The organism is Paenibacillus sp. FSL K6-4396, from assembly GCF_038002525.1.
Lineage (GTDB): Bacteria > Bacillota > Bacilli > Paenibacillales > Paenibacillaceae > Paenibacillus > Paenibacillus amylolyticus_B.
Map to the genome: position 1 here is coordinate 2,825,907 of NZ_JBBOCR010000001.1, position 922,746 is coordinate 3,748,652.

Here is a 922,746-nt window from a genome sequence, read left to right on the forward strand (position 1 = left end):
GGGACATGAACGGACGATGCTGCTTGCAGCTGGGGCGTATATGTTACGTTGGGGAATACAATGGCTATGGCCGACACCTGAGGTCATGATTGGCGTTCAGGTGCTGCATGGGTTGTCCTTCGGATTCTTCTATATCGCAGCAGTCGAATATGTGGCTTCGGTTACGGGGCGGGAAATGCAGGCCACGGGACAAAGTTTATTTAACATGGTGTTTGCTGGCCTGGGCGGAATTGTAGGTAATATGCTTAATGGATATTTACTCGATTCCGGCGGTCCATCACTGATGTATCTGGCTTGCACGATCAGTGCGGCACTAGGATCAGTGATTCTGTATATCGTCAGCAGGCAGGCCAAAGAACAGAGAAGAGCATACTCATTAGAATAGAGATGGAAGGAGTTGGAGCCTATGAAAGTAAATCTGAAGCGGAATTGGCACACCAAGTTGATGTATTCGTATTTTCCTATTTTTCTGCTTACGATTTCCATTCTAATCTTTCTCTCCTTCCTGATTGTCAACGAACTCTCACGTAACGAAACACAAAAAGCAGACATGATCTCCACCCGCTATATCGTGGATACACTGGAGCGCTCGCTAAGCGACATTGAACTTCGGTTACTTGAAGACATTGGTGCAAACAAAACATATAGTCGCTTTCTGGAAGCTGGACAGGGACAATTATCGAGTCAGTTCATCTATGATGCGGCAAGTGGGTTCGGACGTATGCTGGATCAGCAGGATATGATTCAATCCATTTATCTCTATCGTATGTCCGATTCCCAGATTCTTACGCCGAGAGGCATGATGCGTTTGGAAGATTTTGAAGATCGTGCCTATATTGAGCAAGCCTTGAAAGATCGGGAGAACCTCGGTTGGAATCTGCCACGTGATTATAAGGAACGTTCCTTCGACGTACCTTTACAGGTGATTAGCATGAATAAGTGGCTTCCGTTACCGTGGGGCGGGGAAGGTCTGCTCGTCATTACCATCCGCATGTATGCAGTAGAACGGCAGATTGATAACATGACGAATGAAAAGTTATCTGTTCTTCAGGTTCGGGATAAGAGTGACAATCTGATCTATACCGCGCATCAAATGGACCCTTCAGCAGGCGAAATCCTTAATCGTGTGACTGCGGACAAACTTGGTCTGGTCTTTGAGAGTGGTATTCAATCCGGACAACTGTATTCATGGGTATCCCTTGTCTCTTATGTGTGGATCGGTATTGGTTTATTAACAATTGTTGGTGCGGTGGCTGGACTAATCTACATTACTCGCAGAAATACACGCCCCATTCAGCTGATCATGAATCGAATTCAGGCGTTACAGCCACGTGCCGAGGAGGATGAAGCAGCTCCATCCGTCAAAGATGAACTGGCACTCATCGATCGTGCGCTGGAACACTTGATTGCTCAAACGGTTGACTATGAGAAACAACATCATGAAAACTTGCTGATTCATCGCAGACAGTTGCTTGTTGATCTGATGGAAGGGGAGCGGATGGATTCGTTCCGTCAGCGACTTCGCCATCTGCAACCGCTAGAGGAACGATTCATGGAACCGAAGAGTGTTGCTGTCCTCATTGCGGAGATGAATGGTGACGATCTCTCGACCAATCAGAATATTCTGAAGATTGCGCTCATGAACGTAGTGGAAGAACTTGTGCAGAATGAGACCCAGTTCGGCGGTTGGGCTGAATGGTTTGGGAACCGCAGGCTTATTGTAGTGATTGCATCGGATGAGCAGGAAGGACTGGATCGTGAATTGCTTATGGATCTGGCTAAGCAGATGCATATGTGGATTGCGGAACACTTCCGCCTACGGTTTACGTTCGGGATTGGACGAACCGAATCGGGCTGGGAGGAGATTACTCGGTCCTATGCGAGTGCAGATGCGGGTTTGCAGCATAGACTTACCCTTGGTAAAGATGCCATCGTTCTCAGTGAGCAACTGCCGGATCGTATTGAGCTGCAATCGTACAAGTATCTGCAGATGCTCGCGGACTTTGTCCGTGAATTCAGGCTTACGGGTGATGGTTGGCGGACGCAACTGGATCAGATGTTTGTTGCGTTCAGTGAAGATCAGATTACAGATCACGATATTCGCATGTTGCTGCAGGCGTTAATCCAGATGTTGTCCCGTGAATTCGGGGAGCTGTCTGAGCGGTTGCAAAGCCAATTTGCCGAGGAAATTCTGACTCGTCTTCGTAGTGATATCCAGCAGGTGGAGACACTCGAGGGGATTCAAGAGATTTTGCAGGAATGGCTTAAAGAGGTTTATCGCAATTATGTATCTGTAAATGAAACGAAAAGTCATCGCGCGATGATCAACGAGCTGCGGATTTATATTGAAGAGCATTTTGATGATCCGGATCTTTCGCTGAAACATCTGAGTGATCGGTTCCAGATCTCGGGCAAATATGCGAGTTATCTGTTTAAGGAAGAGTTTGAGATGAAGTTTGTTGATTTTATGGTGAAACTGAGGGTCGAAAAGGCCTGTCGTCTGTTGTCTGCATCCGATATGGCTGTTCAGGATATTGCTCTGCAAGTGGGTTATGCCAATGCCATCTCCTTCGGCAGAGTATTTAAACGGATTATGGGCGTGACACCAGGGGACTACCGCAAGCAGAGTGGAAAACAAGGGGATCAATAATGATATTGGTCGTGTTAGAACACCCGTTAGCGGGTGAAATCCAATCATCTTAGAGATATCTATGAAATCTCCTGTATGAGGGAATAAGGTTCATACCTTATCGTCCTTTGCAGGAGATTTTTTGGATGTTCGACCACAATCTTAAGCCATCGTAGTTTGTATGTTAAGGAATTTTACGAATGTCCTATACTAGCATTATGACAATTCATAGATTAATAGGGCAGGAGTTGAAGATGGTGTACAAATATGGACAGCAAGTGTGGGGATCGGTAGATATCAGTAAAGGGGTTACCATTACAGCAAACAACAACACATTTACATTTCATGTAGATGACTCGTCATATACGATAACTATACCGGTTGGTACCTATACGACAAGTCAACAAAGGCATGAATCCGAACTTCTTCAGGCCATGTCGAAGGCAGGGGCGGCTCAGAAAATTCCAGTACGATTTATTTTGGGCGGAATGCATTATGATGAGAAGTATAATGTATTGATTTTGGAACATACGGACACAAGCAACGAACATGTTATCGATCAATTTGCGGGAAATGCCATCGATACGTTGTTTGGTCAAATGAAGTTTAATCTTCCGCCAAGGAATTAGTGCGTCGAATCGTTCTACACGTGTTGCTAAACAAGGAGATCACATAAGATGTGGTCTCTTTTTCATTTTTTGAAGAGAGATTTAATGGAAAAAAGATTATTGCAAGCTGGGTGATTCCAGATTGTCTATGAGAAACCAAAATGAATACAACACAATATGTTATTATAGTTAACATATAAGGTGTGAAAATTGTATATTGTCAGGAAATATGTTTATATTTCGCGGTATTTAACTTAAAAAACGTGAATTTCACATTTTGAAAATAGTTTATTGTCTAAATATCAGATCTTATGTAATGATTAGTGACATTCACAGGTGCAACAAAATGGGATGAACAAAGTGGAGTGGCAATCATGTGAATCCATTCAGAGAGTGTGCGAAAGGGGAAAGGTCAAATGAGATTATTTCAAAGACGTAAGGCAGGCAAGGCAAGTTCAATCCTCGCAGTGGTAACAGCATTCACTCTATTATTATCTGCATGTTCATCAGGAAGCGAATCAACATCTTCATCAGGAGAGTCGGGTTCGGGGGAAAAAACGACTTTGAAAGTGGAAATCTTCGATCGGGGAAACACTCCGGCGGGCTACACCATTTCGGACAGTTATCTGACTCGCTTCATTCAAGAGAAGTTTGGTGATCCAAACAACATCGATGTTCAGTTTGTTCCCGTACCACGCTCGGAGGAAGTACAGAAACTTAACGTTCTGATGGCGAGTGGCTCTGAAGTTCCTGATATTGTCTTCACCTACGATTCGGGAACATTCAACCGGTATGCAGAGCAAGGAGGTCTGACCGAACTTACGGATCTGATCAATCAAAGTGGTCCTAACCTGAAGAAGTTCCTCGGAGATGAAACGTTGGCCTACGGTCAATACGATGGTCAACAGTTTGCGGTTCCAGGTAAACGTCTTGTACTTGGCAAGTACGCATCTTATGTTCGTCAGGATTGGCTGGACGCACTCGGATTGCCTTCACCTGAGACAGCTGAGGAGCTGCATACCACACTGAAGGCCTTTAAGGAAAAAGATCCGGGTAAGGTTGGCACAGGACTTATCCCGATGGGGATGTCCATTGCCTCGGCTCAATATGAACCACTGATCTGGTCATTCATTGAACCGCTGACGGAAGAACAGAAATATACATTAACGCAACAACTGGGTTCCAATGACTATCCAACGTTGTTGCCTGGTTTCAAGGAAGCCCTGAAATATATGAACACACTGTATAATGAAGGATTAATGAGCAAGGACTTTGGACTCGACAAAGACAAGAAAAAGCTGTGGGAAGATGTATCTAACGGCAAAGTTGGATTCTACACCGAGGATGCCGGGGAGATTTATATCTCCGGTACGTACAAAAACCTGCAAACCAATCAACCTGGTGCAGTGATCACACCAATTGATGCATTCAAAAACTCCGAAGGCAAATTTGCCAAACCGGCATATGCACCCAATGCGATGTATGTCATGATTCCGAAATCGAGCAAAAATGCGGAAGCAGCGATGAAGTATCTGGATTGGATGGCTTCAGGCAACAACCTGTTCGACCTGCAATTCGGTGTTGAAAACGAGAACTACGAACTTGTGGATGGGGTACCACTGATCAAAGATGATGCTTCTCCTGAAATTGCAGGCCGTATCTATAATTCTGGTGACATTGCCATTATCGTGAACGGTAAATACGTTGGGGATGACAAGAAAAATGAAGAGGCCTATGTCGTTCAGGTAGAGTCGAAGTATCGGGATGATATGCGCAAGTCGGTAGCCATTTCCAACACGGACACCATTCAACCGGTACGCTTCTCCAAACCGATTGATGCAGAAGCGCGTTACGGTAACGGCCTGAAAGACAAGTTCATGGAATTTTTCGTGAAAACAACCATTTCCAAACCCGCTGATTTTGAAGCCACGTATGACAGCATGATGAAGGACTACATGGCGAGCGGTGGCCAAGCAATCCTCGATGAACGTACAGAAGCTTACAAAGCGATGAAATAAGTAGAGTAGAGATCACATCCAATGTGTATGACAACAAAGAACAGGGATTTCATTAGGGCGATGGCAACATCGCCTTGATGAAGAATCCTGAATGACATGGGGGGAAGGTTTATGAAAACAAGCATCTATTTCCGCAGAAACTGGCAACTATATGCGCTGCTCCTACTGCCCATGATCTACTTCATTATTTTTAAGTATGGGCCAATGTATGGCGTGCAGATTGCGTTCAAGGACTTTAACTTCTTTCAAGGGATCGCCGGTAGTGAGTGGATTGGCTTGGATGCATTCAGAGAAGTGTTTCAAAACCAGGGATTCTACACGGCATTACGCAACACGTTAGTGCTTAACATGCTGGATCTACTGGTCTCCTTCCCGGCACCACTTATATTAGCCATCTTATTGTTTGAGCTGAAGAAGGCCTGGTTCAAAAAGTTGGCACAGACTTTACTGTACATTCCTCACTTTATTTCGTGGGTCATAATTGGAGGGATCGTACTTCAGGTATTCGGTACGCAGTCCGGTTTCATCAACAATATCTTGATGAGCATGGGATTTGATCCATTGCCATTCCTTTCAGACAAAAACTATTGGCTCTTTACGTATCTTGCGGTAGGCGTGTGGCAGAGTGCAGGCTGGGGTACGATTCTGTATCTGGCATCCCTCACGGGCATTAACCGGGAACTCTACGAAGCCGCAGAAGTGGATGGAGCAAGTCGGTTACGCAGAATCTGGCACATCTCCTTGCCAGGCATCAAAACAACGATTGTTACCTTATTGATCATCAATGTCGGCAACATGATCTCTATCGGCTTTGACCGACCGTTTATTATCGGTAACGTGGCTGTACGTGAATACTCGGATGTGCTCAGCACGTTTGTCTATCGTGTCGGTTTACAATCTGGTCAGGTTACGCTCGCAACAGCTGTAGGTTTGTTCCAGGCTTTAGTTGGACTTGTCTTCATACTCGGAGCAAACTATACGTCCAAGAAATTAACCGATGAGAGCATTATGTAGTGGATTGAATCACATATGATCTGTAAGGAGTGAGTGGGATGTCTGAAAACACGGCGAATCGAATATTCAACACGGTAAACGTCATTCTTATTATCATTACGATGGTGCTGTGTCTTGCACCATTCATTCATATTATTGCGATCTCGCTCAGCTCGAACCGGGCGATCGGTTCAGGAGAAGTTTCCTTTTTCCCCAAAGAGTTATCCTTTGAGGCATATACCAAAGTATTTGCAGATGGATCGATGATTCGCTCTCTCATCTATACCGTTTGGCTGACCGTCCTGAGTACATTGCTAAGCATGGCGATGACCATTGCAGCGGCATATCCACTGGCGAAGAGTAACCTGAAGGGGCGCAAGTGGTTCATGCTTGTTATTGTGGTGACGATGTTCTTCAGTGGAGGTATTATTCCCGAGTACATTCTGATCAAAAATCTGCATCTACTCGACAGCTCATGGGGACTCATTCTGCCGGGATTGATTAGTCCGTTTTATATGATCATTCTCATTACCTTCTTCCGAGGTATTCCAGAAAGTCTGGAAGAAGCAGCGGGCATTGATGGAAGCAGTCACTTCGGAACACTTATGCGCATTATTTTGCCACTCTCTCTTCCGGTTATGGCAACACTGAGCCTATTCTACGCTGTAGGACGCTGGAATGGTTTCCAGGATGCACTCATGTATATTACGAAGCCTGAACTATACCCTTTGCAATTGAAATTGTATCAGATGATTCAGCAAAACCAGATTACAGAACTGATGCAGAACGAAGGTATTGGTGCTGTTCAAGTCTTGCCTGAGAGTCTGAAAGCAGCCAGCGTTATATTCTCCACGTTACCGATCCTTCTGGTGTATCCATGGTTGCAGCGGTACTTTATAAGTGGCGTAATGGTAGGTGCTGTAAAAGGTTAATAGAGGTTGTTCAAAAAGTTCACTTTTGATTACGAATGATGCCTAGTGGCATCATCAGCATCGAATATGAAATTCAGCCGAAATAAGCGGGAGGCTTACGAAGTATGTTTCCTTTAGAAACATTGTAGTTGCTCACGTAGTTGTCCTACGCTCCGCTACTCCATTTCTAGCTTAATTCCATCTTCTTGGTACTGAAAACTGATCTTTTTGAACACGCACCTATAGTCTCGGGAGGGCGTATGACATGACACAAAGAATGGTAGAGAAGATGTCAAAAGAGCAGCAGTACCTTGTAAATCAGTCCATGTTGATGATGGATAGCTTCTATGACAAGGAATTGGATCTGCTTCGCAGTTTTGAAGAGGAGGATTCATCGCAGCACAGCACACGAGCCAGCGCACATTATGCGCTAGGGTTGTTGATTCGAGATGAGCCTGGTGATGTGGAACGCGCGATACGGGTGTTCCACAAGGTGCTCGATGTTCAATATGACGCTCCGGATGAAATCTATCACGGAACCTTCGCGACCCGGCCAAATGATGTGCATCCACCAGCGGGTCACTATGCTTGGAAATCTTTTGCGCCAGGCACGGCCTATTTCCTGGAACGCACCTTTGAGAAGGTGTCTGCGCAGTTTATCCATAAATTACAGGAAGATGGATCTCTGCTTACAGAGACGGCAGATTCCAAACAACTGAAACGCCTGTTTCATTCGGCAGTGAATCAGGTCCTGCCACCGGTCTGGATCAGTTATGATCCCAACTGGCGCGAGTTTATCGCTTGTGTCTGTGTGGTCGTAACTGCCGAATTCGCCGAACTTATGCCGGAGACACTCATGAAACGGATGGACCATGCGATGGAACTGGCTGTTCAAGGGTCAATAGAACGGAGGTTATCCGACGTAATTCCAATGAACACGAATATTGAGTTGATGCATATTTTCATCACCCACTATTATGGCCATCGCTTGAACCGAACAGAATGGATTCAGCATTCGGATGAACAGGCAGAGGGATTGATGATGGAGTTTGAACAATACAACGGTACATTCGCGGAATTCAATACGACAACGTATTACGGGGTGGATCTGTCCGTGCTTGGCATGTATCGAAAGTATGGACTCACCCAACGTTTAGTTGAAATTGGACACCGGATCGAACACGGGCTGTGGAATAACATTGCGCTATATTACAATGCCAACCTGGAGAATCTCTCCGGCCCATTCTCTCGGGCGTACGACATGGAGATGCGAGAGCATAGTTCGATCGGTGTATTTATCTATCTTTTGCTTGGTGAAGGGTATGAATATCTGGCAGGAATCAACTGTGAGTCAGGTCATGATCCACTGATTGCGCTCCTTGGGGTCGATGTGCCCGCAGAAGCCGTGCCGTATTTCAGGACTCATCAAGCGGATCGGCTTGTGCAGAAACAGTTCATGGAACTGTGTGAGCGCAATGATCCAACGTCCAATCGGAATTTGTGTACAGCCAAAGCTTGGATCGGTGAGGATCGGATGATTGGGGCCATGTCGGGAAGTGTGAATACGAATGGACAGATGCATCCAGCTACGATCCACTGGCAGATAGAGACGGGGGAGCGTTATTATCTTCGCTTGATCCGCCGTGAGGTAGGCGAGGGGTGGAATAGTCATCTGCGGGGATTGACGTTTGATGCGGATCTCACGCCAGATTCGTTAACCATTGATGTCGCATTGGATACAGAGGAAGAAATCGAAGTTTATTTTGAAATCAGAGGGCCTTCCCTTCGTCAGCAGGATATTACGCCAGCCTTATGGCAGTTCCCTGGACTTACGTGTACCGTGAAGGCTGAAGCGCCTGAACCATCCGTATTAATGTACTCGAATCACGCGGAGATCATCTATCGATATGTGCCTGGAAGGACTGCGAACAAGATGAGATTTGAATTGACTCTCCGTGAAGACAATGGACAGAGGAATGAATAGATAGAGATCAAAGGAATATGAATAGGCGATAGAATGAGAGGCAGGAGGAACAATCATGTATACGGACAAGCAGGAATACTCGTTTTCAACATGTTGGAACATCAAGCGTCATACGACCGGACAAGGCATGATTGAAGAGATCAAATCTCTTGGATTCAGACAGGTGGAATTGAATTATAACGTTACGGAAGAGATGCTGCAGACGATAGAACCGATGATTGAACGGGGCGAGATCGGTGTATCCAGTGTGCATAATACATTCCCGCATGTGCCTGATCCGGATTATGGGACGGATTCCGTCCTGCTCGGATTCGATGATGAGCCGCGCCGTAAACGAGCGATTGAACTGTTACTTCGCTCAGCCGAGTACGCACATCGTTATGGCGCCAAGGCTGTTGTTGTACATCCGGGTGAGGTTCCGTTTGAATACAATATAGATGAAGCATTGAAAAAGATATACCACGATCAGGGGCCGGACTCCCCGGCGTATCAATCTTTATGGCAAGAGATGTTGGAGAAACGGGAAGATGGCAGCGCACATTACCTGAGTCGGATTCAGGAGAGTCTGGAAGAGGTATGTGACTTGTCTGAGCAGCGAGGATACGGGGTGAATTTCGGTATTGAGACCCGTTCGCGCTGTTATCAGATGCCGACTTTGCACGAAGCGGGAACGATTATTGGACGCATGAAGGGCGCGCCGCTTGGTCTCTGGTACGATATTGGTCACGGCATGATGATGGATCGAATGGGACTGTACGATAATGTACGTGAAGCTAACGCGTTGATTGATCACGTGGTTGGCGTGCATATTCATGAAACCGTAGGGTTGGCAGATCATTGGTGTCCATATATTCATAGTAAAGACATGACCTTTTTTGATTCATTTTTGGATATTATTGATCGTTCGCCGGTGAAAGTATATGAGCTGAAAGCCGCTTGTACACCGGAAGAAATTGATGAAAGTCATGGAATAATCACGGCTCGTATTGCTGAACGTCATGCGGCGCGTCAGCGCGGATAAAGATCACATGCTTCAAACATGAATGCACCTTATAGGAAAGTAAACCAACAGATAGAGCGGTTCAGAACAAACCTCAGGTTGCATTACAGGGTGTTCTGCCGCTCTTATGTTGTACTTTTAAACTGGTACATGTTTTTACCGTTTCTCAGGGAGTGTTACATCACCGAGGATCCCTGCCTGATATCCTTTGACTACAGCACCAATTCTGGACTTCACACCAAATTTCTGTGTAATAGAGGTGATATGATACTCCACTGTACGTTGACTGATCGCCAGATCCTGTGCAATTTCCTTATTGGTCATCTCCAGTGCAATACGGTTAAGCACTTCGCGTTCTGTTGCAGTGAGTGATTCCTCCAGATTAGAGGATAACATGGTCTCTGGAACAAGCACATGACCCAACATACTTTGGTGGATGGCGTTAATAATCTGTCCATACGTTGCTTGTTTCGACAAGTAGGCATGGACGCCCAGATCATAAGCCTTCAACTGGAATTCGTGATAGTTGTACCCGGATAACAATATAATTTTGACGGATAACCCGTATTGATCTTTCAATCTTCTCACAACCTCAAAACCATCAAGTTGGGGCATGCGAATATCCATGACGACAACATCTGGTCGCAACGCCTCTACTTCGGATAAAAAAAGTAATGGATCGCTGAAAGTCTTCAATACCTGTATGCCGGGTTCGCGGTTTAAGCGATTGTTGAGACCTTCCATGACCAGGGGGTGATCATCAAGCAGTACGACTGTAATGGGTTCGCTCATTGTTCAGTTGCTCCTTTGGTTAAAGGCAAAAGAATGTTGATTGAGGTTCCTTTGCCAAGGCTGGAATGTAAGGTGAATTCTCCACCGAGATGCTGAATGCTGCTTTGTATGGATATCAAACCGAAGTGCCCTGTTGCAGTAGCAAATGTGGTATGAACATTAAACCCCAAGCCGTTATCCTCTACTTGGAGAATCAAGTCATTATCCCTTGTATGTACCTGTATGAAGCAAAACGACGCCTGTGCGTGCTTCATCACATTCATAATGAGTTCACGGATCGTCCGAAAGACGGTGGATTTCAGAGGATCGTGCTTTAACTCTTCAGAGAGGGCGTTATAGTTTAGTTCCATTCTGAGACCACTTTGTATTTGAAGTGTACGGATGAGCCATTGCAACGCTTCCTCCAGATCACTTCGATCCATAATATGAGGGTAGAGATCATCACACAATTGGCGTATATCTCTCTGGGAAGCATACAGGCACTCCAGCCAAACAGCCGTTTGATCCTTATGCGTCTCTCCGGTATCGTGTAATTCCTCCAAATCACGAGACAGGAAAATCAGGTTTTGTAGCAGTTGGTCATGCAGGAAATAAGAGGTTTTCATACGCTCTGCCTGTTGGGCTTCCATCATAATATCATTGAACTGCCGATGGCGGCGTATCTGGTGTTCATGAAGATCTGTCTGGTCTACACGGTATTCATATCGCTTCTGCAGATCAGATAAGAGTTTGCCATTGATGAGCATTCGAATCGCTTCCAGCCTGCCTTTATCAATGATCTCCTGCTCTTCTGCTGAAAAAAAGGTGCGATTTTCTTTGTGACCAATGCCTAGAAATCCTATCATCTCCGTCGTTGGTTCACCTGAAAGCTCCCAAACCTGTGCCAAGTCATATTTCTGTCGTAAAACTTCAATATCCAACACCTCGTTATCGATATTCTGAATGGAAGAAAAAACGCCTGTACCTTCCTGAGAATATCTGTGCTTATCATCAATCCATATGACAATGACGCCTTCAATATCCAGCATCTTGTGGAACATCTCGGCAAACACGTGAATCATGTCCCGCATGTTTTGCTGCTCAGCCATTCGCACAGTCAACCGCAGTTGCTGGTGTTCCAACCAGTCTTTATTAAGTTTGTTTTTCTTGCGTGAGCGGGTGAGCATGTACTGATACACCCAAGTGATCAGCAAAAACGAGACAAACAGTAAGCTGATATGAATTAACGAATGCAGGTGCGAAGCAGCCAGAAACAGTAAAAATACGATCAAAGCATATAGTCCATGAATCATCAATCTTGGCATAACCAGTTTGAAGTCAAGCATGCTCCGTTGTACAAGTACATAAGTGAACATCCATGATAAAGGAAGAAATCCAATTAATGTGTACTCTACAGGCAATAATGGTTCACCTTGAAGCAGGGTTGGAATAGCAAAACAGATGATGAAGGGAATTAGGCTAAAAATAATTCCTGTTAACATGAGCAATAGCTGGTTCTGCTCCTTGCGATTGTAGCTTTTACGATTAACCCATGTCATCCAGATTAAGATCAGAAGGGTTGCGCAAAGAATAAAGTTAAGCAGATTGGTTGGACCAGACGGCGCAACAGGAGTACTGACGGTGGTAATGCCTTGATTGATCTGAACATCGGTCATCATCCACTGCTTGATGTATAAATATACTAGGCCTGCAGAATAAGCAACTGCAATACCTCTGCTGATGAATAGTAACCACCGAAAACGATGCAGACGGGTACGGAATGCAAAAGACACATAAAAAGCGGCTAGACAGTAAGGTAACCATGCTGCACAAAAGGCCAGAATATAATTGGATAAAGGCAACTGGGATGTGTATATCGTCAGTATACATATGGCCATGGACAGGTTAAGCAGGTAGAACAGACGCATCACTCGTGAACCGGGTTGGTTAAACAGGGCGTAGCTTCCTGTCACCAATAGCAATAATTCCAAAATGGATGAGAATCCGATGTTAAACCATTCGCGTGGTCCAGGCTTCATGGTATGTTCGGATGCCTGACCGCGAGAATTCTCAACGCTAATGGTATAGGCTTCAGTCACTAAGAATTCACCTTTTTGATGGAGTAAGCGGACTTCTCTTTTGGGTTCCAGCGAGATAACGGTGTCACCCGATCTAATCCCGGATGTATATGCTAAACCTTGAGGATCTACATCATGTACTTCCCAAGAATTGGAGGCATTTGGTGTTAACGAAAGACCGATATAAGGATTTAAAAATGAAGAGATATGTATATACGTGGCTGTCAGTATAAAGCACAACATCGTGACAAACCAAACAGAACTAAATTTATATGTGGTGACACTATGTAATGAATTTCTTAATCCCATGCGAGTAATCATCCGTTCTTATAAAATGCATCATTGGTAAAATGAAGTGGAAAAACAAGCCATGTAGCAATGACATGGCTTGCCGAGCATCACTCTATGTTAATGTAGCAGAGTGCCTAACATTTTGTACATCAAAATTGATGATTCCTGCCTAAGCATAGGCTGCTTTGATCTATAATCCACAGCACCGCTGCTGGATATGGATACTTCCGGACCGTAGAGACCTAGAGCAACCACAAACTGGACCCCTTCTTCAGCCCAACGATCCTGTGAACCGGCAAGATTGGCAGTTACGGCAGGTGCACCAAGTAGTTGTTGAGCCGTTCTGGAAATAATCACTGCGGCCTCTTGCCTTGTGATGGCTTGGTCAGGATGGAACAATCCACGGGTGTTACCTTGCACAATTCCCAGTTCCAGGGCGGTTTGAATGAAGGCGGCATAGGGGCTTAACTGGGTGTCTTTAAATTTTGGTGATTGAGTCGAAATTGACATCCCGCTTATACCCACGACCTGTGTTACAAATTCTCCACGACTTACAGGCTTCTCTGGTTCAAATTGGGATTGATCCTGTGGATACAGGCCAATCTGTGTTAAGCGATAGATGTACGGAGCATAGGGGTGGTCTTCTGGCACATCTTCATAAGGCTTGGCTTCTGGCAATTTCTCGGACCAGCTATCTGACTTGTTGTAATAGAAATACGTGATTTCACCTAACTGATTTTTTTTGAAACCAGCGAGTTTACCGTCCTCATCCATGAACAACATGTCCTTAACGGGTGTTAAGTTGTGAGTGCCATAAGCGTCTATAACCTGAAGCCCTTTCTCTGTTGCTGAAATATCATACAACCATGCGGGCAAGCGAATATCCCGATATAGTCCCTCGTAGGTACGGAGTGAAAACTCGGGTACGATATAATTGACATCTTGGGTCTCTTTGTTCGGATAAAAATGATCCATAAATGCTTGGAAAAGCGCTTCTCGCAGATCAGGTCCATCACTGTTGGAGACGACAAATAGTCCGGTCTTCTCGTTAGGCAACAGCCATAGATTGGAGTGGAAGCCTGCAAGATCGCCTGCTTTACTCACGACTTTCCGTCCATGATTATAGTGCGAATAGGTGGATTCGAATCCATAACCTGTGCCGGGTATATCAGGGTGTATGGAGACATCCAACGTTTGCATGTCCTGGACGGATGCCGGTTCGAGTATACGTGCACCCTGGTATGAACCTTGATTGAGCTGCGCAAGCATAAAATGAGCCATATCCCGTCCAGTCGTAATTAATCCACCCTCAGGTGAGCTATCCGGTACATTGGGATATTGCGGTAATGCCTGCCCTTCAGCGCCATAAGGAGTCGCGAGTTTACTGAGCGAGTCTTTGCTTAGTGTAAAATGGCTATTCGACATACCGAGTGGCTGGAAAATATGCTGTTGTACATAAGTCTCAAACGGAAGTTTGGACTGTTTCTGAACAATGTAGCCCAAGAGTGCATAGCCGTAGTTGTCGTAACGGAAAACTTCTCCTGGCGTGCGGACAACGGACGGTTGGTGGTCTTTGATGAATTGCTCAAGCGGATAAGAACTTCCCAGCTCCCTGTCTGTAGCTACTGCATCCGTGAAATCAAACCCGCTGGTGTGGGTCATCAGATGTTCCAATGTTAACGTTGTTCCGGTATGGTTGGTCAGATGCAAAGCGTCTGTGTATGCGCTGATATCCTGATCAAGCTTTACGTTACCTTGCTCGGCCAATTGCATAATAGCGGTTGCTGTCAGCGTTTTGGAGATGGAGGCTACACGGAACAGGGTGGAGTCGGCATCGACGGGGATTTGTTTTTCCGCATTGGCATAACCATATCCTTTATTCAACACAATCTGTTGATCGTGAACAACGGTGACTACCGCACCTTTCAGAGCAGACTTCACTTCAGGTTGGGCGAAGAATTGATTGATGAGCGATTCAGTTTCCTGAGGGCTTACCTGAGGAAGAGGGAGACTGCTTTCAGCCGATACACTGGTTATTGTGGTGTAACTCAGAGATGCAACCAGGAGGATGTTGGCTACGGCACGTTTCCAATTAGGATTCGATTTGTAGCTGTGTTGTTGTTGTTTTTGTCGAGTTGGACATGTTGCTACGTGAGATTTCATGAAATTCTCCTTTGAGTTGAGATATGTTGGCTATCTACATTTAAGTACATCTATAATCTATCAGTTCAAATGTAATGGCGATTCCGTAGTACGCACTTATTATGGCAGGACTTCCGCAAACCTTTTTGCGTGATCCCGCAATCGCAGAGGGTGAATAGCGAGTTGCGAATGATCTTGAACATATGAAAAGATGATCTTGAATATATGAAAAAGAGGTATTTGTCATGATGAACCCAAAGGGGGTCTCAACAAATACCTCTTTTTGTTTCGTCTTTTTATTTTCCATGTGAAGCGAACTAGTGCAAAGGAATTGTGATGTGAATTTTATAAAGCTACTCGTACATCCGTCGTTCAAGTTCGGCATAGGAAATCGCAGGATCATCACTGGAATTGTCAATATAAGCGACGGATGAAGCAGGGAGCGGCCAGGCTACTTCTTTACGGACGAGAGAAGCTGTGAAGGCATCCCAGTTTGCGAGTTTCCATTCATCCAATGGAGATTGTCTTGCTGTGATCCGTTTGTGATACAACGCTTCATTCTCAAGATAAATATAGGCCACACGCACATCCGTATCTTCCAGGGTATGTCCAATTCGTGCAAGTTCCTGAGCAATCCAATCCGGGGTACCGATTTCTTTGGTAAATGGCCCCACAACGATCGTATCGATACCCAACTGAACGTTATCCAGAGCGGCGTCCATCGTAATGCGGTACCCAAGATCACGGCACAACCTTTTGTATTCAGGCGAATCTCGGTCGGATGGATCAAGTCCCTGAAGGGTCATGATCGCCTCAGCCGCGGGACGAAGCAGAATATCCATATCAAAGAAAGCCGCTTTATGTTTACGGGAAAGGGCTTTGGCAAGGGTGGTCTTGCCACTTCCGGCCCCGCCGAGAAAAAAAATTAGTTTGCTCATGAATGTAATGCCTCCTTTAATTAGATTCAAAAAATAGGATATGTAATTGAAAAATACACGAATATATAGATTCATCATTAAAGTTCGTGAATGAAAGGACTTGTTTATTTTAACATAAATAAAGTAGCTTGTTGGCTAGACAGAAAAGGAAGGATAAGGTAATATCATACCTAGTTGTTCTATGCATAGGTTTACGATGTATATGATCAGAAGAGATTTAAAAGTATGAAAAGAATGGAGTGAGCGCGTTGCAGGTTAACAAACAAATGATTAAGGGTAGTACCGAGACACTAATCCTAACTTTATTGAAGGAACGACCGTTGTATGGTTATGAATTAATTAAGGAATTACATCGTCAATCTGAGGGTGTGTTTAATCTGAAAGAGGGCACGTTATATCCTATTTTGCATGCCATGGAGATTGAAGGATGGGTAGAGTCGTACTGGATGGAGGTTGAAGGCCGTAAACGTAAATATTATTCGATTCGTGACAAGGGCATGGAGGCCTTAGAAAGTAAAAAAGCGGAGTGGAATTTGTTCCGTAGAGCTGTGGATCGGGTGCTTGGGGAAGGAGGCCTGACATGACGAATCGAGATGAACGAATTGAGCATTATCTTGATCACATGTGTGTTCAGGTTAAAGCTCGCGAAGTACATAACGACCTGCGTGATGAGTTGGGAAACCACATGGAAGAGATCATTTTGGACAAAGAACAAGAAGGTTATACAGAAGAAGAAGCAATTGCATATGCCATTGAACAGATGGGTGATCCAGCTGTTGTAGGCAAGAGTATGCACCGGTTACATCGTCACCGAATGCATTGGGGGCTGTTAGTTGGACTTTCCAGTTTGCTAATCATAAGTCTGCTGCTGACATGGATTTATACAACAAATATCTCAGTTGAAAGGTTTCAGTTTTTGTATAAAAGTCATTTGATCTACACTATATTTGGTTTAGTACTGATGGTGTTTTTGATGTATTTTGATTATCAAAAATGGAAGAAATCTGCCTGGTGGATCTATATTTTGTTAAGTGGTATGTTGTGGATTAATCCGCTGGTATCACCGTTTGATTATGGTGTACAACGGTTCTGGAGCATATTTGGGTTAACCATTGATCTCACGACGATATCCATGTGGGTATTGCCCCTCGCCATAGGCGCGATTATGCTGGATAAGCTGCGTACTAAGTGTGACGTACAATCCGTCTCAACTTATATTCTTCTTGTGGCTTTGCCTTCTTTTAGCCTGTTACAAGCTTCAGATTGGGTGCGATTGTTTCCATTCGGAACGGCAACTATTATCTTGTTTGCCTGGATTACACAAAAATGGCTTTATACATTTGTAGGGGCTGCAATTGCGGGACTTGTCACTATGATGCAATTGTTTTTGAGTGGTGAGTACAGGCGGTTTGAGAGACTCACTGCCGTGTTTAATCTCCAAAATGACCCGCTAGGACATGGTAGCTATAACCACTCAATTATGAGTATTCTTCATTCCGCCGGATGGTGGGGAAACGGTTCTGACACGTCTTTGGACCACTTTACAGGATTTTATATGGACTATCCCGGTGTAATGCTTATTGATGTATTTGGTTGGTTAGCAGGCATACTGCTGTTGCTTGGAATCGTATGGTTTCTTACTAGTATGCTGAAAATGCTACCTCGTGTACTCGATGAATTTGGTCGTATGATCGTGTTCAGCATTACGTTGATGTTTTCTTTGCAAATGCTTTACTCCCTTGCGATGACTACGGGAAAGGTTCCGATTGTCAGCGTCACTTTCCCTTTTATTGGATTTGGTTCTCATGTGATCTTAGAATACGCCATGATGGGTTTACTGCTTGGAGTATATCGACGTAAAGATACTATTTCATTGAGAAGCAAACAGGGAGAGCCGATCACGTCCATGTCAAAATAAAAAAGATACGTGATCGGATGGTATAAGTAATATAATACGATGTTTAATCTTACGGATGTGATCGTGCGTCAGAAGGAAACCAGATATGACGCAGGTTCACCCAGCCCTGGCTGTTGAAAGATAGACCACGCACCGAAGGCAAATATGCGGTTTCTACTGGCTTTACGGATAAATGGAACAGTAAATTCTGATCAACCAAGAATTGTTCAATTCGGTATAATTCAGAAGTTCGATCTGCTGAAATCGGAGAGGCGATAATGGTTTGCAACATCTCATGAATCGTTATACGAGCCGAATCTTCCAGATGCTCGGACAACGTGGAGTAAAGATCATACCTGCGCAGTTCTTCGTCTCTGTCCCGAATGAGAGAGAAGAGAATCAGATCAGATTCCAGCCGCAGATTTCCTTTGAACTGTTCCATCGTAGCGGTACGGACGGTACAGGAGAAACCGCACTGCTCCAGTATGGACGCCAGATGTTTAGCATCCCTGCGATATTGTGGAATGGTTGCAATGTGCAGGGAGATGGGACTGGAGGATATCGAACTTATCGATACATGGCTAAATCCCTCCGAGTGGACCTGGACTTTCTTGGTATTTACCACACTAAAATCAGTCTCCATGACCTCAGAGTCATCTGCATGTCCGTCATCTTTATACATTCCAGCAAGGCATGACTGAACGTGTGCTCTTACTTCCGGATCGTTTAACGGTCCGGTTTTTTGCGTATTACACGTGAGTAATTTATGAACCATCACCCCTGCACTAATCTGTGTCCAGTCTGCACCCGCAGACGAAGACGGATTATGAACAAGATGAAAGAACGGAGTTTCGATATCTTGGCTATCATCCATTTTGGCCGAGGCACTCCACGGAATTTGCAGGATATCTACCCGGTCCATATGTGCTCTACCTTGAAAATACGATGAAAAGGCTTCAAGTCTGCACAAGTGATCATCCCAGGCAGTGACCTTGAACGGCCCCGTCCCGACAGGTTTTTGCATTCCATGCAGATCACCCGCATGATTCATCTTCTGTTCGTGTGTTCCCGGTGAGGGTACAATCGCCGCACGACTTGTTGTAAGAAAGGACAGAAACAATTCGTGAGGTTTTTTAAGCCGAAAACACACGGTCAAGGGACTGACCGCTTCAATAGATAGGAGCTGTTTACTTACATCACGGTACAGTGTCCGACGATCTGTAGATTGCAGACGTTCAAACGTATGCACAATATCATGGGACGTCAGCATCTGACCATTGTGAAATGTAATACCTTTTCGTAAATAAAACGTCCAGGTCTGTCGGTCTGCACTGACATCCCAAGTATGAGCGAGACAGGGGAGAATCTCACCTTGTTCACCACGTTGAACCAACCCGTCAAAGACATGGCTAGTCACAAAGGACTCAGCGAGCAGATTAATGTACAGCGGATCAAGCGCATGAAGCTGTTGGCGCAGGGGCAACCGAAGCGTATCAATCTGCTCATTGTTGGTGCCGGCTTCCGTATGATGTCCCGAATACCCAAGCAACCACTGATTTAGATGATCCTGCATGGTTGTTGAGCTCGAGAATGCACTCACCTGCTCGGCAGCTTCTTGCAACTCCCGGCGATTCATAGCCTCCATCATATATTCTGCGGCGATTTGATCAGCAGGAACAAGCAAGGTCAGTGATGAACGACGACCCCGGCCACGCTGGGAAACCCAACGAATCCAATCATGGGCGACCATCTTTTTGACAATCGTTAACATATTTCGGTGTGTACAATTTAGCAACTCAGCGAGATCGGCGAGTGTAAGTTCATGTTCTGTATGGTGACCGTAATGACGATGCAACAGCAGGTATTGCTGATGTAATTTCAAGTGTTGATTCCCTCCTGGAGGTGAACTCTGACGTATTCCTCTAAAATAAGAAGTTTTGTCGATTATAATTTCTATTTATATTCCTATTTTATCATCTAAAATATAGCATAGAAAGGTTAATGGAGGTTTTTCCCATGATTGATAAAATAATGGCTTCACCACAACGCGCTCTAATCACGCTACTGTCTGCATGGGTGCTAGCGATCATTCACCAGTATTTATTCTATGGTAATGAGATTGGCGTATCGTATCCTATCTTTGTAATTCTCTTTTATGTGTTCATGTATCTGTTTGCAAGGGACCGCATGAGGTCTTTCAAGTTCATTGATGCTTTTGTGGCGGCTGTAGTGCTATTGTTGTCGCTAACGTTCCTGTTATACGACAATGAACTGTTCCGTGTTCTTAATTTCCTGGTTGTACCCGGCGTAATTATCTTACATATGACCTATCTAATGGGCAGAAAACGGAAGCAGTGGTGGGAGCTTGGTTTGATTGGTACGGCAATTGACCATTTACTGCCTCAAGCCATACGTCATTGGGGGACTGTTGCGGCCCTTGCTGTGAGAGCAGGCGGGCGTGGCATGGGCAAATCACAGAAAACGGTTGTTTTCAAAGTGCTCATTGGCCTTGTGGCATCCTTGCCTATCCTTGTTGTCGTCATCGCGTTACTGTCTTCTGCTGACGGGGTCTTCGACCAGTATTTAGCCGGTTTTCCGGAGTGGTTGAATCAGCTGGCTTTTACCCCAGGGATACCGAGAATCATCTGGATTGTCATTGCAGGTGTAGTTCTGTTCGGTTATGTATGGGGATTTGTACAGCCAATGCAATATGAGGCAGAGAAGAGAGAGAACGCACATTGGAAAAATGGCGCAGCAACCACAGTTGATAAGCATAATCACACCTATATATTCTCTCCTGTGGATCCGGCCACTGAAGGTAAGGTTATAAATAAAATTACACCCGAGCCCGAACACACTCCGGTTCATCGGGAACCATTCAGATTGGACCCCATCATTGTGGGCACCATGCTGATCGTCATCAACTGTGTGTACGTTATGTTCGTTCTTGTACAGTTTTCGTATCTGTTTGGTGCGGGAGAGGGACATCTTCCGGTAGATCTGTCTTACGCTGAGTATGCGAGAAGCGGATTCGCAGAGTTGATTCTCGTTACAGGTATTAATTTCTTTATTCTTATTGTTGCATTGCAATTCACACGTCCGAGTGGAAAAGTAGGCATGATCGTGCATCAGGCACTTCTCCTGATTCTGGTCAGCTGTTCAGCAATCATGTTGTATTCCGCTTTTATGCGCCTAAATCTGTATGAACAGGCATATGGATATACATACATTCGCTTTCTGGTACACGCATTCATGATCTTCCTTGCACTCCTATTGCTGATTGCTGGCCTTCGTATACGGTACACGTCCATACCGCTGATCCGCTGGTATATTGTGCTTGCGCTCACTGCATATGTTGCTGTCAACTATGTGGGTATGGATAAACGGATTGCCGAGCTGAATATTGAACGTTATCATCAGACTGGCAATATTGATGCTACCTATCTGGCGAGTCTGTCAGCAGATGCAGTTCCGTTACTTCGAGCGTTTGCTCTAGAGGAGTGTCCGGATCTCAAGAGGGAAATGCTGGAACGTCAAGCATATCTGGATATGGATACATCAGATCGTTCCTGGCCTTCTTATAACGTAGCAAGACACAGAGCTGAGCTAGAGTTGTCCAAATTGAGAACGGAATAACTGAATAATAGTTGTTTTCACGTACGGATTTATGCAAAAACAATATGTAAGTGTTATAATATAAAAACTAACCTATAAAGGGGGTGAATCCCTTGTTTGAACTGCAGGAGATATTACCATATTTATTCTCGATTGGACTCATCTTCACCGTCAGTTATGCCTATATTGCCCATCTTCATTGTGGCATGACAGAGTACTGGGTGGAAGGTGGCGCCGGTGGTGGACTTGAACCTGTACTTCCCGCCCTGTGTTTGGACAGACAGCACAGACAGGAAGACTGGAGCCGCATGATTAGACGAAGAGAAGCGCCCGATGAAGATGAACCAGATTGTCATTCCTCGTTGAACGATTGGTCAACAAATCAACGAGGAGGATATATATGGAACATAAGACCAACAAGGGATTCACTTTTACTTCGGGCAAGGGACGGATCTATGGCCTGATTGTCATTTTGTTTGCAGTCATGCTGCTTGCCGGATGCAGCAACAACGTGTCGGAGATTACTTCATCGACACCGGGATTTTTTAATCACTACATTGTATTTCCACTGTCGTATCTGATTCAGCATATTGCCACGATATTTAACGGAAGCTACGGGGTCGCGATTATCGTGATTACGCTGGTCATTCGTTTAGCACTGTTGCCATTGATGATGCGTCAAGCCAAGTCCCAGCAGGGAACACGAGTCATCATGAACGCCATGAAACCCGAGATGGATGCGCTCAAGAAAAAATATGAAGGCAAAAATGACCCTGCTGATAAGCAAAAGCTATCTCAGGAAACAATGGAACTATACAAGAAACATAAGTTTAATCCGCTGAACATTGGTTGTTTGCCGATGCTCATTCAGCTGCCTATACTTTCAGGTATTTACACAGCCATCCGACTTACACCGGAGTTGTCCTCCCATTCGTTCCTTTGGTTCAAACTGGGAGCGCCGGATTACGTGCTCGCTGTGGTGGTTGCAGTCATATATCTGATCCAAGCTAAAGTATCACAAGCCAATATGGCGCCTGAGCAGCGAAAACAGTTCGCCATTATGGGATATCTCTCCCCATTGATGATGGCTTTCTTTTCCCTTTCAGCCCCGGCAGCGATGCCGCTCTACTGGACAGTTGGGGGTTCATTCCTGGTACTACAGACATTATTGTTCCGTAAAATGTACCCGGTAGATCACCCGCAGGAGCCTGCTATAATTGAGGTGAAGAAGGTAAAGTCTGCAAAACATAACAAGTCGGCCAAACCTGCAAAGTCCTAGAGACTGGCTAGTAGCATCACTATTATAAGAGCATCGTCTATGTATATCACACCCTATAGAGCAGACACAAAGTCTACTTTATAGGGTGTTTTTGTGAGGGTGAAAAGCCGAGTGATCCAAAAACAATTTTCATAGATCAAAAAAATTTAGTATTTAGTATAAAGGGGAGGAGGATAACATACTTATGGTAGGAGCGAATTAAGCCAATTTCAGAATGAACCCGATGGTGTAGAAACATGGAATAAAAACAAATAAAATTTATTGTTTGGATTTATTGACAAAATTTGATGCATCAATTACCATTTTGTTTAAGAGTTTTGGAGAGGGGCTATTCTAGTGTAAAGACTTGACTTAATATGGCTTTTTATGTAAGTGAATACTGTGATAAATTATAATTCATTTAGAATTTGGAGGAAAATTAGTGGATATTATTATCGGGCTTATACTGGGAATAGTGGAAGGACTTACGGAATTCGCCCCAGTGTCATCCACAGGTCATTTGATTCTGGTGGGGCATTTGCTAGGTTTCGAGGGTACTGTACGTGCTTCGACATTCGAGATTGTAATCCAACTCGGTTCAATCCTGGCTGTGGCTTTTCTGTTCTGGAAACGAATTCTCAGCATCCTTGGCATCCATGTTGGAGAAGATCGGAAAGCAAACAAAGCTAAGGAAAAATTAACACTTCTTCATATCATTATTGGTGTTATCCCTTTTGGTATTGGGGGCGTATTTTTTTACGATTACATAAAAGAGGTTTTGTTCAGTGCTCAAACGGTGGTTGTAACGTTAATCCTTGGCGGGATTCTGATGATTGCAGCCGAGATATTCAAACCCAAAAAGCCGGCTGCAGAAACATTGGATCAAGTCACTTACCGGCAGGCTTTAATCGTAGGTCTGTTCCAGTGCTTTGCACTTGTTCCCGGTTTTTCGAGAATGGGTGCCACGCTATCGGGAGGTTTGCTAGCAGGCATGAGTCACAAAACTGCCTCGGAATTCACGTTTATAATGGCGCTTCCTATTATGTTCGGTGCTTCACTGAAGGATCTATACGAGAGCTGGGATTATCTGTCGGTTGATGATCTTCCCTTATTTATTACAGGGTTTGTGACTGCTTTTATTGTAGCCATGATTGCAGTTAAATTTTTCCTGAAGTTAATTAACCGGATTAAACTGATTCCTTTTGCAATCTATCGTTTTGTATTGGCAGCCGCTTTTTGGATCTTTTTGCTTAACTAAAGCATTCTTATTATCTATTACATGTGAATAAATTAACCGTCGCAGGAGTCTTATCCATGATCAGTGTTTTTATAAATCACATTGAAAAGGAAAGACTCCCTTTTATTTTTTGGAAATAAGTAGTTATCAAAGGGACATTCATCTACTGGGGTGGGAGCGCAAAATATGACGGCATTCATCATAAAGCAAAGCATCATGTTTGTCATACTGTACGGAATCCAATTTTTGATCGGAACGATTGTACTCAAATATCAGTTGCGTGTGAATTACGCTCGTAAAATTGTTCATTTCATGTCATTTATTACACCGTTAGCTATTGAAATGATCGTGAGTTCCAGTACAGGGTATACCGGGCCCATTTTTATCGTCGGAATGCTGATGAACTGCGTTATCATGCTCATTTATATTAAGCCAATTCGCGAGAAAAGTGTATTGGTTCAACGCATGTTTGCTTCTTTTGACCGTCCCGAAGATCGTCCTCATACTTTGCTATGGATGAATACGCAATTAATTGCCGGCTACGTCGTTCTGGCACCATGCTTTCTGTATTTTCAAAGCATAGGTTATGGCACGCTGGCCTTTATTCCCGTTATCATCAATGGACTAGGGGACGGGCTTGCCGAACCGATCGGTATTCGCTTTGGGAAACATAAATATCGCGTTCATGCCTTGTTTTCGAAGAAAAAGTTTACGAGAAGTATCGAAGGCAGTTTATGTGTGTTTCTATCAGCAGTGTTGATCCTTTTGGTGTTTGCAAGCAGTTTTACTGTTCCACAATTAGTTGTTGCACTGCTAATTCTTCCTATAGCTGTAACTCTGGCTGAGGCATTCTCACCTCATACCATAGATACTCCGTTTATACTTATCGTTGGTTTTGCGTGTTTGTATATGATCATTTCATTTGTTTAACAAGGGGAACTTCTTATGACAACCAGTGAATACAAGGTTATTTCTATTAAATCCAGTTATGAAGCATTCATTAATTATAGCTATATCGTCGTTGATGAAGCGACTCAGGAGGCAGCGGTAATTGATCCTTCCTGGGACCTTGAAGCCATTCTGGATTCCCTGGAAGCTGAGCAGGCCAAACTCACACACATCCTGTTGACACATTCCCATGCGGATCATGTTCATCTTGTAGGAGCATTGCTCGAACGTTTTAATCCTCGGGTTTATATGGGGGGAGCGGAAATTGATTTTTTTAAGTACCACTGTAAGAATTTGAAGCCTGTAAAGGATCGAGATGCCGTTTTAATAGGCAATACACTGATATCCTGTATAAGCACCCCAGGACATACGCCAGGTTCTATATGTTATTCATTAACAAATCATATTTTTACAGGAGATACTCTGTTTGCAGAGGGATGTGGCATATGCCCCGAACGCGGAGGAGATCCAGGTGCGATGTATCAGAGTTTGCAAAAAATACGGCAACAAATACATCCTTCCGTCAGGGTATACCCTGCACATTCATTTGGCGTTGAACCGGGTCAGACACTTCAGATGCTGCTTGAGAGAAACATATATTTTAATATTTCGGATGAAGAACAGTTTATCGCTTTTCGTATGCGTAAGAATCAGCCGGATGCCAAAAGTTTTGTGTGAAGGAACAAGGGGTGTGACTTGTGAAGGAAAATATTGTTTTTATGTTCTCCGGTCAGGGTTCACAATATCTTCAGGCGGGAAAGGAACTATACCAGAATTATCCGGTATTTCGCCAATGGATGTTGCAGATGGATCGTTGGGTTCAAGACATCGGCGGCAAATCCATTATACAGGAATTATATGATTCCAATCCGTCTTATCCTGATGATTTCAATGAAACTCTAGTTACACATCCGGCCATTTATATGTTGGAATACGCGCTTGCCAGAACGTTAATGGAGAGCGGTGTCATGCCTACAACCGTTGTGGGCACCAGTTTAGGGGAGTTTGCCGCAGCGGCTGTATCCAACGTAATAACTCCCAAGGCGGGACTCGAAGCGGTTTATAGACAAGCTGAAATCGTTCACAAGACATGTATTCCAGGAAGCATGCTTGCTATATTGCATAGTCGTGAAGTCTATGATACCAATCTGGAGCTGCATGCAGAGTGCGAGCTTGTTGCTGTGAATTCATCAAATCATCTAGTAATCTCTGGAAGTATGAAAGGGGTTACAAAAGCAGAGGATTGGCTGAAAAGTCAGGGGATTACTTATGTCAGATTGCCTGTGACTCACGGCTTTCATTCAGCCTATATCGATCCTGCGGCCAAAGAGTACTTAGCCTATCTGGACAAGCAGTCATATCATGCTCCCACGATCCCGCTTGTCTCCAGTTTGACGGGACAACCTGTGACCAAGGTATCTACCGATCATTTTTGGCAAGTTGTCAAGGAACCGATCCTATTTTCTCGCGCGTTAACCCATATAAAAGAAGAGAAACCGAATAGTATATTTCTGGATTTGGGGTCTTCGGGTACACTTTCCAGCCTCGTAAATCAGATTAGCCACAGGAAGGAACGAACATATATAACCATGACTCCCTTCCATCAGGATGCAAAACATGTGGAACAGATCATTAGTCGTTACGCCAATTCGAATGAAACTGGAGGGGATGAACCTTTGTGGGCATATGTATTTCCAGGGCAGGGATCACAGAAGTTGGGCATGGGTGAAGGATTATTTGAGCAGTTTCCAGAGTTGACTCGGCAGGCGGATGATATTCTTGGATTTTCCATTCAGGAACTGTGCTTGTACGATCGGTCTCAGCAATTGAGCCTGACAGAATATACACAGCCGGCTTTGTTTGTTGTTAATGCCATGATGTATCTACATAAAATCAAGGAAATGGGCAGAAAGCCATGCTTGGTTTCAGGCCACAGTCTGGGAGAATACAATGCGCTTTTTGCCGCAGACGTATTTGATTTTGCTACAGGATTGAAGCTTGTACATAAAAGAGGAGAAATCATGAGCAGGGCCCCTAAAGGGGGGATGGCCGCGGTTATCGGTTTAACCGAGAGTGCATTGAAGACAATCCTTCAACGATTTGGACTGCATCAACTGGATATCGCCAATCTGAACTCTCCGACCCAAATTGTTTTGGCAGGGCCTCAAGAAATCATTGATCAGGCCAAACCGATTTTTGAGCAAAACGGTGCACAAATGTATATCCCTCTCAGGGTCAGCGGGGCATTTCATTCCCGTTATATGGAGGAATCAGCCAAACAATTCGATCAGCACCTCCAGCATTATACATTTTCCGCTCCAACGATGACCGTCATCTCAAATTATACAGCGCAGCCCTACCGTACAAATGAAATTCATGCCAATTTGGTGCACCAAATTACACATCCGGTTCGCTGGTGTGAAACGGTAAGGGTTCTGATGGGCATGGGCGTAAACACAATAGAAGAGATCGGTCCAGGCAACGTGCTGACTAAGCTGGTTACAAAGATTCAGACAGAGTGCGGACCCATCGTATATCGTCCTGATGACATGTCTGTCCAACCGTTATCGTCAGCAGTTCACCCCGATACTCCAATATCATCCGTTTTACAATCTGGCAGCCAAGGAACTCGACTGGCCGAGTCTCTTGGCTCGAAACCCTTCAAAAAGGACTATAATTTGAAATTGGCCTATTTGACAGGTGCAATGTACAGAGGCATTGCTTCGGCGGAGATGGTTGTTAAAGTGGGGCAATCAGGAATGATGGGCTTTTTGGGCACAGGGGGGTTAAGCCTGAAGCAGATCGAAGAAGGAATCGATTATATACAACACCATTTGCAGGATGGACAGGCGTATGGGTTAAATCTTCTTCATCAAATGACTCATCCTGAACGAGAAGAAGAACAAGTTAACTTATTACTACGTAAAGGTGTAAATACAGTAGAGGCTTCTGCCTTCATGGGTGTTACTCCGGCATTAATCAAGTACCGTGCCCATGGACTGAAGCGTTCTTCAGACGGGCGAGTATCCACAACGAATCGCATTATTGCCAAAGTATCCAGACCAGAAGTGGCTGAAGCATTTTTAAGCCCCGCTCCGGAATTCATGGTTGAGAAGATGTTGAAGGAAAACAAGATTACATCTGTTCAGGCAGAAATCCTGAAAAAAGTACCCATTGCAGAGGATCTGTGCCTTGAGGCTGATTCGGGTGGACATACAGATGCGGGTGTGGCGTATGTCATGCTGCCTGCCATGGTTCGTCTTCGCAATACGATGATGGAAAAGTACGGTTATTCGAAAGAAGTTCGCATTGGTGCTGCCGGTGGTATTGGTACACCTGAAGCAGCAGCAGCAGCATTTTTGCTCGGAGCGGATTTTATCGTAACAGGTTCAATCAATCAATGCACGGTTGAAGCAGCTACTAGCGATGCTGCCAAGGATTTACTACAGGATATGAACATTCACGACACGGAATATGCCCCTGCTGGAGATATGTTTGAGATTGGAGCCAAGGTACAGGTTCTTCGCAAAGGTGTATTTTTCCCCGCGAGAGCGAACAAGCTTTATGATTTATATCGGCAGCATGATTCTTTGAATGACATTAGCGAAAAAAACAAACAGCAGCTGGAAAACAAATATTTCAAAAAAACCTTTGATGAAGTATACCGCCAGGTTGTTCAATATAGATCTTCCGAGGAAATACAGAAAGCCGAGCAGAATCCCAAGTACAAAATGGCCTTGGTGTTTAAGTGGTATTTTGCCCACAGTACAAAGCTTGCAATGGAAGGAACAGCAGGTCATCAGGTCGATTATCAAATCCACTGTGGTCCAGCCTTGGGAGCTTTTAATCAATGGGTGAAAGGCACAAATCTCGAGGACTGGAGAAACCGTCGTGTAGCTGAAGTGGGCATAAAGTTGATGGAAGATACGGCTTTGGTTTTACAGGAACGATTGAAGCAATTGGCTGTGCAGGTTGAGACGAACTAACTTTTAGCATGGTTAGGGACAGGGGGGTGTGATGATGCGACAAAAGAAGGACACGAAATCAACATCCGATAGTAATCCGGAAATGAGCCTTACGGATATTGTGATCGTCGGTATGGCGTGCAGGTTTCCGCAGGCTAATCATTATACGACGTTTTGGGATAATCTTGCGAATGGTGTGGATTCCGTCAGGGAGGTTACCCCAGATCGATGGGATGTATCAAAGTTCTATTCTCAAGATATTGACGCCCCTAATAAGAGTATTGGAAAATGGTGCGGTCTGCTGGATGATGTGTATTCTTTTGACCACCGCTTTTTTAGTATCTCTCCCCGAGAGGCCAAAAATATGGATCCTCAGCAACGAATGATGCTTGAAGTATCCTGGCAATGCATAGAGGATTCCGGGATTTCGCTTCAAAGGTTACAGAATCAGATCACTTCCGTTTATGCCGGAGTAATGACAGTAGATCACCGCCAAATGGCTTGCCTTCCCGAATTGGAGATAGATAGCTACGCTTGTCTTGGAAATTATGAAAGTATTCTTGCCAATCGAATTTCTTACGTCATGGACCTCAAGGGCGCGAGTATATCGGTAAATGCAGCTTGTGCATCTTCATTAGTAGCCGTGCATGAAGCCAAACAAGCCCTGCAACGAAAAGAGTGCAATTACGCCTTGGCTGCCTGTGTAAATCTAAATTTGCATCCCTGGAAGTTTATTTCATTTTCCAAGTCAAGAATGTTAAGTCCGGATGGGCGTTGTAAGACCTTTGATAAGGAAGCCAATGGTTATGTACCAGGGGATGGAGCAGGCGTACTGTTGCTTCAAAGGCTTGAAGATGCTTTAGCGGAAGGCAATCATATCTACGGGATTATCAAAGGATCTGCCTGCAATCATGGTGGAAGAAGCGCATCCATAACTGCTCCGAGCATGAAGGCACAACAAGACGTCATCTTGGCTGCTTATCAGGATGCAGATATTTCCCCGGAAATGGTCACTTATATTGAGGCACATGGAACGGGAACGTCGTTGGGAGATCCGATTGAAATTGAAGCGCTTAAAAATGCATTTGCTGCCTATACTTCCCGAGCCCAATTCTGTCGGATTGGCTCGGTAAAAACCAATATTGGCCACTTGGAGAGCGCTGCGGGCATGGCTGGTATTGTGAAAGTGATCATGATGATGAAACATGGTAAAATACCTGCCAACCTTCATTTTAACGAACCTAATCCGATCATAGATTTTAAGAGTACTCCTTTTGAAGTGACAAGGGCTCTAACGGATTGGAACAGTGCTGGCGAAGGTTTGCCTTTAAGAGCGGGCATAAGCTCTTTCGGTTTTGGTGGGGTCAACGCACATCTGGTGATTGAACAGTGGTGCGCTGCACCCTCGAACAAACAGAAGGATGATGCAGCAGCAGCCCGTTCTCAGCTGTTCACGCTATCTGGAAAATCAAAATGGCATTTGGAAAAACAGCTTGAATCGTGGAGAGCATTCTCGCTCACACCCGAGTTTGAAGATTGTACGCTGCGTGATATTAGTGGAACATTATTCACGGGAAGAGTGGCTTTTCCTTATCGTTATGCTGTGATGGCAGACAACTTACAGCAGTTGAAGGAAGAGTTGCATTCGGAATCAAGTCGTCCTTTCATGCCAAAACAGCAAAAGTGGGCAATAAGAGTGGGGAACTTTTCCTATATAAACTATGAGCAATTTAGCATGTTAACCCGTGATTTACCGCACGTGGATGACATCGTTCAATCCTTACTGGATCAAATTGCTGATCGTCCGCTTGCCGATCATTATCGGCGGATGTTCTACAATGAACCATGGGAAGAAGAGACACTTCCATGCTGTCAGTTCATTGCTGGATACGCCGTCCTTCGATGTTTACTTGATGCGGGCTTAAAAGTGGAATGGATGACAGGGGAACGTGCAGGGATGTGGGCAGTTCTTGGGGTAAACCAGATGATTGTGCCAGAACAAATTCTTTTGAGGCTTGCAGGGGGAAATGAAGCTAACATCTTTAAACTCCATCGTCCGTGTATTCCCTATTATGATCCCACATTGCAAGACATTTTGTATCCGGTTTCTTTTAACGAGGCCTATCTTCGTCACTTGTTGGGTGGCACACTAGTTGAAAGTGTGGGCTCTGGGAACAGACAAGATGATCGATTGGAATATCCAATGGTCAGTGATAACGAACAGGTTCAATATTATCTAACTAAGGGTCAATCACTCATCTCTCATCAGTTCACCTTCAGAAAGTATATAGATGAATGGTCGAATCTTCTAGGTAAAGTAAGTGGGGACGATTGGGATTTGGAAGAGTTGCTTGGGAAGCCTCTTGATGTCTTGATGGTTACGGAGCTTTCCACTCAACAGTTGTTCATTATCGTTACAGCTGTGGCTCATTCACTGCGGAGGTTGAATCGCAAATGGGATTTGACGATGATGACTGAGCCCGATCCACGATTCGAACAAATATTGGATCTGATGGACGATCACATCTTACTTCCTGAAATGATCGCCCAACTTGTTTTGGATTCCAATGTGGATTATAAGGCGGTTGCCCAATCCATGAACCTGAAACAGCAACAGATGCATACGGACCAAAACGAAAAACCGTTATATGACCGAAACGATAACCTGCCCGAAATTGGAAATGTTGAGCAATGGCTGCATCAAACACAAGAAAGCCGGGTTGATCTGGGGAAAATTTCGTCAGACATCAAGATCATCGACATCGGAGTATTTCAATCTGTCTCACCTGATACGCTGAAACTTGCTTTAAAAGAGGATGAAGCTGGATATGACGTCTGGAATATCCTCGGTCAGTTATGGCTCCATGGCGTGAATGTGAGGTGGGACCTATGGTTCCCTTCAGGAACATTTAACAAGTGTGCCCTGCCGACTCAGCGTTTCGAGTCTGTAATACATCGATTACATGACAATAACAATACCCTGGCTAATCCATCGGTTATGGATGTACATAAGCTTCCGCGTCCACAGGGGAAGGGGATAGATCCAGCTTTACACCCGATGATTGGCTGGAATACCTCAACCTTGGATGAATTCAAGTACCAAACGCTGTTTACTGGCAAAGAATTTTTTCTGAATGATCATATCGTAGATGGTAAACGGACTTTACCAGGTGTGGCTTATTTGGAAATGGCATTGGCCGCTGCGCAGAAGGCAGGAATCCAGGAGGTTACTGGTTTTGGTGAAGTGGTGTGGTCAAGACCCCTGACGGTTATGGAGCATCCTGTTGAAGTAAATATTTCTTTGTCAAGAGCTGAGGGGAAAGTTCATTTTCACGTATGGACCGGCGATGATTCAAACTCCAGACGAATTCACGGGCAAGGAACGTTGTATGAAATAAAAATAGAAGGCAATAAACAAGTCTTGCGACAAGGCACTGAATACGGAGTTAAACGTGATATGGATGCGATTAGAAGAAGGTGTGTTGACCCTGTTCCAGGAGTATATCGCACGCTTGAAAAGAGTCTTCTCGTCTACGGTCCATCCTTTCAATCCATAACGGATTGTTGGGTGAGTGAAGATGAGGCTATTGCCAGCTTTGCGCTCCCACTCCCTTGTGATGAACAGTCACATGCCTACACGCTTCATCCTGTAACGATGGACAGTGCTTTGCAGACAGCGATGTTACTTGTCCAAAAGGTAAGCTCTAGTCTTTGTATGCCCTATTCCATAGGTACGGTCAAATGGTTGAATCGGCTTCCCGACAAGGGAAGTGTGTATGTTAGGCAGCAGAGTACACAAGGGGGAAAAGCGTTCAAGTTTGATATTGTCTTGCTTAATAAACAGGAACAAATATGCATGGAGATGCGTGATTTTACGGTAAGACAGGTTCAGGACAAAAAGCGCCATGCGAAGGACTCACTGAAAACACTTTTGCAAAGATTGGAAGCCGGAGAGGTTGAACCCATTGATGTCTTAACTTATATGGAGGAACGATGAGAAAAGATCAGATGTTATCACTGGATCAGATTCTTGAAATGGTGAAGGGACGACGTCTCTCATCAGAGATAGCCTATCAGCTTATACAGGAAATAGAGCGGCATGATAATTCGGCTTCCAATGAAAAAAACATACAGCAGAATACGTATCTGTATCCATCCTGGGAAATTCAAGACCTTCAACGTACGGTTTTCAAAAGTGAGAGACTTCTGTTATTTGTTACTGGTGAAGAAAATATGGGGCAATGGGATGAGAGTGCTTCCATCATTCGTGTGATACAAGGAAATCAATTCATCGAGCAGGATGCTGATACATTCGTAGTCCGTCCGGAACATGAAGAGGATTACGAGCGTTTATTCAACCGACTGTCCGAATTACAGTGGATACCTGATACTGTCGTTCATGGATGGAATGGTGCCGTGCTTTCGGAAGATGGAGGGACGCTGCTGAGTAAACAGCTTGCCCAGGGCGTGTACGCCTTATTTTATACATGCCAATGGCTGGCGAAATGTGCTGACAAAAAGAAAATACATCTTTTATATGTTTATTCCAGCGATCATAAAGAAGAACCGGCAAGTGAAGCCGTAAGCAGTTTCATGCGCAGTGTAACATGGGAACACCCGCAATGGACATGTCGTACATTGGACATGGGAAATGAACCAATCGATATGTTACAACTCATCAAACAGGAGCTGGAAGCTCGGGACCAAGCGGTAGAGGTTCGTTATCGGGACAATCGGCGTTATGTAAAAAGATTGGTATCGTTGCCGAAAAGAGAATATTCACAAGTGGATTGGAACAAAGAAGGCGTGTATTTGATCACAGGTGGGATGGGCGGCATCGGTCTAAAGTTTGCCTCCTTGCTTGCCAAATCCGCTCGAGTCATTGTTTTATCCGGACGCTCCATTCTGAGTAGGGATCAGGAACAACAATTGCATGATCTAGGGAAGTTCGGAGCTGAAATAGTGTATATCCCGGCGGATGTATCGCAACGTGAGTCCGCTTTTAATCTCATCCGTGAGTGCAAAGCCAGATTTGGGGGTATTCATGGTGTGATTCATTGCGCTGGCGTATTGAGAGACTCCATGCTTCAATCCAAAAATAAAGTGGACATGGATGCTGTTATCGCTCCTAAAGTATACGGAACGGTTTGGCTGGACGAAGCTTCTTGTCATGAACAGTTGGACTTTTTCATCGTTTGCTCTTCCGTCATGTCCGTTCTGGGCAACGCTGGACAATGTGACTATGCCTTTGCCAATGGCTTTATGGACGGTTTTTGCCGTCAACGGGATCGTTTGAACAAAGAGGGGTTACGTTCTGGTCAGACGATCTCTCTGAATTGGCCTCTATGGTCGGAAGCGGGGATGGGAGTAGATCCAACTCATCGCCTTTTTTTGGAGAATACGCTCGGGATTTCAGCGATATCCAGCGAACATGCCATACATGCTTTTGAAGATGCTTTCCATTGTAAGGAAAATCAGCTGGTAATTGTTGGCGGGGATGCGGCCAAATTTCAGAAGGTACACGAGAAAACATCGTTTGCAGATGTGGATCCTCCGAAAAAGGATGTGTTGTTGCAGAACAGCATAAATGAAGAAGTTCTACTAGAAAGGGTTTCAGAGGTCATTTTGACCATATCCTCTAAGATTCTTAGTGTTGACATACAGGAACTGGATCTGGATGCGGATAAGAGCGACTATGGATTTGATTCCATTTCAACGACTGATTTTGTCAATCGACTTAACGCAACATATAGCATTGATCTGACGCCTCCTGTTGTGTTTGAATATGCGACTTTAAGGACCTTTGCAACCTACCTGAGCGGAGCTTATGGCGAAGACATTGCCCGATATCATGGAATGAGTGGGGGACACGATGAACCCGAAATGCAGACTTCACATACGGTCAGTGCTGATGAAACAAATGAGAACGCAAGTGAGCCTGTTGATGTCCATAGGAGCAATAAAGAACCCATTGCCATTATTGGAATAGGCGCTCATATGCCTCAATCCGAGAGTATGGATCAACTATGGGAGAACTTGGTTTCCGGAAAAACCTTTATTTCCGAAATCCCTCCTGAACGCTGGGATTGGCATCAATATTACGGGGACCCAATAAAGGAAGTTAATAAAACCAACATCAAATGGGGCGGATTTATGAAAGCCATTGATCAATTTGATGCTTCGTTTTTTGGAATTTCGCCTCATGAAGCGGGGTTGATGGACCCGAGACAGCGCATTTATTTGCAAACCGTATGGGAAGCCATTGAAGATGCTGGTTACAGGCCATCCGATTTGTCTGGGAGTAAAACAGGCATGTTTGTCGGGGTGGTTAGTTCAGATTATTATGATTTGATGCATCAAGCAGGCATTCCTACCGAGGCACATACAGCGTTGGGCATATTTCATTCCATTCTGGCTAACCGAATTTCATATCTTCTAAATCTGCATGGACCTAGTGAACCCGTGGATACAGCCTGTTCCGGTTCGCTGGTCGCCATTCATCGGGCAGTGGAATCGATACACAACGGAGAATGTGAACTGGCAGTTGCCGGAGGCATTAGTGTTATCGCAAGTCCACAGCTGATGATTGCTTTTAATCAGGCAGGCATGCTCAGTGTGGATGGTCGCTGTAAAACCTTTGATCAAGGTGCTGATGGGTACGTTCGTGGTGAGGGTAGTGGGGCATTGCTGCTTAAACCGTTGTCCAAAGCGGAAGCGGATGGAGACCATATCTATGGAGTAATTCAGGCAACGGCTATAAATCATGGGGGACATGCCAACACTTTGACGTCTCCAAATCCTATCGCACAGGCAGAACTCATTGTTGAAGCGTGGTCGAGATCAGGAATTGATCCGAGGACAGCAGATTATATTGAAGCACATGGTACGGGGACGCCATTGGGTGATCCAATCGAGATAAATGCGCTTAAAAAAGCATTCTCCCAGCTGGTTCAAAACTGGGATGAATTGCATGGCACGCAGAGCGGCTCATCCCCGGATTCCACTGTTCCGCACTGTGCAGTGGGGACTATAAAAACGTATATTGGGCACCTGGAGGCAGCAGCAGGAGTAGCGGGAGTACTAAACGTGTTACTCAGTATGAAGCATAACCGATTGCTGCCAAATCTGCAGTTAAATGAAGTTAACCCGTACATCCAGTTGAAGAACAGTCCATTTTATATCGTAAAGGAAGGACAGACGTGGAATCGCAAACATGACACGTTGCCCAGAAGTGCGGGCGTAAGTTCATTTGGGTTTGGAGGTGTCAATGCTCATATCGTCATCCGCGAATACGTGACCAAGCACAATAGTTCCCAAAATATATCCAATCGCCCCCAGTTACTCATCGTTTCTGCAAAGAACAGGGATCGATTGAAAGCATATGCGAAGCGAATCGTTGAATTTCTGAGTCAAACGGATGGGATTACCCTAGCTGATGTTGCATTTACAATGCAAACGGGCAGGGAAGAGATGGAGGAAAGACTTGCATTGGTTAGTTCGAGCATCACGGATGCCGTAGACATGCTTGAGCGGTTTGTTGCAGGTCAGGCAGATCTATCTCGATGTTGGCAAGGGAGCGTATCCAAGCGCAAATCCCTCCAAGATGAACATGTTATAACTTACAATCATCCATCCACAGATCAGGATTTCATGATGGAAGCAGAACTCCATAAACTTGCTCAGCTCTGGGTAACCGGTAACAGGATTGATTGGTCTTCAATGGATAAAAGTGAAGGGCAACGGAAAATCTCCATCCCGACTTATCCGTTTGCAGAGACACGGCACTGGCTTCCTAATCCAGTCAACCGTATAGAAAACGCTGGAGCTCATCGGTCGGGAATGGATAACAGATTCATGATGAAGCTGGAAAACAGATCGGATTTTCGGTCATACCGCTACGAATTTGAATTTACGGGTCAGGAATCCTTTTTTCGGGATCACGAAATAAACGGATATAATGTATTGCCTGCCTCAGCACATATTGAGTTGATCAGGGCCGCTGTCATGATGGCTGCTCAACCCAGAGAGGATGAACAAATTAACCTCCAAAAGCTGGTATGGCTCCAACCTGTTGTAGCTCAACAAGGTATGGGAAGGCTCCGAATCCTTCTTAATCCATCCTCTAATGGAGATATTGAGGTGACCGTTCAATCTCCAAGTGAGTCTCAGGGGGATGGGACAGAGACCATGGTTTTTAGCCAGGGGACTGCTGTGATTACCAAGCGTGGAGTACGCAAGACTAGCGAAGTGGAGACAATCCTGAGCAGCTGTAATCTGGAAAATCTCACTTCAGAGCAATGTTATTCCTTTTTTTCAGCAAGAGGCATGCGGTATGGTCCAGACTTCCAGGGTCTGAAAATTGTATCAGTGGGTCATGATCAGGCATTGGCCAGAATTGCTCTGCCTTCGAATATTATCGATGGATTTCAGGAGGGCACCCTTCATCCAGGTCTTCTGGATAATGCTTTTCAGGCCACCATCGGGATCTGGTCCAGTGCTTCTGGAAATATTCAGGAGGAGCCGCAAGATACGTCTTTGTTGCCCTTCTCCATACAGCAAATTCAAATATTTGGCTCCTGCGAAGCAGAGATGTGGGCTCATGTCCGAGTACGTCAGGAGAGTGGCAGTGCCGTTGTACACGCAGATACCGAATATGACATGGATTTGTTTAATGTAGAGGGTGATGTACGGGTATCTATTAGGGCAATACGTTTTAGAAGACCTGAGCCAAAAGCTTCTAATCTCAATGAGACTAAAGGGATGGAGACATATGAGTTACAAATGCTGGCCCCTGTATGGAAAGAGCAGACAATCGGCTTGCATGAACATGAACGTGTACTCAACGATCTCCCGGGAGAAATATGCTTGGTAGGTACGAAGAGCTCGTACTTGACTCAGCTGCTTAAATATCTGCCTCACGCCGAAGTGATCGTTTTGAATCCACAGGATTCGATCATGCGGATCACGGAACAACTGATCCCGATTATGAACCTTCGACATATGGTGTGGATATCTCCGCTAACCACCGGAAACTCACCTGATGTCGAGGGAATGATTGAGGCTCAGGAAGAAGGCGTGTTTCTTCTGTACAGACTAATTAAGGCACTTCTTCAGGACGGATATGGGAATCGGAGCATGGAATGGACTGTAATCACAATGCAGGCAAACGCCATTCATACACTTGATTCGGTTGATCCCACTCATGCCGGGATACATGGTCTTATAGGAGTATTATGCAAAGAACGACCCGGATGGAAGGTTAGACAGGTGGATTTGGATCAGTTGAACGATAAGAATATGCACGAGTTGTTTTCGTGGTCTGCTGATTCCTACGGATTCCCATACGTAAACCGACATGGCGAATGGTTTCGTCAACAACTTGCGTCCGTTACATATTCCCCTGTGAGTTCGGGGCAGTCTCATTCCTATCGCCATGGAGGTGTATACGTTGTTATCGGGGGAGCAGGCGGAATCGGAGAGGCATGGAGTGAATATATGATCCAGCATTACAAAGCCCAGATCATCTGGCTGGGAAGAAGGAAACTGGATGCTGATATTCAGGCGAAATTGCAAAGGCTGGGCGAGCTCGGACCTGCGCCCTGTTACATGGCTGTTGATGCAACGGATTCGGAAGCAATGCGTCAAGCATGTACGGATATTAGGCGGAATCATCAAACCATTCATGGTTTTATTCATTCAGCCATCGTATTGGAGGATCGTAGCCTGGAATATATGGACGAAGCTGCTTTTCGGAAAGCTTATTCCACCAAGGTAGACATCAGCATCAATATAGCCAAAGCGTGTATCGGAGAGTCGCTTGACTTTGTACTCTTTTTTTCGTCCATGAACTCCTTTTTGAATTCGGCCGGACAGGCCAATTACGTAGCCGGCTGTACGTTCAAAGATGTATTCGCCCAATTTTTGAGACAGTGCTGTAATTTCCCCGTCAAAGTGATGAACTGGGGATATTGGGGAAGTGTGGGTTCGGTACGTTCTGAATATTATAAGACACGCATGGCGAAAGCAGGACAAGGTTCAATCGAAGCTCCTGAAGCGATGGAGGCTCTTAATGTACTGATGAATGGTGTGCTGGATCAGATTGCATTGATAAGGAAACAGCCTTTGGTGGATATGCAGATCTTGCATGAAGAAGAATCCATTATGGTCTATCAGGGGGCTGTACCGTCTTTGCTTGTATAACAGGGGTCTGAAGAGCGGGGATTATCAGACGGTAGGGGGAACGTGTAATGACAGAACTGAAAGAGTTGTTGGGTCAATTATTATGGGGCAGACTGCATGCTACAGGACTTTTGAGCAATTTTCGGGGTGAAGATGCAGCTGTAGCAGAAATGCCTGATTCATTGATCAAGCGTTACGGAAGATGGTGGCGGGAGAGTCTTCTTTATTTGCGAAAATACGGTTATTTCACCTCTACTGGTGCTGTAAATCCCTTGATTCAGACCAACGATACGGACCTGGCTCACGCATGGAAGGAATGGGATAGGAAAAAACTGCTGTGGCTATCCGATCCAAACGTATCTTCCTACATTCCACTGCTGGATGCCACGCTCCGAGCGCTGCCGGACATTTTGACGGGTCAGAAGTCCGCAACCGACATTATTTTTCCGAATAGTTCCATGCATCTGGTGGAGAACATTTACATGAATAATCCTGCTGCCGATTATTTCAATGCCGTTTTGGCAGAGCAGGTTGCAGCTATTATAAAACAGCAACTTGTGCAGGAGCCGAGTGCACATATCCGTATTGTGGAGATCGGAGCCGGAACGGGAGGCACGAGCCAGGCGGTTCTTACCCGGCTGAGTGATTTTCATCCCCATATTCTGGAGTATTGTTATACCGATCTTTCCCAGGCTTTTTTGAGTCATGCCCAACAGGTATATGGCCCGCATTATCCGTACCTTACATACGGAACGTTTGATTTGTCTAAACCTTTGTCCACCCAATCTCTGCAAGCGGGGACTTATGATATAGCGATAGCAACTAATGTCATGCATGCTGCTCCTAATATTCGCCTTGCCTTAAGGAATGCTAAGGCATTACTCCGTTGTAAGGGTGTTTTTTTGATCAATGAAATCACTGAAAATACGCTATTGAATCACCTTACATTTGGTTTGTTGGATGGGTGGTGGAGCTATGTGGACCCTGCTCTGCGTATTTCCGGAGGACCATTGCTTAAACAGGAAACTTGGAAAAACGTATTGTTATCCGAGGGGTTCGGGGAAGTACAGTTACTGGCTCATTCTGACGAATTTAAGGGCCAGCAAGTGATAATGGGAACAAGCAATGGCGTGGTACGTCAGCAAATCTTGAAACATGAGCAAACGGTGAAACATCAGGCCGAAAGTCAAACGAGCCACATTTCGCAGGATATTCAGGAAAAACCGCCAGAAATCCGGTTACCCGAAGTGGAGGGTTCACATACATCCGAAGAAAAACTGAAGTACATAAAGGAAGTGCTTGTTCGGACATTATGTGAATCTTTGAAAGTGGAGGCACAGCTTATCGACCCTGAGGAGGCTTTTTCCGATTATGGGGTTGACTCCATAACGGGTGTTCGATTAATTCATTCGATCAATGAACGACTGGGAACGGAGCTGTTCACCACCGATATTTTTGATTTTCCTTGTGTCAACCAGCTTGCACAGTATATTTCCCCAATGGTACAGGAGAAACCGATGGAGCCTGAACAACAAACGCAGCTTCATGGGGGGCGCAGTGCCAGTGCCGATAGGCCCGACGTCCAATGGACTGAACAGATGAATGAAGAGCTGGAATTCACGTTGGGTGATGCAATGAAGAGTCATTCCGATGGCGATATAACATCCTCCAGTGCCAACAACAGACACAAGGACATTGCGATCATTGGCTATAGCGGCAGATTCCCGCAATCGGATAATGTGGATGAATTATGGGAGCATTTGGCTGCAGGCAATGACTTGATTCAGCGTGGGGCGCGGTGGACTTCCGAACAGACAGGATCATCCGTAGAGAAAACTGAAAATAACCATGGAGCTTTTTTGGAAGATAGCGATTGTTTTGACCCCTTGTTTTTCAAAATCTCCAATGTTGAAGCAATGCATATGGACCCGCAACAGCGATTGTTTCTGGAGGAATCGTGGAAAACCCTTGAACACGCCGGATACGCGGGCGAACTAATTCAGGGCCGTCAATGCGGAGTGTATACCGGATATTGTGGAGGAGACTATGAGAAGTTGATCGGTGAACAGGCCCCTGCACAAGCCTTTTGGGGCAATGCTGCATCCATCGTACCTGCCCGAGTATCCTATTTTCTGAATTTACAGGGGCCGGCGATTGCGGTTGATACCGCTTGCTCAAGTTCGCTGGTTGCCATTCATCTGGCTTGTCAAGCCCTATGGTCAGGGGAAGTGGAGCTTGCTCTGGCAGGTGGAGTGTTTGTGCAATCCACGGCTGATTTTTATCTTTCTGCTAGTCGGGCGGGCATGTTGTCCCCGGCTGGACGGTGTCATAGCTTTGATGAACGTGCAGACGGTTTTGTGCCGAGTGAGGGTGTGGGGGCCTTGTTGCTCAAACGGCTGGAGGATGCCATCCAAGATGGTGATCATGTACATGGGATCCTCAAAGGCAGCTGTATCAATCAGGATGGGAGCACCAATGGGATCACAGCCCCCAGTAGAGCCTCACAGGAAAGACTTGAACGCCAGCTATACGAACAGTTCGGTGTTAATCCCGATCAGATCCAATTGGTTGAAGCGCATGGTACTGGAACGAAGCTGGGTGATCCCATTGAATTCGAAGCGCTGAACCGAAGTTTTCGAAAGTATACGAGCCGTTCTCAATATGCTGCACTAGGTTCGATCAAGTCGAATATGGGACATTCGATTGCAGCAGCGGGCATAGCCGGTGTTATCAAATTGTTATTGGCCTTGAAACATCAACAGATTCCACCATCCATTCATTATTCCAAAGCAAATCCCAATATTGATTTTTCGAAAAGTCCATTCTATGTCAATACTCAATTGATTCCATGGCATACACCCCCCGGACTTAAGAGGGCTGCACTTGTAAGCTCATTTGGCTTTAGTGGAACCAACGCTCACCTTGCCATCGAGGAGCCTTCCGGAGAGTTTTCTCCATCAATACATAAACCGGGTTATCTATTGGTGTTGTCTGCACAATCGACAGGACAGTTGAGGGAACAAGTGAGACGAATTGCGCAGCATTACAGGAAAGTGGGAGCCCAGCTTGATTACGCAAGCACAAGCTTTACTTTGATGACGGGGAGAAGACATCTGGAGCATCGGTTAGCGTGTGTAATTCAGCATTCTGACGATATGGCCTCCATATTGGAACAATGGCTTGAAACCGGGGGCTCATCACAGATATACGCGGCGGATTTATCAGGCCAGCCTTCCAAAGAGCAGTCTGTTCTTCGACGTTATGGCAATGAATGTATCCAAAAAATCGCTGAGGAATCAGCAGATGATTCGCGATATCTTGAAAACCTGCATGTTATTGCTGAATTGTACGTACAAGGATATGAATTGGATTATAACAGGCTGTATTTGACGGAAAAGTATAAAAGAATACCTCTGCCGACGTATCCCTTTGCACGGGAAAAGTATTGGGTGAGTTCCGGGGAAGCCATCCCTTCCATTGAAAGGAATGTAAACAAGGAGATTTCGGATGTTGCTCCTGTCACAAAAGAGCGCAGAATAGCCCAGCTTCTCGGGAAGCAGTGGAGGCACGCGGCGGTTACAAAGCTTAATCCAGAACATGGGAAAGTTGTGGTTGGATCTACAATGGAAACCGCCAGACTTGCCAATAAGATTTCACAGATGATACAGGGGAGCCAGGTTGTGCTTGTGAGTGAGGAAGAGCAGGATTCTGGACGTTTGCTCGATGTTTTAATGAATTGTGATGCTTTTATAGATCTGTCAGGCTGTAGCCGAAAGATGGAAGCAGAAGAAATGATGCTGGACCAACTGATCTACTGGTTAGCACAGCTCCAACAAATGATTGATACCCGTGGTCACAAAGAATTAAAACTACTTGGAGTCACCATGGGCCTAGAGTCTTTCCAGAACCCATCGATTCATATGGGTGGCGCAGAACGGGCTGGGCTCTACAGGATACTACAAAGTGAGTACAGTCATATTATTTCGCGGCATATTGATGTGGACCCGGGGGACAGTGAGCTTGATATCGCAGCACAGATCGTTCAGGAGTTAACTCATGCAGGGAAGGAACAGGAGGTCTGTTATCGTGAAGGACAGCGGTACAGTGCTTATCTGGATACACTCGATAACGTGAATATACAGCAGTTGAATCAAACCCGACGTCCTTTTTCATCCAATCATGTTCTTTGGGTCACTGGGGGGACCCGGGGTCTCGGCATGCTGTGTGCGCAGCATGCCGTCCGACACTACGGGGTCCGTAAACTTGTTCTGATCGGTCAGACCCCATTTCCATCTCGACATGAATGGGAGGCGCGACGTGGAGACAAAGACGAGATCGGCAGCAAAATTAGAGATATCCTGGAATTGGAGAAACAGGGTGTACAGATTGAAGTACTCTCTCTTGATATAGGTAATAAGGAGAAACTTCTGGAGGCTGCAAAACATATACGTTCAACGATGGGCGCAGCCGGAGGAGTAATTCACGCAGCTGGCATAGCCGACATGGAGAATCCCGCCTTTATTCGTAAACCGCTGGAGTCGATTCGGAGGGTGTTGTCCCCCAAAATATTAGGCACTATAGCACTGTATGAATGCTTCCGTCACGATCCCTTGCAATTTTTTGCCCTGTTCTCTTCCGTGGCTGGAGCCATTTCGAAACTTGGTGTCGGACAAAGCGATTATGCCATGGCTAACACCTACATGGATTATTATGCCGCAGCGCATGCCCGTACCAGTCCACTTATCAGCATCCAATGGCCGAACTGGAAGGAATCCGGGATGGGTGAGTTTCCAAGTCAAGCTTATAACGAAACCGGCCTGCTCAGCATCACGGATGAAGAAGGACTGAAGTTGCTGGACTGGGCACTAGTTACCCAACAAAGCGCAGTCATGCTTCCGGCAATCGTGAGCAGCGAATCCATTGACACTGGGGGGGAAGCGGGAATTTCCAGAACGGTTAAAGCTGAAACGATGTCCGAAATACCTATGACAAGTGGGGCTTCTTTTTCTGATACATCAGAGATATTACAGATGAAATTAAGTTCCATATTCGCCGAGGAATTGAGTATTGAACCCGAAAAAATGAACCCAGACCGATCCTTCGAACATTTCGGGATGGATTCAATCCTGATTGCACAGCTGGCACGCCGGATAGAGCGCGAGCTTCAAATTCCTGTGGTGGAACCTTATCTCTTTTTGGACTATCCAACGATCGCAGGACTGACAGGGGCTTTGCTGCAAAAATACGTAACAAGTCCACGTATATCTCCTGAGCAGTTCAACAGACATGAGGCCCGACAGATTCTCCAGCCGCCCAAAGAACATTCCCGTTCCCGAGTGGCCATCATTGGAATGGCCTGTCATTTCCCAGATGCGGTGAACCCGGAACAATTTTGGAACAATCTGAAGACAGGCAAAAACAGTATACGTGAAATTCCGTCATCCCGGTGGGATTGGAGAACGTACTACCATCCTGATGGCAAAGCCGGGAAAAGTATGAGCAAATGGGGAGCTTTTCTCGATGAGCTGGAATCGTTTGATCCCGATTTTTTCGGAATGGATCATTCACTGGCAACTCATCTGGACCCTTTGCAAAGGCAGTGGCTTGAGGTTAGCGCTGAAGCACTTGCAGATGCAGGATATGGAAAAAATCAGCTTGAGTCGCTTGAGGTTGGTGTGTTTGCAGGGGCAAGAACAGGTCATTTCATGAGCAAAATACGTCAGGACAACAAACAAACCATTATTGGTACAGGTCAAAATTTTATTACGGCACATTTGGCTCATTTATATAACCTCAGAGGTCCAAACATGGTCGTGGACACCGCTTGTTCCAGTTCCCTAACAGCCATCCACTTGGCTGCCCGGAGTTTGCAAGATGGGGAAGCAGATCTGGTGATCGCCGGTGGGGTTGAAGTTTTATTGGATGAGACCCCTTATCTTTCCCTGACTGCATCAAGGGTGCTGTCACCAGATGGACAATGTAAAACCTTTGATGCCTCTGCCAACGGAATTGGGGTTGGGGAGGGCTGTGGAGTAATCATTATGAAACGATTGGAACAGGCCATAGCGGACGGTGACAAAATCTACGGCGTGATTGATGGTTCAGCAATTAACAATGATGGTCATACGATGGGCGTCACCACACCGAATCCCCAGGCTCAGCAGACGTTGATCGAACGTGCGATCAAGGATGCCAATGTTGATCCGGCTTCAATCAATTATGTAGAAACACATGGAACAGGCACGGTCATTGGAGATCCCATTGAGCTTAAAGCGTTAACTCAAGTGCTGGGAACCCGTATGGAAAAGAGGGCTCTCTGCGGCGTGGGAAGTGTCAAAAGCAATGTTGGACATCTGTTGAGTGCGGCAGGGGCAGTTAGCATGATCAAGGTTTTGCTGAGTATGGTTCATGGCCAGATCCCGCCCAGTATAAATTGTCCGCATCCGAATCCGAGATTTCGCTTTGAAGAAAGTCCGTTATTCCTTGTTCAAGAACTTACACCTTGGACCAATAAAGTGTTGCGTGCGGGTGTCAGCGCGTTTGGGCTCGGAGGAAATAACGCTCATATCCTTGTCAGCAATGAGGGTGTCCCGGACCAAAATAAAGCGACACTGGAACCTCGTTTCAATCGCATTGTCTGGAAAAGGGCCCGGTTTTGGCCTGACGAGGGTGAGGGGAAAAACGTGGTGGTCAGATCGTATTCCGGACAAACCAATCGTAAACCTGAGCATATGCTGTCTTTCTTCACACCGAAAAAATTGCAGTAAGGGGGAACTGTCGTTGATAGGACGCATTCAGGAAACGTACGTGCAACGATTAAGCCACAGCAACGCCATCGTTCAGGATCATCGTGTACACGGAATTTGTACGTTACCCGGGGTCACTCTGCTGGATATGATCTATCGTTTGTCGGCTTTATATATAGAGACACACGCCATCGAATTGCGCCAGATTTTGTTTACAACGCCCATTGTGACATCAGAGCAATTTGATCGTCAAATCGCTGTGACGTTCTCACCTGTACTCTCAGAGATGCAGTGGAGGGTAACCATTACGAGCAACAAAGTGACGAATGGTATCATCGATCAGGACAGTGAAGAACAACATATGCAATGTACGATGTTTCTTGTTGATCCCGAGTTTAATCCACCCGTGATTAATGTTCAGGATCTGAAAACTCAATCCCGGGATCAGTGGAGCATGGATGAGGTTTATCAATTAGCGAGGCAGGTCAACATCGAACATGGGCCATTTATGCAAACTTCAGGGGTCGTCTACCAAAATGAGAATCAGGAGCTTATGTGTCTGAATCTCAGTGATCAGGCCTCCGCTTACTCCGATGAATTTTATGCACATGCGGCTTTTTTGGATGGAGCAACGTTTGCGGGCTCCTCATTCCGTTTAAAGGCAAAAGCACAGGGAATGTATGACCATCAGACTCCCTATATTCCGTTTATGATCGATCGGTTTCGTATTTTCGGCCCGTTACCTGACACGATTGGTGTGCATTCGCTCGCCCGACCATTGACTGTAGACCATTCGGTCTCATCACCGGATCTGGTCTCCATGGATATTCGGATTGTCGACTCTGCTGGCAAGACCTTGGTTGAATTTGAGCGTTTAACCGCCAAACGCATTCGAAATCCTCATTTGATACAGAAATGGGCCGATGTTCATCAGAATCCCAGTGGGGTAGAAGCGTCAGGATCAAAGGATGCATCTGTACCAGAGCTGGTCACACAGGTCAGTATTCAAAGTTCATCTGTCAGCCTACATGAAACATCCGAACTATCGAATCGGCGAAGAAGTGTTCCAGAAGGAAGTATGAAGCAGGTTGCGGACTATTTAAAGGAAGAGATCGGCAAAGTGCTTGGAACATCTGAAGCGATTTTGGATACAGAGCTGGGATTTTATCAGATGGGACTGGATTCCTTGCAGCTTATCAATCTTTCAAGGACGCTGGAGAACAAAGTGAAGGAACAGCTTTACCCCACGCTGTTATTTGAATATTCCAATATTCAGTCTCTTGCTGCATACCTGCACCAACATTGGTCTGAGGCATTTACTGAAAATAAGTATGCGGAGAACAAAGTTTCGGTCAGCAAGGCAAGCACCAGAACTTCGGGACTCGATCATGATCAGGGAAAGGGTGATGACTACTCATTGATCATGCTCGAACCCTTCTGGGAAGAAGTCACGCTGCATATGCGTAACACCTCTAACACGGTGCGGAGCCACGTTGTCATTCTTTGCGAACAGGCAACTGGACATGATCAAATGATCAAGGAATGTTTTCCGCAATCAGAGGTTGTCACCCTAACCAGCGAACATACCATGATGCCACAATCATTTGAAGAAATGTGCGAGCAATGCATAGTCTGGCTTCAGAATTACATGCAGCAGTTTCCCAAAACGGAGACCCATATTCAAGTGATTGGTCCGTCAGGAACGGGCAGTGACTTTGCAGGCGCCATGGGAGCACTGTTAAGAACAGCTCATGCAGAGAACCCCCATATGCATGGGCAGACAATTACGGTGGATGATATTCATACTGTTACAAAAGCCCAATGGGCGGAGTGGTTGAATAAGGAGCGGTTAACACATTCCTCGGGAGTTATTGAAGTGTATTACACCGGAAAATCTCGTGTGCGAAGGGTGAAAAAATACCGTGAAAAGCCGATCCCGATGCCGCATAAAAGCCAGTATGATGGAGTGTATGTAATTACAGGTGGATTAGGTGGATTAGGCTTGATGGTGGGCCGACAATTGGCAGAGCAAGGGAGGATTACATTGGCGCTGGTGGGGCGTTCTTCTCTTGGCGAAAAAGAGTCCGCTAAGATATCCGAGTTGAAGAGTCTGGGAGCGGATGTTCATTATTTTCAGGCAGATCTAAATCATAGCGAGCAGATGAGTCATGTTATCCAGCAGATCCGGACCAGTCTGGGAGTTATTCGGGGAATCGTGCATTGTGCAGGAATTACCCGAGACCAATTCATTTTACAGAAAACAAAAGAGAATATTTCGGAAGTGCTAGGCCCTAAAGTGCATGGACTTTGGTACCTGGATGAATATACTCGTGATGAACCACTGGACTTTTTTATTTTATTCTCTTCACTATCGGCTGTGCTCGGGAATAGGGGACAAGCAGATTATGCTTGTGGAAACGCTTTTATGGATCGGTTTGCAGAGCGGCGTCAGCAGCAGGTTGTGGCAGGACAGCGATCAGGCAGAACCATTTCAATTAATTGGCCCCTATGGGCGAATGGAGGCATGTCGATCGATCCAGTTTACGAGCAGCAGTTGAAAGCCAAAACGGGATTGGTTCCGCTGCCTCCAAACGAAGGAATGCAACTGTTCGATTCACTTATGATGAATGGTTCACCGCAGACTGTTGTGATGTATGGTAAACCCTCGCTCATCCGCAGCTTTGCGCAAACGGTTATCCATGTGGAGGGGGCTTCCTCCGCAAAAGTTTCAAAAAATGATCATGAGGTTTCTCGAAAAGAAAAGCGGTTATCGGGAAGGCATACAGAAGATATAGCCATTATTGGTGTGGCTGGCCGCTATCCGATGGCTCGGAATGTGAATGAGTTTGCTGCCAATCTGTTATCAGGCAAGGATTGCATTACAGGCTTTCCCATCGAACGTTGGGAACAGGGGCGGTTTTCGTATACGCCAGATTCATATTATCAGTTTGGGGGATTCATCGATAAGATTGACGAGTTCGATCCACTATTTTTTAATTTATCTCCCCGTCAGGCGGAGATGATGGACCCTCAGGCGAGACTTTTTCTGGAGACGGCATGGGAAGCTTGTGAAGATGCGGGTTTTCGGGTTGAACGTAGTCAGCATCATGATGCTTCAACAGGTACCCGGAGTGTTGGTGTATTTGCTGGTGTATTCTGGAACCATTATGAGCTGTTTGCATCGGAACTGACAGATCGCGGTGTACCTACATCCTTGGGGGTCAGCGCAGCGTCCGTCGCAAACATGGTATCGTATTGCATGAATTTCCATGGTCCTTCTCTTGCGGTAGATACCATGTGTTCCTCCGCATTAACAGCCATTCATCTCGCCTGCGAAAGCATTCGAAATGAGGAATGTGAGTATGCTTTGGCAGGTGGAGTCAACGTCATTACGCATCCACATCGATATTTGTTTTTGAAAGAGGCACAGCTGCTGTCATCCGATGGAAGATGTCGCAGTTTTGGAGAGGGCGGAGACGGATATGTGCCGGGTGAGGGTGCCGGAACGGTATTGCTGACCAGTCTGCGTCATGCCAAAGAGGAAGGTTATTCCATTTATGGAGTCATTAAAGGGTCTGCAATCAATCATGGAGGAAAAACATCGGGTCCAACCGTACCGGATTCAACGGCACAGTCGGAAGTCATTAAAGAGGCCTTCAAACGTTCAGGGGTTGATCCTCGAACGGTCAGTTATTTTGAGACACACGGGACAGGAACGTCTCTCGGAGATCCGATCGAGGTCCAGGGACTGCACAAAGCGTTGGCGGACTGGTCACTGCCGGAACAGAGCTGTGCAATTGGTTCATTAAAGTCCAATATCGGGCATTTGGAAGCAGCCGCGGGTGTAGCTGCGTTAACCAAGGTACTGCTACAGATGAAATACAACCGGATTTTTCCTTCCCTGCATGCAGAGCGTCTGAATCCGTATATTCCTTTTCAGCACACTCCCTTTTATGTGGAGAGGGAAGGAAGAGACTGGAGAAACGTAAAGGCAGATTGTAACACTCCAGAAACCGGACCTTTGCGAGCGGGTATTAGCTCCTTCGGAGCAAACGGCAGTAACGCCCATTTGGTTGTTGAAGAATATGCACCGACAGTAGTAAACTCCGGTTCGAATTTTGAGTCCGAGCTTCCGGTCATTATCCCGTTATCTGCGAAAACTCAAACAAGTCTGCTTGATCATGTGCGCGACATGATGAATTATCTCTCCACTAGGGAGGAACATCAAAATTCCACCGCCACACAGGAAATCAAGCTCTCCAACCTGGCATACACACTGCAGGTGGGCAGAGAACATATGCGATATAGGGTTGCTTTTGTTGTCCGTTCTCTTGAGGAACTGCAAAGGAAATGTGCAGAGTACTTGGAAAGCAAGGACCAAGGCCTGGGGATTGGATCGTTGAACAGTCAGGTTGGTTATGAGGGAGAAGTCCGGCATCAAGAAGATGCGATTACAGAAATGTTTCAATCAGATGAAGACATTCGGACAGCGCTCCAAATATGGATGAACAAAAAAAAGCTGGCTTCTATCGCCGAAGTATGGGCCAAAGGAATAACCATTGAATGGAAAAGCATGGTTCAGAAGGACAGCAAGCCCACTCGAATCAGTCTTCCTACCTATTCATTTCAAAGAGAGCGTTATTGGGTCCCCATGGTTCATGCAAAAGGGGAGAGCGTGATGGCAGGTTCCGGCAAGAAGGCGGCAGTACTGCACTGTATGCTACACCATAACCGCTCGGATCTGCTGCGAGGCCAATGGTACAGCAGTCAGTTCAGCGGCAATGAGCCCTTCCTAAGCGATCATGTGGTGCAGGGGCACAAGCTGCTTCCCGCTGTCGTTCAGCTGGAGATGGCCCAGGCAGCAGCAGCACACGCAGCGAACTGGTCTCCGCGCACACATAGTCTGCTGCTGCGCCATGTCATGTGGAGCAGAACGCTCATCGTTGGGGAGGAGCCTGTGGAGGTTCATCTTGCACTTGAAGCCGAGGCCGATGGGAGCTTGTCCTATGAAATATCGGCAGCGTCATCCACCGAGTCTGCCATCGAGTCTGGGGAAGCGGTGTATAGTCAAGGGCGTGTGAGCATCGGACGCCCCCTCGCAGAAGCCGTGCAAAGTCTGGATTTGCAGGCCGTACGCAGCCGTTGCACGCAGGGACAGGCCAGCGGGGAAGTCTGTTATGAAACGTTCCGGAAGCTGGGCTTGGAGTACGGTCCGTCCCATCAGGCGATTGTCGAACTACACTGGGGGGCGGACGAGGCCTTGGCGCAACTTCGTCTGCCACACGCCCTCTTCGAGGGGCAAGCGGACACCGTGCTGCATCCGGGGATGGTGGATGGAGCCTTGCAAGCGACCATCGCCCTATTGGCAGGAGATGAGATCGCGGCAGCGTTGAGATCCACACCTCTGAAGGGTGAAGTAAACTTGGAGGGCGCTGCCCTTGGGAGCACAGGAGAACGGTATGGAAACCAGCCGGCTTCCGCTCCGTTACCTTTTGCGCTGGAGGAGGCGGAAGTGATGGCTCCTTGCCAAGCGCAAATGTGGGTGGTAGTGCGTGTTCGCCCCGATCCTGCGGCATCTTCCGCCGCGGAGGTGAGGGTCCGTAAACTGGATCTGGAACTGTGCGATTCAGAGGGACAGGTTTGCATTCGGCTGCGGGGCATTACCTCGCGTGTACCGGAAAGCCGGGAAGGCGTACTGTTGGTGCAGCCCGAGTGGCAGGAACTGCCGCAGCGCGCTCTAACGCCTGGAATTCCGGCAGTCGAGCCGGCGGTGCTGCTGTGTGATTGGGCCCCGCAAGATTACGCGAATGCAGATGCGGATTTGCCCTGGGAGCAGATGGCGTTAACGGGGGCGTTGGAGGCGCGGTACGGACAGGCTGTTCAGGCCATCCTGCACCACGTGCAGCAGCAACTTTCAAAACATCAAAGCGGCCGATTGGCCTTGCAAATTGTCATAGCTGGAGATGAAGAAGGAAGACGGTTCGCTGGCCTGAGTGGGCTGCTGCGGACGGTGCGACGGGAACATCCGGGCTGTCTGGCACAGCTGGTCGAAATCCAGCCAGAGACATCCGCCGCAGTGTTGGCTGAACAACTGTACCAGTGTGCGCTCCATGCGGAGGAAAGCCATCTGCGTTGGGAAGCGGACGGGCTGAAGCGAGCGGGCTGGCAGGCGGTTAACGTGGACATGGATGAGAATGTGGATATGGATGAACATTTGATTCGAAATGTACATGCGGAAGCCGAGATGGAGCCGAAGACAAAGACGGGATTCCCGCTGTTGTCCCCTTGGAGGGACGAAGGCGTCTACGTCATTACAGGTGGAGCTGGTGGACTGGGACGTATCTGGGCCCAGGAAATTGCTGCTCAAACAGAAGGCAGTACACTCATTTTGACCGGCCGATCTCCGGCGATGCCAGAGACGGTACAGCGAGAGATGGCGCAGCTTCCGGCCCGGGTTCTTTATGAAATGGTGGACGTCACCAACAGAGAGGCGGTCGATGCACTATTTCGGCGTCTTCGTCAGCAATACGGCCGGGTGAACGGGGTGCTGCATTGTGCCGGAGAGATCCGGGACAGTCTGATTCGGTACAAAACGGAACCCGACTGGCAGGCGGTGCTGGCCCCGAAAGTAAATGGCACACGGAACCTGGAAGAAGCGATCGGGACAGAGGCGCTGGATATACTGCTGCTGTTCTCCTCTGGTGCAGCGGTGACGGGGAATGCAGGGCAGGGCGACTATGCCGCCGCGAATGGGTATATGGATGCGTATGCGGTGAGCCGAAATGCACGGATGAAGCGCGGGGAGTGTCAGGGTCGAACCTTGTCCATCAACTGGCCGCTGTGGGAAGAAGGCGGGATGCAGCTGGAGGAAGAGGGGAAGGCACGTCTGTGGAAACAGCATGGGCTGAGACCGATGGGAACCGCTTCGGGTGTGAAGGCGCTGTATCAGGCCTGGGCGAGTGGAAGCAGTCAGGTGGCGGTTGCGGAAGGCAATCTGTTGGTGCTGCGCAGAAGCCTGCTGGAACCGGGAGATTCGTGGTCAACTGAACCGATGGAGTCAGCAAACACTAACGCTAATGGACCTTCCCCGGAATCGTTATCAACCGAGCTTGGAGCGTCTCTGGCGGGAGGCATGGCCCAACAGGAAGCTGTAGCTGTGCTCACGTTGGAAGTGGCCGCTTTGTTGAACGTAGGGGAGCAGGAGATTGATCCGGACATGGACTGGAGCGAATATGGTTTGGACCCGGTGCAATGGAGTGAGCTTTCCCGCAGACTGCTGACCCGGCATGGATGGGACATTTCCGCAAGGACACTGTTGGAACAAATGAACCTCCACGCAACCGCTGAGCAGTTCGTGGGTCAATTAAACCTTGCCAAGAGTTCAAAAGCAGATATACCTGCTAGTATCGAGGATACGGAAGAACTCACCGAACTTGAAAGCAATCGTGAGGATAGAGCGATCCTTTGGTTAATCGAAAAATTGGCACCCGTGATTGGTTTGCCAGAATCAAGGATTGAGCCAGATGCCCCACTGGAGCAATATGGTATCGATTCGCTGCTCATTATGAAGATGACGGACGTACTGGAGAATGAATTGGGGTCCTTGTCCAAAACGCTGTTCTTTGAATATCAGACCCTGAGGGAACTATGTCATTACTTTATGAACATGCATCAGGTGCGTTTGGATAAGCTGCTTCAGCAACAAGGGATGAAACCGGCTGGAACACCGCAGAAGAATGTGTTAACGAATGTACAGAATGTGTCGGACTCTCGAACGCACGCACCAACGCATGCCATGATGTTGAAGCGAAAGCTGCTGACAGGAACCCAATTTAAAGCCGAAGCCGAACCTATTTTGAAAAAAACGGATCTGGATCTGTCCATTCATATGGACTCACCCTCTGGTGGTGGAAAAGACTCGAATAATGATCATCAGGATATTGCGATTATTGGAATGGCGGGCAGATATCCAGGTGCCCGTAATACCATGGAATTCTGGCATAACCTGCGAAATGGTGTGGACAGTATTACCGAGATTCCATCGGAACGTTGGGATCACGGACAGGTGTATAACCCAGAGCCAGGAATTCCAGGCAAAACCTATGGCCGCTGGGGTGGTTTTTTGGATGGTGTAGATGAGTTTGACCCGTTGTTTTTCAAGGTATCTCCTCGTGAAGCCGAAACAATGGATCCCCAAGAACGACTTTTTTTGCAGTGTGTATATGAAACACTTGAAGATTCGGGATACACAAGACAAAGCTTGAGCACGGAGAAAGTGGGCGTTTATGTAGGTGTGATGTATGAGGAGTATCAGCTCTATGGATCCCAGAGTTCCATGGCATTCAACGGTAATCCGTCTTCCATTGCCAATCGGGTTTCGTATTTCTGTAATTTTCGCGGACCAAGCATGGCCGTGGATACAATGTGTTCTTCGTCATTAACATCCATTCATTTGGCCTGTCAAAGCCTGAGACAAAACGAGTGCCAGGTAGCTGTAGCTGGCGGTGTGAATGTGTCGGTCCATCCCAACAAATATATTCTTTTGTCCCAAGGGAAATTTCTGTCTAGCAAAGGACGGTGTGAGAGCTTTGGCCAAGGTGGGGACGGCTATGTTCCGGGTGAAGGCGTTGGCGCAGTTCTGTTGAAACCGTTGGCGAGAGCCATAGCGGATGGCGACCGGATTTACGGTGTGATCAAAGGATCAGCGCTGAATCATGGAGGCAAAACCAATGGGTATACCGTCCCGAATCCCAACGCACAGGCTGAGGTTATCGGTGACGCCCTGCGTGAAGCAGGTATCGATCCGCGAACGATTAGTTACGTGGAGGCGCATGGAACAGGAACTTCGCTCGGGGACCCCATTGAAGTGAACGGTTTAACAAAAGCATTTCAGCAGACGGTCCAATCCGACTTCAAGTGTGCTATCGGTTCGGCCAAATCCAACATTGGTCACTGCGAAAGCGCAGCAGGTATTGCTGCGGTAACAAAAGTGTTGCTGCAGCTGCAGCATGGGGAACTCGCGCCATCCTTGCACGCGGAAAAGACCAATCCAAACATTGATTTTACCCAGAGTCCATTTTTGGTTCAGAAGTTGCTCGAACCATGGAAGCGTCCGGAAATAGATGGAGTGCAGATCCCAAGACGTGCAGGCATATCTTCATTTGGAGCTGGGGGTGCCAATGCACATATCATCATTGAAGAGTATACCCCGACGAGTATGTATCCGGAACCGATAACAGTTGGCGAAGATCACCCAGAATCTCCAGTTATCGTTGTGCTGTCCGCAAGAAATCAGGAACGACTCTTGGCAAAGGCCAAAGACTTGCTTGAGGTGTTATGTACCGGAATATATGAGGATTCGGATATGAGGAGCCTGTCTTATACGTTGCAGGTTGGGCGTGAGTCGATGGAAGAACGTCTGGGATTGCTGGCGGTGTCCATAGATGAACTGATCTTGAAACTCAAAGAGTATATTGACCAGGCAAACGATATGGAAACACATGCTTCCCAGAATTTGTTCTATACCGGTCATGTGAAAAAGGGTAAAGAGATGCTTTCCATCCTTAGTCGGGATGAGGACATGGAAGAAATGGTGAATCGGTGGATGCAGAAGGGCCAGCATGAGAAATTATTGGAATTATGGGTACAGGGTCTGAACCTGGACTGGAATACATTATATGTTGCTGAGGGTAAACCCCAACGAATCGGTCTCCCAACCTATCCTTTCACAAGAGAAAGGTACTGGATTCCGCAGCAAGCTCAGGCCAACACGATAAGTGAATCAAAGGTGGAGGAGGGCACTTCCCCTGCGGAGCCATCGAAGGCATCGGACCATACTCTTATGCTGACCCCAATATGGGAAGTAATCGATAAGACGGAAAAGTCCGAATTTAATCCTGGAAATAAACGATGGCTGGTCATTGGAGGTACAACGGAGCAATGGGAGATGATTCATCAGATCCATGCAAAATCAATCCGTATGGATGCGGAAACTGCTGTAGATCCCGTCAGTCTGATGAATGCCTTGAAAAAGGTTGATTCTATTGATCATATCATTTGGTTATCCAATCATATGTCGCTCCCACCGAAGTCGCTGAATCATTTTATTACGGCACAGAATACGGGTGTGAAAAATGTGTTCCGAATCATTAAAGCCATGATTGAGATGGGGTATGGTTCTCGCCCTTTAGAATGGTCGTTCTTAACTTGTCAGACACAATCCGTCTGGCCAAGCGATCCGGTTCATCCTGTGGATGCCGGAGTTCACGGTCTTGCCAGCTCGATGGCGCAGGAGTTTCCACAGTGGTGTGTGCGTCTCGTCGATCTGCAAGCCGGTAACATCAATGCACATTCCATTCGTACGGCGTTGTCTCTGGAACCGAAAGGTATTGGGGATCTCCAGGTTCATCGAAATGACCGCTGGTATGGTCAGGAACTTGTTCGCCTGGAGAGCAATGCTCCTCATGACAACAACAATTATCGTCATGGCGGAATCTATGTTGTTATTGGTGGAGCTGGCGGTATCGGTGAAGTATGGAGCGAATATATGATCCGGACCTATCAGGCGAGGGTGATATGGATCGGAAGAAGTGAATACAACGACGAGATACGGCATAAGCAGAATCGTTTGTCAGCTCTGGGGGCTGCTCCCGAATATATTTCGGCCAATGCAGCCAATGAAGAGGATTTAATGGGTGCGTATATAACGATCAAGAGCCGGTTCAAGACCATAAACGGTATTGTACATTCAGCAATTGTTTTGCAAGATGGCAGTTTGGAACAGATGACAGAGGAACAATTTCAACATGTATTTACCGCCAAACTGGATGTAAGTGTTGTGATGGCAAACATATTTGCGAAAGAAAATCTGGACTTTGTACTCTTTTTCTCATCCATGAACTCTTTTACCAGACGACCAGGCCAGAGCAATTACTCGGCGGGTTGTATGTTTAAAGATTCGTTTGCGCATTGGTTGCGACAATCCTGGACGTGCCCGGTCAAAATTATGAACTGGGGTTTCTGGGGAAATATAGGCCGTGTTGCTTCATTGGAATACAGGGAACGCATGGACCGGATGGGTGTAGGTTCAATTGAGGCGCTTGAAGCGATGGAAGCCTTGGAGATGCTCATGAGCTTGGACCTTACACAGGCCGCCTTGTTAAAAACAAAAGCACATCCGATTCCTGGAATCCATATGCAAAAGTCAGTACGGGTTTACATGTCGGATCACCCTATAAAGGAGAGCAGGCCAGAGACTCGCGGCATCATGCGCATCTCTCATCCAGAGCAAGATACAGGTCATTTGCTCCAAAAGATGGAGCCCTTGCTTGCAAAGCTAATGTGGGTGCAGCTGCATACCTCCGGCTGGTTTGTGTCCGATGTTAGCTCTGGCACTCTGGTTGAATTAACACAGAATTTGTCGGATACCTACGCGCATTGGATCAGAGGAAGTTTGACCGCGCTCGTCCGTTACGGCTATCTGATGAAAACCGATTTTGGTTACAGGGTATGCAATAACGACACGCCGAATGCCGAAACGGCTTGGCAGGAATGGGAGCATAACAAACCTGGCTGGATCAAACACCACGGCGCGGAATCACAAATCAGATTGGTTGAAACGATGCTGAAGGCGCTGCCAGATATTCTCGGCGGAAAATGCCTGGCAACCGAGATTATGTTTCCTGATTCCTCTATGGAATTGGTCGGGGGGATATACACGTGAAAATAAACCGTTATAACGAAGTGCTTGCTGAAACAGCAGCACATTATGTGCAGCATAACATCCAGCTGGACAGATCTGCTCTCCGCATGATGGAGATTGGGGCGGGAACCGGAGGAACAAGTGCAGCCGTTTTGAACAGACTGAAACTGATGGAACAACATATTCAAGAGTATGCATATACGGATGTATCCCAAGCATTCCTTTTGCATGGTGAACAAAAGTATGGAGCGGGCAGGCCATTCATGAATTATCGTAGGTTTGATGTCTGTTATGCTCCGTCTGCCCAGCAGATAGACACCGGTGCCTATGATGTGGTCATCGCAGCCAATGTGCTGCACGCAACTCCCGATTTGCGGACAACACTGCGTAATGTGAAGGCTCTGCTAAAACAAGGCGGAATGCTGTTAATTAACGAGATTAGCAGCAATTCCCTTTTCACTCACCTTACCTTTGGTTTGTTGGATGGGTGGTGGCTGTATGAGGACCCCGAGCTTCGTTTAACCGATTCTCCCGGAGTAGCACCTCATGTATGGGAACAACTGTTACTGGAAGCGGGTTTTCATTCTATCGAATTTCCTGCACAAGATTGGCATGAGGAAGGACAGCAGGTCATTGTGGCATACAGTGACGGCATAGTCAGGCAGATTGACTCAGAGGTTACTCCAGTTGGATCTTCCAATCAGGTGCGGTCTGAATTACAGTCCAATGATTCGTTCTCTCCAGAAAGCCGTCCTGAACTGCAAGAAAAGAAGGCGAGCAAGTCATCCCTTGGTGTGGAGAGCACTTCAGCAACCACATTGAAAGCACATGTAAGAGAGATCGTTACAGACATGCTGTCTGCTTCGCTTAAAGTGAACACCACCATGATTGATTCAGAGGAACCTTTCTCCGAATATGGTGTGGACTCCATTACAGGCGTGCGGCTTATTCAGTCGATCAACGAGGCGTTATCCATATCTTTGCAGGTATCCAGCCTGTTTGATTATAGCTCCATTGAGTTGTTATCCAGCCATATCGTTGAAAAGTATAGGGACGGCCTTGTGCAGACCATCGAAAAGACTTCCAAATCTGTAGAACCGGTGGAGTTGAGCTCTGAAGCTTCTGCCCCGCATGCATACAAAACAGAAGGTTCATCCGAACACAATCATGACCAGCATTCTGCGTTGCCAGAGTCTTATATTCCTTTACAGGTGGAGCGGGAAAATATCGCTATTGTTGGGATGAGTGGCCGATTTCCGCAATCAGATGATATTCATTCCTTATGGGGGAACTTGGTCGCAGGAAAAGATATGGTCGGGAGAGCTACACGTTGGGATCTATCATCTTATTTTGAAAAAGATATTCCCTATTGCAGCCATGGTGGATTTTTGGAAAACATAGATGAATTTGATCCTCAATTTTTTAATATCTCTGGCACCGAAGCTGCTCATATGGACCCGCATCAGCGAATTTTTCTTGAGGAATGCTGGAAATCACTAGAAGATGCTGGATATGCAGGACAGGCAGTTGCCGGACTGAAGTGTGGTGTATACGCGGGATTTAATGAGCTTGATTACCGGACATTGCTTGGAACGAATCCTGTTCCGCAGGCATTCTGGGGTAACTCGGGTTCAGTCATTCCTGCTCGAATCGCATATTATCTGAATTTGCAGGGCCCTGCCATTGCTGTGGATACGGCATGTTCAAGCTCGCTCGTATCGGTTCATCTGGCTTGTCAGGGATTATGGTCTGGAGAGACAGAAATGGCGCTTGCCGGAGGGGTCTTTATACAGTCCACCCCAGGTTTTTTCATTGCATCCAACCGGGCCGGCATGCTCTCAACGACAGGCAGATGTCATACGTTTGACCAGCGGGCAGACGGATTTGTGCCTGGAGAAGGTGCAGGAGTTGTAGTTCTGAAGCGTTTGAGTGATGCTCTGCGTGACAGGGACAACATCCATGGGGTTATTCGCGGTACAGCCATTAACCAGGATGGAGCCTCGAACGGGCTCACCGCGCCAAGTGCGAAGTCTCAGGAGCAGCTCATGTGTGAGGTTTACAATCGTTTTGGCATCCATCCTGAAAATATTCAGCTGGTTGAAGCCCATGGAACCGGAACTAAATTGGGAGATCCCATTGAATACAGCGCACTTGTAAAAGCATTCCGCGCTTACACCGAAGAGGAAAGCTATTGTGCTCTCGGTTCAATCAAAACCAACATTGGGCATACAGCCGCAGCTGCGGGTGTGGCAGGACTGATCAAAATTTTGCTTTCGTTAAAACATGCACAAATTCCAGCTTCCCTTCATTTTCAGGAAGGTAATGAACACATTTCGTTTGAAAGCAGTCCTTTTTACATCAATACAGAAACAACCGACTGGATCACACCGCCGGGTGTTAAAAGGATGGCCGCAATCAGCGCTTTTGGCTTCAGTGGAACGAATGCACATATGGTCATTGAACAAGCACCTGTAAAAGAAAGTCAGAAGGTCAATTGCCCCGGGAACCTGATTGTTTTATCCGCCCAGTCCCAGGAACAATTGCGAATTCAAGCCAAGCAACTGGTTAGCTTCTGCAAAGAACAATCCGATGTGAGCTGCTGGGATATGAGTTATACCTTGCTTATGGGACGAAAACATATGAACTCCCGATTGAGCTGTGTGGTCCGTAATGAACAAGAGTTAATCAGAATATTGGAGAAATGGCTTGAAAAGGGATCTGCGGCAGAAGTTCAGGTGGTGGAACTGGCCCATACGCTGCGCCCACAGTCTTCATTAATGCGTTATGGAAATGAATGTTTGCGGCATTGTTCGGAATCACCGGATTCGGTTGAATTTACGGAAAATTTATCCGCTGCCGCAAGTTTATATATGCAGGGGTATGATCTTGATTTTGAATTGTTGTTTGGGCACGAACCCGCGGGACGAATCTCGCTGCCCGTTTATCCGTTTGTCAAAGAAAAGTACTGGATTGATGCTGGTTATGCATCAACACACGGTCGTGTGACCCGTCAGCATACTGACCAGAGCAGAGAGGATTCAAACCAGTTGCTTCATCCATTGCTGCATCGTAATACCTCGAATTTGGCCGCTCTCCAATTCAGTTCCACCTTTGATGGCGGGGAGCTTTTCCTGAAGGATCATGTCGTGCAAGGGGAAAGTGTATTTCCGGGTGCGGCCTATCTGGAGATGGCTCGTGCTGCAGTGGAAATGGCTCATACGCATGATGAACGAGAACAGACATGGGTAAGTCTGAGCGATATCGGCTGGTATGATCCACTACAGGTGAACAATGAGCCTGTTCAGGTTGACGTCTTGCTTCATCCGCTTGAACGGGGAGCAATCGAGTTTCGGATACAGAGCCAAGGTGCGAAAGAGGCTGTTGTTCACTGTCTTGGGCAAGCGACCATGATGCAGACTTGGGAAGCTGGACAGACAGATCTGACACAGATCAGAACACAATGCACCGAAGGGTTTTATACAAGGGAAGGTTGTTACGACCAGTTTAAACAAATGGGTCTGCAATACGGGGATTATTATCAAGGAATAGAAGAGTTGTACATCGGGACAAATCAGGTACTTGCCAAACTGAGCCTTACAGAAGGGTTGCCCCATGAATATGGCGAAGGTCAGCTTCACCCTGGTCTTACAGACAGTGCTTTACAAGCATCCATTGGACTTCTGTTGGCAGCAGCAGGAGGTTCGCCTGGTATAACGCCGGTTCCGTTTGCCTTGGAGCAAGTGCAGATATGGGGAAACAGCACATCATTAATGTGGTCGCATGTTCGCGCCTGTACTCCGAACGACTTCCTAATTGAAACGAAAAAGGTTGATATTGATGGATATGACGATAAGGAACAGCTTGTCCTTCGAATCAAGGGGCTGACGTTTCGTGAGCTTCCCGGACAGGTAGAGATTGGGGCTGAAGGGACTTTGCTCGCTGAACCCTATTGGAAAGTGGCACCTGCTGACACATTTACCCGAGGCGTTTCCGGGAATGAGACCATAACCGTGGATAATCATGTGGTGCTTTTATTCGAAGACAGCAATCACAGTTATCCGGGAATTGAGCAATATTTACAGCGTTTTTCCATTCGAAGTGTACGTATTCCTTCAACGGATTTCAGCCAGACTTGGGACGGATTATTCACCAACGGTGCATTGCGGGTGCTCGAAGAGATCCAGCTGCTGATGCGGGCAGTGTCCCATGTTAACGATGAAAAATGGCTCCAAATTGTTATTCCTGGCGAGTTGTCGTTGTATCAGGGAATTGCCGCTATGTTAAGAACGGCCGAACTGGAGAATCCATCCTTTCATGGTCAGGTTATTGAGGTCATGAATAAGCCGGAATCGGAGATGCTGGCGAACATGCTCTTCGATAACCGCGCTTACCCGGAGCATGGGTTAATCCGTTATAAGAGTACACCAGGGTCTTCAGGTATTGGGCTTCGTCACGTTCAGGATTGGAAAATGATTGAATATGATCCGTTTGAAAGCTCATTCGACATACCATGGAAATCGGAAGGGGTATACGTAATTACTGGGGGAGCAGGTGCTCTCGGCATCATCATGGCTGAAGAAATAGCGCGTCATGCACCTTCCTGTACCATTGTTGCTGTAGGGAGGACATCCTCTACCACGATTCGGCAACCGTTTGATGCTCTGCGTGAAAAAGGAATCAACCTCGTCTACAGACAGGGGGATATTTCGGATTGGCGGACCGTGCAAGATTTGGTGAGTTCATTGAAGTTGGAGTTTGGTGAACTGAATGGGATTATTCATTGTGCCGGAATCATACATGATCATCCCATTTTTGCTAAAAGAGAGGACGATCTTCGGAACGTTTTTGCACCAAAAGTGTCCGGTATTGTTCATTTGGATGAAGCAACTCGGGAGGACAAATTGGATTTGTTCATCGTTTGCTCGGCTGTTGCCGCAATGTTTGGCAACCCCGGACAAGCCGACTATGCGGCAGCCAACGCTTTTATGGATTCTTTTGCATCTGAGCGGCACCAGCGAGTGCAGAAGGGGGAGCGATTTGGACGGACGATCTCCATAAACTGGCCGCTGTGGACAGAAGGTGGCATGACAATATCTGAAGCCGTTCAGCAAAGGATGTTCCATCGTTACGGTATGGCAGCCATGGATACGGTTAGCGGCATACAGGCTTTATATGGGGCTTTGGCAACAGGGGCCGGACAGATTGCTGTTTTGTCGGGTAATGTGACCCGGATCAGGGAGCTTCTACATTCCCAAAACCAACAGGGGTCCCTGGCTTCCAATAGTGAAATCAAAGGGCTGGCATCCATGAATAAAATAAATTCACCTGTCGGGGAATTAAACCGATTACAGACAGATGACCAACCGAAACGGACGGTTCAATTTCTGATCCAAACCCTTGCCGAAGTTATTGGACTGCCCGAATCCCGAATTCAAGCCAGCGCACCTCTGGAGCAGTATGGAATCGATTCAATCCTGATCATGCAGATGACGAACAAGCTGGAGAGTTTGTTCGGACCTCTGCCCAAAACGTTATTTTTTGAGTACCAGACGATCGGGGATTTGAGCAGTTACTTTCTACAGGAGCAAGGCGAAAAACTGGACAGGTTGCTAAGGGAGGTAGATCCCTATACAGCCTCAGATGCAGCATCGGTACCTTTGGAAGATAAACATGTCAAAGCACAGCAGCCCGTACTGCAACCTGCCTTTTCGGTCCCAGGTGAGGCTCGGTCGCCTTATCTGGCTGTTGGACAGACCCAAACGATTGTCCCACGGATGAATGAGTCACAGACAAAGGCATCCAGACAGGACACAGCTGTCGATACGCAGCAGGATATCGCCATTATTGGTGTGGCGGGAAGGTATCCGGGAGCGCGGAATATCCATGAGTTTTGGGAGAATCTACGCAGTGGAACAGACAGTATCACCGAAATCCCGCCAGAACGCTGGGATCAGGAGCAGGTGTATGATCCGGCGCCGGGCACGCCGGGCAAGACCTATGGACGCTGGGGTGGATTTCTGGACGGTGTGGACGAATTCGATCCGTTGTTCTTCCAGATCTCTCCCCGGGAAGCCGAGATGATGGACCCGCAGGAACGATTGTTCATGCAGTGTGTGTACGAGACGCTGGAGGATGCGGGGTATACGCGGGAGCGTTTGGCGGCGGACATCGTGGGGGTGTACGTGGGTGTGATGTACGAGGAATATCAGCTGTACGGGGCCGAGTCCTCAATTGCGCTCTCGGGTAATCCGGCGTCCATCGCCAACCGGGTGTCGTATTTCTGTAATTTCCGCGGACCAAGTCTGGCGGTGGATACGATGTGTTCGTCTTCGCTGACCTCCATTCATCTGGCGTGCCAAAGTCTGAGACAGAACGAATGTCAGGTAGCGGTGGCGGGCGGGGTGAATGTGTCGGTCCACCCGAACAAATATATCATGTTGTCCCAGGGACGATTCCTGTCCAGCAAAGGCCGTTGTGAGAGCTTTGGTGAAGGGGGCGACGGGTATGTGCCGGGTGAAGGCGTTGGCGCGGTCCTGTTAAAGCCGCTCGCACGAGCCGTTGCAGACGGGGACCGGATTTACGGCGTGATCAAAGGGTCGGCCTTGAATCACGGTGGAAAAACGAACGGATATACCGTGCCGAATCCCAACGCTCAAGCGGACGTCATCGGCCGGGCCTTGCGTGAGGCGGGAGTTGACCCGCGGACGATCAGTTATGTGGAAGCCCATGGCACGGGTACGTCGCTTGGTGACCCCATCGAGATTGCGGGGTTGAGTAAAGCTTTTCAGCAAGAGCCATCGGAAGAAGCCTACTGTGCCATTGGCTCAGCGAAATCCAATATCGGACATGCGGAGAGCGCAGCAGGCATCGCGGGAGTCACCAAGGTGCTGTTGCAATTGCAGCATGGGGAGCTGGCGCCGTCCCTGCATGTGCAGCAGACGAACCCGCATATTGACTTTAGTCAAACCCCGTTCAGGGTCCAGCGGGAGTTAGACGTTTGGGCACGGCCAAGGGTGGACGGTCAGAACGTACCGCGACGGGCGGGAATTTCCTCGTTTGGTGCAGGTGGAGCGAATGCTCATCTCATTTTGGAGGAATACCGGGAACCCGAACTGGTGCAAGAACAGGCGAACGAGCAACACGAGAAAAGCGAGAAAAATGAAGTTCCCGGGATGGTTGTGCTGTCGGCGAGAAACGAGGAACGACTGGTCGTTCAGGCGCGTCAGCTGCGGGATACACTTCGCATTGGGCAGAGCAGCTGGAGTGTAAGGGAGATCGCCTATACGCTGCAAACCGGACGTGAAGCAATGGAGGCTCGGTTGAGCGTACTGGCGCAAACGGTGGACGAGCTACTCGTCAAGCTGGACAGCTATGTGGAACAGGCGGGTCAGGCGGAACCGGTAGGCAAAGGAAGCCAGTATTATCAGGGTCATGTGAAGCAAGGACAAGACAATCCGGGCTGGTTAACAGATGAGGAAGACATGAAAGAGAATGTGAAACGCTGGCTGTCCCAGGGTCGTTATGAGCATGTACTGGACGCCTGGACACGAGGGGCAGTGATCCAGTGGATGGAGCTATACGGGGACAACAGACAGCAGCACCCGCGTCGAATCAGTCTGCCGGCGTATCCGTTTGCAGCTGAACGTTACTGGGTACCTGAACCCCTTGTCTCAAGAGAACAGAGAAGTAAAGTAATCCAACATACAGGCGTACCTATTTTACATCCGCTTGTACATTGCAATACATCCAGCTTTGGTTTGCAACGATATGCCAGTACGTTTACGGGCGAGGAAACGATTTTGGCCCATCATCAGGTCCACGGAGAGAAATGGCTTCCCGGTACGGCCTATCTGGAAATGGCCAGAGCGGCGGTTCAGCAAGCTGTTGGACTTTTCGACAAATCCTTGCAGGTACGGTGTATTCAGAAAGTCACATGGATGATGCCTCTACAGGTGGATCAGCCGGTTGATGTTCTGATCGAACTTAAACAGCAGAATGATAAACTCATAGGTTTCGAGATCTATAGCTTCACTCATGGATCTGAGCAACTCAAACGAACACATTGCAAGGGTTCCGTTCTGCTGGGGGGAATACAGGCATCCGTTCAACCAACTGGAAACAAACCTTGGCTGGTTGAGAAGGCAGAACGTGTCCTTTCAGGTAAGGAGTGTTATTCCTTGTTTGACGGATTGGGTCTATCCTACGGGCCCGCTTTTCAGGGACTTACACAGCTATTCATCCAGGATCATCAGGTTTGGGCACCGTTGCGGTTGTCTCCGGCAGTCGGACATACAGAGCGATATGTAATGAATCCATATTTGCTTGATGCGGCGTTCCAGGCCTCCATGGGTCTTTTGCTGAAGCAACATGTGGAGGGGGGCCGAAGTCCTGATTCAGTGCCACTGCCGTTTACACTAGATCATCTGGAAATCCTGCATCCTTGCACAGAAGAGATGTGGGTGCGTGTCCAACGGATGGATCACTCTTCTGGGGCACAGGGGCTGATCAAGTTTCAGATTGAAATGTATAGTCCAGACGGAAAGTTATGCATTCGGATGACCGAATTGGCATGTAAAGCTCCCACAGCGGATAGGCTTCCTTTATTTCAAAATCCGTTGACGACCGGGGGTACACCTCCTGTTGGACATGTTCTGATGACACCCATATGGAGTGTATTTACGCCGGAGGAGACAGCGCATCCGCTATCCGTTGGTAACAAGGTACTCATCATTAGTGACAACGATACAAGTCATAAGCAAGCCCTGAAACTATATCCGGGCGCAATGCACATGTTGCCCCATAACAGCATACTCGGTTGGAAGGAGAGCCTGTCGGAGTTTGCCATTCTGGATCATATCGTATGGCAGGCCCCGTCTCCCGGTAATGTTGGCATGACAGATGATTCCATTGTTGAGGGACAGGAGCAGGGGGTTCTTCAGCTGTTCAGAATGATCAAGAGTCTACTAGAGCTTGGATACGGTAATCGAAGCTTGAGTTTGACCCTCATTACGACAAATGCGATCCCATCCTCTCCAATGGACGAAATTAATCCTACCCATGCAAGCATTCATGGTTTTGCGGGCTCTTTGGCCAAAGAATACTCCCGGTGGAGCATAAAACTGCTCGATCTGGAGCATGAGGTTGAATGGGCGGAGACCCAAATGCAGGAACTTCCTTGGAATGCGCAAGGAAACGCCTATCTGTACAGGGATAACGAGTGGTTACGCCAGGAGTTGATCCCGGTAAATGTGCACAATGAACATGCAATCCAGGATGCTTATCGCCAAGAGGGAGTATATGTGGTCATTGGTGGGGCAGGTGGCATTGGACAGGTGTGGAGCGAATACATGATCCGGCAGTACAATGCACGTATTATCTGGATCGGGCGCAGGGAACCTGATTCAATCATTCAACGCTGTATAGAACGTTTGGAGTCTCTGGGGAGTGCTCCCGAGTACATTGTGGCAGATGCGACAAATGGAGATTCCCTCCAGAAGGCCTATGAACAGATCAAGCGAAGACATCCCCATATTCATGGTGTAATTCATTCTGCGATTGTATTGCAGGATCAGAGTATCGCCAATATGGAGGAGAATCGTTTTCAGGCTGTCTTATCTGCAAAAGTCGCTGTAAGTGCAAGCATGGCTCAGGTATTTGGACAGGATGACCTCGACTTCATGCTGTTTTTCTCATCCTTTAATTCGTTTACCAGGTCACCTGGGCAAAGCAATTATGCGGCTGGCTGCACCTTCAAGGATGCGTTTGCTCATCAGCTTGCGAGGGAGCGTTCCTATGATGTCAAAGTGATCAATTGGGGTTATTGGGGAAGTGTGGGAAGTGTAGCCTCGGAAGAATACAACACACTTATGAGCAATGCCGGTATCGGTTCTATTGAAGTAGCTGAAGCCATGAAAGCACTGGAAATCCTTTTGACAGGATCACTGGATCAACTGGGGCTTGTCAGAACGACCAGACCTCTTTTTATGCAAGAGCTGAACTTGAACAAAGTTGCATCCCTGAATGTGTAACAGAACGATGTGTTGACAGGGTGCATGAACCGTTTTGCACGGTACGGGAGAGCAGCAGAACATAAATGTTTCTGATGAATGGGCATCTGCTGCCACAGGGAGGTTAAAACAATGGATGATCAGGTGTATATTCCGATTACAAAACATATTCCCGAGGGACTTCGCAGTGAGACAGATCTGTTACACGGGTGGCTTGTCGCATTATTGTCAGCGGAATTAAAGGCAATGGGGTTGTTTGAAAAAAGCTATTCCAGCACCCGGGAATGGTTAGAGAAAAACGGGATACCCGTTTTGTTTCATCGCTGGATGGAAGAGACACTTGCTGTGTTAGCCAAAGAAGAGGGGAATAGCACTGCAGGCGGGCAAACCGCTACTACCTTCGAGAATGTGTGGCAGAAATGGGATGAAGTTAAACAGCAATGGCTGCAAAAGGGCCATCTTCGATCCCAGGTCCTTTTGGCAGAAACGGCATTAAAACACCTGCCTGATATTCTTCGGGGCCACAAGCAGGCAACGGATGTTCTTTTCCCCAATTCAAGCATGACACTTGTCGAAGGCATATACCAAAACAATCCCATCGCCGACTATTTCAATGAGGTTCTGGGATCGCAACTTATAACAATTATTGAAGAAAAAAGAAAAAAGAATGCAACCATCCGGTTGAGAATCATCGAATTTGGCGCGGGTACAGGCGGAACCAGTACCCCTGTGCTGGACATGCTCAGACCGTATGCCCAGCACATTGAGGAATATTGTTATACGGATATCTCTTCCTCTTTTCTGTTGCAGGCAGAGCAGCGCTATGGGAATGAACACTCATATTTGACCTACAGAAAAATAGATGTGACCAAGCAGCTGAAGGGTCAATCCATTAATGAAGCTGTCTATGATATAGCGATCGCGGCCAATGTGCTGCATGCTACACCGAATATTCGTCAAACCCTCAGACATATCAAAGCAGCACTCAAAAAGCAGGGGCATCTGCTCCTGAATGAGATAACTGATAATACACTTTTTGCCCATATTACGTTTGGTTTGTTGGAGGGCTGGTGGTTATACGAAGATGAGGCACTGCGTATTCCGGGCTGCCCGGGACTTACACCTAATACATGGAAAAAGGTACTCGCCAAAGAGGGGTTCAGAAATGTTCGTTTTCCGGCATTAAATGCTGAAGAGTGGGGGCAACAAATCGTTGTATCTCAAAGTGATGGCATCATTATACACGAATTAGAACAGAGCCCTGCATCTCATTCTGTACAGACACAAACAAAAGCGATTCCTGAGGTGGAGTGGAAGCCCAGTCCGTCCTTGGTTACGGGGACTGGAAACATTCAGCCTACAGCAGATATTCCGGACCACCTGATCCGGGATCATATGATTACGGTCATCCGGGACAGCATAGAGACATCCTTGAAGATGAGCCAGGACCGGATCGATAATCATCAAAGTTTCTCTGAATATGGCGTCGATTCCATTGTTGCCGTGAATCTGGTCAATCTCATTAATGAGCAATGTGGAATAGTGATGCAGACTACAGTGCTGTTCGATCATAACACGGTCCATGCCCTAAGCAAGCACATGCTGGAGCAATATCGACAAGAAATTGTGGCGTCCATGCTGCCTGCCCCGGCTGTTACATCTCCACAGAGGAAAGACGAACAAGTCAGCATTATGGACATAAGCAGCGATAATCATACGGCTGAGAAGTCTGCTGTGCATAGGAATGAGGATCGGTTGCCGGTTCGGGATGAGAGGACTAATCCTAATTCGACTTGGACAAGCACAAGGGTTGATAACGTAAAGCTGGGATCCGGTTCGGAAGGTGTATATTATCGATTGCTGCTGGAGAAACCTGGAGAACCGGAAGAGCTTCAACTGATTCGGGATCAATCGCGTTCACTCCAGCCAAACGAAGTACAAATTGCTGTGCATGCTTTTTCACTTAATTTTGGAGATCTGTTATGTGTAAAAGGGCTGTATCCAACCATGCCCCTTTATCCGTTTACCCCTGGCTTTGAAGTCAGCGGGGTCGTCGTTCAAACAGGTTCCGAGGTCACAGACCTTCGGCGCGGTGATGAAGTGGTGGGCATGATGGGTGAGCAGATGGGTGGTCATGCCAATATGGTGATCTGTCCGGCAGCTCATGTTGTACCCAAACCGAAAAGATTAACATTTGAAGAAGCCTGCTCACTGCCGGCCGTCACGATGACCATGCTTGATGTGTTCCACAAAGCCAAACCGCAGCCAGGTGAAAAAATATTGATACAGACGGCGGCCGGAGGGACAGGTCTTATTGCCGTACAGCTGGCCCAGCACTATGGTCTAGAAATCTATGCCACAGCCGGTTCAGATGTGAAACTGAACTATCTGCAACAGCAGGGTGTGCACCATACCATTCAGTATGTGGAGCAGGATTTTGCCGAGGAGATTCGCCGTCTTACGAACGGGCAAGGTGTAGATATGGTCATCAATACCTTATCGGGTGATGCGATTCAAAAGGGTATGGCTTGTCTTGCTCCAGGTGGCAGATATATTGAAATTGCCATGACTGCCCTCAAATCAGCCAAAAATATTGATTTATCCTTGTTATCGAACAATCAGGCATTCTTTTCGGTAGATTTGCGACGGATGGCCTTCCGTGATCCTTCTATCATTCGAACCTATATGAAGGAAATGGCGATCCTAATTGATCAGAACATCATTCGTCCGACGATATATGCCACTTATCCTTTTCAGCAAGTGAAAGAAGCATATAAGGCTATGGGAAACCGCAGTAATATCGGCAAAATTGTGGTACATATCCCTGAAGAACAACGTTTTAAGCCGGATTCTGTTAAGCCATGGGAGCAAAACGTTGTGGTAGAAGAGGCCACAATGAATCAAGAAACACTGCCCGTCCGGGATGAAGTAGCAATTGTTGGAATCAGTGGCCGATTTGCACAAAGTCGCAATCCTGAGGAGTTATGGCAACATTTGCAAGCCGGGCATGATCTGATTGGAGAGGTAAAACGTTGGGAGCTGGACGCTTATTACGCTGATCAGCAGTCCTATTGTCGACATGGCAGCTTTATAGAGGATTTTGATCGTTTCGATCCTCTGTTTTTTAATATATCCGGCGTGGAAGCCACCTATATGGACCCTCAGCAGCGCATTTTTTTGGAGGAGTCCTGGAAGGCGCTTGAAGATGCAGGTTATGCTGGCAAAAAGGCGGAGGGCCTTCAATGCGGCGTTTATGTAGGCTGCAGTGGTATGGATTACCAGAGCATTTTTGGACATGAGGCCCCCCCGCAAGCTTTCTGGGGGAACGCCAATTCTATTGTGCCTGCTCGTATAGCCTATTATCTGAATCTGCATGGTCCGGCCATTACAGTGGATACGGCCTGTTCCAGTTCATTGGTAGCCATTCATCTGGCATGTCAGGGATTATGGTCAGGAGAGACCAATATGGCCGTTGCTGGAGGCGTATTCATCCAGTCCACCCCTGGCTTTTACCTTGCCTCCAATCGAGCGGGAATGCTGTCTCCAACAGGACGGTGTCATACCTTTGATGAAGCGGCAGATGGTTTTGTACCGGGAGAAGGTGCAGGGGTTGTTATTCTGAAAAGACTCAGCGAGGCGCTGGATGACGGTGATCAGATTTACGGAGTCATTCGAGGGAGCGGAATAAACCAGGATGGGTCCACCAATGGAATTACCGCTCCCAGTGCGAAATCTCAGGAACGGCTTGAGCAGAACGTATATGAGACTTTTAATATTAATCCTGAACACATCCAGCTTGTTGAGGCTCATGGGACAGGGACCAGGCTGGGAGACCCGATTGAGTTCAATGCATTGACGCAGGCGTTCAGAAAACATACGGACCAAAAACAGTTCTGTGCGATCGGCTCGGTAAAAAGCAATATCGGTCATACGGCCACGGCAGCCGGAGTAGCGGGTTTGTTTAAAATTATGCTGGGGATGCGTCATCAAAAAATGGCCCCCTCCATTCATTTTCATCAACCCAACAGCCAGATTGCCTTAAATGACAGCCCGTTTTATATCCCTACAGCCACGATGGAATGGAAAGCCGGATCAAGTGGCAGAAGATGTGCTGCAATCAGTTCATTTGGTTTCAGTGGTACGAATGCCCATATGGTCATTGAGGAAGGACCACTGCGATCCAGACCGTCAGAGCCGATGCCGGGATATTTGATTGCACTTTCAGCTCGTACCGCCGAACAATTGCGTCAGCAGGTTGAACAACTCACCGCCTACGGAAGACAATTGCCGGAACTGGATTGCGGTAACCTGAGCTACACCCTGCTATTGGGACGCAAACATATGGATTTCCGCCTAGCTTGCGTGGCCCGAAGTCTGAATGAAGCGATAACGTTACTTCAACGCTGGTTGGGTAAGGGAAGTGCACCACAGGTTCGGGTTTCACAAGGAACACCGGACACTTCACGTGAGCACTCCTCATTGCAGCGATATGGGAATGAATGTTTGCGGAGCTGCCGGAAGACGACACATGCAAGCGAATATTTGGAGCATCTGGGCACTGCGGCGGATCTGTATATCCAGGGATATGAACTGGATTATGATCTGTTGTTTGAGCGGGGACACTATCGAACCATTTCACTCCCCACCTATCCATTTGCCAGAGAGCGGTATTGGGTGGAGCCCGAAGAAATGAATGACTCAGCATTAGCAGAAAAACCAACAACGGTTAAGCCATTAAATGAAAGCATATTACTGCACTCCATGCTGCACCATAACCGCTCGGATCTGCTGCGAGGCCAGTGGTACAGTAGCCAGTTTAATGGCAGAGAGCCCTTCCTGAGCGATCATGTGGTACAGGGGCACAAGCTGCTTCCCGCTGTCGTTCAACTGGAGATGGCCCAGGCAGCAGCAGCACACGCAGCGAACTGGCCTCCGCGCACACATAGCCTGTTACTGCGCCATGTCATGTGGAGCAGGCCGCTCATCGTTGGGGAGGAGCCTGTGGAGGTTCATCTTGCACTTGAAGCCGAGGCCGATGGGAGCCTGTCCTATGAAATATCGGCAGCGTCATCCACCGAGTCTGCCATCGAGTCTGGGGAAGCGGTGTATAGTCAAGGGCGTGTGAGCATCGGACGCCCCCTGGCAGAAGCCGTGCAAAGTCTGGATTTGCAGGCCGTACGCAGCCGTTGCACGCAGGGACAGGCCAGCGGGGAAGTCTGTTATGAAACGTTCCGGAAGCTGGGCTTGGAGTACGGTCCGTCCCATCAGGCGATTGTCGAACTACACTGGGGGGCGGACGAGGCCTTGGCGCAGCTTCGTCTGCCACACGCCCTCTTCGAGGGGCAAGCGGACACCGTGCTGCATCCGGGGATGGTGGATGGAGCCTTGCAAGCGACCATTGCCCTATTGGCAGGAGATGAGATCGCGGCAGCGTTGAGATCCACACCTCTGAAGGGTGAAGTAAACTTGGAGGGCGCTGCCCTTGGGAGCACAGGAGAACGGTATGGAAACCAGCCGGCTTCCGCTCCGTTACCTTTTGCGCTGGAGGAGGCGGAAGTGATGGCTCCTTGCCAAGCGCAAATGTGGGTGGTAGTGCGTGTTCGCCCCGATCCTGCGGCATCTTCCGCCGCGGAGGTGAGGGTCCGTAAACTGGATCTGGAACTGTGCGATTCAGAGGGACAGGTTTGCATTCGGCTGCGGGGCATTACCTCGCGTGTACCGGAAAGCCGGGAAGGCGTACTGTTGGTGCAGCCCGAGTGGCAGGAACTGCCGCAGCGCGCTCTAACGCCTGGAATTCCGGCAGTCGAGCCGGCGGTGCTGCTGTGTGATTGGGCCCCGCAAGATTACGCGAATGCAGATGCGGATTTGCCTTGGGAGCAGATGGCGTTAACGGGGGCGTTGGAGGCGCGGTACGGACAGGCTGTTCAGGCCATCCTGCACCACGTGCAGCAGCAACTTTCAAAACATCAAAGCGGCCGATTGGCCTTGCAAATTGTCATAGCTGGAGATGAAGAAGGAAGACGGTTCGCTGGCCTGAGTGGGCTGCTGCGGACGGTGCGACGGGAACATCCGGGCTGTCTGGCACAGCTGGTCGAAATCCAGCCAGAGACATCCGCCGCAGTGTTGGCTGAACAACTGTACCAGTGTGCGCTCCATGCGGAGGAAAGCCATCTGCGTTGGGAAGCGGACGGGCTGAAGCGAGCGGGCTGGCAGGCGGTTAACGTGGACATGGATGAGAATGTGGATATGGATGAACATTTGATTCGAAATGTACATGCGGAAGCCGAGATGGAGCCGAAGACAAAGACGGGATTCCCGCTGTTGTCCCCTTGGAGGGACGAAGGCGTCTACGTCATTACAGGTGGAGCTGGTGGACTGGGACGTATCTGGGCCCAGGAAATTGCTGCTCAAACAGAAGGCAGTACACTCATTTTGACCGGCCGATCTCCGGCGATGCCAGAGACGGTACAGCGAGAGATGGCGCAGCTTCCGGCCCGGGTTCTTTATGAAATGGTGGACGTCACCAACAGAGAGGCGGTCGATGCACTATTTCGGCGTCTTCGTCAGCAATACGGCCGGGTGAACGGGGTGCTGCATTGTGCCGGAGAGATCCGGGACAGTCTGATTCGGTACAAAACGGAACCCGACTGGCAGGCGGTGCTGGCCCCGAAAGTAAATGGCACACGGAACCTGGAAGAAGCGATCGGGACAGAGGCGCTGGATATACTGCTGCTGTTCTCCTCTGGTGCAGCGGTGACGGGGAATGCAGGGCAGGGCGACTATGCCGCCGCGAATGGGTATATGGATGCGTATGCGGTGAGCCGAAATGCACGGATGAAGCGCGGGGAGTGTCAGGGTCGAACCTTGTCCATCAACTGGCCGCTGTGGGAAGAAGGCGGGATGCAGCTGGAGGAAGAGGGGAAGGCACGTCTGTGGAAACAGCATGGGCTGAGACCGATGGGAACCGCTTCGGGTGTGAAGGCGCTGTATCAGGCCTGGGCGAGTGGAAGCAGTCAGGTGGCGGTTGCGGAAGGCAATCTGTTGGTGCTGCGCAGAAGCCTGCTGGAACCGGGAGATTCGTGGTCGGGCCAACCGATCGAGCCGGTAAAGGCAGACAAACTTGAACCGGTGTCGGAATGGCTACCCACCCACACGGAAACGCCACAAGTTGCGTCTCAGACGTCTCAGGCGGGAAGCGCAGCTGAGCTGGAAGCAGTGCTTACGTTGGAAGTTGCCGCCTTACTAAACGTGGCGGAGCAGGAGATTGATCCGGATATAGACTGGAGTGAATATGGTTTGGACCCGGTACAATGGAGCGAGCTTTCCCGCAGACTGCTGACCCGGCATGGATGGGACATTTCCGCAGAGACACTGTTGGAACACTTAAACATGAGTCAAACGATCCGGCATGTTACCGGTCAGATCCACCCACTGGGGAAGGAGCGAATGGACCTGGATATGAATGAAGAGAAACATGACCTTGCGCAGAAGAATGATGCTGATTTGCGAGTAAAAACAGTTCAATTTCTGCAAGAGCGTTTAGCCCGTGTCATCGGACTTCCAACATCAAGGATTGATGCAGATACAGCCATGGATCGATATGGTATAGATTCGCTGCTTATTATGCAGATGACTACCCATTTGGAAGAACAGTTTGGTCTCTTGCCCAAAACACTTTTTTTCGAGTATCAGACCCTTCGGGCTCTGAGCGAATATTTTCTTGAGCACCATCATGAACAACTGCGACTCATTGTAGGGGGAGAACGTTCTAAGGAGTCCGTTAGTATATCTCCAACCTCGGTTGCTGTACAAAAGCCAAAAATAGAGGACGTTAACTCCAAGGGCATTTTACGCCAAAAGAGGACGTTAAAGAATCAACAAGCTACTAATCCAGAGTCGAAGAATGCAGCCCCAATGAATTCTTTGAATTCGATAAATCCAACTGAATCATCCATTCAGGTGCAAGAGAAGGAGGAGAAGCAGGATATCGCCATTATTGGTGTGGCGGGAAGGTATCCGGGAGCGCGGAATATCCATGAGTTTTGGGAGAATCTACGCAGTGGAACAGACAGTATCACCGAAATCCCGCCAGAACGCTGGGATCAGGAGCAGGTGTATGATCCGGCGCCGGGCACGCCGGGCAAGACCTATGGACGCTGGGGTGGATTTCTGGACGGTGTGGACGAATTCGATCCGTTGTTCTTCCAGATCTCTCCCCGGGAAGCCGAGATGATGGACCCGCAGGAACGATTGTTCATGCAGTGTGTGTACGAGACGCTGGAGGATGCGGGGTATACGCGGGAGCGTTTGGCGGCGGACACCGTGGGGGTGTACGTGGGTGTGATGTACGAGGAATATCAGCTGTACGGGGCCGAGTCCTCAATTGCGCTCTCGGGTAATCCGGCGTCCATCGCCAACCGGGTGTCGTATTTCTGTAATTTCCGCGGACCAAGTCTGGCGGTGGATACGATGTGTTCGTCTTCGCTGACCTCCATTCATCTGGCGTGCCAAAGTCTGAGACAGAACGAATGTCAGGTAGCGGTGGCGGGCGGGGTGAATGTGTCGGTCCACCCGAACAAATATATCATGTTGTCCCAGGGACGATTCCTGTCCAGCAAAGGCCGTTGTGAGAGCTTTGGTGAAGGGGGCGACGGGTATGTACCGGGTGAAGGCGTTGGCGCGGTCCTGTTAAAGCCGCTCGCACGAGCCGTTGCAGACGGGGACCGGATTTACGGCGTGATCAAAGGGTCGGCGTTGAATCACGGTGGAAAAACGAACGGATATACCGTGCCGAATCCCAACGCTCAAGCGGACGTCATCAGCCGGGCCTTGCGTGAGGCGGGAGTTGACCCGCGGACGATCAGTTATGTGGAAGCCCATGGCACGGGTACGTCGCTCGGTGACCCCATCGAGATTGCGGGGTTGAGTAAAGCTTTTCAGCAAGAGCCATCGGAAGAAACCTACTGTGCCATTGGCTCAGCGAAATCCAATATCGGACATGCGGAGAGCGCAGCAGGCATCGCGGGAGTCACCAAGGTGCTGTTGCAATTGCAGCATGGGGAGCTGGCGCCGTCCCTGCATGTGCAGCAGACGAACCCGCATATTGACTTTAGTCAAACCCCGTTCAGGGTCCAGCGGGAGCTAGACGTTTGGGCACGGCCAAGGGTGGACGGTCAGATCGTACCGCGACGGGCGGGAATTTCCTCGTTTGGTGCAGGTGGAGCGAATGCTCATCTCATTTTGGAGGAATACCGGGAACCCGAACTGGTGCAAGAACAGGCGAACGAGCAACACGAGAAAAGCGAGAAAAATGAAGTTCCCGGGATGGTTGTGCTGTCGGCGAGAAACGAGGAACGACTGGTCGTTCAGGCGCGTCAGCTGCGGGATACACTTCGCATTGGGCAGAGCAGCTGGAGTGTAAGGGAGATCGCCTATACGCTGCAAACCGGACGTGAAGCAATGGAGGCTCGGTTGGGCGTACTGGCGCAAACGGTGGACGAGCTACTCGCCAAGCTGGACAGCTATGTGGAACAGGCGGGTCAGGCGGAACCGGTAGGCAAAGGAAGCCAGTATTATCAGGGTCATGTGAAGCAAGGACAAGACAATCCGGGCTGGTTAACAGATGAGGAAGACATGAAAGAGAATGTGAAACGCTGGCTGTCCCAGGGTCGTTATGAGCATGTACTGGACGCCTGGACACGAGGGGCAGTGATCCAGTGGATGGAGCTATACGGGGACAACAGACAGCAGCACCCGCGTCGAATCAGTTTGCCGTCCTATCCCTTTGCAAGAAATCGTTATTGGGCTCCAATGAAATTAGAGGTAGCATCGTCCAACTCCAACGTAATTGGAAGTAATGGGCCAGCCATGCTTCATCCACTTCTGCACAGTAATACTTCGGATCTTCATGAGCAGCGATACAGTTCACTCTTCACGATGGACTCACCTATGCTTATGGAGATCCATGAAGAACAAACAGCAAAATTATTGCCTGACTTACTTCATCTGGAGATCGCCTATGCCGCTATGGAATTGGCGATACCTGATCATCATGATCCAGAAGAATCTGAATTATCGATCCAGTTGCAGGATGTGATATGGGACAGCTCTATTTACGTGTCTGATCAGACACTTCCGTTACACGTCTCATTGCAATCCGAACCACATTTAACCGTGGGATACGTCATATATGGTGAACATGCAGGGGGACTCCAACCCATATACAGTAGCGGAATGGCCAAAAAGGTGGCTTCTGAGTTTACAGCATCAGATGCTCTGGAGATTGGTTCTATCGATGAGCTCGACACGGTTGAGCTGGATTCGTCGATCACTGCTTTTGCGAACCATGCTTCAAAGCCTCTCTTGTCCTCATCTCCTTATGCGGTAGAACGTATATATGCGGGGGAAGGTCATATCCTGATCAAGTTTGAACATGCAACGGATGTGTTATCTGTACCATCAGTGTACAAACTGCCAGTAGATGCCATTCAGCTTGCCGTTTATGGGGGGCTGGGCTGGACGGAAATCGAAAATGAAGCAAATCAGCAGTTGGATATGTCTGCTTCACGTCCTGTTTACATTCAATCCCTTCAAAGACTTGATGCAATAGGCGCATCAAACATTTCTTGGGCGAGAGTAGACAGAAGAGAACGGATGAACGGGGCACCAGGGCTTGAAGTGTTGGACATTCGTTTGTATTCATCAGAAGGACGCGTAGTGTTAAAGATTCAGGGATTAGAAGCAGGATTTACAGCCATATCGCCAGAGGCAGAAAGCGAAGGAGTGGTGGTCCATTCGGATACTGCAAGTACAAGTACAAGTACAAGTACAGGTGCATTTGCACTTGATTCTTCATTTAGTAAATCCGAGAAAGAAACCGTGATCCTCTCAAAAGAAGCTTCATCTGCTCTCATGGTTTCTCGCCGGAGACCGGAGCTTTTGGGTCTAACAACGTCGGAGTGTGTAAGATGGGAGTTAAGGGAACTGGCGGGGCAAACGTTGAAAATTCCAAGAGAACTGATTGATGGCAATGAAAATCTTGCGGAATATGGATTTGATTCCATTAGCCTGACTGAATACGCAACGGTTCTTAATCAGCGTTTTGGAGTGGATCTGGCACCATCCATATTTTTCGATCACACCACACTCTATGAATTGGCTCATTATCTGGAGCGAGAATTCGAGCAGGCCATCACGGATCAATATGCAGATCACGAAATCCAAACGGAAGAAAAACATACAGAGCAAGCTGCACCGATTAAAAGCAAAGCGGCACAGCATCGTGCCAAAGTCCGAAAGTCTAAGGCCCAAAGACAAGCATCTGGCAAGTACTGGCGTTTGGGAGATACACGTCGAATGCAAACGGCCGATGAACCTGTTGCCATTATTGGCATCAGCGGACGATTTCCCGAAGCGCGCAATGTAGATGAGATGTGGTCGATTCTCGTAAATGGGCAAACGGCTGTTAAGACCGTTCCCTCGGATCGATTCACCAGCAGTAAAAAGGATGCCTGGAAATGTGGTCTTGTGCCAGGGGTACGGGAATTTGACCCCCGCTTCTTTGAAATTTCTCCGCGTGAAGCCGAGAGCATGGACCCGCGTCAGCGATTGCTATTGCAGGAATCCTGGAGAGCGCTTGAAGATGCCGCTTATGGCAAGAGACAGCTTTCCTCCGGCCGGGTCGGTATGTTTGTCGGGGTGGAGAACAATGAGTATTTACAAGTTGTTGGTCTGGACGGGCCGCTTACATCCAATCACAATGCCATTCTGGCCGCTAGATTAGCCTATCTACTGGACCTGAATGGTCCCAATATGGCGATTAATACGGCTTGTTCTTCGGGGCTGGCGGCTGTTCATCAAGCCTGTGCCAGCCTGCGAGCCGGAGAGTGCGACACGGCTCTTGCGGCAGGGGTGAGTCTGCTGCTTACCGAGCAGGGATTCGAAGCGATGTCCCAGGCGGGCATGCTGTCCGAGGATGGACGCTGTTATGCGTTTGACCAGCGTGCCAATGGCATGGTTCCGGGAGAAGCGATAGCAGTTGTTGTATTAAAGACCTTATCGCAGGCTGAGGCGGATGGAGACTCGATCTACGGGGTCATTCGGGGCAGTGGCATGAACTATGATGGCAAAACGAATGGAATCACCGCGCCGAGTGGGGTGGCACAGACAGCACTGATGAATGAGGTGTATACCCGGTACGGCATTCGAGCGGAGAACATGCAGTACATTGTGACTCACGGGACGGGAACACGTCTCGGAGACCCAGTCGAAATCAATGCTTTGCAGGAGGCCTACAAAACGCGAAATATGGAGCCAGGCTCCTGTGCGCTGACGTCGGTAAAAACGAATTTGGGTCATACCCTCGCCGCTTCGGGAGTGGTGAGCCTGATTAGCCTGGTACAGGCGATGCGTCATGAGACGATCCCGGCAAGTCTGCACTGTGAAGAGGAAAGTGAATATATCCGGTGGTCGGAGGGGCCGTTTTATGTGAATAAAAGCAATCGGTCTTGGCCACGAACAGAGCAGGCGAGATTGGGTGCGGTAAGTGCCTTTGGCATGAGTGGAACCAACGTGCATGTCGTAGTGGAAAGTTATGAAGGCAACAGGCAAAAACAAATGGCTGGAAATGCAGCGCCTTATTATTTGCTGGCACTGTCGGCCAAAACGGAAGCAGCACTACAACGCAAGGTGGAAGACATGATCGCTGTACTGGAACGGGAAGAGATGCCGGATCTGGCGACAATCAGCTATACGCTGCTGGAGGGACGACAGCATTTCCGTCACCGCTGTGCGGTGGTTGTACAGTCCAAGGCGGATGCTGTGCATGTCTGGAAACAGTTCGGTACGAAAGAAAATAACGGGAAGATGTTCCGCGGGACAGTGGGCCGGGAGTTCATTGAACAGCGCATTGTCCGGGAACACGGTCATGAGCTATTACATCAACTTCAGCATGAAACTCAAGCACCCTCAACCGGGGCATACCGTGACATTCTTCATGTCCTGGCTGATTTATACTGCCAGGGTTACGCGCTGGATTGGGTGAACATGTACGGCGAGGCTGCTCCTGGACGTATTCATCTGCCATCCTATCCGTTTGCTCAGGAAGAATACTGGGTGACCCCGTCATCCGCTGCAACAGTCCAGATGAACGAGCAGCATCATACAGCAAAGCTTCATCCGCTTATACACCGGAATACGTCAACGCTGCGCGAACAGCGGTATAGCTCTATTTTTACACTGGAAGAACCGTTACTGCATGAGCCTATGGAATCGGGTTACAAATGTCTTCCTGATGCAGCCCATGTGGAGATGGTGCGGGCAGCGGTGTCATGTGCGTTAAAAGGAGCGGACGGGATGAATCAGGCTCCGGTTCACATGAAGCTGTTCGACCATCAGTGGGTTAATCCAATGGTGGTGACAGAGGAAGCTCTGGAGGTTCATTTGGTCATCATTCCACAATCAGATCAATCCTTAATCTATGAGATATTCAGTGAAAGAGATGAGGGTGATGAAGAGTTATGGGGCAGGGGTCGCATCGAGTATGAACTTCTGGAATTCGTGAGGCCCCCAATGGATGTGCAGTCCATTACCGAAAGATGTACGCAAATGGAGCTTAGGAACCTATCGTCAGAAGGTATATGCTCATCCATTGTTTGTTGTTATACCGGAGAGAATGAAGTGTTAATAAAGCTCTCGCCTAATCGCAATGATCAGGATCGGGCTTTGCTGATTACACCGAAGTCGCTGACTGAAGCCGTATCACTGGCGGCAAACATCTTTCAGACAAGAACGGGAGCGGCAGCAGATTATCGTAACAAAACGATACCAGTAAGTGAGGCAGGCGACTCGCTTGTACATGAGATAGGAGAATCGCTTACACATGAGGTACAGAGTCAAAGACATACCTGGCTTTCCATGGAGTCTATGGAATTTTCCGCAGATCACTTGCAGCATCCGCTGTGGATGTGGATCAGGGAGTTGGATTCCGGGCTGGATGTTACTTTCTATGATGCGAAAGAACAGGTAGTTGCACACATGGCGGGTTTACAGGTCCAAAAGAATCTGATGACAAAAGATGTACCGGAGGACATGGAAAGAAAGAAGATCGGACGCGAGGTTGCAGATGATAACCTTCTGATGGCTTTTGAGGAAATATGGGAAGAATCGGAGCCAGAACTTCATCATGAAGAGAACCCACAGACTATGTTATGTGTACTTTCCCGTCAGGAGAATCAGGAGAGGTTCGTTTCACGGATGAAACATCACAACCCTGAGATCCAGCTGGTCTTCATCGATCCGGGACTGTGGGAAAAAGAGACGGATACCGTTCATCTAGCGAAGTACAGAGAAGCGCTTCAGGAGATCAGCCAGCAATATGGGAACGTGGATACTGTACTATATTTGTCGGCACTGGAGGAACCGCTACTGCTGCAGGACACGAAGCCGATATTACTTTTGCTTCAGGCATTGGCAGCAGAGAAGATCAAGCCTGGCCGAATTCTGCTCGCCGGGGAATACAGAACAGGGATCGAGCGGTGTTACCTGGATGCATGGATTGGTTTTGAGCGTTCACTTGGGCTCGTTATGCCCCATACGAAATTACAGGTAATCAGCAGTGATGTGCAATCCATAAACGAAGTGAACTGGCAATGGTGGAGTGAACGGTTATGGCAAGAATTAAGGTCGAACCAGCGATGCAGCGTACGTTATGAGCATCAGCAGCGCAAAGTAAGCCGTATCAGATCAATCCCACCTGTCGAGCATTACAAACAGGGAACAGAATACGTGTTGCCAGGAAAGACATATTTGATTACAGGCGGATTGGGAGGAATTGGCCTCGCTTTTGCCAGAGCATGGGCTCCGTTGGGAGTAAATCTGGTGTTGATGGCCCGATCTTCCCTGGATTCTGTGAAACAGCAAAGAATTGATGAGTTGACCGAGGCGGGCAGTCAGGTCATGTATGTTCAGGCTGATGTTGCTGTATTAGAACAAGTCGAAGAAGCGGTGCGAACAGTTAAACGAAGATTTGGCGAAATTCACGGACTGATCCACGCTGCCGGGATTGAAAGTCGGGTAAGTGTGCTGGATAAATCAGCAGCAGATTTTGAGCGTGTGCTTGCTCCCAAAATCCGGGGAACAATGGCATTGGACAAGGCGCTTGTTAACGAACCGCTGGAGTTCCGCAGTTATTTCTCTTCCTCATCGGCTATTTTGGGAGACTTCGGTTCCTGTGATTATGCTGTGGCGAATCGATTCCAGATGGCCTATGCCCAAGAACAGCATCGCACGGGTCCTATTCACACGGTATCCATCAACTGGCCGCTTTGGAGAGAGGGCGGAATGGGCACAGAAGAAAAGAATGCTTCGGCCATGTATCTCAAAACCAGCGGTCAACGTTTTCTGGAAAAAGACGAAGGGCTAGCATTATTTCCAAAAATTCTAAATGAACCTTACGCTCACCAACTCGTTATGGCGGGGAAACCGGAACGCATATATCGTTTTCTGGGTGTTGAATTCACACCTGATGGAGCTGACAGCATGCCTCAGCCTTCACATGGAGTTAGGAATCCGGTTTTTACGAATCCTGCGGTGAAGCGGCGTGTACGTATGGAGTTACGTGGCAAAACGGTGGCTGAATGCGCGCAATGGGAGCTTGGAGAAATAGCAAGCGAGCTGTTAAAGATACCTCATGAAGAATTGGACCCTCAAGCCAATCTTGCGGAGTTTGGATTTGATTCCATCAGCTTGACGGAGTATGCAGCACGGTTAAGCCATCATTACGGAGCGGAAGTGACACCATCCATTTTCTTTGGACATTCTACACTGAAGGGATTGGCTGAATATCTGGAAAACGAGCATCGGGATGTTTTAATTGGCATGTACGAAGAAAGGGAAGTCGTGACCGACATGAAATCCGATGTCGCGGACCGAGGTTACCGATCTGAACGTTCCGGAAGATGGGCTGGCGGCAAATCCTTCCCTGCATCCGATCTTCGCCCAACTGCACGTAATCTGGACAAAATGGATCAATTCACGGAACCTGTTGCCATTATTGGTATGAGCGGACGGTTCCCCGAAGCACGTGATGTGGACGAGATGTGGTCGATGATCAGTCAGGGTAAGGAAGCGATAAAAAGGGCACCGGAGGACCGGTTTTGCACCCGCAATGGGCGTGGACCTTGGAAATGCGGTCTTGTGCCAGGGGTACGGGAGTTTGACCCCCGCTTCTTCGAAATTTCTCCGCGTGAAGCCGAGAGCATGGACCCGCGTCAGCGATTGCTATTGCAGGAATCCTGGAGAGCGCTTGAAGATGCCGCTTATGGCAAAAGACAGCTTTCCTCCGGCCGGGTCGGTATGTTTGTCGGGGTGGAGAACAATGAGTATTTACAAGTTGTTGGTCTGGACGGGCCGCTTACATCCAACCACAATGCCATTCTGGCCGCTAGATTAGCCTATCTACTGGACCTGAATGGTCCCAATATGGCGATTAATACGGCTTGTTCTTCGGGGCTGGCGGCTGTTCATCAAGCCTGTACCAGCCTGCGAACTGGAGAGTGTGACACAGCTCTTGCGGCAGGGGTGAGCCTGCTGCTTACCGAGCAGGGACTCGAAGCGATGTCCCAGGCGGGCATGCTGTCTGAGGATGGGCGCTGTTATGCGTTTGACCAACGTGCCAATGGCATGGTCCCGGGAGAAGCGATAGCGGTTGTTGTATTAAAGACCTTATCCCAGGCTGAGGCGGATGGAGACTCGATCTACGGGGTCATTCGGGGCAGTGGCATGAACTATGATGGCAAAACGAATGGAATCACCGCACCAAGTGGGGTGGCACAAACAGCACTGATGAATGAGGTATATACCCGGTACGGCATTCGAGCGGAGAACATGCAGTACATTGTGACTCACGGGACGGGAACACGTCTTGGAGACCCAGTCGAAATCAATGCTTTGCAGGAGGCCTACAAAACGCGAAATATGGAGCCAGGCTCCTGTGCACTGACGTCGGTAAAAACGAATTTGGGTCATACCCTCGCTGCTTCGGGAGTGGTGAGCCTGATTAGCCTGGTACAGGCGATGCGTCATGAGACGATCCCGGCAAGTCTGCACTGTGAAGAGGAAAGTGAATATATCCGGTGGTCGGAGGGGCCGTTTTATGTGAATAAAAGCAATCGGTCTTGGCCACGAACAGAGCAGGCGAGGTTGGGTGCGGTAAGTGCCTTTGGCATGAGTGGAACCAACGTGCATGTCGTGGTGGAAAGTTATGAAGGCAGCAGGCAAAAACAAACCTCTGGTTATGCGGCATCTTATTATTTGCTGGCGTTGTCAGCCAAGACTGAAGAGGCACTACAGCGCAAGGTAGAAGATATGATCACCGCACTGGATCGGGAAGAAGAGCCGGATCTGACGGCAATCAGCTACACGCTGCTGGAGGGACGACAGCATTTCCGACACCGTTGTGCGGTGGTTGTGCAGTCCAGGGAAGATGCCCTATACATGTTGAAACAACGGGGGCAATCCAAGTCAGGGGTTTTGTTTGAGGGCGTGGTGCCAAGAAGGTTTACTGGACAAAAGCTGTTACAGGAGCATGGGGACGAATGGATTATCAAAAGCACCGAAAGAAGTCTGTCCTCGGAGAAACAGAGGGATATACTCCATGTGCTGGCTGATCTGTATGCCCAGGGCTATGATCTGAACTGGGGCCAGATGTATGGCGATGTACCACCATTACGCATCAGCCTGCCAACGTATCCTTTTGCCCGAGAGGAATATTGGATGGCGTCAAAGGAAAGGGAGCAAAGGGAAGAGCCGCCATCGCGGGAGCGCTCTTGGACTTCTCTTCACCCCCTGGTGCAACAAAATACGTCTGATTTCACTGAGCAAAGGTTCAGCTCGGTCTTCAATGGAAGAGAATTTTTCCTTAAGGATCATATTATTCATGGAGTCTCCGTACTTCCCGGGGTGGCCCAATTGGAGATGGCCCGGGCTGCATTGCAGCTTACCGTTGCCGGAACAAGACCTGTTTTTCTGCAAAATGTGGTGTGGATCAGTCCCGTTGTCATGGACGGAGATGCAGCAATTCATAACAGCATTCAGGTCGGAATCGGATTACATCCTGTCACAGAGAATCCCGAGCTTATAAGTTATGAGATATACCGACAAGGCCAGCAGGCTGAGGGGAAACGTCATGTATACAGTCAAGGACAGCTGGGATGGAATGAAAAGACTGAATCGGCTCCAATTCATGATCTGAACGAACTCATGACTGCATGCAGCCGATCGACTTGGACGGGTGAAGATTGTTACAAGGCATTTAGGCAAGCTGGTATCCAGTACGGACCTGCATTTGAGGGAATACAGCAATTGTTCATCGGTGAAAGGGAAGTTTTGGCCCAACTGAAGCTACCTGAGCATTTGTTGCCGGAAATGAACTCATATGTCCTTCATCCCTGTATATTGGACTCCGCGTTGCAGGCCTCTATTGGCATGATGCTGGAGCAACCTGATGTGGATGGGAAAAAGGCGGGACATGGTTCAGGTGAACCACAGCCTTCGGTTCCTTTTGCGTTAAAGAAAGTCCAGATCTACAAAGCTTGTGCTCAGGACATGTGGGCATGGGTGCGCTACAGCTCCGATTCCAGTTCGGATGGGAAAGGAATGACGCTTGATATGGATTTGTTTGATCAAAAAGGAGATGTCTGTGTTCGTTTAATTGGCTTTTCCTCCAGACAGCTTCCCGATCCAAAATCCACAGCGCCAGGTGCTGACACACCCGCTCAGTCTGAAATGCTGCTGTTAAAGCCGTACTGGCGGGAGATGGAGGTGGAGGTGGAAGGAGCAGGTCGGAGCCGGAAGACTCCAGACGCTGAGCATATCGTTATTTTATGTGGTGCATTCGCTTGCAGGTTGAGTGAGATGGAGCTTGAATTTCCGTCAGCATCGTTTATACCGATTGGGTTGGATCAGGGAATGGCCACTGCCGAAAAGTGGTTTGAGGATGGTGCCTTGCAGGTGTTTGGTACACTTCAAACGATACTGTCCAGTGAATCGAATAAACCGCGGATTATACAGGCCGTTGTGCCTAATGATGGAGAGCAGCGTTTGTATGCTGCGCTGTCAGGTATGTTGCAAACTATTAAACTCGAGTATCCGGCTGTTGCAGGACAGTTGATCGAAATGGACGAACAGTTGGACAACGCAGATATTTTACAGCAATTGAAGTTGGACGTTTGCGAGCCTAAAGATAGCTGGATTCGTTATACGGGTCGTCGACGGGAATGGGCAGACTGGCAAGAGATTGATCCGTCCACTGTTCTTGAACAACGGTTTTGGCGTGATCATGGTGTTTACCTCATTACAGGCGGTATGGGAGGGATTGGCCTTGTATTTGCGCAAGAGATCGCTACTCAGGCCAAGCATCCAACGCTTGTTCTCGTGGGCAGATCACCGATGGATGGTCTCATGGGACAATCCCTTGAAGTATTGCGAGAGCAGGGGGCACGGGTGGACTATTTGCAGGTTGATGTAGCGGATGGTGAAGCCGTGGAGAACCTTGTTGATAGCATCAAACAAGTCTATGGCGCTATCCACGGCGTTATTCATGGAGCAGGATTAATCAGAGACAGCTTGTTTCTTGCCAAGACAGAGGAAGAATGGCGTGAGGTTATGAAACCCAAAGTGGCGGGCACTATACACCTGGATCGTTCTACACAGCAGGAAGCCTTGGATTTCTTCATCCTGTTCTCCTCTGGAACTGCCGTGCTCGGCAATATGGGGCAGAGTGATTACGCTACAGCCAATGCATTCATGGACCTATACGCAACATACCGGGAAACGATGGTGAGTCAGGGCAAACGAAGCGGCAGGACACTGTCCGTAAACTGGCCATTATGGGAAAATGGCGGCATGAAGGTGGACGCATCTGTCAAACAAATGATGTGGCGGCAAATGGGAATGAGACCCCTGCATTCGAGTCAGGGAATAAAGGCATTAACCCTTGCACTATCATCCGGTTCTTCCAGAGTGATGGTCATGGCAGGGAACCCTGAACGAATTCGGGACAAGATCAGAACTGTAAAATCACAAACACTAGATATTTCCTCTCCAATGTATACAGCTTCTCCCAAAGGGGAAAAGCACAGGGACGACCTCTATTCGGAACTGGTGGATCGTGTTCTGGACGGGGAACTAACGGAAGCGCAATTTGTTGAAGCGTTCATGAAGGAATAGGAGTGATCGGATGAAAGACGACTTGTATCAAATATACAATGATATCAGAACACGTAAACTAAATCCGCAAGATGCTGCCAATCAACTAACCTCTTTAATGGCGCAAAATCAACACAGCCAGACTTCCGGCGAGTCTCAGGAATCCGGGAATACGCTTCAGGCTAATACCGAGTTACATGAAAAGACACGCCGAATGTTGACTAAGGCTGTAGCTGATCAATTGAAGGTACGACCGGAGGAAATTGAAGCCGATGTGGAGCTCAGTGAGTATGGATTTGATTCCATTATGTTAACCGAACTGAGCAACTCCCTGAACAAGAACTACAGACTGAATCTGACGCCGGCCGTTTTTTTTGAACATTCAACTTTAGCGCAATTTACAGACTATGCTTTGGAAACCTATGTTGATCAATTTGCAGAACTGTGGACATCTCCTGCCGAGGCAAGAGATGTCCAGAAAACACATATTTCATCTGAATCCACAATGAAGAACAGATTTAAGTCATCCGAGAATTTCGAAATGGCTCACCATGATGAGAACGCTGAGACTTCTGAGAATGCTGGAACTTCCGTAAATGATGAGAGCTTTCATAAAGCTCAGGAAAACGCCAAGCATGGAAACTCCCGTCTGATGAGAGATACCAGCCCGCGATCTCAGGAAAGCCAATCTCGAACCCTTCAGCGAGCAGATAAGGCGATAACAACGTTTGAACCTGTTGCGATCGTAGGCATGACAGGAAGGTTTCCGATGGCAAAGGATATGGATGCGCTGTGGGAAAATTTAATCGAAGGAAGAGATTGTATCACCGAGATTCCATTGTCACGCTGGGATTGGAAGTCCATTTATGGAGATCCCCTAAAGGAATCGAATAAAACCAACATTAAATGGGGCGGATTTATAGATGGGGTGGATGAATTCGATCCTTCATTTTTTGGCATCTCCCCGCGGGAAGCGGAACTTATGGACCCACAGCAGCGTCTGCTAATGCTCTATGTATGGAAGACCATTGAGGATGCGGGCTATGCTGCTCAAAGCTTGTCTGGAAGTAACCTGGGTATATTCGTAGGCACCTCCGGAACGGGATACAGCAGTCTGATTTCCCGTTCCGGAATGGCTATTGAGGGGTATAGCTCAACCGGAATTGTTCCATCCGTAGGACCTAATCGAATGAGCTATTTTCTGAATGTACATGGTCCAAGTGAACCGATAGAGACGGCTTGTTCAAGCTCGCTAGTTGCCATCCACCGTGCAGTAACAGCGATGAGAAATGGGGATTGTGATGCAGCCATCGTTGGCGGTATTAATACCATCCTGACCCCGGAAGGACATATCAGCTTTAACCGTGCTGGGATGCTGAGTGAAGACGGACGTTGCAAAACCTTTTCCGAACAGGCTGATGGGTATGTTCGCGGTGAAGGTGTCGGCATGCTGATGCTAAAGCGGGTGAAAGATGCAGAACAAGCGGGAGATCACATCTATGGACTGATTCGGGGTACAAGCCAGAACCATGGTGGACGGGCTAACTCCTTAACGGCACCCAATCCAAAAGCACAGGCTGACCTATTGATCCAGGCCTATCGCAAAGCCGATATTGATCCAAGAACCGTCGGTTATATCGAAATCCATGGAACGGGGACACCTCTGGGTGACCCCATTGAAGTGAACGGGCTGAAGGCCGCTTTTAAAGAGCTGGCTCGTCAATCAGGAGATGAACCGCTTGGAACACCGCATTGCGGTTTGGGTTCTGTAAAGTCTCATATTGGACACCTTGAGATGGCTGCTGGTGTGGCGGGTGTCATGAAGGTATTGCTTCAGATGAAGCATCGTAAGCTCGTGCCAGGCTTGCATCTGGATCATATTAACCCCTATGTCCAATTGGACAACAGCCCGTTTTATATTGTGCGGGAAACAAGAGAGTGGGCTGTCCCGAGAGATAGCGATGGCAGGGAAATGCCTAGACGTGCGGGCGTGAGCTCCTTTGGTTTTGGCGGCGTGAACGCACATATCATTTTGGAAGAGTATATTCCGAATCGGGAGAATCATGAAAAAAATACAACAGCAATCCCCGGACAGCACCCTGCGATCGTAGTGTTGTCGGCCAGAAACGAAGCACGATTGCGTGAACAAGTGAATCAATTGCTTCTGGCCTTGCGTGAAGGAAAGTATGCAGAGAACGATTTGGCTAATATGGCCTATACGTTACAGATCGGACGCGAGCCTATGGAGGAGCGATTGGCACTGATTGTGGGAACTATGGCTGAATTGGAGACTGGCCTGACACATTACATGCATGAAGGAACAGTCACAGGTCATGACGGGATTGAAACCTACAGAGGGCAAGCCAAACGCAAGGATACACTCCTGTCACTAACAGAAGATGAGGAAATGCAGGATCTGGTCCATAAGTGGTACCTGCGTGGCAAGCTGGGCAAAGTCGCAGAGATCTGGACAAAAGGGTTCATTGTCCAATGGTCAGCCCTGTATGATGGGAAGAAACCAGCCAGAATCAGTCTGCCAACGTATCCGTTTGCCCAAGAGAAGTATTGGGTTCCTATCCCGGATTCCCGAATGCCGCGGCCATTCGAAGATGAATATTCGAACTGGGCAGGGGTTCTGCATCCCCTTGTACACAGTAACATTTCCAATTTATACTCACAGCGCTATGGCTCTATTTTTACTGGAACCGAGTCATTTTTGCAAACTTCTGCTACATCGGACAAACGGACTTTTCCCGATGTAGCCTGTATGGAAATGGCTCGTGTGGCGGCGCAGCATGCCATGGAGTCATCAGACGGGGATGGGCAATCGGTGATGGAGCTCAGATTATCCGATGTGAGGTGGGTGCAACATGACACAAACACCCTGAACACGGAGTTTCCATTACAGATTCAAATTGAGATTTACCCTGAAGAAGATCAGGAAGAACTTTTTTTCGAAATCAGCAGTGCAGGCAACAACAAGGGACGGCAGTTATTAACGTCGGGAAGAGTCTCCAGACTGGAAAGCTCTGCCTATGACCTAACAAGGTTTGACTTGCAAGCTGTACGTAAACGGTGTGAGTTGGATTCCAACCCAGCTACATCGGATGCAGATAATGCATGGTCTGGCGGGCAGACGACGGGCCGTGTGAAACAAAGTTATAAGGGGAATGGAGAAGTGCTGCTGCACATCTCCAGTTCCGTAGAAACTACAAGATCTACGAACATGATCATTGACCCGGAAATGCTGAATGACGCCATTCAAGTTGGAATGTGTGAACTTTGTGGGCAGCAGGGTCAAGTGAACCTCGGGGGAGCGTTTACATTAAAATCAGTCCATTCCTTGGAGGTTGTGCAGGATGGACAACCTGTTTGGGTATGGATTCGCCTGGGCACGGCGCCACATCATGACTCGACTGGAGCGGTTAGATCCGATCTCAGACTGGACGTAGCCATAGCCAATGATGCTGGTCAGGTTCTGGTCTGGATGGAACAAGTCACCGTGAGTGTGCCCGAGGTAGAAGGCGTAATCCTTCTGGAGCCATACTGGGAAACGGTCCCCAACCGCATGTCTTCTTCCGTACCGGTTTCCTACAGCGAACACCGGATTATTCTGTGTGGTGAGTTGACAAATTTCACGATGACCGAAATGTTGAAACAGGAAATGCCAGGGGTTTCCCTGATACAACTCGGTTCAGCAGGGACCCTTGCAGAGCGTTACGAAGCATATGTGCTTGCCCTGCTGGAGCAGTTCAAAGATGGTGAGAGCCTCCGTCATGAAGGAAGCAAATTCATTCAGGTTGTCATACCTGATGATGCAGAACAATCCAGACTCTGTACAGGGCTGTCTGGTCTGCTTCGTACCGTTCAGCTTGAACATCCGCAGGTGCGCTGCCAGCTTATTGAAATGCAGCGTGATACTTCACTGGAACAATGGCTGGAACGGCTTAAGTCCTGTGCAAATTTGCCGAATGAGGATCACTTGCGATATATGGAGAATCAACTGTACCGTGCATCATGGAAAGAACTTGTTCAGGACGTATCCGCCGAGGCAGTGAGTTCCATCGGTGAGCGTTCGAATCGGGATGGCCATGAGCATCTGCCAGCCCATCCGTGGCAAGACGGGGGCGTATACGTGATTACTGGAGGCGGCGGTGGTCTTGGAGCCATCTTTGCACAGGAGATCGCACTCAAGGCGACCGGGACAACGATTATTTTGACAGGCAGGTCTCCAGCGTTGCCAACTGCCGTCAGGCAGAGGATACAGGAACTGCCCGCCCACATTCAATATTTGACCATGGATGTAGCGGATGGAGAGAATGTTCAGACAGTGCTGGCGATGGTCCGTCATACGTATGGGAAAGTGAACGGGATTTTGCATGGCGCTGGCATTACCCGGGACCGTCTGCTTGAAAATAAAACAGGTGCAGAATGCAGAGAGGTGTTGGCATCCAAAGTTGCAGGGACGGTTTATCTGGATGAAGCAACACGGAGGGATGATCTGGATGTCATGATTTTATTTTCTTCCGGTACAGGCGTGACAGGTAACATTGGACAGGCAGACTACGCAGCAGCCAATGCTTTCATGGATCGTTATGCTGCTTATCGCAATACGCTTGTCCAACGAGGAGAGCGGACCGGACAAACGTTATCGGTGAACTGGCCTCTTTGGGAATCGGGAGGCATGCAGATCAATGAACACCAATTACGCAATTTGAAAAAACAGACGGGCATGCACCCTCTGCGTGAAGAAGAAGGAACGGCAGCCTTGTATCAGGCATTGGCAAGTGGAAGAAGTCAGGTACTGGTTGCGGCAGGTGAAGTGACCCGATTGAGACAGAAGTTTTTGTCTTCCCCCGATGCTCTTGACTCACGGAATGCGGGGGAGCCAGCAATCCCAGAGGAACAGACGGATACAGCCTGGCTTGAACATAAGGTCAGGGAAACGATGGCTTCCATGATTTCGTCACTTCTTAAGGTGCAGGTTACACAAATTGATCCCGAGGTTGAACTTGGGGAGTATGGACTTGATTCCATCATGCTGACGGAACTGACCAACACACTTAACGAGAATTTCAACATGAGTCTTACCCCGGCACTGTTTTTTGAATATTCGACGCTGCAAGCCTTCTCGCAATATGTAACACGTACCTACCAACAACAATTTTTGACGAGATTCTCATCCCAGATGGTTTCCACACAAGCGAAGAGTGGGACTGAACGAGCTGAACCTCTTGTTTTCCGACGATTTGCAAGTAAACATGCCTCGGACGTGGGAAGGATGAAACCAACGAACGTCATGGAGGATCAAGGCATTGCCATCGTAGGCATGAGCGGTATTTTCCCGAAGGCTGCTGACCCGGACGAGCTGTGGGACAATCTGGCAGCCCAGCGGGATTGCATTACGGAAATTCCTCGGTCTCGGCGGGAAAAGTATGCCAATCAAAGGGATTCTTTTAACGAGACTGGGGAGCTTGACAAGATCTGGGGAGGGTTTATTGAGGGTGTGGATCAATTTGATCCCGGATTCTTTGGTATTTCTCCCCGTGAGGCGGAACTTATGGACCCGCAGCAGCGGCTGCTAATGTTGTATGTGTGGAAAGCGATTGAAGACGCCGGATATGCTCCGCAAAGCCTTTCTGGCAGCAAGCTGGGCATATTTGTGGGAACGGCTGGTACGGGATACAGCAATCTCATCGCGTCTTCAGGTATGGCTCTGGATAGCTATACGTCTACGGGAATTGTACCTTCGGTTGGACCGAACCGGATGAGTTATTTTCTTAACGTCCATGGCCCGAGCGAGCCGATTGAAACCGCATGCTCCAGTTCGCTGGTTGCGATCCATCGCGCAGTCACGGCGATGAGGAACGGGGATTGCAATGCAGCCGTTGTAGGCGGTATTAATACCATTTTGACACCCGAAGGATATATAAGCTTAACTAAGGCAGGTATGTTGAGCAGTGATGGTCGGTGTAAAACGTTCTCCGCTCAGGCTGATGGATATGTTCGAAGTGAAGGGGTCGGCATGTTGATGATCAAACCGCTCAAGGATGCCGAGGAAGCAGGAGATCATATCTATGCCGTTATCCGTGGAACAAACGAAAACCATGGGGGTCGCGCCAATTCATTAACGGCACCCAACCCCAAAGCTCAGACGGAATTGTTATTCGAAGCGTACCAAAAAGCAGGAATTGATCCGAGAACGGTAGGTTATATCGAAACACACGGCACAGGCACTCCTTTGGGCGATCCGATCGAGGTCAATGCGCTTAAAGCGACGTTTAGGAATCTGTATGAACACACAGGGGATAGCCAAATGGGTGAGGCGCATTGCGGACTAGGCTCGGTAAAAAGCAATATAGGGCACTTGGAGATGGCTGCTGGCATTGCAGGTGTAATCAAAGTGCTGCTGCAATTAAAACATCAAAAACTGGCTCCAAATCTCCATCTGGATGAAGTGAATCCCTACGTGCAACTAGAGGACAGTCCGTTCTACCTTGTTCGTGATCTCCAAGAATGGAAGCCGATTACAAATGCGGACGGAAAGGTGATGCCAAGACGAGCGGGGGTCAGTTCGTTTGGTTTTGGTGGTTCCAATGCTCACGTCATTCTTGAAGAGTATACGGGAAAATTGGATAAAAAAGAGGCGGATCACTCAGCGGCACCTGAATATCCGGAAATGATTGTTCTGTCTGCACGGAATAAAGGTGAGCTTCAGGAGCAGGTTCGTTTGTTGCTGAAGGGATTGCAGTACAATTCATATATGGATGCTGATCTCCGCGATCTGGCCTATACGTTACAAGTGGGACGTAATGCAATGGAGGAGCGGTTGGGTGTGCTGACTTCCAGCATCGCCGATCTAAAGGAAAAGCTTAGCGTAGCACTGGATGAAGGCATGAAACAACTACCAGAAGGTTTAATGTACCAAGCGAGTCTGCATGGTGGCAGTGAAGCATTACGGTTTAACATGGACGAAGGCACAGAGGAAATCGTAAACCAATGGCTGCAAAACGGATCCTATGGAAAGGTGCTGGATCTGTGGACCAAGGGATATCCGGTTCGTTGGGAGCATTTATATAAAGATGATCCAGATAAACCTTCCAGGTTAAGCTTGCCCACGTATCCATTTGCCAAGGAAAAGTATTGGGTGTCGTATCAGTCCGTCCAAAAATTCGAATCGGGTTCCCCGGCCGAAAGACAACAATTTGGTTCTGAGAGTCAGCACATACCATCGGAAGAAGCAACGGAACTGCTTTCTTTTCAGGAAATTTGGGAAGAATCCTCTCGTCTTGACTCAGATTCGGCCAAGCTGGCGAGAGAAGATGTCAGGGGACTGATATGTCTGTTATCGGATAAAAACAAACAGTCTATCATTCGCGAAATGTTGGCTCGCCGCAGTCCGAATACCGAGGTCTATTTTGTTGAAGAGGCAGGCCCGGAGGCCGGGGAAATGGATCGGGAAGCATACTGTCAGCAATTTCGTATGATCGCCAAGCAAGGAGATCATATTGATGCGGTTCTGTATCTGTGGCCGTTGGATGATGCCCAATATTTACGTGATACAAGTCCGATTGTACACATGATTCAAGCGATGGTTATGGAGAATATACATCCCAAACGTATTTTATTGGCTGGTGAACATGCCACTGCGCTGGATCAGTGTTACCTCGACTCATGGATTGGCTTTGAACGTTCAATAGGTCTGAGTATGAAGAAGACGAAACTAACCGTATGCAGCTCGCAGGCACGACAGAACTCGGATATGTTGGCATTTGCGGACCTGTCGAACCTGCTGTGGGATGAACTTTTATCGGAATCGCCACAAAGTGTTCGTTTTGAGCAAGGACGTCGTTTGGTAAGTCGAATGAAGCAAGTTGATTTAACGAAACATGCTGATGAGTATACCCGTTATCCGAAGCCTGGACAGACTGTATTGATTACAGGTGGACTTGGCGGATTGGGTGTTATTTTCGCAAAAGTCTGGGCTTCAAAGGGAATCAATCTTGTTTTGATGGGGCGATCTCCGCTGGATGAGCTGAACAGGCAATTGCTCAAGGACCTTGGAAAAAATGGCAGTCAGGTCATATATGTTCAGGCAGATGTGAGTGAAGCGGCAGAAGTAACAACGGCTCTGCAATCCGCCAAAATGCAATGTGGCGATATCCACGGATGGATCCATGCCGCCGGAATGGAAAGTCAGGAAACCCTTCTGTCCAAAAGCGTACAAGCATTCGAACGAGTGTTACGTCCCAAGGTTAAAGGATTACTTGTGATGGATGAAGCATTGCAAAACGAACCTCTGGCTTTTCGCTGTTATTTTTCATCCTCGTCGGCGCTGCTGGGGGACTTTGGTTCCTGTGACTACGCAGTGGCCAATCGTTTTCAGATGGCGTACGCCCAGATGCAGGATCAGAATATTCGTACAATCGCCATTTTATGGCCACTTTGGAGAGAAGGCGGAATGGGCTCCAGGACGTCAGAAGGTACGGACATGTATCTGAGAACAAGTGGATTGCGTTTTCTGGAAAAGGATGAGGGGATCGCTTTTTTTGATCAGGCGATCAGACAATCCGGTACACATCAGCTTGCTCTAGCAGGAAGGCCAAGCCGGATACATCGTTTTTTGGGCTTGGACATGCCGGCTTCCAAGCAGTCTTCCCCTGGATTGCGCACGAAAGCGAGAAATCAGGATCAGGCCCAGGTAAGGAATTCACATTCACCATTAGGCAAGACTTTACAGGAATGTCTAGAACAAGAACTGAGAGGCTGGGCTGCTCAACTGTTGAAAATGGAAGCAACCAAGTTGGACCCGGACCGGAATCTGGCGGATTATGGTTTTGATTCGATCAGTCTAGCAGAATTCGCTGAGCTTATGAGCCAGCAATTCCGGCTTGAATTGTCGCCGACCGTCTTTTTTGCACATTCCACCCTGAACAAACTTTCTCAGCATCTGATCACATCCTTTTCCGAAGAAATGGAAGCAAGGTACAGCATGATGTCAACCGCATATCCAACACCAATACAAGATCACTCTCATACAGATAGAAACACCAATCCATCTGTAATGGAGCAGCTTGACGGACCAATGGAGCATCCTGTCCCTGAGCCTTCCGAACTTCACAGGGAAGAGCCTATAGCCATCATCGGCATGAGCGGAAGGTTTCCGCAGGCAGGCACCATCGAGGATTTGTGGACAAATGTTGAATCAGGTTCTTCCTGTATATCGAGATTGCCCCGCAGTCGTTGGACCTCAGAAGGCGGGAAGGATGTAACCGATGAGAATGCTGGTATTCCTGCATGGGGAGGTTATTTGGCGGATATTGATCGCTTTGATCCAATGTTTTTCCATATTTCACCGAATGAAGCAGCGATGATGGACCCCAGACAACGTCTATTCCTGGAAGAGGCATGGCATGCTCTGGAGGATGCCGGTTATATGGGGGATCGTATTCGTGGTCAGAATTGTGGTGTATATGTTGGGGTTGAAGAAGGCGAGTATGGTTATTTGACAGCAGAAAAAGGATCGATTAACGGTAATCAAAATGCCACACTTGCGGCCCGTATTGCCTATGTTCTGGATCTGAAAGGGCCCAATATGGCGATCACCGCCGCATGTTCTTCAGGGCTGGTAGCTCTTCATCAAGCGTGTCAAGCGTTAAGAAGCGGAGAGTGCGACACAGCCTTGGCCGGGGCAGTGAGTCTGATACTGTCTCCCATGCTGCACACAGCTCTCCATCGGGCAGGCATGTTATCCCCCGACGGCCAGTGCCGCGTATTTGACGAACGTGCTAACGGAATGGTGCCTGGTGAGGCTGTGACCGCGTTGATGCTCAAACCTTTGAAACAGGCCATTCAGGACGGAGATCATATTTATGGCACAATTAGAGGCAGTGGTGTTAATTATAGCGGACGAACCAATGGATTGACCGCGCCTGATCCTGAGTCACAGGCAGCGTTGATGAAAATGGTGTACAAACGGTATCGGATTGATCCACGCAGCGTGCAGTTCATCATGTCGCAAAGTGTGGGATCACCGATAGGAGATGCAATTGAGATGCAGGCATTATCCAACGTATATGGTTCTTACAACAATCAGGATATATCCGTGGCGATTGGCTCCGTAAAACCTTTAATCGGACATACCTTTGCGGCATCCGGTTTGGTTAGCCTTATAACGATGTTGATGGCCATGAGGCATAGAACAATTCCCGCTGTGCATTCCTATGAAGAGCCTAATCGGCATATCAACATGAGCATGGGCAGCAACCTCATTATCAATAAAGAAAACAGACCGTGGAGAATGCCGTTGAATGCATCAAGGATGGGAGCGATTAGCACCACAGGCATCAGTGGGACAAATGCACATGTGGTCATCGAAGAGTACGTTGCCGCGGAAACAGAGCAAAATGATGCAGTGAGCGAAGATTCGGTGGCCCAAGTTGTCATTCTGTCGGCGTTGAACAAGGAACGCTTGCAGGCCGCTGCACAGCAACTCCTGAATACAGTCATATTAAATAACGAGCTGAGCTTGAGGGATGTGGCGTATACGCTGCAAGTGGGCAGAGAAGCGATGCCGGAACGCTTGGCTCTAATTGTGAGTAATAAAAAAGAACTCATTATCGGGCTGAAGAAGTTTTTGAAAGCGGAAAAGGCAAATAAAAGCATGGTCGATTCTTGTCCGATGTTTACTGGAAGGGCAGAAGAAGACTCGGCAGTGAAGGAGCTGTTGTCAGGAAGGACTGGCGAAAAAATATTGAGAGCTTTCATGGCTGAGGGCAGCCTTGATAAAATTGCACTGTATTGGTCCAAAGGAGGCAACGTTTCATGGGAAGGTCTGCATGAAGGAAAGCCTGCTCAAATCATTTCATTGCCTGGTTATCCATTTGAAAAGAGAAGATGCTGGGTTGACCTTACTCATACTCACACTCATGCTAAATCTGTGGTCATTTCCAGCCTGGAGGAAGGGGCTCCTGATTCCGGTGTGGATGTAGCCGGGAATACATCACTGGAACACAGGATCACAGCCATCATCCTGAATCTGCTTGGCTTGGAAAGCGGTGAGATTCAGGAAGAAACACCTCTTGTGCAATATGGAATGGACTCCATCGTGTTTATCCAGTTCATTCAACGATTGCAAACCGAGCTGAATCCTGAAATCAATGCAGCAGATTTGCAACATTGTTTGACTTTGGCAGACCTCATAGCAAGTCTGACAGACAGATTAAATCAGACCCCTATGCTTCAGGGCAAGCCAACAAGTTTTAGTGTCACCGGACCGGAAGAGCAAACAAATGGCTCTTTGAAGTCGGTTGCTAAGGCATGGCCACAATTCCCCGAACTTGTTCGGCTGAATCATGCTTCTGAAGGCAGACCCATCTTCTGGTTTCATGCCGCAATGGGTGGGGTTGAAGGTTATCAGGTTATTGCATCCCGGTGTACGCGACCCTTCTACGGTATTCAGGCAAGAGGCTGGATGACTGACCGCTCTCCGTTATATGGGATCGAAGGCATGGCGATGTATTATGTGCATGTCATAAAAACCGTTCAGCCGGAAGGGCCGTATGATCTCGGTGGTTATTCTCTTGGCGGCCTGATTGCATATGAGGTGTGCAGGTTACTTCAGAATCAGGGTGACCAGGTGAACAGCATGGTGATGCTGGATTCGATCTATCTCTCTGATGAAGACGAAATGACTTCGTCGGACAAAGGTTATATTTTACAGTCCGTTAATATGTCGCTAATGTCTTCGATTCTTCATCAACCGGAGAAAATTGCAGACACGTTAATTCACCGCGATGAAATCAATATGGAATTAAGTAATGAGGATTTTCTTAAACACTTAACAGAAATTGCGAAATCCAGAGGGCTTTTCAAAAATGAGAAGCATCTGCAGCAGCTCATTGAGCAATGTGTCAAGGTTCAGCAGGCGTATCAGGCAGACCAGTACCAAGTTCAATCGCTTGCAGATCGAGATGCTGTGGCATGTTATTATTTCCGCAATCAAAGCGGACATTTCTTTGGTGAACTTGAGCCTTACTTTGTCACAGATGAAGATTGCATCGAACTGAACAACTCAACCTATTGGAGCATATGGGCGGAGAACATTCCGAATTTTAATATGTTTGACATCGATGTTTCCAACCATATGTTACTGTTGTCCAATCCCGCAAGCTCTGATCGAATAGGTGCTTTCTGCAAGCAGTTGTATTCAAATGAAGGGGTTACGGAAAAAGACATTCAATCCTTCAAAAAAAGCACCAAAGCAAAAGTCCCACGCAAGAGTTCCAAAAACCAGATCAAATAAGATCAGAAAAAAGCGTTGCTCATGAAAGAGCGACGCTTTTTTTCGATCTTACGATCTTACATAATGGTCATCTATTGTTCAAGCGGACAAGCAACCGTTGAAGACCGCGAAAGCCTACATTGGAAAGCCATTCAGGCTCATTCTGTATCCATTCCATATGGGGATACCTTGCGATTAGGCGGCTCATGGCAATCTCTGTTTCCATCATCGCCAACTGGGCACCGATGCAAGAATGAATTCCTACACCAAAGGCCAGATTCCGCGCTTCATTACGTTCAATATCAAATAGATGAGGATCGGTAAATTTTCGCGGATCATGATTGGCTGAACCGAAGCAGAACATGATCAATTCTCCCTTTTTAATCTGCTGATCTAGAATTTCCATGTCCTCAAGGGCGGTTCTTACGGTAATCTGTGCAGGGCTTTCATAGCGAAGGACTTCCTGAATGGTGCTTTTGATCAGACCCGGAGATTCTTTCAATTTCTGAAGTTGTTCCGGATGTTTCATCAGTGTAAGCATGCCATTCCCAATCAGGTTACGTGTGGTCTCATGTCCGGCGAAGAGAAGCATGGCACATTGTGCATGAATTTCTTCAATTGTCAGGTGCACACCATCATCATCAGTTGCTTCTATAAGGTAAGTAATAAAATCTTCCTGAGGATGTATTCTTCGTTCTTCAATCACATCTGTTAAATAGGCAGTCAACAGAACCAAAAGATTTTGTGCACGCGTGACATCCTCATATGTAACCGTCATGGAACCGAACAAGTGAACGAGGCTATCTGCACATTCGGCCACACGTTCATATTGTTCCTCAGGCAGACCCAGCAGTTTCATAATGACTTTGGTGGGAAGCGGGTAAGCATAATCCCGAATCAAATCCACCTCTTCTTTTCCTTCCAGTTCATCAAGAGAGTCGTCGATCAGATCCATAATGTAGGGAGCCAGATTTTTGACCGACACGGAGAAGGCCTGGGTTAACATTTTGCGATATCTGATGTGAGAAGTGCCATCCTGAAGGGACATCCACATCGAGAACAGACGAATAAACTCCAGAATTCCATAGAGCTGTTGCTCCGAAAACTGGACGGCCCAATATTGTTGTGCCGTGTTATGGGAAATGCGTGGGTCTGAAATGTACTTGTTTACGGTTTCATATCCACCGATGTACCAAAGTCCTCCATAAAGATTCACTTTGTGAATTTCGCCTTGCTGAATCAGCTGTCGATACACGTCATACGGATTACCGAAGAAGTTTTCATTATAGAATGTGGTTGGATCATTGACATCAATGACAGGCATTGACAAGTGGTTTCCTCCTTTTATCACGCGCTTTTTGAAAAATAAAGGAAATTATACAAAAATAGAGTAGCATGTATACTAGAATCTGTCGAGTTATCCTCAGAATATTCGCCAAATTTTACTTTCATTTTACTTAATAAAGCAAATAAGTAAATATATTGACATGGAAATTTCAGGATAATATAATAAAAGTATTCTGCTTACAAAGGAAGGATATCGTTATGATTACTGGACATTCCAATATCAGAGAGAATCCGACAGTGAAAGAGAACAGATCAGACTATCCCCGCAATCATACCATCCATCAGTTATTTCAAGAACAGGCCAGTCTGCAACCCGATGCCATTGCGGTAGCTTCAGACACCATTCAATACACGTACAAGGAAGTAGATCAGTATTCAAATCAGATTGCTGCATTTCTTCGTCAGAAGGGAGCAGACCGCACCAAAATAATCGGTATTATGTTAGAGAGATCCCCTGAAATGATAATTGCTTTAATAGCCGTTCTCAAATCAGGGGCTTCTTATTTACCGATTGATTCCGAAACACCTGAGGAACGAGTGAATTATATGCTCAAGGATAGTGGGGCATGTATGCTACTGACATCTCATCCTCAAGAGAATTACATAGAATGTATCGGTATGGAGGTTATTCATCCCACGATCGAGGATTATCGTGACTTTCCATCCGATGCACTCACGGATATTAACCAAGCAGAAGATCCGGCTTACATCATTTATACATCCGGATCAACGGGTCTTCCCAAAGGAGTGGTCATCTCTCATCGATCAGCCATCCGTGTTGTATGTAATACCAATTACATCACTATTACGGAACAGGACCGCATGCTTCAGATGTCCAACTATTCATTTGATGCTTCAGTGTTTGAAATATTTGGAGCCCTACTGAACGGAGCCAGATTGGTCATTATTCAGAAGGAAGAGGCACTTCACATGCCGAGCCTGGCCCGGTCCATTGAAAAAAATGGGATTACCGTTATGTTCATCACAACTGCTTTTTTTAATGCTATCGTGGAACGTGAAATATCCTGCTTCCAATCGGTTCGTAAAGTGCTCTTTGGCGGAGAAAGAGTTTCGTTAACCCATGTAAAAAAAGCGCTTGATTATATGGGGGGCAATAAGCTTATTCACGTTTATGGACCTACGGAAAGCACGGTTTTTACCACATATTATCCTGTAAATGGAATTAAAAAGGAAGCGCTTACAATACCGATTGGCGTTCCAGTCGCTAATACCTCCGTTCTGGTATTAGATGAGCATGATCAACCCGTCCCTGTCGGAACAGCCGGGGAATTATGCATATCCGGTGATGGACTTGCGCTCGGTTATTTGAATAACGATGAACTCACAGAACAAAAATTCATTCAGCATCCCTTCTTTACATCAGAACGGATGTACCGCACGGGTGACTTGGTTCGCTGGACGCCTGAGCATACCCTTGAATTTTTGGATCGAATGGATCAACAGGTGAAGCTTCGTGGTTTTCGGATCGAGCTGGGTGAAATTGAAACCCATTTGTCTCGGCATGATGCGGTAGCAGAGGCATTTGTCATGCTGCGAACAAACGATGCAGGCCATTCTTATCTGTGTGCATATATGGTGTTGATCCAGGAAACCTCGATTGAGGAGCTGCGTCTTTTCCTGGAGCAGAGAATACCGGAGTATATGGTACCGAGCTATTATGTCAAACTGGAGCAGCTTCCGCTGACTGCTAATGGCAAGATTAACAAGAGTGAATTACCCGAGCCGAATAGCAGTATCCATTCAGGCAGAGTTTACGTTGCTCCAACAACGGAGTTGGAACAGCGTCTGTCCTTGATTTGGAAGGATGTACTACAGATCGAGCAGTTGAGTGTAAATGACAGTTTTGCACATCTGGGCGGTCATTCCCTTAATGCCATTGAAGTGATTGCACGGATCAATGAGGATTTAAGTGCAAGTCTGCCATTAAACCAGCTTTTCCGTCTTGGAACGATCCAAAATATAGCAACATTTTTGGAAGAAAATAATGATGAGGATAACACGGAGGCTTACTTCACGGATCAAGGTGATCCTGCCAATATGCTTGAGCCATTTGGTCTAACGGGTATTCAGCTGGCTTATTTAATTGGACGTGACCCTGCATTTGAGATGGGTGGAGCTGCGACCAATTTTACGGTCGAATTCGAGGCCGAGGCGCATATGGATTTGGTTAATGCAACCTTGCAGAAATTGATCAATAGGCATCCTATATTACGAACAGTTGTGTACGAGAACGGGACACAGCAAATATTGAAAAGCCCACCGTTATACACGGTAGAAGTGATAGACGTGTCAGAATGGGATACGGCATATCGTAGCTCGCAAATGGAAGCAGAGAGACAACGAATGATGACAAAAGTGATTGTTCCAAGCGAGTGGCCCTTATTTGAAATGAAAGCTTACCGAATGTCAGAGAATCAATATTATTTCTATCTGAATCTGGACCCGCTCATCTGTGACGACAGCAGCTTGAAACTGCTCATCAAGGAATTCAAATGGCTCTATGCAAACGGGGATCAGGAGCTGCCGGAGCTTCAATATAATTTCAGGGACTACGTTCAGGCAATGGCCCGTTTCAAACAGTCTGCACGTTATTTCAAGGATCAGCGCTATTGGATGGACAAGCTGGAAGACTTTCCGGGTTCTCCGGCTTTGCCGCTCAAATGTAATCCGGCAGACATAAACGTGCCCCAATTCAGCAAATTCTCGAACTTTATAACGGGTGAACATTGGAATAAGCTCAAACAGCAGGCAAGGCAGCACAACGTTACCCCAACCTCCATTTTATGCGCAGCCTATGCCTATGTACTTGCGCATTGGTCGAACCAGGAGAGATTTGGGGTCAACCTGACCGTATTTAATCGGATTCCGTTTCATGAAGATGTGAAGAGGATGGCGGGAGACTTTACAACGCTGATGTTGCTGGATATTGATGCCCAAAAATCTCTGAATTCGTTCTGGACATTTACAGAGTCGGTGCAACATTCATTGCTGGATGCATTGGATCACAGACATTATGATGGCGTTGATTTTATAAGACAATTGGGCAAAAAACATGATATGCACAAAAGAGCAGTCATGCCAATTGTATTTACAAGTGTCTTAAATGAAAATGTGGAAGATTCATTTGACGCTTTGTTTAACTTTGACCAGATCAAGTATTTCAGTACAAGAACCTCACAGGTTTATATTGATAATCAGGTCTATGAAATCAATGGCGGGTTGTATATCACATGGGACTTTGTGGATCAATTGTTTGAAAAAGAAGTGATTGAATCGATGTTCCAGCAATATCTGAACATTCTGAACCAAGTGATCTCTGCAACACAAGTTACCAAGCTTGCGTTGAGTCAAGCGAGCAGGCAACTCATCAAACAGTATAACGATACGAGCAAGCCGTATACTCTGAAGCCTCTGCATGACTTGTTAACTGCAACAGCGATCAGCTTAGGAGATCGGGTGGCGATTCAGCATCATGAACGTTCCATTTGTTACATAGAGTTGGAACGCAGATCGAATCAGATTGCCAGGTATTTGATCGATCACGGAGTACAGCGGGGCGATTATATTGGTGTGTATGGCAAGAGATGCATTGACACCATTGTGAATATATTCGGTGTGCTCAAAGCGGGAGCAGCTTATATTCCGCTTGATCCGGACTATCCGGAGGAACGTAAGCAATATATTCGCGAAAAGGCCAACTGTAAATTTTTCATCATGCCAGAGTTATATGAGACGGAATCGTTAGAAACCTACTCTGCGGAATCCATAAACAGCGGAGTGACGAATGATGATATGGCCTATGTTATTTTTACTTCTGGCAGCACGGGCAAGCCCAAAGGTGTGCAGATCAAGCACGGCGCAGCAGCCAATACGATCCTGGATATGAATGAAAGATTCAACGTAACCTCCAGTGATCGAATGATGGGCATATCTTCATTATGTTTTGACTTATCCGTCTATGATATTTTCGGCGCAGTCAGCTGCGGGGCTTGTCTGGTTCTTATTGATGATCAGCGTGACATGTTTCAGCTCAAGAACGTGATGGAACAAGAAAAAATCACCATTTGGAATTCGGTTCCTGCTCTTATGGACATGTGTGTTGATCTGTATTCACCGGGAGAGAAGAACAACGACCTTCGTCTGGTATTACTTAGTGGTGACTGGATATCTCTGCGGCTTCCTCAGAAAATAGTAGATGTATTTCCTGCATCTGAGGTGGTTAGTTTGGGAGGAGCCACTGAAGCATCAATATGGTCCATCTATTATCCAATCACGGCAGTGTCTGAGCAATGGAAGAGTATCCCTTATGGTATACCATTAGCCAATCAACAAATTCATGTGCTGAACAGACAACTTCAACCATGCCCTGTAGATGTTGAGGGGGAATTGTACATTGGTGGAAGCGGTGTAGCAAGCGGTTATCTTCATGACGAGGAAAAAACAAGACAGTCATTCATTGTTCATCCACAGTTCGGGTACATCTACAAGACAGGAGATTTTGGAGTCCTTCGATCCGAAGGTTATGTGGAGTTCCTGGGCAGAAAAGATAGTCAGGTCAAAATCAAAGGGTATCGGGTAGAACTTGGTGAAATTGAGAACGTACTTTTGCAAGCTGATGAAGTGCAAAAGACAGCCGTTATTGATGTTGCTGACGAGAATGGAGTCAAGAGCCTCTTTGCCTTTGTTGTTGCAGATCAGGATGTGGACACACTGCCACTGAAAGCTCTTTTGCAAAGTAAATTACCAAATTACATGGTTCCGTCCATGTTTCTGAATGTAGATGAAGTTCCGCTTACTGCCAATGGCAAGGTCAACAAAGCGACACTTGAACAAGTGGCAAGGCAGCATCAACTCAGTGTTCGTGAACATGCTGTAGTAGATACAGAGCCTGTCAATTCGATTCAGGAACAGCTACTTCAGATCTGGAGTGATGTGTTTGGCTTGAAGCAGATTGGCATGAACGTAAGCTGTTTTGATCTCGGCGGAGATTCACTGAAAATTATGGCAATGGTGGCTGAAGTGAAGAAGCGTCTTCATGTTGAAGTTCCCATTGGTGAAATGTTCCGAAATGATACGATATACAGCTTGGAACAATACTTGGTTACCAAAGCACATGTCAAACCTGCTGTGATCATTGAGAAGTTAAGTCGCCGTGACCGGTATAAAGCTTCTGCAGCTCAGAGAAGCATGTACACCCTCTCGCTGCTTGAAAATAATAGGGGCGCTTATCACATTCCCATGGCGCTGCTTATGGAAGGAGAAGTACACTTCGTACGGCTTGAGAGAGCGCTTCAAACGTTTATTGAGAGGCATGAAATACTGAGAACTGGATTTAAAGTGATAGAGGATGAGCTTGTCCAGACGGTTCATACAAACGTAGCCTTTGCACTTGAATATGATGATCTCGGAGAACTCGATACAGATAACCATGAACTCGTTCGTTTGACAAGCAACCTGTGCAAACAGTCCACTCAAGCTTTTGACCTCCACCAGCCTCCTTTAATGAGGGCAAAACTGGTGAGAATTGGCCATGGACGTCATTTGTTTATTATCAATTTCCACCATATTGTGGCTGACGGTACATCTCAGGGCATATTGATGAACGAATTGCTGGAGCTCTACAGTGGCTCGATGCTGCCAGACGTTGATGTGCATTATCAGGATTATACGGCATGGCAGGAACAGTACAATCATTCGGATGAGATGGCGAAACAGGAGGCGTACTGGCTGGATATTTATAGTAGTACCCCGCCAACGCTTGAGCTTCCGTACGACTTCAAACGACCTGAAGTTAACAGGTATGAAGGAAACAACATTTACAATCACTTGGGCGAGAGCCAGACCCGCGACATCAGGCAGCTTGCCAAGGATACCGGATCAACGTTGTATATGGTGATGCTTAGTGCTTATTTCCTCTTACTGCACCGGTATACACATGAGAAAGACCTGGTTGTGGGTACGGCTGCCTCCGGCCGTCTGCATGAGCCGTTACAACATATGTTTGGAGTATTCGTGAACACCATTGCATTGCGAAACCAGATGAACGAATCGGATACGGTCAGACAGTTTATTGAGCAAATCAAACAATCAACCGTAGCAGCCTTTGAACATTCAGAGTATGCATTTGATGAACTGGTGCGAAAAACAGGTGTGCAGCGTGAGGTCAATCGTAATCCGTTGTTTGACACGATGTTCTCGCTGGAGAACGCTTCGCTGTTTACTCGTGAAAAAGAGGGTATCCAGGTGTCGCCTGTCATGTTTAATCTGGATAATGCAAAATTTGATCTGACATTCAACATCCTTGAGTTTGAAAATGAAATCGTGCTTAACGTGGAGTACTCCACCGATTTGTTTGGTCAGGAAACCGTTCAGCGCATGAGTGACAACTATATTGCCTTAGTGGGCAACATGATATCCGGTCTGGAACAGCCGCTTAGCGAGATTGAAAGTGTGTCTCCGGGAGAAAGAGATCAGTTGATTCATACCTTTAATCCACCATCCATGGAGTATCCGTTGCATCAAACTGTGGATGAGCTCTTTGAACAGCAAGTGAGACGTACACCGGATCATGTTGCTCTGGTGATGGGCGAAAAACATGTAACCTATCGCGAGTTGAACCATCGGAGTGAACAGCTTGCGGATGTATTACGAAAAAAAGGAGTGCGTGATAACAACATCGTCGGGGTTTTCGCAGAGCGTTCAATTGATGCGGTGATCGGAATGCTGGCGGTTCTAAAAGCAGGCGGAGCATACTTGCCCATTGATCCTGCTTACCCTAATGATCGTATCCATTACATGCTTGAAGACAGTCAGACCCGATGGGTATTAACACCGAAGGAACGGTTTGAACATGTCGTTCAGGGAAAAGAAAGCTCTGTCCATATCATTGATTTGCAGACTGAACTTGTGCAAATGGACGAATTCCTGATCTCCTCTTCCTTGCAACCCATCCGGGGACAAAGCCAGAATCTGGCTTATGTGATTTACACATCAGGTTCTACAGGTGAGCCTAAGGGAGTGATGGTTTCGCACCAATCACTTGTTCATTTGTGTACATGGCATCAAAAGCGGTATCAGATCACCGATGCTGATCGCAGTGCCAGCTATGCAAGTTTGAGCTTTGACGCCTTTGTGTGGGAATTGTTCCCATATCTGTTGTCAGGCGCGTCCGTGCATCTTATTCAGGATGAAATCAGGCTGGATGTGGTGCGCATCAATGACTATTTCCATCAGCATCAGATCAGTGTTGCGTTCCTGCCTACAGCGATTTGTGAACAGTTTATCCGACAGGAGAACCATTCTCTTCGAACATTGCTGACGGGGGGAGACAAGCTGAATTATTTCGAACCCCGGAAGTATGAAATTGTGAACAATTATGGCCCAACTGAAAATACCGTCGTCACTACCAGTTTTACCATCGATCAGATGTATTCCAATATTCCTATAGGTCGACCCCTGCCGAATACCAACGTGTTTATTCTGAGTGGCAGTGACCAGCTGTCGCCCATAGGGGTTCCGGGTGAATTGTGCATAAGCGGAGCCGGACTTGCAAAAGGGTATTTGAACAGGCCCCAGTTAACGGCAGAGAAGTTTGTTCAACATCCGTTTAACCCAGAACAACGGATGTATCGGACCGGAGATTGGGTGCGTTGGCTGCCGGATGGCAATATTGAATATTTGGGTCGCATGGATGATCAGGTGAAAATACGAGGATTTCGTATTGAGCTTGGAGAAATTGAACATCTGCTGTTGCAGGACCCAAGGGTGTTAGAGGCGGCAGTTGTAGCGCAAATGGACCCGACAGACTCGACGTTTCTTTGTGGTTATGTCGTTTGTCATGAGGGGTATCCTGTGGGAGTTATCGATGAGATTAAAGAAGAATTGACCCGGCGTTTGCCTTCGTATATGGTGCCTGCCCATTTCGTGGCGATGGATCGCTTGCCTTTAACAGCTAACGGTAAAGTGAACCGCAAAGCATTGCCGATTCCGACACTATCGGGCAACCGGACGGCTATCGCGTATGAACCACCAAGGAACCCGGTTGAAGTTGCACTGGTCACTCTTTGGCAGGATATTCTAAAGGTTGGCAATTTGGGTGTCCATGAACGTTTCTTTGATATTGGCGGACACTCCCTGCTGGCCACCATACTAATCTCCAGATTACACAAGGAGATGCAGGTAGAAATGCCATTGGTACAGATTTTCCGTACGCCTACGATCCGGGGCATGGCCCAATTCATTCTGGATCATAAAAAAAGCAAATATACATCCATTCCCCATGCGCCATTGCAGTCCTTGTATGATTTATCAGCAGCGCAGCAAAGAATTTATATTTTGAGCAATCTGGACCCTACGGGTACAGCCTATAATATGCCTCTTGCCATGAAATTGAAGGGGAGCATAAATAAAAAACAATTGAATGAGGCGTTCTCCCGCCTGATTGCAAGACATGAATCCCTTCGAACTTCATTTGTCATGAATCAGGGTAAGCCTGCTCAAAGAGTTATGCCAAGTTTCGACTTTGAAGTTCAGTACAGTTCCCCCCTTACAGAAGGGGAATCACCTGTTCTATCCGAGTGGGTACAACCTTTCTCATTGGAGCAAGCCCCATTGATGCGGGCGGAACTTGTGCAAATCAAAGCAGATGAACATGTCCTTTTGTTTGACATGCATCATATGATTTCAGATGGGATCTCGATCGGAATTCTGTTGCATGACCTGGCCGAGTTCTATAATGGCAAAAAATTGCCACCTGTAGCAGTGCAGTACAAGGATTATTCCCTCTGGGCACATGAACGGCAATCAAGTGACTCGGTCCGGCATGAAAATTATTGGTCTGATGTGTTGAAGGAAGAGGTTCCTGTTCTTGACTTGCCTTTGGATTTTGCACGGCCTAAGACCAAGACGTTTAACGGGGATCAGGTTCGTCTGCATCTGGACCAAACACTGACGGCTGCGCTTGAGCAGCTGGCCAATGATCAGGGAGCCACTATGTATATGCTGTTTGTCTCTGCATTTACAACACTGCTCTCCAGATATACCGGACAGGAAGATATCCTGATTGGTACGCCGGTATCAGGTCGGAATCATGATGATCTCAACCGTGTTGTCGGCATGTTTGTAAACACAATAGTTCTCAGAAATGCGCCGCTGGGCCATTATACCTTCCGGCAATATCTGGAACAGGTGAAGGAGAACACACTTCAGGCCTATGAGCATCAGGAATATCCATTTGAACGTTTGGTGGAACAGGTTGATGTGAAGCGTGATCCTTCACGCAATCCACTGTTTGACGTAATGCTTGTTCAAAATACAGATCATCTTCATCTCCAGATGAACGATGTGGAGGCCATATTGCTTGAAGATGGCATTCAACGTTCCAAATTTGATATGACGGCCAGAATGAACAAAACCAACCTGAGCTGGAATCTCGAACTGGAATATAACACGGATGTGTTCCGGACGGAGCGTATTCAGCGCTTTGTTGAACATTTTGTCGAGATATTGAGACAGGTCGCTGCTGCTCCAGAAGTGCGACTGGATCAATTAGATATTCTGACGCAACCAGAGAAAACCGTTCTGACAGGGTTCAACCCGCCGAGACAGGCCTATGAACGGGACAAAACACTGGTCCAAATGTTTATGGAGCAGGTTGAACGCAATCCGGACAACATCGCTTTAGTTTTTGAGAATGAACAGCTGACCTACCGCATGTTGAATGAGAGGGCGAATGTCCTGGCTTGCGAGTTACGTAAGGAAGGAGCAGGACCAAATCACATTGTAGCTGTGATGGTGGAGCGCTCCATAAATATGATCGTTGCGATTGTAGGTGTGCTCAAATCAGGTGCGGCTTACATGCCGATCGACCCTGAACTTCCTACTGAGCGCAAGCGTTATATGCTGACTGACAGTGGTGCGCGTTTATTATGTACAGCAGATCATTCCATGGTGGATGACCTTGCGTTTGAAGGTACAGTTATTTTATTGGATGCATTGGATCGTTCAGGGGTACGTGAACCAGTACGTGAACCGGACATGATCAACCATTCCAGCGATGCGGCTTATGTCATTTACACTTCGGGATCTACTGGCAGACCCAAAGGAGTCGTTGTTGAACATTACAATGTTCACAATCTGGTGGACGGACTGGTGGAGGCGGTATATCAGCACTATGAGACCCCTTTGAATATTGCATTGATTGCTCCATATATCTTTGATGCATCCGTAAAGCAGATTTTTGCTGCTTTGCTGCTCGGACATGCACTGCATATCGTGCCTAAGAGCACAGTCTGGGAAGCAGATCTTTTGCTGAATTATTATGCTCATCATCATATTCATGTGTCCGATGGTACGCCTGCTCATCTGAAATTGCTCACCCTGGCCTCGGCCGGATGCAAACAGCAGTATGAACTGCAAGAGCTGATTATCGGTGGGGACGTGCTGACCTTTGACCTTCTCGATGAAGTATATACCACGCTCCCTGGAATGAGAGCAAACGTTACAAACGTATATGGACCGACGGAATGCACAGTGGATGCGGCTTGGAACAGAATCGTGTATGGAACAGCCGAGCGAACAGGGACGATTCCGATCGGCAGACCGATCCGAAATACAAGCATCCTGATTATGGATCGTTACAATCGTCGACAGCCGGTTGGTGTACCGGGTGAGTTGTGCATTTCGGGTGAGGGAGTGGCACGCGGGTACTTGAATCAACTGGATCTTACGGCAGAGAAGTTTGTGGATTCACCTGTAGATAGTGACCGGAAAATGTATCGTACAGGGGATATCGCCAAATGGCTGCCGGATGGAACCATTGAATTTGTTGGCAGACAGGATGATCAGGCTAAAATCCGTGGTTATCGAATCGAGCTGGGAGAAGTGGAATATCAGTTAACCCGTCTGGAGGTAATTCAAGAGGCGTTTGTTAACACAGGTCAGGATGACAGCGGTAACGATTATCTCTGTGCTTATATTGTGATTACTGATCCGGGGACTTCTATTATGGATGTTCGTGAGAAACTTGAGTTACAGGTTCCTTCATATATGATACCAGCCCATTTTGTCAAAATGGATCACTTGCCGAGAACGGTAAGCGGAAAAGTCGATCGCTCTCGACTTCCTAAACCGGGCAACAGCATACTGGATGACGCGAAGTATGAATCGCCAAGGAATGACAAAGAGCAAAAGCTTGTTCAGATATGGGAGAAGATCTTGAATCTGGATTGCATTGGGATTCATCATAACTTTTTTGTCATGGGTGGAGATTCCATCAAGGCACTCCAGACGATTTCGGGATTGTCCAAACTGGGTTTAAAAGTAGAGATGAAGGATCTTTTTGCCAATCCGACCATCCGGCAGCTTAGTCCATATGTCAAACAGTCACAGTCCCATTCTACTGGGAATGTTGAGGTGACAGGTGAGGTTTTCCTAACACCTATTCAGCAGCGTTTTTTTGCGAGAAATCATACTGAGCATAACCATTACAATCAGGCTTTTATGTTATTCAGGCAGGAAGGGTTCGATGAGAACGCCATTCGGCTTAGTTTCGACAAACTGATGGAGCATCATGACGGGTTAAGAATAGTTTATGAATATAGCTCTTCTGGGGAAATGACACAGACCATCCGGAACTATAGAAAGGGCATGTTTGAGTTCGACGTTGTGGATGCCAGAGGCGTAGTACAACCGGAAGTATTTATTGAAGAGCAGGCATCGTTGCTGCAAAAGAAAATGCGGATTCACGAAGGACAGCTTGTTAAACTCCGTCTCTTCAGGCTCGATGAAGGCGAACACCTGTTAATCACTATTCATCATTTGGTCATGGATGGAGTGTCCTGGAGAATTTTGCTCGAAGATTTTGAATGGTTATACATGCAAGCGGTTGAACAAAAGCCGTTTGATGTGGGACCCAAAACCGTTTCCTACCAGCAATTTGCTGCTGCATTAAAGTCATATGCTAAACATCACCTTCTGCAAAGAGAACAGGCATTTTGGGAAAACGTATCCAGTGTGTATACGCCATTCATGGATCATCAGCGTCCAGCAACGGATACAGTCCATGACTATGGTCATAGCGATACCCTTGTATCTGAGCTTGATCGTGAACAAACCGGCTGGCTTCTTCAACAGACAAACAGAGCCTACCAAACCGAGATTAATGACATTCTGTTGACTGCACTTATGCTAAGTGTAACCGAGATGACTGGTCAAACCCGGTTTAAAATCATGCTGGAGGGGCATGGCCGACAAGCGCTCGCAACCGAGATGGACGTCAGCAGAACGGTAGGGTGGTTTACATCCGTATATCCGTTGGTATTTGATCTGTTTCAGGAGCTGGAATTGCCCGAGGCAATTAAAACAGTCAAGGAAACACTAAGAGCCGTTCCCAATAAAGGGATCGGATACGGAGTTCTCAAGTATATGGCTGATCAGCATTGTTTTGCGGATGAAAAGGAAGCACCTATTTTGTTTAATTATATGGGTGAACTGGACAGCAGTCTGGAACGGAACTTGTTCTGTTCGTCTCCTATCCCGGTAGGACAAACGGTGGGTGGGCAACTCATCAGATCGCATGATTTTGAAATAAATGCAGTTGTAATGGATGGGAAGTTCACCGTTCATACGACTTACAGTGATGGAGTATACGAAGCTGAGATTGCTGAAAAGCTTAATCGGTTGTTCATGTACAACTTGCATCAAATCGTTCAACACTGCCGGAACAAGCAGGGCGCAGAGAGAACCCCGTCCGATTATGGGAAGCATCCTGTATCCATAGCGGAGTTGGAGGCTATACAAAATAAGGTTGATCCACTTGTGATCAGCAAAATTTATCCGTTGACCCTTATGCAATCCGGCATGTTGTACCATTCGCTGGGGCAAGAAACATCACATGCCTATTTTGAGCAGGTATTTGTGGAATTAAAGGGTAACGTTGATGTGGAGATATTGAAATACAGCTTTGGGCGGGTAATACAGCGCCACGAAGGGCTTCGTTCCATATTTGAATATCAACTTGTGCAACAACCTCGCCAGCTTATTATTGACCAGCAACAGGTTGAATGGTTGATACTGGATTGGACCGGAAAGAGTCAGCATGAGCAGCTTCAACGGATGGAGCAGTTCATGACTGATGATCAGGAAAGAGGGTTTGATCTCAGCCGGGAGTTATTAATCAGATTTTGTCTGATCTCCAGAGGGGCGGATGCGTTCACACTGGTCATCAGTCATCATCATATTTTGCTCGACGGCTGGTGTCTGGACATCCTGATTCGTGAAATGTTTGAGATTTATGCCAGTCAGCAGGCTGGGCAGCCTGAAAGGTTGGAAGAAACCAGGCCGCTGGGGGACTACCTCGACTGGCTTGATCAACAGAACAAGGAGGAAGCACTGGCGTATTGGAAACAGTATCTCCAGGGCTACTATGAACGAGTCTCTTTGCCCAAAACAGGGACTAACCTGGATACAGCAGCGCCCACGTTGCGGGAGCAGGAAATTCAATTCCCGCGTGAACTCACAAGTCGGCTGAAACAGTTCGCTGTGAACAATCAGGTTACCTTTAATGCGTTGATTCAGGCGATATGGGGCATGATTTTGTGCAGATACAGTGGTACAGAAGATGTCATATACGGCACAGTCATTTCCGGCCGAGACGCTGACGTTGAAGGAATAGAGAACATGGTGGGGCTGTTTATTAATACCATTCCTACCCGGGTGAAGCTTGAACCGGAAGAGCTTTTTGCCGATGCTATCCGCAGGGTTCAACAGGAAGGAATGGAAGGTCAAAAGTATGGCTATGTACACCTGGCAGATATACAGGACCAAAGTGAATTAAAAGCCGATTTGCTTGACCATGTACTGGTGTTCCAAAATTTTGGGAATGAACAGGCTGCGGGCCTTGCGGCGGAACAAGGGACAGGAATCACGCTGGAGCGTGTTTATGGCAATGAGCATACACACTATGATTTGAGTGTGACTGCTGTTCTGGACGATACATTCAGACTTAAATGGTCTTATAACAGTAACGTACTGGATTCAGATCTGATGAATGGTCTGGGTGATCATGTTCTCTATGTGGCGGAGCAGATTAGTGCAAACCAGAATATTCGTGTAAGAGAAATTGCGCTTATTGGCGAGCAGGCCCGCCATAAGATGGAGTTGTTATCCCATGGCCCGATGACACCATTTCCCAAAGAAAAGACATTATCGCAGCTATTCGACGAACAGGCAGAGCGAACTCCAGATGCAGTTGCACTGGTAATGCAAGAAAAACAGCTCACCTATCTGGAGCTGCAGGAGAAATCAAATCAGATGTCGGAACGTTTGCGCATGCGAGGCATTCAAAATTCATCCATCGTAGGACTGATGGTGCAACGCTCTTCCGAGATGATTATAAGTATTCTTGGAATTCTCAAATCCGGAGCAGCCTATTTACCGATCGATCCGGAATGGCCAAGAGCGCGAATTGTGCACATGCTGCATGACAGTGGTGCCGCCTTGCTGCTTACGGAAAAACAATGGATGGAGGATTTCACAGACGTCATTGAAGTCATGAATGTACGTGCAGATGTTGAAGAAGCCATCCGATTAGAGAGCCTAGGCATGAAGGAATCAGCCCCAACCTTGGCATTCAAGGATAAGGCAGGAGACGATCTGGCCTATATTATCTACACCTCGGGTTCTACGGGGAAACCAAAAGGTGTAATGATCTCCCATGCCAATGCCATTCGGGTAGTGAAAGATACGAATTATATTCAGATCTCTTCCTCTGATTCAATATTGCAGATCTCAAATTATGCTTTTGATGGCTCGATATTTGACATCTTTGGAGCGCTATTAAACGGCGCGAGGCTGGTCATGATTGAACAGGAGACCCTGCTGGATATCAACCAATTGTCTAAAGTGATGACAGAGGAGAGAATTACGGTCTGTTTCATGACAACTGCGTTGTTTAACTTGCTGGTTGATCGTGCGCCTCATTGTTTGCTGGGACTTCGGAAACTCCTGTTTGGAGGGGAGCGGGCTTCTGTCTCCCATGCCCAGAGAGCTCTTTCCCATATGGGAGCAGACAAACTGATTCACGTATATGGTCCTACGGAAAGTACAGTGTTTGCAACAAGTTATCCTGTACAAGCTATAGGTGACCATGATGGAAGTCTTCCGATTGGTAAGCCCATTGCGAACACATCTGCATGGATTCTGGACGACAATCAACAGTTTGTTCCAAATGGAGTACCTGGAGAGCTTTATCTCTCAGGTGATGGATTAAGTATCGGTTATCTGAACAATGAAGATCTGACCGAAGCCAAATTTGTCAATAATCCATATCAGCTCCATGGACGAATGTACCGCACTGGAGATCGGGTGCGCCGACAGTCTGACGGAACGATTGAATTTCTGGAGCGGATGGATCATCAGGTGAAACTGAGAGGTTATCGGATCGAACTTGGGGAGATCGAACAGGTCCTGATTTCACATGAGCATGTCCGTGAAGCCATGGTTGTTGCTGTCAAAGATTCGAGTGGGCAGGATTCATTGTGTGCTTACCTTACTGCCTTGCAGGAAGTCAACCGGATAGGTATGCAATCCTTTATGGAAGCCCGTTTGCCAGGCTATATGATCCCATCCTATTTCAAGGTGTTGGAGCAGTTCCCACTTACGCCAAACGGGAAAATAGATCGCCAAGCGTTGCCTCGCCCTGAGATTGAAGTTAAATCAGAGACAACGTATGAGGCACCTTCCAATTATGTGGAGGAACAGTTAATAAACATATGGGAAGAGGTGCTGAATGTGAAGCCAATTGGCACCGCCCACCATTTCTTTGAATGCGGTGGGAATTCCCTGAAAGTGATGCATGCAGTTCAGCTGACTAACCGAAAGTTCCAAATGGAATTAAAAATCAGCCAATTTTTTGAATATCCAACGATTAAACAACAGGCCATTCATATATTGAGCGGTAGTACAGCTGGCCCTGATGTGAATGAATATGTAGAAGAAGAGATTTAACAGTTCGTTCTTTAAGTTCAATAAATGACTCAATGATCCGAGAGAGACTGCATCGTGTATTGCCTCTTCATTAGACGAGGTGTAAAGGTGCAGTTTCTCCCGGAATTCCATGTCTTAGGCGTCATACTGAAAGGAATGGTGAATTCCTATGAACATTGCGGAGTTTATGAATCATTTACAGAGAAGAAATGTGAAATTGTACCATCAAGACGGAAAAATCAAAATGATCGGACCGCGTGAGGAAATCGATGCTGACCTTAAATCACAGATTAAAGAACACAAACAGGCTCTTATTCAGTTTCTGATCCATCAGGAAGAAGTATGGAATGCGCCTATTCCAAAGGCTCAAGAGTCGACCAACGAGATGTACCCTCTGTCCAGGGCTCAGAAAAGAATGTATATTCTGTATCAAATGGACGATCAGGGAATTGCTTATAACATTCCAATGGCGGTGAAGCTGACGGGTCATCTCGAACTGGATTTACTTGAAGAAGCGATTGGACGCGTGATGGAGAGACATGAAGCACTTCGAACGTCATTTGTGGATGATCAGGGTGAGCCTGCTCAGAAGATTCACTCTGAAATTCGGTTTAAGCTTGATTTCAGTGAACGGAATGAATCAGATATGTTGGTCAAGATCAAACAATTTATTCGACCTTTTGATCTAACACAGGCTCCGCTGCTGCGGGCTGAACTGGTCCGCTTGGATCAAGATCAGCATGTACTGCTCATGGACATGCATCATATTGTATCCGATGGGATGTCATTTGCGCTGTTTTTGAATGAACTGGCTGAACTGTACAGTGGCAAACCGATGACACCTGTTTCCATCCAGTACAAGGACTATGTAGCATGGGAGAAAGCCAAAGAACGTTCAGGTGATCTGAAAAAGCAGGAGACCTATTGGTTGGAAACGCTGAGTGGGGAACTGCCACAACTTCAAATGCCTCTGGATTATGCACGCCCCCCAGAGCAAAATTACGCCGGTCAACGAATGGTTACCGAATTGGATCAGGAATTAACGAGAAATTTGCAGCGCCTTGCCGATGAGCATGACGTAACGATGTATATGCTGCTTTTATCAGCCTACGTAGTACTGTTATCCAAATATACTGGACAGAAAGATATTATCGTGGGTACCCCGATCGCAGGCAGGTCGCATGATCATCTCAAATCAGTAATCGGTTTGTTCACCAATACAATAGCAACACGACATAACATAGACCCGGAGCAGACATTCAGCGCGTTTTTGAATCAGGTGAGAAGACATACCTTGAACGCATATGAGAATCAGGATTATCCTTTTGATGAACTGATTGAAAAACTGAACTTACCCATGGATCGAAGCAGACACACGCTGTTTGATACGATGTTTGATTTGCAGCACGCAGAGGATTATGTGTTCCAACTTGGTCAGCTTCAAGCGGAAATGTGTGAATTCGATCTGCCCGTCTCCAAATTTGATCTCAGTCTCACTGTAATCCATTACGGCAGTCACATGAAACTGGATCTGCAATATGCTTCCGAATTGTTTGCCCGAAATAGCATGGAACGTTTTTTAAGTCACTTGATGGATATGTTGAATGAGATTGCGTCAAACGCCATGCAAAAGGTAAGTCAGCTTCGCATGTTGTCCAGGCAGGAAGAAGATCAGGTGTTGTACCAGTTTAACAGCAAGCGAGTGGATTCGTACCAGGGCACATTAAATGATTGGTTTGAAGAACGCGCTGCATCTACACCTGAACGGATCGCAGTAGTCCACGGGGAAAAATCCATGTCGTACAAGCAACTTAATGAACGAGTAAATAAGCTGGCACGCCTGCTTCGAGTGAAAGGGGGAAAGCCCAATTCGATCATCGGTGTTATGGTGGAGCGATCCTTGGACATGATTGTTGGAATACTGGCAGTTCTCAAGGCAGGGGCTGCCTATCTGCCCATTGATCCTGAATTGCCTGATGACCGGGTATCATACATGCTCAGGGATAGCGGGGCTGTGTTGCTTTTGAACGGGTGTCCTTTCAGAGACAGGCTCCACATCACATCCGAGCTGGCGATGGACAATCCGGAGATTGAACATATGGAACCAGGCAACCCGGAACGAGTGAATCATCAAGGTGATTTGGCCTATGTGATCTATACTTCCGGTTCGACAGGTGCGCCGAAGGGAGTTATGACGACTCATGGAAATGTATTGAACTATATCTCTGCATTTTTGAACAGAGTACCGCTAACAGAGGAAGATACGGTTCTTCAGGTGGTGTCCTTTTCGTTCGACGCGTTCACTGAGGAAGTATTTCCGTTGCTGGCTGTATCTGGACGTATTGTTCTTAGTGGCAAGCTCAACGAAACGCATGTGGATGACCTGGTTATGCAGATTGAAAAAGAGAACATCACTGTTTTAAGTTGTTCCCCGCTTCTTCTGAACGAGTTGGACAAAAACAGGCACCTGCGTCCACATGCCAACATGAAATTTATCAGTGGTGGGGACGTCCTGAAATACGAATATGTCCGGAATATGGTCGGTTCGGCTCAAGTGTACAATTCATATGGACCTACCGAAGCAACGGTATGTGCTACATATTATCGTGTGATGCCACAGGACGAAGGAAGAGTATCTATTCCCATAGGTAGTCCGCTTGGTAACTATGAGGTGTTTATACTTGATGAACATCAACAACCCGTTCCGATTGGTGTAGCAGGGGAATTATACATCGGGGGGGCAGGGGTCGCTAAGGGATATCTCAACCTTGCCGAGCTAACAGAATCCCGTTTTGTAGATCATCTGCTTGCATCGGGGACCAAAATGTACCGCACCGGGGATATGGGGAAATGGCTGCCGGATGGAAATATAGAGTTTCTTGGAAGAAATGATGAACAGATTAAAATACGTGGATATCGCGTTGAAATTCGGGAAGTGGAGCATCATCTGGCAGATCATCCTGATGTAAGCGACGCTGTGGTTATCACTCAAAAGGATCAGAAAGGTCAGCTCTGCCTATGTGCGTATATTGTCTGGAATTCGCCAGAGCATGTGCATGGCTTTGATGAACTGAAAACACATGCGAGAGAGCGATTGCCGGCTTATATGATTCCTTCATGGTTTATGAGTTTGGAGCAAATTCCACGTACCCTCAATGGTAAGGCAGATCTTAACGTTTTGCCCCATCCCGATGTGGACAGCATGGCCAATACGACGTATGTGGCCCCAAGCAATGAGCTGGAATGTATACTGGCGTCCATCTGGGAAGAGATACTGGAGCTTCGGCCGATTGGTGTAGATCATAGCTTTTTTGAGCTGGGTGGTCAGTCTTTGAGAGCCTTTGCTATGATGTCAGCCATTCAGAGAAAGTTAGAGCTTCGGATTACACTCAAGGATATCTTTAACATGCCTACAATCAGGCAGCTGGCTGCATGGCTTCGAACAGTGGAGACACAGCGCACTTTCCGAATCCAAAAGGCAAACGAAAAGCCACATTATCCATTGTCCGCTGCACAGCGCAGACTTTACATTCTGGATCGGGTGCAGCAAACGGGTTTGATGTATAACATGCCCCTTATTATCCGATTGTCAAAAGAAGCTGAACAGGTACGTATGGAGCAGACATTGCTTGAAATTATTCATAGACATGAAGGGCTGAGAACTTCTTTTACAGAAATCGATGGTGAGCCCGTGCAGCGTATTCATGCCCAAGTGAACTTCAATCTTCTTGTAGGCAACGGGTTGCAACAGGATTTCGATCCGTTCATACATTCATTTATCCAACCCTTTGATCTGGAGAAGGCCCCTTTGTTCAGAGCTGCATTATGGCGAACGGAGATCAGCCAATATTTATGTCTTGATATGCATCATTTGATTTCAGACGCGGTGTCCATAGATATCCTTATCCAGGAAATAGGGCAAATCTATGAACATAAACAACTGGCACCATTCACCCTTCAATATAAAGATTATGCTGAATGGTCTCTGGCTCCGGAACAACAGGAACAAAGGCAAGAGCACCAGCAATATTGGACAGACATGCTTAAAGGTGAATTGCCCGTGTTAAATTTGCCGCTCGATTTCTCCCGACCTGCGATTCAGAGTTATGAAGGAAACCGGCTTCAATGTGCAGTGGATTTCGAACTGACACAAAAACTGCGTTTGTTGGCTGCCGAAAACGGTGTAACGCTGTTTGTTTTGCTGTTAACCGCATATACGATACTTCTTGCCCGATACACTTCCCAGGATGACATCATTATAGGGACTACGGTGGCAGGAAGAGAGCATCCAGAATTGGAAGATATGGTGGGTATGTTTGTTAATACGCTGGCATTACGCTTCTATCCTGAACCCGATATGTCCTTGCAGCAGTTGCTTCATCATATTAGAGATACTACGCTTGACGGCTTTGCCCATCAGGACTATCCGTTTGATGAACTGGTAAGCAAACTTGAAGTGAAAAGGGATGCGAGTCGGAGTGCGCTATTTGATACCCTGTTTACCCTTCAGGCTGAACAGACAACGGGAATGGACGCTAATGGTTTGCTGGCTGAATACTATCCGTTCAGTCATCCCACAGCCAAGTTTGATCTGAGCGTAACCGCGTTGGAGACAGCGGAGGGGATAGAGATGTTTTACGGGTATGCCTCCAGGCTGTTCAAAGAAGAGACCATTGAGAAACTGGCCGGACATTATAACGAAATTTTGAAAGAGATTGTAAACGATACTCAACGCACCATTGGTGAGATCAATCTGGTGACAGAAAAGGAAAGGGAGCTGCTGCTGTACCAGTTCAACAACAATGTTCGGGACTACGCCCAACGAAAATCCGTTCCGGAACAGATTGCAGACCATGCAGTTCATTATCCCAATAAAGTAGCTGTTGTATATGACGGGCAACAACTAACCTATAGCGAACTGAATGAACGGGCTACCGATGTTGCGGAAGCTCTACTGGATCTTGGAGTGCATAAACAAATGCCTGTAGGCATTATGATGGATCGTTCATTGGAAATGATGGTTGGTTTACTTGGTATTCTCAAATCGGGTGGAGCATATATGCCTTTGGACCCTGCCTTTCCCGAGGAACGTATTCGCTACATGCTGGAGGATAGCGGTGCCAGCGTGGTTGTAACTCAAGCACATTTGTTATCTCAAGTGAACAGAGTCGGGGTTTCCTGTGAAGCCTTGGTGGTTGACGATCATTGCTCACCAATACAGAGCATTCGGGAGAAGGGTGGAAGAACGGCTCGGCATGGCGTGTCAAAAATAAGACATAATGACCATGATCTGGCCTACATCATTTATACCTCAGGCTCAACCGGATTGCCCAAAGGTGTATTAATTGAGCATGGATCATTCGCCAATTTCTGTTATGGCTTCATTGAATCTCAGCAGATAACGGAACGAGATCGTGCAGCTAATTATTTACAAATTACATTTGATGGGTCTATTATCGATATTTTTCCGACATTGGTGGTGGGGGCAGAGCTGCACATCATCCCATCTCAGTTGCGCCTGGATATGTCTCAGCTAAATGCATATATGAATGCACACTCCATTACATTGATCACGTTGCCGCCAAAGGTGTGTGAAGTTTTTATCCATCAACCTAATACCTCATTGCGTTTGCTAATTGCTGGAGGAGAACAGCTGAAACTTTCGTTTCTTCCTGACTACCCGCTGATCAATGCATATGGGCCTACCGAGAACACAGTTGCTACCACCTACCAACGGGTAGATCAGGTTCACGGCAATATCCCGATCGGCAAGCCGCTCCCCAACATATGGACGTACGTGATGAATAGTGATCATCAATTATGTCCAGTTGGTGTAGTAGGAGAGTTATACATTGCGGGCAACAGTGTAGCCCAGGGCTACCTTAATAATCCGGAACTGACAGCCGAGAAATTTGTAGACAACCCGCATGAACCTGGCGGCAAAATGTACCGGACAGGTGATCTGGTGCGCTGGCTACCTGGTGGCAACCTGCAATTTATGGGGCGTACCGATCAACAGGTGAAAATCCGTGGATACCGGATTGAGCTTGGCGAGATCGAGCAACAACTGCTGAAACATCCGGCGATCCGGGAAACAGCGGTTCTGGCTCATCAGGACCCGCAGGGAAATGGGGCGTTATGCGCCTATGTTGTAGCCGAAGGCAAAGCAGTGTGGACAGCTGCTACCGTTCGGGACTGGCTGGAAGCGGAACTGCCGGATTATATGATCCCAGCCTATGTGGTGCAGCTGGATCAGCTGCCGCTGACGTCTCATGGCAAGCTGGACCGCAAGGCGTTACCTGAGCCGGACCACCATCTGCCTGCCGCGCCGGAGACAGAAGCACCGCGCAACGAGGTGGAGCGCCTACTGGTGGACGTTTGGCGTGACGTGTTAAACATGGAGGAGCTGGGCATCAATCACCAGTTCTTTGTCTCCGGGGGAGACTCCATCAAGGCACTCCAGATCGGATCACGTCTGGCCCGAGCGGGACTGCGGATGGAGGTCCGGGATTTGTTTGCCTATCCAAAGATTCGGGATCTCTCCCCGTATGTGAAATGGGATCAGCGTGAGCGCCGGAGCCAGGAGCCGGTGGAAGGAGAAGTGCAGCTGACCCCGATTCAGCAGTGGTTTTTTGCGAACAACACGACGGAACAAAATCACTTCACACAGTCCTTCATGCTGCATCGGGCGGCCGGGTTCAAGCCGGACGTGCTGGAACAGGTGCTGGATCGGTTGCTGGAGCATCATGATGCGCTGCGCATGAGGTATGAGATGCAAGCAGATGGTAGCATCCGCCAATTCAACCGTCCGGTTCAAACTGGAGAGCGGATGTATACCCTGCACCGATTTGATACACGGGGCTGGGCTGAACCGGAGCGTCAGGTCTATGAGGCGGCTACCCGGGTGCAGCAGGCATGTAACCTGGAAGAGGGCAAGCTGGTACAGGTCGGGTGGTTTGAAGCCGAGGACGGAGACCATCTGCTGCTGGCGATTCATCACCTAGTCGTGGACGGGGTGTCCTGGCGAATCCTGCTGGAAGACATGGAAGTGCTGTATCAGCAGGCGGAGCGGGGAGAAGAGCTGGATGCGGGCGAGAAGACCGACTCTTACCAGCGTTTCGCAGAAGCTGTGCAGGATTACGCGAACAGCCCGCAGGCCGCGAAGGAGCGAGCCTACTGGAGTAGACTTGCAGCGGAGGGGGCGGGGCTGAACCTGGGAGAGCGGGAGGAATCGGCGGAACCAGATCGATTTGCGGACAGCCATACCGTGCAAAGCACCCTGAGTATGGAAGTCACCCGGCAGCTGCTGCGGGAGAGCAATCGGGCCTATCAGACGGAGATCAATGATCTGCTGCTTAGTGCGCTGTACCTCGCGGTGCGGAAGCTGACGGGTGAGTTGAAGCTGAAGGTGAACCTGGAAGGCCACGGCAGGGAGGATGTGCTGGAAGGCATCGATCTCAGCCGCACCGTGGGCTGGTTTACGACCCTGTATCCGGTGCTGCTGGAAGGGGAGGTAGAGGACGAGCTTTCGGTCACCATCAAACGGGTGAAAGAAGGATTGCGCAAGGTACCTCATAAAGGCTTCAGCTATGGAGCGCTGAAATATGTGGCCAGGATGCCGGAGTTACAGGCGGAGAAGAAGGCTCCAATTCTATTTAACTATTTGGGAGAGATCGGAGCATCTGCAAATTCCGGGTGGGTTCATGCCTCGCATTTTAAACCGGGAGAAAGCATGGGCGAGCACATTGCCCGCATGAATCCGATTGAGCTAAATGTAGCCATCTATAACGGAAGCCTGGCCCTTAGCACAACCTATACCAAGTCTGCGTTTTCAGAAGAAATGATTCTTAATTTAAACCAGTATTATATTGAAGCCATTGAACAGGTGGTTGATCACTGTATCAGCAAAGAACATGCGGAGAAGACATCTTCCGACTATGGATTTAGTGACTTGTCATTAGAGGATCTTGAAGATTTATTAAGCGAATATGAGCTGATTGAGGATTAATATTTGTCTATTTTCATCCCAAGTTTAGGACAGCTTAGGTACGATCCAATAAGGAGATGATATCGGTCCATGAAGGCAAAAGTCGAGAAAATATACCCATTATCCCCGATGCAAAGAGGAATGCTGTTTCATGCGCTCGAAAATCCGTCTGAAGATGCCTATTTTGAACAAACGGTACTGGATATCCGCGGGGAGATAGATCCCGAAATTCTGGAGCAAAGCTTCAATCAGTTGCTTGAACGACATGAAATATTGAGAGCCTCAGTTCATACCAAATTGGAGGAGCCCGTTCATGTTGTGCTTGCGAGGCGGACGATCGGGTTTACCTTTCACGATCTGAGGGGCAGGTCAGACGATGAAGTCGCTGCCTTAATGCAAGATTTTATGGAGAAGGATCGTGCAAAAGGATTTAATTTGTCCAAGGACAACCTGCTTCGAATCGCTCTTGTTTGTACTGGTGAACAGCATTTCCAGATGATCTGGACGTTTCACCATATGATACTGGATGGCTGGAGCATGGGCATTCTCTTCAATGAATTGCTGGATATATATGCTGATAGATCCAATGGCTTACCGTCTAAAATGGCAGATACCCGTCCCTATAGCAATTACATGAAGTGGCTCCAGCAGCAGGAACAGGAATCGGGCCTTGGGTACTGGGAGCATTATCTGTCAGGATACAGTGAGAAGACCGGCTTGCCTTCGATAAACCGACCAACAAGTGAGATGGCGTTCTCCAGAAGAGAGAAGAAAATAGAGTTTTCCCAAGCTCTCACCACAAAAATGAAAGAGATGGCGCAGAAACATGCCGTGACACTCCACACCGTCGTTCAAGCGATGTGGGGGTTTCTGCTCGCCAAATATAATGATAACGAAGATGCTGTCTTTGGGACCGTTGTATCTGGGAGGGATGCAGCCGTGGATGGCATTGAGAATATGGTTGGTTTGTTTATCAATACCATTCCTACACGTGTCACCTTTTCTGGAGAGCAACCATTTGTGGAGCTTATGAAAAAGATTCAGTCGGACGCATTGAACAGTCAGGCGTATCAATATTTAAGTCTGGCCGAGGTGCAGGCCCGCACTGAACTCAAACATGATCTGCTTGATCATGTCGTTGTGTTTGAAAATTATGCTCTGGATACGAGGAAGATGGCAGAGCGGTCCAATCTGGGTTTTGAAATCAACGAGATCACTGGAGAGGAACGAACTAACTATCCGTTTACAATGGCTGCTGGACTTGGAGAGAAGTTGACGCTGCTGCTCATTTATGACGAACATGTCTATGAACCGGCTCTGATGGATCAGATTGAGACGCATATGAAAGCGATTATCCATCAAATTACGTCAGATGAGAGTATTCATATCCAGGATATTACTCTCGTCTTGAACGATGAACTTCCGATGCTTGAAATGGTTTCAAATGGGGCTGTGACGGATTATCCCAAATGGAAAACCATTCCCCAGCTTTTTGATGAACAAGTCCAGAAAACGCCTCATGCCACCGCCCTTATTATGGATGATATGCACATCACCTACCGTGAATTGCAGGAAAAAGCGGATCAAATGGCATCCCGGTTATACGAATTTGGGCTACCCAAGCAGGCAGTGGTAGGACTGCTGGCAGACCGCTCGGTAGAGATGATTGTGGGCATACTCGGGATTCTGAAAGCAGGGGCAGCTTATCTTCCCATGGACCCGGGCTGGCCGGAAGAAAGAATAAGTCATATGCTTCAGGACAGCAGGTCTGCGGTGCTCTTGACACAGCCCGAATGGATCAGCCAGGCACCGCTGAATTTTCCAATGTTACCGCTGTATGGGGACTACATGAATCATATGCCTGCGGTCATGGAGATGGCGGCTGCCACACAGGTAATGGAAGTGAAGCCTGACAAGGAGAGCCGCATGGATGATCTGGCCTACATGATCTACACGTCTGGCTCTACCGGATTGCCCAAAGGAGTGATGATCTCTCATGCAAACGTAATTCGGGTTGTATGTGAGACGGATTACATTGATATTTGCCCGGAAGACCGGATTTTGCAGCTTTCGAATTATGCGTTTGACGGATCTGTCTTTGATATTTTTGGCGCACTTTTGAACGGAGCCAGTCTGGTTCTGCTCAAGCAGGACACGGTTCTGGACACCCAAGCGCTCGCCGAAGTTATCGTTCGTGAGAAAGTCACGGTTTCTTTCATGACGACCGCACTGTTTAATCTGCTCGTTGATCGTGAGCCGGAATGTCTTCGCGGCTTCCGCAAAATATTATTTGGGGGCGAGCGGGCATCCGTGGCCCAGGCCAGGAAAGGACTGGATATTCTCGGATCGGATCGCCTGATTCACGTATACGGACCCACAGAAAGCACGGTTTTTGCTACAGCTTATCCCATTAGGTCCATCGAAGCAGCGGTTACCAACCTTCCCATCGGAAAACCAATTGCCAATACTTCGGTCTGGGTGATGGACCGGTACCAGAATCCCGTTCCAGCTGGTATTCCAGGAGAGTTATGTATCTCCGGAGATGGTTTGAGCTTGGGGTATTTGAATAACAAGGAACTAACCGATTCCCGATTCGTTCCACATCCCTTGCTTGAGGGAACACGGATGTATCGCACAGGTGATCGAGTACGCCGGCTCCAAAATGGAGATATTGAGTTTCTCGAACGCTTGGACCATCAGGTTAAATTGCGCGGTTACCGCATTGAATTGGGCGAGATTGAGCATGTTCTGCTGGAGCATGAAGGGATTCGCGAAGGGGTCGTAGTGACGAGAAAAGATGCAGCCGATCAGGACATATTGATTGCATATCTAAAGGCTGATCCAGCGCTGACAACCACCGGAATTCGTACGTATGTATCGGAGCGCCTGCCGGACTACATGGTTCCTTCCTATTTTATCCTGCTCGATGAGCTTCCCCTAACAGGAAATGGAAAGGTTGATCGCAGGGCGCTACCTGAACCGGCAGAATGTATAGAGCATTTGAAGCATGACCAATATGAAGCACCAAGTACGGTGCTGGAGAATCGCATTTGCACCATATGGAAAGAAATTTTGGGAGTGCAGATTGCGGGGGTTCATGATCACTTCTTTGAGTCCGGCGGTCATTCACTCAAAGCGACAGCACTGGCATCACGAATTCACAAAGAGATTCAGGTGATGGTGCCGATTCGACAGCTTTTCCTTGCTCCAACCATCCGAGGTATTGCCAATTACATTGAATCTGCTGCCAAAGAGGACTATCTTTCCATACAATCGGCCGAATCAAAGCCCTATTATGCACTCTCTTCTGCTCAACGCAGACTTCATATGCTGCATCAGATTTCGGATACCGGAACTTCATATAATATGCCTGCAGTGATGAAGGTATCTGGAGAACTGGACGTGGTGCGATTTGAAGAGGCATTCCGGCAATTGGTACAGAGACATGAGTCATTCAGGACGTCCTTTGTCATTGTGGATGGCGAACCCGTCCAACGGATTCATTCACATGTTCCGTTTGCTGTTGAACATATTGAACTGGGAAGCCGATCTCTGGAAGAAACGCTTTCGGATCGAATTCGTCCATTCGAGCTGGACAAGGCCCCATTAATGCGGGTTGAACTTGTGAAAATCAGTGAACAGGAACATGCAGTCGTGATGGACATGCATCATATTATCGCAGATGGTGTGTCAACGGGTGTGCTTGTTCAGGAGTTTCATGAATTGTATGAGGGGAAATCTCTGCCTGAGCTGAAGTTACAGTACAAGGATTACTCCGAGTGGCAGAAGGATTGGTTTAATAGTGAAGGGCTGAAGACACAGGAGACCTACTGGCTCAATCGATTTGAGGGAGAAATTCCGGTTCTTCAATTGCCAACAGACTGGCCAAGACCGCAAGTGTACTCTTTTAAAGGAAACCGGGTGCGATTTGTTTGTGACGAACAGCTCACACGTGAACTGCATCAATTGGCCAGAGATCATGAAGCGACACTATATATGGTACTGCTGGCCGCTTATACAACTTTACTTTCCAGATATTCAGGACAAGATGATATTGTCGTGGGATCTCCGATTGCGGGGCGTAAACACGCAGATCTCCAGCAGGTGATCGGTATGTTTGTTAATACACTTGCCATGCGGAATTATCCTGTAGCGGAACGGTCCTTCAGTGATTTCCTGAGAGAAGTGAAGGAGAATGCATTACAGGCTTATGAAAATCAGGATTATCCGCTTGATGAACTCATCAACAAACTTCGTGTCTCAAGAGACAGAAGCAGAAACGCATTGGTGGATACGATGTTTGTGCTGCAAAATCTGGAGCTTGAGCGTACATCCGGACAACAATGGATTGATTTACACGTTGAGCCTTATGAGACGGAACTGCCCATTGCCAAATTTGATCTGACTCTTGCTGCTGTTGTACAGAATGGCCAACTTGAGTTTGAACTGGAATATTGCAGTGATCTGTTTTCCCTTCAAACGGTTGAAAACATGAGCCATCATTTTATTCAATTGTTAAAAGGGATATTAAGCAATCCCCAAGGCAAGCTGGGTGAGTTTGAAGTCGTATCTGAGGAAGAGAAGCAGACGCTACAGCATATCTATAATGATAACGCCTGCTCTTATCCGCTGCACCAGCGGGTGTACGAGTGGATTGAGCAAAATGCTCTGCGGACACCTGATCAGGTTGCGGTTATGCATGACGGCAGAAGCATGACCTATTATGAGCTAAATGAGGCGGCAGACTTCCTGGCAGCTCGCCTGCGTCAGCGTGGTGTAACCAGAGAAACGGTCGTTGGTATTATGATGGATCGGTCTGTAGAAATGATTGCGGGCATTCTCGGTATTATGAAATCAGGAGGAGCTTATTTACCACTGGACCCATCAACTCCGGTTGAGCGAATCCGGTACATGCTTCAGGATAGCGGGGCAGGACTGGTTGTGACCCAGAACCTTTGGTCAGATCGGCTCAGAGCTGCTGATTCCGAATGTGTGACATTCATTCTGGATGAGGCAGCATTGAAGGATTGGAATGCTGCGGCATCACTCCAAATTCCGTCTGTAGCTGATTCGGCAACGATGACCACAAACCCTGATGATTTGGCATATATCATCTACACTTCAGGTTCTACAGGTATGCCAAAGGGGGTACAGGTTGAGCAAAGCGCCTTGACCAACTTCTGTTGTGGATATATAGATGCTCTACAGTTAACTGAGAGAGACCGGGTGGCAAACTATCTCCAAATGACCTTTGACGCTTCGATTAGTGAAATTTTCCCTGCACTGATGTCAGGGGCTACACTTCATATCATTCCGACCGAGCTGAGACTGGATATATTGAGGCTGAATGAATACTTATCGGAGTATGGAATAACGGTTGCGACTCTTTCTTCCAAGGTATGTGAATCATTTGTTGAACTGCCAAATTCGTCATTACGTTTGCTCGTTTCGGGGGGAGAGCAGCTTAAACTTCATAATCTTCCGAATTACAAGCTGATCAACGCTTACGGACCAACGGAAAATACGGTGGTTACCACTCTGCATGAAGTCGATTCCATAGAGGGTGTCATTCCTATAGGCAAACCTTTTACGAATACAAGAATTTTTATTTTGAATGATCATCTTCAATTCTGTCCGATAGGTGTGACCGGGGAGATGTACATTGCCGGTCACAGTCTGGCACGGGGCTACCTTAATAATCCGGAACTGACAGCCGAGAAATTTGTAGACAACCCGTATGAACCCGGCGGCAAAATGTACCGGACAGGTGATCTGGTGCGCTGGCTGCCTGGTGGCAACCTACAATTTATGGGGCGTACCGATCAACAGGTGAAAATCCGTGGATACCGGATTGAGCTTGGCGAGATCGAGCAACAACTGCTGAAACATCCGGCGATCCGGGAAACAGCGGTTCTGGCTCATCAGGACCCGCAGGGAAATGGGGCGTTATGCGCCTATGTTGTAGCCGAAGGCGAAGCAGTGTGGACAGCTGCTACCGTTCGGGACTGGCTGGAAGCGGAACTGCCGGATTATATGATCCCAGCCTATGTGGTGCAGCTGGATCAGCTGCCGCTGACGTCTCATGGCAAGCTGGACCGCAAGGCGTTACCTGAGCCGGACCACCATCTGCCTGCCGCGCCGGAGACAGAAGCACCGCGCAACGAGGTGGAGCGCCTACTGGTGGACGTTTGGCGTGACGTGTTAAACATGGAGGAGCTGGGCATCAATCACCAGTTCTTTGTCTCCGGGGGAGACTCCATCAAGGCACTCCAGATCGGATCACGTCTGGCCCGAGCGGGACTGCGGATGGAGGTCCGGGATTTGTTTGCCTATCCAAAGATTCGGGATCTCTCCCCGTATGTGAAATGGGATCAGCGTGAGCGCCGGAGCCAGGAGCCGGTGGAAGGAGAAGTGCAGCTGACCCCGATTCAGCAGTGGTTTTTTGCGAACAACACGACGGAACAAAATCACTTCACACAGTCCTTCATGCTGCATCGGGCGGCCGGGTTCAAGCCGGACGTGCTGGAACAGGTGCTGGATCGGTTGCTGGAGCATCATGATGCGCTGCGCATGAGGTATGAGATGCAAGCAGATGGTAGCATCCGCCAATTCAACCGTCCGGTTCAAACTGGAGAGCGGATGTATACCCTGCACCGATTTGATACACGGGGCTGGGCTGAACCGGAGCGTCAGGTCTATGAGGCGGCTACCCGGGTGCAGCAGGCATGTAACCTGGAAGAGGGCAAGCTGGTACAGGTCGGGTGGTTTGAAGCCGAGGACGGAGACCATCTGCTGCTGGCGATTCATCACCTAGTCGTGGACGGGGTGTCCTGGCGAATCCTGCTGGAAGACATGGAAGTGCTGTATCAGCAGGCGGAGCGGGGAGAAGAGCTGGATGCGGGCGAGAAGACCGACTCTTACCAGCGTTTCGCAGAAGCTGTGCAGGATTACGCGAACAGCCCGCAGGCCGCGAAGGAGCGAGCCTACTGGAGTAGACTTGCAGCGGAGGGGGCGGGGCTGAACCTGGGAGAGCGTGAGGAATCGGCGGAACCAGATCGATTTGCGGACAGCCATACCGTGCAAAGCACCCTGAGTACGGAAGTCACCCGGCAGCTGCTGCGGGAGAGCAATCGGGCCTATCAGACGGAGATCAATGATCTGCTGCTTAGTGCGCTGTACCTCGCGGTGCGGAAGCTGACGGGTGAGCTGAAGCTGAAAGTGAACCTGGAAGGCCATGGCCGGGAGGATGTGCTGGAAGGCATCGATCTCAGCCGCACCGTGGGCTGGTTTACGACCCTGTACCCGGTACTGCTGGAAGGGGAGGTAGAGGACGAGCTTTCGGTCACCATCAAACGGGTGAAAGAAGGATTGCGCAAGGTACCTCATAAAGGCTTCAGCTATGGAGCGCTGAAATATGTGGCCCGGATGCCGGAGTTGCAGACGGAGCGTCCAGCATCCATTTCGTTTAACTATCTCGGTGAGATGGACGGAGGCATGATTGGGGAAGCCATGTTCCGGGAGTCTCGTTTCTCTACGGGGCAAACGATTGGTGGCCATATCGCCCGAAATAACCCGATTGAACTGAACGCCTTCGTTTCCGGTGGGAAGTTACATCTCAACGTAACAGCAAACCAAACTGCGGTGGACATGCCGCTTGTAAGCCGATTTGCAGAGACGTTTTTCGAACGATTAACGGAAACTGTGGACCATTGCTTGTCTCAGCGTGAAACGACATATACGCCTTCCGACTATGGTGATCCAAACCTGGCACTGGAGGAGTTAGATCTTATTAAGTCAGCCTGTCCGGGCGTGATCATTGAACGGATTTATCCATTAACCAATATGCAGCAAGGCATGCTCTTTCACGCGATGGAAGATCCGTCATCAACTGCGTATTTCCAGCAAACGGTCATGGAGATTCGCGGGGAAGTGAACCCGGATGATCTGCAATCCAGTTTCAATGAGCTCATGAACAGACATGAAGCGTTGAGAGCTTCATTTATACATCGAGATTTGGAAGAACCGAGACAGGTCATTATGCAAAATCTCACCATTGAATTTGAATTTCAAGACTGGACAGCTTTGGAAGCAAATCAATCAGCAGCACAGTTGGAAACTTTTTCACAGCAGGATAAGGCTCGCAGTTTCCGTCTGGATACACAGCCGCTTATGCGTGCAGCTCTGTTTCGCACCACAGATGAATCCTATACCCTTGTATGGAGCCATCATCATATTTTGCTGGATGGATGGTGTCTGGGAATTATATTATCCGAGCTGTTCCAGATCTATAAGGCCAAGCTTGAGAATAAGGCGCACAACCTGAAGGAGCCGAAACGATATCATCAATATATTGAATGGCTCATTCGTCAGGACAAGGATGAGGCCCAAGCGTATTGGAGACGTTATCTGGAGAATTATGACACACAGTCGAGTGTTCCAGGTTTGCTTCTTACAGAGCATGATGTTCCGTATTTGCGAAAAGAACAGACGATATCTTTGGGTCAGGAGTTAACCCGCCAATTAAATGAAATAGGTGCTCATTATGGGGTGACGTTGAATACCGTCATTCAATGTATCTGGGGTCTGGTGCTGGCCAGATATAATGATACGGAGGACGTCATATTTGGAACCGTAGTCTCTGGCAGAGAAGCGCCAGTTGAAGGCATAGAAGAGATGATAGGGTTGTTCATCAATACGATTCCCGTTCGGATTGGTTACCCGCATCAAAAGCATTTTGGCGACGTACTCCAGGCCGTTCAGAAACAAGCCGTTGAAAGTCAGCGATTTAATTATTTGAATCTGGCTGAGGTTCAGGCATTGAGTAATCTCAATAAGGAATTAATGGATCACGTCTTTGTATTTGAGAACTATGCCCTGGATCATGGAGCCGTTCAACAATCCAGCACTGGGGTTGGTTTTGAAATTACCGGACTGCATGCGGAGGAACAGAGCAACTACGGATTCCTGATTTCGGCAACACCTGGCGACAGCCTGACCCTTGTGATTACGTATGATGGTAATAAATATGATTCATCCATCATCGAGCGTATGGATCAACATTTTAGGAGTGTGGCAGAACAAGTTACTTCAGCTGATCATCATCAGCTTGCTGACATTCAACTTGTGATTGGTCAAGAGTGTGAGGTGCTCCTGAATTCTTTCAATAACTCTGATGCGGATTACCCGCGAAATATGACCATTCATGAGCTATTCCAGCAGCAAGTTCGACGTACGCCTGATCGAATTGCTGTCCGGGATGAGCATCGTCATATGACGTACATGGAGCTGAATGAGCGTTCCAATCAACTGGCCCGTACGTTGTTTTCGCTTACAGGAGGAACAGAGCAATTCTTTGGGATTATGGCGGATCGGTCAATCGATATGATCGTTGGCATTATGGCAGTGTTAAAAGCGGGAGCCGCATATATACCTATTGATCCCACTTATCCGGATGATCGTATTAGCTATATGCTGGAGGATTCGGGCATCCGCCTGCTGGTAGTTTCTGAAAAAGGAATGGATCGTGGACTTCACCGGGGTTCATGCGTTGTCTTGGAGGAAGAGAACTCGTATCACCTGGATGCAGGAAATCTGGAGACATCCGTTCAGTCACATGATCTCGCCTATGTCATTTATACCTCAGGTACGACTGGGAATCCGAAGGGAACACTGATTGAGCATAAAAATGTCGTGCGTTTGTTGATCAATGACCGTAATCGATTTAATTTCAGCGAGAACGATGTATGGACGATGTTCCATTCCTTCTGTTTTGATTTTTCGGTGTGGGAGATGTATGGAGCACTGTTGTACGGAGGAACCTTACTTATCGTTCCACATCTGGTCGCCCAACAGCCTGGAGAATTCCTGCAATTATTAATCCGTGAAAAGGTAACCATTCTGAATCAGACGCCATCTTACTTCTATCGATTGATGCATGAGGAGGCAAAACGTCCGAGGAAGGAATTGAGTTTGCGAAAAGTCATTTTTGGCGGAGAAGCGCTAAGTCCGTCATTATTGACAGCATGGCATAAGCGTTATCCATCTACAAAATTAATTAATATGTACGGCATTACGGAGACTACGGTTCATGTTACCTATAAGGAGATTACCCTGTCTGATATGCAAATGGGCAGAAGTAATATAGGTCAGCCCATCCCTACACTCCGGGCATATATTCTGAACCAGTATCTCCAATTACAGCCTGTAGGATGTGCAGGTGAGCTATACGTTGCAGGAGAAGGGCTTGCCAGAGGATACCTCAACCGATCCAGTCTTACGGAAGAACGATTTGTCGAAGATCCGTTCTATCCTGGTGAGAAAATGTATCGTTCAGGCGACTTGGCCAGATGGCGTGCAGATGGCAACATGGAGTACTTGGGCCGCATGGACCATCAGGTCAAAATTCGGGGATATCGAATTGAATTGGGTGAAATCGAACATCAATTGCTTCAGCTTCCTGTCGTCAAGGATGCATTCGTTGTAGCCAGGGCGGATGAAGAGCATACACAATATATCTGCGCATATATAACCCTAAACGAGGTAGCAGATGACGCAGTTACGCAACAGATCAGACAACAGTTGTCTCTTCAATTGCCGGATTATATGATGCCAGCCTACATTGTAAAGATGGATCAATTGCCATTGACCTCCAACGGGAAAGTGGATCGTAAAGCGCTGCCAGCCCCGGAAGCGGGCATGTCTGCACTTGGGGGTTATGAAGCTCCGGGAAGCAGGGTGGAAGCGGAATTGCTTGCACTCTGGCATCAGCTTCTAAAGAATGACCGTATTGGCGTAAGCCACAATTTCTTTGAAGTTGGAGGACACTCGCTGAAGGCTTCGGCTCTCGTATCTCGTGTCCATAAGGCATTCGGTGTGGCCATACCCTTGAGACAAGTATTTGCAACGCCTACGGTTAGAGCCTTGTCCCAGTGGATTGATTCTGCTCGTTCCAGCAAATATGTGACCATAACCAAAGCGGAAACCAAGGAGTTCTATCCGCTTTCGTCCGCACAAAAAAGGCTTTTTATTATGCATCAGCTGGAAGATTCGAGCCTGGCCTACAATATGCCTTATGCTATGAAAATATCTGGAAATCTGGATGTACGCCAATTGGAAAGAGCCTTTCAGGATCTGATCAAGCGTCATGAATCATTCAGGACTTCCTTCCATATGGTTGATGGACAGCCAGTTCAACGAATTGATCAACAGGTGGAATTCAGGATCACATCTCTCGAGCTGGGTGACCAGACTTTAGAAGCGTGGCAGGCGAGATTTGTACGTCCATTCAATCTGACTCAGGCTCCGTTGCTGCGGGTCGAACTTGTGCAGATGGGGCCGGCTGAATACAGTCTGATTATGGATATGCATCACATTATTGCGGACGGTGTTTCTATGGGTGTTTTGACCAGGGAGCTGATCGCCCTGTATGAAGGACAAACGTTTGAACCACTACAATTGCAATACAGGGATTATGCCGAGTGGCAGGCACTATCCAGAACAACGGAAGTGATGCAGGCACAGAAGGACTACTGGCTCAGTGCCTATCAAGAGGAAGTCCCGCTCTTGGATCTGCCTATCGATTATGCAAGACCACAACACCGCAATTATGAAGGCGAACTGTTTCCGTTCGAGTTATCTGAGGGTGTGTCGCAACGGCTGTCTCAATTGGCTCATCAAGAGGGCGTAACCTTATTTATGCTTCTGCTTGCTGGTTATACAACACTGTTACATCGATACACTGGGCAAGAGGATATCATCGTGGGGACACCAATAGCAGGTAATTCACAGCCGGAGCTGGAAAATGTAATCGGTTTGTTCATTAATACGCTGGCACTTCGGAATCGTCCCGTAGGCACGTTTACGTTCAAGGAGTATCTGAACGAGATCAAGGAGAACACACTTCAGGCCTATGAAAACCAGGATTATGCATTTGATGAACTGGTTGAACAGCTTGCCTTGGCAAGAGATATGAGCCGAAGTGCCTTGTTTGATACGATGCTGGTATTCCAGAATTATGACAGTGAGGAGCTTGCGATAGAGGGTGTGCAATTCAGCTCACTTCCTCCAAGTAACATCCGATCCAAATTTGATATCACTTTAACCGCAATGGAAGCTGAGGGCCGGATCAAATGTGTATTTACGTACTCTACGGAGTTGTTTAAGCCTGAAACAATAGAGCGTATGGCAGGCCACCTGACTGAGTTGCTGGATAATATCAGTAACGATGCCACGTCGCGGTTGCAGGATATTCAATTCATCACGTCAGAAGAGACAAAATCCATTATGCAGCTATCCTGTGGTCAACCTGTGCAATACAGAACAGATGCAGCCCTGATCGAACTGTTCGAGGAGCAAGTGAGGAAGTCATCCGGGCAACGGGCAGTTGTGTCAGGAGAAAACGAATTATCTTATGAAGAGTTGAATCGCAGCGCTAATCAACTGGCTCGCTCGTTGAGAGCAAGAGGGGCTGTACCGAATTCGGTTATCGCAGTAAGCATTAATCCATCTGTGGACTTGATTATAAGCATGCTGGCCGTTCTTAAAACGGGAGCCATCTATTTACCGATTGATCCTGAGCAGACTGTGAACAGGACAAATGTTATTTTGAAAGACAGTCAGGCTATCCTTCTGTTGACGGATCATCCGTTGTCCAAGGAGTTATCTTTCAGTGGCGATGTGTGTCAGGTTAACGATGGCAGTATCGAGAGCTTTGACTACACGGATCTATCTCTGCCGACTTCGCCTGAACAGCAGGTCTATATGATCTATACATCAGGTTCAACAGGTACTCCGAAAGGTGTCTTGGTTCGCAACCGAAATATTGTTAATTACACACAATGGTTCATCCGCGAGGCGGGAATTTCTACGGCAGATCGAACGATGCTGATGTCTTCCAGTGCTTTTGATCTGGGATACACAGGTGTATTTTCATCCTTGTTGCAGGGCGGAGAGCTTCACGTTCCAAGCAAGGAAGACTACACCAATCCGGCTAGAGTATTACAAATGATGGCTTCACAGCGTATCACATTCATCAAACTGACACCTTCATTATTCAATCTGCTGCTCCATGATCCTGCATTTACAGAATGGCAGCCTGTGCTGAGGCTGGTTGTGCTTGGTGGAGAGAAGACGAATACAACGGATGTGGAAAAGTATCTTCAAGAATATCCAAACAGCCGGATCATGAATCATTATGGTCCAACTGAAACGACGATTGGTGTCGTTTTTCATCACATATCGTCTGTAAATGTTCATTCCTTTATGGATTATCCGGTTATTGGCAGACCGATCGATAACACAGCGGTATACGTGCTGGATAACCATAATCATCTGGTGCCCCGGGGTGTTTTCGGTGAAATTTGTGTTACGGGTGAAGCAGTATCCACCGGCTATTTCAATCAAGCAGAACTGACCCGAGAGAAATTTGTTGAAGATCCATTTCAGCCGGGGCAGATCATGTACAAAACAGGAGATCTTGCCCGTTGGACACATGATGGTGAGCTGGAACTGGCAGGTCGGAAGGATAACCAGGTGAAAGTGCGTGGTTATCGGATTGAATTGGATGAAATCAAAAAACAAATGCTGCTTCTGGAAGGTGTACGCGAGGCCGTTATCGTACCTGGAGCCCAGGAACAGGCTGCCGTACTCTGTGCCTATTTCACCGCAAACAGATCGATACCATTGGACGAAATTCGCATTCATCTGGGTGTCGAATTGCCTGAATATATGATTCCTACGCATTTTATGCAATTGGATACCCTGCCTCTGAACGGCAATGGGAAATTGGATGTACGTGCACTTCCCGAACCGGATGCAAGCATGGGTGGAGAGACGGTCTATGAGGCCCCAAGAAACGAGGCGGAGAGGTTGCTCGTTTCGATCTGGGAAGAGGTGCTTGGCTTCAAGCCAATGGGCATTAACCATCACTTCTTTGCTTCCGGTGGTGATTCCATCAAAGCATTGCAAATTATATCCAGACTGTCCAGAGCTGGCAAAAAGCTCACCATGAAAGAGCTATTTGCCCATCCACAGATCAAGTTGCTGGGACGTTACATGAGAGAAGATTCCCTTATAAATCGGATGAAGCAGCCTGTGACGGGTCCAGTTGATCTTACACCCATCCAGAAGTCTTATTTCTTGCAGCATCAACGTACAGGAATGAACCACTTTAATCAGTCCCTGATGTTGTACCGCGAGGAGGGATTCAATCCAGAGACAGTCCGGCAGATCATGGAAGGGTTAATGATGCATCACGATGTCTTGCGGATGTCCTATCATGAGGAACAAGGCAAGGTGGTGCAGACCCAGCTCGATTATGAAGCAGGTCTTTTCCAAATGGAGGTACAGGACATGAACGGTCTTGATGAGCAGGAATTGTTCATCAAGGTGCAGCAGGCAGCCTCCCGTATACAGGAATCCATAGACATTTTCGAGGGGCCGCTGGTGCGAGCTGTCATTTTCAGAACCGATCAGGGAGATCACCTGCTCCTTGTAATCCATCATATGATAATTGATGGTGTATCCTGGAAAATTTTATTGGAAGATTTGGCGATAGGATACCAGCAACTTCTGGAAGGACAAGATCTTTCTTTTTATCCGATTACGGATTCTTACCCGTACTATGCCTCTTTCCTGAACGACTATGCGAAGGGAGGGCGTCTCGCGAAAGAGCGGGCGTATTGGATCAAGACGGATCAGGAAGAGACCGGTTTTCTTCCAAGGCATGAAGTTCATCTGGATGAATACCGTTACGGTGATAATCGAATGAGCAGTGTGTCGCTGGACCGGGAGATGACCACTCAACTTTTACGAGAGACAAACCAGGCCTACTATACCGAAATTAATGACATTCTACTGGCTGCTCTCGCTCTCTCCATCAGGAAATGTGCAGGAGCGAGCAAAATTAAGGTAACGATGGAAGGTCACGGTCGCGAGCTTATGGGAGACGAATTGGATATCAGTCGTACAGTTGGCTGGTTTACAAGCAAATATCCGGTATGTATCGATCTCGGGAATGAGGAAGGGCTTGGCACAACGATCAAGGATGTTAAAGAGCAGCTAAGAAGAGTTCCAGCCAAAGGAATCGGTTACGGCATATTGAAGTATATGTCCAATGAGTTGCCAATGTTGAAAGAGCAGACACCGCCCCTGTTGTTTAACTATTTGGGACAGATGGATCAGGACATCAATAGTGGTCTGTTTCGTTCTTCCTGGTTGTCAGCAGGCAATCCGGTTGGTGATGATGTGATTCGTGCCAATCCAATGGAAGTTATTGCCTATGTGGCTGATGGTCAATTGATGATTAACATCACTTACAATCACAAGTTGTTTGATGAATCCATTGTAGTGAACTTTGCAACAACCTACCAAAAAATGCTTCAACAGGTCATTGAACATTGCGCGCAGCAACAGCAGGCCGAAAAAACGCCATCCGATTATGGAGATCCATATGTAACGCTGCAAAATTTGAAAGTGATTACGCAAAAGTTCGGCCCAGAGCGAATTGAGAAAATATATCCTTTGGCCAACATGCAGCGCGGGATGCTGTACCATGCACTTGAGAATCGCGGAGACAGGGTTTATTTTGAGCAGCTGATCATGAATATCAGAGGAAATCTTGACATTGATCGGTTTCAGGAGAGTCTGACCCTGTTGATGCAACGTCACGAAATGCTTCGTGCTTCCATTGAATACCAAGTTACGGAAGAGCCGCGGAATATTATTTGTCAAAACCGCGGGGCTGCTTTTGTATACCGGGATCTTCGAGGATTGCCAGAACAGGACAGAGGCACTCGTGTATTGTCAATTGCTATGGAGGACAAAAGAAAAGGCTTTGACCTTGGAAAAGATACACTGGTTCGATTTGAATTGTTGCAGACCAATGAGGAGCAATACTCGTTAATCTGGAGTAACCATCATATCTTGCTTGATGGCTGGGCAAGAGGCATCATTCTTGCAGAGCTGGTCCATCTCTATGAATGCAAATGTACTGGGAAAAACATTCAGCTCCACGAGCCTGTACCTTACAGTGAATATGTGGAATGGTTGCAGGCGTTGAACAAGGATGAAGCCATCTCGTACTGGAGGAATTATCTGGGCGGATATGAGAACAAGGTTCAGTTGCCAGCAGGAGCTTCTCGTTCATTGAACGATGGGGTCACTCCACAGGAGCATCAATTCCGCATTTCCAGACAGCTCACGAAGCAAATGAATGACCTTGCCAACCGGAACCATGTCACATTTTATACGGTTATGCAGTGTGTCTGGGGAATCATGCTTGCGAAGTACAACGATACTTCGGATGTCGTCTTTGGAACGGTGGTATCCGGGAGAGAAGCGCAGGTAAGAGGGATCGAAAACATGGTTGGTTTATTTATCAACACCATTCCTGCACGGATTCAATGGGATGAGGGACATACCTTCAAACAACTGGTTGGAGATATGCAGGCATTATCGATTGAAGGGAGTCAGCATCACCATCTGGGTCTGGCTGAAATTGCGTCTTTGAGCAGTCTGAAAAGAGATTTGATCGATCATATTATGGTTTTTGAAAATTACTCGGTGGATCCAAGTCTCGTGGAACAGGGCGCGAGTGATATTGGGTTTGTCATTGAGGATGTCCATAGTCAGGAACAGACGAATTATGGATTCAATCTCATTGCAATACCTGGTGAAGAGCTTGTAATCAAGTTTGCTTATGATTCGGGCAAATATGATGAAGCCCTGATGAAAGTCATGGAAGACCATATGCTTACGCTGTTGAAACAAATTGTGACAGATGAAAACTTGCGGGTTGATGATATCCAAATCATGACCAAACAAGAGCAGGTCATCCTGTTGGATCAGTACAACGATACCGCATCAGCCTATCCAAAGGGCAAAATGATGCATCAGTTGGTCAGTGAACAGGCCGCCAAGACTCCTGAACATATTGCCGTAGCGTTGGGCGATAATGCGCTGACTTACAATCAGCTCGACATAAAATCGAATCAATTGGCAAGACATTTAAAGGCTATCCATGTTGGTCCAGGTTCCATGGTGGGTATTATGGTTGAGCGCTCACCCGAGATGATTGTTGGCATTCTGGCTATTATGAAGGCGGGCGGAGCGTATGTGCCCATTGACCCGGAATATCCCGCAGAACGAATTGCATTTATTTTGGAGGATAGCGGTTCACCGATTATATTGGAAATGGGAGAAGGCCATACCGTGTCAGGCAGAACATCCGTAGCGATTGATGCGGATTATAGCCATTATTCAGCAGAACCATTGGAACTGCAAGCTGGACCGGAGGATATAGCGTATATGATTTATACCTCAGGATCGACCGGGAAACCAAAAGGCACAATGATTCCGCACAGCGGTCTGATCAACTATATTTTCTGGGCGAAGGACGTTTATTTGCAGAATCAGGAGCTTGATTTTGCCCTGTACTCTTCCTTTGCGTTTGATTTGACGATCACTTCGATCTTTACACCGCTGGTTACTGGAAATAAAATAGTGGTATATCCAACCAGCGGAGATGAACCGGTGATCCTGAATGTATTCAGGGATCGGCAAGCAGGCGTGGTTAAATTGACACCATCACATCTGAATCTGATTAAGGATATGGACAATACCCGTTCCAGTATCAAGTGCCTGATTGTAGGTGGTGAGGACCTGAAATCGGAATTGGCTCGGGAAGTGTACGAAAGTTTCGGAGGCAAGGTTCAGATCTTTAATGAATATGGGCCAACGGAAACGGTTGTAGGCTGTATGATCCATCCGTACAATCCCGAGACGGACACGAGAATCTCAGTACCTATTGGGAAACCTGCTGCAAATGTGCAGTTATATGTGCTGAATCAACAGCAGCAACTGCTTCCGGCTGGTTCACCAGGGGAACTTTACATTGGAGGTGATGGAGTATCCCGAGGATACTTCGGACGTCCAGAACTAACGGTGCAGAAGTTTGTACCCAATCCGTTCAAAGAAGGGACTACCCTATACCGGACAGGTGATTTGGTGCAATGGCTGCCTAATGGCGACATGGAATTCCTCGGACGAATCGATCATCAGGTGAAAATTAGGGGATACCGTATTGAGCCGGGAGAAATTGAACATCGTTTGCTACAACAACCGGAAGTCAAAGATGTAATTGTGACCCCGCGGCAAGATGATGCTCAGCAGAGCTATCTCTGTGCGTACATCGTACCTGTGGACCCGAGTAAAAAGATGGACATCGTTCAACTGAAACAGGGATTGCTTGACGAGCTTCCCGCATATATGATACCTGCATTCTTTATTGTGATGGATCAACTCCCATTGACGGTGAACGGAAAAGTGGACTTGAAGGCATTGCCTGAGCCCGAGGGCAGTGTGACAGCTCTACATTCCTATACACCACCGGAAACGGAACTGGAACGCCATATGACAGATATTTGGGAGGACATTCTTCCAGTGAAGCCGATTAGCATACATGCAAATCTGTTTGAGCTGGGTGCGAATTCGTTAAACGTGATGTCTTTTGTATCCCGTTTGTACAGTCTGTTGAATTTTAGAATCCCGTTTAAGGACATTTTTGAAAAACCGACCATTGCTGATCTGGCGGCCTTTGTTGAGAAAGCCAAAGATCTGCTGGAGGACTACACCGAAGATTACATGCAGCTAACCCGGACGAGCGAAAAAAATCGGATTATTTTCTGTTTTCCTCCCGCTGCTTCCATGGGGATTGCCTACATGACGCTTGCTCAGCATCTGGACTCGTTCGGAGTTTACAGCTTTAATTTCATCACTTCAGAAGATCGGATTGCTCGTTACGCCCAAATGATGATTGATATTCAAAAGGAGGGCCCGTTCACACTGATGGGTTACTCCTCGGGTGGAGTGCTGGCCTTCGATGTAGCCAAAGAGCTTAATCGCAGAGGATATGAAGTGCGTGACCTGATTATACTGGACTCAAAATACCGAACAGAGGTGGAAGAGCATCGTCTGACTGAAGAACAAATCAGGCAGGAGATTCAGCAAAAGTTCAACATGAGTCAATATCAAGACCTTGAAAAATTGGCGAATGACTATTTGCTGGAGCTGATTACGAAGTCTTACCTGTATGTTCATGAAGCCATAACCTTTGGTACGATTGATGGTAACATCAGTTATGTGACTTCAGGACTTTTGAATGCCAATGCTTCGATTGCCTTGTGGGCCCAATCCACCACAGGACAATTCAGACAAGTGAAAGGTTACGGCAAACATATGGAGATGATCGACAAAAACTATCCAGAAATTGTGGAACAGAATGCAATGCTCATCAACGAACTCTTGCTGACAAGCACTAAATAACATTATAAGGTTGGCGTTTCGTGAGTCAGAAACGCCAACCTTTTTTTAACATGAAAGTAGGTTGAAATCATGCAGAATATTCGTGTACTCATTGCGGATGACGATAAGGAGATTCGAGACCTGATCCGAAAATACCTGGAGCGAGAGATGTACACCGTGGATACTGCCGCAGATGGTGAACAAGCGCTGCAGCTGTTCCAACAGCACAAATATAATATGGTCATTCTTGACCTGATGATGCCTCAGATGGACGGTATGGAAGCTTGTCGAAGAATTCGCAGTATCAGTAATGTACCCATCATGATGGTAACAGCCAAAGACCACGAAACAGACAAAATTATAGGTCTTGGCATAGGTGCAGATGATTACATTACCAAACCATTTAGCATTCATGAGCTGGTTGCCAGAATTAAGGCACTTATGCGCAGATTTATGGTTCTTGGGACGGAGGTTCCTGACCACAGTGAGGTCATTCGTTTCAAAGGATTGATGATGAATTTGAAAACATACACAGTTGATGTTCAGGGAAAAGAGACCGATCTGACTGGCAAAGAAACGGAATTGCTCAAATTTATGATGTCCAATCCTGGCCAGGTATTTACCAAAGCCCAATTATTCAGAAATGTATGGGATAACGGGTACTTGGATGATGACAATACCATCATGGTACATATCCGAAAGCTGCGAATGAAGATTGAATCCGATCCTTCGAATCCACAATTCATAAAAACCGTTTGGGGCATCGGTTATAAATTTGTAGGTGAACGGGATGAGTAGAGATGCCGTCTTGATGTTATCCGGTCTACAGTTGATCATCGGAGCTGGGGCACTTGCCATGGAATACTACACGAGCTTGACGCATGGTTCACGAATGTGGTTGTTTGCAGCTTTCGTTTTCACCAGCATCATGGTACTCGTTAATCAATATCAGAATCGAAGCAAGCAGCAATCGATTGCTTCTGAACTGCATCGGGCGGTCAATGGAGAAGGAAAAAGAAGAATATTAAGCAAAGGGAATGTACTGCTGGATGAGATCGTTTTTGCAGCAAATGACCTGATGGAGCAGCTTGAAAGCATAAAGATCGATGCCCAGCGCTCTCAGGCAGTAAGAAAGAGTCTGTTTTCCAGCATTTCTCATGATATTCGCACACCTCTAACTTCGATGATTGGTTATGTGGATGCGCTCAAGGATGACATTGCTTCGACAGAAGAAGAGAGAAGAGACTATATGGATATTTTGTCGCGAAAATCGAAGGATTTGAAAAAAATGATAGATGAGATGTTCACCATGGCCAAACTGGATGCAGACGAGATGCCCATGCAGGCTGAACCGTTGGATCTGGCCGAATTGACTAGGGAGATTTTGATTGAATTTATACCCAGTCTCAAAAAAGCAGAGATGGATCTAAACATTCAGATTCCGGATTACCCTTGTTTCGTTATGGCAGACAGGCTGAGTATCCATCGTCTCATCAGTAATCTGATTCAAAATTCTATCCAGTATGGGCATGAAGGGGGCGTTCTGGGAATTGAAATAGCATGTTATCATCTTAATTTCCAATTAACCGTATGGGATCAAGGACCAGGGATATCGGAGAAAGAGCTAAATCTGGTGTTTGAACGTATGTATCGCAGTGACCACTCACGTAGCCCTGTCTTTGGGGCAAGCGGGCTTGGGCTTTCAATTGCCCGGACACTGGCTGAGAAAAATGAGGGGCATTTGCAGGCAGAGAGCACACCTGGCGTGAAAACATCCTTTATATTCACAATCCCCAAGTATAAGCTGCTGTCAAAGTCACAGCACAATTAAGAGATAGTTAAGATTTGGATAAGCGCTATTTAAAATCTGAAACCTAGAATGAAATTATCAGTTCTTGGAAGGAAGGTGCGCTAGACGTGAGTGTAATTATCAAAACAACAAATCTTACCAAACAATACGGGACTCAAAAATCAGTTAATTCACTGAACATGACCGTTCAACAAGGTGGGATATACGGCTTTCTTGGACGCAACGGGGCAGGGAAAACGACGACAATCCGTATGCTGCTCGGTCTAATCAAACCAACGCATGGTGAGATTGAGATATTTGGAGAGAACCTATTTACCAATCAAAAAGAAATATTAAGAAGAACCGGCTCGATTGTAGAGGTACCCGGGTTTTATGAGAACCTGACTGCCCGCGAAAATTTATCCATCAACGCTCGAATTATGGGAATATACAAAAAGAATGCAATCGAGGACGCGCTCGAAATCGTAGGTCTGCAAAATGAAACCAAAAAATTGGTTGGCAAATATTCTTTGGGAATGAAACAAAGGTTAGGCATTGCCCGAGCCCTGTTGCACTATCCAGAATTGCTGATTCTTGATGAACCTACCAATGGACTTGATCCGATTGGGATCAAAGAAATTCGCAGGCTGATTAAAAATTTGGCCACGGAGAGAAATATTACCATCTTGATTTCAAGCCATATTTTATCGGAAATTGAACAACTGGTTGATTACATGGGCATTATTCATGAAGGGAACCTGCTAGAGGAAATTTCATTTGAGCAGCTTCGGAAGAGGAACCGTAAATACACCGAATTTCAAGTTTCAGATGATAATAAGGCTGCGGTCATTCTCGACGGTTTGGATCAGGCTGAATATGAAATTCATGATGAACGCAATATCCGGGTGTATTCCCATCTTGGACAACAAGGGAAGCTAAACAGAATCTTTATGGAAAATGATATCAACGTAACCAAAATTATGGTGAGTGAGGATCGTTTGGAAGATTATTTCACCAAGCTGGTTGGAGGTGGAACCATTGGTTAATTTGCTCTACACTGAACTTCTCAAGCTGAAACGCTCCAAAATGTTTCTGCTTAGTATCATCGGAGCGGCCGTTGCCCCTTTGATGGTAGCTGCTGCCATGTTTGTGCAAATGAAAACAAAGGAGCCTTATCTTGTTGCACAATTCAGTGTGCTAATGTCCAACACAAGCATATATGCTGTACTGGTCATTGGAGTTCCGTTGTATGGTGTCATTACCGCTTATCTGTATAACAGGGAATATGCGGAGGATACAATGAAGAATCTGCTGACCATTCCGGTTTCCAGAGTCGCTCTGCTAATGTCCAAATGGATTTTGTTGCTGGGATGGATTATGCTGCTTACATTATCTGCGTGGGCGCTGGCGATCATTTTTGGTTCGCTGGGTCAATTTGCAGGTCTTACTCCACAGTTTGTGCTTAACTCGTTCAGCAATTATGTAGTGGCAGGTCTGCTGTTGTTTCTGTTGTCGACCCCGATCATTCTGATTACGCTCGTATTAAAAAGTTTTGTGCCGGCGATTATCGTAACCATTATTATTACACTGGTGAATGTGATGCTGGCTACAAGTGAACATCGCGGACTATTTCCATGGACCGCAGCACTGGATATCGCGAATGGAACACTGGAAGCCAAATATCCTCCAGAGTATTCATATATTTCGATCGCTGCTACATCCATCATTTGTCTTGGACTGGCCATTGGTTATTTTAAGAAAATAGATATTCATTAGTCTTGTCTTCAAACTTATCGAAACCTTCTCGGAAACATGCAAAATCCTAATCAAGTTGGTCGCATATGACTGCGAAAAACATAACGGAGAAGCCCTGATTAGTATGGATGAGGGCTTCTTTTTCAATGATCAGGTCAACCCGTAATTACGGGTTGGCCTTTTTTGTGCTCGTTTTCCGATGGGGGAAGCTGGGATGAAAAGCATAACGTCCACTGCCTGTTCCCCAATATCACTTAATGATATATACTTACCTGATCAAATATGATATTGATAATCAATATCAATTATTGAGTGATGTATACATTGGAAAAAGTGAAACGAGGAGTGCGGATAGATGCAAGAGGAAGAAGCAAGACAGGGATTTACACCGGAGATGATTGATATGATGGCCAGTATCTGGACACGTTCGATCATTACATTAATAGATGTACGCTTTCAGAATGTAGCGTCACAATACCCGTTGGAACAATATAAAATGCCTAGTAGCATGTTTATCTATGCATATGGGGGAGAAGCGCAAATCCAACTGAATGAAACCACATTTGCAATGGAACGCTTCGGTTTAGTTCACGGCGGGAAGGGGAGCATGCTCAGTATTACGCCTAAAGAGGAGATTGTGAAGACCTTTATGGTGTTTTATAGAGCAGAATCACCTCTTTTTTTCAAGAAACATCTGCAACAATTACTGGAGCAAGTAAATCCATTTGTTCAACAGTTTGATTATACGCCAAGTGATCCCATCTTGCTACGCGATTGGTTCCAACGGATGATGAATGGCTGGAAACGTGGCAAAGCGATGGATCAGCTACAGGCTAAAAGTTTTTTATATCAATTGATTCATGAGGTCTACAGGGATTTGGAGGGTGGTGAGATTCGGTATCTCCAGCCAGATCCAGCCGGTTCTGCCAAGATATATCTCGATAAACATTACAGGGAGCCGATTATGTTTCAACAAATTGCCGATATGTTTGGGATCAGTGGTGGACAATTAACGCGGTTGTTCAAAAAAAGGGAAGGGATGAACTTACAGGAGTATCTCATTCAGAGAAGGATTGAAGCTGCCTGCCATGACCTGAAACATACAGAAGCGACGGTTAAAGAAATCGCGACAGGAGCTGGTTTCGCAGATGAGAAAAACCTGTTCCGAATGTTTAAGAAGCATTACAAGATGACACCAAGTGATTATCGGAAAATAAACGCACTATCCATGCAGGTTGATGGTATTGATAATGATTCTCATCTACCTTACGATGAGAGGGAACTAGCAAGTCTAGTTAAGTCTTATAGAGATGGGGAATCAACGATGTTTGGAACATTAAGAAGTAAAGAAATGATTTTGGCGGCGGCGATAAGCATGATGCTGTTATTGACGGCATGTACGTCAGGGACGCCAGCGAATAATGGGGGAACGGCAAATACAACACCTGCGCAGACACAGCAGACGACACAACAGGAAGGGTCGGAGACAAAAGCTTCAGAAGCAGTCTCGCAGACCAGAACGATATCCACAGTTAAGGGTGATGTTGAGGTACCTAACAACCCTCAGCGAGTTGTAGTTGATTATTTGGTTGGTGATGTGGTGGCCCTAGGTGTAACTCCTTTAGGTGTGGCTAGAGCTGCACGGGGGGAGACAGAGCCTGTTTATGCTAACCAGATTACAGACTCCATAAAAGTAGCCATGGAGCCGGAAGATATCATGACGCTTGAGCCTGATCTTATCATTTTGGCATGGAGTGATGAGTCGTATGATGATTTATCCAAAATTGCCCCGACCATTTATGTTCCCTATGGTGATATGACTACAGAAGAGCGGATACAATTTATTAGCGATGTTTTGAACAAACAGGAAGAGGCTAAGGATGTTTTGAATGCTTATACCGGAAAAATCGAAGAAGCAAAGCTAGCCTTTCAGAATGCGGGCCTATCCGATGTGACGATTACGGTTGGAGAATTCAGTGATAAAAGTAACTACATAGCTGGAGCCAAGCATGCCGTTGGTGAGCTTATTTACGATGAACTTCAATTGCAGGCACCTTCAAAAGTCCAAACGGATATTATTGATGCAAATAAATATTGGGGTGATGTCTCCATGGAAGTATTACCCGCTTACTCTGGGGATTATATGATCTTCTTAGGAGATGGAAACGTTGCTGCTAATAATGCAGTGTGGAATGCCATACCTGCTGTGCAACATAATCGGATCGTAAAGGTGGATTCTTCGCTATCTTGGTCCACCGACGTAATGACTTCCAGTGCATTGATTGATTATATTGTTAGTCAATTGCTGGCATTAGCTAAATAAGAGTTAGAACGAAATTTTAATTGAGCACTCCAAATTTTCAAACATGACCAGTCGAATTTATGGACGTTAATAACCATATTCGTTTGGATTGTAAATAGGTGATGAAAGGGAAACGAGATGAAAAGCAAGCCTGAACAAAAACGCCGTGAGGCGATGAACTTCACCATGTACATGGTAGTAGGGCTTGGATTAACGGTTCTCATGTCGGCGGCATCAATTATGTTTGGTGCTGCTGATATGAGGTTAGCAACGGTATGGGAGGCTATTTTCCGATTTGATCCAATGCTCACTGAACATCAAATTATTCAAACCATGCGTCTTCCGCGTACCGTAGCTGATCTGATCGTCGGGTGTAGCCTTGCAGTATGTGGCGCGATCATGCAGGGGACAACGCGTAATCCGCTGGCCGACTCCGGGCTCATGGGGATTAGCTCTGGCGCAGCATTTGCAATTGCACTTTGCCTGGCCTTTCTGCCGGGTTATTCGTATTGGCAGATGATGTTGTTCGCTTGTCTGGGAGCAGCGATCGCCACCGGTATGACCTACTTTACCGCGTCACTGGGCAATCGCGGAATGACGCCTCAGCGGCTTGTACTGGCAGGTCTGTCTATTTCAATGTTGTTTGGTGCACTCAGTCAGTATTTGGCAATTAATTATGATTTGGGGCGAGCATTGACATTCTGGACGGCGGGTAGTACAGCGGGTGTCAAATGGGGTGAACTGTTGATTATCTCACCGCTTTTTGTTGGTGGTATACTGCTGGCACTGGCGCTTTCCCCTTCGGTTACATTGCTCAGTTTGGGAGATGATGTAGCAAGTGGACTCGGCATTCGTAGCGGACTGGTCAAAATTTTGTCGACAATTATTGTACTTGTACTGACTGGATTGGCTGTTGTTGTGGTTGGCCCGGTTGGTTTTGTGGGTCTGATTACCCCGCATATTGTGCGATACATGGTAGGTGTCGACTATCGATATATTATTCCGGCAGCGGCGTTATATGGTGCGTTGCTGACCGTATCGGCCGATTTGGCTGGACGTTTGATCAATAAACCGTTCGAAACGCCGATTGCCATTATATTTTCTATCATTGGTGTGCCGTATTTTCTCTTCTTGGCGCGAAGACAAAGGAGGGAATATGAATGACCAAGCGGCGTTATACGGTGAAACGAGGCATTATCATCAATGTAGTGCTTATGGTGCTCATCCTTGTGTTTGCGATCATTAGCATGAATTCTGGCAAGATGAATCTTTCACCGCTAGAAGTGCTGAACGTTCTCATAGGAAACGGTACCGATAAGCAAAATCTGATTGTGTTTGATTTTCGTCTGCCACGAATTGTACTTTCGATTTTGGTAGGTCTGGGAATGGGAGCGGCGGGGGTCGTGATGCAGAGTTTGCTGCGTAATGACATGGCTAGCCCGGGTACACTGGGAATTAGTTCGGGATCGGGTTTGTTTGTCCTGTTCTTCGTTGTATTCATTGAATCCACAGGCAAGAGTTCCTTTATTGCTCTGCCTCTGTTGGCTTTTGTTGGCGGACTATTGGCAGCGGGTTTGATCTTCTTATTATCGTATCGCCGCGGACGAGACATCTCGCCAATCGGTTTGATCCTGACCGGGGTCGCGTTAGGAAGCGGGTACGGGGCGCTGACGACCTTCTTGACACTCAAGCTGGATGATTCGCAGATGAACTTCATGCTGTATTGGCTGGCGGGGAGCCTATGGGGCGATGATTGGGGTTATATTTCCATACTGACACCATGGGTCTTGATCTTACTCGGCTATATTTTTTACAAGGCTCGCATACTGAATGTCCTCCATCTGGGCAATCAGACAGCACAGGGGCTTGGTGTTTCCGTGAAACGGCAGTTTTTTGGGTTGTCAATCGCGGCTGTTGCTTTATCCTCTGGCAGTGTAGCCGTGGGGGGAAGCTTCTTTTTCGTTGGCTTGATCGCTCCGCATATGGCCAGAAAACTGGTCGGTCCCGATCACAAATTGCTCATTCCGGCTGCCAGCTTGGCCGGGGGACTAATCGTGGTGTTGGCTGACACGATTACGCGCACGGTTAGACTCGTAGGAGATGTGCCGACAGGAATCGTTATTACAGTTATTAGTGTTCCATATTTTCTTTATTTACTAGCAAAAGCCAAATAACACAATCAATGATATGGTCTGAATATTTTGTGGAAAACGGCTTGGCAGGATTGTGCGTTGCTTATTAAAGCAGAATGCACGATATCAAAAGTTCAACGATCGAAGCTAGCCTGCATTACCGCTAGGCTTCTTAATAAATAGCATATAGAAAAAGATGCCATTACGAGGATGTCGTATTGGCATCTTTTGATTGTACTCATTGTTTGATAGCCAAGTTGATTATCGGGAAATTACATCAGGATTTATATGGCAGGCTCATCTGACAGCTGAAAACGGGAAACAAAATACCAGATGAGCTCGCGACGCGAGGATATCTTGGTTTTGGCGAAAATGGATTTTAAATGATCCTGAACCGTGTAGACGGAAATATGCATCGCAGCAGCAATTTCTTTGGATGAATAGCTGCGCAGCACATATCCGAGCAGTTCCCGCTCTCGACTGGATAATCCATGGCTTTCGGCAAGCAAGGGCAGCAAATCCTGCGGCATCGCCTGCTCCAAACGGATAGCAATCTGATCCGGTCCTTTAAGCTGTTGCATGAGACTGGCATGAAGTATGAGGTAACGCCCATCCGGAAGTTGAATGCAAACTTTGGATGGTGAGTCGGGAGCAAGTTGAGTATCTTCAGCCCGTTCAGCCCGATTCTTGCGCTGCAAGTGGGAACTCACTGCACGTACCGGACGGGGCAGAATGTCTGGCCCTACATGTTCCAGCGTACGCAATTGGGACAGCCAATATTGCGCGGAGGCGTTCAGGGATAAGAGCTGGAACGTATCCGAAGTGATCAAAATTCCGGGTTCCTCGGGACTTTCACTTGTGATCTCATCGATCAGTGTCAGGCTCGTGGACCGCAGCATCGATGCAATAGAAGCGGTCCAGGACTGGATCATCCACCGCTCCTCTTCTGTAAAGACAGCACTTTCTGTCTTACGATATAGGGTCAGATATCCCCAGCAAGCGTCTCCACTGACCAATACAGCACGTAGTTCATCACCGAACCCCGCTGGCTGAAGAATGTTGATATATCGAGGGCTTTGTTCAAGCTGTAAGTTGGACATATGAAGTGTAGCTGTATACTCACCACTGCGAATTAATTCAGCGTATTTATGTATATCTTCTTCCATGTATTCATTGATGAATAACCGATCATGAATGGCCTCAATGCCATCTTCTGTCACGGCTCCTGTGGAGAGAAGAGTCAGAGGATCAACGGTAGTGAAACAGTATGCGTCGTAAGGGATAACCGAATGGATCTGCTTGAGAACAGCTTCCCGGTAGGTACGTGAGGTCCACGTTCCTTTTTCAAGAGAAGTGATAAGTATGTAATTCTGATCAATACGTGATGTCAACAAGATATCTCCTCTCTCTGTGCGCATATCCCAATGTTCTGGGATTGTAGGCTCGGCGTATCCTTCTATAATGAAATTAGACGAACAACGAGTCAAGTCTAACTTCAATTCAAGAGGAGTGCGATATCCATGAATCACAATTCATCACCGATGAGCTGGGAAACAGCAGATGTTCATCGTTACGAACAATCGATAGCCCTGAAAATTCCGGGTTATTCTCATATGCATGATCTAATGGAACGGCTGCTTTCAGCATCTTTTGCAGATAACAACGATATTCATATCCTTGTTGCCGGTGCGGGAGGGGGAAAAGAGATTGCTCTGCTCGGATCACGTCATGCCGGTTGGACATTGACTGGAGTAGATCCATCACAGCCCATGCTGCAACTTGCTGAGAAACGAGTCACGGAAGCAGGCATCGGTTCCAGAGTGACGCTGCAACCTGTCACGGTTGAAGAGTTGCCGGAGGATATTTTATATGATGGGGCGACAAGCATGCTCATGTTGCATTTCCTTCAAGGGATGGAGGCCAAGAGAACGTTTCTGACCAGCCTCGCAACGAGACTTAAACCGGGTGCACCCCTGATCATTGCGGCTATAAACGCCGATCTTCGATCACCTGCACTTCCAATCATGATGCAAGCTTGGCAGGATCACATGTTGAGTGTGGGCGTGCTTCCTGAAGAGTGGGAGCGTTTTGCTGCTTCCTTAGGCCGTGAATCCGATCCAATATGCTCTGAAGAGATGACTCAGCTACTGACCGAATGCGGTTTCTCACAAATCACACGTTACTTCGGGGCGTTCTGGGTGGAGGGGTATTATGCAATTCGAAACTAACGTGAAGCCTATGAAAGATCAGATCTGGGTGGTTGGTGGTTATGGTCAAGTGGGGCAGATGATATGTAGTCAACTGGGGAAATTGTTCCCAGGTAAAGTATGGGCTGCGGGTACACGCATGAACCGTGCGGAAGAGTTCAGTAGGTCTACAGGTGGTGCTGTGCTACCGCTTCAACTGGATGTAACACGACCTGTAGAGCCATCCATGTTAAGGCCTGTGAAGCTGGTCATCATGTGTGTTGATCAGAGCGATACCCGGTTCGTTGAAGCCTGCGCACAAGCCGGAACCGATTATATTGATATTTCTGCAAAATATGATTTTCTCGCTCAGGTTGAACAGCTGCATACCAAAATGCAACGTTCCCAATCGACCACGATCCTCAGCGTTGGATTGTCACCGGGAGTAACGAACTTGCTTGTACGCGAAGCGACCATGCATATGGATCGGGTAGAGGAAGCAGATATTACCGTGATGCTGGGACTTGGAGAGAAACACGGAAAAGCTGCCGTTGAGTGGACCGTTGATCAGATGAATGCCACCTACCAGGTGATGCAAAAGGGCAAGCCTACGGAAGTGCAAAGTTTCGGAGATGGCAAAAGGATCGATTTTGGAGCGGTATTGGGGAACCGGAAGGCCTATCGATTTAACTTTTCAGATCAACACGTGGTTGCTCGGACGTTACGAATTCCAACTGTATCCACCCGACTATGCCTGGACTCCCGCTGGATCACAGGATCCATGGCAATCTCCAAACGTGCAGGGTTGTTTTCGTTGTTGCGTATCCCGTCTATTCGGAATGGAACGGTGAAGGCCTTTGGTCTTATTCCTGGAGGAGAGCCGATGTATGCGGTCAAGGTCGATGCCATTGGATGGGAAAATGGGGAACAAGTCCGCGTCGAACAATTGCTTGTTGGCGATAAGGAAGCAGATGCAACAGCAGCCGTAGCAACAGCCGTGGCGGAACGCGTATATAGAACGGAGTCAGCGTTGCCTCATGGTGTGTTTCACATTGAACAGTGTCTCTCTTTACAGGACATTCAGGATGCACTTCATACGCCACTAGAGGTGACCACCCAGATCACCTAGTTTCATGTTCTTTTGCTGGGAACCTCCGATCTGCTATGATGGAACAATAATCATGGCATGAATGGAGGGAGGGAGATCATGAACTGCGTTGCTGTATTACCTTATTACAAAGTACAGAGAGAAGTGACGGGTCTCGCCCAAGAGATTGAGATGAATGCCCGCTCCATGATTCTGTATTCAGATAAAATCGTGACCAAATACCGCGAGTTCAACATTACGGAAGTGTTTGATATGTCATTTCGCCGTATGGGTGATGAAGGTGGATTTTTCTATCTGCACACAAGCACAGGAGTATATCCATATATGGTCGAGATTGACCCCAAACCCTTTATACAAACTTTCAGAAAGATGACGATACAAAAATTAAAATGACTTGACCTTTCCGTTACGTGAAGGCTTACCCTCGGATATGGAATGAACCATAACCAATTCAGAGGAGCCGTGAATGTAATGAGTATACTGATTCAGCAAGCTACGATCCTGACGATGAAAGATGCCGATGCCGCCTTCACGGGGGATATTCGTGTTGAGGGAGATCGCATTACGCAGATTGCTGATCACATTGTGCCTCAACCGCAAGATGAGATTATCGATGGTCGCAATAAGGTTGCCATGCCAGGACTGATTAATGCCCACCAACATACACCAATGAGCCTGCTCCGGGGATTCTCGGATGATCTGAAGCTGATGGACTGGCTCGAACGCAAAATGTTGCCTGCCGAAGCGCGGATGAACCCGGAAGATATCTATTGGGGGGCCAAGTTATCCATTGCCGAGATGATCCGTTCGGGTACCACTGCTTTTGCGGATATGTATATCCATATGAACGAGATTGCAGAAGCGGTGAAGCAAACGGGTATGCGGGCATCGCTTACACGTGGAATGGTATTCATGGAGGATGATGGGGGACGCAGGTTGCAAGAGGCGATCGATCTTGTACAGCGCTGGTCTGGAGCGGCCGAGGGGCGGATTACAACCATGTATGGACCGCACTCTCCCTACACTTGTCCCATGGAGCCGTTACGTGAAGTCATTGCTCTGGCTGTCGCTGAGGATATTCCGCTACATATTCATCTGGCTGAGACGAAAGAAGAAGTTGTGAAGATTCGTGAACGTTATGGCATGACACCGACAGAGTATTTGGAAGAGGCGGGTATGTTCGAACAGGCACATGTGTTGCTAGCGCATGGTGTACACCTCAATCGAAGGGATATCAGCAGATTGAAGGGTATGCGCGGTGGTGTAGCACATAATCCGGTCAGCAATCTGAAGCTGGGATGTGGAATTGCTCCGATTACCGAGATGTTGGCCCAGGGGATTAACGTGGGGATCGGAACCGACGGAGCGGGAAGTGCCACAACCGTGGATATGTTCGAAGAGATCAAAGCCGCGACCTGGCTGCAAAAGCTGGACTATGGCGATCCCACTTGCTTGCCAGCCAAGGATGTACTAAGCATGGCTACACGTGGAAGTGCTAGTCTGCTTGGTCTACAGGATGAAGTGGGTATGCTTGAGGTGGGGTGTAAAGCTGATCTGATCCTGATCGATCTGGTGAAACCACATCTTCAACCTGTACATGAAGTAGAATCGTTACTGGCTTACAGTGTAAATGGGGCGGATGTGGACACAACGATTGTGAACGGTCAGATCCTCATGCAAGGCAGGAAGTTGTTAACGATTGATGAGGATGAACTTTACCGTGAGGTGAAGGTTAGAGCCAAACGGATTGTTGAGGGAATTTAATTTTTAGTGAATTTAATCCAAACTGGAAAAATATCTGTGCTCAAAACGCTATGGAGGCTTACTCCATGGCGTTTTTTGTCGAATTATAGCTGGAAATAGTTCCATGGTCCTGTTCAGAATTGGTTCAGAATGACTCGTTATACTGAGCGTGTAGTTGTTCAAATTAGAAATGTATACGAGGAGGAACATGAATTGAAGGGGAAACAAAACAAAAAACGGCTTAAGCCAATATTGAAAAAAAGCATGTTGACTGCGCTCGGATTGGGTATTGCACTGCCTATAGGTGGAACGCTCCCGCAGGCTGACGCAGGTGCAATTGGTCCGGTAATAAACATTTCACGACCAGTTCTTAACGATGGCATCAACTGGTTTAGTTATTCATCGGAAGAAAATAATCCTTCTTTTGTGTCCGATGTGCCTATCGAGGTAACCATCAATAATATCGTCAGAATCAATCTAAGTACACATTTTCGATCCGATGAGTATAGTACGCTCACAGCTATCTCAAGTGATAGCAATATAGCTGAGACTTATGTAGAAACGAGACAAGATGAGAATACGCAAACGCCTATCAGTACATTGGTGGTTATTCCTCGCCAAAGCGGCATAATCAACATCGAATTGAAAGCAAATTATATGATCTCTGGTGCACCAGAAACGGTTACGGATAACATTGAACTTTACATTAGTAAAAAAGGGGATGTAAATGCAGACGGGAAAGTGAATTCTTTGGATGCAGCTGACCTTTTCAATTATCTTCGTAACATGATGACTCGCCGCAGCTTTTCTTATGTAGAGATGAACCGAATGGATGTGGATCGTAATATGGAACCCACTCTGGGGGACATGGATGCTTTGTTAATAGGATACAAAGGCAAAACACTTGGTGGAAAAAACAATGACTATGTGTTGACCTTTAAACAAGTAGATGATGCGCCGTATGTACTAAATGGTGAATTGAAGAATGCCATGTTAATTGGAAATGAAATTGGCGTTAGTCATTATATAATGGATATTGATTACAATGATTACATTAATACTCCTTCTTACCAGTGGTACCGCGCAACGGAAGCTTCGAGAGAAGATATGGTGCCAATCGAGGGGGAAACAGGAGCAAAGTATACCGTTAAAGATGAGGACGAAGGTTATTATCTTGTGCTCGAAGTTATTACTCAGTCCACTTGGGACTCGAATACGGAGCCTAGAAAAGTATACATTGTTGGAAAAGAAAAAATACAACGCCTTGATTAATTCATATTTTTATTTTAGATAACGAATAACAATACATTTTCTATCTTTACCATACGATCTATCAATTGATACAGACATGGAGGCTATCACATGTTTCAACCGAAGAAGAAACGTCCTAGAATCAGAAAAACAATGTCAGGTCTGATCGCACTGACATTACTCTCTTCGCTCATATTGCCAAATGTAGCTGGAGCAGAACCGGTAGAACCAGCACAAGTACAATTTGCAAATGTAAGCGTACAAGCAGGGCAGACCGTTCATGTACCTGTTGCATTGAAGAAGTCATATTTCGGGGTGAAAGCTTATAATATGCAGATTGATTATGATACGTCTGCACTGGAAATTGTTCGGATCACGCCTAAATCGATCAACGCCATCACCACATCCCCAAATGAAGATGGTGTAGCAGATTTTCAGTACGAAATTAACAGTGCGGAAGGCTGGGTACGAATCATATGGGTTGATTTTACCGGGGGTGACCATTCAATTGTAGATGAAACCCAATTATTTGATATGGAGGTCAAAGCCAAAAGCAACGCGACGCCTGGAACGAAACAGCTATCCGTAGATCAAACGGATTCAGAACATTGGCATTTTACGAATGTAGAACATCAGAGCTACACTGAATTGTCCGGTGGAACAATCACAATTACAGCAGCAAACTCAGGTGGTGACAATTCTGGTTCGACACCTACACCGAACCCTGGTAACTCTTCGGGTGGTGGAGGAGGAAGTGTATCGCCAACCTCCCCTGTCATTACCCCTGTTCCATCGACTCCGGCGGTAAACAAAGGTGTAGACATCTATGTCAACGGACAGAAACAGGAACAATCTGCATCGGCTACCACATCAACGGTAAACAATCTGGTTACCACCACTGTTCACGTGGATAATGACAAAGTCATTAATCAGATTGGAAGTGGACTAAAAACGCTTCTACTGCCGATTACAGGTACTGGCAAGGGTGCGGTCGTTGGTGAACTGAACGGAAAATTGGTTAAAACGATGGAAGGAAGTAATGCCGAAGTTGTCATTCAGACAGACAGTGGTACGTACACTCTCCCGGCAAATCAGATTCAGATTGATCAGGTTCTGAACCAATTTGGAAGCACTGTTCCAATGGAAGATATCACCATTCAAATCGCTATTACACCTAGTGCCACATCCAAGCAATCAGCCATTCAGGCCGCAGTGGATAAGATGCAGAACACTTCGGTCGTTGCAGCTCCAGTTGATTTTGAAGTAAAAGCCATCTGGAATGGACAACAAGTTAATGTGGATCGTTTCAACTCTTATGTAGAGCGCTCCATCACATTGCCAGAGGGAGTGGATGGTTCAAAGATCACGACTGGTGTTGTACTTCAGCCTGATGGCAGCCTTCTGCACGTGCCGACTAAGGTTATCAAAGGCAATGGACATGATTCTGCTGTTATTAACAGCTTGACGAACAGTACTTACGCCTTGATCTATCACCCGACAACATTCAGCGATGTAACGAATCACTGGAGTCGTGATGACGTACAAGATCTGGCATCGCGTTTGATCGTACAAGGTACTGGTGATGACGTATTTGCGCCAGACCGGAGTATTACGCGAGCGGAGTTCACGGCTGTTCTGTTAAGGGGTTTGGGTCTACACTCCCCGAATAACACAGAAACAGCATCGTTCACGGATGTGAAGACAGGCACATGGTATGAGGATGAGGTTCAGACGGCCGTGTCCTACGGATTGATCTCGGGTTATGCGGACGACAGCTTCCGTCCGAACAGTGAAATCTCTCGTGCTGAAGCGCTGACCATTGTGTCACGTGCGATGAAACTGGTCGGTCTGGCACAGGCTGATGCTTCAGAGACAACCAGTCTGATAAGTTCATACAGCGACAGTGCTAAAGTACAAGCATGGGCAGCAGAGTCGGTTGCATCGGCGATTAAACAAGATCTGGTACAAGGTGCTGATGGCAAGCTGATGACAGAGGCAGACATTAGTCGTGCGCAGTCAGCGGCGATTGTGAAAAGATTGCTGCAAAAAGCCGGATTGATCTAATAATAATTCGATAAACCTATACTTCCTTGAAATGATTTGCTTCAAGGAAGTATAGGTTTTTTTACATATCGTTCTTTTGAACAACCTCTTATAGGTGCAATGGTCCAGTTCATTATCAGTTCATACTGATTTGTTACGATATGAACATCAAATAGATAGATATTGTGCTTGATCAGGAGAGGAAGAGATCCATATGAAAATACTAGAAGTTAAAAATGTGAAGAAATCCTACACCTTATATGGAAAAGAAAGAGTTCCGGTACTCCACGGTTTGAACTTAAGTTTTGAGACAGGGGAATTTGTCTCCATCCTTGGCGAATCTGGCTGCGGTAAGTCAACGCTGATGAATATCATTGGTGGCATGGACTCTGATTATGAAGGGGACGTTGTTGTTCGTGGCAAGAACTTAAGTTCCATGACCGAGAAAGAAATGGATGATTATCGGAAGAATAACATCGGCTTTGTCTTTCAAAATTTCAATCTGATCCCGCATCTGTCTGTCCTCGAAAATGTGACGATTGCGATGCAAATGACGGATACCAATGAGAAGGATCGCAACCAACGTGCTGTTGATATTTTGACAGAGGTCGGGCTGAAGGATCATCTGAACAAACGTCCCAACCAGTTATCTGGCGGTCAGAAGCAACGGGTTTCCATCGCACGGGCGTTATCCAACAATCCGGATATTATTCTTGCAGATGAACCAACGGGTGCTCTGGATAGGGAAAACGGAGATCAAATCCTCGCTCTGCTCGACAGTATAGCCAAAAAAGGAATGCTGGTGATTGCCGTAACTCACTCGCAGAAGGTCGCTGACTCCGGTACACGGATTGTGAAGGTTGAAGAGGGGCGCATTAGTGACGATATTCACCTGAAAGATCCTTCTACGGCTGTTTACGAGAGTGGTCAGGATTCTTCCCGGAGCCTGAGCTTGCTTGCTTCATTCAAGATGGCACTTAAAAATATGAAACTCAACGGCAAGCGTAATGTACTGGTAGCATTGGGTGGATCTATAGGTATATTAAGTGTACTCCTGATGCTCTCCTTGGGGAATGGAATAACGACATATATGAATGACGAAATCAATTCAAGTATGGATCCTTTGCTTGTGGATATAACCAAGCCGAGTGAAGAAGCCAAAGACATGCAAGGTCCTGAGGCCTTGATGGCACCAGGTGAACCTTTTACCGAAGCTGATGTTGAGACGATTCGTAATTTTCCTAATGTGGATCATGTAGAGACAATTACAACTATTACAGGCAAATCCACTATGGTGAATGAAAAACAAAGTGTAGGACTCACACAGTTAACGACGTTAACGGATGCTTTTGATCCAGCACTGATGACAACTGGTGTTCTGCCGGTAGAAAATCAGATGTTGTTACCTCTCGATACAGCGAAACAATTAAGCGGAAATGATCAAGCTGAAACCATGATCGGCAAGTCTGTGTTTCTATATATCAATGAGATGGATAGCAATAATAAACCAGTGATTTTGGAGAAAGAAGTAACCATCTCAGGGATCTATGAAGCGGCAGGTCAACGATCTCCAATGCAACAATCCCCGGGATACATTTCATCAGAGACGTTAGAGCAAATGTACTCGGACAAAGGAATAACGATTGGACCGATTCAGGTTAACGCCTATGCAACCGATATGAAATATGTAAATGATATCAATGAAGCTGCTGTTGACGCTGGCTTCGCAGGCTCCCAGATGGCCAAGGTCATGGAGAATATTACGACATATGTAAGTATGGCTTCCATTGTACTCGCGGGTATTGCAGGCATTTCGTTGATCGTATCCGGTATCATGATATTGGTAGTGCTCTATATTAGTGTCGTTGAACGGACGAAAGAGATCGGAATACTGCGGGCGATTGGAGCAAGAAAGAAGGATATCAAGCGAATATTCTTCTCCGAATCTGCCTTATTAGGCGTATTTAGTGGTATTATTGCGGTAATCTTTGCAGTGATCATAAGTTATGTGTTAAATATACTTCTTGACAATGCGTTTGGAGCAAAACTGATTAATCTCTCTGGATATTACATCTTGTTTGGTCTCGTGGTAAGTACGGCGATTAGTATCGTGGCCGGTTTGATGCCATCATCAAAAGCGGCGAAGCTGGACCCGATGGAATCCTTGCGATACGAATAAAACCAATGGCGGAAAGGATAGGGTTACATGAACACGATTCTGGTGGTTGACGATGATTCCCATATCCGCAAATTAATCCGAATCTATCTTGAAAAGAATCAATTTTCCGTGCTGGAAGCAGCAGACGGTCAAGAGGCGTTAGATCTTCTCTCTCATACGAAAGTTGACCTGGCAATTGTGGATGTAATGATGCCGAGAATCGACGGCATTGAACTGACGGAAGATATCCGGTCTTATCTGGATATTCCGATCCTGATAGTGACAGCCAAGGGAGAATCCAAGGACAAAGTCAGAGGATTTAATGCCGGGTCAGACGATTACCTGGTTAAACCTTTTGATCCTGTGGAGTTAATCCTGCGTGTGAAATCGTTATTGAAACGATATAACAAAAGTTCATCAAATATCATTCAGATCAGCGGTGTAACGATTGATTTGGGCAATCTGATGGTCGTTGCGGACGGACAAACCATCGAATTGAAAAAGAAGGAATGTGAATTGTTATTTTCTCTGGCGAGTTCGCCAGGGAAAATATTCACACGTACACAGCTTATAGATGATCTATGGGGCATCGATTATGAAGGCGATGAGCGTACGGTCGACGTGCATATCAAACGGTTAAGGGAACGGCTTGAACCTGTACCTGAGCTAGTGATCTCAACGATAAGAGGACTTGGATATCGTCTGGAGCGGACATGAACATGTTGAGGAAGAGCCTGCGACTTCGAATTGTAGCTACGTTTATCGGGATTGTTCTGGTGAGTTTAATTCTCTCCTTTATGATCAATAACGGGTCCCGCGAAAAGGCGCCGAATCGTTTTATGGTTACCTTTGCTGAAGACATCGCTACAATGATTAACCTGATTGATGATCCGGAAAAAGTGAAATCTAGCTTGGGTATTTTTGCCCGCTACGGCTTGAATATTACTCCCGTGAATCAACAAAGTGAAGTGTTGTCTTCCTTGCCAGAGGATAAAGTTCATTCGCTATTTGAGGCGGGGACAACCGATGCAATGTTCATGTCCAGTAAAGATGGAATTGCGACCATAGGTGTTCCCGGAACAAACGAGGGGATCGGCACATTTCTGATTCAAAGTGATTTCTCCTCTCTTTTTCATACACTGCGAAACACGCTCTTAACCTCACTATTAACAGTACTGGTCATTGGTAGCCTACTGATCCTGTTCATGTCCGGGTACATTGTGAAACCAATTAAGAGATTAACGGTTGCAGCGAAGGAGATGTCGTCAGGTGACCTGTCGGTTCGGTTGAAACATAATAATCAGGATGAGTTTGGGGAACTGATGGAGAGCTTTAATCATATGGCCAGTGAGTTGCAAAAAATCGATTCGGTTCGTGATGACTTTGTCAGCAACGTCTCTCATGAAATGCAGTCTCCGCTCACATCAATTAGAGGATTCACCAGAGCCTTACAAGATGGTGTTATTCCATTAGAAGAGCAGAAAGAGCATTTGGATATTATTTATGAGGAAACGCTGCGCTTATCGAGGCTCAGTGATAATCTGCTCCGGCTAGCCTCGCTGGATTCAGAGCATCATCCGGTTCATTTCACCACATTCCAGGTAGATGAACAATTAAGAAGGGCGATTTTACTGGCGGAGCCGCAGTGGGCGCAGAAGGATATACAGATCGAACTGGATTTGTTGCCCTGCGAGATCACAGTGGACAAAGATTTGTTTGATCAGGTCTGGCAGAATTTAATAAACAATGCGATCAAATACACCGGCCCTAAGGGTACCATTCATGTCGAGATTGAGACGACATCTTCATTCGTGAAGGTATTGATTAGAGATTCTGGACAAGGAATACCTGAGGAAGCCCTCCCGTATATCTTTGATCGATTCTATATGGTGGACAAAGCGCGAAGCAGCTCACTTCGAGGCAATGGGTTAGGGTTGTCCATTGTGATTAAAATTTTGAAATTGCATCAATGTACCATTGATGTAGAGAGCGAAGTAGGAAAAGGTACGCAGTTTATGGTCACGATTCCCAGATCGAGCATTACAACTTAAGGCAAGCCAGAATAGAAAGCAGCAATATGAAAACAATCGGTTCCTGTGCGTTCAGGATTCAGATTGCTTCATATTGCTTTTTTGATATTAGGATACTCGACAAAATTTCATATATAGTTTTGTTTAGCAGGGAATCATTTGATAAAATAGAAGAGACGTTATGTGAATCTATGAACTTAATTAATTTATCATACACAGAATGGAGCCATCCAATGAAATATCGCAATATGGAAGATTGTATTAACGATCTGGAGCAGCATGGTCATTTGATTCGGGTCAAAGAAGAGGTTGATCCTCATCTGGAGATGGCAGCGATCCACATGAAAGTGCACGAGGCTAAAGGCCCGGCGTTGTTATTCGAAAATGTAAAAGGCTCAAAGTTCCAGGCCGTATCCAATCTGTTCGGCACGGTGGAACGAAGCAAGTTCATGTTCCGCGGTACGCTGGAAGGCGTACAACGGGTCATGGCAGTTCGTGACGATCCCATGAAGGCGCTTAAGACGCCATTTCAGCATGTCCAAACAGGTCTTGCTGCTTGGCAGGCGCTGCCAAAACAGAAATCTATTAGCCTGCCGGTGTCCGCGCAAGAGATTCAAATCTCGGATCTGCCGCTCATCAAACACTGGCCTATGGACGGTGGGGCATTTGTGACGTTACCACAGGTTTATTCGGAAGATCCGGACAAACCAGGCATCATGAATTCAAACTTGGGGATGTATCGGGTTCAACTGAATGGCAATGATTTTGAAATGAACAAGGAAATAGGGTTACACTATCAGATTCATCGCGGAATCGGTATACATCAAGCCAAAGCGGTCAAAAAGGGAGAACCACTGAAAGTGAGTATTTTCATTGGGGGTCCACCAGCACATACACTCTCAGCGGTTATGCCTCTGCCTGAAGGACTCAGTGAGATGACATTTGCCGGTTTGCTCGCCGGACGTCGCTTCCGGTACAGTTACAAGGACGGGTATTGCATCAGTAACGATGCTGATTTTGTCATCACGGGTGATATCTATCCAGGAGAGACAAAACCCGAAGGTCCGTTCGGGGATCATCTGGGTTATTACAGTCTGACACATGAATTCCCGCTAATGCGTGTGCATAAAGTCTATGCCAAACCTAATGCTATCTGGCCGTTTACGGTTGTTGGTCGACCACCGCAAGAGGATACGGCTTTTGGTGATTTGATTCATGAGATTACTGGAGACGCGATTAAACAGGAGATTCCTGGTGTCAAAGAAGTGCATGCGGTCGATGCGGCAGGGGTCCATCCATTGCTGTTTGCAATCGGCAGTGAACGTTACACGCCGTATCAGGCGGTGAAGCAGCCGACAGAGTTGCTCACGATTGCTAATCGCATTTTGGGTACGGGTCAGCTCAGTCTGGCGAAGTACCTGTTTATTACTGCTGAGGATCAGCAACCTCTGGATACCCACAAGGAAGTTGAATTCCTAACCTATATCTTGGAGCGTATGGATATGCAGCGGGATATTCATTTCCATACCCATACGACGATTGATACTTTGGATTACTCGGGTACAGGACTGAACAGCGGCAGCAAAGTTGTTTTTGCAGCATATGGCGACAAGGTTCGAGAGTTGTGCACGGAAGTGCCGGGGTCTTTGAAAAACATTCGTGGTTATGAGAATCCACAGCTCATCATGCCGGGTATTGTTTCGATCCAGACATCGGCCTTTACGAGTTATGCGAATACAGCACAGGAGATGCAAGCATTCACATCTCTATTGAAAGAACAGGGAGGCCTGGACTCGTGTCCGATGATCATTCTATGTGACGACAGTTCGTTCCTGAGTGCTAACCTCAGCAACTTCTTATGGGCAACCTTTACTCGCAGCAACCCTTCACATGATATGTATGGGGTTAACAGCGGGTATGACCACAAGCATTGGGGTTGTGATCAGGTGATTATTGATGCACGTACCAAACCCCATCAGGCACCGCCGCTGATTCCCGATGCTTCGGTCGAGAAGAGCATTGAACGATTTTTTGTTAAAGGTGCTAGTCTGGGTTCGATCAAAATCTAATTTGAGATGTCTTGAAGAAGTTCAAACGGAGCGTTTGAACTTCTTTGGCTTACTCTGATCCGGCAATGAGGCACAAAAGTGTGTAAAAGTTTAAAACCGGGACTAATTTGGATATTGGAGTGAGGATAAAGTCTTAGGTGTTCGTATTTACCATTGTGATTAAGGTCGTTTGAACTATGTATGAAATGAAGAATTATAACGATATAAAGAAGTATAGGTATTTTTGTGGCCCCGTTCCGTTGGGTGCTGTTACTATAATGAATTGTTCAGGGGGAATACCGATTTGAGAATCCATATTATGAACCTGCAAGACGGAGACCGTCTAACTGCGGATACATTCAGCGATGCAGGATTACACGTTCTCGGGAAGGGAACTGTGATCAAAGGTGAGGATATCACCTTGCTTATGCAGCACCGTGTAGATTATGTAGATATTGAATCACGCGAAGAGGAAATCACTGAAGCAGAATTTTTTGCTGCAGCCGCCAAGCACGCTTCCGGGATAACTACGAAGGAAGAACCGCCTGAAGAAGAGCTGAAGTCCCAATTTATTCAGACTGTACATAATTATCAAAATGCTTTTCTCGAAGCTCTGACCGTTGGCAAGTTCAACGCCACCATGGTGGATGATGCACTGCAACCGATGGTTGAAGGACTGGATGAGCAGAAAGATGTCGTTCATCTCCTGATGATGCTGGAGCGGGATGACGTCAACAACTATACACATTCAATCCAGGTAGGATTGTTGTCCTTCTACCTTGCGAATTGGCTTGGATATTCTCAGAAGGAGAGTTATCAGATTAGTCGCGGTGGTTATCTGCATGACATTGGAAAGTGTAAAGTTTCCCACCGGATTCGGAACAAAACAGAACCGTTGACGGCTGATGAGCAGCTTGAAATGCGGCGTCACACGATATATGGTCATGAAATTATCAAAAATTCGATGACGGATGAAGCGACAGCACTGGTTGCTCTGCAACATCACGAGCGGGAAGATGGGTCGGGTTATCCGATGCAACTTGAGAAAAGTGAAATTCATCCATATACCCAGATTGTATCTGTAGCGGATATCTATATAGGCATGAGATCCGGGAACCACGGAGGCAGCAATCCAAATCTGATCAACAACCTTAGAGATATCTATGGAATGGGATTTGGTAAATTGAATGAAAAACCGGTTCAGGCATTGATGCAACATTTGCTTCCTAATTTCATCGGGAAACAGGTATTGCTCAGCAATGGAGAAAAAGGAGTTATTGTCATGAACAATACATCTGATATTTTCAAACCACTCATCAAAGTGGAGTCTGAAGAATATCGCGATCTCTCCAAAGAGCGTACGCTTGCCATTGATGAATTGCTTATTTAATCTAAATATGATCTGTATTCCTTACTTATATTGAGAACGGGCCTCCTGTACGAAGACAGGGGACCCGTTTTTTGTTATATCATGCTAAATGTGTTGTTCGACCAAGAAAGCAAGCGTATACTTTGCAAAGACCTTATTTTTCCTGCCAAGGAGCGATCGCCATGATTGAAGTGACTACCGAGATTACGATACATGCCTCGATTGAACGGTGCTTTGACTATGCCCGGGATATTAATATACATACTCAGACCGTCTGGCAACATACGCGAGAGCGAGCAGTCGCAGGAGTAACCACAGGAAGAATTGGAGCAGGGGATACAGTTACATTTCAGGCTACTCATTTTGGTATCAGACAGAAGTTGAAGTCCCGAATTGTGCAGTTTGAACGACCGTTCCTCTTTGTGGATCAGATGGAGAAAGGGGCTTTCAAGAGCATGCGACATGAACATCATTTTAGCGAATGCGGAGATCAAATGACTTGCATGAGAGACACACTTCGATTTGAAGCGCCATTTGGATTGTTGGGATGGGCAACGGAGCGTCTTGTGCTGAAGAGATATATGCTGGCATTTCTGGAGAGTCGTAATCGTAAACTCAAAGTGATACTGGAGCAGCAGCCGGAATTAAACGGATAAAGGAGAGAAGACGTTTGATGGATAATGAATATTTTGTAGGTTGGGGCACACTTGCCTTGATTAATGCCGGACTGGCTCAGGGAAAAAACAGAAGTGGTCGGAACTGGTTTCTGATTTCCCTGTTATTTGGTCCGTTGGCAACCCTCTTTATTGTAGTGTGGAATAAACTGGACTAATTCAACGATCGAGATTCCGATGCATATAACGATCGATCATCCAAAACACAAGGGCTGCTGCACTAACGCCAGCACCTAACCAGCATACGGCTGTCCAGCCCGCCCATGCATACACTTGGGTAGAAACGATGGAGCCTGTTGCACTGCCGATGGAATAAAAGATCATATAAGCTGCCGTCAGGCGGCTCTGTGCTTCGGGGCGAACTTCGTAGATCAGGCTCTGGTTGGTAACATGTACGGCCTGCACGGCGAGATCAAGCAGGATAACACCCAGGATCAGGAACCAGAGGGAATGATGGACATAACCGATGGGCAGCCAGGACAAGAGCAGAATGACAAGGGCGACACCGGTTGTTTTCTGCCCAAGGCCCCGATCGGCGAGTTTACCTGCACGGGCGGCAGCCAGTGCTCCAGCCGCTCCAGCCAGACCGAATGCACCTATGACCGTATGAGACAGGGACAGTGGAGGGCTACTTAGTGGCAGAACCATGGAAGTCCACAAGATGCTGAAGGCTGTAAAAATCAGCATTGCCAGCACACCTCGTACTCGTAACACACGCAACTCACGGTACAGTTGCAAGACGGAACCGAGTAATTGGATATAGCTTTGTTTCATTTGTGGGGATTGCTGCCTTGGGAGAACAAAAAATAAGGCGACAATTCCGAGTAATGTAAGGCTCGCGGAGAAGAGATACACCGATCTCCACCCGAGCCAATCGTTCAGCGTACCTGCAACCGTTCGTGCAAGCAAAATGCCAATGACGATTCCGCTGGTTACCAACCCGACAATACGACCACGTTCGGAAGGGGCTGCCAAGTGTGCAGCAAATGCAACGAGCGTTTGCGTTATGACGGCTAACAAACCAACGACAGCCATGCCCGTGAATAAAAGTGAACTGGATTGTGCGTTTCCTACGAGAACCAGTGCAAGCACGGATAAGAGCATTTGAATGATGATCAGCATGCGGCGATTTAAGAGGTCACCAAGCGGAACAAGAAGGAACAGCCCCAAGGCATAACATATTTGAGTCACTGTGATGACAATCCCTATGGATGATGGAGAGAGGCTGAATTCTTGAGCGATGGAGTCCAGCAAAGGCTGAGCGTAATAAATATTGGCGACCGCAAGTCCGCTGCATACGGCGAAAAGAAGAGCAACTAACCGTGACATGGCAGGACGATCCTTATTGGATAATTGTGCATCTGGAGAAGAAGTTTGCATGAGTAGTTGTCACCTTTCTGTTATGTACTGATCGGTATGTTATTTTTCGGGATAACCATACTTTATTTGCGTGAATTCTGTCAACAGAGAATTGGGTGAGGGTTAAACTGAAGATTATTTACCCATAGAATACGACGATAAAATAACCATGAGATCGCTTGTATTCCTGATTTTTTTCGATTCATTTATAGCTAAAAACTCCTTTTCTGTTATTAGGTTTTGACTTTGTAATAAGAGTGAGATTACAATATAAACATACTGATCGATACATAAAGAGGTGAATTGTATGGTTAGACAACGGGAATTTGATACGGATAAAGCACTTGATGCAGCGATGCATACGTTTTGGGACAAAGGGTTCGAAGCGGCATCTTTAAATGACTTGACGACCGCAATGGGCATACAACGTCCCAGTCTTTACGCGGCTTTTGGCGATAAAAAGGAATTATTTGAAACAGCACTTCGCAGGTATACCACTCAGCATGCGGCTCAAGTCAGAGCCAGACTTCAACAGGGCTCCACGGTGCGAGAGGCCTTTCGTGGGCTGTTTGAACATATAGGAGCAGAGGGAAGTATAAACGAGCCTAGTCACGGCTGTTTTTGCATTAATACGATGGTTGAGCTGGCTCCACATGATCCCAAATTCGCTGTCCTTACACGGGAGCATCAGATGTACCTGGGTGTTCTTTTCAAAGAAACGATAGAACGAGGGCAACAGAGCGGGGAGTTGTCTACTGACATGAACGCAAATGCGGTCGCACAGTCTTTGGTAGTATCCATGATTGGACTGACTGTACTGATGAAATCAGGACCGGACCGCTTGTTTGTAGAGCAGAGTATCCAGGTTACGCTGTCTTTGTTACAATAATCGGAATGATACTTATGAAATTGATGCAGAGCACCTCATTTTACAAGGATGATGGAAGTTGTTTCCCTTCTCTTATCTGTGTCTGAGGGCATTGGGCAGATCAGGCCGGAGTTGCTACAATACAGTTAAGACTTGAGCAGATATAGGAGGAGATCAGGGATGAATACGAAGTTGCGCTGTGCCGTTTTGGATGACTATCAGAACGTTGCGTTGACGTCGGCAGACTGGAGTTCGTTGATGGATCGGGTGGAGATTCAGACATTCAACAACTATATGGGCTCGGAAGAAAAAGTCATTCAGGAATTGCAAGATTTCGATATTGTGGTCCTGATGCGGGAACGTACACCATTTCCGGAGAGGGTTATTTCGCAACTCCCTAAGCTAAAACTTCTGATTACAAGTGGTATGCGCAATGCGTCCATAGACCTTAAGGCTGCGGAGCAAAAAGGGATCATTGTGTGTGGAACCGAGGGAAGCTCTAATCCGCCGACGGAGCTTACATGGGCACTAATTCTGGGGCTGTCCAGACAACTGGTTACGGAAAATAATGCACTTCGCTCTAACCGAAACTGGCAGAGCACTGTAGGGTTGGATTTGTATGGGAGAACACTTGGATTGCTCGGTTTGGGCAAGATAGGCACTCGCATGGCTGAGATTGCACAAGCATTTGGCATGAATGTGATGGCCTGGAGTGAGAATCTAACACAAGAGAAAGCCGAAAAACATGGTGTCATCTGGTCCGAGACCAAAGAGCAATTGCTTGCACAGAGTGACATCGTATCCATTCATCTGGTATTAAGTGATCGTACGCGGAATCTGATCGGACAAGCCGAATTTCAACAAATGAAATCGAGTGCGCTACTCATCAATACGTCGCGAGCGGGCATTGTCGATCAGGAAGCTATGGTAGAGGCATTGCAGAGTGGTGTGATTGCTGGTGCAGGTCTGGATGTATATGAGCAGGAACCGCTGCCGGTTAACCATGTGATGCGCACATTGCCCAACGTTCTGGCCACACCGCATCTGGGTTATGTAACTCGTGGCAATTATGAGATCTATTATAATCATGCCGTGGGAAATATAGAGATGTTCTTGAAGGGAACACCCATCAGGCAACTGCTTTCTTAGAATAAACGTATGCGGAGTATGACTCTGCTATAGTTATATAGAATCAACGACAAATAAGGTGCTGCCAGGAGAGAGTTAGACCTGAGCAACACCTTTTTAGTATATCTATGTAGCAGGACACCGCATAAAGGGATATTCGTAAAATATATTCTTTCCTACCGACCCATCCCCTCACCAAAACAAATTTAACTGTGTTGTCCTCGCTGGGAGGAATGAATCATGGCAACGCTTGATTCACGAACGATTAAGCGTGGTTCAAATTGGATGTGTTCGTAATCGGTCGTATTCATCTCCCGAATTCGTTTTAACAACAGCTCGGTAGCAAGTCTGGCGACTTCTTCGCCCATAATGGACACGGAACTAATCTGAGGAGATGTGACGGTCGTCCATTGATTATTATCCACACCCACAACAGCCACATCTTCAGGTACACGAACCCCTAACTCCTTGAACCGATTAACCAATCCGATGGCAACCATATCATTAATGGCATAGACTGCATCTGGCATATGCGTAAGTCCGTAGAAATAATCTGCAGCATTGGCACCAGTATTCAATGAAAAGTCCTCACCAAAGTAGACGAGAGAAATGTCCACATGGCCTACAGCTTGCTCATAAGCACGGAAGCGCTCTTCAATAATGTCCTTCGGTGCTCCTGCATAAGCGATTCGAGTCCGGCCGATTTTGAACAGATGTTCCATCACCAGTTTGCCTTCAGGTTGAGACAGAGAGACGATATCTGCCCTCATTCCGGGTTCCAGTTTCTTGCCGTAGTTAATCATAGAGATGGGGAGCGGGGCTTTATCAATCAGTCCCGGTAACGTTTTGGGATAGGCCAGAGGCATGAAGATCAATCCATCTACATGCAATTTTTTTACATTACGTATCGTTTCCAACTCGGTTCGGGCATTGCCTGCCGTGTTAATCTGAACGACATGGTACCCGTGCTGCTTCGCCGTTTGCTCAACAGACCAGGAAATATCCGGAATAATGGCGTTACGTATGTCGGGCACAACGAGCGCGATCTGGTGCGTTTGCCGGATTTTCAGACTCTGTGCGGAGGTGTTGGGTACAAAACCCAGTTCTTCAATGGCCTTCATCACCTTATCTCGTGTTTTAATGCTTATGCCTTCTGAATTGTTGATGGCCCGGGATACGGTAGCGATGCCCACGCCGGCACGCTCAGCCACATCTTTGATCGTCAGTTTCTGTTCTTTCCTCAATGTACGGTACCTCACTTTATCGGAAACGATTCCGAATATTTAGGGATATGTATGCACTTCACGATAAGTATATAACTTAATTATAACATTTGATCCATGAAGTATCCCGTGATTGGACCACATTTATGCCGAAGTATGATTATATTTCATTCCGTCTGCAATATTATTTGTCAGGATATATCTTAATAACTTGGATTACACCGGTTAAACAATACCGCTAAATTAACTTTAATAAAAGTGTAAGCGTTCTTAATTAAACCCGATATGATCACGAAATAGACATATTAGTGGAGAAATATGTTTGACAGCGTATCTAAAATGTGACATATTTAATTTACGGAAACGTTTCCGATTATATCATATATTATGATCTGGGAGATGAAATGAATGAAAGCATTACGTTGGCATGGAGTCAAAGATTTACGTCTGGAGAATATTAATGAACCTCACCCTGAAGAAGGGAAGGTCAAAATAAAAGTGGAATGGTGCGGCATCTGCGGCAGTGACTTGCATGAGTACACAGCGGGTCCGATTTTCATTCCGGCTCAAGCACCACATCCGCTAACAGGGGAACAAGCGCCTGTAGTCATGGGGCATGAATTCTCAGGACAGGTGGTTGAGGTAGGCGAAGGCGTTACACGTTTCAAGGCAGGCGATCGTGTAGTTGTAGAACCGATCTATGCATGTGGACACTGCGAAGCTTGTAAACAAGGCAAATACAATCTGTGTGATAAAATGGGTTTCCTTGGACTCGCTGGAGGCGGAGGAGGATTCTCCGAGTATGTAACTGCTGCAGAAAACATGGTACATGCCATTCCGGATTCAATCTCGTATGAGCAAGGTGCATTGGTTGAACCTTCAGCTGTAGCACTTCACGCTGTGCGCCAAAGCAAGCTAAAAGTGGGAGATACGGCAGCCGTGTTTGGTGCAGGCCCAATCGGACTACTGGTCATCGAAGCGCTGAAAGCTTCGGGAGCGTCGGATATTTATGTGGTGGAGTTATCGGATGAACGGAAAGCAAAAGCCGAAGAACTCGGTGCCATTGTGATTGATCCAATGCAGTTTAATGTCGTGGAAGAGATCCATCAGCGTACACAAGGTGGCGTTAACGTAGCCTATGAAGTAACCGGTGTTCCACGTGTTCTGCAACAAGCCATCGATTCAACACGTATTGGTGGAGAGTTGATGATCGTCAGCATTTTTGAACAGGAAGCACCGATTCACCCGAACTCTATTGTTATGAAAGAGCGGACGGTCAACGGCATTATTGGTTATCGCGATGTTTTCCCGGCGGTTATCAGTCTGATGGATAAAGGTTTCTTCCCGGCTGACAAGCTGGTGACCAAACGGATTTCGTTGGATGAAGTGGTAGAGCATGGATTTGAAGCACTGTTGAAAGAGAAAAATCAGGTTAAGATTTTGGTAAAAGCTGAATAGAAATCACATAGAGTAAGAACAAGTAGACAGCACATCAGCAGATGTGATTGTCTACTTTTTTTGTATAAATAGGGCGAAATTTGTTGCATGTGCGGGTGGTTTTACATAGTATAAAAAGATACAAATTGTATCATCTTGGTGTGAAGGTAATGATGATGAAAAAATGAAGGAGGAAGCGGACATGCAGAGACATACAAAATGGACAGCCGTAATTTTGACCATTGTCGCAGGAATGAGCTGGATGCTTATGGGAAACTCCAAGCCGAAAAACACCACGTCAACGAGTCAACCCCCTGCGACGGAACGTGGGCTTGCCAAGGTGTCGAATGCACCGATCAGTTCAGCGGATGTAACATCGAAGATCGAACTGCTAGGCAGACCTTTTACCAAAACACCATATGCTAATAACGTCTGGGACATGCAACTGTACAACAGCAAAATATATTTGGGCCACGGAAATAGCAGCAATCTGGGCGTAGCTCCAAATTCAGGCCCTATTCCAGTCATTTATTATGATACAGCGAATGCGAAATTTAAGACCCAGTCGGTGACTAACAGCAACCCGGGCATCTTGCCATCAACGAAAATGTATGTGGATGAGGAACAGATTGATATCTACAGAGTACTAAACGATAAGTTGTATATTCCTGGCAATGATTCTGATAGTGAACAGTGGGAACTGGGTAACTTCTATCGTCTGGATGGAGAGGTGTGGACCAAATATCGCAATCTGCCGCTGGGTGTACACGTATACGATTTGGCATCTTATCAGGGTAAGATGTTTGCCGCGCTGGGGACAGACTCGAAACCAACGATATTAATCTCTCATAATGAAGGTGAAACTTGGCAGAAATATGCTACCATTAATACGTTTGGTTTCCGGGCTTATACCATGTTCCATCTTAATGGCAAGTTATATGCATCTGGTATGATGTATCCTGCCAATAAAATATGGAATGACAAAACTAATATTCTGGAGATTAACGAAAAGCTTGAGAAACGGGATGTTGTCATCTATGGTAGCAAAATGTTACCTGGACTAACCTATCAAACGGGCACGATTCCTTATAATAAAATAGGCAAAAATGTTAACTTCAATAACAAGTTGCTCTATATAGCGGGAGGCGTGTTCAATGATGGGCAGCTGCTGCCCAAATCTTTGAATGTTATGACAGATATTAACCAGGCCAAACGAGTTAATCTGCCAGATGCCAAGGCGCTCCCAACCGATGTGCTGTTGCGTGATGGCAAGGTGTATGTGCTTACGTATACTCGCCAAAGTGCCAATCTGTATATCAATCGGGTCTACCAATCCACGGATCTGACCACATGGAATGAGATTTTACGTTTTACCCAGGACACCTATGCCAAGTCTTTTGAAGAGAACGAGGGTGACTTCTACTTTGGTCTGGGTACCGATCCGGATGTGTTATCGACTTCATCAGGGAAATTGCTTCGAGTGAATCGCAGTGATATCCCCGTGAATGCTAATTAAATTGGAAGGGAGATTATGGATTATATACTATGCCGCATCCACATTATTGGTGACCGGTAAAATTCGTTAAGATGTAGTAGAGTGAATGTCAGACTGCTTCGGTGGTGTGATCAAACAGAGGCTGCCGTTAAGGTAGCTTTCTTTTTTTTATCTAAAAGATTAGTTCGAACGACTCACTTCGAAAATTTGAAAATAAAATTAAGAAACTCTAAAATGGATAGAGAAATAATCCTAAATCAGTCAACTGGATTACACGTGTTACAATATACAAAAGCATGTCGCATTTCATGTAGATGCGGAGTTCCACACTTCCAATTGCAAAGGAGCAATGTACTATGAACGTACCTTCAGCATTATTCAAACCTTTCACCTCGGACAAGCTAACATTGTCTAATCGAATCGTTATGGCACCCATGACTCGCGGTTTCTCACCAGAGGGTGTACCTGGACCAGAAGTTGCTGAATACTATCGTCGCAGAGCAGCAGGTGGAGTGGGGCTCATCATAACGGAAGGTACAGGCATTAATCATCCATCTTCGGTTAGTGGAGCCAGTATTCCATTATTCCATGGTGAAGATTCGTTGCAAGGATGGGTTAATGTAGTGAAAGCAGTACATGAAGCGGGTGGCAAAATCATGCCACAATTGTGGCATGTGGGTACAGCACGTCGTTCCGGTGACTTGCCTAACGCAGAAGCTGAGCCAGTAAGTCCGTCAGGGGTTAGCATGGCAGGTGAACCATCACATGAACCATTAACGGAAGAGGAGATTCAAGGTCTTGTACAGGCATTTGCCCAAGCGGCAGCGGATGCACAGCGAATCGGGTTTGACGGCATTGAACTGCACGGAGCCCATGGATACCTGATTGACCAATTCTTCTGGGAGCAGACGAATCGACGGACCGACAATTATGGTGGTGATTTGGTACGTCGAACCCAATTTGCGGTTGAAGTGATAGAAGCTTGTCGTGCGGCGGTTGGTCCTGATTTCCCAATTGTGCTCCGGTTCTCCCAATGGAAGATGGGAAATTATGAGGCACGTCTGGTGGAAACGCCAGAACAATTGGAGCAATTCCTGGCACCACTCAGTGCTGCTGGCGTGGATATATTCCATTGCTCTACACGGCGGTTCTGGTTACCTGAATTCGAAGGATCTGAGCTGAATCTGGCGGGTTGGACACAGAAGATCACTGGCAAACCAGCTATTTCAGTTGGATCGGTAGGACTTGAAGCTGAATTTGTAGATAGAGCAACCGAGAACCAGGGAACAGGAGATGCCCATTTGGATCTATTAAATGAGAAATTGGAGAACAATGAATTTGACTTGATCGCCTTGGGTCGTGTTCTGCTTAGTGATCCCGAATGGCCTGCCAAAGTTCGTGAAGGTCGCATATCCGAAATCATTCCATTTACAACGGAAGTGTTGCAAACACTCCATTAATAGAAACCTAAAAACGTTTGGTGAAAGGTGAACTAACACTGAACGGCAACGATTTACAACGAAAAGTAAAACAAAAACGAACAAATAGGCCGCCTTTGGGCGGCTTTTTGAGCTTCCTATAATAATAATTTCACCATATGAAAAATTCACAATAGAAAATCATTTCCTGCACCGTTGCTCCTATTGATTATCCCCACAAGTCCCGCACGCGCTTGGTCACAACACCATTTAGTTCCATATTTCAGGTTCTATAGCAACCATTTTTTTCGCTGCATATATGTCAGCACAACGATTCAATCCTCAGAAGCGCTTATTTTGAAAATCATTCACCTTGTGATAAGGTTAGGCCTGAACCTAAGGGTTGCCAAGATGACATTACATAAGGAGGATGAATATCCTTGCACAACTATAGGTACAACTCGAACAAAAAATGGAGAAAACCACTGCATATGATATGTCTTCTGCTGGGGATCATTCTGCTTTTATCGGCATGTGGCCAAGCACAGAAACCTTCCTCCGCAACGGACTCGAATACCGGCTCCAATGCTGGCTCCAACTCAGGGCAATCTTCCTCATCGCCGGAGCAGAATACCGCTCCACCGCAGGAAGAAGTGCAAGAGGAACCGCAAGAGGAAGTCGATCCGGTGCAGGAGCAGCTCAGTTCATTAACGTTAGAAGAGAAGATTGGACAGATGATACTAGCCGGTGTTCAAGGGACGACGTTGGATGATCAAGCCAAACAGATGATTACGAATCAAAAGGTAGGGGGCATTATTTTCTATGCCAACAATGTATCAACACTAGAGGGAACAGCCAAGTTTGTGCAATCCATCAAGGAAGCGAATCAGTCCAACCCGGTACCAATCTTCATGAGTGTGGATCAGGAGGGCGGCAAAGTGAGTCGTATGCCGGAGACGGTGGAATCCATTCCTTCCAGTAGAAAGGTAGGGGAGACGAAAGACAGCGCGCTTGCTGAAAAAATGGGCGAATTGCTGGCCAGACAAGTTCAGCTTGCGGGTTTTAATGTGGACTTTGCTCCTGTGCTGGATGTGAACAGTAACCCGAAGAACCCGGTGATTGGAGATCGTTCATTCGGCAGCTCGGCAGAACTGGTGTCACGTATGGGGATTGCAGAGATGAAGGGACTACGTAAAGAAGGCATTATTCCGGTAGTGAAACATTTTCCGGGTCATGGTGATACGTCCGTGGACTCCCATCTCGATCTGCCTGTCGTGAATAAAACGGAAAAACAATTGGCCGAGCTTGAATGGATTCCGTTCCAGGCCGCAGTGAAGGAGCAGGTAGAGGCGGTCATGGTTGCACACATTTTGTTCCCGAAGCTGGATCCGGATCATCCAGCCTCCTTATCGGATGTCATTATTGGTGAACATTTGCGTGGGAAGTTCAAGTATGATGGTGTGGTCATCACAGATGACCTGAGTATGGGTGCAATCGCGAAGAACTTCAAGTTGGACCAGGCAGCCCTGGCAACGGTTAAAGCAGGAAGTGACATTCTGTTGGTAGCTCACAGTTATGAGAGTGCCAAGACGATTTTTGATACGCTAATAAGTGCGGTGAAGTCAGGTGAGATCTCTGAGTCTCGAATTGATGAAAGTGTATATCGTATCCTGGCGCTGAAGCAACAATACAAGTTATCCGATGATCAGAAAGCTTCTGGAGACCTGAAGCAATTGAATGCAGATATTGTGGATTGGCGTAAGCAAATCGATGCTAGATAATAAATCCTGTGTTATGATTTTGCCAGAGGTGAGATCCAATAATGTATACCATTATGATAATAGAGGACGATCCCAAGATTGCGGGATTATTGAAATCACATATTGAACGCTACGGGGACCGGGCCGTTCTGGTCGAGGATTTTGAGATGATTGTGCAACAGTTTGAGCAGGTACAGCCACATGTGGTACTTCTGGATATCAACTTGCCCAGTTACGATGGTTTCTATTGGTGCCGCCAGATTCGTACGCTGTCCACATGCCCCATTTTGTTTATCTCCGCGCGGAGTGGGAAGATGGATCAGGTCATGGCACTGGAGAACGGGGCGGATGATTATATCACGAAGCCATTTGAGCATGAGATTGTTATAGCGAAAATTCGCAGTCAGCTGCGCCGGGTATATGGGGACTATGCTGCACGTGATGAAGAACGCAAGGTGGAACTGGACGGCTTGGTCGTGTACTTGGAAAGACTGGAGATTCAGCTTGGTGATCGCAAAGTGCAGCTGACGAAGAAGGAAACGATCCTGCTGGAAACGTTACTGCGCCGCAGTCCAAAGCTTGTGAGCAGAGAGACAATCCTGGAGAAGCTGTGGGATGACTCTTTTGTGGATGACAATACACTCAGCGTTAACGTTACTCGGGTGCGTAAACGCTTAGCCGAACTTGGTATTACGGACGCACTGGAAACGGTCAGAGGTTCTGGTTACCGATTGAACAATACCTGGAAGGCCTCTTCACCATCATGAGATTGTTTATACGAGAACATCTCGCTTTAACGTGCTGGGTTGTTGCCATCTTGTTCACCGTTGTTGCAGTATTCTGGTATGACGGTTACAACGATTGGATCACGGCTGCTTATGCCGTAACGTTGGGATTATTTTTATACATCGGATATTTGGTGTATCGTTATTTTTCACATCGCTCCTTTTATACCCGGATGTCACGATCGATGGATTCGCTGAAGGAATTTGTACCATTGAACGAAACAAGTCCTTTATCACTGGCGCTGGAAAAGCTGCTGGATTCACAATACGGACAGTACCATGCTCATCTCCATCGGCTGGAACAACGGCAGCAAGAATATCTGACATTCATGAACCAGTGGGTCCATCAGATGAAGACACCGTTATCCGTCATTGAGTTGACCCTGGAAGGTCAGGAAGATGATGATCCTCGGTTCATAAGCATTCGGGAGGAAGCGGACCAGATGAGACGGGGATTGGAGACTGTGCTGTATGTGGCGCGGTTGGATACCTTCGAACAGGATTTCAGTGTGGAACCTGTGATGCTGAAGACCGCTGGGGAAGAAGCGATCCATGAGCTCAAGCGATTCTTTATTCGCAATCACGTCTATCCAGAGATGCATATAGAACCTTCGCTGGTTGTGCAATCCGATGCCAAGTGGCTTCGTTTTGTCTTGGTACAGTTACTGTCGAACGCAATAAAGTACTCCGCGGGCAGCGGGCAAAAGATCTATGTGCGTGCATATGAAGAGGAACGCTCTATCATGCTGGAAGTGCAGGATCAGGGCATCGGAATTCCGAAGTCTGATCTAAACCGGGTATTCCAACCTTTCTTCACCGGGGAGAACGGGCGGCATTTCAAAGAGTCCACAGGCATGGGGCTGTATATTGCCAAAGAAGTGTTAACGCGGATGAATCATCGGATTGATCTTGAATCTGTGTACGGCGAAGGAACGACCGCCCGAATCACATTCAGCTCCTGAAGTGACAGATTGAGGTAAGATTGGGACATGAGGTGTTTATTTTATTAAAGAAGTATGAGTGTGAGTATGAATTACAGTGTAAGTGTAAGTATAGACGTCTATTGCCTGATCGGGGCGAAGGCGTCTTTTTGATGTTCATGATGCAACCTTACAACATTGTCATGTTGATGAAAGGTTAAACCATAGGAGAATGGCTGAAACTTCGATAGACTGTAGTCATAAGAGTACAGGAAAGGCCACGCACAATACGCATGCACACAGCATGAAAAGTAACTTGATTTTGAATTCATACATCACTAAGGAGTTGTAACCATGGAGATTTGTTCTGTGAAACAGATCAGTAAAATCTACAAAGGCATCGTATCTTATGAAGCGTTATCAGGTATTGACCTCAGTATTCAGGAAGGTGAGTTTGTTGGCATCATGGGACCATCGGGTAGTGGCAAAACAACGCTGCTGAACATGATCTCAACCATTGATCATCCAACATCAGGCGAACTGCGGATTGCAGGGAAGAATCCGTTTGAATTGAATCAGGATGAACTCGCTCTGTTCCGCCGCAAAGAGCTTGGGTTCGTTTTTCAATCGTTCAATCTGTTAAATACCCTGACAGTCAAGGAAAACATTGTTCTGCCACTGACTCTTGACGGTGTTTCGCTAGCAGAGATGAACACACGTGTGGAACAGCTGGCAAGCAAGCTGGGGATCGAGGGTATTCTGAACAAACGGACATATGAGATATCAGGAGGACAGGCACAGCGTACGGCCATTGCCAGAGCGCTTATCCATTCCCCGAAGCTGATTCTGGCCGATGAGCCAACAGGCAACCTGGATTCGAAGGCGGCAAGAGATGTCATGGAGATTCTCGAAACTCGCAATCAGGAGGATCGGGCTACGATGCTATTGGTCACTCATGATGCAGTAGCTGCAAGTTATTGCAGTCGGGTTGTCTTTATCAAGGATGGCAAACTGTATAATGAAATTCACTATGGCGATAATCGCGCAGCCTTTTACCAGAAGATTATTAATGTATTATCCCTAATGGGAGGTTCAGGACATGAATTTTCGCCAGTTCGCCATTAATAACGTTGTTCGCAACAAACGAATTTATCTGGCTCATTTTCTGAGCAGTACATTTTCCGTTATGATCTTTTTTACTTACGCATTGCTCCTGTTCCATCCCGATTTGAAAGCGGGGTTAAAGGGATCAAGTGGGACGGTTACGTTGCTTGCGAATCAGGGGTTTGTGATTGCAGAGATCATTATATTCATCTTTTCATTCCTGTTCCTGCTCTACTCCGTTGGTTCATTTCTGAAGACGCGCAAAAAGGAATTTGGTATCTTCCTGATCATTGGCATGACACGTAAACAGATGAACAGACTTCTGTTTATGGAGAACATGTGTATCGGATTAGCTTCCATCATTACCGGGATTGGACTCGGAATTATTTTCGGCAAATTGATCCTGCTGATCTGTGGCTCCATGCTGGCTGTTGAGAACAGCCTTCGATTCTATTTTCCGCTAAAAGGCATTGCCCTGACGGCTGGTGCATTTCTGCTGCTGTTTGTTATCATTGCGATGTCGTCATCCTTGCTCATACGGAAAGGTTCGCTAATTGACCTTGTGAAATCAGAGGAAAAACCGAAACCGGAACCCAAAGCCTCACGTCTGCTCGCCTTGTTATCCGTATTGTTAATTGGTGGGGGTTATGCAGGAGTATTCACTTTTGTATGGATAAGCTTCTCCTTTCCGTTATTACTCGCAAGTGTCGTGGTTGTTATTGCAGGTACGTACTTTCTGTTCACACAGCTCAGTGTATACATCATTCGGACACTGAAAAGAAATCCAAGGTTGTTTTTCCGTAAAACCAATCTGCTCTTCCTATCTGAACTTACCTATCGAATGAAAGATAACGCCATCATGTTTTTCATGGTAAGTATCATTTCAGCTTCTTCATTTACGGGAATTGGCACCATGCTTGCTATTGCTGACCCGGGGTTGTCGTCCATGTCGAATCCGTACGCATTCAGTTATATGAATAACTGGGATACTCCCAACTCCGAGCGACATATTCGGCAGATTGAAGAAACGTTGATTGATCATCAAGTTCCCTACGTAAAGGGCAGTTATGTTCATATATCTGAAAATAATAATGGAAGGATCATCAAACTGAGTGATTATAACCGTCTGGCGAAGGCACTTGGGTACGAAGAACGTACGTTGAAACAGGTTGATGAGTCATTTATGACACCAAGTAATTTGGCGGTTCGTAAGAAGTACCGTGAACAGGCTGAACAAAGATTCTCAGGGGCGGAGGTCAAGCTGGAGATTGATAATCGGTCGGAACAGATTCGGCTAGTGACACCTGGTACCGATATTGTGATTCCTTATCAAAATGAAATTAATCTCTACGTTGTAACCAACGAATTGTTTGAGAAGTTGAGACCGGCGTATAACGAGGAAGTGGGGATGCCTGAAGATTTCTATTCCATGCGAACGACGCAATTTGTCGTAAAAGATTGGATGAGTACACGCAGCTTTGCTCCTGAATTGATCAAATCCATTCAAGATGATCATTCGGACAAAGGTTATTACGAGGTCAGCGCGCTTGTGGTGGACTGGCTTAATTCCAAACAAACAAACGGGATCATTCTGATCTTGAGCGGTCTGATTGGCATTGTTTTCTTCACCTTTGCAGCAAGTTTCACGTATTTCAGACTTTACGCAGATCTAGAACGGGATGAAGCGCAGTATCGCATGATTGGCAAAATGGGACTGAGTCGTCCCGAACTCCGTAAGATCGTAACAAGGCAGCTATTGCTTATGTTCTTCCTGCCGATTCTGGTGGCGGTCATCCACAGCTCGGTCGCTTTTGTAGCGTTGCAGCAGCTGGTTGATTTCTCGGTCTTCGGATACAGTCTACGCATCTTCCTGGTCTTTGCTTCCATGCAGATCCTGTATTTTGCACTTGTGCGCTGGCGGTACCTGCGTCACATGTATTCCAAATTAGTCTAACATAGCATGGCCCAACAGACACCGGACTCATCGCTCGGTGTCTGTTGACTTTTCTAGCTAAGGCACAGTACTATTTCATTAGATACAGAATGTATCATTACATAGTTTCTCAAGCAGTTAGAAGGATGGAGTTACAGAAATGTCAGGCCGGTGCCTGAGAGGGAGGACATATCATGAGTATCACGATGTCTCGTGGACAAGCTTACATTCAACGTTTGAATGATGAGCGGAATGTATGGCTGGACGGAGAGCGTATCCAGGTAACTGGGCATCAGGCCTTTCAGGGAACACTTCAAACCATAGAAGGTTTGTTCAATCTGGTGGATGACCCGGAGACAAGGGAAACCGTGGCCTATTGGGACGAACAGACGGGAAGTTACGTGCATCGCTCTTTTCTAGTACCCCGTTCACTTCCTGACGTGAAGAGCAGGGCGGATGCTTTTCGGCTGTGGGCCGATCGGACGTATGGGGTGATGAGCCGATTGTCTGATTATGCTCGATCCCGGCTGACCGGTTGGTATGCAACACGACATGAGATGACATCACATGACCCGGCATTTGCAGACAAAATATCGACTTATTACGAACAAGCCAAACGAAAAGATGCATTCCTGACAATTGTCCAGCGGGACCCACAGATTAATCGTTCCTTGCCTGTTGGAGAAGATGAGGATGCCATGCTGCGAATTGTCCAAAGCAATACGGAGGGTGTGGTTATCCGCGGGGCCAAAATGGTGGCAACAGCAGCGCCTTATGCCGATGATATCATTGCTTATCCCGTTCAACGAATTCCAGGCCACCTGCCAGAGCTGGCCCATATGGTCATTGTAGCCGCGGACAGTCCGGGCTTGCACATGATGTGTCGTGAATCTTTTGCCACAAAAGATACAGATAAATCACATCCACTCAGTGCGCAGTATGATGAGATGGATGCTGTATTATTTTTTGACGATGTATTTGTGCCCTGGGAACGTGTATTACTGCACAATAACCCTGAAGCCGTATGGCAGATTCGCTGCAATACAGCATCGGCCAGTCTGGCCTACCATCAGAGTGTCATTCGATTACACTCGAAACTGGAATTCATTACAGCTGTGACCTCAGCCATTGCCAAGGAGATCGGGGTGGACTCCTTCCTGAATGTACAGGAACAACTCGGAGAGCTGATCAGTCAGATGCAGACTATCGAGGGACTGATTATTGCTGCTGAAGTACAGTCCAAGCCGGACGCATTTGGCAACTGGCTGCCGGAATTCAAATATATTGAAACCGCACGTAATCTGGGCAATCACTATTATCCCCGCGCGGTGGAGATTTTGAAGACCATTGCTGCGGGTGGTCTGATTCAGATTCCTTCAGGTACGTTTGAGATGAATGAAATGATGGGTTCCATGGTTGGCAAATATCTTGGTGGAGTAACGATGCAAGCCACGGAGAAGATTCGACTCTTTCAACTCGCATGGGAGCTGACCGGAAGTCCACTCGGAGCAAGGCATGATCTATATGAACGTTTCTACGCGGGTGATCCCGTGCGCAATCGGGCGAACCAATATGTGCAGTATGACAAGGAACGTTTATTTGGGAAAGTTGAGCCGTGGCTTCGTTTGCTTAAGGACTAATCTGATGATCTAATACAAATGGTCCGAATGAAGATTGAAAAGCCTGAATGAAGAACGAAAAGCTTGAATGAAGGCTGAAAACAGCCCTATTTTATTTAATGCCTTGGCCTAAGCCAGGGCTCTATTTCTATTTATTTAGATTATCTTTAGAAATGATTTAGGTTGAATTAAGAGACGTAGTATATAGTAATAATGTAGAGATAGGCATAGAGTATAGGAAATGAGAGGAAAAACATGAGATACACCGTATTAATTGCAGATGACGAACCAGAGATTGTTGAACTGCTTCAACTATATCTGGAGAAGGACTATACCATTAAGACTGCGGTGAATGGAGCCGAGGCATTACAATGCATACGTTCAACACAGATCGATCTGGTCATACTGGACATCATGATGCCTGTAATGGATGGATTGCAGTTGATCAAACAGATCAGGGCCACATATCACATGCCTGTACTGTTCCTATCCGCCAAAAGTCAGGATCACGATAAAATCCTTGGACTTGGACTTGGGGCAGACGATTATATAGCGAAGCCGTTCAACCCGCTTGAGATTGTTGCCAGAGTAGAGGCGTTGCTCAGAAGAGTTAATCAATTTGATGCAGCGGAGATCCCCAGTGCGAAAGAACAAAATCTGGTATTGGGTGATCTGACGCTGGATCGATCCCAATGTATCCTTTTTCGTTCAGGAAATCCTGTAACATTGACCTCTACAGAGTATAAAATTATGGAATTGTTGCTTCATCAACCTGGCCGAGTGTTCACCCGTAAAAAAATATACGAAGCGGTCTGGGGCGATTATTATGCGCACGAGGACAGCACAATTATGGTACATATCAGCAACATTCGGGAGAAGATCGAGCGTGACTCCAGACAACCGGAATATCTCAAAACGATAAGGGGACTGGGATACAAAATTGAAGCGCCCATGGAAAGCTAGAGAAAAGCGACTGTTGCAGACATCTCTGACACTGGACTTCTTGCTGTTCAACTTCTTTTTGCTGTTACTGGTATTGATCGTGTACCTTATGGTTTCACTGGATGTCGTGGATTTTCGCATTTCGGATCAGGTGGTTGATCCAGATCTGAATGTTGAAGCCCACGTGTATGTAGCAGAGCTGGAGAACGAATTTTATTCCGGTGGAGGTTCGGTGTCGAAAGGCAAAGACACAGAGATTCAACGTCTCAAGGACAGCGGTGGCTGGATTGAAATTCTGGATGCCAATCGCAATGTCATTCGTCATGTGGGAGACAAGCAAGATGCGTTCACGCAATACAGTGAAGCGGATCTGTATGATGGACTGGAAAATCGGAGTGACCAGGAATACTATTATTCGATCACTCCTCTCTCGACAGAAGGAGCGGCAGCGTATGTATTGCTCAAAATCCCGCGTGATCTGGTCAGCGTGCGAATTAATGATAATCAGTTGATTACCAATCTGAAGCATCCACTATCCTTTTACATTATGATTGGCATCGGTTTGGTTTTATTATTGATCTTTGTCTATAGCTATTGGGTCGCACGGAGAATCAAAAAACCACTCAGCATCCTCTCCTCGGGTCTTACGCAGATGATACAAGGGAATTATAGTACACGGATGTCGATCTCTGCCGAGAGGGAGTTTGTCCAGATTGGTGAGACCTTCAACTACATGGCGGACGTCATTGAGAACACCTCTGCGGAGAAACGTTACGCCGAAGAGAGCAAACAGCGACTGATTGTAGATTTATCACATGATCTGAAGACACCGATAACATCCATACAGGGATATGCGCAGGCATTGGTGGAAGGACGTGGAGAGGACAAGGACAGGCAGCAAAGATATCTGGGATACATCTATAACAAATCCGTTCAAGTTGCACGCATGATACAGAATATGCTGGAGCTGCTCAAGGTGGATTCGCCCGATTTTCGCATGCATATTCAGAGAAGAGAAATTGGAGAATTCGTGCGCGAGATTATGGCAGATACCTATGGGGAGATTGAACAGAAACAGTTTGTCCTTCATGTACTTGTTCCTGATGAGGTGATCTACGCGAGGTATGATCCGGAGCTGTTATCCAGAGTCATCCAGAATCTGATTACCAATGCTCTATCTTATAATCCAATCGGGACCGAACTGCGCGTTGAACTCATTCCGCTTCATACCCATGTGGTGATTGAAGTGGCAGATACCGGAGTGGGCATACCTCAAGAACTGTGGTCAACGATCTTTGACCCGTTTGTACGAGGGGATGAGGCGCGGACAGCGACCGGAGGCACCGGACTTGGTTTGTCCATCGCACGACGTAATACGGAGAAAATGGGCGGACGGCTGATCCTTTCCCGGCGTGGGCGAGAGACCACCGTGTTTACCATTGAGATTCCAAATTAAATAAGAGAAGAAATGTCCATGTGGAGGGAAATATTTTGTTCAAAGTAAATACGTTTGTCCGCTTCAGTATTGCACTGGCGCTGATATTGGTTAATATCTATTTATTATCACGTGTGAGCTTCATCTTTCAGCCGCTCGTCACCATGATCACGGTCATTACCGTGCCGATGATGTTGTCGGTGTTCTTTTATTATCTGCTCAGGCCGCTTGTGAATTATATGGAGAAAAAGAAAATAAATCGCACGCTAAGTATTTTGCTAATCTATCTGGTTATTGCTATTCTGGGAGTGTTCTTCATCATTGGTTTATGGCCATCGTTACGTGAGCAACTGTTCAATCTGGTCGATAACGCACCAAGTTTAATTAATTCATTAAGTGACCAGCTGAGAGAGCTGGAGCAAAATGGTGCCATTCAGGCCTTGTTCCCGGAGGGCTCAACACCTTTCTCTCAGATCACGGAGTATATCAACAAAGGATTTAACTTTGTGACCAACTACGTAAGTGGATTTTTCTCACTCGTTTCCAGTTTTGCGATCATCTTGTTTACACTACCGATTCTTTTGTTCTATATGCTGTTACAAGGCGAGAAATTTGGTCGTAAATTGGCACATATCGCTCCAAAACGTTTCCAGAATGACAGCCGTGAAGTCGTAATTGAGATTGATCAGGCGTTGAGTGGTTTTATTGTGGGAAGAGTTTTGGTCAATCTGGCATTGGGTGTACTGATGTATATCGGTTTCTTGATCATTGGACTGCCGTACGCATTACTGCTCACGGTAATCGCGGTCATCATGAACTTTGTTCCGTTTATCGGAGCGATTGTGTCGTCCGTACCTATTGTGATCATGGGTCTCGTGGTATCTCCATCGGTTGCCATCTGGTCTCTGATTATTATTCTTGTCGCTCAGCAGATTCAGGACAACCTGGTAGCACCGTACGTATTCGGCAAAAAGCTGGATATTCACCCGCTCACGACCATCATTCTGGTGTTGGGTGCAGGCGACCTGGGTGGAATTATTGCCATCCTGATTATTATCCCGGTTTATATGATCGTTAAGATTCTTTTGGTTCGAATCTATAACATGTTCTTTAAGGACAAATGGCAGAATGCATAGAATTTAATTATTCGAAGGAGTGGAGCACATGTCTGAAATTATCGAAAAACAATACAATGAACCTGAATATATCGCACCTCAATCTGTTCAAATGGGTACCATTCACATCTCGAATGATGTGTTATCCAAGATCGTGGGAATGGCCGCTCAATCAACGGCTGGTGTTTCCTCCATGTCCGTTGGACTGACTGAAGGCATTGCCAAGAGCATCAGCGGCAAGAGTCTGCAAAAAGGGATTGACGTACACGTCAAAGACGATCAGGCAACCATCCAGCTGCGCATCAACATTCAATATGGCAACAAGATGCACGAGGTCTGCCGTGAACTTCAACATAATGTTCAACAGGCTGTAGAGCAATTAGCAGGCGTCATGGTCGATGAAATCAAAGTGCAAGTTGTTGGCATATCCATGCCGGAGACCGTATAAACCAATGAAAAGAATGTAAGGAATAACAATTGTAAGGATAAACGATTGGCACAAACAGCACCTTCCCAATTAACAACTCAACTGGGAGGGTGCTGTTTTATGTTTGCGATAATAGGTGGGCGCTTCGCCCATCACTTTTTTGAACATTTTGGAGAAAAGCAATTGATCCGTATAGCCCACAGAACGGGCAATATCACCAATGGTCAGACCGGGATCAAGCGTCAATTCGGCTGCCCTTCGCATTCGGTAATGGACCAGATACGATTGGATGCTGCTTCCCATCTGATCTTTGAAGAGAGAACACAGGTAACTGCGCTGCAAGCCCACATGGGCCGCGATGGACTGAACGGTAATGGCATTGGCGTAGTTCATTTCAATGAAGTCCATTACCTGCGTTACGTACGTTTCCTTCGAATAATCCGGCATGAGTTGAAGATGCTCTGAGTTGGCCTGATCAATCAAAATGGAGAAGAATTGATACAGCAAACCAGTCATGCTAATCTCCCAGCCTCTGTGGGTATGGCGCGAATTAATCATTCGATGCAGACAGGATCGCATCTCGTCATCCCCATTGCCCAGCTCAAAGATCGGGTGATGCTCCGACAGACAAGCTTGCTGTAAAAAGGTTTGGCTATTGCTGCCTTGAAAAGCAACCCAGCTGTATTCCCAGGGATCATCCTGATCTGCTTCGTAATGAACAACAGAATGCGGAACGATCAGAAAACCTTGACCTTTGTGCAGGGTGTACGTTTTGCCACCCACTTCGAAGGTGCCTTTGCCATTCAAAATATAATGAATTTTGTAATAGTCTCTCATGGCAGGGCCAAAGTGATGACCTGGTGTACAGGCTTCCGTGCCATAATGAAGGAGCTGGAGCTCCTGAAAATGATTGTTTTTAAACATATACGTAATCAAGGGTATTCACTCCTGTGTGATTTCGTCTCATCTTGCATTTTAACATATTAAATAGTTGAAAAGATTAAATATTTAACATTAGTATATATAGATAACAATCATTATTCCATATGTTCAAAGTGGAATGCCATATCGTTTTGCCCGAGAAATGTCTAAGATTAGAAGCAGCAAGGCAAACCATACAGGAAAGTGAGAATAACGATGCCCTATACTGCAAGTGAACAACGATATGATGAGATGAAATATGTACGTTCCGGCAAATCCGGAATCAGATTGCCGCAAATTGCGCTGGGTTTATGGCAGAACTTTGGTGGCAACCGCACATTGGATATTCAGGAAGAAATGATTTTACGTGCCTTTAACCTCGGAATTAACCACTTCGATCTGGCGAATAACTATGGTCCCCCTCCAGGATCAGCGGAAGAGAACTTTGGTGTGATTTACAAAAAACATCTGCGTCCTTACCGGGATGAATTGCTTATCTCATCGAAGGCAGGTTACCATATGTGGAGTGGACCTTACGGCGAATGGGGTTCCCGCAAAAACCTCATTGCAAGCCTGGATCAAAGCCTTGGCCGGATGGGACTGGACTATGTAGACATTTTCTATCATCACCGTCCAGATCCGGACACGCCGTTGGAAGAAACGATGACGGCGCTGGATCATATCGTGCGGCAAGGTAAAGCTCTGTATGTGGGCTTATCCAATTATAATGCAGAACAGACACAAGAAGCGGTAACCATTCTTCGTCGTCTGGGTACGCCATGTCTGGTTCATCAACCAAACTACTCGATGCTGAATCGCTGGATTGAAGACGGTTTGCAGGACGTACTGGATGAGCAGGGCGTAGGTTCCATTGCGTTCTGTCCACTCGGCCGCGGTCAGTTGACCAATAAATATGTCGACAAGATCAAGGAAGAACGCGCCAATCCAACAGGCAATTTGAAAAAAGAAGCATACACAGACGAACGGATTGCCAAGTTCGATGCGCTTCAGGCAGTTGCCGAGCGAAGAGGGCAGACGATCTCCCAACTGGCTCTGAACTGGATCTTGCGTGGTAACCGTGTCACCTCCGCACTGATTGGTGCAAGCCGTGTGTCCCAGATTGAAGAAAACGTGGCTGCGCTCAGTGCACCGGACCTGACAACGGAAGAGTTGAATGAGATCGAAAGCATTTTGGAAGGTATGGGTAATTATCCGTGGTAACCGAAAAATTATAGTTAGACAAAGTTTATGGTAATATAAAAATTAAACACGAAATGGCTCCTTCCTGATATCCAAGGTGGTGCCATTTTTTTATATGTCATTTTCTTTATAGGAAAAGATCTATTATAATAGTTAACATTAATTGACCTATGTTTATTTTTTCGAGATAAGCCTAGTTCATAGCACCTGGTCCTAGGATTTAGGGTATAATATATAGAAGCTTTACATTTGAACTACGAAGGAGAGGCTCCATTTGAACTTTGAACAGTGGATTTCGCCTGAAAGCTATAACCTGACATCCGAGATGGAGAATCATCCATCAGACCGGATTGCACTTAGATGGCTCAGCGATCAACGTGAATTGGAAGAGATCACGTATGGTGATTTGTTCAAGCAGGCGAATCGTCTTGCTGGAGGTTTGCGTGAACTTGGACTGGAGAAGGGTGATCGGGTGTTGGTCATGGTACCACGCCGTATTATTGCCTACGTCATTTATATTGCTTGTCTTAAATTGGGGATTGCCGTTATTCCTTCCTCCGAGATGTTACGGGCTAAAGATCTGGAATATCGTCTGCGTCACTCTGAGGCGCGGGCTCTTATCGTATGGTCCGAGACAACCTCGGAAGTGGAAAAGATGGACGCGGATCTGCCGTCACTGGCACATCGTATCGTGGCATCACCTAATGGTGAAGCTAGCGTACCTACTGAAGGTTGGGTCAATGTGCATGAGTTAATGCAAAATCAACCCGAAGAGATGGCTGCGGTGGAAACTCACCGTGATGATACAGCTATTCTTGCCTATACTTCGGGCACAACAGGTAATCCCAAAGGCGTTATACATAGCCACGGTTGGGGATATGCCCACCTGCGGATCGCTTCTTCATTATGGCTGGATATTCAACCTTCGGATACGGTATGGGCAACGGCTGCACCTGGCTGGCAAAAATGGATCTGGAGTCCGTTCCTGTCGGTACTCGGAAGAGGCGCGACTGGCTTGGTCTACAATGGATCATTCCAACCCAAGCGTTATCTGGAACTGATGCAGGAACATCAAATTAATGTTCTATGCTGTACACCAACCGAATATCGGTTGATGGCCAAAGCCGATGATCTTGGACATTATGATCTGTCCCATCTGCGCAGTGCTGTTTCAGCGGGTGAACCGCTCAATCAGGAAGTCATTGAAATCTTCCAACGGCATTTCGACCTCACTATTCGAGACGGATATGGACAGACCGAGAGCACGTTGTTGATCGGCAGTCTCAAAGATGCGCCTGTACGCATTGGTTCCATGGGTCAGTCGATTACACCTGGATTGATTGAAATTATTGACGAAGACGGACAGCCTGTTCCTGCCGGTGAAGTAGGAGATATCGCGGTACACAAAGAGATGCCAGCTTTGTTCCGGTCCTATTATCAGGATGAGGGACGGAAGGAAGCGAGTCAGCGTGGCGATTATTTTGTAACAGGAGACCGTGCACGTAAAGACGAAGAAGGTTACTTCTGGTTTGAAGGGCGCAGTGACGACATCATTATCAGTTCGGGTTACACGATTGGACCATTTGAAGTGGAAGAAGCACTCATGAAACACGCCAGTGTGAAGGAGTGCGCGGTGGTTGCGAGTCCGGATGAGATCCGTGGCAATATTGTCAAAGCTTTTGTCGTGTTGAGAGACGATTCACTGGCTTCACCAGAACTGATGCGTGAATTGCAGCACCATGTCAAAGAAATTACAGCACCTTATAAATATCCACGCAAGATCGAATTTGTTACGGATCTGCCAAAGACCAACTCTGGTAAAATCCGCCGGATCGAACTGCGCGAACAAGAAAAACGTAATAGTTAGATCATTTTGTATAGATGAAATTTTGGGAATTGAACCTGCGTAGTGAAAGAGAAGGAATCGATTCTGCAGAAGCGAAAGCGGTCGTACAATATATGAAACAGGAGTGAACACAACCATGAGTCAATTTGAACAAACCTTTGAAAAGTCATTGGAACAATACGCAGAACTGGTTGTTAAAGTTGGCGTGAATATTCAAAAAGGACAGGATCTGCTCGTCACTGCACCGATCGAAACGCTTGAATTCACACGTCTGATTGTGCAAAAAGCCTATGCGGCTGGTGCAAACTATGTACAAGTGGACTTTGATGACGACAACATTACCCGCAGTCGTTTTGAACATGGTTCCAATGACAGCTTTGACTACTATCCAGCCTGGAAAGCGGATATGATGGAAAAGTTTGCGGAAGCAGGCGGCGCTACCTTGACGATCAAAGTTCCAGATCCTGAACTGTATAACGGAATTGACTCCGACAGCGTTTCCCGTGCTACCAAGGCAGCTGCACACGCACGTCGCGGATATGCCAAATACACACGCAATCATGAAATTAGCTGGTGTTTGATCAAAGCACCGACCAAGGCTTGGGCGAACAAAGTGTTTGCCGACATCCCGGAAGAAGACCGAATCAACGTGATGTGGGAAACCATCTTCAAAATGAACCGTGTGGATGGCGGAGACGCCGTACAAAATTGGAGAGAACATCTGGATACCCTGAATACCATGAGTGATCTCCTGAATAAAAAGAACTATAAGAGCCTGCATTACCGTGCGCCAGGTACAGACCTGGAAATTGAATTGGTTAACAATCATATCTGGGGCGGTGGTGGCAGCGAAAATAAACAAGGCGTATACACGGTTGCCAATATGCCGACTGAAGAAGTATTCACCATGCCTAAGCGCAGTGGGGTGAACGGTTATGTTAGCAGCACCATGCCTCTGAACCTGAACGGGCAACTGGTTGACCAGATGAGAATCACCTTCAAGGACGGACAAGTTGTTGCCTTTACGGCAGCATCTGGTGAAGAGCATCTGAAGAACCTCTTTGCCACGGATGAAGGAGCACGTTATCTGGGTGAAGTGGCACTTGTACCACATGACTCTCCGATCTCCAACCTGAATCGAATTTTCTACAATACGGGTATTGATGAAAATGCATCTTGCCACTTGGCTGTGGGAAGTGCGTATCCATTCAACATGAAAGATGGCACAACCATGTCGAATGAAGAGTTACTGAAGCATGAGTGCAATGTGAGCTTGACTCACGTTGATTTCATGATCGGTTCCGCTGAGCTGGATATCGATGGTGAGTTACAGGATGGTACAATCGAGCCGGTATTCCGTAAAGGCAACTGGGCATTTTAATCTAGTTTTATAAGTTGAACTAAAGGTTATTTACACAGACACTACGATGACAGAATAACCTTCCAATCGCTGTTATCCCCAGATTTTTTTGATTCCTTTCTGAAGGGGAAAATCCGGGAATAGCGTATGCTTCCGATGCAGCTTTCTTTCAGATAGCTTTTAGGCGAACGCTTCGCTTTTTCAGGTTTTTTCTGTCCTCTCCGTTATCGTGTAAATGATTAGTTCAATTTATATAGTAGCAGTAATAGTGCTTAACGAGAAAGTGACTTCAACCTGAAGTCACTTTTTTTGTTTGCTCGTATCGCGAATTACACGGGTCTTACAGGCACACATATCTCGCAATAATGCTGATTGAGCAGTTCCCAACGATATCGTTCTATAACTGGCTTGTTGTCCATCCGATAACCACTTGTTTTTAAATGAGGGATGATCACATTCCATGCCTGCTGAATAGCTTCTGCCGTATGTCTCACCTTACAGATGAGATAATCTCCGCCTAATAACTCGCCAATCTCAACCAACTCATCTTCAAGACGTTCAGATTCAGTAATAACAATACAAGCATCATATCTACATTTTTCGGGCGTTGTGGTAGTTGGGTCATCCTGGGGAATACCGAATAAAATTGCTGATTCATGAAGCAGTTGTTTTTTGTCTGCCCATTGTTTCAGCGTATTCATCGCTTGAGTATTGGCTGGACCGTAAGGACCGACTTGTCGAACATAGGCGATACGATATGACGGGAGGTTTTCGATATACATTTCCATGAAAATCTTCCTCTCTGTACGATTTCTCTTACATGTTGGATGTTAACATGGTATAAAAGAATTTGCTTAGGTAATTGTTGAATCCCGGTGATGAAACTCATAGAATAGTGATAATATGTTGGAAGACTGTTCCAATAGAGCAAAACGAGAGGGGAGGCGTTAGATATGGATATTACTTATGCTTTCACGGATGAACGTTTCAGGCAAGTTGTGTTGGATCGTTTTTGTGATCAGCGGGATTTCATTCAGGAGAGCGACGTTTGTGAGGTTGAGATATTGCAACTTTCCAATCACAATATTAGCAATCTTGATGGAATCGAGTATTTCAGGGGTCTTCAAGAGCTGGATTGTGCCTATAATCAATTGACCGGTCTGGATCTAGCTCAGAACCACAAGCTGATGACGTTACGTTGCAGAGAGAATCAGCTTCTTACACTGGACCTCCGTTCCAATTCGGAATTGCAAGTGCTGGATTGCAGTTTTAATCGACTTCGCAAATTGGATCTTTCTCATAATTCCAAACTTATAACGGTGGAGTGTCATTGGAATATGTTGTCGGAGCTGGCTTCGGAGCACCTACAGCAGTTGGAGGAACTTAGTTGCAGTTATAATGCTCTTTTTTCACTTGAACTTGAACACAATAAGCAACTGCGACGACTTGATTGCGCCAACAATTACATGTTGGAACTTGATGTAACCGGTTGTCCAAACTTGATTGAACTTCGTTGTAACCACAACCATATCAAACAGTTGGATTTTCGTTCAAATATGGTTTTAGAGAATGTCCGTTGTTTTAACAACCATATTAGCAAGCTGGATATTCGCCATAACGTACAACTAAGAGAGTTGTACTGTTCCGAGAACAAATTAACCGAGTTGGACTATAGCGCTAATCCCAAGCTGGAGAGACTGCAATATGCAGACAATCTGATTTTTGAATCCAATCATGAAGTTCCGGGTATGGGGGTGTTTCAGTATGACGTCTCGATGTCCAACTATCAGATGCGCTTACATATTCAGGATAAAGAACTGGTAGTCACTGCACAGGTTTCAACCAAGACAGAGATGGAAGCCTTATCCCCATATATGGAAGCGACGTGGAAACGATGGGACATGCTTGGTGAGCAGGCGTTTAAAACCATTGCCGAGGCTCATCCGGACGAAGATATCAGTGCATTGATTTTGGCTGATGCAGAATTTCAGGGAGATCAATATTTCCGATTGGGTTATGATGCGGGGGATACACCTGCTGGCCGACTGTACATATATGCGGAGTTTGACGATGAATTTCACATGTTGGATACATTGATCTATGAAACGTATTAAAGCCACGAGAACGTGGCTTTTTTGCTGTGTCATTTAACTACTTTTATGTTATTCAGCGTGCATTTTGTTGAAGCTAACATATTCGTTAATTGGTTTACGGTAACCGCGTGGGCGTTGTTTGGCTTCCGACTTTTTGCCGATGGTGATCAGCATAACCGGTACGTAATGGTTAGGGATTTCCAAACTCCGTTGCAGTTCTTCCGAGTCAAAGCCAATCATTGGACAAGTATCCCAACCGCGATCCTGAGCGATCAGCATCAATTGCATGGCAGACAGGCTGGCATTGCGAATCGCATCCTCACGTTGGAAGAATCTGCCGCGAGATTCGTAAAATTCAGTGACACTTTGGGATTCCTGCTCGTATTGAAACGGAGTGAGTGCGCCCAGGTTCAGCAAGCCTTCGTTAATAGTGCGGATATGATGATGCGCGTTGACGTCGCCCAATACCACGATGACCGCAGAAGCTGTTTTTACCTTATATTGCTGGGAAGCTTCATAGACTTTCTCTTTCTGTTCCTCGTCTTTAATCACAAGATAGTGCGTGTGTTGCAGGTTAAAGGCAGATGGTGCAAATTTGTTCAGGGCAAACATCTCTTGCAGTTCCGAATCCGAAATTTCAATTCCTTCTTCAAAAATAACGGCCGATCTACGGTTTTTGATTAGATTCTCGAACTCACTCATGGTAGTTTCCCTCGCTTATGTATGATTTATAAACTGACTATAACACACTTAGTTACTTTATGTAAGTATTATTTTAGAATAAGACAAGGATTGTCTGCCATACGCTAAAATAAAACACTAGAGGTGATTCATGAAAGCATTGATCGCAAGGTTTATGGGAGGACATGACCCTCATGAATTTAGGGTATATGTGATTCAATCTTCGACGTTAAAACGTTTTGTAGTAGTGGAGATTATTCTAGGCCCTATCGTGTACAATGTCGCACTTTACTTGTGCCATAATGCAATACTTGCTGGAGTAGGCTCTTGGGCTGGAACAGAAGGTCTGAAGAGACTGCCACTCGTCTTTAGAAAAATCGTTGGGACATGATGAAGTGTGTAAATGAAAGATTGAAGCAGAAGAGGGCCAGTTGCGGCCCCATTTTCTCCTTCAGCCATGTTATCTATGGTCACGCTTCTTTTTATTTAATCAGATAACTGTCTATGCTTTGGGTTCCAACCTGCCTTATTTGGCACGTTCCAAATACTGCTCGAGCGTAAGTTTCTGGTTGGTAATCTCACCAGCAATATATACTCCGACATAACGTACATGCCATGGCTCATAGGAGTAACCAGTTAATTTCTCCTGATCTTTGCCATAACGGATGATGAAGCCGTACTTGTGGGCATTGGCTTTTAGCCATTTGCCTTCTTTGGTGTTGCCAAAGCTTTGCTGAAGATCATAACCAGCCGAAGCGCTGGAGATATCCATGGCTAGACCAGTCTGATGTTCGCTTTGTCCTGGCCGAGCACTTGTTTTATTGGCAACAGCTTCACCTTTGATGCTGGCATTACGGTCAAAGATCGATTTCTGGGTCGCATAAGAGCGATAGCCAGACACCGCTTTGATATCAATGCCGTCTTTTTTGGCAGCCGCAAATAATTTTTCAATAGCGGTTGCAGCTACTTTACGCATTTGTTTCTTCGGACTGGAACCTGAGAAGCTAAAAGGAATATTAGGTACAACCAAATCTTGTGGTGCATAAGTTGAAGGCAGATTTCTCTTTTTATTGACAAGTACAACCGTACTGGACACATTGGTCACAGTTGCCACATTTTTAATCGTTTTGATCGTACGACCAGGTGCATTATCATGCAGAAATTGAGTGAAGCTGGAGCTTGCCGCAGACGCGACGGGATTCAGGCTTGAAGTGATAGGGAGCGTACTAAAAGTAGAACCTGCTACAACAGAGCCTACGAGAATTATAGATATGATGGATTTACGAGTAAAAGATTTCATGATGTGTGTTCCTCCTCGGAATATATGAATCTATATACCGAGTATACTAGAGGATTATATCCATAGGTTCTCCAATTGTTTCCGAGTTGTAAACAAAGTTTGTTATATAAGTTGAACTAAAGAGTATTACACTGGACACTACGATGACAGAACAACCTTCCGATCGCTGTTATCCCCTGATTTTTTTGATTCAATTTTATAATGGTGAAAATCTTGTGATAGCGTATGCTTCCGATGCAGCTTTCTTGCAGAAAGCTTTTAGGCGAACCCTTCGCTTCTTCAGGTTCTTTCTGTCCTCTCCGTTTCGTGTAAATGTTTAGTTCATCTTTTATAGAGTCTTTTTTGCAACGCTGATAGAGGCATATAAAGAGAGATAATACTAGATTACTTCAAGTATGCTGGAGACTGTGTTACAACATGCAGGCGTCGGATCCACCGGAGCTTCCCGCAGTTACGGCACGGGTGTCACGAACGCGAACGTTGGCGCTGAGCACACCAGAATCACTGCTTAATTTGAAAGAAGGATAATTCTCTTCTGTATCTAGCTTCATGTGTTGTTCTAGGTTCAGCTGCTGCTTCGGATCAACATAGAACGGAACCAGATTGGTTTCAATCTGCGCGTCGAGAGCCGCAAGTTCATCAACAATGATAATAGCGATAACTCCGTTACATCCGCAACCTTCCAAGTCATAGATCACTTTGAAATATCCAGGTTGGTCATTCAGGCTTTCCGTCAATCGTTTTGCAGCCAAATCTGTAATTTGAATATACATATAGGTACACTCCTTTATATGTTGTCATGGTTGGTAAATGGTAAAAGAATTCATTCAGCTTCTATTCACATTATACCACTTTGTCAATAATCAAAGCATTTATTTTCTTGACTGATCAGTCTGGAAAGGGTATTCTTTATTTAATGAATAGGGAGGTGAGGTCTGAAATTGGGAAGAGCCAAGGAGTTTGACACGGAGACCGTTCTAAGAAAAGCAACGTCTGTATTTGGAGCGTACGGTTATGAAGGTACATCTTTGAGCTTACTGCTAAGTGAACTTGGTATTGCGCGGCAAAGCCTGTATGATACCTACGGAACTAAACATGATTTATTTGTCTCTGCTCTTAAATTCTATATTCAGCAGAAGACAGAGGCGGGGATCAGACTATTAAACGAATGCACAAGTGTGAGGCAAGGCGTGACCGAGTTGTTCAACGAAGCGGTTAACGTGTTGACAGACAACGAACGTCGTAATGAATGTTTCATCATTAATAGCGCGGTTGAACAGGCACCACAAAATCACGAAATCGCAGCTTTTATTCAAACCACTAATCAACAAATGGAAGATGTTTTTCATACTGCGCTGTTACGGGGCCAGAGGAGTGGCGAATTGAGGCACGCAGAGGAAGAATTGCCCGGGCTTGCCCGTTTTCTGAATTATTCCCGACTCTCATTGACCTTTACGGCGAAGAGCGGTGCAAGCGCAGAAGCGCTGCGAGATTTTGTACAGATGACCCTAAGGGCTATGGATTAACGTTTTACATGGTTTGAGTAAGATTCTTTATGGTTTTTTGAAAATGAACGCTTAGGGCGTTTATTTTTTGACTATTATAGACCGATTGGTCTGGAAAAAGAACACCAAACAAACTGAAGGAGGAAATAAGGATGACACAATCTCAGCAGATGGAAGCGGGCAATAGTATACCGCATCGGATCATGCATGGATTCACTAATTTGCTACTGGATGGAAAACTGGAACAGTGGTTGGAGCTATATACATCTGAAGCTATCTTCGAATTCCCATATGCACCAGCAGGATATCCTCAGAAACTGGAAGGCAAAGCCGCAATTACAAATCATCTTCATAATCTACTGGGGATGATTGAAATCCAGCAGTTTTCTGAACCGGTGATCTTAGCTGATTCCACGAAACAACAGTTTGTGGCTGAATTTACTTGTAAAGGGCGTTCATTAGTTACAGGCAAGCCATACAACCAAACTTACATCTCTGTAGTGAGCCACTCTGATGGGAAAATTACACATTATAAAGACTATTGGAATCCAATGGTCGTACTCGAATCGGACTTAGGAGGTAACAAGCATGATCAATGATAAACCGTTGACACTTATTATAGGGGCTAATGGAAAAACGGGAAGCCGTGTTGCGGCCATGCTTCAAAAGCATCATTATCCGGTGCGTTTGGCAGGGAGAACTAAACCATCTCCTTCTGGTTCTGCCGATAATTATGTCTATTTTGATTGGTATGATTCCGAGACATATGCGCTAGCGCTGAAAAATGTGAATCAGGTGTACCTTGTCGTGCCAGTCATGGACATGACCCCAGAAGACGTCATGATCCCGTTCATCAAGGAAGCATTGTGGAACGGAGTTAAGCGATTCGTTTTACTTGGCAGTGCTTCGATCGATGAGAATGGTCCTATATTTGGCAAAGTACATCAGTATTTAAAAGCGCATGCTCCTGAGTGGGCCGTATTACAGCCTTCCTATTTTATGGAGAACTTTACGGAGGGGCCGCATCGGGAGACGACGAAACAACTCGGGAAAATTTACAGTGCTACGGGTGAAGGGAAAATTGGATTTGTTAGTGCAGATGATATCGCGGTGGTGGCCTTCCATGCTCTGACAGATGTAGTTTCTCATAATACGGAGCATATCATTACAGGGCCGGATTCGTTGTCCTATGGACAGGTTGCAGACGTCTTGAGCCGTGTACTGGGTCAGTCTATCCAGCATGAATCTTTGTCCGATGATGAATTGAAAAACAGCATGATTCGCGCAGGAATGTCAGTAGAATACGCTGCTGCCCTGGCAGGACTGGATGTGCCTATCCGGGAGGAGGGGAGAGAAGACCAAACGACGGATACGGTGACAAAAATAACGGGGAATAACCCAATTTCATTCGAGAAATTTATTCAAAATCATATGGAAGTATGGAAATAATGGAAGAAATATTTTCATATTATGAGAAGACGGTGCCTAGTGCCCGTCTTTTTGCATGTCTACCAGCATGTTGACATCGTTGATTCAAATATGGATCTCTCCCTAACCTGGGACACTTCGGAAAGCAGTGATTATACGAACACACTTTTGGGGAAATAGATGAGGATGAATGTTAGGTAAAGGGGCGAATAGAGCGAATGATTCAGTTCGAAAATGTATCAAAACAATATCCTGATGGAACAACGGCTTTGCGCCAGGTTAACCTCAACATTAACAAGGGAGAACTGTTCGTCATGATTGGTCCGAGTGGATGTGGCAAAACCACCATGCTCAAAATGATCAATCGCCTGATTGAGCGAACAGATGGAATAGTGCGCATTAATAAACGCCCAATCGATGAATACAACATTCACGAATTGCGCTGGAATATCGGATATGTACTGCAACAGATTGCACTATTCCCGCATATGACAATTGCCGAAAATATTGCGGTTGTTCCTGAACTGCGAAAATGGAAGTCAGATCAAATCAAGGAGCGCGTACATACGTTGCTGGACATGGTTGGTTTGCACGGAGATACGTACAGTGAGCGCAAACCGTCCGAGTTATCTGGAGGACAACAGCAGAGAATAGGTGTGTTGCGTGCACTCGCTGCCGATCCTGAGATTGTATTGATGGATGAACCATTCAGTGCACTCGATCCGATGAGTCGGGAGAAATTACAGGACGATATTCTGGATATCCAGCGTCAGATGAAAAAAACAATTGTATTTGTCACCCATGATATTCAGGAAGCGATGAAGCTGGGGGATCGCATCTGCATTATGAAGGATGGACAGGTTTTGCAGGTAGGCACTCCGGAAGAACTGATCCGACAGCCAGCTAATGATTTCGTACGTGAATTTGTTGGAAGTCCTAACACCGATACGAGTTCACAATCTGAATTTGATCTCGAATCCATCATGTCACCACTCTCACCGGGTCATGTGCCAAAATCAGCTAAAACTGCTGTTCCTGCATCCATTACGTTGACGGAGTTAGTTGATATCATGGCTTCCCATGACCATCTGCTGGTTGAACGTAACCGCCAGATTATTGGCGAGATCAGTCGAGTTGATCTGATGAAATACTGGTCTGGTCAGTTACAGGAACGAGGTGAAGGACATGAGTAGATTCACGGAGGTGTTCAGTGAGCGCAAAGGTCAGTTGTTGTCTGCTCTGCTGGAACATATTCAGATCTCATTTATCGCATTGTTCTTTGCTGTCCTCATTGCTATTCCGCTGGGTATATACCTTACTCGCAAACCCAGAGTGGCTGAACCAATTATCGGGGTCACAGCTGTGTTGCAGACGATACCTTCCTTGGCGCTTCTCGGATTGCTAATCCCGTTATTCGGCATTGGTACCCTTCCTGCAATCATTGCACTGGTGGTGTATGCGCTGCTTCCGGTACTCCGCAACACGTACACAGGCATATCCGAAGTTGATCCTTCCATGGTGGAAGCGGCGAATGCGATGGGCATGAATAGTTGGCAACGCCTAATCAAAGTGGAACTGCCACTGGCGATGCCTGTTATTATGGCCGGAATTCGGACTGCTATGGTACTTATTGTAGGAACGGCAACACTTGCTGCTTTAATTGGCGCAGGAGGTTTGGGTGCATTAATCTTGCTGGGCATTGATCGGAATGATACGGCACTGATTATCCTTGGAGCCATTCCGGCAGCCTTGTTGGCTATTTTGTTTGATGTACTATTGCGTCAATTCCAGCGGTTATCCTTCAAGAAAACATTGGTTACCTTGGGTTCGCTAGCTCTGATCGCGATACTTGTGATTACCATTCCCTTCGTGGCACGTGGTGGACAGAAGGATCTCGTCATTTCCGGGAAATTGGGGGCGGAACCGGAGATTCTGATTAACATGTACAAATTGTTGATTGAAAAAGACACAGACCTGACCGTTGAACTAAAACCCGGATTAGGCAAAACGCCATTCCTTTTCAATGCACTCAAGTCGGGTGATATTGACATCTATCCCGAATTTACCGGGACAGCGATCTCCGAATTCATGAAGGAAACAGCAGTCAGCACCGATCGGACTGAGGTGTACGAACAGGCAAGAGATGGAATGCTGAGCCAGTTCAACATGGTGCTGCTGAACCCTATGGATTACAACAATACGTATACGTTGGCCGTTCCAAAGAGCATCGCAGATCAATACAATCTCAAGACCATTTCGGATCTCAAACCGGTAGAACAGCAAATGAAGGCAGGATTCACGCTGGAATTCTCGGATCGGGAAGACGGTTACCTTGGCATTCAGAAGAAGTATGGGATTGAATTCCCGAACGTTGCAACAATGGAACCGAAGCTTCGCTATGGTGCTGTTCAACGTGGCGATATCAATCTGGTAGATGCCTACTCCACAGATAGTGAGTTGAGACAATATGAACTCGTTGTGCTGGAGGATGATCAGGAGTTATTCCCACCGTATCAAGGCGCGCCGATGCTTCGTCAAGAAACGGCAGATCAATATCCACAACTGGTTGAGGTGTTGAATCAGCTTGCTGGCAAAATTACGGATGATGAGATGCGTCAGATGAACTATGACGTGAACGTAGAGGGAGCGAATCCTGAACAGGTTGCAGCAGAGTACCTTAAACAGGCTGGATTGCTGTAACTTCAGGCATCCCTGCAATAGATGTACCAAAAGGATGAGGAGGAACAATGATGACACAAGAAACGTATGACTTGATTGCAATTGGAACAGGAAGCGCGGCAAGCTCTGTAATCACCCGTTGCGCTGAAGCTGGCTGGAGAGTTGCTGTAATTGATGAACGTGAGTTCGGCGGAACGTGTGCACTGCGTGGCTGTGATCCCAAGAAAGTGCTGGCTGGAGCGGCTGAGCTGATTGACTGGAATGAACGGATGCAAGGGAAAGGTATTCAGGGACAGGCGACCATCAACTGGTCTGAACTTATGGCCTTTAAACGCACCTTTACCGAAAGCATACCTAGAGCAAGTGAAGATCAATTCAAACAGGCCGGAATGGATACGTTCCATGGTAAAGCTTCATTTGTCGATGAAAACCATATTCAAGTGGGAGAAGAAGTGCTCCATGGCAAACACATTCTGATTGCTACTGGTGCAAGACCTGCGCCACTTGAGATTGAGGGATCAGAGCATCTGATATATAGTGATGACTTTCTGGATCTGGAACGGCTGCCGGATCGATTAGTTCTGGTAGGCGGTGGATACATTGCATTTGAGTTTGCGCATATTGCGGCCAGAGCCGGGACGGAAGTCCATATCCTGCATCGGAGTGAACAGCCTCTGAAATCGTTTGATGCGGAGCTGGTAGAATCTTTGTTGCAAAAATCGAAAGAGATCGGCATTCATGTTCACTTGAACGCGGAGGTGAAGTCCATACGGCAAGAGGGGAACGCCTATGTCGTTCATGGCACACGCAATGGTGCAGATCACCAGTGGCAGTGCGGACTTGTCGTTCATGGAGCCGGGCGTGTTCCCAATGTGGATGGGCTGGAATTGGAGAAAGGCAACGTCAGCTACAGCAAAAAGGGTATTGCGGTGAACGAGTATTTGCAAAGTGAAAGTAATCCGAGAGTGTATGCTGCTGGCGATGTAACCGATACGAAAGGGTTGCCTTTGACCCCGTTAGCAGGTCAGGAATCCCGGGCTGTATCGTTCAATTTGTTGGAGGGAAATCAACATAAACCTAATTATAAAGTGATGCCTTCCATTGTGTTTACTGTCCCTGCCCTTGGAGCTGTAGGTATGAGCACGGAGCAAGCCAAGAAAGAGGGCTACGAGGTGCAGGTAAATGATATGTCGAAATGGTATACTTACAAGCGAACTCATGAAAAATTTGCCATGGCCAAAGTGGTGATCGACAAATCAAGCGGACGTATTCTGGGTGCGCATGTGCTCGGGAGCAAAACAGAAGAATTGATTAACCTTTTTGCAATGGCGATTCAGTTCGATTTGACTATCGATCAGTTAAACACCATGAATTTTGCATATCCTACTGCTGCATCGGACCTGGGTTCTTTAATTTAGAAGTGATGATGAACTCCCTTTAGGGACGGAAGGAAGGATGAAAACAACAATGTCATCGGATTTTATTGGGCTTCATGAAGGCAAGTGGACGAAGGAACCCGTTGCTGCACGGATGGATGGGGATCGTTTCGTTGTGGAAGCTCGGGAAGGCAGTGACTTCTGGGAGAACACATTCTACGGGTTCTGTCATCGGGATGGACACGCCATGCTTGCTCCATGGGACGGAACGGAAGCGATTGAGGTATCGTTTGATCTAAGCTCATTCACCGAATTATATGATCAGGCGGGGTTGATGTTATGGCACGGAGAGGATCAATGGATCAAGGCCGGAGTTGAGGTTAATGACGGTGTTGCTCATGTTGGAGCTGTCGTGACGGATACATATTCGGATTGGTCCCTATCTCCTGTACCTGAGTGGGGTGGACGAATTGTGACGATTAGAGCTTCCTACAGTAATGAGGCTGTTGTCATTCGTGCTCGCACAGATGAGCATCCTTGGCGTACGATTCGGGTTGCACGGTTTGCCTATCCGACGAACAAACACGCAGGTCCATTTTTGTGTTCACCGAAGCGTGCAGGGTTCGAAGTAGCCTTTACCAAGTGGAGATCCACGACACCCGATCAAGACTTGCACACAGATCCACCGATTACGGATTAAAACAAGTTAAGATGCACGCTAAACAATGAAACATGAACAGGTGAATCTGGCTTAGAAAGCAAGACAACACAAATAAGCGAGTCTTCCATTAACGGAGGACTTGCTTATTTTTTGTGTTTAAACTTTGGACTATGAAGAGTCTTCAGTTACTCATTTCATCATTCACCGGGTTCAGCGAGTTCTTTCGCACATACAATAGAGTGCTTGCAAAACTTCTTGAGTTTAACGTTTATTTACTCGTGTCCGTATCCAGGGACTGGGGTTCAGTCTCTTTTTCACCCTCATCATCATTGGACTTATTGAACTCCAGCATACGCTCCTCGTAATCGTCCAGGAACCATAACGGGTCCATACTGTCTTCCTCACCGTTGTAATTGATGACGATTTCTTCGCCAGCCTTGATGTCTGTATACGCGTAGAAGTCAAAGGTGTGGTTATCAAAATTGATATCATAAGTAGCGTTAGGTTCATAGGAGTGGTTGATCAGACTGCCGTAACCGAGCAGAATGGCGGTATGATTCGCCCCGTATTCGAACACGTAATCTTCCAAAATCGTTTTTTCGACATGCTCATGATCTTCATTTGGGTAAGGCACAACGGGTGCCTGATGGATAAGCGTTCCTTTGGCAATATCAACGGTAGCAAATACCCCGCGGTTAAACTCACCACCATCACCCAACTTGGATTGTTTCACTTCAATCATATTTTTCACCTGATGCTCTTCGAAGAGCTCCGTTCTATATAGTAATAATTCGTTAAGGCAAAATTTTAACCCATACTTTCATATAAGGCAAATTTCAGACAAAAAGGTGTAATATTTTTTAATAGGGCGTTGAGTTGTGCAGGAGATAACGCTTATAATATACAAAGAATTAAGTCTATATAGAAAAGGTGTCATGAATGAGCATATTAAATGTAGAAAAATTAAGTCACGGTTTTGGTGACCGTGCTATCTTTAACGACGTTTCATTCCGCCTATTGAAGGGCGAACATATTGGTCTGATCGGGGCTAATGGTGAAGGTAAATCCACCTTCATGAACATTATTACAGGAAAACTTCAGCCGGATGAAGGCAAGGTGGAGTGGTCCAAACGGATGCGTGTTGGTTATCTGGACCAGCATGCTGTATTGAACAAAGGCCAATCGATCCGTGACGTGCTTCGCGGCGCGTTCCAGTATTTGTTCGACATGGAACAGGAAATGAATGATATGTATGGCAAAATGGGCGATGTGACTCCTGAGGAGCTTGAACAACTTCTTGAAGATGTGGGTACGATTCAGGATACGCTGACAAACCAGGATTTCTACATGATTGACGCCAAAGTGGATGAAACCGCACGTGGTCTGGGTCTGACAGATATTGGTCTGGATAAAGACGTCAATGATCTGAGTGGTGGACAGCGTACCAAAGTACTGCTTGCCAAGCTGCTGTTGGAAAAACCCGATATTTTGCTCCTAGATGAGCCTACGAACTATCTTGATGAATTGCATATCGAATGGCTGAAACGTTATTTGCAGGAATATGAGAATGCTTTTATTCTGATCTCTCACGATATTCCGTTCCTGAACAGTGTAATCAACTTGATCTATCACATGGAGAACCAGAATCTAACTCGTTATGTGGGCGATTATGATCATTTCCAGGAAGTGCATGAGATGAGAAAACAGCAGTTGGAGTCGGCTTACAAGCGCCAACAACAAGAGATTGCTGACCTCAAGGATTTTGTAGCGCGTAACAAAGCAAGTGTAGCTACACGTAATATGGCGATGTCCAGACAGAAGAAACTCGACAAGATGGATGTCATCGAGATCGCCAAGGAGAAACCGAAACCGCAGTTCAACTTCCGTGATGCAAGAACATCCGGCAAGCTCATTTTCGAAGCCAAAGGTCTTGTAATTGGTTACAACGAACCGTTGTCCAGACCACTGGATCTGCGTATGGAGCGTGGACAGAAGATCGCCCTTGTTGGTGCGAACGGAATTGGTAAAACAACTCTGATGCGTAGTATTCTGGGTGAAATTCAAGCTCTGGAAGGAACCGTTCAACGTGGTGAACATCTGGAGATTGGTTACTTCCAGCAAGAGATGAAGGATGCCAACTACAATACATGTATTGAAGAGATCTGGCAGGAGTTCCCTTCCTATACCCAATTCGAAGTGCGTGCTGCACTTGCAAAATGTGGTTTGACTACAAAACACATTGAGAGCAAGGTAGCTGTACTAAGTGGTGGGGAGAAAGCCAAAGTGCGTCTCTGTAAGCTGATCAATAACGAAACCAACCTGCTTGTACTCGATGAGCCGACGAACCATCTGGACGTTGATGCCAAGGAAGAGTTAAAACGTGCGCTCAAGGCTTACAAAGGCAGTATTCTTCTAATCTCCCACGAACCGGAATTCTACCGTGATGTAGTTACAGAGACGTGGAATTGTGAGTCGTGGACCACGAAAGTATTCTAAATAGAGGTTGTTCAAAAGTCACGGACTAATAATACGTACGAGCTTGGGAACAAGCTCGAAGCATGAGAAAAGGCGCGAATTTTGCTTGCAAAACAGGCAGAACTCGCGCCTTTTTTGCGTGGTTTTAACGAAAAATGTTGGAGCCCAATTCACAGTTGACAGCTTGAATAAGGCAATAATATAATTCAAGAAAGCGATTACATTTATATATTAGAAACCTGTTTCACTGCATAGGGGCGAAGAAGACACGGTATTCCGTATGGGTACCAGTTTGCACTTAGAAGGGAAGACGGGTCTTTTTTTACTCTTTAATGAAACCGGTTTCATTAAAATAAGGAGGTGGACCCCGCTTTTGTACTGACCGCCGGCTGCTGAGGATAGGTTGAACAACAACACCGCGGCATCAAGAACCATGATTTCATCTTTCACGCCAAAGGAGAGAATGAACATTGGATAAACTCAGGAAACCCATGATATTCATGTTATCTGCAACACTTGCGCTGTCTTCCGGACCGTTGATGCTACCAAGTAAGGCGTATGCCGATCTGGGGAGTATACCCGCCACGTTGCTGCAGGACGATTTTTCGGATGGGGATTACACGGAATCACCCGCGTGGAACGTAAGCTCAGGCAACTGGGAAGTGATCACGGACCCGACAGATGCGTCCAACTTCACACTTTTCCAGAGCGATACCAATGAAGGCATCATCTCTACTGGAGACTCCATGTCGGACATGACCGTGTCCATGCGCTTTTATACAGGAGAAGGTAAAGGATTTCCGGGCATTTTGCCGCGGTTCCAAGATAAGAGCAACTATTATTATTTTCAAATGCAGGTGCCTAACAACAAATTGGTCTTCAGCAAAAAGGTGAATAACGGCGATACAACGTTGAAAACGGTGGACTATGCGTTTGCCAAAGATACGTGGTACACACTTAAGATAGTGCTATCAGGTAACACCATTCGAGGATATATCGCCGAAAATGGCTCCGATCGGTTGGTATTTGATTTAAACGATTCTTCCATTGGGTCAGGTGTTGTTGGCATTCGAAATAAGTGGCAGTCGGTACATATGGATGACGTTATTATTGCCGAGCAGCCACCAGTGAACGATGCTTTGCTCACCATTGCTGAGCAGACAGCGTCTTCGGTTTCCCTGCAATGGTCTGAAATCGTGGGTGCATCAGCCTATCGCCTGTACCGTTCAAACTCACCTGAAGGGGGCTATTCCCTGGTAACCAACACCGGAACTTTGGGACACACGGATGAAGGATTAAGCGGGGACACGATCTACTATTACAAGCTTGCCTATGAATACGGGGGGCTAACTGAGTCCTTGTGGTCTGCGCCGTTGGAAGTACGAACTACAGCGACCGCCCCTCAGGCTCCGAGCGAATTGAAGGCCGAAGCACTCAACGCAACGAGCGTGAAGTTATCTTGGTCCGCCGTGGACAAGTCAACGGGTTACCGCGTGGTTCGGGCTGAAGCTGGCAGTGAGCAATACGAGCAGATTTATGAAGGGAAAGGGCTTACATTCACGGATAAAGAACTTGAGCCGGGCAACAGTTATAGCTATCGCGTAATGGCCTTCAATACAGCTGGGGAGTCAGCCTTCACCATTGCAGAAGCTACGACGTACTCCATTGACTCTCCTACAGAGTTTGCTGCTACAGCTGTGACGGATACATCCATCTCTCTGGGGTGGAATGCCCTTACTGGATCTGATGTAACGTATACGCTCTCCAGGTCTACCAGTGCTACGGGTACGTATCAGCAGGTCTATAGTGGCAGTGAAAATACGTTTAATGATAGTGGTCTGACGATGGGCACAGGATATTTTTACATCATTCAGGCGACCGTGGACGGCGTAACTTCTCCAGCATCCGCACCGTTGGGTGTTGCCACAGTTCGCACAAGCATTACACCAGGGCAATTGTGGCCAGATCTGGATGGTCAACCGATCGATGCGCATGGGGCTGGTTTTTTCTACGATGAACAGACGGAGACCTATTACTGGTATGGCGAATATCATAAGGGCGGCTGGCCAGCGGTTGGTGTGCGTGTGTATTCTTCCAAGGATCTGATGAACTGGACAGATGAGGGCATGGCTCTATCGACACTTCAATCCATGGATGATTTTGACCATGACCCGTTGATTTCCAAATTGTATGCGGGGCGTGAGGACCGCGTGGATATCTGGGCAGATATTCGCAAAGGACGGATCATTGAACGACCGAAGGTCATCTACAACGACAAAACAAAGAAATACGTGATGTGGGCCCACATGGATGGTGACAAGGACCCATACAACGATAATGCGAACTACGGTAAGGCGCGGGCCGGTTATGCAATCAGCGACTCTCCAACTGGACCTTTTGTGTATCAGAAGAGTTACCGAATGGACAGAGCTCCGGAAGGGGAGAAAGATTATTTCCCAAGTGATAAGGGCATGGCACGTGACATGACATTGTTCAAGGATGATGACGGCACCGGTTATCTGATCTATTCCAGTGAAGAAAACCTGACGCTCTATATCTCCAAACTGAATGAAGACTACAGTGACGTAACAGGTTGGCATAAGGAAGGACGAACGGATGACAAAGGCAATCCGGTACGTGATTCCACCTATCAGGCCGAGTACGGCGTAGATTACGTGCGGGTGTTCCCTGGAGGGCAACGCGAAGCACCGGCAATGTTCAAGTATCAGGGAAAATATTATATTTTGACTTCCGGAGCTTCCGGCTGGGCCCCTAACGAAAACAAAGTGACGGTGGCGGATAACATTTTTGGGCCGTGGTCAACGCAGACCAATCCGTTCGTGCGCACGTTGCCGAGTGATCCTGATCCAGGCAAGGCATTTGGCACACAGACCACATCCGTCATTCCGGTCGATCCCGAAAAAGGCAAATTCATTTACGTTGGGGATACGTGGAATGGTGGCAATTTCTCGAATGATGCTGCAAAATACGTGTTCTTGCCCATTGAGTTTGGAATAGGCTCCGACATTGCGATCAAGTGGTATAACAGTTGGACACCGGATCTGCTGAATTCGATGGGCAAGGTGGATATCGCTGATCCGTTGCCAGAAGCGGTAGCGCTTGGCAAAGTGCCATCTCTGCCAACGACATTGAATGTACGCGACGGTGGTGAACTGGTGTCAACGCCAGCAGTATGGACAATTGATAACCGGGCCATGACGGCAGAAGATTTTGCTAAGCCAGGACCACTCACATTACAGGTAACGACACCGGAATATAACAACAAAAAGCAGGCGGTTCGTGTAAACGTCATTCCAGAGAATGCCCTATATTTTGTGAATAGTGGAGGGTACGAAACGGCTGATTACAATCTTATGGGTGCCTATATGAAAGGAACACTGGCTAACCCGGGAACGGCAGACCAGATGTACGCTCCGGCAGAGGGTCGCAATTGGGGATACACCAGCGCAGATGCACTGTCATCCGGCTCGAATGGCGGAGATATTTTCTCGACCGTACGTTATCTGAACGGTGGCAATATCAGCAACTCTCCAAAAGGCACAGACTTAACCTACAGATTTGATGTACCGAACGGAACATATGATGTGTACGCCGGATTCAACGATCCGTGGACGAATGCATCGCGCAGAGCCAATTTCATCATCAATGGCACCAATACCGGGGCTGTTACGTTTACGCCTGCCAGTGTTAGAGCCGACAAAGGCATCATTGTGTCGGACAACAAACTGGAGTTAACCGTACGCAACACGGCATCACAGGACCCGATGATTAGTTGGATAATGATCGTTAAGCCAGATGCTACGCCACCAGTTAATGACAGTGCTGGTCTCAATGCGGATGCGGTGGATTCAACGAGTGCAACGCTTCACTGGGATGCTCATCTTGGAGCAGCAAGCTACAAGCTCTACCGCTCAGATCGCGAGCAAGGTGAGTACAAGGTGGTCTATAGCGGCAATGGACGGGAGTACACGGACAGTGAACTGAACCCCGGCACGGAATATTATTACAAAGTGGAAGCTTTGGATGCGACAGGGCAGTCCGTGAGAGGTATATCTTCCGCTTATCAGGTGCATACGGCTCAGCAGACTGCTGCCGATGTAGCTACAGGCATTACGGCACTGGAACAACCTTCAGTAGGTGCGAAAAAAATGAAATTACCAAGTGTGCCGCAAGGTTTCACGGTGAAGATCGCTTCCAGTTCGGTACCGTCCGTCATTCAGACGGATGGAACGATTGTCCCACCTTCTAAGGAAACAACAGTACTACTGGAGTTGGAAATTACTCGAATTTCTGACGACACAAGAGCCTTGACTGTACCTTTGACGGTGAAGGTGCCTGCATCTGTTTCTTCCCCCGGAGGATCGGACCCTGGTTCGGGTAGCAACCCGGGCGGCAATTCAGGTGGAAATTCAGGGAGTAGTTCAGGTTCAAGCAACAATGGCGGACAATCAGAAGGTGTTAGCCCAGGTGCAGGGAATGCTGCACCACAACCTAAACCGGAGAAAGACCGTTCCGTTCTGGAGTTGCAGGGAAAGCCTGACCAGAAGGGTGTAGTGCAGTCCAACGTGGATGCTTCAACGATCAAAGATGCTTTTAAAGTTGCCCCCGTAACAGATGCGGGTCGGCGCTTGGTCGAACTACGGTTGAAGCCGGTTTCGGGAGCAACGGCATATGAAGTATCTCTCCCTGCCTCTGCGTTAATAGATCAGGGTGAGTCACATGTGTTCAACATGGTTACAGAGCTGGGCATGTTGGAGCTTCCTGCGACACTGTTAACGAAGGACATCGTTGGTGATGGGATGGCATCCATCCGATTGGTCAGAACCGAGTTACCAAAAACAGTTGCAGATCAGCTTGGCACGCAATATGGAGTCCAGCTCGAACTTCAACTGGATGGTCAACCATTGCCATTGAAAAGCGGATTGAACCTTCATCTGCCTTTCCCATCAACACAAAATGCTCAGCAGGATCGGATTGTAGCATTTGTCATTGGCGCGAACGGTGTGGCAAGCCCCTTGCCGCAAAGTTACTACGATCCAAACAGCGGGCAGCTTGTATTTTCCGTAACGTCACTCACCGAAAATTATGCTGTTGTGTCTGTGGAGCAGACATTCGCAGATCTTGCAGAAGTGCAGTGGGCCAAGAAAGCGATGGAGGCATTGGCAGTCCGAGGCGTGATTGATGCCGAGGCAAGTGGTGATTCCACAGAGTTGCATCCAAAACAGGAGATGACTCGCGGTCTATACATGCAATGGTTGATGACTGCGCTCGGCTTGAATGCTTCTTCCGGGAATGCGTTCACTGATGTAAACGAAAAGGCTCCGTACTACGAAGCAGTTACAGCTGCGCGCTCACTAGGTATCACCAGTGGTACTGGTGACGGGCGCTTCCTGCCAGAGTCCACGATCACTCGTCAGGAGATGATGACGTTGACAGTCAGAGCACTTGCAGCGGCTGGACTGGTTAACTCCGAGACGGCTGCAACAGATAAACTTACTCGTTTCAGCGACGCTTCCGAGATTCGCTCTTATGCACGGGATAGTGTGGCCTTACTTGTGGATCTGGGCATCGCCAACGGGTACAACGGTGAGGTGAAGCCTCTTGCCGAAGCGACCAGAGCTGAATCGGCTACGTTGCTGTATGCGATGATGAGCAAACTGGTATGGAATAACTAATGTTACACCAGAATCGTAGTGTATGAAAAAGAAGGCTTACTCTGACCTGGAACTTAGGTTGGAGTAAGCCTTCTTGATTGTACGCCCCCAATGGGTGAAAAGTAGGCTACTCAACGAACGAGTAACTTCCTATGCTTTTGCAGTAGTTAATTGTAATGTTAGTGCATTGTTAATTGTAGTTTTTTCCGATTTGATAGGCTTGTTCCAGCAAGCCTTCGATATGTTCTTTGGATTCTGAGATCGTTTCATAGAGAAATTCGACTCGGGATTCCTGCATTCTTGCATAACCTGCGATCCCATTATTCAGATAATTGGAAATCATGTTGTAATAGTCGTATTTATGGAATGAAGCCTCCGTTCCTCCAGCTAGTGCAATCCACAGAGCCTTTTTGGAGTTTGCCTTGTTCAGCAGCCCCATGTTCCATACCTTGTCCAGATAAGCTTTGAGCATGGAGGGAACATTGTACCACCAGATCGGGAAAACAAATACAATGGTATCAGCCGCAAGCACACGATCCAGCTCTTTGCGAATCACAGGGGCATGCTGTTTATCGGGATTTTGCCAGTCTCGTTCATCTTCTACGCCATATAGTGGATCAAATCCGTCATGATATAGATCGAGGATATCGATTTCATGGGAATTCTCCTGCATACCTTCTATAAAACGATTCATCACGGCAAATGTTAGGGAATCCTGTCTTGGGTGAGTAACGACCAGTTTAACTTTCATGTAGGAGTAACCATCCTTTTTTCTTTTTTTTGGTTAAACATTCTGACCAATGTTATTATAAGATTCATGACATCGTATTGAGAAGTACGCACCTGAGAGTGCTGTAGATACCTTGGGGTTCTTCGGTTACTTTTAATAACGGGTATACATATATGTGAATTATGGGGGAGTACAAGTGGAACAAGAAATGAAAAAATATGAGAGCGGTGTGCAGGCGATGCTGGAACTGGTCGGTGGAAAATGGAGGATTCTTATCCTGCATCAACTGATATCAGGTAAAAAACGAACCAGCGAACTTCGCAGAGCCATTCCTGGCATTACCCAGAAGGTCTTAACCCAGCAGCTTCGTGAACTGGAAAAGAATGAAATCATCCATCGAATCATCCATCCCCAGATTCCGCCCAAGGTAGAGTATGAGCTGACAGAGTACGGCTTGACACTACAGGACATCATTGATCGCATATGTCTGTGGGGAGAAAATCATTTGGACAGAGTATACGGAGATAAAAGCAGTGTGCTGGGAGATCATTTTAGTGACTATATTCCACTCTCAACTTCAACTTGAGCTGGCCGTGCAATTAAAAATAAAACAAAACCGTCCTTGAATTGAAAAGGAGGGTTTTTGTTGTTTTTTGTCCTTTATCAGCGAAACTGATAAATGCTATAAAATCATTGAAATTGACCCTCAACACCCGGTGTGTTAGGTTTTAGAGAGAAGAAATTAAATTAATGTGATGATTTTAGTCGGAATTAAAATCGAAGCAATGCGCGAGGTGGCAAACAGTGGAACTTCAAGTGACAAATAGCCCTTTTAATCAAGAACAAGTTGAACTGCTTAATCGTCTTATTCCTACATTGACCGATGGACAACGGGCTTGGTTGAGCGGATATATTGCAGCAATTCAGGCAAGCGCAACAATAGCGGCTCCAGCTAACCTGGTACAGGCTGCACCAACTACAGGTGTTGCACCTGAAAGTGCTAAGCCAGTATCTCGGGAAGTTACCGTGCTCTTCGGTTCGCAAACCGGTAATTCCAGTGGCCTATCGAAGAAGCTGGCCAAGAAACTTGAAGAGCAAGGTCTTCAGGTAACGTTGTCATCGATGGGGGATTTCAAACCGAACGGACTCAAGAAAATTGAAAATCTCCTCATCATCGTCAGTACGCATGGCGAAGGCGAACCACCAGATAATGCGATTCCGCTGCATGAATTCCTGAACAGCAAACGGGCTCCGAAGCTTGAAGGACTTCGTTACTCGGTGTTGGCTCTGGGAGATACCTCCTATGAGTTCTTTTGTCAGACAGGTAAGGACTTCGATAAACGATTGCAGGAGTTGGGTGGTACAGCCCTTGTACCGCGCGTGGACTGTGATGTTGATTTTGATGAAGCAGCTGCGGAGTGGATGAATGAAGTACTGGCATCCTTGAGCAGTACATCTGCTGCTTCGAGTACGGTAACCACTGAGGCAGTTACAGCTGCGGTGAACGGCGGGGAATCCGAATATGATCGTACGAATCCATTCAAGGCGGAAGTATTGGAGAATCTCAATCTGAACGGCAGAGGATCGGACCGTGAAACACGCCACATTGAGTTGTCTTTGGAAGGCTCCAGCCTGGACTACGAGCCAGGTGACAGCCTTGGCGTATTCCCTGAAAATCATCCGCGCCTTGTGGAGGAATTGATTGCAGCTATGGGATGGAATGCCGATGAACGCGTGACCGTGAATAAAAACGGGGATCAGGCATCTGTGCACGAAGCGTTGCTGCGTTATTTTGAAATTACAGCGGTGACGAAACCGGTCGTGGAACAACTTGCGAAACTGAATCCTGGGAGTGGCCTGACGGCGTTACTCGCAGATGATTCCGAATTCCGTACAGTCATGAATAGCTGTGATCTGCTGGATCTGGTTCATGATTATAATCTGAAAGGGATTCCTGCTGCAGAATTCGTCGCTGCTCTTCGCAAAATTCCGGCACGTCTGTACTCCATAGCGAGTAGTTCGAAGTCTTTCCCGGATGAAGTTCATCTTACCGTTCGCTCGGTACGTTATGAAGCGCGTGGCAGAGAACGTTATGGTGTGTGCTCGGTACATCTGGCTGAACGGATCGAAGCTGGCGACACCCTGCCTGTATATATACAGCATAACCCGAATTTCAAGCTGCCTGAGAACCCGGATACACCGATCATCATGGTTGGCCCAGGTACAGGTGTAGCGCCGTTCAGATCTTTCCTTGGTGAGCGTGAAGAAACAGGAGCAGAGGGCAAGACATGGCTGTTCTACGGAGATCAGCATTTCGCCACTGACTTCTTGTACCAGACGGAATGGCAACATTGGCTCAAAGATGGTGTGCTCACGAAAATGGATGTAGCCTTCTCACGTGATACGGAACAGAAAGTGTATGTACAACATCGTATGCTGGAACACAGCAAAGAGTTGTACCAGTGGCTTCAGGAAGGTGCAAGCATATATATCTGTGGTGACGAGAAAAAAATGGCACATGATGTGCATGCTGCGCTCACCACGATTCTTGAACAAGAAGGCGGTTTATCGCCTGAGCAGGCATCGGAATATTTGACACGGTTACAGCAGGAGAAACGTTATCAGCGGGACGTCTATTAATTACCGGCCTAGCCGGACTGCACCATCCCGCAGAGACGAGAGGAGAAAGCAGCATGGTTTATAATAACTTACTTAACCCACAGCGCACGAATAGCGATGTGGAAGATATAAAGATCAAAAGTGATTACTTGCGCGGAAGTCTGACCGAAACGTTGGCTGATCGCATCACGGGTGCAATTCCAGAGGACGACAACCGTCTGATGAAACACCATGGCAGTTATATGCAGGACGATCGCGACCTGCGTAACGAGCGTCACAAATCCAAGCTGGAGCCTGCATACCAATTCATGTTGCGTGTGCGTGCTTCCGGTGGAATTGTAACCCCGGAGCAATGGTTGATGATGGACAGAGTGGCACATAAATATGCGAATGAGACCATTCGTCTGACCACACGTCAGTCTTTCCAACTGCATGGCGTACTGAAGTGGGATCTTAAGAACACCATTCGCGAAGTGAACGATTCGTTGCTAAGCACACTGGCTGCATGTGGGGACGTAAACCGTAACGTGATGTGTAACCCGAATCCAAATCAATCTGATGTGCATGCTGAAGTGTATGAGTGGGCATGTCAGGTGAGTAATCATTTGGACCCTCGCACACGGGCTTATCATGAGCTGTGGCTGGACGGAGAGAAAGTGATTGATTCCCAGGACTCCGACGAAGAAGTTGAACCAATCTATGGCAAAGTGTATTTGCCACGGAAGTTCAAGATTGGTATTGCTGTACCACCATCCAATGATGTGGATGTCTATTCACAGGATCTTGGCTTTATTGCTATTGTGGAGAACGGCAAGCTGCAAGGCTTCAACGTATCCGTTGGCGGTGGCATGGGGATGTCTCATGGTGACGCCAAAACCTATCCTCAGGTGTCCAAAGTCATTGGTTTCTGTACGCCGGAGCAAATGATTGATGTTGCAGAGAAAACAGTTATGATTCAGCGTGATTATGGAGATCGTGCAGTTCGTAAACATGCTCGTTTCAAATATACGCTGGATGATCGTGGTGTGGAATGGTTTGTCGAAGAGCTGACCAGCCGTCTGGGATGGAAACTGGATGCGGCACGTCCGTATCATTTTGAGACGAACGGAGATCGATATGGTTGGGTAAAAGGCAATAATGGCAGATGGCACTACACGCTGTTCATTCAAAATGGTCGTGTAAAGGATGTGGATGGATATCCTCTCATGACGGGTTTGCGTGAGATTGCCAAAGTGCATACGGGTGATTTCCGTCTGACTGCGAACCAAAATCTAATCATCGGTAATGTTAGCAGCCAGAAGAAGAAAAAGATTGAAGCACTCATTCAACAGTACAACCTGACCGATGGTGCACATTATTCTGCGCTGCGCAGAAGTTCGATGGCTTGTGTTGCGCTTCCAACCTGCGGCCTTGCGATGGCTGAGTCCGAACGTTACTTACCGTCTCTGATCGACAAACTGGAGCCTGTACTCGACGAAGCCGGGCTGAGAGACGAAGAGATTGTCATTCGTATGACGGGTTGCCCGAACGGATGTGCAAGACCGATGCTGGCGGAGATTTCATTTATCGGTAAAGCACCTGGGAAATACAATATGTATCTCGGTGGCAGCTTCACCGGACATCGCTTGAATAAGCTGTATAAAGAAAACATTGGCGAAACCGAGATTCTGGACACGTTAACTCCAATGGTGAACCAGTATGCCAAAGAGCGCAATGAAGGGGAACATTTCGGAGACTTTGTCATTCGTGCGGGTTATGTTCCTGAAGTGTTGGATGGTCGACAATTTCACGCTTAATGGACCGGGTAAGATGACCTGAAATTAGGACTGATTTAGGGCGGAAGCATTCCTTATGGGGTGCTTCTTGTTTGTTATATATGGAGTGAGTAGAGGTAATGTTAGTTGTTGCTGAGAGATTATGAGAGGATAAACTGAGGCTAATCTTCAAATGGAGATGGATAATCACCGCAGTTACTCCCCGTTTTTCGTAGGTATTAACTTGTTGAAGTACGCTCAACAAGATATAATGGCATAGTAGAAAGCAGATTACATGTTGAAAGTGAGCGGAAACGATATGGGTCGTAAGTGGAATAATATCAAGGAAAAAAAAGCTTCAAAAGATGCAAATACGAGCCGGGTCTACGCTAAATTCGGCGTTGAGATCTATGTAGCTGCCAAGAAGGGCGAACCGGACCCGGAAGCGAACCGTGCACTGAAAGTCGTGCTGGAACGTGCCAAAACGTATAATGTACCCAAAGCCATTATTGATCGTGCGATGGAAAAAGCAAAAGGCAGCGGGGATGAGAACTATGAAGAGTTGCGTTATGAAGGCTTCGGACCGAATGGTGCGATGGTCATCGTGGATGCACTTACCAACAACGTAAATCGTACAGCGCCGGAAGTACGCTCTGCGTTTAACAAAAACGCGGGAAACATGGGTGTCAGCGGTTCTGTTGCTTACATGTTTGATCCTACAGCGGTAATCGGTGTAGAAGGCAAGAATTCCGAGGAAGTACTTGAACTTCTGCTTGAAGCAGACGTAGATGTACGTGATATCGTGGATGAAGACGAAGCGGTGATCGTATATGCAGAACCGGATCAATTCCACGCTGTACAGGAAGCATTCAAAGCAGCCGGTATTACGGAGTTCACAGTAGCCGAGCTGACCATGCTTGCGCAAAATCATATTGAACTTCCAGAGGATGCACAAGCTCAGTTCGAGAAACTGATCGATGCGCTCGAAGACCTTGAAGATGTTCAGCAGGTCTACCATAACGTAGAGTTCGTTTAAGAGAACGAGGCGATACGTGGTTTGATTGTAAAAAAAGAGTGTCTGACCAATCTACGGGATTGGACGGACACTCTTTTTTTGTTCGTTTATGAGTCAGACTGAAGTGTTCCAGGGGACTGCTCTGATTTTTCCGATTTCCCCCCACCGAACTTGAACAATACAATTCCCCCAACAATGACAAGTACACCAAGCAGCTGATTCCACGAAAAAGGAATTTGCTCCAGACCGAGCCACCCCATGGAATCAAATAGTAGCGCAAAACTCAGTTGGGATGTCAGTACGATCGAGATGGCATATGTGGGGCCAAGCAGCTTCATACCTTGCACGAGACAGAAGACCACACCAACACCAATGGCTCCACTGAGCCAGTACCAGAGTTGCATATGCTGAAAGCTGAATGTATTCTTGCCCTCCACGAGCAGAGAGATGAGGAACGAAGCAATGAATCCGGTGAAAAGCACCAACGTTGTTGTGGACCATGAACCGGTGCGTTCATTGACTTTGCTATTAAAAATCGTTTGCAGACTGACAAGTGCACCTGCCAAGAGCGCAAGCGAAATCCCTGTAATTAACATGGTTGTCGAACTCCTTATTCATAAATGTTGTGACCTGCTATTTCACGTAGACCCGATCGATCTTTGATCATAATCAATCCTTGATGTCGTTCAATTAACCCGTCTGCACAGAGCTTCTGGATGACCCGGTTCAGGTGTCTGTAACTGGTACCGATCAGATTCGCAATGTCGGTCAGATTGAACGCGTCCAGATCTTCGTGAACGACACTACCAGCTTCTTCTGTCGAGATGGAGAGAAGGTAGCTGGCTAGCCGAACCTCAACGGGATACATCAGGTTGAAGTTGGAGAAGTTCGAGTCAATATAGAACTTGTGTGAGATGATTTTGAGCAAAAATTTAAGTAAAGGTGCATAATCGCCGGCAAGCTCAGCGAGCCATTGATAATGAATGCGAAGCATCACCACAGGTGAGACGGCCTGAACTGTATTGACAATATCGCTTTCACGGACATATTCTATGTCACCGACGACTTCAAGCGGTGACTTGAAGCAAAGCACCAGCGTTTTATCCTGAGCTGAGGTGGTGAAAATCTTGATTTTACCCTCGACCAACACGTATAAATATTCAGAGGCTTCCCCTTCACGACAGATCAGTTCACACTTCTCGAAGTGGCATAACGTCATATGGGGACGCAGGGGCTCGTGAAATACCTTTTCGAGTTGATATTGCTTCAGATAATGTATTAATTGTTGCTCGTTATGGATCTCTTCCACGCTGTTGTTCACCCCCGACGATATGTTTCAATTCTTCTCCAAAACTATAGTTTCATAATAATAACACCAGTCACCATTAAGGCAATGCCCAGAAATTGCGGCAGTTTCATCTTTTGTTTCACCACGCCGAACCATCCGTTGCTATCCACCAAAAAAGTCAGGAATAGCTGAGCAATGAGCAGGGCCGAGATCGTGAATGTAACCCCGATTTGCTGAATGGCCGTCACTTCACTGAAAATAATGACGGCGCCAAAAGCACCTCCAGCCAAGTACATGGGTTTTACTTGTTTGAGTCCTTGAAGGTTGGTGTCTCTAACAAACATTAGGATCAGCGCTGCTAATATGAATCCTGTCAGTTGTGTAATCGTAGCGGCCTGCCATGTGCCCATGTCGGTGCTAATCCGAGTATTGGCAACACCTTGGAGCGTGATACACGCGCCGCCCAGTAATGCAAAAATAATTCCTCTCATATGTACGCTCCTTATTCAATCACTTCGACTTCTATTATTAAATGATAAATTGACTCTGAACGCCAAGGACAAATGTCCTGAGCTTTGAAGTCACAGCATCTAGAGTACAATAAAGAACCCGGGAAATCCAGTTGGGGCATGAAGAGATGCGCGGTAATGCGCGGGAGCACTCATTTTTGGTGAGCATGATCTCTAATGAACCAGTGACACCTTATTGTATTGATTCGATTGAATTGAGAAATCTAGGGGACCTAAGCGACGTTAAATGGGTCATGTCGGTTAGAAATGGGCGGTAAAACAGGGGGGGATGAAGGAATAGGGTGTCTACGATTCGTTACTTTTGAGAATCGGCAAATCTTAGCTCAATAGAGTGTGTCAGGTACGTTAGCTATCCAGGAAATGAAACGAGAGTCTGCCCAGCGTCCCCGGAGCATAGTAAGTATCCAAAGCTCCAGGGTAGGACAGGCAATGAGATTAGATGCAATGTAATCAGCTAGAAAATCCACTCCGTACAAATCAATGATCCTATTAGATCACAGTGTACACAGGCTTCTCGCCTACAAAACGAACAGACAATTCGGGAAACCGTTCTGCCAACCTGTCTGCCAATAGATTCATTCCCGGAGCCTCGCTCTCAGCATGCCCCAACATGATCAGTGCCTTGGACTTGCCTTGTTGTACGGCATCACGGATATATTCCGGTGTCTCCCACTCGAATCCTTCCCCAGCAATGATGAGGTCCAATTGCTCATTCTGAATCAAGGGAATCGTCACATGTCCATTACCACGAAAACCTACCAATACCGCTGCGCGTCTACAGACTATTTCCGGATTGCCTGCAACGCGGACATAATCGATCCCTAGGCAACGTTTCACATGGTGAGCAATAGCTTGGGCAGTGCTTCCTTCCGGAAAAGAAAGGATGTCTGCTTCCGGTATTCGTTGCTCCACATAAGAGGACCATCCCAAGGCCTGAATCAGTCCTTCGGTAATGCCATCCGGTTGGAAGCGGTGGATGATATCATGACATCGATAGATGGAGATGCCTGCTTCGTCGATCAACTTCCTTTTGTCCGTATAAACCAAATCAGTTGCAAGCCAATCCGTATGACTGTGATGATTATAAAATGGAGATTCATGCGCAATGATTAAGTTAGCACCTTGCTGTATGGCTTGTTCAATCACATATTGTGTGGGCATAAAAGCGATGACAATACCTGTGACCTTACAATCAAGTGAGCCGGTAATGAGCTGATCCACCGTGTTTTCCGGCAATTCAATGTTATCTGTGAGATGAAGTACAACGTCTTGAACAGTAAGATCCATAGATTGTATTCCTCCAATGACAAGATATAAAAATAGTGTAACATGTTCACAACTGAAATCTACTGCCATCCAGATTATGGGGTCACTTTTATGGTTTTCGGTTAATACTAAACATACAGATTACAGCGAGTTAAGATAACAACGGAGAAAAGTGTTAACTTGGTACTGATCTTGGATTCGTATAGTTTTCTCAAACAAGAATAAGTATACTTACATAGAGTCTTTATTGCATGAAATGAGCTGTTTGCAACGAACACAGTTTTTATTTCAATATATACTGAGATTCAGTTGAGGATAAGCACTCATTGGCAACAACAGAACAGATTGTGAAAGGGGATTACTACGATGACAGCAACAACTATTATGGAACGTCTGAAGAGCGAGACAGCTCATTACCACAGACAAGTAGAACAGAACCCTTATGCAAAAGCCATTATGAATCAAACTGTGACTATAGAAGAATATAGAACATATCTAGAAAAGTTTTATGCATTCCTCAAACCGCTGGAAGACCAGGCTGTACAGCAGCCTTTCTGGGAAAGTACGGGACTGGATATTGAGATTAGAGGCAAGGCTGAACTCTTGGAAAAAGATTTACGAAATCTGGGTGCATGTGAAGAGGAAGTTAGCCAACTTCCGCGCTGTAAAGAACTGCCGGATATTTCGACACCTGCCCGTTTGTTTGGATACCTGTATGTCATTGAGGGGTCCACGAACGGTGGACAGATCATGACCAAACGTTTGTCGCAGTTCCTGCCCATTGAAGCAGATCGTGGTTTGGAATATTTCAATGCCTACGGCTCAGAGACAAGAACAAGATGGAGCGAGTTTACGGGTTTGCTGCAGCAGTCCATCAGCACGCCAGAAGATCATGACAACATGGTACACAGTGCATCAGAGACATTCCGACTGCTGGATCAATGGATTAATACGGACAAGTAATTTAAAAGAAATCTATATAAGTTGAACTAATCATTTCCACTTATATAACATCATGAGAGGGGATTTTCCTGGCCATGGCCGAACCGAAGTCCAAGAAAGAACAAAATTTGTTGAACCGCACATTGCTTCATCAGGGAACATACACAAATGATCCAATAGATCTGAATAACTGTGATAAAGAACCGATTCATATCCCCGGCTTTATTCAACCTCATGGTGTTCTTTTGGCCATCAATACCAGTATTATGCCAACCATTGTTCAGTGTAGCCAAAATACGGAGGACCATCTGGGCATTGCCTGTGAAGATATTCTGGGCATGCCTTTGGAGAACCTGATTGGCCAGAAAGAAGTAAGCAAACTGTTGGGTAGCAGCTTCAATGCGGATGTCACCTCTGACCTGCATTACATGGATCTAACCATTAAGGTATCCGGTGAGGAACGGGTATTCTCTTCTGTTCTTCATGAGAGTGAAGGTCTGCTCATTCTGGAGATTGAGCCTTTTTATGAAAAAGAGGACATGGAGACTACCGACTTTGAGTGGATATCCCGTTTCTTTGGCCGGATGAAAAGTACAGACAGTCGCGTGGAGGCAAGTCAGATTGCAGCTGAACAGGTCAAGGAAATGCTCGGTTACGACCGGGTAATGATCTATGAATTTGACGAGCAATGGAATGGTAAAGTTATTGCTGAAGCGCGTGAACAAGAACTCGAACCATTCCTGGGACATCACTATCCGGCATCGGATATACCCAAACAGGCTCGAGAGTTGTATCTTCGCAATTGGCTGCGGACTATTGTAAATGTAAATTATAAACCCGTCGAGATTGTGCCTACGCTACAACCGCTCACTGGCAAGCCGCTGAATTTGAGTCTTTCGGTCCTGCGCAGTGTATCTCCACTTCACATCGAATATCTGCATAATATGGGTGTAGGTGCGACCGTAACGATCTCGCTCATTCATAACAATGAGCTGTGGGGACTCATCACATGCCATCATTATTCGGCCAGATATGTACCCCATCGCGTACGGAATCTGTGCAATTTCCTGGGGGCATTCTTCTCGAATGAATTGTTCCAGCGTCAGCAACTCGATGATTATCAATCAGAGATTCAATCACGTGAAGCCGCTTCACGAATTGCCAACATTTTTATCGGTAACACAAGTCCTGCCCGAGTGCTTGAGGAATTGCAGGGAGAAGAAGAGACGGTGTTAAACCTGATGGGGGCTGCCGGAGCAGCAATCTGTTACCAGGACAAGTTGTTGTTGTATGGTGAAACGCCAACCAGCGGCCAGATTCGGGAACTGGCAGGTTGGCTTGCAGGAAAGTCTGAGGATTACAGTTACTATACTTCGAAACTGAGTTCAGAGTATGAAACAGCCAAAGCTTATCCGGATAAGGCTTCCGGGGTTATTTATGTTGCCATTTCGCCTGGACAGCATAACTACATGATCTGGTTCCGACCTGAGGTCGTCCAGGTTGTCGATTGGGCGGGTGACCCTGCCAAAGCGGTGCTCAAGACGGATGACGGCATGCGGTTGTCTCCTCGTAAATCATTCGAGAAATGGCGTGAGGTTGTAAAGTCAACTTCATATCCATGGGCTACGAAAGAGCTGAGCGTGTTACCTTTACTCAAAACCATTGTACGTCGGCAGACGGAGAACCAGTTGGTTCAGGCCGAAGAACAGGCCCTGCAGAATGCTCGTATTTTGCGACAAAATGAACAGCGTTATTTGCAGTTAATGGATTACTCGCCCGTGGCATTCTTTACTTTGACTGACGGTCAGATTATCTACTGTAATACGAAGGCTGCCGAGTTGCTCGGGTTCGAGAGTTCCAAAGACCTGATGGGCAAGGACTTCAGGGCGTTTGTACCTGAGCAAACAAGAGTCACATTACAACAGAATTTTGAGGAATTAAAGCACAATAATACAAGTTTGATTACCAGCCAGTCGTATTTCACTACAGCAGCAGGTACCTCATTGTTGCTTGAAATTACACTTGCTTCTGTTACGCACGCGGGTAAGCCTTCCGTAATGGTACTTCTGCACAGTGGAGCGTCCCATCATGAACAGGACAATTACACTGAAACGACGAGCCAGCTGCAAAATTACTTGAACACAGATCCGTTAACAGATATGCCAATTCAAACGGTATTCAAGTCTCAGCTTCAGGATGACTGGGATGATTGTTTGGAGGAGAAATGCAGTCTGGGGTTGCTCATTATAGATATCGATGATTTCCGTTCATATAACGCGGCATACGGACTTCAGGGAGGAGATCTGTGTCTGCAATGGATCGGTGAGGTACTTACTGTGGTCAGTGAGCAGCACAATGCACTAATTTCCCGTCTTCGCGGAGGTACATTCATGTTGAAAATGAAGAGCACAACTTCTGAAGATTCAGCACAGCTTGCGGAAGAGATTAGACAACATGTTCTGGCTCTGCAGATCCAGCGAGAATCATCGGGTCCGAGTGGAATCGTCACGGTTAGTGTCGGGGGTGCAGTACTGGTACCTGATGAGCAGTCAAGTGTATCCGAACTGATTGAAAAAGCTACTCAAGCGCTGGCCCAAGCGAAGAGTGAAGGGAAGAATCGAGCGATCGTTGTCTGATTTTAGGGAAGGTACCCTTACTGCTGAAAGGAATACACCTGTATGATCAATATCATATGAATATGAACCAAAAGAGAGCAGAACTGCTCTCTTTTTTGGTTTTAATAATGTGTTAATTTCATCACCGCAGACACAGCACTAGTGTTATAATGATCCCTATGGATACACGTGTTCGTATTCTGCCTTGGAGGAGGGTGAGATAACGTTCTATGAAAGACAACTCTAGACAATTGGAATTCATGGAGATAGATCTGAGCGAAGAACCCGTAACAGCATCAGTTCCGGTTCCTGATCGTTCAACCATTGTGCAGTCTGCACATGATACGATGCAGCATCGTGGAGTCATATTGTCCTCGGAGAAACGTTTTGTAGAGGAAGCAAAGCAATGGTCAGAGATGGAAGGAGATGTATCTCCCTGGGTTCCATTTATGAGCTACTGGCCAACGTATGGTGTAATGAACGAAACCCAACGCAAGTGGTATATGTTTTGGAGGAAGGAAGTTCGTCAGGGGAGGTACCCGGATACTGATCTGTCCTATCTATTTGTTCATATATATGAGTTGATTAACGGCATTGGCTGGCAGAATGCTCAGGATGGTTATGATCAATTAAAGCAGCTATGGGTGAACTACCGTGAACGGCTTCCTCAATTAAATATATATATGCAAGAGTGGATGGTCGATTATGTGCTGGTCCATCAACTGGACATGTTTTTATCCGAGGTCATGGGCCTTTCGGGCGGTTATCTGCCAGCAGAGATGTTGGATAGGGAGCTGCAACGTATTCTGCAGGATAAGGTATCGGATATTTCGCTGAATATGCTGCAAAGATACTATGATTACGATATTACACTCAGTAAGTTCTATAGAGATGGCGGTAAAGAAGTGATGGAGCAGTATATTCCACGGGTCACGGCCTTGGTTCATTCGTACCTGGAACGTACGCGAGAAGTTGGACTGTTGCCAGTGTTTCAACCCAATGATGAACGCACGGTGGAGCGCATACTGTTTCGCAAAGCGGTCTATGATGATTCGATCTATGGAAGATCGGTATCATTCAGATATATGCCCATTGGTGAACAGGCTGAATTTGTACAGATGGTTACGCGGATCTATCGATGTACTGAAAATAAACTTCGTGAACTGCTCGGATTCAGAGGACGATTGCGTGGACAAACATTAGAGCCCGAACTTGCGAATCTGATTGAACGATACCTGGACAAAGCATACGCGACCGAGCAGGCTGAGGCTGTGGAGCAACCGGTGATCCGTATTGATACGGAGAAACTGGCATCGTTACAGCAGGAAAGTGAGTACGTGCGATTGGCGCTTACAATTGAGAATGATCACCCTTCTGAAGTGAAGGATGACGAGGTTAACAACGCAGATATTACAAGCAATCGAGTAGATGCACTGGAAACAAGGAATGAGATCACTTCAACTGAAGGTCCCATGGGGCCAGCTCCATCTGCAGTAGAGATTGCAACAGGAGCGCAAGTAGAATCTATTAGGTTGCAGTGGGGCGAGTCTGCTGAGGCTGATCTGGATGAAGAATGGCTGATCTTTGCCAAGGAACTCTCCCCTCAGCAGGTGCAGACGATTCATGTTCTACTTGGCGCAAGTCCAGATACGGAGCTGATGCGTCTGGCTGAGCAATATGGAACGATGCCTACGCTTTTGCTGGATGAAATTAATGATGTAGCTATGGAAACGATCGGTGATCTTCTGATTGATGGTGATCGGATTGTTCCTGATTATATAGATGTGTTCGAACATGTGAAGAGGTGATACGCAGTGACAGAACTTAAAATACCGAAGCGGCTGACCACCGCACTTGTAAATTCATTAACGGCGGGTGTTGTCCCGCGTATAGGACTGGAACAGATTGCAGTTGGCCGGAAATCGGAAGTGGAAGCCATTTTGCGAGATATGGACAATATTGCGGAGGGTGGCGCAGCGTTCAAACTCATTACCGGCCGTTACGGTAGCGGTAAAAGTTTTCTTTTGCAGATGATTCGTAACTATGCGATGGACCGGGATTTTGTTGTGGCAGATGCCGATCTGTCGCCAGAGCGACGATTGGTCGGTACCAAAGGTCAGGGACTTGCGACATACCGCGAACTGATGACTCGTCTGTCTACACGCACACGTCCGGATGGGGGAGCGTTGGAGCCGATTTTGCAAAAATGGATCGCAGGGTTGCAACAATCCACGATGCAGAGTCAGAACTTGCGCCCGGATGATCCCGCTCTGCCGCTTGAGGTAGAGAAACAGATTTATGCGGTGACGGGGGAGATGCAGAATCTGGTTCACGGCTTTGATTTTGCTAAAGTACTGGCGTCATACTGGAACGGATACAAGCTGGCTGATGATGATCGCAAACAGGCGGCCCTTCGCTGGCTTCGAGGAGAATTTGCAACCAAAACGGAAGCGAAAAAAGAACTGGCTGTTGGCGTTATCATTGACGATGACAACTGGTATGACTACTTCAAATTATGGTCTGAATTCACAGCGCGCATTGGTTACAAAGGATTGCTGTTGTTCATTGATGAAGCGGTGAATCTGTACAAAATTACAAACAGTGTCTCCCGTCAAAGCAACTATGAGAAATTGCTGACCATGTTCAATGATACGATGCAGGGCAAGGCAGAGCACCTGGGTATATTTGTAGGTGGTACGCCGCAATTTGTGGAGGATGAACGGCGCGGACTATACAGCTATGAAGCGCTTCGCTCTAGGCTTATTGAGGGTCGTTATGCAACCAAAGCGTATGCGAATTACACAGGTCCGATCCTGAAGCTGGCGATGTTATCGCATGAAGAGATTCTGATTCTGCTCCAGAAGCTGCGACAGATTCATGCCTTGCATTTTGGATATAGTGCAAGTCTTACGGATGAACAATTGGTTGATTTTATGCAAACGGCGGTGAACCGACTGGGGGCGGATGAATTGCTGACCACGCGTGAAGTGGTACGAGACTTTATGGATGTACTGCATACGCTCCACCAGAATCCTGAAGTGACTTATAATCAATTACTTGGTGAACGGGCTGTCAAACCTCAGGAAACGGGCAAAGGGGCGGATGCTTCCGCAAATTCGGATGATCTGGACGACTTTCTGGCGGAGTTTGAATTATGAGTGATAATCCATTCTATCGGCTGGCGCCATTCGTGCAGGAATTTATTTATAAAAAAAGATGGGAATCGCTTCGGCCTGCTCAGATCGAGGCCTGCAATATCTGTTTTCATACCCCGCATCATATGCTGATTGCGGCAGGCACGGCCTCCGGCAAAACGGAGGCGGCTTTTTTTCCTGCATTGACCGAGCTGCATGAACGGCCTTCCAAATCAGTGGGCATTTTGTACATTGGACCTCTGAAAGCCCTGATTAACGACCAATTCGAACGTCTTAAGGATCTGTTAACCGAAGGAAATATTCCGGTTTGGCACTGGCATGGGGATGTGCCTCAGGCGGAGAAAACAAAACTGATGAAAAATCCGTCCGGTGTGCTTCAGATTACGCCAGAATCGCTGGAAGGTCTGCTCATGAATCGACCGAATGCGATCCCGGCGCTGTTTCATGATCTGCGCTATGTCATCATCGATGAGGTGCATGCTTTCATGGGAGCGGATCGGGGCATTCAAGTACTCAGCGAGCTTGCCAGAATCGAGCGTATGGCTGATTGTGCACCGCGAAGAGTGGGCTTGTCCGCTACGCTTAGTGACTATGATGCGGCTACATCTTGGCTTGCTGCCGGAACACAGCAGGGAGTGGATGTGGTCTCTTCTCCAGGTGGTCGCAAGCTGCGACTGCGGGTGGAACATTTCTCTTTTCCAGATGCCCAGGATGAAGAGCAGGCGGAGCAGCTTCATAACGCACGCAAAGCTTACTACGACTTCATCTATGAGAGCACACATCGTAAAAAAGCGTTGATCTTCACCAACAGCCGTACGGACGCTGAGGTCACTATTCTTGAGATGCGGCGGGTCGCTGCTCGCAGGCAAGAGCGTGATGTGTTCCATGTGCATCATGGAAGTATCTCCGCCATGCTGAGGGAGGAAACGGAAGCCGCCCTCCGTACTGGAGCAGGCCCCGCGGTTGCTGCGGCAACGGTCACGCTCGAACTGGGTATCGATCTGGGTGAACTGGAACGTGTGGTTCAGCTCGGTGCACCGTATAGTGCTTCCAGCTTTGTACAGCGTCTGGGACGTTCAGGGAGACGAGAGGACATGGCATCAGAGATGCTTTTTGTATGTCCGGAGGAAGAGGATGAGGAAGCGCAATTGCCAGCACGTATGCCGTGGACGTTGATGCGTGCGATTGCTGTTATCGAACTATATGTAAAAACGAAGTGGGTCGAGCCGCTTGAAGCCCGCAAAATGCCCATAGGTGTGCTCTACCATCAAACGATGAGCATGCTGAAAAGTATGGGGGAGGCGGAGCCGAGAGATCTTGCAGAAGCCATCCTGTCGCTGGCCCCATTTGCGTTGATTAGACCTGATCAATATCAGGCTTTCCTGAATTACCTCATTGAGACGGATCATCTGCAATGGACAGAGGATCGAACATTGATTATCGGTCTGACAGGTGAGAAAATCGTGAACAATTATCGCTTCTACGCCGTGTTTAAAGACGATGAGGAACATAAAGTATTAAACGGCTCAGAAGAGATTGGTTCGATTACAACCGTGCCCCCACCTGGCTATTGCTTCTCGCTCGCAGGCAAACTGTGGAAGGTGGAAGAGGTCGATCACAAGCACAAGGCTGTGTATGTGAAGTCTGCAAAAGGTAAGGTAGATACGTTATGGCTTGGAGCGGGAGGAGATATTCATACGTCGGTGGTACAGAAAATGCGTGAAGTGTTGTCCGACTCAGTGATCTATCCTTACCTGTCACCACAAGCCGTCAATCGACTTGAACGGGCGCGCCGCTTAGCTCGTGAAAGTGGACTGTTGAAGCAGGTTGTCATTCCGGCAGGGGGAGATTCGATGTATGTTCTTCCTTGGGTGGGAAGTAAATCATTCCGTACATTGGAGCGCCTGATGAAGCATAATCTGTCCAAGAAACTTGCCTTGCGGTCCGTTGTGCCGATGGAGCCATATTATTTTGTGGTGTCCGGCAAGGTCGATGAACGAACATTATTAGCCGAGATCATGAGTGAGTGTCGGACGGCTGAAGACGCATCTGCGTTACTGGCTGAAGATGAAGCTCCTTATCTGGGCAAGTATGATGAATTTGTCGCGCCGCCTTTGATCCGTGAGGCTTTTGCCGTGGATGGGCTGGATCTGGATGGATTGAAGACAGGTTTACAGCAAACATTGGAGTGGGACTCCTCAGGCTCTAATCGAACCTGACGTTTTTTTATGCGGAATAGGGTTGACACCATCTCACCTCCCATGTAATATATGAAAAGTCGTCACACACGAAATACATCAAATTGCATATATCATTTCGTATAACCTCGCAGGCCGAAAGTGTACACAGGGCGAGGGTCTCTACGGGAAGCCTATACTTCCTAACTACGATGCCAAGGAATCAATGTATTCCTTGCTCGTAGTTAGGATTTTTTGCATTTAGATGGTGTCTGTGACCTTGGCATGAACCAACATGCGGGCGTATTTTTCTTATCATCAGGAGGTTTATTCACAATGAAATATTATCTGTCCGTTCTCGCGGGAGCGATGAGCTATGGCATATTATCCACGATTGTGGTTCTGGCGTACGGCGAAGGATATAAACTTGGAGAGGTTGTGGGAGCACAGCTGATTACGGGCTTTCTTCTATCCTGGATGCTGGCGCTATACACAAGATTTAGAACAAAACGTAAGTCACAGGCAAATGGCAAAACATCAGGAGCCGTGGCACAGGTATTCAAGCGGTTGTCGTGGAAACAACGTCTGTTATTGATGGCTGCTGGAACACCAACGGTAATTACAGGGCTCGTGTATTATCAGTCTTTGCGTTATATCCCGGCTTCACTTGCCATTATCCTGTTGTTCCAGTTCACATGGATTAGCGTATTGATTCAGGCGATAAGCAAACGTCAACGTCCAGACAAAGTCACGTTCCTGACGTTGATCATTCTGTTTGGTGGAACCTTGCTGGCAGCGGGTTTCCTGGAACAAGGATTGGGTGAGTTTAACGGTCTGGGTATTACGCTTGGACTAATGGCAGCCGTAAGTTATTCCCTGTTTGTCTTGTTCAGCGGCAAAGCGGTTCCTTCAGCGCATCCAGCCTTCCGCAGTGCGTGGATGGTTACAGGCGGATTGATCCTTCTGTGCATTTTGTTCCCGCCGACATTCCTCTTTAACGGATTGATCTGGAGCCAGTTGCTTGTATTTGGATTGTTACTTGGATTCTTCGGGGCATTCATTCCACCCGTACTGTTTGCTATCGGCGTTCCGCATATTGGTGGTGACATGGCCGGAATCTTGGGTGCAGTGGAGCTTCCAATTGCAGTTTTGTTATCCTCAATCGTGCTCCATGAGCATGTCAGCGGATTGCAATGGTTCGGAGTTATCATTGTACTCATTGGTGTAGCCCTGCCAGAGTTGTATAAATTACGTATGAGACGAAGTCGGAATACACCGATATATTCCTGAGTTATACAAAAAGGGATATTGCGAAGTATGAACGGGAATACCCGTAGATAAGCCTGAGAAATCAGGCTTTTTTTATTGAAGTAATATGGCTCAATCGCAATAGCCCAGAGGGGTCATTTTCATTGTCACGCGAATCAGGTATGCTTAAAGAATAAATCCGTCTGTGGATTGAATATGGATGGGACATCGAATGAGGAGTGTTTATATGAAAAGCTGGTTTGGAAAAACATGGCCTTGGTTAACGCTGGGTCTGACCGTTGTTGTATTGCTTGGATCATTTTTGGTTTATTTTATGGGCAAAGACGTATCCCCAGGATCGGGAAGTGCGGTAACAGCACAAGCCGAGACTCCGGAGGATTTGAAGGGATATGAAGTCATTGATGTGGACGTGAGCAACGATGGTTTTGGACCAGACGTTATCGAGGTGAAAGCTGGTGTACCGACCAAAATCAACTTTATTCTGACCCGGTCGGTGACACATGTGAAATCAGTGGGATCACAAAAGCTTGGCATGGATCTATACATGCAAAAGGGACCCAATTATTATACGGTCGACAAAGATCTGCCCAAGGGAGAATATGAGATCCATTGCGGCATGTACATGATATATGCAACGATTAAGGTCGTATAAGCAGAAGGAGCATGGTTTCGGGTTACCGAGCTTTGCTCCTTTTTTTGGTGCGTGATATCATGGGAAAGTGGGTAAAATCGATCAGGAGGTGGCGAAATGAAAGCGCTATTTATTGGAGGGACAGGCACCATCAGTACGGCCATTACGGAGATGCTTGCACAGCAAGGCTGTGAACTGTATTTGATTAATCGAGGCAATCATAACGATGACTTACCTAGTGAGGTCAACGTACTTCAAGCGGATATTAATGACGAGGCACGTGTAGCGGAACTGATTGCTGATCTGGAATTTGATGTTGTGGCGGATTTTATCGCTTTTGTACCGTCTCAATTGGAGCGAGATTACCGTTTGTTCAAGGATAAAACCAAGCAGTTTATTTTTATAAGTTCAGCATCAGCGTATCAGACACCTCTGGCAGATTACCGAATCACGGAAGGAACGCCATTATCGAATCCATTCTGGGAGTATTCGCGCAACAAGATTGACTGTGAAGACTATCTGATGAAACAATACCGCGAGCACGGATTTCCAGTGACCATCGTGCGTCCGAGTCATACGTATGGCGACAAATCGGTACCTCTCGGTGTTCATGGTGCTCAAGGCAGCTGGCAGGTTCTCAAACGCATACGTGAAGGTAAACCCGTTATCATCCATGGAGATGGTACCTCACTGTGGACCATTACGCACAATACTGATTTTGCCAAAGGGTTTATCGGGCTTATGGGAAATATCCATGCCATTGGTGAATCGGTACATATCACCTCAGATGAATCTGTCACCTGGAATCAGATTCATGAGATTATTGCCGGCGTGTTGGGAGTTAAGCTTCATGCGGTACATGTACCTTCCGAGTTCTTGGCAGCATGTAGTGACCAGGATCTTCGCGGCGGTTTGCTGGGGGACAAAGCCAATACCGTTGTGTTTGACAACAGTAAGCTGAAACGGCTTGTTCCGGAATTTGTAGCAACGACAAGAGCTGATCAGGGCATTCGAAGTACGATTGAGCACATTCTGGAGCATCCTGAGTTACAGACCGAAGATCCGGAATTTGATGCATGGTGTGACAAGGTCGTTGGCGCATTGGACGAAGCGTTATTAAAGATCAGAGATGAGAAATGAGAAGTAAGCGTTCATGATCAAGTGTTTACATTCATGCTCTTAATCGTTATAATCAAGAAAAAATGACACTTGTTAGGGGAGGCACCCCAACTTAGGACATCGTTCCTTTGTTGGGGTGCCTCCTTTTTTTTGTGTGCCAAAAAGGAGAGTAGACGTTGAAGAAATCAGGAAAACGTGTGAAAAAACAAGTGAAACAGTTAACCAAAGTGGTACTGGCATTTGCATTATTATCACCTCAAGCCCTGCTGCTTGAATGGGGCGCAACGATGGTAATGGCTGAAACGGTTGAAACAATCGGGATTGTATCCGACACGTCCAGCATGAAGGCTGTACAGTCATCCAAGGTGAAAGTAGAGATGAACAGTGATGGCAAATACAGAATTGTATTACTACCAAACACAAATGTATTTTATGGTGGTGATACAGGGAATGTATCTACCATTATCGACCATAATGGATCACCCGTGAACTTCAAAACATTGCCTTTGAATTATTACCGAATTAACAATAATGTGATTGAAATGTCCCGGCAAAAGGACAATGTGGAATATATTTTGCGTGTTTCTATCGTTAATGCTACCTCACAAGGTGGGTACATGAAGGTTGAACTGGAAGCTATTAACCGAAGTGGAACGGCACTAAATTTGGGTGGAACATTTTATTGGGATACGATGGTGAATGGCAATGATGCTTCTCCATTTGAAGTCATTGAGAATGGATGGCGCAATTACAGCGGGGGTGTTCAGGTCACGGCTTTTTATGCAAATACGTACAATGTTGTGAATGCAGATCGCATATATATGGGTCAGTACAGCAGCCCAGACAGCGCCCAACTCACAGGAGGGTCTTCACCTTCAGCGTTCACTCCAGGCCAGACCGTTACGGCGAGTGATACAGCTGCACAATTTTGGTGGGACGCCAAGACAACAGCGAATCAGGCTTCACGTAAATTTTCAACCATTGTGGGGATTGGCCCCAAAAATGCTCCACCTTCATTTACCTTAACAGCACCCTCTTCGGGACAAACCTATTACAAAGGCGAGCAACTTCAGATCTCTGGTACAACGCGAGATACGGATGTAGGCGACCTGTTGACCGTGAAATGGTCCATTGATGGTGGGTCCGAGAACATTCTTACCCAGATGACCGCAACGGGTTCAAATCAGTCTTTCAACACCAATTACACATTGCCTGATACCCTGCCAGATGGCACACACACATTGCAAGTATGGGTCATGGATGACAAAGGTGGGGTGTCCTCCGCAGGAACCGTTAACTTTACGGTAAGAAGTTTTGTTGTGCCCGGAACGCCGACATATTCATTGGTTAATTCTAATAACTTGACGGTAAATTGGGATAAGAAGGCGAATGATGCATCCGTTACCTATGAACTGAAGAATATGACGACGAACCAGATCGTGGATACAGGTATGTCAAACAGTCGGCAAGTGACAGGGCTCACTCCGAATACCAGTTATTCTTTTGCCGTACGGGCCAAAAATTCAAGTGGTTCCTACACGGGTTACTCCAGTCCAGCTTCCAAGTATACACTGGCTAATCCACCTGCTGCGGCGGCTGTGACACAATCAGGCAACTCTGTCACAGCGAGCTGGAGTAATAATAGCAATCCTGACGGCACTCAGTACAAAACCGAAATACGCAGTCCAGGTGGGCAAGTTCTCGCAACGGGAACAACAACTTCCACTCGTACAACGTTTACCCTGACTGGACTCGCGGATGGAAAATATGAAGTATTTGTTGCGGCACTGAATGGAGAAGGGATACAGACCCCATTTATATCCGCTGGAGAGATGATGAAAGATACGACGGGCCCAACTGCTCCTTCTGTTACACTCACGCCATCCTCATGGACCAAGGAAGATGTTCTAGTCACGGTTGAAGAGGGAAAAGATGCCTTGAGCGGAACTCAAAAGACTGAAGTGAAAGTCGGTCTGGCAGGAGAATGGCGTGAATACAGTGCTGCGTTTACCGTAAGCAGCGAAGGCAACACAACGGTTATGGCACGCAGTATGGATGCATTTGGTAATACAGGACAGGAAACGGCTGTGACAGCCAGGGTAGATCGGACAGCACCAACGCCACCTGTCATCTCGTTGAATCCGCCCGAATGGACAAAAGCGGCAGTAATTGTGACATTAACAGAGGGTACGGACGCAGCAAGCGGCATTGGTCTGACACAGTATAAGCTAGGAAGCGAGGGAGAATGGATCGACTACAGGACCCCTTTTACACTCAGTGAAGAAGGGATAACCGAGATTTATGCACGAGGTGTTGATCGGGCTGCCAATGTCAGTGCTTCCACTTCGGCAACAGCCAAAATCGACAAGACTGGGCCTGAGCAACCAACGATAAGGTTAAGTGAAGAGAATTGGACGAATCAGGATGTAACTTTTGCAATAACCAGTGGTGAAGATGCAGGCAGCGGGCTTGCCAAGAGCCAATATCGACTGAGCGAAAAAGGTCCCTGGATCGATTACATGGGCGAAGTGAAGGTTACCGATGAGGGAGAAACGATCGTATATGCACGCTCACTTGACCATGTAGGCAATATAAGCACGCTTGCTCAGGCAAAGGTTAGAATCGACACGACAGCGCCAACCGAACCGATAATTAGTTTAAGTTCTGCTGGATGGAGTAACGAACATGTACAATTTACGATTGCTGGTAGTGTGGATGAACGAGCGATATCCTATGAATACAGCATGAATGACGGTCCGTATATGGCAGGAAATATGGGTACAGTAAGTACAAACGGGGCTACTACCATTCGGGCCAGAGCAAGGGATACCGTTGGCAATGTAAGCAAGGAGGTCAGTCGAATCGCCTATGTGGATCAGATGGCGCCAACCATTACATTTTCACCGAACGGACATGACTGGACAGACATGGATATGTCCACTACCATTCAGTATGCCGACGATCACTCAGGCATTCAGGAACTGGAACGATTTTATCAAATTACGAACAGTGCAGAATCACCGGATCATTGGCTTGAGGCACGCTCTGACGAGCATAAAATATCCATCGAATCGGAAGGCATATGGTACATCCATGCCAAAACCATGGACAGAGCAGGCAATACATATGAGACAACATCATCACCTTACCATGTTCAACGCAAGCCCGAGCAGCCGAAACATGTGAGAATGACACAGATCGCGGAGACATCAGCTGAACTTACAGTGGATTTGCCAACGGGGGAAAGATATACCGATGGATATCAGTATGAGATAACGAATAAAACGACAGGACAGTCATGGACACTGGATTATCCTAACCACAGTATAATCGATCACTCCCTAAGCGGTGGTCAGGTCTATGAATATGAAGTTAGAGTGAGAAACCACACCGGAGTAAGTGATGCAGTAAGCGCTCAAGTATTAACGATCCCGGCAGCTCCCGGAACGTTGCACGTTCGAAAAGTAGATTTCCAGCCCAATTTGGCCGAAATTCAATTTGATTCAGTAAGGGGAGCAGATGCTTACCGCATCATCGCTGCTACTTTGGACGGCTCCACCGTGTTTGATCAGACAGTATCTGACCCTGCCAACCTACCCTATATCAGTAACCTCGTCCCAGGAACCATGCATAACATCTCGGTCACGGCAATGAATGAAAGTGGGGCAGGCGGTAGTAGTAGAACCGGATTTCTCACACTGCCGGCAGTGCCCGGTGAATTCATGGCTGTTCAAATTCGGGAGCATGATATTTCATTAACATGGGAGACAGTGACTTCTGCAACGTATTATGGTCTTTCGCGTGATGGAACAGCCATATATGAAGGAGAACAGACGGAGTATCTGGACTCGGGTCTGGATAGCGGAACGGAGTACAGCTATACGTTAATTGCCGGAAATGAGACAGGAACAGGACCGTTGGCAGGATTACCCTTGCTCAAGACGTTACCTGGACAGGTGTCCGGCTTACAGGTATCAGATGCTTCTACAGCGAGCCTTCGTCTGAATTGGGAAGCAGTACGAGGAGCCGATCGTTATGAGTTATTGTTGAATGGAGAGAAGTCGGGAACGGTTCCTGCTGGAACCCAAGAATGGGTCTTTGCGGGACTGAGTTCAGGAACATCTTATCAACTGGATGTACAAGCAGTGAACGAAAGTGGACAAGGTATGCGCAGTTCGGTGTCAGGAACAACGCTACCCGAGAGTCCGTCGGGACTTCATGTTGTTCAAGTAACTGAACAGGGAGCGATCTTGAGCTGGGAGCCTGTAGTTGGGGCAATGAAATATGAGGTGGTCATCAATGGACAGAGCCATGAGATATCAGATACACAACTGTCAGTTCACCATCTGTCAAGCAGTCGTGAGTATACCTATGAAGTAAAGGCGGGCAATGCTGCCGGGTACGGTGCATCCACCCGTAGTACAATTCTTACGCTACCTGGCAGGCCGGAAGGACTGAATGTCACATGGACTGGTGAAACAAGTATGGGGCTTGCATGGCAAGCTGTAGATACGGCGAATCTCTATATTGTGAAAATCAATGGCATAGAAGTGGGCAGAACAACAGGACTGGCCTACACGGCTGATGAATTGTTGCCAGGTACAGAATACATGTTGGAAGTTCAGGCTGTGAATACTTCGGGTTCGGGTGAGACAGCGCAGCTCATCCGATTGTCCAAACCTGTGTCGCCTGACGAGATAATTGCAGACCCAGCAGTACATCGGGCAAAAGTTTCCTGGTCGGTCGTGGAAGGCGCCGCTGAATATGTGATTGAGCAGAAGGGCAAAGAGATCTATAGGGGAATTGAGAATGAAGCCACGATTACAGGGCTCCAGGATGGAACGTGGCATCATTATCAACTATGGGCGGTCAACAGACAGGGGACTCGTTCTGAAGCGACAGATGTATCGCTGCTGACTTTGCCTGAGAAACCCGCTAAGGTTGCCGTATATGATGTGGCCAAAAACAGCCTTGGTCTGGATTTCAGCAACACAGGTGTCCAAGGGGCAGATCAGTACGTCATTGAACGGGATGGGAGAGAGATTGCTCAAATGGATTCAACTGAAACCCAATTCGTGGACAAGGATCTGTCGCCAGGAACGAAATACACTTATGTGATTCGGGCAGTCAATGCGAGTGGAACGAGTGCTCCGCTTACTTTCAGTATAATGACTCAAACTTTGCCATTGGTTGCAGAAGGGATCACAGTGAACGCTGAAACACATAAGGTGGATCTGGCTTGGGAAGTTGTTAAGGGAGCGGCTGCCTATGAGATTCGCAATCGGGTAACGGGAGATGTGCAGAGCGTGTCTGAACCGTCTGTACATCTCAATAGTATGCTGGATGGTACAGCGTATGAACTCGAACTCATCGCGATTAATGAAGAGGGTCATCGGTCAGAGTCTATTCAGATTCAGGTTTTAACGAAACCTATATCCCCTCAGACGGCAGGCATAACACACATCACAGATCAGACTGCGGTGCTGGATCTGACTGGAAGCTCTACACGGGGAGCAGAGCAATTCATCATCATGCGGGATGACGTTGAAGTCGCTAAGGTTCCGGCAGATCAAAATTCATTTGAAGATCATGGTCTGACACCAGGAGAGCGTTACCTGTACACCATCAAAACATCGAATGCAACGGGTGAGAGTGATTCTGGTTTCGAAGTTCACGTGCGAACGTTGCCTGCGACCATTACTGAACCTTTACATGCAAGTATAATTGGGGAAAAAGAGGGATTAATCTCTTGGCCAAAGGTACAAGGTGCTGAGGGATATACCATATGGATCGGAGATCAGATGTTCACCACTATTGAAGAAGGGGATATTACCGAGGTGAGATTAACTCATCTGGAGAGTGCAACCCGATATGATCAGGTACAGATTATTCCTTATAATACGGCTGGTTCAGGAAGCCCAATGACCGTGACTCCTTTTTATACCTTGCCTCATGTTGATTCACTGGAAATGAAGATATACCCGGAGACAGACCATGCCAAATTGGAATGGGACTTCCCTTATGGGAACGAAACATTCGTTGTATTGCTGGATGGTACAGAAGTATACCGTGGCAAGCAAAAAGAGTTTATCGTTGATCAACTGGATGCAGGCAAGCAGTACCCGATTGAAATTTACACAGAGAATGATCAGGGAGATGTATCGGAGATGAAGGCGTATTCTGTCCTGACCAAGCCAGCAGCGCCTGCCAAAGTGGAGTATCATTCGGTGAAGGACCACATTCGTCTTCTATTGGAACAGAGCCGGGTTGAAGGTGCCGAGCAGTTCATCATTGAGCGTGACGGTGTGGAGGTTGCTCGTGTTCCTGCTGACGAAATGTTCTATGACGACAAGGAACTTGAACCGGGCGTGAACTACAGCTATACGGTCAAGACCATGAATGCTTCGGGCAGTAGTGATGGTGGTTATTACCTTCATGCAATGACTTTGCCCGGTAGTGCTGCCTCACCTCCTGTAATAGAGGGGCGTTCAACGCATGGTGCAGACATCGTATGGGAACTGATTCCTGGTGCTGCGGGTTATCGAGTCTATCGAAATGAAGAGCTTGTGGGAACAACAACGGAGACATCCATACATGTGACTGAATTGAACAGTGCCGAGCGTTATACTGACTTTGCAATCATTCCATATAATGAGGCAGGAGAGGGAGATGCGCTCCAGGTTCCGGAATTCGAGACGTTGCCTTCCGAAGATCTGACAGTAGCAGCCGTAGCGCAAGGCACTAATACGATTAAGCTAACTTGGGAACTGGATTCAATGAATGAGGTGATTGTAATCACCCATAAAGATCGTGAGATCTACCGTGGTACACAGCGCAGTTATGTATGGACAGGACTGAATGCCGAGCAGCATTATGAGGTGGTTGTATGGACGGAGAATTCGGCAGGTGAGAAAAGTGAAAGCAAACGGGCCGCAGCCATGACTTTTCCGTATCCACCATCCGCCTGGAGCGGTAGTGGTACAGCTTCAAATCCAGCAGATACTTCGGTAAAAGCCGATGAGGTGAGTTCACAACCTGAACCTTCTGATGAGCAACCTGAGTTACCTGCGAAAAAAAATATCAAATTTATTGATATCAGCCAAACCTTTAATAAGGATCAGATTACCTGGCTGGCGGAACAAAATATCATTCAAGGTGTAAGTGAAACTCGCTTCGAGCCACGCCGTCCGATTACGCGTGCAGAATTTACCGCATTAATCGTACGTCTGATGGGTGTGGATACAACGGTTAATGAACAACAACATGGATTTCAGGATGTGAGTGCTAAGGATTGGTTCGCTCCTGAGATTGGGGCAGCCGTTCACCATGAGATGGTTCAAGGTATGGGAAACGGTAAGTTCGCTCCGTATGCGCTGGTAACACGTGAACAGGCATCCAAGATCATAGCCAATGTGGTTCGTAAGATCAGACCGGAACCGCTGACTTCCCCAAGAGCGTTTACCGACCAGACTGATGTATCTGATTGGGCCAAAGAAGAAGTGCAGGAGCTTGCAGGTTTGTACATGATTACCGGATATGAAGACGGCAGCTTCCGTCCCATGCAGCACTTAAGCAGATCCGAAGCTGCAGCGCTGATCTTCCGTTTAAATAAGCTGATTCAAGTTATGAATGAGAAGCATACAGATCAAGTGGAGAAAGCGTCAGCGTTCGATCATCATATCTAGATTGAATTGATTCTTACAAGTGATACTTTAATCATCGGCAGTAACGACATTACCGCTTGATTGGTTTTTAATGTTATAATAGGTTGCCAATATGATAAAAAAGGGTAATGAACAATGGTGATGAATAATGAATAATAAATTTATCCGGATATATGAAGATATTGCAGATCGTATTCGGACTGGAGAGATTGAGGCAGGCACGCTGCTTCAATCGGAACTGGATCTATCGGAAAGTTATCAAACGTCTCGAGAGACTATTCGCAAAGCATTGAAAATGTTGTACGAAGAAGGTTATATTCAGAAGATTCAAGGCAAGGGCTCAATTGTACTGGACATACGCAAGATCGATTTTCCCATCTCAGGTCTGGTTAGCTTCAAGGAATTAGCCAAAAAAATGGGACATCGCGCTCAAACGTATGTGAAGGTTTTCGAGGAGCAACAAGTGGATCAGGCGTTGCACAAGAAAATTAACTTTGGTCTGAACGAACAGGTCTGGGAGATCAGACGTGTGCGCAAAGTGGATGGAGAGCATGTCATACTGGACAAAGATTACATTAGCCAGCGGCTTGTTCCTGGGCTCAGCAAAGAGATCTGTAATGATTCCATCTATCAGTACATTGAGCAAGAGCTGGGGCTTTCCATTTCGTTTGCCAAAAAAGAGATTTTGGTGGAAGAACCCACCGCTGAGGACAGGGAATTACTTGACCTTGAAGGTTTCCACAATGTAGTTGTGGTGAGGAGCCAAGTCTACCTGGAGGATGCCAGTCAATTTCAGTATACGGAGTCGAGGCATCGACCGGACAAGTTCAGATTTGTGGATTTTGCACGTCGCAGATAAGTTAATCAAGATCGATCAGAGAGTACCTTTCACTGCATTATTCAGTGGATAGGTACTCTCTTTGGTTATGTGGGAATCCGAAGATCGTCCATCAAGAACCGCTTAATGTCAATGTTCTTCCTGCATGTCGGAGCGTATGATCACAATATATACGAGGCCGAGGAGTGAGCGAATTGAATCACGTGACAGCAAAATCAAATGTTCGCATATGGGAAGAAACCAGAGATATTCCAACCTATGGTACAGGTAAACCGGACAAAAATCCGATGTTTCTTGAAAAGCGAATCTATCAGGGAAGTTCGGGTAAGGTGTACCCACATCCCGTGATCGACAGCATTGAAGATGAAGCAAAAATGAAGTCGTATCGATTAATTATTCTCGAAAATGAATATGTACGTATCGAGATGATGCCCGAACTGGGTGGACGGATCTATCGCGCGCTGGATCGGACCAACAACTACGATTTTGTATATTATAACCGGGTAATTAAACCTGCACTTGTGGGTCTGGCAGGGCCATGGATTTCCGGGGGAATCGAATTCAACTGGCCACAGCATCATCGGCCCAACACGTTTGGTCCAGTCGATTATACATTTGGCAGTAATGAAGATGGAAGCGCTACTGTGTGGGTTGGTGAGATTGATCGCATGTATGGTACCAAAATGACCGCTGGCTTCACATTACATCCCGGCAAAGCCTATCTGGAAATCCATGCCGAGGTATACAATCGCACCAGCGCACCTCAAACTTTTCTATGGTGGGCGAATCCGGCTGTAGCTGTCAACGATCATACGCAATCCGTCTTTCCACCTGATGTAACGGCTGTGCTGGACCACGGAAAACGGGACGTATCCCGCTTTCCAATCGCAACCGGCACCTATTACAAGATGGACTATTCCGAAGGTGTGGATATCTCGCGCTACAAAAACATACCGGTTCCAACATCCTATATGGCGTATAAGTCGGATTATAATTTTGTAGGGGGTTATGACCATGGGATCCAGGCAGGCCTGCTGCATGTAGCCAATCATCATATTTCTCCGGGCAAGAAGCAATGGACTTGGGGGAATGGGGAATTCGGGCAAGCCTGGGATCGTCAGTTAACGGACGAGGATGGACCTTATATTGAATTAATGACCGGGATCTATACCGATAATCAGCCTGATTTTACGTGGTTACAGCCCTATGAAGCGAAATCATTCTCGCAGTATTTTATGCCATATAAAGGAATTGGCATGGTCAAAAATGTAACGATTGATGCCGCAGTTAATCTGGAAATGGACGAAACGAACGGAGCGGTAACCGTGATGGTATATGCGACGTCGTTTTTTGAACAAGTGACCGTTGAAGTGATAGGACCAACCGCGGTATATCTCCATGAGAGATGTAATATCTCACCTACGGAACTATATAAGTCTTCATTCCCGTGGAGCGGACAAGATGAATGGCATCAGTTGAAGTTAAGTGTTCGAACTGGGGAAGGAAAAGTACTTGTGGCCTATCAGCCTGAACGTTCTGAGATTCAGGAAGTCCCAGACCCGGCCACACCACTCCCGCTACCATCCGAGATTCGTACGAATGAACAACTATATCTGGCAGGTCTTCATTTGGAGCAATATCGGCATGCCACGTATGAACCAGAACCTTATTATCTGGAAGGTTTGAAGCGTGATGCAACAGATATTCGTCTAAACATTGCGTATGGCACATTGCTGCTGCGCAGAGGATTGTTTCAAGATGCAGAGAAGCATTTCAGACAGGCTGTACAATCGCTGACATGGAAAAATACGAATCCATATGATAGTGAAGCATTTTACCAACTCGGTCTGAGTTTGAAACTACAGGGGAAACAGGAAGAAGCCTACGCAGCACTGTATAAAGCCGTATGGTCTGCACAGTATCAGGATACAGGTTATTACATGCTTGCTCAGATCGATACGGCGTTACATCGGGACATCGAAGCGTTGGATCACATCGAACGTTCGCTGATTCGCAACACCAGAAATTATAAGGCTCGGCATCTGAAGGTGGCTCTGTTACGCAGAATGGGTCAAGATAAACAGGCGATCCAATATGCGCGTGAGACATTGGAACTGGACCCGGTTGAATTTGGAGCCGCACATGAATTAGTCCTGATCTACAGCGGAGTAACTGCACCTTCAGAGAGAGAACAAGCGGAGCAAGCACGTGAGCATTTCCATCGTCTGATGCGAGGAGAGGTTTATAATTATCTGAATGTAGCCGCGGATTATGCGGAAAGTGGGTTGTGTGAAGAAGCACTTACGGTACTCTCCTATGTTGAATCCGAAAATTCACGGCCGTATCCTTTGGTTGGTTATGCTCAGGCCTACTTGTATCGTCAGCTGGGGGATGTTGAGCAGGCCCGGGAATGTCTAAGACAAGGGAAAGCTGCTCCAACGGATTATTGTTTTCCTAATACGTTATTTGAATTCATGGTGCTTCAGGATGCATTGGCAGTGGATTCGAATGATGCGCGTGCTCACTATTACCTGGGAAATTGGTTATATGATCATAAACGATACGAGGAAGCAATCACCCATTGGGAAACTTCACGCGAGGTGGATGCTGCATATTCGACTGTACATCGGAATCTGGGACTGGCTTATTATAACAAGTCGAATCGGCCCGATCTTGCACTGGCATCATTAGAGGAAGCTTTCCGGTTGGACTCGCAAGATGCACGGATCTTCTACGAGTTGGATCAGCTGCGCAAGAAGATGGGGTATTCCTGCGAGCATCGAATCAAACAGCTGGAAGATCACATGGAGCTGGTTCATCATCGTGACGATCTGTACATTGAGTGGGTAACTTTATTGAATATGCAAGGTAGCCATCAAGAAGCATGGAATGCCCTTCAGACCCGGCGGTTTCATCCATGGGAGGGTGGAGAAGGCAAGGTAACAGGACAATATGTTACGGCACTGACGGAACTGGCGAAGCGAAATCTGGAGAAACAACAACCTGAACTGGCATTGGAGCTGTTGAAGAAGGCTTTGGTTTACCCGGAGAACTTAGGTGAAGGTAAATTGGAGGGAGCCGGAGACAACCCAGTTTACTTTTATCTTGGCTGTGCCTACCAGCAACTGAAGAATAATCAGGCGGCAGAGGAGAATTTCCACAGAGCATCCATCGGTTTGAATGAACCGGCAAGCGCGATGTTTTATAATGATCAACCGCCGGAATCCATCTATTATCAGGGTCTGGCCTGGCAGAAGCTTGGCAATGTGAAGGAAGCCAACCGACGCTTTAACAAACTCATTGACTATGCGGAAAGACATATGCATGATCACATCCGAATGGATTATTTTGCAGTATCTCTGCCCGATTTCCTGGTGTTTGACGATGATCTCAACCAGCGTAATGAAGAACATTGCCGATACATGCGAGCATTAGGTCTTCTTGGCCTAGGTCGGACAAATGAAGCCGAACTTGAGTTGGAGCGGGTTCTGGAGAAGAACCCCAATCATCAAGGGGCAGTCATCCATAGATAATTGCTAATCGACTCAACCCTATCCCATATATACCGAAGGAGTTATATAATCCATGAACGATAGTATAGCAGGAAGCCAGATTCGTTTTATACTGGATGCAAAAGATAAAGAGATTCGTGCGGGTCGCATGACGGGTAGTGGCGGCAAGAATCCACGAGGGGAGTCTTATGACTTTACCAACTATTATATGCTTCGTAATGATAAACCTCATATTCCCGTGGTAGGTGAATTTCATTTCTCCAGATTCGCTTACTTACAGTGGGAAGAAGAATTACTGAAGATGAAGGCAGGCGGGGTGAACATCGTCGCTTCGTATGTTTTCTGGAATTTTCACGAGGAGCAGGAAGGCGAGTTTAATTGGTCAGGAAACCTGAACTTGCGGCACTTCGTGGATCTGTGTGGCAAACATGAGCTGCCACTGATCGTGCGGATTGGTCCATTCTGTCATGGGGAAGTTCGTAATGGAGGGATGCCTGATTGGTTATTCAGTTATCCATTTGAAGTGAGATCGAATGATGAAGGGTATCTATATTATGCCAAGCGATTATATCGTGAGATTGCCCGTCAACTCAACGGTTGTTTTTATCAGGAGGGTGGCCCCGTAATAGCCGTACAGTTGGAAAATGAGTATATGCACGCTGGCGCACCCATGGATGCCTGGGGGTATACCCGCGAAAAATACATTTCCTCTGGCCGGGACGGTCGTGAACATCTGAAGGTGCTTCGCGGTATTGTCGAAGAAGTCGGTATGCACCCCATGTTCTATACTGCCACAGCCTGGGGTAATGCTGCGGTGCCTAAAGAAGGAACGCTGCCTATGCTTGCGGGGTATGCGTACACACCATGGATTCCCAATCAGCCTCCAAGCCGAGAGTATTTATTCCAGGATCTGCATATGAATCCTGTTGAAGAAGTGGATTATGACAGTCTGGAGTATCCTGCGGCGTATTGCGAACTAGCAGGTGGCATGCAGGTCAGTTATCATGCTCGGCCGGTTGTAGATGCGGACAGTGTTGAGGCGATGACCATTGTGAAGCTGGCAAATGGCAGTAATCTGGTTGGATATTATATGTATCACGGCGGAACCAATCCGGTAGGGCAAAAAACGTATATGAATGAACAGGCATTGCCTAAAATGACGTATGATTACCAAGCCCCGCTCGGGGAGTTTGGACGTATTGGTGAATCGTATAACCGCATTCGAACCTTGTCCATGTTTCTGGAAGCATACGGTGAGCTGCTTGCGCCAATGGGCAGTGTTATACCGGAAGAGCAACATTCGATAACACCGGAGAACATGATGGATCTGCGCTGGTCTGTTCGTCAACAAGAAGGCTCAGGATTCCTGTTCATGAATAATTATCAGGATCATGTGGCGTTGCCTGATCGAGATATACAATTGGAGCTGCATACCGGCAAAGGGACTGCTTTTTATCCAAGAGAAGGCACGATGCAGCTGAAATCCGGCATGGCAGCCATTCTGCCTTTCCATATGAATCTGAATGGAATGAAGATCATTAGTGCTACCGTTCAGCCACTGACCCGATTTATGGTAAATCAGGAGCTCACGGCTGTGTTTTATGCCCATGAAGGTATGGCGCCTGAGTATGTTATTGATGCAACATCTGTTACAAATGTGGATATGCCCGAAGGTGCCGTTTCCGAGCAGGGTAATGAAGTTATTATTCACCCGATGGCTGGCATGGACCATCATCTGCGTATCACAACATCGGACGGTACGGTCATACGTATCATTACATTGACCCGTGAAGAGGCATTGCATGCCTACCGTTTCCGTGTGGGCGGAGAAGAGAGACTTGTGATTAGCAGCAGTCATCTGTATGTGCAGAATGAGATGCTCATATGCAACTCCCTGGAGCAAACAGAGTTTGAGGTATCCTTCTATCCGGCTCCAGAGCATGTTTCACCTTCTAAATATGCTGTGTCATCCCAGTCAAAGCGGGGAATATTCGGTACGTACACATTCCAGATTTCCCCTTACGAGCCGGCTGTAGAGGTTGATTATCCGAAAGAGTATGCAGCAACATTGAGATTGGATACAGCGTGGCCGGAACAAGTAGATGACGTATGGGTTGAGATTGATTATGAAGGAGACGTTGCAGCAGCGCATATTCATCATCAGATGTTAACAGATCATATTCACTATGGGCATAGCTGGATGCTTGGTTTGAAGCAATCCCGTCATTTGTTGGCCGATCACGAGCTTCGTCTTTCCATAACTCCAATTCGAAGAGGAACGATCAAGAGTTATGTGAATCAGGCTTATGTGGAGCGGTTTGAGGGCGTGGAGATTGGGAAGTTTAATGAGATTCGGGTAAGACCACATTACCGGGTTGGGTTGGTATTGGCGGGAGTTAGGGAAGACACTTAGTCTAAATCAGGGATTAAACAACAGATAAACAAGACTTAAGCAAGAGTTAACTGACGTTTATAATGCAGAGGGTTCTTTCTCCGAACGATTGTGAGGGGAGAGAACCTTTTTATTGCTTTGTTATGTAAAACAAATGATTACTATCCATGGTAAAAAGATCTTGACTGGTAAGCGTTTTCAATTTATTATAACTCCATAACCTTAACGATAAAGTTTATTAAACTAAAAAAACGTAACTATAATAAAGTTATTATTTGTTTATTTACTAACAAAAAACCTCTATTACCAACGATTTTAGTTAACTTATTGCCTAGAGCAGGGTTAATTGAAATAAAAAAACAAATACAGGAGGTTCCAAACGAATGGTTAATCTGAAAAAGTGTACCATCTTCACGGTTATTGCTGCTCTTATGTTCATGGTATTAGGGAGTGCAGCACCCAAAGCATCTGCTGCTACAGGATTTTATGTAAGCGGTAACAAGTTGTATGATTCCACAGGCAAGGCTTTTGTCATGAGAGGTGTTAATCACGGACATTCCTGGTTCAAAAATGATCTGAATACCGCTATTCCTGCAATCGCCAAAACAGGTGCCAATACGGTACGCATTGTTCTTTCGAATGGCAGCCTGTACACCAAAGATGATCTGAACGCTGTTAAAAATATTATTAATGTGGTTAACCAAAATAAAATGATAGCTGTACTTGAAGTGCATGACGCCACAGGGAAAGATGATTATAATTCGTTGGATGCGGCAGTGAACTACTGGATTAGTATTAAGGAAGCTTTGATAGGCAAAGAAGATCGGGTAATCGTCAACATCGCCAATGAATGGTATGGAACGTGGAATGGAAGTGCGTGGGCTGATGGTTACAAAAAAGCCATTCCGAAACTCCGTAATGCCGGAATCAAAAATACGCTAATTGTGGATGCAGCTGGATGGGGACAGTTCCCTCAATCCATCGTGGATTATGGACAAAGTGTATTTGCAGCCGATTCTCAAAAGAATACCGTCTTCTCCATTCATATGTATGAGTATGCTGGCAAAGATGCTGCAACGGTCAAAGCCAATATGGAGAATGTGCTGAACAAAGGATTGGCTCTGATCATTGGTGAATTCGGGGGATATCACACAAACGGTGATGTGGACGAGTATGCCATCATGAGATATGGTCAGGAAAAAGGGGTAGGCTGGCTTGCTTGGTCTTGGTACGGAAACAGCTCTGGTCTGAACTATCTGGACATCGCCACAGGTCCGAACGGAAGCTTAACAAGCTTTGGCAACACCGTAGTTAATGATACCTATGGTATTAAAAACACTTCCCAAAAAGCGGGGATTTTCTAATCCACCGATGAAACAGGAACACTCTGACGGTTACGTCAGGGTGTTTTTTTAATAAAATAGCTCAATCGTTGATAGTTTTGAATATTTCCGTTTTGTTTTAAAATATTTTGTTTTCAAAATAAAACAAAGATGTTAAACTCGGATTAGGAATAAAACAAACATTATCGGAGGGAAACAAATGGTACAGAGTTTATGGAATGCATCGCAGGCATCTGAGAAAACAACAGGACTTGAGCAGTTGGTTTACCGATCCAATCTGATTGGATCTGATCGCAGTGTATGTAACATCTACGGTGGTAATACGTCTACCAAAACGACAGTGAAGGATTTTCGTGGTCGTGATGTAGAAGTAATGTATGTAAAGGGAAGCGGCTCTGATCTGGGTTCCATGGAAGCGAAACATTTTACCGGACTTGGGCTTGAAGACATTCGACCATTAATTGAACGTGAATCCATGTCGGATGAAGAGATGGTTGAATATCTGGGACATTGCATGATTGATGCCAAGCACCCGCGTGCCTCCATCGAGACTCTGCTGCATGCGTTCCTTCCATATAAACATGTGGATCATACGCACCCGGATGCGATTATCAGCCTGTGTTGTGCGCATAACGGCAAGGAATTGGCGAAAGAGATCTACGGTGATCGATTTGTATGGGTGCCTTACGTACGTCCAGGGTTTACGTTATCTAAAATGATTGCTGAAAGCGTATTCTCGAATCCCAATGCCGAACTCGTACTGATGGAAAAACACGGACTTGTCACTTGGGGTGAAACATCCGAGGAATGTTACGCTCAAACGATCAAGATTATCAATGAAGCAGAAGCTTTCATCGAAGCACGGGTGAACGAAGAAAGTTTGTTTGGTGGTGTGAAGCACCCGGCGCTTGCCGCTGATGTTCGTCGTCAGATCGTATCACGTGTGATGCCAACGATTCGTGGAGCGGTATCGGATAGTAAAAAAATGATTTTATCCTTTGATGATCAAGAGGACGTACTTGCTTTTGTGGGAGGAGCAGATTCCCCGGAATTGTCTCAGGTGGGTGCAGCTTGCCCGGATCATCTGGTACATACCAAAGTGGTACCTCTGTTCATCGATTGGACGCCGGATGCGGAAGATATTGAAGGTTTAAAAGCCAAGCTGGTAGAAGGTGTAGCTGCCTACAAAGAGCAATATCAGCAGTATTTTGAGAGCAACAAAAACGAAGGTGATGTCATGTTCGAAGCGGCACCACGCGTTATTCTCATTCCTGGTGTGGGCATGATTAACACAGGCAAGAGCTGGGCGCTTTCCCAAGTAAGCGGAGCGTTGTATCACAGAGCGATTGCTGTTATGCGTGGAGCTACTAGCTTGGGTCAATTTGTATCACTCAGCGCAAACGAGTCTTACAATGTGGAGTACTGGCCGCTGGAATTGTATAAATTGTCTCTGGCTCCGGCCGAAACCGAATTCTCCCGCAAAGTGGCGTTTATCACAGGTGGCGCAGGTGGTATCGGAAGTGAAACAGCGCGGAGATTGGTATCTGAAGGCGCACATGTGGTGCTTGCTGATCTCAACCTGGAGGGCGCACAGAAGGTAGCACAGGAAATCAATGATCAGTACGGTGCGAATCGTGCTTATGCGCTAAAAATGGACGTAACCGATGAGGAAGCCGTTCAATCTGCGTATGCAGATGTTGCGGTGCAATATGGCGGAGTGGATATCATCGTGAACAATGCGGGACTAGCGACATCCAGCCCATTTGACGAAACGTCCCTGAAGGAATGGAACCTGAACATGAATGTACTGGGTACAGGGTATTTCCTTGTGGCTCGTGAAGCGTTCAAGCTGATGAAACAGCAGGGTATTGGGGGAAGCATGGTATTTATCGGTTCCAAGAACTCGGTGTATGCAGGTAAAAGTGCTTCTGCTTACAGCTCAGCGAAAGCGCTGGAAGCACATCTGGCACGTTGTATTGCAGCAGAAGGTGGAGAGTATGGCATTCGTGTCAACACGATTCTTCCAGATGCCATTCTACAGGGTTCAGCAATCTGGAACGGTTCCTGGAGAAATGAACGAGCAGCTGCATATGGAATTGAACCGGATCAATTGGAAGAGTATTATCGCAAACGGACGACATTGCTCGTGAATATCTATCCAAGAGATATTGCGGAAGGAATCGCATTCTTTGCTTCTTCGAAATCCGAAAAAACAACCGGTTGCATGATGACCATTGATGGCGGTGTACCGGCAGCATTTACACGTTAAAATAGGAGGGTTCTTGCGGATGGATAACCAAGTTAAGCAAGCGTATGAAGCAGCCAAGGCATTGTATGCCCAGCACGGAATTGATACTGACGAGGTGCTGAATAAACTCGCGGAGATCAAAGTATCCGTACACTGCTGGCAAGGCGATGATGTCAAAGGTTTTCTGAATAAAGATGGGGAGTTAACAGGGGGTATTTCCGTCACAGGTCAATATCCGGGGGCTGCGACCACACCAGCAGAACTTCGTAACGATCTGGAGCAAGCTTTTGCTCTGATTCCCGGCAAACACAAGGTCAATCTGCACGCGATTTACACGGATACAGACGAGCAGGTTGAACTGGATCAGATTGAGCCAAAGCATTATGAGAACTGGGTGAAGTGGGCCAAAGAACAAGGACTCGGTCTGGACTTCAACCCAACATGTTTTTCCCATGAAAAATCAAGTGACGGGTTCACGCTCAGTCATCCAGACCCTGAAATTCGCAAGTTCTGGATTGATCACTGTAAGGCATCCCGCCGGATTGGTGCTTACTTCGGGGAACAGCTTGGTCAGACTTGTGTAACCAATGTATGGGTACCGGATGGATTCAAGGATAATCCCGTTGATCGGTTGACACCACGCAAACGTCTCAAAGAATCGCTGGACGAAGTATTCGCTGAATCACTTAACCCGGAGCACAACCTGGACGCGGTAGAGAGTAAGCTGTTTGGTCTGGGTTCGGAAGCATATGTGGTGGGTTCTCATGAATTTTATATGGGTTACGGTTTGCAAAATGATACGTTGATCTGTCTTGATGCGGGTCATTTCCATCCAACAGAGGTTATTTCCAATAAACTGTCGTCCTTGTCATTGTTTACAAGTGGCATCCTGCTTCACGTAAGTCGCCCGATGCGTTGGGATAGTGACCATGTGGTAATTATGGACGATGAGTTGCTGGAAATTGCCCGTGAACTGGTTCGACATGATCTGCTTGCGACCACACATATTGGACTGGATTTCTTTGATGCAAGCATTAATCGTGTAGCTGCATGGGTTGTGGGTACTCGCAACACAATCAAAGCCCTTCTCCGAGCGATGCTCGAACCGGTGAATGCCTTGAAACAAGCCGAGTTGGAAGGGGATTACACGTTGCGCCTTGCCTTAACGGAAGAGTTCAAATCCTATCCATTTGGCGCGATCTGGGACTACTATTGTGCTCAGCAAGGCGTTCCAGTCCGTGAAAAGTGGATTACCGATATCAAAACCTATGAACAAGACGTATTGCTACAGCGTGATAAATCGTTGGTGTAACCGTATTATTTTTCGTATAAACCACTATGGAATGAAAATTCCGTGGTGGTTTTTTTGGCATAATCACACTTAATGCATAAGTGAGGCGATTGCTTCCATACTAGGAATATAGATCCGTATCGCATAAGGTTGCCACGCAGAGGAGGAATAATAGCGTTGAATCTAGCCCACAACAAACTGTATATCGCTGCACTTGGCGGCGTGAATGAAATAGGGAAAAATATGTATTTCATCCAGTACAATCAGGACATCATCGTGATTGACTGTGGTTCGAAGTTTCCCGATGAGACATTGCCTGGTATTGATCTGATCATTCCGGATGTAACGTATCTGCTGGAGAATCTGGATAAAGTAAGAGGTCTTGTGGTTACCCATGGACATGAAGATCACATTGGTGGCATTCCCTATTTGTTAAAACAAATGAACATCCCGGTGTATGCATCCAGGCTCACTCGCGGACTGATCGAGCTTAAACTGAAAGAGCATGGCCTGCTGCGCAAGGCGGACCTGCATACAATCGATGCTCATTCCAGCATTACGCTGGGAGGGATAGAGGTTTCCTTTTTTGCAACCAGTCATAGTATACCCGATTGTCTTGGTATCTTCTTTAAGACCCCGGCGGGCAATGTCGTGCATACTGGAGATTTCAAATTTGATATGTCTCCTGTACATGGACCTTTCCCAGATCTGCACCGCATGGCCGAGATTGGCAAACAGGGCGTCCATATTTTGCTATCCGAGAGCACGAATGCAGAAAGACCGGGATTTACACCTTCCGAGCGTGTTGTGGGAGATCACATTCTGGATGCCTTTATCCGTGCAAAACAAAAAGTATTTATCTCTACTTTTGCGTCAAATGTCAGCAGGGTACAGCAGATTGTGAATGCAGCATTCGAGACGGGTCGCAAACTGGCACTGTTGGGAAGAAGTATGGTGAATGTAGTATCGGTGGCCAGTGAATTGGGGTATTTGCAAGTTCCTGATGGATTATTGATTGAAGCTATCGATTCGGATCAGTTTCCGCCCGAACAGGTTGTTGTCTTATGTACTGGTAGCCAGGGAGAAGCGATGGCAGCATTATCGCGTTTGGCATCCGGTAAACATCCTCACGTAAGAATTAACGCCGGGGACACGGTCATTATTGCTGCCGGAGCCATCCCGGGCAATGAACGGAATCTTGCACATGTCATTGACAACCTGTATGTTCTCGGAGCACGTGTGATATATGGTTCAAGTGGTGCAGCAGGAATGCATGTATCGGGACACGGTAGTCAGGAAGAACTCAAATTGATGTTAACTCTGATGAAACCGGATTATCTGATTCCGATCCACGGTGAGTTTCGCATGTTGTATCAACACAGACTGCTTGCTGAATCCGTAGGTATAGAGCGTGATCATGTGTTTATCGTGAATAATGGGGATATGGTCCAATACAAAGACGGCATTGCTTCGCTAGGTCCAAAAATTGCATCAGGAAATAGTCTCGTAGACGGTCTGATCATGGGTGATGTCGGCAATATTGTACTTCGCGACCGCAGGCAACTGTCCTCCGATGGCATGCTGGTGATTGTGACTACACTGAGCAAAACGGAAAAACAGATGGTCACGTCACCCGAAATTATCTCCAGAGGGTTTGTATTTGTTAAGGATTCGGAAGAATTCATGCATGAGATTCATGAGCTTGTTCTAAACCGGATGGATGAGTTGACCGGGGCTGGGGTCAATCAGTGGAATGTGATCAAAAGAAAGCTGAAAGACGAGATCGGTCACTATATTTACGCTCAAACCAAGAGAAGACCTATGATCTTGCCAATTATTATTGAGGTCTGAGTCAGCAGGGATAGGGATTATCCTTGCCCTAATGGTCTGTGCAAACGGGATATGGAAGCTTAGCAGCCTGATGAATGTGGGATCATACTTCGGTATGAACGTCACATTGTCATCGGGCTTTTGCTATTACATCGAGAATGTACGATAGATATACCATAAACGGAGGTGAATCTAATTCGCCATGGCTTTGCGATTCGAAGTATAATAAAAGGTAAACTAGTTAAAGAAACAAGAGGAGTTTTTATGAATAAAACGATTTCTGATATCGCTCAGATGGCAGGTGTGGCGAAAAGCACGGTCTCTCGCTACCTGAATGGCGGATCGGTTAGTGAAGATACCCGCCAGAAGATTGAGCGTATTATCAAACAATACAATTATGTTCCCAACACATTTGCACAGAGTTTAAAGGCCAAGAAAACCAGTATTATCGGCACGGTTGTGCCACGACTCGATTCTTTTGCGACATCCCAGACATTGATCGGGATTGATGAAGAACTGCGAAGTAATCAGTATCAGATGCTGATCGCGAATACGAGTCAGGATATGCAGCGCGAGATTGACGCCATATATGATTTTGCTAGACAGAAGGTATCGGGTATTATTCTGCTGGCTGCTGAAGTGACAGAAGCACATCTGAAAGCAGTGGAGGACATCGGTATTCCGGTGCTACTGGTGGGACAGCAGCATGAACAACTACATAGTCTGGTTCACAATGATGATCAGGCAGGTTATGAGATGGGCAGATATGTCGTCGAACAAGGTCACCGCAAGATCGTGTATATGGGAGTTAGCGAGAAGGATCGGGCTGTAGGAATCTATCGTAAACAAGGGTTCCAGCGAGCAATCGCTGAGTGTGGTGGATGTGAAGTGAAGTATTATGAGACAAGCTTTAAGATGTCTGAGGCCATCGTTACCGCTGAAGCCATTCTGAAAGAGATCACACCAACGATCATTGTAGGGGCTACGGATAATATCGCACTGGGTGTGATGAAGATTGCGTTCTCCAATAAAATCCGCATACCGCAAGATTTGTCCGTTACCGGATTTGGCGGATATGATATTACGGAGATGATTCACCCCACGCTGACGACTGTGAAATATCATTATTTGCAGGCGGGCAAAGTAGCGGCGAATCACATTATTCGTCTGGTGAAAGGCGAGTCGGTGGAGGAACGAACAACACTGGACGTAGAACTAATTCCTCGAGAAAGCGTTGACAAATTATAAAAACATCATTTATGATAATTCCATCGAACCGGTTCCATAGTGGATATCCAATACGGATATGCGAACACGGGCAGGCATTAATGCCAGGTGGAATTATTTTTTTGTACCCGCTGGAACCGGTTCCTATAATTTGATTTTCGTATAAGTTAAATAAGAAATAAACATGACGGAGAGGGCAGAAAAAATCTGAAGAAACGGAGTGTTCGCCTTTATCACCGGATTTCAACCTTTAGATAAGGGATCAGGAAATCTGGGGATAACAGCGATCGGAGGATTGTTCTGCTATCGTAGTCCCAGTGTGAAATTTCTTGGTCTAACTTATATAAGCAAGAATGGAGAACAGCTATGAAAATGACTAGAGAGCAGCGCTACAGACGAATTGAGCAAGCTGAGCCTGGTGAGATTGCGAAGCTTGAAGCACAGATATCCGAGTGTCCATGGAGACAGAGTTACCATATTCAGCCTGTAACAGGTCTGCTTAATGATCCTAACGGCTTTGTATATTATAAAGGCTATTATCATCTGTTCTATCAGTGGTTTCCACTTGGAACAGAACACGGCATGAAATACTGGTATCATACCCGCTCGAAGAATCTGGTGAACTGGGAAAATGTCGGGATTGGAATCGAACCGGATAGCTGGTATGACTCACACGGAGCTTACTCCGGCAGTGCGATTGAAAAAGACGGCAACCTGCACTTGCTGTACACAGGCAATACGAGGGATGAGGCTTGGGTCAGACATCCGTATCAATGCTTGGCAGTCATGGATGAAAGCGGTTCAGTAACCAAACTGAATTATCCCGTAATCTCGTCTGTTCCAGCCGGATACACGGAACACTTCAGAGATCCCAAGGTGTGGCAACAAGGAGACACGTATTATTGTGTAATTGGTGCGCAGAGAACAGACGAGACGGGATGTGCGGTACTGTATCGCTCAATTGATCTAAACAACTGGGAGTTTCTTGGTGAAATTCGCACGCAATTAACCTCCTTTGGTTACATGTGGGAGTGCCCGGATTATATGGAGATGGACGGGAAAGGTGTACTTGTTTTTTCCCCACAAGGCTTAGATGCTGCGGAAGATCATTATCAGAATATTTTTCAGTCCGGTTATCTGATCGGTGAGTCGCTCGATCTCCAGACGAGAGAGTTCAATCATGGTGAATTTCAGGAGTTGGATCGTGGATTTGACTTCTATGCTCCGCAAACCATGCAGGGCCCGGACGGAAGACGTATTCTTGTTGGTTGGATGGGGCTTCCCGATCTGGCGTATCCGACAGATGATAACGGTTGGGCACATTGCCTGACCATTCCTCGGCAGTTGACACTACGAGAGGGGAAGTTAATTCAACAACCGGTTGCTGAAATGATCCAATTGCGTCAGCAGGAGGAAGGCACGCATATTCGCGCAACGATTGACCATGAGAGTCGATCTTTCACTGGTTTGAATGGAATTTCCTTTGAGCTGATCTGTGAGATAAGCCAAGTAGATGCAGAGATGGTGGGCATCGAATTCCGTGCAAGTCGAACTGAGAAAACGATTCTTCTGTATGATCGGATTCAGCAGAAAGTTATTCTGGATCGGACGATGTCTGGTGCCGAGCTGGCAGAGCAGAATGGCGTTGTACGACAGTGCACACTTACTGCGGAAGTGATTAAGTTCCATCTGTTCGTAGATGCATCTTCAGTCGAGGTTTTTGTGAACGATGGGGAAGAGGTCTTTACCAGCCGGATTTTCCCAAGCCGGGACAGCGTGGATATTCGTTTCTTTGCACGCGGAGGCAAAGCTGATTTTGAAGCAACACAATGGCATTATTAAGTATTACGTGAGAGGAATGAGATAACATGTCGGAGAATCAACGCATTGCCCAGGAAGTCATTCATGCCATCGGGGGCAAAGAGAATATCGCATCATTTGCACACTGTGCAACACGCCTTCGCATCATGGTGAAAGATAAAGAAAAGATTGATCAGAAAACGGTCGAGAACATCGAGAAGGTGAAAGGCGCCTTTTTCAACTCGGGTCAATATCAGATTATCTTTGGTACGGGAACAGTGAATCGAATCTTTGAAGAGGTTGAGAAGCTGGGCATCGAAGGATCGTCCAAGGATGATGTGAAGAGTCAGGGGAAAAAGGAAGGAAATGCTTTTCAACGGGCTATCCGCACGTTTGGTGACGTATTTGTACCCATCATTCCCGTACTGGTAGCTACAGGGTTGTTCATGGGCTTGCGCGGATTACTTACCCAGAATGAAATTTTGGCGTTGTTTGGGGCAACACCTGATGATATCTCTTCCAATTTCCTGTTGTTCACTCAGATTCTGACGGATACGGCATTTGCATTTCTGCCTGCACTTGTAGCGTGGTCCGCATTCCGCGTATTTGGTGGAAGTCCGGTACTTGGTATCGTACTCGGGCTAATGCTGGTCAATCCGGCATTACCCAATGCTTACGCGGTGGCGGATGGATCAGCCCAGCCGCTGCATATGTTCGGTTTTATCCCTGTCGTGGGTTATCAGGGATCGGTTCTGCCTGCGTTCTTTGTAGGTTTGATTGGAGCCAAGTTCGAGAAGGTACTAAGAAGACGGGTGCCTGAGGCATTGGACTTGATTCTGACTCCTTTTATTACGTTAACGGTTATGATTACGCTTGGACTATTCGCGATTGGTCCCGTTTTCCATTCCCTGGAAGAGTGGGTACTGCATGGAACAACTGCCGTATTGGATCTTCCGTTTGGCATCGCAGGTATAATCATTGGATTCTTCCATCAGATTATTGTCGTTACCGGTGTACATCACATCTTTAATTTCCTGGAGATTCAACTACTGGAGAAAACGGGATTCAATCCGTTCAACGCCATTATTACCTGCGCCATGGCAGCACAAGGAGCGGCTTGTCTCGCAGTCGGTCTGAAGACCAAAAATATGAAACTCAAAGCACTCGCATTACCTTCTTCCTTGTCCGCATTTCTAGGCATTACTGAGCCAGCCATCTTCGGAGTTAACTTGCGTTACATGAAACCATTTATTATGGGACTGGTTGGTGGTGGTGTAGGTGGTTTCATCGCTTCCCTGTTCCATCTGCAAGGTACAGGCATGGCAGTAACGGTTATTCCGGGAACATTGCTCTATTTGAACAGCCAACTGCCGTTGTATATCTTGTCCAACGTGGTTGCCATGGCCATTGCTTTTGCACTTACCTGGTTCTTCGGATATAAGGACCAACCGGTTGCAGAAGAAGTGGTGAGCCATGAAAACAGTGGAGTAACATCAACTGAAGTTAAAGCAGAGGAATCTAATCCGCGTATTAATTCAGTTACCGATGCCGTTACAAGCAATCGTCCTAAGGTAGATTTTCTCGAAATAGCTTCGCCAATGAACGGTACCGTCGTTGCTCTGGAGCAGGTTCCTGACCCGGCGTTCTCGGAAAAACACATGGGTGAGGGCATTGCCATTGAGCCATCAGAAGGAAAAGTGTACGCACCGTTTGATGGTGTCATCGCACATGTGATGAACAAGAGTAAACATGCGGTGATTCTGGAGCATGAAACAGGTGTACAGCTGTTGGTTCATATCGGAATTAATACGGTTGGACTGAAAGGGAACGGTTTTACCGCGCATGTGAATAGCGGAGATCGTGTAACTGCAGGTCGATTGTTGATTGAATTTGACATGAATGTCATTCAGGCCGCGGGTCTGCCTTTGATTACACCTGTCTTGATCTCAAGTGGAAACGAAGCGATAGAAACTGTAACAGCAACGTCAACTGGCCATGTTCAAGCCAATGGGGAAGCAGTACTGGTAGTGAAATTTACTGAGCCACAATAAGTGATCGTTTGAAATAGAAATGTACTGGAACATGGAGGTAGAAAAATACAAATCGCAAAAGGCAAAGGGAACCTGTGTGTAACATCAGGTTTCCTTTGCCTTTTTGCATTACTTTCAGCCAAGGTATTAAGACATTTTGCTTTGAATCTGTACATGTAAGCGATTAAAAAGAGATATATCTTCGATTATGGCTCGGTTAATCAGGTTTCTTGAATCACTTATGATTGACCGAGATATAAGGAGATCCAGAGCGTAAAGGGCATATTAGACAGGATATGAACAGGATTACGGTCTGGAATCAACCAGGAAGGTGCAGAATCGGATACGGCTCAATTGCGGAAAGGAAGATAGAGGACTATGATTCGCACATAACGTACTTGAAATGAAATATGCAGGATCTGATGTGAAGGCGAGGTAGACAGCAATGGATGAAGCAATGATTGTTGTATCAGCAGGGCACAGTGCAGCGGGGATGAATTTTGTAGATTTATTACTGAAAAAGGGATTAGCCTTCGTTGTGCTTGTACACAGTGAAGAGGAACGGGAACAACTTCAAACCCTTGGAGCATTTCCTGTGCGTTATATTCAAGAAACGGAAGGGATGCAACAGACTCGTCCCGAATATATGGTCACCAATGCATTTGTGTTCGAGAATAATCTGCCTCAGTGTTGCCAGGATATCCAGTTGTGTCACAGCTGGTATCCGCAGCATCTCTATGTCGTTTCCAGTAACAAGGCTCCAGTTGGTCTTGTATATAAAGGGCTTGGTGCAACGTATGTCATTCATAGCCAGAGTGGAGATGTTTCGTTTTTATTGTGAACGGTCATTCATAATGGATACGGATTATCTGATTAAAAGGAAAAACGTTCTGTTCGAACCGCTGGCTCTGGACAGAACGTTTGTGGTTCCCCACAGGTATAGATCAAGTGGGGAATCCTTATAACTATTATGAAGCTACGCCAACAACGCTGGTTCCATTTTTCGTGATTTTGTACGTCAGCACATCTCCGTTCCAGAAATGGAACTTAAGTGTGACTTCGCCATCATTGGTTTCATTGAAGAAGTTAGGTTTCAGCTCAATCACATTACGTTCGTAATCTGGGCTAAATGTGTAGGAGAATTCTTTGAACGAAGTCCAGTTCTGTGGACCGGCGTTCTCTCCGTTTGCATATGTTGCTTCCATCGTGGCCAGCTGATTGCCGTTAAACGTAGTCGGAATGGCAAATGCACTGGTTGTACCAGTTGCATCGTTCAACTTAGGTGTGTCATATTTAATGATATTGAAGTTCCAGTCAGCACCTTGGTTGAATCCAGCTGTGAGTGTGGCATTTACGCCCAAATCACCAGAGGCTGTCAATTTGGTTAACAGATTGGATTTTAACGTAAGTACATCTTTTTTGATCGTATAGTCTTTACCTCTGACAAGAGGGGTAGTGCCATTCTTCAACGAATTGAATTTGTTCCCATTCAGATTGAGTTTTACCTTCTTGTCTTGAATGGCTTCATTTTGTTTAAGATATACGAGGTCCGTTTCGGCTGTGGATGAGCGACCTGTCCAGCTGGCTTTCATGGTATTGAATAGTTCCTGATCAGACCAAGTAAAACTTGTGCGCCCGAAGTGTTGTCCGTTGTCCCACAACATCGTTGTCATCTGTTTTTGGCGCAGATATTGTCCAACAAATTCGAAGAATTTCAGTTTTTCGCCTTGCTCGATGACACCTGTGTGCTGGTCAAAACCAAGCAAGCCATACTCACCAACGATAACTGGAATGCCTTTCGCTGTAAAAGCATTGTATACCCGATCAAATGTATCGGTAACGTCCTTCTGTACTTCCTCGTTATACTTGGTGTAACCCGCGATGTTCACACTGAATGGCCAGAACCCGTAGTAGTGAACGGTTGCAATAATATTCGTGTCATTCAATTTTTGAATGGTCTTATTCAGTTCATCCAGATCAGGTTGAGCGGAAGAGGTATGCATCGTTGGAAGCACAAGTGGACGTGTCTCGTTGTTTCCACCCGAAGTTCTTACGATCTTGTGAAAAGAAGTATTCAACTCGTCCAGCATGCGATATCCAATCGCTGCATCTGTTGTGCCGCCTTCGGAGAAACGTGGTTCGTTAACACTTTCGAACATAAGTTTATCGGATGCATCTTTGAATTTGTCCGCAATCTGAGTCCAAGCGGCGTTGTAACGTGCAAGCACGTTGTCATGGTCTTTCTCCATGTAACTGATCCAGCGCCAGGAATCATGGTGAAGATTGATCATGACGTAGAGATCCGCATCGAGGGCCCAGTTTACCACTTCTTGAACCCGATTCATGTAAGCGGAATCAATTATGTAGTCGGGTGCGTCACCGATGTGGGCTTCCCAGGTCACAGGAATACGGATACTGTTGTAGCCCTCAGCTGCAATCGACTGAATTAGTTCCTTCGTAATGCGTGGGTTGCCCCAGGCTGTCTCATCCTCACCAACGGCGTCCAGAGAGTTACCCAGATTCCAGCCAGGCTCCATGGCGTTCACATAGGTCTGCATTTTACTTGGAGGGGGTGAGGCACTGGCCTGTTCGCTGTTGTCAGTTGCAGCTGAAGCCATAGCGGAGGAGAATAGAGATAGAATCAGGGCAGTCACAAGTGTAAGAGATAGGACTGATTTGCGGTTTTTTTTCATTAATATAGTCTCCTTCGAATAGAGAATGGTTGAACGTGAATAGCGGTTAAGCAGGGTGAAAATAGAGCTCAACGCAAACAAAAATTCACTTGTTTAATACTGGAATCACCACCGATTTATGTCCTGAAAGCGTTTTCGTAATTTACTATATCATGATTTAATATTGGACAATACCTGCACAATTGGAATAAAAATCATGTGAAAATCAGTGATTTCTTTTTAATGATAATAAATTTAAATACCCTGGGAGAGATCTAATATGAAGCTGGATGCACATCAACATTTCTGGGAATACAATGTCGCCGAGTACGGATGGATTGGCGAAGAGATGAAAACCATTCGTCAATCTTTTCTTCCGCAAGATCTTGAACCTTTATTGGTCCAATCAGGACTGGTTGGATGTATTGCGGTACAAGCCAGACAATCACTGACAGAAACCGAGTGGCTTCTGCAGCTGGCAGATCGGCATGAATGTATCAAAGGTGTTGTCGGATGGGTAGATCTTTGTTCAAATGAAGTTCGGAATCAGCTTGAACTATTCGCATCCAATCCGTATTTGAAGGGCGTACGTCATGTCATACAGGATGAACCTGATCTGGATTATGTATTGAGAGAAGACTTTCAGCGCGGAATTTCATTGCTAAAAGAGTATGATTTGGCCTATGATCTGTTGGTATCCAAGGAGCAACTGCCTTATGCCGTTGAATTGGTTAAGGCGTTTCCTGAGCAGCGATTTGTACTTGATCATCTTGCCAAACCCGACATAAAATCAGGTATAATCTCACCATGGAAAGAAGCACTTGAGTCATTGGCCGCACAACCTAATGCGTACTGTAAACTTTCAGGAATGGTGACGGAAGCAGACTGGGCGAATTGGACTCCGAGCGACTTTACAGCCTATCTGAATATCGCCATAGAAGCCTTTGGTGCGGAACGGTTGATGTTTGGGTCCGACTGGCCGGTGAGCAACGTTTCAGCTACGTATTCTGAAGTATACGGTCTCATTAACTCTCACATTAATGTCTTACCTATACTAGATCAACAGATGATTCTTGGCGGCACATGTGCTGCGTTCTATCAAATATCGTAGTGGGCAATCCGAAGCTAAACCGGTTTCAAGAAGTTGACAACTGTTCTGATTCTTGCTAAAGTTTTATCCAATCCGTATAATCATGATCTGGGAATGTTACCGATATGGGCATAACCTGAGCTGGCTTGTTTACACGTAATCGTGTACCCAGGCTGGTTCGGGTTTTTTCTATTTAAGTTGAACAACCGTTTTACACGTGACGACTGCGCGGACAGAACAATCTTCCAATCGCTGTTATCCCCAGATTTTTTAATCCCTTTTTTAAAGGGGAAATCCGGTGATAGCGTATGCTTCCGATGTAGCTTTCTTGCAGAAAGCTTGTAGGCGAACGCTTCGCTTCTCCAGATTTTTTCTGTCCTCTCCGTTTATGTGTAATTGTGTAGTTCAACTTAAATATTTTGTCTTATTAATGTTTCTTACGATTGGAGCGGTTAGCTGAATTACATATTTGGAAGGAGAATGATGATGACGAATTTTAAATTTCCTAAAGACTTTTTGTGGGGTGGAGCCATTGCTGCCAATCAGGCGGAGGGCGCGTATCTGGAAGATGGCAAAGGGCTGAGTATCGTTGACTTGCTGCCAACAGGAGAGAACCGCAGAAGTATTATGAAAGGTCATGTTCCAGCTTTCACGCCGCTTGCTACCGAGTTCTATCCTTCACATGAAGCGATCGACTTCTATCACCGTTACCCTGAAGACATTGCTCTGTTTGCCGAAATGGGATTCAAGGCACTGCGTGTCTCCATTGCCTGGGCACGGATTTTCCCGACAGGAGAAGATGCACAGCCAAATGAAGCCGGATTACAATTTTATGATAACCTGTTTGATGAATTGTTGAAAAACGGCATTGAACCTGTGGTTACATTGGCTCACTTTGATGTGCCTGTGCATCTGATCGAGAAGTATGGCAGCTGGAGAAGTCGTGAACTGGTAACGCTATTTGAAACGTACGCTACAACGGTATTCACTCGCTACAAAGACAAGGTGAAATACTGGATGACATTTAATGAGATCAACATGCTTTTACATCTTCCGTTCCTTGGGGCGGGGTTGGCGTTTAATGAAGGGGATAACATTAAGGAAATTCAATATCAGGCTGCTCACCACCAACTGGTTGCAAGTGCACTGGCAGTCAAGGCATGTCATCAGATTATTCCTGGTGCCATGATTGGGTGTATGCTCGCCGCAGGAAGCTTCTATCCGTATACTTGTAATCCGGAAGATGTGTTCCAGGGGATGGAAAAAGATAGAGAGTCCTATTTCTTCATCGATGTGCAGTCACGTGGGGAATATCCGGGTTACGCCAAACGTTTCTTCAAAGATCACGAATTGAACATTGTTATGCAGCCGGGTGATGCGGAAATCTTGAAGAATCATACGGTAGATTATATCGGGTTCAGCTACTATTCAAGTCGTACAACTAGTACCGATCCGGAAGTTATCAAAAATATGACCAGTGGTAATGTATTTGGCTCGGTAGCCAATCCATATCTGGCGAAGTCCGAATGGGGATGGACGATTGATCCCAAAGGATTCCGTATTACCGCCAATCAACTACATGATCGTTATCAGAAGCCTCTGTTTGTTGTTGAGAATGGATTTGGTGCCAATGATGTGGTTACCCCGGAAGGTGAAGTGGATGATGCGTACCGGATTGACTACTTGAAACGGCATGTAGCTGAAATGGGTGAGGCCATTCAGGATGGGGTGAACATTATCGGTTACACCAGCTGGGGACCTATTGATATTGTAAGTGCATCCTCAGGTGAGATGAGAAAACGTTATGGCTACATTTACGTGGATCGTAATAATGAAGGTCAAGGTGAGCTGACACGACTGAAGAAGAAGAGTTTTAATTGGTACAAAAATGTGATCGAATCCAACGGATCAAACCTGGGTGACGAGTAGTTTATATTTTTCTGAATTAAAATGGCCTTGTACAGCAATAAAACATCGGAAGTTTCATCTATGTAAATTGAACTAAACATTTACACAAAACGTAGAGGACAGAAAAAAGCTGGAGAAGCGAAGCGTTCGCCTTTATCACCGGATTTTCCCTTTTAAAAAGGGAATCGAAAAATCTGGGGATAACAGCGATCGGAAGGTTGTTCTGTCATCGAAGTAGCTAGTGTAAATATTCTCTAGTTCAATTTATATAACCATGGAACTTCCGCTTATTCCCGCATTGAAAGCGTTGACATATAGTCAGGTTCGCGCTATACTTGACGCAATTATATCGTTTCTGGGATTGTTACTACTCGAAGTAGGCAAAACCTAAGCACCAAAAAAAGCAGACCACCATGTCTTGTTTATTTTGTGATGCTTCAGGTTTTTTTTGTATGCCCAAAAGACGATGTATAACTGCCAAGAGAGTGGAACGTGACGGGGGGATTGAAGTGAAAATAGCAAAGGTTATCAACAATAACGTCATTAGCATCTATCAGGCGGATGGAGCAGAGCTTGTGGTGATGGGACGTGGGATTGCCTTTAAGAAAAAGCCGGGGGATACAGTAGACGAAACCCGCATCCAGAAAGTATTTGCATTGAAAAACAAACAAACTTCCGATAATTTCAAAATGCTGCTGCGCGAAGTTCCGATGGAACTGATTGAAATAGTGGAAGAGATCATCACGTATGCGCGTGAGAACCTGGGCCGAAAGCTCAATGAGAACATCTATGTATCTCTTACAGATCATATTAACTTCGCCATCGAACGTTATCGGGAAGGCGTGGAGATCAAGAATGCATTAATGTGGGAGATCAAACAGTTGTACAAGCCCGAATTCGAACTCGGCCTGAGGACGTTGGAACAGATCAACACCCGAATGAATATTGAGCTTCCACCAGATGAAGCGGCTTTTATTGCCCTTCATATTGTCAACGCAGAGATGAACGAAGAAGTTATTACAACGATGAATATTACGAAGTTTATCCAGCAGATTATTAATATAGCGAAGTATCATTTCAAAATGGAATTTGATGAGGACTCTCTTAGTTATTTTCGCTTTATCACACATCTGAAGTTCTTCTCCCAGCGTGTGCTCAGTGGTACGCATTACGACAACAACTATGATCATTTCTATGACATGATTAAGGAGAAACATCCGGAAGCCGCAGCGTGTACGGAGAAAATTGAGTTGTTTGTCAAAAAGGAATACAATCATGAGCTGACCAATGAAGAAAAATTGTATCTGACGGTTCATATCGAACGAGTGGTTAATCGATAATATTTAAATGTTGACAAAAATGGTTTAATTATAATAATATGTGATTAACAGGAATTGAATACGATTTAACTGGGATTGTTACTGGTTATGCAGGCAAAACCTAAGTCATGAGAAGGTCAGGACCATTGTGTCCCCTTGCTCAAGGCTTAGGTTTTTTGCGTGCAAAAAAATCGGTAAAGGGCCTGTTTGAGAAAAAGTGGGGGTGCAGATCATGAGTCAAGAGAAACTGGCCAAAGAGATTGTAGAACTGGTCGGCGGTGAGAAAAATGTGGAATCGCTGGTTCATTGTGCAACACGATTACGGTTTGTATTGAAGGACGATGCCAAGGCAGACAAAGCCAAACTGGAGAAAACAGAAGGCATCATCGCAGTCAAAGAAAATGGAGGACAGTTCCAGGTAGTTGTTGGTAACAAGGTGCCTGAAGTCTATAGTGCCATTGGACAGATCAGCAACATTCTGGATGATTCGTCAAACAAAGAAAAACCGGGCAAAAAAGCCAAGGGGATTGGCGGTATCATTGATATCATTTCCAGCATCTTTGCTCCACTTCTGGGAGTTATGGCGGGAGCCGGTATTCTAAAAGGGTTATTGTTGATTGCAAGTAATATCGGATGGCTGGAAACGACAGAAACAACTTATACGATCCTGTATGCAGCAGCAGATAGTCTCTTCTACTTCCTGCCTCTGTTGTTAGCGGTTACAACAGCACGTAAATTCCAGGGAAATATGTTTGTCGCGATGACGATTGCAGGGGCACTTATCTATCCATCCATCGTCACGTTGAAAGCAGAGGGAACACCAACGGATTTCTTCGGTATCCCTGTCATTCTGATGAACTATTCATCAACGGTTATTCCTATCATTTTAGCTGTCATTGTCATGAGCAAGTTGGAGAAGTTCTTTAATAAGACACTTCACGATAGTGTGAAAAACTTTGTTACACCATTGTTTTTGTTAGTGATTATGGTACCGCTGACACTGTTGGTATTCGGACCATTTGGTGTGTACGTTGGTAATGCAATTGCAGCCGGGCTCGTTGCCGCATTTGGATTCAGTCCATTGCTCGCTGGAGCCGTTATGGGTGCAAGCTGGCAGCTGCTCGTGATCTTCGGAATACACTGGGGTCTTATTCCGGTATTTATCAATAACGTTGCAGTGTATGGACAGGATGGCGTAAAACCCGCTGCGACAGCTTCAATCTTTGCCCAAACGGGTGCTGCTTTTGGGGTTATGTTGAAAACCAAGAACAAAAAACTGAAAACGCTGGCGGGATCATCCACGTTGACGGCTTTGTTCGGTATTACGGAACCGGCCATCTATGGGGTAACATTACCACTGAAACGTCCATTCATTGCAGGAGTTATCGGTGGTGCAGTTGGTGGAGCTATCATTGGTCAAGCGGGTACATTGGCATTTGCATCCGGTGCACCAGGGTTGCTGACCTTGCCAATCTTCTACGGACCAGGTGGACAAGGTTTCCCAGGATTGATTCTGGGTATCGTAGTATCCTTTGTTGTTTCGGCTGTACTCACGTACATTATGGGCTTTAAAGATCCGGTAGAAGAAGAAACAAAAACCGAACCTGCTGCATCTGCCGAGCAACCTGTTCGTGCAGCGAATGCTTCGGACGAAATTGTATTTAGCCCAATCGAAGGAACAATTGTTGAATTATCGGAAGTTCCGGATCCGGCCTTTGCATCGGGAGCCATGGGTAAAGGTATTGCGATTGAGCCAGCTGTGGGCAGAGTTGTAGCGCCTTTTGACGGTACAGTTACCGTTGCATTCAAGAAAAAACATGCTTTGGCTGTAGTGTCAGACACTGGTGCTGAAATATTGGTTCATGTGGGAGTTGATACCGTTAAATTGGATGGGCAGCATTTTGTTTCCCATATCAAGGAAGGCGATCGGGTCCAAGCGGGAGATCTGTTGCTTGAGTTCGATATTGCACAGATTAAGGCTGCTGGTTTTCATACGGTGACACCTATTATTGTAACCAACTCAGCCAACTACGAGGATGTAATTCCACAGGCTACAGGTCAGGTTCATAGCCAGGAGCTTCTATTGAAGTTGAATAGCGGAAAGGGACAGGAATAAAAGTAGATTGATGTATTAATCTGATGGTGAAGTGTTTTCATCGTTCCGTTGACATGGTGGAATTGGAAAATTATAATTAGGATTGTACATCTATACATGATAATGAAAGGTGGATTATTGAACATGACACATGCGATGAGACTGCGTTTCCTCCCTTTGAATCGTTAATTGAATACGTTCAAAGGCTCTGACCATTGGTTCAGAGTAAACGGGATCAGTCTGTCATTTTCAATCATCCTGACCTTAAAATAAGTGTTTTACTCGCGTTCCCGTTTACGTTGAATCACAGGCTGTGGCCTGTGATTCTTTGTTTTTTCTTCTAATTAACTTAATCATGTAAATAATTTAGGTAAAGGCGCTCAATAGAGACTACAGGAGGTACACCGCTATGATGACGTTGCTATTCTATTGATACGAGCTGGCACGATAAGCTCGTATCGATAGAAGTGTTCTTCGCTATCGATACGAAATAAATCTTATTTCGGAGGTAGCGAATATGGAAAAGATATGTTTTGAATTAGAACAGGTTGAGATGACCTATATGGATAAAGTAATACTGAACATTGAGCGACTGGCTGTGCATCAACTGGATCGCATTGGTGTAGTAGGTGGTAATGGTCAGGGTAAAAGTACACTATTGAAACTCATTACGGGGCAGATCCAGCCAACAGCCGGAAAGGTAAAACGTTTTGCAGAGTTTGGTTATTTGGAACAAGTGGAACCACCCCAGTCTAACGAAAGTATTGAAGTTGATGGGGCTTTACTCAGTAAATTAGCCATACCTCAACACGATCAACCATGGAGCGGCGGAGAACAGACCCGTCTAAAACTGGCTCAAATGTTCACTCATTATCATGAAGTACTGTTACTGGATGAACCAACAACACATCTGGATCAAGAGGGCATTACATTTTTACTGGATGAATTGCGTTATTACTATGGGGCGCTTGTGCTGATCAGTCATGATCGTGCGGTTCTGGATGAACTGGTGACCACGATCTGGGAAATCCATCAAGGTGAGGTTCGCGTATATTCCGGCAACTATAGCGATTATCAGGCTCAGAAGAGGCTGGAGCTTGAACAGCAAAACCAGGCCCATGAACAGTTTTCCAAGGAGAAAAGACGATTGGAGCTGGCCGCTCGGGAAAAGATGAAGAAAGCCGAGAAAATAACGCAGGCCGGAAGCATGTCCAAAAAAGAATCCAAGGCAAAAACAAACCGTATGTTTGAAACCAAATCCAAAGGCACCAGTCAAAAAGCGGTGCACCGCGCAGCCAAAGCGATTGAACAGCGGATGCAACAACTTCAAGAGGTGAATGCGGTACAGCAGGTTCGGCCAATGATCTTCCGTCAGCCGAAGACATTGGAGCTGCACAACCGATTTCCAATTATGGCTGATCGCCTTACACTTGAGGTGGAAGGTCACATATTGTTGGAGGATGTAAGTTTTCAAATTCCATTAAAACAAAAAATAGCGATAACCGGAGCCAATGGCAGCGGGAAAAGCACATTGCTTAACCATGTTTTCCATGCTGGAGATCACATCACGATGTCTCCAAAAGCAAAGCTCGGTTATTTTCAGCAAATGAGCTATCGTTTCACGACAAAAGAGACCGTCTTACAATTCCTGAAAAATCGTTCGCAATATGAGGAATCAGAGCTCAGAAGTGCGTTGCATGCGATGCAGTTTACAGGTAATGACTTGCTGAAGAATGTTGGGACATTAAGTGGAGGAGAAGCGATTCGTCTTCAATTATGTCACTTGTTTCTGGGCCAATATAACATTCTATTGTTGGATGAGCCGACGAATTTTCTTGATATGCATGCATTGGAGGCGTTGGAGCATTTTATCAAGGCCTATGAAGGAACGATTCTGTATGTATCTCATGATCAGAGGTTTATTGAAAATACAGCGGATCAACAATTTCAGATTATAGAGCGTCAATTAATTCAGGTGAATATATAAGCTGAACTAAAGAATATTTACACTGGACACTACGATGACAGAACAACCTTCCGATCGCTGTTATCCCCAGATTATTTTGATTCCTTTTATAAAGGAGTAAATCCGGGGATAAAGGCGAACGCTTCGCTTCTTCAGGCTCTTTCTGTCCTCTCCGTTTCGTGTAAATGTTTATTTCAATTTATATAGAATATAAATTTATAGGGGATGAGAAGTAACGAAACCGCCAAAGTGATTTTGGCGGTTTTGTCGTTTTCAAGATAGGCAGATCGGATGCCTTATGTAGCTTCTATTAAGACTCCGCTTTTACAACCGCTGAATGCATGTTACCTGTGAGACGTTGAGGTGGGAAAACCATGCGCACGGGCGCAATGATGATGGCAGCAAATACAGCTTTAATCAGATCCCCAATAATGTAAGGATAAAACCCTTGAATCATGGCCTCAGGTAGGTCCATTTTGTAAGCATAAGCAAGCCAAGGGACACCCGATACATACACGAGCAGTGAACCAAATAGTTCAAATACAACAAAAGCGAGAATGAATCCTGTGACACCTTTGATATTGATTCGTGCAAGCAACAGTCCAATTAATAAAGCGGAGATCGGCCACATCATCACATATCCTCCGGTAGGTCCAAGAAGTACCGCAAGTCCTCCGGTCCCGTGCAGCAAGGGGAAACCAAGAGCGGTGAGCAGAACAACCATGGTAACGCTTAGGAAACCATATAGTGGACCAAGTAATCCTCCGGCCAGCATGACAGCCAAGGTTTGTAATGTTATCGGTACAGGGGAGAAGCCAATGGGAATGCTTATGTAACCAAAAAGTACTAAAAATGCGGCCATAAGTGCGCTGAATACAATACCTCGCAAAGATAATTTCATGTTTGAACAATCCTCTCCATTTTGGTAATATGATTGTTAACCAATAATATAAATGTGGTTGACGATTAGGATCGTACCACATAAAAATAGAAAGGGAAAGGACTAATTTACGATGCAAGGCAACCTGCCTATAATTACATTAGAAGATGTTCGGGTGCATTATGCTTCCGAAGGTGGTCAGGTGAGGAAAGCGCTGGATGGGGTCTCACTTATGCTGCACCAAGGAGAATGGATTAGTATTGTAGGGGCGAATGGCAGTGGAAAAAGCACACTCGCTGGACTACTGATTGGATTCATTCCACTATCTGGAGGGGTACGGGATATCTCGGATGAACTTACCGTTCGGGGTGTATTGCAGCAACCGGATGCACAGGTACTAGGCGATACGATTGAAGAGGAGTTTCATTTTGCACTGTCACCATTGATGGATTCTGTAGAAGAGCAATTGGAGCGCAGGCAGGATGCATTACATACTGTAGGACTTCAATATCCCCCGGAGAAGGCTGTCTCACAATTATCCGGTGGACAGAAACAACTGCTTAATATTGCTGTAGCGCTCGCAGCCAAACCGGATATATTGATTCTGGATGAGCCAACAGCCATGCTTGATCCCGGAGCAAGAGACCGTATCGAGTCCATCGTTCAGAAAATTACCCAGCGAGGGACAACGGTGATCTGGATTACACACCATCTGGAGGAAGCAACCCTGTGTCATCGAATCATTGCTATGGAGAGGGGACGTTGTGTGTACAACGGGGAGCCGGAGTCCTTTTTCTATGAAACAGAGCTGAATGAGAAGGCTACACGGGAAAATGTACAGCTATCCCCCTGTGAACGGTTAGGGTTGGATCCTCCTTTTACTGTAAAAACTGCGTTATTGCTCAAGCAAAAAGGTATGATGCCAGAAGCCATGCCACTGCGACCTGAGCAACTGGCTAAGGAGGTCGCACGTTGGAGATCGAGCTAACCAGTATACGTATAGAAGCATCGGAATCGAGCAAACGTGCACTGCTTGAAGATGTGAGTGTCCAGTTGAACAGTGGGGAAATCACCTTGCTGCTGGGCTGTACGGGTTCAGGAAAAACAACTTTACTACAGACGTTGGCTGGTCTGAGACCGCCCGATGCAGGAAGTATCACATTGGATGGCACACCTTTCTGGAAAGAAGGAAAAGTGCCGCAGTCGATTTTATTGCAAATGGGACTACTGTTTCAATTTCCGGAACAACAACTGTTTGCCCGAAGTATTCAGCGTGAATTCACATATTCTCTGCGTCCCTATCGACTTTCAGAGAAACATCAACAAGAGCAGATCATAAAAGCACTGAAGCAATGGGACCCGCCAGTGTCCTCAGAGTTGGACCGACGTTTTCATCTGGACAGGTCACCATTTGCTCTAAGTGGGGGAGAGAAGCGCAGGTTAGGTCTTGCTCTCGGAAGTGTGACCAATCCACACTGGCTTCTGCTGGATGAGCCAAGCGCAGGGTTGGAAGCGCAAAGTGTCGGGCTTTTGCTGGATGTATTGGAGCAACATCGTCTGGCAGGTGGTGGGGGCGTGGTAGCAACCCATGATCTGGATACATTTTTGCCTTGTGCGGATCGAGTATTGCTGTTGCAGGAAGGCCGTTTAATCGCCGATCTTACGCCGAGAGAACTTCACAAAAGGCCTGAACTGCTGGAGCAGACAGGGATCGGACTGCCGCCATCGATGAGACTGGCACAGCAGTTTAGAGCAGCGGGTCTTGAGCTGCCTTTGACCGCGATGACGCCAGAAGAGATGGCTGAATGTATTGTTCAGTCCAAGCTAGTTGAAGTACAGATTCAAAACGAATCGATAGAAGCATCATGGACGGTAGCGAAGGAAGTCAAGAACGATTCAATGAAGTATGAAAAAGAAGCACTGATGCTGTCGTCCATTAAAACGGAAGATGATCCAAAGCTTCTTCCGAACACATGGACTCATTCAGGCGGATTATATGGCGTCATGGACCCGCGTCTGAAATGGATTCTGTATATCTTGCTGGTCACTGCTGCGATGCTTCAACAGCGCTGGTTGGGATTGACGTTAACACTGGTGCCGGTAATAGCAGCACTTGCCGTGCTCCCGCGTCAGACTTTGGCTGGATGTATGAAATTAATGAAGCCACTGTTATTCTTTTTCATCATATCAACGGCGTTATCTGGGACAACCCTTTCAACAGAGGGAGGAGGTCTGCACTTTGGCTTTTCCCTGATGCAGGCGGAGGGCACTTTGCTGAATGTGTATCGTTTGTTTATCGTCACGTTGGCAAGTCTATGGTTTTCACTGACGACGCCTTATGGGCGAATGGTAGAAGGGCTTAACTGGGTACTCGGTATCGGTAAAAAGATCAGGTTGCCCGTAGCTTCGTTCGCTCTAGCTGTTTCGTTAATCTTTCGGTTTATCCCGATGATCTGGAGTGAGTGGCAGCGATTCTCACTGATCGTACGGGCACGTGGAAAGGCAGCTTTAAGACCAAATACCGTTCGAATTCGTGACCTGGGTCCGATGGTGATTCCCTTGTTAATGGCACTGTTCCAACGTGCAGAGGATATGACCATTGCGATGGAAATGCGTAAAGTTAGAGAGCACTCTATGCTCGGAGGACGTTCATCGTTATTAGTATGGTCCAAACGTGATACCTGGATTAGCCTCGCTGGCCTCATTGTTTTTGTACTATTAATATGGATTCGCCAATTGTGATGGCGATAATGATCGTGATGGATCCGGTAATGGATCGAAACCTAAACGCAGTGTTTTCCAAAGATCATGCATAAATGCGTTTGTCCTCGCTCACAATAAGTGGACGTTGATCATCTGAAGTGGATCAGGAGGGATAAACGATGAAAGATAAGTTTTTGCGTGAAGAACGGCAAGAATATACCGATGTGTCTACGGTGGAGTCGCAGCGAAACGATATCACTCTTGAAGAATTCCCGGAGGGTCCTTACGGTTCATCTCTGTTATCCGAGTCTCTCGGGAAAAGTTCTCCGTGGCGGGTGGATCAAAGGTCTGCACATCGTTTTGATTATGAAAATCATGAACTTCACGAGGGAGAAGTAAGGGATTATCCAGGTCAGGATATTTTTGACGAAACGGTTCCGGATAACGTGTCCAAACCTCAATACCCGGAAGAATCGTAATGACAATTTGAGATAAATTAGAGTATAGCCTCCGACAGGTTTTGTCCTGTTCGGGGGTTATTTTTCGTTGTATTTAATGAAAACAAATCTCCTCCAATTCCACATTATGGGTTATTATGTTTGTAGCTCGAAGTAAAAATCTGGTTAAATATGCGGGGGGACTTGGGATGAGAGAGATCGATTATAGTCAATATTTCTGGCAGGATGATAAGGTCAGACTACGTGCTTTGCGTGAGGAAGATTGGGAGGATCATTATTATAACCGCTTTGATACACCTGCCCGTCGGTTATTGGAGTGTGCAGTAGAGTTACCGCCAACCCATGTTGAAGCGAAGAATTTCACGGATAACTTCTCTGATTTTTCTTTAGCCAAAGGACGGATCATGTTTACAATTGTAAATATGGATGGTGAAAATGTCGGAGGTGTGAATCTGAATAGCATTGATGAAAGGAACGGTACCTTTAGCATTGGTATTCAAATTGATAGGGATCATCGAGGAAAAGGATACGGAACCAGAGCCGTTCGAATCTTGTTGAAGTATGCCTTCTTCGAGCGCAGGCTCAACAAATTTAATGATTCTGTACTCGAAGGAAATGAACCTTCTGCAGCCATGATGAGAAAACTTGGATGTGTTCAGGAAGGTGTCCGTCGTCAGGTGATCTATATGGATGGAAAATACCAGGATATGATCCTCTTTGGATTAACCAAAGACGAGTTTATGGAAAAAGAGGGGCTTGTTTGAAGTAAAGGCTAATAAGGGGTAATTAAATGTGTAGTAGGAGGAACTATGAACCAACCCATACTAACCGATGAGTTAATCATCGACTGCAAGGATATTTATTTGCGTGAGTATCGACTTGAGGACTTAGAGAAACTGCAAGAAATTACGTGGCAACCTGAGGTGTATGAATTCCTACCGGGATGGAACGCTACGATTGAAGACAGGACCCTGTGGCTCACCGAATATGAAATCCCTGAGAATCAGCATTTTAAACAAGCTGTTATGGCGGGAGGGGATATCGGAGAGCTATATTTACGTATGGCTATCGTACTTAAAGAAAATGATGAGTTCATAGGATGGTGCTGCTCAGGGATCAAGGAGGAACTGCCAGCACCCAATCGGGAGATTATGTACGGTATTTCGAAACACTTCAGGAATCGTGGCTATACAACGCAGGCAGTAAAAGGAATGACGGATTATTTATTTGAACATACAAACGTTGAAATATTAAATGCCATCGCTTTGACTACCAATCAAGCATCCAACAAGGTCATACAGAAATGTGATTTTGAACGGTTAAATTTGATCGAGATCGAGGATGAACCCTATATCCATTATCAACTGTGTAAGCGCGAAGGTCTTTTTTGATTGAACTTTTTTATCCTCTTTAAAATCGCTATAGGTTAAACACTTCAGATCAGGTTAGACAGTTATTGCTGGCTGCCTGATCTTTTTCTTTCATTTAATTTATAGGACAAGATTATTTTAAAAATTTTCTCCTCGATAATAGCGCTCCAGTTTGTTATCCAAATGAACAAGCTGCGCTTTTTTCTCCTCGATATCATTCAGCAACTTTTGCTTTTGATCCTCAATCAGCTTGGTTCTCTCCTTCAGCGTGGAGGTTCCTTCATTGACCTGATCATAATACTTTTTGATGTCTTCCACACTCATCCCGGTTTCACGAAGGCATTTGATAAAAACCAGCCAGTTCAGATCATCCTCCAAATAAAGGCGGTTATTCTGCTCATTTCGTGCAGCAGGTTTCAGCAATCCCTTTCTTTCATAAAAGCGGATCGCTCCAATTGAAATCTCAACTTTTTTCGCTACTTCTCCAATCGTTAACATGTTAATCCCTCTTTTTATAAAAATAATTTGACCTACACTAAGTGTAGCATAGTAACTTATACATTGTTAAATAAAAATCATATTAGGGAAAGAAGGATTCGCATGAAAAAGACTGTTTTTGTAACTGGAGCAAATAAAGGGATTGGATATGAGATCGTAAAGCAGTTGGGTGAAGCAGGTTGGAAAGTTATCCTCGGCGCACGCAGTGTCGAACGAGGGGAAGCAGCTGTTTCGGAGTTAACTTCCAGGGGATTAGATGTAGAATTTGTACAGATTGATATGATCGACTTGAAGAGCATTGAGCAGGCAGCCGATACGATTCATAAGACTTATCCCTCAATAAACCTTCTGATCAATAACGCGGGTATGCCTGGTGCGTTCTCTCATTCCTTCACGGATACAAAAGAGGAAGACCTGCGGAACGCCTTCGAAGTGAACTTTTTCGGCACGTTCCGTTTGAATCAGCGCTTGTTCCCGTTAATCAAAGATAATGAAGGTACAATTATTAATGTATCGACCGACATGGCTTCTCTGGACCATATGCAAAATGCGGAATTTACTTTAAATGCCTTCGACTATAACTCATCCAAAACGGCAAACAGTGCCATGACACTTTCCATGGCCTATGAAGTCAAAAACAGCAGAGCTCAAGTCTTTGCGGTCACGCCCGGATTCACTTCAACAGATCTTAACGGCAATGCCGAAGGCGGTAAATCAAAAGAAGCCGGCGCTGCGATTATCGTGCGTTATGCGACAGATGGTAAACGCCATAATGGGGAGTTCCTTGATGAGAATGGCGTATACCCTTGGTAATCCATAAGATGATGGGGATGAGGGTCTAAAAGTTTGAGGTCCATTCTGACTGATCTCGTCCCTTGGATGATGCGGAAAATTAGATGAAGCTATTGGCGTGGTTTCGTTATTTAGGTAGCAAGGAATATGAGAATATAACGTCGAATAAGAAAAATATGTTAGTTGTAACTTGTTTATTTGTTGTAAATGAAACAAACACCAAACGTAGACGAACATCTTTCTTGTACCAAGGTAACAGAGCACGTACTATAAAATCATATTTCTAACCAGCGTATCAATCGGAGGTATATATTTAATGGGGGTTTCATTATATAAAGCAGATTTAAAAGATGCAGTGAATATTCATGAGATGAAAGTCAAAGCATTTATGCCTTTGTTGGAAAAATATCAGGATTCTGAAACAAGCCCCGCTAATGAAACCGTAGAAAGAATAATCACTCAAATCAATCAATCTTTTACAGATTATTTCATAATTCATCATTTTGAAATTGCTGTTGGTGGAATAAGAGTCGTGAAAAAAGAAAATCAAATCTACAGTGTTAGCCCAATTTTTATACTGCCAGAACATCAAGGAAAAGGAATTGCTCAAAAAGTCTTAACAATGGTTGAGCAGATATATGATGATGCAAAGTCATGGAATTTGGGTACCATCTTACAAGAGAAAGGGAACTGTTATTTGTATGAAAAGATAGGCTACAAAAAAACGGGTGCAACAAAAGCAATTAACGACAAAATGACAATGGTATTTTATGAAAAGCACTTATAAGCTTCAAATGCTTGAATAAGACGCCTCAGATTCGTCAGCCTGTAAAAATTAGGCTACCACTATACTAATCAGATACAAAAAAGAATCCCCCCTTCAGTTCTCAAACGAAATGAAAGGGGGATTCTTCATGCAATGAAGAGCCTGAATTAAACTGGAAGAAAAGCAGCGTTTGGTGAGCTGGACCAGGAGCATGCGTAATGTTCAAGTAGATCTTACGTAGAGCTGTTTATAGCCAACTTATAGCTTACGTAGAATCTACGCTCAGTAGACATCAGCCTTATACAGAGGCATCAAGATCATAAATTCAGTTCCCGAGCCTACCTGACTTCGTACTGTAATTTTCCCACCATACGACTCCACAATTGAGCGGGTAATGGCTAGACCGAGACCTGCACCACCTTGTTTGCGAGAACGAGAACTGCTTGTGCGGTAAAATCGCTCAAAGATATGGGGCAGATGTGCAGGTTCAATGCCTGTGCCGTTATCCTTTACTGACAATTCAGCCTTATGGTGCGTGGCATAAAACGTAATGGAGATGGCTCCATGCTCTGGATCGGTGTGCTGCACCGCATTATGGAACAGATTCAGCACAACCTGCTTCAGCTTATAAGGGTCAGCCAGTATATGGACCGCAGCCGTCAAGTCCAGATGAATGGACCTCAACTGTGCCATCATGGCAAGTTGTGGTTGCATTTCGAGCAGCAGACTGTCCAGCTGAATGACCTCCAGTTCCTGCTTTGGAGCCTGATCCAGCTTGGTCAGGAGCAGTAAATCTTCAACCAGCTTGTTAATACGTACCGATTCGCCGTGCATGCTGTCCAATGCTTTATACAATTGATCCTGATTGGTCGCTGCACCCCGCTGTAGAACTTCAATGAAGCCGTGAATGGAGGTAAGCGGGGTACGAAGCTCATGGGAAGCATCGGACAAGAAACGCTGCATCTGCTCTTTCGATTCCCGCTCCGCTTCAAACGAGTTCTCCAACCTTTCAAGCATCCCATTAAATGAAACGGCGAGCTGATCCACTTCCTCTTGTCCCTGAACGACGGGAAGGCGTTCTGCGAGGCTGCCTGCATCGATCTGCTGAACTTTATTCACCATGTTGGATAGTGGAACCAGCGTCCGGCGCAGTACCTTGGTGTATAAAATAAGACCGGCTACCATGGCCAACAGTGATAACATCAGAAAGATCAGAAGCTGTTTAATAATCAAGTCTTTTAGTGGCTTCGTAGCTGTGCCCATCTGGACCATGGGTAAGCCCCGATTGCGTGGACCTGGTGAGGCGAATACAATCAATTGCTCATTCCCTTGGCTATCCGTTACGATCCGGTAGGGAATATGTTTTTGTTCTTTCAACTCCGCTGTAATGTCTTGATATTCAACGCTTGATAGATGAGGAGCTTTCAGACCGTCTTCCCCAAAAACATCCTCGAACGTACCTTGATTATCAAACAGGGCCAGTGAACGGTCCGGAATAAATAGCACCCGATTGCCAGATCCGTTACCTGCCTGTCCTCCAAAAGGATTGTTGGAAGAGCCACTACGTGACTGGATTCCAAGCCAAACCGGGGGCATGGACATGAGCTGTTCTTGCATGGTTTTTGCCTGATTTCGATACAGAAAGCTTTCCATGATCCAGAATTGCAGGATACCGATTAACAATAGTAGCCCAGCAAGCACGAACAGAGAACGTGAGAGCAATTGAGAACGCAGTGAACGGGGCCAGATCCATTGGTGAAGACGTCTTAAATGAAGTTTATTTTTCTTAGGCAGTGAGTTCATCAGAGGTCCACCCTGTACCCAACACCCCGAAGCGTGCGTATGAGTTTATGCTCTTTGTCCCCGAGTTTGTCGCGCAAGGAGCGAACATATACCTCCACAATATTTTCTTCTCCGCCAAAATCATACCCCCATACCCGGCTCAAAATGGTTGCTTTGCTAAGTACGATCCCATGATTAAGCACAATAAATTTTAACAGTTCGTATTCGGTAGGAGAAAGCTCCAGGACCTGATTCTGATAAGTGATTTCTTTGCGCTGATCATCAATTCGGAAGGGACCATGGGTGACGGCTCCTATTAATAAAGGAAATTGATTGCGCAGTCTGGCCTGAATCCGAGCGAGCAGCTCGTCGAAGGCAAAGGGTTTGATCATGTAATCATCAGCACCTAGCCAAAGGCCCTTAACCCGATTTTCGACTTCGTCCTTCGCTGTCAGCATAATAACGCCAACCTGAGTTCCAGTCTTACGAAGTCGCTCGACCACTTCGAATCCATCCATCTCTGGCATCATGACATCCAGAATAGCCATATGTGGCCTGAATTCAAGAGCCAACTCAAGCGCAGCCGCTCCATCCGGTGCCGTACGCACATCGAAGCCTTCATTGCTTAATCCAAGCTCCAGAAATTGCAAAATATGTGGTTCATCATCAGCCAATAGTATTTTAATTCCGCTGCTAAGCTTCATAATGCAGGGTTCCTCCTTGCTTGCTTCCATCTTAGTTCTCCCTCAAGTGAGAGGGACTATATGTTGTATTATCGCTTGCCAAACTGAAATTTAGCTGAAAGGATTATGAATTATCCTCAGACAACATTCAGCGGACACTCATCCCAGTTTTATTTTGGCATGTCAGAATAGTAGACATGAAGAACTTTGAAGGAGTGATTAACATTGAATAACACCAAAAGAAGGATGGATTTTGTCCTTCTGCCAATTGTATTACTGGCGGCGTTTCTGAATGGATACGGTATCTGGAACGATCAATATGCCAATTCCTACTATACGACTGCCGTTGGTAGTATGCTCAGCAACTTCCACAACTTTTTCTATGCTTCACTAGACTCGGCAGGCTCCGTCACTGTAGATAAACCACCTGTGGTCTTCTGGATTCAGACGGCTTTTGCCTATGTCTTCGGATTGCACGGATGGAGTGTTATTTTGCCACAGGTATTAGCGGGAATCGGTTCGGTGCTCCTGATCTATTTCATGGTGAAACCTACATACGGTCTTGCAGCAGCACGGATCTCGGCGCTTGCAATGGCGACTGTGCCTGTCGTGGCGGCAGTCAGCCGGACCAATAATATTGACAGCATGCTGGTGTTTACACTACTGCTGGGTTCATGGTTTTTGTTCAAAGGCAGCAAACAAGGCAGTGCTTGGCGCATTCTGGTTGCCTTTGGGTTAATAGGCATAGCCTTTAATATGAAAATGCTTCAAGCCTACATGATTCTCCCGGCTTTTTATTTGTTCTATCTGCTTGCATTTCAGGCGAAATGGAGAAGGAAGATCATCCTGATGATCGGCAGCACAGCAGTTCTGGCGGTCGTTTCCTTATCCTGGGCAGTCACAGTGGATTCTATCCCTGAAGACCAAAGACCTTATATCGGCAGTAGTGAAACGAACTCGGTCATGGAACTCGCCTTTGGATACAATGGTCTGGCTCGCCTAACGGGTCAGCAGAATACCGCAGGTAACGCCGGTAAGCCAAATGGGATCGGACAGGGAAATAATCGTGGCAATCGAGGGGATTCGACCTCATCTCCTAATCAGACAGGCAGTGGTGTTACTGAGGCTGGGCAAGATGTCGATGCACCGGATAACGATAATATGAATGGTTCGAACGGCTTGAACGCCATGGGCGGCATGAATAGGCCGAATGGCAATTTCCCGAATGGGCAGATGCCAAATGATATGGAAATGCCAAATGGAAGAAATTTTGGCGGTAATGGTGGCGGAGGCATGTTTGGTACGGGGGAGAAAGGTCCTCTGCGTCTGTTCCAGACTGAACTGTCAGGTCAAGCCAGCTGGCTTATGCCAGTTGTATTGCTTGGGTGCATTGCCATATTTGCAGGATTAAGACGGAGAAATATAACCAGCAAGCACAAGGAGGCCTTGTTCTGGCTGGCTTGGCTGCTTCCCGTTGCTGCCTTTTTCAGTGTGGCAGGTTTTTTCCATCAATATTATCTGATTATGCTTGCACCTCCACTTGCTGCACTGACTGGCGCAGGGTTTGTAGCGATGTGGAAATTATATCGTGATCGCACCGGATGGCAAGCTTGGTTGCTTCCGGTGTCCGTACTGCTTACGACGCTGTTCGGCTGGTATATCATGCAGGTGTATAACGATACGATTGGTGCAGGCTGGTCGATTAGTGAATTAATCGCAGGCATTCTGGTTACGGTCATCCTGGTCGTTATGCTACATCGTACACAACGATGGAAACAGGGCTTCATTATCGCGGGATTCATGGTCATGCTGATCGGTCCGATCTATTGGGCATTCACCCCAATTACTTATGGTGGTAACAGTATGATTCCGGCAGCAGGACCCACGGGTTCCAATAGCATGTTTGGTGGAGCCGGAATGGGCATGCCGATGGGTAACGGTGCAGGAGATACAGAAATGCCTTCAATGGGCGGCCGTGGCGGAATGGGCAACCGTAACGAAGGATTGGATACAGCCACACTGAATTATCTGAAAGAGCACAATACAGGCGAAACGTATCTCTTCGCCACTACGGACTATAATCAGGCAGCACCTTATATCATCGATGAGAAAGAAGCAGTGATCACGCTTGGCGGTTTTTCCGGATCAGACCCGGTGTACACAACAGAGGAACTTGAGCAACTCGTCAAGAGCGGGCAAGTGAAATACTTCATGGTTGGTGGCATGGGTGGTCGCGGAGGAAACTCAGAAATTACCGATTGGATCAAAGAGCATGGAACCGAGATTCCAACTTCAGAATGGAAGACAGGCACCGACAGCGGATCTATGGATAACGGAGACACCGGAAACAGAGCTGGCTTTGGATTTAGCGGACAGACCACCTTGTACGAAGTGAAATTGTAGCTATATAAATTGAACTTGTCATTTACACAATAACGGAGAGGACAGAAAAAAACTGAAAAAGCGAAGCGTTCGCCTACAAGCTTTCTGCAAGAAAGCTACATCGGAAGCATACGCTATCACCGGATTTTCCCTTTAGAAAGGGAATCAAAAAATCTGGGGATAACAGCGATTGGAAGGTTGTTCTGTCATCGAAGTGTGCAGTGTAAATATTCTCTAGTTCAATTTATATAGAGTGAAAATCTCGAACGAAGTCCATTGGAAAAGGGAGGGGACGAACATGGCTCAAGCGTACCGATACAGCATTATTATTCCCATGTATAACGAGGAAGCGGTGATCGAGGAGACTTATCGGCGTCTGAAGAAGGTTATGGGCAGCACAGGAGAGAGCTATGAACTGTTGTTTGTCAATGATGGCAGCGTGGATCGAAGTGCACAGATGATCCGTGATTACGCCCGTTGGGACGAGAGTGTGAAGCTGATTGATTTTACTCGTAACTTCGGACATCAGATTGCGATAACAGCGGGTATGGATTACGCAGTGGGGGATGCGGTGGTTATTATTGATGCGGATCTGCAGGACCCTCCCGAACTGATACTGGATATGATCGCCAAATGGAAAGAGGGTTATGAAGTCGTATATGCCCGTCGCACCAGACGAAGTGGAGAAACTCGCTTCAAGAAATGGTCGGCAAGTCTGTTCTATCGTGTACTTCGTGCCTCAACGGATACGGATATCCCAGTGGACACCGGAGATTTTCGCCTGATTGACCGCAAAGTATGTGATGAGATGAAACGTCTTCCGGAGAAAAACCGATTTGTGCGCGGGTTGGTCAGTTGGGTCGGATTTCGTCAGACGGCTATTGAATATGAACGTGATGAACGTCTGGCAGGCGAAACAAAATATCCGCTGAAACGCATGCTGAAGCTGAGCCTGGACGGCATTACTTCATTTTCGTATAAACCGCTCAAACTTGCAGGTTATGTAGGTGCGATCCTGTCGGTTGGCGGATTCATCTATATGTTAACGGTTATTCTTTCGGCCATATTTACGGATTCAACGATTAAGGGATGGCCATCCATTGTGAGTATCATGCTGATGTTTAACGGATTCATCCTGATCATGCTGGGTATTCTGGGCGAGTACGTTGGCCGAATCTATGATGAGACCAAGGCACGTCCACTATACATTGTAAGAGATGTGGTTCAGGCCGAGAGTCAGCAAGCGCAATCCCGATTGACAGCCCGAGTTGCTCATCATGACTAAGCGTCTGGTAACAATCTTCAAGTTTGGTATTGTAGGTGTTGCGAATACGGTAGTGGATGCGTTGGTGTTTGCTTTACTCGCAGTGGTCGGTGTGCCGGTTCTGATTGCCCAGGTAATCTCGTACAGCTGCGGTGTTGCGAACAGTTATTGGCTGAATGGCAGGTGGACTTTTCGAGATGCGGCGCGAGGGGACGGGGATAGAGCCAAACTTATTCGTTTTCTAATCACCAATCTCGTCGTTCTCGCGTTATCTGCCCTCATTCTGATGACTTTGCACGATATGTTGGGTTGGAGTCTCGTGATGAGCAAGATCCTGGCGACATTGATGGGAATGGTCCTGAACTATATTGCTAGTAGATATTGGGTGTTTCGTATAGCAACTTAGCTGCGCGCAGTATGAAATATTAGTTATACGAAGCATATGAAAGGAGTGTGTGATGAAATGCGAATTAAAAAAGCAGTTATTCCGGCAGCGGGTCTCGGAACTCGGTTCCTGCCAGCGACCAAAGCACAGCCCAAAGAGATGTTACCGATTGTAGACAAACCAGCTATCCAATACATTGTTGAAGAAGCAGTGCAATCAGGCATTGAGAATATCCTCATTGTGACCGGACGCAACAAAAAATCCATAGAGGATCATTTTGATAAATCAGTTGAACTTGAACATTCGTTATACGCCAAGGGCAAACAGTCTTTGTTGGAAGAGGTGCAAGCGATCAGCGAGATGGCCAATATTCATTTTATTCGTCAAAAAGAACCACTGGGTCTGGGGCATGCCATTGGGTGTGCACGGCAGTTTGTAGGAGATGATGCCTTCGCAGTACTGCTCGGTGATGACATTATGGTGTCTGATCCGCCTGCACTTGCCCAGATGGTTCATCTCTATGAAAAGACAGGTAATCAGATTATAGGTGTCCGTCAGGTAGACACGGCAAATGTGAGCAAATATGGCATCATTGATTCCAACGGTGCAGAGGACCGGGTTCATCGAGTCACTAATTTGGTTGAAAAACCTTCCCTTGCAGAAGCCCCATCCCGAACAGCTGTAATGGGACGATACATTCTGAAACCCTCCATCTTTCCCATTTTGGATCAGATCAAGAGAGGGGCTGGAGGGGAATATCAGTTAACGGATGCCCTGAAAGTAGTGAGTCAAGTGGAGGAACTGTTGGCCCTTGAACTGGAGGGACGTCGCTACGATATTGGCGATCAATTCGGATATATTCAGGCGATCTTGGAGATCGGATTGATGCGCAAGGAATTACAGCCCATGCTGACACCCTATCTTCAAAAGCTTGCAACCCAGTGGGCATAGGAATTAATTTGTAGCAGAGGTCCACATCTGCTGGTACAAGAGAGCCTCTCCTTCGTACATGGTTCTTTCATAGAATCCAGCATTGTACAATTTTTCCAGTAACGCTACAATGAGCAAGTAGTTCAAGTTGCTCTTTGAGGAGTGAGGAATCATGAATGAATCTATCATCAGGGACCTTATTAAGTATATGGACGTGGAGGACAACGCCGCCATTCAGTACATTCAGACTGAGCATCGGATGAAACTGGGACTCTTTTGGGGAATCAAGGAAGGAAGCCGTGTTCTGGAAATCGGGTGTGGTCAGGGAGATACAACGGCCGTGCTTGCACATCTGGTGGGGGAGCATGGGTACGTTCATGGTGTAGATATTGCTCCAGAGGATTATGGTTCACCGCTGACCGTAGGCGAAGCGGCAGCCAAGTTGCGGAGTTCTCCGCTGGGTGATCGAATTCGAATGGATTATGATTTTGACATTTTAAGTGATCAAGCCCAATTTGCCGAGAATGAGTATGATGTGATTGTACTTTCCCATTGTTCCTGGTACTTGAAATCGTTTGACGAACTCGCCCGGATTCTTAGCAAGGTCAGGATATGGGGACATCAGTTATGTTTTGCCGAATGGGATGCACGCGTTACAGATGTGAGCCAGCTCTCTCACTGGTTATCTGTTCTCATTCAGTCCCAGGTCGAATGTTACAAGGAGAACAGCTTCTCCAATGTGCGTACGCTTTTTACACCGGAGGATATACAAGAACTTGTCACTTCGGCAGGCTGGACGATCAAGGAAGAGGCTTCAATCCATTCTCCTGAGCTGCAAGACGGTCGGTGGGAAACTGAAATGACACTGGCAGAAGCACCTGTGGAACTGAAACTGCTTCCGATTCCTGACAAAGTAAAAACACTTCTTCTTTCCGAACTGAAATTACTCAGAACACATCGAGCCTCGGGGCCTGGGAGCCCACTGGGTACGTATGCAATTGTTGCCAAAAAAACAGTAAGAAATTAACGTGTAAATTTCAATATCCAAAAAAATGTGTTTACTTCATCACGGTAATTTTGATATTATAATCGCAATATCAAATGCGACGAAGAGACGAGTAGATAAAAATCATTCTTTCAAAGAGAGCTCCGGTAGCTGAAAAGGAGTAAAGAACTTTTTATTGAATAAAGACTCAGAGCAGCACATCGGAACTTAGCATTAAGGGATGGTGTGACAGGCGCTCCTGTTACAGAGCTAGAGTATGGATGGTCTACAGCTTGCAATATGGTTGTATACCTTTACTTGAAGAGGCGGATATGGTGACATATTGGCGAATCTGGGTGGTACCACGAGAATTCAATCTCGTCCCTGAGACTATTGTCTTGGGGATGGGATTTTTTGGTTTTTTCGGGGCTGTGACTACACGCTTTGGAATTGCCTGAATAGTGTTAATTAGGAAGTCCATTTCATAATACGTTTTTTGTGAGTTATGAAATGGATCAATGAGAAGAATCACTTAAACCGAAAGGAAATGATGATTGAATGTCAGCAAAATTGAAAGTTGGTATCGTCGGAGGAACGGGAATGGTAGGGCAGCGTTTTGTGGACCTGCTCGATCAACATCCATGGTTTGAAGTAACAGCTATTTCTGCAAGCGCCAATTCGGCAGGTAAAACATATGAAGAATCCGTACAAGGCAGATGGAAACTCGCAGTTCCTATTCCGGAAGCTGTGAAGAAAATCGTGGTTCAGGATGCTTCCCAGGTCGAAGCTTTTGCCAGCCAGGTTGATTTTATTTTCTGCGCGGTTGATATGAAAAAGAATGAGATTCAAGCGCTCGAAGAGGCTTATGCCAAAACAGGAACACCTGTCGTATCCAACAACTCGGCTCACCGCTGGACAGCAGATGTACCCATGGTAATCCCTGAGATTAACCCGGGACATCTGGACGTAATCGAAGCTCAACGCAAACGTCTTGGTACGAAAACCGGATTCATTGCCGTAAAACCAAACTGCTCCATTCAGAGCTATGTGCCAGCGCTGCACGCCTTGCGTGAGTTCAATCCGACTCAGGTCGTAGCTTCCACGTATCAAGCCATCTCGGGAGCAGGTAAAAACTTTACGGACTGGCCGGATATGCTCGATAATGTCATTCCATACATCGGTGGCGAGGAAGAGAAGAGTGAGCAGGAACCACTCCGGATCTGGGGTAGCATCGAGAACAATCAGATCGTCAAAGCTTCTGCTCCATTAATTACAACACAATGTATTCGTGTGCCGGTAACGGATGGGCATCTGGCTACCGTGTTTGTAAACTTTGAGAAAAAACCAAGCAAAGACGAAATTCTGGAGCGTTGGTTGCAGTTCAAAGGTCGTCCGCAGGAACTGGCTCTGCCAAGTGCACCAAAACAGTTCATTACGTATTTTGAAGAAGAGAACAGACCACAGACAAAACTGGATCGTGACATCGAACGCGGAATGGGTGTATCGACTGGCCGACTGCGCGAAGATTCACTCTATGATTACAAATTCGTTGGATTGTCCCACAACACGCTCCGCGGAGCGGCAGGTGGTGCGGTTCTGATCGCTGAATTGCTCAAAGCCGAAGGATACATTCAACCGAAATAAGCATCAAAGAATCATGAACAGCAACAGATTTCTGCAAAGAATGAAAAACCATCACTTGTTGATGGTTTTTTTTGTGGACTATATCCGGAAAACGGAGTGGAGTCATGGAGTGGTATGAAATATGTAAAGTGAGAAACGCCGACAGGATTGTCAGCGTTATTTACTGCGCAGCTGCTGGGCACTGACTCGAAGCTTCGGTTTCAGGAAGAATACGACTCTTTAGCCGAGAAGCGGGACAGCTACCTTCTTCGTCGCGTTTGGTTTCCCAATTAATAGGATTGGTCATATCCGGGATGTGTTGCTCCAAAATGGCCTGATATTGACGTGCTTTCTCTTCCAAATGAGCAACACGGCTCTTGGCTTCTTCAAGCTGAATCAGCGCTGCTTCCTTGTACTCCATCATAAGTGCGAATCGTTGTGCAACGGTTGAATCTCCTTCAAGACAGAGATCGACGTATGTTTTAATGTTTTCAATCGGTAAGCCTGTCTGTTTAAGGCATTTGACGCCGTGCAGCCAGTTGATGGATTCCTCATCAAACACCCGAATGTTATTTTTATTGCGTTGAATGCTTGGAACCAAACCTTTATCCGTGTAAAAGCGTACCGCGTGCTCTGTGAGTCCCGTAAGCTGGGCAGCATCCTGAACCGTATACATATGTAATCCTCCTCGTAAAAAATATATTGGAGACCGCTTGACTTCGTGTAACACGAAGGAGCTAGGGTTATTGTAACGCAAGTCGGACGGAAGTGGAACAACTGCTTTTTTTGCTGAATTTCAGCAATACGTGAAGACTTGCGATTCACAATATGACCTTAGGAGGCGTTAATATGCAAACTGTAACTTTAAATAATGGAGTGAAAATGCCGATCATCGGCGTTGGTGTCTACCAGGTTCCTGATGTCGATGAATGCGAGAACACGGTATATGAAGCATTGAAGGCAGGTTACCGCTTAATTGATACGGCCGCCGGATACCTGAACGAAGAAGCAGTTGGACGCGCGATCAAGCGCAGTGGCATACCGCGGGAAGAACTGTTTATCACGACCAAGCTATGGATTCAGGATGCCGGATATGAAAGTACCAAGCTGGCGTTTGCCAAATCGCTAAGTAAGCTGCAGCTCGATTATCTGGATATGTACCTCATTCATATGCCTTTTGGTGACTACTACGGCGCTTGGCGTGCGATGGAAGAACTGTACCGCGAGGGCAAGATCAAGGCAATTGGCGTCAGCAACTTCCTGCCAGACCGTCTGATGGACCTTATTGTTCATAATGAAATTGTGCCTGCCATCAATCAGATCGAAACACATCCGTTTCAACAGCAGGTCGACAGTGCTGCTTTTATGAAAGAACAGGGCATACAACACCAGTCATGGTCACCGTTTGCGGAAGGTCGCAACAATTTATTTAGCAACGAAGTGCTGGCTTCCATTGCCGAGAGACATAACAAATCCATCGCCCAGGTTGTACTCCGCTGGCTTGTGCAACAAGACATCGTGATTATTCCCAAATCGGTACGCAAAGAGCGGCTTATTGAGAACTTTGATATTTTCAATTTTGTACTGAGTCCGGAAGAGATCGCAACCATTGCCACGCTGGATACCAAGGAAAGTCTATTCATGAAGATTGACGACCCTAAAGTTGCCCAGATGCTAGGTAAGATGAAAGTGGATTTGTAAAAACAGAAACGAATGACTAGATTTACGAAGCGGAGCAGTATCGTAGCGATATTAGTAATAAAAGCAATCCAATGCAAAACGCCGACAATCATGTCGGCGTTTTTTACATTCCAATATGTTGTTAAGCTGCAGATGTCTTATCTGACTTTTGCAGAAGCTGCGAGCGACGACCGAGCAGGTAACCTGTCAGGGAAGCGAGCATCTGTTGGAATACCATGCCGAGCACGACAGGGACGGCAACAGGTGGTGGAAAATACGATACAGCGAGTACTGCACCTGCGCTGATATTACGCATGCCTCCATTGAACACAAGAGCGACCTGGTCTGCCTCATTCCAGCCCAACAATCGAGCAATAAAGTAACTTAGTGCATAACCGAATGATGCCAGGAAAATAATGATGACCGCAAGACCAGCCAACTTCCAGTTGAAATCGGCCAAATAAGGTGCAACAACAGATCCGTTAATTGCAACGACAGACGCCATGAACAATTTGGATAATGGATTCAACCTTGGTCCCCAGACCGGGACAATGGCGCCTTTGGTCCACTCATTCAGCAACATACCGAGCAGGGATGGCACTACAATCATCCAGAATAGACTGCTCATCATGGCTGCTGTGTCCAGTGTGACACTGGTTCCGATTAACAGGGATAACACCCCGGGCACTACGAAAGGAGCAAGCATTGTATCAATCAGGATGATGGAAAGCGTAAGTGCGATATTGCCCCGATAGATGCTGACCCAGATGAAGCTGCTTATTCCTGTCGGAATCACGGCTGCCAGAACAAGTCCTGTTATGGTGTACGCATCTGTAGGGAAAACCAGATGACCCATACCGAGAGCAATTAGAGGCATCGCCAAATGCAAAATAAACAGACATACAAACAAGGGGAACGGCTTCTTAAGCACGTTCACAAAATCCCGTATCCCAAGACTGATACTTCCAGCGAACGTCATGAACGCAAAAAGCCAAGGGGATAAAAAGGTATAAGAAGAAAGAAAACTCCCGCATAACACGCCAATAATAATACTGATTGGGGTAATCAGTGGCATGATGCGGTTCAAGCGTTGGTTCAAGGCTTGAAGCATAATCATGACATCCCTTTACCGTGTGATTTTACTATTATACATGTTAATAACGCTGGCTGCAGACCCATTTGCAATGCAGCAGTCTGAACAGGTATCATGGACTTGGAACAAGGATTCCGATTAGGAGAAGGGGAGATGATCATGTTTATAAGAAAAAGAAAGCACACATTAATGATGACAGGCCTTATTGCATCAAGTATTCTGCTGATTTCAGCCTGTTCTGTCGTGGAACAAGCCAATCAAAGTATAAATTATGTGAGTGGGGCTACTGATTATATAGAACAGGTATCAAACGCCGGGGCTGATCTGCAAGAGCTTGCATCGGGCGCGGTGAATAATCCGGAGATAACAACGCAGATTCAGGAGAAAATTGATCTGATCCAAGCAGAAGCAAGCGAATTTTCTCAGCTGGCTGCTCCTGCAATAGGAGAGAGCATTCATGAAAATCTGGTCAGCTACAATACGCAATTAACAGAAGTTGTGGACAATTTCGAGAATACAATTGCTGAGCAAGGTTTTACGGCAGAAAATTGGGAGAAGACAGGCATTCCTGAACTGATCACCAACATTAATAATTTAAAAGATCCGCTTAGCGGACTTCAGGGTGAATAAATTGAATTAATTTTCAATATGGAAGACAACACAGTTTGAAATTCTCATATTTTATAAGGGCGAGATATCGGAATGATTGAATTACCGTTATGCTCGCTTTTTTATTTTCCGAAAACGGATGCATATTTAATATCACAGGAGCTAGACTATATCATGTAAATAGGAGATGTATATGACATTTATCTCATATTTATGTGAAGATGATCTATGGTTTGACAAGGTTGGGACAGAGGCGTATGATAAGCATATAAGTTAATAAAGTATAGTTACTTACTATAAGTTATAAAAATATTTTACCAAAGGAGAACTAAATCATGACGGAGCACAATGGAAAAGTAATCATTATTACAGGTGGAGCAAGTGGTATTGGTAAAGAGACAGCACTTCAACTTTCGGATCAAGGTGCGACTATTGTGGTCGCTGACTATAATGAAGACGGAGCGAAGAAGCTTGCGGCAGAGATTGAAGCAGCAGGCGGAACAGCGGGCGCGTACAAAGTGGATGTATCCAAAGGGGACGAGATCAAAGCCCTGATCGACTGGACCGTAGAGCAATATGGTACGTTAAGCGGTATTTTCAATAACGCAGGCATTGGACTTGTGAAGCCATTTCTGGAGATGGACCCGGAATCCTATCACAGAGTCATTGATGTAGATCAGCACAGTGTATACTACGGTATGTATTATGGCGCGAAAAAAATGGTTGAATTAAATGTACAAGGTACTATTGTAAATACAGCTTCGATCTATGGAAGTGTTGCTGCAGTAGGCAGCTTCAACTACAACGCAGCCAAGGCTGCTGTTGTTATGATGTCCAAATCCGGTGCATTGGAACTTGCTGAGCATGGAATTCGTGTCGTTGGTGTAGCACCTGGCTTTATCGAAACACCGATTCTGGGTGATGACCAAGCCATGAAGGATGCGCTTGCTACTCAACATATGCGTGGAGAGCTTATTCAACCGGAGAAAGTAGCCAGTGTGGTTACATTCCTGTTCAGTGATGCAGCAAGCGCAGTGAACGGTACAACCGTAGCCGTAGATGATGGTTTCCTCAGCTTCAAAACCAAATAAGTACCCTTTTATAATCAAGGCAACTCATCTCAAAAAACAGAAAAAAACGGTGCAGAACGATTTATTCGTTTTGCACCGTTTTTGTATTTTCATTATAAAGTAATCGTAGCATGTGAGATGGAAATAAGTTTGTCGAATCATCCCGAAATTTCAGAGATCGTGATACAATTAACAAGGCTATAGCTTTTTATCATTTTGTGGTGTCATATACAATTCGAACTCCGAGAGACCCATAACTCTCTTCTTTGTAATGACATTGAGAACAGGTTTTGGTCGAACATAACGCATCGTTATGAACTTGTAATTTTTCGTTGCACTGTGGACATTTATTTTCAAAAAGAGTCTTCAACACGTTAAACATGCTTAATCACTCATTTCGGATTAATTTACTTGGTTTTCATTATAACGGATAATATTCGCCTTGTATAGCACTTTTGAGTGGTATCGAAATGAGATTTATATTGCACGAAAGGAAGCGCATAACCGATGGATCTTCTGCTTTTTGTCATCATGTTTATACTGGGTCTGGTCGGTTCATTCTTCTCCGGTTTGTTGGGTATTGGTGGGGCCATTATCAATTATCCGCTGCTGTTATATGTTCCATCCTGGATGGGACTGGAGCCATTCTCAGCACATCAGGTATCTTCGATCAGTATGTTTCAAGTGTTTTTCGCTTCACTTGCCGGTGTGGTTGCATTCCGCAGAAAAGTAAAGACGGGTAGAAGTGGTGGGGCGATCGTTCACCGCGGTTTGGTGCTGTACATGGGCTCCAGCATTCTTGCTGGCAGTCTGATCGGCGGGTTCATATCCGGTCATCTGGACGGAAGGGTTATTAATCTGATCTATGGCATTCTGGCGATCATGGCGATTGTGCTTATGCTGATTCCCGGAAAAGGAAAGCTTGATACCTCAGCACCACTGGTGTTTAATCGATGGATTGCAGCAGGCACTGCTTTTGCAGTAGGCATTGTATCAGGAATTGTTGGTGCGGGTGGTGCCTTTATCCTTATTCCCATCATGCTGACGATTCTCAACATCCCCGTACGAACGACGATTGCTTCTTCACTGGCGATTGTATTTATCTCCGCTATTGGCGGCGTTATAGGGAAAATTACGGGTGGAGACATTCCGATGGAACCCATCATCTATACGGTGATCGGCAGTTTGCTCGGGGCATCCCTTGGTTCACGGGTTAGTTCGATGATCAATGTGAGGGTACTTCGATATGCATTAATCGTACTTATCGCCATCACAGCGGTCAAAGTCTGGTCATCCATTCTGTAAAATCACATATATGGGAATGAACAATGACGATTTCGTAACCAAACGGTTGGATCGCCGTATAAAGGTTATGAACATGAGCTGAAGCGTTGGATACACGATCAAATGAGTTCAGTTTTCGTCCATGGAGCACCTCATCTCCTTTCATGGATACATGTTTAACATTAATAGAATTTGAGGTATCCACCCTATGAATAACGTACTTACAGAACAGGCTGATGCAGGATATCGGCTAGCTGAGCAGAAAGCATCTCAGTATTTTACTTCTCTTAGGCAGCAACTTATGGATCATACGTATACGACAGCACTTACCCAAGATATTCATGTATGGCAAAAAAAACATATTCATCGTTTTTCCTGGCTTTCTCTGTTATCACCTAGCAAAAGAAAACCGGATCCCCGGGATGTTCATAGATATATCCACTGGCTGAATACGACTGGAAAGCTTGATGATTACCTGGATCGGAGTATCTCATATATTTATATGCGAGATCTGGGGCAAGCCCTTGATTCTCCGGATACGCAAGCCCGAATTCAGCACGTTGTCCAGAATACCAAAAAATACTTTATGGGCTCTGCCACTGGGCGCAGAGGACAGCCCGATTATATCAGTCTGGCTGCGTTGTACCGGTGGGGACAGAAGGAGCACATTGAAACGGCTGTCATCTGGGTGATGAACAAATTAAAGAATGTAGCATCCAACATTCCGAAGGAGCTGGATGCAGAGCAGGCGCAGCGGAAGCTTATCAAAATTATTCTCGGCGTGGTTCTTCATGTGGACGATGAGATGAACGAGCAGACCCCACCTGAGGAACGGGCCCGAAGATTTGATGCGGCGATCAGACTCGGTTATTCATACGGTTTGACGTATCCATTTGTGGATGACCTGCTGGATTCTCAAGCCTTGACTGTTCAGGAAAAAGAACAATATTCACTGATGATACGCGAAGCACTTCTTACCGGGGTTGTACCTGATCTGGGAGAGTGGAAAGGCAGTAACCTTGAAGTGATTGAATATGTGCATTCCGAGCTTCGGGAAGCATTTGAGTACATCAAGAACTATCAGCATCCAGAGAAACAGCGCACGTTTTTAGAGCAATCCTATGTGTTCTTTCAGTCCCAGGAGATCGATCGCAATAAGAAATTAGCCAATGCGAATTATACCAATGAAGAATTGTACATTCCGATTATTATCAAATCTTCGTCTTCCCGATTAATCGTCCGGTCTGTTCTCAGTGCACCAGTGGATGAAGGATTTGATCTGCGGACGTTCTATTACGGGATATATAATCAGTTGTCCGATGATTTTGCCGATATGTTTGACGATATGGAAGAAGGGGCAGTAACTCCGTATACGTACTATTTGAAGTATCGAGATTTGCGTCCCGACTTGATTAATCCATATGAATTGTATTGGGCAGTCATCTCTCATCTAATCCATGATGTATATAACTCGGACGCCAAGACCCGCGAGGTCATACTGGATCGTGCCATTAACGGTCTGAAGCGTTGTAAAGAACGGTTGGGGCAGCAGAAATATGATGAAGTGATGTCGATCTTTACCTCTGGGCAGCCTGAATTCAATCAACTGGTTCAACAGATGGTGCGAAAAGCAGATGACGTTGATTTCCTTGATAAATTGTTACGGGATCAGGTCGTGCTTCAATTGAAAAATGACAAGCAGGAGAAAGAGGAGTTCAAGCAGACCATTCGAACAGTTCGCGAACAGATTAATGTGGAGTTGCAGATTGCGAAGCCCGGTGGACTTCATGAGATGAAAGAAACGCTGATCGATGCAGCCAATTATAGCTTGCAGGGAGACGGAAAGAGGTTACGCCCTATATTAACCTGGGTTATGGGCGTGCGCGAGTATGGCCTACCCGAATCGTCTATTGTTCCGCTGCTACGATCGCTGGAGTACATGCATACCGCTTCCCTGATCTTTGATGATCTGCCTACGCAGGATAATGCTTCGACAAGGCGTGGACGTTCCACACTGCATCAGGTACACAATAGCGCCACAGCAGAGCTTACGGGTCTGTTTCTCATTCAGAAGGCGATAGGAGAGCAATCCTCATTGGATCGTTTCGATGCGGCGACCGTGCTCAGACTCATTCAGTATTCGGCTGAAAAAGCAGAGGATATGTGTATGGGGCAGGCGATGGATCTGAACTCCAAAGGCAAGGCATTAACGTTGGAGCAGTTGAACATGATCTGTTTTTACAAAACAGGCATTGCCTTTGAAGCTGCCCTGGTCATGCCAGCGATACTTGCCCAAGTGAAGGAACCGGAGATGGCTACGCTGAAAAAGTTCGCTTATCATGCGGGGATCGCCTTCCAGATCAAGGACGACTTGCTGGATTTCGAGGGAAATTACCTCATTCTTGGGAAACCTGCAGGTCAGGATGAGCGGAACAACAATTCAACCTTTGTGTCTATTCTGGGTGATGAAGGCGCGAAGAAAGCGATGTGGGAGCATTATTGTCTTGCTACAGATGCATTGAACGAGATGCGAAAACCGATTTCATTTTTGAGACATTTATTGGATTATCTTGTTGGTCGTGAGCGCTAATCCATTTTTCTAGCGATTCATTATTGCATATGACTTATAATGATATATACTGACAAAGGTCAGGATTCCATATGAATGGATTCCAGGCCTTGTTTGAATTTGTAGACACAAAATTCTTGAAAATATTTGTTTCAACTCCTGAAATTTTGGGTATTAAGCAGATACTGTTGTTTTAAAACTGACTATATTTTATAGAACATCTGATATCAGTAAAAATTTAGTTTTCGACAAACTTTACATGGAGTCTATGCCAAAAGGAGAACTTACAATGCAGGTTCAAAAGGTCGATCATCATGAATTGTTCGAGCAGATCTACAACCAAGCACCTATTGGAATTGCACTCGTTGCTCCAACAGGACAATGGATGAAAGTGAATCCTGCTTTTTGCTGTTTGCTAGGTTATACAAGTGATGAATTAATGGATCTCACGTATCAGGATATTACACATCCGGATGATTCACCGCAAGATATGATCTGTAGTTACGAGTTATTTGAAGGTAAAATAAAAGAAAATCAATACGAAAAGCGTTACATCAATAAAAATGGTGACATCTTATGGACGTCATTGCATGTTACATTAGTTCGTAGCGAAATTACGGATGAACCTATTTACTTTATTTGCCATATTGTTGATATTACTGACCGCAAAATGTCTGAACAAAAGCTTCTGCATAGTGAAGAGATGTTCAAACTTATTACAGATCATGCTCAGGAGATCATCTATATTGCCGATCAGGAGGGTGTTTGTCGATTCTGCTCACCCTCCGTTCAAGGTTTACTGGGTTATTCGCCAGAACAAGTAATTGGCCAAAATAATGATGCATATTTTCATCCACAAGATCTGGAACGGATTTCACAGATGGACTTGACCAAGGGTAATCTGTTGAATACTAGGGTCCGTCATAAAGATGGGCATTATCTGTGGTTTGAAACCACATACAAGGTCTTTGGTGATGCTGAGCATGGAATGCAGATTTTTTCAATTGGACGAGATGTATCCGAACGAAAAAAACATAAAGACATCAGTGCAGAGGCTGAACGCATCGCCTTAATTGGCAGTTGGGAATGGGATATGGTCAATGACCAGATCGCTCTTTCAGATCAGATTTTTGAGATTCTTGAATTCGAACGTACACGAAAATCATATCGTGCAAGTGATATAGCTAATGTGATTAATCCCGCGGATAAAGCCTCCTTATACGAACAAATGGAATGGGTAAAACAAGGGAAAGCGCTAGATTTCGAGTACAAGCACATTAGCACGAATGGAAGTGAGAAGTATCTTCACTTACGCGGGTTAGTTACGCTCGATGAGAATGGTCAGCCAGTCCAGCTAAACGGAACACTACAGGATATTACTGAACGCAAACGTATCGAATTTAAATTGCAGGAATCTGTGGAGCGATACACTTCGCTTAAGAAATACAATCATGACGCCATTATCTCGTTTAACATGGATGGTAATATTATGAATGCGAATCCAGTAGCGGTGAAAATGACGGGCTGTCCCGTGGCTGAAATGATCGGCACAAGCATAAGCAGATTTATCGGAGCTGTTAATCTGGGTCTGATTCTGGGCAGTAATTATGAGATGGCTGAGAAGGAGATCAACGTTGTTCGGCACACGGATGGCTTTGAGACAGAAGTCTTGGCTACACTTGCTCCAATCATTGTTAATAAATCCAATGTCGGGTTTTACCTGATTGCGAAGGATATTACAGAGCAGAAAAAACTGCTTGTAGCCAAAGAGACAGCGGAGAGAATGAATAAGGCCAAAAGTGAATTTTTGGCGATGATGAGTCATGAAATCCGTACACCTATGAACGGTGTAATTGGGATGACGGATTTGCTCTTGGATACTCCTGGACTTAGCGGGGAACAAAAGGAATATATTGAAATCATTCAGAAGAGTGGAGATTCCTTGCTGGCCATCATTAATGATATTCTTGATTTTTCCAAAATCGAGTCAGGCAAAACCGATCTGGTCGAAGATCCTTTTGATTCCGTAGAAATCGTGACCGAGACGGTGCAAATCGTAAAACCACTGGCTCGTGAAAAGAAGCTGGATGTTCGTATGTGCGTAGAAGACGCTATTCCAACTCCAGTGTATGGTGATGCTTATCGTCTTAAACAGGTACTTACCAATATCATTGGCAACGCGGTCAAATTCACTTCAGAAGGCGGCGTGGAAGTTAAAGTGGGTGTTAAGGAGCAGCAGGGCAATACCGTGCAGCTTTATTTTCAGGTAAAGGATTCGGGCATTGGGATTCCCGCTGAGAGGAAACAACAATTATTTGAACCTTTCTACCAACTGGAGAATTTTATGACCCGCAAACCCCAAGGTACGGGTCTTGGCCTTGCCATTAGCAAGAAACTGGTAGAGCTTATGCATGGAAATATCTGGATTGAGGAGTCGGATGAACCGGGTACAATATTTATATTTACTGCCCAATTCAAATTAAATAACGGTGAAGAGAGCAACAGGTTAGATCAACAGCAGAAGAAGAGCAGAACTTCAGCCTTGCGAATATTAATCGCAGAAGACAATGAGGTGAATAAGCTCGTCCTTAGCAGAATTGTTGAGAAAAAAGGGCACTTCGTGGATCATGTGGTGGATGGTGTTGAGGCAGTCGAGGCGGTCAAACACAATTCATATGATATTGTCTTCATGGATGTGCATATGCCAAGGCTTAATGGATTTGAAGCGACAAAATTGATTAAAAATTCTTTGCCCCCCGAGAGTTGTCCATACATTATTGCGGTAACTGCAAATGCCGTAAGAGGAGACATGGAGAACTGTTTGAAGGCAGGCATGGATGCGTATGTCAGCAAACCGATTAAAATCGAGTCCATTATGCAGGTATTGGAGACCTATTACACCAAATATAATCTCTAAGTGCACTCAAAATGGATCGGCAATAGAGCCGTTAGCTTATCGTAAATAGGCTAGCGGCTTTTTTGCCGATCCATGATTTTGTTCAGCCCTGTATCCCACAGATGCGTCTGTGCACATATATCCCTAAGGATTTTTGATCCACAATTGGGAGATGTCCATATATCCGAATTCTGCTATCTGCATGCCGAAGATGCTCTGATCCAGTTCAGCCTGCTTGTTCATGTGACAGCCATGCAAGATCCAGCAGTGTTCACGTAGCAAGCCTTCAGCTTCATCCAGGAGCGCTGTGCGGTCTGCCCGATGAAGCGTTGCGAAATGATCCAGTTTGTCATCCAGTTGAGACTGGAATACAGGGGACATACACATATGAAAATGATTGGACAGGTTTTTGAAAAAATGAATCATGCCGTACTGCCAATCTTCCTCCAGTATCTCTTCAGCCAAGATCAATTGGGCGTTCGTGGTTTCCTCTGAGTTGAAATAATCCACAACGGCGTGCATGCTGATGTTCATTCCGATGGACTGCGCACGACATTGGAACCACTCCGCAACGTCTGCGTCCTTATTATGCTTATACGATAAAGTTATCGTCTCACCCCGGTACCCACAGCTATGCAGCAATTCACGAGCATGGTCAAGAGAAACGGCTGTCCAGTCTTGGGCTGCACTTCTCCAGGGAAGGAAGCTGCTGGCTGGTGTGATCCGATTGCCACCGAGATCTCTGACAAGCGCGACCGGATCATAGACGATACGCAGGGCTTGTCGAAATAGGGGATGATGATGGATGCCTTCCTTGTGAAAATTAAACAGCATATACTGACAACCCAGCGCCGGATAATTGATGCTGTTGGTCTGTTCACAGCCTGTTGTGAGACTCAATCGATCAGTACCTGGTAGCTCATAATAGCGATCATTCGGACTCAGGTCAGTCACAAACCAGAAATGAACTTGATCCAGATGTGGCCGGATGCCGTAATAGGCATCAAATGCGGTAAGTTCCAACACATCTTCATTCAGCTCAGAGATCTGAAAAGGACCGGTACCTATTAAGGTATTGGCTACATTGTAATCGTAGGGCAGGATTGTCATTCGAATACAACTGAACAGATGCAAGAAGAACCGATTAGGACGACGAAGAACAAACTTGATACAGTAATCGCCAGCTACTTCCGCACGTTCGATATCCCGGTACAACCAGATGGACGGACTATTCACATCTATCAATCGTTGCAACGTCGCTTGGACATCCCGGGACGTCATGACACGACCGTTGTGAAAACGTACACCTTTCCTGAGATAGAAGGTCCACAATCGATGGTCCTCACTACACTCCCACATATGAGCCAATGCTGGCCGGAATGATTCCATCTTGGCATTATAAGTGATCAACGTATTACAGACCTGGCTCAGCAGATAGGTTTCAAATGCAGTATAAACAAAGGCTGGGTCCAGATCACCTAACTGGCGAGACCTCATAATGCGCAGGATATCCTGACCTGAGGAAGTTTCCTCGTGGCTGTGAAATCCCATCTGTTGATGGAGGGAGAGCATGAGCTGTTCTCGCAGTGAATCATGCATCTGAATGGTTCCGATGAGTTCAATGGCATCTTTCATTTTGCCTTTAGCGAGAAGTTCGGTAAAACTGGCTTCCAGCGCATCATTCATGCTACGCAGTAACGTTAACTCCGAATGGTGCCCACGACCACGCCCGGGTTGCCAGTGGATGAAGCCTTGCTCCTCCAATTTTCTAATGATGAACTTCACATTACGAGGGGTGCAGCACAAGGCAGCGGACAGGCTATCAATTGTTACCGCTACAGGTTCATGGAGCTTGAACGAAAGTTGTTCGGCCCCGGCGAGCCTTATAAAGTGTGTATGTAGGGTATCCATGTGCATAACTCCTCTATTAAAGGTGAAAAGTGTGATCATATGTTTACACTTTTACTTCCCCCTTTTATCCTTACAATTATACATTAGTAGAAGTTGTTCAAAAAGTCCGCTTAGGAAGCATCTAGAATGAATAGGAGAAGTTCGCATGAAGCAATATTTGAGGCAAATTCACCCCTTGGCATGGACCATCATTATCGGAACCATGTTTGGACGTCTTGTCACGTCAATGAGTATCCCGTTTCTTTCCATCTATCTGACACGTGTACTAGAGGCTACACCGACCCAGACCGGTATTACTGTGGCCGTTAGCTCGCTGGCAGGTGTAATGGTCAGCTTTTATGGCGGTTATATTTCGGACCGGATCGGTCGCAAAATCGTGATGTTAATCTCGGTATTTAGCTGGGCAGGTGTTTTTTTCATTTTTTCAGCAGCAGAGCATCTATGGGTGTTCTTTGTTGCCAATACGTTAAACGGATTATGCCGCGCAGTATTTGAGCCCACCTCCAGAGCGCTGTTATCGGATATTACTTCTCCGGAGAACAAATTGCTGGTGTTTAACCTCAGATATGCTGCAATTAATCTCGGTGTAGTCTTTGGGCCAATTATCGGATTTCAGCTGGGATCATCTGAATCAACGTTTCCGTTTGTGATTTCCGGATTGGTATACATAGCCTATGGACTTGTATTATTTCTGCAATTCAAGTTACAGCATGCCAATCTGCCAGAGCGTCATCAGGCAACTGCACCACGTTTGCGTGAAGCACTTATGACCACCGGTCGCGACCGGGTATTTCTGCCGGTATTGATCGGTACCACATTCTGTGTTCTGGGTTACGGACACTTTAGTTCTACGTTGGCACAGTACTTGGCGAGGAGCCCGATCTTTGAAAATGGAAGCCAGATGTTCTCGTACATGCTGTCCCTGAATGCCGTGACGGTACTGATTATTCAGTATCCTCTTGTGCGAACATTCCGAAACTTTCCACCGCTTGTTCCTCTGATTGTGGGTAATCTGCTGGTCGCAACCAGTCTGATGATGGTCGGAATCGCTGAAGGTGTACTCATGATGATGATGAGTGTCATACTATTTACCATTGGGGAAGTATTGTTGTTCACGATGATGGATATGCTCATCGACCGAATTGCGAAGCCGGAATGGAAAGGAACGTATTTCGGTACCATCGGCTTCAATAATATTGGTAGTGTCATTGCTCCTGTCATGGGAGGGGTGTTGTTAAGTCAATTTGGAGCGGAGAATGGACTCGCTGTCTTTGTACCGATTGCGCTGACGACTGCTCTGGGAGTACCTTTTCTTCTGATCGCACATAGACGTCTTGTTGTTAGAGAGAAGCAAACAGAGCCTACATCATTAAGTATGTAGCGAGAATTGAAAGATTAATGACATGAATTAAATAACAATTCAGTTAAAATTATCTTGACGAATGTTAAACCAGCGAATACAATAAACAACAAATATGTGAAACGGGTGGGATGATGATTATGTTTATGCCTATACAGACTTCAAATCGATAACTGAATACGCATGAGCATAGTGACATTAATCCAATTTTTTGCAATGATCGCGTTGGGACAGTCATGTTTGTGCACCTCTGTCGTGGACGCTCATCATTATTGCGATGCAGAGGAGATACGGGAAATGCTTTGCATTTCATTCGATCTCTTTTGGCTACAAGCTGTAGATGAACATTAGTTCATCTATGGCTTTTTTGCATGCATTCCACCCAATTTGTTCACATAGAGAGGAGGGTTAGGAGCGTTATTTTATAAAAAACTAACATGTTAAAAAGGAGAATGTACAATGATCAACTTACGTTCTACATATCAATTATGGGCGGGAAATACCGATTTTAATGTTTTTATGTATGACTCATCCTAGTGATCGCAAATTTGCTATCGTTAAGATCATCAATAAATATGAATAGGCAAGAACAATTAAATAAACCGATAAAGAGGTGGGACCTGTGCCCAAAACAGAGAAAGGCTCCATGTCATGGCTGCTGCGTTATCTGAAACCCGTTAAAGGACGGCTGGCCTTGCTTTTAATCATGTTGCTCACATCAACGGGGCTTCAGCTTTTGAATCCACAGATTATCAAACGATTTATCGATACAGCAGCAAGTGGGGGAGTCCTCACCAATCTTGTTCAGCTCGCAGGAATATTTCTGGTTGTTGCCGTGTTTAATCAACTCATCACGGTAGCGGTCAGTTATCTGGGGAACGACGTGGCCTGGCGGGCCACGAATCAACTGCGCGGAGATTTGCTGAAGCACTGCCTGCGTCTTGATATGCGTTTTCATAATGTGAAAACACCTGGAGAGATGATTGAACGTGTGGATGGTGACGTAACGAGCATCTCCAATTTTTTCGCGATGTTCATCGTGCAAGTGATCGGGAGTTTTGTGCTGCTGGCCGGAATTCTCGGATTCATGTTCAGTGTCAATGTGCCCATTGCTTTGGTGATGACCGTGTTCACATTATTATCGATCCTGTTCATGGTCTTCATCCGAAATCTGGGCGTGGACTCTTCCAAAAATGAACGGGCGGCAAGTGCCTCTCTGTTCGGATTAATTGAAGAACGCATCGCCGGGATTGAAGATGTGCAAGCGAATGGTCATGTGCCGTATGTGATGAACCGCTTTTACCGCACGATGCGCACGGTATTCCGTAAGGGGAGAAAAGCCTGGCTGCTACGGGTTATTCCGTGGAATACCACAGTGGTTCTGTTCGCTCTGGCGGTCACTGCGGTGCTTTTGCTGGGTGTGCATTATTATATGGAAGGTCTAATTAGTATCGGAACGTTATTTCTGATCTACCAATATACGCAGATGCTGAATGATCCGATTGAGATGCTTGGAGATCAGGTGCAGGAGTTCCAAAAAGCAAAATCAGGCATGCTGCGCTCCAGAGAGCTGTTGTCCATGCAGAGTGTGATTGAAGAGGGGATAGAGGAGCAATTGCCTGAAGGACCGCTTGGATTGGAATTCAATCAGGTACATTTCAGCTATAACCAGGATAAACCGGTATTGCAGGACATTAATTTTGCCATTAAACCTGGAGAACGTCTGGGAATCATCGGTCGCACAGGTAGCGGCAAATCGAGTCTTAGTCGTGTTCTACTCCGCCTGTACAATCTGGATCGGGGGACGATCCGTGTAGGTGGAACGGATATCACGAAGCTTACATTACAAGCGCTCTATCGCCGAGTGGGTATGGTAACACAGGATGTGCAGTTGTTTGATGGCACGCTGCGTGACAATCTTACCCTCTTCAATGGGGATGTATCAGATCATATGATCAAGGAAACGACGGATCGCCTTGGGCTTAGCCAGTGGATTAATTCACAACCAGAAGGACTCGATACGTATCTGGCAGCAGGTGGAGCTTCATTGTCGGCAGGGGAAGCACAGTTATTTGCCTTAACCCGCGTATTCCTGACCGAACCAAGTCTGGTTATTCTAGATGAGCCTTCGTCACGTCTGGATGCTGCGACTGAAAGCATGCTGCAATCTGCAATTGACCAGTTAATGAAACAATCCACCGGAGTTATTATTGCTCACCGATTAGCTACACTCGAGAAAGTGGACCGGATTATGGTGCTCGGAGATGGCAAGATACTAGAATTTGGAGCGAGAGAAGAACTTGCTAGTAACCCGGCATCTCATTATGCCAGACTGCTCATTACAGGCCGAGAGGAGGAATTGGCATGACTGTAGCAGGATTTATAGGCCGTTTGTTTCGATTCAGGCCTTTGTTATTTGTAATCAACGGATTGTTATGGTGTATATTTCACTCCTTGCCGCTAGCCATTGGTATTGGAATGCAATGGTTTTTTGATCGCACAACAGTGGGGTCAAATGACTACATGTGGCTTGCTGTGCCGCTTATCTTTATTGCTTTGGTCCGAATGGCACGGGTGGGTACATTTTTTGTAGCCTTCTATGCATGGGTTACGTATCTGTATCATGTTCAGGCGATTTTACGAACCAACATGCTCGCAGCGATCATGCGCTGGCCTGGACGTAATCTTCCGGCTTCACCAGGGGAGGCGATGAGTCGCTTTCGGGATGATGTCGATGAAGTCGTCGAGTATGTAGAATCATGGGTGGACTTCTGGGGACGACTTGTATTCGCTATTGTGTCCATCGTCATTATGGCGAACATTAATTGGCAGATCACAATGGTTGCCGTGCTGCCATTGGTGGTCGTGACCTTACTCAACAACCTGTCCGGAAATCGGGCTCGAAAGTATGCACAGGTTAATCGTGAAGCGACTGGGCGAATTACCAGTTTTATTGCGGAAACGTTTGGAGCAGTGCAAGCCCTGAAACTGGGTCAGGCCGAAGAGAATGTCTCTTCACGTTTTAACCAGTTGAATGAGGATCGTCGTCAGGCTGCACTCCGGGACAATCTGTTTAAGCAGTGGATGAGATCGATGAATCAGCATGTTCTAAGTATCTGTACCGGATTGATTCTACTGATGTGTGCAGCTGAGATGAAAGCAGGGAACTTTACCGTAGGTGATTTTGCCTTATTCACCAGCTATCTGGCCAATATCGGATTTAGCATTTCACTGTTTGGTTATATGGTGTTTCAGCACAAAAGGCTCAAGGTATCCTATGATCGTATGCGTAAGCTATTCCGTCCAGGGGAAGAAGATCAGATCATGGATTCGAGGGAAATCTATCTGTATGAAGATCCGCCGGAGCTTGTAAGTGAACAGAGGGACCCTAAGGAGAAGTTGCAATCTCTTGAGGTGAATAAGCTGACTTATCAATATCCGAATTCTGTAAATGGCATAGAAGAAATCAGTTTCCGTCTGAAACGTGGACAATTTCTTGTTATTACGGGACGGATCGGGTCAGGTAAATCAACGCTTGTACGCACACTTCTTGGACTGTTACCCAAGCAAAAAGGGGACATTCACTGGAATGGAGCAGCTGTTGATCCAGCAACGTTCCTGATGCCGCCTAGAGCAGCGTATACCCCGCAAGTGCCAAGACTGTTTAGTGATACGTTGAAAGAAAATATCGTCCAGGGCAAACAGGGTAACTCCGAGCAAGCCCTTGAAAAAGCCATTCGTCTGGCTGTGATGGAGAAGGATATCAAACATCTGGATCAGGGGCTTGAGACCCCGGTTGGTCCCAGAGGGGTGATGCTGTCAGGCGGGCAGATTCAGCGCGCGGCCACAGGACGCATGTTAATGACGGAGGCGGACCTGTTTATCTTTGATGACCTGTCCAGTGCACTGGATGTGGAGACAGAACAACAAGTATGGGAAGGGCTGTTCCAAGAGCCGGATGTCACCTGCATCGCAGTTTCTCACCGCAGGGCAGCACTTTCCAAAGCAGATCACATTATCGTGATGAAAGATGGACGCATTGAAGCCGAGGGAAGTTTGGCCGAATTGCTTGCCACCAATGAAGAGATGCAGTTACTGTGGCAAGGGGAGCAAACCCCAGCCAAAGTCGGATAGCTTTAAAAATTTAGAAAAGATAATAACAAAGCAAAAAAGCCTTACAGACGACTCCTTGGTAGAGTACAGTCTGTAAGGCTTTTATCGTTATAACGAGTGGTAAGATGGAATATTTTTATCTCATCATTTGAGCAATCAAGGAATACGCAATGATGACCAGGAAGATAATAGTGATATGGTTAATGGAGAAGATAAACATCCGTTTGGACCATTTCTCTGTTTCTTTCTTATCAAAGGTAGCCACACTGAGAATGAGCCAGGCCAAGCTAACCAGAAATGCCACAATAGCGACAAATGGACTCATCGGCCAGAATAAAAAGCTGGAGATCAGTAACAGTACCAGATACACATTTGTCTGAATGTATGTCCGTCTGATGCCTTTAACAACGGGTAGCATGGGAACACCAGCAGCTTTGTATTCGTCAAAACGACGAATCGCAATCCCGTAGAAGTGAGGCATTTGCCATAAGAGCATCGTAACAACCAATGCCCAGATCTCGAAATGACCCAGTTCCGGTGAAATGGCTGCCCAACCGATGAGTGGAGGCACAGCACCCGAAAGACTTCCCACTTCCGTGTTGTAGATCGTTGTACGTTTGGTCCACATCGTGTAAGGGAACACGTAAAGCAACAGACCCAAAATACCAAATACAGCAGCGGATGGGGAAGCGATGTACAACATGATGCCCCCGATGATGGTGATGGCAATACCGAGAATCAGACCCGACTTGGTATCTACGCGACCCGTAACGGTAGGGCGTTTCTTCGTACGTTCCATGATCGCATCAATATCACGATCATACAAGTTGTTAAACACCCCTGCAGCTCCAATAATGAGAGAAGATCCAATAAAGGAAAGGATGATTGGTACAATATTAGCTAAGATTGAAGCATCAAATACATATAAAGCCAAACTTAAACCCGCAAACATGGCGATCAGGTTGGACTTGATGATTCCGATTTTAATCGTATCGAAGAATACTTTCGGAATCGAGCTATACTCCAGGCTGATATTGGTCTGTGAACCATTATTCAATGTTTTCAAGAACTCACTTCCTATATCTATACTTGTATATTATGTCGCTATTATACCATTCAATACACTATGTGATTTAATTAACGTTTTAGTATTTAAAATAATGTCATTTGATTGTGAACAATTTAAAAACAAGGTTGTTTTTAATTGTTAAATAATTATTTCTGTGTTACAGGAGAGAATCCAAAAATCCAGGTATAAAAGTGATTTAAAGTTTGTTCTGTCATTGTAGTGTAAGTGTAAATAATCTTTTATTCAACTCACACAGGCTGGATTGAAGAAGGTAGTTAAAGATATATGTTGCAAAATAGTTAGGTTTTGTTTATTGTGGATATAAGATATCTTTAATAGTCTTGTTTTGATGTGTTCTTGTAAATCTCCGATATTACTTTCTTAAGAGAGAGCGGAGGTTATTTTTAAAACTTAATTAGAGATATTAAATGTCTGGAAAGGGTGATTAATATGAATCAACTCTTGGATGTACTTATTATTGGTGGAGGACCAGCGGGGCTTAATGCAGCCCTAGTACTCGGCAGGGCCCGTAAGAACGTTGTGGTCATCGATGATGAGACACCGCGAAACTGGGTAACAAGGGAGACGCATGGGTTTGTGACAAGAGATGGGGCTAGTCCACGTGAATTCCGCAAAGCAGCCAAAGAACAGATTGCAGCGTATCCCTCAGTTCAATTTGCATCCGATACGGCAACAGCGATAACAGGTAACGATGGTGATTTTGTAATCAAGACTACTCAGGGGGCAAGTTATCGCACGAGAAAGATTTTGTTTGCGGTAGGTAAGAAAGACCTTCCTTTGGATATTAACGGATTAACAGAGGTTTACGGTAAAAGTGCGTTTGTGTGTCCATATTGTGATGGATGGGAGTTAAGAGACCAATCGCTGGTCATCATCGTTAGTGGAGATAAGGCATTACATATGGCAAAAGTCATATCCGGCTGGACAACACAATATACGATCTGTACGAATGGATCAGATTCCTTAACCGATGAGCAGCGTGAAGAGCTGAAGCGGCATAATGTTACTGTATTCGATGCACCGATTCAATCCATTAACTCTGAAGAAGGGATGGTACAGCAAGTTGTACTAAATGACGGTATAGCGATTCCATGCACAGGAGTCTTCTTCCAACCAAAACTGTTTACCGGATCAGAACTGCCAAAGGCCATCGGTTGTGAAATTACAGAGTCGGGGACGGTTATCGTTGATGCTTCCGGCAAAACATCCGTAGCGGGTGTTTACAGTGCTGGTGATGCAGCATCCGAGATGTATCAGGCAATCACGGCTGCGTCTCTGGGGGCATTGTCTGCGGTAAGCATTAATAATGAATTGAATTTCGAGAAGTGGGATGAGCCAACTCATCGTTAGATTAAATTAATAAGCGTCATAGAATCATAGCGTCATTGGTTCATACAGTAGGGGATTGCATATGCAATCCTCTATTTGTTGTTATTCAACCTAAATGTTGAATAATTCAAATGAAAGTAATACAGCTAGAAGAAAATTTGATATTAATTTAAAATTGGTTTATTGTATTATCAAATGATACAATTATCTATCATTTATAAAATCATTAAAGGAGAGATCACTTATGAATGAAAGCAGAACAGCTATCATATGGCTAACGAATACCTTGCTCCACGGCGTACAGTTAAGAGGTGATCATCATGAGTGATGCAACTTACATTCCACAGCCCAAAATGTATGGACCACTTGGCAATTTGCCTTTGATAGATAAAGATAAACCAACGCTGTCGCTAGGTGTCCTGGCTGAACAGCATGGACCAATATATCGACTTACCGTTCCCGGTTATTCCGGTTTAATCGTATCTGGACCAGATCTTGTTGCTGAGTTATGTGATGTGTCCCGTTTTGACAAATATGTATACAATGAACTCGAAAATGTACGTGCCTTTGGAGGCGATGGTTTATTTACAAGCAGAACATCGGAGCCCAATTGGAAAAAGGCCCATAACATTCTGCTTCCCACCTTCAGCAAACAGGCCATGAAAGGTTATCATCCCATGATGGTTGATATTGCCGAACAGTTGATCAACAAATGGGCACGTCTCAATTCCAACGATACGATTGATGTTGCGGATGATATGACACGCCTTACGTTGGATACCATTGGATTATGTGGATTCAATTATCGGTTTAACAGTTTTTACAGACAGGACCACAGTCCTTTTATTGAAAGTATGGTTAGGGCATTAAATGAAGCGATGCAGAAGAGCTCACGTTTGAAAATTCAGAATCTGCTTATGGTGAAAACCAAACGACAGTTCCAGGACGATATTCAGACGATGTTCTCTCTGGTAGATCAAATTATAGAGGAACGTAAAGCGAGTTCAGCACCCGAAGAGGTTGACTTGCTCGCTCGTATGCTGAATGGCAAAGATCCAGAGACTGGAGATATGCTGGATGATGAGAACATCCGTTATCAGATTATTACTTTTCTTATTGCCGGACATGAAACCACGAGTGGTCTATTATCTTTTGCTCTTTACTTTCTACTGAAAAATCCGGAATCGCTTCAAAAGGCGTATGACGAGGTGGATCAGATATTGGTCAGTGAATCACCACAGTACGAGGAAATTCTTCAGCTTTCCTATATTCGCATGATTCTCAGTGAATCGCTGCGTCTATGGCCAACAGCCCCGGGATTTGACGTATATGCCAAAGAAGACACCGTCATAGGTGGCAAATATCCCTTGAAGAAAGGGGAAAGCTGCAGTATTCTCATGCCTCAGCTACACCGTGATAGAGAGGCATGGGGAGAGGATGCGGAGCTTTTCCGTCCGGAGCGATTTGAAGATACGGCGAAAGTTCCTCATCATGCGTATAGACCTTTTGGTAATGGGGAGAGAGCGTGTATCGGCATGCAGTTTGCTTTATATGAAGCAACACTTGTGCTTGGCATGGTCCTCAAACATTTTGACTTGATCGATTATAGCAACTATGAGTTGGATGTCAAACAGACACTAACGTTGAAGCCGGGAGACTTCCAGATCCAGGTGAAAGAGCGCAAGGTGTCACAAAAGATGAATAAGTCTACCGTATCCGTGGAAGAAAAATCTGCTCCTGTTGTTCATAAAAATATAACAAGTGACAGCCAGAGGGGAGAAATCCTGGCCGTTGAAACGGATGGTAACCCTTCGCTCCTGGTGTTATATGGTTCCAATCTGGGAACGGCAGAAGGCATTGCCCGAGAGCTTGTGGAGAAAGGCCGTTCTTATGGAATCCCAATTGAAGCAGCCACTCTGAATGAGTGGGTTGGCCGCATACCTCGCCAAGGTGTCGTTCTCATCGTCACTGCTTCGTATAACGGTAAACCTCCGCAAAATGCTACGGCATTTGTAGACTGGTTGAAGGGAGCAGAGTCAGAGGAAACAAGGGATGTAAACTATGCAGTTCTGGGCTGTGGAGATCGGAGTTGGTCTGGAACGTACCAGAGCATTCCTCGATTGATAGATGAGAAGCTTGAAGAATTGGGGGGTAAAAGACTGTTATCCCGCGGTGAAGCCGATGCCGGAGGTGATATGGAGAAACAACTCGAGGCGTGGCAGCATATGTTGTGGCCTCAGGTGTTGAATGCTTTGGGGATCAACGCGGAAGTCGTGAAGCCCTCCATATCAAGCACAAGCAGACTTCAAATGGAGATTGTCCGTGAGAAAACGGATATGCCACTTACACAAACATATGATGCCAGCTATGCCACGGTATTAGTTAATAAAGAGCTTCAGGAGATGGGAAGTGGGAGAAGCACACGTCACATTGAGGTGTTGCTTCCTAAAGGTATGACTTATAGAGAAGGCGATCATCTCGGCGTGTTGCCTAGCAATCAGCCGCAGAATGTGGACCGGGTTCTGAGTCGGTTCGGATTAAGTGGAGATGTCCACGTTCAATTAACTTCGGACACGACACACCTTACACATCTTCCCCTGAACCGTCCCGTCAAGGTACAAGAGTTGCTCACTCAATGTGTGGAACTGCAAACACCTGTTACCAGAACACAGTTGCAGGAGTTGGCTAATCATACGGTATGCCCCCCTCATAAGCGTGAACTGGAAGGCATGTTGGACGAAAACAGCTATAGGGATTATATTCTTGCCCATCGAATCACCATGTTGGACCTGTTAGAAAAATATGAAGCGTGTGAGTTACCTTTTGAAAAATTCATTGAACTATTGCCTCCGCTTAAGCCCAGATATTATTCAATATCCAGCTCGCCAAGCCTGAATACCGAGCAAGCGAGCATAACCGTATCGGTAGTAAAAGAGCCTGCATGGAGTGGAAAGGGCATATACCTTGGCGTTGCTTCATCATACCTCGCCAATTGCCAATACGGAGAACGTATACTGATGTTTGTACGGACGCCGGAATCCGAATTTGTTCTATCGGAAGAGGCTGATGTTCCCATGATCATGGTGGGACCGGGGACGGGGGTTGCACCATTCAGAGGTTTCCTCCAGTCGAGAGCGGTCATGAAACAGAGAGGTATGCCACTGAGTGAGGCGCATTTGTTCTTTGGGTGCAGGAATGATTCAGACTTCATCTATCGTCAGGAGCTAGAACAATACGAACGAGAAGGCATTGTTAAGTTACACACTGCTTTTTCTCGTGCGGATGGCAAGCCCAAAACGTATGTACAGCATCTGATGAAGGAGGATTCCGAACAGTTGATTCACATGCTGATGAACAAAGGAAAACTCTACGTATGCGGGGATGGAAGCCAGATGGCTCCTGCGGTAGAAGAGGCTTTACAGCAATCATATCAGGAGGTGCAGGGAGCAACGATGCAGCAAGCGAAAAACTGGCTCATTCAGCTTCAGGCGGAAGGACGCTACGTGCAAGACGTGTGGGCAGGTAAACGAACGGTTGAACCCTCTCAACTTCTTTACCAGAAAGTACACAAGTAGTACCTTACGCACAAAAGTATATAACTTGGCAGACCATTCTACCTAAGTCTCAATTTCCAACGCTTGGTGATATTCCGATGACAGCAAGTTATAATGTTGATCCATATCGGGGACAACTTAGACTACAATCCGTTGATGGTCAGACAGGTTATACATGGACCGTGACCTACGGAGGTTATGTAACCTATTAATTAATAATGGAATAATGCTCTACTCATCCAAAAACAGCCGTTCGATCTGGAGTTCCACATCCAAATCGGCGGCTGTTTTGATTAGGAGCTTTGTAAGAACGAGTAATGATTTTTATCTGGAATCCTGAATCGTTGCCGTACTGTTGTTGGCGCTCAGGGCGGAAATCGGATCGAAAGGGGGACCTGTTATTGTACCTACGAGCAGTGCAATATCCACCGCATTGACCGGACTGCCCCATGAATTCCCAGAGAAGACCATGACGGCCCGGTCATTAACAAATCCTCGGGTATTATAAACAACATTGCTAATAACTTCTCCAGTCGTATTAGGGTTAAAGTAGGCTGGCTGACGTAAGGAATAAAAAATATTATTTTGTACAAGCAAGCCAGTCATATTTCCAGTCTGGGTCACGAGACCACGATTGACAACCCAACCTGAAGAAGGGCCAGCTTGAGGAGGACCGAATATCGTATTATTTATTACGGTATGATTGGTTCCGCCTAATTGAATAAATTCAACAGCATAAGGGTTATCACTAGTGATCGTTAATCCGTCTACAGTTACTCCGCTTCCAATGATAGTGAAAGGGATAACGGCAGCTTGTAACAGGATGATTGTACTAGGATAGCCTTTTAAAGTTATTCCTGCTTTATTAATGGTAATGTTCGCAATTATTGGGTATGTGCCACCAAGAATATGAACGGTTCCTGTTGGAGATACCGCGGTTACACCTTGTTGAATCGTTCCAAAAGGACTGGCCTGTGTTCCATTTCCGCCCACTGCACCTTGCAAAACATATACATCAAAGGGACTGGGCTGTACTGTACCCGTCGCCCCCGTTGCACCCGTGGTGCCAGTAACACCTGTCGCTCCAGCGAGGCCAGTTGCTCCAGTGGCACCTGTATTGCCTGTAGCCCCCGTTGCACCTGTCGCTCCGGTAGGGCCCTCCGGACCGCCAGAGGGTCCAGTGTCACCCGTAGGACCTGTGGTTCCTGTCGCGCCTGTGACTCCAGTAAGTCCTGTGGATCCGGTGATACCTGTAGCCCCGGTAGGACCTGTCGCGCCAGTGTCACCCGTAGGACCTGTGGTTCCTGTCGCGCCTGTGACTCCGGTGAGTCCAGTGGATCCGGTAATGCCCGTTGCCCCGGTAGGACCTGTCGCACCAGTGTCACCCGTGGGACCTGTAGTTCCTGTCGCGCCTGTGATTCCGGTAAGTCCAGTGGATCCGGTAATGCCTGTAGCCCCGGTAGGACCTGTCACGCCAGTGTCACCCGTGGCACCTGTAGTCCCAGTTACTCCAGTGATGCCCGTAGCTCCTGTAAATCCTGTAATGCCCGTGACTCCTGTATCGCCTGTAGAGCCGGTAATACCTGTAGCTCCGGTAGGACCTGTACTCCCGGTAGGACCTGTCACGCCCGTGGCACCCGTCGTGCCCGTATTGCCACTGGCACCTATCGCGCCTGTAAGACCCGTGGCACCCGTCACCCCTGTAAGTCCGGTAGCGCCTGTTGTCCCGGTAGCTCCGGTGGAGCCAGTGACTCCTGTAACGCCTGTAGCTCCTGTAGCCCCGGTAGCTCCATTAAAATTCTCACTGCCAAATAATTCGGAATAAACGAGTCGGTGAGCAGCAACCAAAGAGCCGGCAGTGTTTTTCCCCCAAAAAGAAACCAAAATGTCCTCAGGGGTTGCTCCTGTAACGGTAATAACGTATTCGAAACTGTTAAGATCAGCAAAATAAGTTCGTGTAGCTACTGCACCGGGTAAGATTGTGAATTGCTCACTTACATATAGAGCTCTGTTTGTAATTAATGAATATCCTTGGACAAGTATAGTTGCGGCGTTTACGACACTCTGATTTTCAACTTTAATGGAAACAATCTGAGTTGGCCTTACCCCATTCACGGGGCTATTATCAATAGGGCCAGTTAGCAGGATTGCCAAGTTTCTCACTCCTTTTCTCAAAAATCGAAACTAAGTGTGATTCAGCATTGATGTATGTGTATTCGAAGACAGGGAAAAGTTCCCTACTTTCTCAGAATGAAATGTATAAAAGGTAATAATTAAAAAAAGAGGATGTTATGATGCCTCTCATATGAAAATGCTTTCAAATTAAAAGTGAAATATTATGATTGACAGCACCGATCTGAGCGGGTTTAATTATATAGACCGATTGTTATAATTATTTGAAGGAAGTGGCTTTCGTTGAGTGAAAAGTCTAATGCTAGAGAGTCCATTGTCAGCACAGCAGCGAGACTGTTTTTTTCACAAGGATATCATGCGACCGGTCTGAATCAGATCATCAAAGAGAGTAGTACGCCGAAAGGGTCGTTGTATCATTATTTCCCGCAAGGCAAGGAAGAGCTCGCGCACGAGTGTATTCAAAAAGCCAATGAACAAATCTTGCAGACATTTGAGAAAACATTTGCAGCCCACGACAATACGGGGGATGCCATTCAGAGATTTATTCATGATTTGGCTCATGAAACAGAAGCGGCAGGGTTTACCGGATTTCTGCCATTCAGCTTCTGGGCAGCTGTGGAGACTTCGTGTATTAGCCAGCAGTTGCGTATTGCATGTCAGGGTGTATTTGCAGATTGGCAGGATGTCATTAAGAAACATCTGATTCTGGATGGCGTTGGTGAAGAGAAGGCGCGGGAGACGGCACTTCTGATCATTTCTTTGATGGAGGGAGCACTGATTATCAGCCTGACAAATCAAGATAAACAGCCTCTGCTGACGGCTGCTGAGTATTTGTCGGTTGTGACGAAGAACGCCAAACAGATTCAATAAGTTATAGCAAGAGACAGAGAAAAAGAAAGTTTGATACGTTTGAGGAGGATGGGATCGTGGAGGTTTCCATGAAGGCTGATTCTGCACAGAATCAACAAGAAACGAAGCAATACAAGGTATTTCCGATTTTGTTCGCAATGCTGCTGAGCGGCTTTATAGGTCTGTTTGGTGAAACGGCATTAAACGTGGCTTTGACACCACTTATGGGTCTGCTTGAAGTTGGACCTACAACGATTCAATGGTTAACCACAGGTTACTTGCTTGTGTTGGGAATCCTGGTGCCGGTATCCGGTATGCTGTTGCAATGGTTTACAACCAGACAGCTGTTCACAACGTCCCTGATTTTCTCCATTGCAGGAACATTTGTTGCTGCACTTGCACCTAGTTTCGAAATTCTGTTGGTGGCACGGGTACTACAGGCGATAGGTACAGCGCTATTGTTGCCACTGATGTTTAACACCATATTGGTTATTTTCCCGATTGAAAAACGTGGAGCGGCCATGGGATTGATTGGTTTGGTTATCATGTTTGCACCAGCAAGCGGTCCGAGTATCTCCGGTCTGATTCTGGCTAATCTGAGCTGGCACTGGATCTTCTGGATCTCCTTGCCGTTCTTCCTGATCTCACTGGTATGCGGCTTGTTGTTCTTGCCGAATATTTCGAAATTGACCAAGCCCAAAATTGACGTACTGTCCATTATCCTTTCTACCCTTGGTTTTGGTGGTATCGTATACGGCTTCAGTAGTGCAGGAGGACACGGGGAAACTGGCGGAGGCTGGACGAGTCCGGTCGTTGTTGCCACTCTCGTTATTGGTGTGTTGTCCTTACTGTTATTCAGTATCCGTCAGTTGAGAATGAAACAGCCAATGATGGATTTGCGAGCGTTCAAATATCCGATGTTTACGATTGGCTTGATCCTGATTTTCATCTGTATGATGATGATGCTGTCATCCATGCTGATCCTGCCAATGTATCTGCAACAAGGTATGGCCGTTACAGCGTTAACTGCCGGACTGGTTCTATTGCCGGGTAGTTTGCTAAATGGTTTACTGTCTCCGGTCATGGGCCGACTGTTTGACAAATTCGGTCCGAAGTGGCTTGTGATTATTGGTCTGGCTGTCGTGACGGTTGTACTCTTCATGTACACTGGGATTACACCAACAACGACACTGGCCAAAATTATTACGCTGCATGTGTTCATGATGGTCGGAATCTCGATGATTATGATGCCTGCACAGACGAATGGTCTGAACCAATTGCCACGTGAGTATTATCCTCACGGTACTGCCATCATGAATACGTTGCAACAGGTATCCGGAGCAATCGGTACGGCTGTTGCGGTAAGTATACTGAGCGCAGGACAATCCCGCTTTTTGAGCGGAGTGGCGAATCCGGAAAGTCCAGAAAATCAACTGGCAGGTTTCACGTCAGGTGTACAGAATGCGTTTGTATTCGCATTGGTTCTGTCGATTATCGGTCTGATTACTTCACTCTTCGTGAAACGGGTCAAAGTAGGATCAACGCCAGGACAACAAGGTCCTATGCATTAATCCATTCACTAAAAATAATAATTAAATATTATATAAGAGCGATGTGTCCCTTAACTCTAAGGACGCATCGCTTTTTTGCATATTTATTCTATCTTTTTTGGTGTTGACGTGAAACGGGTTACAGGCTTTAGAGTAAAAATGTAGCCGGAATACGGCGGTTCAAAGAATGAATTTCAGAGCAAATACTTCATGTTCCGGCAAAATTGTATATGTTCATACTAATATAAAAGGGTAATATAGAATGTATTAGTACAATTTTTAACCAATTCGAAAACGGTTTATATTTTATTTTTACTCAAGGAGACATCGTTATGATCATCATCAATCCCATTGGCAATAACATTGAAAAGATGCTGTTGCACTACGAAAAAAATGGCCATCTCACTCTACAGGCTTCGCTTATTAGTAATAGCTCGGTTGTATATAGATTGCAAGACTATTGTCTCAAGGTATATGCTTCACGTGCAAGATTGGATGGGGAGATGGAAAGTGAAGCACTTAGGGCATTGCAGAGTAATTCTTATGCACCTACATTGTATGCGTATTCACCAGGTGAGTACACCCTGACAGAGTGGATTGAAGCATACAAACTGAAAGAGTACCGTGTGACATATGGACACATTCCTCCCAACTTGATATACGATATGTTTACGACGGAACTTCAGCAGATTCATGCTGGATATTGGGACTGGGATGTCATCCGATATGAGAATTTGCTCTGGACCAAGACAGGTGATGTGAAGAGAACGAACTTTTGGTTGTGTGAGCCTGTAAACTCCAGACGTGAGAGCTTATATAACCAAGTCATACGAAGAATTGATAACATCTACAATGGCGATCGAACCGAAATGGAGGCGATGCAGCAGTACTTTTACCGTCACCGGCTCACCTCATCTGAAATTGAACAAGCCTTCAGCGATTTCCGGTCTCAACGGCCAAGACTGGCGAAAGCACAATAAATCTCATACTTAAAACCCCAAAGATATTAGAGAATCTTTGGGGTTTCTTTCATGATATAACATAGTCCTACTTTAGTAGAGTGTACGTTACTTCTTCACCAGGGCCAATATTTCATCGGCAACGAGGTCAGGATGATATTGATGGATGTAATGGTCGGTATCTTTGATGGTTACCTGTTTCGAATCATCTGACCAAGATTTGAATTCTACTTGTGTTTTATCCCATTCGGGCTCACTTGCACCAAAGTAATCAGCCGTCATTATGGTGAGTGGAAACGGTAAGGTTTGCTTGTGATCTACAACCACTTTGCCATTTTCAGCTATTTCACGTAATTCATCCAACGTGTTTGCATTGCCATAGTTGTGCAACAGCGCAGTTGTATCCAATTTTTTCAGATCGTCGGGTACAAGTTTCAGTTCATTACGATTGGCATTGGATGTTTCCACAACCAAGTCAGATTGCATGGAGAGGCGGAATAGTCCGGTTTGGATACGGAATTTATTCGCAAAACCACCAATTGTGTCTGCCAAAGAGTCATCGTCATTCGAATAATATTCGGGGCTTCCGCCATCAATCATGACGATACCCTTGACGAGATCCGGGTATTTTTGTGCGAAACGGATGGTTTCCAGCGAGCCGAGCGAATGCCCAACTAATACATAAGGTGGCTTCTGTCCAGATACCTGCAACAACTCGTGTAATTCTTCAGCTATGGTATCGACATCACGTTTCTTATCGGTCTGATCACTATATCCATAGCCAAATCGGTCATATACAGCGAATTTTGTGTTGGGAGCAAGCTTTTCATATAATGGATAATAATCTACATAGGGATTAGCGGTACCCCAGCCAGAGGCGAGTACGACAGTTACATCGCCTTCTCCACCAGTATATAGATGCATATTGTCTCCATGTACTTTGTAGAGTTTTCCAGGGGGTACGAGTATTTTGGCATCTTGCCTTAAACCCACTTGTTGGTATATCACGCCTGTACCCAGAAGCAACAGAATTACCGCGAGGTCAAATATCAAAAACTTAACTAATCTTTTACGCCATTTCTTCATGTTCTCTCACATACTCTCCATGTATTTTCTCTATCATATATGCCCAATCTTATAGGAGAGAAAACAGAGTCTTAATTCTATCTTAATTAGCCGAAAATTGAATATCACCGGCCAATGAATTAATATATAGCTACGATATGAATAGTTCTCATCCAAATATTGAACCTAGATTGATTATATAGAACAGAAGGTATGTATAATGACAAAATACGAAAATCAGCTCCCGACATCAGCCGGCATGAACTTCAAGTCCCTGATCAGTATATTGAGAGATTCCATGCGTGGCAATGTAGAGCGGAGGCCATCTGGCACGATGCCTATGGAGATATGTGAACCCGCTGAAATCTTTAGTGCATCCGATAATCCACAGGTTACATGGTTCGGACATTCGGCTTTTTTACTCGAAATTGAAGGGCACAGGTTGCTCTTTGATCCGATGCTGGGCAATCGTCCATCCCCCGTGTCTTGGGTGGGTACCAAACGTTACAGCACCAATCTACCAATTCAACCGGAGGATTTCCCAACGCTGGATGCAATTATTATATCGCATGACCATTATGATCATCTGGATTATGACTCCATTCGCAGATTAAAGGATAAAACAAAGCGATTTATCGTGCCGCTTGGCGTCCGTCGTCGGCTGATTCAACTGGGTGTGCCTTCGGAACAGATTACCGAGCACAACTGGTGGGATGAGTTATCGTTCAAAGGTCTAACATTGGCTTGCACGCCAGCAAGACATTTCTCGGGCAGAGGATTATTCGACCGTAATTCTACCTTATGGTGTTCGTGGGTTATCGCTGGACAACATACCAAGGTGTTCTTTAGTGGGGACAGCGGATACGGTCCTCATTTCAAGGAAATTGGCAGTAAATACGGTCCATTTGACCTGACCTTGATGGAATGTGGGCAATATGACGAGCGTTGGTCCAACATTCACATGATGCCGGAAGAAACGGTACAAGCACATTTGGATGTAGGAGGTAAGTTGCTCATCCCGATTCATTGGGCCGCATTTACGCTGGCCTATCATGCCTGGAATGAACCGGTTGAACGGATTACGAAGGCTGCACATGCCTTGCAAGTTAAGATTGCAACACCTAAAATCGGCGAGAAGGTTGTGCTTCATACGGAGGAATACCCTACACATCCATGGTGGAGACCGGAATTAGGATAAAAAAATAAAAGCGTTCAGCTCATCAAATGAGTGGACGCTTTTTCTATTGCATTTTACATCAGTATTGATAATGCACTGTAAATTAACAACATACCCATGACGATATTAACAGGACGCTCGTATCTTAATAAAAAGCTCTGGAATAACATGCCACCAAACGCCCAGGTCATATTGGCACTAATACCGATGAAGGTGAGAAGTAAGGAAAATACGATTAATTGTACATGGGACTGCCCAAGAGGCAGAACAAAAACGGATATGGCAGTAAGCCCATACAGAATGACTTTGGGATTGATGAATTGCAGGGTGAACCCAAATAGAAATGAATAATGATTGACCTTGTTTTCCTGCGAATCTGCAGGTTTACTTCGCATGATTTTGAGCGCCAGATAGAGCATGTACACACATCCTAACACGTTTAAGACGGGTGTGATCCTAGGAATATATTGATGAAGAATAAGGTTGAAATAACTGGACAGAAACATAATTAGCAGGCAGCCGGCTGCAACTCCACTAATAAACGGAAGGGTCTTGCGGAACCCCTGATTTTTGGCATGCGTCATGGAAATGATATTGTTGGGTCCGGGTGTAAATGAAGCAATGATTGCATATGTCACTAAAGGTATAATGTTCATGGTTCCTCCACGTTTTCTTGGTTGTGTGATATAATGAACTGAAATGTACGTTACAGCGTACGGTCTTTATCATTGTACAACATGTGCGTTATGTAGCACAACATAATTATAAAATGGGAGGATGGATTTTGAAAAACATTAATAGTATTCTTGCTCAGAACCTGAAACAGCTTAGGGAACAAAGAAAACTTAGTCTGGACAAGGTCGCCGAAATGACTGGTATTAGCAAGACCATGCTTGGTCAGATTGAACGTGGTGAATCCAATCCATCCATTGCAACTGTATGGAAGATTGCTAATGGCCTGAAAACCTCCTTCACTGCTTTGATCCACGAGCCGAAGTCAGATACTACCGTTGTTACGGGGGATGATATTCAAGTATTGATGGAGGATGAGGGAAAGGTTCGGATTTATCCGCATTTTCCTTTTGAAGAGGGGCGTCGTTTTGAAATATATATGATGGAGATGGATCTTAAGTCTGAGTTGAATGCTGAACCGCATATCGAAGGTGCGGAAGAATTTATTACGGTCTTTGAAGGTGAAGTTACGATTCGAGTAGGGGCGGAAGATTATACGGTGAGTTCAGGGGAGTCGATCCGTTTTGGAGCGGACAAGCCTCACGCCTATGTTAACTCCGGTGCTAAGACAAACAAATTAAACATGGTCATTCATTATTCGAAGTGACAATAAAGCAGCCTGATGTAATGAACTGCAACACCGCTGTTAGTCGCCTCTAACAAATGGATGCAGTTCAATACATTGGCTGCTTTATAGGTTTGTTCGCTATGGAGTCCAACGTCTATGATAGGACTCTAACTTATGGCTTTTCTTTGGCCTGACGCTGGATTTCCTTGGCTGTTAAAGCCTTATCATATACTTTTACATTATCCAAGCTGCCTTTGTAGAACGGATCAGCCGTATAACGACTCTTGCCCAGATAAGCTTCGGTTACCTGCAGATCTTTCGGGTTAAAGGTGATCTCAGTGCTGCTTGCAACCGATGTACCATTCACATACAGAGTGCCCACATCACCCTGAAGGGTTACAGCGACATGAACCCACTCTTTAGAAGGCAGTGGATCTGCGGCAATGATGCTCTGATCCCTTCCCTCATTATGAATGGTGAATTGTAATGCTCCATTATGCTGGGATGGAGTGAGGAACATATGCCTCATCAAGCCATTTCCAAAGTCGAAAATACGCTGCCAGGACCCGCCACCGTCCCAATTGACCCAGGCGCTAAACGTGAAATCCGTTGTATCTGTAACGAGTCCAGGTAACTGAATGTAACTGTCGATTCCGTTAAATGTGGCAGCCTGATTTTTGCCACTTGCAGCAGAACTGACCACGTTAAAGGCTTGTCCGTGATATTCGTTTTTGCTATAATCCTGTGCGACTTTGCCAAGTTTCTTGTGTTCAAAAGTATACTCCCCGAGCAATGGGCTTACCGCTTGCTGTGGAATGATAACGTTAAACGTTTTGGAGCTTACCGCAGTTCCTTTACGAATCGTGGCGGTTAATTTCACTTTGGCATCGCCCTTACCAGCGCGTGGTCGCTGCACTACACCTGTAGTGGATAGAGCCGAAGCATTGGAGCTTTTCCACGTAATGTCTGCATCACTTGTTCCTTTGGTAGGCAGAGACAGATTGAAGAACACGTGATCCGTATTGCTAATGTTCAGATCCTTTTTCACTGCATCTACACTGTCTTGATCACTCCGTTCAACACCTTGACTTCCCCAGATGGCAATCCCGGAGGAGGAGAGGGCGCTAAAGGTCAGAACCGTACTTTGAGATTCCGAGTTCCATTCATGTGTGAAGACGCCTTTGTACACAACGTTATTCGAAGTGATCTGAACCTTGTTGTCTGCACCAAGACTCCATGTTCCTGTCACGGCACCCTGAATCTGCCCATCTGCCGTGAACTGAACGGTCTGGGATGGCTTGATGTCCGCTGTGATGTCCTTACCATGATTCACCCATTGGTACTGACCAGCGATCTCCTGGGTTGTCAGCTGGGTGGTATCTTCTCCCAAAGCCGCATAGCGATATGGAGAAACGACGGGCCAACCGTCTGCATTCATATGCATCTCATGTACGCGAACTTCATGCTCTTCGCCACGCCCTGGAAAGCGGGTATGGAAGATGAGAAACTGTTTGCCAGTCTCCGGATCAACATAAGCAGAGTTATGCCCTGGCGATACATAGCCGCTACCCAGGCCTGTGCCCGGATCACCGATCTGTCTCTCGAACAGGAAGTTCCCCATCAATTTGACTCCAAAAGGCTCAATAGAACGATCATCAAACAACGGTTTATCCTTGTCCGCTTTAACGTTGATCATATCGTTTCCTTCCGCATCAAGGAAAGGCCCATCCGGTGATTGGGAGCGAGCAACACGAATGTTGTATCCTCCATCAGCACCTAATCCACCGTAAGACAGGTACAGATAATAATAATCGGTTTCGGGACTGTAGAGCATATAAGGGGCTTCAATACGACTATGATTGCCTCCGGTCAGCTTTTTGCCATAACCTTGATTTGGCAGTGGTTTACCTGTCGTTGCATCCATCTCCAGAATGAAAATCCCTCCGGAATACGAGCCATACACCATCCATAACTTGCCGTTTTTATCATAAAAGACATCAGGATCGACCACATTGGGATGGATCGTGGCATCGTAAATGGTACCATCCTCACTGATCTGATCCCACATGCCGGATTTCAACAGAATGCCTTGATCCTTATAAGGGCCTTCGATATTGTCTGCGACAGCAATGCCAAGTGCTGATCGCGGAGAGTCCCCTTTACAAGCATTGTAGTACATATAAAATTTGCCGTCCGCCAATTGAATGACATCTGCTGCCCATAACGTATCTGTCTGCGCCCATTCCAGCGCTTCAGCGAATTCCTTGGTTACATTGGGGACAACCGGATTGTTATCCGTAACACCCGATGCGACGAGATCCCAGTTCAGAAAGTCTTTAGACTTGGCCACTTGCAAGTGTGAACCAAAAATATAAAACGTATCATCCACCTTAATGACAGATGGGTCATGAACGGAAACATTTTTGAATGATGTAGCAGGATTTGCGAGAGGTGTGGTGGAAGTCTGCGAGTTACCCACGGTTGCCCCTGAACCATTTGCGAACACCGAGACCGGTGCCAAAGTTGTTGCAGTAAGTAGAGTGGTGCTTAGAACAGAGATGTTAAGTACGCGAACCCAATAACGTTTCATACGTTTCCCCTTTCCTATTCCCTGGAATGAAAAATCAACCGATACTTGGCAGCACACGATAAAAGGTTCGGCAGACCTCCTTTGAGTAGCTCATTATATCAAGCGCTTTCATTTGTTATATTATCAATTGATTTATATGTTTGTAAACCATAAATGTAATGTTTATAAGAGTAAAATGAAAAATAAATAAGAGACGGGAAGAGGCGATAAAGGTCATTACATTCAAATAAACCAGTTGTCTTTCTCAAATTTAGGATTGAAATGGGGATCGATGATGCGATATTATTACGTTTAAGAAATGTGTTTAACTATTTATCAATCATTTTATATTAATACGAATCAAAAGCGAGAACCGACAATTCCCAACTACATAGGAGGTAAGAACATGAGCACATATCAAAATCAATTAATCGCACAATACACGTTCGAAGATGCCGGTCAGATCGGGAAGGACAGCTCCGGTAAGGGACATGATGGTATAGCCAAAGGTGAGATCCTACCTGTGGTATCCGAGTTGAAAGGAAGATCCGCGGTGACTTTCAACGGGGGAGCGAATGGAACTTCTTATCTGCAACTACCCTCGAATCTGCTTCGGGATGTAAGCGATAACACAGGAGTTACGATTGCCACTTGGGTGTTTCTGGGCAAGGGGTCCAATGTGTGGGAACGCATTTTTGACTTTGGTAAAGGGGAGAAGGGACCGTATTTATTTTTGACACGTCAGCTTCTGGGTACGTTATATGCCGGAGATAATCTGGTTGTTCATCCAAGTGGGGGAGTTGCAAGCGGTGAATGGATGCATATTGCACTCTCCGTGGCAGGCAGTCAAGGGGGGACGCTCAGCAGTGCGGGTCCGATTGTATATGTGAATGGGGAGAAGGCCGCAGACGGCTCGATCAGTCAGACATCCAGTGGCAATTATGCCAAACTGCGCGAATGGTTTGATTCGTTCACTGATCCTGAGAATTATAGCCAGAATTATATTGGACGATCCCAGTATGCAGCGGATGTGGATTTTGCAGGTTCGTTATCCGACTTTCGGATCTATGGGGCAGCGCTCACCATGGATGAAGTTATTGAAGTGATGTGTGAATCACTGACAGATGAAGCGATTGTGAAGCTTGCGGCAGACAAGTATTTGTCCTTCCCCAACCGAATTATCACCAAAGATGTGTCACTGCCCCCACATTTGCTGGGTGATAAAGTGACGGTTCAGTGGAGTTCCAGTAATCCGGAAGTCCTGTCTGAGAATGGAGAGGTTCAGGCAATTACATCCGCACAAGAGGTTACGCTCCGTGCGCTTCTGAACAGAGGTGATCGTAAGCTGAGCCAAAGCTTTGACGTGTCTGTTGTGCCGGCGCATCTTCCGCCTTATACGGTCACCATCCATGGAGATCAGAAGGTGGCTGACATCAGTGAAGTGATGTATGGTTTGTTCTATGAGGATATTAATAACGCCGCAGATGGCGGTATCTATGCGGAACTTGTTCAGAATCGATCATTTGAATCTTTTGCATTTGATACATACTCGCATGACTCTGGAGAGTGTGGTTGTTCGACAGGTCGAAATCGTGAGCCTTTGTTTGCCTGGTCAGGCGATACGGATAAAATGCTCGTGCAGCATACGGATGGACTAAACGTTCACTTTAACGTGGAAGATCCTGAAGTAAATGCTTATTATGTCACGGTTCAGGATGGGGCAACGATTCGGAATCGTGGATTCTCAGACTCTAACCAGTATTGTGCCATGTCCATCAAGCAGGGTGAAACATATGACTTTACCGTATGGGCAAAAGCAGAATTGGCAGGAACGATCACTGTTCAATTGCAGGATAGAGAAGACACTTCCATCAGTGATTCGGTAACGTTACATGTTGAAGGCGGAAACACATGGAAGAAATACGGCTTGTCACTTACCGGAACGGAAACTGTACTTGGTCAATTGGCACTTACGTTTGCAGGTGATATCTCCGTCGATATGGTGTCCTTAGTGCCTCAGAATGTATGGGGATCTGATCCGACAGAAGAAGGGATATCTGCTACAGCACATGCCAACTACACAGGTAATCCGAACTATCGATTGAGAAAAGATCTAATTCAGGCACTCGCAGATCTGCATCCAAAGTTCCTGCGTTTTCCGGGAGGCTGTATCTCGGAAGGGTCCTTCATATGGGACAACGTATATGATTGGAAGGATTCTGTAGGACCCGTTGAGCTGCGCAAAGAGAATTATAATGTCTGGGGTTACATGATGACGATGGGGCTTGGTTATATGGAGTACTTCCAGTTGGCGGAGGATCTGAATGCTGCTCCGGTTCCAGTGATGGCTTGCGGTGTGTTATGTCAGGCACGTTCGGATTATGCTCATCCTGCGGGTGGCGCATTAAGGGATTATTATATCCGCAACTTCACAGACCTGATCGACTTTGCGCTCAGTACAGATTTTGAACACAACGAATGGGCGGGGGTACGAAGCCAGATGGGACATCCTGAACCGTTTGATCTTCGTTATCTCGGCGTAGGTAATGAGAACTGGGGCACTGAGTTTTTTGCCAACTTCGAAGTATTCAAACGTTCGATAGATGACTACATGAAACAGAACTACCCTGATCATGAACTGCACATTATCTCGACAGTTGGTGCTCAGGCGGATGATAATGCGTACCAGGAAGGATGGAAATTCCTCAGCGGGAACCTCACCGGGTCAGCTCAAGTGGCTTTTGCCGATGGTACTGAGGTGATTGAGGAGACGGTAACCTGGTATGAAAATCAGGACAATTATATGGACACCATCGCAGATGAGCACTACTACCGCTCCAATGAATATTTGCTGAATAACGTAGATCGATACAACTATTATGACCGGGCTTATCATGAAGATGGAAGTATCGATTGGAAAGAAACATCCAAAGTGTTTGTTGGAGAATATGCTTCCACGGACAAAAACACGCTGGCAGGAGCGGTCGCAGAAGCTGCGATCATGACCGGATTTGAAAATAATGCAGACGTTGTTCGTTTGGCTGCCTATGCGCCATTGTTCAACAAAGTACTAACGGACGGTACCTATCGCTGGACGCCAGACTGCATCTGGTTTGATGATGAAACAGTATGGTATACACCGAATTATTATGTACAGCAGCTTTTTGCAAAATATGTAGGGGATCAGGTGCTTGAAACTTCATTCTCCACCTATAGCAAAGGTAAACCGCTGAGTCTTATTCCGCGTGGCGGCATCGAAATTGCAACAGGGAATGCAGAGATTGTGGTGAAACGAGTCACAGTCACGTCCAATGTGGATGGCAGTTTGATGTTTGATGAAGATTTCAGGGAACGTACAGAGCCTAGTGAGGCATGGAACCAGATTCCCGGATCGGAAGGATACACGTTAACCGAAGGGAAAGGACTCATTTTGAAAGCACAATCAAGTGGATTGAATGGATTGTATCTGCTGAATGACGAATGGACCAACTACAAAGTTCACGTTGAGGCTGAGAGAATCTCGGGTGAGGATGGTTTTTACATTGGCGTGGGTCTGACGGATATCTCACCTGAGAACAAGGAAGTCATTGAGTACGCAATCAGTTACGGCGGGAATGCAACAGGCGTGAAGGTGTACAAACAAGGGATTGAAGGTTATACACTGGGAGACTATTCATCCAGCTCGGCAGCAGGTAACCTGAGAGCGGCCAATTATGAACCACTCGAGAATGGGACCGATTATACAATCACGGTTAACTATGGTGGGGATACAGGAAAGAATCTGATCTGCTCGTATACGGATGGGCTCCATCCCAGCAAAGTTCTGGATTTCAAGCTGGAAGCCTACAACCGGGAAGTATTCCACTCTGTTACGAAAGATGATCGTCATGTGTATGTGAAACTGGTAAATGCAGATGATGTGAATAAATCAACCCAGATTTGCCTTCAGGATCTGAAGGTGGAAGCTTCAGCCAGACTGATCACGCTTACGGGAGAAGATCATTTGGTGCATATTCCAAATGTGAATCAGAAGAATGATGAGAAAGTGATTCCCCAAGAACAGGAGATAAAATTGAATGGTGAATCAGTGATCGTTGGTTTGTCAGCTCATTCGGTAAATGTTCTTATTATGGATCTTCTGTAAGAAAATATAAAAATAAAGGCCCCCTTAAGCAGACATCTGTTGTTTGCGATAAGGGGGCGTTTTGCTATTGAACTTGTTTTGAAATAAAAGGAATTACTTTTCCGCAATAAAATTAACATGTCAGTAGTCCGGGATGTTAACCAATAAGGACATGGTCCTCTGCATAACCGATTTTGGATGTGCGTTTCTTCTGAGCCAGTGCAAAAGCCAGAGTTAAGGGTCCCAATCGTCCTGCAAACATCGTAATAGAGACTATAATTTTACCGGTAACACTCAACTCACTTGTCAGACCCATCGAGAGTCCAGTGGTGCTAAATGCTGAAGTGGCTTCAAACAGAACATCCAGAAAATGATTTTCAAGAATGCCTTCGGATATGGATAGCAGAATGGAGATCCCAAGCACAAAGGCGAGAGAACTTAAGACAACAGCGAGTGCACGCATTACTGTTTCTTCTGCAATTTTACGCTCAAAAGCATGAATCTGTCCGCCGCCCCGAAATGTTTGTATGGTCGCAAGAACAAGGACCACAAAAGTATTGATTTTAATTCCTCCACCTGTTCCGCCGGAAGAAGCCCCAATGAACATTAGGATAATAATGAAAAATTGGGATGTGGCCAACATACTTCCAATGTCAATGGTATTGAATCCAGAGCTTCGAGGAGCAGTACCCTGAAATAGAGAAGCCCATATACGTTCACTGTAAGATAAATCAGCAAACGTAGAAGGATTCCAACTCTCGAGTAAAAAAATGGTGATAAATCCAAACAAGTACAGAGTAAAACTACCGATTAACACAATTTTTGAATGAAGGGAGAGCTTTCTCCATGAACGTTTGCGGAATACATCCACAACCACAATATAACCTAAGCCGCCAATGATAAAGAGCGTAATTACTGTAAGATTAACAATCGGGTCACCAACAAATGGAGTAAGGCTATCACTCCAAAGAGAGAAACCCGCATTATTGAAGGCAGAGATGGAATGGAATATGGCGTAATAGAAAGCTTGTCCCCATCCCAAATCGCTCTGCCAGCGCAATGTAAGAACCACGGTAGCCAGAGCTTCAAAAGCAAAGGCTATAAGTACAATATACATGGATAACTTAACCAGACCTTGAGCAGAGGAGGTATTGGTGGCTTGTTGAATAAGAAGCCTCTGTTTCAAACCAATCCGTTTCCCCAGAATAATGGCAACCATTACACCTAGTGTCATGAAACCCAGTCCACCAACCTGAATTAAAATCATGATGATGACCTGTCCGAATGTTGAAAAGACACTCCCTGTATCCAAGACAATCAGCCCATTTACACATATAGCGGAGGTTGCTGTGAACAAGGCATCAAGTAAACCGATGGAATTCCCGGTACTTGAAGATATCGGCAGTGCAAGCAATATGGCTCCGATCCAGATGAGAGTGAAGAAGATCATCATGATGAGTTGTGGAGGGCTCATATTATTTTTCAACTTGTTTACAATCGATTCAATGTTTGTCAGAGTCGGAGTTCCCATCACGCGTTTATCTCTTTGGCTCATAATCGCTCTCCAGATTTCGAATGTCATCGTTACTACCTATTAACAAGAGCATATCTCCCGCACGGACTGTGTCTTCCGCCATGGGTGAGATATTCAGGTTATTCCCTGTTTTGATGGCGATAACCGTACATCCATATTCAGCCCGAATATTGAGTTCTAGCAAAGTCTTCTGATTCATACTTAAGGGAGCTTTGATCTCGACCAGATTATAATCTGAAGACAATTCAATGGAATCAATAATGTTGTCTGAGCTAAGCTGATTTCCCAGCCTTGTGGCCATGTCACGTTCAGGATAAACGATCTGGTCCGCACCAATCTTGCTAAGCACACTGCCATGGTTATCATTTTTTGCTTTGGCTGTTACTTTGGGCACATTAAGTTCTTTCAATAACAAAGTGGTTAGTATACTTGCTTGCAGATCTTCGCCGATCGCGACAATAGCGTGTGAAAAGTTGCTTGCCCCAAGCTCCATAAGGACTGATTTGTCAGTGCAATCTGCTTGTACCGCATGGGTTGCCACCGTTGAAATCTCCTGAACAAGAGTTTCGCTTTTGTCTACAGCGAGCACTTCATGCCCATTTTTAATGAGTGTGTGTGTCAAGCTTGAACCGAATCGTCCAAGACCAAGTACCATAAATTGTTTTTTCATAATATCCCTCATTGTAATCAAAATAAATAACAGTTTCCTCTACACCCTAATGGTAAATATTACATTACGTACACTGGAATGTAAGGTTTCATATCGTAGTTAGCAAATCCTGTCCGTCATGTCTATGTCTAAGCATATCTCAAAAGAGTTCATTCTAATGGCTTAAGAATAGAATTGCAACTGATTCGATTCTTTTTTGGTATGGCGGTTGAACTGTGCAAAGGGTCAACAAAAGATACCCAAAGTAAATAGCCTACACTATTGCGGTGATCTGGCTGCTCCTATAATAAACGTTGAAGGAGGAGTCAGCTATGCGTTCCAACTACAAACAATTTATCCGAAACGTTCCGCTTCATCTTATGATTCTACCCGGACTGCTGATTATTATTGTATTCGGTTACATTCCGATGGCGGGGCTCTCTATTGCCTTTCAGAATTTCTCTCCCATTGCCGGATTCAAAAACATGAACTGGGTGGGCCTAGACAATTTCAGGTATCTGTTCGATCTGCCCGGTTTCTCGCAAGTTGTATGGAATACGGTGTTTATATCAACGATGAAAATTGTGTCCGGCTTGGTCATTCCGGTACTTGTAGCCTTATTACTCAACGAGGTTCGCAAGACAGGTTTCAAAAGAACGATTCAGACTGTAATTTATATGCCTCACTTTTTCTCTTGGGTTATTCTGGCGGGAATCATCGTGGATGTGTTATCTCCCAGCACGGGGATCGTTAATATGTTGCTCAAAGCCCTCGGAATTGACCCAATTCAATTCCTGGCCAGTAACGAGTGGTTTCCATACATACTTGTCATCACAGACCAATGGAAAGAATTCGGATTTGGTACGATTATCTATCTGGCTGCCCTCACGAATATTGATAAGTCACTCTACGAAGCCTCTGTTATGGATGGAGCGGGAAGATGGAAGCAGACATGGCATATCACACTGCCAGGCATTCGCCCGATCGTAATTTTGATGGTAACGCTTAGTCTGGGGAATGTACTCAACGGCGGTTTTGATCAAGTGTTCAATTTGTATAATCCTTTGGTGTATGAATCAGGAGATATTCTCGATACGATGATCTATCGGATTGGATTGCAGGATGCACAGTATTCTGTATCCACAGCGTTGGGGCTGATCAAATCTGTCGTTTCGTTCATTTTTATTGGACTTGGTTATTTCTTGGCCTATCGGTTCGCGAATTATCGGATATTCTAGAAAGGAGGCAGAGTCATGCACCACGCTTCAAGAGCCTATCGGTGGTTCCTAGGGTTTAACTACGTCATCCTGACGATTCTTGCCTTGTTATGCTTGTTCCCGATTGTGAATATATTAGCGATTTCATTTAGTTCAAGTGATGCGGTCAAAGCGGGAAGTGTCACATTCTGGCCTGTGGATTTTACATTGTCCTCCTATCAATACATTCTGGAAAATCAGCAGTTCCTGAACTCATTTGGCACGAGCCTTCTCCGTGTAGTCCTGGGGGTTACGACCAACTTGGTATTCACCATTCTGGTGGCTTATCCACTCTCTAAAGAGGCTACGAAATTCCGTTCAAGAACGTTCTATGCCTGGATCTTCGTATTCACCATGTTATTCAGTGGGGGATTGATCCCGGGTTACCTGGTGGTTAAGGAAGCGGGCTTGTTGGATTCCATCTGGGCCCTGATTCTGCCAGGTGCTGTTCCGATCTTTAATGTACTTCTAATGCTTAATTTCTTCCGGGGATTGCCGAAGGAACTTGAAGAGGCCTCCTGGATGGATGGGGCAGGACATTTCCGCACGCTATGCAGCATCTATCTTCCTATTTCACTTCCCAGTATTGCGACCATTACGCTGTTCGCCATGGTAGGACACTGGAACGCCTGGTTTGATGGCATGATCTACATGAAGAGTCCGGAAGGTTATCCGCTTGCTACCTATCTTCAGTCCATGTTGCAGCAGGTGACGATGATTCAGAGCGAGATGATGACGCTGGAAGATGCAACGCTCTTAAGTCAGGTATCGGATAGAACCACCCAAGCTTCCCAGATCTTTTTGTCCGTTATTCCGATCCTGCTTGTGTATCCGTTCCTGCAACGGTATTTCGTTCATGGTCTTGTCGTCGGAAGTGTAAAGGGATAAGATCGATAGGAGGAAAACCGATCGATGGAAGGAGCCGATTTCTGGCTCCTTTTTTGCTATTGATGAGAGAGCGTGAGGAAAGGAGGAGGGAAACTTTGCGATTCATCCGGGGGAGATGGAGAGAGTCATCCATTGTCGTCAAACTGATGATTGCTTTTGTACTGGTCATTCTGCCCTTGTATGGGATAAGCATTATGATTACGCAAGTCAGCTCCAAACAAATGCAAACGGAGGTGGAGAAGGCACATGAGTCCAAATTGTACTTCTACCATAATCATCTGCAATTCGAATTGGAGCGAATGAGTGCACTGGTGACCGAATTTTCATTTGATGAAACCATGTCCACACTAAGTACACGAGCCGCAATTATGAGCAGGTATGAAGTCACGTCCAGTCTGAACAACATTCACAATAAGTTGGGTCAGATCATGGTGACGAGTCCCTATATTAGTGATGTTGTGTATTACGTTCCCGCTCTGCATAAACGGGTCAGTGCGGCGGACGGAATTCGGGATGTAGAGGATACCGAGTGGAAGAATCTGCTCGCGACGATGGGGAATCTGAATGGCGAATTATCACATTCCAATAACGATCTCTATTTCCTGAAAAGTAATCCATATAACATGAACCATGAGGAACCACCCAATTTCATATTAGGGATACGCTTGTCTGCTGAAGAACTGAAACATCGTTTGCAGCAGCTATCGGAAACGGGCGAAAGTGAGATTACACTGAGTTTTGGTGAACAGCAACATGTAGTGATTTCTTCTTCCGAGCAGCCAGCACCTGTAAAACCGATCCGAACAGTTTCGCCGGAACCGTCTGAGTCCATGCAAGTTACAAAGTTCCAATCTGATCCATATCTCTATTATTCGTTGCATGATAAGGATCACTCGTTCACCCTGACAGCTACTATACCGCAGGATGTGCTGAGTGCGCCGCTGAAACAATACAACGTATGGTTATGGATGGTGACCTTCATGTCAGTTGTAATTATTATTGTCTTCTCGTTTTCGATCTACAGATCGATTCACCAACCGTTAGCGTTGCTCATCCGAGGATTCAGAATGGCTGAACAGGGCCAGACAAGTGTACATATTCCTTCATCCAGAAGGGATGAATTCGGCTATTTGTACTCCCGATTCAACCATATGATAGAACGCCTACATATTTTGATCGATGAGAATTATGTTGCACGCATTCGAACAAGTGAGGCGGAACTCAAACATCTGCAATCCCAGATTCAACCTCACTTTTTATACAACAGTCTGTTCAGCATCAAGCAAATGGCTGAGGTGGAGAATGTGGAGCTCATTCAGGAATTCACCGACTACCTGGGTCAATATTTCAGGTATATGTCTCGGGATTCTCATACGGAGGTATCGTTGGGGGCTGAGATTGACCATGCGCTGGTCTATGCATCGATTCAAAAAATTCGGTTTGGTTCGAGGATTCAATTGGAATTGGAGGATCTGGACGCAAGATACAGAGACATTTCCGTTCCCAGAGTTATGATTCAGCCGATCGTAGAGAATGTGTTTGAGCATGCACTAGCCAAACGCAGCCAAGGAGGTATTCTACAGATCTCGTACCAAAAGGGCCTGGACAATCTATCCATTCGCATTGAGGATGATGGGGATCAGTTAAGCGATGAAACATTGATTTATCTGCAATCTGCATTTGAGGAAACAGAGCGGAAACATGGAAACGAAGAGATAACCGGGCTCATCAATGTGAGTCAGCGATTAAGAATCAAATTCGGGGCTGGTTATGGTCTTACAGCGCAGCGAAGTGAGCTTGGTGGGTTGTGCATTATAGTGAAGATTCCATGGGAGGGGGAGTAATGTCATGCAGAGGATGCTTATTGTAGATGATGAACCCGTTATTTTAGATGGACTGTATGCGTTCTTTCAAAAAGCAAATCTTCAGGACATGGAGATAATCAAGGCATACTCTGCCTATGAAGCTATCGATTGGCTGAACTCGGTCAAGGTTGATATTGTACTCAGCGATATCTGTATGCCTGGCATGGATGGCATGCAGTTAATTGAGCAGATTATGGATCGGTGGCCACGATGCAAAGTCCTATTGCTGACAGGTCATAACGAATTTGATTATGCACACCAAGCTATTCGGAATCCTTGCGTTGTTGATTACCTGTTAAAGACAGAGGGCATGAATCACATTCGGGCTGCGGTAGAACGGGCATTAACACAGATCTCGGAAGAGAATGATTTTCGCTACCAAGCTGCATGGTTTCGCAGTAAATTGCCACGAGCGCTGCCCCAGTTACAGCGTCAATTGCTGCTGGATGTGCTGAAGCGAACGGATAGACCTGATATCGCTTCACTTCAGGAAGAGCTGGATGCCGTGCAGCTCCCCTTCCAATCTGATCAACTTGTTATTCCTGTGATTATAAGAGTGGAGGAGTGGAACAACTACCAGTCTCAGGCGGACCGCAGTCTCATCCGGTATGCCGTTGCCAATGTTGCGGAGGAGTTGCTGCAGGACAAGGCCAAGGTGAAGGCAATTGATCTGGACACTCAGGTCATCGCTTGCTTTATTCAATCGCAAGGGGCGCATCCGTCCCACATATCTAATAATGAAGGGGAACGAGGGAGTCAGCTGGATAACTGGCAACAAACTCTTCGTTTTGTCTATGGAACACTGGAGTCTGTGCAGCAATCCTGTGCGGACTGTCTGAACCTGTCTGTATCTATCATGGTCAGTGAGCAGGCGGTAGAATGGAGCGGGGTTAATCAGGCAATCGGGCAGTTACGCCTGTCGATTCATGAGAGTCCCGGGCTTGGGATGGAGAAGCTGCTGCGTGTAAATATCCAGGATGAATTGCCTTACACCCCTAGCATCATGAATCAACAGGGTGTTGTAACGCTGCATCTGGATCAGATCAAACAGCGAATAACCGCCGGGGATCGGGAATGGATGGAGTCTTTCCATAAATGGACCGAGGCTGCGAAGGAAGGGCTTCAAGATCCGTTCTTCCGCATGAAAACGTATACGGGTGCAGCGAGTGTACTCATTGAAGTCCTGCACGAACTGGGGTTGTATGAATCGGCAATGGAAGAAATATCGCTTTCCCGAATGCTGCATTTTGACATCCATACCGCATGGTCTGATCTGGTCATCTTTTATCAATCGGCATACGAATGGATGATCTCCAAACGAAGCGATGCTCGCCTGAATGATCAATCACAGATTCTAATTACGATCCATCATTACATCAAGCACCATCTGGAGGACGACCTCTCACTCACACGGATCGCACAGGAAGTCTCTCTTAATCCTTCTTATCTGTCGCGTTGGTACAAACGGATTACAGGCAAAGGCATATCCGACTACATCCATGACCGCAGAGTGGAGCGAAGCAAAGAGCTGCTTCTGGGTTCTTCCTGCAAAATGCATGAAATATCCGCGAAAGTTGGGTTTAGCGATCAGCATTATTTTTATCGTTTCTTCAAAAAAGCAACAGGCTGCACCCCTCAAGAGTTTCGGGATCAGAAAAGTTAAATGATATCTCAAATGGTAAATCAAAGATACCAGATGTCAACGGGATACACTCGAAGTGATAGCGCTTTCTTTGTAATATAAAATTATACCTCACGGGAGGAGAAAAAAGGGGGATTCGCATGAATATATCATTTAAGAAGTTCTCATTATTAACATTAACCATGGTACTGGCCACCACGTTTGCTGCCTGTTCATCTGGTGCGGGAAGTGCCGAGAATGAAGCTGAACCGAACACACAGCAGGATGCGGGAGGACCACTTACGAAATATGACCCACCCATTAAACTGACTTCCACCATGAATGAAACAGGGAAAGAATCGCTTGCCCAAGGAGATACACACGCCAATAACATCTGGACCAGAGGGTACAAGGATGAACTTGGTATTGATGTAACGTACGAATGGATTGTTCCGGATGCCAATTATAACGATAAGATGAATGTCACATTGGCGAGTGGTGATCTGCCGGATGTCCTGAAAGTGAGTGCTGTTCAATTCGAACAACTGCATGAAGCAGGAATGCTGGAGGATCTGACCCAAGTATATGACAAGTATGCATCCGAACTGGTGAAGGAGTTCATGTCTGCTGAAGATGGAGCAGGTCTGAAGCCAGTAACGAAGGATGGAAAAATATACGCCATGGTGAGTTTCCCAGGCTCGCTGGATTCCTCGGATATGATCTGGATTCGTCAGGACTGGCTGAAAAAGGTTGGTCTTGAAGCGCCCAAGTCCATGCAGGATGTCATCCAGATTGCGGAAGCCTTTACCTTCGAAGATCCAGATGGAAATGGCAAAGATGATACGTATGGTATTGCCTTAAACAAAGATTTGCCTATTAATGCGTTCTTGCTCGGTTATCATGGTTATCTCGAAACCTGGATTAAGGATGCTTCAGGTCAAGTCGTGAATGGAACGATCCAACCGGAAGTGAAAGAAGGATTGCGTGAGCTTCAGACTCTGTATCAGAAGGGTGTGCTTGATCCTGAATTTGGCGTGAAGGATTTTGCTAAAATGATGGAGGATGTGAATGCAGGCAAGTCAGGCATGTTCTTCCTGCCACAATGGGCACCATTTCAGGTTAGCAGCATGATTAAAAAAGACAAGAACATCGACTGGATGGCTTACCCGGTTCAATCGATTGATGATCAGCCAGCCAAAACACAGAATCATCTTAGTCTTGGCGGTATATTTGCCGTTCGTAAAGGCTACGAGCATCCAGAAGCGTTGATTAAACTGCTTAATTTCCAGGCTGAAAAAATGTTCGGTGAGTCTGCCAAGGAAGAACGGGCTGCTTATTTGAATGGACTGACCGGTCTTGGTTTTCATAATGCAACGGTCTCCAACCTGCCAGCCAACAAAAATGTGAAGGCGCAGGATGAAGTAGAGCAGGCGCTTGAAACAGGAGATACGTCCGGATTGGAACTCGAAGCGAAGCTGTTCTATGACGATATTATGGATTATCGGAATGGGAATCTCGACAAGTGGCATATGGAGCGTATCTTTGGCCCAGAGAGTTCACAAGGTGTGATTAAATATTATCGGGATAATGACCTCATTGTCATGAATGAATTCATCTATGCACCGACGAGAACAATGAATACGAAGCAAGCTACACTGGATAAACTGAGAGCCGAGACGTTTCTGAAAATCATCTATGGTAACTTGTCGATTGACGAGTTTGATAATTTCGTAGCCAATTGGAAGAAACTTGGCGGGGATCAAATCACACAAGAAGTAAACGATACCATCGCAGCTAACCAATAGCATGATTGATTCATAGTATCCAAGAATGGAACATGAAAAATGGTGCGCCCCTTAAAGGGAGGCACCATTTTTTTGCTTTTAATTATTTGCGTTTCAATAACAGAACTCCACTGATGGTTGACGTTTTTTGGCGGTATACCACTTTGAATCCAATATCGTTGTCCAGCAAACAGTTTAATGCATTAATCAATAATGCGCCGGGAACTAATGTGAATGTACACGGAGACGTGTTGCCAATCACTCGTACACTTTGGATTCTGCGCGCAGAACCGGGAATGAGCGGATTTCTGGACCAATAGATTAATACCAGATCCGGTTGTGGAACAGCATTGACACGAGCCATACTAATCATCTCTTTTCTATTAAAGGTTCTTAATAGTAGATGAAAAGTAGAGGAAAGGGTGTTAGACGGAAGTCATGCTGTTCAATAAATAGACTCTACTTATTCGTAGAATGCTGTTTGGATGGCAACTTGTCCCCTGGTGTTCCCTTGCCGTTGTTTTTATTGTGACGCGCTTTTTCGGCATTTTCGTTAACTTTTTTCACAAAATCTTGAGTGCTTTCCATTATAAATTACAACTCCTTCCATAAGCAAAATGTGTATTCCCGATTGTTAATATAACCACTGGAAAGTGATTTTATTTTGGTGACATCGTTAAATTTAATTGTGATTCCACATTCCTAGGTCAATTGGGACATACTGGACATGGGAAGTATAGCCGACTAAACTAGATAGACCAGACATACTAAGAAGGGATGCGCAGATTTAAACCATGTTGCAGAAATTCGGGTTTACACAATATGAAAGTCAGGTATACGAGGCTATATTTGCACAGGATGAACCTCTTGATGCTACATCGATCGTAAATTACTCCAACGTTCCCAAAGCCAAAATCTATGAAGTGCTTAATCGCCTGATCGACAAGGGAACGGTGCTGACAACGATGGATGGGAAGAAAAAACTATATATGGCTGTGGATCTTCAATCCATTATTCATAAGATCAAGGCTGATTTTGAGAAAGATATTGAGGAATTGAAAAGTTACAAAATCAAACGTACATTTACGGATGAGCATATTTGGACGTTAAAAGATGAGTCGTCCATCGCATCGAATATCGAACAGCTTATCGAGGAAGCAGATTCATCCATTCTTTTTCTGGCCTGGAATGAGCGAATGGAGAAATATCGTACACTGCTGGAGCAGAAGGAAAAGCAGGGCGTGTACGTTGAAGTGCTTGCCGTTGGGGGAATGGAGACATCCTTAAACCGGATATACTCGTTGATTCCATTGCTTGATGCGCCGGAACCTTCACAACTGCTTATTGTGGATCATGCATATCTGCTGTTTGCGGGTGTGGAGCACGATTCATGGCGAGCGATCAAGACGATGTCCAAACCGATTGTCAAAGCGATGACTGATTATTTCTACCATGATGTTGCGCTTACTCAAATTACCAAAAAATACGGTGACCAACTGTTACAGGATGCTGAAATCGAGAAACTGCTCACCAGATTGATCTATTAAAACTATTCTCTTGGAGAATAGTTTTTTTGTTATATCTTTGTTTGAAAATATTCATGAAAATAACTATTGAAACTTTCAATCTTATGGGTTACTATCGTAGTTGTAACTTTTTGAGGAGGATTCAAAAATGAATAAGAAAGTATATGTGCTTGCTATCGCAGCATTTGTGGTCGGAACCGTTGAACTGATCTTGGGCGGAATTCTGGACCTGATTGCTACGGATCTTCGTCTTTCCCTGGCTAAAGCCGGGTATTTAATTTCTATTTTCTCACTTGTCTATGCGTTGTCTGCGCCGATTTTATTAAATATGACGGCCAGATTCGAGCGTAAAAAAGTATATATGTGTACGCTGTTTGTATTTCTAATCAGTAATCTGATCTCTGCATTCAGTACCAGCTTTTATATGCTGATGGCGGGCAGAGCGCTCGGAGCCGCCACGGGCTCACTTATTTTTGTACTCTCCCTGACCCTTGCAGCTCGCATTGTGGAACCACAATATAAAGGACGCGCCGTGGGGATCATTACCATGGGAGGTAGTGCATCACTTATCCTGGGTGTACCTCTTGGAATCTTTGTAGGTAACTTGGCAGGCTGGCGTGAGGTGTTTATGTTGATCGCTGTTCTGACCGCAGTGGTTATGGTGGCCATCTGGATTGCGATGGATCGTGTGCAGCCGATTCCTGCGGTATCCTTGAAGAAACAGCTTACGGCTCTGTGGAATCCTAAAATGTTGGCAATCCATGCGACAACTTTACTTGTGCTTGCGGGTCATTTGACTTTATATGCGTATTTTACACCGTTTCTGCAAGAAACGCTGGGAGCCAGCGCCACGATGGTTACCTTTATCTATATGATGTTTGGGATCGCTGCTGTTGCAGGTGGAGGCATAGGTGGCATGTTATCCGATCGTCTGCATCCTGCTAAAGCCATTGTCATTGTGCTGATTCCTTTTATCATAAGTATGGCTGTCATTCCGTTCAGTGTGGGATTACCTTTGATCGCCTTCTTGTTATTGTTAAGCATCTGGAGTGCACTGAGCTGGACCGTTACGCCTGTACAAAATAGTCTGATTATCAAAACGTCACCGGAAACAGCCGAAACGCTAATCAGCACCAACTCAGGTATTGCACATGCAGGTATTGCACTGGGTACTTATATCGGTGGCATGGTGATTGATCACTCATCGATTCTGAACACCGGATGGGTTGGTTCTGTTCTGGTTCTGCTTGGTTTGCTGTCTGCCATCTATGCCATTAGCGTGAAGGAAAAAACCGTTCAGGCGGTTGCTTAGAATAAAGAAATTAGACAACAGCTTGAACCTCTGCATTCCCATAGTCTAATGGGTGTAGAGGTTTTTTTGCTGTTTCACTAGAGTACGCGTCAGTAGATTAAACCATTTTCATATCAAGCAAAACTTGCTTTATTCATACTAATCTATATAATTAAAATAGTTTTTAAAAGTATTATTTAATGTGAATTACATGATGTGTATTGAGGGAGCGGTGATCATGACTACGAAGACGGAAAAACAAAAAATGCTGGATGGCGAGCTGTACATGGCTTCGGATCTTCAATTGTCTGAGGACAGAGAGTATGCAAGGAAAATGACTCGGACGTTTAATCAAACGACGGAAACGGACGGTGAGCTTCGCACCAAGTTATTGAAGGAACTGTTTGGATCTACAGGTGAACACCTAGGCATGGAACCTAATATTCATGTGGATTATGGATATAACATTCATGTAGGCAATCATTTTTATACCAACTTTAATTGTACAATATTAGATGTGTGTGAAGTTCGTATTGGAGACCATTGCTTAATGGGACCAGATGTACATATCTATACAGCTACTCATCCACTCCATCCGCATGAACGCAATACGGGTGCAGAATACGGCAAGCCAGTCACGATTGGCAATAATGTATGGATTGGTGGTAGAGCCGTTATTAATCCGGGGGTTACCATTGGAGACAACGTGGTCATTGCTTCCGGGTCTGTGGTTACAAAGGATGTTCCCGATAATATGATCGTTGGCGGCAATCCTGCCAGAATCATTAGAGAGATAGAGCTTTAACATATGTATAGATAGAAGATGGGAAGTGCTTACGAAATGATGACTGAAAAAGAAAAATCCCAATTAGGGCTCTTGTATAACGCCAATTATGATCAAGAGTTAATTGAAGAGCGTTTACATTCCAAAGGGCTTTGTTACGATTATAACAAGCTCCATCCAGGGAAGATCAATGAAAGAGAAGCGTTAATCAAGAAACTGCTCGGGAAAACGACGGATCGTTTCCTGATTGAACAGCCCTTTGTATGTGATTACGGCTATAATATTGAAATTGGTGAGAACTTCTATAGCAATCATAATATTGTCATGCTGGATGGAGGAAAAATCAGTTTTGGGGATAACGTTTTTGTTGCTCCGAATTGTGGATTCTATACTGCAGGCCACCCTTATGATGTGGAGCAGCGCAATGAAGGTCTGGAGATCGTTGGACCCATCACGGTGGGCAATAATGTATGGATCGGTGGCGGTGTGACAGTTCTTGCCGGTGTGACGATTGGAGATAATACGATCATCGGCGCAGGGAGCGTAGTGACCAAGAGTATACCGTCTGGTGTGATTGCTGCGGGTAATCCTTGCAGGGTCCTTCGCAAGATAACGGAAGAAGACAAAACAAAGTACAGCAGGGATGTAGTAAGGTGAAGAACATAAAGTGAGGATTAGCATTTTAGCCCATGACAAAGCCCGATGTTTATCATCGGGTGTTTTTAATAAAATCCCCCACACAGAACACTTGCCAAGGTATCGAATAATCGACACTTTTTCATGTGATTTGCTGGGGGATAGAAGGATATATCTGTTACATTTTCTTAAACTTTTGCTTGAACTTAACGTTTCAAACTTTTTCCGTTACTGCTGATCACTTCTTTGTACCAATGGAAGGATTTTTTGCGGTAACGTTCGAGTGTTCCTGAACCATCGTCATGACGATCAACATAAATGTAGCCATAACGTTTTTTCAACTGGGCAGTAGACGCACTGACTACATCAATACAACCCCATGAAGTATAACCCATGATCTCCACACCATCTTCAATGGCTTCCCCAACCTGAACCAAATGATCGTTCAAATACTTGATCCGGTAGTCATCCTCAACCGTTTTCTCGCCATCCGCACCGGTGATCAATTCATCCACTGCTCCAAGGCCATTTTCCACAATGAACAGCGGCTTCTGGTAACGGTCATAGAACATATTGAGTACATAACGCAATCCTTGCGGATCAATCTGCCAACCCCACTCACTTGCATCCAGATATGGATTAGGGTAACCACCAAGCAAGTTCCCTTCACCGGCAATCTGTTTCGCTGGATCAGCAGTCTGACACAGGCTCATATAGTAGCTGAAGGAGATAAAGTCTACCGTATGAAGCAGCATATCTTCGTCGCCATCTTCCATATGAATCTGAATTCCGTTCTCACGGAAGTAACGTTTCATGTATCCTGGGTAGCGGCCTCTAACATGCACATCACCAAAGAAATAATTGCTATGTTCGAATTCCATTACCTGGATCATGTCGTCTGGATGTGGCGTCAGCGGATACGTTGGCATGCTGAGCATCATACAACCAATCTGAGCACCGGGAATAATCTCATGACAGAGTTTAACGGCAGAAGCACTGGCTACAAATTCATGGTGAATAGCTTGATACAGATCCTGCTTGCTCAGTTTCTCTTTGGGTGTGTATATACCTCCGCTCATGAATGGTTCTTCAAGAATGGAATTGATTTCATTGAAAGTCAGCCAGTATTTCACCTTGTTTTTATACCGGTTAAAGACAGTAGTTACGTAGCGCTCATAGAATCCAATCATCTTGCGGTTCACCCAGCCGTCGTATTCTTTGGATAGATGAAGAGGGGTCTCGTAATGGGACAATGTAACCAATGGCTCAATTCCATATTTATGGCATTCGTCAAAGAGGTTGTCGTAGAATTGCAAGCCTTCTTCATTCGGTTCGAGCTCATCACCTTTCGGGAAGATTCGGGACCATGCAATGGACGTACGGAAAACTTTGAAGCCCATCTCGGCAAACAGTTTCACATCTTCCTTGTAACGGTTGTACAAATCGATACCAATCAGTTTCATATTATCTTCAGTCGGCTCTTCCGTGATGGGACCCTTGATGCCTTGGGGAGCTACATCCTGAGTAGAAAGACCTTTGCCGCCTTGATTGTATGCACCTTCAGCCTGGTTGGCTGCAATTGCGCCACCCCACAGGAAATTTTCCGGGAATTGATAGATATGATTTTGAGAGTTATTCATGTGTATCGCTCCATTCATCAAATTTATATTTAAGATGATTCATGTATGACATAAAAAAAGCTTAAACGTTGTAACGGGTTACACGTCAAGTTTTACTTTTGACCCAGATATGAGGCATACTATTATTCAAAATAGTACTGGATGAACTTATGTAGTTCGTTAGCAAGAAAGGAGTCTCCGATGTCAAAGTTCGATGAAATTATGAAACGATCTGGTTACTCAAGAGCGACAGTGTCGCGAGTAATCAATCATTCCCCACATGTTAGTGACGAAGCAAGACATATCATAACGAATATTATGAAGGAGTTAAATTATATTCCGAACCGGAATGCAGTATCATTATCTACAGGCAAGACCAAACAAATTGGCATCATAACGTCAACCATTGACGATCTCAGTCTCACCTTCATGAATCAGTTTATGGAAACAGCGATGGATTTCGGGTTTCAGACGATCGTGTATACTTCCCGTGGAAATAAGGAAATTGAGTTACAAGGATTTGAAGACCTGCGTAGCAAGCGGGTGGATGGACTCCTAATTGTTACCTGTGTTAACGATCCTCGGAAATTAAAAGCGTATATGGAATACGGCCCGATTGTTTCCTGGCAGCGAATGGGGAACGACGAGATTCCGTCTGTTGCGATGGATCAGGCAAAAGGGTATAAGTTAGCTCTGGAGCATCTGGTATCAAGAGGATACACTCGAATTGCAAATGCATTTGGCAGGGCTGAGAGTCTGAATACCCAGAGCCGCCGTAAAGCCTATGAAACTTTCATGAAGAGTAGAGGGTTACCTGTATGGAATGAAGCATATCAGTATTCCGTATTTAGCTCCTCTGATGGTGAAGAAGCGATGCGAAGAATGGCAGAGGAGCGAGAGCTTCCACAGGCCGTATTATGTTCGAATGATTATGCAGCCATCGGCATTCTGAGTGAAGCACGCAGACGGAATATTCAGGTACCGGAACAACTTGCCATTGTGGGTTTTGATGATATCGAGCTTTCCCGTGTTCTTGGAATCACGACCATACACAATCCGATTGCGGAGCAAGCCACCCAAGCTTTCCATCAATTGTGGGTCGTATTGGGTAAAACAGAGTTGAAGACCGAACAGCTAACATACCAGCTGATTGAGCGTGAGACGACTTGAATCCGTAAGACCTGTTGTGGGAATCGGGTTTTATGGATTCAATAATTATTCAAATTTGAAGCATCTTCGAATTAACCTCATACGTTATACTGAGGATAAGCTTCAGAACGACATATCTGTACGGAGATGTGATTGAAGTTCTCGTAGCATGTTACAAGTTACATATTTCACAAACGATCAGCGGGAAAGGTGAGAATGGACTTTATGAAGACAGTGACAGGCCGATTTAGAATTGCGGGCATATGGGAGGGGGTATCCTTACTTCTGTTGATTTTTATTGCTATGCCTCTGAAATACTTTGCAGATATTTCTTCTGCTGTAGCCATAATGGGCATGATTCATGGTATTTTGTTTCCTTTGTACCTTATTGCGCTAGTGCATTTGGCTGTGGTCAAAAAGTGGAAGATCACGCGCTGGTTAATGGGTGGTCTCGCCGGTCTATTGCCGTTTGGAACTTTTGTATTTGAATCTTATCTTCGGAAGAGAGATTGGAAATAAAAATCAATATGACTAAATGAAAGCAGGCGACTAATTCAGATGTTATCCGAATTGTCGCCTGCTGGTTTCTGTACAAGTGCTACTTTACTGTACCCTGTTGACGATCGGATAACAGGCTTACTCCAATATCGCCAGAAGCATCCGATACAGGTGCATACGCCGAGAAGGAAGTAACAACAACCAGGGCAGTGAACAGAAATAAGAATGATTTTTTCATACCATAACCTCTTTCATATGGGGATATATCCCATTTGATTTTAACGCACATAGACTATACTTGAAAAGTAAAAGTTTAAATGAGCAAGCTATTGATTAACTGAAAGGGTTGAGCTTCTATGAAAGATATTCATGAGTTAACATCCATAGAAATGGTTGAAGAAAATATTCAACAACATGAATTGGTTTTTTTGTATGTATCTCGGCCAGAGTGCAGCGTGTGCCACGCTTTACTTCCTAAGATCAGGACGTTGCTTGAACCTTATCCATCGATATACCTGGGTCACATTAATGCTAATGAAGTGGAAGAGGTTGCGTCCAAGTTTCTTATTTTTACCGTTCCAACAATGATCATGCTTGTGGAGCAGAAGGAATATATTCGAGCGGATCGTTTTGTTCGCTTGGAACGTCTGGAAGAGCAGCTGCAACAGATTCACTCCATGTATGTTCAGGATGAGGAATAGAAAGATAAAACTACAGGAACGGCGGCTCATACATGAGCCGTTTTTTTGCGCCCGCAATGGCGTATAGCTATAAATAAAGTGCATGATGCCTGAGCTCGCAAATTAAAGTGTTGCCATGAAAACGGTTTTATGATAATTTAAACATTATAAAAACGTTTTTATAGTAAAGGAACAAAACTTATGGCAAAGATAACGATTAAAGATGTAGCAAGGGAAGCAGGCGTATCCATCTCTACAGTCTCCAACGCTTTAAATGGTGTGGATGTCTTGAACCCGGAGACAAAATCACATGTTCTTAAGGTGGCAGAGCGTTTAAATTATGTGCCCAATCTGAATGGCAAGCTGTTGAAGTCCGGTCAAACCAAAATGCTCGGTTTTTTCACTACAAGTGTATCGGGTCCGTATTTCTATAAGCTGGTTGAGTCAATGTCTCGTGAATGTGATCGTCTTGGGTACGGGCTGAATGTATTTGTGACCAAGGATAAACACGTTATTATGAGTAATATTCTGGGTCGGCGGGTGGATGGTGTCATTATCTACGAAGAGCTTCGGATCGATGAGCAAGATATTATCGCCATGGAGAAAGACAAGATCAAGGCGGTTTTTCTGGATCGGGTCTATCAGAGTGATACGATGGGAAGTGTCATTTTTGACTCGTATGTGGCGGCTTATGAAGCTACCAAGTATTTAATTGGGCTGGGGCACAAGAAAATTGCTTATATTTCTGGCGTGGACACAATGTTTGACAGTGTGCAGCGTAGAGATGGCTATTTGGCTGCCTTGCGTGAATACCTGCTTCCAATTGATGAAGATTACATTATACAAGGGTACTTTGAGGAGGAGAGCACGTATAGTGCGATAAAATCTTTTCTTCATTTACACCCCGGCAAGCGGCCTGATGCATTTCTTGCAGGGAATGACTTGAGTGCTATTGGTTGTATGCATGCGTTGAAATCTGAGGGTTTTGAAGTGCCTCAAGATGTTAGTGTCGTGGGTTTCGACGATATTGATATCGCACAGTATTTTTCTCCACCGCTCACAACGGTAAGAAATCAAATTGCAAGACAGGGTATCCTGGCAATCAATCAACTGGTGGGTATGATCAAGGAGAAAGAACAAGGGGCTGCACAGAAATTGGCGGGTGAACTGGTGGTGAGAGGTTCAAGTCATGTGAAGATCGACCGGAAAGACTATCGTACATAAGTTGATTCAGCTTCTTCTCCGGTCTTTTTTTACATAAATATAAACAAAGGGGGTTTTTATGTCGAAAAATAAAAACGTTTTTATAAACATGCATGCAAGGTGGAGGGGAGTAAAAAAACGTGGATAAATTAGCCGTAGAGACATCAACCGGTAAAAATGCGATCAGTCCCAATGGAAAGAAACCCATCGGACAACGGATTAAAGAATTCATAGTAGATTATCGGAGACAGTGGGAGATTCAATCGATGATTATCCCTGGCATTATTTTTATGATTATTTTCTGTTATATCCCGATTTACGGTTTGACGATTGCCTTCAAAAATTACACGGTCATTGATACGCTGGCCACCGCTCCTTGGGTAGGGCTGGATAATTTCAGAATCATTTTGTCAGATAAATACTTCTGGGATGCAGTCGTGAATACGCTAGGGATCAGTTTTTTGAAATTAGGTATCGGGTTCGTCATTCCGATCATTCTCGCGATCATGATCTACGAGTTAAACAGCGGACGATTCAAGAAGTTTGTGCAAACGGTTTCATATTTACCTCACTTTTTGTCCTGGATTGTACTTGGGGGAATGCTGATTACCTGGTTTTCGACAACGGGGTTATTTAATCAGTTGTTACTTAGCCTGGGAGTGATCTCGCAACCGCAGAACATCTTACTGGATGCAGGCAAGTATTGGTGGATTGCTACGTTATCGGATATTTGGAAAGAAGCAGGTTGGGGAACGATTCTGTATCTGGCGATCATGGCAAAGATTGATCCTACGTATTATGAAGCTGCCAAAATCGATGGGGCAAGCCGTCTCAGACAGATCTGGAATATCACATTGCCTAACATGAAATCAATTATCAGCTTAAATCTGATTCTAACTGTAAGCGGTTTATTGGGATCGAATCTGGATCAAACGCTGGTTCTCATGAACTCCCAGAACCGTGACAAAGCGGAAGTCATTAATTCGTACGTGTACCGTATGGGGATGTCTCAGGGTGACTTTTCATATGCAACGGCCGTTGGCTTGGGTGTCTCAATCATCTCTGTCATTCTACTCGTCACGGCAAACAAAATCACAAGCAAATTAAACGATAATCAATCTGTGTTGTAGAAGGAGGCATCCCGCGTGAATGGAAAGGTGGCAAAAGAAGATCTCGATAGTCGGATCTTTGATACGTTAAATATGATTTTGCTAATCATCTGTACGATCGTTATTCTGGTTCCGCTCTGGAATGTCATCATCTCTTCCTTTAGTTCAGGCAAGGCACTGGCGGAAGGTGGATTCATCTTCTGGTCACCGGAATTCTCGCTGGAGAATTACAGAGCTGTATTCAATGATCAGGGCATCTGGCAGGCCTTCTTCATATCGGTGTCCAAAACAACGATTGGCGTTGTTACACATGTGTTCTTCTGTGCCATGGTTGGTTACGGTCTGAGCAAAAAGTACATAAGAGGCCGTAAATTATACGTTGCCATGGGTGTTATTACAATGTTCTTCTCGGGCGGCATGATCCCGACATACCTGTTAATCAAATCACTTGGATTGTTAAACAGCTTCTGGGTGTACATTATTCCGGCGTTGTTCAGCTTCTATGATGTCGTGATTCTGATGAATTTCTTCCGGAATGTTCCGGATTCGCTGGAAGAATCGGCCGAGATTGACGGTGCAGGGGATTGGCATATTTTCCTGAAAATATTCATTCCACTCTCCATGCCTGCCATGGCTACAATTGCGCTATTTAATGGGGTGGGGCAATGGAACGACTTCATGACAACCAAGTTATACATTACCGATCAGTCACTGTATCCACTTCAGATGATGTTGTACGAGATTATCGTTCAGTCACAGACACAATCCATGCAAAATGTCGGAGGTTCAGCTGTCATTGAAACAACGACCAAAGGCGTGCAGTTGGCCACCATTGTCATTACAACACTCCCTATCGTGCTGATCTATCCCATCGTTCAGAGATACTTTATCTCGGGAATGATGCTCGGAGCAGTCAAGGAATAGGAGCAACAACTATCCCATTTTGAGGAGGAACAAAAACATGTTGAAGTTGAACAAGGCATCAGGAAAAAAAGGGGTTAAATTGCTCGCAACACTACTCACAACCGTACTTATGATTACAGGTTGCAGTGGTGGATCGGGGGGCTCCAGTGAAGGAAACTGGGTTTCCATTGAAGATCGTTATACGGTTGACCCGGAAAAGCCAGCTTGGCAGTTGGATAAAAAGGAAGAAGCTACCGACCTGACGTGGTACGTCAATGCTGACTGGTGGAACACTGATTTTGGCAAGGACATTGTTACCAAGAAAATCAAAGAGGATCTGAACATCAATATTAAATTCATCACTGGTGATGATACCAAGTTAAACACCTTTTTCGCAGGTGGAGATATGCCTGACTTGCTGACCGTATTTGACTCCAATTCTCCTGTGGTGCAAAAGGCTGCAACCTGGGCTATGCCGCTGAATGATCTGGCGGAGAAATACGATCCTTACTTCAATAAAGTTGCGGCTGCCGATACATTGAACTGGTTCCAATTGGCGGATGGTAAAACCTATGGTTACCCGAACTATTCCAATACGCAAGAGGATTATGATAGCGGTAAAATTCCTGCCAAGACGGCATTTATCATTCGTAAAGATGTGTACGAAGCTTTGGGTAGTCCTGTCATTGGAACGCCAGAAGAATTCCAGAGTGTGATGAAACGAATTAAGCAAGAGTTCCCTGCGCTAATTCCGTTTGGATTCAACTCCATTGGTGAAGGAACAGGTTCACTCGGGGATACGTTGCAAGATTTCATCGGTGTTCCGTTGGAGACCGAATCAGGAGAATTCTATGATCGCAATCTGGATGAAGATTACCTCACGTGGTTGAAAACATTGAACACCGTGTATAGAGACGGCAATATCAGTGATGACAGTTTTGCTGATGATGGAACGGCTTTTGAGGAAAAAGTAAAGTCTGGTAAATACGCGACCATGCTGCTTGACGGTACACCTCAACAAGGAGGAAACCTGCAAATTTACATGAGTGCCAACCCGGGCAAAGAATATATTGCAATTGATGGTCCGCAGAGCACCAAAGGCAATGCCCCGACATTGAATCAATCCGGGATAACCGGGTGGATGATCAATTACATCTCCAAGGATTGTAAAGATCCGGCCAAGGCCATTCAGATATTCACATACTTATTAAGTGAAGAAGGACAGACACTTATGAATTACGGGATCGAAGGGGAGACCTTCCAAACCAAAGCCGACGGTAGTGTAGAATTACTGCCAGCAGTGAAAGACATGCAACTGAATAACGCAGATCAATTCAAAAAGGATTATCGGATGGGTGAGTTTATGTTCTTCGGCCATGATCGTCACAAAGCACTCAGTGCAGATGCTTTTCCGGAAGCGATTAAACAGATGCAGGAGTGGGGCAAAGGCAAGCTGAAACCACACTTCATTCTGGAGAATATTAGCCCAGATCAAGGTACACCTGAAGCTCGTGCGTTGTCAGCTATCAATACGAAATGGAATACGACATTGGTCAGCATGGTGCGGTCCAAGGATGCTGCCTCTTATGACAATGCATTGGCTTCTTACAAGTCATTTTTAGGTGAGAACCGTTGGGAAGAGATTGTGAAGGTACGCAGTGAAAAGATGAAATTGAACAAAGACAAACTAGGCATTCAATAATAGAAAAATGAAATATGAAGGAGAATCTTATGACTACATTCAAAATGTACAAATCAACAGGAGAAAATGAATGTTTTGTACCCATATCCTTGGATCAATTGCAACCTCCAGCACCTGATCTGGAGACCGCGACTATTCTTCTGGATGATCAGCTAACGTATCAGGAGATGGATGGATTTGGTGCTTCTTTTACCGACTCTTCTGCCTATCTGATCAATCAAATCTTGAATGAGGAGCAACGGGAAGAGGTCATGTCCCGCTTGTTCCATCCGCAGAAAGGTATTGGACTCTCGGTCATTCGTAACCCGATGGGCGCTTCGGACTATGCGAGAACGGTATACAGTTACAACGATATGCCAGAACAGCAGACAGATCCAGAATTAACCCAGTTCAGTATTATGCATGATGAAGAGGACGTTATTCCGTTAACGCAAAAGGCGTTGGCATTGAATCCTGAATTGAAACTGTTTGCTTCACCATGGAGTGCACCCGGCTGGATGAAAACGAGTGGATCGATGATTACCGGACAATTGAAAACGGAATGGTATCCTGTTTATGCCGAATATTTCGTGAAATACATTCAAGGGTATAGAGAGCATGGATTACCGATCCATGCCATCACACCACAGAATGAGGCGCTTTATGAACCAGGGCATTATCCCGGTATGTTGATGCCAGCGGAAGCACAAGCGGATTTTATCAAAAACCATCTCAAACCAGCCTTTGTTCGTAACGATATTCAAACCAAAATTCTCTGTTACGATCACAACTGGGACCAACCGGACTATCCCCTGACCGTACTTGAACAAGCGGGAGAGGAAGTGGATGGTGTAGCTTGGCATTGGTACGGGGGCGATGCTTCTGCTCAAACGAAGGTTTATGAAGCCTTTGCAGGCAAAGAAGTACATTTCACCGAAGGCTCGGGTGGAGAGTGGATTCCGCCATTTGAGCAAGCCTTCTCGAATGTGATGCGAACAGGGATCCACATTCTTCGTAATTACAGCAAATCCTTTGTACTTTGGAATATGGCACTTGATGAGAACAACGGGCCAACCGTGCCGGGATTTGGCCGCAGTACGTGCCGTGGCATCGTGCAAGTGAATCAGCAAACCAAGGAGCTTACGTATACACTCGATTATTATGCCTTGGCACATTTCAGTGCTGTGATCCGCCCGAAGGCTGTTCGGATCGAATCAACATCCAGTGATGATGGAATTTGTTCTGTGGCTTTCAAAAATGTAGACGGTTCCGTCGCACTAGTCCTCTTCAATGATGGAGATGGGACGGGTAACGTACAGGTTAAGCTGCGGGACGATACATTGATGAAGTTTCAGCTGGAAAGCAAGAGCGCCTTGTCCGTATTAATCAAAGGTTGATAAATGAATGAAGTTATAAATAGGTTTCATCAGAAACGAAAGCAAAAGAAGCGACGTCCGGAGAATACACGGACATCGCTTCTTTTGCTGACATTACCTGTGGATGGATCACCTTATAAAGGTTGAATGGCAAGATTGGGCGTTCCACTACTCTCATCAACGAACAGAATATATTGATTGCCAGCGGTCCCCGTTAAGACCAGACCGGGTTGACCTGCAACACCAGGATTGTAATACCTGAGCTGCTGTACAATCGGCAGAGCTACTGGAAGCACTGGTTGATTAAGTGCCATTAATTGTGTAGTAGCCTTGACGCTGTCTCCAGCTTCAATAACACCGCCTACACCCAGATTATTAACGATAGAGGAGCTGGCATTGATTTGGAGGCTGCCTGCTACGGTCTGGCTACCATTGACTTGTAGATCAACGCCAATGGTTTCATTACCATTGACTTGCAGATCCTGATTAATGGTCTGATTACCGGTGACAAGGATACTATCAAATGTTGGCAATGAGATCATCTCCTATATAGTATTCTTATATTCTATGAGGACAAGATTTGAACCGACCCGGGTGACTACACATTATATGTACGAGATAAAGCCCGTTTTACATGATGAGCCAGTGAAGCCATTAATAGAAGAAACCATGCCACTATTTCGTGCATATTGTAGCCAGAGAATGTTTTCGTACGGAACGGGAGGGTTTGCTATCCGGAAGAAGTCCAAAATGCAGGTTAGGTCCATAAAGAAGAATCGTTCAGTTCACGATGCAAACCAGTTATTTCTGAGACAGATGCATGCAGTACTGAACAGAAAACTCAAATCCATGCGCAAACATATGGCAGTACAGCAGTTGGATCTCAAGCAACAATGGTTGAAAATGATGCAGGAGGAACATGCATCTAATCGAGTAAAGTCCAAAGTGATCTATAAGGAGTTAAATGTGCTTCTGATTACACCGTGTAATGACCGGGAAATGTCATCACATTGTGTACTGATTGAACAAAGCCTTAAACATCTCGTGAGGCATGTAAATGAGATTAAATATATAGAATCCGTTTCAGCCAGTCTGTCTGCTATGGAGGTTGACCTGATTCTGATTGTTGGAAGTGATGAACAATTGCCGAATGAGAATATCACAGCTTTAAAAGAATCAACCACCAAAAAAGCAATTTGGTTGTCTCCGAATCAAAATGGAAGTCAGAGCGATGCCATATTGCCATGGTTTGATCACGTGTTTGTGCAGCATTCATGGTCAATGAGCGACCAGCAGCATCTGGCAGGCTCTGCTCTTAATGAACTATTAATGCCCCCTGATCCCCATATTTTCTGTCCGCAAGCTGTTCCCCCGGAGTATGAATCGGATGTTTATATCATCGGGGATGCAGAACCGGATGGCAGCATCACAACTTTTGCCAAATCGGGTCTTCTGGATAACAAAAACGTTCGGGTGGACGGGAAGGGGTGGACTCAGCTTGGGGATTTCTATCCCGTTCAAAGACATGAAGCTCGTCAGATGTTGTATAACGGAAGCAAACTGGTCATTCATAGTGGAGAATCAATCAAACATTTGATGGAAATTGCCACATGCGGGACGTTTCAGCTCATAGGGCCATCGCTGAATCAGAGTAACATGGTAGACCTTGGTATCTTTCAGCAATACACTTCCGGTGAAGAACTCATTCAGAAGTTTGAATATTACTGGCAGAATATTGATGCAAGAAGACTGGCCGCTAGCCATGCTCTGGCATACATGAAATACAATCAATCCCATCTGCAAAAAACACTTCGACTGTTGGATATCATTTTTATATAACCATCAAGAATCACAGGGTGTATGCTGCATCATGTTGCTCCATTGGAGGCGTTCTGAGTGAAGGTAATTGCGCTGCATCTACCCCAGTTTCACCGGATTGAGGAGAATGACCGTTGGTGGGGGGAAGGTTTTACTGAATGGACTAATGTAAAAAAAGCCACTCCCCTATATTCGGGTCATCATCAGCCGAACCAGCCATTTCAGGGAAAATATTATGATCTTTCCGATCCGGATGTGCGAAAGTGGCAAGCAGAAACAGCCAACCAGCATGGCATTTATGGATTTTGTTATTATCACTACTGGTTCAAAGGCAAGCGATTGCTGGAAAAACCGGTGAATGAAATACTGAGCAGTGGAGAGCCCGATTTTCCATTTTGTTTGTCTTGGGCCAATGAAACATGGACAAGAAAATGGGATGGCCAGGAATCGGACATTCTCATGGCCCAGAACTATGGGGATCAAGATGATTGGGAAGAGCATTTTAATTATCTGGTAAACGTATTTAAGGATAAACGATATATTCGAGTCGAAGATAAGCCGCTATTTCTGATCTATCGGCCAGCCAGCATTCCTCGATGTGAGGAAATGATACAGTTTTGGCGTGAATTGGCTCTGGAGCATGGCCTGAAAGGGATCCATTTTGTGCAGACCATTGGCGGGTTCCCTACATTTAATCATCAGATCTTTGATGCAAGTATGGAATTTGAACCACATTACACGTTTGCACATGGACATATGAATGGAATCTGGATCGAAATGAACATCGAGGGTCGGCAGCATATTGCTGTGAATTACGACAAGGTATGGTCCTCCATTCTCGAACGAACACCACATCGTAACGGAGAAATGATCTATCCAGGTGCTTTTGTCAATTGGGATAATACACCGCGAAGAGGCGTTGACGGCCAGAGTACGCTAGGGTCAACCCCAGAGAAGTTTGGGATATATCTGGCGAGGCAGATGGAGAGAGCGAGGACAGTGTACAATAGTGAATATCTCTTTGTTAACGCCTGGAATGAATGGGCGGAAGGGGCATATCTTGAGCCGGATCAAAAATATGGTTACACTTATTTGAGAGAACTCAAAAAAGTAATCCAGCAAGAGTTGTTGAACAGAAACAAGCACAATTAAGAGGGAGTTCCGAATGAGGGAACTCTCTCTTAATTGTGCTTGTTCATAAACCATGTTTCGTAGTCAGTACTGTTGTTTGTCTACGGTACTCCGTAGGTGTGAGCCCTGTATGCTTTTTGAACTGTCTGGAGAAATAGTACAAATCACTGAAACCGAGATGCTCGGCGATGGCAGTGATTGTGTTCGGGGTGCAGGTCAGTAATTCCTTGGCTTTATCGATTTTTTTGCCAGTAATGTAGAGGATCGGAGGAAGGCCAATCTGCTGCTTGAAGAATCGAATGAAATAATTCGGATGCATGTAGGCAATCTGGGCCAGATCCTGAACTGAAATATTCTCTTCAATGTTGGAATCAATGTAAGCCAGAATGGTAGATAGCTTCTCCATAACCGGCACGTTAATAAAAGAGATCTGATCCAGATCGAGATTCATTATATAGTGGGACAGTAACTCAGTCAGTTTGCTCTTGGCCATCATATGGGCATAGACTGAGTCGGATTTTGCATATGCAAGGATACTGCTGAAAATCCCCTGAATCAACTCAGGTTGATCCAACGTGCAGCTATTCGGGAATTTCAGAATTTGGAACAAATTGATTCCCCCAACCTTTGCACTAAAGTGACACCAATATTTGAGAAAAGGACGGTCATTAATGGCAGAGTAGGATTGTTTGATTCCTTCCGGCATTAAAATAAGCTGATTAGGCGCAGGGTAAAACTCTTCGTTCCCAATCTTGAGCCAGCCTTCACCTTCACATATGAAATAAAACTTGCTGTAATCAGGTGTATAATCCAGATCTCTCCAATCGATGTCGCAACGATTATAGTTGACCATGAATAATTCAACTTGCAGATTGGACAGGTAGTTTGTAAGCAACGTTTGGTGGTTCATGTTATTCATCTCCATACAAGGTTAGTATTGTCCATCTAAAAGTTAGTGTTCTGCATGTTTAACCTTTGGCCGTAACACTACAATACAAGTGCAGACGATAACGGAGGGAATGAGAACAGTTCATGGACAAAAAGGAATATTTGCAACAGATCGAAGCAACAATTGCGAACGGTAAATTTAAGGACAACTGGAGTTCGCTCAGCGCTTTCCAAGTTCCAGAATGGTACCCAAAAGCGAAATTCGGTATATTCATCCACTGGGGGCTGTATTCCGTCCCGGCTTATGATAGCGAATGGTATTCGCGAAATATGTATATTCAAGGCTCCAAGGCTTATGAACATCACCTTGCGGTGTATGGACCTCATAAGGACTTTGGCTATAAAGACTTCATCCCGATGTTTCGTGCAGAGAAGTTTGATGCCGATGAATGGGCAACTTTATTTAAACAGGCCGGAGCCAAATATGTTATGCCTGTAGCTGAGCACCATGATGGTTTTCAGATGTACAAGAGCTCTATCTCTCACTATAACACATATGAAATGGGCCCCAAACGAGATATTCTGGGCGAGATGAAGGTTGCATATGAGAAGCAGGGATTAACCTTATGTGTATCGTCCCACCGTGCGGAGCATTGGTTCTTCATGTCTCACGGGAAGGAATTCGAGTCAGATATTCAAGAGCCCCTGAAACGTGGTGATTTCTATTGGCCTGCCATGCCAGAACCGGATCATCATGATCTGTATGGTTCGCCTCCGACCGAGGAGTATCTGGAAGACTGGTTGATTCGCTGCTGTGAACTGGTAGATCAATATCAGCCTAAGGTATTCTATTTCGATTGGTGGATTCAAACGGTTGCATTCAAACCCTATTTGAAGAAATTTGCGGCCTATTATTATAACAAAGGCGAAGAATGGGGCGAGCCTGTTGCGATCAATTATAAACATGAGGCCTATATGTTTGGCAGTGCCGTTCCGGATGTGGAGCGGGGACAATTCGCTGAGCTTAAGCCCTATTTTTGGCAAACCGATACGGCTGTCGCTAAAAACTCATGGTGTTATACGGAAAATAATAACTATAAAACGGCCGAGGAGATTATTCGGGATCTCGTCGATATTGTAAGCAAAAACGGAAATCTTCTGCTGAACATTGGCCCCAAAGCAGACGGCAGTATACCGGATGAAGATCGCGACATTTTGCTGAGCATCGGCAAGTGGCTTGAAGTGAATGGAGAAGCGATCTATGACACGACATTCTGGCGTACGTTTGGAGAGGGTCCAACCGAGGTGAAGGAAGGGCAATTTACGGATGGGGATACCAAGGCGTTTACGAGTGAAGATATACGGTTTACGATAAAAGAAAGCAGTCTGTATGCCACGGTTCTTGCCTACCCGGATAACGGAGTGATTCACATTAAATCGCTGAAGGAAGGTTCTCACCATTTTCAAGGGGTCATTCAAGATATTCAAGTACTTGGCTATGAAGAACAGCCGCAATGGGAGAGAACAGCGGACGCACTGACGATCACAACGACAACTGTGAAGAGTAATGCACCGATTGTTTTCAAAATTGAATTGGATTAATCTCAAAGATCATTTTCAATACTGTTTTTATAAAAAGGGCGCATCCAGGAGTATTGTTCTCATTGGATAGCGCTCTTTTGGTTGGGCTATACATAGGGCTGACTTCCGTGCAAAATCCTCTCCATGATAATGGAGGTTCCTCCAAGCTGAAAACTGTAATTCGGAAATTTACTTATATAATAATCACGAAATTCTTGCTTGTTAAATATACTGATATCATCAAACCAGTGATGTTCGCCTATGGAATGATTGAGACTCACTAAGGAGGATCTGCAAAAAAGATGAAACCAAAGAAACGCATCAGTTGGAGCGGATTTAAGAAAAAAAAAGCTGAGGACTGTGACCATCCCCAAGAGCAGCACAAAGAACATCACCACGAGCATCATCATAACCACCACAATCATCACCACAATAACCACCATCATAAGTGTTTTGACAAAGAAGCCGAATTGCTTCTCAAATTAATTGGTGAGTTGAAGGGAGCAATTGTACAGGTTTTTGCCAATCCCACGCCTCATAATGTTTCACTTCTGATTGAGGTACTGCGTAAATTACTGGCTCTGGTTCATCATTCGGATTTGAAAAAGGGAACCAAGGCAGATCTCGAAGCGGTCTTGGAGCTTACCATTGTATCTGCAGAGGCCGTTCCATTTTCTCCGATCAGTGTAGGAACCAATTTGCAGCAATTGCTGGATGTGCTCCTATCTGTCATTTTACAGGGGAATATCGATTCGGCTGAGAAAGATCAACTGGTCATTTTGATCCGGGCGACCGAATTGGCTATCACAACAGGGCTTAGAAACATAGGGAGTCAAGGTCCGGCAGGACCTGCAGGACCAGCGGGTCCTCAGGGCGTACCTGGTCCACAAGGCCCGGCAGGCGTTGCTGGTTCTCAGGGTGGTGTAGGTCCAGCTGGTACACCGGGAGCTGCTGGTGCCCAGGGACCAGCAGGTGCGACAGGTGTTACTGGAGCAACGGGTGCGGCAGGCCCAGCAGGTGGCGCAACAGGAGCGACAGGTGATCCTGGCGTAGCAGGCGCCACCGGAGTAACCGGGGCTACCGGGGCAACGGGTGACCCAGGTTTGGCGGGAGCGACGGGTGTGACAGGAAATACAGGTGCAGCCGGAATTGCAGGAGTAACCGGGGCTACCGGAGCAACTGGCAGCACTGGTGTTACTGGGGCTACGGGTTCGGGAGCTATTATACCGTTTGCTTCTGGCGGACCTGCCATATTGACAACCATTGCTGGTGGACTGGTTGGAACGACAAGCCTTATCGGTTTCGGCAGCTCGGCAACAGGAGTCAGTATTCTTGGTGGCACGATTGATTTAACGGGAACGATTGTCGGACCACTTATAAACTTTGCGTTCTCTGTTCCACGGGATGGCGTTATAACTTCGATTGCTGCCTATTTCAGTACCACAGCAGCCTTGGCCTTGGTTGGTTCAACGGTGACCATCACTGCGCAATTATTCAGTTCACCTACTCCTGATAATGCATTTACTGCAGTTCCGGGGGCGGTCGTTACACTGGCACCTCCACTCACCGGTATTATTGCATTGGGTAGTATTTCCAACGGCATAACAACCGGATTGGCTATACCTGTGACTGCACAGACACGTCTTCTGCTTGTATTCTCCGCAACGGCAACTGGACTTAGTCTTGTGAATACCGTTGTTGGCTATGCAAGTGGCGGCGTGAACATTACATGATGAGATATAAATTTTGATCTGGGGTCGACTCAATCGTTTCTTTAAAAATCATAAAGAAACCCCATGACTCATATGAGCCATGGGGTTAGAACTTTTATAAATAGCTGTGATATCTATTACTATCAAGCATTAGTAGTAAATGTCATAGCTTCCACCATAACTATTTGGTGAGTAAGCTACGATTTTATGATAACCATACAAGTTACCAAGTGTGATGCTTTTCGTTCCAAAATCAGACACAATTACTCTTCCACTGCTCTTCAGGTTTCCACTCATATCTTCAACATTAAACACATATTCTCCTGTTATAAGAGGAGTAAACATAAAGGTGACATTTCCACTCAAGTATATATCGGTACTATATCCACCATTGAAATATTCTCTTAAGGGATTTTGGGCAAAAATATTAATTTCTTGTGCTTGGGACTGTTGTTGTGTCTGAACTTCCTGGGAGGAAGGGTTAGTTAGCGTAAGAGCTTCATCAGCGAATACCGCTGGAACAGATGCTAAAAGCATCGCCATGGAAGAAAGAGCTGCAATTGCTGTTTTTTGATATTTTTTCACAATCAAACATCTCCTTATGGTATATAAAATTTAAATTAGATTAGAGTTCGTACTGTTCACAAAAAGACAAAAGATCAATAGAGCAGTAGCTTTCCTCACAGTCATTTCCTAGGATGAGAGTAAGGTTGATCTGGCGCCAAATGTATGTTACAAGATAATCGTACATTTAATTCCAAATATATACAATACCATTCTCAGGATTTTCTATACTATTTTTGTTAAATATATACTTTATTCATATATAGTTCACAAATTAACATTTATAAGCTCAGACGATTACGGAGAGGTTATACACGATTCGAACACGCCATAAACGAAAATTGACACAGCAGGATGAGCCTCTGCTTTGCCACATTGTTTGAATAGTAATCTTGAACATCAAGTCGTAGTTTCATAGAACTACTACATTTGTTCATTAAGCGAAATGAAATACATAAATGCGAAATGAGAGTATGAATACGTAAGCGACATGAGACACATAAAAGCATTAAATAGACTTATTTTCTATATTTTTCAATAAAGTGCTTGTATATATCGAATAATGATTTTATACTATACCAATAAAATCCAATTAAATCCCTAATCGACTATTATATGTAATTAAAATTTTAACTACTCACTCGAATCGCGATCGAAAGTCATATCCACCACTCCTTAGCAAGCGTTCTGCTAACGCTCCAGATTACCCTTCCACATGAATGCTTATAGACATTCACTCTCATTACATTATTCAAACACCCAAACTATTCACTCACATGGTTTAATCCGACTCAATCAATCTCCTAAACTTCCAAGTAAAAAACATAGACTAATCTGTTATCTCTTCTGACTCATATTGATCCCTAACCAGACCTGTAAAGGAGGTGAGGCTTTATGTGAAATCCAGAGTATCTATCTCGTCCGCAATAAAGGTTATTTACCGTTTTATTCTGCAGAGAAGGGCATATGTACCAGACTAAATTAAAAAACCGGGTAAAAGGAGTGGAAAAGTTTGATAAAGATTAATCGGTTACGCAAGCCCATCTCCATGGGGCTCTCGCTTCTCCTTGCATTTTCGATCATTCATCCGGTTTCAGCTGAAAACTCCACATCATCCAAATTGGATATGAAATCTGGACTTGCCAAAGTTACGGAGTCCAAAGTAAACGCCAAATTGACCAAAGAATTTGATGGTAGTGAGTATGTTACCTATCTGGTTAAAATGAAGGAACAGGTGGATACAGCAGCAGTCTCCAAACAGGCCCTTGAAAAGGCGACCATAGCCAAACAAACGGCTTCAGCCACAAAGCTGTCCGTTCGTAATTCGGTCGTCAGCTCTCTGCGAGAAACGGCCTCGCGTACACAATATCCATTGGAAACTTATCTGGAAAAGGAAGTTGACCTGGGTAAGGTTAAAGAATATAAAAGCTATTTTATTGTCAATTCATTGGCAGTGACGAGTACCAAAGAAGTCATGGAACAGATTGCGCTGCTGCCTGAGGTGGAGAAGATTCTACCGAATGAGACACGATACTTACAGAAAGCCGAAGTGAGTAAAGAACCGGCGAATGCGGCATCAGGCAAAGATGCTGTACAAACGCCAGCTAAAGACTCTTCAGTCGGAGTTAAAGACAAGGAGCCTGCTGCCAAGGACAAGCTTGCGACTGAAAACGTGGAATGGAACCTGGATTACATCAATGCGCCAGCCGTGTGGGATCGGGGCATCGATGGAACAGGGATTGTTGTTGCTAATCTGGACAGTGGTGTGGATTATACCCACCCGGCGCTTCGCAGCAAATGGCGGGGACTGGATGCTTCGGGCAATATCGTTGATCCCGAACTAAGCTGGTATGATCCGCACAGTAATGCTTCCCTCCCTGCGGACGAAGACGGACATGGTACTCACACGATGGGTACGATGGTTGGCTCTGAAGCGAATGGCACCAACCAGATCGGGGTTGCTCCCGGTGCGAAATGGATTGGTGTACGGATATTCAATCCGGAAACAACGGATGCCATTATTCTGGATGGCGGACAGTGGTTGATCGCTCCAGTGGATGCGGAAGGCAATCTGCATCCTGAACTTGCACCGGATGTGGTAAACAACTCGTGGGGTGGAGGTGCCGGACTAGATGAATGGTTCCGTCCTATGGTGCAAGCCTGGCGTGATGCTCAGATTTTTCCGGAATTCTCAGCAGGAAATGTGAGACTGGGTAACCCGGGCGGACCTGGTTCTGTTGCTAACCCGGCTAACTATCCTGAAAGTTTTGCTACAGGAGCAACCGATATCAACGGAAATCTGGCTTCGTTCTCCCTACTGGGCCCATCCCCTTATGATGAGATCAAACCGGAAGTATCTGCCCCTGGTGTGAATATCCGTTCATCAGTTCCGGGCGGTGTATATGAAGGAGGCTGGAACGGAACATCCATGGCAGGTCCGCATACAACCGCCCTTGCTGCACTGCTGCTTCAGGCCAATCATTCCCTTACCGTGGATCAGCTGGAGCAGATCATTACAGATACAGCCACGCCGAGAACGGATAGTCAGTATCCGACCTCTCCTAATAACGGCTACGGTCACGGCATTATTAATGCCCTTGATGCTGTGGGTTCTGTACTCGAAGGGATTGGAACAGTATCCGGCAGAGTGGTTACAGCCGGAGATGATCTGGAAGAGCCAGTACTGGCACATACCCCTGTCAATTCAGCCTTTACAGGCATTGATATACCATTAACCGCTCATGTGACAGATAACGTCGCGGTAGTCTCCGTTGAGGCTTTTGCCAAAACGACAGGTACCAACCAGTACGTCTATCTGCCGATGAATCGAATTGCTGGAGATAACAAAGATGGGACGTATACAGCGACAATCCCTGCTTTTCTTATTGAACCGCAAGGTGTGGAGTATTATATCCGAGTGAATGATTACGGCAACAACGGATTCGAAAGTCAGGTATATAAAGTGGCTGTGTCCAATGGTGTGCAGCCAGGATACCTTCAGGATTTTGAAGAAGATCAGCTGGGCTTCACGACTGGTGGTACCGGAAGTACCTGGGTATGGGGAACACCAAGCAGTGGTCCTGGAAGTGCATACTCCGGTGACAAGGTAATTGCAACCAATCTGCAAGGGACTTATGTAGCGAATAGCAATGCATATCTGCTTGCGCCGCCAATTGATCTCACCGAGAGTCCAGAAGGTGCGTTATTATCCTTCAAGCACTGGTATGACTTGGAGAATAACATCGACTTTGGCAAGGTATACATCGCTTCCGAGGATAGCGATTTTGTGTTCCAAGAACTGTTAACCTTCACGGGTACAGGTGGCAATTGGAAGACACAATATGTGGATCTTCGCGAATACGCGGGACAGCAGGTGTTCATCAAGTTCAATCTGACGAGTGATAATTCATTGCAAAAGGCTGGCTGGTACATTGATGATTTCGCTGTAGAAGAGCTGGATGAAATTGCTCCGGGCACACCTGCCGGATTGTCTGCGACTGCCGATATTCTTGGTAATGTAGCCTTGAGTTGGACTGGTCCGAACGATGAGGATCTTGAATCCTATATCGTATATCGCTCCACAACCGCAGGTGCAGGTTATGAATCCATTGGAACTGCAACCGGAACAACGTTTACAGATACGGCTACGGTGACAGATTCGACGTATTACTATACCGTTGCCGCACTTGATTATAGTGGCAATGAAAGCGATAAATCGAATGAGGTCTCCATTACAGTAGAGGTGCCTCAGGATATCTACATCGATCATTTCGATGGCAGTGATGATAATGGCTGGACTCATTCAGGAACCAAAGATGAGTGGGAACGCGGCATTCCGGTAACGGGACCTGCCAGCGCGGTTTCTCCACCGAATGTCTGGGCGACTGATCTCGACAATACGTATGAGAGTGGCTCCAACTATTCACTCGTATCTCCGGTCATTGATTTGACGGATGTGTCCGAAGGAACACTCACGTTTAATCATTGGTACGAGATTGAGAGTGGATACGACTACGGGTATGTGGAAGTCACCAAGGATGGTGGAACCACATGGTCAGAACTGGGCAAATTCTCACATAGTACAAACGGTAAACAATGGACACCCGTATTTTATGATCTGGATGCACTTACCGGTAATGAAGTTCAATTCCGGTTCCGCCTGACCTCAGATAACAGTGTTGTGAAGACAGGCTGGTTCATTGATGATTTCCGTGTACTGGGAGTTGCTGCTGAGACGGTAACGGAGGACAGTGCGGTTGTGCTTAACAATGACAAACCTAAACCGTCCTATGATAATCCATGGTACAAAATTTCGCGGACTGACAAAGCGGAATTTAACAAAACGAAACAACAACAACCGGAAGTTGAAAAACCGGAAACAGGTTCGGTTAATCCACAAAGCCTGCCTGCAAGTGCAACGGTTACTGTACTGGAAACCGGACGTTCGGTGAAGACAGATCCAGCTACAGGCAAGTATAACTTCACACACGTAGCAGGTGATTACACGTTAAAAGCTGAAGCATATGGATATTATCCTCGAACTCAGCAGGTAACGATCACCGATGGCAGTGGGGCCAAAGCCAACTTTAATCTGGAGGCAATCCCGCATGGGCAGATTGAAGGTGTTGTAACGGATGAGCGGACAGGACAACCTCTGGCTGATGCTTCCGTTCTCGTGGTGGAAGATGCCAATGTAGGCGAAGTCCACACAGGTTCAGATGGTAGCTTCGTTATTCAGGTACTGGAAGGAAGTTATACTCTGTCCATCCGTGCTGCTGATTACTACAGTAAAACCGTTACTGTAACTGTACCTGGTAATGGTACGGCAGAGGCGAATGTTGCCTTGAAACCGTTCATCGGTTTTCCAGGGGAAATTGCTTATGATGATGGAACAGCAGAGAACGCACGAGCTTTTAACGCTGCGGATAACGCCTGGGCAGTTCGAATGACACCAGAGCTGGAGACCGCTCAACTGACAGGTGCATCGTTCCGATTCTGGAACACCGAATGGCCTGTACCTGGAGGCACAGCGTTCCAATATGCCGTATATGATGCATCGGGTGCGGGCGGAGCTCCGGGACGACAACTGGCTGGACCATTTGACGGTACTGCACTTCGTAACGATCAATGGACAACTGTTGAATTCCCGGAACCGGTCATTGTAACGGGTGATTTCTATATCGTGTACGTACAGAGTTTAGCTGGAACTAGCGCTCCGGGACTCGCTACCGATGAGGATGGTCCAAATGCAGGTCGAAGCTGGCAGCGAGTAGGTGGAGCGTGGAGCACTTCACCTGATGAAGAAGGTAACTACATGATTCGTGCAGTTGTGAGATATCCGGTAAATGCACCTGTGCTCACAGCACCTGCGAACACGTATACGAATCAATCAACCTTCACCGTGTCGGGAACGTCTCCGGCATCCGGCGCTCAGATCAAGATCTACAACGGCAAAGATCTGGCTGGTACGACAACTGTGGTAAATGGGAAGTTCACTTACGGTGTGAAACTCCGTTCTGGGATTAATGCGATTACTGCCGAGGCAGTGGTGGACGGGAAAACGACCGACCGCTCACTCCCCGTCGTCATTATTCTGGATCAGACCAAACCGCAGTTGACCATTGTTACGCCAACTCAAGGAGATCGCATCAATGCGGAAGTTGTTCACGTAACGGGTAATGTCGTGGAACAATTCCTCGATAAGTTGACTGTTAACGGACAAACCGTACAAGTGGGCAAAGACAGAAGCTTCAGTCATCGCGTATTGGTTAACGAAGGCGAGAACACGATTACCATTACAGCAACCGATCTCGCTGGCAATAAAACTACCGTAACCCGCACAGTCTACGTGGAAACGGCGTTGCCAGAACTTACGAATATTACTCCGGCTGAGGATGTTCGAATCACATCAGGAGAGAGTGTTACTGTTTCATTTGACAGTAAACCTGGTTTGCAAGCATCTTTCCGGATTCAGTTACCGCTGAATCTGAATGCCCAAGGGGCAGGAGAGATTCCATTAGTGGAGACCGAACCTGGTCGTTACACGGGTACGTACACAACACCTTCATCCCTTGTTCTGGATGGTGGAGTCATTGTGATTCGAGCTCAGGATGCAGCAGGCAACAAAGTAGAGGCGGAAGCAGCTGGACGATTGTTCGTCAGCGCAGCACAAGAACAATCCGTTCCAGAACCAGATTCGAGCCCTGAAGAGACTGAAACGGAAGTGGGTCCACCGTCCGCTGAGGGTCTACAACCTTAATTATGCAAAGTATGACATGGATGAAAACTACGTTTTGACCATCTAAGCAAGGAGCCGATAAGCCGCGGTATTAGGGCTTGTCGGCTTTTTGTTGTATCTCGATTCACATCTGACGCCTAAGATTAATGAAGCATCCATTGGGAAGCTTTTTCTTTTGCTCTCATATGACAGCAGGTGAGTTGTCTCCGTTCTTCACATTAATGATATAACATGATATATTAGGATGTAGAACATGAGAAGCATGGGTATTTATGGAGGTGCTTGTATTGGGGAAAGACTCGGCATCCAAGCCGATGTATGAACAGATCTTTGAATCCTTGCGCGAACGGATACAGCTTCATCAATATCAAGTGGGTGAGCGTGTTCCTTCGGAGAAGGAATTATGTGATGAATTCGGAGTGAGCCGGATTACAACGAAAAAAGCGCTTGAAATGTTGGCGAGTGAACAATTGATTGTTCGTCAGCCGGGACGGGGTTCTTTTGTAGCTGATACAGCAGATATGACACAAGAAAGACCTAACAGACCTGCTCCGCGTGCTGCGATCAAAGATCCAGAGAAGAAGCTGCTCATTGGTCTGGTCATCACTAACTTCAGCGATATGTATGGTACAGAACTGTTATATGGTATGGAGGAAGCTTCGCGAGAGCATGATTGTTTTCTCGTACTTAGACGCTCCTTCGGGATTCCCGAGCAGGAGGAACAGAGCATTCAGGAACTGCTGGAACTGGGTGTGGATGGATTGATTATTTTCCCGGCACAAGGTGAATATTTCAGCGATGAGATTCTTAAATTGGTCGTTAACAAATTCCCGTTTGTCCTGATTGACCGGTACTTGAAAGGCATTCCGGCTTCATCTGTGAGTACGGATAATGTAGGCGCGGCGCGAGAAGGGATGAATTATTTGTTCGATCTCGGTCACCGACACATCGCTTTTCTGACGCAGCCTCCGGCGAACACTACACCGATTGAAGAACGAATTGAAGGAATCATTGAGGCTCATAATGATCAAGGAGTGCTGGTGAACAGGGAACTGTGGTTAGAATCTTTTCTTTCGACACTGCCAAGTGTGTTTGATCCTCAAGTCGAGGTCCGTGATGTGGAGACACTGGTGGAACATTTACAGAAATACCCCCAGATTACTGCACTCTTTGCTGCGGAGTATCATATTGCTTTACTTGCAGAACAGGCAGCGGATCGGCTTGGTCTTAGGATACCTGAAGATATGTCCATCATTTGTTTTGACAGTCCGAACGCTGCCGAAAGAAGCCGTGTAACACATATGAGACAAAGCCAGTTTGATATGGGAAAACAGGCGTTCGAGATGGTGCTTCAGAGTATGCAGAACAACGAGATGGCAGTGAATAGGGTTATTTTGCCTGCCCGTTTGGTGAAGGGTAAGTCAACAAGTATGGTGAAACAAAAGGGGTAATTTTAGCAACTTAATATTCATTGTGTTCAATCAGGGACTTCGTGTAAACGAGGTCTCTTTTTTATGTGGATAAAATGGGGAGAATTACTTTAAATGGTATACTATTTATTGTCCTTAATTTAAAATAGCATGCTAATATACAAATAAATATATTGACATAACATTATATTCGTTTTAGGATGATGAAAGCGGTTAACAAATTGGATTACATAAGGAGGACAACATGCTGACACCCAGAGATGATCAAGAAATTTCCCCCTCGATATACGACATGATTGATCAGGTTAACAAACGTATGCCAGACCATCCGGAACTTAATCAAATGTTCAAAAATTGTTTTACCAATACGATGGCGACCACAATTCAGCGCAAAGAAGATGGAACAACTTTTGTGATTACGGGAGATATCCCTGCCATGTGGTTACGTGATTCTGCCGCTCAGGTCAGACCTTATCTGGTTCTCGCTTCAGAGGATGAAGATATCGCCGACATGATCGCTGGGCTGGTTGAACGTCAACTGAATTATATTCTCCTGGACCCTTATGCAAACGCTTTTAATGAGACGGAGAGTGGGAAAGGACATCAGGAAGACCTGACGCAGATGAATGATTGGATCTGGGAACGGAAGTATGAGATCGACTCACTGGCTTATCCGATTCAGCTCAGTTATCTCTTGTGGAAGAACACGGGAAGAACAACTCAATTCAATAATACGTTCCGTAAAGCAGCCCAGATCATCATGCAGTTATGGCAAGTGGAACAGCATCATGAGACGAAATCACCCTACACGTTCCAACGTCTGGATGCTCCCGAAACCGATACGCTCACCCGAGAGGGACGAGGTACTGAAACAGTCTATACCGGCATGACTTGGTCGGGATTCCGTCCTAGCGATGATCGATGTGAATATGGTTATCTGATTCCATCCAATATGTTCGCCGTTGTGGCGCTTCGATATCTGCAGGAAATTGCTGAAGCTGTGTTCGAGGATGAAATGCTGGCAGCGACTGCACAGCAGTTGGAGGAACAAATCAACAAAGGAATTCAGGATTATGGCACCGTTGAACATCCGGAATATGGAACCATATATGCATACGAAACGGATGGGAAAGGCAATCACAATCTGATGGATGATGCCAATGTGCCGAGCCTGCTGTCTTTACCTTATCTCGGATATGTCGAGGAGAACGACGAGGTGTATCAGAATACACGCCGTTTCATTTTATCCACGAACAACCCGTATTTTTATGAGGGAACAGCAGCAGCGGGAATCGGTAGTCCGCATACACCAGAAGGGTACATCTGGCATATCGCTTTATCGATGCAGGGGCTGACTACAGAGGATCGCAATGAAAAACTACGATTGCTTCAGCTTATCCATAAGACGGATGCGGATACCGGACTGACCCATGAAGGTTTTTCGGCCAACAATCCACATGAATATACACGTCCATGGTTTTCATGGTCCAACATGCTCTTTAGTGAACTGATTATGGATTATTGCGGATTCCGCGTACAGAAATAGATAGTGAAGCAAGAGATAACCTGCGAGTACATCATAACGTTCGGAGTTCGTTGAATTCCGACAAGAGGAGAGCGAATCATGAGAAAAATATCATTGAAAATGCCGGTAGCAGCAGTTATGACATCCTTGCTCATTCTTACTACAGCCTGTTCGGGCGGAAGCTCAAGCACAGGCACAACCAGTGACGGTAAGAAGGAAGTAACTGTATCGTTCCGTTCTTCAGGATCTGAAGATACACTTACGAAGTTTTTCCAATCAGGTTTGGTGGATCAATTCGAGAAAGAAAACCCGGATATCAAAATCAACATTGCGCCTGTATTGGCAAGTGAGGGTGATTACACGTCCAAAATGGTTTTGCAGATGAAATCGCCTGATACGGCGCCTGATGTTATTGCAGAAGATACATCCATCATCAAATCCGATGCTGCTGCGGGATATCTGGAGCCGCTGGATACACAGGTTCAGGGCTGGCCCGATTGGAAAGAACACATCATTGGCAACCTGAAGGCAGGGGTTACGGGTGAAGACGGCAAGGTATATGGCGTTCCGGCTACCTCGGATACACGTGGAATCTGGTACAACAAGGAACTGTTTCAAAAAGCAGGTCTGGAAGTTCCATTTAAACCTGCAAGCTGGGCAGAGGTACTCGAAGCAGCACGTACCATCAAGCAAAAACTGCCGGGTGTGACACCGCTTAATATGATCGTGGGCAAAGCAAACGGTGAAGGTGTCACCATGCAAACGCTGGAAATGCTGCTCTATGGTACGGCGGATACGCTGTATAACGACACCAGCAAGAAATGGGTCGTTAACAGCCCGGGTCTTTTGGATTCATTCAAATTCATAGATCAAGTGTTTAACACGGATAAAACAGGTCCGACCATGCAGGTTGCCCTGAATGGACAAGCTGGAAGTATTGCATTCCAGCAACAGTTCCCGCAAGACAAACTGGCGATGGCTGTAGATGGTAGCTGGGCAGGTTCGACATGGGCCGAGAATGGTGCGGCTCCAATTGCCAACGTCGAAGAGAAAATAGGATTTGCGCCATTCCCGACACAAAATGGGGAAGAACCTGGAGCAACGACGATGTCTGGAGGATGGGCTTGGTCCGTTCCTGCACAAGCGAAGAATAAGGAAGCAGCTTGGAAATTTATCGAGTTCCTGATGAATAAGGAGAATGCGACTGCGCGCGTCGTAGCGGAAGGCAGCCTCAGTCCACGTAATGATTCCACAGAAGTTGAAGGTTATACCGATCGTCCATATACCAAAGAAGCACAGGAACTCTTGAATGTAGCCCATTTCCGTCCAGCGAACGATCAATATGCAGCGGTATCCGCACAATTGCAAAGCATCGTTGAGAGTATTGCCTCTGGCAAGCTGACGCCGGAAGAGGGAGTTACGCAATTGAAGGATAACGTATCCCGTTCCCTTGGCGCGGACAGCATCGAAGAGAAATAAGGATATCGATATATTCGGAGGGGGAGGCATAATACTCCCCTTTTTCCGGTTCGAATGGAGAGTGACTTATGAAAAGGAAAGCACCAGGTTCATTTCTGTTTCTCATGCCTTCCGTACTGTTATTACTTGTGTTTTTCATTGTTCCCATCATTCTGACGATCTGTTTTGCCTTTACGAATATGGCTCTGACCGGGGCGGCAGCCAAGAGTCTGGAGTTTGTCGGGTTCCAGAATTTCATTAATATGTTCCATGATCCGGACTTCCGCATTAGTGTCTGGCGCACACTGGTCTTTCTCATCTTCTCCGCAGTCATTGGTCAGGTATTGCTTGGATTCATTCTGGCTCTACTAATGAAGGAAAAAAATGTGACCTTCCGCCGGGTCATTGGCATCATCGTCATTGCCGGTTGGGTGACACCCGAGATTGTTGTGGCATTCTGTATGGTCGCCTTTTTCAGTGACAATGGTTCATTGAATCAGATCCTCGGCTGGTTTGGGGCGAATCCAGTCTCCTGGTTGTTCAGTTTCCCTATGGTGAGTGTCATTATCGCGAATATCTGGCACGGCACAGCCTTTTCGATGATGGTCTATCAGTCGGCACTGGATGATATCCCGAAGGAAGTTGAAGAAGCTGCGATTATTGACAGTGCCACCGGGTTCCAGATTGTTAGACACATTACGATCCCAATGGTAAAAGGGTCCATCGTGACCAACATGATGTTGGTTACTCTACAGACACTGGGTGTGTTCACGCTGATCTATACGATGACCGGTGGTGGCCCGGGTACTTCAACACAAACCTTGCCGATCTTCATGTACAATCAGGCCTTTGTGAACTATCAATTTGGATATGGCACAGCCATATCGCTGGTCCTGCTGTTCATTGGTATTATCGCCAGCCTGTTCTACATGCGATCCATGAAAGTGAAAGTGTAACCATGAAGGAGGTTCGATCCCTATGGTCAAACATGGGCTTCAACGCAAAATCCAGTACGGGATTCTAGTTTTTCTGGGGCTCTGTTTTTTATTACCGCTGCTCTGGATCATTCTGGCTTCATTTGACCCGAACGCGCAACAGGGTATCAAAATGCCCAGTACCTGGACCATTCAAAATTTCAAGGATGTACTCGGGGATTCGAGCAATCTTCGTTCATTCGGTGTGGGCCTGATTCTGTCGGGAGGGCAAGCGATATTGGTTGTTCTGGTATCTGTTCTTGCTGCGTATCCATTATCCCGTTATGAAATGAGATTCAAAAAAAGCTTCTTGTTATCTATTCTGTTCATGACAGCACTTCCGATTACTGCCGTGATGGTTCCGGTATTTCAAATGTTTCTGTTCTTCAAAATGCAAAATAGCATCATTGCCACGATGCTGTTCCTGACCGCATCCTCACTTCCTTACGGCATCTGGATGATGAAAAACTTCATGGATTCGGTGCCCATTGATCTGGAAGAATCGGCATGGATTGACGGTGCATCCGTGTGGAACGGATTGAGACGAATTGTAGCGCCATTGATGTTGCCGGGTATTGCCACGATAGCGATATTTACCTTTTCGGGAAGTTGGGGCAACTTCTTCGTGCCATACATCCTGCTCCAGACACCGGAGAAACTTCCGGCATCGGTCACGATTTATCAATTTTTCGGCAGCCACGGTATGGTTGAATACGGCAGATTGGCTGCATTTTCACTACTTTATACGATGCCTTCGGTTGTGTTATACATCTTCTCCCAGCGTTACATGTCCAAAGGTTTCAGCATGGGCGGGGCAACCAAAGGTTAATGACAGGAGGTACGCAACATGACAACCAAAAAGACGGCACATCTCATCTCGCATACCCATTGGGACCGCGAATGGTATATGCCTTATGAACACCATCATGTACTGCTCATTGAGCTGATGGATAAACTGCTGGACACGCTTGATCAGGACCCGGAATATCGCTATTTCCATCTGGATGGGCAGACGATTATTCGTGAAGATTATTTGCAGGTTCGGCCCGAACAACAGGAGAGGCTCGATCGTTATATTCGTGAAGGACGCATCCATTTGGGTCCATGGTATGTGTTACAGGATGAGTTTCTGACCAGCAGCGAGGCCAACTTGCGTAATCTGCTCATCGGTCATCGTGATGCTCGACCTTTGGGTGTGATATCCAAGACGGGGTACTTCCCAGACTCGTTCGGAAATATGGGACAGGCACCGCAGATTCTGCAACAGGCGGATATTCATAACGCGATCTTTGGGCGTGGGGTAAAGCCTACGGGATTCAATAATGCGGTGGTTGATGCAGACAGTTACGAATCTCCCTATTCCGAGATGATCTGGCGTTCGCCGGATGGTTCGGAAGTGCTCGGCATTTTGTTCGCGAATTGGTACTGCAATGGGATGGAAGTTCCGGTTGATCCGGAGAAAGCCCGAGTATATTGGGATAAAAATCTGGAAGATGCCGAGAAGTTTGCATCGACTTCACATCTGTTGTTCATGAATGGTTGTGATCATCAGCCGATCCAGACGGATCTGCCAGAGGCTTTACGTACGGCGGCTGCGTTGTATCCTGATGTAGAATTTATCAACTCCAATTTTGACGATTACATTGAGGCGGTTACGAAGGATGTGCCTGAGCATCTGGCGACCATTGAGGGCGAGCTTCGCAGTCAGCACACGGATGGTTGGGGAACACTGGTGAATACGGCATCTGCCAGGGTTTATCTGAAACAGTTGAATCAGCAGGGGCAGACGTTGCTCGAAAAAGTAGCCGAACCACTGGCCGCCATGGCCCATATAGCCGGGGTAAAAGATTATCCGCACCATCTGTTGACGCATGCATGGAAGATGCTGATGCAGAACCACCCGCATGATAGCATCTGCGGATGCAGTGTGGATGAGGTTCACCGTGAGATGGTGACCCGCTTTGCCAAGAGCAGACAGCTTGCAGAGAAACTTGTTTCCCAGAGTGCGCAGGCGATTGCTGAGTCCATTCATGTGCAACCTGCTGAGGCTTGGGGTGAGGAAGCGGTGCTGTTCACCGTGTTCAACACGAGTGGTTGGAGTCGAAATGGAGTCATTGAAATGGATCTGATTGTGGACAAAGCATTTTTCCCGGAAGGTCCTAATCCCCAGGCACTTGCGCAGAAAGTGGAAAAAGATGCACTGCCAGTGTATCAACTGGTCGATTCGGATGGACGCACGTATTCGGCAGAAATCAAGGATCTGGGTGCGCATTTTGGCTATGAACTTCCGAAGGATCGCTTCCGCCAGCCTTATATGGCTCGTAAAGTAAGAGTGACCTTCCAGGCAGTGGATGTACCTTCGCTGGGTTATAAGACGTATGCTCTCATTCCAGTTCAGAAGCAAACAGAGAGTGCTGAGATTGCTGAAGTGTCCGCTACGAGCGAACTCGTTCAGGTTCAGGGAATGATGATGGAAAACGGTCATTTGCGGGTGACGATTGAAGAGAATGGTACGGCTACAATTGAAGATAAGGTATCCGGTGCTGTATACAGGGGATTGAATTCATATGAGAATACCGGGGATATCGGCAATGAATATGTTTACCGACAACCAGAGGGAGAGACAACGCTGACCTCTGAGCATCTGAAGGCAGACGTGCGGATCGTGGAGCAATCTCCATATCGTGTAGTCATGGAAAGTGTATTACGTTGGGAAATTCCTGTTGGAGCAGATGAACTGTTCGAACGGGAGAAGCGCCAAATGGTTCCTTTTACAGAACGGAAGGCACAACGGGTGAAGAACACGGTTCCGTTGGTGATTACGACAACGTATACACTGGAAGCAGGAAGTAATATGGTCAAGGTAAAGTCTGACTTTAACAATCAGGCCAAGGATCATCGGTTGCGCGCACTCTTTCCATCCCGACTGGTGACAGAGGATCATTATGCAGATTCCATCTTTGAAATTGCCAAACGTTCCAATACACCGGCCAAAGAATGGGGGAATCCGAGTAATGCGCAGCATCAGCAAGCATTTGTACATGTGACCGATGGTGATCATGGCTTGATGATTGCAAACAAAGGGCTGAATGAATACGAGATTTTACAGCATGAAGAGGGCAGTACGATTGCGGTTACGCTGCTTCGTGCCTCTTCGGAGCTGGGAGATTGGGGTGTGTTTGAAACACCGGAAGCCCAATGTCTGGGACCTCAGAGTGTGGAATATGCGATTATTCCGTTTGCAGGTGATGCGGCACAGTCAGGTGCTTGTGCATCCGCATACGTGTATCCGATTCCGTGGACAACTGCGCAGCTAGGGTCATTAGCACGCACTTTTGAGCGGGAAGGACATGCCGGAGCTGATGGGCAGAAGGTGGAGTTGCCTCTGTCGAAGCAATGGTTGGCGTGGAATGCACAAAGTTCGTCACTGGCCTTCTCCACATTGAAGATCGCAGAGGAAACCGGAGATGTGATTGCTCGCTGGTATAATCTGAATTCCGAAGCCGCTGAGTTGAACGTTCAGCCTGGATTCGAATGCGCCTATGTCTATGAGAGCGATGTGCTGGAACGGGTCAAGCACACGTTGGATGGAGACAGCCAGACGGTATCCGGATACAAGATCGTTACGCAAGGGTATACGTTAGGTTAAGTTGACGTTTGAAATTTTAATCTTAGGAACCTCCTGTTCACGGTAGTGTGGACAGGAGGTTTTTGTCATGTGCTCTGTTATGTGCACCCAAACTAAAGCGTTATGCTGTATAAATATATAATAACAATTCATGTCGTGATTTTATACATTTATTGTCGTGAGTTTCTATTAAAAATAGATTAAGTCTGTGATAACTTATAGATAAATGTCAGAATATTATATAGTATGGAGGTAAGATACATTGACCATTCGAATTGGGAAAATTAGCTTGTGGCATGTTCACGCATGGGATTACATCAAGCAGGCACAGGAACATGAAGATACAGTCATCGCAGCGGTGTGGGATGAAGATGCCAAGCGGGGACAGGAAGCGGCTGAACGTTTAAACGTACCCTTCTATGCTTCACTCGAAGATATGCTGGCCAAGGATGACATCGATGCCGTTATTGTAGATGCGCCAACCCGCATTCATGAAGAAGTGATCACCGCTGCTGCAAAAGCAGGGAAACACATCTTCACGGAGAAAGTTATTGCAGCGACACAAGCGGAATCCAACAGAATCCTTCATGAGGTAAAGGCAAACAAAGTCAAGATGACAGTCTCCTTACCACGTCTGAATGCAGGATACACGCTAACAATTCAGGAGGTCCTTAACCAGGGATTGCTTGGCAAAGTGACTTATGTTAGAGCGCGTTTATCGCATGATGGAGCGATTTCGAACTGGTTACCTGAACACTTCTATGATCTGAAGGATTGTCAGGGCGGTGCACTGATTGATCTGGGCTGCCATCCAATGTATCTGGCCAAACTGTTTCTGGGTCAGGAAGTAACAGCGGTTAATGCAAACTTCGGATACATTACAGGCAAAGAAGTTGAAGATAATGCCGTTGCAACCTTGTTTACGGATTCCGGAGCAGTTGGCGTTGTTGAAGCTGGTTTTGTGAACAGCCATTCTCCATTTACGATTGAGGTTCATGGTACGGAAGGTACGCTTCTGTACGGGACACCTGATGATAAGCTGTTGATTCGTACAAAAGCAGCACAGGAACAATATGATGACTGGACTGAACTTCCTTTGGCAGACAAAAGGGAAAGCGCATTCAATCAATGGGTCGCACATATACAAAATGATACGGATGCAACTGAAAACGTGCAAATCGCTATGGAGCTGACCCGTTTGATGGAAGCAGCGAATCTCTCTGCCAAAGAAGGGCGCAGAATCACTCTGAATGAATTGAAGGGTTAGGTTTTATTAAGGAGGTGTGCAATCTTGAGCCTGTATCCTTATGAGAAAATGCTTGAACGGCAGGATCTCCTGGAGAGACTGGATATTCTAATGGTTTGGGGGCATTATGAGATTCGTGTGATGCGATTTCATCTGACTTCTTTTCCAGCGGGCCGAGTTGTGGATTTCCATAATCATGCGGAGTTTGAGTTTCATTTTATCCCGAGAGGTAAAGGTAAAGTTATTCTGGATGATCAGACACATGCACTGTCGGAAGGTATGCTGTATTTGACTGGACCGGGTGTCGTTCATTATCAGGAGGCTGATGCTAAAGAGGACATGGATGAACTATGTCTTCATGTGGATATCATTCACAGGCCAAGAGAGCATGTCGATCCCTGGGAAGCAGCTGAATCGGAGGAAACGATTGAAAAGCTGAGAACGCTTCCGCTTACTCCAGTGAATGATTATCATCGGGCGATGCATTGTTTTTTGGAAGCCTATGAGGCATGTGATCAGAAATTGTTAGGTTATTATACGTCGATCAAACAGCTGGTTATCAGCATATTACTCAAAACCGTGCGCGCATACGACACCGGGGGGAATCGACCGGAAGCCCCTGTCCGGGATATGTCGGTATATCGCTATGAGTATGCAGTGCAGTATATGGAAGCGAATCATCCTACAGTGGTCACGCTGGAGCATGTAGCTGAGAAACTTCATATTAGCAGCAGACAATTGCAGCGAATCTTCTACCAAGTACAGCCGGAGATGCCGTTCAGCCGCGTACTGGAGGATATTCGTCTGCGCGCCGTGTGCCGCAATCTGGAGGAAAGTAACGTATCCATTGAACAGATTGCTCTTGCTTCAGGCTTTAATAATGCCAACTATTTGCATGCTGTATTTCGTAAACGTCTGGGGATGACCCCATCGGCTTTTCGTAAAATGAAACAACCAATACTTAAGTGAGGGTGAATATATATGAGTAAAGTATATCGTATCGGAATTATTGGCTGTGGTGGAATCGCGAATGGTAAACATCTTCCGAGTCTGAGTAAACTGGATAATGTTGAACTGGTGGCTTTCTGCGATATTGTTCAGGAACGTGCAGATGAAGCCAAGCAGAAATATGGCTCTACCGATGCTGAAGTCTACACGGATTATCAGGAATTGCTTAAGGATGAGTCTCTGGATATTGTGCATGTGCTTACGCCGAATATTTCTCATGCCGAGATTTCCATTGCTGCTCTGGAGGCCGGCAAACATGTCATGTGTGAGAAGCCAATGGCGAAGACCTCTGCTGAAGCCCAGCTCATGCTGGAAGCGGCAGAGCGTACCGGCAAGAAACTGACCATCGGATACAACAACCGTTTCAGAGAAGACAGTCAATATTTGAAGAAGGTGTGCGAAGCGGGTGACCTGGGGAATATTTATTTTGCAAAGGCACATGCAATTAGACGTAGAGCAGTACCGACCTGGGGTGTTTTCCTGGATGAGGAGAAACAAGGTGGAGGTCCATTGATTGACATTGGTACGCACGCACTTGATCTGACGCTCTGGATGATGGATAACTATCAACCAAAAGTTGTGCTGGGTACGACCTATCATGAGCTTTCGCAACGTGAAAATGCGGCCAATGCCTGGGGCCCTTGGGACCCTAAACAATTTTCCGTAGAAGACTCGGCCTTCGGCATGATTGTGATGGAGAATGGGGCAACAATCATGCTGGAATCCAGCTGGGCGCTTAACTCACTGGACGTGGATGAAGCCAAATGCAGCTTGAGTGGCAGCGAAGCGGGTGCGGATATGAAGAATGGACTGCGCATCAATGGTGAGAAATTCAGCCGTCTATACACGAACGAGATTGAACTGAGTGCAGGCGGGGTAGCATTCTATGATGGCAAGAGCGAGAGCGCACCGGATGTGGAGATGAGAAAGTGGATCGAAGCGATTGAGAACGATCAGGAGCCAGTCGTCACACCAAAACAAGCGCTCGTTGTATCTCAGATCCTGGAAGCACTCTATGAATCTTCTCGCACAGGCAAGGCTGTGTACTTGAATAAGGGTAGCGAAGCATAGAACAGACATAAAACAATAGATTAGAGAACCCTTTGTCCCGTTATTGGCGACAAAGGGTTTTTGGGTATTTTGGTTACTAGCTATTGGTCCATACCAGACTCTATTTCAGCACATATGATGAGAGAAAACTGATCTGAAAAGAGGGTATGTCTTGACTAAACACAAAACGGGTCATGGTGTTTCCATTGTTGTATGTACAAATCGGCCGCAATTTTTTGAAAACATCCTGCAAAATTACAGTCGGCAGCGTTATAAAAGCAAAGAATTAATCATTGTCCTGAATCATGACAGTATGAATCTGGCATTATACCAAAACCGGGTTCGAAATCTTGCCAATGTTCATGTATATCAAGTTCCGGAGAGTATTTCGCTAGGACAAAGTTTAAACGCCGGAATAACAAGGACTCGCTTTTCGTTGATTGCCAAATTTGATGATGATGACTACTATTCGCCATATTATTTGACTGAACAGGTGAGAGAACTTAGACGGACCAAAAGTGATATTGTGGGCAAACATTCGTGTCTCGTCTATTTGGGCGCGTCCAAGACACTGTTGGTCAGATCCCCCGCTGAAAAAAATAAACCGGTTGAATTTGTACAAGGGGGTACTATTTTATTCAAAAGGGAGATCTTGAAAAAGGTCCGCTTCACGGACCGTTCCATAGGGGAAGATGTGACCTTCCTGAGACAATGCAGGAAAAGAGGATTCAAAGCGTACGCGACCTCTCCTTATAATTATGTTTATCACCGCAGACAGAACAAAAAGAGTCATACTTGGAGAGCGGATGATAACTTTTACCTGGAGGGAAGCAAAAAACTTGCGGTTACAGAGGATTTCAGACCCTATGCTAATAAGAAACTATAGAGGACAGAAAGAGCCTGAAGAAGCGGAGCGTTCGCCTACAAGCTTTCTGAAAGAAAGCTACATCGGAAGCATACGCTATCTCCGGATTTTCCCCTTTCAAAAAGGGATTCAAAGAAATCCGGGGATAACAGCGATCGGAAGGTTGTTCTGTCATCGTAGTAGCTTGTGTAAATAACGAAAGCAAAGATGCATCTGCTGCGTGTAGATGCGTCTTTTTTGTGCCAAAATGCTTCAATTTGGAGGTGGTGAGAAAAAAATATGAATTTACTTGAAAAAAAGTATTGCATATAAGTTTAGTCGGAATTATATTAATGGTATAAGGTCTAGACCATATACAGATCGGAGTGTTTAGATGTCCAGTACGTTTTCATTTCGTTTTGAGAAAGTATCCACCAAAAAGGTTAGTGAATTCATTAGGGAACAACTGGAAGAAGCCATTATTTTGAAAGAATTGATGAGTGAAGAACAGCTTCCAGCCGAGCGAGATCTGGCAGAAATTTTTAACGTAAGCCGCATTACCGTTCGTGAGGCACTCTCTTCACTGGAAGAGAAAGGCTTGATTGAGAAAAGGGTGGGTGCCAAAGGCGGAACATTTGTATTGCCTCTGACAGCCAATTCGCATAAACGGACCAGAGAAGAAATTAAACGGGATTGGTCACAGATGCTGAAGGTGTTTGAATATCGAACCATCATCGAGCCGGAGGGAGCTTTCCTCGCTGCTGAGCGGATCACCGCAGGCGAACTGGAGCTGCTTGAGGGCTACATGGAACAAAGTATAGAGCCAGACTGCACAAGGGAATGGTTCAGAGCGCTGGATGTGAAATTTCATCTGGCCATCGCCAAAGCGTCTGGGAATCCATACTGCGAGAGAGCTGTCAGACAGATCCGGACGAAAATTAATCCGGCGCTCGACTTGATGCCTTATGATGACCGGATACGTACCGTCAATCACGGTGTACATATGGAGATTCTTGAAGCATTGAAAGCCCATGATAGCATCAAGTCTAAGGAGACGATGAAAAGGCATATCGAATTCTCGGCGGATGCAATCTATGCCCGTTTGGTTTCTGAATCGGACAAAAATGAAGGGAATGACAGCGAATGAATCGTTCAGAACTAATACAGCTGGCTCAGCCACTACAAGCCCAGTTAAGTGCTTGGCGCAGAGATTTACATCGCCATCCGGAAATCGGTTACGAGGAGCATCGCACATCCGCTATCGTAGCTGAGCATCTGGAAAGCCTGGGGCTGGAAGTTACACGTAATGTCGGACAGACCGGGGTTACAGGCCTGCTTCGCGGAGAGACCGATGGACCAACCTTTGCTTTGCGCGCGGACATGGATGCCCTACCAATCCAGGATCAGAAAGCGGTGGAATACCGCTCGCAAGTGGAAGGCAAAGCGCATCTGTGTGGACATGACGCTCATACCTCCATCCTGATGGGTGCAGCCCAGCTGCTTACTGGTCTTGGAAGACCGAAATCAGGCAATATCAAATTTATTTTCCAGCCAGCAGAAGAGGGACTTGCAGGTGCAAGAGCCATGATCCAGGACGGTGTTCTGGAGAATCCGAAGGTTGATGCCATCGCAGGATTACACATGACACCTGGACAGAACACGGGAACCTTGGGTGTAAGTCAGGGCGTTGCGTTTGCGTCAGCTGATCCCTTGATCATCAAGGTGTTTGGTAAGGGTGGCCACGCAGCTCGTCCGCATGAGGGCATTGACGCGATCGCGGTATCCGCTCAGGTCATCACCGCATTGCAAAATATCGTCAGTCGGATGGTTGATCCACTTGAACCGGCAGTAGTCACGATTGGCAAAATCACCGGAGGTTATATGGGAACAGCCATCGCCCCGGAAGTGGAGATGATCGGTACGGTTCGTACACTCTCACCTGCCATTCGTGAGCGGATGCCAGCTTTGATCGAGCAGGTTGTTAAAGGTGTCTGTGATTCTTTTGGAGCAGGATGCGAAGTTGTCTACGGCGATGGATACCCTGTTGTCGTGAATGATCTCGGCATGGTTGACCTGCTAACAGAGACTTGTGATCAGGTTAATGCGGAGAAGGGATGGACTTATATCAAACCCTCCACAGGGGGCGAGGACTTTGCCTTTTATTGTGAACAGATTCCGGGTGTGTTTTTCAGACTAGGATCTGGGAATGATGAGGAACGTACTCGCTATCCACTCCACCATCCCATGTTTGATCTTGATGAGACAGCGATGCCTTATGGTGTAAGCATGTTGTCTGCAGTAGCACTTGAATTTTTGGCAAGGAATACAACTTCTGAGGGGGAGCAATCACAATGAAAAAAAGACAATGGACAGGCTTGTGGATCACGTTACTGGCAGTCGTAATGGTACTCAGCGCTTGCGGAGGAAAATCGACAAGCACGAATGATAGTTCCGCAACAGAAGGAACGGGCAGTGGAAGCGCAAGTACAACACTGACCGTTGCTGCAGCAACAGACATTGAGAGTTTCGATCCGCACAACAATAACAACACCTCCAGTGAAGCGGTTCTGGTCAACGTTTTCGATTATCTGATCAAAAATGACAGTGAACAGAAAAAAGTTGCGGGACTTGCGACATCATGGGATCAGGTTGATGATACAACATGGAGATTCAAGCTGCGTGAAGGTGTTACCTTCCACAATGGCGATCCATTCACTTCAGCAGATGTAAAATACACGCTGGAGCGCGTAGCCAAGGACGAGACACTGAAACAAAACAGTTATTTCAAAAATATCGTAGAAGTTAAAGCGGTGGATGACTATACCGTAGACATTATCACAGATGGTCCAGATCCATTGCTCCTGAATCGTCTGTCCAAAATGGGAGCAGGCATTCTGCCAGCAAAATATATTGCGGATAAAGGATTCGATGCTTTCCTGAAACAACCGGTAGGCACAGGCCCTTACAAGTTCAGTAAATGGACCAAAGATGATCGTGTGGAATTAGTGAAAAACGAGAACTACTTCGACGGTGAACCAAAATGGAATGAAGTGGTATTCCGCGTTATTCCTGAAGCCTCCACACGCGTATCCGAATTGCTTGCTGGTGGTGTAGATGTGGCGTCTTCCATTCCGTCCACCGACATTGCCCGGATCGAAGGCGAAGCAGATAAAAAGATTGTCAAAGCGCCAATCCAACGTGTGCTTCAGTTGATCTTCCGTCAGACAGAAGGCAGCATCACGGCTGATCCGAAAGTACGTGAAGCGATTGACCTGGCTATCGACAAACAAGGAATCGTGGACAGCATTGCCGGCGGAGCAGGTATCGTAACCCGCACGTCTGTAACTCCAGGCAACTTCGGTGCTGATCCTTCATTGTACAAAACGTCACTCTATGACCAGGAAAAAGCCAAACAGCTCCTGCAAGAAGCTGGCTATGCAGAAGGTGAAGCTGAGATGACCATCTCCGTTTCTGCACAGTACAAAGAACAAGCTGAAGTTGTTGCAGCCATGCTGGAACAAGCCGGATTCAAAATCAACCTGGATGTCCTGGAAGCAAGTGCATTCAGTGAACGTTACAGCTCCAAATCATTCAAAGAAATCTTCATGATTGGTATCGGTAACTCCTTGTTCGATGCTTCGAATAACTACAATCGTTATATGTTGGAAGAAGCAAAAGGCGAGTCGGATTACAACAATCCTGAAGTAGAAAAACTGCTTCAATCGGCACTGGTGAACATGGACCCTGCGTCTCGTGAGAAAGAGTATCAACAAGTACAACAGATCTTCTCTGAAGAACGCCCAGCCGTATATCTGTACCAAATGGAAGGTGTCTACGGAACAAATGCTAAAGTGAACTTCGCGCCGCGCAGTGACGAGATGTTCTATGCTGACGAGATTACACCTGTGGCACAGTAACATCGGGTATAACACCGGTCATTGAAAAGATAGGCCTGAACGGCAGGGACTGGATAACCATGTTCCTGCCGTTCTTTTTTAAAAGGGAGGTGAACAAGGAATGGGCAAATACGTTCTTAAGTCATTACTACAGATCATTCCGGTGCTGTTCATTGTTTCATTAATTGTGTTCATTTTGGTTCGAGTTACCGGTGATCCGGTTGCGCTAATGTTGCCTGAAACGGCTACCGCTGAAGATCGTACTGTCTTGACGCAGGCACTTGGTTTGGACCAGCCTTTATATACGCAATACGCGAAGTTTCTGGGCAGTGCGATACAGGGAGATTTTGGTCAGTCTTTTCGCTACAATCAGCCTGCGTTAGAGCTGGTGCTGGAGAGATTACCTGCCAGCTTTGAACTGGCTGTAGCCGCCATGTTTTTTGCCGTACTTATGGCTGTGCCACTTGGAGTCATTTCAGCTGTGAAACGCAATACGTTTACCGATCTCATCATTTCAGGAATATCCGTTATTGGTAAGGCGATGCCAAACTTCTGGATGGGGATTATGCTTATCCTCTTGTTCTCCGTCATGCTGGGCGTATTGCCGGTATCTGGTCGCGGAGGGTTGTCACATCTGATCTTGCCGGCATTCACGCTTGGCGTTGGACTTGCCGCGCAGATGACCCGGCTGATTCGCTCCAGCATGCTGGAGATTCTGAATCAGGACTATATTCGAACAGCCCGCAGCAAGGGGCTTGGCCGGATGGTTGTCATTGTGAAACATGCTTTTCGGAATGGACTGATTCCGGTGGTAACGATTATGAGTTTGCAGTTTACAAGTCTGATCGGGGGAACCTTGATTACGGAAACGGTGTTCTCTTGGCCTGGACTGGGTCAGTTGCTGGTCGTTGCAGTCAACACACATGATATGGCGATTGTGCAAGCCGCGGTGTTTGTCATTGCCTTTATCGTTGTGGTCATCAACATCTTGACGGATGTAGCTTACAGGCTACTCGATCCGCGCATCAAATACGACTAGAAGGAGGTGCAATCATATGACAGGCAGCAATGAAATGCCAATTCCGGGTACAGAACAGGAACAGGACAATGGACGTGCACCAACGGGATTTCGTTATATCTGGCAGCAACTGATCATCAGCAAGACCGGAATGTTTGGTGCTGTGCTTGTATTGTTGGTTGTGTTAATTGCCATAGGTGCACCTCTATTAACGAGTCATGATCCAGCGGCAGTGAATCCGCTCAATCGCCTTAAACCGCCTGCATGGCTTGAGGGTGGAACGGCCGAATACTGGCTGGGGACCGATAATCTGGGCAGAGACATGTGGAGCCGAATTGTATATGGTGCAAGAGTTTCCTTGATTGTAGGAATGGGTGCCGTGATTGTATCAGGAATCATTGGCGCGATTCTGGGGCTGGTATCCGGATTCTACGGGAAATGGCTGGATGCAGTCATCATGCGTGTAGGTGATGCATTCATGGCGATTCCAACCATTCTGTTCATGCTTGTTGTGATGGCGATTGTTGGCCCGGGTATTACAACGTTGATCTTTGTCATCGGGGTGACGAACTGGGTTCCATTCACCCGTGTGGTAAGAAGTGAAGTACTAAGTATCAAAGAGCGGGATTTTGTTCATGCGGCCAGATCAATTGGCGCGAAGAATGGAAGATTGATTCTGAAACACATTCTGCCGAATATCCTTTCATCCTTTATCGTAATCTGCGGTATGAATGTCGGCACGACAATTATTATGGAAGCTTCACTCAGTTTCCTGGGTCTAGGTATCAAACCACCTGATGTATCCTGGGGAGGGATGCTCAGTGATGGCAGACAATACGTTGCAACAAGCTGGTGGGTCGCTACATTCCCGGGACTAGCCATCACATTTACCGTACTCGGTGTTATTTTCCTTGGAGATTGGCTGCGTGATGTGCTTGATCCACGTACGGAGACAACCCATAAATAAACGGAGAAGGGAGCCATCAATATGAATCAAAGACCAATTATGCCGGAGGATCTGAGTCACTACCGTTGGATAAGCCAGCCGGTGATCAGTCCTAACGGACAAGTGGCTTATGTGGAACAGACCATAGATCAGGATGAAAACGAATATAATACACAAATTCGAGGAATTTCGCTCGATGGTGATGAAGATATTGCACTTTCGGATGGAACAAAAGATTCCTCACCTGCTTGGTCGCCGGATGGCACACAGCTCACATTCATTCGCTCAGTGGATGGGGGTAAAGGACTATGGTCGCTCCAGTCAGATCAAAAAGAGACTGTCATGCTGATATCTCCCGCACGTAAAATATTGAGTTATATCTGGTCGCCGAACGGGCAGTACATTGCGTTTACCAGCAAAGTACAACCGGAGGACCAACAGAAGAAAGCAGACGCACAACAGGAGCCTGCATCTGTGCTGCGAGGTAAAGTCTTCGAGCGCACAACGCCGAAGGCGGAAGGGTCTGGCTGGTGGGACGGTCAATACAGCCAGTTGTTTGTATATGAGATTAAAAGCGGGGAAATCACACAGGTGACTTCCGGGCTATGGAATATCAGTGCCCCGGTATGGTCGCCAGATAGCCAGCAGCTTTCTTTCATTTCGAAGCAAGTAGAGGATGAGGAGCTTGATGCGGATCTGCTGTACTTTACGGATATATACAGCGTTCGATTGGGAGAGAGTGATCTGTTCAAAGTGACGGATTCCAGTCTGGCGATAAGCCAATTCTCTTATTCGTCCGACGGGCAGCAGCTGATCCTGATCGCCAGTGATCGTGAGTATGGAAGCGGGAGCCACAACAGCTTATACGCTGTCCCCGTTCATCGAGGTATACCCAGGCCAATCGCACCTCAATTAGATATGCAGATTGGTAACGCGGCGCTTGGAGATATGAAGTCGGCAGGTGCGTCACCTTCTCCTGTCTCGGATGCCAATCATCCCGAACGCGGTGTATATGTACTTGGGACGCAGAACGGGAGTGTGGATGTGTACCGTATTCAAGATAATGGAGAGTGTCAATCCGTTACGGGTGCTGGTGAAAAGGATGTGTATCAGTATACCTTAACGCCAGATGGTACGTCGCTGGTTATCGCTGCGTTAACTGCTGAACAACCCGGAGAGTTATATCGCGTGGATATCAACAGTGGTGAGATGTTCAGGCTCACCCGGCGAAATGATGAATTCATGGCTGAATTGGCTGTAAATGTGCCAGTCCGTGTAGAGTTTACGTCCTCCGATGGATGGCCGCTTCAAGGTTGGTTAGCCACACCGACAATACGTGACACCAATGGGAGACTGCCACTGATTTTGCAGATTCATGGTGGACCCCACGCAATGTATACGGGCATATATAGTCATGAGATGCAGACACTCGTTGCGCAAGGTTACGCTGTGCTATGGATCAATCCTCGCGGAAGTATGGGATACGGTCAGGAGTTTGCCAGAGCTTGCCGTGGCGACTTTGCCGGAGGGGATTACCGGGATCTTATGGAAGCTGTTGATTATGCCCTGGCTACATACGATTTCCTTGATGCATCACGTCTGGGTGTAGCGGGTGGCAGTTATGGCGGAGTGATGACAAACTGGATTGTAGCGCATACCCACCGTTTCAAGGCGGCTGTAACCCAGCGTTGCATCTCCAACTGGTTGTCCATGTATGGAACGAGCGATATTGGAATTTCCTATGTTGAGGGAGTCATTGGTGGTAATCCGGCGAAAAACGCTGAATTCCTGTGGTCTCGCTCACCTCTTGCCCATGCACATCACATTGAGACGCCACTTCTGATCATGCATGGAGAGCAGGATTATCGGACACCGATTGCACAAGCGGAGGAATTATATACTACGCTAAAACGATACGGCAAAAAAACCAAACTGATTCGTTACCCGGGTTCCAACCACAGTTTGCTGAAAAGCGGTAAACCTTCATTACGTATCGATAGCTTCGAACAGGTGAATGCCTGGTTCAATCAGTACCTCGGGAATGAGGAGGGCGAGCAATGAGTCGAACTCAGTTGTCCATTCCTGTAGGGCTTCTCGTAGAGAATGTACTGACAAGTGGTGCAACCAAGGAGAACATTATTGAATGGTTGCAACGTCGTGACTTTTCCCGGTTGCTGCCTCTGGTTAAAGAGCCCGCGATGGATTTTGATGAAAGACTGCAGACAGCAGCTGATATCGGAGACGATTGGGAAATGGCGATACGTCAAGGTTATGAGTTTAAGTTTTTGCATATTAACGCATTGAAGAGATTGCTCGATTTCCGGTTTGACCGTAAGATGGATCGGGATTATGTTCAAGATGATCTGTCATTGAAGCATATTCATCTGACTGAACATGAGATTGAATTGCTGCAATCGTTAATTGGCAGGCAATGGATCGTGCAAGTTGAAGAAACCGAGGCAGCAGAGGAAGGGAGAACAGAGACCGGGTCATCCTCCCACATTCCTGTCCTTATTCAATTGAAATTCCCATAGTATGACCATCAGAAGCTGCGGTGATCGCGGCTTTTTTTGGTATGTACAGTTAGAAATGTGGACGACAGAATTCAAAAAGTTGAAATCGGACTCTTCATGATTTATATTTATATTAAATGATATTATTATCTATCAAAAAATGCAGGCATAAAGAGGGGGACCTAAGATGTCCATTCAAAATGTTTTTGGGAAAATTCAAATATCGGATGATGTGATCTCCAAAATTGTCGGCAAGATCGCGAATACTACCAGTGAGATTTCATCCATGTCGACAGGACTTGTAGAAGGTATCACCAAAAAGTGGAGTGGGAAAAGTCTGCAAAATGGCATAGCCATCCGCAAGGTAGAATCAAGACTGGAGATAAACTTAAAGGTTGTCGTTTGTTATGGAACAAAAGTGCATGAAGTCTGCAGGGAATTGCAACACAATGTGAGATTACATGTGGAACAGCTGACCGGATTAACCATTGATACGGTGAATGTGATCGTTGAGGGGTTATCATTCAACCAACCTGATGCGAGGTTTTAGTCCAATTTCAGCTACATAGAGGAGTGACAGCGATGAATAAGATTTCCATAATAAAAGCCAGTCCACAATCATTAGTCGGCGGGCAACTAAATCAGATGGCACTTGAATATATGGCCTATTCGCTTGCAGGTACCAAGGATAAAGGCATTATTGAGAAAACATTCAACAAGTTATGGCGTTCGAATCAGAACCGATTCAGTCACCAATATGCTTATGAAGCTAAAATGGGTAACCAAACGCTGGGCATGATCATGTGTTATCCGACCACTATAATGAACAAACTTGCTTTGCCAACGTTCTCCAAACTGTTTGAACTTCGTAAATGGAGCCTGATTAAGTATAATCTCCAACACTGGAAAGAGTTTTACTCCATGGTGACATTAAAAGAAGCGGAGGACGACGAGTACCACATCGGAACATTGGCTACCTTGCCTGAAAGCAGAGGACTTGGTGTAGGGACACACCTCATTCATTTTGCTGAGGAGCAAGCTATAACACAAGGTCTGTCCAAATCTTCACTTACGGTTAAAAAGGAAAATCTACTATCTATTAAACTCTACGAGCGTTTGGGATACCAGAGAGTAGGGGAAATCAATAAACCGTCGTTATCCCTGTACAGGTTGTCCAAAAAACTGGTGTAATGTTTTCTGATACGAATAGAAAAAAGCAGCAAACTGGAGAGTTTCACATATATAAGCCTACATTTGAACAGTTAAAAGTGTGAGCTGGAGGGGCACTTTATGCGTCCCTTTTTTAGTTTTCAGATTTTTCTCATAAAAAAAGTAACTTGACTTTTGTGGGTGATTAAGCAGGTACTTGACAGGGGTGTGGTATAGTATAAAAGTTCTTTAATGAAGTAAGACGGAGAAATATACAATGTGGGGTGTAACCAGTGTATCAATATAAGGATCAGGAATATGAAACAGTACATTTTGAGGGACGTGATCTGCGCTATGGAGAACTCATAAGCTGTGTTTTCAAGCAGTGTACATTTATGAACGCTTCTATGGAAGAAATCGAAACGAGTAACTGTCGTTTTATCGAGTGTGACTTCAAAGGGGCTTCCATGAATGGTTCGATTCATACGGAATCGGCTTTTGAAAACTGCACCTTTGGTGGTGCAAATCTCTTTGCTTCCAAATTCAGCTCCTGCAAGATGACAGGCTCAGACTTTTCAGGTGCGCAAATGGATGGCATCACACTAAGTCACGGCGATTGGTCCTATACAAATCTGAGACATACACGTTTGGGGAAACAGGATCTGCGAGGAATTCGTTTCTTTGAGGCTGACTTTACGGACACGGATTTCACCAAAGCGGATTTGAGAGACTGTGATCTTACCCGAGTTGTATTAAGCAGAGCCAAGCTGCAAGGGGCCGATCTAAGAGGGGCTAACCTGGAAGGAATCGATCTGAAATCACTGGATATCAAAGGCGTACGTTTGGATCGCGAACAAGCCGTTCTGTTTGTACGCTCGTATGGTGCGAAAGTAGATTGAGTTGAACATACACAGCAGCAAGCCGCCCTTAAGGCGGCTTTTTTGACGTTAAAGCTTTCCCATTCAAGTAAATTGGCAGGAATAAGAGATCTAAACAAGAAGTAGTTAACATAAGTTTCAACTAAAAGGAGGTTATCATGACCGTCACATTAATTACTATTGTTGCTATTATTGTCTTTGGGCTTATAACAGGCACAATCACTACAATTATGGCATTTAAACTGCTACGTAACAATAAAGAGAATCAGCATCTTCGAAAGAGCATTCTGATGGACGGAATTCCAGCAGAAGCGATTATTCATGATATTGTACAGACTTCATCCAGTATGGATGGAAGGCCAGGGGTACGACTGGATTTGACTGTAACCCAAGTTGACGGCCGCACCTTCCCAACAATTGTAGAGACGTATATTCCAATCACACATATTCCCCACTTTCAGAAAGGGAATGTCATTAACGTAAGATACATTGCGATGGGGAATGAACGAAAAGTTGAGGTAGAGGATGCTTATGCTCCGTAACGTGTATCAATGGCTTGATTTAGGAGGATATTTTTTTGAAATTAATTAAAACATATGATGTGGATCTAAGTGAAGAATGGTCAACTCTTCTTCAAGAATTACTTGTTGCCAGTTTTCCGGAAGTTTATCCGAAAGACAGATTGTTTTTTAAGCAAATACCACAGGGCAGAGTACTGGCATTTGCCCCAGATAACCAATTAGTTGGGCATGTAGGAATAGATTACAGGATAATGAATTTAAATGGAAAACCCATAAGAGTGTTAGGGATAATTGATTTGTGTGTTTCTTCTGCTGTTCGCTCTCAGGGAATCGCTTCTTTGTTAATATCCGAAGTGGAAAGGATGGCCAAAGGGCGTGTTGATTTTGTCCTTTTATTTGCGGATCATGAGGAATTGTATAGCAAAAATGGATTCAAAACGGTAAGCAACACATGTAAGTGGTTGAAAATTGATCATGAAACCTTAACCACAGTTGGAGTTGGGCATCAAGAGGTGGAGGGGTTAATGATTAAAGAAGTTGGAAGCATGCCATGGAGTGAAGGAGAACTCGATTTTTTAGGATATTTATATTAATCTTTACTCGCCAAGATTGAAGAAGGGCGCCTTGACCCATATCGTATTCCATGTTACGTTTTCTGTATTAAATTTTGAACTTTCAAAGGGGGGATAGAGTCATGACTGAATTAGAGGTTGTGGATGTTTATGTGGACCTGTCAACGAACATGAACAGTGGCATGGTTCACAATATGACTAATCAGAATCCGACACTTTGTCCTCCTATGCATAGATCTACTTGGCGTTGAGTAGTTTATCGCCAGGTTTCTTTATTGTATAAGCGAATCTACATTCTGATTATGTTCAAATATTAAAGTGAGGGAATCCATGCCATGTTCGATGGTGAAATCCCGTCAGTTTACTTTTATATTTCACATAAAAAGGATGATCTGCATGTCTTTAATTAACGTTACCAACCTGACCTTTGCCTATGATGGCAGTTACGATAATATATTTGAAAATGTTAGTTTTCAGTTAGACTCCGATTGGAAATTGGGTTTTACCGGCAGGAACGGCAGAGGCAAAACAACCTTCCTCAATCTGTTGCTCGGTAAATATGAATACAGCGGACATATCTCTGCGAATGTTAGCTTTGAATACTTTCCTTTCCAGGTAGAGAATAAGGGAGCCATGACGGTCGATGTCATCGGCGAGATTCATCCTGAATATCTGCACTGGCAAGTTGTACGCGAGTTTAACCTGTTGAAGGTGTCGGAAGATGTATTGTATCGGCCTTTCGACACGTTATCCAACGGAGAACAAACAAAGGTGATGCTGGCTGCCTTGTTCCTGAAGGACAATCGGTTTCTGCTCATTGATGAACCAACCAATCATCTTGATATTCATGCGAGAGAAATCGTAGGTGATTATCTCCGCAGCAAGAGTGGATTTATTTTGGTGTCTCATGATCGATCCTTCCTGGATCAAAGTGTAGACCACATCCTTTCCATCAATAAGAGCAACATCGAGATTCAGAAAGGCAATTTCTCCGCTTGGTGGGAAAATAAAAGAAGGCAAGATCAGTTTGAACTTGCGAGTAATGAGAAATTAATAAAAGATATCAAGCGTTTATCCGATTCTGCCAAACGGACCGGCGGATGGTCGCATGAAGTCGAAAAGACCAAAAATGGTACAAGAAACTCCGGTTCCAAGGTGGATAAAGGATATATTGGGCATAAGGCTGCCAAAATGATGAAACGTTCCAAAAATATTGAACAAAGGCAGCAATCTGCGATTCAAGATAAGTCTAAACTTCTCAAAAATATCGAGAGTGCAGAACGACTGCAGATCCATCAGCTGGATTTTCACAAGCATGAACTTGTCGAATTGGAACATGTGTCGATATCGTACGGGGCCAATACGGTGTGCAAGGATGTCAGTATCACGGTTGAAAAAGGAGATCGTATTGCCCTTTACGGTAAAAATGGATCTGGCAAATCCAGCATTCTTAAACTGATCTGTGGTGAAGATATTGCTTATACAGGTCTTTTCCGAAAGGATCATCAGCTTAAAATCTCGTATGTATCGCAGGACACGTCCGATCTTGGAGGGCATTTATCTGAGTATGCGGCCACACACGAGATTGATGAAAGCCTGTTTAAATCAATACTTCGAAAGTTGGATTTTTCCAGACTGCAATTGGAGAAAGATATCTCAACGTTTAGCGCAGGTCAAAAAAAGAAAGTGCTCATTGCCAAAAGTCTTAGTGAGAAAGCTCATCTGCATATTTGGGATGAACCACTCAACTTTGTAGATGTCATTTCACGTATGCAGATCGAAGACTTATTGCTGGAATACTCGCCAACCCTGCTTTTTGTAGAACATGATCGTGAATTTTGTACCAATATTGCAACAAGAATCATTGAACTATGAGTATTAATGAAGAACAATTCCTTGTTAGGAGCCGCCATATGGCGGCTCTTAAACTTTACATATTCTCATATCTCGATCAACCATATAAAAGTTGTTTGTTACACGCACACATTGGTATGGTCAGGAAGTATGCTATAATTTTATGGTCTAATCCAATCATATGATGGATGAACAGATCAATTGTTGAACTATACTCGCTAAGAGGTGTAATACCAATGAAAAAAGAAATGACTACAATCAAACAAACCAGGCTCAATTCCATTTTGGACGAGGCCACCAAGTTGCTGATTGAAAAACCGAATGCTTCCATGAATGAAATTGCAGAATCTGCAAAAATCGGTATTGCGACTTTACATCGATATGTGGAAAGCCGCGAACAGCTCATGGTTCATCTGGGATTACGCGCAATCGAGGTGGTCAGTGAGACCATGCAACAAGTTCAACTGGATGAAGAGCACTGTGAAAAGTACATACCTGAGCTGATTGAGGCGCTGATTCCATTAGGCGACAAAATATATTTTCTGGCTCATGACACCACCATTAACTATAATCCAGAGATTGAGGGAGCAGATCTGAAACTGAGACAACCGGTACTGCATGCGGTCGGTCTGTTACAACAGAAAGGTTATTTTCGCTCCGATCTTGATAAAACCTGGATTGTTGATGTGCTGTATTCCATCATGTTCCTGACGTGGCAGCAGGTTGTAAGTGGTCACATCGCGAGAAAAGCAGCTCCCGCGCTTGTAGTAGACACGTTTTATCATGGGTTTAAGCAGCACTAGGTCAGCGCCAATAGAAGCAAAAACATTAGATTTTAATAGCGAAAACACCCCAAAAAAGTCAATCGTATCGTTGGATACACAGACTCTTTGAGGGTGTTTTTTTGCGTTCACAACAGCGTTTCTCAGTGCGCAAGCTGCAAAGACTTGATTTTCTCACATATTCAAATATTAACAGAGTTCAGAATTTAAGATTTCCAGTTTACAAAAAATGATATAAATTTCTAGTAGATTCAAATCATTACCAAATAAAGACAAAATATTCAAACAAGGGGGGCCGGACAGAAACACCAGCAATTGTGCAGTTCAAAATCAGCTTATGTACTCATTCCATCAACCCAAATCAGGAGGGATTCCATGCTTTACACCATTATTGTGCCAGTCAACCAGGACTATAACATTTTGAACTTGTTCACAGATTCGCTGCTCCGGACGGTAAGTCCATCCACCCAGATTATTTTCATCAACGATGGTTCCGGCTCAGCAGTCTTTCAACATCTGGATAAACTGAAGCAAGAAGTAAGAGAAGGTGTGACCATCGAGATTCTTCAGCATGATTTTCCACTCGGTTGCGCCGTGTCGATTAATAGCGCACTGAGTCTAGCCAAGGGAGAGTACATTTTCTTCCTGGATTCTGACACCATTCTTCAACCGAACTGGCAACCGATGATGAAAGAGACACTGGATAGCGATATTACGATTGGCATGATTGGAGGGGTTCTGTTGTATCCGCAAACAGGAGGCGTGCAGCATTGCGGCATTGCTTTTGCGGACACCATCGGCCGACACCTGTTCCTGAACGCATCTCCTGATGATATCCCAAAAGAAACCTTCTCTGTTCAACTGGTGGTGTTCGCCATGTTTGGCATGAAGCGGGAGGTGTACGAGACCATCGGTAACCTCGATGAGAAATTCTTTAACGGGTACGAGGACTTTGATTATCAGATGCGGGCACGAGCTGCCGGATACGATACGGTCATTAATCCGAATATTCAAGCATATCACTGGGAACGCAGTAGCGGCATTCACCGGAACTTCAACCGCAAGAATAATCTGGCACGCTTCTGGAAAAAGTGGGGCGGTCAAATCGAGGCTGATGTGTGGCCTTTCGTTTTCAGTCATCTGAAAGCACAGCTAGAGAGTCAAGTTGAATACCAGCATCTGCCGATTGTTGGCATTGACCTTGCCGAGGTTCGCAGTGATGCGGATACATTCTGGACCAAGTTGGAGGAAGCTGACTTTGCCAATGTAGCCGAGGTACGTGACTATTCCAATCGCTTCAATTCCAACGGGGCCATCTGGCTGCCACAGGTACTGGGTAAAGAACTGATTCATAGTGAGAACCGGTTACTGTTTTTGGTAGACAATTTCGCCCGTTTATTAGAGAACCGCTACTGGATTGAGATGAGACATGCCCATCGAGCCAAGGATCTGATCATTGATCTGTATGGCAATGTGATCACGATGGATCGCATATACGATGGATGCTGGCCTGGAACCAAAGTTCGGTAATTCACTCACAACGAAAATAAACAGGGAGGTACTTAAGGTGAAAGAAAAAGAGAGCACGCTCGATCGTGCCGTAAGATTTACCCGTAATCTGGAGTGGTTGGAGCAAGTCGAAAAGGTAATTCCGAGCGGATGCAGCACTTTAGCCAAAGCACCTGAACGTTTATTTCCGGGGCATACACCCGTATGTTGTGCAGAGGCTTACAAATCCCGATTTACAGATATCGACGGTAATGAATGGCTGGATTGCGAAATGGCCATGGGTACGGCGTCTTGGGGCCATGCGAGGCATGAAGTCCAATTAACCGTCATTCACCAGCTGAAAAAAGGGACTAGCTTCTCGGTTCCGGCCGACATCGAGCTTGAATGCGCCGAGTTAATTCTGGAGCGGTTCGAGGGTCGTTATCCGTCGCTGCGCTTCACCAAGAGTGGTGCCGATGCAGTGAGTGGGGCCGTACGACTTGCTCGTGCCGCAAGTGGCAAAAGCAAGGTTATTGCGACGGCTTATCATGGGTGGCATGATTGGTCCGCATACGGCTATTATGGTGGCCAAACGAAAGAACGGGGCATTCCAGTGGATATCGAGCGTTCAACGATCTGGGTCAACAAACCTACTGCGGAGCGAATTGAGGCCCAGATTACCTCATCTCCCGAGGATATCGCATGTATTGTTTTATGTCCCAACGAGTGGAAAAGGGAGGCACTGGAGGAAGTCGTCAACCTATGCCGCTCTCTGGACATCATTATCATATTCGATGAAGTCACTTCCGGTATTCGAATGGGCAAACAGGCTACAGCAGGAGAATATGACATCTGGCCTGATCTGCTCTGTATCTCCAAAGGTATGGCAAACGGGTTACCGCTCGCAGCGGTTTTGGGGCCAGAGCACTTGATGTCTCTGTCGGGACAGGTCCGATTCAGCAATGCCCATTCCAGCGAAACAACAGCGCTCGCGGCAGCCATTGCCTGTGAACGATTAATGAAAAATGCGAAAGTGTGGCCGACTTGGCGTGATCCGGCAACCCGGATCATGGATCGTCTGGAATCTGAACTTGTATTACTCGGATTAACAGATCAATTGGAAGTGAAGGGGACGTATGCAAGCTTCTGCATTCAATCTCTGGCCGAGGATAACTTTCAAACGGACCCTTTCCGCGAGTTCATGGTAAAGAGAATGGCTCACTTCGGCATCTTCACCAAAGGTTACTTGATTTTCTCAGATGCCCATACACGGGAAGAATTGCTGTGGGTCGAGGAAGCGCTGTTGCAGATCCTGTCAGACTGGAAAGAGATTCAGAAGCAGGAACATCTTCATGCGATGCAACTTTCGAAAACGTTTGAAGCTTAATCCATAGATCATAATCGACAATCGACTAGGAGGAATTATTCAATGAAAGCACTCGTATATCAGGATCTCAAACAGGTGACTTACCAGGAGATTGAGGAGCCAACCATTCAAAAGCCAAACCAGGTAAAAATTAAAATCTATGGTTCAGGCATCTGCGGTACAGATCTGAATATTGTCAAAGGCAAAGTGCCGGCGAATAAAGGAACGATCATTGGTCATGAAGGCGTAGGCACAGTGGTTGAGGTGGGCGAAGAAGTTCGTGGTTTCAAGATCGGTGATCGGGTATTGGTTGATCCCACACAATCTTGCGGTACCTGCTCATACTGCCGTGAGGGTCTGTTCATCTACTGCGAGAATTTTGATGACTACCAAGTAGGGATGACGACACACGGAACCTTTGCTGAATATTTTGTTGGGGACGAAAAGTATATCTATGCTATCCCGGATTCCATGAGTTGGGAAACGGCCATGATGATCGAACCACTGGGATGTGTACTTCAGACGTTCATGAAAGCAGGGACTAAGCCAAGTGACTCTGTACTGGTCCTCGGTTCTGGAGCAATCGGTTCCCTGTGTCAGCTTGTTAGCAAACGATTGGCAAGGCTTACTGTAGGCACGGAAGTTGATCCATACCGCAAAGAGTTCGCTTCAGGGATCGCGGATCACGTGTTCTATCCTCAGGATCTGACTCTCGATAAAGTATACGAGATCAATAATAACAAAAAGTTTGATATTGTAGTGGACGCGGTTGGTAACCAGCTTCATGTAGGGTTTGAGCTGATTGCCAAAGGCGGCAAGATTATTCCTATGGGATATGACGACAGCTATGAGGTGACGTTCAAATCAACAGCCGTGATTAATGATGGCATTAGTATCATCGGTGCGGTTGCTAATCACTCGATGATCAGTACGGCACTGAAATTTGCCCAAAGCATCCCGGAACTGGAACAGATGGTGACAGCCAAGGAACTGCTGAGTGATTATGAACAGGCCTTTAATGGAACGATTGGTTATGACATGCATACTGGAGAGAAGTTGCCGATGAATTCGGTCAAAACAGCTCTTATCCTATAAGCATATAGACATTAGCGGGTTTGCCGCTGCGAGAAGTTGGAATTCGCAGCGGTGAAAACCGCAGAAGGAAGGGATATCGATTGAAATTGCTTCAAGATTTGCCGAAGAATCCACGCTACTCCATTTTACTCGAACCGGTATGGGCCATTCCGGGCACGATCGTTCTATTCTACGCTCCTTTATATATGAAGGAAGCCGGACTTTCGGACATAGAAATCGGTTTAATCAATTCGGTGAATCTTTATTTTGCCTTTATCTTTCAATTGTTTGCAGGTTCCATTACGAATAAGCTGGGCCGAAAACGAACAACGCTGATCTTTGATCTGCTTGCCTGGAGTGTTCCTATGTTCATCTGGGCCTTCTCTCAGAACTTCTGGCTGTTCCTGATCGCTTATTTACTTAATGCAACATCCAAGTTTGTAACGGTTGCCTTTAACTGTCTGATCATAGAGGATGTCGAGGAACACAAACGATCCAAGGTATTTGCTATTCTCAACATGATTATTACAGGGGCTGGTGTACTCACGCCGATTGCCGGGGTGGTCATTGCTGATTATGGTATTGTACCTACACTCGCCAGCATTTACTTTGTCGGAGGCATCCTCATGACCGCCATGTTCTTCATACGTAACCGATACACGGATGAGACCGAGGTCGGCAAGGAACTTATGGGATTGCATAGTAAAACCCGTGTACTTCAGAGTTTGGGTTCCAGTCTGCGCCTGTTCGGCAAATCGTTCTACAAACGGAGACTTTTTCCGATTATTCTGATTACGGTGTTATCCAATCTGATTCTGCAGCTGAATTTCTTCCAGGTCATTTTCTTCAAGGAACAGTTGAAATTTGATGACCGTGTCATTTCGTTTATCCCAGTAGTGACTGCGGTAACCGTCATGCTGCTCTATCTGGTCATCATTCCGCGACTGAAACGGCGTTCGGAGGAAAAGTATGTTGGTTTTTCCATTGTGCTTAGCACGGCCGGAGCCATTCTGTTTCTATTGATCCCTGTGGGGAATATAGGAATGTTGTTTCTCACGCTAATCGTGCTCGCTGCGGGTAACTTCATTTTGCAGACGTACCGGGATTCCCTGCTGATGAACCGATTGGGTACGCATGAGAAAGCCGATATGTTCTCGGCCGTGCAGACCGTCATGACGCTTACAGCCATTCCATCCGGTTACCTGACGGGCCTGCTCTACCATCACAATCCAACACTATTGTTCAGTGTAATTCTTGGTCTATATGTCGTACTCATGGTTATTATGTTCTTCTTGCCAGATCCGCAAAAGCACTCCCAAGTGCTGGAACCTTACAAAAATATGTAGAAAAAGGGGTTTACTGTATCTGGAGCGAATATGTAGTACAGAAAAAAACTAGAACAACCTCTAGAACATATTTTAACTTGGGAGGCTACTAACAAATGACTAACGTAATGACAACAGAAGCACGGAAGCAATGGAGCTGGATGAACGAGCCCGAAACCTGGTCCTATACGGATCAGGGAGGCGTGCTGGTGGAAGCGAAGGCGGACACCGACTTTTTCCAAGATCCAGCGGGGAAACACATTCGTGCAACTGCTCCTTTCTTGTCCATGCCTGTGCCTGGCGATTTCGAAATTACAACCCAATTAACCGTTGATATGAAAAATCAATATGATTCCGGATGCCTGATGGTGATGGCGGATGATCGTAACTGGTGCAAAATTTGTTTTGAATATGATGGAAAAGTGCCTACCATCGTGTCGGTGGTGACACGTGATGGTTCATCCGATGATTGCAATTCGGTTGAAGTCTCCGTACCTAATCCCTATCTGCGTATACGCAAAGTAGAGGGATGCATATCATTCTTTTATTCACCCGATGGTGAAGAGTGGAAACTAATTCGATATTTCGGCATGCCGGTTCAAGGGGAACTTCGAGCTGGATTAGTTGTACAATCGCCGACTGGAACGGGCTGTACGTGTCACTTTTTATCCGTGAACGTTACTCATCCGGACTTGACCGCACGGTTCTAATCCGCTCCCCCGGCCGATCATTGGAAGGAGAACAGGTTCATGGTAAAAGCATTTATATTTGATTTTGATGGACTCATTGTGGATACAGAGACACCCTGGTACTATGCATTTCGCGATATTTATGAAGAGCACGGAGTAGAACTTGGTCTGGAGCTTTGGTCGAAAAATGTGGGGACATCCTTTGAGGAGTTTCATCCATTTCTGTATCTGGAGCAGGCGCTCCAAAAAAAGATAGATCATGATCATATCAAGCTGCTATCAGAACAGAAGTACGAAGCCTATTTGGGACAGGCCGCCATTCTTCCAGGGGTGCATGAATTGCTTCAGTCTGCGAGGGAGAAGGGGATTCAACTTGCGGTTGCTTCCAGCTCCACACGGGACTGGGTGCATGGTTACTTGCAGAAATTAGGCATTTTCGATTATTTCACAGTCGTTCATACATCCGAGGATGTGAAGCGAGTGAAACCGGACCCTGAACTGTACCTTCTTGCTCTCCAGAGTCTTGGGATCGAGGCTTCCGAAGCAATTGTGTTCGAAGACTCACCTAATGGCTTGAAGGCAGCCAATGCAGCAGGTATTCGTTGCATCATCGTGCCTAACGAGGTAACACGTGGTCTGGAATTCGCCATGCATGAACTGCGGTTATCCTCGCTGGCCGAGATCGATATGGAGGCGCTTTAATCCAGATACTGCTTGCGTAGCTCGATAGGGGAGATCCCTTCGTATTTTTTGAACACTGATCCAAAGTAACTGGCACTGTTGAAACCAACAGCTTCGGCTATTTCATGAGCGGTAGTAGCGTTATTTTCGATGAGCATTTCCTTGGCTTTCAACAGCCGATATCGCATCAGATACTCCAGTGGAGTCATTTGAAATTCTTTTTTGAATATCCGATTGAGGTGCTGCTCGGTAACATCCATCTGCTCAGCCAACATGGGGAGAGAAATATCCTGATGATAATTTTGTTTGATAAAAGTAATGAGTTCATCCAATCTTAATCGGGCATCAGAACGTTCGTAAGCACTATAGCGTTCACCTTCAATGGTTAATCTGACCAAAAGCATGTACAGTAATGCAGATACGTGCCAGATCTGATCCTTGTGCCGGGACTGCAGCGCCAACGTAATTTCACGCAACAGGATATGAAGCATTCCGTCCGGCTTGAAGGCGCGCAGCTCCCCGATCTGCAAGGTATGCAAGAACCGTGGCAACAAATAGCCATTGAAAGACAGACAATCAAATCGTAATGAATCACTCAGATTGTGGTAACGGTAGGTTACCTCCGGGAACAGAATGAGAGCGGTCCCTTTTTTGATCGAAAATTCATGATTCTTTGCTGCGATTCGCCCGGTTCCTCCGATGCACTGTACAATGCTGTAATCCCGTGAATGGTCGCTCCAATTCATCAATTCATCAACGGTCAACTGGTTTTGCCCTGTAATCATGAGCGGCATATCGGTATCCAGCGGATTCCCCATACTAGGTTTCGGCATCGTCGTGTTATTCCTCTTTTCGTTAAAGGATCATGTGCGTAAGTGGCGTGGTTACAGCGTTAAAAGAAACCTAGAAAGAATTATATTACATAAATGGAATAATTTTAATTGAATGACGAACAATATATAAAACGTTTTCATATAAATGCTTCAGCAATTATTTATTGGGTGAATGAGTATGAACTGTGGTCTGATCAGCATCTATTTATGGATCCAAAAGTATGCCTGCCTTGCCAACAGAATGCGAAACGGTATACGCTATAAGGAATGAGTGATTAAAGAAAGGGATGCAAACATGAAGAAAGTCATCGTAGTTGGATCGGGTATTCTGGGGGCATCAACAGCCTATCAATTAGCCAAGCGGAGCGCAGAGGTAATTATCGTAGATCGAAAAGATATAGGACAGGCGACGGATGCAGCTGCCGGTATCATCTGTCCATGGCTGTCACAGCGACGTAATCAGGACTGGTATCAGCTCGCCAAGGCTGGTGCGCGGTTCTATCCGGGCATCATAGCGGAGCTTAAAGCCGAAGGAGAAATGGAAACCGGTTATGCTCAAGTGGGCGCGCTCAGCCTTCATACGGATGAGGATAAAATCAACAAGATGGAAGAACGGGCACACCTTCGAAAAGCAGATGCGCCGGAGATTGGCGACATTACACCTCTTGATGACAAAGAAACCCGTGAACGTTTTCCATTGCTGGATGAACGTTATCAATCGGTACATATCAGTGGTGCTGCACGTATAGATGGAAGAGCGCTGCGCGATGCCTTGATCCGGTCTGCACAGCGAAATGGAGCGGAAGTGATCCATGGAGACGCCACGCTTCAATTCGAAGCGGATCGGGTCATTGGTGTGAGTGTTAATGATCAGAGTTTCCTGGCAGATGAAGTCGTTGTCTGTGCAGGTGCATGGGCCAACGAACTGCTGAAGCCACTAGGCATACACTTTAAAGTGCATTATCAAAAGGCGCAGATTATGCATTTACATGTGACGGATGAGGAGAATACAGGCCGTTGGCCTGTAATTATGCCCCCGTCTGACCAATATCTCCTGGCCTTTGATCAACAGAAGATTGTCATTGGAGCCACTCATGAAAATGATGTGGAGGGTTATGATACAAGAGTCACTGCAGGGGGCATGCAGGAAGTTTTGAACAAAGGTCTGGAACTGGCGCCGGGGCTAGCCAATAGCACATTCCAGGAAGTAAGAGTTGGGTTCCGTCCGTTTACACCTGGCTTTCTGCCAGTAATGGGGGCTGTCCCAGGGTGGCAAGGTCTGATTACCGCGAATGGACTTGGTGCCTCTGGATTGACCATGGGTCCTTTTATCGGGAGTCAACTGGCGAAACTAGCTCTCGGCATGGAGCTGGATATCGATATTGAGCCCTATACTGTTGGCAAAGCAATGGATGATATTAAAAGAGGTGAGTCATGACATATTCACAACGTTTATCCGATGGAGCGAACTTGTCCGACATCATATATCTGGAGCATCAGATCGGTACGACAAAAGAAGAATTGCGAATCGCTTTGGAGAAACAAGAAACATACGAACGCGAATTGTCAGAATTGAAGTCATCAACAATCGGTAATGCATCGATAGACGGTTCGGACGAGCAAGTCTTAATGGAGAAGGCAAGCCAAACGAGGAACTTGATTGAAACCCTGTCTGAACAACTGGAGCAACTACAGGAAACATTGACGAAACTAGGCGATTAATCGGCTCATATCTCGTTTTTTCTGAAACCCTGACACTTAAATATACGCTGTGTATACACAAAAACCCCTTATTTAAGGGGTTTTTGTGATTTAGTTCAAATGGTTTATACCATTAAATGAACGTATGGTATAAAATGGATGTGGGTGCTGAACTGTCAATTCAGGTACCCATGTAACCAATCACGAAACTATGCTGAGAGGTGGATTCCAAATGTATAAAGAAGTGATACGTGTTGAGGACATCACGGGGTTTCAGTCCAGGTCTGAAGAGTTTTTCCCACTGCACTGGTTTCGAAAAATGCTGTCCGAGCATCCTGTCTACTATCACGAAGATACAGATACCTGGAATGTGTTCAGATACAATGATGTGAAGCAGGTCCTCAGCAATCATGAGTATTTTTCAGCCGAAGGAACTCGAACGACCATTGCGGTGGGAGCGAAGAATAACGAAGGCACACCTCCGGACAAATTAAACATTTCAAGTATCGATCCGCCCCGTCATCAAAAAAGTCGTTCGTTGTTATCCGCTGCTTTTACACCACGTAGTCTGAAAAACTGGGAGCCACGAATTCGCAACATTGCAGAGCAGCTGGTAGCAGATATTGAGCCAAATACGACCATTGATATTGTTCAAGCGTTGGCTGCTCCGCTGCCTTCGATGGTTATGGCTGATCTGCTCGGCATCCCTCTCACAGACAGTCATCGCTTCAAGAACTGGGTAGATATTCTGTTTCAACCTACCAATCCGAAGACTGCTGAAGAGAGTGAACTGAAAAAACAAATTGCAGCGCAAGAGTACTATCAATTCCTGTATCCTATTGTAGTTCATAAACGGACTCATCCTGGTGAGGATATCATTACCGATCTGTTGAACGTTGATGTTGAGGGGGAGAAGTTCACGGAGGATGAGGTTGTTCGCACGACCATGCTTCTGCTTGGAGCCGGTATAGAGACAACGAGCCATATGGTATCCAATACATTTTATTCCTTCCTGTACGATGACCCGAGTCTGTATGAAGAACTTAGACAGAATCCGGAGTTGGTACCGCTAGCAGTGGAAGAAATGCTTCGTTATCGGTTCCACAATGCCAAGCGACATCGGACAGTGAAGCAGGATAACCAACTGCTCGGAGTGGATTTAAAAAAAGGAGATGTCGTCATCTCTTGGATGAGTGCAGCCAATATGGATGAACAGATGTTTGAAAACCCGTTTGAGTTAAATATTCATCGTCATAATAATAAAAGACATCTTACCTTTGGCAATGGCCCACACTTTTGTCTGGGTGCCCCGCTGGCAAGAATGGAACTCAGCATTGCCTTGACTGCATTTGTTGAGAAGATTGCTCGAATTGAACCGGTGGAGTCCTTTGATCTGGAGAATAATCTGGCCACTTCAGCTCCGGGACAGTCATTGACCCATCTGCCAGTGAAGATTGTCGGCTAAGGTAATGAGCTTCATCATTGGACAACCTAAAAAGCGGCAGATCAGACGTGAACGTCTTGATCTGCCGCTTTGTTGTGCAAGTATGAGGCTGGATAACTTAATTTGAATTCATGGAAACTTTTTGTCTTACAACCTGTTTGATTTCTTCCTCTTTGGCTTGTTTGGTACGTTTAATAAAGAAGGAAAGAATCAATCCCACGACAGCGATACCGATGATAACGACATAAGCATCATTTATACCCTGGATCATGGATTCTGTAGCAAGCTGTTTTTGACTGAGACCATTGGCTGCACCAGTTGCCATCATATCCTGTACGTGTGCCGTAGTACGGGAGGTCATGACACTTACGAGCAATGAAGTACCTACAGCGCCAGCCACTTGTCTGACGGTGTTGGAGATAGCTGTACCGTGTGCACCAAGTCTTGGTGGCAGTTGGTTAAGCCCCGCAGTCTGAATCGGCATCATGAGCAAAGCCATACCAATCCGGCGGCCGGTAGACATTAATACTAGGTAACCATAACTGGTTGAATCTGTTAAGTCGATGAAACCAATTGTCGTTACGATGGTGATCACCATCCCGATAACAGCCAGCCATTTCGCACCAAATCGGTCAAACAATTTTCCGGCTACTGGCATCAGGAAGCCCATGACAAGCGCACCCGGCAGAAGTAATAATCCGGACTCCAGTGCAGTGTAACCACGTGCGTTCTGGAGATACAAGGGAAGCAACATCATGTCAGCATACATGATCATTGTAATCGCGATACTGATGACCGTTGTCAGGGAGAACATGTTGTATTTGAAAGCCCGCAGATCAAGCAGCGGAGTTTCGGAAACGAGCTGACGCCATGTAAACAGGGCAAGAGAAACAATTCCAGCCGCAATACAGATAAGAACTTCTGCACTTGACCATCCCAGACTTCCTGCTCTGCTGAAACCATAGAGCAATGCGCCAAATCCGATCGTGGAGAGCACCACACTGATTGTGTCGAACTTTGTGTTGACCCGTTCGGATACATTCTTCAGGTATACAAACGCAAAAGCAATAACAATAAGAGTTAATGGAATCATGCCGTAGAACATCGTTTGCCAAGAGTAGTTCTCTAGGATATAACCGGCAAGGGTAGGCCCGATTGCAGGGGCAAAAATGATGGCAAAACCAACCATACCCATCGCAGATCCTCGTTTTTCAGGGGCAAACAAGGTCAAAATAACGTGCATCAAGAGCGGCATGATAATGCCGGCACCCGCTGCCTGAATCATACGTCCTGTCAGCAATGTACCAAAGTTGGTTGCAAGAGCGGATACGATGGTACCAATCAGGAAAATAAACATGGAAGCTTGGAATAGTTGCTTGGTTGAAAAGCGTTGCATGAAGTAGGCCGTAATGGGGATAAGCACCCCGTTCACCAGCATGTAACCTGTCGTTAACCATTGTGCTGTTGCGGCGGAGATGTTAAAATCACCCATCAGTTCGGGTGTAGCGACACTCATGATCGTTTGATTCAACGTTGCAAGGAAGGCTCCCAAAATCATGATAAACAGGATGGGACCTTTCTTTACGGATAATTCATCTTGTATTCTAGCCTGACTCAATCCTTTTCATCCTTTCAATCCACGCGTGACTAAATTTACAACGTGTTGTATAGTTTACATTGTATTTATTGAATTATATACATATTCGGACAGATTACAATTTACGTTATGACGTGTTTTCGTCGTTTATTTTACAAATAAAATGAATTTGTTGTGTAAATCAAAAATAAACGACTGATTGTTTTAAATTGTAATGTTTAAAATTTGATGGGAGGGATACACGTGAAAAATGAGAAGAAATCAGCCGTGGACCCAAGAATATTGCGAACGCGTCAGTTAATTCGAGGTGCATTTGTTGAATTGCTGCAGGAAATGGATATTGAGAAGTTGTCAGTGAACAAAATTGCCGAACGAGCGACGATCAATCGGGTAACCTTCTACCTGCACTATCGTGATATTACGGATATGATGGAGAAGATGGCCGATGAGATGATCGAGCAGATTGAACGGATCGTGGTTGAATATGCTCCTCACTTTGAGAAGCAAAGGACGGAAGAGGCTTGGCCTGTTCTGGTCAAGTTACTGGAGCATTTTGCAGAGAACGCCTCGTTCTATCAGGTGGTACTTGCCACAAAGCGCACACCCATTTTCACAGAACGACTCCTGAAACTGTTAAGTACCTTGGTCAAAGCCAAGATAGATCGAGCCGAAATGGAAGATGTTCTGGAGGATTCCGGCATTCACAAGGAAATTGCCATCTGGTATGGTTCGTCTGCTCTAATCGGTACCATTGTGGCTTGGTTGCGTAATGATATGCCATATTCCCCTCATTTCCTGGCTAAACAATTCTCGTTGATTCGCTCGTACTCTTATAATGACCTGATATAATCATGCTACAATTGCACCTAACGTTAATAGAGGAGGGATAATGTAATGAAATATAGTGCAGAACGTATCTATGTACGATTTTGGAAGGTGGAAGATGCCTCATTGCTTCTGGATCTACAGGTTCGAAATCGTGATGCAATTGAGAGAACCTCTGCAAGTAATCGGGATGACTCTTACTACAGCTTGGAAAAGCAAAGGGCACTCATTGAGAGCTGGAACAAGAAGAGAGAAGAAGGAAATCGTTATTCTTTTGGTATTTTTCTACATACAACGGATGAACTCGTCGGTGAAATTTCTTTGTTCGAGATCATACTGGATTCTACTTCTAAATGGATCGTTGGTTATGTGACGGATACTCTGCATCAAGGAAAAGGGTATATGAGCGAAGCCCTGCAATGTGTAATGGAATTTGCCAAACACGAAACTGAAATTACTCGAATCGAAGCTGGAGCTGTGCCCGATAATACAGGTTCCATCCGTGTCCTTCAAAAAGCAGGATTCAAGGAGAATGGGTCACAGCCTGTGCCAATCCAGGGAACGCTGAAAGAACATACGATGTTTGCTGTGGATATACTATAAGCAAGATGTTTTACTATTTACTATACAAGTTGGACTATATATTTAAACGTAACGGAGAGGACAGAAAAAACATATGGCTACTATACTCGTTGCAGACGACGATGCAAACATTCGTGAACTCGTCTGTCTATTTCTCAAAAACGATGGATTCACCACAGTGGAAGCTGCGGATGGTAAGGAAGCTCTCACTATATATGGCGAAACTCCAGTGGATCTGGTCGTCCTTGATATTATGATGCCTGTCATGGATGGTTGGGCACTGTGCAAAGAACTTCGAAGAGCCAATCCCGACCTCCCGTTACTCATGCTGACGGCGAGAGGAGAGACTTGGGAGAAGGTGAAAGGATTCGAACTGGGTACGGATGATTATTTGACCAAACCGTTTGATCCATTAGAGCTGACCGCTCGTGTCCGAGCATTACTGAAACGATACAAAATCGGCTCCACACACACAATCCAGTTTGGCAACGTCATTCTGGACCGTCAGACGTATAAGGTGATGAGAGGCACGGAGTCGCTTACGTTACCACTTAAGGAGTTCGAATTGCTGTATAAGCTTGCTGGAACACCAGGACAAGTCTATACACGTGAGCAATTAATCGATCAGATATGGGGTATTGATTACGCGGGAGATGATCGAACAATAGACGTACATATTAAGCGCCTGCGCGAACGATTCGCGACGACACCTGATTTTCGGATTGAAACGGTGCGTGGGCTAGGGTACAGACTTGAGGTCTATGAATGATCAGATCATTATACATTCGTGTGGTGCTCACCTTTCTGATCTCTGTCATCGCTGGTACAGTTATTTCTTTTTTTATGTCAACCTGGATATTCGAAGATAAATTGAACGAAAATGCCCGAATTAACATACGCAACTTTGGCCAGGACGTTGTGCAGATTTATAAGACGCTGCCTGCTGATGAAGCAGAATCATTTGTTAGTCGAATGAAACAACTTGATTCGTATCATATTCGAATTTATGATGCAACGGGCAATTTCCAGTCTTATGGGAAGCTTAACGAACATAAATCATCCCCCGTATCGACGGATCAACTCAAGAAGGTGTTAAACGGAGGGGTTGTACAGGACACACCTAAAGGTATTGCTACCGTTCTTTTGGGGCTACCGATCAAGACGGAAACGGGTACAAGAGCGATGTTTCTAGAAACACTCTCACCGCCCTCAGCCTCTTTTGTGGTCCAGTTTGGCTTGATTTTTGCAAGCTGTTCCTTGATTGTAGGAAGTTTGTTGATTGTGGTTGCTTCTGTATATCTGGTTAGACCGATCAAAAAATTGACCAAAGCGACCAAACGGATTGCAGCTGGAGATTTCAACGTCAAGCTGAACATTAAACAAACGACGGAGATTGGTACGTTGGCCCGCAGCTTTGAAGAAATGATGCATGATCTTCAGCAGTTGGAGCAGATGCGCAGGGAATTCGTTACCAATGTTTCGCACGAGGTTCAATCTCCGCTCACCTCGATATCGGGTTACGCTTCGGCACTGAAGCAAGTAAATCTCTCAGAGCAAGAACGAAACCGTTACTTGGATATTATCATCTCTGAAGCAAAACGAATGTCCAAAATGAGCGATAGCCTGCTCAAGCTGAGTTTACTTGAATCGCAGTCACAGCAACTACGGCTCACCACCTTAAGCCTTGATGAACAGATCAGGCGGGTCATTGTGGCGCTTCAGCCGCAATGGTCTGGGCGCAACATTCATTTCGAGCTTGATTTGGAGAATGTGAAGGTAACGGCTGATCACGATCAGTTAAATCAGGTATGGACAAACATCATCGGAAATAGCATCAAGTTTTCCGAGGATGGCGGTATGATTAAAGTCAGTATCGAAGAGGACTTCAAAAATGTGACTGTTCGAATATCCGACACGGGCATTGGAATTCCCTTGGAAGATCAGAAGCGTATATTCGACCGTTTTTTCAAGGCAGATCGTTCCCACAGCCGCAAATATGACGGGAGTGGTATGGGACTTGCTATCGTTAAACAAATCGTGTCCCTTCATCAGGGTGACATCCGAGTGGAAAGCGAACCTGGTCAAGGCACGACCTTTATTGTCACGTTGCCCATCCATCCACCAACGGATAGTTAGGCTCACAGGATAGGGTCAATGAATAGAATATCCATCGGATTATCTAAACCGAATGTCCATGTCCTATGTAACATGCAAGCTTCCTTGTATGTTACATAGGACATTTTTTTTGCTTGTTCATACTCCGTTCATATTCCGGTCATGGGGAGTACATCTTTCTTGATTAGGATTTCTTAAGCAGCCTGCCGGGCTAATATACAGATGAGGATAGGAGCAGATGAATGTGAATCAACAAACAGACATAGAAGTTCAGAGTAAAAGCAAAACCAAAAAAGTGTTAAGCATTTTGTTTAAAGTACTATGCGCAATCATTTTAGCAATTTTACTTTTTGTAGCTACCGTATATACCGTCAACAAAATCAGCAGTTATTCGGAGCAAAAAAGAATGGAGCCTTATGGTCAACATGTATCCGTGGATGGGAAAAATATGAATGTGTTCATTCAAGGCGAAGGCGAGGAAACGATTGTGCTTCTGCCTGGTTTTGGAACAGCGTCACCTGCACTTGATTTTAAGCCCCTTATCTCGGAGCTAGCCCCATATTATAAAGTCGTCGTGGTTGAACCTTTTGGTTATGGATTAAGTGATCAGACCGAAAGGGAACGCAGTACGGCAAATATCGTCAGTGAAATCCACGAAGCGTTACAGAGTCTACATATTGATCGTTATATCTTGATGGGGCATTCCATATCGGGGATCTATAGTCTGGATTATGTGAACAAATATGCAGATGAAATAAGTGCATATGTTGGGTTGGATACCAGTGTTCCAGCGATTAGTGAACAGAAGGTTGAAGCATCAGAAATCGTACCGATTCAATGGTACCGTAACTTGGGTTTCCCGCGTTTGCAATTGAAAATGAGTGATGATCCATATGCTGGGCTACCGTATGATGAACAAACCAAAGAACAATTGAACATTTTGATACAAAAGAACATGTTTAATTCAACTCAATTAAACGAGATTGTAAGCATGTATTCCAATTTTAAAGCAGCTGAACAGTTAACGTTCCCAGTCGATCTCCCGATTCTTTTCTTTCTTCAAAAGAATCATCCTGCAGTGGACAATTGGGTTCCCGAACATGAGAAGTTAATAGAGAACTCTGCGCGTGGTGAAGTGGTGCTACTGGAAGCAAATCATTATCTATACCGTTCCCATGCCAAAGAAATCGCTGAAAAATTCAGGGGGTTTATGACGCAACGGTAAATATTAATTAGCTTGTTCATATTCAGTTCATATTGACGTCACGGGGAGTACATCTTCCTTGGATAAGATTTCATTAACGGCAATGAAGCAAGTCCAATAAGCGGTTCAAGACAGGAGAAGATCAGCGTGACACAACCAGAAGGAAAGAAAGCCAAGAATAGTACCAGGGCCAAGAAGGTACGAAATATTATACTTAAAATACTAGGAGCAATCTTAATTGCCATTGTTCTATTTCTGGGTATTGTTTATATCACAAATGTAATCAGCAGTAATTCTGAGGCGAAAAAGATCGAGTCTTACGGTCAGCATGTATCTGTAGACGGGAAAAATATGAATGTGCTCATTCAGGGTGAAGGCAAGGAAACGATTGTGCTTCTGCCCGGTTATGGAACAGCAACACCAGTGCTTGATTTCAAATTGCTTATTGATGAATTATCTCCATATTACAAAGTGGTTGCTGTTGAGCCATTCGGTTATGGATTAAGTGATGAAACTGAAAAAGAAAGAACCACAGAGAATATCGTAAGTGAAATTCATGAAGCTCTGCAACAACTGGATATTCAGCATTACATGCTCATGGGTCACTCCATTGCGGGCATTTACGGCATTGATTATGTAAACAAATATCCGGATGAGGTAACTGCTTTTGTCGGTATTGATAGCAGTGTATCCACCCAACCAAGTATTACAGATGCAAAGTTCCCATTAAAAACATTCGCTTTCCTCAGAAATACAGGTCTCTTAAGATTAATGATGAAAGTGGGTGCAGACCCCTATGAGGGACTTGCTTTCGATGAACAGACAGTTGAGCAAATGAGAATGATCTCGAATAAAAACATGTATAATCCCACGTCATTAAACGAGATGGAACATATTTATTCCAATTTTAAAGGTGCACAAGGTTTAACCTTCCCTAAAGACCTTCCACTTCTTCTCTTTGTACAAGCCAATAATAAAGGTGTAGAAGGATGGATACCGCTGCATGAAGGGCAGATCAAAGATTCGGTACATGGGAAAGTGATTACAATGGATGGTTCACATTATTTACATCACACTCAATTCAAAAAAATTGCTGAAGACTTTAGAGCTTTTATGAACGAAGCGAAGTAATTATGGTGTAGACGTACACTCTTTAACTAACAAGGTGCATGAACGAATGTGAGAAACCGTCCTGCGGGGCGGCTTTTCCATAATATATCTAATTCGGACGATGTCCGTGATGAAAGAGAGAGGAATTCAAATGAGATTATTTGAGATACTGTTAGTTCTATCCTGTTTCGCTTTACTCGCAGACCTACTATTTATGAAAAGAAGTGCAAAGAAAGTAGGCTTGGGTTTGGGTATAGGAAGTAGCGTTATATTATTAGTTCAATTGTTTGTTGAGGGATACAGATGGCAGTTGCTTTTGGTATATATCATGACGGCTCTATTCATAATCATCGTTTTATTCAGACATTCCGAAAAGATGATGAATCTTAAAATAGGGAAGTTCTTGAAATATAGTTTATCTTCCTTAATCGTTATTCTGCTGGTTGGTTCTACTGCCTTGTCTGCATACTTACCTGTCTTTAATTTGCCGAAGCCGGATGGTCCAGAGAAAGTGGGTACTCAAACCTTTCATTTTACAGATCAGAACAGAGATGAAGTCTTCACTGAAGATCAAAGTGATAAGAGGGAACTCATGGTTCAAGTTTGGTACCCTACTGAAAATAGGAATAATATCAAGCGTGACACGCTATTTCCAAAAGATAAAGAGAGGTTCAAAAAGTATATTCAGAGCTTCTCTGCTTCTTTAAAACTGCCCGAATTTGTGCTCGACTACTGGAAGTATAGTCAAACCAACTCTTATGAAAATGTAGAAATATTACCTTCTACAAGTCCTTATCCCTTGGTACTGCTATCTCATGGCATGGGAACCAGTAGAGTTCTACAAGCATCACAGGCGGAGAATCTGGCCAGTCATGGGTTTATCGTGGTCACCATCGATCATACGTATAGCACCTTTGCTACCCTTTTTCCAGATGGCCGTGTAACGGACTATAAAAAAAGTACGACTACACTAGATGAACGTACAAAAACAGGGGATATATGGACGAAAGACGTGGAATTTGTAATCGATCAAATCGAAAAGCTGAATTCAGGTGCAATCGAAAGTCAATTTAAAGGGAAGATCGATCTAGATCACATCGGCGCGATGGGGCATTCTTTTGGGGGTGCAACTGCGTTTAATGCAACGTATTTAGATCAGAGAATCAAGGCCGGGGTTAATATGGATGGGTCACTATATGAAGTGGAAAATAGAGATGATATAAACAAGCCGTTTATGTTCATCCGATCGGGAAATTTTGAAGACTGGTTAGCCAATTTTGAAGCGGATAGAAATTCCGATGATGAAGTAACTAAATTTCTTTCAGATGAGCTGCACATTATGAAAAATGTTATTAATCATGGGGGAAATGTGATTTATATAGAAGGAACCCAGCACTTCAATTTCACGGACCTTCAGTTCTATTCGGAACTGGTTAAACTGTCCGGGATCACAGGAGACATCAAGGGTAAAAGAGGATCAAACATCGTAAATCAGTATGTACTCGATTTCTTTAACAAGCAGCTGAAAGGAACGGGTGGAGATCTGATTCAGGAACCGAGCGACATGTATCCAGAAGTGAAATTTATAGATCCTAAGGAACTTTAAACGACCAAAACACTTAAAATTCAGGAGATGATGTGAATGGGACGACAAAAGAGAAAACGCACTTCAATCGCCGTGTTCACTATGGCATTAATGATGTTAGCTCCAATGTCTGCAATGGCCGCGCCTGCTACAAGTAGCAGTGATTTTACGTATGAACCAACCAAGAAAACGGTGATGGAGAAAGCCGAGTTACTCACCGAGAAACATGGAATTACAAGCCTGCAATATGCCCTTATCGATGGTGGCGAGATTGTGGTGTCCGGTCAGACGGGTAAAAACGATAAAAACAACAAGGTACCTCTTACGTCGGATACGATCTATGGCATTGGTTCAACCAGTAAAATGGTACTTACCACTGCTGTAATGAAGCTAGTTGACGAAGGCAAGATTGATTTGGATAAGCCTGTTGTGAACTATATCCCTGACTTTAAAATGAAAGATAACCGATACAAACAAATTACAACACGCATGTTGTTGAATCATTCCTCCGGTCTGCTGGGCAGCTCCGGCAGCAATGCTACATTGTACGGGGATAATGACACGTATTCACATGACACTTTTCTGGATCAATTGGCGCTACAGAATCTAAAAGCAGATCCAGGAGAATACTCCGTATATTGTAATGATGGTTTTACATTAGCGGAGATTCTGGTCGAAAGAGTTAGTGGCATGGGCTTTACTGCATTTATACACAAATATATTACAGAGCCCCTGGACATGAAACATACCAAAACACCGCAGGACGTGGTTGATCCGGCAGCAATGGCGGGAATCTATTCTCCTTTGGTTGAAGGGCAGCTTCCTCAAGAGAATTATAATATCATCGCTACGGGAGGCATTTATTCCACCGCTGAAGATCTTGTGAAATTCTCACAAATTTTCACGGGAGAGGTCGAAGGCATTCTTTCCAGTAAGTCGGTAGAGGCCATGGCGCAAGAAGAATACAAAAGAGGCATGTGGCCGGAGGATAGCGATACGTCTATATCTTACGGGTTAGGGTGGGATAGTGTGAACTTGTACCCATTCAGTGAATATGGCATCAAGGCTGTTACCAAAGGTGGGGATACCATATCGTATCACTCCTCATTAATCGTACTTCCGGAATACAATCTGGCTGCAGCCGTTACCTCCTCAGGTGGGACAAGTGCCAAAGATCAGTTCATTGCTAGTGAATTATTACTCAGCGCACTTGAAGAAAAGGGTATTATTACAGAACGAAAGCCGGAAAAATCGTTTGGCGTGCCAGTGAAGTCAGATATACCTAAAGAAATCTCCACGTATGCAGGTATATATGGCGGCAATAATTCGGTTAAAAAGATTGAAATGAATCATGCTGGACAAATGACTGTGTCCACACTCACAGCTCCGAGTAATCCGGCTCAAGAATACACATATACAACAGATGGTACTTTTGTTAACGATGAAGGTACAGAAAAGTTGAAATTTGTTACGGAGAAGAATGGACGTACTTATCTGTTGTCTCGATCTTATATATCCTTGCCAGGACTTGGGCAGTTGGCTTTCTCCGAATATACAGCGGAGAAGCTGGAAGCCAATGAATTATCCCAGGATGTTATCGCCTCGTGGGAACAGCGTGAAGGTAAAAGATATTACGTGGTGAATCAGAAGTATACATCAACAGTTTATCTCCATTCGTCATCAATTCTTCCTATTTATACGAGTAAGGAGACTCCGGGGTATGTGTCCAATAACAAGATTATTGGAGCAAACGAAGCAGTCACTGAGCTTCAGATCCCTGGTATGGCTGGACGTGATACCAAGGAGATTTATTTCGCCGAAAAGAACGGAGTGGAGTACATCACAGCTGTAGGTAGCATATACGCCAGTGAGGAACTTGTACAACCACTCTATTCGGGCAAACAATCTGTAACAACGATTCAAGCAGACGGTTACGCCAAATGGTTTTCTATACCATCAACGGTGAATGGAAAAGTCATGAACGTTAAACTGCCTTCAAATGGTGCCTTTGCCGTATATGATCAAAAGGGCATTTGTATTAATCACACCGTGGTCAGCGGTAAGAATGAGGTTGTTTTACCAGAGAACGGCCGCATTGTATTTGCAGGTGATGTTGGTTCCACATTTGAAATTTCATTGAAATAGATGAATTCTGGTAAGGTAGCATGTTTACCGAAACTAAGAAGGCAGCCGATCAAAGTAATCGGCTGCTTTTGTTCAATTTAACTATAATTAGTTTGTCACTTCAGTTAGAAAGATGCAGCTTGCAACGCCGACTCAGGATATATGTGGGAGCAGCGGGACTTGTTTATGGAATTATGCAAAGAAGAAGATATATTTATATTCTTTTTTAGGAGAGTGGAAACGATGCCTACGATATTAGTTGCTGACGACGATGCGAACATTCGCAAACTCGTCTGTTTATTTTTGCGCAACGACGGATTTACAACCATCAACGCCGTAGACGGAAAGGAGGCCCTGGCTATCTATACCTCCACGCCAGTCGATTTGGTTATTCTTGATATTATGATGCCGGTCATGGACGGATGGGCATTATGTGAGGAACTTCGAAGAGCCAATCCGGATCTTCCGTTACTAATGTTGACGGCAAGAAACGAGACCTGGGAGAAAGTACAAGCATTTCAGCTCGGGACAGATGACTATATGACGAAGCCTTTCGATCCGCTTGAGTTGATGGCTCGTGTCAAGGCACTGTTGAAACGATATCGTATAGGTTTAACGCAAACCATCCAATTAGGAAACGTTATTCTGAACCGGCAGACTTATAAGGTCCTGAGGGGTGCAGAGTCGTTCACCTTGCCGCTTAAAGAGTTCGAATTATTGTATAAACTTGCTGGGTTGCCGGGACAAGTCTATACGCGGGAGCAATTAATTGATCAAGTTTGGGGAATTAATTATACTGGCGATGATCGAACGATAGACGTGCATATTAAACGTCTACGCGAACGTTTTGCCGATATCTCCGATTTTCGTATCGAAACGGTGCGGGGACTTGGTTATCGGCTAGAGGTGCAGGAGTGAGAGGTTCCCTCTATACACGTGTAGTCCTGACCTTTCTGGTCTCCGTGATCGGGGGCACAATCCTTTCTTTTCTTGCTACAACCTGGATATTTCAAGATAAATTAAACGAAAACTTACAAGGCTCCTTGCTTGACTTTGGCCAGGATATCGTCCGCATCTACGAGACATTGCCTCTACGCGAAGCAGAAATGTTTATAAGTGAAATGAAACAACTTAACTCTTACCACATTCGAATCTATAAAGCTACGGGTCAGTTTCAATCCTACGGAGAACTTAAAGAACAACAACCTTTCCCGGTGACGACGGAACAAGTAAAGAAAGTGCTGGATGGGGAAAGGCTCCAAGTTAATGGAATCGATACGATCTTCTTGGGATTGCCGATAAAAACTGAAATGGGAAGCATAGCCATGTTTGTAGAGCCCCTCACTTCCTCTTCCACCTCATTTCTTATCAAGTTTGTTGTAACCTTTTTGATTTGTTCCTTGTTAGCAGGAAGCCTATTGATACTAATTGCGGCTATTTTTCTGGTAAGACCGATCAAAAAATTGACAGAAGCGACCCGGCTTATAGCTGCTGGAGATTTCAACGTCAAGCTTAATATTAAACAAAAGGGTGAGATAGGTACTTTGGCTCGCAGCTTTGAAGAGATGATGCACGATTTACAGCAGCTTGAGCAGATGCGCAGGGAATTCGTAGCAAACGTGTCCCATGAAGTTCAGTCTCCGCTTACTTCCATTTCCGGTTTTGCTATAGCGCTCAAGCAGGTAGACCTCCCGGATGACGAAAGAAGCGAATATCTCGACATTATAATCACTGAAACTGCACGAATGTCCAAAATAAGTGATAGTCTGCTAAAGCTGAGTTTGCTTGAATCTCAATCATTGCAAATGCGGCTCGCCACGCTCAGTCTGGATGAACAGATCAGACGAGTAATTGTTGCTATTCAACCCCAATGGTCGGCCCGTAACATTCAGATCAATCTTGATTTGCAGCCCACCAAAATCACGGCCGATTATGACCAGTTAAATCAGGTGTGGATCAATATCTTCGGCAATGCCATCAAATTTTCCGAAGATGGTGCCCGAATTAACGTCACGATCAAACAGAATATCAAGAACGTGGCGATCCGCATATCGGATTCGGGTATTGGTATTCTCCCGGAAGACCAAAAGCGTATATTTGACCGATTCTTTAAAGCTGATCGTTCCCACAGTCAGAAATATGAAGGAAGCGGTATGGGACTAGCTATTGTAAAGCAGATCGTCTCGCTTCATCAAGGGGACATCCGGGTGGAGAGCGAATATGGACGAGGAACGACCTTCATCGTCATCTTGCCAATCACAACACCCACAGAGTGATTGGATTTCATGCCTTCACTAGGCTATGACACCCTGTATAAACCTCCTTGCGTATGATGATGCAAACTTTTTTTGCCTGTTCATCCTCCGTTCATGTTGCAGTCATTAGGGGGACATCTTGGTTTGTTATATTGTCTTTAGCGCCCACGTTATGGTGGCTTAACACAATGATGAAGACAGGAGTAGATGCAAGAATGAAACCAAGAGAGGTAACAAAACTGAAGATGAGTGTGAGGAGAGCAAGAAAGAGAAATACTATAGCTGCTGTGACTCTCATGCTGACGATACTTGCCCCAATGTCTGCAATGGCCGCACCGGCTGCCATCAATAACAGCATTAACCTTACGTATGAGACAACAAAGAAAACCGTAATCGAAAAAGCTAAGTTGCTGACTGAAACGTACGGTACGACGAGTCTGCAATATGCGCTCATTGATGGTGGAGAGATTACGGTGTCCGGTCAAACGGGCAAGAACGATCTAAACGACAAGGTACCACTTACTTCGAACACAATCTATGGCATTGGTTCAACCAGTAAAATGATGCTTACAGCCGCTGTAATGAAGCTGGTTGATGAAGGCAAGATCGATTTGGATGTGCCTGTTGTGAACTATATGCTTGATTTTACAATGAAAGACAAACGATACAAACAGATTACACCTCGTATGTTGCTGAATCATTCGGCCGGGCTTTTCGGAACCTCTGTCGGTAGTGCTATACTGTATGGGGACAATGATACCTATGCACATGATACCTTTTTGGATCAATTGGCGACCCAGAATCTGATGGCAAAGCCAGGTGCGTATTCGGTGTACTCTAACGATGGATTTACATTAGCTGAAATTCTGGTTGAGAGAGTCACTGGTATGAGCTTTACGGCATTTATACACAAAAATTTTACAGAGCCTCTGAAAATGAATCATACCAAAACACCACAGGATATAGTTAATACGGGAGAAATGGCGGGAATCTACTCTCCTGTGTATAAGGGGCAGCTTCCACGTGAGAATTATAATATCATAGCTTCAGGAGGCTTATATTCCACCGCTAAGGATCTGGTGAAATTTTCGCAAATCTTCACAGGAGAGGTCAAAGGGATTCTTTCCAACAAGTCGGTAGAAGCCATGGAGCAAAGAGAATACAGAAGAGGCATGTGGCCAGAGGATAGTGATTCTTCTATGTCTTACGGATTAGGGTGGGATAGTGTGGACTTGTTCCCATTCAGTGACTACGGCATCAAGGCTGTTACGAAAGGTGGAGATACGTTATCTTATCATTCTTCACTCGTCGTACTTCCGGAATACAACATGGCTGCAGCCGTGATCTCTTCAGGCGGAGCAAGCATAACCAATCAATTCATTGCGAGTGAGTTATTACTTAGCGCACTTGAAGAAAAGGGCATTATTAAAGAACGGAAACCGGAAAAATCATTTGGTGTACCTGTGAAGGCTGATATGCCTAAAGAAATCTCCAAGTTTGCAGGGAATTATGGTGGCAATAATTCAGTTACGAAGATCAAAATAAATAAGGCAGGACAAATGACGCTCTCCTCTCTCTCGGCTCCAAGTAATCCGGTTCAAGAATACACCTATACATCAGATGGTACTTTTGTGAGTGATGATGGTACAGAAAAGTTGAAATTCGTTGTGGAGAAAAATGGGAACACCTACCTGTGGTCTCGATCTTATATCTCCGTTCCAGGACTCGGACAGGTGGCTCTCTCAGAATATAATGCGGAGAAGCTCAAAGCCAATACATTACCCAAGGAGATTAACGCTGCATGGGCAAAGCGTGATGGTAAAAAATATTATCTGGTGAATGCGAAATACACATCCATGCTCTATCTTAATGCTACATCGATCCTGCCTATTCAATTGAATAAAGAGAATCCAGGGTATATGTCCAATAATAAAATTATTGGAGCAGGCGAAGCAGCCAATCAATTGCAGATTCCGGGTAGTGCCGGACGAGAACCGATGGACATTCATTTCTCCAAAAAGAACGGAGGAGAGTATCTTACATTTTCAGGTTATGTATTCGCCAGTGAGGGATTGGTAAAACCAATCTATTCCGGTAAACAATCCGCAACAACCATTCAAACAGATGGATATGCCAAATGGTTTTCGGTACCCGCTACTGCGAAAGGAAAAGTCATGACAGTGAAGTTACCTGCAAAAGGAGCCTTTGCTATCTATGATCAGAACGGAATTTGTATTAATCACAGCGTGGTTAGCGGTAAGAATGTTGTTGTTTTACCCGAAAACGGCCGTATTGTATTTGCTGGTGAGGCTGGTTCCCAATTTCAAATTTCATTAAAAAAGTAAATGAACTCAACAGGAGAGAACCATCATGATGAAAAAAATATTAATCATTTTGCTCAAAATATTTGGTGCGATCGTTATCGCTTTTGCATTATTTATTGCGACTGTCTTTATTGTTAATGCAGTTAGCAACAAATCGGAGGAAGGAAAGATAAAACCTTATGGCCAGTTTGTAGCGGTTGATGGCAAAAACATGAATGTGTTGATTCAAGGAAAAGGCAAAGAAACGGTGGTATTGCTTCCTGGGTATGGAACACCCGCCCCAGCCCTTGATTTCAAACCGCTCATCGATGAGCTATCTCCATTTTACAAAGTTGTTGTCATTGAGCCTTTCGGTTATGGATTAAGTGACATTACTGAAAAAGAGCGTACTACGGAAAATATGGTTAGTGAAATTCATGAAGCATTACAGCAACTTGGTATTCAACGTTACACGCTCATGGCACACTCCATTTCAGGGATATACGGTCTGGATTATGTGAACAAATATGCAAACGAAGTAACTTCCTTTGTCGGCATCGAGAGCAGTGTCCCAACGCAGGGAGGTAACGATGATCCATTCCCAACTGAAACGTACAAACTGCTTAAAAAATCAGGATTCTACCGATTGTTAATGAAACTGGCCCCTGATCAACTGATTGCACCTGATGTTGATGATGAAACCAGAGAGCAAATTCGAATACTTTCACTCAAAAATACGTTTAATCCGAATAACCTGAATGAAGGCGAAAACTTTGGTCCTAACTTCAAAGCAACTGAGAACCTGTCTTTCCCCAAAGATCTTCCGTTGATTTTCTTCTTACAAGCGAATGATACTGAAACGGAAGGATGGATACCCTTGCATGAAGAGCAAGTCAAAGATTCAGTGCATGGAAAAGTGATGACTTTCGAGGGAGATCATTATTTGCATCACACCCGATCCAAAGAAATGGTCCAAGAATATAGGAAATTTATGAGTGAAATAGAGTAGAGTGTATCAACAAAAGAAGCCGCGAAATCGCGGCTTTTTTCTATTGAAAGAGGTGATGAGCATACATGCGTAATTACTTTATTGGAAAATTTAGGTTGACACCCCTTGTCACCGCGTATACAATCGTATACATGAATGCATCGTATACATATGTATACACGCAATGGAGGTGGCAGGATGAGAGATCGACAGATTGAAGAATCGGATGGAAGTGTACGTCAAGGCGAACGTCCGAAACGTGATGTGAGTGACAGTGAGCAACGTGGAGAGCGCTCCAGACGTGGCAGAGGACATGGTGAACAACAGGGAAAACGGGGCCATGGTGCGCAAACATTCCGTCGCGGCCGGATTCTTGTATTTCTGGAACAGATGCAGAATCGAAGAACAACGCTCGCCAGACAACTTGGTCAGGAGGAGTACGAACATATTCGCCCGATAATCAGTGGGGAGTTGAAAGCCATTGATCAGGTCATCGATGAGTATATCCATCTATTCGAACTGCAAAATGAAGATGTAATTCCCAATAAGAACCTGGAGAGTGAGAGTGAATAAGTATGATTCGTCGTTTTTTCTCGTATTATCGTCCTTATAAAAAACTGTTTTTGATTGATTTTGGATGTGCTGTACTCGCAGGTCTTCTGGAGTTGGCTTTCCCCCTTGCCGTCAGCAAATTCATTAATGAGTTGTTGCCTGGTCAGGATTGGCCTCTTATTTTGCTTGCCTGTATTGTGCTGTTATCCATCTATGCACTTAATACGGTATTGAACTATGTCGTTACATACTGGGGACATATGCTGGGCATTAACATTGAGACCAACATGCGTGAGAAGATGTTCGCTCACTTGCAGAAGCTGTCTTTCCGGTTCTTCGATAATCGCAAAACGGGTCATTTAATTGGTCATCTCACGAATGATCTGAACGATATCGGCGAGGTTGCTCACCATGGACCTGAAGATGTGTTTATTGCAGTGATGACATTAATCGGATCATTCTGGCTGATGGCTAACATTAATCTGGAGCTTGCGCTGCTTACCTTTATCATTATCCCTATTATGGCCTGGGTCATTATCGTATTTGGAGGCCGTATGACGAAGACGTATCGAAGACTCTTCGGAGACGTCGGCAATTTCAATGCGCGCATTGAGGACAATGTCGGTGGCATGCGTGTTGTGCAATCGTTCGCCAACGAAGAACACGAGAAAGAGCTTTTTGCTGTAGATAATCAGAATTTCCGTAAAACCAAGCTGCTTGCCTACAAAACGATGGCAAAAAGTATCTCGGTCAGTTATATGATGATGCGACTGGTTACGGTATTTGTCATGATCAGCGGGGCTTGGTTTTATATTGATGGCAGAATTAATATGGGTGATTTTATGGCCTTCCTGCTGCTGTCGAATATCTTCTTCCGACCTATCGAGAAGATTAACGCAGTCATCGAAAGTTATCCGAAGGGCATCGCTGGTTTCAAGCGTTATCTGGAGATCATTGATACAGAACCTGAAATTGCGGATAACAAAAACGCCGTGGAATTCGAAAGTGTGAAGGGTGATATTCGTTTTGAGAACGTCTCGTTTGGATATGAATCCAGTCGGCGTATTTTAAATGATATCAGTCTGACTGTTCGACCAGGGGAAACCGTTGCTTTTGTGGGTCCGTCAGGTGCAGGTAAGACAACCATTTGTAGCTTGCTTCCGCGATTCTATGAGGTAGAAGAGGGACGGATCACTGTAGATGGTGTGGACATTCGGGATGTTAAGCTTCAATCGTTGCGTAAGCATATCGGGATCGTTCAACAGGATGTATTTTTGTTCTCGGGTACCATTAAGGAGAATATTGCTTATGGTGACCTGAGTGCAACGGACGAACAGATCTGGGATGCCGCTCGCCGTGCCTCATTGGAGGAATTGATTCTTACGTTGCCGGACGGTATGGATACGGTCATTGGTGAGCGTGGAGTCAAGCTATCCGGAGGACAGAAGCAACGGTTATCCATTGCGCGTATGTTCTTGAAAAATCCACCCATTCTTATTCTGGATGAGGCAACCTCCGCGCTGGATACGGAAACGGAAGCACTTATTCAGCAATCACTCGCTGAATTGTCGGTGGGTAGAACAACACTTGTGATTGCACACCGATTGACAACGATCAAGAATGCGGATCGAATTATCGTGGTGAACACAGATGGTATCGCTGAACAGGGTAACCATGAGGAATTGGTCGCCGCTGGAGGCATATATAGCCGTCTTCATCAGGTGCAATACAGCCACTCTTAATCCATATAAAATGAACAAAAAAATATTTACACTGGGTACTCCGATGACAGAACAACCTTCCGATCGCTGTTATCCCCAGATTTTTTTATTCCTTATATAAAGGGGAAATCCGGGGATAAAGGCGAGTTTATGCTTACGAAGTAGCTTTCCACAGAAAGCTTTTAGCTCCGCTTCTTCAGGTTCTTTCTGTCCTCTCCGTTTTGTGTAAATGTTCAGTTCAATTTATATAGAAACTTAAGTAGGTGACTAAGTATCTGGATAAAGTAACTAAATCAATTAAACCTTGCCGCGCATATGCGCGGCTTTTTCTTTTGGGTAACTAATGAAGTTATAAATGCTATACAAAATATAATGTTGACAACGTCCACTAACCTGATTATTATAATGTTGACAATGTCCACTAAAAAGGAGGGTTTGACATCGACTCTCAGTACATAAATCCAGATATTCTGGCTGACATGCGACGTTTTAACCGTTTTTATACCAACATACTTGGTGTACTCGACAAGCATATTCTCGGAACAGGGTATTCCTTTGCTGAAGTACGGGTCATTATTGAGATTGGAATTCGGGGAGAGAGCATTGCGAACAATCTGGTGGATACACTGACCATTGATCGCAGTTACATGAGCCGAATTGTGAACAAGCTGTCCAAGGAAGGTCTGCTGGTGAAAGTGAATTCTGCGGCCGACAGCCGGGTCAGTCTGATTCGTCTGACAGCCAAGGGTGAGGAACTGTATGCCCAATTGAATGATCGATCCGATCAACAGATTCTGAAATTAATGCAAGACCTCAATGAAGAAGAGATTCAAGAGGTATACACCTCCATGATGAACATACAAGAGAAGTTGAACAAGAAGGCAGGAGAGACAACACGATGATACGATTTGAATGTGACTATAACGAAGGTGCGCATGATCGCATTTTAAAAAAACTGATGGAAACTAACATGGAACAGACAAGCGGGTATGGTACGGATGAGCATTGCGAACGGGCGAGAATGCTTATTCGTCAGGCTTGTGACAACGAGCAGGCTGATGTTCATTTTTTGGTTGGCGGTACACAGACAAATACAACGGTGATTGCCTCTATTTTGCGTCCTTATCAAGGTGTGATTGCAGCTAGCTCAGGACATATTGCGGTTCATGAGACGGGGGCTATTGAAGCAACGGGTCATAAGGTACTCACAGTTCCAAGCGAGGACGGAAAGATCACGCCTGAGCAGGTTAGAGCAGTCTACGATGCGCACATGAATGAGTCGTCGCCGGAACACTGTGTGCAGCCAGGTATGGTCTACATATCTCAGCCAACGGAGAACGGAACGATGTACAGCAAGGCAGAACTGCAAGCATTGCATACAGTGAGCAGAGCATGTGGTCTTCCATTTTTCGTGGATGGAGCACGCCTTGGATATGCACTTGCCTCCCGAGATTGCGATATGACACTTGCTGATCTTGCGCGCTTGTGCGATGTATTTTACATCGGGGGAACCAAGATTGGCGCATTGATGGGAGAGGCGGTTGTCATCCTGAATGATGCACTGAAACCGGATTTTCGTTATATGATCAAACAAAAAGGTGGCCTGCTTGCCAAAGGCAGATTGCTGGGTATCCAATTTGAAACGTTGTTCGAAGATGGTCTGTACCTCGATATTTCTCGCCATGCCGTAGATATGGCCTTGAGAATTCATGATTCACTCGAACAGCAGGGAGTACGTTTCCTGTACGATTCACCAACTAACCAGCAGTTTCCGATTCTACCTGATTGTTTGCTTGAGAAATTACGCAGCGGTTATACGTTCACCTTCTGGGAAAAGGTTGACGATACACACAGTGCGGTGCGGTTCTGTACCAGCTGGGCAACTCGTCAAGAGAATGTGGATGCACTGACTCGTGAAATTACTCAATTATTGCACGAAGAGATCCACGTGCCAGAACGGGTCGAAGTATTGGTCTAATCTTGTTCAAAAATTAAGGAGAACAGTTCCGAGTTCCTTCTCATAAATACGAGTAGCTTGAATAAATCCAAAAGCAATTACGCAGAATTCTGATACTGAAAAAAGGACAACTCATTGTGGTTGTCCTTTTTTGGTTTACCTTTTGTGAGATAGTTGTGAGATAGAGAGTGCATATTCGGTTACTCACTCAAGGCCATGTCATATTTCTCTTTCAGCCGTCGGATATCGGCTCTAGGCGGCGCACCGAACATGCGTGCATATTCGCGGCTAAATTGAGAAGCACTCTCGTAACCAACCCGGAACGCTACATCTGCCGCGTCAGCAGATTCGGCCATCAGAAGTCGCCGGGCTTCCTGTAATCTTATTTGTTTCTGGAATTGTAATGGACTCATGGCTGTAATCTCTTTGAAGTGACGATGGAATGAAGAGACGCTCATGCTGGCGGTCTCAGCCAGATCTTCAATGCGAAATGGCTGTTCCCAATGATGAACGATGTACTCAATCGCTTCTCTGATCCGATAAGTGCTGCTACCTTCAACCGCAATCTGCGCGAGTTCTCCTCCGTAAGGTCCTTGAAGGAGGCGGAACAGGATTTCTTTAACGTACAACGGAGCCAGAAATGGAATCTCTCCCGGCGTATCCAGTAAACGAACAAGTCGGAGTACAGCATCCTGAATGGACGATTCCATCTGACCTACAAACATGGCTCGTCTGGCGTTTTCGTTGAATGTTACCTTGATATTGCATTCGTTAAGTACTTCGAGAATTTGGTTCGGTGTGAATTCGAGCTTAAGACTTAAGTAGGGTGCTTCAGCGGATGCCTTGATAATCTGCCCGATGACCGGAAGATTCATGGAAGCAATCAGGTAATTGGAAGGTCCGTATTCATAACGCTCCTGTGCGAGCAATACTTCTTTCAACCCTTGAACAATCACACAAAATGAAGGTTTATATACTCTGTATGCGGGTTCGCTAATCTTGGAATGGTGATAGACAAACAGGGAAGGAATCGCCGTTTCCATTGCACCGTTATGGTGGGAATGGCGTTTAATCAGGTCACTCAATTCCTGTTTTGGTTGAAATGATTCTTCGGTCATACGTATCCTCCTCACGGATTTAACCTGCTTACATTATAAAGCTTACCGTACAGAACCAAAAGGGGGCCTGAGAGGATCAGGCAATCAATTAAGACGATTGATATACCGCTTGCAGCCCATGACTCGGCATACTAAGAGTATATTAACAGAGCCAAGCGATTAAAGTTTATTCGAAAAGTTGGGTGAGTAAGGTGATGAAGTGGTTATCAAACCATGTGAGGCAAATTTTGATTGACAGGCTCGAATCACAGATCAAGTTCGAAGAAAATTCCGTACATCGAGAGATATACTTCACATGCTGGTTAGAGCTAGTTACCGAAGAGGTCGAGACAACATCCATTCACAGAACAAATTCAAGGAGAGTGTGAAATATGGAATATGTGAAATTAGGACGTACCGGTCTGGATGTCTCCAGATTATGTCTAGGTTGTATGAGTTACGGTGTACCGGAACGCGTAATGGCTCCATGGTTCCTGAATGAAGAGCAGAGTCGACCGTTCATCCGGAAAGGTCAGATACATTGGAGCTCTTCGATGTACGCCTGGCAGTTCATGAAAGTCCAATATACAGCTGAGCGTCGCATCCGGTAACTGGCAATCTCAGTTGATCCCAATTCTTAAATGTTAAAGTCGCCATTCGGCGGCTTTTTTTATAGTTATCTGTTGAGTGAATTGACACTTCTCTTATATTAAAGTTATTATAGATACATTAGATCCTTAATTGAGAAGGAGATTATATTCTATGAACAACGGACATTCATCCGGTCAAACGAACGAATCGTGGAGTGGTCATTCTGCTCCTTTTACAGCGTTACAGGAAACACCTATCTTATCCTTGCTCCAGCCGTCCCATGGAGAACGAATCCTTGATGTGGGTTGTGGCAATGGGGATCTGACAGCCAAAATTGCAGTCGCAGGAGCGCTGCCAACAGGTATAGATTTTTCAGAAGAGACGATTAGGCAAGCTAAACAGAGATACCCTGATATGAATATTCATGTAGCAAATGCTTGTCATTATCGGACAGAAGAACCTTTTGATGCTGTCTTCTCTCATGCCGTTCTGCATTGGATAAAGGATGCCCCGGCAGTAGTACAATCAATACAGTCAGCGCTCAAGACGGGCGGGCGATTCGTGGCTGAGTTTGCTGCAAATGGCAACACGGCTATATTAATAACAGCGGTAAGGGAAGAACTGCATGCTCGTGGATACAAATGGGAAGGTCGGAATCCATGGTATCACCCGACCATTGGCGAATATGCTAATCTTCTGGAGCAACACGGATTTCGAGTTAGTCTGGCCCAGCACGTTGATCAATTTACCCCGTTCAAGCCAGGTGCCAGAAAGTGGTTGACCAGCTTCGCGGAGTATTTATTCAGTGGTATCACACCTGCGGAACGGGATGTTATTATGGAAGCTGTCGAGAAAAGGGTACAGCCACAACTGATGCGGGATGGACAATGGTATCTGGACAGAAGCCGACTGCGAGTCGTAGCTATTAAGGAATCGGGGAATACGATATGAAAATGGACAAACCCAAGATTCAGGAGCAGTTACTCGAACCGGAAACGATTGCATTCCTGGAATCCAAAGTTGAGTACAAACACAAACTGATCGAGAATATCATGCTGGATCAACAGGAAGCGAGTAAAGTTTCCTTTGAAAATGTTGTATTTAGACATGTGACAATCTCGGAGTCTGCCTTGGAACAATTTGAATTCACCGATGTCCGGTTCGAACACTGTGACTTCTCCAATGTCAATCTCTCTGGTGCCTTCATGCACCGGATCGAATGGCATCACTGCAAGTTTGTCGGAACTGATCTTTCCAATAGTCGATTGCAAAATGTCAGTTTCCTTCATGGTCTAGGTGACTACAGCAATTTCCGTTTTGCTCATTTGAAACAGGTCTCCTTCTCGGAATGTACCTTGATTGGTGCGGACTTTGCCTATCTGGCACTGCAAAAAATGGAGTTTAGTCAATGTAACATCGACCAAGTTTCCTTAACGGGGACCAAAATGAAGGATCTGGATCTTAGCGATTGCGAATTTGACTCCTTGGTACTGACCATGGAAGATCTCAACGGTTGTGTGATTTCACCACATCAAGCCGCCACATTTGTTGGATTAATGGGTTTGATTATCAAATAAAGGGCATGATCACATTTACGGGGTTGCCAAGATAGTGGAAGTGTGTATAATTGGAGTCACATTAGAATAAAAACAGGTTTTCTAGGGTTCCGCGATGGATGTGTCGGTCTGGTCCGAGAGAAAACCCGCAACCTGTTGGTTGTGCCACGGAGGGATAAAAGCCTGGGAGATGAACTGCGACGTGCAGTTTGTTTCCCGGGCTTTTTTTGTTTTTCGCTAATGAACCCTTACAGGTTGTACAAAAAATGTAGTAGAGAAGGAGTGTTACAGGTATGAATAAAACGTGGATGTCGGTTGTGGTTGCTGCGTTGTTTGAAGTGGGGTGGGTCATTGGATTGAAACATGCCAGCGGTTTGCTGGAGTGGAGCTTTACACTGGTTGCCATTCTGATCAGTTTCTCCTTGATGATTGCAGCTTCGCGTACACTGCCTGTGGGAACGGTCTATGCAGTATTCGTTGGCCTCGGTACCGCTGGTACTGTATTAGCAGAGATTATTTTGTTCGATGCAACTGTTCAAGCCGGAAAAATGATACTCATTGGTATACTTTTACTCGGCGTAATTGGTCTTAAAATGCTGAGTAAAGAGAAGAGTAAGGGGGTGCAGCTATAATGAACTGGGTATTTCTTATCTTGGCAGGGGTATTTGAGATGGTCGGAGTGCTTATGATAAACAAGTTGCACAAAGACCGTAATCTCATTTCACTGGTTCTATTGGTAGCCGGGTTTGGTTTAAGCTTCCTATTCCTGTCCATTGCAATGGAAACTCTTCCGATGGGGACAGCATATGCCGTATGGACGGGAATCGGGGCCTCCGGTGGTGCGATTCTGGGCATGGTGTTTTATGGAGAACCTCGAAATGCCCTAAGAATTCTGTTTATCGCTATGGTGCTCGGATCGGCAGTCGGTCTTAAATTGGTCAGTTAAACAAAGTGATATGAAAAAGATAATGTACAGATTACGTTTTTAATGGTATCCTTATACGTTACGTGTGAAATAAAAGATGCGTCTTATTCATAGATGTGCGTAAATGAAGGAGAAAACATGACATTTAAGGACTTAAATATTATCCCCTCTATTATGGAAGGGTTAAGCAAAGCAAACTATACTAATCCTACCCCTATACAGGAACAGGCCATACCAGCTGTATTAGCTGGCAGAGATCTGCTGGGATGTGCACAGACAGGAACAGGCAAGACAGCAGCATTCTCGGTGCCGATCATTCAATTATTAAGCGAAAGATCCAAAGGACAAGGATCAAAGTCGGCAAGACATATTCGCTCATTAATTTTGACACCAACACGAGAACTGGCTATTCAGATCGCGGATAACATCAAGGTATATAGCCGGTATACGGACATTCGTTGTACGGCAATCGTTGGCGGTGTTTCGCAAAAAGTACAAGAGCGTGCGTTGAATCAAGGTGCAGATATTATTATTGCAACACCTGGCAGATTGAACGATCTGATTAACCAGAAACGTATTGATCTGAAAATGGTTGAGATTCTCGTTCTGGATGAAGCAGACCGGATGTTGGACATGGGTTTCATTCATGATGTGAAACGAATCATTGCCAAGATGCCGAACAAAAAGCAGACGCTGTTCTTCTCAGCGACCATGCCTCCTGAGATCACCAAAATGGTTAAGACTTTGCTTGTTGATCCAGTCAAAGTAGAAATTACACCGGTATCTTCAACCGTAGACCGCATTGAGCAGTCTATATATTTGTTGGAGAATGGCAAGAAGCAGCTTATGTTGAACCAAATTTTGGAGGATAAATCCATCGTCACGGCATTGGTGTTCACACGCACGAAGCGCGGCGCTGACCGGGTTACACGTGATTTGGCCAAAGTGAATGTTACGGCACAGGCCATTCATGGCAACAAGTCGCAGAACGACCGCCAACGTGCACTGAACAACTTTAAGAGTGGGGCTACGCGAGTACTGGTGGCGACGGATATTGCAGCAAGAGGAATTGATGTGGAGGAACTGTCACATGTCATTAACTTTAACCTGCCTAACATTCCGGAAACGTATGTTCACCGTATTGGACGTACAGGTCGAGCAGGGAAAAGCGGGATGGCGATCTCATTCTGTGAAAAAGATGAACTTCCGTTCCTGAAGGATATCGAGAAAGTAATCAAGAAGACGATTCCTGAAGTGAAAGGTCATCCGTATCCGATGACAGGTGTACCTGTGTTTGAGAAAACCAGCAAACCATCGGGCAGTAAACCTGCGTTCAACAAATCGGCTGCAGGCAAACCGGCGAAGTCCAAGGCGAACCCGGCACGCAAGCCGAAATCCGAGTGGTTTGCCAAGAGTGGCAAAGCCAATAGCAGTCGTTCAAGCGAAGGTAGATCCAATAGCAATCGATCAAACAGCAGTAGCAGCAGATCGAACAGCAGTAGCAGTAAATCAAATAATGGTTCATTCAGCCGCAGTAGCAAAACAAGGAATGATAGAGCCAATTAAGACCTAAATAAACGCAGATAAAACCTTCTCCATCTTATGGAGGAGGTTTTATTGTATGTGTAGAGAGCTTATTTACATACGAACTTACATTCGGTATCATTATATTGTCCACTGGTGAAAGGGAGGTACTGATTTGAAAGATACGATGATTGAATACAGTTTGAACAAGAAAGGTGCGATCAAGGATTATCCATTTGGGCCTGATCCAGTCGCAATCAAGGTTGCGGGTAAGATGTTCGCCCTTATTTTTGAAAACAAGGAAAAGCACTGTCGCTTAAACTTAAAATGTGATCCTATAATTGCAGAGAACCTGAGAGAGCAGCATGAAGCAGTTCAACCGGGATATCATATGAACAAAAAACACTGGAATACCATTACGCTGGATGGTTCCTTGTCCAATGAGGATGTCTACGTCATGATCGATCACTCGTATGATATGGTTATCCAATCCCTTCCGAAAAGGGTTCGGGAATCTATGGTCGAATCGTGAGGTATTTCGCTCTTATCAAGGCCAATGGTCTGCTCGCCAAGTAGAATGAATATCTTATGAAAATGAAGACATACTTGAAGCCCATATGGGACCGTTATCTTGGAAATAAGCAAGATCGAACGGCCTTGTTCAACGTTGCATCCCTTGTTATCAATGCCTGGATTGGGATAGGCAAGCTAGTTTTGGGGATATATCTCCTTTCCGGATGGTTCATCACAAATGCAGTGTATTATTTGATTCTGTGTATAGCCAAAGGCCAGGTGCTTCATCAATATAAAGTTGCCAAAGGGATGGCGTCTCCCCAAGAAAGATATTCTTTGGAGCTTGCGGTGTATAAACGCGGAGGTCTTTTTCTATGTTTTCTGGGCGTGTCCTATTCGATCGTCTGTCTGCGAATGTATCTGATCGGTGATGCCTTCATATATAGCGGACTTATTGTATATATCGTAGCTATAGTCGCTTTTACCAAACTTGCTTTTGCCGTGTACGGTACCTGGGCTAATCGTCATCTACATAACCCAATTATATCTACATTGAAAATGATTAACTTCACCGATGCCATGGTATCCATCGTCGTGACACAAGCGACACTACTTACCATGCAAGCCTCACCTCTCGCTTTAAAAACCAGTAGTTTGTTTGGCATGGGGTGCAGCGTTTTCTTTTGTCTGATGGGGGTCAGAATGATGTCCCACAAGAAAAAGGACTCAAGTATGGAGCAGGGGAGCGCATCCAACGAACAGTGAGACAACTGGGGAGCTTGATATTTCGCATGAACATGCTGTCACAACGGAAGGTGGACTGGCAACGACAGTGGGGGAGGAAAATTACATCACTGTCTTGAATTCATTGGAGAATGAATGATTCAAATTTCCGATTGTCGGATTCATTCTTAATGCAAATAAGGAGTGATAAATATGGATCAACAACAACAACTGGCAATGGTACAACAAATGCGTCAAAATGTCGTCGGTACAGGTGCAGCTCTTCAACCCAGTTCCACGTATGCTGTCACAGTAAAAGAAGTCATGATTCCTACAACTAAAGGTGATACACGTGTACTTGTGTATACACCGGATAGGGACCATTCCGCTCCTCTGCCGGTCTTCTTCAATATGCATGGGGGTGGTTTCATCCTCGGACAAGCAGAGATGGATGATCCATGGTGTCGCTTGATCGCTGATCGATCTGATTGTGTGGTTGTTAATATCGATTACCGTCTTGCACCAGAGCACAAGTTCCCAACGGCGGTCCATGAATGTTACGACGTTGTAAAGTGGGTCCACGGCAATCCGGAATCCTTCTCGGTGAACCCGTCTCTATTCGCCATTGGTGGGCATAGTGCTGGGGGGAATCTTGCTGCAGCAGTGTGTTTATTGAATCAGCAACGTGGAAGCGAGCTGCCGATTGTACTTCAGGTTATCGATTATGCCGTATTGGATGTGGCTACAGATCCGGCCGAGAAACCTAGTTTTGAAGAAGCCATTCCAGCCGATATCGCGAGAACGTTCAATGCCATGTACCTTGAAACGCCAGAAGATGCGCAAGACCCGTTGGCTTCACCTGTGCTTGCAACTTCATTAGAGGGACTTCCAGAAGCATTGATTATTACCGCGGAGAAAGATTCACTGGCCCAAGAAGCAAGAACATATGCAGCAAGGCTGGAAGCAAGCGGTGTGAAGGTGACGCTTAAGGAGTACGAGGGAGCCGCTCATGGATTTACGCATTCTGGGGATCTCCAGATGGCTGAGGATGCCTGGTACCGGATGAGTGACAAGATCAGAGAAGCATTTTCCAAATAAAGTACATCAGAATGACGTGTAGAAAGAACTGAGAAGTGGTTAGATATCATTTGAGCAAGTTGTTTAAAAAGTTACCTTGAAGTCGCCTAATGGCGGCTTTTTTCGTTCACTGGTGTGATTGCTTCAATGGCTTGGTGAAACCAAGCTTCTGAGTTTCTGGATGTGTTAATAAACTGGATTAGGAGCCTTCTTGAGATTATAACGATATCGTTAAGGGTAAGAGTGTTAATTAGAGGAAATAATAACCAATACCAGGAGGTTTATTATGAACCAATATAACAGTCCATCCGATATCGCGATTCTTGGCATGGGAACGGCTCTCCCTGCTCACCCCGTAGCACAGTCAGATATTGCAGAACTAATCGCTTCTTCTCTTCAGGATCGGCCGGATTTGGCCCGTTTTGCCAGGCGAATATTCAGGTCCTGTGGTGTTGAAACACGATATACCGTGGAACCGAGCTATCTCGGTTCACTGGAAGAATGCCGATATCTGCCCTCTGGCGAGCGATCAGACATCCCGACAACGGAAGAACGAATGAATACATACAAGCGGGAGGCGCTTCCGCTCGGGATTGAAGCGGCAGAAAAAGCCCTAGAGGATTCAGGCGTATCTCCAAAGAGTATCACGCATATCATCACGGTCAGCTGCACCGGTCAATATCTGCCGGGTCTTGATGTTATGCTCATCCGTCATTTGGGTTTGTCTGCCCGAGTTAATCGACTGCCGCTGATCTTTCAGGGGTGTGCCGCAGGGTTGAAAGCCATTCAGATGGCACGAGATGTCGTGCAGGGAGCTCCCGGATCACAGGTCCTTGTGGTCTGTGTAGAGTTGTGCACCATTCATTTTCAGCCCGTACAAGATCGGGAAGCGCTGTTTGCAGCTTCATTCTTCGGAGACGCTGCTTCTTCCTGTGTAGTGGGTACACCAGAACCTCAGCACAAGAATGTTCTGAGTCTGGGCATGGGTTATTCTGTGCTTCTTCCGGATTCGACTGAAGATATGACCTGGGAGGTGGGGAATCTGGGGTATGACCTGTATCTATCCCCTCGTATTCCAAAGCTGTTAGGTGTTCACCTGGAAGAGGAACTGCGTCTCTTATTGCAAAGTGAACAGCTTCCTGAACTATGGGCCATTCATCCGGGAGGACGTGGGATTGTGGACTCTGTGCAGAATGTAATGAAACTGCGAGACGAGCAAACAAAGTATAGCAGGGATGTCCTCAGAACGTATGGTAACTTATCTTCCAATACCATTCTGTTTGTGCTGAATGCGATGCGTGAGGACATGAAGGTACAGGGTCAATCCTCTACAGATGGTGTAGCCATGGCATTTGGACCGGGACTCACCGCAGAGTTGATGAAATTCACTTATGTACCATCATTAACTTCAGTGATGGAGGAGCACGATCATGTCCTTTTTTAGAACATTGTCCATTCGGGCCAAGGAAGATGAACTGATGGATGACTTTTCTCTGGGAGGGGAGGAGCTGCGTGAAGCGTTAAGACATCTGAGACGTCTTAACAAAATATTTGCAGCACCTGGCCCAACTCTGGCTGGTGTAGAGAAGTTATGGAACTCTGTCGGCAGGCCAGATGAACTGTCTCTTCTAGATGTGGGGGCAGGTTCAGGGGATGTGAACCAGAAACTGCTGCAATGGGCGGATCGCCAAGGCATTCAGTTGAAAATTACATTGGTTGATCTGACGGAAGAGGCGTGTGAGGAAGCAAGACAACTATTCCGTGACGAACCCCGAGTCCGGGTACAACGTGCCGATCTTACACAACTGCCGGATGCTTCAGCAGATATCGTGACAGGTTCCCAGTTTGTACATCATTTTGACGGAGATATGCTGGTTGATATGGTTTCTCATATGCTGCGAGCATCCAGGCATGGTGTCGTCATTAATGATATTCACCGCCATCCGGTATCCTATAAAGCGGTCTGGATTACAACACGAATGATCTCGCGCAATCGGTACATTCGTCATGATGGGCCTCTTTCCGTAGCCAAAGGTTTTACAGGGAGGGATTGGAAGGAACTTAAACAACGTCTCAATCATGATACGATGACTTATGAATGGAAGCCTTTATTCCGTTACTCTGTTGTTATTCCCACGAAAGGCAGGTGATCTGACGTGTCGAAATCCATAGATGTGATTGTCATCGGAGCCGGAATTGCCGGTAGTACGTGTGCAATGCAACTGGCAGGAAAAGGTCATCGGACCCTTTTGCTGGATCGCCAAGAGTTCCCTCGGCACAAAACCTGCGGTGAGTTCATGTCACCCGAAACCAAGGAGATGCTGGAGGTTCTGGACATTCACCTTCTGGACCAGTCGAAGAAACCCAGTACCATGGATCATGCCAAAATCGTTATGCCACAAGGCGGAGTGATTGAAGCACCGCTGCCGGGATTCGCATATGGCATAAGTCGATATGAGCTGGACCAGATTTTGCATCAGAAGGCTCTGGAGGCCGGAGCCCAGATTGTGACCAAAGCGACCATAACGAGCATCGAGCAGCTTGAGAATGCCAGTTATGAGGTTCAGGTGAAACAGGGAGATGAGCAGATCAGTTACAGAGCCAAAGCCGTTATCGGGGCACATGGGACCAAAAAGCCGCGTGGGATGGCTTCCGCACCTGATCTGCGGGACCAAACCGTATACGTTGGCGTTAAGTCCCACTTCAGCGGGATAGAGATTCCCGCACGGGTAGAGTTATATTTTTGCGAGGGTGGTTACGTGGGCATTTCCCCGATTGAGGATGGCATTGTGAATGTCGCCGCATTGTTGACATTGGATACCGTTCAGGAAAGTGGCAAGTCTATAAACGATATTTTACAGGCGGCATCCCTGACAAACGTGAGTTTGGCAGCCCGTTTAGCCGAAGGAAAACCTGTAGATGGAACGCAAGTGTCGATTGCACCGCTGCATCTGTCCAATGTTCCAGAACCGTGGTCCCAATATCCGCATATTGGGGATGCCATGCTGATGATACCGCCCTTATGTGGAGACGGAATGTCCATTGCCCTTCGCTCTTCACTTCTGTGTGCAAGGTGGACTGACAAGTACCTGCAAGGCGATATTGAACATGCCGATTGGCAGAGTAATTACACACTGGAAGCAAGCCGTGAATTCACTCAATTGCTCAGACGCGCAAGAAGAATTCAAAAGCTGGCTTTTGCCAAAACCAATAAATTCTATCCTGGTCTGGCCCGGATGATCCCCGGTCTAGCCGCTTATGTTGTGAAGGCCACACGGTTATCCGAGATGAACGCAGTGCGCTAAAAGGCTGAAATTTGCTTAATACTTATGCGAAAGAGGTTGCTGACGGCGGCCTCTTTTTTGGTGTATAAACATTAATTTTGTGGAGACAGTTTGGAAATTCGGGAAATGCTCGTATAATAGAATCTAATGTAACGATAGAGAACTAAGTCAGATGAAATGTCGGGAGGCACTATTTAAGATGAACTATTCATTTTCCAATCGTATCGCAGCACTGCAACCATCCATTATTCGTGAGATTCTGAAGGCTTCTTCGGGACAAAATGTGATTCCATTCTCTGCGGGAAACCCCGCACCGGAGACCTTTCCTATTGAGGCGATTCGCACATTCACTCAATCCATTCTGGAGCATGACCCGGTCACAGCTCTGCAGTATGGGATTACGGAAGGATATGTTCCCCTCAGGGAAGCATTGACTCAACATTTGAAGACAGGTTTTGATACCGGTAAACCATCCGATCAATTGTTCATTGTATCTGGAGCGCAGCAAGGGATTGAACTGGCCTGTAAAGTGTTTTGTAATGAAGGGGATACGATTATCTGTGAGAGTCCAAGTTTTATTGGTTCCCTGAACTCCTTCCGGGCATCCGGTGCAAAACTTGCCGGTGTTCCGATGGAGATGGACGGTATGGATATCGAGAAGCTGGAACAGGCGCTGCAAACGGAGCCTAATGTGAAACTGATCTACGTGATCCCAAGTTTTCAGAATCCGACGGGTGTAACAACGAGTCTTGCGAAACGTAAGGCCATATACGAGCTGGCTAAGAAGTATGGCGTTATGATTTTGGAAGATAACCCGTACGGAGAACTTCGATTCAATGGAGACGATGTGCCAACCATCAAGTCTATGGATGATGAGGGTCTGGTCATCTATGTTGGATCATTCTCCAAAATTTTGTCGGCGGGACTACGTGTTGGTTTTGTACAAGCGCCACATGAAGTGGTAGAGAAGATGGTTGTTGCCAAACAGGGAGAAGACGTACATACAGCCATGCTTCCACAGATTCTGGCATACAAGTTCATGACAGATTATGACTACGCGGGGCACATTAACAGCATTCGTGAGGTATATCGGAGAAAAGCTACATTGATGATGGACAAGCTGCAAGAGTATATGGGTGAGTCCATTACCTATACTCAACCGGATGGTGGACTGTTCCTCTGGTGTGATCTGCCAGCACATGTGCCCATGCTTGATTATGCCAAGACAGCGGCAGCTCAAGGGGTTGCAGTTGTACCTGGAAATGCATTCCTGGTGAACGAGCAAGACCCTTGTAATGCCATCAGACTTAATTTCTCAACTCCGTCAGACGAACAGATTGTCAAGGGTGTAGAGATTTTGGGGAAGGTATTGAAAGGGTATAACGCTTAATATTATAAAACGCAATATATCCATGAGAAGTCGCCCATTGGCGGCTTCTTTTTTGGCCTTTCGCAGCCCTTAATTATCGATTAATGCACTTAATTCTGCCTGAAATACCTTTTGATTCTTCTGATTGAAAGTACTCAGCAGCACGGTAACAATCCCATTTCCTTTTCGTCTGGGAGACAGTCCAATAACTTCTGCAATGACATGAAGTTCATCATCCGGAAAGACAGGTTTCAGAAATTGAATGTTATTCATTCCGGTGCCCGCCACGACATGCTCTCCATATACCCCGACCTCAATCCATAATTTGAAGGAGATATTCATCGTTTGCATGCCAGAAGCAATTAAACTGCCAAAGCGGCCTTGCTTGGCCTTTTCCTCATCCAAGTGCATGTACTGTGGATCATAGATTGTGGCAAACTCGATAATATCACTCTTGGACAATGCCAAGGATGTGGTTTCGTAGCGCTGACCTATTACATATTCACTGAATCTCATGAAGGCACCTCGGTTTCTTTGATATGTTTTTTCGTAGTCGATGCCTTGGAAAGAGACATGACTGGACTGACGTGTTAAAATGCTAGTGAACAGTCCGGTGTGTATTGCTGTATTACTGCCATAATGGACTAAACAGATGAAACTTTGTTTGAGGAGTATATATGATGATAACGATTAAAGATGTAGCCAAGATGGCGGGTGTAGCCAGTTCGACTGTATCTTGTGTACTCAACGATAAAGGCAATGTAAGTGAGCCGACAAGACTCCGAGTACTTGAGGCAGCGAGCCAACTTAATTACGTTAGGCATGGTCCTGCATCTGAATTAAAACGAAATAGTACACAAACCATTGGTGTTATTGTCCATGACATGTCCAGTCCATATTTCTCGGATTTGGTGAACGGAATAGAAACGGTCGTCATGAGTCATGGATACGATATGATTGTATGTAGTTCGTTGGGTGGAGAGAAATCAACAGCCCATCGATACATCCGAGAAAGAAGAATTGATGGAGCTATTGTTATCGCTCAGAATATTCAAGATCAATTGCTTATTGAAGCATCTGAAGCAGGATTTTCGATTGTCGTCATGGATCGGGATCTGGATGCTCAACATATTGTAAAGGTTTTGATGAGTGATACGCAAGGCGGTTACTTGGCTACCCGTTATCTGATCGATAAAGGTCACCGGACAATAGCTTATATTAGTGGTCCGTCACAATCGGAATGTAATCTCCATCGTTATCAAGGTTATTTGAAAGCCTTGAAGGAGGCAGGCATCGAAGAGAACCCCGAATGGAAAATTGGCGGACAATACATGAAGCAAGATGGCTACATTGCAGCCAAGAAACTGCTTGAAGGAGAGTTGCCCTCCGCTGTTTTTTTTGCTAATGATGAAATGGCAATCGGCGGCTTGGAAGCCTTCAGGGAGCATGATATTTCAATTCCTGAGCAGTTATCCGTAATTGGTTTTGACAATATACCTGCATCTCAGTATATGAATCCACCACTAACCACATTTCGTCAGCCGAAGAGGGATGCAGGCCAGCTTGCAGGTCATGTTCTCTTCCAACTGCTGAATGGAGAGATCGTAGAGACGTTATATACACTGGACATCCAATGCGTGGAACGCGATTCTGTTAGGCTCCTCAATCTGAGTTGAGGGGTTTTTTCCATTCTATAGAATTTTAAATACTTAAAAAGAAAGGAGAGTAGCCATTAATGCATAATATAAAGACGAGGAGTATTTTTCGTTGGAAATAAATGGAGGGTGATACGATGGGCGTACCCACTTTTTTGGAGACAGGTCATATGCAAGAAGGTTTTCCCATTCGGGTAATTCACACAGGAAATCAGTTCAATTATGCTGCACACTGGCATGATGAAGTTGAACTGATTCTTGTCAATGGTAAGAGCGCCAGAATTGGCGTGAACGACCACGTGTGTGAGTTGGAAAAAGGGGATGTGCTGCTGATCAAACCAGGGGATGTGCACTGCTTTTTGCCGGGGACTGAACAGTTAACCATTATCTTGTTCCGCCTTGAATTGTTAACGGGAAGTTTCACGACCGAAGCCGAAATTCAGGATCTCGGACAACTTTTTAACAAAACAACAGTTATTCCCTCAAATACGGAGAGTCAGAGCAAACTGGCTCATTATATAGATGTCATCATTACCGAGAAGAAAAATCAGAAGCCGGGATATCGGTGGTTAATGGTATCCAGATTATATGATCTCATCATACTTTTACTACGTACCATCGTGCCTGTTACCATCGATGAATCAACATCTTCAGGATGGCCCTGTACTTCCTCCAAAAAATTTGAATTTCTTGAATCGGTCTGTGAATACCTGGAGGAGCACTATGCTGAACCGATCAAGCTGGAGCAGGTGGCGGAACATATTAAGTTCAGCAAGTTCCATGTCTGCAAGCTGTTCAAAGAGATTAAGGGCGTAACACTGATGGAATACTTGAATCACTTTCGAATCATCAAATCAGAGTGGGCCTTATTGTTCCGTCAGGATACCATTCTGGAGATTGCGATCGGCCATGGTTTCAACAATGTAAACTCCTATAACCGTCTTTTCAAAAAATATAATGACTGCACACCCTCCGAATTTCGTAAAAAACACCGTACGAATATCACAAAATATGGAGGGTAATGCACAATATTTGTGGAGAAAGCCCTCTCCAAAATCAATATACTCTAATAAATTGTAAGCGTTTCCTTTTTGAAGGAGGGGGCCTATGAAGAAGTGGTTTAAGCCAACTATTGTATTTGTATGTGCAGCACTGTTGTTAGCTGGTTGTCAGTTCAGTCCATCCAATCAAAGCAAGCAACAGGAGATTACCGTGTGGAGTTTTACGGATGAAGCAGGATATGCCATCGAGAAATTCGAACAGCAATATCCTGACATCAAAGTGAACTTTGTCAACATCCCCGGTAATTTCTATATCACCAAGCTGAAATCTGCGCTACAGACGACCTCGAAGGCTCCAGATGTATTTATGATTGAAAATGCGAATATTCGAGAACTGATTGACGTTCCATATCTGGAGAATCTATCAGCTTCGCCGTATAACGCCAATGAACTTATCCAGGAACAATATGCTTTTGTGCAGGCCAATGAAAAGGACAGTGAAGGAAATGTCAGAGCGATAGGTTACCAGGGAACACCAGGGGGCATCTATTATCGTCGGGATTTGGCGAAGAAATATCTGGGCACCGATGATCCTGAGAAGGTGGGTTCACAGATCGATACATGGGAGAAAATCTTCGAGATTGGAGAGAAGGTGCAGCAACTAAGCGGGAATAAAGTACATGCATTGGCAAATTGGAATGCTATATCGAATTCATATGATGGTATACCTTGGGTGAAGGACGGCAAACTCGTCATCGATCCAACCTACTTGGAAGTGCTCGATCTTGTACGTGAAGCACGTGAGCGGAAAGTGCTTGCCGAGTATGATGATGGAAGTGCCGGTTACGCTGCATCCATGCAAAAAGGAGAGGTCATGTTCTATCCCGGGGCAACCTGGGCCCTGCAATTTACGTTCAAGGCAAATGCCCCGGATACCGAAGGCTTATGGGGCTTGGCACAGGGTCCTTCAGCGTTTAGTGCAGGCGGAACTTATATAGCGATGTATAGTAAAAGTGACAAAAAAGATCTCGCCTGGAAGTTTATCGAGTTCTATAACTTTAACCACGACTTTCTGTCGGAGCTCGCGAAAGAACAGGATTATTTCACGAGCAACATGGTTGTGAATGATGAACTTGCACCGTCTCTCTCATCGTCCTATTTGGGAGGACAGAAGCATTTCGAGTTTTTCTCGGAGGCTGCAAAACGGGTACCTGTATACGAACGAACCAAATATGATGCCACAATTAACAACGATATCTACAAGATTGTACTCCAGTTATATCTCAATAAGGACATTCAGACCAAGGAAGAAGTCGTAAAGCGAATCAAACGTGATGTCACCTTGAGATTTCCGGAGCTGGAAGTGGATTAGCTTAGGACGTGTCTGAAAACCTTCCTTCGGAGTTTTCAGACACGCCCTCGAAGTAAGCGATGGTTATACACATCACACATCCGATGATAACTGGGGGGATAGAACATGTTTGCCAAAACGATTCGCAAGGACCATTACGGCTACTACTTCATTGCTCCGTTCTTTATTATTTTCACCATTTTTGGGCTTTATCCCATTTTATATTCGCTCTATATCAGTTTCACCAACTTTGATGGCATCACGACGCCTGACTTTGTAGGGATCGGTAACTACGTGGCCGTACTACAAGACCCGTTGTTCTACAAAACCTTGTTTAATACGTTATTCATCTGGGGCGTATCTGTCGTTCCGCAGCTGACGATCTCCCTGGTGTTGGCCTTTATTTTGAATGATAAGCTGCTCAAAGGACGGGACTTTTTCAGGGCCGTATACTTTTTTCCGAATATCGTAACGGCTGCATCCCTTGGGTTGCTTGTCAGCCTGATTTTTGACTGGCAATCCGGGGGACTGAATCATTTTTTGGTGCAAACCGGAATCATACAAGATCCAATTAACTGGAAAAATGATCCGTGGTTTATGCGGCTGATTGTGTCTTCGATTCTCTTTTTCCAATACTTTGGCTATTCCATGGTCATCTACCTCGCAGGTCTTCAGGGGATAGATCCGTCGCTACTGGAGGCAGCCCAGATGGATGGAGCGAAAAAGAAACATATTTTCATTCATATCATCGTGCCAATGCTCCGTCCCATTATTCTGTTTCAGATGATCACATCCATAATTGGTGGCATTCAGATTTTTGATCAGCCATTTACATTAACCAATGGCAATGGTGGTCCTGACAGGGCAGCCATGACAAGCATTATGTATCTCTATAATGTCGCATTTCAGAGCACTCGTTTTGGTTACGGCGCTGCAATCGCATTTTGTCTGTTTATTATTATCATACTGTTGTCCGTTGCATCCTTCATCATGACCAAGCGGAAGAGCCGTTCATAGGGAGGGGAGTTCTTATGCAAACTGCAAAATCAGTTGAACAACCAAATGCAGCGATTCAGCAATATGCCACCACAAGGCGACTGACGGCAGGCAAGATTATCATCTATCTGTTATTGATAGGTCTTGCCGTGCTGTGCATTATTCCATTTTATCTGATGCTCATCTATTCAACACATAACAATGCAACGATTGCTTCAACATTCACCTTTCTTCCCGGATCGTTTTTAGTGGATAATTATATGAACATGGTATCCAAAATTAACATTTGGCGTGGGTTTGCCAACAGTATTTTCATTGCTGGATCATCAACCGTGTTATCTCTCTATATTGGTGCTTTGACCGCATACGGTTTTGCCAAATTCAAATTCAAAGGGCGGAACTGGTTGTTTCTGTTTCTGTTAGCGACCATGATGGTGCCGGGTCAACTGGCCCTGATTGGGGTATATCGCCTATTCAGTATGTTGGGGCTTCTGGACAGTTATGCCGCGATTATTTTGCCTGCGGCGGCTAACGCGTTTAATGTATTCTTTATCAAACAGTTCATGGAGAGCAGTATCCCGGATGAGATTATTGAATCTGCACGGGTGGACAGTGCCGGTGAGTTCCGGACGTTCAATCAGATTGTATTGCCTATTCTGGGGCCGGCAATCTCAGCCCTTGGCATATTCACGTTTATTGGGTCATGGAATAATTTTTTAACACCGCTTGTTCTGTTTTTCTCCCTGGATAAATATCCGCTTCCAGTACTGGTTGCGTTAGTGCAGGGTTACTATGGGATGGATTATGGGCTCTTGTATTTGGGCGTAGCAATTTCAATCCTGCCTATTATTGTTGTATTCTCTGTGTTTTCCAAACAGATTATCGGAAGTGTTGCTTTGGGTGCTGTAAAAGGATAGTGATAACTAGAAAATAGGGTATAGCAAAGAGCAAGATATCCGTATTCATAGGCATGAACAGCATTCTATATCATCAGGGTCGCTCAAGAGGGCGGCTCTTTTTGCTATTCACTATTTTGCGTATATATCCCAACTTATAAGTAAAGGATACCTTTAACTGAGAATATCTGGACGCAGCATGCACAGAAAGGGGAGGGCGGTATGGACACATCACTGATAACACAACAGAACCTGCCGTTAACCGGACATCTTGCTGTTGATCAAGAAATGTTAAGCTCTGTTTTTGCAGGTTGCTCGGATGTTGTGTTTCATACATTTCAAACCGCATGCCATACTTCAGCGCTATGCGTATATTGTGTTGGTTTATGCGATACAGAACGGCTGGAGAGACAGGTACTAACGCCTCTTCAGGAGATGGGGATTGAAGCTGCGCAGGTTCCTCTGGCTTCTGTTAAAAGTGTTGATACAACCACTCAGGCGGTGCAGGCGATATTAGAGGGGGAAGCTTTGTTACTGCTGGAAGGTTCAATGACTGGAACTACATACCCTCTATACAAAGCTGAAAATCGTTCAACCGAGGAACCATTAGCTGAATCCACAGTGCGCGGTGCACGAGATGGATTCACAGAATCGTTGACCATGAATATGTCTCTTCTGCGCAAACGTCTCAAGACACCTGCATTGAAGATTCATACACGTAACATGGGAGATCGTACAAACACCAGTATTTCACTTGTATACATGGAGGGGATTATTGACCCCAAACTGGTAAAGGAAGTGAAAAAACGACTTTCAGATTTAAAGCTTCGAGACGTACTGGAGAGTCAGTACATTGAAGAAGGCATTGTTGATCAGCGATACTCCCCATTTCCACAGATGATTGCGACGGAGCGTCCGGATGTTGTCGCTTCCAACTTGCTGGAAGGTCGGTTTGCTATTCTTGTGGACGGAACGCCTTTCACCCTTATCGCGCCAGTGACCATCTTTTCCATGTTACAATCCCCCGAAGATTATTATCAAAATGTGTTTATGAGTGTTTTTGTACGCTGGCTGCGATACATTTTTTTTGTGTTATCCATGCTGCTTCCATCGGCTTATGTTGCGATTACGACGTTTCATCAGGAGATGATTCCTACCGTATTACTTCTCAGTATTGCACGGGCGAGAGAAGAGATCCCTTTTCCTGCATTGGTGGAAGCGCTCATTATGGAAATCGCCTTTGAAGCACTGCGGGAGGCTGGCGTCCGTTTGCCAAAGCAGGTCGGATCAGCGGTCAGTATTGTGGGAGCCTTAATTATTGGGCAAGCGGCGACGAGTGCCGGAATTGTGTCAGCCCCCATGATTATCATTGTTGCGATAACCGGTATCGCTTCTTTCATGATTCCTCGCTACGCTGCCAGCATCGCGACCCGATTACTGCGTTTTCCTATGATGTTTCTGGCTGGAACGCTGGGACTCACAGGTGTCATGTTGGGAGTCATCCTGGTTGTCATTCATCTGAGCAGTCTTCGTTCATTCGGAACACCTTATCTGTCACCAGTAGCCCCTACGATGAGCAAGGAACTCAAGGATGTATGGTGGCGTCCAGCACCAAGGAACAAACCGGACTAGAACAATTCATACTTAAGCAATCAAGGGAGCGGGATTACACATGTTAACTGACAAAGGAAAAATATCAGAGACTCAATTGGCATTCATGATCTTTCCTGCCATTCTCGCAACAGCCATCTTGTCTGTTCCTGGAATTACAATGCACTATGCAGGTCATGACATGTGGCTCTCTCCGATTATAGGCTCCATTATTGGTATTGCAGCGGTAGCGATCTCTATAGGACTGGATCGCCTGTACCCCGGAAAAACGCTCATTCAATCGAGTGTATCGATTGCGGGGCGTATCTCTGGAAAATTAATAGGATTGGTATATATCATTTTTTTGCCCCATTTGACGGGCTTGATTATACGGACGTACGGTGAATTCATTGTTAACAATGCACTTCCGCGGACTCCGCTATTCGTTGTAATGGGGACGATGGTTGCGGTGTGTGCGCTTAATGTCAGACTAGGAATCGAAGTAGTTGGACGCACGTCTCAAATCTTTGTGACCCTCCTTATCGTGTTGCTTAGTCTAATCTTCATTCTATTGATCGGGGAACTGAATCCAGCGGAATTATTCCCTTTCATGGAGAACGGACCACTACCTAGTATTAAAGGAGCCCTTGGACCTGCTGCATGGTTTAGTGAATACATCGTAATTGCCTTCTTGCTTCCTTATGTCAATCGTAGAAAACGCACAACACGAGTTATGTTGGGTTCCCTTATACTAACGACAACCGCAATGACGGTAATCAATCTGTTTTGCCTGTTTTTAATTGGAGATCTGACGGATAGCTTTGTATATCCGGTTATGATTGCTGCAAGATACATAACCATTGCAGACTTTCTGCAACATATTGAATCCCTGATTATTGCGGTTTGGATTTTTGGAATCTTCGTCAAGATTTCTGTTTTTCTTTATATTTTTGCGACATCCACAGCAGAATGGTTTGGTTTGAAGGATTACAAACCCGTCGTTGTGCCGCTTTCGTTTCTATGCATGGTATATGCCTACTGGGTTGTGTCCGGGGGATCGGGTGCTTCCAGTCTGATTGGGCCTTCAGCTAACTTGTATACGATCAGCATTTTATTGATCCTTCCGGCTATGATCTACGGTGTCGCATGGCTGAAGAAAGGGTGGGCACATTTTCGAAAGAATCAAGCGAACACCTGATTGATGGGGGAGGAGCACTTGCGAATATATAGAGTACTACTAATGCCAATATTGTGTTGTGTACTTTTAAGTGGATGCTGGGATCGCATTGAGATTAACGATTTGGCTATTGTGCTGGCTACGGGTATAGATTACGAAGACGGCAAAGTACAACTGACTTCACAGATTTTCATTCCGCGAAAGGCCAGTGCAGGAGATAGCAGTGGGAGCGGAGGCAGTCCAAGCGGGGTTACGATGATTCGAACGGCGGAAGGACTTACAATTGCCGAGGCATTGAATCGGTTACAACGTAAGGTTCCCCGGAATATGTTCTGGGGCCACTGCGAAGTCATCATCATTAGTGAGCAAGCCGGTAAACGCGGTATCCGCGAGTACATCGATTTCTTCCTGCGCTACCCTCAATTCAGGGAACATGCATATGTCTTTTCCAGCGAAAGGGCGGCGAAAGATATCCTTGCCTTGCTTGATCCTCTGGAGCGAAGTTCTGCAGAATCGTTGCGAGAAATGGCCAATATGAAGCTGGGTACACGGATGACTGCTCTTGAACTAGGTAAATCGATCGAAGGTCCAGGTAGCTCCGTCATCTTGTCTCGCATGTTAATCTTACCCCCGGAGCCCGATCAGGATAAACTGACAACTACGCCATATGTAAAAGGTTTGAGCTTGTATAAGGAGGATCGCTACGTCAAGACGGTCAAAGAACCATTAAGTGTAGGTGTATTATTACTTGCAAAAGAACTGAACAACATTATCATGCCTGTTGAATTTAAGCCGTTAAAAGGTTCTTTTTCGATCCAGCCCATTGAAATCCAAACAGTCTTGAAACCTCGGATTGTAAACCAACAGTGGAGTATGAAGGTCGACATCCAAACCCGGGGAGAAGTGGTGTTAAATACGACGGAGGCCGATCTGACTGATCCCGCTGTGTTATCTAAATTGGAACAGGAATGGTCAGCTAAGCTTACAACACTGGCTCATGATGCTTTAGAGATGGCCCAGAAGGAGCTGCGCACAGATTTTTTCAAATTTGCTGTTGAATTTCGTAGATATTATCCAAATCAATGGAAGAAGCAGGAGAAGAACTGGGAAACCATCTATCCTGAAATGGACGTGGAAGTCAAAGTGGAAGCACATGTAGTACGTACCGGAAAATCAACAGGACCTCAGGGGATACCTGATGAGGACGAAAATTGAACAGAGATCGCTCCTGTTATAAGCCTGAGAAATGAGGTGATTGTATGAAAATAGGCTCAATCCTTGGAATTTTGATGCTGTCGGCTGCGATAATGTATGGAGAGTGGAAGAGTAGCAAAGAGAAGCGATCCAGAATAGTGAGTGCGGGGATTACTGCAGTGGCGACAGTCATTGGGATTATCCTTCTCTTTCAGCCCCGATTTCCTGGTCCTACCCAGGTTATGAAGCTTGTATTTGGAAGCGTGGATAAATTAATGAAGTGAGAATATGGAACAGAAGGACCACGTCTTTACGTAACAAAGATGAGGTCCTTCTTTTATTTTAAGTGAGCTGCATCCACTTAAAGATGTCTATTCTTTGATCACAGAAGCGTTCACGGCATCTTCCATCTTTGTATTGTAGGAACGGAACAGACCCAAACGCCAGAACGCGGCTCCTTTGAGGTCATAACGTTTGGCAAGACCGAGCTTATCATCTACAGAGGAGGGCGTTTCACTGCTTAGACTGATCCCGAGCAGAAGCTTGCTCTTCGGGACACCGGCCTGTATGGCTAATTGAATCGCCTGATCTACAAGACTATTTGGCTCAGGTACCTGAGATTTGGTGCCAACCGGATTATACTGATAGGCCATAATAATAAGATCATCTGCAATAGAGGCAAGAGTTTTGTAATCATAACCTTTATAAGCACTATTTAGCGGGGGTACCGCCAGAGATAAAGCTGTGTCCTGGGGCAAGGAACTCTTTAGTTGTTTCACGTAAGCATTGAGCAGCTTCTGTTGTTCTACTGCATCCAGTTTAAAGCCCAGTCCTTCAAAATCCAGAACAACTCCGCCAAAACCATGTTCAGAAACAGCAGAGGTTATACCTTCAATCGATTTCTGACGCAGGTTGGTGTCACTCAACACTTTGGTCAGTTCGCCGTTTCCGTCCAATGCATATACCATTAGTTGCGGTTGGATACGCTGATCTGCTGCGTCAGCAACAATAGACTGCGGCGTAATATCACCCGCAGCAGCAGGAAGACGGTACTCTTCCCCCTGGAGTGTAAACTGACCTTCGCGATCAATGCGGCTCCAGCCAAATGCTACAGAATTCATGGAAGTAATGAGATCCTTTTCTTGAAAGGATTGCAATGCATAGAAGGCTCTCAGGTGCATCTCGCGTTGTGGGGAGACGAGGGAGACCGTCTTGGTTGCCTGATTCCAGCTTACTTGTACACCGAATTGGTTACTGAATGAACTTAATGGAATAAGTACTCGTCCTTCCCGCTGAACTGGTGGTGCAGGAAGTTTTACGTTCTTTCCGTTTACGGTTGCTGTAGTGCTGCCTACCGTTAATACTACCTCGGTGGTTTGACCTTTTACAGCATTCGTTGCTTTTACAGTCTGCGTTTTGCTGTTCCACGTTATATCGATACCCAGAGCCTCTCCAACCGTCCGAAACGGAACATAAGTGACACCCTTATCCATGCGTGGTGCTGCATCAAACGTTAAGGGGACATCGTCCAGTTGAACGGTAATGGCCGGAGCAGCATAGGCTCCACCGATATTTGGGGTGTTTCCAAGGACAGAGAGAGTAATCACTGTAACCGCAGCAATTTTTCCTACACGCTTAATGAACATCGTCTGTTTCCTCCAACTTGGTACATAATAGTAGATTCTTGCTTTAAAAGTAATCTAGTAATCTAGCATATGTATCATAACAAAATTTTCATATCGTTCCAATATAAGAGTCGAAGTTTAGTCATATTGGCGGCAAGAATCGTAATATACTTTACTATATATTGCGGAAGGAGTGTGCTTTTTGCCAAACTCTACGGGTTTTATATACAATCCGACCACCGGTGCAACTCAGTCCACGCAGCTTATCGTGACTTGCATTAACGATTCTCTTAATGCTCCCGTTAATATTGAGCTTGAGGTTTTCAGGTGGGATACTACTCAAACTGCACGTATTGCGATTGGTCATGATCTGTTTGAATTATTGCCTCAAGCGACTAGAACCGTAATCTATCCACTTATCAACGCCGCTTTTTTCGAGGTGCAAAGTGATTATTTTAGCGCCACAAGCACTATCATTCATGTATATGGTGTTGATTCTACAGGTCAGATCATCCAGCGTGTGCTCCAATCCGAGATGACATTAATTGACCGATTCACAAATATCCCTTAAAGGAAGAGAGGTGAGCAGATGGCAGTTGTGAATATTACTGGAGCATTAGCAGGCAGCCAATTCGAACCTTCAATCGCAGTTAACACGCTGACCCCCAATATCATGTGCGTGGTTGCCGTAGATACCAGTACCGGACCAACATTGACTGGATTCTATCGTTCCATTGATGGAGGGAGTACCTGGTCTACAACGATACTTCCTCAACCAGCAGGATATGCAGGAGCAGAGGCACCCACAATAGTTTATACGTTTCCCAATACCTTTATCGTTACCGTGCACTTGTTTAACGGGATTAATGATGGGACGATTGCAAGTTACACCTCATTTGACGATGGGTTAACGTGGCAGCCACCGGTTATCGTGCAGGCGGGTTTCGGTACCATTGTTCATAATGATGAGCCTTACATTGCTGTAGACCGTTCTCCGGGTAGCCCATATCGAGGCAATGCATATGTCGGGTATACACCACTTGCCACGACTTCTTCCGCCATATTTACACAACGGTCGGTCTCGCAGGGCCTAACCTGGGAGCCACCTGACCGACAGTCGAATCCGCGAGGAATTCATGACCGGGCAGCGCTGGCTGTTGGATTCTCGGGTGAAGTTTATGCAGGGTATATCATAACGGGGCCTGCCAGTCCCTCTGCGCTTTTGCGTATTTCATACGATGGAGGAATTACTTATCAGCCCCCAATCGAGCGACAGGCAACGTTTATATCATCCGTTGTGCCAGCACCTTCACCGTTACCTGTACCGAATTACGCTTTTCGGGTACAGACCAATCTAAGTCTGGGAGCAGATATTTCCGTTGGACCTAACAGTGGAACCGTATATACCGTATGGAATGATGCACGAGCTGGCTATACCGATGTGTTACTCTGCGAATCTCCGGATGGACTCCTATGGTCAGACCCGATCAGTATTACAGGCGCCCCTCCAGGCACGCAGAACTTCTTTCCTTCCATAACCGTATCTCCGTTTGCCGGGACGATCAGGGTTATTTATTACAGCAACCGAATTGACGGGTTCCTTCTGGATGTTTTTGTGGCAGAATCGTTCGATGGCGGGGCGAGTTTCACCAACCGTCGAATTACAACCACATCGTTCAATCCCAATGGTAACTCACCGATGCCTACGATTCTGATCGGAGATTACATAACGGCAGCTACGGTTAGTCCGGATAATCTGGCAGCCGTCTGGATGGCTACAACACCGCCTACCGGCAAACTAGATATTTATTTTGGGAACTAATTCGACAGAAATAAAACACCCCCATACCAATTAGTCCATGTTGATACAGGCTAAGAGTATGGGGGAACAGGTGGACACATGCATTCTAATCCGAAACGATAAATCCGTCGAAACTTTCTGGGCCCACCCTCACCGTTCCGAGCAGGTTAGTACTGATAAAAGCAGTGTACGTTATTTGTGGCTGAATCGGTGGATTGTAGTCGTTGGCAGAGAAAACAATAACTTCGGGGTTAAGGAGACCGCTTAGCCCATACGTGAAGTTAGCAGAGTACACAATCGGATCCGTAGCAACGGTGCCTCTAACAATAGTAATTCTAACTTGAAAGAGTGCAAGCGGTAGTCGCACCGTAATGGTTCCTTTTAATGAAACTCGTGGATTGGCTCTGGCTCCAGCCGTTTGCAGACCAATCTGTGCAAATAGTTGAGGCGTATTAATTACTGGAATCGGTATAGAAATGGAATTAAACAACGCAGCATTTTGCGATGATCTTGCATCCAGAAATTGTGTCAACGTATATACCTCCTATCTATTTCAGATAGAATAATATATTCCTTATTCAGAAATTGGCATGGACGTTGGTGACGCGCTGGAAATATTAAAGGCAAACCGACTGCCCAAGTGACTTGTTTCTTTAAGCCATACAATCCCACCCATCAATTCAGCAAGTTGTTTACAGATGGATAGGCCTAGCCCCGCTCCACCATACTTTCCGGAGTTGCCGTGAATCTGCGAATAGGATTTGAACAATAGATCTTGGCGATCCTGGGGGATGCCGATGCCCGTATCTATTATCTCGTAAGATGCATGGAGTGTACCTTCTGGATCAGCAGATACTTGCGTAGAGATGCATACTTCACCTTGCTCCGTGAATTTCAACGCATTGCCAACAAGATTGATTAGGATCTGACGGACTTTTTGCTGATCGCCTATAAGCATCAAATGATCATTTATATCGTATTCTGCGTATAATCGGACACCTTTTTTCTGTGCTTCAGATGAGAACAACTGGAGTACATGGTCGACGGTTTTAATGACACTGTAGGGGTTAATCTCCAGAGAGATCGCACCCGCTTCTGCTTTGGAATAGTCGAGAATTTGATCCATCATGGATAACAGACTGGTTCCACTAGACTCTATGACATTAACATATAACGATTGATCCTCATTCAGCTTGGTAGATTGCAATAGATTTGCCATTGCAAGAACACCATTCATCGGGGTACGAATTTCGTGGCTAAGGACGGCTAAGAGATTTTTCTTCTCTTCCAGTACTTTTGCAGCGGTTTCTTCCGCATGTTTTAACTGTTGCAGTGTCGTTTCCATCTCAAGAAGACCTGTGAAGAATGAAGACAAGGAGAGAAGCAGATCCACGTCCTTTTGTTGATAGGAATAGTAATCCTGATCAAACGAACAGAGGGAGCCATAAATTTCTCCGTTCTCATTATGTATAGGTACGCCTACAAATGAACAACCACCTACGAATTCTGTAGCGTCCATATGTTTGGTTAACGGATGAGTCAGATTGTTATTAATTACCAATGGACCTTGGGTATGTTCAGTCACAAGTGCACAATATGACTCGGCGTTTTCAACGACAAGTCCCTCACCTAAAATTAGTTTGTCACGATTATATACGTTCAGAACTTTGGTGGATAGATGATCCAACTGAGCGATACAAAACGTATTTGCAGGAATTAACCTGCTTGCTGTGTCCATAACATTAGCAGCCGAATCATATAATTTATGTGAGACTATAGATAGCACATCAATGAATTCTGTTTTCAACATATTGATTTGACTCCTCCTGATTGTAGAAATTCGTTGTGCACTGTATTAAGTATATATGAATTCGAAGAATAGAGCATGTATGGTTTTGACAGTGGAAGATGGAAATGAGAAAATATAATGCTGTAGAACATGAAAAATATATTAAGTGGTGGAGGCATTTCAATGAATCAGCGTTTTCGAATTACCCGGTCCGTACAAGAAAGCAATGCGGAACAATCCATCTCCCTGGAAGAATGCAAACTCTACTTCGAGTCCAAGCCCGAATTCACCTATTCACCGGTTCTTCACATTGTTGGAGCAGAGAGCACCATGTCCATCGATGGGGATTTTTTTATGTGGGACCTTGAGGGAACACAGATTGCTTTTCGTTTGTACATGGGAGATCTGTATGTAGCTATTTCTAACGAAGCTATTGTACCCAAAATGATTGAGATTGCAACGGATCTACGTGCAGACATCGTTGAAGGATAAGAAGTAGAGAACTAGGTTTGATAAAAATGTAATCATGTTAGTTGTAGTATACTTTGGACATTCCTGTAAAAATGAGACTAAAGGTTCATTTATATTCCATATGTTAGATTGTAATATATGGAATATAAAACATTTTACAGGAGAGTGAATGAAGTGAAAAAGACCAAATTAATACTTGTTGCATTCATGAGTATGATCCTTGCCTTATCAATAACTGGAATAGGATCGAGTTCAAAGGCATCTGCAGCTACGGCACGTACACCCATTGTATTGGTGCATGGATTGACTGGTTCAGATAGCAATTTTACAGCAATTGAGAGTTATTTGCGTAGCCAAGGGTGGACAAGAGACGAATTATTCGCGATTGACCTTCCTAGCAAACAAGGAAACCAGCTGTTGAACTCCGCAGCAATTAGTCGATTCGTAGATGATGTTCTGCGCGAAACGGGTCATACAAAAGTCAATATTATAGCTCATAGCATGGGTGGAGCTAATAGTCTCTATTACATACTTAACCGTGGAGGCGCTTCCAAAGTGGATAAGTTGATTACCCTTGGCGGGGCTAATCGATTGACCACAACGACAGCTCCGAGTGGAATAAAGGTGACTTCGATCTATTCCACCAGTGACACGATTGTGTCCCCAGTACTTTCCCGGTTGAACGGGGCAAACAATGTTTCGGTTTCCCTCGTATCCCATATCGGTCTGCTGTTTAACTCACGGGTGAATGCCCTGATCAAAACTGCGTTGAATGAGTAGCTAACATTGTGAAAATGGCAAACAAATGTACATTTTTTCATAATATATTGAATGATTGACTTGAACACGACGGACCATTCATGGTTAGTCGTGTTTTCGTATTACCCGGAAATGGCTCACTGAGGTAAGATTTAAGAATAGCAACATTCGTTCTATAATTAGAAATCAGAATGAAAAATGGAACAAAGTTAAAGGAGTCTGTACACATGCAACCTCAACCGAATGATCGAATTAAGGTTCACCCAGGCTTTTGGGCCGGATTACATCAAATAGGGATTGGTTCAGAAGACATCGCTCGCACAGCACAACTATCTCTTGAGACAATAAATAAACCTGTAGTGACTCAATCTCAGTACTATGCAATCTGGCAGGCTTATTCAGATCTCATTGGAGAAACTGCCGAAGGCATCATCAAACTTGCAACCGGATATGAGATATCGAAGTATCCTCCGCCTGTGCTGGCGATGTACCATGCTCGTGATTATCGTGATGCGTTGAATCGAATGGTCCGTTACAAGCAAATGTGTCCTCCCGAGAGTCTGCAGATTACCGAAGCAGGGGAGGAATGTATCATTGAACTCGAATGGTTACATAAGGAGCTAACAGGTCCGCCATTATTGGTCGGTATTACACTGGCATTTTTGCTTGAACTTGGACGGAGGGGTACAGGCCAGCCTTTGATGGCCAAAAGGGTCGAGTTCACCCAACCGATGGGCAACGTATATACCCTTGAAGCTTACTTCGGCTGTCGAGTCGATACAAATTCTAACCATAATCGGCTGACGCTAGAGCGAAAAGATCTGAATCTTCCATTTCTCTCGTATAACGAGGAGTTACTGGAGATCCTGACCCCGGCTCTGGATCGGTCGCTGGACGAACAGAAGAACAGTCGTTCCGTTACTGAAGTGGTCAAATGGATCTTGAAACGTAACCTCACAGGAAAGCGCCCTGACATCCAGACGGTCGCCAAAGAGCTTTGTATGAGTGATCGTACCTTGCAACGGCGACTGACGGAAGAGAACACAAACTTCAAGCAATTATTAACCGAAGCCAGACGTGAGCAGGCCCGGGAGTACCTGGCAGATCCTTCGCTCGATATCAAAGAGGTAGCATTCCTGGTTGGATATGAAGACCAGAATTCGTTCTATCGTGCGTTCCGGACCTGGGAAGGAGATACTCCTTCGAATTGGCGTGTCAGGCATTAACTTTGTCGCAAGATGCTAGTTACTGAGCCCTTCAGACTGCGTAATATTATATCTGTCCAGTGAATGAAGCTGTTCGCAATGTTCAAGAAACAGCTGTCGGATAGTTGTAATCAAGAAGGAGAAATGCAGGATGGATATGGGACTAAAAGAGAAAACAGCCTTAGTTACAGGATCAACAAAAGGGATCGGCAAAGCGATTGCTATAGAACTCGCTCGAGAAGGTGTTCATGTTCTGATTAATGGACGTAATGATGAAGAGGTAGAACGAACAGTTCGCGAAATGAAGTCCACTTTTCCGGAGACCTCTCCGCAAAAGGCTACCGCTGATCTTGTGGATCTGGCGCAACGCCAAGCTTTATTCGAGAAATTTCCTGAGGTCGATATATTAATTAATAGCATGGGTATATATGAAATCATGAGTTATGAAGACATAAATGATGAAGTGTGGGAAAAATATTTCCGTATTAATGTGTTGGCTGCTAATGGCTTGTCCCAATTTTATTTACCTAAAATGATGAAGAACAATGACGGGCGTATTATTTTCATCGCAAGTGAAGAAGCCCTCATGCCCTCAGGCCAGATGCCTCAGTATTGCATGACCAAGTCGATGTTGCTGTCATTATCCAAAAGTTTGTCCAAACTGACAGCAGGGACTGAAGTTACGATCAATACGATCCTGCCAGGTCCGACACTTTCCGAAAACGTACAAGAAATCATTGAGGGCATATACCCTAATGAGGCACTGACTTTTGAAGAAAAAGAGAAAGACTTTATGAAGAGTAATCTGCCACAGTCCGAATTACAGCGATTCATCAAGCCAAGTGAAATAGGCAGACTCGCTGCATTTGTATGCAGCCCATATGCTTCAGCCTTCAGAGGTTCTCCCATCCGGATGGACGGGGGCATCGTTCCCACCATATTTTAAAATTGTTCAGGATACAGGATATGTATCCATAAGATGTCGCCAGCATTGGCGACTTTTTTATTTGTAAATGATCTATGCGAGGGGCGTCAATCGAGTTTATAATACAGGTATGATTTATCGAAAACGATTTCTGTTCATTGGAAGCGATTACTTTTATTGATTATATGAATCTAAAAGGGGACACTATCATGATAGCTGCAATAAATCTGGAAGGCGTTTGGAAACTCCAACTCGATGAACATAAGGTGGAACGTGGTCTGAATTTCTCAGACATTATTACATTGCCAAATACTACATCTCATGCGGCCAAGGGCAAGAAAAACGAGAATGTGTTAATCGGTGCGCTGACGGATGAGTACTTATTTGAGGGTTATGCCTGGTTTTCACGCGAGATTGAAATTCCCGAACACTTGGCTGGCAAATGTTGCTTCTTGCATCTGGAACGAACACGAGTAACCACAGTTTGGATCGATGGGGTGGAATGCGGAACACAAAACAGTCTGAACACACCTCACCGTTACGAGATTGAGGCAGGGCTAACCGCGGGGACTCATACAATTACCATTCGAGTGGACAATACCAATTATCCAACCAAAGGTGGTCACCTTACATCCGAAGACACGCAGACGAATTGGAACGGCATCACCGGGAAATTGGAACTTCAATTTTTTGAGCGTGTTTTCCTGGATAATGTTCAGGTCTATCCCGATCTTGCGACTCGATCTTTCGAGATCAAGGCAGCACTTGTTGGTGACCTGCAAGAAGTACGAATCGTGGTTTCGGCTGTTGCAGTCAGTGCAGATCCGGTGTATACGACCGAGGAACAGATTTTCGCCCCGGATTCGCAGGAAATCCAGCTGACGTACAAGATTGGCGAAGATGCGATGTTATGGAGTGATGATGAACCTAACCTGTACCAACTTCATATTCATCTGCAAGATCAGGACGGCGAAGTGCTGGATTCCACCGAAGTATGGACGGGATTACGGGAATTCCGGGCTGCTGGAGACAAATTCACCATTAATGGTCGCAAAACGTTTCTTCGAGGCAAACATGACGGGCTGATCTTTCCGCTCACGGGATACGCGCCAACAGATGTGGATGAATGGGTTCGTATTCTCGCTATCTCCAAGTCCTACGGTATCAATCACTACCGTTTCCATACCTGTTGTCCTCCGGAGGCTGCTTTTATTGCAGCGGATCTGCTCGGCATCTACATGGAGCCTGAGCTTCCGTTCTGGGGAACCATTACGGATGAATCTTCAGATGGGCATAATCAAGCCGAGCAGGATTACTTGATTAGCGAAGGATTTGCGATGCTGCGTGCTTTTGGTAATCATCCTTCGTTTGTCATGATGTCCATGGGGAATGAACTATGGGGAAGCAAGGACAGATTGAATTCGATCCTGAAGGCATACAAAGCATATGATCATCGTCATCTATACACCGAAGGTTCGAATAACTTTCAGTTTGTGCCGGACATTCTGGAGGAAAGTGAATTCTTCTGCGGGGTTCGTTTCTCCAAAGAGCGCCTGTTCAGAGGTTCATATGCGATGTGTGATGCTCCGCTCGGTCACGTGCAGACCGACCTGCCAAATACATTGAAAGATTACGATTCAAACATTGTACCTGAGCAAGGCAGCGATGCTGACCCTTCTGGTCAGACTGGGGACAAAGAGATTCAGATTCAGTATGGGACAGGTTCCAAAACAGTGCAGGCCGAAGCTGGAAGTGACCAACTTGTCTCACACGTACCAATCATCTCGCATGAAATAGGACAGTACGCCACGTTTCCTAATTTCGAGGAGATCAACAAGTATACGGGTTCTCTCAAAGCCAAGAATTTCGAAGTGTTTCGAGAGCGTCTGAATGCCAAAGGGCTGGGACATCTGGCGGAAGCCTACTTCAGAGCCTCTGGTAAACTCGCGGTCGCATGTTACAAGGAAGAACTGGAAGCTGCTTTTCGTTCGCAGCAACTAGCTGGGTTCCAGCTGCTGGATCTTCAGGATTTCAGTGGTCAGGGAACAGCGCTGGTGGGTGTACTGGACGCATTCATGGATTCCAAAGGCATGATTACACCTGAGGAGTGGAGAACGTTTTGTTCCGACGCTGTGCTGCTCGCGAGATTCCCCAAATATAATTATCTAGCGGGTGAATTGTTCGAAGCACGCATTGAACTAAGTTACTTCCGGAGACAAGCATTGGATGGACTTCAATTGAAGTGGGAAATTCAAAGCGAGCAGATCGAAGGAAGCGTCCTATTGGAAGGGAAAACAGACCTGCCAGCGACCCATGGAGAACATTATGTGAATGTCGCGGATCTCAGCATTCGCATTCCTGAAGTCTCCAATATGACCAAAGTGGAGCTTAGACTGTCCATTCCGGGCACGGATATCCGTAAGTCTTACGACCTGTGGATCTACCCGAGTCAGGAGGAAGTGGACCTGAGCGGTTTGAATCTATTTACCGAACTCTCGGAACAGGCGTTGGCGCTGCTTGAGCAGGGCGAGGATATTTTACTTTTCCCGAATCCCAATCAGCTTCAACACGCGATTCAAGGTTTCTATAGCACCGATTTCTGGTCTTACCCTATGTTCCGATCAATTTCGGAGAATATGAAAAGAGAAGTTCCTGTGGGCACAATGGGCTTGTTAATTCAACAGGATCATCCGGCCTTCGACCATTTTGTCACAGAGGAGCACTCAACTTATCCGTGGTGGAGCATCGTGTCCGAGTCCTCATCGATCATCTTGGATGAGTTGGATAAAGACTTGAATCCGATCGTGCAGACCATTGATAATTTTGAGCGAAACCACAAGCTTGGCCTGTTGATGGAGTGTCGGGTCCGGAAGGGGAGAGTGCTGATGGGAGCGCTGAATCTGGAGCGTCTGATGACTACATTGGAGGGCAGACAGTTGTTATACAGCTTCCAGCGTTATGTACAAAGTTCCGCTTACCAGCCCGTTGCACGTCTGGAAGTAGAGGAACTTCGCAAGTTGTTTAACTAAGATATAGGGAGAAGAGGTGTCAGGTTTCCCTTAATTATGCCAATGAGCCCCTTCCGCGAATGGAAGGGGCTATAAGACATGCAGATTGAATCGATTCATTCTCCGTTAAGCGCTAGATGAACCTGCACTTTTTAGGATTACATTCCAATCTTTTTCTTCAAAAAGTATGTTGTCTTTATCCTCTGTTACTCCGATCCGGACCTCAAGGATCACCATCCTGGTATCAGCCAGAATAGAAAAGAGACTCTCCTTGGTAATCGCGAACTGAGTGCCCATATTCACTTGCATGACCTTTCCGTTAACAAGCACTTGCCCACTGCCTGCAAGCACGGTCCATGCTCTACACCCAGTTCTATGCCAGTTCAACCCGATATGTTTGCCTGGTAGAACCGTTATGTTTAATGTGGTTACAGTTGTATTCTCATCGTCTAACGAACTCTCAATGACACGATAACTGCCCCAGGTTGCTTCACCATACATCGGTTTTAATGGCAAGTTACCCAATTGCGCTTTAATTTCATTTGAATTATTTTTGTTGGCAATGAGAATGCCATCCGGACTTGCGGCAGCGATAATACCTGGCACGCCAATGACTTGGATGGGGTAGGGAAGCTCGTTAATAATATAGGAATCGGAGGAAGAACCCGAGATTCCACCGTGTCCGATTACATGGGTATCTAACTGTTCGCACAGCGTATCCCAGCTTCCGATATCCTGCCATACTCCCTTATAAGGCAGGACTACGGCCCGCTGCGCCTTTTCTGCAACATGCTTGTCAAAACTGCGTTCAGGCAACGCTTCATACAGGGACGACAATTGATCATAATGAACCGGAAGCCCCATTTTTTTAATATGGGATATCATAAACGCGACGGTGAATGCGTACACACCACAGTTCCACAGTGCCCCACGTTGTAACAGAGTTTCAGCAATGGTGGCTTCGGGTTTTTCTATAAATTGTGTTATGGGCGCATAAGCATTACGTTCTTCTCCACCTGGCAGGATGTATCCATACTGTTCTGAAGCATGTGTAGGCCTTGTCCCAATTAAAGCGATATCGGCTTGAGAATGTTTCAATATGTCCGGCAGTAATTGGAAGTTGCTGAAAAAATCTTCACCTGCGAACACATCAGCTGGCGCGATACAGATCACATCGTCATCCTTGGCCATTCGGAAGGATTGCAGATATAACGTCGCTAAAGCCGCCGCAGTAAAAGTGCCTCGTTTATAAGGTTCCCCAATGACTGGTATTTTGCCTTGAGTATGTCGTGCCGTAATATTAGCCTGATCCTGATGTGAAATAATGAGTGTTGAATCCGTTAGGGATGAACTGTCAAGCTGGCGGCATACTCTGCTGATCATGGATTCCCTACCTCCAGCGGGTGATGGAAGTATATCTATGAACAGCTTGGAGCGAAGCTCATTGGATAAAGGCCAGAGCCTTTTGCCAGAGCCGCCGCACAGCAGTACGATATGCATGGGCTTCCTCCTTAAGCTCAGGGAGCTTTACTATAGATTTTCCGTTTATGAAAGGAAAGAGAACGATATTTAAGAGCGAGATTGCGGATTTGTTGCTCTTTTAACGAAGAAGCGTTCACATTCAGACTTTTATTCTTGGAACTTCTAAGGATCATGCCGCCTGGGTTCTTCGTATACATAAAATTGGCATACGTTTCATACTCGGAGAAACCAAACTGTTTCTTCTTATTGATATTGGAGATGATCGCTTTATACCATGGCTGCTTATGAACAGCTTCAATTTTTTGTTTTAAGGCAGCGAGTTTCGATTTGTCGAACAGCATATAATGGGTGACAAAAGAGCGGGGACGCGGAGCTTTCATGCCTAACAACTTGCGGTAGGTATTGAAATATTCCGGTTGGCTCCAGTCACGGCAGTAAAAGACTGTTTTTCCTTCTACAAGAAATGAATGAGGTTTAATCAGTACGGTATCTGCATCCATGACTAGAAAGTACTTTGCCTTCACAATGGAATCTCCGTTCATTTTGAGCAGCTGCTGATATAACCAGCCTGACCGATTCCATCGGGAGGACTGGTAGTGTATCTCGTTTTTGGTTATAGGCAGGACGGATCGCTCATTAACAAAAATGCAGTTTTTAAGGGAACAAAGTTTTCTGATTTTGGTGCTGACCGGAGAAACAATATATATGCTTCCGATGGGATGTTTTACATAACGACGGATGTTATCGATGACGAGGGGAAGGGTAGCCAAATCTTTCTCGATCGCTGGTATAAGAACATCAATCTTAGGTGCATTATTCAACCGGATTCCAGGCTGGACGGACATCTTCTCAACTCCTTGCACAAATCGTGATGACTCATTATATGGTATGTGTGCAAAAGTGTTTTGGTCAGGGCATGTGCAAATATACATTTTTACGAATAGGGGCTTTTGTTGAGGGTTCCTTTATCGGTATTACATATAATGCTTGCAGGATCTTGATCAAACAGCGGGCTATGATGCGGTTGCTGAAGGGAGAGTTTACGACATGGGAGTTGATAAATTGCAGCCGTTAAGAAGTAAGTGGTTAAAAACAAAATTAATCATTAATAATGAATTAATTAAACCGTTTATCCCCGACACACAGAAATATAACAAAACGAATCTGAAATCCATGATCAGCAAATATGGAATGGTCTATGTCAAACCCGAGAGAGGCACTTTCGGGATGGGTGTTATTAAGGCCGAGATGGAAAGTCATCAACATTTTGTCTATCAGATAGAGCAAAAACGTCTGACGTTTGACAGCTTTGAATCCTTTTATAACAGTCTGACTCGCTTGGTGAATAAAAGAAGTTATCTGATTCAGAGAGGAATCCATCTTCTTAAGCACAATAACAGACGTTTTGACATCCGAGTCATGATACAGCTAAGCCCGACCAAACATTGGGAAGCTACCGGAATCATCGGCCGACTGGGTCATCCAAAGAAAATCGTAACCAATTATCATAGTGGTGGTACACCGATGGATATTCACAAGCTGCTACAATCACATGCATCCACAAAACGCAGGAATGAACTGGTTCAGGAGATGAATGAGCTTAGCCTGCGCATAGCTCGTCATATGAAAAAAAAGTACCCGTATCTAAAGCAAATCGGCGTGGATATCGGCCTTGACCACAGTCTGAAACCCTGGATTATTGAAGTGAATGTCAAACCTGACCCATATATATTCAATCAATTAAAGGACAAGACGATGTATCGCAAGGTCATACGATATTACCGCCATGCTGTGCCCAAAAAAACAAAATAACAGACCGGACTTTTCATAGGAATGGCTGGAGAAGGTTTCAAGCTCAAGAGTCGCCAATGTGGCGACTTTTTTTGTTGATCTGCGTTTTAGGGTCGGAATAATGCATTTCATCCCAATTCGACTCCGAAACCTATGCTAAAATAGTATATTCGAGAGTGAAATTCAGAGTCGATGTCGATGAAAGGCGGATGTCCCCATGTTCAATATTGCAATCTGTGATGATGAGGAGCAGCAACGAGAACGTGTGAAAACGATGCTGGTCTCCTTATCTCTAAAAACCAATTTTGATTTTCAAATTAGCCTATTCACATCTGGTGAACAACTGCTCTCACACTACAGAGAGGTTGGGGACACATTCAATATTCTCATCTTGGATGTGGAGATGGGCGGAATGAACGGGATTCAGACCGCTAAAGAGATCAGGAACATGAAGTTTCTGGATGTACAGATTATGTTTCTGACCAGTTATCCGGAATATATGGTGGAGAGCTTTGATGTCATCACCTTTCAATATCTGATCAAGCCAATCCAGCCGCAAGTTTTCGATGAAAAGATGATTAAGCTGTGTCAATATTTTCAGGCATTGGACAAAAAGTATGTATTAATCAAATCAGACTATGATGAACTGTTGCTGAAATATGATGATATTCTCTGGATTGAGGTCGTCAAAAGTTTAACAATCAAGAACAAGTTGAATTTTGTGACACAGGAAAATGTACATGAGACCAAAGGCATTTTATCCAGCTATGCTATTGGTTTGAAAGACCATGGTTTCTTGCAGATTCATCGCTCGATTATCATCAACCTGATGCATGTTCAGAAGTTTTCCGGTACCCAAGTCGTTATGTTGAATGGAACGGAACTGCCCATAGGCCGATCCAAGGTCAAAGAAGTCAAGGATGCGTATACCAAATACATGATCATGAGGATTCAATGATATGGATACCTATATGATTTTTTCCATCATCTTTGTGACCTTACTCATGGCGTTTCAGGCGAATTTTTATTTTGATTCTGTGCTGGGCAAGTCCAAGCGGAAGACACAGAGAGCACTCTATTTCGTAGTATTTGTTATGCTGGGTTATTTTTATTTGGCATCTTCCTTCTCCGATCTTGTTTCGACTGCTGTTGCTCTGCTATTAATCTTCAGTCTGGCACAGTCCTATAAAGTGGAGTTCAAAATCAAGCTTGTTTTTACCATTCTATATGCAGTCCTGATTACTATGGCGAATACGATAGCAGTATATATTCTCGGAGTTTTGGAATCCACAGGAGACTTCATCTCATGGGAACAATTCAATGGTGAAAACTACTGGATTCTCTCCAAAGTGATGCTGGTTGGATGCAGTATCATGTTTATTGTTATTCAAATTGTGCGTCTAGTTGCCAAGCGCAGAGGTTTTGCCGTTCATTATCGTTATTATTTGTTGTTTCTCATTGTGCCGATCATTACGATCTATCAGATCAATGTGGCCTCGATCTATAGTGAAAAAAACATATTCTACGTGATTTCTGTGCTGGGCTCTCTTTTTCTCAATGTGTTTATTGTTTATGTATTCGATAATATGGTGGAAAAGGTACAGCTCACGCATGAAAATAGCCAGTTACAGCGTCAGATGGACTACCAGGATGCCAACTATGAGAAGACCGTTCACAGTTTCAAAAACATTAAATCCATCATCCATGATATCAATCAGCAATTTCTGTATATTGATGAATGTATCCAACGTAACGAACTGGCGGCAGCAGGTGACCATATCAAGTCTACGTTAAATACGATTGAAGGTGCATACCAGAGGGTGAACTCCGGCAATCTGGTCATTGATGCTCTCGTTACGAATACCCTGGCTATGGGGCAGGCAAACGGAATCAAAATCGACACCAAAATCCAGCTTCACTCGCAACATATCCAGATCGATCGATACGATCTGTGCGTAGTGCTTGGTAACATGCTCGATAACGCAATTGAGGCCTCCAAGAAGGTTAGACAGGCCGAGGATCGATACATCCTGATTGCCATGCACTCCACATCAACTGCACTGGTCATCCAGATCATGAATCATGTGGAGCAACCGATCGTTGACTTGAAAAGTGACAAGCCCAATCCGGAGTACCATGGGATCGGTCTAACCAATATATCGCGAATGTGCGAGAAATATGGTGGACATATGAGTATTGAGCATCAGCATCGGAAATTTAACAACATGGTTGTGCTTCCGTTCCACACCGACAATCCCTGAACCTGCCGTTCAGGGGTTGTTTTTTTCCATTCAGGGTCCGTTTGCGTTTGGTCAGTCTCTTCCCGGATATGATGAATTCATTCATAAGAACATTTGAGGGAGGACATATGATGAAGAAACTAATTAGTTTTTTATGTACAGCGGTACTTGTAATTACACCGCTGGCAGATGTCAGAGCAGAGGCGAATAACAACGGTACGATTGAGGCACGGGCGGAGCAGATCGCCAAGGAGATGGTGCAAAACTACGGTGTCACCAGTGTGCAATATGCGATCATGGATGAAGGGGAATATATTTTATCAGATAGTGTCGGACTGCACGATAAGGCATCACAGAAGCCAATAGACAAGGATAGCATGTATGGCATAGGCTCGGTTAGCAAAATGGTTGTTACGGCAGCCGCCATGAAGCTTGTCGATTCAGGTAAAGTAGATCTGGATGAGCCGCTTACTTCGTATATCAAGGACTTTAAAATGGCAGATGCGCGCTATACTCAAATCACACCGCGCATGTTGATGAATCATTCATCCGGTCTTTACGGTACACATTATGGAAACAGCATGTTGTTTGACGATAATGACACCCGCAATCATGATGAGTTATTGCTTAAACTTCAGTCCGAAAAACTGAAATCCAAACCTGGCGCATACTCCGTCTACGCCAATGACGGTTTTCAATTGCTTGAAATCCTGGTTGAACGGGTGAGTGGGTTAAGCTACAGCGAATATATCGCCAAGTTCATCAGCGAGCCGTTGAAGTTGGAATCAACGAAGACACCACTAGATTCCTTTGACAGAGCGCAATTATCCGAAACCTATTGGCCTACACTTGAGATGAAGATGCCTACCGAAAATGCAAACATTATCGGCACAGGCGGAGTGTACTCTACCGCAGAAGAATTGAGTAAATTCGGAGAGGTTTTAATGGGGAACAGACCGGATATTCTGTCCGAATCTGCTGTGAAGGCCATGCAATCTCATGAGTATCGTAAGGGCATATGGGTATCTGATGAGCAAAATACGATCAATTATGGCTTGGGGTGGGACGCGGTTGACCTTGCACCTTTCAGCGATTATGGGATTACCGCGCTTGCCAAAGGTGGGGATACCATGTTGTACCATGCCGTGTTAATCACTATACCCGAACATGATATTTCAATGGCGGTTCTATCATCTGGTGGATCTTCCGTCTACAATCAGATGTTTGCCAGCAAAGTGCTGCTGGACGTTCTCGAGGATCAGGGCATCATCGACGATGTTCAGCCTGATCAGACATTCCTACCACCTGTGAAAGTGAAAATGCCAACGGAGTTGAATACGTACTCAGGTCTGTATGGTACTGTAGGTGAAACACTTGATATAGCAATCAAGGATGGTGAATTCAAACTCCCTGCCTTGCTAGGAGGCATTATCCCGGAGCAGAACTATGTGTACACAGGCGATGAACATTTTACGAGCACGGACGGCAGTGTGAAAGCTAGTTTTGTGAAGGAACGTAATGACAAGGTGTATGTTAAAGTTCAAGGCATGATAACGTTACCCGGCATAGGCCAAACGGTAATGAACACGTATGATTATCAAAAATTGGATCATAATGCGCTTGACGCAGCAACCAAAGAGAAGTGGACAGCTCGTGACGGCTCGAAATATTACGCGTTGGATGAAAAAATAACATCGATCTTTTATCTGCTTCCATCGATGCTGATCAAGAACCTTTCCGTTGATGCCAAAAATGGCTATGCTAATGGCACGCAAATCATGGATGCGAACAACGCAGAGAATATCGCCCAGATTCCTGTGATGAACGGAAGAGACGCATTTGATCTGCAATTTTACACGAAGCATGGCGCTGAGATTTTGATTCAGGATGGACAGGAATACATTGCAGAGGATGCGATTACTCCAATCTTTGGTGGAAAAAAAGGAATTACGACTATTCCGGCAAACGGTCAAGCCCGGTGGTATGCGATCGACGCCCGATCGGGTAACAAATCCATCACGGTGGATTCTCCGAAGACCGGAGGTTATGCAGTGTATAATGATAAAGGGGAAATGGTTGACTTCTCTGTAGCAACCAATCCGGAATCGACGAAGCTCCCGAAAAGTGGTTTTATCGTTTTTGGTGGGGACGCCGGTGATGTATTCCAGATTAAATTAAAGTAAAGCAGGGATTGCGTTACAAAATCACAATCGCAATTTGTCACATAAATAATGTCATATTCAGGAAGTCGCCTTATGGCGGCTTTTTTGATTTTTTTATTAGAATAATTTAACAGTCTGGTAACTTTTCGACCTCACTGCTCGTTATATTTTATATAGTTATATATTAGGCTCATTTTTCACAGGAGGAATCACTTTCTATGATCAATCGACATAAACGTCACACAATGAAGCATTACAAAAGAAGAGCAGGCAGACCCATCATTGCTGGTCTTACTGCGGGAATGCTGATGGTTCATGGAGTCATCGGCGTGTTACCATCTCAGGTACATGCTGAAGCATCGGATGTATCCATCCGTAACTGGTACTCGTATCAGCGTATCACAGTGCCTGAGCTGAAACCTACTTGGACAGCGAAAGTAGATAACCATTTGAATATGAACGAGACGTACATCGGAGCTAATGCCATTGCAGAAGAAGGCAAAGTATTCACGTTTGCTGGATCGAAGTTGATTGCACTTGATGCGACAACAGGTAAACGGTTGTGGACTTACGGCAAAGAACTGACACCTTATATTACCTATCAAGGGGGCGTCCTCTACGGACTTACCAGTGATCACAAGCCATATGCCTTGAATGCGAAGACAGGCAAAGCCAAATGGCAGTCAGGAACATCCACCTGGATTGATACGGTTCAACGTACGGAAGCGCTGATTCCAACGGTGGATACCCTCTACGTGATTAAGGGGAGTACAATGTTTGCACTGGATATCCAGTCAGGCAAACTGCGCTGGAAGGCAGATGAGCCATTAGGCGAAGGTCACGGTACTGAATATCTTGAAGAGTCTAATGGTGTTGTACTGAGAACCTTTTTTGTCCAAGGGGCACTTACATCCGTTCAACTTAATGCGTTTGACAAGAAAACGGGCAAGAAGTTATGGGGTCATTTTGGTCAGGGGGAAGGTATTCAGATCAAAGACGGTCTTGTGTATTCGGTGGATTTTTATTCTCCAATGTTGGAAGATGATGAGTCTTCACCTGAACGCAAATGGAAAGTTAATGCGTACAACCTGAAGACCGGTGTGTTGAAAGGAAGTCAGGAGTACAGGTGGACCATGCCGGGTGACCCACCGTATATGAATGGTAGAGGAGATATACTTGTCAATAAAGACAAACTGTACATTGCGCAGGGGGACAACATAGCGGAGTATTCGTTGAATACAACCAAGTCGGAAACTACGCCAATTCGAACGTTTCACCAACCTTACGGGGACAAAATGGAGTTACTTGGCATTGTACAGGAACGGATGGTGTACAAAAACCTCGAGACAGGTGAACTTAAAGGCATTAAGCTGGCTAATGGTCAGGAGGTTCAGTGGCATGGTGATGCCCCGGTTTCTCAGATTGATGTTTACGGTAAAGGAATGTATCGAGCGCAACGTAACGGCACCCTGCTTGCCCTCAACATGATGACGGGTCAGCCAGCTTTTCGAGTCGCTACCGGGGGAGATCTGCACAACACGACATTGAAGACAAACGGAATGATCATCATCCAAGCCGAAGGCAAACTTCTCGGCGTTAAGCTGCCAGCATCGCTGAAATAAGTGATCTAGAATGAAAAATATGTGAAAAGACCGGATTACGGCATAGCTTGCTCATAATCCGGTCTTTTTTTATTTTTGCGCATAAAACACTGCAAAGTCCAAGTACTTGTACATGCAATCTGCCACACGAAACCCCGCTTCCTCCAACCACTTCAATTGATCCTCCAGCGTGGCATTGATATCCACCTTGCGTCTTTCGATCGAAGCCGAGATGGCTTCCTCAGACAAACCACTTTGTTGAATCGCTTCCAACCAGCGCTGGCGGTAATAGGTGTCCGTATCGAGGGTTCTTCCCTGAACCTGATCTGCGTTGATGAAGCATCCGCCTGGTTCTAACAGCTTATGTACAGAGTCAAACACCTTTTTCTTGTCAGCGTGGGTCAGATGGTGAATAGACAGGGAGGAAATAATCATGTCGTAGGAACTGGTGAAATCGTACTTGGAGTAATCCCCGACCACATACTGCACTTGGTTCGCATCAGCAAATCTTCGACGTGCTCCTTCGAGCATATGATCACTAATATCGATCAGGGTTAATCGCGCGTTGGGATACTTTTGCAGGACCAATCCGGAGAGCAGTCCCGTTCCTGCACCCAGATCAAGAATACGTGGAGAATCGATCGGGCTTTCCATTAGGTCCAGAGCCATTCCATAAAAATCATCAAAACAAGGGATAAGCTGCTTTCGCTGCACATCATAATCTTGGGCTACCTTATCAAACAGCTGCTTTACTGAGAATTCCATGTGCTCATCACTCCTTGAGGTTTTCTCCATATTTTACAAACTGGAAGGGATTAAGGGAAATACTGATTATGGATAAACTCATAGGTTGGACCTATGGGTTCCGAGTCTCTGCCATGGGTAATAACATGTAAGCGCAGAATATAGACAGGGAGGAATGAACCTGATGTTTCAACCACGTTCTATTATGATGAGTATCTCGTTAATCGTTATAGTTCTAACACTTACAGCTTGCTCTGGTAGTAATGAACCTTCGGCTATCCCTGAACCATCAATGCCAGTAGGTGAATCTGCTCCAGCACCTTCAACAGGAAATGAAAGGAAGCGTCAACAGACCGAAAGTTTTGAAATGTTGACGGCAGATGGCAATCAATCACTAGAAGCGACCTTGCAACAAGGAGAAGGATTTTCCTTGTACCTATTCGAGAAATTCACATTTGATGCTGCTCAAGGCCGTCTGTCACTGTCTAGTAATGCTGACTATTATGTGGATATTGAACCACTGCCTTCGGATTATAATCTGGCAGAACTGGAGACAGCGGGTAAAGAAGAATTAGAAAAAGCCGGTAAGGTATCCGATTATAGTGGAGAACTGGTAGAACACCCGCTTGGTTATGCCGAGCTCTATCTTCAGGCCTCTGGTGAAGAAGGAATTAGCGATTATATGGTCTGGAAATCAGAAGAAGGGGACGCATTTTTATTCCGTCTTCATAATCCAAAAGGAGAAGAGGCCTCTGATTTCGCCAGCCCGGTCCTTGTTTCGTTATCCACCGTTCAGGGTGATTCGTAACTTAGATGACTATAATGTTTTCAACGAAAGTCGCCAACTGGCGGCTTTTTTACTTTTGCAGATTGCACGGAGAAGTTGCGAGGTGATGTATTCACTTTCATTTGACTTAGAGTACGCTCTAGGGTGTAGACTTTGAAGAAGAAGAAATATTGCCAAGGAGATGAACAGAATGACAGAGGAAAATAATTTTAGAACTTTACAACATAAAATAGGCTCTGGCTTCAACCATAACAGTACAGCGGAGGAGGTATTGAAAGATCTGGACTTGTCAGGACAGCTTGCTATTGTAACGGGTGGATATTCCGGCCTCGGGTTGGAGACGACACATGCGCTTGTTAATGCGGGAGCCCGTGTAGTGGTGACTGCACGTCGTCCAGCGGTTGCGAAGGAAGCACTTTCGGGTCTGGAAGGTGTTGAAATAGATGCATTGGACCTCGCTGATTTATCCAGCGTTCGTGCTTTTGCCGAGCGATTCCTCGCGAGTGATCGCAACATCGACATGCTGATTCTTAATGCGGGCATCATGGCTTGTCCGGAGACAAGGGTAGGTCCGGGCTGGGAAGCTCAATTTGCAACCAATCACCTAGGCCACTTTGCACTGACTAATCTGTTATGGCCAGCACTTGCAAGTCGGGGTGGCGCACGTGTTGTTTCCTTGGCATCAGCGGGACATCATTTCTCACCGATTCGTTGGGATGATATCCAGTTTGAGCATGGTTATGAGAAATTCCCTGCTTATGGACAGTCCAAGACAGCAACCATTTTATTCAGCGTTGAGCTGGACAGACGTGGAGCTGAACAGGGAGTGCGTGCGTTTTCGGTTCATCCAGGTGGAATAATGACGCCGTTGCAGCGTCATATGCCGAAAGATGAGATGATTGCTCTGGGATGGATTGATGAATCTGGACAAGTCGCCAATCCGGCGTTCAAAACACCTGAGCAGGGGGCGGCAACGCAAGTCTGGGCAGCAACCTCTCCTCAGCTTGAAGGCAAAGGCGGTGTCTACTGCGAGGATTGTGACATCAGTGAAATGGCTCCTGAAGATGGCGGTTTCTACGGGGTGAAGGAATATGCGATTGATCCTGATCAAGCTCTTCGACTATGGAAACTGTCCGTGGAGCTGACGGATACGGATATCCCAACCACGTAAAACCTTGATTTACACAACAATTAAATTGAGATACACACTAAACGCTACTGAAGTTGTCCGTAGCGTTTTTTTATTTTTGCTCATACGAATTGAGAAAGTAACATCCCTCATGGTTAGGTGAATATCATATATCAGAATAGAGGGAAGAAAGGATACATTATACGGTTCAGTGAAGTGAAATAACTGTGATGGATTGTAATGTGAGTGCTTTTCCATTTAAAATAGAGGAATCATGTTCTTTTTGAGAACGCAGGGAGAGAAAATCATGAATATTTTTGAGCAACACATACCTTTGGAAAAAGTGAAATTTAATGAACCGCTAAAAAATCACACGTTTATTAAAATTGGTGGTAAAGCAGATATCCTCATCCATCCAACAACGATAGACGAAATCACTAAAATCGTAGAGATTGCCAACATACATCAATTACCGCTGACGGTTATTGGCAAAGGCTCCAACGTCATCATTAAAGATGGAGGCATCCGTGGTGTAACCATTTCCCTTAGTCATTTCGATCAAATTAAAGTGAGTGAGGACAGCATGATTGCCCAAAGCGGTGTTGATATCATTGATGTATCCAGACTTGCTTTGGAGCATAGCTTAACTGGTTTGGAGTTTGCTTGCGGTATTCCCGGCAGCACGGGGGGCGCACTTTACATGAATGCGGGTGCTTATGGCGGTCAGATCGCCGATGTTGTTGAACGTGCAACTGTGATCACCAAAGACGGTGCAGTGTTGGAGATCCCGCGAGAAGAGATGAAGTTTGGATATCGAAATAGTCTCTTCAAGATGGATCACTATATCATACTGGAGGCCGAATTCGGGCTCAAAAAAGGAAACAAGGAAGATATTGCAAGCAAAATGAAGGAATTAACGTTCCTGAGAGAATCCAAGCAGCCGCTGGAATTCCCCTCTTGTGGAAGTGTATTTAAACGACCCGAAGGACATTTTGCCGGTAAACTGATTCAGGATTGTAACTTGCAGGGCACTCGCATCGGAGGTGCAGAAATCTCCATGAAGCATGCAGGTTTTATCGTAAATGTGGATCACGCTACTGCCCAGGATTATATGGATCTGATCCAATTTATTCAGAAGAAAGTATATGATACGTTCCAAGTTGAATTGGAAACCGAAGTCATCTTTCTGGGAGAGTAACTTCATTGGAATCATTAGGAGGTCGCCCTTGGCGGCCTTTTTTGCTTGTGGGAATGGTACTGAAACAAGTATCCACATGCTAATTATGGTAATATCAGAGTGATTGTATTTAATATTTCATCGTGATTATAAGGAGTGCAATTGGAGATGTTCAAACGTAACAGGAGAATTCTGCTAATCGCGGCTATGGTAGTTTTACTGTCGCCCTTGTCAGTCCTGACATATATGTATATGAATGAACGTGCAGGCGGCCTAGCGGATCAACGGATATCTAAAGTTTGGGGATTAAGTGAACCTATACAGATTCCTATAGCGAACAGTCCTGAGAGGGCAGTTCAGGAATTTAGAGGTGAGTTTTATACCTCCCAATTTATTCATCAGGAGGCTGTAGACGGAGGCATGATTTTGTTCACACAAAAAAAGGGGCGGGAAAACAACAGTAATCTTCAAATGGAGTATACCCGCAAGAACATGTTTGGATGGAAATGGGTATGGGGTGGAGGTTATTCCATAAGTGAGGGTCAACACACCAAGTTTGCTTTGGATTATATGAGTATACCGAAGTTGGATAAAGTTTCGGCACCGTTTCCCATGTTGTTTGGTAATATTAAAGATTCATCCATTAAACGTTTATATGTAGAGACCAAGGACGATGGAAAAGTGATTGAGACCGAAGCGAAACTGGTTGAGGTGAGTTCGGGACGTCTAATCTGGTATGTTTTCCTTCCTCCGTCAGCCGCTATCCCATATGTAATGAAGGGATTTAACGAAGAAGGGAAACTCATTACCCATGAACAAATTAAAGATGCCAATGACAGCGGGTCGTTAACTCTCCGAAAATGATCTCGTGGACTATCTAGATACATATGGTAAAGGACAACAAACATTGATTCTTAAGAGGTCGCCTTATGGCGGCTTTTTTTATTGCCAATGTAGTACCAACCATTCCGCCAGTGAATGAACCGATCCTGCAAACCCGCGTCACGCAAGCGATTGGCTCATGCTATGGCTGATTGAACGATTGTTGCTGACCCCGCTCTCGCTTAACATGTGAACAGAGGAGCCTGCTCGTCATTCACCATCATTCTGTCAAAGGGGGCCTGCGATCGTATGGCTGAGCTGTCGGAAACATCAACGTTGCAACCCGGGGTTACAGTCAACAAACCCGTCAAACCAAGTTATCTGCGTAACATTCGAAAACACTGGATGTTGTATGTCATGATCCTGCCCGGCATTTTGTTCTATATTATTTTCAAGTACATTCCACTTGGCGGAAGCGTGATTGCATTTCAGAACTTTCAGATTATGAAAGGCATATGGAGCAGTCCATGGGTTGGCCTGGATAACTTCAAGTTTATTTTTACGTATCAGGACTTCTATCATGTGCTTCGGAACACAGCTCTGATTGCCTTATACAAACTGGTGATCGGATTTCCTGCTCCGATCCTGCTAGCGCTATTGTTCAACGAAGTGAGAAAAATGCTTGCCAAACGCTTTTTGCAGAGTTTGTTTTATCTGCCTCATTTTCTCTCCTGGGTTGTTGTCGGGGGGATCGTGTTTGAGGTGCTAGCCTCGGGTGGTTTTGTAAACGCTGTCCGTGGATGGTTCGGGTTCGAGCCGATCCTGTATATGCAGCAGGAGCAATATTTCCGACCTATTGTTGTGCTGTCCTCTATCTGGAAAGAGGTAGGTTGGGGAACGATTATATACCTCGCTGCGGTAAGTGGTATTGACCCCACCCAATATGAAGCGGCAGTGATGGACGGAGCGAACCGCTGGAAGCAAACGATCTACATTACATTGCCTGCGTTGTTCCCGACGATCTTAACCCTGTTCCTGCTGAATATCGGCAATTTCCTGGAACTTGGCTTTGATCAGATCTATAACCTGCTGACACCGATGACCTACTCGGTAGGGGATATCATTGAAACGTACGTATACCGCTCTGGTGTCCTGCAAGGGCAATATAGCGTAACAACAGCGATTGGTCTATTTCAGTCGGTGATTGGCTTCATTCTGCTCTGGGTCTTCAATCGGCTAGCGAGAAAATCAGGAGAGGGGTTGTGGTAATGATCAAGCAGACGATTGGAGAAAAGCTGTTCCAAACCGCCAACTACATTTTCCTGACACTTGCGGCCTTTACGATGCTCCTTCCGTTGCTACATCTGCTTGCGGTTTCCCTGAGTTCGCCGGTTGCGGCAGACTCCAAAGAAGTATTTCTGTGGCCCGTTGGCTTTACTTTCGCGTCATGGAAACACATTCTACAAAGCTCGGGCTTATGGCAATCGTTCGGTGTAACCGTATTCATTACGGTAGTGGGTACTGCGCTTAGTATGTTATTTTCAGTGTTGACCGCTTTTCCGTTATCGCGCAGAGAATTCATGATTCGCAAACAAGTGATGCTGGGCATTGTAATTACGATGATTTTTAATGCCCCGATGATTCCATTTTTTCTGACGGTAAGGGAGCTGGGCATGATGAATTCCATCTGGTCCCTGATTATTTCTGGTGTAATTGGCACATTTAATATGGTCATTCTGCGTACCTTTTTCATGAGCTTGCCCAAAGAACTTGATGACACGGCCCGAATCGACGGTTGCCATGACTTCCGGATTCTGTTTCAGATTTATTTGCCGCTATCCAAGCCGGTTCTGGCTACGGTCAGTCTGTTCTATGCGGTGGGATACTGGAACACGTTCCAGCGGGCGGTACTGTTTCTACGTGATCCAGGGCTATGGCCTCTGCAGATGAAGCTGCGAGCGTATTTAACCAGCCCGGAGGAACTGGCCCAGGTAAATATGTTTCTTGGGGATTACAACTTCAATACAACCACGTTAAAGGCAGCGACGATACTTTTTGCAAGCGTTCCCATTATTTTGGTGTATCCTTATCTACAGAAGTATTTTGTGAAAGGTTCATTGCTCGGATCACTGAAAGAATAAACCATGTTCAGGGGGATGATTTCATGAGAAAACAACTGACCCGCAAGATGATGCCGCTAATGCTCAGTATAGCCATGCTGTTGGTCGCTGGTTGTGGATCAGCGACTACAAATTCCGGAAATGACGTTGGTAACGGCGAAGGCAGTGGTGGGGCTGTAAAAGTCAAAGTATTCAAAAGCCATATGGGCGTTGGCAGCTTGCCAACTGCGGATAATCCACATGTGAAATACATTGCTGAACAGACGGGAGTCCAGTATGAGCTCATTACAACGCCTCCCGGTTCGGAGCCATCCGAATACTTGAACCTGATGATTGCCTCCGATGAACTGCCAGATATCCTGCGTCCGATTGGAGGCATTGAGCAGACACTGATTCAGCAGGGAGGCGCGTTACCACTGGATGAACTCCTGCCTGAATATGCACCCCATGTGTGGGAGAGTATTCCTCAGGAAGCTTGGGATATCGTTCGCTCTGCTTCCCCTGATGGCAAAATCTATTATGTGCCCAAGGTATTCCTTGTGCCTGAACGTGCACCGTTAATTCGTCAGGATTGGGTGGATAAGGTGGACATGGAGATGCCAAAGACCACTGATGATTATGTCGAGCTGCTCACAGCTTTCCGTGACAAGGACCCGAATGGCAACGGCAAACCGGATGAACTGCCAACAAGCGGAAGGGAATTCGGCAGATGGATGGACCATTTGTTTGCGATGTACGGGGTAGCGATGTGGGAAGGGTATCCCGAATGGGATGAATACGATGGAAAAATCCAGTACGCAGGGACTACCGACAATATGCGGGAAGCAATCAAGTTCATTCGCATGTTATATGTGGAAAAACTGCTGGACAATGAAACCTTCCTGAACAAAGGGGAAGTGTGGCAGGCCAAAATCAATAATAACCTCGTAGGCAGCTGGTACCATTTGCCTGCAAATGTGCGAGATCGGTACAATGCGATGCTGACCCAGGCTCCAGATGCCTACATTGCAGCAATGCCGTTGCCCAAAGCCGAAGGGTTTGAAGCTTTTGTCACCCAGAAAAGCATGGGTGAACCGGAATGGATGATCCCAGCCACCAAACAGGATAATGCGCCAAATGCGCTGAAGCTGCTGGACTTCTTCTATAATCCTGAAAATGATGAGTTTGGTCGCTTCGGTCTTGAGGGTGAGCAGCATGAAGTCAAGGATGGACGCAAAATCATTCTTCCACCTGCTGACAACAAACCGCTTGCCTTGGGTATGAAGAATCTGACCACAGCAGAAGACATGAACAAGCGGATTGAAGAGACATATCCGGAAGATCAGCAGCAAATGGTCAAAGACATGTTCAAAGTCAGCACTGCCGATGCGCGGCAAATTGCCGGTGACGGTCTGCCAGCCTCTGTGTATGAAGGTTTTCCTGATATCCAGTCTCACAAGTTGTTTCAAGAGGTATTGACCAAGATTGTCATCGGCGAGCTGCCGATCGAGGCTTATGATGAATATGTGAAGAAATGGAATGCTTCCGGGGGCGAAGTGGTCACCCAGCGTGTACAGGAATGGTATGAGAAGGTGAGAAAATGAAAAAGAGATATGCCCTATGCGGGGTCAGCGGCAGAGCATTGGGACAATTTGCAAAACCAATTCATGAGCTGTTCTCTCATAATTCAGAGGTTGTCGCTTTGCTGGATACCGATCCTGCACGATTTGAAGTCTATCGCGCCCATTTTCCTGAGCACACAGAAGTAGCAGTATATGGAGCTTCGAATTTCGAGGTTATGGTCGATGAGACGCGGCCTGACTGTATCATCGTGGCTGGCAGGGACGATACTCATGCCCACTATATTGTTGCCGCGTTGGAGCGGGATCTCGATGTTATCACCGAAAAGCCGATGACGACTACTGGAGCTGATGCCAGACGCATTCTGGAAGCAGAAGCAAGAAGTAATGGCAACGTCATCGTAACGTTCAATTATCGGTATATGCCGATCCACATGCGCATCAAGGAATTGATTCAGGAGGGGAAACTCGGTCGCGTCACTTCCATCGACCTTAACTGGTATATCGATACCCATCACGGCTCCAGTTATTTTAAACGGTGGAACCGTGAACGGGCATTCTCGGGCGGTCTGTCTGTCCATAAAAGTACCCACCACTTTGATCTGGTCCAGTGGTGGATCAATCAAAAGCCAGTTGAAGTTTTTGCCTATGGAGCACTGAACTATTACGGGGCTGAAGGTGAATGGAATCCGGCACAGGAGGACGGAAGACATTGCCGTACATGCCATGTCTCAGAAGATTGCGCCTATTATTCCCGCTGGACGTCCCGCAGTCGTCAGATCCGGGTACCGGATGACCATCTGAACCAGCTCGGTAACTCAAGCCAGCAGGAGTTTCCATACACTTCATACCGCCCCGACCAGTGTATCTTCGATTCCACCATTGAGATTGAAGACACGTATGCCGCAACAGTGAAATATAGTGGCGGCGCGCTGATGAGTTATTCGGTCAATTTCTCACTTCCTTACGAAGGGTACCGTTTGGCGATAAATGGCACGAAGGGCAGGCTAGAAACATTGGAGTATCATATGCCGGCACGGACGCCTTTTCCCACACCCGTCCAGACGATCGATTACTTTCCGCTCTTTGGTTCAAAAGAAACGATCCATGTTGTTCATCGTGAAGGCGGACATGGAGGAGGAGATCCACTGCTGCTGGAGGATATTTTCCTCGGCGAAGATAAGAGACGCCCTTACCGAATTTTGTCTGGCGCTGAAGACGGCGCTTATTCCGTTGCCGCTGGAGAAGCAGTGTGGCGATCTGTGGAAGAGCATCGGCCGATTTCCATAGACGAAGTGCTGGGTGGTTGGAACAGCAGAGTGCCCACACACAAAGGGAGGGAGAAGTGACATGAGCAGACCTGTGTATTTTGAACCGGAGGAGAGCATGGCTTATCACAGTGGTGAAGACGTTATACACGCCCTGATGAGCATTGCGGGAAGGTATATTGGAGCCAATCCTCCGCATCCCCCGGTCTACAGGGTAAGTAGATCAGGACTTGTGCGCAAGTCCGATGATCACCGCTATGATTTTCCATTGGAGGATCTATTCCCCGACATGCAGAGAGGACAACAGGTCTATGCATGGGCCAAACTGTGGAGTGACAGTGATCAGGAATTTATTTTTCATATCACCTGCTTCGGACCTGTTAGGCTATATCATAATGGCGTGTTGATCTATGGTTCTGCACCTGAAGAGGAATATCCAGCGATTCCTGTTCTGAAACTGAAATGTGAACTGGTCAGAGGCTGGAATCATTTCGTTCTTGAATTCAAATCAGGGGAAAAGGGGGGAGGTGGCCAATTTGGCACTGGCTCCCGGAAGAACAAACCACTTCACTTCATTGTGCCTTCGCTCGAACGAGATGGGGAAGAAGGCTGGCTCTACAGCGAGCCTTTGGATTTTCCGTTGTCGGAAATTCCTTCTGGCCCCATGCGAGAGAAGGCCACTGGCGTTAACTGGTTGCCTCGGGAGGAAGACCCCGAGAAGGCATCGCCTTATGGACAGTTGGCACGGATGTATGGACTGACCAGCGGCATGTCTGCGTATGCATGGACGAAGATAGGTGGTACGAAATGTGGCAAGGAGACTGTGCTAATCTCTGGTGAGGCCTACAGCCCGATTGAATTCTCGGTGGAGGGCAAGGTGGTATTCCATCAAGAGCATGCCGGACGCTTTCGCTTCGAACTGCCATTGTCAGCTGGCGTGCAAGATCTGACAGCGAACTGTGTAGGTGGAGACCGGGATTGGGGATTCCGTATGGATGCAACTACAGATGAGATGTTGACACCCGCACTGGATGTGAAGGGGCACAGAGGCAAGTGGCTGTACCTGGGTCCTTTTCAAGCGGAACAGGAGATTGATCTGGCTTCCTGCCAGAAGATGAAGCGGACTGCTCGTAGCGGAACAGGTGAAGAGGTATACTGGCGAACAGAGCTGCCAGACGGAGAGGTACGTCCATTTCTGGAAAATGAATGGTTCGGCCGATGGAACTATCCCCTGGGCGTCACGTTATACGGATTGCTTCAGCTTGGCAAAGCGGGTCAACGATCGGATATTCGAGATTACGTGCTGAGTCACATTGAATTTGCCTCTTCACGTTTCAGCTACTCCTTATGGGACAGAGAACGTTATGGTGCAGCTGGGCTGAATAATCAGCTCTCCCATATCGACAGCCTGGACGACTGTGGATCTTTCGGCGCCACCATGTTGCTTGCCGATCGGGAACGCAAGTTGGACGGCGTTTCAGAGGCGGCAGCTCATATCGCTGACTATATTTTGCATCAACAGCCCCGTCTGGAAGATGGCACTTTATACCGCAAGATTGGTGTCTCCAGATCAATGGATAACACGATGTGGTGTGATGATCTGTATATGAGCATCCCGTTCCTGTGTAGATACGCCGAATGGTCGGGTGACGATAAGCTGCTGGATGAAGCGGCAAGACAGGTTCTTTTGTATAAAAAGTATCTGTATATTCCAGAGCGTCAAATCATGTCCCATGTATTCGATGTGAAGCGAGGTGAGCCAACAGGGACCCCTTGGGGCCGAGGCAACGGCTGGGTACTGTTCTCTTTGTCGGAGTTGCTGACGGCCCTTCCTCATGACCATCCATCCTATACAGTTCTCATTCAGTTCTACAGGGAATTGTGTGAAGGGTACTTGGCATTGCAGGGCAGAAACGGACTGTGGCATCAGGTATTAACGGACCCGGAGTCGTATGAGGAAACCTCCTGTACCTCCATGTTCATCTATGCGTATGCCCGAGGGGTGCGAAAGGGTTGGCTTTTAGATCCAAAACCCTATGCACAAGCGGCGTATCAAGGGTGGAAGGGGCTATCGGAGCGCACAATTGATAAAAGGGGCAATGTATACGGCGTATGTCGTGGCTCCAGCTACTCCTTCACGAATCACTATTACAAGCATGAACTGGGTTGGAATCTGAATGATACCCATGGGATCGGCATTGTACTTCTTGCTGGACTTGAAACTATTGCCATGCAAGAATGGCAGACAAACATGCGGGTTTTCGCTGCGGAAAGGGTCGGAACACCGGAGAAATTGGAGAAATCATCTTTTTAGAGGGAGAAAATAGGCTGTTGGGCCGGGTCGTATTGGGCATATGGGAACGGTATAATATCGGTATATTGCATATGAGGTGGGATAATTGTGACCCTTTCCTTCTTAAAGTGGCTAAAATTCAATTTCACCAATACCCAGACCCGGCTGCTGCTGATTCTGACTGTTGTTGTCTTCATGATTATTATTGCGGTGGGGATGACGACGTATTATTCTTCCAAATCGGTGTTACAGCAGGAATTAAGTGAGCCGCAACACCAGATGTTGCGTATCAGCATGAATGATATTGATGAAGTGATCCGGGAAAGTGATCAGATTGCGGTGAAAATTGCACTGAACAGTAATGTATACCGATTTCTCACCAATGAAGTACAGGGATCATACCGCAATATTACGGAACTGGTACAATTTCTGGAAACCTTAATCAGTAGTACGTCTTTTATTAAGAGCGCTTACATTTTTGATATGAATCGGGAGAGCATTGTTGCCTTCCCACAAGGCTACAGCTCCAGCAAAGTTAATTTCCCGGATTCGGATTGGGTTAGCGTTGCCGATGAACTTGAAGATCGTCCCATGCTGGTCAAGCAACGTGAGATTTCCACATCTTCTGGTGTGTCCATGCCGCAAATTACACTTTACCGAAAAATAATGATCGCTGGCGAGTTGAAAGGGATTATCGCAGTTAATTTCAAGACAGAGAAGATGTTCGAGCACATGCTGCTCTCATCCGTCTCCGACCTTGACAGCCATCGGTTCATCCTCGACACCAACAACCAGCCTTTATATGATCTCGGCAATTATGCCGTCGGAGAGGAAGCGGTCAGTCATGTACTCACTCAATTGGATGGTGAAAAGCTTGGTGAGTTTAAACATGAAGGTAAGCTTTTACTGGCTTCACAGACCATTTCACCGTACACCGGATGGCGTTATCTGTCCGTGATATCACAAGACAGTCTCCTGGCTAATGCACAAAAGATCCGCAATATTGTTTTTATCGTATCTTTGTTGGCTCTTGTAGCAGGAGCGGTTACGATCACAGTTTACAATGCAGCTGCTTTTAGACCGGTAAGACGCATGAGACAATTGCTCAGCGGTTACGACCAGGAGAGAATCCATCCGGAGCAGATTGATCTGGAGAAAATAACGGGGCAATTGCTAACGGATCATGCTCAGCAGGCCATCAATCTCAGGCAGACCCTTCCGGAAGCTTCATCCAAATTTCTGACGGATATCTATAACGGACATATGACAGGAAGTCGGGAAATTAGCGAGAAATGGTGCCGTTATTTCAAGGATTGGAGCGATGAGCCACTCTCTATTGCCATGTTGTCGATTGATAATTATAAGGCCTGGTGTGAGCGTTTTACGAAGTCAGATCACTCCCTGCTGAAATTTGCCATTGGTAATATCATAGCTGAACTGTTGTCTGGACAATGGCGGGTGTTATCAGCCGATCTGGGCAGAGACCGGATGCTCGTGATGCTGCAACCGATTCATTCTGACGGTAGCAAGAGCGTAGCGACAGCAATACGAGAGACGATTGGCATGATTCCTCGCTTGCTCAAGTTTCAGGTGTCGAGCGGTGTAAGCGGGGGGCACGACGGATTCATGCGACTTCAGCGAGCCATGCATGAGGCGGAAAGTGCGCTGGATTACAGATTCTACCTGGGGTATGAACGAGTTATTTCGTTTGAAGAGATCTCGGGTCTGCAACCAACCGAGAACACATTGGAAGAACTTGAATTCATGACTCAACTGACGGAGACCGTCGAAGCAGGCAGGGGTGAAGAAGCCCTGAGGACTTTTGACAAGATAGTTGGTCGAATGACCCACGAGCAATGGCATCCTTCATCAGCGCTGGCCTTTCTTGAAGCTGTTGCAGCTACACTTGAACGAATTCGCCTGAAGCGCGAGACAGAAGGTTTCGGACTCGAAATGGTGGATATGCAGACCATGCATCTAGAGTCTGTCTGTGAAGTGCTGCGAAGCCAGATCGAAGGTTTGGCAGAATGGTTCGGTAGTCTTATGCTCAGCAAGGATTTCATACTGTGTCAACAGATGATTGCATTTATGAACAACCACCTGGAAGACCCGGTAAGCATTCAGGAGATTGCCGAGCATGCCGGGATCGGAAGCAGTTTGGCAAGTCAGTTGTTCAAGCAGGAAATGGGTGATACCATCCACGGATATTTCACCAAGCTTCGCATGGAACGTGCCTGTGAACTATTGCTGGATACGGATTATAGAATTTCCGAGATCGCAACGATGGTGGGTTATCAGCATGAGAACAGCTTTATTCGTGTGTATCGAAAATACAAAGACATTACGCCGGGCAAGTATAGGGAGGTAATGCGAAGCCGCAGGGGTGTACTACGGGAATCATGACCCATACTTGGACCCAAAGAATGACAAGGAGGCAGAGCCATTGATGGATCGACAATCGGTCGTCACCAGGAATCATCCCGTATTAACGCAGCTTGAGCCCAGATCACCTTTATCTGTAGGTAATGGAGAATTTGCATTCAGTGCTGATTTTACGGGACTTCAGACGTATCCAGAACTGTATGAACTACCTCTTGGTACACAATCCAACTGGGGTTGGCATTATACGGGCGGTCATCATGTATTCGGAGATGAGGATATTGTCTATCAGGCATTTGAGACATATGGCCGCAAAGTGCCATACCCCATGAAGCCCGAAGACAAGGAAGAAGCCTATCATTGGCTTAGGCAGAACCCGCATCGAGTTCAGCTTGGACGCATTTCATTTCGTTTGCTAGGAGAAGATGGTCAGGAGACGGACGTCACCCATGTCGTTCCGGTACGTCAGGAATTGAATCTATGGACCGGAATTCTGCACAGTGAATTTACCGTGCAGGGGGAAGAAGTGCGTGTAGAGACAGCCTGTGACCCACGGCTCGATTGTATCGCCATTTGTGTACAATCCGAATTAATCCGTAAGCAGCGTCTGCAACTTTTTGTTCTATTTCCAGCGCCCGATATGACACACCGGAGCTGGTCAAAATCAGTATTCCCCGACTGGAAGCAAAATGACAGACATTCTACTGTGCTGACATCGGTCACTTCGACTTCCGCATCGTTGAAACGTGTGCTGGATGAAGATGAGTATGCATTGGAATGGATCTGGGATGCAGGCCAACTGGAACAGACGGGAACTCATGAATTCACACTATCTCCCAAGGCCGTACCAGACTCGGACATTTGGTCGTGCAGTGTATCTTTTGCTGCACATAAGCCGGAAACCTTGCCAGCAGATACAGTGTTGCGATCAAGCTCGGTCCACTGGAATCAGTTCTGGAACGATGGCGGAGTGATTGATTTTGAAGGCAGTTCAGATCCGCGTGCTGCCGAACTGGAGCGCAGAGTAGTCCTATCCCAGTTCCTGAGCGCGGTGCACAGCGGTGGTTCGTTGCCGCCGCAGGAGACCGGATATATGTATAACAGCTGGTTCGGCAAAATGCATCTGGAGATGCATTGGTGGCATGCAGCGCATTTTCCGCTCTGGAATCGTACAGATCTGTTGTGCAAGAGTCTGGACTGGTACCTGACCATCCTGCCAGAAGCCCGCGAACTGGCCCGCTCTCAAGGTTATGTCGGTGCGCGATGGCCCAAAATGGTGGGTTATAACGGGCATCAGACTCCGTCGCCAGTAGCTCCGGGATTGATCTGGCAGCAACCACATCCCATGGCACTAGCTGAGATGTGTTATCTGTCCCGGCCTGACCCAGCTATATTAACAAGGTATAGGGATATCGTATTTGAAGCAGCTGACTTTATGGTGTCCTATGCCCACTGGGATGGGAAAAGGCAAGCGTATGTGTTAGGTCCGCCGCTTATTCCTGCGCAGGAGAATCACGCCATGACCGATAGTTTGAATCCACCCTATGAACTGGAGTACTGGAAATTCGGTTTGGAGATAGCCATCCTTTGGGCAGAGCGTTTGAATCATCCAGCCAATCCAGACTGGCGAAGAGTGGCTTTGCACATGGCTAAACCTCGACATGAGAACGGAGTTTATCTCGCACACGAGAATTGTCCGGACACTTACACCGTTAAAAACCATGATCATCCCTCGATGGTTGGAGCACTTGGACTATTGCCAGGTTCATTAATCGATCCGGAGATCATGAGAAATACGTTGCTCAAGGTCAAAGAATGCTGGGACTGGGAATCCGCCTGGGGTTGGGATTTTCCGATGTGCGCGATGACAGCGGCCAGATTGAATGAACCAGAGCTTGCAGTGGATTTTCTGATGATGGATGCCACGAAGAACACGTATTTGCCTAATGGACACAACTATCAGAGAGCAGGGTTGTGGGCATATCTTCCCGGGAACGGTGGTCTCCTAACCGCTGTCGCCATGATGGCCGCCGGCTGGACAGGGGCAGGAGAACAAGCGAATCCGGGATTTCCACGGGATGGTAGCTGGACTGTGAAGTGGGAAGGTCTTCATCCTTTGATGTAATCATCAAAACGTTAAATCCCGAATGAACGGTACAGATGGCATAATCCATCAGAAGGAGGACTTCGATATGGTTGGAACTTCGACAAAGTCAGTGACACAAGAACGGAGAATGTCTGTCAAAATAGCAGATACCTTGCTTTCCGAATGCCAGAATGGCAATCATCCCAAGATTGCAGGCAAATGGGGCTATGTGGGCGGGATGACGCTGATGGCACTGGGACGCGCCGCCGAATGGAATCAAGAATCCCGCTACGCGGAACTTGTCCAGCGTCACATGGATGACCTCATCGAGAATGACGGCACTATTCGGACCTACCAGTTGAATGATTACAACCTGGATATGATAAATGAAGGCAAAAATCTGTTCAACCAGTGGAAGAATTCCGGAAATGACAAATATGCTAAGGCAATTTTGCACCTGGTTGACCAGCTTAAAGGACAGCCACGGACAAGTGAAGGTGGATTCTGGCATAAGAAAATATATCCGTTTCAGATGTGGCTGGATGGCATTTATATGTCTTCCCCCTTTCTGGCGGAATATGCGAGCACCTTCGATCATCCCGAGAGCTTCGATGAAGTGGCACGTCAGATTTTGTTGATCGAGCGAAAGACCCGTAATCCGCGTAATGGCCTACTCCACCATGCCTGGGATGAGAGCAGGGAACAACGCTGGTGCGCTCAAGATACTGGTCGATCCGTTCATGTTTGGGGCCGGGCCATGGGATGGTATACAATGGCCGTAGTAGATGCACTGGAGCACTTTCCCGTGGATCACCCACAGCGCGGACAGATTATGGGCATATTTGAACGAATGGCATACGCGATTGCTCATGCTCAGGATCATGATAGTGGACTCTGGTACCAAGTGATGGATCAGAACGGGAGAGCCGGCAATTATCTGGAAGCCTCTGCTTCCTGTATGCTGACCTATGCACTCGCGAAAGGCCTTCGGTTACATTATCTGGCTGAACTGGACCGTGAAGTCGTTGATCATGCCTATGCTGGAATATTGAAGCAGTTAGTCACTGAAGATGAAAAAGGGGTGCATCTGCACCACATCTGTCATGGTGCCGGACTCGGTGGGAAGAAGTATCGGGACGGTTCTTATGAATATTACATCAGTGAACAGGTCGTTAGCGATGTGCAGATGGGCGTAGCCCCATTCTTGCTAGCCAGTATTGAGATGGAGAGACTTAGGGCGGAAAAAGCGTGAACCAACACACTGATCACACAGACACTACAGGCATACGGCCGGACAGGAACAAGTTGTTGCTAAAATATCCTTCTTCCTGGTGGCAAGGGTTGTGGCGAGAAGCGCTTCCTTCCGGAAACGGTAAGCTTGGTGCTTCAGTGCAAGGCGGAATTCAGACGGAAACTGTGCTCTTGCAGCACAGTGAATTATGGCATTGGGGGCGCAAAGATGAACTGCCCGATGTCAGTCATATCTTATCAGAAACCCGTAAGTTAATGGATGAGGAACGATATTTGGAGGCAAGCTGGCATCTGACCCGTACACTGCAAGCAGAAGGTTACGCGTCCGAGTTGTCTTCACGATACCCACTGGCTACAATGACGGTGGAAATGAAGTGTAATAACGCTTTTCGCAAATATCGGCGGGAACTGGATATGGACACAGGGGAAGTTCAGGTCCGCTGGCAGGACGGAAGTGACAACTATACAAGAAGTCTGTTCGTCTCACGTGCAGACGATTGTGTTGTCTATGAGATCGAGACTCATAGAGTGCAAGATGGAACAAGTGCGCAGGGAACAGGTGCGGCTGAGCATTCATCGCTGTCGGGGACGATAGGCCTGCAATTCCCGCAGGGCGACAGGGTGAGAGAAGATGAGGAGTTCAACGCACTAAAGTCGTCTATAACGATAAGAATTGATCGGGATGATAGTGGAGACTATCTGTGCTATGGCGGGAAAAATGACGATGGACAGGACTACGGAGCGGTGCTGCGACTGATCCAATTGAACGAAATACCTGGTGCGAGTCATGATCAACAAAAGGAAAGCGAACCTAACGAAGATATGCTTAGCAGGCAACTTCATTTCCATATCTCTGGAAAAGTGCTTGTGCTTGTTAAAATGTTTGCTACGGGCAGACGAGCGCAGGAATGGACACGGTTAAAGCAGGAACTCGCATCGCTTGAGAGCGACTACAATACGTTGCTGGATCGGCATATCTCACTGCATCAACCGTTGTTTCGGTCCGCTGAGCTTGATCTGGGTGATAAAACGGATGACGGGCGCTGTAATGAAGACTTACTTCTGGAAGCCTATGAAGGTGAAGCACCTACAGGGTTTGTGCGCATGATGTGGGCCTATGGTCGATATCTATTTATCAGCGGAACCTCTGAATATAGCGGATTGCCATTTGGATTATACGGCTTGTGGGGTGGTGATTATCGCTTGATCTGGGGTCACAATATGGCGAATGAGAATGTGCAAATGATGTATTGGCACACTGACGTAGGTGGTTTATCCCATCTGAATCGTTCGTTGTTCCGCTATTACAACGGATTAATGGATGACTTTCGCGACAATGCTCGCAAGTTATATGGCTGCCGAGGAATTTACATTCCCGCTGGAACAACACCGGGTATCGGTGTGCCTAACCAGATTGTTCCGGTAATTATGAACTGGACCGGAGCAGCAGGATGGATCGCCAGACATTATTATGCACATTATCAGTTCACTGGAGATAAGCAGTTTCTGCTCGAGGAAGCCCTGCCCTTCATGAAGGAGGCCCTTCAGTTCTATGAAGATTTTCTGGTGCTGGGTGAAGACGGAAAATACAAGATATATCCGTCTGTTTCGCCAGAGAATACACCTGAGAATTTTATGCCTAAGCATGGACAGCCACTGGCGCATCCTATGCCTACAGCCATTAATGCCACCATGGACATTGCTATTATTAAAGAACTGCTACAGCATGTCATTGCAGCCAGTCGACTAACTGGAGTGCATACGACTAAGATTCCGTGCTGGGAAGCCATGCTGGAGCATATGCCCGACTATCTAATTGAAGCGGAGGGAGCTGTGAAAGAATGGCTGCATCCTGCGTTTGAAGATCGACGTGATCATCGTCATCTTTCACACCTGTATCCTGTTTTTCCAGGACAGGAGATCACCCGTGAAGAACAGCCAGAACTGTTCCAAGCGTTCGAGACAGCAGTTGATCAGCGAAGGCTTGGTGCTCAGAGTGGTTGGTCCCTTACACATATGTCGTCCATATATGCTCGACTTGGCAATGGTGAGCGGGCGCTGGAAAGTCTCGATATTCTTGCGCGCTCCTGTGTTCTGAGTAATGGGTATACCTTGCATAATGACTGGCGTAATATGGGGGTATGTATGTCGATGCCCGCTGCTCCGATTCAGCTGGATGCCAATATGGGCTGGGTTAATGCAGTACAGGAAATGCTGCTCTATGTGTCAGAACAATGGATCAAGTTACTGCCAGCATTGCCAAAACGGTGGACACAAGGTTCCATTCGTGACTGGTGCATACCAGGAGGTAGAGTGTCTTGTACATGGAACCGGAACTCGGGCTTCTTCCGGGCAGAACTTGTCGCGGACCGGCGGATCAATACGAAGCTTCATATTCCTGAATGGGTGAACGGATGCGTGATGCACAGCAAAAGTGCCTGCTTATGTGAACTTGATGATAATGGCATCTATGAGCTTGAAATTGAAGTTGGTGGGGAACTAGTACTGGAGCAGTTAGCATCTGGACATATGCAATAAAAAGTCCACATTAGGCGCCTTTTCACGTAGCAATTATCAGTTGCTGCGAATACTTTCAAAGTACTGAACAGACTGAAGAGCAAAACAGCGGCACTCAAAGACTTATTTTCCAGTCTAGAAGTGCTGCTGTTTTTGTGATAAGGGGATGTAATGGCTCGTCAGGTTATGATTCATCTGCGGTTCGATTGGCCTTCACATATTTAAGTTGCGCAACGATGATGACGCTGATGATTACCAGCAGGAACCACGAACTAATTTTGCTGAAGCTAACCAGTTGCCAGGCATCATGCTGATCAGGATATTTCCAGCCATTGAAGAAGGTAGCGATATTCTCAGCAGTCCAAATGAAGAAACCAACAATGATAAAAGCAAGCGATAAGGGCATTCGATAGGTCGTTGCTCGTACCCGGTAAATAATCCAGGTTTTCCAGAAGACAACGAATACAAGGGCCGTCAGCCACCAGCGAAAATCGGGCATAAAATGATGAGTGAAAAAGTTAATATAGATGGCTGCTCCCAGCAGCATGGAAGGTGCAAAACCAGGCCATCCGGTCATGTCCATTCGCAGTCTTCGCCACACCTGACACATAAAACTGGCTACACTTGCATACATGAATCCGCTATACAGAGGGACACCCAGGATTTTGGTGTAAGCTGGCTCAGGGTAAGACCAAGATCCCATCCATACTTTATAAATCTCCAGCACCAGGCCTATAATGTGAAATACACAGATGACCTTGATTTCATCCCGGGTTTCCAAGCCGCTTCGATACATCAGGTACTGCACAGCAAGTAAGACAAGCAGAATGGCATCATACCGATGAAGGAAAGGAATAGGAATTACGCTGGACAGGGCCAGTGTACCAAAGATCGCTACGGGAAATATGCAGCTCATGGCCTGATGATAGCCAAAATGAAGTAGTTGTATTAGAGATTTCAAGTTGAGTTAAACTCCTTTCCAAACATGTTGGAGCAAGATTCACTTAAGATTTAAGGTTCTTCATCACGGGCGTTTTTGCCTACACTTTATAATATAGATGTGGTCCATGAATAAAAAGAGAAAAAAACGCGCAAATCTGTTCTTGTTTTCAAACTGGAATCATCATGAGAACGCTCTATAAGAGGCGATAGGGTCACTCCATGTATATTCTCTTCTGGTTATGTTAAAATGAAATTCGTACAATTACATTAGACAAGGAGGCCGCTATGCAACCGATTAAACCTCAAGATATTCAGCTCCGGATCAACGAACTTGTGGATCAGGACTTATACGTACACCTCGAACTCACGTCTGGAGCGTATGCGCATCACTATGACAGTTCGAAGCACCCAGCATCGGCATTCATTACTAATGCGGCCATACGATATACGCAGGGGTCCATTTCAGGTACGGGTCCATACCGGGTTGGTCTGAAAACCACTCAGGGATGGATTTACGCCGAGGGCCTTACACATATTGACGAACAGGACCAAGAAAGACTGATTTTGGCTGGTCACGATACCCAAGGTAAACTAGTTGTGGCGTTACAATTAAGCCGAGAGATGTTCTGATGAAAGCGGAGGATTGAATAACCATGAATACTATACACAATGAGCATGAACGAATCTTGGTGGTGTATCCACATCCGGATGATGAAGCTTTCTCAGTGTCCGGAACATTAGCCAAGTACATAGAAGGTGGCTCTCACGTTACCTATGCTTGTCTAACACTGGGCGAGATGGGACGCAACATGGGGATTCCTCCTTTTGCTAACCGCGTCACATTGCCTCAAATCCGCAAACAAGAACTGATTGAAGCTTCAGCAGCCATTGGAATTCAGGATTTAAGAATGCTTGGTTTCCACGATAAAATGATCGAATTCGAAGACCCGCAACTGCTCGACGATAGCATCATGGCACTGATCAAGGAACTGAATCCATCCCTTGTGATTACCTTCTATCCGGGGTTCAGTGTACATCCCGATCATGATGCGACGGGAGAAGCCGTCATTCGGACGATTAGTCGTCTTCCTGTAGGAGAGCGTCCATTGGTTCATTGCGTTGCATTTGCCCACAACCAGGAACAATTCATTGGTAAAGCGGATGTAATCGTTGATGTATCCGGATTTTTGAAACAAAAAATGGCGTCGATCCGCGCCCACCGTTCACAGTTTCAGGCAGCCGAGCTTGTCGGGGATCGAGAGTTGAATTCAGAAGAGATCCAAGCCCGTTTTGGCAGAGAAACATTCTGGACCTACCCATTTGCCTAACACCATTACGCAGAAGTCGCCAATTTGGCGGCTTTTTTTTGTTTACATCACAATATCGACACAAAAATATAGTGTCTATAGCCTAATTGAGCTATATGGAATAAATATCATTTTAAGTACACTGTGATCAGGATTGTGATAACGCTTCATTTATTACATTGCTTCAATGGATGAGGAACATGGAGAGTTGATTTTAAGTGGAATGGAGGGATGGTGTGTACAACCAACGTATATTTTGGATTAATGTAAGACCCGTTGAATACATTGCCACAGCAATAAGCAACTGTAACAAGAAGCCGGAATTGCGCGGTTTGAATCATGAGTAATCCTTGGGCAGGATTGGGTGCATTCGACAGCTGTAAAAAGAGTCGGGTTATGGGTTTCATTGTTCTAATCGGAATGATGATGCTCCTACTATCCCTTCCGCACGGTTCAGTCATGGCCTCCTCCGGACAACGTGAGCTTATTCCCCTTCAGCCTATGATTGACCGTTCTGCACCTGGAGAAGTCATTGAGCTTACATCAGGTCGTTATTCTGGACCCGTGACGATTGACAAAAACATCACCATTCAGGGTGATCCTGCGGTCATAGTTGTTAATGCGGAAGCCACCTCTACGATAATGATTCGCTCGGATGGGGTGAAATTGAGCGGTTTTACAATTGAACATGATACGAATGAACAGACTGCAGCGATTCAGGTTGAAGGAGAAAACAGTGAGATCACGGATCTGCATATTCAGACCCAGGGGTATGGGATGATTATCCGGAATTCGAGTCAGGCAACGATTCAGCGGAACAGCATTACGTGGGCCGGGTCTGATTCGGCTTCCAGTGGCCAGAAGGGCAATGGCATTGATCTGTACAACTCCCATGATAGCTTCATTGAAGCCAATGAGATCACCGGCATGAGGGATGGAATCTATCTGGAGAACAGTCGCAAGTCTACCGTTCGAAATAACAGGCTGTTACATACAAGGTACGGCATCCACTGTATGTACATTGACGGCTCTTCTGTCATGGACAATACCGGAGAGGAGAACATGACAGGTGCCATGATCATGGGCGTCAAGAATACGGTTATATCGGGCAATTCTTTTCGCAAACAAAGTACCAATGTACATTCCCAAGGGATTCTGTTGTATGACGTACATCAATCCTCTGTTCACAACAATGTAGTGGAAGGTAATCGTGTCGGCATGAATATTGCAGAATCGTCAGGAAATGAGATACATGACAATGCGTTGCTTCGGAATTTTGTTGGCATCCAGCTTGTTCTGGCAGAAGCTAATGAGTTTACACGTAACCGAATGGTGTCTAATGTCATTGAAGCTTCGGCACTGGATAGCCCGAATAATGTCCTGATGGAGAATTACTGGGACTCCTTTCAGGGGCTCGATCTGAATCAGGATGGAATCAGTGAAATTTCCTATGCCATCAATCCTTTTTATGAGCAACTGGTCAGTCGAAATTCTGCGTATCAGCTCTTTTTTCAATCACCGGGTATGGTCTTTCTGAGTGACTTGTTTACAGAAGGCAGAGAACAATGGACTACCGACAAATCGCCACGAATGAGCATGGATACGGAATCTGATCTGCACATGTCAGTGGAAAGGGCAGCAGGTTCCAAGTTGGTGTGGATGTTCGGGTTAGTTCTGTTGGGTATGGCAACTTTTATAATCATCTATATGGGGGTATTACGAAAATGAACAAAAGTTCGAACAGAAGATGGTCCATGGTTATGGTACTTATGTTTGGCATGGTATTGTTAACCGCTTGCGGAACTAAATACGCGGCATTGCCGATTAATGAAGACGTGGATATCTGTGCGATCTGTAAAATGCAAGTGAAGGACGATGCATATGCAACACAGCTCACTACGAAAGACGGCCAAAATTACAAGTTCGATGATATCGGGTGTATGAACCAGTGGAAAACAGAAAATGGCACAGATAACATCGGCATGGACTATGTACGTGATTACAATGACAAGGAATGGATTGAATACAGCAAAGCCACGTATGTATACGATGCTTCATTGCGTACGCCCATGGCATATGGAATTCTTAACTTTAAGGACAAACCTTCGGCTGAAGCTTTCATTGCAGAGCAAGGTGTTGGAACCATTATGACCGCTGAGGATCTTGCCTCCCATGACTGGAAACAGAACACAGAGAATATGGACATGATGGGTGAACATGGGCATGATGAGCACGGACATGGTGAAGAAGGAGATGGTAATGAGATGCATCAGGAAGGTGAGATAGAAGAAGAGTCAGGCCACTAAGTATGACAATAGAAAATGGTGATCAATGATGTCAGATATGATACAGATTGCAAGACGAGAAGTGAAAATGGGATTTCGCAATCCTTGGGCGTATTCGTTTCTGATCCTTTTTTGCACCTTTAGCTTAAGCTTGTTACTGCTGAATTCGCAGAATCTGGTTGAAGGATATTCGGGCACCACAGGTTCCATGTTGAATCTCATTCTCTACCTTTTGCCATTAATGACGCTATTCCTCGGTTCCTTCTCACTAACATCCGAAAAGGAAGACGGCAGTTGGCAACTCCTATCCACGTATCCCATCGGCACGATGTCTTTTATTGTGGGCAAGTATCTTGGGCTGTCGATTGTTTTAATCACCATTGTTGCGTTTGGATACGGCCTGATGGGGGTCATTAGCGGAGTAATCGGGAATCCATTGGATACCATGACATATCTTCTTTTTCTGGCATTTTCCTGTGGACTGGTGTTGTTATTCCTAACTCTGGCGCTATTTATCGGTTCGTTGTCGCGCAATCGGTGGCAGGCGTTAACGATCTCGGTGACCGTATGGTTTTTCGCTGTTATTGGGTGGCCGACCTTATTGCTCTCTGTGCTGGGACTGATGCCTTATCTGTGGGTGAAACCGCTACTGATTATACTAACGCTCATCAATCCGGCAGAGCTGGTGCGATTGTTTGTAGTCATCAAACTGGGAGGCGGCTCCATTCTTGGACCAGAATATTATCGATGGGTGGAGTGGGTGCAGCAACCAAGTGGCAGTTGGATCTTCATCGGGATATGCCTGTTCTGGATAACCTTCTCTATCTTGGCGGTATATGCGATCTGGGAGAGGGGGCGTTCTCATGGATAAAGTAGGGCTCGAAGTGATAGGATTGTGCAAATCCATTAAAAAGCAACCCATTGTTGAGGATATTTCCTTTCATTTGACTTCTGGACAAGTCCTTGCCCTCTGTGGAGGGAATGGCGCAGGAAAGAGCACGGTACTGCGTATGATCGCTGGAATTCTTCGGCCTACCTCCGGTGAGGTTGCGGTGAACAATGTGCGATGGTTGAAGGAACGCAAGCGTTATTCAGAGCAGATTGGATATATGCCGGACGATTATCAATTTAATCAAGGACTGAGTGCGGAGGAAATGCTTCTGTTCTGGGCTTCTCTGAGGAAAGTTCCCAAGGAGAGAGTACAGGAAGTACTGACCATGGTAGGTTTGGAAGATCAAAAGAAAAACCGGGTTACGACCTTCTCCAAAGGCATGCGCCAACGTGTGTTATTCGCCCAGGCTGTGCTGTCGAAACCTCCACTGCTCATCATGGATGAGCCAACAAATGGATTGGACCCATTTTGGATGCAGGAATTAACTCAGCTGCTCAAGGGAATCAAACAGGATGGTCACATGGTCGTGTTCTCAACCCATCAGTTGGAGATCGCGGACGACATTGCGGATCAGGTGATATTCATGAACCATGGACGTAATGTTGGAGAGGGCTCCACTCACGACTTTCGTGATCAATTTGGTTCGCTCCATGCAGCATTTCATCAAAGTCTTGGTTTAAAGTGAAGGTGAGTTTATTGCAGAAGAACAGTTTTAAAAGCAGACGTACATTTACAATTATGATTGGTGTGATCGCATTGTTAGCAGGTACATGGGCCATTTTCGAAAATGTGTCGACACCCGAATCTGGGCGTGGCATCTCTATTCAAGCAGGTGCAAAAGCCCCTGAGTTCACAGCGGTTAATTCAGCAGGCGAACAAATCAAGCTATCCGATTATCGGGGCAAAGCCGTCATGATTAACTTTTGGGCTTCATGGTGCACCCCCTGTGTAAGGGAGATGCCGCTCGTTCAGCAGATCGCTCAAGACTATCAGAACGACGTGGAAACCCTGTTTGTTAACGTGGGGGAATCGAAGGGAACGATCCGTGAGTTTATGGATAAGCAGGCGTTTGATTTTCCGGTGATCATTGATGTGACAGGCAACATATCAGGCATGTATCGTATTACAGGTTTGCCCGCAACAATGGTCATTGATAGGGATGGGGAGTTCCGTCACATACTGCTCGGTGAACTGACAGAAGATATACCATTGCAACAATGGTTGGAAGAGAGTATTTAGGTGTAAGCGTTGGATGGTGAGAAAAGGGGAAGGGACGCCAGAGATTACCATGTTACAAGTGAAATGAATTTACGTTAAAATCACCTACAAAAAGTAACCAATAAAAAGCCGAACACCCATTTAACAAGGGGGTGTCCGGCTTTAATTTTGAAGTTATGCTGCTTCGCAGCCGATTACAATACAGCAGCTGAAGCGTGATTGTTACGAGCGATTCTGGTTGCGTCAACCATGTTACGCAGGGAAGCAACCGTTTCTTCCTGTCCACGGGTTTTCAATCCGCAGTCCGGGTTAATCCAGAACAGCTTCGGATCAAGAACACGCAGGGCACGTTCAATCATGCTGCTCATTTCATCTACACTCGGAACTCGTGGGCTGTGGATGTCATATACGCCAAGACCGATACCGAGCTCATACGTATTTTCTTCAAAGCTATGAATCAGTTCACCGTGACTACGGGATGTCTCAATGGAGATAACATCCGCATCCATAGCTTCAATGGAATCAATCATGTCATGGAATTCGCAATAGCACATATGCGTATGGATTTGAGTCGTTTCATGCACCGTGCACGTGGAGATACGGAACGCTTTGACTGCCCAAGCCAGGTAATCGGCTTGTTCATTTTCTTTCAGCGGAAGCCCTTCACGAACAGCCGGCTCGTCAACCTGGATCATGCCAATACCTGCCTGTTCAAGTGCCTCGACTTCCTGTCTCAACGCATACGCCAATTGATAGGCAATCTGCTCACGAGCAATGTCTTCGCGTACGAATGACCAGTTCATGATGGTAATCGGGCCAGTCAACATGCCTTTGACAGGACGCTCAGTCTGCGATTGGGCATATTTCGTTTCTTCCACCGTCATTGCACCCGTAAATGCAACATCGCCGAAGATAATAGGTGGCTTCACACAACGTGAACCATACGATTGTACCCAGCCGAACTGTGTAAAGGCAAAACCGGCAAGTTTCTCGCCAAAGAATTCAACCATGTCGGTACGCTCAAACTCACCATGCACCAGTACGTCAATTCCGATCTCTTCCTGAATCTTAATCCAGATATCAATCTGCTCCCGGATGAAGGCAGCATACTGTTCGTTGTTCAACTCGCCCTTACGCCATAATTGACGTGCTTTTCTGACTTCAGCAGATTGCGGGAAACTACCAATCGTTGTTGTCGGGAAGAGTGGTAATTGCCATTTGGCCTGTTGGGCTTCATGACGCTCTGCAAAAGGACGGGAGCGCTCTGGCTGTTGAACACTGATGGAAGAAACGGCTTTCTGTACAGCGGTACGGTTCCGATCTTCGGATTGCTGAAGCGCCAGAAGAGGAAGCTCTGCTTCGTTAATTTTAGCGGTAATCTCTGCACTTGGTGAAGATAAGGCTGTAGTCAAAAGAACAACCTCATCCAGCTTTTCATCTGCAAATGCCAGAGCATTCTTCAGTTCGGTTGTAAGTTTTGCCTCCCGTTCTGTCGTTACTGGCACATGCAGCAGGCTGCAGGATGATTGCACGATGATACGTTCAGGCGTCACGAACTCAGTCAGTTCATTCAGCAATTTTAGTTTTCCTTGAAGGGAAGCTTTCCAGATCCCACGTCCATCAATAATACCTGCACCGAGCACTTTGTCTGCTGGGAAACCGGAAGTCCGAATAGATTGTGTGTTACCAGAGAGTCCGTGTACAAAATCAAGTCCTACACCTTGAACTGGCAGTGCAACAATATCGTTGTAGTTTTCGACAGATTCAAAGTACGTTTGCAGCATGATATTCAGGCCTGGAACGGCTGCGGCAAATGCTTTATATATTTTATTCAGACGCTGTACGTCTTCATCGTTTAATTTGGTTACCAGAATAGGCTCGTCGACCTGCACCCACTGAACGCCTTCGCTTGCAAGTTCTTGAAGCAATTGAGTGTAAAGTGGCAGCAAGCGGTCCAGCCAAGCGTCTGTCTCGGATTTATCATAGCCTTTGGAGAGCTTCAGGAAGGTTAACGGTCCAACGATTACCGGTTTGCCTTCAATGCCGAGTTTTTCTTTTGCTTCACGATAAGCGAGAAGTGGTTTGTTCTCCGTCAGAGTTGGGGAAGCCCCGTCCAGTTCAGGTACTATGTAGTGATAGTTGGTGTTGAACCATTTTGTCATTTCGCTTGCTGCGGCATCTTTTGTTCCTCGGGCAATGCCATAATATACGGACAACGGAACGGAACCACCATCATAAGCAAAACGTTTAGGAATAATGCCAAACATCACAGCCGTATCCAGGATATGATCATAATAGCTAAAGTCATTCACCGGAATGATGTCGATGCCTTTCGCTTGTTGCTTGCGCAAATGATCGATACGGATCTCTTGCAAACGTGCGTGAAATTCTGATTCTTCCAGCTTGCCTGCCCAGAACGCTTCCAACGCTTTCTTCCATTCCCGATCAGCACCAATACGCGGATATCCCAATACACTACTCTTTGTCATCGTTTAAAACCCCTCTGCTTTTATGTTACACAAAATTTATCACAGATCCGGAGTTATAATGTAATTCCATTAAATTATACCTAGTTATAGCCTGGGGCTATATCAGAAAGTATGTTCAGCATGAAGTATGAACTTGAAGAAGTCATTACGTTTGAAATAGATATCACTAATGTTACAATGGTTAACTAAGTTCATACGAATGATTGAAAGGAAGGCGGTACGCATGAATCTGTATCATATCCAGTCGACCGTGCATGGAATCAACAGAGTAACATCCTTTTTGAAAGACAATTATATTGGAATCGCTTGGTCAGGTACAGGGGATCTGGAGGAAACGCCCCCGGAGCTATGGAAGGAACAGTTGGTTCAACACTATAGCTTGGATGAAGCAGAATTGGCGACCACACTCGCGACACTACATATGTTTGCTAACCTCATGCAGGATGGAGATTATGTATTAATTAGCGATGATGAATGGACGTATGTTGGAGATATCGGGGATTATTATTACGACGATTCCGCTGGCTCAGAAAACGACTTGATCTGTCATCGTCGCGGAGTGACATGGTTGTGTCGTATTCCTCGTGCTGAGCTGAATGACAAAGTGCAAGCACTGCAAAATGATTCAGCCATCCTTGCGAAGTTTGAGTATCCCATATCACAAGCACAGCTGGATCGAGGTCTTGCAGTCAGTATAACAGCCGAAGCAACGAACTCTCTCTCAACAGGGGTAGATGAAGCGACGATTCAGACAGCTCTCCAGGTGCTGAGAGAAGCGTTACACAGTGAAGAAGAAGAGGTGCGAATTCGTGCGGCTACAGCCATTTTGCAGTATGCCAAACCATAGGAAGACTATGTTAAGACTAAGAATGGTTACTGGGTTTAGATAGTAACCATTTGCGGATCAGCAATTTCAATATTTATAAACCTTGAGAAAGTTCTGAGATCTGTTCCTTTACATTCCTATGAGTTAGTCCACCGTGATAACAAACCACAGATGAAATGTCGAGTTCCATATACTTCTTTAAGGAGCAACGAGCCGTTTCGATATCCAGTGTAGTAGGTTCATGAATGCCTCCAAGCATGCCTTCTACACTGTACATTGAGTCTCCGGCGATGAGCGTCTTGCTGCCTATCAAATATAGACTGATATGACCTGGCGTATGACCAGGTGTATGAATAACGCGAATTCCACCGCAAAACGGCAGTTCCTGACCATCAGTCACCGTTTCATCTACTTTGCCCATTGGAGGATGCTCAAGGTGACTGTCTTTGAGAAGAGGGAGCTGTCCCTCAATATATGGCTTATCCAGCTCATGCGCATATATCTTGACTTGTGAGCCACACTCTTTCAAAATCTCGGGAAGACAGCCTATATGGTCCACATCCTGATGCGTCAAAATCACTGCTTTAAGTTGGTTGATCGGCACACCAATCTTTTCGAGTGCGATACACAAATCGTCATATTGTCCAGGGAAGCCGGTATCAATTAACACAACCATTTCTTCATCCCATATCAGAACAGGGTGAATTATATTCCTCTCAAAATCAAGCTGAAGCATCGTTATTCCCTTTGAAATTTCCATAATATCAGACCTCCGAGAGTTGAAATTCATATACATCATTGCTTGTTATATTTCTTATGTAAACGAATAAAGACGGCAATAAGATACGTTCGGATATTTATAGGGTGCACTTATAGAAATATTCAATGAATGGGGGAATTGACGCTTGCAGTTGGGAATGATAATTTAGATATATCATTTAAACCAATAAGTCCAATAAGATAAAGGGGGTATGTGGGATGACACATATCGTGCATGCAGCAGCTGAAGATATTCGGAGCGAGGATTCGCTGTTATTGATCAAGGAACTGAGTGAAGAACTCGGTTTGTTATATGGCGGTGATGGAACTGCGGGATTTCAACTCTCAGACGTTGAGGTGCCACGTGCAGCCTTTATCGTTGCCAGGATCGACGGGTATCCGGTTGGTTGCGGAGCACTTAGACCCCTTGATGAAACATCTGTAGAAGTTAAACGCATGTATACACGCAGTGGTTACCGCCGTAAAGGGATTGCCCAGGCTATATTGGCCGAGGCAGAGCGTCTTGCGAACGAACTTGGTTATACCAATCTGAAACTGCAAACAGGTCCCTTGCAACCAGAAGCTGCAGCGCTGTATGAGCGTGTAGGGTATTATCGAATTCCTGTTTTCAGTGGCAATTGGGACAGAGTGTTGGCCTACCAGAAAGATCTGGTACACGAAAAAGTATAATTCTACGAAACACAAGATAAAAGTAAAAAAGTCGCCGATTGGCGACTTTTTGCATTTAACATACTCCATTTACTCCAATTATCTCATCTGAAAATATAGACAAAAGCGTTCAATCCGTTGCGTTATTATTGATCAATGAAGGTTCTTGATGTTGGACACCCCATTCGCATAGTCCTTCCAAAACGGGCAATAACGTTTCAGCTTTGGCTGTCAGACGGTACTCGACTTTAGGAGGGACTTGGGGATATTCTTTCCGTTCGACCATACCATCTGCTTCTAATTCTTTGAGTTGTGAACTCAGTGTTTTATACGTGATGGCGCCGATCTGTCTTTTAAGTTCATTGAAGCGGACAGGCTGGTTCTCAGCCAGTAGATACATAATCACCATTTTCCATTTGCCACCAATGACAGACAACGTATATCCAAAAGGGGTATCTTGAATGTTTTTAACTTTACCGTGGTATTCAGTCATACTCATCATTTACACTATCCTTCCGGGTAGTACCTATCATAAAAGACCGTACTATTTATTTGTTTGGGCTCAGTTTATACTAACCTTACTTTGAAGTAAAGGAGATTTATGATGCCTCAACAAACAATACGTTGTCATGTTTGGCGGTGACTGTTTGGTTGAACAAGCCCCGTTTGCTTATTTAAATGAACGATATGGCGGAGAACTTGGTTTGATATGGATTGATGCCCATGGTGATTTGGTTAGATACGAGGGCTATGACAAAGGTCATACTTTACCGCGCTTGAGAACCTTCTTGGGGAAGGCGATCCGGAGTTTGCCAAACATGTGAGTGTCCCCTTGAAGCCCGAACATGTCTTCATGGCCGGGTTGACAACCCCCACGGAACAGGAAACCGAAGTAATTCAAAGATTGGGTATCCGAACGGCTGGAACTGCAGAATTAACCGATGGCATGGATTCGATTAAGAAGTGGATTACAGAAAACGGCATCAAACACCTGGCAATTCACCTTGATCTGGATGTGCTTGATCCCAATATGTTCCGTTCATTGTTATTCGCCAAACCAGGGGAACCTTATGTGTTTTCACCAGCGGGAACCATGCAAATACCTCACTTGCTTCATCTGATCAAAGAACTGACTGAAGAAACAGATGTAGTTGGATTAGGAATAACTGAGCATATGCCGTGGGATGCCATTAACTTGAAGAATTTGCTTGGAGAAATACCTATCCTGAACCAGTGATATAGGTTATAAGTCGCTAGAATATATCAGAATACTGATATAAGGAGTCAAAATATAGGAAGATTACAGATAGAAATATCAATATTATTATATGGGTGGTTCGACGAGAATCAGAAATTAAACAAACTGAGGAGAGACACCCAGATGGTCACGTTATTGTTAATCATTATTTATCTCGCATTTATAGGGCTGGGATTACCGGATGCTTTACTTGGCAGTGCCTGGTCCGTTATGAAAAACGATATACATGCGACAACAGAAATGGCTGGTTACATATCGCTAATCATTTCATTTAGTACAGTAGTGTCCAGTCTGTCCGCCAGCCGATTGTTACACCGATTCGGAACGGGTAAAGTCACATTATTCAGTATCCTCTCAACAACGATTGCGCTGTTGGGATTCTCATTCTCTGAGAATTTTGTGTTTTTACTGATTCTGGCGATCCCTCTCGGCTTAGGTGCAGGTTCAGTGGATGCGGCACTAAGTAATTATGTAGCATTACATTTCAAGGCCAAGCATATGAACTGGTTGCATTGTTTCTGGGGAATTGGGGCAGTGACAGGCCCACTCGTTATGGCATATTGGCTGAATCAAGCAAACAACTGGCGTGCAGGATACGTTACTGTGGGGTTGATTTTGCTTGGGATCGCGGTGATTTTATTATCAACTTTGTCTCTATGGAAGATTTTTGAGAAGGGCAGAGTAGAGGGTTCAGGTGATGAGAAGAAACGCGTAAGTAACCGTGAGGCCATACGTATCCCCGGCGTGAAAATGTCGATGCTTGCGATGCTCTGTTACAACGGTTCCGAAACTGCTGCCGGTCTGTGGATGGCTTCTTTCTTCATTGTTAGCAAAGGAGTTTCTCCAGGTACTGCCGCAGTACTATCCTCCCTTTTTTTCATTGGCATTATCTTGGGACGCGTAATTTCAGGTTTTCTTTCGACTCATGTATCCAGCAAAAATCTCATCAGATATGGTGGAATCGTTGGATGCTTCGGATTAGTTATCCTGGTTATGCCGATTCCTTACTGGATTGCTGCAGGGGCTTTATTTATCGTGGGATTGGGCGGAGCACCGATCTATCCGAGCATTGTTCATGCGACACCGGAACGCTTCGGTGAGAAGGCATCCCCAAGTGTAATTGGACTTGAAATGGCCAGTGCCTATACGGGTTCAACACTCATCCCGTTAGGTATGGGACTCATAGCCAGCCAATGGGGAATGTCAATGGTACCCCTGATCCTGCTGATTCTGTTCAGTGTCATGTTCGCGGCTACAGAGCTGGTTAACAGAAGCAACAAGGCTATGCGCCTGACCGTATAGCTCTTGCTATAGGTCATTAAGGCTCTGCCACTATACAACAAAGGAACAACCATCGCTGGTTGTTCCTTTTGGTGTGTTTAATTTTTTATAAGAAAATCAGCAACAATGTACCTGCGGCAAAACAGTAATACGAAAAGTATTTCAGGTTGCCTTTGGCCATAATGCCCATAAACCATCTCATGGAGAAATAGGTGACGAAGAGCGTCGTGATGAATGCGATCAGATAAGGGATAGCCAGCTGTGATCGATTCGGATCATTGGCAATGTCGGATACCCCCATGATGAGTCCACCAATACTTATGGGAATGTACAGCATAAAGGAGAACTTCAAAGCTGTTTCCTGTTTCATGCCGACAGCGATGGACGCAATTACAGTTGCCCCTGAGCGGCTAATCCCCGGAATAAGAGCGACCGCCTGAGCCAGACCTACCAACAATGCATCTTTTGTAGACAGATCACCGTCTTGCTTGCGACCACGAAGATTACGAATCAACCATAAGGCAACTCCAGTGATCAATAGCGCGATGGAAACGGTATATACGGATGAGAAAATTTCTTCAATCCGGTCCTTGAACAGGACTGCAACGACAGCAGCAGGGATCGTACCAATAATTATGTATAAGCAAAACATGAAGTCTGCTCGATATTCTTCTTTACGAGTACGCAGGTAACCGAGTGCACCAATAATCAACTTTTTGATATCTTGCCGGAAAATAAAAATAATAGCGATAAGTGATGCCGTGTTAGTTAAAATCTCAAATGACAATCCATTCTGCTTGATGCCCATGAGCCTCTGGGCGATGATCAGATGACCGCTTGAGGAGACGGGAATCGGCTCCGTTGCACCTTGAACAATACCTAAAAACAAATACTTTAACCACAATATGATCTCTTCCATGTTTTCCTCCTTGAATACATTTCATTGGCTTTTCAAAACTCTCTTTTTAATAAAAGTGACTTGTCTACTCTATTGATGATAGCTGTTTAAGTTGGTGACTTGCAAGTTAGAGTTCATAGAGAGAGGGAAATAAACATAGCTTGTCAAATCCTGCATAGCATGATATCGTTGATAACGATTATCAATATCAATGAAAAGGTGGGTTTATTTTGCGTAAACAGATAAAATCTATATGGATCATGATGGCGCTTATCTTGCTGATTGTACTTAGTGCATGTGGTCAGTCTGCCACGACCAATAGTACAACCGGGGACAGCACGAATGCAGCTGCGGAGACAGAAACCAAGACGAACTCGGATTTAGCTTCTTCCGCTGAATCAACGGCAAGTGCCGAAGAGGAACTTGTTACATATCAATCGGATGCAGGTGAAGTACAGGTACCGAAGAATCCTAAGCGCATTATTGATTTGACATCATTTTCGACAGGCTACTTTGTTGCCCTGGATGCACCGGTGGTCGGCGCTTTATCAGGAGCGATGAATAACAAATATATCAAGGACCAACTTGCAGCTGCGGGCACCAGTGATCTGGGTGAAGAGCCTACACCAGAGAAGCTAATCAGTTTAAAACCTGACTTATTTATCGTGTACACTGGAACAGAGGGTATCGACAAGCTGGAGCAGATTGCGCCTGTTGTACAGATTGCTTATGGTAAGCGCAATTTCAAGGATCTAATGATTGAAATGGGTAAGCTCACCAATAGAGAAGACGCTGCTAAAACTTGGATTGCTAAATGGGAAGCGAAGATCAACGAACTGAAGCCCAAGGTTCAGGAAGCTGTAGGAGATCGTACCGTTTCCATACTGAATCCATATGCCAAAGGATTATTTGTATTTGGTCATAACTATGGTCGAGGCGGTGAAATTATTTACGGGGAGTTTGACCTCAAGGCACCAGCCAAGGCCCAAGCTGAAGCGATTGACAGCGGAACTGGATGGGCTTCAATCTCCATGGAACTATTACCGGAGTATGCAGGTGATATCATCTTTACCAGCCCGTGGTCGGGAGATAAAACCGATCCCAAGATCGTATATGACAATACATTATGGAAGAACTTGCCTGCGGTAAAGGCAAATCATGTGTTCCAGCTTGATCCGACTTCAGACTCGTACAACGATCCGTTAACGTTGGAAGGTCAGCTGCAATTTATTTCCGATAGCCTGCTTACCGCGAAGTAAGATTACTGCATAAATGGTAATACTGGAGCATTTCCAAACGTCGTTACAGGACGGGGAAATGCTCTTCTTATGAGATTAGAATGTTATATACGTCGATCTTGGATGGATTTTGACCAATGTAATTAAGCTTGATACAATAGGATAACAGCTGATGAACATTAAATATCAAGTGGGGTGATCCAGATTGCAGCAAAAGAGTGAACGTTTGAATGTTTGGTTGGCTTTCTCTAACATTCATACCCATCTGAACGAGAAGCTGGAACAAGCTCTGCTTCAACAATATGACTTATCTTTGAAGGAATTTTATGTGTTAAACTTCATATATAATGCGGAGGGTAAGGAATTACGCCTACAGCAACTTCAAGATCTGGTGGGGTTGAGCCAAAGTGCTACTTCCAGGCTCGTCGTCAGGATGGAAGCCAAAGACTGTGGGGCTCTGGAAAGACATGCATGTGAAGATGACCGTCGTGGCATTTATACTCGTATTACGGAGCTTGGAGAGAATAAATACAAGAAAGCACTCCAAACGTTTAATCAGGTCTTGCAAACTGAATTGGAACAGGATGGATTTGAGACTCGATTAGAGAACCTCACTAAAGAATTGTTCTAAGACTAGGGTAAATATAGGGTAATGTAGTCATTTACCCTATAAGAAGACTTGACACTCATTAATATATCCGCTAAATTAAATGCATGCGCATGAATTTAATGTGGATGCGGTGATTCATGTATAAAGGAGGCACTGAGTAGACTTTGATCCAAAACAAAATTTTCGACGATATCTGATGAATTAAGAGAGGGCTATACAATGATTATGTTGATGCTTTTGACCTTCATATTAGGTATCTTCATCGTTGTACGTCAATTTTGGCCACTGCGCAATCTTGAATATATAGATTATGAAGTATTTCTCAGACATGAGCGTGATTTTCGGCAGTATAAAGTGATTGATATTCGAGATGCGACGGATTATATGGCTGATCCTACTCCGGATACGATTAACATCTCACTGGGACGCCTTGCTTTCACATGGGAAAAATACCTTCTTCGAGAAGATAACGTAATTATAATGTCACCTGGTATGCTTCAATCCAAAAAGGCTGTCCGTATTTTGCGAAAGCATGGATTTGAATGTCTTTATGTGATGAAGTAAAAGATATATGTGAGTTCTAAATTATACGGAGTTATTAATTGTAGGTGTTATTTTAATGCTTGCGCATGCATTTTTATTATACGTGATTCAGGAAAAGGGGAGTTTTATTTTGATGACAGATTTGTTTAGTCCATATTCTTTTAAAAGCCTAGAGCTTAAAAACCGTGTCGTAATGGCTCCAATGTGCCAATATTCAGTTGAGCAAAAAGATGGTATAGCAACCGATTGGCATTACATGCACTACGTTAGTCGTGCTGTGGGAGGAACAGGTCTCATTATCATTGAAATGACAGATGTGGAGCCGGATGGCCGCATTTCGGACTTTGATCTTGGGTTATGGTCAGATGAACAGATCCCAGCTCTGAAGCGGATCGTAGATGCGTGTCACAGTTATGGTGCCAAGGTCGCTATACAGATTGCGCATGCGGGCCGCAAAGCAGAAGATGCTGAGGTTCCAGTAGCACCTTCCGCGATCGCCTTTGATGAGAATTCCAAGCAACCAAGAGCGCTCACAACGGACGAAGTAAAAGGAATGGTTGAGAAATTCCGTAGTGCAGTAGCGCGTGCTGTGAAAGCTGGTTTTGATGCGATTGAGCTTCATGGTGCACATGGATATCTGATTCATCAGTTCCATTCTCCACTTACAAACAAGCGAGAAGACGAATATGGCCAAGATTTAACGTTATTCGGCCGGAAGATCATTCAGGCTGCAAAGGCAGAGATGCCGAAAGATATGCCTTTGATGATGCGTATTTCAGCTAAAGAATATGTAGAAGGTGGCTATGGCATTAACGAAAGTTCCGAGTTTGCCAAGGCTTATAAAGAGGCAGGTGTTGACGTATTTGACATCTCATCTGGTGGCGAGGGACCTATTGCTGCATGGGGCAGACCAGGGACTCACGCGGCGTATCAAGTACCTCTGGCTAAAGCAATCAAAGAAGCTCTTGATGTACCCGTGATTGCTGTTGGAAGACTCGATGATCCTACGTTGGCGAATGCAGTCATCGGAAATGAAGAAGCTGATCTCGTTGCGGTTGGAAGAGGTCTGTTAAGAAATCCTTACTGGGCTTTGGAAGCTGCGTCTGCTTTGCGCAAGACAACAGACGTTCCAAAACAATATACGACTGGTTTTTAATGTATTAATAATTTAACGATTTAATGATCTTCATTAATCCTTGCATAGGGAAGGACTCCGACTGACAAAACAGAAGGAGTCCTTTTTGAGGTTAAACTAGGCGAGGTAAAGGAACGATACTAGCCAGTAACCAGTCAAGAGATGGTAGTCGTCTCATCGGTTTTACCTCGCAGGCGTTTAATGTCTTCTCTGGGTGGGAATCCAAACATGCGAGAATATTCACGACTGAATTGGGAAGGGCTCTCGTAACCTACCTGAAATGCTACATCTGCTGCATCGGTGGACTTGGATAATAACAAGCGGCGGGCTTCTTGCAGCCTAAGTTGTTTTTGAAACTGAATCGGACTCATGGCAGTCACTTCTTTAAAGTGTCTGTGCAGCGAGGCAGTACTCATATTTGCCAAATCCGCCAATTCCTCAACCCGAAAATTTTGCTCAGAATGATTCATAATATATTCAATAACGTCTCTGATTCGATAGGTGTGGCTGCCCTCCATGGTAGCTTGTTCCAAGGCAATCCCATGTGGGCCCTTCAGAACTTTATAGAGAATTTCCTTTTTGAACAAAGGAGAGAGCAGTGGGATATCTTCCGAATGATCTTCCAACAAACGGGCTAACCTGACGACCGCATCCAGCAGAGACGGCTCAGCTTGGCTGACAAACATCGCACGTCTCGTCGTTTTTCGCGGTCTTGCTGGGAAATCGGAATGGTTCAATACCTCCAGAATCTCACTGGATGTGAATTCAAGTTTCATGGCCAGATAGGGAGCCTCAGACGAGGCTTGAATCACTTGTCCACTAACCGGCAAGTCAACGGTTGCCACGATATAACTTCCTGGACCATACCGGAAACGATCTTGTCCCAGTAGGACTTCTTTCTCACCCTGAACGATAATGCAGAAGGATGGTTCATTCACTCTAAATATAGGTTCAGTGACAACGGATTCCCGGATTAAAAATAATGAGGGAATGGCAGTAGAATGCACCCCGTCCTTGTCAGAATAACGGTCAATGAGTGTGGCTAATTCGTTCTGTTGTTCGTGTATTTGATCAGACATGCAAAGTTCTCCTTTTTTCCTCACAACATAATAATCACATTCTAACGTATATTGACCGAAGGCGGTAGAAAACGGATAGAAATAGGCAAACATTTGATGTGAATGGATAAGACATGCTGAGTGCTGGTTGCATATTCACAATTACACAGGTCATGATATACAACAAGTACAGAAGATATACACTTATGGTTCAGCTAATACATGATCAGATGAGAATGAAAAGGGTATCTGCATCTTTTATTTACTGATCGTTCCCGATGTGTTAGATTGATTTTGGGAGGGAAGTTGAATGGCTAGAAGTAAAGAGTTTGAAGTGAACGAAGTATTGGATAAAGCAATGAAGATCTTCTGGGAACAAGGTTACGAGAAAACGTCGATGAGTGACCTGGTTGAGCATATGGGAATTCATCGCAGGAGTATATATGATACATTTGACGACAAACATTCGCTGTTCTTGCAGGCAATCGATCGTTACAGAGGTAAGGTCAGCGCCACATTACTTGCAGAAATCAAGGCATCCAAGACGGCAGTGGAAGCACTGCATAAAATTTTCGATGTTATGATCCGTGAAGCAGAGGAGACACCATCGGGTTGTTTGATCGTGAACTCGGCTGTGGAGCTAGGCGCGCGTGATGAAGAAGTGGACAACCGATCCCTTGAATCATTTAACGACACAGAGCTGATGTTCGAGCAGATTATTCAATGGGGACAACGGGACGGAGAATTCGCCTCAGACCATGATGCGAAGGAAATGGCAGAGTACCTGCACAATATTTCTGTCGGCATTAGAGCCATGGCAAGAACCTCGACGGATAAGGAAAAATTAAATCGCATTATCAATGTATCGATGAAAATTTTGGAGAAAAAATGAGTAGAGACGTACCCAAAAAAGTAGCTTGAAATCCGTTAGAGGACTTCAAGCTACTTTTTTTGTGCGCTAATTTTAGAAAATAGAAAGCATGAACCATCAATTGGTGATAGCATTTTCCATCGGTTTAATTTTATGAATCTCTTCGGTTCCAGCCTCCAAAGCTGTTTCGTAATAGGAGCGTTTGTGCTCGATGACTTCCATGGTTCTTCTTAGTTCCTCCATTTGTGCTTCCACAATAGCTTTTCGCTCCGTAAACATGTCATATCTTTGCTTCAGCGAGGAGTCCCCTTCAGAGCACCATTCAATAAAGTCCTTAATGTCTTTAATAGGCATGTCGGTCAGCTTCAGACATTGGATGATCTTTAGAAAGTCAATGTCGGAGTCTTTGAACAAACGTGTTCCACTCGTGGTACGTTCCACAAAAGGCATGAGTCCTTCCTTGTCGTAGTAACGCAATGTATATACTGTAAGGTCTAATTTTTTGGCAACTTCACCGATTGAATAGGTCATTTAGAATGAATTCCTTTCTACTAGGGGTAGACTTCGAGTTAACTCTAGGATTGATCCGAGTGAATTCTAACATGTTGGATTACTGGATGTCAAAGTACGTTGGAGATAAAAAATAAGATAAACATTTGACCTAGAGTTAACTAGAGGGGGTAAGATTATTTTGAACTTTAAATTACTAGGAGGTTATCCCATTGATTATAGCTAAAGCCAGAGCCGTTGACGGACCAGACCAACAATTCAGAAGTGCTGAAATTAAACGACGTAATCTGGATACTAATGATGTATTAATCGAGATTAAATATGCCGGTATTTGCCATTCTGACATCCATACTGCCCATGGTGAATGGGGTCCAGTGAATTATCCACTCGTTCCTGGCCACGAAATTGCCGGGATTGTAACCGATGTAGGTAGCGGAGCCTCAAAATATAAAGTTGGTGACCGAGTAGGAGTCGGATGTATGGTCGACTCTTGTGGTGAATGTGTTAACTGCCGCAAAGGTGAAGAGCAGTACTGTCTCAAAGGAAATATTCAAACTTACGCTGGAGTAGACAAATACGGTGAGCCTACGCAAGGTGGGTATTCAACTCATATTGTTGTCGTAGAAGATTTCGTCGTTCGCATCCCTGATAACATTGCACTTGATGCAGCTGCACCTTTGCTGTGTGCCGGTATTACGACATATTCACCACTTCATCATTGGGGAGCTGGCCCGGGTAAGAAAGTTGCCGTTGTAGGTATGGGCGGTCTTGGTCATATGGCTGTCAAAATTGCACATGCGATGGGTGCCGAAGTAACCGTTCTTTCCCAATCCTTGAGCAAAAAAGAAGATGGACTGCAATTTGGCGCAGATCACTACTTTGCCACAAGTGAACCGGAAACATTCGAGAAACTTGCAGGCACCTTTGATCTGATGATTAACACGGTAAGTGCGAATATTGACATTAACGCTTATTTCTCACTGCTCACGCTGGATGGTACACTCGTGAACGTGGGTGCTCCTCCAGAGCCTTTAGCTGTTAACGTATTTTCTCTTATCGGTCATCGCCGTTCATTCGCAGGTTCCATGATTGGTGGTATTCGTGAGACGCAAGAGATGCTTGATTTCTGTGCAGAACATGATATTGCGCCTAACATTGAGGTCATTTCCGCCGATCAGATTGACGAAGCCTACAAACGTGTATTGGCTTCCGACGTGAAATATCGCTTTGTTATTGATATCGGCACCATGTAAGTGTGAACTGTGCAATAGTGATAGTTAAAGATAGAAGAAAGCAGCTGCCGCCAAGGTCAGCTGCTTTTTGCTTTTCAGTTTGTTAATTGCTGATCGTTCTACAATCAGCACTCTTATCGCAACGAACAGAAGATACCTGCGTCCAATAACTAGTTGGAAAAATATGAAAGGAGTGGGATGAGAAAGATGACAGTATCATTTTCACATCAGCCTGAAGGGTACGAATGTCCATTTTGTCGTATTTGGGGTATTGAGCGACCTGATCAGGGAACAAAACAAAGGGATATCATCTATCAGAATGAAAAGGTAACGGCATTTATAGCAGGCAAATGGTGGCCAAACAATAAAGGACATGTTCTTATTGTTCCGAATCAACATTTCGAGAACATCTTTGAACTCCCTGCGGATTACGCTGTTGAAATTCACCACGCGGCTCAGCTTACAGCATTTGCAATGAAAAGTACATATGGATGTGATGGGATTTCGACACGGCAACATAATGAACCTGCTGGCAATCAAGACGTGTGGCATTATCATCTGCATGTTTACCCTAGATACGTGAATGATCAACTTTATCTGTATAATGGTTCTCAATCCGATCCTGATGAACGTGCTTTCTATGCTGATCAGTTGCGTTCTTGGATAAAGGAAAACATTTAAAGTCTAGCAGGCTGCTCATTTTTTGTTGAGTTATCGGGCAGATAAGGGGTTTTGAATTTGATATTCATGATAGAATGAGTTTGAATGGGGCAAATTAAATAGTATATTTTATGATATGGGGGAAACCAATGGAGACCTTTGCAGAATTTATAGCACGCATCGATAACCCGGAACACCAGGCACGAACGGAAGAAGTCTTGAACTGGATTACTGAAAAATTCCCGAATTTAAAGCAAAAAATAGCCTGGAACCAACCGATGTTTACTGACCATGATACCTTTATCATTGGCTTTAGTGTATCCAAGCAACACTTGGCTGTTGCTCCCGAAAAGGCAGGAATTAATCGTTTTTCGGAAGAGATCACACAGGCGGGTTATGATCACACCAAAGAGTTGGTGCGGATGAAGTGGAAACAGGAGATTGATTTTTCGTTACTTGAGAGAATGATTGAGTTCAATATAAAGGATAAGGCAGAATGTTCAACATTCTGGCGCAAATAAATCGCGATATAAAAAGAAGACCCCAACTTCCGGATGTGGAAAGAGGAGGTCTTCTATATTTTAAGCAAAAACGATTATTGAGCACCTACAACATGGTGAGGTATATAGGGCTCTTCAAGGAATGAGACGTCTTCTGAGGTCAACTTAACAGAAAGAGCACCTACCGCATCTTCCAGATGCGATATTTTGGTGGCACCGATAATTGGTGCTACTACAGTGTCTTTTTGCAGCAACCACGCAAGTGCAATGTGAGTGCGAGGGACACCGTATTTTTCTGCAATGGATGCAACTCGTTCAACAACAAGCCGATCCGCATCGCTAGTCGCATTGTACTTGGATTTCTGAACTTTGTCTGTCTCGGATCGAAGTGTTGATACGGACCAGTCACGGGTTAACCTGCCTGAAGCTAGGGGACTGTAGGGAGTTACACCAATCTTCTCTTCCTTGCATAAAGGCAACATTTCTCGTTCCTCTTCACGGTAGATGAGATTCAAGTGGTTTTGCATGGAGACAAACTTGGTCCAACCATTTTTCTCTGCTACATGTAATGCTTTTTGGAACTGCCAAGCGAACATGGCTGAAGCCCCAATATATCTAACTTTACCGGACTTCACCACATCATGTAAGGCTTCCATGGTTTCTTCAATAGGCGTATTGTAGTCCCAACGATGAATGATATAGAGATCCACATAATCGGTTTCCAATCGTTTCAGGCTTTTATCAATCTCACTCAGGATGGCTTTTCTGGAAAGCCCTGAACCGTTGGGTCCTTTATGCATTTGTCCGTGTACTTTGGTTGCAATGACAACCTCATCCCGATTTGCATAATCTTTTAACGCCCGACCAAGGTATTCCTCGCTTGTACCCAGAGAGTATACATTAGCTGTATCGAAGAAATTAATGCCTAAATCCAACGCTTTTTTGATCACAGGGCGAGAATTTTCTTCATTCAGTACCCATTCATGAACCCATTTACTGGCATCCCCAAATCCCATACATCCCAAGCAAAATCGAGATACGTCCACGCCTGTGTTACCAAGTTTTGTATATTCCATATCATGTTCAAATCCTTTCTAGTGTTTATTATTTCCACCAGTATGGTGATCTATATACACATTATTATGTCATAACGAATGAACCAATCTGTACCACATTTCTATCAAAGTTTTGCCTAATCCTATCAGATTCTCTGAATCTGAATCAGTTGAGCCATTAAAGTTCTCCTATAAAAAGAACAAGCCATGCGTTTCTCCGTTGGAGATTCAAATGGCTTGTTCATAAAATATTATTTAATCATTGTTTGGTGAATCCAATCGCTTATTTTGGTTAATTTAAGATTGGCTTTGATGTTATCATCCAACTCTTGATACCGTGGAAGAAGATCTGTATGCCCATCAATCCATTGGTACAATCCTTTAAGACCTGCAGCTGTCTCACTTCCCAACAAAGGCTGAATCGCTGCTTCAAAATGATCAAAAGGTAGAGACATGAAGCTGATCTTTTCACCTAATACAGCACTGAATTGTTCCGCTAATTGTGCACCTGTCAGGGCTTCTAATCCGGGTGCTGGGATAATGCTTCCTGCCAATTCCGAATGAGTCAAGGCATAATAGTGGAATTGAGCTGCATCGTTTAAGCTAATCCAGGAGATCGGCTTGTCTGCTGGTACCGGGTAGGCCAAAACGCCATTGTTCAGTATTCCGGGAATCAGGAAGTTTTCCAAGTATACAATGGGTTCCACAATGATATATGGAAGACCACTTTGCTGCAATTCATGGATAACTTCACGTTTCAATTCAATTCCTTTGGAATGGGTGATAGGGTCAGGAACATAGGTACCCGTGTTAACTACAATCAATTTAACGTTTGCCTGTATAGCAGCATCAATTGCATTTTTGGTATATTGTCTGATCTTATCCGGATTGAACTCCACCGGCAGGTTTAGGAATACTTTACTTACACCTTCATGCGCCGCATGGAGCTGTTCTACATCTGATAGATCCCCGATGAAAGCTTCAATGTTTTGTTCCTTTAATGTTTTGGCTGTTTCCTCATTTCGAGTAATCGTGCGAACCTCAAAACCGTGTTGAACGAGTAATTGAGCGACAGCGCCGCCTTGGGATCCCGATGCTCCATATACTAAAAATCGATCATTCTGTGTCATAGTGGTCAATAACTTCCTTTCAATATGTCATTGGAATGGATGAGTTAACACTCAGCATTGACCTCAGCATAACGGATTTAGAATAGGAGCGTAAGTACGCACATTAATGATATAAAGTATCCCTTGAGATACTATGGGAAGGCGTTTTACATATGTTTTGATCCCCAATCACCTAGCTGAAACAAGATCGAAGTCAGGCTTTGTCCTTTTTCTGTAAGGGAATATTCGACTTTAGGTGGAACTACAGGGTGGGTAACACGGTTTATCAAACCAGCTTCTTCAAGTTCTCGTAATTGCCTGGTTAACGTGCGATGCGTAATGGGGTTAAGCATTTTTTGCAATTCATTGAATCGAATTGTTGAATGGAGGATGAGCCGATTTATAATTAATAGCTTCCATTTCCCACCAATCATATTGACTGCAAACTCAACAGGACAACGGTCCTCCACAGGTTCTATATTCATGTTTATGTATCCCTCCTAAAACATCAACTCATGTTTCATGTTTCGTTCATTTTATCGAATTTATAAAGGGGTGTATAGCTTACCACATTCAGGGTATGAACCATGCCCGAGACATAAAAAAAGATGCCCTCAGTGTAGCTCAAGGGACATCTTATTTAATATAAATTATTGTTCAACTCAGACAGAACAGAAAAAAAGCATTGAACGTGAAAAAAAGCCATGATATAATCTATAGCGCAATTGACATTTCTATTGATTGTAAAGGATGAATCATTATTTCTCCTAATTTAATTTTACATCCGACATTCCGATTTGTCAATGCTCTTTTTTTGGTCCTAATAAATGGAAAAGGGAGTGGACTCATTCATGGATAAAACAGTGGAATGGAAGTTGGAAGAGGAACGACTAGTGCAGGTGAGGAACAAACTTCAGGCACGACTCGACGAATTAGAACCGAAGGTTGCAGGACTGCATGAACAGGCTGCCGAAATTCGTAAACGCTTTTGGGAAGAAGTGACGATTAATACGGGTTCGTACACGGATTTTGAAGATGCATTTTATACCATTAATCAGCAGTCCAGAGTGTTGGCCGAGAGGGAGCGCGGGCACAAGCTGTTAACACAACAATGGAAAAATACAAAGAGACTGCTTCCAACGCCGTATTTTGGCCGTTTCGACTATAAGGAAAAAGGCATGACATTGACGGAACAGATCTACATCGGCGTATCATCCTTCATGGATGAAGATGGATTGAACTTTCTAATCTATGACTGGCGTACGCCAATTGCGAGTCTGTACTATGATCACTCTCCCGGACCAGCTAGTTATGACACACCTTCAGGACGAATCGACGGAAAGATGGAGCTCAAGCGTCAATTCCAGATTCAACATGGGCAGCTTCATAGCATGTTTGATTCAACTGAGACGATTGGTGACGAATTGTTGCAGCAAGTGCTCGCCAAGGGTGCAGACTCACAAATGAAGAGCATTGTAGCAACAATCCAGAAGGAACAAAACGCCATTATCCGTGATGACCGAAGCCGAATGCTTATCGTTCAAGGGGCAGCTGGCAGTGGCAAGACGTCAGCTGCGTTACAGCGAGTGGCCTACTTACTATACAAACACCGCCAGACCGTCAAAGCAGATCAGATTGTGCTTTTCTCGCCGAATCCGATGTTTACCAGTTATATTTCCACCGTGCTTCCGGAACTTGGCGAAGAGAACATGCAGCAGACAACTTTCCAGGAATATCTGAATTATTGGTTGGATTCCTCCTTACGACCAGAGGATGCCTTTGATCAGATTGAATATGTGCTGACAGCTCAGAATGATCCGGGATATGAAGCTCGTCTGGAGGCGATTAAGTACAAAGCTTCCGAGACATTCCTGCAAGTGCTCCAAAACTACGGTAAGTGGTTAGGAAGAGAGGGGATGCGGTTTAACGGGATTCAATTTCGGGGACGTGAATTCATCACTGCGGACCGAATTAAGACTCAATTTTACAGTTTGGATCAAAATCTTACCTTGTCCAACCGTATTCTTCTTTTGCAGGAATGGTTGTTGAGAGAACTTGTCTCGCTGGAACGTCTGGAACGGGAAGCAGACTGGGTTCAGGAGGAATTGAATTATCTGGACACGGATGAGTATGTGGAAGCTTTCCGCATGTTGCACAAAGAAAAGCCTGTGTTCGATGTAGCGGAAAAATACGCAGCACGAGATAACGGTAATAACAGCGCAGAGCAAGATGAGGGTGCCTTTAACTTTGGAGTGCGGGAAGAGGAGTTGCTTCGTCAGAAACTGGTGAAAGATATGTTTAAACCTTTAAGAAAGAGTGTGCGGAAATTCCAGTTCGTGGATGTGAAAGGGATATACGAACAACTATTTGTAGATGAAGCCGCTTATCGGGAACAAACGAATGGGGCAATCCCCCCACAGCACTGGCCTGAGATTTGTAAACAGACCAAGGCCATGATCCTTCAGAACAAGCTGTTCCATGAGGATGCTACTCCGTATTTATATGTAAAAGAGATGATCGAAGGCGTCCGGACGAACACAGAGATTCGTTATGTCTTTGTCGATGAAGGCCAGGATTATTCGGCGTTTCAATACGAATATCTGAAGAAACTGTTTCCTCGTGCTCGCATGACAGTGCTGGGGGATTTCGGGCAAGCGATTTTTATGCAGGCTACGGATTTGGCAGCATCCAACTCGCCACTAGTTCACCTTTACGGAGAAGCCGATACTACATTGATACGGCTCGTACGCAGTTATCGCTCAACCAAAGAGATTGTTGAATTCACGAGACAGATGATGTTACCAGGTGGAGAAGAGATCAGACCCTTTGAAAGGGGAGATCAGAAGCCTCTTTTAACAGGATTGAAGGACGAAAAGCAGCGTGGTGCGCAGATTATCGCAGACATTGCCGCGCTTAAGGCAGAGGGGTTTGATTCCATCGCTGTGATTACGAAGACCGCGGCTGAAAGCCGTGACGCCTATGAAAGGTTGCAAAGTCAAGGCGGCGAAGGGTTGCAGCTCATAACAAAGGACACACAGATTTTCGAAAAAGGAATCATGGTTATTCCTGTGTACCTCGCGAAAGGCGTTGAGTTCGATGCTGTCCTGGTCTATGATGCTTCACCCGTTGATTACAGCCAGGAATATGATCGCAAGCTTCTGTATACGGCATGTACACGGGCCATGCACCGACTTCATCTATATACAGTGAGTGACTGGTCACCATTTGTGCAGGCGTTACCTGCGAATCTGTATGACATAAAATCATAATCCATATGTAAATCCATTCTCAATGAAGGACCAAAGAAAGATGCTCGGAGCCTTTTTTCAAAGGTTATCGGGCATCCTTTTTTTATGAAGATATGAATCATAAAAGTTATTCTTTACTGATCGTTCCCGATGTGATAAGTTGTTATTGGGAGTTATGAGAATGATCATTCCCATAACAGCTCGAAAATAAATAAATTCTCAATGAGAGGGAGTAATATTAAATGAATATTTCCAAACAAGTTGCTATTGTAAGTGGGGCTAATCGAGGGTTGGGCAAGGAACTTGCTCTTGAATTGCTGGCGCGGGGAACAAAAGTTTACGCTGGCGCAAGAAATCCTGAATCCATTGATCTGCCGGGGGCTATTCCACTGCAACTCGATATTACTGATCCACAATCTGTCATGGCTGCAGCTGAGGTAGCTAGTGATGTAACCCTTCTAATCAATAATGCTGGTTCCGCTACAGGTGCTTCTCTGCTCACAGGTGAGCTGAACGATATTCACTTGGAGTTCAATACACATGTATTCGGTACGCTTTCAATGATTCGTGCGTTTGCACCGGTGATAGAGAAGAATGGAGGCGGTTCGATACTGAATATCCTGTCTGCTCTATCTTGGCTCAGCCTTGGTAACTCAGGAGCATATTCAGCTGCAAAATCCGCTCAGTGGGGAATTACGAATGCATTACGTCTGGAATTAGCCCCTAAGAACGTTAGCGTTGCCGGATTGCACGTGGCGTTCATGGATACGGATATGACGGCAGGTATCGACGCACCAAAAACGAGCCCAACGGATATTGCCAAAATTGCAATAGATTCCATCGAAGCGGATCTCTACGAGATTATTGCTGATGATACCAGCCGGAATGTACAACAGGGTCTTGCTGGTGGTGTTGCTGCCCTTTACCCGCAATTGTTTCAAAAATAAAGAGGTGTAGATGCATTTTCACGCTATAAATAAAGCAACCCCCACCAGATAGGTGGGGGTTGAGTACGTCATGAATTCTCCAATTCCATTCCTTCAAGAACGGTGAGAATATGAGGTTTAACCTTTAACTGCACCGGCAGTAAGGCCGCTGACGATATATTTTTGCCCGAATAGATACAGGATGAATACAGGCAGGGAAGTAAGCACGAGATTAGCGAAGATCAGGTTCCAGTCCCGGCTATATTTGCCGTAGAAATTGTAGATCGATAGTGGCATCGTCCAGGTGGAACTGTCTGTCAGGAAGTACACCGGAATCGTGATGTCATTCCAGACGGACATGAACACCATGATGGCTACCGTTGCGTTAACGGGCAGGATGAGCGGTGTGACGATGCGGAAGAACACCCCGAACACACTTGCTCCTTCCAGAAATGCCACTTCGTCCAGCGCTCGTGGAATGGTTTTGATAAATCCACTATACAAGAAGACACTGAAGGCTGTATTTAACGCGGCGTAGATCAGGATAACACTTGTGATGCTGCCGTAGAATCCCAATCCCTGTACAACACGAATGGTCGTAATAATCGACATTGGTGCAATCAGTCCCATGAAGAAATACATGTAGATCGTGCCGGATAGTTTGGTTTCCCGACGTGCCAGAATGAATGCCGCTGCCGAAGAGGCAACGATATTAATAATGGAAGATACGCCAGTAATCAAAATGCTGTTGAAGAACGCTCGCGACAGACCGCCTTCCTGGAAGACACGAACATAGTTCGAGAACTGCCATGTTTCCGGAAAACTCAGGGAGAAGCTAAGCACTTCGGCGCTGGTTTTGAATGAACCAAAGATCAGAATGACAAGCGGCAACAGAACGATAAGAGAGGCCAGAATCAGGAAACCTTCCACGATATAGTTGCGGATGGCGAGTTTGCGTGTATAGCCCATGTTATTCCGTAACCTCCTTACGCCGCATGAAGATCAATAGCGGTATAGCAATAATGGTAACGACCACGAACAGTAGAGTGTTGACCGCGGTACCAAGTCCCCAGTTGCCTTCGCCGAAAGATCGCAGAATGATCGTACCTACGACCTGTGAAGCGTTACCCGGGCCACCACCGGTCATGACATATACTTCGGAGAATACTTTGAGTCCACCGATCAAGGTCAACATCAAGTTAATGTTAATCGCGGGCAGCAAGAGTGGTAGTGTGATTTTGAAAAAACTTCTCCACGAGCTTGCGCCATCAATCTTGGCGGCCTCGTAATACTCTTGAGAAATGGACTGCAGGCCCGCCAGATAGATGGCCATCTGGAACCCTGCACTCTGCCAGATCGAGACGATGGCAATCGTCCAGATCACAATTGATGGGTTGGTCAGCCAAGCTTGGCTTAACGAATGTAACCCTACAGATTCCAATAGATTGTTAATCGTACCTTCGGTACGCAACATGGGAGTGAACAGAATGCTGATCACAAGAATGCTGAGTATGGAAGGAGAGTAGAAGATGGCACGTAGCAGGTTCTTCGTTCTTAATCGCATGTTAAGTCCTACAGCCAGCAATAGACCGATAACGTTTTTGCCCACGACAGTGACGATTGCAAATATCGCCGTGTTTTTCAGCGCCAGAATAAGCGTTTTGTCCGAGAAAATTTTCTGGAAATTATCCCACCCGATGAACTTCAGCTCCAGCCGATCCAGCCGCCAATCCGTGAATGAGTAATAGAAAGCGGCGAGAGCAGGCACAACGAAAAAGATGGAGTAGATGATCAGTGCGGGAAATATCATGTAATACGAATACAAATTTTTAGTCCTTTTCATGTCTCACACTCCGTTATAGCTAGGCAGCATAACGGTCGATCCTGTTATGCTGCCTTATATTTCACTCTTTAGAAACCTTCTACACCTTTATCCTGCATCAGCTGACTGAACTTCTCATCCCATGATTTCAGTACTTCTTCCGGTGACAATCCGCCTGCAAACTGATCCTGCAATAATCGGTACAGTTCGCTGCGATCAACCAGCATGTATGCGTCCGTTGTCAGCACGGTTTTCTTCGGCGTAATATAATTGTCTACAATATCCTGTTTGTAAGCTGGCAGTTCCGGTGTAGTAACGTCACTGAAATTGGATACGTATCCTTTGGAATCCACGATCTGTTGTGCGACATCTTTGGAAGCGATATAGTCCAGGAACTGCTTCGCCTCATCCAAATGTTTGGATTTCTTCGGAATGAACAGTTGTCCTCCGAGTGGACTTGCACCGAGACTGGCATTATCCGACGATGGAATCGGGAATACGCCCAGTTCCATATTTGGATCTTGCTCGGCCACGCCTTCAATTAACCAATCGCCCATAAACATCATGGCTACTTCCTTGTTCAGGAATTTACCTACGGCCATGTCATAGCTGTCGCTAAGCACATCCGTGTTGGTGTAACCTTTGGTGTAAATTTCATATTGTTGTTCCAGGAAAGTTTTGAATTCCGGGATATCAGACCATTTTTTCTTATTGCTGTTCAACTCATCAAAAAAAGTCGGTTCATTTTTGGCTACAAAATCGGCAAAAGCTGCTGCAGGCCAGATGTTGGCAGCCCAGGCATCTTTGTAAGGCATGAATACAGGTGTAATGCCACTTGCTTTGATTTTTTCACAGATCGCCAGGAATTCTTCGTAGTTCGTTGGAATGGACAACCCGAGTTCTTCAAAGATTTGTTTGTTATAAACGACCCCTTGCATCCCTGTATCTTGGCTGACATGGAAGCTGTAGAGATGGCCACCTGAAGAGAGGACGTCTTTGTTCACAATTCTGCTCGCCCAAGGCTCGTTGTCCAGAATTTCGAAGTTACGTTCAAGGTTCAGGTCCGTGACTGCGCTCGCCAGATTGTACTGAATAATGTCAGGCGTCTCATCTACAGCCAGTTTGGTTTGCAATACAGTTGTTGTTTGTTCCGCTGGAATCAGCTGCAAATTGACGCGAATGTTCGTTTGTTTTTCGAATGCATCGAGAATGTCCTGCTGGATGAAGGCAGAGTCCTGAGAACTTTTAGAGATTGCCAGCTCCAATGTGACTTTGCCACTCTTGCTGTCCCCGCCAGCAGCAGTCCCGGAATCCGTACCTCCTGATCCACAAGCCGTTAACGAGACCGATAATAAACTGGCCAGAATAATGGAAAACGCCTTTTTTCTTTTTATTGTTTTCAATGCAAATCCCCCTCTAAAACGTGTAGTGAATCCGTTTACAAGTCCGATTATAGATTCTTTTCTCGCCCCGGTACATGTCTGTGCTTGAACGTTGATGTGTAAAATCCTGAACTTGAAATCGCTATCATTTCATGAAATACCGTGATAGAGTAGACATGAATATAAGGGATTTCACATCATGTCAGAACAGGAGGGCATCTCTGAGAATGGCAAAGCTCATACATAAAGCAACTCAATTCAGTTTGCAGACAAAGGTGTTTTTGACATTTCTGGCTCTGCTTTTGTTCGTGCTGGGCTGTTTTATCGTTTATGTGAATGTGATTGTTGTCCGCCCGCTCAAACTGAAAACAGAGCAGGATACGCTCGTTACAGCTACGAAGGTAAGAGAGCAAGTGGATCTCTACGTAGAACAACAGAACCAGATGTCGCAGCGAATATTATCCAGCAAAAATATATTTGCAGCCATGGACAAGAGCTCCTCTGCGCATAGTAATTATGAAAGGCTGAAACAGATTCGGATCCTCAAAGACATTATGTTTCAGGCCATCGGGCCGAGTATGAATATCAAAGACATGTCCATCTACGACAATCATGGTGTTCTCCTGACAACATATCTGGGTTCGGGCAATCCTCCCGCAATATTGAACACCATGATGGAGAGTAGTCAGGTCGGACGAGATTGGACGGAAAGTGGTTTTGTTCTGCTGCGTCAAGACGATACGATCTCCTTTGTGCGCACGATCAATGATCAGAACGGCAAGGTGTACGGTTATCTTAGCATCCAGATGGAACAGGCCTATATACAGAATCTGACGGAGGGCATTACCGCTGGCGATGTCTATATTCTGAATGAACAAGGGGAGCAGATGACCGGCTCGGAAACGGGTGTGACATTTGCCAATTGGACAAAGCCTTCATCAGACGAGGGACTGGATGTGGACAAAAACGACAATTATATCACGCATTCCACATCACCCAGTACAGGCTGGATCACGTATATCATAACGCCCAAAAAATCTGTTCTGGGTTCGATCCATTCGGTTCAGACGATGTCCATTCTGCTGATTACAGCACTGATGCTGGTTTCGTTTGTGTATATCTTCCTGTCGACACGTAACCTGCTGCTGCCTATCCGCAAGCTACGTGGTCAGATCTGGCGCATGAACTATAGCAATATGAATCTGAAAGTGGATGAAACGCCGAAGAATAACGATCTCTCATTGTTGAATGAAGCCTTTCAGGATCTGATGGAGAGGCTGCAGCAATCGATTGACCGGGAAAAGTCGGCGCTTCATGAAGAAGTAAAGGCACGTAATTCGGCGCTGCAAGCCCAGATTGCACCTCATTTTATTCATAATGTCTTATACCTGATCAGTATAGCCGCCCAAGAGGGAAAGACCAAAGTTGTATCGGATATGTGCAAACATCTTTCGGACAGTCTGCGTTATATTGTCTCTTCACCATACGCGCATGTAACTTTGGCTGAGGAGCTTCAACATACGAGACATTATCTGTCCCTTGTACAACAAAAGTACGAAGAGGATCTGGAGTGGGACATCAGTGCTGACGAGCTGGCGAACGATATCAGGTTGCCGCGGTTGGTCATTCAGCCGTTTGTGGAAAACTGCATTGAACATGCCTTTGCCAACACTACGCCGCCTTGGCGTATCCAGATTACCGTGAAGCAATATAACGGATTATGGGCTTTGGAGATCAAAGATAACGGAGAGGGCTTTCCACCGGATAAGATCCAGGAGATTTTAGCCAATATTCAGGCATCGGGTTCTGGAATGAACCAGACTGCCAATCGTGGAACAGCCCTTGGTAACATGGGGATTATCAACAGTGTCAATCGACTCAAACTAATGTATAACAACCGGCTCTTTATTAATATATTTAACAATCATGCGGAAGAGCAACATGGAGCAACGATTCAAATCATCGGCTCACTGATGAAGGATTTTTACTAGCAAGGAGGTATAGGCGATGTATAACGCGATGATCGTTGAGGATAGCAAACCGATATTACGTAATATTAAAATGCTCTTGGAGACGCTGAGCTTCCCAATTCGTGTAACGGCTACGGCAACGAATGGAGAGGAAGCCTTGGCAGCGATAAAGCAGTCACCGATTGATCTGCTGTTGACAGATATACGAATGCCGAAAATGGATGGGCTGTCCCTGATTGAGCAAGCCAAGCTTGCCAACCCGGATCTGAAGGTTATCTTGATTAGCGGTTATAGCGATTTTGAATACACAAGAAAAGCATTGAACCTGCAAGTGTTTGACTATTTGTTAAAACCTGTCGAGCGAGAGGCGCTTGAAGAAGTCATGGGTCGGGTAATTGATCAACTTGATCAACAGATGTCCAAGGAACTGCTGGATTTGCAGGAAATCATTCATCCCCAAGGTGAGACTACGCCCAAACAAGGGGAGGAGTTTCCGCCTTTATTCAGCCAGATGATGATTATTATGAGCAAACAGCCTTTTACCGCAGGGCATGAACGATGGGTGCAGGTGGAACTTGAGCGCATAGTGCAGGATTTTTTTGCATTCCATCCTTGTCGTGTTTACACTAGTCAAACCCCATATCAATTTATCGCTTTTGTCAATAAGAGTGCACTTGAGGTGTACTCTTCCGTACATGAGTGCCTTGAATCGATGCGACGGCATTTGGTTGCGCATGACATCGATGCGATCATTGGAGGACAACTTCTATTCGCTGAGTCTGGTAATCTGCCGGAGCTCTATCACCGCATGTCGTCCATTTTGTCTGAGCAGCAACGGTTGAAACAAGGAATAGTGCTGGATACCGGTAATCCGGTGTCGATGGCCAGATCTGAGACAGGCTGTCTGGATCCGGTGCAGGAATCTGCTTTTGTACAGATGATACAGGCTCGGCAGAAAGAACGGTTTGCTCTTAAGTTATCCGAATTGCTGAATCGATGGGCAGAGGATAATGTACATATGACCGAGGTGGATCGGTTTATTGGTTTGGTCGTAGACACGTTTGCTCATCTGTACGAGGAACAGGGGTCGGGCATGAGATTGGGTCTGGAGCTTCGGTCAAGACAATTCGCCCAGGCACAGTCCTATGCCGATTTTTGCAGGGAACTGGCGGAATGGACGGGACAGTGCTTCGATATGCTGCAATCCCACGTTCGAAAAAGCAAGGCGATCCTGTTCGAACAGATTGACGATTACGTAAAACTAAATAAATACTCTCAATTATCTATCAACGACATTGCCATGAAGTTTCATATTAGCCCGTCGTACGTCAGCAGAGTGATCAAAAATGCAACACAAATTACGTTTGTTCAGTATTACACCCGGCTTCGCATTCAGGAGGCAGTCAGACTGATGGAAAGTCAACCCGACATGAAGTTTAAGGAAGTATCCGATTTGTTGTCATTTAGCGATCAGCACTATTTCTCGAAGGTGTTCAAAGAGTATACGGGGCTAAGTCCTACGGATTATAAACAACAGATGTCTGGTATAAAGAACCAATCATAGCTAACAAACCCTTTTTATTTATGTTATAATACGAAACAAATACGGCTTGTTACTGAATTTATTCAGGCAATACCTATGTATATACATGCTCAAAGTTTCTTTGGGTGTGCATATACATGGGTTTTTTTGCGTTTACTTGCCGATTGATTCTACCAAAAATGGATAAAGAGAGGAAGATTCACTTTGGAAAAGAAAAAGAAAAAAAGGTCATTTTATAAGAAAGGAGGAGCTGGTTTACGATTAATGAGTACTAGACTCATTGCAGCTTTCCTTGCGGTGCTTATTGTCCCAACTGCACTTATCGGTTATTTCTCGTATCATAGTGCCAAAGATCAGGTGCAACAAAAAATGACAGATCCCATTAATACAATTTTAACGATGACAGGACAGCATATTAACAATCTGGTAGGGGAAAAAGCAGAAATGTTGAGTTACATAGACAGCATGTATGGCTCCGATCCCAGTCAGGCGAACAATGAAGTAATACAAGTAGGAATCGACCAGTTAGCTGATACATACCCTGATATTATTGCCATAACCGTAGGCAACGACCAAGGCAGTGTTATATCTTCTCCAGCAATTGAGGATGCAACATATGATCCACGCAGCACAGAATGGTACACCAATGGTATAAGTAACAATGGATCACTCTATTTTTCGAGTATTATGAAAGATTCGGTATCCGGGAAGATTTATGTAGAGATTTCAAAAGCTCTGTCAAATGAACAAGGTGTAGCAAGTATTAAACTTGATCTGGAGCGATTAGCAAATGAAATATCGATTGTGGATGTCGGAGGTAATGGGAGTCTGATTGTGGTGGACTCCAATCGAACCATCGTGGCTTGGTCCGGTGCCATTGTAAACGGTGGGGGAGGAGAGCTTGGCGGAGCACTCATCGAGGGAATTCCAGTCCATCCAAATACGGCTTCAAGTTCCGATGAACCGATGGCATTTTCCCAATTTGTCAGAACGGATCTGGCGTATGATCTGGAGGTATATAACGGTGTTAATGCTTTGACGGGTTGGAATGTCATTGCTTTAATGGGCCATGAAGACTTTATCGCCGCAGCGAAGCCCATCATGGTATCGAGTTTAACCGTCATTGCGATATCTGTATTGATTGCTGGTGTAATTATTTTCTTCATCCTGAGATCTTTTATCGTACCTATGCAAAAACTGCGAAAGGCCACTCGCAGCGTAAGCGAAGGGAATCTGTCCGAACGGGTTAATCTTAAAACTGAAAATGAATTTGGCATATTGGCCAATGATTTTGACCAGATGACCATTTCACTTCAATCGGTGGTTGCCGAACTTCATCAGACGTCATCGTTGTTAAGTCACTCTTCTCAGATGATTCAGGAGAGTACAGAACAAACGACCCAATCGGTACAACATGTGGCTGTAACCATGCAACAGACTGCGGAGTCAGCTATCGTTGGAGCGGAAAATTCGGAACAGACAGCAAATGCAGTCGAAGAGATGGCGAGAGGCATCAGTACAATTGCAGAATCTGCGAGTGCGATTGTAGATTCGGCTGAAGAGACGGAGCGCGCTGTTGCTAATGGTGGCAAAACCATTAACCAGGTCGGAGAACAAATGGAACATATTCTCGGAGCTGTTGAAGAAACCTCGGCATTGATTAATGAGCTGTCCAGTCTGTCTGCCGAAGCCAATCGAATGAATGAAGCGATCGCGGATATCTCTCGGCAAACCAATCTTCTATCACTGAATGCCTCTATTGAAGCATCAAGAGCAGGAGAGCATGGAAAAGGTTTTGCTGTCGTTGCAGGCGAGGTACGAACGTTATCGATGCAATCCAAACAAAGTGCGGACGAGATTGGCGCTACCATTGGTAAAATGCTTGATCTGATTGCCAAATCCACGTCTCTTATGAATGATAAAGTTCGTAATCAAGTTGGTGAAGGAATCCGGATCAGCCAAGAAGCTTCAGCAACCATATCGAATATTGAACAGTATACAACACATATCGTGGATCAAATTCAGGATATTTCCGCTGTCTCCGAACAGTTGTCAGCCAGTACGGAAGAAGTCTCGGCTACAGTTGCCACGATGAGTCACATCTCTAAAGTGTCGGCTGACAGTGCTCAGACAACTTCAGCAGCAGCCCAAGAGCAAATGGCGGCAATGCAGGAGATATCCGCATCATCTGCACAGCTATCCAAAACAGCTGAGAACATGCAAGAATTGGTTCGCCGGTTTAAGCTCTAGAGTAGAAGTAAGTAAATGTGTAAGGAAATATGTAAAGAGATATGTAAAGCACCAGGCGCTCCCCAAATGGAGCGCCTTTTTGCATTTAGAGAGATTAGTAAGAATGTGATCACTTGAGCACTCCTCCTCCTCATATCCTTTCCAACATTCCTTATGAAACGGGTTCGTAGATGATGGAGGTAGGATAATGCAATAATTCAGTGAATTTATATATGAAGAGATCTGATAAAATGAATGAAAAGCTGGGAGGTAAAGCCATGAAAAAGCCCATGATCGGTGTACTGCCTTTGTATGATACGGACAAAAAAAGTTACTGGATGCTTCCAGATTATATGAACGCCATAGAAGGAGCAGGTGGGATTCCAATTATGCTGCCTTTGACAACGGATACCGAGATCATAGCAACGTTGGCTAATCAGTTCGATGGGTTCCTGTTCACCGGGGGACATGATCTCAATCCTGAGCTGTATCATGAGCATGCTGAGGTTACCTGTGGAGAGTTGTGTATTGAACGCGATATGATGGAGTCGATATTATTACAAAAGGTAATTGAGCTAGATAAGCCTGCGTTTGGCATATGCCGTGGACTACAGCTATTTAACGTTATGTTGGGTGGAACGTTATATCAAGACATTCCGACTAACCTTCAACTTCATGGGAACAAGATCGTTAATCATAAGCAAAGTCCGCCGTATACAGATCTTGTACATGATGTACATATCGAGGAAAATAATATCCTATACGATATTTTGCAAACCGATACGATAAAAGTGAACAGCTACCACCATCAGGGACTCAAGATGTTATCGGATAAGTTAACTGCCGTGGCAGTCGCTGAAGATGGACTCGTTGAATCCGTGGTCATGCCAAACCGTTCATTTGTTTTGGCTGTGCAGTGGCATCCAGAGTACAGCTATAAAGTAGATGACTACAGTCAGAAGTTATTTGCGGCGTTTGTTCATGCTGCTAAATCCCCACGCTATACTATCCATATTGAAGACATCATCGCATAAAATGTGAAAAAGAAAAAAGACCTCCTGTTTATAAAAACAGAGGAGGTCTTAGTATTGGTGAATATAGTCGTAATAGTAATCCTGGTATTACCCTTCTATTGGCAGGATTATTTTAATCCAGACTTCGTGTTCGCATGCTCTTCAGCATTCAGGGAAGCAATCAGCTTCTCGCCTTCAACATCCAGATTTGGCAGAATGCGATCCAGCCATTTCGGAAGTGCCCAAGCTTTATCTCCGAAAATAGCCATGATGGCTGGAACCAAGCCCATACGGATGATGAAAGCATCAATCAGAATGCCTACCGCCAAGGTGAAACCAATCTGCTTGATCATGACATCATCAGTGAATATAAATCCTGCAAATACAGAGACCATGATCACTGCTGCGGCAACAACCACACGACTGACCTGATTGTACCCATGAACGACGGATTCGGTCCCGCGATGACCGTGGACATATGATTCCCGCATAGAGCTAACAAGGAAGACTTGATAGTCCATCGCGAGGCCATACAAAATACCTGTCACGATGATCGGCATAAAGCTCAGCAACGGGCCGCCAGTATCGAAACCAAAGAGCGAATGCAGCCAACCCCATTGGAATACAGCAGTCGTAATCCCGAATGTGGCCAGGATACTAAGCAGGAAGCCAATTGTAGCTTTGATAGGAACGATGATCGAACGGAATACAAGTAACAGGATGATCAGCGATAGCAGGATTATAATGCCTACATAAATAGGGAATACCTGCGCCAATTTGGCAGACATATCAATGTTAACAGCCGTAAGACCAGTAACCCCAAGCTTCACATCATAGGTCTGTGCGATACTCGAATCAGCCGAGCGCAGATCACTGACCATTGTTTTAGTGAGCGTATCGTTAGGACCTGTTTTTGGAATGAGACTAAAGATAGCCAAATCTTCTGTCATACCAAGCGGTGTAACCTGTGCTACGTTATTCTGATCTTGCAGCTCCATCATCAGACCACCCAAGAGTTCCGGCGTGACTTTTGCAGAAGATTGATTAGGCTCTGCGACCAGAATAAGTGGTCCGTTGAATCCTTCTCCGAAGCCTTCCGAGATAGCATCATAGCTCTGTCTTGCGTCCGTATCGAGATTCGCTGAGGAAGCGCCAGGGATACCCATTTCCATTTTGGTGATAGGTGTCGCGGCAAAACCAAGAATAACGATAATCGCGATAATGATAGCCCAACGATTCTTGATAATGAATTTCACCCATCTATCCGCAACTCCGTGACTAGCGGCTTTAGGATGTTTCTTGCTTTTCTCACGAGCTTTGGCGGAACAGATGCGTTCTCCTACCAATCCCAGCAAAGCCGGCAACAGGGTTAAAGCAACGAATACGTTGATGAGCACGGTGGCAGCTGCGACCAAAGCCATCGTAGACAAGAATGTGAGACCGATGACAAGCATACCGCACAGTGCAATAATGACGGTTAACCCGGCAAAAAATACTGCGCTGCCCGATGTACCAATGGCTCTGGCTGTTGCTTCTTTTGCGCTCAAGCCTTGATCAATGATCATTCGACGTTGACGATTAACAATGAAGAGAGCGTAATCGATTCCAACAGCCAATCCAACCATGAGAGCCAGGACGGAAGTGACACTTGGCATTTCGATGAATTTGGAGATTGAGAATGCTCCACCTACTCCGATCGCAACACCCAGTAATGCAGTGATCAGAGGCAGACCTGCTGCAACGACGGAGCCGAGGGTGATCAACAATACGATTACAGCAATGACCAGTCCAACAATCTCTGCGGAGCCGACCCCAATCGATACCGCTTTGAGCGTTTCGCCTGGCAAGACCGTAATGTTGGTTCCTTTCTCTACCGTCATAACGGATTGAATAACGGAATCAAATATATCCTGCGTGATGGCAGACTGCTCGATTGTAAATTGGAACTGGAACAGTGCAATACTACCGTCTGAAGAGATCAGCATACCAGGTACAGGAACACCATCCACCATCAAAGGTCCATAGGGAGGAGGCGTGGTTGTTGCGGATTGAGCTGCACCCGCAGACTGAGCATTCTGAGCAATCTCTGCAGAAGCCCCTGAATTACTCGCTTCAGCTGCATAATCGGCAGGGTTAAGGACTTTGTCTAATGCGTAAACTTCATTAACACCTTTCATCATGGCAGCCAAACGTTCAGGCGTATCCAAACGCTCGTTGTCCGGTGCCTTGAATACAACACTTCCTTGACCGCCGGAGGCGGCTGGCAATTCTTTTGCTAATTGATCCAGAACCTTCTGCGACTCTGTGCCTTCAATCTTCATTTCAGAACTGATGTGAATACCATTGATGCTGATCATGGAGATGACAATTCCCAGAATTAAAACCCAGCCAATGATGAAGGTTGCAGGTTTGCTAAAAGCGGTTTTCCCCACTCTGTATAATAATGTAGACATTTCTCTATTTTACACTCCCTCTATGATGAATGTGGATGGTTGGCATGTTCGAATCCCGCCCGCAAATGACTAAACGTCGTTTCCAAAAATTGATCGAATGTTAAAGCACCGGGCTTGGTATCCTCAGTAATGACTTGTCCGGGTAGTAACACATTAAGTCTTCCATCAATTAATGGCAGTATTGTTCCATATAGTGCGTTGATCAAAAGATAAGTATAGATCTCGTCATACTTCCCGTTAGATAAGTCTAATAAGGTATCTTGTGCCTGCGTCTGCATCCGGTGCATGGCTCCAAGGTAATGCGGTTCAAGTACGGGATAAGTCTGGGATAGTGAGAGCAACTGATGAAGTCTTCCAATTAGTTCTGTTGTAAGCTGCATCTTGATCAGGTTATACAGTACGTCAAGCAAGGAGACGTTGTCGGGCATTTTGGTAAGTAACTCTTCGAGTTCCGTTGTATTCTGAACGGATATTGCGCCTCTTGCTACAGCTTCTTCTTTACATGTGAAGTAGTTAGCAAATGTTCTACGTGAACAACCCACCTGATGCACAATATCTTCGACCGTAAAGCCATCAAGCCCATGTTCAAGGGTAAGTTCAAATGCAGCACTAGCAAGTGCTTTTTCAGTTGCTTCTTTCTTCAAATGTCGCAAGTTTCGTTTGATCATTATTCTCCGCTTATGCGTTCACCTCCAATACCAATGACTATGGTTTGTTTTTTTTAAGAAGAGCACACTTACTGAATATGCACTTTGTGAGGTTTATCATAACAACAAGTTGCTCATTGTGCAAATTTACCCATTGTGCAAATATTTTATATGACGGCTATACTATGAACCAATGCTTCAACTCCTGAGGAATGAATGTTAAAATCAGATAAAAACCTGGGGCGATGATGGAAAATGAGTAGTCGTAAACAAAGTTTATTGGAAACAGCACTTGCACTATTTTTAGAGCATAGCTATGCAAATACAACAATCCAGATGATCCTGGATCAATCAGGTGTATCCAAAGGTACATTCTACAAATTCTTCAGTTCGAAAGAAGACTGTTTATATTCGATTATTGATCAGCGTATGCAGGAGGATGTTTTCATTCGCAAGGAACTTGAACAAAATCATTATACTTCGGATTATGCTCTGCTTGTTGATCAGATTGCCATTCCCATGTCTGGACCTGACAAAGAGCGAGTGTGGGAATTGTATTGGACTGGTTTTTACGCCGGAGAGATCAACTCAGCTAAACTGGCTAAAGTGCATCTAAACTGGCTGTCTACACGCTTGATTCAGGTGTATGGAAAAGACATCAGCTTATACGCCAACGAAGGTGCAATATTGTGCTATGGCATACTACATCAGATTGCCAACACCTCAAGAAGTCTAAATACTCAAAAACCGGTTTGGAGCGAAGTTGTTCCAAAAGTATTAACGTACATCGAAGTGATATTAAGAACAATGCACCAAAGAAATGAACATATTTTTGACGTTCAGTCTCTTTATTTTCTGAATGCCGATGAGCGTAACCATGATCATGGTCTCGATATCGACAAGCTGTTGGAGGAATTGGATGAGTTCAACAAGATTGTTCAAAAATCCAAGGAATCTACATCATTAAAGCAACTTTCCAAGGGACTTTTGGCGTTATTACAGGATAAAGAGGATTTAAATATTCCTGTAATCGAAGTTGTCCTTCAAGCATTTCACAAAGAGTACAAATCAAGTGCATTTCACTCCGAAGCCAATAGACTAACCGAAGCCTGCTGGTGGTATTTGGAACTTGTGAAGCACCATAATTAATTTGGAGGTTGGCCCCAAAGCCAACCTCTTTTTTTGTTTTTTTTATGCTTGAAGTTATTATTAATATACTATTAGTACATTAATTAATTGTTGTTATAACAGTTGAATGTTGCAGTTTAAACTACGGAATTTGAAATTAAATATACGAGTAGTATATAATCGAAATGAACATATATTTCCATAGATTTCAATAACTTCACTAAGAAAGGAAGATTTCAATGAATAATAACCAAACATCGGAAAAATCAGAATTCAATTTGTTTAGTGAAGAAAATGTTAAAGATCAATTTGCCATGTTTAAACAGATGCGATCCAGAGGCTCCGTTGTTCCTGTTCCCAATCCAATGGGTGGAGCAGAGCAAACCTGGATTATAACTCGGATGGACGTTGCCATGGAAGTGTTGAAAGACCACTCTCGATTTACGGTAGATATGAACTCTATCGATAATGGCAATGATATTCGAAAGAATCTCTCAGACGATCTTGGTTCATCGGAACCCCAGACTTTTTTTACCGGAAAGTCGATGCTCTTTGTTGATGAACCGGATCACCGAAGACTGCGTAGCCTGGTGTCCAAAGCATTCACTCCAAGATATATGGAAAGCCTGCGTCCGCGTGTCCAGGAAATTGCCGATGAATTAATTGATCAATTTGAAGGAAAAGGAGAGATGGATCTTGTAAAAGACTATGCCTACCCTTTCCCAATTAACGTCATATCCGAAATGCTCGGTGTACCTCAGGAAGACCGACCTCAGATCCATGTATGGTCTGAAGCCATTGCGAAAGGTCTCGGTTTCGGTAAACAAGATCCTGAAGTAGCGCAGCATTTGCGATCATTCGCAGAATACACGGCTCAGCTTGTGGCGAACAAACGAGTGGAACCTTCCGATGACCTCATCAGTCAATTAATTGTGATCGAGGAGGAGGGGGATCGACTGAATGAAGATGAATTAATATCCATGATCACGTTATTAATATTTGCTGGACATGAGACAACGTCGAATCTGATTGCGACCGGCTCTTATCTACTTCTGACACATCCCGAACAACTGGAACAACTTAAACAAGATTTGAATCTGGTTCCTTCTGCGGTGGAGGAGTTGTTACGATATAACGGCCCCGCGACTTCGTCAGGTCCTCGATATGCAACGCAGGACACGGAGCTGGATGGACAACGGATTAAAAAAGGAGATGTTGTGATTCCTCTTTTGAAATCAGCGAATCGGGACGAGTTACAGTTTAACCAACCTGAAGAACTGGATCTTGAGCGCAAAATAAAACGGCATTTGGCCTTTGGCCATGGTATTCATATGTGTCTTGGTGCTCCACTTGCCCGTGTGGAGGGAGACGTAGCGTTTACTACGCTATTAAGTCGACTTCCTGGTCTTCAGCTTCGTGTTCCTCCGGAAGAGATTCATTGGCACTACTCACTATTATCTGAGGGATTGGCATCATTACCAGTAAAATTTTAATAGATAAATTTAGTGTGTCTCACTGGAGTATGACGAATTGTCGTCATACTCTTTATTTATAATGATGATAGAACGGTATGAACAAGAAGCATTCCAATGGAGTGAACATGCTAATGCAAAAACATAAAATTGAGTACATAAATTTTGTTGTGGAGGTAAACTTTATGAATAAAGATGAACTATTCATGCATAAAGCCATTGAGATTGCTTTGCAAGCTCGCAAAGAAGGAAACGAACCATTCGGCCCATGATCAGTTAGCGGAAATTGCTGGCAGCAACATCATGATCGCGTGTGAAGAAGTGTTTGAGAAAAGTCCTCAAAAGCCTGAAGTAGTGGGGGAATTACTGAGCGCAGAAGGCTTGAAAGTATTCGAAGGATATCAATTTCTTTCTTAGTCCTCGTTCGGACAAAAAAATAATTTTTAATTATTGCTTGATTTTTTTTTCAACGTCTGATAGTGTAAGACCTGTGATTTTGGGAAGTTAATTTATCAATATGAATTAGAGCTTTCCAGCAGATAATTTTGACCACTTCACCAGGAAGTTAAGGCCATACGGACAGCCGGGTCAAACGCCGATTGGCAACTTACGTTGCTTTATTGATTGAGTTCAAAGCTCAAATTTTATAAGTTGGTTACTTTACAACCAGTGCAATTGCACATCAACTTGTGAAACGGTCAATAAGAGTGGTAAAGGCGAATTATTTGCTATATAGACTCTGATCCAATATTGATATACATGAAGGAGCTTTCCGCCAAAGGAGTTCTTGTGAACTTTTTTGGTCATGGAGACTTCACGTCTTTTTTATGATGTATATCGATAAGCAAGTGTGATGGTGCGCGATTGCGGGCATTTTTCACCTTGCTTTTTTTGTTGTCTTGTTGTCGTTACTGTATCAAACAAATTAAACCAATTAAAAAAAATACATATTGGGATAGGAGAATGTAAAATGGGAAAAGCACTAATCATCGGCGCCGGCGGCGTTGCTTCCGTGGCAGTACACAAATGCGTTCAAAACAGTGAAGTTTTTGAGGAAATCTGCATCGCGAGTCGTACAAAATCCAAATGTGATGAACTCAAAGCCAAGCTGGACGGCGGAAAAACAAAAATTACAACAGCACAAGTAGATGCTGACAATGTTGACGAACTGATCGCTCTGATCAACGAAGTTAAACCGGATATCGTTATGAACCTTGCTTTGCCGTATCAAGATCTGACAATCATGGATGCTTGCCTTGCAACTAAAACAAATTACATGGACACAGCGAACTATGAGCCACATGATACAGCGAAGTTCGAATACAGCTGGCAATGGGATTACAAAGAGCGTTTTGAACAAGCAGGCATCACTGCATTGCTCGGTAGTGGATTTGATCCAGGCGTGACAGGCGTATTCTCCGCTTATGCCCTGAAGCACTACTTCGACGAAATTGAGTACATCGACATTCTGGACTGCAATGGCGGCGACCACGGCTATCCGTTCGCAACCAACTTCAACCCTGAGATCAACATTCGCGAAGTATCTGCCAACGGTAGATACTGGGAAAATGGTGAATGGATCGAAACGAAGCCGATGGAAATCAAACGTGTCTACGACTTCAAAGAAGTTGGCGAGAAAGACATGTACCTGTTGTACCATGAGGAATTGGAATCTTTGGCAAAAAACATGCCAGGTCTGAAACGTATCCGTTTCTTCATGACATTTGGTCAAAGCTACCTGACTCACTTGAAAGCTCTTGAAAATGTAGGTATGACTTCAATCGAGCCTATTGAATATGAAGGTAAACAAATTATTCCACTGCAGTTCCTGAAAGCAGTACTGCCTGATCCAGCATCCCTTGGACCACGTACTGTAGGTAAAACAAATATCGGTTGTATTTTCAAAGGTAAAAAAGATGGTCAAGACAAAACATATTATGTTTACAATATCTGTGATCACCAAGAGTGTTACAAAGAAGTGGGTTCCCAAGCGATCTCTTACACAACAGGCGTTCCAGCTATGATTGGTGCAGCAATGGTCATGACAGGCAAATGGAACAAACCAGGCGTATACAATGTAGAAGAGTTCAACCCGGATCCATTCATGGAAGAGTTGAACAAATGGGGCCTCCCATGGGTAGAAGACTTCAACCCGGTACTCGTTGATGAGCTGCCAGAAGAAGTTAAAGAATCGGAGCTAGTTCGTTAAAATGCGGTTCGAGCAATTACCGACACCATGTTTTGTTGTTGACGAGGCGCTTATCGAGAGAAACCTGAAAATCCTGAACGGTGTTATGCAACGTACAGGTGCCAAAATCGTGCTCGCTCAAAAAGCATTTTCCATGACTGCGATGTACCCGCTGATTGGAGAATACCTGAGCGGAGCTACGGCGAGTGGTTTGTATGAAGCACGCCTGGGCCACGAGGAAATGGGCAAAGAGAATCATGTCTTTGCTCCGGCATACCGCGCAGAAGAGATCGACGAGATTCTCTCCATCTGCGACCACATTATTTTCAATTCTTTTTCACAGCTTGCAAAATTTAAGGATAAGGCGCTTCAGGCTGGCCGTAAGGTCGGCTTGCGCGTCAATCCAGAATGCTCTACCCAAGAAGGACACGAGATCTACGATCCGTGTTCTCCGGGTTCGCGTTTTGGCGCGAAACAAGAAGATTTCCAAGCAGATCTGTTGGAAGGTGTCTCCGGACTACACTTCCACACACTGTGTCAGCAAAATTCAGATGATCTGGAGACTACGCTGAACGCAGTTGTTGAGAAGTTCGGACAATGGCTGCCACAAATGGAATGGATCAACTTCGGTGGTGGACACCATATCACACGTGAAGATTATGATATTCCAAGACTGGAAGCATGCATCAAGCGTATGCAGAACGATTATGGCCTGGAAGTATATCTGGAGCCGGGAGAAGCTGTTGCGCTGAACGCGGGTTATCTGGTGACCTCTGTGCTGGACTTCCATAAAAACGGTATGGACATCGCTATTCTGGATACTTCAGCTACGTGTCATATGCCGGATGTGCTGGAAATGCCATATCGCCCGCCGCTGATCGGTTCGGGAGAAGTGGGTGAGAAGGCTCATCTGTATCGCCTAGGTGGACAAACCTGTCTGTCTGGTGACGTGATTGGGGATTATTCATTCGATCAGCCTTTGCAAGAAGGCGACCGTCTGGTATTCGAAGACATGGCGATTTACTCCATGGTGAAAACCAACACGTTCAACGGCATGCCGCTTCCAGCGATTGCTGTTAAAAGAAAAGACGGCGATTGCGAAGTTGTCCGCGAATTCGGATATCAGGATTTCAAAATGAGGCTGGCATAATTACTTCATTATATAGTAAGCATTGAATATAAATACAAAGAAGGGAACCTGGAGACAGGTTCCCTTTTTAACGTTAACTAATGTTTAACGTCTTGAAGCGTATGAAAAGATCGGTTCTCTTAGTTCAAAGTCATACGTCAACCCGTCCACAATGCCGACTACACTTTCACTGTCATACAACTCCAGCAAAAATCCAGCCATTTGTTCCGCCGTATGGAACTTGGGAACTCTGCCTTCATACTCAAACTCGTCTACATTAAAGGAATGTTTCGCAAACTCGGTCTCGGTTGCAGCCGGAGCGAGAACTTTGGCTTGCATTGCTGCGTTCTTGCCCTTTAACTCTTGCGCAAGCCCTTCCGTAAAGGCACTTACATAGAACTTAGTTGCGCAGTAGGTTACTGCATCGGCTACAATCGTATATCCTCCACCAGAGGAAATATTAATGATCTGTGTGCCATCAACGTTTGCATAATCACGTACATACAGGGAAGAAAGAATCGTAAGAGCTTCTATATTAAGATGAAGCATCTGCTCAATCTTGGGCAGGTGTTGTTCGCCAACGGAAGCAAAATTCCCGAATCCTGCATTGTTAATCCACGTCTCAATGGAGTAAGCCTGAAGACTCTCATAGAATTCATGCACATTAGCGGCAATGGACAGATCCACTGTACGAATGACAATATCCAGATCAGGATTGATTTCAGCTACTTTTGCTTTTAATTTGTCCAATTCATCGGTTCTGCGTGCTGCCAGGATTATATTTTTGCCACGAGCTGCAAAAGCTAAAGCCGCTTCATATCCAATGCCTGAACTGGCACCGGTAATCACTGTGTATTTCATGGGAATTCCTCCTGGATCTGATTTCATTATTTATTGTGATGTGACCACGAGTTGATTATACTGATTAGAGCTTACTCTAAGTCAAGCGGGAAAATGGAGGGGAGGTTAACCATGCATACCATTGGTGAAGTGGCAGAATTACTCCATATCAGTGCACATACGTTGCGTTATTATGAGAAGGAACAGATTGTAACTCCTCTCCGAGATGCGAGTGGAGACAGGCGGTACAACGAGTCACACCTGAAATGGCTACAATTTGTAATTAAATTAAAAGAGACTCAGATGCCCATTGCTACCATTAAGAAGTATGCGTCCTTGTTTCAGGAAGGGGAGCATACGGCGGCGGATCGTTTGAAGCTACTGGAGGAGCATAAAGAGTCGATTCAAAAACAGATGCACATCCTTAACACAGCAGATGAGATGCTTGAGCATAAAATTTCGACGTATCGAACGCTCATCGGACAATGAACTAACACACACAAATGACGATCTATTGCCAAAACAGTGATTTTTATTATAGACTGTTTTTTATCGGTTGTTCATCAAGGGGGAAATGCAATGCATCAAATCAGGAAACAAAAGTCAAATAAGTTAAAGATTCTCTCCAAAGTATTATTGATTATCATTGGGGGATTTATAACGGCATATGGTCTCGAAGCCATATTGATCCCGAATAATGTCTCAGATGGTGGTGTCACAGGTCTGAGTATCGTAGGATCACAACTGTTCGGATTACCACTGGGGATACTCATCGGGATTATTAACATTCCATTTGTGTGGCTAGGGTACAAGCAAATCGGAAAAAGCTTTGCGTTATATTCGATCATCGGTATTGCTTCACTCGCAATCAGCACCAGTCTGATGCACCATGTACCAACCATCATTGAAGGTGATACCTTGCTTGTTACGGTTGTCGGCGGGATTATTATCGGTTTTGGTATGGGACTTGCATTACGTAATGGTGGCGCATTGGATGGCATAGATATGCTGGCTGTACTCCTTTCGCGAAAAGTCCCTTTTGGAACCAGTGATCTCATTCTGTTCCTCAACATGTTTGTATTTATTGTCGTTTCTACCGTGTTTGGTCTGCAAGGTGCGATCTTGTCAGGACTTGCGTATTTCATTGCTTCTAAAGTAATACATATTGTTGAAGAGGGCTTGAGCGGCTCCAAAACGTTTAAAATTATTACGAATCAACCTGAGATTATGGTTGAAACCATTCGGGACCGCTTAGGCCGTGGAGCAACATATACCGAGGCTTACGGTGGCTATTCTAATGAGCAATTCAAAGAAATTACTTGTGTCATTAACCGGATGGAAGAGAGTAAAATTAAAGATATCATTCACGAAATTGACCCAACTGCTTTTGTAGTCGTATATGATGTAGCAGAAGTCAGAGGCGGCAATTTCAAAAAGAAAGATATACACTAACATACAAAAACGCGCTGACAGGAGAAATACTCTTGCCAGCGCGTTTTTGTTTTACCATATGTGTATAAAAAAAATCAAGCTTCAGTAAAAACTGTACTGAAGCTACTGTCAACACCTTCAATATATAATGGAACAGCATATACCTTTTCAATTCCAGATAAGTCATGGTTTAAATTCATATCCTCTATAAGTAGAATGAACTTGCCATCAACCCGACCTTTCCCAAGCATAATCTGATGAAAAGTGATAGCCTCATCCACATGAATCACAGAGCCAGAAGAGATCATATCCATTCCAACTGCTCTCAATGAATCAAAAACCATCAAGTAACTTGCAGCATCTGCTGCAAACCCTGGGTTATGATCACTATAACGAACAGGGTCAGATGACCGAAACTTTCCAAAACCTGTACGTATGAGCAGAAGATCAGAGCCAGCGATCTGGTGTTCATACGGCTCCAGGTCAGCTTTTGTAATAAGTTCATCGTCACCTTTGGGAATATCGAGGATTGTTGGATGAGTAAAGATAAAGTAGTCTATGGGAATCTCGCTTATTTTTAGACCTTGCGGATTGAAATGCCAAGGCCCGTCAATATGAGTTCCATTATGGTTGAGAGATGTGATAATAAATTGGTTATACAGATCTCCTTGATCTATGCTGGACTGCTGCTGAATCTCAACAGGAGGATTATCTTTATAAACGGGAGTATTTACACTAAGAGGGTAGGACAAGAGGATCCGCTTCATCTGTTGTTCTCTCCTTTATGTCACACAGGTTCTATATCATGATTGGTGAATGTATGGACTCATATTATGAAAGGAATCGGTATTTCATGCATAAGCACAGCTCTATTATGGAAAACTTCTGTAGTGTGATTAAAAAGCATGATTCTATGGGAGGTTAGCATAGTGACAAAACAGGACCCGCAAGAGCTTTTGAAGCAAAAACATGAACTGGATGAACAAAAAAGACAGTTCACTAATTTTTCCCGAAATATTTCAGGTCATGGTGAGGTTGAAGCTGGTCAAGAGTTCAGTGTTGACCGAGTGCCAGATGACCAAAATCGTATGAAATCGGTTGAGAACAGACGCGGCGAAGTCTAAAACGTTACAACATAAGCTGATCCTTTATTGGATCGGCTTATTCGTGCGAAGCATTTTATTGAAGAGAAAGATATATGTTGTGGTTGAGAATGATTATCGATAGAATGTAGAAAAGTGAAAATATCTGCTGATTTTGCGGATGTTTTGCTAACTTAATGGGTTGTGGAAGGTGAAGGAAGAGATGCACGTAGAAGAGCATGTGAAGTTATGGAATCTAGCCACCATTAAAATATGGGATGTGCGTCACGTCGTAGTGGGCGCTGACGAATCAATCTATGCCTACCGATTTCCGGTTAGCGGTTTTATATACACCGTAAGAGGCAATGCAACGATTAAGCTGGATGACACGATGTACGTGATTGATCAGATGCAAGTCTTGCATGGAGGCAAAGGGGTATGGATGAATATCTCCCTGAACGAGGATTCATTTGAATTTTATTTGATATTTTATCGGGCTAATTTGTCGTTATCCAATACTCGTGAGAATCAAGCTCTGCTCAGGCAACATGTCCCGTTTCATCTGCAATATGCTTTCGCCCCAGGCTATCCCATGGACTTATATGATAAAGTCCAAAGAATAGAGCAACATTGGGAACGGACGGATGTGTTCTCGAAATTTCAGGTAAAGACGTTATTTTATCAATTTATTAATGAATTAATGAGGCAGTTAAGTGCACAAGGGATTGAGACTGCCAAGCCCGATCTGGTAGCTCAAGCCGTTCGTTATCTTCAAGAGAACTACATGTTGCCCGTTATGGTCGATCCGCTCGCAGAACTTCTGGATTGCAGTGCAGGGCATCTGTCGAGAACGTTCAAGAAAGAGACAGGCAGCAGTCTGATTACCTATTTAACTCGGATACGGATGTACAAAGCCAAGGAGCTGCTGTTGCACACAGATGCATCTCTTCAGAAGATTGCCGAGGCAATCGGCATTCCGGATGTGATCTATTTTAATCGTTTATTTAAAAAGCATGTTGGCCTTTCACCAGGTCGGTTCAAACAAAAATGTATCGCCCTGCCAACCGGTCAGAATAATGCTATCAAAGAATCAGAATTGTCCATTGTCAGTCCTATGCATCGCGGTTATGATCCTATTGATGATAATTATTATCAATACAAACCCAAAGGAGAATCACTTACATCTATGAGATCGAGAAAACCCGTTGCATTGCTTTTGATGCTCAGTCTTACATTATTAATATCAGCCTGTTCCCCTTCTCAGGGCAGTTCAGCAACAAGCAGTAATGGAACAAGCGGTAACAATGCTCCAACTACCGAAGTCGCGCAATCCACTGAATCAGCAGTACAGGAGCGTGTTGTTAAACATCCCTGGGGAGAAACGGTCATCAAAGGTGATCCTGAGCATATTATTTCGTTGTTCCCGGCTGCAACTGACTATTTGTTAGCACTCGGTATTGTACCCCAGGCAGCATCCAGTAATGAGGAGGGGAGTGATCAGTTTCCTACCTACCTGTCCGATCAACTACAAGGAAAAGAAAATCTGGGCTGGCAGGTTGATCCCAACTACGAAAGCATATTGGCGGCAGAGCCAGACCTGATTATCGGTCAGGATTTCATGAGTGATGCCTATGACAGCCTCAGCAAAATTTCGCCTACCTTGCTGGCAGAGAAGCTGCAGGACGAGCAAGGTATTATTCGTATGAAGACAAGCCTGTTACATATGGGAGATATGTTAGGGAAGACGGATCAGGCCAAACAGGTCATTGAAGAATACGAAAAGAAGGCTGCAGAAGCCCGTGAGAAAATCAAGCAATCCATCGGAGACGAGACCGTGATGTTCCTGCGTTTATCCGACAAAGAAGTGCGTTATTACAGTAAAAGAAACTATGAGGTTCTGTACGACGATCTAGGCCTGACACCTCCTATATCCATACCTGACCCGACAGATTCAATGAAAGTAATCTCCATGGAGTCGTTACCATCGATTAATCCGGATCATATTTTCCTGTTGTCATCAGACGAGAATGAAACGACAGAATTGCAAAAAACAGCAGTGTGGAAAAGCCTGAATGCTGTTAAAAACAACAATGTCTACATCGTTGACTACGGTTTGTGGTTCCAAGGTCCGGGAGGACCCATTGGACAGAGCAAGATTATAGAAGAAGCGGTGAGTTTCCTTACCCAATAAGAAAACAAGACAGGAGGATCCCCTTTTGGAAACGTCTGTAATGGAAAAGATTATTCGTGAACGAAGAACCATTCGTCAGTTCAACGGCAAACCGCTGGCGAAAGAAACGATCATGCACTTGCTGGAAGCGGCCGTGTGGGCACCTGTTCATTCCCGCAAAGAGCCATGGCGCTTCATATTATTTGTAGAGGAAGGTCGGAAGCAATTTGCTGATGCAGTGCTACATACGTTTTCCAAAGATGAGCGGGAGCGTTGGACAGAGAAGCTGCAAAAAGACTACTGTGAGTCTATCCAAGCCCATCTGCTGGTTGTAATTGAGGCTGATCCGAGACAACGGGTATGGGAAGATGCTGTGGGTGCTAGTGCTGCCCTTATTCAAAATATTCAACTCCTGGCATGGGAGCAGGAGATCGGCGTAGTGTGGAAGACGAATGAATATAATTTTGACCCTGATTTCTACGCCAAGACAGGTGTAAAAGCAGGGGAGAGAATCATTGGCACACTTCATCTGGGGTATTTTGATACAAACAAGGTTCCAAAACCTCGTCCTCGCACACCCGTAGAAGAATTGATGACCTTTGTCTCCACGGCAATAGCAGAAGTACAGTAGTAAGACATTGAGGAGTTCAAACTGTTTCTGATTAATGTTATCTCACACTGCCTGCCAAATCATGAACGAAGTGAAATACAAATTCGGCGGTCAATAAATGGATGGTTGAGGCCATTTAGGTGGTGGTCAATCGTTGTAAAAGGTCGTATATTATTACTATGTCGATTGTGGGATTGAATATGGACCACATCGCAATATGATAAACGATTTTACATAGAAGGACGGGAAAAAATGGACTTTAAACCGCTTGCTTCATTTATCGACCGCATTACATCCTGGCGTATACCGTGGGCAGAGGTGCTGGTGATGCATCGAAATGATACCGTTTTCCATTATCGTAATGGATACGCCAATCTGGAAGAGAAAACACCTATCGGTGATGGAGCGATCTTCAATCTATACTCCATGACCAAAATCATGACTTGCGTGGCAGGGCTGCAACTGGTGGAGAAAGGGGAAATGCTGTTAAGCGATCCCTTGTCTGATTATCTGCCAGAGTACGCTGAGATGACGGTGAAAAAAACGATGGCGAACGGGGAGATCCGACTGGAAAAGGCGACAAGAGCCATTACAGTACGTGATTTGTTCACCATGACTGCCGGGTTCTCGTATAACGTTGATTGTCCAAGCATCCAAGAAGCTGTAAAAAGCACCGATGGAACATTGCCAACACGCGACTTCGCGAGAGCGCTTGCGAAAGAACCGTTGTTATTTGAACCAGGGACACACTGGAATTACAGCATGTGCCATGATGTGCTGGGAGCCTTGGTGGAAGTGGTAAGTGGCAAACGCTTTGGTACCTATCTGCGGGACGAAATCACCGGACCCCTTGGCATGAACGATACAGCATTCAATCTGAACGATGAGCAGCAGAAGCGCCTGATTCCACAGTATGCTTACAACGATGAGCTTGAAAAGGCTGTACGTATGGATGGTAATGGATTCCGAGTAGGTACGGAGCTGGAAAGCGGTGGTGCAGGATTATTGTCAACCGTTAGCGATTATGCACGTTTTCTGAACGCGCTTACTGGGCATGGTACGAGTCCCGAAGGCGTGCGCATTCTGTCACAAGCTTCAGTGGAACTGATGCGAACGGACCACCTGAACGAGATGACTCGTGCTGATTATTCGTGGGATCATATGTATGGATACGGCTATGGATTGGGTGTTCGCACACATATCTCCAAAGCAGGAAGCGGCTCACTGAGTCCAATTGGCGAATTTGGATGGAGCGGCGCTGCTGGCTGTATGGCTATTATTGATCCGGATTCAGAGCTTACAGTCATGTATGCACAGCACCTGCTGAATAGTCAGGAACCATACGTTCAACGACGCTTACGTAATGTGGTTTACTCCTGTCTATAAATCATATCGTATTCGAAGTTACTTGAAGAGCCGCTAAATAGCGGCTTTTTATGTTATATGATTCGAAATCTATTAATTAGATTGTTATTTCTTTATTGGAAAGGGTATGTTATCATTCTTAGGAAAATAGTACTAGCAGGAGGATATGCTTATTGAATATAAACCTATATTAATTACATAGTTTGATCAAAAGTACACTCTAGCAAGATCTATTAAAATGTTGAGATTATGCACGATTCAAAATTAGAAATGAGCTTTTAGATGTTTATTTTTTTATTCAAAGGAGAGTCATCAATGATACACCCTAAGCACCAATCAAAATGGGCTTCTCTGGCCCTACTAACCTTAATCGGCTATGTTCTGAGCGCATTGCTTCTGTTACCACCCAATGCTGCTGCCAAAGGAGAGCAAATCTCCGCCAAACAGCTCGAAAGTATGAGCCGGCTTTCATTTACGCTTCGTGATGCCAAACAAACGGCTTACACCGTTTATATTTTCGCTTATGATGAACAGAAGAGAACACTGACCGAAGAAAATGGTTGGACCAACAATAAAAAAGGCGATAAGAGCTATTCAGGTACGTATCGTGCGGCCTTGCTGAAAAAAGGTGCAGCATACGGAACTGTTCAGGCAGCAAAACTGGATCTGAATACGATTATTTTGCCTCAAACCTGGAACTTTGTTGTGAAAAGCAAAGAGGCTAGTACACCAGACATGCTGATGATCACCGATTGGGGAACTTCTAATTTCAATGAGGTGAAAACGTATATTGTTCGTTCCGGGGAATTGCGCCGTGTAACATATGTCGATAATAAGGGAAAAAAAATAGACGATTCCTACTCTGCAAGCAGAGATGATGGAATCCGTACTCTTTCAGGTGCCCGAGTGCAGTTCAAAAATTACAACAACCTTCAATTTGTCTATGGAGTTGATACGTTTAAGCTGAATGTGAACAAATTGGTATTGCAGTTGGAAGATACACGTAACCTCCGTTCAGATGCTTGGCCGAACTCGGGTGTTGGCGATCGCGCTTACCTGAAAAGCCTAAAGGAAGCCGCTTTAAAGGGTGTATTGCCAGGTCGGACGGACATCAAGATTGGCATGACGCTTCAAAATGCGCAAAAAAAGTTGGGGAAACCAAATTCTCGTTCAAACGGGGAATGGGGAGCGTACTATTTTTATTCTAAATTCGGCGTCGGATTTGATTCATACATGCACGAGCTTACCAATAAATCACGTATTGCCGTTTTTGATTTGTACAATGAAAAGCAGAATCTTTCACCACGGAATGTGAAAATATGGATGGGAAAACCTTCCTCAGAATATTACAATGAAGTCGTGGTTGGTTATGAGATGGTATACCAATTGGGTAATCACGCCATTGTATTCACTTATGAGGAAGAAGAGGACTTGATTGATTTTACGAGTATATATTAAGGTATAACATCGTAAAAACAAAAAGTATATCGTATTGGTATGTACAAAAAAAGCCGCTAATTAGCGGCTTTTTTTGTTATCTATGAAATTGGGACGCGTAGTCTATTTTATTGGAGTGTTATTAGAGGTTTGCACAGAACGTACACGATTGACTAAATAAATGCCAACGGATACAAACAGCAATGCGGCCAGATTTTTCAGTTCCAAGATCGTTTCCCCGAGGAATAACGCTGATAACAATGCGCCAAACACAGGAATTAGGAAGTTGTATACAGACACTCTTCCGACCTTGTTATACTTGAGAAGCATATTCCATAGACAAAATGCGACGGAGGACAGCAAAGCCAGGTAGATCAAGTTACTGGTGGATTCCAGGGTGAAATGGGTGACTCGACCGCCGAGTGATAGACCTAACAGCGTAAGCACCAGTCCCCCGACGAATAAGCTGACACCTGTTATGATCAGAACATCGATGGTGGCGGTGAGACGTTTTGCGTAAAGGGCTGTAACGGAAAAAACAAGTGCCGCTATAATAACGAAGCCTTCGCCTGTGAATGAAAAGGAAAAAGCAAGCAGATCCGTATGGAAGTTTACGATAATGACGCCAACGAATCCGAGCAAGCAGCCAACGATTTTATTTCTGCTTAATTTGTCGTTCTTATAGATGAAATGGGCCAGAACAACACTGAAAAAGGTTGTCGTTGCATTCATAATGGAGCCTTTGACACCCGTTGTATTGGCTACGCCAACGTAGAAAAACATATATTGCAAACCGGTTTGCAATATACCTAACATGATAAGGCTTGTCCACTGAGGCCGGGACAATTGAAGCTTCTCTTTTCTAACGATACGAGACAGGAGCAATAGCAGCAAGCCCGCCAGTGTGAATCGATATCCGGCAAATACATATTTGGAAGCAATGTCTTCCGGCAGAATGTTAAATGCGATATATCCAAGTTTGATGGACGGGTACGCACTTCCCCATAACAAGCAACACAGGCTTGCGACGAGCATGACAAAAATGGGATCACTAAATTTACTCGGTTTTTGATTTTCAAGGGTATTTCTCTCTATCACTCTCAATCTTCTCCTCGCATTTCATGCACATATGTATGTACGAATCTACTATCCTCACTGACCATATCACATATCGCTAATATTTGTAATGATAATTAACTCCTTAATATAGCTGAGAAGACTGAATAAGACGGGAAGAAGCCAGGTTACAGATGAATTTCAATGTACTTTCATGTTTACTTGGAGAAATTTCCAGAATGAAAACGCTTGTCAAATCGAAAATAATATGATAATTTAATGTCTGTAACCGGTTACACATAGAGGAGAGCAACTTATGAAAACAATTAAAGACGTAGCTCAACTGGCTGGCGTATCTGTTGCCACCGTGTCCAGAGTCATTAATGATAGAGGTTATGTTCATGCCGACACACGCAAGAAAGTGGAAGATGCTGTGAAGGCGCTTAATTTTTCGCCAAATGAAGTGGCCCGCTCATTATATAAACGCAAGTCCAAACTGATTGGCCTGTTGTTGCCGGATATTGCCAACCCTTACTTCCCGCAGTTGGCCCGCGGCGTAGAGGACCGGATGCAAGAGCAGGATTATAGACTGATATTTGGAAATAGTGATGAGGATGAACGGAAGGAGCAGGATTACATCCAGACGTTTATCCAGAACAACGTGGTCGGTGTGATCTCTTCAACGAACTACCCTCATTCTTCAATATATGAAAACCTGAAGATTCCCGTTGTGTTTCTGGACAGAACATCACTCGATCGTCCATCCGTGTATGCGGACGGCAGGGAAGGTGGAAGACTAGCTGCAAGGGAGATAATCAAACGCGGCAGTCGCCGGATCACAGTTATGCAGGGACCGTCACAGATCAGACCCGCTCAAGATCGCTTTGAAGGAGCGATTGAAATCATCCGTGATGCTGGGTTAGACTACCGGGTGATCCAGACGACCTCATTTTCAATTAACGAGGCAGGTGTATGGGCTGAAGAATTATTCAGGAAGTATGCGGACACAGACGGGGTCATTGCCAGCAATGACATTGCAGCCATGGCAGTACTGCATGAGGCAGCACGAGTTGGAAGAAAAGTTCCCGATGACGTACAAGTGATCGGTTTCGATGATATTCCAATGAGCAGCCTGTTGTCGCCGGCGCTGTCGACTATCCATCAGCCAGCATACCAGATGGGAAGAGAAGCGGCGGGATTACTTATCCAGCTTGTGGAACAAGCTGCAGTAGAGAACAAAAACATACAGTTACCCGTAAGTTTCATCGAACGGGGCACTACGAGAAGGGTGAAATCAGATGGCTAAAATATGTGTAATAGGAAGCAGTTCAATGGATCTGGTTGTTACTTCGTCAAGACGGCCGGGGGCGGGTGAAACCGTTCTTGGCGACAGCTTCAAAACGGTTCCAGGTGGCAAAGGAGCCAATCAGGCTGTTGCCGCTGCACGACTGGGTGCCGAGGTTGCGATGATCGGCCGGGTAGGCGACGATGCTTTTGGCAAAGATATTGTAGAGAACTTTAGAGCAAATGCTGTAAATACGCAAAATGTGAAACCGGTTACACATTTAGAAAGTGGAACGGCTCATATCATTCTGGCGGAAGGTGATAATAGTATCGTAGTGGTTGAAGCGGCGAATCGTGAAGTCACTCCTGCATATGTCGATGAAGCAGCTGAAGTGATCCGCGGTGCAGATATCGTATTAATTCAGCAGGAAATTCCGGAGGAAACGGTTGTGCATGTGAGTGCATTGTGTGCAGAATTTGGAACACCCCTGCTGCTTAATCCCGCTCCGGCGAGAACATTACCGCAACAAGTGATCGACAATGCCGCATATATCACGCCGAACGAGCATGAAGCTGAGATTTTGTTTCAGGGCATGAGTCCGGCACAGGCATTACGTCAGTATCCAAACAAGTTGTTCATCACGGAGGGCAGTAAAGGTGTACGTTACTTTGATGGCACTGAGGAAATTCTAGTCCCAACTTATAAAGTTGAGGCTGTTGATACTACTGGGGCAGGGGATACGTTCAACGCCGCATTTGCAGTTGCTTTGGCTGAAGGAAAAGCGTTGCAAGAGAGTATACGCTTCGCCAATCGGGCTGCATCGTTGTCCGTCACCAAGTTCGGAGCGCAGGGCGGCATGCCGACGCGTGATGAAGTAGAGGAGAGCTTGTAATGAAAAGAAATGGCATGTTAAATAGTCACATCTCCAAGATTCTGTCTGATCTGGGCCATACGGACTTGATTGTGATTGCGGATGCAGGTCTGCCAGTACCGGACGGGGTGCTCAAAATAGATCTGGCCCTCAAACTGGGAACACCAAGTTTTCGCGAAGTGGTAGAAGCGATTGCAGAAGATATGGTCATTGAGAAAGTCATTGTGGCTGAAGAGATTCGCGAAGGCAATCCCGTAGCCATGCAATTCATCAAGGAGAAATTCGGGGAAGAAGCAATCGATGCTTCCGTCAGCCACGAACAATTCAAAGCATTAACACGGCAAGTGAAAGCTGTTATCCGCACAGGTGAAGCCACACCCTATGGCAATTGCATTTTACAATCGGGAGTCCATTTCGGTTAAAAGGAGGTTGCGTAATGCACATTCAGATGCAAGACATTCACAAAGCGTTTGGCACCAACCAGGTGCTGAGCGGAGTGGATTTTGAATTAAAAGATGGTGAAGTTCATGCCTTAATGGGGGAGAATGGAGCCGGTAAATCCACACTGATGAACATTCTGATTGGTCTCCATGAGCGAGATCAGGGAACCATCACGATAGACGGAGAAGAAAACTATTTTGCAAGTCCGAAGGAAGCCGAGAAACTAGGTATCACCTTTATCCATCAGGAGCTGAATGTATGGCCTGAAATGACGGTGCTGGATAATCTATTTATTGGTAAGGAAATGACATCATCCATCGGGTTGCTTAATACAAGACAAATGAGAGCGCTTGCCAAAGAACAGTTTGCCAAGCTTTCCGTAGACATACCACTGGAACGTCCTGCGGGAGAATGCTCTGTCGGGCAGCAGCAGATGATTGAAATCGCCAAAGCACTTATGACAGATGCCAAGGTTATCATTATGGACGAGCCAACAGCGGCACTCACGGAGCGCGAGATACAGAAACTGTTTGGTGTAATCAGCTCACTGAAGAAGGACGGAGTATCCATCGTGTATATTTCTCACCGCATGGAGGAGATATTCACGATCTGTGACCGGATTACCATTATGCGTGACGGCAGAACGGTAGACACTCAGCCAATTCCACAGACAAGCTTTGATGAAGTGGTGCGGAAAATGGTAGGTCGTGAACTTACAGAGCGTTATCCTGTCCGGAATCCTTCTTATGGTGAAGTTGTTCTGGAAGTAAGGAATGCAAGCAGTAAAGGGTTGTTCGAGAATATTAACTTCACTGTGAGAGCGGGAGAAATACTTGGTTTCTCAGGACTTATGGGTTCTGGACGAACCGAGATTATGCGAACAATCTTCGGTTTGGATACGTTGGATAGCGGTGAAATCTTCATCCGCGGCAAAAAAGCGAACATTCGTAAACCGGCAGATGCAGTGAAACATGGAATCGGGTTTATTACAGAAGACCGCAAGGATGAAGGGCTGGTATTAGACTTCTCTATTCGCGAGAATATGGCGTTGACGAATCTGTTCAGTTTCTCAAACAAAGGTTTCATCTCAACTTCGAAAGAACAAGACTTCGTAGATACATTGATCAAACGTCTACAGATCAAAACACAATCCTCCGAGACGGCGGCAAGGAATCTATCGGGGGGTAACCAGCAGAAGGTGGTTATCGCGAAATGGGTTGGGATCGGACCAAGCGTGCTTATCCTGGATGAACCTACCCGCGGAGTGGATGTCGGGGCGAAGCGCGAAATCTATGAATTGATGAATGAACTGACTGACCGCGGCGTTGCAATCATCATGGTATCGTCGGAGCTACCTGAAGTGCTTGGCATGAGTGACCGGATCGCGGTTGTGCATGAGGGACACATCAGTGGCGAGGTTGCAAGGGAAGTAGCAACACAAGAACACATTATGACATTGGCCACAGGGGGACAGTGATATGACAACAATGCAGGAAAACAAAACGGCTAAAAGCGGCTTCCGTTTCTCAAACGTGATACAAAAATTGGGACCGCTGCTTGGCTTAATCATTCTTATTCTCATCGTATCGGTGTTGAATCCAAGTTTCTTGGAACCGCTTAATATCTTGAATTTATTGCGTCAAGTCTCGATTAATGCGCTGATTGCCTTCGGTATGACGTTTGTGATCCTAACGGGTGGAATTGATCTGTCGGTCGGCTCAATCCTGGCTTTATCCAGTGCTTTTGTAGCAAATATGATGTTGTCTGGCCTCGATCCGATCTTGTCCATCATTATCGGTGTAGCACTCGGTGGTGTCATGGGTATGGTGAACGGACTGATGATTACCAAAGGTAAAATGGCTCCGTTTATCGCCACACTCGCTACCATGACGATATTCAGAGGACTGACATTGGTGTACACAAATGGTAACCCAATTACAGGCCTCGGGGATAACCTGCTGTTCCAATTGTTCGGCCGCGGTTACCTGCTGGGTATTCCGGTACCTGCAATCACGATGCTGATTACCTTCATGATTCTATGGATTGTTTTGCATAAAACAGCTTTTGGCCGTAAAACGTACGCCATCGGTGGTAATGAGAAAGCTTCCATTATCTCGGGTATCAAAGTTAATCGCGTGAAAATTATGATCTACTCCCTGACAGGTATGCTCGCTGCTCTGGCAGGTGCAATTCTGACATCGCGTTTGAATTCAGCGCAACCAACGGCAGGTACATCCTACGAGCTGGATGCAATTGCAGCAGTTGTATTGGGTGGTACAAGTCTGGCTGGAGGACGTGGACGCATCGTTGGTACATTGATCGGTGTTCTGATTATCGGCGTATTGAATAATGGATTGAACTTGCTTGAAGTAAACTCATTTTATCAAATGGTTGTAAAAGGTATCGTCATTGCCATTGCCGTCCTGCTGGACCGCAAGAAAACAGCATAAGGAGAGAAGCGAATATGAAAAAGTGGACTGTAACACTCATAAGTATGCTGATGATCATCGTTCTGGCCGGGTGCTCTCTGGAGCCACCGGAATGGGCGAAACCTGACCCAAACAAAAGTAACGGACAGAAGAAAATAGGTTTGTCGATATCTACACTAAACAATCCATTCTTTGTATCACTGAAGGACGGGGTAATGGCTGAAGCCAAAAAACAGGGAATACAGGTCATCGTGGTGGATGCGCAGAACGATTCGGCCAAACAAACCAATGATGTGGATGATCTCATTCAGCAAGGCGTTAGTGCACTTTTGATTAACCCCGCGGACTCTGCAGCGATCTCCACAGCGGTTCAATCCGCGAATAGTGTTGGCATTCCCGTGATCACGCTGGATCGCTCCGCAGATAAAGGCGAAGTGGCGGCACTAGTGGCATCTGATAACGTTAAAGGTGGACGCATGGCAGCTGAATATTTTGTGGAACAACTGGGTGAGGGAGCAAAAGTCATTGAACTTGAGGGTGTACCTGGCGCTTCCGCAACAAGAGAACGGGGTAAAGGTTTCCATGAAGTGGCTGACAAGCAACTCGATGTGGTTTCCAAACAATCTGCTGATTTTGATCGGTCCAAAGGATTAAATGTCATGGAGAATCTGCTTCAGGGTAATCCTGACGTGCAGGCCGTATTTGCCCATAATGACGAGATGGCACTGGGTGCGATTGAAGCGATTCAAAGCTCAGGTAAAGACATTCCGGTCATCGGATTCGATGGCAATGATGATGCAATCAAATCCATTCAGGATGGGAAATTGACAGCAACAGTCGCTCAGCAGCCTATACTGATTGGTCAACTGGCGCTGCAAGCAGCTCTGGATGTGCTCAGTGGCAAGCAGGTGGAGCCATCGATTCCGGCTGAATTGAAGCTGGTAACCAAGGAAAATGTGAACGAGTAAATCATCATGTAACATGTATCTTTTTGGACATGAACATAGGACTAAAACTAAACCAAGCCGCTAAATTAGCGGCTTTTTTCATTTTAGAAGAAGCGTGTGGGCATCACATCAATCAGATTATTAACTTTTAAAAGCATATTAAAGGTGCCCCAATTGAATTAATATCCACTTTTATAACTTTGGATTGCTCAAAAAGAGCTTTTTTGGATATGTATATCCAATCCATGGGTTGCTATACTAGCATGACGTTCTACACAATCTTCACAATACATAGGAGGAGCTAATCTCAATTATTCATTCCTGTTTGGAATAGAAAGAAGGTAGCTGACATGAAACATCTAGTAGGAGAAAATCTCCAAACTGTAAGACAGCAAATGGCACTGGCCTGCCAGGCTTCCGGTCGCAACTTAGAGGAAATTCAGTTGTTGCTCGCGACCAAAACGGTATCGCTTGAGAAACTAGAGGTAGCGATTCAAGCAGGTGAGGTTCTGTTCGGAGAAAACAAAGCTCAGGAACTTCGGGACAAATTTCCACTTATGCAGCAACACGAACAGGTGGAATGGCATTTTATCGGACATCTGCAAACGAATAAAGTAAAAGACGTTATTAAATATGTTACGCTCATCCATTCCGTAGATCGTCTGAAACTGGGTCAGGCGTTACATAACCAGCTTGTCAAAGAGAATAAGACCTTAGACATTCTTGTGCAAATTAATACGTCCTACGAAGAAAGTAAATTTGGCGCATCTCCAGAAACAGCCGTTGAGCTTGTAGAACAGTTGTCTCAATTCGAGACATTAAATGTGAAAGGTTTAATGACCATTGGAAAACTGAATGCGACGAACGAAGAAACACGACATTGTTTTCGATTGTTAAACCAGATCCGTACACAGATTAAAGAGAAAAATATTCCACGCGTAGAAATGGATATTTTATCGATGGGTATGTCTGGTGACTTCCAAGTCGCCATAGAAGAAGGAGCTACAATGATCCGGGTAGGGACAAGTGTATTTGGTCAACGCTACTTACCGGACGAGTATTACTGGAATGAAAACACACGCATCGATGATTAAGTGAGAGGTAGTGTTAAATATGAAGACAGCATCCCCTTCGTTACGTGGCCGTGATTTGATATCGCCTATGATCGCCGCTTTAATATCCGTAATTGTGAATTACGGGGGTACGTTTATTCTTGTTTTTCAAGCTGCAAAAGTGGCTGGTTTAAGCCCGGAAATGACCGCTTCCTGGATTTGGTCCATCTCGATTGGGGTAGGAGTGACAGGAATTTGGCTCAGTTATCGGTACAAGGAACCGATTATTACAGCCTGGTCTACACCGGGTGTGGCGTTTCTCGTTTCAGCATTAGCGGTAACCCCTTATCCAGAAGCTATTGGCGCTTACATGATTTCAGCAGTCGGATTTATTATTTTAGGTTTGTCAGGCATGTTTGAACGTTTCGTTCGACTTATTCCCCCAGGCATCGCTTCCGGATTGTTAGCTGGCATTTTACTACAGTTTGGTATTTCGGCCTTTGGAGGGGCGAAGGTAGATCCTTTGCTTGTGATTGTACTGTTTGCAGGCTATATCGTACTAAGAAGATTTACTTCCCGTTACGCCATTGTTGGCATATTGGCAATAGGTTTGATTTATTTGATATGTATGGGGAAAACAGACTTCAGTACGATCCAATTGGCTGTAGCATCGCCTGTATTTGTTGTTCCAGCATTTTCGTTAAATGCTTTACTTGGCGTTGCGTTACCGCTGTTCATTATTACCTTGACAGGGCAGTATATGCCCGGAATGCTTGTTCTGCGTAATGATGGATTCAAGACAAGTGCCAATCCTATTTTAGCTGTAACAGGTTTGGGTTCGCTTCTTGCAGCCCCATTCGGATCACATGCTTTTAATGTGGCAGCTATTACAGCAGCGATTTGTACAGGGAAAGATGCACATGAGGATTCAACGAAGCGGTATATTGCAGGTATTGCTTGTGGTGTTTTTTATATTTTTGTCGGCATTTTTGGCGTAACATTGGCTGCTCTGTTTTTGATTCTTCCTTCTACTTTTATTGCAACATTAGCGGGATTGGCCTTACTTGGAACCATCGGTGGCAGTCTTGCCAATGCATTAACGGACCCTAAGGGACGTGAAACTGCTTTGATTACGTTTTTGGCCACAGCAGCGAATGTGACTTTGCTTGGTGTGGGTGGTGCATTTTGGGGACTGTTTGCAGGAATGATGGCACATCTACTGATGAATAGTAAATTTCCCAAAAAACAATTTGGAACGAATAAATAACCGTAATATTGAGAGGAAGATGTTCATGAAACATTTGGAGAAGCAAGACAAAGTAATAGGAATGGCTGTCCAGCAAGAGCTTGGAAGGCAGCAGGATACGATAGAACTGATTGCATCAGAGAATTTTGTAAGTCAAGCTGTGATGGAAGCAACAGGTTCGGTATTGACCAATAAATATGCGGAGGGGTATCCGGGCAGAAGGTATTATGGCGGATGTGAGCATGTCGATACAGTCGAAGAGATAGCAAATAGCCGCCTTAAAGCACTTTTTGGCGCTGAACATGCGAATGTGCAGCCTCACTCCGGTTCTCAGGCTAACATGGCAGTATATTTTGCCTCGGTTGAGATTGGGGACACAATACTTGGCATGAATCTATCCCAAGGTGGTCATCTAACACACGGAAGTACTGTTAATTTTTCAGGTAGGTTTTACAATTTTGTTCCATATGGTGTCGATGCACTGACGGGCCGCATAGACTTTGACGAAGTACGTAAACTTGCTTATAAGTATCGTCCACGCATGATTGTTGCAGGTGGAAGTGCATACCCGCGGACCATTGAGTTTGAATTATTTGCCCAGATTGCCGCCGAAGTGGGAGCTCTTTTCTTTGTAGATATGGCGCATATAGCAGGAATTATTGCGGCAGGTTTGCATCCTAACCCGGTACCGCATGCCCATTTTGTTTCAACTACCACACACAAGACCTTACGAGGACCACGAGGGGGAGCCATTTTGTGCCGGGAGTCGTGGGCAAAGACGATTGACAAAGCTGTATTCCCGGGGACTCAGGGCGGGCCATTCATGCACGTTATCGCGGGGAAAGCGGTGGCATTAGGTGAGGCATTGCAATCCGATTTCACAACATATATTGAAGGTGTTCTGAATAACGCCAACGTATTGGCAGAAACTTTGATGAATGAAGGGCTCACCCTTGTATCGGGTGGAACAGATAATCATATTGTGTTGGTTGACTTACGAACTATGGGCCTTACAGGCAAAGAAGCCGAAGTTTTACTGGATGGAGTAGGGATTACGGCGAATAAAAATGCAATCCCTCACGATACGGCAAGTCCTTTGATTACAAGCGGTATTCGTTTTGGAACTCCGGCTATGACTTCAAGAGGGCTTGGAGCCAGGGAAATGAAAGAAATTGCTCAGCTGATAGGGCTTGCTTTCAAAAATCCAAAGAGTTCGAAGGTGAAAAATCAGATATTAGGCAGTGTCCGCGAAATCACTTCGCAATTCCCTCTATATGAAGGACTTAAATAGCTCAACAGCAGACACAAATAGAGCCTGCAATTGTTCCTAATGGATAACAGTTGCAGGCTCGTAAATTGCCTGTTTATATTGAAACTTACTTTTTTGAACGAAGAGATATACCTTAATTGAGATTTAGGAGACACCCTAGTAGGCTATGCCTACACGTGACTGTACATACTCATCAGACATTAATTGTTGATAAGCAAACTCTGCCGTATCGATTACAGATATTGAAGTTCCACCGTCAGGCAAGTAGTCGCGCTCAACCCGGTACTTACCGGGGGATTCTCCATCAAATAAGTAGGTAGGACACACGATGGTCCATTCTAATTTGAAGCTTTGAGAATGTTGTACATCTCCAGATGCTCTTCAGCTGCTCGCGTGGACTTACGTTTGGACTCAGGGGATTGAAAACGAAACAAGCCAGGATCCGTTCGACTTTCCAATATTCCTGCTGTACCAATGGTAATGATTCTTTTGATACGCTCCTGAGCCATAGCCTCAACAATATGTCTCATGGATTGCGATAATGTAGTCGTTCCATCGGTACTTAAGGAACTAACAACGAGATCAACACCCTGTATGGCGTGATGAATATCCTCTTTGACTAAAGCGTTTCCTTGATGCAGAACGAAATTGTCATCGCTGATTTGTAGCTTTTCCGGGCTTCTAACCAGTGCAGTTACATGATGATTGGAACGTAGGGCATTAGAGAAGAAATGATTTCCAACCCGTCCGGTGGCTCCTAACACTAAAATTTTCATTACAAAAAACATCCTTTCGAATCCGATTGGAGAGCATGTTCTCCATCATAATACAATCTTTGCAAGCCGGCGTATGCCGTCCTCAATCTGCTCCTCATCCACTTTCGCAAAACCTAATATCCATCCTTTTTGATGACTCTCCAAGCAATACCTACTAAGTGGATACACGCGTACACCTTGATCAAGGGCGGCATTCGTCAGCGCTTCTTCGTCAAATGACGTTTCAGATTCTAGAAGCATATGTAATCCCGTCTCCACACCACTTAATGTAAATCGTGAGCCTAGCCCTGAAGCAACAATGGCTTTGGTCATGACTTCGTGTCTACGTCGATATATGTTCCGAACTCTTCTCATATGGCGCATAAAATGACCACGCTCAATAAAATGAGTTAGCGTTAATTGTTCCATAATCGGCAGATGACGATAGGTTAATTCATGAACTTGGGTAAGGCGATTGATGGCTATTTTGGGACCGATGATAGCGGATAGTCGAATGCCTGGTGCAACCATTTTGGAAAAACTCATCATATAAAGCGTATTCTGAGGTTGTTGACTAAATATAGTTGGAAGTGGATCTCCACGGTACCTAAATTCGCTATCGTAGTCATCCTCAACAATCCAATATCGATGATGAGCTGCCAAGTGCATCAATTGTTGCCTGCGTGGCTCCGACATAATAACGCCAACGGCGCATTGATGAGAAGGTGTGACAAATACAAGTTTCGTCTGTGGGTGAATATGATCTACACTTAATCCATACTCATCGACTGGAATGGGATCGACTTGCATCCGGCGGTATTTCATCGCCATCCAAGCGGCAGGGAAGCCGGGATCTTCTACGGAAACTCTGTCTCCCTCACTTAAGAGTGCCTGGGCAATTAAATCAATGCTATGTTGAGCACCTGAGGTTAACAAGATTTGATCAACATCGATATGAATGCCTCGTTCAAGTGACAAATAACGCTGAATCTGTTCTCTTAACGCCAGTAATCCTCTGGCATCGCCATAAGCCCATATATCCAGATTAGGTTCAGTGGAAGCTTGTAAAAAGGATTGCCTCCAGGCTTTTGTGAAACTTTCATCCAGATAAGGCTCGTGGGGATTAAAATCGATTTCTATTTTGCGATTGTCTCTATTGCCAAACCAACTATGCAGATGACCAATCGATTTGTTTAGTGTAGGCAGTTCGGGCGGAATAGGTCCTTGCATCGTGACGTCTTCTGATGAACGAGGTGCATAAGTCCAATCACTAACCCTAGTCCCGGCTCGTCGGGAGGTTACCGTATACCCTCGGCTGAATAATTCCTCGTACACAATCTGTATGGTTGAGCGTGAAACACCAATTAATTGAGCAAGTTCGCGTGAGGGGAGTAGCAATTCGCCTGGTTGCCATTTCCCGGTTGTAATATTATGAATCGCTTGATCCAGAAGTTGCTGCCAGATCGGGCGTTGGTCATTCCGATTAACTTTTAGCATTGCTTCAACTCCATTACTCATGCTGAATTATGGATTGCATTTATTTATGTACTTAGCCATGTTATTGGCACTCCATTGATTGATATACCATTATAGCAAAAGTTTAATTTGTAAACAAAACAAAAGCTGGACTAAAGCGATTTATACCGTGTGTCCAACCTATTTGGGTTGATCCTGCTTGGTTCATACTCGATTCATATTCAAGCCACAGACAGTTCATCTTCTTCGGTTACACTACGGGAGTACTAACACAGAGATTCCTAATCCATAGACTAGACAGGAGAAGATGAGATTGACACGAAAGAAACGAACAACGATTGCCGCCATAACCTTGGTGTTTGCGATGATGTCCCCAATGTCGGCCATGGCCACACCCGCTATCAGTAAAGGTAGTAGCCCTACGTATGATCTAACTAAAAAGGCAGTAAGTGCAAAGGTCAAGGTACTCACTGAATCATACGCTACGACAAGTGTGCAGTACGCACTGATGGAGAATGGTGAGATTGTGATCACCGGTCAGGCAGGCAAAAATGACCTGAAAAACAACATCCCGCTTTCTTCAGATACCATGTATGGCATTGGTTCAACCAGCAAAATGATGCTCACAACCGCCGTTATGAAGCTTGTTGACCAAGGCAAGATTGATCTCGATGAGCCTGTCGTGAAGTATATTCCGGACTTTACAATGAAAGACAAGCGTTACCAACAAATTACACCACGCATGTTACTGAATCATTCATCCGGACTTCTCGGAACATCAAGTAACAGTGCAATATTGTTTGGAGATAATGATACCTATGCACATGATACGTTACTGGAACAATTGGGAACGCAACATCTGAAGGCCGATCCTGGCGCATACTCGGTGTATAGTAATGATGGTTTTACATTAGCTGAAATTCTGGTTGAGCGCGTCAGCGGCATGAGTTTCACCACTTTCATGCACCGTTACATAACGGAACCACTTGGGATGGATCATACTAAAACACCGCAGGATATTGTGGACCTTAGCCAGATGGCAGCAACATATTCCCCGTCACAAGAGGAGAAACTTCCATTAGAGACTACAAATATGATTGCCTCAGGAGGCATCTATTCCACCGCTGAAGATCTGGTTCAGTTCTCGAAAATCTTTACAGGTGAGGTTGAAGGTGTTCTTTCGAAGGAATCCGTAGAGGCCATGGAACAGGAAGAATACAAGAGAGGCATGTGGCCGGAAGAAGGGGATTCATCCATTGGTTATGGCCTGGGCTGGGACAGTGTGAACCTGTTTCCTTTTAATGATTACGGCATCCAGGCAGTAAGCAAAGGTGGCAATACAATCACCTATCATTCCTCATTGATTGTACTTCCGGAGTATAATATGGCTGCTGCCGTAACCTCTTCGGGTGGTCACAGCTCAACGGATCAATTGCTGGCAACTGAACTGTTGCTTGGTGCGCTTGAGGAAAAGAATATTATTCCAGAGCGTAAGCCGGAGAAGACACATGATGCACCGGTGAAAACAACCATGCCGAAGGAACTGACACAGCATACGGGTACGTATGGCAGTGGTGCAAACATGTTAATGAACTTGACCGTGAAGGATGGCGGACAAATGACGATATCTTATCTGTCGTCTCCTAACAGAACTAATCAGACATATACTTACAGTGCTGATGGCTCATTCATTAATGATGAGGGTACGGAAAAGCTCAAATTCGTTCAGGAAGTCAACGGAAACACATACTTGTGGTCTCGCTCGTATCAGTCTGTTCCCGGACTTGGACAAGTTGCTTCTTCGGAATATAAGGCAGAAAAGCTTGAAACTAATGAATTGTCTGCAGAAGTAAAGGCCGCATGGCAGAAACGGGAAGGCAAAGCGTACGTGTTGGTCAATGAAAAATACACATCAACTTTGTACAATGTAGCCATGCCGATCATTCCCATTCATACTTTTAATGAGCTGCCTGGTTATATCTACACCAATAAAATCACTGGGGCTAACCAAGCCGTAAACCAATTGCAAATTCCTGGATTAGCCGGACGTGACACGATGGAGTTCAATTTCTATGAGGAAAATGGCGTGGAATACGTTACAGCTGGAGGCAATGTCTACGCTGCTCAAGAAATCATAAAACCGATCTATGCGGGAAGACAATCGAAGACAACAATTCAAGCAAATGGTCATGCTACATGGTTTGCGATTCCGGCATCTGTCGCCGGTAAAGAAATGGCGGTCAAGATGTCTGCAAACAGCGCATTTGCTGTATACAACCAAGCGGGCGTAGGCATTAATCATACAGTGGTCAGTGGACAAAACGAAATTGTATTGCCTGAGAACGGAACCATTGTGTTCGCGGGTGAAGCTGGTTCGAAGTTCGAGATTGTATTGACAACCAGAGCAAATTAATAGATGATAAAAAAACTGTACAACAAAAAGTCGCGGAAATCGCGGCTTTTTTGAGTTTTAAATTTTAAATAATACGTTTTAAAGTAAATGCACTTTTTTCAGATTCGCGATGTAATATTGGGTTTCGTAAAGCTTACCTAAAGGGTAAGTATGAAGAGGGCTTTTACTGGTTGGAAAAAATGATGGAGGAAAATGTTGCAAGTGGAAAGGCAAAGCATTGATTGTTAATATACAGTAAATAATAACAATCAAATATGTAGAAGATCGACAAAAAGTTTAATAGCAATACCGATTCCAAAGAAAATAATGATTATTCGGACAACACCGAGACGGGGAGGACACATGAAAACAACGAAGATTTCATTTTTTATACTTTCACTGATGCTGCTCCTGGTGAGCGGTCTATCAGGGTGGGCGGGGGAAGCCGCTGCAACATCCAATTCCAGTAAGACCTATGTTATTGGAACTGATGTCACATTTGCTCCATTCGAATATGAAGATGAGAATGGTGATTTTGTTGGTATCGATATGGACTTACTGGATGCCATCGCTAAAGATCAAAATTTTAAGTATCAAATCAAAGCTCTGGGTTTCAATGCAGCTGTACAGGCACTTGAAGCCAATCAGGTTGATGGTGTCATTGCAGGGATGAGTATTACGGATGAAAGAAAAGCAAAATTTGATTTTTCAGAGCCATATTATGATTCAGGCGTTGTTATGGGGATTAGTTCCAATAATGATACCATTAAAAGTTACGAAGATCTTCGTGGACAAAAGGTCGCTGTAAAAACGGGAACAGAAGGGTACAGCTTTGCTGAGTCCATCGCCTCAAAATATGGCTTTACCGTTGTCCCATTCGATGAATCATATCAAATGTATGATGATGTAAAGACCGGTAATTCGGTGGCCTGTTTTGAAGATGAACCCGTTCTAAGGTATGGGGTAAAGCAGAATAATGGTTTAAAAATCGTTACCGCCAAAGAAGACGGGGCTTCCTACGGATTTGCGGTAAGTAAGGGTAAAAATCAGGAACTTCTGGAGATGTTCAATGCTGGTCTTGTGAATATTAAAGCTAACGGTGAGTACAAGCGCATTATCGAAGAATATGTTGGAGAGAATGCCCAAGTCGCAAATCTGGGGCGTTGGGAGTTAATCCAGAAATCTCTTCCTGCACTTTTTAAAGGTCTGGGAAAAACACTTTTATACACGATTGTGTCCCTGTTCTTCGCGTTTATCATCGGTCTGATTTTCGGATTTATGAAAGTGGGACAGAATAAATTCCTTCGTGGTGTTGCCACCGTATTTGTGGATATCTTCCGCGGTATTCCGTTGATTGTCCTGGCATTCTTTATCTATTTCGGGATTCCACAGGCGATGGGTTTCACAATGCCATTGTTCTTGGCGGCTATTCTGACACTTAGTCTGAATGCAGGGGCGTACGTAACCGAAATTATCCGAGGCGGGATTCAATCGATTGATCGTGGTCAGATGGAAGCTGCCCGTTCATTGGGACTTCCTTATCGCAAAGCAATGATTAAGATTGTCATTCCGCAAGCAGTGCGTGTTATGATTCCGTCCTTCATTAACCAGATGGTTATCACGCTGAAGGATACGTCCATCTTATCCGTTATTGGTCTCGTAGAGCTGACACAATCGGGTAAAATTGTAATTGCAAGAACGTTCTCCTCTTTTGACATTTGGTTAACGGTTGCTGTTATGTATCTGATTGTTATCATCACACTGACCAAAATTGCTGATTATCTGGAGGTGAAGGTTCGTCGTGGCTAAAATTAAAGTTGAAGGTTTGAAAAAAAGTTTTGGCACAAATCAGGTTCTTAAGGGAATTGATGTGGCTGTCAGCGAAGGTGAAGTGGTCTGTGTCATCGGGCCTTCCGGTTCAGGAAAAAGTACTTTCTTGCGCTGCATCAACCAATTGGAAGATATCACAGCTGGTCGAGTTATCGTGGATGATCAGGATCTCAATGATCCTAAAACCAACATTAATAAAGCACGTGAAAATATCGGCATGGTGTTTCAACATTTTAACTTATTCCCTCATTTTAACGTCTTGAAAAATATAACGTTTGCGCCAAGAGAATTAGGGGTTTTAAACGCAGAAGAGGCTCGAAAAACAGGTCTTAGCCTACTCGATCGTGTCGGGTTGTCTGATAAAGCGGATAGTTTCCCCAGTCAACTCTCGGGCGGACAAAAACAACGTGTAGCTATCGCTCGTGCGCTTGCTATGAATCCGGACGTTATGTTATTTGATGAACCAACTTCGGCGCTCGACCCTGAGATGGTAGGAGAAGTCCTTGGTGTTATGAAGGACCTCGCGAGCGAAGGCATGACGATGATGATCGTTACCCATGAGATGGGTTTTGCCCGTGAAGTAGCTGATCGTGTGATCTTCATGGACGGTGGTTATATCGTCGAGCAGGGCACTCCTGAAGAGATATTTGGAAATCCGAAGAATGAACGGACGATCAGCTTTTTGGAGAAGGTACTCTAGCACTGAATCGAGAGTGAACACATTGAAAGTCGCTATTTAAGCGGCTTTTTTTGTTATATTTATGAGGTGATTTAATAGAACCACCGATTATAACTAAGCCAAGAAAGTGAGGTCTATACTCCATGGAAAATGTGTCACAGGAAGACAAACTGGAATCCATCAAAGCCTTTCAATCAACCATCCGCAAATCGGAGAATGCTTTAGTGAATATGACTCAGAAAAGTACTAACACAACATTGCTACAGAAACGTCTCCAAGCTTTTTACATTGGTCTAGCACTGTTGGATAAACAGTGGAATCAAAAAGCTCATTCATACACCAAGGAAGATATAGCAGAAGCCCGACTTGTCTTAATTGGATTGTTTCCATCCCTTGAGAGCATGTATGCCAAGGCCAAAGAAGGTAGCCCTCATAAGACTCTTCTTGAAAGAAGGATTAAAGCATTTCATCTGGCCGTTCAAGCCATGGATACATATAGACTATCGAATGGAAACTGAATGTAATCCATTCTAGCGATGAACATGAAATGAGAGAGAGGTCTGTCTAATGAACGACGGACCTCTCTTTTTCTTTTGCAAGCTTAGGAAAAGCGATAAAGACGCACACCATGTGATGGCACAGTCGTAACTAAGGAATTCTCTGTAAATTCAGCTGCTTCTCCGCTCCACAACTCCGTACCTTCGGTAATGCCGGACAGTCCGACCTTATCAAAAGACAGATCCACGGGAAGAGATTTCTCTCCTGTGTTAAATACAGCGACGTAAGAGGAACCATCCGCATGCTGGGCAGTCCAAACAATAAGATCGTCTTTGCGTAAGGCTTCTTTGGCTCCATAACTCTCGCGATGCATTCGCAGAACCTCACGATTGGTTAACAGGGATAGTGTCCAGTCATCGTTATCTCGCAGTTCACCACCAAAAATGAGCGGGGAACGGAAGATGCTCCACAGTGACATCATCGTCAACTGCTCGTCAGGTGTGAACCGAGTCCAGCGATCTGCTCCACCACCGTCTACAGAACGGATACCGATATGACCCAAAGGCAACATATCACAGTCTGGCCAGCAGCCTGCTTGGGGAACGCCCTGCCACGTCCGGCAGCGGTCGAACATATCCAATAACAGCGGCCAAAGGTCCCAGAAATCGTCCGTGACACGCCACATGTTGGCATGATCAGCCAAGAATTCTGAGTATTCTACTGGAGCAGGGCCAGGAGAGAGACTTAGTACCATGGGCCGACCGGAGCGCTCAATCGCTTTGGATATCATTTCGATCTCAGGCTGATGGGTATCGTAGAGCCTGGAAGCAGCAATATCGTCTACTTTCACCAAGTCAACGCCCCATTGTGCATACAGTTCAAACAGCGAATCGTAATAGGCCTGCGCGCCTTCTTTTGAGCTATCGACACCGTACATATCTGTGTTCCATGGACAGATGGAGTTTGGATGAGCAATGTCGCGCGCAGTGGAGGTTGAACCCAGGATCGGAGTAGCCGCATGTGCAGCTTGACGTGGAATACCACGCATGATGTGAATCCCGAATTGCAGTCCAAGACTATGAACGTAGTCGGCTAACGGCTTAAATCCTTGTCCACCTGCAGCGGAGGGAAACCGATTCTCAGCAGGCATAAGTCGTGAATATTCATCCATGATTAGTGGAACGAACGGACGATATTGCGAAGAATTGGCCAAAGGTTCGTACCACTGAATGTCAACTGTAATATAGCTCCAGCCAAATGCTTTAAGATGTTCTGCCATGTACTCGGCGTTGCCACGAATTTCGTCTTCCGTAACGGCAGCGCCGTAACAATCCCAGCTGTTCCAGCCAAGCGGTGGAGTTGATGCTGCAAGCGTATGATTCATGGGAATACTCCTTTACTGATTAATTATTGCTCTCGCTAAATTCATCATAATAAAGGATTTTATTAATATCTACAGTAATGTTGAGTGTGGAATAGCATAATATTGCGGTTAGTCAAAGAACAATTTACGGTATACAAGGCTTTCACCCCCACTACGAAATTCGCCTGGTGTAACCCCTGTTATACTGCGAAAAGCTTTGATAAAATAACTTCCACTGGAATAGCCAACGTATTCGGCGATGACTTCAACACTATGAGTAGTTCCGCGCAACAATTCCATTGCTTTCTCTGTGCGTACACGGGTCAGATAAACACCTGGGGTCAAGCCCGTACTGGAGGAAAAACGACGTATAAAATGATATTTGGAAAGGGAAACATACTCGGCAAGGTGATCTATACTGATCATCTTGGCGTAGTTGTTTTCTATGTATTCAACGGCTATTTGAATGTTTTCAGACCAATTCTCCCTGTTGCGTAATGTTGTTTTCTGTAAGCGGGTCAATTCTGTCATGAACTGATATACGCTGGATGATGCGATCAGAGGATCAGTGATCCTGCCTGCCGCTGCATCAGTCACGATCATCCGCAACAGTCGGATCGGTGTGCAATCAGCGGGTAAATAGGGAACTTCTCCAGCTTCCCGAAGGAATTTTCGCCAATGGGGCAGAATAAGAGTTGGCCTGAACAGCAAGAATAGAAACTCCCAAGGCTCTTTTGATGTTGAATGGTAGTAATAGCGATGTTCTCCCGGAATTTCTGCCAAAAAAGCTTGTCCTGCGGTAATATGATGAATGCGATTATTCGACTCAAATACACCTTCACCCGAAATGGTATATTGGAATAACAGGAGAGGCCCGTCTGAACGTTCGAGTCCATCCCAATGATAAGCCGGATCGGTTACTGAATCACTTCCAGCCGCATAGAGTACGCACAGTTGGAGCTCCTTGTCTTCGGCGAATCGAAACCCATACGTTCCTCTAGGGATATTCATGTCAGCTCTCCTTGTTGCCCTGAATTTTATTGCGCTCCGCGAATGAAAATTTCTACTAGCTTTTGGCCCAATGAAAGATTGGAACCATATTTATGCAGGTTATCTTCCCGATTACCCATTAACATCAATGTCGAGAAGGTCTCTGCAAGGAAAATTGGATCGTCCGTTCGCAGTCTGTTTTCATCCATTGCCCGTTGGAAATGGGAGGCTAACACTTCGTGAATCAGATGCTCCGCGTTGCGTATATCCTGAATTTGAGCTGGTTCAAGAAAAGGTTCAGCTTCTCTCAGCATGGTTTCAATCTCCGCATGTGGATTAGCCAGTCTGGCCTCTGCCAAACGCACAAGTCCCGACTCCAGATTCTCGGCTTGATCAAGGATATGCGAGGTTAACCGGCTCACATTTTGTAACATCGTTGTAAAGGCAACCTTAAAAAGCTCTGGTTTGCTGGTGAAATGATAATAAATGGTTGGTTTTGACACGTTACATGTTTTACCAATTTGCTGAAGTGTGACTGTTTCGTAGCCGTACTCCATGAATAGCTTTGAAGCTGTATGAATAATCGTTTGCTGAACTGAGATATCGTCATCGCCATGTTTGGGTCTTCCAGGCAAACGTTTGTGTGATTTTTCTGTCATTGGACTTCCCTCCATGAATAGTTTATGACAAATAACGATGGTTAGCAAAATCATCTTGTAATTATACTTACCGGTAAGTATAATTATGAAGAGTTAAAAAAGACATATCATTATCCTCATACTAAGGTGGTTTTAAGGTTGAAAACAGCACAACGTACAAACAAATGGAAAAAGATAATCATGTGGACGATCTTGTCCATCGTGATCATTGTGGCTGGAGTGTTCGTATATCTCAATTCGGTTACGTATAGTCCTTCTGAACGAGCTGAAGCGGCAATAACAAGTGACGCTCAGGTTACTGTCACCAAGTTGAAGGACGGTTACCGGTTTGAACCCGTGAATACAAAGTTAACCGAACCGAATATTATTTTTTATCCAGGAGGTCTAGTCAAACCTGAAAGTTATTCTCCACTTGCTAGAGAAATGGCAGAACAGGGACACCGCGTTGATATCGCTATCATGCCAATGAACTTGGCGATTTTCGGTCAGAACAAGGCAGATTCGTTTATCGAGGAACATCCTAACGAAGCTTTTGTAATTGGCGGACATTCATTGGGAGGGTCATTCGCAGCACGGTATGCTGCGGAGCACAATGAAAAGCTGGCAGGCGTCTTTTTCCTGGCTTCCTATGCAGATGATGGGGGGAGCTTAAAGAATACGAACTTGTCTATTTTACAGATTACAGGCTCGAATGATGGGGTGCTTAACAGGGAATCCTGGGAGAGCGCCAAAGCAAACCTTCCAGAAGACACGACTTATGTAAGTATTGAAGGTGGAAATCATGGTCAATTTGGCTCATACGGTATGCAAAAAGGAGATAATCAGCCTAAAGTTACAGAAGAGAAGCAGTTGGAAGAGGTTGTTGTAGCGTTGGAGAACTGGATGGATCGATTCAAATAAGATCATAAATGAATGTGTTGAATGGTAATGATCCGTGGTAAGATTAAAGTCGCTATTTTAGCGGCTTTTTTTAGTTGAAGGATATGGTTGTGCCTCAATGGAGAAGGGCTAACTTCTTATATTGATTGAATTTCGGTTCAATGATAGGCTTAAAAACGAAGACACAGCAAGAGCAAGAACATTCAAAGGAGAAAAGATTATGTTTTTCAGAAAATTTGTTTACACGTTAGTGATTGTCCTCGCTGCATTAATGTTCTCGGGTTGTACACCAGAGTCTGTGCTGGATATCGGATCACCTCAAGTATCAGAGGATATGGGATTTGATGAAGTTGCCAATTATATCTCGGAGCATCATGAACTCCCACCGAATTACATTACCAAGAAAGAGGCCAGGGAATTGGGCTGGGAGCCAAGTGAAGGGAATCTACATGAAGTCGCTCCAGGCAAAAGCATCGGCGGCGATGTGTTTGGTAACCGGGAAGGGCTACTCCCCAGCAAAAAAGGCCGGATATGGTATGAAGCTGATATCAATTACTCAGGAGGACGGCGCGGAAGCGACCGAATTCTATACTCGAATGACGGTTTAATCTACCAGACGACAGATCATTACAAGTCATTTGAACAGTTAAAATAAACGGAGGTCATGATATGAGCAATATTCAAATTGACGGATACCACATTCACAGCAAGGAAGAGTTGCATCAAGTGCTTCAGAACCAGCTTGAGTTAGACGAGAACTACGGAGGCAATTTGGACGCGCTGTGGGATGTCTTGACTGGGGCTGTAAGCATGCCGCTTACTGTTCAATGGCTTGGTTTCGAGAAAAGTAAAGAAACTCTTGGTGATTACGCAGATCAAGTCATGGAATTGTTGCGAGATGTGGAAGCGGAAATCCAAGGTTTTACGTTGGAATTATATTACTGAAAAGGAAGTTAGATGTTATGAGGCGATGGGCAACCATCGCTTTTTTGGTCTTCACATTTTACTGAGATTCATGTCTAGATCATGCTATTTTTATGGCTTAATAATCAAGGTTGGGGTTATTAGACTTCCTTATACTTTAAGCATGGAATAGGTTAGGCAGGAGTGTAGTCGTACATTACCGATTGAATATGTAAGCGTATACCACTTCTGAACGAACCATCTTTAATGTCTGGATTGGTTATTACGACTAACACCATTTAGGGGGCAGAAAAATAATGAGAGCCGTTTCAAAAATGCTAGGAGCATGTCTCGTAACAAGTGTTGTACTGGTTTCCGTCGGTTGCGGAAACGCTACAGAGAATTCAGAATCGAATACCAGTGACCCTAACAGCCCGATCACGTTTACCTTCTTCGGTGCGGATGCAAGTCCCAACTGGAACAATATGCAGGATGCTGTAGGGAAGAAAATTACGGAAGAAACGGGTGTAACCATCAATGCAGAATTCGATATCTCAAGCGGGGGAGGAAACGACCGTATATCCCTTATGGCCGCAAGCGGTGATTACCCGGATCTGATCTTTCCTAAAGGCAACTTAAGCAGACTTGTTGATGCTGGTGCAATGATTGATCTGACGGATCTGATCGAAGAACATGCACCCAATTTGAAAAAGATATACGGTGAGCATTTTAATCGCTTGAAATATAGCAATGAAGACCCATCCATATACTGGATTCCAACGAATGGTGCGATCGATCAAGAAAGCTTCGATGCGACAAATGGTGCTGCTATTCAGCATCGTGTCGTCAAAGAGCTTGGGTACCCTGAGATCAAAACCTTGGAAGATTATGAAAATGTCCTCCGAGAGTATTACAAGAATAATCCAACGACAGATGATGGCCAACCGACAATCCCGCTGACACTCAGTGCAGATGGATGGCGCCGTATGATTACCGTAACTGATCCGGCAGTCATGGCTACGGGAGGACCTGGGGATGGTGAATATTTCATTAACCCTGACACATATGAAGCTGTTCTTCATTATAAGCGTCCTGAAGAGAGGGAATATTTCCGTTGGTTAAACAAAATGTATAATGAAGGTCTAGTGGATAAAGACAGTTTTGTTCAAAAAGATGATCAATATAAGTCCAAGATCGCCAGCGGACGTGTTCTATCCGTGCTTGATCCACTTTGGGGATTTAGCGATGCGGAAAATGCTTTGAAAAGTGCAGGCAAGGACGATATGACTTATGGCTTCTATCCGGTAACGCTGAACGACAACTTCCAGCGCAAAGATTTTCAGGATATCGGCTTTGATGGATATGGTATCGGCATAACTGTTGATGCTGAAGACCCGGTTCGGGCCATCAAATTCCTGGATTGGCTTTCTTCTGAGGAAGGTCAAGTGTTGAGAAATTGGGGTATCGAAGGAGAACATTACGTTGTGGAAGACGGAGTTCGCAAAATACCGGCAGATATTCAGGAACGTAAAAACAAAGACAATAGTACATTCAGCAAAGAAACCGGTATCAACTTATACACTATTTTTGGCGCTCATTATGGAGATGGTGTCAAAGATTCAACGGACAACTATTATACAACCAACTATCCTGAGCAGATCCAGGAAGGTTATTCTGATATAGAAAAAGAAACTCTGAAAGGGTACGGTATTACAACCTGGAAGGAGTTATTCCCTAACGGAGATGAGTTCCCGGTGAAAGAGTGGGGCGCAGCTTATAATATGCCGATTCCTACGGATAGCGGAGACTATAATGTGGTGTATCAGAAGACACAGGATATTATCCAGAAACGGATCGCGGAAGCAATTACATCCTCTCCAGCTGCCTTTGAAGACATATATGATAATATGATTGCAGAACTTGATGCTGCGGGCGCTGTAGCCATGGAAGAGCAGTATACAAAGTGGATTAAAGAACGTGTTAGTCTGTGGTCTGGCAAAGAGATCAATTAACGGTTGGACATGATCTCGTTAACAGTTTAATACAGATTAAATATGTATACCAGGCAAATGAAGAAAAAGAAAACATCGAGCCATCCTGCATGGCTTGATGTTTTTTGCTTTGGTGCATTATCTTGTCGTTATCATCATAATATTTCGATTGCATCACGTCGTTGTTTGCTATATTTGCCTGGAGAAGTGCCGACCATTTTGGTAAAACTGCGAATGAAGTTAGCATAGTCACTAAAGCCAGATTGAAAGCAAGCATCCGTAATACTCATTCCTTCAGACAGGTGGAATTTGGCCCGTTCAATCCGACGACCCAAAATGTAGGAACGAATCGTCAATCCGGTATGCTTTTTGAATTGTCTGCTGATGTATGTGCTGTTCATATAGAACACTTCGGCAAGTTTGCGAAGTGTAATGTCTTGATTTAGATGTGTTTCAATATAATCCATGGTTTCACGAACCAGTTCAGGCATAATATCATTGGGAACAAAGGAATTGTTATGAAACCAGACGTTAATCATGACCAACAATTGGGCTACGGCTGCATTTATTTTGATATCGGTGCCATAAGCATCGGAAGCAAGCAATCTTTCCAGTTCGTTCGTACATTGCAGCATCTGCTTCAAGTTATACTCGTCTAGATGCACGATGTTGCCTGTTCCTTTGGGGCGATGATCAAAACATGATGATAGATTGGTTGATGGTGTGGAAAGCTGAAATAGATATGTTTTTTTGAGATTGATTGTAATTCGCTCATACTCAGATTCATCCAGAATAAAGGCTCGGTGCATCTCCTCGGGTGACATCACTAGCAAATCCCCCCGCTGCAGATGATAACATCGATTTTCTACATAAAAGTGAACGTTGCCACGAAGAAACAGGTAGATCTCGTATGCATTATGGCGATGATAGATCGTTTCCAGCTTATACGTTGTTACGCGGTGCAGATATAAGAGCTCAGGCTGGATGGGATCATAAAAACATTCAGAGGATCCACTCATGAAGTACCTCCCGTCATTTCACGCAATAAATAGAGCGGTTAACGCAATGAAATTGTACTCAGCTTACCTTAAAATGTAATCATCCTATCATGATACCTTTTGTATTGCAAACGCTTTCTCTTTATAAAGTACAACTAAAAACGATTATAGGGGGATTTTTTCGATGAATCATCATTCTACACCACATGCTGGTGAGCAAAAGCAAACCCAAGCTGCCAATCTGGAGAGTATCCCAGGGGAGATTGGAAAGCTTCATCCCAACGGTAACCCTCTGGTGGCCCACAAATTCGGAGCCGATCCCTATGCTTTGGTATTTAACAATCGAGTCTACTTATATATGACTAGTGATAAGCTGGAATATGATAAGGACGGTCTTCCTCAGAAAAACAGTTACAGTTCAATCAACAAGATTACGGTCATTTCTTCGGATGACTTAATCAACTGGACCGATCATGGGGAGATCAGAGTTGCTGGACCTCAAGGCGCTGCAACATGGGCTTCGCAATCCTGGGCGCCGGCAGCTGCTCATCGAACCTTGGATGGCAAGGACTGTTTCTTTCTTTATTTCGCCAACAATGCCAGTGGAATTGGTGTATTGTCTGCACCAACACCCATTGGTCCATGGATAGATCCGATAGGCAAAGCACTTATTACAAGAGAAACTCCGGGAGTGGAGGAAGTAACCTGGTTGTTCGATCCGGCTGTAATCGTAGATGATGATCATCAGGCCTATATATACTTCGGTGGTGGTATTCCGCAGGGGAAACCAGAAAGACCTGATACGGCAAGAGTGATGCGATTGGGAGACGATATGACCAGCGTTGTTGGTATAGCAAAGGTGATTCAGGCGCCTTATATGTTTGAAGATGCAGGGATACATAAATATAATAATAGTTACTACTTTACGTATTGTTCCAATTTTGTTGAGGGTAATCGGCCAGAGGACAGTCCACCACCTGGTGAAATTGCATATATGACCAGTGTTCAGCCGATGGGGCCATGGACATATCAGGGAACGTTGCTCCAGAATCCGGGCCACTTTTTTAATGTTGGCGGCAATAACCATCATGCTATATTCCAACTGGCCGATCAGTGGTACATTGCCTATCATGCTCAGACATTAAGCCAGGCTATGAATATTCCCGATGGTTACCGTTCAACACATCTGAATCGAGTCGAGCATGATGAGTCCACGGGTAAGATCCAGAAGGTACATGCAGATTATCAGGGCGTAGATCAAATCAAGTGCTTCAATCCTTATGAATGGGTAAGCGGTTCGACGATTGGATGGAGCAGCAGAGTAACAACAGAGCAATATCTTGACGCTGCTGAGATATCTGCATCCGATTCGAATATCATGTCCGCTAAGCTGCAAAACGACAGTTGGATAGCTATATCCAAGGTCGACTTTGAAAGTGAAGGGCCCACAACCTTTACAGCCATTATTGCGAATCAAGGAAGCGAAGGCACGTTGGAACTTCGGCTTGATCGTGCAGACGGACCGTTAATTGCCGAAATCATTGTTCCGCCTGCGACCGGATCTCTTCAATGGATGGAACTAACAACGAAAGTTACGGGTGCAAAAGGTGTGCAAGATTTGTATATTAAGCTTAAGAATTCAACCGACAGCTCCATCATCCTTTTAAGAGAATGGAAGTTTAACAGAAAAAATGAGGTGTAATTGAAACATGTATCCAAATCCGATTATTTGGGCTGATTACCCGGATCTTGACGTTATTCGTGTAGAGGACACATATTATATGGTTAGTACGACCATGCATATGATGCCGGGATGTGTCATCCTGCGTTCATATGACCTGATCCATTGGGAAGTAGCGACATATGTATACGACACATTGGACGATACACCTGCACAGCGGCTGGTGGATGGTCAGCACATTTATAGCAAAGGCATGTGGGCTGCATCGCTCCGCTATCATCAAGGGATGTTCTATGTGATCTTTGTGGCGAATGATACCCGAAAAACATACTTGTACACGTCACCCACCATCTCGGGAGTGTGGAAGAAACAAGTAGTCGAAGGGTTTTACCATGATTGCTCCTTATTTTTCGACGATGATGAACGAGCATATCTTGTCTACGGGAATACCGAGATCTATCTGACCGAATTAAGCTCTGATCTGTCCGGGCCGAAACCTGGCGGAGTGCATCGCTTGATTGTAAAAGACGAGCAGCCTCATCACCTTGGTTATGAAGGAGCACATTTCTACAAGATTAATGGGAAATATGTTGTATTCCTGATTCATATAACGAAAGCTACCGGACGGAGAACGCAGGCGTGTTATACGGCAGACTCTCTGGAAGATGTCTTCACTGGCGGGGAAGTATTCAATGACGATATGGATTATTTCAATTCTGGTGTTGCTCAGGGTGGCATCGTGGATACACCGAATGGGGACTGGTATGCAATGCTGTTTCAGGATCATGGGGCTGTAGGCCGGATTCCTGTTTTGGTTCCGCTCCATTTTGATCAAGGTATTCCGGTATTTGCAAGCAAAGCGCCGATGCAGATTAATATTCCGAGCACGAGACCAGAGCACCGTTATAACCCGTTAGTAGGTAGCGACAGTTTCAATTATGCAGCTGAAGAAGATGGAAGAATACGCCTCCGCGATTTTTGGCAGTGGAATCATACACCTAATCATGAACTTTGGTCCGTCACAGAGAAACCAGGAGTTTATCGTGTTCGAACTGGACAGATCAGCCCGAATCTGACATTCGCCGTCAACACACTAACCCAGCGTTCAATGGGGCCCGCTTGCGAAGCAATCGTTACACTTGATGGCAGCCGTCTGAATAATGGCGACTATGCCGGGTTGTGCTTTCTGATTGGTTCATATGGTATGATCGCTCTTACGAAGCAGGATAGCAAGTTTTACTTGGTCATGCATGCTAGAAATAGTGAGGACCCAACCATATTTGGTAATCTTATTGACCAGGAGCCAGCCACTGAACATGAACGTATCCCGGTATCAGATCCAGTCGTTAAACTGAAAGCATTCGGAAATTTTGAGAATAATCTGGATGAATGCTCTTTTGCCTATTTCGATGGGGTGGAATGGAGAGATATCGGGATTGTCCATAAAATGGTATATAAACTCGATCATTTTATGGGTTGCCGAACGGGGTTGTTTGCATATTCAACTCAAATGGTTGGCGGAACAGCTGACTTTTCGAATTTTGAATATCGTGTGATTAATCCTGATGAGAAACAATGAAATATGTAAAAGCCGCCCAACGGCGGCTTTTCGTATTCAATGATTACAAGTTGTTGTACAATGATATGGATTCATAATGGACAGAGAGAAGACAGTTGTTTAAACCGAACTGGGGGCATGTCGTCATGTATAAGAGATGTCTGGACATAACAAAATGGACTTTTATTCTGTTCCTAGCTGTGTCGATACCAGCAGGTCATACCGAAGGAAATTCCAAACAACCTCATCCGCAGCCAGATGGGCAACAGATGCAACTTCCCGCTACGTTTGAGAGGTATTCTCCTCCTATTGTGGTCTCTTTTGTCAGGGAAACCGGAGATGACCTCGAGCGCATGATTAGCCAGTTGCCTGGTGAGACGATGCTGGATAATCGCTGGACTCGTTTGTACGAGAAAGAGTTAGGTATTCAAATTCACTATGACTGGATTGCTAATGGAGATGTATACAATCAGAAGCTGGGTGTATCTCTTGCTGCTGGACGTTTCCCGGATGTGGTAAAAGTAAATCCATATCAACTTAGACAACTGAGTAACGCTGGAATGATCGAAGATTTAACCCATGTGTACCAAGAGCATGCTTCACCACTTACGAAGAGCATATTAGAGGCAGAGGGCAGAGGAGCGTTTGATGCGGCAACCATAGACGGCCAACTCATGGCTATTCCTGAATCCTCTTCCTCCATTGAGACTGCGCAGTACCTGTGGATTAGAACCGATTGGTTGGAGAATCTGGGACTACAGCCGCCTGAAACGATGGAAGAGCTTCTTCAAGTTTCGAAAGCGTTTACAGAGGGAGACCCCGACGGGAATGGAGAGCAGGATACGTACGGACTTGCGCTAACCAACCATTTATGGGATCCAGTTATGGGAGCTGCGGGATTGATTTCTGGCTACGGTGCCTACCCTAATATATGGGTTAAAGATGCAGAAGGAAATCTCACTTATGGAGGTATACAGCCTGAAGTTCGCGAGGCTCTGAAAGCACTGCAAACATTGTATCGTGAAGGCCAACTTGACCCGGATTTCGGCTATAAAAGTGGAAGCAAGGCGTTTCGTCTGGTTCAGGACGGAAAAATAGGGATGCTCTACGGAGAACAGTGGACACCCTTTATGCTCCAGACCACCCGTGACACAGATACAGATGTAGAATGGCAGGCATACCCCATTGTTGCCAAGTCAGATCGGAGTCTGTTCGTACCGCTACGTTCCAATACCGGGCAATACTTTGCTGTAAAAAAGGGATTCGCTCATCCGGAGGTGGTTGTAAAGCTTATGAATCTGCATCTGGACATCAACTGGGGCGATCAGGCACAGTACGAAACATACTATAATGACGACTCAAGAGCTGTATGGATGCTTTCACCGGTGACTCCATTTCCCGGTAATAAAAACATAGATGCGTACAAACAAATTCGTGATGCCAGAAGCACAGGAGACTTCTCGGCTCTGGAGAATGAAGCTCTCGCCATTCACAAACGCATTGTGGCCTATGAATTGGAAGATGTAGAGAGCGGCTGGGGCTGGAAACAAACCTATGGTCCTTCGGGTGCTTTTAGCATTGCAGATGCGTACGAGAAGAACGGTCAACTTCTCTATGATGAGTTCACTGGCGGCATTACAGACACCATGGTTGATCGACAAATTATTCTTCGAGATCTTCAGCTTGAAGCCTATATGAACATTATTCTAGGCAGGCCGATAGAAGAGTTTGATCAATTCGTAGAGAATTGGCGCAAGCTGGGGGGAGATCAGATCACATCGGAAGTTAACGCGTGGTTTCGCACCAGCAAGCCAAAGGAGCACTAATGTTCACTTTATTCATACAAGGAACCCACTCAGCCTTTGGCATTGGAGGTGAATGCATTGATCAAGATCCCTGCTAAATCATGGTTTAACAGTATATTTGCACGATTAATAATCACCTATCTGGTATTTGTGCTCCCCCTGATTCTCCTTGGAGTGTATCTGTATCATTGGAGTTATGACAATGCAAGCCAGGAAATATCATTGTCAACAGAGAGACGGTTGAACCAATATGTCCTGGAATTGAACAGAGAGATGGAATGGATGGAATTACAGCAGTTTGATATCGTTGAGGATCGCAAATTGAATCGTCTGGCTATTCTCTGGGATATGATGGATCAGGTTGAGCGACGGGATACATTAAATTATCTGACAGAACGACTCGCTTCATTCAAGAATAGCACGGCTTATATCAAAAACGTATATGTACATATCCCTTCAGTTGGCAAAAGTATATCCGCGATCCAAGGTATCGATGATTTTGATAAAAGTTCATATGTATACTTCAGTTCAGGCATGCAAGGAAAAGGTACACGTTTCACGGTGAAAGAGGACACCCTGAACCACAGTGCCGTCAGACTGACGGGTACGAGAGGAGAGCCCCCGCTTTTTGTCATTCAAGTGGAGCTGAATACTGATCATTTTCAAAATGAACTTACACGACTTAATTTGTACCCGGAGAGTTCAACTTTCCTGATTGAGGACGTCACGGGGCATGCCATCACAGATAACCATCAAGCAAGTGTTATTCTCGCAAATTATCGTGAGAACAGTGTGAAAGGTACACTTGATGGCTTTCGGATGAAGGTGGGGGACACCATGTATCATGTTAGTCAGTTGCATATGGATTCTCTGGGCTTATCCGTAGCTACATATCTACCCGAGGCCATTGTTACCAAACCGCTTAGCAAGTTCTATCATTGGGCTTGGCTGTTTGCAATTACATCATTTGTTGCCATCACGGCGTATCTCTATTCAAGTTACAAGTTGATTCATATCCCGTTACTATTGTTGGTGAAAAGATTCAAAAAAATGGAGGGAGGCATGCTTGATGTCCCCATTGCGCATAACCGAAAGGATGAATTTGGCTTCCTCTACACCCGTTTTAATCTAATGATTGAAAATCTTCAATCCCTTATCGATCGAGATTTTAAGAAAACACTGATGATGCAACGGGCCGAGTTGAAACAGCTCCAATCGCAGATTAATCCTCATTTTCTGTATAATAGCTTCTTTATTCTGAATTCACTGGCAAGGACAGGAGAAACCGAACGTATTGAGCAGTTCACGAACATGCTTGGAGAGTATTTCAGGTTCATTACCCGGAATGAAACAGATCATGTGAAGTTGAAAGTGGAAGTTGAGCATTCACGAATCTATACAGAGATTCAACAATTACGATTCTCCAGACGAATCAAGGTTGATTTTGGGTCACTACCTGCTGAGATGGAACACATCAAAGTTCCCAGACTCATTATTCAACCCATTATTGAGAATGCCTACGAACACAGCCTTGAAAAGAATTCGGACTCCGGTCTTCTAATTATTGGGTTTAATATGGAAGAGTCATATGCCGAGATCACCGTAGAGGATAATGGTAATGAGTTGGAAGAGCAACACATTCAATCTCTTCAACAACGCTTGCATAAGGACGGAGGTACAGACGAAATGACCGCGTTAATAAATATTCATCGACGTCTGGTCCTGACGTATGGAGAAGGAAGTGGCCTTTTCCTAACCAGAAGTGAACTGCAAGGGTTAAAAGTCACAATTCGAATCCAGTGGAAAGAGGGGGAAAACGAATGTATCGACTTTTGATTGTAGATGACGAGGAGATTATTACGGATAGTCTCTATGAAACGTTCGCCAGACATATACCCGACCAGCTTGATGTATGTAAAGCCTACTCTGCAACAGAAGCATTGTCCTGGATGCAACGGTCGAGAATTGACATTGTTCTAACGGACATCCGTATGCCGGGCATGAGTGGGTTGGAACTGACAGAGCGGATTCAAGCCAGTTGGCCGAATTGTCGCGTCATTTTTCTGACAGGACATAGCGATTTTGATTATGCATATCAAGCTTTTCAGATGGCTAATGTGCGTTACTTGCTCAAAACGGAAGGTTATGACAAGGTGATGTCAGTTGTAGAAGATGTGATGGAAGAGATCCGTCGAAGTTACAGCATGATTGAGTTGTTGGAACATTCTCATAAAGTCAATTCGCAGCTTGCACTGATTCAGCAAAAAGAGTATTTACGGAAGTTACTTCAAGACTGTACAGCGGTTATAGATTCTACCATGGATATGCAGGACGAATTATCCAAACGAGATATAAGATTACAGATCAACTCGCCTGTTTATCTCATACTGGGTCGGTTCAATAATCTGCCAGAAAAAGGTTCGGACCTCACACAAGTCCAGGAATCTGTTCGCATTATCGGCTCTTCTCTGATGAATGAGCGTACAGTGTGTGCAAGTGTAACGGACCATTATGGGGATACGATCTGGCTGCTTCAGCCGAAGCAGGAGGAAGAGATGACTAATGATAAACTTGTGCGATTTCTAGAAGGTACGCTGGAACTGGTACAGGAAGCATGCATGGTCTCACTCGGCGTATCCATTGCTTTTTCATTAAGTAGTCGAAGCTGTAATTGGTCCGAATTAACCAAACAATATGAACGTCTGAGATTACTCCAGTGGATGAAAATTGGGGATGGTGTATCCATGGTACTCACGGATCATCGTAATGATCTCTCATCTGATGTACCCAAAGAATCCATGCGGATCTCAAACCGGATCGAGATTATGTCAGGATATTTGGAAACGGGAAGAATTCAGCCATTTTACGATATATTTGAGGAGCTTGCAGGAGAACTGCTGCAACAGGAAATTACGATGGAACGTGCCATGGAGACATACTACAATCTGGCCTTATTATTGCATTCAACGATCAATCGTTGGGGTCTTCAACAGAAAATCCCGGATCAACGAAGCTTGCTGCACTTAGGGGAGTATACATGCATGAAGGATGCAGTACAATTTCTATATCGTGCTGCCGATGAACTAGTACGCTACAAAAGATCAAATGAACAGGAACGCGCTAACGTTGTCATTCATTCCTTATGCAGTTACGTCAAGGAGAACCTTGAGAAAGATCTTTCTCTGGTGAGACTGGCAGAACTTCATCATTTTAATCCATCCTATCTGTCCCGATTCTTTAAGCAGGAAATGGGAATAAACGTGTCAGAGTTTATTGACGACTGCCGAATACGGAAAGCCAAAGAATTGCTTCAGAACACAAATCTTATGGTGCGTGAGGTCGCACTTCAAGTGGGGTACGAGGCTGCCCATTCATTTACCCGACTTTTTAAGAAAATAACGGGAATGACTCCCCAAGAATACCGGGAATCCCTTTTGGTACGTTAATGGTGAATACTCTGGAATTGACCAAACCCAAACAACTACAAAAAAACGCAGGAAGAAGAATACATCCTGCGTTTTTTTGTAGTTGTTATCTAATCGATACACAAACCGATTCGGCAATCCACCTTTAGGCCGTGTGGATTTTTTGTCTTCTATAAGCATTGGGACTTGATCCGGCATACGCTTTGAACTTTTTATAGAACCAATCAATATCCTTATAGCCTACCTCAATAGCAATCTCATATATTCGCAGATTCGTGGAAGACAACAACTGCTGTGCCTTTTCCATACGTTGCTGGAGCATATAATCATTGAAAGACATTTTCTCTTCCAGCTTGAACTTCTGTCCGAGGTACGCACAGTTAAAATGAAGCATGTCAGAGATCTTCTTCAGCGTGATTTCATCACTCAGATGATCCCGTACATAGGCCTTGACGATACGAATAACATGACTGGAGTGCATGGGTTTACCGTTCATTTGAACAGGTGTTTTGAAGAACGACGACGTTTTGTGTGCCGGGTCGGTTTCAAGATGGGATCTAAGTCCATGCAGACTGTTAAGTAAAGAAGAAGGACTAACTGGATACGGGAGATAATCATTTACCTGATACGTCAGGGCTTTGCGTACGAACCTGAAGTGATCTCTTCCACCCATCAGGAGGATAGGTATCTGACTTTTTTTTCGAATGTCGTTGCATAACCAGAGCCCCGCGGTATCAAACCTCTCTGTATGTACCATAACAAGGGAAAAGTCTCGTTCTGACAATGCGGTCAAAGCCTCGGCCGATGAGAACACACAATTTGCGATAGTATATTGAGCTTTGCTCCGTAGCAACATCTGTTGCAACTCCCCGCACAAACGACGGCTGAAATCCACAAGTAAAATATCATACATGAAGCAATACCTCACCTTCTGCTGAATTGTAATGCGCTAGATTAACTGAAATTTGACTTAATTTCATTATGGTAATAAAAGAAAGCGCATACAATGTGCATATTTTTGTAGACAGTGCATTTCTTTACCAATTAAAACCTATAATGCACTTTGCTCGTGCAAAATTACGCGAATCTATATTCAGCCCGGGTAAACATCTGTATTTCGGCAGGTTGTTTGCGCTTTCATTTGAACGATACACTGTGATAGCAAACGACAATCAGGGGGGAAGACGATGAGAAAAAACAAGTTCATGCTACTGAGCCTGGTATTTGCGGTCTTGTTGGTGATTGCTGCATGCAGTTCTGCACCTACCGCTCAACCTGAGCCGGAAAAGACAACACAGGAGGAACAAAAACCCGCGGAAACCGAGCCAAAGAATGAAAACTCCACGCCAGAAATGGACTTTGACATGGGTGGCAGAACCATCAAGGTTGTTGCTTGGTGGGACATGGAAATACAGGGGAACAACCCGGACAACATTCAACGCCTTGAGAATCTCGAAGCGCTGAAGAAAAAACACAACTTTAATATTGAATATGTTTCCATCGATTTCGGTGAATATCAGGAAAAAGTAGTTGCTTCCCTGATGGCTGGTGAACCGCTTGGCGATCTGGTGAGACTGGGCAAAAACTATGCCATTCCGGCATTGACCAAACAGGATCTGTTATGGCCGGTGGATGATTATATTAAAAACGACAAGGTATTCAACCAGAAAACAACCAAGGAATACATGCAGTATGAAGGCAAAGGTTACGGCTTTACCGAGGACCAGTCCTCGTTTATCAACGGAATTTTCTATAATCGCACACTCATGCAAGAGCTCGGCTTGAAGCCACTTCAGGAGTATGTGGATGCCGATGAATGGAACTGGGATACGTTCATCAGCGTTGCCAAGCAAGCGAACAAGGATCGAAACAATGATGGCAAGCTGGACACTTGGGGACTCGCGCAAACAGGCTTGCTGGAACCGATTCTGTATTCCAACGAGGCTTCTCTGACCAAAGAGGATAAGCAGAACCTGGAAGATCCAAAAACGAAAGAAGCGTTGAACTTCCTGTCCAAACTGGCTACCGAGAAGGTCGGCAGAGCTTCTGAGGGCGGCGATTGGACAGAGCCATCCACGTTCTTCCGTCAAGGCAACACCTTGATGTATTCAGGTGCCATGTACGAAGTCGAAGGTATTATGACGGATATGCAGGACTACGATATTGGTTTTGTACCGTTTCCAAAAGGTCCAAGTGCAACAGCGTATCACTCCGGTGAGTCACGTTACCAAGCTATAACGATTCCAAAAGCGGTAGAGAATCCGGAACAACTGATGTACATCTGGGAGAAAATTAATGAGATCGAATCGATCTATGAATACCCGGGACAATCCACACTGGAGACACATCTGACCGATGAAGCAGATATCAACAATGCCAGAGAGGTAGCGGAAGGTATGTTGGTTCTCGACCATAACACATTCCCGTCCTTGCCGTTCTGGGATTTTGATGGGGAACTCAAAGAAGGGGTATCCGTATCTACGCTGATCGAGAAATACAAGGCTCCTTTCCAGGCTGCGATTGATGAGGTTTACAAATAAGTATCACGTTACACGGGCAGAACGCACCAGTGAAGGTGCGGTCTGTCCGGGTTAGTCAATCGTTCAGTTCTCTCAACGCTTACAGGAAAGGGGATACAATCAAACATGCGGTCACGTAAGAAAAAGGGACTAATCCTGGTGCTTGTCCTGGCCTTGGTGCTCTCCATATGGACACTATATCCATCGCGGGATCGTAATCCGGGAACGGTACATGCGCTTGAGGACTTTGAGGCGGTATCGGGAACCGAGGATTCATTCAGTTATGAGCATTATCTGACTGCTCATGACAATACGGCCAAACCGGATGAAATCGTACGCATCGAAGGCGAATCTTATGTTCAGGCAGAGGATGGGGAATTTGAGGTTGTGCAAGGGTACGCCGGATTAGACGGAAATGCCGTAATTACGCCGGAAACTGGAACCATTCGCTGGGATGTTCCCGTTCAAGTGAGCGGTTTGTACAACATTCGCATTCACTATTATCCCGTAGAAGGCAAAAGCTCCGGGATCGAACGCAAGCTTGAGCTTAATGGTAAGGTTCCCTTCAGAGGGGCCGATATTCTTTTGTTTGACAGGGTATGGGGGAATCGCGAGGATAACGTCCGGCAGGACGATCGTGGCAATGAGCTTAGACCAAGACAAGTGGAGCAGCCCGAATGGCAACTGACTTCCTTCAAGGACAGTGCAGGGTACTTCGAGGAACCGTTTCAGTTTTATTTTGAAAAAGGCAGTCAGAAGTTATCGCTCACTTCATTAAGAGAAAGCATGGCGATCGATTATATCGAGCTGTACCAAGAAAGCGAAGTTCCTTCCTATGCAGAGCTGGAGCAGACCTATGCCTCACTCGGCTTGAAACAATCGGCTCCTGTCATGTTGAAAGTTCAGGGGGAGGAAGCTGTTAGCAAATCATCTCCTACACTTGCACCAATCTCGGACCGATCAAGTCCTTCACTCGAGCCTTATAATGTATCGAAAATTCGGATGAACGCCATCGGGGGCATTAATTGGAAACTGCCGGGCGAATGGATTGAATGGGAAATTGACGTGCCGGAAGACGGACTATATCAACTGGCGCTTAAGGTGAAGCAGGATCAATTGCGTGGCATCTATGCCACCCGCAGTCTGACGATTAACGGTGAAGTGCCGTTTAAGGAAATGAAACGCATTCGATTTAATTACAGCCCGGCTTGGCAAAATCAGGTGTTGGGTTCGGGAGAGGATAAGCCATATCAGTTTCATCTTGAAAAAGGGAAACACCGAATCCGAATGACGGTTACACTTGGCGACATCGCTCCGCTGCTGCGGACCGTGGAATCCAGCGTGCTGGAACTGAATGAGATGTATCGCAAAATATTAATGATCACCTCCAACAGTCCGGACCCATTGCGGGATTACCAACTGGAACGGCGTATTCCGGAGATGACGGAGGTGTTTGAACAACAAGCTGACACCTTGCGCTCCGTTGCAGATTACCTGGAAAAGGCCACGGGTGAGCAAAGTGACAAAGTGGCCGTACTGCACGCCATGGTATTGCAGCTTGAAGATATGGCCTCCAGACCAGAGACGGTTCCCAAACGGCTGGATACGTTCAAAATTAACGTAGGTGGTCTCGGCACATGGATTCTATCGGTACGTGAACAGCCGATTACGTTGGATTACCTTGTCGTATCTCCGCCGGGTGAATCGCTGCCAAAAGCGGAAGCGAGCACCGTCCAGCAGGTGAAGCACGAACTGGGCGCATATGTTGCCTCGTATACCGAAGATTACGACAGCATTGGTAACGTGGAACAAAAGAAGGATGCCATCACCGTATGGATCACGACCGGACGAGATCAGGCCCAAGTACTGAAAGGCATGATCGACGATTCGTTTACCCCGGATACGGATGTGTCCGTGCAGTTACGTCTCGTTCCGCCTAATATTTTGCTGCCCGCAACACTCTCGGGGGAAGGACCGGATGTTGCCATGCAGATGGGCGAAGACATTCCGGTGAACTATGCGATGAGGAATGCAACGGCGGATCTAAGCCAGTTCCCCGATTTCGAGGAAATTTCGGACAGGTTCCGTGAAAGCGGATTGACGCCTTACCGCTACAACGACGGGGTATATGCCCTTCCGGAGCAGCAGCATTTTCCAATGCTCTTTTACCGCAAAGATATTCTGAATGAACTGGGCCTCGAACCACCGAAAACGTGGCAGGACGTATATAACGCCATCGCCGTGCTGCAGAAGCATAACATGGAGTTTTATCTGCCGATTGAGGATACGCTGAACAATGCCAACCTGGTTCCCAATTCAACCTTTGCGATGTTGTTATATCAGAATGACGGAACGTTCTACACCGAAGACCAGAAGAAAAGTGCACTGGATTCGGAGATTTCAATGGACGCGTTCAAACGCTGGACGCAATTTTATACCAATTACAAGTTTCCGCTCAAAGCCGATTTTCCGAACCGCTTCCGTACCGGGGAAATGCCGATCGGAATTGCTGATTACACCACGTATAACATGCTGACGGTTATGGCTCCGGAAATCCGCAATCTCTGGGACTTTACGATTGTTCCAGGTACACAGCTTCCGGATGGGTCCATACGGCATGAAGTGGCCAGCGCTACGAGCGCGGTGATGATGCTCGAAAATGCCGACAACAAGGAAGCGGCGTGGAAGTTCATGAAATGGTGGACTGCTGAGCAGACCCAGATTGAATACGGGAGAGAAATGGAAGGTCTTATGGGAGCGGCTGCCCGTTACCCGACGGCCAATATCGAAGCCTTGAAGCAATTGCCTTGGCCTGTGAAGGATTATCAAAATCTCGAGAAACAATGGGAATGGGTACAGGGAATCCCGCAGCTTCCTGGAGGTTATTTCACGGGACGACATCTGGACAACGCCTTCCGCAAAGTGGTCAATGCAAATGAAAATCCGCGTGAAGCCTTATCAGACTATGTATTGTACATTGATGATGAAATAGAGTTGAAACGCAAGGAATTTAATCTGAAATAGAGGAAAGGGAGGGTAACGGTTGCAAGCTAAAACTACCAAGACAGCCGCCGCTCCTGCCGTCCATACCCGCCAGGTCGGCTGGTGGTCCCTATTGAAGCGGGATCTGTATCTTAGCAGGCATTATTATGTATTGATGGCACCGTTTATGCTGATTTTTTTCATGTTTACTGTCATTCCGGTCGGCATTTCACTCGGGCTCAGCTTTTTTCATTTCAATATGCTGGAGCTGCCGCGATTTGTCGGCTGGCAGAACTATTCCCGGCTTTTCCTGAACGATGACGTATTTCTGATCGCGCTCAAAAACACGCTGCTTTTTGCCGTAATTACAGGCCCTCTCAGTTATATTGCCTGCTTTTTGTTTGCGTGGATCATCAATGAGCTGTCTCCTAAAATTCGAGCGGTCATGACGCTGGTTTTCTATGCCCCATCCATATCGGGCAACGTCTTTTTCATCTGGCTGATCATCTTCTCGGGTGACAGCTACGGGTATATGAACGGATTTCTGATGCGCCTTGGCGTCGTACTGGAACCGATCCAATGGCTCGCAGACGAGAAGTATGTACTGGCAATCGTCATTATTGTACAGCTGTGGCTGAGCCTGGGAACCAGCTTCCTGGCCTTTATTGCAGGACTGCAAACCATTGATCGTTCTCTGGTTGAAGCAGGAACCGTAGACGGGATCAAAAACCGCTGGCAGGAGCTTTGGTACATCACCTTGCCTTCGATGAGACCGCAGCTGATGTTTGGTGCGGTAATGCAGATTACTGCTTCCTTCGCCGTAGCTGAGATCTCCATCGCACTGGCAGGTTTCCCGAGCGTAAACTATGCGGCACACACAGTTGTCACACATCTGATGGACTTTGGAACCATTCGTTTCGAGATGGGGTATGCCTCGGCCATCGCAACGGTTCTGTTTGCCCTGATGCTGGGTACAAACGTTTTCACGCAAAAAATGCTTAGAAAGATAGGTGAATGACGATGACCAGCAAAGTACGTGCCGTGTTTGGCATGCCAAAAAGGCTCAATCGGTCATTTACCGTCAGCCTGATGTTATTTGCATTGCTGGGCGTGTTCGGCTCCTTTATGGTGCTTCCGCTCATCTATGCAGTCAACAATGCATTCAAGCCGCTGGATGAGCTGTTTATTTTCCCGCCGCGTTTCTGGGTGAACAATCCGACAACGGAGAATTTTGCCGATTTGATCAACCTCATGGGCAATTCGTGGGTGCCGTTATCCCGCTATATTGCCAACACATTGCTCATTACGATACTTGGCACAGCGGGGCATATCCTTCTTGCATCTGCAGCAGCTTATCCGCTGGCGAAGTATCGTTTTCCGGGTTCCAAAGTGTTGTTCACCATTGTCATTCTGTCCCTGATGTTCTCGCCGCATGTTACGGCGATTCCGAACTACATGGTGATGTCCTGGCTTGGCTGGATTAACACTCATGCGTCCATTATTGTGCCATCACTTGCGTTCTCGCTAGGACTTTTCCTGATGAAACAGTTCATGGAGCAGATTCCCGATGCTTTGCTGGAGGCAGCCAAAATCGACGGAGCCAATGAATACCGGATATTCTGGAGCATCGTGATGCCCAATGTGAAGCCGGCATGGCTCACGCTCATGATCCTGCAGTTTCCAGCGTTATGGGGAACGGATGGCGGAAGCTTCATTTACAGTGAAAATCTCAAAACGCTGCATTATGCGCTCAGTCAGATTGTGCAGGGAGGGATCGCAAGAGCCGGTGTAGGTGCGGCTGTTGCCTTGCTGCTGATGATTGTACCGATCACTCTGTTTATTATCTCTCAGAGCAGTGTTATGCAGACGATGGCCACTTCGGGCATGAAAGAGTAGAAAGGAGGCAGCGAGGTGCGGAGAAGCACATGGAAAAAACGTAAATCGATCATCATGGGCATGATCTGCCTCCTGTTGTTCGTTCAAGAGGCACCCTACGTGAATGCAGATGGTAAAACGGATGCGTATCATTATTCCTTCTGGGGTGACGCAGTTCCTTCACCGGCGGCATATGAGGCAACAACCATTATCACCGGCAAGAAGCTGAACACAACTCCTATGAAAGAGCCAAGTGACATGCATGTTACCGCCAATCAGCACGTCTTTGTGCTCGATTCGGGCAATGGCCGCATCATTGAGATGGATCGCAACTTCAAGCTGGTACGGACGATTGATTCATTTGAGCAGGAAGGCAAGGAAGATCATTTTAAAAATCCACAGGGATTGTACGTCACGGAAAAAGGTCATCTGCTGGTCGCTGATTCGGATAATCACCGGGTGGTGCATCTGGATGAACAGGGGAAGCTGGTCAAGATTGTGTCTGAACCACAATCGGATCTGCTAAAAGCAGACTTCCAGTTTAAACCGATGCGAATTGTTATGGACAAAGGGGAGCGTATCTACGTCATGGCCGAAGGCGTATTTGATGGATTCATGGAGTTCAGCGCCGATGGTACGTTCTCTTCCTTCATTGGAGCGAACAGAGTTCAGGTGGACCCGGTGGAATATCTTTGGAAACGGTTTGCAACACGGGAGCAGCGCAGTCAGATGGTGATGTTCACTCCAACGGAATTTACCAATCTGGACATGGATGAAGAGGGCTTTATCTACGCCACTAGCGGGGATCGCGGCAAAGATCCGGTCAAGAAGCTGAATGCCCAGGGTACAGACATTTTGCGCAGAGAAGGCTATCAGACTCCGCAGGGGGATTTGCTGTATACCCAGGAAGCAGGGCCATCCCGCCTGATTGATGTGGATGTGGGTGACAGTGACATGTATTCCGTACTTGATTCCAGCAAGGGTCGAATCTTCACCTACAATGGAGACGGATATCTACTCCATATTTATGGCGGTATCGGGAACCGGCTGGGCCAGTTTAATACACCTGTTGCCCTGGAACGTGCGGGAGACCGGATGTTAGTTCTGGATAAAGCGCTTGGTGAAATCACCGTCTTTCAAACAACTGAATACGGACGTACACTCCACGAAGCGGTGCGTAGCTACTATAACGGTGATGAAGATCAATCTTCGGTGCTGTTTGCCCAAGCTGCCGAGATGAACGCTAACTTGGAATATGCGTACGCGGGAATTGGCAAAGCATTGCTTCGTCAGAAGGAATACGCCGAGTCTGCGAAATATTTCAAGCGCAGCATGGAGCCCAAAGGGTATTCCAAAGCTTTTCTTTTGTACCGCAAAGAGCTGATGCGTGAACATTTTTCATGGATGATGTCCGGTATATTCCTGGCTGTCGCTGCGATTGTCACCGTCATCATCGTTCGCAGGCAGAAAAGGAGGACTACGAATGCAGGCATCAAGTAAGCAACTATACCAGTACCCGCTGCATCTGATTTTTCATCCGTTTGACGGATACTGGGAATTGAAATATGAACGGAACCAGAGAAACTCACTGCTGATTGCTTTCATGATCCTGGTGCTTCTGGTCATCACCAAAATTTTGCATGCCCAGTACAGCGGTTTTCTCATTAATCTCAGTAATCCAAAGTACCTGAACAGTCTGCTCGAAATGTTATATGTCATTATACCGGTACTGTTTTGGTGTGTGGCTAACTGGTCGTTAACCACATTGATGGACGGGGAAGGCAAGTTCTCCGAAATTTTCATGTCAACGTGTTTTGCACTGGTACCGTTGTTCCTCATTCATTTCCCATGGATCTGGCTGAGTCTTGTGATCTCTGCGCAGGAAACTGCCTTTTATTATTTCTCCAATGCACTCGCCGTTGCATGGACGGTATATCTGTTATTTGTGGGGAATATGACGGTTCATCAGTACACACCAGCCAAAACGGTGCTCACCATGCTGCTGACACTTGTAGCGATGGCGTTTATGGCATTTCTGTGCCTGTTATTCTTTAGTCTTGTACAGCAGATTGTATCGTTTGTCGTAACCATCTATCAGGAATTAGTGCTTCGGGGCTAAGGGAGGAGGAAATTGTTATGAATTATACCGTAGCCAAAAAAATAACAGGAATGCTGCTCGCGGGAAGTCTGCTTCTTGGCGGTTGTCAATTCTCGCCAACACCGCCCGCTCACGAGACAGTGACTGCCGCAGATCCGACGGACTTTCCCTCCCTGCCTCCCGGAGAGAAACTGAAATCATCTTTCAGCGATGTCCGCCTTCCCGGCATGGTAGGCATTGCGCAGAATGCTGCGCTGCAGTTGTTCATTAACGAAGAGACTGCCGAGATTGCAGTGATTCACACGCAGAGCGGCCAGATCTGGCGCAGCAATCCTGCAAATCGTGAGCAGGATGGGGTTGCAGCCGGGATAAACAAAGACCTTTTGTCATCACAAACGAAGCTCAGCTTCTTCAACAGCCTCGGACAGAGCAGCACCGTGAATTCTTTCACGGATAGTGTTGCACACAAGCAGATAAGCTACGAGGTGCTGCCAAGCGGCGTGCGGGTCCACTACCAGTTTGGAAGCACTGAGCGATCCATAGAAGACTTGCCGATGAAGATCAGCAAGGAGCGATTTGAACAAAAGCTGCTTGCACAGCTAGACAAGGCCGGGCAACGGGCCTTGAAGGTCGGTTATGCGGAAGACAAGGATGAAGGCGCTTACGTCCGGATTGATAAGGCGATGCAAGGATTGCAATTGTCCCGAGCCTTGAAAGCTTTTGACACAGCCGGTTACACATCGGAGGATCTGGCTCAGGATCACGCCGAGTTTGGCATTGAAGAGGAACGAAGTGGACCACGGCTGTTTATGCTTACGATGGAATATGAGCTGGATGGAGAGGATCTGCTCGTGCGTGTTCCGTCCTCAGGCATTCATTTTCCGGAGGAATATCCGATCAACAGCATATCTGTAATGGATTATTTCGGGGCCGGGGGTACAGAAGAAGAGGGATCCATACTGGTGCCGGACGGTTCGGGAGCGCTGATCCATTTTAACAATGGCAAGCTGCAGTATCCTGCCTATCAACAAGACATATACGGACCGGATATGACCATGAAACTGCGGGAAGCAAGTTCAAATGAAGCCAGAGCCAGGTTGCCGGTATTTGGACTGATTCGGAAAGAGGGGGCTTTCCTGGGCATTATTGAACAAGGGGATGCCGTCGCAGTTGTGAATGCCGATATCAGCGGTAAGCTGAACAGCTACAACAACGTATATCCCAGCTTCTATGTAGTGAACAAGAGCGATGTGACGCTTCAGGCAAGTGATATGGTCCGTACACTTCCGAAATTCCAGAAGAAACCGACGGTGTCCGACTTTGTCGTTCGATATGCTTTTGTGGGGGCGGATAAGGCCTCGTACTCAGGGCTTGCATCTCTCTATCGGGATTATCTGATGCAAAACGGCGGACTTCCCGAGTTGAACGCCAGCAAGGAGCAGAGTAACGTTCCCTTTTATCTGCAACTGTTCGGCGGCATGACAACAAGGCAGCATATGCTGGGCATACCGTATGATTCAACGGAGGCTTTGACCACGTTTGATGAAGCCAAAAACATTCTCTCCTCCTTGACGGAGAAGAAGGTATCCAATATTCAGGTGCGCTATGCGGGATGGCTTAACGGCGGACTTCATCATCGACTGCCGGATTCCATCCAAGTAGACGGCGCCATAGGCGGGAAAAAGGGATTGCGGGAATTCAGCGCATACACACAAGAAGCGGGCATCGGTTTCTATCCCGATATCGCTCTGCTGAATGTGCAATCCAAAAAAGGGTTTAAACCGTCCAAAGAAGCTTCGCGCACATTAACTCAGGAACCGGCGGTCTTGTATCCGATGAACCAGGCCATCCAGAGGCGGGACCGGGATCGTTCACCATCCTATGTGCTTTCGCCCAACAAGCTGGAGGACGTGACGGCAGACATGTTAGATGAGCTGAGGTCCCTTCAAAAGGATGGACTGTCGCTAAGCCTGAATGATCTGGCAGCTCAGTTAAACAGCGATATGAATCCGAAAAAGCTGGTGGACCGAACACAAGCGCTTGGCTCCGTAAAGAAGGCACTTGAACAGATCGGGCAGCAGGCTGGCTCGCTTGTTGCTGAAGGTGGGAACGCTTATGCCCTGCCGTATGTAACTGGTCTGACAGATGCGCCGATGACCAGCAGTCGTTTCAAGCTGGAGGATGAAGAGATTCCGTTCTATCAGCTCGTTGTACACGGCAGCATCGGTTATACGGGGACGCCATACAATCTCTCCACATACACCAATGCAAGGCAATATGTGCTGAAGCTGATTGAATATGGAGCCAGTCCTTACTTTGCATGGTTCAATGCGCCAAACCATGTTGTGAAAGAAACGGATTATGATGATCTCTACGCGGCGAATTATGAACAATGGATCGATCTGGCTGCCGAGATCTACAACGAGGTGAACCAGGTGAACCAACCGTTTGCCGGACGTTCCATGATATCTCATGAATCCCTGGAGGAGGGCGTCTTCCGGACAACATATGAAGGTGGCGGGTTCGTAATCGTCAATTATAACGACTTCCCTGTAGAAGTTGACAACGATACAGTGGAAGCCCAAAGCTATGTGACTGGTGGTGAGCAGCTCTGAAGACGCTCCTGAAATGGAAATGGGGAAGTCGTACGTATGCTCAGCAGAAAGCCATGTGGGGCGTAATCTACGTGCTTCCTTGGCTCATTGGTTTTGTGTTGTTTTTCTTCATTCCGCTGTTAGCCTCTCTGCGATACAGCATGAGTACAATTCAAGCTAATGCTGAAGGCATAGCGATTCAGTTCAACGGTGTTGCCAATTACATTCAGGCGCTGACCGTCAATACAAGCTTTAACCGTGCGTTAATTGAGGCGATCACAGACGTACTCATCAACGTACCGCTTATCGTTATATTCAGTCTGTTCCTTGCCGTCATCCTGAATCAGAAGTTCAGGGGCCGGGCTGTAGCGCGGTCGATCTTTTTCCTGCCCGTTATTCTGGCATCGGGAGTGATTATGACACTGGAGAGCACCAGCCTGATTGACGCGGTTAATCAGAGCAGCACAGGTGGAAGCTCACTTGGGACATTTGAACTCGAAAATCTGATGGTTAACGCCGGAGTGAGCGATTGGATCGTCACATATCTGAGCAGCGCCGTAGATCGGATCTATCAGATCGTCAGTCAATCCGGTGTACAAATTTTGATCTTTTTGGCAGGGATCCAGACGATTTCCCCTCAACTGTATGAGGCTTCGAAGATGGAAGGGGCGACGGGTTATGAAGCCTTTTGGAAAATTACGTTCCCGATGGTCAGCCCGCTTATTTTTGTCAATGCGATCTATACCATCATTGATTCATTTGCCAATAACGCCATGACGGAACTGATCCGGGATACCGGCTTCGTCAAATTTGACTTTGGATTAAGTTCTGCCATGGCATGGGTCTACTTTCTGGCCATTGCCATCATTCTGGTTATCGTAAACATCATTTTCTCGAAGCGAGTCTTCTATCAAGATTAGAAAGGAGGGTGTCCCACGTGACAACATCACGATTATTATCGCTGGAGCATTGGAAAGGCTGGCTGTGGGCCATGATCCGATTCGTTCTGATTACCGGGCTTTCCTTCGTTATCCTGTTTCCCATATTTCAGAAGGTTTCCACATCCATCAAAGCTAAAGGTGATCTGTATTCGGCAGTGGTGGTATGGATTCCACAGAACTTCTCCATCGACAATTTCAAAGAGGCGATACGCGTAATGGATTACTGGGCAACGCTGTTCAATACGTTTGCCCTGTCTGCAACGACTACACTGCTGACTACAGCATCCTGTGCACTTGCAGGATACGGATTCGCCAGACTGAAATTCAGGGGAAGCAACTGGCTGTTTGCTGGTGTAATTCTGACGATTCTTGTGCCGCCAACGACCATTCTCATTCCGGTATACCTGAATCTGAAAAGCTTTGACCTGATGGGGCTTATGACGCTTATAGCCGGAAAACCTGTTAATTTGCTTAATACCTATTGGCCGTTTATTCTGACGGCGATTACGGCCAATTCACTTAAAGCCGGTTTGTATATCTTTATCTTCCGGCAATTCTTCAGAGGTATTCCGAAGGAAGTGGAGGAGGCGGCCTATGTGGACGGCGCGGGCATCGGGCGAACATTTTCAAGAATCATGCTGCCCAATGCCATTCCGTCCATGGTAACAGTCATGCTGTTTTCCTTCGTATGGCAGTGGAACGACAGCTTCTATACGACGACTTATCTGACTTCAAGTAAAGTCATGTCGACTCAGTTATCGTCCCTTCCGTATAATCTGGCCCAGCAGGTTACTGACGGTGCAGCTTCCCAGGCCGATCCGTTCTATCTGAGCATGATCCAGGATACAGGAATTCTTCTTGCCATTCTGCCTTTGATCGTCATCTATTTGTTTGTTCAACGATATTTCGTAGAGAGTGTGGAGCGTACGGGAATCGTCGGTTAAGTTAAGTTCTTATGTACGTTTGGAGTGGGATCAGACTGGAAGAGGGAGGAGGAACATCATGCAACATTCCATCTGTGAAAAGGGGGCATGTAACGATCTCATGAACGTCTGCTCACAGCAGAACCGCGATCCTTCCCTGCGCAGGATCCCCCTGCTGGTGTGGAACGGGCTGCGGGAGCGGGCGCCGACCTGAGCGATCTGTTTAATCAGAGACACTCTGACGGAGCTTACCTCGCGTTATTGCAAGGCAATATATCAGATCAGGAGGAATTATAGTGAAGAAGTTCATGATATCTTGTAAACTTGTACTCATTCTCGCTTTATTGATCACAATTGCTCCATGGGGAGGCAGCCGCGCCGAAGCATGGGTAGGCATGCCGATGGGCAAGCTGCACGTAAACGGCAAAAACCTGGTGAACAGCAACAACCAGCCTGTGCTACTGAACGGTTGGCATCAACCTTCAGGTGCCTACTGGACATATCAGGACAGCAATTATTATCTCAATCTGCACGGTAATAACCGTCATGCAGCTACACTGGCTTATCTGAAAGACATTACCGATACTTTTGCGGACACCAGCGCGAAGTACGGAAGCAATCATGGCTGGAATATGAATCAGGTACGTCTGTTCATCGATCGTCAGGACATGGGAGATGTGGCTGCTGGTACATATAACTTTGCCGGTGTGCAGACCGTTACGCAAAATGTAATTATTCCGTACATTCAATATGCTAAAACAAAAGGTGTCTATGTTGTCCTGGGACTGGACTTCACATTGAAGGATGATCAGGCAACAACCCCTGCCAACCTGCAAAAATTCAACGAAATCTGGGGTTATCTCGCTTCACGTCCGGAGATCAAAAGTGCAGACAACGTTCACTTCGAACTGATCAACGAACCGGTGAAATCCTATGCCAATGGACATTGGGGTGGATACAACGGGGAAAATGACTTTGTGGATCACTGGAATGACTTGCGTAATTTCCAAAATTCCATGATTTCAACAATTCGCAGCAAAGGTGCGGACAATGTCATCTGGGCGGCAGGTCTGGGATACAACCAATTTTACAGCTTGACGGCAAGCCATCCATTGACTGATCCGCTCAATAACTATGGATATGCGGTTCACTGGTACCCTGGTTATGGCGCATATGACAACTTCTCTATCCTGCAAGACCAGTGGAATACCAACGTGAAGGCAGCCGCTGACAAATATCCGATTAATATTACCGAGGTAACCTGGTTCAAAAACAAACCTGGCGATTCGGCCTATTGGAACTTGTTTAATGGCAGCAATGAAGGGTTTGGCACCAATACCAAAACGATTTTCAACGCAGCAGGCAATGTCAGCATTGCAGCTCATATGAACGGATTCATTCTAAGTGAAGGACCACGAAGCTCCTTTGCCGACCCAACGGCTGGACTGAAATGGGATGGGGATGCTTCACGGAGTGCCATGGGACGATTCCTGTTCAACTGGTACCATGAACGTGCCCAGACTTATCCGGGCAGTGGACAAGGTGGCGGACCGACAACGGGTCTTGTATCCGGTGCAACTTATAAAATCGTAGCCCGGCATTCCAACAAAGTTGTTGATGTTCCTGGTGGTCAAAATGAAAATAATCTTCAGCTCCAACAGTGGAGCGATCTGGGCGGTAACCCTCAGAAGTGGGTTCTGACTTCGATCGGTAACGGCAACTATACACTGACAAGTGTGAACTCGCCGGACAAAGTCATCGACATTCGCAACGGTACCCTCACCAATGGGGAAGCGGTTCAACTCATGAGCAATCTGAACACAACCGCTCAGCATTTTAAGGTCAACGATCTTGGTAACGGGTACTGGAGTATCATCAACGTGAACAGCAATAAAGCGATTGAAGTGGCAAACGCTTCCACTTCGGATGGAGCCAAGCTGCAGCAGAACACCTACACAGGTGCTACAAACCAACAATGGAAATTTGTTGCCGTTAGCAATTAATAAGGTTAATGTTAAACAAAAACCTTCCCAAGTCATTCCATGTCTTGGGAAGGTTTTTTGCGTTTATTTTTAATACTTTGGGAATGAGACCATGCGAAGGTAAAATACAACTATATTTGTGCGTCAACCCGCAGAGTGACAATTATTTTCATGCAAGCATTGTACACTGCAGTATGTAAATGTACCATAAGGAAGAAGTTGTACCTTCACCAGGAAGAAATGCCCGGTGTATCATTGAACAGCTACCTTATCACAGAGAAATGTAAGCGCTTGATAAAAAAGGGAGGGTACATATGCAGCTCCTATGGTCCAAATTTTCACCCGTGTTCCGCCGATTCCTCATTTCGTATCTTGTCATTCTAATGATTCCTCAAATTGCGGGATATGCCTCTTACCGAGCTTCCATTGAAGCAGCCCGTTCCAGCTCCATTGAGAACAGTTTGAAGTCGCTGAGTCTTGGCAAAGAGATCATTGAGCGAAATCTTCTTCAAGTCGAAGCTTTTACCAGACAGCTTGCCGTCAATCCCGATTTGCAAAATTTAATTGCTGGCCCAAAGCCGCATGATCTCTACAATGTCTACGGTATGAACCGCATGCAGCGGAGCCTCTCCATGTACAGCAGTACCAATGATTACTTGTCTCATTTCTTCATTCACATTCCGAACTACAATGCCATCATCACACCAAGAACTGTGTATTATCGTCCAGAGCATTATTATGCTGCCAATCAGCTGGACGGTATGTCGTTTGAACAATGGCATGACCAAATTCTCAAACAACCACACTTTAATGAAATCATACCGCTTCGAAACTATAAACGTGAAATACTGGGCACTGTGCTTGCAGACGTTCCCGCCATTACGTTTCTGCAATCTCTGCCTTTGAACAGCTTCAACAAACCGCAAGCGACGATTGGTGTCATGATTGATCAGGATCAGATGGCAAGCCTTACTCAAAATATTGTGGATCAATATGGCGGCTGGACTCTCGTCACCGATGCGGAAGGGCAGATCATTTTCTCCCTTGGCATTGAACAGGCCGAGGCTGAGCAAATGGCACAGAATCATCGGAGAGAAGGTAACACTGGGGAAACGGAGCTGAACGTGCAGAATGTACAGCCTGGAAGTGATGGTCGGCTGCTGATATCGATACAGTCCAGTCAAAATGGATGGAATTACATGGCAGGGATTCCGGAGAAAGCACTCATGACAAAAGCGGACCAAATCAAACAAGTCACGCTGGTCTTTACTTTGGCAACCATTGCCTTGGGACTGTTATTCGGGCTGTTTCTGGCCTATCGGAATAGTGCACCCGTTTACAGATTGTTGGCCTCTTTTCGGGAACAAATCACCGATTCTCCAGGCAGACGGGGCAATGAATATGATTTTTTGGCAAGCCATATTAACAATCTGATTGCTAATAATGACTCACTTAAAAACGCCATGAATGAGCAGATTCCGTTGTTGAGAGACGGTTTTATCAAACGTTTGTTAACCGGAGAAGTCTATACCTCACTTGAGTTGGAGGTTATCTCATCCCAGGCGCACATTTCTCTTCATAGCAGCAAGGGCTTGGCAGGCTTAGTGAAGGTAAACGGATATGCCAATCCGGACAGTGAAGAAACTATCCATGAACTGGGTGTTGCAAGGCTGCTTATCAAACAAGTACTTACAGAATGGAATGCGCAGCTGCTGATCACGGATTGGGGAACAGACCAGATCGCTTTTGCCTGTCCATTGGATGAGAACTCACTGAATGAAGCTATAGGGATATGTGAAAAAGAGCTGAACACCTTGATGGAAGTGATCTACCGGGAGCATCGGATATCCACAACAATTGGCACAGGTGCAGCTTACGAGGTCTGGAATGATGCGGGTCGCTCTTTTGACGAAGCCAAACAAGCTCTGGATTATGCCATTCATATGGGAACAGATCATCTGGTGAGATTTGAAGATACGATGAAGGAAAATGAAATGTACTATTATCCGATTGAGTCTGAACAGCGCCTGCTGAACACGATCAAAGTCGGTGAGCCTGAAGAGGCGATACGCATTCTGGAGCAATTGTTTCTTCGTAATTTAGAGGAGCGGGAACTGTCCTACGAGATGACGCAGCAGTTCATCATGGAGCTGAAGGGGACTTTTCTGAAGCTGGACGAACCAAAATTCAAGCTGGATGCCTCCCTGCTGGAGGAATATAAATCTCGGGTGACATCCATTCAGATGACAGAAACGATTACCTCGCTGCGGGCAAAATTCAAACAGTTAACAGAAGACATCTGCGGTGACTTCCAGAGAAGAAGAGCAGGAGCACATGCGGATACTGTAAGCGAAATGATTTGTTTTATCCAACATAATTATGGGGATGCAAACTTGACGATCTATCGGATTGCCGAGCACATGAGCAAGTCCGAGAAGTTTATATCCCAACTGTTCAAAGAACATACAGGAGAGAATCTTTCCGATTATGTAGAACGGGTACGCATTGATGCTGCCTCGAACTTGTTGCACTCTACTGGTCAGACTATTGACGAGATAGCGGAAGCCACCGGGTATAATAGTGCACATTCATTCCGCCGAGCTTTCAAGCGGGTACGCGGCATTTCTCCGAGTGTATTTCGGAAAATGGACGTTCATAGCGGTTAATGTAGGCTGTTTCTCGGGAACTATATTCGCTTTTTGTACTTTCTCAGCATAACTGTACCTTTACGCATCCCCAGCGTAATCTTATGATTACTCAAAAAGTAAGCGCTACCAAGTCGAGTTGCAGTTCAGCACGATTTGGAGCCAAGAATGGGGGGATGATTCTGAGAACCACAATGACCAGTGAATCAAAGTCCGTGGAGAAACCAAGTAAACCGTTTGCCTTGAAGCAAGCATTATCCAGAAGCTGGAGGCGACATTGGCAGCTGTATCTGCTGATCCTGCCACCGATTGCTTACTTTATTATTTTCAAGTATGTACCCATGGTGAATGCGGTCCTGGCATTTAAAGATTACAACGTCATCAAGGGGATCTGGGGCAGTCCGTGGGCCGGAACCAAGTATTTCGAATTACTTTTTAAAAATCCGGCGTTTGTCATGCTAATCAAGAACACGCTCTACATTTCGTTTTACAGCCTGATCGTTGGTTTCCCGATTCCTATATTACTCGCACTCGCGCTGAACGAAATCAAAAACATACGATTCAAAAAAACGGTGCAAATGGTGACGTATGCTCCATATTTCATTTCTACCGTTGTTATGGTCTCCATCATTATGCTCTTTCTGTCTCCTAGGCTGGGTATTGTCAACACGATTGCAGGTGCCCTTGGTTTCGAAGCAGTGAATTTTCTCGGTGAGCCCGGGCTGTTTCGATCCATCTACGTTTTCTCCGATGTGTGGCAGGGAATGGGGTACTCCGCTGTGATATATCTGGCCGCTCTGGCAGGTGTTGATCCGTCCCTGTATGAAGCCGCCAAAGTGGATGGAGCCAACCGAATACAGAAAATCATTAATGTTGATCTGCCTGGACTACTTCCGGCAGCCGTCATCATTCTGATCCTGAGTGTAGGGAATATCATGGCTGTTGGGTTTGAAAAAATATATTTGCTGCAAAATCCGCTCAACCTGTCTGCTTCGGAGATCATCTCCACGTATGTCTATAAAATAGGATTGCTGAATGCCAATTACAGCTTCGCTACTGCGGTTGGCCTGTTCAACTCGGTGATTAACCTGATTTTGCTATTAATCGTAAACGCGGTCGCCAAGCGACTGTCCAATACAAGCTTATGGTAACGGGAGCGAAAGGAGGAGAAGCAACCCATGCCTAACACACAGACAAATGCAGGACGTTCGCGGATCAAGAGCAGCAGTACGATTCGTGAATCCTGGGGGGACCGCGTATTTATAACGGTTGTTTATTTCATGCTGACAGTTGTGCTGATTGCCGTGCTGTATCCCTTGATATATATTGTGAGTTCTTCGCTCAGCAGCCCTGCTGCCGTCTCCTCGGGAAAAGTCTGGTTGTGGCCCATTGACCTGACGTTTGACGGTTACAAGTCTGTATTGCGGAATGATCAAGTCCTTACCGGCTATGCTAATTCCCTTTTCTATACAGCCTGCGGCACCTTCATCAGCGTGGCACTGACCATCATGATTGCTTATCCATTATCCAAAAAAACGTTTGTTGGTCGCAGTTCGTTAATGATGTTTATTACCTTCACCATGCTGTTCTCGGGCGGTTTGATTCCTACCTATCTGGTGGTCAAAACCATGGGACTGATTGATACCCGCTGGGCGTTGCTGATTCCCAATGCCGTCTGGGTATGGCAAGTCATCATTGCCCGTACCTTTTTTCAGAATTCGATACCGGAAGAATTGTCCGAAGCAGCAGACATCGATGGCTGCAGTGACATCCGGTTTATCTTCAGTATTATCCTGCCACTCGCCAAACCGATTATCGCCGTATTGTCACTTATGTACGCAGTCGGTCAGTGGAATGCATACTTTGACGCCCTCATCTATCTGAAATCACAGTCGCTCTATCCGCTACAGCTGATATTGCGCAGTATTCTTATTCTGAACAGCAGTACGGGGAACATGGATGCATCGGAAATGATCAAACAGCAGCAGATGGCTGAACTCATGAAGTACTCGTTAATTGTGATGGCCAGTTTGCCTGTGCTAATTATCTATCCTTTTGTTCAACGGTATTTCGTGCAAGGCATGTTGATTGGCTCAGTCAAAGGATAAGTTCATTTTTTCTATTATTCATGAGGGAGAGGATTATATTGAAAAAAGCGGGATTCATCATTCTTGCCTGTATGCTGTTTACCTCGTTGGTACTTGCCGGATGTTCAAGTTCTGATAAGGGGAACGGGGAAGGCAGCGCCCCGTCAGGCAAGACAGTTATTAATGTGTTTGCTCACCAGGGCTCGGATACCAACCTGTCCACTAACAAATTCACGAAGAAAATGGAAGAGAAGTTTGATATTCAGTTTAACTGGACCACGGTTCCATTCGACGGTGCAGCGGAGAAAAGACAGATTTCCCTGGCTTCCGGTGATTATCCGGACTTGTATCTGCTCATCCCTTGGGTAGATCGTTTCTCCCAGACAGACTTGTTGAAGTTTGGTCAGCAGGGGGTTATTTTGCCGCTGAATGATCTGATTGAGGAGCATGCTCCCAATATTAAAAAAGTGCTTGAAAGCAATGACTATTATCGGGCCATGAACACTGCTCCCGACGGAAATATCTATGGTCTGACGGGTCTGAATGAATGTTTTCACTGTTCATACCCGAACAAGATGTGGGTCAACACCAAATGGATGGAACAACTGGGCCTGACCGAACCCACGACGACAGAAGAATTTAAGGAAATGCTTCGGGCATTTAAAACGAAAGACCCGAACGGGAACGGTAAAGCCGACGAAGTACCGCTAAGCGGTTCGACTGAAAATTTTGGTGTGCACATTATTCCGTACTTGATGAACGGTTTTATCTATGACGACGATCGGAATTATCTCATTGTCAATCAGGGGAAAGTGGAGACCGTAGTGAACAAACCGGAGTGGAAAGAAGGGCTTGCCTATATTAAATCCCTGTACGATGAAGGGTTGATTGATCCAGGGGCATTTACCCAAAACGTGGGGGCCTTCAAAAAAATTGGCGATAACGCTGATGCACAGCTTCTTGGTGCGGGAGCAGCGATGCATCCATCGTTATTCGTAACGACTGCGGAAGGTTCACCTTACGGAAATGATTACAATCCCATCCCTCCATTGAAGGGACCCCATGCTGCTTATGCTACGTACAACTATCCAATTGATCCCGGAGCGTCCTTTGTACTGACAAACAAAGCCAGTGAGGCAACGCAGATCGCGGCCATAAAGCTGCTGGATTATATCTATACCCAGGAAGGAACCATGGCATCATATCTGGGAGAAGAGGGCGTAAGCTGGCGCAAACCACAAGAAGGAGAAGTGGCGCTCAATGATCAGATTGAGCCGTTATATAAAGCCATTCCGCTTCCTTCTGGAGAAGAACCTCGTAATGACAGTTGGGCTGCATTGAGTCAGTACAATCATTATCAGGCATATCGGGACTCCGAAGTACAGGGGACAGACATCTATGCCAATGATGGTGGTGAGCGACGTCTCTATGAGGCGACATTGTTAATGGAGGGCAAGGAACCAAAAGAGATTTTCCCTCATTGGGCATTGTGGGTAGATCCGTCCCAAGCTGATGAAGCCAGCATGATGCAGACCAATCTCAAGGATTACATCGATCAGAACGCCCTGCAATTTATTACAGGCGCCAAAAGTCTGGATAAGGATTGGGATGAATATGTGAAAGGTCTGGAGGGACTGAACATTAATCGATATCTGGAGATCATGCAGTCTTCCTATGATACTTCTTCTGTTTCCAAATAATTAAAGTATCTGAATTATATCCAGTCAGAGCGGGAAAAGGTACTGCCTGTATTTGCACAACCAAACGTTCCCGGTTCGCAGTCAACATATGCGAGCCGGGAACGTTTTTTAATTGATATAGATTATCGTTATATCATTGCATTCTTCTTAGAATTCTGTGATTGAACCTGTCCTGCAAGCCAAACGTTCACAGGACAGGTTCAACGGCTCGTACACATTCCCTTAGTACATGCGATATCTTCCGCTTAGAGCCAGCATGCTGAAAAAATACAGGCAATTGTCGTAATAACGTCGCTCACCCTGACGCAGAGGTGTGTTCCAGAACTTACGAACGAATGTGTCAGCATGTGGACCGTCCGCAGCAAGTGAAGCCATGGCATTGGTAGCCAGCAAACCTACAGGATGCAGTGAAGGTTCGTCGAAAGGTTCACCTTCTATTGTATAACGACGATAATCGGACATTTCAATCTCACTGAAGAAGGATTGAATCCGGTTGGATTGCTCGATCTGCCAGTGATCCTTGCGGAACCATTCCCAGTCCAGCGCAATATTTGCAGCAGTACGATATGCATCACTGTAAAAATGCCTGAAATCCCCATGTGGCTGTATTGGAGCCGGAGAGCCGTCATAATTCGCATATTCAGGTGAAAGTCCTGTTACGGGATGGCAAGCTGTATGCAGGTAAGCCCGACTAGCGGCCGCCGCTTCATTCCAAAAAGCCTGATCTTCTTCATCCGCATATTTCGCGAATAGTTCATAAAAATGAGGCAGATGGTAGGACGGATCGCTAAACGGTGTTTCTGGAATGAATTTGATCAGTTTTGTTTCCGGGTCCCACATGGGGTCACCTTCGCCGTCTTCGCCCTGATGTATACATGCACGAAGGATTTTGCGGGCTTGTGCCTTGTAATCATAAGGTTCAGCGCCATCGCCCCAGCGGTTAGAGGCGAAAAAAAGCGCCATGGCAAAAAACTCCTCACCATCAGGAGCAGGACCTTGTGAGAGTCTGGTTCCGTCAGGCTTGCAATGCCAAGCGAAGTAATCTTTGTATCGACCCTCGGTATGCTGCATAAACGTGTGGGAGAAATTCCAGATTCGATTAAATTCTTCCTTTTTGTCCATCTGAACAGCCATCATCATGCCATAAGACATGCCTTCGGAGCGAACATCGAGATTACCGGTGTCCAGCAAATAACCCTTGTCCTCACCCATGGGGTAATATATTCGAGTATTTTCATCGCCATAAAACAGCTCGTTCCATGTTTCTTCCAATCTGTTCGTGATCTCATTCTCATCGTAACCTAGCTTCGAAAACAGATTTGTATATGTACCCGTATCCCACGCGCCTTGACCCGTGATATTCATGTGTCTCCTCCTTCATCAATGCGGTTTTTCAAAATTATAACATGGAAACAGTATACAAATTAAAGCGTTTACATGAAAAATTATAGGTGTTCTAATTTGCATGTGATTGTAGTCGAATTAAAATGATATAGTGGTGGAAATCCTATAATTTGTCAGGTTGTTGTAAAATTATGTAAGGGATACACTTTGGGGGAAGGATCACACTTGATCCAATCATAGTCAAGCTGTGATCCTTTAAATGCTGTTTGAGGATGATCAGAATCTAGCCGAAAGGATGTGATGGTGATTTATGCTCCAGGATTCAGAAGATGCAGGTGAAAACACGGAATTCACTGCACCGCGCGATCCAGTCGGAGTGACAGCGTCAGCAGTCAAACCCGCAATTGATTTTGAATCACATGGATATCGCGACATGATTGGCCGATCTCTTCTGAACAAAGGGAATAATGTCAGATTAAAACGAGCCATTGAGAAGGCAAAAAACGGTGAACCTGTCGTTATCGCTTATATTGGAGGCTCCATTACCCATGGTGCTGGTGCAGTACCTATTCATCTCCAAAGTTACGCTTATCGGTCGTATGAGTCGTTCAAGTTTATGTTTGCGCTTTCAAAAGATAGTCCGATTCATCTGATTAAAGCAGGTGTGGGTGGAACTCCTTCAGAACTGGGGATTGTACGTTATGATCGTGATGTGCTGAGGGGAGGTGCCGTTCAGCCGGATATTGTCATAATCGAATTCGCAGTCAATGACGCAGATGATGAAACCCAAGGTAAATGTTACGAGAGTCTGGTACTCAAAGCACTTACTGCCGATAACAAGCCAGCGGTCATCTTGTTATTCAGTGTATTCGAAAATGACTGGAATCTACAGGATCGCCTCGCTCCGGTAGGCTGGCATTATGATCTGCCAATGGTAAGTGTGAAAGATGCTGTCGTAGATCAGTTCAACAAGACAAAAGGTGAAGGCAACGTTATTTCCAAAAAGCAATTTTTCCATGATATATATCATCCAACTAACATAGGGCATCGAATTATGGCCGATTGTTTGGAATATTTGTTCGACGTGACGAATCGTTCTGAGTGGGATGAGAAAGATCATGATATTGAAAAAACTCCGCTAATTGGAAATGAATTTGTTCATGTGAAGCTATTGGATCGGAAAAACGGCAATAGTATTGCCCGAATCAATGCAGGCTCTTTTTGTAAAACGGACACGGATCTGCAGATGGCTGAGATGGATGCTCATGACTATGGTACACCTCAGTTCCCCAACAACTGGATGCGTACAGGAGAGGGAAAAGAGGATCAGAGCAGCTTTCGTATAAGTTTGCAGTGCAAACGCCTCATTCTGATCTTCAAGGATTCGGGTAACGATGAATTCGGAACTGCACATATCAAGGTAGATGGGGTATTCGTCCAAAAAGTCGATCCGCGTCAAGTGAACTGGACCCATTGCCATGCCACACTTCTGCTTAACGAAGAGCATGTGGGGGAGCACTCCATAGAGATCGAAATGGCGGAAGGTCATGAACATAAATGCTTCACTATTCTGGGTTTTGGCTATGTGGATTAACTGAAGATTGATAGTCACTCATATGTTCGGAGGAAAAGAGAATGGAATTGATCTCACCAGCAGTAACGGGATATGACCAGTATCGGGAGAATATACCACGTGGAGTCATGGAGATGGTAGAGTATCCTTCCACCACGGTTGGCAATTCCCGTAAAGCGATGGTGTACACCCCACCAGAATTTTCTTCGACAACGATGTATCCTGTACTTTTTCTTTTGCATGGTATTGGTGGAGATGAAACCGAATGGCATACTCATGGTTCTCCCCAAATTATTCTCGATAATCTGTACAACGATAACTTGCTTGAGCCGATGGTTATTGTTTTCCCCAACGGTCGCGCAATGTCGAATGACCGAGCTGAAGGAGACCTGTTTGAACCTGAGAAAATCAAAGCATTTAAACGGTTTGAATCCGATCTGCTCAACGATTTGATACCTTACATGGAATTGAACTACCCTTTGCATAAAAGCCGGGATAAAAGGGCGATTGCTGGTTTATCCATGGGTGGAGGTCAATCCTTAAATATCGGATTAAGTAATCTAGACCATTTTTCATGGATCGGTGCTTTCTCCGCAGCCCCAAACACCAGAAGTCCGGAGCTACTTGTCCCTGATCTTTCGAAAGCGCCTTCATTACTCTCGCTGTTATGGATCTCTTGCGGTGAACAGGACAATCTTATAGAGATTAGTCTTGGGGTTCACCAATATTTGGCGCAACACGGAGTACCTCACATTTGGCATGAAGAAAGTGGAGGACATGATTGGCCCGTATGGAAGAACGATCTGTATCTGTTTTCGCAACGTCTTTTCAAGTGAATTTGCTGACGAACATTCATATCGGATTGTAGCATCAACCAAATCTATTAAAATATCAGGAGGTATTATCTATGTTCAAATTTAGCAAAAAATTGTTAACCGTTGTTCTTGCAGCTTCCATGAGTTTTGGTGTCTTCGCAGCAACATCGAGCGCAGCAACAGATTATTGGCAAAATTGGACAGATGGCGGAGGAACGGTCAACGCCGTGAATGGATCGGGCGGGAATTACAGCGTGAATTGGCAAAATACCGGGAACTTTGTTGTCGGGAAAGGGTGGACATACGGTACACCTAATCGAGTAGTCAATTACAATGCTGGTGTATTTTCTCCATCAGGTAACGGATATCTGACCTTCTATGGCTGGACAAGAGGCGCACTCATTGAATACTACGTGGTGGATAGCTGGGGAACATATCGTCCGACTGGCACGTACAAGGGCTCAATGACTAGTGATGGTGGCACATATGACATCTATACAACGATGAGATACAATGCACCTTCCATTGATGGTACGCAAACCTTCCCTCAGTATTGGAGTGTTAGACAGTCCAAGAGACCAACCGGAGTCAATTCTACCATCACGTTCAGTAATCATGTGAATGCATGGGCGAGCAAAGGGATGTACTTAGGCAACAGCTGGTCCTATCAGGTGATGGCAACGGAAGGTTATCAAAGCAGCGGAAGCGCAAACGTGACGGTTTGGTAAAAATGATGTGATGCAGTTCAACTTCTGCAACTGCATTTGAATTCAATTTTCCGGTAGCGTTGAGTAACGTTTTTCTCCAGACTAACGGACCTTGACGTTGCCGGATTTAAGCTTAGTAAAGGAGAATAACTGAATGAGGAAGCTGGTATGGTTAACTTTAATCGCTATAGTTGTTAGTCTAAGTGCTTGTTCAGTAAGTAATACCAAATTAAACGATGACTTGGTATTCGTCGAAGGGGGAGCCTTCAAGAGCAATAAGCCGAGTCAGATTGATAGGAATGAAACGCTGGATTCCTTCTATATTGGCAAATACGAAGTAACTCAAAAAGAATGGATGGAGGTTATGGGGGAAAACCCTTCTGGCTTCAAGGGAGATGACCTGCCTGTTGAAATGGTCAGCTGGTATGACGCAGTGGAATACTGTAATCAAAAAAGTATAAAAGAAAACCTGAAACCTTATTACAATATAGATAAAGACAACCAGGACACGAATAATCACAATGAAAACGACAATATAAAATGGACTGTAACGATCAACGAGGACGCCAACGGTTACCGCTTACCCACAGAGGCAGAATGGGAATACGCTGCAAGCGGAGGTCAAAAGAGCTTAAATTACACATACAGCGGAAGTAATAATCCTGATGAAGTTGCTTGGTACTGGGTAAATGCCGGCGACAACATTCTGACGGGTGACTGGAGCTGGCCCGCTATTGAGAGCAACCGTAATCAAACCAAAAAAGTCGGAACTCAGAAGGCGAATGAGTTAGGAATCTATGATATGTCTGGGAATGTGAGAGAATGGTGCTGGGACTGGTACAGTGATTCGGAGAGTCCCGATCAATCCTGGCGAGTTGTGAAAGGTGGAGGCTGGATTGGCGGTGTCAATAACAATGAGATATCATTCCGAGGCAAATTTGATGCAAATGGTTTTGGTCCCGATCAAGGATTCCGTATTGTACGTGGAGAATAAAATGCCCTGCTTGTTAGTGGATTACTTCTGAACTCGACCTATAATTTGTCGGGTGAAAACCTATAGTTTATCAGGTTGTTGTACCAAAATGTAAGCGTTACACTTGTATTGTCATCCCGGCGCTTCGTTATAATCGGAGCGTTCTTATAGTTAGTTCGGTCTGATAGAACCATTTTTATGTTATTGATTAATGACGAGGAGACTGGTAGAAATTTCATTCTACAAGTTGTGCGAGCAGACAACAATCCTGCTGTTGTTCTGCTGTTTAGCGTTTTCAGAACAACTGGAATCTACCTATAGATAAAATACATGCAGCTGATCAAGGATAAAAGAGAGGTGAGCTAATGTACAAGGTCATTGTCGCGGATGATGAGCCGTTTATGCTAGAAGGATGGAGAACGATGATTGACTGGGGAGCTTGTGGATATGAACTCTGCGGGACGGCCACGGATGGGGAGGAAGCACTTGCTTTGTTCAACTCGGTTGAACCGGATCTTGTCGTCACTGATATTCAAATGCCTGTTATGGATGGTCTCGGTTTGATTCACACCTTGCGAGAAGATCTCGCTTATACCTCTAAAATTGTTATCGTTACAGGATACTCCGATTTTAATTACGCGAAGCAAGCCATACGGTATCAGGTCGATCAGTATGTGCTTAAACCTCTTGTTCCCGAGGAAATTCATCAAATCCTTATGGAAATGATTGAACCTCTGGACAAACGCAGAAATGAGCAAAAACAGCAAAATGGAGTCATGGTTACAGATGAAGCCTATGAAAATCATCTTAATGAATATCGAATAAGCGAAGAATATGATTTAGAGCAAATGATGAACATCTCCAAAGAGATCTTGGGGTTGATTGAAGCAGAGAACACGTATTCCATCGATATTGCAGTGAGTGGACTGTTAGAGAAGAGTGAGAAAGCAGAGGTTTCGTTGGAATGGATACATCATGTCATTCGATATATCCATGGGGAGTTGCTACGAAAATATGGGAAAAGAGAGGGTTGCAGAGAAATACTATGTGAAAAAGAATGGCATGAGGCTGCGAGTTGGTCTTCCGGCACATTGCAAGACCTGTGTGTTCGACTGTCCAAGCAACTTTCCCAATCTGAATCGAAGCAAAAGACGGGTACGGGAGGACTGGTTGCAGAAGCAGTGAATGAATTGAAGCAACACTATCGAAGTAAAATTAAATTACAAGATGTAGCTAATCGTATTCACGTGAATTCTGCCTACCTGGGTCAACAGTTCAAGCGGGAGATGGGGGTCAGTTTCAGTGACTATGTGCACCAGCTTCGTGTTGAGGAGGCCCGTAAACTCCTGCGACGTACCAATATGAAGATCACTGACATTGCATTCAGGCTAGGATATCATGATGCTGAATATTTCACCCAAAAGTTCAGAGCGCATACAGGGGAACTTCCGTCAGTCTATAAAAACAAAAACCAAGGGTGATCATATGCGTCATAAATTCTGGATGTTCCGTAAGGTTAATGATATTCCTCTCCGATCCAAATTTCTGCTTATTTATGTACTTAGTATTCTCCTTCCTGTAATAACGATTAATATCTTCTTTTATCAACGAACCTCTGCGGATATCAAGATTAGAGAACAGGAAAATCTGCGCAAATCCATCGACAGGGCTGCGGGGGAACTGCTAGGCATGATTGATGAGAGCGTTGCCCTGAGCCGAATTATTGCAGCAGACGATTCGCTCTATGAGGCACTGGATCGGACCTATCACTCCCCCGTGGATTATTACAACGTCTACCATGCATTCCTGCGAGATAAATTAACACGGTACATGTCAGCGAATATTCTGGAGGTGCGTATCTATACGGATAACGATACCATTCAGACGGGCAGTCATTATATTGTAATGAAAGACAAGAATGTACTCCCTGGATTGAAACAGCTGAAATCCACCAGTGGAGGCATTCTTGTCGTTGATTATATTGAGCCATCCGGATTTAACGCGGGAAGAAGAATCAGTGTAATTGGCAAAATGGATACCTATACTTCCTATGCCAATTACAACAAGTATTCCAAGATTGATCTGGAACTTAGCCGGGTGTATAGCATTTTAAATCGTGAATCAGACAGTCTTCAGCTGCGTCTGGTGGACAGCAACAATCGAACTGTCGTTTCAAGTGGAGAATTCAGCGAAACCGACTTATCCCCCCTTGATAATGAATCAATACTCAAGGAATCTGGCAGTTCTGCTTACACGCTCGAAAAATCGTTGGGGAATCTAGCCTACCTAAAGGGTTGGAAATTGATTGGAGTTGCCGATACGCGTCACCTTGACCACCTTTTACAAGAAGCCTTTAAATCAATTCTGGGGTTGCTCGCATTAAGTATCGTGGTCCCTTCTGTATTGATCTACATTATTTTGCGTTCCTATCACTATCGGATTCGCAAGCTATCCAGACATATGGAGAAGGTTCGTAACGAACGATTCGATCTGATTGAAATTCACGAAGGGCGCGACGAAATTGGTGGGCTTATTCGTACATTTAACATCATGATTGGTAAAATTCATACGCTGATTAATGACGTATATAAACTGGAAATCCGTCAAAAAGATCTGGAGCTGGATCAAGTGAGGACTGAATTGTCCATGCTCCAGAGTCAGATGAATCCCCATTTTTTATTTAACACATTGAATGCCTTGCTGGTCGTTAGTACAAAGAATGGATATACGGAAGTCATTGAGATTATTAAAAGTCTGTCCAAGCTGATGAGACAGTTGCTCAGTCATTCTGACAATCTGATTCCTTTGCAAGAAGAGCTGGAATTTACGAATCTTTATCTCCAGATTGAGAAGTTTCGCTTCGGGGAGCTTTTTAATTATACCTTCGAGGTTGATCCTGATGCTGCTTCGTTGCTCATTCCCCGCATGAGTATTCAACCGCTCGTTGAAAATGCATGCAAACATGGCTTGCAGGCGCGAAAAAATGGAAGACAGATTAAGATAACGGCGATACGCAACGCTTCTGAACTGGTTATTCAGGTGATCGATAATGGAATCGGTATGGATGCAGGGAGACTAACGGAGCTTTTGAGAGATATTCGTTCTGAAAGAGCCAGGAACGGCGAGCATGTTGGACTCCGCAACGTCTATCGAAGGTTGGAACTCTTTTATGAAGGAAATGCGATATTTGATCTAAGCAGTGTACCTGGAAAGGAAACCATTGCAGGGTACCGTATACCGATCTCCAAACTGGAACAGAGGAAATAGGAGGTAAACTCTCATGTATAAAGTACTGTTAGTTGATGATGAACCGTATGCCATTGAAGGGTTACAGCTTCTGATCAATTGGGAAAAGCATGGTTTTGAAATCAGAGGTGTGTGCGCCAACGGTGAGGAAGCCATTCGGATGATGGAACAAGATCAGCCTGATCTCGTGGTGACAGACATTCGTATGCCTGTGATGAATGGGCTGGAACTTGTAGAAGAAGCACGACGATTGGAACATGAGTCTGTGCTGTTTGTCATCACGAGTGGATACAGTGACTTTAATTATGCCAGACAAGCTATTCGATTAGGTGTCTCCAACTATTTAACCAAACCGGTTGACAGTACAGAAGCAGAGGATATGTTGGTCCGTCTCCGTATGCAATTGCAGGAGCGTGAAAACCAGGAGCGTATAAGGGAACATGCAAACGAGCAAAGGATCAAAGCGTTTTTGTCTGCACTGATAAAGGATAAGCAAAATATATCGGAGGAGGAGATGTCAGATATCCTTCCTCGTTTAACCAAGTCACATTGGGCTTACCTGCGGATAGCCTTTCAGGGAGATATTCAGGAAGCCTGTTCAGTAGCCGAACAAACGGCTGAAGAAACAACCTGCTGTTATGTAATAGACAGAACAAGAGACTCGTTGGGACTTGTATGGGGGGAGGAAACGAATGATAGAAATGAGACATTTGAAGCAATTAAAGCTTTTACACAGCGTTTGATGAACAATATGCAACATAACGGCTGCGAAGAAATTCATATCGCGGTTGGATTAACGGTCAACAAATTGGAGCATTTATCTGAATCCTTCCGCTCCGCTCAGGAAGTTGGGCGTTATTTGTTTTTTAACCAAGAGCGTCTTTTGTTTGCCGAAGATATTCAGCTGGAGAATTGGCAGTTTGATCCGGAAACGCTGTCAGAGGTGGACCATATTTGCGATTTGCTTGAAAACGGTTCTGTGGAGGAACTCTCGTCTGCGATTTGGAGTGCTTTTGAACTGTTTGTACAGATGAAGGCTGCGCCAGAGATTGTACATATTTTCTCTACCCATATTATATTCCGCGGACTGTCCCTGTGTAGAGAATTAGGAGGAGAACCTAATGCTCTAATGAATGAATTTGCGAGCGGATTTCTGGAAAAGGGCCATCGAAATATAGAAGAGGTTGCTAACAATCTGGAACATTTCTGTTTGCAATGCAAGTCAGAACTGGCAATTTTCCGGGAGAGACAAATGGGTGGCATCCAGGCGACGGTTGCTGAATATGTGCAGATGCATTACAGAGAGACATTTACGATCCAGGAGCTCGCAGAACGATTCTACGTGAATCCTGTCCATTTAGGGCAATCCTTTTTGCGAAAGTATGGTAAGGGTGTAATCGAGGTAGTACATGATCTAAGAATGGAAGAAGCAAAGTGTCTGCTCAAGCAGACAAATCAAACATCAAGTGCGATTGCAGAGCAGGTAGGGTACCGCAGTTACCAGCATTTTCTCAGACACTTCGAAAAACGAACAGCCATGAAACCAGTAGAATACAGGCAAAAGTATACGAATTGATCCATGAAAAAGAAGAACCCCTCCTGATTAAGACCTACAATTACAGGGGGGTAGACCTTAAATGTATATATTTTGTAACCGCATACATTTCTTCATACTAAAAACAGTAAGACATACCACTTCCAAGGAGGGCAAGTACATGGGGGGACTTAAGAAAAAGAAGCTTTGGGGTTCCGTATCACTCGTTCTGGCTTTGAGTTTGGCACTGGCAGGATGCAGCGGTGACAATGAGAAAGCGACTACAAAGGATGGGAAAGAGGTACTGAACATCACGGCCTTTATCGGAACGCCAAATCAGGCGCCAGCTAAAGATAACCGAATCTACAAGAAGATCCAGGATGAACTCGGCGTTAATCTTGAGATGGAGTTTCTAGTAGGTGATCTTCAACAGAAGTTGGGCGTTATGATTGCCGGGGGCGATTTCCCGGATCTGATCACAGCAGACACCAAGTTGGTCTCAGCGGGTGCGGTTATTCCGCTCGAAGATCTCATTGAAGAGCATGCACCTAATCTGAAGAAACATTTCGGTAAAGACTGGAACCGGATGAAAGATTCCAGTGACGGACATATTTACTGGTTGCCTAACTATGGAGTGTATACAGGGGAGTTCATTAGTAACTATTATTCTGGTCCTGCATTCTGGATCCAAAAGTCCATACTGAAGGATGCCGGGTACCCGACTCCTAAAACGTTGGATGATTTCACAAAGTTGATCCGTGATTATGCAGCCAAGAATCCAACTATTGATGGTCAACCGACGATTGGTTTCACTACATTGGCTTCAGACTGGCGGACGTTCCCTTTGCTTAACCCACCTGAACATCTCACGGGTCATCCCAATGACGGGGGCGTAGTTGTAGATGACGGTGGAGTCGCAACCGTGTTTGCCGACAAAGATATTTCCAAACGGTATTATAAAGAACTAAACAATCTGTATAACGAGGGATTGCTGGATAAAGAAGCCTTTGTTCAGAACTATGATCAATATCTGGCCAAAATTTCTTCGGGACGTGTGCTTAGTATGTTCGACCAGCACTGGAATTTCCAAGCTGGCGAAGACCCACTCGTAGCACAAGGGAAAATTGGCCAGACATACGTAGGCTTCCCGCTTGTTTATGATACAAGTATCACAGATCATTATCTGGATCGTCCGGTCATTAACTTGAACAATGGTTTTGGTATCAGTAAAGATGCCGAAGACCCTGTCGCACTCATCAAATTCCTCGATAAGCTTATGGACGAGAAGTACCAGAAGCTCTTGTCATGGGGTGAAGAGGGTGTAGACTATCAAGTGAATGAAGAGGGAAGATTCTATCGTACACCAGAGCAACGGACAGAGCAGGATGATCCAGCATGGAGATTGGTTAACAAAGCTGAAGGTTTCTACGCTGCTGCACCGAAGCTCGAAGGAACATTTGAAGATGGTAATGCAATTGGAGCGATCAACCAACCTGAGGAATTCTATGACAACCTCAAACCGGAAGATAAAGAACTTCTGGATGCATACGGCTTCAAAACGTGGAGTGACTTCTTCTCTCCTGCACCAGAAAATCCAGTGTACTATCCAGCATGGCAGGTCGATCTGAAAGAAGGCTCTGATGCTGCGGTAGCGAACAAACAAATGACAGACACTTCATTGAAATTCTTGCCTAAAGCAATCATGTCAAAACCGAATGAGTTCGATAACATTTGGACTGAATATGTAGACGCTTACAAGAAGATCGATGTTAAATCCTATGAAGATCGAATTAATGACCAACTGAAATGGAGAATCGAGAACTGGTCTGTTAAATAAAAAAATGCGGCAATGATTCTCTCGGAAGGTATCAACCAAAGGATTACTCAGGCGAGTGCCTTCCGGGGACATCATGCTTAAAGTCGCTGCAAGCCAATAGGAGGAGTGAAAGATGGCGAACACGCCTGGAGCCATACCAGAGCAAACTACCCGTACAGTCGTACCCAAAGCACCACTGTTAAAACGATTGCGCGGACAAAGACAACTCATGTTCATGTCATTGCCCATCGTTGCGTACATTCTCGTATTCTCGTATTATCCCATTTGGGGCTGGGTTATGGCCTTTCAGAATTACAGTCCTGCGAAGAGTTTCACCCAGCAGGAATGGGTCGGGCTCAAACACTTTAAGTTTTTGTTAACAGACGATGCATTTCTTAACGTGCTTCGTAATACCATTGCGATGAGTGTCATCAATATGGTGCTCGGATTTGCGACAGCAATTATATTTGCCATTTTACTTAATGAGATCAAACATAAGTTATATAAACGAACTATTCAAACAATATCGTATTTACCTCACTTTCTCTCATGGATTATTGTGACAGGTATCGTAGCAAGTTCACTATCTGTAGATGGTGGGATTGTAAATGTGGTACTCATGAAGCTGCATATCATTCAAGAACCTATCATGTGGCTTAGCGTTCCAGAATACTTCTGGGGCATTGTAGGCGCATCCCATGTATGGAAAGAAGTTGGATGGAATGCCATTATTTATTTGGCGGCCATCACGTCTATCGATCCTTCCCTCTATGAAGCGGCAGAGATTGATGGTGCGAACCGATATAAGAAAATGCTGTATGTGACCTTACCCGGAATCAAATCCATTGTTATCATTTTGCTGATCATGAATATGGGCTGGATTTTGGAAGCTGGATTCGAGGTTCAGTATCTGTTAGGTAATGGTGTGGTTGTCGACTGGTCACAGACGATAGATATATTTGTCCTGAAATACGGACTACAGATCGGGAATTATTCTTTGGCTACTGCGGCAGGTATCTTCAAAACAGTAGTTAGTATCACGCTGATCTTTGCGGCGAATTCAATTTCCAAACGGCTCGGGGAAGACCGATTAATATAAGGGGGACTAGAGATGGGAATCAATAAATCTCGGCTTGAACCGATTGTCTTCCATACGTTAAATGGTATACTGATGATCGCAATCGCGATTGTTACCCTGTATCCGTTTGTGAATACACTCGCCGTATCATTCAATGCCGGTAATGACACCATCCGGGGTGGGATTTATCTGTGGCCTCGGGTATGGACAGATCAAAACTACAGAGCAGTATTTGCAGGAGGGACCATCTTCAGCGCCTTTGGTATATCTGTGGCGAGAACGGTTTTGGGGACAGTTTTAAGTCTATTCTTAACCTCCATGCTGGCTTACACACTAAGCCGAAAAGATTATATATTACGAAAGCCTATTACCATTACAGTTGTTCTTACGATGTATTTTAGTGCAGGTCTTATTCCAACTTACTTCCTAATGAAAGATTTGCATTTGTTAAACAACTTCCTGGTGTACATTATTCCTGGGCTGATCAGTGCCTTTAATATGATTGTTATTCGAACTTATATCCAGACACTACCCGAGGGATTGATCGAATCAGCCAAAATTGATGGTGCTGGAGATTTCAGAACATTCATTTCCATTATTCTACCGCTGTGCCAACCGGTTCTCGCTACTGTTGCACTGTTCATTGCAGTCGGTCAATGGAATTCTTGGTTTGATACGTTTCTGTATGCATCTTCCAAACAAAACCTGAGCACGCTGCAATATGAGTTGATGAAACTATTATCATCTTCTATGAATTCCAACAGCAGTGCAGCCGTTGCCAATGGTGCAGATCTTGGCGCTGCGCGTAACATGGTCACACCTGTATCTATTCGGGCAGCGATTACGATTGTTGCCGCATTACCCATCTTGGTTGTATATCCATTTTTGCAGAAGTATTTCGTTCATGGCTTGCAGCTTGGAGGGGTAAAAGAGTAAACTTAATGCAGTTCCAGATAACCGATCAAAAACGGTCACTAGGTGACCGTTTTTTTATGTTTTTTAAACGGCGGGCGGTAGTAAGTCAATTGCACACGAATCTACCTTATTCAATAATGTTGTTGACAATTAAATTAAAGTTACTATAATTTATATTTACTTGATTCACCAGTCAGTCTCTTTTCAGGGTGCCACTGCGCGCGAAAGCCCTATATCAAGAACTGTCCACAGCGCCTGACCATCCCGAGCTCTTACCATTTTATCAAGGAGACTGAAGAGAAAATGAAAGTATTAATCGTAGAAGACTCCATTTTCGTACAGAAATTGCTTACAAAGCTGATTGTTGATCATATTCCAGCATGCGAGATTCAGATTGCTAACAATGGAGAGCAAGGATACAACCTATTTAAGGAATTTCAACCTGATTTTATAACCACCGACCTGCTGATGCCTGGTTTGAACGGACAAGAAATGCTTCGAATGATTCGAGAAACGGATAGCAATGTCAAAATTATTATCTTATCTGCAGATATTCAGAAGACAACTAGGGATGAAGTTGAAATGTTAGGCATTTCTGGTTTTTTGAATAAACCGTTAACCGCAGAGAAGGCAACGACCATGATTCAACTGATTCAGGCGGCCTATCATGCTGAATGATTTACAGAAGGATTTACTTACTGAACTAGTAAACGTTTACGTGGGACAAGCGGCTAACATGTTGTCGGAGATTGTGGACAAGCGCATCGTTTTGAATATTCCGGAAGTGGAACTAATCTCCATATCCGATGTTGATCCTGGAGATCGAAGATACAACATTTTCTTTAGTGAAGGTCACCTGTTTAGGTCATCTTTACAGTTTGGCTACGAATTTCAGGGGAAAGCATTTCTGATGTTTCCTGTTGAGCAGGCTAAAGTATTGGCAAACATCTGTCTTGGAGAACTGGGTGAGAGCGTTATACCGAACGATCCGAACCTGATGGACACGGATTTGGACGTTTTGAAGGAAGTTAGCAATGTCCTGCTTAACGCCATTATTGGAGAATTTGGTAATTTCCTGGAGATCAAACTGGAATACGTCCTGCCTGATATTGAACTGATCTATGTCACCAATTCCGATCAACAAATATTGCTTCAGAATGAAGTCTATGTCCTGGTTTTACATACCTCGTTTTTACTTGCCGATACGGATGTGACAGGTATCATTGTCATAGCATTAAGTATGAACTCCATATCGAGCCTGCTGGCCAAAATGGACGCTTTGTTGGAGGCGGACAATGGATAATCTTATTTCACAAGCTTTGAACAAAGCCCATATGGGAATAATGATCGTGGACAGACAATTGAAAGTTGTTGTGTGGAATGGCTGGTTGGAACGCCTTACAGGCAAAAATAAAGAAGAAGTAGTTGGCTTGAATCTGCTTGAAGTATGCCCAAGGTTTAAGTCGAATGTGTATTTGAATATTTTGCAAAATGCGCTGTATCATGGACAAAGCAGATTTTGCTCAAGTGCTCTACATAAGGCTTTTATTCTTCCGAAGGAAGGCGAAGATGAGCATTTATTAAGACAAAACATGAATGTGGACCCGCTCTATTTGGAAGATCGCAGTTATGCCCTCATTCAAATCAGTGATATGACAAACGTGAATACAAGGGTCTATAAACTTAAAAATCTGATCAAAGAGCTGGAGACGGAGTACGCCAAAATCAAAATCTCCGAGAAAATCAGCAAGCATTTGTCTTTGCATGATCCACTTACAGGTCTGCCTAATCGTCTTGCTTATAATGACCGTCTTGCCTGGGCCATCAGTAATGCCCAAAGAAACCATAGCAAACTAGCCGTCATGTTTGTGGATGCTGATGGGTTTAAACAAGTTAATGATACATATGGACACCATGTTGGCGATCAAGTGTTGCTGGAAATGGCAAAGCGATTAAGCGAAACAATTCCAAGTGCGGACACTGTAGCTCGGCTTGGCGGGGACGAATTCATCATTTTAAGCCATCTGAAAGATGATCATGATGCTGAAATTATCGCCAAAAGATTGGAAGCTGCATTCAGTACCCATTTCAAAATTGCCGGAAACTATATCAACCTTTCGATGAGTATTGGTATCAGCCTATTTCCCAAGCATGGACAGGAGCCTTCCGAACTTCTGAGACATGCGGATGGAGCCATGTACAAGATTAAAAAGAATGGCAAGAATGGTTATGGATTTTATGAGCCTGAAGATGCTTAAGAAATCTAAAATGTCTTTTAATAAAGTTGCTATAATAGCAACTTTATTTGTCTATACAATTAACATAAGAAAAAATACGTTTTTTCTATGAATAATATTTTTTTACATATGAAGATGAGAGAGTAGTTATTGAGTAATGAAGTAATCATTCAGCCAGTAATACTTATAAAGGAGTGTACATATTTAAAGGGTACAAGAAGCGCAGAGGTGTGAAGACGAAAGATAAGTCGGTGGCTCCTGATGGTCAGCAAGCTAATATTAAACCATAGGATTAATGTTGCTACCACAATATTGAGAGGGACCAAAGTATGGCCCCATTGAGAGCCGCCGACGAGCGGCTTTTTTGGATTTTAAATAAGGAGAAGTCTGAAAGAGGCGATAGTCAGAACAGTACCAAAAGCAAGGAGAAAAACACCTCTAAACTTGATACCCATCATATCGTATTCATGAAGTTCATCCTTCGTACGATTAAAAGGCCATGAATTAGGTCGTCTCAGTGCTCTAACCCCAAAGAATAAACCAAGCATTCCAAGCAACAGAAAGAAAAAGAAGAAAAACATATCATCCCCCCTTTAACAAAGGTAAGTAATATGGAAGCCTATTGATCATATTGATTTGCCTATGCTGGCTGAGAATACATACTTTATGAAGGGTTACGTGGTTTGAACATTTTGTAGAAGATCAAACTGTATACATACGCCATCACCATATGGATTAAAATACGAAGCGTAAGACCAGATGGTTCCATCCATTAAAATGCTGTTAATAAAGTATATCATAAGACATCCAGTCATAAGGAAGAGACTCACATCGAATGGCAGAGCTGAAAAGGAGCGATTCGTGAATTCCGGAGCAAGGTGTCAAAAGGTTAAGATTAGCGAATCTATTTCAAAAAAATTGGAACAATGTTATGATATAAAAGGGAAATAAATCTAATTATTACAATAAATTTAATATATTTACAGAGAGGGATTAAAGATTGAAACTATAATCCAAATATTTTTTATTATGAGGAGGATAAACTATGAATAAGAGAAAAACGAAGAAAGTTAGTACGGTAATGATTTGTATTCTATCGTTATTTTTGGCATCTTCAACAGTCCTGGCTAATACTGCATCTTCACCGTATAGTACACCCAAAATTAAGGGACACACGTACACTTTCACATCTGAAGTATGGACTCGAAATTTCACTACAGGTACGACTGCTGAAGCCGTTGCATCAGTGAAGGCTTCAGCAAGTGTTCCAAATGGATATATGGGAACTATGGCTAGATTGTACACATCTGGCGGAAGCTTAACAGCTTCAAGTTCCATGACATATAATACGTCGAAAACCTCTAGTTTTTTTGTCTACTCTCCAAGAATAACGACTAAAACGACGTATTATGCTCAGAACGTAGGTGAATTCTATAATGGGAATGGATACACTCGTTATACTGGATACAAATCGCCAAACTTAAAGTTATCGAACGTAAATTCATCAAATGCTTTATTTGAAAACAACACTGAAACATCGGAAACGATTCACGAATTATTGCTTCAAACTAAATATGATGTCAATTCACAGGGCGATACCTATGGCTCAGCATTATCTGAACCAATCATTGGGGTTGAACCCGATTTGATTGCTGCAATTGGCACCAATGGAATCGAGGGTTATCTAAAAGCTGAAGATCTTACACCTAAAATCACTACCATCGAAGAAGCCTTAGCACAAACACAAGTGAATGGTACTGTTCGAACGATTCATTTGTATGATGTAGAAGGAGACAATATCATTGGAGAATTTGATGTAGTTACTGATTATAAAGCAGAATAGAAATTTTTCAGAGTAAAAGAGCCGCTAAATTTGCGGCTTTTTTGGGTTAAGCTATCCATTTCAATTAAGTTGTTTAGCCGTATTCTTTGCCAAAGTCCTCCATCTTTTCAAGAATTGGTAGTAACTTCATTCCCTTGTCTGTTAACGAATACTCAACTCGCGGAGGAACTTCCGGATATACATCGCGTTGAATAACACCATCATTCTCCAACTCTTTAAGCTGCTTTGTAAGGGAGCCTTGAGACAGATCTCCAAGGAATTTTTTGATATCCGTATATCGCCGTGTTTCGTCTTTTAGGTACCATAAGATAAAATATTTCCAACGCCCAGAAAGGACATTCTGAGTAAAAGCTATGGCGTACATGTCACTTTTTCCATCTATAAACTCTTGTTCAAATCCTTCATTGCAAACTCTCATTCATATCACTCCTGATCCAAAGGTACAAAAAGATGTACTATGTTCATTTAAATTGCCCTCTTTGCTAACAAAACAAATACATCTATGATGGTGTCAACACCAAAACAATTTTAGTTTACTAATATGTGAAAGAATAATTAGTCTTATCTCGATTGAATAGTTAGCAAGCTAAATAAATATATCATAGAAATGAGTGACTGATAAGGGCTGGAGACAAACCGATATTCGATCATACTGTAAATTTTAACAAGGGAGATGTTTAACAATGAGTAAAAAAATTCGTACAGGTATCATAGGGGCATCCATTAATAACTGGTGGGCGAGTGGAACACATATTCCAGCTATTCAGCATTTGGATGAGTTCGAGCTTACAGCGGTTGGGACAAGTAATATGGTGAGTGCAAAGAAAAGCGCAGAAGCTTTCTATGCAGATCACGGCTTTGATAATATGAAGGAGTTGGCTCAGCATCCTGATGTGGATATGGTCGTTGTCAGTATTAATGTCAAGGAACATTATAACGCCGTGAAAGCCGTCGTGCCTGCTGGCAAACCAATCTATTGTGAATGGCCACTGGGGTCGAATACAGAGGAAGCGCTTGAAATACAGGAATGGGTAGCATCCGCACAACTGCCAAATGCGATTGGATTACAGGCTAGACAAGCCCCGGCCGTTCAATATGTTAAAGATTTATTGGCAGAAGGTTATGTCGGTAAAGTGTTGTCTGCCATCCTGAAGATCTCTATAGATAGCATGGGTGGCGTTGGTGACAAGTCGACTGCGTACTTGTATGACCGGAAAGTTGGAGGGAACTTGCTGACCATTGTAGGGGGCCATAATCTGGATGCCTTCACTTACATGCTTGGGGACTTTACAGAATTGTCTGCCACCACAGCTCAACAGTTTTCAGAAGTTGAATTGGTAGATATTCAGAAAGTCATCAAGAAAACAACAGATGATCAGATCATGATTACAGGAAAATTGACTAATGGTGCAGCAGCCAGCGTTCATATTCAAGGAGGAGTCAAACATCAGACAGGACTCACACTTGAAATTTTCGGAGACAATGGCACGATTGTTCTGAGCGCTCCTGCATCCATTCAATTCGGATCACATCAATTACGCGGTGCAGGATCTACGGACAACGAGCTTCGTGAACTAACCATTCCCGATGCCTATTACTCGGCTCCACATTCTCTATATAACGACTCCGGATTTGTTCTGAACATGGCTCAGGCTTATCGTAAGTTTGCCAAGGATATTCAAGAAGGTACTACCTTAGCACCTACTTTCGCGGATGCGGTGAAACTTCATCAGTTACTGGATGCCGTCGAGAAATCAGCCCAGACCGGTGAACGTCAATATCTATAACCTCACTCAAGAGAACAAAAGCTGATCCATCCCTATATTTAGCATGCTAAATATATTCGCACGATAGAAAGGTTACACATATTTGTGCCTTTCCAGAACGAAGGAGAAAATCGTTATGAAAAAAAGAAGTGAAATGCAACTGGCTTTACAGATGGTTTCGGGTTATGGAGCCGAATTTAGCGCATGGAGAATGCCTGGCACGGATCCTGCAGCTTACACCAATATGGATAGTTATGTAGAACGGGCTAAATTAGCTGAACAAGGAAAATTTCAAATGATTTTCATCGCTGACACTCCAGGATTATCCAACAATTTAGGCCCACAGACGCCTATGTTCCCTATGGACCCCATGTTGGCACTGATGGCAGTAGCAAGAGAGACACAACACATCGGGCTTGTTGCTACCCTCTCTACAACATTTAATTATCCCTACAACATTGCACGTCAGTTCAAAGCACTGGATGTTATCAGTCATGGACGTGTGGGATGGAATGCGGTTACCACATCCGACCCCCTAGCGGGGGCTAATTTCGGTGCCAGGGTTGAAAATCGCCAAGAACGCTATGACAAGGCACATGAAAGCATACAAATTGTTCAGGCCTTGTGGGGGAGTTGGGAACCAGACGCTTGGACGTTAGATGTAGAAGGAGGGGAATTTGCGGATATGGACAAAATCCAGCCTATAAACCTTCAGGGTCAATATTACGCATCTCGTGGTCCTTTGCCCATTCCGCCCTCTGAGCAAGGCCAGCCAGTGATTTTCCAGGCAGGGGGAGGAGGTGAAGGAGTAGAATTAGCTGGGAAATATGCTTCGGGAGTGTACGCCAATCCTTATGATATTACGTCTGCCCGTGAACACAGACAAGCGATAAGGCAAAGTGCTGCCCGTTTCGGTCGAAACCCCGATGATATCAAAATGTTTGCAGGTTTTATGTTTTCTCTGGCTTCAACGGAGGAAGAAGCTCTGGATCGTCGGAAACAGCTTATGAGCTTTAATCCTCAGGAAATTCCCAGCAGGGTAAGTTACCTCGGATCCATGGTTGGTTTACCCTTATCGGTAAACTCAGTAGATATAGATCAACCTTTAGCGGCAGGCTTGTTGAAAAATGCATATGCCAACCCCATGGACCCACGTTCTCCAAGAGCCTTAAAGTTATTAAAAGAAGGACTCTCTGTAAGGGATGTTCTCGCTCACGGGGTCATCAACTATCATCCGGTCGTTGCAGGCACTCCGACACAGGTTGCTGACTTCTTGGAAGAATGGTTTCTGGCTGAAGCATGTGACGGATTCTCAGTCGTGCCCGATGTATCTTTTGATGGCGTTGCAGATTTTGTGAATCAGGTAGTTCCTATCTTGCAGGAGCGCGGTTTGTTCCATAAGGAATATGAAGGAAAAACACTACGCGAGAATATGGGCGTTCCTTACGAATACGGATTGCAGGAACATGGAATCAACGAATAAAGGAGAGTTTTTTAATGAATAACACACTCGAATTGCTTCATAACCATACATCGTTTCGTTCTTACACATCTCAACCCCTAACTGAGGAACAAATAGATGCAATATTTCAGGCAGCGAATCAAACTTCATCGTTCAGTCTTCTTCAGGCGGTATCCATTATTCGCATCACAGATCCAGTACTTCGAAAAAAACTCAGACATCTCTGTGTCGATCAACCCTATATTGAAGAAGCGGCAGAATTCTGGGTCTTCTGTGCTGATTTCAACCGAAATCATGAAATCGCTCCGGATGTGGATATTGAATATATTGAATTTCTGTTGATTGGTTCATTCGATGCCGGCCTGATGGCACAAAATGCGTTAACCGCGGCTGAATCGATGGGACTTGGCGGAGTGTTCATTGGTGCGGTCAGAGCCAATATTAGCGAACTATCTGACGTATTGAATTTACCTAAATATGTTATCCCTCTGGTGGGATTATGTATCGGTAATCCAGCTGGAGATAAGCCGGAACTGAAACCTCGCCTCCCTCAATCCATGGTATTGCTTGATAATCAATACCAACCGATGGATCAAGAGAAATTGGCAATCTATGATGAGACCATGCTGAAGTATTATGAAAATCGTCCGACGAGAGCTCCTTTCACCGTAAAAAAAGTAAAAGGATGGAGTGACCATATCCAGGATCACCTCGAGAGAAGTATTAATCCGCAAATGATGGCCTACTTGAACAAGCAAGGTTTTGCCAAAAAATAAGCTTTACGATAAATCCAATCTTCCTGAACTTTAGAGTTGTCCATAATAGGTAAACTGACGACTGTAACTTATTAAGTATGATAAATCACTCTGATGAAGAAGGCATCATTCGCACAATATGCTCTGCTATACTTCGTTCTGTTAGTTTAGTTTGTTCAGCAGTATGCAGAGTAACTGCTTCATTAATCATGTTAGCATAGATTTGTGCGTACAAAGTACGTTCATCAGAGTTTATGTCCTGCATACAAAGATCCAAATAATGCTTAAGTGCAATGACTAATTTTGAAGAGAGAAGAGGAATAATTTTATTATAGTTCCGTCGACATTTCTTTTTGACTTGTTGATGATACTCAAATGCTGCGAATACCAAGTGCATCATATTGTCTTTGGTAAATGCACACACACCATTAGTATGTTGTTGAATAAGTTCTTCTGCTGATTTTTTTATAATCTCATCCAATAATTCATATTTATCTTGGAAATGAGCATAGAATGTTGCCCTATTGATTTGGGCTCGCTCCGTTAAATTTTGTATTGTTATTTTATCAAAATCTTTTTCTTCCATTAGTTCAAAAAGTGACTCGAAAATGGATTCTCTTGTTCGAGTTGTACGAATATTTCTTACTTTAAGTCCCATGAATCTATCTCCCTTTTTTAAACCAACAAAAGGCTCGCATTGTTGGTTGTTCATCAATGATGTTCCGGATACAATTGAACTACTAAAGCAACTATTGTTGTATTAGTATAAAACTAAGAAGGTGGTTAGTCTATTAGAACTTTAAAGTGCAAGCTCTATAGTAAGTAACTAAAACAGTAATAAATTTTCGAATTAAATACAAATATTGGGGGATTTTAGATGAAACTCACAGGAAACACGATTTTCATTACAGGTGGCGGTTCAGGAATTGGACGTGCATTGGCAGAAGCTTTACACAACCTTGGAAACAAAGTAATCATCTCGGGTAGACGAAAAGAGCGTCTGGAGGAAGTACTTAGTGCTAATCCTGGAATGTCTGCAGTTGAACTGGACATACAGGATCTTTCCAGTATTGAGGTAACCGCTGAGCAACTTATTAAGGACTTCCCTGATTTGAATGTGTTAGTTAATAACGCCGGCATCATGCTTTTCGATGAGGCTGCGGGTGTGATTAACGAAGAGGTTCTGGTTTCAACGGTCTCAACAAACTTGCTTGGACCAATTCGGATGACGTCTTCATTAATCGAACATCTGAAGTCTAAAGAAGAAGCTGTGATCATTAATACGACTTCTTCAATCGGGTTTATTCCGTACGCAGCGACTGCAGTGTATTCCGCTACCAAAGCAGCGCTCCATTCTTATACCTTATCACAACGTTATTTGCTTAAAAATACAACAGTAAAAGTATTAGAAATTATACCACCTGGGGTTCAAACAGAACTCATGGCAGATCTTAGTGACGATCCACATGCGATGCCACTTGAAGCATTCATTAAAGAAACAATAAGATTACTCGGTACGGATGCTGAAGAAGTTCTCGTGGAACAAGCTAAAATGATTCGTGATAACCAAGGCCCGAATGAAGGAGCTTTTGTAACCCAACTTAACGATATGGCGAGCCAAGCTGCAAAAGGCCATTAATTTCATTTTTCCAAGACTTTGGTTTCATTGTTACCAAAGGTGAATTGACACCTATATATCCCCATGATACATTTAGTCTGCTAAATATAATTCGAATGTTAGGGAGGGACCGTTCATGACGACAGATGCAGTAGATTGTGATATTCGACAGTCTTTAGATCGAATTTCCTCCCAAATGCGTCGAAACTATAGTGAATCTCTTCGGGAACTTAATCTCTATGTAGGACAAGATAATCTGTTGTATCGGCTGTGGTTGGGTGATGGGGTAACACAGATGCAACTAAGTGAACATATGAAATGCGAACCACCAACCGTTACGAACATGGTCAAATCACTGGAACAGAACGGATTTATATATCGCAAACGTGATGTACAGGATGCAAGGATCATGCGTATCTTTCTAACCGATAAGGGCAAAGAATTAGAAAAACCGGTTGAGTATAAATGGAGAGAGCAGCAAGAGAAACTACTTCAATCCATTTCTTCGGAAGATCGGCTGATATTGAGGCAATTCATGCAACAAATGGAGCGAAATATCTTATAACTTATGCCAAGCTTTACGTAAGCTAAATGAAATGAACGAAACAGAGCCGCTATTATAGCGGCTTTTTTTATTTCCAATAGTTATACTTCCTTGCCCAGAACAAGAATTTGTACTTTCAGTTTCGGAATTTACGATTACAACTCTAATGTGGGATAAGATTGTGATAATTCAAGTTAATTTTGTTCATTTAGATGCTTAAGAGATTACAGTACACTGGAAGAACATACAAATGGAACACACTAAACATAAAAAATGTGAGGAATTATAATTCGTTGGAGGTTTTAACGTGAAGACCAAAAATATCTGGTTTAATCAACCTGCTGAAAGATGGGAAGAGGCATTACCTATCGGAAATGGAACTCTTGGAGGCATGATATTTGGGAAAACACAGATCGAAAGAATTCAGCTTAATGAAGATAGTCTGTGGTATGGTGGTCCGATGCAGCGGAATAATCCTCAAGCACTTGAATCTTTATCTCAGATCAGAAGCCTGATTTTTGACGGTAAGATTAGGGAAGCAGAAGAACTCGCGGCAGATACTCTGGTAGGTGTTCCTGACGGTCAAAGACATTATGAGCCATTAGGGGACTTCTATATCGCTTATGATCACAGTGAACATGAACCAAATGGATATCAAAGACATCTCGATCTGGAACAAGGCAAGGTAAACGTGAATTATGCCGCAGATCAGTCCATTTACAGCCGAGAATATTTTGCTAGCTACCCGGATCAAGTGCTCGTTGTTCATCTCAAATCTAGCTTGCCTGGAAAGTTATCTTTCTCCACTGTTTTTGGCAGGGGAACCGTTCTGGAATCAACATCCTATTCAGATATTCTTAAGCATCCTGTTGGCTTCCAATCCTATCTGGACCGGATCGAGAAGCGTGGAACGAATAACTTGATCATCCGGGGAAGAAGTGGGGGAGAAGAAGGAATCCGATTTTGTTGTGCGATTCGCCTTATATCTGAAGGAGGGCAGGTTCATTATTCAAGCGGCCAGCTTTCTCTGAAGGATGGTAATTCAGCGACTATTCTAATCACGGCTTGCACGGATTTTCGAGTACCCAAGGCACAACTCGAAGTGGAGTGCCTCCGCAGAATTGATGCTGCTTCCGCAAAACCATATAGCGAACTGCTCGCCGATCATGTATCGGACTATCAATCCTTATTCGAAAAGATGGATATACATCTCGAAGATGAAAATAAAGATGTTGGTTATTCCGAACTTCCAATCGATCAGCGCCTTGAGCGGCTTAGAGCTGGTAAGCATGATCCGGAACTCATGAGTCTATACTTTCAATTTGGTCGTTATCTGCTTATCTCAAGCAGTCGTCCAGGTTCTTTACCTGCAAACCTTCAAGGGATATGGAATAAAGACATGCTTCCTGTATGGGATAGCAAATATACGATTAATATTAATACACAGATGAACTACTGGCCTGCAGAAAGCTGCAATCTGTCTGAATGTCACATTCCATTGTTTGATTTTATAGATCGACTGCAAGTCCGGGGAAAGGAAACCGCTAGAACCATGTACGGATGCAAGGGATTCGTTGCTCATCACAATTCGGATATCTGGGCAGACGCTGCACCGCAGGATGTATGCATGACATCGACGTTTTGGACCATGGGAGGAGCATGGCTTTCATTACATCTATGGGACCACTACGAATACAATAAGGATGTTCAATTTCTCAAAAAGGTTTACTCCACGATGAAAGATGCGGCTATGTTTATTCTGGATTATCTAATAGAGGATCCTTCCGGTAATTGGGTGATATGTCCTTCGTCCTCACCGGAAAATCGCTATATATTAGATAATGGAGAGTCGGGGGCTTTATGTTTTGGTGCTTCAATGGACAATCAGATTATTAGAGAACTCTTTACGCGTTGCATTGAAAGTACCCAGATATTGCAAGAAGATCAGGAATTCGGAGAAGAACTCCGTAGTGCTTTAACCAAAATACCGGAGACCTCCATTGGCAAACATGGCCAGATCCAAGAGTGGAGTAAGGACTATGATGAATTGGAACCTGGCCACAGACATATTTCCCATTTATTCGCTTTGCATCCCGGAACGCAAATTACGGTGCAATCCACACCTGATCTGGCTAAGGCAGCGCGCGTAACACTCGATCGAAGATTGGAACACGGTGGTGGACACACAGGATGGAGCAGGGCGTGGATTCTCAATATGTGGGCACGATTAGAGGAGTCGGAACTTGCACACGATAACATCGTGGAACTTTTACGTTCCTCCACGTTACCCAATCTGTTTTGTGACCATCCTCCATTTCAAATTGATGGGAACTTTGGAGGTACTGCAGGGATAGCAGAGATGCTTCTCCAGAGCCATAACGAAGTAATCAGATTGTTACCTGCTTTGCCAGCAGCTTGGCCAAAAGGATATATTCGTGGTATTCGGGCTCGTGGCGGATTTGAATTAGATCTGGAATGGGAAAATGGTCGTCTGTTAAATACCAGAATTCGCTCTATTGCAAAATCAAGAGTTACCTTATCCTATCTGGACCAAAAGATAGAATTAACCTTTCCTGGCCCCAATGCTATAATTGAATTAAAAGGGAATAAATGGAATAATAAATAAGAAATTACCGATTACCTGAGCGAATACCGGCTGACAAAATAGCCGGTATTTGCTCTTTTTATTTGCTGAGATAAGATATAGGCAAGAGGTGGCGTGTTCTTGCTCAATGCAATGTTTAAAGAAGACTTCCATATTTAACAAATTTACCAGGTGAAGTGCCGACCTGCTTGGTGAAGGTGCGAATAAAATTGGCGTAATCTCCAAAACCGGATTGATAACAGGCCTCTGTAATACTTAAACCTTCGATTAAATAAGATTTCGACAGCTCTATACGGCGACTAAGAATGTATGCTCGAATCGTGAGTCCGGTATGCTTTTTGAATTGTCGACTAATATAGCTGCTATTCGTGAACATCGCCTCTGCCAATTCTTCCAGCGTCAGTTGCCTCGTCAGATTACATTCAATGTAACCCATCGTATTTCGAACTAGTTCAGGCATAATATCCGTTGCAACAAAATCCGTATTTTGAAAAGTTAGATTCGTTAGAAGAAGTAGCTGTGTAATCAAAATATTCCCCAGAATATCTGCTCCATAATCACTTGATGAGAGACACTGTTCAAGCTCGCCAGCTAATTGCAGCACTTGTTGAAGCTCCTCCTCTTCAAGATGTACGATATTACCCTTACCCTTGGGACGGTAGTCGAAACATGCGGATAAGTTGGTGCTAGAAGTAGACAAGCGGTTCAGATATGACTTTTTCAGATTTATGGTAATTCTCTCATATTCGTTTTTGTCCAAGGCAAAGGAACGGTGCATCTCCTCCGGGCTAAGAACGAGCAGATCGCCACGTTGCAAATGGTAACAACGGTTCTCAATATAGAAGTTTACATTGCCACGTAGAAATAAGTAGAGTTCATATGCATTATGTCGATGATAAAACGTTCCCATATTATACGTGGTGGTGCGATGAAGGTACAACAGCTCATTCTGGATTGGATCAAACAGGTATTCTGAAGTCTCATTCATATCAGATATATGACCTCCTTGTCGTTTCGCGCAATAAATATAGCCGCTTGTGCAATGAAATTGCAGACGTGAACCTATAAAATGTAACCATCCTAGCATGAAGGATACATAATTGCAAGCGTTTCCACACGAGTGTGTACAACGCGATTGGAGGAAAAGATGGATCTGATTTTCACGGCTAGAAGTAGAGTGCAGGACAACGTAGAGTACACGGCATTGAATAAGCATGCTCTCAAGGCTGACGTAAAAGTAACAAGCGGGCACGGCAGTGCAGAAGACCCATGGCAAGCCGACATTCAGATTTACAACGAGGGCCAGAATGCTTGGGCAGGGGTTATTCATGTGGAAATGCCGTTGGACAAACAGAATCCGAGGTTTTTTTTGCCTGCATTTATGTATGGCCGCAACCGGGGCGAAGCACCCCAGAATGTCCCAAATGAGTTCCCCAGACTAAGGGAGGGCAAGCGCTCTCGTCCTTCATCACCTTGGTGGATGGTCCGAAGTGATCGTCTGTCTCATCCAGCTGCACTTATCTATGATGAAGGTCGGATTGTTGGTCTAAGCGCAAGTCCCTACTGGATCAATACAGGAAACCAGAAGCAGCAATGGTATCCAGAAATGGAAGGAAACTTTGTGCAATATGGGGGATTCACATGTTCTATTGAAAAGGGTACGGTCGGATATACGTTGGGATATGAGAATGCTCCGTTGTTATTTATCAAATCCAGACTTGTCCATGAACGAGCTGCCCTTGGAGAAAATTGCTTTGAACTTGCGGCAGGTGAATCGGTTGGGCTCACACTTGAACTATATAACTACGAGTCTGAATCAGAACTGGGCATCAATCCAGCACTGGAAACAATCTATAAGAGGTATCACGAAAAACCAAGAGAAGGAAGTGACATTCAGACAACGGTAACAGATTTGTCCAATGCCATCTATGAGTATGCCTGGCTTCCGGAGGATCATCATTATTCTACATTTGTATATGAAGATGCTGCTGAAACCAGTGGCTACCGATACAACAAAATTATTTCAATCAGTTGGACAAATGGTATGACCATCGCTGCACCAATGCTTATGGCTGCATTGCGACTGGATAATGAGCCCATGCGACAGCAGGCATTATCCTGCATTACCAATATTATCGAGAATGCCATGAATCCCGAATCCGGACTTCCATATGACGCCTATCAGGATGGGATATGGAGTGTTAAAGGCTGGTGGTTCGACGGCATGCGTACCCCAGGACATTCCTCTTACCTTGTAGCTCAAGCGATGTTCTACATTCTGAAAAGCTACGATTATGAGAAGCGCATTCGAAATGTGAGACACGATGATTGGCTTGCTTACGTCAAACCAATACTTGATCGTCTGGAGTGCACGAAGAATACGGATGGAGAATATCCCACCATTTTGTCAGAGCGGACCGGAGCAGGTCTTGAATATGATGCTTTTAGTGGAGTCTGGTGTCTTGCTGCCAGGGCATATTACTGTTGGTTAACCCATGATGAATCTTCTCTGGAAGAGCTCAGACGCAGTGAAGCCCACTATTACAACACCTATGTGCAACACATGGAATGTTACGGCGCTCCGCTCGATGCGGACAAAGCTGTTGATTCGGAAGGCATTCTGGCGTACATCAAAGCTGTTCGGTTTCTGCACGCGTTGACCGGTGACGAGCTGTATCTGGATCACATGAGAGATGCGATCAGTTATGAATTCAGCTTCAAATTTTGTTACAACTCACCTATTAAAATTCCGCCACTCAGTACATTAGGCTGGTCCAGTTCCGGGGGAAGTGTTACTTCAGTAGCTAATCCGCATATTCACCCCATGTCAAGCAATCTAGTGGATGAGCTGTTGTATTATGTTGGACAACGGGAAGACAATTATGTTCGCCAACGTAAGATGGATACCATCGGGTGGGGGTGTCAGACCTATAATCGTTATGATCAAGAATTCGGCTATGGCAAAAAAGGATGGATGTCTGAACGCTTCTGTCATTCGGAAGGACTGGTCACTGAAAAATATGCGGATGGTACACCAGCCAGCACCTGGTTTTGCCTGATGCCATGGGCCAGTGGATCGATCATCGAAGGCCTTGTTGGCGACTATTGGGATTATGCGCGACCTGTATGAATTTATTTTGCAATAACTACAACAGTCACCATATTAGATACCGCCGATAGGGAGACATGCTACCGGCGGTTTATTTTCGTTGGAGGAAAGGGGACACACGGTATGTTAAAAGTATTACTGGTAGATGACGAGATGTATGTACGAAAGGGGCTGTATGAACTCATAAATTGGATGGATCTTAACATGGAGATTATCGGAGAGGCAGAGAACGGTGCAGAGGCATTAAATCTGATTGAATACCTGCAACCAGACGTGATTATAACAGATATCCGTATGCCAATCCTGGATGGACTGGAACTGATACGTGCCGTTGAGAAAATGCCACATCTGGAACCTGTGTTCATTATCATCAGTGGTTATCATGACTTCAAATATGCACAGCAGGCAATCAGGTACGGCGTTCATGACTATATCCTCAAGCCTATTGATGATGAAGAACTGACAGCGACGTTGCAGAAGTCCGCTAATCTGATTTGCAATAAAAGAAAACATATTCTTTTGGCTGAGGGGCAGGCGAGTAACATCATGCTGGAGGATGTGATCAAAGGCCATGTACAGAAGGAAGATGAACATCGATATGCCGAGATGCTTGGGATCAATCGTAACTCCAGTCTGCTCATGACTTTGATTGAACTTCAGACCGGATTAGATGAAATTAAAATTACCATTGAACAGCTGCGTGAAGCAGTACATTCTCTGGAGAGTAATTTATGCAAAATGTTCATCAGTGAGCAACAACGCGGGACGTTTGCTTTATTACTGTTGTGGCCTGATCATCATCAAGGGGGCTTGGCGTTACAGGATAAACTGCATAATATTCATATAACACTGAGCAAAAGGTTTAACCTGGATATCGGTCTTTATGCAGGAACACTCGTCAAAGAAATTGGTGATGTCCCACAATCCCTTATGGCGGCTGAAGAAGCAGCCAAGCATAAATATGCTGAAACTGGTGGTGTCGTACGTTATACGGAGATCAAGGACAAATCGCTGTTTGTTTTCAATGTATACCAGGACGAGGTGGATCACTTAATTTTAAGCCTGGAAGAGGGGAATAGGCCTGCTTACCACAAGATTGTAGAAGAGAAATTCAAATTGTTTCATATGAATCGGTTTTCTCCTCAGGCTGTATCGGGTTCTCTTTTGCGTTGTATAACGGGTATTCTCGCTGTGGTCCACGAAATGGGTGGTAATGATGAAGGGTTGCAGCAGCTGAAGGAGCTGGCACAACAAAGTCATGAAGGTTGGAATTTACGACTATTGAAGAATGCTTTTCTCACCGCGCTGGAGGAAGCCGAGGATTATGTCTCTCAACTGCGGATGGAGCGATCCAAAGGGGATATCAGCAAGATCAAACGGTATATTGATGCAAATTATACCGAGAACATCAATCTCAAAAGCATTGCTGCGCTCTTCTATATGAATCCCGTCTATCTTGGGCGATTATTCCGCAAAAGCTACAATCAATACTTTAATGACTATCTGCTGAACCTGCGGATTCATGAGGCGAAGAAGTTACTGCGCCAGACGGATCTGAGAATGTACGAGGTTGCTGCACGCGTAGGATTTCAGAATGCGGACTATTTTGTAACCCAGTTTGAGAAACTTGTTAAGTTATCGCCTACAGAGTATCGCAATCTCCTTATGGGAAATGAGCAGCGAGGTGCACAATGCCAAGATGGAACCTGAATTACATGAAGCTTCGAGATAAGCTACTGCTCATGTATGTCTTATCTGTGTTTATTCCCATCGTTGTTACCAATGTGGTGTTCTACAATGTCACATCCGCCAATATTCGTAGTCAGAAAACTCGTGATGCCGGCATGGCCTTGAACAATCTGAAGAACGACCTGCGGGTAACCATTGATCAGGGCGTCGGTCTCTCTTATTCGTTATATACTGACCCTGTATTCAACGACACCATCTCCCGTTCATTTCAAAGTCATTTTGAGTACATTGACGCTTATAATTCCTATTTAAAAGGGCAATTCTCCGGTCAAATGAATCAGGGAATTCGCTGGTATCAAGTGTATACCGATAATTCTACCATTTTATCTTCCGGTTATATTGATCGTTTAACTGACGATGTCCGCAACTCGGACTGGTACGTTCAATTTCAGGCATACTCCGCCCCTTATCCGGCACTGATCTCATCGGATCAGATGTTAAGCCTGGTTCAAAGGCTCGACAATCTGGACACTGGGGGGAGAGAGCAGTTACTTAAAATTGACCTGAATATGGATATGATCAAGCAGTATTTCCACAACAGCGGATTTGATGGAAAAGTGTATCTTCTTGATCCGGGGGGACACATCCAATTTTCAAATGATCCTACAGCAGAAGAAGCTCAGATAGGGAAACGTTACAGCGAGATCCAGTTTCCGAACAAAATGATTCCCTTTGAACTTACGTATACAGGCATTAACTATCTGGAAGGGTGGTCCCTGCAAGGGGTGATGGATGAAGAAATTGTGTTGAAGGAGGTGCGGAAGTCCCGTTCCTTCGTCGTATGGCTGGCTTGCATTAATTTTGTCCTGCCTTCTATTATCATCGCGGCTATGTCCAGAACCATCCATGTCAGGCTGGTGCGCATTCTGAAACATATGAAAAAAGTAAAAACACAGAATTTCCAGACGATTCCGCCTGAAGATGCAAGAGATGAAATAGGTCAACTCACGATGGAATTTAATCGAATGACCGAGACGATCCATAACCTGATTCATGAGGTATATCTCGCTGACATCCAAAAGAAAGACCTGGAGTTAAAGCAGCAACAAGCACAGCTTCATGCGCTCCATAGTCAGATCAACCCGCATTTTTTGTTTAATACGCTGGAGTCGGTACGTATGCGGAGCCTCATCAAAGGCGAGAGAGAGACTGCCAAAATTGTGCATAACATGGCCAAGATGTTTCGCAAGTCAATTAGTTGGAATCAGAATGATGTGACAGTGAAGGAAGAATTGGAACTCATCGAGAGTTTTTTGCAAATTCAGAAATACCGCTTTGGAGAAAAACTTCAATATACCATTGAGGCAGATCCTGCGGTACTGATGTACCGAATCCCCAAGATGGTTATCCTTCCCTTTGTTGAAAATGCAAGTATTCATGGAATTGAGTCATCTCCGGGTGTAGGTATCATTCAACTCTTCGTTTCAATGGAAAATGACCAGCTCCATATCAGACTAACGGATAACGGTATAGGGATGTCACATGCAAAATTGGAAGAGTTGTTAAGTTACCTGGATCAAAACACCGATATGGGAGAGCATGTTGGCATGAAAAATGCGTATAGTCGCTTAAAACTTTGTTATAAAAATCACTTTACATTCGACATCCAGACATGGGAAGGAGAAGGAACCCATATCCAAATTAAGCTTCCACTTGATCCATCAGCCATGCCAGGCGACTAAATATGAGGGATATACTTTTCAAAGTAGGAGGTACACTTTCATGGGTAACTTTGAAAGCGCTATCTTGATATATTGAGAAGGCTTAAAGACACAAACAATACTTTAAGGGGGCATTTGCTACATGTTTAGAAAAAGAAACATTATAACAGGTCTGGCCATTTTACTGGCTGTAACCCTGGCAGGTTGTAATAAAGCCAGCCCGGAAGCCTCTTATCCTGACAGTAATGACAACACCCCGGTCACCTTTAAATATTTCACGTTTGGCGGTGGCAAGAAGGACATTCTGGCAAGCAGCACGACCATTGGCAAGAAGTTACAGGAACAAACAGGCGTTGACTGGAAAATGGAATATCTGGTCGGCGACGGTGCAACCAAGGCAGGTGTATTGATTGCGAGTGGGGATTACCCCGACATCATCGACTCCAGTGGTGAAATGGCCAAATTGATGGATGCAGGATCTTTTATCCCGCTGGATGAACTGATCGATCAATACGGGCCTAACATCAAGCGAGTATACGGGCCTTATATGGACAAATTCAGACAGGAGGATGGAAAGATATATTTCTTGCCATACACTGCCAACATCGGTTATGTGTCAGAGCCTAATTTTCAGACCGGCTTTTATATTCAGCGTGCTGTGTTAAAAGAGTTCAACTATCCCAAGATCAAAACGCTGGACGAATATTTTGACTTGATTGAGCAATACAAGCAAAAGCATCCGCAGATCGATGGAAAAGAAACCATCGGCTTCGCCACACTTGCGGGTGAGTCGGGCAGCTTCTTCACCCTGCTAAATCCGGCCATGCATCTGGCAGGTTATCCAAACGATGGCAGTGTGATGGTGGATATGCAGAGCCATGAAGCCAAACTGGTAGCCGGATCTGATTATCAGAAACAATGGATTCAGAAGCTGAGCGAGGTTAACGCACAGGGGATGTTTGATCCCGAATCCTTCACAATGAACCAGGATCAGTATCTCGCCAAGTTGACATCCGGTCGGGTGCTGGGATATTTCAGTTACTCCTGGCAGGTTGGAGACGCAACGAACAACCTCAAGAAGGCTGGTATTGACGACAAACGTTACGTATCACTACCGATCGTATTTGATGACAGTGTCAAAGACCAGTATGTGGACCCGCCAGGTTTTGTGAACAACTACGGTGTCGGAATTACCGTAAATGCCAAAGATCCTGTGCGAATTATTAAATATTTTGATAATTTGCTCAGGGAAGAAAACCAGATTCTGGTTCAATGGGGTATCGAGGACGAGACGTATAGTGTGAATGATGAGGGTCGCTTTTACTTTGAAAATGATGACCAACGCAAGGCACATGAAGATCCGGAATTAAGTCGTAAGTTCGGCTTTGACTATTTTAATTACAGCTGGCCTCGTTACGGCAATAACTCCGTACTGGAGGATGGCAACGCCTATGGACCAGGCAATCAACCAGAAGTGGCTACCTATAGTTACACGGACGGTGACAAGCTGTTGTTAGAGAAATATGCTGTGGAGACATTCACAGAACTATTCAGCACACCGGATGAGCGTCCTTGGTCTCCTGCTTGGTCCATTGCATTGGAGCAGGGCTCTCCTGAACAGATTTTCATCACCAAGGCAGAAGATCTCCAGAAGAAATATTTACCCAAAATGATTATGGATTCACCTTCCACTTTCGAGAACACATGGAATGAATATATGAGTCAATTGAATCAACTCGACAAGAAAACATACGAAGCTACGATAACACAGGCAGTGAAGGATCGTGTAGCTGGAAAATGGTGAGTGTAATCGATAAGAGAAAACACGGAACGGGGGAATATTCACATGTTAAAACCAAAATTTAGAACAGCAGGTTTAGCTGTATTACTGACAGTTTTGCTGGCTGGGTGCAGTCAAAACAACTCGTCATCATCACCTTCAGCCACAGGTGATGATGAGAACAGTCCAGTCACGTTCTCGTATTACATGTTCTCTCCAGGCAAGAAGGATGCTCTGGCAAGCGAAACAACAATCGGTAAAGCGTTGCAAGAGCAGACAGGTGTGGACTGGAAGATGGAATATCTGGTAGGTGATAGTGCTACAAAAGCCGGTGTCATGATTGCGAGTGGAGACTATCCTGATGTCATTAGCTCCAGTGGTGAGATGTCCAAGTTACTGGATGCCGGTGCCTATATTCCGCTGGATGATCTGATTGAGGAATACGGACCTAATATCAAAAGGGTGTATGGACCATATTTCGATAAAATGAAAAATGCCGAAGACGGAAAAATCTATGCACTGCCTTATACGGCTAATCAGGGTGAGTATTCAGGTAGTCCAAATGTGGGCGGAGGAGCTTTCTGGATTCAACGATCTGTGCTCAAAGAGTTTGATTATCCCAAGATCACTACACTGGATGAATATTTTGATCTGATTCAGGATTACAAGGAAAAACATCCAACTGTCGACGGTGCAGAGACAATCGGATTTGTGTCACTTGCGGGTGTGGCTAATAACTTCTTCACACTGCAAAATCCAGCCATGCATCTTGCCGGTTATCCGAACGATGGCAGTGTCATGGTAGACATGACTACCCATGAGGCAAAAGTCGTCGCGGGAACAGATGCTCAGAAAAAATGGATTCAGAAGTTAAATGAAATCAATGCTCAAGGGATGCTGGATCCCGAATCCTTTACGATGAACAAAGACCAGTATTTGGCCAAACTGACTTCGGGTCGTGTGTTAGGATACTTCAATTATGGCTGGCAGATTGGTGACGCTTCGAAAAACCTGCTCTCGGCAGGCATTGATGAGAAACGTTATGCACCACTTCCGATTGTGTTTGATGAAGGAATTAAGGATCAATATGTTGATCCTCCCGGCTTCGTCAACAACTATGCAACAGGTATCTCGGTGAATGCCAAAGACCCTGTTCGTATCATCAAATACTTTGATAATTTGCTGAAGGAAGAGAATCAGGTTCTGGTGCAATGGGGCATCAAGGACGAGACGTACAGTGTGGATGAAAAGGGCCGATTTTATTATGCAAATGAAGATCAACGCAAGGCTCATGATGATCTGGAGCTCAGCCGTAAATTCGGGTTCACCTACTTTGGCACAGACTGGCCGAAATATGGCGGTGAATCTACACTAACCGATGGTAACGCTTATAGCCCTGGCAACCAGCCAGAAGTAGCCGCTGCATCTTACACCGAGGGAGACAAGAAGTTCCTTGATGCCTACGGTATCCAAACCTTTAGTGAATTATTTAACAAACCGGAGGAGCGGCCATGGTTCCCCGCATGGTCCATCGCCCTTGAGCAAGGATCACCTGAACAGATCTTCACCACCAAATCGGATGATCTGCAACGTAAATACTTACCGGAAATGATCTTGGGAGCACCCTCGAATTTTGATAAGCTGTGGGATGCTTACATGGCTGAATTGAACAAATTGGACAAAGCTGGTTATGAAGCGACGATTACCAAAGTTGTGAAGGATCGTGTCGCAGGAAAATGGTAATACGAACACTTTAAAACAAACTGTACATGCAGAGGAGAAGACGAAAGAGCATAAACTCCGGTTTCTCCTCGCATGAATAACAGCAAAGGAAAGGAGCAGGTTCACCGTGGAGAAACCTAATGTCTCCCTTAACTCGATGCCGCCAGCCTCGAATCCGAAGGGAACCAGAGCACATTCGTTCTTCAAACGTCTTGTGCAACAACGAACACTTGCCTGGATGTGTATACCTTTTGTCATCTGGGCTTTTATCTTCAAGTACCTGCCGTTATGGGGATGGACCATGGCTTTTCAGAATTTCAAACCGGCGAGGTCCTTCTCGGATCAGCAGTGGGTAGGCTGGCAGCATTTTAGTACGTTGTTTGAAGACAATACCTTCTACCGGGTGCTGCGCAATACGCTTGTCATGAGTTCCATTAAACTGGTGTTGGGATTTGTGACAGCAATTACACTGGCCCTCTTGTTGAATGAACTGAAAAATGTCATATTTAAACGCTTTGTGCAAACCGTCAGTTATCTGCCTCACTTTATTTCATGGGTTGTTGCCTCCAGCATTGTGTTAACCGTACTGTCACCAGACGGAATTATCAATCTGCTGTTAATGAAGCTTCATCTAATTGACAGTCCCGTACTATGGATGGGGAAAGGTGAATACTTCTGGGGTATTCTGGGGGCAACTGAGGTCTGGAAGGATGTCGGCTGGAACACCATTATCTATCTGGCAGCGATTACGGCAATTGATCCGGCACAATATGAGGCTGCAGAGATTGATGGAGCCAGTCGCTTCAAACGGATGTTATATATCACGCTGCCTGGCTTGAAACCGGTTATTGTGATCTTGTTGATCATGAACATGGGAAGTATTCTGGAATCCGGATTCGAGCCACAATATCTGTTGGGTAACGGGATGAATATGGATTATTCGGAGAATCTGGACATCTTTGTACTGAAATATGGATTAGGGATGGGGAACTTTTCCTTGGGTACAGCAGCCGGCATATTCAAAACTGTGGTCAGCTTCATCTTCCTTTTCTCAGCGAACTATATAGCGAAAAAAATGGGAGAGAGCAGACTATTCTAAAAGGAGGCCTATGCCATGCAAAAAGGAAACACATCCCGCTTGCGGAATAGCAGCACCGGGGATCGAGCGTTTGACACCATTAACATCATCTTCATGGTATGTCTGATGATTGTGACGATTTATCCCTTTGCTAATATGATTGCCGTATCCTTCAACAATGCAAATGATGCCATTCGGGGTGGAATATATCTATGGCCTCGTGTATGGACACTGGACAACTACAAATACATTTTTGGCGAATCCGATATATATCACGCAACTCTGATCTCGGCACTGCGTACGGTCATTGGAACCGTGGTGTCCGTTTTCTGTACAGCCATGCTAGCATATACGGTTAGTCGTCAGGAATTTGTGCTTCGCAAGTTTGTTACGATGTTTTTTGTATTCACCATGTACTTCAGCGGGGGGTTGATCCCCGGTTATCTGCTGATTCGAGACCTTGGATTGATCGGTTCCTTCTGGGTATATATCATTCCGGGTGTAATCGGTGTCTTCAATATGATTGTCATCCGTTCATTTATTGAAGGTCTTCCTGAAGGTATTCTGGAGTCAGCCCGTATTGACGGGGCAGGGGAGTTCACGACATTTATCCGCGTTGTCCTGCCACTAACGATTCCCGCAATGGCAACCGTATCACTCTTTGTAGCTGTGGGACAATGGAATTCCTGGTTCGATGTATTCCTGTACAACTCTTCCAATAAAGAATTAAGCACGTTGCAATATGAGTTGATGAAGATTCTGCAAACTTCGACGACCTCAGCGACTTCATCAGCAAGTGATGCTTATCAGTCTGCCGAGAGCAATGCAACGGCGGTCACACCAACCTCGATTCGAGCGACCATGACCATTATTGCAAGTGTTCCTATTCTGATGGTGTATCCGTTCTTACAGAAATACTTTGTACAGGGCATGACAATTGGTGGAGTGAAGGGGTAGTCATGGCCAGCTTATCATTTCATTGAATTATGTCAACGCAACAAACGATACCGTATTAGCGTCTATTCATCCATAGGATAACAACAGGAGTGAAACAAATGCATGTAAAATGGATGACGATGATTGGTGCTGTTCTCGGCTCTATACTTATAGGGGTGGGATCGGCAGCTGCGGAAGAAACGTTTGTTGATTTAAAGCATTCAAAGTGGGCAGAGGATGGCATCACGTATATGGCGAAACGGGGAACAGTGGCTGGATACGGCCATGGGATTTTCAAGCCTGAGGCACTTGTGACACGGGCACAAGCCGTCACTTTTATGGTGCGGGAGCTTTATCCAGATCAGCTTCAGAGCGCAGTGGGAGGCACAACCTATTCGGATGTTCCAACTACACACCCTTTCCATCGAGAAATCATGATAGCTGCTAAAAATGGACTTGCGAGTGGTTTCCCTAACGGAACCTTCCGTCCGGACGCACCGCTTAGCCGCGCAGAGACTGCGGCCTTCCTTACAAGGGCATATTCACTCGAACAAGGTAAGAATCCCGCAAAATGGACCGATACAGACAAACATTGGGCGGCAGCACCCATTCTTATTATGAGTTCAAACGGCTTGGTCGGTGGTTATTCGGATGCCACTTTCCGTCCAAATCAAGCTGTCACGCGCGCTGAATATGCCGTATTTATGGCGAGAGTGATTCGCTTCGAACGTGAAGCGGCCATTCGGACACAAGATTGGGACAAACTGATATCCTATATGACGGTAAGTGAGCAAGTTGGTCAGATGCTTATGCCCGACATTAGGCAATGGAATGGTAAAGCGACAACGACCGTTAATGAGGGGCTGAAACGCACTATCCATGATCAGGACTTGGGTGGACTCATTCTATTTGACAAAAATATTGCAGACGTGAGGCAGCTTACAACGTTCACACATGATATACAAAGAGAAGCAGGTGACATACCGCTATTTCTTAGCATTGACCAAGAAGGTGGTGTGATTAAGCGAATACCAGGCGGTACGAACCTGCCAGGTCAGATGGCACTGGGTGCAACTGGAGATGCAGCGCTTGCCGAAGCGGCTGGTCAGCTGACAGGGGAGGAGCTGAAGGCACTGGGATTGCAGATCAATTTTGCGCCAGTGCTGGACATCAACAGCAATCCAGATAACCCCATCATCGGTATAAGGTCGTTTGGCTCGGATACGGATTTGGTGACACGGCTTGGTTTGGCAACGATACAGGGCTTGCAGCAATCCGGGGTCATGGCGGCAGTGAAGCATTTTCCTGGGCACGGAGATACCAAGGTAGATTCCCATCTGGGTATGCCGGTACTAACTCATAATCGCGAGCGGCTGGATGCTGTAGAATTAAAGCCATTTCAGGCTGCAATCAAAAATGGTGTAGAGATGATTATGACCGCTCATATTGCTTTTCCTGCCATAGATAACGAACATGTGACTTCGCTCAAAGACGGTGAACGTGTGCCGATTCCTGCCACCTTATCGAAAAAGGTACTGACAGGACTTCTTCGCGGAGAGCTGGGATATGAAGGTCTCATTATTTCCGATGCTTTCACCATGAATGCAATTGCGGAGCATTTTGGGGAAAATCAATCGGTAGAACGCGCCGTTTCCGCAGGTGTTGATATCATCCTAATGCCAAAAGATTCAGCAGCGGCCCATCAAACGCTGGTGAATGCGGTGAACAATGGAACGATCAAGGATGAAACCATACACGCATCTGTGAAACGAATCTTGGAGATGAAAGCGAAATATGGTTTGTTTGAACGCAGCCAGACTCTTGCGCAAAAGCTTACTCAGCTTAACGGTATTATTGGATCGAAGGAGCATCGAGCGGTGGAACAGAAAATCGCAGAGCGAGCGGTCACCGTACTCAGTAGCCGCGAAGGTGTGCTTCCGGATCAGATTCAGCAAGGCGATCGGGTTGTTATTGTCGCAGCCGAGCAGGATCAGGCGAAACAGCTTGAAAAACAACTGTTGCAAGCCGCTAATAACCTGTCGTTAAAGACTGAAATTGCACTTGTTGGACAAGACAAAATGAATGAAACGCTCCAGGCAATTGGCAAAGCCAATTATGTCATTCTTGCTTCTTACCAATTCCGGAATGTAGCCAGCCAGTTCGGATGGAGCGAGTATCAATCCTTGATCAATGCGATGAACCAGAGTAATCAGCGATATACGCTGTTGTCATTGGGTAACCCTTACGAGATGATCTATCTTCAGAACGTGCGTTCAGGGCTTGCAGTGTATGGAAAGCAGGAGCCAAACACGTCTGCCGGGATCAAAGTTTTGCTTGGTCAACTGAAAGCTGGAGGACAGTTGCCCGTACAAACGGATTAAGTCATTCTTAAATGAAGACAAAAAAGACGGATTCCAACATACGGAATCCGTCTTTTTATTTTTAACTAACCATTGGTTTCACCGATCCATCTACCATCCCTCACTCGGGGAGTTCTTCGCTACAAACAAAATGGAGCAGCATCTTCACAAATTGCTCCGTCATTCGCATATCCAATGAATGATCATGAGAAGCACGAATAGTTACCATGCGCTGGAGCATGGCCATCATCGTTGTGAAGATAAACTGAGCCAGATCAAGCGGAGGGGATGGATTCTTAATACTGCCGTCAACAACGCCTTGGGATAAAGCGCCCATCAGGAAATGATTTTCTTTCCCATTCTGGTTGAATAGATCGTATGTTTCTCTTAATTCAGGACTAAAATCATACATCTCATAGTTGATATCAAATAATTGAATAAACCGGATGTAGTCTGGATGATCCTGGGCATAAACAACCCATGCATTCAACATCACCGTGAGTTGTTCTCGCCCGTTCATGTCCTTCATCGATGCACGGCTAACCTCATCCGTTAAATGTTCAATCAGTTGCATCTGAATGGCCAGAAGAAGCTCATCCATAGACTGAAAATGTTTATAAAATGTCACTCTACTAAGTTTAGCTTTCGTGCATACATCCTTAATCTTTACTTGGAGCAATCCATATTTCAAAAAAAGCTCCTTACCTGCTGCAATCAAATCATCACGATGTTTATTTCCCAATTGTTGATGCCAGTTTTCATTCACTTATATACCGTTGTCCTTTCTTCGAACGAAATGCGTTCAAGGTAAGTCCGAGAGAAGCGAGTAGCATAATTGCACCAAAAATATACGGGAAGTTTATGTTTTTGTCAAACAATAGTCCTGCGATCAACGGGCCAATCACCGTTCCGAGACTGGAAAATGTCGTATTCAGACCCGATGCATAACCTTGTCGATCTCCAGCATTTTTGGATATTAACGTGCTGACCGAAGGTCGCAAAAATGAATTAAAGGCAAAGAATAACGCAGAAGCGAACAACAGAAAGACAAGGTTGACCTTAATTAACATTAACAACAAAGCTATGGGTGTGATTATTAAGGAGAGACGGATCAACTTAACTTCACCGATTCGCTGTACGAACCAATCCAAAAGCCAGATTTGTACAATAATACCGATAATCGCACCCAGAGTAATAATGATGGAGATCGTTGCAGCGTTGAATCCGTATTTTTGTTCTGCAAAAAGCGCGAATACGGTCTCATAACTCATGAGGCCAAAGGTCATAACGAGCAGTACAATCAAGTATTTGAAATAGGGTACTTTAAATGAACTCCAGATTTTCTTGCCCAAGTGATCTCCGTTTTGAAGACGGATGGAGACCGTTCTTTTCTCGGGGGGAAGTGTCTCAGGCAATAGCAGCGTCATTAGGGCAGCAATCATTCCCAGACCCGCTGCGAAGAAATAGGGCATGCGAATGTCCATCTCGGCGATGATACCGCCCAGACCAGGTCCCAGAACCATCCCCAAGTTCATAGCTGCGCCGAAATAGCCCATGCCTTTTGCACGTGTCTCTGGTGTTGTAATATCAGCGACATATGCGAGGTTGGCAGGAACCATTAAACCAAGACTGATTCCACCGATAAACCGTGCGACATAGAGGAACGGCAATGACGTTGACAGCGCAAATATGATATCTGAAACAACAGACAGAAACATACCAGCCATGATCAACCTTTTGCGTCCAAATCGATCAGACAGTTGTCCCCCGAGAGGTGAAAAGAAGAATTGAGCAGCACCGAAGGCTGCAACTAAAAATCCTGCTACTGTGCCTCCCGCATGAAAAAGCTTCAAATACTCCGGCAATATGGGGATGAGCATCCCTTGCCCCAATAAAGCGATAAACAGATTTAACATCAGAATGAACAGTGGAAAGCGAACTGATTTTGGTAATGTACTCATGTACGTCATTAACCCCTTCATTTACAACTTGTTAACCTTTACATTGTGTAAACCATTTTAAATGATTTGAAGGAAATATGTAAATCTTTTTTTGTCACCAGATTGTCCATGACATTCAGCGGATGTTGAATGGCCGTACAGAGAAGTCTTCTATATCATATTAAAAAAACAGCATGAGAAAGAGAGGAATCAGAATGAGTGCTAGAACAGTAGTTTCATTGGAAGAATCATGGTTGTTTCAGGCAGATACCGAGAATCAGGGCATGGAACTACAATGGTATGAACAAGGTCCACCCTCGGGCGAAATGGTTAAGATTCCCCACACGTGGAACGTGCAAAACGGGTTGGAGGAGTTCCGTGGAACGGGATGGTACAGTCATGATTTTTACGCTCCTTTGGAATGGAAAGGGAAATTACTGCGTTTACAGTTTGATGCAGTTTATCGAGATGCAGTGGTTTGGGTAAACGGAAAACGTGCAGGAGAACATACTCAATCAGGTTACACTCCATTTATTATAGAGATCTCCGACACAGTCACCTTTGATGCAATCAACCGAATTGTGGTATCCGTGAATAATGAAAATAGCCAGACGGCTCTTCCCATGGGCAATAGCTTTGATTGGGCAGACGACGGAGGAATCATTCGTGGTGTATCGTTAGTGGTTAGCGGTCGAACCGCAATAGACTATTCCAAACTTCAAGCTGTCCCTTACTTCACGGACGTTACGGATGGAACTCGCGCTCCATACGGCATGTTATCTGGTGAGATTCGTTTGTGGGAGCGCGTACAAGAGTCTGAGTGTAGATCTGTCCAATTGAAGGTGATGATTGCGTCTGAAGGAGACTTGTTGACTTCGAATGAATGGGAACTGTCCGGCGATAAAAAGGTCCTAAGCTTTAGGGACATCAAGGTGGAGCACCTTAAGTTGTGGCATTTTGATCATCCCCATCTATACAATGTAACCATTGCTTTATACTCGGATGGTGTCCTTACAGATGAGGTATGCACAGCAGTAGGATTTAGAGAGATTCGCACAGAAGGTAATACATTGTTACTTAACCGTGAGCCGGTTCGTCTCATGGGGGTAGAATGGATGCCAGGATCGAACCCTATGAGTGGCATGGCGGAATCGGTAGCGCAGTTGGAAGAGATGCTTCATCATATAAAACACGCGAATTGTGTAATTACCCGTTTTCACTGGCAGCAGGACAGCAAGTTGCTTGAATGGTGTGACCGTAACGGCTTACTGGTGCAAGAGGAGATTCCACATTGGCAGACACCACAAGATCCGAATAATGAGTGGTTGAATATTTCAATGAAGCATGCCCAAGAAATGGTTCATCGTCACTATAATCATCCTTGTATCTATGCATGGGGGATCGGCAACGAGGTGAACGGACAATCCACTGTTACGGTTCGGTATTTTGAGGAACTCCAATCTCTGGTGCACGGACTGGATGACACGAGATTCATTAACTATGTGTCTAACACAGTGCATGAGAATCCCGCCCAAGATGCCACGGGTGTAGGTGACATGGTCATGTGGAACGATTATATCGGGACATGGCACGGGGAGTTGGACAGGCCGGAGGTTATCCAAAATATGACTAGGGGTTTACCAAATAAACCTCTCGTGGTAGCTGAATATGGACTATGTGAGCCTGCTTTTGAGGGCGGGGATGAACGTCGTACACAAATCTTGGTGGAAAACACAAGGGAATACCGGAAGCATCCTGCCATTGCAGCGCTCATATACTTCAGCCTAAACGATTATCGAACGCAAATGGGGGAAGAAGGCGAGGGAAGGCTCCGCCAACGGGTTCATGGTTCCATGAGTTTAGATGGCACGCCAAAGCCTTCTTACGAAGCTTTACGCCAATTAGCTTCACCAATTAACCTTAATGTGGAGTTGGAAAAGGAGAAGGCCCAAGTCGTAGTTATCGTGGAGAACCGGAATGACATTCCATGTTATCGGATATCTGGGTATATACTTAAACTGGTTGATCAACTCGGTGATTGTATTACTGAACACATCCCGGATTTATCACCTGGGGAGAAGCATGTATTTTACTTTACCGACATTCCTGAGAATCGATGGAACAAACTTGTTTTAGATATCATCAGACCCACCGGATTTTCGGTGAGTAGCGATTCGCTGATGTCATACACGTAAATAACTGGAGGTGGGAACACGTGAAATTAGAGGAATTGTTTACGGTGCATGTGAACATCGAAGAATCATTTGATTTGCAGAATAGCGAAGATGATTCGGTTGTTATGATTACTTTTACAGGCAGCGTAACCGGAAAGTACTTTGAGGGAATGGTGCTAGGTGGAGGAGTGGATACCCAGATCATCGGGAAGAATGGTGACCCGCATACGCTATCGGCAAGATACATGCTCCAAGGGACCGACAACACAGGTCATTCCTGCAAAATTTATATCGAAAATAACGGAAATATTGATAAAACGCTGAAAACTGCTTTATTTCGCACTTCTCCCAAAATGATTACGGATAGCAAGGCTTTATCTTTTTTGAACAGTGAAACGTTGATTGGAGAAGGTCATCCGACGGAGTCAGGGATAGATATAAAAATATACAGGGCGCCATGATAATGCGAGACATGTGATAACTATTTTATTCATGTTTCTTGGAGCAAGATAGCCTGTTATGCTGATTGAGAGTCGCTAAATAAGCGGCTCTTTTTGTCGTATGAGATTTTACGTCAATATTTATATGTATTCTTTTACAATTAATTAACATAGGATGGATACTGCGCAGACACTTCTCACCTATAGTATGATGAGCGAAAATAAACCAATATCAGGCGGAATAAGGAGAAAACTATTCATTATGATGATCAAAAAAATCGGGATTTCAGTAGCATCACTCGCCATCTTAACGTCTGTAAGTGTGTTTGACGTATATGGCGCAGGCTCCAAACGCATGATCGAAGTGTCCGAACAATCAGCTAATGTGGTTGTGAACGGACAAAGGGTGGAAGGGGAATCATTTCTCTACAATGGGGTCACTTATGTACCTGCAAGAGCGATTGGTGAAGCCTTGGGGCAAGAGGTAGACTGGGATAACAACACCCAATCGGTGTTTGTTGGACAAAAAATGAACGATCAGCAGGGATACCGGGGTACCAAAACACCATATCCTTTTAAGGAAACAAGTTATACAAAAGCTCCTATTGGATATGAACCCATATTTATCAACTACATAGGGAGACATGGTTCCAGGCATCTATCCAGTTCCAAGTACGACAAGACGTTATTTGAACTGCTAGACATCGCTGAAAAGGACGGGCAGATCACTAATCTGGGCAAAGAGCTGAAGAAGGAAATTGGCAATCTGATGAAGGTTGAAAAAGATCATTATGGCTTGTTATCCACTACGGGTGGAGAAGAACTGAAAGGAATAGGGGCCAGAGTTGGGCAGAATTTCAAAGAACTTTTTACATCGGATAAAAAAGTGATAGCACAAGCAACCTTCAAAGATCGAACGCCGCAGAGCAGAGATCAGTTTATTGACGGATTAGAGGAAAGCTTGGGAGATAACAAGGTGGAAATTCTGGCTTCAGCCTTTGAAGAAGGGAAAGATCCCTATCTACGGCCCTACGACCTAGCGACAAAGTATAATGAGTACGTTGAAGATGGAGAATGGGTTAAGTTATACGAGGATTATGTCACTCAGAGCACTGGAACGCGTTATGCAAAAGAGGTCCTTTTGCAATTTTTCTCTAAAGACTTTTATCAGAGATTGAATTCTGGAGAGTTTGAATTGAAGGATGAGAAAGGAAAAGTGAAGCTCAGCAACCCAACCGAGGCTGCTTCTAATTTATACGAACTGTACATCATTTCTTCGAATATAAAAGGAGAAGGTGACTTCGAATTCGGGCGGTATTTCACGGCTAATCAGTTGAAATGGTACGAGAGTATTGACAATATCAATGATTTCTATGAAAAAGGTCCATCTTTAACGTCAACGGATCTGCCGCAGAATATCATTGCACCTCTGGTCAAAGAGTTGATCGTGTCTACCGACCAGTCCATTCAGCAGAAAGACACGGCTAGTATATTTCGTTTTGCTCACGCAGAAACCATCATTCCACTATCTTCATTCCTGGATATCGCTGGAGCTAATGTGAGTATCGACCAACCGCAGGACGTGACCCAAAACTGGAATGGCTCAGTCATCTCACCGATGGGGGCAAACATCCAATGGATCTTGTACTCCAATGGCAAGGATGTTCTCGTAAAGATGCTTAGAAATGAGGAAGAAATCGCGTTTCCTATTGAAACAAAGACCTATCCGTACTATAAATGGGATGATGTGAAGACATATTACCAAAACAAACTGCAGAAGGTAGGCGTGGAACTGGACAGCAGCTTGGAAGATAATATTGAGCTTTTACAGAAGAAGTTCTAGTCGGGGAAACGATATACGACTATAACAAGATAAAGACGAAGACGAAAAAGATGAAGAAAGCGACTCCCTCCATGGAGCTGCTTTCTTTTTTTGCATGTTAACTAAAAATGGAACAATAAAAAAATCCAAAACAAAATGTGACCAAATGCCGTCCTTAGGAGTGTTAGAGGTATAAAGGAGGGCATAACAACCATGCAGCGATCAGTGCCCCAGCTGGGCGATCATGTGATGAAAGTCTACGAGACATACGCGGATACGCTGTTCCGGATTGCCATGGTGCACCTCGGCAGACGGGAAGATGCGGAGGAAGCCACTCAGGATACCTTCATCAAACTAATAGAAAAAGCCCCTACATTCAACGATGCAGAGCATCAAAAAGCATGGTTGATCCGGGTCATCACCAATCATTGCAAATCCTTATTAGGCAGAGGCTGGCGCAAACGGGAGGTCAAGCTGGAGGGTGTCGATGCCCTTACAACGGACAACCCGGAAGATCACGCGCTGATCGAACTCGTGCTGTCACTGCCCCTCAAGTATAGATCGGTGGTCCATCTGTATTATTACGAAGATTATGCAATTCGGGAAATCAGCGAGATTCTGGAGATTAGCGAGTCAGCGGTGAAGATGAGATTAAAACGAGGAAGAGAGCTGTTAAAGCTGGAGCTGGAAGGAGAGGAACTGCAATGAACGAAGAACAATTCAAACAAAACTACAAGAAAGCGGTGGATCATATGAGAACAAACGAGCAAATGAAAAAACGGGTAGAGCAAGCTTTGAACAGGCAACATCAGGGACCAAAACGTCAACGTAAACCATTATACATCGCAGCAAGTGTTGTTATCGCTGCCAGCATTGGCTTGGCTGCACCGAGTGTGTGGCAACAATTCAATGGACCAGGCGCACCAACTCCTCAGGTGGCAGAGGTGACTCCGGGCGCGTCATTTGATCCGGTCGTGATTCCGAAGATGGAGCTGCCTGATTCACAGGGGAAAGGCGCGATGGCGGATATGATGCAACTGGTTGTATATGGAGGGAACATCTATACACAGTCTGCAACATTGCTTGAAGGTGCAAATGCACTCAACCTGCGTGGCGAGAAGCTTGGCACAACAACTGGCGGCATCCATGAGCTGAGTGGTCAGGATAAATACACAGAGCTTGCTTCCAACATTGGCGAAGCAGACATCTATGCGGTGAATGGCTACGATAAGGACTTCCGCATCATGTCTTACACCGAAATCGATGGTCAGGTGTATGCTCAACTATTCGACAAGAACAACGGGATCACCATTGGTACGGGTGCCGACCTGATCGGCAAGTTTCATCTCGAAGGCAACATTACTTCGGCACAATGGGAGACGTTTGATAGCTGGAACAATGGAAAGCAGCAGTTTCAGCCGTTAGCAGCGGATGAATCACTGGAAAGCTTCATCTCTGCGTTATCTGCTGCCAAACCAATTGCAACGAGTCCGGAATTGGAAGAGAATCTCTACGGCAAAGAAGATCGCAAAATCATCTATCTCACGCTGGAAGACAAAACGCAGGTTCCACTGGTTCTGTTCGGTGAAGGTCTGGTGCGTTACGGTAATGTTCCTGCATTTCTCGAAGTTGAAAAAGGCGCGTTTCAATCTTTCTGGAACAGCTTGCGGGAGTAAGGCGAAGGAAGCGATAAGGATGCATGAAGAAGAGCGAACAGGGCACATAAGTGTGCTTTGTCCGCTCTTTTGATTATCGGTGGAGTCGTTTAATTAGAATTTTTGTAATACACCAAATGGTCGGTCCACTCATCATTTTCGTGTATGAAACCTTTACGTACACATTCAAATTCCATACCAACGCTTTCAGCTAACTTTACAGAAGGGGTATTATCTAAATTGATATGTGCTTCTATACGGTGGAATTTCAAATGTTCAAATGCAATATGAAGAGCCTCATTCACAGCTTCTTTGCCATAACCTTTTCGCCAATACTGATTATGGATCGTATATCCGAAGCTTCCCCATTGAAAGTCATCTCTCGCCAAGGTTGCAATATCAATCATACCCAAATGTGTACCATCATGCTTTCTAAACACACCAAATACATAAACCGCATCTGTACGCGCTAACTCCTGGTGTCGATCTACCAGATCATGAAACCAATCCAGCGTACATTCACTCATATCCATTTTCCCTTTATCATGGCGGTATTGGGAGGGATGACGGTTTTCAAATTCATATAACCAATTTTCATAGTCGTCTTTCTGTAATGGTCGGATGACTAGCCGTTCTGTCTCTGAAATATGATCAAATTTTTCTGCTTTTAATATCAAAATGACAACTCCTCTGGATTGAATTTGTGCTCATGGCATAGCACTGAAATAGTCCATAACCACGCTGCGAAACTCTAAAGCGGCTTTGGAAATATACCTGTTTTTGTGCGAAAGCAGAGCGATCTCACGAACGAGTTGGTGTTCCTCTACCTGAAGATATCTAATGCGCTCATGCGGGTTTCTGGCTGTGCTAGGTATAAACGCGAGACCGATCTCCGCTTCAACAAGGGCTGTTAATCTTGCAGGCTCATCACCTTCATATACATATTTCGGTAAGAAACCAGCGGATTGACATACGGAATCTACCATATCACGAACCCCATACCCTTGTTTCACCCCAACAAACCACTCGTCCTTAAGTTCAGTTAACTGAATGCTGCTTCGGTCTGCATATCGATGCCCCATAGGAACAGCGACTACGATCGGATCTTCATATAGTATCTGACATTCGATGTCGTCACCTTGAATCGGAGGGGAGGAGAGACAAAAATCAACCTCGCCCCGATGTAGAAGTCTGGACATGTTCTCTAACGAAACCATTTGTACATGAAACTGAATGTCCGGTTGATTTTTGCGAAATTCTCGTAGTATACCTGGCAAAGTACTTGCCGTAGTCACCGCCAATTGCAGTATCCCCTGATCTTTGTTGGAGAGGTCGCCTATTTCCCGTTGTCCCTGTTCCAATTCAAATAAGGCTTTTTCAGTTCGGCGAAGAAATGTTCTTCCAAAATCGTTTAGTCGCAGCTTTCTCCCGATTCGATCAAATAAGGGGACTCCCAGGTCATCCTCTAATCGTTGTATCGTTTTGCTCAGAGAGGATTGCGTAACATGCAGCTTTCCCGCAGCTTCCGTAACATGTTCGCATCGGGCCACCGTCAGGAAATATTTTAGTTGGAGAAGTTCCATTTGCACCATTCCTTCATTCCTTCTAGTTCATCAAATCATAACATATAATGCGTTGGAATAAATGAATGTTTTCAAGTAAGATGACAGCAGAAGAAGGAGTGATGCACCGATGAACGTTCGAAATAAAGGATTGATGTTAGCTGTTGGACTCGGAATTATGTTGAATCCGTTGAATTCCTCCATGATTTCGGTGGCAATCTCCAGGCTACAACAAGTGTACCAACTTGGTTTTACAGCCGTTTCGTGGATCATTTTATCATTTTACATTGCCAGTGCTGTTGCTCAACCCGTCATGGGCAAGTGTAGTGATTTGTTTGGCCGCAGGAAGATCTTCCTCATGGGTCTTGTTATTGTTTTTGTATCGTCCATGCTAGCTCCGTGGTCTCCCAGTTTTTCGTGGCTCATCGTATTCCGGATCGTTCAATCGATTGGCACAAGCATGATGGTAGCCGTCGGAATGGCGATTGTCAGAATGAACGTGACTGACAAGCAAGCCTCCGCCTTGTCCACCTTGGCGATATTCCTTTCTGGAGCGGCTGCAATTGGACCTTTTATTGGTGGTGTTTTGATTCATTGGTGGGACTGGCACAGCATATTCTTCGTTAATATTCCGTTTGTCTTGGCGAGTTTTTGGTTCGCCTGGAAAACAATCCCGAAGGACGAGCAATCTCCGTCTATCTCTGGTCACATGTCCATTCGGCAATGGCTCGCGTTAATTGACGCACCAGGTATCCTGATGTTTACGGTAGCTTTGGTGACTCTGCTCATCGGTTTACTATCAGTAAATTCCACAGGAAATATTTCAACATGGCATCTGCTGACAGGGGGGATCGGGTTAATCGCACTCGTCATGTTTATCCGACATGAATTAAATGCAGCCACGCCTTTTATCCCTCTGCGAACGTTTGCCTCCTATCCCGGGATGACTTGGGTGAATGTGCAATACATGCTGGTGAACATCCTGTTTTACGCTCTTTTTTTTGGAGTTCCTACGTATTTGAAGCAGGTACGTCATCTCAACGAAGTTCATACAGGAATGAGCATGCTGGCTTTGGGGTTATGTTCAGTCATTATTGCTCCGATCGCAGGGCGCTGGATTGACAGATCGGGATCACGGCCAGCTTTAATCGTATCAGCATTGTTAATGACCATTGGCTCTGTATTCATTACATTCATGAATGAAACTTCTCCAATTTTTGTTGTCATTGTTGCCTTGGCTTTATTTGGCATTAGTAACGGCTTAAACGCGGTCGGCATGCAAGCTGCTCTGTTCAAAAGCACACCCAAAGAAATGATCGGAGTCGCATCAGGTATTTTTAATACATCACGCTACCTGGGGACCATCATATCATCGTTATTGATTGGTATCGTCATGGGAGATACATTTAATGTGACAGGATTTCAGATGCTTGGAATCATCCTTACGGTATTAGCTGCATCACTGATCATCATGAGCGTACGTCGCGAGGCAGGTGCGGTGAGTCCGGAGCAAGTAAGCAAGTAAAATAGAGAATCTGCCGTGCAATAGCACGTTTACACCCAATGAATCAATAGCTCCATTGGGTGTATTTTTTATTTTTCACCAAGTTGTCAGAAAGAGTTGATCCTTTCTTGAACGTTTAGGGTAGAACACGTGTCTTTGATTGAATTAGGTAAAAATAAAGATATAATAATTTTGATTAATAGGCTTGGTTAGTACTTTAAGTGCATCCATATCAGATTTTAATAGGCATCCAATGCTTGTTATTATCGGGGGCAAACAGGAGTAAACGCATTATAGGTGTGGCAAGATATCGTCATACCTAACTTTGTGAAATTTTTCGCAACTCTGCATTGAGCTTGGCCCAAGCTGATATTGAATGTTTCTAAATTGAACAGAGTTTGAAAGGAGGCAACACAAAGAATGGCTATTGATACGGTGTTATGGAGCAGGCTGGTGACAGGTTTGACGCTCGGGTTCCACGTGATTTTTGCAACGCTTGGTGTCGGTGTACCTTTGATGATTGCTATTGCAGAGTTCATCGGCATTCGGAAGAAGGATCACCATTACATACTTATGGCAAAAAGGTGGTCCAGAGGCTTTGTCATTTCTGTGGCGGTGGGTGTCGTGACAGGTACCGCGATATCACTGCAGTTGGCCTTGGTATGGCCGAATTTTATGAAACTGGCCGGAAATGTCATTGCACTGCCACTATTTATGGAAGTATTCGCGTTCTTTTTTGAAGCCATCTTCCTGGGAATTTACTTGTATACGTGGGATCGTTTCAAAAATCCGTATATCCACTGGTTGCTGACCATCCCAGTTGTCGTCGGGGCAGGCATGTCTGCTGTTTTTATTACAACAGTGAACGGATTCATGAACCAGCCTGAAGGCTTTGTCATGGAAGCAGGTCAATTCTTGGCAGTGAATCCTGTACAAGCGATGCTGAATACGGCGACGTTCTCCAAACTATTTCATGTATTAAGCTCGGCTTATCTGACAGGAGCTGCTCTGTTAGCGGGAATTGCAGCTTTTGCGATGTTGAGAAAAGGGGTGTCTGCCTACCACAAAAAAGGCCTGAACCTCATGATGGCCGTTGTTCTGGTATTCAGTTTATTAAATTCCTTAGCTGGGGATGTATCTGCCAAGTTTTTGGCTGAACATCAGCCGGAGAAGCTCGCAGCTGCCGAGTGGCATTTCGAGACGGAAAGCGGCGCAGATCTTATTTTATTAGGATGGCTGAATGCTGAACATGAAATCATAGGCGCACTTCATTTGCCGAAAGTGCTTAGCTTTCTTGCCTTTGGAGACTTTAATGCCGAGGTAACCGGGCTGAATGAATTTCCATCTGATGAGCATCCACCCTTACTTGTGCATTATTTGTTTGATCTAATGGCTGGAATAGGTTTCGCTCTACTCGCTATATCCAGTCTGTACTTCCTGTTTGTGTTCTGGAAGAAACGAAATCAGTTTAACAAGTGGATGCTTCGTATGGTTGCGCTCAGTGCACCGCTCGCTTTTCTGGCCGTTGAGATGGGTTGGTTCTATGCAGAGATCGGTCGGCAGCCATGGATCATTCGAGGTTATATGCGAGTGGAAGAGGCCGCTACTTCTTCACCGAGTGTAAGAATTTTGTTTTTCGTCTTCTTGCTTCTATACATCGTGCTTGGCGTCATCTGTGTTCTCGTATTGAGACGTCTGTTCAATAATAATCCCGCTGAGCTTGAGATGGAGAAATGGTTGAAAGAGAAGCATGATCAATCAGCCAAGAAAGGGGATCAGGCCTGATGAGTTATGAATTGATTGGTATATCCGTACTCTGGCTGTTCTTGTACGGCTATCTTATTGTAGCTTCCATTGATTTTGGAGCAGGTTTCTTCGCCTTTTATGCACGCCTGACAAAGCAGGATCACCTGATTAATCGTCTGATCTCCCGTTATCTATCACCGGTCTGGGAGATCACCAATGTATTTTTTGTCTTTTTCTATATTGGCATCGTTGGATTCTTTCCGGATACTGCTTACTATTATGGCTCCGCGCTGCTTGTACCGGGAAGTATAGCCGTCATTTTGCTTGCCATTCGTGGGTCATTCTACGCCTTTGAGAATTATGGTTCCAAAAATAACATCGTATATCTGTTTTTATACGGAGCTACCGGGTTGCTTATTCCAGCGTCATTGTCAGTGGCACTGACCCTGTCTGAAGGTGGCTTTATTTTGAAACAGGGAGATACCGTTTCCCTGGATTACTGGGCACTATTTACGAATCCATTATCGTGGAGCATCGTTGGTCTAGCCATCGTGTCGGTATTGTTCATTAGCGGGTCATTTCTGACATTTTATGCATCTCGGGCAGAGGATCATTCGGCATTGAAGCTCATGCGGAACTATGCTTTGTTCTGGAGTACACCGACCATTATTCTCGCGCTGACTGCATTTATATATTTGGGTCAACACAATGAGCGTCATTTTCAAAACATGATGGATTTATGGTGGCTGCTGGCGCTATCCGTTGCATTTTTCATGATTGCCATGTGGCTGTTATATAACGGTCGTCGTTACGGATTAGCTTTTATATGTATCATGCTGCAATTTTTCACAGCCTTTTTCGCTTACGGCATTGGGCAGTATCCTTATATTCTTGATCCATTCATCACGATTCAGAGCAGTGCCACACCGCCAGCAATGGGTTTTGCGCTAGTGGTTGTGTTTATCGGTGGGCTGTGCCTGTTAATTCCTTCTCTGATCCTGGTCTTCAAACTGTTCCTGTTTGATGCAGATTATGTCAAAGGGAAAAAATAAAGGAGGAGCGTTCAATGAAAAGGAGAGGCAAATCCAATCTGATCTCGCAGCAAATGTCTTTACAACGAAAAAACAGACTTCTCCTTGCGATCATTTCGCTGGCCCTTGGTGTAGCTATTATAAGCCAGGCCACCTTGGTGGCTGAAGCAGTCCAGCGAATCTTTGTAGAGAAAGTTTCCTTTTCATCAGTGATGCTGTTGCTTGTCCTATTACTGGTTGTTATGGCTGTACGCTCACTGTTGTCGTATGGTAATGGGAAAGTGGGCTTGCATATGGCAGCACGCGCCAAGACAAATATGCGAGCATCTGTGTTGCAGAACCTGACCCGCGCTTCCATGCCTTCAACCCTGAGTGGACAGACGGGAGGAAAGGTCAGTGTTGCTTTGGATGCTGTGGATGAGGCCGACAGTTATTTCAGTCAGTACATGCCGCGTATGATGGAAGCTGCGATGATCCCGATTCTGATTCTCGTCGTTACGTTTACGCAGCACGCCAATACAGGCTGGATTATGCTATTTACGGCACCGTTTATCCCGCTGTTCATGATCTTGGTCGGGCTCAAGACAAAGAACAAATCCGAGGAGAAGTACGCGCAACTGGCTGAGTTTTCCGGTACGTTTCTGGATTCTCTTCAAGGGCTGGTTACGTTGAAAATATTCGGGCGGGCTAAACGTCAGCAGCAGGAAATTGAACGCAGCAGTCTGGGGTATCGTGATGCCACCATGGGCATTTTGAAGATTGCATTTACAAATACGTTTATGCTGGAATCGATCGTGATGTTAAGCATTGGTATTGTTGCGCTTGAACTGGCTATTCAGTTACTGGTTTTCAAATCGATGAGCTTCCACACGGCCTTTCTCGTGTTGTTACTCGTCCCTGAGTTTTACAGTCTGTTGAAGAATACGGGAACGGCTTTTCACAGCGGGCGAACCAGTATGGGGGCGATTCGCAAGGTCGAACAGATGCTTGAGGAAACAAGTATCAAGAGCACACAAACGGAGCCTGAAGAAGGATCGGATCAAAGCGAATTAACCGATGTCGATACAATTGCAAGGACGGAAGAGATCCGTACAGCTCGTGCCGAATTGATTCCAATGCCACCAACCATTGAACTGAACGATGTCCGATTCCAGTACGCACCGAATTCCTTTGGACTTGAGACAGGACAGATCTTGATTGGACCGGGAGAACAGATTGCTATTGTAGGCAAAAGTGGCTCAGGTAAAACCACGCTGCTTCATCTCATGGCCGGTTTACTGAAACCAGATTCGGGAGCGATTCTGGTTAACGGAAGTGAGCTTTCACACCATGATGAGGCTGCATGGTTCAAACGAGTTAGTTATATTACACAGCACCCGTATATTTTTGCAGGTACATTTGCCGAAAACATCGCGATTGGGGCGGGTCGTAACGTCTCCAGAGCCGAAATTGAACGAGCGGCAGAGGAAGCAGGACTTGCTGGCGTTGTTGCACAATTGGAGCAGGGATTGAACACGTTTGTTGGTGAAGGTGGCCGGGGGCTGTCTGGCGGGGAAAAGCAAAGACTTGCTTTGGCACGTGCTTTTCTGAAGCGACCAGCTGTTATTTTGTTCGATGAACCCACCGTAGGACTGGATTTGCACACCGAGCGGGTACTGCAACAATCCATTGCGGCATTAGCCAAAACGGCAACGATGATTACGGTGGCACACCGTTTATATACGATTCAACATGCGGACAACATTTTGTTTATGGACAATGGGGTATTGGTGGATTCAGGACATCATGAAGCACTTCTGGCGCGCCTGCCTCAATATGCGGAGATGGTGGATGTACAACGGAAAGGAGGGTTAGCATGAATGAGCTGACGATTCTGTCAAAAGCGATGATTCAGGAGCGCAAGGATATCTTGCTTTCGATATTGGGCGGATTTATCGCCGGCATAGCAGGGGTAGCTCTCTTTTCCGCGAGTGGGTATATGATATCGCAAACGGTATTTGCGCCACCGCTGTACACCTTAATTGTACTCACTTCCATGGTCAAACTGCTCGGTTTCCTTCGAGCGGCAAGCCGCTACGGAGAACGTTTGTATTCCCACAGGGCGACATTCTCCATGCTGAGCCGCTTGAGGACGTCCTTTTTTGCCAAACTGATCCCGGTAACGCCAGGTATATTGAATAAAAACCGAAGCGGAGATCTGCTTGCTAGGATCGTGGGTGATGTGGAAAGCTTGCAAAATTACTTTTTGCGGGTCGCGTATCCACCCATCATGGTCGTTATGGTGTTTTTGGCTACCATGCTGTTCACTTCGGCCTTTTCGATCTGGATTGCGTGTTTGTTAGTCCTAGGTATGCTGATAACGGCTTTTGTCGTACCAGGTGTTGTCTTGATAGGTCAGCGAAAAATACACGGCCGTGTCCGCCAGCAACGGGCCTTGCTGTCCACGGAAGTAACCGAAGTGTTGTATGGTTTCCGGGATTTGAAAGTATACGGCCAATTGGAACAGCGTGAGCAACAGCTTCAGCAGGCTTCCGCTGCTTTGGCAACGGAACAGAAGCAAGCCGCTTCGCACCTGTTGCGCGGGCAATCCATGCACGTTTTTGTGACATATCTCGTTACATGGGGAGTGCTAGCACTCAGCGCCTTCTTAATTGTGAATGGAGCGTTTGCCGGTGTGTTTCTCGCCATGCTGATCCTGGCCACGCAGACCGTGTTCGAAGAAGCTGCGGCAATGGCTATATTACCTCTATACAAGCAGGACAGTGAACACGCCGCTCAGCGATTGGCGGAAACGGTGCCAACCTCCGATGTGCAACCTGTACAGCCAAGCGGTGAAGTGTCAGCCGATCAGGCGGTTTCGATTGAACTATCCGGTGTTAGCTTTCAATACGATGGGGAATGGAGACCGGCGCTGAAGGAACTTTCCCTGCAACTTGCAGCAGGCTCCAAAACAGCGATTGTCGGGCCGAGCGGGTCAGGTAAGTCAACGATTATCGATTTGTTACTCAAGCTGCGTGCACCAACATCTGGCGATATACGATTAAACGATGTTCCGGTGCAGGAACTGAATGAAGAGAGCATATGGAAAAGGGCAAATGTTGTGTTGCAGCAAAGTCATTTCTTCCGGGGAACCATCCGGGACAACCTGTTGCTGAATGGAGAAGAACATTCGGATGAACAACTGTCGGTTATGCTGGATAAAGTGCAACTGCCCAATAAATCATTGACCGACATGGTATATGAAAAGGGAGAGAACCTGTCGGATGGCGAGAAGCAGAGGCTGGCTTTGGCACGAGCCATGCTGCGCAAAGGACGGTTATGGCTTTTGGACGAGCCAACGTCCTCACTGGATTACGTCACAGAGAAACATGTGCTCCAGCATCTTCTTGCACAAGCTGCTGAAGATACACTTCTCCTGATCTGCCATCGGCTTACGGGATTGGAAGAGATGGATCGGATTGTGGTCATGGAGCAAGGCAAGATTGTGGAATCGGGTTCTTTCTCCGAGCTGATGGAGCAAAAAGGTTATTTTTATGAAATGAAACAAATTGAACGACAAATGATCGGAGACGTCGGGACGTGAAAGGAATTTCAGTCTACTCAAGGTGTCGATAGTACTTTCATAAAAGACTACAGAACGTTACTGATGTTATCATCAATTAGTCGTTCTTTAGTCTTTTTGTCTATCTATTGAGAAGACTCGTTAAGCAGCGATGTTAATTTACCTTTACATCACAGCAGATGATTCAGCCGTTTTATTTTTCTTCGCAAGCGGCTTTTTCCTCAGTGTCCTATCATACAGATATGGCTTTCCGTGATATTCACGTGCATGCTTTTGTTTCTGCTTTTTATGTATATCAACCTTGATCTCCAGATTGGCAACGTTATTCTGGAATTCAGAAGCAACTCGTTTGCACCATTTCAATCCACTTTCTTCAGATGCACTGAAATGAACGCGTAATAGATATCCGTTCACCGTTAATTCAAACTTGTATAAATTCATGATATGTATCCTTTCCAGGCGGGTATGTTATGTTACACCAAATACGATAATCTGATTATAACAGGAACGTATGTTCTGTAAAAGTGTTATTTATGATACCCGCAATGCAATAAGGTTCGCTAGACATCTTTGCGACAGTTCATTTAATGGTAAAATATCTAAAAATGGTTCATGTTGGGGGATATCATGTATAAACTGATGATCGTAGATGATGAATTGCTCATGCGGGTTGGAATTCGTTCCATGCTGAATTGGGAAGAGTATAATTTCTATGTTGTTGGTGAGGCGGGAAATGGAAAAGAGGCATTAAGCCTTGCGCTTGAAGTGATGCCTGATCTGATTATTACAGATATTAAGATGCCTATTATGGATGGGCTACAGCTTATACAAGAGGCCTCCTGCGTACTGAAAACCTGTAAGTATGTCATCCTGAGTAATTTTGACGAATTTCATTATGTAAAAGAGGCACTAAAACTTGGCGCTTCAGATTACTTGATTAAAAGTGAGATTACAGAAACTGCCCTTATTGACCTCCTGAGCACTGTTGGACAGAAACTGCAAAGTGAACATGTTCACCCAACCAACACACCCTCTATAACACAGGACTATTCCAAGAGCCTAAGATATCTAAAGGATAGTTTCTTCCAAGATATTGTAAGCGGATTCACTAGTGAGGAAGATATTGTCACCAAAGCGGAAGAACTGCATTTTCGTATACGTTCGGACCAGTTGGTTGTCATGAAGTTCATCGTGAATTATTACGAGGATGCAAAGCGGAAATATGTAGAGAAGGGGGAGAAGCTGCTACGATTTTCGATTCTTAATATTATGGAAGAGATTATTCCTTCGAAATGGGAGAAAGAGATTTTTGTTGAAAGTTCCTCAGAATATTGGGTGATCGTTAATGTACTTCCTGAGAGCCAATCTGTACACGCCGACTTGAATAAACTATGTAATAAATTGCTGTCTTCGATCAAGGATTTTATGAATCTATCGCTCACGGCTGGGGTAAGTAGAATGACTTCCGGTTTCCTTCACATCAGGAAGGCCTGCCAAGAGGCAGAAATGGCTCTACAACAGGGTTTCTTCACAGGAAGCAACCAGGTGTTGTATTACGATGATATGGTTCAATCCCCAGATCGACATGAAGTTAAGGGAGCTTTAAGTCCGCAACAAGAACGAGATTTGTTGAAGTTGTGGGTAAGCAAAGACAACAAAAAGGCGGAAGAGTTCCTTGAAGGAATCCGATCCAATCTCGAACAGCTGCGAGCAGATGAGAATAGCATTCGCAAGCAATATATCATGGTAATGGAAACGATACATTCCCATCTATCCCGAGCTACGGAAAGAGGTGCACCTTCTTTAACAGAGAAATCACCCTATGAAATCGTTCTAAAGGGGGAGTATTGGGAGGATATCCACCAGGATATGCTTGCTCATATTTCATATTACTTCCAAACCGATTCCCAAATCAAACAGGAGAGCACTTACACCGATCTCGCCACTGAATTGATCGACAAGTATTATGCGGAAGATATCTCACTGCAAAGTATCGCTAGCCAAATCAGTGTGAATCCGTCGTATCTCAGCCGTGTGTTCAAACAGGAACGAGGAGAGAACTTTATTACGTACTTGACCCGAGTTCGAATTGAACATGCGAAGGCGTATCTATTGAGCAGAGGAATGAGAGTGTATGAAATCGCAGAAAAGGTGGGCTACCATAATTACACGTACTTCAGTAAGATTTTCAAAAAATCGGTAGGTGTCACTCCTGAGGAATATCGAGAATTACAGCAGGGATGAATGTAATCGGTGAATAGAGGTGCAGCATATGAAGCATGTTCGACCCTTCCGGATCAAGTACAAAATTATGGTGATCTGTATGACGGTCATTATCCTTCCAGTGTTGGTGATGACAATCAATTCGTATTACTCCTCAGAGCGTTTATTGGCACAGAACTATACAACGCTGCTAAACGATCTGGCCAAACAAACGAATATTCGCATTGACGAGTTCCTCAAGGAGATTGAGAAAATTTCGCTGCTAGCCAGCAATGGGCTTAGTGACAATCTGTCTGCGACTCATGAAGGGAGTTTTCCGATCCAGGATTTCCTGCGAGAGGGTGATGAACAACATGAGATCGCCGCATACAACATTCTGATGAATTATATCATGATGAAAGATCGCGTATTCTCCATCTACCTCTACAATATGAACGGGGGTCAAGACCTTTTTGTCAGTCCACATCAACCCATTGATCCAAACTTCAAAGTATCGAACGAATTATGGTTTAAAAAGTTCATGCATGATGATGATCGAACCATTACTCTCACAACACGAATCGACGAGCAATTGGAGAATAAAATACTGGCAGTGTCACACGCTCGCAAAATTCATGATGTGACTAGTGGAAAACTGCTTGGCGTGATTGTTGTCAGCATTGATATCAAATTCATTGAAATCGTCAACCGCAACTTGCAGGAAGGGCTGCGCTCCAGATTCATGATCGTTGATGAGGATGACAAGATCGTATATAACGTGAACGAACGATTAATCGGGACACTGTTCCGGGACAACGTTCGTCCGCCTGAATCACTAAATGTCGTGGTGACCAGTCCCCTTAGTCAGCAAAAATGGACAACTTATTTATATATGCCTTTGGATGAGCTGACTGCTGATGGCAAAATATTGGGACGTAATCTGGTGACGCTTGCCATAGTCATTGTTCTTTTTGCTGCCGTCATATCCATCTTTTTATCTCATGTGATCACAACTCCCATTAAAAAACTGCTACGGAATATCGCTCTAGTCGAGAAAGGTCAGTTTGAACAAGTTGAACCTATTGGCTCCAGAGATGAGATTGGACATTTATCCATTCGATTTAACAGAATGTCGCATGAATTGAAGCGGTTGGTCGAACGGATGCAGCAGGAAGAAATAGAGAAAGCCAAGGCCGAGATGCGTGCGCTCCATGACCAAATCAAGCCTCATTTTCTGTATAACACCCTTGGGTCGGTGAAATGGATTGCCTCGATGCAGCAGGCTGATAAAATTGTGGAAATGACCGATGCCTTAATCTCGATGCTCCGCTATGCAACAAAATCCGATGGAACTCTCGTAACCATTCGTGAGGAACTCGATAATATAACGAATTATGTAACGATCCAGAATGTCAGGTACTATGATTGTATTCAGATGAGATATGAAATTGAGGATAGAGTGTTGGATTATCGGATGCCCAAAATGATCCTGCAGCCCATTGTGGAGAATGCAATTTTTCATGGCCTGGCCGAGTTAGAGGAAGACGGAATCATCACCATTCGGATTCAACTGCGGGTGGATGAAGTTGTCATTGAAATCTGCGATAATGGTGTCGGTATGGATCATCATACGATGCAGAATCTATTGGAAGAAAAGTCCAGTGCAAGTACGGGAACCAATGGGATTGGATTGCATAATGTGCAGCGGCGAATTCAACTTCATTTTGGGAAACCTTATGGTATACAGGTGGAGAGTAAAATAGGTGAAGGTACCATTTTCTCCATTCTGCTGCCTGCCATCATAGAAGCCAAATAGTCATTGATGCTTTCATTTATGCATCTCATAATGCGATACAGCGTTCATAAACATAAGTTTAGATATAAACAAAGGGCTCGCAGTATGAACTGCAAGCCCTTTTGTTCACCCTTTGACGCTACCTAACACCAAACCTTTGGTGAAATATTTCTGTAAAAACGGATACACGAGTAAAATCGGAATGGCACCCAAGAACATCTGAGCGGCGCGCCCCGTTCTGGCGTTCATCATGGACAACAGCTGCGTATAATCTGAACCAGATTTCAGCATGATTTGCTCAAAACTTTGCAGGAGGGTCTGGAGGTAACTTTGTAATGGATAATTGGCTGGATTGTTCATATAGATAATGCCATCGAACCACGAATTCCAGTGGGCAACGATACTGAACAAACCAACCGTAGCGAGAGCGGGCTTGAGAAGTGGGAGTAGAATACGTAGCAATACCTGTACAGGCCCAGCACCATCGATAATGGCTGATTCTTCAATCTCCTCGGGCAGCCCCCGAATGAAATTCATGAGGATAATCATACTGAATACGGGGAGGGCGCCAGGCAGGATCAGAGACCAGATGGAATCGATCAGTCCCATTTTGACGACCACGAGATAGGTTGGAATTAGTCCTCCACTAAATAACATGGTTACGATGAAAAATCCCATATAGATGTTACGCCCCATCAATTTTTGTTTGGATTTGGAGAGGGGATAAGCCGTGAGTACGATCAGAACCAGATTCACTAACGTTCCGATAACGGTTCGTTGAATGGCTACCCAGAGAGAGGAGAAAAATGATCCTCCAGTTAATGCAAACTCATAGGCTTTTGTCGTAAATTCAACAGGCCAGAACGTAACACTGCCTGCAGATACAGCCGCGCTGCTGCTGAATGAAACAGCCAGCAGGTTGATAAACGGCAGGATACATAGGAGAGAGATTAGGAGCAATATGGTGTAGTTTATAATAAGAAATACACGCCTGCTCATACTTTTATCATAGATCATAATGTAAGTTCCTCCTTCTTAGAAGATACGATAGCCAGCCACCCTGTAAGCCAGGATGTATGATACAGCAACGAGAACACTGGAAATGATGGATTTGAATAACCCGACAGCGGTACCAATCGAATACTGTGCCTGTTGGATTCCTAAACGGTAGACATAGGTATCAATAATATCACCGGTCTGATAGACAACAGGGGAGTAGAGATTATAGATCTGGTCAAAGCCAGCATTGAGTACGTTACCAAGCGATAATACGGTCATTAAAACAATGGTTGGCATGAGAAGAGGTAACGTAATGTAGATGGTTTGTTTCCACCGTTTCGCTCCGTCGATCACCGCGGCTTCGTAAAGTCCCGGATCAATACTGGTCAGGGCTGCCAAATAAACAACCGTGCCAAACCCGAAACCTTTCCATATGTCACTCACAATCATCGTCCAAGGAAAAATAGAAGGTGTGCCAAGAAAGGAGATTGGTGCAATCCCAAATACACTTAGAAATGTATTGATAATGCCGTCGGAGCTAAGGATATCCAGCATGATGCCGGCCATAATGACCCAAGAGAGGAAGTTCGGAATGTAGACTAGTGTTTGAAATGTACGTTTGATTCCACTGTGTAGTACCTCGTTGAGCAGTAATGCGAAAATTACGGGCACGATTATACCACCGATAATTTTAAAGACAGACATGTATAATGTATTCCAGATCGTTCTTACAAAGTTCGGCTGATTAAATATGTGGGTAAAGTTATCCCATCCTACCCATGGCGAGTTGAAGCCGAGGCCCGGATTGTACTTCTGAAACGCAATAATAAGTCCGTAGAATGGGATGTAACTAAAGATGAAGACCAAGACCAGGCTTGGTATCAACATGAGATGGTAAGCTCGCTGTTGCTTCCATTTTCTCAGCATTCGTATTCCTCCGTTCTTGGCGCGATAAAATTGTAACCGCTGCCAAGAAGAGACGAGAACATTCCCATCCCTTCTTGGTAACAGACTTTTTATTTTCCGTATGCCTCATTGACGGCCTGGGTTGCGTCATCACCTCCGGCTGCTCGCCAGTTCTGGACAATTACATCGAAATAATCGATACTTTCGCTACCCATAATGATCTTGGTGAAGCCCTCCGTCAGGATATCATCCAAGGTTGTTCCATAGCTTGACAGGATCTCTGGTGTAACACCCCATAAGGCTGTCTTCGTATAGTTTTCGCTGTCGAGTACTTTTTTGGCAAGTCCATACGCATTTTTGGGAGCCCCTTGTTGCAAATAATCACCAACTGCTCCTGGGGTGGCGTTCTCCATGAATTCAACACTGTTATTATATTTTTGCCACATACCCGAAGTCGTAAGTCCACTGGTATCCTTGGATTGAAGGGCAGCGGAGACCGCCTCAAATTGCTCGTAATCGGAATTCGGATTAAGTACACGGAACGCTCCAACAACATGGGCAATATCGTTATCCAGCAAAGCAGATAGCGTTTCTGTCGATTCCTTGCCATTGCCCTCATCCACGATATAAGCATAGTCGTTCAAAATCTGGATCACTTTCTCGGGGTTCTTGAATCCCTTCTTCATGACAATATAATTGTTGTTGGCGAAAAAGATGGATTGTTTGGCTTCCTTCCCATCGACGGTAGGAATGATATAAGGATAGAAGATAGCGTCTTTACCCAAGTTGGATACCGTATCGACACCTGGATTATAACCCCACCATTGGTAATAAGGCTGCATGCCCACTTTGCCGGCGACAATGTCCGCGTTCATCGCATTAAAGTCTTTGATTGCAAATTCTGGATCAATGATGCCTCGCTTGTACCATTCTGACCACTCAGCCAGCGCATCTTTCATCTCAGGCTGCACGGAGCCGTACACGAGTTTTCCAGTGCTATCCTCCATCCACATATCCGGATGCGCATTCCATGCAATGGCCAGAAGGTTGAGGTAATCCAACGATTGGTCTACCGCTATACCATAACCACCGTGCTTTTCCATGAATTTTAGTGCAATATTCTTGATGTCTTCCACAGATTTCGGATCTTGGACACCCAATTCTTCTTTCCAGTCGTTCCGGATCCAGATGAAGTCTGGTTGTTCAATTAATCCCCAGTGCATCTGTGGTATTCCGTACAGCTTACCGTCCTTCTTTCCAGACTCGTAACTGTCCGCATCTGCTTCCATGTAACCTTTGAGGCGATCTGAAGCGTGTTGATCAAAGACCTCTGAAAGGTCCATGACCATATCTGCTTCGACTAACTGTCTCAGTTGTGATGGATTAACTCTGAATACGTCAGGAAGATCGTTCGATGCGATAGCCAAATTGAGTTTTGTATCGTACTCATCGCTGACCCAGTCTGTTTTGACATCAATATTAAACTTCTCTTTGTATCGCTTAATCCATACATTGTTGGTGATATCATCGCCCTTTGGATATTTTGCAGAAGAGTATTCTGATGTTACGGTATGAATGGTTGTCGTTCCAGCCTCGTTGGAATCCGTGTCCGTCGTTGAACCTTTATCAGCACCGCTTCCATTGCTACAGGCTGCGAGTAATAAGGTTGACATGCACACAGACAAGACTAGAGCTTTCGTTTTCTTGTTCATTTCTTTTCCCCCTTATCAGTCGTATTTCAATAGCGCTTTCTTGAAAATATTCTAAACGAGAAAGGGGGAATGTGATATAAAGGTTATTGACGAGAACCGATATCTTTTTTTACTTTTGAGTTGTAGCGGAGAAAAGATAAATGAGCTTTGTGCACTTTTTTTACTTTGTGCTCCTTCTTTTTTTACTCATGCCTCCAAAAATTGCTTTAGATGACGATCGATAACGAGTGAATCCTCTTCGTTTGCTCCGATTCCAAAGCAGTGTCCCCACTTGGACTGTATAGGTTGATACACAGCGTTTGGCATATGTTGAACATCATACGCACTGTCTTCTGGCGTGAAAAACAAGTCACTTGATCCTGGCATAACGAGTGCAGGAGAGGTGATCTTGCTTAACGCCTGTTCGAAGTTGCCGTCATCTATGGGATTATCGCTAATGTCTCCATATATTCCTGTACGTAGCATGGTAATCAAATCGTTAGCATCGAAGGGAAGAAATACTTGATCCCAGTAATCTTCTACATAAGATTGCAAGGAGTCGTAACCCTCAGATTGATACAATTTCTCCAAATAGTACGCCTGCGAAAACCCCCATGGAGCATACGCTCTTCCCATCGCTGCGAGACCGGCAACCGGAGGGCGTTCATATCTACCATTTTTATAATTCGAATCTGCCTGTAACGCCGCGATCATTGCTTCGAATACCAACTGTGTATGGGGTCTGCTCTTTGCCGTTCCGCCAAAGGGGGCAATACGCTCGACCATCTCAGGATAACTGGTTCCCCATTGATAAACCTGCACGGCTCCCAGAGACCAGCCCACAACAAGTTTGATTTTGGAGATCCCGAATTTTTGAGTGATGAGTTGATGCTGGGCATGCACATTGTCATACATGGAGATGAGAGGAAAGTTGTTCTTATCATATGGGGCAGGGGTATTACTTGGAGAAGACGATAACCCGTTACCCAACATATTGGGCACCACGATAAAATAACGACTGGGGTCCAGTGCTTTGTCCGTTCCAATTAACCATTCATTATCTGTGTGAATTCCAGCAAACCATGTTGGGACAACAATAACATTGTCCTTTGCCGCATTTAAGTTTCCATAGGTCTTGTAAGCGATAAAGGCTTGAGGGAGCTGTTGTCCCGATTGAAGTAATGTATCTCCAAGGTTATATGTTTCATAATCGTTCATAGATTGATTCTCCTTATACAATAGTAATAACTTGATTTCACTCTACAATACGTCTATTATCAATTCAACGAAACGTTATCGAAAATATCATTCATTTATTTTGAACTAGGAGGTGCCTGACTCATGGAAATACGCCAGCTAAAAACCTTTTGGACACTTGCATCGACCTGCAGCTTTAGTCAAACTGCTGAATTATTGAGCTATGTACCGTCTACCATAACCATGCAAATCAAATCGCTGGAAGAAGAGCTCGGTGTGAAATTGCTGGATCGACTAGGAAAAAAGGTCGTGTTAACGGATGCTGGTCAACAGTTTCTGCCGTACGCCACTAAGATATTAAACGATGTAGAGGAAGCAAAGTGCATATCCAGTCAGCACGGAGAATTGGCGGGGACGGTTGTGATCGGAGCAGACGAAGTGCTGTGTGCATATCTTCTTCCAGCCTTGTTCAAACGCTTCCGAGCGGACTATCCTGGTGTGCGGTTATTGTTCCGCCCCTTGTCTGGGCAAGAGCTTAAATCGAGTCTGAGAGAAGGGCATACCGATGTCGTTTTTGTATTGGATGAGCCCGTTGGTGCCAAAGATCTTCATTCAGAGTTTTTAAAGGATGAGACCTTTCAAATGGTGGTTTCTCCCGATCATATGTTAGCATCGCGTTCCGCGTTAGTTATCGATGACTTCCACAAGCAGCATTTTTTGCTGACCGAAAAGAACTGTTCGTATCGCACTCATTTTGACCAATCCATAACGAAGAAAGGTGCAGATGCTCTGACAGAGCTGGAGTTTCATAGTGTAGAAGCCATTAAACAATGTGTTGTGGCTGGTCTGGGGATCGCTTTATTACCTGAGATGGCGTTGAAGAAAGAGTTGAGCGAAGGGGAAGTGGTTGCTCTGCCGTGGGATTTATCAGATGTATCCTTTTCTGCGCAAATGCTCTGGCATCGGGAAAAATGGATCTCTCCGTCCATGGCTGCTTTCATGGAGGTCGCCAAGAGTGAGTTGATTTGATTGTTCAGAATTTGTTTAGATGTATGTGTTAAAATATTCTTCACAGACATATATGGGGGATTAGCAATGGAGAGAAAGATTAGAAATTCTGCAAAAGCATTGATCATTAAAGACGGGAGAATGCTTGCAATGAAGCAGGATGATCATGATGAAGTGATCTATATCCTGCCTGGTGGGAGCCAGAATGCAGGTGAAACGCTGACCGATGCTGTGAAGCGTGAAGTTGCGGAAGAAATCGGAATAGATGTAGAACCGTTATCACTGGAATTTGTCATTGAGGGTGTATACGGTGAAGCTCTTCATCGTGTAGATTTTGTTTTTTTATGCGAGTACATAGGTTTGGTGGACCAAGATAGTTCTATTCTGCCAAGTGACGAAAACCAGGTGGAATATGTGTGGCTCGAAATTAAAAATATAAACGAACTACCTTTATTTCCTTCAAAATTACGAAAGCAGATCATTAGATTGGTTGAGGGAGAAAAAACGGTTATGTATTTAGGAAATGAGGAAGATGACGACCTGAATAGTTAGATGTGTCTAACACATCGAAGCCGAGAATGAATATGAAGTGATGCATAAAAACAAGCGGAAGTCTTTTATTTATATAAGGAAAGGCTATTTCAAAGGACGTGATGGTCCAGTGAAATAGCCTTTTTGCCGTTGAACAAAGGTGTACAGGGCGATTAGAAAATGAACATCTATGCTGAGGTGTTACAGTAGGCCAAATGTTATTTTTCTTGTTCCTTCACGCCTGCTGTCATATTTTTCTGACCCCAGATTACCATGGATTCAATTAATGGAACCAATTCCTTGCCTGATTCTGTGAGCGAATACTCCACTCTCGGTGGCACCTCGTTATATTGCTCCCGATGCACGATGCCGGAATGAATCAAATCCTTCAAACAGTTCGTTAGCATCGTTCCGGTAATGCCGGGCAGTCTTCTTTTTAATTCATTGTAACGTATACAGTCATTTTCACTAAGGATTGCCAGGATCGGAAGATTCCACTTGCCTCCAATGACCTGAAATGCATAAGTCGCTGGACATAACTGATCGAAATTAAACTCGTATTTCACTTGATACCCTCCAATAGTATACTTTTTGATACTAAGTCAGAAAAAGAATCGTACTTGTTCAAAAGATTGTAAACATTATAATCAAACTAATACGAGAAAATCAATTCATAAGACAATATAAAGGCGGGATTAACGTGAGTAACGAATCAATGATGTGTGATCTGGAAACAGGCGTATGTGGTGTGAATGAGGAAGAGGCGATGCAAGAAATCAATCTGAATCACGTTGAGAAACGGATAACTCTTTATTACGCAACAGATCCGATCTGCTCTCACTGCTGGGCGCTTGAGCCTGTGCTTCATCGGTTTATTGAGGAATACGGTCATTATTTTACGCTGCAAATTAAAATGGGTGGGCTACTGGCTAACTGGAATGGTTTCTCGGATGGCGCTAACGGGATTCAGAAACCTTCGGACGTTGCAGCGCATTGGAAGGAAGTGGGTGAACATTCACGCATGCCCATCGACGGTTCCTTATGGCATGATAATCCAATACTTTCTTCTTATCCGCCATCTCGCATATTTAAAGTCATTCAGAGTACACATCCTGGTAAAGAACATGAGTTTTTAAGACGTGCACGTGAAGCCGTGTTTGCATTCAATCGAAATATTGGAGAAGATGATGTGCTGACGGATATCGTCAATCAACTGGGCCTGAATGGAAAAGAAGTGGTTGAGGCGGCTGCACAGCAATCGGCACAAGATTTATTAGAGGAAGACTTTGAGCGTGTTGCTAGTTTGGGAGTTAGAGGTTTCCCATCCATTATCATTGTAAATGAAGAGAACCAAGGGATGAAAATTGTCGGAGCACGTTCTCTTGAAACATATGTGCAAGCACTTCAGCAGGTACTTGGTGGTGATCTGAAACCAAAACAGATAACCTCGTTGGAGCAGAAAATCAATGAGGGACACCTTCTTTTCTCTAGAGAACTGGAGGTCATGTACAATATCGAAAAGAGTGATGTTGAATCTTATGTGGAATCTGAATTGGCAGAGCACACATATCGTAAGGGACATATTTTGAATGAGATGTATATTGAGCATATCTGAGGGAAAACAAGAAATCTGTAATTGCACGGCGGAACCTTCCTGCTTTCGGCACACGGATGTGTTATTCGCACAGGCAAGTCGTCCACCCATTGCGTAGACTGAAGTAGATCAAGTCAAGTGAGGTGAATTCCATGGCTAAAACCAGTGAAATACACGTCCGGGTGAAACGGCTCAAGGATCGCCCAGTCTGCGTGACTCTTCATAATGGCGAGACGTACGTCGGGTACATCTCTGGCGTTAACAGCGAAGGCGTAGTGCTTACCGGGGGCGGAAAGCTTACTCAGGCCGCAATCACAGCACCCTCATCTGAAGGCAGTGCTCGCAAAACCAAACCTAAAGCAGGGGCTACGAGAAAAACAGCATCCTCTCGAAACCGTAAACGGGTGAACAGCACACGTAAGTCTCAAGTACGATCCCGGTCGATGTCTCGCTCAACGTCTAGGCAAGCCCAGGTATCATCTTTCATGCCTATGTTAGGCTCATTGTTAGGTGGCTTTGGCGGTGCAGGCTCGATTGGAGGTATGTTAGGCGGGGGTATGCGGTTGTTTGGCATGATCCAGCGGTTTACACCTGTGGTCAAAATGGGGTATGGCATGATTAAGCAGATTCAGCCATTTATGGGGGCAGTTCAAGGGCTGATGACTCCAGCAAGCCAAGCAGCTCAGGCTGAAACTGAAGGTGAAGAGGAAGCACAACAAGGATAATACTTGAAATGAAAATCGTTCTTCTCAGCTAGATGCTTAACTGCAAGCTGCTCTCCGGACGAAAAACGGAGGGTGGCTTATTTTCTTATGCTGTATATGAGGTTCAAACCAGCTCAATATAGCATGCTTGCTCAGCGCTAACGAACCTCAGAAACCTTATTCGGGTCAATATCAAGCCATTAAAATCCGCCCGAATCGGGTTAAATAAGACTCCCTGTGTTCGTTAAATTCCTTCGTTGCGAGGAATAAAAACTGAGATTTCCAATACGCGTCTAACATCTAACTTTGATACCATGTAGTTCGGCCGACTACCCTCATACAGCAAAAAACACCGCGCGCAGGGAGCTGCACGCGGTGCGAAAAACAATGCTGATGTTGAAGAGTAGGAGAAAATTCTATCCCACTCTTATTATTTATTATGCCTGTTTGGTTTTCAGGCGAATCACGTTCCATGACGCTTTGTTCAACACAGCTTGAACTTTACCTTGATCCACGGTTGTATGTCCACCATTGTGTGGAAGGACGTTGCGTGGATTTTCTTTGGTATTGGTAGCCTTCAGGTCATCGTTTTCCAGTACGATGTGCTCCACAAATGTGGTTTCTCCAAAAGAACGAAGATCCACATTCAGTTCCAACTTCTCATCCAGATGTCTGTTCACCGCGAAGATCGTGATCGTGCCGTTTTCTTCATCATGCACACTGATCGCTTCGAGATAAGGTACATCTGTAAAGTCTTTGGAATCATATTTAGGTGAAGTTGTGATGGACCGTAACACCGTACCGCGTCCGAAGTTGGATGCATGCATGAACGGGAAATAGGTCGTCTGGAACCAGATCGCTCCGTTATTCTCGGTCATGATTGGTGCAATGGTGTTAATCAACTGAGCAAGGCAAGCCATTTTTACACGATCGGCGTGCTTGAGTATGGTAATCAGGTAACAGCCCACAGCAAGTGCATCTTCATGTGTATACACATCTTCAAACTCTGGAGGCGCAATCTGCCACCGTTCTTCCATACGGCTCGTGCCGATGGATTTCCAGACATTCCATTCATCCAGAGACAGCATTAATTTCTTTTTGCTGCGTTTCTTGGCTTGTACAAAATCACAGATTGAAGCCACACTATCAATAAATTGATCCAGATCCAGCGATGTCGCCAGGAAGTCATATGTGTTGTCTTTGTTATTGTTGTAATACTGATGCAGGGACAAGTAGTCCACATTTTCGTAGGTGAGATCCAGCACGGTTGCTTCCCAATCTGCAAATGTACTCATGTCACGGCTGGAACTGCCGCAAGCCACAAGCTCAATTTCCGGATCAACCCATTTCATCGCTTTAGCGGTCTCATTGGCAATACGGCCATATTCATATGCAGTCATTGCACCAATCTGCCAAGGGCCGTCCATTTCGTTGCCTAAACACCAGGTTTTGAATTTATGCGGGTCCTTGTAACCGTGAGAGATACGCAGATCACTCCAGTATGTGCCAGATGGGTGGTTGCAGTATTCAATCAGGTTTCTAGCCGCATCAATGCCGCGAGTACCCAGATTTACAGCCATCATCACTTCGGTTCCAACCAGTTTGGCCCAATCTGCAAATTCGTTTGTTCCTACCGCATTCGTTTCAATCGTCCACCAAGCGAGTTCAAGTCTGCGTTTACGCTCCGCTACCGGACCAACACCGTCCTCCCAATTGTAACCGGATACGAAATTGCCGCCCGGATAACGAACAATTGGCACATTCAAAGCTTTAATCGCTTCAATGGCATCCTGACGGAAACCTTGAGCATCTGCCGTAGGATGACCTGGATCATAAATACCGCCGTATACGGCCCGTCCCAGATGCTCTATAAATGAACCATAGACACGCGGATCAACTTCGGCAATCTGAAAGTCTTTATCGATAAGCATTTTGGATGTAAGCATGGTAAGTACCTCCATTGAATGAATTCATATTTTTGAAAGAATTAACGTGATATTGAATTCGCTTAAAAGCAAAATCAAATCATTGATTTGTTATCTAATATGTATCATAATGCTTATATATTGAGCAAGTTCATTTTAATGAGTTCGTAAAATAGCGAATCCTGAAATTGAAATAGATCGATTTTACTCAAAAAGGAAGTGAACATCATGATGCTTGGGACAGATGCAGCTTCATTACTAATTTACGAGGCACTGGCAAGTGAAGCCCGTTTAAACATTGTGCGCCTGCTGCTACAAAACAGGGAAATGCATATCAATGCGCTTGCCCAAGAGCTTTTTCTGAGCAAAGCTATTGTAAGTACACATGTAAGCAAGCTGCAAAAAGCCGGAATTGTCGGTAGCCGAATGAAACGGGAGAACGGCGGAACCTATAAGTACTGTTTTATCGTACGAGAGTTCATGACTATTAACCTGTCACCAGAGCCTGTTGACGCTCCTTACCATGAAATATCCATACCGGTAGGTCAATATACAGATTATGAAGCATGGCCAACCTGCGGGATTGCGACAACTACGCAGATGATTGGACAGTACGACACACCAGCCTGCTTTATGGACCCGGATCGGGTGAACGCTGGAATCCTTTGGATGGCAGCAGGTTTTCTTGAATATAAGATTCCCAATTATCTGTACAATGATCAGCATCTTCGAGAGATTGAAATTTCCCTTGAACTAAGCTCGGAAGCGCCAAAGGTGAACGAAAACTGGCCGTCAGATATTCGCTTTACCCTTAATGGCAATGACCTCGGTACTTGGACAAGCCCTGGTGATTTCGGGGATCGGAAAGGTAAACATACGCCACTATGGTGGAAGCTGGATGTCAACCAGTATGGTGTATTGAAAATGCTGCGTATTAACGGGGAAGGCACGTTTATTGATGGTCAGCGCATCTCGGACGTGCGGGTTCAAGACCTGGATCTGGGTGTATCCACCTATTGGACCTTTGGATTGAAGCCGGAAGAGGGCGCAGCTGGCCGAGGCGGACTCACCCTGTTTGGCAAAGGTTTTGGCAACTATGATCAGGATATTCTGATTCGATACTATTATGATGCTCAGGAAAATAAGACTACAGATGAATAGCTTATGCGTTTTGATAACAATTTATAGAGAGAAAGTTCCACGATGAACCACATGCAGAACAATTCCAGAGTAATGGTATTGATAACGATTACATAGCTGATATAAGATACAGCTATATAAGGAGTGTCACTGATTCGATCAGGCACCACCAAAGTCTGGATTCCACAAGTTTGTTTATTACTTGTGAATTGGACATTGGTGGTGCTTTTTGCATACTGGGGGTGATTGCATCATGAGGTTTAAAAAATCGTTAAATAACAACATCGCACTGGCGGAAGACGCCGAAGGCTGTGAAGTCATTGTCATCGGAACGGGTGTTGGCTTCAAAAAAGTAAAAGGACAGCCAATTGAGCAGAGCCAGATCCAGAAAATGTTCCGAATTGGCTCGAATGATAAATATCAGCGAGTTGAGCAATTTCTCAGTGATATCCCTCTGCAAGTCATCGACATTACGGATCAGATTATTGAAGAAGGCAAGACAATGATTGGAAAAAAGCTGAATGACTCGATCCTGTTAACACTTGCGGACCATATTCATTTTGCGCTGGATCGTTTCAAAAAAGGCGTGGATGTGCAAAATCCGCTTCATTGGGACATTCGCCATCTATATCCTGCTGAATACCGTGCCGGAGAATGGGCAGTTCAAAAAATCAATGATGCTTTTCTAGTCTCACTGCCATCTGGTGAATCAAGCTCTATTGCCCTTCATTTCGTGAACTCACAATTCGACTCGGGCAGTATGAACCAAACGATTAAAATTACACAGATGATTAACGACATTTTAGGTATCATGACTGAACATTTTGGAATGGCACTGAATCAGGAATCTGCTGATTTTTCCAGGTTCATCACCCATCTGAGATACTTCATTGTTCGTCAGTTGAACCGTGAAGTGCTCTCGTTCAAAGATCAACAATTTCTATATGATGTATTGTCGGAGCGGTATCCTGTCAGTTTCCAATGCGCACTCAAAATAAAGGAGGCGATGGAGCAGCAACGCGGATTTGTGATTACTCCCGATGAGATGGTATATCTCATGATCCACATCGAGAGAGTGACATCCCGTACCGATACGGATTGATCTCCATACAACCTGTTTGAAGTTATACCATCATCAAAATGAATTGAATATGGAGTGTTACTGATTCGATCAGGCACCACCAAATGTTTCCGACTCCGCATCTGCGGCGGGCCGGTATTACATTTGGTTTTTTTTTTTCGCCAAAAAAGGAGGAAGCAACATGAATCATCGGGAGTTGTCCAAAGAAATTATCCAGTTAACAGGAGGGCAAGAGAATATTATCCAAGCCTGGCATTGCATCACACGGCTTCGGTTCAACGTTCGAGAGCAAAACAAAGTTCAATTGGAACAGATCAAAGCACTTGATGGTGTGCTCGGTGCACAGTTTCAGAACGATCAGTTTCAGGTGGTCATTGGCAACCAGGTTGCAGCCGTATATGAGCAGATCGAGGATCAGATGAAGCAGAGTAGCTTATCGAAGCCCGAAACAGACGCGCCACGCTCTAAAGGGTTTAATGCTGTGTTGGATACGATCTCCGGCATTTTCACTCCGATTCTGCCCGCCATCGTAGGTACAGGGATGTTAAAGGGGATTCTGGCACTGCTGGTTACACTTGGAGCGATACAGGAGAAAAGCGGTGAGTATCAAGTTCTGTCTTCAATAGCAAATGCGGCCTTTTATTTCTTGCCTTTTCTTCTGGCCCTATCATCAGCCAGAAAGTTCAAAGTGAATGAATATATTGCTCTTACGCTTGCAGGTACTTTATTGTATCCTACGATTCTGAACGCGTATCTGGCAAACCAGCTTGAACCGATTCGTTTTCTCTCGCTGCCCGTGTCCATTGTGAATTACACCCAGTCTGTTATTCCCATTATTCTGGGTGTATGGCTTCTGAGTTATGTACATCGCTGGGTGGATCGTTTTATTCCCGGTCCGGTCAAAGTCATCTTTACCTCGATGATTGTGCTAGTCATCACGGTGCCGATTCTATTAATTGCGATTGGCCCCCTAGGGAATTACATGGGCATCTATCTGGAAATGGGTACTTCTTGGCTCTTTGCCCATTCGGGTCCGTTAACCGGTATTATTCTTGGCGGCTTCATGCCGCTGATTGTTATGACGGGAATGCATTATGCGTTCTTCCCGGGCACATTGCAGAATCTGAGCAAACTCGGATATGACGTACTTTTGCTTCCAATCAACCTGATAACTAATATGAGCCAGGCTGGTGCAGTCACGGCTGTTTTCCTCAAGACCAAAGATAAAAGAATGAAATCTATTGCGTTATCCAGTGGAATATCCGCCTTGCTTGGCATTACTGAACCTGCACTGTACGGTGTCACCTTGAAGCTGAAAAAACCATTTTACGCTTCACTCATCGGTGGAGCAGCAGGGGGTGGATTTATAACCGCAGTGGGTCTGAAATGCTTCGGTTTTGCTGTGCCAGGATTGCTTTCACTTCCGTTATACATTGGCCCGAATGGTGGGATGTCCAATTTCTGGTATGCATTAATCGGAATCGGCATCAGCTTTAGCGTTTCCTTCGTGGTGACTTTGCTGCTCAAATGGGATGAGCCAAATACACGCAATTCCGCCATGCTCGACTCAACACAGACATTAACCGAACAGGAACAGGATACAATCATTTCCTTTTCTCAAGAAATGGTAACACCTGTCACAGTACATTCCATTGAGGAAAAGAAAGGGGAGGTGTTCAGCCCGCTCATTGGTGAATTGGTGCCGCTCTCAGAGCTTCCGGATCAAACGTTTGCCGAGGAATTGACCGGGAAAGGTATTGCCATTCGTCCGCAGGATGGACGTGTTACAGCTCCTTTTGACGGAACCGTCACGTTGGTTGCCAAAAGTAAACATGCGATTATGCTGACCTCCTCCAGTGGAATCGACATTCTCATTCATGTTGGACTAAACAGTGTGTCGCTCAAAGGGAAATATTTTGACGTGAAGGTAGTTGCCGGACAAGAAGTGAAGAAGGGTGAGTTGCTTCTGGAATTTGATATGGATGGCATTCAGGGTGCGGGTATTGATCTTGTGACACCAGTCATCGTAACCAATACGCCTGATTACCTCGATGTAGTACCTGTTCAGGTGAAGGGGGTGATTCCAATGAATGAATTGCTTCTCCTCACCGTTCGTTGACAGCTTCATGAATACCACATACAAAAAAAGGAGAGAAACAACATGACAAAAACAATTAAACACTCATTTCCTGAAGGATTTTTATGGGGCGGAGCTACCGCTGCCAATCAGCTCGAAGGTGCATATGATGCAGACGGCAAAGGACTATCTACCTCAGACATGGCTCCATTCGTTCCACATGAGGAGCGCAATGGCAAGGATTTCACCTTCGACGTGGATTCTATTCAATTAGAAGAATATCTGAGCGGTAACACCAACGTATATTTCCCGAAACGCAACGGCGTGGATTTCTATCATCGCTACAAAGAAGACATTGCCTTGTTTGCAGAGATGGGTTTCAAAGTGTTTCGTCTTTCGATCGCGTGGACACGGATCTTCCCAACAGGAGAAGAAGCCGTTCCCAATGAAGCTGGTCTTGCCTTCTATGATAACGTGCTCGACGAACTCTTGAAATACGGCATTGAGCCGCTCGTAACGATCTCTCACTACGAGATGCCCGTTGAGTTAACCCGCAAATACAACGGCTGGGAAAGCCGCGAGATGATCGATCTGTATCTGAAATTTGCCAATACGCTGTTTGACCGTTACAAAGACAAAGTGAAATACTGGATTACCTTCAATGAAATGAATATGATGCTGACAAGTCTGTATACTGGCGGCGGCATTCTGGAAGATAAAATCAAGGGAAACCCGGAGCAAGTGGCTTATCAGGCAACGCATCATCAGTTTGTAGCTAGTGCGCTGGCTGTCAAAAGCGGAAAAGAGAAAATGCCGAATGCACAAATCGGCTGTATGATCTGCCGTCTGGAAACGTATGCTGCTTCTAGTAAACCGGAGGACGTTCTGCAGACGCTGAAGGAAGATCAGATGAACCTGTTCTACCCAGAGGTGCAGGCACGAGGCGAATACCCATCCTATATGCAAAGATACTTTGAGGAAAATGGCATCGAACTCGTTAAAGCTACTGACGACGATGCCATTATCCGGGACAATACCGTGGACTTTATTGCTTTCAGTTATTACATGACGTATATCGGAAAATATGATCCCAATGACAACAGCAACTCTGGTATGCTGGTAAGTCAGATCAAAAACCCGCATCTGAAAGCTACCGAATGGGGATGGCCTATCGATCCAATTGGTCTTCGCGTCGCGCTGAACCGATTGTATGATCGTTACCGGATGCCGCTCTTCATCGTTGAGAACGGGCTGGGTGCTATCGACACACCGGAAGAGGACGGGACAGTGCATGACCCTTATCGCATCAATTACTTGCGCAGCCACATTGAACAGATGAAAGAAGCTGTCGCTGACGGCGTTGAATTGATGGGTTTCACTAGCTGGGGACCTATCGATATCATTAGTTGCTCAACTTCTGAAATGGGCAAACGTTATGGTTTCATTTACGTGGATCAAGACAATGCAGGACACGGTTCATTGGAAAGAACTCGCAAGGATTCCTTCTACTGGTACAAACAAGTTGTTGAAACGAACGGAGAAATCCTGTAATTATACAAAATTCTTACACGCCGCCCGTATGGGCGGTTCTTTATTTTACACTAGTAAAATAAGGGATAATTATGTAAACTTGTGATATTAAAACAAGATGAGTGAATTCAATGTCTAACAAGGTGATTGTGCTTTAGGTTCACAGAAGGATATTTGCGTTACAGGGATTCCTTTTGTGGACATTGCAGTGCGGGAAACCGTCCAAACAATGTTTACTGGAGGAGATTATTATTAATTTTAACGAAGCTGTTAACATCAGCAATACGCATGTATTGGCATTGGTATCCGAGTTGTTTGACCTGGAGGGTTACAACATTCAACTTATTCCGCCTCATGAGGGTGGGCGTAATGTTGTTTACACTTGTGAGCAAGAGGGGCATGAATCGCTAATTCTCAGAGTGTCTTTTTTGCCTGACAGAAGGCGGGAAGATTATATTGCCGAACTGGAGTATGTTCGGTATTTATTTGAGCACGGTGCAAGTGTCTCGAATGTGGTCAACTCGAAAAAGGGCCATCTGCTAGAAGAGGTCACATATGATGAGCATACATTCTTTATCTGTATGTTTGTGAAGGCCAAGGGGAAGTTGCTGGTAGAAAACCATTATCAGTACCGTGAAGGGGTCCCACTTACCGAATATTATTATAATAGCGGTAAAGTTTTGGGGGAAATGCATCAGCTATCCAAAAGCTATGAACCTGTTCATGGCAGGCATCATTTTTTGGACAAATATAATACGGAGCATATCGAGAGGTTGGTCCCTGAATCATTCTCTTTGCTCAGAAGCAAAATGGTGGAACTACTGCAAGCAGTAAAAGAATTGGAGTCGAGCAAGGAGACATTGGGCATGATCCATTTCGATTATAATGACGGGAATTATTCGATCGATTTTGATACGGGACAAATCACGGTATATGATTTCGACAATTCCTGTTATGGCTGGTACATGTTTGACCTCGCAGGTATGTGGATCAACGGAGTCGGTTGGGTTCAATTTGAACCTGAAGCGGACAAACGTAAACAGTTCATGGATGAGTATTTCCAAACCGTGCTCGCCGGATACAGATCAGAAACCCAGGTTTCTGATGCGATGCTGGAGAAGCTGCCTTTATTTATTCAAGTCAGCCTTCTGGAGAATATTGTGGATCATTTTGAGGTGGCGCAGCGCGAAGGGAAAGAACCAGAAGAAGATGACGAGGTTCTGTTATATCTCATTAAATGTCTGGAAGAGGATATACCATTTAAGGGATTTTTCCATGATATCTATTCGAGTGAAGCACCCTTTGAATATGAGGAGCGCTGAAGGGTCTAGACCCTAATTAAACCAATAACCAATGATTCTAATGATTCACCAAGGTGGGGAGGCAGCCGGATCGACCGGTTGCCTCTTTGTTTGTTTGCGGTATGTTATTCAAATTTGGAAGGAGGCACGTTGTAGAATTTTTTGAATGCTTTGGAGAACGTAAAGGGATCAGGATATCCCAGAAATCCGGCAATTTGCTGGATCGTATATTTTTTCTCGTACAGATAATCTCTGGCCCGGTTCATTTTGATTTGATTAATGTACTGCCCAGGTGTGATACCGAGAATTTTTTTGAACAAAGAAATAAAATATTTCTCAGAGACGCCAGCAATAACAGCAAGTTCATTCACTCGGATGGCACGATGCAGATTCGCATCCACGTATGGGAATACGTTCTGCAGAACCTCCAGGCTTGCTTCAATTTTCCTCGGTTTCCGGTCTTTCAAGAATTCACCTTGATATGAGCCTTGACCATGTAATTCGAAAATTTTGGCGATGACGAGAAGTAGAGCAGCTTTCATGTAAAGTGGACTTCCGGAAGCACTATTACTCTGCTTGAACCTTCGATAGGATGAGGTGAACAGCGTTGATTCCTCTTGAATAAGATTGCCAGGTACAATGCCCGGAAGTTGAAACTCACCGAGAATTCGCTTTTGCTCAGCGATGCTGAAATCAAAGTGCATGTATATAAATCGGCACAGATCTCCGGTCGTGGAAGCAGTGTAGGGCATATCCGGATAAAAAAACACGACGTCACCAGGGCCTGCCATATGCTCGATTCCATCGATGGTGATCTGGACGTAGCCTGCTGTAATGAACCACAGATCATAATCGGAATGTGACTTGTGCTCAATCCAATGACTGTCATGCGTCTGTTCCAGATAAGAGCTCATGCGAAGCGTGATATACTCCGAAAGCTCGTCGATTATACTCATATTTACAGTTCCTGCATGCATCGAATTCAGCCTATCCTCTCTACTTTATGACATCCTTCATTTTTCCCTATCATATCAAAGGAATTATCTCTTGTTAATTATCGTACGATATGACATGTATTGAAAACTATCACACATTCCGATTCCAGCCCACTCACCTATAATGAATTTATATCGTTACGAGGAGGGGTTATTGATGAATGCTACAAGCACACAGCACCCAAAGGTAGTTGTTATTGGGGCGGGCAGCCTGTTTTTTGGTCGGCAGTCCATCTGGCAGATGGTACACTCCCCATATTTGAACCAGGGAACGCTGGCTTTGGTGGATACGGATGAGGAACGGCTCTCGAAAATGGTAAAACTAGCGGAAATGGTCGCCAAGGAGAACAACGTATCCCTAAAGATTGAGGGTTCAGTGGACCGAAGACAGGTACTACCGGGAGCCGACTTCGTTGTGCTCAGCTTTGCGGAGCAATCGGTGAAATATCGGGGCATCGACTGCCAGATTTCTCTAAAGTATGGGATTCGCATGTGTTCTGGCGATACGATTGGCCCGGGCGGGATCTTTCGTGCGATGCGTGAACTGCCGGTTATTATGGAATGCGCTAAAGACATTGAGGAGTTGTGTCCGGATGCTTGGGTGATCAATTATATTAACCCGTCTACCGTACATGGCATCGCATTACATCGATATGCTCCGAAGCTTAAATCGTTTGCGCTGTGCGATAGTCATCATATGCCCCATAAGAAAGCCTATTATGCCGTACGAGCCGGAATCATCGGAAATACAAGCCAGTTCACTGCAGAAATAGACCAGAAATTCGATTTTCGCATCGCTGGTGTTAATCATTTCACTTGGCTGCTCAAAGCCGATTATGAAGGAAAAAATGTGATGCCCACAATTGCAGAAGCCATGCGCAAGCTGGCAGGTGATGAGAATAACGGTGGCGATCGCGGCGCAAAAGCTCTTTTTAACGATGCAATTACCTATGAACTATATGATATTTTCGGAATCATTCCCACTTGTACGGCGCATACGAAGGAATACGTTCGGTATTGGCAGGGGCTTGGCAAAACTGAGGACACGATTCCTCCATTATCGATCTGGGAGACAGAGGACAGGTATGAGCGTCATGACGAAATGTGGCGTCAGGTAGATGACTTTCTTGCAGGGAACATCCCCATCGCCGATTACATGAGTACTTTTGGGCCGGATCATGCGACCGACATCATTGAGAACATGGTGGGGAACTTGGGCAAAAAATTCTTCATCAATACGCTCAATCAAGACGCTGTAACCAATATGAATGCAGATTCCTTCCTGGAACTACTATGTGATGTAGATATGGATGGCGCGAAACCACTCCATGTAGGCGAGATGCCGCGTGGAATTAGAGGGATGCAAGAACTTGTACTTGATACGCATGAGCTTACGGTTGAAGCTGTTTTGGAACAAAGCTACGAGAAGCTGAGAAGGGCGATGCTCACCGACCCGCTCGTAAGTTCCATCAGTGACGCGGACAAGATCATCCATGAATTGTTGGAACTGGAGCGTAAGATGATTCCGGACGTTTGGTATAAGGATAGACTGCAGTATAGCTAGAACAGAGAACGATAATAGACCACGTCAGCTCCTTCAAAGGGCTAATGTGGTCTTTGCTCTTTACTATTTTCAAAAAATCCTACTCCACTTTAAACAAGCCAGCATGGTCTTCATAATACGAAGTAATAAAATCACGAAATTCGCTTACAGCAGGAGATAACCATTTTTGTTTGACCCAGGATAGGCTAATAGGATATATCGCTGAATCATCAGCAATTTTTACATAACGTAACCCTAGTGTTCTACATACGGAGATCGGAAGCAACGCAACACCCTGGTTAAGTCTAATAATTTCGAGCAGGGTATGAGAATCGACCTCAAATGCATGATTGGGCAGGAAACCTGCTTTTTCACAGAGCATGGTGGTAAACCGGCTGTACTCCTTATTATCGGCAAGGGAAATAAAGGGCTCATTTGCAACAACACTTAATGAAATACTTGTTTCTCCGCCGTATATATGATCCGTGGGCACAACAAGAACAATATCCTCCTCAACCAGGACAAAACTCTCAATCTCCTCATCCTGAATCGGATGCCCCGTAATCCCCAGATGCATGTCGCCTTTCTTCAAACCTGTAATAATTTCACTGCGGGTTCCAATACCCTGATGAAGCTTAGTTTCGGGGGAAGCGTTGATATAGTCACTAATGAGACCTGTGAGGAACCGAGTATTCGTAATTGAGATCCGGATTGTATTGGATATTTGCTGTTCCTCCGCTTTAATCTCCATCTCTGCATTTTCAATTTCAATAAAAATTCTGTTCACATGTTTCAATAAAATTTCACCTGAGGAGTTCAATTGAATGTTTCGTCCTCTCCTATGAAATAGGGGGGTACCCAGTTCATCCTCAAGTCTTTTGATCGTTAAACTTAGGGAAGGTTGAGCGATATTCAATTGTGCAGCTGCCTTGGAGATGTGTTCAGTATAGGCAACGGTCTGAAAGTATTTGAGTTGAAGCAATTCCATACAAGGACACTCCTTATTTATTCTGATAAATATATATAGTACTTATTATGTATTATATTAAATTTAAATATTGATGTAGAATTTTTTTATGAGATACAGTTCAAATTTCGAATACCAAAAACCTGACTATATAAGTTGAACTAATCATTTACACAATAACGGAGAGGACAGAAAAAATCTGAAAAAGCGAAGCGTGCGCCTTTATCACCGGATTTTCCCCTTTAGAAGGGGAATCGAAAAATCTGGGGATAACAGCGATTGGAAGGTTGTTCTGTCATCGTAGTGTCAGTGTAAATAATCTTTAGTTCAACTTATATAGAACCAAAACATAAGGTAGGTGTCTTTGATGAAAATCGATGTGAATAACATAGCTAAAAATCTGAATACACCCCTAACGGCTCCGGCATACCCAATGCCACCGTACAAATTCGTGAATCGTGAGTACTTGAATATTATTTACCGAACCGATGAAAAAGCTTTACGGGCAGCCGTACCAGAACCTCTCGAAATCACTGAACCTTTGGTTAAATTCGAAGTGATGTGGATGCCGGATGTTTCTGGACTGGGGGCTTATACAGAAGCTGGACAAGTTATCCCTGTGCAATTCAATGGGGAGAAGGGCGATTATGTGCATTCGATGTACGTAGACAATTTCCCCGCGATTGCAAGTGGTCGAGAGCTCACCGCCTATCCGAAAAAGCTGGGAGCGCCTAAGTTGTATACCGATTCAGATACACTAGTTGGCACACTTGATTATGGAACGCTGCGTGTAGCCACGGCAACGATGGGGTATAAACACGTGGAGATGGATAAGGAGCTCGCCAAACGTGAAATATGCCGACCTAATTTTATGATTAAGATTGCTACGGGCTATACCGGGAATTTAAGAATATGTGATCTGATCCGTACTCAAATTACGGACATCGAAGTGAAGGAAGCTTGGACAGGACCTGCCCGGCTTCAATTGTTCGAACATGCGTTGGCACCTCTTGCAGATCTGCCTGTGTTGGAAGTGGTGTCCGCTTCTCATATCCTTACCAACCTAACCTTAAACGCTGCACAACCTGTATATAACTACCTGGAAGAGAAATAAGGAGGAAAAATAAAATGAGAATTGCGATTGTAGGCGCGGGATCTTTGGGAACCATTGTAGGCGCATATCTTGCGGATGGCGGACTGGACGTTGAGTTAATTGATGCATATCAAGAACATGTAGATGCTTTAAATCAGACGGGTGCTAAAGTGACGGGTACTACGGAGTTTCAGGCAAAAGTAAAAGCAATTACGCCTGATCAGAAATCAGGCCAATATGACCTCGTTTTACTTTTGACCAAACAACTTTATAACGATTCGATTCTTCAGGAATTACTTCCATTCTTGAAAGAAGACAGTATGGTGTGTTCCTTGCAGAACGGGATTCCGGAAGAAAAAGTCGCGTCTATTGTTGGTGAAGAACGCGTCATTGCAGGCTCCGTTGAGTTTGGCGCTACGTTTATTAAACCAGGTGTATCAAGTCTCACAACGGAGTACACTCAATTTAAGCAGTATGCTTTTCAGATTGGTGAATTGAATGGTGAGATTACCGAACGAATTCAACGCGTGAAATCGGTGTTGGACCTTGTGGGTGGAACTCATATTTCCGATAATTTGGTTGGAACCAAATGGTCCAAATTGCTTATCAACAATGCATTCAGTGGTTTGTCCGCTGCATTGAATGGGGAATATGGGGACATCATCGATCATGAAGCTGGCATTGTGAGTGCAGCTCATATTGCGGACGAGACGATTAAAGTTGCTCGCGCCAATGGGGTCACATTGGTTAAAATGAATGGATTTGATATCGCCTCACTCGAACTGAATAGCGAAGAAGATATCCCTGAACGGGTGAAAACATTACGTTACGTGATGGAACCCTCCAGACTGCTCAAAGCAAGCATGCTTCAAGATCTGGAGAAGAACCGCAAAACGGAAATTGATTATATTAACGGGGTGGTTTCAAGCAAGGCAGAAGGTACCGGAATTGCGACACCTTATAATGATTTGGTTGTACAACTGGTCAAATCTGCTGAAGAAACTCATACCGTTCCTGATTTTGACACGAATATAAAAGCTTTTGAAGAACTATTAAGTGCACAATAATAATTCAATTATTTCAACTGAAAGTCGCTAATATAGCGGCTTTTTTGTTTTAACAGTAAATCTAGTCAGGCGTGATTTTGCGACAGATAGAATATTCTTCGTGATTTTGTTTCCTAAAATTATACAAAAAGGGGGATTGAATTTGATATAATATAGACTTGCTGGTTATTTTTCTATTCGAAGGAGATACATATGAGGAAATCTTGGGGGGAATTCGTTTTTTATTTGGCGGTGTTTGTCTTTGTTTTGTTTATGACCTGGAATGACTATTCACTATTTTGGACAATAGGGGGTGTAGTCGTTACCATTCTTATCGCGTTTATTAAGCATGTTTTTTATCCTTTAGTATTTGATAAGCGTATAGATCGTTTAGAGTCCTTTTTATCCAAGCAGCAAAATACACCTGGGACATACATTATTTATGTTCTTGCGAACAGACTTGATGATGAGGTAGAACTAGTTATGGAGCAGATTATGCAGAAATATAAGCGAAGAACAACACAAGCACAGTTCAAGGCAGCTTACGGATTATATCGCAAGGATATGTTTGCCATTCGGCAAGCTGTACCTCATATCGGCTTATCGGACTACCGTACATATTACGAAACCATTCTACTCTTGGAAGACGGGAGAAGTGAAGAGGCGCGTGAAAGACTTCAATCCATTAAAAAACAGTGGATGAGATCAACATTGCTCGCGGGTCTTGAACTCAAAGCAGAAAACCGCGATACCGCTATACAGCACGCGCATGAAGCACTTAACTCTTCCAGAGGTGTTGATCGTTATGTCTTGTATAAGGAATACGAAAGAGTATTACCAGAGGTTGTTGGCCACATATCGTAAACTCGAGTTAAGGAGGAATGATCAAAAAAACAGCTTGCTGTATAAGGAATTAATAACCTTTGGATAATAATGACATTGACAACTGCGGGGTTTTCCAAAATAATAGTATGTAATTGAATACTGGTACCTTTAATTCAGTCCAGAGAGGCTGGCAAGGGCAGCGGATTTCATAATCACGCGAGAATCAGGGCATATTCCGTAATAGGATGCGATGCGCTGTGTCTTCGCGCGGATTATGATGCAAAAAGAGGCTACTTGTCAGTGTATAACTTGACGAGTAGCCTCTTTTTTCTGCTTTTTTTGGTATCAGATACACTTTATGTTGGGGGTATTCTGATGAGCAAACAAGATCAAGAGTTTTCATGGCAAGCCGTGCCGAAATCGCAAAGAAACCAATTTTGGAAAACATTATCCGTCATGCTGGGTTTCACTTTCTTCTCTGCAAGCATGCTGGCAGGAGGCACCTTGGGCGTCAGCTTGACGTTCATGGAGTTCATTGGCATCGTACTTGCAGGCAATCTGGTGCTCGGTATCTACACAGGGGCACTGGCACATATCGCCGCCAAAACGGGTCTGTCCACACATTTGCTCGCTAAATATGCGTTCGGTGCGAAAGGGTCGTATCTGCCTTCGTTCCTGCTAGGCTTCACACAGGTCGGATGGTTCGGAGTGGGGGTAGCGATGTTCGCGATTCCGGTCGCCAAAGCCATGGACTGGAACGTGTACCTGCTAATCATCGTGTTCGGACTTGCCATGACAGCATCAGCCATCTTTGGCATGAAGTCACTCGTCATTCTCGGATATATCGCGGTTCCTGCGATTGCCATTCTCGGTGGTTATTCCATGTTCGAAGGTGCAGGTTCGCTGGGTGGTCTGCAAGGGTTGCTAGATTACACGCCGACTCAGTCGCTTACCGCGGCGGCAGCATTAACGATCTGTATCGGATCATTCATCAGCGGCGGAACGCTGACACCCGATTTTGCCCGCTTTTCCCGAACATCGAAACAGGCAGTTACCGCAACAGTAATTGCATTTTTCCTGGGTAACTCACTCATGTTTCTGTTCGGTGCGGTTGGTGCGATGGCTTATAACCTGGCTGATATCTCGGAGGTCATGTTCCTGCAAGGATTGATCATCCCGGCAATTATTGTTCTGGGCCTGAATATCTGGACGACCAACGATAATGCACTGTACGCTTCGGGTCTTGGTTTTGCGAACATCACCAAAATCTCAAAGAAATTCTTCGTCATCGTAAACGGCATCGTGGGTACCGTATTCGCCATGTGGATGTACAACAACTTCGTCAGTTTCCTGAACGTACTGGGTGCGGCGGTACCATCCATCGGGGCTATTATTATCGCAGATTACTTCATTGTGAAACGTAGAAACTATAAGCCATTTGCCGACATGTCATTCAAAAATGTAAACTGGGTAGCAATGGTGGCTTGGGCCATCGGTGTTGCATTCGCCCAACTGGCTCCTGGCGTAACACCATTGAACGCGCTGCTTGGTACAGCAGTGGCCTATATCGTTTTGATGCTGATTATTCCTGCCAAAGAAACCAAAGAAATGGGGAAAATAAATGATTATACAGAACGCAAAATTGCGGGGTAAAGAAGGACTATGGAATATCGTTGTAAAAGAAGGAAAGTTTGAACAAATTGCACAATCGCTGGAAGTGACCGAGAATGAAGAGATCCTGGATGTCAACGGATCGCTTGTGCTGCCACCTTTCATTGAGCCGCATATTCATCTCGATACAACGCTCACAGCAGGTGAGCCGGAATGGAATCTAAGCGGAACGCTGTTCGAAGGCATCCAACGCTGGTCAGAGCGCAAGGCTTTCTTGACACATGAAGATGTCAAAACACGGTCTAAAACGGCACTGAAATGGCAGTTGGCACAAGGTATCCAGCATGTACGGACTCATGTGGACGTTACCGATCCAAGCTTGATCGCCGTTAAAGCGATGCTTGAAGTAAAAGAAGAAATGGCTCCATATATGGACATCCAGCTTGTTGCTTTCCCACAGGAAGGCATTCACTCTTATCCAAACGGGGCAGAATTGCTGGAAGAGTCACTGAAAATGGGTGTTGACGTGGTCGGCGGCATTCCACACTTCGAATTCACACGGGAATACGGCGTTGATTCAATGAAAGTTGCGTTTGATCTGGCCGAAAAATATGACCGTCTGATCGACATCCATTGTGATGAAATTGATGACGAGCAATCCCGTTTTGTTGAAGTTGTTGCCAAGGAAGCTTACGAACGTGGACTGGGTTCACGAACAACGGCAAGCCACACGACAGCAATGGGCTCATACAATGATGCTTATACGTACAAATTGTTCCGTTTGCTGAAGATGGCCGATTTGAACTTTGTCTCCAATCCGCTGGTTAACATTCACCTGCAAGGACGCTTCGACACGTATCCGAAGAGAAGAGGGCTGACGCGTGTCAAAGAGTTGCAGGAAGCAGGTCTGAATGTGTGCTTTGGTCACGATGACATCTTCGATCCATGGTATCCGCTCGGTACAGGCAACATGCTGCAAGTACTGCACATGGGGATTCATGCTTCGCAGTTGCTTGGTTACGACCAGATCGTGAATTCGATCGACCTCATTACGAAAAACAGCGCAAGAACGTTGAACATTGAGGATGTATACGGTATTGAAGAAGGTAAACCTGCTAACTTCATCGTACTTGAAGCAGAGAACGAATATGAGGCTGTTCGCAAACAAGCCGGCGTACTTTATTCCTACAGAGGCGGCCTTAAAATCGCGGAATCGAAGCCGCGGGACACATCCATCATTTTTGAAGGCGGTACAGAAAAGGTTACTTTTAATAAATAATAAGAAAATATACTCCCATTAAAAGTCGCTATTTTAGCGGCTTTTTTTGCTTTTTGGTACTGTCTACATACAATAAGAACCAAACATTCAGCCTGCCTTAAGGGCTTCACTAGAAGCCTGCTTCCCGCCTTTTTTACGAACAAAACTAATGATCAGCAGTAGCAGTGGTAACAAGCCAAATAAAAAAATGGATATATTGCCAAGAAAATCACCCAAAGCTAACGTTTCCTCCAGGTTTTTAGGCAAGTAAGCAATTACATACAAGACCGGCAGCATTGCGAATTGTATGATCGTAATATTTTTGAGACGAAACAAATCTCGGATCCCGATTGCCGCAAAATAGTGTTTGAACGCATAGGTTGCAAAGATTTGCATCAGCCAAAACACAATGAACAGTGATTCATAACGTTCGAATAGAAACCCCTCAATTTCAAAACTCCGAACCATGTCGAACGTTGGCCACATTCGTGTTTGAATTCCTGGCAAGGATAAATTCCCCACCACGGTGACAATCGTGACCAAATATATGATCGTACAACTAAGTATGCTGTATATAGCAGCTTTATTGCTCGCTTTCACGTCCACCATGTAAGCTGTGATGATGAGTAACACTTCATATCCGGAATAGGAGAGACACGAAGGTTTAAGACCCTTCAACACAGGCATGAATCCATCGCCCAGGAGTGGTCTGAGGTTATTAAGTTCAAACATCTTGGTGCTTAAAAGGAAAACCAGCGCTAGCAGTACAAGCGTAACGGGCAACACGATTGAAAAGACCCGGATGATGACCTTAAGACCACCCGTTAACATATAAATCCCAATCCACAAACTGACCATAATGGTGACCCAAGTAGGCGTGCGCTCAAGGATGTACATACTTGTAATTTCGGCCATGACTCTAACTTCGAATGAACAAAGAACAACAAAATACACGATAATTAAAAGTCCCAATAGATAAGCAATCCACTGACCTGTAATTTCGGGTATAAATTCGAATACCGTTTTACCGGGGAATCTACGACACAAGGTTACAAGGAGGATGCTGATTGTGGTTACAATTAATCCTGATAAAATGACAGAAATCCATACATCAGGTGTCCCTACTGCTTTACTAATTGTGCGAGGGAGTGTTAAAATTCCAGCTCCGAGTATGGAATTGATAACTACAATAATAACCTCGGAGGTATTAATATTAGATGTGGATTGCTTCATTGGCCTTCGCTCCAAACTGGAGAATATATTTCTAGGTAGTATCGCCCAACGCAGTTGTTTTATGTAAAATATGCTGTACTCATATAATGTAGAGATATCCAATAATGAATTGAAGATGAGGGTGCAGGTTATGCCAAAGAACGATAATATGTTAGCCATTTTATGGATGCTGAATTCAGGCACCAAAGTAACTGCAAAACAGATGTCCGAAAAGTTAGAAATCAATATAAGAACCGTATATCGATATATTGATGCATTATGTGCCAGTGGAGTACCGATTATTTCCGATACAGGTCACAACGGCGGGTATAGCTTGCTGAATCAGCATATCAAAGCACCTCTGTTATTTGATATTGATGAAAAAAAGGCACTTCTCCAAGCTGCTGTGTTTGCAAAAGAAGCTGGATATCCTTTGAGTGAGGCATTGGACAATGCAACATCCAAATTGAAAATGTATTCAAATCAGGATCAGGAAAACACACTTCGTCGTCATTTAGCTGGATTTAACGTTATCAATCGTATGGGAGATCCATCCGTTCAGCCGATCTTGGCGGAATTGGAGCAAGCCGTGGCTAATGACTGCTCTGTCGAAATTGATTATCGCAGAAGCCGTGATGAACAACCCAAGAATAGAGTAATAGACCCGTATGGAATGGTTTACTGGAATAATAAATGGTATACCATTGCGTTTTGCCACCTGAGAAATGAATTCCGCAGCTTTCGGGCAGATCGTATTCTACGAATGAAGCCTACTTCGCTGCGCTTTAAGCGTTCGGAAGTTTTTTCAGCCCGTGAATTATTTATGCAAAATTTGTTACCTGATGTAGTGGGCAAAGAGGGGTTAATTTCCTTGGTTATCGAAGGCCGATCAGAGGCATTGGATGACTTGGGGCTGCATTGGTTTATGGGACATTATCTGAAAGAGCGGACTTCTAATCAAGCCATCTTTTTATTTGATGAAAAATCGATTGATACATACGTCCCCTATTTTCTCCTCTCCTATGGGAAATCCATTCAAGTCATCGAACCACAGCGTGTGAAGGACAGACTTGTTGCTGTTGTATCCGAGTTAATGGAATACTATCAACTCTAACAACTTCACTGACAGTATTTGAACTCATCGGATTTTGATCTGTGAACTTGATAAAAAAGTTGCGAAGCTTTGCTGCTTTGGATATGATTATCTAATGTTCAATCAAAAAAATACTTATGTAATCAATTAGTGATAAAAGATAGTGAGGTAGAAAAAATGATCGCAAGAACAGAAGAAGATTTTAATGGCTTGAAGGAAATTGGCAAAATTGTTGCTGCTATTAGAGATGAATTGGTTCAAAGAACTATCCCAGGCATAACCACTAAAGAACTTGATGATTTGGCAGGAGAGCTTTTTGAGAAAGCTGGCGCAGTTTCTGCTCCAAAAAGTGAATATAATTTCCCGGGATTTACTTGTATTAGTGTTAATGAAGAAGTGGCACATGGTATTCCTGGAGATCGGGTTATTCAAGAAGGGGACATCGTCAATATTGATGTGTCTGGTTCCAAGAACAGTTATTTTGCAGATACGGGAATCTCGTTTGTCGTAGGCGAAGGTGCAGAAGTATTAACGAAAATATGCGACGTTGTTAAACTGGCATTTGAAGCAGGTCTTAAAAAAGCAAAACCGGGCTCCAAAAAAAGCGGAATCGGAAAAGCCGTATTCCAAACTGCCAGACAGCATGAATTAACGGTTATCAAAAACCTTACAGGACATGGTGTTGGACGTGGAATACACGAAGCACCTGACCACATCTACAATTATAATGATCCATCGGATGATGAATTGTTAAAAGAAGGTATGGTTATCGCATTCGAGCCATTTATCTCAACTTCAGAAGAAGAAGTAGAACAAACAGGAGATGGCTGGACCTTTGTTACTAAAAACAGCTATGTAGCTCAAATAGAACATACCATTATTCTTACTAAAAATGGTCCGATTATTGTCACTATTTAAGGTGTTCAAACTGAAAGTCGCTAAATTTAGCGACTTTTTTTGTTTTTGTTGTATTGGTACGTTAAAGTAAATCACAATTTAAATGTTCACTTATTAATTTATGTTGAAATTATGGAAGGATTTAACGTATATTTAGATCTGATCTTTATGTTATAGACAGAGGTGATTGATTGAGCACATCAACAAAGCGCGTTCAAGTCATTGATGGACTGCGTGGATTCAGTCTGGCCGGCATTGTGCTGGCGAATATGCTGGCTTTCCAATATGGAATGTATGGCCAGAGCAAACCCCAACTGTTCGGGATTGGCGGAGCAGATCAGGCTTTCCTCTCGTTCCTGCTGATCACTGTGGTGGGCAGTTTTATGCCGATTTTTGCATTTATGTTTGGCTTTGGAATGGTTAAGCTCTCGGAAAGCCTAAAATCACGAGATTTACGACCAAAATGTCATCTGGCACGCCGTTTTCTACTACTGTTTGGAATCGGATTACTGCACATCATCTATCTGTGGGAAGGGGATATCCTGACGTTTTATGGCGTACTCGGTTTCTTCCTGCTCATGTTCCTTAATCGGAAGCCTATAACGCTGCTTATTTGGGCGGTACTGCTACTCGTGGGAGCGGGCATACTTGGTCTCCCGGCATCTAATCCGATGAACCCGCTGGCGATTGAGTCCATTCATATGGAGAACTACATCATTCAAAGTCAGGATGTTTACGGCAACGGCACATACGCGGAAATCAGGAATTTCAGTAATAACGGCGATCCATTCGGCGGGGATTTGGAGCTGTCATATGCCTTGATAGCCCTGATGTTAGCACCACTCATGACGGTGCCGATGTTCCTGTTCGGCATGCGCGCTGCCAGAATCGGCACGTTTAGCGATCCGCAAGCGATGCGGACTATGTATCTTCGCCGGGCATCATTATTGATTCCAGTTGGTTTGATACTCAAAGCATACGGCGTATTGGCGCCACAATTGGGTGCGGAAGGTTGGCTCGGAATTGGAATCGGGGGGACGCTTGGAGGAACGTTGCTTGCACTCGGATACATTTATGCATTTGCACTGTTGTATGCGGGAAGTCGCCATTCCAGCCTGTTGGGCAGGTTCGAGGCGGTTGGCCGTCTCTCGTTGACGAATTACCTGATGCAGAGCGTAATCTGTACGACAATTTTCTATGGATATGGCCTGGGACTGTTTGGAAGTGCTGGCGTGTTTATCGGAGCAATTATTGCACTTGCTGTGTACGGTATTCAATTGTGGCTCAGTCCGCTCTATCTCAAGAAATTTAGCAATGGTCCTGTCGAGTACCTGCTACGGATTTGGACATATCTGTCCTGGAAAGGGCAGCCAAGAAAGAAGAAAAGATCGAACTTAACTACGAATGAAAACGCGCCTGGTGTTCAGTAAGCATAATGTGTTATCGTGAAACGCAAAAAGAAGCTCGTTCTGTTAAAGAAAGGGCTTCTTTTTTTGTAAGATACTAATTTGTAACAGATAAGATACGCCAGTCGGATCCTTCCTTTTTCATAAAGTACAGCTTATCTGTTTCGTCTGCTAATAAGGGGAATCACTGAAATATACATTTTGTTGCTTCACAAAAACCTCAATAACACCATCTGGAAGCAAGTTAAACCACGGATCATCGATGTAGTGAAACTTGTTAATTCCCGCTTCCTTAAGGGCAGCTGTAATTTCTTCTTTACTGGAATAGGTGACAAGTTGCGGTTCAGGTAACTAATTAGGTAAGGGCTTCAAGTCCGAAATTAAAATACTGCCAATATAGGAACTTTCAATTGTAATAAGTATATCAAAATGTATATTTTAGATAATAAGAATCTCAAATAGCTCGAAGTTCTGTATACAAAAATAAATTCGGTACTTATTTTATTAATGGGGACGGACAGTTAAGTTTAGCCGATACAGATGTTTTTTTGTATGCTTTTTTTAACGGGAACATATGTTTGTTTTTTCCTTTTCTTTTGAGTAAATATTTTGTATGATACAAGAGACGTGAATGATGGAGGAGGAGTTTGGATGTATCGACAAGTGGATGATTTTTTAAAGGAATGGGCAGTGGCTGTGAAAGGAACATTGCAAGTATTACAAGCCGTAACAGATGATAAATTAGGACAAAGTATTTTAGAAGGGCATAGTACACTAGGTTGGTTAGGCTGGCATTTAGCAGAAACAACAGGTTATTTTAGTCATTTAGCAGGTTTAACTGTACCAATGATTGGTCAAGATGAGCCAGTTCCAGCGACAGCAAGAGAAATTGTAGCAGCTTACGAAAAAGCAGCAGAGGCGGTCAAAGAAGAGGTAGCCAAGCTATCAAATGAGGACTTGCTAACAGAAACAGGCTTAGAAAGTCTTGCAACAAAAGGTTCATTATTACGTTTCTTAATTGACCACCAAACACATCACCGCGGCCAAATGACGGTGCTATTACGTCAAGCAGGCTTACCAGTACCGCCCGTGATGGGTCCAACAAAAGAAATGCAATAACGAATAGATGTCTTTCTTGGTAGTGGCTCCTCAAAGTTAGAGTCTTTAATAGGCGGCTGAAGATTGGTTTGAGTTCGGTATTGCATTTAAATTAGAGGTAGGTGTAAACATGATCCAATTAACAAACCGCCAGGCACGGCAATTTCTATTGCTGAAGCATGGACTTTTGGGCGAATATAAATTTAGTGAAAAGCAGGGTGTATTGGACTTTGCTCGGCAGGTCAGCTGCATTCAATACGACCCCATCGATGTTTGCGGAAAAAACGCCGAATTGGTGCTACAGTCGCGAATAAAGGGATTTACCAAGGGAATGCTCGCCGAGTTGCTATATGAGGATAGAAGCCTTGTCGATTATCCAGACAAGAACCTAGCCATTATCTCTGTCGAGGACTGGCCGTATTTTGAGCGATACAGGCAAGCCGCAAGGCAACATGCCAAACGCTATCCCGAAATGGAAGCGTTGACTACGCAAGTACGGGCTCATATTCAAAATCACGGTGCACTAAGTTCGGATGATTTAAAATTGGATGGGGATTTCTCTTGGCAATCGGCCATCCACTGGAGCGGTGGAAACAATTCATCTCGATCGGTGCTGGAACAGATGTATTCGACGGGTGAGTTGATTATCCATCATAAAAAAGGAACGCGTAAATATTACGATATAGCTAAGAAGTACATACAACCAAATCTGCTGAATGCATCAGAGCCGCTGGAGGATGAGCTTGAGCATCATAAGTGGCGGGTACTGCGTCGAATCGGCTCTGTTGGTCTCTTATGGAATCGTGCGTCAGATGCATGGCTGAATATATGGGGGCTGAAAGCAGCACAGCGCACCGAGGTTTTTCGCCAGCTATTACACGAAAATCGTATTGTTGCTGTTGCTGTGGAACAAATGAAGGATATGCTTTACTGCCTCGCGGAGGATTTACCGCTTATTGAAGTTGTTCTGAGAAATCAGGAGCAGAAATTGCGTTGTGAACTTATTGCCCCTCTAGATAATTTCATATGGGACAGAAAACTTATCAACAAATTGTTTGGCTTCGATTACACATGGGAGATTTACACGCCTGCAATCAAACGAAAATTCGGCTATTATGTGCTGCCTCTATTATATGGAGAAAGCTTCATTGGACGGGCCGAGATAATCGTGGAGCGAAAAACTGGAACGCTCGTTCTTAAAAACATCTGGTACGAGAACGGTCTGAAGCAAACAACGCAATTGCGAACAGCCTTGAACAGTTGTGTCCAAAAGTTTGCGATATTCAACGGGTGTGAGACGATTTCGGCAGAGTCTATAAAACCAACCATAAATTAAAATAGGTCATTCCGCTAACGGATAACGTTAGTTTAATAAACAGGCCACAATTGGTACATTTATCACTCGTAAAAGAACTCTCCAGAATAGGTGGGTTCTTGCATTTTTATCCATATGTTTGCGGGTGGTTTCAGTTACGCTGGTATTGCCCCTAAGAGTAGGTAGTTTGTTCTAGCTCGAAGAATGACCATAATTAATTTTGTGCGCTTATATTACCTTTTTTTGTTATACTCACCGAATAATAAGAAATATTCCCAATGTTTCCTGTTACAGTTTGTAGTTTTAAAGATTCAACATATCAATTCTGATACATAAGCTAACTATTATAGTGCGGGCAGTGGTAAGGTAATGCGAAATGATAGATGAAGCATATACATTCAACTTTTTCCACTCAGACTTGAAAGGATCGTTATTGTGCTAAAAATTATTAATTTTCTTCTTTTTTTGCTGATCATTTGGGTAGTCATCTTTTATCCTTTTCGTTTTGTTTGGTTTGAAGGTGTAAAACAGATTCCTGCAGATCTTCATGGTGTTTATTTACTATTCTTGTTCTTTGGATATCTGATCTGTTCATCGGCTATGGGACTTATGGTTGGCAAGATGTTTTTTAAACGAAAAGAACAGTGATTATGGGTACGTATGGAGGTTTAAGAATGGACGGAGACATTTTAATCAATCAATTCTTAAAACTTTTTCCTGAATTTTTCGATTGTTACATAGAGCACTTGGAATTAAATCAAGAGTTTCTAGGACATGTGTTTTTTGGTGATGAAGTGGCTAATTATGTTGAAGGATTGCTTCGTGAAAATGATGACACAGAACAACTTGAGAAGTTTTTTGATTTTTTCGAATGGATGGCAACTCAAACGAGCCTTTATATTGTACAAGTGTTATCTACTACAATCTTGTATGATCTAGGTGGGCAAACAGATATTTTGCAAAAAGCTCAATTTTATATGAAACCACATACTAAAAGACTTTCTCAAGAAATAGAAGATTTGCACTCAGGGAAATATTTTTCATAGAATAATCTGCTGCAGATTAGGTATTCAATGCGTTTGAATCGTTGGTTTATAATATCATTCAAGGTCGCTAAAGCAGCGGCTTTTTTGTTTTATCCATGTAATTTCCTATCTTAGGGGTTGAAGGGGAAAGGACTTATTTCAATGATCGATTAGATAATTATGGATAACTTTTGCTTGGGATACGTCTTCAATCGCATCAATCAGCGCGGCGGAAGCAATGAAGGAGTTTACTACATTTTTCGAAGAACTGGGAGGCAACTAACACATTAGATTGGATCAGTTTCAATCTGGACATATATCCTTTGTCTTAAGACATGGGAAAAATAGGTTCTTGAATTTCTTACCCGATGTACAGCCGAATCCGAGATTGTGATAGGCTGTATCTACAAAAGTATTGCACGTTCTAAATGGAAGGGGATAATTTACTTGGATCAGGAACTTGCGACCACGATTGCTATCGAATTTAAGAACAATCAGAAGGTGTTGAATGCGATCGGAGACGAAACCCGGCAAGCCATCCTCATAGCCTTGATTCAAGGGCCGCAAAAACCCGGCATGCGCGTAGGAGAGATCAGGATGAAGACTCACCTTTCCCGACCAACCGTATCACATCATCTGAAAATATTGAAAGAATCAGAGATAATAAGTGTTCGTAAAGAAGGAACTCTCAACTATTACAGCCTTGACTCCGGTAGCAAGTTGAAATTGTTAAAAAACCTGGTGAACCAAATAGAAAAGTTGCTAGCGCAATGCGAAGAACAAGCATCGGAACAACAAATAGGAAACAGGGGGAGTTGCGAATGAATCAGACAGTCGCAGCCGCAAACGGAGTGGGCATTCCTCAACTAGGGTTCGGCCTATATAAGATCAAAGACGGGGGGACCTTCGAGAGGACTGCCGAGGAGGCTATTCGAATGGGTTATCGCCATTTCGATACGGCCAAAATTTATGGTAATGAAGCGGTGTTAGGTCGGGTCATCCAAAACAGCGGCATTCCCAGGGAGGAGTTCTTCATTACCTCCAAGGTATGGACGACAGACCTGGGCTACCGTGCGACGAAAAGGGCGTTCGAGCAGACTTGCCAGAAGCTGAACGTAACATATCTCGATATGTATTTGATTCATTTTGCTGGTCCTCAATACGTGAATGCTTGGAAGGCGATGGAAGAGTTATACGACGCAGGTAAAATCAAAGTTATAGGTGTAGCCAATTTCGAGATCCGGCATCTAGAGCATCTGAAGAAACATTCCCGGATTTCGCCGATGGTAAATCAGATCGAGACCCATCCGGAATTTCCGCAACATGAATTGCATGATTATATGGTTCGGCATCGGATTCTGCATGAGGCTTGGGGACCGTTGGGGCAGGGTAGCAAAGCGCTGCTGGAGCATCCGGAGCTGGCGGCAATTTCCCTTCGTCATCAGAAGTCGGTTGCGCAAGTCATTTTGCGCTGGCATCTGCAACGTGGAATTATTGTCATCCCCAAATCATCGAATCCTCAAAGGATAAAAGAGAACAGCGAAATATTCGACTTTGAGTTGAATGAGAAGGAGATGGAACAAATACGACGGTTGGACACGGGTAAGAGATATTCCGTAAGTCCGAATGGCTACATGGTCAACCCGTTTTATATCAATTTGATGAAGTTATTTATTCGCTCTCATTGATGGATCATAGAATATATAAAAAAGGTGTCTATACGTAATTGTTTTATTGGGGCTGTCCTGTGAGTCATGAGCATGACCGGGTACAGCCTTTTGTCAGGATTATGCAGTTCTAACGGACCTAGCAGACGCTATTTGCTCCCATTTGCATAGGATTGATTCTAACGAATCATAGAGACGTTATTTCATCGAGTTGGTGCTTGAAGAGAAGGAATTCCTTCTGAGATACTCCCATCTTTACATTCGATGAGTTGTTCTTCAGCAATTGCTTTTAAAATATTGTAAATCCATGTAGAGACATGATAAGATGAGAAGGGATCTGTTTGAATGAGGTTACCTAAATCAAAATTCGGGAGTGTTATTATATTGAACAACAATAACATTAAAGTTGGTGTCTCTAATAAAGAAGGCCAGTTAGGTTTTGTCTTTTCGAGAGGTGGTCTGCGAGAAGGTTCTGGGAGAAAGAGTATAGGTGTGACTAAAAAAATATCTTTAACTCTAACAGAGGACATGTGGGGAGAAATCGAAAACCATTGCACAGAGCATAAACTTTCTCGTTCGGAGGCTATACGTAACATCATTGAGTCCTTCTATTCATAATAATTTCTTTATTCGAGGTAGGTGAGGTCTTTGCTGGTAGAGATAACAAAAGATTCTCTTATGAATGCCATACAATATGTGATAAAGGCAGTAGCAGCAAATAGTTCGATACCAATTCTTCAAGGAATACATATTCAAGCAGGTGCAGATGGCGTTACTTTTACGGCAAGTAATACAAGTTTGACGATACAGTCTATGATTGCTCATGATGATGTTTCTCTGACTGTAAAAAGAGCAGGGGCTATCGTTATACCATCGCGTTATTTTCACGATATTATTCGTAAATTTAATGATGACCAAATTATACTTGAAATTAAAGAGCCAATGATTCTTTCGATTGTATCCGGTCATTCTCAATTACGTTTATGCGGCATGGACCCTACAGAATTCCCTTCCATTGATGATGGAGAGGCGTTCCCTTCTACTAAACTACGCATTAATACTTCCTTACTTCGTTCGACTATTAAACAGCTAGCGATCGTAGCTTCAACGTCCGATACCAGCCCCATACTAACAGGAGTTTCGTTGGAATTCCGTAATGATTGTCTAAACGTAATTGCTACAGACGGAGTGCGGCTTGCATACCGAACCTTAAATTTAGAAAATGCTGCCAACAACAGTGTGAACGTTATTATTCCAGCGAAAAATCTCTATGAATTGTCGAAAATGTTAAACAAAACAGATGAAACGACTGAAATTGAAGTGATTAACCATCGAGTTAATTTCACGACAAATGGACTGAAAGTGGAGTCGGCTCTTATTGAAGGAACATTCCCATCCATGATGAATGTAATTCCTCAATCGTATGTGTGTGAAATCTCAGTTGATAAAGCATGTTTGTTGAAAGCGGTTGAATGTGTAACTGTAATGGCTAGTGCACATGTGATCAAACTAGTAGCTAATGCAGACACATTAAAACTATTGTCCAAAACAGCCGATGTTGGAGATATTCAGAATGAAATTCCAATATTAGAGATGCGTGGGGAAGAATTTATGATATCACTTAATGGGAAGTTCTTTTTCGATATACTTCGAAACATGGATTGCGCGAGTGTACGAATAAGATTCGCAGGGAAAACCAGTCCTATCGTTGTACTTCCAGATAATACGCTTATGTCTAGTTTGTTCTTGATCACTCCAGTGATGAGCCGGTGAACCGTATCATATATAAGAGCAAGCTTTCACCTGACTTTTTCGTGCAGAAATTGCAAGGTATTCATTAATTATTTCCCATAAAATCACCTTGAAGGGAGGGAGTACGATGGATTGGTTGGATAGGATGAATGGCGCCATGGAATATATCGAAACAAATCTAGCGGACACTATTTCATTTGATGAGATAGCACAGCGAGCCTTTTGCTCTACCTATCATTTTCAAAGAATGTTTCCATTTATTACTGGCGTATCGTTATCGGAGTACATTCGACGTCGACGGTTGACATTGGCGGCATTTGAATTGCAGACAACAAGCACAAAGGTTATTGATGTAGCTATGAAATTTGGATATGAATCGCCAGAGGCGTTTGCACGGGCCTTTAAGAATCTTCATGGTATTATGCCTACATCTGCTCGCGATACAGGCGTTTCGCTAAAAGCCTATCCTCGAATGTCCTTTCATATTTCAATAAAAGGGGATGTCGAAATGAATTACCGTATTGAGCAAAGAGATTCTTTTGAGATGTTTGGAGTATATGGAATTATAAATGCAGACCAGAAAACAGCGTTCGCTGAAGTACCTCAATTCCGTATAAAATGTGATGAGGATGGCAGCGTTGATCATATGAATGACTTACTGGGACGTTTTGGTGATACCATGCTACATGCCGCCCTTTATGATCACACGAAAGAATCTTTCAAATACATGATCTGTTATCATGTATCTAAGGGGCTTGAAATTCCGGAGAGATTCACAAAACTTGCTGTCCCACCATTAACGTGGGCGGTTTTCCCAGAGCCGCAGTGTGATATGCAAAAATTATGGCAACGAATCTATTCTGAGTGGTTTCCTACATCTGAATACGAACAGGTTGAGGGCCCTACTTTCGAAATGTATTATGGAATGGCACGACATGGGAATGTTTCAGGTGAGATCTGGATACCTGTGAAGAAAAAATAACGTTTTTATATGAGCGAAATGCAGGCGTTAACGAAGAAGACAACTGAAAAATTAAGATTATAATATAGGTCATCCCCACAAAGGATGGCCTTATAACTTGCCGTTACAGACCGCGACTAGAACCTTATCACCAATAGTTATAGGGGAGATTGTCCGATTAATTTATCTTGAGGGGGTTTAGCATGAATATTAAAATACGAGAAATTATATCCGATGATTATGCTGAAGTTGTTTTTTTATGGAATGATGTACTTGAAATTCGTAATGTTAATGATGCAAACTTCCGAGTGACTATGGAAGAGATGAATAAGGCCGGGAATTACAAAACATTTGTCGCACTAATAGATAATGAAGTCGTCGGTTTTGTAACAATTGTACAGTCATTATCTGTAGGCGTTCCAATGGGGTATCTACATATTCAAGCTCTTGCTGTTAAAAGGGAGCTGCAAAACAGAGGAATAGGTACAAAACTACTAAGACAGACTGAAAATTATGCTAAAGAACGGGGAATATCAAGTATTATTTTATGTAGTGGAATGAAACGAACCAACGCCCATGCTTTTTATGAACATAACGGCTATGACAGAGATTCATATTGCTTTGATAAGGTGATCGACTTAACCCATTAATTGCTCTAAAAAGACCAACACACTCTGTGAACTTAAGAGTGGAAGTTGGTTTTTTTCATTGCCATATATAATTGTATTAAACGGGTGTACCGCCAAAATAATTAAAGAGCTTAAATCGTAAGTTATATAGGATCATTCAAAGTCGCTAATCTAAAATAGCGGCTTTTTTGCTTTTCTGTTTTGAGTGGGGGGGCTGGACCTCCTGTTCGCAAGGAGGATGGGACGGAGTACTCATACAACTCATTGATTATATTTCGTATTAGTACCAATACTACATAATCAAGGGGGATTGTGAAAATGAAGTTGCAACCCAAATTTTCCAAACAAATCGTTCGCAATATTGATCTAATTTGTGACTTCATGGGAAACAGTTCTGATTTTGTGGTTCGTGAGATCACAATTGGAAGGAATCACGCCGCTCTGTTTTATTTGGACGGCATGGTTGATATGCAGAAGGTACAAGACAATGTGATTCGTCCATTGCATGAATTCGCCTTTTCAGATAGGGATGAGATGTCTTTACCATTTTTAAAAAATAGCATTCTGGATGTCGGCGAAGCAAGTTTGGTTCAGAGCTTTGAAGATGCGTTGGATCAAATCCTTTCAGGCGGAGCTCTACTGTTACTGGACGGTATGGATGAAGGATTAGTTATTTCCTTGCCAGGATGGGAAGAACGCAGCATTACCGAATCGAAGGTGCAGCCTGTTATCAGAGGTCCGCAAGAATCGTTTACGGAAACGTTACGCACAAATACAACAATGGTTCGCCGCAGGGTCAAAGATACAAGAGTGCGACTAACAAACGTCAAAGTTGGTGAAAAAACCAAGACGGACATATCGGTCATGTATATGGATGGGATCGCTGATCAGGACATGGTTCTGAACTTGATATCCAGATTAAAAAGCATGAGCGTAGATCGTGTGCTTGAAGGCGAATATCTCGAAGAATCCCTCACAGAGAAGAAACAGTTTACTATTTTTCCGATTTTCTATAATTCGGATCGTCCAGATTCTATTGCAGCAGGAGTCATGGAGGGCAAAATTGCAATATTCGTAGATGGAACCCCCTTCGTTATTCTTGCCCCTGCGGTGTTTGTTGATTTCATTCAATCTGCCGAGGATTATTATCAATCTTATATTTACAGCAGTATTATTCGAATATTAAGATACATCTCCCTGGCAATATGTATGTTGGCTCCAGCCATATATGTTGCGTTAACAACGTTCCATCAGGATATGATTCCCACGGTACTGTTATTAAGTTTATCCGCGCAGCGTGAAGGAGTACCTTTTCCGGCATTTGTAGAGGCAATCATCATGGAAGTGATTTTTGAAATTCTGAGAGAGGCAGGCCTTCGAATGCCAAGAACGGTCGGTCAGGCAGTGTCTATTGTCGGTTCCATCGTTATTGGCCAAGCTGCCGTAGAAGCAAACATTGTTTCACCTGTTATGGTCATTGTCGTTGCCATTACAGCTATTTCAAGCTTTGTTATACCCTCTTATACCATGGCCATTCCAATCCGGATATTGCGATTTGTGTTTATCGGGTTAGCCGCTATCTATGGAGTATATGGTTTGACTGTTGGCATGCTCATACTTTTTGTACATCTGAATAGCCTTCATTCATTTGGTGTGCCGTATATGAGTCCTTTTGCGAATTACAATTCGTCAAAGCAAAGTGATGCCGTACTGCGTTTTCCATTCAGGAATAAAACAAAGCAGCACACAAAACAAAAGGAGTAGGCCCCATGAACTCGTACCGATCCAGAATTTTAAAACCGCTTGTTTACATCTTGCTAATGGTCGTTGTTACGGGTTGTTGGAACAGTAAGGAGCTGAACGAAATTTCCGTCGTGATAGCTCTGGGTATTGATACAGTGGATGATCAATATGAGATCAGTCTGCAAGTTGTTGACCCTTCTCAAATGTCTCGTAATCGGGCTATGGAACGGTCGCCAACAATCGTTTTTTCCAGCCGCGCTGATACCCTATTTGAAGCCATTCGCAAACTGACAACCGAATCATCTCGGAAAATGTACATGTCACACTTAAAGTTTGTAATCTTTGACGAGAACACGGCAAGAAAAGGCATTAAGAAGCCATTGGATTTTCTGTTCCGGGATCATGAAGTTCGGCCTGATTTCCATTTGGCTATTGTCAGGGGAAGTTCGGCGAAGGATGCCGTTTCTTTTGTAGCTCCAACCGAGGTTTTACCTGCAATGGATATGTATAAAGCTTTGAAAGTATCTGAGAAAACATGGGCACCCACCTCCGCGGTCGATGTCAAAGATCTTCTTCAACGTTTAACAAAAGACGGCATCGAGCCTGTTCTTACAGGCATTCGATTGAACAATCTGAATAAAGGTCTTACCATCGATAACGTGAAAAAATCACCTCAACATGTGAATTATTTATTTACCGGAATTGGTGTTTTTCAGGGTGACCGTTTGACTGGCTGGATAGAAGAATCCAAGAGCAAGGCTTTTACCTACATATCCAACCGCGTTTCCAGTACAGTTGCTTCCGTTAGCTGTCCGAATTCCGAAGGGAAGTTTGCTTTTGAAGTCATTCATAACAACGTAAAAATCATTCCAAAAATAAAAGACAATGAGCCACACATTACTCTTGAAGTGGATACAGAAGCCAACATCGGAGAGGTCACGTGTAATGCTGACCTGAAGGATGAAAAGACGTTTAATGCGTTTCAAGATGCAGGCAGAGAAGAACAGGAGAAAATTTTGAAAGAAGGCATTCAAAATGCGCAGCAGATCGGTTCCGATATATTCGGGTTCGGAGAGGCTTTTCATCGAAAGTACCCATATGAGTGGCATAAATGGAAAGCGGACTGGACAAGAAAATTTCAAAATCTCCAGGTAGATATTAATCTCCGTTATCGTTTGAACCGTGTCGGAAAAATCACCAATTCCGTCGATTCCTATCAGAACAATTAGGAGTGGATGTATATGTTATATGTAATACTTGTGGGATCATTTGTCGCAATGATTATTGAATTTCGAGCATTGAAGGAGAAGCACTACATACGTGAAATCGTATGTGGCATGGTATTCTTTGCTGTTGGAGTTACACTTAACGTTCTGAGAATAGCGCATATTGAACTGCCGAGTCCACTGGTAGGAATTCGGATTCTATTCCAACCATTAAGCGAGTTCATTGCAACAATATTATCATAGAAGGGGACTTTGGAGTGAATACCAAGCTGACTGTTCGCCAGGCCATTACATGGTTTGCTCTATATCAAATAGGAAGTGCATACTTAGTGCTGCCAGCGGCTATTACCTCTGTTGCTAAACAGGATGCTTGGCTTTCTATTCCCATTTCCTTGGCCGTTCATCTGATGTTGATACCGTTGTATACCTCTATCGCCAGGCACATGAAAGGGAGAACTTTTGTGGAGTATCTACGTTGTCTCTTCGGCCCTCTGGGCGGTACGATTGCCACAGTTTTCATTTTTTCCTTTCCCTTTCTTGAGTGTATCATGACACTTCGAAATCTAGGCGACTTTGTGACGACATCTATAATGCCCGAAACACCTTATGATGCCATATATTTCATTATGCTTATAGCCGTATATCTCGCTGTCCGGTCGGGTCCAGTCGTTATTGGCCGGTCTGCAGAAGTTTTGTTCTTTTTCTTTTTAGTCCTATATCTATTGGTCAGAATCACTCTTCTTCCTGAGGTCGAGATAAATAATCTTTTTCCTATTTTGGAAAACGGTTTGAAACCTGTCGTTCTCGCATCGATCAATTTATTCGCTTTTCCTTATGCAGAAGCGATCCTCTATCTTTTTTTTGCACATCACTTCTCGGATCCGAAACAATGGAGAAAGTCAGTCATTGTGAGTGCTTTAATTAGCGGCACTATGTATTTTTTTATGATGTTGCAGATCATCACAGTCATCAGCGCTGGTGTAATAGCGGATTTGACGTTTCCTACATTTTTTATTGACCGAACCATAAATATAGGCGAGTTTCTTCAGCGATTCGAAATCATCCTGGCAATCGTCTGGTTCATTACTATTTTTTTCCGCCTTGCACTGCTTCTGTATATTTCCGCCCAAGGGCTTGCGGATGCTTTTCGCCTACGTAATGCTAACGTTCTGTTGATTCCTCTGATATTGATCATATTAGCCATGGCCAATTTCATATGGCCTAACATGTCATTCATAATCGAGTTAAATCAAGTGTGGCCTTATTATGCCATGATTTTCGGCATTATGTTTCCTGCTGTGCTTTGGTTGACTAGCAAGATTAGAGGATATTCAGAATCGATTAAGGAGTACTAATTCTTGTCCTCTGCTGAAGACAAGAACTTGTTTCGCGCTGGTGGAAGACTACAACTGCTCACAAAGAACATAATAGCCGACAGTATAGCTAAATCACATCAGCATCTATAGAATTTCATTTGTGGATCATATTTCTCCGATACTGATAGGGCGTAACTCCGTATTCCACTTTGAACAACTGGATAAAATATTGATTTTTTCGGTAACCAACCATCTGGGCTATATCGGCTACACGGAGTTCCGAATCTTGAAGCAATTGAGAAGCCTTCTCCAACCTCTTCCTGGAAATGTAGTTTGACACATTTTCTCCTGTCTCCTGTTTAAACAGTTTGGAAAAGTAGACGGGATGGAGGTGTGCAACTTTCCCCAGTTCGTCCAGGCTAAGGCCATGTGACAGATGGTCTTCGATATACGTTTGTACTTTGTCAACGATGGTTTGAATGGACATCTGTTTGTTGTTTCTGATCCGACTGACTCGACCCATGAGAGTTGAGGATAGTTCATCAGGATAGCGTAACTGGTTGAATATCCACTCCACGGTTTCAGAGGGATCGCGATCCTTATCCGTCAGATATACATATAGAATGGTCTCCATAAGAAAGATTACTTTTTGCTTTTGGAGACGGATTTGATCATATTTTTTAATGATATTTCCCGCCGACTCCCAATCACCGCATGATGGAGAATGGTTGAATATGCCAATGAAGTCTTCCGGGCATACTTCCTCATTATGGAAGAACCTGTAGAACATCTGTCGGGTCACATTTCGATCAGCCAACAAAAATGGAGGAGACACGACCGATTGCTCCAGTTTGATAGTCAGTTCTCCAGCAGCTTCTTCCGGAATAAAAGCAAACAGTCGTGTTCCCGCATTCCAAACGAGACGATCCAATTTGTCTCCGACAGCATGTTTTATAACATCCTCATGTTCCTGTGTAAAACCCTCGAGCTTGAAGCAGCACATACGACGACGCCCTAAAAATTCAGTATAAGCATCATATTGCTTCCTTAATGTCTCGTTATGACCAAGAAGCGAAAGCAAATACCCCAATCCATTGAAGTTCTCCCATGCGACAGATTGAGTGGGCCGTATCTTTGCAATATTATTGATGGCTTTGGACATGGCTTTCTCCACATCATCTTTGTCGACAGGTTTGAGCAAGTAGTCGAGCGCACCTAAACGGATTCCTTGTTGTGCATATTCGAACTCGGAGTAGCCGGAAAGGATGATCACTTTGGTTGGCAAGTTATGTTGGTGGATATGTTGAAGCAAATCAATACCAGACACCTCAGGCATTCGGATGTCAGTGATCAGAATATCGATGTGGTTTTGAGTCAACATGTCTCGGGCTTCAATCGAATTGGTCATCGTCTCGATCTGATCAATGCCAAAGGTGTTCCAATCGAGCAAGTGCTTCATATACTCCACGACATAATGTCCGTCATCCACAATTAATAATCGCATTAGTTATCTCCTTTCACCACGGGAATGCTAATGAGCAGCAGGACGGACAAGCCGCCCCAATCATTAGTAGTAAAATGTAACCCGCTAAGTTCACCGTACGTATTTTTCAGACGTTGATTTACATTCCAGAGCCCTACGCCTTTAATTCCTTCAGGCGGGGTATCACTCTCAAGCCGACCCTCCAGGCTACGGATATCATCGAGTGAAAGACCTTTGCCGTCATCGGAGACCTTGATCGCTATTCCAGCCTCCGTCTGTTTTACATCAATTTTCACCCGATGGGCACCTTGTTGTCCTTCAATTCCATGTTGAATCGCATTTTCAACCACTGGCTGGATGATCAGCGGCATGAGGGGAAGGCAGGACAGTTCTGGCGGCAGATCAATGCTGTACTCCATTTTTTTGCTAAGAGCCATAATAATCAGGAAATGTTCCGCAAACTGAAGCTCGCTTTCCAGCGTGACTTCATGCCGGTCCAACTTCGTTAAATAACGATAATATTCAGCTAGATGTTTGCTCATGCGCATGACAGAATCAGGTGAAAATTGAGCCACCGACATGATGAAAAACAAACTATTGTACAAAAAATGAGGATTGATCTGAGCCTGGAGTTGTTGAAGTTCCGCACTTCGTCTGAGTTCCGTTTCAGTCTTCAAGGATACGAACAGATCCTGGATCTCGGTAACCATATGATTAAAACTTCTGAACAGGCTGTAAAACTCTCTATCCGTATTTTCGGTAATACGTGTATTATGATTGCCTTGTTCGACCTGTGAAAACTTCCGCTCCAACAAACGAATATTACGGTAATAGTTCCGGTAAAACGTAAAGATCACAACCAGACCAAGCGTGAAAACGGCTAAGATGCTGGCAAAAAAAACTTTACGGTTGCGGTCAATCGGTTGCAGAAAATCATTCGTCTGTGTATATGTAATCAGGTAGGCGTCGATTGATTCAATGTATCGGGAAAGAACATAGTAATCGTCCGACTTGGTGTGATAATCATATTTCAAAGTGATCTCCGGCTGTGGAGAAATCATATTAGTAACCGCTTTCAATAGATCGTTGTCGACTTCTTTCTCACTCCATAGCTGATGGGAATTAAACCAAAAAAAAGCGTTTGAGCTGTCGTTGTTCACAGCCTTTTTCAGCAGATTTTTCAAATAATCGGTATTCAGCTTTACACCAACGACGTACTGAGTCGGTTCATTTTGTCCGGATTTTTGGATGTAAGGGTAGAGGGCAAAGTAATACAAGCTATTGCCGACGATTTGCCATCCCCGCCCATGAACATCCTTGAACGGAAGTCTCTCCTCCGGCGCACTGTTAGTGGACAGAAACGTTTCTTCAGACTTCCAGTAAATGCCGATCGATTCAATCGATCGACTGGAGAGGAGCGTTTGCCGCAAGCGCTCAACGATATCGTTTTTCTTCATTTGGGAATCGTAATTGCTCAGCTCGATAACATGCCTCTGATAAAATCGGACATCACTGTCAGCTGCATATTGAACTCCGTACATGTTAGCCTCGTATATAATCCCGTCCAGAATGCCTTTCACATAATCAAGCTGGTTTTTGGAAGCGCCAATCAGATTTTCTTCAAGTGTCTTGGAGCTCAATCGGTTCATCACGAAAAACAAACTTAACGTCAGCAACAGAAAAAAAACAAAGAAATAGATGAATCGTTTCATATACATTTTTCTGATCATATGTGGTTCCTTTCATATCGCCAAACGTAGAAGTTCAAACTCCAGATCGGATTAACCTAAATATAAGCCAAACCTTCGAAAAGCGGAAGGGCAGCAACGACGATAAATGAAAGCGGTTTAAAATGATTCAGGATGGGGTGATGATCTTGAAATTTTGGCATTTTGGAGTGAAAGCGCTTTTGTTAAGCTTATCTTCAAGGATCGCTTTCGAAAAGCCATCATAGAGGAGGTATGCAACATTAACGAGATTGTGCCCGCCAGATCCGCAAAAAAAACAAAAACAAAGCTTTCCCAGCGGACTTCATTCAAAAAGGAAATCAAGAAAAGCTGGCCTTTGTACGTACTGTGTATTCCCGCATTTGTGTTTGTCTGTATCTTTTCTTATGGCCCGATGGTAGGTTTGCTCATGGCATTTCAGGACTACAAACCATGGCTGGGCATTACAGGTTCACGGTGGATCGGGTTAGATAATTTCGAACGAATTTTCCAGTACAAAGAAGCCACACAAGCGATCGTTAATACGTTAATTATCGCCGTTTCTAAAATTATCGTTGGTATTATCGTTCCAATCGTCATGGCTATCCTGCTGAGCGAGATTCGAAATATGGGCATTAAGAAAAGTGTACAGACACTGGTGTATTTGCCGCATTTCTTGTCCTGGGTTACTGTGGCAGGGTTGATGATCGACATTCTGGGATTAGACGGAGGAATCAATCACATCTTGACACGTATTTTCGGGAACGATCCCATTTACTTCTTGGGTGATCCTGATCTGTTTCGATTCACGGTTGTGATCAGTGATGTGTGGAAGAGCTTTGGTTTTGGCATGATTGTCTACTTGGCGACCATTGCAGGTATTAATCCATCTTATTACGAAGCGGCCGAGATCGATGGCGCTACACGCCGGCAGCAAATTCGATACGTCACTTTGCCTAGCATGTTGCCCATGATTATCGTCATTTCTACGCTGAGTCTGGGCAATATTCTGGACGCGGGCTTTGATCAAGTTTTCAATCTGTACAATCCGCTTGTCTACAGTACGGGAGATATCATTGACACCTATGTCTACCGTTCATCCTTGTTAAACGGGCAATACGGCTTCGGAACCGCTGTCGGACTGTTCAAATCGGGGATTAGCTTGATCTTGATCGTTGTCTCTTACAGGCTGGCCTATAAATACGCCAATTACAAAATATTCTAACAAGGAGGGGGAGGGATCATGTACCATAAGACGACAGGTTATAGAGTATTCTCTTATTTTAATTACGCGTTCATGATACTGGCGGGTCTGGCGTGTTTCCTGCCACTGCTTCATCTATTGGCGCAATCGCTCAGCAGCAAAGCGGCCATTAGCGGTAATATGGTTTCATTTTGGCCGGTGGGGTTCAACGTGGACGCCTATGTAAAAACGTTCAACAATTCTAATTTTAACGGTGCCATGCTGACATCCATCACTCGAACCGTATTGGGTACAACCATCAGCATGTTTATCCTTACCTGTGCAGGATATGCTTTGTCCAAGGAATTTCGGGGACGCAACGTGCTCATGTGGTTTTTTATCTTTACCATGCTCTTCTCGGGGGGCTTGATACCTTCTTACATATTGATCACAGCCCTTGGATTAAAGGATACCATATGGGCTCTTGTTCTACCGGGCGCTTTCGGTGCTTATAATTTGATTCTTCTCGTCAATTTTTTCAAAACGATTCCCAAAGCCCTGGAAGAAGCAGCTTTCATTGATGGAGCGTCCTTTTTCGTAATTCTCAGCAAAATATATTTACCATTATCTCTGCCTGGCATCGCGACCGTATCCTTGTTCATTATGGTAGGGCACTGGAACTCCTGGTTTGACGGGATTTTGTATATGTCGGATGCAAGTAAGTATCCGTTGGCTTCGTTTTTACAGACGGTCGTTGTGCAGAGCAATATGCAGAATATGGCGATGAGCCAGTCTGAGGTGGCAGCCATGTCCGAACAGAGCATTAAGGCAGCACAAATTTTTGTCAGCACGCTCCCGATTATTTTGGTTTATCCTTTTTTGCAGCGTTATTTCGTGAAGGGAATCGTACTGGGAGCCGTCAAAGAATAGTTAGGATGACGATAAATTGGATTACTATAAGTTCATCTAAACATTTACACGATAACAGCGTTCGGAAGGTTGTTCTGTCATCGGAGTGCCAGTGTAAATATGCAATTAGTTGAACTTATATAGAAAACAAATTGAGTATGAGTGAAGGGGGCATGTTTCCATGAAGAAAAGAACTGATTTATGGAAAATGGTAAGTATGGTTATGCTGTCGGCTATTCTTGTAGCTGGCTGTAGCAAAGGGGAGCCTGCTTCCGAAACCGCACCAGCATCGGTGCTTAAGGACGGTAAATATGATCCGCCATTTACGATCACCATCGCCAAACAACAGGATGAAAATGCTGGAAAGTATATCAATGGTGAGACGTTGAATGACAATGTGTTGACCCGTTGGGGCGAACAAAACCTGGGTATCAAAATCCAAACCACCCTGCTGGGAGGTGATGCTTCACAATATAATACCAAGCTGAGGCTGGCGTTGACGGGTTCCGAGAAGCTGCCAGACGTTCTGCCTGTCTATGACACCATGCTGGTCAATGATCTGATTGAGTCGGGGCAAGTCAAGGAGATTACAGAAGACATCTCAACCTACATGCCTGACCGGATAAAAGAAATATACAAACAATACCCGACCACTTTCAATCCAGTGGTTAGGGAGGGCAAGGTCTACGGGATGGCGATTGCGCCGAATCTGACGGAAGGCGAAGTTATGTTAATCCGCCAGGACTGGTTGGACAGATTAAATTTGGGAGCGCCAACAACGATTGATGAGTTTGAGCAAGTCATCGCGGCGTTCACTAATGAGGATCCAGATGGGAACGGCAAGAAAGACACATACGGCTTTACTTTTTCAGGTAAAGATTCCTACAATACGGGCTGGGTCAGCGATCCGGTCATGATATTCAGCGCATACACAGGCAAACATCTTCCAAGGCAATGGCATAACGATAACGGCAAACTCACCTATGGATCTGTGGCTGCCGGCAACAAAGAGGCTCTTGCCAAGTTACGCGACTGGTATGCAAAAGGGTACTTGAACAAAGAATTGGCCACCCAAGGGGCTTGGGACGCATTGTCCGATTTTACGGAGGGGAAAGCTGGCATCATCATTGGTCGTCCTTGGCTTTACGACAGTGTGAAGGACGTAGAGAAAAATGTGGATGGCGCAAAAATAAGTGCTTATCCGACCATTCAAGGTGTGAACGGTGATAAGACCTATCAGTCCGCCCAATTGAACGATGGTGTGTTCATGTTTAACAAGGACTTTCAGAACATGGAAGCCTTCTTCCTATACTACGATAAAATGTACGACGCAGCGTTCAGCACGGGAGATTTCAAATACGGCTACGCTCAGGGATACGATTACGATATCGTCAACGACGAAGTCACTTTTGATCCAACGAAATTCAATAAGCCATTAGAAGCCGTGCAAGGCGTTGGGAAAATGGCATTTACCAAAAATACACCGAGTGTTGATGGTCCCGGCCAATCGTACTACGATCTGGCGAATGGAGTTAAAGCCGACACGGGCGTCCTCATTCAAAGCGCTTCAAAAGATCAAACGACACAGGATGGATATCGGATTTCGTATGAAAACAGAGATGTTTTACTGCCAAATGAGTTTAACGGTCCACCAACGCCAACGATGCAAAATGTGTGGGAACAGTTGACCACCATGGAACAAGAGACGTTCACCAAAATCATATATGGCAATGAGCCGCTTGAAGCATTTGATACCTTTGTGAAACAGTGGCACGAAAAAGGCGGAGACACCGTGATCGAAGAAGTTAACGAATGGTACAACCAAGCCAGCGAGACGGATGTAATGACACTGATGAATTTGAAATAAAGTCAAGTTTACCCTGGATCAGCCTTCCGGCAACAGGAAGGTTGGTCTTCTAAAAAAGGAGATGATGAGACATGATCAAAGGTAAATCGTGGATGGCTATCGTCATTGCATTGATGTTGTTAACAGTTCATTTAACGTCCTCAGCTCAAACCGTTCATGCTGCTGGTGGTGAAGAGACCAAGATCGCCGCAACACTGTTTGTCCTGAAGAATGAATCTGAAGTATCCAATGCCAAAATCCATTGGGCGCCTGTCCAGGGAGCGACTGTATACGAGTTGTATAGATCCGAGAACAATGCGTCTTATACGTTATTACAAACCCTGACTGGTACAACGACGGATGATTATGACCTCAACATAGGTAACACCTACAAGTATCAAGTGAAGGCGTACGATGGAACTTCCTTGTTAACCTCTGCTATCTCGCCAGAATACACCCCTTACAGTCTTCCAGAAAACCTCACAACTTTTGATAACACAACACAATCCACTCTCATGCTCCCGAATGAACTTAAAGTGGGGGATACCTATTACAGATTTAATTTTGTACAAAAACCAACTGGTGGTTTTGGCGGAATGATTCAACAGACATCAACAGATGATATCACCTATGGTGACGACAAAGTGGTCCTTTCCTACACAGATCATCCCGATCTGGCGAATTCCAAATTTGAAGGGATTAACATCCTGTACCATGCGCCTACGAACAAATTTGTTTTTTGGGCTCACTATGAAAACAGTACAGACTACACGCTTGCGAGAGTATCGGTGGCTTCGGCCACGCCTGGAGAAGACTTTACATTTCACAAAAGCTTTCGGCCGGAAGGGAACCAATCCCGGGATATCTCCATTTTCAAAGATGATGATGATTCGGCGTATCTGATCTCTACGGCCAATAATAATTCGGACACCATCTTATATAAGTTAACCTCCGATTGGTTGGATGTAGATCATCAAGTTTCAGTTATTTATCAAAATCAACATAGGGAACTGCCCAAAATGATCAAAAAGGATGGCATTTATTATTTGTTCTCTTCCCAAGCGGCTGGCTGGTATCCGAGTATACCTTTGTATTCTTCAGCAAATAGCATAGACGGAGATTGGTCCGAATTACGGACGATTGGCAACACGTCAACCTTCTCGGCGCAGTCGGGTTCCGTCATGAGGGTGAAGCCAGATACGGGTAATAACGTGGTTATGGTTGCATATCGCTGGATGTTCGGTTGGGCAGGTACGCAAAATGGAACAACGGAGGAAAGACTGCTTCCCGTGTGGTTCTCCGATGGTTACGCATTTTATGATTATTTTGATCAAGTTCTGTACAACACAAGCGATGATGTTGTCGTTCCCGTTCAGAACGGAAAACTTCTGTCGCAAGGCAAACCTGCAACAGCCCAAACGGCTACTGGAACAAACCCGGCAAGTTATGCTAATGATGGTAGCTATCAAACTGAATGGGTCGGCACAGGCAGTTCTTGGCCACATTGGTGGAAGGTCGATCTCGGCTCTGTTCAACAGTTGAATAATGTGCAAATCTCCTGGTGGATGCAAAAAGGCTCCGAAGGTTATTACAAATATAAAATTGAGACCAGTACGGATAATGTAAACTGGACCGTGGCATTGGATCGAACCAACAATAGATCTTACGGTTTTACCTCAGACAATCTATCGAGCACTGCTGCCAGATATGTACGAATTAATATGCAAAATGCGGCACTTCATAACAATCCAAACAATTGGTACACGCCAAGACTTTGGGAAGTGAAGGTATTTGGATCGGACACCAATTAACGATGTTCTTAAAAGAAGAGAGGTAACGGTGTGAATAATCAACTAACTAATGGTGGCATCTGGAATGATTCAAGTGGTAATCTGATCCATGCCCATGGTGGACATATGTTATTCCATGACGACTATTATTACTGGTATGGCGAAGATCGGAGAGACGATATATATGTGAGTTGTTACCGTTCCAAAGATCTATTCAACTGGGAGTTTCGGAACCATATCTTGACCACCTCTACGCCAGCTGCACCCATTCGAGTTCGGACAAATCTGGCATTAGTGAACGATAAAGGTGGAAAGGTGAATCTCGAACGGCCTAAAGTGCTGTTCAACGCGGTGACCAAGAAGTTCGTACTCTGGGTTCACTATGAGAATGGTGAGAATTATAACGATGCTGCATGCGCCATCGCTACCTCGGATTATCCAGACAGCCATTTTGTTTATCATGGTAGCTTCAATCCGTACGGGTATATGTCGCGTGACTGCACACTCTTTCAGGATGATGACGGGACGGCATATTTTATTTCGGCTGCCAGAGACAATGCGGACCTGCACATCTATCGTCTGCAGGAAGATTACCTTAATGTGGAAAGTCTTGTCGGAAAGCTGTGGCAGGGGGAATATAGGGAGGCGCCAACTGTCTTCAAACGGAAAGGGAAGTATTATATGGTGACCTCATTTTGCACGGGTTGGGCTCCCAATCAAGGGAAATACGCGATGGCTAATACGATGGATGGTCCATGGGGAATACTCAGTGATTTTGGCGATGAAACGACGTTTCGAACGCAACCAGCATTTGTGCTGAAGCGATCAGAAGAGGACTACCTATACTTTTCAGATCGCTGGAACGGATCGGATTATTTTCAGTCCAGCTATGTGGTCCTGCCCATTGAATTCAATGGGGACATTCCGATTCTAGATGAGTATTCCACGTTATCTTTGCGAGAGGATGCACATCTGATTCATTTTGAACGATAATTTGAAAGATAAACCGACTGATGAGAAAAGACTTTGATCCTACAGAGAATGCAGGTTCAAAGTCTTTTTGGATGAATTTTATAATTTCAAATCTAACGAATAGCGATCGCGAAGTACTGATAAATGGTGGAGCTCATGCCCAGCAATAACAAATGCAATCGATCGAGCTGAAGCAGGATTATCACTGACGATCCCTCTACAGAGCCATGCTTCCGGGGTGAGGCGACGGAGCATAAGAATGGTTGAGCGACGTGTGACAGCATATTCTTCATTCAAATCAGCTACGGTATACGCATTGAAGGGATGGCTCTGCATAAGCACGTCCTGATCGTAGCCGGGATGATTCGCTTGGTCACCTCTGGCGATGCGAAGCAATCGGCTGCTCATGATGCGTTCGTTATCCAAAAGGTGACCGATGACCTCCTTCACGCTCCATTTGCCTTCGGCGTAACGATAATTTGCTTGCTCCTCTGTCAATGAAGAGAGCAAAGCTGGTACGATATTGGATTGCAGCTCTAAGCGTTCGATGATGTTCCCTTCAGGAACAAGCTGGATGTACCCTGCATAATAAGCTGCATATTCCTCTGTAGTTGGTCTTTCAACCATGGTAATGCCTCCTTTGGGATTCGTAGATCTGGAATATATTGTAGCATATATCCTACAGCATGAAATTAGCCCCTCCACATTATGAGCGGAAGGGCCGTTTCATGTAATTTAGGCAGATTTTCAAGGTTACGTGTTATTCCACTTCTAATCCGTACGTCGTATCCTCTTATTTTGAACAAACTTCTCCAAAACCGCAAAATCCTCCGTCACTTTTTGGAACGGCAATGTTTCCAGCACCTGTTCCCGATAACTCTTTTTTGCTGCTGTGCTGAGACGGGAGTCAAGTATGCTGAGTATGCCAAGGTCCGTTTCACTACGAATCAAGCGTCCCGTTCCTTGCCGTAACCGAAGGAGCATGTCCGGTACAAACACCTCCATGAACGGATTCTCCGTTACAGATGCCTTATATTCATAAACAGGATCCGATGGAACAGGGAAGGGCAGACGGAAAATAATGACCTGTGACAGGTCAGACCCCTCGATATTCACGCCTTCCCAGAATACACCGGTACCCAGGAGTACACCTTTGCTTTTCCTGAATTCGGCGATGACACTGTCCTGGGAAGATCCTTCTTTTTGAATATGGACTGCCCATGTGTATTCATTAGCCTTTGAGATCAACTTTTTGTGAATGTACTTCATGTCCTCTTTTGCTGAAAAAAGGACGATTGTTCTTCCCTGAGTTAGATTACAGAGTTGAACCATTTCGTTGTACGCTGCTTCAAGATAGTTTTCGCGCTGATCGTGGTGGTAATAGGGTACTTTGTTCGAAATATACATCATGGCATGGTTGGTGTAGTCAAAAGGGGAGGGTTGGCGCTCTAAGAAATCTCCCTTATAACCAAGGGAGTGCGTCATATAAGAATATTGTTCCTCCAGCGTATCCCCGCCTTGGCACAGCGTTGCTGATGTTAGGATTACAGGTACCTTGCCATTAAATAAAGCGTATTTCAGAAATTGGCTTATATCTTTGGGACAGATACTGATCGTGGCTACTCCCAGGGGACTGCTTGCCCATAAAAGATAGTTGTTCTCAATCTCAGATAAGACATGAATGAGGGTAATAAGCCCGTTGGTGGCTTCAAAAGCGTCATCTATTTCCCGCTCGTGACGGGAAGTCAAAATGGAAAGGCGCAGACTGAGATCTTTTAAATCATTCGCGACTTTGTTCAACGGTACTCCTTTGATCTTCGACACTTTGATTCGGTCGTTATCCTGCTTGGCATGGTCGAGCAAATCTGCGTTTACCTGTTTGAAGATGCGCTCAGCGCAGTTTTTGATGAACTTGGATTGTGAGAAGAGACTTTTATCTCCGGACTGCTTCGTTAGAAGCTGCACCGTGGTATCCAGAATGCGGCAGATTCCGCGATAAGTGAACTCAAGTGTTCTGGCATCTCGAACTTTTGCTTCCAGATTATGCGCTTCATCAATGACGATCAGAGCAGGCTGTTCCGAGATGATGCTTTTGGTTCCTTCTTTTTTCTTCATCAAATCCCGTATCAGCAAGTCCTGGTTAACGATAATAAAATCAATCTCGTGAGCTTTTGCATTTAATTTCGCTCTCATATCGTAAAACAAACATGCATTTTTGTGATGACAACGTTCAAATTTGCAATCATTCACGGAAACGTGGGACCATTCGGCATCACTAATTCCAGCTTTAATATCGGCTCTTTCATCAATTTCATAATCTAATATGCGCTGTGCAAGGGTAGATACGGAGGCGTTTGCATCATTAAGATTGATCCATTCCGCTGCTCTACTTCTGCAGGCATACTGACCCATGCCTTTCCCCACCACGGAGCGAACCGTTGAGAATCCCAACCGGCTACCAATAATCCTTAAATCTTTATGTATCTGTTCCGAGAGCTGAATGGAGGATGTAGCTATAATGACTGGTTTCTGAGACATTTGATTCGTGAGCAGACTTGGGATCAGGTACGCAAAAGACTTACCGATTCCAACCCCAGCTTCAATCATGGCGTTATGCCCATGGATATAAGCATCGGCGATATCAAGAGACATTTCTTGCTGTCCGATCCGCTCTCTAAGGCCAATTCGGGGGAACCGGTCATATATTCGGAAGATGGCGTTAACCAAAGAACGTTCGATTTCCTTGTCCGGTTCCTGTTTATTCATTTTGTAGAGTTCATTTAACCAATTCATAACGATCGCCCCTCTTCCGAATGATGATCTTCTTGTACTCACTTTGGAGACGATTTACCTCACAATGCAGTTGTAACGGCATTTTTTAATCTGGATACGCCTTCATGTAATTGTTCATCTGACAAATGTGCAAAAGACAAATAGATACCATACTTCGTACCAACAGACGTTGAACTGCTGACTTCTGAGTATACCACACCTTGTGACCTAGCCGATTCCCGAAAGGCCTCATAAGTGGACACATTACCTCGCCACCAGCCAAACACGTGTAGACCCGCTTCGTTCTCCACCCAATCAAACCATGTAGAGAGTTGCTTGTTCAAAAGTTTGAGTAACAGATGGAATTTGCGACTGTATAATCGATTCATTCTGCGCAGATGACGCTCATATTGACCACTTGTCATGAATGCAGCTAATGCCCGTTGTTCGATCAGGTTGACGGGTCTTGGCTCGTATAAAGCCTGTGCCTTTCTAAAGGTGTCAGCCAAGGTAGGGGGAAGAACCACATAACCAAGTCGTACTTCTAAAGGCAAGGTTTTTGTAAAGCTGCCTAGATAGATTACGCGTCCTGCTTTATCAAGTGTTTTCAGTGGTTCAACATGCATGCCGCGATATCGGAATTCACTATCATAATCATCCTCAACAATCATGGCATCATTTCGCTGTGCCCAGTCCAGCAAGGTTTGTCTGCGTTCCAGACTGAGCATTTCACCAGTAGGAAATTGTCGTGACGGCGTGACAAACAACATTCGTGCTTCCCAGTCTTGGGGCACAACGCCCTGACCATCGAGATTGGCTTCAATCAACTTTGCACCCGCAGCCAATATGGCTTTAGAAATCCCGACATAACAAGGACTTTCTGTCACTACATAATCCCCAGGATCAGCAAGTAATTGAGTGAGTAGAGCTATAGCTTGCATGGAGCCTGCAGTTACTGCAATATGATCCGGATCGACTTGAATGCCCCGCATCCTCCGAAGATAGGCAGCAATGGCTTCTCTCAATTTTGGATCCCCGGTTGAACTAACCATAGCAGAGGTTGTTTTCAGGTGATGCTCACGCTGCCTTATCTCTGCATACAATCGATTATTCCATTCATCGTAAGGAAACTTGGAGAAGTCAGGTTGATATTTGCTAAAGTCGATCACTTCGTCGCTATTCATTCTGGAATCTTGTGTATGGGCATTGGCAGGTGCATTTCTTTGAGTCGTCTGATGTTCAAACTGCTGAATACGATTTCCCCAGGCGGATAAGTGATGCGTGCAAGCTTTCACGGTGGACGCATTATTGTTCAAATCCAACTGGTAAGCAACAAAAGTTCCTCTTCCATGCTCTGAATGAATGTAACCTTGAGCAGTCAACGTATCATAGACCTGATTCACAGTTCCTCTGGAAATGTGATACGTCGTAGCTAACTCTCGAGTAGAGGGTAACTTCTCGCCATGTATAAGATTACCTTCATGAATTGCATCACGGATGGCATGATAGAGAGCCTTCATCTTCGTATATTTTCGGTTCAAATATGAACTGTAAGCTACATGAAATTGCATAGGACCTCCAGAGTTATCATTGAAGTGGTACAATAAAAACCGAAAATATTGGATCTTTTTATATGACCATTCTCATTCTATACTAAATCATAGATTAGAGCGATGCCTTTATTGAAAATCACCCAAAAGTTACTTAGGAGGACTACAATCATGCAAACAGGTACAGATCGTGTAAAAAGAGGAATGGCTGAGATGCAAAAAGGTGGCGTCATCATGGACGTTATGAATGCAGAGCAAGCTAAAATTGCTGAGGCGGCAGGGGCAACAGCTGTTATGGCTCTTGAACGGGTACCTTCCGATATTCGCGCAGCCGGCGGTGTAGCTCGTATGGCAGATCCAACCATCGTTGAAGAGGTTATGAAGGTTGTATCTATTCCAGTTATGGCCAAAGCACGTATCGGTCATTACATAGAAGCCAAAGTGCTTGAATCCCTGGGTGTGGACTATCTCGATGAAAGTGAAGTTCTTACACCTGCAGACGAAGTGTTCCATATTGATAAACATGAGTTTACTGTACCATTTGTATGTGGAGCCAAAGATTTGGGAGAAGCTCTTCGCCGTATTGGTGAGGGTGCATCGATGATTCGTACAAAAGGTGAGCCTGGAACGGGTAACATTGTTGAGGCAGTTCGTCATATGCGTCTAATTAACAGCCAGCTCCGCAAAGTGCAAAACATGTCCAAGGACGAGCTGTACGCTGAAGCCAAAAATCTGGGTGTAGCTTATGAGTTGCTGCGCGAAGTTCATGAAAATGGAAAACTTCCTGTCGTTAACTTTGCAGCAGGCGGTGTAGCTACTCCGGCGGACGCAGCATTAATGATGCACCTGGGAGCAGATGGTGTGTTTGTAGGATCAGGTATTTTCAAATCCGATAGCCCTGAGAAATTCGCTCGTGCAATCGTTGAAGCTACTACACATTACACAGATTACAAACTGATTGCCGAAGTATCCAAAAACTTGGGTGCCCCGATGAAAGGGATCGAAATTTCTAAATTGGCTCCAGAAGAGCGCATGTCCAACCGCGGTTGGTAAGATAACAGGGCATCTAGTTGAATAGGTAGTTTGAACATTTATATAGAAAAGCCGATCAATTGAACCTTAATTGATCGGCTTTTTTGTTATTACTGTTTAGCTTGTTGATATCTTCAAAATGCTGTGCCTATAATAATCGGTATGAAGGAAGGTGCAGACAATTCGCTATCTATATGAGTTTATTCAACATCAGGACGATCTGCCTATGAAACTCTTCGTGAACTCGGTAAAACATATTGATTTCCATTGGCACAAGGAAGTGGAAGTTGTATATGTTCTCCACGGTTCAATCATCATGTATCTGGACCAGCAGCAATATACACTGCATGAAGATGATGTGATCGTGGTTAACAGTATGTCCGTCCACAAGATCGAACGAACCAATCAGGACAATGTATTATTAACATTGCAGTTTGGTCCCGAGTTGATGAACAATAATGTGTTTATCTCCTGTAACTCTGCTATGAACGTGGAACAAAACGCTCCTCGCCTGCAAAGTATTAAACAATATCTTGCGCAAATGGTATGGGAGATCAACAAAAAAACGCCGGGTTATCAAAATTTTACATTGGGCAGATTACAGTTGTTATGCGGATGCCTGCAGAGGTATTTTTCCAGTGGAACGAATTCCGCATTGGAAGACGGTAGCAGGGATTATGACTATAAAAGACTGAACAGGGTCCTCACATATATTGATTTACACTACAATGAGAAGATTACACTGCATGATATGGCACATTCCGAACATTTAAGTTTACATTATTTCTCCCACTTCTTCACCGACAAAATCGGGATACCTTTCCAAAAGTATTTGACGCTCATTCGCTTGGAGAAGGCTCAAGCTCAGCTGGCAGCAAACGATAAAAATATTTCGGAGATTGCGCTGGATTGCGGATTTGCCAATGTGAAGCTGTTTAACAAATACTTCAAGGAAAAGTACGGCTGTACGCCCGGTTCCTATCGGGAAGCTTCTCGTACACCGGAACTCCATCAGTTGAATGTAAACCGCAAACCCAAAACATATGAGGAGTCTTCAAGCGGAGATTATTACGAGATGGAAACGTTGAATGCAATTGGCTTACTGTATCGATATCTGGATGTTAAGGTTGACGCTGATCTGGACACGCTTCCTATACCGTCTGTACATCTGTTAGACCAAACTTATATTGAAATTCGTGCGGATCAGACGTCGTCTGTCTACGAAAAGCACTGGAATATGACCATGACGGCAGGGAGAGCCATTGAAGGTTTGCGTGAAGATTGGCGAAAGCAGCTCTCCGCGCTGAAAGGAAAAGTACCTTTTGAATATATTCGATTTCACGGCATCTTTAATGACGAGATGATGGTGTACAGCGAGAACGAGCAGGGCGTCCCCCTCTATAACTGGTCTTATGTGGACAAGTTGTATGATTTCCTGCTGGATCAGGGTGTTCGGCCATTTGTGGAATTAAGCTTTATGCCGAGCCAGCTGGCGAGATCCAAAGAGACGCTGTTTTGGTGGAGGGGGAATATTAGCCCGCCATCCGACCCTGCCAAGTGGCAGGCGCTTGTTGGCGAATTCGTTCGCCATTGTTTAAATCGTTATGGAGTAGAAGAGGTGAGACGGTGGTATTTCGAAGTATGGAACGAGCCTGACCTGGCGGGTGTTTGTTGGGCAGGAAGTAAAGAAGAATACTTTGCGTTTTACGAATCGACCGTTCATGCCATCAAATCGATCTTGCCAGAACTGAAGGTGGGGGGGCCAGCTATGGGTTACGGTTCTCTCTGGAACGATACCTGGGCTGAGGAATTTTTGTCCTATTGCCGCAAGCGGGAAGTGGCTATCGACTTTTTCTCGTTTCACATCTATTCGGAGTATCCCAAGCTAAAAGTTGAAGACGATCGTTTAACCCAGATCATGCCGCCTGCTTTTTATAAAGAGAGTATTGAACTTATGCGGCAAAAAATGAATGCGTCATCGTACGGTCATGTTGAACTTCATGTCACTGAGTGGAACTTTTCGCTGTATGACCGGAATTTGCTGCACGATACCATGTTCATGGCTCCGTTTGTCATTTACCACACCATGAACACACTTGGTGACGTGAAAGCGATGGCTTTCTGGTCCTTTACCGATGTATTCGAAGAAAGTATCGTTCCCGCTTCTCCTTTCTACGGAGGTTTTGGCCTGATTAACCGCGATGGGCTGAAGAAACCCAGCTATTATGCATTTGAGCTTATGCAAAAGCTTGGGGATGAGCTGATGGTCAAGGGAGACGGTTATGTTGGAACCCGAAAAAGGGATGGAAGCATGCAATTTTTGTTCTATCACTATGTTCACGTAGACCGGCTGTTTGCAAGTGGAGATTGGTCGGAATTATCCAGCTCAACCCGCTATGACGTCTTTGAGGAAAAAGGCAGCAAAGCTTATGAACTTACCCTGAGCAATCTCGAGGGACCTTATAAATGCACCAGTTATCAACTGGATCGGGAGCATGGATCGGTATTTGATGAGTGGACCCGCATGGGATCGCCCTATTCATTGACGGAAGAAGAAATCGCCTATCTAAACGGCAGGAGTGGACCCGTGATGGGGACAGAGATGGTAAGAGATGAAAGTTGGCGCAGAGAGATTTTTCTTCCACCGCATGGGGTAATGCTGCTCATTTTGGATAGACAATATTAAAAAAGTGCTCTTAAGACATCCTTTCAGTTTGAAGGGATGTTTTTTGTTGTTTATTTCTTGTTCGGGCTGGCAAGCTAGAACTATAGCGATGGATTGGGCAAAAAACGAACCATGATGCGGCAAGTTCCAACAAGAAAGCGTTAACACAAATCGATATACTATGGTTGTGGCAGCTTAGAGGAAGACAGGGGGAGTTTTGGATGAAGCGTTTCATGAAATGGATGACAGATTCGTTTGCGCCGAGATTGGAGGCGTTTACGAACAATATTTGGGTTTCTTCGATTCAAGAAGCCATCATGGTCGCCATTCCGATGATTTTCATCGGTTCGATTATTACATTGATTTCGATTTTGCAGGATTTCATTCCGGGAATGCCGGACCTGACACCTATCACGACATTCAGTTTCGGTTTGCTGGGGTTGTTTATTGCTTTTTTGACGCCTTATGTCGTGATGGAAAAAAGAGAACGACATAAAATCAAGTTGCTGGCGGGAATGACGGGGATATCTCTGTTCGTTATGCTACTTAACCCGACAGTAAACGAAGCCGGTACCATTCAGTTCATCCTTGAACGATTTGGACCCTCGGGGATGATTACAGCACTCCTGGTAGGTGTATTTGTCGCTCTTGTAATGATCATGTGCAACAAATTTTCGTTCTTCAAAAAGGGATCTTCACTTCCCGAATTCATTATGGACTGGTTCGATTTTCTCGTCCCGATCGCCCTGGTATTAACAACAGGATGGTTGCTTGTATATCAGCTTCATTTTGATATTTTTGGACTGATCGTGAACGTATTTGAGCCGATCAATGCCGTAGGGCAAAGTTTAACCGGATTTTTATTGTTCAATTTCATTGGTGTTGTACTGTATTCTTTCGGCGTAAGCCCGTGGGTCATGACACCGATCTGGTACGCGATCTGGATACCTGCAATCGAAGAAAATGCAGCTCTTGTGGCAGCGGGACAAGATCCCGTCAATATCAACACGTTTGAAACCTTTTTCTCCGGATGGCTGGGTATTGGAGGAATGGGAGCGACCTTGCCGTTAGTTGTTTGGTTCCTGATGGCACGTTCGAAAAAACTGAAATCTGTCGGCAAGGCGACTATTATCCCATCCTTGTTCAACATCAATGAACCCGTCGTATACGGAGCACCTATTGCCTTTAATCCATTACTCATGGTGCCGATGTGGATTAACTCACTTATCACGCCGGTGATTGTGTACTTGGCTCTCGACTGGGGTTGGGTGCGGATTCCGAGCCAGATCTTCCAGCTATGGTACACACCGATCGGCCTCTCCACATATATTATGTCCGGACTCAATGGGCTTATCTTGCTGGCGGTCGTCCTGGTCATTGTATTTATTGTCTGGTTTCCGTTTTTCAAACTGTATGATGCACAGGAACTGAAGAAAGAACAAGAACAAAATTGATATCAGAAGGGTGAGTACTATGGATAAATCAATCAATGAATTGTTGTCGGCATTGACGCTGGCCGAGAAAGCTTCGCTCTGCGCAGGATTGAATATGTGGATGACAAAAGGAATTGAGCGGTTAAACATTCCGCCGGTTCATATGTACGATGGGACAAACGGTATCCGTAAAACGAACAGCGATGAAGAAATGGGGATTACAACGGAAAATGTACCCGCAACCTGTTACCCTACGGGTTCAGCCATCGGCTCTTCGTGGAATACGGAATTGTTGTATGAAGTTGGCGTGGCACTGGGACGTGAATCAAAAACCATGGACGTTGAGCTGCTGCTTGGACCTGGTGTCAATATGAAAAGAACGCCACTTGGCGGAAGAAACTTCGAATACTACTCGGAAGACCCATACTTGACGGGGGAACTTGGAGCGGCGTTTATAAACGGGATCCAAAGCGAAGGAGTGGGCGCTTCTGTCAAACACTTTGCGGGTAACAACCAGGAGTTCGAGAAGATGGTAACCAGTTCGGAAATCGATGAGCGAACGCTCCGCGAGATTTACCTGAGCGCCTTTGAACGTATTATTAAGAAATCCGATCCTTGGACGGTTATGTGTTCTTATAATTTATTGAATGGAACGTATACAAGTGAGAACGAACATTTGCTGCATGACATTTTGAGAGAAGAGTGGGGTTATGAAGGTGTTGTTCTATCCGACTGGACAGCTGTTAATGATCGCATACGCGGTCTGAAGGCTGGGCTTGATCTGGAGATGCCGGGTCCCGCAAATTACAATGCCAAAGCGATCATTGAAGCGGTTCAGAACGGAAGCCTGTCCGAAGAACAGTTGGATCGAAGCGTGGGCCGGATTCTGAAACTGGTTGAGCGGGTAACGGGCAAGAAAGATATGGATTCTTCTCCAGATTCGGACTATCATGCACTCGCACGTAAAGCGGCGGCCGAAAGTATTGTGCTTCTGAAAAATGAGAACGCGATTCTCCCGCTAGGGCAGGAGTCCATTTCGTCGATTGCCGTGATCGGACGCTTTGCCAAAAAACCGAGAATTCAGGGAGCGGGCAGTGCAAAGGTAACGCCTACAAATGTCGATATTCCATGGGACGAGATAAAAAATCTGGCTGGCGATGCCACGACCATAAATTATGCAGAAGGGTACCCGGAGGATGACTCCATCAATGATGAGCTAATTAAGGAAAGCGTCTCATTGGCGATGAATTCTGATGTTGCTGTATTGTTTGTTGGCCAACCGGAATATGCGGAATCCGAGATGCATGATTTGCAAGGCATTGATCTTCCCGAGCATCAAGTGAAATTGATTCTCGCGGTAGCCGAAGTTCAACCCAAGTGTATTGTCGTAACGAGCAGCGGTTCTGCACTGGCGATGCGCCCATGGGTGCAGCATGTACCTGGTGTGATTCATTCTTGGTTGTCGGGTCAAGGCATGGGTAAAGTGATTGCAGATGTATTATTCGGACAGACGAATCCTTCGGGCAAACTGTCTGAGACATTCCCTGTCAAACTGTCGGACAACCCTTCACATATGCGAATTCGCGGAGAGAACGGCAAGCTGTATTATCGCGAAGGCCTGTTCGTGGGTTATCGATATTATGACCGGAAAGAACTGGCACCTCAATTCCCGTTTGGACACGGATTGTCTTACACATCGTTTTCCTATACGGATCTGGAAGTGTCTCAGACCCATACCGGTGTTACTGTGTCTTTCCAATTGAAAAATACCGGAAAGCGCAAGGGGAAAGAAGTTGTTCAATTGTATGTTCACGATGAAGAGTGCACATGGACCCGTCCAGAGAAAGAATTGAAAGCTTTTGCCAAAGTTGAATTGGAGCCGGGTGAAAAACGCAAGATTACCTTTGAACTGGAAGAGAGAGATTTCTCATATTACAACACCAAGTATAACCGTTGGGTGGCTGAGACCGGGTTTTTCCAAATTTCACTTGGCAGCTCGTCCAAAGATCTCCGAATTACGGAACGTCTGCATTGTGACTTTGGTAAGGAAGAAATCACGTTCCACAAATTCAGTCTGCTCAGTGAGTGGATGAGTGATCCTGTAGCGAAAAAGGAATTGGAGCATCGCCTGAATGAAATGAACGAGCATGTTACGGACAAGGTATACCTTAACGAGGAGTTTGTGGGATTCTGGGCAGATTTCCCGATGATCAAAGTATTCCAAATGTTCGGTCAACAATGGATGAATGAGCGTTCACCTGATGAATTTATTAATGAACTTATCGCCAAGGTTAATCAGGCACGTAATGAATAGTTAAGTAAAAGAGAAACCAAGTTCAATCCTAAACAAAGGACATGAACTTGGTTTTTCTAACGTTTCGGGATATATCGTTATGGAACGTAACCTTCGAACCAGGATGCGGCAACAACTGTCATATTCACCGTGACGGATTTCAGCTCATGTTAGTCACCAGAGGAGAAGGGCATTGAACCTGTCACAGATTAAGTTTACGATAATGCGACGAAATGAGGCACCCATACGGGGGGGGGGGGGGGGGGGGGGGGGGGGGGCTTTTTATTTATCAGATAAATGATATTGATTATTGTTCTCATTTACACGCTTCGACATTTACTGTATACTGACAATAGTTATTTTACATATTGGTTTAAAGACAAGAGGGAATTCAAAAGGGAGAGATTATTTACATGTTGGTATCCGTTAAAAAAGGGATGTTTCTTTGTTTTATTACTGCAATGATTCTGGTGCTCGCAGCGTGTTCAAGCAACAATGGTGGCAGCAAAGATGCAAATGGCAGCTCACAGCAAGCTGCGGAGAGCAGCGCCACGAATGCAGCAACAAATGGGGAACAAGCCGACGCAGACGCTTCAGCACCTGCTGAAACAACTTACCCGGTAACCGTTTCAAATTATACAACAGAGAACGGCACATGGGTGAAGAAGGATCAAACGTTTGACAAGGCACCTGAACGAGTAGTTGCCAATACACAAGGTGCAGCCGAGCTGATGATTCGCCTTGGTTTGACAGACAAACTTGTAGGTGTAGCTGCGTTGTTTGGTAGTGTACCTGAAGATATTGCTGACGAGTTTAAACAAATTCCTGTGCTAGCTGAAGGCTATGTCGGTAAGGAAGTGACAATAGGGGCTACGCCTGACCTGGTTGTAGGGCGTGGTGGACTGTTTGAGGATGCGGACTGGGGTGTTGGTACAGTAAGCAGCTTGAATGATATGGGGATTAAAACGTACGTACAAAGCACCAGTGTTCCTGATGCATCATTAGATAGTCTTTATCAGGATATTACTGAATTAGGAGAGATATTCAACGTACAAGCGAATGCAGCGGCATATATTGAGACGCTAAAAGCACGCGAGAATGCCTTGTCGGCTCGAGCTAGCACTGAAACGATCAACTATGCATCATTTTCGGATAATGGTGATGGAACCATTGGAATCTACAACGGAAACAGTGATACGTTTATTGAAAGTGCAATGTCATTAATCAATATGCATAATATGCTGATTAATGAAACCGGCACACTCAGCCTGGAGAAGTTAATCGAGATTAATCCGGATGCAATGATTATTTCGAGGTATGCAGGTGGTATTGATCCTGAGCAGACGATTGAAAAGCTGCTTGCCAACAAACAGGTACAAAACATTAACGCAGTTAAAAACAAAAAAATCTACATTATTGATTTCAACAACTTCTGGGGTTACGGGGATTCCATCTTCACAGGAGTTGAGGGACTCGCTGATGATCTCGGGTTGTAATGAAGCCAAGAACAAAAACATAGTACCATTAAAAGTCGCTATTTTAGCGGCTTTTTTTTTTGTTATCAGGGACCCAATTCCTGTTTCAAGCTGATCAAACTTTTATTGGAATCTAACGTTATTATTGTAAGATTAAAAATTACATGAAGTGGGTGAGTCGCTGTGAGAATGAAGCAATTGAAAAAAGTAGTTGTCGTTGCATTAGTGATGTCGGTGTTATTACCATTGGGGCCTCAAAAATCTGAAGCAGCATCCAAATATGTTGATTTGGAAATTCAGTGGGCAGACGGTCGTATTAACCATGTTCAGACGTTAATCAAGGATGGAGTCACTTACGGAAGTTTTTTCTCACTGGGTATTAAGGCAGGCCTAGAGTGGGGGATGGAAGATGATAATACGGCCGTACTGAAGAACAGTCAGAAGCAAATTGTTGTGCACTTGGGAAGCAGCATTGCCGAAGTGGATGGTCAAAAAGTAGATATGGGCAGAGAACCGGTGTGGTATATTAGTCACCTTTATGTACCCATAGGATTTCTTGCATCTGCTTTGGACGGGGAAGTGACTCATCAAGATATGAAAACGAAAAAGGTAACCGTGACTGGATTGAGCAATTATACCGATACTTTTTATGGCAGCAACATGGGTTACACCTATGTCATTCGCACTGCAAAAGGAGATCTTGAGATTACGAATGCTTCTACTGGACAAAAGAGTTCGATTCCCTTAGGGATCAAGGACATGAATGTGAACACTCATGATCTTAAGATAAATTTTAAGAGGAGTCCCCAAAATCTACTTATTGTCATCATTGAACACACTAATCGAAAAACGGAAGATTACGACCTTTACACGTTGGTATTCAAAAATAAAGGTCTGATTCGCAAATCCATTGCTCACGGGGTAACGGGCCAGCAGGAAATTTTGAATTCAGATAGTACCATTCAACTCATCGATGACAACAGTATACGTATTATTGAAGATGGAAGTGGTAAAGTGCTTGAAATCCTTTCTCGTTGAATAGACATCTGATCCGAGTGATCAGCTGCTCTTGCATATTTCTTACGAATCTTTTCACAATCAAAAGTAGTTAAAATATCTTTTTGTAAATCTAAATACAGTGGTTTTAAATTTTTATAATGATATTAATCTTTCAAGACTAGTTGACTTGTGAATGTATTATCAGTATAGTGTGAATCAGTTCACACTATACATTAAGGAGTAGCCTATGCCAAAAAATTCGTTCTTTCGTTTAGATGAAACAAGGCGCGAGGAAATATCGAGTAGCGCTATGCTTCTTTTTGTTGATAATCTTTACGAGGATATAACTATGAAGATGGTTTTGGATAGTTTGTCCATGCACCCCGGAACATTTTATCGGTATTTTGAAGACAAAGATGACCTTTATTGTCACTTAATACGTAATGTAACCCAGAAAAGAGCTGCATATTTTAATAACAGTAATGAAGATTCCCTTTACAGCTATTTCCTTACTGGCTTATTTGGTAACGTTAATGGTATGGTGACCGAGCCATTGAATGAGTTGGAAATCAAACTCACTAAAACATTTTCATATATTCCTGAGGACATTTTGCTGAAAGTATATGTGAATGTGTTAAAGGGCGAGTCATTCCCCATGATCAAGGACATTTTACGCCGAATGAGGGTTGATGGATATCTCCGACCAGATGTTGACGACGACCTGATTTCTTTTATGTTTGAGTCAATGCAGCTTAATTTAATCTTGTTTTTTAGAGAATTCGATATTAAGGACTCTGAGCTGCAACATAAGATCAGCAAGTACTTTGCTGAATTTATGGGTCATGGGCTGCTTGAGGATCATAAATATTCTGAAATGGTTAGTGATCTCAAGGGGGAAAGAAAATGAAAAACTATGACGCATTTCCAGAACCAATTGGCGGCTATACTGTCGGTCGAACCCAGATGGATTTTGAGTACACTGCATCAGATTACTCCAAAAGAGAACTGACCGCTTTTGTGTATTATCCGTCCGACAGTAGCGAAGGTAAGACTACATCAACGTACATGTTTCCTGAAGTCTACGAGATGTTTAATGAACAGCCACTTGTCACTGCGTTGAAGGATGTTTTCTCTATAGATATCAAGACCCAGTGTTACGATGACCTTGCTGTCTCCGGGAAGGAAAAGCGCTATCCAGTGTTATTCTATGTTTGTGGTGGAGGCGGTTCTCCAGAATGGGGTACAGTGCTCTGTACAGACTTGGCAAGCATGGGGTATGTTGTGGTAAGCATCGGCCATCAGAATAGCACGATGTATAAACGTAAAGATGGGCGCTTGTTCAATGTATCCAAGGATTTTTCGGATGTTATTACAGCGTTTGGTGAAGATCCGGAGATGCTGGCGTTGGCTGGCAAGATGGAGATGCGTCCTGACGATGAAACTGCCTTTGAGATGTGCCGTAACGTGCTTGCACTACCGATACTTTCCAAGATAACAGAGTATAGTGAATCACAGGCAAAAGATGTAAGGTATGTAGCCGATTATCTTTACAAACTGGACTCTGGAGAGCTGAATTCCATCTTTAAAGGCAGATTGCTGCTTGACATCGGCATGGGTATAGTCGGACATTCTTATGGAGGGCCCACCACGGCAATGGTTTGCCGGGATGACGACAGGTTCGCCTGCGGGATTGGCTTGGATAGCGGTGCGTTTGGACTTCTTGATAGCGATCTTAAGAAACCCTTTTTGTTACTGTTTTGTGAACCTAACTATAATATGAATGCGGTTATTGGCGCTAACAATAGCATGGAAACCTATTATATCTCAGTTGATCGTGTTGCACATTTGGATTACTGTGACATCGTGTTTACCAGTGTTAATGAGGAACTCAGAGGTGAACGGGATGCTATGGAGATGCGAAATCTTGTTACAGACTATGCGAAGAACTTTTTTGATCATTACATACTGCAGAAGGCAGCAAGTGTGGAAAGCCTGGCATACAATGGTGTGGAATTGATCAAGAAGACCAGCAACAAGTGACATAACCGAGAGATTGCTGATTAATGCATGTCAATTAATGCATGTCAAAAAGCTAGCCGTACAGACGGAGAGCCGATAACCCCTATTACGCGGTTATCGGCTCTCCGTCTGCAAATTGACATCCTGGTCCCAATAACTGACGCTTATTCGGCCTTAGTCCCGCCAGTGTTTACTTCGCTTCCAGGCTCCATCAACATGATATGACATTCCTTTTCGGAGGAAGGCTTGATCTCGACTCCCTTAGGGACAATATACATCTCGCCCTTGGAAATCTTCACTTGCCCATCACGAAAATCAATTATCATTTCCCCTTCGAGCACAAAAAATAACTTATCTGTCTCCTCATGAACATGCCACTCAAAATCTCCAGCAATCTTAACGATCTTAAATTGATAGTCATTCATTTCACCAATGAGTTTCGGAGACCAAAGATCGTTTAATTTCGAAAATTCCTCATTTAATTGAATCGCTTGATAGTGCATTGTCATTCCTCCTGTGTATTAATCCTCTATGTTCAGTATACTGATCTAGGCTTTTGTATAACATGGATACCTATTGAAATCAGGATGGATTATTGATGAACTTCAGACGATATTCACTAGGAGAAATACCATATTGTTTCTTAAACACTCTGCTAAAATAAAAGGGGTCAGCAATGCCAACGGTCTCAGCAATCTGTTGTACAGACGCATCACTTGCCAATAACATTTGCTGTGCCATGTTTATACGATATTTCAATACATATTCTGCTGGACCCATACCTGCATGTCTTCTAAACACGTAGGAAAGTCGATTTCGATTAACGTTATTTTGTTCTGCCAACGATGCGACAGTCAGACTTTGATCATAGTATTCTTGGATATAGGTAGAGACCCGTTCGAATAAAACATCTGATTCACAACTATTTTGCCTATGATCAACACATATTAAGGTCTCATTCAGTACATCGCGAAACAGCATCTCGGTCTGAAACTTTGAAATACCTCCGTGCTGATTATACACATGCCAAAGACGCGTGATTAATTCGATCAGACGTGGGGATTGACCCGTTGATAATTCAAAATGCTGATGGGAAAAGCTTGTCTCCTTGAGGTCCGAACTACATATCCGGTATAAAACGAGGATGTATTCCCAGTCCGTTCTATGAAAAACGGTTTGATCCAGTTTCATTTTCGCGCCCCCGTGTACAACTTTTCCTGGTGAAAAGATATAGGGCGTACCATCAAATTGGAATTGAATCTTTCCTGTAAGAGGAAATACAAATCCAGGAAAAGAATCGGTATAGTCAGCCTGGGGAACCCCTGGATTTCTAGCATATCGATATACTCCTTCGACTTGAAAAGGAATGTGTGCAAAATGCGCTGCTAACTGATTAACGTCTACATTCACATTACGTACCTCATTTCAAAAGTGTTTGCTGGTCATTCTAAGATAAATCGTTGTGTACCTTATTCCAACATTATTGATAACGATTATCACTGTCAACATATATAATGAAAAAGAAAGCTCTTTTTACATATGGGCAATAGAATCCATCTTGTGTTAACATGTGCACTAACTAATCCAATGGCTTGTTTGAGAAGGGGAACCCATGTCAATTCGAATAAAATTGCTGCTGTCCTTCACGGGCATGCTTGTTATAAGTCTGCTGTTCATCCTGCTTACGGCAAGTCTGTATACGATTGCGGCTACAGGGGATCTACAGAGTTTCCGCGATATTTACAAGGTACATTATCAGATCAACCCCCTGACTGAACAGGGAGAATCGATCTTTCAAGAGATGAAGTTTCTGGCCAAAAATGACCCGGACGACCTGCAAAACAAGGTTTTGCTACGTGAATACGATATGAAGCTTCGAGCTGAGAAGTCAGGGCTCTACATCAGACGGGAGAATAGTCAGATCTTTGAATCGCTGACCTTCAACCAGCCGGAACTGAAACAAGCTCTGCCTGCCTACGATCTTAACAATTATCAGATTCGAAGCACCTTTAATATTGGTGAGCGATTCTACGCGTATGCAAAATTTGATTTTCAATATTCAGATGGGGAACGGGGGAGTATCTTTGTCATTCGCGAGAGAAGCCCCTTTGCGGAGCTTACTCGCAAGCTGCTGCCTGTGATGTCATTCCTGCTTATTGGCGTCCTCATCATTGCAAATTTGCTCTTGTTCCGCTGGATCACGCGCAGCTTCATTAAGCCATTGAATCAACTACGAAGTTCAGCCGAACATATTAAGGATGGCAATCTATCCTTTAAACTTCAGCTAAACTCCAATGACGAGGTTGGTCAACTCAGCGAAGCGTTTGAGAGCATGCGGAATCAATTGCAGCGCTCTTATGCGTTACGTCAGCAGGACGAAGTGAACCGCAAAGAGCTTATCTCCAACATTTCGCATGATCTCCGTACGCCGATTACCAATATCAAAGGTTATATTGAGGGCATTCGTGACGGAGTGGCTAATACTCCGGAGAAAATGGAGAGTTATGTTAATATCATTCACTCCAAAGCAGTTAGCATGGATAAGCTGGTGGATGAACTGTTTTTGTATTCAAAGCTCGATTTGAACCAAGAACCTTTCCTGTTTAAAACAGTTGATCTCGCTGATTTCCTTGAAGATAGCATTGAAGAGCTGAGATACGATTTGGAGGATAAAGGTGTTGCCCTGGATTGGAATAACCAGGTGTCTGGTCCCGCTATGGCTGCTGTGGATCCGGAGAAGTTAAAACGTACCGTTGTTAATGTGGTGGATAATGCACTCAAATACATGGAGAATGAACATAAACGATTCGAGATTACACTTCAAGCCGATGAGAAATGGATTACGATGGCGTTTAAAGATAATGGGAGGGGAATACCTGAAGAGGCATTGCCTTATATATTTGAACGCTTCTATCGTGCAGAACAATCCCGGAACTCCTCAACGGGCGGAAGTGGGCTCGGGCTGGCAATTGCCCGCCAAATCATTGATGGACATGGGGGCTTCATCTGGGCTAAAAGCCAGCCCAATGATGGCACGAGCATATATATCAAACTGAAACGGCTGAATGAAGAGAGGGACTAATAAGTAATGGCAAACATTCTGATCATTGAAGACGAAACAACGATTGCGGAACTGGAACGGGATTATTTTGAGCTCAACGGATTTTCCGTGGATCTCTGCCATACTGGAGATGCTGGCCTGAAGCAGGCACTGGAGGGAGACTATAATCTGATCATTGTTGATCTGATGCTTCCGGGACTGGACGGCTTCGAATGTTGCAGGCGCATTCGAGAGGTAAAGGAAGTGCCCATCCTTGTCGTTTCCGCAAAAAAGGAAGAAATCGATAAGATCCGGACGTTCAATCTGGGAGTGGATGATTTTATTACAAAACCGTTCAGCCCAAGTGAGTTGGTTGCACGAGCAAAGGCTCATTTGACCCGATACGAGAGACTTCTTGGCAAAAACAAACCAGCTGAGCAGGATGAAATCCACATTCGAGGGCTTCACATTGACAAAGGATCACGCCGCGTTTTTGTTAATGGAGAAGAGGTGGCGATTACAACCAAGGAGTTCGAGTTACTTGTATTTCTTGCGAGTCATCCCAATCGTGTATTCAGCAAATCTGATCTGTTCGAGCGGATCTGGGGCATGGATTCCACCGGAGATATTGCAACGGTAACCGTCCATATTCGCAAACTGCGTGGGAAGCTGGAGACAGACCCCAAAAATCCGGAGTATATTGAGACCGTCTGGGGCGCAGGCTACCGATTTACTGCATAAGTTTCCTGAAAATTTAGAGCCAGTTTATATTTTGTTAATAACTTTATCCTTGGGAGTTTCTTTTTGTCCTCTATTCTATAGATACAGGCAACTACAACCTATAGAGGAGGAATTCAACTATGAATTCTACAACCCGCAAAATCGCTACATTTCTAACCATAACTGCATTAGGTACAGCAGTGTTCCCGTTAACTGCGAATCAAGTACATGCAGCTACATACGTCACTAACATTGCGGCAACAACCGCACAGCTTACCCGACAACAGATCGAAGCTGCTATCAAGGATCTGAATAGCTTGGGGATCATGAACGGATATGCAGATCAATCTATGGGTGAACATCGAGCGATTACCCGTGCGGAGTTAGCTTCATTGGTTTTCAAAACATTTCATTTGGAGAGCAAGACGGGAGAAACCGTAGAATTAATGGATGTCAATCCCAATGCATGGTATGCGCCATATGCGTCAAAGCTTATTGAACTCGGCATCATGCAAGCTAACGATGGACAATTCAATCCGCAGACTCAAGTGTCGGATGCTGAACTCGAACAGGTCGTATCCAAAGCGATGCAACGTGATGTAAAGTCCGTTCACCATTGGATGAGCGAGTTTTACTCCGAGAACGGTTCGGCAACGCGTGGCGAAACAGCAGTGTTGTTGCAAACCGCACACCAAGCTATTCCTTCGGAGCAAGCTCAAATCAAGAGCGTTAGATCGCTGAACGCCATTACGTTAATTGTCACATTCGACAAGCCGCTGACAGCAACGAATGAAGCTTTTGCCAAGGCGCAAACGGACTTTGCATTTAGTGGTGGGCTGACGTTAACCAATATGCCCCGTTTGAAAACAGGGTCGATTGCGACTTACATCGTTCCAACGTCCGTACAAGATGCTGATGAAGTGTACAACCTGACTTACAAAGGCCAAGACGCTGGTTCCTTTGAAGGCAGTGCCACGAAAATAAACATGACAACGGCTAGTCAAGTAACGAATGATACATTCGAGATCGAAGCACTGCAAGTGAACGGTGTAGTGGATTATGGTTACATCATTTCGGCTTACAGCGGAGGTCGAGGAGCTAATGCATTTGTGCTGAATGATCAAGAGAAAGCAGGAGGCAAAACGGTTCAAATTATCTCTTCCATGCAGGCAAGACAAGTTGTAATTACGCCAGAAGGTGGCGAGCCTATCGTTGCCAGATATGTTCCGTTCACGCAATCCACAGATGGCAAACAAGAACCGAAGTTCCGTTTGCCTGAAGGACAAACGCTGAAAACAGGTGTCACATATACGGTTTCTTCGGATTGGGCCAACATCGAAAAAGCTTCTTTTACGGCGAAATCGTTTGATGCACTAGTGGTTGCAAGTGCTCAAGCAGTGAGCGAAACCTCCATTGAAGTTACGCTTGACCAGGACCCTGGGGATGAACTGTTCTCTGGTCGAAGTGTAACGTTAACTTCACCTAGCGGGGATGTTCTGACAGCCACTTATAAATATTCAAGTCGAAAAGGTGCGACGGGTGTATTCGACCTAACGAATGATGGGAAGTTGACTCCGGGTACTACGTATACAATAAACCCAGTTGGGGATTGGAGTATCGCTTCTTCGGTCACCTTGACACTGGAGTAAAGGAGGCAGTATGAGTAAATCGCTGATCATCGTTGTCCTGATAAGCAGTATGTTGATCGTCCAGGGCTGCGTGCCTGAAATGAGAAACGACTCTAACGTAGAGGTAAAGGCCATGACTTCAGCAGATGAACAGCTGTTCAAGGCAGTAGAGGACAGCGATACTGAACGCATCGAACAAATGGTTCAAGCAGGCGCCAATATCAATGCTCAAGATCAGACTGGCCGAACCGCTACAATGATTGCAACTTACAATAATGACCCAACATCGGCTAAAGTGTTAATTGAAGCGGGGGCAGACGTGAATATACAGGACGATATGAAAAACACCCCGTTTCTGTATGCTGGCGCTGAAGGATACTTGGATATTTTGAAGCTGACAATCGAGGCCGGAGCGGACCCAACGATAACGAATCGATATGGAGGGACAGCACTTATTCCAGCTTCGGAGCATGGATATGTGGATGTAGTACAAGAATTACTGACTCAAACTTCGGTGGATGTGGACCATGTGAATCAATTGGGATGGACAGCATTACTCGAAGCGATCATTCTTAACGATGGCAATGCTCAGCAGCAGGAGACGATACAATTACTCATTGATCATGGAGCAGACGTGAACATACCGGATCGTGATGGGGTATCACCACTCAGTCATGCAAAGAATAAAGGCTTTAAGGAAATTGAAGAAATTTTGGTACGAGCTGGTGCGAAATAGACCCTTTTAGGATGAATAAATTAACAAACATGTTGAGATATATGTAAAAATGGTTTTCATGGAGCGCCTGACTCCTTCTACGCTGAAGGGCAGGCGCTTCATTCAATCCATCTTACGTTTATGAAACCGGCATAGTCTTAACATGACATGATTGGATACAAGAACGAGGATCTTAAAAATTGAATATCTCTGCTTTGAAGTTTGCTATAGTGTACCACTATACTTCCAGATAAAATGGAAATACCAACCATGTAAGCGTTATCTATTGTTATACTGCTTGTACATGTTGGAATCATTCATGGAGGTGTATGATGAAAAGGAAGTCTTGGTATACTTTGGCGGTAACTGGTGTCATCTCTTTGTTTTTTTCGGTAAGCGCTTTCGCGGGTTATGTTTTCTGGGAACCTCTAACCTATTTTAACGCAAGTACGTGGCAAAAAGCGGATGGGTATTCCAATGGGAGCATGTTTAACTGTACGTGGAGGGCTAACAATGTTAATTTTACAAGTGACGGCAAGCTTAAGCTTGGTTTGACCAGCTCTGCACAGAACAAGTTTGATTGCGGAGAGTATCGTACCACAAATACGTATGGATACGGCTTGTATGAAGTCAGTATGAAACCTGCCAAGAACACAGGTGTAGTATCGTCTTTTTTCACATACACAGGCCCTGCACATGGCACCCAATGGGATGAGATTGATATCGAATTTTTAGGAAAAGACACAACCAAAGTGCAGTTTAATTATTATACCAATGGCGTTGGTAATCATGAGAAGGTTATCAATCTAGGTTTTGATGCATCCCAGGGCTTCCATACGTATGCATTTGACTGGCAGCCGGGACATATCAAATGGTATGTTGATGGTGTATTGAAGCATACGGCAACCAGCAATATTCCTAAAACACCTGGAAAAATCATGATGAACCTCTGGAATGGAACAGGAGTAGATAGCTGGCTTGGTCCTTATAACGGGGCCAATCCGCTCTATGCTGAGTACGATTGGGTTAAATATACGAGCAATTAAGCAGACTGAAGCAGCCGTTAGCGGCTGCTTTTTTCTATATTCAGGCATTGTATTTATTCAATATATGTATTCAATATCCAATATCCTAAATTAATGCAATAAATGTTGCAATATTAGTATGGGCATAAATATCAAACATTCATTATGATTAACCTGTAAGCAACATTACATAGACTGGGGGAACGAAGTTGGACACAAGTAAAAAGAGACGAGTAGGCAGTTTGGTCATGATCGGTGTATTGGCCCTATCTGCAGCCTTGAGCGGGTGTAGTAACGGGAGCGACAAGAAAACAGAATCGAGTACACCAGCGACAACGTTGGAACTCAAAAATGGGAAGTATGATCCACCAGTATCCATTACGTATTTACGACCATGGGGTCCAGACGTGAAGTTTAAGTCAGGCGAGGATCAGGATAACAACGTCCATACAAAATGGGCCAAGGAGAAACTCGGGATTGAGTTGAAAAACCAGTGGATATCTCCTTCTACCAATAATGCATTTGAGACGAAACTACGTCTATCGCTTGCTTCCAATGCGGACATGCCAGACATTATTTCGTATCGCGGCGAATTCAATCTGGTGCGTGAATTGATTGAGTCCGGAAAATTTGTCGATGCTGGCGAGTTGTTTGACAAATATGCCAGCGACACATGGAAAGCAGCCGTAAACGAAGATCCTTCCGTATGGTATCCATACATGCAAGATGGCAAAAAGATCGGTATTCCGATCCTGGACTATTCCTATAATGGTGATCCTGTCATGTGGATCCGCGAAGACTGGATGAAGAAATTTAATCTGGAAGCACCTAAAACGATAGATGATCTTGAAGTCATTATGGAAACGTTTACGAATCAAGATCCGGATGGCAATGGGAAGCAGGACACTTACGGACTCACCATTGGCTTTAAGAACTGGCTGAACACATGGATGTCTGAAGCTGGGTGGGTATTTGGCGCTTATGGTACAATGCCAAACCAATGGAATCTGACGGCAGACGGAAAACTTGAATACGGTTCCGTTACACCTGGTGCAAAACAGGCTTTGGCCAAATTACAGAGCTGGATGAGCAAAGGTTATATCCCGGAAGAAGCCGGTGTGTATGACGAGACAAAAGCTGCTGAAGAATTTACTGCCGGAAAAGCAGGTATTGTGGTAGGTCCTCACTGGATGCCATCCTGGCCGCTGGAGGATGTGAAGAAAAACAATCCTGAGGCTGAATACAAGGCGTATCCCATTCCTTCCGGTCCAAACGGTCAAGCAGGAAGACACGGTACGTCGAACGGAAACGGCGTAGTTCTAATTAACAAAGATATGAAAAATCCGGAAGCCTTTTTCACCTATCAGAACTATCTCTTTGATCATTATGCGAATCCTAAAGAGGGCGATGAGTTTGAGCATGGATTTGCGGAAGGATACGATTGGGTTATGGTAGATGGGAAACCATCAACCGATGCAAGTCTTACAGGTGGTTATGCTCCCGAGAAGTACACTTTGACTTTTGATGGAGCGCGAATTCCGAATCTGAGTATGACAACACTCGCGAAGCTGGCAAGTGGTGAAGAACCAACAACGCCATTTGAGAAAAAAATCAAATCAGGTGTACCGACACCTATGCTTGATGCAGCCAAGATTGTTTTGGATCAAAAGGATATCGTGTTCAATCAAATGTTTACTGGTGCACCTTCAATGACGATGCAGATGAACAATGACATTTTGACCAAGATGGAGAAGGATACCTTCTCTCAAATTGTATATGGCAAAACCTCTGTTGATGCGTTCGACTCATTTGTTGAGAAGTGGAAGTCTTCAGGTGGAGATCAGATCACGAAAGAAGTTAACGAGTGGTATGATTCCGTGAAAAGCGGAGAATAGGATGACGCAGGGCTGGCTGAATTGATTCATCGCGGCCACATAAGCACCAAAAAGGCATTGCAGGAGTAGATCTCCGGCAATGCCTTTTTGTATTTGATATGGAGAAGGGGAAACCGGAGAGATTACTAGAAACTCAAGTCTGGCCTGAGTATCTTAAACCGGCAGATTTTCCCGATATTCCTGCGGTGTAAGATCATAAAATTTCTTGAAAACTCGAATAAAATATGCGGTATTGTTGTAACCGACAAGTTCAGCAATTTCAAATACCTTGGCAGTTGACGTTCGCAAATGATAGGCTGCTTTCTCCATCCTTAATCGGTATACATAGGCAGTAAGTGCTTCACCGGTCTCCGCCTTATATACCTTGGACAAGTATACTGGATGCAGATGCACATGGTCGGCAATGGCAGGCAGCGATACATCTCCCGCCAGATGAAGGTCTACGAAACTCTTGACGCTACGTACAATGGTGCTGTGATTGTCTCTGAGCTCTTGTTCGGCATCATCTCGTATGTAATGAAGTGTACGTACGGACCAGTCCTGTAGCTGCTGCGCAGTGGAATAGCTGGGAGCTTGAAAGTAACGATAGGACTCTGCTGGAATCAAAGAAGAGATTTGTTTGCCATTTTTATGAATGATGTACGCAAACGCACCCGCAATAGCAAAATACACCTCGAAGGTTGACTCCGCAATATCATGATGTTCATTGGAATGCAATAGTTCCTCAAATATGTGCCCGATTTTCTGTTCCACATCCTCAAAGCGACCAGCTTCGAGCAGGCTAATCAACGTTGGTGGCTGATACAGCGACCTGATCGTATGTAGAGGGTTGGCATCCGTTTCATCGGAAGCGGTGACAAACAAACCTTGCACCTGACCCATCCGTTTACGCATGGACATAACCGTTCGCTCATAGAGTTCTCCAATTTCGTGGGGGAACTTGCCCCAACTGGAGACGGAAATGGAGATAGCACCTTTCAGGTATAACTGAACATTGGTTTGAATCTGGGCAGCATACTGCTCAAGCAATGTCTGAGGCGTCTCGCTCCTGCTGTAACTCATCGTTGTTGAATGCTTCATGCTAACTAGAACAACAATGTAATCGTGCACGTCACGTGTATGCCAGATATGAAAATGATTATGCATCACTTCACTTATGATATTACATATCGCATATTCCATTAGGGCCAGGTCGCCGTGTGCCATATCGGATAGATGTTTCTCCATACGGATAATCAGCATGCCGAGATCTTCTCCTACGGAGTAGGGAAGCTCCAGCAGATCAAGCTTGTCTGCCAGCGTCTTCTGATCATAGACTTTTCCAGTCAGCAACTCATGCAGCATCGTGGATTGAAGCAATGGCAGATGATCCTGAAAGGCGTGTAAGGCTCTTTGATGAGATGCTGCCGTTTCCCACTTTTCTTTAATTCGATGAACAAGACGTTGCACGGATTCGATCAGATCTTCATCGCTAACAGGTTTCAGCAAGTAATCAAAGCTTTCCTGAGCAATAGCCTGTTTCGCATATTCAAAGTCGGCGTGACCTGATAACAGAATCGTCTGCACATGCGGCCACTTTTCATGAATCGCTGTAATCAGTGCAATGCCTGACATTTCGGGCATACGTATATCCGTAATTACAATGTCAATGTCGTGGTTGTCCATAATTTCCAGCGCTACTGCACCGGATAAGGCTTCATGAACTGTACCGATACCGCAGCTTTCCCACGGAATGGTCTCTGCCAGCGTTTCCACGACGGAACGTTCATCGTCAACTAGTAATATTTGCAGCATGGGTCGTTCACCTACTTGTCTGTATTGTCGTGCCATGTGATGTTAACTTTAATCCCACCCATTGAAGAATGATCATAAGATAGTCCAGATCCTTCACCATATAGAAAAGACAAACGTTGATGGACATTCCATGTACCACATCCCATATTCTCATCCAGCGGTTTAAGAAGATTATCTCTCAGATGATCAAGTTGTTTCTCAGACATGCCAAGCCCGCTGTCCTCCACGATAATTGTGTACACATCATCCTCGCAGTCCGCATAGATTTTAATCTCACCATCTACCGATTTGGGCTCCAGACCATGAATAATAGCGTTCTCAATAATAGGCTGGAGGGTTAGTCTGGGAACTGTTTTATCTAAAATATCATGGGGCACGTCGATTGTAAAATGCATTCGTTCCAGACGAAGTGACTGGATTTCCAAATAATTTTTGACCATCGTCAGCTCTTCACGAAGCGTGGCTTGATCCTTTTCGGACCTGGTTATGTATCGGTAATACTCCCCCAGATTCAGTGCCATGGCTACCACGGCCTTTTCATTTTTCATTCGGGCCATGTTCTTGATATAGAACAGGCAGTTATATAGAAAATGCGGATTAATCTGCGACTGTAACTGTTTGAGCGTGGCTTCCCGACTTCGTAATTTCTCCTCATATACATTCTCGATTAATTCTTGAATTCGTTGAGCCATGATGTTGAAACGTGCAAATAACAAGCTGAACTCATTGCGTGCAGAATGATGAAGCCGAACGGAAAAATCCCCGGTGGACAAGCGATTCGTCCCTTTCACCAACTGTAAGAGTGGAAGCTGCACACTTCGGTAGAGTGTATATAATACAACAACGCTCATCACGATCAGAACGGCAATTGAAGCGTAAAAGAGATTCCGGCTGCTCGTAATCGGTTTCAAAATTTGCTGCATAGGCACGTAGTCAACATAATACCAGCCGAGGCTCTTGGATTGAATATAGGAGACGTAATATTCCGTTTTGTTTAACGTTGTGGTGAATCCACCACTGGCTTGCAGTTTTGCTCCTTTCAAAGAGGGCAGTATGGCATTCAGCGTTTCCTTTCCAGAGCTATTACTGATTAAACCATAATCGGGATGGAACATGAATGGATCACCTTTATTATTTAACTTGTTTTGATTAAGAAGTGCAGTTAAGTGATGAACTGGAAAACTGATTTTGGTAATCAATCTGGCTTTGCCAGGTCTCGCCATCGCTGTCGTTGGATCGGTAGTGTACCAGATAAACTGATTGTCGGCATAGGTCCAGGATTGCGAGAGAGGCTCCTTAAATTCATCATCCCTGTAAGGAATGTAAGCATAATAATCCGTTGATATCACTTTTTGCATCCTTGGGAAGTAGAGTGTGATGGTCGAATGCCATTTGCTTGCTGCGTTGTACAGATTCATCTTTTCCAGAATAGCACTTCCAACTTTCACACGTTCATAGGGAACGTCCTTATAGTCGGGGCGTTGATATTCCTGAATACTCGAATCTTGCCCAATAGACATCCCATACAATGACAATTGGTAAATGTTGGATTCTACTGAATCAGCAAATGTCGATAGATGATTCATCGTATTGTTCTGAATCTCGTGTTCGATAACACGCACGCTTTCCCGGTTCGAGTATGTATAGAGAAACAGCACCAGAATAAGCAGCATCACAAACAACAGTGTAATTTTGGTAAAGACATTCAAACGTGTGAACAAAGTCCAACCTCCTTAATCTTATTAAAATATTGATATCGTTGTTGCAATATTAGGATATAGATCACAAATTTCCATTGCTATAATTTTAATATACAAGTTCACGATGACTTGTAAAATACAAAATTTAGAACATGGGGGATGCAGGAGTGAAGGAACATACGTTAGAAACGCCGCATAAACGGCGCTCCACCAGGGTTAAACAGCGCTGGAATATGCAACGGAATTGGACCTTGCATATGATGCTCATTCCAGCTGTATTGCTGGCACTGGTGTTTCAGTACATACCGATGGGCGGCATTGTAATTGCTTTTCAGGATTTCAAGCCATACTTGGGATTTTCTGAATCCAAATGGGTGGGTTGGGACAATTTCCGATATTTATTTTTATATCCAGACGTAGGTCAGGTGATCTGGAATACACTGGTCATTGCATTTTTCAAAATCATCGCAGGACTGTTCGCTCCATTCCTGTTTGCCATTTTGCTCAATGAAGTGCGCTTGACGGCATTCAAGAGAGTAAGTCAAACGCTTGTGTATCTACCGCATTTCCTATCTTGGGTTATTCTCGGTGGTATTCTGCTCGATATCCTGTCTCCTCAGGGCGGCATGGTCAACCAGCTTGTCGTAGCCTTTGGAGGAGAACCGATCTTCTTCCTGGGGGACGGTACATGGTTCCGAATAACGCTGATCCTCAGTGATGTGTGGAAAGAATTTGGTTTTGGTACGATTGTATTTCTGGCTTCTCTCTCAGGAATTAATCCTGCACTCTACGAGGCTGCCGAGGTGGATGGGGCCAACCGATTTAAACAGACGCTGCACATTACGATTCCGGCATTGATGCCGATCACAATTGTATTGATGACGCTCTCTATCGGCAACATCTTGAACGCCGGTTTTGATCAGGTGTTCAACTTGTACAATCCGCTTGTGTATGACAAAGGCGACATCATTGACACCTTTGTATATCGACTTGGGATTCTGAACGGGAAGATGAGTTTTGCCACAGCAGTAGGGTTGTTCAAATCTGTGGTTGCTACCATTTTGATTGTTATATCTTACAGAATGGCTTACAAACTAGCTAATTATCGAGTTTTCTAGAGAGGAGAAAAGGGCTTGTATTATAAAACAAAAGGATACCGCATATTCAGCATCGCTAACTATACTTTTCTTGGGATATTATCGATACTCTGCATTTTACCAATTATTCATATATTGGCTGTTTCATTCAGCAGTATGGCGCCAGCATCATCAAACCTGGTTACCTTCTGGCCCATCGGGTTCACTACCGACGCATACGTGAAAACATTCGGGAATTCAAACTTCATTAACTCCTTGATCGTATCACTTAAACGGACTGTAATTGCGACGATCATTGGTATGGTCATCATGCTCTTAACCGCATTTCCGTTGTCGAAGGAAGATATCAGTTTTAAAGGTCGCTCCTTATATACGTGGTTTTTCGTATTTACCATTTTGTTCAGCGGCGGTTTGATTCCAAGTTACATTCTGATCCAGAAGCTTGGCTTGATGAATACAATCTGGGCACTTATTCTGCCTGGAGCACTGTCCGTGTGGAACGTTATTCTTATGATGAACTTCTTCCGCGGACTGCCCAAAGAACTTGAAGAAGCAGCTTACTTGGATGGAGCAGGTCATATCAAAACGTTGATTCTGGTCTACGTACCACTGTCGCTTCCAGCTATCGCAACCTTGTCCTTATTTACGATGGTGTATCAGTGGAACTCCTGGTTCGACGGTATGATCTATATGTCTGATATTAAAAATTATCCGCTTGCATCTCTATTACAGACGATTATCGTTCAGCAAGATCTCAGCAAAATCAACGTTGATCCTTCCATGTTGGAAAATATCTCGCAGCGAACCGTACGCGCAGCACAGATCTTTATCGGCGCGCTTCCGATCCTGATGGTATACCCGTTTTTACAACGTTTCTTCGTTAAGGGGATCGTTATTGGAGCAGTCAAGGAATAGGCTATGCAAATGCAAGGATAACTGAGCTGAGGGAGGAAGAAGGATGAGAAAAGGACTGGCATGTATGGTGGCATGGAGTTTAATGGCTTCTCTCGTTTATCCAGCAACTGTTGGAGCAGAAAGTGTACAGGGTCAAGCGGAGGTGGGAAATGTGCAGGCGAAAAGCCTGCACTTCTCTGTTCCCTATAGAGACCTGACCGGGCATTGGTCACAATCTGCAGTTACACGGTTGCAAGATTTGAATCTATTGAAAGGTTATACTGACGGTACATTCAAGCCCAGTCAGGTCATTAGCCGAGCTGAATTCGTGATGATTCTGGATCGAGCCTTTGGTTTCACTGGTAATGCGGCGACTCGTTCATATGTGGATGTGACTTCAGACGATTGGTACTATGACGTGATGGTACGAGCGAATGGTTCTGGCATCATCGAAGGAACAGATCGTGATCATCTGTCACCACAACAACCGATTACACGCCAAGATGCAGCGGTTATGGTAGATCGAGCTTTTCAACTTTCAGCGGCTACAAATGAAGATAGTGAACAATTGAAATTTCAGGATGAAGATGATATTTCCAGTTATGCAAAGAAAGCGCTTACCTATATGGTGAACGAAAATATTCTTAAAGGTTTCCAAGGTAAATTAAATCCCAAATCCCCGATTACCCGAGCAGAGACGGCAGCAATGTTGTCGGAGATGATTGCAGATGTGAAAAGTGCTCCTGGTATTTATGAGTCCCGGGTGGATGGCAACTTGATTATTAATTCAACGGATGTCACGTTAAAAAATATGATTGTTAATGGAAATCTGCTGCTGGCAGAAGGCATTGACGAGGGATCTGTTGTTCTTCAGGGCGTAACTGTCACAGGAAGTGTCATCATTAAAGGCGGAGGAAGTCATTCCATCAACATTAACAACTCCAAGCTGAATCGAGTAGTCGTTGACAAACGTGGGGAGCCCGTCAGAGTTGCCATTACGGAAGAAAGCAACATTCAGGAGATGCATGTAATGCAGAGATCCATTCTGGAGATCTCTTCAAACAGCCTGATTGATTCCATGAATATCCATGCAGAAGCGAGTCAGACTCGAATGGATACCAAAGGTACGATCAACAAATTGAGTGTAGACGCGAGTGACGTTGTTATCAACGGAGAGAAAGTAAAACAAGGATTGCGCAGATCCATGTTGGGTGAAGGCCAACAACCTGCTTCATCGCAGCCTGGTGGTTCAACAAATGTGACAAGCACACCCACACCATCTTCTCCAGACGGACAATCACCGTCTACACCATCAACACCAAGCAATCCGGCGGGCGAAAAACCGGTTCCTGCAACAACGATTCCGCATGATCAATGGGAGCTGGTCTGGAATGATGAGTTCAACGGGTCCGCGATTGATTCTTCCAAATGGACCGTGCAGGATACAGGACTCGTTTATAACAATGAAATGCAATATTACAGCCCGGATAACACTCGCATTACGAAAGATCAGAATCGAAGCGTGTTGCAAATTGAAGCAAAAAAGGGTCCGAAAAATGGTAAGGATTACAGCTCTGGCAAACTGATCTCTATGGGAAAAGGAGACTGGACCTACGGTAAAGTAGTTGTACGTGCAAAGCTTCCTATTGAAAAGGGCATGTGGCCTGCCATATGGATGATGCCAACGGATGAAGCACATTATGGTGGATGGCCTGCCTCTGGAGAAATCGATATTATGGAGCTAATTGGTGGCAAAGAGAGTAATAACAAGGTATATAGCACATTGCATTATGACAGTGTGAAGCCTGACGGTTCCCATGGACACGATCAGGGAAGCCTTACTCTTCCGAAGGGAGAAACTTTCGCTGACGATTATCATGATTTCCAGGTGGAATGGTTGCCGGGTATGATTCGTTTCTATGTGGATGGAAAGCTGCATCATGAAGTGACCAACTGGCAAACGAAGGCTGCGGGCCAACCCGAGTACTATACGTTCCCTGCACCATTTGATCGTCCGTTCTATCTGATTCTGAATCTGGCAGTTGGAGGAGACTGGCCGGGCTCACCTGAAAGCAACTTCACTTCCGAAAAGATGAATGTTGATTTTGTGCGAGTATATTCTTACAAAAATCTAGACACATGGCCTGATGTAACAACAAATCCCATCGAGCCTTCACAACAACGTGAACCACAAGCCGATGGCAATCAAATCTACAATGATCGTTTTTCGGAAGGGTCTGCAGACAATGGAGTGCCTCTTCAGTGGAAATTCATCACAAATGCTGATGGAGCTGGCAGTGTCAAAGTTGTAACGGATGAGCAGAAAGGTAAAGCAGCAGAAGTTACCATTGATGCATCAGGAACTGAAAACTACTCGGTTCAACTGACTCAGATGCCGATGTACATCAAGAAAAACAAAAAGTACAAGATACAATTTGATGCGAAAGCATCTGCTAACCGTACAATCATGTCCAAACTGAACCAATTTGAAAAAAGTTGGACCAATTATTCGGGTGATAACACCTTTGCACTCACGACAGATTGGCAATCCTATGACTATACCTTCAATATGCGGGATGGCACGGATAACAATGCCAGATTCGAATTTAATCTGGGGCTGGATGATACAACCGTTTGGTTTGCCAATGTCAGACTGATCGAGGTGGGTGAGGCTGATCCGTTAACTGTCGAACGAAACGCACTACCTGATGGCAACTTTATTTACAATGGCACATTCGATCAGGGCAAGGAGCGTCTGGGATTCTGGTCAAGCAGCATTCAGGACAGGGCCGCAGCCAATATAAGTGTAAATAACTTTTCGAAATTCCCGATTATGGAGCGTCAGCTAGTTGTTGATGTTACTCAAACGAATGGTGACCCACAGCAAGTTTCGGTGAACCAACCGGATTTGAAGCTGGAAGCGAATACAACGTATGGTTTCTCCTTAGATGCCAAGGCAGACACACCGCGAAGCCTCGACATTGATGTTGTCAGCAGTAATGGTCATACGGTACAGGTTCATCAAGGACAAAACCTCTCCTTAAACCAAGACATGAAAACATTCACTGGAGAAATCAACATTGGAGATGGAGCATCAATCGCACAATCCGAACTAAGACTGTTATTTGGCAGTTCTAAAGGCAAGGTATATGTAGACAATGTTCGTCTGACGAAACGCGGAAAACCTCTGTCCGTGAATGGCTACGCACATGTACCTGCAACCGAAGCCTGGATGATGCAAGGTTTGCAACTGGAGGATTCCGTCGAAGGAGGAAAACATGTCAGTTACATGGATCAGGGAGATCTGTTGCAATATAAAATTGATGTGGCCCAAGAGGGGGAATATGTACTGTCTGCCCGAATGGCCAGTGGGAAAAGTGATTCTGAAGTACGGTTCAGCATTCAGGATGAACAAGGTACAATCGTTGCTCAATCCGAACTGAATCTCGGAGACACGGGGGGATGGCAAACATACGAAACGGTGTATTTCCTAGGGGTCAACTTGACAGCAGGAAAATCCTATTATGTGAATTTTGAAGGAGCAAATTATAATACACGTTGGGTGGATATCTCACTAAACAAAGTTCAAAACAGCCAGCTTGCAACAGATCTGAATCATTGGGAGCTAATTCCTAATGATCTGACAGCTTCACATGAAGAGGGCGAAGGATTAACGATTAACTTGCCTGGTACAAGTGAACATTGGTGGGATGCATTGTTGCAACAAGGTCAGATCAAACTGGATGCAAACAAAACGTACCGACTTACCTTCGAGGCATCTGCTTCAGGTCCTAAATCCATGCAAGCGGTTCTTTCTCAGAATGCAGGCGATTTTGTGAAGTATTTTGAAGAAGAAGTGGAATTAACTGCGGATCAAAAGTCGTATACTTACACCTTCACTATGGGGGATACCTCCGATTCGGCAGCTATGCTTGCGTTTGGATTAGGATATCCGCTCTCTACAGGTGAACACTCGATTCACATCAATAACGTCCAGTTATATGAAGTTAATCCAAATGCAGATCAAGGAGGTCAGCCAGCTCATGTTAACCTTATTCCCAATGGAGACTTCTCCAAAGGTAAAGACAGCTGGTTTACCTACGCGGATGGTAATGCAGCTGATCTGGAGATGGAAGTTAGCAATCAACAGCTTCATGCCAAGATTGGTAATGCTGGACAGAACCCATGGGATCGTCAAGTCATCAATGAAGGATTTGGCATACAGCAAGGTTTTAAATATAAATTAACGTTTAAAGCCAAAGCGGAGAAGTCCAGGAAATTGGGTTTGGGGGTTGGATGGGTCGATGCCGCTGCCAACTATGAATGGCATGGTTTCTTTGGGGCACGAGTTGATTTGACTCCAGAAGAACAGGAATTCACGTTTACATTTGATGCAACAGAAGCCAGCTATGCGAATACTCGCATCTCATTTGATCTGGGTAACATCGATGGCGCAGAAGATGGTAACACAACTGTCTCTTTGTCCGATGTCAGCTTGATTAATCTGGGTCCTGCCAATTAGCTTCTGAATTCTCTATATATTGTCTTATATGCTTGCCTAATTCTCTTATTACCTATACATGCAGAATAAAGTTGTCCAGGAATGACATCATAAAGAAGTAGTATACATCTCAGTTTCCAGAGGAGGATATCTTGTATGGCTGACCAGAAGAAAAGAAAAGAAAAGAAGCTGCCTGGAAGTCACGAAAGCAAGAACAGCATCCCCATGGCAAAATCAAATCGCTTAAAGAATTATCCAGCGAATATGAAGAGAAACCTACTACGAATTAAGCAAGAGACTGTCAGTATACATTGCTGGCAGTCTTTCTTCATATATTGCAGACATTAAGCAATACGTACATACTCTATTCTAAAAACGAATGAACACAAGATATAACGTCTGGATAGTTCGTAAATAACTGTGAACAAATCGTTAATTCATTGACATTGCATGTCATTTTAATTAGAATACGAAATGGACTTCAGGCTGAAAACAGATATGAGTATCTTTATGTTTAGTTTAGAGCTTAGCTGTTGAATCTTTAAATCCTAACAACGAATATAGGAGCGAGAATATTACAATCCTATATGAAGATTAGGATTTTTTGTTTTTAGCTTTGGAGTATAATTTGAAAGTTGGAGGCTGGCTTTACCATGGATAAATGGTTCAAACTTAAAGAACGAGGCTCGAGCATCCCCACAGAAATTATCGCAGGGGTTACAACATTCTTCACAATGGTATACATAGTTATCGTAAACCCAGGAATACTCAGCAGCACAGGCATGGACTTTAACGGGGTGTTCATAGCAACGGTACTGGCAAGTATTGTGGGAACTCTGATTATGGGAATATGGTCCAATTATCCAATCGTCATCGCGCCGGGTATGGGCCTGAATGCATTCTTTGCCTATAGCGTAGTTGCCGGATATGGCGTATCTTGGCAGGTTGCACTGGGAGCCGTATTTATAGCAGGGATTTTGTTTATCATTTTATCACTGACTTCATTCCGTTACATGTTGCTTGATGCAATTCCTGCTAGCTTAAAACATGCCATTACCGCAGGGATTGGATTGTTTATTACAACGGTAGGTTTGCAAAATGCCGGGATTATTGCCGATTCAGAATCGAATTTGATTACGATCGGAAACTTGGCTGAGCCAATGGCTTATCTGACCATTATCGGATTGATTATTACCGTTGTGCTGATGGCTTACAATGTGAAAGGTTACCTGTTCATCGGAATGGTGGTAACAGCGATACTTGCCTGGATCATGGGACTATTCCAAATGCCGGAATCGATTGTATCCATGCCGCATGGGCTCGCTTCAACGGCTTTGCAACTGGATCTGGCAGGGGTATTCTCGAATGGTTTGTATACAATCATATTTACGTTCCTGCTGATCACGCTGTTTGATACGACAGGCACGATGCTCGGCGTTGCTGAACAAGCAGGATTGCTTAAGGATGGTAAATTCCCACGCTCGCGTGGCGCATTATTGGCAGATGCCGTAGGAACAACCAGTGGCGCTTTGCTCGGAACAAGCCCAACATCAGCTTATATCGAGTCCAGCACAGGGGTAGCCGCAGGAGGAAGAACGGGACTGACAGCGGTAACGGTAAGTGTGCTGCTTGCGCTGACTTTGTTCTTCACACCGATCGTAAGTGTAATATCAAGCATTCCGGCGATCACTTCTCCGGCACTGATCATTGTTGGATACTTTATGATAAACGTTATCAGCAAAATCAAATGGGATGATCTCGAAGAAGCATTTCCTGCCTTCCTGATTATCATCCTTACTCCATTGACGCATAGTATTGCGACAGGCATCGGCGTAGGCTTCATCTTTTATCCGGTACTTAAGCTGCTTCGCGGAAAAGGTAAAGATGTTCATCCAATCTTCTACATTTTTGCGGTATTGTTCTTCATTCAGCTTGTGTTCCTGGACCACTAAAACTGTCTTATCCTATGGAGAACTGCTCTCAACAAGCAGCTCTCTTTTTTTTTTGTAGTTCATACTCCGTTCATATTCCCGTCACGAAGGGGACATCTTCCATGGTTACACTATACCTATGTCGCAAGAGCGGCTCTACAGATATAAAGGACAGGAGAAGATGGATATGGCAGAAGCAGTGGATGTAACAACAACGGGGACTAAGGGCCGTAAAAAACGGTACTTATGGTTGAAAATAATAGGTGGTATTGTCGGCGCGCTGGTGCTGTTCATGGGCATCACGTTTGTCGTTCATACGATAAGTAATGGGGCAGAGAAAAAGAAAATCGAATCGTACGGCCAATATGTCAATGTTGATGGGAAGAATATGAATGTATCCATTCAAGGTAGCGGCGAACAAACCATCGTGCTACTTCCCGGACAAGGAACACCATCACCAGTACTTGATTTTAAATTGTTAATCGATGAATTAACTTCTGATTACAAAGTTGTGGCGATTGAGCCTTTCGGTTATGGGTTAAGTGACCAAACCGAAACGGAGAGAACCACCGAGAATATTGTTAGTGAAATTCATGAAGCTGTACAGCAGCTCGGTATAAATCGTTATATTCTGATGGGGCATTCCATCACGGGACTGTACGCGGCGACTTATGTGAACACGTATCCAGATGAAGTCTCTGCTTTTGTCGGGATCGATAGCAGTGTCCCGAATCAACCTGGCATGGATGTAAAATTACCTTTGAACTTAATGAAATTCCTTCAAAAATCAGGCTTAATGAGAGTACTCAATAAAGTGAGTGGTGATTCATATGCATCACTTGCATACGATGAACATACCAAAGAACAGATGAAGTTGATTTCGAATCAAGTATCGACAAACCCGACATTAGTAGATGAGCTTAAACACCTGGGTTCCAATTTCAAAAATGGAGAAAAACTCACGTATCCTAGTGATCTGCCAGTGCTTCTCTTTGTTCAATCCAATAACGAGAAAAACCCGCAGTGGATTCCGCTACATGAAGCACAAGCCAAACAATCCGCGCAGGGCAAAATGATCCCAATGGAAGGTTCACATTACCTGCATCATACGAAATACAAAGAAATTGCCGAGGAATTCAAATCTTACATGAAACAAATCCAATAGCATAATTGATCATTGAACTGCGGTACCGAATCTGGTGGCGTGGTTTTTTGTTATCAGGAGAGGCTAAAATAAAGACTTGACCTTAGGTCAGACCTAAGGTTTATGCTTGTAATATGAAAAACAGCAAAGGTGGTGAATTGGTTGAGTGATGAAATTACGATTAGTGAGCTGGCAAAGCTGATGAAAGTCTCTGTCCATCAAATTCGTTACTTTGAAGAAAAAGGGGTGTTGAACCCTGCTTATATAGCAGAAAACCAGTATAGGATGTATGGGGTTGATGAAATTTACCGTCTATCTCATATTTTGTTACTTCGCAAAATGGGTCTATCTGTTTCAATGATCAAGGAATGTTTGAGTAACTCGACATCCGATCAAATCACATCATTATTTCAACAAGCATTGGCAGACACGGAAGCAGCCATCACTCAGCTTCAGCAAACAAAGCACCTTATCGGCAAGCTGTTGCATGAGAAAAAGCATATCCCAATTGAGGATCAAGTGACTTATTATATTGATACTCGTGAGGAGATTCACTTATCCCTGTGGTTCCATATGGAAGCGCAAGAGTACTTGCAAGCAAGGCAACTGATCCAACATAAAGAAAACATTCCCAATTTATTTGAAGCCGACATCCATTATGCGTACGATGAGACGGACACCGTAGGAATTTATATACAAAAGGAAGGAGCGAACGATTTAGTTTTGCCTAGAGGAAAATATCTTTCTCGTCATGTATATGTACAAATTGAAGCTGAACTCAAAGAACATATCAACGAATTTTATGCTTATGCAGAACACCAAGGCTATCCGTATCACGGTCCACTTATTATGGTAGAGAAATCTTATTTATCTTTATTCACACCAGAAAAACTTCATTATGAGTTATTGTTACAAATGATCGAGTAGGGGAGGCACATAGTGACAACTTCCATTCAGATAGAACCCGTTTGTCCCCTGTTTCATCAAGCTGTTGCTGAACTCATGGCTTATGGTTTTGGACACAAATTTCAAAAGATCACTTCATTGTCCATAACTGATCTGGCTTACGTATTTGAACAGTTGCTCAATCACCCGCCCATGGAACAAAGTACTCTTCGAGTCATTGCTCGTGAACATGAGGAGATTGTTGGCACCATGTGTTTGAAATGGAAGGAAGCAGATAACAGAGCAGCAATAACCAGCGTTCGTGCCAATCTTCATTGGTGGGGCCAGTGTAATAGGGTTGGCATGTGGAAAATGCTTCGATTAATAACTGGTTTACATCTGCTGAAGCATACTCCTACATTAGGCGAATGTTATGTGGAAGATCTGGTTGTACATCCACAGCACCAAGGCAAGGGAATTGGTACGCAGTTGCTTCAATGGGCACAGAAATATATGTTGCAATCCAAATCAATGTCATTTCTTAGCTTGCATGTGGCAAGTCAGAATGATCAAGCGATACAGTTATATGAACGCTATCAATTTTGCAAGCAGTATAGCACAAACAGTTTTCTGACCGGCCTGCTCTTAGGCGAAAATCAATGGCATTACATGATTTACAAAGGAGATACTTATGTTTAAATGGAAAAAACGATACATCTCAGTTATTGTGGCAATCTTACTGATGGTTGGTGCAGGACTGTACATAGTCGATCAAAGTGATTTTGACATGGAGGAACAAACCGTTGAAATTCAATCTCCACAGGGTAAGTTAACAGGTACGCTCACGTTACCCAGAAACCATAAGGGCAAGCTAGGTCTAGTGCTGTTTATTCACGGTGACGGTCCGATAGACTCTACTCATGGTGAGGGATACAAACCGTTATGGGAGCGACTGGCATCGATCGGGTATGCGTCCTTGTCGCTAGATAAACGGGGAATCGGAGGTTCAGAGGGAAACTGGCTAGATCAAAGCATGGATGATCGTGTTATGGAGGCACAGCAAGCTATTGCATGGGCGAAAGAACAATCCATCATTGATGATTCCAAAATAGGCGTATGGGGTGCCAGCCAAGCAGGTTGGGTGATTCCTAAGCTTGCTGGGAAAGAACATCTTGCCTTCAGTATCTTGGTATCACCAGCGATAAACTGGTTGGAACAGGGAGAATACAACACACGCAGCCAAATGGCGAAAGATGGTCATTCCACCGAGGAGATTCAAAATCAGGTCGATTATGAAAACCAGATTAAAGAGATTTTAAAGCAACATGGCACATATGAAGAGTACACCAAGATTGCTCGAAAGGATGATCTGATTTCCAAAGAACGCTGGAACTTCATAAGGAAAAATTTTGCTTCAGATGCCACGGCGGATTTGCATCATTTCAAAACCCCTGTACTACTTCTGCTTGGAGAAGATGATGTGAATGTGGACATTGTTAATACAGAGCAAGCATACCGTAAAGGAATTCAGCCATCTTCCTTGCTTCATGTGAAAATCTTCTCTAATACAGAACATTCGATGTTACCAACCTCTATTGCAGGCTCGGAATGGAAACAAGCACTACGATTTCTGTTTGCTCCGAGAAGCATTACAGTGGATGGGTATATGGATGAAATAGAACATATGTTGACCATTTCTCCCTTATAAAAGACGGTTTACGATCTCTTCGTAGCATCAGATACATAATTGTCATTTCGAAATGAAAGAGCAGGGTCAGGGAGCGCCCTTATCCTGCCTTTTTGCGTGTTATACTGTAACTACTGTGCCAAATGTTCCAGATCTGGCTGCAATTTGGTCCGCAAAACATATATCATGATGGCTCCAACTAGGAACGCCACGGCATCCGCAATAACGAGCGACCAGACTACCCCATGAAAGCCGTTCATTTGATTAGCGATATACAATACAGGAATTAACGTAATCCCTTGAATGATGGACATAACAAACGCTGCGGTTCCTTGGGCTGTTGCTTGGAAGATACCCATAAACAAAGAAGTCATTCCTGTAATGAACAAGGATAAGAAGGTTACATGCAGAATGTAGCTGCCCATTTCAATTAATTGCGGGTCAGTCGTAAATAAACCAATCAAGTGGTCAGAGATCAGATAGACGACAACCCCAAACAGGACGGCTAACGCCAAGATAGATTTGATCGTGAATCCAATCGTTTGTTTCATGCGTAATTTGTTCGCTGTGAATGAGAAGGCAATCAACGGCACAACTCCCTCGCACAAGCCCATCAGAATAAACTCAGGAAATTGCAATAAACGTGATGAGATTCCATACCCCGCAACGGCCTGATCTCCATATTCAACAAGAAAAAGGTTAAGAATAAGCGACATTGCACCCAAGAAGACACTCATAACAAAGACGGGAACACCGATTTTGAACACATTGCTCAGGATGTCCTTCGTCACCTTGAACCATTTCAGGGAGACGGTTAAGAATTGACTTTTATAACTCATATGATAAGCGTAAAATGCACTCGCAACCAAGTTGGAGATGACGGTAGCAGATGCAACTCCAATCACGCCCCAATGGAAGACAAAAATGAATAATGCATCAAGAACAATATTTATAACAACACTGAGAATCATACCGGTCATTGAGGTGATTGCTGAACCTTCTGAGCGCACGATATTCTCCAGCGTGAAGAATAAGATGACGAAGGGTGAACCCATAAGCATAATCGTGACATACTCTTTCGTAAATCCGAAGGACTCTGGGGTTGCCCCCAGCCCATGAACGATTGGTTCGATCAGCGGGAGGCCAACGGCCATCACAATAATTCCGAGAACTAAACTACTGTAAAAGGCGAATGAAGATACATGCTTCAGATCATCGACTTTTTTCTCTCCCAGCAAACGAGAGATGAATGTACCGCTGCCTATACCAATTAAATTACCAAGGGCCATGATGACCGCGAATAAAGGTAAAGTTAGTGCAAGTGCAGTTAACATTGCCGTATTACCCAGTGTGCCAAGGAAATAGGCATTCAAGATGGAGTAGATAACACTCATTGACGTGCCTAGCATCATTGGGACAGCAAAGTGAGCTACGGCTTTGGCGATTGGTGCTTTTTCAAAGTAATGGAGGTTTTCTGTATCCATGTGGGTCACTACTTTCTTCGTTAATATTGATCTAATCTAACACCGTTAGATTGAACCTTACAGTGTTAGATGTTATCATGAACTTATGAACCTGTAAAGCATAAACTTACACTGTTAGATAAAAGGGTGGATACCGATGAAAAAACAACAGCCTCAGATTTCGGAAGATAAGATTTTGGAAATTTCGTGGGAGCTTCTCGGAGAAGAGGGCATCGAGAAATTCAGCATGAGACGATTGGCAGACAAGCTGGGGATTCAGGCTCCATCTCTATACTGGTACTTCAAGAGCAAGCAGACGCTCTACCAGCGTCTCGCCAACCAGATATCAAAAATTATTCTGGACGAGTTTCACACTGAAGGAGACTGGAAGGAGCAGATGGAGGGGCTTGCCGTGACGGTACGGAGTGTGATCAGCAGATACCCGTGCTCCACACAGCTCATGATGATGACGCTTCCTCATGAACCGGACATGATCCGCTTCACCAACCGCATGTTGCTCTGCATGGAATCAACACCACTAGAGCAAGAGCAGAAATTACAGGCAGTTCTTACACTAGTCAACTATGTATTCTATTTCGTACTGGACGATTATCAGCATCAGCGCAATATATCTGCTGTCCTTAAGGACAAGGAAGCACTTGAGGGTGAAGAGATGATCCATCTTCTGGACTCTATGAGTGAAAAGGAAGCTGGACTCTTCAGTAGGATGTATAAGAATGGTCTGTTTGAGGTGATGGGAACCGACGGAGCTTTTGAGTTTGGCTTGAAGCTTATTTTGCTCGGGATCGAACAAGTGGTAAAGAAACCCACCGAGAATTAAACTCCGGTGGGTTTCTTCTTGTACTCACGTTAATCCCTTTATCAGTCTAAAATTTAGCCTGAATTTCTTTTAAAAACAAATCCGCAGCAGTCGAAAAGACCTGATGTTTTTTCCAAACGATATTTAAGCCAGATTCAAGTCTTGGCTCTAGAGGTCTGAAACAAAGGTCGCTTTCACTAGACGTATTCACTATTTTATCAAGTGTTAATGCATAACCAATACCTTCTTCAACCATAATGGCAGCATTATATGCAAGATTGTATGTAGTAACCACGTTTAATTTGTCAAAATCTTCGCCAAACCAATCCGCAAACTCATTTTTTGAAAATGTCTGCTTCATTGACTGTCGTGAACAGATCAATGGAACATGAAATAAGTCTGTGGATCGAATCGTATCTTTGGAGGCGAGTGGACTTTCTTTTCTCATAACCACTCCCCAAACATCTTTGTCGGAGAAATTGATATAGTTATATTTGGAAACATCCGCTGGCTGGATTAGAATACCGAAGTCAAGGAGCCCCTTGTCGAGCCGCTCAGTTACATCATCTTCATTGCCGCTGTATAGGTGATAGCGTATATTGGGATATTTATTCTGTACGTCTTTTGCCACTCTTGCAATCTGTTTCATGGCTTCCGTTTCTCCACCGCCAATATAAATATCTCCACTTATGGTTTCTTCCATGGATTCAAATTCTGCCTCTAATTTATCGACCATACCCACAATTTCTTCAGCCCTATTTCTTAAAAGCATACCTTCATCTGTGAGAATAATACTGTAACTACTGCGAATAAATAATTTCTTTCCCAACTCTTGTTCAAGGTCTTTCAATTGTCTGGACAAGGTGGGCTGCGTAACATGTAAGAAATCAGCAGCGCGTGTAATACTTCCTTCTCTGGCGACCGTAAGAAAATAACGCAATACTCTAATCTCCATTTTAACTCCTCCTTTATCCTTTATATTCTACAATAAACCTTACAGAAATGCCTTTTAAGCATAACTTGTTATAAGATATGAGTATTTGCTATGTGGTGTATAAACGCTAAACTAAAAAGCAAGGCAACTGGAGAAGAAATTGAAAGGAATGAATGATATGGATAAGACAAAAGTATGGTTTATCACTGGCGCTGGTCGAGGTATGGGCACAACTATTGCTAAGGCTGCTTTAAATGCTGGACACAAGGTTGTTGCTACCGGCCGAAATCCCGATGCAGTGGTTCGTGCGATCGGTGATTCCGAGAATGTAATGGTTGTCCCATTAGATGTTTGCGAGCCTGCTGATGCACATGCCGCAGTTAAGGCGGCAATTGAACGGTTCGGGGCGATCGATGTACTCGTAAATAATGCGGCACATTTCTGTGGAGGGTATTTTGAGGAACTGACCCCTGACCAGATTGAACATCAGCTACAGGTGGCGTTGGTTGGTTCCATGCACGTTACCCGGGCCATATTACCTGTGATGCGCACCCAACGTTCAGGACATGTTATCTCGATCTCCTCGGGCGCTGGCATTTCAGGATTTGAATTTAATTCGGCATATAGTGCTGCAAAATTTGCGCTTGAGGGATGGATGGAGGCATTGGCTCCTGAGGTAGCTCCTTTCGGTATTCATACGACTATAGTCAATCCCGGATTTTTCCGAACGGAATTTCTTACCGATGCATCCTCAACTTTCGCTAAGCCTTCGATTGAGGACTATGATGATCGGAGAGCTGGTCATCTGGAATTTTTTAATAATCAGAACGGGCAACAACCTGGAGACCCAAAAAAACTTGCCAATGCTCTCCTTCAAATTGCAAACGAGGCCCAACCGCCGCAACGCTTCATTGCAGGAGCCGACGCGATAGACATTGCAGAGCAGAAAATTGCCAACCTTCAGACAGAGATCAATGCTTACCGGGATCTCTCTAAATCCATGGCATATGACAACTAAACGAAATCACCTGCTTGTATTCATTCTGACCTTTGGTGTATTCAGTATTTTAAATACGGAGATGGGCGTAATCGGAATCTTGCCTTTGATTGCAGAACATTACGAGGTCAGTATCTCAACCGCTGGTTTGATTGTGAGTCTTTTTGCGCTTGCGGTTGCTGTATCTGGTCCCACTTTACCCTTATTATTTTCGGGAATGAACCGCAAGTATGTTATGTTGTTTGTACTTGGGATTTTTATTGTGGGCAGCCTGGTCTCCGCCATCACATCGAACTTTACGGTATTGGTCATTGCACGTGTCGTTCCGGCTTTTTTCCATCCTGTCTATTGCTCATTGGCATTTACGGTCGCAGCGGCGTCAGTCCCCAAGGAAGAAGCGCCGAAGGCAGTGGCTAAAGTATTTGTAGGCGTGTCGGCAGGCATGGTACTTGGAGTACCCCTTTCGAGCTTGATTGCCACCAGCACATCGTTGTTCTATGCGATGTTGTTCTTTGCCGCCGTAACGATCGTCGCATTTGTAGCAACACTTCTTTTTGTGCCCTCAATGCCAGTTACGAAAAGAATCTCCATGGGTACTAATCTGTATGTATTGAGAAGATCCGTGATGTGGCTATCCATTGCTGGCGTGATTTTCATGAACGGAGCTGTATTTGGGGTCTATAGTTACCTTGCTGAGTTTCTGAAAACCGTGACAAGATATGACTGGAACACCGTCAGTGTGTTGTTATTTCTATATGGCTTGGCCAATATGGTTGGGAACATGATAGCAGGGAAACTGCTCGCTAATTTCCCTTTAAGAACGATCAAGATGTATCCCATTGCATTAATAACGATATACATCTTGTTGTTCACCTTCGGACAATTCAGTGTGCCAACAGCCTTCCTTATTTTCATTTGGGGGATCATAGGAGGCATAGGGGGCAATATCACTCAATATTGGGTGGTATCGGCAGCACCAGAGGCACCCGAATTGTCGAATGGGATCTTTCTAACCTCTTCCAACCTGGGAACAACACTTGGTGCTAGTGTATGTGGACTAATCGTAACTGGAATAAGTACACAATATATTGTAGTTGGAGGAATCGTATTCCTTATCTTTAGTATCGTAACGAATTACTTCAGAATCTCCATGACTGGCCGATTCGAGGGTTCCCAAGTTGAAGGATAAGAGGCGGACGTAGTGATAGACGTTATATATTACCGTTTCGGCATTTTGCTCTCATCCATATACAACAGGTTCCAGCGGTGACCGTCCAGGTCGGCAAATCCCGCGCCGTACATCCAGCCGTCTGTTTCACCCGGCTTGCCAAAGATGGTTCCTCCAGCTAACTCGACTTTTTTAATAAAAGCATCAACTTCTTCTCTGCTGTCAGCACCAATGGAAAATATCACTTCTGCGCTATGGGAAGTATCTGCGATTTTGGCACCTGTAAATTTCTCGAACGTTGCATCCGGAAACAGGAGGATTGTTGTTGAGCCTATGACAAGCTGGGCTCTCTCGTTGCCAACATTCTCCCCATGGAATCCAATCTCATTAAAAAAGGTAGTGGATTTCACAACATCTTTCACCGGCAGGTTCATCCAGATTTTTTGTGACATGGCAGTAGCCTCCTAGAGTATGTTTTCGACACTCTTACTATACTCTACCTCAATTCAAAATTACATAATCGGATACATACGATTATGAAAGAGTTAGAAATAACCGGTATAATGAAGGATGATTTAGAGAAATCCGAATCGTTCTAATCAGTTCGAAATCCAAACCAAAAGAGCAATCTCCGATGAGGTTGCTCTTTTGGTCATGGCTTATTATGCCTAACGGTATATACGCAGTTTCTTCCTCCGGCTAAAATGTATTCTCCCCGTTCAATATGAACATTATCGCCTAGAACTGTTTTGAATAAATGTAGCTCATTCTTGCATAACCCGGTACATACCGCGGCCGCTTCACAGATCGGACAATGCTTCTCAATGAATAGGAGACTGCCATCATCCTGCTCCTTAACCTCGGCCATATAACCTTCATTGGTACGAATTTCGGCCAATTTCTCCAATCTCTCTTTAACTCCTGATGAATCGCCAAGATGCTGAAGATATTGTTCTTGCATATTTTTATTTCGAACATCCAGCAGCTTGTCCAGCCCTTCAGTACCAAAAGCTTCTTTCATCGAATTGATGAGGCTGACAGATAAATCCGAATATCCACTTGGGAAAAAACGATTAGCCGCGGGAGTTAATATCCATAACTTGGTGGGGCGACCCATGGGACGGGCCTCTTCCACAGTGGTAACCAATCCTTCTCCTTTTAGCGCATTCAGATGTTGACGAATAGCCATTCCGGATAACGAAAACTGAGAGGAGAGAGTGACTACATCCATTCCCCCGCGCTCTTTTAACAGATTAATAATTGCTCTCCGGGTACTGGTCGAGACATCCTTTTTAGTTTGATTTCCGCTCATCGTGCACCCCCTTGTGAAGCAACTGAATCTACATGACTAACTACATTTTAAACAAAAATGTTGACAAAGTCAAAGCCGAACTGTAGCTTAGACATTATAAACAAAAATGTTTACTAAGTATCCGGATACGATGTATACATACCAATTTTCTTGGAGGTCACATTTCATGTCGTCTAATCATCAAAGTATTTTCAGCCCGCGTTATTTTGCATTATCCATAGGAATTATTTTGTCAGTGATGGCCGTTGGATTCGAAGGTCTATCCGTAACCACCATTGCTCCTTCGATTGCTGGAGACTTGAACGGTCTTAGCCTGTTCGGGTGGATATTCAGTACATATCTGCTTGCGCAGATTATCGGGACGCTGGTCGTCGGTCGGATCATTGATAAAAGAGGACCTGCAGCACCGTTCACTTTTGCACTTCTGTTGTTTATCGTAGGGCTGATCGCTGCCGCAACCGCAGGCGACATGTATACCATGATAGGATCACGGGCCCTGCAGGGTTTGGGTGCCGGAGCTATGATGACTTGTGTGTATACAGCTATATCCTTAAGTTACCCGGATGAGTTGCGTGCCAAAATTCTTGGAGCATTTGGTACTGCCTATGTTCTTCCGTCCATGCTCGGTCCATATGTAGCAGGAGTTATCGCAGATCAGTGGTCCTGGCGCTTTGTTTTCTGGGGGATCTTACCTGTGCTGGTGGTTTCAGCATTGCTTAGTTTACCTGCCTTTAGGAAATTGAAAGTGCAGAAGACGGGAGAGGATAGCGGATCTTCATCCACTTGGATGGCGTTACTCTTAACGTTAGGTACAGGGATTTTCCTGATTGGTCTAAGTATGCTTCCGAGCTTTATGGGATTTGTTTTAGTCGTGATTGGCCTGGTATTGATGTTATTTCCGCTCCGTAAATTGCTACCGAAGGGAACTCTTACGTTGCGAAGAGGTATGCCAGCAATTCTGGCAACACGTGGGTTGTTCTTCGCTGCCTATACCAGCACACAGAATTTCCTGGTATTAGCTCTAATCGACGTGAAAGGAATTACACCTTCACAGGCCGGATTAATTGTCGCGAGTGCTGCATTAAGTTGGTGTATCATTGCGTATCTGCAAGGACGATGGGATGCGGCAGATCAGGGCAGTGGACGTCATATGAGAATCATTCTTGGGGTATTGCTGCTTGCGATAGGGATTGCCATCGTATTTTGGGTACCTGTTGTGACCGTTACCATCGCAGTTCTTGGTCAGATCATTGCAGGCGTTGGTATTGGATTGGCGCACCCGATTAGCGGTGTTGTCGCATTTTCCCAAACGGGGGAGGAAGGTGTGGGCCAAACCTCAGCAAATCTGCAATTTGCAGATTCTTTTACACCTGGTGTAGTGATCGGCATTGGTGGTTCCATTCTTGTCGTGTGTCAGGCTGGCGGTATGTCACTTCAATCCGGCTTAATTGTAGCCATGGGTTTCCATCTCTTGTTGATCGTCACGAGTATCATTGCCAGCACTCGGATCTCACTACGCGGATGAATAAGAAAGTGGGTGTGCGAACCATTGTTCACTGAAGATCCGAATAAAATATTTACAGCTTATCGCATCATCGGAACGAAATGGACGATCCATATTTTATGTGCTCTGTCTCAAGGCCCGAAGAGATTTGGTGAAATATTTGATAGCATTCCTTCCATTTCCGAAATGATCCTCTCCAGACGTTTAAAGGGTCTTCAACATGATCATTTGGTCAAAAGAACAATACGGAAACGTCCTACACAAATTATTTATGAACTTACGCCAAAAGGAGCTGCTCTTGCGACATTCATACCCTGTCTAATGGACTGGGATACCAAATTTCAAAATGATACCACCGGGAGGAATAAAGATGATTATTGAGGTCAGTGATTCAGCATCGGACAAAATCGTTGAGATCTTATCAAGTGCGGATATACAAAATGCCTTCCTTAGAGTAGGCGTTGATGAAGGGGGATGCAGTGGTTTATCTTATACCCTTATCGTGGATGAACAGCAGGCAGAAGAAGACATTGTGTTAAATAAAAAACAATTTAGGATATTGGTGCACGCGAAAAGTATTCCATATATTGATGGTCTTGAGATTGACTATGAAGAGAGCGGAATGTTAGGCGGATTCACCATGAATAATCCAAATGCCAAAGTTTCGTGTGGATGCGGGGCCAGTTTCAGAATGGCCAATTATCGTGGCGAAGTGAAAAAATGTGATTAATGAAAGAAGGAGTGCAAAGCAATGATCTCATTTGTAATATCTGAACAAGCAATCGATTCATTTAAGAATGAATGGGAATTGGAAGAAGACCAATATGTAAGGATTTATGCAAAATATGTTGGAGGAGGTTCCGATGCTTTTACCATTGGCATAAATGCGAGTGCTACACCGGTCGATCCCGCATTGGTTCAATCCATCGGAGGATTTCATTTCTTTGTTGAAAAAACAGATGCCTGGATCCTGGAGGATGAACTTCTCCAAATTGACTGTAATGAAAATGGCATATTTTCAAGCAAAATCTCCTATTGAACATGGGAACCCTATTCTAGACCATAATCTTACTTTTTAAACATTTAACTTTACAAAGTATAACACTTCATGTATATTCAGGAAGTGAAAAGGTTTATTTTACCATAATATCCATCGAATTATGGAGGTGTAGAAGACAAATAACAATCAGATTGGGATTTTTGATGCTCAGTACAGGGCGCCTACAATTGGGATTATGCTGGTTCTGGCAACCGTAGCTTTTGAAGGACTGGCTATCACAACGATTGCTGCGAAGATGGCACAAAGTTTAGAGGGCATTCATTTATATGGTTGGATCTTCAGCGCATTTTTGTTATCTCAGCTTATTGGAACTTTGGTTATGGGTCAGCAGATTGACAAGCGCGGTGTTTTTACATCCATGCTGATATCTTTTAGTGTTTTTGTGTTAGGAACTGTGGTCTCCGCTATTTCTTTCGATATGCACATGCTTATTGCCGGAAGAGCCCTTCAAGGTTTTGGAGCGGGAGCCCTGATCACATGCGTTTATACCTGTGTGACGTTACATTATCCAGATACACTTCGTACTCAAATCCTGGCCGCATTCTCCATGGCATTTGTCCTGCCTACCTTAATCGGACCTTATGCAGCAGGCCTTATAGCTTCTCACATCTCGTGGCGATATGTTTTCTGGATCGTTTTACCCTTGATTGGAATAGCGCTCAGTCTCACATTCCGTTCTTTCCGTAATTTGCAGCTTCAGCAAGATCTGTCAGGTCCGCCCCGAGCAACCGACTCAAAGATTATGTATGCGATTCTGCTTGCCGTTGGAACGGGACTGTTACTCACAGGACTTGGTATGATAACTGATTGGAAAGGTATAGTACTCACTTTGGCTGGATTAGTCATCATGATCACACCAATGCGTAAATTGCTGCCTGTGGGCACTTTTTCGGTAAAAAAAGGATTGCCTGCTACTCTGGTTTCGAGAGGGCTATATGTTGCTTGTTATTTTACAACGGAAAGTTTTGTGATCTTGGCACTAACCGAAGTGAAGGGGTTATCAGCCGACCTTGCTGGCCTCATTGTAGCAGCAGGTTCTCTGAGCTGGTCCGCCGCAGCGTGGTTGCAAGCCAAGCTTGATGCACGAGATCAAGGTCGTGCCCGAAAGGGCAGGGTCATGACGGGCATTGGGATTATGATTGTTGGAACTGCACTTGTGATCCTGGCTCTTATTTTGACGGACGGCGGGATTATACTCATCCTTCTCTCACAAATGATTACAGGGTTCGGTGTTGGATTGGCCAACCCTACAACGGCAGCCATTGCTTTACAACATGCCTTGCCCAGGAAAGAGGGAGAAATGTCCGCCAATCTGCAATTTGTGGATTCCTTCTATATGGGAGTAAGCATTGGAGTTGGTGGAGCTCTGATTGCCTTGTCCGAAACGTTACAGTGGGGCATATCGACAGGTGTTTTGATCGTGTTAACACTACAATTACTATGGGTCTTGTTAAGTTTCTTAGCATCACTACGAATCACCAAACTCGTTCATCAAGAACATCATCCAATCAACCAAGTGAAGGATAACATCTCCATGTAACGGATGACGACCGCGTCGTTAAATACATCATGAAGAACGGGGGGACTAATTGCATTGGGAGGTGGATAAGATGGCACGTGTATTAGTAGTCATTACTCCAGCTGAAGGACATGTGAATCCGTCGTTAGGATTAGTTACTCAGTTGATAGACAATGGTGAGGAAGTCATCTATGTGTGTACGGAGGAGTACCGTTCCCGAATTGAACAAACCGGTGCCCAGATCATTACCTATCCGTTTCCACAAGATGCCTTCTCTCATGATCCGGTGTTGAAACCCCAAGAATACAAGCATTCTTATCAGTTCATTTATATGATGGTAAGCGGTATTATCCGGAGGATCATCCCCAATGTGCTACAGGTGATCGAGGGTCAAAAGTTCGATTATATGATCTTTGATTCCCTGATGGGATGGGGAGGGACTATTCTTGCAGAAAAACTGGGAATTCCTGCGGTATGCTCGATTGCGTCCTTTGCCTTTGTGGAGCCTCTAGGATCTAACTCAGTTCTTAATGAGACGGAGACGAAGGAGCTTTATGAGGCTACGATGAAGATCACAACGGAGTTAGCCGAAGAGTTTCAAGTGAGTATTCCAGCCATGAAAGAGATTCCGGCACATGCAGGTCAGTTAAAGCTCGTGTACACCAGCCGTTATTTTCAGCCGCAGGCAGAAAAGCTGGATGATCGTTTTATTTTCACGGGTCCTTCGATCATAACACGTCAAGATGCTCCAACCTTCTCGTTTGAGTTGCTTCGTGAACGGTACCCGCAAACCGTGTACATTGCTATGGGTACGATCTTGAATAAAAACTTGGATTTCTATCAGCTTTGCTTTGAAGCGTTAGGGGATCTACCCGTGAATGTTGTTTTATCTTCAGGAAAATACACGGACATGACGCCGCTGGCGGATCAAGTTCCTCCTAATTTTATCGTCAAGCCATACATTGCCCAGTTGGACATGTTGCAGCATACCGATGTTTTTATTACACATGCTGGAATGAACAGCACAAGTGAGGCGTTATATTACAACGTTCCGATGGTGATGATTCCATTAACATCGGATCAGCCTCTTGTCGCCAATCGGGTACAGGAGTTGGGCGCGGGTATTACTTTAAATAAACATAACCTCAGTGCAACTAATTTGAGAGAGGCATTAACAGAAGTGCTACACAATTCACTTTATAGACGGCAGGCTTACCTCATTGGTGAATCTTTAAGGCAGGCTGGCGGTTACAAGCGAGCTGCCGAAATGATCATGAGTCATATGGGTTCAAGCCGGGGAAGTTACACAATTTAATGGTTTTCCATTCAAAGTCGCTTAATAAGCGGCTTTTTTTGGTTTTAATAACCTAAAGACTTGACCTACAGTTAACTCTATGACTTATACTCGATTAGGCTTGCAAATTATATGAGGAATTGGAGATTTTATTTATTATGGCAAAGAGCACGAATTGGAATGTTTTTGGACTGGCAGTACTACTAGGTTTATTTTCTACATTAGGTCCATTTACGATTGATATGTATTTACCGGCTTTTCCGGAGATTGCACAAAATATGAATACAACGGCATCACTTGTACAATTTAGCCTTACTGCTTGTTTATTAGGACTGGGTGTAGGACAACTCGTTATGGGTCCTTTGAGTGACGCGTACGGTAGACGTAGACCATTATTGATCTGCATGGCAGCTTATATTATTTGTTCCTTGGCATGTGCTTTTGCTCCGAATATCGGACTATTGATTTTGTTTCGTTTCACGCAAGGATTTGCCGCATCAGCTGGAATTGTCATTTCCCGTGCGATAGCTAGAGATCTGTATAGTGGACATGAACTCACTAAATTTTTCTCTTTGCTGTTGCTTGTAGGGAATTTGGGACCTCTGGCAGCACCGATTGCGGGAAGTGGGGTTCTTTCCTTCACAACATGGATTGGCGTATTTATCTGCCTTTCATTCTTGGGAATTTTCTTATTAATCATGACAAAGTGGAGCTTAAAAGAAACACACCCTGTCGAAAGACGTATGGTTCCTGACTTCAAACAGCAATTGGGTAATTACAGAATGCTTCTGCGTGACCGCAAGTTTGTTGGTTACATGCTGGCACAGGGAATCATGACGGCAGGGGTCTTTGCTTATGTGGCGGGAACACCATTTATTTACCAAAATATATATGGAGTTACACCCACAGTATTTGCTATACTATTTGCTTCGAACGGCATCAGCTTGATCATCGGATCTCAAATCGTGGGTCGATTGGCCAAACGTATCCCTGAGCAGACGCTGCTATTATCGGGACTATGGCTTGCTATAATAGCAAGTGTGGCTGCGTTGGTCGTAACCCTGGCTCATGGTCCACTTTTCGCGTTGGTGATTCCATTGTTCTTCTTCGTATGCTCGATCGGCATTACGTCTACAGCGGCATTCCCGCTTGCCATGGAGAGTCAAGCCAAGATGGCCGGAAGTGCAGCAGCACTGCTCGGCGTTGTGCCTTTTCTTCTGGGTGCACTGGTTGCTCCTCTGGTCGGTATCGCGGGTGAGGACACTGCCGTCCCGTTAGGACTCACTTTATTAATGACCAGTATCATTGCGATTGTTACTTATTTCCTACTCGTTAAAAACGTCCCGCAGCATACACCTAATCATGTCCAGTCTAATGCTGACTTTTAGTATAGAAGGAACAGCTCGCGAAGCATTGGCGTGAGACATGAATGACTATGAATCCATTACAAGTCGCTGTAATAGCGGCTTTTTTGGTTTTTCTTACTGAACGCCAGCCTGAATTCAGGTAAGACATTGTAAGAAAATGGAGAGACTGGGGAGGAGGGGCTGCTCACTGCTTCATTTGATATAAGCTTAATCTCTCTTGTACAGCATTCAGGACTTCTTTCGGAATCTCCTTCACCTTGATATCTTCTCCTAGAAAAAGAAACCAATTGGTGACTTCGGTTAATTCTTCTGAGTTATGAACATTCATAAATGACTTTAGTTGGGCCGTAGTCTGGTATGGATTTGTATAGGCAATTGAAAATTTTAAAGGATGGTATTTTTTGAATTGCGCAATTGCCTTTGGACCAAGTTCCAGGACAAGGTTGAAAACTTCTTCCTGCGTATTTCGTTTTAGTTGCTCTACAATCTTTTTTGTACTCCGTCTTTTTTTCGCCGGGTATGCTTCGACATGGATGAGGTTGTCAACGGATACGATTCGTCTTTTTTCCTCCTCCAAGTCAAAACCTTCAATGATCCAATGGCCTTTTTGATGATGAAGGTGCAAGAGAACGATGGGATAGGACTTTGTTTTCTTCTCTTCTTGGACAGTAACTAACAAATAACGTTCTATAAGAAGAATTTGGATGAGTTTTTCCAAGGTAGGGTGAGGCAGGTCTGACAGATCAAGCAAGTCTGGATTATGGGGATTGGTCCCTTCAAAAAGCAATATTTGATTCAAATGCACAAGGTCATCTTGCTGATTTTCTGAGATAAGGCCTAATAATTTTTCAGCCAAAGATTGACGACTCTTCAGATAAGGAAGCTGTTGATTTCTTGTCGCCATAAAGGCAATGAATAACGCTTTGATTTCATTATCGGTAAACCGAACCGTGGGCAGGAGCGAGTTGTTCATGACAAAATAACCTCCGTCCCGCCCAACTTCAGCGACAAGTGGCATTCCCATGGCTTCAATTTCTCTGATATCTCGAATGGCTGTTGAACGAGAAATATTAAATTCTCGCATGATTTCAGAGATGGTAAAGTGTGCACGGTTATTGATATACCGCGTGATGATATTTATGCGTTCAACTTTCTTCATTGGCCCCCCTAAACAGTATCATATTCTGACATGATTTAAGGTTATTATAAACCTATCAAGTGAAAACACAAATCAATTGAAAATTTAAAGAGGACGGTGTAAACCATGAGTAATTATCATTTCGAAGAAAAAGACAGCTTTATCGTTTTAGGTATTGGAACAGAACTTAAAAGCGACTACACAGACTATGCTGGTATCAGCAAGGAGAAGGCGGATTTTTGGTCCACTGTGAAAGAGGATGGAAGCCTAGACACATTAAAGTCCCTAGCTACTAATGACTATATTTTCGCTGTAAACGAAGCAGTCAATAACAAGATGATGCATTATGCTGGGGTCATGACAGAAGAATCTCTGCCAGAAGCAACGAGAGTAATCCAATTTCCTAAGGGAGAATACCTTGTTGTAAAGGGTGAAGCAGAGACGGCTGATGCGCTCAGTAATATGCTTACTGGAATTGCCTTTGGTCAAGCCCTCCCCGTAGAAAAGGATTATGCCTATGTTGGCGGTCCGAATACAACAGTAGAAATGGGAGAGAAAAACGGTTTGGTATATGGTGAAATGTGGATTCCTGTTGTAAGGAATGGATAAGACGTGGAGATCTGAAGACTTTTGAGTTGAATATGAAGGATAAAGCTCTCTTCCAAATGGAAGAGAGCTTTCCCAATTGCACGACAGCTTGCATGACAGCATGTTATTAATTTAAAACGCCACTTCCGACTATTGTAACCTTTACTTCCGGGTGAAAACGGACTTGGGCATATTGTTTATTCCAGTCCAGGCTTTTCCACAATTCCGGGTAATGGGCAATTAAATGTCTGCCTATACCGAAGGAATCACAGCCGCTTTGCTGAAGTGTCTTGATAATTTGTTCTGCGTCCTGAGTCATGTCATCGGATAACTTGCGGTTCAGACGTTCAATTGTGTCTTTTTCCTGAAGATGATTCATTGCATACTCAACGATCGTTACTGGAAGTTCGATACGGAGGTTTACATCAATTTGGCTATCACTTGCCACCTTTACCGCAAGTTTGCGCTTAATTTGTGCGATATTTGCTTCATAAGTGACATAGTTCCTCGGGTTGTTGGAAGGCCCTGGGTGGACCTTTTTGACAAAACGCGCTGCTTTATTCCATTTCCCACTCATAATAATGTATAGAGGAGCCTGTTCGGTAGTAAGACTGCCACTGAACCTTTGCCCATGAAACAAGGCAATTCCCCGAGCATCAATTTCCTCTCCATCCTTATATAGATAAGGCAGTGTAAAATCCTGTCCCGGATCCAGCATGGGAGGGAGAAGGGTCTCTAACGTCATTTCCGGAAAAATACATAATTCCTCCAGACTCTTAATTTTTTTCGTAATAAAATCACCAATCAATATGCTGCCAACTTTTTTTTGGTGTAACAGATCTCCGGCATCGCCATCCACAATCGCAATCTTCACATGTGAGGTTGGGTAATCGGGTTCCCGATATAAGACGTCCAGGTAGGGGTAGATATCATTTTGTGCGAGTTTGTTGCCGTATAAGATCATCCCATATTTGAAAAACCGGATATCACCAGTCACTTTGGCCCGAATTCTATCTGTACTTTGACGGACGGATCTCCCGGTGCCTGAGTGGACTTCATTACCGCTGCTCCCTTGTTGACTCTCAGAATCATCGACAATTTCAAGCGTCTGTTTAATTTCACCCTCTGAGGTGATGTCAAACGCCGAAGCATTAGCCAATCTTGCATCTTTTAAACTATCCTGATCCCAGCATCCCGTCATCACCATGAGCAGGAACAGGAGGACAAGGATTTTTCCTCGTTTACTCATATCATCTTCTCTTTTCGTTTCATTATATAAGATAGGACCAACAGGAGCAGAGGCAGGATCATGAGAAAAAAATATGCCGATCTGTTGGCAATCGTACTAATTAACTCCAGTTTTTCCTTCTGTTGTGGCAGATAGGCAATTATGCAAGAAGCAAGAACGACATAAGGCACCGCTTTTTTATGGTGTTTTAGTTTGAAGAGATAACTTATACCATAGGATGCCGTATAGTAATAGCCACATATGGCCCCGAAAATGGAAATTAACCAGATAGGGAGGAACAGGAAATCGGCCCGATCCATTGTTCCGAGTGGGATAGAGCGGAGCAGATATATGACCGGTTCAGGCATTAAGTCAAGTTGCTGGGGGCTGAACGCCGTTGAACAAATGAACACGGTGAATGCATACAACACTACGACTACAGCACTTGCTGAAGCAACAGACTTGAGTTTGCCCCCGCTGCTACCTTCAACCATAGGAAACACAACGAGAAAAAACTCGAATCCGAACATAGCCATTAATGTTTCGGTTGATCCACTAATAATATTGGGCCATCCCGCTTCGGTTAAAGGCAAAAGATATAACAGATTGATTTCCTTGAGTCCATAACTGATCAATACCATCATGGGCAAGACCAAAAAGGAGATGAGTACCAGTACTCGGGCAATGATTCGTAATTTTTGCCGAACCAAATAGATACTGCTGAACAAGAAGAGAGCTAATATAGCCCATCGAGGCGTATCCTGCAGCATCCAACGGTTAATCACACCGTAAGCGTTCACCAGAACAGAAGTGCCCATTAATAGGAAATATCCAACGTAGGCAATGATCAGCAACTTGCCAATCCATTTACCCGTAATCAGCGTTACAATATGATAAATGGACGAACTCGGGAATCTTCGCATCAAAAGCCAGCACAACAGTATGACAAGTTGGATCAGGAACCCTCCAAGGAAAACAGAGATCCACCCACCTCCTTTAGAGATAAGGTGCATACGGTAAGGGAGGGACAGAATATCTACACCAATTTCAAATTTCAAAATGAGCAAGAATAATTGTCCCCGAGTGATTGTTGTTTCCTTATTCACGTTTTTTCCCACTCCTATAGAACTTCTGCTGATTCAGCCGCTGCGGGCGGGCATCATGAGGACGCTCGCGAAGCGCCCAGATGGGAAATCGAATCCATACATCCTTCATGTCAGCTAATCGGAATGGGGCCACTGGAGCAAAATAAGGCGATCCGAAGTTTTCCATCTTACAGAGGTGAATGGTTAGAATCACCAGACCAAATGCGATGCCGATATATCCAAAAAGCGCCGCTCCAATCATCATTGGAAAGCGGAGAATACGTACTGCCGAACTCATCTCATGCGAAGGCACCAAAAACGACGAGATAGCGGTTAGGGAAACCACAATAATCATTGTATAGGATACAAGCCCCGCACGAACGATAGCATCTCCGATAACCAAACCGCCAACGATGCCGATGGTCTGGCCCACTCGGCTGGGAAGTCGGACCCCGGCTTCTCTTAACACTTCAAAGATCAGTTCAAGCAACATTGCCTCTACAAGTGCAGGAAAGGGGATGTTCTGCAATGATTTCTTGATTGTGTGTGCCAGCTCGATTGGTAAAATGGCGGAGTGAAAAGAGATGGTTGCAATATAAACAGCAGGTAATGTAAAAGCAATGACAAAACTCATCATGCGAATTAACCGTAAAAAGGAACTGACAATCCAGCGACCATGATAATCATCCGGACTTTGATAAAAAGCAAAAAACGTAACTGGAGCAATAAGAGCTGACGGACTTCCTTCGGCAAGTATGGCGACGCGTCCTTCCATCAAGTTGGCAATAACCCGGTCAGGTCTTTCTGTAATGAGCTGCTGAGGAAACAGAGAGAAAGGGTTATCCTCCACAAACTCTTCAATAAAGCCTGGTGCGAGCACCATATCTGAAGATATGGATGTGATTCGCTCTTTAACTTCGTTCACCAACTCCGGATTGGCTAAGTCCTGAAGGTATACAACTGCAATTTTGGTATGTGTCTTCTCGCCAACGTTAAAATATCGAACGATTAGGGATGGACTGATAATTTGTCTGCGGATCAGATTCAAATTAACCGAAAGCTGTTCAACGAATCCATTGTGTGGCCCTCGAATAACGCCTTCGTTTTCCGGTTCGGTTGTGCTTCGGACATACATTTTCTCGGTAGAAAGAATGTAAAACTCCGGGTGCCCATCGATTATGTAAAGACATTTCCCTTGAATAAGTGAGTCTATTCCACGTTGCAGATCCGTATCTTTTCGACTTTCTAACGTGGTGAACGATGGGTAGATTTCAGAGTGAGCTTGGCCATTCAGTGCTGTTAAGACATGTGTTTGAATGATCTCCTGATCTACAAGTGAATCGATATAGAGAAGCACACTCTGTACACCATTAAGTAGAAGCTGTTGTTGTTTCAAATCGTCTGTACAGTAGAGGGACTGTTCCACATAAGAAATATTCATTTTTAATTCAGAGAATGCCTGATTGGTTGGGGTCATTGATCCACCTCTTTATAAAATGCGACATGGATTATCTTGTGCAAAATCAAGACTATTATTCAATAGTTGCTTTTTATTCAAAGAACTTATAACCAAACATTGAAAAAATAGTTGTACTAAAATCCATAATTTACAATTCAATTAGAAACTTTTTCCTAAATCTAGCGTCTAATATTATGACTTTTTGAGGGGTTATAAATTACTAGAGAGTAGAAGGAGCCAAAGACAACACATGAATATGAAGAAGAAATTATCCATTTTTACCGCTTTAGCCGTTTTTCAAGCATTTGCAGTTGGTTCTGTGAATGCGCAATCAGCACCACAAGGTGACACCGCGTCAGTAAACACGGCCAATGTAGAATCAGTTGAGGTGTTAAAGCAAGAGCAGCCAATTGCAGAGCGTGAAGTGAAGACGGAGAGCAATAACAAATCGATCAATACTTCGCCCACTGAAGCCAAGGACACTCAAACCTCGACCGGTACTGAGGCAACACCTAAAACAGATAGCGAGAAACCTGCATTGGATGGGGAAGAGACCACTACAAACGAAACGGGTACGAAACCTGTAGTTCAAGAGGAAGCCCCTGAGGGGGAAACGCCAGCTACACCTGCTCAAATAGAGCAACCATCCATTGATGGAACGTCTCCTGTAGCAGCAGGTGGGAATCTGACGTTGTACATGAATAGCAACAAAATGGAGCAGGATGGAAAAACATATCTTGCTGGCCAGCCAATGGCTGTAAAAAACGGTGTATCCTATGTTGCCATCCGTGCGCTGGTTGACCGTGTGGGATACGGCGTCAAATATGATAACAAAACCAAGGAAACCATCATTATTAGTGGTGAGGATGAACTCCGATTCAAGACGAACAGCAAGGACTATACCGTCAATGGAGAGACAAGAACGATGAAAGGCCCTGCATATCAGCAAAAAAGTACATTCATGGTGCCGTTAACTTCCATTACTCAAGCTTTGAACATCACCTATAAAGTGAATCAGACGGCTAAAACGGTTGTGTTGAATCTTAATACAAAACCTGTTGCAAGCTTTACCATTTCCCAAAAGGAAATCTTTGCAGGAGATCAAGTGGACTACGTGACTTCTTCCAGTTCACCTAATGGAATGGATATCGTTGACGAACGCTGGACTGGTCGCCAGGATTCATTTGATCAAGCAGGTACATATACGATTTCATATGAAGTACAGGATTCCAATGGTCAATGGAGCGATCCGTATTCAATTACCATTGAAGTATTGAGTCCTAATCTTCCTCCTGTAGCCATGTTCGCCACGGATAAAGAAGAATATAAAATGGGCGAAAAAATAACATACACGGACCAAAGCACAGATGATGAAAATAATATTGTCAAAGCCGTATGGGAGAACAATTCACTTGCTTTCTTTGAACCGGGTCCCAAAACGGTGACACTTACGGTTACTGACAATCACGGCGCTACGAACACGTACTCCAAAGTCATTACCATAACCAATGAGACCTTATATTCATTTACCGACTTCAATTTACTCTTCACGCCGGTAGGACAGAAGTTTACCTTTAACGGCGGCGAAGTGACTACGATGGAGAAAGTGCCTTATACGTACATGGATGAGCCCAGTTTGCTAATCCGCAGTAACAGTCCGGAAACCGTAAATACGGAAGGCATCGTATATAAAGAATCATCTTCGGGGCAGACCCGGTTCATGATTCACCACGTCAACAATACAGGCAAAAGAGTAAAAATGTATGTGATTGCAACCAATAACAACCCGAATCCGGCAGTTTTCGAACAACAAAATATGGGATTTGCGGGACCTACACCGTATGCTACTGTAGCCGGGAAATTGTCTATTGATAAATGGTTCAAGTCAATTCAGACTGGAGCGGATCAAAAGAAAGAGTACCTTCAACCTGGGGAAAGCAAATTGATTTTGACAGAACTTAATAAAACGCCGATGAAAGAAGGACAAGTCATCTCTCTCTATTCGGATGCATATAGTGATTATTCCTTGGACTATAACGTTATCCTGGTGGAAGAAAATAAAGATCCGTTCGAAGCGTTGCCATTGCTTCCCGTGCTTGATCGTGACGGCGTGCACAACCGGGGTACGTACCCGAACGCGACTCGCATCATAAAGTACGATGAGCACGTGGGACTCAAACCGGCCCGTCTGCCACTTGGTGACAATTCAAGCGATCCCAATCTGGTAGGAACAGATCCGATGGCTTACACAGACGCATCCAATGCGGGTAATTTCGGCGTATTGTACAAAATCACACTGACCAATGTTGCACCGCGTACGCTTATCTCCTTTAACCCTCGTGGAGGGAAGTACTCCGGAGTAGCGCTGGTGAACAACCAGTTGGTATCGATTGCCGAAGGCAACGTTGCCGTTGCCAATTCAAGTGAACAAAGCGTTCTTTACCGCACCGGATCAATTGGAGAGAGCGTAACGATTCTGTTCTCAGCCGCGCCAGGAAGCAACCTGCCGGTCAATCTGCTCTTCACACCGCTCCCATCGGAGAAGTAAGGTAGTTGTCTCTTATAACGAATGGTTTGAGTGGCGCGTTAACCAGCGAAAGAAAAGACTCCATATGGGGTCTTTTCTTTTCACAACTTATTTCTACTAAGGAGGAATCAAATTCCGATGAATGTAGTCGTCAAGTTGATACGTGAATTCAAAGAGCGCGACACCCGGCGTTTGTTGAAAGATTACCGAGACAGAGTGGAGCTTATAAGGAAACGGAATTTGGAAACTTGGGACGATCAGCGCCTGCAAGCGGAATCCCTTCGGCTGCAAGAAGAAGCAAGATCAGGCACATCTTTGGATGAACTACTTGTTGATGCTTATGCTTTAGTCTGCGAAGTTGCGAAGAGAACACTCCGATTACAGCCTTACGATGTGCAGATTATGGCTGCTATTGCTTTACACGAAAGATTTTTGATCGAGCAGCATACCGGTGAAGGAAAAACACTCTCTGCTGTTATGCCTGCTTATCTCAACGCGTTGACCGGTGAAGGCGTTCATATACTCACATTTAACGACTACTTGGCAAATCGAGATGCAGCGTGGATGGGCCCGATCTATCGCTTCCTCGGGTTAACCGTAAGCTCGGTTCAAGCGGGCATGAGCCTGTTCGAGAAAAGGGAAGCTTACGCCAAGGATATAACCTATGTTACGGCTAAAGAAGCAGGGTTTGATTATTTGCGTGACACAATAGCATTCAATGAAGCGGATACCGTACACCGTCCTTTCCACTACGTCGTCGTAGACGAAGCGGATTCGCTGCTTCTTGATGAAGCGCGGGTGCCGCTAGTCATTAGTGGCGATTCGAGCACAACCAAGAGTGATGGCGTTCTTTTTGCAGAAGTGGCCCGACAGCTGCAGCCAGGAGAGCATTACGATTTTGACGAGTTCCAGCGGAACGTTTACTTGAATGAAGAGGGTGCTGCGAAAGCGGAGATGCTGCTGGGATGCGGCAATTTGTACGATAGCCATAACAGTCATTGGTTAACGTCATTGAATTGTGCGCTGCATGTGGAATCATTATTAAAAAAAGACGTCGATTACATCGTTCGGGATGGTGGAATTGAACTAATCGAAGAACATACTGGCCGTGTGGCCGAGAACAGGTATTTGCCGGACGGGCTGCAAGCTGCGCTGGTGGCGAAAGAAGGATTGCAGTGGAAGGCCGGCGGGAGAATTCTCGGCACGATCACGATTCAACATTTCATTAGCCTGTATTCGGGAATCTGCGGAATGACGGCTACGGCGCACGCTTCAGCACTGGAATTCGAGGATATCTATGCGTTGCAGGTCGTTCAAATTCCACCGAACCAGCCAAACATACGGATCGACCACAAGCACCGAATATACTCCCATAAGGAAGCCAAATATAAGGCACTTGTACAAGAAATCTCTTCCGTTCATAGGGTGGGACGTCCCATTCTTATTGGTACGTCAAGCGTTGAGGAGTCTGATATGCTGGCGGAGGCGCTTGCCGCTGCTGACGTACCTTGCCAGGTTCTGAATGCAAAAAACGATGCGAGAGAAGCCGAAATCATCGCTAAAGCGGGAGAAATAGGCGCGGTAACGGTATCTACGAATATGGCAGGGCGCGGCGTCGACATTCGTCTTGGCGGTGGTAATTCTGCTCAGGCAGAAGTGGTTGCCAAGCTAGGCGGATTATATGTGATAGGTACACATGTGAATGAAAGCATGCGAATAGATAACCAGCTGCGCGGGCGTTCTGGCCGCCAAGGTGACCCGGGAGCTTCCGTATTTTATATAAGCCTGGAAGACGAGTTGATGCTTCGCTTCGGCATTCATAGACTGTTTCGCGCTACCAGACAGGACGAGGCTCTTGATGATCCGGCGCTACGCAGCAAAATCGAGCATATTCAGCGCGTGATCATAGGCCAAAACTTCGATATTCAGCGGGAATTGAACGGTTATTCGGATATGGTGGAGGATCAGAGGCGAATCCTATACGAAGAAAGGCTCGGAATATTGAAAGGCGAGAGACCAATGAGCCCATCGGAGCAGCGGGTACGGCTTTTTTATATGGATGAGTTCTGGGCTGACCATCTGGCATACGTATCTTACATTCGCGAAAGCATCCATCTCGAGAGTATTACCAGTCGCAACCCGATCGATGAGTTTCATACGCAAATTACCCAAGCATTTGAGAAAATTCCGGCTAAAATAGATCATGAGTCGGCGAATATGCTTGGAAAACTTGGAGGTTCAAATGATCCGGCCAAATGGGAACAGTTCGGTCTAAAGAGTCCTATTTCGACTCGGACTTATATGATCAACGATCAATACAGTCAAGATAAGCGCAGCTCATGGACCGGAACGACGGTATTTGCTTTTTGGGGCAGTAAAATTTTGAAGCTGTTACTGTGGCCGGTATATAGGTTGTCAAAATATTGATGGGAGCGTGACGATCGATGAACAGTGAAGAACGGTTTACGAGCCGGGTCGAATCGTATTTGAAATACCGCCCGAGCTATCCAAAAGAGGCTATTGACCATTTGTACGACGTAGTCGGTTTAGATGCGAACAGTAATATAGCAGACATCGGTTCAGGTACTGGGATCATCTCAAAGCTACTTCTGGAACGCGGAAGCTATGTAATAGCGGTCGAGCCAAATCAGGCCATGCGGGAAGCCGCCGAGCAAACGTTAAAAAGCAGTCCGCAATTCCAGAGTATAGCAGGTTCTGCAGAATCTACGGGATTACCTGATCAGTCGGTTGATTTTATTGTCTGCGCTCAGGCATTTCACTGGTTCGATCGCTCCGCAGCTCAAATCGAGTTTCGCAGAATTCTACGGCCAGGCGGGAGAGTAATACTCATCTGGAATTCACGTCTTACACACGGTACTCCGTTTCGTGAAGAGTACAATCAATTGCTCCATACATATGGAACCGACTACAATAAAGTTAATCATAAAAATATCTCTCAAACGATACTGCTCTCTTTTTTCAAGGAAGGTTCGATGCATGAAATGCGATTCGGAATGAGTCAGGAGTTCGATTTCGAGGGATTGAAAGGCCGGTTGCTATCATCTTCCTACAGCCCTGCACCCGGGCATGCAAATTACGATCCTATGATGTCAGAACTGCGGAATTTATTTGATAAAAATAATCAAGATGGTATTGTTGCATTCGACTATGAAACTGAAATTTTTTGGGGAGAAGTATAGATCACCAAAATGATACCCCGTTATATCAATAAGGGATAAGAATATAACGCCATTTGAAAGTCGCTATTTTAGCGGCTTTTTTTATATTTTATTAGAACAAATTATTGCCCAGCTTGCCTGGATTTAAGTGTTGAAAGGAACCCTGGTACACTTCCTTAAAATCTTATAAGAAATTCTTGAAATTTCAGAAATTTATCCGATAGGCGGGTGCTATTATACAAATACAAACAAAGACGAGGTGATGAAATGCAAGCGAAACTGGCAGCGGACGCCGTTCCCATCTCCACAAAGCGAAAGTCATGGATCAGGACAATACAAAAGCACAAAGTGATGTATGCTCTCTTATTACCAGCCTTAATTTATTTTGCCCTATTCAAATACATTCCCATGGCGGGAATCATGATTGCTTTTAAAAACTACAACCTGGCTTTGGGACTATGGGATAGCCCCTGGGTGGGATTCAAAAATTTTACGGATTTTATGAACGGCGTTTATTTCTGGGACATCATGAAAAATACGATCATCATATCGCTGTATAAGCTATTGTTCGGATTCTCCGCGCCCATCGTACTTGCTTTACTCCTCAATGAAGTGTATAGCCAATGGTTTAAGAAAATCGTACAGACCATCACTTATTTACCTCATTTTCTGTCATGGGTCATTGTGTATGGAATTATGGTGGCATTACTAGCCCCAGGCGATGGTCTCTTTAACATGATCTTGAAGGATTTTGGTGTTGAACCCATCTCGTTTCTAACGGAACCTGCCTGGGGCAGGTTGCTGATCATCTTATCTGAAGTATGGAAGGATATTGGATGGGGGGCAATATTGTACCTTGCCGCCTTGGCAGGAATCGATCCAAGCTTATATGAAGCGGCTCGAATGGATGGTGCTTCCAAATGGAGACAACTATGGCATATCACGTTACCTGGTATTCGAGGAGTCATTATTCTGATGCTGATTCTAAAATTAAGCCATATCCTGGATGCGGGTTTTGACCAAATATTCATGTTTGCCAACACCTTTAATCAGGAGAAGATCGACATTATTGACACATGGGTATACCGTGAAGGGTTGGAGCGTCTCAAGATTGGCTTGGCTACTGCTGTAGGATTGTTTAAAGCTGTCATCGGATTTGCTTTGGTGTTGGCAGCGAACAAGCTCGCCAAAAAATTCGATGGGCAAATTTGGTGAGGTGGTCTTTAGAATGATCCATATGACAATTGGTGAAAAAGTCTGGCAAACCGTCGTTTATGTGATGCTTATTTTGTTATCCCTACTTTGCGTGCTGCCCTTCCTATATGTGGTTGCTGTCTCCGTAACGCCAGAGTCGGAAGTATTAAGAAGAGGAATTGTGATTATACCCGAATCCTTTACCTTTTTGGCCTATAAAGAAGTATTCGTTTCTCACGGGATCTGGCAGGCGTATAAAATTACGTTGTTTCGAACGATTGTAGGGACTGCGTTAAATGTGTTTTTTACGGTGATCGCGGCCTACCCGTTATCCAAAAAATATTTACCCGGAAGAAGTCCGTTTTTACTCTTCATTGTGTTTACCATGATGTTCAGCGGGGGGTTAATTCCGACATATTTACTAATCCGCTCTCTGGGATTGTTAAATAGTCCGTGGGTATTGATCATTCCAAATCTCATTAGTGCATTTAATCTGGTGATCATTAAAGGCTTTTTTGAGCAATTGCCTGGTGAAATCGAGGAATCAGCAAGGGTAGACGGTGCCAGTGAGCTTCAGACGTTATGGCAGATCATTTTACCTCTGTCGTTACCCGTGCTTTCAACCATTTCCTTGTTTTACGCAGTCGGGCATTGGAACAGTTATTTCGATGCTATTGTTTATATCAATGATTCCAACTACATGCCACTTCAAGTGATTTTGCGCAATATCCTACTTAACGTGGCAACGCAAAGCGCTGATTCACTCGCCAATTCCGGAGCTGTCAGTACGTTCGCTGTGCAGATGGCTACAGTTGTTGTAACTACAGTCCCGATATTGATCGTTTATCCATTTTTGCAAAAGCATTTTACCAAAGGTGTACTCCTGGGTTCCGTTAAAGGATAAAAGGTGTTCCAACCTAACTTATTACGGGGAAACCGTGATAATATACAAGCAAAGGAGAGGTCAATATGCAACGTAAAAAGATTTCATTTGCTATTCTGTCGGCAATCTTAGGATTTGGAACGCTTTTGTCAGGATGTGGGGGAAATGAAGAAGTTACATCGACAACCTCGAGTAATTCGCAAGGTCAGTCTGGCCAGTTTGCAACCAAAATGAAAATCTCCATGTTTAACCAAGGTACGTTCAATGCTGCTGCTCCCGTACCTCCACGTGATGAAGATATTCAACGCCAAATGTTGGAAGAAGAGATGAACATCGACTTGGAGATGATGATTCCTCAAGCGGGTCAAGCAACAACCAAACTGAATACACTCATTGCAGGCGGGGATATTCCAGACTTGATCTTCTTGAAGAGCCGTGCTGATCTCGCGCAATATTACGACCAAGGTGTTCTTGCGGATTTGACACCGTATATGGACCAATTCCCTGAACTACAGAAACGGTTTGGCACTGACTCCTGGGAGGCGATGTCCTATCAAGGAAAAACCATTGGAGTTCCAGGCTATGATAATGTAAACGGTATCAGTCGAAGCTTCTTCATACGCAACGATTGGCTGAAAAAGTTGAATATGGAAGTGCCCACGACACCTGATGAGTTGTTCGAAGTTATGAAAGCCTTTACAGAGAAAGATCCGGACGGGAATGGTAAAAACGATACGTACGGATTCATCGGCGGTATGAATAAAGAAGGCAATCTGCAAACCTACGGCTTTGATAGCTTGATGTGGATGTTTGGCGTTAATCCTCCTTCGGCCGTTGAGATTAAAGATAATGAACCGGTATTTCTGTTTATCGAACCCAAAATGAAAGAGGCACTTGCCTACATTAACAAAATGATGGCAGCCAAAGTCGTAGACCCGGACTGGGTGACAATGAATTCACCTGATCTGTTGGACCAAAAGATGTTTAAGGGTAAAGTTGGCTTCATGATCAGAGATGCCCGCAGGCTGGAACCGGATTATCAACAGAAAATGAAAGAAATTAGTGGAGAGGTGCCGGAATGGATCGTTATTCCTCCGATGAAAGGTCCTTACGGCGATCAGATTGTTGAGAGAAAATCGTTCCAAGGCAATTCATGGGCCATTTCCGCAAAAGCGGACGAGGACAAAATCATTCGGATCTTGTCCATGCTGAATTATCTCTTTACGGATGAAGAAGCCTATCCGAATTTTGCATACGGAATCAAAGGGATTCATTGGGATGTCGTAGACGGCAAAATCAAAAATAAAACCTCCGAGTTATCGAAAGAAATGAAAGAGAAGTACCTGTGGGTCGATCATTATAGAATGCCGCGGCGTGGTGATGATGCGGAGTACTTCAGCTTCCAGAATCCGAAGACGGCGGAAGCCTTCAAGAACAATCAGCAATATGTAGGGCCAACGTTGCCAGGTAATTTATTGACCCCAGACCCGAGCGACACTTTGGATGCTGACCGCCAACGTTTCATTAATGAAAGCTTGGTTAAATTTATGACGGGCAAAGAACCTCTTTCCAACTGGGACAATTTCCTCCAAACGTTGGATACCAAGTTTGACATGCAGAAATATAAGGAAACAGCAATCCAGCAATTTAAAGAAGCGGGCCTTATCAAGTAAAAATAAACAAAGAGAGAGTGGCTATTCGTAGCCCCTCTCTTTATTAGCATGTGCTATTCTTAGTTTAAAACGGAACTAAAAGGAAGATGATCGATGCGAAGAAGAATCAGCTTGCCTTTAAAATTATTTTTTATCGTATTTGCATTTGTATTGGGCTGCATCATCTTGATAAGCCAATTATCTTATCGCTATGTCCAAAAAGAAATACGAACCAATGATATTTATTACACCAATCAAATACTAGACAAGGTAGACCAGTATTTCACCGTTAATTTTTCCTCCTTCCAGACGATTCTCTTCTCAGTTGAAACTTCGGTGAAAGCCAACATTAACAATACCGAAGTGATTAAAAAGCAATTAAGGGAGCTGTATGAACTCAACAGTATTTATGTCAGTAATATTTATTTGATCAAAAGCGATTTATCCATTCTGGGCGGAAGTACACCTACTCGAATATTCGATGAACCTTTGTCGGAAAGAGCCCCTTTATTTGATGCGGCTGACAAGAATAGAAGGACTACCTTTGTTAGTGAACCTTACAAATCGAAGTACTCCGGCTGGACTGTTACGATGGTTCGTTATCTGAACGGTGCTCCGTTTCCTATGGCCATTGCGGTTGATCTGGATCTAAATGCCATTGAAGAAACCTTGTTCAAGATTAATAAACAGGAACAAATGAATCTGGCTCTGATCACTGCGTCAGGTAAGATCATTGCCGGATTTTCTGAAAATAAAGGACCCCTTAGTATTCAAGATCATACATTTTCAATCGGAGAGACGTCAGCGGAAGAAATTTTGGATACGTCAGAAACCACCCTTCAAGTGCATACGAAGGATGGCATTCCCGTCTCCCTTTTGAAGAAACCAACGGAGAAATTCAACTGGACCATTGTCTCCGTTAATGATGAATCACGCTTGAAAGCAGCTTTGTCCAGATTGGAAACCTATTATATTGAGCTTCTGGCTGCAGGTCTTCTTTTAAGTTTGTTCATTTCTTTCATGGTTGCCAAATTTATAAGAAAACCACTCTATACGCTCAAAACAAAAATGAAGCAGGTGGAACAAGGTATCCTCACAACGACAATAACGATTAATCGAAACGATGAGTTTGGCGATCTTTCACGAGCATTCGATCGTATGTTACAGCAAATTGTTGAACTGATTCGTCGAGCCGAGCTTCATAATGAACTTGAGCGGAAGTTGGAGATCCAGGTGTTACAGTCTCAAATAAACCCACATTTTCTGTATAACACGCTTGGTTCAATCAGCAATGTTATACGTCTTGGACAAATAGAGAAAGTCGATGTGGTAATCGGATCGCTCATTTCATTATTGGAATACGGGATAGACGATGCTTCTGAGAAGGTTTCCCTACGCCAGGAATTACGCAATGTAGCGGACTATATCGAGATCCAGAACATTCGGTATAACCGAAACTTCAACTTGATTGAAGATATCGAAGCAGGGTTAATGGATTTTCCGGTTTTCCGAATGCTGCTGCAGCCCCTTGTGGAGAATAGTATCTTCCATGGTTACAACGGAGGAGGAATTGAAGGGCCAATTACGATTCATGCGTACAGGGAGGACGGCATCGTCATCATCGAAGTTGTTGATCAAGGTGAGGGAATTCCGGCCGACAAATTAAAGCATATTTTAATCTCGGAACCAAGTGAAGAGGAAGTAAAAAGAAAACGAATCGGGCTGAATAATATTCATGGTCGAATAAGACTTCACTACGGAGATCAATTCGGACTGGATATCATTAGCATACCTAAGGAAATAACCCGTATACGCGCTGTATTCCCGGCAGAATTGCCAAAAGGAGATGCATAATGGGGAGAGACTATACCTGCTTCATTGTTGACGATGAAGACCTGATCATTCAACGATTGGAATTGTTTTTTAGCGAGCTCTCTCTTAGGGATAGACGATTTGTTCTGGTGGGAAAAGCGAATAATGGGCTGAATGGGATCGAGGAGATCATCAAACTTAAGCCGGATATCGTCATATCCGATATTGTCATGCCGCGAATGGACGGAATCTCCATGATTGAGCAGTTAAAAGTGGAGCTCCCCCATACCCAATACATACTTCTAACCGCCTATTCATCCTTTGAATACGCCCAGCGAGCTATTCAAGCCAACGTATTGGAGTACATTGTAAAGGTTCCGCTAAGGGAAGCCGATCTAAATCGAGCATTGGATAAGGCAGCTGGAATTCTAAATGAGTTTGAGAAAAAAGAAGCGGAATTTCACTCGTTAAACGTATCCGTGCTTGAAAATAAATACAGAGTCCGCAAGCAATTTTTTAACGAATTGATCCGAGGTGAAATTCCTTCTCATCGGGCATCGGATTTTGCCAATCGCATGCAGTTTCATTTCTTTCAAGCCAACTATTGCTGTTTCATCGTTGAGATGAATACGTATGAAAGTTTCCGAAACGAATACGCGGCCGCAGATCAAAACATCTTGAAGTATGCGATAACAAATATCATCGAAGAAACAGTTATGAATGGTAGCAGTGGGGTAGCTGCGGATCTGTCCGATAATCGTTTTATTGGTTTTTTATCCTGGGAAAATAACCGCAGTGATATGGAAACGGAATATGCTTGCCTATCCTTGGGAGGGCAGATCATCTCTCATTTGCATCAATATTTGAATAAAAGAGTATCTGTCGCTTTTGGAAGTCCACACCGAGGCTGGGAATCGATCAAACAGGCGTATACGGAAGCTAAAAATGTGAGTGAGGATTTCTATTATCATACCGAAAAAGTCGTAAAAACACCGATGCATCGGTTCCAATACCATAATGACAAAAAAGCAGACTTTCAGCAGAAGCTTGCTGATTTTCTTATACGCCTGAAGAGGAAGATTTCCAAGGAAGAGCTGGATAATGCACTTGACGATCTGTCGCAATTTGTTACGGACTATAAAATCCACAAGTCCATCTTGGTGCCCATGATTAGAGACTTGTACAGAGACATTACCGTGAAATTTAAATCGGGAAATAAGATGGCCACGGAAGTTCCAGACTTCCCCATGGAATATATGACATTTCAAGAGCAGCTCGCCTATATTGGCGACTTCACATTCGAATACGTGCGTGCGGGCCAACTATTACATCGTGCAGAAATTATGAGTGCTATGCATTATATAGAGACAAACCTGAAACAGCGTTTAACGCTGGAGGCCATTGCGGAGGAAGTGAATTTAGCGCCATCGTATTTTAGCAGCTTATTCAAAAAAACAATGAACGAAGGTGTGATTAGCTACATCAACCGTAAAAAAATCAACCTCGCTCTCGAGTTGTTAAATGTCCGGGATTATTCTTTATTGGAATTGTGCGAGGAAGTAGGCATTGTCAATGAAGGTTACTTTTGCAAACTGTTTAAAGAATATACCGGTGATACACCTAAGCAATACCGGATCAAAATGACACGGTAGGAATTCCAATAAAGATGCAAAAAATGTATGATTTTTTCGTGAAATCCTGTAAAAAAATAGGTACCAAAACCATTACCATGATAGGAGCATCTAATCATGGAGGTTATCAAAATGGAGTCTATAAAAGCTGATGTAACCGTCGTAGGTGGAGGTATTGCAGGGATATGTGCTGCCATTGCAGCAGCACGCCAAGGGCTGCTGGTTTCACTTATTAATGATCGGCCGGTTCTAGGGGGAAATGCGAGCAGCGAGGTCAGAGTGCATATCAACGGGTCGGCTTATCTCGGAAACAGTCCATCCTACTATGCTCGAGAGGGCGGGTTGATAGAAGAACTGAAGCTGAAGATATTTCATTACAATCCGTTATACAACAAGAAGTTGATGCTTTCGCTTTCGGATACAGTCTTACTCGACATGGTTTATGATGAGCCCAACATCTCTCTATTCCTGAACACATGCGTTCATGAAACGGGTATGGAGAACGGCAGAATCCAATGGGTGGAGGGCCTTCAATTGGCTTCCGAGAGAAAATTTCGTTTTGAAAGCCCCACCTACATCGATTGCTCCGGGGATGGAATTGTTGGATACCAGGCAGGAGCTCACTTCCGATGGGGAAGAGAGGCGACGCATGAATACAAGGAGGAGCTCGCTCCAGAAGTGGCGGATCATTACACGATGGGCGATACGATTCTGTTTCAAGCCCGTGACGTAGACTATCCCGTTCCTTACACAAAGCCAGGCTTTGCGTATGATATTACGAAGCTGGAGTTTTTTGATAGTATCCGAAAAGGATTAAACCATCGGTCTTTTCCAAGAAAAATCAACGGGCTTGGCGGATTGTGGTGGCTGGAATACGGCGGACATATGGATATTATCAAGAATAATGAAGACATCGCATTAGAATTGCGAAAATTGGTGTACGGAATCTGGGATTATATCAAAAATAGCGGTGAATTTGATGATGTAGACAATCTTATCCTGGATTATGTATGCCCGATTCCGGGAAAGCGAGAGTCGAGACGATTTATAGGTGAACACATGTTGTCTCAGAACGATCTTACAGCAAAACCTCATTTCGAGGATGCGGTATCCGTCGGAGGGTGGTATATGGATCTGCATGCAAATAAAGGCATCTACGATGAGGGGCCGGCTACCGCGTGGAATTTTGTGCCTGGATTGTATAATATCCCGTTTCGCAGCTTATTTTCACGCAATATCCCTAATCTCATGTTCGCTGGCCGCAATATAAGCGCTACCCACGTGGCTTTTGGATCTACAAGAGTGATGGCAACCTGTGGTTGTATGGGGCAGGCGGTAGGAACGGCTGCTGCGTTATGTGTAAAATATGATACAGACCCCGCGGCCATCGTCAAAGCCCATATGGGTGAGCTTCAGGCGCAGCTACTTCGAGACGGGCAAACGATTGTAGGGCTTCAAGAGCCGTTGGATCCTTATTTCGCAGATGGATTAACGATTCGTGCCTCTTCTCAGCGAAGCTATGAACAGCTTCATCCAACCGAAGAGATCTCCTTGGAAAGAGCGTTATGTTTGGTCTTGCCGATTCAGACATCCGTGGCTGAAAGTGTGCAGATCAAAATTAAAAATAGATCCGAGCAATCGGAAACGTTGCAAGTGAAGCTGTACGGCGGGGAGCGGAAGGAAAACTATATTCCCACCAGCGAGCTGAAAGACTATCACTTGCTTATTTCAGCGGGTCACGATGACTGGATTACACTGGACCTCAGCTGCAAGAAGCCAGAAGACGACAAAATCTACATTGTATTGGAAGGTACGGCGGGCCTTACTGTACACAGCAATGAAGAGAAAATGACTGGAGCGGTTAGCTTCCTTTATAGACCGGAAGAGCCATCCAGGCTGAAAAAACTTAATAAGAGCATTTGCTTCAAAGACCTGAACCCATCCCAGGATATGTATAATCCCACGAATGTTGTCAACGGTTTCTCCAGACCTTATGGTCTGCCTAACGGCTGGATATCGGAACGTACGGAAGGACAGGAATGGTTGGAATTTGGTTTTGCAAGCCCCAAGAATCTGGATGAAATCCATCTTATTTTCAATTCAGAACTGAATTTGGAGCATTTCGACGATCCGATCGAACCACTGATCCAGGATTATGATGTGACTTTAACTTTAGAAGATGGAACCAAGAGTGAAATTAATATCCGCGGGAATTACCTTTCGTTGAATAAACATCAGGTGCATGCACAAGGTGTAACCCAGATCCGGTTTAATTTCTGTGCAACGTATGGCTCACCTTATTATGAAGTGTTTGCAGTGAAATTTTTTGCTCCTAAAAATGCGAAGTGAGGTCGGGTGAAGTTGCGATGAAAGAATTTTTTCCTCGGAGAGGGCTACCTAATGTCATTCAGAAGTTGGAAAATGGGGAACCTGTGACCATCGTTTATTTTGGCGGCAGTAATACACGTTCGGAAGGATACAGGGTCATGACCGCGGATTGGCTGCGAGAGCAATATCCCCAAGCCGATATCCGCGCAGTGAACGCAGGCATTGATGGGACAGGATCGGACCTCGGCTGCGCCCGTTTGGAGACCGATGTACTGCGTCATCAGCCTGATCTCGTGTTTGTTGAATTTGTCGGAAATGATGGGGGAGTCCCCGAATCCAAGGCGCGGATTGAAGGAATTGTCCGCCAGATGCGCAAGCACAGCCCGTTTACCGATATCCTGTTCGTATATACGATTAAGGAGCGGGATTTGAACTTATTTCAATCCGGCGAGTACCAGAAGGGTGCACTTATGCAAGAGGAAGTTGCCGACTATTACGGCATTCCTTCGATTCATCTAGGCGTGACGGTCAGTCAATTGGTTTCAGATGAAAAGCTCATTTTCACCTCAAGTGCAGATGTATCCATTCCCGGTGCCGTTATTTTTACGCATGATTCGATCCATCCAACGATTCCCGAAGGACACCAGATTTACACAGACACCATCACCCGGTCATTTGAGAAAATGAGCGAACTTCGAGATCACGTGGGAAAAGTGGAACATCATTTGCCGCAAGACACTCTGGTCCCGGCCAATCCTTGGGAGTATGCAACCATGCTGCCACTGGATCAACTCACTCATTTTTCCGCAGGATGGTCTTACATGACTTCCGATGATTTTGCCTTAGTGCGCGAGTATGATTGGTTGTTCCCCGGTCTATGGCGAGCAGTTGATCCCGGAGAGGCGATCACAGTGGAGTTTGAGGGAACCCACATCGGCTTATTTGATATCGGGGGGCCGGATTCTGGCAGATTGAAGGTGTCGGTGGATGGAGGGGAACCATTCCTTATTGATCGATTCACACTCTATAACGATCATAATCGAAATCAATATGTTTTCTTGCCGGAGCTACCAAATGGAAAACATACCGTTCGCTTCGAGATCGATCACGAGAAAACTGACAAATCGGCCGTGTTTGAGGCAAGTGGCAATGAAAGAAGTATGGCACATGTTCAGCAGCATCCGGATTGGTATGATCAAACGGTCATTCAGCTTGGAAAGTTGTTATTGGTGCAGCCGCCATTATAATGGATGGTTCACTTGGAACACTTGGAAGACCTATATTCTATCTGACTGCTACTGAGCAATCAATTAGGATGTAGGTTTCTTTTTTTACTTAAAATCGTATAAAAAATTCTTAAAATGAAAGAAATTTCACCGTAATTTAACATGCTAAGATAAAAACGACAGAGCGGGATTAGGCAGAAGGCGAAGGTTAATTGTTTTTTTACAATCATTTGAGCAAAAGGCAATCTATTTTTGAAAGCGTTACCATTATTGAGGAGAGGCTGTGAATTGTATGGTCAAAAGGAAGCTGTTTTTCTTCATCGTTTTCATGTTGACGATCGTAGTTCCTTTCAGCCTGATTGGAATAAGGGCCGCTTATGCGGAGACCTTACCTTATCAGACCATTATCATCGATGACGGGAGTATCAAGATCAATGATGTTCTAACACCTGATGCGGGTAACGAGAACAATGGATATTCGGCTCCAAATTGGACAACAAGCACAGGGGTAAAGGGGTATGATCTTTCCAGCTCCAAATATACGAGTACAGCAGGCAGAACGATCACATGGAATCCACGCTTGGAAGCAGGAACAGCGAAAATATCGTTCTATAAGCTGGATTGGGCAGATAAAGCAGATAGCAATGTGAAAATTGAGATTGTTCATAATGGGACAACGGATGTAGTCTTTATGGATCTAAGACCCTCATCTGGCGAGCCAGCGGGTTGGGTTGATTTGGGAGAGTATTATTTTTCCGGGGTTGGTGAAGAGTTTGTTCAATTGACCCGGTCTACCGGCACCACGAACACGATCCTTACACGTGCGGATGCGGTCAAGTTCGAAGGGAACATTGAGCAAAAGGAGCCACATAAGACGATCATCATTGATGATGGAAGCCTCACAATTGATCATGTCGTCACTGTTGATACAGGCAATACCAATAACGGATTCTCCGCTCCGTATTGGACCACAAGCGCGGGAGTGAAAGGATACAATAATTCCAGTTCCAAATATACGGATGCTGTAGGCAGAACGATAACATGGAATCCGCGCTTGGAAGCGGGGACGGCGAGAATATCGTTCTATAAGCTGGATTGGGCGGACAAAGCAGATAGTAATGTGAAAATTGAGATTGTTCATAACGGGATTACGGATGTGAAGTTTCTGGATCTAAGACCCTCGTCAGGTCCATCAACCGGGTGGGTTGATTTGGGGGAATATGAGTTTAGTGGTGATGATAGCGAATTTGTCAGGCTGACTCGAACGCAGCCTTCTACGGGTACAATTATTACGCGGGCCGATGCAGTCAAGTTCGAGGGGAATATCCGTCAACAAGCACCGCCGCTCCCCCCGCTAAGAAGCCGTACCTTAGCGAATCTCAGTTACACGGAAAAAGGCAGCATCGAAAATGATAACTATAAAGCGACCTTCTACGAGGCGACATGGGATGGGGGCAAATCCATCGTTCGTGACATGTTCTATAAAAACACGGTCACTGGGAATTGGACGCCAATTAATAATGAATCGGAAAGATTGGAGGAACAATGGGTTTTATTGGACGGGAATGCGGGCAGCCGAACCAATTACTATGATACGATGAACAAACGCTGGATTACATTCGACGGGGTCCATTTTCCCGACAGCCAGACGGCGGTACTAACCGACTCTACGCATGGCAGTGATTACGATTTTGAAGTGAACTGGTCCATGGCAGGGGATAAATTAGATGTCTCTTTTGCCTTTACGCCTCGCCGCGACGGCAATTATGTGATTGGATATCAGTCCTTCACAACAGAGGCAGTCTCGGGCATTAATGAAGTGTTAAATGGATTTAGGTCACATGCCAAAATGGTAGGTACGGTGGAATCAACAAGTTTAAGAGAGCTGAGCGCTCCGATGAGCCTGGTTGAGAAAAATGATGGTGCGGGAAATCCATTGACGTATGGCGTATTTGTACCTTCGGCAGAGCTTCCGGTTGAATTTGAACCGACGGGAGGCGTTACGAAACAACGGCTGGGCATGAGCCTGGTCAACAACGAAGGCAGCGTGCAGCCAATCCTGTATGCGCCTCAATTAGGGACTTATTCCCAAATGACCGCAGAAAGCACGTATCAATTTCATATTGGGCTAATCGCTCAAAAAAGCAAACTGTATGAGTCCTACGCGGATATTCTTCGCAATGATTATGGTTATTCAGCTTATCGGGAAAATGTGTCAGATCAGTCGCTTACTGATGCGATGTTTAATATGATCGATTTGCTTAAGGTTGAGCCGCAAGGGGACGACTCTGTGAATTATGTCCCATCACCCAGCGGGTGGTGGAGCCGTGCCAAGGGTTTTATCGATATTGAAAACGAGGATAGCGTCCGAACAAGCTCAAATGCGGTTCTTTTGGGAGCTTACTATTTAACTGGGGATGACCAGCTATACGATACGAGAGCACTGCCGTCCGTCCAGTATGGCGTATCGCGAAACGGTATCGGTTGGTCGCCAACGCAGAAGAAAGTATACGGTGTGCCTTCGTTATGGAAAATGGCTACTCTGCCGTTCGATGTTTCAAGTGTAGCCGCTGTCAATCAGATGATGGGCACTTCGGCAGGGATTGGGGCACTGGCACAGGAAGAGTACCTTGTGCGTGACCCGGATCAGAAAGACAGGGGTCCTGTCATTCAGCCCCTGATGATGTATCGGATGACGGGAAATGCGCAGTATTTGCAAGCTGCAAAGGATGCAGCCGACAGTTATATCACGCAACATATCGATACGCCTGCATCTGTCGATGTGAGTAAAAATGAGTTCATTTATTATTATAGCAAGCTGTGGATGGAGATTTTGGAGCTATATGAGGAGACTCAGGATCCCAAATACTTGGATGCCGCTTATAAGGAAGCCAAACGGTATGCAACCATGTTTGTTGCTCGTCCAGTTCCTGAAGGGAACGTTACGATTCCTCAGCCGGAAACATATAATTACGCGGAGTCGTTCCATTGGCCGGAGGGTGGTAAATTTCAATATCCTCGGCTCAAGCTTCCCGAAGATATTGCCGGAGGCGTTCAAGCGGAGCGTTGGCTTGTTTCACCAAGCGGATTGACGTTTGAAGCAGGAAGTACAACCGGCTATTATCGGATGAATGCTCAGGAAGCTCCATTCATGCTAAGATTGTCGCTCTATACAGGGGATAAACTGCTGCAGGATATTGCTCATAATGCGGTTATTGGTCGGTATTCCAGTTATCCAGGTTATTACTATAAGGGCTTCGCCGTTAGCCAGCTTGAACCCGATTTTCCACTGGAAGGCCCAAGCGGAGCTACATCCATCTATTATCACCACATACCCGGGCAGCTCGGGCAAACGATGGATTATTTGATCAGTGAACAATCCTTGAAATCGAACGGGAGCATTACATTCCCTTCCGTATTTGAAACGAATTTTTTATGGTTCAAATATCACCTCTATGGGAATAAACCAGGTCAATTTTATGGCAATTCCGACGTTTGGCTATGGATGCCGAAGGGGATCATTAAGACCAATCATCCTCAATTGAACTGGATCACAGGTGAGAGTGGAGATAAATTCTACATTGGGCTAAGCAACGCATCGTCAGAAGAAATTCAGACTCCGATCGAATTGAATGAACAGATCATTGGGTTCAACCCGGCACAAGACTATACTGTAACGATCATCCGCGACAATGGTACACCAGAACAAACGGTTATGAGTGGTGGAATCATTCAAGCCACGGTTTCAGGCAAGGGCATCACCGCGATCATTGTAGAGGGACTCGATATTGCTGTACCGCTGCATCAGGTCAGAACGGCAGATACATCGGATGCAAGTTATTTCTTTGATACCCACAGTCCAATTGACGCGGTTAAAGGCATGCTGATCGTTAAGCCTGACGAAACGGTTTATGATGCTTATGTGCAGGCCAAAACAACGAAACCAGCGACAATCCATTATTCGTTGGATGGTGGCGCTACTTATACAACCGTCCCGGATACGATCTACCCGATGGAATGGTCGATACGGGTGAATGATTTATCCCAAACCTTCACGTATTACGTGGAATCGGAAGGGAAACAGACCCGCAAGCGCACACTCTATCTGCCGGATCAGGTAACGGAAACGCCAGTCCAGCCCGATGATGGGCAGGATCATTCATCTATCATTGTGGATAATACGGAGGCGGAGACAGAAGGCGTCTGGATAAGGGATACGACGGCTAACGATTATTACTATGATAACTATGTGTATGCCAAATCTACGACCAGCACAGCAACAAGCAAAATGAGATGGCGGCCTGAGCTGCCGGAAAGTGTCACTTATAGTGTGTATTACAAGATTCCGCAAAACACTGCAACGAGTGAGAATTGGGCAACAAATGCCTCGTTTACCGTTTATCATAGCGGCGGCTCCGATACGGTTACTGTTGATGAGACAATGACGAACGGTACTTGGGTGCACCTGGGGGATTATCCTTTTGCTGCAGGTGATAGCGGGTACGTGGAACTAACGAACAAGGCCAACAAATCCAGAGTCGTAGCCGATGCAATCATGTGGGTGGACCCGAACAGGATACCGCAATTGGAGTCTGCCGTAGTTCAGTCCGATCGGAACGAGCTGCAGATGACTCAAACCGCACAACTAAGCGTAACCGGCTATTTGGATAACGGTTTGATCGGTGATCTTACACAGGCCGATGTGCAGTATTTCGTTGATCGTACGGATCTGGCTGAAGTGGACAGCAGTGGGGTGTTGACTCTTCTCAATCTCGATGGGGGCACGGATCACCTTGAGGTATGGGCCACGGTAACGATTGACGGAGTGACCTTAACCACACCGCATTTGAACATCACGATTAAGGACCTAACGATTATCGTCGATAGTACAGATACAACAGGGTTATACACAACAGAAGGGTCTTGGAGCCAAAGCAATTTAGCTGGATACAAAATTGGGGTTAAATCCCGCTATTCAACCGTTCAAGGATCATCCGCAACGTGGAAAGGCCAGTTTCCAGAAGGGAAATATACCGTTTCCATCTACAAGCTCGTCCATACAACGGCAAACGATAACCATGTCAAAGTGGAAGTGAAGCATAAGACGGGTACCGAGGTCACCTATATTGATGCAACCGTCGGATCATCGGGTTGGGTTAATCTGGGCACGTTCGACTTCGCGGGAGACGGCAGCGAGTATGTTCGTTTAACCAGGGTTACTCCTACAACGGTAGACCCGCCAACGCTTCCTGCGGATATGATCTATACGAGGGTTGACGCAGTTATGTTCGAACGGCATTCCGATGATCCGCAGTTGCTTGCAAATGAGGCACCAGATGAACCGACACTCTCTGAACAAGAGCAGTGAATTATGAATGGAAATGAAACAACGGCAAGTGATGGTATACAATTATTGTAAAATAACGCTAAGAGCAAAGAGCCGAGTGGATCAAAACGATCCATTTGGCTCTTTTTGTTTAGGAGCAAGAAGGTGTGGTCACAGGAAAGGAAGCCATTAGGCCACCTTCCTCGTACCCATTAAACACTTAAGTTTGCCAAATCCAACTTTTTTGGATTCTCTTAAAAAAATTGCCGCTTTCAGATTATGTTTCGTCACACTCAAAACGTTTCTCTAGACCCACATAAATCTTCAATGATACCATCATACACGTGCTAGAAATGAAGATTGCAGGAGGATATCATTTTGGATCAACTAAAATACGATAATCTAAAGCTGGGGGAGCGCGGAGCGATCATCAGCATTATCGCCTACATATGTTTGACCTTATTAAAACTGATCGTTGGCAATATGGCCGGATCAGAAGCGCTCAAGGCGGATGGATTAAACAATGCCACCGATATTGTGGCCTCCATAGCTGTACTGATCGGTTTGAAACTTGCCCAACGCCCAGCCGACAAAGATCATACATATGGTCACTGGAGAGCAGAGACCGTTGCGTCATTAGTTGCTTCTTTCATTATGATGGCAGTAGGTTTACAGGTACTGTTTGAAGCCATCGGTTCTGTGTTCCAGGGTACACATGAATCTCCGGATATCATCGCCGCGTACACAGGTATTTTCTGCGCGTTTATCATGTATCTGGTCTATCGATATAACAAGAGACTTGCTACACGTATTAAAAGTCAGGCGGTCATGGCTGCAGCTCGAGATAATATCTCCGATGCCTGGGTGAGTACCGGTGCGGTCATTGGAATCGTAGGTTCTCAGTTCGGACTTCCATGGCTGGACCCGGTAACGGCTGTTATCGTAGGTTTCCTGATCTGCAAGACCGCTTGGGACATTTTCAAAGAAGCCACACATCATCTGACCGATGGTTTTGATGTTGAACTGATTCAGGAGTACAAAAAGACGATTGCCGGAATAGACGGTGTAGAGAAGGTCAAAGACGTAAGAGCCCGCAATTATGGCAATAATGCTGTCGTGGATGTTGTCATCACCGTACATGCTGAGCTGGATCTTCAACAAGCACACGATATCTGTACAGACGTGGAGAACGAGTTAATGGAGGAGCATGACGTATACACCGTTCACGTTCATGTGGAACCTGATATGTTGAAAGAATGCATATGAGATTTAGATTTTAAAAGAGTGACCAGGCAAAGCAAAACCAGTGAATATAACTCATTCACTGGTTTTTTGCTGATTCCAATTGTTATTTTTGAACGAATACACGCGTTATTTATCCCCTACATCACTATCTCGGCAAATTGTAGGTAATCAGATTGTTATATTTATCCGCATGTTTCTGTTCATCCAGAATGATCCCCCACACCGTGTCTTTATATATGCCATAAGGGAGACCAAACCATATTTTTCTATACTTTTCCACGGCCGCCAATTCACCTTGAAACGCCTGTTGCAGCCCAGCAAGATAAGAGGTGACCGTCTCAACCGGCTCACTACTTACGCCGGAAATCTCCTGACCCGTTAGATCTTTGTACATTTGCCGAAACATTTGATTATGTCCACGTTCATCATTACGGATGCTCGTGATGATGGCAGCCTGATTGGCATCAGGTGACAACTGAATCAGTGAATCATAGAAAATCTCGTCGTTTCGTTCTCCCTGCACAGCGGATTTGATTAATTCAAGTGCTTCGGCTGATGATGTTGCCCATACCGGAGTAAAAGTGTACCTGTAACCATACGGATATGTCACATACATTAACGAATCCCTCCAAGACCAATATGAGTTAGGGTATGCACGTAAGCCTATCAGCGTTAACCCATATCAATCTGTCCCGGCTTATTATTCGAAAGCTTCAGTGAAAATTCACTTGGTATACGTCAATATTTTACTGTAACCATAAGCAATAACAAATGGCAGGAGGTATGACAAAAAGGTCCAAAAAATGTTCCATCCATTAAAATAAATGACATGTCCCATCATTTTCGCAACCCACTCAATTAAGGTCAGCGACAATGATGCAACAAGGATCGCTAACCATGGATTGGCCCCTTTCACTAAAATCGCATACATCATCAGGCAACCGACAATCGGATAGATTCCAAGATCCATTGGTAGAGCAGCATAGGATTGGTTACGTGTATTCGGGAGAATGTTCCAGAAATAATTGAATCCTACATTGTTAATGCAGGACGATATAGCCACGCCGAGTGGATAATATTGAATAAGGATTGTAAAGTTCCGACGCAGAATCCATACGCCCATTATAATGGGAATGACCATACCCAACAGAATGTTTCCTATCATGCATTTTTCCTCCAAAACTTGTTGCTTCTATAGTTCAAAATAAGCTGCATCACTCCGTTGTTTTCTCTTCGAGAAGACGATCCACCTTATCTGTAAGTGCATCCAGTTTTTTGTCATAATGCTTGTACGTGTAGAATCCAATGACTGCTTTGACAGCAAAAAAGAGCACCGCAGCAATGACAATGAGTAGATAATTGTGGGCGACCTGCCTTAACCAATCGTTAACTGCATTTATCGGATTTCTCTCCCTTCAAAGCAAGTGGTGTTGTATATGGTAACCAACTCCATGGGATATAATGCATACTGGCAAATTCGGAAAAGGCATGTGTGACTTGTAATTAATATCCTGAAGCTTCTAAAGAATTCTGACCTGGTCATCCTCAGCAGCGCGGAGAACCAGCCCGGCCGAATCGAAGTATTAACTTTGGCAGGGGATCAGGTAGCCTGCTTTCCGTTTATAGCATTAAATAAGGCGACATATTTAAGAATAATTCTGTGAATACTCAAAAGAGTTCCATAATTATCTAACGAGTGAAAGGGTGCTTGTATTGTACGAACATGTTATCATCTTCACCCGAAGTATCTTTGCCTTTTTGCTTTTATTGGGTATTGCTCGTATATTGGGAAAACAAACGTTGTCTGATATGAACTTCCATGAATTTGTCACCGCAGTCATTATGGGAGCCATAGCTGCCAATCTAGCTTTTAACGAGAAAATAGAAGTCACACATCTGATTATTTCTCTAATTGTTTTTACCGGAACCTCTTATCTGTTATCTAAATTAAATCTGAAAAGCAGAAAAATCCGCCTACTGGCAGAAGGTTCACCTACCGTATTAATTGAAGGCGGCAAAATTCTTGAAAATAACCTCGCCAAGAATAAACTGACATTGGATTCCTTAAACCAAGTGCTAAGACAGAAAGATATTTTCAACATAGAAGAAGTGGAGTATGCTTTGCTCGAAGTGAATGGACAAGTCTCAGTCATGAAAAAAGCCAACTATAGAACAGCTACGCTTGCGGATATTCATAAGAAGGTAGAATCCAATCCAGAACGCATGCCTGTGGAGTTAATTATGGACGGGGAGATGTTAAGTAAGAATCTTGAACTGAATGGCATATCTGATAAGGAATTAATGCAACAGCTTGAATCGAAAAGCAAGAACATAAACGATGTATTCTATGCTGTAAAAGGAAGTGATGGCAGGATCTATATTGATTATTATGAGGATCAAATCAAGCATCCCATTGATGTCGAGTGACACCATCAGAAATGAAAAAAATTCCCTTCTCTTCAGATGAAAGAAGAGAAGGGATGATCGTAAACTACCGAATTATGGTGAAATTATTGGTGCTTGCTGAGGATATCAAATATGATCTTGGCATTATCTGTGTTGTCGATCAAACCGGCGAAGCGATGACTTGCCGGGCCGTAGGCATAGACAGGAACATCTTCACCTGTATGTCCACCTGTGGTCCAACCCGTAAACGAACGACTATTAATAATTGCTTCAATGGCATTATCAATCTTCGTTACATCTGCACTTTTGGCTGCTTCTTTCACCGATTCAATCTCTTCCGCCTTCAACTCGAGTTTCAGATAACTTTTCAGTGTTTCTTCAACCGAAGCACCCTTCGCAATTTGTGCGGCCATGAAGTCTGGTGTCCGCAGTGCAGCTTTAATCGGGTCTACGAAGAAGTTGTATTCGCCGTCTTTTCCAAGCGTAAGTCCGCCCGTGGAGTGGTCGGCAGTAGCTACGACAAGTGTTTCACCATCTTTTTTGGCAAAATCAATAGCTGCCTGAAATGCTGCCGCGAAATCTTCCATTTCACTCATTGCGCCAACGATATCATTATCATGTCCTGCCCAGTCAATTTGGCTTCCTTCGACCATTAGAAAGAACCCTTTGTCGTTCGAACTGAGGCGATCAATCGCTGTATTGGTCATCTCAGCCAATGATGGCGTTGTAGCAGTACGATCGATCATCTTGTCCAATCCTCCATCGGCAAACAGTCCAAGCACTTGTTGATTCTTATCAGCAAGGAGAGCGGAACGATCCGTCACATAGCTGAATCCGGCCTTTTGGAACTCCTTCGTCAGGTCACGACCCTCGCGCACAAAATTGGATTTCCCTCCACCCAGTAGGACATCAACCTTATGCTTGCCATTAATCAATTCATCATAATAATCGTCCGCAATGGCATCCATGTTTTTTCGACTGATATCATGGGCACCGAATGCAGCCGGTGTGGCATGAGTGATCTCCGATGTAGCCACGAGCCCGGTGGCTTTCCCGTTTTCTTTGGCCTGCTCCAGTACGGTTTTGACTTCCTTCTGTGCGGGGTCGACCGCAATAGCAGCATTGTAGGTTTTAACGCCTGCGGACATGGCTGTTGCTGCGGAAGCGGAATCCGTCACATTTTGTTTATCATCATCCGGATAAGTCATCTGTGCCCCGACAAGATAAGGGTCAAATACGGTTCTGTCCATGCCCTTCGTTGAAGGATCATCCTTCATATAACGGTAGGCAGAAGTATAAGAGGTCCCCATGCCATCCCCAATGAGGAAGATGATGTTCTTGATTTGTTTTTTCTCTACACTTACAGCTTGAACGGCACTTGCTTGTCCGGCAGACAAGAGACTAGAAGCCGATACAGCCAGAGTCAGCGCTACCGCTGGTAATACTCTTTTGGATAATTTCACAATGATTCCTCCTCATCATATCTCGAAAACAAAAATGAATGCATGAATCTATATTCATTTGTTCATCATTAAAAAGGTTATCATTCATTTGTAAATGAAAACCAAGAATTTTGTATACCTAAGGTAAAATAAGGCGATGTGTTAATTCTTTGCATGAGCAGTAAGTCAAACATCCCAATCAGGACAATAGGGTTCCAACGAAAGATTCACATGATCTGCAACAGACGAGATTATAAAAATATACTCATGCCACTATTTTTGAAGTATGATAAATCATAAGTAGAACGCTTTCATTTTTTTATTTAGGTTAGTTTAAATCCAATTTCATTTCAGGAGGCTCTTGCCATTGACCACACCAACTCCAAATTATAATGGGTATCTCTTTGTACATTTTATTGGCGAACAACCAGACGGAGAGCAGGTTTATTTCTCCTATAGCGAGGATGGTCTTCACTGGAAGGATCTTAATGGTGGAATGCCTGTGCTGTTTTCCGATCTTGGAGAAAAGGGGGTACGGGACCCGTTTCTGATTCGTTCAGTCAAGGAAAATAAATTCTATCTGATTGCTACGGATCTCCGCATCGCAAGCGGCAAAGGATGGACTCATGCCGTTAATGCAGGGAGCCGGGACGTAATTATATGGGAATCCAGCAATCTCGTGAATTGGTCATCCCCATGGAACGTTACACTGGGTGTTGAGGGGCTGGATGTGTCTGGGCACCCGAAGCTGTGTATGATGAAAAAACAGATGAGTTTCTCGTATTTTGGGCTTCTGCAACGCAAGAACCTCAGGAGAAAGAACGAAAGCAAAAAATATACAGCGCTCGTACAAAAGACTTCCGTACGTTCTCCACATCGGAAAAATACATTGAGCGGGATAATCATATTATTGATACAACGATCCTTCCTTCGGCTGGTTGTTACTATCGATACTCCAAGGATGAAACAACCAAAAACATACGGGTAGAAAAAGGAGACTCTCTCGACAAAGGAGCTTTCGTTACGCTGCAAGCCCCTATCCTGGAGGCTGTGGCAGGTGTGGAGGGACCTCAGATCTTTAAATTCAATAACAGGGAGGAATGGTGCCTGATTGTCGATCGATTTGCAGAAGGCAAAGGGTATCTTCCTCTGTTGACTACAGATCTGGGAAGCGGAGAATTCCGAATTGTCCCTGATAGTGATTTTGATATGGGAACGACTCAAAAACGGCATGGAAGTGTCCTGCCCATCACAACTGATGAGTGCAGCCGGCTTCTCGCGGCTTTCGGGGATGGTCATCAGGTGCTTCCGGGACAATATGCCGATCCTGATGTCGCCAAGTTTGAGGATCGTTACTATATGTATCCGACAACAGATGGCTTCGAGGGGTGGTCGGGAACACAGTTCAAGGTGTTTTCTTCTTCAGACCTCCAGCATTGGCAAGACGAAGGTGTGATCCTTGATCTGGGAACAGAGGATGTCCCTTGGGCAACCGGTAATGCCTGGGCACCGGCAATTTCCAGCCGAAACGGGAAGTTCTATTTTTATTTCTGTGGCAAAATGCTGAACGGCGTGAGTGCCATCGGCGTTGCTGTAGCGGATACACCGATTGGTCCATTCCTGGCCGAGTCGCAACCTTTGATCACAATGGAGCAGTTGAAACGTCTGGGCATTACCATGGGCCAGGCTATTGATCCCTCCATCTATGTTGAGGAAGATGGAAGACCGTATCTGCTATTTGGCAATGGACATGCTGCCATTGTGGAGCTTAATGAAAACATGACAAGTGTCTTGGAGGACACCATGAGTAATCTCTCAGGGCTCCATGATTTTCGTGAGGCGGTAACGGTGTTGAAGCGGGGAGGACGTTACCACTTTACGTGGTCCTGTGATGATACAGGCAGCGAAAACTATCATGTGAATTACGGTACGTCAGAGCAATTATACGGTCCAATTACCTATCAATACCCGATTTTGAGCAAAAATGTCGAGAAGGGCATGCTGGGCACAGGTCATCACTGTATCTTTAATGATTCCGAAACTGATCAGTACCGGATAGCCTATCACCGTTTTGTCACGCCACTATCCAGATTCTCCTCTGGAAAGGGCTATCACCGCGAAATATGTATGGACCCGCTTCTTTTTGGTAAGGACGGACTGATTCAGCCTGTTATACTCTAACCTAACATAAGACTTTCAATTGAATCGCTATTTTATGAAGAACGGATACACTTTGAAACGCCTGTCAGAATTCGCTTTTAGCGGTTTTGGCAGGCATTTTTGTCATCCACCTAAAACAAGCCCATACCGTAGGGTTGAGGAGGGGATGTAACTTATTGAACTCCTTCATTTGAGAATGTATTTGACATCCATATCAATAAATCGTATTATTACGATATAACGATTTAGGAGGAATACTTTTGAACATTCCCGCTTTTGACAGCAATAATATTAAACAGTTCGATGAACCTGCTAATCTGCTGAAAGCTTTATCTCACCCCATTCGTTTATGCATTGTGAGGGGACTGATGATGAAAAAAAAATGTAATGTTTCTTATATGCAGGAATGTCTGGATCTTCCCCAATCTACAGTGTCACAACACCTCCAGAAGCTTCGTAGTGCAGGTATTGTTGCTACAGAGCGCAATGGTCTTGAAGTGAACTATGTGCTTGCTGATCCACGGGTTGAACAGATTATAAATACTTTATTTGAAAAGGATGATTGTGAATCATGAGTAAAAAAGTACTGATTGTTGGCGGGGTAGCTGGAGGTGCATCTTCAGCTGCACGTCTTCGCCGTCTGGATGAACATGCCGAGATTATTATCTTTGAGAAAGGGCCTTATATCTCATTTGCCAATTGTGGCTTACCTTATTATGTAGGGGGATCAATCGATGACCGAGAGCGTCTGCTGGTGCAAACGCCAAAAGGGATGGCTGATCGTTTTCGTATCGATGTTCGCACAAGAAGTGAGGTTGTAGCTATCGATTCGCAGAAGCGAGTGGTTAAGATACAGTCGCAGGAACGCGGTGCATATGAAGAAAGCTATGACGAGTTGATATTGTCACCAGGTGCAAAACCGATCATTCCCGATCTGCCGGGTAAGGACAATCCACTAATTTATACCGTACGAAGTATTCCAGATATTGATCGGATCAAAGACCAGGTAAGTTCTTCTAACAACAAGTCTGCGATCGTCATAGGTGGTGGATTTATAGGTGTGGAAATGGCTGAGAATTTAAAGGAAGCTGGTCTGAATGTAACGCTGGTTGAGGGGAACGCACAAGTACTCACACCATATGATCCCGAATTAGCAGCCGCATTGTCACAGGAAATGGAGAATCATGGTGTGAACCTGCTGTTTTCCAAGCGTGTTCAGGGATTCCTTTCCCTGGAGCAGGGCATTGGGGTTGAACTTGCGGATGGTCATACGCTAACAGCTGACATGGTTATTCTTGCGATAGGCGTAACGCCGGACACCTATTTCTTGAAAGATAGCGGTGTTTCTCTGGGTGCACGTGGACATATTATCGTAAATGAAGCCTTAGAAAGCAATGTGCCACATATCTATGCTGTTGGGGATGCCATCGAAGTAACGGAAACCATTCATGGTACGAAGGCAACGATACCACTTGCCGGACCTGCCAACAAACAAGGCCGTATTGTTGCTGACCGTATCGCAGGGCTTCATTCTACCTATAAAGGAACACAAGGTACGTCCATTATCAAAGTATTTGGAATGACCGCAGCCACAACAGGCAGTAATGAGAAAACACTCCAGCGTCTCGGCGTGGAATATCAAACCGTTATCGTACACCCTGCTTCTCATGCATCGTATTATCCGGGTTCTAGCGCAATTACTCTTAAACTGCTGTTTACTCCGGAAGGTAAGATTTTAGGCGCACAAGCAGTCGGGTATGATGGAGTGGATAAACGAATTGATGACATTGCTGTTGCCATTCATTTTGGAGGACATGTCCGGGATTTGACAGAGCTTGAACTGAGTTACGCACCACCTTATTCTTCTGCCAAAGATCCCGTGAATATGGCTGGATATGCAGCAGAAAATATGATTACTGGACGTGTTCAGACGTTCACCTATAATCAACTGGCTGATCGTCAGCCGGAGCAATCAATACTTCTGGATGTTCGCAGTGAAATGGAGCATCAAAATGGTCATATTCCGGGTTCACTCTCTATTCCAGTTGATGAGCTTCGTGAGCGATTAGATGAATTAGACCCATCCAAAGAAATCTGGCTATACTGTCAAGTCGGCTTACGTGGTTACACAGCTTCGCAAATTCTGCGTCAGCATGGTTTTAGCGTGAAAAACTTGAGTGGTGGTTATAAAACATACCGTCAAGCCCAGTTTAAGCCTGCTCCAATTCCTGCTGGAAAACAAGATTATCATAATCCTGCGCTGGAAGCTAAGGGAAAGAAGTCTATTCCAGCTGACTCGACACAGCCACAACGTATTGATCATGACTTGAATGTATGCGGATTGAGTTGTCCTGGTCCGCTAATCCAAGTGAAGCAGAAAATGGATCAACTCTCGAACGGAGAAACCCTGCGTGTGAAAGCTTCCGATCCAGGCTTCTATGAAGATGTCAAAGCATGGGCCACGATGTCAGGTTCCACCATCTTGCAGTTGGAAAGACTGAAAGGCGGTACAATTGAGTCTGTCCTTGTTAAAAATACAGCACAACCGGTATCGGATTCTCCCGTCAGCGATCCTGCCAGCACAATGGTAGTCTTCAGTGGCGATCTGGATAAAGCGATTGCCTCACTCATTATTGCAAATGGGGCCGCAGCCAGTGGACGAAAAGTAACTCTATTTTTCACATTTTGGGGATTGAGTATTATTCGTAAGCCGCAACCGCAAAAGTTATCCAAAACCATGATCGGCCGTATGTTTGATATGATGCTGCCTCGCGGCAGCCAGAAGCTTGGCATGTCCCAAATGAATATGCTCGGAGCAGGCCCGAAAATGATCCGTGGTCTGATGAAAAAACATCATGTGCCTTCGTTGGAAGAATTGATAGAGAGTGTAATTGCACAAGGAGCAGAGATCGTTGCCTGCCAAATGTCTATGGATTTAATGGGAATCCAGCGTGAAGAATTAATAGACCAAGTCAAAATCGGTGGTGTCGGTTACTATCTTGGTCAAGCCTCACAAGCAAATCATAATCTGTTTATTTAAAAATTTATCACAAACTCCAAAAAGCGTTGGTTCGAATTCGAACCAACGCTTTTTGGACTTAGTCATCAAGTAAAAATTTGACTTCATTTTTTTGGTATTATAATATAAGCATACACTTATATTTAATTGAAGGAGGACGTGCTATGGATTCTATGCAAGAGATAGCGGATAAGCTTAAATTGCTCGGTGATAAAACACGCCTTACGATCCTTACACTCCTCAAGGAACGTGAATGGTGCGTGTGTGAATTTGTAGAGATTTTAGACATGTCACAACCTGGAATTAGTCAACATTTGCGCAAACTGAAGGATCAAGGCTTGGTTAAAGAAAGTAAACGTGGTCAGTGGGTATACTACTCTTTAAATGTAGAGAATACACCCTATATTTCATCTGTCCTGGAATTGATGCCGGATACAGCAACTATTCTTAAATCGTTAAATAAAGAAAACTTTACATCAGTATGTAATTAATTTTTGATCAATATATAAGCATATCATTATATACCAATGTAAATTAAGATGAACTGAAAGGGGGTGTATCGTTTTGTTTTCTACGCTGTTAGCCTGCATCATCTTTTTGATTACACTTGTACTCGTTATTTGGCAGCCTAAAAACCTGTCCATTGGTTGGTCTGCTTGCGGCGGAGCAATCCTTGCTTTACTTGTGGGTGTGGTCAATTTGGAAGATGTATGGGATGTGACACAAATCGTATGGAACGCCACGCTTGCTTTTGTGGCAATCATTCTGATCTCATTAATTCTGGATCGTATCGGCTTTTTTGAATGGGCTGCCTTACATATGGCCAAAGCCGCTCATGGCAATGGTGTACGTATGTTTATTTATGTCTCCATCCTTGGTGCAGTGGTTTCTGCTTTCTTTGCCAATGATGGAGGTGCACTGATTCTGACACCGATTGTTTTAGCCATGGTACGTGCACTGAATTTCGATGAGAAGAGAGTATTTCCATTTATTATCGCCAGTGGATTTATTGCGGATACAACTTCCTTGCCATTGGTTGTAAGTAACCTGGTCAACATAGTGTCTGCCGATTTCTTTGGTATTACGTTTATGGAGTACGCAGGAAGGATGTTTGTTCCAAATCTGTTCTCACTGGCGGCGAGTATAGGTGTACTGTATCTCTTTTTCCGCAAGAGTATTCCCAAACGATTTGATGCTAGTGAATTGAAACCTCCGGTAACTGCCATTAAGGATATGAAGATGTTTCGGTTGTCGTGGGTGGTGTTAGCGGTTCTTCTCATTGGATACTTTACCAGTGAATTTATCGGAATTCCCGTATCTCTTGTGGCAGGTATTGTCGCGATATTCTTCCTGATCATGGCTTCCCGCAGTTCAGCTGTACCAGCAACATTGGTTGTCAAAGAGGCGCCGTGGGCCATCGTATTTTTCTCCATCGGCATGTATGTTGTGGTTTATGGTCTACGTAACGTAGGTTTGACCGATCTGTTGGCCGTAGTCATACAGGCTGTGGCTGATCAAGGATTGTTTGCTGCAACAATGGGTATGGGCTTTATCGCAGCAATCATCTCATCCCTGATGAACAATATGCCTACCGTGTTGATTGATGCACTTGCCATTGATGCAACCACAGCTACAGGGACTATTCGGGAGGCGCTCATCTATGCCAATATTATTGGATCAGACCTGGGTCCCAAGATTACCCCGATTGGTTCACTCGCGACCCTGCTTTGGCTTCATGTTCTCAGCACCAAAGGTGTCAAAATCTCATGGGGTACTTACTTCAAGACGGGTATCATAATCACCATTCCGACTCTGTTTATTACGCTAGTGGGTCTGTATCTGTGGTTAAGCATTCTATAAAAGCAATCTATAATTCAAGTAACGAGGAGACGATGAACATGAGTAAAAAAACACTGTACTTCCTGTGCACAGGCAACTCTTGCCGGAGTCAAATGGCCGAAGGCTGGGCCAAGAAATATCTGAGTGAGGACTGGAATATCTATAGCGCAGGAATTGAGGCCCACGGTCTGAATCCAAAAGCGGTTGAAGCCATGAACGAAGTTGATCTGGATATTTCAACTCAAACCTCGGACATCATTGATTCAGAGTTGTTGAACAACGCTGATTTCGTAGTCACGTTGTGTGGGGATGCCGCAGATAAATGTCCAATGACGCCTCCACATGTGAAGCGAGAGCACTGGGGATTTGATGATCCTGCCAAAGCGCAAGGTACAGATGAAGAGAAATGGGCCGTATTCCAAAGGGTTCGTGACCAGATTGGGGAGCGTATTAAAACATTTGCTGAAACCGGAAAATAATACAAACCTGACTGAGCAGGATAATTGAATGAGTACCGAGAGAATGCCATGATAAGTGGCATTTTTTTTGTTCAAAAAAAATGAACGTTTCATTCAGAAACGGTTCTTTGACTTACCCATAACCCCAACATAGAGTGATGACAAGGAAGGTGGTTGATTTTAGCTAGCAAATGAGAAGCACATCCCCTTGACTTTCCCCTGTACGGGAAACTATATACTCGCATTAAGTTAATAGATTGGAGTTGATATGTTGTTCAAAATCAGTGCATTTTCCAGGCTGAGCAGGGTCTCATTAAAAACACTGCGTTATTATGACCAGATTGGCATACTTAAACCGAGAAAAGTAGATCACGATACGGGTTACCGTTACTATTCCGCAGATCAGCTTCTTGAGCTCAACCGAATCATCATTTATAAAGAATTGGGGTTTACGTTGCCACAAATCACACAGCTGTTACAGGAACATATTACATTGGAGAATATGCAAGGCATGTTTAAGCTAAAAAGAAGCGAAATTCAGCAGATTATCGATACGGAACAAGCTAAACTCGTCCGAATTGAGGAACGCATGCAGCTTATAGAGGAAGAGGGGCATGTCGAAACTGGGCAAGAAATCCGAATCAAAGAGGAAGGTGTTCGACCGTTTCTTTTTCAGACAGGGTGCGGGAGGGAAGAGGAGATCCCGAGTTTATTTCATCAGTTTGATCAGTCATTAACAAAAGAAATGCGCCAACTGATCGACGGACCTCAGGTTGTTTTGTGGAAAGAAATCGCAGGACAAGAGGAAGAATTCGAGTTTGAAATAGGTTACTTCTTAAGCTGTGAGCTGCGATCACCTCCCGACCCATTTCAACTGCGGACTCTTCCTGCCGAGCCCATGATGGCCACCATAGCTTATCGTTCCAATGCCACCTTTGCCTGTAAAGCCTGTGTCCATCTAGCTACATGGATTGAGAAGAATAACTATCAGATCAAGGAGAACGGAGCTGGTAGGGAGTTATACTTACCCTTATCTCAAGAACAAGATGTACAGTTTATAGAAATACAAATTCCAATACTAAATAGATAACTGAAGAAGACGGAGTGGATTAAAGTGAAAAATAAATGGATTATATATATTTTGGCATTGGCTGTTTTTCTGATCGGAACCCTTGAGTACATTATTACAGGAGTCATAGAAATGATCGCCTCAGACTTGAGCGTATCTACTTCCGAAGTGGGTTTACTGGTGACTGTATTCGCTCTGGCAGCGGCCATTATCGCTCCGATTCTCATTGCAATTACAATAAATATGGATCGCAAGAAGTTACTGTTGTCTGCCCTCAGTGTGTTTATTGCCAGCAACGGACTTATGCTTGTTGACCTTTCTTACGAAACTTTACTATGGGTGCGAATTATTCAAGGGGCTAGCGGAGGAGTGGCTACCGTAGTAGCAATGGCCGTGTCGACACGACTGGTTGAAAAAGAAAAAAGGGGCAATGCCATCGGCATCATTTTGATGGGGCTAAGCAGTTCGCTGGTACTCGGTGTCCCTCTAGGCACATTTTTTAGTGAAATGTTTGGATGGAGAGTTCTATTTGTTTTAATCGGTTTGTTAAGTTTTCTTCCATTACTTATTATCTACAAAAAGGTTCCGGCAATCAAAGAGGAAGAAAAAATCACCCTCAGAATGCAGCTCTCCATTTTAAAAAATCCTCTCATTCTGACTGCCTTGCTTATTACGTTATTGTATATCGGCGGCTATTCGACACTGTTCACGTATATTACGCCTTTCTTGCAAGCTACATCGACTCTTACCATGACCGAGATAAGCGGTGTTCTGTTTCTCGCGGGAATTTGCAGCTTTGTCGGATCAAAAGTTGGTGGACAATTGGCAGATGCAAAGGGATCAAAGTTTACAATCTGTCTAGGCCTTCTGTTACAAGGCATAACTCTTCTTTTGTTTGCTCTAGCTGGAGTTAATCTTATGATGTTAATCTTGGTTTTAATGATCTTTATGTTGGCAACGTGGAGCATATCTCCGGCCCAGCAACTATATCTGGTTACACTGGCACCTCGTAATCCTGACATTGCCCTTAGCGTAAATACGTCGTTTATCCAATTTGGTTTTGCATTGGGATCTGGATTAGGTGGGATTGTGATCAGTCGTACATCTGTCCTATATTTGAATTGGTTGGGTTTTGGAGCTGTAGGAATTGCTTTACTTCTTGCCATACTGCTATTTAAGAAATCGAGAAGCAGGATTGGAACGACAGATCCAGTGTAATTTCAGTGATGGGTAATTCTTGCTTCTAAAGTAATTGGCTTTGTTGAGATGCAATCATCCGTTATATGTAAATAAAAAAAGATCTCTTCAGCATTCACTGCAAAAGAGATCTTTTGGTGTATAACAAAGTTATAATGAGAACCGCATTACATCATCATGGCAATAGAGCATGAATCCATTAACAGATTACCGTTAATTGTCTAATGTCCACCTGTATTCGAAGCCCAAACAGGATACCAGCCCAAGGCCGGATTTTCATTGTTGTAGAGCACCAGGTTGCCGTCAGTTTGCATGATGAGCACATTGCCTCTAGAATTGGCTGGCACATTGTCTGCTCCGTACCATTCCTTAGCCCACGCCAGGTTATCCGATGTCCAATAAGGTGTGTTTTGAGGGTCTGATATGACCAACTTCCCGCTGAAATAATTAATCTGCAGTTTATGTATTCTTGTGTCTTATTTCTTTAATGGATAAATTTTCAATACAGATCTACAATCTGCAATATTCTTTTCTGGACTGATCAGTTCAGATATGTTATATTTCTGAAACGGGAGGTGTTACTTATCGCCAGGACAAAAGAATTTGACAAAAATCAAGCGTTACACAAAGCAATGCTGTTGTTTTGGAAAAAAGGATACGAGGCGGCCAGCATACCGGATTTACTGGATGTGATGGGCATTAGTCGATCCAGCCTTTATGATACGTTTTCCGACAAGCAAACCTTGTACAGAGATGCCCTGGAGCATTATAAAAATGGAAGTTCCAATAAGCAGACCATTCTTGAACAAGCATCAAACGTTAGAGATGGAATTCTTCAATTTTTTGAGTATCATATTAATTCTGCATACGATACCAGCCTGCCGGGCGGATGTTTTGTAACGAATACAGCTACAACATTGGAGTCACCAGATGAACAGATAAATGTCTTGATCCAGACTAGTTTTTCGGATTTGGAACAAGCTTTTTGTGAGCTTCTGGAGAAGGGTCAACAATCGGGAGAGATAGATAAAACAACCGATATCCAAACATTGTCTTATTTATTGCTGAATTTACATCAAAGCATAAATATTATGGCCAAAACGGGTCAGAATCCGGAACGTGCCAGAAAGATGATTAGCTTAGTAATTGCAAGTATATAATTTTTTTTGACAATTTCGGAATGATTGTTCCGTTATTCTGTTCCTTTTATTTTAAAGATGCCATTTGAAGAGTATACGTAAGACCAAAATTTTTTTAATCATTCCGGAACATTCATTCCGTTATTGAAAGAATCCATCATGAATAAGGAGATGCAACCAATGAAGGTATCGTTTATTGGACTTGGAAATATGGGACTTCCAATGGCACAAAACCTGTTGAACGCTGGGCATGAATTAGTCATCTTTAATCGGACCGCTGAAAAAGTTGAACCCTTACTAAAACAAGGAGCACGGTATGCCAAAACACCACTAGAAGCAGCGAAAGAAAGCAATCTTGTAATTACTATGTTATCTGATGATGCTGCTTTGAAGGAGATTGTTGAAGGACCCAATGGCGTGCTGAACGGATTATCTGAAAATGGAATTCACGTATCTGCCAGTACGATCAGCGTGGATCTGGCTCGGAGATTATCCGCTATGCATGCGGAGAGACAGCAACACTTTGTGTCCGCCACTGTGATGGGGCGCCCGGATGCCGCTAAAGCAGCTACATTGCGTATTATTTTAGCTGGTCCGGAACATGCAAGGCAACGAGTACTTCCCATTTTAACAGCACTAGGTCAAGAGATATTTGAGATTGGGGATCATGGCGAAGAAGGTAACATTGTCAAAATAGGCGTCAACTTTCTAATTGCTTCCATGCTGGAAGCTTTGTCGGAAGCGCAGCTCATGGTTGAAAAGTACGGCATTAAACCATCACGATATATGGATGTTGTGAATGCTCTTTTTCAATCTCCGGTATATCAGAACTATGGATCGATCATGACCGAACAGCGCTTTGAACCAGCCGGTTTTAAAATGAAGCTCGGGTTAAAGGATGTTGCATTGGCTATCGAAGCAGCAAAGTCCGTTCAAGCTCCTTTACCTTTAGGCCAACTTATCCATCAACACCTCTCTGAAGGAATTGTCCATGGTTATGGTGATTTGGATTGGACGGCTTTAATCCGTTGTCTTGAGCATTCCTCTTAAGGAAAGAAAAATATAAGGAGAGATTAATTATGGAAATAGGAGTTACTTCATTCGTAGAAACAAAGCCTGATACTGAGACCGGAGTTGTCATGAGTCACGCTCAGCGATTGCGAGAAGTCGTCGAAGAAATCGTCCTAGCAGATCAGGTAGGACTTGATGTGTTTGGCATAGGTGAGCATCATCGTGATGATTATGCAGCATCTTCACCAGCAATGGTGTTGTCCGCTGCGGCGCCCCTCACAAAACGAATTCGATTGACAAGTGCTGTGACGGTCCTTTCTTCATCAGATCCTGTCCGTGTGTTTCAGGATTTTGCCACACTTGACGGTCTCTCCAATGGACGTGCCGAGATTATAGCGGGCCGGGGTTCCTTCATTGAATCCTTTCCGCTGTTTGGTTATAACCTGCATGACTACGAAGAACTATTCAATGAAAACATTGAACTGCTTCTGAAATTACGGGAATCGGAGAAAGTAACATGGAGTGGAGGTCATCGATCAGCGATACATAATTTGGGGGTGTACCCGCGTCCTGTTCAGGATTCTATGCCTGTATGGATCGGTAGCGGAGGTACCCAGGAGTCTGCCATACGTGCTGGAATTTTAGGTCTGCCCCTAGTTCTTGCAATTATCGGTGGAAATCCAACGAAATTTGCGCCGCTTGTAGAACTGTATAAAAAGGCGGCAGCTCATGCTGGTCATGATGTATCACAGCTTCGAGTAGGTTCACATTCTATCGGATTTGTTGCTGAAGATACCGAAAAGGCCGCAGAACTCTTTTTCCCGTCCACTCAGTACGGCATGAATAAACTCGGCAAAGAGCGAGGGTGGGCATATTATGATCGTTCCAGCTATGATGCTGCCCGCCGCTCTGATGGTGCGTTGTATGTAGGTGATCCGGAGACAGTTGCTCAAAAAATTATTCATCTGCGCAAACATGTAGGAATTACACGTTTCATGATGTATGTCCCTCTAAGCACGATGCCACATGAGTTGGTAATGCGGGCTATTGAATTGCTCGGTACAGAGGTTGCACCGCGAGTACGAGAGGAAATTTCCAAATGGGAAGCTGAAATGAGATAAGAATGAACTGAAATAACGTACACGATCAAATTCATTATCATTATTATATTTGGAGGAATTATCATGAGTAATGAGACACGTATATTACCAGAATTAAGAGAGGTATATTCACAATTTCCAGGGTTTGAATTGGAGAAAAATTTAGAGTGGAGCAGAAGTTTAGTAGCGGCTACCTCTGTGAAGAGTTCAGAGCATGTTACCACAACAAGTCGGCAAATTCCGAGGGAAGGAGGCGAGATGTTGGTCAAAATATATGAGCCGGCCGACCGAACAAATGATTTACTACCAGCCATGTTATGGATTCACGGGGGCGGATACGTATTAGGACATCCAGATATGGACGACAAATTGTGCGAACGTTTTGTTCAGACAGCAGGATGTATTGTCGTATCAGTCGATTATAGGCTCGCTCCCGAGCATCCTTATCCTGCAGCGATTGAAGATTGTTATGCTGGATTGGTATGGATGACGGTGGAGGCAGCAACGCTTGGCATTGATGTGAATCGGGTTGCCATTGCCGGTGCTAGCGGTGGTGGCGGGCTGACAGCAGCACTAGCGCTGATGGCACGTGATAAAGGAGGTCCGTCGATTATCTTTCAAATGCCATTGTACCCGATGTTAGATAATCGTAACATCACGCCATCTAGTCATGAGATTATAGAAGAGGGTTCAATCTGGAACCGAACGGACAACGTGGCTGCTTGGTATATGTACCTTGGTGAGGGGAACGATGGCAGTGGGAGTTCTTCTTACGCAGTACCTTCGAGAACAGAGAACTTGGCCGGATTGCCGCCAGCCTATACTTGTGTAGGTCAGCTCGATCTATTTCGGGACGAGACGATGGACTATGTCGCACGATTAGCACAAGCAGGTGTGGATGTTGAATTCCACCTCTATCCAGGTTGCTTCCATCTTTTCGAAATTTTTGCTCCGGAAACAGAAGTGAGTCAGCGTGCTGTTAAGGGTTATATGGATGCAATGGCTCGTGCACTTCATCCCAGTAGCGCCCTTGAATAAGGATTAATGCCCAGAACCTTTGTACTTAAAGAAAATTGATAATAGTAAACTTTATCTCCTAAGAAGTCACTAATGTAGTGACTTCTTTTTGAATAGAGACGCTTGTTCAATTTCGAGCTCGGAACCTATACTATAGAAAGTTACTCTGACAAGACGATTGAGTTATGGAGCAGGTTGAGCATATACAGAGTTGGATGATCAGTGAATCAAGTAGGTTAAGTTCCTTGATATCAAATTAAATGAGAGCGGAGATTATTATGCGAAAATACATCATCGGAATTGACCTGGGTGGAACCAATATTAAGTCCGCCATTTTCAACCTGGAGTTTCAAAAAATTCACGAAAGATCCGACCCTACAGAAGCGGCAAAGGGACCATCTCATGTATTAAACCGAATGGTAGGCATTATTCAAGAGATGCTGACGTATGAGGGAATCCAGCCAGAATCTATTCTATGCATGGGTATGGGCATTCCTGGATTATTAGATCCTGAGCAGGGGCTCTCTCTATTTTCACCTAATTTTCCAGACTGGGAAAACATTCATGTCGTGAATCATATGATAAATCATTTTGAATTTCCTGCTTATATCGACAACGATGTTCGGGTTAATCTGTATGGTGAATGGCTGTTCGGTGCAGGCAGCGGGTATAAAAACCTGATATTGATAACCTTAGGCACCGGTCTGGGATCTGGTATTGTCAATGATGGAAAGGTTCTTTACGGTACTACATCGAGTGCAGGTGAAATCGGTCATATGAATATGTATCGGGAGGGGCGCCCGTGTCGTTGTGGAAGCTCAGGCTGTCTGGGAAGATATGTGTCCGCAATAGGAATGGTCAAAACCCTTACAGACAAGCTTGAGGAAGGGCGCTCGAGTATGATTATGAAGTGGGTGAAAGGAGATTGGACGGCAATTACTGCCCGTATGATCTCGGAAGCTTACGATCTTGGAGATTCACTTGCTGTTGAGGTAATGCATGAGACCGGAGAGATTCTTGGATTTGGTCTTTCCAATGTAATTAATCTATTCAATCCGGAAGTGATTATCGTTGGTGGAGGAATGTCGGCAGCGGGTGATCGCTTGCTGAATACAGTACGTGACACGGTTAAAAATCATGCATTGCATCTCTCATCAGGTGTTTGTCATATCGTACAAGCAAAGTTAGGTGGACAAGCAGGAATGATCGGCGCGGCTGCATATGCCAAAAACAAGATGTCATTATAAGGTATCACAATATGATAATAGATCAATTATGCTTGAGAATATGTCATTGCATCATACAGTCTAAAACCTTAACTTAAAATGACAGCAGAGAACGCTAACAACCTCGATGACGTTCTACCGGTTGGATGGCTAAGTTATGTATAAACACCCATTGGACAGCGTGGGGATTTTTCCATTGATCTACGTACATCCCGCTTAAAAGTGAGATTTATTTATATCCCAACTCTGTTATGTCAGCCGCGACACCTTCACGTCGTTTATGAAACTGTTTAGGTGAGGAACCGGTCATTTGTTTGAACTGCCTGCAAAAATGCTCGACATTACGGTAACCGCATCGATCAGCAATCTCTGCAACCGTATACATATGATGTGTGAGATATTCTTTGGCCAAACGTATTCGGCTATGAATAACATCCTCCATACACGAGAGGCCAAACGATTTCTTGTACATCAACTGCAGGTACCCCGGACTGACGTTTATGATCTTCGCCATTTCTGATATTGTCCACGGATGACTGGGATGGTTATGAATTGCCGTTCGAAGCTTCAACAGAGGATAGTGCTGAGGACTAATATCCTCTTGGACACAAGACTCAAGCAATTTATTGAACAAGGTTCGCAGCAGGCAATTGATGGACGATTCCCGGTAATCGTTCTGAAAAGAATGCTCTGCAACAAGCAGTTGGAACAGCTTATGACAGTATTCCGGATCATCCAGCGGGAAAGGTGTGCCTGACGGAAGGGAGGTATCGGTTACAAACGGTTCATCACTTTCAAAACGAATCCAATCATTAATATAACGCTCTGAACAAGCCTGATAATATATTTTCTGATAAGGTTTGAAAAGCACAGCACAATGAGCCGGGTATTCCTTGAGTTGTCCATCAACCCAGAACTGTGCAGGGGTCTGTGTAATAACCAATAGCCAGGCATCATGCCCTTCAGGGATATCAAAAACAAAATGGTTCTGATGTACCGCGTCACATTCCACATAAAAAATAGAGGTCATGGTTCTTCCCCCTTTCTCTTTAAGTTGTAGATAAGAATAGTTAATACACTACTTAAGCTATTTTCTATTATACGAGAGTTATCTTCATTTCATAGAACAAATGTACTATTACGATTATATGAGGAGTGTAGCTGGAATGAACAAGCAGGGTTTCAACCCATATCTTCCATCCTGGGAGTACGTCCCTGATGGTGAGCCTTATGTATTCAATGAAAGAGTGTATGTGTATGGTTCACATGACCGTTTTAACGGACATGCCTTCTGTCTGAACGATTATGTATGCTGGTCTGCACCCGTAAATGACCTTGGGGATTGGAGAAATGAAGGCGTGATCTACCGGAAAACAGATGATCCGCTGAATCCGAATGGCCATATGTGCCTGTATGCGCCAGATGTAACAGTGGGGCCCGATGGGCGGTATTATCTGTATTATGTGTTGGATAAGGTACCCGTTGTTTCGGTGGCAGTATGTGATACACCTGCCGGCAAATATGAATTCTATGGTTATGTACAATATGGTGACGGCACTCGTCTAGGTGAAAGAGAAGGGGATGAGCCCCAGTTCGATCCAGGTGTGATGACTGAAGGACAGCACACTTATCTGTATACCGGCTTCTGTGCGGCCGGAGACCAATCAAGACATGGCGCGATGGCCACGATGTTAGGTCCGGATATGCTGACGATTGTGGAAGAGCCGGTATTCGTAGCACCGAGCGAACCTTATAGTAAGGGCAGTGGTTATGAGGGCCATGAATTTTTTGAAGCGCCCTCCATCCGAAAGAGAGGGGATACCTACTACCTGGTGTATTCCTCCATCGTTATGCATGAATTATGTTATGCCACCAGCCTATTCCCAAATAGAGGATTTACATATCAGGGCGTCATCGTAAGCAACTGCGATCTCCATATCGACTCCTACAAACCTGCTGACAAACCCATGTATTATGGAGGCAATAACCATGGCAGCATTGTGGAGATCAGCGGAGACTGGTATGTCTTCTATCACCGTCATACCAATGGGGATGCATTCAACCGCCAGGGATGTATTGAGAAGATATCATTTGAAGAGGACGGCAGCATTCCTCAGGTGGAGATGACCTCCTGTGGTCCGAGCGGGAGACCGCTTGAAGGTAAAGGCGAGTACCCCGCATATCTCGCATGTAATCTTTTGACCAGAGATGATCAGAAGTACACCGGAGGTTTCGGGGCAGGCGCCTGGCTGGACAGCCGCTTTCCGAAGATCACACAGGATGGTAGAGACGGTGATGAAGAAGTCGGATATATCGCCAATATGGTTGAATCCGCGACGGCAGGTTTCAAATTCTTTGATTGCAAAGGAATTCGTCAGGTCTCGATCAAGGTACGGGGATATTGTCACGGGGCATTTGAGGTCAAAACCGCATGGGACGGTCCTGTCCTGGGTACAATCCCGGTACATTTCACAAATCATTGGAAACCCTATTCAGCCGAGATAACGATACCGGATGGTATACAGGCTTTGTATTTTACGTACAGAGGTTCAGGAAGTGCCAGCCTTGCATCATTTATTTTAGCGTAATCCTCCAAACATGATCTGAGCAATCCAGGCAAAACAAAGCAGCTGCTGGTCATTCAGTGGCTGCTTTGTTGACCGATCAGGCTCTGCGGCTCAGACAATTGAAGTTTTTATGATTATACTTTTAGTCATCCGCATTGCTGGCTTCTCCGGCCTGCTGCGAATGACTGCGAAATTCACTTGGCGCGATACCTGTCCACCGCTTAAACTGGCGACTGAAATGCGCATTAGTCTTATACCCCAGCATCATCGCAATATGGTCTATGTTCAGGTCGGTTTGCTTTAACAAACGCTGCGCTTCGTTCAGAAGGGTTTCGGATAGAAACTTACGCGGAGCGATACCGTACACCTGCCGAAAAATACGATTAACCTGTGACGGGCTAATGCTCAGCGATTTGGCAATGTCCTGAATCCAGGTTCGCTCGCTCTCCTGAATCTCCCCATGAAGATGGATATATCTCACCGAATCCTCAATGTGCTCAGCAATCTGATGGGCAATGGTTTCTTTTCTCGACAACGTAACGGATGCTTGCTGAGATAATTGTCCAACCAGGGAACCGAGCAGTTCAAACACAGCGGCATGTACCTTCATTTGTTTGGAGGAAGATAGCGAGCTAGACAAATGCTCTGTGGCCAGACCATACAAGGTAGACAGGGAAGAAGAGAGCCCCAGAGCCAAATTCGAATTTGCCGGATAATAGATGTCTTTGCAACGGTTAAGTTCTCTGCAAAAGGATGTATCGTGTATGCTGAAATGGACGGAAAAATAAGTGAATCCCTCCGGTCCGGCTCCCGTGCAAGAGTGGGTCATACCAGGCCGGATGAACAGAAGGTCGCCAACCGACTGACGGTAAGACTGCCCGTTGACAACCATGTTCATCTGCCCGTCCATCATCCAGTGGACTTCATACATTGAATGTTCGTGAGACGGATAAGTCCAGCTGGAATCTACTTTTCTTGCATGCAGCCCCAATAATTGAAAAGACATGCGAACATCGGGCAGACGACCTAAATACACAGCATCCGAAAGCTTGGTCACAACAGACCAACCCCCTTGTACTATTCTATATTCCAAAATCCTGTCATCAGAGTATCCTCGTAAATCATCTTTAGTTCAACGGATCTAACCTCATCTTAACAGAAAAAAAATGCGTGAAAAGGGTAAATCGTCGGAGTGATTAGAACATCGTCATGAACCATAGCGGGTGCTATGGTAGTATTATCAACCCGATGGGGAAAAATGGAGGCAAGCTTGAATGAGAATTATTCGATTTCTGGACGGACAACAGAAGTGGCTGGCAGCCGTTACGGATGATGAACAAGCGTATCGTTTGCCGCAAGCAGATTTTATGACTTTGATCTATCAAGCAAGAAAGCAGGGGGTTTCCCCAGTTCAACTTGTTGAAAGCGCTTTTAAACCATTAAACAAGTTAACTGACGATTGGACTTCCTTGCATCTAATCACTCCATTGGAAGCTCCGGAAGTATGGGCGGCGGGTGTGACTTATCAGCGCAGCCGGGAAGCGCGAAATTACGAAGCAACGGAAGGCAAGCTGGATGCAAAGACCTTTTACGATAAAGTTTACGATGCCGAAAGACCGGAGATCTTTTTTAAATCCACAGCAGCCCGCACCGTCGGACCCAATGAGGCTGTCACACTTCGTAGCGATTCCAATTGGCAGATCCCGGAGCCTGAGCTGGGGTTGGTGCTTGCCGCGGATGGCAGCATTGTGGGATACATCGTTGGCAATGACATGAGCTGCCGCGATATTGAAGGGGAAAACCCGCTGTATCTGCCACAAGCAAAAATGTGGCGCAATTCTTGCTCCATAGGGCCAGCCATTCGTCTGGCGGAAACGGTGCAGAATCCATATGCGTTCAACATCGTCTGCGAAATATATCGCGAAGGTGAAGTAGTTGTCAAAAGCGAGGCAAGCACAAGTGAGTTAAACCGAAAACTCGATGAGCTGGTCTCTTTTCTGGCCAGAGATAACGATCTGTTTGACGGCACGGTGTTATTAACAGGTACAAGCATTGTGCCCCCTAATGATTTTACACTTGCACCAGGGGACCGCATTGAAATATCCATTAGCAATATCGGGACACTTATTAATCCAGTCATTTCAAACTAATGTACAAGGAGGATGAATGCGATGACCACATTTCAGGTAGAGCAGACATACAGCAATTATATTAACGGAGAATGGGTGAAGGCTACATCCGGTGAAACCGAACCGAGCATCAACCCTGCGAATCGGAAGGAAGTAGTTGGTTATGTACCCACCTCAGGCATAGAGGATCTGAATCGGGCTGTTGCAGCCGCGAAGGAAGCAGCTAAAGATTGGCGGAGGTTATCAGGCGCGGAACGCGGAAACTATCTATTTCAAGCAGCCAATGTGCTGGAACGCCGGGCCGATGAAGTTGCAGAGGCGATGACCAGGGAAATGGGCAAAACACTCCCCGAAGCCAAAGGAGAGACACTGCGCGGTGTCGCGATATTAAGGTATTACGCTGGAGAAGGCATGCGAAAAACCGGTGATGTCATTCCATCAACGGATAGCGAAGCGCTGATGTTTACGACCCGCGTACCCCTTGGCGTTGTAGGGGTTATTGCTCCTTGGAATTTCCCAGTAGCCATTCCAATTTGGAAAACGGCTCCGGCCTTGATTTACGGCAATACAGTTGTGTTGAAGCCTGCTCAGGAAACTGCGGTCACAGCGGCTAAAGTCATGGAATGTTTTGAAGAAGCGGGCATCCCGGCAGGCGTTCTTAATCTGATTTGCGGCAGAGGCTCAGTGATCGGATCTGCACTTGCCGAGCATCCGGATGTGGGGGGAATAACGTTCACGGGTTCCAATGAAGTGGGGAAACGGGTCGGCGCTGCAGCGCTGGCACGTGGGGCCAAGTATCAACTTGAGATGGGTGGCAAAAACCCGATCATCATTGCGGCTGACGCTGACCTGGATTTGGCTGTGGAAGCCACCATCAGCGGTGGGTTGAAATCGACCGGGCAAAAATGTACGGCCACCAGCAAGGTCATTATTGAACGAAAAGTATACGATGCCTTTAAAGAAAAACTGCTCTCGCAAATCCAGGAAATCCGGCTAGGTGACGGCATGTCTTCTGGAAGCTGGATGGGTCCATGTGCAAGTGAAGGACAGCTCAATACCGTGTTGAGTTATATTCAAAAAGGCCAGGATGAAGGTGCCGTTCTGCTCGCTGGCGGAAAAAGAGGGGACGGTCCTGGACTGGAAGAGGGATTCTATGTGCAGCCGACCGTATTTGAAGGGGTCGAATCCCATATGTCCATCGCTCGGGAAGAAATCTTTGGCCCGGTTCTGGCCTTGATTGCGGTAGATTCCCTGGAGGAAGCCATCGAAGCGGCTAATGATAGCGATTATGGCTTGAGTGCTTCCATCTATACACAGAACGTCGGAGCCATGTTGTCTTTCATCCGGGATATGGATGCAGGACTGGTCAGAATTAATGCAGAAACGGCCGGCGTAGAGCTACAGGCTCCGTTCGGCGGAATGAAGATGTCAAGTTCACATTCAAGAGAACAGGGGCAAGCGGCTATCGAATTTTTCACGGCCATCAAAACGGTCTTCGTGAAGTCATAAACTGTGGGAGGCTACCATGTACGAACAGATTACGTCGATTATGGGAGAGACCGCATCCAACTGCTTTGATATCATAGCCCATGCTCCAGGGGCTGCCGGACGTCTTCCTTTAACGGATGATTTGCTGCGGAATGCTCCAAGCGGCGACTTGTTTGGCATGTCCCAGAATGTTGGAATGGGCTGGAAGCCTGGGGAATTGAACGGAAAACAATTTCTGATCTTGAGTACACAAGGTGGCATACGCAATGAAGACGGCAGCCCGGCAGCACTCGGTTACCATACGGGCCACTGGGAGGTCGGCCTGCTGATGAAGGCTGCCGCAGAAGAACTGTCAAGCCGTGGAGGAATCCCGTTTGCCGGATATGTCAGCGATCCGTGTGACGGCAGATCACAGGGGACAACCGGCATGTTTGACTCGCTTCCGTACCGGAATGATGCCGCTATGGTATTTCGCAGACTGATTCGCTCGCTGCCAACGCGTAAAGGCGTGCTTGGTGTCGCCACTTGTGACAAAGGTCTTCCAGCGATGATGCTCGCGCTTGCCGGCATGCCTCAATTGCCTGGTGTAATCGTTCCCGGTGGCGTCACACTTCCGCCTACCGATGGAGAGGACGCCGGTAAAATTCAGACCATCGGTGCACGGTATGTCAACGGGGAACTTTCTCTGGAAATGGCGTCCGATTTAGGATGCCGAGCTTGTGCTACACCGGGAGGAGGCTGTCAGTTTCTGGGTACCGCGGCTACAGCCCAGGTTGTAGCAGAGGCATTGGGTATGACAGTGCCACATGCCGCGCTTGCACCTTCCGGGCAGCCCATCTGGTTTGAAATGGCGCGCCAATCGTCACGTGCACTCATCCATATGGAGTCTCAGGGGATGAGGATGGCAGACATTGTCACGGATGCATCCATTCGCAATGCGATGACCGTGCATGCTGCGTTTGGCGGATCGACCAATCTGCTTCTTCACATACCGGCCATTGCCCATGCCGCCGGTTTAACCGTACCTACGGTACAGGACTGGATACAGGTCAACAAGAATGTTCCAAGACTGGTTAGTGCCCTGCCAAACGGACCGATCTTTTATCCGACTATTCGCGTCTTTCAGGCCGGAGGTGTACCAGAGGTCATGCTTCACCTCAGACAACTTGGTCTGTTGGATGAGTCTGTACCAACGGTTACAGGTACGTCATTGGGGCAGGTGCTGGATTGGTGGGAATCGTCGGAACGCCGTCATCTCATGCGGAAGCAGTTGAAAGAGCAGGACGGCATTGATCCGGACAGTGTCATCATGAGTGTAGATCACGCCCAGCGACTCGGCATCTCTTCGACCGTAACATTTCCAACCGGGAATATCGCTCCGGAAGGTTCTGTCATCAAATCCACCTCTATTGATCCTGCTGTGCTGGATGAGAATGGTGTGTACCGTCATCGTGGCAGAGCCAAGGTATTTACCACTGAACGTGAGGCGATCCATGCGATTAAAACTGGGGGGATTCTGGCTGGAGATGTTGTTGTGCTTCTTGGGCGAGGTCCATCGGGAACCGGAATGGAGGAGACGTACCAGCTTACATCTGCGCTTAAACATTTGCCTTTTGGCAAATACGTGTCACTGATTACGGATGCCCGGTTCTCCGGTGTTTCCACCGGTGCGTGTATTGGTCATGTTGGCCCCGAAGCACTGGCAGGCGGACCGATTGGCAAGCTGAGGAACGGAGACCTGATTGACATCGCGGTGGATCGTAACACGCTGGAGGGCAGCATTAACTTTATCGGAGAAGGAGAGATCGAGGTTTCTCCAGAAGAAGGTGCTGTCATTCTGGCACAAAGGACCTTCCATCCGGATATGAGACCTGATGAAGCTTTGCCGGACGATACAAAGCTCTGGGCTGCATTGCAATCGGTCAGTGGTGGGACTTGGAGAGGTAATGTATATGATGTAGAGCGAATTATAACTGCTCTGGAAGCCGGCAAAAAAGCGCTGGGCTGGTACTGATTTCTACCTTTTGTGTATCTGCTGTTGTACAGATCATCACTTTCATACCGGAGGTTTCTTCCATGAACATGACCAAGAAAATGATCACCAATCCCATCCTCCCCGGATTTCATCCAGATCCGTCCATATGCCGGGCGGGAGAAGATTATTATATTGCCACATCCACCTTCGAATGGTTCCCCGGTGTACGCATACACCATTCGCGAGATCTGGTTCATTGGCGACCAATCACTTCACCGCTGACTCGTGCAACGCAGTTGAACATGGAGGGCAACATTAACTCCGGAGGTGTATGGGCACCATGTCTTAGTTACGACAACGGTGTGTTTTACCTGATCTACACCGATGTCAAAAGCCGGGTAGGCGCTTTTAAAGATACCCACAATTACCTTGTGACAGCAACGGATATTGAGGGCCCTTGGTCCGAGCCGGTGTATCTGAACAGCAGCGGTTTTGATCCTTCCCTGTTTCATGATGAAGACGGGCGTAAATGGCTGGTCAATATGATATGGGATCACCGCAAGGGCAAAAACCGGTTTGCAGGCATCGTTCTGCAGGAGTATTCGGTTCGGGAACATAAGCTGATCGGGCCTGCCTCTAACATATTCAAGGGAACAGAATTGGGACTGACCGAAGCGCCACATCTGTATAAACACAAGGACTATTATTATCTCATTACAGCTGAAGGGGGAACGGGCTATGAGCATGCGGTTACAGTAGCACGTTCCCGTACACTACAAGGCCCTTACGAGGTTGATCCTGCCAATCCGATCCTTACTTCATATGGCAGAACGGATTTGGCTCTGCAGAAGGCAGGCCACGGCAGTCTTGTTGAAACACATACCGGCGAATGGTACATGGCACATCTCGTCGGACGACCCGTTCATCAAAAGTATTGCATTCTTGGACGTGAGACCGCACTTCAGAAGTGTACGTGGAGCGAGGACGGCTGGCTGAAGCTTGCGAGCGGTAACCGGTATCCCGAGGTCCAGGTCATTGCACCAAAGATTACGGCACATCCGTTTGAACCGATAGCGGAAATGGATCACTTTGATCAATTCGAGCTTCGGAATGACTGGAATACTCTTCGCATTCCACCCAACCCGACTTGGCTCAGCTTGACGGAACGTCCCGGTTACTTGCGCTTGCACGGTATGGAGTCGATGAGTTCAACGCATAGGCAAAGCATGATCGCGCGAAGATTACAAACGTTTGAGTGTGAAGCCGAAACAGCCCTGGAATTTGCGCCGGACCACCCACAGCAAATGGCAGGATTGATTTTGTACTACGATACCCAGGACTATCTCTATTTACGTGTAACTTATCATGAAGAGAAGGGGCTGTGCTTGGGAATTATTCAGTCCAAGTACGGGGTTTACGACGAACTGTTGGAGGATATTCCGCTAGAGTCTGTGAATACGCTCCGCTTAAAAGTAGTGGTTGATCATGATCGCGCCCGCTTTTACTATGCGTTAAATAATGATTCATCCTGGAATCATGCAGGCGAGTGGGTTGATATCACACATCTGTCCGATGAATCTCCAGAGTATATTCGGTTTACGGGAGCCTACATTGGACTTTGTGTGCAGGACCTCGGCGGAACCCGAAAACATGCCGATTTTGATTACTTTGTGTATAGAGAAACAAAGCATGAAGTGAATGCATTAGGCCATATAGATTCTGCGGATGGTGTGTCTGGAGAGTTATCTAGAAATTAGAATATTGTGTAATATTACCCAAATGTTATAACGTGGACTCATGTTAAAATATTTCTATTCGGATAAAGAAGCGCTCCCTTGTGAAGGGGGCGCTTCTTTATCCGAATAGGGATGAATAACTACATAATAATATGATATTATGTTTGTCGGTAACAGGTCGAATATATTAGTTGGAGGCGTATTATGAAATTATATAAAGTTGTTCAACCCCATAATTCAAACTATCCTGATCCCATCGTTTTAGCTAAAGGAGATACGATCCTATATGGGAGAGAAGATACTGAATTCCCCAACTGGATTTTCTGTGAATCCATCGATTCTAAAAAATGTGGCTGGGTACCGAAGCAAATATTAAGCACTCCCAATGAAGAACAGATCGCGACTGCATTATCAAATTATTCTGCACACGAATTAACCGTAAAACCCGGTATCATCGTTACAAAAGAATTTGAACTAAATGATTGGAGTTTTGTTCATACCGCAGAGGGTGAAAAGGGCTGGGTACCAAATAAGGTATTGACTCCATCGGATTAAAATAAAGAAAGAGGTCATGACGATGGATACTCTCAACTGGATTCAAAGCTGGTATTATGAAAACTGTGACGGTGATTGGGAACATTCATACGGTATGCGAATTGATACGGTGGATAATCCTGGTTGGTCTGTCGAAATCGACTTGACGGATACATATTTAGAAGATGTGCCATTTGATTCGATTGAAGAAGAGAGAAATGAAGAAGATTGGTTCTACTGTATCGTAAGAGATGGCGTGTTTCATAGTGCAGGGGGAGCAAAAAATTTGGAAGAGATGCTTAATTGCTTTAAAAATTGGGCTTCAAGTTTGGATAGAAGTTAATAATGCACTAACCATCGGGAGTAATTTAAGGAGAGAACCATATGTATCTAAAAGAATTCTATATAGACTTACCGTATATTGTAGATGATGAAAATATTGAATCTATAATGACAAAACAAAAATGTGAGTACAACGAAGCAACAAAATTAGATTATGCATTAAATTGGAAATGGAAAAGACGCTCTTTTAGTTTGGAAACCCGCTGTATTACAGCGATGTATGAACGGCTGTTGGGGAAATACAAAACGAAAGATTGTTGGAAAGTCCTAATAGAATGTGTAGAAAACATTACGGATGAACGTATTGTTAACCATTCTGGTGTGTGTTCGGTACCAATCCAATTTAGTTTGAATGACTTTAGTGAAAAAAATGAGTTGGAGAAAAAAAAGACTACGCTTCGACTGCTAATGGAAGGCATAGAGAAACTGGTTCTTTGTAATAATTGGGATATTGATCCGTTTAGGGAGATAGCTTTGCAAATCGAGGAGTTAGAGTATGTAAATGAATGGACTTGGAAAAAAGACGTAGAGAGCCCTAATAAGAAGTACATTGCTAAAGTCATATGTCATCATAACGTAGAAAGTATGAATATATTCCTATCTATTTTACAACCTGATGGCACGCAAGTACTTTTAGAGAAGGTCATATCAGAACAACCAGATGAATTTGCCTATGCTGAACATCTAGGGGAGCTTACATGGGTATCTGATTTCGAAGTTGCTTTAATTAATAAAACAGGCACTGAAAAATTTTCTGTAACCCTAGAACATTAATTATTTGGCTGCTAGAAAACATTGTCCAGCTGGTGTCATGGTCTCTTTTATTATTAGGCATGTATTTATCTTGAGGATTACATTTCTCTCGTATAAATGACATGCCCGTTTTTATTTATGCTGTAAATCCCCTTGTGATTTTGCGTCCCATTGGTGTCTGGGCGAAGCCCTGAGTAATCAGGAGCATCTGCTCCATCTGCAACTGGCCTGTTATCTTCGGCAGACATATCTTTCGATGCCCAGATGACTAGCTTATTCACGAGATCAAGAATCAAACGTCTTACCCACATAATGAAAAGAGTGAATATGCGTTTTGGTGAGTTCAATCACGTTTTTGATAAATGCCTCACGTGATTCACGATATCCGCTTAATATCCAATTGTTCAACAGTCCAAAAAAACCGTAAGCGGTGTAGTACTTGAAATAGTCCATGTTCACTGGGGAGTTGTTGATCGTCTCAAAGACAAATTGCTCCTGATAGATTTTGAGTATGGTTTGTGGAAAGCCTGTATGTAAACCAGGTAACGTATCATCGTATTGAATCAGTTCGAAGAAGTCACGGTGTTCGTAGATATAATCCACGATTTGAAAAGATTCGGCATCCAGCTTGTTTGTTGAAACCTTTTGGCCGTGCCAATAGGGTTTACCTACTGCGCCCCTCAATCCTTCGAGTGTCATAGTCAACAACTCTTCGGCGAGTATATATTTATCCTGGTAGTGTAAATAAAACGTGCTGCGATTATAACCCGCCTGATCAACGATGTCTTTGACAGAAACACCATGGAATCCTTTTTTCTTAATAAGCTGAATCAGAGCGGTTTTTAGGTGCTCCTTGGTTCGATTACGATGTTGAGCTGTCACAGTAAGTTCATTATTCATTCAAAAAAACTCCTATAAATATAGACATATTTTTATGAAGTGTCTACGAGGTAGACACTTGGTCATATCTTAATGATTGGAATGTTACAATTTTAAGCATAGAATTAGTTTTGTAAACATCATATAGCACTATTTATATAGGTGCTATTCAAAATATTATACTGGGGGATTTATTCATGGGCAAACTTCAAGATAAAGTTGCAGTCATCACAGGAGGAGCATCCGGAATTGGTGCAGCGACAGCTCGCTTATTCGTTTCCGAAGGAGCTAAAGTGGTCTTGGTGGATCTGAATGAAGAAAAAGGTAAGGCGTTTGAGCAGGAACTAAAAGCGCTTAAAGCAGAGGCTCTCTTTATTAAAGCAAACATAACAAGTGAAGAAGAGGTTTCTGAGATTTTCAAACAAACCGTAGAAGCATTTGGTCAAGTGGATATCGTATTCAACAATGCGGGAATCGGACGTGTTCATCCGACGCATGAGCTTGATTATGCCGAATGGCGCAATACAGTCAATGTTGATCTGGACGGCGTATTCTTGGTCGCTCGTGAATCGATCCGCGAAATGCTGAAAATCGGCGGAGGCACAATCGTCAACACGGCATCCATGTACGGATGGGTTGGTTCGCCTGGTTCAGCAGCTTACAATGCAGCTAAAGGTGGCGTTGTGAATCTGACTCGTTCCCTCGCGCTGGAGTATGCTGAGCAGAATATTCGAGTGAACTCCCTTTGCCCAGGTTTCATCGATACACCGATTATTCCGGAAGAGAGCAAGCAAGCACTTTCTGCGGCAACGCCAATGAAACGTCTGGGTCAAGCAGAAGAGATGGCGAAAGCCGTTCTGTTCCTAGCTAGTGACGATTCTTCATATATGACAGGAAATAGCCTGATCATAGACGGAGGATACACCGCTCAATAAGTTCAGCAATTCCGAAGCACACAAAGAACATAGTTCCATTAAAAGTCGCTATTCTAGCGGCTTTTTTTATTGTATTGGTATAAGAGCAGTTCCCAATCCAAGGACAACTAGCAAACAGCTATTCATAATAGATAGCCTCGTAAGGAAACTCCAACTTATTCATGCGATATTCTTTGGGTGACATGGACATATATTGCCGAAAAACTTTGCCGAAATAGCTGGGGCTCTCAAAGCCGCATTGTTGACCGATTTGGGAAATCGGGAGTTCCGTTGTGCGGAGAAGTCGAACTGCCACCTCAATGCGTCTGTCTTTGAGATAGGCTAGCGGTGATGTTTTCTCGGATTTCTGAAATAACCTGCACAAGTAGTGTTTATTGATATCGCAATGGCTGGCTAGAAGATCCAACGTCAATGGAGATGCATAATTCTCTCGGATGAACTTTTTACATTTCTCAATCGTTGTTATGGAAAGGGCACCGATATCCCTCTCTGCATCCCGACTCGTCTGCACCAAGATGAGTAACCAACGATAGATTTGCATAGACAACCGATATTTGTCGGTGACTTTCTCTTGATGAATCAAATGGATAATTTGCCATAACTCTTGAATCAAGGGAGAGTCCGCGTTTCGTCGAATGACATGTCCCTCATTATCATGAATCATATCCCAAATTCGGTTGGCTTCATCCCCGCGAATGTTGATCCATATAAATTCCCATGGTTCATTGTTCTCTTGTTTGTAGTAATAGCAATGTTCTCCGGAGATTTTAACAAGTAGGGCATGTCCCTTTGGTAAAGGAATCGTTTGATTTTCAATATCCAGATAACCCTGACCATTAAGTGTGTATTGAAAAACGACGTGCCCCGGGTCCGGTCTATCATCACTTGGACAACGATACTCTTCGCTAGAAACGATCTGCCATCCAATAGAGTCCAGTGTCATGATTGATGTATCGTCATTACGAAAAGCATAAGAAACCGTATGAACCATCGTTTCGTCTCCTTCCTAAAAAAGTCAATTATCTTATATAATACGTCACATTTTTTAGATTGTCTGTCTTTTTTTAGACCTGTAAGATAAATGTAAGCGGTAACATAAAAAGGAGGTGGCTGTAAATTGTTTTCATATGGCAACAAGCTAGGCAGGATCGAACTGATGATTCTACAAATGAATTTTTAGATAAGGAGGAGTTAATCAAATGATCCGAAGAACTGTTTCCATCCAGAAATCGATGTTTGTATCTTTTTTAGCACTCCTTATGGTTATTTCACTGGCTGTCCCTCCGGCGCCGATACGTGCAGAGTCATCAAGCAGCCTGCCGGGTCGCCAAGCAGAGTATCTTAACCGGGGATTGGTTGCGGTTCTTGTAGACAACGGCGTTTTTCTGAGCTGGAGGTATTTAAACAACGATCCAGATGATATCGCTTTTAATATATATAAAAATGGAACCAAAGTGAACGCATCGCCCATAAGCGACGTGACGAACTATGTGGACACCACTGGTTTCGATAGCTCGCAATATCAGATCTCGACCGTTATTGCAGGCAAAGAGCAAATGCAACCGGAGGTTGTATCGGTCTGGCATAACGATTATCTGCCTATTCCGCTCGATAAACCGGCCGATGGCCGGACCAAGGATGGTGGAACCTACTCCTATTATGCAGGAGATGCTTCCGTAGCTGACTTGGACGGGGATGGCGAATATGAAATTGTTTTCCTGTGGAGTCCGAGCAATTCCAAGGACAATTCGCAGGCCGGTTATACGGGCAATGTCTATATCGATGCCATCAAACTGGACGGCACCAAGCTGTGGAGAATTGACCTGGGAGTCAACATCCGGGCCGGAGCGCATTATACGCAGTTAATGGTGTATGACCTCGATGGCAACGGAAAGGCCGAGGTTGTTGTCAAGACGGCGGACGGCACAAAGGATGGCCAAGGCACGGTCATCGGTGACGGCACGAAGGATTATCGCAACGATGGCGGATACATACTGTCAGGACCGGAATATCTCACGCTGTTTAACGGTGAGACTGGCGCGGCTGTATCCACTGTGAATTATGATCCGCCAAGAGGCAACGTCAACGATTGGGGTGACGGCTATGGCAACCGTGTAGATCGGTTCCTTGGCGCGATTGCTTATCTGGACGGTACGAAGCCAAGTGTCGTGATGAGCCGGGGTTATTATACCCGTACAGTGCTTGTTGCTTATGATTATGTTGGCGGGAAACTCGTCAAACGCTGGACGTTCGACACAAACGAAGCAGGTTCACAATATCAATCACAGGGCAACCATAATCTAAGTGTGCTGGATGTTGATAAGGACGGCAAGGACGAAATTATGTTTGGCGCCTTGGCCATTGATGATAACGGCAGCTTGCTGTACAGCACTGGACTCGGTCACGGTGACGCCATGCACGCTGGCCAGCTCAATCCGAACCGGGAGGGCTATCAGGTCGTAAGCGTGCACGAGCATTCGGATGCAGCATACGGACTGGAGATGCGCAATGCGGCAACAGGTGAAATCCTCTGGGGTGAGAAAACAGGTTTTGACACCGGTCGCGGGATGTCGGCGGACATTGATCCGAACTATCCAGGTTACGAATCATGGGCCACGACCGTTACCAACGGGCAAAGTGTACCTGTAACCAATACCTATTCAGCAGCAGGAGAGGCTATCTACACTGTGGACGAAGGGCCCAAAACCGCCAACTTTGCCATCTGGTGGGATGGAGATCTTCAGCGGGAGCTGTTGGACCATGAGTGGGATAATGGCACAGCCAAAGGAATTCCGCTCATCTATAAGTGGGATTACCAAAACAAAAAGCTGAATGAAATCTTCCGGGCAACCGGTACATTAACGAACAACCATACCAAAGGCAATCCGGCACTTCAGGCGGACATTCTGGGCGACTGGCGTGAGGAGCTTCTGCTGCGGAGCGAAGATAGTTCGGAGTATCGTCTCTACACAACGACCATTCCTTCAGACTATCGCATCCCTACGCTGATGCAGGACCCTGTGTATCGACTTGGCATAGCCTGGCAAAATGTAGCCTACAACCAGCCGCCTCATACCGGATTTTATCTTGGAGCGGAAGCTACAGCATTCCCGAAAGCCGATCTGGCGCTGACTCGCGAAGCAGAGATGCCGGAGCAGGTTTACCGTTTTGATTTTGGCACAGAGACAGCGTCAGGAAATACGGCTATACAAGACACGTTATACTCACAAGAAACGGGATATGGATTCAAGGATACAAGTGGGGTTACCGTAGGTAAAAATGAGGTTTCGGTCGCGACAGGCACAACATTTGCTGTTGACCTGCCAAATGCCAACTACAAAGTGACACTACGATTGGGCAATGATACCAATGATTCGAACGTGGGGGTCAAATCCGAATTCGTCCAGAAGCTCGCCGTAACCAATGTGACAGCAGGAGCACCACTGGAGTATTCCTATGATGTTGCATTGGTGGATGGACAGCTTGATCTGCTCTTCACCGGTACAGCTATAGACATCCAGGATGTCATCATCGAAAAATATCCTGAGAAAGCGGCTGGTGCGGCAACAACGATCTATATGGCTGGTGATTCAACCATGCAATCTTACAGTGAAGCGCAGGCTCCTCAAGAAGGATGGGGCCAGCAGTTCGGACGTTATTTCTCCAATGGGGCAGTCGTCGTGAACGATGCGATCGGTGGTCGAAGCAGTAAATCCTTTATGGTAGACGGTCGTCTCGATACGATCCTGCAGCGAATTAAGCCGGGGGACTTCTTCTTCATTTCCTTTGGTCATAACGACGCCAGTGCAGGGATACCGGACCGATACGCATCACCGGAGGACTATAAAATTTATTTGGCTCGTTATGTAAACGGTGCCAAACAGCGGGGCGCTACACCGGTATTGCTGACTCCGGTTGGACGCAGAGATTTTAATACAGTGACTCAAGAATTCAACGTTAGCTTCCCGGCATATGTTCAGGCTGCCAAAGAAGTAGCTGAAGAGCAGGACGTGCCACTGATTGATCTGAGCAAGTTGAGTATTGCTTACTACGACAAAATTGGTAACACAGCTACGGAAAAAGTGTTCTTATATGCTAATCCGGGTGAATATCCAAAATACCCAAATGGTATCAACGATAATACGCATTTCAGCAGCTATGGTGCACAGAAAATTGCCGGACTCGTTGCTGGTGCAGTCAAAGACATGGAGCTGAGCATTTCATCACTGGTCATTGACCCGGATATTTCCGAGCCAGAGCCAGAGCCGGAAGCCCAACTATATGAGGAGAATTTTGAAGGCGATGCTGCGGGCTACCAATATGCGATGGTCAATGCCACGGGTATTGCAGGGACCATGACGGGAACCGTTGTTGAACAGTCTGGAAATAAAGTACTGTCCGTCGCGGGTTCCGGATCGGGCAATCGGGCCAAAGTATTCCGTTTGTTCGATGCCGTAAACGGCAATCAGGTGAACGTGAACTTTGACTGGCAATCCGGTAATGTGAGTGCCTATCCTTCAGAAGGTCACCTCACAATACAGGATTCTAACGAAAATGCCCTGTTCACGCTGTATACCAAAACCGGAAGCACCAAAATTCATTATTTTGTCGGTGCATATAACCCAGACTACGGCACAGGGGATACAGCCATACCCGAAGGGGGAACGGCTACAGATATTTCCAAGAACCAGTGGGTCAATGTGGATGCAACCGTTAATTTTTCCGAGAAAACATTGGATCTGACATTAACGAACCTAGCCGATCCGACAGTTAAACAAACGATTGCAGATATCTCGCTGAGTTCAGCCGCATATGCGGACAACGTCAGATCCATGCGGTTCCTGGGCACTAGAAAAGGCGGTGGAGGCACGTTGAACTGGACTACAGAGATCGATAACGTGCGAATTGAAGGCACTCAGCTCTCTTCAGAGAGTGGTGATCAGACGGCCTTAATCGCTCTGTACGATGAGATCAAAGCACTTGATCTGTCGAATTATACAGAATCATCCAAAGCAGTGGTGAACCGGGCTTTGGTCGCTGCCGAAGCGATATTTAATACGGAAGCCACGCAGTCTCAAGTTGACCATACGTTTAACATGTTAACTGTTGCCAAGGATTCATTGACAAGTGCACCGAGCGAAGAGATAAGTGAATACAAATTTGACTTTGGTTCTGGCGACGCAGCCGACGGATACATCAAGGTAGATGCCAAAAGAGCGTACATTGAAGGCAATGGGTACGGCTTTGCTGATACTGCGCTGACCAAAGATGAGAACCGGGAAACCGGAGATTTGCTCAAGGAAGATTTCACACGAGTAAACGGTACCTCTTTCCTGGCAGAAATGGAGCCGGCGAATTACCGGGTAACGATGACCATCGGGGATGCTGAGGAATCAACTAGTGCAAATGTTGTTGTGGAGCAAATGACCAAGTTGCCGCTCACAACCGTTGCCAAGGGCGAATTCAAAGAAATTACGTACGACATTGCTCTGATTGATGGGGTATTTAACTTCAACTTCACCGGAAATGCACCAAAGATCAATGCGCTGAAGCTGGAGCGTCTGCCAGATCACAGCGCAAGCGATAAACCTGTTATTTATTTGGCCAGCGATTCCACTGTGGCCAATTACGCGGAGAACTACCGTCCGCAAGCAGGTTGGGGCGAAACGTTGGGTGGATTTTTTGATCCAAATGAAGTCAGTATTGATAACCGGGCAGTTGGAGGATTGAGCAGCAAGACCTTCCTGGTCGGTGGATATCTCAATGATATTCTGCTCGACATTCAAGAAGGCGATTATCTGTTCATGCAGTGGTCTCATAACGATTCCACACCTTCACGTCCAGAGCGTTATCTTACGCCTGAGCAGTTTAAGGTATATCTAAAAGAATACATTAACGGTGCTCTGCAGAGAGGTGCGATTCCAGTTCTGGTCACGCCAGTGAATCGTCGTGATTTTACCGGCGAAGTGCTGAACAAGAGCTTCCCGGAATACGTACAGGCGATGAAAGAAACAGCGCAGGAGACGGAAACACTCATCATTGATCTGAACCAAGCCAGTTGGGAGCATTTCCAGGAGCTTGGCACAGAAGGAACCAAATCGATATTCATGTGGGTAGGTACAACCGAGGACAATACACATTTGCAAATGAACGGTGCAATCAAGGTTTCTGAACTCGTGGCACGTCTTGTGAAGGAATTGAATATACCTTTATCTGATTTTGTTGCGTTGGAAGGGGAATCTCCGGAGCAGAAGGCCCCGCATACTACGGCAACTGTGGAAGGAGAATCGCAGAACGACTGGTATACTTCTCCGGCACAAGTAACCTTCACAGCAAGCGATGAAGATTCCGATCTCGAAGGGACCTATTATCAAATCAACGGGGGCGAAACGGTTAGTGGCACACAGTTGACTCTAACTGAAGAAGGTACACATACCATTATCTACTGGAGTGTCGATGTTGACGGTAATAAAGAGAGCGAACAGTCTTTATCCATATCCATTGATCTCGTACCTCCAACCATTGAAATTCATGGTCAAGCTGAATACACCATTGATCAGCATGTGGAAATTGGTTATACAGCTTCCGATTCGGTATCCGGTGTGAAAGAACCGGAGGGTGTGCTTCTCGACACTCCTGCGTATACACTGGAACCCGGCCTGAACCAGGTTACGGCAACGGTCTCCGATTTGGCTGGCTGGGAACAGACGGTAGAATATCGTTTTGGCGTTATTGCTACATTCGACAGCCTGATTAATCTGACCAACGCCTTTGCTGATGAATCGATCGATCCTAATGCTGGTGTTCTTGCTGATCAGCTCACAAACACGTTACAGCAGGCCAAACAGGCAGCAAACGATCGTGAAGGAGCAAAAGCGCGTCAATTGCTTGCATCCTACGGTAATGACGTTCAATTAGCTAGAGGAACCGTATTTACGGATGAGCAGGCAAGTGTGCTGATTAAGTGGGAGGAATGGCTCTATCAGACAACACCACTAGCAAATGGTGCCCCTGGCACTCCGGTGTTATCTGATAATAATGGTTACGACACGGGGCTCAAAGACGGAGACTATACAATCACGATGAATCTGTGGTGGGGGAATAACGGCAATCAGTTCAAGCTGTATGAGAATGGTGAATTGATTAAAGAAATTTCTCTGGTCGATCAATCTCCATCCGCCCAATCTGTTCAAGTTGATATTACTGGAAATAAAAATGGCACCTATATCTATACTGGAGAATTGATCAATGCACTGGGTTCAACCATGAGTGTTCCACTGACAGTCATCGTCACGGATGCTTCCCCGGGGCAAGCCGTTCTGTCGAACGACAACTGGGACGGTGACGGCAACTATAATGTCACCATGAATCTGTGGTGGGGAACAAACGCAACCGAATACGAACTTTACGAAAATGGTGTATTGATTGACACACAACCGCTGCAATCTCATTCGCCTGGTGCACAGTCTGCGGTTACCTCAATCTCTGGAAGAGCACTTGGAATCTACGAGTATGAAGCTGTACTTCGTAATTCTTCAGGGGAAACCAGATCACACAAATTAAATGTGACGGTACGAGAGTAGACTGAAATGTTTGAGGCATTCCATTATCCACAATGAATTAAAGTAGATTAGGTTCATAAAAAAGTGCTATTCCTCTTTCATTGAGGAGTAGCACTTTTTACTTATTTTGCGATAAAATTGTAAAGAGAGTCCATTTTGAGGGAAGAAGGTGTACTTTGAGCAGCAAAATCCATGAATTTATGATTTGGGCTGAGTCAAACGGTTGGATAATAACTCAGAAATCGAATTGTCATTTAGATTTAGATGTCAGTTTCATAACTAGATACAAAGTTATTCCGGAAGAATATTTAGATTTTTTACGTGTGATGGAACAATGCATTACCCCTGATGAAAAGACATGGTTCCTTTGTGAGAGTGAATACAAGAATAGCTCAGATGCTGATTTTCAATGGAATGAATTTGAACTGCTCAGCTTGGAAGCAGCAAACGGAGACGATCAATGGAGATCAGAAATAACGACATGGTGGAATCATTATCTACCAATCATGATTTCTGTTAACAGTGTCTATTCCTTCTATGCTATTGACTTATCCAATGAAATAGGAGCGATTGTATATGGAGAAGAACCAGAATTTGAAGAAATTAAAAAAGTGGCTAATCATCTGAATGAGTTTATGGAACTCATTATGTCGAATTCAATAACACTTTATTGAGCAAATTTCGATCCTTTTAGAGAACTTCATCTATTAATCTCTTAGATGTTACCCTCCTCTATGAAAGCGTTTGACTTATTTGAATATCAATCTATAATGATGAAAGGAAATTGGACTTGGACGAGGGCTATGGAAAAATCGATAATCGGCATAGCTCTATGTATATCCACAGCAAGCTTCCATATCAGGAGGCTTGCTGTTTCATTTTCAGAAGGAGAATAAGTCAGAATGACACTTAAAAAAAGAATCTTTTTATTGTTCTTTCTCAGTGCGTTTATCCCTTTTATCAGCATATTTGTAATCTCTTATTATACTATTGACTCCATCTTCGCCAACAAAATTGATGATGGCATCCGTAGCAATTTACAGCAGGTCACGTCCTCATTGGAGAATTCAATCACCAATATGAATCACGTTACCCAGCAATTGTCCTACAGAGGAACTTTGGGCAAAAGCATGGATGAATTCTTGAATCCGTCCTCTGATATCTTCGAATTAATTGAGGCCAGGGACGAATTAAAGAGCGAGTTAAGTGTGGTCACATTTACCAATCCCAACATCGGACTGACGTTATATTACTTTGAAAAAGAAGGTACTACTCAGTTCGGAAACTTTCCAATTAAGGATCGTTTCTCTCCTGAGTCTCTGCCTGTGCTCTTCCAAACCTATGGCATTAAGTACTATGGCCCCCATATGAGTATGAACCGATTTGATGATCAACTTGTTCTGTCTGCTATGCGTAAAGTACAACTTTCCGAGAGGAACGACGTGTTCATTTACGTAGAATCAGGCTTTCGCCTCACACAGGATATCTTGGGCTACAATCAATACAATGGCGCATTATCTCATCTCATCCTGGATGGTGAAGGCAACATTGTGTACAGCGAAATACCGGAAGCCATGAAGGTAGGGGAGAATTTCTCCAGCTTGACAGTAGATCCTGCCAAGGACGGGATATCCCGGGGGTATCACTGGTTCAAGGAGGATTCCTCACAGAAATGGAGTGTCGTATCGGTCATTTCGCAGTCTCAATATCAACAGGAGAAAAACCAGTGGTTGCTTCAAATTTTGCTGGTCGCTTTATTTTTCCTCGGATTTACCGTGTTTCTCGCTTGGCTCCTGTGGAAGATGGTCTACAAACCACTCGGTCTGTTCCATTCGGAGATCAATGGGATGTCCAAAAATCCACAAACGAAAGGGAACCGAGCTCGCACTCAGATTCCTGAATTTGATTTTCTGCTCGGTGAATTTTCGAATATGCAGCATCAGATTGGTGACCTCTTCAAGGAAGTTCAGCAGAAAGAGAAGATACGTGCAGACCTGGAAGTGGAAAAACTGCTCTATCAGATCAACCCGCACTTTCTGATGAATACGCTCGATACGGTGCACTGGTTGGCCGTCATGAACGGACAAGGAGAGATCGACAAGCTGGTGCAGTCATTAAACAAGTTACTGTATTACAATTTGGGCAAATTAGGGCAAGTCTCCACGATGGAAGAGGAGATTGATGCGTTAAGACAGTATCTGATTTTGCAGCAAATTCGCTATGATTTTGAATTTGACGTCCGTATTACTGCAGATGAACAAGTGCTTCAAATTCCTGTGCCCCGCTTCATTCTGCAACCGCTGGTTGAAAATTCGTTATATCATGGATTGAGTGACGAAGGTTTTATTCAGATTGAAGTAACATGCACTTCAACGTTGAACATTATGATACAAGATAATGGTGCAGGTATGACTGAGGAAACCATTCATAATCTGCTGAACAATCGTGAAGCTGAACAACAAAAAGTAGGAATGGGCATCGGACTCAATTACGTTCACCGCATGTTGAAAGCACAGTACGGGGATCAAGCACAACTGGTGATTGAGAGTGAATTGGGAACAGGGACAAGCATCCTGCTCGTTTTGCCTATTAAAGGAGAAGATATCTCGGCATGATTAAGGTATTAATTGTAGATGATGATAAGTTGGTGCGCAAAGGCATTAGCTCTGCGATGCCATGGAAAGAGTTCAGCATGGAGGTTGTAGGAGAGGCGAGTAACGGGGCGAAAGCACTGGATTTCCTGAAAACCCAACCGGTCGATCTGATGCTGACGGATCTTGCGATGCCCGTTATGTCAGGGATTGAACTGATGCGAGCTGCGAGGCAGCTCTATCCGGAACTTCACATCGTTGTGTTAACACTGCATCAGGATTTCGATTATATCCAGGAAGCACTCAGACTCGGAGCCATTGACTATATAGCCAAAGTCCAGCTGGAGAAAGAGCAATTTGAACATGTTCTGCAACGGATACATACCCGAATCAACGGGTTGACAAACACGATCAGAAAGATGCCTTCGCAGAATGAAATCAATGTCCATTATCAACATGTGTATGCACTTGTTTCACAGGATCGAAAATCAGAGCATAAGTGGCCAATGGAGATAACTGCGCATGAAGATGAGGTAAGGTGGGAGGTTGAGCGGAATAGCTGCATGTGGGCTGTTCACCCGTCGAAAGAGGATCAACTATTTCATCAATTGAAGGAATCGCTGCATCAAGTTCCCCATGGTACGTTGTTGGTTTTGTCTGATGTACAAGAGCGCACATGGTCACAGATCAAAAACTGGATTATGAATTATACAGATACGTCTTTATTCTATGCGTACAACCCCAATAACCAAGTCATTACCGTTTCGATGAATGAGGACAACACATGTTTAAAAGAACCGCAGGATGAAGAGATGGATCGGATTAAGCAAAGTTGGTTCCAGACACCATGGACCCACCACGACAGTTACTACAATCAACTCATTGACCAGTTTATATCATTACGATTACATAAAGGTCAGTTGATGGGATTGCTGTACTCGATCGTTATGGAATGGAACCACCTTTTTGCCCAAACTACGCTTGGAAGAATCGCCATGATACATTCTTTCGAGTCCTGGTACGAGGTTGAAGCATGGATCAAGCAGACAGCTGCAAGCATTCAAAAAGCAGATGAACAGACTTCGTATTCGCAGGAAATCATCGATGCCGTTAAGAAAGCGGTGATGATCGTGCAAAATGATTTGGAGCATCCCTATACAGCTTCAGGTCTGTCGCAACAACTTAACATCAGCCGAAGTTATTTCAGTCAATGTTTCAAAGATCTGATGGGCAAAACCTTTAATGAGTACTCCCGATTTATCCGGGTAGAGAAGTCCAAAGAATATTTGCTCAATACGAATAATACGATTTTCTGGATTGCGGAGCGAGTGGGGTATACGGATGAAAAGTATTTCAGCCGCATTTTCCGCGAACTGACCGGTCTTCTGCCAAGCGAATATCGGCAGCTGGGTAGGGGAAATAAATAGCCGACAGCTCCTGTTTTAGGAGCTGCCGGCTTTTGTTTTTGATTAAGAGTAAGGGTGGTTAGACGAATGTAGATCCGTAGGTAGGGTAAATGCTCACAAGTTAACCATACTTCATAATGCGGACTGAAAAACTGTAATCATTTCTCTATCCAAACGGACGTGTAATCCCTATCACGATGGGGCTTCACTCCATTTTATAATGAAAGCGCAAACAAATATTAAACATCAGAAAAAGGGGAATCGAACTAGATGAGAACAAAATGGTCCATGAAAAGCAAACGGTTGACGAAACGTCTGGCCGTGCTGTCCATGTCTGCCTTAATGGTTGCTGCCCTAGCGGCATGTGGAGATTCTTCCACTCCTCCTACTGCAGAAGAAGCAGGCAAATATGAGGTAACGCCGGGAGATCCGTTCAGTGCCTATAAAGACGAAATTACCGTTACCATGGGACGGGTAACCACAGCCAACCCGAAACTGCCGAGTGGTGATACCTATGAGAACAACGCGTATACAAGGCTGGTCAAAGACACGTTTAACGCACAGATTTCAGATCAATTTGAAGCCAATGGCGAAGATTATAGCCGTCAGGTTTCGCTCGCCATCGCGTCCGGGGAATTGCCAGACATGATGCGTGTTGATTCCAAAGATGAATTGAAAGAGCTGGTGGATAACGATCTGATTGAGGATCTGACAACCATATATGATCAATATGCTACGGATAATATCAAGCAGATATACGATTCCTATGATGGCCGTGCATTAGAAAATGCAACGATTGATGGACGTCTGATGGGACTTCCGGCGACTTCTCTGGATTCCGCACCCACGATGGTTTGGGTTCGTCAGGACTGGTTGGATCTGTTGGGGATACAACTTGATGCAGACGGAGACGGTGCCATCTCGCTCGATGAAGTAGAGAAAACGGCACAGGAATTCCTGGAAAGAGACCCTGGCCAATCGGGGAACCCGGTAGGTATTCCATTTGTGAATACGATGAATACAACAGATTATAATGGTTCTGCATATACGATGCTGGGTGTGGCCTCAACCGAGGGAGCCTTCCCGCAATATTGGATGAATGGTGAAGACGGCAAAATCGTGTATGGTTCCACGACAGAAGCAACGAAGAAGATGCTGGGTATCATGGCGGATTGGTTCAAGAATGGTATCATCGACCCGCAATTTGGAACCCGCACGTTTGACGATATTACGGCACTCTACGCCAATGGCCAAAGCGGTATTGCTTTTGGACCGTGGCATATCCCTGACTGGGGACTGATCAGTGCAAAACAGATGGATAAAAATGCGAAATTCTCGGCTTATACGCTGGAGGATGCAAACGGCAAAGTAAACGTAGCGCATGCCAATCCATCCAATCAGTTTATCGTGGTGAGAAAGGGATACGAACACCCTGAACTGGCCGTTAAGATTCTTAACCTGTTCTACGATAAATTGGCCAATGATAAAGATGCCGCAACAACCATGCCAGAAGCTGCCAAATATCAGGAGACCGGGGTAGACGGATCTACGAGACCTTTTAATATCGAAGTCAATTCGGCTACATCGCTGCTGGATGATTACTCTGACGTTGTTCGTGGGATCAAAGGTGAGATTGGCCTGGATGAGGTTCGAACAACCGAATCGAAAAACAATATCGGCAGCATCAAAACTTATTTGAGCGACATGGATACGGATGATGTGACTGCTTGGTCCAAATATCATTCACGGATCAACGGAGTGGGGCTGATCGACAAACTGACACAGGAAAACAAATTCGTATGGATGACACCTGCTTTCTCCGGCACTACACCAAGCATGAAACAGACGTGGGCCAATCTGACGAAGTTGGAGCAGGAATCGTTTATCAAAATTATAACGGGTTCAGAACCTTTGGATTACTTCGATACATTCGTGAATAACTGGAAAAAACAAGGCGGTGATCAAGTCATTCAGGAAATTGAAGATGAGATCGCATCCAAACAATAATATCCATGCACAGTAGCAGGGCTGCGATAAGCAGCCTTTCTTCAAGGAAAGGGGTTCATCCATGAAACAGGGGAAATTGAAAGCGAGAGGCCGGCTTGGCCCAGGTGCCATGTACCATATGATGATGCTACCAGGCATTTTGTTTTTGCTGGTATTCAGCTATGTTCCAATGGTCGGTATCATTACGGCTTTTCAGGACTATATACCGGCCAAAGGCATGTTTGGCTCTGAATTTGTAGGGCTGAAACATTTCACTTATATGTTCAAGCTGCCGGATATCGCGCAGGTCGTCAGCAATACGTTGGTGATAGCGATTGGCAAGATTTTGCTTGGAACGATGATGGCCATCATTTTTTCCGTTTTGTTAAATGAAATTCGTGTCAAATACGTTAAAAAATCCGTGCAGACGATCGTTTATCTGCCGCACTTTCTATCCTGGGTTGTACTGGCATCGGTCGTTGTCAACATGTTCAGTCTGGATGGCATTGTGAATCAAATGTTGGCGTTTTTTGGCCTCGAAAATATTAATTTCCTTGGCAGTAACACCTGGTTCCAGCCACTGATTATAGGAACTGATGTATGGAAAGAATTTGGTTACAGTTCCATCGTCTATCTGGCTGCCATTACGTCCATTGATCCCGGTCTGTATGAAGCGGCAGGAATGGATGGAGCCAGTTGGTGGAGAAAAGTATGGCATATTACATTGCCAGGCATGCTGCCTATTATTCTGCTCATGGGCGTAATGAGTCTGACCAACATTTTGAGCGCCGGTTTCGACCAAGTCTATAATCTGTATAACCCGGTTGTCTATGAGTCAGGCGACATTCTGGATACCTATGTCTATCGGATCGGTCTCGTTGGACGACAGTATAGCTTCGGTACAGCTGTTGGTTTGTTCAAGTCCGTAATCGGCATTGTTTTGCTCTTGTCTGCCAACCAGTTGGCCAAAAAATATACGGATCGAAAAATATTCTAAGGAGGCCAAACCTGTGTCCTATTCTGCAAACTTCAAAGATCGAATTGGCCGGTTTGTCATCTATGCCATCGTCATCATGCTGGCATTGGTCTGCCTTCTTCCGTTATGGAATATCGTTGCCATTTCATTCAGTAGTAGCGAGGCGGTATCCGCAAATGCAGTAGGTCTCGTTCCAGTCAATTTTACAACAGCAGCGTACACCAAAATTATTGATGATGCACAGTTCTGGCGTTCCTTTGGCATATCTGTTCTACGTGTCGCGCTTACCCTTGTGCTTAACATGGTTTTGATTATTTTAATGGCTTATCCGCTATCCAAATCGAAGAGGGATTTCAAAGGCAGAAACATTTATATGAATATCATGATTTTTGCCATGTTGTTTAGCGGAGGCATGATTCCGAGTTACCTGCTGATCAAAAACCTGGACATGCTGAATACGATATGGGCACTCGTTCTGCCAGGTGCTGTCCCCATATTCAGTGTCATCCTCGTGATGAATTTCTTCTCCGCTGTACCTAAGGCGCTTGAAGAAGCAGCGTTCATCGATGGAGCAAATCCCATTCAGGTCTTGTTCAAAGTGTATGTCCCTGTGTCCATTCCTGCGCTGGCGACAGTCGCCTTATTCAGTATCGTGGGTACATGGAATGACTTCTTCAGTGGTTTGATCTATATGACCAAAGTTAGCAATTACCCGCTAATGACCTATATTCAGTCCCTTAACGTGAATATTGCCGATTTGCTTCAAGCAGGCACCAATTCCAGTGAACTCAGCAACCTGACTGAAATTTCGAACAAAAACCTGAACGCAGCCAAAATCGTGGTCGCTGTTATCCCGCTTTTGCTGATTTATCCGTTACTGCAAAAATACTTTGTGACTGGCATTGTCGTCGGATCGGTCAAAGAATAACGTTAAGGAGGTTTAATGAACATGGAAAATAAAAAATGGTGGAAAGAAACCGTTGTGTATCAAATATATCCACGGAGCTTTCAAGATAGCAACGGAGATGGCATCGGCGACTTGAAGGGCATTGTGTCCCGATTGGATTATTTGCAGCAACTCGGCATTGGTGCGATCTGGTTATCACCCGTTTGCAAGTCTCCTCAAGATGATTACGGATATGATATTTCAGATTATCAGGACATTGATCCGATGTTTGGGTCTTTAGAAGATATGGAAACGTTAATTCTTGAAGCCAAGAAACGAAATATTCGGATCATCATGGATCTGGTGTTGAACCATACATCGGATGAACATCCCTGGTTTCAAGAAGCCAAAAAAGGCAAAGACAATCCGTACCATGACTACTACGTCTGGAGAGATGGTGTTGAAGGAACACCTCCGAGCGACTTGGGGTCCACCTTTGGTGGTTCAGCTTGGGAATGGGTGCCTGAAATCGGGCAATATTATTTGCATCTATTTTCCGTAAAACAGCCAGATCTCAACTGGGAAAACCCGAAAGTCCGACAGGAAATATACAACATGATCAATTGGTGGATCGACAAGGGTGTGGGTGGTTTTCGACTTGACGTGATCGACTTAATCGGTAAAGAGCCAGATGCAAAGATTACGGGAAATGGACCTAATCTGCATCAATATATCAGGGAACTGAGCAAGGAGACGTTTCAAAAAGCGGAAGACCTGCTAACGGTTGGAGAAACATGGGGCGCCACTCCGGAAATCGCCAAGCTGTACAGCAATCCAGACGGTAGTGAGTTTTCAATGGTCTTCCAATTTGAACACATCAGTTTGGATGAACAAGAAGGCAAAGGAAAGTGGGATCTTAAACCTTTGGATGTGATGGCATTAAAAAAAGTGCTGTCCAAGTGGCAGACGGAGCTCAAGGGTGATGCCTGGAACAGTCTGTTCTGGAACAACCACGATTTGCCACGTATCGTATCACGTTGGGGAAATGATGGAGAATTCAGAGTTGAATCGGCTAAAATGTTGGCTACCCTTCTTCATGGCATGCAAGGTACGCCTTACATATATCAAGGTGAAGAGTTGGGTATGACGAATGTTCAATATTCGATCGAGGATTATCGGGATATTGAATTGCTCAACTTTTATAAGGAAAGAATGGGGAAAGGTTATCCTGAAAGCAACGTGATGGAGTCGATCTACGCCAAGGGACGTGATAATGCACGCACACCTATGCAATGGGATACTTCCGATAACGCGGGTTTTACACAAAGGGAACCTTGGATTAAGGTGAATCCAAATTATAAGCAGATCCATGCCGAGGAAAGTTTGAATAACCCTGAATCCATATTTCATTATTACCGGAAGTTAATCCAATTACGAAAAGATCATGAAGTCATCGTATATGGTGATTATCAGCTGATCTTTCCAGAGAACCCAGACGTGTTTGCATATACCCGAACGCTGAATGGTACGACAATTCTTGTGGTATGCAATTTCCAGGGATATACGACCGAACTTCCGCTTCAGGAGCAATTAACAGGGTCCTATCAGCTTTTGATAGCTAACTATACAGGTGAACTATCGGAGAGCGAATTACGTCCATACGAAGCCAGAATGTACCTTATCCATGATTAAAGCATAATACGTTATATAATGTTCAGTTCTCAAGAAAGAAGGATTGTATTCAATGAAAAGAGTATGGTGGAAAGAAGCAGTAGCTTATCAAATCTATCCGAGAAGTTTTATGGATTCCAACGGAGATGGGGTTGGTGACATCAAGGGGATCATATCCAAACTGGATTACATTCAAGATCTCGGTATTGATCTGATATGGATCTGTCCGATGTATAAGTCACCTAACGATGATAATGGTTATGACATCAGTGATTACTGTTCCATTATGGATGAATTCGGCACGATGGCGGACTTTGATCAATTACTGCATGAAGTGCATCACCGTGGCATGAAACTCATTATGGACTTGGTAATCAATCATACAAGTGACGAACACCCGTGGTTTATTGAATCCAGAGCTTCACTGGATAATCCCAAACGAGATTGGTACATCTGGAGAGATGGGAAGAATGGGGACGAACCGAACAACTGGGAGAGCATCTTTGGCGGTTCTGCTTGGGAATATGATAAAGTCTCCGGACAGTACTATCTCCATCTGTTCTCCAAAAAACAACCGGATTTGAATTGGGCAAACAAAGATGTTCGTAAATCAATATATGAAATGATGAATTGGTGGCTGGATAAAGGGATTGATGGTTTCCGTGTTGATGCAATCAGCCATATTCACAAAGAAGAGGGCCTCTTGGATATGCCAATCCGAGAAGGCGTCAAGTACATCTCCTCTTTTGAAAAGCACATGAATGTCAAGGGAATCCAGAGTTATCTGCAAGAAATGAAAGAGAACACTTTATCCAGATATGACGTCGTGACTGTTGGAGAAGCGAACGGGGTAAAGGTAGAAGACCAGGAAGATCTGCTGGATTGGATCTGTGAAGTCAGAGGTAAATTTAATATGGTTTTCCAATTCGAACATCTTGACCTTTGGAAAAACAGCACGGACAGAGAACTGGATATCCCCAAATTGAAAAACGTCTTGACCAAGTGGCAGAAATCCCTGGAAAACGTCGGCTGGAATGCTTTGTTTATTGAAAATCATGATCAGCCCCGCAAAGTTTCATCTTGGGGAAATGACAGTGCTTATTGGTATGAAAGTGCCACTGCGCTTGGTGCCATGTACTTTTTCATGCAAGGTACGCCTTTCATATATCAAGGGCAAGAAATAGGCATGACCAACGTGGCTTACCCATCTATAGAAGATTATAACGACATCGCTGATCGGAATATGTATCAGATCAAACGCGAAGAGGGGATGTCGCATGAGGAGATCATGAACATCATCTGGGCTTCAAGTCGCGATAATTCCAGAACGCCGATGCAGTGGTCTTCGTCCAAACAGGCCGGGTTTACCACCGGAACGCCATGGCTGAAGGTAAATAAAAACTACGTCAATATTAATGTAGAGAAACAACTTCAGGAACCACGTTCCATCCTTCACTTTTATAAACAAATGATTCAGCTGCGAAAAAAACACGATACGTTGACTTATGGTATCTATGAGCTTCTTATGCCGGATCATCTAAGTGTATATGCATATACGCGTACACTGGCAGACCAACAGGTGCTGGTCGTCATCAATCTTACTGAACACATCGTGGAGCTTGAGGAAGCTGAGCTTGGCCTCAACTTTTCAGAGATCTGGCTTACCAACTATGAGAATGGCATGCTGCCACTGGTGTTGCGACCGTTTGAAACCATTGTTGGATTAAGTGATAATGTATAAGCAGGAAACGTAATAAAGCGTCTATATCATGGTCTGAATGATATAGACGCTTTTTATTGTTGTTTGGCAGGAGTATCAAAATTCACCAATAAACCGTTACATTTGTTAACCACATGAAATCAGCTGCGAATATTCGTTTTATTGATGGAGAACATCCGCGTATTCAGAGATACGTTCGAAACGTCCCTTGGCAAACGGGCATAAAGGTAAAATCTTAATACCGTTTTCTCGCGCGTATTCCACCATAGCTTTGATAAGTTCATCGCCAAGCCCTTGTCCTCGGTAAGCATTTTCCACCAAAGTGTGATCAATTATGTATAGCTCTGGACTCGAGATTACATAGGTCATCACCGCAGCAATGTCACCGTTATCTTGAATAAGGAATCTTTTATTGGCAGGTTCATGTTCTACGTTATGCATGTTCATCCTCTTTCTTTGTTGAATATTCACCGTCCAGAAGCTTATACGTCAAAGCTCCGCTTGGACATGTGTCAATATGCCGGGCAATGGCCTCCGAAGTGTCACCATCAGGATCAACCCAAGGACGCTTGCTTAAATCAAAAACAGCAGGGAGGCCCTTTACGCAAATCCCGGAATGAATGCAGACATCTGAATTAAACATGACCTCGATATCTTTGCCGTAGTATAACTTTTGTTTACTCATAATTCCTCACATCTTTCACTGTTGAGTTTATTTACAGATCTATAAGTTCAGGCTTACATGGCAAGCAGTATCTGCTTGGCTCTCAATGTCCGAATTATAAATGAGGAATCGTTAATTAGTCAACGTGACAAATCTCCTAATACGTTGGTGGATGCTGTCCTATACTGATCATTCTCTTCCAGAGGTATTTCTCATCCGCCTCGCACACATCATCTAACAACACCTTTAATGAGATTGTGATTTAGTCACTTCGATCTGAAATTGATCGGAATATGATTTGAGATTGCCTGCAAGACCGGCGAGTTCCCCGGAGATGTTCGACAGTTCACTTGCCGATCGCTGCTGCTCCACAGCACTAGCCGTGACTTCTTCGGCCATGGCTGAAGTTTCCTCGGTTGCGGAAGCAATATAACTGAGGTTTTGTTCCAGCTCCTGACGAATAGAGTGCATATCGATCGTCCGGCTGTCTAAACTCTGAGCCAACTCATGCACTTCGGTCGATAAGCGGCTAACCTGTCCAAATGCCTGGAGGCAATCAGCGATCTGTTTCTCTTGTTCCTTAACAGCTACCATATTCGCATCAAAATGACTGCCCATCCGATGTATCTCTTGAACAAATGAACCCAGGATCTCATCAATCTCCTGGATCGAACGTTCGGATTGTTGAGCGAGCTGTCCCATTTCACCTGCAACGACTGCAAAGCCTTTACCCGCTTCTCCAGCTCGGGCTGCTTCAATTGAAGCATTCAGGGATAGTATTTGAGTTTGTTTTAAAATGTTGTGAATTTGACCGCTAATAGAGGAAGCGAGTTCGGATTGAGTCGTCAGAGATCTGGAAATATCCTGTTGATGCTCAACACGCTTGGCATTCTCTCGGCCCTTCTTAAGCAGAACCTCATGTTCACGTGTAACTTGTACTTGAACAGAAGATAGCTGCTCTGAAGTATAAGTAAACTGTTTCACATATGAACCTACTTCATCCATTATTTTGCTCAGATTCTCTGAATGCTGGACGGAGTGTTCTGTCTCTTCAGCCTGTTTCATTGAACCTATGGCAATTTCCTCAATCGCTCTGGAAAGTTCTTCGCTTTGACGCTGGTTTGTCTGAGCGGTTTCCGAAATATCTTTTGATGACTGTTGTAATGTATCTGAACCTTGCTGTATTCCCATCAGAATGTTCGTCAATTGGGCAACCATGATGTTAATCAAATCACTGATGTCACCGAGTTGATCATTGGTCATATGTGTGGATACGACTTTGAGATTCCCATCAGCAACCTGTTCGAGGCTTGACTTAATATCGCGTACTTGTCTAAGAATACCTCGTACTACGAATAACATCATGATCAAAGAAAGAATCAGTACAATCACAAAAATCGGGATTATGGTCGAATATGCATTATTCAGAGATGTCGCGGAGACTTGATTCACTGCTCCAGCAGAAATATCAATGCCCAGATAGCCAATGACAATACCTTGCGAATCCTTGATTGGTGTAAAGGAGGACAATAGCTGTCCCCAAGTTGGATCATCTACAATGCCTGTTGTGACGACTTCACCGCGTAACAAGCGTTCCTGAATCTGGGGATTAAATTCCATTGGAGTCGCGTAAGGGCTATATTCCGTATCGTCCCAATCAGCTCCATCTACGGTGTAGAACCACCCGTCCGAAGTTTTGTTATACATATAAACATACAAGGCTCCCGATTGAAGCCTAACTTTAACGAGTTCGTCCCTAAGACTTTTATATTCGTTGCTCTCCTCTGAAGCAGTAGAAGATAATGTCTTAATTAATTCCGACTCCTGACCTAGTTGAGAGGCGGTATTCACAGCCAGCTGCTGATTGTTATGCTGCATGGTCATTAATGATGCATTTTCACTGGAGTCGATGGTGGCCCATATGATTAGACCGCCCATAGCCAGTAGCGGAACCAGAATAATCAAATACAGTTTGAACCTTAAATCCATCTTTTTTTTGCGAGTCTGTCTCACGTACGGTTCCCCCTTGGATGTAATAAAGTAAATATGGTTATTCGTATAACCCCATACTATTTATCGTAATATTGAAGGGGGAAATGAAGACTAACACTAAATTTGTATATACATATACGTAGGAGAATATGATCATTTGTGCTACCAGTGCACTCAACCCGAATGTAGAAGTTACGTCTTGCATCAAGAAACGTTGTCATTACCAAAAAAGCTCCACCAGCTTTGGGAATGACATGTAGACAAGCATGAGGGATATCCTGGACAAACCTCTTTGCATAAGCGAGGGGCTGCCATCATCTTCCTCTCCCCATAGAACTTGAACAGGAACCTTCAGCTCGGGTAAATCTGTTCTATTGGATTCAGTATATTTTGGATTATAGTGAGCTACTTACCCTTTATTTGATCGAATTGATAAGCGGGTTATTTTAACGGAGACTGGGAAAAAATTGTTGCTACATGCCCAAAAAATGCTTGAGCTGTATCATATGATTAAGGAAGTGACTGCTGCACAATGGGAATTAACAGGTAATATCGTGATCAGTATTGGGGAAACGTTGTTGATCTATCGTTTTCCACCTACTATTGAAGAGTTCAAAATGCATTGAAGAGTATCAGATCGGGATTACTTCCAATATTGAATTCTGGAGTATTGAAGCTGTGAAACAGTCGATATTGAGCGGTATGGGCATATCCTTGTTACCTCGAATTACGGTAGAGAGGGAACTGAAGGAAGAACAACTTTCAGGTCAGCAGTACAAACAGAATCTAGTTACGCAGTTGTTATATCCCAAAAACAAGTGGATCTCTCCCCAAGTGGAAGCTTTTATCGAGATCGTTAGAAATCATGCCTCCCTATGGTAAGAAATGAGAAGAGTGTCTTCTGTTAATTTCCCGTTAAAATACTTCTTCCGCTTTAGACAAAAATGAAGAGACTATAGCTCATCACTATGGTCTCTTTCTGCTGGTCATAAAGATTAACAAAAAAGTGCCTGCTCATTTCAACTGTCCTTTATACTCTACCATTGAACCGTTGGATTGCTTCCTCGGTCATCGGCGTGAAGAGATTAACCAGATTACCGTCAGGATCGCGAAACAGCACAGCACGATTCCCCCACGGCATTGTGGTAGGTTCCTTTACCCACTCATCGACAAACGGCTTCAAACGCTCGTATTCGGCATCAACATCGTGGACGTGGAACTCAATAATGACAGTACGATTGTTGGCCGCCACAGCGGAACCAGCGCCAAATAGTTGCACCGTCTGGGAGTGGCCGATCGCTAGAGTGCACGATGGCATAACGAGTTCGGCAAAGACAGGTGCAGGGCGTTCTGCTGAAACACCCATAATTTTCTCATAGAACTCGACGAGACGATCCACGTCATCAGTAATGATGCGCACAGAAGCAAAATTCACGAGATATCATCCTTCCTATAATAAGTAATACATTTTGGATCAAAAACACTTCGTATTTACTTCTACTCCTTTACAATTGCTTACTCCAACTATACAAAAACACTACTGACAACAGTATGTCAGTAGTGTTTTATGAAGAAACCACCGTCCACTAGCCATCATTCTTTAGAAAGTATTAGAGATTCAAAGTGAGGGTAAGAGCTAAAAATCGATTGTACTTGGTAGTAAACAGTGTTACTCTAAAAGTCTGTGTTCGACAATATATTCGATAATAGCCACCAATTTAGTTGTAAGAAAGGTAACTCTATGATAAAAGTTGAAAACTTATCCTTCTCATTTCCACAAAAGGAACTATATAAAAACATTTCATTCACGTTTGAAGAGGCACAACATTGTGCTTTTATCGGAACAAGCGGCAGTGGAAAAAGTACATTGATCGATATCCTGATGGATCCGGAACGATATTTGTTCGAGGGCAAGTTAGAGATAGACCCCGATTGCAGAATTGGGTATGTGAGTCAGTTTTTGCAAGTAGACAAAACAAAAGAAATGACCGTTTTTGAATATATCGCAGAAGAATTCATCAAGATACAAGATGAAATTACAGCAATTTATGCGGAGATGGCCACCACATCGGATATGGATTCCCTGATGGAAAAGCTTCAATTGGCTTTGGATGCCTTCGAAGCGATGGATGGGGACAATTTCGAAAAAAACATCAATAAACAGTTAAACCTTGCCAACCTCATGAAGCTCAAAGATCTTAGTATATCCGCCGTAAGCGGCGGGGAATTCAAACTTATTCAAGTGATGAAGGAAATGCTGAATCGTCCAGACTTCATGATTATGGACGAACCCGATGTATTTCTAGACTTTGAAAACTTGAACGCGCTTAAAAAATTGATTAACACCCACAAGGGAATGCTGCTCGTTGTTACGCACAACCGATATCTGTTGAACCATTGTTTCAACAAAATCATACACCTTGAAAACACAGAGCTCCAAGAGTTTGACGGGCGATATATCGATTATAACTTCTCACTGCTTCAGTCTAAGATCGAACTGCAAGAAATCGCAGTTGCTGAAGCTGAAGAAATTGAGAGATATGATCACATCATCGACAATCTTAGAGAGATCGCCACGTATAATTCGGAAGCCTCCAGAGGAAGAGCGTTAAAAGCCAGAGTCAAGTTTCAAGAGAGATTGGAAGCACGTCGAATAAAAGAGCCATTTGTCGATATCAAACAGCCGAATATCCGTTTTGGGATCGATAAGGAAATGGAAGACACCGTTGTGGTTAACGTCAATAACTATAGCGTTTCCTTTGACGAGTTGCTTTTGGAAAATGTGAACTTTGAGATCAAATCGACAGATAAAGTAGCCCTGATCGGTCCTAACGGTACCGGGAAAACGACTTTACTCCGAGAAATCTTTAAAAATAATCAGGATTCCATTGAAATAAATACCGACGTTAAAGTGGCCTATTTATCTCAGGTTCAAGGCGAAATGCTAAAAGATTCGAATACCATACTAAATGAATTCATTGATTCCGGGTTTCAAACGTATGATGAAATTAGATCGTATCTTCCAAACTATGGCTTTGAAGGAGAAATCCTTGATCAAAAGATTGAATCGTTATCTGGCGGAGAAAAAAACTTGCTTCAATTGGCTAAAGTTTCTGCCAGTCAAGCCAACGTATTGCTTCTGGATGAACCGACAAGCCATTTAGACATCTATAGCCAAATCGCATTGGAGAAAGCAATTGAGGACTACAAAGGTGCGATTATCATGATTTCTCATGATTTCTATTCGGTTGTAAATGGTATGGATTATGTTTTAATTATCGAGGACAAAACGATTAGTAAAATGAGTATAGAAGAATTCAGACAGATGATTTATGCGAGTCATTTTGATGAAAACTATCTAGAAAATGAACAAAAGAAAAAGTCTGTTGAAATGAAAATTGAATTGGCTTTAAAAGATACTAATTTTGAACTTGCAAAGAGTTTGGTTGATGAGCTAGAAAAGCTGATTAAGTTGCTTTAGACAAGGTGAATATTCCATAAATCTAAATCCCCCTGTATGTGGATTAATCCGCATACAGGGGGATTTACTTCTAGAAACAGCTAAACGAGCTGATTCGCTGCAGATCAATGCCGGTGTATAGCCAGAAGAAGCCATTCCAACGAAAGCCAGCCACCGAATTTCTACCTACAAATACCGGGTACATCCAGAAGCCGGGACCACGATCCGGCCAAATATATGTGTAACGAAACAGGCAACCGGATATGGCTCTTGGATCTACCGCATATAACGAAGCGGGTTGCTGTGGAATGAATGATGGTGGCGGTCCGGTAGGTGCCTGCACGCCTTGTGGTCCGCCGCCTCCACCCCCGGGGAACGATGGAGGACCAGGAATTCCACCGGGTCCTCCCGGTCCTCCGGGCCCCCCAGGTCCGCCAAAGCCTCCACCAGGTCCAAAAGGAGGTAAAAATGTCATATCACATCACTCCTGTTCATTAGTCTAATGTATTGTATGTAGGCAATTGGAGGAGGGGAATGGGTGGAAGCCTATAGAAGGCTGCTAATAATCAAGTCGAATCAAGCAAATTAAATTGCAGAAAAATGTCGAATAAAGTGATTGCTAACTAATTTATTATAACGAATTGAATATTAGCAGTGTTTGGCTGTTACTAGTAAAGCAGGCATGACCAAAATGATTTTGCATTTTCCTTATGTAAGTAGGGGAAGGCATATCGTTTTGGTCTTTTTTATATCCAAATCGAATTCCGGCAAAAATAACGGACCAAAGCAAAAACAGAGTTGGATTTCCAGCTTCCTAACTCACACAAGATTACCAAATGATAACTTTTTATTATAACTATTGGAAATTTGTTATATGTAAGCGCTATCCAAAGAACTATAATCTATTTATCTGGATGTTAATCCGTTCAGAAATACTTAGACCAAATCAAGAGGAGGAATTGTATGAAACGGTTAGGTCGATGGAATATAACAGCCTTGGTTCTTGTGCTGGTACTCGCCATGCTTCCATTTTCGAATGTCTCACATGCAGCCAAGGCAGTTACGGAAATGGAGGGAGGTCATATGAGCACAAACTTTGAAGACGGTACACTTCAAGGATGGAATCCACGTGTCGGTAGTGAAATTCTGACAGTGACACAGCAGGAAGCACACGAAGGTCAGTCCAGTATGCTGGTCGCCAACCGTGAGCGTTCCTATCATGGACCGATGTTATCCATGAAGGATCTGCTTAAGCGTAACCAAGAGTACGAAATTACGGCATATGTAAGGCTTACCCAGCAGCCCACCACGGATCAAACACTACAGCTCACCACATATAAAAAAACAACTGCCGAAAGCTGGAACCCGATCGGTAGCGTGAAAATTGCCAAAGCAGAATGGAATACATGGCACAAGATCACCGGAAAATTTCAATATAGCGATGATCCCACTGAATTGAATTTGTTCATCGAAACACCCTACATCTCAGAAGATAGCGTAGATACGTTATCGTTCTATGTGGATGATGTATCATTTACTCTGGCCGAGCAACTGGAGATTGAAGAAGGGATTTTGTCTCTGGAGGACCTGTATCAAGATGATTTCCCCATTGGTGCAGCGGTGTATCGCTGGCAGTTGGAAGGCGCATACGGACAACTGCTCACAAAGCACTTTAACAGCTTGACCGCGACCTATGAGATGAAACCGAAGTACATGTCTCCTTCCGAAGGTGTTTATGAGTTCGAGGCAGCCGATCAATATGTTCAGTTCGCCGAGGAGCATGGTATGGGCGTACGCGCACATGCGTTGTTGTGGCATATTGATGCAGCAGAGTGGATGTTCAAGGATCCTCAGGGTAACCCTGCGAGTCGAGAATTACTACTTGCCCGGATTCAGGATTACGTTGAAACCGTCATGACCCGATACAAAGGTAAAATCTATGCCTGGGATGTGGTAAACGAGGCGATTGCGGATAGCAATGGTGATGCCAACGGTTTACGTAAAAGTCCCTTTTATGAACTAATCGGTCCGGATTACATTGAGAAAACCTATGAATTCGCTCGTGCAGCCGATCCGGATGCCAAATTATACTACAACGAATACTTCACGGAAATCCCTGAGAAAAGAGAGCATATGTATAAGTTGGTCAAACGACTGAAAGAGAAAGGGCTCATCGATGGTGTGGGTTTGCAATCCCACTATAACCTGGAATCCCCGCCCATCGACGAAATTGAAAAAACGATCAATATGTTTGCCGGACTTGGATTGGATATTCAGATCACAGAACTGGATGTGGATAGCGGAATTCCATTTGGTGAAGAGATGTCTGATGAAGTTGCGGTAAAGCAGGCGTATCGATATAAGGAACTGTTGGATTTGTACAAAAAACACAAAGATCACATTTCTTCAGTTACCTTATGGGGACTCCAAGATGAGAAATCTTACAACAACCAGGCTATGCTGTTTGATTCAGCCCTGAAGGCCAAAAAAGCATACTGGGGACTCGTGGATGAATCCAGCTTGCCTGTGTTGACACAGAGAGCCGTCTCTCTTTCGGGTAAACCGGATATCAAAAAACAGTCACAAGATCCGCTCTGGAACAAAGCGGTGTCTACTCCACTGAAGGGTGATTCTTCAGTATCAGCTAGTTTCCGCACCTTATGGGATCAAAGTAACCTATATATCCTTGTGGATGTTCAGGATGCGAAGGCAGACGTGAATGACAGAGTAGAACTCTTTGTTGATCTCAATAATGGCAAGACCACCTCATATGAAGCAGATGACCGACACGTAATCATTAAGCGGTCGGGTAAAGCTGAGGGCACGGAGCAACGTTCATATCGTGTACGTGAGACAAAAGCCGGATATCAGGTTGAATTGTCCATTCCATGGGGTGGTATCCAAGTCGGATCAGAATATGAAGCCGGCTTGGATATCCGTGTGACTGATGGCGGTGCAAGTGGGACACAACCTTATAATCCACTGTACTGGAATGATCGAACACAATCACAGGAGCAAGATACAAGCAAATACGGCGTGATTCAACTTGCTCCTATGCCCAAATCAGCACAAGCTGTGCAAGGGATTGTTCAGATTGATGGGAAGAAAGACGCCCTATGGAATAAGGCTGTACCATTTGAAGTAAAACGGTTGAACCAGAGCGAAGGTGCAGAGGCAGTGGCTCGCGCAATGTGGTCAGGTGAGTATCTATACCTGCTGATCGACGTCACTGATCCAAACATCATTACAGACAGCATTAACCCATGGGATCAGGATTCGGTTGAGATTTTCCTGGACGAGAATCACCAGCGCACACCGTATTTTCAATATGATGATGCCCAGTTCAGAATCAGTGCAGACAATGTGGGAACCTTTGCAGGGGGGGCCTCACCCGGACGCCTTGTAAGTGCTGTGAAGAAAACAAATCAAGGATATCTCGTAGAAGCCAGAATCCAATTACATTCACTGACACCCAAAGCAGGAAATGTTCTCGGTTTCGAGCTTCAAATTAATGACAACCAGGGCGGAGGTAAGCAGAACGTAGCCAAGTGGAATGATATGACCAATGAGAGCTGGAGAAACACTTCCCAGTACGGAATAATCACTTTTGTTGGAAAGAACAAACTCGGGCATTAAACCATCGGCAGTAATCGCAAGAATAGAAACCATCATAACAGTGGCTAAAACTCAACCATTGTTGTGATGGTTTTCATCGTTTACATAAGTCACCGAAGGGTGATAAGGGGCGATACAATCTGCCTTGACTATATTTAACAGCCCTTGATATACTAAATGGATGTTATTTTCTCTTTTATGGGGATAAGAAAGTTATCAACTACATACAACCGTTTGCGAGGGAGCCTTAACCGGCTGAGAGGGTGTTAAACCGACCTTACCTGATTTGGATAATGCCAACGTAGGGATGCAACGATGAAACGCTGACTTGGGTAGCTCATGCGAACCCCCTTGTTTTAGTGTATTTGTCTGCGAAACATCCATAGGATGTTTCGTTTTTTTGTTTTTAAATACGTACATTATGAATTGGAGGAACATATGTTGACTATTTCAGAGAGACTGTATCAGGCAGCACAGCCCGTGTGGAAGGAATGTCTCGAGCATCCCTTTGTTAAAGGAATCGGAGATGGTTCCTTACCGGTCGAACAATTTCGTTATTATTTGCTGCAAGACTACTTGTACCTGTATGATTATGCCCGTGTATTTGCACTAGGTATCGTCAAGTCGCACGATCCCAAATTGATGCAGTTTTTTAGTAAAAACGTAGATAACATCTTGAATGGCGAAATGAAAATTCATCGTTCTTATATGGAGCGATTAGGAATTACAGAGGATCATGTTTTTCAGGTAAAACCTGCACTGAAAAATGCAGCTTACACTAACTATATGCTCTCTGTTTCCCATGCGGGTGGCATAGCAGAAGTACTTGTATCCATTCTGGCCTGCTCATGGAGTTATGCAGAGATTGGTCAAGTCCTTGCTCAAAAACCAGGTGCAGCTGAGCATCCTTTTTACGGAGAGTGGATCACAGGATATGCTTCCTCTGAATACAACAACAGCAATCAATCCCTTGTGACGTTAACGGATAAACTATTAGAAGGCTGTAGCGAGGGAACGTACCAACGGATGGAGGATATTTTCGTGATGTGCAGTCGTTTTGAGCTTGATTTTTGGGAGATGTCATGGGGGCTGGAGCCTTGAGTTCAATGTTAGTTAATTCAATTAGAGAGCAGCTAATCAAGATGAGTACAGCGAATAATCAGAACGTGTCAGCCCAAAAAGAGATGATTAAACATTTCAACAACAAGCCCTGATATAATAAGCAAATAGCAACTATCTATTTTCTATGGAGGTGAGGCTATTGAAAACAATCGGGGTAGGGTTCTTACATGCACGGCTCTATGCAAAGCCAGTGAAGGATATGGCAATGCTTTGCATAGAGCCCGGGAATAATCACATTGCCAACGACGAATCGTAATATTCTACTAACTGGCTTTGCACCTTATTGATCTATTAAATAAGGAGTGAGGCCCATGAAATATTCAAAAGCCGAGTCTATTTTTCCGGAAGAATTGTTACGGATCATTCAAGAATACGTTCAAGGGGAATTGGTTTATATCCCAAAACCCAAAGAGGCGCACCTAAAATGGGGCGAGAAAACAGAGAGCAAGAGTAGGGTCTCTGCTCGAAACGCTGAGATTAAATCCTTATTCTGCAATGGAGTCAGGATAGAGGAGTTGGCGGGTCGGTATTTCTTGTCCTGCGAAAGCATAAAGAAAATAGTCTATACAAAGAACTAATGAAATCCGCTAACTCGTCATTTCGACGGTTTAGCGGATTTTGTGCAAAGATGACTTAAATCAACTTATACATAGTAACCGCACCTCTAAATCGATAGACTCAAGTTAAGGTTGTTGTGATGAAGGACGGCCGGATCATACAAAGAGGTGTAACGAATGAACGAAATCATAAAGAAGAAGCTGCTGGACAAAAATGAACTGCTCATTAACATGGTGATTGAACGCGTAAAAAGAGATTTTCTAGAGGATATCGCCATTATTGGGCTTACTGGTTCATTTAGCACCGGTGACTTTCACGAGAAGAGCGATCTTGATTTAGTTATCATAAATAATACAGAAAAGGGATGGGAAATATCCGATTGCTTCATCTTGGATGACGTTGGATATGATATCTATTGCACGCCATGGGATTCAAGAATACAAGAGCAATCCACCTTGGAGAGTTCCAACGTATCCAGCCTAACCGACCTAAAAATACTCTACTATGCAACGCCTGAGGATTTGGAAAAATTGAACGACTTCCGGCAAAAAGCTCTTGATGCACTTGCGAATCCGATAGGAGAAGCGTGTCTTAATCGGGCAAATAAATGGATCGATCTGGCTAAGCAAGCATACAGCAATACGATGCTTGGTGAAGATATCGGTTCAGTGCGATATGCATCTGCTGGGGTTCTGTACAATCTAGTCAATGCCTTGGTGAGTATGAATAACACGTGCATTAAACGAGGGATCAAGCGATATTTGGAAGAGATACGTTCGTTTCGTTATGTTCCGGATGATCTCGAATCCTTATGCATGTCAATCATCGAAGCTCATACCATTGAAGATATTCGAAAAACATCTTTTAATATGTTGAATAGCGTTACGAGGTTACATAGCACGATGTGTGATAACTTCATTGTTAAACCGGTTCCGACCTTTGATAATCTTGGAGGAACATACGAAGAACTGTGGTGCAACTACCGCAATAAAATTTTGAACAGTGTTACAACGAACGATGCTTCCTACGTCTTTCTTTCGGCCTTTGGAGCACATGAGTATCTTGATGAAATGGCCACGGAGAAAGGCACCAAGAAATATGAACTTATGCAATACTTTGATGCAAGCAATTTACCAATTATGAAAGAGAAGCTCCTTGAAGTGATGGATGAATATCTAGAAGAGTATGATAAGGTCGGCAGAGAAGTCGAACGTTTTACAACCTTTGAGCAACTATATGCCCATTATATGAATCAATGACCTTACGTTCCAGCTAGTAATAAGTCCGGGAATTGAACACAAGGAAAAAATCCTTTTACAATGATTGTCAGTACGTTTATAATACAATCACCACGTAGATTACCCGACAAAAAAAGTGAAATATTGTAATATCTAGCCACACTCGGCTCGTCATATTCTTGAGCCGCTTATTACAACATAATAGATATCGGAGGTATGGTTATGGTCAAGAAGAAAATTTCGACAGCCATCAGTGCAGCTTTAATCGTTTCTATGCTGGCTACTGGCGTGATCGTCGCTATTGAAGGTAAAACAACGTTAGAGGTAGCGAAGTCAGCAGGGGATAAAAAGGTTGAAGTTATTAAATGAAAGCAAGACATTAATTAACCTGTAGCGAGACAAGAACATATTCCAATTAAAGTCGCTATTTTAGCGACTTTTTTTGTTTTATCGGTACATGTTCGGGTCCTGGGCTAAGGACAAGAACTTGTACCGATTGCGGATAGATGTTGATGTGCAAATTTTCTATTTTGAAAATCCAGTCGTACTTGTACTGAAACAAGCCCCTTAAACAGCGTTTTTTTCGTATTCCAAACGCCTTCCAATGAATCTCATTCAGCCAATTGCGGAATGCCTCACCCAAGCTATTTACTAGCGTTTTTGGCGTGAGAGAAAGAGGGGGCAGCTTAACATACGTTTTCGTCCAATACCATTTGACGCTTAGATATGTATACGTTTAGTTCAGTTCTTACCATCCTTATTATCAGTGACCCTATATCCGTCTCCAGTCTTATTCTAACTAGACTAAAGTCTCGATTGGGTGCCAGGCTCAGGTTTGTTTCGCGAATTCTAACACAGTGTTAAACTCCTAATCGGAATACATATACTTAAAGGAGTGGTATGAATTGAGTACATATATGATAAAAGACAGAAAAAAGAACTCCGAGGACGGAAGCACGATTCAATCATCAAGGAAAGGGTTATTCGTTTTTTTCGCTATGCTGATTCCATTAACGATTATCAGCTATGTTCTGGCCTTAAACGTATCACCCGTGTTTGGTCTGCTGCTCATGTGGGCACCTGGCCTATCCTCCATATTTGCCCGTTTAGTACTGCATGAAGGATTTTCGGATATTTCACTGCGGATCGGAGGAAAACGAACCTTAAAGGCCATCCCATTTGTGTTGCTATTACCGGTTATCATTGGTTTATGTGCTTACGGATTCGCCTGGGTTACGGGGTTAGTGGACTATGTGAAGTCAGGAGATGTCTTTATTGTCAGCCTTGTACTATCTATTATCTACCAAATGTTCGTAGGCACGGCCATCGGTGTGATCAGCAGCGCGGGAGAAGAGTTGGGATGGAGGGGATACATGCTCACCAGACTCATCAAAGCGAGAGTGCCTAAACCCATTTTAACAAGCGGTTTGATCTGGGGAGCGTGGCATATTCCGGCCATTCTGCTAGGGAACTATTATTCGGGACCGTCACTCGCCTTGTCCATTGTACTGTTCCTGATTACCATCAGTTCTTTTAACTTCATAATTAGTCACCTGCGATTGAGCACAGGCAGCATTTGGCCCGCAATTCTGCTTCACGCTTCCTGGAATGCCATCATTCAAGATGCATTTGACGAGTCAACAAAAGGAGAAAATGTCTTCCTATGGACGGGTGAGTCGGGTATATTGGTGGCTTGTGTGATGTTGATTGCCACCTGGATCTTTTCTAAAAAATCTGACTATAAGCAGCGTATATGATACTCTCTGGGTACAGAAAAATCCTTCTACTGGTGATAGAAGAGAAAGGGCGAACCTTAGAAATTGAATTATTTACGTTTCTTTAAAATATCAAAACCGAGCTAACGGGAAACGTTAGTCCAATAAAACCAAGAAAACAGTCGATTATGAACTACTCCCTGTCAAGTTGACAGTTAAAAAAACAAAATAATGGTTTCATTGAGATGCCTTGGCTCGGATGACGTGCTAAGGCATTTTATTATGCTGCTCTTCGGTATTCGTTCGGTGACATACCGCCCAAACGCTCTGTGTAACGGTAGTTGTTATAGTAGCGCACGTACCGCTTAACCGCGCTGTGAAGATCTTCATAGGTGTCATACTTCGTCAGATAATAGCTTTCTGTATGGCTTGATACCGCCTCCAGCAGGCTGCCTTTTGTAATGAGCTGAACGAGACTAGGATTTTACAGCACAGACTATTTGTAATATTAAAACTTAACACAAAATAATTATACCCGGGTAATATTGATTCTATCTTTTTACCCGGGTATAATTATTGGGCAAGGAAGAAAAAGGAGGTATAACATGGAGGCTTCACCTGCTCAAATAAGCTGTACTGCTTTTTTAGAGAAAGATTGTTTTGCCAAAGGCACTTTAGATTACGTTGTCGGAATCGTAAAAGATACCTTGGAGGACAGTAAGTTCGTACAACTGCTTATTTTTGACGATTTGACGGGTAAACCACTAGATATTGATTTTCGTGGAAAAACAGCTGAGGTGCTTGAGCGGTTAAACAGCCAGGCTGGACATATATCGGATACGAAAGAAAATGAACAACCCTCTCGCAGGGTTGGCCGTCCTAAGCTGGGAGTGGTGTCCGGTGAAGTTACTTTGCTTCCTCGACATTGGGACTGGCTTAAAGCTCAACCCGGAGGAGCCTCCGTAACGCTGCGAAAACTGGTTGATGAAGCTCGCCGCTTGGGAGAGAACGAAAGTAAAGTTCGCGCCGCACAAGAAGCAAGTTATCATTTTATGACTGCAATGGCGGGCGATTTCCCTCAATATGAGGAGGCTTTGAGAGCACTGTATGCCGGGAATAAAGATCACTTTTACGGATTAATTGATGATTGGACACCCGATATCAGAGACTATATTAAGACTTTAGCCAAGGGTGCATTCATACAGGAAGAGAGTTAATAACCACTTAAACGACGTTCACAACAGCAGATAAAGAAGGAAAGTGGGGTATGTAACGTGACTGAATCATCTCGTTACATTGAACCGACTAAAACTGGTCCCGAAACTGAACATTGGGATTTTGTCATGTTCGTCAGAGCAACACAGCGTCGTTCCTGGCCTTTTCAAATCATGTATCCTACTTGGAAGGGACTGGACGGCGAACTGCCGCCATTGAAGATTCTCGACCATTGCCCATAACAGAGTTACCATAAAATTAAGTGTAAGGAGAACATAACAATGAATATGTTAAGAGCCAACGGCATAGAACTCGCCTATGACAGTTATGGCAGCGAAACGGATGAAACCATTCTGTTGATTGCGGGGCTCGGTACCCAGATGATCCGTTGGACCGTTCCATTTTGTGAAATGCTGGCGACCCGGGGATATAGAGTAATTCGTTTTGACAATCGGGACACGGGTTTATCCACACACTTTAGCCATCACGACACATTGGATTTTGAAGCACTTGCTAAAACACTCATGTCGGGACAACTCCCGGTTATTCCATACACACTTGATGACATGTCTGATGATACAATTGGATTGTTAGATGCCCTGGGGATAAAAAATGCACATGTCGTTGGACGTTCGATGGGCGGCATAATTGCCCAGCTTGTTGCCAGCCGATATCCGGAGCGGGTTCTCTCGCTTACTTCCATCATGTCAACAACAGGAAATCCCGAACTTCCACCAACATCGCCTGATGTAATGGCGTTAATGACTCGGCCAGCACCAAACCCGATGAAGGATGAAGCTATGTACTTAGCTCATAGTGTAGCTTTTGCCACACGTATTGCGGGTACGGGTTATCCATTTGAAGAGAACGAATATCGTTTAATGATTCGAGAAGAGGTTCGGCGAGCTTATGATCCGGGGAGTATTGGGCGGCAAATTGCAGCTATTGCAGTTTCTGGAGACCGTCGTCCACAACTTGCAAAAGTGAAGGTTCCATCTTTAGTAATCCACGGGGTGGAAGACCCTATGTTTGTGCCAGCATGCGGACAAGATACGGCTCAATCCATCTCTGGTGCAGAATTTATGTTACTTAATGGCATGGGACATGATCTGCCGGCACCATTGTTTGAAACTGTTGTAGATGGAATCGTACGGACAGCCCGGCGAGGGCGCTGATGGTAAGCGCCCTCAATTCTTTTAAAATGGTTCTTCAGCTTTCGAAAAGAAGTTTTCCTACGATGACACAGTGAACTGTACCAAAACTTACCGCTTCAGCTATCGCGAGGAACCCTTATCATTATGAATAGTGCCATGGAATATATCGAAACAAATTTTGCAAGCTGTCTAAGAATAGTGCAAATCCAAGTAATGTCGTGGGGCAAGAGCATGGTCCCATTGAAGTCGCTAATATAGCGGCTTTTTTATTTTATCGGTACAAGTTCTTGTCCCGAGCCAAGGACAAGACCATAATCCAATAATTCATTCGATGAGCATGAAATCGAGAATGTAACGCAGGATGCAACATTCGAATTCAAAATTAAGGAGATGCACTGACTGCCGAATAAGCGCTTTTCAATAGCCATCTTTAATTTACATTTGTAATCATTTTGTTTTTAAAAAATAAAGAAATGATTAGATCAACTTAAATAAAAGTTGTTATTTTCAAATAATCAGTCATAAATTGTGCAAATGTAAACTTAAATAGATATTAATATATAATTAAATGTTCATTCGTCCAAAAAAACTTTGACAAATGAAGATGAGTGGATTATTTTGTTAAGAAGGAATGTATTTTTTAGACACCTTTTACGATTCTATTAGAAAAGAGGGTATGGAATGAACGATAAATCTAAATTCGCAATATGTCTTCTGATGGCAACGGGATTAACTCTGACTTCAAACGGTATTTTTACATCTAAATCAATTGCGTCTAGTGCTGTACTCGCTGATCAGGAAACAAATAAACAGACAAAGGAGGAGCTTGATATTTTTGAAAGCGCATCCAAATCAAATACCAATCTGATAGGCTGGCATTTGAAAGGAAAAGGAGGATTAGAGAATACTTCAGAAGGAATCTTGCTAACTTCACAGCCTAAAGAAAATGTAATGGCCATCTCAGAGACCGTGTCCGATGATTTTATCTATGAAGCTGATGTCATGATCAGGGATACGAAGGCAGATGCAACATTGTTGTTTCGATCTAATGAGGATGGCTTTAGCTCATACATGCTGCAAATCGTTCCGGACGCAGGTCTGATTCGGTTAAGAGATGCAAGAAATGGAGATGGGAGATTAAAGGAGGAGAGTAAAGTTTCTGTTGAAATGGGGCAAATCTATCATCTCAAAGTGAAGGCAGTGGGTTCCTCGCTAAAAGTATATTGGGGCAATCAATATAAACCATTAATTGATGTTCAAGACATTTCGTATCAAAGCGGTAAGCTTGGACTCCATGTATGGGATGGATCCGCCTTGTTTTCGAACATCGTGGTGAGCGATCTGAAAGGTAATTTGGGTACGGTGCTTTCTAACAAGGGAAAATGGCAGCCTGATATCAACGGAAAAAGAGGGACGGTAGAACAGGAGAGCAAAGCACAGCAAATCTATAATAAAGAGGCAACTGATATGGTCTATGAAGGGAATATTACCCTTCGTCCTGATTCTATTGCAGCTCTCGCATTTCGATCTTCAAGCGATGGAGCTGAAGGATATGAAGCTACTCTTACGAAGGAAGGAGATCAGGTCCGTGTAAGTTTGACGAATACAAAAGGAACAGTGATTGCAAGTTCGCAACGTACTTATCCGAGTCAGATGGGAGCCAAACATCATGTGGAAATCAAGGCAAAGGGAGATCGAATTCAGGTCTTCCTGGACGGGTACACTACGGCCGCGATTGACGTGAAAGATTCAACCTACAGAAGTGGAAGTACTGGAATCGTCGTAAAAAAGGGAACGGCTTACTTTCAGGATACTTATGTGACAGAACAGAGCCAATATTACAATGAGATATATCGTCCACAATATCACTACACACCAATACGTGGTTCAGCGAGTGATCCGAATGGACTTGTCTACTTCGAAGGAGAATATCATCTCTTCCATCAGGATGGGGGAACATGGGCGCATGCGGTAAGTAAAGATATGCTGAACTGGAAACGGCTTCCGATTGCACTTCCCTGGAATGATCACGGACATGTCTGGTCTGGGTCGGCTGTTGCGGATATGACAAATGCATCTGGTTTATTCGGAGATTCAGGAGGCAAGGGCCTTATTGCATACTACACTTCCTTTAATCCGGATAGCCCAAATGGGAACCAGCGTATAGGTTTGGCCTACAGTAAAGACCTAGGCCGTACTTGGGAGTATTCGAAGGAACGCCCGATTGTGATCGAAAACCCAGGTAAGAGCGGAAATGAAGTTGGGAATTGGGATTTTCGCGATCCGAAAGTGATCCGTGATGACGAGAATAACCGCTGGGTTATGGTTGTGTCCGGAGGAGATCATATTCGTTTCTACACCTCAACGAATTTACTTGACTGGACATTGACAGATAATTGGGGATATGGGGATTACGTCCGCGGAGGCGTATGGGAATGCCCTGATTTGTTCCAGCTTCCGGTAGACGGAACGTCACAGAAGAAGTGGGTTATGATGATCAGTACAGGAGCGAATCCCAAAACAGGCGGATCAGATGCCGAGTATTTTATCGGTCATTTAACAGCTGATGGTAAATTCGTGAACGATAATCCGGCGGGTAAGGTGCTAAGAACAGATTTTGGTAAAGAATTTTACGCTTCGATGTCTTTCGCTAACATGCCTGATCATCGCACAGTGATGATGGCGTGGATGACGAATTGGGACTATCCGTTTGCTTTCCCAACGTCCAATTGGAAAGGTGAACTAACCATCCCGAGAGAAGTATCATTGGTAACGACCGAAGATGGAATTCGTATGGTGCAAAGTCCAATCAAAGAATTGGAATCACTGCGTAAACCTTTGTATTCTGCTTCTAACAAGTCGGTGAGCCCTTCTTCCGGGAATCTGCTAAAAGGTATTATTTCAGGTGCTTACGAAATTGAAGCTGAAATTGAAATCCCTGAAACCAGCACAGTGACCGAGTTTGGCTTTAACATTCGTGAGGGTGCAGATCAGAAGACGGTCGTGGGTTATAAGACAAGCGATAGTCGTATGTTTGTGGACCGAACTGCATCGGGCGAAACGGATTTTTCTAACCTTTTCAGTAAGAAACATGAAGCACCTACGCAAATGGAGAATAATCGGATCAAGATGCGTATTCTTGTGGATGAGTCTTCCCTTGAAGCCTTTGGTAACGACGGCAAAGTCGTCTTTTCAGATGTTATATTTCCGGATCCTGCTAGTAGAGCAATGAGTTTTTACGTAAAAGGTGGGAATGTGAACGTTGTTTCCTTGAAAGTGCATCAACTTGAATCTGTCTGGAATGAGGACATTCCTTCAAAAGCTCAAATAAAGATGGATACGAGCGTTCGGGAACTGGGGGTAGGCGAGTCGGATACACTGCAGGCGATGGTTGAGTACGGACCAGGTTTAGGCGTTCAACCGCTTAAGTGGAATTCCAGTAATAACGAAGTAATAACCATAGACTTGACAGACAAATCACACGCAGTTATTAAGGCAAAAAAAGAAGGGGAGTCCACAGTCACTGTATCTACTCCGAATGGTAAAACTTCCACTAGTGTGCTCGTTAAAGTCATAGGTGGCGAGTTCCGGACAAACCTCAGTGGATGGACAAAAGATCTATCTGCTGCTTCATGGTTGGTTAGTGAACATGGGATTCGTGGTAAATATTTTAGCGATGCGAATTATATTGCCAAAGAGAAGGCTGGGAATTTTACGTATGAAGCAGACATGATGCTCAGTGAAACAGGAGGGGCAGGTTCTATTTTGTTCAGGGCTAGCGAAGATGGTCGCAGTGGTTATTATCTGAATCTAGACCCTAACATGAAGGCAATCCGTCTGTTCTATAAAATCAATGGAGGATTTGAAGAACGGCAGGTTCTTGCAAAAGTACCAACCTTCATTCAGCCAGGTCAAACGTATAAGGTGAAAATAGAAGCGAATGGTCCGCATATTGTCGTTCACGTGGACAGTCAAAAAGTCATAGATATCATGGATGGTACTTTTGCAGAGGGCCACTTTGGACTCCATGTATTTGGCGGCTCCGCATCTTATCAGAACGTCAATGTTAGCAACGTTGAACCTGCAAACATCACCAAGTCCAGCCTTGTAAATGCCGCAACACAGAAATCCATTTATACAGTGAACCTTGTCAACGGGGAACCGGTTGCCTTGCAAGATGCAAGTGCGGCTTCCGTCCAGAAGTGGGTATTTGTTCCGACAGGCGACGAAGCAGGTTCGTATTCAATTCGTACTACGGCCGGTCAGACACTTGATCTGGATATAGGGCAAAACAAACTTCAGCTATATCATTACTTAGGGTACAACAACCAGCGTTGGGTCCTTCACCAGAACAAAGACGGATCAGTTCATATTACTTCTGTTCATCATCAAAAAGCATTAGAAGTATCGGAAGATGGGACCGAACTCTTCCTAAATGAACTGAATCCATCACTTGATCGACAAAAATGGATATTAACGAAGTAATTAAAATTTATTGCATAATGGCATATCTCATAGATATTCCAATAAAGAAGTACCGCGGGACAGGAACATTGTTCTATTCAAGTCGCTATTATAGCGGCTTTTTTCTTTTAACGAGAGGAATCAATCATATATTATATTTTTTCCTTCTTCACTTAGTTTTCTCAAAGATGTAATCATGTGATTAATCTCTTCTTCAGTGTGTCTTTCCCATGAAGCTAATTCAGCTACTATTTTAAGTGGCGATTTAGATCGATATGAACGTGTTGGGTTTCCAGGAAACCTTTTATCAGTTACATTCGGATCACTTTCAAAATCTCCTAATGGTTCTACAATGTAGATTCTTTCTTTTGCATTAGATCTTGCCAATTCAGCACCCCATTTGGCAGCATTTAATGTTGCAGTAAAGTATATATGGTTAGAATTTTTATCTTGGTAATTTGATAAGAACTGTGGTTCTAATAAATCACCAATTTGCAGTTCTGCTTTTGTACCATGAAAAAAAGGACCTTGATCTATGATCACTTTTTTGTCATCCATACTGATCCACCTCTTTTTTAGTATTGTATTTAGCAGTATAGTGTAGGAATTTCAAAAAAAACAGTCTATAAAAAAATAAAAAATAACGGTATAATTTAAGTAGAGAGAATGATACTGAGTCCAATAACCCAAGTTTAAGAAGGCAGCCGATCAGCATGATCGGCTGTTTTTTTTTTAACTAACGAGCAGCTTAAAAGATAATTCGTTCAAGGCAGGTCTCTGATTATAGAGTAGTGTTGTAATGCCAGAATAGAATATCTAGTTGATAAGCATTATCATTCATGATATATTGTTAACAAGTAAACTAAATATAAGAATTTATTTAGAAAAACCCCATTTTTTAAAATGATTTTTTTGTTTACAAGTAAATAAGGAGCGATCAAAGAATGATCTCAAAAGATCGAACAAAACAGTTGCTTTATGACCAATTTATCCGTTTTTTACATGTGTATGAGAACCACAAGGATACAGAAATCGAGCATTTCCTAAGTATCGCCCAGCGAGAAAGCATCGAGAAAATCCCTCAGCATTTGACCGCGGTTCATATGATAGATTGCATAGGCAAGCATGAGCCCATTAACAACACGGGTATTGCCGAGGCGATGAATTTGTCCAAAGCAAGTATCACCAAAATTGGCAACAAACTGCTGGAGGAAGGATTCGTCAAACGCACGAAAATGAATGACAACAAAAAGGAGAGCTATTTCCGGTTGTCACCGCAAGGCAAAAAAATCTTTGAACTGCATGAACGTCTGCATATACATGAGGCAGAACGCTTCTATCGTACTCTCGACAAATATTCGGAAACGGAGCTAAAAGTAATCCATCAATTTCTTCAAGACAGCAGTATAAATATTGAATCCAGATAGAACAAAGGAGAGTGAAACATTTGAGTCTGGCGGAATTGATCAGGGAGCGCAGGAGTATTCGTAAATGTAACTCTACGCCGGTGGACCAGGAGTTAATTGTAGAATTACTGCGTAAGGCTATACGGCTTCAACCATTTGTTGAGTCTGGCTCGTGGCGTGTAGTATATGCCGGAACGCCGGAAGCGCGCAAACGGTTGGTGGACTGCATGCTGGAACAGATGTCACAGAGCAAGTTCGGCAAGCTGATTCCCGGGAAACTTCTGGATGTTTTTAAAAAGAGATTTACCGATATTCCTGCCCACGTCATTGTTATGTCGACTGTAGGACCGAATCGTCTGACCAATGACCGTAATTATGCGGCTGCCTGCGGGGTGATGCAGAGCTTCCAACTGCTGGGCTGGGAACGAGGGTTAGGCATGTTGTGGGATACAGAGTCCATGATTCAGCATGAAGGGTTCTTCAATGGTATTGGCTTACGTGAGGATGAAAGATTTGTTGGGATTCTTCATATAGGATATTACGACAAAGCGCCAAGAAGTCGGAAAAGGACACCAGCCGAGCAAAAGTGGACCGTATTGCGAGGACAGTCTACATAGAAGAGGAGGATATGAAAATGAAATTGTCAGATCTCGAAGGAGACATGGACGGTCCGAGTGAGTTTTTGGAACAACCGGTATCGCAGGATCTAATCCTTGAAATGCTCAATCATGCCGTATGGGCGCCAAATGATGGCCTCCGAGAGCCATGGCGATTCATCTTTGCTGATAACCGGTATGGGGACATCATGCAGGGATTACAGGAGCCTGCCCCTGCATATCTTCTGGTCTTGGTGAAGGAAGAGGCGGATCAACATAAGCGAGAAGAAGACTTTGCGGCTGTCTGCTGCCTAATTCAGAATTTCCGCTTGCTGGCTCATGAGCAAAGTCTGGGCGTGCGTTGTACCTTGCATGACTGGATGTACGACCCGAGCCGTACTGAAATGTTTGGTGTACTGAGTAACGAGCGCATTGCTGCGGTTCTGGAATTGGGATACGGTGCAAATCAGTGGAAAGGGAATACGGAGTTACCTGAGACTCAACTTCATTTTGAACTGCTGTAGAGGTGGAGATGATGGGATGAGACTCCAAATGGAAAACCTCGGTTCGTCATCGTCTTGAGCCGCTTATTACATAATAAATATAGGAGGTATGATTAGGGGCAAGAAGAAAATGTCCACAGCACTCAGTGCAGCTTTAATCGTTTCTATGCTGGCTACTGGCGTAATAGTCGCTATTCAAGGTACAACAACGTTAGAAGTAGCGAAGTCAGCAGGGGATAAAAAGGTTGAAGTTATTAAATAAAACATACGCGAGACCTGCTAGAAAGTTAAAAAAACCTCAGCTCGGTTAACCCGGCTGAGGTTTTTTTCTGTATCATTATGCATTGAAAAAATGCATGCCTAGATGAAATAAGAATAGAAAAAAAGTAAAGTGATGCCGCGGTGCAAGAACTTCTACCAAGTGCCTATTAGGCGTATCTAATCTTTATTTTCCCTTTAATTCGTTAAGCTGTTCACGAAACCGAAAAATCAGTAAGAAACTTTAGAATTTTTTAATATCTTACCACTATTTTCTTAAACACTCTTTTCTAAAATGAGTGGAAAGGAGGCAAAACAGGAAACAGAATGAAAGACTAAAGTTAACAGTGAAAGGAGGAATTTAGAAAACCATGAATAAATGGCTCCGTAAGGATGCTTCGGCGGCCATGTTCTTCCTTGTGCCAAGCGGCATCGGATTTGCACTATTTTACCTTATCCCGTTTGCCATGGGCGTGTATTATTCGTTTATGAGCCATTCGGTAGACGGTCATTTTGTGGGACTCGATAATTATCGTGAGCTGCTCGGAAGTGCTTCTTTCCTCAAAGCAGCTTCCAACACGTTATACTTCACTACGATCAGTGTTCCACTTATGATCCTGCTGTCATTGGGGCTCGCGATGCTTCTGCATAAAAATGTCTATATCCAAAAATGGCTTCGAACAGCTTATGTGATGCCGCTTGTTGTGCCCACCGCCTCGATCATCATGATTTGGCAGATCCTTTTTGATTGGAATGGGTCCCTTAACGCCTGGCTGGATAGTTTCGGATACGGACGGGTGGATTGGATGAAATCCGAATCGGCACGTATAGTCGTGATTATGGTCTATATATGGAAGAACATAGGTTACAACGTTATCTTATTCCTTGCCGGGCTTCAGCAAATACCGAAGGATTACTATGAAACGGCTCGTATTGAAGGTGCAGGTCGTTTACGGCAATTTCGGAGTGTTACACTGGTTTATCTGACTTCAACGATGTTTTTTGTAGTGATTATGTCCATTATTAACTCATTTAAAGTGTTTCGGGAAACGTATCTGATTGCAGGCGACTATCCCCATGACAGTATTTACATGATGCAGCACTATATGAACAATATGTTCATATCACTCGACATTCAGAAACTAACCGCAGCGGCATCCTTGATGTTTGTCAGTATACTGCTGGTTGTTCTAGCTCTGTTTGCGATGGAGCGTCGGCATCGGCAGTACATGGAATAGGAGGTGAAGCAAAGTCTGTGCGAATAGTCTACATATTGAAAAATGGTGTGTTAACATTCATCCTGAGTGTTATTGCCTTGATCTTAATATCACCTATTGTGATTATATTCACAAATTCTATGATGACAGTACTGGAAATTGGGATCAATTATGGTCTCATCGGGCAAATGAATGAATCAGCCGTCGGTAGAGATGGTGTATTTGCAAACTTGAAACTGATACCGGATAAGGTGTCCTTTGCACAGTACGGCAAGGTATTTCTCGACAACCCGAAATATCTGATGATGTTCTGGAATTCGGTGTTCATGGTCGTACCGATTATTGTAGGTCAGACTCTTGTTGCGGCTCTGGCTGCCTATGCATTCTCCAAGCTAAAATTTCGCGGCCGGGACTCTATGTTTTTGGTATATGTCATGACGATGCTCATGCCATTCCAAGTCACGCTGGTACCCAATTACATTATGGTCGATATGCTTGGGATGCTGAATACTACAAGTGCTATCATTCTTCCTGGCATCTTCGCAGCTTTTGGCGTGTTTATGCTCAGACAATTCATGCTGGACATTCCCTACGCCTATATTGAAGCTGCCAAAATGGACGGAGCAGGACATTTAAGGATATTTGTTACGATGATTGTTCCGATGATCAAGCCAGGATTAGCCGCACTTGTGATTTTGCTCTTCGTTGATTATTGGAACATGGTGGAACAGCCTCTTATTTTTTTAGACGACCCGTTCAAGCAGCCGCTGTCCGTCTTTTTATCTACGATTAATCAAAGTGACAAGGGTATCGCTTTTGCTGCATCCATGCTCTATATGGCCCCGATGGTGATGGTATTTCTGTATGCGGAGTCGTATTTCATTGAGGGTATTCAATTATCCGGAGTTAAAGGTTAACTTTTCAGTGCTGGTTTTGGGAGGAGAAGAAAGGATATGGAGTTAAATACAGGGGCTGCTGAGCAAAGACGAAAGCGAATTATTGTAGTCGTGTTCATAAGCTTTATGGGATTGCTGCTGCTCTTCACATTGTTTAGCAATACGCTGCAATCGCTGACCTTACCGAAAGTGACTACGGAGCAGCCCAAAATGGGAGACATTCAGTTAGTTATTGAAGGTAGCGGAATCCTTCAGCCGATTGCTGAAGCCAAGTTATCCGGTTCAACAGAACGGAAGACTCAGCAGATTCTTGTGAAAGAAGGCGAACGTGTAAAGAAAGGACAGAAGCTTATCACCTATGATAGTCAATCGACAAAACAAGAAATTGAACTTGAAGTAACAAATCTGGATAAGCAGAAGATCGAGCAGCAGAATCTTCAGGACCAATTCATCCAATCGTCCCTCGAAGAAGATGAACTTAAGCTGCGCAGCGCACAACGTGAAATTGAAAAAGGCAAACTTGATATTGCTGCGCAGGAGCGCAAGATCAACGAAATGAGAGAAAAACTGTCCAAAGATCAGGTACTGACCGCTCCGTTCGACGGTATTATAACGAAGTTGAACGCGGTAGAAGGACTGGCTTCCGCAGGCGAACCGGATATCATTGTCTCGAACAGCGGGGAAGGTTACAAGTTCGAGGTTAATGCGGATGCAAAGCGTTTATCCAGGTTAGGGGTATCCATCGGAGAACAGGTCAAGGTAGAGGTAGATACAGATCAAAAGCGGCAAGCCAACAGCATGGATGGCATCATTGAAGAAATCATTAATAGGGAGCCACTTATAGAGGGAGCCTCTGATAAAGGAGCGGGGATGGTAACCATCCCGCAAAAGATCCTTCGTATTAAGCTCCTCAATGCCGAACTGAAGGGAGGTGAGCAGGCTCGGATTAAAATCGAGAAAAGTTCTCTCGATCAAGGGCTGCTTGTTTCCAATGAAGCTATTCATCAGGACCGGGAAGGCACTTATGTTTTTGTAGTCGAGGAGAAGCCGGGGGCACTTGGTAATGTATTTGTTGTTCGCAAAGTCAAGATTGAGTCCAGCGAGAAGAATGACAAAGAAACGATGATCCAAACCGACATCATCTACGCAGAGGATAAGATCATTCTGAACAGTAGCGAGCCTCTGCAAGATGGTGACCGTATCCGCTTGGAATAGTGAGACGTAACAATAAGAAGAGTTCAGGAGGAATTTTACAATGAAAAAATGGCTTTTGCTCCTTTCTATGGGGGCTATTATCACGAGTTTAACCGCATGCAGTTCAGGGGGAAGTAGTACAGCAGATAAAGTGACATCGAAAGATGGAAAAACAGTGCTTACCCTGTCTGTGACAGAGTCGACCCCATTCTATCAAACAGTGGAGAAAAAATTCGAAGAGAAATACCCGGACATCGATCTTCAGATCAATGCATATAAGACGGGAGAACAATGGGGATCAGGGGAATACGAGAAGTATCGGAATTCTATGAATACAGCCATGTTATCGGGAAAAAGCATGGATATCATTGAAGTTGATGACCTACCGTTGAAAGAATATGTAAGCAAAGGTTTTCTTCTCGACATGAACGACTTGCTCAATAAAGATCAGACATTGGATAAAGACGATTTGCAAATGAATATTTTGGACGGTTTGAAGGTGAATGATGGAATGTATACCGTACCTTTGGGGTACAGGTTACGAGCATTTGTAGGAGATGGGGAAATGCTGAGCAACGCTAATGTTAAGTTTGATGATAAGACCTGGAACTGGAAGGAGTTTGAGAAGGTTTCAAAGGAAGTAATTCAAAAGAAAAGTGGTACCGATAAGCTTTATGCCTTAGCGTCCTACCCGCCGGAACTCCTCTTTCAGGAGATGCTTGTTGAGAACTACGCTGCATTTGTCGATCCTTCGGCCAAAAAGGCAACATTCGATTCTCCCGAATTTGTGAATCTGTTCGAGCAGGTTAAACAAATGTACGACGAAAAGATTGTGACATCGGAAGAAGCAAAGCCGGGCAATCAAATGTTCAATTCCACATCAATTACGTCGCCAATTGATTTTATCGAAGGTCCCTACATGCTTTTTGATCACCCCAAGCTGCTGCAATCACCGCAGGCGGGAGAAACCGGAGATCGAAAAGGCTCGCGAGTATCTACTATAAAACAGTTCGCAATCCATGCCAAATCGCCCGTAAAGGATGAGGCCTGGAATTTCATCAGCTTCTTATTGTCGGAAGAAGTGCAAATGTTACAAGATCGAGAAGGATTCTCGATGCTTAAATCCGTGAATGAAAATAAGATTGATAATCTTCGAGAAAAAGTTAAAAATGGCGAATACAAGCTTCCAAATGGGGAGATGGCAAAAGTATCGGATGAACAGTTCGCCGTGTTTAAACAAGTTGTTCAAACCGCCGATCAATATGTAGATCTGGATGTTAAAGTGTTAAGTATTGCCGGAGAAGAGTCCGTTGCATTCTTCAGCGGACAGAAAACTGCCGAGGAAGTAGCCAAACTGATCCAAAACCGGGTCACAACTTATCTAAACGAATAGGTAAATGGCGGGAAGCAGCCTGCATTCGTGCGATGCTTCCTGCTTCACAGAATGAAAAGCGGGCAAATGTCTTTTTATACAGGGAGGTAGATTCATGTATAGGCCGAAAAAAACATATGTGACAATACTACTCACTGCCGCCGTGTTGGGTCATTTCATGGCCCTTGACGTATACGGGGCATCCACGACTGATCACCTCGTTTCCAAATCTACTGTAGCCACGTCAGGTCTGACATTAGATCAACTGGGCTCAGTTTCGTTGAAGCAGAGCGTCCATGTAAAGCTGACGGAGATGGATGTTTTTACTCAGCCAGGTGGAAGTATTCTCATATATACGCTTCGTTACAGTAACAGCAGCGGCAATAGAATGGATCTTATCGATTATTTTTCCAAGGTTTCTACGCCGAGTGGTACGACTATAAAAGGAAAAGCAGTGACCCGTGATGCTGATAAACGAACGGTGCCTGCGAAAAGCAGCCTGTCTGTGACGTACTATGCAAACATTGGAAACTCGACAAAGGTCAATGGGATCAAAATTTCCATGTTCGGATGGGATTTTAACAGTACAAATTATCAGAAAAAGCTGGGACAATTCACGGTTCCTGCCCAGTACTCATCTGTAATTCCGATGGGTAAGAGCAAAAAGATCACAATAAATAATCTTCCTGTTACAGCCAAGGTGGATACCTTGCAGAGGTATAAAATTAATGGAAAAGTGTATGTTCAATTGGGACTCAGGCTCTCAAACGGAGGAACCAAAATGCTGAGTGACCCTGGATATAAAGCATATCTAAGGTCAGCGGGCGGTTCAACATTTCAGCTTGTACCCGATTCAGCCAGCTCAGGCTACAAGCTTCAGTCTCAGGAGAGCAGAGTCATCAGTTATTGGGCTGAGATACCCTCCACGATGAAGACACATGGCATGACTCTGCAGCTTGCGCAGGAAGATGAAGTATTGAAGATCCAGATCCCAGTGCAATCGTTCAACCTTCCCGATGCAGCCCCGGATGTTGCTGTAGTGCAGGGTAAAAGCACCAAGATCATGATGAAACAGCAGCCAGTCACGGTCAAGGCGGAACGGATGCAGCGAATGAATCATAATGGAAAAGTATACATGAGAGTGGCCGTTCAATATGCAAACGGGGGCAAGAAGGTACTAAGCGATCCCGGATATAAAGCACAACTGAAATCGGCCGGGGGCTCAGTATTCGATCTTGTGACTGAGGATGATACAGGGAGCAGCTTCAAGATCCAGCCAGGGCAGAAACGAACGATATATTATTTAGCAGAGGTTCCATCCAACCTTAAAGCAGAACTTATGACGATGCAATTTACGCAAGAAGACGAAACGTTGAACATGATGCTACCCGTAAAAACCTTCAAGCTGCCAGCTGTTACCGCTGATAAGCCTGTGCCGGATTATGGCATCAGAAAAATTTCGATGAGCCATCAAACGATTGAAACGCAGCTGAAATATGCTTCTGTATATACTGAGAACAATACTGGCAAATGGAATATTCAATTCCGCATTAAAAATCTCGGTGAAAAATCCGTGAAGCTGCCAGCTTATGAGCTTTCTATTAATACGGATGAAGGCTACAGCATTCCGGTGAACGCCAAGGCAATTGACCATGTTACCCTGAAGCCGATGGAGGAGAAGCTTATTGATCTGGATGTAGATGTGCCATTGCATATGAAACAGAATACGCTGCAGCTGCAATTGACGGAGCCTGCTACGGAAGGGAAGATTAGCTTCCCGACGGCACTTTATAAAGTTCCATATGCTCAAGAAGGCAAAAGCCATCCGGGCTTAGAAGATATCATTGAGAATAGTCACGGGACATTTGGCGTGAAGCTTAGCTCATATCAGCGGCTGCCATGGGGAGATAAAGATCAGATCGTAGCCCGAATCAGCATTCGTAATACCAAAACGACGACCGTGCAGCTGCCTGTGCTGAAAGCAGCAATAAATGCTGGAATGCGGGATCTCAGTAGTACAGGCCAAATCGTGGTACAGGATAACCAAACGACCTTGGCGCCCAATGAAACCGCGGAACTCTATGTCCTTGCTAACATGCCGTATTCGTATAATTTCAATCAATTACGAATTGAGCTCCAGGAAACAGCAGGCGAAGACGTTACTAAATTTCTGTCGTTGAACTTCAACCCGTTCAACAACGCTATGAGCCTGGTTCCTGCAGGCGACGCTTATCCCATCCATACTCCAGGCAAGAAAACAGAAGTCCGTGAACGCTTGACCACCATTTACCATGATGCTAAGTCCAATCTAATGTACACGGAACTGGAAATGACCAACCAGGAAAAACGGCAATCCAAGCAGTCACAGTTAGTTGCTTACTACAAAACACCAGATAACGAGTATTTTGAGGCAGAGGTCAGCCAATCGTCCGCCAAGACCAGTCCGAAAGGGAAAAACCTGGTGACGGTCTGGAGCAAGCTTCCACTAAATGTGAATACTTCGCAGCTTGAACTGTATGTCGGAGAAGGGGTTGCGAATGGAAAGATGGCAGATGTCGGGGATGAACTCACGGGCTCTATTAATACTGTTCGTTTAGCACTTAGCCCTAGAGTTGTACAACCAGCAACGAACCTGCAACATGTGGAATTGTTTCCGTATCAGCTCAACATTACGAGAGGTGAGGGGACGCTTAGCGCAGGGAAAGATATGCTTAATATCGTTATTTATTATGATCTCTTAAGAAATGGAGATTATGAGACAGGTTCTACTGACCATAAGCTCATTATGGAAGTCATTGATCCGAGCGCGAAATCCATAGAGAAGATATTAACACTCGGTACCGATTTAACCGTTGGCAACAATAAATCATACTTCATGAACTTGAATACCAACTTAAGCAAAATCGTAACAAGTGGGACAGTTCGAATCAATCTGTATGATGAGTTCCAAGGGCGAAGAATGTTGCTCGGAAGTCAAGTCTATCCATTCATATATGAAGAGCAGGAGAATAAACCAGATAGCGAATAAAAATAATAATACACATGCTATTGAAGGACAACATCTCTGAAGATATGATACTATATTTTCGGAGATGTTTTTTGTCGACGGACAAGAACATACTCCCATCAAGGTCACTATTTTAGGCGACTTTTTATTTTATCGGTACAAGTTCGTATCCCAGATACGGTCAACCTGCATTGTATGAAGAAGGAGAATGGCAGTACAATCACAGGTATGACAGAGACTAATCATGGAGTTGCGTTCCATGCCTGACTCAAAGTAGGGAACTTATATTAGTAATAACAATTCATGTCGAGGGACTGATAGGGTGATAGGGATGAGAAGACTTGAGTCGGATATGTCAGTAAACAACGAATTATTTTCTGATATTGTCAGGTACGAACACGAAACGATAAGCGGTATGACCATAATAAACTCAAATGTATCGACTGTACTTTTTATAAATGTAGATTCAATGACCGGATTTTACAAGCGGCGAATATCGTCAATTGTTCCTTTACCGGCAAGCTAGTGGATATTACGTTTGAGGGAAATGGCCAACAAAAGCTAATCGCCAATTTTGAAAACTGCATCCTAGACGCTGTTCGTTTTGTAAGCTGTGATCTGACGAAATGTATTCCGCCAAAATCCAAAAACCATTTGTATGTTGAACAGGTATCCGCACGTGTGAAAAATGCTCTGACGAAGATAGACGATGACCCTAATCTATCTGACGATGATCGGAAAGTACTGATACGCAGTCTGCGCAAGCTTGAGCAAATGGAACAATATATATTTAACACAGCGCAGATGAAGAAAATATATGGTGATTTTTTTGTTGAACAATTTTTCAGTTGTCTGGATTGTAACCTTGCGTAAACAAGAGACAAAATTTTAAAAATGGATTGAAGTGAAAGGAAAGGGGCCGCTGCACCAAAACATCATAACTGATTGAGCTTGCTTTCAGGCTCTTCACCATTTTCTACACGTCTTATATTCTTTATAAAGAAATCATATCTTGTTTTATGAAATTTCCGACCATCAGGCATTCCTGCTGTATGGGGAGTAAGTATCACATTACCCAGATTCCGGAGCTCACTGTCAATCGGAAGCGGTTCAGATTCAAACACATCCAGGCATGCGCCTGAAATATCCCCGTTTTTTAATGCATCAATCAAGTCTCTTTCGTTGACAATGCCGCCGCGGGCTGTATTGATAAAAAGAGTGGTATTTTTCATTTTTTTGAATGCCGCTTTGTTGATCAGCTGTTTGGTTTGCTGATTCAAGGGTACATGTACACTGACGATGTCCGATGTGCTTACAAGAGTATCGAAGTCCGTCATTTTCACAAAAGCGTCCGATTGTACAGTGGCATTTTTCGCATTCGCCAGCACATTCATATCAAAAACCCTGCAAAACGAAGCTACTTTTTTTCCAATAGCACCCAAACCGATAATTCCAATCGTTTTTCCTTTTAACTCACTCCCTGCATAGTCCAATTGATTTTCATCCATCTTGTTTTTCATGAAAGTATCAAGAAACGGTATGTTTTTATAATAAGACAATATCAGTGCCATTACATGCTCGGCCACTGCCTGTGCATTCACTCCTCCAGCATTGGCCACCCAAATGCCGCGCTGTGTACAGGCAGGGACATCCACATTATCAAATCCTGCACCCGTCTGTACCAATTTTAATTTTTTTGCGTTAGAAAGCAGACTGTGATCCACTTTAATATGTTCAGGGATGATTACCTGGCTATCTTCAATATGATCCAACATTTCTTTTCCGGGCGGAACAATTACAACGTTCCAATCTTGCGGAAAACACCTTGCAATATTTGATTTTGAGGTCTCGCTAAAATAGCCAACGATGAGAATTTTCATTGCTAAGCCACCTTTCATAAGCTATACCGTTCTTCGAATAAAACCCGGTTGATGCACGTCATTTTATCCTTTTAATACAATTTTATCAAGAAAATCTCGCCAAGTTCTATTGAATTGGAATGGAAAAGAATCTAGATAAACAATATACTAGCTATATAGTTTTTTATTGAGGTGAATATCAAATGGATGAAATCGATGAGTCAAAACAAATTGTACTACAAATCGGCGGTGCATTAAAAAAGTATAGAAAAGAAAAAAACATGACCTTAGACGACTTATCAGAATTAACGGGCGTAAGCAAACTTACTCTGGGGAATATCGAACGTGGTGAGACAAATCCAACTTTGGCCATCATATGGAAAATTTCAAAAGGTATATCTTTACCGCTATTGGCTTTGTTCACATCAGAGAAACCTGTTAGTTTGTATCGAGCAGGGGAGGGACTGCGGTTTTCTAATGATGAGAAAAATTGGATCATTGAACCCGTCTTTAAAAGCAACGATATTGAAATGTGTCGGGCTTACTTACAGCCAAATAGCTCGTATTACCCTGAAGGTCACCATGTGAATACCACTGAAATTGCGACAGTAATGACGGGTTCCATCGAGTTACAAGTCAATGGAGAGATTTACACATTGAATCAATATGATACGATCAGTTTTCGTGCAGATTATCCGCACGCTTATACCAATCATACGAATAACGAAACAGTGCTCCATATTTCCTTAAAATATGGTTTCTAGTCGTCGAAAATTCACTTATTAAATGCAACTCCGAATTCCATGACGGGAATTCAGAGTTGTATTTTTTATTCAATTTTAGTATATCATAAAATAATTATTGTTTATTAAAGTATATTATACTATACTTTTATTATTCGCGCGGATGTTATAGCAAAGTTTTCAGCCAACAAATAGCAAAAATAAGACGTAATAATTCAGGAAGGAGAAATGAAGAATGCCGAATAAACAAAATAATAAATTCGTGCCAGCCTCTGCAGCGCTGATCATTCTCGGCATTATTGTTATTGCAGCTAATTTACGTACTCCCTTAACCTCAGTTGGTCCTTTAGTGGGTTTTATAAGGGATGACGTTCATATTTCAAATACATTAGCAGGTCTGATCACAACGGTACCCTTGCTTGCTTTTGCTTTATTATCACCTCTTGTACCAAAATTAGGACGGAGGTATGGGGTTGAGCGTATCATTTTGATTGCCCTAATCTTTCTGACTGTTGGTATTGTAATACGATCTTTATCTGGCGCAGCTAATCTCTTTATTGGAACAGCAGTTCTTGGATTCGCCATTGCCGTTTGTAATGTATTATTGCCCAGTATAATTAAACGGGATTTCCCAAATAAAATTGGATCCATGACAGGCGTTTACTCCATTTCAATGAATTTATCTGGGGCAATCGCTTCGGGAGTCAGTGTACCGCTAGCCATAAACGGAGGGCTAAAATGGCAAGGAGCACTTGCGGTATGGGGGATACTAAGCTTTGTATCGATCCTGTGTTGGTTACCCCAATTAAGAAATCAAACGAACCAAACAGCCAAGACGAGTCAACAGATGGCCAGCAACGATGTGAATGTCTGGCGATCTCCGCTTGCCTGGCAAGTAACAATCTTTATGGGGATACAGTCCATGGTTTTCTATGTGTTGATCGCATGGTTGCCCGAAATTTTAAAGCAGCAAGGAATTGAATCCAACCAATCAGGCTGGTACCTCTCGATCATGCAGTTAGCGATGCTTCCATTTACCTTTATTGTCCCTGTTATTGCTGGGCGTATGTCTAACCAACGTTTGTTAGTAATCATCACAACCATTTTGCTTTTGACGGGGACACTCGGACTTCTTTACGGAAGTTCCAATGTCATTCTGTTGTGGATCGTCATACTCGGAATTGGTGGAGGTTTCGCCTTTAGTTTGGCCATGATGTTTTTCGGATTGCGCACTGAAAATGCGCATCAAGCAGCGGAACTATCTGGCATGGCCCAATCGATCGGATATCTTCTTGCCGCAATCGGTCCAGCCCTTATAGGATATCTGCACGATGCAACAAATAGTTGGAACCTGCCACTTTTCATTCTTCTTGGGGCTTCGGTCTTACTCTTTTTAGTTGGTATCGGAGCAGCGAGTAATCGTGTTGTAGGTAGTCAAAATAGATACGAAATCTCACGGAAAGGATGATAACTATGTTTGACAAAATTCTGGTCGCCATTGATAAAGGTGAAATAACGAACAAACTCCTTGATGCAACCGTTGAAATAGCCCAAAATAAACAAGTTCAAGTTACCTTGGTTCATGTTAGCCAGAGTTATGTGCCGATCGGCATGACGTTTTTACCAGAGAATTTTCTGGAAGACATAATGAACGAAATGGAGAAAGCGAGTTTGGAACAGTTGTATCAAGCCAAATCTAAATTAAAGTCTGCGGGAATTAACCCGGAAACTGTTCATCTTAAGGGAGATCCCGGGCATGAAATATTGAATTATGCAAGGGATACCGAGCAGCAACTTGTTATTATCGGAAGCCGTGGGCTAAGGGGCATAAAAGAAATGATGCTTGGAAGTGTCAGCCACAAGGTTTCACAGCTATCAAGTTGCCCGGTCCTCATTGTACATTAACCCTCTAGGAACTGGAGAACGTTAATAGTATAAATAAGTGTTAGAAATCATTCCGCTTGGGGTTCAAACAGAATTCATGACAGATCTCAAAAACTCAATACCATGAAATAATAAAAAGCCCGCAAAAACGCGGGCTTTTGTTCGTTTTAACATCAAGTATACATTACCTGCCGGAAATTTCATTCAGCGAGATTTCTTGTTCCTCCAGCAGTCGTTTCAGCTTTTGGCGCTGCCGTTTTTCCTTCTGACGGCGCTCTTTGTCCTCAGCCTTTAGAGCCTTGAGCAGGGAGAAACACATACCAATAAGGACAATAGCGAACGGCAATGCGGTTACAATGGATGCCGTCTGGAGGCCAGTTAACCCCCCGCTGATTAGCAGTACTACCGCGATAGAGGACTGCATGATTCCCCAGGTTAATTTCACTCTTGCACTTGGGTCCAGCTTGCCATCTGAAGTAAGCATGCCCAGTACAAAGGTAGCTGAATCAGCCGACGTAATAAAGAAGATCATGATCAGCATTGTGGCGATGAATGCCACGATCGTGCCCAAAGGCAGCTGCTCCAGCATAAGGAATAAAGCGGTTGTTGTATCTTCCTTGACAGCCTCCGCCAGATGAGCGGCATTGAACAATTCCATGTGAAGTCCTGTTCCGCCAAAGACGGAGAACCAGATAAATCCGAAAAGACTTGGAATAACCATGACGTAAATTACAAATTCCTTTATGGTTCTTCCTCTGGATACCCTTGCGATAAAAGTGCCGACAAAAGGAGCCCACGAGATCCACCATGCCCAGTAAAATAACGTCCATGCTCCAATCCAGGTTTCTCTTGAGAACGGGGTCAGTCTCAAACTCATGTTAATAATGTTCTGCATGTAACTGCCCAAGGTCGTCGTGAATGTGTCAAATATGAAAGAAGTCGGACCAGTCACTAATACAAACATCATCAATAGCACAGCTATAACGAGGTTGGTGTTGCTCAGAATCTTAATCCCTTTATCCAGACCGGTGGTTGCCGAGATCAAAAACAGTACGGTTACAACTATGATAATGACAACCTGAGACAGAGTCGAGTTAGGAATACCGAATAAGTGATTCAGACCCCCGCCGATCTGAAGTGCACCCAGCCCAAGCGAGGTCGCAACACCAAAGATGGTGGAAATGACCGCCAGAATATCAATGACCTTTCCAAGCCAGCCTGCAGCAAGACGCTCACCTATCAGAGGAATAAAGGTGGAACTGATCAGCCCTTTGTATCCTTTCCGGAACTGGAAGTAAGCAAGCGCTAGGCCGATGACGGTATAGATAGCCCAAGGATGCAGCCCCCAGTGGAAAAAGGAATAACGCATTGAAAGTATGGCTGCTTGCGTTGTTTCGGGTACCGCCCCCTCAGGGGCAGATAAATAGTGGGATAGCGGTTCAGCTACTCCCCAAAAAACCAGCCCAATGCCCATACCAGCGCTAAACAGCATGGACAGCCAGGAAAGCGTAGAATACTCCGGCTCATCATCGTCATCCCCAAGCCTAATACCGCCAAATCGGCTGAACGCCAGATAAAAAGCAAAGACCAGGAAGAACAGTGTCGCTAGCAAATAAAACCAGCCAAAATTCTGAATAGAGAAGTTGTAGGCAACATTAGCCACATCCGCCAGCTGATCAGGAGCGACGGCTCCCCATATTGCAAATAGTGCAACGATGATAATTGTGATTGTAAATACCATGATGAGACCTCCGTTATGTAAGCTTCAGCCAACTGTTCCTTAGTATGTGCTAGTCCGACTTGTAATATTTCGGAAAGCTAGCTTTTGATAACTTAAAACAAACTGCAGTGTAATGAAACACCCGTCGGTTTATTCGTTCCCTTTTTAGTGAGGAATTAGTGACAAAGATTCAGGATTTAATTAGGATATTTGTATTAATTCAGAATCCGAGCATAATTATTTTATGCATAAGAACGAATACCCATTATGGTCGCTATTTTTGCGGCTTTTTGTTGTATCACATAGACTTTTATCTGTAAATACAAGGAGTTATAACGTTCAAAATAGAATTCTAGTTTAGAGTGATTGTCTACTTCCAATATTAGTTATATTGGTCAAGTGACACGATTCACCTATTAAAGGGATATTACTTCTTATCCTTTTATGAAAAAATTGAAGGGATTGATACGGATGAAAACTAAACAATTATTAGATATGAATAATAACGTGAACAACGGCATGTACGGTTTTATTGAAATTCCAGGTAAACAAAAAATGAATTGGTTTGAAAGCGAGGAACAAATAAATGAAATTGGTCTTACAAAATGTAGAGAAGAGTTTTGGTGAAAAAAAAGTATTAGCCAATTTAAGTTTTCAATTTGAAAAGGGAAAGATCTATGGCCTTCTTGGGCGCAATGGCGTCGGAAAAACAACGTTATTCAATTGTTTAGGTGGCGAGATCCAAGTGGATGGCGGCAAAATGAAACTTGTCAACGGATCTAAAACGCGTGACTTGGAAATGGATGATGTAGGATACGTTTACTCTTTGCCACTGTTACCAGAATTTCTGACAGGATATGAATTTGTACGTTTTTTCATCGATGTTAACGTAGATGTGATTGAAGGACGAGGAAACAATATTGATGCCCTGTTTGATATGATGCACATTGCTCAGGATGACCGACATAAGCTCATTAAACATTACTCGCATGGGATGAAAAAAGTGATTTAAAAAAAGATCATATCCTAATTTTCTCGACCCATATATTGCAATTGGCAACGGATCTGTGTGATGAGTTAATTATTTTAAATCATGGGAGTTTAACACAGATTTCACCCGAAATCCTTACTCAGCCCGACTTTGAAGAACAGGTAATTGAATTATTACGGAATGAAAGCCAAAGCGGAAGTACGAAGGAGAACGCCGATGACGGGAATGATTAGTACAATTTCTCGCATATGGCAGTTACAGATGATTACGCTGGTCAACCGTTTGATCTATTTCACGCATAATTTACCGTTTGTTGCTCATTTAATCAGTGAACAAACTTATGCTGCTTTTCGGACGAAACGTGCAATTGGTGCAATTGCGATTATTTTATTATTTGTCGTTGGTTTATTGGAAAGCTTATTATATTTCGTGGGAATGTTTGCATTGCCCATGCTCTTATGGACGGAAAATATTAATCGTACGGAGCATTTTAACCTTCTTCTTCACATGTATTTTTGCATAAGTGGCGTAATGGCTGGGGTAACGAGTGCAAAAGTGTTGGAATCAAACAAAATGAAGTATACATCTATCCGACTTATGCGGATAAACCCAACCAAATTTATGCGAGCTACGCTATTTTATCGGTATACGACATTTTTCATCTATCAAGGGATTGCTATGACTCTGGTTGCGGTACTTTTTAAATTTTCAATTCCTCATGCATTGCTGATTGTGGGAATGATGACTTTTTGGCGAGTGATATGTGAATCTTTACATTTGGCATTATTTAAATGGAAAGGCATTATTCTTGTACAGAAAATATGGGCTACGAGTTTGAGCATGTTGCTGGCACTGACTTTTGCTTACCTTCCCTTCACAAAACTAAACCTTCCTCTATTTGGATCTGTGATATTGGATCAACCGGGGCTTTTGATACTGATATCGTTGTTCGGGGCTATCTGTGGGTATGTTTTACTAAAACATACGGATTTCACATCTGCAGTGCGCGCAGTAATAAACCATGCTGATCCATTGTTAAATCCAGAAATACGGATGGCTGATCTTCAACAGAGAATGGTTCAGTCAAAAGAACATGATCTTAGCAGGCCTACGTCGTCTAACCTTCATGTCAACGAGCAGCGCACATTAGAAAAAAAGGGATACGAGCAATTACACGAAATTTTGGTTACCAGGCACACCGCTCTCCTCCGTGCACCGTTCCACAGACGTTTATTGGCTATTATGATCATAGGCATACTCCTACCTTTGTTGGTACTCATTTTCAAAAATCATCTTTCACTAGATTCAATTGAAAGATTCTCACCTTTAATCATTATGTTCATGCTAAATCTGACCGTAGGTAGCCAGATTTGTAAGGCTCTATTCTACCATGTTGATAAGCCGATGATGCGCTATCCATTTTACCGCCAGCATGCGAAGCAGCATTTTCTGTTACGATTTAGAAGTATATTAAGCATAAATCTTAAGTTAGGTTCTTGTTTAGCAGCTGTAGTAAGTGTATCTATACTTGTATTAACTGGAGGACAAGATATAAGTACACTACTTCCTATCTGGGTTACAACCATTGCACTGGCTGTATTTTTCTCAGTACATCATCTGTTGTTATACTATGTGATTCAACCTTATACCACTGAGTTGGAAACCAATAGTCCTCTTTTCTCATTCGTAAACGGCCTTATTTCATTGAGTTTTGTTGTGGCGATGTATCTAGGTCCTCCACTATGGGGACTAACCGCTATTATCATCGTGTTGACTATAGCCTATCTATCCATTGCTGTCCTTCTCGTAACCAAATATGCTCAAAACAATTTTAGAGTGAAATGAGAAGGAGTTTCCAAAGCATTGAGTCTTAATCCCCACTAGGGCCTATGTAATGTAGGAGGGATGAGATTCAATGCTTTTTTTGATTATGAGGAGGTATTATAAATAACAGAAAAGGATGTTGGAGAAGGGCTGAATGTTCAGCAAGTTTATTAGCAACATTGCTTCTGTTTTAATCTAATCGTTATTTTGCGATAAATGTTTTCCCTTTTTTATTGCAGGAAAATGGGAATCAGAGCACGAAATATGTTGATAATTATGCTAAAAAAGTTGCTTTGTGCACAATGATGTATCCAAAGCTGGATGTGCTTGAGCAAAGAGAAAGGTGTGTCACTATCCATGAAAGAACCATCTGAACACCTCATTGCCATGCTAGGTCAGCCTTATGAGTCCAGGCGTGTTCAACAAGTATTGCAATCCTTCGGTGTCAAACGTATGCCGAAGGCGAGTGATTATTTTAGTGACGACATTATTTGGTCTGTAAAGTCATCTATCCGCCTAGACGTTTATCGCTCACCGAAAATTCATGAACTGACTGGACGTGACGATCTGAACACGGATGAATGGATAATCGGCGCCGTCCATTTTCTTGCTCCTGGATCGGATGACCGAATCCATACCCCGTTTCCAGGACAGCTTCCTGCCGGAATGACAATGAACTCAACGCCAGATATGTTGATTCGTGAATACGGTCAACCTGCATTGTATGAAGAAGGGGAATGGCTCGGGGGCAGCGGTCCGTTTCTGGCTTGGCGTGAATCCGGCATAAATGTCGCCATTGAGTATGAAAAGAACGAGGACGACAGTGCAATGACATGTTATACTGCCTGTTTAGTTGGATGTATCGGCGCTTGGCGAAAGGATTACCCGGAGGTTTTTGCTCCCTGAAGAAATCAAAAAAAGAAGCACCCACGCTTGTCTGCACACCCATGGTAGGACTGAGACCAAGCATGGAGGGGCGTTCCATTCCTAGCTCAAATTAGGGAACATATATTAGTAATAACAATTCATGTCGAGGGACTGATAGGGTGATAGGGGTGAGAAGACTTGAGTCTAATATGTCAGTAAACAGCGAATTATTTTCTGATATTGTCAGGTACGAACACGAAACGATAGGCGGTACGACCATAATCAACTCAAATGTTGGTTCACCCATATTTTGGAGCTGTAACCTGCAACATCTTATATTTGATACCTGCGATCTTACAAATGCGAGATTTTTTGCCGGTAGTACGATTGATCATTGTACATTTATTCGTTCCGACTTGCGCTCTGTTGGCATCGCCAAAGACGAAGCTGTTTTCACCAATTGCGAATTTTCCTCCTGCGATATGAGAGGGATGACATTGGAGAATGCTACGTTTATCGACTGTACTTTTTATAAATGTAGATTCAATGACCGGATTTTACAAGCGGCGAATATCGTCAATTGTTCCTTTACCAGCAAGTGACCTGACACAATGTATTCCGTCAAAATCCAAAAATCATCTGTATGTTGAACAGATATCCGCACGTGTGAAAAATGCTTTGATGAAGATAGACGATGACCCTAATCTATCTGAAGATGATCGGAAGGTACTGGTACGCTGTCTTCGCAGGCTTGAGCCTATGGAACAATATATTTTTAACACAGCCCATATGAAGAAAATATATGGTGATGTTTTGGTTGAACGATTTTTCAGTAGTCTGGATTGTAACATGGCGTAGATTTTCTCGAACGATTCCGTAGAATGATGAAGCGCGCTGTATAAGTTATCGCAATAATGGGGAGTGTAGAAGAAAAAAGGTGGAAGAGAAATGTTCCGATTATTCATTTTGATACCCTGTTTTTTTCTGTTGCTTGGAACAACTTATAGTGCCTGGGGAGCAGAGATTACCGGATCTTCTCTCATAAAAGATCTTCAAAAAGGCGGATACATCCTTTATATCCGACATGGAGATGCAACTGTAGGGGCAGATCAACAAAACTTTAGTCTAACAGATTGCACTACGCAGCGGAATTTAAGTGTATTGGGAAAGGAACAAGCTGAAAAATATGGCGAGGCTATCCGTAAATTAAACATTCCCCTCCAAATACCTGTAGAAGCAAGTCCTTTATGTAGAACCCTCCAAACGGCTCAGATTGCTTTTGATACACAACAGGTAAAAGTAAATGATTTCTGGTTAAACATATATAATCTCAGTCAAAATCCGAGCACTGAAAAAATAAATAGTACATTGCAAGCATTTACAAATGAAATTGAACAAATACCTCCGACTCATGTTAACAGAGTAATTATAGCCCACTCTTTTCCTCCCGGGATAGGAGTAGGAGAACTTGCGAGCATGGAGACCGTTATTCTAAAACCACTGGGAGATCAAAAAGGGTATGAGGTTATTGGGAAATTGACATTAGAAGATGTTTTACAGCTAGCCGGAGTGTCAAATTAGATCAAAGATTGTATTTCAAAAGGAAAATTTAAAAAAATGGATTGAAGTAAAAAGAGAGGGGCCGCTTTTGGTGACAAAAGTTGCCCTTCTTTGATTTCCTCTTGTATTTATCTTATTTCCCGCTGGTCTTGTCCAAATCAGTTTGCCCGATATATGGAATTCAAGTAATTCGAAATTGATGAAGCATCATCAATGGAGGTACGCATTGCAATATATCCGTCAGGACGAATCAATACAAGTTCTTTACTTGTTACATCGTAAATTCGATAGGCATTACCTGCTGTGTCTATTAAACCTTCCGCTGCCCTCTCCACGTTGGATGGCAGAATATAATGTATGTGGAGTTCGTTGTTGGTGAAGTTCTTCAGCGAAGGATCGACGCTGTTTGCAAAAGCCAAAAGCGTCCAGTGTTGGCCTCGCAGTAGGTCAAAGAGACTTCCTGCAAATCCGGTACCTTGCAGGCCCGTAGCATTAGGAGCACGATCCCCAGGAAATGAACGGGTAGCATTTGTTCGAGCAGAACGACGGGTAAGCGAACTTGAGCGATAGGAAATGAGTAGTCCACTCGTCAGATCGTCGGATATGGTGCTCAAAGTCTGGGACAACCCTCCGCCTTCAGTCGCCGTTCCTATGACCACTCCCATCTTCTTCGTGCTGTCCTCAAGAACAGCTTGAGCCACTGGGCGGCGCTCCTCATCGTACGTGTCGAGTAAGGCGGTGTCCGCTCCTCGTATCACATCCGCCAGCTTCCAGCCGAGATTGTACGCGTCCTGCATCCCCGTATTCATGCCTTGACCACCGGCCGGCGAATGAACATGAGCAGCATCGCCGGCAAGGAAGACCCGGCCGTTGCGGTAACATTCAACCATACGAACGTTCACCCGGTAGATGGACAGCCAGGAAGCAGCCGTAAGCCGAACACGTCCGGCCCCTGCGCGACGATCAAACATGGCTTGATACGCCTCTAGCGAAGGCTGCTCTGGTTCTTCGATGTCTTCCGGAATTGTAGCCTGCAGTTGCCAAATATCGGATTTTGGCAGCGGCGTCACCCCGATCATCCCCTCCGAAGAAGTCCAGATATGGATATGGTCACGATCTAACCCTTCCAATCGTACATCGCCAAGATACCATCGCTCTTGATCGTGTGTTTCCCCAACCAGCGGTAAGTGAATAAACTTGCGGATATTGCTTTTGCCCCCGTCAGCGCCAACTACATAACGAGCGCGAATTTGCTCTTCTCCTTGTGGTGAATTCACGTTTATCGTTACACCATCCTCATCCTGAACAAGACTTATGGCTTCCATGCCCAACTCAACTTGACCGTCAAGCATTGCATATCGGTCGCGCAATGCTTTTTCTACATCATATTGAGCAATCCAGACCGGATCGCGATAGGGTGTTTCAAGTTCGGGGCTGGCTGCAACGGTAATAGACGGCTTGTCCACACTCCTGCCATCTGCGGTATAATAACGAACAGGCAAATCCACAACACCTGTGTCAATAATGTAGTGGACGGCCTCCAAATCATCCACAACTTCAAGCGAGCGAGGCTGTATTCCTTTGGCGCGAGAAGCAACGTTAAATAAGGAGCTTCGTTCAATAATACGATGGTCGATGTTTCGACGGGCCAGATCACAGGCAAGGGTAAGCCCTGTAGGACCGGCCCCGACAATAAGAACATCAACAAAAGACGGCTTGGTATTCATGAATAGAATCCTCCTTGATCATTGATTTGATATGCTACATTTGTTATACTACACCGTGCAGTGTAGTTTGTAAACAGAACAGAACTCTAATCAATTTCTGGTGGTATACCTATAAGGGGGCAACGTAAGAATGGATTATACGGAAAACAAGAAAATCCGCAAAGGCTCTTCAGACAAAAGAGCTAAAATTATTGCGGCAGCACGAGACCTGTTTCTTTCCGATGGGTTTGATCGATCCAGCGTCGATGCGGTCGCAGCTAAAGCGGGAGTTTCCAAACGGACAGTTTATGATTATTATGGCGACAAACAGAATCTACTGCTTGCCGTTGTTGAAGAATCCAGTTTGGCGGTTCTTGACATGATTGAGCAAGGGATTTCAGATCACCTCTTGGAATTCGAGGATCTGCAGCAGGCGCTCATCTTATTTTGCGAACAAATCGTAGCTTCTGCGAACGGTTCGTCCGATTACATGGCTTTGATCCGTCTGGTTATGGTGGAAACCGCCAACCTGCCAGACTCGTTTTTTGATAGGCTGGATAATGCCACTGAAGAGGGGATTATCAAGAGGTTTACAGAGTTTGGACAAACCGGATTGCTCCATGTGCCCGATCCTGAAATGGCTACAAAGCACTTCGCTGCATTAACGTTTTTATTGGTATTTAATCAACCCAGAAAAACAGAGGCATTGGAAGAGGAACAAACCAAACGTATCATCACTGAAGGGGTGCGTGTCTTTCTTTGCGCTTATGCGCCTCGTAGCGTTCAAAAGGAAGATCAACCATCATACTGAATGCGATTTTGTTCAAAAATAAAAAAAAGACTGTAAACATTCATCTTCTATCGATGAATACTTTCGGTCCTTTTATGTTTATACCGTACTAATAAACCACGGGATCGGTTTCCGCCTCTCTTTGTTAACGTCTTCGGAAGGCTCCGCCGCGTGCCAGAGCGAAGAAGATGAGCAGGGCAATAACCGAGCCAACAATGGCTGGAATAATATGAAATCCGCCAATCACCGGTCCCCTTGGTCCCAGCAATTCCGTTCCTAACCAGGAACCGATAAAACCCGCAATAACGTTCCCAAGTACACCGCCCGGTACGTCTCGCCCAATCAAGTTGCCGCTTAACCAACCAATAAGTCCACCAACAATGAGTACCCAGAGCAGATCCATGGATTGTTCTCCTTTCTTCGGGTTTAATACAAGTTATGTTGGGTTCGTTGGAATATACCTCATGTTCCTGTTGGTGGAGGAATCTAAAGCGTCTGTGCTAATATGGGTTAATATATGATTGAAGCTGGAGAACAAGCTAGATAGGGGTGCTTGTACATTTGAAGAAAATCCTAGTCATTGATGATGAAATCGCAATTCGAGATTTAATTGAGCTGGTGCTAAGGCGAGAAAACTATGATGTGCAGACCGCAGAGGACGGCAAAACGGGCCTGCAGCTGCTCGACTCTTTTCAACCCGATTTAGTGGTACTAGACCTGATGCTGCCAGACTGCTCCGGTTATGACTTGTGTAAGGTAATTACCGGAAAACGTGCCATTCCTGTGATCATGCTCTCTGCCAAAAATGAGGTAATTGACAAGGTGCTCGGACTAGAGCTAGGGGCGGAAGATTACATGACCAAACCCTTTGACAATCGTGAATTGCTCGCTCGGATCAAGGTGATTCTGAGAAGAAACGAGAGTAAGGAGGAATCGAGTGAAGGGACAGAAGTGAAATCTACACGCATCATTCATGAAGAGCTGACATTTGATCTGGAAAGCCGCAGGGTACTTAAAAACGGTGTACCCGTGTCTTTAACGGCCAAAGAGTTCAAAATACTGGAAACGTTACTCAAAAGGCCAGACAAAATCTATACCCGGGATGAGCTGCTGCAGATTGGATGGGGATATGACTTTATGGGAGACAGTCGCAGTGTGGATATGACCATCATGCGATTACGGAAGAAGCTCGAGGATAACGCTGACGAACCGAAGTACGTCAAAACGATCTATGGATTTGGCTATCAACTTGGAGGTGGCGAGGCCTGAAGTATGCAACCCGGTTACTGCTGAATTATTTATTTTTCTCCGTGCTGTCTTTTGGCATCATCATTTTTGCGGTAAATAAAGCTATCGATTACTATAGCTTCGTTACCATTGAGAAACAGATGATGGAGAAGGCAGATCTGTCGGAGTTGTCCTTCCGTGAGGTGTTGGCACAGCATAGGTCCTCGTCAGGAGAGCCCCAGACGAAGGAAATTGTCAGACTTGCTCTGGAGAAGCTGAAAGCTTCAGGCAAGGAAGTACGTATCTATGACAGCTCCAAGCAGTTGCTGGGCCTAGCTGTGGATGGCATCATCATTAATGATGGCAAACCGCTTATTTTTGACAAAAATATTGAGAAAGCACTAAGCGGCAGTTATGCCTACACCGTCACGGAAGATCATCTGCTTTATTTTGCGACGCCCATTCAGGATCAGTTCTACGAAAACGCTTATGTGTATGAATTCGTGGATGACATTTCCTACTTTTATGCGATCATGGATCAAATTCGTTATATCCTGTTTGTCGGTGCAGGCGGATTTATTGTGCTGATTACGTTATCCAGCCTGTGGATTGCGCGCAACACAACCAAGCCGATTAAGATACTGCTTGGCGCTGCGCAAAGTTTCTCCAGACAGGAGTTTCGGAGAGTTCATCTAAAACGGAAGGATGAGCTGGGCATGCTGGCAGATGGGCTGGATTCCATGGGGCGGCAGCTTCATGATTACATTCAGTACCAGAAACAATTTGTCTCCAACGTATCTCACGAGTTAAAAACACCCTTGGCAGCCATTCGTGGTTTCTCTCAATACTTGGTTGAAGGGGAGACCAAGAACAAGGAGCTGCAAAAAATCTATGCTCATCTGTTGCAGGAATCGGATCGGCTCACCCGCTTGATTAATGAACTGTTGTTGCTATCCCGATTCGATAAGGCTGGTTCTAACGATTTGGAAGTCGAGAAGACCGAAATGAACGAACTAATTCAGCAAGTTGTAATGAATATGGGAGCGAAGGCTAAGGATAAAGGGATCGAGATCAGAGTTAGTCAGGCGGAGGAAGAACCGGATGATGAGGGTACGACAAGAGTGCACGCCAACGTGAATCCAATGCTGATGTCCCATGCGATCGCCAACCTTGTAGACAATGCCATCAAATATTCAGGCAGTCCATCGCTGATCGAATTGAAGTTGGAACATACGCCAAGTGAGGTAGTTATACGGATACGTGATCAAGGCATAGGCATCGCGGGCGACGAGCTGGAGCGAGTGCAGGAACGCTTTTACCGGGCGAAAAATGCAAGTACAGCAAACGGTTCAGGTCTTGGACTTTCCATTTGCAAAGAGATTGTAGAGCGGTTTAATGGATATATCGACATCGAAAGTCAAGTGGGAAAAGGGACAACCGTTACAATTGTTTTGCCTCGTGCGTAGACCTGCATCTAAACCCAAGCCTAAATAGGTAACGTTACAAGATTGGTACATTTCTGTTATGAGACTAACAAATGTTTTATTTATAATCACTTCATAAGAACAAATCACACATTTATGGAGGGATCATGATGAAATTGATAAACAAAGCTGCAAGTTTTATCGTACTAGGTGCTTTACTAACGGTGGCATTAACGGGCTGTCAATCCAGTGAAGCTACATCGCCAGCAACCGGACAGAACACTGCAAATGAACAGAACACAGGCGAAGGTGCAACAAATGCTACTGCGCCTGCTTCCGGAAGTTCTGAAGAAAAGGGTACTGAAGCTATTAAAGAAGGTTCGATGGAGAAGGAAGGCAATGTGGTGCTGAAGGAACTTGCTTTTGTCTATAATGAGCACACCATTGCGATTTCGGATACAGCGAATGAAGATCAGATGGAACAGATGCTGGGCAAACCGGATAACCTGAAATCTCATACGTACAGTGCCGACGATGGAACAAATATGGATAACTTAATCGGTTTTACGGAAAAAGTGTACACGTATCCTGGTCTGGAGATTAAAACAATCAGTATACCGAAGGGGAAACAAGACTCCATCTTTCATATCGAAATCACAGATCCTAAGTACGCGACAGTGCGAAACATTAAAGCAGGAGATAGCCTGGATACACTCAAAAACGCATACCCTGAGGGGAAACTGCTTGGTGATGGAGCCCCTGATGAGGAGGATGACTTCCGTTACGAGCCATCCAATTATGTGGATGTGATGTCGTTTCATATCAAGGATGCCAAGGTAGAGAGCATTCAGATCTTCAGCCTTCTGGACTAATATTTAGTGATCGATGTTGGCAAGCCATTCATTCGATTCACCTTTAACACATGTATAAAATGAAAGTTAACCCTCTTACATCCTGAAAAGGAGTATTGAGGGTTAACTTCATTTTAGGACTTTTAAATGAAGCGCTGCTTGGGCAAATGCAACCCATGATTAGCGAGTTTGCAAACTGAAACTTTGTTACGTTTCGTCCGCGATGAGCGGCTAAATCCGGCTGTAGCTTCTGCGACCAATCATGTCTGGCTACAAGCTTCCCGTCCGTTTTCTGCACAAGATCAACCTCGAACAAACGGTACCCTCGATTGACCTCTCTCCGAACCTGTAGGGAATTCTTAGAGTTCTCATAAGATAGATACTAGCATTTTCAACCTCTTTTTATTGTTCGAAAATTTTCGAATTATGTATTGCAGCTATGTGGGAAGTGTGATATATTTCTTTTCAGGCCGAACAGTTCGAAAATATTCGAACTGAAACTGTACTGCGTAAGACAGTATAGACAATACAGGAGGTAATAACATGCCCAATACAGCAACCGCTGGCAATACTAACAATTCACTGAACACCGATGCAAACATCACGATGTTAAATAATTATTTTCGCTTGTTTGATGCATCTCGCACTGACGACCGGGCTATGAAGGATTTGTTATCCCTGTTCACGCAGAATGCTGAAATTGTTTCAAACGGTAGCAGTCGTACAGGATTCGAGGTGGTTATTAAGACTTTTTATGAATACAATAAAGACATTAAACATATGTGGGATGCATGGGTTCTTCAGCCCGACGGCAGTTATCGAACTAACTGGGCAGTATGCGGGCAAGCAGTAGATGGCACGGTGTATGCGAAGGCGGGTATAGATATTATGCGTGTGAACGAGTCAGGGCAGATTGTGTATCTGAAGAACGTGCAGACGACTGAAGATGCTTACAATGAATATAACTCGTAAGATGAATATAGGTGGTTGTTACTTCATAGGCCTCTGGTAAGGACCATTGCTGATTTGCTACATAGTAACCCATTTTTTTGATCAGTAGGCATAATTTTATCGACTTATACTTTAGATTCACAGCATCTGTGGCCTTCAACCGAACTATCCTAAAACTAAAGAAACCGATGGGACTTTACATAAGTAAAATGCCCATCGGTTTTTATTTTATCTCAACTATAAGATACCTTCTTATTCTGGTGAAAATATGTCATAAAGGATAATTTTTCTGTGTGCGTAGCGTAGAGTGAGCTTCATGTTAGTCTAACATGATTTTCTCGTTAACCATTTGATAGTAATACTCATCCATCTGTTCTGCCGTAACATCTTCTTCAAGATGATATATCCACCACGTCACAAGTAAACTAATGACCCCTGAATGATATTCGGCTAAGAGTTCTATGGGAGGTGAAAATGGTTTTCCTCTTCTTTTTAGTTCCAGAAAATCTCTTCTGGATATATCTCCGATATAGTTTTTGAAAAAGTCAGTAAATCCCTTGTCATTCTTCTGGTTTTGAACAATTGGCTCCAGTAAATTCTCCAACATGAATCTAGATAGGCTTTGCAAGGGCTGCCGAAGCCGATCTTCTATACTCATTTGTAAATAATCCTGAAGAACCCACGTGAGGGTAGCGGATAACAGCGCAAATTTATCCTCAAAATGTTTGTAAAACGTTGTACGATGAACCATCGCTTTGTCACATATCTCATTAATCGTGATATTGCTGAATAGCTTGCCTTGCTCAGATAACAGATCTCTAAAGGCCGTAATTAACAATTTATGAGTCCGGGCAACTCTTAAATCAAGCTTTTTTTCATTGATTTTCATCTACACCACTTCCATATCGTAGTTTAACTATATACCATCCCTATATTGATTCTTACTATAAAAGAAATTTTGATTATATATTGGTATTATAAGTAATATTTTGATTTCTCAACAAGTGTAGATTAAAATCTAATTTCTAGAAAGGATGAATCTTCGGTGTCCGACATGAAAAAAGCTGTGGTGATCGGAGCAGGGATTGCTGGATTAATTACTGCAAGAATGTTAGCTGATTATTATGAGGAAGTATGTGTGATTGAAAGGGATGAATTCCCTTCGGAGCCAAATAACCGACAGGGTGTACCTCAATCTTTTCATCCACACCGCGTACAACCACGCGGCGCGCTGATTATGGAACATTACTTCCCAGGATACAATGACGAATTGATAGCATTGGGAGCGATCTCTTCACACGATGAGAAGCTTATAGTTACTAATCGATACGGTACATTAGTTAACAATGAGGATCCTTCTTCATTTAAAATTGCATCGTGCAGCAGAGCTTTGCTGGAATGGGTGCTGCGCAAACGAATCCAAAATATCCCTCATATAAGCTTCTTAACAAGTATGGAAGTTACTGGACTCATCGTATCTGAAGACCAGCATGCTGTTACAGGCATTTATACCAAAGAAAGAAGCGGTGAAAAAAGGAAAGACCAACTTCCAGCGGATATGGTTATTGATGCTTCAGGACGTTCTTCCAAATTGATTAGGTGGCTTGATAAATTAGGGTTGAATGTGCCAGAACCAGAAGTGCTAAAGGTATCTCTTGGTTATAGCACCCGTTATTACAACATTAAATCCTCCATTCCGAACGAATGGGTGATGTCTGATTCAGATCCTGAGCAAGGTATTCGTGCAGGCATATTTACGCGCATTGAGGATGATATCGCTGGACTCATTCTTTTCAATGCTGGAGGAGATGAGTATCCGTCCACTCAGCCCGAAGAGTTTCAAGATCAAATCAAGCATCTATTTGCTTCAGATAAAATTGTGAAGTTAATGGAGCAGTTGGAGCCATTGCAAGGGCCTAGGGGGTACCGTATTTCCGAGTCTGTTCGTCAGCATTTTGAACTCATGGAAGATTGGCCCTCTGGTTTACTCGTCCTTGGTGATGCATTTTGTAGCTTTGATCCTATTCATGGACAAGGTATCACCGTTGCTGCTATCGAAGCTGAGACTATAGGAAAGTCTTTGGAAGCACAGCGATTGCATCCCGATCCGCAGTTTGAACGGAACATATTGCTTCGTATGCAGCAGGCCATCGATCCGGCTTGGTGGCTTAGTTCCGTGGCTGACCTGCGTTGGAGAGGGGTAGAACATGGTGGGCCTTATGAACTGAAAGGAGTGGATTTTGCTCAGAAATATATCAACTTATTTACGAAGCAAGCGATGAAAAAAGCAGATCAGGAAAAAGATAACCATCTCTTTTTTATGCAATTCCTAATGAATGCTTTGATCCTTCCTCCAAGTGAATATTTCAAAGCGGATGTCCTGGACATGATTCTAAACGACAATGGTTCAGAAGAAGAAATTGAATTAAGAGCAGCGCTTCGTGTCCAGGATTCGGATTTGTTCCAGCAAAAATTAGATGAGATCATTCCATTATTCCAACCGGAATATGATGAAGAGATTAAGAAACTGCTGGAAACACTTGAGCCTGCCTCTTTTAATGGATAACTTATCATGATGAAGTCGTCATTTTGACGGCTTTTTTATTTTGTGTCTATTATGATGGCGTGTTAGAAGTACAGTTACCCTTGAGCTAACATGCAACAATCCTTTAAAAAAATGAAACACTACGTTACTTTTATGTTACAAATGTGAATCTCTGATACCTTGTACTAAATACGAAATAACATGTATTTTATGCATTAATCTATGTAACATAAGTTGTGAAAACAAATACATGATAAAAAACCGATAAAGCGAGATTCATTTATATCCAGATCCGCTCAAGGTTTAAAAGAAAGGTGGCTTACCAAATGAGTCAAACATTTCAATTTCCGAATGGTTTTTTGTGGGGAGGTTCCGTCTCTGCAAACCAAATTGAAGGTGCATATCAAGAAGACGGAAAAGGACTTTCCATTCAGGATATCATGCCAAACGGCATTCAGACACCTCCGACGATTGAACCAACAGAGGATAATATGAAGTTATTTGCGATTGACTTCTATCACCGATATAAAGAAGATATTAAACTCCTTGCAGAAATGGGTTTCAAAGTTTTTCGTACGTCTATAGCTTGGTCCAGAATCTTCCCGAAAGGGGATGAACTTGAGCCAAACGAAAAAGGTCTACAATTTTACGACAACCTCTTTGACGAGTGCCGGAAATACGGGATTGAACCTCTAGTTACGATCTCTCATTATGAGACTCCTCTACATCTCGTTAGGGAATACGATGGCTGGGCGAATCGAAAAATGGTCGATTTCTATGAACGATATGTGCGAACCATTTTTGAGAGATACAAAAGCAAAGTGAAGTATTGGCTCACATTTAACGAGATTAATTCGATTCTTGAACACCCGTTTGCAAGTGGCGGGATTAACACGCATAAGGATCAAATTAGCAAACAGGCCCTGTACCAAGCGGTTCACCACGAGTTTGTTGCAAGTGCAATGGCGGTTAAAATTGGGCATGAAATTAACCCGGATTTCAAAATTGGTTGTATGGTCATTGCTATGCCGATTTACCCATTGACTCCTGACCCTAATGATATGATCAAAGTGATGGAAGCGGATCATAAGAACACAGGTTTTACGGATGTTCACGTGCGTGGTTATTACCCAGGTTACATGAAACGTTATTTGAAAGATAACGGAGTTACCATTCATTTCGAGCCTGGCGACGAAGAAATTTTGAAAAACACCGTTGACTTTATTTCCTTTAGCTATTATCAAAGTAGTTGCGAAACGGCTGATCCTGCCAAGCAAATTAAAGGAGAAGGAAACCTGATTGGTGGTGTTCCTAATCCGCTCTTGACTGCGAGTGATTGGGGTTGGCAGATCGACCCCAAAGGCTTAAGGTACATCATGAATGCAATGTATGATCGTTATCAGAAGCCATTGTTCATCGTTGAAAATGGATTAGGAGCCGTAGATGAACTGATCACGGACGAAAATGGTAATAAAACCGTTATTGATGATTATCGCATTAAATATTTGAAGGAGCACTTGCTTCAAGTCGCTGAAGCCATTCAAGATGGTGTTGAATTAATCGGATATGCATCATGGGGTTGTATTGATTTGGTTAGTGCAACAACTGCAGAAATGAAAAAACGGTACGGCTTTATCTATGTGGATCGTCATGATGATGGTTCAGGAACATTGGAACGCTATCGTAAGAAGTCCTTCCACTGGTATAAAGATGTCATTCAGAGCAACGGGAGCAGCTTGTTTCGTGAGTAGCAGGTGCTAATGTTGGAACATTGTTGAATACAGATCAGCTTAAAGGCCTACAGAATAAAACTAAGAAAGGGCCGCCAGTCAGCGGCTCTTTCTTAGTCTAATAATTGATATTTGAACGATTAGGGAGTAGAAGATGAGAAGAAAAATGTTTTTAATTATTGCTTTATTTGTTGCTACATTGAATTTGCGCCCGGCTATTAATTCCATATCTCCGCTGCTAGATACGATTCGGGAGGATCTGGGGATGAGCGCTGCACTAGCCAGTTTGCTAACTTCAATACCTGTACTATGTATGGGCGTATTTTCACCTTTTGCCGTCAAAGCAAGTGGGAGATGGGGAATAGAACGAATCATAGGATATTCCCTGATCGTGGTCGGAATCGGAATAGCTACTCGGCTATTTACACAGTCTACGTCCGTTTTACTTTTATCAGCATTGATCGTAGGTATCGGGATCGCTTCGATCGGCCCGTTAACTTCAGGTTTTATTAAAAAGTATTTTCCCGATCATGTTCCATCTATGATTGCACTCTATAGTATTGCAATCACTTTAGGGGCTGCGGTCAGTTCAATGGTATCGATTCCCTTAAAGACATACTTCAACTCTTGGCAGATAGCAGTAGGAGGGTGGGCAGTCATTGCCTTTGTAGCAGCGATCATTTGGTGGATCATGGTGAAGCCTCGATCTGAATCTGCTAATGCTAATGTGAGTGAAATAAAAGAACGTCCGATAATTAAACTTCCTTGGGGAAATAGAAGCGCATGGACGCTTACGCTTTCATTTGGATTAATGGCTATGTTGTTTTATTCTTTTACAGCGTGGCTCCCGTTAATGATTCAGGAAATGGGGTATAGCAAATCCTATGCAACGCTTTGTCTGACCATATTTGTTGTCATCCAAATCCCGATTAGCTTTGTCCTTCCAGTATTATTGAAGAACTTTCCTTCAAGAAGAGTATGGATGGTTGGTGAATCTCTGTTCATGATTGTTGGGTTGATTTTATTGATGATGAATTTCATACCGATGGTTTCCGTTGTACTCTTTGGAGTCGGAGCAGGGGGCTTGTTCACCTTAAACCTGATGTTACCGATTGATTCTACAACCAATGTGAACGATGCAACTTCCTGGTCAGCGATGCAGCAATCTGCCGGGTATGTTATTGGAGCGCTGGGTCCAATATTGCTAGGCTGGATTCATGATGCTTCCAATAGTTTCACACCTGCTATGATTGGAATGATTGTAATCATCATTCTAATGATTATGACGCAAATTGCAGCAACACGAAGGAAAAAAGTAATGGAAAGCGTCTAACGTACTCATCCGATCGAGAGCCATAGTGACTTAAAAGAGAGCCCAAAAGGCTCTCTTTCTGGTCTTTATTTATAGAGAGATCGAGTTCTTTCTCATAGCTCCAATTCTGTATTTACCATTTCTTTGAAAACCTCTCGTCCCAGCCATTCCAACAGGAAAGTAACAGGAACCTGAGTGGTGATGTTCGTGGATTCGTAATACTCTTCTTTTACATAATAAGGGATACTTACATCTGATATTTTAGCCATGGTGGATTGGCGATCGTTCGTTATCGCCACAATTTTATTTTTCTCCTGCTTGATCCGTTGGAGATAAGGTAGCACAAACGGGTTTTCACCTCGCGTAGATAATGCAATCGTAACACTGTCTTTTTGAATTCTGGTATGGATGGGGTAATGAGGATCTTTTATGTACACGGAACAGATCCCTAGATTTGAGAAAAATCGGGCTCCATACTCTCCTATTATTCCGGAGCTCCCGATACCAATAAAAATAACGCTACTGGCATTAGCAATTAACTTTGCTGCCGTCCGAATTTTCTCCTCCAATTCAGGAGCTTGAGAACGTTCAAAAAACTCATACACTGCATGATGTGGACTTTTCAACTCCTGCTTCGTTAGTTTATCTTGTTGGGAAACGAGCATCTTAAGTTTTACTTTAAATTCGGAAAATCCCTCACATTGATTCTTTCTGCAAAATCGCAGAATGCTGGCTGTAGATACATGAGTTTCATCGGCCAGTTCTCTGATACGCATGTACGCCACTTTTTCCATGTTCTGAGAAATATAGTTATATAAAGATAGTTCCAATTCGTTATAGGATGAGATTTGCTCACTGGTGAACATGGATATGCACTCCCTTAGACCATAATAAAAATAATAGGTGACCTGCTTAGGCAGTATACATTACCTATGTTTAAAAAACAACGTGTTACATTTTTGTAACAAAAATCATCTCGTGTCAAAGGAAACTAAACACTTAAATCATATATATTTTCTTTTCTGTTCTGAGTAACATGACGTTATAACATATGTTTCGCACTTCCATTATAACTGGCTAGACGCGTCCATGGTCAGAGAATACCTTATTATACGTCGAAGGAGCCTTACAACATGGATAAACAACAATTGTCTAAAGATATTCTCAAACTGGTTGGTGGGGAAGAGAATATCGATCAAGTTACACACTGCATGACTCGACTCAGATTCAATCTAAACGATAACAATCAAGCAGACAGAACAACGTTAAAAAACACACCTGGCGTTATGGGTGTAATGGAAAACGGTGGACAGTTTCAGGTGATTATTGGCAATGAAGTTTCCGAAGTGTACAGAGCACTAGTGACCAATATGAGCATGAAGCCTAACGCAGAGAGTGCTCCAAAAGGTGGAAAGAAACAAAGGAATCCGATCAGCGCATTATTTGACTTCATCTCGGGCATGTTCACGCCAATCCTGCCAGCAATTGCTGGCGCAGGTATGATCAAAGGGATCGTGTCCATTCTGGTGGCTCTTGGTTGGATGACGAATACAAGCTCAACCTATATCATTTTATCCGCCGTTGGCGATGGTGCATTCTACTTCCTGCCTATTCTTCTGGCCGTTAGTGCTGCGAAGAAAATGGGTAGCAATGTTTATGTGGGAGCTGCATTAGCGGCTGGTCTTATGCACCCAACCATTACAGCCTTGTTTCAAGAGGGTAATACATCGTTTGCAGGCATTACAGTTATTGCTACATCCTATGCATCATCGGTTATTCCCATCGTCATTGCAATCTGGATCTCTGCTTACGTGGAGAGAGCTATAGACCATATTACGCATGCTTCACTCAAAATGATTGTTGTACCCACTGTAACGTTACTTATTATGGTACCACTAACCTTGATCGCGATCGGGCCACTGGGTGGCATTATTGGAAACGGTTTATCTGGGGGTATCAGATGGTTATTTGATAACGCATCCATTTTTGCAAGTATTTTAATTGGTGGCACGATGTCTGTACTGATTATTACTGGCATGCATTACGCACTGTTGCCGCTTGCAGTTGGTTCGATTGCAACACTTGGTTACGATTTTATCGTTCCATTAATGTTCGCAGCTAATATGGCCCAGGGTGGTGCCGCATTTGGTGTGGGCTTCAAGTCTAAAAATACCCAAACCAAATCACTTTCATATTCTACAGGACTGACCGCTCTTATGGGAATTACGGAGCCAGCCATGTACGGAATTAACATGAAATTCAAAAAACCATTTATTGCAGCGCTCATTGGGGGCGCAGTCGCTGGAGCGTTTCTGGGAGCCTTTTCGGTTAAAGCCTATTTCATTAGCACTGTAGGTCTTCCGGGAGCTGCCTCATATGTCGGTCCAGACATTAGCAACCTGCTCTATGCACTAATTGCTGCTTTGATTGCATACGTTGTCGCTAGCGTCATTACTTATATTCTGGGCTTCCAGGAAGAGGTACCTGCACCATCAGCAACGTCTGCAACTATATCTGTAGTAACTGAAGACACTAAATTACAGGATGAACAAATATTCAGCCCTATCAGTGGGGAAGTTAAGCCACTTAGCCTGGTTCCAGACCCTGCTTTTTCAGAAGAAATGATGGGTAAAGGATTTGCCATTCAACCTGCAGAAGGACGTGCAGTTTCCCCAGTTAACGGCACAGTATTCTCTGTTTCTAAGAGTGGTCACGCTATTGGTCTCGTAAGTGATCTTGGCGCAGAGATGCTCATTCACATTGGGATTGATACGGTAAAGTTGAAAGGCCAATTTTTCTCGCCAAAGGTACAGGCTGGAGCAAAAGTATCCGTAGGCGACCTATTGATGGAATTTGACCGTGAAGAGATTGAAAAAGCGGGTTACAACATGATTACGCCGGTCATTATTACGAATATGCATCAATATACCGATGTGGAATCAGCTGGTCGTACCAATATTCTTGAAAAAGAATGGATGTATACAGTCAAAGTTTAATCTGGTTATATCCATAGCGACAGTGTTCCAAAGCATCTTTGGAATACTGTCGTTTTTGTCTTGATGTTGCATAGCAAAACCCAAAAAACTCCTTCTACATAATATTAAGCTGATACAAAACACTGCGTAACATTTGAGTAACAAATGTGATCTCATGTTAATTCAAACTAAAAGGCTGAAAGGTATATATTTATTTGAACAATAAAAGTAACATAAGTTATGCAAATGAGAATCTCTTATGGATTTAACACTGAAAGGTGGAACACAAATGAATCTAACCATTCGCTTAGGGGCTGTTTTTCTGTGGGAAAGTCTCTAGCTACTAATTCAATAGTATCTGGTTGAGAATATTTAATATATCTATTTTTCTAGAAATACAGAAATAAGAAGGTGCAATTGTTGAAAAATATGTGGAAAATATATTTATTAGCTGTAATTAGTTTTCTTAATGGATCATCAGAATATGTTATTGCCGGAATCCTGGACAAAGTAGCTGAATCTAGCAACATTTCAGTTTCTTCTGCTGGACAGCTCATTGCTGTGTTCTCTATAGCTTTTGGTGCAGGGACTCCTTTCTTAATTGCTTTTACATCTAAATTAGACCGAAAAAAGCTCTTAGTTTATGCATTAACGGTATTCTCTGTTGTTAACATTTTAATTGCAACGATCACAGGATATGAGATGCTTATCGTAGCTAGAATTATTTCAGCACTTAGTGCCGGTGTTATTCAGGTTACGCTCCTTACTCTTGCTGCAGCTTTGGCTGCTCCAGGCAAACAAGGCAGTTCAATTGCTACTGTTATCATGGGAAATAGTACGGCATTAGTTATCGGTGTACCTATAGGCAGGGTTGTAGCTTCCCATTATGATTGGAACATTATCTTTATTGGTCTTGGAGTAGCCGGACTTATTCTCTTATGCCTAGCGCTGCTGATCATACCTAAAGTCGTTGCTGAAAAAGCGGTTCCTTTGCGTGATCAGTTTACATTCATTATGCAACCCCGTATTGCAGCAGCGTTACTGATTACGTTCGTGTGGTTAGGTTCATATTCCATTTTATTTACGTACATTTCGCCGTATCTCCTAAATATATTTAACATGAGTGATCAAGGTGTAACGGTAGCCCTGTTTATATTTGGTATTGCCAGTGCTATTGGTTCCAAAATAGGAGGACTCAGTACAGATAAATGGGGTACATTCCGTACCCTAGCTGGTGGAATGATACTCCATGCCATTGTATTACTGTTGTTCCCGTTTATAGGCCAATCCATATTTCTTCTATATATATTACTTATTTTCTGGGCACTAGTAGCCTGGTCCTCAGGTACGCCGATCCAATTTCAGCTTATAAGTCTCGCTCCTGCCGCTTCTGGCATTGTACTGAGTCTGCATAGCGCGATTGGACAAGTTGGAATGGCTGCCGGAGCTGGTGTCGGGGGTATTGCTGTCAACCACAACTTGTTGAACTATATTCCATGGATCGGTGCGCTTGCCCTTGTGATTGGCATCGTAACAACGCTGCTTGATAACTCTCTATCTAAAAGAAAACAAACGAAACAATCTTTGCAATAAATAAACACTTGTATTATCTTTCTTATTGTTATAATTCATAACTCATTAACCTTAAAGAGTAATAAAGTCTGAAATATCCTACATTTTCTAGTTGATGACTTGGTCAGTATCCAACCCGAGACAATCAATAGTTACACCACCACAAATGTCGCGGGACGATAACATACTGCCATTGAAGTCACTATTACAGCATTTTTTGTTTTATTCATTGTTATCTGATGTTGAAGGTTTGTAATAAAATTCATAAAAAGTATAATGACTGTATTAGCCTATCGTCAGGCAAGAGAAGGGTGATCACGAAAATCTGAATTAACGCTGGAGGCGAATAAGATGCTGGAATTAGAGTTTACGACTATAGAGGAGTGGGATGAAGCATTGTGGGCGCGGATGGAGCAAATCTATCATGAGGCTTTTCAAAGCGGCGCTAAGACAAAAGCGATTCTGCGCAGTATGCTGGACCGGAAGATTGGTTATTTACACACGGGCGTGCATCATGGAGAAGTGGTTGCGATGGCTGTTACTGGACTGGAGGGGAAGGTTGCGGAGCGCATCCTGATCATCGATTACCTTGCGGTTGAACAGAAGTTGCGTGGGTGGGGCATAGGGACCTGGATGCTAGAGCAACTCAGAGCCTGGGCGTTAAGGGAACACCGGATCAAAGGTATGATTATCGAGGCGGAGTTCGGGACAACGGAGGCTCATCAGGAACGCATTCAGTTCTGGCAACGCAACGGGTTCATCCTAACCTCCTATGTCCATCAATATAGAATGGTGCCAGAGCCGTATCAGGCAATGATGCTGCCACTGGATACAAATACGCATGTGCCTGACGATGGTGAAGCACTGTTTCGTTATATCAATGCTTTTCACAAGGTTGCTTACCGGAAGAGTTAGACCGCATTCAATGGAGTTGTGGAAATGAATAGAGTCAAGTTAAATATAGCACCATTCTCTTTTGTGTTTAGTTTAATGTAAGGACCATTAAAAACGGACATATGAAGAACCAGTCTTCAAACTTTGGGGAGGATCGGTGCTTTTGTTCATTTATATAAAATATAAAATTTTATGTTTATCCATTGTGACTATCCTCTTTCAAACAGGATGTAAAACGATCAGTTCTTGACTGCACGGTCAATAACTGATACATTAATCCCATGAGCAGACCAAGAGAATTTGATGTCGATCGTGTATTACACCAGTCTATGGAAGTGTTCTGGAATCAAGGCTTCAAAGCGACTTCTTATGAGGACCTTACGCGTACTACAGGAGTCAAAAAGCAAAGTTTGTACTGTGTTTTTAAAGACAAGCGATCGTTGTTCCTGAAGGCACTGGCACTTTACCGTGAACAGGTTATAGCGAAACTGAAAGAGATTGAAGCCCTGGATTCGTCTCCCGTTGATAAACTGGATGCCTTACGATATTCCCTTTTAGACGATGAAACTGGCTGCCAAGGGTGTCTAATTGTGAATGCATCACTCGAATTCGGAACAGATGACGAGCAGGTCACACGCGAAGCTGAGCTCATGGTAGAAGAGGTTCAACTGGTATTAGAGAAGATCATAAGTAGTGGCCAGAAACAACAATTAATTTCCACCCGGTATACGAGTATAGAGCTTGCATCTTACCTAAATAACACCATTCTTGGTGTGAGAGTTATGGAGAAATCAGGTTCATCCCGTGAACAGATCGAGACGGTTCTGCGTATTTCATTTGGCATGATCATGTCTTGATCTTTTTTTTGTGAAATTCTTGACTACAAAGTCAAAAATAATTGAAGGCGGATTAAACCACCACGAAACCTTGAAGGAGGTGGGGCTTTTCGATAAAAAGCGTGTATTGATTCATTTGGAAGTAACGTCTAGCTGTTAACCAGGCTGGTTGCTGTTTAACATCTCCTAGGTCAATTTATATAAAACAAAATTTGTGGAGGTTATTATGAATTATTCTCAATCCGTAGAAGCATTGTTCCAACCTATAGAGTTAGGTCACTTGAAGTTATCCAATCGGATCGTGATGGCCCCGATGACGCGTCAATTTTCTCCGGACGGTATCCCGGGTTCGAATGTTGCGGGCTATTACCGCCGCAGAGCAGAGAACGCAGTGGGGCTTATTGTGACAGAAGGGACAATAATTAATCATCCGGATGCATCCAATCAAGCCAATGTGCCGCACTTTTATGGCGAAGCTGCAATGAATGGTTGGGCACATGTTGTATCTGAAGTACATGAAGCTGGCGGTCGAATTATTCCACAGATCTGGCATATGGGAGCCAAGGGTCATGTTAATGATTATTCGGAAGCTGAGATTGCAACAATCGTTCAGGAATTCGCACAAGCAGCCTCAGAAGCGAAACGCGTTGGGTTCGATGGTGTTGAAATTCATGGAGCACACGGCTATCTGATCGACCAATTCCTGTATGAGAAAACCAACTCTCGTACGGATCGTTATGGTGGAGATATGATGGCTCGCACACGTTTTGCAGTTGAAGTGATTGAGGCTTGCCGTAAAGTAGTGGGATCGGAATTCCCTATTGTACTGCGTTTATCTCAGTGGAAGACAGATGATTATCAGGCTAAATTGGCTGAAACACCGGAATTACTGGAGCAGCTTCTCGCACCGTTGGTTCAAGCTGGAGTTGATATCTTCCACTGTTCCACACGCCGTTTCTGGGAACCGGAATTCGAAGGGTCTGATCTGAATTTTGCTGGATGGACCAAAAAACTGACTGGCAAACCAACAATTACTGTTGGATCGATTGGTCTTGATGGTGACTTTACAAGTCTGTTCACAGAAGGTAAAGGCGCAAGTAACGTCGGTATCGAGGGATTGGTACAACGACTTCAGAATGATGAGTTTGATCTGGTTGCTGTTGGACGTGCTATTCTGGTCGACCCTGAATGGGCTAAGAAAATTCAAGAAGGACGTACTGGTGATCTGGTTCCATTTACAAGAGAGGCGATGACTGTACTTACTTAATTGTAGTTATAATCATTAGGAATATATATTAATCAAACACACCTTCAAGAGAATGAAACCTTGTCGTAAGATAGGGAGATCATCTTGGAGGTGTATTTGTAATAGCAACCAGAGTGAGTTATCCGGTGGAACTAAAGATGAAAGCCATAGAAATGAGACTGGCAGAGGTACAGGTATCTAAATGGAAAATTGCACTGTTTAGAGCAGAACAGGGAATCTTGCTAGGCCTGACAGACATCCCATGCAAGTGACGATCTATTCATTAGTGTTAAGTGACAACAAGTGTTTTAGATTGTCATCAATAAATTGATTATCGGCACTGTTGATTCCACGACCAGCAAAATGGCCCCAGATCGATTGGATTGGTTTCAAGACAGCATTAGGTATACGCTTAGCTTCGTATTCATTATCGGCCGCAGTGCAGAAGAGATCCGTGCTTCCGGGCATGATACAGGCAAAAGCTTTTATGCTATGAAGTGCTTTATCAAAGTCTCCGTTATAGGAGGGGTTTGCACTGATATCTGCATGTTGACCTGTCCATAACATGGCCAGAACATTATGCGGATCCATATTCATAAAGCTATTTTCCCAGACACCAGCTACAAAATCCTCCAATGTGTCAAATCCCATCTCACGGTAAAGCTCTTCTCTATAAAACGCATGTGATAGTCCCCATCCTGCATAGACCCGACCAACGGCACGCATGTCTGTCGAACTTAGTTGGTTTAATTTACTTGAGTCGAAGCCAACTGCAGATAGCAGGGAAGCTTTCACGCCTTCTAGGACCACAAATGTGTGTGGCCAAGGTTTGGCGATGCCTCCGAAAGGTGCGATTCGTTCGACCATCTCCGGGTAACTTGCCCCCCATTGAAATGCCTGAATGCCTCCCATCGACCACCCGACGACGAGAGCAATCTTTTGAATACCGAATTTTTCGGTCAGCAGTTGGTGCTGGAATCGAACGTTGTCATAGATGGTTACCTGTGGAAAGTTAGCCCGATCGAATGGAAGAGGCGTGTTACTGGGAGAGGAAGAGAGTCCATTCCCCAGCAAATTGGGAACGATAATAAAATATTTCTCTGAATCCAGTGCCATCCCACTGCCAATAAGCCATTCATTCTGAACATGCTGATCCCCAAAAGCTGTTGGATAGACAATAACATTATCCTTCTGTTCATTTAATTTTCCGTAAGTTTTGTAAGCAAGAAAAGCGTTTGGTAACGTCACTCCTGATTGTAAGAGTACATCACCCAAATTAAAAATTTCATAATCCATCGTATAATAGCTCCCTTCAAAATGAAAAACCACATGTTCACTGTGATCTCTTGTACTGAGTATAGAGCTGTGTTACCCTCAATAAAAGTGAATATAATTCAAGATAGTATTCAATAAAATTGAAAGATGAAGGGGGATCATCGGATGGAATTGCGTCAACTGAATACGTTTTGTACGGTTGCAACAACGTTGAATTTCACACGAGCAGCAGAAGCGCTGAGCTACGTTCCTTCCAACGTCACGATGCAAATTAAAGCATTGGAAGATGAGCTAGGTGTTCGCCTCTTTGATCGGTTGGGCAAGCAACTCGCGCTCACAACTGCGGGTAAACGGTTTTTAACACACGCCCAAGGCGTGCTTGAAAAAATGGACGAAGCTCGTAGTGCTGTCCATGATAATGAAAACCTAAGTGGTATCTTAACGATAAGTGCAAATGAGGTTATTTGCTCCTATCGGCTTCCACCTGTCTTCCAACGGTTTCGTTCCCAGCATCCGGGAGTTCGTCTAATCTTCCGCTCAGTTCCGAATCAAGAGCTCAAGCAAACGCTCTTTGAGGGAACCACGGATATTGTCTATATGTTGGATGAACCCATTCGCTCGAGTGGACTTTCCGTGGAACCTTTGCTGGAAGAACATTTCCGATTGTTAGCTGCTCCTGATCATCCACTCGCCAAACGAACTGTGCTGCAATTGGAAGATTTCCATGAAGAAGTGTTCCTGACAAATGAGAGGGGTTGTCCCTATCGAACGATGTTTGATCGGTCATTTGAGAAAGAGGGGATTGATAGCATTACATACTTAGAGTTTCAAAGTGCTGAAGCCATTAAACAATGTGCAATTTCAGGAATCGGTATTGCC

General features: G+C 45.0%; 658 protein-coding genes, 4 pseudogenes, 3 riboswitches and 1 other annotated feature (2 of these 666 running past the window's edge). Of the genes and pseudogenes, 526 read left to right on the top strand and 136 right to left on the bottom strand.

Features of this window, described 5'->3' with window-relative positions:
- The 8 genes from MHB85_RS12915 to MHB85_RS12950 all read left to right on the top strand — a co-directional run.
- Nucleotides 1-385, top strand: the 3' portion of a protein-coding gene (locus tag MHB85_RS12915; RefSeq protein WP_223199933.1) for an MFS transporter. It extends 839 nt beyond the left edge of the window; only the last 385 of its 1,224 coding nucleotides appear in the window; the start codon falls outside the window, past its left edge; the stop codon is at nucleotides 383-385.
- 21 nt (nucleotides 386-406) lie between these two features.
- Nucleotides 407-2,650, top strand: a complete 2,244-nt coding sequence (locus MHB85_RS12920) for a helix-turn-helix domain-containing protein (RefSeq protein ID WP_341073031.1) — start codon at nucleotides 407-409, stop codon at nucleotides 2,648-2,650.
- 197 nt (nucleotides 2,651-2,847) lie between these two features.
- Entirely contained in the window at nucleotides 2,848-3,258 is a 411-nt protein-coding gene (locus MHB85_RS12925; RefSeq protein WP_341073033.1) for a hypothetical protein, read from the top strand.
- A gap of 395 nt (nucleotides 3,259-3,653) precedes the next feature.
- Nucleotides 3,654-5,255, top strand: coding sequence for an extracellular solute-binding protein (locus MHB85_RS12930; protein WP_341073035.1), 1,602 nt, complete (start codon nucleotides 3,654-3,656; stop codon nucleotides 5,253-5,255).
- Nucleotides 5,256-5,366: 111 nt separating this feature from the next.
- Nucleotides 5,367-6,269, top strand: coding sequence for an ABC transporter permease (locus MHB85_RS12935; protein WP_017688833.1), 903 nt, complete (start codon nucleotides 5,367-5,369; stop codon nucleotides 6,267-6,269).
- A gap of 38 nt (nucleotides 6,270-6,307) precedes the next feature.
- Entirely contained in the window at nucleotides 6,308-7,180 is an 873-nt protein-coding gene (locus MHB85_RS12940) for a carbohydrate ABC transporter permease (protein WP_341073036.1), read from the top strand.
- Between the two features lie 244 nt (nucleotides 7,181-7,424).
- Entirely contained in the window at nucleotides 7,425-9,143 is a 1,719-nt protein-coding gene (locus MHB85_RS12945; RefSeq protein ID WP_341073037.1) for a hypothetical protein, read from the top strand.
- A 55-nt stretch (nucleotides 9,144-9,198) separates the two neighbouring features.
- Complete coding sequence (locus tag MHB85_RS12950) at nucleotides 9,199-10,164, top strand: sugar phosphate isomerase/epimerase family protein (protein WP_105598401.1); 966 nt, start codon at nucleotides 9,199-9,201, stop codon at nucleotides 10,162-10,164.
- A gap of 135 nt (nucleotides 10,165-10,299) precedes the next feature.
- Here MHB85_RS12950 and MHB85_RS12955 read toward each other — a convergent pair whose 3' ends face one another.
- The 4 genes from MHB85_RS12955 to MHB85_RS12970 all read right to left on the bottom strand — a co-directional run bounded on the left by MHB85_RS12955 (nucleotide 10,300) and on the right by MHB85_RS12970 (nucleotide 16,363).
- On the bottom strand, nucleotides 10,300-10,935 hold the full coding sequence (locus MHB85_RS12955) for a response regulator (protein WP_105598402.1): 636 nt from the start codon (nucleotides 10,933-10,935) through the stop codon (nucleotides 10,300-10,302).
- The gene (locus tag MHB85_RS12960) at nucleotides 10,932-13,013 is read right to left on the bottom strand and encodes a sensor histidine kinase (protein ID WP_181155362.1); all 2,082 of its coding nucleotides are present in this window, start codon (nucleotides 13,011-13,013) and stop codon (nucleotides 10,932-10,934) included. The genes MHB85_RS12955 and MHB85_RS12960 overlap by 4 nt, the downstream gene beginning before the upstream one ends.
- 387 nt (nucleotides 13,014-13,400) lie before the next feature.
- Nucleotides 13,401-15,446: a serine hydrolase gene (locus tag MHB85_RS12965; protein WP_341073038.1), complete on the bottom strand. Its 2,046-nt coding sequence runs from the start codon at nucleotides 15,444-15,446 to the stop codon at nucleotides 13,401-13,403.
- Nucleotides 15,447-15,778: 332 nt separating this feature from the next.
- Nucleotides 15,779-16,363 (bottom strand): AAA family ATPase, encoded by a 585-nt coding sequence (locus tag MHB85_RS12970; protein ID WP_341073039.1) that lies wholly within the window; start codon nucleotides 16,361-16,363, stop codon nucleotides 15,779-15,781.
- A gap of 248 nt (nucleotides 16,364-16,611) precedes the next feature.
- Here MHB85_RS12970 and MHB85_RS12975 point away from each other — a divergent pair, with 248 nt between their 5' ends.
- Together MHB85_RS12975 and MHB85_RS12980 are read left to right on the top strand one after the other, a co-directional pair.
- A complete protein-coding gene (locus MHB85_RS12975) occupies nucleotides 16,612-16,947 on the top strand; it encodes a PadR family transcriptional regulator (protein WP_167483549.1) in 336 nt (111 codons plus the stop codon).
- Entirely contained in the window at nucleotides 16,944-18,281 is a 1,338-nt protein-coding gene (locus tag MHB85_RS12980; protein WP_341073040.1) for an FtsW/RodA/SpoVE family cell cycle protein, read from the top strand. Before MHB85_RS12975 ends, MHB85_RS12980 begins: the two co-directional genes overlap by 4 nt.
- A 49-nt stretch (nucleotides 18,282-18,330) precedes the next feature.
- Here the strand turns inward: MHB85_RS12980 and MHB85_RS12985 are convergent, their stop codons facing one another.
- Nucleotides 18,331-20,142 carry an ABC transporter substrate-binding protein gene (locus MHB85_RS12985; protein ID WP_341073041.1) on the bottom strand — a complete coding sequence of 604 codons (1,812 nt, stop codon included), beginning with the start codon at nucleotides 20,140-20,142 and terminating at the stop codon, nucleotides 18,331-18,333.
- A 134-nt stretch (nucleotides 20,143-20,276) separates the two neighbouring features.
- On the opposite strand from MHB85_RS12985, the gene MHB85_RS12990 reads away from it, so the two are divergent.
- The 14 genes from MHB85_RS12990 (at nucleotide 20,277) to MHB85_RS13055 (ending at nucleotide 100,425) form a co-directional block, all read left to right on the top strand.
- The gene (locus MHB85_RS12990) at nucleotides 20,277-21,896 is read left to right on the top strand and encodes a DUF4153 domain-containing protein (RefSeq protein ID WP_341073043.1); all 1,620 of its coding nucleotides are present in this window, start codon (nucleotides 20,277-20,279) and stop codon (nucleotides 21,894-21,896) included.
- Nucleotides 21,897-21,988: 92 nt separating this feature from the next.
- Nucleotides 21,989-22,339: a hypothetical protein gene (locus tag MHB85_RS12995; RefSeq protein WP_244660927.1), complete on the top strand. Its 351-nt coding sequence runs from the start codon at nucleotides 21,989-21,991 to the stop codon at nucleotides 22,337-22,339.
- Nucleotides 22,276-23,154, top strand: a complete 879-nt coding sequence (gene yidC / locus MHB85_RS13000; protein ID WP_105598409.1) for a membrane protein insertase YidC — start codon at nucleotides 22,276-22,278, stop codon at nucleotides 23,152-23,154. The genes MHB85_RS12995 and yidC overlap by 64 nt, the downstream gene beginning before the upstream one ends.
- Nucleotides 23,155-23,548: 394 nt before the next feature.
- A complete protein-coding gene (gene bacA / locus MHB85_RS13005; protein ID WP_223199987.1) occupies nucleotides 23,549-24,391 on the top strand; it encodes an undecaprenyl-diphosphate phosphatase in 843 nt (280 codons plus the stop codon).
- Between the two features lie 165 nt (nucleotides 24,392-24,556).
- A complete protein-coding gene (locus MHB85_RS13010; RefSeq protein ID WP_105598411.1) occupies nucleotides 24,557-25,300 on the top strand; it encodes a hypothetical protein in 744 nt (247 codons plus the stop codon).
- 15 nt (nucleotides 25,301-25,315) lie between these two features.
- Nucleotides 25,316-25,996: an MBL fold metallo-hydrolase gene (locus MHB85_RS13015; protein WP_105598412.1), complete on the top strand. Its 681-nt coding sequence runs from the start codon at nucleotides 25,316-25,318 to the stop codon at nucleotides 25,994-25,996.
- A 20-nt stretch (nucleotides 25,997-26,016) separates the two neighbouring features.
- Nucleotides 26,017-29,304: an ACP S-malonyltransferase gene (gene fabD / locus MHB85_RS13020; protein ID WP_341073044.1), complete on the top strand. Its 3,288-nt coding sequence runs from the start codon at nucleotides 26,017-26,019 to the stop codon at nucleotides 29,302-29,304.
- 34 nt (nucleotides 29,305-29,338) lie between these two features.
- On the top strand, nucleotides 29,339-33,280 hold the full coding sequence (locus tag MHB85_RS13025) for a type I polyketide synthase (RefSeq protein ID WP_341073045.1): 3,942 nt from the start codon (nucleotides 29,339-29,341) through the stop codon (nucleotides 33,278-33,280).
- Nucleotides 33,277-39,483 (top strand): SDR family NAD(P)-dependent oxidoreductase, encoded by a 6,207-nt coding sequence (locus MHB85_RS13030; RefSeq protein WP_341073046.1) that lies wholly within the window; start codon nucleotides 33,277-33,279, stop codon nucleotides 39,481-39,483. The genes MHB85_RS13025 and MHB85_RS13030 overlap by 4 nt, the downstream gene beginning before the upstream one ends.
- Before the next feature lie 47 nt (nucleotides 39,484-39,530).
- The gene (locus tag MHB85_RS13035; RefSeq protein ID WP_341073048.1) at nucleotides 39,531-46,229 is read left to right on the top strand and encodes a beta-ketoacyl synthase N-terminal-like domain-containing protein; all 6,699 of its coding nucleotides are present in this window, start codon (nucleotides 39,531-39,533) and stop codon (nucleotides 46,227-46,229) included.
- A gap of 13 nt (nucleotides 46,230-46,242) precedes the next feature.
- Nucleotides 46,243-57,930, top strand: a complete 11,688-nt coding sequence (locus tag MHB85_RS13040) for an SDR family NAD(P)-dependent oxidoreductase (protein WP_341073049.1) — start codon at nucleotides 46,243-46,245, stop codon at nucleotides 57,928-57,930.
- Nucleotides 57,927-67,937 (top strand): SDR family NAD(P)-dependent oxidoreductase, encoded by a 10,011-nt coding sequence (locus tag MHB85_RS13045; protein ID WP_341073050.1) that lies wholly within the window; start codon nucleotides 57,927-57,929, stop codon nucleotides 67,935-67,937. Before MHB85_RS13040 ends, MHB85_RS13045 begins: the two co-directional genes overlap by 4 nt.
- 111 nt (nucleotides 67,938-68,048) lie before the next feature.
- Nucleotides 68,049-88,142, top strand: a complete 20,094-nt coding sequence (locus MHB85_RS13050; RefSeq protein WP_341073051.1) for an SDR family NAD(P)-dependent oxidoreductase — start codon at nucleotides 68,049-68,051, stop codon at nucleotides 88,140-88,142.
- 10 nt (nucleotides 88,143-88,152) lie between these two features.
- Nucleotides 88,153-100,425 carry an SDR family NAD(P)-dependent oxidoreductase gene (locus MHB85_RS13055; protein WP_192136425.1) on the top strand — a complete coding sequence of 4,091 codons (12,273 nt, stop codon included), beginning with the start codon at nucleotides 88,153-88,155 and terminating at the stop codon, nucleotides 100,423-100,425.
- A 67-nt stretch (nucleotides 100,426-100,492) separates the two neighbouring features.
- Here the strand turns inward: MHB85_RS13055 and MHB85_RS13060 are convergent, their stop codons facing one another.
- On the bottom strand, nucleotides 100,493-101,728 hold the full coding sequence (locus MHB85_RS13060) for a cytochrome P450 (RefSeq protein ID WP_244661183.1): 1,236 nt from the start codon (nucleotides 101,726-101,728) through the stop codon (nucleotides 100,493-100,495).
- A gap of 221 nt (nucleotides 101,729-101,949) precedes the next feature.
- Here MHB85_RS13060 and MHB85_RS13065 point away from each other — a divergent pair, with 221 nt between their 5' ends.
- From MHB85_RS13065 to MHB85_RS13110, 10 genes are all read left to right on the top strand, one after another.
- Nucleotides 101,950-117,777: an amino acid adenylation domain-containing protein gene (locus MHB85_RS13065; RefSeq protein WP_341073053.1), complete on the top strand. Its 15,828-nt coding sequence runs from the start codon at nucleotides 101,950-101,952 to the stop codon at nucleotides 117,775-117,777.
- 166 nt (nucleotides 117,778-117,943) lie between these two features.
- The gene (locus MHB85_RS13070; protein ID WP_341073054.1) at nucleotides 117,944-125,764 is read left to right on the top strand and encodes an amino acid adenylation domain-containing protein; all 7,821 of its coding nucleotides are present in this window, start codon (nucleotides 117,944-117,946) and stop codon (nucleotides 125,762-125,764) included.
- 69 nt (nucleotides 125,765-125,833) lie between these two features.
- On the top strand, nucleotides 125,834-145,063 hold the full coding sequence (locus tag MHB85_RS13075; RefSeq protein ID WP_341073055.1) for a non-ribosomal peptide synthetase: 19,230 nt from the start codon (nucleotides 125,834-125,836) through the stop codon (nucleotides 145,061-145,063).
- 69 nt (nucleotides 145,064-145,132) lie between these two features.
- On the top strand, nucleotides 145,133-145,840 hold the full coding sequence (locus MHB85_RS13080; RefSeq protein WP_105598484.1) for a response regulator transcription factor: 708 nt from the start codon (nucleotides 145,133-145,135) through the stop codon (nucleotides 145,838-145,840).
- The gene (locus MHB85_RS13085; RefSeq protein ID WP_105598485.1) at nucleotides 145,833-146,873 is read left to right on the top strand and encodes a sensor histidine kinase; all 1,041 of its coding nucleotides are present in this window, start codon (nucleotides 145,833-145,835) and stop codon (nucleotides 146,871-146,873) included. Before MHB85_RS13080 ends, MHB85_RS13085 begins: the two co-directional genes overlap by 8 nt.
- A gap of 86 nt (nucleotides 146,874-146,959) precedes the next feature.
- Nucleotides 146,960-147,877, top strand: a complete 918-nt coding sequence (locus tag MHB85_RS13090) for an ABC transporter ATP-binding protein (RefSeq protein ID WP_105598486.1) — start codon at nucleotides 146,960-146,962, stop codon at nucleotides 147,875-147,877.
- On the top strand, nucleotides 147,870-148,607 hold the full coding sequence (locus MHB85_RS13095) for an ABC transporter permease (protein ID WP_146117027.1): 738 nt from the start codon (nucleotides 147,870-147,872) through the stop codon (nucleotides 148,605-148,607). Before MHB85_RS13090 ends, MHB85_RS13095 begins: the two co-directional genes overlap by 8 nt.
- Nucleotides 148,608-148,941: 334 nt before the next feature.
- On the top strand, nucleotides 148,942-150,909 hold the full coding sequence (locus MHB85_RS13100; RefSeq protein WP_341073057.1) for an AraC family transcriptional regulator: 1,968 nt from the start codon (nucleotides 148,942-148,944) through the stop codon (nucleotides 150,907-150,909).
- 117 nt (nucleotides 150,910-151,026) lie between these two features.
- Nucleotides 151,027-152,052, top strand: a complete 1,026-nt coding sequence (locus tag MHB85_RS13105; protein ID WP_091016820.1) for a FecCD family ABC transporter permease — start codon at nucleotides 151,027-151,029, stop codon at nucleotides 152,050-152,052.
- Nucleotides 152,049-153,062, top strand: a complete 1,014-nt coding sequence (locus tag MHB85_RS13110; protein ID WP_091016818.1) for a FecCD family ABC transporter permease — start codon at nucleotides 152,049-152,051, stop codon at nucleotides 153,060-153,062. Before MHB85_RS13105 ends, MHB85_RS13110 begins: the two co-directional genes overlap by 4 nt.
- A gap of 242 nt (nucleotides 153,063-153,304) precedes the next feature.
- Here the strand turns inward: MHB85_RS13110 and MHB85_RS13115 are convergent, their stop codons facing one another.
- Entirely contained in the window at nucleotides 153,305-154,411 is a 1,107-nt protein-coding gene (locus MHB85_RS13115; RefSeq protein ID WP_244660889.1) for a helix-turn-helix transcriptional regulator, read from the bottom strand.
- A 129-nt stretch (nucleotides 154,412-154,540) separates the two neighbouring features.
- On the opposite strand from MHB85_RS13115, the gene MHB85_RS13120 reads away from it, so the two are divergent.
- From MHB85_RS13120 to MHB85_RS13180, 13 genes are all read left to right on the top strand, one after another.
- Nucleotides 154,541-155,248, top strand: coding sequence for a class I SAM-dependent methyltransferase (locus tag MHB85_RS13120; protein WP_192131926.1), 708 nt, complete (start codon nucleotides 154,541-154,543; stop codon nucleotides 155,246-155,248).
- Nucleotides 155,232-156,335: a saccharopine dehydrogenase family protein gene (locus MHB85_RS13125; RefSeq protein ID WP_105598491.1), complete on the top strand. Its 1,104-nt coding sequence runs from the start codon at nucleotides 155,232-155,234 to the stop codon at nucleotides 156,333-156,335. The genes MHB85_RS13120 and MHB85_RS13125 overlap by 17 nt, the downstream gene beginning before the upstream one ends.
- 78 nt (nucleotides 156,336-156,413) lie before the next feature.
- On the top strand, nucleotides 156,414-156,707 hold the full coding sequence (locus MHB85_RS13130; RefSeq protein WP_074094818.1) for a hypothetical protein: 294 nt from the start codon (nucleotides 156,414-156,416) through the stop codon (nucleotides 156,705-156,707).
- A 78-nt stretch (nucleotides 156,708-156,785) separates the two neighbouring features.
- Nucleotides 156,786-158,078 carry an amidohydrolase gene (locus MHB85_RS13135; RefSeq protein WP_192131924.1) on the top strand — a complete coding sequence of 431 codons (1,293 nt, stop codon included), beginning with the start codon at nucleotides 156,786-156,788 and terminating at the stop codon, nucleotides 158,076-158,078.
- Between the two features lie 192 nt (nucleotides 158,079-158,270).
- Nucleotides 158,271-159,329 (top strand): dockerin type I domain-containing protein, encoded by a 1,059-nt coding sequence (locus tag MHB85_RS13140; protein WP_105598493.1) that lies wholly within the window; start codon nucleotides 158,271-158,273, stop codon nucleotides 159,327-159,329.
- Nucleotides 159,330-159,419: 90 nt separating this feature from the next.
- Entirely contained in the window at nucleotides 159,420-161,372 is a 1,953-nt protein-coding gene (locus MHB85_RS13145) for an S-layer homology domain-containing protein (protein WP_341073058.1), read from the top strand.
- 193 nt (nucleotides 161,373-161,565) lie between these two features.
- Complete coding sequence (locus MHB85_RS13150; RefSeq protein WP_341073059.1) at nucleotides 161,566-163,530, top strand: ABC transporter ATP-binding protein/permease; 1,965 nt, start codon at nucleotides 161,566-161,568, stop codon at nucleotides 163,528-163,530.
- A gap of 27 nt (nucleotides 163,531-163,557) precedes the next feature.
- A complete protein-coding gene (locus MHB85_RS13155) occupies nucleotides 163,558-164,226 on the top strand; it encodes a response regulator transcription factor (protein ID WP_341073060.1) in 669 nt (222 codons plus the stop codon).
- Entirely contained in the window at nucleotides 164,223-165,560 is a 1,338-nt protein-coding gene (locus tag MHB85_RS13160; protein WP_341073061.1) for a sensor histidine kinase, read from the top strand. The genes MHB85_RS13155 and MHB85_RS13160 overlap by 4 nt, the downstream gene beginning before the upstream one ends.
- A 212-nt stretch (nucleotides 165,561-165,772) precedes the next feature.
- Nucleotides 165,773-167,608: a UbiD family decarboxylase gene (locus tag MHB85_RS13165; RefSeq protein ID WP_192131918.1), complete on the top strand. Its 1,836-nt coding sequence runs from the start codon at nucleotides 165,773-165,775 to the stop codon at nucleotides 167,606-167,608.
- 283 nt (nucleotides 167,609-167,891) lie between these two features.
- Nucleotides 167,892-168,977: an HD-GYP domain-containing protein gene (locus MHB85_RS13170; protein WP_036608620.1), complete on the top strand. Its 1,086-nt coding sequence runs from the start codon at nucleotides 167,892-167,894 to the stop codon at nucleotides 168,975-168,977.
- A 161-nt stretch (nucleotides 168,978-169,138) separates the two neighbouring features.
- Nucleotides 169,139-169,612, top strand: coding sequence for an SRPBCC family protein (locus MHB85_RS13175; RefSeq protein ID WP_091016800.1), 474 nt, complete (start codon nucleotides 169,139-169,141; stop codon nucleotides 169,610-169,612).
- Nucleotides 169,613-169,626: 14 nt separating this feature from the next.
- Nucleotides 169,627-169,788: a hypothetical protein gene (locus tag MHB85_RS13180; protein WP_155985038.1), complete on the top strand. Its 162-nt coding sequence runs from the start codon at nucleotides 169,627-169,629 to the stop codon at nucleotides 169,786-169,788.
- Nucleotide 169,789: 1 nt separating this feature from the next.
- Here MHB85_RS13180 and MHB85_RS13185 read toward each other — a convergent pair whose 3' ends face one another.
- Entirely contained in the window at nucleotides 169,790-171,010 is a 1,221-nt protein-coding gene (locus tag MHB85_RS13185; RefSeq protein WP_341073062.1) for an MFS transporter, read from the bottom strand.
- 286 nt (nucleotides 171,011-171,296) lie between these two features.
- On the opposite strand from MHB85_RS13185, the gene MHB85_RS13190 reads away from it, so the two are divergent.
- Both MHB85_RS13190 and MHB85_RS13195 read left to right on the top strand, forming a co-directional pair.
- Nucleotides 171,297-171,878 carry a TetR/AcrR family transcriptional regulator gene (locus MHB85_RS13190; protein WP_341073063.1) on the top strand — a complete coding sequence of 194 codons (582 nt, stop codon included), beginning with the start codon at nucleotides 171,297-171,299 and terminating at the stop codon, nucleotides 171,876-171,878.
- A 159-nt stretch (nucleotides 171,879-172,037) separates the two neighbouring features.
- Nucleotides 172,038-173,006, top strand: a complete 969-nt coding sequence (locus tag MHB85_RS13195; protein ID WP_091016795.1) for a D-2-hydroxyacid dehydrogenase family protein — start codon at nucleotides 172,038-172,040, stop codon at nucleotides 173,004-173,006.
- A 185-nt stretch (nucleotides 173,007-173,191) separates the two neighbouring features.
- On the opposite strand, the gene MHB85_RS13200 is transcribed toward MHB85_RS13195, so the two are convergent.
- Nucleotides 173,192-174,229 (bottom strand): LacI family DNA-binding transcriptional regulator, encoded by a 1,038-nt coding sequence (locus MHB85_RS13200; RefSeq protein ID WP_210107964.1) that lies wholly within the window; start codon nucleotides 174,227-174,229, stop codon nucleotides 173,192-173,194.
- Between the two features lie 387 nt (nucleotides 174,230-174,616).
- Here MHB85_RS13200 and MHB85_RS13205 point away from each other — a divergent pair, with 387 nt between their 5' ends.
- The 13 genes from MHB85_RS13205 (at nucleotide 174,617) to MHB85_RS13265 (ending at nucleotide 190,619) form a co-directional block, all read left to right on the top strand.
- Entirely contained in the window at nucleotides 174,617-175,666 is a 1,050-nt protein-coding gene (locus MHB85_RS13205; protein WP_091016793.1) for a 2,3-butanediol dehydrogenase, read from the top strand.
- A 181-nt stretch (nucleotides 175,667-175,847) separates the two neighbouring features.
- The gene (locus MHB85_RS13210) at nucleotides 175,848-177,161 is read left to right on the top strand and encodes a hypothetical protein (RefSeq protein WP_341073064.1); all 1,314 of its coding nucleotides are present in this window, start codon (nucleotides 175,848-175,850) and stop codon (nucleotides 177,159-177,161) included.
- Nucleotides 177,162-177,496: 335 nt separating this feature from the next.
- Nucleotides 177,497-178,600, top strand: a complete 1,104-nt coding sequence (locus tag MHB85_RS13215; protein WP_091016790.1) for an NADH:flavin oxidoreductase — start codon at nucleotides 177,497-177,499, stop codon at nucleotides 178,598-178,600.
- 398 nt (nucleotides 178,601-178,998) lie between these two features.
- A complete protein-coding gene (nagZ, locus tag MHB85_RS13220; RefSeq protein ID WP_244660888.1) occupies nucleotides 178,999-180,339 on the top strand; it encodes a beta-N-acetylhexosaminidase in 1,341 nt (446 codons plus the stop codon).
- A gap of 41 nt (nucleotides 180,340-180,380) precedes the next feature.
- Nucleotides 180,381-181,085, top strand: a complete 705-nt coding sequence (locus MHB85_RS13225) for a response regulator transcription factor (RefSeq protein WP_047842720.1) — start codon at nucleotides 180,381-180,383, stop codon at nucleotides 181,083-181,085.
- Nucleotides 181,082-182,065 carry a sensor histidine kinase gene (locus tag MHB85_RS13230; RefSeq protein ID WP_146117029.1) on the top strand — a complete coding sequence of 328 codons (984 nt, stop codon included), beginning with the start codon at nucleotides 181,082-181,084 and terminating at the stop codon, nucleotides 182,063-182,065. Before MHB85_RS13225 ends, MHB85_RS13230 begins: the two co-directional genes overlap by 4 nt.
- 312 nt (nucleotides 182,066-182,377) lie before the next feature.
- Nucleotides 182,378-183,148, top strand: a complete 771-nt coding sequence (locus tag MHB85_RS13235; RefSeq protein WP_105598505.1) for an ABC transporter ATP-binding protein — start codon at nucleotides 182,378-182,380, stop codon at nucleotides 183,146-183,148.
- Nucleotides 183,123-185,081 (top strand): ABC transporter permease, encoded by a 1,959-nt coding sequence (locus tag MHB85_RS13240; RefSeq protein WP_091016786.1) that lies wholly within the window; start codon nucleotides 183,123-183,125, stop codon nucleotides 185,079-185,081. The genes MHB85_RS13235 and MHB85_RS13240 overlap by 26 nt, the downstream gene beginning before the upstream one ends.
- 173 nt (nucleotides 185,082-185,254) lie before the next feature.
- Complete coding sequence (locus MHB85_RS13245) at nucleotides 185,255-186,700, top strand: 4-hydroxyphenylacetate 3-hydroxylase family protein (protein WP_105598506.1); 1,446 nt, start codon at nucleotides 185,255-185,257, stop codon at nucleotides 186,698-186,700.
- A gap of 234 nt (nucleotides 186,701-186,934) precedes the next feature.
- Nucleotides 186,935-187,642 carry a response regulator transcription factor gene (locus MHB85_RS13250; protein WP_105598507.1) on the top strand — a complete coding sequence of 236 codons (708 nt, stop codon included), beginning with the start codon at nucleotides 186,935-186,937 and terminating at the stop codon, nucleotides 187,640-187,642.
- Nucleotides 187,620-189,077 (top strand): sensor histidine kinase, encoded by a 1,458-nt coding sequence (locus MHB85_RS13255; RefSeq protein ID WP_105598508.1) that lies wholly within the window; start codon nucleotides 187,620-187,622, stop codon nucleotides 189,075-189,077. The genes MHB85_RS13250 and MHB85_RS13255 overlap by 23 nt, the downstream gene beginning before the upstream one ends.
- A gap of 35 nt (nucleotides 189,078-189,112) precedes the next feature.
- Nucleotides 189,113-190,192, top strand: coding sequence for an AI-2E family transporter (locus MHB85_RS13260; protein ID WP_105598509.1), 1,080 nt, complete (start codon nucleotides 189,113-189,115; stop codon nucleotides 190,190-190,192).
- A gap of 28 nt (nucleotides 190,193-190,220) precedes the next feature.
- Complete coding sequence (locus tag MHB85_RS13265; protein WP_047842725.1) at nucleotides 190,221-190,619, top strand: Asp23/Gls24 family envelope stress response protein; 399 nt, start codon at nucleotides 190,221-190,223, stop codon at nucleotides 190,617-190,619.
- Nucleotides 190,620-190,688: 69 nt separating this feature from the next.
- Here MHB85_RS13265 and MHB85_RS13270 read toward each other — a convergent pair whose 3' ends face one another.
- Nucleotides 190,689-191,522: an AraC family transcriptional regulator gene (locus MHB85_RS13270; RefSeq protein WP_341073065.1), complete on the bottom strand. Its 834-nt coding sequence runs from the start codon at nucleotides 191,520-191,522 to the stop codon at nucleotides 190,689-190,691.
- Between the two features lie 213 nt (nucleotides 191,523-191,735).
- Between MHB85_RS13270 and MHB85_RS13275 the strand changes: the two genes are divergently transcribed.
- The 3 genes from MHB85_RS13275 (at nucleotide 191,736) to MHB85_RS13285 (ending at nucleotide 195,946) form a co-directional block, all read left to right on the top strand.
- A complete protein-coding gene (locus tag MHB85_RS13275; protein ID WP_192131896.1) occupies nucleotides 191,736-192,740 on the top strand; it encodes an aldo/keto reductase in 1,005 nt (334 codons plus the stop codon).
- A 253-nt stretch (nucleotides 192,741-192,993) separates the two neighbouring features.
- On the top strand, nucleotides 192,994-194,586 hold the full coding sequence (mbcS, locus tag MHB85_RS13280; protein WP_445739033.1) for an acyl-CoA synthetase MbcS: 1,593 nt from the start codon (nucleotides 192,994-192,996) through the stop codon (nucleotides 194,584-194,586).
- A gap of 115 nt (nucleotides 194,587-194,701) precedes the next feature.
- The gene (locus MHB85_RS13285) at nucleotides 194,702-195,946 is read left to right on the top strand and encodes an aminopeptidase (protein WP_341073066.1); all 1,245 of its coding nucleotides are present in this window, start codon (nucleotides 194,702-194,704) and stop codon (nucleotides 195,944-195,946) included.
- A gap of 308 nt (nucleotides 195,947-196,254) precedes the next feature.
- On the opposite strand, the gene MHB85_RS13290 is transcribed toward MHB85_RS13285, so the two are convergent.
- Complete coding sequence (locus tag MHB85_RS13290; protein ID WP_091016770.1) at nucleotides 196,255-196,713, bottom strand: AraC family transcriptional regulator; 459 nt, start codon at nucleotides 196,711-196,713, stop codon at nucleotides 196,255-196,257.
- Nucleotides 196,714-196,878: 165 nt separating this feature from the next.
- On the opposite strand from MHB85_RS13290, the gene MHB85_RS13295 reads away from it, so the two are divergent.
- Entirely contained in the window at nucleotides 196,879-198,039 is a 1,161-nt protein-coding gene (locus tag MHB85_RS13295) for a leucine-rich repeat domain-containing protein (RefSeq protein WP_341073067.1), read from the top strand.
- A 48-nt stretch (nucleotides 198,040-198,087) separates the two neighbouring features.
- Here MHB85_RS13295 and MHB85_RS13300 read toward each other — a convergent pair whose 3' ends face one another.
- The 3 genes from MHB85_RS13300 to MHB85_RS13310 all read right to left on the bottom strand — a co-directional run bounded on the left by MHB85_RS13300 (nucleotide 198,088) and on the right by MHB85_RS13310 (nucleotide 200,772).
- The gene (locus MHB85_RS13300) at nucleotides 198,088-198,720 is read right to left on the bottom strand and encodes a nitroreductase family protein (protein ID WP_341073069.1); all 633 of its coding nucleotides are present in this window, start codon (nucleotides 198,718-198,720) and stop codon (nucleotides 198,088-198,090) included.
- A gap of 505 nt (nucleotides 198,721-199,225) precedes the next feature.
- Nucleotides 199,226-199,999 (bottom strand): M15 family metallopeptidase, encoded by a 774-nt coding sequence (locus MHB85_RS13305; RefSeq protein ID WP_192131885.1) that lies wholly within the window; start codon nucleotides 199,997-199,999, stop codon nucleotides 199,226-199,228.
- 410 nt (nucleotides 200,000-200,409) lie between these two features.
- Nucleotides 200,410-200,772, bottom strand: coding sequence for an iron-sulfur cluster biosynthesis family protein (locus MHB85_RS13310; RefSeq protein ID WP_076214772.1), 363 nt, complete (start codon nucleotides 200,770-200,772; stop codon nucleotides 200,410-200,412).
- A gap of 168 nt (nucleotides 200,773-200,940) precedes the next feature.
- Here MHB85_RS13310 and MHB85_RS13315 point away from each other — a divergent pair, with 168 nt between their 5' ends.
- From MHB85_RS13315 to MHB85_RS13345, 7 genes are all read left to right on the top strand, one after another.
- Nucleotides 200,941-201,525: a TetR/AcrR family transcriptional regulator gene (locus MHB85_RS13315; protein WP_091016765.1), complete on the top strand. Its 585-nt coding sequence runs from the start codon at nucleotides 200,941-200,943 to the stop codon at nucleotides 201,523-201,525.
- Between the two features lie 131 nt (nucleotides 201,526-201,656).
- The gene (locus tag MHB85_RS13320) at nucleotides 201,657-202,103 is read left to right on the top strand and encodes a nuclear transport factor 2 family protein (protein ID WP_091016764.1); all 447 of its coding nucleotides are present in this window, start codon (nucleotides 201,657-201,659) and stop codon (nucleotides 202,101-202,103) included.
- Nucleotides 202,093-202,953 carry an ergot alkaloid biosynthesis protein gene (locus MHB85_RS13325; protein WP_192131883.1) on the top strand — a complete coding sequence of 287 codons (861 nt, stop codon included), beginning with the start codon at nucleotides 202,093-202,095 and terminating at the stop codon, nucleotides 202,951-202,953. The genes MHB85_RS13320 and MHB85_RS13325 overlap by 11 nt, the downstream gene beginning before the upstream one ends.
- 197 nt (nucleotides 202,954-203,150) lie before the next feature.
- Nucleotides 203,151-204,125 carry an ABC transporter ATP-binding protein gene (locus MHB85_RS13330; RefSeq protein ID WP_105598519.1) on the top strand — a complete coding sequence of 325 codons (975 nt, stop codon included), beginning with the start codon at nucleotides 203,151-203,153 and terminating at the stop codon, nucleotides 204,123-204,125.
- Nucleotides 204,118-205,632, top strand: coding sequence for an osmoprotectant update ABC transporter permease/substrate-binding subunit OpuFB (gene opuFB, locus MHB85_RS13335; RefSeq protein ID WP_091016761.1), 1,515 nt, complete (start codon nucleotides 204,118-204,120; stop codon nucleotides 205,630-205,632). Before MHB85_RS13330 ends, opuFB begins: the two co-directional genes overlap by 8 nt.
- A gap of 50 nt (nucleotides 205,633-205,682) precedes the next feature.
- Nucleotides 205,683-207,029 (top strand): dihydrolipoyl dehydrogenase family protein, encoded by a 1,347-nt coding sequence (locus tag MHB85_RS13340; protein ID WP_192131881.1) that lies wholly within the window; start codon nucleotides 205,683-205,685, stop codon nucleotides 207,027-207,029.
- A gap of 37 nt (nucleotides 207,030-207,066) precedes the next feature.
- The gene (locus MHB85_RS13345; protein WP_223199939.1) at nucleotides 207,067-207,687 is read left to right on the top strand and encodes a DUF1349 domain-containing protein; all 621 of its coding nucleotides are present in this window, start codon (nucleotides 207,067-207,069) and stop codon (nucleotides 207,685-207,687) included.
- A 229-nt stretch (nucleotides 207,688-207,916) separates the two neighbouring features.
- Here MHB85_RS13345 and MHB85_RS13350 read toward each other — a convergent pair whose 3' ends face one another.
- Nucleotides 207,917-208,390 carry an SET domain-containing protein gene (locus tag MHB85_RS13350; RefSeq protein ID WP_091031152.1) on the bottom strand — a complete coding sequence of 158 codons (474 nt, stop codon included), beginning with the start codon at nucleotides 208,388-208,390 and terminating at the stop codon, nucleotides 207,917-207,919.
- A gap of 197 nt (nucleotides 208,391-208,587) precedes the next feature.
- Here MHB85_RS13350 and MHB85_RS13355 point away from each other — a divergent pair, with 197 nt between their 5' ends.
- Together MHB85_RS13355 and MHB85_RS13360 are read left to right on the top strand one after the other, a co-directional pair.
- Entirely contained in the window at nucleotides 208,588-210,144 is a 1,557-nt protein-coding gene (locus tag MHB85_RS13355) for an ABC-F family ATP-binding cassette domain-containing protein (protein ID WP_091016757.1), read from the top strand.
- Between the two features lie 470 nt (nucleotides 210,145-210,614).
- Nucleotides 210,615-215,819 carry an S-layer homology domain-containing protein gene (locus MHB85_RS13360; RefSeq protein ID WP_341073070.1) on the top strand — a complete coding sequence of 1,735 codons (5,205 nt, stop codon included), beginning with the start codon at nucleotides 210,615-210,617 and terminating at the stop codon, nucleotides 215,817-215,819.
- Between the two features lie 169 nt (nucleotides 215,820-215,988).
- On the opposite strand, the gene MHB85_RS13365 is transcribed toward MHB85_RS13360, so the two are convergent.
- Entirely contained in the window at nucleotides 215,989-216,549 is a 561-nt protein-coding gene (locus MHB85_RS13365; protein ID WP_105598523.1) for an NAD(P)H oxidoreductase, read from the bottom strand.
- 187 nt (nucleotides 216,550-216,736) lie between these two features.
- Between MHB85_RS13365 and MHB85_RS13370 the strand changes: the two genes are divergently transcribed.
- The 4 genes from MHB85_RS13370 (at nucleotide 216,737) to MHB85_RS13385 (ending at nucleotide 221,937) form a co-directional block, all read left to right on the top strand.
- Nucleotides 216,737-217,114 (top strand): winged helix-turn-helix transcriptional regulator, encoded by a 378-nt coding sequence (locus MHB85_RS13370; RefSeq protein ID WP_105599126.1) that lies wholly within the window; start codon nucleotides 216,737-216,739, stop codon nucleotides 217,112-217,114.
- A 218-nt stretch (nucleotides 217,115-217,332) separates the two neighbouring features.
- On the top strand, nucleotides 217,333-219,168 hold the full coding sequence (locus MHB85_RS13375; protein WP_105598524.1) for an assimilatory sulfite reductase (NADPH) flavoprotein subunit: 1,836 nt from the start codon (nucleotides 217,333-217,335) through the stop codon (nucleotides 219,166-219,168).
- A 53-nt stretch (nucleotides 219,169-219,221) separates the two neighbouring features.
- Nucleotides 219,222-220,943: an assimilatory sulfite reductase (NADPH) hemoprotein subunit gene (gene cysI, locus MHB85_RS13380; protein WP_105598525.1), complete on the top strand. Its 1,722-nt coding sequence runs from the start codon at nucleotides 219,222-219,224 to the stop codon at nucleotides 220,941-220,943.
- A gap of 277 nt (nucleotides 220,944-221,220) precedes the next feature.
- Nucleotides 221,221-221,937 carry a YebC/PmpR family DNA-binding transcriptional regulator gene (locus MHB85_RS13385; protein ID WP_091017712.1) on the top strand — a complete coding sequence of 239 codons (717 nt, stop codon included), beginning with the start codon at nucleotides 221,221-221,223 and terminating at the stop codon, nucleotides 221,935-221,937.
- Nucleotides 221,938-222,023: 86 nt separating this feature from the next.
- Here MHB85_RS13385 and MHB85_RS13390 read toward each other — a convergent pair whose 3' ends face one another.
- The 4 genes from MHB85_RS13390 to MHB85_RS13405 form a co-directional block, all read right to left on the bottom strand.
- Nucleotides 222,024-222,512 carry a DMT family transporter gene (locus tag MHB85_RS13390; protein ID WP_105598526.1) on the bottom strand — a complete coding sequence of 163 codons (489 nt, stop codon included), beginning with the start codon at nucleotides 222,510-222,512 and terminating at the stop codon, nucleotides 222,024-222,026.
- A 14-nt stretch (nucleotides 222,513-222,526) separates the two neighbouring features.
- Nucleotides 222,527-223,225 carry a Crp/Fnr family transcriptional regulator gene (locus MHB85_RS13395; protein WP_105598527.1) on the bottom strand — a complete coding sequence of 233 codons (699 nt, stop codon included), beginning with the start codon at nucleotides 223,223-223,225 and terminating at the stop codon, nucleotides 222,527-222,529.
- Between the two features lie 44 nt (nucleotides 223,226-223,269).
- Complete coding sequence (locus MHB85_RS13400; RefSeq protein ID WP_036608521.1) at nucleotides 223,270-223,695, bottom strand: DMT family transporter; 426 nt, start codon at nucleotides 223,693-223,695, stop codon at nucleotides 223,270-223,272.
- Between the two features lie 528 nt (nucleotides 223,696-224,223).
- Nucleotides 224,224-225,021: a Nif3-like dinuclear metal center hexameric protein gene (locus MHB85_RS13405; RefSeq protein ID WP_091016740.1), complete on the bottom strand. Its 798-nt coding sequence runs from the start codon at nucleotides 225,019-225,021 to the stop codon at nucleotides 224,224-224,226.
- A 345-nt stretch (nucleotides 225,022-225,366) separates the two neighbouring features.
- Here MHB85_RS13405 and MHB85_RS13410 point away from each other — a divergent pair, with 345 nt between their 5' ends.
- The 20 genes from MHB85_RS13410 (at nucleotide 225,367) to MHB85_RS13505 (ending at nucleotide 263,924) form a co-directional block, all read left to right on the top strand.
- Nucleotides 225,367-225,963, top strand: coding sequence for a biliverdin-producing heme oxygenase (locus tag MHB85_RS13410; RefSeq protein ID WP_341073071.1), 597 nt, complete (start codon nucleotides 225,367-225,369; stop codon nucleotides 225,961-225,963).
- A gap of 74 nt (nucleotides 225,964-226,037) precedes the next feature.
- Nucleotides 226,038-228,578, top strand: coding sequence for a diguanylate cyclase domain-containing protein (locus MHB85_RS13415; protein ID WP_105598529.1), 2,541 nt, complete (start codon nucleotides 226,038-226,040; stop codon nucleotides 228,576-228,578).
- Between the two features lie 209 nt (nucleotides 228,579-228,787).
- Entirely contained in the window at nucleotides 228,788-230,365 is a 1,578-nt protein-coding gene (locus MHB85_RS13420; protein WP_105598530.1) for a TerB N-terminal domain-containing protein, read from the top strand.
- A 6-nt stretch (nucleotides 230,366-230,371) separates the two neighbouring features.
- Complete coding sequence (locus tag MHB85_RS13425; RefSeq protein ID WP_105598531.1) at nucleotides 230,372-231,715, top strand: ATP-binding protein; 1,344 nt, start codon at nucleotides 230,372-230,374, stop codon at nucleotides 231,713-231,715.
- Nucleotides 231,712-233,931, top strand: coding sequence for a DEAD/DEAH box helicase (locus MHB85_RS13430; RefSeq protein WP_105598532.1), 2,220 nt, complete (start codon nucleotides 231,712-231,714; stop codon nucleotides 233,929-233,931). The genes MHB85_RS13425 and MHB85_RS13430 overlap by 4 nt, the downstream gene beginning before the upstream one ends.
- Nucleotides 233,932-234,008: 77 nt before the next feature.
- Nucleotides 234,009-234,119, top strand: a riboswitch (purine riboswitch).
- 106 nt (nucleotides 234,120-234,225) lie between these two features.
- A complete protein-coding gene (locus tag MHB85_RS13435) occupies nucleotides 234,226-235,179 on the top strand; it encodes an EamA family transporter (RefSeq protein ID WP_105598533.1) in 954 nt (317 codons plus the stop codon).
- A 205-nt stretch (nucleotides 235,180-235,384) separates the two neighbouring features.
- Nucleotides 235,385-235,810 (top strand): cupredoxin domain-containing protein, encoded by a 426-nt coding sequence (locus MHB85_RS13440; protein WP_017688751.1) that lies wholly within the window; start codon nucleotides 235,385-235,387, stop codon nucleotides 235,808-235,810.
- 96 nt (nucleotides 235,811-235,906) lie between these two features.
- Complete coding sequence (locus tag MHB85_RS13445; RefSeq protein WP_105598534.1) at nucleotides 235,907-236,929, top strand: SDR family oxidoreductase; 1,023 nt, start codon at nucleotides 235,907-235,909, stop codon at nucleotides 236,927-236,929.
- 155 nt (nucleotides 236,930-237,084) lie between these two features.
- The gene (locus tag MHB85_RS13450) at nucleotides 237,085-244,593 is read left to right on the top strand and encodes a fibronectin type III domain-containing protein (RefSeq protein ID WP_149846572.1); all 7,509 of its coding nucleotides are present in this window, start codon (nucleotides 237,085-237,087) and stop codon (nucleotides 244,591-244,593) included.
- A 127-nt stretch (nucleotides 244,594-244,720) separates the two neighbouring features.
- On the top strand, nucleotides 244,721-245,431 hold the full coding sequence (gene treR / locus MHB85_RS13455) for a trehalose operon repressor (protein WP_076249494.1): 711 nt from the start codon (nucleotides 244,721-244,723) through the stop codon (nucleotides 245,429-245,431).
- Nucleotides 245,432-245,604: 173 nt separating this feature from the next.
- The gene (locus tag MHB85_RS13460; protein WP_091016723.1) at nucleotides 245,605-248,943 is read left to right on the top strand and encodes a DUF5107 domain-containing protein; all 3,339 of its coding nucleotides are present in this window, start codon (nucleotides 245,605-245,607) and stop codon (nucleotides 248,941-248,943) included.
- Between the two features lie 52 nt (nucleotides 248,944-248,995).
- Nucleotides 248,996-251,335: a beta-galactosidase gene (locus MHB85_RS13465; RefSeq protein WP_091016722.1), complete on the top strand. Its 2,340-nt coding sequence runs from the start codon at nucleotides 248,996-248,998 to the stop codon at nucleotides 251,333-251,335.
- 410 nt (nucleotides 251,336-251,745) lie between these two features.
- Nucleotides 251,746-252,678, top strand: coding sequence for a glycoside hydrolase family 5 protein (locus MHB85_RS13470; protein ID WP_373419854.1), 933 nt, complete (start codon nucleotides 251,746-251,748; stop codon nucleotides 252,676-252,678).
- A gap of 178 nt (nucleotides 252,679-252,856) precedes the next feature.
- Complete coding sequence (locus MHB85_RS13475) at nucleotides 252,857-254,926, top strand: bifunctional aldolase/short-chain dehydrogenase (protein ID WP_091016717.1); 2,070 nt, start codon at nucleotides 252,857-252,859, stop codon at nucleotides 254,924-254,926.
- A 19-nt stretch (nucleotides 254,927-254,945) separates the two neighbouring features.
- Nucleotides 254,946-256,217 carry an L-rhamnose isomerase gene (gene rhaA / locus MHB85_RS13480; RefSeq protein WP_091016715.1) on the top strand — a complete coding sequence of 424 codons (1,272 nt, stop codon included), beginning with the start codon at nucleotides 254,946-254,948 and terminating at the stop codon, nucleotides 256,215-256,217.
- Between the two features lie 156 nt (nucleotides 256,218-256,373).
- The gene (locus MHB85_RS13485; protein ID WP_091016712.1) at nucleotides 256,374-258,047 is read left to right on the top strand and encodes a ribonuclease J; all 1,674 of its coding nucleotides are present in this window, start codon (nucleotides 256,374-256,376) and stop codon (nucleotides 258,045-258,047) included.
- 243 nt (nucleotides 258,048-258,290) lie between these two features.
- Nucleotides 258,291-259,274, top strand: coding sequence for a LacI family DNA-binding transcriptional regulator (locus tag MHB85_RS13490; protein WP_091016711.1), 984 nt, complete (start codon nucleotides 258,291-258,293; stop codon nucleotides 259,272-259,274).
- Nucleotides 259,275-259,619: 345 nt separating this feature from the next.
- Complete coding sequence (locus MHB85_RS13495) at nucleotides 259,620-261,095, top strand: glycoside hydrolase family 32 protein (RefSeq protein WP_341073072.1); 1,476 nt, start codon at nucleotides 259,620-259,622, stop codon at nucleotides 261,093-261,095.
- A 26-nt stretch (nucleotides 261,096-261,121) separates the two neighbouring features.
- Nucleotides 261,122-263,104 (top strand): sucrose-specific PTS transporter subunit IIBC, encoded by a 1,983-nt coding sequence (locus MHB85_RS13500; protein ID WP_091016707.1) that lies wholly within the window; start codon nucleotides 261,122-261,124, stop codon nucleotides 263,102-263,104.
- A 424-nt stretch (nucleotides 263,105-263,528) separates the two neighbouring features.
- A complete protein-coding gene (locus MHB85_RS13505) occupies nucleotides 263,529-263,924 on the top strand; it encodes a hypothetical protein (protein WP_091016706.1) in 396 nt (131 codons plus the stop codon).
- Nucleotides 263,925-264,051: 127 nt separating this feature from the next.
- On the opposite strand, the gene MHB85_RS13510 is transcribed toward MHB85_RS13505, so the two are convergent.
- Complete coding sequence (locus MHB85_RS13510; RefSeq protein WP_091016704.1) at nucleotides 264,052-265,776, bottom strand: cellulase family glycosylhydrolase; 1,725 nt, start codon at nucleotides 265,774-265,776, stop codon at nucleotides 264,052-264,054.
- Between the two features lie 259 nt (nucleotides 265,777-266,035).
- On the opposite strand from MHB85_RS13510, the gene MHB85_RS13515 reads away from it, so the two are divergent.
- From MHB85_RS13515 to MHB85_RS13535, 5 genes are all read left to right on the top strand, one after another.
- A complete protein-coding gene (locus MHB85_RS13515) occupies nucleotides 266,036-266,866 on the top strand; it encodes an amidohydrolase family protein (protein ID WP_091016702.1) in 831 nt (276 codons plus the stop codon).
- Between the two features lie 465 nt (nucleotides 266,867-267,331).
- On the top strand, nucleotides 267,332-268,774 hold the full coding sequence (locus tag MHB85_RS13520) for a 6-phospho-beta-glucosidase (RefSeq protein WP_091016700.1): 1,443 nt from the start codon (nucleotides 267,332-267,334) through the stop codon (nucleotides 268,772-268,774).
- A 488-nt stretch (nucleotides 268,775-269,262) separates the two neighbouring features.
- The gene (gene licT / locus MHB85_RS13525; protein WP_091016698.1) at nucleotides 269,263-270,093 is read left to right on the top strand and encodes a BglG family transcription antiterminator LicT; all 831 of its coding nucleotides are present in this window, start codon (nucleotides 269,263-269,265) and stop codon (nucleotides 270,091-270,093) included.
- A 211-nt stretch (nucleotides 270,094-270,304) separates the two neighbouring features.
- Complete coding sequence (locus tag MHB85_RS13530) at nucleotides 270,305-272,188, top strand: beta-glucoside-specific PTS transporter subunit IIABC (protein ID WP_091016697.1); 1,884 nt, start codon at nucleotides 270,305-270,307, stop codon at nucleotides 272,186-272,188.
- Nucleotides 272,189-272,684: 496 nt separating this feature from the next.
- A complete protein-coding gene (locus MHB85_RS13535) occupies nucleotides 272,685-274,154 on the top strand; it encodes an Msr family ABC-F type ribosomal protection protein (RefSeq protein ID WP_091016695.1) in 1,470 nt (489 codons plus the stop codon).
- 289 nt (nucleotides 274,155-274,443) lie between these two features.
- Here MHB85_RS13535 and MHB85_RS13540 read toward each other — a convergent pair whose 3' ends face one another.
- Entirely contained in the window at nucleotides 274,444-275,034 is a 591-nt protein-coding gene (locus tag MHB85_RS13540) for a biotin transporter BioY (RefSeq protein ID WP_091016693.1), read from the bottom strand.
- A 112-nt stretch (nucleotides 275,035-275,146) separates the two neighbouring features.
- On the opposite strand from MHB85_RS13540, the gene MHB85_RS13545 reads away from it, so the two are divergent.
- From MHB85_RS13545 to MHB85_RS13565, 5 genes are all read left to right on the top strand, one after another.
- Nucleotides 275,147-276,001, top strand: coding sequence for an ATP-binding cassette domain-containing protein (locus MHB85_RS13545; protein WP_091016692.1), 855 nt, complete (start codon nucleotides 275,147-275,149; stop codon nucleotides 275,999-276,001).
- Nucleotides 275,986-277,755: an ATP-binding cassette domain-containing protein gene (locus MHB85_RS13550; protein ID WP_091016690.1), complete on the top strand. Its 1,770-nt coding sequence runs from the start codon at nucleotides 275,986-275,988 to the stop codon at nucleotides 277,753-277,755. Before MHB85_RS13545 ends, MHB85_RS13550 begins: the two co-directional genes overlap by 16 nt.
- 140 nt (nucleotides 277,756-277,895) lie before the next feature.
- A complete protein-coding gene (locus tag MHB85_RS13555; RefSeq protein WP_091016688.1) occupies nucleotides 277,896-278,195 on the top strand; it encodes a hypothetical protein in 300 nt (99 codons plus the stop codon).
- A gap of 167 nt (nucleotides 278,196-278,362) precedes the next feature.
- A complete protein-coding gene (locus tag MHB85_RS13560) occupies nucleotides 278,363-278,938 on the top strand; it encodes a GNAT family N-acetyltransferase (RefSeq protein WP_091016686.1) in 576 nt (191 codons plus the stop codon).
- 45 nt (nucleotides 278,939-278,983) lie between these two features.
- A complete protein-coding gene (locus MHB85_RS13565) occupies nucleotides 278,984-279,565 on the top strand; it encodes a GNAT family N-acetyltransferase (RefSeq protein WP_091016684.1) in 582 nt (193 codons plus the stop codon).
- 117 nt (nucleotides 279,566-279,682) lie between these two features.
- Here MHB85_RS13565 and MHB85_RS13570 read toward each other — a convergent pair whose 3' ends face one another.
- On the bottom strand, nucleotides 279,683-280,042 hold the full coding sequence (locus MHB85_RS13570) for a MerR family transcriptional regulator (protein ID WP_091016682.1): 360 nt from the start codon (nucleotides 280,040-280,042) through the stop codon (nucleotides 279,683-279,685).
- 102 nt (nucleotides 280,043-280,144) lie between these two features.
- Here MHB85_RS13570 and MHB85_RS13575 point away from each other — a divergent pair, with 102 nt between their 5' ends.
- Both MHB85_RS13575 and MHB85_RS13580 read left to right on the top strand, forming a co-directional pair.
- Nucleotides 280,145-280,855, top strand: a complete 711-nt coding sequence (locus tag MHB85_RS13575) for an SDR family NAD(P)-dependent oxidoreductase (protein ID WP_192131821.1) — start codon at nucleotides 280,145-280,147, stop codon at nucleotides 280,853-280,855.
- A 295-nt stretch (nucleotides 280,856-281,150) separates the two neighbouring features.
- Nucleotides 281,151-281,621: a GNAT family N-acetyltransferase gene (locus MHB85_RS13580; RefSeq protein ID WP_192131819.1), complete on the top strand. Its 471-nt coding sequence runs from the start codon at nucleotides 281,151-281,153 to the stop codon at nucleotides 281,619-281,621.
- A 261-nt stretch (nucleotides 281,622-281,882) separates the two neighbouring features.
- Here the strand turns inward: MHB85_RS13580 and MHB85_RS13585 are convergent, their stop codons facing one another.
- Together MHB85_RS13585 and MHB85_RS13590 are read right to left on the bottom strand one after the other, a co-directional pair.
- Complete coding sequence (locus tag MHB85_RS13585) at nucleotides 281,883-283,403, bottom strand: sensor histidine kinase (protein WP_192131817.1); 1,521 nt, start codon at nucleotides 283,401-283,403, stop codon at nucleotides 281,883-281,885.
- Entirely contained in the window at nucleotides 283,403-284,086 is a 684-nt protein-coding gene (locus MHB85_RS13590; RefSeq protein ID WP_091017711.1) for a response regulator transcription factor, read from the bottom strand. The genes MHB85_RS13585 and MHB85_RS13590 overlap by 1 nt, the downstream gene beginning before the upstream one ends.
- A gap of 225 nt (nucleotides 284,087-284,311) precedes the next feature.
- On the opposite strand from MHB85_RS13590, the gene MHB85_RS13595 reads away from it, so the two are divergent.
- The 6 genes from MHB85_RS13595 (at nucleotide 284,312) to asd (ending at nucleotide 291,655) form a co-directional block, all read left to right on the top strand.
- A complete protein-coding gene (locus MHB85_RS13595) occupies nucleotides 284,312-286,468 on the top strand; it encodes an ArnT family glycosyltransferase (RefSeq protein WP_244660923.1) in 2,157 nt (718 codons plus the stop codon).
- Nucleotides 286,469-286,745: 277 nt separating this feature from the next.
- Nucleotides 286,746-287,732, top strand: a complete 987-nt coding sequence (locus MHB85_RS13600; RefSeq protein ID WP_192131813.1) for a glycosyltransferase family 2 protein — start codon at nucleotides 286,746-286,748, stop codon at nucleotides 287,730-287,732.
- On the top strand, nucleotides 287,725-288,117 hold the full coding sequence (locus tag MHB85_RS13605; RefSeq protein ID WP_192131811.1) for a GtrA family protein: 393 nt from the start codon (nucleotides 287,725-287,727) through the stop codon (nucleotides 288,115-288,117). The genes MHB85_RS13600 and MHB85_RS13605 overlap by 8 nt, the downstream gene beginning before the upstream one ends.
- Before the next feature lie 57 nt (nucleotides 288,118-288,174).
- A complete protein-coding gene (galU, locus tag MHB85_RS13610) occupies nucleotides 288,175-289,047 on the top strand; it encodes a UTP--glucose-1-phosphate uridylyltransferase GalU (RefSeq protein WP_192131808.1) in 873 nt (290 codons plus the stop codon).
- Between the two features lie 151 nt (nucleotides 289,048-289,198).
- A complete protein-coding gene (locus tag MHB85_RS13615) occupies nucleotides 289,199-290,053 on the top strand; it encodes a class I SAM-dependent methyltransferase (RefSeq protein WP_192131807.1) in 855 nt (284 codons plus the stop codon).
- A 70-nt stretch (nucleotides 290,054-290,123) separates the two neighbouring features.
- Nucleotides 290,124-290,400 (top strand) — a binding site (T-box leader).
- 169 nt (nucleotides 290,401-290,569) lie between these two features.
- The gene (gene asd, locus MHB85_RS13620; protein WP_074094892.1) at nucleotides 290,570-291,655 is read left to right on the top strand and encodes an aspartate-semialdehyde dehydrogenase; all 1,086 of its coding nucleotides are present in this window, start codon (nucleotides 290,570-290,572) and stop codon (nucleotides 291,653-291,655) included.
- 160 nt (nucleotides 291,656-291,815) lie between these two features.
- On the opposite strand, the gene MHB85_RS13625 is transcribed toward asd, so the two are convergent.
- Nucleotides 291,816-292,310 (bottom strand): MerR family transcriptional regulator, encoded by a 495-nt coding sequence (locus MHB85_RS13625; RefSeq protein WP_192131805.1) that lies wholly within the window; start codon nucleotides 292,308-292,310, stop codon nucleotides 291,816-291,818.
- Nucleotides 292,311-292,483: 173 nt separating this feature from the next.
- Here MHB85_RS13625 and MHB85_RS13630 point away from each other — a divergent pair, with 173 nt between their 5' ends.
- Nucleotides 292,484-293,335, top strand: coding sequence for an aldo/keto reductase (locus MHB85_RS13630; protein ID WP_192131803.1), 852 nt, complete (start codon nucleotides 292,484-292,486; stop codon nucleotides 293,333-293,335).
- A 121-nt stretch (nucleotides 293,336-293,456) separates the two neighbouring features.
- On the opposite strand, the gene MHB85_RS13635 is transcribed toward MHB85_RS13630, so the two are convergent.
- Complete coding sequence (locus MHB85_RS13635) at nucleotides 293,457-294,425, bottom strand: bile acid:sodium symporter family protein (RefSeq protein WP_074094894.1); 969 nt, start codon at nucleotides 294,423-294,425, stop codon at nucleotides 293,457-293,459.
- Between the two features lie 141 nt (nucleotides 294,426-294,566).
- Here MHB85_RS13635 and MHB85_RS13640 point away from each other — a divergent pair, with 141 nt between their 5' ends.
- From MHB85_RS13640 to MHB85_RS13660, 5 genes are all read left to right on the top strand, one after another.
- The gene (locus MHB85_RS13640; RefSeq protein WP_143786521.1) at nucleotides 294,567-295,037 is read left to right on the top strand and encodes a DUF6376 family protein; all 471 of its coding nucleotides are present in this window, start codon (nucleotides 294,567-294,569) and stop codon (nucleotides 295,035-295,037) included.
- A 314-nt stretch (nucleotides 295,038-295,351) separates the two neighbouring features.
- A complete protein-coding gene (locus MHB85_RS13645; protein ID WP_076211740.1) occupies nucleotides 295,352-296,107 on the top strand; it encodes an SDR family NAD(P)-dependent oxidoreductase in 756 nt (251 codons plus the stop codon).
- A gap of 486 nt (nucleotides 296,108-296,593) precedes the next feature.
- The gene (locus tag MHB85_RS13650; RefSeq protein ID WP_091016659.1) at nucleotides 296,594-297,391 is read left to right on the top strand and encodes a sulfite exporter TauE/SafE family protein; all 798 of its coding nucleotides are present in this window, start codon (nucleotides 296,594-296,596) and stop codon (nucleotides 297,389-297,391) included.
- A gap of 187 nt (nucleotides 297,392-297,578) precedes the next feature.
- Complete coding sequence (locus tag MHB85_RS13655) at nucleotides 297,579-299,960, top strand: polyprenyl synthetase family protein (RefSeq protein WP_341073073.1); 2,382 nt, start codon at nucleotides 297,579-297,581, stop codon at nucleotides 299,958-299,960.
- A 268-nt stretch (nucleotides 299,961-300,228) separates the two neighbouring features.
- Nucleotides 300,229-302,856, top strand: coding sequence for a PAS domain S-box protein (locus MHB85_RS13660; protein ID WP_181155389.1), 2,628 nt, complete (start codon nucleotides 300,229-300,231; stop codon nucleotides 302,854-302,856).
- 123 nt (nucleotides 302,857-302,979) lie between these two features.
- Here MHB85_RS13660 and MHB85_RS13665 read toward each other — a convergent pair whose 3' ends face one another.
- Nucleotides 302,980-304,746, bottom strand: coding sequence for an ABC transporter substrate-binding protein (locus MHB85_RS13665; protein WP_192131799.1), 1,767 nt, complete (start codon nucleotides 304,744-304,746; stop codon nucleotides 302,980-302,982).
- A gap of 145 nt (nucleotides 304,747-304,891) precedes the next feature.
- On the opposite strand from MHB85_RS13665, the gene MHB85_RS13670 reads away from it, so the two are divergent.
- The 3 genes from MHB85_RS13670 to MHB85_RS13680 all read left to right on the top strand — a co-directional run bounded on the left by MHB85_RS13670 (nucleotide 304,892) and on the right by MHB85_RS13680 (nucleotide 310,240).
- Nucleotides 304,892-306,127 carry an MDR family MFS transporter gene (locus MHB85_RS13670; RefSeq protein ID WP_341073074.1) on the top strand — a complete coding sequence of 412 codons (1,236 nt, stop codon included), beginning with the start codon at nucleotides 304,892-304,894 and terminating at the stop codon, nucleotides 306,125-306,127.
- Between the two features lie 601 nt (nucleotides 306,128-306,728).
- Entirely contained in the window at nucleotides 306,729-308,474 is a 1,746-nt protein-coding gene (locus MHB85_RS13675) for an ABC transporter ATP-binding protein (RefSeq protein WP_341073076.1), read from the top strand.
- The gene (locus MHB85_RS13680) at nucleotides 308,471-310,240 is read left to right on the top strand and encodes an ABC transporter ATP-binding protein (protein ID WP_192131793.1); all 1,770 of its coding nucleotides are present in this window, start codon (nucleotides 308,471-308,473) and stop codon (nucleotides 310,238-310,240) included. Before MHB85_RS13675 ends, MHB85_RS13680 begins: the two co-directional genes overlap by 4 nt.
- A 115-nt stretch (nucleotides 310,241-310,355) precedes the next feature.
- On the opposite strand, the gene cyoE is transcribed toward MHB85_RS13680, so the two are convergent.
- The gene (cyoE, locus tag MHB85_RS13685; RefSeq protein WP_036608378.1) at nucleotides 310,356-311,285 is read right to left on the bottom strand and encodes a heme o synthase; all 930 of its coding nucleotides are present in this window, start codon (nucleotides 311,283-311,285) and stop codon (nucleotides 310,356-310,358) included.
- Between the two features lie 453 nt (nucleotides 311,286-311,738).
- Here cyoE and MHB85_RS13690 point away from each other — a divergent pair, with 453 nt between their 5' ends.
- The gene (locus MHB85_RS13690; RefSeq protein ID WP_192131791.1) at nucleotides 311,739-312,659 is read left to right on the top strand and encodes an NAD(P)/FAD-dependent oxidoreductase; all 921 of its coding nucleotides are present in this window, start codon (nucleotides 311,739-311,741) and stop codon (nucleotides 312,657-312,659) included.
- Between the two features lie 299 nt (nucleotides 312,660-312,958).
- Complete coding sequence (locus MHB85_RS13695) at nucleotides 312,959-316,213, top strand: bifunctional cytochrome P450/NADPH--P450 reductase (protein ID WP_341073077.1); 3,255 nt, start codon at nucleotides 312,959-312,961, stop codon at nucleotides 316,211-316,213.
- Between the two features lie 303 nt (nucleotides 316,214-316,516).
- On the opposite strand, the gene MHB85_RS13700 is transcribed toward MHB85_RS13695, so the two are convergent.
- Nucleotides 316,517-318,346, bottom strand: a complete 1,830-nt coding sequence (locus tag MHB85_RS13700) for a collagen-like triple helix repeat-containing protein (protein ID WP_341073078.1) — start codon at nucleotides 318,344-318,346, stop codon at nucleotides 316,517-316,519.
- Nucleotides 318,347-318,607: 261 nt separating this feature from the next.
- Here MHB85_RS13700 and MHB85_RS13705 point away from each other — a divergent pair, with 261 nt between their 5' ends.
- The 3 genes from MHB85_RS13705 to MHB85_RS13715 all read left to right on the top strand — a co-directional run bounded on the left by MHB85_RS13705 (nucleotide 318,608) and on the right by MHB85_RS13715 (nucleotide 321,704).
- Entirely contained in the window at nucleotides 318,608-319,195 is a 588-nt protein-coding gene (locus MHB85_RS13705) for a TetR/AcrR family transcriptional regulator (RefSeq protein ID WP_074094904.1), read from the top strand.
- 68 nt (nucleotides 319,196-319,263) lie between these two features.
- Nucleotides 319,264-320,745, top strand: a complete 1,482-nt coding sequence (locus tag MHB85_RS13710; protein ID WP_091017707.1) for a DHA2 family efflux MFS transporter permease subunit — start codon at nucleotides 319,264-319,266, stop codon at nucleotides 320,743-320,745.
- 311 nt (nucleotides 320,746-321,056) lie between these two features.
- Nucleotides 321,057-321,704 (top strand): hypothetical protein, encoded by a 648-nt coding sequence (locus MHB85_RS13715; RefSeq protein ID WP_091016643.1) that lies wholly within the window; start codon nucleotides 321,057-321,059, stop codon nucleotides 321,702-321,704.
- Between the two features lie 87 nt (nucleotides 321,705-321,791).
- Here the strand turns inward: MHB85_RS13715 and MHB85_RS13720 are convergent, their stop codons facing one another.
- Complete coding sequence (locus MHB85_RS13720; RefSeq protein ID WP_341073079.1) at nucleotides 321,792-322,769, bottom strand: alpha/beta fold hydrolase; 978 nt, start codon at nucleotides 322,767-322,769, stop codon at nucleotides 321,792-321,794.
- 199 nt (nucleotides 322,770-322,968) lie between these two features.
- Here MHB85_RS13720 and MHB85_RS13725 point away from each other — a divergent pair, with 199 nt between their 5' ends.
- Nucleotides 322,969-323,946: an MBL fold metallo-hydrolase gene (locus MHB85_RS13725; protein ID WP_091016640.1), complete on the top strand. Its 978-nt coding sequence runs from the start codon at nucleotides 322,969-322,971 to the stop codon at nucleotides 323,944-323,946.
- A gap of 53 nt (nucleotides 323,947-323,999) precedes the next feature.
- Here the strand turns inward: MHB85_RS13725 and MHB85_RS13730 are convergent, their stop codons facing one another.
- The gene (locus MHB85_RS13730; RefSeq protein WP_091016638.1) at nucleotides 324,000-324,581 is read right to left on the bottom strand and encodes a LysE family transporter; all 582 of its coding nucleotides are present in this window, start codon (nucleotides 324,579-324,581) and stop codon (nucleotides 324,000-324,002) included.
- A 128-nt stretch (nucleotides 324,582-324,709) separates the two neighbouring features.
- On the opposite strand from MHB85_RS13730, the gene MHB85_RS13735 reads away from it, so the two are divergent.
- Nucleotides 324,710-325,264 (top strand): helix-turn-helix domain-containing protein, encoded by a 555-nt coding sequence (locus tag MHB85_RS13735; protein ID WP_105598573.1) that lies wholly within the window; start codon nucleotides 324,710-324,712, stop codon nucleotides 325,262-325,264.
- A gap of 133 nt (nucleotides 325,265-325,397) precedes the next feature.
- On the opposite strand, the gene MHB85_RS13740 is transcribed toward MHB85_RS13735, so the two are convergent.
- Nucleotides 325,398-327,815 carry a family 43 glycosylhydrolase gene (locus tag MHB85_RS13740; RefSeq protein WP_341073080.1) on the bottom strand — a complete coding sequence of 806 codons (2,418 nt, stop codon included), beginning with the start codon at nucleotides 327,813-327,815 and terminating at the stop codon, nucleotides 325,398-325,400.
- A 385-nt stretch (nucleotides 327,816-328,200) separates the two neighbouring features.
- Here MHB85_RS13740 and MHB85_RS13745 point away from each other — a divergent pair, with 385 nt between their 5' ends.
- Complete coding sequence (locus tag MHB85_RS13745) at nucleotides 328,201-331,938, top strand: alpha-L-arabinofuranosidase C-terminal domain-containing protein (RefSeq protein ID WP_192131784.1); 3,738 nt, start codon at nucleotides 328,201-328,203, stop codon at nucleotides 331,936-331,938.
- A 136-nt stretch (nucleotides 331,939-332,074) separates the two neighbouring features.
- Here MHB85_RS13745 and MHB85_RS13750 read toward each other — a convergent pair whose 3' ends face one another.
- Nucleotides 332,075-333,472 carry a TrkH family potassium uptake protein gene (locus MHB85_RS13750; protein ID WP_197997669.1) on the bottom strand — a complete coding sequence of 466 codons (1,398 nt, stop codon included), beginning with the start codon at nucleotides 333,470-333,472 and terminating at the stop codon, nucleotides 332,075-332,077.
- On the bottom strand, nucleotides 333,456-334,121 hold the full coding sequence (locus MHB85_RS13755) for a potassium channel family protein (protein ID WP_091016628.1): 666 nt from the start codon (nucleotides 334,119-334,121) through the stop codon (nucleotides 333,456-333,458). Before MHB85_RS13755 ends, MHB85_RS13750 begins: the two co-directional genes overlap by 17 nt.
- A gap of 311 nt (nucleotides 334,122-334,432) precedes the next feature.
- Here MHB85_RS13755 and MHB85_RS13760 point away from each other — a divergent pair, with 311 nt between their 5' ends.
- The 5 genes from MHB85_RS13760 to MHB85_RS13780 all read left to right on the top strand — a co-directional run bounded on the left by MHB85_RS13760 (nucleotide 334,433) and on the right by MHB85_RS13780 (nucleotide 341,535).
- Entirely contained in the window at nucleotides 334,433-335,338 is a 906-nt protein-coding gene (locus MHB85_RS13760; RefSeq protein WP_091016626.1) for an ABC transporter permease, read from the top strand.
- A gap of 15 nt (nucleotides 335,339-335,353) precedes the next feature.
- Nucleotides 335,354-336,244 carry a carbohydrate ABC transporter permease gene (locus MHB85_RS13765; RefSeq protein ID WP_091016624.1) on the top strand — a complete coding sequence of 297 codons (891 nt, stop codon included), beginning with the start codon at nucleotides 335,354-335,356 and terminating at the stop codon, nucleotides 336,242-336,244.
- 62 nt (nucleotides 336,245-336,306) lie between these two features.
- The gene (locus MHB85_RS13770; protein WP_091016622.1) at nucleotides 336,307-338,088 is read left to right on the top strand and encodes a histidine kinase; all 1,782 of its coding nucleotides are present in this window, start codon (nucleotides 336,307-336,309) and stop codon (nucleotides 338,086-338,088) included.
- Nucleotides 338,089-338,092: 4 nt separating this feature from the next.
- Nucleotides 338,093-339,772, top strand: coding sequence for a response regulator (locus MHB85_RS13775; protein WP_192131782.1), 1,680 nt, complete (start codon nucleotides 338,093-338,095; stop codon nucleotides 339,770-339,772).
- A 119-nt stretch (nucleotides 339,773-339,891) separates the two neighbouring features.
- Nucleotides 339,892-341,535: an extracellular solute-binding protein gene (locus MHB85_RS13780; RefSeq protein WP_192131780.1), complete on the top strand. Its 1,644-nt coding sequence runs from the start codon at nucleotides 339,892-339,894 to the stop codon at nucleotides 341,533-341,535.
- An 82-nt stretch (nucleotides 341,536-341,617) separates the two neighbouring features.
- On the opposite strand, the gene MHB85_RS13785 is transcribed toward MHB85_RS13780, so the two are convergent.
- Both MHB85_RS13785 and MHB85_RS13790 read right to left on the bottom strand, forming a co-directional pair.
- The gene (locus MHB85_RS13785) at nucleotides 341,618-341,878 is read right to left on the bottom strand and encodes a hypothetical protein (RefSeq protein ID WP_091016616.1); all 261 of its coding nucleotides are present in this window, start codon (nucleotides 341,876-341,878) and stop codon (nucleotides 341,618-341,620) included.
- A 95-nt stretch (nucleotides 341,879-341,973) separates the two neighbouring features.
- The gene (locus MHB85_RS13790) at nucleotides 341,974-342,102 is read right to left on the bottom strand and encodes a DUF4023 family protein (RefSeq protein WP_047842809.1); all 129 of its coding nucleotides are present in this window, start codon (nucleotides 342,100-342,102) and stop codon (nucleotides 341,974-341,976) included.
- 206 nt (nucleotides 342,103-342,308) lie between these two features.
- On the opposite strand from MHB85_RS13790, the gene MHB85_RS13795 reads away from it, so the two are divergent.
- From MHB85_RS13795 to MHB85_RS13810, 4 genes are all read left to right on the top strand, one after another.
- Nucleotides 342,309-343,061 (top strand): TrmB family transcriptional regulator, encoded by a 753-nt coding sequence (locus MHB85_RS13795; RefSeq protein WP_091016614.1) that lies wholly within the window; start codon nucleotides 342,309-342,311, stop codon nucleotides 343,059-343,061.
- A gap of 127 nt (nucleotides 343,062-343,188) precedes the next feature.
- The gene (locus tag MHB85_RS13800) at nucleotides 343,189-344,352 is read left to right on the top strand and encodes an MFS transporter (protein ID WP_192131778.1); all 1,164 of its coding nucleotides are present in this window, start codon (nucleotides 343,189-343,191) and stop codon (nucleotides 344,350-344,352) included.
- 217 nt (nucleotides 344,353-344,569) lie between these two features.
- Nucleotides 344,570-345,136, top strand: coding sequence for a sugar O-acetyltransferase (locus MHB85_RS13805; RefSeq protein WP_192131777.1), 567 nt, complete (start codon nucleotides 344,570-344,572; stop codon nucleotides 345,134-345,136).
- Nucleotides 345,137-345,175: 39 nt separating this feature from the next.
- A complete protein-coding gene (locus tag MHB85_RS13810) occupies nucleotides 345,176-345,772 on the top strand; it encodes a sugar O-acetyltransferase (protein WP_197997720.1) in 597 nt (198 codons plus the stop codon).
- A gap of 185 nt (nucleotides 345,773-345,957) precedes the next feature.
- On the opposite strand, the gene MHB85_RS13815 is transcribed toward MHB85_RS13810, so the two are convergent.
- Nucleotides 345,958-347,391, bottom strand: a complete 1,434-nt coding sequence (locus tag MHB85_RS13815; protein WP_192131773.1) for a glycoside hydrolase family 1 protein — start codon at nucleotides 347,389-347,391, stop codon at nucleotides 345,958-345,960.
- 180 nt (nucleotides 347,392-347,571) lie between these two features.
- Here MHB85_RS13815 and MHB85_RS13820 point away from each other — a divergent pair, with 180 nt between their 5' ends.
- Nucleotides 347,572-348,540, top strand: coding sequence for a LacI family DNA-binding transcriptional regulator (locus MHB85_RS13820; protein WP_091016606.1), 969 nt, complete (start codon nucleotides 347,572-347,574; stop codon nucleotides 348,538-348,540).
- A 204-nt stretch (nucleotides 348,541-348,744) separates the two neighbouring features.
- Entirely contained in the window at nucleotides 348,745-349,038 is a 294-nt protein-coding gene (locus MHB85_RS13825) for a DUF3817 domain-containing protein (protein ID WP_091017704.1), read from the top strand.
- A 79-nt stretch (nucleotides 349,039-349,117) separates the two neighbouring features.
- On the opposite strand, the gene MHB85_RS13830 is transcribed toward MHB85_RS13825, so the two are convergent.
- Nucleotides 349,118-349,255, bottom strand: coding sequence for a hypothetical protein (locus MHB85_RS13830; RefSeq protein WP_179198532.1), 138 nt, complete (start codon nucleotides 349,253-349,255; stop codon nucleotides 349,118-349,120).
- Between the two features lie 118 nt (nucleotides 349,256-349,373).
- Here MHB85_RS13830 and MHB85_RS13835 point away from each other — a divergent pair, with 118 nt between their 5' ends.
- The 6 genes from MHB85_RS13835 to MHB85_RS13860 all read left to right on the top strand — a co-directional run bounded on the left by MHB85_RS13835 (nucleotide 349,374) and on the right by MHB85_RS13860 (nucleotide 355,990).
- Nucleotides 349,374-349,718: a thioredoxin family protein gene (locus MHB85_RS13835; protein WP_192131771.1), complete on the top strand. Its 345-nt coding sequence runs from the start codon at nucleotides 349,374-349,376 to the stop codon at nucleotides 349,716-349,718.
- A 180-nt stretch (nucleotides 349,719-349,898) separates the two neighbouring features.
- On the top strand, nucleotides 349,899-350,921 hold the full coding sequence (locus MHB85_RS13840; protein ID WP_192131769.1) for a LacI family DNA-binding transcriptional regulator: 1,023 nt from the start codon (nucleotides 349,899-349,901) through the stop codon (nucleotides 350,919-350,921).
- Between the two features lie 119 nt (nucleotides 350,922-351,040).
- Nucleotides 351,041-352,030, top strand: coding sequence for an ABC transporter permease (locus MHB85_RS13845; RefSeq protein WP_200868492.1), 990 nt, complete (start codon nucleotides 351,041-351,043; stop codon nucleotides 352,028-352,030).
- A 15-nt stretch (nucleotides 352,031-352,045) separates the two neighbouring features.
- Nucleotides 352,046-352,933, top strand: a complete 888-nt coding sequence (locus tag MHB85_RS13850; protein WP_192131767.1) for an ABC transporter permease subunit — start codon at nucleotides 352,046-352,048, stop codon at nucleotides 352,931-352,933.
- Between the two features lie 37 nt (nucleotides 352,934-352,970).
- On the top strand, nucleotides 352,971-354,614 hold the full coding sequence (locus MHB85_RS13855) for a sugar ABC transporter substrate-binding protein (RefSeq protein ID WP_192131765.1): 1,644 nt from the start codon (nucleotides 352,971-352,973) through the stop codon (nucleotides 354,612-354,614).
- Between the two features lie 29 nt (nucleotides 354,615-354,643).
- Nucleotides 354,644-355,990, top strand: a complete 1,347-nt coding sequence (locus MHB85_RS13860) for a glycoside hydrolase family 30 protein (protein ID WP_192131763.1) — start codon at nucleotides 354,644-354,646, stop codon at nucleotides 355,988-355,990.
- Nucleotides 355,991-356,103: 113 nt separating this feature from the next.
- Here MHB85_RS13860 and MHB85_RS13865 read toward each other — a convergent pair whose 3' ends face one another.
- Entirely contained in the window at nucleotides 356,104-356,511 is a 408-nt protein-coding gene (locus MHB85_RS13865; protein ID WP_244660886.1) for a hypothetical protein, read from the bottom strand.
- A gap of 208 nt (nucleotides 356,512-356,719) precedes the next feature.
- On the opposite strand from MHB85_RS13865, the gene MHB85_RS13870 reads away from it, so the two are divergent.
- Together MHB85_RS13870 and MHB85_RS13875 are read left to right on the top strand one after the other, a co-directional pair.
- Entirely contained in the window at nucleotides 356,720-357,808 is a 1,089-nt protein-coding gene (locus tag MHB85_RS13870; RefSeq protein ID WP_341073081.1) for a hypothetical protein, read from the top strand.
- A 57-nt stretch (nucleotides 357,809-357,865) separates the two neighbouring features.
- On the top strand, nucleotides 357,866-358,939 hold the full coding sequence (locus tag MHB85_RS13875; RefSeq protein WP_192131759.1) for a glycoside hydrolase family 99-like domain-containing protein: 1,074 nt from the start codon (nucleotides 357,866-357,868) through the stop codon (nucleotides 358,937-358,939).
- Nucleotides 358,940-358,982: 43 nt separating this feature from the next.
- Here the strand turns inward: MHB85_RS13875 and MHB85_RS13880 are convergent, their stop codons facing one another.
- Nucleotides 358,983-359,828, bottom strand: coding sequence for an AraC family transcriptional regulator (locus MHB85_RS13880; protein WP_192131757.1), 846 nt, complete (start codon nucleotides 359,826-359,828; stop codon nucleotides 358,983-358,985).
- Between the two features lie 122 nt (nucleotides 359,829-359,950).
- Here MHB85_RS13880 and MHB85_RS13885 point away from each other — a divergent pair, with 122 nt between their 5' ends.
- Both MHB85_RS13885 and MHB85_RS13890 read left to right on the top strand, forming a co-directional pair.
- Entirely contained in the window at nucleotides 359,951-361,408 is a 1,458-nt protein-coding gene (locus tag MHB85_RS13885) for an alpha-L-fucosidase (protein WP_091016592.1), read from the top strand.
- Nucleotides 361,409-361,689: 281 nt separating this feature from the next.
- Nucleotides 361,690-363,120, top strand: coding sequence for an exosporium glycoprotein BclB-related protein (locus tag MHB85_RS13890; protein WP_192131755.1), 1,431 nt, complete (start codon nucleotides 361,690-361,692; stop codon nucleotides 363,118-363,120).
- Between the two features lie 129 nt (nucleotides 363,121-363,249).
- On the opposite strand, the gene MHB85_RS13895 is transcribed toward MHB85_RS13890, so the two are convergent.
- Entirely contained in the window at nucleotides 363,250-363,684 is a 435-nt protein-coding gene (locus MHB85_RS13895; RefSeq protein WP_192131753.1) for a hypothetical protein, read from the bottom strand.
- A gap of 991 nt (nucleotides 363,685-364,675) precedes the next feature.
- Here MHB85_RS13895 and MHB85_RS13900 point away from each other — a divergent pair.
- From MHB85_RS13900 to MHB85_RS14050, 31 genes are all read left to right on the top strand, one after another.
- Nucleotides 364,676-369,922 carry a S8 family peptidase gene (locus tag MHB85_RS13900; protein ID WP_192131751.1) on the top strand — a complete coding sequence of 1,749 codons (5,247 nt, stop codon included), beginning with the start codon at nucleotides 364,676-364,678 and terminating at the stop codon, nucleotides 369,920-369,922.
- 257 nt (nucleotides 369,923-370,179) lie between these two features.
- Nucleotides 370,180-371,352, top strand: a complete 1,173-nt coding sequence (locus tag MHB85_RS13905) for a GntR family transcriptional regulator (RefSeq protein WP_341074226.1) — start codon at nucleotides 370,180-370,182, stop codon at nucleotides 371,350-371,352.
- Between the two features lie 223 nt (nucleotides 371,353-371,575).
- Nucleotides 371,576-372,877, top strand: coding sequence for a glycoside hydrolase family 125 protein (locus tag MHB85_RS13910; protein WP_192131747.1), 1,302 nt, complete (start codon nucleotides 371,576-371,578; stop codon nucleotides 372,875-372,877).
- A 78-nt stretch (nucleotides 372,878-372,955) separates the two neighbouring features.
- Nucleotides 372,956-374,335, top strand: a complete 1,380-nt coding sequence (locus tag MHB85_RS13915; protein ID WP_192131745.1) for an extracellular solute-binding protein — start codon at nucleotides 372,956-372,958, stop codon at nucleotides 374,333-374,335.
- Between the two features lie 68 nt (nucleotides 374,336-374,403).
- Nucleotides 374,404-375,270, top strand: coding sequence for a carbohydrate ABC transporter permease (locus MHB85_RS13920; RefSeq protein WP_036608294.1), 867 nt, complete (start codon nucleotides 374,404-374,406; stop codon nucleotides 375,268-375,270).
- 22 nt (nucleotides 375,271-375,292) lie between these two features.
- On the top strand, nucleotides 375,293-376,117 hold the full coding sequence (locus tag MHB85_RS13925) for a carbohydrate ABC transporter permease (RefSeq protein WP_076211825.1): 825 nt from the start codon (nucleotides 375,293-375,295) through the stop codon (nucleotides 376,115-376,117).
- A gap of 18 nt (nucleotides 376,118-376,135) precedes the next feature.
- Nucleotides 376,136-378,937, top strand: a complete 2,802-nt coding sequence (locus tag MHB85_RS13930; protein ID WP_341073083.1) for an alpha-mannosidase — start codon at nucleotides 376,136-376,138, stop codon at nucleotides 378,935-378,937.
- 241 nt (nucleotides 378,938-379,178) lie between these two features.
- The gene (locus tag MHB85_RS13935; protein WP_192131738.1) at nucleotides 379,179-380,183 is read left to right on the top strand and encodes a Gfo/Idh/MocA family protein; all 1,005 of its coding nucleotides are present in this window, start codon (nucleotides 379,179-379,181) and stop codon (nucleotides 380,181-380,183) included.
- A 24-nt stretch (nucleotides 380,184-380,207) separates the two neighbouring features.
- Nucleotides 380,208-381,131, top strand: a complete 924-nt coding sequence (locus MHB85_RS13940) for an AraC family transcriptional regulator (RefSeq protein WP_244660885.1) — start codon at nucleotides 380,208-380,210, stop codon at nucleotides 381,129-381,131.
- A 12-nt stretch (nucleotides 381,132-381,143) separates the two neighbouring features.
- Nucleotides 381,144-382,241 (top strand): Gfo/Idh/MocA family protein, encoded by a 1,098-nt coding sequence (locus tag MHB85_RS13945; protein ID WP_192131737.1) that lies wholly within the window; start codon nucleotides 381,144-381,146, stop codon nucleotides 382,239-382,241.
- 151 nt (nucleotides 382,242-382,392) lie between these two features.
- Nucleotides 382,393-383,106 carry a glycosyltransferase gene (locus tag MHB85_RS13950; protein ID WP_091016567.1) on the top strand — a complete coding sequence of 238 codons (714 nt, stop codon included), beginning with the start codon at nucleotides 382,393-382,395 and terminating at the stop codon, nucleotides 383,104-383,106.
- Between the two features lie 352 nt (nucleotides 383,107-383,458).
- Nucleotides 383,459-384,211 carry a FadR/GntR family transcriptional regulator gene (locus MHB85_RS13955; RefSeq protein WP_091016565.1) on the top strand — a complete coding sequence of 251 codons (753 nt, stop codon included), beginning with the start codon at nucleotides 383,459-383,461 and terminating at the stop codon, nucleotides 384,209-384,211.
- Nucleotides 384,208-385,419, top strand: a complete 1,212-nt coding sequence (locus tag MHB85_RS13960) for a M20 metallopeptidase family protein (protein ID WP_192131735.1) — start codon at nucleotides 384,208-384,210, stop codon at nucleotides 385,417-385,419. Before MHB85_RS13955 ends, MHB85_RS13960 begins: the two co-directional genes overlap by 4 nt.
- The gene (locus MHB85_RS13965) at nucleotides 385,416-386,981 is read left to right on the top strand and encodes an ABC transporter substrate-binding protein (protein ID WP_192131733.1); all 1,566 of its coding nucleotides are present in this window, start codon (nucleotides 385,416-385,418) and stop codon (nucleotides 386,979-386,981) included. The genes MHB85_RS13960 and MHB85_RS13965 overlap by 4 nt, the downstream gene beginning before the upstream one ends.
- A gap of 100 nt (nucleotides 386,982-387,081) precedes the next feature.
- Nucleotides 387,082-387,999 carry an ABC transporter permease gene (locus tag MHB85_RS13970; protein ID WP_192131731.1) on the top strand — a complete coding sequence of 306 codons (918 nt, stop codon included), beginning with the start codon at nucleotides 387,082-387,084 and terminating at the stop codon, nucleotides 387,997-387,999.
- Between the two features lie 16 nt (nucleotides 388,000-388,015).
- Nucleotides 388,016-388,945: an ABC transporter permease gene (locus MHB85_RS13975; protein ID WP_091030896.1), complete on the top strand. Its 930-nt coding sequence runs from the start codon at nucleotides 388,016-388,018 to the stop codon at nucleotides 388,943-388,945.
- A gap of 21 nt (nucleotides 388,946-388,966) precedes the next feature.
- Nucleotides 388,967-390,985, top strand: a complete 2,019-nt coding sequence (locus tag MHB85_RS13980; protein WP_192131729.1) for an alpha/beta hydrolase family protein — start codon at nucleotides 388,967-388,969, stop codon at nucleotides 390,983-390,985.
- Nucleotides 390,982-391,458, top strand: coding sequence for a hypothetical protein (locus tag MHB85_RS13985; protein ID WP_192131727.1), 477 nt, complete (start codon nucleotides 390,982-390,984; stop codon nucleotides 391,456-391,458). The genes MHB85_RS13980 and MHB85_RS13985 overlap by 4 nt, the downstream gene beginning before the upstream one ends.
- 166 nt (nucleotides 391,459-391,624) lie before the next feature.
- On the top strand, nucleotides 391,625-391,987 hold the full coding sequence (locus MHB85_RS13990; protein WP_091016552.1) for an Asp23/Gls24 family envelope stress response protein: 363 nt from the start codon (nucleotides 391,625-391,627) through the stop codon (nucleotides 391,985-391,987).
- A 32-nt stretch (nucleotides 391,988-392,019) separates the two neighbouring features.
- On the top strand, nucleotides 392,020-392,628 hold the full coding sequence (locus MHB85_RS13995) for a GNAT family N-acetyltransferase (protein ID WP_192131725.1): 609 nt from the start codon (nucleotides 392,020-392,022) through the stop codon (nucleotides 392,626-392,628).
- 251 nt (nucleotides 392,629-392,879) lie between these two features.
- Nucleotides 392,880-393,485, top strand: coding sequence for a pentapeptide repeat-containing protein (locus MHB85_RS14000; RefSeq protein WP_091016549.1), 606 nt, complete (start codon nucleotides 392,880-392,882; stop codon nucleotides 393,483-393,485).
- A 137-nt stretch (nucleotides 393,486-393,622) separates the two neighbouring features.
- Nucleotides 393,623-394,006, top strand: coding sequence for a hypothetical protein (locus tag MHB85_RS14005; RefSeq protein WP_192131724.1), 384 nt, complete (start codon nucleotides 393,623-393,625; stop codon nucleotides 394,004-394,006).
- A 35-nt stretch (nucleotides 394,007-394,041) separates the two neighbouring features.
- On the top strand, nucleotides 394,042-394,578 hold the full coding sequence (locus MHB85_RS14010) for a GNAT family N-acetyltransferase (RefSeq protein ID WP_192131722.1): 537 nt from the start codon (nucleotides 394,042-394,044) through the stop codon (nucleotides 394,576-394,578).
- Nucleotides 394,579-394,953: 375 nt separating this feature from the next.
- Nucleotides 394,954-396,432 carry an Lsa family ABC-F type ribosomal protection protein gene (locus tag MHB85_RS14015; RefSeq protein ID WP_341073084.1) on the top strand — a complete coding sequence of 493 codons (1,479 nt, stop codon included), beginning with the start codon at nucleotides 394,954-394,956 and terminating at the stop codon, nucleotides 396,430-396,432.
- Between the two features lie 215 nt (nucleotides 396,433-396,647).
- Complete coding sequence (locus MHB85_RS14020) at nucleotides 396,648-397,214, top strand: TetR/AcrR family transcriptional regulator (RefSeq protein WP_192131718.1); 567 nt, start codon at nucleotides 396,648-396,650, stop codon at nucleotides 397,212-397,214.
- 354 nt (nucleotides 397,215-397,568) lie between these two features.
- The gene (locus MHB85_RS14025; protein ID WP_091016536.1) at nucleotides 397,569-398,723 is read left to right on the top strand and encodes a glycosyltransferase family 2 protein; all 1,155 of its coding nucleotides are present in this window, start codon (nucleotides 397,569-397,571) and stop codon (nucleotides 398,721-398,723) included.
- A 37-nt stretch (nucleotides 398,724-398,760) separates the two neighbouring features.
- Entirely contained in the window at nucleotides 398,761-400,068 is a 1,308-nt protein-coding gene (locus MHB85_RS14030) for an aminotransferase class III-fold pyridoxal phosphate-dependent enzyme (RefSeq protein ID WP_192131716.1), read from the top strand.
- Nucleotides 400,069-400,110: 42 nt separating this feature from the next.
- Nucleotides 400,111-401,142: a zinc-dependent alcohol dehydrogenase gene (locus MHB85_RS14035; RefSeq protein WP_091016533.1), complete on the top strand. Its 1,032-nt coding sequence runs from the start codon at nucleotides 400,111-400,113 to the stop codon at nucleotides 401,140-401,142.
- A gap of 98 nt (nucleotides 401,143-401,240) precedes the next feature.
- Complete coding sequence (locus MHB85_RS14040) at nucleotides 401,241-402,467, top strand: MFS transporter (RefSeq protein WP_157116118.1); 1,227 nt, start codon at nucleotides 401,241-401,243, stop codon at nucleotides 402,465-402,467.
- A gap of 95 nt (nucleotides 402,468-402,562) precedes the next feature.
- Nucleotides 402,563-403,156, top strand: coding sequence for a DUF1349 domain-containing protein (locus MHB85_RS14045; RefSeq protein WP_341073085.1), 594 nt, complete (start codon nucleotides 402,563-402,565; stop codon nucleotides 403,154-403,156).
- 39 nt (nucleotides 403,157-403,195) lie between these two features.
- Nucleotides 403,196-403,837 (top strand): HAD family hydrolase, encoded by a 642-nt coding sequence (locus tag MHB85_RS14050; RefSeq protein WP_105598610.1) that lies wholly within the window; start codon nucleotides 403,196-403,198, stop codon nucleotides 403,835-403,837.
- Here MHB85_RS14050 and MHB85_RS14055 read toward each other — a convergent pair.
- Nucleotides 403,834-404,649, bottom strand: a complete 816-nt coding sequence (locus tag MHB85_RS14055) for an AraC family transcriptional regulator (protein WP_091016528.1) — start codon at nucleotides 404,647-404,649, stop codon at nucleotides 403,834-403,836. The two genes, MHB85_RS14050 and MHB85_RS14055, sit on opposite strands and share 4 nt — an antisense overlap.
- A gap of 295 nt (nucleotides 404,650-404,944) precedes the next feature.
- On the opposite strand from MHB85_RS14055, the gene MHB85_RS14060 reads away from it, so the two are divergent.
- From MHB85_RS14060 to MHB85_RS14070, 3 genes are all read left to right on the top strand, one after another.
- Nucleotides 404,945-406,087 (top strand): NAD(P)/FAD-dependent oxidoreductase, encoded by a 1,143-nt coding sequence (locus MHB85_RS14060; RefSeq protein ID WP_341073086.1) that lies wholly within the window; start codon nucleotides 404,945-404,947, stop codon nucleotides 406,085-406,087.
- Entirely contained in the window at nucleotides 406,084-406,371 is a 288-nt protein-coding gene (locus MHB85_RS14065) for a hypothetical protein (RefSeq protein WP_341073087.1), read from the top strand. The genes MHB85_RS14060 and MHB85_RS14065 overlap by 4 nt, the downstream gene beginning before the upstream one ends.
- Before the next feature lie 211 nt (nucleotides 406,372-406,582).
- The gene (locus tag MHB85_RS14070; protein WP_210108066.1) at nucleotides 406,583-407,815 is read left to right on the top strand and encodes a cytochrome P450; all 1,233 of its coding nucleotides are present in this window, start codon (nucleotides 406,583-406,585) and stop codon (nucleotides 407,813-407,815) included.
- 97 nt (nucleotides 407,816-407,912) lie between these two features.
- On the opposite strand, the gene MHB85_RS14075 is transcribed toward MHB85_RS14070, so the two are convergent.
- On the bottom strand, nucleotides 407,913-409,352 hold the full coding sequence (locus MHB85_RS14075) for a DHA2 family efflux MFS transporter permease subunit (RefSeq protein WP_341074227.1): 1,440 nt from the start codon (nucleotides 409,350-409,352) through the stop codon (nucleotides 407,913-407,915).
- 282 nt (nucleotides 409,353-409,634) lie between these two features.
- Here MHB85_RS14075 and MHB85_RS14080 point away from each other — a divergent pair, with 282 nt between their 5' ends.
- The 16 genes from MHB85_RS14080 (at nucleotide 409,635) to MHB85_RS14155 (ending at nucleotide 428,733) form a co-directional block, all read left to right on the top strand.
- The gene (locus MHB85_RS14080; protein ID WP_341073089.1) at nucleotides 409,635-410,240 is read left to right on the top strand and encodes a TetR/AcrR family transcriptional regulator; all 606 of its coding nucleotides are present in this window, start codon (nucleotides 409,635-409,637) and stop codon (nucleotides 410,238-410,240) included.
- Between the two features lie 45 nt (nucleotides 410,241-410,285).
- Entirely contained in the window at nucleotides 410,286-410,819 is a 534-nt protein-coding gene (locus MHB85_RS14085; protein ID WP_341073090.1) for a GNAT family N-acetyltransferase, read from the top strand.
- Nucleotides 410,820-410,892: 73 nt separating this feature from the next.
- Nucleotides 410,893-411,567, top strand: coding sequence for a response regulator transcription factor (locus tag MHB85_RS14090; RefSeq protein WP_017688634.1), 675 nt, complete (start codon nucleotides 410,893-410,895; stop codon nucleotides 411,565-411,567).
- Nucleotides 411,564-412,934, top strand: coding sequence for a sensor histidine kinase (locus MHB85_RS14095; protein WP_341073091.1), 1,371 nt, complete (start codon nucleotides 411,564-411,566; stop codon nucleotides 412,932-412,934). Before MHB85_RS14090 ends, MHB85_RS14095 begins: the two co-directional genes overlap by 4 nt.
- Nucleotides 412,935-413,151: 217 nt before the next feature.
- Nucleotides 413,152-414,138 (top strand): alpha/beta fold hydrolase, encoded by a 987-nt coding sequence (locus tag MHB85_RS14100; RefSeq protein ID WP_445739034.1) that lies wholly within the window; start codon nucleotides 413,152-413,154, stop codon nucleotides 414,136-414,138.
- A gap of 126 nt (nucleotides 414,139-414,264) precedes the next feature.
- Complete coding sequence (locus MHB85_RS14105; protein ID WP_341073095.1) at nucleotides 414,265-415,248, top strand: alpha/beta hydrolase; 984 nt, start codon at nucleotides 414,265-414,267, stop codon at nucleotides 415,246-415,248.
- A gap of 130 nt (nucleotides 415,249-415,378) precedes the next feature.
- Nucleotides 415,379-416,833 carry an alpha/beta hydrolase family protein gene (locus tag MHB85_RS14110; protein ID WP_341073097.1) on the top strand — a complete coding sequence of 485 codons (1,455 nt, stop codon included), beginning with the start codon at nucleotides 415,379-415,381 and terminating at the stop codon, nucleotides 416,831-416,833.
- A 36-nt stretch (nucleotides 416,834-416,869) separates the two neighbouring features.
- Entirely contained in the window at nucleotides 416,870-418,957 is a 2,088-nt protein-coding gene (locus MHB85_RS14115; protein WP_341073099.1) for a serine hydrolase domain-containing protein, read from the top strand.
- 222 nt (nucleotides 418,958-419,179) lie between these two features.
- Nucleotides 419,180-419,854, top strand: coding sequence for a response regulator transcription factor (locus tag MHB85_RS14120; RefSeq protein ID WP_091016510.1), 675 nt, complete (start codon nucleotides 419,180-419,182; stop codon nucleotides 419,852-419,854).
- Nucleotides 419,851-421,212 carry a sensor histidine kinase gene (locus tag MHB85_RS14125; protein WP_341073100.1) on the top strand — a complete coding sequence of 454 codons (1,362 nt, stop codon included), beginning with the start codon at nucleotides 419,851-419,853 and terminating at the stop codon, nucleotides 421,210-421,212. The genes MHB85_RS14120 and MHB85_RS14125 overlap by 4 nt, the downstream gene beginning before the upstream one ends.
- 194 nt (nucleotides 421,213-421,406) lie before the next feature.
- Nucleotides 421,407-423,536, top strand: coding sequence for a serine hydrolase domain-containing protein (locus MHB85_RS14130; RefSeq protein ID WP_341073102.1), 2,130 nt, complete (start codon nucleotides 421,407-421,409; stop codon nucleotides 423,534-423,536).
- Between the two features lie 25 nt (nucleotides 423,537-423,561).
- A complete protein-coding gene (locus MHB85_RS14135; protein WP_341073104.1) occupies nucleotides 423,562-424,503 on the top strand; it encodes an alpha/beta hydrolase in 942 nt (313 codons plus the stop codon).
- 177 nt (nucleotides 424,504-424,680) lie between these two features.
- Complete coding sequence (locus tag MHB85_RS14140) at nucleotides 424,681-425,055, top strand: hypothetical protein (protein WP_341073105.1); 375 nt, start codon at nucleotides 424,681-424,683, stop codon at nucleotides 425,053-425,055.
- Nucleotides 425,056-425,057: 2 nt separating this feature from the next.
- Nucleotides 425,058-426,776 (top strand): ABC transporter ATP-binding protein, encoded by a 1,719-nt coding sequence (locus MHB85_RS14145; protein WP_091016502.1) that lies wholly within the window; start codon nucleotides 425,058-425,060, stop codon nucleotides 426,774-426,776.
- Nucleotides 426,777-427,234: 458 nt separating this feature from the next.
- Nucleotides 427,235-427,657, top strand: coding sequence for a MarR family winged helix-turn-helix transcriptional regulator (locus tag MHB85_RS14150; RefSeq protein ID WP_091016501.1), 423 nt, complete (start codon nucleotides 427,235-427,237; stop codon nucleotides 427,655-427,657).
- Nucleotides 427,654-428,733 carry a threonine aldolase family protein gene (locus tag MHB85_RS14155; protein WP_341073106.1) on the top strand — a complete coding sequence of 360 codons (1,080 nt, stop codon included), beginning with the start codon at nucleotides 427,654-427,656 and terminating at the stop codon, nucleotides 428,731-428,733. Before MHB85_RS14150 ends, MHB85_RS14155 begins: the two co-directional genes overlap by 4 nt.
- A 179-nt stretch (nucleotides 428,734-428,912) precedes the next feature.
- On the opposite strand, the gene MHB85_RS14160 is transcribed toward MHB85_RS14155, so the two are convergent.
- Nucleotides 428,913-429,830 (bottom strand): AraC family transcriptional regulator, encoded by a 918-nt coding sequence (locus MHB85_RS14160; RefSeq protein ID WP_341073107.1) that lies wholly within the window; start codon nucleotides 429,828-429,830, stop codon nucleotides 428,913-428,915.
- 371 nt (nucleotides 429,831-430,201) lie between these two features.
- Between MHB85_RS14160 and MHB85_RS14165 the strand changes: the two are divergent.
- The 13 genes and pseudogenes from MHB85_RS14165 to MHB85_RS14225 all read left to right on the top strand — a co-directional run.
- Nucleotides 430,202-430,339: pseudogene (locus tag MHB85_RS14165) on the top strand (aldo/keto reductase); the annotation flags it as partial.
- A gap of 232 nt (nucleotides 430,340-430,571) precedes the next feature.
- Complete coding sequence (locus tag MHB85_RS14170) at nucleotides 430,572-431,351, top strand: methyltransferase domain-containing protein (protein WP_341073108.1); 780 nt, start codon at nucleotides 430,572-430,574, stop codon at nucleotides 431,349-431,351.
- Nucleotides 431,348-431,977: a pentapeptide repeat-containing protein gene (locus MHB85_RS14175; RefSeq protein WP_341073109.1), complete on the top strand. Its 630-nt coding sequence runs from the start codon at nucleotides 431,348-431,350 to the stop codon at nucleotides 431,975-431,977. Before MHB85_RS14170 ends, MHB85_RS14175 begins: the two co-directional genes overlap by 4 nt.
- A gap of 70 nt (nucleotides 431,978-432,047) precedes the next feature.
- Nucleotides 432,048-432,148, top strand: a riboswitch (guanidine-I (ykkC/yxkD leader).
- Between the two features lie 101 nt (nucleotides 432,149-432,249).
- Nucleotides 432,250-432,588: a DMT family transporter gene (locus MHB85_RS14180; protein WP_341073110.1), complete on the top strand. Its 339-nt coding sequence runs from the start codon at nucleotides 432,250-432,252 to the stop codon at nucleotides 432,586-432,588.
- On the top strand, nucleotides 432,588-432,902 hold the full coding sequence (locus MHB85_RS14185; protein WP_105598630.1) for a DMT family transporter: 315 nt from the start codon (nucleotides 432,588-432,590) through the stop codon (nucleotides 432,900-432,902). The genes MHB85_RS14180 and MHB85_RS14185 overlap by 1 nt, the downstream gene beginning before the upstream one ends.
- A gap of 117 nt (nucleotides 432,903-433,019) precedes the next feature.
- Complete coding sequence (locus MHB85_RS14190) at nucleotides 433,020-434,447, top strand: DEAD/DEAH box helicase (protein WP_105598631.1); 1,428 nt, start codon at nucleotides 433,020-433,022, stop codon at nucleotides 434,445-434,447.
- A gap of 133 nt (nucleotides 434,448-434,580) precedes the next feature.
- Complete coding sequence (locus tag MHB85_RS14195; protein WP_341073111.1) at nucleotides 434,581-434,937, top strand: MmcQ/YjbR family DNA-binding protein; 357 nt, start codon at nucleotides 434,581-434,583, stop codon at nucleotides 434,935-434,937.
- A gap of 56 nt (nucleotides 434,938-434,993) precedes the next feature.
- Nucleotides 434,994-435,683 (top strand): hypothetical protein, encoded by a 690-nt coding sequence (locus tag MHB85_RS14200; RefSeq protein ID WP_091016482.1) that lies wholly within the window; start codon nucleotides 434,994-434,996, stop codon nucleotides 435,681-435,683.
- A gap of 171 nt (nucleotides 435,684-435,854) precedes the next feature.
- Nucleotides 435,855-436,739 carry an alpha/beta hydrolase gene (locus tag MHB85_RS14205; protein ID WP_341073113.1) on the top strand — a complete coding sequence of 295 codons (885 nt, stop codon included), beginning with the start codon at nucleotides 435,855-435,857 and terminating at the stop codon, nucleotides 436,737-436,739.
- 265 nt (nucleotides 436,740-437,004) lie between these two features.
- Nucleotides 437,005-438,162: a type III polyketide synthase gene (locus tag MHB85_RS14210; RefSeq protein ID WP_341073114.1), complete on the top strand. Its 1,158-nt coding sequence runs from the start codon at nucleotides 437,005-437,007 to the stop codon at nucleotides 438,160-438,162.
- Entirely contained in the window at nucleotides 438,149-438,868 is a 720-nt protein-coding gene (locus MHB85_RS14215) for a methyltransferase domain-containing protein (RefSeq protein ID WP_341073115.1), read from the top strand. The genes MHB85_RS14210 and MHB85_RS14215 overlap by 14 nt, the downstream gene beginning before the upstream one ends.
- Nucleotides 438,869-438,874: 6 nt before the next feature.
- A complete protein-coding gene (locus tag MHB85_RS14220) occupies nucleotides 438,875-440,023 on the top strand; it encodes an NAD(P)/FAD-dependent oxidoreductase (RefSeq protein WP_341073116.1) in 1,149 nt (382 codons plus the stop codon).
- 178 nt (nucleotides 440,024-440,201) lie between these two features.
- The gene (locus MHB85_RS14225) at nucleotides 440,202-441,392 is read left to right on the top strand and encodes an aminotransferase-like domain-containing protein (protein ID WP_091016474.1); all 1,191 of its coding nucleotides are present in this window, start codon (nucleotides 440,202-440,204) and stop codon (nucleotides 441,390-441,392) included.
- A gap of 69 nt (nucleotides 441,393-441,461) precedes the next feature.
- Here the strand turns inward: MHB85_RS14225 and MHB85_RS14230 are convergent, their stop codons facing one another.
- Nucleotides 441,462-441,887 carry a MaoC family dehydratase gene (locus MHB85_RS14230; RefSeq protein WP_091016472.1) on the bottom strand — a complete coding sequence of 142 codons (426 nt, stop codon included), beginning with the start codon at nucleotides 441,885-441,887 and terminating at the stop codon, nucleotides 441,462-441,464.
- A 164-nt stretch (nucleotides 441,888-442,051) separates the two neighbouring features.
- Here MHB85_RS14230 and MHB85_RS14235 point away from each other — a divergent pair, with 164 nt between their 5' ends.
- From MHB85_RS14235 to MHB85_RS14275, 9 genes are all read left to right on the top strand, one after another.
- Complete coding sequence (locus MHB85_RS14235) at nucleotides 442,052-443,047, top strand: LacI family DNA-binding transcriptional regulator (protein WP_341073117.1); 996 nt, start codon at nucleotides 442,052-442,054, stop codon at nucleotides 443,045-443,047.
- Nucleotides 443,048-443,163: 116 nt separating this feature from the next.
- Entirely contained in the window at nucleotides 443,164-444,048 is an 885-nt protein-coding gene (locus MHB85_RS14240; protein WP_192131706.1) for an AraC family transcriptional regulator, read from the top strand.
- A gap of 85 nt (nucleotides 444,049-444,133) precedes the next feature.
- On the top strand, nucleotides 444,134-445,399 hold the full coding sequence (locus MHB85_RS14245; RefSeq protein WP_091016467.1) for an ABC transporter substrate-binding protein: 1,266 nt from the start codon (nucleotides 444,134-444,136) through the stop codon (nucleotides 445,397-445,399).
- Between the two features lie 105 nt (nucleotides 445,400-445,504).
- On the top strand, nucleotides 445,505-446,395 hold the full coding sequence (locus MHB85_RS14250) for a carbohydrate ABC transporter permease (RefSeq protein ID WP_091016465.1): 891 nt from the start codon (nucleotides 445,505-445,507) through the stop codon (nucleotides 446,393-446,395).
- Nucleotides 446,396-446,409: 14 nt separating this feature from the next.
- Nucleotides 446,410-447,291, top strand: a complete 882-nt coding sequence (locus tag MHB85_RS14255; protein ID WP_091016464.1) for a carbohydrate ABC transporter permease — start codon at nucleotides 446,410-446,412, stop codon at nucleotides 447,289-447,291.
- 201 nt (nucleotides 447,292-447,492) lie between these two features.
- The gene (locus MHB85_RS14260) at nucleotides 447,493-448,902 is read left to right on the top strand and encodes a spore germination protein (protein WP_091016462.1); all 1,410 of its coding nucleotides are present in this window, start codon (nucleotides 447,493-447,495) and stop codon (nucleotides 448,900-448,902) included.
- Between the two features lie 40 nt (nucleotides 448,903-448,942).
- Nucleotides 448,943-450,058: a GerAB/ArcD/ProY family transporter gene (locus MHB85_RS14265; RefSeq protein ID WP_179198528.1), complete on the top strand. Its 1,116-nt coding sequence runs from the start codon at nucleotides 448,943-448,945 to the stop codon at nucleotides 450,056-450,058.
- 42 nt (nucleotides 450,059-450,100) lie between these two features.
- Nucleotides 450,101-451,252, top strand: a complete 1,152-nt coding sequence (locus MHB85_RS14270) for a Ger(x)C family spore germination protein (RefSeq protein ID WP_188310549.1) — start codon at nucleotides 450,101-450,103, stop codon at nucleotides 451,250-451,252.
- Between the two features lie 44 nt (nucleotides 451,253-451,296).
- Nucleotides 451,297-451,515, top strand: a complete 219-nt coding sequence (locus tag MHB85_RS14275) for a hypothetical protein (RefSeq protein ID WP_341073118.1) — start codon at nucleotides 451,297-451,299, stop codon at nucleotides 451,513-451,515.
- A gap of 87 nt (nucleotides 451,516-451,602) precedes the next feature.
- Here the strand turns inward: MHB85_RS14275 and MHB85_RS14280 are convergent, their stop codons facing one another.
- Nucleotides 451,603-452,877: a stalk domain-containing protein gene (locus tag MHB85_RS14280; RefSeq protein ID WP_149846621.1), complete on the bottom strand. Its 1,275-nt coding sequence runs from the start codon at nucleotides 452,875-452,877 to the stop codon at nucleotides 451,603-451,605.
- Nucleotides 452,878-453,058: 181 nt separating this feature from the next.
- On the opposite strand from MHB85_RS14280, the gene MHB85_RS14285 reads away from it, so the two are divergent.
- A complete protein-coding gene (locus MHB85_RS14285; RefSeq protein WP_091016454.1) occupies nucleotides 453,059-453,427 on the top strand; it encodes a hypothetical protein in 369 nt (122 codons plus the stop codon).
- Nucleotides 453,428-453,445: 18 nt separating this feature from the next.
- Nucleotides 453,446-454,678: a sialidase family protein gene (locus MHB85_RS14290; protein ID WP_341073119.1), complete on the top strand. Its 1,233-nt coding sequence runs from the start codon at nucleotides 453,446-453,448 to the stop codon at nucleotides 454,676-454,678.
- A gap of 85 nt (nucleotides 454,679-454,763) precedes the next feature.
- Here the strand turns inward: MHB85_RS14290 and MHB85_RS14295 are convergent, their stop codons facing one another.
- Nucleotides 454,764-455,189, bottom strand: coding sequence for a hypothetical protein (locus MHB85_RS14295; RefSeq protein ID WP_341073121.1), 426 nt, complete (start codon nucleotides 455,187-455,189; stop codon nucleotides 454,764-454,766).
- A 42-nt stretch (nucleotides 455,190-455,231) separates the two neighbouring features.
- Nucleotides 455,232-456,467 carry a GAF domain-containing hybrid sensor histidine kinase/response regulator gene (locus MHB85_RS14300; RefSeq protein WP_341073123.1) on the bottom strand — a complete coding sequence of 412 codons (1,236 nt, stop codon included), beginning with the start codon at nucleotides 456,465-456,467 and terminating at the stop codon, nucleotides 455,232-455,234.
- Between the two features lie 162 nt (nucleotides 456,468-456,629).
- Between MHB85_RS14300 and MHB85_RS14305 the strand changes: the two genes are divergently transcribed.
- The 5 genes from MHB85_RS14305 (at nucleotide 456,630) to MHB85_RS14325 (ending at nucleotide 462,835) form a co-directional block, all read left to right on the top strand.
- Entirely contained in the window at nucleotides 456,630-456,938 is a 309-nt protein-coding gene (locus MHB85_RS14305) for a hypothetical protein (RefSeq protein WP_091016450.1), read from the top strand.
- A 186-nt stretch (nucleotides 456,939-457,124) separates the two neighbouring features.
- Nucleotides 457,125-457,697, top strand: coding sequence for an esterase/lipase family protein (locus MHB85_RS14310; protein ID WP_223869139.1), 573 nt, complete (start codon nucleotides 457,125-457,127; stop codon nucleotides 457,695-457,697).
- 206 nt (nucleotides 457,698-457,903) lie between these two features.
- Nucleotides 457,904-458,902 (top strand): helix-turn-helix domain-containing protein, encoded by a 999-nt coding sequence (locus tag MHB85_RS14315; RefSeq protein ID WP_341073124.1) that lies wholly within the window; start codon nucleotides 457,904-457,906, stop codon nucleotides 458,900-458,902.
- A gap of 130 nt (nucleotides 458,903-459,032) precedes the next feature.
- Entirely contained in the window at nucleotides 459,033-459,827 is a 795-nt protein-coding gene (locus tag MHB85_RS14320) for an SDR family NAD(P)-dependent oxidoreductase (RefSeq protein WP_341073125.1), read from the top strand.
- A 188-nt stretch (nucleotides 459,828-460,015) separates the two neighbouring features.
- The gene (locus MHB85_RS14325; protein ID WP_341073127.1) at nucleotides 460,016-462,835 is read left to right on the top strand and encodes a glycoside hydrolase family 2 TIM barrel-domain containing protein; all 2,820 of its coding nucleotides are present in this window, start codon (nucleotides 460,016-460,018) and stop codon (nucleotides 462,833-462,835) included.
- A 105-nt stretch (nucleotides 462,836-462,940) separates the two neighbouring features.
- Here MHB85_RS14325 and MHB85_RS14330 read toward each other — a convergent pair whose 3' ends face one another.
- Nucleotides 462,941-464,314, bottom strand: coding sequence for a sugar phosphate nucleotidyltransferase (locus tag MHB85_RS14330; protein WP_341073128.1), 1,374 nt, complete (start codon nucleotides 464,312-464,314; stop codon nucleotides 462,941-462,943).
- 17 nt (nucleotides 464,315-464,331) lie between these two features.
- Complete coding sequence (locus MHB85_RS14335) at nucleotides 464,332-465,141, bottom strand: DUF6492 family protein (RefSeq protein WP_149846629.1); 810 nt, start codon at nucleotides 465,139-465,141, stop codon at nucleotides 464,332-464,334.
- A gap of 202 nt (nucleotides 465,142-465,343) precedes the next feature.
- Between MHB85_RS14335 and MHB85_RS14340 the strand changes: the two genes are divergently transcribed.
- The 5 genes from MHB85_RS14340 (at nucleotide 465,344) to MHB85_RS14360 (ending at nucleotide 472,111) form a co-directional block, all read left to right on the top strand.
- Nucleotides 465,344-466,108 carry a YheC/YheD family protein gene (locus MHB85_RS14340; RefSeq protein WP_244660882.1) on the top strand — a complete coding sequence of 255 codons (765 nt, stop codon included), beginning with the start codon at nucleotides 465,344-465,346 and terminating at the stop codon, nucleotides 466,106-466,108.
- A 196-nt stretch (nucleotides 466,109-466,304) separates the two neighbouring features.
- A complete protein-coding gene (locus MHB85_RS14345) occupies nucleotides 466,305-467,045 on the top strand; it encodes a LytR/AlgR family response regulator transcription factor (RefSeq protein WP_222215606.1) in 741 nt (246 codons plus the stop codon).
- 1 nt (nucleotide 467,046) lies between these two features.
- The gene (locus tag MHB85_RS14350) at nucleotides 467,047-468,348 is read left to right on the top strand and encodes a sensor histidine kinase (RefSeq protein ID WP_341073129.1); all 1,302 of its coding nucleotides are present in this window, start codon (nucleotides 467,047-467,049) and stop codon (nucleotides 468,346-468,348) included.
- A 110-nt stretch (nucleotides 468,349-468,458) separates the two neighbouring features.
- Entirely contained in the window at nucleotides 468,459-470,510 is a 2,052-nt protein-coding gene (locus tag MHB85_RS14355; protein WP_341073130.1) for a serine hydrolase domain-containing protein, read from the top strand.
- A gap of 197 nt (nucleotides 470,511-470,707) precedes the next feature.
- Nucleotides 470,708-472,111, top strand: a complete 1,404-nt coding sequence (locus MHB85_RS14360) for a PQQ-binding-like beta-propeller repeat protein (RefSeq protein ID WP_341073131.1) — start codon at nucleotides 470,708-470,710, stop codon at nucleotides 472,109-472,111.
- Between the two features lie 69 nt (nucleotides 472,112-472,180).
- Here MHB85_RS14360 and MHB85_RS14365 read toward each other — a convergent pair whose 3' ends face one another.
- On the bottom strand, nucleotides 472,181-472,855 hold the full coding sequence (locus MHB85_RS14365; RefSeq protein WP_091016429.1) for a class I SAM-dependent methyltransferase: 675 nt from the start codon (nucleotides 472,853-472,855) through the stop codon (nucleotides 472,181-472,183).
- A gap of 163 nt (nucleotides 472,856-473,018) precedes the next feature.
- Here MHB85_RS14365 and MHB85_RS14370 point away from each other — a divergent pair, with 163 nt between their 5' ends.
- From MHB85_RS14370 to MHB85_RS14430, 13 genes are all read left to right on the top strand, one after another.
- Nucleotides 473,019-473,642 carry a hypothetical protein gene (locus tag MHB85_RS14370; RefSeq protein ID WP_341073133.1) on the top strand — a complete coding sequence of 208 codons (624 nt, stop codon included), beginning with the start codon at nucleotides 473,019-473,021 and terminating at the stop codon, nucleotides 473,640-473,642.
- A gap of 169 nt (nucleotides 473,643-473,811) precedes the next feature.
- The gene (locus MHB85_RS14375) at nucleotides 473,812-474,792 is read left to right on the top strand and encodes an SDR family NAD(P)-dependent oxidoreductase (RefSeq protein WP_341073135.1); all 981 of its coding nucleotides are present in this window, start codon (nucleotides 473,812-473,814) and stop codon (nucleotides 474,790-474,792) included.
- 265 nt (nucleotides 474,793-475,057) lie between these two features.
- Nucleotides 475,058-475,948, top strand: a complete 891-nt coding sequence (gene murB / locus MHB85_RS14380) for a UDP-N-acetylmuramate dehydrogenase (RefSeq protein WP_091016425.1) — start codon at nucleotides 475,058-475,060, stop codon at nucleotides 475,946-475,948.
- Nucleotides 475,949-476,095: 147 nt separating this feature from the next.
- Nucleotides 476,096-476,791, top strand: coding sequence for a hypothetical protein (locus MHB85_RS14385; RefSeq protein ID WP_341073137.1), 696 nt, complete (start codon nucleotides 476,096-476,098; stop codon nucleotides 476,789-476,791).
- Nucleotides 476,792-477,058: 267 nt separating this feature from the next.
- The gene (locus MHB85_RS14390; RefSeq protein ID WP_091016421.1) at nucleotides 477,059-478,018 is read left to right on the top strand and encodes an ABC transporter permease; all 960 of its coding nucleotides are present in this window, start codon (nucleotides 477,059-477,061) and stop codon (nucleotides 478,016-478,018) included.
- Nucleotides 478,019-478,020: 2 nt separating this feature from the next.
- Complete coding sequence (locus MHB85_RS14395; protein WP_341074228.1) at nucleotides 478,021-478,890, top strand: carbohydrate ABC transporter permease; 870 nt, start codon at nucleotides 478,021-478,023, stop codon at nucleotides 478,888-478,890.
- 23 nt (nucleotides 478,891-478,913) lie between these two features.
- Complete coding sequence (locus tag MHB85_RS14400) at nucleotides 478,914-480,452, top strand: extracellular solute-binding protein (RefSeq protein ID WP_341073138.1); 1,539 nt, start codon at nucleotides 478,914-478,916, stop codon at nucleotides 480,450-480,452.
- Nucleotides 480,449-481,777 carry a Gfo/Idh/MocA family protein gene (locus tag MHB85_RS14405; protein WP_341073139.1) on the top strand — a complete coding sequence of 443 codons (1,329 nt, stop codon included), beginning with the start codon at nucleotides 480,449-480,451 and terminating at the stop codon, nucleotides 481,775-481,777. Before MHB85_RS14400 ends, MHB85_RS14405 begins: the two co-directional genes overlap by 4 nt.
- A 1-nt stretch (nucleotide 481,778) precedes the next feature.
- Nucleotides 481,779-484,010 (top strand): glycoside hydrolase family 88/105 protein, encoded by a 2,232-nt coding sequence (locus MHB85_RS14410; protein ID WP_341073140.1) that lies wholly within the window; start codon nucleotides 481,779-481,781, stop codon nucleotides 484,008-484,010.
- Nucleotides 484,011-484,097: 87 nt separating this feature from the next.
- Complete coding sequence (locus tag MHB85_RS14415) at nucleotides 484,098-486,392, top strand: AraC family transcriptional regulator (RefSeq protein WP_341073142.1); 2,295 nt, start codon at nucleotides 484,098-484,100, stop codon at nucleotides 486,390-486,392.
- Between the two features lie 43 nt (nucleotides 486,393-486,435).
- The gene (locus tag MHB85_RS14420) at nucleotides 486,436-488,493 is read left to right on the top strand and encodes a glycoside hydrolase family 65 (RefSeq protein ID WP_341073143.1); all 2,058 of its coding nucleotides are present in this window, start codon (nucleotides 486,436-486,438) and stop codon (nucleotides 488,491-488,493) included.
- Nucleotides 488,494-488,560: 67 nt separating this feature from the next.
- A complete protein-coding gene (locus MHB85_RS14425; RefSeq protein WP_223199946.1) occupies nucleotides 488,561-489,706 on the top strand; it encodes a glycoside hydrolase family 88/105 protein in 1,146 nt (381 codons plus the stop codon).
- On the top strand, nucleotides 489,703-492,243 hold the full coding sequence (locus tag MHB85_RS14430; RefSeq protein WP_341073145.1) for a glycosyl hydrolase family 95 catalytic domain-containing protein: 2,541 nt from the start codon (nucleotides 489,703-489,705) through the stop codon (nucleotides 492,241-492,243). Before MHB85_RS14425 ends, MHB85_RS14430 begins: the two co-directional genes overlap by 4 nt.
- A 163-nt stretch (nucleotides 492,244-492,406) precedes the next feature.
- On the opposite strand, the gene MHB85_RS14435 is transcribed toward MHB85_RS14430, so the two are convergent.
- Nucleotides 492,407-493,183 (bottom strand): DUF817 domain-containing protein, encoded by a 777-nt coding sequence (locus MHB85_RS14435; protein ID WP_149846641.1) that lies wholly within the window; start codon nucleotides 493,181-493,183, stop codon nucleotides 492,407-492,409.
- A gap of 266 nt (nucleotides 493,184-493,449) precedes the next feature.
- Between MHB85_RS14435 and MHB85_RS14440 the strand changes: the two genes are divergently transcribed.
- From MHB85_RS14440 to MHB85_RS14470, 7 genes are all read left to right on the top strand, one after another.
- The gene (locus tag MHB85_RS14440; RefSeq protein ID WP_091016410.1) at nucleotides 493,450-493,794 is read left to right on the top strand and encodes a YojF family protein; all 345 of its coding nucleotides are present in this window, start codon (nucleotides 493,450-493,452) and stop codon (nucleotides 493,792-493,794) included.
- A 23-nt stretch (nucleotides 493,795-493,817) separates the two neighbouring features.
- Nucleotides 493,818-494,492 carry a bacillithiol biosynthesis deacetylase BshB2 gene (bshB2, locus tag MHB85_RS14445; RefSeq protein ID WP_091016408.1) on the top strand — a complete coding sequence of 225 codons (675 nt, stop codon included), beginning with the start codon at nucleotides 493,818-493,820 and terminating at the stop codon, nucleotides 494,490-494,492.
- Nucleotides 494,493-494,810: 318 nt separating this feature from the next.
- Entirely contained in the window at nucleotides 494,811-496,199 is a 1,389-nt protein-coding gene (locus MHB85_RS14450) for a right-handed parallel beta-helix repeat-containing protein (protein WP_244660881.1), read from the top strand.
- Complete coding sequence (locus tag MHB85_RS14455) at nucleotides 496,196-496,777, top strand: nitrous oxide reductase accessory protein NosL (RefSeq protein WP_091016406.1); 582 nt, start codon at nucleotides 496,196-496,198, stop codon at nucleotides 496,775-496,777. The genes MHB85_RS14450 and MHB85_RS14455 overlap by 4 nt, the downstream gene beginning before the upstream one ends.
- 28 nt (nucleotides 496,778-496,805) lie before the next feature.
- Nucleotides 496,806-497,627, top strand: coding sequence for an ABC transporter permease (locus MHB85_RS14460; protein WP_149846920.1), 822 nt, complete (start codon nucleotides 496,806-496,808; stop codon nucleotides 497,625-497,627).
- Nucleotides 497,620-498,333 (top strand): ABC transporter ATP-binding protein, encoded by a 714-nt coding sequence (locus MHB85_RS14465; RefSeq protein ID WP_149846642.1) that lies wholly within the window; start codon nucleotides 497,620-497,622, stop codon nucleotides 498,331-498,333. Before MHB85_RS14460 ends, MHB85_RS14465 begins: the two co-directional genes overlap by 8 nt.
- A gap of 2 nt (nucleotides 498,334-498,335) precedes the next feature.
- Complete coding sequence (locus MHB85_RS14470; RefSeq protein ID WP_341073146.1) at nucleotides 498,336-498,887, top strand: TlpA family protein disulfide reductase; 552 nt, start codon at nucleotides 498,336-498,338, stop codon at nucleotides 498,885-498,887.
- Between the two features lie 173 nt (nucleotides 498,888-499,060).
- Here MHB85_RS14470 and metE read toward each other — a convergent pair whose 3' ends face one another.
- The gene (gene metE / locus MHB85_RS14475; RefSeq protein WP_149846643.1) at nucleotides 499,061-501,355 is read right to left on the bottom strand and encodes a 5-methyltetrahydropteroyltriglutamate--homocysteine S-methyltransferase; all 2,295 of its coding nucleotides are present in this window, start codon (nucleotides 501,353-501,355) and stop codon (nucleotides 499,061-499,063) included.
- Nucleotides 501,356-501,578: 223 nt separating this feature from the next.
- Here metE and MHB85_RS14480 point away from each other — a divergent pair, with 223 nt between their 5' ends.
- Entirely contained in the window at nucleotides 501,579-502,202 is a 624-nt protein-coding gene (locus MHB85_RS14480) for a hypothetical protein (protein WP_192131665.1), read from the top strand.
- A 73-nt stretch (nucleotides 502,203-502,275) separates the two neighbouring features.
- On the opposite strand, the gene MHB85_RS14485 is transcribed toward MHB85_RS14480, so the two are convergent.
- Entirely contained in the window at nucleotides 502,276-502,941 is a 666-nt protein-coding gene (locus MHB85_RS14485) for an MBL fold metallo-hydrolase (RefSeq protein WP_341073147.1), read from the bottom strand.
- A 218-nt stretch (nucleotides 502,942-503,159) separates the two neighbouring features.
- Here MHB85_RS14485 and MHB85_RS14490 point away from each other — a divergent pair, with 218 nt between their 5' ends.
- Nucleotides 503,160-503,630, top strand: a complete 471-nt coding sequence (locus tag MHB85_RS14490; RefSeq protein WP_091016394.1) for a GNAT family N-acetyltransferase — start codon at nucleotides 503,160-503,162, stop codon at nucleotides 503,628-503,630.
- Nucleotides 503,631-503,739: 109 nt separating this feature from the next.
- On the opposite strand, the gene MHB85_RS14495 is transcribed toward MHB85_RS14490, so the two are convergent.
- Nucleotides 503,740-504,108, bottom strand: coding sequence for a winged helix-turn-helix transcriptional regulator (locus tag MHB85_RS14495; protein WP_149846922.1), 369 nt, complete (start codon nucleotides 504,106-504,108; stop codon nucleotides 503,740-503,742).
- A 124-nt stretch (nucleotides 504,109-504,232) separates the two neighbouring features.
- Here MHB85_RS14495 and MHB85_RS14500 point away from each other — a divergent pair.
- A pseudogene (locus tag MHB85_RS14500) lies at nucleotides 504,233-504,846 on the top strand (arginase family protein); the annotation flags it as partial.
- Between the two features lie 144 nt (nucleotides 504,847-504,990).
- Complete coding sequence (locus MHB85_RS14505) at nucleotides 504,991-506,169, top strand: MFS transporter (RefSeq protein WP_192131661.1); 1,179 nt, start codon at nucleotides 504,991-504,993, stop codon at nucleotides 506,167-506,169.
- Between the two features lie 85 nt (nucleotides 506,170-506,254).
- On the opposite strand, the gene MHB85_RS14510 is transcribed toward MHB85_RS14505, so the two are convergent.
- Nucleotides 506,255-507,067: an undecaprenyl-diphosphate phosphatase gene (locus MHB85_RS14510; protein ID WP_091016392.1), complete on the bottom strand. Its 813-nt coding sequence runs from the start codon at nucleotides 507,065-507,067 to the stop codon at nucleotides 506,255-506,257.
- A gap of 209 nt (nucleotides 507,068-507,276) precedes the next feature.
- On the opposite strand from MHB85_RS14510, the gene MHB85_RS14515 reads away from it, so the two are divergent.
- From MHB85_RS14515 to MHB85_RS14530, 4 genes are all read left to right on the top strand, one after another.
- A complete protein-coding gene (locus MHB85_RS14515; RefSeq protein ID WP_105598672.1) occupies nucleotides 507,277-508,305 on the top strand; it encodes an ABC transporter substrate-binding protein in 1,029 nt (342 codons plus the stop codon).
- A 184-nt stretch (nucleotides 508,306-508,489) separates the two neighbouring features.
- Entirely contained in the window at nucleotides 508,490-508,915 is a 426-nt protein-coding gene (locus tag MHB85_RS14520; RefSeq protein WP_091016387.1) for a MarR family winged helix-turn-helix transcriptional regulator, read from the top strand.
- 198 nt (nucleotides 508,916-509,113) lie between these two features.
- Nucleotides 509,114-509,458: a rhodanese-like domain-containing protein gene (locus MHB85_RS14525; protein ID WP_105598673.1), complete on the top strand. Its 345-nt coding sequence runs from the start codon at nucleotides 509,114-509,116 to the stop codon at nucleotides 509,456-509,458.
- 112 nt (nucleotides 509,459-509,570) lie between these two features.
- A complete protein-coding gene (locus MHB85_RS14530; RefSeq protein WP_149846648.1) occupies nucleotides 509,571-510,593 on the top strand; it encodes an NADH:flavin oxidoreductase/NADH oxidase in 1,023 nt (340 codons plus the stop codon).
- Between the two features lie 134 nt (nucleotides 510,594-510,727).
- On the opposite strand, the gene MHB85_RS14535 is transcribed toward MHB85_RS14530, so the two are convergent.
- Nucleotides 510,728-511,651 (bottom strand): AraC family transcriptional regulator, encoded by a 924-nt coding sequence (locus MHB85_RS14535; protein ID WP_149846649.1) that lies wholly within the window; start codon nucleotides 511,649-511,651, stop codon nucleotides 510,728-510,730.
- Between the two features lie 289 nt (nucleotides 511,652-511,940).
- Here MHB85_RS14535 and MHB85_RS14540 point away from each other — a divergent pair, with 289 nt between their 5' ends.
- Nucleotides 511,941-512,522: a TetR/AcrR family transcriptional regulator gene (locus MHB85_RS14540; protein WP_149846650.1), complete on the top strand. Its 582-nt coding sequence runs from the start codon at nucleotides 511,941-511,943 to the stop codon at nucleotides 512,520-512,522.
- A 96-nt stretch (nucleotides 512,523-512,618) separates the two neighbouring features.
- Here MHB85_RS14540 and MHB85_RS14545 read toward each other — a convergent pair whose 3' ends face one another.
- On the bottom strand, nucleotides 512,619-513,032 hold the full coding sequence (locus MHB85_RS14545; RefSeq protein WP_341073148.1) for a MerR family transcriptional regulator: 414 nt from the start codon (nucleotides 513,030-513,032) through the stop codon (nucleotides 512,619-512,621).
- Between the two features lie 191 nt (nucleotides 513,033-513,223).
- On the opposite strand from MHB85_RS14545, the gene MHB85_RS14550 reads away from it, so the two are divergent.
- From MHB85_RS14550 to MHB85_RS14560, 3 genes are all read left to right on the top strand, one after another.
- On the top strand, nucleotides 513,224-514,264 hold the full coding sequence (locus MHB85_RS14550; protein ID WP_149846651.1) for an NAD(P)-dependent alcohol dehydrogenase: 1,041 nt from the start codon (nucleotides 513,224-513,226) through the stop codon (nucleotides 514,262-514,264).
- A gap of 153 nt (nucleotides 514,265-514,417) precedes the next feature.
- Nucleotides 514,418-514,924, top strand: coding sequence for an HIT family protein (locus MHB85_RS14555; RefSeq protein ID WP_223199949.1), 507 nt, complete (start codon nucleotides 514,418-514,420; stop codon nucleotides 514,922-514,924).
- Nucleotides 514,925-515,052: 128 nt separating this feature from the next.
- Nucleotides 515,053-515,424: an iron chaperone gene (locus MHB85_RS14560; protein ID WP_105598678.1), complete on the top strand. Its 372-nt coding sequence runs from the start codon at nucleotides 515,053-515,055 to the stop codon at nucleotides 515,422-515,424.
- Nucleotides 515,425-515,498: 74 nt separating this feature from the next.
- Here the strand turns inward: MHB85_RS14560 and MHB85_RS14565 are convergent, their stop codons facing one another.
- The 3 genes from MHB85_RS14565 to MHB85_RS14575 form a co-directional block, all read right to left on the bottom strand.
- Nucleotides 515,499-516,479: an aldo/keto reductase gene (locus MHB85_RS14565; RefSeq protein WP_149846652.1), complete on the bottom strand. Its 981-nt coding sequence runs from the start codon at nucleotides 516,477-516,479 to the stop codon at nucleotides 515,499-515,501.
- Between the two features lie 230 nt (nucleotides 516,480-516,709).
- A complete protein-coding gene (locus tag MHB85_RS14570; RefSeq protein ID WP_149846653.1) occupies nucleotides 516,710-517,588 on the bottom strand; it encodes an SDR family oxidoreductase in 879 nt (292 codons plus the stop codon).
- Nucleotides 517,589-517,734: 146 nt separating this feature from the next.
- On the bottom strand, nucleotides 517,735-518,052 hold the full coding sequence (locus MHB85_RS14575) for a winged helix-turn-helix transcriptional regulator (RefSeq protein WP_149846654.1): 318 nt from the start codon (nucleotides 518,050-518,052) through the stop codon (nucleotides 517,735-517,737).
- A 366-nt stretch (nucleotides 518,053-518,418) separates the two neighbouring features.
- Here MHB85_RS14575 and helD point away from each other — a divergent pair, with 366 nt between their 5' ends.
- Together helD and MHB85_RS14585 are read left to right on the top strand one after the other, a co-directional pair.
- Nucleotides 518,419-520,836: an RNA polymerase recycling motor HelD gene (gene helD, locus MHB85_RS14580; RefSeq protein ID WP_341073149.1), complete on the top strand. Its 2,418-nt coding sequence runs from the start codon at nucleotides 518,419-518,421 to the stop codon at nucleotides 520,834-520,836.
- 221 nt (nucleotides 520,837-521,057) lie between these two features.
- Nucleotides 521,058-521,762, top strand: a complete 705-nt coding sequence (locus tag MHB85_RS14585; protein WP_036616036.1) for an SDR family oxidoreductase — start codon at nucleotides 521,058-521,060, stop codon at nucleotides 521,760-521,762.
- A gap of 117 nt (nucleotides 521,763-521,879) precedes the next feature.
- Here the strand turns inward: MHB85_RS14585 and MHB85_RS14590 are convergent, their stop codons facing one another.
- The 3 genes from MHB85_RS14590 to MHB85_RS14600 form a co-directional block, all read right to left on the bottom strand.
- Entirely contained in the window at nucleotides 521,880-522,710 is an 831-nt protein-coding gene (locus MHB85_RS14590) for a carbohydrate ABC transporter permease (RefSeq protein ID WP_017688542.1), read from the bottom strand.
- Between the two features lies 1 nt (nucleotide 522,711).
- Entirely contained in the window at nucleotides 522,712-523,584 is an 873-nt protein-coding gene (locus tag MHB85_RS14595) for a carbohydrate ABC transporter permease (RefSeq protein WP_036670879.1), read from the bottom strand.
- Nucleotides 523,585-523,652: 68 nt separating this feature from the next.
- Nucleotides 523,653-524,966, bottom strand: coding sequence for an ABC transporter substrate-binding protein (locus MHB85_RS14600; protein WP_091016368.1), 1,314 nt, complete (start codon nucleotides 524,964-524,966; stop codon nucleotides 523,653-523,655).
- Nucleotides 524,967-525,172: 206 nt separating this feature from the next.
- On the opposite strand from MHB85_RS14600, the gene MHB85_RS14605 reads away from it, so the two are divergent.
- The 4 genes from MHB85_RS14605 (at nucleotide 525,173) to MHB85_RS14620 (ending at nucleotide 531,721) form a co-directional block, all read left to right on the top strand.
- Entirely contained in the window at nucleotides 525,173-526,936 is a 1,764-nt protein-coding gene (locus tag MHB85_RS14605) for a sensor histidine kinase (protein WP_149846656.1), read from the top strand.
- 16 nt (nucleotides 526,937-526,952) lie between these two features.
- The gene (locus tag MHB85_RS14610; RefSeq protein WP_149846657.1) at nucleotides 526,953-528,479 is read left to right on the top strand and encodes a response regulator; all 1,527 of its coding nucleotides are present in this window, start codon (nucleotides 526,953-526,955) and stop codon (nucleotides 528,477-528,479) included.
- 243 nt (nucleotides 528,480-528,722) lie between these two features.
- Nucleotides 528,723-530,708, top strand: coding sequence for a methyl-accepting chemotaxis protein (locus tag MHB85_RS14615; RefSeq protein ID WP_181155402.1), 1,986 nt, complete (start codon nucleotides 528,723-528,725; stop codon nucleotides 530,706-530,708).
- Between the two features lie 257 nt (nucleotides 530,709-530,965).
- Nucleotides 530,966-531,721: a gamma-glutamyl-gamma-aminobutyrate hydrolase family protein gene (locus MHB85_RS14620; protein WP_149846658.1), complete on the top strand. Its 756-nt coding sequence runs from the start codon at nucleotides 530,966-530,968 to the stop codon at nucleotides 531,719-531,721.
- A gap of 107 nt (nucleotides 531,722-531,828) precedes the next feature.
- Here the strand turns inward: MHB85_RS14620 and MHB85_RS14625 are convergent, their stop codons facing one another.
- Complete coding sequence (locus MHB85_RS14625) at nucleotides 531,829-534,153, bottom strand: MMPL family transporter (protein ID WP_149846659.1); 2,325 nt, start codon at nucleotides 534,151-534,153, stop codon at nucleotides 531,829-531,831.
- 20 nt (nucleotides 534,154-534,173) lie between these two features.
- Nucleotides 534,174-534,806, bottom strand: a complete 633-nt coding sequence (locus tag MHB85_RS14630; protein ID WP_341073150.1) for a TetR/AcrR family transcriptional regulator — start codon at nucleotides 534,804-534,806, stop codon at nucleotides 534,174-534,176.
- A 249-nt stretch (nucleotides 534,807-535,055) separates the two neighbouring features.
- Between MHB85_RS14630 and MHB85_RS14635 the strand changes: the two genes are divergently transcribed.
- The 5 genes from MHB85_RS14635 (at nucleotide 535,056) to nspC (ending at nucleotide 540,738) form a co-directional block, all read left to right on the top strand.
- Complete coding sequence (locus tag MHB85_RS14635) at nucleotides 535,056-535,949, top strand: TetR/AcrR family transcriptional regulator (protein ID WP_091016357.1); 894 nt, start codon at nucleotides 535,056-535,058, stop codon at nucleotides 535,947-535,949.
- Nucleotides 535,950-536,167: 218 nt separating this feature from the next.
- Entirely contained in the window at nucleotides 536,168-537,421 is a 1,254-nt protein-coding gene (locus tag MHB85_RS14640) for a cytochrome P450 family protein (RefSeq protein ID WP_197997667.1), read from the top strand.
- 113 nt (nucleotides 537,422-537,534) lie between these two features.
- Nucleotides 537,535-537,672 (top strand): hypothetical protein, encoded by a 138-nt coding sequence (locus tag MHB85_RS14645; protein WP_223199950.1) that lies wholly within the window; start codon nucleotides 537,535-537,537, stop codon nucleotides 537,670-537,672.
- A 698-nt stretch (nucleotides 537,673-538,370) separates the two neighbouring features.
- Nucleotides 538,371-539,609 carry a saccharopine dehydrogenase family protein gene (locus MHB85_RS14650; protein ID WP_017688530.1) on the top strand — a complete coding sequence of 413 codons (1,239 nt, stop codon included), beginning with the start codon at nucleotides 538,371-538,373 and terminating at the stop codon, nucleotides 539,607-539,609.
- Between the two features lies 1 nt (nucleotide 539,610).
- On the top strand, nucleotides 539,611-540,738 hold the full coding sequence (gene nspC / locus MHB85_RS14655) for a carboxynorspermidine decarboxylase (protein WP_133384741.1): 1,128 nt from the start codon (nucleotides 539,611-539,613) through the stop codon (nucleotides 540,736-540,738).
- An 84-nt stretch (nucleotides 540,739-540,822) separates the two neighbouring features.
- On the opposite strand, the gene MHB85_RS14660 is transcribed toward nspC, so the two are convergent.
- A complete protein-coding gene (locus MHB85_RS14660) occupies nucleotides 540,823-541,578 on the bottom strand; it encodes an SDR family NAD(P)-dependent oxidoreductase (protein ID WP_149846660.1) in 756 nt (251 codons plus the stop codon).
- Between the two features lie 111 nt (nucleotides 541,579-541,689).
- Here MHB85_RS14660 and MHB85_RS14665 point away from each other — a divergent pair, with 111 nt between their 5' ends.
- Both MHB85_RS14665 and MHB85_RS14670 read left to right on the top strand, forming a co-directional pair.
- Nucleotides 541,690-542,046 (top strand): MerR family transcriptional regulator, encoded by a 357-nt coding sequence (locus tag MHB85_RS14665; protein WP_149846661.1) that lies wholly within the window; start codon nucleotides 541,690-541,692, stop codon nucleotides 542,044-542,046.
- A gap of 90 nt (nucleotides 542,047-542,136) precedes the next feature.
- Nucleotides 542,137-543,009 carry a YitT family protein gene (locus MHB85_RS14670; protein WP_149846662.1) on the top strand — a complete coding sequence of 291 codons (873 nt, stop codon included), beginning with the start codon at nucleotides 542,137-542,139 and terminating at the stop codon, nucleotides 543,007-543,009.
- A 74-nt stretch (nucleotides 543,010-543,083) separates the two neighbouring features.
- On the opposite strand, the gene MHB85_RS14675 is transcribed toward MHB85_RS14670, so the two are convergent.
- Nucleotides 543,084-543,755 (bottom strand): cyclase family protein, encoded by a 672-nt coding sequence (locus MHB85_RS14675; RefSeq protein WP_149846663.1) that lies wholly within the window; start codon nucleotides 543,753-543,755, stop codon nucleotides 543,084-543,086.
- Between the two features lie 162 nt (nucleotides 543,756-543,917).
- Between MHB85_RS14675 and MHB85_RS14680 the strand changes: the two genes are divergently transcribed.
- The 5 genes from MHB85_RS14680 (at nucleotide 543,918) to MHB85_RS14700 (ending at nucleotide 549,673) form a co-directional block, all read left to right on the top strand.
- Nucleotides 543,918-544,112, top strand: coding sequence for a hypothetical protein (locus MHB85_RS14680; RefSeq protein WP_017688524.1), 195 nt, complete (start codon nucleotides 543,918-543,920; stop codon nucleotides 544,110-544,112).
- A 199-nt stretch (nucleotides 544,113-544,311) separates the two neighbouring features.
- Entirely contained in the window at nucleotides 544,312-546,261 is a 1,950-nt protein-coding gene (locus MHB85_RS14685; RefSeq protein WP_341073151.1) for an AraC family transcriptional regulator, read from the top strand.
- A gap of 25 nt (nucleotides 546,262-546,286) precedes the next feature.
- Nucleotides 546,287-546,871 carry a nitroreductase family protein gene (locus MHB85_RS14690; protein ID WP_091016346.1) on the top strand — a complete coding sequence of 195 codons (585 nt, stop codon included), beginning with the start codon at nucleotides 546,287-546,289 and terminating at the stop codon, nucleotides 546,869-546,871.
- Between the two features lie 231 nt (nucleotides 546,872-547,102).
- Complete coding sequence (locus tag MHB85_RS14695; RefSeq protein WP_105598692.1) at nucleotides 547,103-548,236, top strand: serine hydrolase domain-containing protein; 1,134 nt, start codon at nucleotides 547,103-547,105, stop codon at nucleotides 548,234-548,236.
- Nucleotides 548,237-548,530: 294 nt separating this feature from the next.
- Nucleotides 548,531-549,673, top strand: coding sequence for a DUF4309 domain-containing protein (locus MHB85_RS14700; RefSeq protein ID WP_181155404.1), 1,143 nt, complete (start codon nucleotides 548,531-548,533; stop codon nucleotides 549,671-549,673).
- 102 nt (nucleotides 549,674-549,775) lie between these two features.
- Here MHB85_RS14700 and MHB85_RS14705 read toward each other — a convergent pair whose 3' ends face one another.
- Entirely contained in the window at nucleotides 549,776-550,750 is a 975-nt protein-coding gene (locus tag MHB85_RS14705; RefSeq protein ID WP_091016341.1) for a DMT family transporter, read from the bottom strand.
- A gap of 274 nt (nucleotides 550,751-551,024) precedes the next feature.
- Here MHB85_RS14705 and MHB85_RS14710 point away from each other — a divergent pair, with 274 nt between their 5' ends.
- The 9 genes from MHB85_RS14710 to glyA all read left to right on the top strand — a co-directional run bounded on the left by MHB85_RS14710 (nucleotide 551,025) and on the right by glyA (nucleotide 560,270).
- Nucleotides 551,025-552,014, top strand: a complete 990-nt coding sequence (locus MHB85_RS14710) for a LacI family DNA-binding transcriptional regulator (protein ID WP_192131652.1) — start codon at nucleotides 551,025-551,027, stop codon at nucleotides 552,012-552,014.
- The gene (rbsK, locus tag MHB85_RS14715; RefSeq protein ID WP_091016337.1) at nucleotides 552,007-552,885 is read left to right on the top strand and encodes a ribokinase; all 879 of its coding nucleotides are present in this window, start codon (nucleotides 552,007-552,009) and stop codon (nucleotides 552,883-552,885) included. Before MHB85_RS14710 ends, rbsK begins: the two co-directional genes overlap by 8 nt.
- The gene (rbsD, locus tag MHB85_RS14720; RefSeq protein WP_192131650.1) at nucleotides 552,885-553,286 is read left to right on the top strand and encodes a D-ribose pyranase; all 402 of its coding nucleotides are present in this window, start codon (nucleotides 552,885-552,887) and stop codon (nucleotides 553,284-553,286) included. Before rbsK ends, rbsD begins: the two co-directional genes overlap by 1 nt.
- Before the next feature lie 14 nt (nucleotides 553,287-553,300).
- Entirely contained in the window at nucleotides 553,301-554,782 is a 1,482-nt protein-coding gene (locus MHB85_RS14725; protein ID WP_192131648.1) for a sugar ABC transporter ATP-binding protein, read from the top strand.
- A 10-nt stretch (nucleotides 554,783-554,792) separates the two neighbouring features.
- Entirely contained in the window at nucleotides 554,793-555,755 is a 963-nt protein-coding gene (locus MHB85_RS14730; RefSeq protein ID WP_370511443.1) for an ABC transporter permease subunit, read from the top strand.
- Between the two features lie 14 nt (nucleotides 555,756-555,769).
- Nucleotides 555,770-556,702 carry a ribose ABC transporter substrate-binding protein RbsB gene (rbsB, locus tag MHB85_RS14735; protein WP_192131646.1) on the top strand — a complete coding sequence of 311 codons (933 nt, stop codon included), beginning with the start codon at nucleotides 555,770-555,772 and terminating at the stop codon, nucleotides 556,700-556,702.
- 329 nt (nucleotides 556,703-557,031) lie between these two features.
- Nucleotides 557,032-557,775 carry a YggS family pyridoxal phosphate-dependent enzyme gene (locus MHB85_RS14740; RefSeq protein ID WP_192131644.1) on the top strand — a complete coding sequence of 248 codons (744 nt, stop codon included), beginning with the start codon at nucleotides 557,032-557,034 and terminating at the stop codon, nucleotides 557,773-557,775.
- Nucleotides 557,776-557,794: 19 nt separating this feature from the next.
- The gene (locus MHB85_RS14745; RefSeq protein WP_341073152.1) at nucleotides 557,795-559,000 is read left to right on the top strand and encodes a benzoate/H(+) symporter BenE family transporter; all 1,206 of its coding nucleotides are present in this window, start codon (nucleotides 557,795-557,797) and stop codon (nucleotides 558,998-559,000) included.
- A 25-nt stretch (nucleotides 559,001-559,025) separates the two neighbouring features.
- Nucleotides 559,026-560,270, top strand: a complete 1,245-nt coding sequence (gene glyA, locus MHB85_RS14750) for a serine hydroxymethyltransferase (protein WP_091016327.1) — start codon at nucleotides 559,026-559,028, stop codon at nucleotides 560,268-560,270.
- Between the two features lie 135 nt (nucleotides 560,271-560,405).
- On the opposite strand, the pseudogene MHB85_RS14755 reads toward glyA, so the two are convergent.
- Nucleotides 560,406-561,025 (bottom strand): annotated as a pseudogene (locus tag MHB85_RS14755) (NAD(P)-dependent oxidoreductase).
- 45 nt (nucleotides 561,026-561,070) lie between these two features.
- Complete coding sequence (gene pdxR, locus MHB85_RS14760) at nucleotides 561,071-562,501, bottom strand: MocR-like pyridoxine biosynthesis transcription factor PdxR (RefSeq protein WP_341073153.1); 1,431 nt, start codon at nucleotides 562,499-562,501, stop codon at nucleotides 561,071-561,073.
- A gap of 286 nt (nucleotides 562,502-562,787) precedes the next feature.
- Here pdxR (MHB85_RS14760) and MHB85_RS14765 point away from each other — a divergent pair, with 286 nt between their 5' ends.
- The 4 genes from MHB85_RS14765 (at nucleotide 562,788) to MHB85_RS14780 (ending at nucleotide 567,899) form a co-directional block, all read left to right on the top strand.
- Nucleotides 562,788-564,893: a serine hydrolase domain-containing protein gene (locus tag MHB85_RS14765; protein ID WP_192131636.1), complete on the top strand. Its 2,106-nt coding sequence runs from the start codon at nucleotides 562,788-562,790 to the stop codon at nucleotides 564,891-564,893.
- Nucleotides 564,894-565,235: 342 nt separating this feature from the next.
- Nucleotides 565,236-566,681, top strand: a complete 1,446-nt coding sequence (locus tag MHB85_RS14770; RefSeq protein WP_192131634.1) for an amino acid ABC transporter substrate-binding protein/permease — start codon at nucleotides 565,236-565,238, stop codon at nucleotides 566,679-566,681.
- Complete coding sequence (locus tag MHB85_RS14775) at nucleotides 566,674-567,402, top strand: amino acid ABC transporter ATP-binding protein (protein ID WP_105598703.1); 729 nt, start codon at nucleotides 566,674-566,676, stop codon at nucleotides 567,400-567,402. Before MHB85_RS14770 ends, MHB85_RS14775 begins: the two co-directional genes overlap by 8 nt.
- A 122-nt stretch (nucleotides 567,403-567,524) precedes the next feature.
- The gene (locus MHB85_RS14780; protein WP_192131632.1) at nucleotides 567,525-567,899 is read left to right on the top strand and encodes a hypothetical protein; all 375 of its coding nucleotides are present in this window, start codon (nucleotides 567,525-567,527) and stop codon (nucleotides 567,897-567,899) included.
- 83 nt (nucleotides 567,900-567,982) lie between these two features.
- Here the strand turns inward: MHB85_RS14780 and MHB85_RS14785 are convergent, their stop codons facing one another.
- The 3 genes from MHB85_RS14785 to MHB85_RS14795 form a co-directional block, all read right to left on the bottom strand.
- A complete protein-coding gene (locus MHB85_RS14785; RefSeq protein ID WP_192131630.1) occupies nucleotides 567,983-569,263 on the bottom strand; it encodes a glycoside hydrolase family 27 protein in 1,281 nt (426 codons plus the stop codon).
- Between the two features lie 108 nt (nucleotides 569,264-569,371).
- On the bottom strand, nucleotides 569,372-570,253 hold the full coding sequence (locus MHB85_RS14790) for an AraC family transcriptional regulator (protein WP_192131628.1): 882 nt from the start codon (nucleotides 570,251-570,253) through the stop codon (nucleotides 569,372-569,374).
- Between the two features lie 26 nt (nucleotides 570,254-570,279).
- On the bottom strand, nucleotides 570,280-570,891 hold the full coding sequence (locus tag MHB85_RS14795; RefSeq protein WP_192131626.1) for a TetR/AcrR family transcriptional regulator: 612 nt from the start codon (nucleotides 570,889-570,891) through the stop codon (nucleotides 570,280-570,282).
- A 138-nt stretch (nucleotides 570,892-571,029) separates the two neighbouring features.
- Here MHB85_RS14795 and MHB85_RS14800 point away from each other — a divergent pair, with 138 nt between their 5' ends.
- The 4 genes from MHB85_RS14800 to MHB85_RS14815 all read left to right on the top strand — a co-directional run bounded on the left by MHB85_RS14800 (nucleotide 571,030) and on the right by MHB85_RS14815 (nucleotide 574,685).
- Entirely contained in the window at nucleotides 571,030-571,791 is a 762-nt protein-coding gene (locus tag MHB85_RS14800) for an alpha/beta hydrolase (protein ID WP_244660877.1), read from the top strand.
- Nucleotides 571,792-571,990: 199 nt separating this feature from the next.
- The gene (locus MHB85_RS14805) at nucleotides 571,991-572,425 is read left to right on the top strand and encodes a ribonuclease domain-containing protein (protein WP_341073154.1); all 435 of its coding nucleotides are present in this window, start codon (nucleotides 571,991-571,993) and stop codon (nucleotides 572,423-572,425) included.
- Between the two features lie 14 nt (nucleotides 572,426-572,439).
- Nucleotides 572,440-572,715 carry a barstar family protein gene (locus MHB85_RS14810; RefSeq protein ID WP_091016304.1) on the top strand — a complete coding sequence of 92 codons (276 nt, stop codon included), beginning with the start codon at nucleotides 572,440-572,442 and terminating at the stop codon, nucleotides 572,713-572,715.
- A gap of 275 nt (nucleotides 572,716-572,990) precedes the next feature.
- Nucleotides 572,991-574,685 (top strand): ABC transporter substrate-binding protein, encoded by a 1,695-nt coding sequence (locus MHB85_RS14815; RefSeq protein WP_192131624.1) that lies wholly within the window; start codon nucleotides 572,991-572,993, stop codon nucleotides 574,683-574,685.
- Nucleotides 574,686-574,819: 134 nt separating this feature from the next.
- Here the strand turns inward: MHB85_RS14815 and MHB85_RS14820 are convergent, their stop codons facing one another.
- Nucleotides 574,820-575,683: an AraC family transcriptional regulator gene (locus tag MHB85_RS14820; RefSeq protein ID WP_091016301.1), complete on the bottom strand. Its 864-nt coding sequence runs from the start codon at nucleotides 575,681-575,683 to the stop codon at nucleotides 574,820-574,822.
- A gap of 163 nt (nucleotides 575,684-575,846) precedes the next feature.
- On the opposite strand from MHB85_RS14820, the gene MHB85_RS14825 reads away from it, so the two are divergent.
- From MHB85_RS14825 to MHB85_RS14845, 5 genes are all read left to right on the top strand, one after another.
- Entirely contained in the window at nucleotides 575,847-577,364 is a 1,518-nt protein-coding gene (locus MHB85_RS14825) for a glycoside hydrolase family 43 protein (protein ID WP_341073155.1), read from the top strand.
- Between the two features lie 7 nt (nucleotides 577,365-577,371).
- Nucleotides 577,372-578,922 (top strand): glycoside hydrolase family 43 protein, encoded by a 1,551-nt coding sequence (locus tag MHB85_RS14830; RefSeq protein ID WP_341073156.1) that lies wholly within the window; start codon nucleotides 577,372-577,374, stop codon nucleotides 578,920-578,922.
- A 125-nt stretch (nucleotides 578,923-579,047) separates the two neighbouring features.
- Nucleotides 579,048-580,727, top strand: a complete 1,680-nt coding sequence (locus MHB85_RS14835; RefSeq protein WP_341073158.1) for an extracellular solute-binding protein — start codon at nucleotides 579,048-579,050, stop codon at nucleotides 580,725-580,727.
- Nucleotides 580,728-580,775: 48 nt separating this feature from the next.
- Nucleotides 580,776-582,542 carry a sensor histidine kinase gene (locus MHB85_RS14840; RefSeq protein ID WP_341074229.1) on the top strand — a complete coding sequence of 589 codons (1,767 nt, stop codon included), beginning with the start codon at nucleotides 580,776-580,778 and terminating at the stop codon, nucleotides 582,540-582,542.
- The gene (locus MHB85_RS14845; protein ID WP_341073161.1) at nucleotides 582,527-584,152 is read left to right on the top strand and encodes a response regulator; all 1,626 of its coding nucleotides are present in this window, start codon (nucleotides 582,527-582,529) and stop codon (nucleotides 584,150-584,152) included. The genes MHB85_RS14840 and MHB85_RS14845 overlap by 16 nt, the downstream gene beginning before the upstream one ends.
- A gap of 124 nt (nucleotides 584,153-584,276) precedes the next feature.
- Here the strand turns inward: MHB85_RS14845 and MHB85_RS14850 are convergent, their stop codons facing one another.
- Nucleotides 584,277-585,044: a helix-turn-helix domain-containing protein gene (locus MHB85_RS14850; RefSeq protein ID WP_047842955.1), complete on the bottom strand. Its 768-nt coding sequence runs from the start codon at nucleotides 585,042-585,044 to the stop codon at nucleotides 584,277-584,279.
- 274 nt (nucleotides 585,045-585,318) lie between these two features.
- Between MHB85_RS14850 and MHB85_RS14855 the strand changes: the two genes are divergently transcribed.
- The 15 genes from MHB85_RS14855 (at nucleotide 585,319) to MHB85_RS14925 (ending at nucleotide 606,477) form a co-directional block, all read left to right on the top strand.
- The gene (locus MHB85_RS14855; RefSeq protein ID WP_091016292.1) at nucleotides 585,319-586,671 is read left to right on the top strand and encodes an ABC transporter substrate-binding protein; all 1,353 of its coding nucleotides are present in this window, start codon (nucleotides 585,319-585,321) and stop codon (nucleotides 586,669-586,671) included.
- Between the two features lie 105 nt (nucleotides 586,672-586,776).
- Nucleotides 586,777-589,674 carry an extracellular solute-binding protein gene (locus tag MHB85_RS14860; protein ID WP_192131622.1) on the top strand — a complete coding sequence of 966 codons (2,898 nt, stop codon included), beginning with the start codon at nucleotides 586,777-586,779 and terminating at the stop codon, nucleotides 589,672-589,674.
- Between the two features lie 19 nt (nucleotides 589,675-589,693).
- Nucleotides 589,694-590,650, top strand: coding sequence for a carbohydrate ABC transporter permease (locus MHB85_RS14865; RefSeq protein WP_036615906.1), 957 nt, complete (start codon nucleotides 589,694-589,696; stop codon nucleotides 590,648-590,650).
- Between the two features lie 2 nt (nucleotides 590,651-590,652).
- Nucleotides 590,653-591,528, top strand: coding sequence for a carbohydrate ABC transporter permease (locus MHB85_RS14870; protein ID WP_026081082.1), 876 nt, complete (start codon nucleotides 590,653-590,655; stop codon nucleotides 591,526-591,528).
- Between the two features lie 15 nt (nucleotides 591,529-591,543).
- The gene (locus MHB85_RS14875; protein ID WP_192131619.1) at nucleotides 591,544-593,007 is read left to right on the top strand and encodes an NHL repeat-containing protein; all 1,464 of its coding nucleotides are present in this window, start codon (nucleotides 591,544-591,546) and stop codon (nucleotides 593,005-593,007) included.
- Nucleotides 592,991-593,626, top strand: coding sequence for a YIP1 family protein (locus MHB85_RS14880; protein ID WP_091016287.1), 636 nt, complete (start codon nucleotides 592,991-592,993; stop codon nucleotides 593,624-593,626). The genes MHB85_RS14875 and MHB85_RS14880 overlap by 17 nt, the downstream gene beginning before the upstream one ends.
- 17 nt (nucleotides 593,627-593,643) lie before the next feature.
- A complete protein-coding gene (locus tag MHB85_RS14885) occupies nucleotides 593,644-596,220 on the top strand; it encodes a DUF5696 domain-containing protein (RefSeq protein WP_341073163.1) in 2,577 nt (858 codons plus the stop codon).
- A gap of 53 nt (nucleotides 596,221-596,273) precedes the next feature.
- Nucleotides 596,274-597,119: a carbohydrate ABC transporter permease gene (locus MHB85_RS14890; RefSeq protein ID WP_091016283.1), complete on the top strand. Its 846-nt coding sequence runs from the start codon at nucleotides 596,274-596,276 to the stop codon at nucleotides 597,117-597,119.
- Between the two features lie 17 nt (nucleotides 597,120-597,136).
- Nucleotides 597,137-598,084: a carbohydrate ABC transporter permease gene (locus MHB85_RS14895; protein ID WP_105598719.1), complete on the top strand. Its 948-nt coding sequence runs from the start codon at nucleotides 597,137-597,139 to the stop codon at nucleotides 598,082-598,084.
- A 58-nt stretch (nucleotides 598,085-598,142) separates the two neighbouring features.
- A complete protein-coding gene (locus MHB85_RS14900) occupies nucleotides 598,143-598,277 on the top strand; it encodes a hypothetical protein (RefSeq protein ID WP_256704251.1) in 135 nt (44 codons plus the stop codon).
- Nucleotides 598,278-598,359: 82 nt separating this feature from the next.
- Nucleotides 598,360-600,066: an RICIN domain-containing protein gene (locus MHB85_RS14905; RefSeq protein ID WP_105598720.1), complete on the top strand. Its 1,707-nt coding sequence runs from the start codon at nucleotides 598,360-598,362 to the stop codon at nucleotides 600,064-600,066.
- Between the two features lie 293 nt (nucleotides 600,067-600,359).
- Nucleotides 600,360-602,711: a helix-turn-helix domain-containing protein gene (locus tag MHB85_RS14910; RefSeq protein ID WP_105598721.1), complete on the top strand. Its 2,352-nt coding sequence runs from the start codon at nucleotides 600,360-600,362 to the stop codon at nucleotides 602,709-602,711.
- Between the two features lie 275 nt (nucleotides 602,712-602,986).
- Nucleotides 602,987-603,841 carry an ABC transporter permease gene (locus MHB85_RS14915; protein WP_036671100.1) on the top strand — a complete coding sequence of 285 codons (855 nt, stop codon included), beginning with the start codon at nucleotides 602,987-602,989 and terminating at the stop codon, nucleotides 603,839-603,841.
- 27 nt (nucleotides 603,842-603,868) lie between these two features.
- On the top strand, nucleotides 603,869-604,798 hold the full coding sequence (locus tag MHB85_RS14920; RefSeq protein ID WP_091030502.1) for a carbohydrate ABC transporter permease: 930 nt from the start codon (nucleotides 603,869-603,871) through the stop codon (nucleotides 604,796-604,798).
- A gap of 20 nt (nucleotides 604,799-604,818) precedes the next feature.
- Complete coding sequence (locus MHB85_RS14925; RefSeq protein WP_105598722.1) at nucleotides 604,819-606,477, top strand: ABC transporter substrate-binding protein; 1,659 nt, start codon at nucleotides 604,819-604,821, stop codon at nucleotides 606,475-606,477.
- A 222-nt stretch (nucleotides 606,478-606,699) separates the two neighbouring features.
- Here MHB85_RS14925 and MHB85_RS14930 read toward each other — a convergent pair whose 3' ends face one another.
- Complete coding sequence (locus tag MHB85_RS14930) at nucleotides 606,700-607,842, bottom strand: glycosyl hydrolase family 8 (RefSeq protein ID WP_105598723.1); 1,143 nt, start codon at nucleotides 607,840-607,842, stop codon at nucleotides 606,700-606,702.
- A gap of 289 nt (nucleotides 607,843-608,131) precedes the next feature.
- Here MHB85_RS14930 and MHB85_RS14935 point away from each other — a divergent pair, with 289 nt between their 5' ends.
- The 14 genes from MHB85_RS14935 to MHB85_RS15000 all read left to right on the top strand — a co-directional run bounded on the left by MHB85_RS14935 (nucleotide 608,132) and on the right by MHB85_RS15000 (nucleotide 624,558).
- On the top strand, nucleotides 608,132-609,415 hold the full coding sequence (locus tag MHB85_RS14935; RefSeq protein ID WP_091016271.1) for an SGNH/GDSL hydrolase family protein: 1,284 nt from the start codon (nucleotides 608,132-608,134) through the stop codon (nucleotides 609,413-609,415).
- A gap of 41 nt (nucleotides 609,416-609,456) precedes the next feature.
- A complete protein-coding gene (locus MHB85_RS14940) occupies nucleotides 609,457-610,230 on the top strand; it encodes an alpha/beta hydrolase (RefSeq protein WP_105598724.1) in 774 nt (257 codons plus the stop codon).
- Nucleotides 610,231-610,301: 71 nt separating this feature from the next.
- Nucleotides 610,302-610,937, top strand: a complete 636-nt coding sequence (locus MHB85_RS14945) for a glycoside hydrolase family 11 protein (RefSeq protein WP_091016268.1) — start codon at nucleotides 610,302-610,304, stop codon at nucleotides 610,935-610,937.
- A 133-nt stretch (nucleotides 610,938-611,070) separates the two neighbouring features.
- The gene (locus MHB85_RS14950; RefSeq protein WP_105598725.1) at nucleotides 611,071-611,910 is read left to right on the top strand and encodes a formylglycine-generating enzyme family protein; all 840 of its coding nucleotides are present in this window, start codon (nucleotides 611,071-611,073) and stop codon (nucleotides 611,908-611,910) included.
- A gap of 344 nt (nucleotides 611,911-612,254) precedes the next feature.
- Entirely contained in the window at nucleotides 612,255-613,370 is a 1,116-nt protein-coding gene (locus MHB85_RS14955; RefSeq protein WP_091016265.1) for a response regulator transcription factor, read from the top strand.
- 4 nt (nucleotides 613,371-613,374) lie between these two features.
- Nucleotides 613,375-615,156: a sensor histidine kinase gene (locus tag MHB85_RS14960; protein ID WP_105598726.1), complete on the top strand. Its 1,782-nt coding sequence runs from the start codon at nucleotides 613,375-613,377 to the stop codon at nucleotides 615,154-615,156.
- A 13-nt stretch (nucleotides 615,157-615,169) separates the two neighbouring features.
- Nucleotides 615,170-616,711, top strand: coding sequence for a response regulator (locus MHB85_RS14965; protein ID WP_105598727.1), 1,542 nt, complete (start codon nucleotides 615,170-615,172; stop codon nucleotides 616,709-616,711).
- Nucleotides 616,712-616,850: 139 nt separating this feature from the next.
- The gene (locus MHB85_RS14970; RefSeq protein ID WP_091016262.1) at nucleotides 616,851-618,506 is read left to right on the top strand and encodes an extracellular solute-binding protein; all 1,656 of its coding nucleotides are present in this window, start codon (nucleotides 616,851-616,853) and stop codon (nucleotides 618,504-618,506) included.
- A gap of 112 nt (nucleotides 618,507-618,618) precedes the next feature.
- Entirely contained in the window at nucleotides 618,619-619,584 is a 966-nt protein-coding gene (locus tag MHB85_RS14975) for an ABC transporter permease (RefSeq protein ID WP_017688458.1), read from the top strand.
- A gap of 12 nt (nucleotides 619,585-619,596) precedes the next feature.
- Nucleotides 619,597-620,499, top strand: coding sequence for a carbohydrate ABC transporter permease (locus tag MHB85_RS14980; RefSeq protein ID WP_017688457.1), 903 nt, complete (start codon nucleotides 619,597-619,599; stop codon nucleotides 620,497-620,499).
- Nucleotides 620,500-620,781: 282 nt separating this feature from the next.
- Nucleotides 620,782-621,156: a response regulator transcription factor gene (locus MHB85_RS14985; protein ID WP_091016260.1), complete on the top strand. Its 375-nt coding sequence runs from the start codon at nucleotides 620,782-620,784 to the stop codon at nucleotides 621,154-621,156.
- Nucleotides 621,146-621,781, top strand: coding sequence for a hypothetical protein (locus MHB85_RS14990; protein WP_017688455.1), 636 nt, complete (start codon nucleotides 621,146-621,148; stop codon nucleotides 621,779-621,781). The genes MHB85_RS14985 and MHB85_RS14990 overlap by 11 nt, the downstream gene beginning before the upstream one ends.
- Entirely contained in the window at nucleotides 621,774-622,736 is a 963-nt protein-coding gene (locus MHB85_RS14995; RefSeq protein WP_105598728.1) for a sensor domain-containing diguanylate cyclase, read from the top strand. Before MHB85_RS14990 ends, MHB85_RS14995 begins: the two co-directional genes overlap by 8 nt.
- 1,024 nt (nucleotides 622,737-623,760) lie before the next feature.
- A complete protein-coding gene (locus tag MHB85_RS15000) occupies nucleotides 623,761-624,558 on the top strand; it encodes a peptidase (protein WP_105598730.1) in 798 nt (265 codons plus the stop codon).
- A gap of 73 nt (nucleotides 624,559-624,631) precedes the next feature.
- Here MHB85_RS15000 and MHB85_RS15005 read toward each other — a convergent pair whose 3' ends face one another.
- On the bottom strand, nucleotides 624,632-624,976 hold the full coding sequence (locus MHB85_RS15005; protein ID WP_074095086.1) for a winged helix-turn-helix transcriptional regulator: 345 nt from the start codon (nucleotides 624,974-624,976) through the stop codon (nucleotides 624,632-624,634).
- Between the two features lie 265 nt (nucleotides 624,977-625,241).
- On the opposite strand from MHB85_RS15005, the gene MHB85_RS15010 reads away from it, so the two are divergent.
- The 3 genes from MHB85_RS15010 to nfsA all read left to right on the top strand — a co-directional run bounded on the left by MHB85_RS15010 (nucleotide 625,242) and on the right by nfsA (nucleotide 628,562).
- A complete protein-coding gene (locus MHB85_RS15010; protein ID WP_341073164.1) occupies nucleotides 625,242-626,345 on the top strand; it encodes a Gfo/Idh/MocA family protein in 1,104 nt (367 codons plus the stop codon).
- Nucleotides 626,346-626,460: 115 nt separating this feature from the next.
- Nucleotides 626,461-627,807: an NtaA/DmoA family FMN-dependent monooxygenase gene (locus MHB85_RS15015; protein WP_105598732.1), complete on the top strand. Its 1,347-nt coding sequence runs from the start codon at nucleotides 626,461-626,463 to the stop codon at nucleotides 627,805-627,807.
- A gap of 14 nt (nucleotides 627,808-627,821) precedes the next feature.
- Entirely contained in the window at nucleotides 627,822-628,562 is a 741-nt protein-coding gene (gene nfsA, locus MHB85_RS15020; RefSeq protein WP_091017686.1) for an oxygen-insensitive NADPH nitroreductase, read from the top strand.
- An 85-nt stretch (nucleotides 628,563-628,647) separates the two neighbouring features.
- Here nfsA and MHB85_RS15025 read toward each other — a convergent pair whose 3' ends face one another.
- On the bottom strand, nucleotides 628,648-629,199 hold the full coding sequence (locus tag MHB85_RS15025) for a TetR/AcrR family transcriptional regulator (RefSeq protein ID WP_181155414.1): 552 nt from the start codon (nucleotides 629,197-629,199) through the stop codon (nucleotides 628,648-628,650).
- A 219-nt stretch (nucleotides 629,200-629,418) separates the two neighbouring features.
- Here MHB85_RS15025 and MHB85_RS15030 point away from each other — a divergent pair, with 219 nt between their 5' ends.
- The 3 genes from MHB85_RS15030 to MHB85_RS15040 all read left to right on the top strand — a co-directional run bounded on the left by MHB85_RS15030 (nucleotide 629,419) and on the right by MHB85_RS15040 (nucleotide 633,329).
- Nucleotides 629,419-630,180, top strand: coding sequence for an SDR family oxidoreductase (locus tag MHB85_RS15030; protein ID WP_091019089.1), 762 nt, complete (start codon nucleotides 629,419-629,421; stop codon nucleotides 630,178-630,180).
- 115 nt (nucleotides 630,181-630,295) lie between these two features.
- Nucleotides 630,296-630,724, top strand: coding sequence for a MarR family winged helix-turn-helix transcriptional regulator (locus MHB85_RS15035; RefSeq protein WP_091019087.1), 429 nt, complete (start codon nucleotides 630,296-630,298; stop codon nucleotides 630,722-630,724).
- Nucleotides 630,725-631,010: 286 nt separating this feature from the next.
- Nucleotides 631,011-633,329 (top strand): glycoside hydrolase family 95 protein, encoded by a 2,319-nt coding sequence (locus tag MHB85_RS15040; RefSeq protein ID WP_341073165.1) that lies wholly within the window; start codon nucleotides 631,011-631,013, stop codon nucleotides 633,327-633,329.
- 115 nt (nucleotides 633,330-633,444) lie between these two features.
- Here MHB85_RS15040 and MHB85_RS15045 read toward each other — a convergent pair whose 3' ends face one another.
- Nucleotides 633,445-634,296: an AraC family transcriptional regulator gene (locus tag MHB85_RS15045; RefSeq protein ID WP_105598735.1), complete on the bottom strand. Its 852-nt coding sequence runs from the start codon at nucleotides 634,294-634,296 to the stop codon at nucleotides 633,445-633,447.
- A gap of 159 nt (nucleotides 634,297-634,455) precedes the next feature.
- Here MHB85_RS15045 and MHB85_RS15050 point away from each other — a divergent pair, with 159 nt between their 5' ends.
- The 8 genes from MHB85_RS15050 (at nucleotide 634,456) to MHB85_RS15085 (ending at nucleotide 647,724) form a co-directional block, all read left to right on the top strand.
- The gene (locus tag MHB85_RS15050) at nucleotides 634,456-636,438 is read left to right on the top strand and encodes a hypothetical protein (RefSeq protein WP_105598736.1); all 1,983 of its coding nucleotides are present in this window, start codon (nucleotides 634,456-634,458) and stop codon (nucleotides 636,436-636,438) included.
- Between the two features lie 102 nt (nucleotides 636,439-636,540).
- Nucleotides 636,541-638,127, top strand: a complete 1,587-nt coding sequence (locus MHB85_RS15055) for a response regulator (protein ID WP_105598737.1) — start codon at nucleotides 636,541-636,543, stop codon at nucleotides 638,125-638,127.
- On the top strand, nucleotides 638,109-639,848 hold the full coding sequence (locus MHB85_RS15060; protein WP_105598738.1) for a sensor histidine kinase: 1,740 nt from the start codon (nucleotides 638,109-638,111) through the stop codon (nucleotides 639,846-639,848). Before MHB85_RS15055 ends, MHB85_RS15060 begins: the two co-directional genes overlap by 19 nt.
- A 121-nt stretch (nucleotides 639,849-639,969) precedes the next feature.
- Nucleotides 639,970-641,631, top strand: coding sequence for an ABC transporter substrate-binding protein (locus tag MHB85_RS15065; protein ID WP_341073167.1), 1,662 nt, complete (start codon nucleotides 639,970-639,972; stop codon nucleotides 641,629-641,631).
- 42 nt (nucleotides 641,632-641,673) lie between these two features.
- Complete coding sequence (locus MHB85_RS15070) at nucleotides 641,674-643,350, top strand: ABC transporter substrate-binding protein (RefSeq protein ID WP_105598740.1); 1,677 nt, start codon at nucleotides 641,674-641,676, stop codon at nucleotides 643,348-643,350.
- 136 nt (nucleotides 643,351-643,486) lie between these two features.
- Nucleotides 643,487-644,428, top strand: a complete 942-nt coding sequence (locus tag MHB85_RS15075) for an ABC transporter permease (RefSeq protein WP_197997708.1) — start codon at nucleotides 643,487-643,489, stop codon at nucleotides 644,426-644,428.
- A 15-nt stretch (nucleotides 644,429-644,443) separates the two neighbouring features.
- The gene (locus MHB85_RS15080; RefSeq protein ID WP_105598741.1) at nucleotides 644,444-645,364 is read left to right on the top strand and encodes a carbohydrate ABC transporter permease; all 921 of its coding nucleotides are present in this window, start codon (nucleotides 644,444-644,446) and stop codon (nucleotides 645,362-645,364) included.
- A gap of 98 nt (nucleotides 645,365-645,462) precedes the next feature.
- The gene (locus MHB85_RS15085) at nucleotides 645,463-647,724 is read left to right on the top strand and encodes a glycoside hydrolase family 3 N-terminal domain-containing protein (RefSeq protein ID WP_105598742.1); all 2,262 of its coding nucleotides are present in this window, start codon (nucleotides 645,463-645,465) and stop codon (nucleotides 647,722-647,724) included.
- A 100-nt stretch (nucleotides 647,725-647,824) separates the two neighbouring features.
- Here MHB85_RS15085 and MHB85_RS15090 read toward each other — a convergent pair whose 3' ends face one another.
- Entirely contained in the window at nucleotides 647,825-648,469 is a 645-nt protein-coding gene (locus MHB85_RS15090) for a TetR/AcrR family transcriptional regulator (protein WP_105598743.1), read from the bottom strand.
- Nucleotides 648,462-649,664: an MFS transporter gene (locus MHB85_RS15095; protein WP_192131595.1), complete on the bottom strand. Its 1,203-nt coding sequence runs from the start codon at nucleotides 649,662-649,664 to the stop codon at nucleotides 648,462-648,464. Before MHB85_RS15095 ends, MHB85_RS15090 begins: the two co-directional genes overlap by 8 nt.
- Nucleotides 649,665-649,858: 194 nt before the next feature.
- Here MHB85_RS15095 and MHB85_RS15100 point away from each other — a divergent pair, with 194 nt between their 5' ends.
- The 5 genes from MHB85_RS15100 to MHB85_RS15120 all read left to right on the top strand — a co-directional run bounded on the left by MHB85_RS15100 (nucleotide 649,859) and on the right by MHB85_RS15120 (nucleotide 655,755).
- Entirely contained in the window at nucleotides 649,859-651,838 is a 1,980-nt protein-coding gene (locus MHB85_RS15100) for a glycoside hydrolase family 2 protein (protein ID WP_192131593.1), read from the top strand.
- A gap of 20 nt (nucleotides 651,839-651,858) precedes the next feature.
- Nucleotides 651,859-652,278, top strand: a complete 420-nt coding sequence (locus MHB85_RS15105; protein WP_192131591.1) for a DUF3237 family protein — start codon at nucleotides 651,859-651,861, stop codon at nucleotides 652,276-652,278.
- Nucleotides 652,279-652,519: 241 nt separating this feature from the next.
- Nucleotides 652,520-654,100: a histidine-type phosphatase gene (locus MHB85_RS15110; RefSeq protein WP_341073168.1), complete on the top strand. Its 1,581-nt coding sequence runs from the start codon at nucleotides 652,520-652,522 to the stop codon at nucleotides 654,098-654,100.
- Nucleotides 654,101-654,292: 192 nt separating this feature from the next.
- Nucleotides 654,293-654,787 (top strand): RNA polymerase sigma factor, encoded by a 495-nt coding sequence (locus MHB85_RS15115; RefSeq protein ID WP_192131587.1) that lies wholly within the window; start codon nucleotides 654,293-654,295, stop codon nucleotides 654,785-654,787.
- On the top strand, nucleotides 654,784-655,755 hold the full coding sequence (locus MHB85_RS15120; RefSeq protein ID WP_341073169.1) for a hypothetical protein: 972 nt from the start codon (nucleotides 654,784-654,786) through the stop codon (nucleotides 655,753-655,755). The genes MHB85_RS15115 and MHB85_RS15120 overlap by 4 nt, the downstream gene beginning before the upstream one ends.
- Before the next feature lie 89 nt (nucleotides 655,756-655,844).
- On the opposite strand, the gene MHB85_RS15125 is transcribed toward MHB85_RS15120, so the two are convergent.
- Together MHB85_RS15125 and MHB85_RS15130 are read right to left on the bottom strand one after the other, a co-directional pair.
- Nucleotides 655,845-656,411, bottom strand: a complete 567-nt coding sequence (locus MHB85_RS15125) for a GNAT family N-acetyltransferase (protein WP_341073171.1) — start codon at nucleotides 656,409-656,411, stop codon at nucleotides 655,845-655,847.
- Nucleotides 656,412-656,441: 30 nt separating this feature from the next.
- The gene (locus MHB85_RS15130; protein WP_341074231.1) at nucleotides 656,442-657,317 is read right to left on the bottom strand and encodes a LysR family transcriptional regulator; all 876 of its coding nucleotides are present in this window, start codon (nucleotides 657,315-657,317) and stop codon (nucleotides 656,442-656,444) included.
- Between the two features lie 109 nt (nucleotides 657,318-657,426).
- On the opposite strand from MHB85_RS15130, the gene MHB85_RS15135 reads away from it, so the two are divergent.
- The 5 genes from MHB85_RS15135 to cydC all read left to right on the top strand — a co-directional run bounded on the left by MHB85_RS15135 (nucleotide 657,427) and on the right by cydC (nucleotide 665,160).
- The gene (locus tag MHB85_RS15135; RefSeq protein WP_341073172.1) at nucleotides 657,427-658,821 is read left to right on the top strand and encodes an MFS transporter; all 1,395 of its coding nucleotides are present in this window, start codon (nucleotides 657,427-657,429) and stop codon (nucleotides 658,819-658,821) included.
- A gap of 399 nt (nucleotides 658,822-659,220) precedes the next feature.
- Nucleotides 659,221-660,585 carry a cytochrome ubiquinol oxidase subunit I gene (locus tag MHB85_RS15140; protein WP_341073173.1) on the top strand — a complete coding sequence of 455 codons (1,365 nt, stop codon included), beginning with the start codon at nucleotides 659,221-659,223 and terminating at the stop codon, nucleotides 660,583-660,585.
- The gene (locus tag MHB85_RS15145) at nucleotides 660,585-661,598 is read left to right on the top strand and encodes a cytochrome d ubiquinol oxidase subunit II (protein ID WP_179198615.1); all 1,014 of its coding nucleotides are present in this window, start codon (nucleotides 660,585-660,587) and stop codon (nucleotides 661,596-661,598) included. The genes MHB85_RS15140 and MHB85_RS15145 overlap by 1 nt, the downstream gene beginning before the upstream one ends.
- A gap of 14 nt (nucleotides 661,599-661,612) precedes the next feature.
- Nucleotides 661,613-663,436, top strand: coding sequence for a thiol reductant ABC exporter subunit CydD (gene cydD / locus MHB85_RS15150; RefSeq protein ID WP_341073174.1), 1,824 nt, complete (start codon nucleotides 661,613-661,615; stop codon nucleotides 663,434-663,436).
- The gene (gene cydC / locus MHB85_RS15155) at nucleotides 663,433-665,160 is read left to right on the top strand and encodes a thiol reductant ABC exporter subunit CydC (protein WP_091019057.1); all 1,728 of its coding nucleotides are present in this window, start codon (nucleotides 663,433-663,435) and stop codon (nucleotides 665,158-665,160) included. Before cydD ends, cydC begins: the two co-directional genes overlap by 4 nt.
- A gap of 144 nt (nucleotides 665,161-665,304) precedes the next feature.
- Here the strand turns inward: cydC and MHB85_RS15160 are convergent, their stop codons facing one another.
- The gene (locus tag MHB85_RS15160; protein WP_047842994.1) at nucleotides 665,305-665,580 is read right to left on the bottom strand and encodes a hypothetical protein; all 276 of its coding nucleotides are present in this window, start codon (nucleotides 665,578-665,580) and stop codon (nucleotides 665,305-665,307) included.
- 186 nt (nucleotides 665,581-665,766) lie between these two features.
- On the opposite strand from MHB85_RS15160, the gene MHB85_RS15165 reads away from it, so the two are divergent.
- Together MHB85_RS15165 and MHB85_RS15170 are read left to right on the top strand one after the other, a co-directional pair.
- Complete coding sequence (locus MHB85_RS15165) at nucleotides 665,767-667,383, top strand: helix-turn-helix domain-containing protein (RefSeq protein WP_341073175.1); 1,617 nt, start codon at nucleotides 665,767-665,769, stop codon at nucleotides 667,381-667,383.
- A 28-nt stretch (nucleotides 667,384-667,411) separates the two neighbouring features.
- Entirely contained in the window at nucleotides 667,412-669,157 is a 1,746-nt protein-coding gene (locus tag MHB85_RS15170; RefSeq protein WP_091019053.1) for a cache domain-containing sensor histidine kinase, read from the top strand.
- Between the two features lie 105 nt (nucleotides 669,158-669,262).
- On the opposite strand, the gene MHB85_RS15175 is transcribed toward MHB85_RS15170, so the two are convergent.
- The 4 genes from MHB85_RS15175 to MHB85_RS15190 form a co-directional block, all read right to left on the bottom strand.
- Nucleotides 669,263-670,153, bottom strand: a complete 891-nt coding sequence (locus tag MHB85_RS15175; RefSeq protein WP_091019051.1) for a carbohydrate ABC transporter permease — start codon at nucleotides 670,151-670,153, stop codon at nucleotides 669,263-669,265.
- An 18-nt stretch (nucleotides 670,154-670,171) separates the two neighbouring features.
- Entirely contained in the window at nucleotides 670,172-671,062 is an 891-nt protein-coding gene (locus tag MHB85_RS15180; protein WP_091019049.1) for an ABC transporter permease, read from the bottom strand.
- Nucleotides 671,063-671,151: 89 nt separating this feature from the next.
- On the bottom strand, nucleotides 671,152-672,753 hold the full coding sequence (locus MHB85_RS15185; protein WP_091019047.1) for an extracellular solute-binding protein: 1,602 nt from the start codon (nucleotides 672,751-672,753) through the stop codon (nucleotides 671,152-671,154).
- A gap of 186 nt (nucleotides 672,754-672,939) precedes the next feature.
- Complete coding sequence (locus tag MHB85_RS15190; RefSeq protein ID WP_192131571.1) at nucleotides 672,940-673,950, bottom strand: alpha/beta fold hydrolase; 1,011 nt, start codon at nucleotides 673,948-673,950, stop codon at nucleotides 672,940-672,942.
- A 123-nt stretch (nucleotides 673,951-674,073) separates the two neighbouring features.
- On the opposite strand from MHB85_RS15190, the gene MHB85_RS15195 reads away from it, so the two are divergent.
- The gene (locus MHB85_RS15195; protein WP_105598760.1) at nucleotides 674,074-674,958 is read left to right on the top strand and encodes a LysR family transcriptional regulator; all 885 of its coding nucleotides are present in this window, start codon (nucleotides 674,074-674,076) and stop codon (nucleotides 674,956-674,958) included.
- A gap of 66 nt (nucleotides 674,959-675,024) precedes the next feature.
- Nucleotides 675,025-675,489, top strand: coding sequence for an NUDIX domain-containing protein (locus tag MHB85_RS15200; protein ID WP_244660874.1), 465 nt, complete (start codon nucleotides 675,025-675,027; stop codon nucleotides 675,487-675,489).
- Nucleotides 675,490-675,686: 197 nt separating this feature from the next.
- Here MHB85_RS15200 and MHB85_RS15205 read toward each other — a convergent pair whose 3' ends face one another.
- On the bottom strand, nucleotides 675,687-676,034 hold the full coding sequence (locus MHB85_RS15205; protein WP_091019040.1) for a winged helix-turn-helix transcriptional regulator: 348 nt from the start codon (nucleotides 676,032-676,034) through the stop codon (nucleotides 675,687-675,689).
- 134 nt (nucleotides 676,035-676,168) lie between these two features.
- On the opposite strand from MHB85_RS15205, the gene MHB85_RS15210 reads away from it, so the two are divergent.
- Nucleotides 676,169-677,083, top strand: coding sequence for a DsbA family protein (locus MHB85_RS15210; protein ID WP_192131566.1), 915 nt, complete (start codon nucleotides 676,169-676,171; stop codon nucleotides 677,081-677,083).
- A 131-nt stretch (nucleotides 677,084-677,214) separates the two neighbouring features.
- Nucleotides 677,215-677,787: a hypothetical protein gene (locus MHB85_RS15215; RefSeq protein WP_091019036.1), complete on the top strand. Its 573-nt coding sequence runs from the start codon at nucleotides 677,215-677,217 to the stop codon at nucleotides 677,785-677,787.
- A 416-nt stretch (nucleotides 677,788-678,203) separates the two neighbouring features.
- Here the strand turns inward: MHB85_RS15215 and arfA are convergent, their stop codons facing one another.
- Nucleotides 678,204-679,712, bottom strand: a complete 1,509-nt coding sequence (arfA, locus tag MHB85_RS15220; RefSeq protein WP_091019034.1) for an arabinosylfuranosidase ArfA — start codon at nucleotides 679,710-679,712, stop codon at nucleotides 678,204-678,206.
- A gap of 207 nt (nucleotides 679,713-679,919) precedes the next feature.
- On the opposite strand from arfA, the gene MHB85_RS15225 reads away from it, so the two are divergent.
- The 5 genes from MHB85_RS15225 to MHB85_RS15245 all read left to right on the top strand — a co-directional run bounded on the left by MHB85_RS15225 (nucleotide 679,920) and on the right by MHB85_RS15245 (nucleotide 686,841).
- Nucleotides 679,920-680,852 carry an ArsR/SmtB family transcription factor gene (locus tag MHB85_RS15225; RefSeq protein ID WP_105598762.1) on the top strand — a complete coding sequence of 311 codons (933 nt, stop codon included), beginning with the start codon at nucleotides 679,920-679,922 and terminating at the stop codon, nucleotides 680,850-680,852.
- Between the two features lie 232 nt (nucleotides 680,853-681,084).
- A complete protein-coding gene (gene licT, locus MHB85_RS15230; protein ID WP_105598763.1) occupies nucleotides 681,085-681,933 on the top strand; it encodes a BglG family transcription antiterminator LicT in 849 nt (282 codons plus the stop codon).
- A gap of 160 nt (nucleotides 681,934-682,093) precedes the next feature.
- Nucleotides 682,094-684,031 carry a beta-glucoside-specific PTS transporter subunit IIABC gene (locus MHB85_RS15235; RefSeq protein WP_192131564.1) on the top strand — a complete coding sequence of 646 codons (1,938 nt, stop codon included), beginning with the start codon at nucleotides 682,094-682,096 and terminating at the stop codon, nucleotides 684,029-684,031.
- Between the two features lie 42 nt (nucleotides 684,032-684,073).
- Entirely contained in the window at nucleotides 684,074-685,540 is a 1,467-nt protein-coding gene (locus MHB85_RS15240) for a glycoside hydrolase family 1 protein (protein WP_192131562.1), read from the top strand.
- A gap of 173 nt (nucleotides 685,541-685,713) precedes the next feature.
- Nucleotides 685,714-686,841: a phosphotransferase enzyme family protein gene (locus tag MHB85_RS15245; protein WP_244660873.1), complete on the top strand. Its 1,128-nt coding sequence runs from the start codon at nucleotides 685,714-685,716 to the stop codon at nucleotides 686,839-686,841.
- A 104-nt stretch (nucleotides 686,842-686,945) separates the two neighbouring features.
- Here the strand turns inward: MHB85_RS15245 and MHB85_RS15250 are convergent, their stop codons facing one another.
- On the bottom strand, nucleotides 686,946-687,776 hold the full coding sequence (locus tag MHB85_RS15250; RefSeq protein ID WP_244660872.1) for a helix-turn-helix transcriptional regulator: 831 nt from the start codon (nucleotides 687,774-687,776) through the stop codon (nucleotides 686,946-686,948).
- 196 nt (nucleotides 687,777-687,972) lie between these two features.
- Between MHB85_RS15250 and MHB85_RS15255 the strand changes: the two genes are divergently transcribed.
- Entirely contained in the window at nucleotides 687,973-689,379 is a 1,407-nt protein-coding gene (locus MHB85_RS15255) for a family 4 glycosyl hydrolase (protein WP_192131558.1), read from the top strand.
- 79 nt (nucleotides 689,380-689,458) lie between these two features.
- Here the strand turns inward: MHB85_RS15255 and MHB85_RS15260 are convergent, their stop codons facing one another.
- Entirely contained in the window at nucleotides 689,459-690,346 is an 888-nt protein-coding gene (locus MHB85_RS15260) for a LysR family transcriptional regulator (RefSeq protein ID WP_192131556.1), read from the bottom strand.
- Between the two features lie 346 nt (nucleotides 690,347-690,692).
- On the opposite strand from MHB85_RS15260, the gene MHB85_RS15265 reads away from it, so the two are divergent.
- The 5 genes from MHB85_RS15265 to MHB85_RS15285 all read left to right on the top strand — a co-directional run bounded on the left by MHB85_RS15265 (nucleotide 690,693) and on the right by MHB85_RS15285 (nucleotide 696,179).
- Entirely contained in the window at nucleotides 690,693-691,439 is a 747-nt protein-coding gene (locus tag MHB85_RS15265; RefSeq protein WP_192131555.1) for an acetoacetate decarboxylase, read from the top strand.
- A 14-nt stretch (nucleotides 691,440-691,453) separates the two neighbouring features.
- On the top strand, nucleotides 691,454-692,485 hold the full coding sequence (locus MHB85_RS15270; protein ID WP_192131552.1) for a ketopantoate reductase family protein: 1,032 nt from the start codon (nucleotides 691,454-691,456) through the stop codon (nucleotides 692,483-692,485).
- Nucleotides 692,486-692,677: 192 nt separating this feature from the next.
- On the top strand, nucleotides 692,678-693,328 hold the full coding sequence (locus MHB85_RS15275) for a hypothetical protein (RefSeq protein WP_192131550.1): 651 nt from the start codon (nucleotides 692,678-692,680) through the stop codon (nucleotides 693,326-693,328).
- A gap of 336 nt (nucleotides 693,329-693,664) precedes the next feature.
- The gene (gene codB / locus MHB85_RS15280) at nucleotides 693,665-694,942 is read left to right on the top strand and encodes a cytosine permease (protein ID WP_105598770.1); all 1,278 of its coding nucleotides are present in this window, start codon (nucleotides 693,665-693,667) and stop codon (nucleotides 694,940-694,942) included.
- On the top strand, nucleotides 694,911-696,179 hold the full coding sequence (locus MHB85_RS15285; protein ID WP_192131548.1) for a cytosine deaminase: 1,269 nt from the start codon (nucleotides 694,911-694,913) through the stop codon (nucleotides 696,177-696,179). Before codB ends, MHB85_RS15285 begins: the two co-directional genes overlap by 32 nt.
- A gap of 87 nt (nucleotides 696,180-696,266) precedes the next feature.
- On the opposite strand, the gene MHB85_RS15290 is transcribed toward MHB85_RS15285, so the two are convergent.
- The gene (locus tag MHB85_RS15290) at nucleotides 696,267-697,391 is read right to left on the bottom strand and encodes a GerAB/ArcD/ProY family transporter (RefSeq protein ID WP_192131546.1); all 1,125 of its coding nucleotides are present in this window, start codon (nucleotides 697,389-697,391) and stop codon (nucleotides 696,267-696,269) included.
- Nucleotides 697,392-697,521: 130 nt separating this feature from the next.
- Here MHB85_RS15290 and MHB85_RS15295 point away from each other — a divergent pair, with 130 nt between their 5' ends.
- The 8 genes from MHB85_RS15295 (at nucleotide 697,522) to MHB85_RS15330 (ending at nucleotide 705,892) form a co-directional block, all read left to right on the top strand.
- On the top strand, nucleotides 697,522-698,484 hold the full coding sequence (locus MHB85_RS15295; protein ID WP_192131544.1) for a helix-turn-helix transcriptional regulator: 963 nt from the start codon (nucleotides 697,522-697,524) through the stop codon (nucleotides 698,482-698,484).
- A gap of 156 nt (nucleotides 698,485-698,640) precedes the next feature.
- Complete coding sequence (gene map, locus MHB85_RS15300; protein ID WP_091019006.1) at nucleotides 698,641-699,381, top strand: type I methionyl aminopeptidase; 741 nt, start codon at nucleotides 698,641-698,643, stop codon at nucleotides 699,379-699,381.
- 170 nt (nucleotides 699,382-699,551) lie between these two features.
- Nucleotides 699,552-700,790: a DUF418 domain-containing protein gene (locus MHB85_RS15305; protein ID WP_192131542.1), complete on the top strand. Its 1,239-nt coding sequence runs from the start codon at nucleotides 699,552-699,554 to the stop codon at nucleotides 700,788-700,790.
- Nucleotides 700,791-701,417: 627 nt separating this feature from the next.
- On the top strand, nucleotides 701,418-701,885 hold the full coding sequence (locus MHB85_RS15310; RefSeq protein ID WP_105598775.1) for a DinB family protein: 468 nt from the start codon (nucleotides 701,418-701,420) through the stop codon (nucleotides 701,883-701,885).
- 109 nt (nucleotides 701,886-701,994) lie between these two features.
- Nucleotides 701,995-703,200, top strand: a complete 1,206-nt coding sequence (locus tag MHB85_RS15315; RefSeq protein WP_105599143.1) for a winged helix-turn-helix domain-containing protein — start codon at nucleotides 701,995-701,997, stop codon at nucleotides 703,198-703,200.
- A gap of 653 nt (nucleotides 703,201-703,853) precedes the next feature.
- Complete coding sequence (locus tag MHB85_RS15320; RefSeq protein WP_105598777.1) at nucleotides 703,854-704,225, top strand: DUF7674 family protein; 372 nt, start codon at nucleotides 703,854-703,856, stop codon at nucleotides 704,223-704,225.
- A gap of 426 nt (nucleotides 704,226-704,651) precedes the next feature.
- Entirely contained in the window at nucleotides 704,652-705,029 is a 378-nt protein-coding gene (locus tag MHB85_RS15325; RefSeq protein WP_105598778.1) for an ArsR/SmtB family transcription factor, read from the top strand.
- Nucleotides 705,026-705,892: an aldo/keto reductase gene (locus MHB85_RS15330; RefSeq protein ID WP_192131539.1), complete on the top strand. Its 867-nt coding sequence runs from the start codon at nucleotides 705,026-705,028 to the stop codon at nucleotides 705,890-705,892. The genes MHB85_RS15325 and MHB85_RS15330 overlap by 4 nt, the downstream gene beginning before the upstream one ends.
- Before the next feature lie 182 nt (nucleotides 705,893-706,074).
- Here MHB85_RS15330 and MHB85_RS15335 read toward each other — a convergent pair whose 3' ends face one another.
- Nucleotides 706,075-706,467: a hypothetical protein gene (locus MHB85_RS15335; protein WP_181155418.1), complete on the bottom strand. Its 393-nt coding sequence runs from the start codon at nucleotides 706,465-706,467 to the stop codon at nucleotides 706,075-706,077.
- A 43-nt stretch (nucleotides 706,468-706,510) separates the two neighbouring features.
- Between MHB85_RS15335 and dnaN the strand changes: the two genes are divergently transcribed.
- The 7 genes from dnaN (at nucleotide 706,511) to MHB85_RS15370 (ending at nucleotide 713,537) form a co-directional block, all read left to right on the top strand.
- On the top strand, nucleotides 706,511-707,644 hold the full coding sequence (gene dnaN, locus MHB85_RS15340; RefSeq protein ID WP_258170168.1) for a DNA polymerase III subunit beta: 1,134 nt from the start codon (nucleotides 706,511-706,513) through the stop codon (nucleotides 707,642-707,644).
- A 106-nt stretch (nucleotides 707,645-707,750) separates the two neighbouring features.
- Complete coding sequence (locus MHB85_RS15345) at nucleotides 707,751-708,605, top strand: AraC family transcriptional regulator (protein WP_192131537.1); 855 nt, start codon at nucleotides 707,751-707,753, stop codon at nucleotides 708,603-708,605.
- A gap of 182 nt (nucleotides 708,606-708,787) precedes the next feature.
- Nucleotides 708,788-709,234 carry a GNAT family N-acetyltransferase gene (locus tag MHB85_RS15350; protein WP_091018992.1) on the top strand — a complete coding sequence of 149 codons (447 nt, stop codon included), beginning with the start codon at nucleotides 708,788-708,790 and terminating at the stop codon, nucleotides 709,232-709,234.
- Nucleotides 709,235-709,531: 297 nt separating this feature from the next.
- The gene (locus MHB85_RS15355; protein WP_091018990.1) at nucleotides 709,532-710,977 is read left to right on the top strand and encodes a spore germination protein; all 1,446 of its coding nucleotides are present in this window, start codon (nucleotides 709,532-709,534) and stop codon (nucleotides 710,975-710,977) included.
- 5 nt (nucleotides 710,978-710,982) lie between these two features.
- Complete coding sequence (locus tag MHB85_RS15360) at nucleotides 710,983-712,185, top strand: Ger(x)C family spore germination protein (RefSeq protein ID WP_091018988.1); 1,203 nt, start codon at nucleotides 710,983-710,985, stop codon at nucleotides 712,183-712,185.
- Between the two features lie 12 nt (nucleotides 712,186-712,197).
- Nucleotides 712,198-712,425 (top strand): hypothetical protein, encoded by a 228-nt coding sequence (locus MHB85_RS15365; protein WP_091018986.1) that lies wholly within the window; start codon nucleotides 712,198-712,200, stop codon nucleotides 712,423-712,425.
- Nucleotides 712,426-712,439: 14 nt separating this feature from the next.
- Nucleotides 712,440-713,537 (top strand): endospore germination permease, encoded by a 1,098-nt coding sequence (locus MHB85_RS15370; RefSeq protein WP_192131535.1) that lies wholly within the window; start codon nucleotides 712,440-712,442, stop codon nucleotides 713,535-713,537.
- A 115-nt stretch (nucleotides 713,538-713,652) separates the two neighbouring features.
- Here the strand turns inward: MHB85_RS15370 and MHB85_RS15375 are convergent, their stop codons facing one another.
- Together MHB85_RS15375 and MHB85_RS15380 are read right to left on the bottom strand one after the other, a co-directional pair.
- Complete coding sequence (locus MHB85_RS15375) at nucleotides 713,653-715,002, bottom strand: response regulator transcription factor (protein WP_192131533.1); 1,350 nt, start codon at nucleotides 715,000-715,002, stop codon at nucleotides 713,653-713,655.
- A complete protein-coding gene (locus tag MHB85_RS15380) occupies nucleotides 715,002-716,711 on the bottom strand; it encodes a histidine kinase (protein ID WP_192131531.1) in 1,710 nt (569 codons plus the stop codon). Before MHB85_RS15380 ends, MHB85_RS15375 begins: the two co-directional genes overlap by 1 nt.
- A 316-nt stretch (nucleotides 716,712-717,027) precedes the next feature.
- On the opposite strand from MHB85_RS15380, the gene MHB85_RS15385 reads away from it, so the two are divergent.
- The 5 genes from MHB85_RS15385 to MHB85_RS15405 all read left to right on the top strand — a co-directional run bounded on the left by MHB85_RS15385 (nucleotide 717,028) and on the right by MHB85_RS15405 (nucleotide 723,408).
- The gene (locus MHB85_RS15385) at nucleotides 717,028-717,912 is read left to right on the top strand and encodes an ABC transporter permease (RefSeq protein WP_036616097.1); all 885 of its coding nucleotides are present in this window, start codon (nucleotides 717,028-717,030) and stop codon (nucleotides 717,910-717,912) included.
- A gap of 18 nt (nucleotides 717,913-717,930) precedes the next feature.
- Nucleotides 717,931-718,800: a carbohydrate ABC transporter permease gene (locus tag MHB85_RS15390; protein ID WP_017688372.1), complete on the top strand. Its 870-nt coding sequence runs from the start codon at nucleotides 717,931-717,933 to the stop codon at nucleotides 718,798-718,800.
- 160 nt (nucleotides 718,801-718,960) lie between these two features.
- Complete coding sequence (locus tag MHB85_RS15395) at nucleotides 718,961-720,646, top strand: hypothetical protein (RefSeq protein WP_341073176.1); 1,686 nt, start codon at nucleotides 718,961-718,963, stop codon at nucleotides 720,644-720,646.
- Nucleotides 720,647-720,717: 71 nt separating this feature from the next.
- Entirely contained in the window at nucleotides 720,718-722,436 is a 1,719-nt protein-coding gene (locus tag MHB85_RS15400) for a discoidin domain-containing protein (RefSeq protein WP_341073177.1), read from the top strand.
- 30 nt (nucleotides 722,437-722,466) lie between these two features.
- Entirely contained in the window at nucleotides 722,467-723,408 is a 942-nt protein-coding gene (locus MHB85_RS15405) for a family 43 glycosylhydrolase (RefSeq protein ID WP_341073178.1), read from the top strand.
- Between the two features lie 78 nt (nucleotides 723,409-723,486).
- Here the strand turns inward: MHB85_RS15405 and MHB85_RS15410 are convergent, their stop codons facing one another.
- From MHB85_RS15410 to pdxR (MHB85_RS15420), 3 genes are all read right to left on the bottom strand, one after another.
- Nucleotides 723,487-724,014, bottom strand: coding sequence for a DinB family protein (locus MHB85_RS15410; RefSeq protein ID WP_210108193.1), 528 nt, complete (start codon nucleotides 724,012-724,014; stop codon nucleotides 723,487-723,489).
- Between the two features lie 144 nt (nucleotides 724,015-724,158).
- Nucleotides 724,159-726,180 carry an ATP-dependent DNA helicase gene (locus tag MHB85_RS15415; protein WP_091018971.1) on the bottom strand — a complete coding sequence of 674 codons (2,022 nt, stop codon included), beginning with the start codon at nucleotides 726,178-726,180 and terminating at the stop codon, nucleotides 724,159-724,161.
- A gap of 59 nt (nucleotides 726,181-726,239) precedes the next feature.
- Nucleotides 726,240-727,730 (bottom strand): MocR-like pyridoxine biosynthesis transcription factor PdxR, encoded by a 1,491-nt coding sequence (gene pdxR, locus MHB85_RS15420; protein WP_341073180.1) that lies wholly within the window; start codon nucleotides 727,728-727,730, stop codon nucleotides 726,240-726,242.
- 147 nt (nucleotides 727,731-727,877) lie between these two features.
- Between pdxR (MHB85_RS15420) and pdxS the strand changes: the two genes are divergently transcribed.
- The 8 genes from pdxS to MHB85_RS15465 all read left to right on the top strand — a co-directional run bounded on the left by pdxS (nucleotide 727,878) and on the right by MHB85_RS15465 (nucleotide 739,646).
- Entirely contained in the window at nucleotides 727,878-728,762 is an 885-nt protein-coding gene (gene pdxS / locus MHB85_RS15425; protein ID WP_200869424.1) for a pyridoxal 5'-phosphate synthase lyase subunit PdxS, read from the top strand.
- Nucleotides 728,763-728,913: 151 nt separating this feature from the next.
- A complete protein-coding gene (locus MHB85_RS15430; RefSeq protein ID WP_341073181.1) occupies nucleotides 728,914-731,427 on the top strand; it encodes a GH39 family glycosyl hydrolase in 2,514 nt (837 codons plus the stop codon).
- Nucleotides 731,428-731,627: 200 nt separating this feature from the next.
- On the top strand, nucleotides 731,628-732,860 hold the full coding sequence (locus tag MHB85_RS15435; RefSeq protein ID WP_341073182.1) for a PTS sugar transporter subunit IIC: 1,233 nt from the start codon (nucleotides 731,628-731,630) through the stop codon (nucleotides 732,858-732,860).
- Nucleotides 732,861-732,879: 19 nt separating this feature from the next.
- Nucleotides 732,880-735,153 (top strand): beta-glucosidase, encoded by a 2,274-nt coding sequence (locus tag MHB85_RS15440; RefSeq protein ID WP_341073183.1) that lies wholly within the window; start codon nucleotides 732,880-732,882, stop codon nucleotides 735,151-735,153.
- Between the two features lie 392 nt (nucleotides 735,154-735,545).
- Nucleotides 735,546-736,628, top strand: coding sequence for an ABC transporter substrate-binding protein (locus MHB85_RS15450; RefSeq protein WP_341073184.1), 1,083 nt, complete (start codon nucleotides 735,546-735,548; stop codon nucleotides 736,626-736,628).
- A 168-nt stretch (nucleotides 736,629-736,796) separates the two neighbouring features.
- Entirely contained in the window at nucleotides 736,797-737,645 is an 849-nt protein-coding gene (locus MHB85_RS15455; RefSeq protein ID WP_256975270.1) for a copper amine oxidase N-terminal domain-containing protein, read from the top strand.
- A gap of 208 nt (nucleotides 737,646-737,853) precedes the next feature.
- Nucleotides 737,854-738,513, top strand: coding sequence for a TetR/AcrR family transcriptional regulator (locus MHB85_RS15460; RefSeq protein WP_091018961.1), 660 nt, complete (start codon nucleotides 737,854-737,856; stop codon nucleotides 738,511-738,513).
- Complete coding sequence (locus MHB85_RS15465) at nucleotides 738,510-739,646, top strand: alpha/beta hydrolase (RefSeq protein WP_091018959.1); 1,137 nt, start codon at nucleotides 738,510-738,512, stop codon at nucleotides 739,644-739,646. Before MHB85_RS15460 ends, MHB85_RS15465 begins: the two co-directional genes overlap by 4 nt.
- A 143-nt stretch (nucleotides 739,647-739,789) precedes the next feature.
- On the opposite strand, the gene MHB85_RS15470 is transcribed toward MHB85_RS15465, so the two are convergent.
- On the bottom strand, nucleotides 739,790-740,128 hold the full coding sequence (locus MHB85_RS15470) for a cupin domain-containing protein (RefSeq protein ID WP_192131518.1): 339 nt from the start codon (nucleotides 740,126-740,128) through the stop codon (nucleotides 739,790-739,792).
- Between the two features lie 79 nt (nucleotides 740,129-740,207).
- Nucleotides 740,208-741,035: a helix-turn-helix domain-containing protein gene (locus MHB85_RS15475; RefSeq protein WP_192131516.1), complete on the bottom strand. Its 828-nt coding sequence runs from the start codon at nucleotides 741,033-741,035 to the stop codon at nucleotides 740,208-740,210.
- Nucleotides 741,036-741,237: 202 nt separating this feature from the next.
- Between MHB85_RS15475 and MHB85_RS15480 the strand changes: the two genes are divergently transcribed.
- The 6 genes from MHB85_RS15480 (at nucleotide 741,238) to MHB85_RS15505 (ending at nucleotide 748,648) form a co-directional block, all read left to right on the top strand.
- Entirely contained in the window at nucleotides 741,238-742,707 is a 1,470-nt protein-coding gene (locus MHB85_RS15480; protein ID WP_091018954.1) for a sensor histidine kinase, read from the top strand.
- Nucleotides 742,708-742,713: 6 nt separating this feature from the next.
- Complete coding sequence (locus tag MHB85_RS15485; protein WP_192131514.1) at nucleotides 742,714-743,406, top strand: response regulator transcription factor; 693 nt, start codon at nucleotides 742,714-742,716, stop codon at nucleotides 743,404-743,406.
- A 119-nt stretch (nucleotides 743,407-743,525) separates the two neighbouring features.
- Nucleotides 743,526-745,034 (top strand): S-layer homology domain-containing protein, encoded by a 1,509-nt coding sequence (locus MHB85_RS15490; protein ID WP_341073185.1) that lies wholly within the window; start codon nucleotides 743,526-743,528, stop codon nucleotides 745,032-745,034.
- 10 nt (nucleotides 745,035-745,044) lie between these two features.
- The gene (locus MHB85_RS15495; protein WP_192131510.1) at nucleotides 745,045-745,749 is read left to right on the top strand and encodes an ankyrin repeat domain-containing protein; all 705 of its coding nucleotides are present in this window, start codon (nucleotides 745,045-745,047) and stop codon (nucleotides 745,747-745,749) included.
- A 311-nt stretch (nucleotides 745,750-746,060) separates the two neighbouring features.
- Nucleotides 746,061-746,774, top strand: coding sequence for a beta-glucanase (gene bglS / locus MHB85_RS15500; protein ID WP_105598802.1), 714 nt, complete (start codon nucleotides 746,061-746,063; stop codon nucleotides 746,772-746,774).
- 227 nt (nucleotides 746,775-747,001) lie between these two features.
- Complete coding sequence (locus MHB85_RS15505; protein WP_411736421.1) at nucleotides 747,002-748,648, top strand: extracellular solute-binding protein; 1,647 nt, start codon at nucleotides 747,002-747,004, stop codon at nucleotides 748,646-748,648.
- Nucleotides 748,649-748,801: 153 nt separating this feature from the next.
- Here MHB85_RS15505 and MHB85_RS15510 read toward each other — a convergent pair whose 3' ends face one another.
- Both MHB85_RS15510 and MHB85_RS15515 read right to left on the bottom strand, forming a co-directional pair.
- Nucleotides 748,802-750,478, bottom strand: coding sequence for a response regulator (locus MHB85_RS15510; protein ID WP_258170169.1), 1,677 nt, complete (start codon nucleotides 750,476-750,478; stop codon nucleotides 748,802-748,804).
- The gene (locus MHB85_RS15515; RefSeq protein ID WP_210108196.1) at nucleotides 750,454-752,163 is read right to left on the bottom strand and encodes a sensor histidine kinase; all 1,710 of its coding nucleotides are present in this window, start codon (nucleotides 752,161-752,163) and stop codon (nucleotides 750,454-750,456) included. The genes MHB85_RS15510 and MHB85_RS15515 overlap by 25 nt, the downstream gene beginning before the upstream one ends.
- Before the next feature lie 146 nt (nucleotides 752,164-752,309).
- Here MHB85_RS15515 and MHB85_RS15520 point away from each other — a divergent pair, with 146 nt between their 5' ends.
- The 9 genes and pseudogenes from MHB85_RS15520 to MHB85_RS15560 all read left to right on the top strand — a co-directional run bounded on the left by MHB85_RS15520 (nucleotide 752,310) and on the right by MHB85_RS15560 (nucleotide 764,302).
- The gene (locus MHB85_RS15520) at nucleotides 752,310-753,260 is read left to right on the top strand and encodes an ABC transporter permease (RefSeq protein WP_017688355.1); all 951 of its coding nucleotides are present in this window, start codon (nucleotides 752,310-752,312) and stop codon (nucleotides 753,258-753,260) included.
- Between the two features lie 15 nt (nucleotides 753,261-753,275).
- Nucleotides 753,276-754,154 (top strand): carbohydrate ABC transporter permease, encoded by an 879-nt coding sequence (locus MHB85_RS15525; RefSeq protein ID WP_017688354.1) that lies wholly within the window; start codon nucleotides 753,276-753,278, stop codon nucleotides 754,152-754,154.
- Nucleotides 754,155-754,197: 43 nt separating this feature from the next.
- Nucleotides 754,198-758,655: a carbohydrate binding domain-containing protein gene (locus tag MHB85_RS15530; protein WP_341073188.1), complete on the top strand. Its 4,458-nt coding sequence runs from the start codon at nucleotides 754,198-754,200 to the stop codon at nucleotides 758,653-758,655.
- Nucleotides 758,656-758,804: 149 nt separating this feature from the next.
- Nucleotides 758,805-758,924, top strand: a pseudogene (locus MHB85_RS15535) (DUF6254 family protein); the annotation flags it as partial.
- A 363-nt stretch (nucleotides 758,925-759,287) separates the two neighbouring features.
- Entirely contained in the window at nucleotides 759,288-760,586 is a 1,299-nt protein-coding gene (locus tag MHB85_RS15540; RefSeq protein ID WP_091018934.1) for an NCS2 family permease, read from the top strand.
- 166 nt (nucleotides 760,587-760,752) lie between these two features.
- The gene (locus MHB85_RS15545) at nucleotides 760,753-761,730 is read left to right on the top strand and encodes an alpha/beta hydrolase (RefSeq protein WP_341073189.1); all 978 of its coding nucleotides are present in this window, start codon (nucleotides 760,753-760,755) and stop codon (nucleotides 761,728-761,730) included.
- Nucleotides 761,731-761,871: 141 nt separating this feature from the next.
- Nucleotides 761,872-762,636, top strand: a complete 765-nt coding sequence (locus MHB85_RS15550; RefSeq protein WP_341073190.1) for a MerR family transcriptional regulator — start codon at nucleotides 761,872-761,874, stop codon at nucleotides 762,634-762,636.
- 12 nt (nucleotides 762,637-762,648) lie between these two features.
- Complete coding sequence (locus MHB85_RS15555; RefSeq protein ID WP_091018929.1) at nucleotides 762,649-763,293, top strand: GNAT family N-acetyltransferase; 645 nt, start codon at nucleotides 762,649-762,651, stop codon at nucleotides 763,291-763,293.
- On the top strand, nucleotides 763,286-764,302 hold the full coding sequence (locus tag MHB85_RS15560; RefSeq protein WP_105598808.1) for an alpha/beta hydrolase family protein: 1,017 nt from the start codon (nucleotides 763,286-763,288) through the stop codon (nucleotides 764,300-764,302). Before MHB85_RS15555 ends, MHB85_RS15560 begins: the two co-directional genes overlap by 8 nt.
- A 110-nt stretch (nucleotides 764,303-764,412) precedes the next feature.
- On the opposite strand, the gene MHB85_RS15565 is transcribed toward MHB85_RS15560, so the two are convergent.
- A complete protein-coding gene (locus tag MHB85_RS15565; RefSeq protein WP_210108198.1) occupies nucleotides 764,413-765,765 on the bottom strand; it encodes an MATE family efflux transporter in 1,353 nt (450 codons plus the stop codon).
- 136 nt (nucleotides 765,766-765,901) lie between these two features.
- Here MHB85_RS15565 and MHB85_RS15570 point away from each other — a divergent pair, with 136 nt between their 5' ends.
- Nucleotides 765,902-766,585, top strand: coding sequence for a TetR/AcrR family transcriptional regulator C-terminal domain-containing protein (locus tag MHB85_RS15570; protein WP_192131496.1), 684 nt, complete (start codon nucleotides 765,902-765,904; stop codon nucleotides 766,583-766,585).
- A gap of 46 nt (nucleotides 766,586-766,631) precedes the next feature.
- On the opposite strand, the gene MHB85_RS15575 is transcribed toward MHB85_RS15570, so the two are convergent.
- On the bottom strand, nucleotides 766,632-767,519 hold the full coding sequence (locus tag MHB85_RS15575; RefSeq protein WP_192131494.1) for a LysR family transcriptional regulator: 888 nt from the start codon (nucleotides 767,517-767,519) through the stop codon (nucleotides 766,632-766,634).
- Nucleotides 767,520-767,667: 148 nt separating this feature from the next.
- Between MHB85_RS15575 and MHB85_RS15580 the strand changes: the two genes are divergently transcribed.
- The gene (locus tag MHB85_RS15580) at nucleotides 767,668-768,516 is read left to right on the top strand and encodes an SDR family NAD(P)-dependent oxidoreductase (RefSeq protein WP_105599145.1); all 849 of its coding nucleotides are present in this window, start codon (nucleotides 767,668-767,670) and stop codon (nucleotides 768,514-768,516) included.
- Complete coding sequence (locus MHB85_RS15585) at nucleotides 768,506-769,684, top strand: MFS transporter (protein ID WP_341073191.1); 1,179 nt, start codon at nucleotides 768,506-768,508, stop codon at nucleotides 769,682-769,684. Before MHB85_RS15580 ends, MHB85_RS15585 begins: the two co-directional genes overlap by 11 nt.
- A gap of 29 nt (nucleotides 769,685-769,713) precedes the next feature.
- Here the strand turns inward: MHB85_RS15585 and MHB85_RS15590 are convergent, their stop codons facing one another.
- A complete protein-coding gene (locus tag MHB85_RS15590; protein WP_105598812.1) occupies nucleotides 769,714-770,115 on the bottom strand; it encodes a VOC family protein in 402 nt (133 codons plus the stop codon).
- Nucleotides 770,116-770,315: 200 nt separating this feature from the next.
- Nucleotides 770,316-770,975: a helix-turn-helix transcriptional regulator gene (locus tag MHB85_RS15595; protein WP_210108200.1), complete on the bottom strand. Its 660-nt coding sequence runs from the start codon at nucleotides 770,973-770,975 to the stop codon at nucleotides 770,316-770,318.
- A 166-nt stretch (nucleotides 770,976-771,141) separates the two neighbouring features.
- On the opposite strand from MHB85_RS15595, the gene MHB85_RS15600 reads away from it, so the two are divergent.
- From MHB85_RS15600 to MHB85_RS15630, 7 genes are all read left to right on the top strand, one after another.
- Nucleotides 771,142-772,500 carry an MFS transporter gene (locus MHB85_RS15600; RefSeq protein ID WP_192131484.1) on the top strand — a complete coding sequence of 453 codons (1,359 nt, stop codon included), beginning with the start codon at nucleotides 771,142-771,144 and terminating at the stop codon, nucleotides 772,498-772,500.
- Nucleotides 772,501-772,524: 24 nt separating this feature from the next.
- Nucleotides 772,525-772,860: a winged helix-turn-helix transcriptional regulator gene (locus MHB85_RS15605; RefSeq protein WP_192131482.1), complete on the top strand. Its 336-nt coding sequence runs from the start codon at nucleotides 772,525-772,527 to the stop codon at nucleotides 772,858-772,860.
- Nucleotides 772,850-773,209 (top strand): HesB/IscA family protein, encoded by a 360-nt coding sequence (locus MHB85_RS15610; protein ID WP_091018913.1) that lies wholly within the window; start codon nucleotides 772,850-772,852, stop codon nucleotides 773,207-773,209. The genes MHB85_RS15605 and MHB85_RS15610 overlap by 11 nt, the downstream gene beginning before the upstream one ends.
- Nucleotides 773,210-773,230: 21 nt before the next feature.
- A complete protein-coding gene (locus tag MHB85_RS15615; RefSeq protein WP_091018911.1) occupies nucleotides 773,231-773,518 on the top strand; it encodes a HesB/YadR/YfhF family protein in 288 nt (95 codons plus the stop codon).
- 196 nt (nucleotides 773,519-773,714) lie between these two features.
- Nucleotides 773,715-775,079 carry an MFS transporter gene (locus MHB85_RS15620; RefSeq protein WP_105598816.1) on the top strand — a complete coding sequence of 455 codons (1,365 nt, stop codon included), beginning with the start codon at nucleotides 773,715-773,717 and terminating at the stop codon, nucleotides 775,077-775,079.
- Nucleotides 775,080-775,149: 70 nt separating this feature from the next.
- Complete coding sequence (locus MHB85_RS15625) at nucleotides 775,150-776,373, top strand: macrolide family glycosyltransferase (RefSeq protein WP_341073194.1); 1,224 nt, start codon at nucleotides 775,150-775,152, stop codon at nucleotides 776,371-776,373.
- Nucleotides 776,374-776,510: 137 nt separating this feature from the next.
- Nucleotides 776,511-777,740, top strand: a complete 1,230-nt coding sequence (locus MHB85_RS15630) for a multidrug effflux MFS transporter (protein ID WP_091018905.1) — start codon at nucleotides 776,511-776,513, stop codon at nucleotides 777,738-777,740.
- 163 nt (nucleotides 777,741-777,903) lie between these two features.
- Here the strand turns inward: MHB85_RS15630 and MHB85_RS15635 are convergent, their stop codons facing one another.
- Complete coding sequence (locus MHB85_RS15635) at nucleotides 777,904-778,878, bottom strand: helix-turn-helix transcriptional regulator (protein WP_341073195.1); 975 nt, start codon at nucleotides 778,876-778,878, stop codon at nucleotides 777,904-777,906.
- 105 nt (nucleotides 778,879-778,983) lie between these two features.
- Here MHB85_RS15635 and MHB85_RS15640 point away from each other — a divergent pair, with 105 nt between their 5' ends.
- Nucleotides 778,984-779,466 (top strand): GyrI-like domain-containing protein, encoded by a 483-nt coding sequence (locus MHB85_RS15640; RefSeq protein WP_192131471.1) that lies wholly within the window; start codon nucleotides 778,984-778,986, stop codon nucleotides 779,464-779,466.
- Between the two features lie 106 nt (nucleotides 779,467-779,572).
- On the opposite strand, the gene MHB85_RS15645 is transcribed toward MHB85_RS15640, so the two are convergent.
- From MHB85_RS15645 to MHB85_RS15655, 3 genes are read right to left on the bottom strand one after another with little or no spacing between them, the layout of a single operon-like run.
- The gene (locus MHB85_RS15645) at nucleotides 779,573-780,694 is read right to left on the bottom strand and encodes a Ger(x)C family spore germination protein (RefSeq protein ID WP_091018892.1); all 1,122 of its coding nucleotides are present in this window, start codon (nucleotides 780,692-780,694) and stop codon (nucleotides 779,573-779,575) included.
- On the bottom strand, nucleotides 780,691-781,779 hold the full coding sequence (locus tag MHB85_RS15650) for a GerAB/ArcD/ProY family transporter (RefSeq protein ID WP_091018891.1): 1,089 nt from the start codon (nucleotides 781,777-781,779) through the stop codon (nucleotides 780,691-780,693). Before MHB85_RS15650 ends, MHB85_RS15645 begins: the two co-directional genes overlap by 4 nt.
- Nucleotides 781,772-783,235: a spore germination protein gene (locus MHB85_RS15655; RefSeq protein ID WP_076327538.1), complete on the bottom strand. Its 1,464-nt coding sequence runs from the start codon at nucleotides 783,233-783,235 to the stop codon at nucleotides 781,772-781,774. Before MHB85_RS15655 ends, MHB85_RS15650 begins: the two co-directional genes overlap by 8 nt.
- Before the next feature lie 232 nt (nucleotides 783,236-783,467).
- On the opposite strand from MHB85_RS15655, the gene MHB85_RS15660 reads away from it, so the two are divergent.
- The 12 genes from MHB85_RS15660 (at nucleotide 783,468) to MHB85_RS15715 (ending at nucleotide 806,241) form a co-directional block, all read left to right on the top strand.
- Nucleotides 783,468-785,765 carry a copper amine oxidase N-terminal domain-containing protein gene (locus tag MHB85_RS15660; RefSeq protein WP_192131467.1) on the top strand — a complete coding sequence of 766 codons (2,298 nt, stop codon included), beginning with the start codon at nucleotides 783,468-783,470 and terminating at the stop codon, nucleotides 785,763-785,765.
- Nucleotides 785,766-785,882: 117 nt separating this feature from the next.
- Nucleotides 785,883-788,171, top strand: a complete 2,289-nt coding sequence (locus tag MHB85_RS15665; protein WP_341073196.1) for a preprotein translocase subunit SecA — start codon at nucleotides 785,883-785,885, stop codon at nucleotides 788,169-788,171.
- A gap of 17 nt (nucleotides 788,172-788,188) precedes the next feature.
- The gene (locus MHB85_RS15670) at nucleotides 788,189-788,944 is read left to right on the top strand and encodes a class I SAM-dependent methyltransferase (RefSeq protein WP_192131464.1); all 756 of its coding nucleotides are present in this window, start codon (nucleotides 788,189-788,191) and stop codon (nucleotides 788,942-788,944) included.
- 246 nt (nucleotides 788,945-789,190) lie between these two features.
- On the top strand, nucleotides 789,191-790,138 hold the full coding sequence (locus tag MHB85_RS15675) for an ABC transporter permease (RefSeq protein WP_192131462.1): 948 nt from the start codon (nucleotides 789,191-789,193) through the stop codon (nucleotides 790,136-790,138).
- Nucleotides 790,139-790,151: 13 nt separating this feature from the next.
- A complete protein-coding gene (locus tag MHB85_RS15680; protein ID WP_341073197.1) occupies nucleotides 790,152-791,021 on the top strand; it encodes a carbohydrate ABC transporter permease in 870 nt (289 codons plus the stop codon).
- A 65-nt stretch (nucleotides 791,022-791,086) separates the two neighbouring features.
- Nucleotides 791,087-792,673 (top strand): extracellular solute-binding protein, encoded by a 1,587-nt coding sequence (locus tag MHB85_RS15685; RefSeq protein WP_192131460.1) that lies wholly within the window; start codon nucleotides 791,087-791,089, stop codon nucleotides 792,671-792,673.
- Between the two features lie 93 nt (nucleotides 792,674-792,766).
- Entirely contained in the window at nucleotides 792,767-794,506 is a 1,740-nt protein-coding gene (locus MHB85_RS15690; protein ID WP_105598827.1) for a sensor histidine kinase, read from the top strand.
- Nucleotides 794,506-796,116, top strand: coding sequence for a response regulator (locus MHB85_RS15695; protein WP_341073198.1), 1,611 nt, complete (start codon nucleotides 794,506-794,508; stop codon nucleotides 796,114-796,116). The genes MHB85_RS15690 and MHB85_RS15695 overlap by 1 nt, the downstream gene beginning before the upstream one ends.
- Nucleotides 796,117-796,212: 96 nt before the next feature.
- Nucleotides 796,213-798,444, top strand: a complete 2,232-nt coding sequence (locus MHB85_RS15700) for an FAD-dependent oxidoreductase (protein WP_341073199.1) — start codon at nucleotides 796,213-796,215, stop codon at nucleotides 798,442-798,444.
- Between the two features lie 17 nt (nucleotides 798,445-798,461).
- On the top strand, nucleotides 798,462-799,670 hold the full coding sequence (locus tag MHB85_RS15705; protein WP_341073200.1) for a GDSL-type esterase/lipase family protein: 1,209 nt from the start codon (nucleotides 798,462-798,464) through the stop codon (nucleotides 799,668-799,670).
- Between the two features lie 307 nt (nucleotides 799,671-799,977).
- The gene (locus tag MHB85_RS15710) at nucleotides 799,978-805,017 is read left to right on the top strand and encodes a golvesin C-terminal-like domain-containing protein (protein ID WP_341073201.1); all 5,040 of its coding nucleotides are present in this window, start codon (nucleotides 799,978-799,980) and stop codon (nucleotides 805,015-805,017) included.
- Nucleotides 805,018-805,353: 336 nt separating this feature from the next.
- Nucleotides 805,354-806,241 (top strand): cation diffusion facilitator family transporter, encoded by an 888-nt coding sequence (locus tag MHB85_RS15715; RefSeq protein ID WP_105598832.1) that lies wholly within the window; start codon nucleotides 805,354-805,356, stop codon nucleotides 806,239-806,241.
- Nucleotides 806,242-806,365: 124 nt separating this feature from the next.
- On the opposite strand, the gene MHB85_RS15720 is transcribed toward MHB85_RS15715, so the two are convergent.
- On the bottom strand, nucleotides 806,366-806,836 hold the full coding sequence (locus MHB85_RS15720) for a ferritin family protein (protein ID WP_091018869.1): 471 nt from the start codon (nucleotides 806,834-806,836) through the stop codon (nucleotides 806,366-806,368).
- A gap of 108 nt (nucleotides 806,837-806,944) precedes the next feature.
- Nucleotides 806,945-807,385: a hypothetical protein gene (locus MHB85_RS15725; protein ID WP_105598833.1), complete on the bottom strand. Its 441-nt coding sequence runs from the start codon at nucleotides 807,383-807,385 to the stop codon at nucleotides 806,945-806,947.
- 539 nt (nucleotides 807,386-807,924) lie between these two features.
- Between MHB85_RS15725 and MHB85_RS15730 the strand changes: the two genes are divergently transcribed.
- A complete protein-coding gene (locus MHB85_RS15730; RefSeq protein ID WP_306299287.1) occupies nucleotides 807,925-808,647 on the top strand; it encodes a DUF421 domain-containing protein in 723 nt (240 codons plus the stop codon).
- 83 nt (nucleotides 808,648-808,730) lie between these two features.
- Here the strand turns inward: MHB85_RS15730 and MHB85_RS15735 are convergent, their stop codons facing one another.
- Nucleotides 808,731-810,023, bottom strand: coding sequence for an alkaline phosphatase (locus MHB85_RS15735; protein ID WP_374954403.1), 1,293 nt, complete (start codon nucleotides 810,021-810,023; stop codon nucleotides 808,731-808,733).
- A gap of 795 nt (nucleotides 810,024-810,818) precedes the next feature.
- Between MHB85_RS15735 and MHB85_RS15740 the strand changes: the two genes are divergently transcribed.
- The 8 genes from MHB85_RS15740 (at nucleotide 810,819) to MHB85_RS15775 (ending at nucleotide 819,831) form a co-directional block, all read left to right on the top strand.
- On the top strand, nucleotides 810,819-812,249 hold the full coding sequence (locus MHB85_RS15740) for a family 43 glycosylhydrolase (protein ID WP_341073202.1): 1,431 nt from the start codon (nucleotides 810,819-810,821) through the stop codon (nucleotides 812,247-812,249).
- A 239-nt stretch (nucleotides 812,250-812,488) separates the two neighbouring features.
- Nucleotides 812,489-812,803 (top strand): ArsR/SmtB family transcription factor, encoded by a 315-nt coding sequence (locus MHB85_RS15745; protein WP_091018859.1) that lies wholly within the window; start codon nucleotides 812,489-812,491, stop codon nucleotides 812,801-812,803.
- Nucleotides 812,800-815,268 (top strand): FAD-dependent oxidoreductase, encoded by a 2,469-nt coding sequence (locus tag MHB85_RS15750; protein ID WP_105598836.1) that lies wholly within the window; start codon nucleotides 812,800-812,802, stop codon nucleotides 815,266-815,268. The genes MHB85_RS15745 and MHB85_RS15750 overlap by 4 nt, the downstream gene beginning before the upstream one ends.
- 143 nt (nucleotides 815,269-815,411) lie before the next feature.
- Nucleotides 815,412-815,738 carry an ArsR/SmtB family transcription factor gene (locus tag MHB85_RS15755; RefSeq protein ID WP_091018855.1) on the top strand — a complete coding sequence of 109 codons (327 nt, stop codon included), beginning with the start codon at nucleotides 815,412-815,414 and terminating at the stop codon, nucleotides 815,736-815,738.
- A gap of 73 nt (nucleotides 815,739-815,811) precedes the next feature.
- Nucleotides 815,812-817,107 (top strand): arsenic transporter, encoded by a 1,296-nt coding sequence (locus MHB85_RS15760; protein WP_105598837.1) that lies wholly within the window; start codon nucleotides 815,812-815,814, stop codon nucleotides 817,105-817,107.
- A gap of 38 nt (nucleotides 817,108-817,145) precedes the next feature.
- Nucleotides 817,146-817,565: an arsenate reductase (thioredoxin) gene (gene arsC, locus MHB85_RS15765; RefSeq protein ID WP_047843093.1), complete on the top strand. Its 420-nt coding sequence runs from the start codon at nucleotides 817,146-817,148 to the stop codon at nucleotides 817,563-817,565.
- 250 nt (nucleotides 817,566-817,815) lie between these two features.
- Nucleotides 817,816-818,634: a MerR family transcriptional regulator gene (locus MHB85_RS15770; RefSeq protein WP_105598838.1), complete on the top strand. Its 819-nt coding sequence runs from the start codon at nucleotides 817,816-817,818 to the stop codon at nucleotides 818,632-818,634.
- A gap of 24 nt (nucleotides 818,635-818,658) precedes the next feature.
- On the top strand, nucleotides 818,659-819,831 hold the full coding sequence (locus tag MHB85_RS15775; RefSeq protein ID WP_341073203.1) for an MFS transporter: 1,173 nt from the start codon (nucleotides 818,659-818,661) through the stop codon (nucleotides 819,829-819,831).
- A gap of 200 nt (nucleotides 819,832-820,031) precedes the next feature.
- Here MHB85_RS15775 and MHB85_RS15780 read toward each other — a convergent pair whose 3' ends face one another.
- A complete protein-coding gene (locus tag MHB85_RS15780) occupies nucleotides 820,032-820,241 on the bottom strand; it encodes a hypothetical protein (RefSeq protein WP_192131456.1) in 210 nt (69 codons plus the stop codon).
- A gap of 144 nt (nucleotides 820,242-820,385) precedes the next feature.
- On the opposite strand from MHB85_RS15780, the gene MHB85_RS15785 reads away from it, so the two are divergent.
- From MHB85_RS15785 to MHB85_RS15805, 5 genes are all read left to right on the top strand, one after another.
- Nucleotides 820,386-820,970: a TetR/AcrR family transcriptional regulator gene (locus tag MHB85_RS15785; RefSeq protein WP_341073204.1), complete on the top strand. Its 585-nt coding sequence runs from the start codon at nucleotides 820,386-820,388 to the stop codon at nucleotides 820,968-820,970.
- A 150-nt stretch (nucleotides 820,971-821,120) separates the two neighbouring features.
- Nucleotides 821,121-821,999 (top strand): NAD(P)-binding domain-containing protein, encoded by an 879-nt coding sequence (locus tag MHB85_RS15790; RefSeq protein WP_192131976.1) that lies wholly within the window; start codon nucleotides 821,121-821,123, stop codon nucleotides 821,997-821,999.
- Nucleotides 822,000-822,028: 29 nt separating this feature from the next.
- Nucleotides 822,029-823,081, top strand: a complete 1,053-nt coding sequence (locus MHB85_RS15795) for an LLM class flavin-dependent oxidoreductase (protein WP_192131454.1) — start codon at nucleotides 822,029-822,031, stop codon at nucleotides 823,079-823,081.
- Between the two features lie 63 nt (nucleotides 823,082-823,144).
- On the top strand, nucleotides 823,145-824,098 hold the full coding sequence (locus MHB85_RS15800; protein WP_192131452.1) for an alpha/beta hydrolase: 954 nt from the start codon (nucleotides 823,145-823,147) through the stop codon (nucleotides 824,096-824,098).
- A gap of 257 nt (nucleotides 824,099-824,355) precedes the next feature.
- The gene (locus MHB85_RS15805; protein ID WP_105598840.1) at nucleotides 824,356-825,324 is read left to right on the top strand and encodes an ROK family protein; all 969 of its coding nucleotides are present in this window, start codon (nucleotides 824,356-824,358) and stop codon (nucleotides 825,322-825,324) included.
- Nucleotides 825,325-825,532: 208 nt separating this feature from the next.
- Here the strand turns inward: MHB85_RS15805 and MHB85_RS15810 are convergent, their stop codons facing one another.
- Nucleotides 825,533-826,333, bottom strand: a complete 801-nt coding sequence (locus MHB85_RS15810; protein WP_105598841.1) for a helix-turn-helix transcriptional regulator — start codon at nucleotides 826,331-826,333, stop codon at nucleotides 825,533-825,535.
- 136 nt (nucleotides 826,334-826,469) lie between these two features.
- Here MHB85_RS15810 and MHB85_RS15815 point away from each other — a divergent pair, with 136 nt between their 5' ends.
- The gene (locus tag MHB85_RS15815) at nucleotides 826,470-827,891 is read left to right on the top strand and encodes a family 43 glycosylhydrolase (protein WP_105598842.1); all 1,422 of its coding nucleotides are present in this window, start codon (nucleotides 826,470-826,472) and stop codon (nucleotides 827,889-827,891) included.
- A gap of 121 nt (nucleotides 827,892-828,012) precedes the next feature.
- Here MHB85_RS15815 and MHB85_RS15820 read toward each other — a convergent pair whose 3' ends face one another.
- Nucleotides 828,013-828,927 (bottom strand): helix-turn-helix domain-containing protein, encoded by a 915-nt coding sequence (locus tag MHB85_RS15820; protein ID WP_105598843.1) that lies wholly within the window; start codon nucleotides 828,925-828,927, stop codon nucleotides 828,013-828,015.
- A gap of 217 nt (nucleotides 828,928-829,144) precedes the next feature.
- On the opposite strand from MHB85_RS15820, the gene MHB85_RS15825 reads away from it, so the two are divergent.
- The 7 genes from MHB85_RS15825 (at nucleotide 829,145) to MHB85_RS15855 (ending at nucleotide 836,848) form a co-directional block, all read left to right on the top strand.
- Nucleotides 829,145-830,020 (top strand): fumarylacetoacetate hydrolase family protein, encoded by an 876-nt coding sequence (locus MHB85_RS15825; RefSeq protein ID WP_105598844.1) that lies wholly within the window; start codon nucleotides 829,145-829,147, stop codon nucleotides 830,018-830,020.
- 21 nt (nucleotides 830,021-830,041) lie between these two features.
- On the top strand, nucleotides 830,042-831,508 hold the full coding sequence (gucD, locus tag MHB85_RS15830; protein WP_105598845.1) for an alpha-ketoglutaric semialdehyde dehydrogenase GucD: 1,467 nt from the start codon (nucleotides 830,042-830,044) through the stop codon (nucleotides 831,506-831,508).
- A 16-nt stretch (nucleotides 831,509-831,524) separates the two neighbouring features.
- Complete coding sequence (locus tag MHB85_RS15835) at nucleotides 831,525-833,501, top strand: YjhG/YagF family D-xylonate dehydratase (RefSeq protein WP_091020967.1); 1,977 nt, start codon at nucleotides 831,525-831,527, stop codon at nucleotides 833,499-833,501.
- Between the two features lie 62 nt (nucleotides 833,502-833,563).
- Nucleotides 833,564-835,219, top strand: coding sequence for a glycoside hydrolase family 43 protein (locus tag MHB85_RS15840; protein ID WP_244660867.1), 1,656 nt, complete (start codon nucleotides 833,564-833,566; stop codon nucleotides 835,217-835,219).
- A 183-nt stretch (nucleotides 835,220-835,402) separates the two neighbouring features.
- Complete coding sequence (locus MHB85_RS15845) at nucleotides 835,403-835,753, top strand: SH3 domain-containing protein (protein WP_192131450.1); 351 nt, start codon at nucleotides 835,403-835,405, stop codon at nucleotides 835,751-835,753.
- 22 nt (nucleotides 835,754-835,775) lie between these two features.
- Nucleotides 835,776-836,075 (top strand): immunity 53 family protein, encoded by a 300-nt coding sequence (locus tag MHB85_RS15850; RefSeq protein WP_105598848.1) that lies wholly within the window; start codon nucleotides 835,776-835,778, stop codon nucleotides 836,073-836,075.
- Nucleotides 836,076-836,116: 41 nt separating this feature from the next.
- Entirely contained in the window at nucleotides 836,117-836,848 is a 732-nt protein-coding gene (locus tag MHB85_RS15855) for a hypothetical protein (protein WP_341073205.1), read from the top strand.
- A gap of 77 nt (nucleotides 836,849-836,925) precedes the next feature.
- On the opposite strand, the gene MHB85_RS15860 is transcribed toward MHB85_RS15855, so the two are convergent.
- Both MHB85_RS15860 and MHB85_RS15865 read right to left on the bottom strand, forming a co-directional pair.
- Nucleotides 836,926-837,075 carry a hypothetical protein gene (locus MHB85_RS15860; protein ID WP_341073206.1) on the bottom strand — a complete coding sequence of 50 codons (150 nt, stop codon included), beginning with the start codon at nucleotides 837,073-837,075 and terminating at the stop codon, nucleotides 836,926-836,928.
- 37 nt (nucleotides 837,076-837,112) lie between these two features.
- On the bottom strand, nucleotides 837,113-837,727 hold the full coding sequence (locus MHB85_RS15865) for a TetR/AcrR family transcriptional regulator (protein ID WP_091020970.1): 615 nt from the start codon (nucleotides 837,725-837,727) through the stop codon (nucleotides 837,113-837,115).
- Between the two features lie 176 nt (nucleotides 837,728-837,903).
- Here MHB85_RS15865 and MHB85_RS15870 point away from each other — a divergent pair, with 176 nt between their 5' ends.
- A complete protein-coding gene (locus tag MHB85_RS15870; RefSeq protein WP_076210575.1) occupies nucleotides 837,904-838,641 on the top strand; it encodes an SDR family NAD(P)-dependent oxidoreductase in 738 nt (245 codons plus the stop codon).
- A 118-nt stretch (nucleotides 838,642-838,759) separates the two neighbouring features.
- Here the strand turns inward: MHB85_RS15870 and MHB85_RS15875 are convergent, their stop codons facing one another.
- Nucleotides 838,760-839,632: a helix-turn-helix transcriptional regulator gene (locus MHB85_RS15875; RefSeq protein WP_105598853.1), complete on the bottom strand. Its 873-nt coding sequence runs from the start codon at nucleotides 839,630-839,632 to the stop codon at nucleotides 838,760-838,762.
- Between the two features lie 208 nt (nucleotides 839,633-839,840).
- On the opposite strand from MHB85_RS15875, the gene MHB85_RS15880 reads away from it, so the two are divergent.
- From MHB85_RS15880 to MHB85_RS15920, 9 genes are all read left to right on the top strand, one after another.
- Entirely contained in the window at nucleotides 839,841-846,224 is a 6,384-nt protein-coding gene (locus MHB85_RS15880; RefSeq protein ID WP_341073207.1) for a rhamnogalacturonan lyase family protein, read from the top strand.
- Nucleotides 846,225-846,403: 179 nt separating this feature from the next.
- Nucleotides 846,404-846,877 (top strand): SMI1/KNR4 family protein, encoded by a 474-nt coding sequence (locus MHB85_RS15885; protein WP_341073208.1) that lies wholly within the window; start codon nucleotides 846,404-846,406, stop codon nucleotides 846,875-846,877.
- A 228-nt stretch (nucleotides 846,878-847,105) separates the two neighbouring features.
- Entirely contained in the window at nucleotides 847,106-848,818 is a 1,713-nt protein-coding gene (locus MHB85_RS15890) for a sensor histidine kinase (RefSeq protein WP_105598856.1), read from the top strand.
- Complete coding sequence (locus MHB85_RS15895; RefSeq protein WP_105598857.1) at nucleotides 848,815-850,221, top strand: response regulator; 1,407 nt, start codon at nucleotides 848,815-848,817, stop codon at nucleotides 850,219-850,221. The genes MHB85_RS15890 and MHB85_RS15895 overlap by 4 nt, the downstream gene beginning before the upstream one ends.
- 249 nt (nucleotides 850,222-850,470) lie before the next feature.
- On the top strand, nucleotides 850,471-852,207 hold the full coding sequence (locus MHB85_RS15900) for an extracellular solute-binding protein (protein ID WP_341073209.1): 1,737 nt from the start codon (nucleotides 850,471-850,473) through the stop codon (nucleotides 852,205-852,207).
- Nucleotides 852,208-852,268: 61 nt separating this feature from the next.
- Nucleotides 852,269-853,183, top strand: coding sequence for an ABC transporter permease (locus tag MHB85_RS15905; protein WP_091020977.1), 915 nt, complete (start codon nucleotides 852,269-852,271; stop codon nucleotides 853,181-853,183).
- A 13-nt stretch (nucleotides 853,184-853,196) separates the two neighbouring features.
- Nucleotides 853,197-854,090, top strand: a complete 894-nt coding sequence (locus MHB85_RS15910; protein ID WP_091020978.1) for a carbohydrate ABC transporter permease — start codon at nucleotides 853,197-853,199, stop codon at nucleotides 854,088-854,090.
- 21 nt (nucleotides 854,091-854,111) lie between these two features.
- On the top strand, nucleotides 854,112-855,740 hold the full coding sequence (locus MHB85_RS15915; RefSeq protein WP_105598858.1) for a glycoside hydrolase family 13 protein: 1,629 nt from the start codon (nucleotides 854,112-854,114) through the stop codon (nucleotides 855,738-855,740).
- 52 nt (nucleotides 855,741-855,792) lie between these two features.
- A complete protein-coding gene (locus tag MHB85_RS15920; protein ID WP_105598859.1) occupies nucleotides 855,793-857,460 on the top strand; it encodes a glycoside hydrolase family 13 protein in 1,668 nt (555 codons plus the stop codon).
- Between the two features lie 138 nt (nucleotides 857,461-857,598).
- Here the strand turns inward: MHB85_RS15920 and MHB85_RS15925 are convergent, their stop codons facing one another.
- The 3 genes from MHB85_RS15925 to MHB85_RS15935 all read right to left on the bottom strand — a co-directional run bounded on the left by MHB85_RS15925 (nucleotide 857,599) and on the right by MHB85_RS15935 (nucleotide 860,116).
- Nucleotides 857,599-857,880, bottom strand: a complete 282-nt coding sequence (locus MHB85_RS15925; RefSeq protein WP_036615433.1) for a GNAT family N-acetyltransferase — start codon at nucleotides 857,878-857,880, stop codon at nucleotides 857,599-857,601.
- Nucleotides 857,873-858,124, bottom strand: coding sequence for a (4Fe-4S)-binding protein (locus MHB85_RS15930; RefSeq protein ID WP_091020981.1), 252 nt, complete (start codon nucleotides 858,122-858,124; stop codon nucleotides 857,873-857,875). The genes MHB85_RS15925 and MHB85_RS15930 overlap by 8 nt, the downstream gene beginning before the upstream one ends.
- Nucleotides 858,125-858,349: 225 nt before the next feature.
- Complete coding sequence (locus MHB85_RS15935; protein WP_105598860.1) at nucleotides 858,350-860,116, bottom strand: methyl-accepting chemotaxis protein; 1,767 nt, start codon at nucleotides 860,114-860,116, stop codon at nucleotides 858,350-858,352.
- 467 nt (nucleotides 860,117-860,583) lie between these two features.
- Here MHB85_RS15935 and MHB85_RS15940 point away from each other — a divergent pair, with 467 nt between their 5' ends.
- Together MHB85_RS15940 and MHB85_RS15945 are read left to right on the top strand one after the other, a co-directional pair.
- Complete coding sequence (locus MHB85_RS15940; RefSeq protein WP_223199698.1) at nucleotides 860,584-860,721, top strand: hypothetical protein; 138 nt, start codon at nucleotides 860,584-860,586, stop codon at nucleotides 860,719-860,721.
- Complete coding sequence (locus MHB85_RS15945; protein ID WP_258170170.1) at nucleotides 860,699-860,977, top strand: LysR substrate-binding domain-containing protein; 279 nt, start codon at nucleotides 860,699-860,701, stop codon at nucleotides 860,975-860,977. The genes MHB85_RS15940 and MHB85_RS15945 overlap by 23 nt, the downstream gene beginning before the upstream one ends.
- 148 nt (nucleotides 860,978-861,125) lie before the next feature.
- Here MHB85_RS15945 and MHB85_RS15950 read toward each other — a convergent pair whose 3' ends face one another.
- A complete protein-coding gene (locus MHB85_RS15950; RefSeq protein ID WP_105598861.1) occupies nucleotides 861,126-861,530 on the bottom strand; it encodes a VOC family protein in 405 nt (134 codons plus the stop codon).
- A 306-nt stretch (nucleotides 861,531-861,836) separates the two neighbouring features.
- Between MHB85_RS15950 and MHB85_RS15955 the strand changes: the two genes are divergently transcribed.
- Nucleotides 861,837-863,576, top strand: a complete 1,740-nt coding sequence (locus MHB85_RS15955) for an ABC-F family ATP-binding cassette domain-containing protein (RefSeq protein ID WP_105598862.1) — start codon at nucleotides 861,837-861,839, stop codon at nucleotides 863,574-863,576.
- A gap of 70 nt (nucleotides 863,577-863,646) precedes the next feature.
- Here MHB85_RS15955 and MHB85_RS15960 read toward each other — a convergent pair whose 3' ends face one another.
- Nucleotides 863,647-864,030, bottom strand: coding sequence for a transporter (locus tag MHB85_RS15960; RefSeq protein WP_105598863.1), 384 nt, complete (start codon nucleotides 864,028-864,030; stop codon nucleotides 863,647-863,649).
- A 488-nt stretch (nucleotides 864,031-864,518) separates the two neighbouring features.
- Here MHB85_RS15960 and MHB85_RS15965 point away from each other — a divergent pair, with 488 nt between their 5' ends.
- From MHB85_RS15965 to MHB85_RS15990, 6 genes are all read left to right on the top strand, one after another.
- Nucleotides 864,519-867,191, top strand: a complete 2,673-nt coding sequence (locus MHB85_RS15965; protein ID WP_105598864.1) for an endo-1,4-beta-xylanase — start codon at nucleotides 864,519-864,521, stop codon at nucleotides 867,189-867,191.
- 207 nt (nucleotides 867,192-867,398) lie between these two features.
- A riboswitch (TPP riboswitch) is annotated at nucleotides 867,399-867,496 on the top strand.
- Between the two features lie 112 nt (nucleotides 867,497-867,608).
- Complete coding sequence (gene tenA, locus MHB85_RS15970; protein WP_091020987.1) at nucleotides 867,609-868,271, top strand: thiaminase II; 663 nt, start codon at nucleotides 867,609-867,611, stop codon at nucleotides 868,269-868,271.
- A 332-nt stretch (nucleotides 868,272-868,603) separates the two neighbouring features.
- Nucleotides 868,604-868,870: a CD3324 family protein gene (locus tag MHB85_RS15975; protein WP_091020988.1), complete on the top strand. Its 267-nt coding sequence runs from the start codon at nucleotides 868,604-868,606 to the stop codon at nucleotides 868,868-868,870.
- Between the two features lie 156 nt (nucleotides 868,871-869,026).
- On the top strand, nucleotides 869,027-870,109 hold the full coding sequence (locus MHB85_RS15980) for a nucleotidyltransferase domain-containing protein (RefSeq protein WP_105598865.1): 1,083 nt from the start codon (nucleotides 869,027-869,029) through the stop codon (nucleotides 870,107-870,109).
- A gap of 201 nt (nucleotides 870,110-870,310) precedes the next feature.
- On the top strand, nucleotides 870,311-870,457 hold the full coding sequence (locus tag MHB85_RS15985; RefSeq protein ID WP_165789879.1) for a hypothetical protein: 147 nt from the start codon (nucleotides 870,311-870,313) through the stop codon (nucleotides 870,455-870,457).
- A 629-nt stretch (nucleotides 870,458-871,086) separates the two neighbouring features.
- Entirely contained in the window at nucleotides 871,087-871,845 is a 759-nt protein-coding gene (locus MHB85_RS15990) for a CPBP family intramembrane glutamic endopeptidase (RefSeq protein ID WP_181155428.1), read from the top strand.
- A 238-nt stretch (nucleotides 871,846-872,083) separates the two neighbouring features.
- On the opposite strand, the gene MHB85_RS31185 is transcribed toward MHB85_RS15990, so the two are convergent.
- Nucleotides 872,084-872,266 (bottom strand): IS3 family transposase, encoded by a 183-nt coding sequence (locus MHB85_RS31185; protein ID WP_105599147.1) that lies wholly within the window; start codon nucleotides 872,264-872,266, stop codon nucleotides 872,084-872,086.
- Between the two features lie 142 nt (nucleotides 872,267-872,408).
- Between MHB85_RS31185 and MHB85_RS15995 the strand changes: the two genes are divergently transcribed.
- From MHB85_RS15995 to MHB85_RS16010, 4 genes are all read left to right on the top strand, one after another.
- Nucleotides 872,409-873,020, top strand: a complete 612-nt coding sequence (locus MHB85_RS15995) for a DUF2239 family protein (RefSeq protein WP_091020991.1) — start codon at nucleotides 872,409-872,411, stop codon at nucleotides 873,018-873,020.
- A 57-nt stretch (nucleotides 873,021-873,077) separates the two neighbouring features.
- On the top strand, nucleotides 873,078-873,260 hold the full coding sequence (locus MHB85_RS16000; RefSeq protein ID WP_223199700.1) for a hypothetical protein: 183 nt from the start codon (nucleotides 873,078-873,080) through the stop codon (nucleotides 873,258-873,260).
- A gap of 39 nt (nucleotides 873,261-873,299) precedes the next feature.
- On the top strand, nucleotides 873,300-874,193 hold the full coding sequence (locus MHB85_RS16005; protein WP_105598866.1) for an alpha/beta fold hydrolase: 894 nt from the start codon (nucleotides 873,300-873,302) through the stop codon (nucleotides 874,191-874,193).
- 660 nt (nucleotides 874,194-874,853) lie between these two features.
- Complete coding sequence (locus MHB85_RS16010; protein ID WP_341073210.1) at nucleotides 874,854-878,657, top strand: GH32 C-terminal domain-containing protein; 3,804 nt, start codon at nucleotides 874,854-874,856, stop codon at nucleotides 878,655-878,657.
- A gap of 120 nt (nucleotides 878,658-878,777) precedes the next feature.
- Here MHB85_RS16010 and arr read toward each other — a convergent pair whose 3' ends face one another.
- Nucleotides 878,778-879,194: an NAD(+)--rifampin ADP-ribosyltransferase gene (arr, locus tag MHB85_RS16015; protein WP_341073211.1), complete on the bottom strand. Its 417-nt coding sequence runs from the start codon at nucleotides 879,192-879,194 to the stop codon at nucleotides 878,778-878,780.
- A gap of 386 nt (nucleotides 879,195-879,580) precedes the next feature.
- Here arr and MHB85_RS16020 point away from each other — a divergent pair, with 386 nt between their 5' ends.
- The 10 genes from MHB85_RS16020 (at nucleotide 879,581) to MHB85_RS16065 (ending at nucleotide 889,958) form a co-directional block, all read left to right on the top strand.
- Nucleotides 879,581-880,063, top strand: a complete 483-nt coding sequence (locus MHB85_RS16020) for a MarR family transcriptional regulator (protein ID WP_017688279.1) — start codon at nucleotides 879,581-879,583, stop codon at nucleotides 880,061-880,063.
- Between the two features lie 11 nt (nucleotides 880,064-880,074).
- The gene (locus MHB85_RS16025; RefSeq protein WP_341073212.1) at nucleotides 880,075-880,659 is read left to right on the top strand and encodes a nitroreductase family protein; all 585 of its coding nucleotides are present in this window, start codon (nucleotides 880,075-880,077) and stop codon (nucleotides 880,657-880,659) included.
- A 17-nt stretch (nucleotides 880,660-880,676) separates the two neighbouring features.
- The gene (locus MHB85_RS16030) at nucleotides 880,677-881,162 is read left to right on the top strand and encodes a nitroreductase family protein (RefSeq protein WP_341073213.1); all 486 of its coding nucleotides are present in this window, start codon (nucleotides 880,677-880,679) and stop codon (nucleotides 881,160-881,162) included.
- Between the two features lie 88 nt (nucleotides 881,163-881,250).
- Entirely contained in the window at nucleotides 881,251-881,403 is a 153-nt protein-coding gene (locus MHB85_RS16035) for a hypothetical protein (RefSeq protein WP_341073214.1), read from the top strand.
- Between the two features lie 367 nt (nucleotides 881,404-881,770).
- Complete coding sequence (locus MHB85_RS16040; protein ID WP_210108249.1) at nucleotides 881,771-882,637, top strand: carbohydrate ABC transporter permease; 867 nt, start codon at nucleotides 881,771-881,773, stop codon at nucleotides 882,635-882,637.
- A gap of 17 nt (nucleotides 882,638-882,654) precedes the next feature.
- Entirely contained in the window at nucleotides 882,655-883,533 is an 879-nt protein-coding gene (locus MHB85_RS16045; RefSeq protein WP_341073215.1) for a carbohydrate ABC transporter permease, read from the top strand.
- A gap of 36 nt (nucleotides 883,534-883,569) precedes the next feature.
- Nucleotides 883,570-884,727, top strand: a complete 1,158-nt coding sequence (locus MHB85_RS16050) for an efflux RND transporter periplasmic adaptor subunit (protein WP_341073216.1) — start codon at nucleotides 883,570-883,572, stop codon at nucleotides 884,725-884,727.
- 40 nt (nucleotides 884,728-884,767) lie between these two features.
- Nucleotides 884,768-886,099, top strand: coding sequence for an ABC transporter substrate-binding protein (locus MHB85_RS16055; RefSeq protein ID WP_341073217.1), 1,332 nt, complete (start codon nucleotides 884,768-884,770; stop codon nucleotides 886,097-886,099).
- Nucleotides 886,100-886,193: 94 nt separating this feature from the next.
- The gene (locus MHB85_RS16060; protein WP_341073218.1) at nucleotides 886,194-889,106 is read left to right on the top strand and encodes a hypothetical protein; all 2,913 of its coding nucleotides are present in this window, start codon (nucleotides 886,194-886,196) and stop codon (nucleotides 889,104-889,106) included.
- Between the two features lie 633 nt (nucleotides 889,107-889,739).
- The gene (locus MHB85_RS16065) at nucleotides 889,740-889,958 is read left to right on the top strand and encodes a hypothetical protein (RefSeq protein WP_341073219.1); all 219 of its coding nucleotides are present in this window, start codon (nucleotides 889,740-889,742) and stop codon (nucleotides 889,956-889,958) included.
- Between the two features lie 62 nt (nucleotides 889,959-890,020).
- Here MHB85_RS16065 and MHB85_RS16070 read toward each other — a convergent pair whose 3' ends face one another.
- Nucleotides 890,021-890,965, bottom strand: coding sequence for an NAD(P)-dependent oxidoreductase (locus MHB85_RS16070; RefSeq protein ID WP_222215618.1), 945 nt, complete (start codon nucleotides 890,963-890,965; stop codon nucleotides 890,021-890,023).
- A 182-nt stretch (nucleotides 890,966-891,147) separates the two neighbouring features.
- Between MHB85_RS16070 and MHB85_RS16075 the strand changes: the two genes are divergently transcribed.
- From MHB85_RS16075 to MHB85_RS16085, 3 genes are all read left to right on the top strand, one after another.
- Nucleotides 891,148-891,708 (top strand): helix-turn-helix domain-containing protein, encoded by a 561-nt coding sequence (locus tag MHB85_RS16075; RefSeq protein WP_091021004.1) that lies wholly within the window; start codon nucleotides 891,148-891,150, stop codon nucleotides 891,706-891,708.
- A 214-nt stretch (nucleotides 891,709-891,922) separates the two neighbouring features.
- Complete coding sequence (locus tag MHB85_RS16080) at nucleotides 891,923-893,155, top strand: CynX/NimT family MFS transporter (protein ID WP_105598876.1); 1,233 nt, start codon at nucleotides 891,923-891,925, stop codon at nucleotides 893,153-893,155.
- A 5-nt stretch (nucleotides 893,156-893,160) separates the two neighbouring features.
- Complete coding sequence (locus MHB85_RS16085; protein WP_105598877.1) at nucleotides 893,161-893,592, top strand: universal stress protein; 432 nt, start codon at nucleotides 893,161-893,163, stop codon at nucleotides 893,590-893,592.
- 163 nt (nucleotides 893,593-893,755) lie between these two features.
- On the opposite strand, the gene MHB85_RS16090 is transcribed toward MHB85_RS16085, so the two are convergent.
- On the bottom strand, nucleotides 893,756-895,312 hold the full coding sequence (locus tag MHB85_RS16090) for a glycine betaine uptake BCCT transporter (protein ID WP_091021007.1): 1,557 nt from the start codon (nucleotides 895,310-895,312) through the stop codon (nucleotides 893,756-893,758).
- A 450-nt stretch (nucleotides 895,313-895,762) separates the two neighbouring features.
- Here MHB85_RS16090 and MHB85_RS16095 point away from each other — a divergent pair, with 450 nt between their 5' ends.
- The 7 genes from MHB85_RS16095 to MHB85_RS16125 all read left to right on the top strand — a co-directional run bounded on the left by MHB85_RS16095 (nucleotide 895,763) and on the right by MHB85_RS16125 (nucleotide 900,554).
- A complete protein-coding gene (locus tag MHB85_RS16095; protein ID WP_179198703.1) occupies nucleotides 895,763-895,918 on the top strand; it encodes a hypothetical protein in 156 nt (51 codons plus the stop codon).
- The gene (locus tag MHB85_RS16100; protein WP_223199703.1) at nucleotides 895,878-896,303 is read left to right on the top strand and encodes an ATP-binding cassette domain-containing protein; all 426 of its coding nucleotides are present in this window, start codon (nucleotides 895,878-895,880) and stop codon (nucleotides 896,301-896,303) included. The genes MHB85_RS16095 and MHB85_RS16100 overlap by 41 nt, the downstream gene beginning before the upstream one ends.
- Nucleotides 896,304-896,462: 159 nt before the next feature.
- Nucleotides 896,463-898,127: a hypothetical protein gene (locus tag MHB85_RS16105; protein WP_192131444.1), complete on the top strand. Its 1,665-nt coding sequence runs from the start codon at nucleotides 896,463-896,465 to the stop codon at nucleotides 898,125-898,127.
- Nucleotides 898,128-898,463: 336 nt separating this feature from the next.
- The gene (locus MHB85_RS16110) at nucleotides 898,464-899,012 is read left to right on the top strand and encodes a hypothetical protein (RefSeq protein ID WP_192131442.1); all 549 of its coding nucleotides are present in this window, start codon (nucleotides 898,464-898,466) and stop codon (nucleotides 899,010-899,012) included.
- Between the two features lie 170 nt (nucleotides 899,013-899,182).
- Nucleotides 899,183-899,575 carry a pentapeptide repeat-containing protein gene (locus MHB85_RS16115; RefSeq protein ID WP_244660908.1) on the top strand — a complete coding sequence of 131 codons (393 nt, stop codon included), beginning with the start codon at nucleotides 899,183-899,185 and terminating at the stop codon, nucleotides 899,573-899,575.
- Nucleotides 899,478-899,831, top strand: coding sequence for a hypothetical protein (locus MHB85_RS16120; RefSeq protein ID WP_244660924.1), 354 nt, complete (start codon nucleotides 899,478-899,480; stop codon nucleotides 899,829-899,831). Before MHB85_RS16115 ends, MHB85_RS16120 begins: the two co-directional genes overlap by 98 nt.
- A gap of 90 nt (nucleotides 899,832-899,921) precedes the next feature.
- On the top strand, nucleotides 899,922-900,554 hold the full coding sequence (locus MHB85_RS16125) for a histidine phosphatase family protein (RefSeq protein ID WP_341073220.1): 633 nt from the start codon (nucleotides 899,922-899,924) through the stop codon (nucleotides 900,552-900,554).
- A 137-nt stretch (nucleotides 900,555-900,691) separates the two neighbouring features.
- Here the strand turns inward: MHB85_RS16125 and MHB85_RS16130 are convergent, their stop codons facing one another.
- Nucleotides 900,692-902,260 carry an FAD-dependent monooxygenase gene (locus tag MHB85_RS16130; protein WP_341073221.1) on the bottom strand — a complete coding sequence of 523 codons (1,569 nt, stop codon included), beginning with the start codon at nucleotides 902,258-902,260 and terminating at the stop codon, nucleotides 900,692-900,694.
- 130 nt (nucleotides 902,261-902,390) lie between these two features.
- On the opposite strand from MHB85_RS16130, the gene MHB85_RS16135 reads away from it, so the two are divergent.
- Complete coding sequence (locus MHB85_RS16135) at nucleotides 902,391-903,050, top strand: TetR/AcrR family transcriptional regulator (RefSeq protein ID WP_210108262.1); 660 nt, start codon at nucleotides 902,391-902,393, stop codon at nucleotides 903,048-903,050.
- Between the two features lie 124 nt (nucleotides 903,051-903,174).
- Here the strand turns inward: MHB85_RS16135 and MHB85_RS16140 are convergent, their stop codons facing one another.
- Complete coding sequence (locus MHB85_RS16140) at nucleotides 903,175-903,432, bottom strand: GlsB/YeaQ/YmgE family stress response membrane protein (RefSeq protein WP_091021013.1); 258 nt, start codon at nucleotides 903,430-903,432, stop codon at nucleotides 903,175-903,177.
- A 158-nt stretch (nucleotides 903,433-903,590) separates the two neighbouring features.
- Between MHB85_RS16140 and MHB85_RS16145 the strand changes: the two genes are divergently transcribed.
- From MHB85_RS16145 to MHB85_RS16160, 4 genes are all read left to right on the top strand, one after another.
- On the top strand, nucleotides 903,591-904,298 hold the full coding sequence (locus MHB85_RS16145) for a response regulator transcription factor (RefSeq protein ID WP_091021014.1): 708 nt from the start codon (nucleotides 903,591-903,593) through the stop codon (nucleotides 904,296-904,298).
- Nucleotides 904,299-904,339: 41 nt separating this feature from the next.
- A complete protein-coding gene (locus MHB85_RS16150; RefSeq protein ID WP_341073223.1) occupies nucleotides 904,340-905,722 on the top strand; it encodes a sensor histidine kinase in 1,383 nt (460 codons plus the stop codon).
- A gap of 128 nt (nucleotides 905,723-905,850) precedes the next feature.
- Nucleotides 905,851-906,552: a hypothetical protein gene (locus tag MHB85_RS16155; RefSeq protein ID WP_192131432.1), complete on the top strand. Its 702-nt coding sequence runs from the start codon at nucleotides 905,851-905,853 to the stop codon at nucleotides 906,550-906,552.
- A 522-nt stretch (nucleotides 906,553-907,074) separates the two neighbouring features.
- Complete coding sequence (locus tag MHB85_RS16160; protein ID WP_341073224.1) at nucleotides 907,075-907,503, top strand: nuclear transport factor 2 family protein; 429 nt, start codon at nucleotides 907,075-907,077, stop codon at nucleotides 907,501-907,503.
- A 298-nt stretch (nucleotides 907,504-907,801) separates the two neighbouring features.
- Here the strand turns inward: MHB85_RS16160 and MHB85_RS16165 are convergent, their stop codons facing one another.
- Entirely contained in the window at nucleotides 907,802-908,371 is a 570-nt protein-coding gene (locus MHB85_RS16165) for a TetR/AcrR family transcriptional regulator (RefSeq protein WP_076327468.1), read from the bottom strand.
- Nucleotides 908,372-908,536: 165 nt separating this feature from the next.
- Between MHB85_RS16165 and MHB85_RS16170 the strand changes: the two genes are divergently transcribed.
- The 3 genes from MHB85_RS16170 to MHB85_RS16180 all read left to right on the top strand — a co-directional run bounded on the left by MHB85_RS16170 (nucleotide 908,537) and on the right by MHB85_RS16180 (nucleotide 913,090).
- Nucleotides 908,537-910,048 (top strand): FAD-dependent oxidoreductase, encoded by a 1,512-nt coding sequence (locus MHB85_RS16170; RefSeq protein ID WP_341074233.1) that lies wholly within the window; start codon nucleotides 908,537-908,539, stop codon nucleotides 910,046-910,048.
- 305 nt (nucleotides 910,049-910,353) lie between these two features.
- The gene (locus MHB85_RS16175) at nucleotides 910,354-911,778 is read left to right on the top strand and encodes a glycoside hydrolase family 1 protein (protein ID WP_341073226.1); all 1,425 of its coding nucleotides are present in this window, start codon (nucleotides 910,354-910,356) and stop codon (nucleotides 911,776-911,778) included.
- 133 nt (nucleotides 911,779-911,911) lie between these two features.
- Complete coding sequence (locus MHB85_RS16180) at nucleotides 911,912-913,090, top strand: MFS transporter (RefSeq protein WP_105598886.1); 1,179 nt, start codon at nucleotides 911,912-911,914, stop codon at nucleotides 913,088-913,090.
- A 92-nt stretch (nucleotides 913,091-913,182) separates the two neighbouring features.
- Here the strand turns inward: MHB85_RS16180 and MHB85_RS16185 are convergent, their stop codons facing one another.
- The gene (locus tag MHB85_RS16185; protein ID WP_192131424.1) at nucleotides 913,183-913,935 is read right to left on the bottom strand and encodes a MurR/RpiR family transcriptional regulator; all 753 of its coding nucleotides are present in this window, start codon (nucleotides 913,933-913,935) and stop codon (nucleotides 913,183-913,185) included.
- A gap of 267 nt (nucleotides 913,936-914,202) precedes the next feature.
- Between MHB85_RS16185 and MHB85_RS16190 the strand changes: the two genes are divergently transcribed.
- From MHB85_RS16190 to MHB85_RS16210, 5 genes are all read left to right on the top strand, one after another.
- A complete protein-coding gene (locus tag MHB85_RS16190) occupies nucleotides 914,203-916,065 on the top strand; it encodes a beta-glucoside-specific PTS transporter subunit IIABC (RefSeq protein ID WP_341073227.1) in 1,863 nt (620 codons plus the stop codon).
- A gap of 408 nt (nucleotides 916,066-916,473) precedes the next feature.
- A complete protein-coding gene (locus MHB85_RS16195; RefSeq protein WP_341074234.1) occupies nucleotides 916,474-917,637 on the top strand; it encodes an MFS transporter in 1,164 nt (387 codons plus the stop codon).
- A 330-nt stretch (nucleotides 917,638-917,967) separates the two neighbouring features.
- Complete coding sequence (locus MHB85_RS16200) at nucleotides 917,968-918,531, top strand: GNAT family N-acetyltransferase (protein WP_210108268.1); 564 nt, start codon at nucleotides 917,968-917,970, stop codon at nucleotides 918,529-918,531.
- A 260-nt stretch (nucleotides 918,532-918,791) separates the two neighbouring features.
- Nucleotides 918,792-919,367: a TetR/AcrR family transcriptional regulator gene (locus MHB85_RS16205; protein WP_105598890.1), complete on the top strand. Its 576-nt coding sequence runs from the start codon at nucleotides 918,792-918,794 to the stop codon at nucleotides 919,365-919,367.
- A gap of 205 nt (nucleotides 919,368-919,572) precedes the next feature.
- Nucleotides 919,573-920,613, top strand: coding sequence for an NADH:flavin oxidoreductase (locus MHB85_RS16210; RefSeq protein ID WP_179198704.1), 1,041 nt, complete (start codon nucleotides 919,573-919,575; stop codon nucleotides 920,611-920,613).
- A gap of 255 nt (nucleotides 920,614-920,868) precedes the next feature.
- Here MHB85_RS16210 and MHB85_RS16215 read toward each other — a convergent pair whose 3' ends face one another.
- Nucleotides 920,869-921,888 carry an alpha/beta fold hydrolase gene (locus MHB85_RS16215; protein ID WP_341073228.1) on the bottom strand — a complete coding sequence of 340 codons (1,020 nt, stop codon included), beginning with the start codon at nucleotides 921,886-921,888 and terminating at the stop codon, nucleotides 920,869-920,871.
- 144 nt (nucleotides 921,889-922,032) lie between these two features.
- Between MHB85_RS16215 and MHB85_RS16220 the strand changes: the two genes are divergently transcribed.
- Nucleotides 922,033-922,746 carry the 5' portion of a LysR family transcriptional regulator gene (locus MHB85_RS16220; protein WP_341073229.1) on the top strand. The gene runs 195 nt beyond the window's last position, so 714 of the gene's 909 nt are visible here — the first part of the coding sequence; the start codon lies at nucleotides 922,033-922,035; the stop codon falls past the right edge of the window.

What these genes read in the sequence shown, in the direction of transcription:
- MHB85_RS13810 (WP_197997720.1), top strand. Translation starts at nt 345,176, where the DNA reads ATGACTGAAAAAGAAAAATCCCAATTAGGGCTCTTGTATAACGCCAAT.
- MHB85_RS15590 (WP_105598812.1), bottom strand. Translation starts at nt 770,115, where the DNA reads ATGTCACAAAAAATCTGGATGAACCTGCCGGTGAAAGATGTTGTGAAA.
- MHB85_RS13470 (WP_373419854.1), top strand. Translation starts at nt 251,746, where the DNA reads ATGTTCATGGTATTAGGGAGTGCAGCACCCAAAGCATCTGCTGCTACA.
- MHB85_RS15850 (WP_105598848.1), top strand. Translation starts at nt 835,776, where the DNA reads ATGGATACTCTCAACTGGATTCAAAGCTGGTATTATGAAAACTGTGAC.
- MHB85_RS15070 (WP_105598740.1), top strand. Translation starts at nt 641,674, where the DNA reads ATGTTAAAACCAAAATTTAGAACAGCAGGTTTAGCTGTATTACTGACA.
- MHB85_RS13640 (WP_143786521.1), top strand. Translation starts at nt 294,567, where the DNA reads ATGTTTATAAGAAAAAGAAAGCACACATTAATGATGACAGGCCTTATT.
- MHB85_RS14025 (WP_091016536.1), top strand. Translation starts at nt 397,569, where the DNA reads ATGCTTTACACCATTATTGTGCCAGTCAACCAGGACTATAACATTTTG.
- MHB85_RS13445 (WP_105598534.1), top strand. Translation starts at nt 235,907, where the DNA reads ATGAAAGCGCTATTTATTGGAGGGACAGGCACCATCAGTACGGCCATT.
- MHB85_RS14385 (WP_341073137.1), top strand. Translation starts at nt 476,096, where the DNA reads ATGTTCAAACGTAACAGGAGAATTCTGCTAATCGCGGCTATGGTAGTT.
- MHB85_RS13540 (WP_091016693.1), bottom strand. Translation starts at nt 275,034, where the DNA reads ATGAAATTATCTTTGCGAGGTATTGTATTCAGCGCACTTATGGCCGCA.
- MHB85_RS13185 (WP_341073062.1), bottom strand. Translation starts at nt 171,010, where the DNA reads ATGCAAACTTCTTCTCCAGATGCACAATTATCCAATAAGGATCGTCCT.
- MHB85_RS13520 (WP_091016700.1), top strand. Translation starts at nt 267,332, where the DNA reads ATGACGAATTTTAAATTTCCTAAAGACTTTTTGTGGGGTGGAGCCATT.
- MHB85_RS15165 (WP_341073175.1), top strand. Translation starts at nt 665,767, where the DNA reads ATGTATAAACTGATGATCGTAGATGATGAATTGCTCATGCGGGTTGGA.
- MHB85_RS14495 (WP_149846922.1), bottom strand. Translation starts at nt 504,108, where the DNA reads ATGAGTATGACTGAATACCACGGTAAAGTTAAAAACATTCAAGATACC.
- MHB85_RS14945 (WP_091016268.1), top strand. Translation starts at nt 610,302, where the DNA reads ATGTTCAAATTTAGCAAAAAATTGTTAACCGTTGTTCTTGCAGCTTCC.
- MHB85_RS14695 (WP_105598692.1), top strand. Translation starts at nt 547,103, where the DNA reads ATGGACTTTAAACCGCTTGCTTCATTTATCGACCGCATTACATCCTGG.
- MHB85_RS13580 (WP_192131819.1), top strand. Translation starts at nt 281,151, where the DNA reads ATGGGGGTTTCATTATATAAAGCAGATTTAAAAGATGCAGTGAATATT.
- MHB85_RS14665 (WP_149846661.1), top strand. Translation starts at nt 541,690, where the DNA reads ATGCATACCATTGGTGAAGTGGCAGAATTACTCCATATCAGTGCACAT.
- MHB85_RS15675 (WP_192131462.1), top strand. Translation starts at nt 789,191, where the DNA reads ATGCAAGCGAAACTGGCAGCGGACGCCGTTCCCATCTCCACAAAGCGA.
- glyA (WP_091016327.1), top strand. Translation starts at nt 559,026, where the DNA reads ATGAAACATTTGGAGAAGCAAGACAAAGTAATAGGAATGGCTGTCCAG.
- MHB85_RS13800 (WP_192131778.1), top strand. Translation starts at nt 343,189, where the DNA reads ATGAATAAGAAAGTATATGTGCTTGCTATCGCAGCATTTGTGGTCGGA.
- MHB85_RS14450 (WP_244660881.1), top strand. Translation starts at nt 494,811, where the DNA reads ATGAGTAATCCTTGGGCAGGATTGGGTGCATTCGACAGCTGTAAAAAG.
- MHB85_RS13355 (WP_091016757.1), top strand. Translation starts at nt 208,588, where the DNA reads ATGAGCATATTAAATGTAGAAAAATTAAGTCACGGTTTTGGTGACCGT.
- MHB85_RS13060 (WP_244661183.1), bottom strand. Translation starts at nt 101,728, where the DNA reads ATGCCTGTCATTGATGTCAATGATCCAACCACATTCTATAATGAAAAC.
- MHB85_RS15790 (WP_192131976.1), top strand. Translation starts at nt 821,121, where the DNA reads ATGCAACCAATGAAGGTATCGTTTATTGGACTTGGAAATATGGGACTT.
- MHB85_RS15975 (WP_091020988.1), top strand. Translation starts at nt 868,604, where the DNA reads ATGAAATATTCAAAAGCCGAGTCTATTTTTCCGGAAGAATTGTTACGG.
- MHB85_RS16035 (WP_341073214.1), top strand. Translation starts at nt 881,251, where the DNA reads ATGATTAGGGGCAAGAAGAAAATGTCCACAGCACTCAGTGCAGCTTTA.
- MHB85_RS14085 (WP_341073090.1), top strand. Translation starts at nt 410,286, where the DNA reads ATGAAATATAGTGCAGAACGTATCTATGTACGATTTTGGAAGGTGGAA.
- MHB85_RS15390 (WP_017688372.1), top strand. Translation starts at nt 717,931, where the DNA reads ATGTACCATAAGACGACAGGTTATAGAGTATTCTCTTATTTTAATTAC.
- MHB85_RS15380 (WP_192131531.1), bottom strand. Translation starts at nt 716,711, where the DNA reads ATGATCAGAAAAATGTATATGAAACGATTCATCTATTTCTTTGTTTTT.
- MHB85_RS14940 (WP_105598724.1), top strand. Translation starts at nt 609,457, where the DNA reads ATGGAATTGATCTCACCAGCAGTAACGGGATATGACCAGTATCGGGAG.
- MHB85_RS14260 (WP_091016462.1), top strand. Translation starts at nt 447,493, where the DNA reads ATGGACACATCACTGATAACACAACAGAACCTGCCGTTAACCGGACAT.
- MHB85_RS15435 (WP_341073182.1), top strand. Translation starts at nt 731,628, where the DNA reads ATGAAGCGTTTCATGAAATGGATGACAGATTCGTTTGCGCCGAGATTG.
- MHB85_RS13325 (WP_192131883.1), top strand. Translation starts at nt 202,093, where the DNA reads ATGATCAATGATAAACCGTTGACACTTATTATAGGGGCTAATGGAAAA.
- MHB85_RS13320 (WP_091016764.1), top strand. Translation starts at nt 201,657, where the DNA reads ATGACACAATCTCAGCAGATGGAAGCGGGCAATAGTATACCGCATCGG.
- MHB85_RS15840 (WP_244660867.1), top strand. Translation starts at nt 833,564, where the DNA reads ATGAACATGACCAAGAAAATGATCACCAATCCCATCCTCCCCGGATTT.
- MHB85_RS15925 (WP_036615433.1), bottom strand. Translation starts at nt 857,880, where the DNA reads ATGCATAACGTAGAACATGAACCTGCCAATAAAAGATTCCTTATTCAA.
- MHB85_RS14930 (WP_105598723.1), bottom strand. Translation starts at nt 607,842, where the DNA reads ATGAATATCACGGGTCAAGGCGCGTGGGATACGGGTACATATACAAAT.
- MHB85_RS15450 (WP_341073184.1), top strand. Translation starts at nt 735,546, where the DNA reads ATGTTGGTATCCGTTAAAAAAGGGATGTTTCTTTGTTTTATTACTGCA.
- MHB85_RS14985 (WP_091016260.1), top strand. Translation starts at nt 620,782, where the DNA reads ATGAAAGTATTAATCGTAGAAGACTCCATTTTCGTACAGAAATTGCTT.
- MHB85_RS15530 (WP_341073188.1), top strand. Translation starts at nt 754,198, where the DNA reads ATGAGAAAAGGACTGGCATGTATGGTGGCATGGAGTTTAATGGCTTCT.
- MHB85_RS15200 (WP_244660874.1), top strand. Translation starts at nt 675,025, where the DNA reads ATGGAGAGAAAGATTAGAAATTCTGCAAAAGCATTGATCATTAAAGAC.
- MHB85_RS15900 (WP_341073209.1), top strand. Translation starts at nt 850,471, where the DNA reads ATGAGAACAAAATGGTCCATGAAAAGCAAACGGTTGACGAAACGTCTG.
- MHB85_RS15130 (WP_341074231.1), bottom strand. Translation starts at nt 657,317, where the DNA reads ATGGAACTTCTCCAACTAAAATATTTCCTGACGGTGGCCCGATGCGAA.
- MHB85_RS12955 (WP_105598402.1), bottom strand. Translation starts at nt 10,935, where the DNA reads ATGAGCGAACCCATTACAGTCGTACTGCTTGATGATCACCCCCTGGTC.
- MHB85_RS14745 (WP_341073152.1), top strand. Translation starts at nt 557,795, where the DNA reads ATGAAGACAGCATCCCCTTCGTTACGTGGCCGTGATTTGATATCGCCT.
- MHB85_RS13265 (WP_047842725.1), top strand. Translation starts at nt 190,221, where the DNA reads ATGTCTGAAATTATCGAAAAACAATACAATGAACCTGAATATATCGCA.
- MHB85_RS14135 (WP_341073104.1), top strand. Translation starts at nt 423,562, where the DNA reads ATGATGAAAAAAATATTAATCATTTTGCTCAAAATATTTGGTGCGATC.
- MHB85_RS15965 (WP_105598864.1), top strand. Translation starts at nt 864,519, where the DNA reads ATGAAACGGTTAGGTCGATGGAATATAACAGCCTTGGTTCTTGTGCTG.
- MHB85_RS13300 (WP_341073069.1), bottom strand. Translation starts at nt 198,720, where the DNA reads ATGAGTGAGTTCGAGAATCTAATCAAAAACCGTAGATCGGCCGTTATT.
- MHB85_RS14155 (WP_341073106.1), top strand. Translation starts at nt 427,654, where the DNA reads ATGATACGATTTGAATGTGACTATAACGAAGGTGCGCATGATCGCATT.
- MHB85_RS13860 (WP_192131763.1), top strand. Translation starts at nt 354,644, where the DNA reads ATGACTACATTCAAAATGTACAAATCAACAGGAGAAAATGAATGTTTT.
- MHB85_RS14180 (WP_341073110.1), top strand. Translation starts at nt 432,250, where the DNA reads ATGAATAAAACGTGGATGTCGGTTGTGGTTGCTGCGTTGTTTGAAGTG.
- MHB85_RS15490 (WP_341073185.1), top strand. Translation starts at nt 743,526, where the DNA reads ATGAATTCTACAACCCGCAAAATCGCTACATTTCTAACCATAACTGCA.
- MHB85_RS13630 (WP_192131803.1), top strand. Translation starts at nt 292,484, where the DNA reads ATGCAAACTGTAACTTTAAATAATGGAGTGAAAATGCCGATCATCGGC.
- nfsA (WP_091017686.1), top strand. Translation starts at nt 627,822, where the DNA reads ATGAATAACACACTCGAATTGCTTCATAACCATACATCGTTTCGTTCT.
- MHB85_RS14565 (WP_149846652.1), bottom strand. Translation starts at nt 516,479, where the DNA reads ATGGAATATACAAAACTTGGTAACACAGGCGTGGACGTATCTCGATTT.
- MHB85_RS13710 (WP_091017707.1), top strand. Translation starts at nt 319,264, where the DNA reads ATGAAGGCTGATTCTGCACAGAATCAACAAGAAACGAAGCAATACAAG.
- MHB85_RS13210 (WP_341073064.1), top strand. Translation starts at nt 175,848, where the DNA reads ATGCAGAGACATACAAAATGGACAGCCGTAATTTTGACCATTGTCGCA.
- MHB85_RS13100 (WP_341073057.1), top strand. Translation starts at nt 148,942, where the DNA reads ATGCAAGAGGAAGAAGCAAGACAGGGATTTACACCGGAGATGATTGAT.
- MHB85_RS15215 (WP_091019036.1), top strand. Translation starts at nt 677,215, where the DNA reads ATGGCTAAAACCAGTGAAATACACGTCCGGGTGAAACGGCTCAAGGAT.
- MHB85_RS15575 (WP_192131494.1), bottom strand. Translation starts at nt 767,519, where the DNA reads ATGGAGATTAGAGTATTGCGTTATTTTCTTACGGTCGCCAGAGAAGGA.
- MHB85_RS14230 (WP_091016472.1), bottom strand. Translation starts at nt 441,887, where the DNA reads ATGAGATTCAGTGAATATGTAATAGGTCAGCGCTACGAAACCACATCC.
- MHB85_RS14635 (WP_091016357.1), top strand. Translation starts at nt 535,056, where the DNA reads ATGAGTAGTCGTAAACAAAGTTTATTGGAAACAGCACTTGCACTATTT.
- MHB85_RS14190 (WP_105598631.1), top strand. Translation starts at nt 433,020, where the DNA reads ATGACATTTAAGGACTTAAATATTATCCCCTCTATTATGGAAGGGTTA.
- MHB85_RS14460 (WP_149846920.1), top strand. Translation starts at nt 496,806, where the DNA reads ATGTCAGATATGATACAGATTGCAAGACGAGAAGTGAAAATGGGATTT.
- MHB85_RS14530 (WP_149846648.1), top strand. Translation starts at nt 509,571, where the DNA reads ATGACAGATTTGTTTAGTCCATATTCTTTTAAAAGCCTAGAGCTTAAA.
- MHB85_RS15495 (WP_192131510.1), top strand. Translation starts at nt 745,045, where the DNA reads ATGAGTAAATCGCTGATCATCGTTGTCCTGATAAGCAGTATGTTGATC.
- MHB85_RS14110 (WP_341073097.1), top strand. Translation starts at nt 415,379, where the DNA reads ATGAGATTATTTGAGATACTGTTAGTTCTATCCTGTTTCGCTTTACTC.
- MHB85_RS13595 (WP_244660923.1), top strand. Translation starts at nt 284,312, where the DNA reads ATGGATTTTGTCCTTCTGCCAATTGTATTACTGGCGGCGTTTCTGAAT.
- rhaA (WP_091016715.1), top strand. Translation starts at nt 254,946, where the DNA reads ATGGATAACCAAGTTAAGCAAGCGTATGAAGCAGCCAAGGCATTGTAT.
- MHB85_RS13430 (WP_105598532.1), top strand. Translation starts at nt 231,712, where the DNA reads ATGAGTGATAATCCATTCTATCGGCTGGCGCCATTCGTGCAGGAATTT.
- MHB85_RS14485 (WP_341073147.1), bottom strand. Translation starts at nt 502,941, where the DNA reads ATGGAAATTTCAAAGGGAATAACGATGCTTCAGCTTGATTTTGAGAGG.
- MHB85_RS14275 (WP_341073118.1), top strand. Translation starts at nt 451,297, where the DNA reads ATGAAAATAGGCTCAATCCTTGGAATTTTGATGCTGTCGGCTGCGATA.
- MHB85_RS14365 (WP_091016429.1), bottom strand. Translation starts at nt 472,855, where the DNA reads ATGGAATTCTCAGTAAAGCAGCTGTTTGATAAGGTAGCCCAAGATTAT.
- MHB85_RS15655 (WP_076327538.1), bottom strand. Translation starts at nt 783,235, where the DNA reads ATGACCCCAACCAATCAGGCATTCTCTGAATTAAAAATGAATATTTCT.
- MHB85_RS13745 (WP_192131784.1), top strand. Translation starts at nt 328,201, where the DNA reads ATGAGCACATATCAAAATCAATTAATCGCACAATACACGTTCGAAGAT.
- MHB85_RS16120 (WP_244660924.1), top strand. Translation starts at nt 899,478, where the DNA reads ATGCTACGTTTATCGACTGTACTTTTTATAAATGTAGATTCAATGACC.
- MHB85_RS15330 (WP_192131539.1), top strand. Translation starts at nt 705,026, where the DNA reads ATGAATCAGACAGTCGCAGCCGCAAACGGAGTGGGCATTCCTCAACTA.
- MHB85_RS14765 (WP_192131636.1), top strand. Translation starts at nt 562,788, where the DNA reads ATGAGATTGACACGAAAGAAACGAACAACGATTGCCGCCATAACCTTG.
- MHB85_RS16095 (WP_179198703.1), top strand. Translation starts at nt 895,763, where the DNA reads ATGAAAACTAAACAATTATTAGATATGAATAATAACGTGAACAACGGC.
- MHB85_RS13055 (WP_192136425.1), top strand. Translation starts at nt 88,153, where the DNA reads ATGAAAGACGACTTGTATCAAATATACAATGATATCAGAACACGTAAA.
- MHB85_RS15140 (WP_341073173.1), top strand. Translation starts at nt 659,221, where the DNA reads ATGGCTATTGATACGGTGTTATGGAGCAGGCTGGTGACAGGTTTGACG.
- MHB85_RS13135 (WP_192131924.1), top strand. Translation starts at nt 156,786, where the DNA reads ATGAGTATACTGATTCAGCAAGCTACGATCCTGACGATGAAAGATGCC.
- MHB85_RS15660 (WP_192131467.1), top strand. Translation starts at nt 783,468, where the DNA reads ATGAATATGAAGAAGAAATTATCCATTTTTACCGCTTTAGCCGTTTTT.
- MHB85_RS15960 (WP_105598863.1), bottom strand. Translation starts at nt 864,030, where the DNA reads ATGACATTTTTACCTCCTTTTGGACCTGGTGGAGGCTTTGGCGGACCT.
- MHB85_RS14525 (WP_105598673.1), top strand. Translation starts at nt 509,114, where the DNA reads ATGATTATGTTGATGCTTTTGACCTTCATATTAGGTATCTTCATCGTT.
- MHB85_RS16200 (WP_210108268.1), top strand. Translation starts at nt 917,968, where the DNA reads ATGCTGGAATTAGAGTTTACGACTATAGAGGAGTGGGATGAAGCATTG.
- MHB85_RS14145 (WP_091016502.1), top strand. Translation starts at nt 425,058, where the DNA reads ATGATTCGTCGTTTTTTCTCGTATTATCGTCCTTATAAAAAACTGTTT.
- MHB85_RS14070 (WP_210108066.1), top strand. Translation starts at nt 406,583, where the DNA reads ATGTATAAAGAAGTGATACGTGTTGAGGACATCACGGGGTTTCAGTCC.
- MHB85_RS16005 (WP_105598866.1), top strand. Translation starts at nt 873,300, where the DNA reads ATGAATATGTTAAGAGCCAACGGCATAGAACTCGCCTATGACAGTTAT.
- MHB85_RS13050 (WP_341073051.1), top strand. Translation starts at nt 68,049, where the DNA reads ATGGATGATCAGGTGTATATTCCGATTACAAAACATATTCCCGAGGGA.
- MHB85_RS15285 (WP_192131548.1), top strand. Translation starts at nt 694,911, where the DNA reads ATGATTATACAGAACGCAAAATTGCGGGGTAAAGAAGGACTATGGAAT.
- MHB85_RS13505 (WP_091016706.1), top strand. Translation starts at nt 263,529, where the DNA reads ATGGATGAAGCAATGATTGTTGTATCAGCAGGGCACAGTGCAGCGGGG.
- MHB85_RS15375 (WP_192131533.1), bottom strand. Translation starts at nt 715,002, where the DNA reads ATGCGATTATTAATTGTGGATGACGGACATTATGTCGTGGAGTATATG.
- MHB85_RS14675 (WP_149846663.1), bottom strand. Translation starts at nt 543,755, where the DNA reads ATGAAGCGGATCCTCTTGTCCTACCCTCTTAGTGTAAATACTCCCGTT.
- MHB85_RS13075 (WP_341073055.1), top strand. Translation starts at nt 125,834, where the DNA reads ATGAAGGCAAAAGTCGAGAAAATATACCCATTATCCCCGATGCAAAGA.
- MHB85_RS13065 (WP_341073053.1), top strand. Translation starts at nt 101,950, where the DNA reads ATGATTACTGGACATTCCAATATCAGAGAGAATCCGACAGTGAAAGAG.
- MHB85_RS15120 (WP_341073169.1), top strand. Translation starts at nt 654,784, where the DNA reads ATGAACGAAGAACAATTCAAACAAAACTACAAGAAAGCGGTGGATCAT.
- MHB85_RS15175 (WP_091019051.1), bottom strand. Translation starts at nt 670,153, where the DNA reads ATGATCTATGATAAAAGTATGAGCAGGCGTGTATTTCTTATTATAAAC.
- MHB85_RS15815 (WP_105598842.1), top strand. Translation starts at nt 826,470, where the DNA reads ATGAACAAGCAGGGTTTCAACCCATATCTTCCATCCTGGGAGTACGTC.
- MHB85_RS14055 (WP_091016528.1), bottom strand. Translation starts at nt 404,649, where the DNA reads ATGCCGAAACCTAGTATGGGGAATCCGCTGGATACCGATATGCCGCTC.
- MHB85_RS15955 (WP_105598862.1), top strand. Translation starts at nt 861,837, where the DNA reads ATGATAAAAGTTGAAAACTTATCCTTCTCATTTCCACAAAAGGAACTA.
- MHB85_RS14560 (WP_105598678.1), top strand. Translation starts at nt 515,053, where the DNA reads ATGGAGACCTTTGCAGAATTTATAGCACGCATCGATAACCCGGAACAC.
- MHB85_RS13495 (WP_341073072.1), top strand. Translation starts at nt 259,620, where the DNA reads ATGAAAATGACTAGAGAGCAGCGCTACAGACGAATTGAGCAAGCTGAG.
- MHB85_RS12925 (WP_341073033.1), top strand. Translation starts at nt 2,848, where the DNA reads ATGACAATTCATAGATTAATAGGGCAGGAGTTGAAGATGGTGTACAAA.
- MHB85_RS13030 (WP_341073046.1), top strand. Translation starts at nt 33,277, where the DNA reads ATGAGAAAAGATCAGATGTTATCACTGGATCAGATTCTTGAAATGGTG.
- MHB85_RS13585 (WP_192131817.1), bottom strand. Translation starts at nt 283,403, where the DNA reads ATGAACTCACTGCCTAAGAAAAATAAACTTCATTTAAGACGTCTTCAC.
- cysI (WP_105598525.1), top strand. Translation starts at nt 219,222, where the DNA reads ATGGTTTATAATAACTTACTTAACCCACAGCGCACGAATAGCGATGTG.
- MHB85_RS14400 (WP_341073138.1), top strand. Translation starts at nt 478,914, where the DNA reads ATGAGAAAACAACTGACCCGCAAGATGATGCCGCTAATGCTCAGTATA.
- MHB85_RS13570 (WP_091016682.1), bottom strand. Translation starts at nt 280,042, where the DNA reads ATGTTAACGATTGGAGAAGTAGCGAAAAAAGTTGAGATTTCAATTGGA.
- MHB85_RS15940 (WP_223199698.1), top strand. Translation starts at nt 860,584, where the DNA reads ATGCTTGAGCTGTATCATATGATTAAGGAAGTGACTGCTGCACAATGG.
- MHB85_RS13655 (WP_341073073.1), top strand. Translation starts at nt 297,579, where the DNA reads ATGAATAACGTACTTACAGAACAGGCTGATGCAGGATATCGGCTAGCT.
- tenA (WP_091020987.1), top strand. Translation starts at nt 867,609, where the DNA reads ATGTTGACTATTTCAGAGAGACTGTATCAGGCAGCACAGCCCGTGTGG.
- MHB85_RS12930 (WP_341073035.1), top strand. Translation starts at nt 3,654, where the DNA reads ATGAGATTATTTCAAAGACGTAAGGCAGGCAAGGCAAGTTCAATCCTC.
- MHB85_RS13410 (WP_341073071.1), top strand. Translation starts at nt 225,367, where the DNA reads ATGACAGCAACAACTATTATGGAACGTCTGAAGAGCGAGACAGCTCAT.
- MHB85_RS14885 (WP_341073163.1), top strand. Translation starts at nt 593,644, where the DNA reads ATGAATTATACCGTAGCCAAAAAAATAACAGGAATGCTGCTCGCGGGA.
- MHB85_RS15025 (WP_181155414.1), bottom strand. Translation starts at nt 629,199, where the DNA reads ATGGGACTTAAAGTAAGAAATATTCGTACAACTCGAACAAGAGAATCC.
- MHB85_RS16165 (WP_076327468.1), bottom strand. Translation starts at nt 908,371, where the DNA reads ATGAAAATCAATGAAAAAAAGCTTGATTTAAGAGTTGCCCGGACTCAT.
- MHB85_RS15135 (WP_341073172.1), top strand. Translation starts at nt 657,427, where the DNA reads ATGAACGTTCGAAATAAAGGATTGATGTTAGCTGTTGGACTCGGAATT.
- MHB85_RS14870 (WP_026081082.1), top strand. Translation starts at nt 590,653, where the DNA reads ATGACCAGCAAAGTACGTGCCGTGTTTGGCATGCCAAAAAGGCTCAAT.
- MHB85_RS13820 (WP_091016606.1), top strand. Translation starts at nt 347,572, where the DNA reads ATGTCAAAGTTCGATGAAATTATGAAACGATCTGGTTACTCAAGAGCG.
- MHB85_RS15795 (WP_192131454.1), top strand. Translation starts at nt 822,029, where the DNA reads ATGGAAATAGGAGTTACTTCATTCGTAGAAACAAAGCCTGATACTGAG.
- arsC (WP_047843093.1), top strand. Translation starts at nt 817,146, where the DNA reads ATGAGTAAAAAAACACTGTACTTCCTGTGCACAGGCAACTCTTGCCGG.
- MHB85_RS16070 (WP_222215618.1), bottom strand. Translation starts at nt 890,965, where the DNA reads ATGAAAATTCTCATCGTTGGCTATTTTAGCGAGACCTCAAAATCAAAT.
- MHB85_RS15580 (WP_105599145.1), top strand. Translation starts at nt 767,668, where the DNA reads ATGAATGATATGGATAAGACAAAAGTATGGTTTATCACTGGCGCTGGT.
- MHB85_RS13970 (WP_192131731.1), top strand. Translation starts at nt 387,082, where the DNA reads ATGGGCAAATACGTTCTTAAGTCATTACTACAGATCATTCCGGTGCTG.
- MHB85_RS14585 (WP_036616036.1), top strand. Translation starts at nt 521,058, where the DNA reads ATGAATATTTCCAAACAAGTTGCTATTGTAAGTGGGGCTAATCGAGGG.
- MHB85_RS15345 (WP_192131537.1), top strand. Translation starts at nt 707,751, where the DNA reads ATGGATTGGTTGGATAGGATGAATGGCGCCATGGAATATATCGAAACA.
- MHB85_RS13770 (WP_091016622.1), top strand. Translation starts at nt 336,307, where the DNA reads ATGAGAGAGCGTGAGGAAAGGAGGAGGGAAACTTTGCGATTCATCCGG.
- MHB85_RS15075 (WP_197997708.1), top strand. Translation starts at nt 643,487, where the DNA reads ATGCCGCCAGCCTCGAATCCGAAGGGAACCAGAGCACATTCGTTCTTC.
- MHB85_RS15000 (WP_105598730.1), top strand. Translation starts at nt 623,761, where the DNA reads ATGAATAAGAGAAAAACGAAGAAAGTTAGTACGGTAATGATTTGTATT.
- MHB85_RS13530 (WP_091016697.1), top strand. Translation starts at nt 270,305, where the DNA reads ATGAGTCAAGAGAAACTGGCCAAAGAGATTGTAGAACTGGTCGGCGGT.
- MHB85_RS14590 (WP_017688542.1), bottom strand. Translation starts at nt 522,710, where the DNA reads ATGGGCTATACACGCAAACTCGCCATCCGCAACTATATCGTGGAAGGT.
- MHB85_RS15700 (WP_341073199.1), top strand. Translation starts at nt 796,213, where the DNA reads ATGGAGGTTATCAAAATGGAGTCTATAAAAGCTGATGTAACCGTCGTA.
- MHB85_RS15845 (WP_192131450.1), top strand. Translation starts at nt 835,403, where the DNA reads ATGAAATTATATAAAGTTGTTCAACCCCATAATTCAAACTATCCTGAT.
- MHB85_RS14770 (WP_192131634.1), top strand. Translation starts at nt 565,236, where the DNA reads ATGAAAACAACGAAGATTTCATTTTTTATACTTTCACTGATGCTGCTC.
- MHB85_RS16210 (WP_179198704.1), top strand. Translation starts at nt 919,573, where the DNA reads ATGAATTATTCTCAATCCGTAGAAGCATTGTTCCAACCTATAGAGTTA.
- MHB85_RS15015 (WP_105598732.1), top strand. Translation starts at nt 626,461, where the DNA reads ATGAAAAAAAGAAGTGAAATGCAACTGGCTTTACAGATGGTTTCGGGT.
- MHB85_RS15355 (WP_091018990.1), top strand. Translation starts at nt 709,532, where the DNA reads ATGAAGTTGCAACCCAAATTTTCCAAACAAATCGTTCGCAATATTGAT.
- MHB85_RS14035 (WP_091016533.1), top strand. Translation starts at nt 400,111, where the DNA reads ATGAAAGCACTCGTATATCAGGATCTCAAACAGGTGACTTACCAGGAG.
- MHB85_RS14355 (WP_341073130.1), top strand. Translation starts at nt 468,459, where the DNA reads ATGAAGAAACTAATTAGTTTTTTATGTACAGCGGTACTTGTAATTACA.
- MHB85_RS16140 (WP_091021013.1), bottom strand. Translation starts at nt 903,432, where the DNA reads ATGGATCTGCTCTGGGTACTCATTGTTGGTGGACTTATTGGTTGGTTA.
- MHB85_RS13415 (WP_105598529.1), top strand. Translation starts at nt 226,038, where the DNA reads ATGGCCGAACCGAAGTCCAAGAAAGAACAAAATTTGTTGAACCGCACA.
- MHB85_RS13855 (WP_192131765.1), top strand. Translation starts at nt 352,971, where the DNA reads ATGTTGAAGTTGAACAAGGCATCAGGAAAAAAAGGGGTTAAATTGCTC.
- MHB85_RS15250 (WP_244660872.1), bottom strand. Translation starts at nt 687,776, where the DNA reads ATGAGTATAATCGACGAGCTTTCGGAGTATATCACGCTTCGCATGAGC.
- MHB85_RS15585 (WP_341073191.1), top strand. Translation starts at nt 768,506, where the DNA reads ATGACAACTAAACGAAATCACCTGCTTGTATTCATTCTGACCTTTGGT.
- MHB85_RS14245 (WP_091016467.1), top strand. Translation starts at nt 444,134, where the DNA reads ATGAAGAAGTGGTTTAAGCCAACTATTGTATTTGTATGTGCAGCACTG.
- MHB85_RS14730 (WP_370511443.1), top strand. Translation starts at nt 554,793, where the DNA reads ATGCAGGAAAACAAAACGGCTAAAAGCGGCTTCCGTTTCTCAAACGTG.
- MHB85_RS13490 (WP_091016711.1), top strand. Translation starts at nt 258,291, where the DNA reads ATGAATAAAACGATTTCTGATATCGCTCAGATGGCAGGTGTGGCGAAA.
- MHB85_RS16215 (WP_341073228.1), bottom strand. Translation starts at nt 921,888, where the DNA reads ATGGATTATGAAATTTTTAATTTGGGTGATGTACTCTTACAATCAGGA.
- MHB85_RS13665 (WP_192131799.1), bottom strand. Translation starts at nt 304,746, where the DNA reads ATGGATACCCTACATACACACTTTATAAGGCTCGCCGGGGCCGAACAA.
- MHB85_RS14060 (WP_341073086.1), top strand. Translation starts at nt 404,945, where the DNA reads ATGAAGAAAGTCATCGTAGTTGGATCGGGTATTCTGGGGGCATCAACA.
- MHB85_RS13165 (WP_192131918.1), top strand. Translation starts at nt 165,773, where the DNA reads ATGAAATATCGCAATATGGAAGATTGTATTAACGATCTGGAGCAGCAT.
- MHB85_RS13345 (WP_223199939.1), top strand. Translation starts at nt 207,067, where the DNA reads ATGAAAACAACAATGTCATCGGATTTTATTGGGCTTCATGAAGGCAAG.
- MHB85_RS13070 (WP_341073054.1), top strand. Translation starts at nt 117,944, where the DNA reads ATGAATCATTTACAGAGAAGAAATGTGAAATTGTACCATCAAGACGGA.
- MHB85_RS13660 (WP_181155389.1), top strand. Translation starts at nt 300,229, where the DNA reads ATGCAGGTTCAAAAGGTCGATCATCATGAATTGTTCGAGCAGATCTAC.
- MHB85_RS14215 (WP_341073115.1), top strand. Translation starts at nt 438,149, where the DNA reads ATGTCCTTTTTTAGAACATTGTCCATTCGGGCCAAGGAAGATGAACTG.
- MHB85_RS15315 (WP_105599143.1), top strand. Translation starts at nt 701,995, where the DNA reads ATGATCCAATTAACAAACCGCCAGGCACGGCAATTTCTATTGCTGAAG.
- MHB85_RS16180 (WP_105598886.1), top strand. Translation starts at nt 911,912, where the DNA reads ATGAGAAGAAAAATGTTTTTAATTATTGCTTTATTTGTTGCTACATTG.
- MHB85_RS14205 (WP_341073113.1), top strand. Translation starts at nt 435,855, where the DNA reads ATGGATCAACAACAACAACTGGCAATGGTACAACAAATGCGTCAAAAT.
- MHB85_RS14095 (WP_341073091.1), top strand. Translation starts at nt 411,564, where the DNA reads ATGATCAGATCATTATACATTCGTGTGGTGCTCACCTTTCTGATCTCT.
- MHB85_RS16100 (WP_223199703.1), top strand. Translation starts at nt 895,878, where the DNA reads ATGAAATTGGTCTTACAAAATGTAGAGAAGAGTTTTGGTGAAAAAAAA.
- MHB85_RS15400 (WP_341073177.1), top strand. Translation starts at nt 720,718, where the DNA reads ATGATCAAAGGTAAATCGTGGATGGCTATCGTCATTGCATTGATGTTG.
- MHB85_RS13240 (WP_091016786.1), top strand. Translation starts at nt 183,123, where the DNA reads ATGAATTTTCGCCAGTTCGCCATTAATAACGTTGTTCGCAACAAACGA.
- MHB85_RS16075 (WP_091021004.1), top strand. Translation starts at nt 891,148, where the DNA reads ATGGATGAAATCGATGAGTCAAAACAAATTGTACTACAAATCGGCGGT.
- MHB85_RS14375 (WP_341073135.1), top strand. Translation starts at nt 473,812, where the DNA reads ATGACAGAGGAAAATAATTTTAGAACTTTACAACATAAAATAGGCTCT.
- MHB85_RS15460 (WP_091018961.1), top strand. Translation starts at nt 737,854, where the DNA reads ATGCCAAAAAATTCGTTCTTTCGTTTAGATGAAACAAGGCGCGAGGAA.
- MHB85_RS15990 (WP_181155428.1), top strand. Translation starts at nt 871,087, where the DNA reads ATGCTGATTCCATTAACGATTATCAGCTATGTTCTGGCCTTAAACGTA.
- MHB85_RS14065 (WP_341073087.1), top strand. Translation starts at nt 406,084, where the DNA reads ATGACATATTCACAACGTTTATCCGATGGAGCGAACTTGTCCGACATC.
- MHB85_RS13865 (WP_244660886.1), bottom strand. Translation starts at nt 356,511, where the DNA reads ATGATCTCATTGCCAACATTTGATAGTATCCTTGTCACCGGTAATCAG.
- arr (WP_341073211.1), bottom strand. Translation starts at nt 879,194, where the DNA reads ATGGATGACAAAAAAGTGATCATAGATCAAGGTCCTTTTTTTCATGGT.
- MHB85_RS14855 (WP_091016292.1), top strand. Translation starts at nt 585,319, where the DNA reads ATGAGAAAAAACAAGTTCATGCTACTGAGCCTGGTATTTGCGGTCTTG.
- MHB85_RS14820 (WP_091016301.1), bottom strand. Translation starts at nt 575,683, where the DNA reads ATGAGTGGATCCTCTGAATGTTTTTATGATCCCATCCAGCCTGAGCTC.
- MHB85_RS15095 (WP_192131595.1), bottom strand. Translation starts at nt 649,664, where the DNA reads ATGAGTACATTACCAAAATCAGTTCGCTTTCCACTGTTCATTCTGATG.
- MHB85_RS15635 (WP_341073195.1), bottom strand. Translation starts at nt 778,878, where the DNA reads ATGAAGAAAGTTGAACGCATAAATATCATCACGCGGTATATCAATAAC.
- nspC (WP_133384741.1), top strand. Translation starts at nt 539,611, where the DNA reads ATGCGGTTCGAGCAATTACCGACACCATGTTTTGTTGTTGACGAGGCG.
- MHB85_RS15255 (WP_192131558.1), top strand. Translation starts at nt 687,973, where the DNA reads ATGAATGCTACAAGCACACAGCACCCAAAGGTAGTTGTTATTGGGGCG.
- MHB85_RS15725 (WP_105598833.1), bottom strand. Translation starts at nt 807,385, where the DNA reads ATGATAGGAAACATTCTGTTGGGTATGGTCATTCCCATTATAATGGGC.
- MHB85_RS15085 (WP_105598742.1), top strand. Translation starts at nt 645,463, where the DNA reads ATGCATGTAAAATGGATGACGATGATTGGTGCTGTTCTCGGCTCTATA.
- MHB85_RS13730 (WP_091016638.1), bottom strand. Translation starts at nt 324,581, where the DNA reads ATGAACATTATACCTTTAGTGACATATGCAATCATTGCTTCATTTACA.
- MHB85_RS14810 (WP_091016304.1), top strand. Translation starts at nt 572,440, where the DNA reads ATGAGCAATATTCAAATTGACGGATACCACATTCACAGCAAGGAAGAG.
- MHB85_RS15145 (WP_179198615.1), top strand. Translation starts at nt 660,585, where the DNA reads ATGAGTTATGAATTGATTGGTATATCCGTACTCTGGCTGTTCTTGTAC.
- asd (WP_074094892.1), top strand. Translation starts at nt 290,570, where the DNA reads ATGTCAGCAAAATTGAAAGTTGGTATCGTCGGAGGAACGGGAATGGTA.
- MHB85_RS14305 (WP_091016450.1), top strand. Translation starts at nt 456,630, where the DNA reads ATGAATCAGCGTTTTCGAATTACCCGGTCCGTACAAGAAAGCAATGCG.
- MHB85_RS13125 (WP_105598491.1), top strand. Translation starts at nt 155,232, where the DNA reads ATGCAATTCGAAACTAACGTGAAGCCTATGAAAGATCAGATCTGGGTG.
- MHB85_RS16040 (WP_210108249.1), top strand. Translation starts at nt 881,771, where the DNA reads ATGAATAAATGGCTCCGTAAGGATGCTTCGGCGGCCATGTTCTTCCTT.
- MHB85_RS16130 (WP_341073221.1), bottom strand. Translation starts at nt 902,260, where the DNA reads ATGAATACCAAGCCGTCTTTTGTTGATGTTCTTATTGTCGGGGCCGGT.
- MHB85_RS13440 (WP_017688751.1), top strand. Translation starts at nt 235,385, where the DNA reads ATGAAAAGCTGGTTTGGAAAAACATGGCCTTGGTTAACGCTGGGTCTG.
- MHB85_RS14975 (WP_017688458.1), top strand. Translation starts at nt 618,619, where the DNA reads ATGGCGAACACGCCTGGAGCCATACCAGAGCAAACTACCCGTACAGTC.
- MHB85_RS13755 (WP_091016628.1), bottom strand. Translation starts at nt 334,121, where the DNA reads ATGAAAAAACAATTTATGGTACTTGGTCTTGGACGATTCGGTTCAAGC.
- MHB85_RS14045 (WP_341073085.1), top strand. Translation starts at nt 402,563, where the DNA reads ATGACTAACGTAATGACAACAGAAGCACGGAAGCAATGGAGCTGGATG.
- MHB85_RS13390 (WP_105598526.1), bottom strand. Translation starts at nt 222,512, where the DNA reads ATGTTAATTACAGGGATTTCGCTTGCGCTCTTGGCAGGTGCACTTGTC.
- MHB85_RS15685 (WP_192131460.1), top strand. Translation starts at nt 791,087, where the DNA reads ATGCAACGTAAAAAGATTTCATTTGCTATTCTGTCGGCAATCTTAGGA.
- MHB85_RS13080 (WP_105598484.1), top strand. Translation starts at nt 145,133, where the DNA reads ATGCAGAATATTCGTGTACTCATTGCGGATGACGATAAGGAGATTCGA.
- MHB85_RS15465 (WP_091018959.1), top strand. Translation starts at nt 738,510, where the DNA reads ATGAAAAACTATGACGCATTTCCAGAACCAATTGGCGGCTATACTGTC.
- opuFB (WP_091016761.1), top strand. Translation starts at nt 204,118, where the DNA reads ATGAGTAGATTCACGGAGGTGTTCAGTGAGCGCAAAGGTCAGTTGTTG.
- MHB85_RS13890 (WP_192131755.1), top strand. Translation starts at nt 361,690, where the DNA reads ATGAAACCAAAGAAACGCATCAGTTGGAGCGGATTTAAGAAAAAAAAA.
- MHB85_RS15640 (WP_192131471.1), top strand. Translation starts at nt 778,984, where the DNA reads ATGAGTAATTATCATTTCGAAGAAAAAGACAGCTTTATCGTTTTAGGT.
- MHB85_RS15595 (WP_210108200.1), bottom strand. Translation starts at nt 770,975, where the DNA reads ATGAGCGGAAATCAAACTAAAAAGGATGTCTCGACCAGTACCCGGAGA.
- MHB85_RS15320 (WP_105598777.1), top strand. Translation starts at nt 703,854, where the DNA reads ATGGACGGAGACATTTTAATCAATCAATTCTTAAAACTTTTTCCTGAA.
- MHB85_RS13985 (WP_192131727.1), top strand. Translation starts at nt 390,982, where the DNA reads ATGAGTCGAACTCAGTTGTCCATTCCTGTAGGGCTTCTCGTAGAGAAT.
- MHB85_RS14970 (WP_091016262.1), top strand. Translation starts at nt 616,851, where the DNA reads ATGGGGGGACTTAAGAAAAAGAAGCTTTGGGGTTCCGTATCACTCGTT.
- MHB85_RS14310 (WP_223869139.1), top strand. Translation starts at nt 457,125, where the DNA reads ATGAGTATGATCCTTGCCTTATCAATAACTGGAATAGGATCGAGTTCA.
- MHB85_RS13350 (WP_091031152.1), bottom strand. Translation starts at nt 208,390, where the DNA reads ATGATTGAAGTGAAACAATCCAAGTTGGGTGATGGTGGTGAGTTTAAC.
- MHB85_RS14170 (WP_341073108.1), top strand. Translation starts at nt 430,572, where the DNA reads ATGAACAACGGACATTCATCCGGTCAAACGAACGAATCGTGGAGTGGT.
- MHB85_RS14505 (WP_192131661.1), top strand. Translation starts at nt 504,991, where the DNA reads ATGGTCACGTTATTGTTAATCATTATTTATCTCGCATTTATAGGGCTG.
- MHB85_RS15890 (WP_105598856.1), top strand. Translation starts at nt 847,106, where the DNA reads ATGACACTTAAAAAAAGAATCTTTTTATTGTTCTTTCTCAGTGCGTTT.
- MHB85_RS15065 (WP_341073167.1), top strand. Translation starts at nt 639,970, where the DNA reads ATGTTTAGAAAAAGAAACATTATAACAGGTCTGGCCATTTTACTGGCT.
- MHB85_RS14130 (WP_341073102.1), top strand. Translation starts at nt 421,407, where the DNA reads ATGAAACCAAGAGAGGTAACAAAACTGAAGATGAGTGTGAGGAGAGCA.
- MHB85_RS12990 (WP_341073043.1), top strand. Translation starts at nt 20,277, where the DNA reads ATGATTGATAAAATAATGGCTTCACCACAACGCGCTCTAATCACGCTA.
- MHB85_RS15055 (WP_105598737.1), top strand. Translation starts at nt 636,541, where the DNA reads ATGTTAAAAGTATTACTGGTAGATGACGAGATGTATGTACGAAAGGGG.
- MHB85_RS14390 (WP_091016421.1), top strand. Translation starts at nt 477,059, where the DNA reads ATGGCTGAGCTGTCGGAAACATCAACGTTGCAACCCGGGGTTACAGTC.
- MHB85_RS15235 (WP_192131564.1), top strand. Translation starts at nt 682,094, where the DNA reads ATGAATCATCGGGAGTTGTCCAAAGAAATTATCCAGTTAACAGGAGGG.
- MHB85_RS14805 (WP_341073154.1), top strand. Translation starts at nt 571,991, where the DNA reads ATGTTTTTCAGAAAATTTGTTTACACGTTAGTGATTGTCCTCGCTGCA.
- treR (WP_076249494.1), top strand. Translation starts at nt 244,721, where the DNA reads ATGAATAATAAATTTATCCGGATATATGAAGATATTGCAGATCGTATT.
- MHB85_RS12950 (WP_105598401.1), top strand. Translation starts at nt 9,199, where the DNA reads ATGTATACGGACAAGCAGGAATACTCGTTTTCAACATGTTGGAACATC.
- MHB85_RS15630 (WP_091018905.1), top strand. Translation starts at nt 776,511, where the DNA reads ATGGCAAAGAGCACGAATTGGAATGTTTTTGGACTGGCAGTACTACTA.
- cydD (WP_341073174.1), top strand. Translation starts at nt 661,613, where the DNA reads ATGAAAAGGAGAGGCAAATCCAATCTGATCTCGCAGCAAATGTCTTTA.
- MHB85_RS13995 (WP_192131725.1), top strand. Translation starts at nt 392,020, where the DNA reads ATGAATAAGATTTCCATAATAAAAGCCAGTCCACAATCATTAGTCGGC.
- MHB85_RS16160 (WP_341073224.1), top strand. Translation starts at nt 907,075, where the DNA reads ATGCCCAATACAGCAACCGCTGGCAATACTAACAATTCACTGAACACC.
- MHB85_RS15275 (WP_192131550.1), top strand. Translation starts at nt 692,678, where the DNA reads ATGAGGAAATCTTGGGGGGAATTCGTTTTTTATTTGGCGGTGTTTGTC.
- MHB85_RS15915 (WP_105598858.1), top strand. Translation starts at nt 854,112, where the DNA reads ATGGAAAATAAAAAATGGTGGAAAGAAACCGTTGTGTATCAAATATAT.
- MHB85_RS13990 (WP_091016552.1), top strand. Translation starts at nt 391,625, where the DNA reads ATGTCCATTCAAAATGTTTTTGGGAAAATTCAAATATCGGATGATGTG.
- MHB85_RS13160 (WP_341073061.1), top strand. Translation starts at nt 164,223, where the DNA reads ATGAACATGTTGAGGAAGAGCCTGCGACTTCGAATTGTAGCTACGTTT.
- MHB85_RS15365 (WP_091018986.1), top strand. Translation starts at nt 712,198, where the DNA reads ATGTTATATGTAATACTTGTGGGATCATTTGTCGCAATGATTATTGAA.
- MHB85_RS14845 (WP_341073161.1), top strand. Translation starts at nt 582,527, where the DNA reads ATGTATCGACTTTTGATTGTAGATGACGAGGAGATTATTACGGATAGT.
- MHB85_RS15875 (WP_105598853.1), bottom strand. Translation starts at nt 839,632, where the DNA reads ATGGTTCATACGGTTTCTTATGCTTTTCGTAATGACGATACATCAATC.
- MHB85_RS15560 (WP_105598808.1), top strand. Translation starts at nt 763,286, where the DNA reads ATGTTTAAATGGAAAAAACGATACATCTCAGTTATTGTGGCAATCTTA.
- MHB85_RS16190 (WP_341073227.1), top strand. Translation starts at nt 914,203, where the DNA reads ATGGATAAACAACAATTGTCTAAAGATATTCTCAAACTGGTTGGTGGG.
- MHB85_RS14700 (WP_181155404.1), top strand. Translation starts at nt 548,531, where the DNA reads ATGATACACCCTAAGCACCAATCAAAATGGGCTTCTCTGGCCCTACTA.
- murB (WP_091016425.1), top strand. Translation starts at nt 475,058, where the DNA reads ATGAATATTTTTGAGCAACACATACCTTTGGAAAAAGTGAAATTTAAT.
- MHB85_RS14280 (WP_149846621.1), bottom strand. Translation starts at nt 452,877, where the DNA reads ATGTTCATTAAGCGTGTAGGAAAAATTGCTGCGGTTACAGTGATTACT.
- MHB85_RS13365 (WP_105598523.1), bottom strand. Translation starts at nt 216,549, where the DNA reads ATGAAAGTTAAACTGGTCGTTACTCACCCAAGACAGGATTCCCTAACA.
- MHB85_RS13615 (WP_192131807.1), top strand. Translation starts at nt 289,199, where the DNA reads ATGAATGAATCTATCATCAGGGACCTTATTAAGTATATGGACGTGGAG.
- MHB85_RS15895 (WP_105598857.1), top strand. Translation starts at nt 848,815, where the DNA reads ATGATTAAGGTATTAATTGTAGATGATGATAAGTTGGTGCGCAAAGGC.
- MHB85_RS14960 (WP_105598726.1), top strand. Translation starts at nt 613,375, where the DNA reads ATGCGTCATAAATTCTGGATGTTCCGTAAGGTTAATGATATTCCTCTC.
- MHB85_RS15295 (WP_192131544.1), top strand. Translation starts at nt 697,522, where the DNA reads ATGCCAAAGAACGATAATATGTTAGCCATTTTATGGATGCTGAATTCA.
- MHB85_RS14300 (WP_341073123.1), bottom strand. Translation starts at nt 456,467, where the DNA reads ATGTTGAAAACAGAATTCATTGATGTGCTATCTATAGTCTCACATAAA.
- MHB85_RS13500 (WP_091016707.1), top strand. Translation starts at nt 261,122, where the DNA reads ATGTCGGAGAATCAACGCATTGCCCAGGAAGTCATTCATGCCATCGGG.
- MHB85_RS14405 (WP_341073139.1), top strand. Translation starts at nt 480,449, where the DNA reads ATGAAAAAGAGATATGCCCTATGCGGGGTCAGCGGCAGAGCATTGGGA.
- MHB85_RS14255 (WP_091016464.1), top strand. Translation starts at nt 446,410, where the DNA reads ATGCAAACTGCAAAATCAGTTGAACAACCAAATGCAGCGATTCAGCAA.
- MHB85_RS14920 (WP_091030502.1), top strand. Translation starts at nt 603,869, where the DNA reads ATGCCTAACACACAGACAAATGCAGGACGTTCGCGGATCAAGAGCAGC.
- MHB85_RS14595 (WP_036670879.1), bottom strand. Translation starts at nt 523,584, where the DNA reads ATGAAAAGGACTAAAAATTTGTATTCGTATTACATGATATTTCCCGCA.
- MHB85_RS14890 (WP_091016283.1), top strand. Translation starts at nt 596,274, where the DNA reads ATGTGGGGCGTAATCTACGTGCTTCCTTGGCTCATTGGTTTTGTGTTG.
- MHB85_RS15170 (WP_091019053.1), top strand. Translation starts at nt 667,412, where the DNA reads ATGAAGCATGTTCGACCCTTCCGGATCAAGTACAAAATTATGGTGATC.
- MHB85_RS13130 (WP_074094818.1), top strand. Translation starts at nt 156,414, where the DNA reads ATGAACTGCGTTGCTGTATTACCTTATTACAAAGTACAGAGAGAAGTG.
- MHB85_RS15545 (WP_341073189.1), top strand. Translation starts at nt 760,753, where the DNA reads ATGGCAGAAGCAGTGGATGTAACAACAACGGGGACTAAGGGCCGTAAA.
- MHB85_RS13980 (WP_192131729.1), top strand. Translation starts at nt 388,967, where the DNA reads ATGAATCAAAGACCAATTATGCCGGAGGATCTGAGTCACTACCGTTGG.
- MHB85_RS13780 (WP_192131780.1), top strand. Translation starts at nt 339,892, where the DNA reads ATGAATATATCATTTAAGAAGTTCTCATTATTAACATTAACCATGGTA.
- MHB85_RS15185 (WP_091019047.1), bottom strand. Translation starts at nt 672,753, where the DNA reads ATGAACAAGAAAACGAAAGCTCTAGTCTTGTCTGTGTGCATGTCAACC.
- MHB85_RS15240 (WP_192131562.1), top strand. Translation starts at nt 684,074, where the DNA reads ATGACAAAAACAATTAAACACTCATTTCCTGAAGGATTTTTATGGGGC.
- MHB85_RS15160 (WP_047842994.1), bottom strand. Translation starts at nt 665,580, where the DNA reads ATGAATTTATACAAGTTTGAATTAACGGTGAACGGATATCTATTACGC.
- MHB85_RS15625 (WP_341073194.1), top strand. Translation starts at nt 775,150, where the DNA reads ATGGCACGTGTATTAGTAGTCATTACTCCAGCTGAAGGACATGTGAAT.
- MHB85_RS13885 (WP_091016592.1), top strand. Translation starts at nt 359,951, where the DNA reads ATGGACAAAAAGGAATATTTGCAACAGATCGAAGCAACAATTGCGAAC.
- MHB85_RS14900 (WP_256704251.1), top strand. Translation starts at nt 598,143, where the DNA reads ATGCAACATTCCATCTGTGAAAAGGGGGCATGTAACGATCTCATGAAC.
- MHB85_RS15880 (WP_341073207.1), top strand. Translation starts at nt 839,841, where the DNA reads ATGATCCGAAGAACTGTTTCCATCCAGAAATCGATGTTTGTATCTTTT.
- MHB85_RS14910 (WP_105598721.1), top strand. Translation starts at nt 600,360, where the DNA reads ATGCAGCTCCTATGGTCCAAATTTTCACCCGTGTTCCGCCGATTCCTC.
- MHB85_RS14785 (WP_192131630.1), bottom strand. Translation starts at nt 569,263, where the DNA reads ATGAATCATACGCTTGCAGCATCAACTCCACCGCTTGGCTGGAACAGC.
- MHB85_RS14160 (WP_341073107.1), bottom strand. Translation starts at nt 429,830, where the DNA reads ATGACCGAAGAATCATTTCAACCAAAACAGGAATTGAGTGACCTGATT.
- MHB85_RS13635 (WP_074094894.1), bottom strand. Translation starts at nt 294,425, where the DNA reads ATGCTTCAAGCCTTGAACCAACGCTTGAACCGCATCATGCCACTGATT.
- MHB85_RS13605 (WP_192131811.1), top strand. Translation starts at nt 287,725, where the DNA reads ATGACTAAGCGTCTGGTAACAATCTTCAAGTTTGGTATTGTAGGTGTT.
- MHB85_RS13830 (WP_179198532.1), bottom strand. Translation starts at nt 349,255, where the DNA reads ATGAAAAAATCATTCTTATTTCTGTTCACTGCCCTGGTTGTTGTTACT.
- MHB85_RS15665 (WP_341073196.1), top strand. Translation starts at nt 785,883, where the DNA reads ATGAATGTAGTCGTCAAGTTGATACGTGAATTCAAAGAGCGCGACACC.
- MHB85_RS13920 (WP_036608294.1), top strand. Translation starts at nt 374,404, where the DNA reads ATGAAAAGGAAAGCACCAGGTTCATTTCTGTTTCTCATGCCTTCCGTA.
- MHB85_RS14455 (WP_091016406.1), top strand. Translation starts at nt 496,196, where the DNA reads ATGAACAAAAGTTCGAACAGAAGATGGTCCATGGTTATGGTACTTATG.
- MHB85_RS15720 (WP_091018869.1), bottom strand. Translation starts at nt 806,836, where the DNA reads ATGTATGTGACATATCCGTATGGTTACAGGTACACTTTTACTCCGGTA.
- MHB85_RS13235 (WP_105598505.1), top strand. Translation starts at nt 182,378, where the DNA reads ATGGAGATTTGTTCTGTGAAACAGATCAGTAAAATCTACAAAGGCATC.
- MHB85_RS15395 (WP_341073176.1), top strand. Translation starts at nt 718,961, where the DNA reads ATGAAGAAAAGAACTGATTTATGGAAAATGGTAAGTATGGTTATGCTG.
- MHB85_RS13915 (WP_192131745.1), top strand. Translation starts at nt 372,956, where the DNA reads ATGAGAAAAATATCATTGAAAATGCCGGTAGCAGCAGTTATGACATCC.
- MHB85_RS14570 (WP_149846653.1), bottom strand. Translation starts at nt 517,588, where the DNA reads ATGACACAGAATGATCGATTTTTAGTATATGGAGCATCGGGATCCCAA.
- MHB85_RS14185 (WP_105598630.1), top strand. Translation starts at nt 432,588, where the DNA reads ATGAACTGGGTATTTCTTATCTTGGCAGGGGTATTTGAGATGGTCGGA.
- MHB85_RS13840 (WP_192131769.1), top strand. Translation starts at nt 349,899, where the DNA reads ATGGCAAAGATAACGATTAAAGATGTAGCAAGGGAAGCAGGCGTATCC.
- MHB85_RS13535 (WP_091016695.1), top strand. Translation starts at nt 272,685, where the DNA reads ATGGAAAAGATATGTTTTGAATTAGAACAGGTTGAGATGACCTATATG.
- MHB85_RS14240 (WP_192131706.1), top strand. Translation starts at nt 443,164, where the DNA reads ATGGGCGTACCCACTTTTTTGGAGACAGGTCATATGCAAGAAGGTTTT.
- MHB85_RS15980 (WP_105598865.1), top strand. Translation starts at nt 869,027, where the DNA reads ATGAACGAAATCATAAAGAAGAAGCTGCTGGACAAAAATGAACTGCTC.
- MHB85_RS14350 (WP_341073129.1), top strand. Translation starts at nt 467,047, where the DNA reads ATGGATACCTATATGATTTTTTCCATCATCTTTGTGACCTTACTCATG.
- MHB85_RS14990 (WP_017688455.1), top strand. Translation starts at nt 621,146, where the DNA reads ATGCTGAATGATTTACAGAAGGATTTACTTACTGAACTAGTAAACGTT.
- MHB85_RS15195 (WP_105598760.1), top strand. Translation starts at nt 674,074, where the DNA reads ATGGAAATACGCCAGCTAAAAACCTTTTGGACACTTGCATCGACCTGC.
- MHB85_RS14340 (WP_244660882.1), top strand. Translation starts at nt 465,344, where the DNA reads ATGGGAGTTGATAAATTGCAGCCGTTAAGAAGTAAGTGGTTAAAAACA.
- MHB85_RS16105 (WP_192131444.1), top strand. Translation starts at nt 896,463, where the DNA reads ATGAAAGCCAAAGCGGAAGTACGAAGGAGAACGCCGATGACGGGAATG.
- MHB85_RS14640 (WP_197997667.1), top strand. Translation starts at nt 536,168, where the DNA reads ATGAATAATAACCAAACATCGGAAAAATCAGAATTCAATTTGTTTAGT.
- MHB85_RS12965 (WP_341073038.1), bottom strand. Translation starts at nt 15,446, where the DNA reads ATGAAATCTCACGTAGCAACATGTCCAACTCGACAAAAACAACAACAA.
- MHB85_RS16110 (WP_192131442.1), top strand. Translation starts at nt 898,464, where the DNA reads ATGAAAGAACCATCTGAACACCTCATTGCCATGCTAGGTCAGCCTTAT.
- MHB85_RS15190 (WP_192131571.1), bottom strand. Translation starts at nt 673,950, where the DNA reads ATGAACGATTATGAAACATATAACCTTGGAGATACATTACTTCAATCG.
- MHB85_RS14270 (WP_188310549.1), top strand. Translation starts at nt 450,101, where the DNA reads ATGCCAATATTGTGTTGTGTACTTTTAAGTGGATGCTGGGATCGCATT.
- MHB85_RS14535 (WP_149846649.1), bottom strand. Translation starts at nt 511,651, where the DNA reads ATGTCTGATCAAATACACGAACAACAGAACGAATTAGCCACACTCATT.
- MHB85_RS13645 (WP_076211740.1), top strand. Translation starts at nt 295,352, where the DNA reads ATGACGGAGCACAATGGAAAAGTAATCATTATTACAGGTGGAGCAAGT.
- MHB85_RS13340 (WP_192131881.1), top strand. Translation starts at nt 205,683, where the DNA reads ATGACACAAGAAACGTATGACTTGATTGCAATTGGAACAGGAAGCGCG.
- MHB85_RS13750 (WP_197997669.1), bottom strand. Translation starts at nt 333,472, where the DNA reads ATGAGCCAAAGAGATAAACGCGTGATGGGAACTCCGACTCTGACAAAC.
- MHB85_RS13965 (WP_192131733.1), top strand. Translation starts at nt 385,416, where the DNA reads ATGAAAAAAAGACAATGGACAGGCTTGTGGATCACGTTACTGGCAGTC.
- gucD (WP_105598845.1), top strand. Translation starts at nt 830,042, where the DNA reads ATGACCACATTTCAGGTAGAGCAGACATACAGCAATTATATTAACGGA.
- MHB85_RS13405 (WP_091016740.1), bottom strand. Translation starts at nt 225,021, where the DNA reads ATGGATCTTACTGTTCAAGACGTTGTACTTCATCTCACAGATAACATT.
- MHB85_RS16055 (WP_341073217.1), top strand. Translation starts at nt 884,768, where the DNA reads ATGAAAAAATGGCTTTTGCTCCTTTCTATGGGGGCTATTATCACGAGT.
- MHB85_RS15505 (WP_411736421.1), top strand. Translation starts at nt 747,002, where the DNA reads ATGATCGGTGTATTGGCCCTATCTGCAGCCTTGAGCGGGTGTAGTAAC.
- MHB85_RS15260 (WP_192131556.1), bottom strand. Translation starts at nt 690,346, where the DNA reads ATGGAATTGCTTCAACTCAAATACTTTCAGACCGTTGCCTATACTGAA.
- MHB85_RS14140 (WP_341073105.1), top strand. Translation starts at nt 424,681, where the DNA reads ATGAGAGATCGACAGATTGAAGAATCGGATGGAAGTGTACGTCAAGGC.
- codB (WP_105598770.1), top strand. Translation starts at nt 693,665, where the DNA reads ATGAGCAAACAAGATCAAGAGTTTTCATGGCAAGCCGTGCCGAAATCG.
- MHB85_RS16195 (WP_341074234.1), top strand. Translation starts at nt 916,474, where the DNA reads ATGTGGAAAATATATTTATTAGCTGTAATTAGTTTTCTTAATGGATCA.
- MHB85_RS13010 (WP_105598411.1), top strand. Translation starts at nt 24,557, where the DNA reads ATGACGGCATTCATCATAAAGCAAAGCATCATGTTTGTCATACTGTAC.
- MHB85_RS15060 (WP_105598738.1), top strand. Translation starts at nt 638,109, where the DNA reads ATGCCAAGATGGAACCTGAATTACATGAAGCTTCGAGATAAGCTACTG.
- MHB85_RS15995 (WP_091020991.1), top strand. Translation starts at nt 872,409, where the DNA reads ATGGAGGCTTCACCTGCTCAAATAAGCTGTACTGCTTTTTTAGAGAAA.
- MHB85_RS15415 (WP_091018971.1), bottom strand. Translation starts at nt 726,180, where the DNA reads ATGAATTGGTTAAATGAACTCTACAAAATGAATAAACAGGAACCGGAC.
- MHB85_RS13765 (WP_091016624.1), top strand. Translation starts at nt 335,354, where the DNA reads ATGCACCACGCTTCAAGAGCCTATCGGTGGTTCCTAGGGTTTAACTAC.
- MHB85_RS14005 (WP_192131724.1), top strand. Translation starts at nt 393,623, where the DNA reads ATGACCGTCACATTAATTACTATTGTTGCTATTATTGTCTTTGGGCTT.
- MHB85_RS14605 (WP_149846656.1), top strand. Translation starts at nt 525,173, where the DNA reads ATGGCAAAGCTCATACATAAAGCAACTCAATTCAGTTTGCAGACAAAG.
- MHB85_RS15565 (WP_210108198.1), bottom strand. Translation starts at nt 765,765, where the DNA reads ATGGATACAGAAAACCTCCATTACTTTGAAAAAGCACCAATCGCCAAA.
- MHB85_RS14335 (WP_149846629.1), bottom strand. Translation starts at nt 465,141, where the DNA reads ATGTCCGTCCAGCCTGGAATCCGGTTGAATAATGCACCTAAGATTGAT.
- MHB85_RS14645 (WP_223199950.1), top strand. Translation starts at nt 537,535, where the DNA reads ATGCAAAAACATAAAATTGAGTACATAAATTTTGTTGTGGAGGTAAAC.
- MHB85_RS13370 (WP_105599126.1), top strand. Translation starts at nt 216,737, where the DNA reads ATGAAAAAATATGAGAGCGGTGTGCAGGCGATGCTGGAACTGGTCGGT.
- MHB85_RS14315 (WP_341073124.1), top strand. Translation starts at nt 457,904, where the DNA reads ATGCAACCTCAACCGAATGATCGAATTAAGGTTCACCCAGGCTTTTGG.
- MHB85_RS14410 (WP_341073140.1), top strand. Translation starts at nt 481,779, where the DNA reads ATGAGCAGACCTGTGTATTTTGAACCGGAGGAGAGCATGGCTTATCAC.
- MHB85_RS15610 (WP_091018913.1), top strand. Translation starts at nt 772,850, where the DNA reads ATGATTATTGAGGTCAGTGATTCAGCATCGGACAAAATCGTTGAGATC.
- MHB85_RS14150 (WP_091016501.1), top strand. Translation starts at nt 427,235, where the DNA reads ATGCGACGTTTTAACCGTTTTTATACCAACATACTTGGTGTACTCGAC.
- MHB85_RS13670 (WP_341073074.1), top strand. Translation starts at nt 304,892, where the DNA reads ATGAAGCAATATTTGAGGCAAATTCACCCCTTGGCATGGACCATCATT.
- MHB85_RS13305 (WP_192131885.1), bottom strand. Translation starts at nt 199,999, where the DNA reads ATGAAATCTTTTACTCGTAAATCCATCATATCTATAATTCTCGTAGGC.
- MHB85_RS14020 (WP_192131718.1), top strand. Translation starts at nt 396,648, where the DNA reads ATGAAAAAAGAAATGACTACAATCAAACAAACCAGGCTCAATTCCATT.
- MHB85_RS15110 (WP_341073168.1), top strand. Translation starts at nt 652,520, where the DNA reads ATGATGATCAAAAAAATCGGGATTTCAGTAGCATCACTCGCCATCTTA.
- MHB85_RS14345 (WP_222215606.1), top strand. Translation starts at nt 466,305, where the DNA reads ATGTTCAATATTGCAATCTGTGATGATGAGGAGCAGCAACGAGAACGT.
- MHB85_RS15470 (WP_192131518.1), bottom strand. Translation starts at nt 740,128, where the DNA reads ATGCACTATCAAGCGATTCAATTAAATGAGGAATTTTCGAAATTAAAC.
- MHB85_RS16085 (WP_105598877.1), top strand. Translation starts at nt 893,161, where the DNA reads ATGTTTGACAAAATTCTGGTCGCCATTGATAAAGGTGAAATAACGAAC.
- MHB85_RS13600 (WP_192131813.1), top strand. Translation starts at nt 286,746, where the DNA reads ATGGCTCAAGCGTACCGATACAGCATTATTATTCCCATGTATAACGAG.
- map (WP_091019006.1), top strand. Translation starts at nt 698,641, where the DNA reads ATGATCGCAAGAACAGAAGAAGATTTTAATGGCTTGAAGGAAATTGGC.
- MHB85_RS15860 (WP_341073206.1), bottom strand. Translation starts at nt 837,075, where the DNA reads ATGTCTGCCGAAGATAACAGGCCAGTTGCAGATGGAGCAGATGCTCCT.
- MHB85_RS13465 (WP_091016722.1), top strand. Translation starts at nt 248,996, where the DNA reads ATGAACGATAGTATAGCAGGAAGCCAGATTCGTTTTATACTGGATGCA.
- MHB85_RS15410 (WP_210108193.1), bottom strand. Translation starts at nt 724,014, where the DNA reads ATGGTTGAAAGACCAACTACAGAGGAATATGCAGCTTATTATGCAGGG.
- MHB85_RS13815 (WP_192131773.1), bottom strand. Translation starts at nt 347,391, where the DNA reads ATGAATAACTCTCAAAATCATATCTATCAATTCCCGGAAAATTTCCTG.
- MHB85_RS13310 (WP_076214772.1), bottom strand. Translation starts at nt 200,772, where the DNA reads ATGTATATTCAAATTACAGATTTGGCTGCAAAACGATTGACGGAAAGC.
- MHB85_RS15865 (WP_091020970.1), bottom strand. Translation starts at nt 837,727, where the DNA reads ATGAATAATGAACTTACTGTGACAGCTCAACATCGTAATCGAACCAAG.
- MHB85_RS15005 (WP_074095086.1), bottom strand. Translation starts at nt 624,976, where the DNA reads ATGAGAGTTTGCAATGAAGGATTTGAACAAGAGTTTATAGATGGAAAA.
- MHB85_RS14100 (WP_445739034.1), top strand. Translation starts at nt 413,152, where the DNA reads ATGAATGTGAATCAACAAACAGACATAGAAGTTCAGAGTAAAAGCAAA.
- MHB85_RS16115 (WP_244660908.1), top strand. Translation starts at nt 899,183, where the DNA reads ATGTCAGTAAACAGCGAATTATTTTCTGATATTGTCAGGTACGAACAC.
- MHB85_RS14880 (WP_091016287.1), top strand. Translation starts at nt 592,991, where the DNA reads ATGCAGGCATCAAGTAAGCAACTATACCAGTACCCGCTGCATCTGATT.
- MHB85_RS14725 (WP_192131648.1), top strand. Translation starts at nt 553,301, where the DNA reads ATGCACATTCAGATGCAAGACATTCACAAAGCGTTTGGCACCAACCAG.
- MHB85_RS16030 (WP_341073213.1), top strand. Translation starts at nt 880,677, where the DNA reads ATGAAATTGTCAGATCTCGAAGGAGACATGGACGGTCCGAGTGAGTTT.
- MHB85_RS14925 (WP_105598722.1), top strand. Translation starts at nt 604,819, where the DNA reads ATGAGGGAGAGGATTATATTGAAAAAAGCGGGATTCATCATTCTTGCC.
- MHB85_RS13330 (WP_105598519.1), top strand. Translation starts at nt 203,151, where the DNA reads ATGATTCAGTTCGAAAATGTATCAAAACAATATCCTGATGGAACAACG.
- MHB85_RS13150 (WP_341073059.1), top strand. Translation starts at nt 161,566, where the DNA reads ATGAAAATACTAGAAGTTAAAAATGTGAAGAAATCCTACACCTTATAT.
- MHB85_RS14575 (WP_149846654.1), bottom strand. Translation starts at nt 518,052, where the DNA reads ATGAATATAGAACCTGTGGAGGACCGTTGTCCTGTTGAGTTTGCAGTC.
- MHB85_RS15115 (WP_192131587.1), top strand. Translation starts at nt 654,293, where the DNA reads ATGCAGCGATCAGTGCCCCAGCTGGGCGATCATGTGATGAAAGTCTAC.
- MHB85_RS14850 (WP_047842955.1), bottom strand. Translation starts at nt 585,044, where the DNA reads ATGTATGATATTTTACTTGTGGATTTCAGCCGTCGTTTGTGCGGGGAG.
- MHB85_RS14825 (WP_341073155.1), top strand. Translation starts at nt 575,847, where the DNA reads ATGAATCATCATTCTACACCACATGCTGGTGAGCAAAAGCAAACCCAA.
- MHB85_RS14660 (WP_149846660.1), bottom strand. Translation starts at nt 541,578, where the DNA reads ATGAAATACACAGTGATTACCGGTGCCAGTTCAGGCATTGGATATGAA.
- MHB85_RS13795 (WP_091016614.1), top strand. Translation starts at nt 342,309, where the DNA reads ATGTTGCAGAAATTCGGGTTTACACAATATGAAAGTCAGGTATACGAG.
- MHB85_RS15080 (WP_105598741.1), top strand. Translation starts at nt 644,444, where the DNA reads ATGCAAAAAGGAAACACATCCCGCTTGCGGAATAGCAGCACCGGGGAT.
- MHB85_RS14620 (WP_149846658.1), top strand. Translation starts at nt 530,966, where the DNA reads ATGAAAAAGCCCATGATCGGTGTACTGCCTTTGTATGATACGGACAAA.
- MHB85_RS14050 (WP_105598610.1), top strand. Translation starts at nt 403,196, where the DNA reads ATGGTAAAAGCATTTATATTTGATTTTGATGGACTCATTGTGGATACA.
- cydC (WP_091019057.1), top strand. Translation starts at nt 663,433, where the DNA reads ATGAATGAGCTGACGATTCTGTCAAAAGCGATGATTCAGGAGCGCAAG.
- MHB85_RS14955 (WP_091016265.1), top strand. Translation starts at nt 612,255, where the DNA reads ATGTACAAGGTCATTGTCGCGGATGATGAGCCGTTTATGCTAGAAGGA.
- MHB85_RS15225 (WP_105598762.1), top strand. Translation starts at nt 679,920, where the DNA reads ATGATGCTTGGGACAGATGCAGCTTCATTACTAATTTACGAGGCACTG.
- MHB85_RS13870 (WP_341073081.1), top strand. Translation starts at nt 356,720, where the DNA reads ATGCAGGTTAGGTCCATAAAGAAGAATCGTTCAGTTCACGATGCAAAC.
- MHB85_RS14790 (WP_192131628.1), bottom strand. Translation starts at nt 570,253, where the DNA reads ATGAATATCCCTAGAGGAACGTATGGGTTTCGATTCGCCGAAGACAAG.
- MHB85_RS14360 (WP_341073131.1), top strand. Translation starts at nt 470,708, where the DNA reads ATGATCAATCGACATAAACGTCACACAATGAAGCATTACAAAAGAAGA.
- MHB85_RS13925 (WP_076211825.1), top strand. Translation starts at nt 375,293, where the DNA reads ATGGTCAAACATGGGCTTCAACGCAAAATCCAGTACGGGATTCTAGTT.
- MHB85_RS15350 (WP_091018992.1), top strand. Translation starts at nt 708,788, where the DNA reads ATGAATATTAAAATACGAGAAATTATATCCGATGATTATGCTGAAGTT.
- MHB85_RS15985 (WP_165789879.1), top strand. Translation starts at nt 870,311, where the DNA reads ATGGTCAAGAAGAAAATTTCGACAGCCATCAGTGCAGCTTTAATCGTT.
- rbsK (WP_091016337.1), top strand. Translation starts at nt 552,007, where the DNA reads ATGGCTAAAATATGTGTAATAGGAAGCAGTTCAATGGATCTGGTTGTT.
- MHB85_RS14980 (WP_017688457.1), top strand. Translation starts at nt 619,597, where the DNA reads ATGGGAATCAATAAATCTCGGCTTGAACCGATTGTCTTCCATACGTTA.
- MHB85_RS14120 (WP_091016510.1), top strand. Translation starts at nt 419,180, where the DNA reads ATGCCTACGATATTAGTTGCTGACGACGATGCGAACATTCGCAAACTC.
- bshB2 (WP_091016408.1), top strand. Translation starts at nt 493,818, where the DNA reads ATGAATACTATACACAATGAGCATGAACGAATCTTGGTGGTGTATCCA.
- rbsB (WP_192131646.1), top strand. Translation starts at nt 555,770, where the DNA reads ATGAAAAAGTGGACTGTAACACTCATAAGTATGCTGATGATCATCGTT.
- MHB85_RS14075 (WP_341074227.1), bottom strand. Translation starts at nt 409,352, where the DNA reads ATGATTTTGGGAGCCTTCCTTGCAACGTTGAATCAAACGATCATGAGT.
- MHB85_RS13295 (WP_341073067.1), top strand. Translation starts at nt 196,879, where the DNA reads ATGGATATTACTTATGCTTTCACGGATGAACGTTTCAGGCAAGTTGTG.
- MHB85_RS14615 (WP_181155402.1), top strand. Translation starts at nt 528,723, where the DNA reads ATGAGTACTAGACTCATTGCAGCTTTCCTTGCGGTGCTTATTGTCCCA.
- MHB85_RS15705 (WP_341073200.1), top strand. Translation starts at nt 798,462, where the DNA reads ATGAAAGAATTTTTTCCTCGGAGAGGGCTACCTAATGTCATTCAGAAG.
- MHB85_RS13290 (WP_091016770.1), bottom strand. Translation starts at nt 196,713, where the DNA reads ATGGAAATGTATATCGAAAACCTCCCGTCATATCGTATCGCCTATGTT.
- MHB85_RS13805 (WP_192131777.1), top strand. Translation starts at nt 344,570, where the DNA reads ATGACTACGAAGACGGAAAAACAAAAAATGCTGGATGGCGAGCTGTAC.
- MHB85_RS14420 (WP_341073143.1), top strand. Translation starts at nt 486,436, where the DNA reads ATGGATCGACAATCGGTCGTCACCAGGAATCATCCCGTATTAACGCAG.
- MHB85_RS13960 (WP_192131735.1), top strand. Translation starts at nt 384,208, where the DNA reads ATGAATCGTTCAGAACTAATACAGCTGGCTCAGCCACTACAAGCCCAG.
- MHB85_RS15050 (WP_105598736.1), top strand. Translation starts at nt 634,456, where the DNA reads ATGGATCTGATTTTCACGGCTAGAAGTAGAGTGCAGGACAACGTAGAG.
- MHB85_RS14465 (WP_149846642.1), top strand. Translation starts at nt 497,620, where the DNA reads ATGGATAAAGTAGGGCTCGAAGTGATAGGATTGTGCAAATCCATTAAA.
- MHB85_RS15600 (WP_192131484.1), top strand. Translation starts at nt 771,142, where the DNA reads ATGTCGTCTAATCATCAAAGTATTTTCAGCCCGCGTTATTTTGCATTA.
- MHB85_RS13385 (WP_091017712.1), top strand. Translation starts at nt 221,221, where the DNA reads ATGGGTCGTAAGTGGAATAATATCAAGGAAAAAAAAGCTTCAAAAGAT.
- MHB85_RS14235 (WP_341073117.1), top strand. Translation starts at nt 442,052, where the DNA reads ATGATAACGATTAAAGATGTAGCCAAGATGGCGGGTGTAGCCAGTTCG.
- MHB85_RS13740 (WP_341073080.1), bottom strand. Translation starts at nt 327,815, where the DNA reads ATGAAACGTTATTGGGTTCGCGTACTTAACATCTCTGTTCTAAGCACC.
- MHB85_RS13650 (WP_091016659.1), top strand. Translation starts at nt 296,594, where the DNA reads ATGGATCTTCTGCTTTTTGTCATCATGTTTATACTGGGTCTGGTCGGT.
- MHB85_RS14650 (WP_017688530.1), top strand. Translation starts at nt 538,371, where the DNA reads ATGGGAAAAGCACTAATCATCGGCGCCGGCGGCGTTGCTTCCGTGGCA.
- MHB85_RS15825 (WP_105598844.1), top strand. Translation starts at nt 829,145, where the DNA reads ATGAGAATTATTCGATTTCTGGACGGACAACAGAAGTGGCTGGCAGCC.
- MHB85_RS14995 (WP_105598728.1), top strand. Translation starts at nt 621,774, where the DNA reads ATGGATAATCTTATTTCACAAGCTTTGAACAAAGCCCATATGGGAATA.
- MHB85_RS15870 (WP_076210575.1), top strand. Translation starts at nt 837,904, where the DNA reads ATGGGCAAACTTCAAGATAAAGTTGCAGTCATCACAGGAGGAGCATCC.
- MHB85_RS14320 (WP_341073125.1), top strand. Translation starts at nt 459,033, where the DNA reads ATGGATATGGGACTAAAAGAGAAAACAGCCTTAGTTACAGGATCAACA.
- MHB85_RS13035 (WP_341073048.1), top strand. Translation starts at nt 39,531, where the DNA reads ATGACAGAACTGAAAGAGTTGTTGGGTCAATTATTATGGGGCAGACTG.
- MHB85_RS15540 (WP_091018934.1), top strand. Translation starts at nt 759,288, where the DNA reads ATGGATAAATGGTTCAAACTTAAAGAACGAGGCTCGAGCATCCCCACA.
- MHB85_RS15690 (WP_105598827.1), top strand. Translation starts at nt 792,767, where the DNA reads ATGCGAAGAAGAATCAGCTTGCCTTTAAAATTATTTTTTATCGTATTT.
- MHB85_RS14795 (WP_192131626.1), bottom strand. Translation starts at nt 570,891, where the DNA reads ATGACAGAAAAATCACACAAACGTTTGCCTGGAAGACCCAAACATGGC.
- MHB85_RS13565 (WP_091016684.1), top strand. Translation starts at nt 278,984, where the DNA reads ATGAACCAACCCATACTAACCGATGAGTTAATCATCGACTGCAAGGAT.
- MHB85_RS16060 (WP_341073218.1), top strand. Translation starts at nt 886,194, where the DNA reads ATGTATAGGCCGAAAAAAACATATGTGACAATACTACTCACTGCCGCC.
- MHB85_RS13835 (WP_192131771.1), top strand. Translation starts at nt 349,374, where the DNA reads ATGAAAGATATTCATGAGTTAACATCCATAGAAATGGTTGAAGAAAAT.
- MHB85_RS14480 (WP_192131665.1), top strand. Translation starts at nt 501,579, where the DNA reads ATGAATCTGTATCATATCCAGTCGACCGTGCATGGAATCAACAGAGTA.
- MHB85_RS16090 (WP_091021007.1), bottom strand. Translation starts at nt 895,312, where the DNA reads ATGGTATTTACAATCACAATTATCATCGTTGCACTATTTGCAATATGG.
- MHB85_RS13715 (WP_091016643.1), top strand. Translation starts at nt 321,057, where the DNA reads ATGATCATCATCAATCCCATTGGCAATAACATTGAAAAGATGCTGTTG.
- MHB85_RS15035 (WP_091019087.1), top strand. Translation starts at nt 630,296, where the DNA reads ATGACGACAGATGCAGTAGATTGTGATATTCGACAGTCTTTAGATCGA.
- MHB85_RS15755 (WP_091018855.1), top strand. Translation starts at nt 815,412, where the DNA reads ATGGATTCTATGCAAGAGATAGCGGATAAGCTTAAATTGCTCGGTGAT.
- MHB85_RS12940 (WP_341073036.1), top strand. Translation starts at nt 6,308, where the DNA reads ATGTCTGAAAACACGGCGAATCGAATATTCAACACGGTAAACGTCATT.
- MHB85_RS16050 (WP_341073216.1), top strand. Translation starts at nt 883,570, where the DNA reads ATGGAGTTAAATACAGGGGCTGCTGAGCAAAGACGAAAGCGAATTATT.
- MHB85_RS13790 (WP_047842809.1), bottom strand. Translation starts at nt 342,102, where the DNA reads ATGGAAAGCACTCAAGATTTTGTGAAAAAAGTTAACGAAAATGCCGAA.
- MHB85_RS13825 (WP_091017704.1), top strand. Translation starts at nt 348,745, where the DNA reads ATGAAGACAGTGACAGGCCGATTTAGAATTGCGGGCATATGGGAGGGG.
- MHB85_RS13105 (WP_091016820.1), top strand. Translation starts at nt 151,027, where the DNA reads ATGAAAAGCAAGCCTGAACAAAAACGCCGTGAGGCGATGAACTTCACC.
- MHB85_RS16010 (WP_341073210.1), top strand. Translation starts at nt 874,854, where the DNA reads ATGAACGATAAATCTAAATTCGCAATATGTCTTCTGATGGCAACGGGA.
- MHB85_RS16020 (WP_017688279.1), top strand. Translation starts at nt 879,581, where the DNA reads ATGATCTCAAAAGATCGAACAAAACAGTTGCTTTATGACCAATTTATC.
- MHB85_RS13250 (WP_105598507.1), top strand. Translation starts at nt 186,935, where the DNA reads ATGAGATACACCGTATTAATTGCAGATGACGAACCAGAGATTGTTGAA.
- MHB85_RS13205 (WP_091016793.1), top strand. Translation starts at nt 174,617, where the DNA reads ATGAAAGCATTACGTTGGCATGGAGTCAAAGATTTACGTCTGGAGAAT.
- MHB85_RS15855 (WP_341073205.1), top strand. Translation starts at nt 836,117, where the DNA reads ATGTATCTAAAAGAATTCTATATAGACTTACCGTATATTGTAGATGAT.
- MHB85_RS14510 (WP_091016392.1), bottom strand. Translation starts at nt 507,067, where the DNA reads ATGGAAGAGATCATATTGTGGTTAAAGTATTTGTTTTTAGGTATTGTT.
- MHB85_RS16125 (WP_341073220.1), top strand. Translation starts at nt 899,922, where the DNA reads ATGTTCCGATTATTCATTTTGATACCCTGTTTTTTTCTGTTGCTTGGA.
- MHB85_RS14425 (WP_223199946.1), top strand. Translation starts at nt 488,561, where the DNA reads ATGGTTGGAACTTCGACAAAGTCAGTGACACAAGAACGGAGAATGTCT.
- helD (WP_341073149.1), top strand. Translation starts at nt 518,419, where the DNA reads ATGGATAAAACAGTGGAATGGAAGTTGGAAGAGGAACGACTAGTGCAG.
- MHB85_RS15930 (WP_091020981.1), bottom strand. Translation starts at nt 858,124, where the DNA reads ATGAGTAAACAAAAGTTATACTACGGCAAAGATATCGAGGTCATGTTT.
- MHB85_RS14250 (WP_091016465.1), top strand. Translation starts at nt 445,505, where the DNA reads ATGTTTGCCAAAACGATTCGCAAGGACCATTACGGCTACTACTTCATT.
- MHB85_RS15810 (WP_105598841.1), bottom strand. Translation starts at nt 826,333, where the DNA reads ATGACCTCTATTTTTTATGTGGAATGTGACGCGGTACATCAGAACCAT.
- MHB85_RS13695 (WP_341073077.1), top strand. Translation starts at nt 312,959, where the DNA reads ATGAGTGATGCAACTTACATTCCACAGCCCAAAATGTATGGACCACTT.
- MHB85_RS13145 (WP_341073058.1), top strand. Translation starts at nt 159,420, where the DNA reads ATGTTTCAACCGAAGAAGAAACGTCCTAGAATCAGAAAAACAATGTCA.
- MHB85_RS13085 (WP_105598485.1), top strand. Translation starts at nt 145,833, where the DNA reads ATGAGTAGAGATGCCGTCTTGATGTTATCCGGTCTACAGTTGATCATC.
- MHB85_RS14210 (WP_341073114.1), top strand. Translation starts at nt 437,005, where the DNA reads ATGAACCAATATAACAGTCCATCCGATATCGCGATTCTTGGCATGGGA.
- MHB85_RS15885 (WP_341073208.1), top strand. Translation starts at nt 846,404, where the DNA reads ATGATTTGGGCTGAGTCAAACGGTTGGATAATAACTCAGAAATCGAAT.
- MHB85_RS13435 (WP_105598533.1), top strand. Translation starts at nt 234,226, where the DNA reads ATGAAATATTATCTGTCCGTTCTCGCGGGAGCGATGAGCTATGGCATA.
- yidC (WP_105598409.1), top strand. Translation starts at nt 22,276, where the DNA reads ATGGAACATAAGACCAACAAGGGATTCACTTTTACTTCGGGCAAGGGA.
- rbsD (WP_192131650.1), top strand. Translation starts at nt 552,885, where the DNA reads ATGAAAAGAAATGGCATGTTAAATAGTCACATCTCCAAGATTCTGTCT.
- MHB85_RS15180 (WP_091019049.1), bottom strand. Translation starts at nt 671,062, where the DNA reads ATGCTGAGAAAATGGAAGCAACAGCGAGCTTACCATCTCATGTTGATA.
- MHB85_RS14440 (WP_091016410.1), top strand. Translation starts at nt 493,450, where the DNA reads ATGCAACCGATTAAACCTCAAGATATTCAGCTCCGGATCAACGAACTT.
- MHB85_RS13775 (WP_192131782.1), top strand. Translation starts at nt 338,093, where the DNA reads ATGCAGAGGATGCTTATTGTAGATGATGAACCCGTTATTTTAGATGGA.
- MHB85_RS15805 (WP_105598840.1), top strand. Translation starts at nt 824,356, where the DNA reads ATGCGAAAATACATCATCGGAATTGACCTGGGTGGAACCAATATTAAG.
- MHB85_RS15750 (WP_105598836.1), top strand. Translation starts at nt 812,800, where the DNA reads ATGAGTAAAAAAGTACTGATTGTTGGCGGGGTAGCTGGAGGTGCATCT.
- MHB85_RS16155 (WP_192131432.1), top strand. Translation starts at nt 905,851, where the DNA reads ATGAAATTGATAAACAAAGCTGCAAGTTTTATCGTACTAGGTGCTTTA.
- MHB85_RS16080 (WP_105598876.1), top strand. Translation starts at nt 891,923, where the DNA reads ATGCCGAATAAACAAAATAATAAATTCGTGCCAGCCTCTGCAGCGCTG.
- MHB85_RS14950 (WP_105598725.1), top strand. Translation starts at nt 611,071, where the DNA reads ATGAGGAAGCTGGTATGGTTAACTTTAATCGCTATAGTTGTTAGTCTA.
- pdxR (WP_341073153.1), bottom strand. Translation starts at nt 562,501, where the DNA reads ATGCTAAAAGTTAATCGGAATGACCAACGCCCGATCTGGCAGCAACTT.
- bglS (WP_105598802.1), top strand. Translation starts at nt 746,061, where the DNA reads ATGAAAAGGAAGTCTTGGTATACTTTGGCGGTAACTGGTGTCATCTCT.
- MHB85_RS13955 (WP_091016565.1), top strand. Translation starts at nt 383,459, where the DNA reads ATGTCCAGTACGTTTTCATTTCGTTTTGAGAAAGTATCCACCAAAAAG.
- MHB85_RS15570 (WP_192131496.1), top strand. Translation starts at nt 765,902, where the DNA reads ATGAAAAAACAACAGCCTCAGATTTCGGAAGATAAGATTTTGGAAATT.
- MHB85_RS13575 (WP_192131821.1), top strand. Translation starts at nt 280,145, where the DNA reads ATGAAAAAGACTGTTTTTGTAACTGGAGCAAATAAAGGGATTGGATAT.
- MHB85_RS14175 (WP_341073109.1), top strand. Translation starts at nt 431,348, where the DNA reads ATGAAAATGGACAAACCCAAGATTCAGGAGCAGTTACTCGAACCGGAA.
- MHB85_RS15905 (WP_091020977.1), top strand. Translation starts at nt 852,269, where the DNA reads ATGAAACAGGGGAAATTGAAAGCGAGAGGCCGGCTTGGCCCAGGTGCC.
- MHB85_RS13785 (WP_091016616.1), bottom strand. Translation starts at nt 341,878, where the DNA reads ATGGCTCGTGTCAATGCTGTTCCACAACCGGATCTGGTATTAATCTAT.
- MHB85_RS13225 (WP_047842720.1), top strand. Translation starts at nt 180,381, where the DNA reads ATGTATACCATTATGATAATAGAGGACGATCCCAAGATTGCGGGATTA.
- MHB85_RS15030 (WP_091019089.1), top strand. Translation starts at nt 629,419, where the DNA reads ATGAAACTCACAGGAAACACGATTTTCATTACAGGTGGCGGTTCAGGA.
- MHB85_RS16135 (WP_210108262.1), top strand. Translation starts at nt 902,391, where the DNA reads ATGGATTATACGGAAAACAAGAAAATCCGCAAAGGCTCTTCAGACAAA.
- MHB85_RS14965 (WP_105598727.1), top strand. Translation starts at nt 615,170, where the DNA reads ATGTATAAAGTACTGTTAGTTGATGATGAACCGTATGCCATTGAAGGG.
- MHB85_RS15100 (WP_192131593.1), top strand. Translation starts at nt 649,859, where the DNA reads ATGAGTGCTAGAACAGTAGTTTCATTGGAAGAATCATGGTTGTTTCAG.
- MHB85_RS14835 (WP_341073158.1), top strand. Translation starts at nt 579,048, where the DNA reads ATGTATAAGAGATGTCTGGACATAACAAAATGGACTTTTATTCTGTTC.
- MHB85_RS13275 (WP_192131896.1), top strand. Translation starts at nt 191,736, where the DNA reads ATGCCCTATACTGCAAGTGAACAACGATATGATGAGATGAAATATGTA.
- MHB85_RS15710 (WP_341073201.1), top strand. Translation starts at nt 799,978, where the DNA reads ATGTTGACGATCGTAGTTCCTTTCAGCCTGATTGGAATAAGGGCCGCT.
- MHB85_RS14325 (WP_341073127.1), top strand. Translation starts at nt 460,016, where the DNA reads ATGATAGCTGCAATAAATCTGGAAGGCGTTTGGAAACTCCAACTCGAT.
- metE (WP_149846643.1), bottom strand. Translation starts at nt 501,355, where the DNA reads ATGACAAAGAGTAGTGTATTGGGATATCCGCGTATTGGTGCTGATCGG.
- MHB85_RS14625 (WP_149846659.1), bottom strand. Translation starts at nt 534,153, where the DNA reads ATGTCTACATTATTATACAGAGTGGGGAAAACCGCTTTTAGCAAACCT.
- MHB85_RS13760 (WP_091016626.1), top strand. Translation starts at nt 334,433, where the DNA reads ATGCGTTCCAACTACAAACAATTTATCCGAAACGTTCCGCTTCATCTT.
- MHB85_RS15800 (WP_192131452.1), top strand. Translation starts at nt 823,145, where the DNA reads ATGAGTAATGAGACACGTATATTACCAGAATTAAGAGAGGTATATTCA.
- MHB85_RS12935 (WP_017688833.1), top strand. Translation starts at nt 5,367, where the DNA reads ATGAAAACAAGCATCTATTTCCGCAGAAACTGGCAACTATATGCGCTG.
- MHB85_RS14090 (WP_017688634.1), top strand. Translation starts at nt 410,893, where the DNA reads ATGGCTACTATACTCGTTGCAGACGACGATGCAAACATTCGTGAACTC.
- MHB85_RS15480 (WP_091018954.1), top strand. Translation starts at nt 741,238, where the DNA reads ATGTCAATTCGAATAAAATTGCTGCTGTCCTTCACGGGCATGCTTGTT.
- MHB85_RS14780 (WP_192131632.1), top strand. Translation starts at nt 567,525, where the DNA reads ATGGAAAATGTGTCACAGGAAGACAAACTGGAATCCATCAAAGCCTTT.
- MHB85_RS16185 (WP_192131424.1), bottom strand. Translation starts at nt 913,935, where the DNA reads ATGTTCACCAGTGAGCAAATCTCATCCTATAACGAATTGGAACTATCT.
- MHB85_RS13025 (WP_341073045.1), top strand. Translation starts at nt 29,339, where the DNA reads ATGCGACAAAAGAAGGACACGAAATCAACATCCGATAGTAATCCGGAA.
- MHB85_RS14015 (WP_341073084.1), top strand. Translation starts at nt 394,954, where the DNA reads ATGTCTTTAATTAACGTTACCAACCTGACCTTTGCCTATGATGGCAGT.
- MHB85_RS13475 (WP_091016717.1), top strand. Translation starts at nt 252,857, where the DNA reads ATGGTACAGAGTTTATGGAATGCATCGCAGGCATCTGAGAAAACAACA.
- MHB85_RS13625 (WP_192131805.1), bottom strand. Translation starts at nt 292,310, where the DNA reads ATGTATACGGTTCAGGATGCTGCCCAGCTTACGGGACTCACAGAGCAC.
- MHB85_RS12945 (WP_341073037.1), top strand. Translation starts at nt 7,425, where the DNA reads ATGACACAAAGAATGGTAGAGAAGATGTCAAAAGAGCAGCAGTACCTT.
- MHB85_RS13230 (WP_146117029.1), top strand. Translation starts at nt 181,082, where the DNA reads ATGAGATTGTTTATACGAGAACATCTCGCTTTAACGTGCTGGGTTGTT.
- MHB85_RS13270 (WP_341073065.1), bottom strand. Translation starts at nt 191,522, where the DNA reads ATGTTTAAAAACAATCATTTTCAGGAGCTCCAGCTCCTTCATTATGGC.
- MHB85_RS13190 (WP_341073063.1), top strand. Translation starts at nt 171,297, where the DNA reads ATGGTTAGACAACGGGAATTTGATACGGATAAAGCACTTGATGCAGCG.
- MHB85_RS14670 (WP_149846662.1), top strand. Translation starts at nt 542,137, where the DNA reads ATGCATCAAATCAGGAAACAAAAGTCAAATAAGTTAAAGATTCTCTCC.
- MHB85_RS14935 (WP_091016271.1), top strand. Translation starts at nt 608,132, where the DNA reads ATGCTCCAGGATTCAGAAGATGCAGGTGAAAACACGGAATTCACTGCA.
- MHB85_RS15440 (WP_341073183.1), top strand. Translation starts at nt 732,880, where the DNA reads ATGGATAAATCAATCAATGAATTGTTGTCGGCATTGACGCTGGCCGAG.
- MHB85_RS14540 (WP_149846650.1), top strand. Translation starts at nt 511,941, where the DNA reads ATGGCTAGAAGTAAAGAGTTTGAAGTGAACGAAGTATTGGATAAAGCA.
- MHB85_RS13360 (WP_341073070.1), top strand. Translation starts at nt 210,615, where the DNA reads ATGATATTCATGTTATCTGCAACACTTGCGCTGTCTTCCGGACCGTTG.
- pdxR (WP_341073180.1), bottom strand. Translation starts at nt 727,730, where the DNA reads ATGCAATTTCATGTAGCTTACAGTTCATATTTGAACCGAAAATATACG.
- MHB85_RS15455 (WP_256975270.1), top strand. Translation starts at nt 736,797, where the DNA reads ATGAAGCAATTGAAAAAAGTAGTTGTCGTTGCATTAGTGATGTCGGTG.
- MHB85_RS14200 (WP_091016482.1), top strand. Translation starts at nt 434,994, where the DNA reads ATGAAAATGAAGACATACTTGAAGCCCATATGGGACCGTTATCTTGGA.
- MHB85_RS13555 (WP_091016688.1), top strand. Translation starts at nt 277,896, where the DNA reads ATGAAAGATAAGTTTTTGCGTGAAGAACGGCAAGAATATACCGATGTG.
- MHB85_RS13215 (WP_091016790.1), top strand. Translation starts at nt 177,497, where the DNA reads ATGAACGTACCTTCAGCATTATTCAAACCTTTCACCTCGGACAAGCTA.
- MHB85_RS15510 (WP_258170169.1), bottom strand. Translation starts at nt 750,478, where the DNA reads ATGGCACGACAATACAGACAAGTAGGTGAACGACCCATGCTGCAAATA.
- MHB85_RS15270 (WP_192131552.1), top strand. Translation starts at nt 691,454, where the DNA reads ATGAGAATTGCGATTGTAGGCGCGGGATCTTTGGGAACCATTGTAGGC.
- MHB85_RS15265 (WP_192131555.1), top strand. Translation starts at nt 690,693, where the DNA reads ATGAAAATCGATGTGAATAACATAGCTAAAAATCTGAATACACCCCTA.
- MHB85_RS13420 (WP_105598530.1), top strand. Translation starts at nt 228,788, where the DNA reads ATGAAAGACAACTCTAGACAATTGGAATTCATGGAGATAGATCTGAGC.
- MHB85_RS14860 (WP_192131622.1), top strand. Translation starts at nt 586,777, where the DNA reads ATGCGGTCACGTAAGAAAAAGGGACTAATCCTGGTGCTTGTCCTGGCC.
- MHB85_RS15695 (WP_341073198.1), top strand. Translation starts at nt 794,506, where the DNA reads ATGGGGAGAGACTATACCTGCTTCATTGTTGACGATGAAGACCTGATC.
- MHB85_RS13930 (WP_341073083.1), top strand. Translation starts at nt 376,136, where the DNA reads ATGACAACCAAAAAGACGGCACATCTCATCTCGCATACCCATTGGGAC.
- MHB85_RS12980 (WP_341073040.1), top strand. Translation starts at nt 16,944, where the DNA reads ATGACGAATCGAGATGAACGAATTGAGCATTATCTTGATCACATGTGT.
- MHB85_RS13720 (WP_341073079.1), bottom strand. Translation starts at nt 322,769, where the DNA reads ATGAAGAAATGGCGTAAAAGATTAGTTAAGTTTTTGATATTTGACCTC.
- MHB85_RS13590 (WP_091017711.1), bottom strand. Translation starts at nt 284,086, where the DNA reads ATGAAGCTTAGCAGCGGAATTAAAATACTATTGGCTGATGATGAACCA.
- licT (WP_105598763.1), top strand. Translation starts at nt 681,085, where the DNA reads ATGAGGTTTAAAAAATCGTTAAATAACAACATCGCACTGGCGGAAGAC.
- MHB85_RS15485 (WP_192131514.1), top strand. Translation starts at nt 742,714, where the DNA reads ATGGCAAACATTCTGATCATTGAAGACGAAACAACGATTGCGGAACTG.
- MHB85_RS13110 (WP_091016818.1), top strand. Translation starts at nt 152,049, where the DNA reads ATGACCAAGCGGCGTTATACGGTGAAACGAGGCATTATCATCAATGTA.
- galU (WP_192131808.1), top strand. Translation starts at nt 288,175, where the DNA reads ATGCGAATTAAAAAAGCAGTTATTCCGGCAGCGGGTCTCGGAACTCGG.
- MHB85_RS15615 (WP_091018911.1), top strand. Translation starts at nt 773,231, where the DNA reads ATGATCTCATTTGTAATATCTGAACAAGCAATCGATTCATTTAAGAAT.
- MHB85_RS13515 (WP_091016702.1), top strand. Translation starts at nt 266,036, where the DNA reads ATGAAGCTGGATGCACATCAACATTTCTGGGAATACAATGTCGCCGAG.
- MHB85_RS14545 (WP_341073148.1), bottom strand. Translation starts at nt 513,032, where the DNA reads ATGACCTATTCAATCGGTGAAGTTGCCAAAAAATTAGACCTTACAGTA.
- MHB85_RS13285 (WP_341073066.1), top strand. Translation starts at nt 194,702, where the DNA reads ATGAGTCAATTTGAACAAACCTTTGAAAAGTCATTGGAACAATACGCA.
- MHB85_RS13945 (WP_192131737.1), top strand. Translation starts at nt 381,144, where the DNA reads ATGAGTAAAGTATATCGTATCGGAATTATTGGCTGTGGTGGAATCGCG.
- MHB85_RS15360 (WP_091018988.1), top strand. Translation starts at nt 710,983, where the DNA reads ATGAACTCGTACCGATCCAGAATTTTAAAACCGCTTGTTTACATCTTG.
- MHB85_RS16175 (WP_341073226.1), top strand. Translation starts at nt 910,354, where the DNA reads ATGAGTCAAACATTTCAATTTCCGAATGGTTTTTTGTGGGGAGGTTCC.
- MHB85_RS14830 (WP_341073156.1), top strand. Translation starts at nt 577,372, where the DNA reads ATGTATCCAAATCCGATTATTTGGGCTGATTACCCGGATCTTGACGTT.
- MHB85_RS13120 (WP_192131926.1), top strand. Translation starts at nt 154,541, where the DNA reads ATGAATCACAATTCATCACCGATGAGCTGGGAAACAGCAGATGTTCAT.
- MHB85_RS15680 (WP_341073197.1), top strand. Translation starts at nt 790,152, where the DNA reads ATGATCCATATGACAATTGGTGAAAAAGTCTGGCAAACCGTCGTTTAT.
- MHB85_RS15670 (WP_192131464.1), top strand. Translation starts at nt 788,189, where the DNA reads ATGAACAGTGAAGAACGGTTTACGAGCCGGGTCGAATCGTATTTGAAA.
- MHB85_RS13975 (WP_091030896.1), top strand. Translation starts at nt 388,016, where the DNA reads ATGACAGGCAGCAATGAAATGCCAATTCCGGGTACAGAACAGGAACAG.
- arfA (WP_091019034.1), bottom strand. Translation starts at nt 679,712, where the DNA reads ATGCTTACATCCAAAATGCTTATCGATAAAGACTTTCAGATTGCCGAA.
- MHB85_RS15010 (WP_341073164.1), top strand. Translation starts at nt 625,242, where the DNA reads ATGAGTAAAAAAATTCGTACAGGTATCATAGGGGCATCCATTAATAAC.
- MHB85_RS13245 (WP_105598506.1), top strand. Translation starts at nt 185,255, where the DNA reads ATGAGTATCACGATGTCTCGTGGACAAGCTTACATTCAACGTTTGAAT.
- MHB85_RS14815 (WP_192131624.1), top strand. Translation starts at nt 572,991, where the DNA reads ATGAGAGCCGTTTCAAAAATGCTAGGAGCATGTCTCGTAACAAGTGTT.
- MHB85_RS13195 (WP_091016795.1), top strand. Translation starts at nt 172,038, where the DNA reads ATGAATACGAAGTTGCGCTGTGCCGTTTTGGATGACTATCAGAACGTT.
- MHB85_RS12970 (WP_341073039.1), bottom strand. Translation starts at nt 16,363, where the DNA reads ATGAGCAAACTAATTTTTTTTCTCGGCGGGGCCGGAAGTGGCAAGACC.
- MHB85_RS13560 (WP_091016686.1), top strand. Translation starts at nt 278,363, where the DNA reads ATGAGAGAGATCGATTATAGTCAATATTTCTGGCAGGATGATAAGGTC.
- MHB85_RS14330 (WP_341073128.1), bottom strand. Translation starts at nt 464,314, where the DNA reads ATGCATATCGTACTGCTGTGCGGCGGCTCTGGCAAAAGGCTCTGGCCT.
- MHB85_RS13725 (WP_091016640.1), top strand. Translation starts at nt 322,969, where the DNA reads ATGACAAAATACGAAAATCAGCTCCCGACATCAGCCGGCATGAACTTC.
- MHB85_RS13545 (WP_091016692.1), top strand. Translation starts at nt 275,147, where the DNA reads ATGCAAGGCAACCTGCCTATAATTACATTAGAAGATGTTCGGGTGCAT.
- MHB85_RS16170 (WP_341074233.1), top strand. Translation starts at nt 908,537, where the DNA reads ATGAAAAAAGCTGTGGTGATCGGAGCAGGGATTGCTGGATTAATTACT.
- MHB85_RS14740 (WP_192131644.1), top strand. Translation starts at nt 557,032, where the DNA reads ATGAAACATCTAGTAGGAGAAAATCTCCAAACTGTAAGACAGCAAATG.
- MHB85_RS13015 (WP_105598412.1), top strand. Translation starts at nt 25,316, where the DNA reads ATGACAACCAGTGAATACAAGGTTATTTCTATTAAATCCAGTTATGAA.
- MHB85_RS13880 (WP_192131757.1), bottom strand. Translation starts at nt 359,828, where the DNA reads ATGAACCACCAAACGTTGCTTACAAACTACCTGTCCAATCTGCAAGTT.
- MHB85_RS15645 (WP_091018892.1), bottom strand. Translation starts at nt 780,694, where the DNA reads ATGAGTAAACGAGGAAAAATCCTTGTCCTCCTGTTCCTGCTCATGGTG.
- MHB85_RS14290 (WP_341073119.1), top strand. Translation starts at nt 453,446, where the DNA reads ATGGCAGTTGTGAATATTACTGGAGCATTAGCAGGCAGCCAATTCGAA.
- MHB85_RS13690 (WP_192131791.1), top strand. Translation starts at nt 311,739, where the DNA reads ATGAATCAACTCTTGGATGTACTTATTATTGGTGGAGGACCAGCGGGG.
- MHB85_RS14490 (WP_091016394.1), top strand. Translation starts at nt 503,160, where the DNA reads ATGACACATATCGTGCATGCAGCAGCTGAAGATATTCGGAGCGAGGAT.
- MHB85_RS14370 (WP_341073133.1), top strand. Translation starts at nt 473,019, where the DNA reads ATGTTTCAACCACGTTCTATTATGATGAGTATCTCGTTAATCGTTATA.
- MHB85_RS13910 (WP_192131747.1), top strand. Translation starts at nt 371,576, where the DNA reads ATGCTGACACCCAGAGATGATCAAGAAATTTCCCCCTCGATATACGAC.
- MHB85_RS12920 (WP_341073031.1), top strand. Translation starts at nt 407, where the DNA reads ATGAAAGTAAATCTGAAGCGGAATTGGCACACCAAGTTGATGTATTCG.
- MHB85_RS15620 (WP_105598816.1), top strand. Translation starts at nt 773,715, where the DNA reads ATGCTGGTTCTGGCAACCGTAGCTTTTGAAGGACTGGCTATCACAACG.
- MHB85_RS13155 (WP_341073060.1), top strand. Translation starts at nt 163,558, where the DNA reads ATGAACACGATTCTGGTGGTTGACGATGATTCCCATATCCGCAAATTA.
- MHB85_RS14265 (WP_179198528.1), top strand. Translation starts at nt 448,943, where the DNA reads ATGTTAACTGACAAAGGAAAAATATCAGAGACTCAATTGGCATTCATG.
- MHB85_RS13510 (WP_091016704.1), bottom strand. Translation starts at nt 265,776, where the DNA reads ATGAAAAAAAACCGCAAATCAGTCCTATCTCTTACACTTGTGACTGCC.
- MHB85_RS16205 (WP_105598890.1), top strand. Translation starts at nt 918,792, where the DNA reads ATGAGCAGACCAAGAGAATTTGATGTCGATCGTGTATTACACCAGTCT.
- MHB85_RS15045 (WP_105598735.1), bottom strand. Translation starts at nt 634,296, where the DNA reads ATGAATGAGACTTCAGAATACCTGTTTGATCCAATCCAGAATGAGCTG.
- MHB85_RS15835 (WP_091020967.1), top strand. Translation starts at nt 831,525, where the DNA reads ATGTACGAACAGATTACGTCGATTATGGGAGAGACCGCATCCAACTGC.
- MHB85_RS13175 (WP_091016800.1), top strand. Translation starts at nt 169,139, where the DNA reads ATGATTGAAGTGACTACCGAGATTACGATACATGCCTCGATTGAACGG.
- MHB85_RS14610 (WP_149846657.1), top strand. Translation starts at nt 526,953, where the DNA reads ATGTATAACGCGATGATCGTTGAGGATAGCAAACCGATATTACGTAAT.
- MHB85_RS14710 (WP_192131652.1), top strand. Translation starts at nt 551,025, where the DNA reads ATGAAAACAATTAAAGACGTAGCTCAACTGGCTGGCGTATCTGTTGCC.
- MHB85_RS14225 (WP_091016474.1), top strand. Translation starts at nt 440,202, where the DNA reads ATGAACTATTCATTTTCCAATCGTATCGCAGCACTGCAACCATCCATT.
- MHB85_RS13680 (WP_192131793.1), top strand. Translation starts at nt 308,471, where the DNA reads ATGACTGTAGCAGGATTTATAGGCCGTTTGTTTCGATTCAGGCCTTTG.
- MHB85_RS15290 (WP_192131546.1), bottom strand. Translation starts at nt 697,391, where the DNA reads ATGAAGCAATCCACATCTAATATTAATACCTCCGAGGTTATTATTGTA.
- MHB85_RS13400 (WP_036608521.1), bottom strand. Translation starts at nt 223,695, where the DNA reads ATGAGAGGAATTATTTTTGCATTACTGGGCGGCGCGTGTATCACGCTC.
- MHB85_RS15310 (WP_105598775.1), top strand. Translation starts at nt 701,418, where the DNA reads ATGTATCGACAAGTGGATGATTTTTTAAAGGAATGGGCAGTGGCTGTG.
- MHB85_RS15920 (WP_105598859.1), top strand. Translation starts at nt 855,793, where the DNA reads ATGAAAAGAGTATGGTGGAAAGAAGCAGTAGCTTATCAAATCTATCCG.
- MHB85_RS14115 (WP_341073099.1), top strand. Translation starts at nt 416,870, where the DNA reads ATGGGACGACAAAAGAGAAAACGCACTTCAATCGCCGTGTTCACTATG.
- MHB85_RS15335 (WP_181155418.1), bottom strand. Translation starts at nt 706,467, where the DNA reads ATGTTACGTATAGCCTCCGAACGAGAAAGTTTATGCTCTGTGCAATGG.